This is a genomic window from Planococcus liqunii (genome assembly GCF_030413595.1).
Classification (GTDB): Bacteria; Bacillota; Bacilli; order Bacillales_A; family Planococcaceae; genus Planococcus; species Planococcus liqunii.
This window is the reverse complement of sequence record NZ_CP129238.1, coordinates 2247481-3170226: the sequence shown is the minus strand read 5'-3', so window position 1 is coordinate 3170226 and position 922746 is coordinate 2247481. Positions and strand designations below refer to the sequence as shown.

Annotated in this window: 853 protein-coding genes, 2 tRNA genes, 1 other RNA gene, 4 pseudogenes, 2 riboswitches and 3 other annotated features (1 of these 865 only partly in view); of the genes and pseudogenes, 711 read left to right on the top strand and 149 right to left on the bottom strand. The window is 45.1% G+C overall.

Annotated features, from left to right (window positions below; translation table 11 throughout):
* The 7 genes from QWY22_RS15660 to pyrG all read left to right on the top strand — a co-directional run.
* On the top strand, positions 1-252 hold the final stretch of the coding sequence (locus QWY22_RS15660) for an acyl-CoA dehydrogenase (protein WP_300984409.1). Its footprint begins 885 nt before the window's first position; the window shows 252 of its 1137 coding nt (coding positions 886-1137); its start codon lies beyond the left edge, outside the window; the stop codon is at positions 250-252.
* 124 nt (positions 253-376) lie between these two features.
* Positions 377-1516: an acyl-CoA dehydrogenase gene (locus QWY22_RS15655; RefSeq protein WP_036809723.1), complete on the top strand. Its 1140-nt coding sequence runs from the start codon at positions 377-379 to the stop codon at positions 1514-1516.
* Between the two features lie 16 nt (positions 1517-1532).
* The gene (locus QWY22_RS15650; RefSeq protein ID WP_300981755.1) at positions 1533-2174 is read left to right on the top strand and encodes a TetR/AcrR family transcriptional regulator; all 642 of its coding nucleotides are present in this window, start codon (positions 1533-1535) and stop codon (positions 2172-2174) included.
* A 6-nt stretch (positions 2175-2180) separates the two neighbouring features.
* Positions 2181-5432, top strand: coding sequence for a fused isobutyryl-CoA mutase/GTPase IcmF (gene icmF / locus QWY22_RS15645; protein ID WP_300981754.1), 3252 nt, complete (start codon positions 2181-2183; stop codon positions 5430-5432).
* Between the two features lie 426 nt (positions 5433-5858).
* Positions 5859-6020, top strand: a complete 162-nt coding sequence (locus tag QWY22_RS15640) for a hypothetical protein (RefSeq protein ID WP_175557113.1) — start codon at positions 5859-5861, stop codon at positions 6018-6020.
* A 63-nt stretch (positions 6021-6083) separates the two neighbouring features.
* Entirely contained in the window at positions 6084-6683 is a 600-nt protein-coding gene (gene rpoE / locus QWY22_RS15635) for a DNA-directed RNA polymerase subunit delta (RefSeq protein ID WP_300984408.1), read from the top strand.
* A 155-nt stretch (positions 6684-6838) separates the two neighbouring features.
* Positions 6839-8458: a CTP synthase gene (pyrG, locus tag QWY22_RS15630; RefSeq protein ID WP_300981753.1), complete on the top strand. Its 1620-nt coding sequence runs from the start codon at positions 6839-6841 to the stop codon at positions 8456-8458.
* A gap of 170 nt (positions 8459-8628) precedes the next feature.
* Here pyrG and QWY22_RS15625 read toward each other — a convergent pair whose 3' ends face one another.
* On the bottom strand, positions 8629-9117 hold the full coding sequence (locus QWY22_RS15625; protein ID WP_300981751.1) for a DUF2529 family protein: 489 nt from the start codon (positions 9115-9117) through the stop codon (positions 8629-8631).
* Between the two features lie 116 nt (positions 9118-9233).
* Here QWY22_RS15625 and QWY22_RS15620 point away from each other — a divergent pair, with 116 nt between their 5' ends.
* The 33 genes from QWY22_RS15620 to QWY22_RS15460 all read left to right on the top strand — a co-directional run bounded on the left by QWY22_RS15620 (position 9234) and on the right by QWY22_RS15460 (position 38482).
* Entirely contained in the window at positions 9234-9593 is a 360-nt protein-coding gene (locus QWY22_RS15620; RefSeq protein ID WP_300981750.1) for a response regulator, read from the top strand.
* Between the two features lie 85 nt (positions 9594-9678).
* Positions 9679-10536, top strand: a complete 858-nt coding sequence (locus QWY22_RS15615; protein WP_036809745.1) for a class II fructose-bisphosphate aldolase — start codon at positions 9679-9681, stop codon at positions 10534-10536.
* A gap of 76 nt (positions 10537-10612) precedes the next feature.
* Positions 10613-11275: a fructose-6-phosphate aldolase gene (gene fsa, locus QWY22_RS15610; RefSeq protein ID WP_300981749.1), complete on the top strand. Its 663-nt coding sequence runs from the start codon at positions 10613-10615 to the stop codon at positions 11273-11275.
* Positions 11276-11382: 107 nt separating this feature from the next.
* A complete protein-coding gene (murA, locus tag QWY22_RS15605) occupies positions 11383-12681 on the top strand; it encodes a UDP-N-acetylglucosamine 1-carboxyvinyltransferase (RefSeq protein WP_300981748.1) in 1299 nt (432 codons plus the stop codon).
* A 73-nt stretch (positions 12682-12754) separates the two neighbouring features.
* Positions 12755-13720: a class II fructose-bisphosphatase gene (gene glpX / locus QWY22_RS15600; protein WP_074510521.1), complete on the top strand. Its 966-nt coding sequence runs from the start codon at positions 12755-12757 to the stop codon at positions 13718-13720.
* A 128-nt stretch (positions 13721-13848) separates the two neighbouring features.
* A complete protein-coding gene (rho, locus tag QWY22_RS15595; RefSeq protein WP_036809756.1) occupies positions 13849-15132 on the top strand; it encodes a transcription termination factor Rho in 1284 nt (427 codons plus the stop codon).
* Positions 15133-15284: 152 nt separating this feature from the next.
* Positions 15285-15500, top strand: a complete 216-nt coding sequence (rpmE, locus tag QWY22_RS15590) for a 50S ribosomal protein L31 (protein WP_036809761.1) — start codon at positions 15285-15287, stop codon at positions 15498-15500.
* Between the two features lie 158 nt (positions 15501-15658).
* On the top strand, positions 15659-16252 hold the full coding sequence (locus QWY22_RS15585) for a thymidine kinase (RefSeq protein ID WP_300981747.1): 594 nt from the start codon (positions 15659-15661) through the stop codon (positions 16250-16252).
* Positions 16253-16752: 500 nt separating this feature from the next.
* Complete coding sequence (prfA, locus tag QWY22_RS15580) at positions 16753-17826, top strand: peptide chain release factor 1 (RefSeq protein WP_300981746.1); 1074 nt, start codon at positions 16753-16755, stop codon at positions 17824-17826.
* On the top strand, positions 17819-18676 hold the full coding sequence (gene prmC / locus QWY22_RS15575) for a peptide chain release factor N(5)-glutamine methyltransferase (RefSeq protein WP_300981745.1): 858 nt from the start codon (positions 17819-17821) through the stop codon (positions 18674-18676). The genes prfA and prmC overlap by 8 nt, the downstream gene beginning before the upstream one ends.
* 90 nt (positions 18677-18766) lie before the next feature.
* Positions 18767-19759 (top strand): L-threonylcarbamoyladenylate synthase, encoded by a 993-nt coding sequence (locus QWY22_RS15570; RefSeq protein ID WP_300981744.1) that lies wholly within the window; start codon positions 18767-18769, stop codon positions 19757-19759.
* Positions 19760-19783: 24 nt separating this feature from the next.
* Positions 19784-20236, top strand: coding sequence for a low molecular weight protein arginine phosphatase (locus QWY22_RS15565; protein WP_300981743.1), 453 nt, complete (start codon positions 19784-19786; stop codon positions 20234-20236).
* A gap of 179 nt (positions 20237-20415) precedes the next feature.
* Positions 20416-20853 carry a ribose 5-phosphate isomerase B gene (gene rpiB / locus QWY22_RS15560; protein WP_300981741.1) on the top strand — a complete coding sequence of 146 codons (438 nt, stop codon included), beginning with the start codon at positions 20416-20418 and terminating at the stop codon, positions 20851-20853.
* 17 nt (positions 20854-20870) lie between these two features.
* On the top strand, positions 20871-21455 hold the full coding sequence (locus tag QWY22_RS15555; protein WP_300981739.1) for a TIGR01440 family protein: 585 nt from the start codon (positions 20871-20873) through the stop codon (positions 21453-21455).
* Positions 21442-22677: a serine hydroxymethyltransferase gene (gene glyA, locus QWY22_RS15550; protein ID WP_300981738.1), complete on the top strand. Its 1236-nt coding sequence runs from the start codon at positions 21442-21444 to the stop codon at positions 22675-22677. The genes QWY22_RS15555 and glyA overlap by 14 nt, the downstream gene beginning before the upstream one ends.
* 168 nt (positions 22678-22845) lie before the next feature.
* Positions 22846-25014 carry a sensor domain-containing phosphodiesterase gene (locus QWY22_RS15545; RefSeq protein WP_300981736.1) on the top strand — a complete coding sequence of 723 codons (2169 nt, stop codon included), beginning with the start codon at positions 22846-22848 and terminating at the stop codon, positions 25012-25014.
* A 138-nt stretch (positions 25015-25152) separates the two neighbouring features.
* The gene (gene upp / locus QWY22_RS15540) at positions 25153-25782 is read left to right on the top strand and encodes a uracil phosphoribosyltransferase (RefSeq protein ID WP_036809789.1); all 630 of its coding nucleotides are present in this window, start codon (positions 25153-25155) and stop codon (positions 25780-25782) included.
* Between the two features lie 457 nt (positions 25783-26239).
* Positions 26240-26461, top strand: coding sequence for an AtpZ/AtpI family protein (locus QWY22_RS15535; RefSeq protein WP_036809794.1), 222 nt, complete (start codon positions 26240-26242; stop codon positions 26459-26461).
* A gap of 3 nt (positions 26462-26464) precedes the next feature.
* Positions 26465-26836: an ATP synthase subunit I gene (locus tag QWY22_RS15530; RefSeq protein ID WP_300981735.1), complete on the top strand. Its 372-nt coding sequence runs from the start codon at positions 26465-26467 to the stop codon at positions 26834-26836.
* A 27-nt stretch (positions 26837-26863) separates the two neighbouring features.
* Positions 26864-27574 carry a F0F1 ATP synthase subunit A gene (gene atpB / locus QWY22_RS15525; protein ID WP_300981734.1) on the top strand — a complete coding sequence of 237 codons (711 nt, stop codon included), beginning with the start codon at positions 26864-26866 and terminating at the stop codon, positions 27572-27574.
* A 60-nt stretch (positions 27575-27634) separates the two neighbouring features.
* Positions 27635-27859 (top strand): F0F1 ATP synthase subunit C, encoded by a 225-nt coding sequence (atpE, locus tag QWY22_RS15520; RefSeq protein ID WP_006829234.1) that lies wholly within the window; start codon positions 27635-27637, stop codon positions 27857-27859.
* Between the two features lie 164 nt (positions 27860-28023).
* Positions 28024-28545, top strand: a complete 522-nt coding sequence (atpF, locus tag QWY22_RS15515; RefSeq protein ID WP_300981733.1) for a F0F1 ATP synthase subunit B — start codon at positions 28024-28026, stop codon at positions 28543-28545.
* Positions 28542-29072, top strand: a complete 531-nt coding sequence (locus QWY22_RS15510) for a F0F1 ATP synthase subunit delta (RefSeq protein WP_300981732.1) — start codon at positions 28542-28544, stop codon at positions 29070-29072. Before atpF ends, QWY22_RS15510 begins: the two co-directional genes overlap by 4 nt.
* Positions 29073-29100: 28 nt before the next feature.
* Positions 29101-30609 (top strand): F0F1 ATP synthase subunit alpha, encoded by a 1509-nt coding sequence (atpA, locus tag QWY22_RS15505; RefSeq protein ID WP_300981731.1) that lies wholly within the window; start codon positions 29101-29103, stop codon positions 30607-30609.
* Between the two features lie 48 nt (positions 30610-30657).
* Positions 30658-31512 carry an ATP synthase F1 subunit gamma gene (gene atpG / locus QWY22_RS15500; RefSeq protein WP_036809811.1) on the top strand — a complete coding sequence of 285 codons (855 nt, stop codon included), beginning with the start codon at positions 30658-30660 and terminating at the stop codon, positions 31510-31512.
* A gap of 215 nt (positions 31513-31727) precedes the next feature.
* The gene (atpD, locus tag QWY22_RS15495) at positions 31728-33143 is read left to right on the top strand and encodes a F0F1 ATP synthase subunit beta (protein ID WP_300981730.1); all 1416 of its coding nucleotides are present in this window, start codon (positions 31728-31730) and stop codon (positions 33141-33143) included.
* Positions 33144-33167: 24 nt separating this feature from the next.
* Positions 33168-33572, top strand: a complete 405-nt coding sequence (locus QWY22_RS15490) for a F0F1 ATP synthase subunit epsilon (protein ID WP_300981729.1) — start codon at positions 33168-33170, stop codon at positions 33570-33572.
* A 199-nt stretch (positions 33573-33771) separates the two neighbouring features.
* Complete coding sequence (locus QWY22_RS15485) at positions 33772-34005, top strand: DUF1146 family protein (protein ID WP_036809815.1); 234 nt, start codon at positions 33772-33774, stop codon at positions 34003-34005.
* A 501-nt stretch (positions 34006-34506) separates the two neighbouring features.
* Positions 34507-35799, top strand: a complete 1293-nt coding sequence (murA, locus tag QWY22_RS15480; protein ID WP_300981728.1) for a UDP-N-acetylglucosamine 1-carboxyvinyltransferase — start codon at positions 34507-34509, stop codon at positions 35797-35799.
* A 228-nt stretch (positions 35800-36027) separates the two neighbouring features.
* Positions 36028-37083 carry a rod shape-determining protein gene (locus QWY22_RS15475; RefSeq protein WP_300981727.1) on the top strand — a complete coding sequence of 352 codons (1056 nt, stop codon included), beginning with the start codon at positions 36028-36030 and terminating at the stop codon, positions 37081-37083.
* 153 nt (positions 37084-37236) lie between these two features.
* The gene (locus QWY22_RS15470) at positions 37237-37503 is read left to right on the top strand and encodes a DNA-directed RNA polymerase subunit beta (RefSeq protein ID WP_300981726.1); all 267 of its coding nucleotides are present in this window, start codon (positions 37237-37239) and stop codon (positions 37501-37503) included.
* Between the two features lie 34 nt (positions 37504-37537).
* Positions 37538-37975, top strand: coding sequence for a 3-hydroxyacyl-ACP dehydratase FabZ (fabZ, locus tag QWY22_RS15465; protein ID WP_300981725.1), 438 nt, complete (start codon positions 37538-37540; stop codon positions 37973-37975).
* 108 nt (positions 37976-38083) lie between these two features.
* Positions 38084-38482: a hypothetical protein gene (locus QWY22_RS15460; RefSeq protein ID WP_300981724.1), complete on the top strand. Its 399-nt coding sequence runs from the start codon at positions 38084-38086 to the stop codon at positions 38480-38482.
* A 43-nt stretch (positions 38483-38525) separates the two neighbouring features.
* On the opposite strand, the gene QWY22_RS15455 is transcribed toward QWY22_RS15460, so the two are convergent.
* A complete protein-coding gene (locus QWY22_RS15455) occupies positions 38526-38963 on the bottom strand; it encodes a YwpF family protein (RefSeq protein ID WP_300981723.1) in 438 nt (145 codons plus the stop codon).
* A 281-nt stretch (positions 38964-39244) separates the two neighbouring features.
* Here QWY22_RS15455 and QWY22_RS15450 point away from each other — a divergent pair, with 281 nt between their 5' ends.
* Together QWY22_RS15450 and QWY22_RS15445 are read left to right on the top strand one after the other, a co-directional pair.
* Positions 39245-39655 carry a single-stranded DNA-binding protein gene (locus tag QWY22_RS15450; protein WP_300981722.1) on the top strand — a complete coding sequence of 137 codons (411 nt, stop codon included), beginning with the start codon at positions 39245-39247 and terminating at the stop codon, positions 39653-39655.
* Positions 39656-39681: 26 nt separating this feature from the next.
* Positions 39682-39840 (top strand): hypothetical protein, encoded by a 159-nt coding sequence (locus QWY22_RS15445; RefSeq protein ID WP_175557112.1) that lies wholly within the window; start codon positions 39682-39684, stop codon positions 39838-39840.
* 39 nt (positions 39841-39879) lie between these two features.
* Here the strand turns inward: QWY22_RS15445 and QWY22_RS15440 are convergent, their stop codons facing one another.
* Complete coding sequence (locus tag QWY22_RS15440; protein ID WP_300981721.1) at positions 39880-42600, bottom strand: DEAD/DEAH box helicase; 2721 nt, start codon at positions 42598-42600, stop codon at positions 39880-39882.
* A complete protein-coding gene (locus QWY22_RS15435; protein WP_300981720.1) occupies positions 42597-44129 on the bottom strand; it encodes a hypothetical protein in 1533 nt (510 codons plus the stop codon). Before QWY22_RS15435 ends, QWY22_RS15440 begins: the two co-directional genes overlap by 4 nt.
* Before the next feature lie 164 nt (positions 44130-44293).
* Here QWY22_RS15435 and QWY22_RS15430 point away from each other — a divergent pair, with 164 nt between their 5' ends.
* From QWY22_RS15430 to QWY22_RS15325, 22 genes are all read left to right on the top strand, one after another.
* A complete protein-coding gene (locus QWY22_RS15430) occupies positions 44294-44518 on the top strand; it encodes a hypothetical protein (protein WP_300981719.1) in 225 nt (74 codons plus the stop codon).
* Between the two features lie 161 nt (positions 44519-44679).
* Positions 44680-45051: a hypothetical protein gene (locus QWY22_RS15425; protein WP_300981718.1), complete on the top strand. Its 372-nt coding sequence runs from the start codon at positions 44680-44682 to the stop codon at positions 45049-45051.
* Positions 45052-45141: 90 nt separating this feature from the next.
* Positions 45142-45606, top strand: coding sequence for a hypothetical protein (locus tag QWY22_RS15420; RefSeq protein WP_036809838.1), 465 nt, complete (start codon positions 45142-45144; stop codon positions 45604-45606).
* Between the two features lie 592 nt (positions 45607-46198).
* Positions 46199-47122, top strand: a complete 924-nt coding sequence (locus QWY22_RS15415; protein ID WP_300981717.1) for a S66 peptidase family protein — start codon at positions 46199-46201, stop codon at positions 47120-47122.
* 144 nt (positions 47123-47266) lie between these two features.
* Positions 47267-47488 carry a DUF2187 family protein gene (locus tag QWY22_RS15410; protein ID WP_036809843.1) on the top strand — a complete coding sequence of 74 codons (222 nt, stop codon included), beginning with the start codon at positions 47267-47269 and terminating at the stop codon, positions 47486-47488.
* Positions 47489-47736: 248 nt separating this feature from the next.
* A complete protein-coding gene (locus QWY22_RS15405) occupies positions 47737-48444 on the top strand; it encodes a hypothetical protein (protein WP_300981716.1) in 708 nt (235 codons plus the stop codon).
* The gene (locus QWY22_RS15400) at positions 48441-49739 is read left to right on the top strand and encodes an efflux RND transporter periplasmic adaptor subunit (RefSeq protein WP_300981715.1); all 1299 of its coding nucleotides are present in this window, start codon (positions 48441-48443) and stop codon (positions 49737-49739) included. The genes QWY22_RS15405 and QWY22_RS15400 overlap by 4 nt, the downstream gene beginning before the upstream one ends.
* Before the next feature lie 185 nt (positions 49740-49924).
* Complete coding sequence (locus tag QWY22_RS15395) at positions 49925-50194, top strand: YhdT family protein (RefSeq protein ID WP_176294043.1); 270 nt, start codon at positions 49925-49927, stop codon at positions 50192-50194.
* Complete coding sequence (gene panF, locus QWY22_RS15390) at positions 50191-51651, top strand: sodium/pantothenate symporter (protein ID WP_300981714.1); 1461 nt, start codon at positions 50191-50193, stop codon at positions 51649-51651. Before QWY22_RS15395 ends, panF begins: the two co-directional genes overlap by 4 nt.
* A gap of 79 nt (positions 51652-51730) precedes the next feature.
* Positions 51731-52645, top strand: coding sequence for a DMT family transporter (locus tag QWY22_RS15385; protein ID WP_300981713.1), 915 nt, complete (start codon positions 51731-51733; stop codon positions 52643-52645).
* A gap of 574 nt (positions 52646-53219) precedes the next feature.
* Positions 53220-54389, top strand: coding sequence for an aminotransferase class I/II-fold pyridoxal phosphate-dependent enzyme (locus QWY22_RS15380; RefSeq protein WP_300981712.1), 1170 nt, complete (start codon positions 53220-53222; stop codon positions 54387-54389).
* A 40-nt stretch (positions 54390-54429) separates the two neighbouring features.
* On the top strand, positions 54430-56049 hold the full coding sequence (locus QWY22_RS15375; RefSeq protein ID WP_300981711.1) for a M20/M25/M40 family metallo-hydrolase: 1620 nt from the start codon (positions 54430-54432) through the stop codon (positions 56047-56049).
* A gap of 564 nt (positions 56050-56613) precedes the next feature.
* Entirely contained in the window at positions 56614-57513 is a 900-nt protein-coding gene (locus QWY22_RS15370; protein WP_300981710.1) for a nuclease-related domain-containing protein, read from the top strand.
* 418 nt (positions 57514-57931) lie between these two features.
* Positions 57932-59068 carry a mandelate racemase/muconate lactonizing enzyme family protein gene (locus QWY22_RS15365; protein ID WP_300981709.1) on the top strand — a complete coding sequence of 379 codons (1137 nt, stop codon included), beginning with the start codon at positions 57932-57934 and terminating at the stop codon, positions 59066-59068.
* Positions 59058-60149, top strand: a complete 1092-nt coding sequence (locus tag QWY22_RS15360; RefSeq protein ID WP_300981708.1) for an amidohydrolase — start codon at positions 59058-59060, stop codon at positions 60147-60149. The genes QWY22_RS15365 and QWY22_RS15360 overlap by 11 nt, the downstream gene beginning before the upstream one ends.
* A gap of 207 nt (positions 60150-60356) precedes the next feature.
* Complete coding sequence (locus tag QWY22_RS15355; RefSeq protein WP_300981707.1) at positions 60357-61769, top strand: alanine/glycine:cation symporter family protein; 1413 nt, start codon at positions 60357-60359, stop codon at positions 61767-61769.
* 77 nt (positions 61770-61846) lie between these two features.
* Positions 61847-62308, top strand: a complete 462-nt coding sequence (locus QWY22_RS15350; RefSeq protein WP_300981706.1) for a VanZ family protein — start codon at positions 61847-61849, stop codon at positions 62306-62308.
* Positions 62309-62543: 235 nt separating this feature from the next.
* Positions 62544-64721 carry a 5'-nucleotidase C-terminal domain-containing protein gene (locus QWY22_RS15345; RefSeq protein ID WP_300981705.1) on the top strand — a complete coding sequence of 726 codons (2178 nt, stop codon included), beginning with the start codon at positions 62544-62546 and terminating at the stop codon, positions 64719-64721.
* A gap of 220 nt (positions 64722-64941) precedes the next feature.
* The gene (locus QWY22_RS15340; protein WP_300981704.1) at positions 64942-66393 is read left to right on the top strand and encodes an N-acetylmuramoyl-L-alanine amidase; all 1452 of its coding nucleotides are present in this window, start codon (positions 64942-64944) and stop codon (positions 66391-66393) included.
* Positions 66394-66548: 155 nt separating this feature from the next.
* Positions 66549-68450: a S8 family peptidase gene (locus tag QWY22_RS15335; RefSeq protein ID WP_300981703.1), complete on the top strand. Its 1902-nt coding sequence runs from the start codon at positions 66549-66551 to the stop codon at positions 68448-68450.
* Positions 68451-68667: 217 nt separating this feature from the next.
* Complete coding sequence (locus tag QWY22_RS15330; RefSeq protein WP_300981702.1) at positions 68668-69717, top strand: C40 family peptidase; 1050 nt, start codon at positions 68668-68670, stop codon at positions 69715-69717.
* A 551-nt stretch (positions 69718-70268) separates the two neighbouring features.
* On the top strand, positions 70269-72275 hold the full coding sequence (locus QWY22_RS15325; protein ID WP_300981701.1) for an S-layer homology domain-containing protein: 2007 nt from the start codon (positions 70269-70271) through the stop codon (positions 72273-72275).
* A 131-nt stretch (positions 72276-72406) separates the two neighbouring features.
* On the opposite strand, the gene QWY22_RS15320 is transcribed toward QWY22_RS15325, so the two are convergent.
* The 4 genes from QWY22_RS15320 to csaB all read right to left on the bottom strand — a co-directional run bounded on the left by QWY22_RS15320 (position 72407) and on the right by csaB (position 77866).
* Positions 72407-73975: a hypothetical protein gene (locus QWY22_RS15320; protein ID WP_300981700.1), complete on the bottom strand. Its 1569-nt coding sequence runs from the start codon at positions 73973-73975 to the stop codon at positions 72407-72409.
* An 11-nt stretch (positions 73976-73986) separates the two neighbouring features.
* Positions 73987-75501, bottom strand: coding sequence for a murein biosynthesis integral membrane protein MurJ (gene murJ / locus QWY22_RS15315; protein ID WP_300981699.1), 1515 nt, complete (start codon positions 75499-75501; stop codon positions 73987-73989).
* A 71-nt stretch (positions 75502-75572) separates the two neighbouring features.
* Positions 75573-76748 (bottom strand): glycosyltransferase family 4 protein, encoded by a 1176-nt coding sequence (locus QWY22_RS15310; protein WP_300981698.1) that lies wholly within the window; start codon positions 76746-76748, stop codon positions 75573-75575.
* The gene (gene csaB / locus QWY22_RS15305; RefSeq protein WP_300981697.1) at positions 76745-77866 is read right to left on the bottom strand and encodes a polysaccharide pyruvyl transferase CsaB; all 1122 of its coding nucleotides are present in this window, start codon (positions 77864-77866) and stop codon (positions 76745-76747) included. The genes QWY22_RS15310 and csaB overlap by 4 nt, the downstream gene beginning before the upstream one ends.
* A gap of 133 nt (positions 77867-77999) precedes the next feature.
* Between csaB and QWY22_RS15300 the strand changes: the two genes are divergently transcribed.
* From QWY22_RS15300 to QWY22_RS15265, 8 genes are all read left to right on the top strand, one after another.
* The gene (locus QWY22_RS15300; RefSeq protein WP_300984407.1) at positions 78000-78716 is read left to right on the top strand and encodes a WecB/TagA/CpsF family glycosyltransferase; all 717 of its coding nucleotides are present in this window, start codon (positions 78000-78002) and stop codon (positions 78714-78716) included.
* Between the two features lie 114 nt (positions 78717-78830).
* Positions 78831-79895 carry a glycosyltransferase family 4 protein gene (locus QWY22_RS15295; RefSeq protein WP_300984406.1) on the top strand — a complete coding sequence of 355 codons (1065 nt, stop codon included), beginning with the start codon at positions 78831-78833 and terminating at the stop codon, positions 79893-79895.
* Positions 79892-81298 carry an O-antigen ligase family protein gene (locus tag QWY22_RS15290; protein WP_300981696.1) on the top strand — a complete coding sequence of 469 codons (1407 nt, stop codon included), beginning with the start codon at positions 79892-79894 and terminating at the stop codon, positions 81296-81298. Before QWY22_RS15295 ends, QWY22_RS15290 begins: the two co-directional genes overlap by 4 nt.
* A gap of 964 nt (positions 81299-82262) precedes the next feature.
* Positions 82263-85100, top strand: coding sequence for an S-layer homology domain-containing protein (locus tag QWY22_RS15285; protein ID WP_300981695.1), 2838 nt, complete (start codon positions 82263-82265; stop codon positions 85098-85100).
* 292 nt (positions 85101-85392) lie between these two features.
* Positions 85393-85644 (top strand): excalibur calcium-binding domain-containing protein, encoded by a 252-nt coding sequence (locus QWY22_RS15280; RefSeq protein ID WP_412769627.1) that lies wholly within the window; start codon positions 85393-85395, stop codon positions 85642-85644.
* Between the two features lie 269 nt (positions 85645-85913).
* The gene (locus tag QWY22_RS15275; RefSeq protein ID WP_300981694.1) at positions 85914-87458 is read left to right on the top strand and encodes an endonuclease; all 1545 of its coding nucleotides are present in this window, start codon (positions 85914-85916) and stop codon (positions 87456-87458) included.
* A 173-nt stretch (positions 87459-87631) separates the two neighbouring features.
* Positions 87632-91129 (top strand): DUF8508 domain-containing protein, encoded by a 3498-nt coding sequence (locus tag QWY22_RS15270; RefSeq protein WP_300981693.1) that lies wholly within the window; start codon positions 87632-87634, stop codon positions 91127-91129.
* 236 nt (positions 91130-91365) lie between these two features.
* On the top strand, positions 91366-92619 hold the full coding sequence (locus QWY22_RS15265; RefSeq protein ID WP_300981691.1) for an S-layer homology domain-containing protein: 1254 nt from the start codon (positions 91366-91368) through the stop codon (positions 92617-92619).
* 80 nt (positions 92620-92699) lie between these two features.
* Here QWY22_RS15265 and QWY22_RS15260 read toward each other — a convergent pair whose 3' ends face one another.
* The 4 genes from QWY22_RS15260 to QWY22_RS15245 all read right to left on the bottom strand — a co-directional run bounded on the left by QWY22_RS15260 (position 92700) and on the right by QWY22_RS15245 (position 98548).
* Complete coding sequence (locus QWY22_RS15260; protein ID WP_300981689.1) at positions 92700-93605, bottom strand: S-layer homology domain-containing protein; 906 nt, start codon at positions 93603-93605, stop codon at positions 92700-92702.
* Between the two features lie 338 nt (positions 93606-93943).
* Positions 93944-94987 carry a hypothetical protein gene (locus tag QWY22_RS15255; RefSeq protein ID WP_300981688.1) on the bottom strand — a complete coding sequence of 348 codons (1044 nt, stop codon included), beginning with the start codon at positions 94985-94987 and terminating at the stop codon, positions 93944-93946.
* Between the two features lie 11 nt (positions 94988-94998).
* A complete protein-coding gene (locus tag QWY22_RS15250) occupies positions 94999-96426 on the bottom strand; it encodes an MBOAT family O-acyltransferase (RefSeq protein WP_300981687.1) in 1428 nt (475 codons plus the stop codon).
* Between the two features lie 271 nt (positions 96427-96697).
* Positions 96698-98548 carry an LTA synthase family protein gene (locus tag QWY22_RS15245; RefSeq protein ID WP_300981686.1) on the bottom strand — a complete coding sequence of 617 codons (1851 nt, stop codon included), beginning with the start codon at positions 98546-98548 and terminating at the stop codon, positions 96698-96700.
* A 287-nt stretch (positions 98549-98835) separates the two neighbouring features.
* On the opposite strand from QWY22_RS15245, the gene QWY22_RS15240 reads away from it, so the two are divergent.
* Positions 98836-100173 (top strand): S1C family serine protease, encoded by a 1338-nt coding sequence (locus tag QWY22_RS15240; protein WP_300981685.1) that lies wholly within the window; start codon positions 98836-98838, stop codon positions 100171-100173.
* A gap of 225 nt (positions 100174-100398) precedes the next feature.
* On the opposite strand, the gene QWY22_RS15235 is transcribed toward QWY22_RS15240, so the two are convergent.
* On the bottom strand, positions 100399-101163 hold the full coding sequence (locus tag QWY22_RS15235) for a C40 family peptidase (RefSeq protein WP_300981684.1): 765 nt from the start codon (positions 101161-101163) through the stop codon (positions 100399-100401).
* A gap of 623 nt (positions 101164-101786) precedes the next feature.
* Between QWY22_RS15235 and QWY22_RS15230 the strand changes: the two genes are divergently transcribed.
* The 9 genes from QWY22_RS15230 (at position 101787) to QWY22_RS15190 (ending at position 120171) form a co-directional block, all read left to right on the top strand.
* Positions 101787-102764, top strand: coding sequence for a CBASS cGAMP-activated phospholipase (locus QWY22_RS15230; protein ID WP_300981682.1), 978 nt, complete (start codon positions 101787-101789; stop codon positions 102762-102764).
* 277 nt (positions 102765-103041) lie between these two features.
* Complete coding sequence (locus QWY22_RS15225; RefSeq protein WP_300981681.1) at positions 103042-104061, top strand: acyltransferase; 1020 nt, start codon at positions 103042-103044, stop codon at positions 104059-104061.
* A 165-nt stretch (positions 104062-104226) separates the two neighbouring features.
* Positions 104227-107922 (top strand): S8 family serine peptidase, encoded by a 3696-nt coding sequence (locus tag QWY22_RS15220; RefSeq protein ID WP_300981680.1) that lies wholly within the window; start codon positions 104227-104229, stop codon positions 107920-107922.
* 700 nt (positions 107923-108622) lie between these two features.
* Complete coding sequence (locus QWY22_RS15215; protein WP_300981679.1) at positions 108623-112867, top strand: S8 family serine peptidase; 4245 nt, start codon at positions 108623-108625, stop codon at positions 112865-112867.
* Between the two features lie 391 nt (positions 112868-113258).
* Positions 113259-116327 (top strand): S8 family serine peptidase, encoded by a 3069-nt coding sequence (locus tag QWY22_RS15210; protein ID WP_300981677.1) that lies wholly within the window; start codon positions 113259-113261, stop codon positions 116325-116327.
* A gap of 504 nt (positions 116328-116831) precedes the next feature.
* Complete coding sequence (locus tag QWY22_RS15205; protein ID WP_300981676.1) at positions 116832-117770, top strand: glycosyltransferase family 2 protein; 939 nt, start codon at positions 116832-116834, stop codon at positions 117768-117770.
* Positions 117770-119512: a DUF6020 family protein gene (locus QWY22_RS15200; RefSeq protein ID WP_300981675.1), complete on the top strand. Its 1743-nt coding sequence runs from the start codon at positions 117770-117772 to the stop codon at positions 119510-119512. The genes QWY22_RS15205 and QWY22_RS15200 overlap by 1 nt, the downstream gene beginning before the upstream one ends.
* Entirely contained in the window at positions 119493-119840 is a 348-nt protein-coding gene (locus tag QWY22_RS15195; protein ID WP_300981674.1) for an EamA/RhaT family transporter, read from the top strand. The genes QWY22_RS15200 and QWY22_RS15195 overlap by 20 nt, the downstream gene beginning before the upstream one ends.
* Positions 119827-120171 carry an EamA family transporter gene (locus QWY22_RS15190; protein WP_300981673.1) on the top strand — a complete coding sequence of 115 codons (345 nt, stop codon included), beginning with the start codon at positions 119827-119829 and terminating at the stop codon, positions 120169-120171. Before QWY22_RS15195 ends, QWY22_RS15190 begins: the two co-directional genes overlap by 14 nt.
* A gap of 39 nt (positions 120172-120210) precedes the next feature.
* Here QWY22_RS15190 and QWY22_RS15185 read toward each other — a convergent pair whose 3' ends face one another.
* The 3 genes from QWY22_RS15185 to QWY22_RS15175 all read right to left on the bottom strand — a co-directional run bounded on the left by QWY22_RS15185 (position 120211) and on the right by QWY22_RS15175 (position 123745).
* Positions 120211-121293 (bottom strand): S-layer homology domain-containing protein, encoded by a 1083-nt coding sequence (locus tag QWY22_RS15185; RefSeq protein WP_300981672.1) that lies wholly within the window; start codon positions 121291-121293, stop codon positions 120211-120213.
* An 89-nt stretch (positions 121294-121382) separates the two neighbouring features.
* A complete protein-coding gene (locus QWY22_RS15180) occupies positions 121383-122459 on the bottom strand; it encodes an S-layer homology domain-containing protein (RefSeq protein WP_300981670.1) in 1077 nt (358 codons plus the stop codon).
* A 203-nt stretch (positions 122460-122662) separates the two neighbouring features.
* Positions 122663-123745 carry an S-layer homology domain-containing protein gene (locus tag QWY22_RS15175; protein WP_300981669.1) on the bottom strand — a complete coding sequence of 361 codons (1083 nt, stop codon included), beginning with the start codon at positions 123743-123745 and terminating at the stop codon, positions 122663-122665.
* 296 nt (positions 123746-124041) lie between these two features.
* On the opposite strand from QWY22_RS15175, the gene QWY22_RS15170 reads away from it, so the two are divergent.
* The gene (locus tag QWY22_RS15170; protein ID WP_300981668.1) at positions 124042-126399 is read left to right on the top strand and encodes a bifunctional 2',3'-cyclic-nucleotide 2'-phosphodiesterase/3'-nucleotidase; all 2358 of its coding nucleotides are present in this window, start codon (positions 124042-124044) and stop codon (positions 126397-126399) included.
* Positions 126400-126963: 564 nt separating this feature from the next.
* Here QWY22_RS15170 and QWY22_RS15165 read toward each other — a convergent pair.
* Positions 126964-127764 (bottom strand): annotated as a pseudogene (locus QWY22_RS15165) (nuclease-related domain-containing protein); the annotation flags it as partial.
* Between the two features lie 370 nt (positions 127765-128134).
* Between QWY22_RS15165 and QWY22_RS15160 the strand changes: the two are divergent.
* Entirely contained in the window at positions 128135-129061 is a 927-nt protein-coding gene (locus QWY22_RS15160; protein WP_300981667.1) for a trypsin-like peptidase domain-containing protein, read from the top strand.
* A gap of 50 nt (positions 129062-129111) precedes the next feature.
* On the opposite strand, the gene QWY22_RS15155 is transcribed toward QWY22_RS15160, so the two are convergent.
* Positions 129112-130074, bottom strand: coding sequence for a hypothetical protein (locus tag QWY22_RS15155; RefSeq protein WP_300981666.1), 963 nt, complete (start codon positions 130072-130074; stop codon positions 129112-129114).
* Between the two features lie 361 nt (positions 130075-130435).
* Between QWY22_RS15155 and QWY22_RS15150 the strand changes: the two genes are divergently transcribed.
* The 21 genes from QWY22_RS15150 to QWY22_RS15050 all read left to right on the top strand — a co-directional run bounded on the left by QWY22_RS15150 (position 130436) and on the right by QWY22_RS15050 (position 152734).
* On the top strand, positions 130436-131164 hold the full coding sequence (locus tag QWY22_RS15150; RefSeq protein WP_300981665.1) for a YveK family protein: 729 nt from the start codon (positions 130436-130438) through the stop codon (positions 131162-131164).
* Positions 131165-131169: 5 nt separating this feature from the next.
* Positions 131170-131889: a CpsD/CapB family tyrosine-protein kinase gene (locus tag QWY22_RS15145; RefSeq protein ID WP_300981664.1), complete on the top strand. Its 720-nt coding sequence runs from the start codon at positions 131170-131172 to the stop codon at positions 131887-131889.
* 121 nt (positions 131890-132010) lie between these two features.
* Positions 132011-132775 (top strand): tyrosine-protein phosphatase, encoded by a 765-nt coding sequence (locus QWY22_RS15140; RefSeq protein WP_300981663.1) that lies wholly within the window; start codon positions 132011-132013, stop codon positions 132773-132775.
* A 148-nt stretch (positions 132776-132923) separates the two neighbouring features.
* On the top strand, positions 132924-134756 hold the full coding sequence (locus tag QWY22_RS15135) for a polysaccharide biosynthesis protein (RefSeq protein ID WP_300981662.1): 1833 nt from the start codon (positions 132924-132926) through the stop codon (positions 134754-134756).
* A gap of 196 nt (positions 134757-134952) precedes the next feature.
* Positions 134953-135546: a sugar transferase gene (locus tag QWY22_RS15130; protein ID WP_300981661.1), complete on the top strand. Its 594-nt coding sequence runs from the start codon at positions 134953-134955 to the stop codon at positions 135544-135546.
* Positions 135547-136431: an NAD-dependent epimerase/dehydratase family protein gene (locus QWY22_RS15125; RefSeq protein ID WP_300981660.1), complete on the top strand. Its 885-nt coding sequence runs from the start codon at positions 135547-135549 to the stop codon at positions 136429-136431.
* Position 136432: 1 nt separating this feature from the next.
* Positions 136433-137548: a glycosyltransferase family 4 protein gene (locus tag QWY22_RS15120; RefSeq protein ID WP_300981659.1), complete on the top strand. Its 1116-nt coding sequence runs from the start codon at positions 136433-136435 to the stop codon at positions 137546-137548.
* A gap of 35 nt (positions 137549-137583) precedes the next feature.
* Positions 137584-138144, top strand: a complete 561-nt coding sequence (locus QWY22_RS15115) for an acyltransferase (RefSeq protein ID WP_300981658.1) — start codon at positions 137584-137586, stop codon at positions 138142-138144.
* Positions 138145-138164: 20 nt separating this feature from the next.
* A complete protein-coding gene (locus QWY22_RS15110) occupies positions 138165-139319 on the top strand; it encodes a glycosyltransferase (RefSeq protein WP_300981657.1) in 1155 nt (384 codons plus the stop codon).
* Between the two features lie 5 nt (positions 139320-139324).
* Positions 139325-140350, top strand: a complete 1026-nt coding sequence (locus QWY22_RS15105) for a nucleoside-diphosphate sugar epimerase/dehydratase (protein ID WP_300981656.1) — start codon at positions 139325-139327, stop codon at positions 140348-140350.
* Complete coding sequence (locus QWY22_RS15100; protein WP_300981655.1) at positions 140347-141459, top strand: capsular polysaccharide biosynthesis protein CapF; 1113 nt, start codon at positions 140347-140349, stop codon at positions 141457-141459. Before QWY22_RS15105 ends, QWY22_RS15100 begins: the two co-directional genes overlap by 4 nt.
* 2 nt (positions 141460-141461) lie before the next feature.
* Positions 141462-142601: a non-hydrolyzing UDP-N-acetylglucosamine 2-epimerase gene (wecB, locus tag QWY22_RS15095; protein ID WP_300981654.1), complete on the top strand. Its 1140-nt coding sequence runs from the start codon at positions 141462-141464 to the stop codon at positions 142599-142601.
* A 12-nt stretch (positions 142602-142613) separates the two neighbouring features.
* A complete protein-coding gene (locus QWY22_RS15090; RefSeq protein WP_300981653.1) occupies positions 142614-143903 on the top strand; it encodes a glycosyltransferase family 4 protein in 1290 nt (429 codons plus the stop codon).
* Positions 143900-144976, top strand: a complete 1077-nt coding sequence (locus tag QWY22_RS15085) for an EpsG family protein (protein WP_300981652.1) — start codon at positions 143900-143902, stop codon at positions 144974-144976. Before QWY22_RS15090 ends, QWY22_RS15085 begins: the two co-directional genes overlap by 4 nt.
* Positions 144977-144993: 17 nt before the next feature.
* Positions 144994-146133, top strand: a complete 1140-nt coding sequence (locus QWY22_RS15080; protein WP_300981651.1) for a glycosyltransferase — start codon at positions 144994-144996, stop codon at positions 146131-146133.
* Positions 146123-147100 (top strand): hypothetical protein, encoded by a 978-nt coding sequence (locus QWY22_RS15075; RefSeq protein ID WP_300981650.1) that lies wholly within the window; start codon positions 146123-146125, stop codon positions 147098-147100. Before QWY22_RS15080 ends, QWY22_RS15075 begins: the two co-directional genes overlap by 11 nt.
* A gap of 60 nt (positions 147101-147160) precedes the next feature.
* Positions 147161-148708: an oligosaccharide flippase family protein gene (locus QWY22_RS15070; protein ID WP_300981649.1), complete on the top strand. Its 1548-nt coding sequence runs from the start codon at positions 147161-147163 to the stop codon at positions 148706-148708.
* A 4-nt stretch (positions 148709-148712) separates the two neighbouring features.
* Positions 148713-150092, top strand: a complete 1380-nt coding sequence (locus tag QWY22_RS15065; protein ID WP_300981648.1) for a UDP-glucose dehydrogenase family protein — start codon at positions 148713-148715, stop codon at positions 150090-150092.
* Entirely contained in the window at positions 150064-151095 is a 1032-nt protein-coding gene (locus QWY22_RS15060; RefSeq protein WP_300981647.1) for a GDP-mannose 4,6-dehydratase, read from the top strand. Before QWY22_RS15065 ends, QWY22_RS15060 begins: the two co-directional genes overlap by 29 nt.
* A 266-nt stretch (positions 151096-151361) precedes the next feature.
* Entirely contained in the window at positions 151362-152243 is an 882-nt protein-coding gene (gene galU / locus QWY22_RS15055) for a UTP--glucose-1-phosphate uridylyltransferase GalU (RefSeq protein WP_300981646.1), read from the top strand.
* A 209-nt stretch (positions 152244-152452) separates the two neighbouring features.
* Positions 152453-152734 carry a P-loop NTPase fold protein gene (locus tag QWY22_RS15050; RefSeq protein ID WP_300981644.1) on the top strand — a complete coding sequence of 94 codons (282 nt, stop codon included), beginning with the start codon at positions 152453-152455 and terminating at the stop codon, positions 152732-152734.
* Positions 152735-153071: 337 nt separating this feature from the next.
* On the opposite strand, the pseudogene istB reads toward QWY22_RS15050, so the two are convergent.
* Positions 153072-153816, bottom strand: a pseudogene (gene istB, locus QWY22_RS15045) (IS21-like element helper ATPase IstB).
* 422 nt (positions 153817-154238) lie between these two features.
* On the opposite strand from istB, the gene QWY22_RS15040 reads away from it, so the two are divergent.
* The 3 genes from QWY22_RS15040 to galE (QWY22_RS15030) all read left to right on the top strand — a co-directional run bounded on the left by QWY22_RS15040 (position 154239) and on the right by galE (QWY22_RS15030) (position 157452).
* Positions 154239-154640 carry a type II toxin-antitoxin system MqsR family toxin gene (locus QWY22_RS15040; protein ID WP_300981643.1) on the top strand — a complete coding sequence of 134 codons (402 nt, stop codon included), beginning with the start codon at positions 154239-154241 and terminating at the stop codon, positions 154638-154640.
* Positions 154641-154802: 162 nt separating this feature from the next.
* A complete protein-coding gene (locus QWY22_RS15035) occupies positions 154803-155813 on the top strand; it encodes a type II TA system antitoxin MqsA family protein (protein ID WP_300981642.1) in 1011 nt (336 codons plus the stop codon).
* A 625-nt stretch (positions 155814-156438) separates the two neighbouring features.
* Positions 156439-157452, top strand: a complete 1014-nt coding sequence (gene galE, locus QWY22_RS15030) for a UDP-glucose 4-epimerase GalE (RefSeq protein WP_300981641.1) — start codon at positions 156439-156441, stop codon at positions 157450-157452.
* A 97-nt stretch (positions 157453-157549) separates the two neighbouring features.
* On the opposite strand, the gene QWY22_RS15025 is transcribed toward galE (QWY22_RS15030), so the two are convergent.
* Complete coding sequence (locus tag QWY22_RS15025) at positions 157550-157774, bottom strand: hypothetical protein (protein WP_300981640.1); 225 nt, start codon at positions 157772-157774, stop codon at positions 157550-157552.
* A gap of 349 nt (positions 157775-158123) precedes the next feature.
* Here QWY22_RS15025 and QWY22_RS15020 point away from each other — a divergent pair, with 349 nt between their 5' ends.
* The 14 genes from QWY22_RS15020 to QWY22_RS14955 all read left to right on the top strand — a co-directional run bounded on the left by QWY22_RS15020 (position 158124) and on the right by QWY22_RS14955 (position 174075).
* Entirely contained in the window at positions 158124-158951 is an 828-nt protein-coding gene (locus QWY22_RS15020; protein ID WP_300981639.1) for a PGN_0703 family putative restriction endonuclease, read from the top strand.
* 1 nt (position 158952) lies between these two features.
* A complete protein-coding gene (locus QWY22_RS15015; protein WP_300981638.1) occupies positions 158953-159243 on the top strand; it encodes a hypothetical protein in 291 nt (96 codons plus the stop codon).
* Positions 159244-159364: 121 nt separating this feature from the next.
* Positions 159365-160594 carry a hypothetical protein gene (locus QWY22_RS15010; protein ID WP_300981637.1) on the top strand — a complete coding sequence of 410 codons (1230 nt, stop codon included), beginning with the start codon at positions 159365-159367 and terminating at the stop codon, positions 160592-160594.
* A 548-nt stretch (positions 160595-161142) separates the two neighbouring features.
* Entirely contained in the window at positions 161143-162774 is a 1632-nt protein-coding gene (locus tag QWY22_RS15005; RefSeq protein ID WP_300981636.1) for an ABC transporter substrate-binding protein, read from the top strand.
* A 17-nt stretch (positions 162775-162791) separates the two neighbouring features.
* Positions 162792-163871, top strand: a complete 1080-nt coding sequence (locus QWY22_RS15000; protein ID WP_300981635.1) for a M42 family metallopeptidase — start codon at positions 162792-162794, stop codon at positions 163869-163871.
* Positions 163872-164188: 317 nt separating this feature from the next.
* The gene (locus QWY22_RS14995; protein WP_300981634.1) at positions 164189-164938 is read left to right on the top strand and encodes an MBL fold metallo-hydrolase; all 750 of its coding nucleotides are present in this window, start codon (positions 164189-164191) and stop codon (positions 164936-164938) included.
* A gap of 366 nt (positions 164939-165304) precedes the next feature.
* Positions 165305-166726 (top strand): Na+/H+ antiporter NhaC, encoded by a 1422-nt coding sequence (gene nhaC / locus QWY22_RS14990; protein ID WP_300981633.1) that lies wholly within the window; start codon positions 165305-165307, stop codon positions 166724-166726.
* A gap of 504 nt (positions 166727-167230) precedes the next feature.
* A complete protein-coding gene (locus tag QWY22_RS14985; RefSeq protein ID WP_300981632.1) occupies positions 167231-168538 on the top strand; it encodes an alpha/beta hydrolase-fold protein in 1308 nt (435 codons plus the stop codon).
* A gap of 330 nt (positions 168539-168868) precedes the next feature.
* The gene (locus tag QWY22_RS14980; protein ID WP_300981631.1) at positions 168869-170281 is read left to right on the top strand and encodes an alanine/glycine:cation symporter family protein; all 1413 of its coding nucleotides are present in this window, start codon (positions 168869-168871) and stop codon (positions 170279-170281) included.
* A 186-nt stretch (positions 170282-170467) separates the two neighbouring features.
* Positions 170468-170626 carry a hypothetical protein gene (locus QWY22_RS14975; RefSeq protein ID WP_300981630.1) on the top strand — a complete coding sequence of 53 codons (159 nt, stop codon included), beginning with the start codon at positions 170468-170470 and terminating at the stop codon, positions 170624-170626.
* A gap of 150 nt (positions 170627-170776) precedes the next feature.
* Positions 170777-171034: a hypothetical protein gene (locus tag QWY22_RS14970; RefSeq protein ID WP_300981629.1), complete on the top strand. Its 258-nt coding sequence runs from the start codon at positions 170777-170779 to the stop codon at positions 171032-171034.
* 178 nt (positions 171035-171212) lie between these two features.
* Positions 171213-172178, top strand: a complete 966-nt coding sequence (locus QWY22_RS14965; RefSeq protein WP_300981628.1) for an S-layer homology domain-containing protein — start codon at positions 171213-171215, stop codon at positions 172176-172178.
* Positions 172179-172576: 398 nt separating this feature from the next.
* Positions 172577-173029, top strand: a complete 453-nt coding sequence (locus QWY22_RS14960) for a hypothetical protein (protein WP_300981627.1) — start codon at positions 172577-172579, stop codon at positions 173027-173029.
* 470 nt (positions 173030-173499) lie between these two features.
* Positions 173500-174075: a competence protein ComK gene (locus tag QWY22_RS14955; RefSeq protein ID WP_300981626.1), complete on the top strand. Its 576-nt coding sequence runs from the start codon at positions 173500-173502 to the stop codon at positions 174073-174075.
* Positions 174076-174174: 99 nt separating this feature from the next.
* On the opposite strand, the gene QWY22_RS14950 is transcribed toward QWY22_RS14955, so the two are convergent.
* Positions 174175-175182, bottom strand: a complete 1008-nt coding sequence (locus QWY22_RS14950) for an S-layer homology domain-containing protein (RefSeq protein ID WP_300981625.1) — start codon at positions 175180-175182, stop codon at positions 174175-174177.
* An 832-nt stretch (positions 175183-176014) separates the two neighbouring features.
* On the opposite strand from QWY22_RS14950, the gene QWY22_RS14945 reads away from it, so the two are divergent.
* From QWY22_RS14945 to nagB, 38 genes are all read left to right on the top strand, one after another.
* Complete coding sequence (locus tag QWY22_RS14945) at positions 176015-179614, top strand: Ig-like domain-containing protein (RefSeq protein ID WP_300981624.1); 3600 nt, start codon at positions 176015-176017, stop codon at positions 179612-179614.
* A 311-nt stretch (positions 179615-179925) separates the two neighbouring features.
* A complete protein-coding gene (gene galU / locus QWY22_RS14940) occupies positions 179926-180807 on the top strand; it encodes a UTP--glucose-1-phosphate uridylyltransferase GalU (protein WP_300981623.1) in 882 nt (293 codons plus the stop codon).
* Positions 180808-181632: 825 nt separating this feature from the next.
* A complete protein-coding gene (locus QWY22_RS14935) occupies positions 181633-182406 on the top strand; it encodes a YveK family protein (RefSeq protein ID WP_300981622.1) in 774 nt (257 codons plus the stop codon).
* A complete protein-coding gene (locus QWY22_RS14930) occupies positions 182366-183067 on the top strand; it encodes a CpsD/CapB family tyrosine-protein kinase (protein WP_300981621.1) in 702 nt (233 codons plus the stop codon). Before QWY22_RS14935 ends, QWY22_RS14930 begins: the two co-directional genes overlap by 41 nt.
* A 493-nt stretch (positions 183068-183560) precedes the next feature.
* Positions 183561-185405, top strand: a complete 1845-nt coding sequence (locus tag QWY22_RS14925; protein WP_300981620.1) for a nucleoside-diphosphate sugar epimerase/dehydratase — start codon at positions 183561-183563, stop codon at positions 185403-185405.
* A gap of 317 nt (positions 185406-185722) precedes the next feature.
* A complete protein-coding gene (locus QWY22_RS14920) occupies positions 185723-186553 on the top strand; it encodes an aldolase/citrate lyase family protein (protein WP_300981619.1) in 831 nt (276 codons plus the stop codon).
* A 31-nt stretch (positions 186554-186584) separates the two neighbouring features.
* Complete coding sequence (locus QWY22_RS14915; RefSeq protein ID WP_300981618.1) at positions 186585-187826, top strand: type III PLP-dependent enzyme domain-containing protein; 1242 nt, start codon at positions 186585-186587, stop codon at positions 187824-187826.
* A 23-nt stretch (positions 187827-187849) separates the two neighbouring features.
* Positions 187850-188551, top strand: a complete 702-nt coding sequence (locus tag QWY22_RS14910) for a sugar transferase (protein ID WP_300981617.1) — start codon at positions 187850-187852, stop codon at positions 188549-188551.
* 53 nt (positions 188552-188604) lie between these two features.
* Positions 188605-189525, top strand: a complete 921-nt coding sequence (locus tag QWY22_RS14905; RefSeq protein WP_300981616.1) for a branched-chain amino acid transaminase — start codon at positions 188605-188607, stop codon at positions 189523-189525.
* A 95-nt stretch (positions 189526-189620) separates the two neighbouring features.
* Positions 189621-190388 carry a glycosyltransferase family 2 protein gene (locus QWY22_RS14900; protein WP_300981615.1) on the top strand — a complete coding sequence of 256 codons (768 nt, stop codon included), beginning with the start codon at positions 189621-189623 and terminating at the stop codon, positions 190386-190388.
* A gap of 190 nt (positions 190389-190578) precedes the next feature.
* Positions 190579-191745 carry a nucleotide sugar dehydrogenase gene (locus tag QWY22_RS14895; protein WP_300981614.1) on the top strand — a complete coding sequence of 389 codons (1167 nt, stop codon included), beginning with the start codon at positions 190579-190581 and terminating at the stop codon, positions 191743-191745.
* A gap of 410 nt (positions 191746-192155) precedes the next feature.
* Positions 192156-192989 (top strand): glycosyltransferase, encoded by an 834-nt coding sequence (locus tag QWY22_RS14890; RefSeq protein ID WP_300981613.1) that lies wholly within the window; start codon positions 192156-192158, stop codon positions 192987-192989.
* Complete coding sequence (locus tag QWY22_RS14885) at positions 192958-193887, top strand: glycosyltransferase family 2 protein (RefSeq protein WP_300981612.1); 930 nt, start codon at positions 192958-192960, stop codon at positions 193885-193887. The genes QWY22_RS14890 and QWY22_RS14885 overlap by 32 nt, the downstream gene beginning before the upstream one ends.
* A complete protein-coding gene (locus tag QWY22_RS14880; protein WP_300981611.1) occupies positions 193877-195100 on the top strand; it encodes an O-antigen ligase family protein in 1224 nt (407 codons plus the stop codon). Before QWY22_RS14885 ends, QWY22_RS14880 begins: the two co-directional genes overlap by 11 nt.
* On the top strand, positions 195084-196154 hold the full coding sequence (locus QWY22_RS14875; RefSeq protein ID WP_300981610.1) for a glycosyltransferase family 4 protein: 1071 nt from the start codon (positions 195084-195086) through the stop codon (positions 196152-196154). The genes QWY22_RS14880 and QWY22_RS14875 overlap by 17 nt, the downstream gene beginning before the upstream one ends.
* 51 nt (positions 196155-196205) lie before the next feature.
* Complete coding sequence (locus QWY22_RS14870; RefSeq protein ID WP_300981609.1) at positions 196206-197687, top strand: oligosaccharide flippase family protein; 1482 nt, start codon at positions 196206-196208, stop codon at positions 197685-197687.
* Between the two features lie 5 nt (positions 197688-197692).
* Positions 197693-198541, top strand: a complete 849-nt coding sequence (locus QWY22_RS14865; RefSeq protein ID WP_300981608.1) for a hypothetical protein — start codon at positions 197693-197695, stop codon at positions 198539-198541.
* Positions 198542-198856: 315 nt separating this feature from the next.
* Positions 198857-199639, top strand: coding sequence for a glycosyltransferase family 2 protein (locus tag QWY22_RS14860; RefSeq protein WP_300981607.1), 783 nt, complete (start codon positions 198857-198859; stop codon positions 199637-199639).
* 459 nt (positions 199640-200098) lie between these two features.
* Positions 200099-200980: a UTP--glucose-1-phosphate uridylyltransferase GalU gene (gene galU, locus QWY22_RS14855; protein ID WP_300981606.1), complete on the top strand. Its 882-nt coding sequence runs from the start codon at positions 200099-200101 to the stop codon at positions 200978-200980.
* 128 nt (positions 200981-201108) lie between these two features.
* Positions 201109-201192: transfer RNA gene (locus QWY22_RS14850), tRNA-Leu, on the top strand.
* Between the two features lie 509 nt (positions 201193-201701).
* Entirely contained in the window at positions 201702-202349 is a 648-nt protein-coding gene (locus QWY22_RS14845; RefSeq protein WP_300981605.1) for an acetyltransferase, read from the top strand.
* Between the two features lie 256 nt (positions 202350-202605).
* Complete coding sequence (locus QWY22_RS14840) at positions 202606-203430, top strand: transporter substrate-binding domain-containing protein (protein WP_300981603.1); 825 nt, start codon at positions 202606-202608, stop codon at positions 203428-203430.
* 97 nt (positions 203431-203527) lie between these two features.
* The gene (locus tag QWY22_RS14835; protein WP_074511145.1) at positions 203528-204184 is read left to right on the top strand and encodes an amino acid ABC transporter permease; all 657 of its coding nucleotides are present in this window, start codon (positions 203528-203530) and stop codon (positions 204182-204184) included.
* A complete protein-coding gene (locus tag QWY22_RS14830) occupies positions 204181-204903 on the top strand; it encodes an amino acid ABC transporter ATP-binding protein (RefSeq protein ID WP_074511146.1) in 723 nt (240 codons plus the stop codon). Before QWY22_RS14835 ends, QWY22_RS14830 begins: the two co-directional genes overlap by 4 nt.
* Before the next feature lie 50 nt (positions 204904-204953).
* Positions 204954-205778 (top strand): PGN_0703 family putative restriction endonuclease, encoded by an 825-nt coding sequence (locus QWY22_RS14825; RefSeq protein ID WP_300981602.1) that lies wholly within the window; start codon positions 204954-204956, stop codon positions 205776-205778.
* A 20-nt stretch (positions 205779-205798) separates the two neighbouring features.
* The gene (locus QWY22_RS14820; protein WP_300981601.1) at positions 205799-206179 is read left to right on the top strand and encodes a hypothetical protein; all 381 of its coding nucleotides are present in this window, start codon (positions 205799-205801) and stop codon (positions 206177-206179) included.
* A 138-nt stretch (positions 206180-206317) separates the two neighbouring features.
* The gene (locus QWY22_RS14815) at positions 206318-206665 is read left to right on the top strand and encodes a hypothetical protein (RefSeq protein WP_300981600.1); all 348 of its coding nucleotides are present in this window, start codon (positions 206318-206320) and stop codon (positions 206663-206665) included.
* A gap of 203 nt (positions 206666-206868) precedes the next feature.
* Positions 206869-208242 (top strand): Ig-like domain-containing protein, encoded by a 1374-nt coding sequence (locus QWY22_RS14810; protein ID WP_300981598.1) that lies wholly within the window; start codon positions 206869-206871, stop codon positions 208240-208242.
* Between the two features lie 171 nt (positions 208243-208413).
* Positions 208414-208953 carry a DUF2179 domain-containing protein gene (locus tag QWY22_RS14805; RefSeq protein ID WP_300984405.1) on the top strand — a complete coding sequence of 180 codons (540 nt, stop codon included), beginning with the start codon at positions 208414-208416 and terminating at the stop codon, positions 208951-208953.
* 127 nt (positions 208954-209080) lie between these two features.
* Entirely contained in the window at positions 209081-209836 is a 756-nt protein-coding gene (locus QWY22_RS14800; RefSeq protein WP_300981597.1) for an SDR family NAD(P)-dependent oxidoreductase, read from the top strand.
* A gap of 15 nt (positions 209837-209851) precedes the next feature.
* The gene (locus tag QWY22_RS14795) at positions 209852-210289 is read left to right on the top strand and encodes a MarR family winged helix-turn-helix transcriptional regulator (protein WP_300981595.1); all 438 of its coding nucleotides are present in this window, start codon (positions 209852-209854) and stop codon (positions 210287-210289) included.
* Positions 210290-210732: 443 nt separating this feature from the next.
* Positions 210733-211425: an N-acetylmannosamine-6-phosphate 2-epimerase gene (locus QWY22_RS14790; protein WP_300981594.1), complete on the top strand. Its 693-nt coding sequence runs from the start codon at positions 210733-210735 to the stop codon at positions 211423-211425.
* A gap of 19 nt (positions 211426-211444) precedes the next feature.
* Positions 211445-212311, top strand: a complete 867-nt coding sequence (locus tag QWY22_RS14785) for an N-acetylneuraminate lyase (protein ID WP_300981593.1) — start codon at positions 211445-211447, stop codon at positions 212309-212311.
* 24 nt (positions 212312-212335) lie between these two features.
* Positions 212336-213841, top strand: a complete 1506-nt coding sequence (locus QWY22_RS14780; protein WP_300981592.1) for a sodium:solute symporter family protein — start codon at positions 212336-212338, stop codon at positions 213839-213841.
* A gap of 17 nt (positions 213842-213858) precedes the next feature.
* The gene (locus tag QWY22_RS14775) at positions 213859-215532 is read left to right on the top strand and encodes an FAD-binding protein (protein ID WP_300981591.1); all 1674 of its coding nucleotides are present in this window, start codon (positions 213859-213861) and stop codon (positions 215530-215532) included.
* Positions 215533-215609: 77 nt separating this feature from the next.
* Positions 215610-216518, top strand: coding sequence for an ROK family protein (locus tag QWY22_RS14770; protein WP_300981590.1), 909 nt, complete (start codon positions 215610-215612; stop codon positions 216516-216518).
* Between the two features lie 112 nt (positions 216519-216630).
* Positions 216631-217470 carry a MurR/RpiR family transcriptional regulator gene (locus QWY22_RS14765; RefSeq protein WP_367281285.1) on the top strand — a complete coding sequence of 280 codons (840 nt, stop codon included), beginning with the start codon at positions 216631-216633 and terminating at the stop codon, positions 217468-217470.
* Positions 217471-217488: 18 nt separating this feature from the next.
* The gene (gene nagB, locus QWY22_RS14760) at positions 217489-218226 is read left to right on the top strand and encodes a glucosamine-6-phosphate deaminase (protein ID WP_300981587.1); all 738 of its coding nucleotides are present in this window, start codon (positions 217489-217491) and stop codon (positions 218224-218226) included.
* A gap of 49 nt (positions 218227-218275) precedes the next feature.
* Here nagB and QWY22_RS14755 read toward each other — a convergent pair whose 3' ends face one another.
* Complete coding sequence (locus tag QWY22_RS14755; RefSeq protein WP_300981586.1) at positions 218276-219037, bottom strand: neutral zinc metallopeptidase; 762 nt, start codon at positions 219035-219037, stop codon at positions 218276-218278.
* Between the two features lie 324 nt (positions 219038-219361).
* On the opposite strand from QWY22_RS14755, the gene QWY22_RS14750 reads away from it, so the two are divergent.
* A complete protein-coding gene (locus QWY22_RS14750; RefSeq protein WP_300981585.1) occupies positions 219362-221161 on the top strand; it encodes a M3 family oligoendopeptidase in 1800 nt (599 codons plus the stop codon).
* 337 nt (positions 221162-221498) lie between these two features.
* The gene (locus QWY22_RS14745; RefSeq protein ID WP_300981584.1) at positions 221499-222284 is read left to right on the top strand and encodes an ABC transporter ATP-binding protein; all 786 of its coding nucleotides are present in this window, start codon (positions 221499-221501) and stop codon (positions 222282-222284) included.
* A 46-nt stretch (positions 222285-222330) separates the two neighbouring features.
* Here the strand turns inward: QWY22_RS14745 and QWY22_RS14740 are convergent, their stop codons facing one another.
* Positions 222331-223386, bottom strand: a complete 1056-nt coding sequence (locus QWY22_RS14740) for a mechanosensitive ion channel family protein (protein ID WP_300981583.1) — start codon at positions 223384-223386, stop codon at positions 222331-222333.
* Between the two features lie 181 nt (positions 223387-223567).
* On the opposite strand from QWY22_RS14740, the gene QWY22_RS14735 reads away from it, so the two are divergent.
* Positions 223568-225022 carry an amidase family protein gene (locus QWY22_RS14735; RefSeq protein WP_300981582.1) on the top strand — a complete coding sequence of 485 codons (1455 nt, stop codon included), beginning with the start codon at positions 223568-223570 and terminating at the stop codon, positions 225020-225022.
* A 332-nt stretch (positions 225023-225354) separates the two neighbouring features.
* Positions 225355-225777, top strand: coding sequence for a CBS domain-containing protein (locus QWY22_RS14730; RefSeq protein WP_300981581.1), 423 nt, complete (start codon positions 225355-225357; stop codon positions 225775-225777).
* A gap of 82 nt (positions 225778-225859) precedes the next feature.
* Here the strand turns inward: QWY22_RS14730 and QWY22_RS14725 are convergent, their stop codons facing one another.
* Positions 225860-226594 (bottom strand): nuclease-related domain-containing protein, encoded by a 735-nt coding sequence (locus tag QWY22_RS14725; protein WP_300981580.1) that lies wholly within the window; start codon positions 226592-226594, stop codon positions 225860-225862.
* A gap of 257 nt (positions 226595-226851) precedes the next feature.
* Entirely contained in the window at positions 226852-227676 is an 825-nt protein-coding gene (locus tag QWY22_RS14720) for an aldo/keto reductase (RefSeq protein ID WP_300981579.1), read from the bottom strand.
* Between the two features lie 360 nt (positions 227677-228036).
* Between QWY22_RS14720 and QWY22_RS14715 the strand changes: the two genes are divergently transcribed.
* The 9 genes from QWY22_RS14715 to QWY22_RS14675 all read left to right on the top strand — a co-directional run bounded on the left by QWY22_RS14715 (position 228037) and on the right by QWY22_RS14675 (position 240125).
* Positions 228037-229047, top strand: a complete 1011-nt coding sequence (locus tag QWY22_RS14715; protein ID WP_300981578.1) for a GNAT family N-acetyltransferase — start codon at positions 228037-228039, stop codon at positions 229045-229047.
* 198 nt (positions 229048-229245) lie between these two features.
* On the top strand, positions 229246-230457 hold the full coding sequence (locus tag QWY22_RS14710) for a MalY/PatB family protein (protein WP_300981577.1): 1212 nt from the start codon (positions 229246-229248) through the stop codon (positions 230455-230457).
* Between the two features lie 182 nt (positions 230458-230639).
* Positions 230640-232373, top strand: a complete 1734-nt coding sequence (locus QWY22_RS14705; RefSeq protein WP_300981576.1) for a DNA/RNA non-specific endonuclease — start codon at positions 230640-230642, stop codon at positions 232371-232373.
* Positions 232374-232873: 500 nt separating this feature from the next.
* Positions 232874-234391 (top strand): glycosyl hydrolase family 28-related protein, encoded by a 1518-nt coding sequence (locus tag QWY22_RS14700; RefSeq protein WP_300981575.1) that lies wholly within the window; start codon positions 232874-232876, stop codon positions 234389-234391.
* A 220-nt stretch (positions 234392-234611) separates the two neighbouring features.
* Positions 234612-235691, top strand: a complete 1080-nt coding sequence (locus QWY22_RS14695; protein WP_300981574.1) for a D-alanyl-D-alanine carboxypeptidase family protein — start codon at positions 234612-234614, stop codon at positions 235689-235691.
* Positions 235692-235856: 165 nt separating this feature from the next.
* Positions 235857-236918: an S-layer homology domain-containing protein gene (locus tag QWY22_RS14690; protein ID WP_300981573.1), complete on the top strand. Its 1062-nt coding sequence runs from the start codon at positions 235857-235859 to the stop codon at positions 236916-236918.
* Positions 236919-236968: 50 nt separating this feature from the next.
* Positions 236969-238033 carry an S-layer homology domain-containing protein gene (locus QWY22_RS14685; protein ID WP_300981572.1) on the top strand — a complete coding sequence of 355 codons (1065 nt, stop codon included), beginning with the start codon at positions 236969-236971 and terminating at the stop codon, positions 238031-238033.
* 74 nt (positions 238034-238107) lie between these two features.
* Positions 238108-238485 carry a hypothetical protein gene (locus QWY22_RS14680; RefSeq protein WP_300981571.1) on the top strand — a complete coding sequence of 126 codons (378 nt, stop codon included), beginning with the start codon at positions 238108-238110 and terminating at the stop codon, positions 238483-238485.
* Positions 238486-238598: 113 nt separating this feature from the next.
* Complete coding sequence (locus QWY22_RS14675; protein ID WP_300981570.1) at positions 238599-240125, top strand: glycosyl hydrolase family 28-related protein; 1527 nt, start codon at positions 238599-238601, stop codon at positions 240123-240125.
* 113 nt (positions 240126-240238) lie between these two features.
* Here QWY22_RS14675 and QWY22_RS14670 read toward each other — a convergent pair whose 3' ends face one another.
* From QWY22_RS14670 to QWY22_RS14660, 3 genes are read right to left on the bottom strand one after another with little or no spacing between them, the layout of a single operon-like run.
* Positions 240239-241195, bottom strand: a complete 957-nt coding sequence (locus tag QWY22_RS14670) for a hypothetical protein (RefSeq protein ID WP_300981569.1) — start codon at positions 241193-241195, stop codon at positions 240239-240241.
* Positions 241195-242421, bottom strand: coding sequence for a glycosyltransferase family 2 protein (locus QWY22_RS14665; protein ID WP_300981568.1), 1227 nt, complete (start codon positions 242419-242421; stop codon positions 241195-241197). Before QWY22_RS14665 ends, QWY22_RS14670 begins: the two co-directional genes overlap by 1 nt.
* Positions 242418-243179, bottom strand: coding sequence for a hypothetical protein (locus tag QWY22_RS14660; protein ID WP_300981567.1), 762 nt, complete (start codon positions 243177-243179; stop codon positions 242418-242420). The genes QWY22_RS14665 and QWY22_RS14660 overlap by 4 nt, the downstream gene beginning before the upstream one ends.
* 604 nt (positions 243180-243783) lie before the next feature.
* On the opposite strand from QWY22_RS14660, the gene QWY22_RS14655 reads away from it, so the two are divergent.
* The 6 genes from QWY22_RS14655 to QWY22_RS14630 all read left to right on the top strand — a co-directional run bounded on the left by QWY22_RS14655 (position 243784) and on the right by QWY22_RS14630 (position 249453).
* Positions 243784-245010: a nucleotide sugar dehydrogenase gene (locus QWY22_RS14655; protein WP_300981566.1), complete on the top strand. Its 1227-nt coding sequence runs from the start codon at positions 243784-243786 to the stop codon at positions 245008-245010.
* A gap of 19 nt (positions 245011-245029) precedes the next feature.
* Positions 245030-246124: a non-hydrolyzing UDP-N-acetylglucosamine 2-epimerase gene (gene wecB / locus QWY22_RS14650; protein WP_220628258.1), complete on the top strand. Its 1095-nt coding sequence runs from the start codon at positions 245030-245032 to the stop codon at positions 246122-246124.
* A 161-nt stretch (positions 246125-246285) separates the two neighbouring features.
* On the top strand, positions 246286-246771 hold the full coding sequence (locus QWY22_RS14645) for a VanZ family protein (protein ID WP_300981565.1): 486 nt from the start codon (positions 246286-246288) through the stop codon (positions 246769-246771).
* Between the two features lie 280 nt (positions 246772-247051).
* A complete protein-coding gene (locus tag QWY22_RS14640; protein WP_300981564.1) occupies positions 247052-247486 on the top strand; it encodes a VanZ family protein in 435 nt (144 codons plus the stop codon).
* Positions 247487-247516: 30 nt separating this feature from the next.
* Positions 247517-248146 carry a DUF1269 domain-containing protein gene (locus tag QWY22_RS14635; protein ID WP_300981563.1) on the top strand — a complete coding sequence of 210 codons (630 nt, stop codon included), beginning with the start codon at positions 247517-247519 and terminating at the stop codon, positions 248144-248146.
* A 287-nt stretch (positions 248147-248433) separates the two neighbouring features.
* Positions 248434-249453 (top strand): peptidoglycan bridge formation glycyltransferase FemA/FemB family protein, encoded by a 1020-nt coding sequence (locus tag QWY22_RS14630; protein ID WP_300981561.1) that lies wholly within the window; start codon positions 248434-248436, stop codon positions 249451-249453.
* Between the two features lie 44 nt (positions 249454-249497).
* Here QWY22_RS14630 and QWY22_RS14625 read toward each other — a convergent pair whose 3' ends face one another.
* On the bottom strand, positions 249498-250496 hold the full coding sequence (locus tag QWY22_RS14625; protein WP_300981560.1) for a GNAT family N-acetyltransferase: 999 nt from the start codon (positions 250494-250496) through the stop codon (positions 249498-249500).
* A 372-nt stretch (positions 250497-250868) separates the two neighbouring features.
* Between QWY22_RS14625 and QWY22_RS14620 the strand changes: the two genes are divergently transcribed.
* The 14 genes from QWY22_RS14620 to QWY22_RS14555 all read left to right on the top strand — a co-directional run bounded on the left by QWY22_RS14620 (position 250869) and on the right by QWY22_RS14555 (position 271893).
* The gene (locus tag QWY22_RS14620) at positions 250869-251330 is read left to right on the top strand and encodes a hypothetical protein (RefSeq protein ID WP_300981559.1); all 462 of its coding nucleotides are present in this window, start codon (positions 250869-250871) and stop codon (positions 251328-251330) included.
* Positions 251331-251673: 343 nt separating this feature from the next.
* The gene (locus tag QWY22_RS14615) at positions 251674-252591 is read left to right on the top strand and encodes an SGNH/GDSL hydrolase family protein (protein ID WP_300981558.1); all 918 of its coding nucleotides are present in this window, start codon (positions 251674-251676) and stop codon (positions 252589-252591) included.
* A 437-nt stretch (positions 252592-253028) separates the two neighbouring features.
* The gene (locus tag QWY22_RS14610; RefSeq protein WP_300981557.1) at positions 253029-255644 is read left to right on the top strand and encodes a YfhO family protein; all 2616 of its coding nucleotides are present in this window, start codon (positions 253029-253031) and stop codon (positions 255642-255644) included.
* A gap of 110 nt (positions 255645-255754) precedes the next feature.
* A complete protein-coding gene (locus tag QWY22_RS14605; RefSeq protein ID WP_300981556.1) occupies positions 255755-256300 on the top strand; it encodes a glycerol-3-phosphate responsive antiterminator in 546 nt (181 codons plus the stop codon).
* Positions 256301-256497: 197 nt separating this feature from the next.
* Positions 256498-257331: an MIP/aquaporin family protein gene (locus QWY22_RS14600; protein ID WP_300981555.1), complete on the top strand. Its 834-nt coding sequence runs from the start codon at positions 256498-256500 to the stop codon at positions 257329-257331.
* Positions 257332-257350: 19 nt separating this feature from the next.
* Positions 257351-258874 carry a glycerol kinase GlpK gene (gene glpK / locus QWY22_RS14595; protein ID WP_300981554.1) on the top strand — a complete coding sequence of 508 codons (1524 nt, stop codon included), beginning with the start codon at positions 257351-257353 and terminating at the stop codon, positions 258872-258874.
* Between the two features lie 293 nt (positions 258875-259167).
* Positions 259168-260841: a glycerol-3-phosphate dehydrogenase/oxidase gene (locus QWY22_RS14590; RefSeq protein WP_300981553.1), complete on the top strand. Its 1674-nt coding sequence runs from the start codon at positions 259168-259170 to the stop codon at positions 260839-260841.
* Between the two features lie 307 nt (positions 260842-261148).
* Positions 261149-262594: a trypsin-like peptidase domain-containing protein gene (locus tag QWY22_RS14585; RefSeq protein WP_367281284.1), complete on the top strand. Its 1446-nt coding sequence runs from the start codon at positions 261149-261151 to the stop codon at positions 262592-262594.
* A gap of 220 nt (positions 262595-262814) precedes the next feature.
* Complete coding sequence (galE, locus tag QWY22_RS14580; RefSeq protein ID WP_300981551.1) at positions 262815-263843, top strand: UDP-glucose 4-epimerase GalE; 1029 nt, start codon at positions 262815-262817, stop codon at positions 263841-263843.
* Between the two features lie 12 nt (positions 263844-263855).
* Positions 263856-264647 carry an ABC transporter permease gene (locus QWY22_RS14575; protein WP_300981550.1) on the top strand — a complete coding sequence of 264 codons (792 nt, stop codon included), beginning with the start codon at positions 263856-263858 and terminating at the stop codon, positions 264645-264647.
* A gap of 24 nt (positions 264648-264671) precedes the next feature.
* Positions 264672-266300, top strand: a complete 1629-nt coding sequence (locus QWY22_RS14570; RefSeq protein ID WP_300981549.1) for an ABC transporter ATP-binding protein — start codon at positions 264672-264674, stop codon at positions 266298-266300.
* Between the two features lie 31 nt (positions 266301-266331).
* Positions 266332-267501, top strand: coding sequence for a glycosyltransferase (locus QWY22_RS14565; RefSeq protein ID WP_300981548.1), 1170 nt, complete (start codon positions 266332-266334; stop codon positions 267499-267501).
* On the top strand, positions 267494-270172 hold the full coding sequence (locus QWY22_RS14560) for a bifunctional glycosyltransferase/CDP-glycerol:glycerophosphate glycerophosphotransferase (RefSeq protein WP_300981547.1): 2679 nt from the start codon (positions 267494-267496) through the stop codon (positions 270170-270172). The genes QWY22_RS14565 and QWY22_RS14560 overlap by 8 nt, the downstream gene beginning before the upstream one ends.
* 146 nt (positions 270173-270318) lie before the next feature.
* A complete protein-coding gene (locus QWY22_RS14555; RefSeq protein ID WP_300981546.1) occupies positions 270319-271893 on the top strand; it encodes a glycosyltransferase family 2 protein in 1575 nt (524 codons plus the stop codon).
* 78 nt (positions 271894-271971) lie between these two features.
* Here QWY22_RS14555 and QWY22_RS14550 read toward each other — a convergent pair whose 3' ends face one another.
* Both QWY22_RS14550 and tagD read right to left on the bottom strand, forming a co-directional pair.
* Positions 271972-273090 (bottom strand): CDP-glycerol glycerophosphotransferase family protein, encoded by a 1119-nt coding sequence (locus tag QWY22_RS14550; protein ID WP_300984404.1) that lies wholly within the window; start codon positions 273088-273090, stop codon positions 271972-271974.
* 56 nt (positions 273091-273146) lie between these two features.
* Complete coding sequence (gene tagD / locus QWY22_RS14545) at positions 273147-273539, bottom strand: glycerol-3-phosphate cytidylyltransferase (RefSeq protein WP_300981545.1); 393 nt, start codon at positions 273537-273539, stop codon at positions 273147-273149.
* Positions 273540-273755: 216 nt separating this feature from the next.
* Here tagD and QWY22_RS14540 point away from each other — a divergent pair, with 216 nt between their 5' ends.
* The 3 genes from QWY22_RS14540 (at position 273756) to QWY22_RS14530 (ending at position 277430) form a co-directional block, all read left to right on the top strand.
* Positions 273756-274973: a CDP-glycerol glycerophosphotransferase family protein gene (locus QWY22_RS14540; protein ID WP_300981544.1), complete on the top strand. Its 1218-nt coding sequence runs from the start codon at positions 273756-273758 to the stop codon at positions 274971-274973.
* Positions 274974-275139: 166 nt separating this feature from the next.
* A complete protein-coding gene (locus QWY22_RS14535; RefSeq protein ID WP_300981543.1) occupies positions 275140-276219 on the top strand; it encodes a hypothetical protein in 1080 nt (359 codons plus the stop codon).
* A gap of 116 nt (positions 276220-276335) precedes the next feature.
* Positions 276336-277430: a threonine aldolase family protein gene (locus tag QWY22_RS14530; protein ID WP_300981542.1), complete on the top strand. Its 1095-nt coding sequence runs from the start codon at positions 276336-276338 to the stop codon at positions 277428-277430.
* Positions 277431-277494: 64 nt separating this feature from the next.
* On the opposite strand, the gene QWY22_RS14525 is transcribed toward QWY22_RS14530, so the two are convergent.
* From QWY22_RS14525 to QWY22_RS14500, 6 genes are all read right to left on the bottom strand, one after another.
* The gene (locus QWY22_RS14525) at positions 277495-277908 is read right to left on the bottom strand and encodes a GIY-YIG nuclease family protein (RefSeq protein WP_300981541.1); all 414 of its coding nucleotides are present in this window, start codon (positions 277906-277908) and stop codon (positions 277495-277497) included.
* 28 nt (positions 277909-277936) lie between these two features.
* Complete coding sequence (locus tag QWY22_RS14520; RefSeq protein WP_300981540.1) at positions 277937-278653, bottom strand: MBL fold metallo-hydrolase; 717 nt, start codon at positions 278651-278653, stop codon at positions 277937-277939.
* 213 nt (positions 278654-278866) lie between these two features.
* Entirely contained in the window at positions 278867-279565 is a 699-nt protein-coding gene (locus QWY22_RS14515; protein ID WP_300981539.1) for a hypothetical protein, read from the bottom strand.
* A gap of 262 nt (positions 279566-279827) precedes the next feature.
* Positions 279828-280592 carry a WecB/TagA/CpsF family glycosyltransferase gene (locus QWY22_RS14510; protein ID WP_300981538.1) on the bottom strand — a complete coding sequence of 255 codons (765 nt, stop codon included), beginning with the start codon at positions 280590-280592 and terminating at the stop codon, positions 279828-279830.
* 298 nt (positions 280593-280890) lie between these two features.
* Positions 280891-281553, bottom strand: a complete 663-nt coding sequence (srtD, locus tag QWY22_RS14505) for a class D sortase, LPxTATN-specific (protein WP_300981537.1) — start codon at positions 281551-281553, stop codon at positions 280891-280893.
* 3 nt (positions 281554-281556) lie between these two features.
* On the bottom strand, positions 281557-282753 hold the full coding sequence (locus tag QWY22_RS14500; protein WP_300981536.1) for a processed acidic surface protein: 1197 nt from the start codon (positions 282751-282753) through the stop codon (positions 281557-281559).
* Between the two features lie 463 nt (positions 282754-283216).
* Here QWY22_RS14500 and QWY22_RS14495 point away from each other — a divergent pair, with 463 nt between their 5' ends.
* The 11 genes from QWY22_RS14495 to QWY22_RS14445 all read left to right on the top strand — a co-directional run bounded on the left by QWY22_RS14495 (position 283217) and on the right by QWY22_RS14445 (position 294651).
* Positions 283217-284224, top strand: coding sequence for a GNAT family N-acetyltransferase (locus QWY22_RS14495; RefSeq protein WP_300981535.1), 1008 nt, complete (start codon positions 283217-283219; stop codon positions 284222-284224).
* A 319-nt stretch (positions 284225-284543) separates the two neighbouring features.
* The gene (locus QWY22_RS14490; protein WP_300981534.1) at positions 284544-285557 is read left to right on the top strand and encodes a lipid II:glycine glycyltransferase FemX; all 1014 of its coding nucleotides are present in this window, start codon (positions 284544-284546) and stop codon (positions 285555-285557) included.
* Between the two features lie 188 nt (positions 285558-285745).
* A complete protein-coding gene (locus QWY22_RS14485) occupies positions 285746-285874 on the top strand; it encodes a hypothetical protein (RefSeq protein ID WP_300981533.1) in 129 nt (42 codons plus the stop codon).
* Positions 285875-285885: 11 nt separating this feature from the next.
* The gene (gene murJ / locus QWY22_RS14480) at positions 285886-287400 is read left to right on the top strand and encodes a murein biosynthesis integral membrane protein MurJ (RefSeq protein WP_300981532.1); all 1515 of its coding nucleotides are present in this window, start codon (positions 285886-285888) and stop codon (positions 287398-287400) included.
* Positions 287401-287445: 45 nt separating this feature from the next.
* Positions 287446-288726 carry a glycosyltransferase family protein gene (locus QWY22_RS14475; protein WP_300981531.1) on the top strand — a complete coding sequence of 427 codons (1281 nt, stop codon included), beginning with the start codon at positions 287446-287448 and terminating at the stop codon, positions 288724-288726.
* Positions 288723-290012 carry a nucleotide sugar dehydrogenase gene (locus tag QWY22_RS14470; protein ID WP_367281283.1) on the top strand — a complete coding sequence of 430 codons (1290 nt, stop codon included), beginning with the start codon at positions 288723-288725 and terminating at the stop codon, positions 290010-290012. The genes QWY22_RS14475 and QWY22_RS14470 overlap by 4 nt, the downstream gene beginning before the upstream one ends.
* Before the next feature lie 12 nt (positions 290013-290024).
* Positions 290025-290645, top strand: coding sequence for a sugar transferase (locus QWY22_RS14465; protein WP_300981530.1), 621 nt, complete (start codon positions 290025-290027; stop codon positions 290643-290645).
* A 77-nt stretch (positions 290646-290722) separates the two neighbouring features.
* Complete coding sequence (locus QWY22_RS14460; protein WP_300981529.1) at positions 290723-291901, top strand: glycosyltransferase family 4 protein; 1179 nt, start codon at positions 290723-290725, stop codon at positions 291899-291901.
* Between the two features lie 34 nt (positions 291902-291935).
* A complete protein-coding gene (locus QWY22_RS14455) occupies positions 291936-292988 on the top strand; it encodes a hypothetical protein (RefSeq protein WP_300981528.1) in 1053 nt (350 codons plus the stop codon).
* Positions 292989-293021: 33 nt separating this feature from the next.
* Positions 293022-294197, top strand: coding sequence for a glycosyltransferase family 4 protein (locus QWY22_RS14450; protein ID WP_300981527.1), 1176 nt, complete (start codon positions 293022-293024; stop codon positions 294195-294197).
* Positions 294198-294384: 187 nt separating this feature from the next.
* On the top strand, positions 294385-294651 hold the full coding sequence (locus QWY22_RS14445) for a YciI family protein (protein WP_300981526.1): 267 nt from the start codon (positions 294385-294387) through the stop codon (positions 294649-294651).
* A 96-nt stretch (positions 294652-294747) separates the two neighbouring features.
* Here QWY22_RS14445 and QWY22_RS14440 read toward each other — a convergent pair whose 3' ends face one another.
* Positions 294748-295134 carry a DUF805 domain-containing protein gene (locus tag QWY22_RS14440; protein ID WP_300981525.1) on the bottom strand — a complete coding sequence of 129 codons (387 nt, stop codon included), beginning with the start codon at positions 295132-295134 and terminating at the stop codon, positions 294748-294750.
* 303 nt (positions 295135-295437) lie between these two features.
* Between QWY22_RS14440 and QWY22_RS14435 the strand changes: the two genes are divergently transcribed.
* Entirely contained in the window at positions 295438-296145 is a 708-nt protein-coding gene (locus tag QWY22_RS14435) for a DUF459 domain-containing protein (RefSeq protein ID WP_300981523.1), read from the top strand.
* Positions 296146-297279: 1134 nt separating this feature from the next.
* Here the strand turns inward: QWY22_RS14435 and QWY22_RS14430 are convergent.
* The gene (locus QWY22_RS14430) at positions 297280-300486 is read right to left on the bottom strand and encodes a hypothetical protein (protein ID WP_300981522.1); all 3207 of its coding nucleotides are present in this window, start codon (positions 300484-300486) and stop codon (positions 297280-297282) included.
* 222 nt (positions 300487-300708) lie between these two features.
* Between QWY22_RS14430 and QWY22_RS14425 the strand changes: the two genes are divergently transcribed.
* Entirely contained in the window at positions 300709-301257 is a 549-nt protein-coding gene (locus tag QWY22_RS14425) for an HD domain-containing protein (RefSeq protein WP_300981521.1), read from the top strand.
* A 39-nt stretch (positions 301258-301296) separates the two neighbouring features.
* Here the strand turns inward: QWY22_RS14425 and QWY22_RS14420 are convergent, their stop codons facing one another.
* On the bottom strand, positions 301297-302331 hold the full coding sequence (locus tag QWY22_RS14420; protein ID WP_300981519.1) for a LysM peptidoglycan-binding domain-containing protein: 1035 nt from the start codon (positions 302329-302331) through the stop codon (positions 301297-301299).
* A 287-nt stretch (positions 302332-302618) separates the two neighbouring features.
* On the opposite strand from QWY22_RS14420, the gene QWY22_RS14415 reads away from it, so the two are divergent.
* From QWY22_RS14415 to QWY22_RS14395, 5 genes are all read left to right on the top strand, one after another.
* Positions 302619-303980, top strand: a complete 1362-nt coding sequence (locus QWY22_RS14415) for an APC family permease (protein ID WP_300981518.1) — start codon at positions 302619-302621, stop codon at positions 303978-303980.
* 180 nt (positions 303981-304160) lie between these two features.
* Positions 304161-304628, top strand: coding sequence for an Lrp/AsnC family transcriptional regulator (locus QWY22_RS14410; RefSeq protein WP_300981517.1), 468 nt, complete (start codon positions 304161-304163; stop codon positions 304626-304628).
* A 182-nt stretch (positions 304629-304810) separates the two neighbouring features.
* Positions 304811-305872, top strand: coding sequence for a M42 family metallopeptidase (locus tag QWY22_RS14405; protein WP_300981516.1), 1062 nt, complete (start codon positions 304811-304813; stop codon positions 305870-305872).
* Between the two features lie 12 nt (positions 305873-305884).
* Positions 305885-306763 carry a DUF1028 domain-containing protein gene (locus QWY22_RS14400; RefSeq protein WP_300981515.1) on the top strand — a complete coding sequence of 293 codons (879 nt, stop codon included), beginning with the start codon at positions 305885-305887 and terminating at the stop codon, positions 306761-306763.
* Between the two features lie 192 nt (positions 306764-306955).
* On the top strand, positions 306956-307888 hold the full coding sequence (locus tag QWY22_RS14395; protein ID WP_300981514.1) for a nuclease-related domain-containing protein: 933 nt from the start codon (positions 306956-306958) through the stop codon (positions 307886-307888).
* Between the two features lie 187 nt (positions 307889-308075).
* Here the strand turns inward: QWY22_RS14395 and QWY22_RS14390 are convergent, their stop codons facing one another.
* On the bottom strand, positions 308076-311261 hold the full coding sequence (locus tag QWY22_RS14390; RefSeq protein WP_300981513.1) for an efflux RND transporter permease subunit: 3186 nt from the start codon (positions 311259-311261) through the stop codon (positions 308076-308078).
* A 13-nt stretch (positions 311262-311274) separates the two neighbouring features.
* Entirely contained in the window at positions 311275-312093 is an 819-nt protein-coding gene (locus QWY22_RS14385; protein ID WP_300981512.1) for a TetR/AcrR family transcriptional regulator, read from the bottom strand.
* Positions 312094-312287: 194 nt separating this feature from the next.
* Between QWY22_RS14385 and QWY22_RS14380 the strand changes: the two genes are divergently transcribed.
* Complete coding sequence (locus QWY22_RS14380; protein WP_300981511.1) at positions 312288-312809, top strand: GyrI-like domain-containing protein; 522 nt, start codon at positions 312288-312290, stop codon at positions 312807-312809.
* A gap of 85 nt (positions 312810-312894) precedes the next feature.
* On the opposite strand, the gene QWY22_RS14375 is transcribed toward QWY22_RS14380, so the two are convergent.
* Positions 312895-313365, bottom strand: coding sequence for a competence protein ComK (locus QWY22_RS14375; protein WP_300981510.1), 471 nt, complete (start codon positions 313363-313365; stop codon positions 312895-312897).
* A gap of 237 nt (positions 313366-313602) precedes the next feature.
* Here QWY22_RS14375 and QWY22_RS14370 point away from each other — a divergent pair, with 237 nt between their 5' ends.
* A complete protein-coding gene (locus tag QWY22_RS14370; RefSeq protein WP_300981509.1) occupies positions 313603-314088 on the top strand; it encodes a sigma-70 family RNA polymerase sigma factor in 486 nt (161 codons plus the stop codon).
* A gap of 101 nt (positions 314089-314189) precedes the next feature.
* Entirely contained in the window at positions 314190-315443 is a 1254-nt protein-coding gene (locus QWY22_RS14365; protein WP_300984402.1) for a sensor histidine kinase, read from the top strand.
* 37 nt (positions 315444-315480) lie between these two features.
* Here the strand turns inward: QWY22_RS14365 and uvsE are convergent, their stop codons facing one another.
* Positions 315481-316353 (bottom strand): UV DNA damage repair endonuclease UvsE, encoded by an 873-nt coding sequence (gene uvsE, locus QWY22_RS14360; protein ID WP_300981508.1) that lies wholly within the window; start codon positions 316351-316353, stop codon positions 315481-315483.
* Positions 316354-316492: 139 nt separating this feature from the next.
* Between uvsE and QWY22_RS14355 the strand changes: the two genes are divergently transcribed.
* Positions 316493-316984 (top strand): SRPBCC family protein, encoded by a 492-nt coding sequence (locus QWY22_RS14355; protein WP_300981507.1) that lies wholly within the window; start codon positions 316493-316495, stop codon positions 316982-316984.
* An 838-nt stretch (positions 316985-317822) separates the two neighbouring features.
* Here QWY22_RS14355 and QWY22_RS14350 read toward each other — a convergent pair.
* Positions 317823-318581, bottom strand: a complete 759-nt coding sequence (locus QWY22_RS14350) for an NRDE family protein (RefSeq protein ID WP_300981506.1) — start codon at positions 318579-318581, stop codon at positions 317823-317825.
* A 269-nt stretch (positions 318582-318850) separates the two neighbouring features.
* Here QWY22_RS14350 and QWY22_RS14345 point away from each other — a divergent pair, with 269 nt between their 5' ends.
* From QWY22_RS14345 to QWY22_RS14320, 6 genes are all read left to right on the top strand, one after another.
* A complete protein-coding gene (locus QWY22_RS14345; RefSeq protein ID WP_300981505.1) occupies positions 318851-320530 on the top strand; it encodes a sensor domain-containing protein in 1680 nt (559 codons plus the stop codon).
* A gap of 124 nt (positions 320531-320654) precedes the next feature.
* Positions 320655-322367, top strand: coding sequence for a sigma-54-dependent transcriptional regulator (locus QWY22_RS14340; RefSeq protein ID WP_300981504.1), 1713 nt, complete (start codon positions 320655-320657; stop codon positions 322365-322367).
* Positions 322368-322541: 174 nt separating this feature from the next.
* Positions 322542-323534 carry a 2-keto-3-deoxygluconate permease gene (locus QWY22_RS14335; protein ID WP_300981503.1) on the top strand — a complete coding sequence of 331 codons (993 nt, stop codon included), beginning with the start codon at positions 322542-322544 and terminating at the stop codon, positions 323532-323534.
* Positions 323535-323547: 13 nt separating this feature from the next.
* Positions 323548-324846: a four-carbon acid sugar kinase family protein gene (locus tag QWY22_RS14330; protein ID WP_300981502.1), complete on the top strand. Its 1299-nt coding sequence runs from the start codon at positions 323548-323550 to the stop codon at positions 324844-324846.
* Positions 324833-325831 carry a 4-hydroxythreonine-4-phosphate dehydrogenase PdxA gene (gene pdxA / locus QWY22_RS14325; protein WP_300981501.1) on the top strand — a complete coding sequence of 333 codons (999 nt, stop codon included), beginning with the start codon at positions 324833-324835 and terminating at the stop codon, positions 325829-325831. The genes QWY22_RS14330 and pdxA overlap by 14 nt, the downstream gene beginning before the upstream one ends.
* Before the next feature lie 177 nt (positions 325832-326008).
* Positions 326009-327082, top strand: coding sequence for an alpha/beta fold hydrolase (locus QWY22_RS14320; protein WP_300981500.1), 1074 nt, complete (start codon positions 326009-326011; stop codon positions 327080-327082).
* A 538-nt stretch (positions 327083-327620) separates the two neighbouring features.
* Here QWY22_RS14320 and QWY22_RS14315 read toward each other — a convergent pair.
* Entirely contained in the window at positions 327621-328544 is a 924-nt protein-coding gene (locus QWY22_RS14315) for an LCP family glycopolymer transferase (RefSeq protein ID WP_300981499.1), read from the bottom strand.
* Between the two features lie 336 nt (positions 328545-328880).
* On the opposite strand from QWY22_RS14315, the gene QWY22_RS14310 reads away from it, so the two are divergent.
* The 11 genes from QWY22_RS14310 (at position 328881) to QWY22_RS14260 (ending at position 342803) form a co-directional block, all read left to right on the top strand.
* A complete protein-coding gene (locus tag QWY22_RS14310) occupies positions 328881-332183 on the top strand; it encodes an ATP-binding protein (RefSeq protein WP_300981498.1) in 3303 nt (1100 codons plus the stop codon).
* 21 nt (positions 332184-332204) lie between these two features.
* Positions 332205-332900, top strand: coding sequence for a response regulator transcription factor (locus QWY22_RS14305; RefSeq protein ID WP_300981496.1), 696 nt, complete (start codon positions 332205-332207; stop codon positions 332898-332900).
* A gap of 167 nt (positions 332901-333067) precedes the next feature.
* Entirely contained in the window at positions 333068-333493 is a 426-nt protein-coding gene (locus tag QWY22_RS14300) for a DUF4870 domain-containing protein (RefSeq protein WP_300981495.1), read from the top strand.
* 38 nt (positions 333494-333531) lie between these two features.
* Complete coding sequence (locus tag QWY22_RS14295; protein ID WP_300981494.1) at positions 333532-334320, top strand: YveK family protein; 789 nt, start codon at positions 333532-333534, stop codon at positions 334318-334320.
* The gene (locus QWY22_RS14290; protein ID WP_300981493.1) at positions 334262-334957 is read left to right on the top strand and encodes a CpsD/CapB family tyrosine-protein kinase; all 696 of its coding nucleotides are present in this window, start codon (positions 334262-334264) and stop codon (positions 334955-334957) included. The genes QWY22_RS14295 and QWY22_RS14290 overlap by 59 nt, the downstream gene beginning before the upstream one ends.
* A 37-nt stretch (positions 334958-334994) precedes the next feature.
* Complete coding sequence (locus tag QWY22_RS14285) at positions 334995-336848, top strand: polysaccharide biosynthesis protein (protein ID WP_300981492.1); 1854 nt, start codon at positions 334995-334997, stop codon at positions 336846-336848.
* A 60-nt stretch (positions 336849-336908) separates the two neighbouring features.
* On the top strand, positions 336909-338270 hold the full coding sequence (locus tag QWY22_RS14280) for a phenylacetate--CoA ligase family protein (RefSeq protein WP_300981491.1): 1362 nt from the start codon (positions 336909-336911) through the stop codon (positions 338268-338270).
* 131 nt (positions 338271-338401) lie between these two features.
* Entirely contained in the window at positions 338402-339607 is a 1206-nt protein-coding gene (locus QWY22_RS14275) for a DegT/DnrJ/EryC1/StrS family aminotransferase (protein ID WP_436836763.1), read from the top strand.
* A 135-nt stretch (positions 339608-339742) separates the two neighbouring features.
* On the top strand, positions 339743-340885 hold the full coding sequence (locus QWY22_RS14270) for a YeiH family protein (RefSeq protein ID WP_300981490.1): 1143 nt from the start codon (positions 339743-339745) through the stop codon (positions 340883-340885).
* Between the two features lie 113 nt (positions 340886-340998).
* Positions 340999-342369: a M20/M25/M40 family metallo-hydrolase gene (locus QWY22_RS14265; RefSeq protein WP_300981489.1), complete on the top strand. Its 1371-nt coding sequence runs from the start codon at positions 340999-341001 to the stop codon at positions 342367-342369.
* Positions 342370-342473: 104 nt separating this feature from the next.
* A complete protein-coding gene (locus tag QWY22_RS14260; RefSeq protein WP_300981488.1) occupies positions 342474-342803 on the top strand; it encodes a hypothetical protein in 330 nt (109 codons plus the stop codon).
* Positions 342804-342849: 46 nt separating this feature from the next.
* Here the strand turns inward: QWY22_RS14260 and QWY22_RS14255 are convergent, their stop codons facing one another.
* Positions 342850-343323, bottom strand: a complete 474-nt coding sequence (locus QWY22_RS14255) for a hypothetical protein (protein ID WP_300981487.1) — start codon at positions 343321-343323, stop codon at positions 342850-342852.
* Positions 343324-343454: 131 nt separating this feature from the next.
* On the opposite strand from QWY22_RS14255, the gene QWY22_RS14250 reads away from it, so the two are divergent.
* The 8 genes from QWY22_RS14250 (at position 343455) to ystJ (ending at position 351999) form a co-directional block, all read left to right on the top strand.
* Positions 343455-344132 carry a hypothetical protein gene (locus QWY22_RS14250; protein WP_300981486.1) on the top strand — a complete coding sequence of 226 codons (678 nt, stop codon included), beginning with the start codon at positions 343455-343457 and terminating at the stop codon, positions 344130-344132.
* 121 nt (positions 344133-344253) lie between these two features.
* Positions 344254-345240 (top strand): LacI family DNA-binding transcriptional regulator, encoded by a 987-nt coding sequence (locus QWY22_RS14245; RefSeq protein WP_300981485.1) that lies wholly within the window; start codon positions 344254-344256, stop codon positions 345238-345240.
* 90 nt (positions 345241-345330) lie between these two features.
* The gene (gene hisD, locus QWY22_RS14240) at positions 345331-346611 is read left to right on the top strand and encodes a histidinol dehydrogenase (RefSeq protein ID WP_300981484.1); all 1281 of its coding nucleotides are present in this window, start codon (positions 345331-345333) and stop codon (positions 346609-346611) included.
* 105 nt (positions 346612-346716) lie between these two features.
* On the top strand, positions 346717-348039 hold the full coding sequence (locus QWY22_RS14235; RefSeq protein ID WP_300981483.1) for a GntP family permease: 1323 nt from the start codon (positions 346717-346719) through the stop codon (positions 348037-348039).
* Between the two features lie 80 nt (positions 348040-348119).
* Entirely contained in the window at positions 348120-349070 is a 951-nt protein-coding gene (locus QWY22_RS14230; protein ID WP_300981481.1) for a 3-hydroxyacyl-CoA dehydrogenase family protein, read from the top strand.
* Positions 349067-349831, top strand: coding sequence for an SDR family NAD(P)-dependent oxidoreductase (locus tag QWY22_RS14225; protein WP_300981480.1), 765 nt, complete (start codon positions 349067-349069; stop codon positions 349829-349831). The genes QWY22_RS14230 and QWY22_RS14225 overlap by 4 nt, the downstream gene beginning before the upstream one ends.
* A 16-nt stretch (positions 349832-349847) precedes the next feature.
* On the top strand, positions 349848-350612 hold the full coding sequence (locus QWY22_RS14220; protein ID WP_300981479.1) for a 3-hydroxybutyrate dehydrogenase: 765 nt from the start codon (positions 349848-349850) through the stop codon (positions 350610-350612).
* 148 nt (positions 350613-350760) lie between these two features.
* On the top strand, positions 350761-351999 hold the full coding sequence (ystJ, locus tag QWY22_RS14215) for an NADP-dependent malic enzyme (protein WP_436836762.1): 1239 nt from the start codon (positions 350761-350763) through the stop codon (positions 351997-351999).
* Between the two features lie 78 nt (positions 352000-352077).
* Here the strand turns inward: ystJ and metC are convergent, their stop codons facing one another.
* Entirely contained in the window at positions 352078-353256 is a 1179-nt protein-coding gene (metC, locus tag QWY22_RS14210; protein ID WP_300981477.1) for a cystathionine beta-lyase, read from the bottom strand.
* 76 nt (positions 353257-353332) lie between these two features.
* A riboswitch (SAM riboswitch) is annotated at positions 353333-353435 on the bottom strand.
* A gap of 192 nt (positions 353436-353627) precedes the next feature.
* Between metC and QWY22_RS14205 the strand changes: the two genes are divergently transcribed.
* The 5 genes from QWY22_RS14205 to QWY22_RS14185 all read left to right on the top strand — a co-directional run bounded on the left by QWY22_RS14205 (position 353628) and on the right by QWY22_RS14185 (position 356818).
* Positions 353628-353933: an antibiotic biosynthesis monooxygenase family protein gene (locus tag QWY22_RS14205; RefSeq protein ID WP_300981476.1), complete on the top strand. Its 306-nt coding sequence runs from the start codon at positions 353628-353630 to the stop codon at positions 353931-353933.
* Entirely contained in the window at positions 353930-354283 is a 354-nt protein-coding gene (locus tag QWY22_RS14200) for a hypothetical protein (protein WP_300981475.1), read from the top strand. Before QWY22_RS14205 ends, QWY22_RS14200 begins: the two co-directional genes overlap by 4 nt.
* 18 nt (positions 354284-354301) lie before the next feature.
* The gene (locus QWY22_RS14195; RefSeq protein ID WP_036810554.1) at positions 354302-354955 is read left to right on the top strand and encodes a cobalamin B12-binding domain-containing protein; all 654 of its coding nucleotides are present in this window, start codon (positions 354302-354304) and stop codon (positions 354953-354955) included.
* A complete protein-coding gene (locus QWY22_RS14190) occupies positions 354933-355700 on the top strand; it encodes an STAS domain-containing protein (RefSeq protein WP_300981474.1) in 768 nt (255 codons plus the stop codon). The genes QWY22_RS14195 and QWY22_RS14190 overlap by 23 nt, the downstream gene beginning before the upstream one ends.
* A gap of 110 nt (positions 355701-355810) precedes the next feature.
* Positions 355811-356818, top strand: a complete 1008-nt coding sequence (locus tag QWY22_RS14185; protein WP_300981473.1) for an LLM class flavin-dependent oxidoreductase — start codon at positions 355811-355813, stop codon at positions 356816-356818.
* 85 nt (positions 356819-356903) lie between these two features.
* Here QWY22_RS14185 and QWY22_RS14180 read toward each other — a convergent pair whose 3' ends face one another.
* The 5 genes from QWY22_RS14180 to QWY22_RS14160 form a co-directional block, all read right to left on the bottom strand.
* The gene (locus QWY22_RS14180) at positions 356904-357077 is read right to left on the bottom strand and encodes a hypothetical protein (protein ID WP_300981472.1); all 174 of its coding nucleotides are present in this window, start codon (positions 357075-357077) and stop codon (positions 356904-356906) included.
* Between the two features lie 145 nt (positions 357078-357222).
* Positions 357223-358107 (bottom strand): hypothetical protein, encoded by an 885-nt coding sequence (locus QWY22_RS14175; RefSeq protein WP_407072319.1) that lies wholly within the window; start codon positions 358105-358107, stop codon positions 357223-357225.
* A gap of 221 nt (positions 358108-358328) precedes the next feature.
* On the bottom strand, positions 358329-359051 hold the full coding sequence (locus QWY22_RS14170) for an amino acid ABC transporter ATP-binding protein (protein ID WP_300981470.1): 723 nt from the start codon (positions 359049-359051) through the stop codon (positions 358329-358331).
* The gene (locus tag QWY22_RS14165) at positions 359044-359703 is read right to left on the bottom strand and encodes an amino acid ABC transporter permease (protein WP_036810569.1); all 660 of its coding nucleotides are present in this window, start codon (positions 359701-359703) and stop codon (positions 359044-359046) included. Before QWY22_RS14165 ends, QWY22_RS14170 begins: the two co-directional genes overlap by 8 nt.
* 89 nt (positions 359704-359792) lie before the next feature.
* Positions 359793-360575, bottom strand: coding sequence for a transporter substrate-binding domain-containing protein (locus QWY22_RS14160; RefSeq protein ID WP_300981469.1), 783 nt, complete (start codon positions 360573-360575; stop codon positions 359793-359795).
* Positions 360576-360742: 167 nt separating this feature from the next.
* On the opposite strand from QWY22_RS14160, the gene QWY22_RS14155 reads away from it, so the two are divergent.
* On the top strand, positions 360743-361351 hold the full coding sequence (locus tag QWY22_RS14155) for a pyroglutamyl-peptidase I (RefSeq protein ID WP_300981467.1): 609 nt from the start codon (positions 360743-360745) through the stop codon (positions 361349-361351).
* Positions 361352-361543: 192 nt separating this feature from the next.
* Here QWY22_RS14155 and QWY22_RS14150 read toward each other — a convergent pair whose 3' ends face one another.
* Entirely contained in the window at positions 361544-362203 is a 660-nt protein-coding gene (locus QWY22_RS14150) for an HAD family hydrolase (RefSeq protein WP_300981466.1), read from the bottom strand.
* 160 nt (positions 362204-362363) lie between these two features.
* Between QWY22_RS14150 and QWY22_RS14145 the strand changes: the two genes are divergently transcribed.
* Complete coding sequence (locus QWY22_RS14145; protein WP_300981465.1) at positions 362364-362654, top strand: hypothetical protein; 291 nt, start codon at positions 362364-362366, stop codon at positions 362652-362654.
* A gap of 70 nt (positions 362655-362724) precedes the next feature.
* Here QWY22_RS14145 and QWY22_RS14140 read toward each other — a convergent pair whose 3' ends face one another.
* The 4 genes from QWY22_RS14140 to aceA all read right to left on the bottom strand — a co-directional run bounded on the left by QWY22_RS14140 (position 362725) and on the right by aceA (position 368759).
* On the bottom strand, positions 362725-365406 hold the full coding sequence (locus QWY22_RS14140) for a phosphoenolpyruvate synthase (protein ID WP_300981464.1): 2682 nt from the start codon (positions 365404-365406) through the stop codon (positions 362725-362727).
* 309 nt (positions 365407-365715) lie between these two features.
* A complete protein-coding gene (locus tag QWY22_RS14135) occupies positions 365716-365844 on the bottom strand; it encodes a YhfH family protein (protein ID WP_224075150.1) in 129 nt (42 codons plus the stop codon).
* Between the two features lie 19 nt (positions 365845-365863).
* Positions 365864-367408 (bottom strand): malate synthase A, encoded by a 1545-nt coding sequence (gene aceB, locus QWY22_RS14130; protein ID WP_436836790.1) that lies wholly within the window; start codon positions 367406-367408, stop codon positions 365864-365866.
* Positions 367409-367469: 61 nt separating this feature from the next.
* On the bottom strand, positions 367470-368759 hold the full coding sequence (gene aceA, locus QWY22_RS14125) for an isocitrate lyase (protein ID WP_300981461.1): 1290 nt from the start codon (positions 368757-368759) through the stop codon (positions 367470-367472).
* Positions 368760-368932: 173 nt separating this feature from the next.
* Here aceA and QWY22_RS14120 point away from each other — a divergent pair, with 173 nt between their 5' ends.
* Both QWY22_RS14120 and QWY22_RS14115 read left to right on the top strand, forming a co-directional pair.
* On the top strand, positions 368933-369583 hold the full coding sequence (locus tag QWY22_RS14120; protein WP_300981460.1) for a LytTR family DNA-binding domain-containing protein: 651 nt from the start codon (positions 368933-368935) through the stop codon (positions 369581-369583).
* A 79-nt stretch (positions 369584-369662) separates the two neighbouring features.
* On the top strand, positions 369663-370157 hold the full coding sequence (locus tag QWY22_RS14115; RefSeq protein WP_300981459.1) for a cupin domain-containing protein: 495 nt from the start codon (positions 369663-369665) through the stop codon (positions 370155-370157).
* A gap of 69 nt (positions 370158-370226) precedes the next feature.
* Here QWY22_RS14115 and QWY22_RS14110 read toward each other — a convergent pair whose 3' ends face one another.
* Positions 370227-371591, bottom strand: a complete 1365-nt coding sequence (locus QWY22_RS14110) for an aspartate kinase (RefSeq protein ID WP_300981458.1) — start codon at positions 371589-371591, stop codon at positions 370227-370229.
* A 121-nt stretch (positions 371592-371712) separates the two neighbouring features.
* Between QWY22_RS14110 and QWY22_RS14105 the strand changes: the two genes are divergently transcribed.
* Genes QWY22_RS14105 through thrB form a run of 3 tightly spaced genes read left to right on the top strand, consistent with a single transcriptional unit; the run spans position 371713 to position 374965 of the window.
* Positions 371713-373005, top strand: coding sequence for a homoserine dehydrogenase (locus QWY22_RS14105; RefSeq protein ID WP_300981457.1), 1293 nt, complete (start codon positions 371713-371715; stop codon positions 373003-373005).
* Entirely contained in the window at positions 373002-374063 is a 1062-nt protein-coding gene (gene thrC / locus QWY22_RS14100; protein ID WP_300981456.1) for a threonine synthase, read from the top strand. The genes QWY22_RS14105 and thrC overlap by 4 nt, the downstream gene beginning before the upstream one ends.
* Positions 374060-374965, top strand: coding sequence for a homoserine kinase (gene thrB, locus QWY22_RS14095; RefSeq protein ID WP_300981455.1), 906 nt, complete (start codon positions 374060-374062; stop codon positions 374963-374965). Before thrC ends, thrB begins: the two co-directional genes overlap by 4 nt.
* Before the next feature lie 45 nt (positions 374966-375010).
* Here thrB and QWY22_RS14090 read toward each other — a convergent pair whose 3' ends face one another.
* Entirely contained in the window at positions 375011-376435 is a 1425-nt protein-coding gene (locus QWY22_RS14090) for an NAD-dependent succinate-semialdehyde dehydrogenase (protein ID WP_300981454.1), read from the bottom strand.
* Between the two features lie 325 nt (positions 376436-376760).
* On the opposite strand from QWY22_RS14090, the gene QWY22_RS14085 reads away from it, so the two are divergent.
* The 11 genes and pseudogenes from QWY22_RS14085 to QWY22_RS14035 all read left to right on the top strand — a co-directional run bounded on the left by QWY22_RS14085 (position 376761) and on the right by QWY22_RS14035 (position 387419).
* A complete protein-coding gene (locus QWY22_RS14085; protein ID WP_300981453.1) occupies positions 376761-377957 on the top strand; it encodes a hypothetical protein in 1197 nt (398 codons plus the stop codon).
* 45 nt (positions 377958-378002) lie between these two features.
* Complete coding sequence (locus tag QWY22_RS14080) at positions 378003-379178, top strand: amidohydrolase (protein WP_300981452.1); 1176 nt, start codon at positions 378003-378005, stop codon at positions 379176-379178.
* A 106-nt stretch (positions 379179-379284) separates the two neighbouring features.
* The gene (locus QWY22_RS14075; protein WP_300981451.1) at positions 379285-380583 is read left to right on the top strand and encodes a M20 family metallo-hydrolase; all 1299 of its coding nucleotides are present in this window, start codon (positions 379285-379287) and stop codon (positions 380581-380583) included.
* Positions 380584-380749: 166 nt separating this feature from the next.
* The gene (locus QWY22_RS14070) at positions 380750-381046 is read left to right on the top strand and encodes an RPC34 RNA polymerase subunit family protein (protein ID WP_300981450.1); all 297 of its coding nucleotides are present in this window, start codon (positions 380750-380752) and stop codon (positions 381044-381046) included.
* Positions 381047-381311: 265 nt separating this feature from the next.
* Entirely contained in the window at positions 381312-381977 is a 666-nt protein-coding gene (locus QWY22_RS14065) for a YveK family protein (RefSeq protein ID WP_300981449.1), read from the top strand.
* 30 nt (positions 381978-382007) lie between these two features.
* Positions 382008-383003: a GNAT family N-acetyltransferase gene (locus QWY22_RS14060; RefSeq protein WP_300981448.1), complete on the top strand. Its 996-nt coding sequence runs from the start codon at positions 382008-382010 to the stop codon at positions 383001-383003.
* A gap of 53 nt (positions 383004-383056) precedes the next feature.
* Entirely contained in the window at positions 383057-383536 is a 480-nt protein-coding gene (locus QWY22_RS14055; RefSeq protein WP_300981447.1) for a hypothetical protein, read from the top strand.
* 31 nt (positions 383537-383567) lie between these two features.
* A complete protein-coding gene (locus tag QWY22_RS14050; RefSeq protein WP_300981446.1) occupies positions 383568-383885 on the top strand; it encodes an MGMT family protein in 318 nt (105 codons plus the stop codon).
* Positions 383886-384095: 210 nt separating this feature from the next.
* Positions 384096-384830 carry a gamma-glutamyl-gamma-aminobutyrate hydrolase family protein gene (locus QWY22_RS14045; RefSeq protein WP_300981445.1) on the top strand — a complete coding sequence of 245 codons (735 nt, stop codon included), beginning with the start codon at positions 384096-384098 and terminating at the stop codon, positions 384828-384830.
* Between the two features lie 138 nt (positions 384831-384968).
* Positions 384969-386033 (top strand): annotated as a pseudogene (gene cax / locus QWY22_RS14040) (calcium/proton exchanger); the annotation flags it as partial.
* Between the two features lie 84 nt (positions 386034-386117).
* Positions 386118-387419 carry a glucose-6-phosphate isomerase gene (locus QWY22_RS14035; RefSeq protein ID WP_300984400.1) on the top strand — a complete coding sequence of 434 codons (1302 nt, stop codon included), beginning with the start codon at positions 386118-386120 and terminating at the stop codon, positions 387417-387419.
* Positions 387420-387465: 46 nt separating this feature from the next.
* On the opposite strand, the gene QWY22_RS14030 is transcribed toward QWY22_RS14035, so the two are convergent.
* Entirely contained in the window at positions 387466-387882 is a 417-nt protein-coding gene (locus QWY22_RS14030; protein ID WP_300981444.1) for a hypothetical protein, read from the bottom strand.
* Between the two features lie 13 nt (positions 387883-387895).
* The gene (locus QWY22_RS14025; protein WP_300981443.1) at positions 387896-389353 is read right to left on the bottom strand and encodes a helix-turn-helix transcriptional regulator; all 1458 of its coding nucleotides are present in this window, start codon (positions 389351-389353) and stop codon (positions 387896-387898) included.
* 255 nt (positions 389354-389608) lie between these two features.
* Here QWY22_RS14025 and QWY22_RS14020 point away from each other — a divergent pair, with 255 nt between their 5' ends.
* Entirely contained in the window at positions 389609-390154 is a 546-nt protein-coding gene (locus tag QWY22_RS14020; protein ID WP_300981442.1) for a YflT domain-containing protein, read from the top strand.
* Positions 390155-390401: 247 nt separating this feature from the next.
* Positions 390402-391340: a YflT domain-containing protein gene (locus QWY22_RS14015; protein WP_300981441.1), complete on the top strand. Its 939-nt coding sequence runs from the start codon at positions 390402-390404 to the stop codon at positions 391338-391340.
* 33 nt (positions 391341-391373) lie between these two features.
* Here the strand turns inward: QWY22_RS14015 and brnQ are convergent, their stop codons facing one another.
* The 5 genes from brnQ to secA2 form a co-directional block, all read right to left on the bottom strand.
* Positions 391374-392699, bottom strand: coding sequence for a branched-chain amino acid transport system II carrier protein (gene brnQ, locus QWY22_RS14010; RefSeq protein ID WP_300981440.1), 1326 nt, complete (start codon positions 392697-392699; stop codon positions 391374-391376).
* Between the two features lie 120 nt (positions 392700-392819).
* Positions 392820-393002, bottom strand: a complete 183-nt coding sequence (locus QWY22_RS14005) for a CsbD family protein (protein WP_300981439.1) — start codon at positions 393000-393002, stop codon at positions 392820-392822.
* A gap of 115 nt (positions 393003-393117) precedes the next feature.
* A complete protein-coding gene (locus tag QWY22_RS14000) occupies positions 393118-393399 on the bottom strand; it encodes a hypothetical protein (protein WP_300981438.1) in 282 nt (93 codons plus the stop codon).
* 213 nt (positions 393400-393612) lie between these two features.
* Positions 393613-394512, bottom strand: coding sequence for an accessory Sec system S-layer assembly protein (locus QWY22_RS13995; protein ID WP_300981437.1), 900 nt, complete (start codon positions 394510-394512; stop codon positions 393613-393615).
* Positions 394509-396860 carry an accessory Sec system translocase SecA2 gene (gene secA2 / locus QWY22_RS13990; RefSeq protein WP_300981435.1) on the bottom strand — a complete coding sequence of 784 codons (2352 nt, stop codon included), beginning with the start codon at positions 396858-396860 and terminating at the stop codon, positions 394509-394511. Before secA2 ends, QWY22_RS13995 begins: the two co-directional genes overlap by 4 nt.
* Positions 396861-397091: 231 nt before the next feature.
* Here secA2 and QWY22_RS13985 point away from each other — a divergent pair, with 231 nt between their 5' ends.
* The gene (locus QWY22_RS13985) at positions 397092-398168 is read left to right on the top strand and encodes a glycosyltransferase family 4 protein (RefSeq protein ID WP_300981434.1); all 1077 of its coding nucleotides are present in this window, start codon (positions 397092-397094) and stop codon (positions 398166-398168) included.
* A 74-nt stretch (positions 398169-398242) separates the two neighbouring features.
* Here QWY22_RS13985 and QWY22_RS13980 read toward each other — a convergent pair whose 3' ends face one another.
* Both QWY22_RS13980 and QWY22_RS13975 read right to left on the bottom strand, forming a co-directional pair.
* Positions 398243-399280: an LCP family protein gene (locus QWY22_RS13980; protein ID WP_300981433.1), complete on the bottom strand. Its 1038-nt coding sequence runs from the start codon at positions 399278-399280 to the stop codon at positions 398243-398245.
* A 157-nt stretch (positions 399281-399437) separates the two neighbouring features.
* Positions 399438-400073, bottom strand: a complete 636-nt coding sequence (locus QWY22_RS13975; protein WP_300981432.1) for a YigZ family protein — start codon at positions 400071-400073, stop codon at positions 399438-399440.
* Between the two features lie 159 nt (positions 400074-400232).
* Here QWY22_RS13975 and QWY22_RS13970 point away from each other — a divergent pair, with 159 nt between their 5' ends.
* The 8 genes from QWY22_RS13970 (at position 400233) to QWY22_RS13935 (ending at position 406156) form a co-directional block, all read left to right on the top strand.
* Positions 400233-401378 carry a sensor histidine kinase gene (locus tag QWY22_RS13970; RefSeq protein ID WP_300981431.1) on the top strand — a complete coding sequence of 382 codons (1146 nt, stop codon included), beginning with the start codon at positions 400233-400235 and terminating at the stop codon, positions 401376-401378.
* 27 nt (positions 401379-401405) lie between these two features.
* A complete protein-coding gene (locus QWY22_RS13965; protein WP_300981430.1) occupies positions 401406-402080 on the top strand; it encodes a response regulator in 675 nt (224 codons plus the stop codon).
* A 124-nt stretch (positions 402081-402204) separates the two neighbouring features.
* Positions 402205-402765: a YybH family protein gene (locus tag QWY22_RS13960; protein ID WP_300981429.1), complete on the top strand. Its 561-nt coding sequence runs from the start codon at positions 402205-402207 to the stop codon at positions 402763-402765.
* 152 nt (positions 402766-402917) lie between these two features.
* Positions 402918-403754 carry a DegV family protein gene (locus tag QWY22_RS13955; protein ID WP_300981428.1) on the top strand — a complete coding sequence of 279 codons (837 nt, stop codon included), beginning with the start codon at positions 402918-402920 and terminating at the stop codon, positions 403752-403754.
* Between the two features lie 38 nt (positions 403755-403792).
* A complete protein-coding gene (locus tag QWY22_RS13950; protein ID WP_300981426.1) occupies positions 403793-405121 on the top strand; it encodes an ATP-dependent helicase ComFA in 1329 nt (442 codons plus the stop codon).
* A 105-nt stretch (positions 405122-405226) separates the two neighbouring features.
* Positions 405227-405367: a hypothetical protein gene (locus QWY22_RS13945; RefSeq protein ID WP_300981425.1), complete on the top strand. Its 141-nt coding sequence runs from the start codon at positions 405227-405229 to the stop codon at positions 405365-405367.
* A gap of 251 nt (positions 405368-405618) precedes the next feature.
* A complete protein-coding gene (locus QWY22_RS19600) occupies positions 405619-405777 on the top strand; it encodes a ComF family protein (protein ID WP_367281281.1) in 159 nt (52 codons plus the stop codon).
* Between the two features lie 34 nt (positions 405778-405811).
* The gene (locus QWY22_RS13935; RefSeq protein WP_300981424.1) at positions 405812-406156 is read left to right on the top strand and encodes a PilZ domain-containing protein; all 345 of its coding nucleotides are present in this window, start codon (positions 405812-405814) and stop codon (positions 406154-406156) included.
* Positions 406157-406479: 323 nt separating this feature from the next.
* On the opposite strand, the gene QWY22_RS13930 is transcribed toward QWY22_RS13935, so the two are convergent.
* Positions 406480-407184 (bottom strand): SDR family NAD(P)-dependent oxidoreductase, encoded by a 705-nt coding sequence (locus QWY22_RS13930; RefSeq protein WP_300981423.1) that lies wholly within the window; start codon positions 407182-407184, stop codon positions 406480-406482.
* A 127-nt stretch (positions 407185-407311) separates the two neighbouring features.
* Here QWY22_RS13930 and hpf point away from each other — a divergent pair, with 127 nt between their 5' ends.
* The 12 genes from hpf (at position 407312) to QWY22_RS13870 (ending at position 420180) form a co-directional block, all read left to right on the top strand.
* Positions 407312-407899 carry a ribosome hibernation-promoting factor, HPF/YfiA family gene (gene hpf, locus QWY22_RS13925; RefSeq protein ID WP_300981422.1) on the top strand — a complete coding sequence of 196 codons (588 nt, stop codon included), beginning with the start codon at positions 407312-407314 and terminating at the stop codon, positions 407897-407899.
* 351 nt (positions 407900-408250) lie between these two features.
* Positions 408251-410773 carry a preprotein translocase subunit SecA gene (gene secA, locus QWY22_RS13920; protein WP_300981421.1) on the top strand — a complete coding sequence of 841 codons (2523 nt, stop codon included), beginning with the start codon at positions 408251-408253 and terminating at the stop codon, positions 410771-410773.
* Between the two features lie 88 nt (positions 410774-410861).
* Positions 410862-411963 (top strand): peptide chain release factor 2 gene (prfB, locus tag QWY22_RS13915; RefSeq protein ID WP_300984398.1). Its coding sequence is split into 2 segments (ribosomal slippage): positions 410862-410933 and positions 410935-411963, totalling 1101 coding nucleotides; the frame shifts between segments, so codons are not numbered across the junction.
* A gap of 199 nt (positions 411964-412162) precedes the next feature.
* Positions 412163-413035, top strand: coding sequence for a YitT family protein (locus tag QWY22_RS13910; protein WP_300984397.1), 873 nt, complete (start codon positions 412163-412165; stop codon positions 413033-413035).
* Positions 413036-413083: 48 nt separating this feature from the next.
* Positions 413084-413428, top strand: a complete 345-nt coding sequence (gene cccB, locus QWY22_RS13905; protein WP_300981420.1) for a cytochrome c551 — start codon at positions 413084-413086, stop codon at positions 413426-413428.
* A gap of 266 nt (positions 413429-413694) precedes the next feature.
* Positions 413695-414381 (top strand): cell division ATP-binding protein FtsE, encoded by a 687-nt coding sequence (gene ftsE / locus QWY22_RS13900; protein WP_300981419.1) that lies wholly within the window; start codon positions 413695-413697, stop codon positions 414379-414381.
* A complete protein-coding gene (gene ftsX, locus QWY22_RS13895; RefSeq protein WP_300981418.1) occupies positions 414371-415255 on the top strand; it encodes a permease-like cell division protein FtsX in 885 nt (294 codons plus the stop codon). Before ftsE ends, ftsX begins: the two co-directional genes overlap by 11 nt.
* A 109-nt stretch (positions 415256-415364) precedes the next feature.
* Positions 415365-416765, top strand: a complete 1401-nt coding sequence (locus tag QWY22_RS13890) for a murein hydrolase activator EnvC family protein (RefSeq protein WP_300984396.1) — start codon at positions 415365-415367, stop codon at positions 416763-416765.
* 204 nt (positions 416766-416969) lie between these two features.
* A complete protein-coding gene (locus QWY22_RS13885) occupies positions 416970-417548 on the top strand; it encodes a TlpA family protein disulfide reductase (RefSeq protein WP_300981417.1) in 579 nt (192 codons plus the stop codon).
* 12 nt (positions 417549-417560) lie between these two features.
* Positions 417561-418667: a trans-sulfuration enzyme family protein gene (locus QWY22_RS13880; RefSeq protein WP_300981416.1), complete on the top strand. Its 1107-nt coding sequence runs from the start codon at positions 417561-417563 to the stop codon at positions 418665-418667.
* 91 nt (positions 418668-418758) lie between these two features.
* Positions 418759-419910: a PDZ domain-containing protein gene (locus tag QWY22_RS13875; protein WP_300981415.1), complete on the top strand. Its 1152-nt coding sequence runs from the start codon at positions 418759-418761 to the stop codon at positions 419908-419910.
* A 12-nt stretch (positions 419911-419922) separates the two neighbouring features.
* Positions 419923-420180, top strand: coding sequence for a CsbA family protein (locus QWY22_RS13870; RefSeq protein ID WP_300981414.1), 258 nt, complete (start codon positions 419923-419925; stop codon positions 420178-420180).
* A gap of 13 nt (positions 420181-420193) precedes the next feature.
* Here the strand turns inward: QWY22_RS13870 and QWY22_RS13865 are convergent, their stop codons facing one another.
* Both QWY22_RS13865 and QWY22_RS13860 read right to left on the bottom strand, forming a co-directional pair.
* On the bottom strand, positions 420194-420505 hold the full coding sequence (locus QWY22_RS13865) for an AzlD domain-containing protein (protein WP_074511089.1): 312 nt from the start codon (positions 420503-420505) through the stop codon (positions 420194-420196).
* Positions 420506-421198, bottom strand: a complete 693-nt coding sequence (locus QWY22_RS13860) for an AzlC family ABC transporter permease (protein ID WP_300981413.1) — start codon at positions 421196-421198, stop codon at positions 420506-420508.
* Positions 421199-421428: 230 nt separating this feature from the next.
* Between QWY22_RS13860 and QWY22_RS13855 the strand changes: the two genes are divergently transcribed.
* The 7 genes from QWY22_RS13855 to QWY22_RS13825 all read left to right on the top strand — a co-directional run bounded on the left by QWY22_RS13855 (position 421429) and on the right by QWY22_RS13825 (position 433509).
* The gene (locus QWY22_RS13855; protein ID WP_300981412.1) at positions 421429-422058 is read left to right on the top strand and encodes a TVP38/TMEM64 family protein; all 630 of its coding nucleotides are present in this window, start codon (positions 421429-421431) and stop codon (positions 422056-422058) included.
* A gap of 78 nt (positions 422059-422136) precedes the next feature.
* Positions 422137-425613: a helicase-exonuclease AddAB subunit AddB gene (gene addB, locus QWY22_RS13850; RefSeq protein WP_300981411.1), complete on the top strand. Its 3477-nt coding sequence runs from the start codon at positions 422137-422139 to the stop codon at positions 425611-425613.
* Positions 425591-429196 (top strand): helicase-exonuclease AddAB subunit AddA, encoded by a 3606-nt coding sequence (gene addA, locus QWY22_RS13845; RefSeq protein WP_300981410.1) that lies wholly within the window; start codon positions 425591-425593, stop codon positions 429194-429196. The genes addB and addA overlap by 23 nt, the downstream gene beginning before the upstream one ends.
* 10 nt (positions 429197-429206) lie before the next feature.
* The gene (locus tag QWY22_RS13840; RefSeq protein ID WP_300981409.1) at positions 429207-430385 is read left to right on the top strand and encodes a DUF418 domain-containing protein; all 1179 of its coding nucleotides are present in this window, start codon (positions 429207-429209) and stop codon (positions 430383-430385) included.
* 43 nt (positions 430386-430428) lie between these two features.
* Positions 430429-431328, top strand: a complete 900-nt coding sequence (locus QWY22_RS13835; protein WP_036804335.1) for a fumarylacetoacetate hydrolase family protein — start codon at positions 430429-430431, stop codon at positions 431326-431328.
* A 69-nt stretch (positions 431329-431397) separates the two neighbouring features.
* Positions 431398-431769 (top strand): YisL family protein, encoded by a 372-nt coding sequence (locus QWY22_RS13830; RefSeq protein ID WP_300981408.1) that lies wholly within the window; start codon positions 431398-431400, stop codon positions 431767-431769.
* A 288-nt stretch (positions 431770-432057) separates the two neighbouring features.
* Complete coding sequence (locus QWY22_RS13825) at positions 432058-433509, top strand: alpha-amylase family glycosyl hydrolase (RefSeq protein ID WP_300981407.1); 1452 nt, start codon at positions 432058-432060, stop codon at positions 433507-433509.
* A gap of 530 nt (positions 433510-434039) precedes the next feature.
* Here QWY22_RS13825 and QWY22_RS13820 read toward each other — a convergent pair.
* The 3 genes from QWY22_RS13820 to QWY22_RS13810 are packed head-to-tail and all read right to left on the bottom strand — an operon-like array spanning position 434040 to position 437065.
* On the bottom strand, positions 434040-435374 hold the full coding sequence (locus tag QWY22_RS13820; RefSeq protein WP_300981406.1) for a CoA-disulfide reductase: 1335 nt from the start codon (positions 435372-435374) through the stop codon (positions 434040-434042).
* 10 nt (positions 435375-435384) lie between these two features.
* Positions 435385-436239: a DegV family protein gene (locus QWY22_RS13815; RefSeq protein ID WP_300981405.1), complete on the bottom strand. Its 855-nt coding sequence runs from the start codon at positions 436237-436239 to the stop codon at positions 435385-435387.
* 16 nt (positions 436240-436255) lie between these two features.
* Entirely contained in the window at positions 436256-437065 is an 810-nt protein-coding gene (locus tag QWY22_RS13810; RefSeq protein ID WP_300981404.1) for a Cof-type HAD-IIB family hydrolase, read from the bottom strand.
* Positions 437066-437239: 174 nt separating this feature from the next.
* Between QWY22_RS13810 and QWY22_RS13805 the strand changes: the two genes are divergently transcribed.
* The 3 genes from QWY22_RS13805 (at position 437240) to QWY22_RS13795 (ending at position 440641) form a co-directional block, all read left to right on the top strand.
* Complete coding sequence (locus QWY22_RS13805; RefSeq protein WP_300981403.1) at positions 437240-438007, top strand: prolyl oligopeptidase family serine peptidase; 768 nt, start codon at positions 437240-437242, stop codon at positions 438005-438007.
* A gap of 66 nt (positions 438008-438073) precedes the next feature.
* Positions 438074-438382, top strand: a complete 309-nt coding sequence (locus QWY22_RS13800) for a metal-sulfur cluster assembly factor (protein WP_036804315.1) — start codon at positions 438074-438076, stop codon at positions 438380-438382.
* A 123-nt stretch (positions 438383-438505) separates the two neighbouring features.
* A complete protein-coding gene (locus QWY22_RS13795) occupies positions 438506-440641 on the top strand; it encodes an ATP-dependent Clp protease ATP-binding subunit (protein WP_300981402.1) in 2136 nt (711 codons plus the stop codon).
* A 31-nt stretch (positions 440642-440672) separates the two neighbouring features.
* Here QWY22_RS13795 and QWY22_RS13790 read toward each other — a convergent pair whose 3' ends face one another.
* Positions 440673-440858, bottom strand: coding sequence for a DUF2929 family protein (locus QWY22_RS13790; RefSeq protein ID WP_300981401.1), 186 nt, complete (start codon positions 440856-440858; stop codon positions 440673-440675).
* Between the two features lie 187 nt (positions 440859-441045).
* On the opposite strand from QWY22_RS13790, the gene QWY22_RS13785 reads away from it, so the two are divergent.
* The 8 genes from QWY22_RS13785 (at position 441046) to QWY22_RS13750 (ending at position 451246) form a co-directional block, all read left to right on the top strand.
* A complete protein-coding gene (locus QWY22_RS13785) occupies positions 441046-441978 on the top strand; it encodes a beta-ketoacyl-ACP synthase III (protein WP_300981400.1) in 933 nt (310 codons plus the stop codon).
* A gap of 27 nt (positions 441979-442005) precedes the next feature.
* Positions 442006-443247, top strand: a complete 1242-nt coding sequence (gene fabF, locus QWY22_RS13780; protein WP_300981399.1) for a beta-ketoacyl-ACP synthase II — start codon at positions 442006-442008, stop codon at positions 443245-443247.
* A 250-nt stretch (positions 443248-443497) separates the two neighbouring features.
* Positions 443498-444544: an ABC transporter ATP-binding protein gene (locus QWY22_RS13775; protein ID WP_300981398.1), complete on the top strand. Its 1047-nt coding sequence runs from the start codon at positions 443498-443500 to the stop codon at positions 444542-444544.
* A complete protein-coding gene (locus QWY22_RS13770) occupies positions 444541-445551 on the top strand; it encodes an ABC transporter ATP-binding protein (protein ID WP_300981397.1) in 1011 nt (336 codons plus the stop codon). Before QWY22_RS13775 ends, QWY22_RS13770 begins: the two co-directional genes overlap by 4 nt.
* 28 nt (positions 445552-445579) lie before the next feature.
* Positions 445580-447307, top strand: coding sequence for an oligopeptide ABC transporter substrate-binding protein (opp4A, locus tag QWY22_RS13765; protein ID WP_300981396.1), 1728 nt, complete (start codon positions 445580-445582; stop codon positions 447305-447307).
* A 154-nt stretch (positions 447308-447461) separates the two neighbouring features.
* On the top strand, positions 447462-448427 hold the full coding sequence (gene opp4B, locus QWY22_RS13760; RefSeq protein ID WP_300981395.1) for an oligopeptide ABC transporter permease: 966 nt from the start codon (positions 447462-447464) through the stop codon (positions 448425-448427).
* Between the two features lie 12 nt (positions 448428-448439).
* The gene (opp4C, locus tag QWY22_RS13755) at positions 448440-449357 is read left to right on the top strand and encodes an oligopeptide ABC transporter permease (RefSeq protein WP_300981394.1); all 918 of its coding nucleotides are present in this window, start codon (positions 448440-448442) and stop codon (positions 449355-449357) included.
* A 188-nt stretch (positions 449358-449545) separates the two neighbouring features.
* Positions 449546-451246 carry a peptide ABC transporter substrate-binding protein gene (locus tag QWY22_RS13750; protein WP_300981393.1) on the top strand — a complete coding sequence of 567 codons (1701 nt, stop codon included), beginning with the start codon at positions 449546-449548 and terminating at the stop codon, positions 451244-451246.
* Between the two features lie 44 nt (positions 451247-451290).
* Here QWY22_RS13750 and trpS read toward each other — a convergent pair whose 3' ends face one another.
* Complete coding sequence (gene trpS, locus QWY22_RS13745) at positions 451291-452280, bottom strand: tryptophan--tRNA ligase (RefSeq protein WP_300981392.1); 990 nt, start codon at positions 452278-452280, stop codon at positions 451291-451293.
* A gap of 44 nt (positions 452281-452324) precedes the next feature.
* Positions 452325-452535, bottom strand: a binding site (T-box leader).
* A gap of 43 nt (positions 452536-452578) precedes the next feature.
* Positions 452579-452866: a DUF3899 domain-containing protein gene (locus tag QWY22_RS13740; protein WP_300984395.1), complete on the bottom strand. Its 288-nt coding sequence runs from the start codon at positions 452864-452866 to the stop codon at positions 452579-452581.
* A gap of 294 nt (positions 452867-453160) precedes the next feature.
* Here QWY22_RS13740 and QWY22_RS13735 point away from each other — a divergent pair, with 294 nt between their 5' ends.
* The 10 genes from QWY22_RS13735 to pepF all read left to right on the top strand — a co-directional run bounded on the left by QWY22_RS13735 (position 453161) and on the right by pepF (position 465160).
* Positions 453161-454867: a peptide ABC transporter substrate-binding protein gene (locus QWY22_RS13735; protein ID WP_300981391.1), complete on the top strand. Its 1707-nt coding sequence runs from the start codon at positions 453161-453163 to the stop codon at positions 454865-454867.
* A 203-nt stretch (positions 454868-455070) separates the two neighbouring features.
* On the top strand, positions 455071-456009 hold the full coding sequence (opp3b, locus tag QWY22_RS13730) for an oligopeptide ABC transporter permease (RefSeq protein WP_300981390.1): 939 nt from the start codon (positions 455071-455073) through the stop codon (positions 456007-456009).
* Positions 456006-457025, top strand: a complete 1020-nt coding sequence (gene opp3C / locus QWY22_RS13725; protein ID WP_300981389.1) for an oligopeptide ABC transporter permease — start codon at positions 456006-456008, stop codon at positions 457023-457025. Before opp3b ends, opp3C begins: the two co-directional genes overlap by 4 nt.
* A 15-nt stretch (positions 457026-457040) precedes the next feature.
* Positions 457041-458108, top strand: a complete 1068-nt coding sequence (locus tag QWY22_RS13720) for an ABC transporter ATP-binding protein (protein WP_300981388.1) — start codon at positions 457041-457043, stop codon at positions 458106-458108.
* Positions 458098-459036, top strand: coding sequence for an ABC transporter ATP-binding protein (locus tag QWY22_RS13715; protein WP_300981386.1), 939 nt, complete (start codon positions 458098-458100; stop codon positions 459034-459036). Before QWY22_RS13720 ends, QWY22_RS13715 begins: the two co-directional genes overlap by 11 nt.
* Before the next feature lie 158 nt (positions 459037-459194).
* The gene (locus QWY22_RS13710) at positions 459195-460403 is read left to right on the top strand and encodes a putative glycoside hydrolase (RefSeq protein WP_300981385.1); all 1209 of its coding nucleotides are present in this window, start codon (positions 459195-459197) and stop codon (positions 460401-460403) included.
* A 365-nt stretch (positions 460404-460768) separates the two neighbouring features.
* On the top strand, positions 460769-461164 hold the full coding sequence (spxA, locus tag QWY22_RS13705) for a transcriptional regulator SpxA (RefSeq protein WP_175557103.1): 396 nt from the start codon (positions 460769-460771) through the stop codon (positions 461162-461164).
* Between the two features lie 239 nt (positions 461165-461403).
* Positions 461404-462060 carry an adaptor protein MecA gene (gene mecA / locus QWY22_RS13700; protein ID WP_053165614.1) on the top strand — a complete coding sequence of 219 codons (657 nt, stop codon included), beginning with the start codon at positions 461404-461406 and terminating at the stop codon, positions 462058-462060.
* 139 nt (positions 462061-462199) lie between these two features.
* Positions 462200-463291 carry a competence protein CoiA gene (locus QWY22_RS13695; protein ID WP_300981384.1) on the top strand — a complete coding sequence of 364 codons (1092 nt, stop codon included), beginning with the start codon at positions 462200-462202 and terminating at the stop codon, positions 463289-463291.
* Positions 463292-463351: 60 nt separating this feature from the next.
* A complete protein-coding gene (gene pepF, locus QWY22_RS13690; protein ID WP_300981383.1) occupies positions 463352-465160 on the top strand; it encodes an oligoendopeptidase F in 1809 nt (602 codons plus the stop codon).
* A 736-nt stretch (positions 465161-465896) separates the two neighbouring features.
* On the opposite strand, the gene QWY22_RS13685 is transcribed toward pepF, so the two are convergent.
* From QWY22_RS13685 to QWY22_RS13675, 3 genes are all read right to left on the bottom strand, one after another.
* The gene (locus QWY22_RS13685; protein WP_074510294.1) at positions 465897-466694 is read right to left on the bottom strand and encodes a ClpXP adapter SpxH family protein; all 798 of its coding nucleotides are present in this window, start codon (positions 466692-466694) and stop codon (positions 465897-465899) included.
* The gene (locus tag QWY22_RS13680) at positions 466691-467089 is read right to left on the bottom strand and encodes a globin domain-containing protein (RefSeq protein WP_036807316.1); all 399 of its coding nucleotides are present in this window, start codon (positions 467087-467089) and stop codon (positions 466691-466693) included. Before QWY22_RS13680 ends, QWY22_RS13685 begins: the two co-directional genes overlap by 4 nt.
* Positions 467090-467209: 120 nt before the next feature.
* A complete protein-coding gene (locus QWY22_RS13675; protein WP_300981382.1) occupies positions 467210-467791 on the bottom strand; it encodes a CYTH domain-containing protein in 582 nt (193 codons plus the stop codon).
* A gap of 124 nt (positions 467792-467915) precedes the next feature.
* On the opposite strand from QWY22_RS13675, the gene QWY22_RS13670 reads away from it, so the two are divergent.
* Genes QWY22_RS13670 through QWY22_RS13655 form a run of 4 tightly spaced genes read left to right on the top strand, consistent with a single transcriptional unit; the run spans position 467916 to position 470701 of the window.
* A complete protein-coding gene (locus tag QWY22_RS13670; RefSeq protein WP_300981380.1) occupies positions 467916-468305 on the top strand; it encodes a UPF0738 family protein in 390 nt (129 codons plus the stop codon).
* Positions 468306-468327: 22 nt separating this feature from the next.
* On the top strand, positions 468328-469005 hold the full coding sequence (gene yjbM / locus QWY22_RS13665) for a GTP diphosphokinase (protein WP_300981379.1): 678 nt from the start codon (positions 468328-468330) through the stop codon (positions 469003-469005).
* Positions 469002-469802, top strand: a complete 801-nt coding sequence (locus QWY22_RS13660; RefSeq protein WP_300981377.1) for an NAD kinase — start codon at positions 469002-469004, stop codon at positions 469800-469802. Before yjbM ends, QWY22_RS13660 begins: the two co-directional genes overlap by 4 nt.
* A gap of 2 nt (positions 469803-469804) precedes the next feature.
* Positions 469805-470701 carry an RluA family pseudouridine synthase gene (locus tag QWY22_RS13655; RefSeq protein WP_300981376.1) on the top strand — a complete coding sequence of 299 codons (897 nt, stop codon included), beginning with the start codon at positions 469805-469807 and terminating at the stop codon, positions 470699-470701.
* Here the strand turns inward: QWY22_RS13655 and prpE are convergent.
* Positions 470686-471423, bottom strand: coding sequence for a bis(5'-nucleosyl)-tetraphosphatase PrpE (prpE, locus tag QWY22_RS13650; protein WP_300981375.1), 738 nt, complete (start codon positions 471421-471423; stop codon positions 470686-470688). The genes QWY22_RS13655 and prpE overlap by 16 nt on opposite strands.
* 94 nt (positions 471424-471517) lie before the next feature.
* Here prpE and mgtE point away from each other — a divergent pair, with 94 nt between their 5' ends.
* Together mgtE and fabI are read left to right on the top strand one after the other, a co-directional pair.
* Positions 471518-472888: a magnesium transporter gene (gene mgtE, locus QWY22_RS13645; RefSeq protein WP_300981374.1), complete on the top strand. Its 1371-nt coding sequence runs from the start codon at positions 471518-471520 to the stop codon at positions 472886-472888.
* A gap of 415 nt (positions 472889-473303) precedes the next feature.
* Positions 473304-474074, top strand: a complete 771-nt coding sequence (gene fabI, locus QWY22_RS13640; RefSeq protein ID WP_300981373.1) for an enoyl-ACP reductase FabI — start codon at positions 473304-473306, stop codon at positions 474072-474074.
* Between the two features lie 61 nt (positions 474075-474135).
* On the opposite strand, the gene QWY22_RS13635 is transcribed toward fabI, so the two are convergent.
* From QWY22_RS13635 to QWY22_RS13625, 3 genes are all read right to left on the bottom strand, one after another.
* Positions 474136-474567, bottom strand: coding sequence for a GNAT family N-acetyltransferase (locus QWY22_RS13635; RefSeq protein ID WP_036807292.1), 432 nt, complete (start codon positions 474565-474567; stop codon positions 474136-474138).
* A gap of 1 nt (position 474568) precedes the next feature.
* Entirely contained in the window at positions 474569-475087 is a 519-nt protein-coding gene (locus QWY22_RS13630; RefSeq protein WP_300981372.1) for a YjcG family protein, read from the bottom strand.
* Positions 475088-475162: 75 nt separating this feature from the next.
* A complete protein-coding gene (locus QWY22_RS13625; RefSeq protein WP_300981371.1) occupies positions 475163-475885 on the bottom strand; it encodes an alpha/beta hydrolase in 723 nt (240 codons plus the stop codon).
* 102 nt (positions 475886-475987) lie between these two features.
* Here QWY22_RS13625 and QWY22_RS13620 point away from each other — a divergent pair, with 102 nt between their 5' ends.
* The 4 genes from QWY22_RS13620 to QWY22_RS13605 all read left to right on the top strand — a co-directional run bounded on the left by QWY22_RS13620 (position 475988) and on the right by QWY22_RS13605 (position 480294).
* Positions 475988-476572 (top strand): phosphatidylglycerophosphatase A family protein, encoded by a 585-nt coding sequence (locus QWY22_RS13620; RefSeq protein ID WP_300981370.1) that lies wholly within the window; start codon positions 475988-475990, stop codon positions 476570-476572.
* Between the two features lie 112 nt (positions 476573-476684).
* Complete coding sequence (locus QWY22_RS13615; protein WP_300981369.1) at positions 476685-477674, top strand: TAXI family TRAP transporter solute-binding subunit; 990 nt, start codon at positions 476685-476687, stop codon at positions 477672-477674.
* A gap of 75 nt (positions 477675-477749) precedes the next feature.
* Positions 477750-478271: a DUF1850 domain-containing protein gene (locus QWY22_RS13610; RefSeq protein ID WP_300981368.1), complete on the top strand. Its 522-nt coding sequence runs from the start codon at positions 477750-477752 to the stop codon at positions 478269-478271.
* Positions 478261-480294, top strand: a complete 2034-nt coding sequence (locus tag QWY22_RS13605; RefSeq protein WP_300981367.1) for a TRAP transporter permease — start codon at positions 478261-478263, stop codon at positions 480292-480294. The genes QWY22_RS13610 and QWY22_RS13605 overlap by 11 nt, the downstream gene beginning before the upstream one ends.
* A gap of 129 nt (positions 480295-480423) precedes the next feature.
* Here the strand turns inward: QWY22_RS13605 and QWY22_RS13600 are convergent.
* The 3 genes from QWY22_RS13600 to QWY22_RS13590 form a co-directional block, all read right to left on the bottom strand.
* Positions 480424-480496 (bottom strand) — tRNA-Val (locus tag QWY22_RS13600).
* 51 nt (positions 480497-480547) lie between these two features.
* Positions 480548-481069, bottom strand: coding sequence for a 2'-5' RNA ligase family protein (locus tag QWY22_RS13595; RefSeq protein ID WP_300981366.1), 522 nt, complete (start codon positions 481067-481069; stop codon positions 480548-480550).
* Positions 481070-481083: 14 nt separating this feature from the next.
* The gene (locus QWY22_RS13590) at positions 481084-481806 is read right to left on the bottom strand and encodes a thermonuclease family protein (RefSeq protein WP_300981365.1); all 723 of its coding nucleotides are present in this window, start codon (positions 481804-481806) and stop codon (positions 481084-481086) included.
* A gap of 99 nt (positions 481807-481905) precedes the next feature.
* Here QWY22_RS13590 and QWY22_RS13585 point away from each other — a divergent pair, with 99 nt between their 5' ends.
* The gene (locus QWY22_RS13585) at positions 481906-482742 is read left to right on the top strand and encodes a DNA-3-methyladenine glycosylase family protein (protein WP_407072318.1); all 837 of its coding nucleotides are present in this window, start codon (positions 481906-481908) and stop codon (positions 482740-482742) included.
* Between the two features lie 96 nt (positions 482743-482838).
* Here the strand turns inward: QWY22_RS13585 and QWY22_RS13580 are convergent, their stop codons facing one another.
* Positions 482839-482982 (bottom strand): hypothetical protein, encoded by a 144-nt coding sequence (locus QWY22_RS13580; protein ID WP_300981363.1) that lies wholly within the window; start codon positions 482980-482982, stop codon positions 482839-482841.
* Between the two features lie 119 nt (positions 482983-483101).
* On the opposite strand from QWY22_RS13580, the gene QWY22_RS13575 reads away from it, so the two are divergent.
* The 6 genes from QWY22_RS13575 (at position 483102) to QWY22_RS13550 (ending at position 489053) form a co-directional block, all read left to right on the top strand.
* Complete coding sequence (locus QWY22_RS13575; RefSeq protein ID WP_300981362.1) at positions 483102-484028, top strand: Gfo/Idh/MocA family protein; 927 nt, start codon at positions 483102-483104, stop codon at positions 484026-484028.
* 61 nt (positions 484029-484089) lie between these two features.
* Positions 484090-485478: an aldehyde dehydrogenase gene (locus tag QWY22_RS13570; RefSeq protein WP_300981361.1), complete on the top strand. Its 1389-nt coding sequence runs from the start codon at positions 484090-484092 to the stop codon at positions 485476-485478.
* Positions 485479-485539: 61 nt separating this feature from the next.
* Entirely contained in the window at positions 485540-486238 is a 699-nt protein-coding gene (locus QWY22_RS13565) for a response regulator transcription factor (RefSeq protein ID WP_300981360.1), read from the top strand.
* Complete coding sequence (locus tag QWY22_RS13560; protein ID WP_300981359.1) at positions 486222-487592, top strand: sensor histidine kinase; 1371 nt, start codon at positions 486222-486224, stop codon at positions 487590-487592. Before QWY22_RS13565 ends, QWY22_RS13560 begins: the two co-directional genes overlap by 17 nt.
* Positions 487589-488293 carry a PepSY domain-containing protein gene (locus tag QWY22_RS13555; protein ID WP_300981358.1) on the top strand — a complete coding sequence of 235 codons (705 nt, stop codon included), beginning with the start codon at positions 487589-487591 and terminating at the stop codon, positions 488291-488293. The genes QWY22_RS13560 and QWY22_RS13555 overlap by 4 nt, the downstream gene beginning before the upstream one ends.
* Positions 488294-488441: 148 nt before the next feature.
* Complete coding sequence (locus QWY22_RS13550; protein ID WP_300981357.1) at positions 488442-489053, top strand: PepSY domain-containing protein; 612 nt, start codon at positions 488442-488444, stop codon at positions 489051-489053.
* Positions 489054-489607: 554 nt separating this feature from the next.
* Here QWY22_RS13550 and QWY22_RS13545 read toward each other — a convergent pair.
* Positions 489608-491179, bottom strand: coding sequence for a two-component system sensor histidine kinase NtrB (locus QWY22_RS13545; protein WP_300981356.1), 1572 nt, complete (start codon positions 491177-491179; stop codon positions 489608-489610).
* Positions 491180-491287: 108 nt separating this feature from the next.
* Between QWY22_RS13545 and QWY22_RS13540 the strand changes: the two genes are divergently transcribed.
* The 10 genes from QWY22_RS13540 to QWY22_RS13495 all read left to right on the top strand — a co-directional run bounded on the left by QWY22_RS13540 (position 491288) and on the right by QWY22_RS13495 (position 505191).
* A complete protein-coding gene (locus QWY22_RS13540; RefSeq protein WP_300984394.1) occupies positions 491288-492337 on the top strand; it encodes a M42 family metallopeptidase in 1050 nt (349 codons plus the stop codon).
* 10 nt (positions 492338-492347) lie between these two features.
* Positions 492348-493808, top strand: a complete 1461-nt coding sequence (locus QWY22_RS13535; RefSeq protein ID WP_300981355.1) for a UDP-N-acetylmuramoyl-L-alanyl-D-glutamate--2,6-diaminopimelate ligase — start codon at positions 492348-492350, stop codon at positions 493806-493808.
* Between the two features lie 108 nt (positions 493809-493916).
* Entirely contained in the window at positions 493917-495485 is a 1569-nt protein-coding gene (locus QWY22_RS13530; RefSeq protein ID WP_300981354.1) for a peptide chain release factor 3, read from the top strand.
* A 197-nt stretch (positions 495486-495682) separates the two neighbouring features.
* Positions 495683-498748: an efflux RND transporter permease subunit gene (locus tag QWY22_RS13525; RefSeq protein ID WP_300981353.1), complete on the top strand. Its 3066-nt coding sequence runs from the start codon at positions 495683-495685 to the stop codon at positions 498746-498748.
* A 147-nt stretch (positions 498749-498895) separates the two neighbouring features.
* Positions 498896-499975 (top strand): SDR family oxidoreductase, encoded by a 1080-nt coding sequence (locus QWY22_RS13520; protein WP_300981352.1) that lies wholly within the window; start codon positions 498896-498898, stop codon positions 499973-499975.
* Between the two features lie 218 nt (positions 499976-500193).
* The gene (locus QWY22_RS13515) at positions 500194-500970 is read left to right on the top strand and encodes a TerC family protein (protein ID WP_300981351.1); all 777 of its coding nucleotides are present in this window, start codon (positions 500194-500196) and stop codon (positions 500968-500970) included.
* Between the two features lie 209 nt (positions 500971-501179).
* Positions 501180-501932: an RNA polymerase sigma-I factor gene (gene sigI, locus QWY22_RS13510; RefSeq protein WP_300981350.1), complete on the top strand. Its 753-nt coding sequence runs from the start codon at positions 501180-501182 to the stop codon at positions 501930-501932.
* Positions 501932-503179, top strand: coding sequence for an anti-sigma-I factor RsgI family protein (locus QWY22_RS13505; protein WP_436836789.1), 1248 nt, complete (start codon positions 501932-501934; stop codon positions 503177-503179). Before sigI ends, QWY22_RS13505 begins: the two co-directional genes overlap by 1 nt.
* Before the next feature lie 127 nt (positions 503180-503306).
* Positions 503307-504656 (top strand): TrkH family potassium uptake protein, encoded by a 1350-nt coding sequence (locus tag QWY22_RS13500; protein ID WP_300981348.1) that lies wholly within the window; start codon positions 503307-503309, stop codon positions 504654-504656.
* Between the two features lie 91 nt (positions 504657-504747).
* Positions 504748-505191 (top strand): MarR family winged helix-turn-helix transcriptional regulator, encoded by a 444-nt coding sequence (locus QWY22_RS13495; RefSeq protein WP_036807205.1) that lies wholly within the window; start codon positions 504748-504750, stop codon positions 505189-505191.
* A gap of 44 nt (positions 505192-505235) precedes the next feature.
* Here QWY22_RS13495 and QWY22_RS13490 read toward each other — a convergent pair whose 3' ends face one another.
* Positions 505236-505928 carry a hypothetical protein gene (locus QWY22_RS13490; protein ID WP_300981347.1) on the bottom strand — a complete coding sequence of 231 codons (693 nt, stop codon included), beginning with the start codon at positions 505926-505928 and terminating at the stop codon, positions 505236-505238.
* A 53-nt stretch (positions 505929-505981) separates the two neighbouring features.
* The gene (locus QWY22_RS13485) at positions 505982-506596 is read right to left on the bottom strand and encodes a CPBP family intramembrane glutamic endopeptidase (RefSeq protein ID WP_300981346.1); all 615 of its coding nucleotides are present in this window, start codon (positions 506594-506596) and stop codon (positions 505982-505984) included.
* Positions 506597-506793: 197 nt separating this feature from the next.
* Between QWY22_RS13485 and ykzS the strand changes: the two genes are divergently transcribed.
* The 5 genes from ykzS to QWY22_RS13460 all read left to right on the top strand — a co-directional run bounded on the left by ykzS (position 506794) and on the right by QWY22_RS13460 (position 511395).
* Positions 506794-506982, top strand: a complete 189-nt coding sequence (ykzS, locus tag QWY22_RS13480; RefSeq protein ID WP_300981345.1) for a protein YkzS — start codon at positions 506794-506796, stop codon at positions 506980-506982.
* Positions 506983-507021: 39 nt separating this feature from the next.
* Entirely contained in the window at positions 507022-507957 is a 936-nt protein-coding gene (locus QWY22_RS13475; RefSeq protein WP_300981344.1) for an AAA family ATPase, read from the top strand.
* Position 507958: 1 nt separating this feature from the next.
* Complete coding sequence (locus tag QWY22_RS13470; RefSeq protein WP_300981343.1) at positions 507959-509113, top strand: DUF58 domain-containing protein; 1155 nt, start codon at positions 507959-507961, stop codon at positions 509111-509113.
* The gene (locus QWY22_RS13465) at positions 509110-510333 is read left to right on the top strand and encodes a hypothetical protein (RefSeq protein ID WP_300981342.1); all 1224 of its coding nucleotides are present in this window, start codon (positions 509110-509112) and stop codon (positions 510331-510333) included. The genes QWY22_RS13470 and QWY22_RS13465 overlap by 4 nt, the downstream gene beginning before the upstream one ends.
* A gap of 204 nt (positions 510334-510537) precedes the next feature.
* Positions 510538-511395 (top strand): NAD(P)-dependent oxidoreductase, encoded by an 858-nt coding sequence (locus QWY22_RS13460; protein WP_300981341.1) that lies wholly within the window; start codon positions 510538-510540, stop codon positions 511393-511395.
* 75 nt (positions 511396-511470) lie between these two features.
* On the opposite strand, the gene QWY22_RS13455 is transcribed toward QWY22_RS13460, so the two are convergent.
* A complete protein-coding gene (locus tag QWY22_RS13455) occupies positions 511471-511932 on the bottom strand; it encodes a YkyB family protein (protein ID WP_300984393.1) in 462 nt (153 codons plus the stop codon).
* 291 nt (positions 511933-512223) lie between these two features.
* Between QWY22_RS13455 and fadH the strand changes: the two genes are divergently transcribed.
* The 14 genes from fadH to QWY22_RS13385 all read left to right on the top strand — a co-directional run bounded on the left by fadH (position 512224) and on the right by QWY22_RS13385 (position 529725).
* A complete protein-coding gene (gene fadH, locus QWY22_RS13450) occupies positions 512224-512991 on the top strand; it encodes a 2,4-dienoyl-CoA reductase (protein WP_300981340.1) in 768 nt (255 codons plus the stop codon).
* A 101-nt stretch (positions 512992-513092) separates the two neighbouring features.
* Entirely contained in the window at positions 513093-513536 is a 444-nt protein-coding gene (gene cbpB / locus QWY22_RS13445) for a cyclic-di-AMP-binding protein CbpB (protein ID WP_036807175.1), read from the top strand.
* A gap of 117 nt (positions 513537-513653) precedes the next feature.
* Complete coding sequence (locus QWY22_RS13440) at positions 513654-515129, top strand: MDR family MFS transporter (protein WP_300981339.1); 1476 nt, start codon at positions 513654-513656, stop codon at positions 515127-515129.
* Positions 515122-515997, top strand: a complete 876-nt coding sequence (ccpC, locus tag QWY22_RS13435) for a transcriptional regulator CcpC (protein WP_036807167.1) — start codon at positions 515122-515124, stop codon at positions 515995-515997. The genes QWY22_RS13440 and ccpC overlap by 8 nt, the downstream gene beginning before the upstream one ends.
* 66 nt (positions 515998-516063) lie before the next feature.
* The gene (gene dapD / locus QWY22_RS13430) at positions 516064-516777 is read left to right on the top strand and encodes a 2,3,4,5-tetrahydropyridine-2,6-dicarboxylate N-acetyltransferase (protein ID WP_300981338.1); all 714 of its coding nucleotides are present in this window, start codon (positions 516064-516066) and stop codon (positions 516775-516777) included.
* Positions 516778-516790: 13 nt separating this feature from the next.
* Positions 516791-517906 carry an N-acetyldiaminopimelate deacetylase gene (locus tag QWY22_RS13425; protein WP_300981337.1) on the top strand — a complete coding sequence of 372 codons (1116 nt, stop codon included), beginning with the start codon at positions 516791-516793 and terminating at the stop codon, positions 517904-517906.
* A gap of 102 nt (positions 517907-518008) precedes the next feature.
* On the top strand, positions 518009-520360 hold the full coding sequence (locus QWY22_RS13420; RefSeq protein WP_300981336.1) for a DUF8725 domain-containing protein: 2352 nt from the start codon (positions 518009-518011) through the stop codon (positions 520358-520360).
* On the top strand, positions 520357-521292 hold the full coding sequence (locus tag QWY22_RS13415; RefSeq protein WP_300981335.1) for an ABC transporter ATP-binding protein: 936 nt from the start codon (positions 520357-520359) through the stop codon (positions 521290-521292). Before QWY22_RS13420 ends, QWY22_RS13415 begins: the two co-directional genes overlap by 4 nt.
* A complete protein-coding gene (locus tag QWY22_RS13410; protein ID WP_300981334.1) occupies positions 521289-522131 on the top strand; it encodes an ABC transporter permease in 843 nt (280 codons plus the stop codon). The genes QWY22_RS13415 and QWY22_RS13410 overlap by 4 nt, the downstream gene beginning before the upstream one ends.
* A gap of 12 nt (positions 522132-522143) precedes the next feature.
* Positions 522144-523562, top strand: coding sequence for a DUF8809 domain-containing protein (locus QWY22_RS13405; protein ID WP_300981333.1), 1419 nt, complete (start codon positions 522144-522146; stop codon positions 523560-523562).
* A 14-nt stretch (positions 523563-523576) separates the two neighbouring features.
* On the top strand, positions 523577-524569 hold the full coding sequence (locus QWY22_RS13400; RefSeq protein WP_300981332.1) for an AAA family ATPase: 993 nt from the start codon (positions 523577-523579) through the stop codon (positions 524567-524569).
* Positions 524566-525426, top strand: a complete 861-nt coding sequence (locus QWY22_RS13395; protein WP_300981331.1) for a DUF58 domain-containing protein — start codon at positions 524566-524568, stop codon at positions 525424-525426. The genes QWY22_RS13400 and QWY22_RS13395 overlap by 4 nt, the downstream gene beginning before the upstream one ends.
* Before the next feature lie 11 nt (positions 525427-525437).
* Entirely contained in the window at positions 525438-527171 is a 1734-nt protein-coding gene (locus tag QWY22_RS13390; RefSeq protein ID WP_300981330.1) for a vWA domain-containing protein, read from the top strand.
* A complete protein-coding gene (locus QWY22_RS13385; RefSeq protein ID WP_300981329.1) occupies positions 527152-529725 on the top strand; it encodes a vWA domain-containing protein in 2574 nt (857 codons plus the stop codon). Before QWY22_RS13390 ends, QWY22_RS13385 begins: the two co-directional genes overlap by 20 nt.
* 195 nt (positions 529726-529920) lie before the next feature.
* On the opposite strand, the gene QWY22_RS13380 is transcribed toward QWY22_RS13385, so the two are convergent.
* The 6 genes from QWY22_RS13380 to QWY22_RS13355 form a co-directional block, all read right to left on the bottom strand.
* The gene (locus QWY22_RS13380) at positions 529921-531111 is read right to left on the bottom strand and encodes an MFS transporter (protein WP_300981328.1); all 1191 of its coding nucleotides are present in this window, start codon (positions 531109-531111) and stop codon (positions 529921-529923) included.
* Positions 531112-531220: 109 nt separating this feature from the next.
* Positions 531221-532297 carry an ABC transporter substrate-binding protein gene (locus QWY22_RS13375; RefSeq protein WP_300981327.1) on the bottom strand — a complete coding sequence of 359 codons (1077 nt, stop codon included), beginning with the start codon at positions 532295-532297 and terminating at the stop codon, positions 531221-531223.
* A gap of 2 nt (positions 532298-532299) precedes the next feature.
* Positions 532300-533097 carry an ABC transporter permease gene (locus QWY22_RS13370; RefSeq protein WP_300981326.1) on the bottom strand — a complete coding sequence of 266 codons (798 nt, stop codon included), beginning with the start codon at positions 533095-533097 and terminating at the stop codon, positions 532300-532302.
* Positions 533081-533902, bottom strand: coding sequence for an ABC transporter permease (locus QWY22_RS13365; protein WP_300981325.1), 822 nt, complete (start codon positions 533900-533902; stop codon positions 533081-533083). The genes QWY22_RS13370 and QWY22_RS13365 overlap by 17 nt, the downstream gene beginning before the upstream one ends.
* Positions 533892-534998: an ABC transporter ATP-binding protein gene (locus QWY22_RS13360; protein ID WP_300981324.1), complete on the bottom strand. Its 1107-nt coding sequence runs from the start codon at positions 534996-534998 to the stop codon at positions 533892-533894. Before QWY22_RS13360 ends, QWY22_RS13365 begins: the two co-directional genes overlap by 11 nt.
* Positions 534999-535013: 15 nt before the next feature.
* A complete protein-coding gene (locus tag QWY22_RS13355; protein ID WP_300981323.1) occupies positions 535014-535556 on the bottom strand; it encodes a helix-turn-helix domain-containing protein in 543 nt (180 codons plus the stop codon).
* Positions 535557-535914: 358 nt separating this feature from the next.
* On the opposite strand from QWY22_RS13355, the gene QWY22_RS13350 reads away from it, so the two are divergent.
* On the top strand, positions 535915-536148 hold the full coding sequence (locus QWY22_RS13350; protein WP_300981322.1) for a hypothetical protein: 234 nt from the start codon (positions 535915-535917) through the stop codon (positions 536146-536148).
* Positions 536149-536226: 78 nt separating this feature from the next.
* Entirely contained in the window at positions 536227-536886 is a 660-nt protein-coding gene (locus QWY22_RS13345; RefSeq protein ID WP_300981321.1) for a potassium channel family protein, read from the top strand.
* A 419-nt stretch (positions 536887-537305) separates the two neighbouring features.
* Here the strand turns inward: QWY22_RS13345 and rnjA are convergent, their stop codons facing one another.
* Positions 537306-538973 carry a ribonuclease J1 gene (gene rnjA / locus QWY22_RS13340; RefSeq protein ID WP_036807100.1) on the bottom strand — a complete coding sequence of 556 codons (1668 nt, stop codon included), beginning with the start codon at positions 538971-538973 and terminating at the stop codon, positions 537306-537308.
* A 2-nt stretch (positions 538974-538975) separates the two neighbouring features.
* Positions 538976-539188, bottom strand: coding sequence for a DNA-dependent RNA polymerase subunit epsilon (locus QWY22_RS13335; protein ID WP_036807097.1), 213 nt, complete (start codon positions 539186-539188; stop codon positions 538976-538978).
* 286 nt (positions 539189-539474) lie between these two features.
* Between QWY22_RS13335 and QWY22_RS13330 the strand changes: the two genes are divergently transcribed.
* Complete coding sequence (locus QWY22_RS13330) at positions 539475-540245, top strand: Cof-type HAD-IIB family hydrolase (protein ID WP_300981320.1); 771 nt, start codon at positions 539475-539477, stop codon at positions 540243-540245.
* Positions 540246-540260: 15 nt separating this feature from the next.
* On the opposite strand, the gene def (QWY22_RS13325) is transcribed toward QWY22_RS13330, so the two are convergent.
* Complete coding sequence (gene def / locus QWY22_RS13325; RefSeq protein ID WP_300981319.1) at positions 540261-540827, bottom strand: peptide deformylase; 567 nt, start codon at positions 540825-540827, stop codon at positions 540261-540263.
* A 143-nt stretch (positions 540828-540970) separates the two neighbouring features.
* Here def (QWY22_RS13325) and QWY22_RS13320 point away from each other — a divergent pair, with 143 nt between their 5' ends.
* From QWY22_RS13320 to QWY22_RS13295, 6 genes are all read left to right on the top strand, one after another.
* A complete protein-coding gene (locus QWY22_RS13320; RefSeq protein WP_300981318.1) occupies positions 540971-541612 on the top strand; it encodes a YkyA family protein in 642 nt (213 codons plus the stop codon).
* A 256-nt stretch (positions 541613-541868) separates the two neighbouring features.
* Positions 541869-542981 carry a pyruvate dehydrogenase (acetyl-transferring) E1 component subunit alpha gene (gene pdhA / locus QWY22_RS13315; RefSeq protein ID WP_300981317.1) on the top strand — a complete coding sequence of 371 codons (1113 nt, stop codon included), beginning with the start codon at positions 541869-541871 and terminating at the stop codon, positions 542979-542981.
* A gap of 3 nt (positions 542982-542984) precedes the next feature.
* Complete coding sequence (locus QWY22_RS13310; RefSeq protein ID WP_036807083.1) at positions 542985-543962, top strand: alpha-ketoacid dehydrogenase subunit beta; 978 nt, start codon at positions 542985-542987, stop codon at positions 543960-543962.
* A 28-nt stretch (positions 543963-543990) separates the two neighbouring features.
* Positions 543991-545373, top strand: a complete 1383-nt coding sequence (locus tag QWY22_RS13305) for a dihydrolipoamide acetyltransferase family protein (RefSeq protein ID WP_300981316.1) — start codon at positions 543991-543993, stop codon at positions 545371-545373.
* A gap of 5 nt (positions 545374-545378) precedes the next feature.
* Complete coding sequence (gene lpdA / locus QWY22_RS13300; protein ID WP_300981315.1) at positions 545379-546788, top strand: dihydrolipoyl dehydrogenase; 1410 nt, start codon at positions 545379-545381, stop codon at positions 546786-546788.
* A 101-nt stretch (positions 546789-546889) separates the two neighbouring features.
* Entirely contained in the window at positions 546890-547738 is an 849-nt protein-coding gene (locus QWY22_RS13295) for a polysaccharide deacetylase family protein (protein ID WP_300981314.1), read from the top strand.
* Positions 547739-547783: 45 nt separating this feature from the next.
* On the opposite strand, the gene QWY22_RS13290 is transcribed toward QWY22_RS13295, so the two are convergent.
* Positions 547784-549253 carry an aminotransferase class I/II-fold pyridoxal phosphate-dependent enzyme gene (locus QWY22_RS13290; RefSeq protein WP_300981313.1) on the bottom strand — a complete coding sequence of 490 codons (1470 nt, stop codon included), beginning with the start codon at positions 549251-549253 and terminating at the stop codon, positions 547784-547786.
* A 134-nt stretch (positions 549254-549387) separates the two neighbouring features.
* On the opposite strand from QWY22_RS13290, the gene QWY22_RS13285 reads away from it, so the two are divergent.
* Together QWY22_RS13285 and QWY22_RS13280 are read left to right on the top strand one after the other, a co-directional pair.
* A complete protein-coding gene (locus QWY22_RS13285) occupies positions 549388-550353 on the top strand; it encodes an NAD(P)H-dependent flavin oxidoreductase (RefSeq protein WP_300981312.1) in 966 nt (321 codons plus the stop codon).
* Positions 550354-550368: 15 nt separating this feature from the next.
* Positions 550369-550647 carry a UPF0223 family protein gene (locus tag QWY22_RS13280; protein WP_036807063.1) on the top strand — a complete coding sequence of 93 codons (279 nt, stop codon included), beginning with the start codon at positions 550369-550371 and terminating at the stop codon, positions 550645-550647.
* 43 nt (positions 550648-550690) lie between these two features.
* Here QWY22_RS13280 and QWY22_RS13275 read toward each other — a convergent pair whose 3' ends face one another.
* Entirely contained in the window at positions 550691-551329 is a 639-nt protein-coding gene (locus QWY22_RS13275) for a YktB family protein (protein ID WP_300981311.1), read from the bottom strand.
* 159 nt (positions 551330-551488) lie between these two features.
* On the opposite strand from QWY22_RS13275, the gene QWY22_RS13270 reads away from it, so the two are divergent.
* Together QWY22_RS13270 and QWY22_RS13265 are read left to right on the top strand one after the other, a co-directional pair.
* On the top strand, positions 551489-551683 hold the full coding sequence (locus QWY22_RS13270; RefSeq protein WP_300981309.1) for a YkzI domain-containing protein: 195 nt from the start codon (positions 551489-551491) through the stop codon (positions 551681-551683).
* 85 nt (positions 551684-551768) lie between these two features.
* A complete protein-coding gene (locus tag QWY22_RS13265) occupies positions 551769-552560 on the top strand; it encodes an inositol monophosphatase family protein (RefSeq protein ID WP_300981308.1) in 792 nt (263 codons plus the stop codon).
* A gap of 37 nt (positions 552561-552597) precedes the next feature.
* On the opposite strand, the gene QWY22_RS13260 is transcribed toward QWY22_RS13265, so the two are convergent.
* Entirely contained in the window at positions 552598-552783 is a 186-nt protein-coding gene (locus QWY22_RS13260; protein WP_036807051.1) for a YlaF family protein, read from the bottom strand.
* A 109-nt stretch (positions 552784-552892) separates the two neighbouring features.
* On the opposite strand from QWY22_RS13260, the gene typA reads away from it, so the two are divergent.
* Positions 552893-554740, top strand: a complete 1848-nt coding sequence (gene typA, locus QWY22_RS13255) for a translational GTPase TypA (protein WP_300981307.1) — start codon at positions 552893-552895, stop codon at positions 554738-554740.
* Between the two features lie 57 nt (positions 554741-554797).
* On the top strand, positions 554798-555097 hold the full coding sequence (locus QWY22_RS13250; protein ID WP_300984392.1) for a YlaH-like family protein: 300 nt from the start codon (positions 554798-554800) through the stop codon (positions 555095-555097).
* On the opposite strand, the gene QWY22_RS13245 is transcribed toward QWY22_RS13250, so the two are convergent.
* From QWY22_RS13245 to QWY22_RS13235, 3 genes are read right to left on the bottom strand one after another with little or no spacing between them, the layout of a single operon-like run.
* Positions 555091-555540, bottom strand: coding sequence for a hypothetical protein (locus tag QWY22_RS13245; protein WP_300981306.1), 450 nt, complete (start codon positions 555538-555540; stop codon positions 555091-555093). The two genes, QWY22_RS13250 and QWY22_RS13245, sit on opposite strands and share 7 nt — an antisense overlap.
* Entirely contained in the window at positions 555540-555743 is a 204-nt protein-coding gene (locus QWY22_RS13240; protein WP_300981305.1) for a YlaI family protein, read from the bottom strand. Before QWY22_RS13240 ends, QWY22_RS13245 begins: the two co-directional genes overlap by 1 nt.
* A gap of 12 nt (positions 555744-555755) precedes the next feature.
* Positions 555756-556262 carry a peptidyl-prolyl cis-trans isomerase gene (locus tag QWY22_RS13235; RefSeq protein ID WP_300981304.1) on the bottom strand — a complete coding sequence of 169 codons (507 nt, stop codon included), beginning with the start codon at positions 556260-556262 and terminating at the stop codon, positions 555756-555758.
* Between the two features lie 165 nt (positions 556263-556427).
* On the opposite strand from QWY22_RS13235, the gene QWY22_RS13230 reads away from it, so the two are divergent.
* The 3 genes from QWY22_RS13230 (at position 556428) to pyc (ending at position 561394) form a co-directional block, all read left to right on the top strand.
* Entirely contained in the window at positions 556428-556709 is a 282-nt protein-coding gene (locus QWY22_RS13230; protein ID WP_036807037.1) for an Fpa/YlaN family protein, read from the top strand.
* A 62-nt stretch (positions 556710-556771) separates the two neighbouring features.
* Positions 556772-557938 carry an FtsW/RodA/SpoVE family cell cycle protein gene (locus QWY22_RS13225; RefSeq protein ID WP_300981303.1) on the top strand — a complete coding sequence of 389 codons (1167 nt, stop codon included), beginning with the start codon at positions 556772-556774 and terminating at the stop codon, positions 557936-557938.
* A 15-nt stretch (positions 557939-557953) separates the two neighbouring features.
* On the top strand, positions 557954-561394 hold the full coding sequence (pyc, locus tag QWY22_RS13220; RefSeq protein WP_300981302.1) for a pyruvate carboxylase: 3441 nt from the start codon (positions 557954-557956) through the stop codon (positions 561392-561394).
* Between the two features lie 33 nt (positions 561395-561427).
* Here the strand turns inward: pyc and QWY22_RS13215 are convergent, their stop codons facing one another.
* Positions 561428-562342, bottom strand: coding sequence for a COX15/CtaA family protein (locus QWY22_RS13215; protein WP_300981301.1), 915 nt, complete (start codon positions 562340-562342; stop codon positions 561428-561430).
* A 348-nt stretch (positions 562343-562690) separates the two neighbouring features.
* On the opposite strand from QWY22_RS13215, the gene cyoE reads away from it, so the two are divergent.
* The 7 genes from cyoE to QWY22_RS13180 all read left to right on the top strand — a co-directional run bounded on the left by cyoE (position 562691) and on the right by QWY22_RS13180 (position 569256).
* Positions 562691-563608, top strand: a complete 918-nt coding sequence (gene cyoE / locus QWY22_RS13210; RefSeq protein ID WP_300981300.1) for a heme o synthase — start codon at positions 562691-562693, stop codon at positions 563606-563608.
* A 53-nt stretch (positions 563609-563661) separates the two neighbouring features.
* Positions 563662-564759: a cytochrome c oxidase subunit II gene (gene coxB / locus QWY22_RS13205; protein WP_300981299.1), complete on the top strand. Its 1098-nt coding sequence runs from the start codon at positions 563662-563664 to the stop codon at positions 564757-564759.
* 35 nt (positions 564760-564794) lie between these two features.
* Positions 564795-566681 (top strand): cytochrome c oxidase subunit I, encoded by a 1887-nt coding sequence (ctaD, locus tag QWY22_RS13200; protein ID WP_300981298.1) that lies wholly within the window; start codon positions 564795-564797, stop codon positions 566679-566681.
* Positions 566668-567294: a cytochrome (ubi)quinol oxidase subunit III gene (locus tag QWY22_RS13195; RefSeq protein WP_074510227.1), complete on the top strand. Its 627-nt coding sequence runs from the start codon at positions 566668-566670 to the stop codon at positions 567292-567294. The genes ctaD and QWY22_RS13195 overlap by 14 nt, the downstream gene beginning before the upstream one ends.
* Position 567295: 1 nt before the next feature.
* Positions 567296-567628 (top strand): cytochrome c oxidase subunit IVB, encoded by a 333-nt coding sequence (gene ctaF, locus QWY22_RS13190; RefSeq protein WP_036806983.1) that lies wholly within the window; start codon positions 567296-567298, stop codon positions 567626-567628.
* Between the two features lie 218 nt (positions 567629-567846).
* Positions 567847-568770, top strand: a complete 924-nt coding sequence (gene ctaG, locus QWY22_RS13185) for a cytochrome c oxidase assembly factor CtaG (RefSeq protein ID WP_300981297.1) — start codon at positions 567847-567849, stop codon at positions 568768-568770.
* A gap of 24 nt (positions 568771-568794) precedes the next feature.
* Entirely contained in the window at positions 568795-569256 is a 462-nt protein-coding gene (locus QWY22_RS13180; RefSeq protein WP_300981296.1) for a DUF420 domain-containing protein, read from the top strand.
* Positions 569257-569507: 251 nt separating this feature from the next.
* Here the strand turns inward: QWY22_RS13180 and QWY22_RS13175 are convergent, their stop codons facing one another.
* Positions 569508-569873: a YugN family protein gene (locus QWY22_RS13175; protein ID WP_300981295.1), complete on the bottom strand. Its 366-nt coding sequence runs from the start codon at positions 569871-569873 to the stop codon at positions 569508-569510.
* A 142-nt stretch (positions 569874-570015) separates the two neighbouring features.
* Between QWY22_RS13175 and QWY22_RS13170 the strand changes: the two genes are divergently transcribed.
* Entirely contained in the window at positions 570016-571080 is a 1065-nt protein-coding gene (locus QWY22_RS13170; RefSeq protein ID WP_300981294.1) for a CAP domain-containing protein, read from the top strand.
* A gap of 2 nt (positions 571081-571082) precedes the next feature.
* Here QWY22_RS13170 and QWY22_RS13165 read toward each other — a convergent pair whose 3' ends face one another.
* Positions 571083-571568, bottom strand: coding sequence for a PaaI family thioesterase (locus tag QWY22_RS13165; RefSeq protein ID WP_300981293.1), 486 nt, complete (start codon positions 571566-571568; stop codon positions 571083-571085).
* A 74-nt stretch (positions 571569-571642) separates the two neighbouring features.
* Here QWY22_RS13165 and QWY22_RS13160 point away from each other — a divergent pair, with 74 nt between their 5' ends.
* Together QWY22_RS13160 and QWY22_RS13155 are read left to right on the top strand one after the other, a co-directional pair.
* Complete coding sequence (locus QWY22_RS13160) at positions 571643-572089, top strand: YlbF/YmcA family competence regulator (protein WP_300981292.1); 447 nt, start codon at positions 571643-571645, stop codon at positions 572087-572089.
* A 53-nt stretch (positions 572090-572142) separates the two neighbouring features.
* Entirely contained in the window at positions 572143-572328 is a 186-nt protein-coding gene (locus QWY22_RS13155; protein ID WP_300981291.1) for a hypothetical protein, read from the top strand.
* Positions 572329-572410: 82 nt separating this feature from the next.
* Here the strand turns inward: QWY22_RS13155 and QWY22_RS13150 are convergent, their stop codons facing one another.
* Positions 572411-573328, bottom strand: a complete 918-nt coding sequence (locus QWY22_RS13150; RefSeq protein ID WP_300981290.1) for a glycerophosphodiester phosphodiesterase family protein — start codon at positions 573326-573328, stop codon at positions 572411-572413.
* Between the two features lie 211 nt (positions 573329-573539).
* Between QWY22_RS13150 and QWY22_RS13145 the strand changes: the two genes are divergently transcribed.
* The gene (locus tag QWY22_RS13145) at positions 573540-573812 is read left to right on the top strand and encodes a YlbG family protein (RefSeq protein WP_036806955.1); all 273 of its coding nucleotides are present in this window, start codon (positions 573540-573542) and stop codon (positions 573810-573812) included.
* Here QWY22_RS13145 and QWY22_RS13140 read toward each other — a convergent pair whose 3' ends face one another.
* Positions 573813-574193: a DUF7147 family protein gene (locus QWY22_RS13140; RefSeq protein ID WP_300981289.1), complete on the bottom strand. Its 381-nt coding sequence runs from the start codon at positions 574191-574193 to the stop codon at positions 573813-573815.
* Between the two features lie 82 nt (positions 574194-574275).
* Here QWY22_RS13140 and rsmD point away from each other — a divergent pair, with 82 nt between their 5' ends.
* Genes rsmD through QWY22_RS13125 form a run of 3 tightly spaced genes read left to right on the top strand, consistent with a single transcriptional unit; the run spans position 574276 to position 576405 of the window.
* The gene (gene rsmD, locus QWY22_RS13135) at positions 574276-574851 is read left to right on the top strand and encodes a 16S rRNA (guanine(966)-N(2))-methyltransferase RsmD (RefSeq protein WP_300981288.1); all 576 of its coding nucleotides are present in this window, start codon (positions 574276-574278) and stop codon (positions 574849-574851) included.
* Positions 574844-575323, top strand: coding sequence for a pantetheine-phosphate adenylyltransferase (gene coaD / locus QWY22_RS13130; protein ID WP_300981287.1), 480 nt, complete (start codon positions 574844-574846; stop codon positions 575321-575323). Before rsmD ends, coaD begins: the two co-directional genes overlap by 8 nt.
* A gap of 56 nt (positions 575324-575379) precedes the next feature.
* Positions 575380-576405: a SepM family pheromone-processing serine protease gene (locus QWY22_RS13125; RefSeq protein WP_300981286.1), complete on the top strand. Its 1026-nt coding sequence runs from the start codon at positions 575380-575382 to the stop codon at positions 576403-576405.
* Here the strand turns inward: QWY22_RS13125 and QWY22_RS13120 are convergent.
* Positions 576393-577592 carry a nucleotidyltransferase gene (locus QWY22_RS13120; protein WP_300981285.1) on the bottom strand — a complete coding sequence of 400 codons (1200 nt, stop codon included), beginning with the start codon at positions 577590-577592 and terminating at the stop codon, positions 576393-576395. The two genes, QWY22_RS13125 and QWY22_RS13120, sit on opposite strands and share 13 nt — an antisense overlap.
* A gap of 127 nt (positions 577593-577719) precedes the next feature.
* Between QWY22_RS13120 and QWY22_RS13115 the strand changes: the two genes are divergently transcribed.
* From QWY22_RS13115 to QWY22_RS12890, 46 genes are all read left to right on the top strand, one after another.
* Entirely contained in the window at positions 577720-578253 is a 534-nt protein-coding gene (locus tag QWY22_RS13115) for a YceD family protein (protein ID WP_300981284.1), read from the top strand.
* Positions 578254-578277: 24 nt separating this feature from the next.
* Positions 578278-578454, top strand: a complete 177-nt coding sequence (gene rpmF, locus QWY22_RS13110) for a 50S ribosomal protein L32 (RefSeq protein WP_036806933.1) — start codon at positions 578278-578280, stop codon at positions 578452-578454.
* A gap of 83 nt (positions 578455-578537) precedes the next feature.
* Positions 578538-579290, top strand: coding sequence for an enoyl-CoA hydratase/isomerase family protein (locus tag QWY22_RS13105; RefSeq protein WP_300981283.1), 753 nt, complete (start codon positions 578538-578540; stop codon positions 579288-579290).
* A gap of 558 nt (positions 579291-579848) precedes the next feature.
* On the top strand, positions 579849-581198 hold the full coding sequence (locus QWY22_RS13100; protein ID WP_300981282.1) for an acetyl-CoA carboxylase biotin carboxylase subunit: 1350 nt from the start codon (positions 579849-579851) through the stop codon (positions 581196-581198).
* Positions 581195-581410, top strand: coding sequence for a biotin/lipoyl-containing protein (locus QWY22_RS13095; RefSeq protein ID WP_036806925.1), 216 nt, complete (start codon positions 581195-581197; stop codon positions 581408-581410). Before QWY22_RS13100 ends, QWY22_RS13095 begins: the two co-directional genes overlap by 4 nt.
* Positions 581411-581438: 28 nt before the next feature.
* Positions 581439-582989, top strand: coding sequence for an acyl-CoA carboxylase subunit beta (locus QWY22_RS13090; RefSeq protein ID WP_300981281.1), 1551 nt, complete (start codon positions 581439-581441; stop codon positions 582987-582989).
* Between the two features lie 73 nt (positions 582990-583062).
* Positions 583063-583920, top strand: coding sequence for a 2-dehydropantoate 2-reductase (locus tag QWY22_RS13085; protein WP_300981280.1), 858 nt, complete (start codon positions 583063-583065; stop codon positions 583918-583920).
* A 3-nt stretch (positions 583921-583923) separates the two neighbouring features.
* The gene (locus tag QWY22_RS13080; protein WP_300981279.1) at positions 583924-584307 is read left to right on the top strand and encodes a DUF3397 family protein; all 384 of its coding nucleotides are present in this window, start codon (positions 583924-583926) and stop codon (positions 584305-584307) included.
* A gap of 74 nt (positions 584308-584381) precedes the next feature.
* Positions 584382-586001, top strand: coding sequence for a bacillithiol biosynthesis cysteine-adding enzyme BshC (gene bshC, locus QWY22_RS13075; RefSeq protein WP_300981278.1), 1620 nt, complete (start codon positions 584382-584384; stop codon positions 585999-586001).
* Between the two features lie 147 nt (positions 586002-586148).
* Positions 586149-586580 carry a division/cell wall cluster transcriptional repressor MraZ gene (gene mraZ, locus QWY22_RS13070; protein WP_036806910.1) on the top strand — a complete coding sequence of 144 codons (432 nt, stop codon included), beginning with the start codon at positions 586149-586151 and terminating at the stop codon, positions 586578-586580.
* A 21-nt stretch (positions 586581-586601) separates the two neighbouring features.
* Positions 586602-587540 carry a 16S rRNA (cytosine(1402)-N(4))-methyltransferase RsmH gene (rsmH, locus tag QWY22_RS13065; protein ID WP_300981277.1) on the top strand — a complete coding sequence of 313 codons (939 nt, stop codon included), beginning with the start codon at positions 586602-586604 and terminating at the stop codon, positions 587538-587540.
* Between the two features lie 12 nt (positions 587541-587552).
* Positions 587553-587912: a cell division protein FtsL gene (ftsL, locus tag QWY22_RS13060; RefSeq protein ID WP_053166402.1), complete on the top strand. Its 360-nt coding sequence runs from the start codon at positions 587553-587555 to the stop codon at positions 587910-587912.
* On the top strand, positions 587909-590344 hold the full coding sequence (locus QWY22_RS13055; RefSeq protein ID WP_300981276.1) for a penicillin-binding protein: 2436 nt from the start codon (positions 587909-587911) through the stop codon (positions 590342-590344). The genes ftsL and QWY22_RS13055 overlap by 4 nt, the downstream gene beginning before the upstream one ends.
* A 21-nt stretch (positions 590345-590365) precedes the next feature.
* Positions 590366-591337: a phospho-N-acetylmuramoyl-pentapeptide-transferase gene (mraY, locus tag QWY22_RS13050; RefSeq protein ID WP_407072317.1), complete on the top strand. Its 972-nt coding sequence runs from the start codon at positions 590366-590368 to the stop codon at positions 591335-591337.
* A gap of 1 nt (position 591338) precedes the next feature.
* A complete protein-coding gene (gene murD / locus QWY22_RS13045; protein WP_300981273.1) occupies positions 591339-592703 on the top strand; it encodes a UDP-N-acetylmuramoyl-L-alanine--D-glutamate ligase in 1365 nt (454 codons plus the stop codon).
* 19 nt (positions 592704-592722) lie between these two features.
* Positions 592723-593517 (top strand): cell division protein FtsQ/DivIB, encoded by a 795-nt coding sequence (locus tag QWY22_RS13040; RefSeq protein WP_300981271.1) that lies wholly within the window; start codon positions 592723-592725, stop codon positions 593515-593517.
* A complete protein-coding gene (locus tag QWY22_RS13035; RefSeq protein ID WP_300981270.1) occupies positions 593486-594220 on the top strand; it encodes a DUF881 domain-containing protein in 735 nt (244 codons plus the stop codon). Before QWY22_RS13040 ends, QWY22_RS13035 begins: the two co-directional genes overlap by 32 nt.
* 15 nt (positions 594221-594235) lie before the next feature.
* Positions 594236-594952, top strand: a complete 717-nt coding sequence (locus QWY22_RS13030) for a DUF881 domain-containing protein (protein WP_300981269.1) — start codon at positions 594236-594238, stop codon at positions 594950-594952.
* Positions 594953-594954: 2 nt separating this feature from the next.
* On the top strand, positions 594955-595320 hold the full coding sequence (locus tag QWY22_RS13025) for a small basic family protein (RefSeq protein WP_036806885.1): 366 nt from the start codon (positions 594955-594957) through the stop codon (positions 595318-595320).
* A gap of 99 nt (positions 595321-595419) precedes the next feature.
* Complete coding sequence (gene ftsA, locus QWY22_RS13020; RefSeq protein WP_300981268.1) at positions 595420-596706, top strand: cell division protein FtsA; 1287 nt, start codon at positions 595420-595422, stop codon at positions 596704-596706.
* A gap of 56 nt (positions 596707-596762) precedes the next feature.
* The gene (gene ftsZ / locus QWY22_RS13015; protein WP_074510206.1) at positions 596763-597938 is read left to right on the top strand and encodes a cell division protein FtsZ; all 1176 of its coding nucleotides are present in this window, start codon (positions 596763-596765) and stop codon (positions 597936-597938) included.
* Between the two features lie 314 nt (positions 597939-598252).
* Positions 598253-598921 (top strand): YggS family pyridoxal phosphate-dependent enzyme, encoded by a 669-nt coding sequence (locus QWY22_RS13010; protein ID WP_300981267.1) that lies wholly within the window; start codon positions 598253-598255, stop codon positions 598919-598921.
* Complete coding sequence (locus QWY22_RS13005; RefSeq protein WP_300981265.1) at positions 598921-599448, top strand: cell division protein SepF; 528 nt, start codon at positions 598921-598923, stop codon at positions 599446-599448. The genes QWY22_RS13010 and QWY22_RS13005 overlap by 1 nt, the downstream gene beginning before the upstream one ends.
* A 20-nt stretch (positions 599449-599468) precedes the next feature.
* Positions 599469-599732, top strand: coding sequence for a YggT family protein (locus tag QWY22_RS13000; protein ID WP_036806871.1), 264 nt, complete (start codon positions 599469-599471; stop codon positions 599730-599732).
* A 64-nt stretch (positions 599733-599796) separates the two neighbouring features.
* On the top strand, positions 599797-600582 hold the full coding sequence (locus QWY22_RS12995; protein WP_300981263.1) for a YlmH family RNA-binding protein: 786 nt from the start codon (positions 599797-599799) through the stop codon (positions 600580-600582).
* A 95-nt stretch (positions 600583-600677) separates the two neighbouring features.
* Positions 600678-601193 carry a DivIVA domain-containing protein gene (locus QWY22_RS12990; protein WP_300981262.1) on the top strand — a complete coding sequence of 172 codons (516 nt, stop codon included), beginning with the start codon at positions 600678-600680 and terminating at the stop codon, positions 601191-601193.
* 43 nt (positions 601194-601236) lie between these two features.
* Positions 601237-601453 (top strand) — a binding site (T-box leader).
* Positions 601454-601496: 43 nt separating this feature from the next.
* Positions 601497-604259: an isoleucine--tRNA ligase gene (ileS, locus tag QWY22_RS12985; RefSeq protein WP_300981261.1), complete on the top strand. Its 2763-nt coding sequence runs from the start codon at positions 601497-601499 to the stop codon at positions 604257-604259.
* A 319-nt stretch (positions 604260-604578) separates the two neighbouring features.
* Positions 604579-605058 carry a signal peptidase II gene (gene lspA / locus QWY22_RS12980; RefSeq protein ID WP_074510202.1) on the top strand — a complete coding sequence of 160 codons (480 nt, stop codon included), beginning with the start codon at positions 604579-604581 and terminating at the stop codon, positions 605056-605058.
* Between the two features lie 5 nt (positions 605059-605063).
* Positions 605064-605975 (top strand): RluA family pseudouridine synthase, encoded by a 912-nt coding sequence (locus QWY22_RS12975; RefSeq protein WP_300984391.1) that lies wholly within the window; start codon positions 605064-605066, stop codon positions 605973-605975.
* A gap of 189 nt (positions 605976-606164) precedes the next feature.
* Positions 606165-606704 carry a bifunctional pyr operon transcriptional regulator/uracil phosphoribosyltransferase PyrR gene (gene pyrR / locus QWY22_RS12970; protein ID WP_224074950.1) on the top strand — a complete coding sequence of 180 codons (540 nt, stop codon included), beginning with the start codon at positions 606165-606167 and terminating at the stop codon, positions 606702-606704.
* Between the two features lie 18 nt (positions 606705-606722).
* Positions 606723-608009, top strand: coding sequence for a solute carrier family 23 protein (locus tag QWY22_RS12965; protein ID WP_300981260.1), 1287 nt, complete (start codon positions 606723-606725; stop codon positions 608007-608009).
* A 123-nt stretch (positions 608010-608132) separates the two neighbouring features.
* Entirely contained in the window at positions 608133-609002 is an 870-nt protein-coding gene (locus tag QWY22_RS12960) for an aspartate carbamoyltransferase catalytic subunit (protein WP_300981259.1), read from the top strand.
* A gap of 2 nt (positions 609003-609004) precedes the next feature.
* Positions 609005-610282: a dihydroorotase gene (gene pyrC / locus QWY22_RS12955; RefSeq protein WP_300981258.1), complete on the top strand. Its 1278-nt coding sequence runs from the start codon at positions 609005-609007 to the stop codon at positions 610280-610282.
* On the top strand, positions 610282-611376 hold the full coding sequence (locus QWY22_RS12950; protein ID WP_300981257.1) for a carbamoyl phosphate synthase small subunit: 1095 nt from the start codon (positions 610282-610284) through the stop codon (positions 611374-611376). The genes pyrC and QWY22_RS12950 overlap by 1 nt, the downstream gene beginning before the upstream one ends.
* Entirely contained in the window at positions 611369-614557 is a 3189-nt protein-coding gene (gene carB / locus QWY22_RS12945) for a carbamoyl-phosphate synthase large subunit (RefSeq protein WP_300981256.1), read from the top strand. The genes QWY22_RS12950 and carB overlap by 8 nt, the downstream gene beginning before the upstream one ends.
* Positions 614554-615321, top strand: a complete 768-nt coding sequence (locus QWY22_RS12940) for a dihydroorotate dehydrogenase electron transfer subunit (protein ID WP_300981255.1) — start codon at positions 614554-614556, stop codon at positions 615319-615321. The genes carB and QWY22_RS12940 overlap by 4 nt, the downstream gene beginning before the upstream one ends.
* Complete coding sequence (locus tag QWY22_RS12935) at positions 615318-616232, top strand: dihydroorotate dehydrogenase (RefSeq protein ID WP_300981254.1); 915 nt, start codon at positions 615318-615320, stop codon at positions 616230-616232. The genes QWY22_RS12940 and QWY22_RS12935 overlap by 4 nt, the downstream gene beginning before the upstream one ends.
* Positions 616229-616915 (top strand): orotidine-5'-phosphate decarboxylase, encoded by a 687-nt coding sequence (pyrF, locus tag QWY22_RS12930; RefSeq protein WP_300981253.1) that lies wholly within the window; start codon positions 616229-616231, stop codon positions 616913-616915. The genes QWY22_RS12935 and pyrF overlap by 4 nt, the downstream gene beginning before the upstream one ends.
* Positions 616915-617544 carry an orotate phosphoribosyltransferase gene (pyrE, locus tag QWY22_RS12925; protein WP_300981252.1) on the top strand — a complete coding sequence of 210 codons (630 nt, stop codon included), beginning with the start codon at positions 616915-616917 and terminating at the stop codon, positions 617542-617544. The genes pyrF and pyrE overlap by 1 nt, the downstream gene beginning before the upstream one ends.
* A gap of 234 nt (positions 617545-617778) precedes the next feature.
* On the top strand, positions 617779-618111 hold the full coding sequence (locus QWY22_RS12920) for a PadR family transcriptional regulator (protein WP_300981251.1): 333 nt from the start codon (positions 617779-617781) through the stop codon (positions 618109-618111).
* Positions 618108-618785: a DUF1129 family protein gene (locus tag QWY22_RS12915; protein ID WP_300981250.1), complete on the top strand. Its 678-nt coding sequence runs from the start codon at positions 618108-618110 to the stop codon at positions 618783-618785. The genes QWY22_RS12920 and QWY22_RS12915 overlap by 4 nt, the downstream gene beginning before the upstream one ends.
* A gap of 55 nt (positions 618786-618840) precedes the next feature.
* Positions 618841-620166, top strand: a complete 1326-nt coding sequence (gene dsdA / locus QWY22_RS12910) for a D-serine ammonia-lyase (RefSeq protein ID WP_300981249.1) — start codon at positions 618841-618843, stop codon at positions 620164-620166.
* Positions 620167-620199: 33 nt separating this feature from the next.
* Positions 620200-620496, top strand: coding sequence for a hypothetical protein (locus tag QWY22_RS12905; protein ID WP_300981248.1), 297 nt, complete (start codon positions 620200-620202; stop codon positions 620494-620496).
* Positions 620497-620669: 173 nt separating this feature from the next.
* Positions 620670-621071 (top strand): VOC family protein, encoded by a 402-nt coding sequence (locus QWY22_RS12900; protein ID WP_300981247.1) that lies wholly within the window; start codon positions 620670-620672, stop codon positions 621069-621071.
* Between the two features lie 285 nt (positions 621072-621356).
* A complete protein-coding gene (locus QWY22_RS12895; protein WP_300981246.1) occupies positions 621357-622283 on the top strand; it encodes an ABC transporter ATP-binding protein in 927 nt (308 codons plus the stop codon).
* Positions 622276-623232 carry an ABC transporter permease gene (locus tag QWY22_RS12890; protein WP_300981245.1) on the top strand — a complete coding sequence of 319 codons (957 nt, stop codon included), beginning with the start codon at positions 622276-622278 and terminating at the stop codon, positions 623230-623232. The genes QWY22_RS12895 and QWY22_RS12890 overlap by 8 nt, the downstream gene beginning before the upstream one ends.
* 69 nt (positions 623233-623301) lie before the next feature.
* Here the strand turns inward: QWY22_RS12890 and QWY22_RS12885 are convergent, their stop codons facing one another.
* The 3 genes from QWY22_RS12885 to QWY22_RS12875 all read right to left on the bottom strand — a co-directional run bounded on the left by QWY22_RS12885 (position 623302) and on the right by QWY22_RS12875 (position 626738).
* On the bottom strand, positions 623302-623979 hold the full coding sequence (locus tag QWY22_RS12885) for an amino acid ABC transporter permease (RefSeq protein ID WP_300981244.1): 678 nt from the start codon (positions 623977-623979) through the stop codon (positions 623302-623304).
* A gap of 19 nt (positions 623980-623998) precedes the next feature.
* Positions 623999-624850, bottom strand: coding sequence for a transporter substrate-binding domain-containing protein (locus tag QWY22_RS12880; RefSeq protein ID WP_300981243.1), 852 nt, complete (start codon positions 624848-624850; stop codon positions 623999-624001).
* Positions 624851-625073: 223 nt separating this feature from the next.
* On the bottom strand, positions 625074-626738 hold the full coding sequence (locus QWY22_RS12875; protein WP_300984390.1) for an Rqc2 family fibronectin-binding protein: 1665 nt from the start codon (positions 626736-626738) through the stop codon (positions 625074-625076).
* A 115-nt stretch (positions 626739-626853) separates the two neighbouring features.
* Here QWY22_RS12875 and QWY22_RS12870 point away from each other — a divergent pair, with 115 nt between their 5' ends.
* From QWY22_RS12870 to QWY22_RS12810, 13 genes are all read left to right on the top strand, one after another.
* Entirely contained in the window at positions 626854-627129 is a 276-nt protein-coding gene (locus tag QWY22_RS12870; RefSeq protein ID WP_036806803.1) for an extracellular matrix/biofilm biosynthesis regulator RemA family protein, read from the top strand.
* A gap of 1 nt (position 627130) precedes the next feature.
* On the top strand, positions 627131-627751 hold the full coding sequence (gene gmk, locus QWY22_RS12865; RefSeq protein ID WP_224074934.1) for a guanylate kinase: 621 nt from the start codon (positions 627131-627133) through the stop codon (positions 627749-627751).
* Positions 627751-627975 (top strand): DNA-directed RNA polymerase subunit omega, encoded by a 225-nt coding sequence (rpoZ, locus tag QWY22_RS12860; RefSeq protein WP_036806797.1) that lies wholly within the window; start codon positions 627751-627753, stop codon positions 627973-627975. Before gmk ends, rpoZ begins: the two co-directional genes overlap by 1 nt.
* Before the next feature lie 74 nt (positions 627976-628049).
* Positions 628050-629255, top strand: a complete 1206-nt coding sequence (coaBC, locus tag QWY22_RS12855; RefSeq protein WP_300981242.1) for a bifunctional phosphopantothenoylcysteine decarboxylase/phosphopantothenate--cysteine ligase CoaBC — start codon at positions 628050-628052, stop codon at positions 629253-629255.
* The gene (gene priA, locus QWY22_RS12850; protein WP_300981241.1) at positions 629245-631641 is read left to right on the top strand and encodes a primosomal protein N'; all 2397 of its coding nucleotides are present in this window, start codon (positions 629245-629247) and stop codon (positions 631639-631641) included. The genes coaBC and priA overlap by 11 nt, the downstream gene beginning before the upstream one ends.
* A 17-nt stretch (positions 631642-631658) precedes the next feature.
* Entirely contained in the window at positions 631659-632174 is a 516-nt protein-coding gene (gene def / locus QWY22_RS12845; protein WP_300981240.1) for a peptide deformylase, read from the top strand.
* Positions 632171-633103: a methionyl-tRNA formyltransferase gene (gene fmt / locus QWY22_RS12840; protein ID WP_300981239.1), complete on the top strand. Its 933-nt coding sequence runs from the start codon at positions 632171-632173 to the stop codon at positions 633101-633103. The genes def (QWY22_RS12845) and fmt overlap by 4 nt, the downstream gene beginning before the upstream one ends.
* Positions 633100-634443: a 16S rRNA (cytosine(967)-C(5))-methyltransferase RsmB gene (gene rsmB / locus QWY22_RS12835; RefSeq protein ID WP_300981238.1), complete on the top strand. Its 1344-nt coding sequence runs from the start codon at positions 633100-633102 to the stop codon at positions 634441-634443. Before fmt ends, rsmB begins: the two co-directional genes overlap by 4 nt.
* A gap of 144 nt (positions 634444-634587) precedes the next feature.
* Positions 634588-635337, top strand: a complete 750-nt coding sequence (locus tag QWY22_RS12830; protein ID WP_300981237.1) for a Stp1/IreP family PP2C-type Ser/Thr phosphatase — start codon at positions 634588-634590, stop codon at positions 635335-635337.
* Between the two features lie 2 nt (positions 635338-635339).
* Positions 635340-637310: a Stk1 family PASTA domain-containing Ser/Thr kinase gene (gene pknB, locus QWY22_RS12825; protein WP_300981236.1), complete on the top strand. Its 1971-nt coding sequence runs from the start codon at positions 635340-635342 to the stop codon at positions 637308-637310.
* A 28-nt stretch (positions 637311-637338) separates the two neighbouring features.
* A complete protein-coding gene (gene rsgA, locus QWY22_RS12820) occupies positions 637339-638235 on the top strand; it encodes a ribosome small subunit-dependent GTPase A (protein ID WP_300981234.1) in 897 nt (298 codons plus the stop codon).
* Positions 638228-638893 (top strand): ribulose-phosphate 3-epimerase, encoded by a 666-nt coding sequence (gene rpe, locus QWY22_RS12815; RefSeq protein ID WP_300981233.1) that lies wholly within the window; start codon positions 638228-638230, stop codon positions 638891-638893. Before rsgA ends, rpe begins: the two co-directional genes overlap by 8 nt.
* Positions 638890-639531, top strand: coding sequence for a thiamine diphosphokinase (locus QWY22_RS12810; RefSeq protein WP_300981232.1), 642 nt, complete (start codon positions 638890-638892; stop codon positions 639529-639531). Before rpe ends, QWY22_RS12810 begins: the two co-directional genes overlap by 4 nt.
* Before the next feature lie 211 nt (positions 639532-639742).
* On the opposite strand, the gene rpmB is transcribed toward QWY22_RS12810, so the two are convergent.
* Positions 639743-639931 (bottom strand): 50S ribosomal protein L28, encoded by a 189-nt coding sequence (rpmB, locus tag QWY22_RS12805; protein ID WP_036806766.1) that lies wholly within the window; start codon positions 639929-639931, stop codon positions 639743-639745.
* 220 nt (positions 639932-640151) lie between these two features.
* On the opposite strand from rpmB, the gene QWY22_RS12800 reads away from it, so the two are divergent.
* The 81 genes from QWY22_RS12800 (at position 640152) to QWY22_RS12400 (ending at position 732424) form a co-directional block, all read left to right on the top strand.
* Positions 640152-640514 (top strand): Asp23/Gls24 family envelope stress response protein, encoded by a 363-nt coding sequence (locus QWY22_RS12800; RefSeq protein WP_036806763.1) that lies wholly within the window; start codon positions 640152-640154, stop codon positions 640512-640514.
* A gap of 21 nt (positions 640515-640535) precedes the next feature.
* Positions 640536-642188, top strand: a complete 1653-nt coding sequence (locus tag QWY22_RS12795; RefSeq protein WP_300981231.1) for a DAK2 domain-containing protein — start codon at positions 640536-640538, stop codon at positions 642186-642188.
* A 536-nt stretch (positions 642189-642724) separates the two neighbouring features.
* Positions 642725-643387: an L-serine ammonia-lyase, iron-sulfur-dependent subunit beta gene (gene sdaAB / locus QWY22_RS12790; protein WP_036806757.1), complete on the top strand. Its 663-nt coding sequence runs from the start codon at positions 642725-642727 to the stop codon at positions 643385-643387.
* Positions 643388-643403: 16 nt separating this feature from the next.
* Positions 643404-644303, top strand: coding sequence for an L-serine ammonia-lyase, iron-sulfur-dependent, subunit alpha (sdaAA, locus tag QWY22_RS12785; RefSeq protein WP_300981230.1), 900 nt, complete (start codon positions 643404-643406; stop codon positions 644301-644303).
* A complete protein-coding gene (gene recG, locus QWY22_RS12780; RefSeq protein ID WP_300984389.1) occupies positions 644293-646335 on the top strand; it encodes an ATP-dependent DNA helicase RecG in 2043 nt (680 codons plus the stop codon). The genes sdaAA and recG overlap by 11 nt, the downstream gene beginning before the upstream one ends.
* 89 nt (positions 646336-646424) lie before the next feature.
* Entirely contained in the window at positions 646425-647009 is a 585-nt protein-coding gene (gene fapR / locus QWY22_RS12775) for a transcription factor FapR (RefSeq protein WP_300981229.1), read from the top strand.
* Positions 647006-648001: a phosphate acyltransferase PlsX gene (plsX, locus tag QWY22_RS12770; protein ID WP_300981228.1), complete on the top strand. Its 996-nt coding sequence runs from the start codon at positions 647006-647008 to the stop codon at positions 647999-648001. Before fapR ends, plsX begins: the two co-directional genes overlap by 4 nt.
* Entirely contained in the window at positions 647994-648929 is a 936-nt protein-coding gene (gene fabD, locus QWY22_RS12765; RefSeq protein ID WP_300981227.1) for an ACP S-malonyltransferase, read from the top strand. The genes plsX and fabD overlap by 8 nt, the downstream gene beginning before the upstream one ends.
* A complete protein-coding gene (gene fabG, locus QWY22_RS12760; RefSeq protein WP_300981226.1) occupies positions 648926-649672 on the top strand; it encodes a 3-oxoacyl-[acyl-carrier-protein] reductase in 747 nt (248 codons plus the stop codon). Before fabD ends, fabG begins: the two co-directional genes overlap by 4 nt.
* Before the next feature lie 40 nt (positions 649673-649712).
* Positions 649713-649949, top strand: a complete 237-nt coding sequence (acpP, locus tag QWY22_RS12755; protein WP_036806740.1) for an acyl carrier protein — start codon at positions 649713-649715, stop codon at positions 649947-649949.
* Positions 649950-650238: 289 nt separating this feature from the next.
* On the top strand, positions 650239-650994 hold the full coding sequence (rnc, locus tag QWY22_RS12750; protein ID WP_036806721.1) for a ribonuclease III: 756 nt from the start codon (positions 650239-650241) through the stop codon (positions 650992-650994).
* Positions 650995-650997: 3 nt separating this feature from the next.
* Positions 650998-654546, top strand: a complete 3549-nt coding sequence (smc, locus tag QWY22_RS12745) for a chromosome segregation protein SMC (RefSeq protein ID WP_300981225.1) — start codon at positions 650998-651000, stop codon at positions 654544-654546.
* Between the two features lie 13 nt (positions 654547-654559).
* Complete coding sequence (ftsY, locus tag QWY22_RS12740) at positions 654560-655576, top strand: signal recognition particle-docking protein FtsY (protein ID WP_300981224.1); 1017 nt, start codon at positions 654560-654562, stop codon at positions 655574-655576.
* A gap of 68 nt (positions 655577-655644) precedes the next feature.
* Positions 655645-655968 carry a putative DNA-binding protein gene (locus QWY22_RS12735; RefSeq protein WP_300984388.1) on the top strand — a complete coding sequence of 108 codons (324 nt, stop codon included), beginning with the start codon at positions 655645-655647 and terminating at the stop codon, positions 655966-655968.
* Between the two features lie 12 nt (positions 655969-655980).
* Positions 655981-657336 carry a signal recognition particle protein gene (gene ffh / locus QWY22_RS12730; protein ID WP_300981223.1) on the top strand — a complete coding sequence of 452 codons (1356 nt, stop codon included), beginning with the start codon at positions 655981-655983 and terminating at the stop codon, positions 657334-657336.
* Between the two features lie 92 nt (positions 657337-657428).
* Complete coding sequence (gene rpsP / locus QWY22_RS12725; RefSeq protein WP_036806713.1) at positions 657429-657701, top strand: 30S ribosomal protein S16; 273 nt, start codon at positions 657429-657431, stop codon at positions 657699-657701.
* Between the two features lie 13 nt (positions 657702-657714).
* Positions 657715-657948: a KH domain-containing protein gene (locus QWY22_RS12720; protein ID WP_036806711.1), complete on the top strand. Its 234-nt coding sequence runs from the start codon at positions 657715-657717 to the stop codon at positions 657946-657948.
* 298 nt (positions 657949-658246) lie between these two features.
* Entirely contained in the window at positions 658247-658765 is a 519-nt protein-coding gene (gene rimM / locus QWY22_RS12715; protein WP_300981222.1) for a ribosome maturation factor RimM, read from the top strand.
* Complete coding sequence (trmD, locus tag QWY22_RS12710; protein WP_300981221.1) at positions 658762-659490, top strand: tRNA (guanosine(37)-N1)-methyltransferase TrmD; 729 nt, start codon at positions 658762-658764, stop codon at positions 659488-659490. The genes rimM and trmD overlap by 4 nt, the downstream gene beginning before the upstream one ends.
* 133 nt (positions 659491-659623) lie before the next feature.
* Positions 659624-659968 (top strand): 50S ribosomal protein L19, encoded by a 345-nt coding sequence (gene rplS, locus QWY22_RS12705; RefSeq protein WP_036806705.1) that lies wholly within the window; start codon positions 659624-659626, stop codon positions 659966-659968.
* A gap of 257 nt (positions 659969-660225) precedes the next feature.
* On the top strand, positions 660226-660783 hold the full coding sequence (gene lepB / locus QWY22_RS12700; RefSeq protein ID WP_300981220.1) for a signal peptidase I: 558 nt from the start codon (positions 660226-660228) through the stop codon (positions 660781-660783).
* Positions 660784-660794: 11 nt separating this feature from the next.
* A complete protein-coding gene (gene ylqF / locus QWY22_RS12695) occupies positions 660795-661661 on the top strand; it encodes a ribosome biogenesis GTPase YlqF (protein ID WP_300981219.1) in 867 nt (288 codons plus the stop codon).
* A 66-nt stretch (positions 661662-661727) separates the two neighbouring features.
* The gene (rnhB, locus tag QWY22_RS12690) at positions 661728-662519 is read left to right on the top strand and encodes a ribonuclease HII (RefSeq protein ID WP_300981218.1); all 792 of its coding nucleotides are present in this window, start codon (positions 661728-661730) and stop codon (positions 662517-662519) included.
* A gap of 121 nt (positions 662520-662640) precedes the next feature.
* Positions 662641-663801 carry an ADP-forming succinate--CoA ligase subunit beta gene (sucC, locus tag QWY22_RS12685; protein WP_053166442.1) on the top strand — a complete coding sequence of 387 codons (1161 nt, stop codon included), beginning with the start codon at positions 662641-662643 and terminating at the stop codon, positions 663799-663801.
* Positions 663802-663819: 18 nt separating this feature from the next.
* Positions 663820-664722 (top strand): succinate--CoA ligase subunit alpha, encoded by a 903-nt coding sequence (gene sucD / locus QWY22_RS12680; protein WP_036806696.1) that lies wholly within the window; start codon positions 663820-663822, stop codon positions 664720-664722.
* Between the two features lie 63 nt (positions 664723-664785).
* On the top strand, positions 664786-665682 hold the full coding sequence (gene dprA / locus QWY22_RS12675) for a DNA-processing protein DprA (RefSeq protein ID WP_300981217.1): 897 nt from the start codon (positions 664786-664788) through the stop codon (positions 665680-665682).
* Positions 665683-665783: 101 nt separating this feature from the next.
* Entirely contained in the window at positions 665784-667853 is a 2070-nt protein-coding gene (topA, locus tag QWY22_RS12670) for a type I DNA topoisomerase (protein ID WP_036806692.1), read from the top strand.
* A gap of 19 nt (positions 667854-667872) precedes the next feature.
* On the top strand, positions 667873-669183 hold the full coding sequence (gene trmFO, locus QWY22_RS12665) for an FADH(2)-oxidizing methylenetetrahydrofolate--tRNA-(uracil(54)-C(5))-methyltransferase TrmFO (RefSeq protein WP_300981216.1): 1311 nt from the start codon (positions 667873-667875) through the stop codon (positions 669181-669183).
* Positions 669184-669255: 72 nt separating this feature from the next.
* Positions 669256-670149, top strand: a complete 894-nt coding sequence (xerC, locus tag QWY22_RS12660) for a tyrosine recombinase XerC (protein ID WP_036806688.1) — start codon at positions 669256-669258, stop codon at positions 670147-670149.
* A 13-nt stretch (positions 670150-670162) separates the two neighbouring features.
* The gene (gene hslV / locus QWY22_RS12655; protein WP_036806686.1) at positions 670163-670711 is read left to right on the top strand and encodes an ATP-dependent protease subunit HslV; all 549 of its coding nucleotides are present in this window, start codon (positions 670163-670165) and stop codon (positions 670709-670711) included.
* Positions 670708-672105, top strand: a complete 1398-nt coding sequence (hslU, locus tag QWY22_RS12650) for an ATP-dependent protease ATPase subunit HslU (RefSeq protein WP_300981215.1) — start codon at positions 670708-670710, stop codon at positions 672103-672105. Before hslV ends, hslU begins: the two co-directional genes overlap by 4 nt.
* A gap of 86 nt (positions 672106-672191) precedes the next feature.
* Positions 672192-672971 (top strand): GTP-sensing pleiotropic transcriptional regulator CodY, encoded by a 780-nt coding sequence (gene codY, locus QWY22_RS12645; protein WP_036806682.1) that lies wholly within the window; start codon positions 672192-672194, stop codon positions 672969-672971.
* Positions 672972-673364: 393 nt separating this feature from the next.
* On the top strand, positions 673365-674081 hold the full coding sequence (gene rpsB / locus QWY22_RS12640) for a 30S ribosomal protein S2 (protein WP_036806680.1): 717 nt from the start codon (positions 673365-673367) through the stop codon (positions 674079-674081).
* 87 nt (positions 674082-674168) lie between these two features.
* Positions 674169-675053: a translation elongation factor Ts gene (gene tsf, locus QWY22_RS12635; protein ID WP_300981214.1), complete on the top strand. Its 885-nt coding sequence runs from the start codon at positions 674169-674171 to the stop codon at positions 675051-675053.
* Between the two features lie 81 nt (positions 675054-675134).
* On the top strand, positions 675135-675860 hold the full coding sequence (gene pyrH / locus QWY22_RS12630) for a UMP kinase (protein WP_300981213.1): 726 nt from the start codon (positions 675135-675137) through the stop codon (positions 675858-675860).
* A complete protein-coding gene (gene frr / locus QWY22_RS12625) occupies positions 675860-676417 on the top strand; it encodes a ribosome recycling factor (RefSeq protein ID WP_300981212.1) in 558 nt (185 codons plus the stop codon). Before pyrH ends, frr begins: the two co-directional genes overlap by 1 nt.
* Positions 676418-676570: 153 nt before the next feature.
* Complete coding sequence (gene uppS / locus QWY22_RS12620) at positions 676571-677377, top strand: undecaprenyl pyrophosphate synthase (RefSeq protein WP_300981211.1); 807 nt, start codon at positions 676571-676573, stop codon at positions 677375-677377.
* Positions 677374-678165 carry a phosphatidate cytidylyltransferase gene (locus QWY22_RS12615; protein ID WP_300981210.1) on the top strand — a complete coding sequence of 264 codons (792 nt, stop codon included), beginning with the start codon at positions 677374-677376 and terminating at the stop codon, positions 678163-678165. Before uppS ends, QWY22_RS12615 begins: the two co-directional genes overlap by 4 nt.
* 15 nt (positions 678166-678180) lie before the next feature.
* Complete coding sequence (gene dxr, locus QWY22_RS12610; protein ID WP_300981209.1) at positions 678181-679326, top strand: 1-deoxy-D-xylulose-5-phosphate reductoisomerase; 1146 nt, start codon at positions 678181-678183, stop codon at positions 679324-679326.
* 42 nt (positions 679327-679368) lie between these two features.
* A complete protein-coding gene (gene rseP / locus QWY22_RS12605) occupies positions 679369-680628 on the top strand; it encodes an RIP metalloprotease RseP (protein ID WP_300981208.1) in 1260 nt (419 codons plus the stop codon).
* A gap of 173 nt (positions 680629-680801) precedes the next feature.
* Entirely contained in the window at positions 680802-682505 is a 1704-nt protein-coding gene (locus tag QWY22_RS12600; protein ID WP_300981207.1) for a proline--tRNA ligase, read from the top strand.
* Positions 682506-682595: 90 nt separating this feature from the next.
* Positions 682596-686903 (top strand): PolC-type DNA polymerase III, encoded by a 4308-nt coding sequence (locus QWY22_RS12595; protein ID WP_300981206.1) that lies wholly within the window; start codon positions 682596-682598, stop codon positions 686901-686903.
* 252 nt (positions 686904-687155) lie between these two features.
* Positions 687156-687641, top strand: coding sequence for a ribosome maturation factor RimP (gene rimP / locus QWY22_RS12590; protein WP_036806649.1), 486 nt, complete (start codon positions 687156-687158; stop codon positions 687639-687641).
* Between the two features lie 23 nt (positions 687642-687664).
* Positions 687665-688792 (top strand): transcription termination factor NusA, encoded by a 1128-nt coding sequence (gene nusA, locus QWY22_RS12585; protein ID WP_300981205.1) that lies wholly within the window; start codon positions 687665-687667, stop codon positions 688790-688792.
* A gap of 20 nt (positions 688793-688812) precedes the next feature.
* Positions 688813-689094: an RNase P modulator RnpM gene (gene rnpM / locus QWY22_RS12580; RefSeq protein ID WP_224074888.1), complete on the top strand. Its 282-nt coding sequence runs from the start codon at positions 688813-688815 to the stop codon at positions 689092-689094.
* Positions 689094-689429, top strand: a complete 336-nt coding sequence (locus QWY22_RS12575) for a YlxQ family RNA-binding protein (RefSeq protein WP_300981204.1) — start codon at positions 689094-689096, stop codon at positions 689427-689429. Before rnpM ends, QWY22_RS12575 begins: the two co-directional genes overlap by 1 nt.
* A 4-nt stretch (positions 689430-689433) precedes the next feature.
* Complete coding sequence (gene infB, locus QWY22_RS12570) at positions 689434-691737, top strand: translation initiation factor IF-2 (RefSeq protein WP_300981203.1); 2304 nt, start codon at positions 689434-689436, stop codon at positions 691735-691737.
* A complete protein-coding gene (locus QWY22_RS12565; RefSeq protein ID WP_036806634.1) occupies positions 691734-692012 on the top strand; it encodes a DUF503 domain-containing protein in 279 nt (92 codons plus the stop codon). The genes infB and QWY22_RS12565 overlap by 4 nt, the downstream gene beginning before the upstream one ends.
* Positions 692013-692030: 18 nt before the next feature.
* Complete coding sequence (gene rbfA, locus QWY22_RS12560) at positions 692031-692384, top strand: 30S ribosome-binding factor RbfA (protein WP_036806631.1); 354 nt, start codon at positions 692031-692033, stop codon at positions 692382-692384.
* A 115-nt stretch (positions 692385-692499) separates the two neighbouring features.
* A complete protein-coding gene (gene truB / locus QWY22_RS12555; protein WP_300981202.1) occupies positions 692500-693429 on the top strand; it encodes a tRNA pseudouridine(55) synthase TruB in 930 nt (309 codons plus the stop codon).
* Position 693430: 1 nt separating this feature from the next.
* Positions 693431-694381, top strand: coding sequence for a bifunctional riboflavin kinase/FAD synthetase (locus QWY22_RS12550; RefSeq protein ID WP_300981201.1), 951 nt, complete (start codon positions 693431-693433; stop codon positions 694379-694381).
* A gap of 134 nt (positions 694382-694515) precedes the next feature.
* Positions 694516-694785, top strand: a complete 270-nt coding sequence (gene rpsO / locus QWY22_RS12545) for a 30S ribosomal protein S15 (RefSeq protein WP_036806625.1) — start codon at positions 694516-694518, stop codon at positions 694783-694785.
* Positions 694786-695052: 267 nt separating this feature from the next.
* Positions 695053-697167 carry a polyribonucleotide nucleotidyltransferase gene (gene pnp, locus QWY22_RS12540; protein WP_074509516.1) on the top strand — a complete coding sequence of 705 codons (2115 nt, stop codon included), beginning with the start codon at positions 695053-695055 and terminating at the stop codon, positions 697165-697167.
* Positions 697168-697224: 57 nt separating this feature from the next.
* Positions 697225-698436 (top strand): M16 family metallopeptidase, encoded by a 1212-nt coding sequence (locus QWY22_RS12535; RefSeq protein ID WP_300981200.1) that lies wholly within the window; start codon positions 697225-697227, stop codon positions 698434-698436.
* A gap of 182 nt (positions 698437-698618) precedes the next feature.
* Entirely contained in the window at positions 698619-699629 is a 1011-nt protein-coding gene (locus QWY22_RS12530) for an aspartate-semialdehyde dehydrogenase (RefSeq protein ID WP_436836788.1), read from the top strand.
* 135 nt (positions 699630-699764) lie between these two features.
* The gene (locus tag QWY22_RS12525; protein ID WP_036806616.1) at positions 699765-701432 is read left to right on the top strand and encodes a ribonuclease J; all 1668 of its coding nucleotides are present in this window, start codon (positions 699765-699767) and stop codon (positions 701430-701432) included.
* Between the two features lie 80 nt (positions 701433-701512).
* Positions 701513-703825: an FtsK/SpoIIIE family DNA translocase gene (locus QWY22_RS12520; protein WP_300981198.1), complete on the top strand. Its 2313-nt coding sequence runs from the start codon at positions 701513-701515 to the stop codon at positions 703823-703825.
* Between the two features lie 175 nt (positions 703826-704000).
* Entirely contained in the window at positions 704001-704729 is a 729-nt protein-coding gene (locus tag QWY22_RS12515; protein ID WP_300981197.1) for a GntR family transcriptional regulator, read from the top strand.
* Positions 704730-704778: 49 nt separating this feature from the next.
* A complete protein-coding gene (locus tag QWY22_RS12510; RefSeq protein ID WP_036806607.1) occupies positions 704779-705843 on the top strand; it encodes a BMP family lipoprotein in 1065 nt (354 codons plus the stop codon).
* A 166-nt stretch (positions 705844-706009) separates the two neighbouring features.
* Positions 706010-707572 (top strand): ABC transporter ATP-binding protein, encoded by a 1563-nt coding sequence (locus QWY22_RS12505; RefSeq protein WP_300981195.1) that lies wholly within the window; start codon positions 706010-706012, stop codon positions 707570-707572.
* A complete protein-coding gene (locus tag QWY22_RS12500) occupies positions 707562-708608 on the top strand; it encodes an ABC transporter permease (protein ID WP_300981194.1) in 1047 nt (348 codons plus the stop codon). Before QWY22_RS12505 ends, QWY22_RS12500 begins: the two co-directional genes overlap by 11 nt.
* 1 nt (position 708609) lies before the next feature.
* Positions 708610-709569 (top strand): ABC transporter permease, encoded by a 960-nt coding sequence (locus QWY22_RS12495; protein ID WP_300981193.1) that lies wholly within the window; start codon positions 708610-708612, stop codon positions 709567-709569.
* 651 nt (positions 709570-710220) lie between these two features.
* Positions 710221-711495: an EF-P 5-aminopentanol modification-associated protein YfmF gene (yfmF, locus tag QWY22_RS12490; RefSeq protein ID WP_300981192.1), complete on the top strand. Its 1275-nt coding sequence runs from the start codon at positions 710221-710223 to the stop codon at positions 711493-711495.
* Positions 711488-712789, top strand: a complete 1302-nt coding sequence (gene yfmH / locus QWY22_RS12485; protein ID WP_300981191.1) for an EF-P 5-aminopentanol modification-associated protein YfmH — start codon at positions 711488-711490, stop codon at positions 712787-712789. Before yfmF ends, yfmH begins: the two co-directional genes overlap by 8 nt.
* Complete coding sequence (ymfI, locus tag QWY22_RS12480) at positions 712786-713505, top strand: elongation factor P 5-aminopentanone reductase (protein ID WP_300981190.1); 720 nt, start codon at positions 712786-712788, stop codon at positions 713503-713505. The genes yfmH and ymfI overlap by 4 nt, the downstream gene beginning before the upstream one ends.
* Positions 713506-713691: 186 nt before the next feature.
* The gene (locus tag QWY22_RS12475) at positions 713692-714489 is read left to right on the top strand and encodes a YmfK family protein (protein WP_036806583.1); all 798 of its coding nucleotides are present in this window, start codon (positions 713692-713694) and stop codon (positions 714487-714489) included.
* A gap of 17 nt (positions 714490-714506) precedes the next feature.
* Positions 714507-715379 (top strand): helix-turn-helix domain-containing protein, encoded by an 873-nt coding sequence (locus QWY22_RS12470; protein ID WP_300981189.1) that lies wholly within the window; start codon positions 714507-714509, stop codon positions 715377-715379.
* 48 nt (positions 715380-715427) lie between these two features.
* A complete protein-coding gene (pgsA, locus tag QWY22_RS12465) occupies positions 715428-716006 on the top strand; it encodes a CDP-diacylglycerol--glycerol-3-phosphate 3-phosphatidyltransferase (RefSeq protein WP_300981188.1) in 579 nt (192 codons plus the stop codon).
* A gap of 29 nt (positions 716007-716035) precedes the next feature.
* Positions 716036-717289, top strand: coding sequence for a competence/damage-inducible protein A (locus tag QWY22_RS12460; RefSeq protein WP_300981187.1), 1254 nt, complete (start codon positions 716036-716038; stop codon positions 717287-717289).
* Positions 717290-717463: 174 nt separating this feature from the next.
* Complete coding sequence (gene recA / locus QWY22_RS12455; protein WP_053166457.1) at positions 717464-718522, top strand: recombinase RecA; 1059 nt, start codon at positions 717464-717466, stop codon at positions 718520-718522.
* Between the two features lie 338 nt (positions 718523-718860).
* Positions 718861-720420, top strand: coding sequence for a ribonuclease Y (gene rny, locus QWY22_RS12450; protein ID WP_300981186.1), 1560 nt, complete (start codon positions 718861-718863; stop codon positions 720418-720420).
* Between the two features lie 67 nt (positions 720421-720487).
* The gene (locus tag QWY22_RS12445) at positions 720488-721285 is read left to right on the top strand and encodes a TIGR00282 family metallophosphoesterase (protein ID WP_300981185.1); all 798 of its coding nucleotides are present in this window, start codon (positions 720488-720490) and stop codon (positions 721283-721285) included.
* Between the two features lie 99 nt (positions 721286-721384).
* Positions 721385-722929: a tRNA (N6-isopentenyl adenosine(37)-C2)-methylthiotransferase MiaB gene (gene miaB / locus QWY22_RS12440; RefSeq protein WP_300981184.1), complete on the top strand. Its 1545-nt coding sequence runs from the start codon at positions 721385-721387 to the stop codon at positions 722927-722929.
* A 4-nt stretch (positions 722930-722933) separates the two neighbouring features.
* Entirely contained in the window at positions 722934-723362 is a 429-nt protein-coding gene (locus tag QWY22_RS12435) for a YlbF/YmcA family competence regulator (RefSeq protein WP_300981183.1), read from the top strand.
* A gap of 360 nt (positions 723363-723722) precedes the next feature.
* Positions 723723-726248: a DNA mismatch repair protein MutS gene (mutS, locus tag QWY22_RS12430; protein WP_300981182.1), complete on the top strand. Its 2526-nt coding sequence runs from the start codon at positions 723723-723725 to the stop codon at positions 726246-726248.
* Between the two features lie 4 nt (positions 726249-726252).
* Positions 726253-728121 (top strand): DNA mismatch repair endonuclease MutL, encoded by a 1869-nt coding sequence (gene mutL / locus QWY22_RS12425; protein WP_300981181.1) that lies wholly within the window; start codon positions 726253-726255, stop codon positions 728119-728121.
* A 79-nt stretch (positions 728122-728200) separates the two neighbouring features.
* On the top strand, positions 728201-729862 hold the full coding sequence (locus tag QWY22_RS12420) for a glycerol-3-phosphate dehydrogenase/oxidase (protein WP_300981180.1): 1662 nt from the start codon (positions 728201-728203) through the stop codon (positions 729860-729862).
* Entirely contained in the window at positions 729859-730779 is a 921-nt protein-coding gene (locus QWY22_RS12415; RefSeq protein ID WP_300981179.1) for an alpha/beta fold hydrolase, read from the top strand. The genes QWY22_RS12420 and QWY22_RS12415 overlap by 4 nt, the downstream gene beginning before the upstream one ends.
* Positions 730772-731728: a tRNA (adenosine(37)-N6)-dimethylallyltransferase MiaA gene (miaA, locus tag QWY22_RS12410; RefSeq protein WP_300981177.1), complete on the top strand. Its 957-nt coding sequence runs from the start codon at positions 730772-730774 to the stop codon at positions 731726-731728. Before QWY22_RS12415 ends, miaA begins: the two co-directional genes overlap by 8 nt.
* 11 nt (positions 731729-731739) lie before the next feature.
* The gene (hfq, locus tag QWY22_RS12405) at positions 731740-731964 is read left to right on the top strand and encodes an RNA chaperone Hfq (RefSeq protein ID WP_300981176.1); all 225 of its coding nucleotides are present in this window, start codon (positions 731740-731742) and stop codon (positions 731962-731964) included.
* Between the two features lie 160 nt (positions 731965-732124).
* On the top strand, positions 732125-732424 hold the full coding sequence (locus QWY22_RS12400; RefSeq protein WP_036806539.1) for a rhodanese-like domain-containing protein: 300 nt from the start codon (positions 732125-732127) through the stop codon (positions 732422-732424).
* 46 nt (positions 732425-732470) lie between these two features.
* On the opposite strand, the gene QWY22_RS12395 is transcribed toward QWY22_RS12400, so the two are convergent.
* The gene (locus QWY22_RS12395; RefSeq protein ID WP_176295094.1) at positions 732471-733076 is read right to left on the bottom strand and encodes a trimeric intracellular cation channel family protein; all 606 of its coding nucleotides are present in this window, start codon (positions 733074-733076) and stop codon (positions 732471-732473) included.
* A gap of 108 nt (positions 733077-733184) precedes the next feature.
* Between QWY22_RS12395 and QWY22_RS12390 the strand changes: the two genes are divergently transcribed.
* The 9 genes from QWY22_RS12390 (at position 733185) to QWY22_RS12350 (ending at position 739210) form a co-directional block, all read left to right on the top strand.
* Positions 733185-734417: a methionine gamma-lyase family protein gene (locus tag QWY22_RS12390; protein WP_300981175.1), complete on the top strand. Its 1233-nt coding sequence runs from the start codon at positions 733185-733187 to the stop codon at positions 734415-734417.
* Between the two features lie 122 nt (positions 734418-734539).
* On the top strand, positions 734540-734923 hold the full coding sequence (locus QWY22_RS12385; RefSeq protein ID WP_053165860.1) for a MerR family transcriptional regulator: 384 nt from the start codon (positions 734540-734542) through the stop codon (positions 734921-734923).
* A gap of 38 nt (positions 734924-734961) precedes the next feature.
* Positions 734962-736296 (top strand): type I glutamate--ammonia ligase, encoded by a 1335-nt coding sequence (glnA, locus tag QWY22_RS12380; RefSeq protein WP_300981174.1) that lies wholly within the window; start codon positions 734962-734964, stop codon positions 736294-736296.
* Positions 736297-736435: 139 nt separating this feature from the next.
* Positions 736436-736882: a DUF6376 family protein gene (locus QWY22_RS12375; protein ID WP_300981173.1), complete on the top strand. Its 447-nt coding sequence runs from the start codon at positions 736436-736438 to the stop codon at positions 736880-736882.
* Between the two features lie 162 nt (positions 736883-737044).
* The gene (locus QWY22_RS12370; RefSeq protein ID WP_053165723.1) at positions 737045-737269 is read left to right on the top strand and encodes a hypothetical protein; all 225 of its coding nucleotides are present in this window, start codon (positions 737045-737047) and stop codon (positions 737267-737269) included.
* 107 nt (positions 737270-737376) lie between these two features.
* On the top strand, positions 737377-737577 hold the full coding sequence (locus QWY22_RS12365) for a hypothetical protein (RefSeq protein ID WP_300981172.1): 201 nt from the start codon (positions 737377-737379) through the stop codon (positions 737575-737577).
* 141 nt (positions 737578-737718) lie between these two features.
* Positions 737719-738144, top strand: a complete 426-nt coding sequence (locus QWY22_RS12360; protein ID WP_300981171.1) for a hypothetical protein — start codon at positions 737719-737721, stop codon at positions 738142-738144.
* A gap of 59 nt (positions 738145-738203) precedes the next feature.
* A complete protein-coding gene (locus QWY22_RS12355) occupies positions 738204-738398 on the top strand; it encodes a hypothetical protein (protein ID WP_300981170.1) in 195 nt (64 codons plus the stop codon).
* 80 nt (positions 738399-738478) lie between these two features.
* Positions 738479-739210 (top strand): class I SAM-dependent methyltransferase, encoded by a 732-nt coding sequence (locus QWY22_RS12350; RefSeq protein ID WP_300981169.1) that lies wholly within the window; start codon positions 738479-738481, stop codon positions 739208-739210.
* Positions 739211-739316: 106 nt separating this feature from the next.
* Here QWY22_RS12350 and lexA read toward each other — a convergent pair whose 3' ends face one another.
* Positions 739317-739937 carry a transcriptional repressor LexA gene (lexA, locus tag QWY22_RS12345; protein ID WP_036806506.1) on the bottom strand — a complete coding sequence of 207 codons (621 nt, stop codon included), beginning with the start codon at positions 739935-739937 and terminating at the stop codon, positions 739317-739319.
* 167 nt (positions 739938-740104) lie between these two features.
* On the opposite strand from lexA, the gene yneA reads away from it, so the two are divergent.
* The 6 genes from yneA (at position 740105) to QWY22_RS12315 (ending at position 744247) form a co-directional block, all read left to right on the top strand.
* Positions 740105-740422 (top strand): cell division suppressor protein YneA, encoded by a 318-nt coding sequence (gene yneA / locus QWY22_RS12340; RefSeq protein WP_300981168.1) that lies wholly within the window; start codon positions 740105-740107, stop codon positions 740420-740422.
* Positions 740419-741072 carry a YneB family resolvase-like protein gene (locus tag QWY22_RS12335; protein ID WP_300981167.1) on the top strand — a complete coding sequence of 218 codons (654 nt, stop codon included), beginning with the start codon at positions 740419-740421 and terminating at the stop codon, positions 741070-741072. Before yneA ends, QWY22_RS12335 begins: the two co-directional genes overlap by 4 nt.
* 57 nt (positions 741073-741129) lie before the next feature.
* Entirely contained in the window at positions 741130-741363 is a 234-nt protein-coding gene (locus QWY22_RS12330; protein ID WP_036806497.1) for a DUF896 domain-containing protein, read from the top strand.
* A gap of 87 nt (positions 741364-741450) precedes the next feature.
* A complete protein-coding gene (gene tkt, locus QWY22_RS12325) occupies positions 741451-743454 on the top strand; it encodes a transketolase (RefSeq protein WP_036806494.1) in 2004 nt (667 codons plus the stop codon).
* Between the two features lie 132 nt (positions 743455-743586).
* Positions 743587-743829: a YneF family protein gene (locus QWY22_RS12320; RefSeq protein WP_036806491.1), complete on the top strand. Its 243-nt coding sequence runs from the start codon at positions 743587-743589 to the stop codon at positions 743827-743829.
* Positions 743830-743974: 145 nt separating this feature from the next.
* Complete coding sequence (locus tag QWY22_RS12315) at positions 743975-744247, top strand: hypothetical protein (protein WP_300981166.1); 273 nt, start codon at positions 743975-743977, stop codon at positions 744245-744247.
* Between the two features lie 23 nt (positions 744248-744270).
* On the opposite strand, the gene QWY22_RS12310 is transcribed toward QWY22_RS12315, so the two are convergent.
* Positions 744271-745218, bottom strand: a complete 948-nt coding sequence (locus tag QWY22_RS12310) for an alpha/beta hydrolase (RefSeq protein WP_300981165.1) — start codon at positions 745216-745218, stop codon at positions 744271-744273.
* Between the two features lie 15 nt (positions 745219-745233).
* A complete protein-coding gene (locus tag QWY22_RS12305) occupies positions 745234-746133 on the bottom strand; it encodes a hydroxymethylglutaryl-CoA lyase (protein ID WP_300981163.1) in 900 nt (299 codons plus the stop codon).
* Between the two features lie 80 nt (positions 746134-746213).
* Here QWY22_RS12305 and QWY22_RS12300 point away from each other — a divergent pair, with 80 nt between their 5' ends.
* The 3 genes from QWY22_RS12300 to QWY22_RS12290 all read left to right on the top strand — a co-directional run bounded on the left by QWY22_RS12300 (position 746214) and on the right by QWY22_RS12290 (position 748276).
* Entirely contained in the window at positions 746214-747398 is a 1185-nt protein-coding gene (locus QWY22_RS12300; RefSeq protein ID WP_300981162.1) for an acetyl-CoA C-acetyltransferase, read from the top strand.
* Between the two features lie 13 nt (positions 747399-747411).
* A complete protein-coding gene (locus QWY22_RS12295; protein WP_300981160.1) occupies positions 747412-747651 on the top strand; it encodes a YqkE family protein in 240 nt (79 codons plus the stop codon).
* A gap of 79 nt (positions 747652-747730) precedes the next feature.
* Complete coding sequence (locus QWY22_RS12290) at positions 747731-748276, top strand: GNAT family N-acetyltransferase (protein WP_300981159.1); 546 nt, start codon at positions 747731-747733, stop codon at positions 748274-748276.
* A gap of 61 nt (positions 748277-748337) precedes the next feature.
* Here QWY22_RS12290 and QWY22_RS12285 read toward each other — a convergent pair whose 3' ends face one another.
* A complete protein-coding gene (locus QWY22_RS12285; protein ID WP_300981158.1) occupies positions 748338-748955 on the bottom strand; it encodes an NUDIX hydrolase in 618 nt (205 codons plus the stop codon).
* Positions 748952-749596, bottom strand: coding sequence for an HAD family hydrolase (locus QWY22_RS12280; protein WP_300981157.1), 645 nt, complete (start codon positions 749594-749596; stop codon positions 748952-748954). The genes QWY22_RS12285 and QWY22_RS12280 overlap by 4 nt, the downstream gene beginning before the upstream one ends.
* Positions 749597-749702: 106 nt before the next feature.
* Positions 749703-749900 (top strand) — a binding site (T-box leader).
* Positions 749901-749953: 53 nt separating this feature from the next.
* Here QWY22_RS12280 and proS point away from each other — a divergent pair.
* The 23 genes from proS to guaC all read left to right on the top strand — a co-directional run bounded on the left by proS (position 749954) and on the right by guaC (position 772403).
* On the top strand, positions 749954-751384 hold the full coding sequence (gene proS / locus QWY22_RS12275; protein ID WP_300981156.1) for a proline--tRNA ligase: 1431 nt from the start codon (positions 749954-749956) through the stop codon (positions 751382-751384).
* Between the two features lie 37 nt (positions 751385-751421).
* On the top strand, positions 751422-752255 hold the full coding sequence (locus QWY22_RS12270) for a nucleotidyltransferase domain-containing protein (RefSeq protein ID WP_300981155.1): 834 nt from the start codon (positions 751422-751424) through the stop codon (positions 752253-752255).
* Positions 752256-752273: 18 nt separating this feature from the next.
* Positions 752274-752555: a CPCC family cysteine-rich protein gene (locus tag QWY22_RS12265; protein ID WP_300984387.1), complete on the top strand. Its 282-nt coding sequence runs from the start codon at positions 752274-752276 to the stop codon at positions 752553-752555.
* Between the two features lie 190 nt (positions 752556-752745).
* Positions 752746-754098 carry a 3' terminal RNA ribose 2'-O-methyltransferase Hen1 gene (locus QWY22_RS12260; protein WP_300981154.1) on the top strand — a complete coding sequence of 451 codons (1353 nt, stop codon included), beginning with the start codon at positions 752746-752748 and terminating at the stop codon, positions 754096-754098.
* Positions 754095-756686, top strand: coding sequence for a polynucleotide kinase-phosphatase (locus QWY22_RS12255; protein WP_300981153.1), 2592 nt, complete (start codon positions 754095-754097; stop codon positions 756684-756686). The genes QWY22_RS12260 and QWY22_RS12255 overlap by 4 nt, the downstream gene beginning before the upstream one ends.
* A 115-nt stretch (positions 756687-756801) precedes the next feature.
* Positions 756802-757587, top strand: a complete 786-nt coding sequence (locus tag QWY22_RS12250) for a nucleotidyltransferase domain-containing protein (protein ID WP_300981152.1) — start codon at positions 756802-756804, stop codon at positions 757585-757587.
* Positions 757588-757652: 65 nt separating this feature from the next.
* Positions 757653-757889 carry a hypothetical protein gene (locus QWY22_RS12245; RefSeq protein WP_300981151.1) on the top strand — a complete coding sequence of 79 codons (237 nt, stop codon included), beginning with the start codon at positions 757653-757655 and terminating at the stop codon, positions 757887-757889.
* Between the two features lie 785 nt (positions 757890-758674).
* Positions 758675-759184 carry a glycine/sarcosine/betaine reductase selenoprotein B family protein gene (locus tag QWY22_RS12240; protein WP_300981149.1) on the top strand — a complete coding sequence of 170 codons (510 nt, stop codon included), beginning with the start codon at positions 758675-758677 and terminating at the stop codon, positions 759182-759184.
* Between the two features lie 54 nt (positions 759185-759238).
* Positions 759239-759433, top strand: coding sequence for a hypothetical protein (locus tag QWY22_RS12235; protein ID WP_300981147.1), 195 nt, complete (start codon positions 759239-759241; stop codon positions 759431-759433).
* Positions 759434-759474: 41 nt separating this feature from the next.
* Complete coding sequence (locus QWY22_RS12230; RefSeq protein WP_300981145.1) at positions 759475-759933, top strand: GNAT family N-acetyltransferase; 459 nt, start codon at positions 759475-759477, stop codon at positions 759931-759933.
* A gap of 60 nt (positions 759934-759993) precedes the next feature.
* The gene (locus QWY22_RS12225; protein ID WP_300981144.1) at positions 759994-760464 is read left to right on the top strand and encodes a hypothetical protein; all 471 of its coding nucleotides are present in this window, start codon (positions 759994-759996) and stop codon (positions 760462-760464) included.
* A gap of 272 nt (positions 760465-760736) precedes the next feature.
* Positions 760737-761123: a transcriptional regulator GutM gene (locus QWY22_RS12220; RefSeq protein WP_053165743.1), complete on the top strand. Its 387-nt coding sequence runs from the start codon at positions 760737-760739 to the stop codon at positions 761121-761123.
* A gap of 33 nt (positions 761124-761156) precedes the next feature.
* A complete protein-coding gene (gene srlA / locus QWY22_RS12215) occupies positions 761157-761684 on the top strand; it encodes a PTS glucitol/sorbitol transporter subunit IIC (protein ID WP_036804105.1) in 528 nt (175 codons plus the stop codon).
* A gap of 39 nt (positions 761685-761723) precedes the next feature.
* Positions 761724-762773, top strand: a complete 1050-nt coding sequence (srlE, locus tag QWY22_RS12210) for a PTS glucitol/sorbitol transporter subunit IIB (protein WP_053165744.1) — start codon at positions 761724-761726, stop codon at positions 762771-762773.
* A gap of 228 nt (positions 762774-763001) precedes the next feature.
* Entirely contained in the window at positions 763002-763367 is a 366-nt protein-coding gene (locus tag QWY22_RS12205; RefSeq protein ID WP_300981143.1) for a PTS glucitol/sorbitol transporter subunit IIA, read from the top strand.
* A gap of 18 nt (positions 763368-763385) precedes the next feature.
* Positions 763386-764711, top strand: a complete 1326-nt coding sequence (locus QWY22_RS12200) for an NAD(P)H-dependent oxidoreductase (RefSeq protein ID WP_300981142.1) — start codon at positions 763386-763388, stop codon at positions 764709-764711.
* Between the two features lie 89 nt (positions 764712-764800).
* Positions 764801-765145, top strand: a complete 345-nt coding sequence (locus QWY22_RS12195; RefSeq protein WP_036804015.1) for a hypothetical protein — start codon at positions 764801-764803, stop codon at positions 765143-765145.
* Between the two features lie 141 nt (positions 765146-765286).
* The gene (locus QWY22_RS12190) at positions 765287-766270 is read left to right on the top strand and encodes a thiamine pyrophosphate-dependent dehydrogenase E1 component subunit alpha (RefSeq protein WP_300981140.1); all 984 of its coding nucleotides are present in this window, start codon (positions 765287-765289) and stop codon (positions 766268-766270) included.
* Between the two features lie 24 nt (positions 766271-766294).
* Positions 766295-767278 (top strand): alpha-ketoacid dehydrogenase subunit beta, encoded by a 984-nt coding sequence (locus tag QWY22_RS12185; protein ID WP_300981139.1) that lies wholly within the window; start codon positions 766295-766297, stop codon positions 767276-767278.
* A 17-nt stretch (positions 767279-767295) separates the two neighbouring features.
* Complete coding sequence (locus tag QWY22_RS12180) at positions 767296-768720, top strand: dihydrolipoamide acetyltransferase family protein (RefSeq protein ID WP_300981137.1); 1425 nt, start codon at positions 767296-767298, stop codon at positions 768718-768720.
* 13 nt (positions 768721-768733) lie between these two features.
* Positions 768734-770116 carry a dihydrolipoyl dehydrogenase gene (lpdA, locus tag QWY22_RS12175; protein ID WP_300981136.1) on the top strand — a complete coding sequence of 461 codons (1383 nt, stop codon included), beginning with the start codon at positions 768734-768736 and terminating at the stop codon, positions 770114-770116.
* A 165-nt stretch (positions 770117-770281) separates the two neighbouring features.
* Positions 770282-771220: a sugar-binding transcriptional regulator gene (locus QWY22_RS12170; protein ID WP_300981135.1), complete on the top strand. Its 939-nt coding sequence runs from the start codon at positions 770282-770284 to the stop codon at positions 771218-771220.
* Positions 771221-771419: 199 nt separating this feature from the next.
* A complete protein-coding gene (gene guaC / locus QWY22_RS12165) occupies positions 771420-772403 on the top strand; it encodes a GMP reductase (protein ID WP_300981134.1) in 984 nt (327 codons plus the stop codon).
* Between the two features lie 56 nt (positions 772404-772459).
* Here guaC and QWY22_RS12160 read toward each other — a convergent pair whose 3' ends face one another.
* The 3 genes from QWY22_RS12160 to QWY22_RS12150 all read right to left on the bottom strand — a co-directional run bounded on the left by QWY22_RS12160 (position 772460) and on the right by QWY22_RS12150 (position 774384).
* Positions 772460-773674, bottom strand: a complete 1215-nt coding sequence (locus QWY22_RS12160) for an RtcB family protein (RefSeq protein WP_300981133.1) — start codon at positions 773672-773674, stop codon at positions 772460-772462.
* A 65-nt stretch (positions 773675-773739) separates the two neighbouring features.
* Entirely contained in the window at positions 773740-774081 is a 342-nt protein-coding gene (locus QWY22_RS12155) for a YcnL family membrane protein (protein ID WP_300981132.1), read from the bottom strand.
* A gap of 156 nt (positions 774082-774237) precedes the next feature.
* A complete protein-coding gene (locus QWY22_RS12150) occupies positions 774238-774384 on the bottom strand; it encodes a hypothetical protein (protein ID WP_300981130.1) in 147 nt (48 codons plus the stop codon).
* Positions 774385-774740: 356 nt separating this feature from the next.
* On the opposite strand from QWY22_RS12150, the gene trxB reads away from it, so the two are divergent.
* Entirely contained in the window at positions 774741-775691 is a 951-nt protein-coding gene (trxB, locus tag QWY22_RS12145) for a thioredoxin-disulfide reductase (protein WP_300981129.1), read from the top strand.
* On the opposite strand, the gene QWY22_RS12140 is transcribed toward trxB, so the two are convergent.
* Positions 775680-776228, bottom strand: coding sequence for a TVP38/TMEM64 family protein (locus QWY22_RS12140; protein ID WP_300981128.1), 549 nt, complete (start codon positions 776226-776228; stop codon positions 775680-775682). The genes trxB and QWY22_RS12140 overlap by 12 nt on opposite strands.
* A 38-nt stretch (positions 776229-776266) precedes the next feature.
* Here QWY22_RS12140 and QWY22_RS12135 point away from each other — a divergent pair, with 38 nt between their 5' ends.
* Entirely contained in the window at positions 776267-776974 is a 708-nt protein-coding gene (locus tag QWY22_RS12135) for a class I SAM-dependent methyltransferase (RefSeq protein WP_367281280.1), read from the top strand.
* A 47-nt stretch (positions 776975-777021) separates the two neighbouring features.
* On the opposite strand, the gene QWY22_RS12130 is transcribed toward QWY22_RS12135, so the two are convergent.
* Complete coding sequence (locus QWY22_RS12130; RefSeq protein WP_300981127.1) at positions 777022-777924, bottom strand: aldo/keto reductase; 903 nt, start codon at positions 777922-777924, stop codon at positions 777022-777024.
* 80 nt (positions 777925-778004) lie between these two features.
* On the opposite strand from QWY22_RS12130, the gene QWY22_RS12125 reads away from it, so the two are divergent.
* From QWY22_RS12125 to QWY22_RS12095, 7 genes are all read left to right on the top strand, one after another.
* Positions 778005-778556 carry an NUDIX hydrolase gene (locus QWY22_RS12125; protein WP_300981126.1) on the top strand — a complete coding sequence of 184 codons (552 nt, stop codon included), beginning with the start codon at positions 778005-778007 and terminating at the stop codon, positions 778554-778556.
* Between the two features lie 103 nt (positions 778557-778659).
* Positions 778660-779121, top strand: coding sequence for a ferric iron uptake transcriptional regulator (gene fur, locus QWY22_RS12120; protein WP_036804068.1), 462 nt, complete (start codon positions 778660-778662; stop codon positions 779119-779121).
* 72 nt (positions 779122-779193) lie between these two features.
* Positions 779194-780096, top strand: coding sequence for a site-specific tyrosine recombinase XerD (gene xerD / locus QWY22_RS12115; protein ID WP_300981125.1), 903 nt, complete (start codon positions 779194-779196; stop codon positions 780094-780096).
* A 74-nt stretch (positions 780097-780170) separates the two neighbouring features.
* Positions 780171-781355, top strand: a complete 1185-nt coding sequence (deoB, locus tag QWY22_RS12110; RefSeq protein WP_300981124.1) for a phosphopentomutase — start codon at positions 780171-780173, stop codon at positions 781353-781355.
* 17 nt (positions 781356-781372) lie between these two features.
* Complete coding sequence (locus QWY22_RS12105; RefSeq protein WP_300981123.1) at positions 781373-782677, top strand: pyrimidine-nucleoside phosphorylase; 1305 nt, start codon at positions 781373-781375, stop codon at positions 782675-782677.
* Between the two features lie 381 nt (positions 782678-783058).
* Positions 783059-784381, top strand: a complete 1323-nt coding sequence (lysA, locus tag QWY22_RS12100; protein WP_300981122.1) for a diaminopimelate decarboxylase — start codon at positions 783059-783061, stop codon at positions 784379-784381.
* A 180-nt stretch (positions 784382-784561) separates the two neighbouring features.
* Positions 784562-784936, top strand: coding sequence for a GNAT family N-acetyltransferase (locus QWY22_RS12095; RefSeq protein WP_300981121.1), 375 nt, complete (start codon positions 784562-784564; stop codon positions 784934-784936).
* 136 nt (positions 784937-785072) lie between these two features.
* On the opposite strand, the gene QWY22_RS12090 is transcribed toward QWY22_RS12095, so the two are convergent.
* Positions 785073-785579, bottom strand: coding sequence for a DUF309 domain-containing protein (locus tag QWY22_RS12090; protein WP_300981120.1), 507 nt, complete (start codon positions 785577-785579; stop codon positions 785073-785075).
* 203 nt (positions 785580-785782) lie between these two features.
* On the opposite strand from QWY22_RS12090, the gene QWY22_RS12085 reads away from it, so the two are divergent.
* From QWY22_RS12085 to QWY22_RS12035, 11 genes are all read left to right on the top strand, one after another.
* A complete protein-coding gene (locus QWY22_RS12085) occupies positions 785783-786556 on the top strand; it encodes a segregation/condensation protein A (RefSeq protein WP_300981119.1) in 774 nt (257 codons plus the stop codon).
* Positions 786534-787124 carry an SMC-Scp complex subunit ScpB gene (gene scpB, locus QWY22_RS12080; protein WP_300981118.1) on the top strand — a complete coding sequence of 197 codons (591 nt, stop codon included), beginning with the start codon at positions 786534-786536 and terminating at the stop codon, positions 787122-787124. Before QWY22_RS12085 ends, scpB begins: the two co-directional genes overlap by 23 nt.
* 192 nt (positions 787125-787316) lie before the next feature.
* Complete coding sequence (locus QWY22_RS12075; RefSeq protein WP_300981117.1) at positions 787317-788048, top strand: pseudouridine synthase; 732 nt, start codon at positions 787317-787319, stop codon at positions 788046-788048.
* A 90-nt stretch (positions 788049-788138) separates the two neighbouring features.
* A complete protein-coding gene (gene resA, locus QWY22_RS12070) occupies positions 788139-788687 on the top strand; it encodes a thiol-disulfide oxidoreductase ResA (protein ID WP_224076820.1) in 549 nt (182 codons plus the stop codon).
* A 14-nt stretch (positions 788688-788701) separates the two neighbouring features.
* On the top strand, positions 788702-790354 hold the full coding sequence (gene resB / locus QWY22_RS12065; protein WP_300981116.1) for a cytochrome c biogenesis protein ResB: 1653 nt from the start codon (positions 788702-788704) through the stop codon (positions 790352-790354).
* Positions 790351-791535, top strand: a complete 1185-nt coding sequence (ccsB, locus tag QWY22_RS12060) for a c-type cytochrome biogenesis protein CcsB (protein ID WP_300981115.1) — start codon at positions 790351-790353, stop codon at positions 791533-791535. Before resB ends, ccsB begins: the two co-directional genes overlap by 4 nt.
* A 285-nt stretch (positions 791536-791820) precedes the next feature.
* Positions 791821-792537: a response regulator transcription factor gene (locus QWY22_RS12055; protein WP_300981114.1), complete on the top strand. Its 717-nt coding sequence runs from the start codon at positions 791821-791823 to the stop codon at positions 792535-792537.
* The gene (locus tag QWY22_RS12050; RefSeq protein WP_300981113.1) at positions 792530-794311 is read left to right on the top strand and encodes an ATP-binding protein; all 1782 of its coding nucleotides are present in this window, start codon (positions 792530-792532) and stop codon (positions 794309-794311) included. The genes QWY22_RS12055 and QWY22_RS12050 overlap by 8 nt, the downstream gene beginning before the upstream one ends.
* 45 nt (positions 794312-794356) lie before the next feature.
* Complete coding sequence (sigX, locus tag QWY22_RS12045) at positions 794357-794890, top strand: RNA polymerase sigma factor SigX (RefSeq protein ID WP_300981112.1); 534 nt, start codon at positions 794357-794359, stop codon at positions 794888-794890.
* A complete protein-coding gene (locus QWY22_RS12040) occupies positions 794880-796076 on the top strand; it encodes a hypothetical protein (protein WP_300981111.1) in 1197 nt (398 codons plus the stop codon). The genes sigX and QWY22_RS12040 overlap by 11 nt, the downstream gene beginning before the upstream one ends.
* An 82-nt stretch (positions 796077-796158) precedes the next feature.
* Positions 796159-796292: riboswitch (FMN riboswitch) on the top strand.
* 148 nt (positions 796293-796440) lie between these two features.
* On the top strand, positions 796441-797019 hold the full coding sequence (locus QWY22_RS12035; protein WP_036801850.1) for an ECF transporter S component: 579 nt from the start codon (positions 796441-796443) through the stop codon (positions 797017-797019).
* Positions 797020-797150: 131 nt separating this feature from the next.
* Here QWY22_RS12035 and QWY22_RS12030 read toward each other — a convergent pair whose 3' ends face one another.
* Positions 797151-797402 (bottom strand): ferredoxin, encoded by a 252-nt coding sequence (locus QWY22_RS12030; RefSeq protein ID WP_036801855.1) that lies wholly within the window; start codon positions 797400-797402, stop codon positions 797151-797153.
* Between the two features lie 108 nt (positions 797403-797510).
* On the opposite strand from QWY22_RS12030, the gene QWY22_RS12025 reads away from it, so the two are divergent.
* The 36 genes from QWY22_RS12025 to QWY22_RS11850 all read left to right on the top strand — a co-directional run bounded on the left by QWY22_RS12025 (position 797511) and on the right by QWY22_RS11850 (position 828806).
* Positions 797511-798536 carry a YpbB family protein gene (locus QWY22_RS12025; RefSeq protein ID WP_300981110.1) on the top strand — a complete coding sequence of 342 codons (1026 nt, stop codon included), beginning with the start codon at positions 797511-797513 and terminating at the stop codon, positions 798534-798536.
* The gene (locus QWY22_RS12020; RefSeq protein WP_300981109.1) at positions 798533-799957 is read left to right on the top strand and encodes a RecQ family ATP-dependent DNA helicase; all 1425 of its coding nucleotides are present in this window, start codon (positions 798533-798535) and stop codon (positions 799955-799957) included. Before QWY22_RS12025 ends, QWY22_RS12020 begins: the two co-directional genes overlap by 4 nt.
* Before the next feature lie 83 nt (positions 799958-800040).
* Positions 800041-800862: a cell envelope integrity protein TolA gene (tolA, locus tag QWY22_RS12015; RefSeq protein ID WP_300981108.1), complete on the top strand. Its 822-nt coding sequence runs from the start codon at positions 800041-800043 to the stop codon at positions 800860-800862.
* Between the two features lie 69 nt (positions 800863-800931).
* On the top strand, positions 800932-801561 hold the full coding sequence (locus QWY22_RS12010; RefSeq protein WP_300981107.1) for a CBS domain-containing protein: 630 nt from the start codon (positions 800932-800934) through the stop codon (positions 801559-801561).
* Positions 801562-801636: 75 nt separating this feature from the next.
* Positions 801637-802395, top strand: a complete 759-nt coding sequence (locus QWY22_RS12005) for a metallophosphoesterase (RefSeq protein WP_300981106.1) — start codon at positions 801637-801639, stop codon at positions 802393-802395.
* A 104-nt stretch (positions 802396-802499) separates the two neighbouring features.
* Positions 802500-803468, top strand: a complete 969-nt coding sequence (locus QWY22_RS12000; RefSeq protein ID WP_300981104.1) for a YpdA family putative bacillithiol disulfide reductase — start codon at positions 802500-802502, stop codon at positions 803466-803468.
* A gap of 87 nt (positions 803469-803555) precedes the next feature.
* Positions 803556-804524: an asparaginase gene (locus QWY22_RS11995; protein ID WP_300981103.1), complete on the top strand. Its 969-nt coding sequence runs from the start codon at positions 803556-803558 to the stop codon at positions 804522-804524.
* A 210-nt stretch (positions 804525-804734) separates the two neighbouring features.
* Positions 804735-805415, top strand: coding sequence for a glutamic-type intramembrane protease PrsW (gene prsW / locus QWY22_RS11990; protein WP_036801873.1), 681 nt, complete (start codon positions 804735-804737; stop codon positions 805413-805415).
* A gap of 391 nt (positions 805416-805806) precedes the next feature.
* Entirely contained in the window at positions 805807-806481 is a 675-nt protein-coding gene (gene cmk, locus QWY22_RS11985; protein ID WP_300981102.1) for a (d)CMP kinase, read from the top strand.
* Position 806482: 1 nt separating this feature from the next.
* Complete coding sequence (locus QWY22_RS11980; protein WP_036801875.1) at positions 806483-807073, top strand: lysophospholipid acyltransferase family protein; 591 nt, start codon at positions 806483-806485, stop codon at positions 807071-807073.
* A gap of 68 nt (positions 807074-807141) precedes the next feature.
* Entirely contained in the window at positions 807142-808287 is a 1146-nt protein-coding gene (rpsA, locus tag QWY22_RS11975; protein WP_300981101.1) for a 30S ribosomal protein S1, read from the top strand.
* A gap of 21 nt (positions 808288-808308) precedes the next feature.
* Positions 808309-809343, top strand: coding sequence for a type 2 isopentenyl-diphosphate Delta-isomerase (gene fni, locus QWY22_RS11970; protein ID WP_300981100.1), 1035 nt, complete (start codon positions 808309-808311; stop codon positions 809341-809343).
* Between the two features lie 93 nt (positions 809344-809436).
* A complete protein-coding gene (der, locus tag QWY22_RS11965; RefSeq protein WP_300981099.1) occupies positions 809437-810747 on the top strand; it encodes a ribosome biogenesis GTPase Der in 1311 nt (436 codons plus the stop codon).
* A 21-nt stretch (positions 810748-810768) separates the two neighbouring features.
* Positions 810769-811788, top strand: a complete 1020-nt coding sequence (locus QWY22_RS11960; RefSeq protein ID WP_300981098.1) for an NAD(P)H-dependent glycerol-3-phosphate dehydrogenase — start codon at positions 810769-810771, stop codon at positions 811786-811788.
* A gap of 87 nt (positions 811789-811875) precedes the next feature.
* Positions 811876-812079, top strand: a complete 204-nt coding sequence (locus QWY22_RS11955; RefSeq protein WP_300981097.1) for a DUF2768 domain-containing protein — start codon at positions 811876-811878, stop codon at positions 812077-812079.
* Positions 812080-812089: 10 nt separating this feature from the next.
* A complete protein-coding gene (locus QWY22_RS11950; RefSeq protein WP_300981096.1) occupies positions 812090-812800 on the top strand; it encodes a YphF family lipoprotein in 711 nt (236 codons plus the stop codon).
* 173 nt (positions 812801-812973) lie between these two features.
* A complete protein-coding gene (locus QWY22_RS11945; RefSeq protein ID WP_036801889.1) occupies positions 812974-813246 on the top strand; it encodes an HU family DNA-binding protein in 273 nt (90 codons plus the stop codon).
* Between the two features lie 284 nt (positions 813247-813530).
* On the top strand, positions 813531-814115 hold the full coding sequence (gene folE, locus QWY22_RS11940; protein ID WP_300981095.1) for a GTP cyclohydrolase I FolE: 585 nt from the start codon (positions 813531-813533) through the stop codon (positions 814113-814115).
* A 33-nt stretch (positions 814116-814148) separates the two neighbouring features.
* Complete coding sequence (gene mtrB, locus QWY22_RS11935; RefSeq protein ID WP_036801894.1) at positions 814149-814370, top strand: trp RNA-binding attenuation protein MtrB; 222 nt, start codon at positions 814149-814151, stop codon at positions 814368-814370.
* 77 nt (positions 814371-814447) lie between these two features.
* Positions 814448-815224, top strand: coding sequence for a heptaprenyl diphosphate synthase component 1 (locus QWY22_RS11930; RefSeq protein ID WP_300981094.1), 777 nt, complete (start codon positions 814448-814450; stop codon positions 815222-815224).
* A gap of 5 nt (positions 815225-815229) precedes the next feature.
* Positions 815230-815934, top strand: a complete 705-nt coding sequence (locus QWY22_RS11925; protein WP_300981093.1) for a demethylmenaquinone methyltransferase — start codon at positions 815230-815232, stop codon at positions 815932-815934.
* Positions 815935-815960: 26 nt separating this feature from the next.
* Complete coding sequence (gene hepT / locus QWY22_RS11920; RefSeq protein WP_367281311.1) at positions 815961-816926, top strand: heptaprenyl diphosphate synthase component II; 966 nt, start codon at positions 815961-815963, stop codon at positions 816924-816926.
* A gap of 85 nt (positions 816927-817011) precedes the next feature.
* Entirely contained in the window at positions 817012-817458 is a 447-nt protein-coding gene (gene ndk / locus QWY22_RS11915) for a nucleoside-diphosphate kinase (RefSeq protein WP_036801903.1), read from the top strand.
* Positions 817459-817854: 396 nt separating this feature from the next.
* The gene (gene aroC / locus QWY22_RS11910) at positions 817855-819027 is read left to right on the top strand and encodes a chorismate synthase (protein ID WP_300981091.1); all 1173 of its coding nucleotides are present in this window, start codon (positions 817855-817857) and stop codon (positions 819025-819027) included.
* A gap of 2 nt (positions 819028-819029) precedes the next feature.
* A complete protein-coding gene (gene aroB / locus QWY22_RS11905; RefSeq protein WP_300981090.1) occupies positions 819030-820106 on the top strand; it encodes a 3-dehydroquinate synthase in 1077 nt (358 codons plus the stop codon).
* Positions 820103-820486, top strand: coding sequence for a chorismate mutase (aroH, locus tag QWY22_RS11900; protein ID WP_300981089.1), 384 nt, complete (start codon positions 820103-820105; stop codon positions 820484-820486). Before aroB ends, aroH begins: the two co-directional genes overlap by 4 nt.
* Positions 820483-821571, top strand: coding sequence for a prephenate dehydrogenase (locus QWY22_RS11895; protein ID WP_300981088.1), 1089 nt, complete (start codon positions 820483-820485; stop codon positions 821569-821571). The genes aroH and QWY22_RS11895 overlap by 4 nt, the downstream gene beginning before the upstream one ends.
* Positions 821572-821586: 15 nt before the next feature.
* Positions 821587-822870, top strand: a complete 1284-nt coding sequence (aroA, locus tag QWY22_RS11890; protein WP_300981087.1) for a 3-phosphoshikimate 1-carboxyvinyltransferase — start codon at positions 821587-821589, stop codon at positions 822868-822870.
* An 85-nt stretch (positions 822871-822955) separates the two neighbouring features.
* Positions 822956-824209, top strand: coding sequence for a tetratricopeptide repeat protein (locus QWY22_RS11885; RefSeq protein WP_300981086.1), 1254 nt, complete (start codon positions 822956-822958; stop codon positions 824207-824209).
* 14 nt (positions 824210-824223) lie between these two features.
* Complete coding sequence (locus tag QWY22_RS11880) at positions 824224-824787, top strand: ReoY family proteolytic degradation factor (protein ID WP_300981085.1); 564 nt, start codon at positions 824224-824226, stop codon at positions 824785-824787.
* 5 nt (positions 824788-824792) lie between these two features.
* The gene (locus QWY22_RS11875) at positions 824793-825245 is read left to right on the top strand and encodes a DUF2487 family protein (RefSeq protein WP_036801919.1); all 453 of its coding nucleotides are present in this window, start codon (positions 824793-824795) and stop codon (positions 825243-825245) included.
* Between the two features lie 141 nt (positions 825246-825386).
* Positions 825387-825890 carry a QcrA and Rieske domain-containing protein gene (locus QWY22_RS11870; RefSeq protein WP_300981084.1) on the top strand — a complete coding sequence of 168 codons (504 nt, stop codon included), beginning with the start codon at positions 825387-825389 and terminating at the stop codon, positions 825888-825890.
* A gap of 21 nt (positions 825891-825911) precedes the next feature.
* Entirely contained in the window at positions 825912-826586 is a 675-nt protein-coding gene (gene qcrB / locus QWY22_RS11865; RefSeq protein WP_036801924.1) for a menaquinol-cytochrome c reductase cytochrome b subunit, read from the top strand.
* Positions 826587-826624: 38 nt separating this feature from the next.
* The gene (locus tag QWY22_RS11860; protein WP_036801926.1) at positions 826625-827410 is read left to right on the top strand and encodes a menaquinol-cytochrome c reductase cytochrome b/c subunit; all 786 of its coding nucleotides are present in this window, start codon (positions 826625-826627) and stop codon (positions 827408-827410) included.
* 57 nt (positions 827411-827467) lie between these two features.
* On the top strand, positions 827468-828079 hold the full coding sequence (gene lhaT / locus QWY22_RS11855) for a lipoprotein heptaprenylglyceryl N-acetyltransferase LhaT (protein ID WP_300981083.1): 612 nt from the start codon (positions 827468-827470) through the stop codon (positions 828077-828079).
* A 52-nt stretch (positions 828080-828131) separates the two neighbouring features.
* The gene (locus QWY22_RS11850) at positions 828132-828806 is read left to right on the top strand and encodes a zinc metallopeptidase (RefSeq protein ID WP_300981082.1); all 675 of its coding nucleotides are present in this window, start codon (positions 828132-828134) and stop codon (positions 828804-828806) included.
* Positions 828807-828958: 152 nt separating this feature from the next.
* Here QWY22_RS11850 and QWY22_RS11845 read toward each other — a convergent pair whose 3' ends face one another.
* On the bottom strand, positions 828959-829825 hold the full coding sequence (locus QWY22_RS11845) for a YitT family protein (RefSeq protein WP_300981081.1): 867 nt from the start codon (positions 829823-829825) through the stop codon (positions 828959-828961).
* Between the two features lie 114 nt (positions 829826-829939).
* Here QWY22_RS11845 and QWY22_RS11840 point away from each other — a divergent pair, with 114 nt between their 5' ends.
* The 16 genes from QWY22_RS11840 (at position 829940) to QWY22_RS11765 (ending at position 844643) form a co-directional block, all read left to right on the top strand.
* A complete protein-coding gene (locus tag QWY22_RS11840) occupies positions 829940-830278 on the top strand; it encodes a nucleotide pyrophosphohydrolase (protein WP_300981079.1) in 339 nt (112 codons plus the stop codon).
* Complete coding sequence (gene dapB / locus QWY22_RS11835; RefSeq protein ID WP_300981077.1) at positions 830275-831075, top strand: 4-hydroxy-tetrahydrodipicolinate reductase; 801 nt, start codon at positions 830275-830277, stop codon at positions 831073-831075. The genes QWY22_RS11840 and dapB overlap by 4 nt, the downstream gene beginning before the upstream one ends.
* Positions 831076-831088: 13 nt before the next feature.
* Positions 831089-831493 (top strand): methylglyoxal synthase, encoded by a 405-nt coding sequence (gene mgsA, locus QWY22_RS11830; protein WP_036801941.1) that lies wholly within the window; start codon positions 831089-831091, stop codon positions 831491-831493.
* 10 nt (positions 831494-831503) lie between these two features.
* Positions 831504-832646, top strand: coding sequence for an N-acetyl-alpha-D-glucosaminyl L-malate synthase BshA (gene bshA / locus QWY22_RS11825; protein ID WP_300981076.1), 1143 nt, complete (start codon positions 831504-831506; stop codon positions 832644-832646).
* Entirely contained in the window at positions 832643-833776 is a 1134-nt protein-coding gene (locus QWY22_RS11820) for a CCA tRNA nucleotidyltransferase (protein WP_300981075.1), read from the top strand. The genes bshA and QWY22_RS11820 overlap by 4 nt, the downstream gene beginning before the upstream one ends.
* Positions 833754-834737 carry a biotin--[acetyl-CoA-carboxylase] ligase gene (locus QWY22_RS11815; RefSeq protein ID WP_300981074.1) on the top strand — a complete coding sequence of 328 codons (984 nt, stop codon included), beginning with the start codon at positions 833754-833756 and terminating at the stop codon, positions 834735-834737. The genes QWY22_RS11820 and QWY22_RS11815 overlap by 23 nt, the downstream gene beginning before the upstream one ends.
* 227 nt (positions 834738-834964) lie before the next feature.
* A complete protein-coding gene (gene panC, locus QWY22_RS11810; protein WP_300981073.1) occupies positions 834965-835801 on the top strand; it encodes a pantoate--beta-alanine ligase in 837 nt (278 codons plus the stop codon).
* Between the two features lie 3 nt (positions 835802-835804).
* Positions 835805-836188: an aspartate 1-decarboxylase gene (panD, locus tag QWY22_RS11805; protein ID WP_300981072.1), complete on the top strand. Its 384-nt coding sequence runs from the start codon at positions 835805-835807 to the stop codon at positions 836186-836188.
* A gap of 337 nt (positions 836189-836525) precedes the next feature.
* Positions 836526-839288: an ATP-dependent DNA helicase DinG gene (dinG, locus tag QWY22_RS11800; RefSeq protein ID WP_300981071.1), complete on the top strand. Its 2763-nt coding sequence runs from the start codon at positions 836526-836528 to the stop codon at positions 839286-839288.
* 94 nt (positions 839289-839382) lie between these two features.
* On the top strand, positions 839383-839553 hold the full coding sequence (locus QWY22_RS11795) for a YpmA family protein (protein WP_300981070.1): 171 nt from the start codon (positions 839383-839385) through the stop codon (positions 839551-839553).
* An 8-nt stretch (positions 839554-839561) separates the two neighbouring features.
* Complete coding sequence (locus QWY22_RS11790; protein ID WP_300981069.1) at positions 839562-840038, top strand: cell wall elongation regulator TseB-like domain-containing protein; 477 nt, start codon at positions 839562-839564, stop codon at positions 840036-840038.
* 13 nt (positions 840039-840051) lie between these two features.
* Positions 840052-841242: a pyridoxal phosphate-dependent aminotransferase gene (locus QWY22_RS11785; RefSeq protein ID WP_300981068.1), complete on the top strand. Its 1191-nt coding sequence runs from the start codon at positions 840052-840054 to the stop codon at positions 841240-841242.
* Between the two features lie 26 nt (positions 841243-841268).
* Positions 841269-842564 carry an asparagine--tRNA ligase gene (gene asnS, locus QWY22_RS11780; protein ID WP_300981067.1) on the top strand — a complete coding sequence of 432 codons (1296 nt, stop codon included), beginning with the start codon at positions 841269-841271 and terminating at the stop codon, positions 842562-842564.
* Between the two features lie 386 nt (positions 842565-842950).
* Complete coding sequence (locus tag QWY22_RS11775; protein WP_300981066.1) at positions 842951-843652, top strand: DnaD domain-containing protein; 702 nt, start codon at positions 842951-842953, stop codon at positions 843650-843652.
* A gap of 12 nt (positions 843653-843664) precedes the next feature.
* Complete coding sequence (gene nth, locus QWY22_RS11770) at positions 843665-844345, top strand: endonuclease III (RefSeq protein ID WP_300981065.1); 681 nt, start codon at positions 843665-843667, stop codon at positions 844343-844345.
* The gene (locus QWY22_RS11765) at positions 844320-844643 is read left to right on the top strand and encodes a YpoC family protein (RefSeq protein ID WP_300981064.1); all 324 of its coding nucleotides are present in this window, start codon (positions 844320-844322) and stop codon (positions 844641-844643) included. The genes nth and QWY22_RS11765 overlap by 26 nt, the downstream gene beginning before the upstream one ends.
* A gap of 175 nt (positions 844644-844818) precedes the next feature.
* Here QWY22_RS11765 and QWY22_RS11760 read toward each other — a convergent pair whose 3' ends face one another.
* Complete coding sequence (locus QWY22_RS11760) at positions 844819-847578, bottom strand: penicillin-binding protein 1A (protein ID WP_300981063.1); 2760 nt, start codon at positions 847576-847578, stop codon at positions 844819-844821.
* A 33-nt stretch (positions 847579-847611) separates the two neighbouring features.
* Positions 847612-848208: a Holliday junction resolvase RecU gene (gene recU / locus QWY22_RS11755; RefSeq protein ID WP_300981062.1), complete on the bottom strand. Its 597-nt coding sequence runs from the start codon at positions 848206-848208 to the stop codon at positions 847612-847614.
* A 280-nt stretch (positions 848209-848488) separates the two neighbouring features.
* On the opposite strand from recU, the gene QWY22_RS11750 reads away from it, so the two are divergent.
* From QWY22_RS11750 to QWY22_RS11700, 11 genes are all read left to right on the top strand, one after another.
* A complete protein-coding gene (locus QWY22_RS11750) occupies positions 848489-848854 on the top strand; it encodes a YppE family protein (protein WP_300981061.1) in 366 nt (121 codons plus the stop codon).
* Complete coding sequence (locus tag QWY22_RS11745; protein ID WP_300981060.1) at positions 848851-851121, top strand: DEAD/DEAH box helicase; 2271 nt, start codon at positions 848851-848853, stop codon at positions 851119-851121. The genes QWY22_RS11750 and QWY22_RS11745 overlap by 4 nt, the downstream gene beginning before the upstream one ends.
* A 7-nt stretch (positions 851122-851128) precedes the next feature.
* Entirely contained in the window at positions 851129-852376 is a 1248-nt protein-coding gene (locus tag QWY22_RS11740) for a ribonuclease H-like domain-containing protein (protein ID WP_300981059.1), read from the top strand.
* A 165-nt stretch (positions 852377-852541) separates the two neighbouring features.
* Entirely contained in the window at positions 852542-852835 is a 294-nt protein-coding gene (gene gpsB, locus QWY22_RS11735) for a cell division regulator GpsB (protein ID WP_300981057.1), read from the top strand.
* 48 nt (positions 852836-852883) lie between these two features.
* Positions 852884-853261, top strand: an RNA gene (gene rnpB, locus QWY22_RS11730) — RNase P RNA component class B.
* A gap of 143 nt (positions 853262-853404) precedes the next feature.
* A complete protein-coding gene (locus QWY22_RS11725) occupies positions 853405-854541 on the top strand; it encodes a THUMP domain-containing class I SAM-dependent RNA methyltransferase (protein ID WP_300981056.1) in 1137 nt (378 codons plus the stop codon).
* A gap of 51 nt (positions 854542-854592) precedes the next feature.
* Positions 854593-856500, top strand: coding sequence for an ATP-dependent DNA helicase (locus QWY22_RS11720; RefSeq protein WP_300981055.1), 1908 nt, complete (start codon positions 854593-854595; stop codon positions 856498-856500).
* A 55-nt stretch (positions 856501-856555) separates the two neighbouring features.
* Positions 856556-858058 carry a carboxypeptidase M32 gene (locus QWY22_RS11715; protein ID WP_300981053.1) on the top strand — a complete coding sequence of 501 codons (1503 nt, stop codon included), beginning with the start codon at positions 856556-856558 and terminating at the stop codon, positions 858056-858058.
* A gap of 219 nt (positions 858059-858277) precedes the next feature.
* Positions 858278-859036, top strand: a complete 759-nt coding sequence (locus tag QWY22_RS11710; protein ID WP_300981052.1) for an SDR family NAD(P)-dependent oxidoreductase — start codon at positions 858278-858280, stop codon at positions 859034-859036.
* Between the two features lie 190 nt (positions 859037-859226).
* Entirely contained in the window at positions 859227-862808 is a 3582-nt protein-coding gene (locus tag QWY22_RS11705) for a dynamin family protein (RefSeq protein ID WP_300981050.1), read from the top strand.
* Between the two features lie 3 nt (positions 862809-862811).
* On the top strand, positions 862812-863744 hold the full coding sequence (locus QWY22_RS11700; protein ID WP_300981049.1) for a sulfurtransferase: 933 nt from the start codon (positions 862812-862814) through the stop codon (positions 863742-863744).
* Positions 863745-863792: 48 nt separating this feature from the next.
* On the opposite strand, the gene QWY22_RS11695 is transcribed toward QWY22_RS11700, so the two are convergent.
* The gene (locus QWY22_RS11695; protein ID WP_036803099.1) at positions 863793-865130 is read right to left on the bottom strand and encodes a hemolysin family protein; all 1338 of its coding nucleotides are present in this window, start codon (positions 865128-865130) and stop codon (positions 863793-863795) included.
* A gap of 181 nt (positions 865131-865311) precedes the next feature.
* Between QWY22_RS11695 and QWY22_RS11690 the strand changes: the two genes are divergently transcribed.
* Together QWY22_RS11690 and QWY22_RS11685 are read left to right on the top strand one after the other, a co-directional pair.
* Positions 865312-866877, top strand: coding sequence for an amidohydrolase (locus tag QWY22_RS11690; RefSeq protein ID WP_300981048.1), 1566 nt, complete (start codon positions 865312-865314; stop codon positions 866875-866877).
* Positions 866878-866915: 38 nt separating this feature from the next.
* Complete coding sequence (locus QWY22_RS11685) at positions 866916-867119, top strand: hypothetical protein (protein WP_053165799.1); 204 nt, start codon at positions 866916-866918, stop codon at positions 867117-867119.
* 54 nt (positions 867120-867173) lie between these two features.
* Here the strand turns inward: QWY22_RS11685 and QWY22_RS11680 are convergent, their stop codons facing one another.
* A complete protein-coding gene (locus tag QWY22_RS11680; RefSeq protein WP_300981047.1) occupies positions 867174-867971 on the bottom strand; it encodes a TIGR00266 family protein in 798 nt (265 codons plus the stop codon).
* 111 nt (positions 867972-868082) lie between these two features.
* On the opposite strand from QWY22_RS11680, the gene QWY22_RS11675 reads away from it, so the two are divergent.
* The 8 genes and pseudogenes from QWY22_RS11675 to QWY22_RS11640 all read left to right on the top strand — a co-directional run bounded on the left by QWY22_RS11675 (position 868083) and on the right by QWY22_RS11640 (position 874949).
* Positions 868083-868820, top strand: coding sequence for a nucleotidyltransferase domain-containing protein (locus QWY22_RS11675; protein ID WP_300981046.1), 738 nt, complete (start codon positions 868083-868085; stop codon positions 868818-868820).
* A complete protein-coding gene (locus QWY22_RS11670; protein ID WP_300981045.1) occupies positions 868798-869298 on the top strand; it encodes a cupin domain-containing protein in 501 nt (166 codons plus the stop codon). The genes QWY22_RS11675 and QWY22_RS11670 overlap by 23 nt, the downstream gene beginning before the upstream one ends.
* Before the next feature lie 70 nt (positions 869299-869368).
* Complete coding sequence (locus tag QWY22_RS11665) at positions 869369-869620, top strand: hypothetical protein (RefSeq protein WP_300981044.1); 252 nt, start codon at positions 869369-869371, stop codon at positions 869618-869620.
* A gap of 146 nt (positions 869621-869766) precedes the next feature.
* Positions 869767-870933: pseudogene (locus QWY22_RS11660) on the top strand (IS3 family transposase).
* Between the two features lie 323 nt (positions 870934-871256).
* Positions 871257-871814: a YdhK family protein gene (locus QWY22_RS11655; protein WP_300981043.1), complete on the top strand. Its 558-nt coding sequence runs from the start codon at positions 871257-871259 to the stop codon at positions 871812-871814.
* A 99-nt stretch (positions 871815-871913) separates the two neighbouring features.
* A complete protein-coding gene (locus QWY22_RS11650) occupies positions 871914-872201 on the top strand; it encodes a metal-sensitive transcriptional regulator (protein WP_300981042.1) in 288 nt (95 codons plus the stop codon).
* A gap of 57 nt (positions 872202-872258) precedes the next feature.
* A complete protein-coding gene (copZ, locus tag QWY22_RS11645) occupies positions 872259-872462 on the top strand; it encodes a copper chaperone CopZ (protein ID WP_436836760.1) in 204 nt (67 codons plus the stop codon).
* A 69-nt stretch (positions 872463-872531) separates the two neighbouring features.
* Positions 872532-874949 (top strand): heavy metal translocating P-type ATPase, encoded by a 2418-nt coding sequence (locus tag QWY22_RS11640; RefSeq protein WP_300981041.1) that lies wholly within the window; start codon positions 872532-872534, stop codon positions 874947-874949.
* A 341-nt stretch (positions 874950-875290) separates the two neighbouring features.
* Here QWY22_RS11640 and QWY22_RS11635 read toward each other — a convergent pair whose 3' ends face one another.
* Positions 875291-875797 (bottom strand): hypothetical protein, encoded by a 507-nt coding sequence (locus QWY22_RS11635; RefSeq protein WP_300981040.1) that lies wholly within the window; start codon positions 875795-875797, stop codon positions 875291-875293.
* 234 nt (positions 875798-876031) lie between these two features.
* On the opposite strand from QWY22_RS11635, the gene hxlA reads away from it, so the two are divergent.
* From hxlA to hxlR, 4 genes are all read left to right on the top strand, one after another.
* Positions 876032-876673 (top strand): 3-hexulose-6-phosphate synthase, encoded by a 642-nt coding sequence (hxlA, locus tag QWY22_RS11630; protein ID WP_300981039.1) that lies wholly within the window; start codon positions 876032-876034, stop codon positions 876671-876673.
* A 1-nt stretch (position 876674) separates the two neighbouring features.
* Positions 876675-877229, top strand: a complete 555-nt coding sequence (gene hxlB / locus QWY22_RS11625) for a 6-phospho-3-hexuloisomerase (RefSeq protein ID WP_300981038.1) — start codon at positions 876675-876677, stop codon at positions 877227-877229.
* Positions 877230-877545: 316 nt separating this feature from the next.
* The gene (locus tag QWY22_RS11620; protein ID WP_300981037.1) at positions 877546-878397 is read left to right on the top strand and encodes a Cof-type HAD-IIB family hydrolase; all 852 of its coding nucleotides are present in this window, start codon (positions 877546-877548) and stop codon (positions 878395-878397) included.
* A gap of 241 nt (positions 878398-878638) precedes the next feature.
* On the top strand, positions 878639-878992 hold the full coding sequence (hxlR, locus tag QWY22_RS11615; RefSeq protein WP_036803131.1) for a transcriptional activator HxlR: 354 nt from the start codon (positions 878639-878641) through the stop codon (positions 878990-878992).
* 175 nt (positions 878993-879167) lie between these two features.
* Here hxlR and QWY22_RS11610 read toward each other — a convergent pair whose 3' ends face one another.
* Positions 879168-879812, bottom strand: coding sequence for an SDR family oxidoreductase (locus QWY22_RS11610; protein ID WP_300981036.1), 645 nt, complete (start codon positions 879810-879812; stop codon positions 879168-879170).
* A 177-nt stretch (positions 879813-879989) separates the two neighbouring features.
* Between QWY22_RS11610 and QWY22_RS11605 the strand changes: the two genes are divergently transcribed.
* Genes QWY22_RS11605 through QWY22_RS11595 form a run of 3 tightly spaced genes read left to right on the top strand, consistent with a single transcriptional unit; the run spans position 879990 to position 881746 of the window.
* Entirely contained in the window at positions 879990-880196 is a 207-nt protein-coding gene (locus QWY22_RS11605; RefSeq protein ID WP_300981035.1) for a hypothetical protein, read from the top strand.
* Positions 880197-880221: 25 nt separating this feature from the next.
* Positions 880222-881232: a S66 family peptidase gene (locus QWY22_RS11600; RefSeq protein WP_300981034.1), complete on the top strand. Its 1011-nt coding sequence runs from the start codon at positions 880222-880224 to the stop codon at positions 881230-881232.
* 16 nt (positions 881233-881248) lie between these two features.
* Positions 881249-881746: a GNAT family N-acetyltransferase gene (locus QWY22_RS11595; RefSeq protein ID WP_300981033.1), complete on the top strand. Its 498-nt coding sequence runs from the start codon at positions 881249-881251 to the stop codon at positions 881744-881746.
* A 26-nt stretch (positions 881747-881772) separates the two neighbouring features.
* Here QWY22_RS11595 and QWY22_RS11590 read toward each other — a convergent pair whose 3' ends face one another.
* Positions 881773-882786, bottom strand: a complete 1014-nt coding sequence (locus QWY22_RS11590; protein WP_300981032.1) for a PQQ-dependent sugar dehydrogenase — start codon at positions 882784-882786, stop codon at positions 881773-881775.
* Positions 882787-882882: 96 nt separating this feature from the next.
* Between QWY22_RS11590 and QWY22_RS11585 the strand changes: the two genes are divergently transcribed.
* A complete protein-coding gene (locus tag QWY22_RS11585; protein ID WP_263427862.1) occupies positions 882883-883005 on the top strand; it encodes a hypothetical protein in 123 nt (40 codons plus the stop codon).
* Positions 883006-883253: 248 nt separating this feature from the next.
* On the opposite strand, the gene QWY22_RS11580 is transcribed toward QWY22_RS11585, so the two are convergent.
* The 4 genes from QWY22_RS11580 to QWY22_RS11565 all read right to left on the bottom strand — a co-directional run bounded on the left by QWY22_RS11580 (position 883254) and on the right by QWY22_RS11565 (position 885050).
* Complete coding sequence (locus QWY22_RS11580; RefSeq protein WP_300984384.1) at positions 883254-883562, bottom strand: hypothetical protein; 309 nt, start codon at positions 883560-883562, stop codon at positions 883254-883256.
* 27 nt (positions 883563-883589) lie between these two features.
* Entirely contained in the window at positions 883590-883799 is a 210-nt protein-coding gene (locus tag QWY22_RS11575; RefSeq protein WP_036803148.1) for a hypothetical protein, read from the bottom strand.
* A gap of 139 nt (positions 883800-883938) precedes the next feature.
* Positions 883939-884334, bottom strand: a complete 396-nt coding sequence (locus QWY22_RS11570; protein ID WP_300981031.1) for a ribonuclease HI family protein — start codon at positions 884332-884334, stop codon at positions 883939-883941.
* Entirely contained in the window at positions 884334-885050 is a 717-nt protein-coding gene (locus QWY22_RS11565) for a queuosine precursor transporter (RefSeq protein WP_300981030.1), read from the bottom strand. The genes QWY22_RS11570 and QWY22_RS11565 overlap by 1 nt, the downstream gene beginning before the upstream one ends.
* A 143-nt stretch (positions 885051-885193) precedes the next feature.
* Here QWY22_RS11565 and QWY22_RS11560 point away from each other — a divergent pair, with 143 nt between their 5' ends.
* A complete protein-coding gene (locus QWY22_RS11560) occupies positions 885194-885391 on the top strand; it encodes a zinc-finger domain-containing protein (RefSeq protein WP_036803155.1) in 198 nt (65 codons plus the stop codon).
* Positions 885392-885437: 46 nt separating this feature from the next.
* Here QWY22_RS11560 and QWY22_RS11555 read toward each other — a convergent pair whose 3' ends face one another.
* The gene (locus QWY22_RS11555) at positions 885438-886007 is read right to left on the bottom strand and encodes a GNAT family N-acetyltransferase (RefSeq protein ID WP_300981029.1); all 570 of its coding nucleotides are present in this window, start codon (positions 886005-886007) and stop codon (positions 885438-885440) included.
* Positions 886008-886158: 151 nt separating this feature from the next.
* On the opposite strand from QWY22_RS11555, the gene QWY22_RS11550 reads away from it, so the two are divergent.
* Together QWY22_RS11550 and QWY22_RS11545 are read left to right on the top strand one after the other, a co-directional pair.
* Positions 886159-887382, top strand: coding sequence for an ATP-grasp domain-containing protein (locus tag QWY22_RS11550; protein ID WP_053165813.1), 1224 nt, complete (start codon positions 886159-886161; stop codon positions 887380-887382).
* A gap of 18 nt (positions 887383-887400) precedes the next feature.
* The gene (locus tag QWY22_RS11545) at positions 887401-889362 is read left to right on the top strand and encodes a hypothetical protein (RefSeq protein WP_300981027.1); all 1962 of its coding nucleotides are present in this window, start codon (positions 887401-887403) and stop codon (positions 889360-889362) included.
* Between the two features lie 76 nt (positions 889363-889438).
* On the opposite strand, the gene QWY22_RS11540 is transcribed toward QWY22_RS11545, so the two are convergent.
* A complete protein-coding gene (locus tag QWY22_RS11540) occupies positions 889439-889645 on the bottom strand; it encodes a cold shock domain-containing protein (protein WP_300981026.1) in 207 nt (68 codons plus the stop codon).
* 164 nt (positions 889646-889809) lie between these two features.
* On the opposite strand from QWY22_RS11540, the gene QWY22_RS11535 reads away from it, so the two are divergent.
* The 4 genes from QWY22_RS11535 (at position 889810) to QWY22_RS11520 (ending at position 894386) form a co-directional block, all read left to right on the top strand.
* On the top strand, positions 889810-890442 hold the full coding sequence (locus tag QWY22_RS11535; RefSeq protein ID WP_300981025.1) for an HD domain-containing protein: 633 nt from the start codon (positions 889810-889812) through the stop codon (positions 890440-890442).
* A complete protein-coding gene (locus QWY22_RS11530) occupies positions 890439-892325 on the top strand; it encodes an ABC-F family ATP-binding cassette domain-containing protein (protein ID WP_300981024.1) in 1887 nt (628 codons plus the stop codon). The genes QWY22_RS11535 and QWY22_RS11530 overlap by 4 nt, the downstream gene beginning before the upstream one ends.
* A gap of 47 nt (positions 892326-892372) precedes the next feature.
* A complete protein-coding gene (locus tag QWY22_RS11525) occupies positions 892373-893509 on the top strand; it encodes a conserved virulence factor C family protein (protein ID WP_300981023.1) in 1137 nt (378 codons plus the stop codon).
* 562 nt (positions 893510-894071) lie between these two features.
* Positions 894072-894386 carry a hypothetical protein gene (locus QWY22_RS11520; protein ID WP_300981022.1) on the top strand — a complete coding sequence of 105 codons (315 nt, stop codon included), beginning with the start codon at positions 894072-894074 and terminating at the stop codon, positions 894384-894386.
* A 63-nt stretch (positions 894387-894449) separates the two neighbouring features.
* On the opposite strand, the gene QWY22_RS11515 is transcribed toward QWY22_RS11520, so the two are convergent.
* Positions 894450-894692: a hypothetical protein gene (locus QWY22_RS11515; protein ID WP_300981021.1), complete on the bottom strand. Its 243-nt coding sequence runs from the start codon at positions 894690-894692 to the stop codon at positions 894450-894452.
* A 194-nt stretch (positions 894693-894886) separates the two neighbouring features.
* Between QWY22_RS11515 and QWY22_RS11510 the strand changes: the two genes are divergently transcribed.
* Together QWY22_RS11510 and QWY22_RS11505 are read left to right on the top strand one after the other, a co-directional pair.
* Positions 894887-895201 carry a hypothetical protein gene (locus QWY22_RS11510; RefSeq protein WP_300981020.1) on the top strand — a complete coding sequence of 105 codons (315 nt, stop codon included), beginning with the start codon at positions 894887-894889 and terminating at the stop codon, positions 895199-895201.
* Between the two features lie 40 nt (positions 895202-895241).
* On the top strand, positions 895242-895622 hold the full coding sequence (locus QWY22_RS11505; RefSeq protein WP_300981019.1) for a VOC family protein: 381 nt from the start codon (positions 895242-895244) through the stop codon (positions 895620-895622).
* A gap of 120 nt (positions 895623-895742) precedes the next feature.
* Here QWY22_RS11505 and QWY22_RS11500 read toward each other — a convergent pair whose 3' ends face one another.
* Entirely contained in the window at positions 895743-895988 is a 246-nt protein-coding gene (locus QWY22_RS11500) for a hypothetical protein (protein WP_300981018.1), read from the bottom strand.
* An 860-nt stretch (positions 895989-896848) separates the two neighbouring features.
* On the opposite strand from QWY22_RS11500, the gene QWY22_RS11495 reads away from it, so the two are divergent.
* The 17 genes from QWY22_RS11495 (at position 896849) to yoyC (ending at position 909226) form a co-directional block, all read left to right on the top strand.
* Entirely contained in the window at positions 896849-897205 is a 357-nt protein-coding gene (locus QWY22_RS11495; protein WP_300981017.1) for a YolD-like family protein, read from the top strand.
* A 240-nt stretch (positions 897206-897445) separates the two neighbouring features.
* Positions 897446-897883: a BrxA/BrxB family bacilliredoxin gene (locus QWY22_RS11490; RefSeq protein WP_300981016.1), complete on the top strand. Its 438-nt coding sequence runs from the start codon at positions 897446-897448 to the stop codon at positions 897881-897883.
* Positions 897880-898659 (top strand): class I SAM-dependent methyltransferase, encoded by a 780-nt coding sequence (locus tag QWY22_RS11485; RefSeq protein WP_300981015.1) that lies wholly within the window; start codon positions 897880-897882, stop codon positions 898657-898659. Before QWY22_RS11490 ends, QWY22_RS11485 begins: the two co-directional genes overlap by 4 nt.
* A 334-nt stretch (positions 898660-898993) precedes the next feature.
* Positions 898994-899590, top strand: a complete 597-nt coding sequence (locus QWY22_RS11480) for a YpjP family protein (RefSeq protein ID WP_300981014.1) — start codon at positions 898994-898996, stop codon at positions 899588-899590.
* Between the two features lie 105 nt (positions 899591-899695).
* Positions 899696-900640: a thymidylate synthase gene (locus QWY22_RS11475; protein WP_300981013.1), complete on the top strand. Its 945-nt coding sequence runs from the start codon at positions 899696-899698 to the stop codon at positions 900638-900640.
* Positions 900641-900652: 12 nt separating this feature from the next.
* Positions 900653-901141 (top strand): dihydrofolate reductase, encoded by a 489-nt coding sequence (locus QWY22_RS11470; RefSeq protein ID WP_300981012.1) that lies wholly within the window; start codon positions 900653-900655, stop codon positions 901139-901141.
* On the top strand, positions 901134-901877 hold the full coding sequence (locus tag QWY22_RS11465) for a lysophospholipid acyltransferase family protein (RefSeq protein ID WP_300981011.1): 744 nt from the start codon (positions 901134-901136) through the stop codon (positions 901875-901877). The genes QWY22_RS11470 and QWY22_RS11465 overlap by 8 nt, the downstream gene beginning before the upstream one ends.
* 74 nt (positions 901878-901951) lie before the next feature.
* Positions 901952-902791: a DegV family protein gene (locus QWY22_RS11460; RefSeq protein ID WP_300981010.1), complete on the top strand. Its 840-nt coding sequence runs from the start codon at positions 901952-901954 to the stop codon at positions 902789-902791.
* Between the two features lie 30 nt (positions 902792-902821).
* Positions 902822-903619: a GDSL-type esterase/lipase family protein gene (locus QWY22_RS11455; protein WP_300981009.1), complete on the top strand. Its 798-nt coding sequence runs from the start codon at positions 902822-902824 to the stop codon at positions 903617-903619.
* 12 nt (positions 903620-903631) lie between these two features.
* Positions 903632-904207 carry a YpmS family protein gene (locus QWY22_RS11450; RefSeq protein ID WP_036803192.1) on the top strand — a complete coding sequence of 192 codons (576 nt, stop codon included), beginning with the start codon at positions 903632-903634 and terminating at the stop codon, positions 904205-904207.
* Between the two features lie 15 nt (positions 904208-904222).
* Positions 904223-904753, top strand: a complete 531-nt coding sequence (msrA, locus tag QWY22_RS11445; protein ID WP_300981008.1) for a peptide-methionine (S)-S-oxide reductase MsrA — start codon at positions 904223-904225, stop codon at positions 904751-904753.
* Entirely contained in the window at positions 904750-905175 is a 426-nt protein-coding gene (gene msrB, locus QWY22_RS11440) for a peptide-methionine (R)-S-oxide reductase MsrB (protein ID WP_036803198.1), read from the top strand. The genes msrA and msrB overlap by 4 nt, the downstream gene beginning before the upstream one ends.
* A gap of 134 nt (positions 905176-905309) precedes the next feature.
* Positions 905310-905525, top strand: coding sequence for a YozE family protein (locus QWY22_RS11435; protein ID WP_053165827.1), 216 nt, complete (start codon positions 905310-905312; stop codon positions 905523-905525).
* Positions 905526-905595: 70 nt separating this feature from the next.
* Positions 905596-906300 carry a purine-nucleoside phosphorylase gene (gene deoD / locus QWY22_RS11430; RefSeq protein WP_300981007.1) on the top strand — a complete coding sequence of 235 codons (705 nt, stop codon included), beginning with the start codon at positions 905596-905598 and terminating at the stop codon, positions 906298-906300.
* Positions 906301-906520: 220 nt separating this feature from the next.
* Positions 906521-908050, top strand: coding sequence for a lmo1851 family serine protease (locus tag QWY22_RS11425; RefSeq protein ID WP_300981006.1), 1530 nt, complete (start codon positions 906521-906523; stop codon positions 908048-908050).
* 58 nt (positions 908051-908108) lie between these two features.
* Complete coding sequence (locus QWY22_RS11420) at positions 908109-908990, top strand: CobW family GTP-binding protein (RefSeq protein ID WP_300981005.1); 882 nt, start codon at positions 908109-908111, stop codon at positions 908988-908990.
* On the top strand, positions 908987-909226 hold the full coding sequence (gene yoyC, locus QWY22_RS11415; RefSeq protein ID WP_300981004.1) for a protein YoyC: 240 nt from the start codon (positions 908987-908989) through the stop codon (positions 909224-909226). Before QWY22_RS11420 ends, yoyC begins: the two co-directional genes overlap by 4 nt.
* A 603-nt stretch (positions 909227-909829) precedes the next feature.
* Here yoyC and QWY22_RS11410 read toward each other — a convergent pair.
* Positions 909830-911179: an MATE family efflux transporter gene (locus QWY22_RS11410; protein WP_300981003.1), complete on the bottom strand. Its 1350-nt coding sequence runs from the start codon at positions 911177-911179 to the stop codon at positions 909830-909832.
* A gap of 130 nt (positions 911180-911309) precedes the next feature.
* On the opposite strand from QWY22_RS11410, the gene murG reads away from it, so the two are divergent.
* Positions 911310-912392, top strand: a complete 1083-nt coding sequence (gene murG, locus QWY22_RS11405) for an undecaprenyldiphospho-muramoylpentapeptide beta-N-acetylglucosaminyltransferase (RefSeq protein ID WP_300981002.1) — start codon at positions 911310-911312, stop codon at positions 912390-912392.
* Positions 912393-912449: 57 nt separating this feature from the next.
* Complete coding sequence (gene dapF, locus QWY22_RS11400) at positions 912450-913403, top strand: diaminopimelate epimerase (RefSeq protein ID WP_300981001.1); 954 nt, start codon at positions 912450-912452, stop codon at positions 913401-913403.
* Here dapF and QWY22_RS11395 read toward each other — a convergent pair.
* Positions 913384-913761 (bottom strand): hypothetical protein, encoded by a 378-nt coding sequence (locus QWY22_RS11395; RefSeq protein ID WP_300981000.1) that lies wholly within the window; start codon positions 913759-913761, stop codon positions 913384-913386. The genes dapF and QWY22_RS11395 overlap by 20 nt on opposite strands.
* A 275-nt stretch (positions 913762-914036) precedes the next feature.
* On the opposite strand from QWY22_RS11395, the gene QWY22_RS11390 reads away from it, so the two are divergent.
* From QWY22_RS11390 to QWY22_RS11365, 6 genes are all read left to right on the top strand, one after another.
* Positions 914037-916853 (top strand): 2-oxoglutarate dehydrogenase E1 component, encoded by a 2817-nt coding sequence (locus tag QWY22_RS11390; RefSeq protein WP_300980999.1) that lies wholly within the window; start codon positions 914037-914039, stop codon positions 916851-916853.
* A 94-nt stretch (positions 916854-916947) separates the two neighbouring features.
* Entirely contained in the window at positions 916948-918219 is a 1272-nt protein-coding gene (gene odhB, locus QWY22_RS11385) for a 2-oxoglutarate dehydrogenase complex dihydrolipoyllysine-residue succinyltransferase (protein WP_300980998.1), read from the top strand.
* 327 nt (positions 918220-918546) lie between these two features.
* Complete coding sequence (locus QWY22_RS11380) at positions 918547-919137, top strand: DedA family protein (RefSeq protein ID WP_300980997.1); 591 nt, start codon at positions 918547-918549, stop codon at positions 919135-919137.
* A 68-nt stretch (positions 919138-919205) separates the two neighbouring features.
* A complete protein-coding gene (locus QWY22_RS11375; protein ID WP_300980996.1) occupies positions 919206-919403 on the top strand; it encodes a DUF6501 family protein in 198 nt (65 codons plus the stop codon).
* A 351-nt stretch (positions 919404-919754) separates the two neighbouring features.
* On the top strand, positions 919755-920612 hold the full coding sequence (locus QWY22_RS11370) for an AAA family ATPase (RefSeq protein WP_300980995.1): 858 nt from the start codon (positions 919755-919757) through the stop codon (positions 920610-920612).
* A 9-nt stretch (positions 920613-920621) separates the two neighbouring features.
* A complete protein-coding gene (locus QWY22_RS11365; protein WP_300980994.1) occupies positions 920622-922475 on the top strand; it encodes a nitric oxide reductase activation protein NorD in 1854 nt (617 codons plus the stop codon).
* Positions 922476-922746: the final 271 nt, after the last annotated feature.

Below are 922746 nucleotides of genomic sequence, written 5' to 3'. Positions count from 1 at the left end.
CTGCTTGTCTACAACGCAGCCGACCTTTACGCAAAAGGAAAAGACTGCAACAAAGAAGCGTCAATTGCGAAACTGTTCGCTTCCAAAGCGGCGATGGACAACGCCATTGAAGCCGTACAAGTATTCGGTGGCTACGGCTACACAGAAGACTATCCGGTCGAGCGCCTGTTCCGCGACGCCAAAATCACCGAAATCTATGAAGGCACCAGCGAAATCCAGCGCATTGTTATCAGTAAGCAACTCTTAAAATAAATCCGTTTTGTGAAGGATGCCAGAAGAGAGTAAGAAGCAATCGCAATAGATGGTTGCCTTCCGCTCTTTCGGCGTTCTGACACTAAAATTTTAAAAAACACTACCTAATTGGAGGAATAAAACAATGAATTTTCAATTGAGCGAAGAACACGTAATGATCCGCAAAATGGTGCGCGATTTTGCCAACAATGAAGTGGCGCCGACAGCAGCAGAACGCGATGAAGAAGAGCGTTTTGACCGCGCGATGTTTGACCACATGGCGGAACTTGGATTAACCGGGATTCCTTGGCCGGAAGAATACGGCGGCATTGGTTCAGACTACTTGGCATACTGCATCGCGGTTGAAGAATTATCCCGAGTAGACGCATCAGCAGGCGTTGTCTTGTCTGCCCACACATCTCTTGCAGGCTGGCCGGTATACACATTCGGAACTGAAGAACAGAAACAGAAGTATCTTCGCCCGATGGCTGAAGGAACAAAAATCGGCGCTTACGGATTGACGGAAGCAGGCTCGGGATCCGATGCAGGCGGCATGAAAACGACTGCGCGCGAAGACGGCGACCATTACGTATTGAACGGTTCGAAAATCTTCATTACAAACGGCGGCATTGCCGATACGTATATCGTATTTGCGGTAACCGATCCAACTTCTAAACACAAAGGCACGACAGCGTTCATCGTTGAAAAAGACTTTGAAGGCTTCTCGGTCGGCAAAAAAGAGAAAAAACTCGGGATCCGTTCAAGCCCGACAACTGAAATCATCTTCGACAACTGCCGCGTACCAAAAGAAAACGTTCTTGGGGAACTGGGGCAAGGCTTTAAAATCGCAATGCAGACACTCGACGGCGGCCGCAACGGAATTGCCGCGCAAGCAGTCGGAATTGCACAAGGCGCAATGGATGCAGCAGTTGGCTATGCAAAAGAACGCGAGCAGTTCGGCAAACCAATTGCAGCCAACCAAGGGGTTTCATTCAAATTGGCTGATATGGCTACGTCGATCGAAGCATCTCGCCTATTGACTTACCAGGCAGCATGGCTTGAGTCGAACAAATTGCCATACAGCAAAGAATCTGCCATGGCGAAATTGATGGCAGGCGACACGGCGATGAAAGTAACCGTTGAAGCGGTCCAAGTATTCGGCGGCTACGGCTACACGAAAGATTACCCGGTTGAGCGTTTCATGCGCGATGCGAAGATCACACAAATCTACGAAGGCACTCAGGAAATCCAGCGTTTGGTCATTTCCCGTATGGTCACGAAATAACTGGAGGGATTCGCCCATGAGTAAAAAGCGTGAAGTGCAGTCCTCCGTAAAAGACGAAAGCCTGATTGAGAAGCGCCGGGCGCAGATGATCCGGGGAGCTGTCATGCTTTTTAAAGAAAAGGGCTTTCACCGGACAACGACGCGGGAAATTGCCAAGGCTTCGGGTTTCAGCATCGGAACATTATACGAATACATCCGCACGAAAGAAGATGTGCTGTATCTCGTATGTGATTCGATTTACGATGAAGTGCATGCACGGCTTGATGCACTCGATATCGAAAAAGGCTCGCTTGAAGTGCTGGTGACCGCGCTTGAGCATTATTACGGCTTGATTGATGACATGCAGGACGAATTTGTCGTCATGTACCAGGAATCGAAATCATTGCCAAAAGACGCGCTGCAGTATGTGCTGAACAAAGAAATCGAAATGGTTTCTTTGTTCGAGCGCTTACTTATGGAATGTGCCGACAGCGGAGAACTTAAGCTGGCGCCAAAAGAAATCAAATTGGCTGCCCATCATCTATTCGTACAGGGCCAGATGTGGGCGTTCCGCCGCTGGGCATTGCGCGATTTTACCATCCAGGAATTCACCAAGCTTCAAACTCAGTTTCTGCTGCAGGGGATGGCAGGAGAAAAAACCACGATACAGGGGGCTTAATATAAAATGGCGACTATTCAAGAAGAAACAAAGTACAAGCCGAAAAACCACGTCCGTTTCGTCACGGCGTCGAGTCTTTTTGACGGCCACGATGCATCGATCAATATCATGCGCCGGATTTTGCAGGCGGCGGGTGCGGAAGTGATTCACTTGGGGCATAACCGTTCCGTTGAAGAAGTGGTCAATGCGGCGATCCAGGAAGACGTGCAGGGAATCTGCATTTCGTCTTACCAGGGCGGCCATATGGAATACTTCAAGTATATGTACGATTTGCTGCAGGAAAAAGGCGCTGGCCATATCCGCATCTACGGCGGCGGCGGGGGCGTAATTTTGCCGCGGGAAATCAAAGAACTGGAAGAGTACGGCATTGCCGGCATTTTCTCTCCGGAAGACGGGCGCAAGCTGGGGCTTGAGGGTATGATTGAAGAAATCGTCAAAGAATGTGATTTCTCGACCGTAAAAGAAGATGTCTCTGCAGAAGCCGTTTCTGCCGAAAATCCGGTGGCATTGGCCAACCTGATTACCACAGCGGAAGAAGCGCATACGCGCGACATCAATACAGACGACTTGCTGCAGGCAGTACGTGCACAGTCAAAAAATACGCCGGTGCTCGGCATTACCGGGACAGGCGGAGCAGGAAAAAGCTCACTTACGGATGAATTGATCCGCCGTTTCTTATCAGAATTGCCGGATAAGAAAATTGCCATTCTGTCGATTGACCCGACAAAACAAAAAACGGGCGGGGCGCTGTTAGGCGACCGTATCCGCATGAACGCCATTTTCAATAAACGCGTGTTTATGAGAAGCTTGGCAACACGCGGGTCTCGGACGGAGATCTCAGGCGCACTTGGGGATGTCCTGGATGTCGTAAAAGCAGCAGGATTTGACTTGATCGTCGTGGAAACGAGCGGCATTGGGCAAGGAGATGCAGAAATTGCCAACTTCTCGGATGTCTCGATGTACGTCATGACAAGCGAATTTGGTGCACCGACACAGCTTGAAAAAATCGACATGATCGATTATGCCGATTTGATCGCCATCAATAAATTCGAGCGTAAAGGCTCTGAAGACGCCCTTCGCCAAGTGCAGAAACAATACCAGCGTAGCCGTTTGTTGTGGGACAAGGAATTGGAAGAAATGCCGGTGTTCGGCACGATCGCCAGCCAGTTCAACGACAAAGGGACAAATTCACTGTTTGCGGCTTTGGTCCACATTGTCAATGAAAAATGCGGAACCGAATGGACGACGGATTATGACCAATTTGTCAAAACACAAAAAGAGAATTTGATAATTCCGAATGACCGCCGCTACTATTTGCGTGAAATTACGGAAACGGTGCGCGGCTATCACGCAAAAGCAAAAGAGCAGGCTGCGTTTGCACGCCGTTTGTTCCAGCTTGAAGGCGCTATTGAAGCCGTTAAAGAAAAAGCGCCGGATGATGCATTAGTAGCATCTCTCCAATCGCTTGCCTACGGCGTCCGTGAAGAGCTGACAACGGAATCCAAACGCATTTTGGAAAACTGGCAAGCGCTGAAAGAAGCTTATGCCGGCGATGAGTTTGTCACAACGGTCCGCGACAAAGAAATCCGGACGATCCTGCGGACAGAAAGCCTTGCCGGGCTGAAAATTCCACGCGTTGTTTTGCCGAAATTCGAAGACTACGGCGAAATCCTGAAATGGGTATATAGCGAAAACGTTCCAGGTTCATTCCCTTACACGGCCGGGGTATTCCCGTTCAAACGCGAAGGGGAAGATCCGAAGCGCCAGTTTGCGGGTGAAGGAACGCCGGAACGCACAAACAGACGCTTCCATTACTTGTCGAAAGACGATGATGCAAAACGTTTATCAACTGCTTTTGACTCCGTAACGCTTTACGGCGAAGATCCGGATCACCGTCCGGACATCTACGGCAAAGTCGGCGAGTCGGGCGTATCGATTTGTACGCTTGATGACATGAAGAAATTGTATGCCGGCTTTGATCTTTGTGCACCATCCACTTCTGTATCGATGACGATCAACGGGCCTGCGCCAATCATCTTGGCGATGTTCATGAATACGGCAATCGATCAGCAGGTGAAAATCAACGAAGAGAAATTCGGCCGTCCGTTGACGCTGGAAGAATTCACGGAAGTGCGTGAATCGACGCTGCAAGTGGTGCGCGGCACCGTACAAGCCGATATCCTGAAAGAAGACCAAGGGCAGAATACGTGCATCTTCTCGACAGAATTCGCACTTCGCATGATGGGTGATATTCAGCAGTACTTTATCGACCACAAAGTGCGCAACTACTATTCCGTGTCGATTTCGGGCTACCATATCGCAGAAGCAGGCGCGAACCCGATTTCCCAATTGGCGTTCACGCTATCCAACGGTTTCACGTACGTAGAGTACTATTTGAGCCGCGGCATGAACATCGATGATTTCGCGCCAAACTTGTCGTTCTTCTTCTCGAACGGCCTAGATCCGGAATACACGGTAATCGGGCGCGTAGCACGACGCATTTGGGCAATTGTGATGCGCGACAAATACGGCGCCAACGACCGCAGCCAGAAACTGAAATACCATGTCCAGACATCCGGACGCAGCTTGCACGCACAGGAAATCGATTTTAACGATATCCGCACAACGTTGCAGGCATTAATGGCGCTGCAGGACAACTGCAACTCGCTTCATACGAACGCTTATGACGAAGCGATCACGACGCCGACGGAAGAGTCCGTAAGACGTGCGATGGCCATTCAGATGATCATCACGAAAGAACACGGCTTGTCGAAAAACGAGAACCCGCTGCAAGGTGCGTTCATCATCGAAGAGATGACGCAGCTTGTCGAAGAAGCGGTGCTTGCGGAATTCGACCGCATCGATGACCGCGGCGGCGTATTGGGTGCGATGGAAACGCAGTACCAGCGCGGCAAAATCCAGGAAGAGTCGATGCACTACGAAATGAAAAAGCATACGGGCGAACTGCCGATCATCGGCGTGAATACGTATTTGAATCCGAACCCGCAAAGCGACGACGACATCAACGCAATGGAAATCGCACGTGCGACGACCGAAGAAAAAGAAACACAAATTGCCAACCTGCGTGCTTTCCAGGAGCGCAATTCATCAGAAGAAGCTTTAGCCCGCTTGAAACACGTAGCAAAATCAGGCGGCAACATCTTCGAGGAATTGATGGAAACCGTAAAAGTAGCAAGCCTCGGCCAAATTACCACGGCCCTGTATGAAGTAGGCGGGCAGTACAGACGGAATATGTAACGAGAAAAGCGGAAGCGCCTGGTCAGTCCTGGCAGGCAAGTTATGGACCAAAGGGAATTTGGGACATAACTTTGCGACGAAGCACGAAGTGCTGCAGGAGCATATGTTTTCAGGCAGAACACCGAAACGGAGTGTTTTTGCCGTACAGATGAGCTGACTTAAGAACCCGAGGGGCTGGCCACTGGAGCTGGGCAACAAGAAAAACCGTTTGCGGAAGATCCGCAAACGGTTTTTCTATCTTTATTATTAAGAGAAAAATTGCCTTGATAAAAATAATACGTTCATGATGGCAAGAAATGAGATTATTTGTATTTAGATAAATATCAGTTTTAAATTTGAGCATCAAAACCCAGTATGTCGCTTTAAACGCATTTTTTCTGTATAATAGAAGAAAGTTCACTGTAGACAAAAAAAGGATGAGAAGCCATGTCGAAATACACACATTACATTGTCATCATCCTCTGCATCGTACTCACTTTATTTCTCTACAATAAAGCACTGGGATCGATCCCTTTTTTAATTTTGTCGCTTTATTTGTTTTATTTCGGCTGGACACAGCTTAGTAGCAGAAAAAAGAAAACACGGTAGCGGAGTGCACCATCTTTGTATATAATGAATAAAGTTAACGATAGAAGAAGGGACGTGCACAGATTGAAAATCCGTGAATTATCGAGAGAAGAACTAATCGAAGAGTCATTTGTTGACTTAACATATGCAATGCTCCAAGAAACACACGAAACAAAAACTTACCCTGAGCTTGTCACAGAAATTGAGAACTTGCTTGGTTTGTCAAAAGAAGACATGAAAGCCCGCCTTGTCCAGTTCTATACAGACATGAACATTGATGGCCGCTTCCTGATTCTAGGTGAAAACCGTTGGGGCCTCCGTGAATGGTATCCAGTGGAGCAAATTGAAGAAGAGTCTGCACCAACCGTTAAAGCCCGCAAGAAAAAAGCGAAAGTGGCGGACGATGAAGGCTTTGACGATATGGACCTTGAATTGGAAGATGAGTTGGAATTTGACGATTTCGATGATGCTGACGACGAGGATGAAGACGATGACGCAAGTGCATTGATCATCCCGCCGGTTGGTGATGAAGAAGAGGAAGAAGAAGTCATCGATTTTGATGTAGACGTGGATGACGATGATGACGATGAAGTCGATGTAGACGTTCTGGTGGAAGACCTGGACGGCAATATTATCGACGACGAAGAAGAAGAGGAAGACGATTTAGAAGACGATTTGAAGTAATCTGAACATTTTTTTACCTTGACTTATGCGATGAGACTGGATAAGATTTTACTGGGCTCCTTAAAATAGGAGATTGATTCGTACAGTTTACGCGCTCCCTCTGCACACTGCAGGCGGGGCGCTTTTTATTTTTTATTAATGGAGGAGGAACAAGCATGACAAAGTATATATTTGTGACCGGCGGCGTTGTATCGTCACTCGGCAAAGGGATTACCGCTGCCTCACTTGGGCGTTTATTGAAAAACCGAGGATTGAACGTAACCATCCAGAAATTTGATCCGTACATTAATATTGACCCGGGCACGATGAGCCCTTACCAACACGGGGAAGTTTTTGTAACAGGCGACGGCGCTGAGACGGACTTGGACCTTGGCCACTACGAACGTTTTATCGACATCAATTTGAACAAATACTCGAACGTAACCACAGGGAAAGTCTACTCGACGGTCATTAAGAAAGAACGCCGCGGCGACTACCTGGGCGGAACTGTTCAAGTAATTCCGCATATCACGAATGAAATCAAAGACCGTTTGCTGCGCGCTGCAAAAACTGCGAAAGCTGACGTCGTTATCACGGAAATCGGCGGAACTGTCGGCGATATCGAGTCGCTTCCATTCCTTGAAGCCATTCGCCAAATGCGTTCAGATCTTGGCCGCGACGAAGTGATGTACATTCACTGTACGTTGATTCCGTACCTTGGCGCTGCAAAAGAAATGAAAACAAAACCGACGCAGCACAGCGTAAAAGAGCTGCGCAGCCTGGGAATTCAGCCGAACCTGATTGTTGTTCGTACAGAACACGCTGTCCCTCAAGACATGAAAGACAAAATTGCTTTGTTCTGCGACATTAAGCCGGAAGAAGTAATCGAATCACGCGACGTAGACGTCATTTATGAAATGCCGCTTCGCTTGAAAGAGCAAGGCATGGACCAAATCGTTCTTGACCACTTCGGCATCGAAGCACCTGAAGCGGACATGACCGAGTGGATTGAACTGGTTGAAAAAGTCCAGTCGCTGTCTAAAACCGTTCGCATTGGATTGGTTGGGAAATACGTTGAATTGCAGGATGCCTACATTTCTGTCGTTGAAGCTTTGAAACACGCGGGCTTCGCTTACGACGCTGAAATTGAAGTGGACTGGATTAACGCTGAACACATCAATGCTGAAAACGTAGAAGAGAAACTGAAAAACTGCGACGGCATCCTGGTTCCTGGTGGATTTGGAGACCGCGGCGTTGAAGGGAAAATCGCGGCAACGAAATATGCGCGCGAAAACAATGTGCCGTTCTTCGGAATTTGCTTGGGGATGCAATTGGCTTCAGTTGAATTTGCACGCAGCATCATGAACTTCGAAGATGCGCATTCTTCTGAATTAAACCCGAAAACTTCTTACCCGGTCATCGATCTGTTGCCGGAGCAAAAAGACATCGAAGACCTTGGCGGCACATTGCGCCTTGGCTTATATCCGGCAAAATTGAAAGTCGGTTCTAAAGCGCATGAAGCATACGGAGAAGAAGTGGTTTACGAACGCCATCGCCACCGTTATGAGTTCAACAACGAATACCGCGAGCAATTCGAAGCAGCCGGCTTTATCTTCTCGGGTACTAGCCCGGATGGCCGTCTAGTGGAAATCGTCGAAATTGCTGACCATCCTTGGTTCGTAGCTTGCCAATTCCACCCTGAATTCATTTCTCGTCCGAACCGCCCGCAGCCTCTATTCAGAGAGTTTGTCGGAGCTTCATTGAAAAAAGTAGAAGTAGCACCTGTCTTATCTTGATAAGGCACTTAAAAACAGCTGGATGCTGAAAACAAGAAAACTTCCCGTTTGCACTGCAGACGGGAAGTTTTTTAGTATCCGGGATGCTGAACGCGCACAAATTCCGAATTTTTCCTGCTGAAATCAAAAACCGCCTGCAGAACAGTTCTGCAAACGGTTTTTTCGGTAATTTATTCGGCCAGCATTTCATCAACGGCCATTTTGACAGCATGGTAGACAAATAATGCACCCATTGCATGCGGAACGACGGTTCGTCCGCCGTCATCGGTCGGCAGCAGCCCTTTGTCGATCTTCAACGAAACAAAAGCGTCCGCTTCCATTTCGTTGCTGCGTTTTTCCGCTACCAGCATCGCAAACGGCAAGTGGGCGTCATTTAAACGGTTGGCAAGTTCGTCGCCTTCACTGTTTTTAGCAAGGATCCAGACCCGGTCCGCGCTGCTGATGACACTGTCCGGCTGCCAATGTGCAGCGCTTTGGAGCGGTTCGACACCTTCGAGCGCGCTCAGCGCAACGGCTTTCATTTCGCCAAATGCAGCGAGAAAAATCGTGCCTTCTCCGATTGCCGCCTGTGCCAGGACCCGCGCAGTATCTTCAATTGCTTCTTCTTGCCCAGCTATTCGCTGGAACAGGCCGGCTAATTGTGTCGATAACATTTTCATTTTGTTTCACCTCATCAACAAATTATAACAGAAGGCTCCACACTGTGGAAAAGGCGGGGGATGTCTAGTAGAATGGAAATAAGTATACAATTGGAAGAAGAAGGGAATGAGTCCTCTTGAAAACCATATTAATTGTCGATGACCAAACGGGCATCCGCCTGTTACTGAATGAAGTGTTTAAAAAAGAGGGTTTTTTGACCTTAATGGCGGCAAATGGGCGCGAAGCCTTAGCAAAAGCGAAAGAAATACAGCCGGATGTGGTGCTGTTGGATATGAAAATGCCGGGAATGGACGGCCTGGAAATCCTGAGAAATTTAAAGCAATTGGGTTCTGAAATACAAGTCATCATGATGACCGCGTACGGGGAACTGGACTTAATCGAAGAATCAATAGACAGCGGAGCAGCCAGTTATTTCACAAAGCCCTTTGATGTATTTGAAATTAGAGAAGCTGTAAAGCAATTGTTACGGGACTGATATACACTGAAGTGGCGAAATCATGCGGTTTTTGGTATAGTAAAAAGGATATTTAGCAAGATATACACTGAGGAGGAATTTTGTAATGCCATTGGTTTCAATGAAAGAAATGATGATTAAAGGGAAACAAGAAGGGTACGCAATCGGCCAATTTAACTTGAATAACCTGGAGTTCACCCAGGCTATCCTGCAGGCGGCACAAGAAGAAAATTCTCCGGTTATCTTAGGGGTATCTGAGGGCGCTGCGCGCTATATGGGCGGATTCACCACGGTTGTACATATGGTGAAGGGCTTGATGCATGATTACAAAATCACAGTACCAGTGGCAATCCACCTAGATCACGGTTCCAGCTTTGAAAAATGCAAAGAAGCAATCGACGCTGGGTTTACTTCTGTGATGATTGATGCATCCCATCATCCATTTGAAGAAAATATTGAAATTACGAAACAAGTTGTGGAATATGCACATAAACATAATGTATCTGTAGAAGCTGAATTAGGGACTGTCGGCGGACAAGAAGACGATGTGATTGCAGACGGCGTGATTTATGCCGATCCGCAGGAATGCAAGCAATTGGTTGAACAAACGGGCATCGATTGCCTGGCACCGGCGCTTGGATCTGTCCACGGACCGTACAAAGGCGAGCCGAACTTAGGCTTTAAAGAAATGGAAGAAATTTCTCAGCTTTGCGACGTGCCGCTTGTCCTTCACGGAGGAACAGGAATCCCGGTTAAAGATATTCAGCGCTCGGTTTCCCTGGGAACAGCGAAAATCAATGTAAATACAGAAAACCAAATCGCTTCTGCAAAAGCAGTCCGCGAAGCATTGGCTAAAGATGCAGAAATGTATGACCCGCGCAAATACTTGACGCCTGCACGTGATGCAATCAAAGCGACTGTTATTGGCAAGATGCGCGAATTCGGCAGTTCAAACCAAGCTTAATTTAAAATACAAATGAGGAAAGAGAGAAACTGCCGCGAGGCCTTCTCTCTTTTCCATCATACCAGGAGGAAAAAAGATGAAATTTTTTATTGATACAGCAAACTTCGACGAAATCAAAGAAGCACATTCATGGGGCATCCTATCGGGAGTAACAACAAACCCATCACTTGTAGCAAAAGAAAAAAACGTTTCATTCCACGACCGCTTAAAAGAAATTGCAGCACTTGTTGACGGTTCAATCAGCGGCGAAGTAATCGCGCTTGATTTTGAAGGCATGATCAAAGAAGGCCGTGAATTGGCAGCATTAGCGCCAAACATCACAGTGAAATTGCCAATGACTCCAGATGGATTGAAAGCTTGTTCAACACTTGCAGCAGAAGGCATCAAAGTTAACGTAACGTTAATCTTCAGCGCAAACCAGGCACTACTTGCAGCTCGCGCTGGTGCTTCATACGTTTCTCCTTTCCTTGGCCGCCTGGACGATATTGGCCACAACGGCATGGATTTAATTGCAACAATTGCAGATATTTTTGCGATCCATGACATCAAAGCAGAAATCATTGCAGCTTCCATCCGCCACCCGCAGCACGTTACAGATGCAGCATTGAACGGCGCTCATATCGGAACAATGCCGATTAAAGTGATGCAGCAAATGTTCAAACACCCATTGACTGATAAAGGAATCGAAGCATTCCTTGCAGACTGGGAAAAACGCTCTGTTGAAGAAGAAGTAAAGTAAACTGCGACTAGCCATTTGAACCAATCGGACTTTCAGGGACAGCGATTTTTTGTGAAAGCGAAAATCGGACTGTCCCTAAAAGTGGGGTAAAGGAGAAATTTGATCTGATGGATGTATATAAAGTAAAAGGCGGTAACCGCTTATCTGGCACCATTAAAGTGAATGGAGCAAAAAATAGCGCAGTGGCATTGATCCCAGCGTCTATTTTAGCGAATTCGCCTGTGCAAATCGAAGGCTTGCCCGAAATTTCTGATGTCTGGACATTGAAAAACATTCTGGAAGAAATCGGCGGGGAAGTGTCGTTTGAAGACGGCACGATGAAAATTGATCCGACCCATATGATCGATATGCCATTGCCAAACGGCAATGTGAAAAAATTGCGCGCTTCTTACTATATGATGGGCGCCATGCTTGGCCGTTTCAAACACGCGGCAATCGGCCTGCCGGGCGGCTGTTTCTTAGGGCCGCGCCCAATAGATCAGCACATTAAAGGATTTGAAGCGCTTGGCGCAAAAGTCACGAACGAACACGGCGCAATCTACTTGCGGGCAGATGAACTTCGCGGCGCGAAAATTTATCTGGACGTTGTCAGTGTAGGGGCGACGATTAATATTATGCTGGCGGCAGTTCTTGCCAAAGGGCAGACGGTTATTGAAAACGCAGCAAAAGAACCTGAAATTATCGACGTTGCCACACTTTTAACCAATATGGGAGCAAAAATCAAAGGAGCGGGCACAAATGTGATCCGCATTGACGGAGTGGAAGAGCTTCACGGCACGAACCACACCATCATTCCTGACCGCATCGAAGCCGGCACTTTCATGATTATGGCAGCTGCCATTGGCGACGGCGTATTGGTGGACAATGTTATTCCTTTTCACATGGAAGCTTTGACAGCGAAGCTCCGTGAAATGGGTGTTGATGTACAGGAAGGCGAAGAGTCCATCTACATACCGAAATCAGAGCAATTGCAGGCGATTGACGTAAAGACTTTGGTGTATCCAGGGTTTGCCACCGATCTCCAGCAGCCGTTTTCAGTGTTGATGACGCAAGCAGCCGGTTCTTCCATGATTACCGATACCATTTATTCGGCTCGTTTCAAGCATATTGACGAATTGCGCCGGATGAATGCGAGCGGCAGAGTCGAAGGGCGGGCTGCAGTTATTACCGGACCGACGCCATTAACCGCTGCAACTGTTGTCGCTTCCGATTTGCGTGCAGGAGCAGCCTTGATTATTGCCGGTTTGCTGGCTGAAGGTGAGACGGAAATCCGTGAAATTTACCATATCGAACGCGGATACTCAGATATCGTCCGGAAACTTCAAGGGCTCGGTGCGGATATCCGGAGAGAAACGATTGATCCGGTTGCGAGCACCAAAGCAGACAGTAGCCATAGCGCAAATTGAATTCTTTTTAGCTCGTCAAAATATGCTATAATATGGAAGACTGATTTAAAGCTGAACTGGAGGAAATGACACTATGGAACGAAGTTTATCGATGGAATTGGTGCGTGTGACAGAGGCGGCTGCAATTGCTTCTGCAAAATGGATGGGCCGCGGGTTGAAGATTGAAGCGGACGATGCAGCGACTACTGCCATGCGGAACGTTTTTGATACGGTTCCGATGCGCGGAGTAGTTGTAATCGGTGAAGGCGAGATGGACGAAGCGCCAATGCTTTACATTGGAGAAGAGCTGGGAACGGGCCAAGGGCCGGAAGTGGATGTTGCGGTCGATCCTCTAGAAGGAACGAATATCGTAGCAGCGGGCGGATGGAATGCACTTGCGGTTCTCGCTATTGCTGACCGCGGCAATTTATTGAACGCACCGGATATGTACATGGATAAAATTGCGGTTGGGCCGGAAGCAGTCGGCAAAATCGATATCAATGCACCTGTAATTGATAACCTTCGAGCAGTGGCGAAAGCCAAAAACAAAGATATCGAAGATGTGGTGGCAACGATTCTGGATCGTCCGCGGCATAAAGATATCATTGACCAGATTCGTGCAGCAGGAGCCCGCATCAAATTGATTAATGACGGAGATGTGGCAGGAGCTATTAACACGGCTTTTGAAAAAACCGGCGTTGATATTCTATTCGGAACGGGCGGCGCTCCTGAAGGCGTAATTGCAGCAGTTGGGCTGAAGTGCCTGGGCGGCGAGCTGCAAGGGAAGCTAATGCCCCAAACAGCAGAAGAAGCCGAGCGCTGCATAAAAATGGGCTTGGATGTCAGCAAAGTGCTGAAAATGGAGGACCTGGTAAAAGGGGACGACGCCATCTTTGCGGCAACCGGTGTCACAGACGGCGAATTGCTTCGCGGTGTTCAGCTGAAAGGCGGTTTTGCAGAGAGCCATACATTGGTTATGCGTGCAAAATCAGGCACTGTCCGTTTTGTAGAAGGACGCCACAGCATGAAGAAAAAACCAGATCTTGTTATGCATGATTAATGAGTAAACTTCAAAATGAGTCCGGCATTTTTGCCGGGCTCCTTCTTTAAAGATCTTTCCAATGTATTCAACGACTGATCCTCTAACCAATAAACCCTAATAAATGAATAAGAGTGGTGTCCAATTAAATGACAACGATAACAATTTCGGCTTTGGAAAATATGACGCTAAGAGAGCTTTACAATTTGGCGAAAGAATACAAGCTGACCAACTACAGCAAATTAACAAAAAAAGAATTGATTTTTGCGATTTTAAAAACAAGAGCGGAACAAGAAGGCTTCTTCTTTATGGAAGGCGTCCTTGAAATCATCCAATCGGAAGGCTTCGGCTTCTTGCGTCCAATCAACTATTCGCCAAGCTCGCAGGACATTTACATTTCTGCTTCCCAAATCCGCCGGTTTGATTTGCGCAACGGCGATAAAGTTTCAGGGAAAGTGCGGCCGCCAAAAGAAAACGAACGTTATTTTGGGCTGCTGCAAGTAGAAGCAGTAAACGGAGAAGACCCGGAAGTTGCCAAAGAACGTGTCCACTTCCCAGGATTAACGCCGCTTTATCCGGATCGCCATATCCGGCTTGAAACCACGCCGAAAGATTTGTCTGCACGCATCATGGATTTAGTGGCACCTGTCGGATTTGGCCAGCGCGGTCTGATTGTAGCGCCGCCTAAAGCCGGCAAGACGATGCTGTTGAAAGAAATTGCCAATTCGATTACGACAAACCATCCGGAAGCAGAGCTGATCGTGCTATTGATTGATGAGCGGCCGGAAGAAGTGACAGACATCGAGCGTTCGGTGGATGCGGACGTCGTGTCATCGACATTTGACGAAGTGCCGGAAAATCACGTGAAAGTGGCTGAACTTGTGCTCGAACGCGCCATGCGTCTCGTCGAGCATAAACGTGACGTCATCATCTTGATGGATTCTATTACACGATTGGCGCGAGCATATAATTTGGTTATTCCGCCAAGCGGTCGTACACTATCAGGAGGAATTGATCCTGCTGCGTTCCATCGGCCCAAACGCTTTTTCGGGGCAGCCCGGAATATTGAAGAAGGCGGGAGCTTGACGATTTTGGCGACGGCTTTGGTAGATACGGGTTCGCGTATGGATGAAGTGATTTATGAAGAATTTAAAGGGACAGGCAATATGGAATTGCATCTTGACCGCAGCCTGGCGGAACGCCGCATTTTCCCGGCGCTCGATATCCGCCGTTCAGGAACAAGAAAAGAAGAATTGCTTCTTGATCCGGCGCAGCTGGAGAAACTTTGGGCAATCCGCAAAACGTTTTCGGATTCACCGGATTTCGGGGAACGCTTCCTGAAAAAGCTTGGCCAGACGAAAACGAATGAAGAATTTTTCGAACAGCTGAACAGTGAAATGAAAGCACATCGCAGCAACAAAAAGATGATTTAAATAGTTGCAAAGCACCTAAAATTTTGTTATGATTATGAGAGTGAATTGAAACAGTGCTATTGCATATATGGCCTAAAGAGCCATGTAAGGCAATAGTCAAATAGATTATTAAACTCTGTTCCAGATGGTTCAGGGCGGGAGGAGAAACAATAATGAAAACAGGTATTCATCCAGATTACAAACAAGCAACAGTAACTTGCTCATGTGGGAATTCTTTCACTACAGGTTCTGTAAAAGAAAACATCAACGTCGAGCTTTGCTCAGAATGTCATCCATTCTACACTGGACGTCAGAAATTCGCAGCAGCAGATGGCCGCGTAGACCGTTTCAACAAAAAATACGGCATCAAAGAAGAAATCAACCAGTAATAGTAAAAAATATACCTGCTTTGCGCGAAAACGCGAAGCAGGTATTTTTTCGTTTAATAGCCGTATAATCGGCTTACATAGTAAGAAAAATGCAGTATTGCCGTCTGTTTTTGGGTATGATTATAATGATTAAAGAGCGTTTGAAAGGGGTCTCACTTATGTATGTTATGAAACAGTCAGGCTGGGTAGAGCTGATTTGCGGAAGTATGTTTTCAGGGAAATCGGAAGAATTGATCCGCCGGGTTCGGCGTGCACAATTTGCCAAACAAAAAATTGCAGTATTCAAACCGAAAATTGACGACCGCTACAGCGAAGAAGCGGTTGTTTCCCATAACGGGGCGACCGTTATCGCCTTGCCGATTGAGCATTCAGAAGAAATGTGGCAATTTATCACAGATGATTACGATGTCATTGCTATTGATGAAGCTCAATTTTTTGATGAACAAATCGTCGACAATGTCCAAAAACTTGCAAACCACGGATTCCGGGTCATTGTAGCCGGACTTGACCAGGATTTCAGAGGACTCCCTTTCGGACCGATGCCGACCTTGCTTTCGATTGCGGAGCAAGTGACGAAATTGCAGGCAGTCTGCACAGTTTGCGGTTCGCCGGCAAGCCGGACGCAGCGGCTCATCAACGGCAAACCGGCCGGTTCCGATGATCCAACCATCTTAGTCGGAGCTTCAGAAGCCTACGAGCCCCGCTGCCGCCACCACCACGAAGTACCGACTGGTGTAACAGTTTCGAATTAAAATTTTTATATAAATTTCTTATAGATGATAACTTTTGTAAACCGCTTTGGCCGCTTTGGGAAAGGCAAAGACGATTGTTTCTGCATCGCTGCGCTAGCTTCGAAACATGAAAGTGCGTTGCTCTTGCGCAAGCTCGTCGCCAAAGAGTCACCCAAATCTTTTGGGCACCTCTTTGGCTCTCACAATGAGCCGAGAAGACCACTTGTCTCATTGCTTTGCCTAGCCCCTGAACGCGCCGGCGCTAGAGAGGTTTATTAGAAGAGAAATTAACAATTAGATAGCTTCTTAATGATTATTCACTTAGATATGGAGCAAAACAGCGGAGACGCCTGCGGGAATAGCTCGGCGCAAGCCCGCGGCCTTAAAACATGTGCTCCTGCAGCGCTGGGCGCTTCGTCGCAAAGCTAATGACCTTGCAAGCTGCGTCCATTAGCTTCGCAACTGTTTTGCGGAATATCGACAATTCTATAAAAGAAACCAGAAACAGAGGTGATTTGGAAATGTTTGATCGATTGCAAGCTGTCGAAGATCGCTATGACCGTTTAAACGAACTGTTGAGCGATCCTGAAATTGTCAGCGATACGAATAAATTAAGAGAGTATTCAAAAGAACAATCGGATTTGCAGGAAACGGTAGAAGCTTACCGCGAGTATAAGGATTTGACCCAGCAGCTGGAAGGCGCCAAAGCGATGTTTGACGAGAAATTGGATCCGGAAATGCGCGAGATGGTTAAAGAAGAAGTTGGCGAACTGGAAGCGCAAGTGAAGGAAGTGGAAGAACGCCTCCACATTTTATTGATTCCGAAAGATCCGAACGATGACAAAAACGTCATCATGGAAATCCGCGGGGCAGCAGGCGGAGACGAAGCGGCCTTGTTTGCCGGAGACCTTTACCGCATGTACAGCCGCTACGCGGAATCGAACGGCTGGAAAGTTTCCATCATGGATTCCAACCCGACAGGCCTGGGCGGGTTTAAGGAACTGGTGGTCATGATTACCGGGAAAGGTGCGTATTCCAAATTGAAATACGAAAACGGTGCACACCGTGTCCAGCGTGTACCGGAAACCGAATCTGGCGGCCGCATCCATACATCAACAGCTACCGTGGCTTGTTTGCCGGAAGTGGAAGAAGTGGAAGTGGAAATCCATGACAATGATATCCGTGTGGATACCTATGCGTCTTCAGGTGCAGGCGGGCAATCCGTTAACACGACAATGTCAGCGGTACGCTTAACGCATATCCCGACAAATACGGTTGTTACCTGCCAAGATGAAAAATCACAGATTAAAAACAAAGCAAGTGCAATGAAAGTGCTTCGTGCCCGTGTTTATGATAAATTCCAGCAGGAAGCACAAGCAGAATATGACGCAGTCCGCAAATCGGCAGTCGGAACCGGGGATCGTTCAGAACGGATTCGCACATATAATTTCCCGCAAAACCGCGTAACGGACCACCGCATTGGTTTGACCATCCAAAAGCTGGACCAGATTATGCAAGGCAAAATGGATGAAATCATTGAAGCATTGGTTGTGGAAGAGCAGTCTGCAAGAATGGAAAGTTTAAACAATGACTAAAAGCAGACGACTTTTTGAGGCCCTTAACGGGGCTTCTTCTTTTTTAAAAAGCAAAGGGCGGGAAGAAGCCGTGGCACGCATCCTGCTGCAGCATGAACTTGGCTTATCGCATGCCGGGCTTTTGTCCGCGATGCGCGATGAAATAGACGAAGCAGCATTTAAGCGCTTTTGGAGCAAGGTCGAGCAGCATGCTGCAGGCGTCCCGGTCCAGCATTTGACCGGAACCGAAGAATTTTATGGAAGAACTTTTGAGGTCAATGAAGACGTACTGATCCCGCGGCCCGAAACCGAAGAATTAGTAGAAGAGACCTTGAAATTGGCAGCTGAGCTGTTTCCGGCTAACAATCCTTCGATTGCCGACATTGGGACTGGCAGCGGCATTATTGCCATTACCATGAAATGTGAACTCCCAGGTTCCCGAGTAACGGCTACAGACATATCGGAAAAAGCACTGGCTATGGCTAAACGGAATGCGCAACAGCTTGGTGCAGAAGTGAGCTTTCAGCTGGGGGATCTGGCTGATCCAATCTGCGATCGGAAATGGGATATCGTATTATCGAACCCGCCGTATATCGCTCATGAAGAAGCCGGCGATTTGGCGGATACCGTCCATGACCATGAGCCGCACAGCGCGTTGTTTGCGGACAATAATGGTTTGGCACTATATGAAAAAATGGCAGAACAATTGCCGCCTTTGCTGAATAAACCCGGAATCATCGGTTTTGAAATCGGTTATCAACAGGGTGCGGCAGTAGAAAGTTTGTTAAAAACAGCTTTTCCGAACGGCAAGGTGTATATTAAAAAAGATATCAACAGCAACGACCGTATGGTTTTTTGCATTATCCGCTAAGTTGTTAACACTTTTCCGATTCAATATTTTGATTTATACACAATTTGTGGATAAATTTATATGAAACCAGTAAAAATAGGAGATGTTCACATGGAAACGGAAATTATTCTTGTGGATAAAAATGTGAATAAAGAAGAAAGTTATTCACAAGCTGTGGAAATCCTTCGAAATGAAGGCCTTGTCGCTTTTCCGACAGAAACGGTTTACGGCTTAGGCGCTGATGCCACAAATCCACAAGCCGTTGAAAAGATTTTTGAGGCAAAAGGCCGGCCGGCGGATAATCCGCTGATTGTCCATGTCGATTCGAAAGAAAGTGCATTGGAATGGGTGCAAAACGTTCCGGAAAAAGCACTTCAGTGCATGGATGCTTTTTGGCCAGGTGCATTGACTTTGATCATGAAGTCCAAGCCGGATGCTTTCGCTGCAAATGTTACGGCAGGCTTGTCTACAGTTGGGATTCGTGTTCCGAACCATCCCGTTGCGTTAAACTTGCTGAGACGGGTGAAATTGCCGATTGCTGCACCCAGCGCGAACACCAGCGGCAAACCGAGCCCGACGCGTGCAGAACATGTTTACCACGATATGGAAGGCATTATTCCCCTTATTCTTGATGGAGGGGCGACTGCCATCGGCATTGAATCAACGGTTTTGGATATGACGTGCGAGCCGCCTGTTATTTTGCGGCCTGGAAACATCACAAAAGAGGACCTTGAACAAGTGATCGGCACGGTGCGCCTTTCTTCTGATATCCAAGGCAACGCACCGAAGTCGCCTGGGATGAAATACATGCATTATGCTCCTGAAGCTCCGGTGTATTTGATTGAAAACAATCAGGCTTTGGTAGAGAAAGCAATTGAACATGTACAAAAAGACGGCAAGAAAGTGGCGGTTTTAAGCACTGCTGAATTTCCGTTGGCCGATTATTATTTTCGGTTGTCTGCCGAAACCCTATACGATAGTTTGCGAAAATGCGACCGCACGGATGTGGACCTGATTCTGGCTACGGTATCTCCGGCTCCGAAGCGGAATGTAGCCATGATGAACAGATTGGAAAAAGCAGCTGACCATAAATGGTTTAGCTAATCTATTCTTAAGGTGGGGGATACGATGAAGATTTTCTTTGTATGTACAGGCAATACGTGCCGCAGCCCGATGGCAGAAGCGATTTTGACGGCGAAAGAGCTGCCGGGCGTTGAAGTCCGTTCCGCCGGTATCTTTGCAGGCGAAGCGCCTTTATCTGCAAACGCCCAGACCGTTTTGGACGGGGCAGGGATTTCTTTTGAGCACACTTCAAAACAGCTTTTGCCAAAAGATATGGAATGGGCAACACTCATTTTGACCATGACGAATTCACATAAACAATTGTTGCTGCAGCACTACCCGGCCTTTGCCGGCAAACTCTACACGCTGAAAGAATTTGCGAGCGGAACAGCAGCAGATGTCAGCGACCCATATGGAGGTTCACTGTCCACATACCAGCAGACCTTCAATGAACTGAAAACATTGATCGACCGGGTCGTGGATAAGCTCACCGAAGAAGAATTGACAGAAAAGAACTGACTGATTGAAAGAAAGCCGTTTGCGCAGATGCAAATGGCTTTTTCTTTGCCGATTTCGCCATAAAACCAACTTAACAGCGGGTTTGTAGGATTTTTGGGTTTTTGATGTTAGAATGAAAGAAAAGTGAAGATTGCATTTTAGCGGTTTTCACTTCAACAGAAAAGAAAAGAGGGCTATTCATGAAAATTGCTATATCATCTGACCACGGCGGGAACAATCTCCGCAAAGAAATCGTGAATTTATTGAACGAAATGGGAATAGAGTATCAGGATTTCGGACCGCATACAGACGACTCCGTCGACTATCCGGACTATGCAAAACCGGTAGCGGAGGCCGTAGCAAAAGGTGAATTTGACCGCGGAATTCTGATTTGCGGAACTGGTATCGGCATGTCGATTGCGGCAAACAAAGTAAAAGGCATCCGTTGTGCATTGGTGCATGATGTATTCAGCGCCAAAGCGACAAGAGGCCATAACAATTCGAATGTCTTAGCGATGGGGGAACGCGTTATCGGGCCTGGTTTGGCACGCGAGATTGCCCGCACTTGGCTGACAGAAGAATTTGAAGGCGGCAGACACCAGACGCGCGTCCAAAAAGTAACAGACCTCGAACAATAATAAAAGGAGTGGTCGATATGCAAACATTGTGGCAGCTTCAGCTGGAAGAGACGTTAAGTGAATTGGAGCAACAGATTCAATTTAGAAAAGGTCAAGTGTTTGTGGTCGGCTGCTCCACTTCGGAAGTGGCAGGGAAACGGATTGGTACAGGCGGCACTTTGGATATTGCGGAAGATTTATACGAACCGCTCCAAAATTTTGCTGAGCGACACCGGATTTACCTCGCTTTTCAAGGCTGCGAACACATCAACCGTGCATTGACGATTGAACGCGAAGCAGCGGAAAAGTATGGATGGGAGCCGGTAACCGTTGTCCCGATGCCTAAAGCCGGCGGCTCGATGAGTGCGTTTGCTTATACAGCGATGAACGATCCAGTCGTGGTTGAAGAAGTTCAGGCGCATGCCGGAATCGACATCGGACAGACCATGATTGGCATGCATTTAAAAAGAGTCGCCGTTCCACTGCGAACTTCTGTTAAACTAGTAGGTGAAGCGATTGTGTCAGCTGCAACTACCCGGCCGAAGTTGATTGGCGGAGAACGCGCAAGGTACGATCGTGAGCTTGTCCAATTACAGGAGGGATACACAGATGGAATTGATTAAAACGCAGGACCCGGCAGTTTACGAAGCAATGAATGCAGAGAAAGAACGTCAGGAAGCGAACATAGAACTAATTGCTTCTGAAAACTTTGTATCACAAGCAGTAATGGAGGCTCAGGGTTCAGTCCTTACAAACAAGTATGCTGAGGGGTACCCGGGCAAACGCTATTATGGTGGATGCGAGTTTGTAGACGTTGTTGAAAACATTGCACGTGACCGCCTGAAAGAAATTTTTGGTGCTGAACATGCAAACGTTCAGCCGCACTCCGGATCACAGGCAAATATGGCCGTATACACAGCAGTCCTTGAAAAAGGCGACACAATCCTAGGGATGAACTTGAACCATGGCGGACATTTGACGCATGGCAGCAAGGTCAACTTCAGTGGAATGCAGTATAACTTCGTTGAGTACGGAGTTAATGAAGAAACACAATTAATCGATTACGAAACGGTGCGTGCAGCAGCGCTTGAACATAAACCGAAAATGATCGTAGCGGGAACCAGCGCCTATTCACGCGTTTTGGATTTCGCGAAATTCCGTGAAATTGCCGATGAAATTGGTGCTTACTTGTTGGTGGACATGGCCCATATTGCAGGCTTGGTTGCAGTTGGTGCACATCCGAACCCAGTGCCTCACGCTCATTTCGTAACTTCAACCACACACAAAACGCTTCGCGGACCACGCGGCGGCTTGATCCTTTGCAAAGAAGAATTCGCGAAGAAAATCGATAAAACGATTTTCCCTGGAATTCAAGGCGGTCCGCTTATGCATGTTATAGCAGGTAAAGCAGTAGCGTTCGGAGAAGCACAAAAGCCCGAATTCAAAACTTATATCGAACAAGTGGTTAAAAATGCACAAGCGCTTGCAGAAGGCTTAAAGTCAGAAGGCGTTGACATCGTTTCCGGAGGAACAGACAACCACCTAATGCTTATCGACCTTCGTTCATTGAATTTGACAGGGAAAGTGGCGGAGCATGTGCTTGACGAAGTGGGAATCACGACAAATAAAAACACCATTCCATTTGATCCGCAAAGCCCGTTTGTCACTTCAGGAATCCGTCTTGGAACACCTGCCGTCACTTCGCGCGGATTTAAAGAACCGGAAATGAAAGAAATTGCTTCCATCATGGCGTTGCTGTTGAAAAACCCGGAAGATGAAGCAGTGAAAAAAGAAGCTACAGAACGGACGGCTAAGCTAACAGCTAGTTTTCCATTGTACAAATAAGGGAATACAGCTGCCAAAGATTTAATTCAGGCAGCTGTTTTTTTCACCCTTATACATAACGAAGAGATTCAATGGGAAGGGGAGGACTTTAACCCCTTGATTAACAATCGAACAAATCAAAATTTTACTGACCGTTAAAGCGGGATAAAGCTTATGGGGGATTTGCGTATGCCAATACAACAAATAACAAAAGAAAAGCGCATCGTCATGGATTGGCTGCGCCGTCTTGGAGTTGAATTTCAAACAGGGTTTGTCGTATTAAACCATGACGCCCCGGACACCCCAATCATTTACGCCAACCGCGCCTTTTGTGAGATGAGCGGTTTTTCAGAAGAAGAGATCATCGGAAACAACGGGAGATTTATGCATGGATCAAAAACGGATAAAGAAGTGGTGCGAAATATCCGGGAATGCATCGATTCTGAGACCGCTTGTACATACGAATTAATCAACTACCGCAAAGATGGTACTCCTTTTTGGAACGAAATTACCGTCCAGCCCATTAACGTCCGAAAAAACGCCGGGGCATATACATTAATGCTTCAACGGGACATTACGGACCGGAAACAGACGGAATCACTGATTAAGCTTCAGCAGGAAACGTACAACGATATTGAAAAAGGCTATATGCTAAGCGTCCTTTTGCAAAAAGCCTGTACCATGGTTGAATCATTCTTTCCGGATGATGCGAAATGCACCGTTATGCTGGTGGATGAGAACGGCCGCTTCCGCATAGGCGCAGGAAGTTCGATGCCAAAGAAGTTTTATGAAACGGTGGATGGCATTTTAGTAGAAGAAACGGGCGGCACGTGCGGTGCAGCCTATCACCGGAAAGCGCCGGTGATTGTTGAAAACATGCTGACCGATCCGCTTTGGGACGGCTACCAGGAGCTGGTGAAAAGCATGAACTTCGTGTCGAGTTGGTCCGTTCCAATTTTTGATATGGATGGCATTCCGAGCGGCACTTTTGGCATTTATTTTGAAAAGCCGATGTTGCCGACCGGAAAACAAATGGCCTTTATCGAACAGATTGCCCCAATTGTTTCGTTGACGATGAAGTATTTTCATCAGCAAACGAAAATACTGGAATTGGCTTATGTGGATAAAGAAACCGAATTGCCAAACCGCAACTACTTTATGAATGAAGTAAAAGATATGCTGTCCGAGCATAAGGAAGGCTTTATCGCTTTTATTTCTGCGGATGAGTATGTAAAAGTGGTGGATCAGTACGGACACCGGGCAGGGGACTCCTTGATCCGGGAAATGGGGAAACGCTTTTTGCGTTCGAAACTGCCTGCTGATCATTTGATTGCCCGTTTTTCCGACTCGACAATTGCCCTGTTTTGTTTAACGCCGCTGGTTAAAGTGCCTGATTATTTAGAGGTGCTTTCCCAAATTGATCCGATTACCATCGAAGACATGGAGTTGTTTTTGACCATGAAGATGGGAATTGCGCTAATTACGCCAAACCAGCAGGAACCAAATGAATTGATCCGCCATGCAGACAGCGCACTTTCCAAAGCAAAACTGCGTGCGGGGGAATCCATCTGTTATTACGAAAATGAACACGATGAATCGATGATGAAGGATTTGCGGATTGCCAATGAACTGACAGCGGCTTTAAGACGGGAAGAAATAGATGTCTATTTGCAGCCGAAAGTGGAACTGGCGACCGGCAAAATTATGAGCTTTGAAGCTTTGGCGCGATGGAACTCACCGGAGCTTGGCACCATAGCGCCGGATGTTTTTATTCCCGTCGCTGAAAAGAACGGCAAAATCCGTATGCTGGAGCAAAGCCTGCTGAAGCGCGTTCTAAGCTGGCTGAAAACTCGGCAGGACAAAGGCTTGGAACTGAGCCAAGTGGCAATCAATGTGTCAACGGATCACTTTTTCCATCATTCTTTTATTCCTTATTTGGTCGACCAGACGGCTGAATACGGCATCGAACCGAAATGGATTCAGCTGGAAATCACGGAACGCATTGGATTTGTCGATATTGAAACAGCTTATAAAGTGTTTAAGCAGCTGCTCAACTACGGTTTTGCCAGCTCAATCGATGATTTTGGCACGGGCTACTCGTCATTGAGCTATTTGCAGAAATTGCCGGTGACGGAAATAAAAATCGACCGTTCCTTCATTAATAATATGCATGAACAGCAAACACTCGCGATTGTCCGGACCATTATCCAACTGGCTGAAAACTTGGGGATGCGCGTAGTAGCAGAAGGCGTGGAAACCGAAGAGCAGAAGAGAATGCTTCTTGCTTTAGGGTGCCGCATCGGACAAGGCTATTTTTATTACCGGCCGATGTCGCTTGATGAAGCTAATTTGCTGTAAACCGGATCCTTAAGGGTCCGGTTTTTTATTTCCCGGGAAATAAAAAAACTGAAAAGTCGCAATGCGATAGTGAACCCCTGCCGGCAGAAAAATTCTGTTATACTATTTTAGATGACTTTTGAAAAGGAGAGGTGCAACGTGGGAAAAGTATATGTATTTGATCATCCGCTGATTCAGCATAAATTGACGTACATTCGCGACAAATCAACGGGAACAAAAGAATTCCGGGAATTGGTCGATGAAATTGCAACGTTAATGGCCTTTGAAATCACGAGAGATCTGCCGTTAAAAGAAATCGAAGTAGAAACGCCGGTCCAACTGGCGACTTCAAAAGTGCTTGCAGGCAAGAAATTGGGGATTGTCCCTATTTTACGCGCCGGCATTGGCATGGTTGATGGAATTTTAAAATTGATTCCAGCAGCAAAAGTGGGGCATATCGGGTTGTACCGTGATCCTGAAACTTTGCAGCCGGTTGAATACTACTTGAAATTGCCGTCCGATGTACAAGAACGTGAATTTATCGTTGTCGATCCAATGCTTGCTACAGGGGGATCAGCCATCGAAGCTGTCAACTCACTGAAAAAGCGTGGAGCAACAAAAATCCGTTTCATGTGCATTATTGCAGCACCGGAAGGCGTAGAAGCATTCCAGGAAGCGCATCCGGACGTAGACGTTTACATTGCAGCATTGGATGAGAAACTGAATGACCACGGTTATATCGTTCCTGGCCTCGGTGATGCGGGAGACCGTCTATTCGGAACAAAATAATGAATGAATATGAGCATCGGAAGCCCCTCTGTAAGTTTTAATTAACTAGAAGAGGGGCATAACGCTAAAGTTTAGTGAAGAAAAGTACAAGTACCGATTTAATAGTTAGTGGCTAAAACTATGCTGTTAATTTGGACTAGGATGTATAGACTGAATAATTTAGGTTAGAGCGAAACACTCAGTCGTAGGGTCTGCTTTTTCAAAATACTTTTTTTGAATATAGATTTCTAAAAACAAAGGACATTTTCTTGGAAATTTGTCAACAATATGACAGATGGAAAATCGCTTGTGAACAATTTCACTTCTAGGAATTGACATGATTTTACCCCTATTGTATGCTTACAAAGGGTATGCATGAGAAGGTTTTCATACATAGAAGATGTTGTTCTGAAAGCCTGATGCGACTGCTCTTTTCAAGGGTAAAATGTCAAATCAAACGAAATTCGAGGGGTTTATCATGCGCCCAACAAAAAGTCCCTTACAAGCGATGGTTCTTTACAGTTCCATCCTCTCGCAACTTGTCGGGTCCGTGCTCATCGGTCTTTTCACAGGTATGTGGCTCGATGAACGATTCGGAACCGCGCCGCTTTTCTTGATCATCGGCCTATTTGCAGGATTAGCCATCGGTATATGGGCGATGCTTCAAACTATTCGAAAATTCGACTCGGGAGACCCGTAAAAAATGGATGGACTTAGGGAAATTTATACAAGACTTAAAAAGATGATGTACTTCATCCTGGCGGCATTCGTTATTGGTTGGGGGTTTACCTCTTATCAAGAAGTTTTCGCTGGTTTGATCATCGGTTCCCTGTTCGGCATTTACAATATGTGGATTCTGGTTCGACGGATGGAAGGATTTGACCGGGCGGTGGCAGAAGGCTCGAAGGTTCGTTCCCTAGGAACGGCATTACGGTTTGCATCAGGTGTTGCAGCGGTAGCGATAGCAATTCTTTTCGCTGACTACGTTCACTTGGTCAGTACGGTAATTGGGTTGATGATCCCGTATGTTCTGTTGTTGGCAGAACGGATTGTTTATCATGTGAAACACCATTAATAAAGTGGAAAGAGAGGTGAAACTATCGTGGAACATACCGCTCCAATGTTAAAAGTATTTGGGATTTGGTTTAACTTGTCAAACGTAATGATGCTTCTTGTAGCCGCTCTTATCGTTTTCCTAATTGCATTTATCTCTACCCGGAACCTGAAGCTAAAACCAACAGGTATGCAAAACTTCATGGAATGGGTAATGGATTTTGTTAAAGGCCTCATCAAGAGCAACATGGACTGGAGAGACGGCGGACGATTCCACGTTCTTGGAATTACGCTGATCATGTTCATTTTCGTATCGAATATGCTCGGGTTGCCTTTTGCAATAGTTGTCAACGGAGATCTTTGGTGGAAATCACCAACTGCTGATCCGACGGTGACGATGACATTGGCCGCTACAGTTATTATTCTGAGCCATTATTATGGCATCAGATTGAAAGGGTTGGGACAATACAGTGCAGGCTATTTAAAGCCGATGCCGTTCTTGTTCCCGCTTAAGATCATTGAAGAATTCGCAAATACGCTGACACTCGGTCTGCGTCTTTACGGTAACATCTATGCAGGTGAAATCTTGCTTACTTTGTTGGCAGGGCTTGCATCAGCAAGTGCTTTCGGATTTGTAGCCGCCATCCTACCGATGATGGCATGGCAAGGATTCTCGATCTTTATCGGTGCAATCCAAGCGTTTATTTTCGTTATGTTAACGATGGTTTATTTATCGCACAAAGTTGCCGACGACCATTGAGTATAAATTGCTCGTATTGAGCAAAAAAAAAAACAATTATCCTGAGGAGGACATTTTACAATGACAGGTTCATTAGGTTTATTAGCAGCAGCAATCGCAGTAGGTTTAGCAGCACTAGGCGCAGGTATTGGTAACGGTCTTATCGTTTCTAAAACAGTTGAAGGTATCGCTCGCCAGCCAGAAGCTCGTGGCGTTCTACAAACAACTATGTTCATTGGGGTAGCATTGGTTGAAGCATTGCCAATCATCGCGGTAGTAATCGCATTCATCGTAATGAACCAATAGTCTGTATTTCTCATACATTAAACAGGATGGCGGGAATGCTTCGGCATAATTTTCGCCATTTATGTTTGTATGACCCTTTGATTTTGGAAAACCATTCTTTTGCATAAAAAGATCTTACTATAGAAGAAACTGAATTTTAGGCTCTTGAAGGGAGTGAAACAATCGTGTTTTTTGATCACCTCGTACTCGGTGCAACCGGGGAATTTTTAAACATCGGAGATATCTTGGCAACACTCGTTATTTTCATTTTATTGATGTTGCTATTGAAAAAATTCGCATGGGGTCCTTTGATGGGCGTAATGCAACAGCGTGAAGACTTGATCGCAAGCGAAATCGAAACAGCTGAAAACAGCCGTCAAGAATCGCATAAATTGCTTGAAGAACAGCGCAGCTTATTGAAAGAAGCGCGTACTCAAGCGCAAGAAATCGTAGAAACTGCCAAAAAACAAGGCGAAGTTTCGCGTCAGGATATCATCGCAACAGCGCGTACTGAAGCTAGCCGCATGAAAGATTCGGCAGTCCAGGAAATCGCGAACGAGCGGGAAAAAGCTGTAGCAGCAGTACGCGAAGAAGTTGTCGCGTTGTCTATGCTTGCAGCATCTAAAGTACTGAACAAAGAAATCAGCGAAGAAGACAACCGTCAGTTGATTAACGAAACGATTGCGAAGGCAGGCGACATACAATGAGCCAAGCTTCAGAACGTTATGCATTAGCTTTGTTCCAAATTGCAAACAAGCATGATGCTTCAGAAGAAGTGGAAGCGGATTTGCGTGAAGTAAAAAAAGTGTTTGTGGATAACCCGGTTTTGCTAAACCTTTTAGGTTCGCCTAAATTATCTGCAGAAAAAAGAAAAAATGCTATTTCAGCACTTTTTGCCCAAGGAAATGAGTATGTCGTCAACACATTGCAGTTGCTGGCAGAACGCAGACGCTTGGAAGAAGTGGCAGATGTAGTAGACCATTATATTTCCTTGACCAATGAAGCCAAAGGAATTGAAGATGCAAAAGTGTATTCGGTAAGTCCATTGACTGAAGAAGAACGTGCATCCATTTCTTCAACATTTGCCAAGAAAATCGGCAAACAATCTTTGCGAATTGAAAACATTATCGATCCTTCCCTAATTGGCGGATTGCGTCTTCAAATCGGAAACCGCATTTATGACAGCAGCATTTCTTCTAAATTGGAGCGTTTGCAGCGTCAATTGATCGGTTAATTTATGAAATTATGAGAGGGTGACACACATGAGCATCAAAGCTGAAGAAATCAGTGTCCTGATTAAACAGCAGATTGAAAGCTATCAATCTGAATTGAAAGTTGACGATATCGGTACAGTAATCACCGTTGGTGACGGTATCGCTCGTGTTCATGGCCTCGACAACGTCATGGCTGGAGAACTAATTGAGTTCTCAACTGGTGTAATGGGTATGGCACAAAACTTGGAAGCCAACAACGTTGGTATCATCATCCTTGGGCCATTCGCAGACATCAAAGAAGGCGATGAAGTACGTCGAACTGGCCGTATCATGGAAGTGCCAGTAGGACCAGAACTAATCGGACGCGTAGTAAACCCACTTGGACAGCCAGTTGATGGTTTGGGTCCAATCAACACAACTAAAACTCGTCCAATCGAAAGCCCTGCACAAGGGGTTATGGCCCGTAAATCGGTTCATGAACCGCTTCAAACAGGGATCAAAGCGATTGACGCTCTAGTGCCGATCGGCCGTGGACAGCGTGAATTGATCATCGGTGACCGCCAGACAGGTAAAACGTCTGTAGCGATCGATACGATCTTGAACCAAGCTGACCAAGACATGATCTGTATCTATGTTGCAATCGGGCAAAAAGAATCTACTGTACGTAACGTAGTAGAAACTTTCCGCAAAAACGGAGCTCTTGATTACACGATCGTTGTAACAGCTTCTGCTTCACAGCCAGCTCCACTATTGTACTTGGCTCCTTATGCAGGTATCACAATGGCAGAGGAATTCATGTTTGACGGCAAACATGTATTGATCGTCTATGATGATTTGACTAAACAAGCATCTGCTTACCGCGAACTTTCACTATTGCTTCGTCGTCCTCCAGGCCGTGAAGCTTATCCAGGGGATGTTTTCTACTTGCACTCACGGTTATTGGAACGTGCTGCGAAATTGAACGAATCCCTAGGGGCCGGCTCAATTACAGCTCTTCCATTCGTTGAAACGCAAGCGGGCGACATTTCTGCTTACATTCCAACTAACGTTATTTCGATCACTGACGGACAAATCTTCCTTCAGTCGGATCTATTCTTCTCCGGTGTACGTCCGGCAATCAACGCGGGTCTTTCTGTATCACGTGTAGGTGGTTCAGCACAGATCAAGGCAATGAAAAAAGTTGCAGGTACGTTGCGTCTTGACTTGGCTGCTTTCCGTGAACTTGAGTCATTCTCTCAGTTCGGTTCAGACCTGGATGCTGCTACTGCAGCTAAACTTGAGCGCGGGAAACGTACGGTTGAAGTATTGAAACAAGACCTGAACAACCCGATTAAAGTTGAAAAACAAGTTGTTATTTTCTATGCGTTGACTCGCGGATTCCTTGATGACATTGCGATTCAAGACATTCAGCGTTTCGAAGCGGAATTGACAAGCTGGCTGGATTCCAACCACACAGAAATTTTGGATACTATTCGCAAAACACAAGGTTTGCCTTCTGACGAAGCATTTGGAGCAGCAATCAACGAATTCAAACGCACATTCGCTAAATCAGAATAAGAACTTCGTTCGAAATAGAAGAAAAAATAATAAGGTGGTGAAATACCAGTGGCATCTTTACGCGACATAAAAAACCGAATTACGTCAACCAAGAAAACAAGCCAGATCACGCGGGCCATGCAGATGGTTTCTGCATCTAAGCTGAACCGTGCAGAAGTGAATGCGAAAGCATTCGTTCCCTACATGGATAAAATTCAGGACGTCGTCGCTTCTATTGCACAAGGTTCAACTGAAACCCACCCAATGATGACGACACGCCCTGTAGCAAAAACAGCTTACCTCGTGATTACATCGGATCGCGGTTTAGTCGGCGGATACAACAGTAATATTCTTCGTACAGTAATGGCGAGAATCCGCCAGCGCCATACATCCAATGACGAGTTTGTCATCCTCAGCGTTGGTCGTAAAGGACGGGATTTCTTTGCCAAGCAGGGAATGACGATTCTTGAAAGTGCAATCGCACTGCCGGATCACCCGACATTTGCTGACATTAAAGAAATCACGCGCAAAGCTGTTGGTATGTTCTCAGACGGTACGTATGACGAAGTTTATATGTACTACAATCACTTTGTCTCAGCTATTCAGCAAGAAGTTACTGAAAAGAAAGTTTTGCCATTAACGGATATCCAAGCGACTGGAGCAACTGCTTCTTACGAGTTTGACCCATCAGCTGAAGCCATTTTAGAAGTGCTTCTTCCGCAATATGCAGAAAGCTTGATTTTCGGTGCTGTTCTTGACGGCAAGGCAAGTGAACACGCTGCGTCCATGACCGCAATGAAAAGCGCAACCGACAATGCGAGCGAGTTGATCGATGGATTGACACTTTCATATAACCGGGCTCGCCAAGCTGCGATTACTCAGGAAATCACTGAAATCGTCGGCGGAGCAGCTGCATTAGAATAGAAAAGCGCAGGTGCCTATCCAGCTCCGAAAGGCTTAAGGCAGATCACGCAGGAAATCCTGATTTCCGTAGTGGGCTGACTTAAGACCCCGAGGAGCTAGGCACCGAAGCTAGACATAAAAATTTAAAGTTCAGCCAAGCTCCTGCCCTCAAAGCGGGAGCCATGCTGTCCGTTATTGCGAAATATAGTAAAAACAGTAAGACAGGAGGGAACAGCATGAACACAGGACACGTACTTCAAGTTATGGGTCCGGTTGTAGACGTTAAGTTTGCCAATGGCCAGCTTCCAGAAATCTACAACGCCCTAACTGTATTCATTAATCGTCCAGGCCAGCAACAAGTGAAATTGACACTTGAAGTGGCTCTACACCTTGGTGACGATTCCGTTCGTACAATTGCAATGGAATCCACTGACGGTTTGCAACGCGGTTCAGAAGTAACCGACTTAGGCAGCGCTATCACTGTTCCAGTTGGAGACGTTACACTCGGCCGTGTATTTAACGTACTTGGAGAAGTAATCGATTTAGGTGAAGAAATCCCGTTGACTGAAAAGCGCAACCCGATTCACCGTGCAGCTCCAACGTTTGAACACCTTTCCACAGAAGTTGAAATTCTTGAAACAGGTATCAAAGTAGTTGACTTGCTTGCCCCTTACATCAAAGGTGGTAAAATCGGTCTCTTCGGTGGTGCCGGTGTAGGGAAAACCGTTCTGATCCAGGAATTGATCAACAACATCGCTCAAGAACACGGTGGTTTATCTGTATTCGCTGGTGTTGGGGAACGTACACGTGAAGGAAATGACTTATTCCACGAGATGAGCGATTCCGGCGTTATCAAGAAAACTTCAATGGTCTTCGGCCAAATGAACGAGCCGCCTGGCGCACGTATGCGTGTAGCTTTGACTGGTTTGACAATGGCTGAATACTTCCGTGACGAGCAAGGTGCAGACGTGCTATTGTTCATCGACAATATCTTCCGCTTCACGCAAGCCGGTTCAGAAGTATCCGCGTTGCTTGGCCGTATGCCATCTGCTGTTGGTTACCAGCCGACACTTGCTACTGAAATGGGACAATTGCAGGAACGTATCACAACTACAAGCACAGGTTCAGTAACTTCGATCCAAGCGATCTATGTACCAGCCGATGACTATACGGATCCGGCTCCGGCTACAACTTTCGCTCACTTGGATGCAACTACGAACCTTGAGCGTAAACTTTCTGAAATGGGTATTTACCCTGCGGTGGATCCTCTTGCTTCGACTTCACGTGCATTGTCGCCTGAAATCGTTGGAGAAGAGCATTATTCAATTTCCCGTCAAGTTCAGGAAACGCTTCAGCGTTACCGCGAACTTCAAGATATCATTGCAATCCTGGGTATGGATGAGTTGAGCGACGAGGACAAGCTAACGGTTAACCGTGCGCGCCGCGTTCAAAACTTCCTATCACAAAACTTCCACGTTGCTGAACAGTTCACGGGCCAAAAAGGTTCGTATGTTCCAGTAGCGGAAACAATCAAAGGATTCAAAGAGATTCTTGCTGGTAAATACGACCACTTGCCGGAAGATGCTTTCCGTCTAGTAGGACGTATCGAAGATGTAATTGAAAAAGCTAAAAGCATGGGCGTAGAAGTCTAAAACAAGGGACCAGGAGGGAAAAAAATGAAGACCATTACAGTCAATATTGTCACTCCCGACGGCCCGGTATACGATTCAGAAGTTTCTATGGTAATAGCAGTTACAGCGACAGGTGAGATGGGAATCTTGCCTGGCCATATTCCGACAGTGGCTCCTCTTGGAATCGGCGCAGTCCGATTAAAGAAAGAAGCCTCGACGGAATTGGCTGCTGTAAGTGGCGGATTCTTAGAAGTTCGTCCTGATAAAGTAACAATTCTTGCCCAATCAGCAGAGCTTGCGACAGACATCGATTTGTCGCGTGCACAAGAATCTGCCAGACGTGCAGAAGCGATGCTTCAGGCGAACAAAGATGAAGTAGACTATCAGCGAGCAGAATTAGCGTTAAGACGTGCAAAGAATCGTATCAACGTTTATGAGGGTAACGTTTAAAGAAAAGCGCAAGCGCCCGTTTAGCTCTGAAGGGCATAAGACCTGGCGAAGCGGCGTTCTTTGCCGCACAGTCAGAGTGGCTTATGACCCGAAGAGCTGGGCGCTGGAGCTAGACACTAAATGTAAAACTTTAAAGAGCGGGCAGAAGGGCAGTTGACTTTTGTCCGCTCTTTTTACTTTATTTAGAGGAGGAACTTGTATGGAAGCAATGATCGGACAAACAGCTTTAATCTCGATAATAAGCCATATTTTCTTCACCGGAGTTGCATTTTATGCCTTGCGCGCCGTAATGTTCGAGAAATGGATTCGCAAACAGCATGTTCTGCAAGCCCAGATATTATATATTTTCCTAAGCATTGCTATTGGAACAGCAGTCTCTACTTTCTTCTTGAATATTTCTTCATGGTCTAGACAATTGCCTTATTTATTTTGATTTGCTCTTTTGCCATGAAGGCGATATTCGTCCATATGGCAAAAGAGCAAATTTTTTATGTTTTGATTCTGTTCATAAATTGTGAAAAACTAGATAAGCTGCAGAAATTTGCTCGTGCAATAAGCAAGACTTTGAACCTATTATATGAAAATAAAGTTCATTCCTTTCTCTTATTTCCCGGGAAATAAATTGGTAAATCCATGTTTACGCAAGAATAAAAAGGGAAAAACAAGCTTGTAATCCAAATGTAATATATAATGATACATACAACCAGACAGGTCTTATGTACTTTAAATATAGGACCTACGGACATAAAATGTGAAGTTCTTTCGAAAGATATAACAGGAAAAAGAATTAAAAGGAGAAATGATGGCATAAATACTTGTTATATTAGTATAAAACAGGTATTATAGAAAAGGTTTTGTTTCTAATTTATGACATTGGACTTTAAATTTTGCAAATACATATAGATGAATACTTAAATAGATGGAGGGCATATCAGTGGATCAGATTATTGTAAGAGGCGGCCAAAAATTAAAAGGGAAAGTTCGTGTAGAAGGGGCCAAGAATGCGGTATTACCCGTTCTTGCCGGATCACTTCTAGCATCAAGCGGCAAAAGCATTATTAAAGAAGTACCTAACTTGGCGGATGTGTATACGATTCAAGAAGTACTTAAAAGTTTAAATGCTACGGTTGAATACTTCCCGGAAAAAAATGAAATGGTGATTGATTCATCACAGACTTTATCAAGCGAAGCGCAGTTTGAATACGTTAGAAAAATGCGCGCATCGATTTTGGTAATGGGGCCGTTGCTTGCACGTAATGGATTCGCTCGTGTTGCTTTGCCAGGTGGATGTGCGATTGGCTCACGTCCGATTGAATTGCATTTAAAAGGTTTTGAAGCAATGGGTGCTCAAATCACATTCGGCAATGGATTTGTGGAAGCGGCTGTTAATGGCCGTCTGCGCGGCGCGAAAATCTATTTGGATTTTCCAAGTGTCGGAGCAACGGAAAACATCATGACAGCAGCAGCGCTTGCTGAAGGCGTAACCGTGATCGAGAATGCAGCAAAAGAACCGGAGATTGTTGATTTGGCTAACTACATTAATGAAATGGGCGGCCGTGTCATTGGTGCAGGGACAGATACATTGCGCATTGAAGGCGTTAAAGAATTGAACGGTGCAGAGCATTACATCATTCCGGACCGTGTAGAAGCTGGGACGTTTATGGTAGCAGCAGCTATAACAGAAGGAGATGTCATCATTGAAAACGCAGTTCCTGAACATATGTCTGCGTTGATTTCCAAAATGGGTGAGATGGGCGTCGATATCCAGGAGACTGAAGAAGGCCTTCGCATCCGTGCGACACGTCCGCTTCGTTCAATCGATATCAAGACAATGCCGCATCCTGGATTCCCTACAGACATGCAGTCTCAGATGATGACATTGATGCTGATGGCAAAAGGCAATGGGATTTTGACGGAAACCGTATTTGAAAATCGCTTTATGCATGTTGAAGAATTTCGTCGCATGAACGCGTCCGTTAAAATTGAAGGGCGCTCAGTGATCATGGAAGGCCCTTCTAAGCTTCAGGGCGCAGAAGTGGCAGCAACTGACCTAAGAGCAGCAGCAGCATTGATTCTGGCTGGTTTAGTAGCTGAAGGTGTGACACGAGTCAATAAGCTTTACCATTTGGATCGCGGATATGTAAATTTCCATAAGAAATTAGCTGCTTTAGGTGCTGATATCGAACGAGTGAGTGCTGCAGAAGTGAAAGAAGAACAAATGGCCTAATTTTAATTATTACTAGTCTGTCAGCTGTAGCTGGCAGACTTTTTAATTTAGTTAAAGTATAAGAATGATTTATGGTATATAAAAATTAACTAATACAAAAACTCTTATGTACCTGTGGGCATTAGGTAGTGGACATTCTTTTTCTTTTGCTACTATGCTAAAATATTCAGTTAAGAGAGTCTTTTAAAATTAGGATATTTTTGTGTTAGCCAGGTAGGGGGTAAATACATGTTTTCAAAAGACATCGGCATTGATCTTGGTACAGCAAATGTTCTCATCCACGTGAAAGGCCAAGGGATTGTTTTAAATGAGCCGTCAGTAGTAGTAATTGATCGTAATAGTAATAAAGTTCTTGCAGTAGGAAAAGAAGCAAGGAAAATGGTAGGGCGCACCCCTTCAAATATTGATGTGATTCGTCCGTTAAAAGATGGTGTCATTGCAGATTTCGACGTTACAGAAATTATGCTTAAATATTTTTTAGATCGCCTCAAAGTAAAAGGATTTATGACAAAGCCACGCATCTTGATTTGTTGTCCAACGAATATCACGAGCGTCGAAAAAGAAGCAATTCGTGAAGTAGCTGAAAAATCTGGTGCTAGAAAAGTTTTTATTGAAGAAGAACCAAAAGTGGCGGCAATTGGCGCAGGGATGGATATTTATCGTCCCTTTGCTAATATGATAGTCGATATTGGGGGAGGAACATCTGATATCGCAATTTTGTCGCTTGGTGACATTGTTAAAAGTGAATCGATTAAAGTAGCTGGTGATATTTTTGATCGTGAAATTTTCCAGTACATCAAGCGCCAGCATAAGATAGTCATTGGAGAGCAGACAGCAGAAAATATTAAATTTCAAATTGGTTCTGTAGCTGCAACTGATTATAATAAAGATATGGAAGTGCGAGGGCGTGATATGGCTACTGGTCTCCCGCGTACAATCAATATTCGAACGGAAGAGATTAAAATGGCTTTGAATGGTCCGGTCCAGATGATTATCCAGGCTGCTAGGACTGTATTAGAAGCAACACCTCCAGAACTTTCTTCTGACCTTATGGAAAAAGGTGCAGTTCTCACAGGTGGCGGTGCTATGCTTCACGGAATGGATGATTTACTTGCAGATCATTTAGGAATTCCAATAACAATTGCAGAGAAGCCAATGAGTACAGTTGTACTAGGCACAGGTATTCTTCTAGACAATATGGATAAACTATCTGCTTATAAAAAAGGGCTTTTTAAAAGTTTTCATTTGTCTTTTGGTGCTTCAAAAAAAATCACCACTTACTGAATGATTGCTTATCATAAGAAATAGCATATATTGTCGAAGAGATTTTTAGTATAATGACAAATAAAGTAGATGGATTTTAGTCGAAAAAGTGATGGTTTTTAAAATGAATGTTCAGTATAATTCGAGCTATGCATGGAAAGGTTGACTGAAAGAATGGTTGATACAAAAAAGAAATTTAATTTTCGGCAACAAACAAAGAGGGAAACTACTCAAAAAGCAGAACCCAAAAAGCGTGGGTGGGTACAGATTCGACTGTTTCCTATTTGGCTAAGAATTATTCTTGTGATCGTAATGATTGCTTTGGCTGCAGTTTTGGGCGTAATGGTTGGTTATGGAATTATCGGAGATGGCAAGCCATCTGATGCACTGAAATGGGAAACTTGGCAACACATAATAGATATTATGAGTGGGAAAAAGTAGCGAAAGCTATATTTAATATTAGGAGTTGAAAATCATGTTAACAGTTGAACAGATTCAAGCGATATTACCACACCGTTACCCATTTTTAATGGTGGACCGGATTTTAGAAATGGAAGCAGGAAAAAAAGCGGTTGGTTTAAAAAATGTGACAGCAAATGAAGATTTCTTTAATGGTCACTTTCCAGGATATCCAGTTATGCCAGGAGTATTAATTGTAGAAGCGCTTGCTCAAGTAGGAGCGGCGGCCGTTTTACAGATGGAAGCCAACAAAGGCAGGCTGGCATTTTTCACCGGCATTGATAACTGTCGTTTCAAACGGCAAGTGGTACCAGGGGATCAATTGCGATTGGAAGTAGAATTAACAAGACTTCGCGGTTCGATGGGAAAAGGGCATGCAATTGCAACAGTAGATGGAGAACTTGTCTGTGAATGTGATATTCTTTTTGCTTTAGGGCCGATTTCAGCAAAATAATAGTAAAATTGAAAAATATATCTTATTCATGTAGACTAAGCAGTAAATACATAGAAGAGGGTAAAAGTGGTTATCACTACTTTTTCTTTTAAAAGCAGGAGGAATAGAATGTATAAAACATTGCCAGTTGGTGTTAAAAGTAGTATAACAAGGTCTATTACAAAAATGTTTGAGAAATATATGTCAGACATTGAATGGAAAGAAGACCTTTTTAAGTTAGAAGATTTCGTTAAGGTCTGGCAGGACTATATCAATTCTAATGCACAATGGAACGAAAAAGTTCCTTTAGAAGTTAAAGTTAGCCCTCTGTTTCATGAAGAAGTAGCAAGTAAAATGAACCAAGTGATCAATAAAGTGTTAACTGAAGTACCTTCTGAAGAGCAAGTTTCCCGAATCGAATCCATGCAACAATCAATTGGTACAAATTATGATTATTCTTGTAAGGCAGAAGCAACTTATATTGAAAAGAAATTAGAGAATATGAGTGTGCAAAAAAAAGAAGAGTAAGATAAAAACGGACCTGCGTAAATTCGCAGGTCCGTTTTTTGAATTATGATTTGGCTTCATCTTTCCGCAGTGCCGGCCTTGTCCGCATATCCTGTTCAAAGCGTTCCAGCAGTTGATCTCCTTCAAATCCATCTTCAAGAAGTTCGGACAATAAAGTTTCCGCATATTCTCGGCGAGCCCGTTTTAAAGTTCCTTTCATCAACACGGAAATCTGATCGCCAATTACTTTGACGCCGTAGATGGCCACTTCAAAAGGAGCAGGTTCGTTCTCCGGGTAGGAAATGACTACTTTCACATCGTATATGTCACCGGTATTCATCATCTTGTGAAAAGTTTCCTGATAGTCGAGATCCATCAGCATCTCAAGCACCCAGGAACGGTGGCTATTTTCCTGGTTGATGATGATGCCGTCTTGCATCGGATAATTAATCACTTCTTGATCGTCTACCACTCCAAATGACAGCATTTTAAATGTCTTCACGAAAGTCCCTCCAAACATCACTTTTTTTCAGTATATCACAGCCATTATTTTTGAGCTGACCTGCAAAAAAAAATCAGCAATTATGCGAAAATTGATATTCAGCAAGAGGCGGCAAAAGGCAGAAAATCCATTGAATATGATAAATAATCAGCAAAAAAAAATTTGCGGCCCGATCAAAAATTAAATTTTAAAAGCCCAAAAGGGGCAAAAATTATTTTTGGCATTTTGCGCAATATTCACTTTACTTAGTATGCTGTTGATATTCCAAAGGAGGTGAGTAGATGAACCAGGTCGGAATTGTCGGACGATTAACGAAAGATCCAGCCATGCGTGTAATGAATGAAGGCCGAATACATACTTCATTCATTGTTGCGGTATCCCGGAATTACAAAAATCAGAAAGGGGAGGTAGAAACAGATTTTGTACTGTGTTCAACGTGGGGCAGGCCGGCCCATAATGTGTCCAAGTATTGCACGAAAGGCTCGCTGGTAGCGGTCACGGGAAGGCTGCACTCCCGGCATTACGACAAAGAAGACGGAACGCGCGTTTATGTCACGGAAGTTGTAGGCGATCAAATCCGTTTTCTCGATAAACGAAAAGGAAAAGAAGAATCCGCCCACAAGCAGCCGGAGCCCGAGTCTGAAGCAGACTTTGACTTTCAGCCGCCTGGGACGGATGGAGTGAACGTTTAAACATCAAACAAAGGAGGCACTTAGTCATGCCGAAAGACGCGCAATTGCAATTGGAAGTGCATATGGAGCAACTGATTAAAATGACCGCTCAGCTGCATCGGCGACTGGCAGAGGCGGAGCGGGAACTAAGTGAATTAAAAGAGATCTTCCGTTCCGTCAAGCAGGGTGACGGCTTTTCCGTCTAAATGGGAATCCGGCCAGGTGGGGGCCTGGCCGGATTATTATTAATTGAATGAAAACAGCTCTTTCAATTCGTTGTCGGAGAGCTCAGTCATCCATTGGCTTGATTGGATAAATTCTTCAGACATCGATTGCTTTTGAGTCAGCAGGGAATCGATTTTTTCTTCAATGGTACCAATCGTTACAAACTTATGGACATGGACAAATTGGGTCTGCCCAATGCGGTAAGCCCGGTCCGTCGCCTGGTTTTCAACAGCGGGATTCCACCATCGGTCCGCATGCAAGACATGGGTAGCCGCGGTCAAATTTAGGCCGGTGCCGCCGGCTTTCAGCGATAGGATGAAAACCGGGAATTTGCCTTCCTGGAAAGCAGCCACCAGCGAATCTCGCTGATTTTTTGGCATGCTCCCCGTCAAAAATGGCACTTCGTGGCCATACAGCTCATTTATAGCTTGCTGCAGCAAGTGGCCCATGCCAATATACTGCGTGAATATCAAACACTGTTCCCCGCGCTCTGCAATTTCCCCGGCGAGAGTCACTATGCGCTCCAGCTTCTGAGATCTCGGCAGTATTTCTTCAGCCGAACTGTAAGGTTCTTTTAAATACAGTGCAGGATGGTTGCATAACTGCTTTAATTTGCTCAGCATTTTCAGCACCAGCCCTTTTTTCTCGAAGCCTGTGAGCGTCTCCATTTTCTGCACCGTATCCTGTACCAGCCCCTCGTAAAGGGCCGCCTGTTCCGGCGTTAATGGACAATATTCCAGCTGCTCCTGTTTTTCCGGCAAATTCAGCTGGAGATCCGGATCTTTCTTCGTCCGGCGGAGCAAGAACGGCTGGATGCGCTTGCGCAGCTTTTCTTTATGTTCTTCGGAATCATCCCGCTCAATCGGAATCATGAAGTTTTCCTGGAATTGCTTGATGCGGTACAAATAACCTTTGTTAATAAAATCAAAAATCGACCATAACTCCGACAACCGGTTTTCAATTGGTGTCCCAGTCAACGCAATGTGGTGGTCGCCTTTGAATTTACGGATGGTACGGGATTGTTTCGTGTACATGTTCTTGATGTTTTGCGCTTCATCAAGTGTGATGCTGGTCCAGTGGATCGCCTGCATTTCTTCTGCGTCGGACGAAGCAATGCCGTATGTTGATAGCACAACATCCGGCTTTTCTTCCGCCAAAAATTTTGCAAAGTCACCGGCTTTTGGACGATTTGTTCCGTAATGCGCCACCACGTTCAAGTTCGGAGCAAAGCGTTCCAATTCTTTCTGCCAGTTTCCAAGTACGGAAGTTGGACAGATGATCAAGGACGGCTGCTCCGGGTTTTTTCCGTGGACATGCAGCAGGTAAGCGATCAGCTGCACCGTTTTTCCAAGGCCCATATCATCTGCCAGGCACAGGCCGAATCCTTCCTGCCGCATAAACACAAGATAGTCGAAGCCCGTTTTTTGGTATGGCCGGAGCTCGGTAAGCAAGGCCGGCGGAATTGGTGTTTCCGGCAAATCACGTTTATCGAGCAGCTTATCGAGAAGTGTCCGAAGTGAGCGGTTCAACTGGAATTCAACGAGCGGATCTTCTTCATCGACCGTATCATCGAGCATGATTTCCGGTACGTTCTGGAACAGCATGTCTTTGATGGTCCAGTCTGCGTCATCGGCTTCTTCAATCATTTTCCGCAACTGCATCAGCAAGTTTGAATCCACGCGCACCCATTCGTTGCCGATGCGGATAAATTCCTTGTTTTCTGAAACAAGTTCCTGAAAATCCTTCATGCTGAGTTCGTGGCCGTTCAACGAAAACTGCCAATCAAAACGCACAATCTGGTCAAGGCCGACGACCGAAGCTTTTTTGACAGGGGAGTGGATATTGGCCCGCACACGGATTTTGGATTCCTGGACAGCTTTCAGCCAGGAAGGAATGGATACTTCAACGCCGAATGCCTGGAGAATTTCCGCATCATTGCGCAGAAATTCCAGCACTTGGGCGTCTGTCCATTCTGCATGGTAAAGCCGGCTTTCGTCATAGCCTTCAACAGAGGGGCATAAACTAAGCAGCAATTGTTGCTGCTGGGTAATTTCCTCGAAATGGGGACGCCATTTTTCAGGCAGCACTTTATCGATCGGCTCGTCCATGCGCCGTTTTGAAGGAGACCAGTAAACAGTCCCACGTTTCGAGCGGAGCACCACTTTAAATGACCAGAACGCATCGGTATCCGGTTCGCTCAGCTGGGCAGCCAAGACATAATCATCAGAAGCCCGCAGCCCTTCCCAGCCGGCTTGCTGGACGAAATGCTGAATATAAGGCAATTGAGCGGGAGCCAAGCCTTTTTGCTTTAACTGCTGTTGGATGGTATCGCTAAGGAACGCCTGGATTTCAGGATCGCCAAAAGTCGGGGCAATCACGATGTCCTCGCCGTCTACTGACACATGGTTCCATAAATCCGGATCGTTCAAGGAGTCCGACACTCTTCCAGCCAGATTCAGCCAAGCTTCGTCTTCGGTGCGCTGCCCTTGGAACGATACGTAATGATGGGGTTCCCGCTGAAACAAACGGACAAAATCCGCGGGTGTCAGAAGCAGGTCCAAGCCATCGGCCCGTGCCGTCAGGCCGTAGAAGCTTTCTTTATCAAGAAAATACAAATAAGATTTCCAAATTTCGGGAGGGATACGGTTTCCGGCTTCGTTGATTGCTTGGATGCGAAACTCGTCGGACCGGTTTATCTTAAGGAAATAGGTGCGGCTTCCTTCTGTTTGAAACTGATTCATAAAAGATTTCCTTTCTCGATCTCTTCCTGGAGTGCGCGCAGTCGTTTGTTTTGAGTACGGATTTCCGTCATATACGCTTTCCAGAACTCCATTTGACCGCTTTTTTTGCAGGCTGCTTTCATTCTTTTCCAGATCCGGACCGCTTGTTTATAGCTGGGCCGGCTGCGTTCTTCCAAATAATCCATCGCATAGCGGTGGAAAAGCGGCAAAACATAATCCGGAGCAGCTTCCTGAACGGCCTTTAAGCCGCATTCTTCCGCAAAGTACAGCGGAGAATTGTGGAGGTGATGCAGTTCAGCCCATTGTTTATATAATTGTTTTTCGATTAAATACGTTGAATAAGCCGGAAGTCCGTAATGGCCGAATTGCTTGAACAAATCTTCCCAATCGGCTTCGTTCAAGTGGATTTGTGAGAAAAGGCGGCTCAGTACACGCACGTACTGATGGCGGTATTGGGTATATAACCCTTCAAACAAGAAGGTTCTGACATGGGGCTTAACCGCCATTAGAATAGCCGTTAATCCCTGAGAGTGCTCGTTTTCTTCTGCCAAAACAGCGAGCTGCACCCAATCCGGCGTTTCATCCGGCGCAATTTTTTTCACGGTGACGTCGTCTTCCAATAAGATGGCGAAGAAAGCTTCAAGGCGGCTGTCAGGGCGGTCAAAAACGCCGATTTCGTCAAGCCGCAATTTATTCGTAGTAAACAGGTTGGTCCAAAACAGACGATAAACCGAAAAGCGCTGCGAAAACGATCCGTCTCTTACTTGGATAAATGAACGGACCAGCCCCCGCAAATGTTTTAAGAAATCGTCTGCTTCAAAGGTGCGGTGTTGTACGCGCAATTGTTCTAACAAATCACGGAGTGTATGCATTTCATCGTCAAACCAGGTCTTGAAAAAGGAATGGTGCACTTCTTCAGTGCCGGCGATATAGGTCTCCCATACTTCCATCAAGGAAATCAAATGGGCATAAGTCCGATAAAAAACTTTCCATTCGCGTTCCAGAGGGACAAACGACAAAGCGTTTTTCAAACGCCCTTCGTACATTTGTTCAAAATAAAAATAATTGCGGGTCGTGTAATCCGGAATCGGCTCACGCCACGCATTGCGGATCAGCCCTGTCCACTGTTCCGGCGACCGTTTGCCTGTTAATGCCGCAACTGGATCGGAAGGGCGCGATCGCCATTTTGCCACCCATTCGGATAAGGATCCGATTTTTTGGTAAAGGGCAAAGATGACTGCCAGCTTGTGGCGGCACATTTCGTCTTGCGGGCAAGCGCAGGCAGTGGTCATTTTATCAAAATTCAAAAGTACTTTAACGGTATGAGCATCCTTGACGATTGCTTCAAGCAGAAGCCGCTCTTCGTTGAACGACAAAATTTGAACACCGTCATGGCGCACTAAAAAGACTGCTTTTCGAACCATTTCCTCATCCTGCTCACGCGATGGAATGAGTGATTTTTCGACAGCAGCCATATAATTGTGAATCGTATCATCGAATCGTTTTGCCAGGGATTGAACCGTAGCCATATGCATCGCTCCAAAATAAAAACTTTCCTTCTATTATACGCCTCGCGGACGTTGAAAGAAAGTTAATCGTGAACTTTCAGCCGATATCTGAATTTCAGCCAGCCGATTTCTTTGGTGCTTTTTCTTGCATACAGCTTCCTGATCCTCTTTAGGCAAGGATGGCTATGCAACGAATCAATACCGGAACCATTCGGTATGCAGCAACTTCGGGATTGAAAAATATTGTTATGAGTCTTGCCGTTTGCTTGCTTGTTCCGGCTGCAGAGCCGAATGGCAAATGTTTGGATGAAAGAAATATAGATCCGGAACAGGAAAAGCCGACTGGATTTCGGCAGCCGGTCAACAGTGATAATGGTTTTGCCTTTATCCCATTTCAAAGTTACAGCTGATTGGAAATTCAGTCTTTCTTTCACTTCACGTAAAAAAGTAAGCAAGCCGAGTGGCAAGACTGATTCAGCTGTAATGAAAAATAATACTATTATATTGGGATAAAAATGGTACAATAACACTATAATGGACCCACAAGGGGTAAAGGATAGGGGATAAGAAGTTGATGGATGTTTATGTTTTGGAAATTCCTGATTTAGGGTATGTAATAAGTCAAGATTCGATTGGGCAATGGGAAATTTTTCTGCGGCATACAGGCCAAGGCTTCCAAAAAATCCAGTGGCAAGTCACTTCATCCGCAAGTGGTTTTATGCTTCGAAATATGGTTCAAACAGGCGGCCCTGTTGAGTCGGTATACATTGATTTGGCGGCGAACCGTATCGTCTTTAAAAAAGGCGAAATGGAAGACCAGGAGTTTCAGCAGTTTTTGCGTTCTCTGCTGGATGCCTTTTTTATTCGTGTCCGCCAAGACCAGATGCATTTTGTCGTTTCGCCGAATTATTTGGTCCGCGAAGATTTCAGCATCAAAGAATAATCCCTGTGCTTTTTCGTATCCGAAATAACAGATTTATGCTATACTAAATATAGTAAGAATATTCTATCTTTTTGCAAAGGGGGGAGTGTCATGCTGCACGTTAAATTGATGAAGCCTTTTTATACAAAGAAAGAAGATCATCTCGTTCGATTTGTTTTCGCCTATCAATATTTCTCGATTTTAAAAGACGATGAACTGTTTCATTTTATTCCGGTAGAAGGCAAAGAGATAGTTGTCAATTTAAACACATTCCAGGTAGAAAATCTATCTGAAGTGTTTGTCTTCCAAAAAGGCAATCGGTTTATTCGGCTGCCTTTGTATCAGCTGCTGCTAGTGTCTGATATCCATATGCACTTACAAGCAATTTTGCAGGAAGAAAGAGAAGGATTGCTTGAAGTGAACGATCAGGCAAAGCAGGAAGCGGAAGAAGCGATTCAATTCCTGGAACAGGAAAACTTCAACCGGATGATCGACCATGCTTTAACTTTGCATGATGAAGCGATGTTCAACGACTTGCTGAGACAACAAAAACAACAACTTAATGGAGGTTTGTAACGTGAAACCAGCCCTAGGATAAAACGTCTGCCCGAATCATTTAAGAGCAGGCGTTTTTGTATGCCCAAAAAATGAATAAAAGCCCTTTTTCCAGTTTATCGGAAAAGGGCTTTTAATATACGCCGATCTGCATAAGTCACCTCTTACATTAATGTGAAGAAATTTAGGGCTACCATTAAGATGGTTGAACCGGCCATGCCAATTGCAAGATCTTCCCACTCTAGTTCCAGCACTTTATCAAAATTCATCTTGATCCACTCCTCTAGGTTATTATGGGGATAAAAGAAGATCTCGCCCGGTAAGTTACAGAGGTTAAGCTAACCGATTTATAACTTGTTTTTATTATAGAGAGATATCAAATGATTATCATGAACCAAAATGACTAAAAATTCTAAATTTATAGTTTCATTTTCAAAAATCCATCCCATCCTCGGTATAAAGCCGATGGAAGGATAGGTGGCTATACCGCTGACGTTTTACTTTTTCGGGATAAACGGTATGCTTGGATAAAGAAAGTGTTCCAATCTGCAGGGAAGAACCGGGATGCGGATTGTGGTTTTAAAGACATTAATGGAAATAGGAGTGGATGGATATGCGGACTTTACCAAGACGATTGAAAAAAGGCGATACAGTGGGAATCATTTCACCTTCAAGCCCACCGAATTTGGAAAACATGAAAAAAGCACTGCCGTTTTTGGAAAGCCTTGGCTTGAACATAAAAATGGGTAAATCGGTGGAAGCAAAGAATGGCCATTTGGCAGGTACAGACGATGAGCGGCTGGCTGATTTGCATGCTATGTTCGAAGACCCCGAAGTTGCGGGCATCATCTGCGCAGGCGGAGGATACGGGGCAGCGCGCTATACAGATCGAATCGATTTTCAGATGATCAAAGAAAACCCGAAAATATTCTGGGGCTATTCGGATATCACCTTTTTACATACAGCTATTGGAGAGTACGCAGAGCTGGCAACGTTCCACGGGCCGATGCTTGCTTCAGACGTGGGCAAAGAAACGTTCCATGAGCGCAGCGCCCGGATGTTTGGACAATTGTTTGGGCCGTTCGAATTGTTTTATTCCGAAGAAATTTCGCCGCTTACTGCATTGACGAGCGGAATAGCCCAAGGCGAGCTGGTCGGCGGAAATCTGTCGCTGATCCGGAGCGGCATCGGAACGAAATTTGAACTGGATGTAAAAGGCAAAATCCTGTTGATTGAAGATATTGATGAAGAGCCGTATCAAGTCGATGAGCTGCTGAACCATCTGAAGATGGCCCGGAAGTTTGATGAAGTGGCCGGCATTGTAATCGGCGATTTCAAAAATGCCGAAGCGAAAAACAAAGAGCGGTCGCTCACATTGGACGAAGTGCTGGATGATTATTTTAAAGACTTGAAAGTGCCAGTCGTCAAAGGATTTAAAATCGGCCATTGCGAACCGCATTTTTCCGTCCCGCTTGGTGTACCGGCGCGGCTTGACGCAGATGCCAAGACGCTGACGATCTTGCCGGGCGTCGAGTGAACGAAAGAGAAAACTGCTGTAAGCAATAAAAGCAATTGAGCTGATATTTTTCTTTGAAAGCTGTCAGCTTAACAGATGAAATACCGCCTTATTTATGCTATAATGAATAGATATTGTTTCTACTAAAGAGAGGCGAGGATAAATATGGCATTTCAACCGCATGAAAAAGAAGTATCCGAATTCGTAGCAGCTCGCAGAATTGGTGAATGGATCTCTTTCACCCGCAATGGCGTGGAAGTCAACGGAACTATCTATAAAATTATGGACAACTCGGTGATTGTTGAAATTTCACCTGAAGATGCAAAAGAAATTGGTGCAGCATCCAACATGACCGTAATTTCACATAAGAAATACAAAATCGTTTAAGTTTGATAAACCTCCGCAGAAATGTGGGGGTTTTTCGTTGGTTTTTAAATTTATAAACATAATTGGCGATTAAGCTTCCACCAGGTTATTTATACCTTTTTCTCTTTGAAATATATACAATTTGTGTGTCTTTAGGCTTAAAGAAGGAGAAATTGAAAATTGTGGTATCTTAACCGTTTCAAAGCACCGTTTTTTTTGGTAAAGTAAAGTTAGCAGAACCATCATTGCGCCGAAAGGAATCACATAGCATGACATTTGACTTTAAATTCTGGCGTTATTTTGCCCGCCAAGGAGATCTAATACATAATTTGCAAGAAAATACGATGCGGAAATTTAATCAGCGCCTCTTCTGGATTTTTGCACTTGGAGTGCTTCTTTTTGCGCTCCGTGAAATTTGGGGAATGAATACGAGGTCGTTAACTCCTTATTTAGCGGAAGAATTTTGGGATGAATACACTTTGGCTCGTTGGACATCTCTTGTAGGTACATTGCTGTGGGCAGGTTTTTATTTGGCTTTCCATTCCTATGGAGTTGCGTTTTTATTCAGCAAATTGACTAAGATGACTTTTCGGACAGCCTTGGTCATGCAGTCTTTTGTATTAGCCATTCTGTTAATTGAAAAAGCTCTTTTATTTTTCTTATTTGCTATAGCCGGATTTACAATGCCGGTTTCCTTGTTTTCATTTGGACCACTGGCTGCGACCTTTTTAGACCATTCAATTTTCAATCATACTTTTGTAACGTTTTTCTTTAATCAGTTGACGATTTTTACGGCATTAATCATCGCGATTCAATACCGTTTTACCCGTAGCTTCACTTCTTATTCACCAAGAGTAATTCTGTCATTGTTAATTTTACTACACATCCTTGTAGCATTAGTCATTGGCTTATTTAGCGCTTATGTTCCGATTGATGACATGCTTAGCGGCTTCACGAGAGGGGGCGCTTCTATATGAATAAATTCTTTTTCATTGGATTGTCTATTGCGATAACCGCCTTTATTGCCGCTAATGCCTTATTGATGTTTGGAGAAAAAAGCATTATTTCAAAAAATATTTATGTCAGCGAATACGAACGGGCTTATCCAAATACATATATAGAAAAGCTGCCGAAAGAAGCCGTCGCTGCTCCTCGAGATACGATGCAAATTTATGTTCAGGAAAGAGAAGCAATCGAACAGTGGGTAGTGAGTGAAGGCGATGTGGTTCAGGCAGGTTCTGAATTGGCCTTATTAAATGAAGTGGAATCACAGGAGCAACGAACACTTTGGGAATCGGAACAGCGAGCTTTGGAAGCGGAAAAAAGTGAAGTGCAGAACACACTTCGAGAACTGGAATCTGCGCAATCTAAACAAAGTGGTTCAGAATCTGAAAGTGCTTCAGACCGCTCTAGCGTTACAAATGAAGATGGCGATACAATTGAGTTTAATGTTGATCTGTCAGTTGGTGTAGAAGTACCGCAAGATGGTTCCTATGCTACTGGAATCGCACAAGCCAATCAACGTTTGGCCGCCATTGATTCTCAATTAGCGGTTATTGATGCACAATTGAGCCAAAGCCTATCGAACCCGGCACTGGTTAGCCCTGTAGAAGGCATTGTGGCTAAAGTAAATCGAGATTCAAACCCATTAAGTGTTGAAATTTATTCAACTGAAAAAACATTTATGACGTATGTGCTGGAAGATGAATGGCAAGACGTGGCTGCCCAAGACCGAGTTCTCATTCAGGCTGAAGGCTTAGAAGCAGCCGTTCCAGGTACCGTCTTAAGTGTATCCGAAATTCCTGCCGAAGATTCAAGATGGCTAAAAGCATATCGTGCATTGGATCCGAAAGAACAAGCCAATCCAATCGCTTTTTATGAAGTGCAGATCTTAGCAGATGAACCGATTACGGAGAATATACCATTTGGCAGCACAGCCAATGCAGAAATTACCATAAACGAAGCAGTTGATGCAGTAGCAATTCCACAACCATGGATATTTGACCGACAAGATACGAACGGGTCGACTTATGTATTAAATGAAGAAGGATACGGACCCGTTGCTCCAGTAACAATCAATTTCGACGTGAATGGTAAGGCTGTTTTATCTGATGGAGTTGGAGTAGGAGCGATCGTTCTAAAAGACGATTCACTAAGAGAATACAAATCAGCGCCAAAAGTCTTTATGCCTTTCCCGAGCGAACAACCCAATTATGAGTTTGCCAAAAACACTAATTGGCGCAAGTATATTGAATACTTATTGGCACGATAGCTATCCGAAAAGGAAACCCCGAAAGCAACAGCTTCCGGGGTTTTCCTATTGCCCAAAACCCAATTGTGAAAATGTGTGGGTGACAGGCACCGGTGCAATTGATACGATAATAGGATGAAAAGATAGGTGCAGTAAATTAGAGGCAGTATTGCCGTTAAAACTGATAACGAAACGGAGTGTTTGGGATGAAGGAAACAGATTGGCGGTTTAAAATCGCCAACCGCGAAGCATTGATTGGATTGGGCTTAGCGATTTTTAACTTTATTTGGTGGTTCGGCTTTGCCTATGGAATGGGGTCGCGCCCCGTTGAAGAATACACCTACATTTTCGGATTGCCGGATTGGTTTTTCTACAGCTGCGTCGTCGGCTTCCTGTTGATTGTGGTGCTTGTCATTGTCATTGTGAAGTTTTTCTTTGTGGAAGTGCCGTTTGAAGAGGAGGAAGATGAACGATGAATTTTGCAGTTATCATTCCGATGCTTGTTTTTCTAGCCATCATTTTTGCCATCGGCTATTGGTCAAGCACCAAATTGTCATCCAGTTCAAGCTTTATCAATGATTATTTCCTTGGCAGCCGTGAGCTCGGCGGCTTTGTGCTGGCGATGACGATGGTCGCCACTTACGGCAGCGCCTCGAGTTTCCTGGGGGGGCCTGGCACCGCCTATACGATGGGCTTCGGCTGGGTGCTGCTTGCCATGACACAAGTGGTCACCGGCTATTTTGTCCTGATGATTTTAGGGAAGAAATTCGCCATCATGGCGCGCCGCTATGATGCGATTACAATGATCGACTTTTTAAAAGCCCGCTACCAAAGCAATTGGGTGGTCATCCTGTCTGCCCTCAGCATCATCATCTTTTTGTTTTCCGCGATGGCGGCCCAGTGGATTGGCGGGGCTCGCCTTGTTGAATCACTGACCGGCTTGTCTTATAACACGGCTTTGTTCATCTTTGCCGTTTCTGTACTTGTCTATGTGACCATCGGCGGCTTCCGGGCGGTTGCGGTGACCGATGCGGTTCAGGGAGCAGTCATGTTTATCGGCACATTGATCCTATTGATTGCGGTCATCATTGCAGGCGGCGGCATTCCGAACATCATGAACGACTTGATCAATGAAAACCCGAATCTTGTGACGCCTTTTGGCGCGGATGGCAATTTAAGCATGGCGTATGTGTCGTCTTTCTGGATTCTGGTTGGTGTCGGAGTGGTCGGCTTGCCGCAGATTACGGTCCGGGCGATGTCTTATAAAAATTCCAAATCGATGCACCGGGCACTGATCATCGGCACGGTTGTGACCGGCTTTATCATGCTAAACATGCACATGATCGGCATTTTTGCCCGGCCGATCTTGCCAGGAATTGAAATTGGCGATAAAGTCATTCCGCTGATTGCGTTGGAAACCTTGCCGGCCTGGGCAGCAGGGATTGTCCTTGCCGCTCCGATGGCCGCCATCATGTCGACCGTCGATTCCTTGCTCATTCTCGTTTCTTCTACCATCGTAAAAGACGTGTATTTGAATTACATCAAACCCGACGCGGATTTGAAAGCCATCAAACGTATTTCGTTCGGCATCACAGGTGCCCTTGGCGTCATTGTGTTCCTGCTGGCACTTGATCCGCCGGAACTGCTGATTTTCCTGAATCTCTTCGCCTTTGGCGGTTTGGAAGCAGCGTTTATCTGGCCGGTCGTGCTCGGGCTTTACTGGAAATGGGGCAATAAATACGGGGCCATCGCTTCGATGATTGTCGGCATCAGCAGCTACGTAGCGCTGCATTTTTATAACATTGCCAACGGTGAATTGTTCGGTGTGCATACCGTCACGTTTCCGGTCGTGTTGTCATTGATCGCCTTTATTGTGTTCAGCTTGCTGATTGGCCGAAAAGCATACGACTATAATGTGAAAACGATCAAATAACGGGAAAGCCGTTTACTTTGCTGTTGATTCAGCGTAAAATAAGTGAATAATTCGGAACTCGAAAGAAGGCTTAATTGGATTGAATCAATGGAAAATCTATGCCATTTTAATTTTTGTCATGCTGATATGGGGGTTTAATCTACCTTCTGTAAAATACCTGGTTGAATTTGTGGATCCTATCACATTAACTGCTTTTCGCATTCTCACAGCCGCGGCGACAATTTTTGTGATTCTTGCCGGCATGAAACTGCTGCGGCTTCCGCGAAAAAACGAGTGGAAATTCATCTTGCTTGGAGCCTTGCTCAATGTGGTCGGACACCATTATTTCCTGTCGAGCGGACTCGCGCTTACTTCAGGAACGAATGCTGGATTGATTCTGGGAACTGGCCCGATGCTGACAGCTGTGCTGGTTTCGTTGATTCTGCGCAGCTACCCGTCTAAACTGCAATGGATTGGCGTGGTGATCGGCCTTGTCGGTGTATCTGCGACTGTCCTGGTAGGCGGCGGCGAGACGGCGGGGATGAACATCGGGGATGTTTTTGTCTTCCTGTCCATTCTGGTCCAAGTGCTTAGCTATATTGTCATTTCGAAAGCTGCCGGCTCCATGGACCCGCGCCTATTGACTGCGTATATGTTCATCATCGGCGCCGGTGTCTTGTTCATCATTTCACTAATTCAAGAACCGGGGGAAATTGCCGCTTTTGCGGAGGTTCCATCAACTTTCTGGGTAGCGTTCTTTTTTTCGGCTGTACTCGGGACGGCTGTCGGACATTTGCTTTACAATTATTCCATCGGACAGGCGGGGCCGACCAAAGCCGCTATTTTCATGAACTTGAATACTTTTTTCTCACTTGTAGGAGCAGCAGTCATTTTGGGCGAAGTGATCACGACCAATCACCTTTTCGGCTTGGTGCTGATTATCGTCGGTGTCCTGTTTGGATCCGGTGCAGCAGAAGACTTGTTGAAAAAACGGAGAAAGCGGCTCAGTTTATGAGCCGCTTAGCTTGTGAAAAAAAGAATTTTTACACATGATAGCTGAATAAATATCTGATTGAAAGGGAAATCCCAGATCCTCCGTTTCAGCCGGACGCGTTCCGCAGGCTCGCGCCGAACTAACTCGGAACTGGCGTCCCGAGTGGATTTCGGCACTTCGCTATCCCGCTGGAGTCGCCGGCTTCCACTCCGGATCCTGTACAGGAGGTTATTTAGAGATGTCGCTTTTCTTGTTAGGCATGTCTGTTTAGGCTTCAATCGGAATAATATTCACTATTGATTCACAGAGAGACGCTCCAACCGGTTCGGCCACGAAGACTCCTGTGGGACAGCGAAAGCTGAAGACCCCGCAGGAACGTTAGTGACGAGGAGGCTGAAGCTGAGCCCACGGAAAGCGAAGTGGCCGGACCGGTTGGTTTTTATGCATCGCCATACATTTCATCTAGACTTTGTATACATTCTGAGCGGCTCAGCTTATGAGCCGCTTTTTTCTATATGGAAACAGTCTCTCTTTATTTTCCGGCAATTTGCAATATAATAGAGGAAAGCCAAAATACGGAATGGAGTTTTTGTTCATGCCACTTACATTGAATCCACGCGCAGAAGCGCTTCGTGTGTCAGGGATCCGCCAGTTTTTCAATCAGTTGGTGAATTACCCGGATGCCATCAATTTAACCATCGGCCAGCCGGATTTTCCGACGCCGGAACCGGTCAAAGAAGCCGGGAAAGCTGCCATTTCAGCCAATTTGACCGGATACACTCACAATGCAGGGCTCTTGGAGCTGCGCCAGGAAATTGCTGCGTTTTTCCAGGATACTTATGGACTTACATACAATCCGCAAACCGAGATCATTGCGACCAACGGCGCAAGCGAAGCGCTGGATGCGGTTTTCCGGACGATTCTTTTGGAAGGCGATGAAGTGATCATTCCGGCGCCGTGCTTTGCAGGCTACGAGCCGATTGTGGAATTGAACGGCGGCAAACCGGTTCTGCTCGATACATCAGAAACCGGGCTAGTGCCGACAGCGGAAGCCATCCGGGCGCTTGTCACGGAGAAAACAAAAGCAATCTTGTTTAATTTTCCGTCGAATCCGACAGGCGTCACATTGACGAAAGCCCAAATGGAACCGCTCGTGGAAGAACTCAGCAAACACGAGATTTTTGTTGTGACCGATGAAATCTACAGCGAAAATACATTTGCGGGCACACATACCTCTTTTGCCTGCTTTGATTCGATTCAAGACCGGACGTTCCTGGTCCACGGCTTGTCCAAGTCCCATTCGATGACGGGATGGCGCATGGGCTTTTTGCTGGGGCCGGAACAGTACGTGCAGCAAGTGCTGAAAGTGCATATGTACAATACGGTATGTGCATCGGTGCCGAGCCAGTACGCAGCGATCGAAGCGCTGAAAAACAACCGCGATGCACCGGAAGTGATGAACCGCGCATACCGCGAACGCTGCGATTTTGTGTACGGGAAACTGGTCGAAATGGGCCTGGAAGTTGTCAAACCGACAGGCGCCTTCTATATCTTCCCTTCCATTGCCAAATACGGCATGACGTCGTTTGAGTTTGCAACGGCTTTATTGAAAGAAGGGGGAGTCGCAGCTGTCCCGGGTTCGGCATTTACGAAAACCGGAGAAGGCTTCCTGCGGATTTCCTACGCCTATTCCATGGAGACGCTTGAACAGGCAATGGAGCGCATGGGCGACTGGCTGAAAACACTGGAAAGCAAAAGAAAGTAACATAAAGCAAGCGGAGCAGCATCAAGAGGAGGACATAGAGATGACAATATACTGGGGGACTCCCGAAAAGTTGCAGGAATTATTGATTGAACTGGTGAGCTGGAAAAGCATGACGCTGACAGAAGGTGAAGTCCAATTCGCCTATAAACTGAAAGAAAAGCTGGAGATGCTGCCATATTTCCAGCAATACCCGGAGCGCTTGTCGCTCAGCGCAGTGAACTGGGGGCGTGAAAACCTGACGGCGCTTTACAAACATCCGGAAGCGACGGACACGATTGTCCTGATCAGCCATTATGATACGGTGCATACTTCAGAGTACGGCGACTTGGAGCCGTTGGCCTGCAGCCCGCTGGAATTGGCGGAAGCGTTCAAAGGAGTGCAGGATGAATTGGATCCGGAAGCACAAGCAGATTTGCAGTCGGGTGAATACTTATTTGGCCGGGGCACGATGGATATGAAGGCGGGGCTTGCGCTTCATATGGCTTTAATCGAAAAAGCGGCAGCTGAAGAGTGGCCGATCAATCTGCTGCTGGTGACGGTGGCGGACGAAGAAGTAAATTCCGCCGGCATGCGCTACGGCGTTTCGAAACTGCTTGATCTGGAGCGGGAATTCGGCCTTGAGTATATTCTGTTTTTGAACGGCGAGCCCGTCTTTGCCCAATACCCGGGTGATATGGCTCATTACATCTACACGGGTTCGATCGGGAAAATCATGCCGTCGGCGCTCTTTTACGGCAAAGAAACCCATGTCGGCGAGCCGCTGTCTGGCATCACATCGAGCTACATTTCAACTTATTTGACGCACCGCATGGAATGGAACACCTCTTTCCGGGAAACGGTCTACGGGGAAACTACGCCGCTTCCGGTGACGCTGATGCAGCGTGATATGAAACTCGAGTACTCGGCGCAGACGCCTTATCGGACCAGCGCAATGTACAATGTCTTTTTAATGGAAAAAACCGCGGAAGAAGTGTTTGATCAATTCGAGAAAGTGGCCATTGAGGCGATGGAACATTGCACGCGTGATTATTTGGCGATGTGTGAGCGCGAAAACATCGAACCGCTAGGAGAAATCCGGGTTCTTCGCTTTGAAGAACTGATGAAATACGCCATCAACAAATTTGGCATCGATTACGTCAACGGGGCGCTTTACGACACGATGATGCATCCGGAATGGGACGTCCGCGACAAATCGATGCGCATTGTCGACATTCTTTTGATCAATTGCCAGGAACTGACGCCGGCAACGGTTCTGTTGTATGCACCGCCATATTACCCGGCAGTAAATTCATCGGAGAACGAACTCGTCAAGCGCTGCCTGGAGCAAGTGACGGCAAATGCCGAGGATAAATTCGGCCTGAAACTGCAGCAGATCCATTACTTCAACGGCATTTCTGATTTAAGCTATGTGAACTACACCGACCAAAACGGCGGCTGGATGACATACGAAAAAAACACGCCGGTTTACGGCGACCAATACAGCATTCCGTTCCAGGCAATGAAGCATTTGAAAGCGCCCGTGTTCAATGTTGGGCCATTCGGCAAAGATGCCCATAAGCGCACCGAACGGCTGCACATCAAAAATACCTTTGAAGAAATGCCGATTTTGCTGGAAGAAATGATTCTGTCGATTGCGGTGAAAAGTGCCATTAATGAATAATGGAGAGGAGACCTTCGCAGACAGCGGAGGTCTTTTTTTGTGGAAAGCTTTTGAGGGGACATTGATTGAAAGTGCTGTAACGCCGAAAGAAAACCGAAAAACATCGATAGCAATCAAATAAACACTGATAGAAACAGCGGAAGACACTATTAGGGATTTTCATGCATTTCGCCACAAGCGAAATGCGCCTTGTGTTTTAGAGGAGACCTTTGCAGTATGCAAAGGTCTTTTCCATTCAGGGGTTTTAGTGTTAAGAAGGCAGGCTTTTAGCAGAACTTCAGTAAGAAGTCCCCTAACTTCGAAAGAAACTTGAAAAACTTCGATAGGAATAAGAGAAACACCGGTAGAAACTGATGAAAACTTCGATAAAGACTTTCCTAAATGTCATTGACTCAAATAACTTAGATCTTCAAATCTCATTTTTCCTGTAAAATAGCACTTCAAAAATCATATTTGGATATTTATGGAATTTAAAGCTGTTGCTTGCTATAATAAAACATGGAGGTGAGAAAAATAATCATTAAGTATCGGAAGAGAACAGAGAAAATTGCAGGATATGAAGCTTTGCTAAAAAGATTGCCACCTAATCATGAAAGGAACGGTGCCATTCTCGAATTACTGAATTACGAGAATGCGGGGGCCGGAGGGGAAGAACGCGTGGATGACTTTCTTGCCTATTTTGAACCGGACTATCCGTATATCATCATCCAAGATTTATCCCTGCCGGACCGCAGCCAAATCGATACAGTCATTATTATGCAGGATCGGCTGCTAATATTGGAAATCAAAAACATCGGAGGGAAGTTGCGGCTTCAAACAAATCCGAGTGTATTACACCAATCTTTCCAAAATGGAAAACAGCGAGTTTTCAAAAGTCCAGTGGTTCAAGCAGAAACTGCAAAAATAAAAATGGAGAAGGTCCTAAAACAAATCAACTACCATTTGCCAGTTCAAATTGCTGTTATTATGGCTTATCCATCGCAAATAATTGAAAACGTGCCTCCTGATGCAACTGTCTGGATTGCAGACGAACTCTTTTTTCAACTCCACCGCCTGGATATTGACAATCGCCTTCTCACTGAAGAACAAATGAAGTCGCTTGGCGCACAATTGTTAGCGATTGATCAAAAATATCAGCCTTTTCCCCTAGCCCTAAACATGAGAATCAACCCCCAAGACATTCAAACCGGTGTTTATTGTCCGCGCTGTCGGCTTAGAAAAATGAAGCGCTTCGTGCGCAAATGGGAATGTGCACCATGCAATATATTTAGCAAGGACGCCCATTTAGATGCCATCGACGAATGGTTTATGCTCGTAAAATCAACCATCACCACCAAAGAATGCAAAACTTTTTTGGGATTAGAGACACTGGAAGCGGCACAAAGGGCATTAAGGCGAAAAAAATTAGAAGAAGTCGGTGGAAAAAGGCACCGGTTTTACAGGCAAAAACAGGAACACCGATAGAAACTGTCAAAACACATATAGAAAACTTGAAAACATCGATAGGAAACCTAAAAACACAGTTAGAAAGTAAAAAAGCACGGATAGAAATTGTAGAAAACATCGAAAGAGCCCCACCCTGCATTTTGCCATCAGCGAAATGCAATTTTAGTCTTCGAGGAGACCTTCGCATACAGCGAAGGTCTTTTCCATTCGAATCCCTTGATCTTAGCTCTTGGGAAGATGCTGCATACCAAAACACGGATAGAAAATCGAAAAACACCGGTAGAAACCAAGAAAATGCCGATAGAACCCAACGGAACAATCGATAGAACCCTACACACTTCTTCTCCTGTAAAACCTTAAAATAATCCTTCCTGTCCTATAACCCCACGTCACATTCATGTACAATTTAAGCTATACATAGTAGGAGGAGATTGTGATGAAGATTGTGAAGGCTGAAATTTACAGAGTGGAATTTCCGTTAAAGGAACCGTTTATCATTTCCTATGCGACGTATCCGAATATGCCGGCGGTCATTGTGAAGCTGGAAACGGATACTGGAATCTTCGGATACGGCGAAGCGGTGCCGGATGAACACGTCACCGGAGAGCAGGTCAGCGGGACATATGAAATCCTAAAGAACGTACTTGTTCCCAAAATTCTTGGCCAAAGCCCATTCGATATCGAAGGGATCCACCATCTCATGAATGCGGCCATCGCCCGAAACCCAGCCGCAAAAGCCGCAATTGACATTGCATGCTACGACTTGATGGGAAAAGCGGCAGGGCAGCCGGTCTATAACTTGATCGGCGGACAGGCGCATGAAGGTTTGCAGTATCCAAAAGTGCTCAGCATCGAAGCGCCGGAAATCATGGCGGAAAAAGCGAAACGGGCGATGGACCAAGGATTCAGCAGTTTGAAGCTGAAAGTGGGCGGCAGCGACTCGGCAACCGACATTGCACGCATTTATGCCGTACGGGAAGCGGTCGGGCCTTCTATGCCAATCCGCATCGATGTCAACCAGGGGTGGAAAACAGTCGGGCATGCGGTACAAACGATCAACCAATTAGCGGATGCTCATCTTACTTGGATTGAACAGCCGATTCGCATGGGCGACATCCGAGGGCTTGCGGATGTCCGCCGAAAAACCTCAACGCCGATCATGGCGGATGAAAGCGTCCAAACGATGGAAGATGTGCTCGAAATCATCCGGCTGGAAGCGGCCGATTACATCAACATTAAATTGATGAAATGCGGCGGCATCTTCCCGGCGATCCAAATGGCGAAAACAGCCGAAGCGGCGGGCATCATTGCCCAAATCGGTTCGATGGTGGAGTCGTCTGTCGGTTCTGCCGCCGGCTACCATGCCGTCATGGCGCGCCGCAATATCCAATCCGCGGAACTGACGGGGCCGCTCCTGTTCTCGGAAGAAATCGGCAACCTGGACTACCAATTGCCATACGTCAAGCTTTCGGGTGAACCCGGGCTCGGCATCCGGGTAGACGAAAGCCAGCTTCAAAAACTGACAGTCGCTTCTTGTATCGTGGAAGGGGAGGAACGGACAGATGGACAATAAAACGAAAATCCTGGAATACTTTGATCATTTCCATGCCCATCCGGAAGCAAGTTGGCAAGAAGTCGAAACGACGAAAAAGCTGGCGGAAATCATGGAAGACCTCCAAGTCAATTATCATACATTCGATGACGTGACAGGGTTGATTGCGGAAATCGGCGAAGGGGAACGAGTGGTCGCGGTCCGTGCCGATATTGATGCTTTGTGGCAGGAAGTGCGCGGGAAAGTCCAAGCGAACCATTCTTGCGGCCACGATGCCAATATGGCCATGGTTTTGGGTGCGCTGCTTTATTTGAAAGATGAACCACTGGCAAAACGCATCCGGTTCATTTTCCAGCCGGCAGAAGAAAAAGGCAACGGCTCGCTTGCCATGATTGAACGTGGGGCACTTGAAGAGGTGACGCATTTATACGGCGTGCATTTGCGCCCCATCGAGGAATTGCCGTTTGGCGAAGTTGCGCCTGCCATCCATCACGGATCCGGAATTTTCCTGAAAGGCAAAATCACCGGCGTAGATGCGCACGGTGCAAGACCGCATCAAGGGAAAAACGCCATTGATGTGCTTGTGGCCATCCATCAATTTGTAAAATCGATTTACTTTTCGCCGTTCGAATCGTATTCAGCGAAATTAACGAACATCCAGGCGGGCGGCGACTCGCTGAACATCATCCCGGGAAGCGCGGCCTTCGCCCTTGATGTGCGGTCGCAGTCCAATAGCCTGATGGCGGAACTGCGGCAGCGCATCGACGCGGGGCTCCAATCAATTGCAGCCCTGCACGAAGTGGATATCACCTGGGAGTGGGATGACTACACACCGGCAGCTGAAGTGTCGGACGAAGCGATGCAAATTGCCGACAGCGCCATCCGTTCCTTGTTGGGAGAGGAAAGAACTGGGCCACCTCTTGAAACGACGGGAGCCGATGATTTCCATTTCTACACGATCAAAAAGCCGGAACTGAAAGCGGCGATGCTTGGCATCGGGGCAGACCTTGCGCCTGGGCTTCACCATCCGGATATGGCATTCAATAAAGAGGCGCTCGATATCGGGGCGCGTGTCCTGGCTGAAACCTTGCGGAAAAGTTAAAAAGGTTTCTGCTATTTCTGTTCAGGGTATTGTACAAAAGTTGAAGTGCATCTAAGATTAAAACTTATGGTCAAAAAGTAATTATTCACATACGTGTTAATTATGAATGATCCGCTCACGCTTCATGGCAATAAATTTTCTTGGACTCCCAAGATTGCCGTGCAAACGTGGCAAGTAAGCAAAACTACAGCTACGAGGAGAAACTTTATGGACACTATTTTGGACGGGTTGACGTGGATCGTCGACGAAGGAAACAATTTATTATGGACGTATATTTTAATTGCGCTGCTCTTGGGGCTTGGCGTCTATTTTACTGTGCGCACGCGATTCGTGCAGATTCGCTTGTTCGGCGAAATGTTCCGTGTCATCACTGAGAAAAAAGACGGAGATGACGGCGTTTCGGCATTCCAGGCGTTTACGATTTCTACAGCATCGCGCGTAGGTACAGGAAATATCACCGGTGTGGCACTTGCCATTGCCATTGGGGGACCTGGAGCGGTTTTCTGGATGTGGATGGTCGCATTGATTGGAATGTCTACTGCATTTATCGAAAGTACATTGGCACAAGTATATAAAGTGAAAGACGGAGACCAATTCCGCGGCGGGCCGGCTTATTATATGGAAAAAGCGCTCGGCAATCGCAAACTGGGAATTATCTTCGCCATTCTTTTGACATTGGTTTTTGGGTTTATTTTTAACTCGGTGCAATCCAATACAATCGCCCAGTCATTTGGGGATGTCTTCAGTATTCCGGAATGGACGGTTGGCGTCGGGCTGGTCATTTTGACAGCATTGATCATTTTCGGCGGGGTTAAACGGATTGCGCACGTAACCCAAGTATTGGTGCCAGTTATGGCTGTCTTATACATATTGGTCGCATTTTATGTAGTCATCATGAACATCAGTGAAATTCCGGCAGTATTTGCATTGATCGTGAAAAGTGCATTCGGTCTGGAAGAAGCAGCGGGAGGCGCAATCGGCGCAGCCATCATGCAAGGTGTGCGCCGCGGCTTGTTCTCTAACGAAGCCGGGATGGGGTCGGTGCCGAACGCAGCAGCTGCTGCAAACGTATCGCATCCTGCCAAGCAAGGGCTTGTCCAAAGCCTGGGCGTCTTCTTTGACACCATTGTCATTTGTTCGGCGACTGCTTTTATCATCATTTTGGCCGGCATCTACAAAACAGGCGAACAAGAAGGCATTTTGCTGACGCAAGCTTCATTGAACGTGCACGTTGGCGACTGGGCGCCTTACTTCCTGGCCGCAGCCATTATGTTCTTTGCGTTCAGTTCAATCATCGGGAACTATTATTACGGGGAAACCAACATTGAATTTATCAATGCCCATACGACGTGGCTGACGGTTTACCGTTTCGGCGTATTGGCAATGGTCATGTTCGGTTCCTTGGCGCAAGTTGCACTGGTTTGGAATATGGCCGACTTGTTCATGGGCATCATGGCAGTCTTGAACTTAGTGGTGATTGCGCTGCTCGGCAAGACCGCTTTCAAAGTATTGAAGGATTACACCGATCAGCGAAAAGCCGGCAAGAATCCAGAGTTCTATGCCAAAAATATTCCGGGACTGAAAAATACGGAATGCTGGGGCGAACATAGCAGAGATTAATTTGAAAACACATTTGCCTTAAGGCGGATGTGTTTTTTTCTGCCTTGAAACAGGCGGAATCGTGGTACAATCCATGTATGAAAAAATTAATCGTTTTTGTTATTTTATTTATTGTATTGTTTGTATCTTCCGGCCAAACTTACGAAGAACAGACCTTGATTCCGGCGTTGGAAAAGTATTTGCCTTCCGAGCCGTTCAAAGAGACACTCAGCCATTTGCAAATTCCTTATTGGGGCACATACGTATCCGTTGAAGAAAGGGGTTATTACCAATTTGTCGAGTTTCTGCTGCGCAAAGGGGCCCATGTTGGGATGTTCGGTTTGATTGCGCTGGCGGTGCTGAACTTATTGCCAAAACCGAGAGTTTGGCTTGCTTTTGTGATTACAGCAGCGATTGCGTTAGCAGATGAATTTCATCAGTCTTTAACAGGCGGACGTACGCCCACTATGCAAGATGTCCTACTTGATAGCTTTGGAGCCTTAATATTCTTGGGTATTTGGACATTATGGGATAAACGCAAAAGAAAAACACATGATTAAAAGCGATACGAGACTATTCTCGTATCGCTTTTTTAGCATTAAAGAAGATAAGAATAAGTGGAAATCCTCCGTTTAAAACAAGTAAATATAATAGATATCTAACTTTTAAAACAAGATATTGAAATATTCGATGAAAACTTGTAAAGCTTTAGTAAATAATGTAGAGGAGCTATCAGAATTTTGGTAAAATAAAAGAGCACTCTAATAGACCTATTCCTTAAGGAGGAAAAAACACATGGTTAGTATCATGAAAAACAAAAAGTTTATTGCTTCTGCAGTAGCGGCGGCAGCGGTAGCGACAGCAGTATCACCGGCATCAGCAGCGGAGATGAAATTTACCGACGTGCCAGACCGTTATACAGAAGCAGTTCAATTTTTGTTTGATTTAGGGATTGTAGCAGGGGAATCAGAAACAAAATTTGGCACTCAAAACAGTGTGAAACGCCAGGATGCAGCGGTTATGATTGCTAAAGCACTAGGTTATACGAAAGACGGCGATTACGCTAAGTCAGCATTTACCGATGTGCCGGCCGATATTAAATGGGCAGTGGACGCATTAGCTGAAAAAGGAATCGTCCATGGGAAAACCGCTACAAGTTTCGGTGCCAAAGATCCGCTTACACGCAACGAAACAGCAAAAATCCTAGCGATTGCAGCTGGATTCGAAATTGACCAAGATCTGAAAGAAACACAGTTTACTGACGTCAACGAGCGATTTGCAAAATACGTAGACGCTTTAGTTAAAAATAAAATTACCGTTGGAAAAACGGCTACACAATTTGCTGCCAATCAACCGGTGACACGTGGGGAAGCTGCGCTGTTCCTACACCGGTCAGCAGAACAATTAATGGGTGAGAAGACTTTCCCATTATCAATTATGCACGTTAACGATACACATGCCCGTGCTGCAGAGTCTACTAAAATGGTGACAGCAGTAAAAGATTTCCGTGCAGAAAACCCAAATTCACTTCTTTTGCATGCAGGCGACGTATTCTCTGGTACTTTATATTTCAATGAATTCCAAGGAAAAGCAGATCTTGAAATAATGAAATTGATGAATTTCGATGCGATGACTTTTGGAAACCATGAATTTGACTTGGGTTCGTCAGAGGAAGGACATAAAGCGTTGCAAGAATTTATAAAGGCAGCAAACTTCCCATTCGTTTCAGCGAATGTGGATTTCTCTAAAGATCCATTGTTCGAAGGTTTGTTCCAAACAAAAATAACGGAAGATGCAAAAGATGCGAATATCTACACTGGGATTGTGAAAGAAGTGAATGGCGAGAAAGTCGGCATTTTCGGTTTGACAACAAAAGAAACGGAAGACATCGCAAGTCCTGAACTTGTTTCGTTCAATGAAGATTATCTTGAAGATGCACAGAAAATGGTCGATGAATTTGAAAAAATGGGTGTGAATAAAGTTGTTGCCTTGACACATATCGGCTATGACGATAACCCGGCAATCGACAACGACTTGTTATTGGCAAAAGGGGTTGAAGGCATTGACGTAATTGTTGGAGGACATACCCACACCGCATTGGCTAAACCGGTAATTATTGAAGAAAACGAAGAACCTACTGTTATTGTACAAACCGGCGCTAATGCAGAAAACTTAGGGACATTAGATGTGGTATTTGATAAAGAAGGTGCAGTCTTGTCCTTTGAAGGTGAATTACTTCCATTGAAAGACCTTGCAGCAGATGCACAAGCAACCGCAGTCTTGGCTCCATTTAAAACGGAAGTAGATAAAATTTCTAATCAGGAAACTTCTGCAACAGCGACAGCAGCGCTCGAAAATCCACGTACGAGCGATAATCCAAGCGCACCAAGTGTACGCAAAAATGAAACTGCTTTAGGTAATATCATTACCGATGGCATGCTAGCAAAGGCAAAAGAAAGTAATGAAAATGTTGTGATGGCGATCCAGAACGGTGGCGGAATCCGGGCAGCGATTGATGCTGGTCCAATCACGGTAGGTGAAATCATTACAGTTCTTCCGTTCACCAATACCTTGGCTACAATGCAAATAACAGGGGCTGAATTGAAAGAAGCGTTCGAAATAAGTGTAGGAAAATACCCATTGGAAAATGGCGGATTCTTGCATGTTTCTGGTGCGAAAGTGGAATTTGATTCTTCTAAACCAGCAGGGGAACGTGTAGTTTCAATTGCAATCGAAGGAGAAAATGGTGCATTGAATCCTGTAGAAGACGCTACTACGTATACAATAGCAACCAATGCCTTTACAGCTAAAGGCGGAGACGACTACGATGTATTTGCAAAAGCTTATGCTGAAGGTCGAGTAACTGATTTGGGGCTTTCGGATTGGGAGAATTTCAAAGAAGAATTGGAGAGAATTGGCGAAGTTACACCAGCTATCGAAGGCCGTATTGTAGACGTTAACGCTGAAAACTAATACGGGAAAAGTATTAAAAAAGAGTATTCAGAAATTGAAAAAAATATGTTATATTCCAAAACCCTGTCTAACCATTAGACAGGGTTTTGTGACTTTAAGACTACTAAACTCATTAAAAAGAACCATTTTTTCCTCTAAATAATCCTAATGATACATAGAATTTTAGAAATATTTAGGTTATTGTATGAGAAGACATAAATTTCTTAGGGGGAAAAGAGTCTTGAAAAAATGGATATTAATGCTTATTTTTGTACTGATTGCTTCAGTACTTATTCCGCACCAAAGCCAAGTGAATGCAAGCACTAATTTAAATGATATATCTGCAAATCACCGTGCATATAAAGAAATTATGTACTTAGTGGACCGCAGCATTGTGAATGGATACGATGATGGAAGTTTCAAACCTCTAAAACAAGTAACTCGTGGCGAGGCAGCCGCCATGCTTGGAAGGGCTTTGAAATTGGACGGAACTAAAAAAGGAACGCATTTTTCAGATGTCGGTTCAAATAACATGGCATCAGGATACATAGTCGCACTAGTCAATAAAGGAATAATTTCAGGTTATTCTGATGGAACTTTCCGTCCGAATAACGTATTGAATCGTGGAGAAATGGCTATACTATTGAATCGGGCATTTAATTTTGGTGGTCAAAACGCAACTACTGCTGCGGCGGCGTTGATGCAAAAAGGAATTGCGCAAGGATATCCAGACGGATCTTTTGGCGCGCAAGAAAAAATTGTCCGCGCTGATTTCTCCATATTTCTGGCTCGCAGCTTGAATGAGAGCTTCCGTATAAAATCAGACGAAGTTTCTTTTAGTACAACGATGTATGTAAACACCGGATCGGACACATTGAACTTACGAAAAGGTCCTGGCACTTCTTATGCATCAATCAGCAGTTTAAAAAGTGGTACAGCCGTAGCCGTAGCGAGTTCAGCAAGTGGCTGGTCTCATATTAAAGTAAATGGTGTTATTGGCTATGTTTCCACTAGCTATCTTTCAACTTCGAAACCGTCTGTTTCTCCAAATCCAATACCAGTCGTTAAAAGCAATTTAACGGTTATTATCGATCCTGGGCATGGCGGCAAAGACCCAGGTGCTACCGGCAATGGGTTCTTAGAAAAGAATGTGGTATTAAACATCGGCAAACACATGCAAGATTATATTGAGAAGACACCGATAAATGTGAAAATGACACGCGAAACAGATAAATTTGTTGAGTTAGCCGATCGTGCAAAATTTGCTTCCAGAAATGACGGCGATGTATTTGTCAGCATTCATACTAATGCGCTGAACGGTTCTGCAAATGGCCAGGAGACTTTCTATTATGCAAGCACGGCGGCCGTAAATCCAAATGTCAAATCTTCTCGTGCACTGTCCATTTATCTGCAGGCGCGCATGCAGGAAGTATGGGATTTAAAGAATCGTGGAGTCAAGGCAGGGAACTACCAGGTGCTTCGCCAAAATACAGTCCCGGCTGCTTTAGTGGAAATTGGCTTTATTGATAGTACAACAGACATTCAGTACATTAAAGATGAAGCAGACCGCAAAGCGATGGGGAAAGCGTTATTCCTTGGAACGTTAGATTATTTTTATCATTATGAAGGCCGTACTGATGTACTGCCATATTATAAAACGGTAGGTGCGGCACCTAGTTATAAGCGTCATTAAAAATAGATTGCTCCTGTGGACATGCTGTCTACAGGAGTTTTTAATTACACGGAAGCACACTTAAGAAAATTATAGCCAATTCTGTAACTTTTGAATGGTTTATTAAAATCGGGGATAAGGTATTATGGGAATATAGATAGAAATGAGGGATGGTCATGATAAAATACGCTACACTGCTATTGGCTTTATCTATTTCTTTAATGCTTCCTGCTTATGCGTTTGCAGAAGAGCCGGATACATACTTGATCCATGCTTCAGAAGAGCAATTGGAACAGATTACAGCACAATTTAATACTGTTTTAAAAGAATACGATGAAGTTCCGTTAGTCGAACTGAAATTGACAAAGGAAGAGAAGACCAGTTTAAAAGAGCAATTTTCAACTGCAGAAATTTATCCAAATCGAATCTATGAGACAACAGCTGACATTGTTTCTCCTTCCTTCACGACTACAAAAAGCTCTCCGACTTTAGCTGCTCCTTATACAGGCCAAGGAATTCGTGTAGCCGTCCTAGATACAGGGATTGATACTGATCATTCAGATTTGGCAGTAGCAGGAGGGGTTTGTACAGCTGATGATTGTGCAGCTAAAATTCCATACGATGATAATTTTGGTCATGGGACTCATGTTGCTGGCATCATTGCTGCTAAGAAAAACAATGCTGGGATTATCGGGATAGCTCCGAACGTTAAATTATTTGCTATAAAGGCGATGGATAGCCAAGGCGCAGGAACAACAGCTCAAGTTACCAAAGGTGTCGAATGGGCAATCAAAAATAAAATAGATATATTAAACTTAAGCTTATCGATTTCCGAACATGATCGTCCATTAGAGCTGATGCTGCAAGAAGCCAGCAAAAAAGGAATGCTCATTGTAGCTGCTGCCGGCAATGAAGGCGGAGACGGCGGGACGAATACCGTCACTTATCCTGGAAAGTATTCTCCAGTTATTGCAGTCAGCGCATTAACTAGCGATTTAAAAAAAGAAAAACATTCTTCAATGGGGCCGGAGGTGGAACTTGCTGCTCCAGGAGCTGATATTTTTAGTACATTTCCAAGAGAACTGGATAATGTAGACTATGTCGTAGACGGCTACCAAAACTTGACTGGGACATCGATGGCAGCCCCGCATGTTACAGGAATTCTCGCCTTGTATAAAGAACAACACGCTGCTTTATCTCATACAAAATTGCGGGAAATTCTTCGGAGCACCGCCAAAGATTTAGGGACGGCTGGGCGCGATATTTCGTTTGGCTATGGCCTGGTTCAATATGAAAAAGAGATTAAAACCATGCCATTGGTTGAAACAAAAGTAGTAAAAGGAAAAGTAAGCTTAACATTAAAAAATAAAGAGTTGGCAAGCAATTGGACAATAAAAGAAGGGACTGCTACGTTGCCTGAAACAGAGCCCGGTAAGTGGGTTTTATACAAAACCAAAGGTACTTATCCATTGACCTTCAGCTACACGGATAAAAATGGAATAAAGAAAAACGAAGTGTTATCTATTAAAGTCACCGAACCCGCTTTTCCAGACGTCACAATGGCTGTTTGGTACGCACCACATATCAGCTACTTATACAGCAACAATTTTATGAGTGGCTACTTGGATGGGAGCTTCAAACCAAACCGTGAAATCAAACGTGGAGAAGCAATGATCTTACTCGGAAGAGCCCAAGGATTCAATGGGGCATCACGAACTACCAAGTTTACAGATGTCGGAGCTAATCACTCAGCTGCGGGGTATATTCAAAGCGCGTATGAAAAAGGAATTATTCAAGGCTACCCTGACGGAAGCTTTCGGCCGGATCAATCGGTTACTCGAGCTGAAATGGCTTTGTTGATCCAAAATGTTTTCCAATTTAAGTTTGATCCCGCTTTAGCACCTCCATTTATTGATGTAAAGCCAGAGCAAGCAAGTTACAAAGCCATACAAGCAATCACCCAGAACAAGGTTACCGCAGGCTATTCTGCCACTACTTTTGCACCTGATAAAATGATGAACCGCTATGCCTTTGGCGTCTTTTTAGCCAGAGCGAAAAACCCGAGTTTCATTAAGTAAAGAATGAAGAGTTGCATCTGATTATTCAGGTGCAACTTCTTTTTTTATCCTCTTATACATACTTTTAAACCATAAAATAGGAAATGTTACACAATTGTAATATTATCGTAACCTAATTTTGGCATTCTATTGTTAGAATCAAACACAGGTTAAGACAACAGAAAGATTTCAAAAAGGCAGATGGCCTGGAATCGCCAAAACTATTAGAGGTGACGAATTGAAGAAGCGAATAATTATGATGATAGTAGCTGTGTTAATGATAACAGCTAGTCCGTTATTGCCAACTAAAGCAGAAGCCAGTGGTGCCACAGCAGATGAAATAGCTGCATATGCCCAAAAATTTAAAGGTACTCCGTACAAATTTGGAGGAACAACTCCATCGGGATTTGATTGCTCTGGGTACATCCGTTATGTATTTGATCATTTTGGCGTGTCATTGCCAAGGACCGCTGCTGAACAAGCTAAAGTGGGAACAGCGGTAGCCAAGAGCAATTTACAAAAAGGGGATTTAGTATTTTTTGCCAATACATATAAAAAAGGCATTTCTCATACCGGAATATACTTAGGAAATGGCAACGTTATCTCAGCAGAAAGCGGCGGGGTGAAAGTCTCAAATATCAACACAAACCCATATTGGGGACCAAAATATGCTAGTGCTACGCGTGTTATCAGTCCTGCCCCAGTCAAAACATCAGCTCCAAAAGCTTTGCCGCCAGTAACGAATGGCAATTTTGTAGACGTTAAGACCACTCATCCGGCTTATGTAGCAATTAAAAGTTTAAATGTATCGGGAGTCATCAGCGGATTCGAAAAACAGGATTTTCGCCCGGCAGAAAAAGTGACGCGAGGACAGGCAGCTGCCATGATCAACCGCGTATTGCAGTTGAAGCCAGCCAAAACGGTTCGCTTCAAAGATGTCTCCACTAGCCATAAATTTGCTAAGGATATAGCGGCAATGAACGAAGCGGGAATTCTCTTAGGCTATACAAACGGCTCTTACGGTGTATATGATTCTTTGACAAAGTCGCAATTGGCCGTCATTCTCGAAAGAGCCTTTGCCATCTCAGAATCAAGAAAAGTTCAAGTTCAAACAGCCTCCGTAAAATACTTAGACATTCCGACCACGTATTGGGCGCATAAGCCAATAGTGACGTTGAAAGCAATTGATCAAACAACCGTGTTCAATACTTCTAGGTTTTATGCAAACAAAGAGGCTAACCGTTCAGAATTTGCAGCAGCACTTTACAGTGTAATCCAAGCAAAATAAGTACTTCTCAAAAGAACCGATTGCTCCTAGCAATCGGTTCTTTCAGCTTGTTGAGAAAGATATAGAAAAAATTCCCCTTAGAATATCTCCGATATTCCGCAAACCAGCTGCGCTTGCCGCGGGCGAGCGCCAAGCCTCCTCAGCCGCTGCGCGTCTTGCGGGGTCTCGGCTGTCTCGCTTTCCCGCAGGCGTCTTCGCTGGTTTGCTCCATATCGACAGTGAACTGTGAATAAAAAGCATGTATACTCATCCACTCTTTCTAATAAAAAGAATTCTTTATTATAAGAGTGAGCCGAATGTAGCGGAAAGCGTCCACTTAGAGTGAAATGGCTTAGAGAATGAAAAGTTTCTCGACAGCCTGAAAGAACCGATTGCTCCCAGCAATCGGTTCTTTATTTGTATGTCATAAGACCTTGTTTTTCTTTAGAAAATAAAAAAAGACAAATTTTCTTATGAGTAATGGCTCTTTATTAACATAGATACCATAAAAAACCTTTTTTATAGGATAAAAATGCTTTACACTGAAACTAGACAGAATTGAGGAGGGCGAAATGAGAAGTATTAGTAGAATAGTTGCGTCTATTTTGTTGTTAGCGGGAGTTCTGGGGTTCGCATCAACAACTCAGGCTAGCGACATAGTACCAGGCAGTGCCCTGGAAAAAGAAATGCAAGCCATGATTGATCAAGGAATCCTGCACGGATATGGAAATGGAGTGTACAAACCGAAGGATAAAGTAACGCGTGAGCAATTCGCTGCCTTTATCAACCGGGCTTTAAAGTTGCCTGCCGGGATACATAACTTCAAAGATGTACCGATGAATTCCCAATTATCCGCTGACATCGGAGCAGTTTACACCGCTGGTTTAATGGCAGGACTAGATGACTCCACGTTTAAGCCGACCACCTTAATCACTCGCGAACAAATGGCTCAAACTTTAAACAATGTTTTGGAATACAGCAATATGGAACTAAAAGAAAAGCGCGTGAGCTTCTCGGATGAAAGAGACTTTGTTTCTTCAGGGGGGATTAAAGCCGTTTATCATATTTTGCATTATGGAATTACTGCAGGAATACCGGATGGCAAAGGCGGATTGAAATTTGCGCCAAAGGACAGCACAACACGTGAGCAGGCAGCCGCTTTCATCTACCGCTTCCTTGAAGCGAAAAAAGCTGTCCCAGCTCCAGAACCGCCAGCATCTGAAAATCCAGCCCCAGTTCCTAATGATGATAACTTGTATTACCTGGGATATGTAGAAAAAGGAATTTTTGTGAAACAAGAGTATGGTCATAAAGACTATGCAAGTGCAGCAGCATCATTTAAAGCGGTTCCTTCAGCAAAAGCGATCCTTCGCGGAGATGAAATACTTCACATTAGGTCAGGTATTGCTTACGGTGATCGTGTATTAAATGGCCAAAAGCAAGTCACCACCATTTACTACGATCCAGCATTTAAAAAGCAAGCCACTTATATCGAGCATGGCCGAGAAATCGGTTATATCGATTCAACCGCTGAGTACGTCAAAGTACAAGTGGGTGGAACTGTTGGTTACGCAAAGCAAAGTGAAGTGGATTTTCTCCCGGATGAACTTATGACCCACCAAGACTACTATATGGTGAACCAGTGGGGTACCTTGAATCATTACCAGTACAATTACGTAACAAAGACACGTGGAAGCTTTTCCATCGGTCCAGCACCAACAGGGATGAAAGCGAATGTCACATACTTTAGCCGTGATGGTATTCATTTTGAGTCAGGGTCAACTGTCTTGACGCATTATCCTTACTTCCAGTACCAGTCTGTACGCACAAAAACGAGTTACACAGCTGAAGAGTTGGATCGTTTCATCATGGAACGCTTAACAGCACTAAATAACTCTTCAAGTACGTATAAAGATGCAGTGAAGCGATCAAAATTGATTGGAACAGGACGATACTTTATTGCCATGCAAGAAAAGTACAATATCAATGCATTGTTCATGTTGTCTGCTGCCATGCATGAAAGCGAAAATGGCATGAGCGGCAATGCCCAAACCAAGAATAATCTGTTTGGCATACGAGTATTTGATGGATCGCCACACGAAGGAACAGTATATGCAAAAGCAGAAAACAGCATTGATGCGTTTGCACGCGAATACATGAACCGCAATTACGTTAATCCGAACGGTACTTATGCGAATGGGGCATCTCCAGGGAATAAGACAACCGGTTTGAACGTCAGTTATGCTTCTGACCCGACGTGGGGTTCAAAAGTGGCGGGACATATGTTCCGCATTGATTTGGCACTTGGCAAAAAAGACATCAATAAATATAAACTGGGAATCACCAATACGGCTTTGACCAAAGTGCGTAAAACGCCTCAAGGTGAGTTGCTGTATACTTACAAACGTGAGTACTTGGGTGTCGAAAATGCATTCGGCTATCCGGTTGTGATTCTTGATACAGCAAAACACACCGATGGATACATCTGGTACAAAATCATTTCCGATTTAAACCCGGAACACGATACCAACAATGGTGTTGGATGGGTCCGTTCCGATTTAGTAGATCTGATCAATTAAGATAAAAAAGAACCAGCATACTTGCTGGTTCTTTTTTATGAATTCAGGAAGATAAGGAAATGTTTCATCCGCTGTTCCGTCGAATATAAATATAAAAAGCCGTCCATAGGATGCGGACGGCTTGAATTTATTCACATTAGATTGGTCACTTTTTCAATCAGTTCGATACCTTCTGCATCCAAGTACTTCAACTTGGATTCAATCAGTTCGTCAAAATAGGGATTTCGTTCCATTTCAAGTTCTTCAAATAATGCTTGCGTTTCGAGTAAATCGACTAAAGTGAGTTGGGGGTAGTCATCACCGCTGAATGTACCGTCAGGTCGTGCCTGGTACCAAAGATCGCCGTTCTCACGAATCCATCCGCCTTCATTTTGCCCGAATTGTTCAATGCCTTTAACAACTTGAGTAGCTGCATCCAAATACTTGCTGTCGTTCGTTCGTTCATAGGCGGTAAGCAAAATTTTCAAGCCCCCTAGTTCGTGGTTCAATGACGCATGAGTTAAGGGGGTTTCCGGATCTTCGTCAAAGTAATCAACAATTAAAAAACCGTCTTCTGCTTGAATAATTTCATTTTTCTCAATGCGGCTCAATAGATAATCCGCATACACCACGACAGCAAATTGCTCTTGGTCAATGTCGTCAGGGTATTGCTCAGCAGTATTATCGAGATAGAACGCGACGTATTCATTAAAGCGAGTATCAACATACGGAGCTTTCAAGCCGTAAGCATTCTTTAACCACATGCTGGTGTATTCGGTCGGCCAACGTGTGCCTTCAAATTCATCAAGGTAATTCAATAAGTTGACGCGGGAATTCAAGACCATCGATTCGAAAAAGAGGGAAGGCGATCGCTCATTCCATTGCAGAGCGACTTCGTCTTCAAAACGTCCCATGGCGCGGCCATAACCCATTTTTGTGCCAGGTTCTATAGAAAATGGCAATTTAGTAAATGGCCCCTCTGCAGTCAACCAGTTCAACTGCATCGTTTGATTGTTTAATGCAAACTCAATCCATTCTTGCTCAATCTCTTCATTTGTAAAAAGTGGACTTTGAGTTAAGAGTACCCAAGATTCTGCGGTACGGTTAGGCATCAGCCAAAAGTTCTTTTGAAGGGTGTCTTCAGTCAGTTCAAGTTCACGGACCTCTTTATGCAACTCCTTCAGGCGGCTAACTTGCTGCCCATCATAAGCAGTTTCAAGACTTTCGGAAATATAAACATTGCCCTGGAGAACTTCTCCATCCGCATAAGATATAGCGCCAAATGGATTAACGGTAGGATCTACGCCGAAATCATTATGGTAAGGATGGTTGATCACTTCGGGATTCCAGTCTGTCAGTTCGCCATTTTTTAGTCCGGATAATTCGCTCGATACCGGAATAGGCAGCCAACTGGCATTGGACAATTGTTCAAATACAAACTCTGTACCGTTTCCAAGTGTTCGTTCCGTTATTTCGTATGTACCCATTGTTAGTCCGAAGAGTTTCAGATGTGCAAAGTAGGTTTGATCCACTGCATTTTCAATGGTTTTTTCAGTGGTTTCAATTTCTGAAAAAGACAGTAAAGCTGGTTTTTTCAAAGTCAGTGCCAAATTACTGTTTTTATAAAATAGGACCTCGTCTTTTATAAGAACGAAAGCCCCAAGAGCCAAGGCTAATACTAAAACCAAAGCTCCTATTCCAAAGGCAATTTTCTTTATCATTTTTCCACCCCTTATCTATTGCGTTTAGCCAATCCTAAAAATCTTCTAAAACCGGCTGGGTGAACGATGCGGAGCATGGCAACGTAGACAACTATTCCAATAGGAACTAAAACACCCAACTGAACAAGCGAATACCATTGTTCAGCGTTTAATAGTTCTTTAGCTCCCCAGACTGCGATTCCCATAAGGATGGCTGGGATCGCAATACGAACTGCAGTAGCCAAAAAGCGCTTAAATTCGCTCATTCCCAAATCTTTGTATACGACTACCATCGAAATCGCAAAGTAATACACAGATACAGCGGATGCAGCAAATGCAAGTGCTGTGTAACCGTAATCGTCAACCAAGAACCAGTTCAGTAAAAAGTTGAGAACGATTGTGGTGACCGAAATGCGGAACACAATCGCTGTTTTTCCACGGGCGTACATTGATTTTGAAAGAATCAGCTGCATACCTTGGAAAATAATAATAGGCAAGTAAAATAGCAAAGCTTGATAAGTGCCTTCAGTATCTGCAGCAGTAAATGCACCACGTTCGTAGATGAAAGAAATCGCTGCATCGCCTACAACCCATAAACCGATGGCAATCGGTACAAGGGTGATAAACGAAATTTCCATGCCACGAAACAAGGTATCTTTGAACTTTGCTTCATCCTCGGTTTGTTCTGACATCAATGTGAAAATGATTGCAGCTAATGTAGAAGCATAAATTGCATTCGGTATACTGACGAGTAACGATGCGTTGTTTAAATACGTGACAGCAGAGTCAATGGTACCGGAAGCAAAAGCTTTGTTGACAAACAAATTGATTTGCCCGACCACAGAATTTAAGAGGGAAGGAATGATTAAAATAACAAATGCTTTCGTAAAATCGGATTCCATACGTAAAGTCGGTTTCCATTTATAATCTGAACGGATCAGATAATACATTTGTATAATGGCTCCGATCACCGTTCCGACAACAAAACCATAGGCCAACGAATAGATCCCCCAAATATCGCTGAAAAACAGAGCGAATAATGCTGACATCAATGTGGCGAGCAATTTTGACACCAAAGTTGGAACGAAAATTCGGCGGGATTGCAAATAGGATTCAAGTAAACCGGCAAGAGCAATGAACGTCATGAAAATAAAGAAGACTTCTGTAATTTCAATTGCGATCGGCTCAGCTGCTTCCGACATTACCGGATAAATAGCAGGAACTATTTTTTCTGACCAAGACCAGCCGGCAATGGAGACAGCTGCGAAAATGAGCATTGTCCAATTGAGCAAGCCATTTGCGTTTGTGTCATCCAAGTCACTGCCGTTTTTGCGGCGCTTAATATACATTGGAAGAAACACATTATTAAATCCTGTGGCAATCATGGCCACCACTAATGTGATAAAAGAAAATGCCAGAAAATAAGCATCCGTCGCTGCTGATGCACCAAACTCATTGGCAACAACCGATTCCCGGAGAAGACCGGATAATTTTAACAATAACGCAAGGCCAGTTGTCCATATGGCCGCTTTTTTTAGACTCGACATGAGTCCACCTCTTTCCATACAATAAGCGGCTGACTCTTTTTTGAGCCAACCGCCAATTATTCAACTCAATTTCATCTTTGGGCTAAAGCCTTCATGTAAATCGATTCGTATTTCTCCGCAGCTGCGAAATGGGAATACTCTTCGGTGATTTTGGTGCGGCCGGCTTTTGCTAATCGGGCACCTTCTTCAGGGTTTGCAAGCAGTCGGATCATCGCGTCTGAAAGCTCTTCTACATTCTTTTCTTCTACAAGAAGCCCGTCTTCTCCGTGTTCGACAATTTCTTTCAGCCCACCAACTGCGCAGGCAATTAAAGGAACCCCGGATCCCATCGCTTCTAATGCAGATATAGAAGTGGCTTCTTCAACTCCAGCCGAGTAGATGGAAGGCACTAGAACAATATCGCTTAAAGCATAATAGCGGATCATGTCTTTATGATCCACAGCACCTAGCATGGTGACGCGGTCCTCAACACCAAGCTCCCGTGCTTTCTTCTTCATATCCTCCATCATTTCGCCTGTTCCGGCAAACACTAAGCGAGCTTGAGGAAAACGCTCAACTACTGGAGGGAACGAAAGAATTGGGTAAATGACGCCGTTTTTCTTTGTTAGTCTGCGCGGGATGAAGAAAATCTTATCAGCCATTGACAAATTGAACTGCTTCCGGAATTCTGCCCGGCGTTCGGTCTCTGGTTTGAAATCTTCCACATCAATAAAGTTTTTAATCATGTTGCCGGTAACGCCTGTCTCGGTCTTGATATAATCTTTAATCCGAGTATCTACAGTAATGACTTCACGCGACATTTTATAGCCGTTATGCTCAAATTGTTTAATCTGATCTGCATATACGCTATTTTCAGCAACAGAACCTTTTGAAATGCCTTCGAATGTCATATAGCCATGGACAGTAGTTACGACAGCAAATCCAGCCTCTGTAGCAGCTTTAGCTGACATAACATCCTGGGCATTGACCAAGTCAATATCTTTGAACTTGGAATCTTTTAATAGCTCTTTCATGAAATCAGCACGGCGCTTTAATGTCCATACATAGCCGGCCCCGAGTTTCATTTTGTTTAGCATCATAGATGGTCCGCGAGCGATCAAATCACGCTTCCATTTCGGCACATCCGAGAAAGACAGGATTGAAACTTCATGGCCTCTGGATTCAAGTCCCGACTTTAAGGTCGTGATATGTGTCGATAAACCGCCGACATGCGGATAATCATAAATGCTAAGTAATAATATTTTCACTGGGTAGACCCTCCGAACTGTTCTTTTAATAATCCGACGTTCCGTTTTGCTTCTTGACGAAGCAACTCCACTTTTGGTTCCATTAGCGCTTCCACTTCAGAGCGGTGATCAAGTGCATATAAAGCATTTTGCAGCAAAGCTTCCTGGGTGAATTCCCCTAATTCGAACGACTTGTCCCACATACCGGAACGTTTTAAGAAACTTTCCACTTTCCGGTCGTAGCTAAGGCCGATATGAGGAACATTCGACAAGGCTGAGAAAATCAATGCATGCAAGCGAAGTGCCAAGGTTAAATCGCAACGCGAGATAAAATTATAGAATTGGTTTGGCGTGAACTGTTCGCCGAGCAACAGGGAGTTATCGGCATGGCGCATTTGTGCCTGAATCTTCTTTGAGATATTCGTATCGTACGGCGGCTCCATTGGTACAAATACCGGAGTAACACCGCGCTGCTCGATCAATTGGTCCAACGTCCACGCCATTTTTTGAATATAGGCATCTTCATGTTCGAACCAAGGGCGCGGGGCAACAGCAACTAACCGTTCGTTTCCAGTTAAAGGCAAGGAGTCATATGCCGAATGATCTTCATCAGCCATAAAAGCAAAAACAATATCAGCTGTTACGACAGTTTCCGGGCGAGTAACGCCGAGTTTCTCTAAATAGTCTTTCGAGTATTGGTCGCGAACGGTAACAAAATCCGCACGATTAGCAAAAACTTTCATCAGAATTTTGCCCCAAGTCGAAGTGACGGGCCCAATTCCTTGCGAGAAGAACATTACTTTTGTGCCGCAAAGCTTTGCCAACATAACGATCAGCAAATAATAAGGAAGTGGGCCAAACAGAAATTTTGTGGGATATGTATCTTGCAACAAACCGCCGCCGCCCGAAATCAGCAGATCAGCGCTTCTGAGCGCTTTTACTTTCTCTTTATTCTCCCGCCGCCATGCACGGTAAACTGATTTCACATTATATTCTTTAGCCGTTTTTTCCGGTGACAATGAAAAGACGGTGATGTCCGGGTTTCTTAACTCTGCACGCAAATTATCAATAATGGCTTTCAGGATCGCTTCGTCACCCGTATTGCCCAATCCATAAAAACCTGATAGTACAATTTTCACATATCTTCCTCCTCAAACTAAAGCTCGTAAGCCTTGTCCTCGCTAAATTCTAACACTTGTCAAACTGCCTGTGCAACCAATCTCAAAATCTGATATACTAATAAAATTGAAAGCGACTAAATCGAGGGTGTGAATAATGAAAGAAAAATATTTAGGGGTGAATGTTTCGCCTCTCACATATGAAGGTATAATAAGTGATTTAAGGGTGCGTCTGGCTGAAGGTAAACAATCGACAATCATTGCGGTCAACCCGGAAAAAGTGATGAGCGCCCAGCGTGATCCCGAAGTGAAAGAACTCATTAATGCTTCTACGTACCAAATCGCAGATGGCGTTGGTATTCTATTGGCAGCAAAAATTAAAGGGGGCAATATCCACTCCCGCGTCACTGGTGTCGATATGATGGCGAAATTATTACAATTTGCGGAAAGCGACGGACATTCCGTTTATTTTTATGGAGCAAAAGAAGAAGTTGTGACCAAAGCGGTTGCCAACATTCAAGCAAAACATCCAAATATTCAAGTAGCCGGCCACACAAATGGCTATGAAAAAGACGAAAAAGCACTGGTTTCAAAAATTCATCAAAGTGGCGCTAAGATTCTATTTGTGGCACTTGGTAGCCCAAGACAAGAACTTTGGATCAGAAGAAACCTGGACCAGTTGCCGAACGTCCAAGTATTTCAAGGAGTTGGCGGAAGTTTTGATGTGTTTTCAGGAACCGTAAAACGGGCTCCGGCATTATTCCGCAAGCTTGGCATTGAATGGCTCTATAGATTATTAGCGAGCCCTTCCCGTTTGAAACGGCAATTGAACTTGCCGAAGTTCTTATTTAAAGTACTGCAATCACGTTGAAAGAATCGAATTAAACATTAATTGCACGTATGCACTAAATCTTTTGGTATTCTTCAAAACCGCGAATGCGCAATGAAATAGGTGAACTTTTTGAAAATCCTGCTATTGTCGAATATGTACCCTTCAGAAGCGGCTCCAAATTATGGGGTCTTTGTCCGCAGAACTGAACAATTGCTGCTTGAAGCAGGCCATGAAGTAAAACGTGTGGTGTTGTCGAAGCAATCCTCCCGCGTCCGTAAAGTGGCAGGATATGCCCACTATGTGGTAAGCCTATTCAAGGAGACGGCAGCCTTTAAACCGGATGTATTATATGTCCACTACGCTTCTCAAAATGCACGACCGGTCCTTTGGCTAAAAAAACGTTTTCCAAATCTTCGCGTTGTCTTGAACGTACATGGGACCGATGTGTTGCCGCAAACAGCAGCACAGGCGAAATATCAGCCGGATGTGGCGAAGCTTATGGCAAAAGTAGAACACGTCATAGCACCTTCAACGTTTTACGAGAAAACGGTTAAAGAGAAGTATGGATTCACTGGAGGCATAACAGTCTTTCCTTCAGGAGGAATTGATACGAATATTTTTCGCCCGGCGCCTAACATGGGCGCAGATTTCAGAAAGCAGCACAGTATCCCGGAAAACGCGTTTGTCGTGGGCTATATCTCGCGCATTGATGTGGGCAAAGGATGGGACACCTTACTGGAAGCGAGCGAAATGGCAAATATTCCAAACTTGCATTTGCTAGTTGCCGGCACGGGAGCTGAAGAAACACTCTTCAGAGAAAAAGCAAAGGTTTTGAAAAAGCCGCTGACAAAACTTCCAATGCTGACGCAACCGCAAATGAATGCCGCTTTTAACGCAATGGATATTTTTTGTTTCCCTTCTTTTCAGGAATCCTTAGGGTTAGTAGGAATAGAAGCGATGGCAACTGCCACACCTATCATTGTTTCCGACATACCGGGTGTAAAAGACTATGTCACCGATAAAAATTCCTGGCTTTTTTCAGCCGGGGAAGCCGATCAATTGGCTTTGCGCCTGGAAAAAGCTGCAACACAACCGCTTGCGGAATATCAAGCAGCCGCTTTAAAAACGGCTGAAAGGTTCGATCAACATATAGTGAAAAACAAACTTCTCGCTGTATTCAACTCTACAAATGACAAGAAAGAGGATTCCCTAATATGAATAGAAATAAAATTCTTTTGGCTATCGTAGCCTTTTTAGTTCTTCAGCCAATTATCGATGTCCTGACGACCGCATCGATTTTTCTGATAGATACGAGCCTGACAATTGGGGTAATCGTTCGCGTAGTATTTATGCTGGCGATGATTGTCTTATTATTATGGCTGTCAAAGACAAGTAAAATCAGCAGGATGTTGACTTTATATTTAGTGGGACTAGCTGCTTTGCTTGTCATCAATGTTTTAGTGAATATGCAAGTAAAAGATCCATATTACATTTTCCAAGAACTGAAGTTTTTCAATAAAATCATCTACTTCCACATTGTATTTTTAGGATTGATGGTAGCTTTCCGTCAATTGAAAGATGCGAATGTCGACGTTGCTAAAAAGACGACAAAGTATATCTGGCTATCCGGCATTATTATTGGAATTGTTTTTGTCATAGCGCAAATCACCGGAACAAGCCTTTCAAATTATTCTCATACCAAAACAGGCTTTACCGGCTGGTTCTTTGCTGGCAACGAAATCGGAGCCATTATGGCAATTATTTTGCCAATCATGGCATTGTATGCAGTTGAAAAAACAGATTCTGTTAAAAAACCTTGGGCATGGATCCCATTCTTATTGTTGTCGGTGAGTATGTTAGCGCTTGGCACAAAAGTAGGGTATGGCGGTATTTTGATCGTTCTTTTATCTGTATTGGTCGGAAGTATCATCATGCTGCTTACAAAACAGCGCACGGCAACTGTCAAATCTAATTTGATCGTATCGATTATTCTTACTGCCGTACTAGTTGTCATTACTCCTTTTACACCGGTATTTGGCAATATGTTTGCCCACATTACTTCACTTGGCATTAACTTGGGAGACCCCGTGGAGCGGCCGGGACAAGAAGTATTAGTAGAAGGTGATGAAGGCTTCGAAGAGCAGGAATTAGAAGCAGAAGAAGAACGCCCAGAGATTACTAATGAACAAGTGCAGAACTTGGTATTTAGCTCACGTGAAAAGTATGCTGAAGTAATGAGTGACGATTTTTCCAGTTCGCCATTAACACAACAATTATTTGGGATGGGCTTTGCAGGAAATTATCCAGAACCCTTACCTGGCAAAACACCAAAAATGATTGAAATGGATTTTCATGATTGGTTCTATTCATTCGGTTGGCTTGGATTCATTTATTTAATTGCACCTCTTGTATGGTTTGCAGGCAAATATCTGATCCACTTTATCCGCCACATTAACACACATTTCACCTACTTTTATGTATTGTATGGAGTGGCGTTCCTGCTTGCGATCGGTATCGCTTATACAGCAGGCCACGTATTGACCGCACCAGCTGTTTCCATATATATTGCCGCCATATTGGCAATGCTAGTGGTGAAAGAAAACTTGATAACTGAAAAATAAGTGCAAATGTAAATGAATCATTTGCAGTTATTAAAAAATATAAAAAGCACGGAATCTCTGTTAATCAGAGATTCCGTGCTTTTTGTATTGCTTTTTAGAGCTTCGAATGGACTAAATACACAAAAAAGAAACGGCGAGATTGATAGAGGAGAAAAACGTTTTTTAAAAATGCCATTTAATAGTTGGACATTTGCAGAAAGTAAGCTCGATAAAGTTTAAGTATCTGGAAGAATGAATATTAGATTAAGGGAAAAGCATCGTAAAATTGATATAAACCAGGAAAATACTTAGTAAAAATTAAAAAGTATTGAGACTGAATTTTGCTATATTAATTATCTTGGAATAATAAAAAATTCATTAATTACTTTAACTTTTTCAGAAGAAGCTGCCTATGATCAATCAACGAAATCCAAAGTATTAAAAGGAATTGGGGTTAAATTGAAATTCCAGCATTGCTTTATTTTATCCAAAAGGTAAGACGTCTGAAGAAAGAACTGGTCAAATTTACTCTTTATAACATTTATTTGATTAACTAATATAAAGTTGATAAAAAATCGAATTTGAGTGAAATGACAGGAAGAAAGTAAAAAAAGAAATAGAGAAAAAATCTCGTTTTACTTATAAAATTTACCATTAATGCATTATAATATACTATTTAATTTATCAGATTAATTAAATCTTGAAATATTTTGTAATCCAAATGTATTATTTTATCAAGAAAAGGTAATATTTTGGATATCTTTTTAATTTTTGGGTTGAAATTTTCTATTTGTTTGTTATAGTTAGATTGAGTTTAATTATCTGACAAAAAGAGCCTTACTGCCTACATATTCTAATGCAACTTTGTCTTTAATCACATCATTTAGGAATTATTAGGAAAGCTTGGATTGCTCAGGATAATTGAATTACATTTAATTGCTAGTTTATACCACTTTAACACCTGGAAAAGGGAGGAATTTCACCAATGGCTCATCAATCTAAATCTTACAAAAAATTCGTTGCAACTGCAGCGACTGCTACTATAGTAGCAAGTGCAGTAGTTCCTGCGGCCTTCGCAGCGGAAGTTAAACCAGCTGCATTTACAGACGTTCCGTCTTCATATGCTCCGGCAATTGATTTCGTAGTAAAAAACAGCTTCTCTAAAGGATTGACACCAACTCAATATGGAATTGCTGATTCAATTAAACGTGGAGACGCTGCTGTAATCATTGCAAACGCTGCTGGTCTTAACGATAAAGATGCTCCAGCGTCAGGCTTCCGTGATGTTCCTAACCGTGCAGCTCTAGCGATCAACTCTTTGAAAGCTGCTGGCGTAGTTAACGGTAAATCAGCTACTAACTTCGGTTTTGCTGATTCAATCACTCGTGGTGAAGCTGCAATCATGCTTCAAAAAGCTTTCGACCTTAAAGGCGGAGACACGAAAGTTCCTTTCTCTGACGTAAGCGATCGCTACAAAGACGCTGTTGCTGCTTTGATGGCTAACGATGTAACTAACGGTATTTCTGCTACTCAGTTCGGTACTCAAAACCCGATCAAACGTGGAGACTTCGCTAAATTCATCTACGCTTTAGAGCCATTCATTGAAGTTCCAGGAGTTGAACCTAGCCAAATCGGTATCACATTCGGTAAAGGTTCTCTAGTTGCTGATGGAACTGACACTACTACAGTTACATTGACAATCAAAGACCCTAAAACTGGCGCTGTAGCAACTGATGCTGACAATATCGTTCTTGAACTTTCTTCTTCACACGGTTCATTGAACAACGGCAACACAGCTCGTGTTATCGTACAAGACGGCGTAGCAACAGCTACATTGCAGTCTGACTTCCACCAAGAAGATGCTACTGCAGTCGTTACTGCTAAATTGGTAGAAGCTGCTCCAGATTCTAAATGGCACGATCAAATCGGCAATGTATACGCTGAGAAAGCAATCACGTTCAAAGCAGTTAAATCTGACTCTGCAGTTGACCCAGTTCTTCGCAGCGTAGATACTGACGAAGCTGATCGCGTTACTCTTGTGTTCGATAAAGCTGTTAGCCCAGCTACTTTCGTTGAAACGATCAATGGCCGTTTCGCTGTTGACGCTCAAGGAAATGCAATCTTGCGTGACGACGCTCAAATTGAAATCACTTCTGATTTCTCTAACGGCGATACTCACAACATCCGTGGAATCCAAGCAGTTAAAGGCAATCCAAATGCTGTAGAAGTTATTCTTGCTGCTGACGATACATTGACTGCATCTAGCCGCGTTTCAGTTGAAGCTGGTTTCACTGGCGACTACGATGGTGCTGGCTATGAAACTACAACAAAATCATTCACATTTACAGATGCTCTTAAGCCAGAAGCTACTTCAGTGACAGTTGCAGACCGCAACACACTAGTTCTAAACTTCTCTGAGCCTGTACTTGACGAAGGCGCAAACATCACAATCAACGGCGGGAAAGTTCCTGTAAGTGCTATTACTGCTGGCGAATTCAACCAAAACACTGGCGACAAACGTCACCAAATCACTGTAGATTCTAGCGTATTCTTCCCTGCTGGAGATCATTCAGTACAAATTTCAGGTGTAACTGATTACGCTGGTAACGTAATCGCTTCAGATTCACTTGACTTCTCACTACCAACTTACGATGCTCGTCCAAACGCGACTATCAAAGTTGAATCACCAGAACAATTCCGTGTTAACTTCACAGATCCTGTAACTGGATTTGATGCAGACGAATTATCATTTGAAATCTTCATTGAAGAAAATGATGCTACAACTGCAACTGAAGGCGAATGGGTTGAAATTGGTGCTGAATACTTCGACCGCACAACAATCGTAACGGGTTCTGAGTATGTTTACGAGTTGAACACTGACCTTTCAAGAATTTTTGAAGGCTCAGACGAAGAGTACGTTAACTACTCTAACTATGAATTCCGCGCAGTTATCAATGCTGATACAGTAACAAGTTCTGTAAACGGCCTAAACAACAGCGAACAAATTATTGGCTTGAACTACCAAGGTTCTCCATTGAATGAAATGGATAGCGTAAGCCCTAAATTGGTTGGAACTCCATACGAATATATCAACGAAGCTGGGGACAATGAAGGTTTTGTAGTATCATTCGACGAGCCAGTTAAAGCTCCAGGATTCGACAATGAAGATACTCCGTCAGTTGAGCAAGGCGAAGCACTTCCAAACTTGATCGTTGAATTCCAAGGAACAGACGCTGAAGGTAAGAAAGTTACTATCGCTGGCGAAGTTGCTGGATACTTCCCAGATGACGTTAGAGATTTAACTGCTCCTTACCGCAGCTTGAATGATACTTCTGCTGACAACGAATTGTTAGTGAGAGCTACTCAAGACTTGCAAGACCTAGTTGACGAAGACGGCTACGGTTCTGACTGGACATTAGTAGTACGTAACGTAACTGATGATGTTGGAAACGCAGCACTTTCACTTTCTAAGAAATTTGAAGTGAAAGCTACTCCAGTTGACTTCGAAGTAGAAACTGTTGACTTCTACTTGAACGGTGAAGAGGAAGATGAAGTTGTTATTGACTTCACTGATGCAGTTCGCTTCACTGGTAACGAGACAAATGCTTTAAGAGCACAAAACTATACGTTGAACGGTGCTGCTTTGCCGCAAAACTCTACAGTAGCTCTTGGCGATGACGATGAAATTGAAATCACACTTCCAGATGGTACTCTTCTAGAAGCGTCTAACACACTTACAATTTCTAAATCTGTAACGTCTGCTAATGGTACAGTACTGACAGGCCAAAACGAGTTTGTTTCTGCTCCATCTGACCTTAACTAATACAAACTAAACCTTACTCAATAAACCGAAAGGTGAATGAGTAAACCGGGAGCTCCTATTTATAGGAGCTCCTTTTTTATTACTCAAACAATTGAATTGGAATGGTTCTTATTAATATAGTAGAAACTTTAATTTCGACAACTATAGTGCTGGAGATAAATACCTGCTATACTAAATTAGCTAACAATATATGGATATTTTTCGTGAGTTATACTGAATTTGTTAGCAAGGGTAGATGGGGAAAAGCTTGAAGAAAAGGGGCAAAAACATGAAAAAACTTAGTTTTGCAGTCATGTCATTGATGGTAGCGCTTAGTTTCACGGTTAGCGCAGCACCAATGCCAGCAGATGCTGCAGGAACAAAAGCGAAGACGTACAAAAACTGCACAGAGATCAACAAGGTTTATGCAGGGGGCATTGCCCGCTCTTCAAAAGTGAAGAACAAAGGCGGAAAAACGAAGTACAAACCATTTGTTTCCCAAGCGTTATATGATGCCAATAAGAAAAGCGACCGCGACAAAGATTTGATTGCCTGCGAACGTTAATACGAAGAATCACTAGATGATGAAGAAGCCTCCTGACCCCGACTGGGTCAGGAGGCTTTTTGGATTCGTTCTTATTATTAAGTTTATGTAACTCTTTTCAAGTGATATTGACGAATGGCCCTTCGTTCTATAAAGTTTGAATAGTCAGTAGATAATAATTGTAAATTACTATATTTTTAAGTAAATAATTTACAATTATTATTTATTAAGTTTCATCTAATAACCGTTAGACGGCACCAAGCAATTAGAAACGGGGAGGAACAAAGTAAATGGCGAAGAAAAAATGGAGCAAACCTATGAAAGTCCTGTTATCAATCGGAATGGCGGCAGGCCTCTGGCTGCCGACGGGTGCAACAACTGCCGAAGCGGCAACCACCGCAAGCGATCTCTTCATTTCCGAATACATTGAAGGCAGCAGCATGAACAAAGCAATCGAGCTTTATAACGGTACAGGAGCAGCTGTGAATTTGAGTTCCTATTCGCTGTCTTTGTATTCAAACGGCAGCACTTCTCCCCAAAGTAAAGTGAATCTGGCAGGCACACTCGCAAACGGCGAAACCTTTGTCGTTTACCACGGCAGCGCAGGAACAGCCATCAAAGCCCAAGGCGATTTGCGGAGCGACAGCGTCATCAATTTCAACGGCGACGATGCTTTGGTGCTGGAGAAATCCGGTGCGGCCATTGATTCCATTGGCCAGACAGGCAAGCTTGTCAACAATCTGGCGGACGTTACGTTGGTGCGGAATGCGGATGTGACTTCAGGCGACCGCGTCACCAATGATGCGTTCACACCAACGACCCAGTGGACAAAATATCCGGCCGATACGTTTAGTAAACTCGGTGCCCACGTAATAAACGGCAGTGTAACTTCGCCGAATGGAGCACCTACTGCTACAAAGGCATTCGCCAATGAACAAGTGCAAGCCGGTGCAACACTTCAATACGATATGCGCAATTATTTCGCAGATCCGGAAGGGCAGGCACTTTCCTTTACCGCAACGAAAGGAACAATCTCCGGTTCTACACTGACATTGAAACTTGCTGAAGGCACGCACATTGTCGGCGTGACGGCAAGCGACGGCAGCCAAAGCATCACCCGCTCCTTCTCCGTCACAGTCACGGCGGCAGATCCGAGTGTGGAAGGCTATTACGCGACAGCAGCTGGGCTGCAAGGCGCGGCGTTAAAAGCGGAACTGCACGAAATCATCGACGACCACAAGCAGCTTAGCTATTCAGCCGTATGGGATGCACTAAAAGTGACCGATGAAGACCCGAACAATCCGAATAACGTCATTTTGCTTTACACCGGCGAATCACGTTCGAAATCATTGAATGGCGGCAGTGTCGGCAACTGGAACCGCGAGCACACATGGGCGAAGTCGCACGGCGATTTCGGAACAGCCAACGGGGCTGGAACCGATATCCATCATGTTCGTCCGAGCGATGTGCAAATCAACGGTCTGCGCGGCAACCTCGACTTTGATAACGGCGGCAGCACGGTGAGCGGATGCACCGGCTGTCTCCGGACCTCCACTTCATGGGAACCGCCGAACAACGTGAAAGGCGACGTTGCTCGTATGCTTCTGTACATGGCAGTGCGCTATGAGCCGGGCGACCCGGTGGATTTGGAATTGAATAATGTATTGAACAACGGAACAGCGCCGTACCACGGCAAATTGTCCGTATTGCTTCAATGGCATGCACAAGATCCGGTCAGCGCTTGGGAAAAGCAGCGCAATGAAAAAATTGAAGATTTCCAAGGAAACCGGAATCCATTCATTGATCATCCAGAATGGGCAGAATCCATTTGGTAAAAGCGAAAATTATATAAAATATAGTAATATTTAATTAAAAATTTCTTTATATTTACATTTATATATGCTATAAAGGTAACTATTTTGAATTGTTACAAAAAATTAACGAAGCGCTTACATTCTTTATGTATAATTAATCCTGCACCTCAAAAAAATCCAAGGAGTGGAGTAATTTGACCAAAAATGCGTTCAGTAAGATTTTTCTAAGTCTTTTACTGATCTTATCCGCCGTTTTTCCATATATGGCGACAGCTAATGCCGCAGAACCAATCAGCGTGGCAGATGCAATTGCTAACAATACTGGATCCGCAACAGTGAAAGGATATATCGTCGGCACTGCCATTAGCGGTACCAGCTACGATCAAGAAGCTCCTTTTACAGCTGCTACGAATGTTGGGCTAGCGGATTCGCCGGATGAAACAAATCCAGCGAAAATCTTGCCGGTTCAATTGCCGACTGGCGCTGTCCGTGCAGGAGTGAACTTGGTGGACAACCCGCAAAACTTTAAAGCACAAGTAACGATTACAGGTACACTTGGCGCTTATTTCACAGTGCCAGGTTTACGCAGTGCATCGGCATTCACTATCGTTTCTGCGGGCGAAGAACCGCCTGCTGGACCTGAACCGACAGCAGTCGATACACTGGCCCAAGCACGCACAATGCCGGGTGAATTGATCCAAGTGGAAGGTACCGTAACGACCGGAACCGGTTTCTGGGGCGGCAACGCATTCTATATCCAGGACGAGACTGCCGGGCTTTATGTTTATACAGCAAATGCAAAGGTAGCAACGGGCGACAAAGTCCGCTTAGTTGGTACCGTATCCTCGTATTCGGGTGAACTTCAATTACAGCCCAATACTATAGAAGTAATTTCTTCAAACAACGAAATTCCAGCGACGCAATCTATCACGCCAGCTGGTGTCAATGAAGAAACGCAAAGCGAATTGGTTGAACTGAAAAATGTCTCCATCACAGGCCTTGCCGCAGTAAACAACTTCGGCACTTTCGAATTTACAGCGAAAGCTGAGAACGGCGAAACCGTCGTCATCCGCAACGATAACCGCAATGGATTGACATATGAGCGCTTTCTTCAGCAATACAAAGAAGGCGATTTGATCCACGTTTCGGGGATCGCTTCGAAATTCAACGAAACCTATCAAGTGAAAACGCTGGGCACTGAAAGCTTTGACTTGGTCAACAAGCCGGCTGTCTATGCAGATGTCTTCCCGGGTGTCGTTTCCCAAGGGACAAAAATCACTTTGGCATCAGGCTGGGAAGATGCAGCCATTTACTACACGCTTGACGGCTCAGCACCAACAGCTGCAAGTACAAAATACACAGCACCGATTACGTTAAACGAAGACACGGTGATCAAAGCCATCGCAATTGGCGCTGAAACGTCAGAAGTCTTCACATTTGAATACACCGTCCTGAAAACAGCGGACCTGAAAATCCGTGATATTCAAGGCAAAAAACATTTCTCGAACTACGAAAATGTCGCGGTGAATGAAATTACGGGCGTCATCACACATTTCTACAACGGCGCAAACTTTGTGATTCAAGATCCCAATGCAGACGATGACTTGGCCACTTCAGAAGCCATTATCGTCAACCGCTCAAGTGCGAGCAGTTCTTTCCAAGTGGGCGACGTGGTAACAGTTGCCGGTACAGTGGAAGAATGGTTCTATAAAGGCTATTCCGACATGAAAGACAACGACCTGCCGCTTACACGCATCCGCTCAACGGAAGTCGTGAAAAACGGTACGGCCGAACTTCCTGAACCAATCATGATCGGCGAAGATGTTTTTCCTCCAACAAAGAACATTGATGACGATCGATTGACTTCGTTCGATCCGGAAACAGACGGTGTTGATTTCTGGGAATCGCTTGAATTGATGCGCGTTGGCGTCGCTGATGCCCAAATCGTCGGGCCGCAAGATTACGGCGAAGTGTTCGTCGTATCGAAAAGCGCGACAAACAACGAGTTCCATAAACTGGGTGGCATCTTGATCGCTGAAGATGATTACAACCCGGAACGCATTACCATTTCAACAGGTGAAGGCGTCATCGCGAAAGCGGGCGACCGATTCGCTGAAGCGCCAGTCGGTGTTCTTGGTTATGGCTTCGGCAACTACCAAATTTGGACAAACGAAAACGAACTGCCGGCAATTGTTGACGGCGGCACTAAACCAGAACAGACTTGGATTCAAAAAGCAGAAGACAAATTGACGGTTGCTTCTTACAATGTTGAGAACTTCTCTGCAGACCCGAGCCACACAAGCAATGAAAAAGCGGCACGTGTAGGTGAATCATTTGTTAAAGACTTAAACTCACCGGACGTCATCACAATGGTCGAAGTGCAAGACAACGATGGCCCAATTGCATCTGGCAACTCTGATGCAACAGCAAGCTATGAGCGGCTTATTGCTTCAATCGAAGCAGCAGGCGGACCGACTTACAAATGGACGGACATTGCGCCAGAGTACAACAAAGATGGAGGAGAGCCAGGCGGGAACATCCGTGTCGGTTTCCTTTATAACCCGGAACGCGTCACACTTTCTGAAGGCACTAAAGGAACGGCGACACAGGACGTAGAATGGGTAAACGGCGAATTGTCGCTGAACCCGGGACGCGTACAGCCGATTCCAATGCCAGGTACACGCAAACCCGTAGCGGCGCAATTTGAATTCCAAGGCGAGCAGGTTGTTGTAATCGGCGCCCATTTGAACTCCAAAGGCGGAGACCAGGGCTTGTTTGGCAAGAACCAGCCGCCATTCCTTGGTTCAGTGGCAGAACGAATTGAACTGGCTACAGCGATCAACGGTTTTATCAAAGAAGGGCTTGCACAAAACCCTGACTTGAACGTCATCGTTGCGGGCGACATGAACGATTTCGAATTCACACCGGCTCTTGATGCATTAAAAGGTGACATCCTGACGAATAAAGTCGAAGATGTGCCGTTAGACGATCGTTTCTCTTACTACTACCAAGGGAACTCGCAAGTGCTTGACCATTTGCTCGTAACCAACAACTTGGCAGCCAAAACAGAGCTGGATATGGTCCACATCAATGCGATGTTCATGGAAGAACATGGCCGTGCATCTGACCACGATCCGCTCTTGGCACAAATCACATTCGCTGATCCAATTGTACCGGGTGAGCAAGAAGCTGATCCGGATATGACAGGCGAAACGGCTGTCCTTAAGACAGGAGAATTTGATGCAGATGGAACGCTGGATATCAGTTTCTCTGAAGGAACAGTAGAGGACCTCATTGCAAGCGGCAAAGATCTGTTGATTGATTTGCCGACTGCAGACTTGACGCTTTCGACTGAGAACCTGCAGCAGCTTGCTAACGCGGCTGGCGAAGGATTCACTTTGGAGCTTGCAGTGGATGACGCACCAGCAGTAGACGGCCGTCCGGCACTGACAGACCAGATTGACTTCACAGTTACAGACGCTGAAGGCAAAGAAATTGGGGTAAAATTCACTTCAAGCGTCACTTTGAGCTTTGACACAACTAACGTTAAAGTACAATTCGGCGCACGCGAAGATGCCAAAGGCAAATGGAAAATCATCCAAGGAAAACTGGATGGCGGAACATTCACGCTTAGCATCAACGAGTTCGGCAATTACACGGTTGTGACGAACAAAGGACAAGCGAAAAAGTAAGACGATGTTAAAACTTATAAGCAGAATTCGTTAAGATGAATCATGGAAAACACCTTCACGGTCGTTTGGCAACAAACGGCTAAGTGAAGGTGTTTTTCTTTATGGTTAAAATAAAGAACCATAAGATGTAAATTTCTTCTATAATAAAGAAGATAAAGGGAGATGGATCTTCTCTGTAGAAAAGACAGAGAATCTGACATCAGATCAAATTAGATGGATAAAAATTGGGGGAATGGATGTTGAAAACATGGGGAAAAGCAGTAGTCGTCTGGATATTATTCATTTGCTTATATTCAGGAAGTACGGGCACTGCACAAGCAGCTATCACCTTCAAAGATCTTCAAACCAGCCACTGGGCGTATGAAGACATTCAATCATTGGTTGGTAAAAAAGTGCTGAGTGGATTTTCGAACGATACGTTCAAGCCAAACGAAAACATCACGCGAGCCCAGGCAGCGAAGGTTTTGTCGCTTGCTGCCGATATTAAACCGATTCAGCCAGAAAGCGCTAGTTTTTCGGATGTGTCAAAAGGCCACTGGGCATTCGCATACATTGAAGCCTTGAAAAAACAAGGAATTGTTGACGGGAAAACAGACGGAACGTTTGGCCCGGATGAAGTGCTGACGCGCGGACAGATGGCGAAGTTTCTTTCAGCAAGCTTTAAGCTGGAAGGTACTGCAGCAGTTCAATTTCGGGATGTAAAAGAAACTGACTGGAAATACCCTTACGTAATGGCTATGCGTGTACACGGCATTACAGTTGGATATCCTGAAGACAACACATATCGGCCCGAAGAGATTGTGACACGGGCGCAAATGGCGGCTTTTGCCAACCGAGCTTTACTTCAAAAAGCCAAAATCATCGCTTTTGGCGACAGCAACACCTCAGGTTCTTATTTGCCAAGAGAATTTCCAGAATATCCGAATCATAGCTGGCCATCTTTATTGGCGGTTAAAAACGCCGGTGTCAGTGGAAATACAACTGAAAATGCTCTGAAGCGGTTAAAAACAGATGTATTGGATCATAAGCCAAATACGGTAATCATGATGTTTGGGTTAAACGATGCTTTAATCCGGTCTGATACGAAAAAGCCTCAAGTCGACAAAGTGCAATTCGAGCAAAACCTAGTAAACATGATTGGGCAAATGAAGAAACAGCAGATTGAAGTTATTTTGATGACCAATTTGCCGGTTCATGAAGAAACGTATTACAAAGCGCAATCCTTCGCCAATCCGGATATTCGCAAACTGTATGCAGATCAAGGAGGCATCCGTGCCTGGGAAAACAGTTACAACGATATCATTCGAAAAATCGCCAGACAGCAAAATCTGAAGTTGATCGATAACTACGCCAATGCCATTCAAAAAGCGGGAACTGCAACAGACGCTGGTATTGCCAAGAGCGGATTGGTCGATCCGTTACTTGGCTTCCATTGGACACCGAGAGGGCATCTGATGGTGGAATATTCGGTGAGGCAATATATAAAATAAAGAATAAAAACCTTCACGAAGCATATGCTTCGTGAAGGTTTTCGCTTTTTCTTAAAAGCTTAGACAGCCAAGTTTTGTATTTACTTAAAGTCAAAAGGAATTTCGATAATATCTTCATAATCATCCGCAATAACCATACCGGTTTTTCCACTTAAATCGGTGCTAACGTGATTGATTGTCAGCACTTTTCGATCAGTCGAAAGTTTAGCTGAAGTGGGTGTCAGAATCATTTCCGTTCCATCTTCTAGTTTCACTGAGTAATCAAAAAGATAGCTTGCATCAATAGCGCTGAAACCTTCTGGTATCGGTTCAAATAAAGTGATTTGTGTAGAAGTCGGTGTTGTTACTTCTGCATGTGTGACAGATGGGGAATAGAAGTCCAGCATTTCGGAAAAAAGAATCGTGTTATATAATAAGTTCGCAAATTCACCGCGAGTAATGTTGGTATAAGTGCCATAAGAAGTTGGAGTCTTGCCGGAAGTGATTTGCGTTCCGAAAAGTGCTTCAATATAGGGTTCGAAGACGCCGCCAACATCAGTAAAAGGGGTTTCTTCCTGGAATTCTTCCAACTCAAAAGACAATACCAGGAATTTCGCCATAGCGCCACGGCTTAACGGCTCATTTGGTTTGAATTGCGTTTTCGTCACGCCAGAAATAATGCCGTATTCCGCGAGGCCATTTACTGCACCGCGTACACGATGGTTCAAATCTTTAAAACCGGCATCTGGAGCAGAGTAATCATTCAACCCGAGTGTATTAGCTAAAATGACAGCCGCATCACCACGTGTCAATGTTTGTTGAGTGCCAAACTTTGTTGCAGATAATCCATTAATGATTTCATATTCATGTAAGAAGCTGACAGCTTCATCATAACGAGATCCGACGTCCGTAAAGGTGTGTTCAGAAGATGCGCTGACAGGTGCAGCGACAGTAACAGCAGCAAGTGCGACAGCCGATGCTGCCATAAAAAGTTTTTGATTATTCAATGATGATATCCCCTATCTAAAAGTACTGAACTGATTGTAGCATTCCACTTATTTCTAGTAAATAACTTTTTTTACTAATTTATTTATTAAACAAATTAGGATTCCGTATAAAAGTAGCCGTCCATCTCAGCTTGGGAACTATTTGACAGGATCGTGAAACTCAAATAGCGTATCGTGAAATTGGAAAGGAGAATCGTGAAATTCAGAGGAAGTATCGTGAAACTCGCTACTAGAAAGGGGAAACTCACCCACCAATCCCCCAGCTCCAAAGAAGCCAAGCGTCACGCCTGCAGCGAAGCACGAAAAAGCCGCTTCTTACCGAAGCGGCTTTTGTAAATTCAATTCAATTCGTCTACAAGTTTCTTCACTTGCTTAAGATGGGAATCGATAGTATCAGGCGTAACATAGACACCAAAGTCTTCTGGAGCTTCAGCGTTATCGCCTTGTTCCATACGTGAGGCAATGTAATAACCAACTTCGGGATAAAAGTGATGGCCGTCGTAATAGTTGGTAATATCATTCGTTACGCTATTTGGATACATGAAATTCCAGACGCCTCCATATACTTCGACCAAATCACGAAGCCAGATTTCGTATTCCTCGTACAGACCGGTCGATACAAGCGACTTGAAAAGCTCGCTTGAAATTGGCGTAGTGTAGACCATTTTTTCTGCTTCTGGATGCAAGTCATGTACCTTTTTCATAATTTCTTTGTATCGTGGGTAATACGTATACGACTTTCCATAAAACGTGGACTCAAATTTCTTAATCTTGTCTTCAGTGTCACTTAAAGTCTCTTCTTCAGATAATTTTCGGGCAAATGCATCACCTTCACGGTTATACAAGCGATCTTCTGTAATTTCATCGTCAGCTGACATTTGCAAATTTTGAGCAGAGGTCTTCATCAAATCAAACGACAATAAGTTTTTAGCTCGGTAAAACGGTTGAGTAACCCGCTTTACATGGTTCTGGATCGAACGTGGAGCTTCAGCTTCCTGCGTGCTCGATTTGAAGAAATCAACGCCGAGAATGACGCGTTCGTAATCCGGATTCTGCTCAAACGCAAAGTCCATCATCGTGTAATACTCCCGCATGGATAAGTTGGCCACTGAGTAATTGTAGACTTTCCAATCTTTAAAGCCGTCATGATGGATGTAAGTGCTCCGGCTTGAACCAAGCAATAAGGTATCCTCGGTTTTTGGAACGTAAATCTGATTGGCTGTCTTTTGTTCGCGTTCGTCCGTGACAAGCTGGACGTCGTTGTATTCATGGGCATGGCTGAAATTCCAGAGCGGATCCATCCAGTAATTGAAAGTAACCACAGCAAGTGTCAAAATGGCGAAAATCGCCATGACGGTAAGCGAAAATTTTCTATCGTTCATGGGATCTCCTCCTAGAAGTTAAAGTACAAGAACTCGCTGACCTGTTGCAACTGCATCACGCTGTAAAACAGCAAAAGAGCAGCGAAAACAGCCATCGGCACGTTCCGTTTCGTTTCATACATAATTTCAACCGAGTTCTTGGCATACCAGGAAATCGCTAAGCCGATTAAGATGGTAATCGACAATTCCAGCGTTGTGGCTGAAAAAGGAAACAGCCAGTCTAAATTTGTTTCATGGAACCATTCCGTTGGCAAGCGAAGGCCGTTCATGCCGAACATCGCTTTTAACACAGTAAGAGCGTCTTGAAGCGTCAAGGCACGGAAGAAAACCCAGGCAAAATGGACAAACAAAAATGTCGTGACCCATGCCAACACTGAATTCATTTTAAAGCCGGCCAATTTCCAGTAACGGCAAATGATGCTCGCAAGTCCGTGCATTGTACCCCAGATCAAGAATGTCCAGCCAGCGCCGTGCCAAATGCCCGATACCAGGAAGATGATGAAAATGTTCACATATGTACGCTTTGGTCCCTTGCGATTGCCGCCGAGCGGGATGTAGATATATGTGGTCAAAAAATGCGACAGAGTAATATGCCAACGGCGCCAAAAATCCTGAATGTCCCGTGCTTTATACGGGGAATTGAAATTCAGTGGCAGGCGGATATTAAACAGCAAAGCCAGTCCGATGGCCATATCAGAATAACCGCTGAAATCGAAATACAGCTGCAATGTATAAGACAGAGTGGTCACCCAGCTATCAAGAAAAGTCAGCACGTTAACGTTGCTGTAGCCGGCGTTAGCCCATTCCGCAAAAGTATCGGCTATGGCCACTTTTTTGAATAAGCCGATAGCAAAAATCAACAAGCCTTGGGAAATGTGTTCGTAATTGATGCGATACGTTTTCTTATCGCTGAACTGGGACATGACTTGTCCGTGGTGAACAATAGGCCCCGCAATCAGTTGCGGGAAAAACGTAACGAACAGGCCGTAATTCAAGAAATTATATTCTTTCGTTTCCAAGCGATACGAATCGACCAAGTAAGCGATTTGCTGGAACGTATAGAAAGAAATGGCGAGCGGCAATAAAATATTTTTCAATACCAGCTCAGAACCAATTAAGAAATTGATGTTTTCTACAAAGAAGTCGTAATACTTGAAATAACCAAGCAACAGTACATTGAAAATGATACCAATCGTTAAGATGGCTTTGCGGTAAGTTTTGGCTTTATTTCTCCCTAAAAACATGCCGATTGCATAGTTCACAAGCATAGAGATTAGAATGAGCGGCAAATATGCCGGGTTCCAATAGCCATAAAAAAACAACGAAGCTACTAAGAGCCACGTCTTGGCGAATGGTATGTGGATACGGCCAAGCAGCATATACAGAATCCAGACAATTGGCAGAAACAGAAAGATGAATTCGAACGAGTTAAAAATCACACTGTGAAACCCCTTTATATAGATGGAATATGGCGGAAATCGATCAAGTTTTAATGAGAAGGCAACGCAGAGCAAACCGCAATAGCCTGCGGTTCGACAAGCCTGACTAAACTGAAATCCTGGTCCAATTTATTATAGAACGAACTGCCTTAGAAGTCATTCAAATTTATCATTTTATGCCAGGTGAATCTAGAGAATAATATGGATTTTTTAAACAACACAAAGCCACCCCGAAAAGTCATGTTCAAACTTTACGGGGTGGCCTTGTGTTTTACGGTTTAAACAATGCATCACGTGAGTATTGCTTACCGAATAATAAGTCGTATTGGATCAATTGGTAATCTTGTTTTATCCGTTCAACAGCATCAGGCGTGACATTCAGCAAATTGCCTTCTGCGTCGATTTTCAAGTCGCGCGTGTAGCCCGGCATCTGCTCGGAGAACTGTTCAAGAATGGAGTAATACAATGGTTTTTGGATGCCTGCCATATCAAAAACAGTCGGTCCTAGGAAAGAGGTGCTGACCGTTTCGATTTCAGGAGTTGGTGCCCCGTAATTATTCCATATAACAAGCGGTGTAGTTCGCGTGTCCTGGTAATCTTCAAGGTCCCAATTTTCTTCGCCTGGTCCACGAGCCACAAAATCTGCTTGTTTATAAAATTTGTAGTCTTGTCCGATTGCCGGAAGGTGGTCTCCAAAAAAGACGACCAAAGTCGGTTCTTCAGCATTCTCATAGTAATCAATCAATTGCTTGAACGCTTTATCAGCATCGGAAACCCCTTGGGTATAAGAACGCAACAGTAAATTGAAGACCGGATCAACCGTTTCTGGAACGCCGGTTTCTACCGTGTATTCTGGATATTTATCTTCATTATAACCGGTGTGGTTCTGCATCGTAATGGCATAAGCAAATACCGGATCTTCACTTTGTTCGGTCTGGTCAATAATGGTGTTTGTCACTTGCTCGTCAGAAACAAATGGCCCTTTATACAAAGGATCGGTGAAGCCGTCAATATCGATAAACTTGTCAAATCCGATATGCTTATACACTTCTTCACGGTTCCAGAACCATTTTGGATAAGGATGAATGGCAGTCGTCTGATAGCCCATGTCTGCTAAGTAGCGGGGCATCGACGGCAACTCGTCTTTGATGTATTGCTGATAAGGAACAGAACCTGGAGGCAGGAACATATTACTGAATCCGGTCAGTACTTCAAACTCAACGTTACTAGTACCGCCGCCAAAAGTAGGGGACAAGATTTTGCCGGTTTGGTGTTCCCTGACATTCGGGACGGGGTCTGTTCCAAACGTCAAATTCTCCATTGACGTCGGATCCCAAAAACTTTCGCTCATGACAAAAATGATGTTCGGCTTTTTCTCTAAATCCGGTTTCACTTTCGGAGGAACCCTTTCCAAGTCATCGACAATTTCGTTAATATTCTTTTCATTGTATCCGCTTGGCGACAACACGATAGCGCTCTGCATATTCAACAAGAACGTCACCAAAAAACCATTTGTCTTGTAATTCCGAATTTGGTCAAATGTCAAATTCGTAACGCCTACCTCTTTAAGGGATGCTTCTACGTTCGGAATGGAACGATAGAAGATAAAGATACTTAAAAAAGCGGCAGCTGCACCGATAAACGCAATACGGATCCACGGATTTAGCCGGATCAGCCGCTTCGGTTTTTTAATGAAGGCATAAGCGACAATTCCGGAAATAATGGCAATCACGATGGCTGCTCCGCCAAGCAACTTAGCGCTGTCAATTTCCTTATAGAGGTTGGGCAGCAAATTAAAGATATTATTGTAAAGCAGCATATCCCAAGGATATAAATATTCCCCTAGAAAGCTGAATTTGTAGTAACTGATGACAGCCAGTAACACCACAACGATATTTGTCAGGATAAAACTGACCATATAACGGTTAAAGATTCCCATCAGCAACAAAAACAAACTAAACACAATTAGAATGTTAAAATAAAAAGCTTCTTTCTGATCGGTTTTCCAGGCAGCTGTAGCATCTGGATTGCCGTTTAAAAACGTCTCAATCCCACCGACAAGAAAATAAAAGTATAGCAGTGCACCTAGCATCAACAAGACGCCCTTGTAATTAAAACGCATTTTCAAAAAACCACCTCAGACTCAATTCAAAAAATTTATCGTATCCTTCTAGTATACATAAAAATTGCATCCGTGGAAAACTTAAAAGGACATATCTTGGAAGAGAAGGATTCGCAAATTTTCCGTCTTTTCCTTCTTATAGCGGCTTGTTAATGCACACAAGCAGACCTTTGGTCCACAACTTGTTATAATATAGCCGAACCTTGATGTCACAAGACCTTGTAACTTATTGCCGCTTGTCACGTCTATTATGTATATTCCATTTAAACGAGAAGTGAGTTGACCCTATGAATAGCCGAAAATCCAATCGCCTGACTAAGAAAAACAATAAACAAATTTTTGTTGTTACAATAATGCTCGTAATATTAGCGATGATTGGTCTCAGCAGTTACTTCCTGCTGCTTCCTCCAACAGATGCGCCGCCGACGACAGCGACCGTTAAACAACAAGCGTTCGCTGGAAAAGCCTATACGGGCTTCCAAACAGAAGTGGAAGAAATTCCGGAGTCAGAAGTGCCGGTTGAAGGGAAAGTTCAAGATGTAAGAGAAGAAGAACCGCAAGAAGAAAAGGCGGAAGAGAAAACAAAGGAAACGGCGGGAGACGCGAAAGTTGTCACACCGGAACAACCGGTTGCAGCACCGCAAAAAGACCTTTCCTTAATGATTGCTAACGCCAAGACTCATGTTTATACACTTTATACCGATCTCGAGCAAGGTTCGGGCTTCCTGTTTAACGAACAAGGTGACGTCTTAACCAATGCCCACGTCGTTAAAGACGCTTCGTATGTAACATTGAAAAACAGTGACGGACAGGAGTTCAATGGCCAAGTGATCGGCATCTCGGAAACAAAAGATATCGCCTTGGTTCGTGTGAAAGAACTCGCCGGCAAAACGCCAATGCCAGTAGCGGCAAAAAATCCGGAAGTCGGTACGAAAGTTGTCGCCATCGGATCTCCCGAAGATCAGGCGAACACGGCTACTGAGGGGGAAGTTACCGCAACTGGTGCAAGCTTTTCAGATGAATATGAATACACCAATATGATTGAAAGCACCGCAACCTTAAAAAAAGGTTCCAGCGGCGGGCCGCTGATTGACACAGAGGATGAACAAATCATCGGCATCAATTCAATCATCTTGGAAGATAGCCCAAAAACCGGCTATGCGATTCCAATTAGCACAGTGATGGATGAGCTAAACGAATGGGTAGCCAATCCAATTGAGTATGTGGAAGAAGAAGTTGTGCTGCCGGATGTTAAAGATTCCTATTTTGATGAAGAACTGCTTGGAGTCTTCATCCAGTCCTATTACGAATTGCTGCCATACTCGCTGAATGATCCTGAACTGGTCTATTACCAGTCTTACTTGCTGCCTGGCAGTGAAGGGGAAACCGAGGGCATTAAGCGTGTAGAAGAGCGAACAGATGCCAACAAGGTCTACGACGTCATCAATTCTTCGGTCACGCAGGTGGAAATAGGCGAAGAACAATCGACTGTTGAAGCAACGGCTGAATATATCTATCACGACAAAGCAAGCAATAAAACAATGAGTGAGACAGAAACCGTCATTTTCACTGTGGTCATTGACGCATATGGCGATTACCAAATCCAAAACATGGTCAGCAAATAAGAATGTATTCGAAAAGCCATCTTCGTCTTCTGCGAAGATGGCTTTTTAGATGTTCTATTAATATAGAAGAAAGTTGGAATGGGAGTTTTGGGCATTCCACTTTTGGCTATTATTTTGATGAATTAAAGAAGTTTGTGCAAGTTGAACGAAGTTAACTTTATCAAAAGATCGGCACAACAAGAAAAATCCCTTCAGCCAACAGGCTAAAGGGATTTGTTTTATCAATTAGATGCGTTTGTAGCTGTGGAATTTCTTGCCCCAGTAAGGGTCATTTACGCTTTTCACTTCAGCTTTAGATCCACCAGCATGGACGAATTGGCCGTTGCCAATGTAGATTCCGACGTGTGAGATTCCAGCTTTGTACGTGTTTGCGAAGAAGATCAAGTCTCCAGGTTGCGGTGAACTTACTGTAGTTGATTCAGCAAACTGAGAGCCAGTTGTGCGTGAAATCGATTTGCCAGCTTTTTTAAATGCGTATTGAGTGAATCCGCTGCAGTCAAAGCCGCTAGTTGTTGTACCGCCGAATCGGTAAGGAATGCCTTTAAGAGACAATCCAGCAGAAACAACACTTGAAGAAGAAGCTGTGTTCGATGCTTTTACGACTTTGGCAGACGTTGAAGTCAAGAGCGAGCTAAGAATCCAACCGGCTTTTTTGCCGACTTTAACTTTGTACCAAGTTTGAGATCCAACTTTTTTCTGGTGAGTAGCAGTAACTTTTGTGCCTTTTTTAGCAAGTGTTACAACTTTGTATTTAGTGCCAGCATCCACGCGGATGTTGGAATTGTATTTTGTTTTGAATGTGCCGGATTTAGCAGTCGCTTTTGCTGCTGCAACTTGCTCAACTTCCAAAGAAGCTGTTTGTTCTGTATGAGTAGACTCGATCACCGATGTAGTAGTTGTATTTGAGTTAAACGCTGCCTGTGCACCAACAGCTGAGTTAGTAAATATCAATGAACTAGCTGCGAAAAGAGTGAAGACTAATTTTTTCATTGTTTTTCTCCTAACATTTTTTGTTATCCCCGAATAGGATTAAAGTTTGTTTTGCAATCTGTTATTTACTATAAAGGGAGAGCATATTAATAACAACGTCAATTCGATTGCAGTTATATTACAAATGTATAACAAAAATATTTCTGGAGAATAAACCCAGTAACTGCAAGGGTTTTCGCTTCTTCATAAAAAACAAGAAAAGGTTTAAAAACATGAAAAACAGGTTTTGTTTTTCGTTTTATTGCATTTTTTAGTCGAAAAATGACACTTTATGTAAGAAAACGGCCCTAAAATTTTTACTATAAGTTTAAGATTTATTCAAAAGGAAAGACAGGAAAGTGATAAAAACGGCAAAAAAGTTATACGATTAATTAAGTATTAAGAATATTTTATTTCCAAAAAAAGTAATTAACAAGAATTTTATGTTTTCTAAAATAATTAATAAATAAAACAAAAAGATATCTTTAATCTGAAAATTCTACATTGATATAACGAAGGCTTTTTATTGCTACAGCACGCGTATAGTGAGCGGTGCTGCATCTCTTTGACAAAACAGTTTGGATAAACTACCCTTTAATTATTCAGAATATTCCATTTAAAATAGATTGGAGAGGGAGAGTGCCATGATTAAAATTCTGGCAATCGACGGAGGCGGCGTGCGCGGCATTATACCGGCTATTGTCCTGACAGAAATCGAAAAACGCACGGGCAAGCCAATCTGTGAACTGTTCGATTTGATTTCCGGAACGTCGGCAGGCGGCATCTTGGCGCTTGGGCTGGTGGTGCCGGAACAGCAAAAGTCGGACAACCGGATGCCGAGGTATACCGCCAAGCGACTGGCGGAGCTGATCAAAAAAGATGCCCATGTCATTTTCGATAAATCGATTTTGTACCGGATTCCCGGTGGGCGTTATGTATATAGAAGGTATCCGGATGACGGCATCGAATTTGTGCTGGAGAAATACTTCCAGAATGCCATGATTTCTGACGCGCTGACGGATGTTCTGATTCCGGCTTATGAAATCGAAAAACGCAATCCGGAATTTTTCAAAAGCGCGAAAGTGACATCCGAGCACCCAACGCAGACGGATGTGCTGATGAAAGACGTGGCTCGGGCAACTTCTGCGGCCCCAACATACTTCACACCGGAAAAAATTGAAAATCTGCCGGAAATGGCGTTTATCGATGGCGGCGTCTATGCCAACAACCCGGCGATGTGCGCCTATGCCGAAGCACGGGCGATTTTCCAGGAGGAAACCGATTTTCTCGTCGTATCGCTCGGCACCGGGGAAGCGAACGCGCCGATTCCTTACGAGGAAGCGGTCAACTGGGGACATATCGGCTGGTCGCGGCGCATGCTGAACATCATGATGGACGGCAACTCCGATTCGGTCGACTACCAGCTGCGGCAAATCGTCACGCCAAGAAATGGCGAAGCGCGCTATTACCGCTTCCAGGCGGAACTTGGTCGGGATACCGAACACATCGACAACTCCGACACCTTTAATATGGAGAAACTCGAAGCGCTCGGCATCGGCATCATCCGCGACAAAACCAATCAAGCCAAGCTGGGTCAACTATGTGAGCAATTGCTGAGATAATATATATAGAAGAAAGGCATCCGCGGGGAATGGGCGAATGCCTTTTTTGTGGGGTTTTACAGGGCTTAGGGTTGTAACTCGAGAGGGAGAGGTTGTAACTCACATACCAAAGGTTATAACCCACTCCCTAACGAAAGTAATCTGCCCACAACCCAATTACATGCTTTTCGCCCCGGCGAAAAGCGACAAACCCAAACCCTTTGGAAGTTTCAATTCCATTCTTCTTCGGGAATGCTATCATTAACGCAATTGAACACAGGGAAAGGGGAATTCAGGGATGGCGAAGCGATACGATTACATGGACTGGCTGCGCGTGATTTCGATTTTCGTCGTAGTCGGCATCCACGTCTGCTCAAAAGTTATCAATACCGGCTCGCCGGCGGACTGGGAATGGCAGTTTGCCAATGCCATCGATTCGGCTCTACGCTGGTGCGTTCCGGTCTTTTTCATGTTGAGCGGCGCGCTTCTCTTGACCCGGCACCCCGATGAACCGGTAGGGGATTTCTTGAAACGGCGGCTGGCGAAAGCCCTCATTCCGCTCGTTTTTTGGAGTGCGGTCTACACGGCTTACAATGTCTACGAACTCGGAGAGTCTTATACGTGGCAGGAAATGATTAAGCTGTTTCTTAGCGACGACGTCTATTACCACCTATGGTTTATGTACGTCATCATCGGCTTGTATTTGATGGCGCCGTTTCTGCGCATCCTTGTGCACCACATGACGCAGAAAACTTTCCTGTATTTCCTGGTGTTCTGGTTCATCTTTTCCGGCCTCTTGCCATTCGCCCCGAAATACTTCGATTTTGAACCGGCAATCACCGCCGGCCTATTCGAGCCGTATATCGGCTATTTCATGCTGGGAGCGTATCTGTTCTATTACCCGATTCCGAAAAAACGGCTGCCGCATTTAGCCCTGCTGGCGCTCGCCGGCTACTTGGTTACGGTGTTTGGCACCTTGAGCCTGACCCGGCAGTATGGCGAATTTGACGATTTCTACTACGAACATTACCGGCCGAATACGCTGGCCATTACGCTGTTCATCTACGTCGGCTTCCGGCACCTCGCCGGGAAAATCGGGCGCAACCGCTGGATCACCCGCATGAGCAACGCGACGCTCGGCATTTACATCATCCATCCGCTGCTTCAAGTGTATTTGCATAAATTCTTCAACATCAATGAAACCACCGGGAGCGTGCTCATTGGCCTGCCACTGACCTGGCTCGTCCTGTTCTTCCTGTCGTTCCTTATCATCCGGCTGATGCAGAAGATTCCGGTGGTCAGGCAGATTGTCCCTTAAACCGTTCGCCCAAACAGGCGAGCGGTTTTTTACTGTCCAGATAAAATAAAATCCAAATCCGCAAGATATTTTACCCTCTTAAATGAATAACTATGGTAAATTAAAGTTATCAATAAATTATGAATTTTCTTTAAATATTACTATTATTTTAAAGGAGGAAGAAACTTGAAAAACCGGCAGGCCTTATTCATGCTTCTGTTGATTGCCATCTTGGTGTTCAGTTCACTGGCGTTCGGCACATCCCGTACCGCCATTGCCAAGAATGCCAGTGTCCCGGATTCAGACAAACTTGCTACCGTCCCGGAAGAACTGCTGAAGCCCGTGCAGCCAAAGAATGAAGTGCGCATCATCGTCGAACTCGACAAAGCACCGGCCATTGAAAGCGCCACGAAAAAAGGCATTCTGTACAATGAATTGCCGAATGCCACAAAAGACAACCTGGAAGCAGCCGTCGCCAACAGCCAAAAGACGGTAAAAGCGGCGGTCACGAAAGCTGCTCCATCCATCCAGTACGAACAAAGTTTCACCACCGTCTTTAACGGCTTTTCCGCGGTGGTCCCGGCAGGCGCGGTAGAAAAAATCGCCGGCCAAAAAGGCGTCAAAGCGGTATACGAGGCGACCGAATACCAGCGCCCCGAACCGAAGCCGGAAATGAAATATTCAAAAGAACTTGTCCAGGCACAAAGGGTCTGGAATGATTACGGCTTTAAAGGGGAAGGGATGGTCGTTGGCGTCATCGACACCGGCATCGATCCGACCCACAAAGACATGAGGCTGACCGACAACGCCACCGGTGAAATCACGAAAGCGGAAGTGGAGGCATTGCGTGCGGACGGCTCGCTCCAAGGCGGCCAGTTCTTCAGCGCAAAAGTGCCGTTCGGCTACAACTACGTAGATGCCAATAACGAAATCCGGGACATCCGGCCGAATGCGTCGATGCACGGCATGCACGTCGCCGGAACCGTCGGCGCCAATGGCAATGAAGCCACGGGCGGCATACAGGGCGTCGCACCGGAAACACAGCTGCTGGCATTGAAAGTGTTCGGCAACGACGCGACATATGAATCCACTTACGGCGACATCTACATCAAAGCGATGGACGATGCCATCAAACTTGGTGCTGACGTCATCAATATGTCACTCGGCGCGACAGCCGGTTTCGTCGATTCGACCGATCCCGAACAGCAGGCAGTGGAACGTGCCACGAACAATGGCATACTCGTTTCCATTTCTGCCGGGAACTCGAACCTGTTCGGTTCCGGGCACTTCAATCCGCTTGCGGCAAATCCCGATTACGGCTTGAGCGGCTCACCGAGCGTGTCGGCCGATTCGTTCGGTGTGGCGTCATTTGAAAACAGCCGCATCACCGCAAAAAGCTTTGCGTACCGGATTGGTACAGGCGAAGCGGCGCGCGGTATCTATTTCCTGGGAAATAATGTGGATCCAACTAAACTGCCGCAGGATGCCTACCCCGTAATGAATGCCGGGCTCGGGGCTCCGGCTGACTTTGCCGGCAAGGACTTTAAAGGCAAAGTGGCGCTCGTTGCCCGCGGTACGATTCCATTCACTGAAAAAGGTTTGAACGCACAAAAAGCGGGAGCGGCAGCAGTCATCATCTACAACAACACGACCGGCACCGTGTCGATGCAAAGTGACCCGGCGATTACGATTCCCTATATGTCGACTTTGCAATCGGTGGGACTTGCGATGAAAGCGGGGCTTGATGCCGGCCAGCCTGTTACCGTGACCTTCGACGGCCAGTATTTCGATGTGCCGAGCGAGACCGCCGGCAAGATGAGCGATTTCACATCTTGGGGACCGACGCCGAATCTGGATTTCAAACCCGAAATCACAGCGCCCGGCGGCAACATCTTCTCGACGCTCAACAACAATGAATATGGCCTCATGAGTGGCACGTCGATGGCCGCCCCGCACGTATCAGGTGGAGCTGCACTGTTATTTGAGCGGCTGAAAGACCTGAACCTCTCTGGACGCGACCGGGTCGATTATGCAAAAAACCTGATGATGAATACGGCCAATCCGGTCGAGTTCGCCAAAGGTCAATTTGTGTCGCCGCGGCGCCAAGGCGCTGGGCTCATGCAGCTGCATGATGCACTGGCGACGCGCGTCATGGTGACCGATAAAATCACCGGACAAGGAAAAGTCGCGTTGAAAGAAATCGAAGGCGATCGCTTTACGATGACCTTGACCGCCGATAACTTATCGGATCAGCCAGCCGAATTCAAGGTCGCCGTCAACGTCCAAGTAGATGCTGTTACGACCACGAACGGCAAAGTCGTCACTGCGCCGAACAACATTGGCTCCGTCAACATCACTAAAGATACCGTCATCACGGCACCCGCCTCTATTACCGTACCGGCAGGCGGCAGTGCCGATATTCCGGTGACAGTGGATCTGATTGATGCAGCCGGGCCGCTGAAAAGCAATTTCCCGAACGGCTTTTTCGTCGACGGCTTTGTGACCTTGACCGATGATGGGGAAGAAGTGACCGGCAACACCGAACTCGTCGTTCCCTATTTCGGCTTTAACGGCAGCTGGGACGATGCACCGATTTTTGACCGCTTCGCTTGGGACCCGAATACGTTTTACGGCTTTACGCTGCTCGCTGACCCGGCCGGCAACATACTGAACGGCAACAGCCATTCCACCGGTTATCAGCCGGAGCGCTTCGCCTTCTCACCGAACGGCGACGGTGTCCAGGATGCCGTCATTCCGGTGTTCTCGCTATTGCGGAACGCCAAAGCGCTGGAAGTGAACATCCTGAGTGCAGCCGGTGAAAAATTGCGGACAATCCGGACCGACCAGGAACTGGCGAAAAACTTCTCGGCGACCGCACCGAATATGCCGTATGTGCTCAACCCGTTATACGCATGGGACGGCAATATTTTAGGCAAACGGGCGGCGGACGGCCCGTACCGCATTCAGCTGCGCGCCATTATCGATTACGAGGGAGCAGAATGGCAAACAACTGATTTCCCGATTATCGTCGATACCGTCAAGCCGGCCGCAAAAGCAACATTCAACGCCGAAACGAAAACAATCCAAGTGGCAAGCTTTACCGACAACCTAGCTGCGGACCGCTGGGAAGTTTTCTTGAACGGCACCGAGCTGACCGAGAACACCACAACGCCGGCCAACGAATCGCTTGCGCCAAGCACCACCAGCTACACCGTCACTCCAGCACTGAAGGCAACCGATAAACTGTCCGCCGTGTTCTACGACGTTGCGGGCAATAAAACCGAAGTGGCGCTGGCAGTTGCCGCAACACCGGCGCCGGTAGCCGACGAAACCGAACCGGCGATTTTCATCGACACACCAGCCGTCTTGTCCATCCATAAAACGAAAACCGTTGAAGTGACGGGACGTGTGGAAGATGCCTCCAAAGTCGCGTCGCTCACCATTAACGGACAAGCGCCGAGAGAATTCAACGGTTCAGTGTTCAAGCACACCGTAACACTTGAAGATGGTTCGCGCTACATCACCGTGAAAGCCGTGGATGCAGCGGGCAACGACTTGGAAATCCGCCGGCAAATTTTTGTCGACACCGTCGGACCCACTATTGAACTGATCGACGTGCCGACAAGCATTCCGGCCGGAACCGATGAAGCGGAAATTACGTTCCGGGTGAAAGACAATTTCGACCAGATCCGGGTGTACTTGATCGACAGCGAAATTTACTACCATCCGATCAGCCGCAATGATATGGTGGCGTTCGATGAAACCATCACTGAAACGATCAAAGTCCCGAACAATGGAGCCAATAACTTCATGCTCGTCGCCGAAGACCTCGCCGGCCACCGGACGCCGATCAACTTCAAGATTACGAAGCAAGCCCCTTAATAGAATTAGAATGGCGTTCGATCAGGAAACTGATCGAACGCTTTTTTTTGTTGGTTATGGAGAGGAGGAGGGAGTTTCCCTATTCTGGCCTTGAGTTTCACGATTGGGCGTGTGAGTTTCCCGATACTCGCTCCGAGTTTCTCCATTATCTGCATGAGTTTCCCGATACTCGGAGCCACCTTTAAATTTCTTTTATCGCTTTTCGCTGAAAGCGAAAAGCTGGGCATCTAGGTCCTTAAAGGGGGGGAAGTGAATTTCCCATTTCAGTCCCTGAGTTCCCCGATATTAAGAGTAAACTTCAATCTCTTATATGGCTTATTGCTGAAAGCGGAAAGCTGAGGCATATGCGGCCCGGTATTGCGTTTTACAAATGGGCAAATGCATCCTTCTTTTCCCCACCTGCATCATTCATTAATTTCTCAAAGCTTCGCTATACGTGGTTCAAACCACTTCATCCAGCAGCTTGGTGCTTTACCACTTCTATGGAACCGGGCTTATCGTTTACCTTAGTTTCCTTAAAAAAAGCGGTCCTTTACAAACTTTCTAAATATTAAATCAAATTATTCCTATAGACTGACAAAACTTTACAAACAAATGCATACAAATAATCACATCAGACTAGTTAGAATATTTATACAATATGGTAAATTTGTTATGTTGCTAAATTTATTTAGCAAAAAATTCAAGAGGGGGAAAAATTTTGAGTAGAATTCGTTCTATAGTTGTGTCAGCACTTGTTGTTACGTTGACATTCAGCTCGGCAGCATTTGGCGTTGCCGGAGTGTCGGCAGCAAACCAATCGGCCAAAAATGTTCCGACACTGGAAATCAAAAAACCAGTCGTGAAAGTACCTAAACAACTGGAAAATCCGGAAGATCCAAACAAGGAAGTTCGGATTATCGTTGAACTCCAAAAAGAGCCGGCGATTGAAAGTGCGACCCGCAAAGGGGTAATATATAAAAATTTGCCTGATTCCACGAAAGACAGCTTGGAATCTGCAGTGACCACTGACCAGAAAAACGTTAAGAAAAGACTGAACGTGGTAGCGCCAGGCATTACATATTTGGAAAACTTCACAACGGTCTTTAATGGCTTCTCAGCTACTGTAAAAGCAGGACAAGCAGAGAAAATTGCTTCACAAGCTGGCGTTAAAGCGGTATATGAAGCAACTGAATACGAACGTCCTGAAGTAAAACCAGAGATGAAGTATTCAAAAGAATTGGTTCAGGCGCAACAAGTCTGGAACGATTACGGCTATAAAGGCGAAGGCATGGTTGTCGGCGTCATCGATACCGGAATTGACCCGTCGCATAAAGACATGATCTTAACAGACAATGCATCCGGCGACATTACACAAGCAGAAGTAAGTGAATTGCTTGGTGATGGTTCACTAGAAGCAGGGAAATACTACACAGCAAAAGTGCCGTTCGGCTACAATTACATGGACGGCAACAACACGATTCTTGACCTTGGGCCGGAAGCTTCTATGCACGGAATGCACGTGGCTGGAACAGTCGGCGCCAATGGAAATGAAGAAAACGGCGGCATCAAAGGTGTGGCTCCAGAAGCGCAGCTTTTAGCTTTGAAAGTTTTCGGAAACGATCCGCTTTACCCGTCCACTTACGGGGATATCTATATTAAGGCAATTGATGATTCCATCAAGCTTGGAGCAGATGTTATCAATATGTCTCTTGGTGCAACTGCTGGATTCGTGGATTCCACAGATCCGGAACAACAGGCAGTGGAACGTGCAACAAATAACGGAATTTTAGTCTCCATTTCTGCAGGTAACTCGGATATGTTCGGGTCAGGGTTCTTCTACCCTTATGCAGAAAACCAGGACTATGGCTTAACAGGCTCACCAAGTGTGTCAGAAGATTCGTTTGGTGTGGCTTCATTTGAAAACGACATGATTACAGCTATGAGTTTCGGTTACAGCTTTAATGGCACTGAAGCCGGACATGCTTTGTATATGCTGGCCAATGACAAAGATCCACGTGATCTTCCGGCAGCGAACTATGAAGTTGTCGATGCAGGCTTTGGGAAACCGGAAGATTTTGCTGGCAAGGATTTCACTGGAAAATTTGCATTGATTTCCCGTGGTGAAATTAATTTCGTTGAAAAAGGAAAAGCAGCGCAGGCAGCTGGTGCCATTGGAGCGATTGTTTACAACAACACGACCGGCATCATCAGCATGGCTTCCGATCCAGCTATTACGATTCCATTCATGTCTACGCTTCAAGCAGACGGTTTGGCAATGAAAGCGGCACTTGATGCCGGCCAAGAAGTGAAAATTGCATTCGATGGTAAATATGTAGAAACTCAAAACCCGACAGCGGGCGAAATGAGTGATTTCACGTCTTGGGGACCAACACCAAACTTGGATTTCAAACCTGAAATTACTGCGCCAGGCGGCAACATTTTCTCTACATTAAACAATGATGGATACGGCTTGATGAGCGGTACGTCAATGGCAGCGCCACACGTATCCGGCGGAACTGCGCTTGTTTTCCAACGCATTGAAGAGCTTGGATTGGAAGGGAAAGAACGCGTTCAATTTGCGAAAAACATCATGATGAACACAGCAAACCCAGTAGAATTTGGAGAAGGGCAATATGTTTCACCTCGCCGCCAAGGTGCAGGATTGATGCAATTGCATGATGCTCTTTCAACGGACGTAGTGGTGACAAACAAAGCGACTGGCGAAGGCAAAGTCGCATTGAAAGAAATCACCGGCAACAAATACGCATTCACTTTGTCAGCTGAAAACTACTCAGACGAAGCTGCAGAATTTGCAGTGGATGTGAACGTGCAAGTGGATGAAGTGGCAGACGGTGGCGGCGGTTTAATGGTAACTGCACCAAACTTATTCGGTTCACAGAACGTTTCGGAAGCTGTCTCCATTAATGCTCCTGAAACGGTAACGGTTCCGGCAAACGGCACTGTGGAAATTCCGGTAACAGTGGACGTTTCTGCAATCGATGCCGAATTGGACAAGGTCTTCACAAACGGCTATTTTGTTGACGGGTTTATCACGTTGACCGATGAAAACGAACAAGTAACAGGCAACACAGAACTAGTCGTTCCGTACTTCGGCTTTAACGGCGAATGGGACGATGCAAACATCTTTGATTATTTTGCATGGGATCCAATGACGTTCTACGGATCAACGTACCTTATCGATAATGAAGAGTTCGTCTTGAACGGTGGAACGCATATTAAAGGATTTGACCCGACAAAATTTGCATTTTCACCAAATGGCGACGGCAAGCAAGATTCGGTTCAGCCAGTATTCTCGTTGATCCGAAATGCCAAAGAACTTGAAGTAAATGTATTGGATGAATCCGGTAAGAAATTGCGCACCATCCGGACAGAAAAAGAATTGGGCAAAAACTACGACAGCGCTGAAGACGTAATCCTTTCACGCAACTTTGCTTGGGATGGAAAAGTCGCAGGCAAAGCAGTTGAAGATGGCAACTATCAGATTCAAGTGCGTGCGGTAATCGATTACCCTGGAGCTGAATGGCAGTCAATCGAATTCCCGGTTATCGTGGATACAGCAGCGCCTGTTGCACAAGCAACATTCAATGCAGAAACGAAAACCGTGGAAGTCGCAAGCTTCACGGATAACACAGCTGCAGACCGTTGGGAAGTGTTCTTAAACGGCACGGAACTTACGGAAGACAAAGCGACGAAAGAAGACGAGTCACTTGCCCCAGCAACCACAAGCTTCACGGTTTCACAAGAGTTGGGCAAAGACGATCAATTGACAGCCGTATTCTACGATGTCGCGGGCAATAAAACCCAAGTCGAATTGGGCTTGCCGACTCCGGATGCAGAAGAAAAAGAACCGGTGATCTTTGTTGAATCTCCAGAAGTTCTGTCTGCATACAACAGCAAAGAAGTAATCGTGAAAGGCCGAGTGGAAGACGATTCGAAAATCGCTTCTTTAACCATTAACGGCGAAACAGCAACCCAATTTGACGGCACCAACTTTACACATACGTTAACGTTTGAAGACGGTTCGCAATACGTAAGCGTGAAAGCAGTAGATGAGTTCGGCAACGAAATGGAAATCCGCCGCCAGATTATGGTGGATACACAAGCTGCTGAAATCACCTTAGTGAATGTACCGAAAACTGTTGATTTGGATACAAAAGAAGTTGAAATCACCTACAATGTGAAAGACAACTTTGACCAGATTCGTGCTTACTTGTATGACAGTGAGATTTACGCACACGAACTGTCAACTTACGGCATCTCAAATTTCAATCAAGATATCAAGACAACAGTGCCAGTAACTGAAGTAGGCGCAAACGAGTACGTCTTGGTTGTTGAAGATTTGACTGGACACCGCACAGAAGCGAAATTCACAATTACGAAAGAAGCGGCGCCTGCTCCTGAACCGGATGATGGCACAACGCTGAAAGTGAAGAAAGACAGCTTCAATTTATATGTGGGAGACAGCGAAACAATTTCCGTCACTCAGGAAAAGACTACACCTAGAGGTAGCAAGCGAACTACAAATGTTACATTAAAAGCCACTTACCAAGTTGCAGACCCAGCCATTTTGACTGTGAACAAAGGGAAAATTACAGCGAAAAAAGCGGGCACAACTACCATTACGGTTTCATATGGCAACGATAAAGTCGTCATCAGTGTAACTGTAAAAGAACCGGTAACGGTGACAACTCTGTCTGTCAACAACGATGACCTATCGGTGAAGCAAGGCAGAAAAGCCGCGATCAAAGTAACGCAAACTACAACGACAGGCAATAACCGCCCCGTGAAGCAAGACGTCACGAAAAAAGCGGAATTTAAAGTAGCAGACAGTGACATCGCTGAAGTGAAAAATGGCCAAATCACTGCCAAGAAAAAAGGCACAACAGTCATTACCGTGACATATAACGGCAATGAAACAACAATTAAGTTAACCGTTAAATAAGAAGAAATCCGAAAAGCCTGGAGTCTGGCACTCCAGGCTTTTTTGTATGGAAACAGAGTGTGGGAGCAAACATCGATAGAAAATCGAGAAGCATGAATAGAGATTGAAATAACTTTTATAGAAAGCGAAAACACATCGATTAAAATGCGAAAAAACCGGATAAGGATTTGAACAATTTTGTTCTGCAAAAAGCAGAGCTTCTCTTCACATTCACATAAAAAGTAAATGGGCTTTTCCAGGTAATCACTCCATCAACTTCGAACAAAGTTTCCTTCCATAAAATAAAAATGGTAATTTTTTATCAAAAGGGGGTGAAATAAGAAAAATACATGATAAAATCTAACTATCTGGTAATTCAGAAAATACATAATGCATGTAAGGGAGGAAGCTGATGGTGGAGAAAAAGCGGTTTTGGAAGTTTGCAAGTACCTTATTAGCCATGGTGATGATTGTAGCTTTGCTGTTTCCGTTTCCTGCTTCAAGTTATGCCAAAGACACGAGCCCAGTTAAACCTGCTCAAGACGAAAGCCAGTTTCTGATTCGCTCCGCGATTGCTGAACAAACCGAACTGCTTAAAGGCAAACCGAAAATTCATCCGGATTTACAGAAATTACCTGCCAACCAAGAAGTGGGAGTCATTGTGCATTTATCCAATCGGCCGGCTGCTCTCGAACAGGGAATACTGGCGGCACAAGGGAAGACGGTAACCACTGCCAAAGTGAAAGAAGCAAAAGTGGCAGCGATTAGCCAACAAGCCACAGTTTCGAGCCAAATTCAGCAGAAAAAGCTCAACGTAACAAAAGGATTTTCCTACAGCACCGTCTTAAACGGTTTCTCCGCCAAAGTAAAAGCAGGGGATTTGAAAAAGCTGCTCCAAATCGAAGGCGTCACCTTGATCGAGCCGGACGTCCACGTCGATGCCATTCCGGAAGCAGCAGATCAAGTCAAGCCGAGTGCCATTGCGAAGTTCAAAGCGAGTACCACTTTTCTAGGAATCGATAAATTATGGGCAGAAGGATTGAACGGCAAAGGCGTCAAAGTGGCAGTCCTTGATACGGGCATCGATCCAGATCATCCCGAATTCAAGGGCATTTATAAAGGCGGCAAGAACTTTGTGCCAAATACCGTCAATTACGCGAAACCGCGTGCAAAAAATGATCCATCCGAAACCAAGCCATCTGAACGGCCGCCGCATCTGCCTGCAGTCAATGATTTTGGCGGAACATTTGCGACCACACACGGAACCCATGTTGCGGGTATTCTTGCAGCAACTGGTGCCAATGATTTCGGTTTTAAAGGGATAGCACCGAAAGTGGATTTGTATGCTTACCGCGTCCTCGGCGCATACACCGGCGGTGAATTCTCCAGCATCATCGCAGGAATTGAAGAAGCTGTCGTCCAGGATATGGATGTCATCAATTTATCGCTTGGCGGTTATGGAACTTCTGAAGCCGAGTCCATGTCCTTTGCGCTGAACAATGCCATGCTCGCGGGAACAGTGGCGGTATCTGCAGCGGGGAACAATGGATTATTCCGCAGCTCAATCGGAACTCCTGCTACATCCAGACTGGCAATCGCTGTCGGCAATTCGACCATTCCGGAAGCCCATCATAGCGGAATGATCAACGCTACGGTCGGCAAATACAAACTCGCGAAAGTCCATAACTTGATGGCGACCGAACTCAATCAGGACACCGCTGCAAAACTTGCGGGTTCTACAGAACTTGTCACCATATCTGGTGCAGGAGCTGAAGCGGATTACAAAGGAAAAGATGTGAAAGGCAAAGTTGTACTGGTTGCGCGCGGGGAAATCCCATATACCAATAAAATCAAAACCGCCAAAGCAAAAGGGGCAAAAGCGATCCTGATCCATAACCTTCGAAATGCCCCGGAAGGAGAAGGGCCGGCGAATGTGTTCTTCGGCGATGCCTTTGATTTTATTCCGGCATTCGATTTGTCTCGGGCAGACGGTGAAGCTTTGCGCCGTGAACTTGCCAAATCGAAAGGGAGCGTCAGTTTTAGCGCCATCAAGACGACCACTACTGCAGGAGATGCCATTTCTGAAACAAGTTCCAGTGGGCCGACGACGCCAAACTTCGATATCAAACCGGACATTGTGGCACCGGGCATGAACATCATGTCGGCGAAACCCATGTACAAATCGGAATTTCCAAAAGCCGATTACCGCAAAGCTTACGTCCGGGAATCCGGCACATCAATGGCCTCGCCGCATATCGCAGGAATCGCGGCTTTGATAAAACAAGCACATCCAAACTGGACGCCGTTTGACATCAAAGTGGCGCTGGCCAACTCGGCAAAAGTGCTAGATACCACAAAATACGATGTTTTCGCCCAAGGTGCTGGCCGTGTCCAAGCTTTTGCAGCAGTTCATCCGCAAGCAATGGCGTATTCACTCGACAAGGCCGTACAGAATCAAAGCGGCACCCAAATCAATAACTTAAAAGGATCCGTTACATTCGGGCCGCAGCCGATTCGCACTAAAAACATTTCAGTTGCCAAACAAATCCGGGTAAAAGACATCACCGGAAAAGGCGGCAATTACAAAGTGAGCATCCAGGTGAAGAAAACAGCCGGGAACGCTAAACTTACCGTGGACAAACCGGCCTTCACTTTAAAAGGTGAGCAACTATTGAACGTTACGTTGACCGCATCCAAAAATGCAGGAGCGGTCTACGGAGATGAAATCATCGGGTACATCCGTATTTCAAACGGTGCCACCGCGATGTCATTGCCGTTCGCTGCAGATTTGAGCGGTGAATTTATCACGGAACTGCAAACACCTGCCATGACGGTGTTAGATCTGTCGTTTGATGGAGATGGTGTGAATGACAAAGCCGAATATCGTTTTAACTTGACGGGCAACTTGGCGAAAAACTCATTGGAAATTTGGAACATCATGAATCCGAGAAGCGGCGGCTTTGAAGACGGCTACATCGGCTATATCCATTCCGCGCAAACGATGAAAGCCGGGAAGGTCGCCATTCCGATAACGGGCAAATACCGCCCATGGACAGGTGCACCGGAAACCACCATTCCGGATGGCCTGTACTCATTCGATTTCCTTGGCATCCCGGCATCTAACAACCCACCCTTTGTCGGTGCCAATATTTACCCGGTCGTTGTAAAAAACACGGATCCAATCATCAAAGCCACACTCACAGGTGCCAAACTGAGCGGCAAAGTGGAAGACATGTACCTCGTCTATAACACTGAACTTGCCCGGTTCGGCTTGCCATTCGACTTGAACAGCAAACTGAAAGCAAGCTTCGTCGTTACCAAAAATGGCAAAGCCCAAAAAGCGGTTCCATTCACATTAAAGCAAAATGGGACATTTACCCTCAATATCCAAAATTTCAACCCAGCAGCTGACAAAGTCAAAGTCATCATCACCGATGCTGCTGGAAACAAAGGCGAAGCCACTATCAATCAAACCAAATAAACTGTGTAGAAGGCATCTGCTGATGGAGCAGATGCCTTTTCTTATAAAACTAGTTATAGGAAGTTCGCAAAGCGAAAAGGGGAACTCAAGAAGAGAAAGGTAAAACTCAAAGAAAGAATTGTGAAATTCACTTGCCCAATAGTGAAATTCAGCTAGAGAAAAGTGAAACTCACAAGCCCAGCCTACTTAAACCTTAGATGCCGAGCTTTTCGCCTGCAGCGAAAAGCGAAAAAGACACCAAATAACACTTTTCACTGAGTATCGTGAAACTCACCTGCCAAATCGTGAAACTCAAAGAGAGAATCGTGAAACTCACCTGCCAAATCGTGAAACTCATCGAGAAAATAGTGAAACTCACCAAGCAAAACCGGTCAAAAGGAGTTACCTTCCACTCACACCACCCCTTCTTCCACCAAATACAAACCCTTTCAGGTCCTATTTCACTAAAGCATTCAATCATGTTACAATGAAGAATATGTCTAGATGAAATAAAGGAGAACAAAAATGGAAATTGCAATTTTATTGCCTTGTTATAACGAAGAACTGACGATTGGCAAAGTCATTGAAGACTTCAAGAGAGAACTGCCTCATGCAAAAATTTACGTTTACGATAATAACTCCAAAGATAAAACCACAGAAGTGGCACTGGCTCATGGAGCAATCGTGCGCCAAGAGCCGCGCCAAGGGAAAGGGAACGTGGTTCGTTCCATGTTCCGCCAAATCGATGCCGACGTTTACATCATGGCCGATGGTGACGATACATACCCTGCAGAATTTGTTCACGAGCTGATTAAACCAATCGTCAACAAAGAAGCAAACTTGGTGATCGGAGACCGGTTATCCAACGGTACTTATTTCAATGAAAACAAGCGGAAATTCCATGGTTTCGGGAACACGCTTGTGAAAAACTTGATCAACCGCTTGTACAAGAGCAATATCAATGACATCATGACGGGTTACCGAGCATTTGACCGTTTGTTTGTCAAATCTTTGCCTGTCACGAGCCCTGGTTTTGAAATTGAAACTGAAATGAGCATCCATGCTTTGGATAACAAATTCCTGATTAAAGAAGTCGCAATCGATTACCGTGACCGCCCAGAAGGCAGTGAATCCAAACTGAATACGGTTCAGGATGGCATCAAAGTACTTCGCATGATCTTTACTTTGTTCAAAGACTACAAGCCATACTTATTCTTCACGTCGTGGGCTGTTGTTTTCTTGATTTTGGGCTTGATTGCCGGCGTGCCGGTCATTGTCGAATACGCTCAAACGCAGTTCGTCACACGTGTGCCATCAGCAATTCTTGCCGTCGGCCTCGTCATGGTATCGATGTTGTCGTTCGCTTGTGGCTTGATCCTCGACACAGTAGCCGGAACGCACCGCAAACAGTTTGAACTTGAACTGATTCGCATCAGCGACCGGATTCGGGGAGAGGCAAAATAATGAAAAAGACTTACCTGGTAAGTGCTGCATTGTTACTAGCAGCACTTTTTCTTTCGCTAACCGCTGTTTTTTATTTCCAACCGATTTTAAATGCCAGTTTCTGGCTGATTGCATTGGTGACGCTTGTCTTGTTTGCGTTGCTGATTTACATTTATCCGTTTGCCCGAATAATCAAAGCATGGCCGCGGCCGAAACAAATCAGCTTGGTGATTTTCCTGCCAATCTTTTCGATTCTTGCTTCCTTTAGTGTGCGCGGGGAACAGGGGTATCTCGCAGATAACCATTTGGTCATTAAGCTTGTTGTGTACTTTGGTATGTTCTTAGCGGTCGCCATATTGGTGATGGCCATTATCAAATTTTTCCTGGCGATCAAGCCCGCAACAGAATTGCAAAAAGTGTCACCAGTATATGTGTTGATTTACATGCTGCCGATGCTTGCCGCTTCGATGGTGATGTTCATCGCCTTCTATCCGGCAGCGATGACGCCCGACTCCATGGCGCAGTGGGAACAGGCGAAAACGCAGGAATTCACCAACTGGCATCCGGTCATGTTTACATGGACCATCATGTTCTTAACCAAACTATGGGACAGTCCGGGAAGTGTGGCGTTGTTCCAAATTGCTTTGCTCGCTATCACTATGGGGTATCTCGGCTATTTGATGAAACGATTCAATCTCCATTCCGCAATTATTTGGGTCGTCTTAATTGGTGCAGCCCTTGTTCCGATGAATTCCATTCTTTCCATCACCATCTGGAAAGATGTAACGTATAGCATTTCACTCTTGTTTTTCTCATTGTTGATGATCTTATTGGTCAAAACGAACGGCGAAGAAACGAAAAAGCTGTCCTTTATGGCCTTATTTCTGATCAGTTCGTTCGTGCTGGTATTCTTCCGCCACAACGGATTCCCGGTATTTGTCATCACGATGATTGTGGTGTTGATCATGTACCGCCATACGTGGAAGCGTCTCTTGCCGGCAGCGCTGGTTATTATCGTCATTCATCAAATTATCACGGGGCCGGTGTATACCAAACTTGATGTGGTGGACTCGGATCCCCAGGAAGCGCTCAGCATCCCGACTCAGCAAATTGCCAATATTGTCGTTAATAACGGCGATATGGACGACGACCAACGGGCGTATGTCAACAGCCTCATGGCGCTCGAAAAATGGCCGGAAAAATACAATCCCTACAGCGTCGACCCGATTAAATTTTCTTGGGGCGACTACGACCGCTGGGTCATTTACAACGATTGGCCAGGCTACTTTAAAATGTGGGGCGGACTTGTGGTCCAGAACCCGGCGCTGGCCATAGAAGGTTTCTTGAAGCAAAGTTCGCTCGTCTGGCAGATGAATTTGCCGGAAGATGGGCGGATGAACCGCTATGTGACCAACATCTATTATGGCAATGAATTCGGGCTCGTGAACCGAGTGATCTATCCTACTGTGACGCAAGCAGCCGGCAAGTATTTAAGTGTTGATGACAGTGCCAAAGAAACGATTTGGCGTCCTGCTGTTTACATTTTCTTGAGCACGCTGCTCATCTACATCGCGTATTTGCGCAATAACTGGCGCGTTTGGCTGTTGCTATTGCCAATTGCATTAAATACCGGGGCAGTAACAGCGACCATTCCGGCGCAGGATTTCCGCTACTTGTTCAGCAATACCTTGTTCTTGTATGCAGCCTTATTCATCAGTTTGATCTCCTTTGTCCCAAGGGGCGGTGGCAAGCTTGAAAAGTGAGGAAACAACAAAACCTTTAGGCATCGTGCTGATGGTGGCCGCCGCTTTTTCCACGGCAACAGGGCAAATGTTCTGGAAACTGGCAGACTCGGTGCTCGATTACCAGATGTGGATCGGCTTTGTGCTGTACGGAATGGGTGCTGTCTTAATGACGGTGGCGTTTCGCTTCGGCAAGCTGTCCGTCTTGCATCCATTGCTCAGCCTCGGGTACGTCATCGCCATTTTCTACGGGGCGATGTTCCTTGGGGAAGCCGTGACGCTTAATGTTTCTCTTGGGACGCTGTTAATCCTGGTGGGCGTTGTCGCGATAGGGGGTGACCGCCATTAATCTCTTGCTTGGATTATTGATGATCGTTATGACGTGGCTCGGCGCACTCGGCGGTTATTTCCTAAAAGCCGCTTCCAGCCATGATCTGCAAACCGAAAAAACAAAAATGGTGACAAAGCTGGTACTGGGAGTCGGCTTTTACGGCTTGGGCGCGATCCTCAACATTGTGGCGCTGCAATACTTGCCGTATACGACCGTGTTCCCATTAACCGCTGTTACGTATATTTGGACAATGATTTTGTCCTATTTCATCTTGAAAGAAAAAATCAGCCTGCGCAAAATCGCAGGTGTCCTGTTGATCCTTACCGGTGCCGTAGTACTTGTAAGCTAAAAAAGAAGGCCCGCTCATCAGTGTGAGCGGGCCTTCTTTTTATTTCACTGCAATCAATTCGTAAATTAATTCCCCATTCATTGCGACTTCCTTCACAATTCCATATCCTTCAACCAAATAATATTTAGACCCTTCTACACTGGATTGAGGGATCGGCAAGATCGTCACTTCCACCGCATTCTTAAACGTTTTATATTTGGTTTCAATCGTCATGCCGACATTGGTGATTTTAGCAGGCAATGAAAACGTGCCATCTTCATTAAACCGTGTTCCTTTTTGAATCGGGTAAACTAACTGGGTGTGGTATTCAACTCCTGGATAGCCAATCTGCAACTCTTCGCTTGTCTCGTATTCTGAGAAATAGGAAGGCGGTACATTTTCAGATTGATTTACCCAGAGGAAGTTATGTATATTTTCATACTTTCCTTTCGGTTTCACGTACGAAGCATCAAACTTTATCCCATCCCAATACTGAAACGTATACGTTTTTGTTTTGTCCATCAAATACGAATGGGCCATATGGGTATCGTTTTGAAATTTCGGTTCTAACCCACGAGCTACAAAAGCAGAGAACTGCGCACGTGTAGTAGCTTGGGTTGGTTTAAAGGTCTTATCTGGATATCCGGCTGCAATATTGCCTCTGATAACGCCACCGATGGCTTCGTAAGCACGCATATTCTGTGAAACGTCTTTTAAATCTTCAACGGCCTTCATTTCGAGTGGGTATACCCGTGAAAGAATGATCGCCATATCGCCGCGCGTAATCGGGGCATCCGGCTTAAACGTACCGTTCTCATACCCCCACACATAGCCGGCTTTCGCCGCTGCGGCAATATAACCGCTCGCTTTCAAGCTCTTCGGCACATCCTTGAACTGAGAATCTTTTTGTGTGCCATCCAAGCCCTTCAACTTGCCGATCATGATGGCCGCTTCCGCACGGCTCACCGTTTTATCCGGGCGCAGAGTGCCGTCTTCAAAACCGGAAATGACTCCTTTGTTCTGCAAATACGTCATTTCCTCAAAAAAACGGTGGCTGTTCGGTAAATCCGTTGCGGCCTGTGCCGGGGAGGCAAGTAATGTGAGTGCCAGTACCGCTCCTGTAATCAATGAAACCTTTTTCAAATCTTCCACTCCTTCATAGTTAACTGCAGAAAAGTTCAAAGAAAAGGAGAGTGCTAACACTCTCCTTGAAATCTTCTAAACAGTTTTTATCACTTGACTGAAAACAATTCAGAAAGAACTTTGCCATCCAGGGAAACGGTTTTAACGTGACCATGTCCTTCGACCATGTAATATTTATGACCTTCTATATTCTTTTTAGGATCTGCTTTTAAAGTTACTTCAACGGCATTGGTAAATGTTTTGTATGGCGTTTTCACCGTCACGCCAACATTTGTGATTTCATAAACTGACGAGTCTTGGAAACCAGTAAAAGTGGCTCCTTTTTTAATTGGATAAACCAAATCGATATAAGAGTCGGATCCTGCAAAACCGGATAAGTGAAACTTGCTGGATTCATGCTCTGTGTAGTATGAGAATTCGTTTTCATAAATTCGTTTCCATACAAAGTTTTCAATGTCAGCAAATTCACTGTCAGGCTTTACATAGGAATAAATTTCATATTTGCCATCTGCATTTTTGTAAGAATACGTTTTCGTTTTATCTCTTAAAAACGAGCCTTTCATATGTGTATCGTTTTGGAACTTCGGCTCCACTCCACGAGACAGGAATGCGGAAAATTGCGCACGAGTCGTAGCATTGGATGGCTTAAACGTGTTGTCTGGATAACCAGCCGCGACATTGCCGCTTACGACATAGCCGATGGACTCATAAGCTTTCATATTTGGTGAAACATCCTTGAAGTCTTCAAGCCCGGGCATGTAAAGCGGGAACACACGGGATAGGATAATCGCCATATCCCCGCGCGTAATCGGAGCGTCCGGCTTAAAGGTGCCGTTCTCATATCCCGATACATAGCCGGCTTTTGCCGCTGCCGCAATATAACCGCTCGCTTTCAAGCTTTTCGGAACATCCTTGAACCCGGCGTCGCGTTGCGTGCCGTCCAAGCCTTTCAATTTGCCGATCATAATCGCGGCTTCCGCGCGGCTGACCGTTTTATCCGGGCGCAAGGTGCCGTCTTCAAAACCGGAGATGACCCCTTTGTTCTGCAAATACGTCATTTCCTCGTAAAACCGGTGGCTGTTCGGCAAATCGGATGCTGCTTGTGCAGGGGAGGCGAGTAAGGTCAATGCCAGTACCGCTCCTGTAATCAATGAAAACTTTTTCAAATCCTTCACTCCTCAATTTTTTTTACAGACTCAAAACGTTTCTTAGGTGAACAAATCGAATAACTAAGTAAATCGTATGTATAAATAAGTCTTGTAATCTGTATGTAATATAATTGTAACATTGATTCCATAAATATCAATAATTATGTAGTAATTTCCAAATGAAAAAGGAGAATTCCTTTTGAATTCTCCTTACTTCCTCTTTATTTAACCGAAATCAACTCGCCTAAAACATTTCCAGTTAAGTCCAAAGTTTTTACATTTCCGAATCCCGGGACCATATAATATTTCACGCCGTCAAATTCAAAGTCTTTATCAGCTGGAACCGTTACTTCCACTGCATTCGTGAATGTTTTGTATTTCGTTTTTACCGTTACGCCGGTTTTGGTAATTTGAGCAGCGGGTCCATAAGGTGAATCTTCGTTGAACTTCGTACCGCTTTTAACCGGATAAACCAGATCAATGAAAAACTCCGAAAATGGTTCGCCCGTAGCATGGAATTCACTCGACTCAATATCCACCAAGTAATAGCTGTCTCCGGAAGCAAAATCACCTTTCCAAAGGAAGTTCCAGTCCTCAGCCAATTCGCCTTTTGGTTTTACGTAAGAAATTTTCTCAATATCGCCATCATTCCATTGGAAGGTATAAGTTTTGGTTTTATCCATTAAATACGAGCCCTTCATATGCGTATCGTTCTGGAATTTCGGCTCCAAGCCGCGCGATAAGAACGCTGCAAATTGTGCACGCGTTGTCGCATTAGTCGGCTTAAATGTGTTGTCCTGGTAACCGGCAGCAATACTGCCGCTGACTACTTGCCCAATTGCATCATAAGCACGCATATTCGGCGATACATCTTTAAAATCTTCAAGGCCTTGCATGGCAAGAGGGAAGACATACGAAAGAATGATTGCCATATCGCCGCGCGTAATCGGTGCGTTCGGTTTAAATGAACCGTCCAGGTAACCTGAAATATAACCGGCTTGAGCAGCAGAAGCGATATAACCGCTCGCTTTTAAGTTAGCCGGTACGTCTGCAAATTTTGTGCCGCGCTGTGTGCCGTCCAAACCTTTCAGTTTCCCAATCATGATGGCAGCTTCTGCGCGGCTCACAGTTTGATCGGGACGCATTGTACCGTCTTCAAACCCGGAAATGACTCCTTTTGTCTGCAAAAACGTCATTTCCTCATAAAATCTGTGTGTGTTCGGCAAATCCGATGCGGCTTGTGCGGGTGATGCGAGTAGGCTTACTGCCAATACTGCACCGGTAATCAATGAAAATTTCTTCAAAACGATTCACTCCTCAACTTTGTTTTTCAGACCTACAAGAACGTTTCCGGCATTCATCCCAAAGAATTGACTATGCAGTGGTGCATTGTGAAATATCCTGTAATAATCCTGTAATATTAATGTAACATAAGTTCCATAATTAACAATATTTATTCAGAAGTTTTTTCAAAAAAAGGTAAAAAGAAAAAACTTACTTGATAATTTCAACGTAAATTTTTTGTAAACGCCTTCATTTGTTAAAAAACTGGCGTATAATAAAAACTGTTGGACTATTAAGAACTTAAGGAGATGGAAGAATGGCAATCGGAAGAAAAGCCGCTATTGCAATAATCGCACTGGTTTTAACGCTAAGTGGATTAATTACCGTTACACCTGCTCAAGCAGCAAACGAAGTATCTCGCGGGGAATTCGTCAAACACCTCGTCACTTCGATGGAGCTGGAGCTTGGAGACGGATCAACGATCGCATTTAAAGACGTTGATAAAAAATTGGCGCCATACGTGGAAGCAGCTTACAATTTAAAGCTGATCAGCGGAAAAACGGCAACCACATTTGGACCAAACGAAAAAATTACACGTGAACAAGGATTCGCGGTTGCAGCACGCGCCATCGAATCGGAAAAAGAATATTCAACTTCCTTATTAACTAAATTCAAAGACAACCGCTATTTAAGCCGCAGCCTGCTTGGCAATTTGTCAGAAGCAGTCGGCGTTGGGTTGCTTTTCGGTTATAAAGACGGCACCGTCAAACCTTCTAAAGGCATTGCGCCAGGTGAAATGCGTGCCATCGTTCAGCGTTTGCTGAAAGAATACAAAACGGTAAAAGGCAAAGACGTGTCGCTTCGCATTTTGGGGACGTCCGATTTGCACACGAACTTCGTCAACTATGATTATTACCAGGACAAAGAGTCCAATGCACTTGGTTTAGCGAAAACAGGCGTCTTGATTGAAGCTGCCCGTGCAGAAAACCCGAACGCTATGTTATTCGACAACGGCGACTTGATCCAAGGAACGCCATTTGGCGGCTATAAAGTAACGGTGGACCGCTTAGAAGACGGCGAACTTCACCCGGCTTATGCAGCACTGGAGTCACTGGACTTTGATGCATCAACACTTGGGAACCACGAATTCAACTTCGGCTTGGATTATTTGGACGAAGCACTGGATGATGCGCCATTCCCAGTATTGAATGCCAATGTGTACGACGCAAAAACAAAGAAAAACCGCTTCACGCCTTACACCATCATCGACAAAGAAGTAGTGGATGGCAAAGGCAAAAAACACACCATCCAAGTAGGGGTTATTGGAGTTGTAGCACCACACATCATGAAATGGGACCGCGCGAATCTGGAAGGCAAAGTCATTGCAGAAGACGCAGTTGCATCTGTTAAGAAATTCCTTCCTGAAGTAGAAAAAGCAGGCGCCGATGTCGTCGTCGTTCTTTCGCACTCGGGAATGGGTGATGAAACATACGAAGTCGGTGAAGAAGACATCACGTACCAGCTTTCTTCTATTAAAGGCATCGATGCCATCATCACAGGGCACAACCATGATGTCTTCCCAGGATCATATGGCGAATTGAAAAACGTCGACCAAGAACAAGGGACGATCAACGGCACACCAATCGTGATGCCTGGTAAATTCGGCAGCCACTTGGGTGTCATCGATTTGAAATTGGCTCCTAAAGGAAAAGAATGGGAAGTTGTTTCAGAAAAAGCCGAACTTCGTGCCATTGATACAAAAACAAACGTAGTAGCAGAACAAGTCATTGAAGCAGTAAAAGAAACACACGAAGCAACCATCGAATATGTCCGCAGCCCAGTAGGTGAAACAACAGCTCCGATCACGAGCTATTTCTCCTTGGTAACGGATGATCCATCGATCCAAATCGTCAACAACGCACAAAAATGGTATGTTGAACAAAAAGTGGCAGGTACAGAAAATGCCAACTTGCCAATCCTTTCAGCAGCAGCTCCGTTCAAAGCAGGCGGACGCAACGGTGCTGAATACTACACAGACATCAAAACCGGCCAAATTGCCATTAAAAACGTAGCAGACCTATACGTCTTCGACAACACGGTCTTCACTTTGAAACTGACAGGCGCAGACCTGAAAGAATGGCTCGAAATGTCCGCTGGCCAGTTCCAGCAAGTGAACCCGGCAGCAACAGGCGAACAAAAACTGATCAACGATGAATACCGCACGTACAATTTTGACGTCATCGATGGCGTCACATACGAAATCGACGTCACCCAGCCGGCGAAATACAATGCCGAAGGCGCAGTCGCAAACGCATCTGCAAACCGCATCAAAAACTTGAGCTTCGACGGCAAAGCAGTTGATCCGGCTCAAGAATTCCTAGTCGTAACAAACAACTACCGCGCAAGCGGCAACTTCCCAGGCGTCCGCAACGCTACAGAAAAAATGGATTATGCCTACGAAAACCGTCAAGTCATCATGGACTACATGGTCGAAGTCGGCACCATCGATCCATCCGCTGACAGCAACTGGTCATTCTCACCAGTCGCAGGCAACTTGAACCTAACATTCGAAACCTCACCAAAAGCCCAACAGCTGATCCCAGCTGACAGCGGCATCACGTACATCGGTGCAGGCGCAAACGGCTTTGCCAAATACGGCATCGACCTGAAATAAAACCCATAAGAAAAGGCATTTGCGAACCCGCAAATGCCTTTTTCTTTGAAGTGAAAGTGGTATAGGGAAACTCAAGGGAAGAAAAGTGAAACCCAGCAAGAGAAAAGGGGAACTCACCTATGAAATAGTGAAACTCAAGCACCAAATCGTGAAACTCACTCCAAATCCCCAACAACCCCCACAATTGCCTTGCTTTTCGCCTCCAGCGAAAAGCGAAAAAGCCAAACCCCATTTTTGGTGAAGGTTACATCGAGTATCGTGAAACTCAAGGGGAGAAAAGTGAAACCCAGCAAGAGAAAAGTGAAACTCACCCCAAAATAGTGAAACTCAAGCACCAAATCGTGAAACCCACTCCACAACCCCAATTAAACCCCTCAATTGCCTTGCTTTTCGCCTCCAGCGAAAAGCGAAAAAGTCAAACCCCTTCTTTAAGTGTAGGTTACATCGAGTATCGTGAAACTCAAGGGGAGAAAAGTGAAACCCAGCAAGAGAAAAGTGAAACTCACCCCAAAAATAGTGAAACTCAAGCACCAAATAGTGAAACCCACTCCTCAACCCCAGCCCTCACTCCCGAAAATACCTCACCGCCCGGCCATTCCCACGTCGGCCAAGTCCCATCTTCACAAGGACATACTTCGCAGCATAGTGATCCTTCAATCCCAAAAACTCCCGGCATTCAGCATTCGAAATTTCCGGAGAGACAAACTCAAACCAGTCATCCAATGCACGCGCATACCCATCAATAACTGTTGCCTCGCAGCGAATACAAGCATGCACACGCTCACTGCGCCGCTCACAACGGGAACCGCAAGCACTGCAAAGCACTCCTTTAACCAAACTATTCACTTCATATCGATACATAGCAGGAAAATCCATCTTGGGGAAAGGGGTGTGGTGGTCAATGAGAAGTTGGGCCAAACGCGCCAGTTCTTCTGGGGGCATTATTCGTTCGGTCCGGGGGAGGGTGGAGAGGAACCGGTTTAACGAGTAGCCATAAATTACAGGCACTTCTTTTGGTGCCCCTTCAATCAGCGTCGAGGAATAAGGCAGCACGACAGCCGGATAAACCGGCAACGAAATCGACAATTGTTTAAAGAGATGCAGCAACTCCTCGCGTGCATTACACACTTGCGTCACAGGGGAGTTAAATCCAAGAAACTTGCCATCACGCGTTTCTTGCTTCATATGATAACTTTGTTCATCAAACGACAGCGTTCCGGAATAATTCTTCACTTCCAAAACAACAGCACCGTGAGACGTCAACAAAACCGTATCCATCTGGCAAAAACGATCACACAGCTGAAAATCAGCCAGCGCCATCACCGGATCGCTCCAGCGCATCCGCTTCAGCAAACCATCCACATGCTGCTCTCCGCCAAACCGGCACGCACCTTATAATGATCCGACACCACATCTTCAAAACTCGCATGGGACTTCGGTAACCGGTGCAGCAAGCGCGGCAAACACTCCAGCAAGGGAGGGGCTGTCCGTTCTTTTAAAAACATCAACATCGCATCACTCCTTTTCTCCAGTATAGCAATTCTGAAAATAAATTAAATGAATATTCTAACTAAAAATTTCCCACTTCAAAAGGCAAAAAGAACCACCTAATCACTCAATCCAAACCAAAACATTTCCCAGGAAATATCCCAAGAAAATTCACTGGTCATAACCGACTATCTTTCCCACAAGCGGGTATACAGAGACTAACTAAATCGAGTAGGGGGGAGCCGCTATGTTCTGTTCCAAATGCGGATGCATGAATAGCGTTACGACCAAAAACTGCCTCAACTGCGGCCAGCCAATGGATCGAACCACTCGAATCAAAAAACACAAAAGGCGTCAGCGCCTAAACTTCTTTGTCGTCGCGATTCTCTTTCTTGGAACAGGATTCGGCTCAGCCCGAGTGTTCTACCAGCCAGCCAATGACCAACCGGAAACACCCGTTGAAACAGTAGTCGCTACAGAACCGCAAGCCAACCCGCCACTTGAAAAAGTTGCCACTGAATCTGCTGCCCAGCCACAAGATACTCCAACCCAAGATGGCTCAAAAGCCAAAACTGACATCATCAAAGACACCCAACAAAAAGTTTTCACTATTAAAACCGATTCCGCTTACGGCTCCGGCTTTCTTTTTACCGACACCGGAACCATTGTCACGAGTGCCCATTTAATCATCGACACAATTGACGTTTCTGTCCGGACGACCGACGGGGTAGAGGAGCCTGGAAAAGTCATCGGCATCTCGGAAACCTATGACATTGCACTCATCCAAGTCGACGCTTTTGCGGGCATCGAACCGCTCGAAATGGAGACGAATCCGACCGAAATCGGCACGGAAGTGATTGCGCTCGGCAGCCCATCAGGCCTTGAAAACACGGCAGCGATCGGCTACTTGACCGGCACCGACCGCGACTTTGACCACGGCTTCCTGTACAAAGACATGTACCAGATTGATGCCCAAATAGCCCCAGGTTCCAGCGGAGGGCCGCTCATTGACGCTATCACCGGAAAAGTCATCGGCATCAATGCCTTGTTGTTAAACGAAGGCAACGCCATCGGCTTCTCCATTCCGATGTACTCAATGACCGAGCTTCTCCAAGGCTGGGCAGCGCAGCCGATGAGCGAAAACGAAGTGGAAGACGTGTACGATACTTATTAAGCAAACAAAAACCCCACGACAGGCATCCTGTCGTGGGGTTTCACATGTTCTTATAATCCAGCAGCTTTGTTGATCAATTCACTGCGGCGTTGTTTTTTCGTAGCTTCGTACTCTTCAACGACTGACTTCGTATGGGCTTCAGCAAGGCCATTCGCTTTCAAGTCTTTCTTCATCACGTCAACCACAGCGTAGAACGCAGAGTCCATGCGTTTCTCCAAATCCGTTGCCGCACCCATGTACTTGTTGTAATAGTACGGGTAGCTGACTTTGCCGTCTTTGCTGTCTTGAGAATACTCGTTTTTCGCTACGTTGATCAAGCCGCCAATTTTCGCATTGGCATCCGCTTCCAAGCCAGACAATGTCGGTTGGTACTTCGCTTTGATGTCCGCAACCGTTACACGAGCCGTTTCACCGTTTGAACCAGCAGAACCGTTATTGCCCGCCGAGCCGTTCGACCCGCCAGCGTTAGAACCGGTATTGCCAGAAGAACCATTTCCATTCGTGCCTTTATCAGTAGAACCGTTCCCAGAAGAACCGCTTCCAGCAGAAGCATTTCCGCTAGCAGCACTCCCTGAAGGAGCTTTATCATTCGATCCTTCGCCACCAGCAGATCCGCTCGTGCCGTTAGAAGAACTGCCACCTGCAGAACCGTTCGAATTTGAAGCTGCTACAGCTGAACCTGAACCGCTTTTGCTGTCACTAGCAGAAGATGTTCCAGCCGCTTCATCAGAACCGGCAGAACCTGTCATTCCCTCAGAACCCTTTGCGTCAGACCCTTCACTTGCCACTTGAGCTGTTTCGCCGTCTTTCACTTCGACAACATTGCCTTCTTCGTCAACCACCAATTTGGTGTCATCCGGCAAATCGATTTCAATCTTCTCTTTCGTGACTTTCTCGACGTTTTCATCCGCTGTTTCATATTCTTTAAATTGCAGCACATAGACCAAGTAGCCGCCAACACTCAACAATACCGCCGCCAGGACCAACGTGATTTTTTTCCAATGTTTTTTCATAAACAATCCTCCTAAAGGTGAAAAATAGTATATCATGATGGATAATAAATCCTTTTATCTGCACTTAAAAACGAATCCTGCATGAAAGAAAGTTCACACATCTTTCCTAATACATTAAAACAATACCAGAAATCAATCCGAATTTGGGGCTTTTCAGTTGTTTTTTTGCCTATATTTTGAAAACGCAACTAAAAGACCACTCTTAACACCATCTTTCCCGACTTTTTCCAAATATTAAAGGACATCGTGTAAAATATAAGATATTATACCTAAAAAATTTTTCCAATAAAAACCTCTCTTACCTAATAACTTCATGCTATACTAAAAAAAGCATTTTACTGACAAAGGAGCCAACTTACAAATGGAAGAAACCATTTCGTTACAAGAACTATTCACCACGCTCAAAAAGAGGATCGGCTTGATCATTGGCCTTACGATACTGGCTATCCTGATTGCCGGAATTGTCAGCTACAATTTCCTGACACCGATTTATGAAACCAACACGCAAATTCTTGTAAACCAAGAAAAAACAGATGCCGCGCAAATGCTCAACCAAAACATCCAAACCGACTTACAATTGATCAATACATACAGCGTCATCATCAAAAGCCCAGCAATTTTAGATCAAGTTTCTCAGCAATTAGATCTTGGCCTTTCCGCTGAACAACTGACGAATAAAATCACGGTAAGCAACGCGGAAAACTCACAAGTTGTGAACGTAGCGGTCCAAGACCCGGATCCTGCCATCGCCGTTGATATTGCGAACACAACATCTGCGGTGTTCCAAGAAGAAATCCAGCAGTTGATGAAAGTCGATAACGTGTCGATCCTGTCTCCTGCCGTATTAAAAGAAAACCCAGCACCAGTTGCACCAAACCCGATGCTGAATATGGCGATTGCCGCTGTAGTCGGATTAATGCTCGGCGTCGGTATTGCCTTCTTATTGGAATACTTAGACACAAGCATTAAAAATGAACAAGACATTGAAGACTTCCTGGGTGTTCCACTTCTAGGCGTCATTTCACCGATTAAAGAAGAAGACTCATTTGAGACCCAAACTTCCACATCAACGAACAGAAAGGCGGGGTAAGCGTTATGTTCTTTAAGAAAAGAAAACAAGCCAAACGATTGAAATTGCAGCAAGCACCAAGAAAACTGGTCGCTCATACCCACCCACGCTCTTTCGTCGTGGAACAATTCCGGACACTTCGGACCAACATCAACTTCTCGTCACCGGATTCAGATATCCGTTCGATTGTTGTCACGTCTGCAGCACCAGGGGAAGGAAAATCCACCGCCGCAGCCAATTTAGCGGTCGTATTCGCCCAAGAAGGCAAAAAAGTATTGTTGATCGACGGCGATATGCGAAAACCAACGACCCATCACACTTTCCATATGGCGAATTTGAAAGGCTTGTCGAACGTTTTGACGCGCCAGGCAAGCATTGAAGAAGCGGTCCAAGCAACAGAAGTGGACCGCCTCGACTTATTGACGTGCGGACCGATTCCACCGAATCCGGCAGAACTGCTTGCTTCCCAGTCGATGAATAAACTGATGGAGCAATTGAAGAACATGTACGACCTCGTTGTTTTCGATGCGCCACCGGTTTTGTCAGTAGCCGATGGCCAATTGATCGCCAGCAAATGCGAAGGTACGATACTGGTGGTCAATTCCGGAGAAACAGAAAAAGAACAGGCGTTAAAAGCGAAAGAAGCCATTGCTGCTTCCAATAGTCGGATCATCGGTGCGGTCTTGAACAATTTCGTGCCCCTAAAAGACGGCTACTACTATCAATACTACGGTACTGAAAAGTAAAAAGGATTTCCTTTTTACTTTTTTCTTTGAATGATAAACAAAATGTACAAGTGCTGGCCGTATCCTGTTTATCCCCCTAAAAGGGTGCGGCCTAATTTTTTACAGCAAGGAGGAAACACGCATGATTGATACCCACTCACATATCCTGGCAGGAATTGATGACGGTGCTGAAACGATGGAGGAGACGAAACAGCTTCTCGACAAAGCACTGGAAGAAGGGCTGACAGGCATTATCGCAACCCCTCATGCCCACCATCCGAATTTCCCTACCGATGTCCAGAAAACGAAGCAGCAACTGGCCATAACTAAAGCCTGCATAGACGAACAAAACTTGCCGATCGAAGTATACAGCGGCAACGAATGCCGTTTGTCCGATAAACTGCCGGAACGTTTAGCAACCGGCGAAGCCTTGACGCTTGCCGACTCGCGCTATGTCCTATTGGAATTGCCGTCATCCGGCGTTCCTGCCTATACCGTACCCATCATTCAGCAACTCATTGCTGCCAACTACATACCAATTATCGCCCACGCCGAACGCAATCAAGGCATCATCGAAAAGCCTGAGCGCTTGGAGCGGTTATTGCTGCACGGTGCGCTGGCTCAAGTGACATCCGGTTCCCTTGTCGGCAGTTTCGGGAAAGCCATCCAGCGTACAGCGTTTTCGCTGCTGGATGCTAATTTGATCCATTGCTACGGCTCTGATGTCCATAATATGTCGAAACGTCCTTTTGCCTTTAAAGAAGGCCTCGCCGTTCTGGAGAAAAAGAAGCAGCACGAGATGATCGAGATTTTGCTAGCGAATAATGAAAGCATCGTGAAAGACAAACACATGGTGATTTTAGAACCTCAGAAAGTATCGAAGGCCAAATGGTGGAAACTATTTTAGTAAATTTGAAAAAAATTTACAATAAATGATAGGAATATCCCATACTTAGCAAATTTTTTTGTGATAAAATAGGGAATGGATTTAAATACTGTTATTTTTTTCTAAAAAATAAACATGAAAGTAAGATACCAGAAAGGATGGACAACTATTGTCTTTAAAAAACAGGATTTCTTTACTCGCCTTAGTCGATTCGTTAATCGTCTTCTTTTCCATTTTTATCGGGTACTTCCTGTTGCATCCGTGGATCAATCCGTTTGAAAGTGAATTTCTGCTGGCGAGTGCGTTAACGATTTTTCTGGCTCACCATGCATTGGCACTGTATTACGGCTTGTACCGGAAAGTATGGGAATACGCATCGATTGGAGAACTGACATCGATCTTTAAAGCCGTGACGTTTTCAATCATTGCGGTGGGCGCTGTTCAGTATTTAGTAAGAGGAGATGTGTTGCTTCGAGCGCTTGCGATTACATGGATGCTGCACTTGCTCTTAATCGGAGGTTCTCGCCTTTCATGGAGATTGATGCGGGACATGCTGATTGGCAAGAAAATGCCTGATCAAAAACGGACATTAATTATCGGAGCAGGCCAGGCAGGTACACTTGTGGCTCGCCAGCTCTTGAACAACAAAGAACGTGGCCTCCTGCCAGTCGCTTTTGTTGACGATGATGTCAAAAAGCAGGGACTGGAGATTTACGGTATCCGTGTCGTTTGTGGAACTGATGCAATAGTGGATGTAGTCAAAGACAACAAGATTGAACACATCATCTTTGCTATTCCGTCTCTTGGAAAACGGGAATCTGCGGAACTGATCAAAAAAGTGGTCGACACCGGAATTCGGACGCAGACAATTCCGCTCATCGAAGACATTATGACGGGGAAATTGTCTGTTACGGACATCAAAGATGTGAAAATTGAAGACCTACTTGGCCGTGATGAAGTGAAACTTGATATGAATAAAATCAAAGATCAGCTTACTGGAAAAACAGTATTGGTGACGGGTGCAGGTGGCTCAATCGGATCGGAAATATGCCGGCAAATTGCCCGCTTTGGTCCTGAAAAATTGCTTCTACTTGGCCATGGAGAGAATTCGATTTATACGATTGATATGGAACTGCGCAAAACGATTGCAGCAGATACAGAACTAATTCCAATTATTGCTGATGTCCAGGATTATAAACGCATCCAAGATATTATGAATTTATATCAGCCGGACGTCGTCTACCACGCAGCGGCACATAAACACGTGCCACTCATGGAAGGCAATCCGACAGAAGCGGTAAAAAACAATATTCATGGTACGAAGAATGTTGCTGAAGCTGCACACAAAGCAGGAGTAGGGAGTTTTGTTATGATCTCTACTGATAAAGCCGTTAACCCACCGAATGTTATGGGTGCATCTAAGCGATTTGCTGAGATGATTGTCCAAAACTTAGCGAAACGCAGCGATACCAAATTTGTAGCTGTCCGTTTCGGGAATGTGCTGGGCTCTCGCGGATCGGTCATTCCACTGTTCAAGAAACAAATTGCAGTAGGTGGACCTGTCACCGTAACAGATTCAGAAATGACTAGATACTTCATGACAATTCCAGAAGCTTCTCGATTAGTCATTCAAGCCGGATCTCTAGCAAGAGGTGGAGAAGTGTTTGTTTTGGATATGGGAGAACCGGTAAAGATTGTGAATTTAGCGAAAAACTTGATTCGTCTTTCTGGCTATACAGAAGATGAAATTGAGATTAAATATTCAGGCATACGTCCTGGAGAGAAGTTGTTTGAAGAGCTTCTAAATGAAGATGAGATTCAAAGTAATCAAGTGTTTCCAAAGATTTATATCGGGAAAGCGAATCCAGTAGGCGATATGGAACTGAAATATATATTAGAGAAACTGCCCGAGATGACGGATGAAGACGTTAAGCAGACTTTAATTGGATTGGCGAATCGGAAGAATGTTGAAGTTCCTAAACATTTAGTCAGCAGCGTTTAATGTTAAATAAGAGAAAAATTACGAATAAAGAAAGAGGTACACATATGTTATGGAAAGCTGAGAAACTCATTACTTTTCCAGCAGACATTATTACACTCCTATTTTTATCAGGAGTTTTGTTTTTTGTAAAAGTAAATAATTTTGTTAATTATGTTTCTTCTATAAATAAGACATGAAAGAGAAAGGGGAACACAATATGTTCTCAGTGGCTAAACGAATTATCGATTTTTCTTTATCTCTAACAACGCTAATCGTATTATCAATCGTTTTGCTGATTGTTTCACTCATAATCAAATTTGAGTCTCCGGGACCGGTATTTTTTAAGCAACGCCGGATTGGCAAAGACAAGAAAGAGTTTGAGATTTTGAAGTTCCGAACGATGAAAATAGATGCACCAAATGACATGCCAACCCATATGCTGGATAAGCCGGATTCGTACATTACTAAAATTGGCAAGTTCTTACGTAAAACAAGCCTGGATGAACTTCCTCAATTGTTTAATATCTTAAAAGGTGAGATGAGCTTAATTGGTCCGCGTCCTGCGCTATGGAATCAGGATGATTTGATAGCGGAGCGGGATAAGTACAAGGCGAATGATGTGCTGCCTGGGTTAACAGGACTAGCACAGATTAGCGGGCGGGATGAATTGCCAATTGAAGTGAAAGCAAAGATTGACGGAGAGTATGTTGAAAAGAAGAGCCCTGGATTGGAATTGCAGATTTTTTTGAAGACTGTTTTCAGTGTTTTGAAAAGTGATGGGGTTAAAGAAGGAAAACGTGAGGTGTCTTAAATGAAGGTATTAATTACTGGCGAAAATAGCTATGCGGGTACCCAATTTGCAAAACGTATATCTGAACTAAATATGAATTGGGATATAAATTATATTTCAGTCAGAAATAATGCCTGGAAAGAGAAAGATTTCTCTATTTATGATGCTATTTATCATGTAGCTGCAATTGTTCATCAGAAAGAAAAAGTTGAGAATGAAGAATTATACTATAAGGTTAACAGAGATTTAACCTATGAATTAGCTGGTAAAGCGAAATCTGAAGGAGTTGAATCCTTTGTCTTTTTAAGCACCATGGCTGTCTATGGGCTTATAGGAAAAATTGGGGAAGACACGGTTATTTCCAAAAGTACAAAACAGTTACCCACTTCTTATTATGGGAAGAGTAAGCTGGAAGCAGAAGAACTTTTAAATGGTCTTCAATCTTCAGAATTTAAAATTTCTATTTTAAGGATTCCGATAATTTACGGACCAGATTGTCCTGGTAATTATAGAGCTCTTAGTAAGCTTGCAAGGAAGACACCAGTTTTTCCTAAGATTAATAATAGAAGAAGCATGATTTTTGTAGATCATCTTTCGGATGTCGTCATTCACCTTATAAATATTAAAAGTTCGGGTATGTTTTTAGTGAAGAATCCTGAAGATGTAGATACTTTAAAAATGGTGAATAAGATAGCGGAAAATCATCATAAGAAAGTTTATAACTCAACTTTGCTAGGGAGTATTATAAAAGTAGTTGGCAATAAAGTTATGATGACGCGTAAGATGTTTGGGAATGTTGTGTTTGATGCAAGTGATTGTAGAATAAACGGTTTTAAATTTAATGAACTTAGCTTTGAGGAGAGTATTGCTCTGGCTGAAGGTAAAGAACAGGGTGGTAGTTATTAAGATGATAGCTAAAAGAAAAAAAATAATGCTTCTCGCTAATAATGATATTTGGCTGTATAAATTGCGTAAAGAAATAATTTTGAAACTAATAGAAGAGAACTATGAAGTGGTTATTTCTTGTCCAGACGGAGATTATATTCAAGAAATGGTCAATTGGGGATGTATATTTGTAGAAACAAAAGTTGATAGAAGAGGGACAAATCCTACTACAGATTTGAAATTATTAATTAGTTATATCAAAGTTCTTAAACAAGTAAAACCGGATGTTGTATTAACTTACACTATTAAACCGAATTTATATGGAGGATTAGCTTGTAGAATATTAAAGGTACCTTGTATAAATAATATTACTGGATTAGGTAGCGGGTTTAGTAAAAGTCCTATTTTGAAGTTTTTTCTCTCAACACTTTATAAAGTTAGTTTAAAAAAATCTGCTTGTGTATTCTTTCAAAATACACAAGATATGCAAACTCTAGTAGAGAACGGAATAGTTAAAGGAACAACTAAACTTATACCTGGATCAGGAGTAAATTTACAAGAGTATACTTTAAAAGAATTTCCTGAAGAAGACAATGCTTCATTTATTTTTATAGGAAGAATAATGAAAGATAAAGGCATTGATCAGTATTTAGAAGCTGCCAAAATAATTAAACAAAAGTATCCGGAAACAACTTTTCAAATAATAGGTTTTGTTGAAGAAACCCAACCACTCTATAAAGAGTTGATAAAAGAATACGAGGACAAAAAAATTATATCTTTCTTAGGATATCAAGCTGATGTAAAACCCTTTATAAAGAAGGCTCATTGTATAATTCAAGCTTCTCATGGAGGAGAAGGGATGTCGAATGTTTTATTAGAAACTGCTGCAACTGGAAGAGTGCTTATTGCTTCGGATATACCAGGGTGTAGAGAAACCATTGATGAAGAAGTTAATGGTTTTATTTTCGAACCTCAAAATACCAATAGTTTAACACAAAGAATAGAACAATATTTAAAACTGACATATGAAGAGAAAAAGAAAATGGGACTCAATTCTAGAAAGAAAATTGAGAAAGAGTTTGATAGAAATATTGTAGTAGAAGCTTACTTAAAAGAAATAAATGAAGCTTATCAATAATTTGTTAAATCCTATAATGGTATTTAGGAGGAAAAATGAAAAAAATTTTAAAGGCATCTTTCAATTTATTATATACATACGTCAGATTTTCTTTCATAAAACTATTCAACTATAAAAGTTTCACTTTCACTCTATTGAATCATATTTCTCCATTTACTGAAATAAATTTAAATAGGGGTGGAAAGCTTTCATTTGGAAACAGAACGAAAATAAGAAGTGGAACAAAAATTAGTTTAAGAAAAGAAGCTGAAATTATTATTAAAGATAACGTGTTTTTAAATCATGGATGTATGATAGTATGCCATGAAAAAATTCATATAGGCGATAACGTTCAAATAGGGCCAAATGTTTTAATGTATGATCATGATCATGATTTTCGTCATGAAGATGGTTTGAAAGCATTAAAATATAAAACCTCACCGATTAAAATTGGCGAAAATGTTTGGGTAGGTGCTAATACTGTAATATTAAAAGGAACTACTATAGGCGATAATTGCGTAATAGGAGCAGGTAGTGTAATTAGAGGGGATTTCCCTAATAATTCAATAGTAATGCAAAAAAGAGAAAATAAAATATCGACGTATATTAGAGAGTAAAATAAAGGAGTATAGGGTGGATGAATAAAAAAACAATTATATATATCGGGGCATTTGAACTACCTGACAAAGACGCCGCTGCTCACCGAGTACTCAATAATGCTAAAATTTTTAAGAAATTAGGTTATAATGTGGTGTTTTCAGATGTTAACAGAAGTAAATCAATAAGCCTTGATTTAAATAAAAAAAGAATTATTAAAGGTTTTGAAGTATGGAGTCGTGAGTTTCCAACCACTTCTAAGAAGTGGTTACATTATTTAATTAGTATAAATGAAATTAAAAAAATAATAAAAGAATATTCTAATGTGGATATAATTATTGCTTATAATTACCAATCATTTGCTTTATTTAATTTACTTAATTTTTGTAAGAAGAATAATATAAAACTTATTTCAGATTGTACTGAATGGTATGAAGATAAAAGAGCTATAAAAAAGTTAGATACGACTTTTAGAATGAGATATCTACACAAAAGAATTGACGGTATTATCTGTATAAGTGATTATTTGAGAGATTACTATAAAAAATATGTGAAAACTATTGTGATTCCACCATTAATAGATGCTGAAGAAGAAAAATGGGAAAAAACAGATTCAAATAATCAAGAAATAATAAAGTTTATTTATAGTGGAAACCCTGGTAAACACAAAGATAAATTAAATTTGGTGATTGAAGCTTTCCATACAATTCAAAAAGATAAGAAAAACTTCAATTTTACAATTGTTGGTTTGGAAGAAGAAGAGTATTTACAATATTATCCGGAGCATAAGGAGTTACTTGACACTGTAAGAAAGAATGTAATCTTTGTTGGAAGAGTAAATCACTCAAAAAGTTTAGAATATGTTAAAAAATCAGATTTTCAAATATTTATTCGAGAAAATAAAAGAGTGAATAACGCTGGATTTCCAACGAAGTTTGTTGAAAGCATGGGGTGTAGAACTCCCGTTATAACGACTAATACTAGTGACTTAGCAAAATATTTAATTCCGAATGTAAATGGTTTTTTTGTAGAGGAAGATGCTGAAATATCAAAAATATTGAAAAAAATAATTAACTTAAGTTTCCAAGAAATAAATAAAATGAAAAGAAATTGCAATGCAATAGAAAACTTTGATTTCCATGAATTTATCGTACCCACTCATGAATTCTTAAGTTATATAAATGAAAAGAGGTAAATAAAATGTTTCGGGATAAAACATTATTAATAACTGGTGGTACAGGTTCTTTCGGGAATGCTGTGTTAAAAAGATTTTTAGATACAGACATAAAAGAGATCCGTATTTTTTCAAGAGATGAAAAAAAACAAGAAGATATTAGAAAGCAATTAAATAATAAAAAGGTTAAATATTATATTGGTGATGTCCGAGACGTAAACAGTATTAATACAGCAATGAACAATGTGGATTATGTATTTCATGCCGCTGCATTAAAGCAAGTTCCTTCTTGTGAATTTTTCCCGATGGAAGCTGTTAAAACAAATGTGCTAGGGACTGAAAATGTTCTTAACTCTGCTATCCAACATAATGTAAAAAATGTTATTTGCCTTTCTACTGATAAAGCAGTATACCCAATCAACGCAATGGGAATTTCCAAAGCGATGATGGAGAAAGTTACTGTTGCAAAATCGCGTACAGTAGATATTGAAGATACGACAATCAGCGGTACACGGTACGGCAATGTGATGGCTTCACGCGGATCGGTTATTCCTCTTTTTATCGAGCAAATCAAAGCTGGAAAACCTTTAACAATCACAGACCCTGAAATGACACGCTATCTAATGTCATTAGATGACGCTGTTGAATTGGTTTTGTTTGCTTTTAAAAATGCAAATCAAGGAGATATTTTTGTTCAAAAAGCTCCTGCTTCAACTATTGGGGATCTTGCTCAAGCGGTTAAAGAACTTTTCAAAGCAGACAATCCGATAGAAGTAATCGGGACTCGCCATGGTGAAAAACTTTATGAAACACTTTTAACAAGAGAAGAAATGGCAGTGGCTACAGACATGGGAGGATACTACCGTATTCCGGCTGATAACCGTGACCTTAACTATAATAAGTACTTTACTGAAGGTGAAGAAGAAATCTCAGAAGGCTGGGAGTATAACTCACATAATACTCATCGTTTGTCTATTCAAGAAATTAAAGATTTATTACTAACATTGGATGCAGTAACAGAAGAATTAGAAAAAATGGGTGTTACTCAATGACAAAAGTTTTAGTGACAGGTGCCAATGGATTTGTCGGTAAAAACTTGGTTGCAGAGTTAAGAAATCAAGGGTGCGAAGAGTTGTATCTATTCAATAGAGAGAACTCTTTAGAGGACCTTGAAGAATTTACGAAAGACTGTGACTTCGTATTTCATTTAGCTGGTGTTAACAGGCCGCTAAATGAAAGTGAATTCATGGAAGGCAATCAAGGATTAACTTCCCAGTTACTTCAGCTGCTAGTGAAAAATGATAATAAAACTCCTGTACTGATGACCTCTTCCATTCAGGCTGAAAAAGAAAACCCTTATGGCAAGAGCAAGAAAGCTGGGGAAGACGAATTGTTTGCCTATGCTAAAGAGACTGGCGCTAATGTATTCGTTTATCGGTTGCCAAACCTGTTCGGCAAATGGAGTAAACCAAATTACAATACTGTAGTAGCTACTTATTGCTATAACATAGCGAGAGATTTAGATATTCAGTTAAACAATCCTGAAGCGCTTCTTGAGCTGGCTTATATTGATGATGTGCTTGAAGAGTTTTTGAGAGCTTTAAAAGGAAGCCCAACTACTAACGATAATCTTTGTGTTGTACCAGTCACCCACAAGCTTAAGTTAGGTGACTTGGCTGAACGCTTAAGAAGCTTTAAAGAAAGCAGGAGCTCATTAGCAGTGCCAACAATGAGCGATGAATTGACAAAGAAATTGTATAGTACATATCTTAGCTTCTTGCCTGAAGATAACTTTTCATACGAATTGAAAATGAATGTCGATAACAGAGGTTCCTTTACTGAATTTCTTCGTACACCAGATCGCGGCCAGGTTTCGGTTAACATTTCTAAACCTGGTATCACTAAAGGTAATCATTGGCATCATACAAAAAACGAGAAATTTTTAGTAGTAAGTGGCCAAGGATTAATTAGATTCAGAAATATCGATTCAAAAGAGATTATCGAATATTACGTGAATGGCGACAAGCTGCAGGTAGTCGATATTCCAACAGGCTATACGCATTCGATTGTGAATGTAGGCGAAACAGACTTGGTTACAGTGATGTGGGTAAATGAAAGCTTTGATCCAGAGAAGCCAGACACCCATTATTTGGAGGTATGAAGATGAAGAAATTAAAAGTAATGACTGTTGTAGGTACCAGACCAGAAATTATCAGACTATCAGCAGTCATTAACAAATTAGAAGAATCAAATGCAATAGAACATATACTTGTACATACAGGCCAGAATTACGACTACGAATTAAACGAAGTGTTCTTCGAAGATTTTAATCTCAGAAAGCCGGACTACTTTTTAAATGCTGCAAACGGCACTGCTGTTGAAACTATTGGCAATATCCTCGTAAAAATTGATCCGATTTTAGAAGAAGTTAATCCAGAAGCATTGCTTGTTCTAGGAGACACAAACAGCTGCCTATGTGCCATTGCAGCGAAAAGAAGACAAATTCCGATCTTCCATATGGAAGCGGGAAATCGCTGCTTTGATCAGCGTGTTCCAGAAGAAACGAACCGGAAAATTGTTGATCATACAGCGGATATCAATCTAACATACAGTGATATCGCTAGAGAATATCTATTAAGAGAAGGGTTGCCAGCAGATCGTATCATTAAAACGGGTAGCCCTATGTTTGAAGTTCTCAATTCGAGAAAAGGGGATATTGAGAAATCAAATATTGTTGAAAAGCTGAATCTTGAAAAAGATAAGTATTTCGTCGTATCAGCGCATCGAGAAGAAAATATTAGCTCTGAAAAGAACTTCTTGGATCTATGTGATAGTTTAAATGCGATTGCAGAAAAGTACGAAATGCCAATAATTATGAGTACTCATCCTAGAACACAAAAAATGATTGATGCAAAAGGTATTAAGTTTAATTCATTGATCAAAACGATGAAGCCTTTAGGGTTTAATGATTATGTGAAATTGCAAATGAAATCAAAAGCTGTTCTTAGTGATAGTGGAACAATTAGTGAAGAGTCTTCTATTCTTGGGTTTAGGGCGCTTAATATTAGACAGGCTCATGAGCGCCCAGAGGCGATGGAAGAGGCTTCTGTGATGATGGTTGGGTTGGGGAAAGAAAGAGTATTACAGGGATTAGAGATTTTAGAGACTCAAAAAGAATATTCTTTGAGAAAAGTTGAAGATTATAGCATGACTAACGTTTCAGAAAAAATTCTAAGAATAATTATTTCTTATACAGATTATATTAATAAAAATGTATGGAAAAAAGATTTAAATAGAAAATAAGAGGAGAAGAATATGAAAGTGTTATGGGTTACTAACCATTATTTGCCAGATTTAGCTGAGTTTTTAAAAGAAAAAAAATCGTTTAGCGGCTCTTGGCTAGTTCAAACTGTTAAAGAGCTTTCAAAAAGTGAAAATATTGAAATTCATGTACTATGTCCGTCTAAAAAAAAATTTTTACAAAATATTAATATCAATGGGATTGTATATCACACTATTCCGACTAGTAATAAAGACAAGTTTTTTAAACCTACCACTTCCTATATATTTTGTATGAATAATATTATAAAAAACATAAAACCAGATATTATCCATCTTCATGGAAGTGAGTTTGCATATAGTCAAGCTTATTTAGAAATAGAGAACATACCAGTAATTCTTTCAATTCAAGGACTTATTTCTCAAGTGAATAAGAAGCAGTATTATTTTGGGGGTATAGAGTTTTCTAAATTCAAAAGAGTTATTCTACCAAATGAAATTTTGAAATTTTTCCCGCTTTTTTTAAGATATAAAAGAAATAAGTATCGATCACATTCAGAAATTCAGCAACTGAAATCAAGTAAGTATGTAATTGGTAGAACCGAATGGGACAAAGCCCATACTTTTTTTTACAATTCTAATGTTAATTATTTTTCAATTCAAGAAATTATAAGAGATTCATTTTTTAATAATAGATGGAAAATAGATAATGTAGACAGAATCACATTGTTTTGCGCTGGAGGATACGCCAATCCGATTAAAGGAGCACATAAAATAATAGAATGTGCAGCTTTACTAGTAAATGATTTTCCAAGTTTAAAACTTCGAATAGTTGGTTCAGATCTTGGGAAAACTAAAAATCTTACTGGTTACAATAAGTATTTACATGATTTAATCTCTTCACTTGGTTTATGGGAGAGAATTAGTTTTACCGGCAACTTAAACGAAGAGAGTATGCAACAAGAGTTCTTAAAGGCACATGTATATGTCTTAGGTTCAAGTATTGAAAACAGTTCTAACACTTTAGGAGAAGCTATGGTCATTGGAACTCCTATTGTCACATCTTACGTAGGAGGTATTTCTAGCTTAGTTAGTGATGAAAAAGAGGCGCTATTTTATCGTTTTGGAGATATAGAACAAATGGCTTGGCAAATAAAAAGAATTCTAAAGAGTGATGAATTAGCCACAAATTTAAGCGAAGGTGCTATGCAGCGTGCTCGTATTCAGTATTCTAAAGAAAAGATAATAAATGAAATTATAAGTACATATAAAAACGTGATTGAAGTACATGCAATTACTAAGTTAAAGGAGAACATATTAATGTGATAGCATATCTTTTACTAATTTTACTTTGGATTTATTTTTATTTCATTTTAAGAGTTGTTAAAAGCAATGATCCACATAAGAGATTTTATGAGGCGCTTCTATACGGATTCTCTTTGTTTTTATTAATGGGATTGAGACATTCTACTGTTGGAAGTGATATTATGCAGTATCTTTCAACTTATAATAATTCGTCCTTTTATTCCTATTACGAGCTGCTAAAAAATTCTGAGTGGGGATTTGAAGCTTTTAACATCATCTTGAAAAATTTCTATATTAATGAACAGGGATATTTATTGATAACAAGTTTCTTAATTGTATTAGCTTTTTCGGTATTTTATTTTAAGTATTCAAAATATATTTTTTTAAGTTTTTTTTTACACCTAACTATAGGTCTTTTTACAATGTCAATGTCCGGCATACGGCAAACTTTAGCAGTGGGAATTATTCTATTTGCTTTTCAATATATTATTAAGAAAAAATTTTTTATATTTTCATTTTTAATTCTTCTAGCCTTTACCTTTCATAATTCAGCTATTGTTTTTTTTCCAGTTTACTTTTTAAGAAATATCGTAATTAATCGAAAAAATGGAAGTGTTATTTTAGGTATTGTAATTTCAACTTTGCTATTTAGAGAAAATTTAACTCCTTTAATTGAATTTTTCATGCCTGAGCGATATACAGCAAGATATGATGTACTATCTGAAGCATACCCTGTTAACCCAATGATTGTATTAATAGCTATCTTAATTCCGCTAGTATGTTTAATACTATGGGAGAATGTAAAGAATCTAAAAGAAAAAGAACGAAAAATATATTCTCTTCTATTTTTGCTATCATGTTTAAATGCATTTACTGTCATTTTATCGTTGAATTCAAATATTATAGGTAGATTATCTTTCTATTTTGTTACTTTTAATATATTGCTTATACCAAATATGATAAAAATTATAAAAGATAAAAATTTTAAATTTATAGGTGTTTTGGCTTGCATCATTTTACCTTTAATTCAATTCCTTTTATCGACTCCTGACGGGACTTTACAAATTGACAATTACAAATTTTATTGGGATTAAGAAAAGAAGGAGAAAAAATGAAAAAAAATGTCTTGTTTTTAATTAATAGCTTGTCCGTAGGTGGGGCTGAAAAAGTCTTGATAAATTTATTAAATAACATTGATTATGAAAAGTTCAATGTAAGTTTAATAACAGTTTTTTCTTCAAATGTATTAGCAGATGAATTGTCCAATCGTATTGATTATCGTCAACTATTTACTTTTAAAAACAAATATATAAATGGACTTTTATATAAAGTATTATCAAAAATTTTTTCATCAAAAATGCTTTATAAATTTTTTATAAAAGATACCTATGATATCGAAGTAGCGTTCTTAGAAGGCCTACCGACAAAAATAATTTCTGGTTCGAATCAAAATCAATCTAGAAGGATAGCTTGGGTTCATACGGATTTATCTAAATACCTTGATAGCGATTATTGTTTTACTAATATTGAGGAACAAAAGTTTTGCTACGAACAATTTGATGAAATTATTTGTGTATCCGAAGGAACTAAGAGAGGTTTTGAAAAGCGTTTTAAAATTAATAAAATTCCTAGAGTTTGCATTAATCCGATCGACTCAGAGAGTATTCAGAAGTTAGGAAGTTTAAATAAAAATAATAATTTAGTCAAAATGAATGAAGAAACATTTTACTATATTGCAGTAGGAAGATTAGTAAAACAAAAAGGGTTCGATCTTTTAATTCGTTCGATGCATCTATTGAATGCAGATGATCAATGTAAAAACTTTAAACTAATTATTATTGGAGAAGGTCCAGAAAGAAAGTTTTTAGCTGAATTAATCAATGAATTAAATTTAAATAATGCAGTACAACTTTTAGGATATATAAAAAATCCATATCCGTATATTAAAAATGCCGATTCTTTAGTAGTATCTTCAAAAGTTGAGGGATATTGTTCCGTAATAGTAGAAGCATTTGTCCTAGATACACCTGTAATTGCTGCAAAAGCGGTAGGGGTAGGTGAAGTAATAAAGAATGGAGAGTTTGGCTTGTATGTAGAAAATGATGAAATAGCTTTGTACGAGGGTATGAAAAAATTATTACTAGATAAAAGTTTATTGAATCATTACAAGAAACAAGCAGAAATAAAAAAACAAGAGTACGTATTCAAGCAATCAATAAACAGAATGGAGAGAATATTAATTGGAAAGTAAATTTGAAACTAATAAAATTGCTCCAGTTGCTTTAATTTTTTTTAATCGCCCGCATACATTGGAAAAGGTATTTAATGAAATTAAAATTGCTAGACCATCAAAACTATTTTTAATCCAAGACGGTGCAAGGGAAGATAATATTAATGACAAGAAAAATATTGAAAAATGCCTTGAAATAGTTGAAGATATCGACTGGGAATGTGAAGTATATAAAAATTATTCTGAGAAAAATTTAGGTTGTGGAGTAAGACCTTTTACTGGAATTGACTGGGTATTTAGTAAGGTAGACCGCGCTATTATTTTAGAAGACGACTGTATTCCAAGCCAATCCTTTTTTTATTTCTGTAGTGAACTATTAGAAAAATATTTAAATGATAATAGAATATTTTTAATCACTGGTATGAATATGGAGCTGGAAACAACAGATTGTAGGGATTCATATTTTTATGGATTTTCAGGAACTAATTGGGGATGGGCCAGTTGGAGAAGGTGTTGGAGTAATATGGATTATAATTTAGATTTTGTAAAAGACAATGAAGTATTAAAAAAATTGTCTATGAAATTAGAAAGAGATAGTGGAAAAAAAGGATTGAAAGAAATTGAAATTTTCAAAAAAACTAATGCCTTAATTAAAGAAGGAAAGAACATAAGTTATTGGGATGTTCAATGGCAAGCTACTAGGTATTTAAACAATCAATTATCAATTATTCCTGCTAAGAATCTAATCACAAACATTGGAGTAGGTGAGGGGGCAACTCATGCCCCAACATACGTTAGCAAGAAGAGAAAGAAAAAAGAAGATTTACAATTCTTTTTTAATGACAGATATGAAATTACCTTTCCTTTAAAACATCCTAAATACATGATTCAAAATATAGAATATGATAAAAAGGTAGACGCGAAATTACATCCGCATATTTTAAAAAGAGGAAAGAATAAAGTCTTAAATTTTTTATCAAAAAAGTAGAATTGCGATGAGAATTAGTGTGTGAATTTAAAATATAATAAAGTAAGATAGGTGGATATGGTGAGCTTTAAAATACTTAATGAAAATAATAGCTCTAAACAAATCAAAATAGGAGCTATAATTTCCTATCTTGCCATATTTTTAAATGTTGTAGCAGGATTAATATATACGCCTTGGATGATTAGCGTAATTGGCCAATCAGATTATGGAATATACACATTAGGCATGTCCCTTATAGGTTTTTTTGTTATGGATTTCGGATTAGGAGCTGCTATATCAAAGTTCATTTCAAATTATTTGGCTAATAATAAAAGAGAGGAAATAGAAAGGCTCCTAGGTATTATATTCAAACTTTATTTAATATTAGATTCAATATTATTTATCATTTTGTTAGTAGTCTATTTCTTATTGGATATTTTATATAGTAATTTTACAAGTGATCAACTTGAAAAAATAAAACTTGTATATATTATGGTAGGACTTTTTAGTATAGTCTCATTTCCTTTCACAGCGTTTAATGGCATTTTAATTTCCTATGAAAGATTTGTATTTATAAAATTATGCGATATAACCTTAAAGCTTTTAACCATATTTATGATGGTTATTGTTCTTTTATTAGGATATAAACTTTATGCATTGGTTGCCGTAAATGCTTTAGTTGGAATATTTGTGATAATTATAAAGTATTTTTATTTGAAAAAACATAGGATGTTAAAAACTGATTTTAATTATAAAAATAAGGCTTTATTAAAAGAAATTTTTAACTTTGCCATGTGGGATTCAATAATACTAATAGCAAGTAGATTTATTATAAATATTACTTCTCCGGTTTTAGGAGCTTTTTCTGGTACTATTCAAATTTCAATTTTTGCCATTGGCTCATTAATAGAAGGATATACTTACACAGTGGCAAATGCTCTCAATGGTTTATTCTTGCCGAAAATAAGTAGAATTTTAGTAAGTGATAATCAAAAAGAAGAATTAGAAAAACTAATGATTAAAATAGGGAGAATTCAATTTTTTATAGTTGGATTATTAGTAGTCGGGTATATAGTTTTAGGAAAAGAATTTATAGAACTATGGTTAGGAGACAATTTTAAAAGCTCATATTACGTTGCTTTATTAATGTTAATTCCTTCATTAGTTACACTAACTCAAGAAATAGCAAGAACTACTTTAATCGCTACTAATAATATAAAGTATAGAGCTATAGTTACTATAGGCACTGGCATTGTTAGTCTAATTATGTTGCTAATTTTTGCTGAGAGGTGGGGGGCAATTGGAGCAGCATTCTCAATTTCTGTTGCGAGCATATTGGGGTACGTAATTGCTATGAATATCGTCTATTACAAAGTTTTAAAAATAAATATTATTAAATTTTTTATAGAATGTCATTTTAAAATGTCTATGCCTTTTATTCTAACTTTGATATTAGGTTTTATAGGTAACAGTTTTATAACAATTAGTAATGTTTCAATCTTTTCATTAAAGGTATTTATCATAGTTGCTATTTATTTTATTTTAATGTGGATTATTTCATTAAACTATTTTGAGAAAAAATTATTTAAAGACACGATGAAGAAAATAATTCAAAAGACAAGAAGGTGAGTATATGACTAATATAACTGTAGCAGGAACTGGTTATGTCGGTTTAGTAGCTGGTGTTTGTTTTGCAGAAATGGGGCATCAAGTCCTTTGTGTTGATATAGATGAAAATAAAGTTAAGGCGATGAGAGCCGGGATTTCACCGATTTATGAAAAAGATTTAAAAGATTTAATGCGAAAAAATTATGCAGCTGGAAGAATTGATTATACTACCGATTTTAAGGCTGCTTATAAAGAAGCGGATGCAGTATTTATAGGAGTCGGTACGCCTGAAAATGAAGATGGTTCAGCAAATCTCTCATACATAGCTACCGTTGCAAGACAAATTGCTGAGAATGTAGAGAAAGATTGTTTAATTGTAGTTAAATCAACAGTTCCTGTTGGTACGAATGACAAGGTTGAACAGTTTATCAATGATTTCTTAGTAAATGATGTAAGAGTAGAAGTGGCTTCTAACCCTGAATTTTTGGCTCAAGGCTCCGCCGTGCATGATACTTTATACGCAAAACGTATTATTATTGGTACTGAAAGCGAATGGGCGAAAAATCTTTTAAAGAAAATCTATGAACCATTCAATTTACCAATTGTAGCAGTAAATAGACGTTCAGCTGAAATGATAAAATATGCATCTAACGACTTCCTTGCACTAAAGATTTCTTATATGAATGATATTGCTAACCTATGTGAGTTAGTTGGAGCGGATGTCCAAGATGTAGCTCAGGGCATGAGCTTTGATGATCGTATTGGAAGTAAATTCTTGAATGCTGGTATTGGTTATGGTGGGTCTTGTTTCCCTAAAGACACGAAAGCATTGGACTATTTAGCGACTCAAAACGGCTATGAATTGAAAACGATTAAAGCTGCAATTGATGTAAACAAAGACCAAAAGACTTTGTTGTATAAGAAAGCTAGCAATAGATTGATTACTTTTAACGGTCTTAAAGTGGCTGTGCTAGGATTAACTTTTAAACCTGGAACAGACGATTTAAGAGAAGCACCATCACTTGAGAATGTCCCTTTATTATTGGCGCAAGGCGCAGATATTTATGCATTCGATCCAGTTGGGAAAGATAACTTTGCCAAGCTTTATCCGGAAGGATCAAATGGCAGAGGGACTATCACTTATGTGCAAAATGCAGAAGCGGCTTTGGAAGATGCGAATGTATGCTTTATCTTTACTGAATGGGGAGAAGTAAAAGCAGTGCAGCCGGTAGCCTTTAAAATGTTGATGAGAACTCCTTTAGTTTATGACGGTCGAAACCTTCATAATGTTGAAAGAATGGAAGAAGCAGGAGTTGAATATTATTCTGTAGGAAGAGCGCCAGCAAACAAAAATGGATTGAAGGAGTTGAAGAAAGTTGCAGTACAATCTTCTAAATCCTGGTAAGATTTATTTAGTTACTGGTGCAGCTGGATTCATCGGATATTATCTTTCTAAAAAGCTTTTAAACCAGGGTTGCAAAGTCATCGGTATTGATAATTTAAACGATTATTATGATGTTAACCTTAAACATGAACGCTTAAAGCAATTAGAGCCTTTTGGAAATTTCACTTTTATAAAAGGTGATATTTCAGATAAACAATTGATTGATAATCTTTTTGTAGAATACAAGCCTAATATTGTTGTAAATCTGGCTGCCCAGGCAGGTGTTCGCTACTCTATAGAAAATCCGGATGTTTATATTCAAAGTAATATTATTGGTTTCTATAACATTCTGGAAGCTTGCCGATTCCATCCGGTTGATCATTTACTTTATGCATCTTCGAGCTCCGTATACGGCGCCAATAAAAAGGTTCCATTTGAAGAAACCGATTTTGTCGATAATCCGGTTTCTCTATATGCCTCAACTAAAAAGTCTAATGAGTTAATGGCTCATACATATAGTCATCTATATAAAATTCCGGCTACGGGACTCCGCTTCTTCACTGTTTATGGTCCAATGGGGCGACCGGATATGGCGTATTTTGGATTTACTAATAAGTTTTTTGGAGATGAAGAGATTAAAATTTTCAATAATGGTGATTTCGAAAAAGATCTTTATCGTGATTTTACTTATGTAGATGATATTGTGGAAGGCATTGAAAGACTATTGTCTAATCCTTCTATTGAAGAAGATCAGGTTCCGCATAGAATCTTCAATATTGGCAATAGCAATCCGGAAAAACTAATGGTATTTATTGAGACGCTTGAAAAGTGCTTAAGTAATACATTAGGCAAGAAAGCTGAATTTAAAAAGAAATTTGAACCGATCAAGCCTGGTGATGTTCCAGCAACATTTGCATCTACCGCTTTGTTAGAAAAGGCTGTTGGATTTAAGCCTAAAACTTCTATTGAAGAAGGACTGCAGCAGTTTGTTGATTGGTACTGTGATTATTATAAAGTAATGTGATATGGCCATATAAAATAAAATTTTAGAAACAGCTCTCTTCTTGAAGATTTTCAAGGAGAGGGCTTTTTTATGCAAGTTTTATCATATCAAACATATGAACCGATAAAGTGCTATAATTTGTAAAATAAAAGAACTTTATATATATTTATTGTCAAAAATATGGTATGATTTTTACAGTTCATATAAGATTATTAATTTAATTTATAAATGAAATGATTCGTAAATAGCTATTATGTAATTACAAATAACATGAGAAGGTGAAAAGAATGCAAGTTAAAAAAGCGATTATCCCGGCTGCAGGTCTTGGAACGCGTTTCCTTCCAGCGACTAAAGCCATGCCGAAAGAAATGCTTCCGATTGTAGATAAACCAACCATTCAATATATCGTAGAAGAAGCAATTGCTTCTGGTATTGAAGATATCATTATTGTAACTGGTAAAGGCAAAAGAGCGATTGAAGACCATTTTGATCACGCGTTTGAATTGGAAGCCACGCTGCGTGAAAAAGGGAAAGTAGATATGCTGGATTCTGTTCTGCAGACATCTAAAGTTGAAATTCACTATATCCGGCAAAAACAGCCGCTTGGTTTAGGGCATGCCATTTGGTCTGCACGCAAATTTATTGGAGATGAGCCCTTTGCTGTCTTATTAGGTGATGATATTGTAGAGAATCAAGAACCTTGCTTGGCTCAATTGATGAACCAGTATAATCAGACCGGGAATAGCGTGATTGGCGTACAGCAAGTGGCATCTAAAGATACGAATCGTTATGGAATTATTGATCCGATTTCTGTAGAGGGCAAACTGATCGGTGTTAACCGCTTTGTTGAAAAGCCGGCAGCCGGTACAGCACCATCGAATTACGCCATCATGGGCCGCTACATCTTAACTCCTGAAATTTTTGATTTCTTAGGGGAACACCAGTATGGAGCAGGTGGAGAAATCCAACTGACCGATGCCATCCAGAAGCTGAATGAAGTTCAACCAGTTTATGCTTATGAGTTTGAAGGTCGGCGTTTTGATGTGGGAGAGAAATACGGATTTATCGAGACAACGATTGAGTTTGCATTGAAGCGTCCGGAGTTGCGAGATCAGTTGTTGGAGTTGTTTGAGAAGAAGTTGAAAGAGTCATATATAAAAGGTGAATAATTATTTTGATGTTAACAATTAGTAATATATACTTTGAAAACTCTTTTTTTATTTGGAGAGGATATGAAATACTTACTTTATAATTAAAATGTCAACTCTTCTAAATAGAACGTTCAGAAAAATGTTTTTTGATTTTTATTTAAAAACTGACTTTCCAAGAATTTGGCCAATCTCTATGAACAAAATAAACTTTAATTAAAGGGGAAGCTATGGATAAGTACTTGTCTATGATTATGGATTATATAAATCGTTCCAACACTGACTATTCTTTGCTGCTAAGCGGTGATTGGGGAAATGGAAAAACACACTTTATTACAACAGCAGTTTTTCCGAAATTACAGGAAGAAGGAAAAAAACCGATCAGAAAAACTCGCGTCCCTGTGTACGGAAAGATTCCGCTTATTCACAACAATTGCATGAAGAAAATGCCGCATTTTAAAATCGCTCCCCTGTGTAAGAAAAGATTCCGCTTATTCACAACAATTGCATGAAGAAAATGCCGCATTTTAAAATCGCTCCCCTGTGTAAGAAAAGATTCCGCTTATTCACAGCAATTGCATAGAGAAAAACCGCACCCACGAACCGCAGCAGATTCCGGCTGCGGTTTTTGCATATTTAAAGCCAAAAGGAAATAGTCATAAATGAGCCGTACACAGGGACGAAGTGGAAAGGAAATGGGAACTGCAAGGAAGAGCGACTGAAGAAGGACAAGCTCGAGAACCACTCGTGTCATAGAATAGAACCACCTCGGACAAAAATGAGAACCACTTCGGACATCTCAGAACCAGTCATAAGAATAAGAAGCCGCCTGCGGGCGGCTTCTTATTCTTATGACTGAATCCCGAGTCTTTCCCGCATGGAAATCTTACCATCAATGAAAATGGAATGCGAACTATGGATGACCCCATCGAGGATGGCATCGGCGAGCGTCGCTTCCCCGATCTGTTCATACCAACCGCTCGGTTCAAACTGCGAACAGAAAATGGTGGAGGCGTTCTGGTATCTCGATTCGACGATTTCCAGTACATCTCGCGCTTCATGTTCGGTCAAGGAAACAAGCAACCACTCGTCTAAAATTAATAAGTTTACCTTTCGGTAAGCTTTCATGATCTTTTGGTACGTCCCATTTAATCGAGCCAAGGCCAACTCATCCAGTAATTCCGGCAAGCGCATATATTTGGCCGTATAGCCGTTTCGGCAAGCACTGACGCCAAACGCGCATGCCAAGTAGGATTTCCCGTTTCCAGATGGCCCCTTTCAGGATGACGTTCTGTTTTTCACCGATGTAATTGCAGCTGGCTAAACGCAAAATCATGGTGCGATCCAGCTTGCGGTCTTCGTAGTAGTGGATGTCTTCGATGCAAGCGTCTGGCATACGCAAATTCGCTGTACGGATCAGCCAATCCAATTTGTTGTTCTTCCGGCGGATGTACTCACTGTCAATCAATAAATTGAAGCGATCTTCGAAAGACAGCTCCCGGTATTGAGGGTCATTCATTTGGTTATAATACATGTCGGCTATCGCGCTCAGGCGCATTTCGTTTAGCTTGGTAATCGTTGATTCAATGGTCATCTATCTTTCCTCCCATAGTAGTCTGCCCCTGTGATAAATCCATGCTCTTTTGAAAGACTACGACATAGCTTAGTCGCTCCTCGTTAACCATATAAAAGAAGAGAGCCACGTCGGAGTTTTAACCGGTGGCTCTCTTCTATGCATTTAACGGCCTGATTCTCCGCAATTAGTGGCTCAAATCTCCACACAAGTGGCTTTTTCGTTCCGCAATACTCAAACTGGCTTAGTTCCCCCTCGTTTTTCTCTATTTTCCGGACAAAGAAACCGTAGGTTTGGGACAAAAAGAACCGTCAATTTCTAGTCAAAATTAGCCGTCAATAACAATTAATAATAGTATGATAAACAATTAATCGATTAATTAGTATTTAAAAACAATCAATTGATGTTATAATGAAAGTGAAAATTGTAAAGGAAGTGGCCTAGTGAAAGACGAATGGACGGAAAGTAAAGAAGCAGTTGAAGAACATTTCGAAAAAGTTAGGAGGGTTTTGTCGGCACCGGATTGTCAATTCAATTTTCAACGAAGAAGGAGGGATGAAGATCCGCTCGATCCTTTTACAAACATGAACACGCTCCTGGCATTAGATTATGATGAAGAAGACGTGATTTGTGAATTAATAGAATTGAGAGTCGGAGACTATTGGAAAACAGTTACAGATTTAAATAGAAGACATACTCCGCCCTTTTGGATTTTCGAGAAGAAAATTAAGGGTAAAAGCGTTTATATTAAATTTAAAATAAGAGATGAAGCGAACAAACAAATTTTTTGTATGTCGTTTCATTTCTCCAAAGAACCAGTTTCAAATAAACCTTATTCTGGATGAGTTCTGTGGGAGCGGTTTATTGTCGTCCGATATACCGCTCCTTAAAACACTAGGCAAAAATATAAATTTAATCATTTAGAATACCTGTGCAAATACAATCTTCTTTCTAAAGAATAAATTATAAATAATAGCTATATTAATTTAAAAAAAGGATGATAAAGAATGGAAGAAAATTTAAAGGTCATTAATTATAACTGTCCATTTTGCAATAATAGTCACCCAATAAGTGTAATGAAAGAGAAGACTAAAGCTTTAGTTAATGATACCCCTGTAGAATATGAAGAGATTTACTATCATTGCGAAATTGAAGATGAGGATTTTGTTCCAAAAGAAATACTTAGTCGGAACTTATTAGCAGCTAGAGATAGTTATAGAAAACAAAATAGATTACTCACATCCCAAGAAATTAAAGATATACGCAAATTATATAAATTATCTCAAAAGGAATTTGCTCAACTTTTAGGATGGGGAGATACAACTATTCAAAGATACGAAAAAAAATCTATTCAAGACGAAACTTATGATCAAAGATTAAGAACGGTTAAAGAGAACCCCAAAGTTGCTCTTGATAGTTTAGAAAAACATAAAGAGAAGTTTACTCAAGAAAAGTATCTAGAAATTAGAAGCCATCTTGTTGAATTAGTTAAAACTCAATCCGTAAAATATTTTAATAAGGAAATTATTGAATCATTATATGTAGATTATAGAATGGCATCTCAAGAAAATGGATACACACAATTAAACTTAGAAAAAGTGGAAAACATGTTAATTTTTTTTACTCAAAGTATTCCCCGAATAGATAGAATCAAATTAATGGAATTATTATGGTACACGGATACTTTATTTTTTAAGAAATACGGAAGAGGAATGTCCGGTCAAGTTTATATGAATTTGCCATTTGGAACAGTTCCTAAAGCATATGAAGAAATTTTGAAGTACTCACAAGCATCAATAGAAGTACTGGAGAAGTATAGTGAAGAGAAAGTTGAATATAGAATTTTACCTAAAAGTAATGTGAATCTATCCAAGTTTAGTGCAGAAGAGATTTCTGTTCTACAATATACTTTGGAAAAATTTAAAGATATGAATAACAAAAAAATAAGTGACTACATGTCTAGTGAAATCATTTCTCAAGTTAAGGAAGGAGGTCATATCATTCCTTATAGTCTTTAATTAAGTGGAAGATCAATAAACCTTTAGTATTTCTGATAAAACGTAAGTTGTTTAATAAATTGCCATATTATCTGAATAGTGCCGCGCCCCTGTGTACGGAAAGATTCCGCTTATTCACGCCAATTGCATAGAGAAAATGCCGCAGCCCGGAACCGCAACGGTTTTCGGCTGCGGTTTTTGCATGTTTATGGGAGTCGGAGAATTTCCATAATTGTTCCGCACACAGGGACGAAATGGGAACTGCTGGAAAAGCCGCTGGAAGAAGGGGCTGTTGACTAACACGTCAACCAGCAGTTTCCTTTCAAAGGCCATTAAATCACGCCCCTGTGTCGAATACAATTTAAGATATACAGAAATCCTGCATGAGGAATCCGCAAAGACCAGTAATGGAACGGATTCCTTTTGCATTTACTTGGAGAAGAACAAGTAGTCATAACTGTTTCGCGCACAGGTACAATTTGGGGGTTATTGAAAAAAGGGGGACCGTGAAACTCAGTTCGACGTTTGTGCGTTGAAAATTTGATATTATAGCTCTACTAGAATTTAAAAAGAAATATTTTCTATGGTTGAATTCATAATTAACGTATAATGGAAGAAAAGAGAAAGATAGGAGTGCTTTGTACAAATGGCGATATTAATTACTGGAGGAGCAGGCTATATCGGCAGCCATACTTGTGTGGAACTGCTGAATGCCGGATATGAAATTGTAGTCCTTGATAATTTTGCGAATAGTAAACCGGATTCGTTACATAGAGTAAAAGAACTAACGGGGAAAGAGTTTTCGTTTTATGAAGCGGATTTGCTGGATCGAAAAAGTGTCGAAAAGGTATTTGAAAGCACTGTAATTGAGGCAGTTATCCATTTTGCCGGCTTAAAAGCAGTCGGTGAATCTGTTTCAAAGCCGCTCCATTACTACCATAATAACGTGACGGGTACATTGATCCTCTGTGATGTCATGAAGGAATATGGCGTGAAAAATCTTGTGTTCAGTTCATCGGCAACGGTATACGGAATTCCTGAACAGGTGCCGATTTCTGAGGATTTCCCTCTTAGCGCAACAAATCCTTATGGAAAGACCAAACTGATGGTAGAAGAGATATTAAGAGATTTATTTGTAATGGACGATTCATTCAGTATTGCGTTACTGCGCTATTTTAATCCGATCGGTGCTCATAAAAGCGGGACAATCGGCGAAGATCCTAATGGGATTCCGAACAACTTGATGCCTTATATCACGCAAGTGGCGGTAGGCAAATTGAAAGAACTGCAAGTGTTCGGCAATGATTATCCAACAGTGGATGGAACCGGTGTGCGAGATTATATCCACGTAGTGGACCTTGCTCTTGGCCATTTAAAAGCATTAGAGAAAGTGATGTCTTCAACCGGTGTAGAAGCGTATAACTTAGGGACTGGAACAGGCTATAGCGTCCTTGAAATAGTATCAGCATTTGAAGAGGCATGCGGCAAGCAAATACCTTATCGAATAATTGATAGAAGACCGGGAGATGTTGCTGCTTGTTATGCAGATCCATTAAAAGCAAGAAATGAACTGGGATGGGTTGCAGAAAGAGGTATTGAGGAAATGTGTACGGATTCTTGGAAATGGCAGGAACAGAATCCTAATGGCTATTTAGTTTAAAAATAAACGGGCGTTGACAGTAAAGAGAATTAACGATTTTTAAGTAAGAAAAAACCCACAATCTGAGCAAGATTGTGGGTTTTTTATCAGTTAATAATCATTTCCAATCTGCTCGGTAAAGGTAGTCTCTTTTACTGTCAGTTATTGTGATAATTGCATAAAGCGGAAGACTGCTATTTAGCTGGCCGGAAAAGCCATAGTCAACGCTAATAGAAAATTGTTTTCCACTTGCTACGCTTGTAGGAATACCATTGCTGATCAAACGGTCTTCGGTAAAGTTGTCTTTGCTAATGCCGTTGTTGAACACTTCGATTTTTTTCACGGTCAATATTTCAGGGATTGATGTTATTCTTTTTAGGAAGTAGTTAAATGCCAGGAACGCATACGCAAGTACATTTAACTTCCTTTTAACCTATTATTATTAAAATGACTCTAATAGATAGAATATCTAAATACTTCAAGTTTCCGATAATGTATTGGAAGTAAAGGGATAGAATCGGGAGATTTACCGGAAGCTGTATGCTGCTTCTGAGGCCGGATTAAATGATGGGTTCTTTCCATGTTACTGGGCAAAAGCGAATAGTCCACTCAACGAAAGAGTGAATTATTAGTAAGGATTATTTTTGCAGTGTGTAAAAAGAGCTTAAAATATGCGTGTGGGAGGAATTGGGTTGGCGTATAAAGCAGACATGAAAAAGCACTTATCGCGATATAAACTGAATCGACTTGGAGTTGAAGAGCATGGTGAGTGGGACGGCCGGAAGTATACCCATATACTGCCTATCAGCCATAAAGATTTGAATCTGTTGGAGCCTTACCGAATTGACCTCGCGGAACACATAGAAAAGGAGCAAATCAATCGCCAGTGGGGCTTTCATCATTTAACGTCCTCCCAAGTGGTATGCCTGAATTTCTTTTATCCGCTCATCAAAGAAAATCAACTTACAGCACTTTTAGAAGTTCTTGATATGTCAGATGAGGAGGTAAAACAAAGTGAATTTGAATATGTGCTAGCTGGAGGGGATGGCACGAATTTCGACTTTTACATCGAACTGGCGTCTGGGAAGAAACTCTTTTTTGAAATCAAATACACAGAAGACGGATTTGGAAAAAAGACGTCGGGCAGCAACTATCAGGAAAAGTACGACTCTTACTACCAGGATGGGGTAGCCGACAAGCTGAAGCCTGGGGTGGATGGCTACGAAAGGTTCATGGATGACTATCAGTTGATGCGCAACATCTCTTATGTCGATGCAACAGATAAAAATATGTTAATTATCCTCTATCCGGAAGGTAACCGGAAGATTCGCAAGGAATACGATGCCGTGCTGGCTAATGTAATCGAGGCGAGTTACCATCCCAATATCCGGCTGCTGACGTGGGAGACTGTATGCACCGACCTAATGGAAGTACTCAAGGACTCGAATGCTTCCGGCCGCTTGTTGAACCAGTATTCGGATTTCGCTGAAAAGTACCTTCCATTAGAGGGAGGGCGCTGACATGGATAGAAAGGAAGTCATCATCGCGGATTTATCGATCTTCGCGATGAAACAGATCCAAATGGCAAAAGCCGACCGCAAATGGACAGGAGACCAGGATTACTGGACTGGGGAGATGCAATCGATGAAATACCTGCTTTTGCATCTGGATAAATTGCTAGGCGACAAAAAGCGGAACGACACCGATTTGCCGGATCTGGTTAAGTTTTTTGAAGCGGCAGATGCAAAACGGAAAGCCGAGTTCACATTTCTTTTAGAGCGAATTTGGGAAGAGGAGATTCCGGAGAGTTGAAGTAGCCGCTTAGCTGAATCCTAATTAACTTTGTTAAGCGGGTTTCGTGTACCGGAAAAGTAGAATGTTGAATGGAGATGTTCTTTTAGCTGGACGATATTTGAACAAGGAGGTGGACAGATTGATTATATCTGAATACGCCATTGAGCGGGAGTTGGTTAACCGATTCATCGAGTATACGTTTACACATCCTCTGAATATCGAAGGAGAAGAAAGACGATTGTTTATCTGGGGACATGAGATCCTGCTTCTGGACGGCAAGGGCGATTACAAGGCAGGCATTCTTGACCTATTGGCCACCGATGAAAAAGGGGAAGTCTGGCTGATCGAAGCGAAACTGTGCAATAACAAAGAATGGACTCCGGCTATCTGGAAATCCCAGGTGGGTCCTTATGCGAAATCGTTAATGAAAAGAACCGAACAAGAGATTGCACTGGGGGCAAGAAGGTACATAGTGAAGGAAAGCGCAGGAGCCGTCTTTCCGCAATTTCTTCCAACCGATACCAGCAGCCTAGTAGAAGCGTTCTGCCATTGGGCAGTATTTTTAGGGCAAGACCGTGCGAAAGGCATGGACCTGTACGAAAGCACCATAAGGAAAATTAAATCTGGGGAATTTATTCAGTGCATTTTGTCTGATCACTTCAATGAAGAGATTTGGGGTAACCGGCCGAAGGCGAGCAATTCTTTCTCAGCATATATTACGTTCCAGGAAAATAAATCCTATACTCTTTACGATAAAACCGAAACATTGGTTGAAAAGGAAGAGAGAGCATATTTGAGTTACGGAAGCTGGAAGTCGTTTATGCAAAGAAAACTTGAAATCAAGCCTACCCCGGACAAAATCCCGCTTCTGCTTGCGGACACGTTGATTCCAATATATGAAACAATCCTATCTTTTCTAGATGAACTGAATTGGAATGGAAATTACAAAGCAAACCAAAAAGGCTTTATTTTTGATTTGCCAACAATTTACGGTCCGAAATTAAGAATCCACTTAGGCTGGATTGATGCTGATGGGCAGCAGCACATTCGATTCCGTACACCGTATCAGTATGGATTGAAATTTAATATTGATTTTCGATATTTTAAGCGGGAAGCAGATGCAGACCTTTGGAAAGCCGGCTACGGAATGGCTGCAGAGTTAGCTAAAACGGCGCGCTACAATACCAGGGGCGGCGAATTCGAGATTCTAAATCCATACTGGACAGCCGAAAAAGTGAGAGATTTAAAATGGGATGGCGAAATGTACCGATTCATTTCAAAATCTAATCGGGATTATATTGGCCTAGAAGAAGAACAGCAGGACTTGGAAAACGTTTTTAAATTTTTAAGGAAAGTGATTGTGCATTGAGGCAAGTTTAGACTTATTCTTCCGCAAAAAGCAGTTGTTCGGCAGAAGATTAAAGAACTTATTGGAGACTTGCCTAGCTTATACTTGGCGCTCAAGAAGTGAAGAATGAGTGGTACAAGCCGAAAGTTAGAGTGCAACATTGATAGATAAGAAAAACCTGCTTCTGAAGAAGCGGGTTTTTTCGTGCGTGCTTTTTTGGCGAAACGAACTGTTTCTATATAATTTCACTGCATTGTGAATAATTCTAAATGGTCACCGCAAAAAAATACTTTTATTAACAAAATATTTTAATTGCTCGTTGACATCGCTAAGCGTTCCAAATAAAATAAGATTATTCAAAAAACTAAAAGCAACCGAAAATGATAAATTACTTTCGTTACGAAAGCATTTTTATCTTTTATTGTTCTTTTGTTCGGAAGGAGGGAATCCAGCTCGGTCGTACGTAAATAATGCCAGGAAGCTGCAGTGCTGCATTTGAAAGTGTTTATTCCCCTTTAGCTCGACGCATGGGTTTGTAAAGATCGTTTATGGAAGAGGAGGAACGGAAAATGAAGAAAAAAGCACGATTTGCAGGGGTTTTGTCATTGATCCTGGTTTTGCTGCTGGCTGCTTGTTCAGGCAATAACGAAGCAAACACCGGTGAAGGGGGCGAAACAGCGGAAAGCGACAAGCAAGGCGGCACGCTCGTCTACGGCCGCGGCGCCGATTCGGTCGGTTTGGATCCGATCAATGTGACAGACGGCGAATCGATCCGGGTGACGCATAATGTCTTTGAAACCTTACTGGAATACGATCAGAACTTGGAGTTGCAGCCGAAGCTTGCGACCGAGTACAGTTCGAGTGAAGACGGATTGACATGGACGTTCAAGCTGCGTGAAGGCGTGAAGTTCCACGACGGGACCGATTTCAACGCGGAAGCGGTAGTCTTCAACTTCGACCGCTGGATGGATCCGGAAAATCCGTACCACCAAGGCGATTTCCCATATTACCCGTTCCTTTACGGCGGGTTTAAAGGCGACGAAAATCACTTGATCGAGCACGTGAAAGCGACAGGCGACCATGAACTGGAGATCAAGCTGAAACGCAAAACGGCGCCGTTCTTAAGCTATTTGGCGATTTCGATGTTCGGCATCGCGAGCCCGGCCGCCATTGAGAAATACGGCGACACGCTGAATGAGCATCCGGTAGGGACAGGGCCGTTCATGTTTGAGGAATGGAGCCGCAACAAGACCATTACGCTGGCCAAAAATCCGGAATACTGGATGGAAGGCAAACCGTATTTGGACAAATTGATCTTCCAGGTGATTCCGGAAAACGCTGCGCGCTTGAACGCATTGCAGACCGGGGAAATTGATGTACTCGACGGCATGAATGCAACGGATACGTCGAGCGTGGAAAACGCGGACGGGCTTGAATTGCTGAAGCGGCCAAGCTTCAATATCGGCTATATGGCGTTCAACACGGAAAAAGCGCCGTTTGATAACCCGTTGGTCCGCCAGGCCATCAACATGGCCGTTGATAAGGACAATATCGTCGATGCGTTCTATAACGGGCTTGCCGATGTGGCCACGAGCCCACTGCCGCCATCGCTCTGGAGCCACGACGATTCCTTGGAGAAGTACGACTACAATGTTGAAGAAGCGAAGAAGCTTTTGAAAGAAGCCGGATTTGAGAACGGGTTCAAGACCAAATTGCATACGATGAGCAATCCGCGCCCGTACATGCCGGAACCGATGAAAATTGCGGAAGCGATCCAATCGGACCTGGCGAAAGTTGGCATTGAAGCGGAAATCGTGTCGATGGAATGGGCGACGTACCTGGAGGATACGAAAGCCGGCGCGCACGACATGGCGCTTTACGGCTGGACCGGGGTTATGGCAGATCCGGATAATTTCCTGTATCCGAACCTCAGCAAGACAAACACCAACGTACCGGCACAGAACATTGCATTCTACAAAAGCGATGAGTTCACCGCTTTGATTACGGAAGCGCGTGAGACGATCGACCAGGACAAGCGCATCGAGCTTTATAAACAGGCGCAGCAGCTGTTCCAGAAAGATGCACCGTGGCTGATGCTCGCGTATACCACGCCGCCTCTTGCACAGATGGATTACGTGGAAGGCTATGTGCCGCATCCGATGAGCAACGATTTGTTTACAGACGTCTACCTATCAAACTAATGGCTTGGAGTGATCTTGTGTATCAATTATTGAAGGAATTGTGTGAACTGGTCGGGCCGAGCGGTTTCGAACAGGATGTCCAGCGGTTTATCCGGGACCAGGTAAAAGACGGAGCGGATGAGGTGCAAGTGGATGCCCTAGGCAACCTGATTGTCAAAATCAACGCCACCGATCCGGAAATGCCTTCGGTTTTATTGGCAGCACATGCAGATGAAATCGGGCTGATCGTCAAAAAGATCGAACCGAACGGCACGCTCCGTTTCGAGAAGCTTGGCGGCTTCGATGACCGCATCCTGCTGGCCCAGCCGGTGACGATCAAAGGGAGTGAAGGGTATGTGGAAGGTGTAATCGGGACGCTTTCCATGCATTACGTGAAATGGGATGATCCGAAGCGCATCGATTCCCACCGGGAACTCTATATTGATATCGGAGCGAGCTCTGTTGAAGAAGTCGCGGAAATGGGCGTGAAAGTCGGCCAGCCGATCAGCTACGGCAGCGGTTTGAAACTGATTGGCGATAAAAAACGCAGCCGCGTCGTCGGCAAAGCGCTGGACGACCGGGCGGGCTGTGCGGTTTTGATCGGGCTCATCAAGGAACTAAAAGATCATCCGGATCGGGTCCGCGGCGACGTCTATTGCGTCTTCACCGTCCAGGAGGAAGTCGGGCTGCGGGGGGCATCGGTGCTGTCGCCAGCCATCCAGCCGGACTTCGCTTTGGCCATCGATACCACGCCGACGAGCGACACCTACGATGTGCTGATGACCGGAACGCGGGTGCTCGGCGGCGGTCCCTGCATCAAAATCGCCGACAAATCGCTGATCGCCCATCCGCTTGTCACGGGGCTGCTGGAGAAAGTGGCCGTTGAACGGAACATCCCGCATCAGCTGGAAGTCTTTATGGGCATCGGAACAGATGCTGGGGCCATCCATATGACATCGACCGGCGTATCATCCGGCGTCCTCTCCATTCCGTCCCGCTATACGCATTCGCCAGTGGAAATCGTCGATCTGGGCGATTTGGAAAACACCGTCAAGTTGGCGGCGGAATTCGTCTATCATACAGAGGAACTGAAGGGGAAGAATTTCTTGGATACGTGAATGTGCATGGTTGGTGTGCCGGGCATACCAACCATGGCCGCATAAGATGAATAATTAAAAGAATCCATTCCCGGTCTAATGGAATGGATTCTTTTTGGGGCGAAAGCAAAAAGGGGTTAGCCATTGCATAGAAAAATAGGGTTTTACAAATGACAATTTCTCCGGAATCTTTAACGTTCAATTAGAATATCATCATTTTATGTGGCAATATATGCTTCACAAAAAGCCCAACTTTAGTCTATTTAATTGCCTAGAAGAAATCAGCTAATTAGCACAAGTGCTAGCATCATAGATGTTGCAGTTGAAAGGGGAATATCATGAAGATTTTTCAGAGTTGCTTATGGCAAACGAATACGACGTTAATCGAGGGCAAGGAGGAGTGTTTTCTCTTTGATCCGACCTACTATCCTCATGAATTGGAACACATCAAAGGAGCGTTGCCGGACAAGCCATTGAACTTGATCTACACCCATGCGGATTGGGATCATATTGCCGGTTTTTCTGCCTTTTCATATGGACATACGATTGGCCATCAACAAGTGAAGGAGCAGAACGACCAGCTTGAGAAAGCCAGATCTTTTGATCTCGAGTGGTATGTCGCACGCAACAAAGAACTCAATTTTCCGCGGATTGATGAGGAAATTGTTGGGGAGACAACGAAAGTGGTTTCAGATGATACTTTGTATTTTTTGCCGATTCCTGGCCATACCTCAGATATGATGGCTACCTTTTTTGTGGAGCGCAAAGTCGTGGTGGCAGGGGATATCTTGTCTGATCTGGAATTTCCATTCATCTTTCATTCAAGCCGGAAATATGTGAAGAGCTTGCAGAAGATGAAAGAGAAAATAATGGAACATGCTATTCACACGTTGATTCCCGGGCACGGCCGTCCTATTTTGAATTCTCAGCCGGAAATTCTTCAGCGGATTGAAGACGATTTGGCGTATCTTCATCAGATCATGTCTGGCAATCAGTTTGCCACTTACCGCCAGCAACCCATCCCGCCACATCTGATCCCTCGGCATGAGGGGAATATAGAATTTGTGGAAGCAGAGTTGAATAAGTGAACCAGCCATCTTCGGATTTGAAGATGGCTGTTTTTTTGTTTAGGAGGCCTTTATTTCAAGTGAATAGCGTCTTAAATCAATCTGCATTTGTTAAGACAAGATGGACAGAAGCTTTTCTCAAAGGTTTAAGAAACCTTATTTTTCGTACAGGATGTCAGAAAATCTTTGCTTTTAGAAACGAATAGATTGAATAATAAAAATAGTTTGACTTCCGAAATACCTACGGATATTATTACATTTAATTAAAAGTTCATGAGAGCTTTATAAAAAAGAGGGAAGGGAGACCGGAGAAATCGTCAGCTGCTAAATCACAAAAGAAAGCCAGCTTGAGAACTCTTTATCTATTATAAATTTAGGAGGAAGAAGATGAATAGCACTTTATCATCAGCAAAAGCGATTGCCCTTATTGTTGTCTCCATCGCCATTGTATTCGGCGGAATTGTCTTCGTGGACGCAGAGTCGACGATTGTACTGCTGGCAGCCGGGACGGCAGTCATCATTTTGAGCATGTTATGGGGAGTGAAATGGGACGATATCGAAAAAGGCATTTTAAATAATTTGCGTGCCATGTTTATTCCCATCCTCATTTTGCTTGCGGTCGGGCTGATGATCGGAGTCTGGATGCTTTCGGGCACGATTCCGTTGATTGTGTATTACGGATTGCTTCTGATCCATCCAAGTGTTTTTCTATTTGTAGCGTGTCTTGCCTGTGCGCTTATGTCCGTGATGGCAGGCACGTCATGGGGAACGATCGGTACCATCGGGGTTGCCTTTATGGGGGTTTCGGCAGGTCTCGATATCCCGCTTCATTATACAGCGGGAGCGGTTGTGGTCGGAGCGATTTTCGGCGACAAGATGTCCCCTTTATCGGACACGACGGTCATGGCAGCGGCCGTGACGGATGTGAAGCTGGTGGATCACATTAAGCATATGCTGTACACGACGATTCCCGGTTTCGTTATTTCGCTGATTGTTTTTCTGATTCTGGGCTTTCAGGTCAGCGGCCAAATCGAGGATGAGCAAATCACAAGCATCCTGACTACGCTAGAAGCCAATTTCACTCTGAATCCGCTGCTTCTGCTTCCGCCTGTCGTCATCTTGTTTTTGATCTATCGGGGCAAACCGACGTTGCCTGTTTTTGGTGTCGGGATTTTGCTGGGAGTCCTGCTAGCCGCCATATTCCAAGGAAACGGATTGGCAGAGATTGCAGCCGCTTTGAATGATGGCTATACCGCTTCAACAGGAGTCGAGGTTGTAGATAGCATGCTGCAGCGGGGCGGTCTTTCAAGTATGCTCGGAACCGTCGCTTTGCTGATTGCCGCCGCCATTTTCGGCTCCCCTTTGCAGACGGCCGGCGTGATCGATGTCATCTTGAATGGCATCCAAAAAGTAGCCAACACCGGAAAAGGGATCATGCTCTCGAGCTTATCGCTCCATGCTTTCCTGTTCATCATTACCGGAAGCTATTATGTGACGTTTGCTGTATTGGGTCCGATGATGAAGTCGATGTATGACAAATACGGCCTGCACCGCAAAAATTTTTCCAGAACGCTGGAGGACACCGGTACTGCATTGGCGCCTTTGATCCCCTGGAGTGTGACGGGTGCATTCATCGCAAGCACACTTGGCGTGCCGGTTACTCAATATGCCCCCTTCGCACCGATGCTTTACCTCGGAATCGTCTTTGCGATCTTCTATATCTTTACCGGTTTCGGAATTGCGAAGGTTGATGTTCCGGAAGCCGGACCTGAAAAATCGGCAACGGCAAAGAAGGCGCTGCAAAACTGATCAGGGACCGCTTGTTTATAAGACCAGCAACTTTCTTTATTCATTTAGATAGTCTTTGTGTGTTTATGGGAAGAGGTAAGCACCACTATTGGGGGATTTATTGTTTAAAGGAAAATTTAAAAGTGCTACTAGTTTTTAATTTGAAGCTGTAAAACCATTAAAATACAGCGAACTGGGCGGGAGGAGTCTATATAGATACAGAAAAATGCTTGATAGGTTTGATTAATTGAACTCTGATCTTGAATTGATTTATGGGGAGTGAAAAATAGAATGACAAATAATAGGGGGATGGCGGTATCGATTCCTGGGTTATTGACAGAGACATCTAATTTTCCAAATATAATCACGGATACTTCAGCTAATTTGAACTGACCGTTCTGTTTTTATAAGTCTTCCTATTTATAATTCGAAGGATGTGAAAATAATAAGACAACCGTTCAATTAAGTCATATTTTAGCGTAACTGTTTGACCAGACTAGTTCTATGAAAGAAGGGAGCAAGTACATGAAAAAAGTGGTAAGTGTAGGAATTATGGCAGTTTTGGTCTACTCGATTTTTGGCAACAACCAGCCTGTTTCCGCTGCAAACTCTTCTGGATTTGATTACGCAGATTATGCACCCGGCGTCACGGTGGAGGAGGATGCTGCTTCTCCGACCGGCTATTATGCCACCTTTGTTTATGAAGATGAGTCGTCAGCGGCCACAAAAGTTGAACTTTACAGCGACACCTTCCATCATTTCACCATTAAAGATGGATTTAAAAACCCTTACAAACCGGAGGCGTATAAACCTGGGATGTTCCCGGCCGGGGGCAATAGCGACACCACGTATTATTTAACACTGGAAAAGATCAAAGACAATTTATGGGGAGGCAGAGTCCCGCTGTCGAGCGGAGCTTATCCTTACAATTTCCGCATCACCAATCCGGATGGCAGTAAAACCGCAAGGCTGGACGATCCCCATAATCCGACAATGACCAATACGGCGACCAATGTTTCCAGCGTGTCCAGCATGGTCTACATTCCGTACAATAAGAAGACCATGGGGAATGGGGATTGGCTGGATCGCTCGGTGGAACTTCCCCGCAAAGATAAAAAAACTGGCACTGTGGAAACGGTAGCCTATACAGGCGCAGCCGGTGATGTTCGCGGGCTTGCTGTCTACCTGCCAGACGGATATAACCCGAACCGCAAGAAACCCTACAAAGTGCTTTATCTGTCCCATGGCATGTCCGGCGTCCCGTACGGCAATGAACTGCGCTGGATGAACGAAGGCGCAGTGGCGAATATTACGAATAATTTAATCGCAGACGGAAAGGCTGAACCTTTTGTGGTGGTCACCATGAACAATCAGGACTTGAATTGGGATTATAAACGGATAGAAGAAGACCAGTTCGAACACATCATGCCTTATGTGGAAGCCAAATACAATGTATCGGATGAGACTGATGGCCGTGCCTACGCCGGGTTGTCGATGGGCGGTGTGACCGCTAATCGGATGTATTTCAATCATGCGGATGACTTTGCGTATTTTGGCATTTGGAGTTATGCCGTAACAGGGGATGAACTGGTCAATATCGGATCATACCGTAATCTAAACGATCCTTCTGTCATGGTAGGCGTCGGTATTTGGGATTACTTGATAGAACCCGTGCAAAATCTCCATACGGCGCTGAATGAAGAAGGCATCGGCCACGCCTATGTAGAAGTTCCGGCTGCGCATGACTGGAAAGCTTGGCATTTGCTTTATGCCGATTTTGTAGAGGATCATTTGTGGAAGAAAGAGAAGAAGAAAAAAGAAAAAGGAAATTGAATCACAAGAGAATTCTTGAATTGTTCGTTTAACATAGAGATTTTGAACTTTGCGGAGAAATAAGGGCAATGAATGAAAAGGCTGAGATGTGAAATGACTCCTATCGCAAAATAACACTTTCAATGAAGTTTTTCATTTCGGCCATCAAGCTTCTTACAAATTACTTGGTGCCATCTTATTCGGAAAAGGTTTTATTAAACAATGAAGCCCAAATTTAAGCCCTTTCTTCTGATTTCTCCTCATATTTTTATGGAATTTCCCATTTCTAGTTTAAACCAGTTTCGACTAGGGAAACATTTCGTATACTGATATATTATAGGGGGAAAACAGTTGGAAGGTTTTTTACAGAAAGTCGCTGATTTTTCGGCATGGTTATGGGGAATCCCACTCATCACTGTGCTGCTGTTATCAGGTCTTTATATGACATTTAAACTTGGATTTTTTCAATTCCGTTATTTTGGCTATATCATCGGACAAACCTTCGGCAGCGTGTTCAAAAAACCAAAAGGTGAAGGGACGGTCACGCCTTTTCAGGCGCTGACGTCTGCTCTTTCTTCCACCATTGGCGCAGCAAATATTGTCGGGGTACCGGCGGCGATCATGTTCGGTGGACCCGGAGCGGTTTTCTGGATGTGGGTCATTGCACTGATCGGCATGGCGCTCAAATTCGCTGAAAGCGTACTCGCTGTCGAGTACCGCGAGAAAAACGCCAAGGGCGAGTTTGTCGGCGGACCGATGTATTACATGACGAAAGGCTTGAACATGAAGTGGCTTGGCGTCTGGTTTTCCTTCGCGTTGATGATCGAATTGATCCCGAGCATCATGGTGCAAGGGAATTCCATCGCCACTACAGTTGAAACGACATTCAATATCCCTGCCTTATGGACGGGCATTGCCACTGCCGTTTTGATCTCCATTGTTGTGTTCGGCGGCATCAAGCGGATCGGCAAGGTCACAGAGATATTCGTTCCGTTTATGGCTTTGTTTTATGTCGGGGGAGCGGTTGTCATTCTCTTGATGAACGTCAGCGCAGTTCCGGAATTTTTCATGCTCATTTTTAGCAACGCATTTTCACCTGCACCTGTTGTCGGTGGTTTTGCTGGGGCAGCCATCGTGGAAGTGATTCGTTGGGGATTTGCCCGCGGCCTTTATTCCAACGAGGCCGGGCTCGGAACGGCGCCGATTGCCCATGCAGCGGCCATGACGGATCATCCTGTCAGACAAGGGTTCTGGGCAGTTGTTGGCGTAGTTGTCGATACGCTGATTGTCTGTACGGCGACTGCATTTGTAGTGCTGTCATCCGGTGTCTGGACGAATGAAGGAGCCATGGACAATTCTTCGGCTTTGACAAGCATGGCATTTGAATCCTACTTTGGTGAATTTGGTTCGATTCTTGTGACGATTGCGTTGATTTTCTTTGTGTTATCCACTGTACTGGTTGTTGTTTTCTACGGGGCGAAGCAGGCCGAGTTCCTGTTTGGCATGAAAGCGTCTTACGGCATGCAAGTCGTTTATATCCTGGCCATCGTGTTGGGGGCGGTCGGAGCAGCAGAAGTGATTTGGGGCTTCCTCGACATTATGCTTGCGGCGATACTCATTCCAAACGTCATCGCCATCCTGCTGTTAAGCAACAAAGTAAAAGCACTGACCACCGAGTTTTTCACATCGGATCAGTATTATAAGAAGGACCAGAAAGAGAAGAAAGCCAAAAAAGCTGCGGCTAGAGAGAGTTACGAGTCTTAACTGGATTTCTGTTGTATGGATGAGTGGAAAGCCTTGAATTTCCCAATAGGGAGGTTCGAGGCTTTTTGGTGTATAGAGACTTCACCAAAGCCAAAGAAAGGGAAAGCAAGAAAGGTTTAGAGATGGAAATGAAGGGAATAATGTAGATACGGAAATAATCAATTTGAATTGTTGGAGGTAAGGAATATGAATAGAACAAACCAAGGAACGATGGCGGAAGCCCACACAACAGATAACCAAGTGATCTTTTTCAAAAGCCAGGATGAATTTGCAAAAGCCTTGCGAGAAGGCATTGGCGCTTTTGAAGAAACAGGCTCTGTAGAAGAGTTAGCAGAAATGGAATAATGAAGTGAGGCAGCTCCTAAAGGGAGCGCTTTTTCATTTGCGGGAAGTTTGTACATTAGAAGACATTCAAGTTGAAATGCGGTTTCTTTCTCATGCCATTTCTTTATGGTGAATCCGGCTGGATACTTGGTGTCTAGAAAGGAGGATATGATGGAATTAAATACACAAGCAATTGAAGAATTCTTAAACGCAGAAGAATTGGAAGAAGTCACAAGTTATTTCGATGCCAACGAATCTGGAATAAGAAAAGAGTTAGCGGAAATCGATCAACACATTGCCTTGCGTCCTTTAGCGGTGATTTTTAAAGAACCGAACGAAGAATTGCATCGGAACTACCCGACCATGAGTTTTTCGGAAGAAGTGAAAGAAGATGGAAGCACGGGGATTTACGCGGAGCTAGTTAAATGAGGAAACAAAGCAAAGAACGTCCAACAGGGGCGTTCTTTTTTATATGGAAAATTTACTGAGAACAAAATCATGGAATTAGAATCTGCCAAATAAGTTGAATAACAGTATGTATTTTCTGGTAATTTAGTGATAGAATTCACTTAGTTCTTTTTACTTAATAGAAATTGGAGGAAAAAACATGACAGTAAAATCTGCAATTCTTCGGAAGCTTACCATTCCCACTGCTTTATCTTTTGTCTTAGCCGCTTCGGTGATTGCATCACCTGTTTCGGCGGCAACTTCGTTCTCGGATGTATCGGAGCGTTATGAGCAGTCGGTCAATTATTTGGTTAACCAAGACATCACAAACGGGATTTCCAAAACCAAATTTGGGATTGATCAAAACATCAAACGCGGAGATGCGGCCATCATTTTAGCACATGCGCTTGGTCTGACGGAAAAAGATGCTCCGGCTTCGGGATTTAAAGATGTGCCGACGCGTGGAGTGGTCGCGATTAATGCGTTGAAAGATGCAGGAATCGTCAATGGGAAATCCTCCAAGAGTTTCGGCTTCAACGATTTGATGAAGCGCGGTGAAATGGCGTTGATGCTCACTAAAACAACTGCCTATGATTTAGAAAAAAACCAATCCACGCTTAGTTTTACGGATGTCAATTCCCGTTATGCGGAAGCTGTAGGAATGTTAGTCGAGAGTAAGATCGCCACAGGGAAGTCGATTGATAAGTTTGGAACAGACGATCTTTTGAAACGCGGGGAATATGCGCTCTTCATGTACAAACTTGAGCAAACTCTAGATAAACCCGATGTCATGCCTTATGAAGCAGCGGATTACCAAGGGCTATGGGAAACAAAGAGAGCAAATGATCAAGACGCCTACTTGTCTGTTAACCTAACGAATGTAAAAGGAAACACGGCGACCGTCCAAGTAGATTCGATGTCTTCTGGCGCAATGTACATCGGTTCAGTTGAAGGCGAAGCAAAATTCGTCGGCAACAAAGCCAGAATCTATTACACCGAAGATGGTTTTGGAGGCAGCGGCGTGGTGACGATTGAACTTTTGAATAATGCAATAGCGGTTACCGTTGTGAAAAGCAATGAGATTGGCTATCTCTTCGAAGGAAAATACAAGACCTACAAACAATAGGGTGATGAATAAGTAAATCATTGGGGTAATGGAAAGCTTTTATTTATTCAAATGGAAATATCTATGGTTTTAAAGAGGCGTCCATGAATCACTTAGATTCATGGACGCTTCTTTTGTTAATATTTCTTTGAATCAAAAGTATGGGTAAATATTGTTCTGTCCAATTACTTTTGGCATCCTCAAATTTTCCTGTGCAAAATATAATTGGTAATACTGAATAGAAAGTGCCTGAAAAACATATTAGTAAATTAAATACATTAAAAGTTAAAAATAGTTAGACAATTAGGTATATATGATTATATAATTAAAGTGAAAGAAAGCAGTGAATACAAATAGAGATGCTTCAATGGAGTGCAGGGTACTTTTGTGTAGAAAATGTAAGAGGAGGAATGATAAACATGAACACCAGCTATGTGTTCAGAAAAAAGCCCGCTACAATCTATTACTCAATCGTAGAATTAGTAACAATGCTCGGAAATGAAAAATTGGAAGTAGGTACGGCTGATCAAGCGCAGGTTCAAGAAATCCAGCATTCGTTGTTTGACAAAGTCTTGGCCAACCAATTCTGCCTGGCGCCATTGGTCGCGTCTTCTGAGAAAGAGAAGTTGGCTGAAGGGAAACCGACCCAACTAAAAATAATTGACGGCACACAGCGCATTGAAGCTTTATCTCAAGTGATCAATCGGGTATCAAACAAAATCACCAGCAAATCGAAAGAAGAGCGCAGACAAGGCTGCAACTTGCTGAAGCGACTCACAACAACAGAATTAGTTGTGCACGTATTCGAAGGGCTGTCTCCGGAGGACGCAGATCAATTGCACATCGCTCTTAACACTAATCACCGAACTTAATCTGCAATTTGTAGAACGGCATGTGATGGATTATGGATTGGCATTTTTACCCCTCCTTATCCGATAAGCGGGTAGAAAACCCGCTTCAAGAATAAACAATCGAACAATGCCTAATCGATTCGCAGAGTGGCCCAAAGTATGGGTTTATTTAAAGCTGTGAGTTTTATTATTTGTGTTGGATGAAAGCTCACAGGATTTGTTTTATACATAGAATGCCGATTTAAAGAGAACGGGATAGGTAAGCGAAGGGTGATTCTTCGTTCGTAAGAGGACATGCATTTCAATTGGTGCATGAAGACGACAAGGAGGTGAGTACGGTGTGAACGCGGCATTTGGTCCAAAGAGAAATCCCCAGATGTGAAAGTCTGGCCGACCATCATCTGGGGATTAGGGTTGGAGTATACCAACTAAGGTTAGTATACTCCTTTTTTGTTGAAAAATTAAGTTTTAACTACAAAGGAGAAGAAAAGATGAAAAAAAGAAAAGCAACGCAAGCAATGAAACATGAATATGCCATCAAACCAGACACCACGGTGATTTTGCCTCATTATGATGCAAACGGTGTTTTGAACGCGTTAATCTGCAATGCCGAAGGATTTTATCAAGTCGGGTTAACTCCTTATGATTTGATGGACCTGAATCTCCGGTACCGGGGCTCCAGTATGCGCGGGGCAATGGATGGTGCAGAAATTCTTGTACACGGGAAGATGAATCCCATTGTGCTGGATAAAGAAATGAACATGGTATTCTTTCCTTCCACGTCTCCACGTAAATCTGATTGTGTCTGGTTTTCGTTGAATTGTGTACTTTCTTCTATTGCAATAGATAAAACACATACCCAAGTAAACTTGAGCAATGGCAGTGCAGTGACGGTCAATATCAGCAAACGGACATTTGACTTGAAACTGAACCGGGCTTATGAACTATTATATAAAATCCGCCAACGTAGAATCGAGTTCGAGGATCCAGCAATGCGGTTCCACAGTACATACCATTTATGCGTCAAAGAAAACGGCGTGAATTATGAAGCTGGTCATATTTCCTGAATGGATTTTATAAATGGATCTAAAAAACCTCCGCATCGATTAAACGATGCGGAGGTTTTTATGCTCGTTGTTTACTTTACAACAAACAACTAAGAGGAATTATTTCGTTTTCAAGTTAAACGTGTACTCAGCTTCTGCGTATGACTCTTCATAAGGAACAACAAATAGAACATCTACTGTGTTGTTGCCAAGTAGAGAAGCGATAATTGCTTTTTTGGCCGTTTGGGCTTCTGCAGTCAAGTTGCCTTCACCGTCAGAAATTTCGTACTCAGTTCCGTTAACTTCGATAGCTGGAACACCTAGCTCAGCCAATCTGTTGAAGAATCCAACACCGCCGTCGCTTTCAACTGTCTCATCAGATCCGATGATGTTGAATGTGTTCGGAGCTGTCTCATCTACAACAACTTTAAAGCCAAGTGAAGCACCAACAGATGCAAAATTACTCATTGCTTTTCTGAAGTCTCCAAGTACATCGCCGCCTAGGTTAAAGGCTTCTGCACGGTACGTAAAGATTGCGAAATCGCCGCGTTTGATCGAGTTGTCTGTACCGTATTTCGTAGCAGAAGTACCTTGAGTAATGCCGTGTGATAGCAATCCGGCTACAGCTTCGCTGTAACGGCTGCTGACATCAGTGAACTTCAAGGCTTTTACATCGCCTTTGAAGTTGTATGCATTCGCGTTGCTAAGGATCAAGGCTACTTCACCGCGAGTGATTTTGTCCTGGAATCCAAATTTTGTTTTCGTTTTACCTTTGATGATGCCGGCAGCTTTCAATGAGTTGATCGCTACAGCTCCACGTTTTGGTACATCTGTAAATCCAGCAGCTGGAGCTTTTTCATCCATCAGACCCAAAGCTTGAGCCAAGATGATTGCAGCGTCTCCACGCTTGATGTTTTCGTTGATGCCGAATTGCTTCGCTGTCAACCCAGTTGCCAAATTGTTAGAGATCAAGTAATCCACTGATGTTGCGTAACGAGCCGGTACATCCGTGAACGCTGCCGGGGATACCGTGTTAGCAGAAGCTGCTGGCACGATGGCCGTAGCGATCATTGCTGCCGCTGCCGTCGAAGCTAAAAACTTCTTCATTTTCTTTGTTTCAAATGCCATGTAAAAAATTCCTCCTTCTAATGTATGTATTTTCCTTTCATTTACATCTACTAAATTTAATTAGTATATAATGTAAATAAAAGAACATTGATTTATTTATACCAATAAAGCCAGTATATTACAAGAATATTTCTACCTAAATCTAGAAGTTTACAGAGCAAAAAGATGTGTTTTCATTGTGCTTTTGACGGAGGCTGGTTATTATTCGGGGAACTGGCAAATAAGAAGGCAAATCAAGAATTAAGAATAGATGAGAGAGGTTAATGATAATGGATGCTGATGTTTTTATAAGCAGTAGATGAACGCCTAGATTGATTAATTAAAAAAACATATCTCTGGATCCATTAAAGATAGAAAAAAGTTCTTTTAAACTTCTCTTTTAGTAAAGCCCTTAGCTTCCAAAAAAGCTAAGGGCTTTTTTGTGAATCAACACATCAATTAATCGTCCGACATAAGCATGGTAAGAGTTCCAGGCTAATCAACTCCAATCTTCATTAACAAAGAGAAAATGTATTTTATTTCTGATATAGAAAAGGCATTTAATGAAAAGTAGATATTTAGTATTAAGAAAGCTGTATCTAAAAATTTCTTATTTCAAGCGGATAATTGTGAGACAAGAGGATTTTGTGAGTTTTTTTCATTATTTCCTAAATTTTTTAAATGTAAAATACTAGTATTTAGTTACTAATTATGGGTTTTTAAAATGATTATTTGTAATTATTACTAATATTGGAATATGAAATTCGCGTATGATATTCTAATTTTTAACAAATGAATAAAAGGATTTTTAAATGTTTAAAAATATTGTTTGAAAAAATGGAGGAATCTAAACATGTCGACCAAGAAAACAAATTCATATCGTCAATTTGTGGCCCTAGCGGCGTCTACTTCATTAGCGGCAGCTGCAATGGTTCCAGCCGAAACTGTGCAAGCCCAAAGTCCTTTTACAGATGTAGGTGACAGATACGAAAAAGCCGTGAATTATCTCGTTGAAAATGAGATTACAGATGGCGTAACACCAACCAAGTTTGGAACGCTGGATTCGATTGTAAGAGTCGATGCAGCAGTTCTTCTTGCTAAGGCTTTGAAAGCTCAAACCAATCCAAACGATAAATCGACATTTACAGATGTTCCTCAACGAGCACAGCCTCATTTAGCTTATTTGCAACAAGAAGGCATCATTTTTGGTAAAACCGGAACTTCTTTTGATTCTTTTAGCAATATTACAAGAGGCGAAGCGGCACTCATTCTAGCTGAAGCTTTTGAATTAAAGGGCAAGCCGGAAAATGTAAAATTCACCGATGTATCCGATCGCTACAAAAATGCAGTAGCCGCCTTGCTTGATAATGGAATTACAGTCGGTAAAACCGAAACTTCTTTTGGGACAGAAGATCCTATTACAAGAGGCGAGTATGCCATCTTCCTTTATAAAGTATTAAGCGCAGTTGGAGATACTCCAGGCGAACCAGGAAATCCAGGTGATCCGGGCAATCCAGGGAATCCAGGGAATCCAGGGAACCCAGGTGATCCAGGCAATCCAGGCAATCCAGAAGATCCAGCAGTGCCATCAGCTCCAACGGTGAACCCGGTCGACAATGACGATACGACGGTGTCGGGTGAAGGTGAACCGGACAGCGATGTGATCGTGACAATCGGCGATAAGGAATATACCGGTGTCGTTGACGAAGACGGTAAGTTCGAAGTGGAAATCCCGGTCCAAGAAACGGGGACGGAAATTGAAGTGGTCCTGACGGACGAAACCGGTACGGAAAGTGATTCGACGACAGTTGTGGTCATCGACGCATCGGATTCACCGGGAACACCCGACGCGCCAGCGGCCCCAACAGTCGATACAGTCGACAATGACGACACGACAGTAACGGGCGAAGGCGAAGCTGGAAGCGACGTGATTGTGACGATCGGCGACGAGGAATACAGCGGTGTTGTCGACGAAGACGGTACGTTCGAAGTGGAGATCCCAGTTCAGGAAACAGGCACGGAAATCGAAGTGGTCCTGACGGACGAAACCGGTACGGAAAGTGATCCGACAACAGTTGTGGTTATCGACGCATCGGATTCACCGGGAACACCCGACACGCCAGCGGCCCCAACAGTCGACCCGGTCGACAATGACGACACGACAGTAACGGGCGAAGGCGAAGCCGGAAGCGACGTGATTGTGACAATCGGCGACGAAGAATATACGGGTGTTGTCGACGAAGACGGCACATTCGAAGTGGAGATCCCGGCTCAGGAAACAGGCACGGAAATCGAAGTGGTCCTGACGGACGAAACCGGTACGGAAAGTGATCCGACAACGATTGTAGTCATCGATGCACCGGATGCACCGGGAACACCCGACGCGCCAGCGGCCCCAACAGTCGACCCGGTCGATAATGACGACACGATAGTAACTGGCGAAGGCGAAGCCGGAAACGACGTAACCGTGACGATTGGCAACGAGGAATATACGGGTGTTGTCGACGAAGACGGCACATTCGAAGTGGAGATCCCGGCTCAGGAAACAGGCACGGAAATCGAAGTGGTCCTGACGGACGAAACCGGTACGGAAAGTGATCCGACAACGATCGTAGTTATAGATGCACCGGATGCACCGGGAACACCCGACGCGCCAGCGGCCCCAACAGTCGACCCGGTCGATAATGACGACACGATAGTAACTGGCGAAGGCGAAGCCGGAAGCGACGTAACCGTGACGATTGGCAACGAGGAATATACGGGTGCCGTTAACGAAGACGGCACATTCGAAGTGGAGATCCCGGCCCAGGAAACGGGTACAGAAATCGAAGTGATCTTGACGGATGAGACGGGCGCTGAAAGTGACCCGACAACGATCGTAGTCATAGATGCACCGGAAGCGCCAGGGGCTCCAGCAGCACCGACTGTGAACCCGGTCGATAGTGACGATACGGCGCTAACAGGAACCGCGGATCCTGGATCTACTGTAACCGCAACAGTAGGCAATGAAGAAATTGGTTCAGTAGTCGCTACGGACGATGGAAACTTTACGATTGTCATTTCGCCACAAGCAGCCAATACTGTCATTGAGGTCACGGCTACTGATGAAGCTGGAGTTGAAAGTGAATCTACAAGTGTAACCGTGACGGAAGCAGCGGCTGAAGATGGCAGAGCCGAATTGGAAGAACTGGTAGAGCGATTAACAAATGACTTGATCGAAGAGTACTTTACGGATGAAACTTGGTTAGTGTTTGAAACTGCCTTGAATGAGGCAAATGCAGTGCTGGCGGACAACAATGCTTCGCCACAAGAAATTGAAACCGCCTTTAACGAATTGACTGCTGCCTATGAAGGGTTGGTATATGTTGGGATTCCATACACCATCAGCGACGGCGTATCTGCAAGTCAAATTACCTTGACGTTTACCGAAGCTGTAGCGCTTGATGGACCGATTGATGCAGTAGGCGGGACAGTTGCTGATGCAACAGTAGATGTTTCGAACGATGGGCGTGTCTTGACGGTTTCCGCTCCAAGCAGTGCTGAAGCAGGAGATACAGTAGAATTCGTTCTTCCAGTTGGAGGGAAGCCGGTATCGACAACGTTGACTTGGAACGGGAATTCCTGGACAGTAGAAACAAATCCGGAAGGGGTGTTCATCACCACTGTGCCAAGTGATATTGGATCGGTGATTGACTTGTCGCTTCTCGATAATGATGGAAATATCATCAATGGAGAAATCAATTTGGATCAGCTTCTGAACAATCCAAATCTCATCCGATTGAGTTTATTGCCAACGAGCGGCTTGGTAGCGGGAGATGTTATCCGGTTGGGCACTCCACTGTTCGAGCTTTTGAATGTTGAATTGACCGAAGAAGATATTAGCCGCGGATTTGTCGATGTGGGCATCACCTCCGACTTGTTGAATGAATTGTCGGGAGGAGAAACACTTGACTTGGAAGCGCTTGTGACGCGTGATTCCATCAATGTTGTAAATGGCGTAGTCGGCGTGTTGCCATTACCGTCGTTCTTGTCAGAGCCGGTAATCGACTCGTTAAGTGGAATTGGCGAAGAATTGGCTTATATTTTAGGCGGGGATCAAGCGTTAAAAATCGATATCCCAACGCTCGGTGTTGACCGATTTAAAGCGGGTGATCAAGTTCAGATTGAACTTTTCCGTGACCGACTGCTGTTGCCGGACATCACTGAAACGACAGAACCTTATATCCTTACACCAGAAGATATTGAAAGAGGGTATATCAATTATACGTTTGACGACAATAATTTAATTTTACGTCTGTTGTCCTCTTTGACAGTAGGGTCAGAAATAGATGTCACACCAGTTATTCTTGACGAAGAGCGTGAAGTTCGAGGGGAAACGCAGACAGCTGTCATTTCTCAAGGGGTTCTTTCCATCTTGCTTCAATTGTTGGGAGACATCATTTTGCCTCGATAAACCACTGCTCGCATCTTGGAAAAAATGAGTAGACATTAATCTTGAATTCACTATAGATTTAAAGCAAAATGAATGACAAAGCCAGCGTTCGATTTCAGTCGGACGCCGGCTCTTTTTTGCTGTACCAATGCTTTTATATTCCATTTCATATCTGACAAACTAAGAGGCTATTATGCTAAAAACACAGCAATCCGTAAATTTATGTTATGATAAGTATAAGTGCATAATAATATAGTTTCTGCAACTTCTGTCATTTTATAGAAGAAATAGTGTTGCAGACACGAAACTAAAATGAGTAGCAGGTGAAGAGAATGCAAGTGAAAAAAGCGATTATTCCGGCTGCAGGCCTTGGAACACGATTCCTGCCAGCCACGAAAGCCATGCCAAAAGAAATGCTGCCGATCGTCGACAAACCGACCATTCAATACATCGTCGAAGAAGCGATTGCGTCCGGTATTGAAGACATCATCATCGTTACAGGGAAAGGCAAACGTTCCATCGAAGACCATTTTGACCATGCCTTCGAATTGGAAGCGACTTTGCGCGAAAAAGGGAAAATGGATATGCTCGACTCGGTCCTGCAGACGTCCAAAGTGGAAATCCACTACATCCGCCAAAAGCAGCCGCTTGGTCTGGGCCATGCCATCTGGTCGGCCCGCAAGTTTATCGGGGACGAACCGTTTGCGGTACTATTGGGAGACGACATTGTCCAAAACGACGAACCGTGCTTGGAGCAGTTGATGAACCAGTTCGAACAAACGGGCAACAGTGTCATTGGCGTCCAGCAAGTGCCTTCAAAAGAGACACACCGCTACGGCATCATCGATCCAATTTCCGTTGATGGCAAACTGATTGCGGTGGACCGGTTTGTCGAAAAACCGGAAGCGGGAACGGCGCCATCGAATTACGCGATTATGGGTCGTTATATCCTGACACCGGAGATCTTTGATTTCCTCGGGGAACATACTTTAGGGGCAGGCGGCGAGATTCAATTGACCGATGCCATCCAAAAACTGAACGAAGTGCAGCCGGTATACGCATACGAATTCGACGGCCACCGTTTTGATGTCGGCGAGAAATACGGCTTTATCGAAACGACGATCGAATTTGCGTTGCAGCGTCCAGAACTCCGTGATCAGCTGCTTGAGTTATTTGAACGAAAGCTTCAGGAATCGTATACGAATAAGAAATAATTTCCAAAGGACAACCAGAAATGGTTGTCCTTTTTATTTGCTCATAAATATCAAATAGCGAAGAAATACTTCGTCCATATTACTTAAATGCTGCTGCAAGTGAATTTTAATAGTTAATGATTAAAAGTGTAATGAGAAAGCAGTCGTTGTATCTGGTTTTTCAAAGCTAATTGAGTATAATTTGTTAACGGTGTGACTTCGTAATATAAGTTTAACTTCTTTTTAACCTCACGATATTAGGATAGAAGTATTAAAAGAAATGTGCCCTTGAATCATACATAGAAAAGAGGAGGGAATAACAATAGTATTAATCGCTCTAAACTTCTAATGCTGTTATGAAGAGACGAGAAATAATTATTGAAAACTTATGAGTACTAGAAATGATTTAGAAATCATCCATAGTAAGGCAAGAGACTTGTTTATATAGAAATCGATGGATTACAATACTGAATTTTTGATTTTATGACTTTTAGTTAACTAGAAAAATTACTGAATAATCAGATTTTAGTATCATTTTGTTAAGAAATATTTTATTATAAAGCACATGAATAGAGGACAAAGAATTTATACATTCTACAATGGAAGTCGCTAATGGGAAACTATATCTACTCCACTGATATATAGAAAATTGAAAAGCCAATATAATTGAGGAGTTGATGAACGGGTTCAAACTATAATATGAGAAAAACTATTGAGATTTAAAGATACCAAAATTCTTATTCTCTTTATCTTCGAGTGCCGTTACGATGACTAGCGGTAAAGCTTTTAACTTTTCTGGTCAAATAATAGTATCTACAATAGCAACTTAAAGGAGCTGCTAGTTCTATGGAAGAATCAATCAACTTAAAGAACATCTATAAAATAATACGTAAAAATTTCCTCCTTATTGTCATTACTACAGTTATTTCGATATTTATTACTGCTATTATTTCATACTTTGTGCTAACCCCTGTTTACGAGATGTCAACAGAAATTCTGGTTAATCAAAACTCGTCAGAAGAAGGTCAGTTAATAAACCAAAACATCCAGACGGATCTCCAATTGATTAATACTTATTCAGGCATTATCAAGAGTCCTGTAATTCTAGACCAAGTCTTGAATGGGATGAATCTTGAAATGACATCAGATGAGTTAGAAGAAAAAATTACCGTCAGCAACGATGAGCAATCTCAAATAGTAAATATTGCTGTACAAGATGAAAATCCAGAAGTAGCAGTTAAATTAGCTAATACAATTGCTACTGTTTTTGAAAAAAACATTAAAAATTTGATGAATGTTGATAACGTTACAATTCTTTCTGCGGCAGTTTTAAAGAAAAGTTCACTCCCAATATTTCCAAACCCTAAACTTAACATGGCAATTGCTACAATAATTGGTTTAATGCTTGGAGTTGGAATTGCATTTCTTCGAGAGCACTTGGATACCACTATGAAAGATCAACAAGATATGGAAGACATCCTTGGAGTTCCGATGCTTGGTGTCATTTCACCGATTGTCGAAAAATCCGGAGTCATCCAAAAGAACAAAGTGTTTTCAAAAGGAAAGGAAGAGATAAGCAATGGCCAGGAAGAAAAATCTTCTGCAGCAGACAGCACGTAAGCTCGTCACCTTTACGAATCCCCATTCCTTTGTAGCCGAACAATTTCGGACGTTGCGTACGAATATAACCTTTTCATCACCGGATGCAGACATACGTACAATAGTCGTAACCTCAGCAGGACCATTAGAAGGTAAGTCGACAACTTCAGCAAACCTCGCAGTGGTATTTGCTCAGGAAGGCAAGAAAGTTATCCTAGTAGATGGTGATATGCGCAAACCGACGACCCATTATACCTTTCATATTGAAAATAGGACTGGTCTTTCAAGTTTGCTTACGAGGCAAACCACTATAGAAAAGGCGATCCAGCGAACTTTAGTGGATCAATTGGATTTGTTGACATGTGGCCCTATTCCACCAAACCCAGCGGAATTGTTATTATCGAAATCGATGGATGCACTGATTCATCAATTGTCTAATATGTATGATTTAGTGATATTCGATGCTCCACCAGTGTTATCAGTAGCAGATGGTCAGATTCTTGCGAATAAGTGTGACGGCACTATTCTTGTCATCAATTCTGGATATACTAAGAAAGAGATGGCCTTAAAAGCGAAAGAAGCGATTGAATTTGCGAATAGTCGTATTATCGGCGCTGTATTGAATAATTTCATACTTTCAAAAGAAAGCGGCTATTATCAATATTACGAGCAGAAAGACTGAAAAAGGATACTCTTTTTATTTTTATATTATTTATATATCATCTAATGCTTGGCGATTATACGAAAGAAATTTATTTTATATGTAGTTCTACGAAAAGCCTAAATACACAATGAAAATCATTAGAAAAAAGAAAATGCCTTTCTGATAACAATTCAGAAAGGCATTTTTTTTTGGAAAATCTCATCTAAGAGATACTTACTATTAATTGAAAAGATAGGCAGGACTATTTCTGCATAAATATAAAATTTTGTAGAAAAATTACAAATGATTTTACAGCTGAAAGTATTATTTCTAAAGATAGTAGTATTTATTCAGTTTAGAACTCCTAAATTTTAGAATAATGTCGTGCCTTAGGTACAATTGTTTAAATTTAGAGAATTTTTAGATAACTTTTTAGTGACATGGTAAAAAAGGGGTGTTACCATTAGCTTAATTTATTATATATTTTGGTTTCTTCAGAAAAATATCATTTCGCATAGAAAGGAATGATGATATGACTTTAAAAAGCAGAACTTCCATACTTGCATTAGTAGATTCTCTAATTGTATTCTTTTCTATTTTTATCGGATACTTCGTAATTCATCCCGTGTCCAATCCTTTAGAGAACAATTTCTTGATTGCCAGCGCGTTAACAATCTTTATTGCGCATCACGCATTTGCTACTCATTTCGGTTTGTATAGGAAAGTATGGGAGTTTGCAACGATTTTTGAATTACTACTGATACTCAAGGCGGTAAGCTTCTCAATTGTAGCTGTCGGACTAGTACAATATCTCTTACTTGGTGATGCACTGCTGCGTACACTCAGCATCACATGGATGCTGCATCTTCTGTTAATTGGTGGATCACGGTTGTCTTGGCGCATCTTTCTTAATTCTACACCACATATAAAATCGCTTGATTTAAAACCGGCAATTATTATCGGTGCAGGACAGGCAGGCAGAATGGTTGCGAAGCAATTGCTGGACAATCCGGAAAACGGCCTTATCCCAGTACTTTATATAGATAATGATACAAAAAAACAAGGATATGAAATCTATGGTATTCGAGTGGCAAATGCAGGATTTGAGTCCATTAAAGAAATAGTTAGAGACAATGAAATTGAACGTATTATCGTCGCAACTCCTTCTTTGAGCCGTCAGGAAAATACAGATCTCATGAAGCACTGCATTGATACTGGCATCCACACACAGACTATCCCTGCGATAGAAGACATCTTAACTGGGAAAGTGTCTGTAACCGATATCCATGATGTGAAAATCGAAGATCTTCTCGGACGTGATGAAGTTCAGCTTGATATGGATATAATTGCCGATCAATTGACTGGCAAGACAATTTTAGTTACAGGTGCAGGCGGTTCAATAGGTTCCGAAATTTCACGTCAGATAGTGTCCTTTTATCCAAAAAAACTTTTGCTTCTCGGTCATGGAGAAAATTCGATTTACTCAATTGACATGGAATTGCAGAATAACATAACACCTAATATTGAAATTATCCCAATTATTGCAGATGTTCAGGACAGGGAGAGAATCTTTGCAATCATGGAAACTTATAAACCGGATGTTGTCTATCACGCAGCGGCGCATAAGCACGTACCTTTAATGGAAGACAATCCAATGGAAGCAGTCAAAAATAATATCTTTGGCACAAAGAACGTTGCAGATGCAGCCCATGTTAGTGGCGTAAAGAATTTCGTACTAGTTTCTACCGATAAAGCGGTCAACCCGCCAAACGTTATGGGAGCAACTAAACGTTTTGCGGAAATGCTGGTACAGAATCTAGCAAAACGTAGCGAGACGAAGTTTGCAGCAGTGAGGTTTGGTAATGTGCTCGGATCACGAGGAAGTGTTATTCCATTATTTAAAAAGCAGATTGCTGCTGGAGGACCGATTACGATTACTGATTCCAGAATGACAAGATATTTTATGACGATACCGGAAGCTTCTCGGCTTGTAATTCAAGCAGGGACATTGGCAGAAGGCGGGGAGGTATTTGTGCTTGATATGGGGGAACCGGTAAAAATTGTCGACTTGGCACGCAATTTAATCCGATTGTCCGGTTATACCGAATTAGATATTCCAATTAAAGAAATAGGAATGCGTCCGGGTGAGAAACTGTATGAAGAGCTGTTGAATGAAGATGAAATCCAAAGTGAGACGATATTTCCGAAAATTTATATAGGAAAAGCAAATCCATCTGCTGAATTGGAACTGCTGCTGCTGATAGAAAAGTTTCCGGAAATGGATAGTGAAGAAGTCAAAAGATTTTTAATTGGGCTAGCTAATCGGAAGAATGCTGAAGTTGAACCTGAGAAGTTAATAAGGACGAGCTCAAGTTAAAAAATATGCGTAGAGAAAAAGGCAAGGTGAATTATGTAATGCTTGGAAACATTTATTTTGCAATGCTACATATGGGTGATAGGGGCGTAGAGGTGAAGTGTGCATTAAGAGCATTGAACTAAACTGGAATACATTTTTAAAAATTAACCTCAATGTATTACCAGACTTATAAAATAAGTTGATTGAAAGCTATACGGCCTTTTACTTCTAATTAGTCAAAAATTTAAGCTCACAAAAAATTCAGGAGGAAATGCTTAAATTAATCATGAGAATTATGTGGTCTCTATTTTGTGAGTAACGAGAAAGGAGGGTTCCTATTGACATTAAAGTTAATGTACATTACCAATGAAGAAAAAATAGCGAAAATAGCCGAAAATAACGGTGTTGAATGGATTTTTATTGATCTTGAAGTTAATGGGAAAGAAGAAAGACAAGGACATTTAAATTCAGTTATTTCTCGGCATAACATACATGACATAAAAAGAATTAAGCAAATTCTAAACAAGTCGGAAGTATTGGTTAGGGTTAATCCAATATATGAAGAGTCAGAAGAAGAGATTAACAAAGTCATAAAAGAAGGCGCCGATATAATAATGCTGCCATTCTTCAAAACACCTGAAGAGGTTCAAACTTTTATCGACTATATTGATGGTAGAGTAAAGACTTGTCTGCTGTTAGAAACAGTAGAAGCTGTGGAAAATATTGATTCAATTTTAAATATTGAAGGTATTGATTATATTCACATCGGATTAAATGATCTCCATTTAGGCTATGGTATGAAATTCATGTTTGAACTTTTAGCAAACGGAACTGTAGAGTTTCTATGCAATAAGATAAAAGGAAAAGGCATTATTTATGGGTTCGGAGGCATTGCAAGGATTGGACATAAAGTTCTTCCAGCTGAAAATATAATAACAGAACATTATCGTCTAGGATCAAGTATGGTTATACTTTCTAGAAGCTTTTGCAATAGCACCATTGATTATCATTTAGGTCATGTTAACGATTTGTTTCACTCTGGAATTAACGAGATTAGAAATTTTGAAACGACTCTTGAAGGTCAGTCGGATTCATATTTTATTATTAATAAAAATATTATTAATGAAAAAATTTCAAGTATTATAAATCCAGTTTCTAGTAATTTTTAACTTTATGCAAAGAGGAGGCGGATAGAAATATATGATTATTGATTTTGAAAGATTAAAAGAAATTAGTGATATACATGGTGATTCATTTTATTTACTGGACTCGAAAAAATTTGAACAAAATTATAAAGAGTTACAAAAAGCTTTTAGAGATATTTATTCTAATACCTATATTGCTTATTCATACAAAACAAATTATATACCCAAATTATGTAAGATAGTAAATGAAAATGGTGGCTTTGCAGAAGTGGTTTCTGATATGGAGTATCAAATTGCTTTGAAGATAGGGGTAGAATCACAAAATATTTATTATAACGGTCCGTATAAGAATCCAAGTGCTGTTGAGAAATTATTGCTAGATGGTGGAATAGTAAACGTAGATTCTCATTATGAACTGGAAATCATTAAAATTATAGCCTCTAAATATCCAGAGAATCTACTTTCTGTTGGTCTTAGATGCAACTTCGACATTAATGATGGGGTGAAATCCAGGTTCGGTTTTGATGTTGAATCCGAAGATTTTGTTGATGTAATTAATTTAATTAACGACATCAATAATATTGAACTAACGGGGTTACATTGCCACTTTGCCTCCAGATATATAGAAACGTGGACAGGTAGACCTGAGAGAATGCTTAACTTGATTAGTAAGTACTTTAATGAGCCACCTAAATTTATAAGCGTGGGTGGAGGGCTATTTGGTAAGATGGCTCCATCATTAAAAGAGCAGTTTGACTTTGATATTCCTTCTTATGAAGATTATGCCGAGGTCGTAGCAACCCAGTTTAGGGATTTCTTCGAAGACATGGAATTTTCTAAGCAGCCTAAATTAATTATTGAACCCGGAAGTGCTTTGGTGGGAGATGCTATGAAATTTGCGGCAAAGGTTATCAATATCAAAGATATAAGAGGCAAAAAAATGGCAACATTAGCTGGGAGTATCTATAACATTAATCCGACGCTTAATAAAAAAAATCCACCTGTAAAAGCATATCATAATGTTGAAAATGAAGATAAATTACGGATGTATGAAGACATAGATTTAGGCGGCTACACATGTATAGAATCTGACTACCTTTATAGAGGGTATACTGGTGAAATGTCTGTAGGAGATTATATGGTTTTTGAGAATGTTGGATCTTATTCGGTAGTGTTAAAGCCTCCTTTTATTTTACCTAATTTCGCTGTAGTAGATTATAACGAAGAGACCAATTCTATAGAGATAATTAAACACAGAGAAACATTTGATGATGTCTTTAGAACTTATGAATTCTAAACTACTTTAACGGAGGAATAGTTTTGAAATTCTTACTAAAGAGGTTAATGGATATTGTAATTTCATCTGTAGGCATAATTGTACTCTTACCTTTTTTTATAATAATACCCATAGCTATAAAATTAGATACAAAAGGATCTGTAATCTTTAAACAAGGTAGGTTATCTAAAAAGGGTGCATTGTTTACTATGTATAAATTTAGAACGATGGTTGAAAATGCTGAAAGTATGGGCACAGGTTTATTTAATTATCATAATGACTTTAGAGTGACCAAAGTTGGCAATTTCTTGAGGCGCACAAGCTTAGATGAACTTCCTCAACTATTCAATGTGTTAAAAGGAGATATGTCGGTAGTCGGCCCCAGACCTCCAGTATCATATGAACTTGGAAATTATGAAGATTTAAATGGGCATTATAAAAATAGATTTAATGTTTTGCCTGGAATCACAGGATTAGCTCAAGTAAGTGGAAGAAACGAATTAGAATGGGATGAAAAAATTAATTTTGACAATCGTTATATCGATTTATTTAAGAAGTATGGTATTTTAATAGATATCAAGATAATTATTCTGACTATACAGAATATTTTTGTGATGAAGAACATATACGAAATCAAAGATGAGGAAAGCGCTTCTGTTCCTGAAGAGGAAATAGCATCAAAAGCTCAAGAAGCGGTAGAAATAAAAGCTCGTTCATTAGAAAGAAACAAACATAAAACAGTTTAATAACTTTCAAAATCAACTAGAAAAAGATGTCGAATATCTTTGGGGGAAACGAAATGACCAATAAAAATAGATTTTTATGGCTCGGTGGGAAAGTAATGCATATTGAGGATGCTACTGTAAATGTTTTATCTCCAACAGCGCAATTTGGTGCCAATGTGTTTGAAGGTATTAGATGTTATTGGAATGAAGAGATGCAGCAATTATATGCATTTCGTTTACCTGAACATTATAGAAGATTGAAAAATTCTATGAAGATGTTCCGAATGGAGGACAAGTATTCCATTGAAGAATTGGAATCAGCTTTAATAGAGGTTATTAAAGCAAATGAGTATAAAGAAGATATTGCGGTAAGGCAGACTGTATTTATAGACGGATTTGGATCATGGAATTCGACGGGACCAGTAAATATGTTTATCGCACCTATTCCAAAGAGCCGTATGCTAAATTCCTCAAAAACAGGATTGAAATGTTGTATAAGTTCTTGGGAACGAATTAGTGATAAAAATATATCTCCAAAAGTGAAAGTAGGAGCAAATTATATCAATAGTAGAATGGCTCAAATGGAAGCAATTGAAAATGGTTATGATTCTGCACTACTTATGAACAATCAAGGAAAGGTAGCAGAAGGACCAGGATCATGTTTATTTATTATTCGAGACGGTGTACTAATTACTCCCCCAATTACTGCCTCGATATTAGAGAGTATAACAAGATTTACAATTATTGAGCTAGCTAGGAATGATCTGAATATCAAAGTAGTAGAAAGAGACATTGATAGAACAGAATTGTACATGTGCGATGAAGCATTCTTATGTGGATCAGCTATGGAGGTTACGCCAGTTTTAAGTGTCGATAAAATAAGTATAGGGAATGAGCTTCCAGGTAGTATTACTGAAGCAATAAAAGAAATTTATCTAAAAGTGGTATCTGGTGAAATTGAAGCATATTCTAAGTGGTTAACCCCTATTTATTAAAGTTTTATAAGAATTTAAGTATGAATTATATTCATTATACAAAACTAATATTAAATTCTTAAACATTTGAGTGTAGTCAGAGGAGTGTGGGGGAATTGGCCAAAAATTTCACCAATGAGTTAGTGTCAGTAGTCATACCGATTTACAACTCAGAAAAGTTTATCATTAAATCCTTAGACTCTGTAAATAATCAAGATTATAAACATATTGAGATAATCTTAGTAGATGATTTTTCTGCTGATAATTCAAAACAAATAATAGAAAATTATATGGAGAATAATGACAATATTGTTTACTTGCGCCTTCAAAGTAATTCTGGCGCAGCTGTTGCAAGAAATAAAGCGCTTGAGATAGCAAAGGGAAGATATATTGCTTTCTTAGACAGCGATGATATATGGTATCCAGAAAAAATTAGCAAGCAGTTAGAACTTATGACAAAAGAAAATGCTGGAATTTGTTATACAGCAATAGAAATGATTAATGAAGAAAATATTTTAATCAAAGATAAAAGAAGAGTACTGGAGAAAGTAGATTATAATTTCCTATTGAAAAATACAATGATTGCCACTTCTTCGGTTGTTATTGATAGAAACATCGTAGGGGATTTTAAAATGCCGATAATAAGATCCGGCCAAGACTACGCTACCTGGTTAAAGTTAATGAATAACGGAACTATAGCATATGGAATCAATGAAGCATTCGTACAATATAGAAAAAGTAGCAATTCACTTTCTAAAAATAAACTAAAAAGCATACAACAGGTTTGGTCTATACAAAGAAAATATGAAAAAATAAATACTTTTCACGCTTTTTTTAATACAATGTTTTTCACTATTAATGCGATAAAAAAACACTATTTATGATTAATTTATTCAATGTTACTTACCGTTAGAGATAAAGAAAAACTAATGAAAATCGCCTATATAATGAAAAAAATACACTGTCATCACCATGTATTATTTTTCGTAATAAGAAAAGACGCTAAATATTGATATATATTTGTCATTTAGTTTTGTTTATTCTTTTAATGAAAATCTGAGGATGAGGTAAACTATGAAAATAACAATAGTAGGAACAGGATATGTGGGTTTATCTAATGCAGTCTTGTTAGCTCAACATAATGAAGTAATTGCTCTTGATATTATTCAAGAAAAAGTAGATATAATTAACGATAGGAAATCTCCAATCATAGATACGGAGATTGAAGAATTCTTAACCACAAAAGAATTGAATTTAACTGCAACAACCGATAATCGAAAAGCGTTCCAAGAGGCCGATTATATAATCATTTCAACCCCTACTAATTATGATCCCGAAAAAAATTATTTTAATACAAAAACAGTTGAATCTGTCATCGCTGAAGTCTTATCTATTAATCCATATGCGCTAATGATTATTAAATCAACAGTTCCAGTAGGTTTTACCGAGGAAGCACGAGAAAAATTTAGCACAGAAAATATTATATTTTCTCCAGAATTTTTAAGAGAAGGCAAGGCATTATATGATAATTTGTATCCTTCAAGAATTGTTGTAGGAGAACAGTCTATGAGGGCTAAAATTTTCGCTGATTTATTAGTGAAAGGTGCAATTAAAGAAAACATTGATGTACTATTTACAAGTTCAACCGAAGCGGAGGCTATTAAATTATTTGCAAATACTTACTTGGCGATGAGAATCGCATTTTTTAATGAACTAGATTCTTATGCAGAAATTAGAGGTTTAAATACTAAACAAATAATTGATGGTATAGGTTTGGATCCTAGAATAGGTAATCATTACAATAATCCTTCTTTTGGCTACGGAGGATACTGCTTACCCAAAGATACTAAACAACTATTGGCTAATTACGAAAATGTCCCCAACAATATTATGACAGCAATAGTAGATGCAAACAGAACGAGAAAAGATCATATCGCTGATATGATTAGCAAGCTAAACCCTAATACAATTGGAATCTATCGACTTACCATGAAAATGGATTCAGACAATTTCAGACAGTCTGCTATTCAAGGAGTAATGAAACGCTTAAAGGCAAAAGGAATTGAAGTAATTGTTTATGAGCCAACTCTTGATGAAAATACATTCTTTAATTCTAAAGTAATCAGGGATTTTAATGAGTTTAAAAAAATTTCCGATGTCATTGTCGCAAATCGGATATCAGATGATTTGCTTGAAGTAAAAGATAAAATTTATACAAGAGATTTATTTAGCAGGGATTAAAACCAAGGGAAGAGTAAACTAAACTTGTGATGACTATTGATGCTAGGAAACTTGGTACGAAATAGTCAACTAAGCGCAATTTCCAAAGCCTGTATTCCAAAGCAAAAACATGTTGAAAAAGTTTTAAGCTAATGAGATATAACAATACTATTATTATCACTTTAATTATCTGAATTTTTAGTTTTTAAAATGAGGATTTAAATAAATATTCCTATAAAATGCTCATATTTAAAGCAATTTAAATAAATTATATCTTTGCTTTGTTCTTAACTCTATCTTAACTATTGCTCTTTAACATTTTAAGAAGTTGTAGAAACTTTACAGAATTAAAAAGTTAGGTCGAAAGTCGATAAATTTTATCGCTTGTAATTCAAAAATCAAATAGGTTTTAAGAAGGGGATGATAATTTGATGGATAAATTGAAAGTAGAATTTCTTATCTCAGCAATGAATCAAAAAGATTTTTCTATTGTTAAAAAGTCGAATATTAAATCAGATGCCCTTCTCATAAATCAAACCGATTATGAAGAGAAATCAGAGATTCAGATGGATGATTGCACACTCAGAAGAATTTCAACTCAGGAAAGAGGATTAAGTAAAAGCCGCAATTTAGCTATCGAAAATGCTCTAGGTGATATATGCGTTATTTGCGACGACGATTTTTTTTATAATGAAGAAAGCAATGGAATGATCGAGAAGGCCTACCGAGACAATCCCGAGGCAGATGTTGTAGTTTTTGCGTATCACTCGAAAGGTCAATCGGAAAAAAGTTTCTTTGCAAAGAAAAAAAAGTTAGGGTATTTAAATGCGTTGCGAGTAAGTTCTTGTCAAATTACTTTCAGGCGTAAATCTATTAAACAACATGGCATCAAATTTAATGAAGATTTCGGTTCTGGTTCATTGTTATACAAGTCCGGAGAAGAACATCTCTTCTTATTTGAGTGCTTGAAGAAAAATCTCGCTATACACTTTGATCCGTCTTATTTACTAACTGTTGATTTTAGTGGAGCCTCTACTTGGTTTAATGGTTTTGATAAAAAATTCTTTTATGATCGTGGAGCTATATTTACAGCCCTAAGTAATAAGTATTCATGGCTGCTTATTTTGCAGTTTGCCATTAGGAAATATCGTTTATACAGTTCAACCTTTACATTCTTTCAAGCAGTTCAAGAGATGTGGAAGGGAAGAAACGATTATTTAGGAGGTGGTAAAGATGGAAGTACCAATAAACAATGTCCTAGTTAGTATTGTAATTCCAACCTATGGAAGGCCAGAAAAATTAAAACGGTCCATTGAATCAGCGTTATCTCAAACCTATCCACATATTGAGGTTGTAGTAGTTGATGATAACAATCCAAGTACAGAAGCTCGGTTAGAAACAGAACAATTAATGTCTCAATATACGCTTAACGAGAATGTGGTTTATGTAAAGCATAATAAAAATAAAAATGGAGCAGCAGCCAGAAATACCGGAGTCAAGAATAGCCGCGGTACTATTATCAGTTATTTGGACGATGACGATTATTATTTACCAGAAAAGATTGAAAAAGATGTCTACTATTTGATGGAGAACCCAACTATACAAGGAGTGTGCTGTGGAAGAATTACTAGAGGAAAAGAAGTTCCTCCTCCGCAGGAAGGAGACTTGTCAAAGGCTATATTATTAATGGAATTCTCGCCAACCACCTCTACTCTTATGTTTTACAAAGATGCTATTCAAGCAATAAATGGATTCACAGAATCTTATAGAAGACATCAAGATTACGAATTTTTATTAAGATTTCTTAAAGTATTCAAGTTAGGAAGGAATCAGGAATGTCTTGTTGTAACTGGCGTCAATGAAGGAGAAAATCATTTGCATGGTAATGAGCTAGAAGAATTAAAGCTTAAATTTTTTAATCAATTCGAGCAAATTATAAAAGAAATTGACTTTAAAACCCCTGGATTTAAGAAAGAACTTTACACAAAACATTATGTACCTGTTTTTTGGGATCATATTAGTAAAGGCTATGTAACAAAAGCGATGAAAGTATACATGCGTTTCGTTTTCTGGAGTCCTATGAATTTTACTCGCAAAATTATTCAATATTTCTTTTCCTATATAAGATTTTTATTAGGAAGTGTTGCTCATCGTGGAGATTAAAAAAAATATAAATGAATTTTTACTTATATTTTATTTATGGAGTTTCACATTATTGAAACCAGTTCTTGGGGTTTTTCAAGATTACAGCACCATCATCCTGTTTATTGTAACTTTAATCATCGTATGCTTATCGATCATATATAACCTTTTTTGGAGAATAGATAATAGCAAAGTATTCAAGTGGATTCCTTTTGTCAGTACGATGATGCTAATTTTTATGCTGGATATAATATTAAGACACAATACATTTATTTTTTTAGTTATATATGACTTTGCTATTTTTGGAGTCATTCCGATTCTGCTTTATGCTCAAGTAAAAGACCATGAAAAGATGCTGAAATACTATGTTAATTTTTCAATCATCATTTTTATTGCGTATGGTTTAGACCCTTTTAATGAGTATTCTATTTTTGGCGATTATATGTCATATGGGTACGGAATGGCTATGCCTGCATACTTCGGATTATATATTGGACGGCGCTTTTTTAAAATTAGATGGGTGCTAATATTAGAGGTTTGTTGTTTTATCCTAATTATAGTTTTCGCTAATAAGGGTGCTGTTTTATCAGTTGTTTGTTTTATATTACTTATGAATATTTTGATGAATAAAAAAGATCTTAAAGTTATTCTTTTGTATTTTTACTCAGGACTTGCTGTCCTTTTCGTTTCCTTTAATATGATGAAGATTATTGATGTATTGATAGAATTTACAACTAAGCGAGGATATTATAGTTACTCTTTACAATCTGTAAAGGAAGCATTGTCGGGATCTTCGATTTCCATCTTGTCTGGAAGAGACATGATATGGCAAGATGCTTATCAAATGATTACGGAACGTCCGCTAATCGGATTTGGTACCGGTGCCTATAATAATGTTTCTCGTTCGCAGGATTATACTCATAATTTTTTTCTAGATGTTTTAATCCAATATGGTTTTATAGGTTTGCTCTTTTTTATCTTGTTGATTACTCGCTCTTTATGGAAAATTCTATTCCATTCGACTGGCTATAACAAGATTATAGGAATCCTCTTTATCTCTTCAAGTTTTCCAAAGTTGATTTTCAGTTCAATTTATTTAAAGGAACCTTGGTTCTGGCTTTTTCTCTTTTTTGGAATAAAGTACCTATCAATAGTTTGGAATGATAGTAGAGTAGTCTACTTCCGAAGCAACGATAGAAAGAAAGGAAAGAAAGCCTTTGAAAATTCTGTTTGAAAGCTATAGTACTGTAAAGCAAAACGTAGCCGGAGGCGTTAATGCCAAAATTAAATTATTATATGAAGGATTACAGCAAAAAAATATAACTATTGATTTTTTTAATAAATGGGAAGATAAATTAACAAACTATGATGTGCTTCATATTTTTCGCCTATCTGAGGAAAATTATGCTTTGGCAGCCACTGCTAAAAGTAGTAGAGTTCCTATTATCATTTCTACTATTTTACAAGTGGACAAAAAATGGATTATTTCTGCAAATTTATGGTTAACCAAGTTGTTACCGATTCATACAGGATACAGTAAATATAAAGAAATGCTTGGATTAGCAGATGCAGTTATTACAGAAACAAAAAAAGAAGCCGAGTTCATTGCTAAGGTTTACAAAGTAGATAGAAAAAAAATATCCGTTATTCCGGACATTCCGTTAGTCAATGCAAAAGATGCTGATCCCTCACTTATTCAACAACGAATTTCATCAAAGAAAGATTTTATTCTTCAAGTTGCTCGGTTTGATCAAAATAAAAATCAACTAAACGTAATTAAGGCAATGAAGGGGTCAGATATTCCAATAGTTTTTATTGGAGGAGAAGATCATAATAATCAGAACTATTATGAGGAATGTAAAAAAGAGGCAACGGACAACATGCATTTCTTAGGTTGGTTGGACGCCTCTGATCCATTGCTATCTTCTGCTTTTTGTAGTGCTAAGGTAGTGGTCATGCCTTCATTTCAAGAAACAATGGGAACAGTTGCTATTGAAGGAGGTATGGCAGGAGCTAACTTAGTGATAGCAAAAGATTTGCCTATATTGGAAACTGGGATAGAAAAGTATTGCAAACAAATTGATCCGCGAAATATTAAAGAAATAAGAAATTCTTTAGTAGCGGCTTATGAAGAAAAGTTAAATAGAGAAGAAGTAAGAGGGCAATTCGAGAAAATTTTTTCTCCAAAGGTTATCATGCAAATGCATATAGACATCTATGAAAAAGTACTGTCATTCTCTCACCAGGAACAAGTAAAGAATGGAGAAGTAATAGAATTAAATGATTAATTTTACTGAAATAAGAAAGTACAAAGGGTAACATAGGGAAACTGAGGGGAGATGTTTGAAATCAATCTCTATAACAACATTGCGAAAGCATCTTTTTGGTCTTTTTTATCTGAAATTGTCGCTAAGACAATAGGGCCGCTGCTTTTTCTTGTGATGACAATGCTCCTTTCACCGAAAGACTTTGGTTTGGTTGCTGTAGCTACAGTTATATTAGGTTTAGTAACGGTCATTAGTGATATGGGCATGAGTAAAGTGATTATTCAAGAAAGTGGCACTGAAAAATACTTGAATCAATTATATAATGTCAGCTTTTGGTTCAATATAGCAATGGGAATTATTGTTTTTCTAATCCTTTTTTTCTTTTCAAGTCCAATTGCAGAACTTTATGGGGAACCAGGAGCTTCGGTTATCCTTCAAGTTATGTCACTAGAAGTCATATTTTTCTCCCTTTCATCTATCCAAAGTGCCATCAAAAAAAAGTTTTTAGATTTTAAATCGTTATTTTATATTCGATTAGTTACCGTTTGTACGCCAGCTATCGTTTCAATTCCTCTAGCCTTTATGGGAGCGGGATTTTGGGCGATAGTATGGGGGAACGTATTCGGTTCCTTTGCAACTACCATTGTTCTCTGGAAAAAGTCTAAATGGAAGCCAAGATTTTATTTCAACTTGGATATCTTGAAATACATTCTTTCAAAGGGGATTTGGAGCACTTTTGAATCTCTTCTTGTATGGGTGCCCGTGTTGTTAGATACGTTTTTAATTACCAAATATTTGTCGTCTACCAGTTTGGGATTATATGTAACCAGTAAAAATCTTTTTACTGTAGCTGTTGGAGTTCTTTTAGGACCGCTAATTCCCATTTTGTTCAGTTCACTTTCTATTCTCAAAAATGATAAAGCAGCTCTAAGTAGGGCTGTACTTTTTTCCCAAAAGATGATATTTGCTGTTTCTGCTATGATGGGTGTCTTTGTTTTTATCTTTCATGACCTAATTGAGAAAGTAATATTTACGTCTGATTGGAATGGATTAGGACAAATATTCGGTATTATATTTTTGGTTTTAGGATTTGAATTTTTTTGCAGCTCAATTATAGAAGGGTTCAGAGCGAAAGGCATGTTCAAAGTACTGGCAATTAATGTGTTGGTTTGTACTATAATATCAGTCCCAATCTTATTTTATGCAGTACAATCTAGTTTGGTTAGCTATGTAACAGTAAGAACTTTATTGCTTTTTTTACAATTTCCTATTCTTATTTTCTATTCTTCTAAAATATTAGACTTGAAATTTTCGGATTATCTGATTAATATCAGGTCGACACTCTGGATAGTTATTGCTCTATTAGCTATAAATACTTCTTTTTTGTTATTCGATGTAAGCATAGAAGTTAAATATGCAGCGTTATTTGTTGTTTTTATATTTGCACTCTATTTACTGGTATCAATTGAAAGAAAAAGTTTTTTGAAAATCATAGAACATTTAAGTTTTGAGAGATTGTTAGGAAAAGTTATTCGGAAAAAGAAGGAGGTATAAGGAAGGTGAAAAAAACTATAAAAAAAAGCATTCTTTATACCATGAAGTTACAAAAGAAGGCAAAATGGTTTATTGAATATAAAGGTGTTAAGACAAAATATCCAATCCTTCAAGCAAATGATGTTCACTTATTGGCTTCAAAAAAAGTTTTGATGCTGATTCCTCATGCAGATGATGAATTAATCGGCGGCTCTCAGTTGATTAAAGTTTTCGGTTCTAATTTAAAAGCATTTTATTTCGGTTTCCTTGGACCAATTCCTCCTAAAAATAGTGCACAAATCAGATTGTCGGAGCTTAAGAAAAGCAGTGAAAAATTAATGTTAAAGTTTTATGCTTCGACAGGAAATCATTCTAATGAGTTAACGGAAGTAATCAGAGATATGAAACCGGAGATTATCGCTCTCCCATTTCTAATTGACTGGCAACCGGAACATTTAGAAAGTGGGAAGATTCTTGATCAAGCATTACAGAAAACTCAACAGGATTTTCCGTCATATCATCCACAAATTTGCATGTATCAAATTTCAGTACCAATTACAGAAGAATTTATAACACATTACTTGCCGATGTCAAAAGTGGATCATACATTAAAATGGAGATTATTTAATGACGTATATAGCTCACAAAATTACATTCCTGCTCCACGGTTTATGTTGCAAGAAAGACTTTCAGGACAATTTCTTGGGTATTATGCAGCAGAAGTATTCACACTAACATCGTATAGCGACTGGAGAGTTTGTTTAAGCAAAGTTGTAGAGTACGATATAAAGAATTTTTACTTAGATAAAAAAATTGGAAATATTAAGAAGATAAGACTTGCTTCTCAATATTTAAGCAAGGAGTTTCTTACCTGAATACATCAAATTTTTTTAATATAATAGTTTTATTTTGATATCTCTTTCCTTTTATTCTCCGTATACCTTTTGAAAATCTGCTTATTTTATGAGTTTGGTTGCTTTAATTCTGGCTTTCTATAGTTAAACTTTTAAGGAAATATATCATTTAGAAAGGAGTGGGGGAATGACATTAACAAATAATATTTTGTTATTTCGTTCAGTAAGTTTTTTTATTATATTCTTTTCATTTTCTATCGGAGATTTTCTAATCCATTCCTTATCAAATCATAGAGCCGTTAAACATCAATTTTTTTAAAAGAAAGAGGTGTAGATTTGGGTAATATTGAATCGATAAGGCCTTTAATAAGTATTATAATGCCAGCGTATAATGCAGAAGAATATATAGAAGACGCTATTAATTCAGTACTATCGCAAAGTTATAAAGAGTGGGAACTAATTATTATTGATGACTGCTCTAATGACAAGACATCAAAAATTGCTGAGAAGTTTGGACAGAGAGATGCTCGTTTGCGTTTGATAAAGAACAATGAAAATATGGGAGTTTCAGAAACTAGAAATAAAGGGATAAATCTAGCTTTAGGTGAATGGATTGCTTTTTTGGACAGTGATGATCTATGGGAAATTACAAAGCTAGAAAAACAACTTTTATGTGCAAATGAAGAGGGCGCAAGTTTTGTTTTCACAGGATCTTCTTTTATTAATAAAGAAGGTAAACCTTTTAAAGGGATATTAGAAGTTCCTAAAACTGTTGATTTTAACAAGTTGAAAAAGCATAATATTATATCCTGTTCATCGGTTTTAGTGAAAAAAGAATATTTTACTACTATAAAAATGGAACATGATAATATGCACGAAGATTACGCAACATGGCTAAGAATTTTAAAAACAGGAACATTGGCTTTTGGAGTAAATGAACCTCTACTAGTTTATAGACTTTCTATAAGTTCCTTATCAGGCAATAAGCTCAAAACTATCGGGGTTACTTATAAACTATTTCGACTTATCGATTTGAATCCAGCTAGTTCTATTTACTTTACAAGTATGCATCTTATGAATTCGGTGAAAAAATATAATAAAATTTTATTTAAAAAATGATTAAATATAATGACAAGGGTGACTCTGGTAGTTAAAAGATTCTATGACTGTATCGTCCAAAATGTAATTTTTTTTAAATTAATGCCATATAAAGGTTCTGTTAAAAGCTAATTATTTCTCATAATAAGCGAAAGTGAAAAAAAGAATTGCTAATCGAATTAAGTGATTGAGTCTATAAAATAGTTAAGAAGCTGAAATGCAACCCTTCCACTACTTAAGTGAAACTAAAATGAACTCGGTTCCATAAACGTTAAGATACTATTGGTTCTGTTATAGACTTATGAAAATGTGCGCCGGCATATAAGGCAAATCCATTCATAAAATATCCAGTTTTATCGGTGGAAATTGATGAGAAGTAATACCCGGACTAGATTGTTAATAAGCTGCTGAAGAATTTCCATAGTAATAACCACCTTAATTTATTGATTGAGTCAAATAAAGTGGAAAGCGGGTGAAAAAATGCAAATTAAAAAAGCAATTATTCCAGCGGCAGGTCTTGGTACTCGTTTCTTGCCAGCAACAAAAGCCATGCCAAAAGAAATGTTACCGATTGTCGATAAGCCAACCATTCAATATATTGTAGAAGAAGCGATTGCTTCGGGAATTGAAGACATCATCATTGTCACTGGGAAAGGCAAGCGTGCAATTGAAGACCATTTTGACCATGCCTTTGAGTTGGAAACAACATTGCGAGAAAAAGGAAAAATGGATATGCTCGATTCTGTTCTGCAGACATCGAATGTCGAAATCCATTATATCCGTCAAAAGCAACCTCTGGGACTAGGGCATGCTATTTGGTCAGCGCGTAAATTTGTTGGTAATGAGCCTTTTGCAGTACTACTTGGAGACGATATTGTGGTTAATGATGAACTTTGTCTAACTCAATTAATGAATCAGTATGCGAAAACTGGCAATAGCATCATTGGTGTTCAACAAGTTTTGCCCAAAGAAACCCAGCGTTACGGAATTATTGATCCGATTTCAGTTGATAACAAACTGATTACGGTAAATCGTTTCGTTGAAAAACCAGAAAATGGTACAGCGCCATCTAATTATGCCATTATGGGACGTTATATTTTGACACCAGAAATTTTTAGATTTCTCGGTGAACAGACGCCAGGAGCCGGCGGTGAAATTCAATTGACTGATGCTATCCAGAAACTACACCAGGTACAGCCGGTATATGCATACGAGTTTGATGGCCGTCGTTATGATATCGGAGAAAAATACGGCTTTATCGAAACAAGCATTGAATTTGCATTGCAACGTCCGGAATTGAGAGATCAGTTGTTGGAGTTGTTTGAGCGTAAGTTGCAGGAATCGTATTTGAATAAAAAGTAATAGCTGTGGATGACCAATAATGGTTACCCTTTTTTACTACTTATAGAATACTGGAGTCTTGACAAACTTAGGATATTACAAGTTAAATATTTACAAATCAATCGAAACCGATTGACGATTGTTGGCTGGCGGATGTGGCGGAATTGGCAGACGCGCTAGGTTCAGGGTCTAGTGGTGGAAACACCGTGAGGGTTCGACTCCCTTCGTCCGCATACTCAAAAAACTAAAAGAGTAAGAGGGAGTTCACCTTTGGTTAGGTGGGCTTTTTTAGCAGATAGAAATTGTTAGAGTCTGCTTACTTTTCACAAAAAGATCATGTCCGGAATAAGGTGGAGCGAACCGGATTGGTTTCCATCTATTCAGAAGATGCAATCAGCCCAATTCCATTGTTTGCGGAAATACCAGTGGCTATCGAACTAGAACCGTTACAAGAATCTGAGCGGTTAAAGAAAGTGAATTGATAGGATCTTTTATAGCTATTTGAAAGGTTAGACCTAGAGCACTCTATTTTACGTAACCATTTTAAGTAAAGGAGATTCCCTTTTCTTAAGATGGTTTTTTAATTATGTTTCACGTACTTTGACAGGAGTAAAAGTTTGTATGGAAAATTACTACAAGTTCAAGAATTGATTTTCTCAATCCTCTATTAAATTAATATGCCGGATGATATATTACGTATAACAGAAAAGCAATCCGTTTTACTTAGTAAGGGGGACCAAATATGGACATTATCTTAATCGGAGACAGCGGCCACGCGCGGGTCATCACGGACAATCTGGTTTCCTCCGGTCATCAAGTAATCGCCAAGCTCGACGCCAAGTACAGCGAACTTACCAAAGAAGACGGCTGCTGGTTTGGCCCCATTTCGGAAGTGCATGCGTTGATCCAAAAAGAAGGAGCAAAAGTGATTGTGGCGATTGGGGCAAATGCGGTGAGAAAAAAGATTGTGGAACAACTTGGTCTTTCTGATGAGCAATACGCAATCGCAGTCCACCGGGAGGCAATCGTCAGCCCGAGTGCGGTGCTTGGCCGGGGGACTGTGGTGATGCCCGGGGCAGTGGTTAATGCAGAAGCTCAGATTGGCAGCCATGCCATCATTAATTCACGGGCTGTGGTGGAACATGATTGTGCAGTCGGCAACTACGTCCATATCTCACCGGGTGCTACGGTGGCGGGTGTCGCTGCGATTGGTGAAGGTGCCTTGGTCGAGGTAGGGGCGAGCGTCATTCCTGCTAAGCATGTCGGGGAGTGGAGCGTCGTACGGGCAGGGTCTGCCGTACTGGAAGATGTCGAAGCATTTACGACGGTCGTCGGAGTTCCAGCGCAAGTTGTAGCGAAAAAAGCGAGTAAGATTGAATCCGCCAATTAGTAAAGCAAAAGTTAATCAGATGTTATTTACAAGACGACTCCAGTTCTTTGGAATGGTCTTTTTTCTTTTGCCCTAAACTTTTGTTTTAAAATTACTTTTTATTCAGACTTCTTAACCTTTATTTAACCTTTTGCTCATAAGATAGGAGGACAACGGAAAGCTTCTGAAGAATTTAACACCAAACAAACTTCAGGAGTCTGTGCCGCGCTTATGTGAGTCGGCATTTTCTAAATACATCACAAAAGGGGAATTATCTATGGGGAAATTATCAAAAATCGGCTTTTTACTGATGTTGGTGTTGACCATGTTTTTGGCTGCCTGTGGTTCGGAAGAATCGAATGGCAATACTTCTGGGGGAGATTCAGGCGGGGAAGAGAAGAAAGAGCTTCGTATTGTAACGGATGGGGCTTATGCGCCGATGGAGTATATGGAAGGCGGCGAGGTGGTCGGCTTCGGGATTGATTTCGCAAAAGCGGTTGTTGCGGAAGCGGGCTATGAGCCAAACATCGAAGTCATTGGATGGGATCCGATTTTCGCCGAGATTGAAGGGAAAACAGCGGATATGGCAGTTTCTTCGATTACGATCAACGACGAACGAAAACAGACCTATGATTTTTCCGTGCCTTATTATCTTTCTACCAACAAAATCCTGGTGCCGGAAAACAGCGATGTTAAAAGCGGCGCGGACTTGAAAGGCAAGAAAATTGCCGTATTGAACGGATCAACCGGCCAGGAAGTGGCGGAGAAAATCGTCGGCGAAAACAACCGTGACATTTTGAAGTTTGCAGACAACAACTTGGCGATCCAGGAGCTGCTTGCGGGCGGCGCAGATGCGGTCATTGCGGACAACACGATCGTTGAGTATTACACAAAGATGAATCCGGATCAGAAATTAAAAGCAGTCGAGGATGAAAGTTTCGCGGATGAGTTCTACGGCGTGTTGTTCCCGAAAGGCAGCGACTTGAAGCCGGAAATCGATAAAGCGATCAATACCGTTTTGGATAACGGCAAGTATGCGGAAATCTACGAGAAGTGGTTTGGTTCACAGCCGGATGTGGAAACATTGAAAGCCCAACAATAAACATAAAAATCTTAGCTGAATTGCGTAACTCTAGTGTCTAGTGTTACGCAATTTTTGGTACAAAAACTTCATGCGGATTAGAAAGAGAGGGCAGGCTATGGATTTTCGTTTTGATTTGATCAGAGATTACTTACCTTTTTTCCTGGAAGGGACCTTGTATACAATCGGCGTTTCCCTTCTCGGTATTTTGTTCGGAACTATTTTGGGTTTGGTGATTGGTGTCGGAAAAATGCTGAAGAACAAGCTGCTGGCGTTTCCGTTTAATTTGTTTATTACATTTTTCAGGGGGACGCCGTTATTTGTACAGATTCTATTGATCCACTTTGGATTGATTCCATTGGTCATTGGGGAGACTAACGCGATTGTTGCCGGGGTGGTGGCTCTGACCCTCAACGCTTCTGCTTATATTGCGGAGATTTTCCGTGCCGGGATCCAGTCGATTGACCGTGGGCAGATGGAGGCCGCGCGTTCACTCGGCCAGACGCATCTCCAAGCGATGCGCTACGTGATTTTGCCGCAGGCGGTCAAACGGATGATTCCGCCCCTTGGTAACGAATTTATCGTGCTGTTGAAGGATTCCTCGCTGCTCGCGGTCATTACGGTGCCGGAATTGATGTACTGGGGACGGGCGTTCCAAGGGCAATACTATAAGATTTGGGAGCCGTATTTGACAGCGGCGCTCATTTACCTGATTTTGACCTTATCCATGAGCTTTATTCTAGACCGTATAGAAAAGAGGTTGGCGACAGAATGATTAAAGTTGTGAACTTAAAGAAAACATTTGGTGAAAACGAAGTGCTGAAAGACATCAGCGTGGAAGTAAAACCGCAGGAAGTGATTGTTGTCATCGGTCCGTCGGGGTCGGGTAAGTCGACGTTCCTGCGCTGTATCAATTTGCTCGAATCAATCACCGACGGCCATGTCTATATTGAAGGCGTCGACATCACCAATAAAAAGACGAACATCAACAAAATCCGCACCGATGTCGGCATGGTGTTCCAGCAGTTCAATTTGTTCCCGCACCGGACCGTGCTGGAGAATATTACAATGTCTCCAGTCAAAGTGAAAGGCGTCGACGGCAAAGCAGCGAAGGAAAAAGCCATGGCTTTGCTGAAGAAAGTCGGCTTGGTCGAAAAAGCCAATGTGTACCCGGATTCCCTGTCAGGCGGGCAAAAACAGCGGGTGGCAATTGCCCGTGCGCTCGCGATGGATCCGAAAATCATGCTGTTTGATGAACCAACGTCTGCCCTCGATCCGGAAACGGTCGGCGAAGTGCTGGAAGTCATGAAGCAGCTGGCGATTGAAGGCATGACGATGATCGTCGTGACGCACGAAATGGGGTTTGCGCGGGAAGTCGGCGACCGGGTGTTGTTTATGGACGGCGGCTATATCGTTGAAGAGAACACGCCGCAGGAATTGTTTTCGCGCCCGCAGCATCCACGGACGCAGCTGTTTTTGAGCAAGGTGCTGTAGAGAAAGGTATCTTAAATTTGTAAAAATTATTAGTTCATTGGAGGAAGACTATGGATTTCGGACAAATGATGAAAGATCATTTATCAAATTATAAAGTGAAGAAGCTTGCAATCACTCGCCCTGAAAAATGGCGGGGAGGTCATCTGGATTATCATTACATTCTGCCAGCCAACAAGCGGGAGTTAAATCTTCTCGATAATTATAGGCAGGAAACTCATCAGTACATCAACGATAACGCAGTTAAGCTACATCAATATTTTCATCACCTAAATTCTTCTCAAGCTGTCTGCTTTAATTTCTTTTATCCGCTAATTGCAGAAAACCAACTTCCTTTGTTACTTAAGGTTTTGCACTTAAAGGATGAAGAAATTAGTGAATGGAGTTTTGAGAAAATGTTGGGCGAAGGAGAACGGACGAATTTTGATTTTTATCTAAAGTTGAAATCAGGAAAAGAAGTGCTATTTGAAATTAAATATACCGAAGATGGTTTTGGCAAAGTTATGGACGATTTGAGGTATCAAAAACAGTACAAAAATGTCTATCAGGAAATGCTTGCAGATAAAATCCGGTCAGGCATTGACGTGTATGCTGTCCTTTTGAAGAATTACCAGTTGTTGCGGAATATCGCTTATGTGAAGGAAGATGGCACAAGAATTGTGGTGTTCATCTGTCCAAAAAACAATACAAAGCTTCTTAAGGAATTTAATCATGTAATAGATCATGTTGTAGATCCACGTATCCATCCTAATATTCTTATGCTTACCTGGGAAAGCATGCTTGGGGAAGTTACGAACCACTTAAAATTAGACCCAAAAATGTCTGGTAAATTAATTGAGCATTACCGGGAGTTTGAAGATAAATATTTTCCGAATTAATAATTTGAAGGAGGAAACGGATGGGGAAGCGGATTGCGGTAAGGTATATGGTATTGCCGGGAATTAAAAAGGGAGTCAGCGGGTTTTATGAATACGTAGGCGACTCGAATTGTGTGGAACCGAATAAACCATACGAAAGTGGCGTTTGTCATACGATTGGTGACGAATTGGATATGCTGGCGCTTCTTGTAGGTTTTCAGACAAGAGAAGACTTTGCAAAAGAGCACAGACAGGGCAGTTGGCTAAATGCATACGGCGAGAAATTGTCGGAGCATGTCAAATCGGCATTGGAAACAAAAGGGATCGGATGGATGATCAATGATGAACTTGTCCATTTCTATTCACCGCCTGGAGAATTTGTGCTGTGGCCCAAAAGCAAATATCAAACTGAATTATCTTAAGGAAGTTGCCGCTACTCTTCGGCCAATAACTGAAGAAAGCGGCTTTTTATGTTTCACCGGTGTTGCTAATAGGTAATGTACTTAAGGTAGGATTTCTTTGACAGGTATCGAAAGAGTCCGAGAAAGGGGAGGAATAATTTGAGCATGAAAAACATCCAAGCGAACGATTTGGTAAGGGACGAGTACGGGAATTATTATGAAGTGGTGGGCGTACATATGGACGGCGAGACCTTAAAAGCACTTGAGGTGTCGAATTTATATTTTGAAACTTCGTTCCGCACAGCGGCGGATGCTGGAAGTCTGGGCGAGGAATACAAGAACAAGCCAATCGGTGTTTACTTACAGGATCAGATGAATGCGTATATTAGCAACGTGCAGGCAAACGAGCGGCCGATATACGGCATCCGTGATTTAATGGTCAACCGCATTAAAGTATATGCAGTAGATATCACGCAGCCACATCCGAAACGGAATCAGACCGTCTAATTTCAATTGACACTCTACAATTTGCATTAACCCTTTTCCGAGAATCCACTAATTCTCTCCGGAAAAGGGTTTTTCTTTCTTATTTTAAAAGATAGGTAGATAAACTCATTCACGTTAAGGCGTAATAACTATAATAAAGAAAAGGAGCAACCATATTTTGGTTGATTATTCATCAATTTATTCATAAGAAAGAAGGTGACTGAGTGGAGAGAAATGTTTTGAAGAAAAGCTTCTTGTTTCTTGTTTTGGCTAGCTTGTTGCTATTTGGCAATGGGGCGACAGTATTTGCTGATACTTCGGGAGGTACTAACACTGATGTAGCTGATAAGGTATTGCCAAGCGGGTTGAAATTGAGTAAGGCTTCTTTAGCAATTGCGACAAATCAAACCTATAAAGTAGCAGCGACTATTGCGCCAGCAAATGTGGCAGATTCGACCGTCATTTGGAAAAGCTCCAACCCTAAAGCAGCAACGGTTGATGCGAAAGGTACCATTAAAGGAATCGTTAGCGGCAAAGCTGTCATTACCGCTACTGCAAAAGCTAATCCGGCAATAGCCAAAACATTGGCGGTAACGGTTTCTGCGAAAACAGTAAAATTGAATAAAGCCAGTGTATCCGTTGTTGCGGGACAAGCGATTACATTAACGGCGACTGTTTCCCCAGTAGACAGTACGCCTAAAACTGTTACGTGGAAGAGTTCCAATGCTAAAATTGCTACAGTTGACGCTAAAGGGAAAATTATTGGCAAAGCCAAAGGTACCGCAACAATTACCGCCTCAGTGAGCGGAGGCAAAGTGGCAACTGCAAAAGTGACAGTCACCTCTCCGATTGCAGCGCAATCCGTAAAGCTGGATAAAACAAGCCTTACATTGGCCGCTGGAAAAACCTATGCGTTAAAAGCTTCAATCAGTCCGAGCACCACAACAAACAAATCACTGAAATGGAAAACCTCGAATGCTAAAGTTGCCACTGTCGACAGTAAAGGCGTCGTAAAAGCAGTCGGTGCCGGATCGGCTAAGATTACGGCGACGACAGCGAACGGCAAAACGGTTACGGCAACGGTTACTGTTCCGTATGTGAAAACCCTGTCTGCAGGTACTTGGAAAGGAGGCACGCATATTGCAGCGGGCCGTTATAAAATTACGACTAAATCCGGTGCAGGCAACTTGTTCATAACACCCGCAACGGGTGATTTGTATATCAATGAAATTCTTGCTGGTCCCAACGAAGATTGGGGAGTCCAGATGGTGACGACTGATATCAAAAAAGGAGATAAAATTGAAATATTAAGTCTCGACAGTGTTCAGTTTACGAAAGTCACCAATGTAAAATCGAATACATTGCATGCAGGCAACTGGACAGTGGGCAAAGATATCGCAGCAGGCAGATACCGAGTCACTACGCCAAGCGGTGCAGGAAATTTAGTCGCTTGGCGAGGTTATAGTTTGGTGGTTAATGAAATGCTGTCAGCGAAAAAAGAGCCTTATTATGTAACAAGCGTAACCCAAACATTTAGCAATGGAGACCGCATTGAAATTTCGGGCTTGAACAAAGTAGTATTCACTAAAAGCAAATAGTCGATTTTACTTTTAACCGCCGGAATTTCAGGCGGTTTTTTATTTTGAGTCCATCAGTCTAAAAGATAAGATTCTGCTATGTTTAATTCCATTTTGATAGGGAAAAGTACCATATCCTAAAAATAAAAATGGAAAATATAAACTATCAGGAAGAAGGGTTTCAATTTGGGCATGAATCCTATTGTATTGGTAATCATTATTTTCTTGATCAGCATCGTTTATGTGACCTTGTCGACGGTCCGGATGATCTTGATGATGAAAGGCTACCGCTACTTGGCTGCTGGCTTATCGATTATCGAAGTCATCATCAATATTTTAGGGCTGGGGCTTGTACTCGAGAACATTTCAGAGATCCAAAATCTGATTTCGTATGCGGTCGGTTTTGGTGCCGGTGTCATTGTCGGTTCGATGATCGAAGACAAGATTTCGCTCGGTTATGTTACCGCAACGGTGGTGTCTCCGGAAAACTCGGATCACTTATCGAAACAATTGCGTGAAAAAGGCTACGGGGTCACGGACTGGGAAACGAACGGACACGAAGGACCACGCCGTTCGCTGCAGATTCTGACGCCGAAAAAACGAGAACTGAAGCTGTACCAGACCATCAAAGAACTGGAACCGCAAGCTTTTGTGGTGGCCAACGATTCGAAGACCATCCACGGCGGGTTCTGGATTCGTAGGGTGAGAGGGAGAACGATGTCGCATCGGTAATTGAAGAAGAAGCGAGAGCTGCTGGACTTGTGATGAGTTCCGGCAGCTTTTTTAAGTCTTTTTGGTTTAACGCTAAATAGTTTAGTGTTAAACTAAATATAATTTAGAGTAGAAGGAGCTGTTTTGAATGGGAAAATTAAAGGATAAAGTGGTCATCATCACCGGAGGAGCCGGAGGCATTGGCGGCGGGATTGCGAAAGAAATGGTGAAAGAAGGAGCGATTGTTGCAATCGTCGATGTCAACGATGAGACGGGCAAAGCGATGGCGCAGGAGCTGCAGGCAATATCTCCAAAATCGATGTTCTTGAAAGCGGATTTGATGGACCATGAAAACTTGGGTAAGATTGTGGAAGCGGTCGTTTCGAAATACGGTAAACTGGATGTACTGGTCAATAACGCGCATGCATCCAAACAAGTAACGCTTGAAGAAACTACACAGGCGGATCTCGACTTGTCGTTCGGTACAGGCTTTTACCCGACGTTCTATTTGATGCAGGCGGCCTTGCCGCATTTGAAAGAATCGAAAGGCAATGTCATCAACTTTGCATCCGGTGCAGGGCTGGCTGGACATGAAACGCAAGGCGCTTACGCGGCAGCAAAAGAAGCAATCCGCGGCATTTCACGCGTCGCTGCAAACGAATGGGGCCGTTTTGGCATCAACGTCAACATCATTAGCCCCATTGCAGATTCACCTGGTGTACAGGCCTGGGCAAAAGCGCAGCCGGAATATTATGAAGCGGTGAAAAACAAAATACCGCTTGGCCGTTTCGGAGATGTCCAGGCAGATATCGGGCGGGTGGCTGTGTTCCTCGCTTCAGACGATTCCCAGTACATTACCGGGCAGACACTGATGGTCGACGGCGGCTCCATCATGCTCCATTAATCGAGGAGGATTTAATTGAAACAAACGACGATTTTCCGGCTGATCCAAATGGTTGAACAGATGAACAACAGCAACATCATGCGATTCACAAAAGCTTTCCGCTACCCAATCGGCATTTCGCCGATTCTGGCACTGTCCGAATTAAAGACAAAAGGCCCTCAAAAGCAGGCGGAACTGGCAGAGACAGTAGGTGTTACAAAAGGCGCTATGACGAGCATCGCAGCTAAGCTTGTGGAGTTGGGCCTGGCAGAGCGGCTATACGATGAAAATGACCGGCGGACGATTCAGCTGAGTCTCACAGCCGAAGGCAAAAATGCGTTAGCCGAAGCCCAGGAAATCGGCCAAGAAGTCTATATGGAGTTGTTTGGTGTGTTGAGTGAAGAGGAAGTCGGGCAATATTTGTCGCTTCAGGAAAAGCTAATCCGGGGGATTGAAGAACGGAAGATACAGTGATCGCTGAAACAGAATAACTTTGGACCACCTGCAGCGGAATTGTCCGATTCCTCGTTGCAGGTGGTTTTTTAGTTACGGTTTTTGATAGAGAATGGGGCTGGTTTAAATACTTTATCGACGCTTTTCTGCGGTTCTATTAGTGGGTTTTTAATTTCTTTCGACGTTTCTCGGCTCTCTACCAGCTTTTTTCAGCTTTCTATCGACGTTATGCACATCAAGGAATTTGAGAGGCTATTTTAATCAGCCAGTCCTAGGGACAATAGCTTAATAATAAAATTTAAAATGAAAATAAATAATCATTTTAAATTTTATTATTGAAAGTCAGTTGTCAAAATGATATAGTTCGATTAATAAAATATTCAAAAAAGAAAAGGAGGCCGGTTCGGTATTCGGCTGCAAGCAGCAAGGGCATTGATCATTACATACAGATGGGGAGTTTTCGCATGACGGTTTTAGAACAAATCAGCAAGAAATTAATCGTTTCCTGTCAGGCATTGGAGGACGAACCGCTTCATGACCCATACATCATGAGCAAAATGGCGCTGGCCGCTAAACAAGGCGGAGCATCGGGCATTCGCGCTAATACGGTTAAAGATATTCAGGCAATCAAGAAAGAAGTGGATTTGCCGATTATCGGAATCATCAAGCAGAACTATCCGGGCAGCAATGTCTACATCACGCCAACGATATCAGAAGTGGACGCGCTGCATCAAGAAGGCGTCGACATCATCGCGTTCGATGCGACGAAACAGGAACGGCCGGACGGCAAGACGTTCGAGCAATTCTTTTCGGAAGTGAAAGCGAAATACCCGGAGCAGCTGTTCATGGCAGATGCCTCGACACTCGAAGAAGCGATAGCTGCTGAACAGGCAGGCGTCGACATCGTAGCTACCACACTAGGAGGCTACACGCCGTATTCGGAGGGAACGGTTCCGCTCGAACTGCTCGAGCGCATGGTTGAAATTGTTAAGGTTCCCGTGATTGCGGAAGGCAATTTTGACACGCCGGAAAAAGCCAAAAAAGCATTGGATCTCGGAGCTCATGCGGTCGTGGTTGGAAGCGCTATCACCCGCCCGCAATTAATCACTGAGAAATTTGCAAATGCGATCCAGGAAAAAATTAGCAACACCCAATAAGAAAGGGACAGGTGGCGACATGAAAGGTTTATACACAGCATTGATGTGCTCATTTGATGAGCAAGGAAACATAAACGAACAAGGCTTGCGGGAAATTGTCCGCTACAATATCGAAGTTTCAGAAGTTGACGGCTTGTACGTCAACGGCAGCACAGGAGAAAACTTCCTCATCTCGACCGAACAGAAAAAGCAGATTTTCGAAATCGTCAAAGACGAAGTCGGCGACCGGGTGAAACTGATGGCACAAGTCGGCTCACTGAACGTCGACGAAGCGGCGGAGTTGGCGCAATTCGTGACGGACCTTGGCTACGATGCCATTTCTGCGGTGACGCCGTTCTACTACAAATTCGATTTCGAGGAAATCAAAGATTACTACAACACGATCTTGGAAGGCGTTGACACGAAGCTGATCATTTACTCCATCCCGGCGCTTACCGGCGTCAGCATGAACTTGGAGCAGTTCGGTGAGCTGTTTGAAAATGAAAAAATCATCGGCGTGAAATTTACGGCCCCGGATTTCTATTTGCTTGAGCGCCTGCGCCATGCCTACCCGGACAAACTGATTTACTCCGGCTTTGACGAAATGCTGTTGTCAGCGAGCGTCTTGAATGTAGACGGCGCGATCGGCAGCACATTCAACGTCAACGGCAAACGTGCAAAGCAGATTTTCACTTTGGCACAAAGCGGCCGCATCGACGAAGCACGCGAAATCCAAAAAGTGACAAACGATTTGATTTCGGAAATCCTTGAAAATGGCTTGTACCAGACCATCAAAGAAATGCTTGAAACACAAGGCGTCCATGCGGGCTATGTGCGCAAGCCGATGAAGCAATTGTCGGAAGAAAAATTACTAAAAGCGAGAAGCATCGCGGAAAAATATCTGTAATCATTCACTGGGGGGATAAGCCATATGGCGGGGAAATTTGCGTTTATTGATTATGTCATTTTATTTGCGTACTTGTTGTTCATTTTGTATATCGGAATTGCGGTTGCGAAAAAGGAAATGAAAGGCAAAGAGTTCTTTAAAGGGGACGGCACGATTCCGTGGTGGGTGACTTCGGTCAGTTTGTTTGCCACACTCCTGAGCCCGATTTCGTTCCTGTCGCTTGCCGGTAATTCATATGCCGGCACGTGGGAACTGTGGGTGGCGCAACTCGGGCTGTTTATTGCCGTTCCAGCGGCCATCTATTTCTTCCTTCCGGTTTACCGGAAGCTGAACTTGGACACAGCTTATGAATACTTGGAAAGACGGTTCGATAAGCGCATGCGGATTTTGGGAAGTTTGCTGTTTATCGTCTACCAGATCGGCCGGATGTCGATCATCATGTACTTGCCGGCAATTGCATTGGCAGCGGTTACAGGGATCAATACAGTCGTCATCATCCTGTTCATGGGTGTCATCGCGACGATCTATTCATCATTTGGCGGCTTGAAGTCCGTACTATGGACAGACTTTATCCAAGGCGTCGTATTGATCGGCGGCGGGCTCTTCGCTTTGATCGTATTGTTGTTCTCGATCAATGGCGGTCTTGGGGAAGTTATCAGCGTCGGAACATCTGACCAGAAATTCTTCAGCGATGTGGCTATTTTTGACGCCAATTTGGTCAACAACAGCTTGTTCATCATTTTCCTGGGTGCGGGTTTCTCTACGCTGTTCTCGTATATTTCCAGCCAGGACATGGTGCAGCGTTATTTGAGCACCGATGACTTGAAGGAAATGAACAAAATGACGTATTTGAACGGATTCCTGTCTCTCGGGACAGCGACCTTGTTCTTCTTGATCGGTACGTCGTTGTACGTATTCTATCTTCAAAAAGGCGGCGTTTTGCCGACAGGAAAATCCGATTTGATCTTTGCAAACTTTATCGTCAGTGAACTGCCTGCCGGTGTGTCAGGTCTGTTGATCGCTGGGTTGTTTGCAGCGGGACAGTCGACGCTTTCGACGGGATTGAACAGTGTAGCAACAAGCTGGACTTTAGATATCCAAAAAGTATTGAGAAAAGACATGAGTGATGAAAAAAGCACGAAAATGGCACGTACGGTATCGGCTGTGGTCGGAATTTTCTCCATCGCATTCGCAATCGTCTTGGCTTATTCGGATGTTGGCTCTGCGTATTCATGGTTTAACGGTTTGATGGGGCTTGCACTTGGAATCATCGGAGGTACTTTCACTTTAGGCATCATGACTAAGAAAGCGAATTCAAAAGGCGCGATGCTTGGATTTATCGCCACTACGGCAGTAGCGATCTACATCTCGTACTTTACCGATATCACGCTTTGGGCGTATTCCGTCATTAACCTGGTGGCATCGATTGTCTTTGGCTATGGCTTCAGTTTGCTGTTTGCAAAAAAAGACGAAGAGGAAGACGGCAAGGAAGGCCTTACGTTCTTCGACTACAATAAATCAACTCTTTGAAAATAGGAGAATCAGTTGTGCGCATTAACCGAAAAATCAAGACGGATGTATTGGTTGTGGGAAGCGGTTTGGCCGGCATTAAAGTAGCGAAAGAACTGGCAGACCAACACCATGAAGTATTGATGGCAACGAAGATGAAGCTGGCTTCCGGTTCCAGCTTCTACCCGTTAAAAGCGTCTCTTGGCACACAAGTGACAAAAGACGGCAGCGATAAACCGGTGTTCATGGCGGATATCGAAACAGCAAGCCGGGGGATGCACCGGCAGGATCTTGCCGAAGTATACGTCGAGGAAATTGCGGAGCGGGTCCAAGAATACGGCGACATCGGCGTCATCTCCAAAAAGCTGGAGGGCGAGCGGAAAGCGTGTTTTGCCGAACATCCACGGGACATTTATCTGCTCAGCAATTGGGACGGCATCCGGGAAAACGTTACGGAGATTTTTGGCGGCTACGAAAAGTTGAACGTCATGGAACGGACCGTAGTCATTTCGTTGATCCAGCAGGAAGAGCGAGTGGTAGGGGCGCTCCTCCTCGATCGGGACAATGAAGTGATTGTTGTCGAATGCAAAGCGGTTGTTTTGGCGACCGGCGGTTTCGGCAGTTTGTACAAACACAATTTGAATCCGAACGACGTGGACGGCTCTGGCCATGTGCTGGCGCTTGAAGCCGGAGCGAGCCTCGTCAATATGGAGTTCATCCAGTTTATCCCAGGCATTACGACCCCGCGCTACAAGACCTTATTCGGCGAACACACTTTGATGTACTGCCGGGATATTGTGAAAGACAGCGGGGAAAGCTTGCTGGATCCAGTACTCCCGGAAGGGCTGTCCCGGAAAGAATGCCTGGAAATCCGCAGCGGCCACGGCCCGTTCACCGATTCGCTCGAGTCGAAATGGGTGGACATCGCGATGATGAAAGAAATCATCAGAACCCGCAGCGAACAAGGATTTGAGCTGTTGTATGATCCGGAGCTCTATGAAAACGATGAAGAGTTTTATACGGTATACTTGAATTGGCTAGAACAAAACGGCATCCATTTGGTGGGGGACGAAGTCCGGATTGCGCCGTTCGCGCATGCCAGCAACGGCGGCGTCTACATCGATCCAGACGGCCGCTCCGGGGTGCCCGGTCTTTACGCCATCGGTGAACTGTCCTGTAATATCGAAGGGGCGAACCGCCTCGGCGGCAATTCGACGGGGGCCTGCATGGTGTTTGGGAAACGTGCGGCCGCTGATTGTTCCCGCTATATGCAAGAAGTGGAACCATACGAGATTGGTTTAGAGACAGCGGAACTTCAGTTGAACCGGTTGTTTAACAAAAAGGGCAAATGCACAGATGCCGAGGCAGTCCATGAGGCGGTTGATAAAGTCCGCGAAATCCTATGGTATGCCGGCAACGTCGTCCGTTCAGAACAACAGCTGCTCGCAGCAATAGAAGAGATCAACGCTTTGGAAAATGGGCTTGATTTGGCCCACTTTTTCAAGCAGCAAGCCACACGGAAATTGGCAATCAAGGCAAAGAACTTCTTGAAATTGTCGCAGCTTCTGCTGCAGGCGATGCTGGAACGAAAAGAAAGCCGCGGCGCTCATTACCGGGAAGACCATCCGCAAGAAAAGCCGGAATTCGCAAAACGGCTGTTTATAAAAGAAACGAAACCGGGAACTTTATCTTTTGAGTTCCTGAACCAATAAAGAGAAGCGATTAAAAAGAGAAAAGCCCATCAACGCGGTTTTTCTCTTTTTATTCATAACGAAAAGGGGAACAACACATGCAGCTTGGTGTAATTGATATTGGCGGCACTTTCGTCAAATATGCAGCGGTGGATGAAGAGGGCGCGTTTTTGTTTCACGGCTCGGTTCCGACAGAAGCGGCTCAAGGTGGAGAAGCGCTGGTCGCAAAAGTGCAGCGCCTTTGTGATGAGTTGATGGGAAAAGTTCAACTGGACGGCATCTCCATCAGCTCCGCTGGACAGATCGACAACGTCAACGGCCGGGTCGTTTTTGCAACCGACACCTTGCCGGGCTATACTGGTACTGAACTGGCTCAACGGATTTCCGCACATACCGGCCTGCCGGCATGTATGGAAAATGACGTCAACTGCACCGCTCTCGGGGAATACTGGAAAGGGGCGGCAAGAGGAACGAGGGACTTCCTTTGTGTGACCATCGGCACCGGCATCGGAGGCGCTTTGTTTTTAAACGGTGAACTTTACACAGGAAGCCATTTTTCAGCTGGAGAAATCGGGCACATCAATTTGTATCCGAACGGCACACCGTGCACTTGCGGACAAAGGGGCTGCTACGAACAATACGCTTCCAGCTTGGCATTACAAAGACAGGTAACTGAGCAGTTCGGAGAAGGATGGGAACTAAAAGCGTATTTTGAGCAAGTAAAAGCAGGCAACCGGGATGCCGTCCAGCTCTTTGAACACTGGCTGGATGATCTCACCACCGGCCTGCAGACACTCGTCCACCTCTTGAATCCGGAGCTTATCGTCATCGGGGGCGGCATCTCTGCCCAAGGTGACTTCCTGCAGCAAGCCGTCCTGTCCTCTTTGGAAAACAAGATCATGCCGAATCACCGGCAATCCCTGCAGATTAAGATGGCCGAACACGACAATAAATCGAATTTGCTTGGTGCCGCTAAGAATTTTTTGGATAAGAGCGGCATGGAGTAGGTTAGCAATTAGGCGATTAACGTATAATTCATACGAGCTATGGACCATTGCACAGACCAAAATTAAGACTTGAAGCACCAGTGGAATATTTCAACTGATTGGGGGCCAAATGATGGATTCGAGAACAATTGCTGGACCGAAACCTTCCCTATTAATGGAACAGCACAAGCACAATTTCACAAAATCCGAACATAAAATCTACGAATACATCCTGTCGAACCCGAACCAGGTCCTCTACCATTCTTTGACGGAACTATCTGAGCTGAGCGGTGTTGCCGAAGCGACTGTCTTGCGCTTTTTCCGCAAGCTCGGCTTTAAAGGGTTCCAGGACTTTAAATTCCTGTTTGCCCAGGAAGTGCCGGCTGCGGATCATTCCGAAAACGACGAGTCCTTTATTTACCGGATCCGCAACAACATCATCCAGGCGGTCGAAGATACATCGGATGTCGTCGATGCTGAAACTTTGGAAAAATGCATACGAGCCATCAACGATTCATCGGATGTTGTCATTTTTGGCATCGGGTCATCGGGCATTGCCGGGCTCGATATGCAAAACCGCTTGATGCGCATCGGCAAACATGTCAGCGTTATTACGGACTCGCACTTCCAGATTATGCGGGCGTCGTCGCTCAATGAAAATTCCGTCGTAATCGCCATCAGTTTGACGGGAAGCACGAAAGACATCATCGATGCAGTAAAGATCGCCAAAGAAAAGAACGCAGCCGTTATTGCGTTAACGACGTACGTGAAGTCGCCGTTAACAAAATACGCCGACCATATTTTGCTGTCATCGGCAAAAGAAAGTCCGTTGGACAGCGGATCGCTTGTGTCGAAAATTGCCCAATTGTATTTGATTGATTTGATTTGCACGGGACTCACAATGAATAACTTCAAAGATGCAGAGAGTGTAAAGCGGGAAATCACGGAGCATATTGCAAGCAAGTTATATTAATCGATAGAGGTGGAAAAATTGCAACTTGTTAAAGTGGACAACTACGAGGAAATGAGCAAAAAAGCGTGTTCCATAATCATGGAGCATATTCAAGAGAGCCGGAATCCAGTCCTCGGACTGGCGACCGGATCCACGCCTGAAAAGCTGTACAGCTGTTTGATTGAAAAATACAAGCAAGGCAAAGTGTCATTCGAGAACGTGACGACCTTCAATCTGGACGAATACGTCGGGCTGAAAAAAGACGATGCGAACAGCTACCATCACTATATGAAGGAAAAGCTGTTTGACCATGTCAATCTTAGAGCGGACCAGATCCATCTTCCCGACGGGCACTCTGAGGATTTAGAGCAGGATTGCCGGGCATACGAAAAACAGATTCAACGTGCAGGGGGCATCGGCCTTCAAGTACTTGGAATCGGATTGAACGGCCACATCGGCTTTAACGAACCGGGAACGCCGTTTTCAAGCCGGACGCATGTGGTAGAGCTTTCCCCATCAACGCGCCGCGCCAATGCCCGTTTTTTCCCAGGGATTGAAGAGGTGCCGACGCAAGCCATCAGCATGGGCATTGCATCGATTATGGAAAGCAAAAAAATCCTCTTGCTGGTGTCCGGCGAGCAAAAAGCGGAAGCGCTGCACCGTTTGCTGAACGGCGATGTGACGGAAGACTTTCCGGCATCCATCCTTCAGACACATCCGGATGTCACAGTCATTGCAGATGAACTGGCGCTTGAGCCTTCATTGTCAAAATCCTAAAAGAACCGTGTGCCAGCTTCTAAAGGAGCCGGTACACGGTTCTTTTTTATTAATATGGATTCAATAAATACGGGTCGCAGCTAGGGGCTGTGCCGTTGTTATAGCCTAAGAGAAACGCTTTGTTCCGTTCCTGCGGCGTGCCGTGTGTCGGATTCGGATCGTTGGGGTCCTGTCCGAGGTCGGTTAAGGTCCGTTTTGCTTCATTGAGATCACTTGCATCGAGAAGCCCGCGGTCATTAACGGAACGGGTCCAGACACCTGCGAGGCAATCGGCGTTCAACTCGAGGCTTCGGGACGTCGCCAGCGGTTCTTCTTCTTCGTAAACCGGCAGCCAGCCGAGTTCGGTCTGAAGGTTATGGGCATATTCATGCGCCATCACAAAAGCAACGGAAAAGTCACCGGCCTTGTATGTGACAGGTGCTTCGTAATTGGTCCGATAGGTGCCGTCCCACAACTGCCTTGCCATTTCCTGTGTCAGGACAATTTGGTCGTCAAAGCCGCAGTAAAAGGCTTGCGCCGGGAAATCTGCCGGCTCTTCAACGGCGCAATTGGTAGCAACCGGCACGCCGGGAGCCGGGAAGGAATATGTGACGGCAGGGTCAGCGTAGCCGTCCCCGACCATAATCGGTGACCAAAATGCATCCAGGTCTTTTGCTAAATAAAGGAGGTAGTCATACATCGAATGGCCAGGCGGCAAATCTTTTACATAATTGGGCTGCGGGGCCGCTGAAGCTGAGTTTTCCAAATGGGCCCATCCAGCTAGAAAGAAAGTGAATAAAAAGATGAACAGAACTTTTGGGATGTTTTTCATATGCATGCATCTCCTGAAGAATAAAATGTAGTTTCGATATAAAATATATTATCAGAATATTCTAACTTAATCTATACTTTTATTAATTTATCATTAAAATAATATTTTTTTGATTTCAGTTTAAAGACATGAATGGGTTGTGCAAAGCCTATTTCAGCAGTCAAAAGAGAATTTTAGGGTTCCCATCACCATTCGGGAACGGCTCGTTTATTGCTATGTATCCCCGGTGCAGGTTTCTAAGCAGAGAATCCACCGATAACTTGAATTGAAAGAATTTTTAAACTAATATAGAGGAACACGGCTAAATAAAGGGGAGAAAAACAAATGGCTCAATATAACTTGACATGGGATCTGGAATCTATCTTTAAAGGCGGCAGCACGTCGCAGGAATTAAAAACCTACATAGCTAAGTTTGAAGCGAATCTCAACGAATTGACAGAACTGGTGGACCGTTTGGCTCCACTCGATTCCCCGGAAAAAGTGCAGGAGCTGTCGCTGGCTTTGGAATTGCTGGACAGCACCACGAAACAGCTGCGGGAAATCGGCGCGTTTGCAAGCTGCCTGACAGCTCAGGACATCACCGACCATGAAGCGAAAATCCTTTCAGGAAAACGGAGCGAACTCGGTGCTGCGTTTGCGTCGGTCATGGCGAAGCTCGATGAGAAATTTCTGCAGGTGGATGACGCTGTGTGGAAAGGCATGCTGGAACAGCCGAGCCTGGAGCCGGTCGCCTTTGTGCTGAATGAAAAACGCACGCAAGCGAAAGAGAAGCTGCCGATTGAACAGGAAATCCTGATCAACGATTTGTCGGTCAACGGCTATGCGGCCTGGAACCAGATGTATGCGAGCCTGGTCGGCAAAATGAGCATTGAACATACGGAAGACGGCCAAGTGAAAAAATTGTCGATGGGGCAGGCCGCAAACCGCTTAAGTACACCTGACCGGGCAGCCCGCAAAGAAGTGTCCGGCAAAATCAGCGCCGCCTGGCAGGAAGACGCGGATCTCTTCGCCGAAACCTTGAACAACCTCGCTGGATTCCGCCTGCAGACTTACAAACACCGCGGCTGGGGCAATGTCCTGAAAGAGCCGCTCGAATTGAACCGCATGAGTGAGAAGACTTTGGATACGATGTGGGAAGCTATCAGCGATCAAAAAGCGCCTTTCGTGAAATATTTAAAGCGAAAAGCGGAACTGCTGGGTCTTGAAAGATTGCACTGGCACGACTTGAATGCGCCGTTGACGAAGTCCACACAAAAAGTCAGCTACGACGATGCCGCGGCGTTCATCCTGGAGCAATTCGGCAAGTTCAGCCCACAAATGGCCGAGTTTTCGAGAAAGGCGTTTGAAAAGCGCTGGATTGAAGCGGAAGACCGGGCCGGCAAGCGCCCGGGCGGTTTCTGCACCAGTTTCCCGGACAGTGAACAGACGCGCATCTTTATGACATTTTCGGGGTCGGCTACAAATATTTCCACACTGGCGCATGAACTCGGGCACGCTTATCATCAGCACATCATGAACGATACGGAAGCGCTCAATCAGCGCTATGCCATGAACGTGGCTGAAACAGCTTCCACTTTCGCGGAAATGGTCGTCTCGGACGCGGCGGTGAAAAATGCCTCTTTCGATGAAGAAAAAATTGCGCTTTTGGAAGACAAGATCAAGCGCAGCATCGCGTTTTTCATGAACATCCATTCCCGCTTCCTGTTCGAAAAGCGTTTTTATGAAGAACGGAAAAACGGAGCAGTATCGGCAGAGCGCTTGAACGAGCTGGCGGTGGAAGCGCAAAAAGAAGCCTATTGCGAAGAACTTGCAAGCTACAGCCCGACATTTTGGGCGTCGACGCTGCATTTCCACATTACCGGCGTGCCGTTCTATAACTTCCCGTACACATTCGGCTATCTCTTCAGCCAAGGCATTTATGCCAAAGCGTTGGGAACGGAAGGCGGTTTCGAAGAATCCTACAATGCACTCCTGCGGGATACCGGACGCATGACGGTGGAAGGGTTGGCGCAGAAACATTTAGGCGTTGATTTGGAAGAAGCCGCTTTTTGGGAAGATGCAATTGCGGTGTGTGTGAAAGATGTCGAGGAGTTTTTGGAGCTGACGGAAGTCGCTGTGAAGTAAAAATTTCGCCGTCTGCAGAATCGGGTTGATTCTGTGGGCGGTATTTGTTTGTTTATTGTCTACGAGTTTTAAGAGATTTAAGGAGAATATCGATAGAAAGTCAAAAAACACCGATAGAAAGTTCAAAAACATCGATAGAAAACGAAGAAACACCGATAGAAATTGAAAAAGCACCGGTAGAAATTACGGGAAATGCCGGTAAAGGTTTTCGGCCGGTTGCTTTTTGCCTGAGCAAAAAGTGAGTTGGATTTTAGGGGGCATTCGCTTTGGCGAAGGGCTTTTTCAATCGGTTTTTGACCTGTTATAAAGGTGTTTTTTAGTAGAAAGGGGCGTTACGATGAAAGTATTGGAACTGGAAAACGTCACACGCCGACGGAACGGCAAGAATGTGTTAGATAAGGTGAACTGGCAAGTGGAGAAAGGAGAGCACTGGGTGCTGTACGGCTTGAACGGCGCCGGCAAGACGTCGCTCCTCGACTTGATCAATGCCTATTTTTTCCCGACCGAAGGGAAAGTCAGCGTCCTCGGCCTGGAATTCGGCAAAACCTACCTGTCTGAGAAACTGCGCAAGCAGATCGGCTTTGTTTCTTCGTCGCTGCAGCAGAAAATCAGTCCGTACGACAATGCCTACGAAGTGGTATTGAGCGGCGCGTATGCTTCCATTGGTTTGTATGAAGAAACGACCGAAGCGATTGACCAAAAAGGCGTGGAAATCTTGAAAGAGCTGGGCTGCCTGGAATATGCAAACCGAACATACGAAACCTTGTCGCACGGCGAGCGCCAAAGAGTGCTGATTGGGCGCGCCTTGATGGCGGAGCCGGCACTGTTGGTGCTCGATGAGCCGGCTAACGGACTTGATTTCATTGCCCGGGAAATGTTGCTGGAAACGATTGAAGGCATTGCAACGAAACCGGATGCACCGACGATCATTTATGTCACCCATCATATTGAAGAGATCTTGCCGGTGTTCACTAAAACCTTGCTGCTAAAAGACGGAGCGGTGTTCGCCTCCGGCAATACAAACGAATTGGTGACAAGTGAAAGGCTGTCGGCATTTTTTGGAATGCCGGTGGAAGTGGGCTGGAACCAAGGGAGGCCTTTGTTGTCGAAAGTGAAACTCTAACTAAACCCGGTACTCGACCACAAAAATGGTCGGGTGCCGGGTTTTATCATTCTTTTATGGCCGGCATTTCTGCCAGCTGAATATCATGCTGGAGAAATGAACTGGCAATAGCGTGGCGGATCCGGCTTTCAAGTTGTTCTTTCATCTCGATATCGACGACCCGGACCTCAATTGCAAAATCAAGCGAAGAATCCCGGAAATTGATAAAGCGGACATCCGGCGCTTCGTTCGGGATTCCAGGAAATCGCTGCATTTCTTTTACGGCAGCATCATGGAGCAGTTCTTCCACCCGTGCGGTGTCGCTGCCAAAGGCTACACTGACGACTACCCGGGCAAACAGTTTAGCGCTGGAACGGTTTTTGACGATTTGTTCGATGAAGTATTGATTGGGGACGATGAGTGTCCCGTTCTTTAAGGTTTCAATGATGGTGGAACGAAGCGTGATTTTTGTGATTCGGCCAATATTTTTATCGATTTCGACCAGTTCGCCGACTTTCATCGGCCGCTCAAACAAAATAATAATGCCGGATACAAAGTTCGCAGCGATGTTGCGCACGCCAAAACCGATGCCGATTCCGAGCACTCCGAAGATTACGCCGAGCGCCGTCAAATCCATGCCAACGGCGGTAAACCCAATGGCTAAGGCGATTAACATCACGACATAGTAAATGACCCGGTTGAGCGTGTAGCTTAAGCTTTCATCTACGCCAAATTGCTTGTAGAAAAACGGCATGATAAACCGGTTGAATGCTTTCACCAAATGGCTCGCAAAATTTACCACAATGGCGACGACTACAACCAAAAAGACCGATACTTTGACGCCGTCTGTTTCATAAAACGGATAAAACAGCCATTGTTCTTCCGAGAAATAAAACAGAAAAAACAGGATGGCACTGTAAATGGCCAGCCAATTCATCAAGTCTTCGAGCATCGGGAAAATTCGTTCGTTAAACCGTTTGGAGGAACCGAGCTGCTTTACTAAAAACACAAGAAACGACCGCAGCGCAAAAATTAAGGAAAGGTAAATGAAAAACATGAAAAATTCCAGAAGGGAAAGGGTCTTCAGAAATTCAATGCCATCAAATAATTGAGTGTTTTCCATTGTTTGTCCCTCATTTCAATATGCGGGTTATAGGTTAAATTTTCCCTTTCTACGCTTTTTTAAATCCTTTATTCGGAATAAGAATTCAGCGGCCCAAATAGTAGTTTCCATTTCGGAATAATTACTTATAATAGAGAAAGATGGAATGGAAGAAATTACAACACGACAGGGGCAGATGATTATGGAAAAAATCGCATTCGAAATAGAAGAAGCAACGATTAAAGTCATTCAGCAAGCGTTTGAAGAAGAAGTGCTGACATCCGTTGAACTCGTCCAGGCTTATTTGGACCGGATCGAGATGTACGATAAAAACGGGCCGCAGATCAATTCGGTGCTAAGCATCAATCCCGATGCCCTGAAAATTGCTGAAGAACTCGACAGCATGCGCGGACAGGAAGGACAGGGGCCGCTGTACGGAATTCCCGTCCTGGTAAAAGACAATATCAACACAACAGACGATATGCCGACGACGGCTGGCGCTATTGCATTAAAGGACAACTTTGCGATTGAAGACGCCTTTATTGCTTCCCAGCTGCGCCAGGCCGGCGCCATTATTCTGGGCAAAGTCAATTTGAGCGAGTGGGCATATTTCATGGCAGATGAACAGGCACCGAGCGGCTATAGCGCCCTCGGAGGCCAAGTGCTAAACCCTTACGGAGTGGGCGTGTTTGAAGCAGGAAGCGTCGGCGGTTCCAGTTCCGGGACCGGGGCGAGCATCGCTTCGAACTTTGCGGTAGTCGGAATCGGTACGGAAACATCCGGATCCATCTTAAGTCCGGCGAGCGCCAATTCCATTGTCGGAATCAAGCCGACCGTCGGTTTGGTGAGCCGGACGGGCATCATTCCGATTGCGGAAAGCCAGGATACGGCTGGCCCGATGGCACGCACCGTGGCAGACGCAGCCATTACGCTCGGCGTTCTGACAGGAGTGGATGAGCGGGATCCGGCGACAGAACAAAGTGTTGGGAAAGGCTTGACGGATTACACCGCCCATTTGAAAGTGGATGGCCTGTCGGGAGCAAGAATCGGCATCGATTACAGCTACTTGAATGACAAAGAACCGGAAGAACGCGCCATCATTGAAGAAGCGATGGCGGAGATGGAAGCGCAGGGGGCAATTGTGGTGGAAGTGGCCATTCCGCAGCAGGAGTTCGAGTCGGATGTCATGTGGTATGAGTTTAAACGAGGCGTCAATGCCTATTTGAGCACGGTTCCGGAAGAGGTGCCGGTGAAGTCGCTTGCGGATGTCATCGAATTCAACAAGCAGGACCCGGACGTCCGCATGAAATTTGGACAGGCGATTCTTGAGAAGGCCGAGTCGCTGAGCGATGACCCTACAGACCCTGTTTATTTGAAGCACCGGGAAATCGATATCAGAATGTCCACTACGGAAGGCATCGACCAGGTGATGGCAGAGTACAGCTTGGATGCCCTTTTATTCCAAAACAACCGCGGTGCGGCTAAACCGGCAAGAGCCGGCTATCCGTCCATCACCGTGCCAGCCGGTTATACGACTAAGGGCTTGCCGGTAGGAGTAACCTTCAGCGGACTGGCTTGGAGCGAGCCGCGTTTGATTGAACTGGCTTACAGTTATGAGCAGGCGACGAAAAAACGGGTTGCACCGAAATTTGAATAATAGATGTCCTGATGCAGCCTCGCTTAAAATCCAATGATTTGAGCGGGGCTGCATTTTTGATGAAGAATTTTAAGACTTAGGGAGCAGTTTATGCAAAATAGAAGCGGGAACAATATAGGTGTAAATTTAAAGGAGGTGGCGGATGAATCCAGTCATTGAACCCTTTAAAAAAACAATCCGCATGAATAAAAACTGGTTGTTTTTGGTCCGGTAATTCCAGAACGGTCTTGAAGAAGCTGAAGGTTTGTTTAGACGATTGTTTTGTTTTGCATCTTGAACTTTATGAACAACGCTTACGGCTAGTTGGAAAAACTACAAGGAGGCAGCAAATCATGAAAGTAACAGATATTATGACAACAGATGTACAAACTTGCACAATGGATGACACACTTCAGGAAATCGCCGGGATGATGCAGGAATGGGATGTTGGTTCGATTCCGGTTATGGAAAATGACAGATTGGCGGGAATCATTACCGACCGTGACTTGGTTATCCGCGGCATTGCATCACAGTTTGCGTTGGATACGCCTGTTCGCCAGATTCTCTCATCGGACTTAGTCACCGGCAGACCGGATATGGACTTGGAAGAAGCAGCCGACTTAATGGCTGAACACCAGATTCGCCGCTTGCCAATTGCAGAAGGCGACAAACTGCTCGGCATTGTTTCCCTTGGAGACGTCGCTGTAAAAGATCCATCCGATATGCATGCGGGGGCAGCCATTGAAGATATTTCGAAACCGGCTGAACCAAGCTGAAAAATGAAAACAAGATGTTAACTACTATAGGAAAAACCACGCTCAAGTTCAGCTGAGCGTGGTTTTTGTCTTTTAACATCCTTTACGCGGTAAACCGGCATGTCGGAAAAGACGAACAGCCCTTAAAATTGCCGTGTTTTCCGATTCTGGAAATAAGTGGACTTCCGCAATTCGGACAGGTGTTGGCGGAAAGTTGTCTTTTTTTCTGCTGCTGTGTTTCTTTAATGGTCTGGACGTGCTGTTTCTTCGCTTTGAAATCTTTAATATTAGATTTTTTCAAGTGCTCAGCAAATGCAGCTATCGCTGGTTTGGTTAAGAGAGTTTCTTGATAAGATTCAATTGTCTGCACAATACTACCTGTATGGAGAACGTATACCGCTGGAGAATGAATTTCTGCTATCTTTAATGTACTATGACTTGAAAAGCTGATGATGGAAACCATCGGATGTTTATAACCTGGGAAATAATGTTCAAGCATTTTGATATGTCCAAAGTTCTGGTGGATCGGGTTATGGAATTTCCGTTTCGATTTGTAGAAAGTTTGCGTCCATTTCACACTGTTTTCGGAACCAAAAATCCAACCCTTGTAATTTTTCGTTTCAATTACAAAAATACCTGTCCGGCCAATGACTACATGGTCAATTTGAGCAGTTTTTTTCCCATCGCTCAATGTAAGGTTGTGAAGAACCCGGAAGTCATCTTTTTTTAACTTTCCTAATGCTAAACGGACACCCAGTTCACCTTGCCAACCTTTTACAGCTCGAGAGTTTAATAATATAACTATAATCATCATGAAAAACAAAGAAAAAAATGGCATAGGCACCTCGTAGGAATAATGTTTAGTCCTATTATCACATTTTATTACTTATATTGGAAGAGTTTTTGGTAATTTTTGAAAAATTTTAGGAGGGAAAGCTGATGAATCAAGAATAAATGAAGTGACTAAGAAGGAAGGAGCAGTAAAAGAGCAGAGGAAAAGTTATTACATAGGGAGAAAAAGCAGTTATTACATAGAGAGAAAAAGCCTATTCCCATAAGGAATAAGCTTTTTTCATAGTTGACTTTTATGTGACCTTACCGCACATTCATTTCATTTGGATGCGAGCCTTTGCGGCGGTCTTTGTTCAATCCATTGATCTGATCCATTTCCTCAGCGGACAGTTCAAAGTCGAATACTTGGAAGTTTTCTACGATGCGCGAAGGTGTCACAGATTTTGGAATAACGATTGTGTTGTTTTGCAGGTGCCAGCGAAGAACGACTTGTGCCGGCGATTTGCCATGCGCTTGTGCGATTTGCTGAACGATTTCGTCCTGCAGCACTTCGCCGCCTTGGTCAAGTGGGCTCCAGGCTTCTACGAAAATGTCATGTTTTGCGCAGAATTCTTTCAAATCGTTTTGAGCCAGGTACGGATGGCATTCAATCTGATTCAAGACCGGCACTACTTCGCATTCAGACAGCAAGCGCTCCAAATGTTCAATTTCAAAGTTGCAGACGCCGATCGCTTTGACGCGGCCGTCTTTATAAAGCTTTTCAAGCGCTTTATATGTATCGACGTATTGGTCGAAGTTCGGCGTTGGCCAATGGATTAAGTAAAGGTCGACATAGTCGAGTCCCAAACGCTCTAAGCTTTCATCAAAAGCACGAAGGGCATTGTCATAGCCTTGGTCGCTGTTCCAGACTTTTGTCGTGATGAACAGTTCCTCGCGCGCTACGCCTGCATTTTTGATGGCTTCACCGACGCCTTTTTCGTTTTGGTAAATCATCGCGGTATCAATCGAGCGGTAGCCGGATTCGATGGCTTTTGCTACGGCTGCAGTTGCTTGATCATCCGGCACTTGCCATACGCCAAAGCCGAGTTGCGGCATTTTCAATCCATTGTTTAACGTTACAAATTCCATTTTGTATACCCCATTTCAAATAAATTGACCTGCAATATTGAATACCCTACTCATTTAGGGATTAATCCAACTATAGCTAATTATTTCGATATGTGAAATGATTTGGATCCTTCCGAAAATACTTTAAGCATAAAATAAAGATAAAGAGGTTATTAATTTTTAAATTTTGTAAGTAAAGAAGGGATAAAGCCCTTAAACTTAGCAAAATGGATATTGATTTTTATTTGAATGAGTGAGATATTATTTTCAGTTGATGAAAAATTCTGTCATTATTATTATAGTTTTCTCCTATTTATATTCAAAATTCTTAAGTGATTTTATAACATCTTTTTGAGAAGTTGCGGAAGCGAGGTTTTCAATATGCTGGATCTATATTTTGTGGAAAATTATGGGCGTCTTTATGAAGGAATTGAGGGCGGTACGTGTGAAGTATTTGAATTTGAAAGCCCTTTGGGAAAGGTAAGACATTTATTTCTTAAACGTAAAATACCTTATATGATTCAGGATGAAGTATTTTATGACGCCGTTACACCCTACGGTTATGGCGGACCGCTCGTTATTCAAAGTTTCGGTGATAAGGAGCAATTGACTGCACAATTTATGAACGCTTTTGAAGAATATTGCCATCAACATAAGATCGTATGCGAATTTGTCCGTTTTCATCCGATTTTTGAAAATGCATTGGACTTTCAAGAACGTTACCAAGTGGATTTTAACCGCAACACCATTCAGACAAATCTTGCAGATTACGATGATCCTATCTTGCATGAATATTCCGCTTCCTGCAGAAGGGACATTCGGCATGCGCTCAAGGAAGGAGTGACATACGAAGTTATTAGAAACCCTTCTGATTTAAAGCCGTTTATCCAAATATACCATTCCACCATGAAACGCAATTCAGCAGAATCCATCTATTATTACGATGAGCATTACTTTAAGAAATGCATCGAGCTTTTTGGTGAAAATCTGGTGTTGATAGAAGTTTCATATCAAGGGGAAGTCATTGGAAGAAGTTTAAACTTTGTATGGGAGCATTTGATTCATGTCCATTTGACTGGTACGCTTCAGGAGTTTCATCACCTGGCCCCTGCGTACGTGCAACAGTACGCACTCGCCTTATGGGGAAAAGAAAACGGTATAACACTTATTCATCACGGCGGAGGCAGAACGAGGGAGCCGGATGACAAATTATATTTGTTTAAGAAGAAATTTGGCAGAAATAGCGAGCGGCAATATTACACCGGCCGAAAAATATGGAACGAACAAGTATACACTCAATTGTGTGAGGAAGCCGGAATTACTGGAAATCTGGATTTCCATGCATCTTTTTGGAGAAATCTGCAGCTGGTTACAACAGAAACCAAAGAATGACTTTTCATAAAACAGCTTACCTTGAAGAATATAAGGAGGCTGTTTTCATTTTAAAAATAAGCTGTTTGAGAGGAGTTTTTTTAGCAGGTACTTTAGTATAAGAGCAGAAGAGCATGGCTTAAGGGATTTAAAAGCGGGTATAAATAAAGATATATATCTAATCAAGAGTTAACGAAGTGAAGGAAAGGGAGTTGCGACATGAAATACAATTTTGATGAAATGATCAACCGCCGAGGCACGTATTCCTTAAAGTGGGACGGCGCTGACTTGATCAAAGAATTCGGCTTAACTGAGCGCTACGATGAAGACACAATTCCGTTGTTTACAGCCGATATGGACTTGCCGGTGCCGCAGCCTTTGGTGGATGCCTTACATAAAACCGTGGACCACCGGATTTTCGGCTACACGGTATTTCCGGAAGAATATTACGAAGCGATCGAATCGTGGTTTCTGAAACGCCACGACTGGAAAGTGAGCAAGCAGGACATCGTTTTCAGCCCCGGCACGGTTCATGCGCTGAATGTTGCGGTCAAAGCCTTTACGAAGCCTGGCGACGGGATCTTGATCCAGCGGCCGGTCTATCCGCCGTTCACCGGTGCAATTGAAGGAAACGAACGGGTCGTTGTCAACAGCGCGCTTGTGGCAGGAAACGACCAGTACTATACCATCGATTTTGCGGATTTTGAAGAAAAAGCGAAAGATGACAATACGAAGATGTTCATCCTTTGCCATCCGCATAATCCGACGGGACGTGTCTTTACCACAGAAGAACTGCGCAAAATGGCGGAAATTTGTGCGCGCCATGGTGTCTTGATTGTGGCGGACGAAATCCACGGCGACCTAATCCGCCAAGACCAGAAGTTCATCCCGATGGCAAAAGCCGCAGGCAATACCGATAATTTGATCACTTTGACGGCCATCAATAAAACCTTCAATGTAGCGGGTCTGCATTGTACGAACGTCATAATCCAAAATGAAGATTTGCGTGCAACGTTCGCCACTGAAATGGGTATGCAGCTGCCTTCTCCATTTACAGTTGCGGCTTTGATCGCCGTCTATAATGAAGGCGAAGACTGGCTCGAGCAGCTGAAAGCGTATATCGACGGCACGATGCATTACGTCAAAGACTTTTTCGCGAAGGAAATGCCGCAAGTGAACGTGTATATTCCGGAAGGGACGTATGTTTTATGGCTCGATTTCAGCGGCTATGGCATCAATGCGGAGGAAATCCACGACCGCATCTACAACAAAGCCAATGTGCTCCTCGAAGACGGCGGCATGTTCGGTGAAGAAGGCCTGTTGTATCAGCGAATCTGCATTCCGTCGCCGCGTCCGCTGATCCAGGAAGCACTTGAACGGATTGCAAAAGAGTTCAAGGATTTACCGGTGAAAAGCACCGTCGAAAACTAATGGAAAAGCGGTTCTCAAACGATTAGTTGAGAGCCGCTTTTTTGCGCCTTTAGTAGCAAGGGAATTTGAAGGGATTGTGCTAAACTGAATAAAAGGAAGGTAATAAATAGAATATTCATTCTTTTTAAAGGTAAATTTACCCGGCGTCATTACTTCGTTTATTCAAAGGAGCGGATGGGAGTATGCAGACAAGCAGACTGGTTCAAATTGAACAACAGGCGTTAAAACGGTATTTGCAATTTAATGCAGAAAAACAAAGCGCTCAAGCGACAGCCGATGCGCAGTCGCGCATGATGAGCCGCAGCAGCGTTATCCATGTGCACGACAATTTGGCAATGGAGCGCATCATCAATCGCAGCGATTTGTTCCCGATTGCCCATCTTCAGGCAGGGCTTGATGTCAGTAAGGCAGTATGCCGCATTTCTATCCGCAACCGGAGCGGACAGATCGAAGGATACGGTACAGGCTTTATGGTGGCGCCATCGCTTCTTCTCACGAACAATCATGTGCTCGATACATTTGATTTGGCGCAGTACGCCGTAGCCGAATTCAATTACGAAGACGACGTGAATTTCATGCCCAAGGAAATCGTTTCTTTCCGGTTAGCGCCCGAGCAGCTGTTCATCACGGACGCAGGGCTTGATTTCACCTTGGTTGCGGTCCATGAAGTGGACACAGAAGGCGTTAGGCTGTCTGATTTCGGTTATTTGCCATTGTTGCCGCAAACCGGAAAAGTGCTGGAAGGCGAATACGTGAGCATTATTCAGCATCCGAAAGGCGGACCAAAAGCCGTCACCATCCGGGAAAACGAAGTCAAGTCGATTTCCTCCGATTATGTTCATTACGTCAGCGACACCGAACCCGGCTCATCCGGTTCGCCGGTGTTCAACGACCAATGGGTGGTTGTTTCCTTGCATCATGCCGGCATCCCGCATCCCGAAAACGAAGGAGAATGGATTGCCAACGAAGGCATCCGCATCAGTTCGATTTTACGGTTTCTCCGGCTCCGCCGGAATGGCGTGGAAGACGGTGCCGGACGTAAATTGCTCGACGCGCTGTTGGCGGCTCCTGATCCTTTAGTTCCCGCCATGGAAGTCGGGACACTGGAAGTTGAGTGGTACAGTGGTGCAGCTGGCTATAATCCGGTATTTCTCGATCCGGACGCTGAAGTGCCGCTTCCTTTATTGAATGAGAGCCAGCAGGCGGATGTCACGGAAACGGAAGACGGCAAAAAAATTCTCGACTATATGCATTTTTCGATTGTCATGAGCGGGTCGAGGAAACTCGCGTTTTACAGTGCCGTCAATATTGATGGCACACAGCTGATTGAAGTCCGGCGCGAAAATGACAAATGGTATTTCGACCCGCGGATTCCGGAAGAATTCCAAGTCGGGCCGGAAGTTTATAAAAACAACGACATTGACCGCGGCCATCTGACGAGAAGGCAAGATCCGAACTGGGGAATCGATGCAGTGAAAGCGAATGAACACACCTTCCACTTCACTAATTGTGCGCCCCAGCACAAGAACTTCAACCAGAAGACCTGGCTGGATCTGGAGAATTATTTATTGGATAACGCCGGTGACTATGGCTTGAAAGTGACCGTGTTCACCGGTCCGGTATTCCGTGACAGCGATGTGGTATACCGCGGCTGCCAGATTCCTTCCCAGTTCTGGAAAGTGGCCGTTTTGCAAAAAGCAGATGGCAGGCTTTCTGCGACGGCTTATCTGCAATCACAGGAAAACTTACTCGGAGATTTGGAATTTGTCTACGGTGATTTCCAGACTTATCAGGTGCCGGTTACGCAGATAGAAGAGCTGACCGGGCTTGGTTTTGGGGAATTGCGGAATTTTGATCCATTAGCAGAAACGTCGGTGAAAGTTGTGATTGCCAGCCGGGAAGATATTCGATTGTAATGTATGGTGAGAATAGCGATAGAAAGTTAGGAAACTTCGATAGACAGGTTAGAAACTTTGATAAAAACGCAGAAAACATCGATAGAAACTTAAATCACATCGATATAGACAACTTGAAACGTTGATAAAGGTTTTAGGTTGCTTGCTTTTTGCCTCAGCAAAAAGCGCTTTGGCTTTAAGGAGTCCTTCGCCTTGGCGAAGGGCTTTTCCAATTGTATTTTGAGCTTAGGAAGTGGATTTCATGGATAGGAAGGTGGAAAACATCGATAGAAACGCAGAAAACAACGATAGAAACTTAAATTACACCGATAGAAACAACTCGAAACCCTGGTAAAGATTTTGGGTTGCTTGCTTTTTGCTGAAGTGAGCAGCCCTTTAGCTGTTTCGTTTGGTTTTTAAAGTTTGGAAACGTAAAATCCACTATAACCAGTTCTCGATTGAAAGAATTCTGAAAGTTCTATAATCTTATGTTAAGAAGATTTCTAAAGGAGTGGGATGCAATGCCTTTCAAATCAAAATCAGGGAAACTATTCGGCAACCGCCCAAGCAAAAGCGAGCTGGATACGCGCAGCGATATCAATTCGACGGATGGTACATACAACGTGAAATGCTTCGGCGCCAAAGGAGACGGGACATCGGATGACTGGGAAGTACTGCAGGAAGCGGTTGACGTGATTTACCGGCAGCTGGGCGGCGGTGCACTCTTTTTCCCGCCGGGCTTGTACCGGATCAGCCGGCCATTGGAAGTGCCGGACACAGACAATGCAGTTTCCTGGATCGGCCATAGCTCCAAATCGACCGTGATTGCCCCGTCCGAACCGATGGATTATCTGGTCCGGATGCGAGGAGAAGGCGGAAGGATCGAAGGTATCAAGTTCCGGGGGACGGATCCGTTGAACGGCTATGCCCAAAACGCCAAAGTCTGCATGCTTGCGACCAATATCCGGGACAAGGCATTTTCAAATGCTGCATTTGTCTGGGGAGCGGTGCATGGCCTGCAGATTACCGGCGAAGGCAATAACAATTTATGCGTCTTCGACCGGCTTTGTGTTTTCTCGCAAAATGGCACGATTGTAAAAGGAAGGGACGGCAGCGGTTCCGCGGATACGGTTCAATTCCGAGGTTTCAATCCGGAAAGAAACGATGTGCATGTCGGCGCGTATTTGAAAATTGGCAATGGGGAAGGCTCGGTTTACCACATCGATGCAGTCACTTCAACTAGCATCACCGTATCGCCCGACTTGAAAGAGCCTCTTAATGAAGGCAGCGAATACGCCATTCATATCGGCTGCGGTTTGCAGACAGACCGCGGCAGCGATAATAATGTCTACGGCATCTACGACTGCCATTTTGTCGGCAATGCCGGCGCCGGCCTCATGGTGCGTGGTCTTTATGGCCACCACATCCAAGGCGGCAATTTCGATTCAAACGGCATCGCCGGCATCCATATCGGTTCCGGCATGATCAATACGACGCCTGCTTATTCCAACACCATCAATCATTCTTATTTTGAAGCCAATGGCTATGCCAACGTCATTTTGGATTATCCATCCGGCCTGACGGTTCTGGATCCGCTGCTGGCAGAACCGGTCGACGGAACGGCGGGAGACGTCGCTTCGATCACGTCGCTGCGCAGCTATTATTTCGATTTTGACTCGACGAGTATCTCGTATAACGGGCGGCAGTATGGCTATGTGGCCGAAACAGACTGCGACGCTCCTTATGAGATGGAAGGAACTTCGCAGCTGGCCATTGACCGTCCGGCAGGTGCAAGAAGACCGGCCATTATCCAACTGCCTCCAGTGCCCCGCCACCAGTTCGGAGAAAAGCTTGAAATCTTTGTGGAAGACAGCGGTGGGCAGCCTGTCCATTTGGTCTGTGAACATACCGGGGTCAACAAGCAGCCCGGGGAGCGCGGAATCTTTGTTCCGGCAGGCATCGGGTTTGTCATTACCGTGTTTTACAGCCCGAGAAATTCCTCCTGGATGGTGTCGCATACTTTGCCGGTCCAACTATAAAAATTTGAAACCTGGAAGTCACTTTGAGAAAAGGGACTTCCAGGTTTTTGATTGGCAAAAAATTAGAACCCTTGCATCACGTTTTTTCCCGCAAAAAGAGGTAATATAAAGAGTATGTTTTATTAAGATTTTATTGAATCAAATAAAAAGACTATAAAACAGCAGCCGAAACTGAATTTTAAAGTGGAAATCCAGGCGGCGAAAAAGGAGAGAACCAGCAATGAAAAATCAATCTTGGTTGAGAAAAGCGGGCCTGGCCAGTGCAGCAGCGGCTTTGGCGCTGACGGTGACGCCGCTCGGAGAAGGGCTTCCTTTTAACCAGACAATTCAAGCGGAAGCATCCACAAATACATATCAGACGATCGAAAACTTGAACCTTCGCTCCGGAGCTTCGGCAGAAACCGCAGTGGTGACAATCATTCCGAAAGGAGCGCAAGTCGAACTGGTTTCAAAAAGCGGTTCTTGGGCGGAAGTGCGCTACGGTGCCGAAACAGGTTATGTAAATTCGAAATTCCTGTCAAACATAGAACAACAAAAACCGGCAGCCCAAACACGTGTAACGATAGATAAATTAAATCTGCGCGAAGGTGCCGGAGTGCAATACAACATTATTACAGAAATTCCGGAAGGCGAGCCAGTCCGACTGATTTCCGGGGAAAGCGGTTGGGTCAAAGTTTCTTATGGCGATCGGACAGGGTATGTGAATTCGGCTTATTTAAAAGCACTTAAAGCTCCTGCAGAGGAAGCGGAAAAATACCTGGCACCTGCCATTGAGGCACCGGGAACTTATATCGATGGCATATTGATTGTCAATAAGGAGTACGCTTTGCCGTCCGACTATAACCCAGGCATGGTTCCGGAAGCAGAACTAGCCGTTTCAGATATGCTGCAAGATGCAAAGGAACAAGGCCTCTCAATCAAAACCGTCAGTGGATTCCGTTCGTATTCCTACCAAGCTGGCTTATATGATAATTATGTGAATCGCTACGGCAAAGCTCAAGCGGATACAGTCAGCGCGAAAGCCGGACATTCGGAGCACCAGGCGGGACTGGCATTTGATTTTGGCAGCACCTCCAACACCGGATTGAGCAAGTCGTTTGCCGATACGGCAGAAGGCCAGTGGCTTGCAGACAATGCACATAAATACGGCTTTATCCTGCGCTATCCGGAAGGCAAGGAACAAATTACGGGCTATCAGTACGAGCCGTGGCATTTCCGTTATTTAGGCACTGATAATGCTGTAAAAGTGAAAGACAGCGGCAAAGCGTTAGAAGAGTATTTGGAAATCAGCGGTAAATAAAATTTAATGGAAAATCCAGCTACTTAGTTAAATCCGCATCCAACAGATGCGGGTTTATTTTTACGTTAAATATTTTGAATAATTAGTAAATAAGTAAGGTTTTAATAAGCTTTTGTTGTTAAAATGAAAGCAATAAGTAAACAAACTGTTGAAAGGAGAATCTGTATGAAAAAGCTGTTAAGTCCTCTTGTCCTTGTAATGTCTTTATTGCTTATTTTTCCTGTTGCCGCTGCCGCACCGGATTTGCCAAAAAATCATTCGTTCTACGATGAAATGACTTATTTGATGGAGAAAGGTGTGATTAGCGGATACGTGGATGGAACAGTACGTCCCGATGTGGAAGTGACGCGTGCTCAGGCTGCAGTAATGATCGGGCGGTTGAAGGGCTTGGATGGCACAAAAAAAGTGACGCCGTTCCGAGATGTAAAGGCGGATTATTTTGCTAGCGGTTATATTGCAGAGGCTGCAGAAGCCGGCTATCTTAAAGGGTATGGTGATGGAACATTTCGTCCAGATGCCCCAATTATCCGCGGGGATATGGCGCTGATTATCGAGAGGGTTTTTGATCTGGCTTTTACATTCTCTCATTCGTTCAAAGATGTTCCGGAAAACGCTTATTATGCAGAAGCCATCCGTAAAATTTTAGCTGCTAATATCACAATCGGATATGCAGACAACACATTCCGCCCACGGCTAGAAGTGACTCGCGGGCAGTTTTCTGCTTTTTTAGCGAGAGCTTTAGAACCGAAATTCAAAAATGACGCGACAATTGCCCGATCGTATCAAAAAGACAAAACGAAGACGTATACCTATCAAATGTCTGATGGGACTAAAGCGGTTCACCGTTTTGTGAATGTACCGAATCGCGATGGATTAGCCTACGGATTTCTGTGGACTGTACAAGTCGGTAATGATGTTTATGAATACTTGGAACTTGAAAATCATCAACTTTTCGCTTTCGGTTATCCATATTCGGAGTATGATTTAGCGCTTGTTTATCCGGTTCGCGTCGGCAAAACCTTTAATACCGGACTTGGTGATGAAATCATAACGAACACGATCACCGGAATCAATAAAACCGTCAGAACCTCATACGGAACTTTTACGAACGCTACGGAAGTAACGACTGAAAGCGGCTTAAAGTATTATATGGTGGAAGGTTTTTCTACAGTAAAATCAATTAATGCACAAGGAAGAGTCGAGAGTGAGCTGGTGAACGTTAAGTAATTGATATGTTGGCTGCCGGCAAAGCATTACAAACTAAGGGGATGGAGGACATGAAAAAGGCATTGATTCCCGTTGCCATTGTGTTGTCCCTGTTTTTAAGTTTACCTGCAGCAAATGCCGCCACGGACTTGCCGGAAAGCCACCCGTTTTATGAGGAAATCGATTACTTGATGGAGAAAGGCGTTATTGAAAGTTATCCCGATGGGACGGTACAGCCCGACGCCTTCGTGACGCGGGCGGAAGCGGCTGTCATGTTCGGCCGCTTGAAAGGTTTGAGCAGTACAAAAAGGGCTACTGCATTTCGGGATGTTCCGGCAGAGCACTTTGCCAGCGGCTTCATCGCAGAAGCAGCCAAAGCGGGCTATATCCTTGGGTTTCCGGACGGGACATTCCGGCCGGATGAACCAGTGAACCGCGGCGATCTGGCGGTCATGATCGAGCGGTTTTTCGGATTGAATTTTATTTTCCATTTCGGCTATAAGGATGTCGCGGAAAAAGCTTATTATCACGATGCTGTTTGCCGCTTAGCGGCTTCAAGCATTTCGTATGGTTATTCAGACAATACATTCCGGCCGCATCTTCAAGCCACGCGCGGGGAGTTTTCAGCATTGCTTGCCCGTGCACTGGAACCGGAATTTAAAAATGATGTGAAAATCGGACGGTCCTACCAGCGGGACAAAACAAAGACCTATACGTACCGGCATGAAGATGGACAACTGGCAGTGGACCGATTTGTCAGTGTTCCTGCCGTTATCGGTCCAGGAACGGAATTTGTCTGGGAAACCCGTATTGGAGATGCCGCCTATCCGGAACTGGAGTATGAAAACGATGAGCTTTTTGCAAATGGTTTTCCTTATTCAGAGCAAAGTTTTTATTTGGCGTATCCGGTTCAAGTCGGCAAAAAATTTACAGCGAGCGATCACTCGTCCGGCCCAGACTTTAATACCATCACAGGTGTGGGCGAAACTGTCGAGACTGAGTACAAGACTTTCACCAATGCGGTTGAAGTTACAACGCAGGATGGCGGAAAATACTATATGGTGGAAGGATTCGCCTTGGTTAAGTGGATCGAAGCGGATGGGACGGTTTCCAATGAATTGATTGATGTTGAATAACGGATGAATTCAGCCCGGTTCCAGACGTATCTGGCAATTGGGCTGTTTCGTATTTGATTTTCAGGAGGTGCCGTATGTTTGGAAAAAATAATTTGGTTCTGGTGCTTGAAGATTATGAGCTGTCGTTTAATGTACGGTTGATCGATCGTGATGGATTGGTTTACAGCAGCAACCGATTTATGGAAAAGCCGCATATTTCAAAAATTCGGATGCTGGTTGGTACACTGACACAGATTTTTGGCAATTTCAACCGGGTCACTTACAGCAAGAATTTCAATCTGGTGTGGGACCATGAAGCGCGGCCGGACTCTTTCGGGAAATTTATGGCGGAGTTGTTTGCTTCGCACGAGACCGTAGACCCGCGCTACCATATGTGGGAACAATTCAGTGAGTTTCTGGAACAGCAGGAAAAAGAGTCGCATAGAAGCCGGCTGGAAGATCTTCCTTTTTAACTAAACAAAGTTTTAAAGGAATGAAGGACTTTCGAAGAGTTTATTGAATAAGTATCAATAGCATAACAGAGGGCCTTTAGTCGGTGAATGACAACAGGGGAGTGGGCATTTAGATGGCGTTTGGAAACAAAAAAGAGAAGCAGGCACTTGTGACAGCAAATAGATTGAGGAAAATGGCCGACGAAGTGACATTCAGTGAGCGGCCGGATAAGACGTTCAATGTCAAAGCCTTTGGAGCCAAAGGCGATGACGATGCCGATGACTGGCGGGCATTGCAACAGGCCATTGCTTTTGCCTATAACGCCAAAGGCGGCGGTACGCTGTTTTTTCCGCCCGGCCAGTACCGCATTTCCAAGCCGCTTGAAGTGCCTGTTACCGACGAAGAAAAAGCCGTGTCCTGGGTCGGCTATAGCGATAAGACGACCATCATCGTGCCTTCTGCTCCAATGGATTATATGGTCCGCATGCGCGGCGGGGATGGTCATATCAAGGGGCTGACTTTTAAAGGGAGCGATCCGTTTAACGGTTCGGTGCAACATGCGAAAGTTTGCATGCTGGCGAGTAATATCCGCAACAAGACCTTTTCGAATGTGTCGTTCAGTTGGGCAAAAGTCCATGGGCTGCAAATTACGGAAGAAGGCAATAACAATTTGTGTGTTTTTGACCAAGCCTGTAAGTTCGAACAAAATGGAACAGTGGTTAAAGGAAGCGATGGCAGTGGTTCTGGTGACAAAATTAGTTTCTCCAGCTTCAATCCCGAGTCAAACGATGTCCATGTCGGCGCCTATATTAAAATTGGCAGTGGAACGGGATCGGTTTACCATATCAATTCAGTTAGCAGAAACAGCGTGAGCGTATCGCCTGCTTTGAAAAATACATTCCGCGCCGGCACCGATTACCAAATACATATTGGATCGGGTCTACAGACCGACCGCGGCAGCGATAACAATGTCTATGGCATCTACGATTGCCATTTTGTCGGCAATGCCGGAGCAGGGCTGGTAGTCAGGGGACTGTATGGGCATAACGTCCAGGGGGGGAATTTCGATGCGAACGGCATCGCCGGCATCCATATCGGTTCCGGCATGATCAATACGACTCCAGCTTATTCCAATGTGATCACCCACGCGTATTTCGAAGCAAACGGTTATGCAAATGTGATACTGGATTACCCTTCTGGCCTTAGCATCATCGAACCACTTTTAGCAGAACCTATTGACGGAACAGCGGGGGGCATTGCTTCGATTACTTCCTTACGGGACCAGCCATTCGATTACGAGACAACCAGTGTCCTCCATAATGGAAGGCTTTATCATTTTATCAATGAAACAACGCGCAATTTTGCATCCAATACAGTGGAAACCTCAAGGATCACGGTCAATCAAGCCCGCAGCTTATTGGGACCTTCCATTGTTAATCTACCAGCTCCGCCAAAGCATCGCTTCAAAGAAGAACTTGAAATCTATGTGGAAAACAGTGGGGGACAGCCTGTTCAAGTAATTTGCGACTACGCTAAAGTGAACAATAAACCTGGAAGAGTGGGTGTTGAAGCGCCAGCGGGAGTGGGCTATAAAATCAGTGCCTATTACAGCAGGAGTATGGACAGCTGGATGGTGTCGCATACTACGCCGATGATTTAGTGTATAAAGCATCATAGGGATTGTGGTCATACTTTACTTACAATGAAAAACTGAAGTCCCGATTCAAAAAACAGAAGGCTGCCTAAGAAAAATCTTAGGCAGCCTTCTGTTTTTTAATATTCGTGAATCATCATTTGGTAATGAATGTAATCAAAAAAATGTGCCTGTTCTAGCATATCTTCTGTAGCAATTTCTTTAGCATGTTTAACGACTTCGAGAGCTAATTTCTCTTCGTTCATCAGTGAGAAATAGAAGGATAAATAATAATAGACAGCCAAAGACTCATAGTCAACGGCCGAATTTTGTGTTTCTCGATTATAGCGGCCATAGAGCTTATGGGTGCTATTCCATTCTTTTTTTATCCAATCTAAAAATAACATAGAAGGAACACCCGCTTGTTCCCGGTTTATGGCAATGAGCAATTGGTCAATCATATGGACTTCCTCATTCTGACTGTATTCGTGTAGACGGGTGTCGTAATATTCTGGAAATAATATTTTGCTCCCTTCAGTAGTTTGCAGCAAGCTAATTGAACTTTTTGAAACCAAATGAGCTTTATTTAAGTAACTTAAAGTAAGTCGCTGTGCGGGTAAAGAAAGCGTCCAATCATAAAAATCTACTGTATAATCTTCAACTTTCTGGGTGTTTGCTATAGTAGAGCTAAGCTCCTCAGCTAAATCATTATAATCTTCGATTCCGAAATGATGAGCGGCGCGCTCGAGAACGGAAATAATTCGCACATCGTCGATCAATGCATTGGTCGTAGCATTGTGATTCAATCGCCATTGCACAAATAGAAAATCATGTTGTTTTATCAAAAAATGATTTTTTAAGTTTTCGACTTGTTTCTGGAAAGCTTTTTGATCTTCGATTAGTAGCAAGTATTCCAAGTACAAACCTATGCTTTCTGACAAGTACTCAGAATCTTGGTCTTGAGGGTAAGCGTGAATCAGTCCCTCATCATTTTCATAAAATTGTTCCACATGATTTTGAACAGAATCCACTTCTTCGCACCCACCAATCAATAGTAAAAGAAAAAGAAATAGAAGAAATTTGGCTTTTCGCTTCATTATCCAATCCCCTTAAAGCGCTTTGTTTTATCCCAAGTAATTGTATTTCCGCGAATACGGCTCCACAAATAAATAGAAAAGCTTCGCACTAATAAAATGACGAACAACTGGGCGTAGGTAAAATACATGATAAAAATATACAGGACGTTTCTTAAAGAAACATTCCGGTCGACCACTAAGGCGCTTAATAATTGGCTGGTGTAGACGATATAACTCATGAACCAGAGAATTAACAGAGGAGCATCCATGTTTGGAAGCTCATATCCAGCAACGCTCATAATAAAAAAGATATCAGAGAATAGCAAAACTAGCACGAAAACAAGATAGGTCAGCAAATGCTGAAGACTGAGAAAGAATGTTTTTCCTTTCCAATGAGTCAGGTCTTGTATGGATTTTTCTAATAAATATATATTTCCTGTTAACCATCTTGTCCGCTGTTTAATAAATGTTTGAACCTGTTCCGGTTCTTGTTCCCATGTCCTTGAAGAAGGAACTACGGGCAATAAGAAGCCTTTAGCAGTTAAACGGACAGTCAATTCCGCATCTTCAGCTAAGGCAAATACATCGTAACCGTCTAATTGTTCAATCACTGATCTGCGCAATAGCATATTCGTACCTGCGAGTGATCCCAGTTGAAATGCCTTCCAACGGCCACATTGCATAAGCAGCTGAAATACTTGGAATTCCAAGCTGATCATGCGAGTCAGTATATTGGCATCGGAATTTTTCGTTTTCACATAACCGACTGCACCGGCAGCGCCTTGGGTCTTCTCAGCAGCTTTGACCAATTTTTCGAGTGCGTCTGATTCTGGTTCATTGTCTGCATCGTAAACAATGAAGTAAGCGGAATTTGAAATACTCAACCCATAGTTTAATACCCTTGATTTTCCTGAAGGTGTGCCGGGAGGTACAGGAATATAATGAATTCTTGAAAATACCTGAGCAAAATCTTGTGCGATTTCTGCAGTCTCGTCATGAGAGTTGTCGTCTAATACATAAATATCTAATTTGCCTTTGTACTGGAGCCGTGCCATTGCTTGCAATGTATTTTCAAGAACAATGCCTTCGTTGTGGGCAGGAATCAGCAAGGCTACACTTGGATAGTCATCTAAATCATCCAGATCCTTATAAGTAATTCGGAACCATATACCTGCTATTGTTAGAACGGAGTAAAAAATAAGTAACAGCCAGAAAAAAGCCATAATTATTAGAATCAATGAAGTCATGAGTTTTCTCCAATCAAATCGTGCAAATGGTTTTCATCTATTACTTGTTCTTTTATTGAAGTAAAAGGAGGTTCTATAAAATTTAAAGCTTCTTGGACCTTTTTACTAAGACGCTCTAACACTCGTTCTGCACCTTCGGCATGCGTATTTTTTAATAATAGATAGATGACTTCCTTATCACTGGTAATTAAGTCGAATTTCTGGCGGATTGTCAGTAATGCCAAGCGCTCAAGTTCTTCCTGAAGGTTTTCTTTCGTACGCTTGGCTGAATGAGTTATAACTATTTTTACGAACCAGGCTTCTTCTTTGTTCCGTTCGCTTGATTTCATTAACCACTGTGCTTGCTCGTTAAATTCAGTCATAGTCAGAAGCTTTGTTATTCCTGTATATTTTTGAAGCAATTGTACTTGCTGTTTTAACTCCGTATATTCATAGCCGATTTTTTTAATCAAGTTCATCAAAACCCAATACATTAAAAGGAAGCTTGTCAGCAATAGATGATTGTATATATACAGTAACTGTATCTCTGAAGCTCTTTGAAAAGCAAAAGCATGTATCGTTAGAAATGCTCCGAAGGAAAGGGTTACCGTTATGGCATATAAAAAAACTAACCTTTCATGGATAATGCTCATGATGACAATAGACAAACCCCCAATTAAGAGTACTGCTTGGTAAAAAGGCAATTTAAGAAATGCAATTGTCCAACCATTCATCAAAATACCCAATAATAAAGTTGCTATAATTAAATTTTTTTTCATGTTCAATCTCATTTCCTTTGTATTTTTTATGTATCCAATTATTTAATCCTATAGAAACTTTTTGGTTTTCTGCACGTTATAAATACTAGAATGGTTTTAGGTAAGGCGTATTATTAGAACTGTTATTGATTAAAAGCTGCTTTCGAAGAATGAAACATGAATGGAAAGTTTCTTATCTTAGCTACATCTAATTACCTACAGTAGCATGAGTTTAAAAGTTTATCATTAGATTTTGTAAAAAAATCTCTTTTTTTACAGGAATCATCATAAAGGAGGCAGTTGGAAGAGAGAAGCCGATAAATGTCAGGTCAATTCTCTTCGTTTAGCATATGAAAGAAAGCGCAAAGGTTTTGGCCCTAAGGTTCTTTATGTGAGTCAAGCGTCTTCTTATCTGTTAGATTTATGTCTCTCTATTTGAATTATGATATAATCTAGAAGGCTTGCAAAAAAGCAAGAAGAGATTTACAGTCTAGTAGTTGATTCTCTAAAATAGATAAAATTAATAAGATTGACGTGCTTAAAAGTCAGGAAAACAAAAGCATATTGTAATTTCGTAAGATTGATTTTATATAAGAAACAAGGTAATAGAGGGAGAGAAAATCAAATGTCTTTAGTAAATGTGATTGGGCTGGGGTACATCGGCCTGCCAACAGCGTTAATGTTAGCGAAAAGTGGAAATGAAGTGGTCGGAACGGATTTAAATTCAAAATTGGTGAATTCCTTGAACGCTGGGAAACTGACGTTCCAAGAAGACGGGTTGGAAGAACTGTTCCAGGCAGCCTTGGCGAACGGCATGACGTTCAGTACGGAATACCAAAAGAGCGATACATATATTTTGGCGGTACCAACACCCTATATCGAAGAAAGCAAGAAGCTCGATCCCAAATACGTTATTTCGGCCGTGAACAACGTGCTGGATGTCTGCGACAAAGGCGCCGCCATTGTCATCGAGTCGACGATTTCTCCCGGAACGATCGATCGCCACATTCGTCCCATTATTGAAGCGCGCGGTTTTGTCATAGGTGAAGATGTGCATTTGCTGCACGCACCGGAACGCATCATTCCTGGGAACATGATTTATGAACTCGAACACAATTCGCGGACAATCGGTGCAGACAGTCCGGAAGTAGCGGAGAAAATCAAAGCGATTTATGAAAGCTTTTGCCAAGCGGAAATCGTCTTGACGGATATCCGTTCCGCGGAAATGTCCAAAGTCATCGAAAACACGTACCGGGATGTGAACATCGCCTTTGCCAACGAATTGGCGAAAATCTGCCGGACAGACGACATCGATGTGTACGAAATCATCAAAATCGCCAACAAGCACCCGCGCGTTAACATCCTGCAGCCGGGGCCAGGCGTCGGTGGGCATTGCATCTCGGTGGATCCGTGGTTCTTGGTCGGCGATTATCCGGATTTGACGAATTTGATCCTTGCCGCACGCAAGATCAACGATTCGATGCCGCGCCATGTGCTGGGCCGCATCCGTGATATCATGCGCGAACACAATATCACCGACATCTCGAAAATTGGCCTGTACGGTCTTGCTTACAAAGAAAACGTAGATGACACACGTGAAAGTCCGACCTTGCAACTTTTAGAGCGTCTGGATGAACATTTGGCATTCGGCGTGAAAGTATTCGATCCATTTGTTACAGAACGCATGGTCGACCACCAGTTCATGAATTTTGAGGACTTCTTGAACGAGGTGGAAGTGGTAGTCGTGATGGTTGGGCATGACCACATCAAGCAGAATATGGACAAAATCGAGGACAAACTGGTCCTGGATACGAAGAACATCTGCACTTTTGAAGGTGCTTATAAACTATAAAGTAAAGTTGGGATAGTTGATGAAGAAGAAAATAATGGTGGTTTTTGGAACACGGCCAGAGGCTATCAAAATGTGCCCGCTGGTCCAGGAGCTTCAATCACGTGATGGATTGGAAACGGTTGTTTGTGTAACTGGGCAACACCGGGAAATGTTGGATCAAGTTTTGAATGTATTTAATATCGTTCCGGAATACGACCTTTCAATTATGAAAGACAAACAAACATTATTCGATGTGACCGTCAACATTCTTGAAAAAATGAAAAGTGTATTGGAAGAGGTCAAACCGGATGTAGTATTGGTTCATGGTGATACGTCTACGACTTTTGTTACGGCTTTGGCTTGTTTCTATCTCCAAATACCAGTAGGTCATGTAGAAGCCGGTCTTCGCACATACGACGTCTATTCTCCATACCCGGAAGAATTCAATCGTCAGGCAGTAGGAATTGTTGCTAAGTATCATTTCTCACCGACAGAAATGTCGAAGCAAAACTTGGTTAGCGAAGGTAAAAAAGTAGAAGATATCTATGTGACAGGCAATACAGCCATTGATGCCCTCAATACAACCGTGAGAGAAGACTATTCACATGCACAGCTTGACTGGGCAGCAGATAGCCGACTGATTATGCTGACAGCTCATAGACGAGAAAACCTGGGTGAACCGATGCGCCATATGTTCAAAGCCATCAAACGAATCGTTGATGAACATTCCGATATTAAAGTGATTTATCCGATTCACATGAATCCAGTAGTTCGAGAAGCCGCTAATGATATTTTGGGTCATACGGATCGTGTAAGAATCATTGAACCGCTTGAAGTCATCGATTTCCATAACTTCCTTTCGAAATCTTATCTGATCCTGACAGACAGTGGCGGTATCCAAGAAGAAGCTCCAAGTCTTGGCAAACCGGTATTGGTAATGCGTGATACGACGGAGCGCCCTGAAGGAATTGCGGCAGGCACTTTAGAGTTGGTCGGCACGAATGAAGAAACCATTTATCAAGCCTTCAAGTCATTACTTGAAGATGAAGCAAAATATAAAGAAATGAGCCAAGCAAGCAATCCTTACGGAGATGGCTTCGCAAGTAAGCGAATCGCAGACATTTTGGAAAAGTAAGCTGGCTGATATAAAATGTGCAATTAAAAGCTTAGGAAATCTATTGATTCCCTAAGCTTTTTCTATTATGAATTCCGGCATTATCTTTTATGGAAGAGATGATATAATCTATAAAAGCAAAAATTACTAATCATCATCTTAAAGAAAAGGAATTGGGAAATATGGCTAAACATAAAAAGCTGTCCTGGATAGTGGTCGTTCTTTGGATGGCTTTGATTTTTTCTTTGTCTCATCAGCCAGCATCTAAATCAAGTGAAATGAGTACGGGGATTACCGAAATGATAGTAGTGGCTGCAGAGCAAGTAGTGCCTGGTATAGCAGAAAATTTTGGGCAGCTTGAGCATATTGTTCGAAAAAATGCTCATTTTTTCATCTATTTGATTTTAGGGGTTTTGGCAATCCATGCTTTCAGCAAGAGTGGATTGCGTAGTTTTCGAGGCTTTAGTTTATCTGTCGTTCTTTGCGTGTTATATGCTATTTCCGATGAATTTCATCAATTGTTTGTTGATGGAAGAAGTGGAGAGTTACGTGATGTTTTCATTGACAGCTCTGGTGCAATTGTTGGTATTGCTATGTATAAGATTACAGAAAATCTACTCAAAAGAAATTCACAAAAAGCGTTTGAAGGAAAAGAAGTACAGGGATAAACTCATCCAAAGTTGGATGAGTTTTTTCTATTCCAAATTTTTTTCAAGTAGTATGCTATTTTCATCTAATTTTCTTATTGTAAGGGTATATTATAAATGTGTGTTAATTATCTCTTTATTCAGTCAATAAAAAATGATTAATATATTTAATAACTCCAAATTGTTCTTAATCATTTCCTAATATAGGCAATTTTAATAGACGGTTTATTAAGGCTTAGCAGAAACTCAAAATGTATAAGAATTTTTTAGAAAATGGTTGTGAAAAGAAAGGAGGAGGATTATGAGAGAAAGGCTGTTCTTTGTATTGATATGGTCTTTGATTATCCTTGTTGCTACTTGTACGAATGATGCAGCGGCTTTTTTGTTTGATCAAAAAATTGGATTCAGCTTTAATCTCACACCGGATTTTACAGAGTTTCTGCGATTTGACGATATTGATTTTAGCTACAGCTTTTATGCCATCCAAAAAACTGGCCACTTCCTGTCTTTTGCGTTGCTTTATGTTCTTGTCTTGATTTGGTTGAAGAAAAGAGAAACAGCTTTTATGGTAACGGCAGCATTTGGCCTTTTTACTGAAATTCTGCAATTGTTTTTCGAGCGGGACGGCCGGTTGTTTGATGCAGGAATCGATATTTTAGGAATTCTCTTAGCATATATTGTTTGCAGAATGTACGCAGATGGCAAGGCACCTGTGAAAAATTCTTATTATCCTTAAACGACTAAAAGAATGAAGGAGGCGATTATTATGGAAAATGTCATCATTAGTTATTTTGAAGTGGAAAGCGAAGCGTATCAAGCATTATCGGAATTGAAGAAGAAAAGCACAATCACCGATCAGTTTTTGCTGTCACAGGCAGCGTTGTTGAAAAAGTCGAATGGCCAAATTTTATTTCAGGACGGATTCGACACCGGAAAACGGACACGGGACGATACGTGGAAAGGCAGCTTGATCGGGGGGCTCGTAGGGCTTTTGGGCGGACCACTCGGCATGCTTCTAGGGGCAGGAATTGGCTCTGTAGTAGGACTGGCAAAAGACGTAGGTGAAGCGGAAGAAGAAGCGAGCCTGATTACAGCCATTACTTCGCGCATGAAAGAACAGGACGTGGTACTGGTGGTAGTTGCTCAGGAGCAAAATGAGGCATCTTACGACCGCCTTGTGGAGAAGTTTGATGTGGTTACGGTGCGCTACTACGCTAGTGACATCCTGGATGAAGTGGATCATGCCAGGGAAGTGGAACGGAATCTTCAAGAGAGAGCTAAAGAAGATATGCGAAAGGCGCGTTCAGAACACCGGCAGGGCAGAGTGAAAGAATATCGCAGCAAATTTAAAGCGGAATTTGAAGCTTTAAAGAAACGTTTTTCCTCTACAGATTGATGTCGTGTCTCGGACCAGCCATAGTAGGTTCTGTCCGCCAGTAAAACTACTCGAGAAGACAGACATCTTGTTAACGAAATAAGAGAAAATTGATAACTAAAATTAAAAATTACAAATATCTTAAAATTTTCCTGTTGAAAATACAATATAACCGGTGTATGGTAATAGGTATAACTAATTAATAAATCTAAATATTCGAAAAAGACGAGTCGGTAGCCCGGATAATCATGCAGGAACTTACTGCAATGGGTGCAGGCGACATATTGCAGGAATGAGGGATAAAGGACATGGATATATTTTTTGAAGAGAACTATGGAAGGCTTTATGAGGAAATTGAAGATGGCGAATGTGAAGTTTTTGTATTTAATCACTCACTTGGAACTGTTAGGCATCTTTTCATTAAACGGGAAGTGCCCGTGCAAATTGGTGGCGAGACCTATTTCGATATCGTCACTCCATACGGCTACGGTGGCCCTGTTATTATGAGTGGGGAAGACGCTGATAAAACAGAGCTAATTCAGGAATTTAAAATTGCTTTCCAAAAATATTGTTTGGAAGAAAAGATTATTTCTGAATTTGTCCGGTTCCATCCCGTGCTCGGCAACGCTAAAGACTTTACGGCTTGCTATGAAGTGATTTTTGCCCGCAAAACGGTAGGAACCAACCTTCGCGACTATGACGACCCGATCCAATCGGAGTTTTCCAAATCGACCCGAAAAAATATACGCCATGTGATGCGCAACGGTGTGGACTACCAGGTGACCGTGAATCCGAAAAGCCTGGAATTATTCAAGGAAATTTATCACATTAATATGAAGCGCATTGGAGCCGATACGTATTATTATTTTGATGAAGACTATTTCTCCAAATGCCTTCAGTATTTCGGTGATCAAATCGTATTGGTTGAAGCCTTATATGAAGGTCAGGTAATAGGGGCGGAGTTGCATTTCTTTTATAATAATATAATCCATACCCACCTATCCGGCACCTTGTCTGAATTCCATCATCTTTCCCCAGTTTACGTAATGACATACGGAATTGCCGTATGGGGAAAAGAGCACGGTGCGCATCTAATTCATGCCGGTGGAGGGACCAGCAATAGACCAGACGATAGCCTTTATCTGTTTAAGAAAAAGTTTGGGCAAAACACAGAATTTGATTTTTATATCGGCCGAAAAGTTTGGAATCAGGAGGTTTACGACAAAGTTTGTGGAGTTGCCGGAACAATTTGCGAAACGGAGTTTTTCCCGGCATACCGCTCCAGAGAGACTGAAGCCTTTAATGAAATCCAAAATGTGCAGGGATAATAAGAACCTTCCGCTTATTGATGCGGAAGGTTCTTTTACGTACATTAGCCTCTATACATTGGAAAATGTGAAGGATTTTTAATTCCTTCATTTTTCAATTTAATATCGGAAAGCAACTGATAAATTTTAAGGTTTCTAATTTTTTTGCCAGTCAATATATCCAGTGGTTCCGTTTTGGTAAAACCACGTTTGAAGCGGGAAAGGGCTTCTGTAGACGCACCTCCAAGATGCATTTCTTTTTTGCCGTTCTCCACGCCCCAACGGCATCCTTCGTTAATCAGTAAGCTGTTTCCAGCTAAGTGAAAATATGCCGGATCGTTTGCAGCCAAATGATAGTGGAGGTAGTCGCCGTGATGAACGAATAAAGCTGCAGAAATTGCCACACCTTCGTATTTTACATAAACGATGAATTGCTGAGCTTCGAGGAGTTTGAAAGAGTTTCTTAATAAATCCTCTGAGAACAAATAATACTCAGGCACATTGTTCCGTCTAGCCATAATCTGGTACAGGCGGTGGAAGTCAGCGATGCTTTCACCGGTAAAATCGTATTCGATTTGCACATTGTTTTTCAGCGCCCGCCGCACTTGTTGGCGAGTGGATGATTTGAATTCGTCCAAGAAAAAATCTTGGACCGTCAAGTCGATATACATCGTTATGCCCCGGTTATCGATGCTGTAAATATCTTTAAAGTCCTCAATGTTTTTTAGCCAAGCATTGAAACGGACATACTCCGCAACGATATTATTTTGCATGCAATAGGCTTGAAATTCTTGGTCAAACAAAGCGGTAAGTTCGGCTTTTTTGCCGGGCTTGCATTTAAGGATAATCGGACCGTTTTGCCCAAAAGGCGTAACAGTGTCGTAGTAAAGTGTTTCGCCAGCCAGAATCGGGATGGGTCTTAAGACAAACGGATAAAAAATATGTCCCATTGCATTTTTTACTTCAAATACTCTGCTTTCACCATGATCTTGGTTTTCATAAGCTTTGCCCCATTCCGGTAAAAAAAAGATATCCGGCACTTGTACCTTTGACTTGACTGTCATGTTGTTCTTCCTCCTTAAACCGATTCAATGTCACTAAACCAATTTTAGGAGGGAATTGTTAAAAAGAAGTTAAAAAAAGGATAAAAAAGTTGTGTGAGAAAAGAAAAATGCATTTGCTGCAAGAGAAAAATTAGAGTTTATCAAATTTGAATATTATTAGTTTAAAAATTCAGATAATAAGATTGACTTATGAAGGACGAATTGGTAAATTGGTATTAATTCCATATTAAATAGCATTATATTATTTATCTTTACTAGATAAAAATGGGTAATTAAACCCTCTTTATGAATGAATAATAGAATGTCTATGCCATATTATTGATTAATGGGAAGTTGCGCAAAAGAAATAGATTGAATGAGGAGGTTGTCTTAATGAAAAAGAAGGTTCTATTTCTTGGGGGAAATAACTCAGTCGCAAAGATGGTAGAAGAAATAAAAAAAATGGATATTTATACAATTGTGGCTGATACTACGATAAATGCTCCAGCTAAGAATTACGCAGACATTGTTTACGACATCAGCCCTTCAAATATTAAAAGTCTTTTAGAGATAGGAGAACATGAAAAACCGGATTGTATTTATGCGGCATTAGGCGATGTGACAACCTGGAATGCATTGGCATTATGCAAAAGACTTAAGGTCCCTTTTTATGTGAGAAGGGACAAAACGGAAAGTAAGCTTGTTTTAGATAAATTTAATGATTTCTGCAGGACGTTTAATGTTTCGGTTATTAATGAAATTTCCCTTTATGAAAGCGCAGAAGAAGCGAGCGCTTTAGAGTTTCCAGTGATTCTTCGTAGTTTTGAAAAAATGTCTATTTATGCAACAAATTAATGACCGTAAAAAATTTCAATAAATAATAAGTGAAATAAATCCTGGCAGAATTGGCTCATTCTGTTCAGGATTTTTTGTTTTATATTATCCAAAGTACATGAGTGAAAATATCGGTTTGAAATTCCTGTTTGGATTCTTCAATTAATTTTAACAATATAAATGCTTTAATTTAAATACTTTAATTGTAAAGATTTGTTTGAAGTTGAAATTGCTAAGGACAATTTAATAGAAAAAACGACAAATACTGTAACATTTTAAAACCATTTCTATATAAAGGCTTTTCTTTGATCTGATAGCCATGAGATAATCAAAAGCAAGGTTAAGAAATCAGGAGGTCTCCGAAGTGAAAATTGTTCGACTTTTAATGATGGCTATCATCATTGTATTAATGGTTGCATTTGTGTTTTCAAAAAATAATTGGGATGAAAAAATTGAACAGCATTCACAGCAGTCAATGGATAACGTAGCTCAAACGAAATCTATGGAAGTATTGGGTGAAAAGGAAATAGTTCAAGAAAAAGAGAGTACTGAGGAAAAAGCTGAAGTCATAGAAGATGAGGAAAAAGCAGCTTCTGTGAAAAGTGAGGAAAGCGAGTTTTACAATCTTTTGCTCGAGCAAAAGATAACTTCTATCAAGTTACTGGGTGACGGAATTACCGCAGGGTACGGACATTCTGCATATTCTGCGCCCGATGGCGGCCGGATCATTTTCCATGGAAATGGCGAAACATATCGAGAAGCAGGATATGAATTCGACTCATGGGCAAATCAACTACGAAATTATGCAAGTAAACCAGAATTCGGTGAAGTTGATGTGATCAATGCCGGAATTCGAGATAAGACAGCGGATTGGACTTTGCGAAATCTTGATAGATTGTTAAAACCAAAAGAAGAAGCGGTCATTGTCATGATTGGCACGGATGATCGGATTTTTATTACATTAGAGGAGTACGAGGCGACAATGCGTAAGCTTCTGGCAGTTGCTGACGAGCGTTCAGAATCTATGATTGTTATGTCGCCGCCACCTTCAAAAGAAGACTTGCAGCCATATAAGTTTACTATGAAAGAAATTAATGAGGTATTGAAGAATATCAGTGAAGAAAAAGGCTATACTTTCATTTCCCAATTCGATGCTTTTCAAGAACAAATGGAAAATGGCGTTAAATACGAAAGCCTAATGCAAACTGCTACTTCTAATCCGCAAAATGATGGATACGAGCTCATATGGCAAACAATGAAACAAGAACTGGACTTGCAATAAATGTGAAGGTGCCAGTCATTAAAACAAGATATGCTCATTTCAAAACAGCCGCTCCTATAATCTCAGGTGCGGCTGTTTTGAATGCTTTTTAAGAATTTTCCTGATTTCTTGCTTCTATGTTACATCTGCTTCTAAGGCTTTTACGCCGTTTCTACTAAGGAAATCTCACATGAGCCATGCTCCCATACCATTTCCATATAATTTTTGGCTTATGCTCTAATAAGAAACTTTGGTGAATTTCGGATGAAATAATAAGGTTTTGTTGTGTTGGACTAAGGGGATAGTAGGGATAATTATTATTTGAATGATATTTGGCAGAACAGCGCCTGCGTACCAGCGTTTGCTGAATGATCTATGGATCTTTCTTTCATGAAGATTTGTGGAAGGCGATATGACATATCAAGGCATACATAGTCTGTCCTTCTGGAGTGATTGCATTGAAAACCAAGCGCAAAGGAACTTACGCGAAGAAGGTGTTGCCGGTTATGTGTCTGCTGCTCGCCGCGGTGTTGTTTCATTGGAAGTTTTTGTTTGAAGGGAATAACTTGGCGGTCAATCTGGATGCCATCAACCAATTTGCGTTTTTCTTTCCGCATCTCGTGGAGTCTTATGCAGACGGCGATTTTTTTTGGTCCTGGTCCTATGGCTTAGGCGGCGATCTGCTCGGTGAGTTTGCCTATTACTACACTACAAGCCCTTTGTTTTACGGAGTTGTGCTGGCGGAACTTTTTTTTGACTTTGACTGGAGTATTCTTAAAGCCATCGATTTTAAAATGTATTTGTCCGTGCTGAAATCGTTTTTGGCAATGCTCGGAATGTATGGGCTTGTCCGTTATGAGAAGTTCGAGCCCTTGAAAGCGCTGGCCGCGGCTTTGGCTTACGGCAGTTCGATTATTTTCTTTGCCCATGCGGCGCTGATCGATTATATGACCGAAGCGTTTCTCTATGTGCCTTTGACGATTTTTGGCTTGCTGTATTATCAGCGGACCGGCAAATCGCGGTTTTTCATTCTGGGGATTTTCCTGTCGGTTGCCAGCAATTTTTATCTCGGTTTTATCAGCAGCATTTTTTACGGCCTGGCAGCCATTGTGCTCACACCGTTAAAAGAAAAATCGGTTTTCAAAACGTATGCACCGCTCCTGCTGCATTACGCCATCGGATTGGGCTTGGCTTTCGCTGGACTTTTGCCGGGCGTCCTGTCCGTCTATTACTCAGACCGTTTGGCAATAAAACCGGAAATTCCTTTGTTCTTCGGTGCCGACTGGACTGCCAGTTTGCCGGAACAGATTTGGGGCAATATTGGAGGTTTAGGTTTTCTCTTCATTACGTTAATTGCCGGTTTAATGATTTTTCTTCCGACCGATGCAAAAACGAAGAGAAAGTCCATCCTGGCGCTGCTGTTGTTCAGCTGTTATTTCGTTCCTTATATGTACAGCGTTTTTAACGGGTTTTCACATATCCAGTACCGGTGGTTCTACATCTTGAATTTCGCTGTGGCGTTCGCGTTGCCGAACTGGCTGACAGCGGCCATGAAAGCCAATAAACGGCTGTTGGCCTTTGTTTTGATGGCGATTGGCTTATCGCTTTGGGCGCTTTATACAAAAGAAGAGCGGACGGGAAGTACAGCCAGTCAGTATGACGCAGCTGCCGTCGCTTTTGGCTTATTAACTTTGTTGCTGTTATATGCGATGAGCCGTTGGGAGCGGAAAAGGTGGCTTTCAAGGCTTTTCGTATTGGCATTGGGAGCAAATGCTGTTGCCAATGTGGTGGGCTATACTGAGGAAAAGATAGTCGGCAAGTTCGGGGCCAAAAATTTAACCGATGAATATTTTAGCCAGCCCTCTCTGGATCATGCTGAAGAACAAAAAATTTTTTCGGCACTGGTGCCGGAACAGAATGAATTTTACCGGACGTACTACGGAACGAAGGACCGCTTAAACCATGCCATGCTTTATGGCTATTATGGTACGAGTGCCTACAATAGTGTACTGAAGAAAAATTTGCACAGCTTTGTGAAAAAAGATTACAATGTCCGGCAAACCAATCCGCTGAGAAACGGTGTCGTCGTATCCACCTACTCGCTGTTCGACGACCGCTGGGCACTGGAGACGGGGCTTGGAGTAAAGTATCAAGTATTGCCAAAAGATGAAAAGGCTCCCTTCGGATACGAGAAAGTAGAAGAGACTGAAACGTATTCGGTTTATGAAAATCCGTCAGCGGTTGGCATCGATATGTGGTATACCGAGACGATTTCCGAAACGGAATGGCGGCAGTTGAATGTGGCAGAGCGGGACGCGCTGTTTTTGAATACATTGGTTGTGGCAGACCGTTATGCACGAGCACGAACTGAAAATTGGAAAGAACAGCTGCCGGAACGGATAAAAGTCGATCTGGCAAACGCCGATTACCATAATGCATCAATGACAGGAGGCTTGCTGACGGTCCAATCGGGAGGGAAAGTCCGTATTCCAATCGAAGAAAAACAACAGCCGGGAGAATACATGGTCTATTTCGAAATAGCACCGGCGGAAGACCAGGCGATGAAGCTGGACGTCAACGGAAAAGAAGTGTTGAAACGGGAATCCTCCTATATTTATAGCTACCCCAATAAAGGGTATTTGATCCGTTTGGATGGGCAGACGGATGCAATAGAAATCGGGGTTTCACCCGGCACCTATCAACTGTCTGGCCTTAAGGTGTATTGGAATTCCTATGAGGATTTCCGTAAGCAAGCAGATCAGCGCGAAGCTCATAGCATGGACAATTTGCATGTGAAAGGCAATCACGTATCGGGTGATCTTTCCGTCAAGGAACAAGGGTTTTTGTTCTTATCCATTCCCTATAGTGAACAGTGGAATATGAAAGTGAACGGCAAAGAAGCGGAATTGCTGGAAGTGCAGGGCGCATTCAGCGGGGTTTATTTGGAACCTGGAGAACACCGGATTGAGCTGTCGTATATTACGCCTGGATTTTATCCGGGACTGCTTGTCACGGTTATTTCGGCACTTGCTGCTTTATTGTTGCATCTCTATGGCAGGCGGAAAAACGGCTGAAAATATGTGCATGTCAGGCACCGGCATAATTTCCGCACACTTTGGATTTGAAACATATTGAGTTACAGGGGATAATGGAACGCGGAAAGCAATTGCAAGGAGGAAATTGGGTGTCTGAATTAAAGGGCGTTTTGCCCGTTTTGCGCAATATGAAAGAGTTTGAACGGCTGCTGAGCAGCGACCATGAATACATCATTTACTTGGAAATCCGATTGTCTCAGCTGAAAGCGCTGGTGCAAGCAGCCAAAAAGGCAAATAAGAAAGTGATTTTGCATATTGATTTGATCCAGGGATTAAAAGCGGATGCCTATGGCATTGAATACTTGGTGCGCGAAGTAAAGCCGGACGGCATTGTTTCGACACGCAGCAATGTCATTGCCATGGCGAAGAAAAACAAATTGATGACGATTCAGCGCTTGTTTCTGCTCGACAGCCATGCACTCGAACATAACATCAAATTGATCAATCAGGTAAAACCCGACTATATTGAAATCTTGCCGGGCATCATTCCATCCGTCATAGCGGAAGTCCACGAACAGACCGGCATCCCGGTCATTGCCGGCGGTTTGATCCGTACAAAAGAAGATGTCGAGCTGGCTTATGGCGGCGGAGCGGTGGCTATTTCCACTTCACAAGCAGAGCTGTGGGAGCTATAAGAAAAAGAAAAGGGGTTTGACACCGCTTTCAAAACCTGCTAACTTAGGTATTAACAAGTTAAGAACTGTGTAGGAGAAATGGAGATCCACACTGAGCATGGCCGCTTCCGCATCTGGAAGCGCGTCCATTCAGTGTGGGTCTTTTTGCGTTTCCTGAAAAACGGTTCTTTGGCAAACATACTAAGGGGTGTATCGTAATGACGGAATTTCTAGCAGAATTGGTTGGCACCATGATTTTGATTATTTTTGGGGCCGGCGTAGTTGCAGGTGTAGCATTGAAAGATTCAAAGGCTGAAAATGGTGGTTGGATTGTGGTCACTGTTGCATGGGGCTTGGCAGTGACGATGGGCGTCTATGCCGTCGGCAGTTTTTCAGGAGCCCATTTAAATCCGGCAGTAACTTTAGGTTTTGCCGTAGTAGGCGACTTTGCCTGGGCGAAAGTGCCGGTTTACATTGCCGCACAGCTGATTGGGGCTATTATTGGGGCGGCCATCGTTTTCTTCAATTATTTGCCGCACTGGGAACGCACAAAAGACAAAGCGGCAAAACTTGGCGTTTTCGCAACCATCCCTGCAGTGCGCAAACCGTTTTCGAATTTGGTATCTGAAATTATCGGAACAGCCGTCCTTGTGATGGGGCTATTATTTATCGGGGCAAATGAATTTACAGAAGGCTTGAATCCATTGATTGTCGGTGCCTTGATCCTGGCAATCGGCTTGTCGCTTGGCGGACCAACAGGCTACGCCATCAATCCGGCCCGCGACTTGGGGCCAAGAATTGCGCATGCCATCCTGCCGATTCCCGGCAAAGGCGGATCTGACTGGAGCTACGCTTGGGTACCGGTAGTAGGGCCGCTGTTTGGCGGTGTTTACGGAGCTGTATTTTATAAAGCCGTGTTCGTTGGCGAAATGGGACCAGCTTTTTGGATTCTGAGCCTGGTACTTGTGCTGGTGTTATTCGGAGCAGCAAGTGTAGAATTAAGAAAAGGCCGCACAGCGGCAGATCAATTAGAAGAAAAAATCGTTTCGTAAAGCCGAGGAGGAAATCAGTATGAGCAAAGACTATATTTTATCAATTGACCAGGGAACGACCAGTTCACGGGCCATCTTGTTTAACCATAAAGGCGAAATCGTGCAAACAGCACAGCAGGAATTCGAACAATTCTTCCCGAAACCAGGCTGGGTAGAGCACGATGCCAATGAAATCTGGACGTCGGTACTGGCTTGTATTGCAGAAGTGCTTCGCAAAGCAGACGTTGATCCAACTCAAATCGCAGGAATCGGCATCACCAACCAGCGGGAAACAGCGGTTGTGTGGGACCGCAATACCGGCAAACCGATTTACCGTGCAATTGTCTGGCAGTCGCGCCAAACAGACGGCATCTGCAAAGAATTGAAAGAACAGGGGCACGGCGAACTGTTCACGAAAAAAACCGGCTTGTTGATCGATGCGTATTTCTCCGGAACAAAAGTGAAATGGATTCTCGACAATGTTGAAGGCGCGCGCGAAAAAGCGGACAACGGCGATTTGATGTTCGGAACAATCGATTCCTGGCTTGTGTATAAATTGTCCGGCGGCAAACGCCATGTCACCGACTACAGCAACGCATCCCGTACGTTGATGTACAATATTTACGATCTGGAGTGGGACGATGAGCTATTGGAAATTTTAACGGTTCCGAAAAGCATGCTTCCGGAAGTTTGCCAGTCTTCTGAAGTGTATGGGCATACTGTGGATTACCATTTCTTCGGCCATGAAGTGCCGATTGCCGGAATGGCAGGGGACCAGCAAGCTGCATTGTTCGGTCAAGCTTGTTTTGAAAAAGGAATGGCAAAAAACACATACGGCACCGGCTGCTTCATGTTGATGAACACCGGCGAAGAAGGCGTGGTTTCAGACCACGGATTGCTGACGACCCTTGCATGGGGAGTAGACGGCAAAGTGGAATACGCCATCGAAGGAAGTATTTTTGTAGCCGGCTCGGCGATCCAGTGGCTGCGCGACGGCTTGCAGCTGATCGACCATGCACCGGAAAGCGAAGCTTATGCAGCATCCGTTGAATCCACAGAAGGCGTCTACATGGTACCGGCATTTGTCGGACTTGGCACACCTTATTGGGATACCGATGCACGAGGCGCGATTTTCGGATTGACACGCGGTACGACCAAAGCGCATTTGATCCGTGCAACATTGGAGTCGCTTGCTTACCAAACAAAAGATGTTGTGGACGTGATGGTGAAAGAATCCGGCACAGAACTGAAAACTTTGCGTGTTGACGGCGGAGCTGTTGCAAATGACTTGCTGATGCAGTTCCAAAGTGATATCCTTAATGTACAGGTGGAACGCCCGATGATCCAGGAAACCACAGCACTTGGTGCTGCATACTTGGCAGGGCTTGCAGTCGGCTTCTGGAAAGACAAAGAAGAGATTGCCCAGCAATGGAAAGTCGACAAAACCTACACAAGCACAATGCCGTCAGAACAAAGCGAAGAGCTTTATGAAGGTTGGCAGAATGCAGTAGCGGCTACCAGAACATTCAAAGCAACAGAAGCAAGAACGAAAGTGAATTCTTAATCGTAAGTGTCTTTTCTTTTTAGATAGTTACGGCTTTAAAATGGCTAGCTGCAAGAGCCAGCTTCTCGGGTCATAAGCCAACCCAGCCCTGTGGCAAAGAAAGCCACATTGCTGGTCTGTCTTATGCCTGTCGAAGCTAACCGGCTCTTTCCGCTTTTCTAATTAAAAGTTAATACACGGCCCGAGACCTCGAGAGACGAAGCCAGTTTCGCAGAAGAAATTCTGCAGCTGTAGCTTCGTCTCTTTTTTATTGGATTTAATTGGAAAAATACATCTCAAAAGGAGCACAACCCATGAAATTTTCTAGTTTGCAGCGTAAAGAAACCATTCAAAATATGAAAAATGCCCGACTCGACCTTTTGGTCATCGGCGGCGGTATTACAGGAGCCGGCATCGCTCTTGATGCTTCGGTACGCGGCATGCACACTGCAGTAATCGAAATGCAGGATTTTGCAGCGGGCACCAGCAGCCGCTCGACGAAACTTGTCCACGGCGGCCTTCGCTACTTGAAACAGTTCGAAGTGAAAATGGTGGCGGAAGTCGGCAAAGAACGCGAAATCGTTTATGAAAACGGTCCGCATGTCACGACTCCGGAATGGATGCTATTGCCGTTTTACAAAGGCGGTACATTCGGCCCGTACAGCACAAACATCGGCCTTCGCGTCTATGACTTTTTGGCAGGCGTGAAACGCGATGAGCGCCGCAAGATGCTGTCGAAAGAGGAAGCGTTGAAACGCGAACCTTTACTTAAAAAACAAGGCATCAAAGGTGCCGGCTATTACGTGGAATACAAAACAGACGATGCCCGCCTGACAATTGAAGTGATGAAAAAAGCGGTGGAAAAAGGCGCCATGGCATTGAATTACGCTAAAGTGACCGGCTTTATCTACCAGAACGGTAAAACGGTCGGCATTCGCATCCAAGACCAGATTGATGGATCAGAGCACGAAATCTATGCCAACAAAATCGTCAATGCAGCAGGGCCTTGGGTTGACACATTGCGCGACAAAGACAATTCAAAACAAGGCAAGACCTTGCAACTGACGAAAGGCATTCACTTAGTATTCGACGGCAAGCGTTTCCCGTTGAAACAGGCGATTTATTTTGATATGCCAGACGGCCGCATGGCATTTGCAATTCCGCGCGACGGCAAAGTATATGTCGGTACAACCGATACGGTCTACAAACAGGATATTGCTCATCCGACGATGACCGTGGAAGACCGTGACTATGTCTTGAAAGCGATCGACTTCATGTTCCCGGATGTGCAAATCCGCGTAGAAGACATCGAATCAAGCTGGGCTGGACTGCGTCCGTTGATCCACGAAGAAGGCAAAGACCCTTCCGAGATTTCCCGCAAAGATGAAATCTTCGTATCGGATTCAGGCTTGATTTCCATTGCCGGCGGAAAGTTGACCGGCTACCGCAAAATGGGCGAAAGCATTGTCAATCTAGTGGCGGAACAATTGAAAGAAGAAAACGGCACGAAATTCCCGAAAAGCTCAACGAAGCATTTGCCATTGTCCGGCGGGGAAGTCGGCGGTTCAAAAGGCTTTGAATCCTTTATCGAAGACCGCGTGCGCCAGGCTGTCGCTATTGGACTGACACCAGCAGCCGCCCGCAAATTGGTGAAACGCTACGGCTCGAACGTCGACCAGGTGCTGCATTTCTTAGCGACCGGAAAAAAAGAAGCGGCTGACGAAGGGCTCGATCCATTAGTCCATGCAATGCTTCGCTACGCAATGGAATACGAATCCACTTATAAACCGGTCGATTTCTTCATCCGCCGTACAGGCGCGTTGTTCTTCAACATCCACTGGGTGCATGCCAACAAAGACAGCGCCATCGCTTATATGGCCAAAACATTCGGCTGGACAGAAGAACAGACCCAGACTTACACTGAAGAATTAGATGTCTTGTTGCACGAAGCAACTCATCCGGTTGAAGTCAGTGCACAATCGAAATAAAAGGCAAGCTCTAGTTTAAGGAGTTGCAAGTTGGCTGTAGAAAACCTGATTTATACAGGTTTTCTATAGCTTTTTTGCATTAAGAAAAATAAAAGTTCTTTAAAGTTGAAATTATAAATAATTATGGATAAAATTGGATTATATTGTTTTTCGATTAATGACCTGTATAAGTTGCTGAAAAACATAGATTTATTACAAAACGAAAGACTTCATTACAAAACGCAACTCTATCTAGTTGTTTAGCGTCAAAAAGATTATAATAATAGCCAGTACAGCGGATATATATTATCCCTAGGAGGAAATTATCATGTTATGTAAGAATTGCGGACAAGAGAACGAATCCAATGCAAACTTTTGTAAATCTTGCGGGAACTCATTGACTAATAAAAGAGGTAAGCGCCCGAAAAATAAAAAATGGCTAGCAGCATTAATCTTGTTAGTGGGAATCGGAGGTGTCGGCTTTGGCGTATCGCAGTTGGAAGATGAGCCTTCTCAGCAGCAAACGCCTATAACAGAAGAAGTATCCAGCACCGATATTGAGTCGAATGAAGACAACGGAAGTGAAAATACCCCTGACAAGGAAACGATTAAAACCGAAGAACCGGCTGAAGTAGAAGTGCCGGAAGAACCAGCGAAAACAGGCAGTCCAACCGAAGGAACTGTAACAAAAGTGGAAGATATCGTTCCACCATCTGAGCAGCCTGAAAAAGTGGAACCGAAAAAGAAAGAAAAGACAGCAATCATTAAAGAAACCCAGCAAAAAGTTTATACCATTTTAACTGAAAGCGGACAGGGTTCGGGCTTCTTGTTTGAGAAGTCTGGTCTCGTAGCTACGAATGCACATGTTGTTGCAGGGTTCACCGACGTAATTGTCCGCAATATCAATGGCCAGGATCAGCCTGGTACAGTCATTGGCATCTCCGATGAATCGGACATTGCGTTGATCAAAGTTGACGCCTTTGCCGGTATTGATCCATTGGAAAGCGAAATGAACCCAACGGATGTTGGGACAGAAGTAATTGCGCTTGGAAGTCCTTCAGGCTTTGAGAATACAGCGACACTCGGTTACTTAACAGGCATCGACCGTGACTTTGAACAAGAATTTATATATGAAGATATTTATCAAATTGATGCTCCGATTGCACCCGGATCGAGTGGCGGTCCCCTTGTTGATGCGGGCACTGGAAAAGTTATTGGCATTAACTCTCTTGTAATGGAAGAAGGCGATTCAATTGGATTTTCCATTCCAATGTATTCGATGCATGCCATGCTTACTGAGTGGGTTAATAATCCGATGACAGCTGAAGAAGTAGTTGCTAAATTCCATGTGTACGATGATTTTAGCAGTTACGAAGATGAAACTTATGAATTCGATCCAGATCTGGAAATGAACTTTAATGAAACAAACTTAAGTGAATTTATCGGAGATTTCCGTTACTACTACGAAATGGCTTTAGCAAATGAAGACTTCTTCTATGTCCAAAATTTGTTGGTCTATGAAAGTGATATCTATAACAATATCCTTCAATACATTAACGAGATTTCCGGCCAGGGAATGGAATTTAATTTCAATAAACTTGAGATTACTGGTATCGAAATTCTCGAAGATCATGCACTTGTAAATACAGAAGAAGCATTTGATTTTAAAAATGGTGCAGGTGAATGGTCGTTGGAAGAACGGAGTAAAACCTATACGATTGTGATGGACGAAAATGGTTTCTATTACGTTTCGGATATCGTAAATCATGAATAAAAATTGAAAAAAGTTGATTTAAAAGTTCTTTACTAACTTTTAAATCAACTTTTTTATTGCATTTTGATTTGAAATTGTAATTGCTATTAAAACCATTTGCTATGAATATTGCGCCTAAAGTAATCTTTTTGTGGTAAATCAAATTTCTTATCGTATAATTGAGGGAATAAAGTCTCTTTTATTTTAAAAAGTCAAAATATTTAGAAAAAGAGGGATCGCTATGCTAGTTCTTGTAACGGGTGGAGCAGGTTATATTGGAAGTCATGCAGCAGTGGAACTATTGAAAAATGGATATGATATTGTGGTGATGGATAATCTATCAAACAGTGAGATGGAAGCTATAAAGCGTGTGAAAGATTTGACTGGAAAGGATTTTCCGTTTTATGAAGCAGATTTGCTAGATGCGGAAACGATGGATTTAATTTTTACTCAGCATAATATTGATGCCGTCATGCATTTTGCGGGTCTAAAAGCAGTTGGGGAGTCTGTAACATTGCCATTAAACTACTATCGCAACAATGTTATTGGTACTTTGATTTTGTGTGAAATAATGAAAAAGCATAACGTCAAAAAGATGGTGTTCAGTTCTTCGGCAACTGTTTATGGAAATCCCGAAAAAGTGCCGATTGATGAATCATTTCCTCTAAGTGCAACCAATTCATATGGTCGTACTAAGTTGATCATTGAAGAAATCTTAAGAGATTTATTTATTTCAGATTCTACTTGGCATATTGCAATTCTGCGGTACTTCAATCCAATCGGTGCTCATAAAAGCGGAAGAATTGGAGAAAGTCCGAAAGGGACGCCTAACAACTTGATGCCTTACATCACTCAAGTGGCAATTGGCAAGCAGGAGCAGTTGAGAATATTTGGGGATGATTACAAGACCCCTGATGGGACGGGCATACGTGATTATATCCATGTAGTTGACCTCGTGAAAGGTCATGTTAAAGCATTGCAGTATCTAGAAAACCATGAGGGTGTTGAAATTTTTAACTTAGGGACAGGTACAGGATACAGTGTATTGGATTTAGTAAAAAGTTTTAGTGAGGCAACTTCAAAGAATATTCCTTATAAAATCGTCGAGCGCCGTCCAGGAGATATCGGAGTTTGCTATGCCAATGCAGAAAAAGCAAAAAGACTGTTAAAATGGCAGGCAGAGAAAGATTTACAGGAAATGTGCGAAGATTCCTGGAGATGGCAATCTTTGAATCCTGATGGTTTTAAATCATATTCCAAAAGCGATTAGAGGAGAGCGCCTATGTTTGATATTTACAAGGAAATGTGGAAGCGCAGAACAATGATTCATGCCCTTTCCTTACAAGAAATGAAAAGGGAGTATGCGGGAACACTTTTGGGATTTTTATGGGGCCTGATTAACCCATTAATGCGCATTGCAGTTTTCTGGTTTGTATTTAGTGTTGGAGCGAGAGCAGGAGGTCCGGTTAATGGAGCACCATATTTTGCATGGCTTGCTATTGGTATGGTTGCTTGGTTTCTTCTGAATGATGGTTTCCGTCTGACGCAGAAGTCGTTCCGCAGTAAAAGGTCCATTATTAAAAATACGCCTTTTCCGATTGCAATTTTGCCAGCGGTACAAATTTTGTATTCCTATTATATCCATTTAATTTTGCTTGCTGTCATTTTTACAGGAATGGCAATCGCTTTGCAGACGGTATCAATTTACAATTTGCAACTAATCTATTACGATTTCGCCGCTCTTATGCTACTGCTGGGTATAGGCTCGGTGACTGCACCTCTCGTAGCAGTCAGTAAGGATTTCGGTCGATTTCTAGATACAATTCTCGTTTTCCTATTCTGGATGACGCCGATTTTCTGGTCTGTTGACAATGTGGGGATATTGGGGAATATTGTTAAGCTAAATCCTTTCCACTATATTGTCCAAGGCTACCGGGATTCTTTTTTTTATGAGACCGGTTTTTGGAATCAACCGATTTACACATTGTATTTCTGGATGGTGGTCCTGATTTTCTTTTTATTAGGCAACTATCTACACAAACGTATGAAACCGATATTCCTGGATACTCTTTAACTTTGATTAGAAAGGAGGAGGAAAATGGACATCGCGGTCAGAGTGATGAATTTAACAAAAAAATATAGCTTGTATAAAGATCCTTGGGGACCGTTAAAAGAAGTGGTGACTCGAAAGAAATTTCATAAAGATTTCTATGCACTGCAAGATGTCTCCTTAGATTTTCCGAAAGGAGAATCAATCGGTATACTTGGAAAAAATGGATCCGGTAAATCGACGCTTTTGAAGGTGATTGCCGGCATTACAGAACCGACAAAAGGAACGGTGGATGTCCATGGCTCCATCGTTTTTCTTGATGTTAGTTCAGGTATTGATTCAGAGCTTAGCGGCTATGACAATATTTTTATGAAAGGGACATTGATGGGGTACTCGAAAGAAGAAATGCTCTCGAAAGTAGAGAATATCATCGAGTTTTCGGAACTGGGAGAATTTATCGGGCAACCCGTCAAAAATTATTCGGCAGGAATGAAGTCAAAACTTGGATTTGCCATATCTGTAAATGTCGATCCGGATATTTTAATTATTGATGAAGCTTTGGCAGTGGGAGACTCCCAATTCCGCCGGAAATGCTTGAACAAAATGAATGAATTTAAAGAAAAAGGGAAAACAATTATCTTTGTTAGTCACGACAACAATGCAATTGAATCTTTTTGTTCCAAGGCTGCATGGATTCATCAAGGCAGACTGATTACATATGGTGACTCTAAATTTGTCGGCTCACTCTATGGGGAGTTTATGAGCGGTAAAAAATCGATTGAATCAATCCATGCCGAAATCGAGTACAAGCATTCGCTGGAACAAGTTATTTTCGGAACGGGGGACGAAGGGTTTACGATGTTGCTTAAAGGCTATTTGCACAATGAACACCAGCAAAATATGAGTGAGAAGTTTGAAATAGCGGTTCGGGATGTCCGAACAGGAGAAACGATAAGAAAGCCTTTGTCAGAAGATGATTTAAGTTTCTCGGTGCAGCTCAGTGCCCAAGAGTTCCCGATGTTTTTTAAACCAGGGAGTTTCATTTTTTGTGCACACTTAAAAAATGACAACGGTTTTCCGGTTGAATTTCCACTTTGGGCGGGAAAAGCGGAACTGGTTGAGCAAAAAAGCGGAAAAAATCGATTTCTCTTTAAATGCAATGTGGAAAAAAATACACTTGAATTGGTGATTGAGAACCGGGACAAATTAGAGCAGCAAGTCAATCGAATTTGGTTTGATGACCAATGGGCATATATTGAAGGCGTAGCTTTCGTAAGAGGCTATGAAACGCGAACTGCTGATGCATTGTCAATGGCTTTCCATTTAACTAATCTGAAAACTTTTAAACGTTCAGAATTTCCCGTTACCATCCATGCAACGGAAGAAATTACCGAAAATCCTGCATATAACCCCCAAGGGAAAATCTATAAATTTTCGAAGTTTCTTGTTGCTATTAATCTAGCAGAGCTTCCAGCAGGGAGCTATGAAAGCCACCTGACTTATCGTATGAATGAAGAGCCGAAAAATGAACTGGTTAATCTTGTATGGGCCACTAAGCAGCCTGCGTATCCAAATGAACTTCACTTTGTAGAAGGAAAGGCTATTGAAATTCAAACTGCTTCAAAATATCTCCGATTAGAGAAAAAGAATCATCAATTACAAGGAGCTATGCATTAGAGCCTAAACTAAGTTTTGAAGGAGTAATCTCATGGGAAATAAGAATATTGTCTTCTTATTAAATGAATACAATAACCATGGCGGTGCACAGCGAGTCGCGTCTATTTTGACTGAGGATTTTATGGCGGATGGGCACCGTGTATCCATCCTTAGTGTTAACGAACAAAAGAATGTACCTAGTTATTTTAAGGAAGAAGTTCCGGTAATCGTGCTGCACACAAACTATCGTGCACCTCAAGCGATTGAGATTTCATCAAACTTAAAGAATTTAAAGTTTGTAAAAGTGGCAAAAGAATTGAAACGCCGTTATATGCTGAAAAAGAAGCGAAAAGAAGTGGAACGGTTCTTTGAGGGATACGGTGATGAGGAAGTATATGTCATTGCAATTCAAGTCTATGGCATGCAGTGGATGCGACCGCTCTTCTATAAACAAAACATCAAAATTATAGGGCAAAGCCATGAAAGTGTAGTTGCTGCAAGGGCTTCTAAACGTTATAAGCGTATATTAACTTACTACCGCCAGGTTTCTAAGTTTCTCTTGCTCACACAAAAAGATGCAGAACATTTTCAAGAAATAGGGTTTACTAATATTGGAATAATGTATAATCCTTCTCCTTTTCGCCGTGCTAATTCTCCAAAAGATTTGTACAAAAACAAACGGATTATTTCTTCAGGCCGCTTGATTGAAGACAAAGGCTTTGATGTTTTGATTGAAGCGTTTGCTAAAGTAGCGTCGGAGTTGCCAAATTGGACCCTCCATATATACGGTGATGGGCCTGCAGAAAAGTCACTTCGAAATCTAATTCAAATTTTCGGCTTGGATAAGCGTATTTTTCTAGAAGGTCAAACTGAAGACATCCAAACAGCGATTGAAGGTGGCAGTTTCTTTGTGTTACCTTCCAAAGCAGAAGGATTGCCTATGTCTTTGATTGAAGCACAATCCTGTGGTTTGCCTTGTATATCTACAGATTGTGCTCCTGGTATTCGGGAAATAATCGATGAATATCGGAATGGGCTCATCATACCAGTAGACGATATTCACTTGTTGGCACGCCATATCAAACGAGTGGCACAAAATCCTGAATTGTTTTATAGTTTCAGCAAAGAGGCTTACGACAACAGTTTGAAATTCGACCGTCAAGTCATCAAAAAAAAATGGTATCAACTCTTTGAAGAACTGGGAGGGAAGCGGTATGGTTGATGATTTTCAAATGCAGCGAGGCCCGAAGCTCTCAGTAGTTGTTATTGCTTTCAATAACGAGTTGTATATCGAAGAAGCACTAGAATCGCTTTATGAACAAACGTTTACTGATTTTGAAGTGGTAGTCGTCAATGATTTTTCATCTGATCAAACAGGGGCACTCATTGATCGTTTTGTTGCTGGTAAAACGAACTTTAGGGCGATCCATCTAACAAAAAATAGTGGAGGTTGCAGCACACCACGCAATACAGGCATAGCACATGCATGGGGTGAATACATTATGTTTTTAGATGGGGATGATTGGTATACCATTGATGCATGTGAAAAAATGGTCGAAGCGATGGATCGAACCGGTTCAGACTTTGTCGCAGGACAAGTGATTCGTACGAATAATTACGAGATTTGGTACCACAAGCAAATCTATTCAAAAGAACGCCTTAATTTTAATGTCCGTGAATTTACTTATATGCTTTTTGACAGTCTATCGGTTAACAAGATTTACAAACGTTCGTTCTTAGATTACCATGGCCTTCGCTTCCCAGAAGGTATTCATTATGAAGATGTGGTATTTACAGGAAAGGCTTATTTTTTGGCTGAAACAATCAGTGTCATTCCAGAGCCGATTTATTATTGGCGAGTAGTAGAAAATGCAGAAGCTAAATCGATTACAAATCGTCGACATGAGTTTGAAAATTTCGAGAACCGAATCATTGCCCATCGGTACTTTGATCAATCTTTAAGGGAAAATGGTGCAGTTCTCTACCAAAAAGAAAAAAACAATAAATTTTTGCGACATGACTTAAAATTATATACAAACGATTACCTGCAATATGACGAAGACTATAAAGCACGTTTCCATCAGCTGATTCATCAATATATGCACGAAGTGATGGATGAATATGCATTTATCGGCCTTTCTGAGCAAGACCGAATTATGTCTTATCTGATGTATCTTGGGGATGTAGAGGCATTTGAGGACTATGTAAACTATATCAACGGGTTACCGACACAAAAGAACCGTGTATGCAGCATCGGAACTCAATATTATTTTCTGCCTACAGTTCCTGCTAAAAATCATGAGAAGTTTTTATATACAGAAAAACCGAAAATTGACTATGAGATAACAGATCTCGAGTTGAGTCTGGAATCGTTTTCGTTTCAAGGTCTCCTATACGTAAATTCTATCTCTGAAAGTGAATACAGTTCTTATTGGGTGCTTCGAAACCGGCAGACTGGAAAAGCGTTGACTGCTGTAGCGGAAGCCGATGGCAAAGTCGTTTTTAGCGTTCAAAATATGACAGCTGGAAATTATTACTTATCGCTGTATGTAAAACATATGGGAAATCTTCACCGTATACTTGTTAAAAATTCGAATATAAGCGAACTGCCTAATATCGAACTTATAGAAAATAACTTATCAAAAAGTATTTTTATAAATGAGAAAAATTCATTGGCTATTCGAGTGGCGCCAGAGAAATTATTCAATCAACTACTATGGAAAGTAGAGAAGAGAAAGTTAGCGAAGAATCAACAGAAAGCAGGATTTTCCCCATCGCCATCTCCCATGCGAAAAGCATTGGAGCGGCTCATTCCCAAGTTCCCATTAAAATCAAATTGGGTCTTATTTGAAAGCCATATGGGCAAACAGTATAGTGACAGCCCGAAATACATCTATGAGCAAATGATCGAGTCAGGTTATAAATTTAAATATATTTGGGTGTTTCAAAAACCTGATCAATTAGAATTACCAGGTGATGCAGTAAAAGTGAAAAAAAATAGCTTGAAGCATTTATACTACTTGAATCGCGCTAAGTACTGGATTGATAATCAAGGAATTGCTCATTTAGCAAAGAAAAAAGAAAAGCAAATCTATGTTCAGACATGGCATGGCACACCGTTAAAAAAAATGGGCTACGACCAAAAGAAGCTTCCATCAAAAAATGAGCTAACGAAATTGAAAGTCCAGACAGAAGCTTGGGATTACTTGATTTCACCAAATCGTTATACGTCTGAAATCTTAAAGAGAGGATTCCGCTACGGGGGAGAAATCCTTGAAACGGGTTATCCAAGAAATGATGTATTAGTACGGCAGCCTGAACTTATAACGCGTAAAGTCCAGCACCATTTTGGTTTAAGTAGCGAGAAGAAGATTGTTCTTTTTGCGCCGACTTTCCGGGACTGGGATACGAATTCTTTCCGAAAAGTACTCGATGATGTGCAAAAGATGAGTAGTGAAATTGATCGTGAAACGGTTATACTGCTTCGTCTTCATTATTTATTGGCTGAAAAAATCTCCCAAATAGAGCTTCCGGCGAATGTAATTAATGCCTCGACTTATCAAGATATTCAAGAGCTGTATCTTTTGGCAGATGTAATGGTTACCGATTATTCATCCGCTATGTTCGACTTTGCCATTTTAATGCGTCCTATTGTCCTTTATTGCTATGATTTGGAAGAGTATATTACAAGGCGGGGAATGTATTTCAACTTTACTGAACTGGCACCAGGGCCCGTATGCCGGACGATTGACGAAGTGCTTCACTTCTTAAATCATCCCGACGAAATGAATTACTTTCTTGATGACTTAAAGCGATTTTCTTTGGAGTTTTCAAGCCTAGAGGATGGAAACGCTTCAGCGAAAGTAATTGAACGAGTATTCAAGAAGAAGTGACAAAAAGAGTTGTTGTCTCAACAACTCTTTTTTATCAATTTCAGTTTCTTCAAAATATGCTATAAGCCAGTTGCAAATAAGTTGCCTAAAAGAAAGTAAAATCATCCCCGAACTTAGTAAGCTGAATAGGATAAGGAGTGAAAATCATGCACGAAGTGGTATCCGTCGTTATTCCTGTTTATAATGCTTTGCCTTATTTGGAAGAATGTCTATTATCCGTTAGTGGACAGACTTACCGGCACCTTGAAATTATCATTATTAATGACGGGTCGAGTGATGAGAGCGGCAACGTAATAGCCAATATAGCTGCTACTGATCCCCGTATTCGGCTGCATGAGCAAGAAAACCAAGGGCTTGGTTTTACCCGGAATAAAGGCATTGATTTAAGTACCGGTAAGTATATCTTCTTTTTGGATGCAGATGATATCCTTCCTAAAAACGCCATTCAATCTCTCATAGCTGCAGTAAAACACAAAGATGTGGACTACGCTGTTGGTAAAGTCGTTCGATTTACTAACGATCGCATGTACATCCCTGTGCGGCATTTGGAGTTTAATCTTTATAATAAAGCTGGACAGACGACACTTGAAGAAACTCCAGAATTAATGCAGGACTCAATTGCATGCAATAAGTTATGGAAGAAGAGTTTTTTACTAGAGCATAATTTGAATTTTAAAGAAGGGAAGTATTATGAGGATCTCGCGATGACAATGAAAGCTGCCGTTTTGGCTCGTAAGATTCAACTAGTTAATACAGTGGTGTATCATTGGCGGGTCCGGGAAGATATTGAGAAGCCATCCATTACTCAACAACAAATGAGGCTAGATAACACGCGCCACCGGCTAGAGGCGCTGTTTGAAAACCGCCAGTGGTTAGTGGAGCGACAAATTCAGAAGCGGATTGTCGAGGAGCATGATTTGAAAAGTTTGCTGGATGTTATGCGTCTCCACGTCGTCAAGTTTTCGTTAGTTCTTCCCGAAGAAAAGAACAGGTGGCTAATGTTGATTTTCGATTTTTTAAAAAAGATTCCTGCAGCAATTGCTGATAAACTGCCGAATAAAGAGCGTACCATGTATTGGTTATTGATGGAAAAAAATACAGAAGATTTATTTCGCTTGTCTGAACTGCTGATGAATGCTGAAAAGAAAGCAGTAGTGTCGCAAAAACAAAATCTATTTGTGTTAAAAAGTATGCATAAAGACTACGATGTGACAACTTATTTTAAACCAACAATGGTTGTACAGAAAATAGAAAAACATAATCAATACTGGCGTGTCGAAGGACAATTAAAGGTTCCAAAAGCTTCTTATCTTACGGAAGGTGAATTTTATCTCCTAAACAGAACAACTCGACATGAAAAGGTGCTAGCCCCTCTTCAATTAAGACAGCTGGCTCCCGCTCATTGGTATCCATATGAAGCACTTTATTTTATTGGCTTTCTTGATACAGAGACGATAATCGAGAACGAACAAGAAGCAGTGTATGACTTTTATTATCGGTTGCCTGCTTATCCGCAGATGGAATCCGCAAGAGTCCGAGTATTGTCTCAGACTGTGAGTGAGAAGAAAGAGGCTAAAAAAAACAATTTTACTTTTTCTCTTTACCGTACACAGTACGGAAACTTAAGTCTGGTTTGCCAAAAACTACATTTAATGCATGTCATTAAAGAGAAAGTAAGGCCACTCTTGAAAAAAGCCGTGCAAAAAGGAAAAGCTAATTAAAGTGGCCCAATAAAATAAGACAAGGTAAAATAATGCCATCGCTGTAAGATAAGTATCAACCACAAATGGACTTGTTTTTTATTTATAAGTTAAATCCTTCTCATCGTAGATCGCCTGAATCAATTGACTAGTGGATTTCCCTTGTGAATATGTGTTCCATCGACGGCTAAACTGGTCGATTGCCGCATAATCAATATGAGGATCTAAAATATGCTCTATGACTTCAGCGGTAGTTTTGACAACTGGACCTGGAAAGCTAGAAGGGTTCTTTGTCCATAAACCATGGTTTTGACTATAAGAATCCAAATCATAAGCAAAGAAAATCATTTTTTTTCGCAATAGTGAATACTCGACTGGAATTGATGAGTAGTCTGTTATCAAGAAATCACTAGCGATTAACAATTCATGAATACAAGGATAATCACTAACCATAATGACTCTCGGGTTGTCAGGCAACTGTTCGATTTCATGTACTGCAGGATGTGAACGAATGAGCAGCACAAACTCTTCTCCCAACTTATTCAATACTTCTTCGACTTTCAGATGCAATGTCATTCTATTTAACATGTCCTTACGGAAAGTAGGGGCATATAATATAACTTTCCTTCCTTTTATTGCTGGGTATTTCTGCTCTAGAAGAGTTAAGCTTTGAGCTGTAGCTGCGGCATCATAGTAAAAGTCGGTTTGGGGGATGCCCGTATAGAGAAAGCGTTTGGGACCGAGATGAAACGATTCAGAAAAGATATCTGCCATCTGTTGAGAACCAACAGGGATGTAGTGGAAGCAGTTATACACTTTCTGGAAACGAGACTTGGCTCGATTGCTTCGTTTACTGGTTTCAGAATCACTCCATCCGAATTTCTTAACAGCACCGGCAGCATGCCATAATTGAATGCATTTAACATTTTTCCGAAAATGAATGACCGATAGAACCCCTACATAATTATCGATAAATACATATTTTGCAGTGGCTAAATGGTACACCGATAAAAAAGTATCTTTGAGTTTGAAAGATTCAAACTGAAAAATATTCTTTTGTTTTAAATTGATTGTTGAAAAGTCCAGTTTACAGCGCTTCTGGTTGAGAAAAATCACTAAAGGAGGCTGATATGGAATAAGTTCTTTGGCTAAAAAAAAAGCGTTGTCCCCAAAAGACGACAAAAAGACCGTTTTGTTTTTCACTGGAAATACGCTCATTAGGACAAAAAGAATTTTAAATAGGAAAAGGTAAATCGAAATTATCAATTCTTTTATCATTGTTTATTAAGTAAATCTGTTTTTATTTTTGTAGTCGAGATTCCTTCAGTGCGCGGCAAGTAGATTACATCACAATATGCACTTAGTTCATTAAATTTCCCTTCCCAATCGGATCCCATCACAAAAATATCTATATCATGTGATTGGATGTCTTCTACTTTTTGTCCCCACTCTTGTTCTGGAATCACCTCATCTACGTATTTGATCGCTTCCAGTACTAATTTTCTGTCTTGGTAAGAATGATAAGCTGCTTTTCCTTTAATTGCATTAAATTCATCGGTTGAAAGGCCCACTACTAAATAATCCCCAAGCGCTTTAGCCCTCTTCAAAATATTAATATGCCCGTGATGCATTAAATCGAATGTTCCGTAGGTAATCACTTTTTTCATCGAAAACACTCACTTTCGATTATATTATTTTAAGTGTCAGCGTTCTTAAATTAATTTTATAGGCATTCCGTAATAGTGGATAAAGGTGGTATATTAACAATAAGTATTTCGAATATTTAGATTATAAGCTAAAAGTCGTAATAAATATAGGTATAACAATAAAAACTTTTCACAACCAGCCATCATCCATTTCTTAAAAGATTCGGAGGGAGATTAATGAAAGTGAAAAAACATTACATCAGAAAAATGATAAAAATTAATAATCTAAAAAAAAGCAAACTTTTTAAAAAAGTGTTTCACATCATATTTTTGATGATCGGTTTATTACCACGGAAGAAAAAGTTGGTTATCTTCGAGAGTTTTCATGCAAGACAGTATAGCGATAATCCAAGAGCCATTTTTGAATATATGAAAATGCACTATCCGGATTATCATTTGCTATGGAGCATCGATCGACGGGCTATAAAATTGTTTGAAAAAAATCAAATCCCTTATATCCAACGGTTTACGTTCCGTTGGTTTTTAACGTTTCCCCGAGCCGCTTATTGGGTCAATAATGTCCGTCTGCCAGGATGGATGCCAAAACCTGCAGGGACTGTATATGTTCAGACTTGGCATGGAACACCGTTGAAAAAGCTTGGATTGGATATTGAAGAAGTACATATGCCTGGAACAGAAACAGACAATTACCAAAAGAATTTCTTGCGGGAGTCGGCGAAATGGGACTATCTTGTATCTCCTAACCCTTACTCAACTAAAATCTTTAAACAGGCATTCGGTTATCAAGGAGAAATCATTGAATCAGGCTATCCAAGAAATGATGTGTTAGCCAATCCTTCCGCAAGCCAGATTCAAAAAGTAAAAAAAGAATTGGGGATTCCAGCAGATAAAAAAATTATGCTGTACGCCCCGACTTGGCGAGACAATGAATTTTATGAAAAAGGAAAATATAAGTTTTCTTTTCAATTTGATTTAGAAGAATGGATAAAACGGTACGGAGATAAATGGGTGCTGCTGTCGCGGATGCATTACCTAGTAGCAGAGAATTTTAATTTCTCACGATATGAAGGGATGGTACTGAATGTATCAGAGTATCCAGATATCCGAGATTTGTATCTGATCTCGGATTTGTTGATCACAGATTATTCTTCTGTGTTTTTTGACTTCGCCATTTTAAATAGGCCAATTATTTTCTTTATGTATGACTTGGGGATATATCGCAATCAGCTTCGGGGATTTTACTTTGACATTGAATCAAAAGCTCCTGGCTTCATCGTCCAGACCGAAACAGAGTTGTTTCAAGCCATTGATGAACGGGGGCACCTAAATATGACTTCTGATTTAAAGCTAGATAGCTTTAAAAAAGAATTCTGTTCATTAGAAGATGGCCAAGCTGCTGAACGTGTAGTCAAAACCTTCTTAAAAAAGAAATAAGAAAAAGCCATTGAAAATCTTGACACTTTTATGGTTAATTTTTTCTTTGGATAAATTGAATTCAAAAAATAATTAGTTAATTTAACCTATACTTAACCTGTTGCCTTTACTATTTAGATAACGGAAGTGCACAACAGCTATTAAGGACAGGAAGGGGGAAATTAACTTGGTTTATTATTTTATTGCAGCAAAAGGAATTTTAGGCGTTAAAACGAATATAAAAGAATTTAAATGGTCATTTGGTTCCAATATGCCAGAGGGGACCCTCGACGAATATGAAAACTGTGCAGTAAAAATGCATATCGCATTAGAAGAATTCAATGACGATGATTTGCTTGGCAATCTGGGCAGGTATCATTATTTTAATGGATCTCCTGGAGAAGATAAACTCTACTATACTCGCAAGTTGCCGATGAATAAAAAACTCAGGCTAAAAGCTGAAAATCTTTTATCTGATGAACCTAAAATTACGGTGAACCGTACTTATTATAAGCTGATTACGCATCGAATCATGAATTTACACTCACTCCACTATATTGCAACGGATTTAGCCGCTCTTCTTTTGCTTCGGAAAGGGTATGCACCTATCCACTGCTCGGCCTTTAAAGCAGGAGATGCGACGGTCGCTATTTTTGCCCCACCTGATACCGGGAAGACACTAAGTGCCATGACTGCATGCGGAGACTTCGGTGCCAGCTTTATCGCAGAAGATTTGGCCATTACCGATGGGAAAAATATTTTTTCCGTCCCATGGACAAATTCGTTTGATCATTATGCAAAAAATAAACAAACAAAAAATCAAGGGATAAAAGAAAAATTTATGAAATCAGTACCTATAATGAACAAGCTTTCTAGAAAAACCGCAGAACCAGAAGACAATAACGTGAAAGCCGGAGCATTGCTGAACCCGCAAATGGTTACACATATAGCAATTCTGGAAAAAGGGGAAGACGGTATATTGCCTCAAGCTGAAAGTGCAGCGGTCAGTAAACTGATGAATTTGAATAGATATGAATTTAATTTTTTACGCGCGCCATTATTGATTGCTTATGAGTTTTTTAATCCGGAATTGGTTATTGATAATGGAACAGTTAAGGAGAAAGAAATCTTGTCTGCTTTGGTTAGAAATAGTGAGAGCGTCTTTACATTGAAAAAAAGAAATCCTACTCATTATGCGAAGGCATTGTTGGATCAAATGGAAGAAGTACCTTATAGAAATAAGAAAGTTATTTCACTTTATCCGTAATCATGTTCCCGGTGCCGGTTTCGGCACCGGGATTTTTTATAGAAAATTTGGATTAGTTGGACAAAATGATATAGTATGAATAAGTTTAGATGCTTAAAAAATAGGGAGGAACACTGATGGGTAATTCAGATTCAGATCTTTTAAAAGAATCTTTTGAGGCGACACATTTTCAATTAAGCGGCCATGGCAAGCGGAATGCTGGGGTTTTGAAGGAAGCTTTTGATCAAGTAGAGGATACAATGCCAAGCGATCATTATGGACAAGGAGAAGTAATTGAAGCTTTTCAATTAAAAATGGCAAAGCTATTAGGAAAAGAAGCCGCTGTATTTTTTCCGAGTGGCACGATGGCCCAGCAAATTGGCTTGCGAATTTGGTGTGATGAAAAAAAACTAAAAAAAGTCGCTTATCATCCTTTGAGCCATTTGGAAATTCACGAAGAAGACGGCTTAAAAGAGCTGCATCACATCCATTCAGTGCTTCTGGCAGAAAAAAACCGAGTCATTGAGTTTGAAGACATCATCGCTTTAAAAGAAGAAGTAGCTTGTATATTGCTTGAACTGCCACAACGGGAAATCGGTGGGCAGTTGCCAACCTATGAGACCCTTTTGAACATTTCAAATTGGTGCCGGGAGAAGGGGGTCAAGCTTCATCTAGACGGAGCCAGGTTGTTCGAAGTATTACCGCATTACAAAAAGTCTGCAGCAGAAGTCACGGCACTTTTCGATAGTGTTTATATTTCTTTGTATAAAGGAATTGGCGGCATAGCAGGAGCGATTTTAGCTGGAAGCCGTGACTTTGCAGAACAGTCGAAAGTTTGGAAACGACGTCATGGCGGAGACTTGATTTCATTGTATCCATATCTTGTTTCTGCAGACTATTATTTGGGCAAACGGTTTGATAAAATGGAAAAGTATTTTCAAGATGCCAGAGAACTGGCAAAACAATTTAACGCTTGTGAGGAAGTTTCCACGTTGCCGTTAGTTCCTGTTTCAAATATGTTTCACGTTCATTTTAAACAGCCAAAAGAACAAATAGCGAGCTTATTGGCAGAAGTGCAAAAAGAATCAGGGATTGGATTTACGAGCTATTTGCAGGAAGCAACGAAAGAAAGTTGTTATTTTGAAATCAGCATGGGTGATTTATACCATGTCATACCAAAGGAAAAAATAGACTCTGCTTTTCTGTTGCTAAATCAAAGAACCCGATTATAAATTGAATATATAAAAATAAAACCCGCAGATGAAAATCCATTTCAGCTGCGGGTTTTATAAGAAATCAGGAAATAGACCACTTTTTATAAGCGGGGTTTAACGTGTAGGACAGCATATGTTCTACAATTTCTCTTGTTTCCGGCTGTTCTATTTCCACCCAGTGTATGGTGATTAAAGCAGGGATTTCATGAGAAGAATCCGTGTGATGCAGAGAAGAAGAGCTGCAATTTTTGAGTTTGGCAAAATGGCGACGAATACGGTTATAAATCGGTGCACCTTTTCCGATATAAAGAATTCTTTCGTCAGCATCACTGAAAATGTAGATTCCTTTGGCTACACCCATATGTTTTTTAATTTTATTCAACAGTCGGGTCGTATCAGCATTTAACAAAAACGGAACGTTCTCAATCGATTTCCACTTTTCTTTATCAAATGCATAATCTTCCTTTTTCAGTAAATCTAAAATTTTATCTCTCATTAGAAATCCCCCTCACCTTATCCACAGTTTATAATTGGTTCTTTAAAGAACGCATGCTCTCTGCAAGCGCTTTTTTAAAAGCTTGATCTGGGTACCTAAGCATTTTTCCGTGTCCAACAGCAAGAATTTGAGGATTCAACGCCCTTAATTTCTTGGCGCTTTCAAGAGCAATCGCTTTGTTCCACGTAGCAAGGGCCGGAAAAGGAAATAACGGTTTTAAAGTACCTGACACTGCAATTCCTCCACGAGTATGTAGGGCATCTCCAGCAATAAGGCTGCCATTACGTAGGTCAAGAAGGGAAATTGAACCTGGGGTATGCCCAGGAGAAGAAACAACCTTTAAGGAACCAATGTGATCTCCATCATTTAGTAACAAGTCAGGGCAAGTTTGTATATTTTTTGGGATTCCACCTTTGATGGGAGATTGAGGTTCCTCAGCTAAAAGTCTTTTATCACCTGCTAAAAGGCGAGCATCCCTTGTTGAGATACTGACTATGGCAGAGGGAAAAGCACTTTTTATAGTATCCAGCGCCCCAATATGGTCACTGTGTGCATGTGTAAGAACGATATGTTTAATGGGCTTTCCAATTCTTTGGGCAGTTTGAAGAATCCCTTTCGAACTGAAAGGAAGCGCAGCATCGATAAGCGTTAAGGTATCGTTTTCTTCAACAAAATAGCAATTTACAGGAAAAAAACGTGGCATAAAAGACATTTGATAAACTGTACCTATCTTTTTAACTCGCATAAAGCGTCCTCTCCTTGGATACAGCAGTCTTGTAATCATTCTAACTAATATATTGCATTTTAGCGATACTATCTTAAAAATTTGAAAAAATTAATTAATTGAAAACCCTTACATTAATCGTTAATTAAATGTAAAAAAATAAAACCGCTACCCAGTAAATTTTAGGAAGCGATTTTAAAAATTTCTACAATAAAAGCAAAGTAAATATTTAAATTATAACCCTGCGGTTTTTTTCAAAATGTCACGACGTATTTTCTCTTTTCGATTTTTGTACTCTTCTTCCATGGATTTTGATACAGAGATAGAGTGGTCATTTGATATAAGTTCTTGGCGCATCATGTCTATTACAGCATAAAAAATTTGATCAGTACGTTTTTCAAGCTCGGTAGCAGCTGCACTGTATTTGTTATAAAAGTAAGGATAACTGATGCTCTGATCATTTTCTTCCATTTCAAAGTATTCATTTTTTGCTACCTCAATTAGATTATTTAAACTAGCATTCGCTTGACGTTCGATATCAGCGATAACTGGCTCATATTTCGATTTGATGTCATTAACTGTTGATTTACCTTTTCCTTTGTAATTAGGGTTCGAATATTTTTCGATAGCATCAGAACTTTTCCTGTTTGAAGAAGAAGTCTTAGCTATTTCTTTTGTTTCAGAATGGGAGAGTTCTTTTCTAAACTTTTCCATGCGGATAGCTTCGTCACTACCTTCTACATGGCGCATTAAATTTCCATGCTTGTCCAATACAATCTTTGAGCCGTCAGCTAATTCAATGACATATTCTTCTTTAGTGATTGAATCCACTTCAGCATCTGCAATGTCGTACTCCTTAAAACCAAATAAATAAATAAGATATCCAGACGCACATAACAATAGAACACTAGCTGCAAGTAAAGTTTTTTTCATTTCACCATCCTCCTAAAAATAATATTTCATTTGTAGTTAAGAATAAACTGGTAAATTATTAGAATTGTTAGAATTTTATCATGGAAGAAAAAACTTATCAATACAAATAATGGTGAAAGCAAATTTACTTGGATGATAAATTTTATTAAGAAAATTATTTGAGATAAAAAGCTCTATTTACGTATTAGAACTAGAGATAAACGTAACTATCAAAAGAGTCATGTAATGACTGGGTCATTGTAATGAAGGGGACTAAAACATTTTAAGAAAGACGTTTGTGTTTGGAGGATTTAGAAGAATTCATCCTTTTTTGCTTGAATACTGTGAGTACGAATATAGGCAATTGGATCATTCGCTTAATCCGTGTAGGCTGAGAAAGTAACCGATAAAGCCATTCCAAATTGTATTTAAGCCAGATGCGGGGTGCCCTTTTTACATGGCCTGATAGAACGTCAAAACTTCCCCCGACTCCCATGATGACAGTTGAAGGGAATAAATGTTTATATTTCGCGGCCCAATTTTCTTGTAGGGGTACACCAAGACCAATAAACAAAAAATCGGGTTGTGTTTCTGCAATTTCTTCTGCCACAACCTCTCCATGTCCAGAATACCCATCTTTTGTTCCTAATATTTTTATACACGGGTAAAGTGAAGCAGCATTTTTAGCTGCAACATCGGCTATGCCTTTCTGTGAACCAAAAAAGTATACAGATTTTCCTTGCGAACTGGCATAGTTCAAAAAAGTATGGAGCAATTCGTAGCCGACTATTTTCTCTTCTAAAGGTTGTTCGAGAATTTTAGAAGCCAACATGACGCCAAAACCATCAGGAATAATAAAATCCGCTTTTAATAAAGAAGCATGATAAATGGCACTCTTATGTGCAGTCATTACAATTTCCGGATTGGCTGTAACTATAAAGACATTTTTTTGCTGATTATCAATCTGATCAAAAACTTTTTGGAGCAGCTTTTCTTTAGTGAGATTGTCAATTAAAGTGTTGATAATTAATACTCGCGATTGTCTCATGAGCGCATCCTCCAAGTTCAATAATGCGAATTATCGAGGTCAAATCTAAATATTCTAAAAATTTAGATTAACATTAATTTATCATATTAAATTTTAATAAGCAAAAAGTAATTTCTTTAGTTACAAAATACGCTCTCAAAGTAATAAAAGAAAAGATTTGAAGTTATTTAAAAGTAAAGCAAAGGTAAATTAAACTATAAAATTTCATATTTTAAAAAAGAAAGAAATTAATGAAATAGAAAAAGAAGATGGACAAATAAAGTTTCTCCACCTTCTTTTTCTATTTATGACTCATAACTTATTCGCTTTTTATTAAATCGGCTACTAAGATATAACGATCTGGCGCGTATCCGACAAAATCAAATGGATAACAAGTAGAAACTGTGAGAGTTGCTTTTGGTTTCGGTACGATGACCGTTCGGTCTTCCCGATCAACAATACGAACTTGCCTTACTTTATAAGTAAACTTTCCGGCAGAGGTTTCCACAACAAGTAAATCGCCTTTGCCCACTTCTCCAAGCCTGCGGAAAACCGTGTCCCGGTGGCCGGACAATACCGAGTTGTCAGATTCACCAGGAAGTACGCTTTCTGCAAAATGGCCAACGCCTTTTTCCAATTCTTCTTCGTCTGTTCCATGGAAAATAGGGAGTGTGGCATCAAGCTTTGGTATTTGCAAATCCCCAATAGTATCTCCTTTTTCAGGAGCTTCTGAATAAAGAACTTTAGGCACTGGTATTTTCTCAGAATCTTTTTCTCTTGGTTCAGATTTAACTATGTGTTCGGTAGTATGGCTGTCATTTCCGGCTTGTTCGGTTTTGAATAGCAGGTACCCTTTCAAAAAAGTGGATGCATTGGTCGTACTGAACCATGCGCCAAAGACAATAAGAACAATTGACAGGGAAAGAAGAACCAACCGTTTTGCGGGTCTGGTTCTTCTTTTTCTTAAATGATCTCTATTCATCAATTAAATCCCTTGCGCTTTAAAGCGACGGTACAAGATCACTCCAAGCAATATAAGCATCAAGCCTGTCAAGGTGTTTATTACATACGACGAAGCTGTATCTGGCAATTTACCGCCTTTTATCGTCTGTGTAACAGGAGCAGCTTTTGTACTGGTCGGTGTTTTAGTGATGGGTGATGGAGCTACGACTACAGTTTTGCCTGCTTCCTTAATATCTTCACCGGTTTCTTTAATGATGTCCGAACCGAACATATCAGCCGTTAAAAGGATGTCAGCTAGAAACGTGCCTTGAGTATTGTATATTTCAACTAGCAAATTGTATCCATTGACTGTTTCAAGTGATAATAACGTGCTTAAACCAATTTCTTTTTTATCGGTATCTTTTACAAGAAAATATTGCGTCTTCAATTCGAACAAATCAAGCAACTCAGTGAAAACGTCCAGAATTTCGGCAATCTCTTCAGCTGATAATTCTTCAGCAGAGTCAAAATTACCAATCAGCATCATTCGTTCTGAAAGTGCCATTGCACGCTCTTCAAAAGCAGGAGTTTCGATTGGAAGGGTATTTAAATGTGCTTCAAGACGTTCCAGTTCCTCGGTCGTTAAGCCTAGTTCCTCGAACAAGCCAGAAAATTCAACGCCAATGTCTGTACTAAAAATGTAGTAATCAATAGCTTCTTCCAAAGCTTCTACTGTGTTGTAGTTATTGATTGAATCATCGTACTCATTTAGAAATGACTCTAAGTTTTCTTTTGATTCGAACTCATAAGTGTCAATCAGCTGTTGAAGTGTTTCATCTGTCAATGGAGTTTCTATGCTCTCAGCCAAATAAAAGCCAACATATTCATCAAGCTCTTCTGCAAATAAGAGCCATTCCGAATCTAAAACATCTTGACCTTTTTCAATATCTCCATTCTCTTCTAACAAAGCATTCATTTCTGCGCGAGTAAGGCTATATTTTTTGAGCACTGGAGGAATAGCGGCTTCTGATATAGGAGTTCCCAAGTCATCTACTACATCGAAATCTTCCAATGAATAATCTTTGCTTTTCAAGTAATCCAGATAAGCTTGCTTTTCCCATTCGATTTCTTTTAAGAATGCATCTAGTTCTTTTGAGTCTGATTCAATAGCGAACGCGAAATTTGGAAAAACTGAAAATGCAAGTACTGCTACCAATAAAAGTGATAAAAAACGTGTCATTCTTCTCCTCCTAGAAAATACTGTAATATCTTGAATAGTATAACCGTATAATAGGAGTTTTAGAATGGGTTTAAATACCTATAAAAATCCTAACTTATATCTTTATAAAAATAAAATCTGTTTAACTTAAATTTTGTAAGATGCATTATTTTGATAAAATGATATAAAAATATCTATAATTTTTAAGGAAGAATAATTAAATAGCGCTTTATATACATAAAAGATATAATGCTAAATAAGTCTAATTATTTCGATAAATATGGAACGAATATGATACTTGTAAAGACATATAGTTTTGTATTTTGGGACGGTGATAATAAGAATCGAGTCGATGTACGGCAAAATGGTAGATTAAGTAAGATAAGCGGCAAACAGAATATTTGTACTATGGATGATCTGAATAGGATGGACAACTCTGAGTGTGAAAGTTTAAATTAGGTGCTAATGGAAGAGGGGCAGGAAAATGGGAGACATTTACTTTGAAGAAAACTACGGGCGTCTATATGAGGAAATCGAAAACGGCATACACGAAGTATTTAAATTTCACCATGACTTAGGAACGGTGAGGCATTTATTCATAAAACGCCCTATCCCGAAAGAAATAGACGGGAAAATATATTACGACCTGATAAGCCCTTATGGCTATGGCGGCCCACTTATTTTAAATTGCCAGCAAGGTTCTGAAAATGAACTTGCCGCACGATTTAAGTACAGTTTTCAACAATACTGCATGGACAACAATGTAGTCAGCGAGTTTATCCGTTTTCATCCAGTCGTGGAAAATGCCGAACATTTCAAAGAGTGCTACGACGTGGTCCATATCCGCAACACTGTAGGGACAAATCTCGAAGGGTATGACGATCCGGTAGCTTCGGAATTTTCGAAGAGTGCAAGGAAAAATATCCGGCAAGCATTGAGAGCGGGTGTTGAGTTCCGGGTGACTGTCAACCCGAATAATGTTAAAGATTTTAAGGAAATTTATTATTCCACGATGAAACGCAATCATGCCGATTCCTATTACTACTTTGATGATGGCTACTTTAATAAGCTTATTCAGTATTTCCACAAGCATATTCTCTTAGTGGAAGTGATTTATGAGGGACGCGTCATCGGAATGGGCTTAAATTTCATTTACGGTGACTTGATCCATACTCACTTGTCAGGCACTTTGGAAAACTTTCACCATCTGTCCCCTGCTTATATCCTGCAATATGCATTAGCCATTTGGGGCAAAGAAAATGGCATCCGGCTGATCCATGAAGGCGGAGGAAGAAGCAATAGCCTGGATGACAGTCTGTATTTGTTCAAAAAGCAGTTTGGCAAAAATACCGATTTCAAATTCCAAATTGGACGAAAAATTTGGAACGAAGAAATTTATCAGACATTGTGCAAGGCAGCGGGAGTTGAAGAAAGCGCTGAATTTTTCCCGGCTTACCGGACCAAATTGTTAAAAGAATATAATATCGTTTAAAGCAGTGTGTTTTAATCACTTCTAGTGAAATAATGATTCTAATAAAAGGCGAATAAAATTATTTGTAAAGTTAAGTTGAAAAGTACAATCCCGAGAACCAGTGAAACGGTTTTTCGGGATTTTTTTGACAGAAACTAGTTATTTAAGGGTACTATTTGAAAATGTCATAGAACTTTTGACGCTAACAAGCTATAATAGAAATAATATTTTAGATTATTCAGATAAGAGGTGTTGTGGATTGCTCCTATCAGTTTTTGAAGTTGTCGAATATTCATTGGAAACGAAACAAAATCGATAAAACATGAAAGGGGTTTGAGAATTGGCTGATTTGTATTTTCATGAGAATTATGGCCGGCTATATGAAGAGATGGAGAATGGCAGCTGCGAAATATTTGAGTTTAATCATCAGCTCGGCTTGATCAAGCATATGTTCATTAAACGGGAGATTCCGGTAGTGATTGAAGGGGAAATTTATTACGATATCGTTACACCATACGGCTACGGCGGCCCTTTGATTGTTTCATGTGTACCGGGTTCGCAAAAAGAATTGGCTGATAAATTTCTGCAGGCTTTCAGCGAATATTGCGTACAGAACGACATAATCAGTGAATTTATCCGTTTTCATCCTGTGCTTTCGAACGCTGATGACTTCATGGATTGCTACGAGGTTTCTTATATCCGCAATACAGTTGGTACGCAGCTGAAGGAATACGAAGATCCGGTGCAAAAAGAATTTTCAAAATCTACCAGGAAAAACATCCGAAAAGCTTTAGAAACAGGTGTGCAATATCGATATACCGTCAATCCTCAGGATGTCACTGAGTTTAAAGCGATTTATCACCGCACGATGGAGCGCAACAATGCCGATTCGTATTACTATTTTGATGATGCCTATTTCGATAAGCTGCTTCAATTCTTTGGAGAAACCATCTTGATGGTGGAAGTGCTATATGACGGCCAAGTAATTGGAATTGGCTTGAATTATGTATATGGCGACAACATCCATACGCATTTATCGGGAACGCTTGAAGAATTCCACCATTTGTCTCCGGCTTACATTCTTCAATATGCATTGGTGCTATGGGGCAAAGAGCATGGCTATGAACTGATCCACGATGGGGGCGGCAGGACAAACAGTTTGGACGACAAATTGTATATGTTCAAAAAGCAGTTCGGAAAAAACACTACTTTCAAATTTTATGTTGGCCAAAAAGTTTGGAATAGCCGCGTGTATGATGAACTCTGTAAAATGATGGGTACTGAACAGGAAACCGAATACTTTCCAGCCTACCGCTCTGTTTTAAGGAATGATTCCTTAAAAACAGTGAATTAAAGGAAGGACGAAGAAATGAAAGCAGGAGATCCAGCAAGTGGATCTCCTGCTTTTTTTATCTGTCCTTTTCAATCATTTTCTTTTCGATTATTTTTACTATTTAAACTATTTAACCTACTTTTAACCTAGACGCTTTAGTATAAGTTTCAATCAATAAGTTTAATGGAGGTGGAAGGCGAATACAGCTTATGGCCTTACAATCATTCGCCTTTGATCCGCCGGAAGTAAAGGTGAAAAACAGTAGAAGAGGCATGGCATTTGAAAGCAAATCGGTGCAAGCTACCAAAGACCAAGAGTACAAGAATAAGCGCAAATGAGGTAGAGATACATGGAAAAAACCGTTATCGCCATTATGACAGTCATTGTAGTTACAAAAATACTTGGTTTTTCAAGAGACATTTCCCTTTCCTATTTTTACGGCGCAGATGGATTAACGGATGCCTACCTGATATCTACAGATATCCCGACCGCATTTTTTTCTTTTGTCGGTATGGGGATTGCTGCCAGTTTCATCCCGATTTTCACAAAGATACAGGAAACTCAGGGGGTAGGCGAAGCAAGAAAGTTTACCTCGAATGTCATCAATATGGTTCTGCTTGTATCTACTGGAATCGTGGTTCTGATCTTGCTTTTCCCGCAAGCGATCGTCAAAGTGTTCGCTTCTGGATTTGAAGGAGAAACTTTAAAAATCGCCATAGACTTTACGCGCATAGCAGCACTCAGCATTTATTTCACCGCTCTGATTTATGTGTTCAACGGCTATCTGGAAGTCCATAAACGCTTTCTGCCAACTGTCCTTGCCGGTTTGCCGTTAAATTTGATGATGCTTTTTGTCATCTATCTCAGTTCATTCACAAATATTTACGTTCTTTCAATCGGGACGCTCGTTGCCGTCGTTATCCAATTTCTGTTTCTGATTCCGTGGATCCGCAAAACAGGGTACCGCCACAGTTTTAAATTAGCGCCGAAGGAAAAGAACCTGAAGAAAATGATGTATTTAGCGGTGCCGGTCATTATCGGAGTTTCAGCAGATCAAATTAATGTACTGGTCGACCGAACACTGGCTTCGCAGATTGTAGAAGGCGGCATTTCCGCTTTGACTTATTCCCACCGTATTATTTTCTTCATCCAGGCCATTTTCGTGACAGCTGTCGTGACGGTCATGTTTCCTAAAATCTCCAAACTGGCAGTCAAAAAGAATATGGCCGAACTGAAGCACATTGTGGGGAAAATCATTACCACGGTAGCCTTGATCGTCATCCCGGCTGCTGTTGGCATCATGATCTTTTCCACACAAATTACGGAATTGCTGTTTGGCAGAGGAGCATTCGAGGCGAGTGAAGTGGCATTGACTTCAGGAGCGCTTTTCTTTTACGCAGTCGGCATGCTTGGTTTCGGCCTGCGCGAAGTGCTCGTCAAAGTTTTCTATTCGATTGAAGATTCCAGAACGCCGATGATCAGTGCCTTTGCTGCCATGGGCATGAATGTAGGGCTAAACCTCATCCTTTCCAGGTTTATGGGCATCAATGGACTTGCTCTTGCCACAAGCATCGCCACACTGTTTTGCACCGGGCTATTGTATTTATCACTTGTGAAAAAAGTTGGCTCCATGAATACAAAACGCATCGCGCTGGATATTCTAAAAGCGGTCATCGCCTCTATCGTAATGGGCTTTGCAGCTAAAAGCGTCTATTCGCTGCTGGTTGAAACGAGTAGTGAAATCCTGGCACTGGCTGGCGGCATTACTACAGGCATCCTGATTTACGCCATCATGCTCTGGCTTCTCCAGTTGAGCGATATCGGCTATTACAAATCGAGAATTCTTGCACTGGCAAAAAGGTAAAGAGCTGCAAACAAGAACCACAGTTTTACAGGAGGTGTTCCATCTATGCTCTTCGTATTGGCTTTCTTCATTATGGAAATTCTGGTCACCTATATGATCAAAGATTTTATTCCGCTGGGCGACGCTTACGGGATGCTGATGCTCCTCGGCGGAATTGTCGTCATCACGCTGTATTTATTCAGAGTCCTGGAAAAAGAGTGGCTGACCGTTATTTTTATCGGATTCTTTGTCCGGGTTATCGTTCTTTTCATCGATTTATATGTTCCGTCCATCACGATATTCTCAAGCGGGACGGATACGGAATATTTCCATGAAGTTTCACTTCTTATCGCCCAAGGCATGTATCCGCTGGAAGACGGCGCTACCAACTACGTTCCGTTTTTGTCAGCCATCTATTATATGATCGGCGACCAGCGGCCGTTCGTTCAATTCCTAAATGTAGCTTTCTGGGTGTTCGCAGCCGTTTACTTGCTGAAAGCGATGATCCACCTGAAAAGCGATAAGAAACTGATTTTTATCTCACTTCTTATCTTCGCAGCAATGCCGAACAGCATTTTCATGTCGAGCATCCTGCTGCGGGAATCCATCATTGTCTTTCTCGTCACCGTCTCCCTTTATTACTTTATCCGGTGGTTTACGGACGGCGAATTTTCTCATTTCTTGCTGGCGACTGTCTTAGCATTAGCATCAATGCTCTTCCATTCCGGCATGATCGGATTTGCAGCGGCTTATATTCTAGCTTTTCTGTTTCTTGGTTCGAAAACGGCGAACAAATCCAATCAGGCCCTTCTGTACCTTCTTTTCTTTGCCGTGCTCGGCGTAGTCATGTTTCAGAATGCAGAACTTTTTCTTGGCAAGTTCTTTACTCCGGAAGGGACCGCAATTACCGAAATCGAGATTTCAAGCGACGGCGGCTCAGTTTACTTATCCAGTTTAAGTGGATTGACCGGAATATCAGCGCTTCTCGTAGCGCCGCTTAAAATGTTTTACTTTATGTTTTCTCCCTTGCCGCTTGATTGGCGGGGCATGGGAGATATCGTCAGCTTCTTTTTCGACTCATCGGTTTACTTATTCCTGGTCGGCGCAACTATTTATGGCCTGGTAAAGAGCGATATGCCGATACGGAATAAAATTTTCATTCTGCTGTTCCTGATTGTTACGGTGTTTGTTTACTCGTATGGAACCCAGGCTGCAGGAACTGCGATGCGCCACCGCAATAAAATTATTCCGCTGTTGTTGATAACATTCACCATGTCGAATACAAAGCATTTGTTCACATTGGCAGAAGTTCGATGGAAGCAGAAAAAAGGAGAGCGGATTGCATGATGAACGACAAGTTGAAAATAGCGGTGGTCGGCCTAGGCTATGTCGGCTTGTCGATCGCGGCTACTTTTTCCAAAAAGTACAGCGTTATCGGATTTGACATCGATGATAAGCGCATAAAAGAGCTTTCTTCGGGCATTGACAGCACCCGTGAAGTAGAAGGGTGGGAAGCGGATGCCTGCACCATTGAATTTACAGTGGATCCGGCAAGGCTTAAAGAAGCCGGATTTATCATCGTAGCCGTTCCAACGCCGATTGACAGCAGGAACCAGCCGGATTTAAGGAAGCTGCTTGCAGCCTGCGAAACAATCGGGCAGCATATGAAAAAAGCCGCGGTCGTGGTTTTCGAGTCTACGGTCTATCCTGGAGCAACTGAAGAACAATGCATTCCGGTCCTGGAAGCACATTCCGGGTTTGAATCAGGAAGCGAGTTTTTTGTCGGCTATTCACCGGAACGCGTCCAATCAAAAGAGAAAAAACAGGCATATGCAAAAACAAGAAAAGTAGTTTCAGGGCAAAACGAAGCCGTCCTGGACTTTGTGGCATCGGTCTATGGAAGCGTCTTTGACGCCGGGATTTATAAAGCTAAATCCATCCGCATTGCTGAAGCCGCCAAAGTGATCGAGAACACCCAGCAGGACATCAATATCGCTTTCATAAATGAAATTGCACTTATTTTTAACCGTCTCGGCATTGATACCAATGATGTATTGGAGACGGCCGGAACCAAAAAGAGTTTCTTGAAATTCACACCGGGCCTTGTCGGCGGCAGACGAATTGGATTTGACTCCTATTATTTGAGCCATGTTGCCCAGGAAACCGGGTTTCATCCGGAAATGATTCTGGCGGGAAGGCGCATAAACGATGGCATCAGCAGATTTATCGCCAGAACCGTCGTCAAAAAGCTGGCCAAAAACAATATCACAGCCAAAGGGGCACGCGTTACAGTGCTTGGCATCACCGATAAAGAGGATGTGCCGGAACTCCGGAATTCCAAAGTGCTGGATCTTATCGCAGAACTGCAGGAATACGGAATTGATGTTCAACTGGCGGATTGCTGCACAGATCCAAAAGAGATGGAGCGGCGATACGGATTGGTTCTTACGTCGGAATTCGATCTGCTTCCTGCTTCGGCAGTCATTCTGGCAGTGCCCCATCAAGCATACAAAGAAGCGGGCTGGAGATTGTTCGAAAAGCTTCTCTTTAACAAAGAAGGATTGGTTTTCGATATTAAAAGCGTATTAAATCAAGACGAAAAACCGGAACAAATCGAGCTTTGGCGATTATAAGGAGGAAAGTACATGGCTACTGAACATACGAAATTATTGCAGAAACAGGCTAGATGGTCTCATTATGTAGCTCATATCTGCTCATGGCTTTTTGCAGTCTTGCTGCTGATTTTTTTGACGCCGCTTTTTGCGGTGCTCGGCATTCTTATTAAGTTAGATTCAAAAGGACCAATCTTTTTTAAACAAAAACGGGGAGGACGGAACGGAGAATATTTTATAATCTACAAGTTCCGTACTATGTATAGCGATCCCGTAAAAGAAAAACTGGATATTGATGTACTTGAAGGCGATTCAAGGATTACCAAAATTGGCCATATTTTACGAAGTACAAGTTTAGATGAATTGCCTCAATTGATCAATATTGTTAAAGGCGATATGGCTTTTGTCGGTCCACGTCCGACTGTACCTTCACAAACGGATCATTACAGCACATATCAAAAACAGCGCTTGCTTGTCAAACCAGGTGTAACGGGGCTAGCACAGATAAGTGGAAGAAATGAACTTAACTGGGATGAAAAAATTGATTTGGATATTGAATATATCGGTCGGAAAAATATCCGATATGACCTATATATCATCGTCCAAACGGTATTCAAAGTGATTAAATCCGAAGGAGTCTACGATCGGGAATAGTATGGACAGATAACAGGCTTTTACTAAACCAGTATCAACGAAGAAATGCGAAGCGATATTCGAAGGAGAGAGAGCAAATGGGAGCTAAAGTGATTCAGGCAGTGACCGTTTCAGAAAGCTTAGTTTTTATGGCTGGCCAGATTAGCCATTTGCAAAATAACGGATACGAAGTAAAAACCTTGAGTTCAGACGGCAAATATATAGATAGATTCAAGAAGATGGAAGATGTACCTATGTTGCTAGTGGACATGGAGCGGGAAATCTCGTTATTCAAAGATTTTAAAGCATTGCTGAAGTGTATTGGCGTTATCCGTCGGGAACGCCCGGATATCGTAAATGCTAGTACTCCGAAAGCTGGTTTGATTGTGACGCTTGCTGCTTATTTATGCAGAGTACCCATTCGGATTTATACGATGCGTGGACTACGCCTGGAAACTACAAAAGGCTTAAAGCGGAAAGTTCTTATTGCGGCTGAAAAAGTGGCAGTTGCTTCGGCCACGCATTGCCTAGCCGTTTCAGAAAGTTTAAAAACACAAGTAACGGAGCTAGAAATAGCGCCAAGAGAAAAAATATCAGTTCTCGGAAAGGGAAGCGGAGAGGGATTTGAGCTCTCGAAATTTCGTGTGACAGAAAAATCAGAAATTAATATTCAATGCATAAGGGAATCGTATGGATTGTCGAGCGAACATACCGTGCTCGGCTTTGTGGGACGCATGACAAAAGACAAAGGGATAGCGGAACTAGTTGATATATTTTTAAAACTTCATAAAACTCAACCGAAACTCCGGTTGCTGATTATCGGAGAGTATGAAGATGCGGATCCAGTAGAAGAAATGGTGAAACAAGAAATCCACGATAATCCTGCTATTTTTCATACGGGTTACCAAGCAGATCCAATACCGTTTTTTCATATTATGGATGTATTTGTCTTTTTGACGAAAAGAGAAGGATTTGGAAACGTTGCGATTGAAGCGGCACTTTCAAGAACTCCAGTAATCGTATCAAATGTAACAGGAGCTAAGGACACAGTTATAGACGGTGAAACTGGTTTTCTGGTAAATCCCGAAAATCCACAGGATATGTTGGAGAAACTTGAGCTATTGGTTCTTGCACCTGAATTGCGTCAGAAAATGGGTGAGCGAGCAGAACAATGGGCAATTGAAAATTTTAGCAATGAGACATTGTGGAATGAACTGGACCGTTACTATCAGGAGTGCCTTATCGGAAATATGAAAGCAGTTGAACAGACCCACTAAGCTAAGCATATACGATGTGCTTGAGGAGGATTTTATGACTTACTACTATATTGCAGCTAAAAATATTTTAGCTATCAAAACCAATATGAAAGAATTTAAATGGTCCTTCGGACACAATATGCCGGAGGGTACCCAACAGGAATATGAGGAGTGTGAAGTAAAAATTCACCTGGCTGTAGAAGAGTTCAATGAAGATGACCAACTAGAAGCTTTAGGAAAATATCATTACTTCAGTGGAGAGCCTGGCGAGAACAAAATTTACTACACGCGAAATTTGGCGATGAAAGAAAAAATGCGCATCAAGGCAGAGAATTTATTATCAGGTGAGCCGAAGATTACTGTGAACCGAAATTATTATAAGTTGATTACGCATCGCATTATGAATTTGCATTCCATCGGATATATTTTAACAGATCTTGCTTGTGTACTTTTGTTAAAAAAAGGATATGCACCTATTCATTGTTCAGCTTTCAAGAAAAATCAGTCCTCGGTGGCTGTTTTTGCTCCGCCTGGCACAGGCAAAACTTTGAGCAGCATGATGGCTTGCGTGGACCATAACGCCCAATTTATTGCGGAAGATTTGGCGATTACGGATGGCCGGAAAATTTATGCTGTTCCTTGGACCAGTTCATTCCGTTTTTATTCGAATATGGAGCAAAGCAGAGGCTCCAAGCTGAAAAACAGGGCGACGAAGGTATTTCCACCCTTGGAATATGTCTCGTTCTCGAAAGCTACGCCGGTTACCCGCTATGTAAACAGCACCGAAATTCTGGATGCGGAAGAAGTGACGCATGTCGCGATACTGGAAAAAGGAAGCAGTGAAGTCATTATTCAATCCGAGCTCGAAGCATTCCGAAAGTTGATCAACTTTAACCGCAATGCCTTCCATTATTTAAAATCACCCTTGTTGACGGCTTATGAGTTTTTCAATCCGGACCTTAATATAGACGATGCCGCTTCTGCTGAAAAAGAAATATTGAAATTGCTGGTTCACAACAGCCAAAAAGTGTTTTCAGTCAAAGACGTCAATCCCACTCATTATGCCGAAATTCTAATCCATCAAATGGAGCAGAAAACAATGGCTTGACTTGAATGTGAGACAGAAAAAGGAGGGGGAACCATGGCCGTTAAAGTAATGCATGCAGTAACTGTTCCGCAAAGCCTGAAACTGATGAGGGGGCAGCTGGCTTACTTGAAAAGACAAGGGTACGAAGTAAGCGCTCTTTCATCAGAAGGGACTTACATTAAAGAGTATGAAGCGTATGAAGGCGTAAAAGTTCTGACAGTGAATATGGAAAGGGAAATTTCCCTCATACAGGATTTGAAGTCTCTCGTGACTTGTATTCGTTTGATCCGAAAAGAACGGCCGTATATTATCAATACGGGAACACCGAAGGCGGGATTGATTGTCACACTGGCCGCTTTCATATGTAGAGTGCCGATTCGTATCTACAATGTACTGGGGCTGCGGATGGAAACAACGAGTGGCCTGAAGCGGCAAATTTTGCTAACTGCTGAAAAAATCGCTGCCGCTGCTGCTACTGATATATTATCTGTGTCTCCTAGCTTAAAAGATCAATTGGTGGAATTGGGAATTGCGCGGGAGGACAAAATCCGGATTTTTGGTAAAGGGAGCTACAACGGCTTTGATTTAGAGGCGTTTAAACAGACCGAGCAGCTGCAGACGGAAATTCAAAGGTTGCGCAATTTATACGCGTTGACGAAAGAGCATATTGTGCTTGGCTATGTAGGTAGATTTACCAAAGATAAGGGAACTGAAGAATTAGTTGAATCATTCCTTCAATTGCATGAAAAAAATCCCGAAATGCGTTTGCTTCTTGTCGGTGAATTTGAAACTGGAGATCCAGTGAGCTCTCAGACTTATGAAGAAATCAATAACAATCCTCATATTATTTATATCGATTACCAACAAAATCCGATACCTTTTTACTTTTTAATGAACGTTTTTGTGTTCTTGACGAAGCGCGAAGGTTTTGGCAATGTCTCTTTGGAGGCGTCACTGGCAGGAGTTCCAGTGCTGGCAGCCGATGTGACGGGCGCAAAAGATACCGTCATTCCTGGAGAAACGGGATTATTGGTCAACCCAACGGATATTAAAGAAATTACGGAAAAAATTGCTTACCTTATTGCAAATCCTGAACTCCGGAAGCAATTGGGAACGAACGGCAAGAAATGGGGAGAAGAGCATTTCGGCAATGAACAGGTTTGGGGAGAAATGGATAGCTTCTACCAGCAATTGCTGATTCAAAAAGCGGCTGCGTTTGAAGTGAACTAACGGAGTTTGAGTTTGTAAACGACTCTGATTGGTTAGTATATTTCAGCATTAGCAATGCAAGAAACTTTCAGCCACTGAACAGACAGTTTCATAAAATGCCGCAATCACTCTTACAAGGAGTTGATTGCGGCATTTTATTTGCGCTATGATGGAAGCAGCTGGATAAAACAAAGCAAGGAGTAGAAAGATGAAGTATTTTGCGGTGTTTTTGCCCATGGCAGACCGGGAGAAAAGTGAGCGGTTCCGTCCGCAGCATTTGGATTTCTTGGAGAAGATGAGAAATGCCGGCCATGTACAGGCAAACGGAAAATTTACCGACGGGTCGGGGGGCCTTGTCATTTATGAGGCACTTTCTTTTGAAGAATGCGAGGCATATGTTAAACAAGATCCGTATATTCAAAATGGAGCACGAGCGTATGAAATCCATGAATGGGAAGCGGTATGGGCCGATTAGCCGCCGAATGTGTACGAAGCACAGTTTGGAGTAATTGAAATCAGATTTAACTTATAAAGCCGTCCTCTCTGTTTTGGAGAGGACGGCTTTATATTATTATTTTGTTATGGCAAAATCTGAATATGATTCTTTGGGACTTGGCCCATAGGCGTTAGTGCCTGATTGGCTGTCCAGCAAATTGAAAATAAACAAAGTGATCCAGCCGATAATCGGAACAAAAGTCAGCAGCAACCACCAGCCGCTTCTCCCGATATCGTGAAGCCGGCGTACAGTAACCGATATTGAAGGAATAATAATTAAAAGAGAAAATAGTCCGCCAAGTACTCCGAAATCTTCAGCCAATTCAAGCCCTGCAATCGCGTCTATAAAAGAGAGTGGAATGCTGATGAGCGTAGTGAACAGGACGAATAGCCAGAATTCCTTTCTTCTGGAGCGTCCGGAAAAGTCGAAAGACTTTTTAAACACGTCAACGAATTCTTTCATATGGTTCCACCACCTTTCAAAATTTAAGTCCAATTGATTATAACAAGTAAAATTCACTTAAGCTATTCATTGTTTAGTCAAAAGTTCTTGTAAAATGGTATATATGTGAAATTAATAAAACTATTTTAACCATATAGAGCTTATAATAGTATTTTTCTTTTTTAACACTTTAAACGGAGCGCTTGTACATAACCGTTAAATCTCTTTGAGAAAGTTTAATATGCCTTTGGAAAGGAAATATTATTTTAGTATCGCTTCCCTATGGATGGAAAGCGCAATTTGAAGAATGGGAAGTGGGAAAGCGTGAAAAAGGCAAAAGTATTATTAGCAGGATCACTGATTTTAAATATCCTGTTTATCGGGATTGGCGGGTACTTGATACATAAGCAAGGTGGAATTGCATTTATCAAAGAGCAAGTCGCCAATGCAACTTCTTCCCAAAAATATCCGGATTATTATGTGCAAAATAAAGACATCTTTGAATCCATAAGGGTGGCCAAAGCAGATAAAATTTTTGTAGGGGATAGCATTACCGATCACGGTGAGTTTCAGGAATATTATCTTGATCAGACCGTTTTAAATCGGGGAATTTCGGAAGATACTTCAGACGGCGTCTTAAATCGGATAGGGGAAGTAGCCGAACGAAGTCCGAAAGAAGTGTATCTCATGATCGGCATTAACGACATTGGAGCTGGAGTTGATGCTAAAACATATCAGAAGAACGTGGAAAAAATTATTGAGTCTTTTGATAAGAACTCTACGAAAGTAGTTCTTCAATCCATCTTGCCGATCAACAATCGTGATTTTAATAATGACTTGTCGAACAAAAAGATCCATGAATTCAATGCCATTCTTCAACAAATGGCACAAAAATATGGAGTCGACTATATTGATTTACATACAGCTTTTGAAGATTCGGATGGCCAGTTGAAAAAAGACATTACCATTGATGGCATTCACTTAAAAGGCGAAGGTTACAGAATATGGATGGGCAAATTAAATAATCGTTGAAAGATTGGAAGCATTTCTACTGGAAGTGCTTGAGCTTCTAGACAAAAGAATTTTTATACTTGAGAGATGAATTAACATACAACCGGGCATCCCGGATCCTCCGTTTCAGCCGGACGCTTTCCGCGGGCTCGCGCCGAACTAACTCGGAACTTACGTCCCGAGTGGATTTCGGCACTTCACTAATCTCGCAGGAAAGGCATTGAACGAAGGTACTGAGGCCAAGCCTTTGCGACGAAGCTAGCGAAGCGATGCAGGAGCAGTGGTTTACCGCCGGCTTCCACTCCGGATCCCAAACATGAAGGCTATTAAGAGGCGTCGCTTTTCCTCATAAGAAGTTTGTTTAAACTTGAAATTGGATTCAATTCACATTCACTAATGAATCAAAGAAAAACTCCAACCGGTTCGGCCACGCAGACTCCTGTGGGACAGCGAAGGCTGAAGCTGAGCCCACGGAAAGCGAAGTGGCCGGTCCGGTTGGTTTTATGCATCGCTATACATCTCATCTAGGCTTAGTCTACAGTCTGAAGCACTTCTATTGGAAGTGCTTCTTGTTAAAGTATTGTTATAGTCTTTTTCTTTCAATGCATTGAGTATATTCAGGATCCCGTCTACTGGACAGAAGCGCCGAGCACGATTCATTCGCTGCATGCTCAGCGGATCTGTTGGCAGCGTGGACTGGCTGCAACCATTTGGATACATCAAAAAATGCTCTTCAATCCAAAATACAAAGAGGTCGGAATTTTTTCAATGCCGTACTTTTTGTTTATCGAATTGCTGAGTGCCGTTTTTAAGATTCTGAGGTATGCCGTTATTATCAGCGGCTTCCTTTTTTGCTGGTCGATGCGGAGATTGTCATCATCATGCTGCTTGTCATGATTTTATATGGTTCGCCCTTGTCTTCTCTCGCAGTTCTGCCGGAAGAATGGACTTATCATAAATATCCGGAGAGCAAAAGCATCGTGGTGCTGTTTTGCTACGCATTAACGGAAACCTTCTGGTACCGGATTGTCATGAAATGGTCGGAGCCGTCACGAAGAAATTGGTATGGGGAAATATGGAACGGCAAGGTGTTTTCTCAAAAGAAGAAGGAACTTAAAAAAAGAAAGCTCGCAATCGCTGCGAGCTTTCTTTTTGTTATTCGGTCTTTTCAAACAAGTCCTGCAGAATATAATAGGATTGTTTTAGGCGTTCTTCTTTTTCAGGAAGGTCCCATTTTTTCCATGAATAGTTGGCTTCCTGTCCTTCAGGAAAGTATTCGGCAAGCTTGCCATTGGAATCTGTCAGCGTAGCAGCGGCTTTTATGCCTTCAACTTTCATGGAAGCTTCGATTCCATCTTTCCACATATCTCCGGCAAACTCACGCTGGCTTGGGTCTTTGGCATTCAACAGCATCCATGGAATACGGATTTCCAGAATGCCCGTTTCTTCTGAATAGTACCAGTCGCTTAACGAGTTGTACTCTTTGGATTCCGGGTTGGCGTTGCCGAATTGCAGAACGCCGGTTTCATAAGCGGAAAAAGGAATGATTTCGCCTGTATCCGGCCGCGTAATTTCCTTACTCAGTGCCAAACGGATCGGGTGGAATTCAGTTGAGATGTTTTTTTCGGATTCAGGAATCATTTTCAAACGTTCCGCATAATCGTAGTAGAATGAATCATAGTCGCCTGCCACTAAAAGTTGTGCGTCATCTTTTCCATTTATCTTCAAATGGAAATCAGCATTGAACTTCTTATCCGGTGCAGTTTCGACCGGTATGCCTCTGCCGTTTCGAAGATTGAAGTATAGGTTGAATTTTTGTTTTTTCAACCAGTCCTTTTGGCCTTCATGGAATTCAGCTTTGATGTACAAATACCGTTCATCATGGTCGATTGCAAGCGACTTTAATGAATCTTCTCCATCCTTCAATAAAGTTTTATCTGGCGTCCACTCATCTTTGCCATCCACTTTAACTTTAAGCCTATCAAAGCTGAGCAGGCCAAATTGCTGCTCGTTCGTCTGGGCATTTGACCAGAACGGACGGCGGTCGGGATTGTCATAATCCATTGTATTCCACGTGCGTTTGAACCATTCATCCTGCCAAGTGAAGACGAGGCCGCCCAGCATGCCCTCATTTAAAATATCTTCGTACAGGCGCTTTGCAATCTCGCCTTGCTGCTGTTCGGAAATAAATCCTTGATTCCAACCGAACGGGTTTTCATGTGTTTTGCCTCGGGAAGCAGGAACACCGAATTCGGCTATCAGTATCGGCATTTCATGGGAATCGTTCAAATCCTTTAAATAACCGGCGTAGTTATTGCGTTCGCCTCGATGGTCAATAAATTCTGTGTATTTTTCCTCGAGGTTCAAAAAATCAGGATAATACGGATAGACATGATAAGATGCAAACATCCCGGCTTCCTGAATCGCATCTTTTGATTTAATGTGGTTTGGGTCTACAGATGCAATGTCTTCATTGTCGCTTGGTTCTGCAGGCTGATCCAAATTATCAGTTGTGACCCAGTTGGTGAAGCTCAGTGGACGCATACTCTCATAATTGCCCATTTCATAATCGCTTAAGTAATCGAGTTGCATGGCGAGCCAGTGCTCCATTGGATTGGCTCCTTCTGTCATGACGTACTTGCCATCGTAGTCGCCCAGTTCGGAATGCAGCCGGTTCATCTCATCGACCATATCCGGGAACCATTCAATGCCGATAACCCAGCCAATTACGTAAGGGGATATGTCTGCCTTATACATTCCCGCTGCATGGCCTGGTTTTTCTTCAACTGTTGCGTTGCCGTGGACAACATCCACAATTTTTTTTATTTCATTTTGGAAATTTTGCGTAATGTCTTTATCGAATGCATCCAGCTTTTCTACAAGCGGTTCCTCATCTATCCAGATCCCATGATATAAATATAGAGGGGTTTCCGCTTTTTCGTTATAGCTCTTTAAGGCATCATAAAACGCCGGAGGGTGAAGTGTATAAACGCGGATGGCGTTGGCATTCATTTTGCCGATCTGTTCAAACCAGCGGTCATATTCTTCACGGGTAATGGCAGCTTCACCAGGGAATGTTCCCGGTTTCGCCATTCCCATATTGACGCCTTTGACCGTAAATGGCTGCCATTTATTGTCCTGATACACTTCAAACGTTTGGCCGTTGATCCGGGAAGGGTAGCTGATGCCTTCTTGTTCTGCTTGAACTGCTGCCGCAGTTTCTTTTTTAGTGCTGCTTTGTTTTTGTTCCGTCTTTGCCAAGATGCTTTTCATCAATGGTGCATACGTTTTCCAATAAAAAGCAGAGTCGGAATCTGCATCATTGGAGGGAAGAAGCGATTTGATTTTTGCAAAACCGCTGTATTGATAAAAATTAGGCATATCTCCAATATCTACAAAGTCTCCGGCAAACAGATAAACCTCTGCGTCATTTTTTTGAAGCTGCAAAATAGCGGGAAATTGAGCGGGAATGCCATGTTCTTTCAGGATGGCCGATCCTGCATCAGTCAAGTCCCATTGATAGTCAGCCAGCACAGTTTTGCTGTCCGCTGCTTCGCTTATGTCAAACCAATATTTGAACGCGGGAGAATCGTTTAACGAAAATAGTTCCCGGCCTTGTTCGTTAAATGCCAATTTTATTCCTTCTGCTCCAACATCGCCTTGCTCTTCAGAAAGAACAACAATTTCTTCGTTTTTGTCATTGACGAGTATAAAGCCGGGGCCCTTATAATCCCATTTTTCTCCGGAATTCTCAAAACGGGAAATTACCCATTCCGGCACTTCTTCTCCAGTCGTGCTTAACTCGCCAAAGTACCGGCCGCTCCAGCCTGTCGAGTCGATGCCGAGAAATTCGGTCATATCTTTTCGCACGGCTTTATCCGTTGGAGAGGCAAATGAATTAAACTCGATCACAAGGTCAGAGCCGTTATCTGCAACTTGATTTTTGATGGTGTTCCATTCTTCAATTTGCATTCCGCCATATAACAGAGAAGGCGCTGTTTCCTCTTGAGATTCATTCCATGGCAAATTGTCTTCATAAACGCCATACGTATCGGCCAAGTAAACTAAGTCTGTGCCTTCAAGCGAATCGGGCATTTCACGGATGCCATATGTTTTTTTAGTTTCATTTGGAACAAAACCATAATAATCGCTGTCTTTTTTATAGCTTGTGCCATCGGCTTTCTCGTACTGGAAATGATTAAGAAGCCAGGTCAATCCGTGGTGCTCGCGGTAATCTTCGTTCGGCACCGTTTTATCAATAATCGCTACTTGGAGCTGATCTTTGCTTTGCAGGTTCCACAGAATAATAGGCAAAGCCAATAGAATAACAATCACACTAATTGTAGAAATGATTTTTTTCATGTTAAAACCCCTTTTTCATCTTCTATTAAATAGAAAACCTTGGAATATTATATCTTATCTGCATGTAAAATGCGTACAATAATAGGTATTTCATTAGTTAAATTTAGAAAAAATTTACTAATAGTAGATTTTGGAATTTTATGCGCTTTTGTCGCCAAGTATGTTAGCTGTAAACTATTCAATAAGTACATACATGTTCGATAAGAATAAGGAGGAAAAATTGTGAAGAATTTAATTGAGCAAGCGATTGGATTTGCGGCATTGAAACACGCAGGGCAAGTAAGAAAAGGAACGGCCATTCCGTATATCAGCCACCCATTTGCAGTGGGCATGATGCTGCAGCAAGCAGGCGAATCAGAAATAGTGGTGGCTGCCGGCATTCTCCATGACACGCTTGAAGACACAGCGGCAACAGAGGAAGAGATAAGAGCAGTTTTTGGAGAACAGGTGCTGCTTTTGATAAAGGCAGCTTCGGAACCGGATAAATCGCGGCCCTGGGAAGATCGAAAGCGCCATACGGTTTCAAAGCTGGCTGCCCGCTCACGGGATGAGCTTGCCATAATCGTTGCGGACAAACTGCACAATCTGCGTTCCATCCAATTAGATCTCGAGGAAATCGGAGAGGCAGTGTGGAGCCGCTTTAACCGGGGCAAAGAACAGCAAGAATGGTATTACCGGGGAATTGTAAATGCGCTTGTAGCCCGGCAAAAGGAATTGGCGATGGCAGAAGAACTGAAAGAGGAAGTGGCACGGGTTTTTGGGAACCAATAAAAAATGGAGTGAGGGAAATTTTCCTCACTCCATTTTGGTTTATCTAGGGATGGTCAATACTTGCCCGACACGGATGATGTAGGGACTTGGTATTTTATTGGCGGCTGCAATTTTGGCGACAGTTGTATTGTAGCGCTTCGCAATACTGTAAAGCGTATCTCCTGGTTTCACTGTGTATTTGATCGCGGCTGCAGGAGGCGGAGCGGCTTTTCCTGGAATCGTCAAGACCTGTCCGATGCGGATGATGTACGGGCTCGGTATTTTATTGGCAGCGGCAATTGCAGCGACAGTCGTGTTGTACTTTTTAGCGATGCTGTAAAGTGTGTCACCCGCTTTGACGGTGTATTTCACACCGCTGGCAGGCGGCGGAGAAGAAGACGGCAGTTTCAGCAATTGAGAAACGGTCACAAAAGTGTAGCCTTGCGCTTTCAGTTTTGTGATCATGCCTTGAAGAGCTCCGGGCGTTCCGGATGCCCCGGCTCCGGTATGCATCAAGACAATGGTGCCCGGCACAACGTTACCCAGCACTTTGCTGGTAATGGAAGTGGAAGATACGCCTTTCCAATCGAGTGTGTCAATGTTCCATTGAATCGTGTGCGTGTACCCGGCATTGCCGACAGCTGCCAAAACTTTTGCGTTGCTCGCCCCAAAAGGCGCGCGGAACAGCGGCTTGGTCGTTTTGCCGGTAATGCCTTTGATCGTGCTTTCTGTTTTATCAAGTTCGGCTTTCATCTGGGCGGCAGTCAATTTTGTGAAATCCGGATGCGAATAAGAATGGTTGCCGATTTGATGGCCTTGTGCGGTAATGTTCTTGATCGACTGAGGATGGTTTTTGGCTCCCGAACCGGTCAGGAAGAAGGTCGCTTTTACTTTGTTGGTGGATAAGGTTTGAAGAATTTTGTTGATATTGGTTCCGTCAGATCCGTCATCAAACGTCAATGCAATCACTTTGCTGGTTGTGGCGCCTTTTGTGACGTACTTGGAATTGGCTGCTTCAGTTTGCGGTGAAAATGAAAACAAGGAAAATAAAACGAGTAAAATGACAGCGGCAACTTTAAATAGCTTGTTACTCACGCGACTCACCCCTTTTTCTTTACCCAGCATCAAAAACTAGGTATGTATGCAGCTGGAAAAGGTGAGAATTATTGCCTATATATGTTACTTATATTAGAATATTTCGATATTTTATGATTCGATTATATCACGGCATCTTATAAATGAATAGGTTTCTTTTGCTCTCGTGACAAGAATATAACAAGGGCTTTAAGGGAAATTATGCTTCTAAACGATTTACAATAAAATGGAATAGGAGTAAGATTTCTTTAAATTCCGAAAACTTAATCGAGAGGAGAGGAAGAGCGATGGCTGCTAAAGAGAATCAGCCTTTGAGTGAAACCGGATATAAGCAGGAGTTGAAACGGGCATTGACGTTTTGGGATTTGATGATTTACGGATTGGTGTTTATGGTACCGATTGCACCATTCGGCATTTATGGCATCATTGCACAAGGCTCGAACGGCATGGTTGCATTGGCGTATTTAATCGGCATGGTTGCCATGATTTTTACTGCGCTCAGTTATGCCACAATGTCGGAGGCTTTTCCGATTGCCGGCTCTGTCTATTCCTATGCGCAGCGCGGCATTAATGACGCAGCAGGGTTCCTCGCCGGCTGGCTTATCCTGCTCGATTATATTTTTGTGCCGGCGCTGCTTTACCTGGTCAGTGCGGCGGCGCTCCATGACATTGTCCCGGAAATCCCGCTGCTGGTTTGGCTCGTTTTCTTTATCGGAATTAACACAGTCATCAACGTCATCGGCATTGAGTTTACGGCAAAGGCAAATAAAATCATTATTGTGCTCGAATTGATTGTATTGGCCATTTTTGTAGGAGTCGGCATCTATGCAGTTGCCCAAGGGGTTAACGGTGCAGAATTTACGTATAAGCCGCTTTACGATGCCGACCAATTCAGTTTGGGGCTTGTCATGGGAGCGGTATCGATTGCTGTCTTAAGCTTTTTGGGATTTGATGCAATTGCCACGCTTGCGGAAGAATCAAAAGGGGGACGAAAAGCTGTCGGCAATGCCATTATTGTGTCTTTGCTCGTAGTCGGCGTGCTCTTCATCATCCAGACCTGGGTAGCTGCACTGATTTGGCCGGATTATACGACGTTTGAAAATGCCGATGTGGCTTTCTACCAGATTGCAGAAGTGGCGGGAGGCGCTTGGCTTAAATGGTTGACCATTATTGCCACAGCGGTTGCCTGGGGAATTGCCGACGCTCTTGTTGCCCAGGCAGCAATATCACGTGTGTTATACAGCATGGCCCGTGACCGGAAACTGCCGAAATTGCTTGCAAAAGTACATCCGAAATTCCAGACCCCTTATATCAGCACCATCATTGTGGCCATCATTTCATTGATCGTGACAAGCTTTTTCGCAAACCGTATTGGCGAGTTGGCTTCCGTCATCAATTTCGGGGCTTTGACCGCTTTTCTTTTCCTTCACGTGTCAGTCATCATTTACTTTATCGGTAAAAAGAAAAGCAAGAACTATTTCAAGCATTTAGTTTTGCCGCTCATCGGGTTTACTATCATTGCATACGTCTGGTGGAACTTGGATGCCTTGTCGAAACAGCTTGGGTTTATCTGGCTGGCAATCGGAATCATCTACTTGCTGTTTCTGAAATGGACGAAGCGGGATACAAAGCTGAATTTGGAGGAATAAGTGGAGTGTGGCTCATTCTTTAGCTTTCAGGCATTGCTCAGAAGGTGAAAAGAGAAAACAGCCCGACATTCACCGGGCTATTTTTAGGGAAATGAAATGGCTGGAAAGCTGTTTTGCTGTAAATATTTGTGCTATTCTTTTTTCATAAGCAAAACATTGAACTGCAGAGGAGTTGAGAGGATGGCGGAACATATAGAAGGCCTCGATGAACTGGATTTAAAAATCTTGTCGTTTCTGCAGGATGATGGGCGGATGACTTTTAAGGAAATTGCCTCAAGGATTGGCGTTGCCGAAAGAACCATCCGCCTGCGTGTTTCCAATTTGCGTGAAAACGGTACCTTGTCAATTGTCGGTGTCGTAAGCCCGATGAAAATTGGCTTGAACATCATTGCGGTTATCCAGATTGCCGCAAAGCAGAATGGGCTGCAGCAATGTGCAAAAGAACTGGCTGAGTTGAGTGAAGTCCGCTTCGTTTCTTTAACTACAGGGGATTACCACATTTTATCGGAAGTATGTGTAGAATCACTCGAAGCATTAAGTGACTTTGTTGAGAAGAAGTTAAACAAAGTGACTGGCATAGAGCGAACAAACGTCATTGTGGAAACCAAGATTATGAAAAACAAATTCAACTTTATTCGGGAGAATTAAAAATAATGGCCTGTGCAGTTTTAATGCACAGGTTTTTATTTATTTAGAAAATTTAATTGATTTCGTTTTTTGCTTTATGTATAGTGTAGGTGGATGAAAAGAAAAAGAAAGTAATGAATTAACAGTTAAAGTACTTATAATATTTATAAATAATTAATAGTTACTTTAAAAGGAGATATTAGATGAAAAAAATACTGAAAGAATTAACAGAAATTGTGGGTCCATGCGGGTTTGAAGAAGAAGTTGCCATGTATATTGCCGGGTATTTGAAAGGGAAAGTGGACTCCATCGAAGCGGATAATGCAGGAAACTTAATCGTCCGCAAACAAGGAAATCAGTCAGGGCCGGCGATTATTGTGGCTGCCCATATGGATGAAGTAGGATTTATTGTCAAGAAAATTGAAGACAATGGCTTGATCCGGTTTGAAAAACTGGGTGGCCACGACGACCGGATCCTGCTGTCGCAGCGAGTCCAAATCCGCACAGAAACGGGGCTGCGGACGGGCGTCATCGGAACGATTTCAGCTCATATGGTGAAATTTGATGATGCAGCAAAAGTGAGAAATCATCGCAGTCTTTACATTGATGCAGGAGCTGCGAGCCGCGAAGAAGCAACAGCGCTTGGCATTCAAATTGGCGACCCAATTGTCTGGTATCCGCATTTCGATGAATTGACCGATAAGCGGGTTTCTGGCAAAAGCTTTGATGACCGGGTAGGGTGCGCCATTTTGATGCAGGCATTGGAGGATTTGGATGCGGCTGATTTTTCGGGTGAGTTTATCGGAATTTTTACCGTACAGGAAGAAGTGGGCTTGCGCGGGGCAAGAGTCGGCAGCCATCAGCTCACTGGGGACGTCATGATTGCGCTTGATACCACTGCAGTCAGCGACACGCCGGAAGAAATGATGGACCAGACTTTGGCGCTCGGTGCCGGGGTTGGCATCAAAGTACTCGATTTCAGCTTGATTGCCAATAAAAAAGTGCGGAAACATTTGGTGGACGTTGCGGAGAATGCCGGATTGCCGTACCAATTAGAAGTGTTCCCGGGAATCGGCACGGATGCTGGGGAATTCAGCTTGGCACATAATGGCATTCCGACAGGGGTCTTATCGATACCATCGCGCAATGCGCATTCTTCGATTGAAGTGATCGATCTTGGAGACGTTGAAGCGACCAAAGAATTGTTAAAGGCATTTATTAAGCAAATGAAGCCAGTTGAGGAATACCGGATGAAGCTATTTTAAGGAGGGGATTTTGTGGTAAGGGAATTAGTGGATAAAAGTAAACTTGTCGCGACGTTTTCAATTGTAGGCGCTGACCCGGAGACGGGCGAAGTCGGAGTGGCGGTGCAATCAAAGTTTTTGGCAGTCGGCTCGGTGGTGCCTTGGGCCAAAGCGAACGTCGGGGCAGTAGCAACGCAGTCCTGGGCAAATACGGCTTATGGTCCTGAGGGACTGGCGCTTTTGGAACAAGGCATGGCGCCGGAAGAAGTGGTAGCGCAATTGGTAAGCAACGATCCCGGCAGAAACTTGCGTCAGGTGGCCGTGATTAATTCCCAAGGGGAAGCCAGTGCGTTCACAGGAGAAGAATGCTACGACTGGGCAGGCCATAAAGTCGGCAAGCACCACTCCGCACAGGGCAATATTCTGGTCAGCGAAGAAACAGTCACTGCAATGAGCAGGACGTTTGAAAAAACGGAAGGACCGCTTGCCGAACGGCTGCTGAAAGCACTGGAAGCAGCGCAGCATGCCGGCGGAGACAGCCGGGGCAAACAATCGGCGGCGCTTTATGTATTGCAGGAAGGGGCAGGGTACGGCGGCTACAATGACGTTAAGGTCGATCTTCGCGTCGACGACCACCCGGAGCCAATCGTGGAATTGCAGCGTTTGTACGAGCTGCATAAATTATACGGCATGCCGTCCGAAGCTTTCGCCGAAATTGAAGGAGAAGTGTTCACGGACATCAAGCAGCAGCTGGTGAAGCTTGAGTTGCTTGAGCATGCAGATCAGCCGGCGTATGAAGGCGAAGTGCAGAACGCATTGAGGATCTTTGCTTTGCGCGAGAATTTCGATGACCGCTGGACCGAAGAACGCAAGATTGATGACAAAGTGCTGGAATTTTTGCTGAAGCAATAAGGGAAGAGCCCGGATTGAAGAAATTCTTCAGTCCGGGCTCTTTTTGTTGTATGTGAATCGTATTTTTGCTGTTGCTGGTCGTATTTCTGAAACGGCTAGCCGTATTTGGAATAAAGTCATACCCGTTATGGAAATAGCCTTGATTTTCTTTGGATGAAAAGCTATATTAACTTCACCTCTACTGAAAGGATGATGCAATTGTTGATCAAAGAGCGGCAGCGTCCGCATAAGTTAGTCTATTTTGAAGCTTTATTAAGGCGTACGCCTTCAAGCCATCCGTCTCATCCCGAATTAAAAGAGAATGTCCGGAGGCGTGCGGCTGGATATGCCGGCGAATGCTGGTTTGATAAAATTTGTATGAACTATAATACCGGTGAACCTTATATCGCCATTCCTGATTATTCAATTCAGGGCCATCAAATTGATACGCTGTTCATTTTTCCGTCATTCATTCTCCTCATTGAAATAAAAAATATCAGCGGATTCATTGAAATGGACGGGGACAAGCGACAATTTTCCCGGACATTGAATGGCGTTATCACCGGCATGACAAATCCCGATGATCAGCTTTACCGCCACGAAAAGCAGATTTCCAAACTGATTGACAATAAACTCCCGGTGATTGGCATCGTTGTATTTACCAATTCTTCCTGCGTGTTAAGTGTGAAAAACGTTGAACGCCGCGTTATTCACTCTTCCGGTTTCCCCTATGTCTTAGATCATCTGATTGCCCAGCATCGCAATTCTTTAAAACACGATCCACTACAGCTAAGTGAATTTTTCCTCTCTTTGCAGCCCCCAGTGCAAATTCACGAACCGATTCCACTCCCTTACCCCATTCTGACTGGCATCTTTTGTCCGGATTGCCTATCTTCACGAATGACTTATTCACGTAAATTCTGGCGCTGCAGCAATTGCGGCGGAAAGCAAAAAAACACACATTTGCCCGCTTTGCAGGATTACCGCCTGCTTATCGGCAATACCATTTCAAACCGGGAATTTCGCTGGTTTAGCGGTATAAATTCAAGGAGCAACGCTGCCGCCATCCTACAAAGCGCCAATTTTGAAACAGTAGGCAATCAGAAAAGTTTGCGCTATATTATTTCCGAAACCGGCCTCTATTAAGGTTGAAATAGGCGTGGGAATCGTATTTTGGTGACTACTGGTCGTATTTTTCAATCAACTGGTCGTATTTCCACTTCTTCTGGTCGTATTTCACAGACTACTGGTCGTATCCGGCAGCCGGTGCACTCATCACTCTACTCAAATACGAAAAAACCGCTCCAGCCAAAACGGCTGGAGCGGTTTCTCATTAATTCATTTGTTTCTTGCGGAATTTCGCTACCACTTCATAAACGATCGGCACAATTACCAATGTCAATAAAGTCGAGCTGGTCAATCCGCCGATTACCGTGATGCCGAGGCCTTTGGAAATTAATCCGCCGCCTTCTGCTCCGATTGCAAGCGGAATGAGCGCGCCGATTGTCGCTAGTGCCGTCATCAAGATTGGACGCAGACGGGTCGAACCTGCTTCAAGCAAGGCTTCGCGAGTGGTAAAGCCTTCTTTTTCCTTGTGGATGACACGATCGACTAGGACGATTGCGTTCGTCACCACAATACCGATCAGCATCAAGACACCGATCAACGCGTTGACGCTTAATGCTTCTCCTGAAATCCACAAGGCCACGAGTACACCGATTACCGTGAACGGCAATGAGAACAGGATGGCGAATGGTGCCAGAGCGCCTCCGAATGTCACGACGAGCACGAAGTAGACGATGGCGATTGCTGCCAGCATGGCTAAGCCCAGTTGAGTAAAGGACTCATTGATCTGTTCAGTGACGCCGCCGTGGTCAATCGACACACCGCTCGGCAAGTCCAACTCATCTGTTTTTGCATCGATATCCGCTGTGATTTCAGCGGCATTATTGCCAGTTACATCAGCAGTCAGTGATGCATACATCTGTCCGTCGCGGCGGTCGATCGTATCTGGCGATTTGCCTTCTTCGACCGTCATGACGTCTCCGATCGCAACCGTTGTACCAAGGGCAGTCGGGATTTCGACATCCGTTACGTCATCAATAGCTGCATAATCTTTTTGTGCCACTTCTACATATACGTTAATATCCTTGTTTTCATGCTTGACCGTAGTCAGCACCGGCGCTTCGCCTGTGCCGCTTAACGCCATGCCGATTTGTGCTGCTGTTAAGCCAGAAGCCCCGAGTTTTTCCTGGTCGGCAACCAAGGTGTACTGGTCATAAGCTTCAGTCAGGCTGGATTCGACTTTTTCAAGCCCCTCGTTTTCTTCCATCAGCGGCTGGATCTGGTCGATTGCCGTTTGGATGTCTTCGATGCTGTCGCCGTATACGAAGGTTTCAATGCCGCTTGAACCTGTGGCTGAGAAGTCGAGCGCTGCCCATTCACCAGTTGCGGTTTTGGTGTTCAATTCTTCGATCAGGTTATCGCCTTCATTGCTGAAGTTTTCAAAGTCGTCGTCATATTCGATGAAGAACAGGGCCGAGTTGCTGCCTCCGCCAAAACCGGCCATCGGGCTGTCGCCGCCGAGTGAGTATTGATAAGTCGTGACGCCGTCGCGGCCGTCGATCAACGACTCAGCGTCCAGCGCGATTTGTTCTACATTTTCAAGCGTTTGCCCTGGTTCCGGGCTGTATGTCGCCATGACCATTTTCTGTTCTTCTTCCGGCAGGAATGAAACGCCGATAACCGGTACGAGGAATAGACTTGCAACCAGTAAAACTGTTGCACCGCCGAAAGTGATGATTTTATGGTTTAACGTCCATTCCAGAATGCGGCGGTAACCGTTCGCCAATTTTCCTGGCTTGTGTTCTTTTTGTTTGGATTTAGCTGCATCGAGGTTCTGCAGCTGCTTGCCATACATCGAGTGGGCCATCATCGGTACGATGGTAACCGCAACGAGCAGGGAAGCGGATAAGGCAAATACCACTGCAAGGGCGAATGGCAGGAACAATTCACCGATTTGTCCGTCGACAAGTGCCAGCGGCAAGAATACGGCAATCGTTACGACAGTAGAAGAGAAAATCGGGATGAACATTTCGCGTGTCGCTTCCCGGATCAATTCTTTGCCGCGCAGTTTTTCGCCCGGCAGAGCCATACGGCGGTAAATATTTTCAATAACAACGATCGAGTCGTCGATGACGCGTCCAATTGCGACCGTCAACGCGCCGAGCGTCATAATGTTTAAGGTGATATCCATTTGGTTCAATAGGAAAATCGCCATCAGCAGCGACAACGGAATTGAAATAATGGAAATAATCGTTGTTTTAAAGCTGCGCAGGAAGATCAGGATAATCACTACGGCAAACAGGATGCCGAAGAGTGCTTTGCTGAGCATCGTTTCAACTGACTGCTCAATCGGCTCTGCTTGGTCAAAAGTGGTGGCAACGTTCAAACCATAGTCTTTTTCAAGATCTGCCGCAATGTCTTTGACGGCATTCGCCACTTCAACCGTGTTGGCTTCAGGCGATTTCACGATCTGGATGCCGATCGATTCTTCTCCGTTGGTGCGGGAAATCGATTCGGCTTCGCTCACAACTTCAATATCGGCCAATTCACTAAGCGCTACTGTCGGTACTTGGGTGACAGGAGGAGCTGCAGCAGCAGCCGGGTTCTGGACCTGGCCAGCTGGCGGAACCTGTCCTTGCTCAGCTCCAGCGGCGGCTGTTGGATCTTGGCCGGTTGGCATTTCAGTTGGTGCTCCAGCAGACGCTTGCTGCGGCACAGCTGGAATCTGCAACGCTTTTAAATCGTCAACCGTCGTAACATTGCCATCGATGACGAGGTTTTTCAACTCGCCGTCAAAGTTTGTTAAGCCAAGCGGAAATGACAAGTTTGATCCTTGGATCAATTGCTGGATTGTGTCAGGAGTCATCCCGTATTGAGCCATTTTTTCTTCATTGAAAGTCATCGTCACTTTTTGGACGCGCTGTCCGGAAATCTGCGCGTCAGACAAGCCTTCGACGCCTTCAAGTTGAGGCAATACATTCTCTTCTACTGTTGTGGTCAGTTCTTCCAACGATTTTCCTGGTTCACTGATGCTAAGCGTCAGAATGGGGAAGGCATCCAAGCTGAGTCGGGATACTTCCGGCTCGCTTGCACCTTCCGGCAATGACAGTTCAGAAAGTGCAGTTTCCACTTGGCGGGCTGCTTCGTCCATGTCCGTTTCGAATGTATATTGGACTTGGATCGTTGCTGCATTTGCCAGGGACGAAGAAGTCACCAGTTCCACGCCGTTCATATTCTGGATGCGCTGTTCCATCGGAATCGTCAATTCTTCGACGATTTCGTCAGGTGCTGCTCCCGGATATGGAGCGATGACCGTTAACGCAGGCAAGGTGATGCTTGGAATCGATTCTTGCTTCATCGTCAATCCGGAATACAAACCTGCAATGACGACCATTAAGGTTAAAATCCAGATGGCGAATTTATTGTTCAGGGAAAAATCAATAATTTTTTTCAAGACGGATGCTCCTTTATAAGAATTTCTTTAACTGAAGAAGTTCTTTTTCTATTTGTGGTTCTTGCGATAAATACAGCCATAAGGCTTCAATCAGGAATTGCTGCGGGTTATCCTTGGCCATCTCTTCTCTCAGAAGCTGCAGCGTAGAAAGCAGTTTTTCTTTATTCGGCGCAGACATCCGGATCTTTTCTTCGACGTTCAGAAAATTTTCCTCAAGTGCGCTGATCGGCGCTGGCATATCCGTCAAAACCGGTTCCATCTCTCCCAACTGGCTGACGATGGCATCTATGCTTGAAGCAATAAACCCGGCCAGTTTTTTGGCTTCCACTTGCCTGTCCAGGAAAATCAGGTTGAAGAAATATTCCCGCTTGATGCCTTCCAGGATGGTGACCAGATCATAAATGAACGGCTGGGCTTTCTCGCCGTAAGCTTCCAGCAGGTTGTTCTTATGTACTGTCAGCTGAGAAGAACGTAATTCATAAAACAATTTTTCCAATTGAGCACTGCTGTCTTTCGGAAAATCTTTGAAAACCATTAAAAAGAATTCCTTGTTGATCACTGTACGTTCGATTTCCAATTCTAATTTCCGGATAAATATTTGCTTGTCATTTAATCCTTCTTCCAAATGGGGGGAAGAGAGATCTGCATTCAATTCTTCGTTATAGCGGGACAGGATGTCCATAAAGAGAGTCTCTTTGGAATCGAAATGTTTATAGAATGCTCCTTTTGAAATCCCTGCAGCTTGAGCGATTTCCTGCACCGAAGTTTGATGAAACCCTTTTAAAGAGAAAAAGTGAACCGCCTGATTCATCAATTCCTTTCTTTTGTCCAAAAAATCCCTCCTAGTAACCGGCTGGTCAGAAAATGTGACCGGTTGGTCAGTACTTACAGAATATAGTTTTCGGCAAAGCGCTGTCAATTTATCCCGCTCCAGATTATTTGTCAATATTGTGGCAGGCATTTTTCTTTATTCATGGAATACATAAAGGAAGAGGAAGTTTTTCTGCAGGAGAAAGGATGGGTAGAATGAGGTATGAGTACATCAACGAACCTACGGTTGAATTGCGGACCGAACAGCCTTATGTAGCAATTCCAATCCAAGTGACACTGAAGGATTGGGCGCAGACGACAGTTTTGCTCCCGGAAATTTATGATTGGCTGAATAAAAAAGACATTGAACCGTCTGGTGAGCCATTTTACCGATACTGGTGCATTGGAAGTGAGGATGCCGAATTCAGCCTGGAAGTTGGTGTGCCGATTGAGCGGATGGTGACAGGAGATGAGCGGGTGATTGCCAGTTTTGTCCCGGGCGGGTCTTATGCAATTGCTGTCCATCAAGGCCATCCGGATCAGTTGGAAATTTCACTGAAGCAATTGGAAGAATGGACGAAAAAAGAAGAACTGGATATTGATAAACGCTGGGAAGCGGATGACGAAATATGGAATGGGCGCTTTGAATATTACTTGACTGATCCTGAGCTTGAGCCGGATCTGCATAAATGGCAAATTGAAATTGCATTTCTGCTGATGCAGGACGACGCTGCCTAATAAGAAAGACACCTCTCTCTGAATTGGATGCACGGGCCAATTCACAATGAGGTGCCTTTTTTGTTGAGCAGGCAAGTTTCCAGGACTATGTATTGTGCCTGTCCCGGATTTTCATATAATAATAAAGCATTTCATACATGCGTGATCGTTGTTTTTCCATTGTATGGATGGAGACATCCAGTTCGACAGACACCTTATGTTGTTCAAAGATGATGCGGGTCCGGGTGGGAGACATAAATTCCGTTCGGTAATCATGATTGAAGATCCACGCGCACTTCGGATGGGTTGGTGATTTTATCGGGAATGCTGCTACACCATCCGTTGAAATAAGGATGGGTGTCTTTTTGTGCTGTTTCAAGTTGTGGCGATTTGCTTTTACCCGGCCTTCATATGTCGAGGCATAAAGCATACAGGCATGATCAAGCAGTTGCAGGGCGGGGAGATGTGAATAGAACTCTCCCTGCTTTGTGACCACTTTTGTTTTGCGCTCTGTTTCAAATGAAGACATTAAAAATAAGGTAGATCGATTAATAAAATTCTCTTCGTATTTCCCCAACAAAAACTCCCCTTTCAGTGTACTAGAAAATAGTACCATTCGGTATGTGAGGAATCAACATAATTTTCTGAAAAAAGGATTATTTTTTACATTTATATGTATCAAACGTAATGTATAAGGTGTCTTAAAATAGCTGATTATGTATCTATTGGCATGTATGGTATTTTGAATAACTTCTTCTCATTTAATATGCTGTCGTTACCCGGGAATAACAGGAACGTTCAGAAGGAAAAAGACGTGAAGAATTTCGACGAAGCTTTGATTCAATACTCGCCCATGATTTCAGCCATTATCCGTAAACTGCATATTTACCGTGATTACGATGCCTTTCGGCAAGTCGGTAAAATAGCGCTTTGGCAGGCGTGCCAGCGGTTCGACGAATCAAAAGGGGATTTCACGCCATTTGCTTTTCGCAGCATTCATGGCGCCATGCTTGACGAACTAAAAAAAGAATCCCGATTTTCCAGCCGTTTTGCGGTAACTGAAAATGAAGCATTTGAATGGATCAGCGATGACCGCATTGAAGATGGATTGCCGGAATGGCTGGATGCCCAACTGTTTTCGGAATCGGAATATGTCTTGCTTGATGATTTATTCGTGAAAGGAAAAAGCCTCAGCGAATTGGCTGTGTCTTCCTGCATTTCGCTTTCAGGGATGAAAAAAAGGCGGGAACGGGTATTGAAAAAAGTGAAAGCTACTATAGCAAGCAGCACACTAAAGTAAAATGGCCAATAAAATTGGTAGGGGGAGTGGTGCAGAGTGATCAGTGGCGGTATAATGGACTTCTTATAACTTGAAAGAAGGGAGAGGACACCGTGCTGCAAATGATGACCGGAATGATCAACAATATCTTCTTTATTATCTTTCCGATTGTTTTATATCAAATGTTTGCACCGGCAGGCAAACGGAACTTTTTTGTCAGCCATCGCGTAACGTTGACCGTGTTGTTCTCTGTTTCGATCCTTCTTTGCATGTTTTTTCCGTACCAGTTTTTGTCCGATGACTATATATTTGATCTGCGGCAAGTACCGATGATTGTCGGAGCCCTTTACGGGGGTCCACTTGTAAGTGCCGTTCTTTTTATCGTTTCATCGTTGGGCCGTATGGTGATAGGCGGAGACGGCATGTACATCGCCATACTCAATCAGCTGCTCCTTGCAATTGGCGTACCATTGCTGCACCCTTTCTATATGCGCATCAATCGAGCAGGAAAAGTAGGATTTGTCTTCTTAATTACTTTTTTATCGTTTTTCTTTAATTTGATCGCCGGCTATTTTTTGTTTGGTGACCCCATTCATGATTTGATTGATATTTGGCTGTTGTTGATGCTGAACCAAGGAGCAATTACTGCACTCGCTGCTTTGTTGATCGAGCATATTTTGCGCCAGGAATACATGCTGAACTCGTTAATGAAGCATGAGAAACTTGAAACCGTCAGCCATTTTGCGGCTTCTGTTTCCCATGAACTCAGAAATCCGCTTCAAAGTGTGAAGGGGTTTCTGCAGCTGATGCAGGAGCAAGAGTACAGCCGGGAAAAGCAGCTGGAATTCCAAGGGACGATGCTGGAGGAAATAGAAGCAGCAGACCAATTAATCAATGATTATCTTTTATTTGCCAAACCTGTCCAAAAACAGTTGGAAGTTTTGAAAGCGGGGTCCGAGGTGGAGCAGGTCCTTAAAGTCATGAAGCCTTATGCGCATTGGGGCAAGGTGGAAATTCGCCTGGCCGAATTTCATGGAACTGCCAAGATCCTTGCTGACAAGCAAAAACTTCATCAGGCATTGATCAATATTATTCGCAATGGCATTGAAGCGATGCCGGACGGAGGAACTTTGGATATTGCGATAAAAGAAAGAAAAAACGACGTTTCGATTAAAGTTAACGATACTGGAAACGGTATGACAAAAGAAGAAATCCAGCGCCTCGGCGAACCGTACTTTTCAACAAAGTCAAAAGGCACCGGCCTTGGCATGATGGTAACTTACAGTATCATCCGCCAAATGGGCGGGGAGATTCAGGTAAGTTCAGAAAAAGGAAAAGGCACTTCGTTCACGTTGAGCTTTCCGTTAGTCCGGTAAATAACAAAACGGCTGCCAAAAAGGCAGCCGTTTTGTCTTATTTTTGGGCCAACTGTTTTACAAAAGGCAGGACCGCCTGTTCTTTCAGTTTTGCTTCGAACATAATATCTGCATCCGTATCGCCGAGCAGCAAAAGGAGTTCGTTAAAGTCGGTTTCCGATACCAGGTCATGGTGGCGCAAGTCGGTGAAGCCTTCCTTGCCTGTGCTGATATGGATTTTGGGTATGCCGAATCCTTCCCAAGTGGCTAAAATCTCGGCAAAGTCTACAGGTTTTCCATCGTTGTTGCAATTATGGTGATGAATATCAAAGCAGACTGGAACGCCGCACATTTTGTTGACATCAAGTACGTCGCGGACAGTAAATGTTTTATCGTCATTTTCGAGCCGCAGCCGCCGTTTGATGCTGTTGGAGAGGTTCAGGTAATTTTCTGCAAAACGGGCTTTTGCGCTTTCCTTGTCTCCATATGCTCCGCCGGTGTGCAGGATCAAGTCGTTTCCACCGAGCAATTGGATCAGCCGGTCGTGGTATTCCAGATCTTCAATGGATTTTTTAACTACTTCCGGTTTTGGTGAATTGAGTACCGTGTATTGCCCCGGGTGCATGGAAACACGCATTTGTGAAGCTTCTACCAATAAACGGATTTGTTCTGCAATGTCCAGGAAGTCCGGGTCTTCCCACCAGATCCAGTCGTTAACGGGGTGGGTCGATAATGGAATCATTGAACTTGAAGCCCGGTAGAAAAAAATATTGTTTTCTATATTCCATTGAATTATTTCCAAGGTTGTCTGCATATTCTTTAAAGTCAATTCTTTGATTTTTGCTGTACCTTCCGCTTCAACTGTTGCAAGGCGCAAAGTCCGGAAGACAGTTTTCAATTCGGTATTCATGCATGCATAGCCTAATCTCATATTCTTCAACTCCTTAAGGAGTCTATACCCCTTTTAGGGAAGGGTTAGCGGTAGATTTCCATAAAAAGTGCAGGAAGTTTTAAAGAAGATAAGCGCCGGGCAGCTGATGTATAATGAGAAACAACAAGTACTGGGAGGGATGATTTTGAGAGCGGAAGTTATAAAAGTTGAATCAGGCTACAAAGCGACATTTGTACGCACGTTTGCCCAGAACCGAGAAGAAGTCTGGGCGATGTTGACAGAGAACCCGAAACTTCAGCAATGGTTTTCGGAATTGACGATTGAAGACCTTCGAAAAGGCGGCAAGATTAAGTTTAATATGGGGAATGGAAATTATGAGAATATGACCATCCTCGAATACGAAGAAGGCCAAAAACTGGCGTTTGAATGGGGAGAAGACCAGGTCCGCTTTGAACTGGCATCCGATGGTGGTGGGACACGGCTTGAACTGGTGGAAACCATCAGCAAAATTGTTCCGCACACGGCAAAAGATTTGGCCGGATGGCATGTCTGCCTGGATGTTATTGAAGCGCTTCTTGAAGGAAAAGAAATTGCCCGCGAAGAAGAATGGAACAAGGAATATCCGGAATACCAGCGCTTGCTGGAAAGCATGTCGGTGTCGTTTGAGTAACACCAGGATTGCCTCGACAGCTGCTGGAAACCAAAGAAAAAAGCAGGTTGCCAAGCTATTTACAAATAATTTTATAATGTAAATGTAAAGCCATTCGCAAAGCGAATGGCTTTCTGCTTGTTGAGAAAGATATAGAAAAAATTCCCCTTAGAATATCTCCAATATTCCACAAACCAGCTGCGCTTGCCGCGGGCGAGCGCCAAGCCTCCTCAGCCGCTGCGAAAACCTTGTGCTCCTGTTTCTGCATCGCTTCGCTAGCTTCGAAACATGGAAGAGCGTTGCATCGCTTCGCTAGCTTCGAAACATGGAAGAGCGTTGCATCGCTTCGCTAGCTTCGTCGCAAATGATTGGGCAAAGCCCAATCATTTCTTGCGGGGTCTCGGCTGTCTCGTCGCTTACGCTGCCCCGCAGGCAAGACAATGGCTGAAGCTTGCGAAGCAATGTCTTTGCGACGAGCTTGCGCAGGAGCAGTAGGGTTTTCTCCGCTGGTTTGCTTCATATCGACAGTGAACTGTGAATAAAAAGCACGCATACTCATTCACTCTATCTGATAAAAACAATTCTTTGTTTAAAGAGTGAATGGAATGAAGCGGAAAGTGGCGAGGGCAAACATTGTGCTCCTGCATCGCTGCGCTAGCTTCGTCGCAAACAAGTCTGCTTCGCAGTCTTGTTTCCTGCGGGAGCAGCACGAGCTGAAGACCCTGGACGGAGCGCAGCGAAGGAAGCGGCTGAAGCCGTGCCCGCGGAAAGCGTCCACTTGGAGCGAAATGACTTAGAGAATGGAATGTTTCTCGACAGCCTGAAAGCCATTCGCAAAGCGAATGGCTTTTTTGAACCTTTATTCGATATCAAACTCAAATACGTTCTGCTCTTTGAATTCCCCTTTTTCGTATATCCTTTCAGCAAATGTCACATGGTCGTCTTGGTCGATGAGGACAACAGTCGCTGAACGGGTTCCGTATTCAGGTGTTTTGATGAACATCGAAGACAGCATTCGTTCGAATTCAAGACCGACGCCTGTCTGGGGCAATGTGGAATCGGGCGCTTGTTCGCTGTCAGCCAGAAAGCGGAATAAGTCTTCTGGATCAACACGCTCTTGTTCGGATAAGTACCGTTCCAAATAGTTTTTGCCTTTAATGACTTTTGGCCAGGGCGTATCGAGCAAGTGGTTGCTGAGTCCGTGAAGGCCGGGTTCAACTTCGGTCAAATGGTTTTCAATGTTATTGTAATAATACAAGTGATCCGCATCTCCTGCGATAATATTAAACCCTGTATAATCTTCGGGGCTAAGGGATTCAAGAAACTGTTGAGCCTCGACGCCGGTCGATAAAAAGTCCCGGACAATGGCGCCGCGCGAGATTTTATTGGCTTCCGGCAAGGACGGATCACGGAAATTCGTCAGAGCAGCAATCCGGCCATTTTTTGCAACGCCCAGCCATGTTCCCATTTGCATCAGGTCGCGCCCGGCAAGTATGCCAGGTTCGTCTTCCCAGAACTGGGCAGGTGCAGTGGGACGCTGGTAAAATTCATCCCGGTTGGCTGCTATAACCAATTTGTATTTCGGATGGTCTTTGTATTGAAAATTAATCAAGCACATGAATGCCACCTCTTTTTAATTTCATTATATAGAAGGAATACATGCCTTAACAGAAAGAGAGCTTTGGAAAAGAAATTCGCTTCACTGCTTTCTCTATAATCAACGAAGTTGGCAAATTAAAATTTATATTTTTCCTTTTAAAAGGAAAATAAGTGTATATTATTTACTAGGGTATTATGTAATAAAAAATAAATGTTGAAATATTGAATATAGATTGTAGATTGCCAAATCAACTTCTATTTTAATTAAAACAACAGGAGGCAGTTAGTATGAATGCAGATTTTGAAGCGATTCCTTTTGCCCAAATATTGATGGATGGCATACAAGAAATGGTGTTTATTGTAAAAATGAACAATATGGCCTCTATCACTTACGAATTTATTAGCAAAACTGCCATGGAAAATACAGGGCTGAATGAAAACGCATTAGGGAAAACCTTGCGTGAAGTACATAGTGAGGAAAAAGCTGCTCATTTAAAAACACTTTATGCCAAAGCTTTAGAGAGCGGAGAAGCTGTTTGCTTTAAAGACGATTATTATACAGCGGGTGGAGAAAGGCGATGGTGTTCCACACGGATGACCGCTATTGTAAATGAAGCAAAGAAATATACGTATATTGTCAGCGTCGTAAAAGATATTACAAAAGAGAAGATGGAAGAAGCGGAAAAAAATAAAGCCTGGAAGCAGCTCGAAGAAGGGACTTCCCGGTATCGTTCACTATTTGAAAAGAACGGTGATGCAATTTTCACCATCGACATGGCAGGGCAAATCCGAACTGGCAACCTTGCTGTTGAAAAAATAAGCGGCTATAAAATGAGCGATTTGATTGGGAAGAATTTAGCGGATTACTTGGTTGTTGATAACCGGACCCAAGTGCACGATTATTTAGAGCAAGCAAGTAGCGATGCGCCGGAAGATTTTCGCATTCATTTGGTGCATGTGTCGGGCAAGCAAATCGGCTGTTTGATGAAAATGATTGCAATTGAGATCGATGGGAAAACTACCGGCTATTATGCGATTTTGAAAGACATGACTGAGCTGGATAAATTAGCGAGCAAGTATGCCGGCAGTGAAGAACGGTTCCGCATTATTGCAGAAAATGCCCAAGATGTAATCGTTCTGCTTAATGAATTAGGCGAATGCCTATATGTTTCACCTTCATGCCAGACGGTTTACGGCGTTCTTCCAGATGAAGCAATCCGCATGCGGCCCTTGTCGTTTATCCATCCGAATGATTTGGTAAAGCTGGAAGAGGCATTCGAACAGTCGATGTTAAGCGGGAAGTCATGCAAATTACGATTGCGCATCCTTCATCAAACGAAAGGCTGGATTTGGTCGGAATTGCACGGCACTCCCGTTTTTGATGATCAAAATCAATTTATCCATAAAGTTCTTATTTTGCGGGATGTTACCCAGCAAAGGCAGCGTGAAAGAGAACTTGAGTATTATGCCTATCATGATTCTTTAACAGGTCTTCCCAACCGGAGAATGCTTTCGGAGCGGCTGACAGCGGAAATAGAGGCCGGAACCGTTTTTGCCCTTATGGTGCTGGATATGGACGATTTCAAAAAAATCAATGACGAGTGGGGCCATGAAACCGGGGATGCTGTAATTTTGGAATTCAGTAAACGACTGACTAATGCGATTGGCAAATCGGATATCGCTGCACGCTTAGGAGGAGATGAATTCGTTATCCTGCTATTCGATGCCAACACTGAAGAAAAAGTTCGATTGGCTGCCGATAAAATCCATGAAGCATTGGAAAGGCCATGGTTTGTTCAAGGGATAAATTTAAAGGTGGCAGCAAGTATGGGCGCTGCGCTAGCGCCATTTGAAGGCGTCGACTCTTCTAGTCTTTTTAAAAATGCAGACCGCGCGTTATATGAAGTGAAAAAAGCCGGAAAAAATTATCTTAAAATCAATGGATCGAAAGTAAAAACACCAGGCTAAAGAACAGATCGAGCCGAAATTCTTTTGACTGTATTAACGCACCGGAAGGGTTTGCTTTTTGTTAAGCTCTTTCGATGGTTGCTATAATGGCAATAGATAGCTGCAGATAAGGAGGACTGTCGTAATGAAAAAAATCAGCATAGGCTTTATTTCGCCATATGATGCGATGGTTCCAGTAATAGAGGAACTGAAGAAGGGACAGAACGATTTACTGATTACTGCCGTGACGGGGAACCTGGAAAAAGGGGTGGCCTTGGCGAAAGAACTGGAACAGCAGGGGGTGGATGTACTTATCAGTCGTGGCGGAACAGCAAAATTAATACGGGATGCCGTAATGCTGCCGGTCATCGATGTCCATATGTCCGGATACGATTTGCTGCGGTCTATCATGCTTGCGAGCGGCCATCTAGGGGAGAAAAAGGCACTCGTCGGTTTTTCGAATATCACTATCGGAGCTGCCTCCATCGTCAGCTTGCTTGAAATTGATCTGAAGGTGGTAACCTTGGAAGAAGCTTCGGATGTAGAACCTATATTAAACGGTCTGAAAGCTGAAGGATATACCCGGATTCTTGGGGATGTCGTAACGGTCAATGCAGCCCAGCAACTTGGAATGAACGGGCTTTTGATCCAATCGGGCCGTGAGTCGATTCTCCAATCGCTTGAAGAAGCCCGGCGGCTATACAAATCCCAGCAGAAAAATCAGCAGTTGCTTCGCATATTTAAACATTTGCTGACTGAACGGGAACAGGATTTCTTCGTAGCGACAGAAACCGGAAAAGTTTTATATGAAAACTGGAGTTCTATTGAACGCCTGCCGTTGACTTCAAATGAAATCAAAGCCCTGATCCAGCAAATAAAAGATTCGGATTTACCGGTTTTGAAAATCTTTACCGAAGTGGAACGCCCCTTCAGTATTCGGGCAACTTTATGGCAAGACCGAAGCTCCACTCTTTTTTCTTTCTTTTTCAAGCGGTTGTCCACTTCCACCCATGAATTGAATGGAGGGGTGGCCGAGAAAATTCACCAGCTTCCTCCACTAGCTGCAGAAAGTGCTGCCATGAAGAGCATTAGGCACTTACTTGAAGAGCCATTTCTGGCAACAGCGCCTATTATCTTGGAAGGAGGACCAGGAAGCGGGAAGGAAACATTGGCCCGTTATGTGCATGCCTACCACCAGAAGCAAGGATATTTTGCTGTTCTGCCTATCGAAGAGTTGAAAAAATCGTTTAGCGAGCTGCACGCCTTAAAGGTAACCACTTTATTAGTAACGGTATCCAATGCTCCGCTTAACGCTTCTGTCCGGGAAATAAAAGAGCAATTTGCTGTTTTGGCTGCCCAAAATACTCAAGTGATCTTGGCTGCAGAAGAAATGCCTCCGAATCTGATCGATTCTCTAGGGATGCAAGAAGCGGTGCGGATTATACTGCCAAGTTTAACGGACCGGCAAGGCGATTTCGAACTGTTGGTTCACCAATTTCTAACGGAATTTCACCAGACACTAGGCACACAGCCGATTAAAGTCCGTGATGATGCAATGGAGGAATTGAAAAAGAACCATTGGAATGGCGATGTCAACGAGCTGAAAGCCTATATCAAGAAGCTGGCTCTGGCAGAAAAAGAATATGTTATCGAAAAAGGCACGGTGCTGAAAAATCCGTCATCTGCTCTAACTCAACAAAAATCCAAAGAGCTCTTCTTTGAAGGAGAACCAACACTAAAAGAAATAGAGCGGAAAATAATAGAACAAGTGCTGCATGAAGAGGGTTTCAATCAAACAAAAGCAGCTAAACGCTTAGGCATAAACCGGGCCACTTTATGGCGCAAACTTAAAGAATAAGTTTGCGCCATTTCTTTGCATTGAAGTGTTGCAATATTAAACTATTTGATATTTTTTAGTAAAAAACAAAATATATCGTTGCTTTTTTATACAGAACTTTTTATAGTGTTATTGAAAGCGTTTTCTTATTAAAAATTCAATCAATTTAATTTCAGAGGAAAAGAGGGAAAGAAAATGAAAATCAAAAAGACCCTGGAACGCATTCCTGGAGGAATGATGGTTGTCCCTTTGCTTTTGGCTGCAACAATCAATACCTTGGCACCGGATTTGTTAAGAATCGGCGGATTTACAGAAGCGTTGTTTGTCGATAGCGCCAATGCGCTAATCGCGCTATTCCTGCTCTGCACCGGAGCGCAGATCAATGTAAAAATGTTTGGCGTGTCATTGGCGAAAGGTGCAACCCTATTGACGACAAAGTGGGTAGTTGGAGCGGCAGTCGGCCTGATTGCCTATCTCTTTGCCGGTGACAACGGCTTGTGGCTCGGAATTGCTCCGATTGCAGTTATCGCCGCAATGACGAACAGCAACGGCGGCTTATACATGGCGCTGGTCGGCCAGTACGGTGGAAAGGACGATCGGGCTGCTTATTCATTATTAGCTTTAAATGACGGGCCTTTTTTAACGATGGTAGCATTGGTTATTTTCGGAACGATGGGATTCGTTGAAGGGCTGTTTTCGCCAATCACGTTTATCGCGGTATTGCTGCCCATCATTATCGGTATGATTTTAGGGAACTTGGACGAAGACATGCGTTCATTCCTTGATCAGGGAAGCGCCATGCTCATTCCGTTCTTTGCTTTTGCACTTGGGATGGGCATTGATTTCCAAGCCATCATTGAAGGCGGGCTTGGCGGAATTGCCCTTGGATTAATGACGGTTTTCATTACGGGAACAGCAGGATATATGATTTTCAAAGCGCTGAAATGGAATCCGATTGTGGGCGCTGCAGAAGGTTCGACTGCTGGAAATGCAGTAGCGACGCCGGCAGCCATTGCAGCTGCCAACGCCAGTTTTGTCTCAATGGTGGATATCGCAACGGTGCAAGTGGCCGCTTCAACTGTTACAACGGCGATTCTGCTGCCTTTGTACATTGCGTTTTTAGTAAAACGGTTAGAACGAAAAGGATTTATGTTTGATAATGGAGCCTTGATCAAAAAAGGTGCTTGAAGGAGTGCAGACAATGACAGCTCAAATTGGCATCATTTCGGATGATTTTACAGGAGCGAACGACAGCGGCGTCAGGCTTGCGCAGAAAGGCTTGAAGTCAAAAGTCATAATTGCCGAAACGGACGACCTGCAGCATAGAGGCGATTCTGAAATAGACGTATGGATTGTCGATACCGACAGCCGGGCTATGGGAGCGGAAGATGCTTACCGAGCCGTTTGGCAGGAAGTAACCCGTTTAAAAAAGCGGGGTGTAAAAAAATTTTATAAAAAAGTGGATTCCACGATGCGAGGCAGCGTACCGGCAGAATTAAAGGCAATGCAGGAGGCTGCAGCGGTGGATATTCTTTTCATTGCGCCGGCTTTTCCGGATATGGGGAGAACTGTCGAAAACGGAATTTTGTACGTCAATGGAATTCCGGTTGCAGAAACCGAATTTGGCCAGGATCCGAAAACACCGGTCCCGCACAGCTATATTCCCGATTTGTTGGAGAGTGGACAGATGAAAACGGCGGTTTTGACTCGTGGCCTGCTCTTTTCTGACAGCCCCGAATCATGGGTGCGTGAACAAGTGCAAGCCGGGGTGCGCTGGGTTGTCTGCGATGCAACGGAAGAAGCGGATTTTCGCGAGCTGGCAGCGCTTGGTTCCAAATTGGACTTGGCTGTCGGCTGGGCAGGGTCTGCTGGGTTGATCCATCATTTATATACCCAACACTCCAAAAGCAGCCCTCCTATACAGTCGCTGCAAAGACCTGCAGAAAAAGTATTGGTAGTATCGGGCAGCTTATCTTCCAAAACCTTGGAACAGCTGCAGAAATTGAAAATGAGAAAGGCAACAAAAGTAATTGAAATCGATCCGCTCCAATTGCTGAAGGACCCGGCACAGGCTGCAAAAGAACTTTCAGTTTTGATGAAATCCGACAGCTGGGACAGTGCGGCACTCTATGTCGCCGGCACGCAACAGAACCGGGAAAAGGTTCGCCTATGGGCAGCGGAGAATGGATGGACACCAAACCGGACAGGCAAAGGCATCTCGGAAGGGCTCGGGCATCTGGTACAGGCTGCACTGGAAGCGGCCGATATTGATGCGCTTATTATGACTGGCGGCGATACGGCAAAAGATATTTGCAGCATTCTTGGCATTCTGGATATGGAATTGCTTTTTGAAGTGGAGCCGGGCATGCCGCTTGGTATGGTAACATGGAATGGCAAAGAAATGATGGCTGTGACAAAAGCTGGCGGTTTCGGCAACCCGGATTCGTTGGTTAACGCTGTGAATTATTTAAAAGGAGCTGGACTGCATGCAAACAATTAAACCGATTATCGGAATTACGATGGGAGACGCAGCAGGCGTTGGGCCTGAAATTATACTGAAGAGCTTTGAACATGACATTGTACACGAATCAAGCCGGGCGTTTGTCATTGGCGATGCGTCCATACTGGAACGGGCAAAAGGATTTACAGGAAGCACAAAATCCATCAACCGCATCAGCCAGCCTTCAGAAGCGAAATTTGAAAGAGAGGCCATCGATTGCCTGGATTTAAATTTGCTTTCTGAAGATTTGCCGGTTGGCCAAGTGTCGCCAGAAGCGGGAAACGCAGCTTTTCAATACCTGGCAAAAGCGATTAGCCTAGCAAATGCGAAGGAAATCGATGCCATTTGTACAGCACCATTGAATAAAGAAGCCCTTCAAAAAGGCGGCCATATGTATCCCGGGCATACGGAAATTTTGGCTGAGTTGACCGGCACTAAAGATTTCTCCATGATGCTGTCTGCACCGAATTTAAAAGTGATCCATGTAACGACGCATGTCGGTATTATAGATGCCATCAACATGATTACACCGGAACGGGTCCTGCACGTTATTCAATTGGCCCATGACACCTTGACGAAAGCGGGAATTGAAAACCCGAAAATCGCCGTGTGCGGAATCAATCCGCATGCAGGGGAAAACGGTTTGTTCGGGTATGGTGAAGAAGAAGAAAAAGTGATTCCGGCAGTAGAAAAAGCGAAAGCGGCAGGCATTGATGTCCAAGGGCCGCTGCCTGCTGATACGCTGTTTTTCCGTACGGTCCGCGGAGATTTTGATATTGTTGTTGCGATGTATCATGACCAGGGCCATGCACCCGTTAAAGTGCTGGGGCTTGAAGCGGGAGTTAATATCACCGTAGGCCTGCCGATTATCCGGACCAGCGTCGATCACGGAACAGCATTCGACATTGCTGGGACCGGAAAAGCAGATGAAAAAAGTTTAGTGGAGGCACTTCGCCAGGCGGTAGAGCTGGCGCCAAAAAAATAACAGGATTGCACCCGTTTATGCTTTTGCATAGACGGTTTTTTTGTTAGTTTTATTAGAAAATTCAGTATTTACAAATATTTGAAAGACTATATAATGAAATTCAAAGGCTGGAAATTCTGATTTAGCAGACAACGCACTTTTCTCTGGCCAAAAGACAACGGGAAGGTGGTAAAGAAAATGATTGAAAACGCTTTTTATTCACAGGATAAGCACGGTCCATATAAACTTTTCAATTTGGGGAATTTTGAGTTGGAAGAGGGAGGCATTATTCCCGACTGCAAACTGGCCTATGCAACACATGGAAAATTGAACGAGAAAAAAGACAATGTCATTATTATGCCAACGTGGTTTTCAGGGACGAGCAAAGATTACGAATCTTACATAGGAAAAGGCAGAGCACTCGATCCGGTTGAATATTTTATCATTGTCATTAACCAGATCGGAAACGGATTATCGAGTTCTCCGCACAATAGCCTGCCGCCCGTCAGCATGCAAAGTTTTCCGAAGGTGCGCATCGGCGATGACGTACGGGCACAGCACCGGCTAGTGACGGAATTGTTTGGCGTACAGGAAGTGGCGCTTGTAGTCGGCGGTTCGATGGGGGCACAGCAAACGTATGAATGGGCAGTCCGGTATCCGGAAATGGTCAAACGGGCAGCACCGATTGCGGGCACTGCTAAAAACACCATCCATGATTTTTTGTTCACCCAGACTTTGATTGACGCGATCACTTCTGATCCAGGGTGGAACCTTGGGGAATACCGGTCAAACGCAGAAGTCGCGGATGGACTGAAGCGGCATGCGGATATTTGGGCGGTAATGGGTTTTTGTTCGGAGTTTTTCAATCTCGAGAAATGGGACTTGTTTGGGGTGGAGTCTGCCGAAGAACTAGTAGAAGGATTTCTTGAGCCTTTCTTTCAGATGATGGATCCAAATGCGCTGCTCGCTATGGCGTGGAAATGGCAACGCGGCGATGTCAGCCGATTGGCAGACGGCAATTTAGCGGAAGCGCTTGGACGCATTCAAGCAAAAGTATTTGTGATGCCGATTGACACAGACATGTTCTTCCCGCCCGCTGATTGCGAGCGGGAACAGCAAATGATTCCAAACAGTGAGCTGAAAGTCATCCGCAGCCTCGCAGGCCACTTTGGCTTGTTTGGCGGAGAAGGGCCCAGCTACCATGGCCAAATCGACGAACACTTGAAAGCATTGCTGGCAGTACCGGTATCGGAAAGCATTGTCGAACAATGAAAAGCTACTGAATATAAAAAAGCCAACCACTGCAGCAGTGGTTGGCTTCAGACTGTATACAAAGGCTAGATGGAATGTATAGAGACGCATAAAATTAACCGGACCGGCCACTTCGCTTTCCGTGGGCTCAGCTTCAGCCTCCTCGCCGCTTCGCACCTGCGGGGTCTTCAGCTTTCGCTGTCCCACAGGAGTCTCCGTGGCCGGACCGGTTGGGGCGTCTCTCTTTCATCCGAAAGTGAACGCGTAACCGAATGAAGTTCAATCATCTAGTTAAAGAAGGAAAGCGACAACTTTGGGTAGCCCCATGTTTAGGATCCGCAGTGAAAGCCGGCGACTCCTGCGGGATAGCGAAGTGCCGAAATCCACTCGGGACGTAAGTTCCGAGTTAGTTCGGCGCGAGCCCGCGGAATGCGTCCGGCTGAAACGGAGGATCCGGGATTTTCTCTCCAATCGGATATTTATTCAGCTAGCATGTATAAAAATTCTTTTGTCTCCAAGCTCAAACCAACCACTGCAAATTGCAGCGGTTGGCTTTCCTCTATTTCAATCCCAAATGCCCCTTCAGTTCTGCTTTGACAACAGATAATTCCTCTTTGTCCATCATATAATACCAAATTCCCCCAATGGTTTCGCCGTAGCCTTTTTCAAAAACTAGCTGTTCGACATCGGTTGAAGCGCTGCGGTAATTTTTTTGGATGTCGATCATCTCGCTGAACTCCATATTGGTTTTGACATTATTGCCCAAGGCGTCAAAAATTTTTGGATAGTTGAATAGGGTCGTGGCGGAAACAGCTTCCGACATAATGCTTTGAATGACTTGTTTTTGCCGGTCCTGCCGGCCGAAATCGCCGTTAGGATCTTGTTTTCGCATCTGCACAAAGTCCAAAGCCTGGTCGCCGGTTAAGGTCAATTCCCCTTTTTTGAAGTCATCAAAGGCAAAGGCGTTGTCGACGGTAATGCCATCCAAAGCATCAATGACGTCTTTAAATCCTTCCATATTCAGCTGCACCACGTAATCAATCGGAATATCCAGTAGCTTTTCCGTCGTATCAAGCGACATATCAATTCCGCCGAAGGCGTAGGCGTGGTTGATTTTATCCAATCTATCAAGCCCGACGATTTCTGTGTACGTATCCCGCGGGATGCTGACCATTTTAGTGGAATTGCCAGTAGGATTGATGGTCAATACAATCATTGTATCCGAACGCCCGCGGTCATCTTCGCGCTCATCAACGCCCAACAGCAGAACGGAAATGGGATTCTTTTCTTCCAGCACTACTTTTTCTTCGCGCAAAGGGGAGGCTTCTCTTGCAATAGGCTGATGGATTTCATCCAGTGTATTAGAAGCTTTAGGAAAAAGAATCACCAAATATACAATTCCGGCCAAAAGGAGAAATACCATCGAGCGAGTGACCCAACGGCTTTTTTTTCTAGCTCTACTGCCGCCATTGTGTTTGACCATGTTTTTCACCTCTTTCAGGGTATCGAATGCCCTAATTTGAAATGTAAGACAAAGGACATCATCTATTTCTTTTTTATAGCTTAATTGGTTTGAACTAATAGGTCAATAGTTTTAATTGAATTTTCAGAAATAAATAAGTTTTCATTTTATGTGATAAATGGTATGATTCTTGTAAATCAAACAACCTAATTTAAAGACATAATATGTAAGCAATTAGATTCAAATTTTCTGAATAATTTATTTAATGGTAGTATTTAAAGATACATAAGGTATTTTTGATTTTTTATGTGGTTTCGGAAGGCGAAAGTGATTTTTAAAGAACAGAGGTGTTTCTATATGTCTTCAACTTATCAGAATATATCTTGGGCGATGAAATTCCTATTTGTCTTTTGGGCATTATTGATGCTAGCGGGCAGCGGAAATGAGCCGCCGCATCCCATTGAAAGTGAACAGATTCTGGAGTTGAGCGATTCGCAGACTCATTTGGAAATAGAAAATGGTTTGTATATTTTCGAAGACGGTCAAGGAGATTTTACAATTGAAGACATGACCCGCCCTATTATGGACATGCAATTCATGCCGAATATTGAAGGGGCATTAAATAAAGGCTTTACGGAGACCGTTTACTGGCTTCGCTTTCAAGTGCAGAATGCATCGCCTGATAAAACCTGGCTGCTTGAAGTTGCAGCTCCATCCTTGAGCAGCGCAACTTTGTATTCGCCGGCTGAAAACGGGGGTTATTCAGCGAAAGAACTTGGAAGAAACAGTGATTTGAAGGAACGCGAAGTTTACCACCGGAATCTGGTATACAATTTGGAATTGGAAGAAGGAGCGATAAAAACATACTATATGCGGGTTGAATCAGAAGGCCCTCTTCAAATTCCGGTATCTATTTGGGAGTCGAAGCGGTTTGAGGAAAAGGCCCGTACGACCACAGTGTTTATTGGAATTGTCAGCGGCATTCTGTTTGTTGTATTGCTCTACCATTTCGCGCAGTTTATAAAAGTCCGCCAATTGAGTTATTTGTATTTCGTGTTCTTGGCATTTTCATTCATCTTTACTTTTACTTCAATGGCTGGCTTGACCTTGACATTTATTTGGCCGGATCTACTATGGCTTAATGAACAGTTTTTATTGTTGCTTGCCGGCTTCTCCAATGTATTTGTGCTTCTGTTTACCGAAAACTTTCTGGATGTGCGCCGCCATTTGACGAGAGCCAAGCGCATATTCCAACTGTTGAGCATCACCAGTTTAGCTGGAATTGCCATGCTGCTTTTTTCGAATGAGGGGGCCCGTTGGCTAATCCCGGCAATGCTCATCGCCAGTCTGGCGTTTATTTTTTCCATGGCTATCTTCAGTGTACAAAAAGGGATTATTTATTCCCGTTATTTTGCTGCTGCCGCCTTCTTTTTGTTTTTTGGAACAGCCTTTTCATTTTTGACCCTTGCAGGAAATATTCCTTTTACCGGAAGGTCGCATCATGCCGGGTATATCGCAGTATGCCTAGGAGTTTTATTGATAGCATTGGCATTGGCTGATAAAGCTGATGTAAAAAGGCAGGAGAAATACGAACTGGAAAGAAAAGCGATTGAACGGCAACGGCTTGCCATGGAATCATTAAAACATGCAAATGAACGGAAAGATGAGCTGCTGGCTGTGACTTCCCATAATCTGCGGACGCCCTTATACGGCATGATTGGCATTGCGGAATCCTTGCAGGAAATGTCAGCGGGAAGAATTTCCCCAGCAATGTCCCATCAACTGGGCACAATCATTTCCAGCGGGAAAAAACTGGCGCATATGATCAACGATATCCTTGATTTTTCAAAGCTCAAACAAAACACACTGGATATCCATGTTGAACCGGTCCATTTAGCCGATACGGCAGAAACAGTCATCACGCTGTGTGCGCCGCTCGTCAAAGAGAAACAAGTTGCCTTGTATCATACCATTTCCGATAATTTGCCTCTTGTCATTGCTGATCCGGACCGGGTGCAGCAAGTCCTTTTCAACTTGATCGGCAATGCTGTGAAATATACGCAAACCGGAGAAATCGTTGTTTCCGCCCAAAAAACAGGGAAACAAATTAAAATTTCTGTACGCGATACCGGCAAAGGGATACAAGAAGACAAGATTTCTTCGCTCTTTGAACCTTATCGCCCGGAAGAATCCGATGATGGCGAAGGCCGGGGTGTAGGAATCGGTTTGAATATCTCCAAACGGCTTGTTGAACTCCAGGGCGGCTGGGTGGAAGTTGAGTCGAAAGTAGGGACCGGTTCCATCTTCAGTTTTACGCTCCCAATTTACGTGAAAGAAGAATTGGAAGAACCGGAACCGAACGGGAATCTGGTTGTAGAAGAAATGTCATCGGAAGAATTGGCGCATACCATGGCCCAGCGCAGATTCGACCGAAAACAGATACGGATTCTGGTAGTTGATCCGGAAGGTGTGAACCGCCAGATGGTAACCTATCAGCTGATGCGTGAAGACTATGAAGTGGCTGGAGTGACTAGCGGGGAAGATGCGTTGCAGCTGCTTGAAGAACGGCCCATTGATATGGTGATATTGGAGTGGGAATTGGCGGATATGTCTGGAGACGAACTCAGCCGAAGCATCCGGAAAAAGTTCACATTAACGGAATTGCCGATCCTGATGCTGTCGAAAGAGGAAGGCCTCGAGCATAAAACCAATGCCTTTACTGCAGGGGCAAATGACTATTTGGTGAAACCATGCGACAAAGAAGAGTTTATGGCACGGGTCGAAACACTGGCCAATTTACGAAGCCTGACTCAGGAAATCACCAATATCAATTATTTCCTGGAACGCAATATTAAAGAACGGACCATGGCGCTCGAAATCACCAATATGAACTTGGTGACGGTCAACGATGAAATTCAGGAAATCGAAAAATCCCGCAATGAGATGCTGTCCACGATTTCCCATGAACTCGGCACACCGATTACACTGATCCATAGCTACATCCAAGCTGTAAAAGAGAGTTTGATTGATGAAAAGAATCCAAGGTATTTGGATATGATCCACAATAAATTGCTGTTGCTGGAACGGCTGACCGAAGACTTGGTCGAGCTTTCGAAATACAAATCCGGCAACATGACTTTGCGCTTTGAACAAGTGAAATTAGGAGATTGGCTTCAGCGCCTCGTTCTGGGCATGGAGTATGATGTAACGCAAAGCGGGCGCATTTTTGAACATCAAAAAGGAAAGCATGAGCCTTGGCAGGATAGAATGGCATTGTCCATCGATGTGGACCGGATTGATCAAGTATTCTCGAATGTTTTGTGGAATGCTGTCAAACATACATCATCCATCGATGGAAAAATTACGGTGTCTGCTGAAGTGTTTACCCACGATAAAGAAGACACAGTGTTGGATCTGGAAGAGTTTGACGGTGAAGTCATCATAAAAGTAGCGGACACCGGAAGCGGAATCGACAAAGATATACTGCCGCATATATTTGACCGCTTCTTCAAAATGGATGCTTCAGCCACATACAAAGGCAGCGGCCTTGGGCTCGCCATCGCAAAAGAAATCATTCTTTCGCATAAAGGGGAGATTTGGGCAGAAAGCGAAGTGGGCAAAGGAAGTGTATTCTACATCGCATTGCCTTTAAATTTCTGAGATCTGTAAGGAGGGGATTTTATGAGTGAAGCTACTGTGCTCGTTGTAGAAGATGAAGAAGGAATCCGTGAGTTGATCCGGTTGTTTTTAATTAAAAAAGGCTACAAGGTCATTGATGCTGAAGACGGCTATGAAGCCATGGATAAGCTTGCCAAAGAAAATCCGGACTTGATTTTGCTGGATATTGAAATGCCAGGAATCAATGGTTTGGAAGTATGCGAACAAATCCGGATGCAGACAAAAATGCCTATTCTTTTTGTCAGTTACCGCAAAGAGCTTTCGTATAAAATACAGGGGCTTGAAGCCGGAGGCGACGATTACATTACAAAACCGTTCGATTTCAACGAGCTGGAAGCGCGCATCCGGGCCATTTTAAGAAGAAATGGCTGGACCAATGGAGAAGAAGAGAAGCTCTCGGTCTTGCAGTACAACAATATTAAAATTCATATTGATGCACGGGAGCTGTATATTGACGACAAGCCGGTCCACCTTTACCATAAAGAATTCCAGTTGCTTCTGCTGCTTGCCCAGACGCCAAACCGGGTTTGGACCGCTGAACAATTGTATGACCGTATTTGGGGCTATTATTCGGAAGGGGACATCCAGACCGTAAAAGTCCATATCAGCAATTTGCGGCGCAAAGTAGAGAAGGATCCGGCCAATCCTTTGCATATCCGTACCGTCAGAGGGTTTGGCTATAAATTTGCAACTGAGTAAAATGAATCACTTATAATACCTCTATCTTTTGTCTCTAAGACAAAAGATAGGGGTATTTATTTTTTTATTCAAAAATATTTTAATAATTAAAACTATTTAACTTCTTTTTAACCTTGTCTATTTAGTATTAGGTCAAATGATTGATATCAATGAAGGAGGAACAGAACATGATTGAGAATAATTTCAAAATGTCTGATGAACAGCACTTAAGCAATCTGGATAAACAAACAGTGTTTAAACGGCCGGCAGAAGTAGGCGCTGTCAGTCCGGACAGCACATCCATAGGGCTTCATGAAAATATTGCTGGCTCTCTGGCTTATCTGCTCGGTTTTTTTACAGGCTTCGTACTTCTCTTGATTGAAAGAGAAAATCGATTTGTCCGGTTCCATGCAATTCAATCCATTTATTTATCGATCAGCTTTTTAATTGTATTTGTCACCATGGGCATGCTGCCTGTAGTGGGTTGGCTGTCCGGTGTAATCCTATCGCCGATCGGCTTGGTGCTTTGGATCATTCTTATGCTGAACGCCTATAACGGCAAGTATTCAAAAATTGCCTACATCGGGGAAATTGCAGAAAAGCAAGCGCATTAAAATCAGTTCAAAAACAATTAGAAATAGAGGTGTAAGGCATGGAAAGTACGTTCAATGTAAAAGAATTTTTAATCGCTTTACGTAAACGGCTACCGCTGATCATCATTGTGACTTTGTTATTTGTCGCATTGAGCGGAATTGTTAGCTACACGATGATGAAGCCGATTTATCAGGCATCCACACAAATTTTAGTGAACCAGAAAATCACCAACTCGCTCCAGTCCAACGATTTGAATATCGATGCCAATATTCAATTGGTTGAAACGTATAACATTATCATCAAGAGTCCCGCTATTCTATCGGAAGTAATTGAAGAACTGGAATTGAAAGAATCTGTTTCAGACCTGGATAAGAGCATTACCGTATCAAGTGAAGAAAATGCCCAGATCCTCACGCTGGAAGTGGAAGATGCTTCGATGGAGCGCGCTGTACTGATCGCCAATACGACGGCTTCCGTTTTCCAGGCAAAAATCAAAACCTTGATGAATGTCGATAATGTCAACATCCTGGCACCGGCAATCGTGCCGGTAGATCCTGAACCGGTCAAGCCGGACCCTCTCTTTAATATGGCCATCGGTGCAATTATCGGCTTTATGCTTGGAACAGGCCTTGCCATCCTGGTTGAGCAAATGAATACAACAATCCGGAAAGAAGAAGATATTGAAGAAATCACAGGGCTTCAAGTACTCGGAATTGTCAGCAATGTACCAGGCAGCAAGGAATACAAACGGACAACCAATATTAACGAAAAGAAGGAGTTGATAGCTGATGTGGACGCAGAAAAAATCAAAGGGGTCAGCAACCCGAAAATTGGTGGGTCATACTAAGCCCCAAGCATTGGTGAACGAGCAGTACCGTACCATCCGGACAAATATCAATTTTTCCTTGCCAGGCCATGAAACGAAAACCATTTTGTTCACATCGGCTGCAAAAGAAGAAGGAAAATCAACAACTTCCTGCAATATGGCCATTGTCTTTGCAGAGGCAGGAAAAAGAGTGCTGCTAGTCGATGCCGATATGAGGCGGCCGACCCTGCACCATTCGTTCCATCTTAGCAACAAAATTGGCTTGTCCAATCTGCTTTTGAAAAAAGGCCGATTGCAGGACTGTGTGAAAAGAAGCGGTATCACCGGGCTGGATCTGCTGCTGTGCGGCCAGATTCCTCCAAATCCGGCAGAGCTGCTCAGTTCTCCAGTGCTCGACGACTTGCTGGAAGAAATGAAAGCGCGGTATGACTTGATCATCATTGATTCTCCGCCTCTATTAGCAGTCACCGATTCAAAAATATTAGCGAATAAGTGTGATGCTACTGTTTTGGTAGTGAATACAGGCAAAACAGAAAAAGACAGCGTCAAAAAAGCGAGAGATGCACTTGTTACTTCAAAAGCATTTATCCTCGGCGTTGTAATGAATAATTATGAGCTTACCAAAGAAAATTATTATTACCATAACTACAACAGCTAAGGCTTTTTAAAATGAAAGATGAGATGGGGTAATTCAATTGACGATAAAGAAAAGGTTCATTTCATTATTCTTCATTGACTCACTAATCCTTCTTTCCTCCATCTATGCTTGTTATTTGTTTCTGTATCCGTATGCGAGCGTGCTGTCCAATGAAATGCTATTCATTAGTACGGTCACGCTTTTCATTGCTTACCATTCGTTTGCCTGGCATTTCGGTTTATACCGCAAAGTCTGGTCTTATGCATCTGTTGACGAATTGAAATCAATTGTTGTGGCTGTGTCGTTGACTATATTTGTAGCGATGATCATGCAGTATGCATATTCAAGCCAGCTGTATATCAGGACTTTGATGCTTTCGTGGATGTTGCTGGTTTTCTTTATCGGAGCTTCCCGGATTTCCTTGAGAATCCTTCAGGAAGGCAAAATCAAGAAAAAAGCGATACTGAGCAGCCGCACAATGGTAGTAGGGGCGGGACAGGGAGGCAGAATGATTGCAAGGCATATGAAGCAAAATCCGGAATGGGGAAGAAATCCAGTGATCTTTGCAGATGATGATAAAACGCAATGGGGGCTTGAAATCAACGGAATTGAGGTCGCAGGTTCTCTTGAACGAATTCCTGAATTTGTAGCTGACCATAAAATTGATCAGATTGTCATTGCGATTCCATCCCTTTCGAAAAAAGAGATGGCCGAATTGACGAAAATGTGCATCGACACCGGGGCCAAAACACAAACGCTGCCTCGTATCGAAGATTTAATGACTGGAAAAATTAAGATCAGCGATATCCGAGATGTGAAAATTGAAGACTTGCTCGGACGTGAGGAAGTAAAGCTGGATATGGCAGCAATCGAAGAGCAGGTCCAAGGGAAAACGGTGATGGTAACGGGTGCCGGCGGCTCGATCGGCTCAGAAATTTGCCGACAGATTTCCAACTTCAACCCGTCGCGCCTTTTGTTGCTGGGCCATGGAGAAAACTCCATTTACACCATTGATATGGAGCTTCGCAGAAAAGTGCCGAAAACGACAGAAATTATTCCCATTATTGCAGATGTCCAGGACCGGGAACGCATTTTCCAGGTAGTCAACCAGTTCCGGCCGGATATGATATATCATGCAGCTGCCCATAAGCACGTTCCGCTAATGGAAGCGAATCCACTGGAAGCGGTGAAAAACAATGTGTTCGGCACGAAGAACATTGCGGAAGCTGCAGACAAATACGGAGTTGACAGCTTCGTTATGATTTCGACCGATAAAGCGGTCAATCCGCCGAATATCATGGGAGCAACCAAGCGTTTTGCGGAAATGATCGTACAGAATCTGGCAATCAACAGCAGAACCACTTTCTCAGCGGTGCGTTTTGGAAATGTACTCGGATCGCGTGGGAGTGTGGTGCCGCTATTTAAGGAACAGATTGCAAAAGGCGGCCCGATTACGATAACCGACCCTGAAATGACCCGTTACTTCATGACCATTCCTGAGGCGTCGCGCTTGGTGATTCAAGCAGGCCTCCTGGCTTCCGGAGGAGAAGTATTCGTTCTGGACATGGGAGAACCTGTGAAGATTGTCGATCTTGCCCGCAATTTGATCAAGTTGTCCGGCTATGAAGAAAACGAAATCAAAATTCAATTTACAGGCATGCGGCCAGGCGAAAAATTGTATGAAGAACTGCTCGATGCCAGTGAAATTCAGGAAGAAAAGATTTTTCCGAAAATTTATATCGGAAAATCCACCCCGATTGGCCAAGTAGAGATGCTGAAGGTCATCAAACAGCTTCCTGAGATGGATGCCGAAGAAACGAAGGAAGTGTTGCTGAAGCTGGCAAACCGCAAGCGCCCGGAACCGGAGTGGCAGGACGGTTGGAAAGTAGAGGCAAAAGGCGAATATGCTTAATAGCCATTTGGCAGGAAACATGGTCCGGCCCATCATTTACATTTAAAGGAGGAAGTGCGAATGCGTGATTTTACAATGAAAATATACGACAATTCGCCGATTTACTTCCAAAACCTTTTAACAAGCATTGAGGGATATATTGAAACCAAAAAGAAATACGGCCATTTATATTTTAAGTTTCTAAAAAAACTTGGCCAGCGCGACTACACAGATCAAGCGTATGAAAAGGAGTACCAGCAGCAGGAAATGCAGAAATTGATCAAACATGCATATGAGGAAAGCCCATTTTACCGGGATCTGTATAAAAACATCGATCTTGCCACGATTCAAAATGTGGAAGATCTGAAGAAATTGCCGATTTTGGAGAAAGAAGTGGTCAGAAATCATATTGAGTCGATGTACACAATTTCTGAAAAGTCGGCTTTGGTTGCCTATACCCTTGATTCGGCTGGCATCCCTCTGAAAATCTTGTTTACAAAGGAAGATGTGCAAAAACACATGGCGTTTCTCGATTTTTTCAAAAAGCAGCATGGCGTCATCAATTTGGAAATGAAGCGGGCCACTTTCAGCTCGGACCGCTTCATTCCAAAACGGCAGCAGAAAAAAGTTTTTTGGCGGGACAATTACTCCATTAAACAGCGCCTCTATTCCTCGTATTACTGCATTGAACCCAATGCAAAGGCATTTGTGGATAACCTGGACAGCTATAAACCGGACTTTATTGACGGTGTGCCTTCCGCCATTTATGAAGTAGCAAAGTACATCAACCGGAATAATATCATTTTATCTTTTAAGCCAATTGCTATTTTCACAACAGCCGAAACACTTTCTCCAGCTTACCGGAAGGAAATCGAAGAGGCATTTGATTGTCCGCTCCGTTATCACTACGCTTCCTTGGAAGGAGCGCCTTTTATAACGGAATGCATAAAAGGGAAGCTTCACTACAACTTAAGCTCCGGCGTAATTGAAACAACCGAAGACCAGGAAATGATCATCACCTGTTTCAATACGTACGGCACGCCGTTGATCCGCTATAACCTTGGAGAACGGATTGAACTGCTGCAAGATGAAAAAATGTGCGAATGCGGCAATTCCCATCCGGTGTTAAAGGAACTGAAAGGCAAGAAAAATGACTATCTCCAATCGAAGAGCAAAGGGAAATTCACCGCTCTCTATATGTCGATGGCCAGCAGCAAATTTTCGGGCAGCATCCGAAAGATACAGTTTATCCAAAATTCCCGTGATGTGATCGACGTGATGGTCGAAGCGGCGGAAGGGTACACCAACGCCGTAACGGCAAACATTCATGAAGAGATGGAATACATCTTCGGCAAAGACATGCGATTCAATATCCGGATTGTTGAAGAAATTCCGCCCTACGCCAACAATAAATTTAAGTTGATCATCAATAATGTGAACTGAAAAATGTGAAATCATTAAAGGAGTGGACGCAGCTTAATGGGACATTTGAACAGCAACAACCTACCGAATCAAACTATCATTCCCTTGGTGAATTTGGATGATATGCCGGACAGAGAGGAGTGGACGAAACGATGAAAATCCTTCCAATCGAACAGAACAAACAAACAAGCATCTTTATATCTTCTGTGGAAAAGAAAGAAAGAGTCTTTTTGTCTTCTCCGCACATGACGGGAAATGAAATGAAATATATCCATGAAGCATTTGAAACCAATTGGATAGCACCCATTGGGCCGAATGTGGACAAGTTTGAAGAGGAATTGGCGGCTTATGTCGGGACTGCTGGAGGAGCAGCGCTCAGCTCCGGAACAGCGGCGATTCACTTAGCGCTCCGCCTGTTGGAAATCGGCTCAGGAGACCGGGTATTCTGTTCAAGCCTAACCTTTGTGGCAAGCGCGAATCCGATTCTTTACGCCGGAGCAGAACCGGTTTTCATCGATTCTGAAGAAGAGACATGGAATATGTCTCCCATCGCTTTGCGCAAAGCTTTTGCTGCTGCGGATAAAGAAGGGCATTTGCCAAAAGCGGTCATCGTCGTCAATTTATATGGGCAAAGTGCTAAAATGGATGAATTGATGGCGATTTGCAACGAATACAATGTGCCGGTGATTGAAGATGCAGCTGAATCTTTAGGTTCTTTGTATAAAGGAAGAAAAAGCGGGACAATCGGAGAATTCGGCATTTACTCTTTTAACGGCAATAAAATCATCACCGCTTCGAGCGGAGGCATGCTGGTTGCTAATGATTTGAATGCGCTGGAAAAAGCGCGTTTCCTCGGCTCCCAGGCAAAAGATCCGGCTCCTTACTACAAACACCATGAAGTGGGCTACAATTACCGCATGAGCAATGTCCTTGCCGGAATCGGGCGGGCGCAGTTAGAAGCTATCGATGACCGCGTCAAAGCGAGACGTAAAGTGTACGAACGCTACGCAGAAGGCTTCAAAGACATTCCGGCAATCCGTTTCCAGCCTGAACTTGAAGAAACGTATTCCAACCGTTGGCTAAGTGTATTCACTTTGGATCCGGAGCTGACTTCATTGACGCCGGAAATCATTAAAAGTGCACTTGAAGCCGAAAGCATCGAATCCCGCAATGTCTGGAACCCGCTGCACCAGCAGGAACTTTTCAAAGGCACCCAGTTCTTTGCCCACGGCGACGGGGAAGCAGTCAGCGATAAAATATTCCGTCACGGATTATGCCTTCCTTCCGGATCGAATATGACGGTCTATCAGCAAATGCGCGTGATTGAAGTGGTCAAGGGACTGTTTTTACAACATTAAAAGTTAAGCAAAAGCCTGTCTTTAAGATAGGCTTTTTTGTTTTGAGCCCAGAAAGCCACTCAAGTCCATATTTAATGCTAGAATTATAAAAGTATTTTAGTGATATATAATTAAATGCATGTGAGGATGAAGAGAATGGCGGACAAATTGAAGAAGGTTTCGATAGGAAATTATATTCCGGGATTGTTGATTTGTTTAGTGGTGATGCTGGCTGGGATTTACGGCGCTAAATGGATCGGCGTTCTATTGCTGGGGGCTGGCATTTTGCCGGAGGGAAGCGCTAGTCCGGTATCGGGGATTTTCGTGGCCATCTTGATCGGGATTGTGATACGCAATATGGTCGGCTTGCCGGATCTTTTTTCAAAAGGCATCAGTTTGGCTGTAAAATACGCGCTTCGTGCCGGCATCATTTTGCTTGGCCTGCGCTTAAGCTTAACGGAAGCCTTGAAGTTGGGAGCCTGGGGGCTGCCGCTGATTATTGCGTGTATTTCGGTCGGTCTTTTTGTCACATTGTTTTTTACAAATAAAATGAACCAGTCCAACCGCCTTGGAACATTGATTGCGACGGGTACTGGCATCTGCGGGGTCACGGCCATCATGGCGACAGCGCCTGTAATTAAAGCGAAAGAAAATGAAATTTCTTATGCGGTGGCAAACATCACGATATTCGGTTTATTGGGAATGCTTTTTTATCCTTATCTTGCCCATGCCTTTTTCGCAGACGAGCCGATCAAAGCCGGATTATTCTTAGGAACAGCCATCCACGACACGGCGCAAGTGACAGGCGCAGCTCTTATATACGATCAAATGTATGAAGCGGATACGGTTGTTGATGTGGCAACCATCACCAAACTGACCCGCAATTTATTTATAATCGTCGTCATTCCGTTTGTGTCTTATCTGTTTTTTAGAAACGGCAATAAAAACGGACAGAAAACGGCATTGCCGAAATGGTACAAGCTCTTCCCGCTGTTCATTTTGGGTTTCTTGTTTCTGTCTTTAGTCCGGACAATTGGAGATGCTACAGTCTCTTCGAGCGGGCAAGCGTTTAGCTTGTTTACTCCGGAAGGCTGTGAAAACTTCTATAGCTTTTGGAGTTCGTTCGGTTCGACGTATATGTTGGGCCTTGCCATGGCCGGAGTAGGGCTTGGAACCAACTTGAAAATCTTCAAAGGCCTTGGCATTAAGCCGTTTTACATCGGATTGATTGCTGCGATTTCAGTGGGCGGCGTCAGCTTGCTGCTGATTTCCTTATTCGGTGATTTAATTAAGGTATAAGCAAGAGCTTCCTTTTTGACAAGGAAGCTCTTTTTGAATTGAGTGACAATTAGAAGTTATAGCGGGCTTATTTAAGATATAATAGATGGCAAAGAAAAAGGAGGAATGTGAAAATGCCGGAATTAAGCGATGCATTGAAATCTATAGAAGGCCTTATCGACGAACGAAAAGAGGAATACCTGGAAACGCTTTACAGCTTGCTGCGCATTGAGAGCGTCAGCGCTGAAAATAGAGGGATTGATGAAGCTTGCAATACGCTGAAAGAGTTGATGGAAAACATAGGAATTGAAACGACCATCATGCCTTCTGCTGGCAACCCTTTTATTTACGGAGAAATCATCCGCGACCCGTCAGCTTTTACTTTATTGATTTATGGCCATTATGACGTTCAGCCGGCTGATCCTGTTGAAGAATGGTTGTCGCCTCCTTTTGAACCAACTGTACGCGACGGGAAAATCTACTGCCGCGGCGTCGGAGATAATAAAGGACAATTGATGGCACAGCTTCTGGCGATTAAAAGTTATCAGGATGCTATAGGGGAGCTGCCGATTAATATCAAATTTCTGTTTGAAGGGGAAGAAGAGGTCAGCAGTCCGAACCTGTCGGCTTTTGTAGCGGAAAATAAAGACCTGCTGAAAGCCAATTTGGTTTACACATCAGATGGTCCGAAGCATGACAGCGGTGCCCCCCTGGTTCTCTTAGGCGTCCGGGGGATTACATATATCGAGATGATGGCTAAAGGTGCCGATTGGGATAACCATTCCGGCAACAAAGGGAACATTGTGCCAAATCCCGCCTGGAACCTCATCGATTTGCTGAATACGATGCGCGATTCAGAAGGCCGCATCTTAATCGAGGGCTTTTATGATGGGATCCGCCCGATTACAGAAAAAGAAGAAGCATTGATCCGCAGTTTGCCGTTTGACCGGAAAAACATCGCAGAACAAGTCGGCTACGCCGATTTCAATATGGAAAAGGAAGAGTATTACCGGAAGCTGACACTGGAACCGACGTTTAACATTGCGGGATTTACCAGCGGATACGGCGGGGAAGGGTCAAAAACGATCATTCCATCGACAGCCGTCTTAAAAATGGATATCCGGTTGGTGGTCGACCAGGACCCGGATGATATCTTCCGAAAAATCGAAGCGCATGTAAAAAAACATGCGCCGGACATTGAATTGAAAAATTTAGGCGGCATGAAGCCTTCCCGGACTTCTGCTGATCTTGAAATCGTTGATGTAATAAAACCGGCTGTCCGCACAGCATTCAGGCAGGAACCGGTTATGCAGCCAAGTATGGGCGGCAGCTTGCCTGATTATGTCTGGACCGACGTGCTAAAGACGCCGTCAGTCATTGTTCCATATGCCAACTTTGATGAAGCCAACCATTCACCCAATGAAAAGATGGGCATTGCTGATTTTACCGATGGCATCAAATGTACTTGCCACGTCATTGAAGCCATTGGGAAAATGACTTTCTGAGTTTGTGCTCAAAAGAAACACATGGCAGCCTCTCTTGCTTTTCAAGGTGTTAAACCTTTCGAAGAGCGGGTATAGGGTAAGAGAGATTAAAGGAGGCGGCCTGTATGGAACTAATGGCAGAACGGGATTTGTTAAAAGACGATTACGGCAATTTTTATATGATCTCCAATGCAAGCGGAGAAAGCTTGACCGTGGTGAATGCAGCTTTATACTATGCTTTCAATGAAACACTGGATGACGCCCTCGTCGCTAAAGTAAGGAATCAATATCCGAACGAAATCGCCTGCGGCAAGTATTTTGCTGATTTGGTGGAAGTGCATATTGAAAAACTCGAAAAAGGTGAAGTGCCGGGCGGCATTTATTCAATTGACGAGGCGAAGCAGCATTACAACTTACACATCAAGCCCATTTATGGCGATTCATTTAATGCATGAAAAAGCCGTGCCGGAAGAATGTTCTTCCAGCACGGCTTTTCAGTCTTTATGGACCTACAGGTTCCAGTGCTTCGGATGCCTCAGACAGGACAATGCCGGATAAGTCCTTGACGATGATTTTTGGCTGCTGGCCCTCATAATATGCGGAATGGAGATAAGCGGTCCGCACCTCCGTATCGATGAAAGGTGCTGCCATCAAGTTATCGAGTGATTCTCCATCACGATTAGCCAGTGTAATGATGATTTCATGGGAATCTTTTTTGATTCCGGCAACTTTCTTTGTGCCTTTCGCATCTTCAGCAGCTAATTCCGATAAAAAAAGATCAAAGTCTTCCTGTGTTAAATGGATAGTTTCCCATTCTTGCAGGCTGATTTTCTCAAAAGGCTGATCCAATAGTTCAAGATTCGTACTGCTTTGTGCTGCTTGCGAATCCTTCGCCGTTTTTTCTTCTATGTCGTTTGAACAGCCGGCCAGCCAAAAGCTGCAGATAATCCCGGCTGCTAATAATTTTTTCTTCATAATTTCCCTCACCTAATTTGCACTGTTAAAAATAGATTTTACCAATAAAATCCTGAATCTGCCAACTTATTTGTGGATATTTTGTAACGCTGACCCAAAAAGCACGTCTAATGCAAAAAGGAGAAATTCAGATGAAGCGCATATGGCTTATCCTGCTATCCGTTTTGCTGCTGTCAGCTTGTGGATTAGATCCGGTTATGCCGGAAGTAGGGACACCCGAGCCAGAAAATAAGATTCCAGAGAGCGTGGATCAAGCTGCTGAAAATGATATTGAAGCAGAGGAACCGGATGGAAATGAGGCAGATCTTTATGCTTATTTTATGGAAGATGGAACGATCGCCAAGTATAAAGGAGAAGGCAACGAATATGCTGCTTTTACGTTGCGGACAACGTACTTGCCGGAAGGTCATATTGCCGTTTATGAAGATAATGGAGGAACGGTCATTCTACGGGTATACCGGCTTGGAGAAAGCCGGGCAGAACTGGTGAAAGAAGAGCCGGAGTTTTACGAAGAGTACACACCAACAGCAGAAGAGCTGCAGGCGTTAAAGCCGATTTCCCTTTATTATCAATTGCCGATTGCGGCAGGAGATCAAGTCAAAGGGATGGCTGTCATCCAAACCGATGTACAAGTGGAAACGCCATACCGCAACTTTGACGGAGCAATTTTGCTGGAACAGACGAGTGAAGACGGTGCGATGCTCCGCTCATATTTCGTTAAAGAATTTGGTGAAGTAAAACGGGAGTTCAAAATGACAGAAGGTGAGGAAGAATATATTGTAACTTCCAGTTTAGAATCAATTGAGTGATAAAAAAGAACACCCATGCCATGAAGCGGGGGTGTTCTGCAATTTTATGGCATAAATTGATGCCAACGATATCCAAATAGTGTATTCTAGAGTTCGAGATTAGCGAAAAGGGTTGAGAGCTTTGAAACACACAGTAACGGCAAAAGATGTAGCGAAATTGGCAGGGGTTTCTCAGTCGTCGGTATCACGCGTGTTTTTTGAAGGGGCGAAAGTATCGGAGAAGACCCGTGCAAAGATTATGGCTGCAGCGGAAGAACTCGGTTACCGCCCAAATGAATTTGCCCGCAGTTTGATTACCAATCGGACAAAAATCATCGGCATTGTCATGAAAGGTGTGCATAATCCGTTTTATCCTCAAGTGCTAAAGCAATTTGCAGCAGCATTCAAGGAAAAAGGATACAGCATCTTATTCGTCCATACGAATAATGACGAGATCGAGGCAGAAGACGTGGAAACATTGCTGAATTATAATGTCGCAGGGGTTATTATCACAGATGCAGTTATGGCGTTAAAAGTGGGAGAAGAATTCAAGAAAAATAAAATTCCCGTAGTATTCTTTAACCGTAAACTAAATTCTGAAGAATTTTATTCGGTCAGCTGCAATAACTTGGACGCAGGGCGTAAAGTGGCGGAATATTTCTTTGATAGAGGAATATCGGAAATGGCTTATATTGCCGGGGATGCAGATACCTCGACAAGCAGGGATCGGCAAAAGGGCTTTCAGGAAGTTTTGAAACAGAAAAAAGCACGTTATCGCCACTATTCTTCTGATTACACGTATAACGGCGGCTTTAAAACAGCAATGCGTATGGTTGCAGAAGGAGATATGCCTTCAGCGATCTTTGTAGCAAATGATATTATGGCGCTTGGCGTATTGGATGCATTAAAGGCCAATTCCATTAGAGTGCCTGGGCAAACGAAAGTCATCGGTTTTGACAATATTGAAATGGCGTCCTGGCCGGCATACCAATTGACTACTTGGGAACAGCCAATCGACAAAATGGTTCATGCTACAGTAGCTTATTTATTGGAAGAAATTGCCGAGTATACAGGAGCTGCAGAAACACTTGAAGTGGATGGGCGATTAATCGAGCGGGCAACTACATAATAGATATTGACTTTTTAGACAACTTGAAATATCCTTCTAAGTGTAAGTGTTTTTGCATACGTATTCAAAAAAGAAACCGGAGGGATTTATATGGTAAAAGTATATAAAGCAGGGAAATCAAAGGAAGAAGTAAGCGCTAACGATGCAAAAGTATCGCAAATTGTGGCGGATGCTTTAAAAGATGTTGAAGAAAGAGGCGACCAGGCAGTCCGTGAACTATCGGAGAAATTTGATAAATGGGCTCCTGATGCTTTCCGTTTAACTGCTGAACAAGTAAATGAAATCGTTTCCAAAGTTCCGGAAGAAGTGATTGAAGATATCAAGTTTGCCCAAAAGAACATCCGTGCTTTTGCGGAAGCGCAGTTGGCTTCACTGAACGATGTAGAAGTGGAGCATATTCCAGGTGTTATTCTGGGCCATAAAAATATTCCGGTCAACAGTGTAGGCTGCTATATTCCCGGTGGACGGTATCCAATGGTTGCCTCTGCACATATGAGCGTCTTAACAGCTAAAGTTGCCGGCGTCAAACGTGTAATCGCTTGCACACCGCCGATTAACGGTGAAATCCCGAACGCAACCATTGCAGCGATGTCTCTGGCAGGAGCCGATGAGATTTATCTTCTTGGCGGCATTCAGGCAATGGGGGCCATGGCTATTGGTACAGAAACAATTGAAGCAGTGGACATGATTGTTGGACCCGGAAATGCATTTGTCGCGGAAGCGAAGCGCCAACTTTACGGCAGAGTCGGAATCGATTTATTTGCCGGACCTACGGAAACATTGGTCGTGGCAGATCACACAGCGGATGCTGAAATGATTGCAACGGACCTTCTTGGACAAGGCGAGCACGGCCCGACTTCGCCTGGTGCATTGATTACAACTTCTGAGCAATTGGCAGAAGAAACGGTGAAAGAAATTGAACGCCAGCTCGAAACGTTATCCACGGCCGACGTTGCACGTGTGTCATGGGAAGATTACGGCCAAATTCTGATTGTCGACTCGATTGAAGAAGCACGCATTGAAGCGGATCGTCTGGCATTTGAACATGTGGAGATCCTGACAGAAAATCCTGATTACTTCCTTGAGCATATGACGAACTACGGCTGCTTATTCTTAGGGCCGGAAACGAATGTTGCGTACGGCGACAAAGTAATCGGAACAAATCATACTTTGCCGACAAAAGGGGCAGCGCGCTACACTGGCGGCCTTTGGGTAGGGAAATTCATCAAAACCGTAACCTACCAAAAAGTGACGACTCCGGAAGCAAGTGCATATATCGGTGAGTATGCTGCACGCCTTTGCCAATTGGAGAATTTTGCAGGGCATGCAGAACAGGCGCTTCTCCGCGTCAGACGCTACGGCAAAAACTAAAGAATCGTTTTCGGCGGAAGTAGATACTTCCGCTGTTTCACTATTTTATAGCAGTATAAGAGCTTAATTTGCATAATATTATACAAGGATGATGGAGGAAATTTCATGATAGGCATGATTGGATTATTTGGTGGTCTGGCGTTATTGATTTATTTAACGATGAGAGGCATGAATTTACTCATTGCGGCACCAATTACGGCTTTATTGGTCGCACTTTTTAATGGGTTGCCTGTATTTCCGCAGCTGGCTCCTGAAGGGGCGGCCAACTTTTTAACAAACTACATGACCGGCTTTACCGGATTTATCGCTTCTTGGTATTTAATGTTCCTGACCGGGGCGATTTTCGGGAAAGTGATGGAAGACAGTGGCGCAGCAGACAGTGTATCCAAATGGATTGTCAGCAAAATCGGCATGAAACGGGCAGCATTGGCTGTTGTTATTGCCTGTGCGGTATTGACTTATGGCGGCGTCAGTTTGTTCGTTGTCGCTTTTTCTGTATATCCGATGGCGCTAAGCTTGTTCAAACAAGCGGATTTGCCGCGCCGGTTTATCCCGGCGGCGCTTGCGTTCGGTTCAACAACTTTTACGATGACTTCCGCGGGTTCACCGGAAATCCAGAACTGGATTCCGATTGAATTTCTGGGCACTACTCCGTATGCCGGCTGGGAAGTCAGTGCAATTGTAGCCGTCTTTATGATGATTTTCGGCTATTGGTGGTTGAAGAAGATGATCAACAAGGCGGTTTCAAAAGGCGAGCATTTCGTTGCACGGAAAACCGATCCATCTTCTGAAGCACGCACAGAATTGCCGAATCCACTGCTCAGCATGATTCCGTTATTGGTCGTATTGATTATTTCATTTATTTTCCATGATTCTTTGGGAACATCCGCTTTAATCATTGCTTTAAGCGGAGGTATTCTGGCGACGTACTTGATCAACAGAAAGTATTTCCAAAATATTGGACAGGCATTCGGCGAAGGTGCTTTGGGTGCGGTCATTGCGATTGCCAATACCGCTGCAGTCGTCGGATTTGGCGGAGTGGTCAGAGCCACACCTGCATTTGAGACAGCAGTAGGCGTCATGACGGGCATTCCGGGAAGCCCATTAATCGGTGGAGCCCTGGCAGTTGCCATTATTGCCGGTTTGACCGGATCGTCTTCCGGTGGCCAAGCAATTGCTTTGCCGCTATTGGCGCCGCATTATTTGGATATGGGCGTCAACGCAGAAGCCTTGCACCGAACTGTGGCCATTTCATCCGGGTCCTTGGATTCTTTGCCGCAGGGGGGATATGTTGTGACAACAATCCGGTCAATAGCTGGAGAAACGCATAAAGATGCTTATCCTGCATTTGGAGCATTGACAGTAGTTGTGCCATTTATCGGAGCTGCATTAGCGGTCATCTTATTCTCACTTGGCCTTGGCATTTAACAGAAAAATACCCAGCAAACTATTCGTTTTATAGTTTGGTGGGTATAGTTCGTTATACATACTGAAAAGAGGTGCAAACTATGGAAAAGATTTCGATTCTCGGATGCGGAACGATGGGCCACTCCATCGCATTGTCAGCCGCTTGGGCAGGGCAGACAGTTAAGGTGTATGGCGTCAATGACAAAGACCTTGAAAATGCAGCGAAAGGGCTGCGCAGTAAACTTAAAGTCATGGCAGAAAACGGCTTGTTTAATGAAGCGGAAGCTGAACGGATCAAAGAGCATATCCATTTTTCAACTTCGCTTGCGGAAGTGGTGGAAGGAGCTACCTTAATCATCGAAGTGATTCCGGAAGTGCTCGAACTGAAGAAGGAAATGTATAAAAAACTGGAGGGCATGGTAGGGGAAGAAGTGGTCATTGCGAGCAATACTTCGGGCTTTAAGCCGAGTTTGCTGGCAGAAGAGATGGACCATCCGAACCGCTTTGTCGTAACGCATTTCTGGAATCCCGCCCATTTGATTCCGCTCGTGGAAGTGGTGAAAGGCGAACGGACGGATGAAGCGACTGTCGAACGCGCCATGAACGTGCTAACGGCTATGAACAAAAAGCCGATTCTATTGAACAAGGAATTGCCGGGCTTTATCGGCAACCGCCTTCAATACGCATTGTTCCGGGAAGCGCAGGCTTTGCTCGATTCAGGGGCCGCCACGAAAGAAGACATTGATGCTGCTGTGACTTACAGCATCGGGCGCCGTTTGCCGATCACTGGCCCTTTAATGACAGCCGACATGGGCGGATTGGATGTTTTCTCAGCCATTTCGAATTATTTGTTTGAAGACCTTTCGAAAGCCGAACGGTCCGGCGAAGTCCTCACAAAACTGGTAGAAGAACAGAAACTCGGGGATAAAAACGGCGAAGGCTTCTATAAGTGGGGTTCCGATATTTCAGAGAAGATAAATGCAGAACGGGAACAGACGCTCATTTATTTCCTGAAAAATGACATGAAACTAAACGGGGAGGACGGCAAATGAAAGCCTACTTTTCTGAACTGGAAAACAAAACGGTTATTGTGACAGGTGGCAGTAAAGGGATCGGCAAAGACATCGCTTTGACTTTTGCCAAACTAAATGCCAATGTCGTCATTTCCGGACGCAACAAAGATATCCTGCAAGAGGCGCTGGAGGAACTGCAGTCGTTTAATAAACGATGCATCGCGGTTTCTGGGGACTTAAGCAATATTCAAGAAGTGAAACGCCTGATCGATACAGCTGCTGAAGAATTTGGCACGATTGATGTGCTGGTCAATAATGCAGGCGTCAATATAGCAAAGCCAGCCATGGAAGTGACGGAAGAAGACTGGGATACTGTCCTCGATTTGAATTTAAAATCAGCCTTTTTTGCCAGCCAGGCGGCTGCAAAGTATATGCTCGAACAGAACAGTGGACGCATCATCAACATCGCTTCCCAAATGGCGTTTGTCGGATTTGTTAAACGCGCCGCTTACTGCTCAAGCAAAGGCGGCTTGGTGCAAATGACAAAAGCGTTAGCGGTGGAATGGGCAAAGAATGGCATCCGCGTCAATGCTGTGGCCCCGACATTCATTGAAACCGAGCTGACAGCCAAAATGTTTGAAGATGAAGAGTTCAAGAACGAAGTGCATAGCCGCATCCTGTTGGAAGGTTTATCCCAGCCGAAAGATATTTCGGGAGCAGTGCTTTACTTGGCTTCCAACTTAGCGAACTTTGTAACAGGGGAGACGATTAAAGTGGACGGCGGCTGGACCGCAATTTGATGGAGGAGGAAGTTGGATGGAAGGGAAAGTTTTATTCATTACGGGAGCCGCACGCGGCATCGGCTTTGATATTGCCAAAGCCTTTTCGGAGGCAGGTGCTAAAGTCGTCGTTTCCGATTTGACGCAAGAAGCAGGGGATACAGCCGCCAAGCAATTGCCTGGGGAAGCGATGGGCATCGTTTGTGATGTGACAAAAGAAGAGGATATAAAAAATGCAATTGATTTTACGGTCGAGACCTATGGCCGTCTTGATTTTTTAGTGAACAACGCCGGCATGCAGCATGTCTCGCTTCTTGAAGATTTCCCGACAGAGAAATTTGAACTGCTGGTTAAAATCATGCTGACGGCGCCGTTTATCGCGACGAAGCATGCATTGCCGCATATGCGAAAACAAGAATTTGGCCGCATCATCAATATGGCATCGATCAATGGCGTAATCGGATTTGCCGGAAAAGCGGCTTATAATTCTGCCAAGCACGGCGTCATTGGATTAACGAAAGTAGCGGCGCTTGAAACGGCAGCACAAGGCATTACGGTAAACGCTATCTGCCCTGGGTATGTCGATACGCAGCTGGTGCGCAACCAATTCGCGGATTTGGCAAAAACACGCAAGATTGAGCTGGAACAGGTTTTGGAGGAAGTGCTGTATCCGCTTGTACCCCAAAAGCGCTTGTTGGATGTAAATGAAATTACAGATCTGGCACTTTATATTGCCAGCGATTCTGCCCGTGGAATGACGGGCCAAGCGGTCATTTTAGATGGGGGCTATACGGCCCAGTAATCGCAATAGGAAGGAAGCGGCTAGGAAAGCGCTTCCTTTTTTTGTCTTCTCGGCCAAAAGGCTGAATTGTCATGCGACGGACGAAAAGGGGTTTTATTTTTCTGAATAGTCTTTATAATAAACCATTATAACAAAGGGAGATGAGGCAATGTCGAACCTGAAGAGCGATTCTTTGCAGTTGCATCGGAAACATCAAGGGAAGTTGGAAGTCCGGTCCAAAGTGGCGGTGAAAAATGAACGGGATTTAAGCCTTGCCTATTCTCCTGGAGTAGCGGAACCGTGCAGGGAAATAGCGGAAGACCGCGGCAAAGTATATGACTATACAATGAAAGGCAATACAGTGGCGGTCATCACGGATGGCACGGCGGTTCTTGGGCTAGGCAATATCGGCCCTGAGGCGGCATTGCCGGTAATGGAAGGAAAAGCATTGCTGTTCAAAGAATTCGCGGGGGTCGATGCGTTTCCGATTTGTTTGAACACAACGGATGCTGAAACCATCATTCAAACGGTCAAATTGCTTGAACCTGGCTTTGGCGGCGTCAACTTGGAGGATATTTCGGCGCCGACTTGCTTTGTTGTAGAAGACCGTTTGAAGGAGGAAATGGGCATTCCGGTTTTCCATGATGACCAGCATGGGACGGCAATTGTGACATTGGCTGGTTTGGCCAATGCCTTGAAATTGGTCGGAAAAGAGATTGCTGATACAAAAATCGTGGTTAACGGCGCAGGTGCAGCCGGTATAGCCGTCGTGAAGCTTTTAAGGAAGTTTGGCTGCAGCCAGCTCGTGATGTGCGATACAAAAGGCGCTATTTTTGAAGGCCGGACATACGGCATGAATCCATACAAGGAAAAAGTGGCGGAAAACACCAATCCGGACCGTTTGGAAGGCTTGCTGGGCGACGTTATCCATGGTGCAGATGTCTTTATCGGCGTTTCAGCGGAAGGTGCGCTGACGCAGGAAATGATCCGGATGATGGCAAAAGATCCGATTATTTTCGCAATGGCTAATCCAAATCCGGAAATCCTGCCGCATTTGGCGAAAGAAGCGGGCGCGCGCATCGTTGGGACCGGGCGTTCCGATTTTCCGAACCAGGTCAATAATGTGCTGGCCTTTCCCGGAATCTTCAGAGGGGCTTTGGATGTTCAAGCAAGCCAAATCAATGATGCGATGAAAATTGCGGCCGTTGAAGCCATTGCCGGACTGATCGAGGCGCATGAACTTCACGACGATTATGTGATACCGGCTCCTTTCGATCTGAGAGTAGCACCGGCTGTAGCTGCCGCTGTTGCGAAGGCCGCAATCGAGACGGGCGTTGCCAATTACGCATATTTGCCGCAAAACACACTGGATGGCGTTCCAGCTGTTTCCGGCAAAGAACATATATAATAGAAGAAAAGCGGCCTATCCTTTTGGATTGGCCGCTTTTTAACATCGATTTTGAAGAGTCAAAGAAGCTTTGCAGGCCTATAGAAGCGACGGTGCATTTCCGGTTTGCTGCCGAACTTTTTGCAATGCCTGTTCCAAGTCTTCCAATAAATCGTCGGTATGTTCCAACCCGACAGACAAGCGCAGCAGGCCATCGGTTATGCCGCGTTTGCCGCGTTCTTCTTTTGGCATAGAAGCGTGGGACATGGTTGCGGGATACGACAAGATCGATTCGACTGCCCCTAAACTGACGGCAAATAGCGGAATCTGTAAACTTTCCACAAATGCCCGGGCTGCTTTCTTGTCAGCTAGCCGAAAAGACAAGACAGCTCCGGCGCCTGTTGCTTGGCGTTCATGGATCGGGTATCCCGGGTGGAACCGGAATCCCGGATAGTAGACTTCTTCAATGGCCGGATGGCTATGCAAGTAATCGGCAATAATGCGCGCCGAAGCGGAAGATTGCTTAAGACGTGCCCCAAGTGTCTTAATGCCTTGAATTAGCGTATAAGCGTCCTGGGCGCCTAAAACAGAACCGAAGGTGTTTTGGATAAAACCCAGACGGGTGCCGAGCTCTGCATCTTTCGTTACGGCAAGGCCGGCAATGATGTCGCTATGCCCGGACAGAAACTTCGTCGCACTGTGGAGGACAAGGTCCGCTCCAAGGTCCAGCGGATTTTGGTAAAGCGGCGTCATAAAAGTATTGTCGACAAATGTCAGGCAGTCATTCGCTTTTGCCAGTTTAGCAGCGATTTCAATATCGGTGATGTTCATCACCGGATTGGAAGGCGTCTCAAGGTAAATGACTTTAGTGTTCGGGCGAATCGCTTCCGCCATTTCGCTCAAGTCCGTCATATTGACAAATGTATAATCAATCTGGAATTTGTTCAAAACTTCTGTAACGAACCGGTAAGTGCCGCCGTATACGTCTTTAGAGACGAGCACGTGGTCACCAGCGGACAGCAGCATAAAAGCCGATGAAATCGCGGCCATGCCGGAAGAAAAGGCGAATCCGCGTGTGCCATTTTCAAGTTTGGCAATGGTTTCTTCCAACTTTAAGCGCGTCGGATTTCCGGAGCGGCTATAGTCGAAAGGTCCGAATTCATCAAAGCTTTCCTGATGATAAGTCGAAGATAAATAGAGGGGAACATTGACTGCCCCGGTTTCACGGTCTACGCCGGTGGCATGAATAAATTGCGTTTCCAATTTTTGAGTTGTCATGTTTATCATCCTTTCATATAAAAAACCAGGGGCTTTCTTCAGAAAAGAAGAAAGCCCCTGGTTTGGGAATATCATCTTCTCATCTGCTAGGCGGTTGCCTATTGGAATTAGCACCGTTGCCGTTAGGCTGGTTGCTGAGACATCGCAGGGCCAAATCCCTCCGTCTCTCTTGATAAGAAATAAATTATGAAATTATGTGCGATTTAATATTTGTAAGTCTAGAGCATTTCAGCCGGAAGTGCAAGGGAAAAAATGAAATAATCTAAAAACATCCACTTGAAGTATGTAAGAAGCAAAAGGGCATTTCTTTTAATTCGAATAGCGAAAGGTTATAATAAGCATTAACTATTTTTTATAAAAGGGGAATATGGATGTATATTGTGACTTCAACTGTAGAAGTACCGATGGGAAAAACACAGGATCTGATTGAAATATACCGAAATCGTTCCCGCCGGGTAGACCAGGCAGAAGGCTTTCAGCAGTTTCGCTTGATCCAGAACACCAAAAAATTAAATGAATTGACCGTGCACATGGAATGGCAGTCAAAAGAGTCTTATTTAAAATGGGTCCGAAGCAGCGAGTTTAAAGAAATCCATGAACTCGAAAAGAATTACCCTGACAAGGACCTGGCAGGAATTGCTCCGAAAGTCCGCCAGTATGAAGTGGTGGCCGAATGAACAAAGCCATTAAAGGCCAAATTGCACTGGAAACGGCCAAGAGCATTTATGAAGCTTACCCCAATTTGTGGGAGCGCTTCGGCGAGCGGGGATTTCAGCATACAGAAAAAGACAACCATCACCATCTGGACCATTTGGAAACAGCTTATGAATTGGAAGACATGCAAGTTTTCCTTGATTATAGCCGCTGGCTCGAGACGGTGCTGAACAGCCGCAATGTGGAAACTGCACTTATTATCGATAATTTTGAAAGGCTCATCGACATTCTTCCAGGGAAAACGGGAAAGCAGGAAGAGCGCTTTATGCTCGCCTGCCTGAATGAAGCGAATGCCTTACTTACTAAACCGTAGCAAAAGGAGGTTGATCCGATGATTCAACCCATTCAATTAGCGGATTTGTTTTTGGAAGGCGAAGATATGGAAGCGTTGCGCCACATCCGTTTCTTCCTCGATCAGCACAGCCGCAAAGAATTATTCGACCATTTGCTGACACCGGCAATGTATCATATTGGCTCTTTATGGGAAAACAATGAAATAACAGTAGCGGATGAGCATTTAGCGACAGCCATATGTGATTTTGTTGTATCCGCTGTGGACAATCGTGAAATGGCAGAAAAAGGGCTGGAAAGAAAAGTGATGGTTCTTGGTCCCGAAGGGGAAGACCATTACATCGGCCTAAAAATGGTCTCCAGCCTTTTTCGTGACCATGGCTGGTCAGTGAAATACATGGGCCCGAACCTTCCGTTGCCGCATGCTTTGGAAGCTGCGGAAAAATGGCAGCCTGATGTCGTCGCTTTATCGGCGGCACTTGTTTACAGGCTGCCTGTTTTAAAAACTTATGCACAAGCGTTTTTGGCATTGCCGTCAAAACCTGCTGTTTTAATTGGTGGACGGGCGGTCAATGTTTCCAATGTGAACTCTTTGAGAAGCACAGGTGCGATGGTTATACAAGATTTAAGCCAGTTGGAACTCTGGCTGAAGACGGGAGAGAAGCCGCGCAATGACTACGACATCTCAATTTAATGGATTGCCGCTCCCGGCATATACACTGGATCGCCAGCTGGTCATCACCGAAGGCTCAGCAGAAGCGATTGAGCTATTTGGCGACTGCCGGATTTTCACCGATATTGTCGATGAAGAAAGTCTGAAAAAAGCAAAAACCCTATTAAGTTCCGAAGTTCTTCAACCAAAATTTGAGCTTAATTTTATTTCCCGAAAAGGCGAGCTGCTTTTGGCGGATGTTTATGGGAAACGGAGTGATTCAGGAAGCCTTTCGCTCGTTGTTGTGCCTAAAGACAATCAATTGGAGCGTGTGGCAAACCAACTGGCCAAACTGCGCGAAAGGCTCCGGGAGACGGATTATGATCTGTTCCTGGAAAAAGAACGCACGGTCGAACTGCTTCAAAGGGTAAGCGAATTATCCGCTCCGTATATTCAATTAGACACAAACCGTCTGCTGGTGCCGTTGTTCGGCGATTTGACGGAAGAGCAGGTGCAGGCATTCTCTCCGCGGCTGTTGGCGAACATTTACGAAACCCGGGCAGAAACCGTAATTTTTGATTTAACCGCGATGGGGAAAATTACAGACGGCGGCCTTCAGCAGTTGGCTGATTTGCTGCAATCTTTGATGATTATGGGGACAGCCAGCATTTTTACAGGTGTCAAACCGGAACATGCCAAGCAGCTGCATCAGATGCAGGCGAAGCTGCCGATGCGTTTTCTTTCTTCGCTGCAAGAAGTCTTGTCGTCCAACCGACGGACAAGCTGAGCTGGCTATTTTAAAAGAGCCGGCTTTTTTCTTTGCCCGAAAGCATGAGCGGGAAAGATGTAATGATTTGGCAAAATCGATACAATATGTAGGGTAAGGAGTGAAGAACAATGCACATAAAAAAGTTTAAAGATATTCCTCTTTCTGTTTTAGATTTAGCACCGGTCAATGAAGGTAGCAACGCCGGAGAATCGTTCCGCCGCAGTGTGGAGCTTGCCCAGCATGTGGAAAAGTGGGGCTTCAACCGCTACTGGCTTGCTGAACACCATAACATGCCAGGAATCGGCAGTTCCGCGACTTCGGTATTGATCGGCCATATTGCCGGGGCTACTGAACGAATCCGTGTCGGCTCAGGCGGGGTCATGCTGCCGAACCATGCACCGCTCGTCATTGCCGAACAGTTCGGAACGCTCGAAGCGATTTATCCTGGCCGCATCGACTTGGGGCTCGGGCGTGCGCCTGGCAGTGACCAAGCGACCGCTTATGCGCTCCGGCGCACATTGCAAAGCAGCGGAGATGATTTTCCGCAGCAAGTGTCCGAGCTGGAGAATTACTTTTCCGATAAACCGGTCGGACGTGTTCGTTCGTATCCGGGCACAGGCCTTCATGTGCCGATTTGGCTTTTGGGATCCAGCGGCTTCAGTGCCCAGCTGTCGGCCATCAAGGGCTTGCCGTTTTCATTTGCCAGCCACTTTGCGCCGGACTTTACGATGCAGGCGCTGCAATTATATCACCAGAATTTCAAGCCTTCCGCCGCACTGAAAGAGCCGTATGCCATGGTCGGAGTAAATGTCATTGCAGCGGATACCCAGGAACGCGCAGAATGGCTGGCGACATCCAGCCAGCAGCAGATGTTCAACTTGATGCGGGGCATGCCGACAACGTTCACCCCGCCGATCGACAATTTGGAAGAGGCTTGGACGGACCGGGAAATCGCCATTTTCAAAGAAAAGCTGGATACGGAATCAATGATTGTCGGCACGCCTGATGTAGTGCGCGAAAAACTAAGTGCTTTCATCAACAAAACCCGTGCCAACGAAGTGATCATCAACTCCCAGGTTTTCCACCAGGAAGACCGGCTCCGCTCTTATGAGATTGTTGCTGAAATGATGGAATGAAAAAATCCCCTTCAAGATTTTGCTTGAAGGGGATTTTTGTTCAGCAAACGGCCTCCCTGGAAACAGAGAGTGTCAGCCCTATGGTTTACTGGAGATTTTGCACTTTTTTCTCTTCGTCTTTCACTTCTTCGGGGATATCGTCGTCTTCCAAAAACGAAAATACGGGTGATCCTTCGCCAATCATGTCCAGTGATGCAAAAAAATCGTCGTCAAACTGCCGGCGTTCAACTTCCTGCGGGTCCACACGTCTGCGGTCCATGATTAAAACCTCCTTATTTGATTTGTTGGACATTTGCAATTGAAGAGAGGACACTGCTCTACACCTTCATTATACTGATTATTCTGTTTATATCAAAGGGAATAGATTATAAAAATGCCCGATAAACAATAGCGGGCATTTGCTGTTATTCTGCAGTTGCTTTTGCATTTTGCATCATTGATTCAAAGAAAAGGGAAGGAGCTGTTTGGTTCCATTCAGCCGAGACGGCATCTTGTGTCCGTTCGTCGATGACAGCGTAAGCCATTTCTGTGCGAAGGTCCTCTGTCAATGGGATTTTGACAAGCGGGCCTTCAGGTGTCAGCCAGTTCAGCTGCTCACGGCGGTTTTGCAGTGCATGGGAAATCCATTTGTCCTCATCTGCTTCAGAGGAAAAAAACGGTTCCGGAGAAAGCATGAACCAGGTCTGCATCTCGTGCTTAGGCGGCAGCCAGAAGCTTTTCGCCAATTGGCCTTCTTCCAAAGTCATATTGGGGATTTCATGCCGCAGTTCGTTGACGGCTTCTCCGTTACCGAGTGTAATCGGCCTTGAGACGTACAAATTGCCCTGCAAAATTTCGCCTTCCCCTGTGGCTATGGTGCCGTATGGATTGGTCGTGGGATCAGCTCCGTAAGTATCGTCCTGGGCTTGCTGCACAGGCTCAGGGTGCCATGACTTCACTTTCGCCTCTTCCAGATTTTTTGTATTCAGTGAAACGGCAAAAGGCATCCAGCCGGTATTCGTTACTTCTTCAAACACAATTTTCACTTCGTTATCAAGCGTTCTTTCTACCAAGGTATAAGAACCGAGCGCTAAGCCGAAAAGCGATATTTCATATGCATGTGTTACATCCGGCCCTTCTTTCGTTTCTTTGGAATCCGATAACGTGAAAAAAGTGGGCTTTTCAATTGCCAAAGCGATGCCGCCTTGAGAATAAACTTCTGTTTCGTTTTTCAAAAACATCATGCCGGTAAATAAAATAAGCGCCATGAAAAATACTACGCCGATTAAAATAACGATCTTTCTAAACAAATAATTCACCTCATATAGTTTTAGCTCTTTTGATTATATCACGCGCTTGCTCGAGGAAGAGGGAAGAGATATGAGCATCGAATGAACAAAAAGAGGGAGATGCTCATAAACATGGAAGAGTTGCCCGTAAAAAGAAGAAAGCCGCTCGCAACTCAATCGAAGTTGCTCGAATCACGGCCCAAGTTGCTCGTAAATAAAAAAAGCGCCACAAGGGCGCCCGATTACAATACTTTCTCCAAAAAATCTCGCGCCCGTTCGGTTTGCGGGCTATTGAAAAACGCTACCGGCTGGCCTTCTTCGACAAGAACGCCGTGGTCAAGAAAAATCACCCGATCGGCGACTTCACGCGCAAAGCCCATTTCATGGGTGACAACGGCCATCGTCATGCCGGATTTCGCCAGGTCTTTCATGACATCAAGCACTTCTTTCACCATTTCAGGATCCAGAGCGGAAGTGGGTTCGTCAAACAGCATCAAATCGGGTTCCATGGCAAGCGCCCGTGCAATCGCGACCCGCTGCTTCTGGCCGCCGGACAAACTGCTGGGGTAAGCTTTTTCTTTTTCAGCAAGGCCGACCCGCTTCAGCAGAATACGCGCTTTTTCTTGAGCGGTTTCTTTTTTCTCGCCTTTCACTTTCATCGGGGCATAAGTCAGGTTCTCGAGAACCGTCAAATGCGGAAACAAGTGAAAATGCTGGAACACCATGCCGATATGCTGGCGGATTTTTTGGACGTCCTTTTTGGGGCCGGTCAAATCTTGTCCGTTAACTACGACGGTTCCGGACGTCGGAATTTCAAGCATATTCAAGCAGCGGAGAAACGTTGATTTCCCGGATCCCGAAGGGCCGATGATGGAAACCACTTCGCCTTTTTTTATTTCAGTGGTGATGTCTTTCAGTACTTCGTTGGTGCCGAATTTTTTATAAAGATGTTCCACTTTAATCACTTTGCTTCAGCCTCCGTTCAAACATTCTGCCAATTACCGTGAGTCCCATGACCAGGCACCAGTAAATCAATCCGACAAATAGGAGCGGTTCGAAATTGCGGAACAAATCGGAACCAACCACTTGAGCTCGGCGCATCAAATCCAGGTAGCCAATGGTTGAAACGATGGCGGATTCTTTAGTCAACGTAATAAATTCGTTCATCAAAGCGGGCAGGATGTTTTTCAGCGCCTGCGGCAGGATGATGTCGGTCATCATCGCCCGGTAGGGAACACCAAGTGCCTGAGCGGCTTCCATCTGCCCTTTGTCGACAGCCTGTATGCCGGCACGGATGATTTCAGAAATATATGCTGAGGAATTCAATCCAAATGCAAGAATGGCTGATAAAAATGGCGAGATGTCATATCCGGTCAGCTGCGGGATGGAATAATAGATGATCATCAATTGCAAAATCAGCGGCGTGCCCCGGAAGATTGACGTGTAAGCATCCGCAAACCAGCGCAGCGGTTTGATGGAACCAATTTTAAACAGCGCCAGGATGGTCCCGAGAATGGAACCTAAGATGATTGCGAAAAATACGAATTTTAAGGTGACCCAAATCCCTTCCAGCATGAAAGGAATGTAAGGCACGATTTGTGAAAAGTCCAAGTTCATTTTAATCAACTCTTTTCTAATTAAGAAGATGATCCCACTTTAACTGGAGATATGGCGTCACAGTTAAAGTGGGATTGATCAATATCTCTTTATTCTGCAATTTCCCATTTCTTTTTCAGTTCATCCAGCTCGCCGCTTTCTTCCATTTCAGCGAGAACGCCGTTCACATCTTCCACAAGGTCGCTGCCTTTCGGGAAGGCGACTGCCATGCCCGGAGAAGCGGTAGTCGGATCGTCAAATGCGTCCAGATCCTGTGCTTCGATATAACCTTTGGCCACAGCTTTGTCCATATAAGCCGCGTCGATGCGGTTCGACAGGATTTCCTGGATCAATGCACCGGAATCATCCAAGGCTTTCAATTCGAATTTGATATCGCCTTCTTTCAGAATGGCATTGGCGCCTTCTTCCTGGATCGTGCCAAGCTGAACGCCAACTACTTTGCCTTCCAAATCTTCAAGTGTTTTGATGTCAGAACCTTTAGCTGTCAGGAACATTTCGCCTGAATGGTTGTATTCGCTTGAGAAGTCGACGTTCTTTTTACGTTCTTCGGTAGCGGACATGCCGGCAATCACCATATCAACCCGGTCATTTTGCAAAGCACCGATCAGCCCATCAAATTTCATGTCGGTAATATTCAGTTCATAGCCCAGTTCTTCTGCAATATGGTTGGCTAGATCGATATCAAAACCGACAATTTCGCCTTCGGTATTGCGTGATTCAAATGGAGGGAATTCTGCAGACGTTCCCATATCCAATACTTTTGCCTCTTCGGATGAGTCGGAGTTTCCTGACTCGGATGTATCACTGCCACACGCACCCAGCAGCAAAGCTGCGGATGCAAAAACTGCAAACATTGTATGTTGCTTTTTCATTTATAGTTCCTCCTAGTAAATTCTCTATTGGATATTTATTCGACTAAATGAATTTTAACAAATAACAAAATAAAAAGAAAGGTTTTTTATAAAGTGAAATGAATAAATATGTATTTTAATTATTCTGTATTTTCCTGTATAATAGGAAAGATTGGAGGGATTCGGAAATGAAAAAATTATTGCTTACAGGATTTGAGCCGTTTCTCGATTTTACGGTCAATCCCACAATGAAAATTGTGGAAGAGTTGAACGGAACTGAAGTAGGCGGCTACAAGATTATTGGCAAGGTAATGCCAGTGGATTTTCATGCTTCGGGGAATCAGCTGCTTGGATTTATTGAAGAAACAGCTCCGGATGCGGTGATCTCTTTAGGTCTGGCGGCTGGACGCTATAAAATGACGCCGGAGCGCATTGCCATCAATTTCAAAGACGGCCCGGTGGATAACGAAGGCCATAAGCCGGTGGATGAACCCATCAGAGAATCAGGAGAACCGGCTTATCTTTCGACACTTCCTGCACGGAAAATGGTGGACCGATTGATTGAAAGAGGTCTGCCGGCAGAAATCTCGAATACAGCCGGGGCTTATTTATGCAATAACGTGATGTATGAAGGCCTTCATTATGCGAACAAGCATAAGCCGGACATGCCTTCCGGTTTTATACATATCCCGGCCTCCCACGAACTTGCGATTCAGCATGGAAGGATTCCGAGCTGGTCGCACCAGGACTTGGCAGCGGGTATCCGGATCTGCATCGAAGTGTTGGGCGAACAATAAGAAAGGAGTTGTCCCAAAAGTGATTTGGGACAACTCCTTTGCGACGAAGCTAGCGCAGCGATGCAGGAGCAATAGTACTCCCCAACGCTTTATTAGAAGCAGGGGGCTGTCCAATAAGTCGAATAATAGACTTATTGGACAGCCCCTTTTTTGTCTACACATTTTAAACGCATATCTTTGCGCACACAACATTTAAAGGATTTCCCAGTTCCGTTCTTTTGCCACTGTCCGCAGGCTTGGTTCCGGCTGGACAGCTACAGGATGGCCGACCAGTTCTAGAACCGGCAAATCGGAAAGGCTGTCGCCGTAAGCGTAGCTGTTCGGCCAGTCAATATCCTGGCCGGACAAAGCTTCCTTGATTTTTTCTGTTTTGAGTGGACCTTGGATATGGGAAATTTTCGCCTTTAGGTCAAGGATGTTGCCGGCATACGGAATTTCGGTGCCGATGATGGTCCCGATGGGCAGTTTTTCCGTCACTGCATGAAGCAGCGGAGTAAATGCACCGGACACGAGCATGACGTAATCGTTGTCGTGGACATGCTGTTTCAAGCGTTCAACAACCGCCGGATTGAAATCTCCATGCATTTTATCGGCAATTTCGCTGAAATACGTTTCCAATTCCGGTTTTGTGAAACTTTCAAGTGCGGCCAAGTAAGCTTGGACCGATTGTTCCCGCATTTTTTTCACGGAGACCAGCTTCAGCTTGGAACCGATATAAGGGGGCATGATGGCCCGGTAAAATTGGCGGTATCGTTTGCTGTGCACAGGATGGGTTTTTAAATGTTCCATCATCAATTGAAAAGTTTCTTTTGAATATAAAGTTCCGTCAAAGTCAAAAATGGCGACGCGCATAGAAATCACTCCGGTTTTAGGATTTTTCTGATAGTCCAATCATAACGGAAAGAGCAGGCAGCTTCTAGTGGCAGTCACTGTTCCTGAACAGAACCCTTATGTTTATGCGTCTTCGGGGGCAGGGTATAGAAAGGAAAACAGATACTGGGAGGTTTTTGGGATGGCAGGACAGCGAATTATGGTTGGCTACGTGGAACTAACAGAAACAGAATCGGAAGAACTTTTTCAAGAAGTGAAAAAAGACAAGGAAGTAGAGAGCTATGATGCGCTTCAAGCTTTGATGGAAGACTTTGACTCACGCATCATTGAACCGGAAACGCAGCCTTTAAAAGAATTGTTGGACGAAGAAGCTCCGACAGAAGAAGCGAATACCGGAACCCGCTATATTGAAATCTTTAATAAGCTGGAAGAAGATTCTCGCTACCGGATCAAGTCATCCAAACAGGATTAAAGATTCACCGATAGATAAAACCAGTTGCAGCCAAGCAACTGGTTTTTTGTGTTGAAAGGGCCGCCAATCTTTAACAGCCTTTTTCCACTTTACTTTGCAAAATCTGCACAAATCCCTGTGTGCCGTCCACCCGGATCTGGTCACCGTCCCGTATCAATTCTGTAGCGCCCGCTACACCGACCACTGCTGGAATTCCGTATTCACGGGCTACTACAGAGCCATGCGTCATCATGCCGCCTACTTCTGTCACCAGTCCGGCTGCCGAAGTGAAGAGTGGTGTCCATCCGGGATCGGTGTAGGGAGCAATCAGAATATCACCGGCATTCAAATGGGCATCTTCCGAACGCAGGATCACCCGGGCCGTGCCGGTGACCGAACCGGATGAAACGGGGGTTCCCATTAAAGCATCGGTCGGACCTGATGCAGTACGCGGTTTTCCTTCGATGATTTCTCCATCGCTTGTCATAACCCGCGGTGTTTTTAATTTGGCGTTTGCTTCGTGCTGCTGTTTTCTTGATTCGATTGCTTCCTGCATGTTTCCAGAATGCTGTCCATCCAGCAAGGCGATCAGCTCTTCTGCGGAAAGGTAAAACACATCTTGAGCGTTGAGAAGCTTGCCTTTAGCGGCCAAAGTTTGGGCTTCTTCCAAAATGGCGAGTTTGTATAAATACATCCCTTTCACGAGTGCAAATTTATGGTGTTCGCGTATGCCCAGCAAATTCCGGTACAGCTGAATGAGCCGGCGGACATAGCGTTTTTCAATTCCAGTGAAATGCCGGAGAATTTCTTGTTCTGCTGCTTCCGCTTCCAGCTTGCCTTGTTCAAATCTTTGGCGGTGCTCGCCGTGCCGCATCGTCCGGAGGTTGCTGGCGATGGAAGGCAGGAGCTGCGCGGGATCTTCGTGCCAGCGCGGCTTTGCAATGTCGATTTCACCGATGCAGCGCGCCCCGTATTGAAGAAGGAAAAGGTCCAGACGCTGCTGAAAGTCAGGGCCGCCTGAAACATTCAGGAGTCCATTGTAAAACGTTTCATGGCTGGCAGTTTCTAAATAGGTCGCCAGTTCTGGCTTGTCCCTTGCAAAATCCGCCAAGTCGCCAAGTTGCAAGCCCATTTCGGTAGTAACGTTGCCTGGGAGAGATTTGTATAGTTTGCTGAGCAGCCCCGCGCTTTGTTTATCGCCAAACTTTTGGTTCAGCTTCTTGGTGAGTGTGCCTGAAACAAGCATGCCCGTAATTACATACGGAATGATTTTGGATAATACATCCGGAAACATTCGCTCCATGCCTTGCTGGATGAAACAGATACGCTCGGTTCCTGAAACTTGCTGCAACTTCAGTTCAACAGAATGAACGTATTGATTGATAAATTTGGTCGCTTTGCTGTTTGCTTTGGACGGGTCTTTCAACCAGAAGTTGGCCGCCACTTTAAAAGCGACGGGAATTGCCATCGGTGCAATTCGCCGGATTCTTAAGGCGACCGTCTTTTTGGGTATGTTGACATGTTGGAATTCCGGCCGGTTGATGGCTTCTGTTAGAGCCGATGCCAACAGCTCATCCATGCCGCCCATTAATTTTAAAAAGCGGTTCCGGAGAGGGGGCAGGGACAACACCCCGGTGAAGTCAGCGAACGCCCGTCCGCCAGCTTCCCGCAGCACCCGCTTTTCCGGCGCTACAGTGCCTTTGTTCATAAAACCGGTCACATTGCTCAAAAGAGACAGCGAAAGAGGCGGCATGGGATCGGTCATCATTTGGATATAGCCGAAATTGAGAAAGACGTGAAACTGTTCATCATCGATAACGGGCAAGGGATAAAGAGACGTAATGGGGCGGCTTTGCAAAATCATGAATTCACCGTCGACCAGCCCCCACTCGATGTCTTGCTCAGTGCCGTAATGATTCTCGATTTGCTGGCCGATTTCAGCCAGTTTGAGAATTTTATGATTGGGCAGCGCCTGGATTTCCTGAAAAGCCTCGGGGATTGTTTTCGTTACGGTGCCGCCTCCCGGAAGCGCATAAATCGCCAATTCCTTTTTGGCAATTTGTCTGCGGATGATCTGCTTTTCACGGACTTGGTATAGATCGGCTGAAACAAGGCCCGACACTAAGGCTTCGCCTAAGCCGAAACTGGCATCGATAGAAATTGTATGGCGATGCCCGGTGATTGGATCGGCTGTGAAGAGGATTCCGGAGACTTCAGGAAACACCATTTCCTGGATGACGACGGACAAATAGATCGAGCGATGGCCAAAGCCGTTTTTCGTCCGGTAGGAAATGGCACGGTCCGTGAAAAGGGAAGCCCAGCAATGCTGAACGGCAGAAAGCAATTCATCTCCACCGATGACATTCAAAAAGGTCTCCTGCTGGCCGGCAAACGAAGCACTTGGCAAGTCTTCGGCTGTGGCACTTGAGCGGACTGCGTAGGGACGATTTTTCCCGGCCGTTTGCCAGGCGTCCAGGATAGCCATTTCGATATCTTTCGGCATCGGAAGAGCTGTCAGATGGCCCCGGATTTGGCCGGCTAACAAGCGGAGTTGCTCCAAGTCTTCCGGCGGGAGCTGTTCTAGACGTGTAAACAGCTCTTCCATCTCGGCGCTTGATTCAATCAGCATGCGATAAGCGGACGTGGTAATGCAAAATCCTTGCGGAACAGGAAATCCTGCTCCTGCCAGTTCCCCGAGATTTGCCCCTTTTCCGCCCACCAGCGGCAAATGGGTTCGATTGGTTTCATTGAAGTGCAATACGTAGGGTTCCATTTTCTTCACCTCCGAGATTGCTTTGTTGCCTCCATTATAGTCCCGTAGAGCAGGGGGTTAAAGGTGTATTTAAAATTAAAAACGAGATACAGGATGGTTTCCGGTTAGTTGGATAGGTGTTTTTACGGGAGGCAACCGCGCTATGATCCGTGAATTTTTTCTTTTGGGGCAAATACTGTCTGCGCGAGCTCGAATACTGTCCGGGCGGCCGAAAATACTGTCCGCACATAACCAAATACTGTCCTACGCCGAAAAACGCCATAAAAAAGAAGCCAAGCAGCATGTGCCTGGCTTCTTCCGGTTAACTCCTTATTCCTCTTTTTGTCCGATGCAGCGTTCGCATTCGTAAATGATGGATTCGCGTTGTTCCTTGATTTCGCATCCGCATTCCCGGCATTCTTTCTTTGAGCGTGCCTCAAAAGTTTTCATCGTTTTCATAGTGATCTCCTCCAGTCCTTTAGTTTAGTTTTTCATACCCAGGCAAGGTCAAAAATTCGGCGAAATCACTTTGCAGCGTGAGGTCTGTAAACAGCTCGCGGGCTTCCGCGTAGTGTCCGAAAAGGTATACCGCATCTCCAGCGGTTTCTTTGATCTTATCCGCTTCTTCTTCAAGGATTTCGTAGAAGAGGGAAACAGTAATATCGCGTCCGTCTTCAAGCTTTCCTTTCGGATGGCGGATCCACTGCCACACTTGGGAGCGGGAGATTTCGGCTGTTGCGGCGTCTTCCATCAAGTTGTTGATCGGTGCTGCTCCGTTTCCGGACAGCCAGGAAGCGATGTACTGGATGCCGACGGAAATATTGGAGCGCAGCCCTTCTTCGGTGATGGAGCCATTTGGCACTTCGACCAAATCTTTGGCTGTGACACTGACGTCTTCACGTTCCCGGTGGATCTGGTTCGGCGTCGGCATCAATTCGTCGAACTGTTCCATCGCCACTTCCACCATTCCAGGGTGGGCAACCCATGTGCCGTCGTGCCCGTCTGTCGCTTCGCGGCGTTTGTCTTCGGCCACTTTCCGGAATGCAGCTTCGTTTGCTTCCGGATTTTCTTTGATCGGAATCTGGGCGGCCATGCCGCCGAGCGCCGGGGCGTTCCGTTTGTGGCATGTTTTGATGCAGAGCTGCGTATAGGCCCGCATAAACGGAACAGTCATTGTCACTTGCGAGCGGTCCGGGAACAAGTATTCCGGCCGGTTCCGCATCCGTTTGATGACGCTGAAGATGTAATCCCAGCGGCCGCAGTTGAGGCCGGCCGAGTGGTCGCGCAGTTCATAAAGAATTTCATCCATTTCAAAAGCTGCAAGAATCGTCTCGATCAGTACGGTGGCGCGGATGGTGCCTTGCGGGATTCCGAGTTCGCTTTGAGCAAAAACGAAGACATCATTCCAGAGCCGCGCTTCCAAATGGCTCTCCATTTTCGGCAAATAGAAGTAAGGGCCGGTACCGCGGTCAATCAATTCCTGTGCATTGTGGAAAAAGTAAAGCCCGAAATCCACCAGGCTGCCGGAAGCCGGCTTGCCGTCAATTTCAATATTCTTCTCAAGCAGATGCCAGCCGCGGGGCCGGACCATCAAAACGGCGGTTTGCTCATTTAAGGTGTACTTCTTGCCGGTGTCGGGTGCTTCAAATGATATCTCGCGTCTGACAGCATCCCGCAAATTTATTTGTCCGTCCATGACGTTGAACCAGTTCGGAGCAGTTGCATCTTCCAAATCCGCCATAAACATTTTGGCGCCGGAATTCAAAGCGTTGATCAGCATTTTCCGGTTGGTCGGTCCGGTGATTTCCACCCGCCGGTCTTGCATATCTTCCGGCAGGGGGGCAATCGTCCAGTCGCTTTCACGGATGTGTTCTGTTTCAGGCAGGAAATCCAAAGGCTTTCCGCCGTCGATTTCTTTTTGGCGCACTTGGCGCTGTTCCAATAAAGCAATCCGCTTTTTATCAAAATTCACATGAAGCTTTTCAATGAACGCCAGTGCCTCCGGCGTCAGAATCGTTTCCATTTGGGGTGTGACTTCATTTTTAATCAAGACACTCGACTTTGTGATCAATCAAATCATCCTTTCATTTCACCGGTTGGAATTGGGCCGTTTCCGTCGAGCCTTTCATCGCAGTGGTTGAGCTTGTACCGCCAGAGATGATCTGCGATACTTCGTCGAAGTAGCCGGTACCGACTTCACGCTGGTGGCGCGTTGCCGTGTAGCCTTTCGACTCGCTTTCAAATTCAGCTTGCTGCAATTTCGAATAAGCGGCCATGCCATGGTCTTTGTAGTCGTGGGCCAGTTCAAACATGCTGTGGTTCAGTGCATGGAATCCGGCAAGCGTGACGAATTGGAATTTGTACCCCATCTTGCCAAGCTCGACTTGGTATTTTGCAATGGTTTCTTCGTCCAATTTTGCTTTCCAGTTGAAAGAAGGGGAGCAGTTGTATGCCAAAAGCTTGCCTGGGAATTTCTCATGGATGGCATCCGCAAACTGCTGCGCTTCTTCCAGATTCGGATGGGATGTTTCGCACCAGACCAAATCTGCATAAGGTGCATACGCCAATCCGCGTGCAATCGCTTGGTCAATGCCAGCATTTGTACGGTAGAAACCTTCTGGCGTCCGTTCGCCGGTGATGAACGGATGATCAACCGGATCGATGTCGCTTGTGATCAAATCGGCCGCGTCTGCATCGGTGCGGGCAATCAGCACTGTCGGAACACCCAGTACGTCGGATGCAAGTCTTGCGGAAATTAAATTCCGAACTGCGTTTTGAGTAGGCTGCAATACTTTGCCGCCTAAATGGCCGCATTTTTTCTCGGAAGCCAATTGGTCTTCAAAGTGGACGCCGGCAGCTCCGGCTTCAATCATCGATTTCATTAATTCAAATACGTTCAGCGGTCCGCCGAAGCCAGCTTCTGCATCCGCGACAATCGGTGCGAACCAGTCAAAGCCTTCGGTGCCTTCCACGTTATCGATCTGGTCTGCACGCTGCAATGCCTGGTTGATCTTTTTCACTACGTTCGGCACCGAGTCGACGGGGTATAAACTTTGGTCCGGATACATTTGGCCTGCCGAGTTGGCATCGGCTGCCACTTGCCAGCCGCTCAAGTAAATGGCCTGCAATCCTGCTTTTACTTGTTGGACGGCCTGGTTGCCGGTCAATGCACCTAATGCGTTTACGAAATCTCTTTCATGGATGGAACGGAATAAACGGTCAGCTCCCCGTTTAGCAAGCGTGTATTCAATTTGAACCGAACCACGGAGTTTGACGACATCTTCCGCTGTATACGGACGAACAATTCCATTCCACCGGCTGTCTTCTGCCCAGCTCTTTTTCAATTCTTCAACTTGTTGTTGTTTAGTAACCATCTAATCCATCCCTTCGAATAAAAAAATTTTCTAAACTGTATTAATACAGTTTGACTTGATGTATATTAATATATAACAGAATATTGTGACTGTCCTGAAAGTTGGACGAAATCAGATATTCAGGGATGGAAGAAGAGATTTCACGACAAACACACTTGAAAGGGGAATCGGGTATGGAGAAAGATGTATTAGAACAGGTAGGGTTCATTATGGGGGACTGGATTCCGAAAGAAGCGTCGATCGCTGTAGCAGTTGGGCGAAGCTATGTATATTGCAAAGTGGGAATCCAAGAGTCGCACATTCGAGTGGGAGATGAAGTGGCTGACGGAAGCGTGGCGGATTGTACATATAAAGAAGGCAAGCGCTTGGAGATGCTGGTGGAAGATGAAGTTTCCGGAATCGCTTATGCGGGTGTGGGCTATCCGGTGCGGATTTCCGGTCAAGCGGGAGTTTTGGTTGTGATGCTGCCGCCGGACTTTCGGCAGCGCCCGACACAGCCGCTCCGTTTTTTGACCGGAAAGCTTGAAGATACATGGCGTCCGGTGCCGATTTCAGACGTTTCGCATATCGAAAGCAGCCAGAAAAAGACCTGGTTTTACGCTGATGAAGAAGCCTACTGCTCCATTCATACACTAAAAACTTTAAAAGACCAATTGCCGGATACGTTCTTGCCCATTCATCGTTCTTATATCGTCAACATTCCTTTTATCCAGGAAATTTCGCGGGATTTTTCATCCAACTTCGTTTTGACATTGAAAGACGGCGCGGTTTTGCCGGTCAGCCAAAACTACACAGCATTGGTGCGTGAACGGCTGGGGTTCTAGTATGGAAGATTTCCAAGAAAAACGATTATTTCCACTAAGTGAGGGTAAAGTTCAGTATCTGAAAAGGAGCTGATACTTTATGGGAAATGAACAATTTTATCATTTTGAAGATGACCGATCGATTCCAAACAACCCGAGGCTGCCGTTGATTGTCTATCCCGGTGCTTTCAAAGAAAATCCAGAAACCATCGAAGCGGCATTCAACAAGAACGGCTGGACCAACAGCTGGATAGACGGTGTCTTTGACTACCACCACTACCACAGCAATACACATGAAGTGCTCGGTGTGCGTTCCGGCTCAGCGACCATCCAGTTTGGCGGAGAGCAAGGAGAGGCTTTGCAAGTTTCTGCCGGGGACGTGGCGGTTCTGCCAGCCGGCACCGGACATAAATTATTGGAAAGCACGGATGATTTTAAAGTGGTGGGTGCGTATCCAAACGGTGCGGAGCCTGATAAGAAACTGGGCAAGCCGGAGGAGCGGCCGGATGTGCTGGAAGCGATACTGGACGCTCCATTGCCGGAGAAAGATCCGGTTTACGGAAACGATGGGCCGCTGCATGTGAACTGGACGTAAAGACAAAGAAATCCCCTGGCCGATAAACGGCCAGGGGATTTTTCGTTCACTCAATAATATAAGGACAGGTTAGACAACCAGAGAAGGAACAAAGAATTCATTGTACAACTCCTTTAGAATTTTGGTTTCGTCTTCTTTCAAGACTCCAAAGACCAGACTGACTTCAGAAGAGCCCTGATTGATCATTTCAATATTGGCGCCGGTTCTGGCGATGGCTTCCGTTGCCCGTGCAGCAAGGCCCGTCGTATATTTCATCCCTTCGCCGACCAGCACAACCATCGAGAAGTTGCTGATGAAATGGACGTCGTCCACTTCGAGTTCACTTTGGACACGGTCGACGATGCGGCTTTCTTTTTCAGTCGTCAACTGATGGCTCCGGATAATGACGGAGAGGTTGTCGATGCCGGAAGGAATATGTTCGTAGGAAACGTGTTCATCTTCCAAAATTTGCAGCAGTTTCCGGCCAAAGCCGATTTCGCGGTTCATCAAATATTTGCTGACATACAGCGTAGAAAACCCGCTATCCGCTGAAATGCCAGTTACCGGCAGACGCGAGTAGTCGCGTTCTGCGACGATCATCGTGCCGGGAGACTGCGGATTATTGGTGTTCTTGATACAGACCGGAACCGATTCTTTAAATGCAGGCATCAAAGCTTCGTCGTGCAAGACGGCAAATCCCGCGTAGGACAGCTCCCGCATTTCACGGTAAGTCATTTTCTCGATTTCAACCGGATTTTCCACAACTCTTGGATTGGCCGCAAATACACAATCGACGTCCGTAAAATTCTCGTACAGCTCCGCTTTCACGGCAGCAGATAAGATAGATCCGGTAATATCAGAACCGCCGCGGTCGAAAGTCCGCAATGTTCCGTCATTTGTATAGCCGAAAAATCCGGGGAAGACGCTGATGGACTGCTGATTAGCCAAAGAGGCCAAATTGTTATATGATTCTGTCAATGCCTGAACCCGTTTTGGGGGTTCAGTGACAATCAGCCCAGCTTGTTTCGGATTGATGTATTCCGCAGGCATCCCTATAGAAGAAAAATAAGCAGCGATCAGCTTAGCTGAATTGTCTTCGCCGCTGGCTTTGATTTGATCAAAAAATAAAGAAGGGTCGTCCTTGCTGAAAGCGAGCCGGTAAGAAAGATCGGCTGCAATGATGGAAACAATTTCACTGTCGAGCCCGAGCTCTTCTGCAATCGAAGCGTAGCGGCCGACCACTTGGCTTAACGCTCCGGCAGTATCTTCACCCGATAAAGCGCTTGTTGCTAACCGGATCAGGAGGTCCGTGACTTTGACATCGCCGTCAAACCGTTTTCCAGGAGCCGAAACAACAATAATTTTCCTAGATGGATCCGCTTTGACAATGTTTGCAACTTTTTGGATTTGTTCCGCACTTGCTACAGATGTTCCGCCGAATTTACACACTTTCATCTTTATCAAGTCCAATCTTTAGAGAATTGAGGGTTGTTTTCCATTTAATATAATACTATAATGTCCTTATGGTAAAAACAACTGTATTTTTACAGTGTACACAGCGTAGGAGGAATCGTCAATGAAAAATGAAATTTCAATCGGATTATTAGGCCTCGGAACTGTTGGCAGCGGGGTCGCTAAAATTTTGCAGCAGCATCAACAAGACCTGCACCATAAGCTGGGCGTTCAAGTGTCCATCAAAAAAGTTTTAGTCCGCAACAATAATAAAGAACGTTTGTCGATTCTGGATCCAAACGTTTTCACAACCGATATAGATGAAATATTGAACGATTCTTCTCTCGATATCATTGTAGAAGTGATGGGCGGCATTGATGAAGCGAAGCGTGCGATTGAAGAAGCGCTGAAAGCCGGCAAGCAAGTCGTGACTGCCAACAAAGACGTCATGGCTGAATATGGGCATGACTTGTTGAAGTTGGCAGATGAACAAAAATGCGACTTGTTCTATGAAGCGAGCGTAGCGGGAGGCATCCCAATTATCCGTACATTGGAAGACGGCTTAGCATCCGACCGCATTTCCAGTTTGATGGGGATCGTCAACGGTACGACCAACTTCATCTTGACAAAAATGAAAAAAGAAAACATGAGCTATGAAACAGCTCTTGCAGAAGCGACAAGACTCGGCTATGCAGAAGCTGACCCGTCAGCGGACGTGGATGGCCTGGATGCAGCCCGTAAAATGGTCATTTTGTCATCGCTGGCATTTTCAACAGAAGTCCATATCGACGATGTGCTTGTTCGGGGAATGAGCGAAATCCAAGACGGCGATTTGGAAATGGCGAATAATTTCGGCTACACAATGAAAATGGTCGGTTCTTCCAAGAAAGACGAAGACGGCATCGAAGTCGCAGTAGAACCGATTTTCCTTGCGAATTCGCATCCGCTGGCTTCGGTCAATAATGAATTCAATGCAGTATACATATACGGTGATGCAGTAGGGGAAACAATGCTGTACGGCCCGGGAGCCGGTTCGCTTCCGACTGCAACTTCAGTCGTCTCGGATATTATTGCGGCATGCCGGAACTTGCTGCTTGAAGTGAACGGCAAGCGGGTCCATTCAGCGCAGCACGAACGGGTGATCAAGCCGGAAAGCAGCCGTTTTGCGAAATATTTCCACCGTTTGCTGGTTAAAGACGAAGTGGGTGTCCTGTCGAAATTGACGGCGATCTACAGCAAACACGGTGCCAGCCTCCAGTCAGTCATGCAGCATCCGGCTGAACAGGACGGACAGGCGGAACTGGTGTTTTTGACTCATCAAATTTCACGCCAGCAGCATTTGAACGTATTAAACGATTTAGCAGGAACGGCTAGCGTCATCAGCCATTACCGCATCGAAGGGGAGGAAACAGCATGAGATGGCCAGGATTGATCGAACAGTATAAAGAGTGGTTGCCAGTAACTGAAGCTACACCAGCACTCACTCTTCAAGAAGGCAACACACCGCTTGTCCATTTGGAGAAATTATCCGAGCAATGGGGGATTGAACTCTACGTAAAACTGGAAGGGGCAAACCCGACCGGCTCTTTTAAAGACCGCGGCATGGTCATGGCGGTTGCCAAAGCGAAAGAAGAAGGGAAAAGCGTATTGGTTTGTGCCTCAACCGGCAACACATCTGCATCCGCTGCTGCTTACGGTGCAAGAGCGGGAATGCGCACCATCGTCGTCATTCCGGAAGGCCGCATCGCTCTCGGGAAATTGGCCCAAGCCAAAATGTACGGCGCAGAAATCCTGGAGATCAAAGGCAATTTTGACGAAGCGCTCCGCATGGTCCGCGAAGTCGGACAGGAAGCAGGCATTGCCCTTGTCAACTCGGTAAACCCGTATCGTCTGGAAGGGCAGAAAACCATTGCGTTTGAAGTGATCGATCAGCTTGACCGTGTGCCGGATATCTTTGCATTGCCGGTTGGCAATGCCGGGAATATTTCTGCTTCATGGAAAGGCTTTAGCGAATATGCCAATAAAACCGGCGCGAAACGCCCTGAACTTCTGGGTGTCCAGGCAGCTGGTGCAGCGCCGATCGTCAACAACCAAGTCGTCGAAAATCCGGAAACGGTGGCAACTGCCATCCGCATCGGCAATCCGGCAAGCTGGGACTTAGCGTTGAATGCCTTGGCTGAATCAAACGGCACCATCCTGGCAGCGACAGACGAAGAAATTCTCGAAGCCTATCAATTGTTGGCGTCGACTGAAGGGGTATTCGCAGAACCCGCATCGTGCGCTTCTATTGCCGGCATCAAAAAGCAAGTGGAGAGCGGCAGCCTTCCAAAAGGATCGACAGTCGTAGCCGTATTGACGGGCAATGGGTTGAAAGATCCGGAAACCGCAATTTCAGTAAACGAACATAAAGCACAATTGGTGCCGGAAGATATGGAACGCTTCTGGGAGGATTTGAAGAAAGGAGTCAAGGCATGAAATGGAAAGACTTTACGGTAACCGTGCCGGCGTCGACAGCCAACTTAGGCCCCGGATTTGATTCGATCGGACTGGCACTGGACCTGCACTTGTCCATCCATGTTTCGCAGGCTTCCGAATGGTCAGTCCGCTACAGAGATGAAAGTTATCAGCACCTGTCCGGATCTTCGGATAATTTAATCATCGCAGCGGCAAAGAAAACGGCAGCGGCATACGGGCGCGAGATGCCGCCGGCAAGACTTGAAATCGATACCGATATCCCGCTTAGCCGCGGGTTGGGAAGCAGTGCATCTGCAATTGCAGGGGGCATTGAAATTGCAGACCGTCTACTCGATTTGAACATGCCAATGAAAGAAAAAGTGGAAATCGGCACGGAGATGGAAGGGCATCCGGATAATGTTTCGGCTTCGTTTTTAGGCGGCTTGACGATTTCCTATGCAGACGGGGAAGAGTTGGCCATCGTCCATGTACCGGAAGTGGAAATCGGTGTCTTGATCTTGGTTCCCCCGACAGAATTTTTGACGACGGAATCCCGAGGGCTGCTTCCGGAAGAAGTACTGCATAAAACGGCTGTACGCGGCAGCATGGCAGCGAATGTCCTGTCCGCTGCGCTGGCAACAGGCGACTGGCAAACAGCGGGCTGCATGATGGAGAAGGACGAATTCCATGAGCCGTTCCGAAAAAGTAGATTCCCGGACTTTGAAATCATCCGCCAAGCTTGCCGGGACAACGGTGCCTATGGTTCTGCCATAAGCGGTGCCGGACCTTCTCTGTTCATTGCGGCAGAAAAAGGCAAAGAAGAGGAAATCCGCCAGATGTTGAGCGAGCGCTTTCCTCATTATGACTGCCTACTAACCAAACCATCAGCGGCAGGAATAAAATCCGTCCAAACCGTCCAATAATCCATAAAAAAGCGGTCCGAGAAACTCGGACCGCTTTTGTGTTGATTATAATTTGATGGAAATGTATTTCGTTTCGAGGAAAGCATCGAGTCCTTCTTGTCCGCCTTCGCGTCCGATGCCGCTTTCTTTCATGCCGCCGAATGGAGCCTGGGCACTGGAAGGAGCGCCGTCGTTCCAGCCGACAATGCCGTATTCCAGATTTTCCGCGATATAAGTTCCGCGGGTCAGGCTGTCGGTAAAGAAGTAGGCAGCCAATCCGAAACGGGTATCATTCGCCAGGCGCACCGCTTCTTCATCAGTATCGAATGCCATGATCGGCGCAACCGGACCGAATGTTTCTTCGTTCATGACCAGCATGTCCTGAGTGGCGTTGATCAAGACTGTCGGGTTGTAGAAGAAGGCACCATTTTCAGCCCTTCCGTCGCCTCCGACCAAAACTTTTGCCCCTTTTTCCACTGCATCCTGTACATGGCGCGCTGATTTTTCATAGCCGTCCTGGTCGACGAGCGGGCCGATCTGGACGCCTTCATCCATGCCGTTGCCGACCTTCAGCTTCGCTGTAGCTTCCTGCAGTCGCTGCGAAAATTCTTCTACAATGGAGCGCTGGACGTAAATTCGGTTGCCGCATACACAAGTTTGTCCTGCATTGCGAAATTTCGAAGCCATGACGCCTTCGACCGCCAAGTCCATATTGGCATCTTCGCAGACGATGATCGGAGCGTGGCCGCCAAGTTCAAGCGATAAATTGAGCATGGAATCCGCGCTTTGCTTCATCAACTCTTTGCCAATTTCGGTTGAGCCGGTAAAAGTCAGTTTTCGGACAGCTGGATGGCTCGTAAAGACGCGGCCGATTTTGCTGGCGCTGCCTGTCACAAGGTTGATGACGCCTTTCGGGAAGCCGGCTTCTTCTGCCAATTCGTACATGCGCACAGCGGTGAGCGGCGTCAACTTGGCCGGTTTTGCAACAAACGTACAGCCGGCTGCAAGTGCAGGCGCCATTTTTCTCGCCATCATGGCTGCCGGGAAATTCCATGGCGTAATGGATACGACCACTCCGACCGGCTGTTTAAGGACTTGGATGCGTTTGCCTTCTTTGGATGCCGGAATGAGGCGGCCATTGGAGCGTTTCGCTTCTTCGGCGAACCAGGAAATAAAGGAAGCGGAATATTCGATTTCACCGACGGCTTCCGCTAAAGGTTTGCCCATTTCCTTGGTCATGATTTCTGCTACTTCCTGTTTGTTTTCCAACAATAGGTCGTGCCATTTCATTAATAGCGAAGCGCGTTCATAGACAGTGGTTTTTGACCAGGATTTGAAAGCTTCTGCAGCAGCATCAACAGCTGCAGTGGCTTCAGCTTCACCGCCATTTGGAACCGTACCGAATTTCTCGCCTGTTGCTGGATTCATGACATCAATGACGCCATCCCCTGCTGTTGACCATTCACCGTTTATATAGTTTTTGCCTTCCATTTATCGTTCCTCCTCAAATTTTTTATCCTTATCCTAACCTGTTACCTCTATCCCCTCAACAATAAACCTGCAAAAGTACATAGCAGCAAAAATTGAAAGAATAAGTTATTTCACTAAAATTAATATTTTGATGCAAAATGCAACGAAAAAGAAGACATAACTGAATGGAAAAGGTCCAGATCCGCTGATTTTATTATAATTTCAAAATAGTCGTTAAATTCTATTTAATAAGCCGTTATTTTATGCTAATATTGCAACAACACTTTAACTTATAGAAGCATGGTGAGAGTTGAAGGAATTAGTTAAAGGAAAAGGAGGATGTAGGATGGCACAGATGTTGGCATTGACGATTTTGGTATTTATTTTATTTATCGGCGAAGTTGTATCGATTCGCACAAAAGCTTGGATTCCTTCGATTTTTATAAGTGGGGTATTATTCTTGCTCGGATATTGGACATTCTTTCCGCCGGACATTGTGGCGATTGCCGGAGTGCCGCCAGCTGTCGTAACGATGCTGATTTTCCTATTGATTACGAACATGGGAACGTTGTTGTCCCTTCAGGAACTAAAAGCGCAGTGGAAGACGATTTTAATTGCTTTAGCGGGGATTTTAGGAATCACTGCTGCGCTTTTCAGTATCGGCATGCTGTTATTTGATTTTCAAACGGTGATTGTAGCGATTCCGCCATTAGTCGGTGGAGTGGTTTCCGCCTTGATCATGTCTGAAGGCGCCCAAGCTGCAGGGCTTCCGACGCTGGCCGTTTTTGCCATCGTAATCTACGTGATGCAAGGCTTTGCAGGCTACCCATTGACTTCAATTATGCTGAAGCGTGAAGGCCGTTCGCTTCTGCAGAAATACCGGAACAACGAGTTGACAGAACGGGTATTGGTAACAGAACAAAAAGGCACACCGACACAAGAAGTGAAAGAACCGAAAATGTTCGCGAAGATGCCGGATAAGTACAATACAGATTTCTTTAAGTTTTTCCGCCTGGCGCTGGTCGGGTACTTGGCTTACCTTGTATCGGATGTGACGGCTCCTTTTGTGGAAATCAGTCCGTATGTCTTATGTTTGTTCTTTGGTGTAGTGGCACGAAGCATCGGCTTCCTGGAACGCCATCCGCTGCAAAAAGCAAACGGTTTTGGTTTTGCCATCTTGGGCTTATTGCTGTTTGTGTTTGATGGATTGAAAAATGCGACGCCAAGCATGATGCTCGAAATCATTTATCCGTTAGTCGCTTGTATTGCGCTTGGAGTTGCCGGAATGTACATTTTCTCTTTCATCGTCGGCAAGCTGCTGAAAGTCAGCAAAGAAATGGCGTTTGCCGTTTCACTGACTGCGCTTTACGGATTCCCTGCGGATTACATCATCACCGTTGAAGTGATCAATTCATTGACGAAAGACGAAAAAGAGCGGGATGTCTTGACGAGCCACATGCTGCCGCCGATGCTTGTAGCGGGCTTTATCACCGTAACCATCGTTTCCGTCATTTTAGCGGGAATTTTCGTTGGGTTCCTGTAAGAATAGCTGATAGCCAAGCAGATTTACATTAGGAGGATCAAGTACATGATTAACGAAACCATCAAGAAAGCCATCCAGGAAAACAGTGAAGAAATGATTGCCATCCGGCGCAAACTGCACAGTGAGCCGGAATTATCCTGGGAAGAGTATGAAACATCGCAATTTGTATTTAACTACATGACAGAGCTTGGAATTGAATGCCGAAAAACGGAACCAACCGGTGTAATTGGCACGCTGAAAGGCGGTAAAGAAGGAAAAACCGTCGCGCTCCGGGCTGATATGGATGCTTTGTCGGTAGAAGAGCTGAACGTCGATTTGCCATATAAGTCGGTTACATCGGGCAAAATGCATGCTTGCGGCCATGATGCCCATACATCGATGCTGCTGGCTGCCGCTAAAGCTTTAGTTGGCGTTAAAGAACAACTGCCCGGTTCGGTCCGTTTTATCTTTCAGCCGGCAGAAGAAGTGGCCACTGGAGCCAAAGCGATGGTGGAACAAGGGGCTGTAGAAGGTGTCGATGATGTGTTCGGCATCCATATCTGGTCTCAAATTCCGTCGCATAGTGTGGCGTGCAACCCAGGTCCTTCGTTTGCATCGGCTGATATTTTTAAAGTGCATTTTAAAGGGCAAGGCGGACATGGCGCAATTCCGCAAAATTCAATTGATGCCGCGATCATTGCGTCATCTTTTGTCATGAACGTTCAGTCTGTGGTGTCCCGGACAATCGACCCGCAGCAGCCGGCGGTTGTTACAGTTGGCAAAATGGTCGTAGGCACACGTTTTAATATTATTGCCGAAAATGCTGAGATTGAAGGCACTGTCCGCTGCTTTGACGCTGAAACTCGTGACCATATCGAAGAGCAGCTGAAAATTTATGCAGACAATACAGCGGCAATTTATGGCGGGACAGCAACGGTTGAATATATCCGAGGGACGCAAGCGGTTATTAATGGTGATGAAAGTTCAGAACTGGTGCGGCAAGTGGCGGCTGAAGCATTTGGCGAAAATGTGGTTTACGATGAAAAACCGACAATGGGCGGAGAAGATTTTTCCTTCTATTTGGATGAAGTCCCTGGCAGCTTTGCACTCGTGGGCAGCGGCAACGCTGAAAAAGACACGCAATGGGCTCATCACCACGGAAAATTCAATGTGGACGAAGAAGCAATGGCCACCGGCGCCGAGCTGTACGCCCAATACGCTTGGGCATATTTGAATAAATAAAGTTCAAGCTAATTTTTCAACAAGTTTTTTATATTCAAAAACATTATGGCGGCGTCCAGCAATGGACTTCGCCATATTGAATTTAACCGATTGGAGGGCTTTGACAATGGCAGTACATAATCCGGTGTTTGAAGATTTGATGAAAGACTATGACAGCACGTTTTCCCATTCCGGAGTCAATGGAGAGCGGCTCGCCCGCAGGCTGTATGAGTTGTCGCAAATTGGATTTACACAAGTTGGAGGCGTAAAGCGCCCCGGTTTTTCAAAGGAAGAAAAAACGGCGAAAGCACTCGTGAAAAAATGGATGTATGAAGCGGGGCTGGAAGTCACGGAAGATGGAGCTGGAAATGTTAGAGGGCGTTTACATGGGAACAATAGCGAAGCAAAAGCGATTGCTTCAGGGTCCCATGTCGACAGTGTTCCGAATGGGGGGAATTTTGACGGCCCTTTAGGCGTCTTATCGGCTCTCGAAGTAGTTGAATCATGGAAAGACACAGGATATGCTCCTGAAAAACCGTATGAAGTGATTGTTTTTACAGATGAGGAAGGGTCCCGTTTTAATAGCGGTTTAAGCGGAAGCCGGGCTATGGCAGGAGAAATAGGTGAGGAAGAAATGTTGCAGCTTCGCGATTTTAATGGAGCGGATCTGGAACAAGTGCTGCAGGATTATGGCAGCTCGCTTGAGGCTTTTAAAGAAGCGAAACGGGATGTCACGGAACTGGAACTTTTTGTGGAAGTGCACATTGAACAAGGGAAAAAGTTGGAACGGGACAATCAGCCTGTTGGCATTGTCAGCGGCATTGCCGGGCTTGCCTGGTTAAAGGCGGAATTTATTGGAGAAGCGGGGCATGCCGGCAATACGCCGATGGCCGGCAGACGCGATCCGCTCGTAGCGGCGGCTGAATTCATTCAGAAGGTTTCCGGATTTCCGGAACAAGTCAGTGAAACGGCAGTGGCAACTGTTGGAAAAATGGAAGTGTATCCTAACGGCGCTAATGTGATTCCGGAGCGTGTGGAACTGAATGTGGATATACGGGACATCCAGGAGCAGACGCGTGACCGCTTGGTGGACATGATCGCAAGTGAAGCTAAGAGGATAGCGGAAAGCAGAGGTATAAAAGTGAATCTTCATGAAAATACAAAAATCCAGCCCATTCCCATATCTGAAAACCTCAAGGGCGAGCTAGCAGATTCCTTAACGAAGTTTGGGATTGCCCCGACCTATATTCCAAGCGGTGCAGGGCATGATGCCATGGTTCTTGGACGCCATATACCAGTGGCCATGCTATTTGTCAGAAGCAAGGAAGGCATTAGCCACAATCCAAAAGAATGGTCCTCACTAAATGATTGTGTGACCGGTGTGCACGTATTGAAAGACTTTATTGAAAAAGCGATGAAGGAATAAGAGTGAAAGTCAAAACCCATCATATTAGTGGATGGGTTTTTGATATTTCTAAAACAAAAAAGTGAACTTTTTACGAAAAATTTACATATTAAGTGAATAATCAGTAAAATTGAGGGTATATATGTAAATAAGAAAAATAAAAAGTAAAGATATAGGAGGCGACGATATGGTGTCGACGAGGCTTAAGATTTCTGAAATGCAGCCCTTTATGGATCACGAATTGATAAAAGAAAGTCGTATATGTTTTATGAACGAGCCAGATCGAATAGCGGAAACGGGTGAAAGATTCATCAAATATTTTTTAAGGAATTCCACTCCTGAAGGCGTCCTTTTTAAAACAATAAAAGAAATCACAATAGAAATGAATATACCGCATCAAAATTTATCGCGTGTATTGAAAAACTTAGAAAGCCACCAAATTATCTACCGAAGAAATGGAATCATTGGCTTATGGATGGATTAGCGGAAAGCATCACTTCTAAATGAAGTGGTGTTTTTTTGTGTATTCAATAATATAGTAAAGGTAATTTATACTACAATATACCTAAATCAAGAAAGAGTTCTATATTTAAGAGTCTAATTACTTAGTATTAATAATTTTTTTATTTTTTTTTTATAAAAAAGTGTAGATAGGACTAAGAAAGTATGATATAAATGAACTACAATTATCTGAATTTTAAGAAACCTAATATTTGCTGATGCAATATGCTTAAAAGGAGGGATATTCTGTGGGCCAAAAAATATTGATTTTCACTATTATGCAAAACTTGAGGAAACGACTGAAGCTAATTTTAGGCATCACATTTCTTTCAGTAGGAGTGGTATGGTTTTTAATGCAATTTATATTAACTCCAGAGTACAAAGCAACCAGCCAAATTTTAGTTGAAAAATTAACAAGTATTTCTCTGCCGGCAGATATGCCTTTGACAGAGCAAGACCCTCAAGTAGCAGATATGTATAGCATTGCTTTAAGAAGCCCAGAAGTTTTAGGAAAAGTGATAAAAAAATTAGAGCTTGACATGAACATTAATGAGTTACATGAGAAAATCACTGTTTCTGAAGCTATTGATTCTCAAGTATTGAATATTACGGTTACAAGCTACGATAAAGAAGAGGCAGCCCAGATTGCCAATACGGTTGCTTTAACGTTCAAAGAAGAAAGTCCCAACATAATGCAAACAAAAAACGTATCGGTTATACCGTCCATAACCGATCAAGCGAATGCTTCACCTTTTGAAAACAGTATTGTTTTCAGTTTAGGAATGGCTGGAGCATTTGGCTTCATAATTGGAACTTTAATTGCTTTCATAATGGAAATGATGGATACACTCTTTAAATCTGGACGTCGGGAAAGTAAAGATACGGCGACTAAGCTGCAAACGGTTTTTAAATAATCTTGAACTGAAGAAACAGGGGTGAAGTACATGTATGAGGTTATTGCCATACAAAATCATATGCGCTGGCAAAAAATTCTCGACTTTTTTCAAGTCACAGACATTTATTACACGAGCCAATACTTTCTAAGCGCTATGAAATTAGACCCCGGTGAATCTTTAATGTTTTATTATACCGACGACGAGGGAGAAGTAGTCTATCCTTTCATCAAGCGAAAGATAGAAAATGGTAATCCGGGATATTTTGACCTTACCACGCCATTTGGCTATGGCGGACCTTTGCTTAAAGCTAAGAATAATGCAGCAAAACTTGCCGCTAATTTCATCATGGAATTCGCTGCCTTTTGTGAAAAAGAAAAAATAATTGCTGAATTTATCCGTTTTCACCCTCTTATAAATAATGCACATTTTTTTGAGAATCATTTAAAGCTGCTGCCTTTATATGAAACGTACACGATTCAACTAGAGCAACCCGGCGGCGGAAAAGAAGAGCTGGTGGATTTCGAGAAAGACGGAATCATCATTAAAAAATTGGGTACGGTCCGCCACATGTTTGAATTTCTTGTTTTGTACTATTCGGCAGTGCGGAGAAGAGAAGAAGCGGATAGTTATTATTTTTTTACGAATGATTATTTTGAATCGCTTATCAGTTCACTTGGGCCGAATCTGCATCTCTTTGGCGCGTATAGTGGCAACAAATTGGTTTCAGCGTGTTATGTACTGACAAAGGGAGATACAATTTATCACCATTTGGATGGATGCTTGGCAGAAGCGGAAGATTCTGATGTTATGAAAGCATTATTATTAAAAGTGGCACAGTGGGGGCGTGACAATGGCTATACTCTCTTCCATCTTGGAGCAGATTACAAAGGGGAAGAAAGAAAAATTTCGCAACTGAAAAAAAGCGTAGCGAATCAAGAGCCTTCCATCTTTTATATATGTGAAAAAATTCATAATACCTCAACTTATAAGAAGTTAATCTCTGTAGAAGAAATTGATGTCATCAAAAGATATCGAAACGTTTAACAGTGACTAAGCACGGCGGTGATGCAACAGCCGCTTCAGGAGGAGGAATCGCTATGAGATATTTACAGTATAAAGGAGTTATTGAACGCGAATATAAGAAGTCGTTGAAAAAAATTATGTATGAATTGTGTGTGGAACAAGGGTTAAGTGCATCTCAAGGTGCAAAAAAACTAGGAGTTGCCAAAGAATTGTTTGTGTACTGGAGACACCACTACCGCTATGAAAGAAAGCAATTACTGTTTGATCAAACTGTAAAAGAAGTAGATAAATTAGAAGAAGTTTATGCAGAAGACGCAAAGTCGATTCATTTAAACCAATCTTTCCTTCATGAAAACGAGAAGTCACTTAGTGGTTTAGAAGAGCTGGTTGACCATATGGTTGATTATTACAAAGCGCTTCATTACAATAGTAAGGGCTTGGCACTTGAAGCTGCAAAACTTCCGCTGTACGAATTTAGCCGAGGGGTTGTAGAACGTTATCGCCAAGGGGATTTGTTGGCTGAAGCTAAGGCGCACAGAAAAATTACCGAATAAATAATGAGTGAGTCAGTCAGGTGGATTAGCAATGCAGGCGTTTACGGAAAAGGCACTTCAAACAATTAAAAGCATTCCGAGTGGAAAAGTGATGACATATGGGCAAATCGCTGCCTGTTCCGGCAGTCCGAGGGGAGCAAGGCAAGTTGCAAGGCTGCTGCACAGTATGAGCGGCAAACACCAGCTGCCCTGGCACCGTATCGTCAATTCACAAGGGCAAATTGTTATTCGGGATGAAGAAGCCCGCTATGCACAGCAAGCATTTCTTGAAGGAGAAGGAGTAGAAGTGGATAAGCGGGGGAAAATTGATTTGAAACGGTATCAATTCAATCCGTCCGAAACTCCATAAAATGCTTTTCATCATCCCTTTATTTCAGTTGAAGAATTGGCCGACGGCTTTCAAGGTAGTTTCTTTCGGAAGAAAGTATCTTGAAAGCCGTTATGCATTGTTGCGTTTAAGCCAGTATCCTCTTTTATGTTTTTGTAGCGTTTACTTTCTATATGCTTGGGGTATATAAAAATGGTATGTTTTTTAAAACGAAAAGAGGAATTTAAATTTATGAAGAATGCACTTAAACCAGTCATTGGAATAACAGCACGTGTTGAGAAAGATCAAACGTACACACTTGACCCGGTCTATGGAAAAGCTATCTTGCAGTCAGGCGGATTGCCGCTGATTGTTCCAATTGTTGATGAAGAAGACATTCCAGCCCTTTGCGAACGTTTAGATGGGCTTATTGTTACAGGCGGCGGCGATATCAATCCAACCCTTTACGGTGAAGAGCCGCATGTCCGTTTAGGTGCAGTTTATCCTGGGGGAGACCAGTATGAGAAAGAATTGATCTTGAATTTTCTAAAACTGGATAAACCGTTTATCGGAATGTGCCGAGGCTTTCAAATGCTGAATATTGCATTAGGAGGTACAAATTACCAGGACCTTGAAGCCCAATTTGAGGGTTCATTATACCAGCACAAGCAATTAGCAATGCGGACTCACCGCACGCATTCAGTAGAACTTGAAGAGGACAGCCAATTGCTTGGGATTATGGAGGAAAAGAATTTCCACGTCAATTCTTTCCACCATCAAGGAGTTAAAGATGTTTCAAGTGAATTGCGAGTAGCTGCCCGCGCGGCAGATGGCTTGGTTGAAGCGCTTGAAAGTGACAAACATCAGTTTGTCATGGGAATTCAATGGCATCCGGAAGAATTTGCCGTTCAAGGCGACGAAGCTTCAAAGAAATTATTTGACCGTTTTGTCAAAGAATGTGCAAAAGACAAAGGCCAAAATCAGTAAATGTAAAAGCACCTCTTTGAGGTGTTTTTTTCTGTCTTTTTACAAAAATAAAACATGAGCTAATTTGTTTTGCTTTACCTCCGGAAACGCGTTAATTTTTTAAAAAGAAGGGTATGAAAGCATAAAACGAATTTAGGAGAGGTTTGTATGAATCGTATATTTGGCATCATTGTAGTGATTGGTGTGCCGCTAACCATCATCGGTTCGTTCCTGCATTGGCCTAGCGTAGCTATGTTTATCATTTGTTCAGTCAGCGTGGTCGCCTTATCAAGCTTTATGGGACGGGCTACGGAAAGTTTGGCTATTGTCAGCGGTCCGCGCATCGGTGGCCTTCTCAACGCTACTTTCGGAAACGCAGTAGAACTCATTATCTCCATTTTTGCACTGAAAGCGGGTCTGATAGGTGTGGTGCTTGCTTCTCTTACCGGATCTGTACTGGGAAATTTGCTGCTGGTCGGTGGCCTTTCATTTTTCTTGGGCGGCATCAAGTTCAAAAGACAAAAATTCAGTATCCATGACGCTTCTCACAACTCCGGATTATTGATTTTTGCGGTAGTGGTCGCTTTTGTTATTCCAGAAATTTTTTCGGCAACCATGAACGAAGCGGAAACGATCCAATTAAGCGTGGGCATTTCCATTATCATGATTTTGCTTTATTTAGCCGGGTTGTTTTTTAAATTGGTTACTCACCGCGGGGTCTATGCCCATGCTGATCCCGAAACAGGCTCTGAACATGAAGAGCCGGAATGGTCAAAGCGCAAAGCTATAATAGTTTTGTTTGCTGCTACTTTGGTTGTAGCTTATGTCTCAGAAAATTTAGTTCATACATTTGAAGAAGTTGGCCAGCAGTTTGGATGGTCTGAATTGTTTATCGGGGTCATCATTGTTGCCATTGTAGGGAATGCGGCAGAGCATGCTTCAGCGTTGATTATGGCAATGAAAAACAAAATGGATGTAGCAGTGGAAATTGCAATTGGCTCCACTTTGCAAATTGCCATGTTTGTCGCCCCTGTTCTTGTATTGATTTCCCTGTTCATGCCCACTCAGATGCCTCTGGTCTTTACCATATCGGAGCTTGTGGCGATGATTACTGCGGTATTTTTAGCCATTAATGTAATGAATGATGGAGAATCCAACTGGTTTGAAGGATTAACTCTATTGGCTGCTTATCTAATTATGGGAATTGGATTTTATTTGTTGTAAAAACGTAAGACTTTTTACATATCTATTATTGCTAAACCTAAATCATGATAAACTGAAGATATCAAAAAAAGGGTGGTGGTTTTCATCGGAACAGTGTCTTTAAATAATAAGTATGCTGCACAGTTCATTGAACAAGACGAAGTTGCAGCAGTACAGGATTTTATCGCAGCGACGCATCAAAAGATTCACGGAAAAACTGGAGCCGGAGCTGAATATCTGGGCTGGCTCGAATGGGCATCAAATTTTGATCAAAATGAAATGGCGCGAATAGAGGAAACTGCACAAAAGCTTCGGACGAAATCTGATGTATTGATCGTTATTGGCATTGGCGGCTCTTATTTGGGTGCAAAAGCGGTGCAGGATCTTCTTCAACCGTCTTTCGGTTTGAATGAAATGGATGTTATTTATGCAGGCCAAAACTTAAGCGGCCGTTATCTGCAGGAACTTTTGGCTTATATTGAAGGAAAAGAAGTAGCGTTGAATGTCATTTCGAAATCGGGTACCACTACCGAACCGGCAATCGCATTCCGTGTGCTGCGTGCCTGGATGCAGGAAAAATACGGGGAAGAAGCGGCTGACCGTATTATTGCGACTACAGATAAAACGGAAGGCGCACTTCGCAAATCGGCGGAAAAGAGCGGCTATACCTCGTTCGAGATTCCTTCTGATATCGGTGGCCGTTATTCGGTTCTGACAGCTGTCGGCTTATTGCCTTTGGCCGTAGCAGGAGTAGATATCCGAAAATTGGTTGAAGGGGCAGCCCACGCGGAAAAGGAATTGGCAGTTCCGAATGTTTTCGAAAACGATGCTTATCTTTATGCGGCTTACCGCCAAATTCTAAATGCAAGAGGTCATTCCATCGAAGTGATGGCCAGCTTTGAACCCGCAATGGCAGGTTTAAATGAATGGTGGAAACAATTATTCGGTGAGAGTGAAGGGAAACAAGGGAAAGGCATTTTCCCAGCATCTGTTATTTACTCGACGGATTTGCATAGCCTGGGGCAATATCTTCAAAATGGGCGCCGGACATTATTTGAAACAATGATTAGTTTTACAGCAGACGAACACGAAAGCAAAATTCCATTTGATGAAGAAGATGGAGACGGCTTAAATTACTTGGCTGACAAAACAATGCATGAAGTCAATCAACAAGCGATGAACGCTACTGCATTAGCGCATGTTGAAGGAGGAGTTCCAGTCCTTACGCTCGAAGTAGAACGGATGGATGCTTTCCATACGGGCTATTTGCTCTATTTCTTCATGAAGGCTTGTGCAATGAGCGCTTACTTATCCGGAGTGAATCCGTTTGATCAGCCCGGAGTGGAATTGTACAAACAAAATATGTTTGAATTGCTTGGAAAGCCCGGCTATGAAAACAAAAAATAACTAAAAAACAGCAGCCGCTCCGAGGAGCAGCTGCTGTTTTTTTGAGTTAAGCTTTAAAGTTCTCTTTTACGGACCAAGGTTCAGGGACGCGCCAGTTGGCAACTTCAGTTCCAACGGACCAAGGTTCAGGGACGCGCCAGTTGGCAACTTCAGTTCCAACGGACCAAGGTTCAGGGACGCGCCAGTTGGCAACTTCAGTTCCGACGGACCAAGGTTCAGGGACGCGCCAGTTGGCAACTTCAGTTCCGACGGACCAAGGTTCAGGGACGCGCCAGTTGGCAACTTCAGTTCCGACGGACCAAGGTTCAGGGACGCGCCAGTTGGCAACTTCGGTACCAACTGACCAAGGTTCAGGGACTCGGAATCCATTTGCTACATCTTCATTTTCAGTAATCGCATTACCTAAAGAAAGACTAGTTAAAGCAATTATCGCGGTAAAAAGCAAACCAGCACTCTTTTTCATCTACCTTCACTCCTCAGCTTTTTCTAATTAAATTTTTGTAAGCTCTTTGAGAGTTTCTGTAATATTCTGCAGATTTTTCATAAAGGGCTTGTTTGTAGTATACATTACCCAGCTGACTATAAAAATATCCCAGTTCATAAAAATTTTTGTGATTCTCCAAACTTGGGATTAAATAATTCAGTGTTAAGTGTTTAAACTCTTTAAAGTTATTATTTATTAAGTGAATTAAACACATAAACTGTATATAAGATTCTTTAAAAGCCTGGTTAGTGGGAGAATCTAAACTTAAATTTTTAGATTTAATGAGTGTAAGCCCTTTTTCTCCACATTTTTTTGCTGACTCCAAGTTATCTAGTTCTAAATCTGACATAATAATTAAGCAATAGCTTAACAGACTATCAGCGATATATTCAGGAGGAATGAAAGTTAAAGCAGTTTCCATATGTTCTTTTGCTAATTCATATTGCTGATTAAGGAAATAGTTATAGCCAAGGTTATATTCCGTAGTAAACTTTAAAATCTCAACCTCAAGTTTTCTTCCAATTGTCGAAGCATTTTGGTAGTGCTCTATAGATATCTTATAATTGCCTAATCTATTATGAGTAATTCCCATATTGATATGGCATTCAACGATTCTTTTAGGGATGAATTCTTGTTGATAAATTTTCAGAGCCATTTCTGTATATTGAAAAGCTAGTTCTGTTTCCCAACATTGTGTGGCTGTTATTCCGATAGAGTAGAATAGGTCTCCTTTTTCTGAAGAACTAGAACCATTAGGAGCTATTTTTTCGGCCATTTGATATGTTTTAAGTGCTGTTTCAAAATCATTTAAGATGTAATGATAATTCCCTTTATACTTATGAAACAGATAAAACTGCTCCTGGTTCATAAATTCCTTAAAGCGATCCATTTCCTTCAACTTTTCTTCCGCGCTGTCCAAATCTCCTGTAATTATGAAATAGCGGATTTGCTGGATGTTGTATTCCAGCTCGATATCCTCATTTACAAACAACAAAGGATGATCGTGGATATCGGCGTACTGTTCCATGATCTTTCCTTTGTTTTGTGGATGGAGCAATGAAGTTTTAAAGTTCTTGACCAAAACATGGCCAATCGGATTTTCTTTTGGAGCCAAAGAAATTCCAAGCTTTTTGCACAACGCTTCTAAATCGCGCAAAGACGGTTCTTTAAGGCCCGATTCTATTTTTTTCAATTCTCTCGATGAGAGAATCCCTGAAGCGGTTTCTTCTAGGCTGATTCTTTTTTTCAGCCTATGGTATTTGAGGCGTAAACCAGTATTCATTGATTCTCTCCTTTCCATTTGAATGGGCATTATATCGGTCATCCATGTAGGAGAGTTCTTTTCCAACATCGCAGCGGCTTCTGAAAAATTAAAAGTTGAAAGATTGTTAAGTACTATAATATCCGCCTCCACAACTTGTGTTTTACGTAACTTATCTATAGTCCTCATGATAGCACCAATATTCGAAATATACTGCCTTTTTAAGTCCTATTTTACAAATAAAAATATAAGGTAAATTATACCTACAAGGGGAATAATTATAATGTAAAAGCAATTACTAAAAAATTTCTTGCCCCCTTTTCTAGAGGCATACAACTACAAAGAGCTGATTTATCATTAATACCCACTGCTTGCTAATCTAAGTTTAAAGCTTCTAGGGTTAAGGGTAAAGATAGAAAAATACTTTATCTTGGAGGTTAGCTCATGGGCTATGAAAAAAAAGTGCTTGCAGTCGTTTATGCTGAAAATGATTTATTAAATAAAATCAACGATTTAAAACAGCAAGGCTATGATGAAAGTGAAATCCATGTCATGGCAAAAGATATGGACCAGTTTGATCGCACTGAACATCAAACGGATGTGGAAACCGAAGACGCAGGTTCGTTCAAAGAAAAATTTAAAGGCATTTTCTCCAGCCACGATAATGGAGGCGGAGTGAAGTCGTTGGATCTTTCAGATGAAGAAACGAAGCGGTATTCCGATGAAATCGATAAAGGCGGCATTCTTCTCTATGTCCATGGTGGCCGTAAGGGCATTGATGAAGTAATCGAGGAAAGCCATTTCCGGGACCGGGATGGCAACCCGGTTCAGGCTTCGACAAACGAATATGTAAATTCGGTAGATAATACATTTGATGATCCCCAAGACCGATTTGATCGAGGAGAATCATTTCAGCATGATCCGCTGTTAATGAAAGAGGAAAACCACATTTCCTTTACCACACAGCCTGAGCATGACAAAAAGAAATAAATAAAATGCTTTAAAGAAACAGTAATGTATTTTTAATAAAAAAACAAGAAACCTTTGCCAATTTATCCAGGCAAAGGTTTCTTAATGTGCGTTTAGCTTGCAAGCGAACGACTGAAATCTTGAGTAGAATCCTATTGACTAGTAATACATAGTTGAAAGGAACTTCTTTGGATCTGAAAGGAGAGGTTTTAGCTTTCCGAGGCTAAGGGTAGACATATATTAAATCGATTTACAGGAGGCTGAAAAGATGAATTCAAGAAATCGAGATTTTATATTGGTATACAGTCAAGAAGAAATGCTGAGCAAAGTGGAAGAGTTGAAAATGCGAGGCTACCGGGAAAGCGATATTCATGTATTAGTAGATGACGATTCGGTACTGGGCGCAGTTGATGACCGCCATGAACTGCAAACTCATGAAACCGGTTCTCTTGGAAACAAATTCAAGACTTTCTTTACGGGCAAAGACTCTGTTCGGGAAGAGCTGAAACAAATGGATCTGGAGCAGCGTGATATCGACTTGTACCAGGAAAGCCTTGAGAATGGGGCAATCTTGCTTTATACAGAAAGCGGTTCATCGAGAGAGCAGGACAATTATTCATCGTTCGGCGATGATACGCGAACAGTCGACAGCGATGAAGCAAAACGCAATACGGCAATGGCGCCTTTTGGCCGCGATATCGAACGGGATGACCGGAGACACCGGGATGAAAAAATCCACGATAAAGACGTAGTTGGCACCGATCATGGAACGACAGGCATCCGTTCCGATGAAATCTATACAACAGAAACTTCTCGCGAAGAGCAACATGGCTTTCCGAGTAATGGCGGTAAAGCCCAGGATTCCCGTTTAAAAGGAGACAGCATCCACCCGACGACCGGCAGCAGAACTGCTGACGAAAGCAATCCAGAAGAAAAGCTGATGGAACACGAGCCGGGGCTCGGAGCTGATACGGGCCAGGACATCATCAATTCTGACGATGGGGTCCATAGAAGACAGGATGATCAATCTCCAGGAGTAGATCCCAACTTGGGGCCGGCGCCATTTGGGCGTGACTCCGAAGAAGAGCATTTACTAGCAGATCGCGATGACAATTTTGAGGAACCGCGAAACCCGAGAGATGGAAGATCGCTTCATGATGAAGCAGATAAAAAACCAGGCACTCCACCTACGCCTAAGTTATTTTAAACCAAAAAGAGCCTCCATTGTGGAGGCTCTTTTTTAATTGTTGCGCTTGTTTAATTGTGCAATTGCGATGCCGATCAACGTTCCGGCAATGGCAGGTACGACCCAGCCAATTCCTTGTGCGTGCAAAGGAAGGAATTGGAATGCACGATCAATGCCGCTAAAGGAAATTCCGGCAGAACGGAGGCCGTCAAATATACTGATGATTGCCGTTAAAGAAAGAGCAAGCACATAAACGTAAGGCTTCCGGTCAAAAATGCGGTCAAAGAACGACAAGACGACAAGAACGATAGCGATTGGATAGATTGCCAATAGGACCGGCAGGGAAACGGCAATTAGCTGAGTCAATCCGGCATTGGCTATAATCGTGCTGAATCCGGCGTAAATGAACACATAAGTTAAATAAGAAAGCCTCGGGAAAATTTTATGTGAAAACTGAGCGGTAGCGGCCACCAACCCGATGGAAGTGCTTAGGCATGCAAAAAGAATGGCAGCGGCCATAATAAGGCCGCCCATTTCACCGTACAAAACACGTGATGCCATGGCAATGATGGTTCCGCCATTTTCTTGGAGGCCGACTGCATCGACGCTGGTGACACCTATGTAACTCAAAGACAAGTACACGAGCCCTAATCCCACAGCAGCAATAAAGCCGGCAAAAGCAGTCGTTTTAAGGATGCTGTTTTTGTCTTCGACTCCTTTTGAACGAATGGCTTCGATAATGACAATTCCGAAAACAAGTGCAGCAATTGCGTCCATGGTTAAGTAACCTTGCAGAAAACTTTCAAAAAAAGCATCTGTTTCATAATTTCCGACGGGTTTGTTAATTTCGCCCATGGGAGTGAGCAAGCTTTTCACTGCCAATAACCCAATTACCAGAATTAATAGAGGCGTCAATATTTTACCGATGCGGTCAACGAGCTTGGATGGGTTTATGGAAAATAAAACGGTAACAGTAAAAAATATAATAGTAAAAATAAATAACGACCAAAATGACGAGCTGGCACTGGACGAAAGGAAAGGCGCAATTCCGATTTCAAATGACACGGTTGCTGTACGCGGTATGCCAAAAAACGGGCCAATTGCCAAATAAACGATAGAGGTAAAAATAATGCCGAATACGGGATGGACCCGACCTGCAATCGTTTGTAAATCTCCACCGGCTTTTGCAATCGCCAAAATGCCCAAAAGCGGAAGTCCGACCCCCGTCAACAAAAACCCAATAATAGCTGGTACAATATTGTCGCCTGCCAGTTGGCCAAGATAGGGAGGGAAAATGATATTGCCGGCTCCTAGGAAAAGGGCGAAAAGCATCAACCCTACCGTGATGGATTCACTCAAAGAAAGCGTTCTCTTTTGCATCGTAATGCTCCTTTTTAAATCAATATGCGCAAGAACATATTATAACCGATATCCTGAATTTTAGAAAACTTTAATTAAAACAAAAAGATCCGGCTGCTTGAGCAGCCGGATCTTTAAATATTATTTATTGTCTTTTTTAAAGTCGCCGACCTTGTCTTGAAGATCGCCTTTTGCTTTATCCATTTTGCCTTCTGCCTGTTTTTTATGGTCTCCAGTAGCATTGCCGATTTGGTCTTTCATTTCGCCTTTGCCTTTGTTTACTGCACCTTTTAATTTATCAGACATGCCTTCGCTGTTGCTCATCAAAAAACCTCCTGTTTTAATGTCTTACTATCTGTATAGCCGTTAGGAAGAAAGTTAAACATCTGGAAAGGCCGGAAAACCTTCCGGCATAGTGCCAGAAGGTTTCGGAAGTAAATTATATAAGTGCGGCTAGAGTGTCTTTCGCAGCATCCTGCACGCTGCTGCAAAAATCCTGTTCTGCTAATCGCTTTAAAGTAGTCAGCGGGGTATGGGGATTCTCCGCTACGCCTTTTCTCACTTCAAAATGCTGGTCCATGGACAAATCGACAAGTAACCCTACACAAGTGATAGATTTAGCCAAAGTCGCGCGTTTTTCATACTGCATTTTTAAAACAGCAGCTTCATCCCATGGCGTCCATTCAATCAACTTTGCATAAAATTCCAGATTGCCATTCATTTTGGTTTACACCCCTAAATAATAATTGTTGTAATATTCAAACTATAGTTATATTATAACATATTCTGTCTGGGAAAGTACTAAATAAGTTTTATTTAAAAGAACTATAAGTCATAGATAAATCTGCTAGCAAGGAAATAGTGGCTATCTAATCTAAAAAAAATTTTAGGAAATTAAAAAGCTACCAAACCCTTTTAGGCTGGTAGCTTTAAGTCATTTTGGAATACGTGCAGTCCATTTAGATAAATCTGGATTATTAATATTAATCATCTGTTTAGGAAAAATAAAGGTCCAAGGTTTGGAAGAATTTGCTTTAACAAGTAGACTGTCAAGTTTGAAAGATCCTTTTGCCACTTGATTGCCGCTTGCATCCAAGATTTCAAGAGGAATTTTATCTAATTGAATTTGCCGCGTATTAGCGTTGCGCAAAAATACCGAAGCAGCTAGACTTCCATCTTCTGTAATATCTGCTTGAAAACCGGTGATATTAAATACTCTAGGTTTTAAATCGGGTAACTCTGTGATGAGTTCCTGTAAAGCTTTTATCTGATCTTCGGGCAACGCTTCACTCCAAGAAGGGTCTAAATCGAGAGAATGAGGAACCAAAGAACGGACATTGAATGATAAAGTCCAATCACTTGTCGGCACAAGGGAGTTAACAATGTTTTTCTTTTCAAATTTAAAGATCCAAGGTCTGTTTGATGCAGCGGGTAAAGTGCCCATTTCTGATAAATCAAATTCTTGTGCAGCTAGAATAGTTTCATCCGCGTCTAATACCATGAGTTCTACTTTTCCAAGTAAAACAGGTCGATCTAAAGAAGAACGCAGAAATGCTTGAACATTCCAAGCTCCAGAATTTTGTTCTTCATCAATATCAATACCAGATAATGATAATTGATCTGCTTTTAAAGGTGGCAGGTCATTTGATAAAAACTTCAAGACATATTCTTGTTCTCTACTAATATTCCATTCGGGTGAAATCGATAATGTAGTTGTTACTTCATTATCTGCTTCTTTACTATTTAACAAGCCTTCTTGCATTAATTCAAAAGAATCTACAGTAGAATCGTGTCCGGTTTTTGTTGTTTTTTTAAAGAATGAAAAAATATTCATACTGTCTTCTCCTTTTCTTCCTTATCAAGATTACGTAAAAAGCTGAGTATTTCAGATGCGACTGAAAACCTTAAGCTTTGGAAGTTCATTTCAAAAAGCTCGAGTCCTTCTCGCTGATATATTCTTAACGGATCTTCTTGTTGATACGATCGTAAACCGATACCTTCTTTTAAATAAGACATTGACTCTAAATGCTTCACCCAAATTTGATCAATATATACTTTCATTACATAAGGCAGCGTTTTTTGAAAGCGTAGATTATCTTCATGTGCAGTAATTAAATTCAAAGAGTCTTTAGTTAGGGATTTTGCTAGAGCCTCTATTTTACCAGCTTGAATATCTAGGCCGACAAGGTCCTGTTTTTGTCCTAATAATTGCTGCATCGAGTACTGCAGTTCCTTTGCATTATGACCTTCAATCATTAATTGTGAAAGAAGATATGCTGTCCCATCCATTACCATATCCTTTAAAATTTTAGTATTATCTGCACCGTCTAATATACGTGAGCGTAAATCATAAATAATTTGGCGCTGATCATTTATAACGTCGTCGAGTTTTAAATTATATTCACGCATTGAAAAGTGAGATCCTTCTACTATGCGCTGTGTCCGTTCAGTTAGTTCCTGAACTTCTTTATTCAACACTTCGCCTTCGGAAGTTGTTGTAATTTTTTTAGCGAATTTTTCAATCTCTTCTTTCGCAAAGCGTTTGAACATATCATCTTCCAAGGAAATGACGAACTGTGTAGAACCAGGGTCACCTTGACGACCTGAACGTCCACGCAATTGATTGTCAATTCTACGGCTTTCATGTTTTTCTGTTCCGATTACATGAAGGCCTCCGATCGAGGACACTCCATCACCAAGCACAATATCTGTGCCTCGGCCTGCCATATTTGTGGCAACAGTGATTTGATTTAATTGACCAGCCTGTGAGATGAGTTCAACTTCTTGTTCCACGCTTTTAGCGTTTAAAAGCTGAAAATTAAGGTTTTCACCTTTTAAGTATTTAGCAACTTCTTCAGATTGAAGGATAGAAGTTGTCCCGATTAAAACGGGTTGTCCTTTTTTGTGATGTTCCAATACTTGCCTAGTTACTTCTTTATATTTCTGTTCCGATGTCTGAAAAACTCGATCTGGCAAATCGATTCGAAGACGAGGGTTGTTGGTTGGTACTTGAAGGACACCCATTCTATATACGTCCATAAATTCTTTCTCTTGTGTTTTTGCAGTTCCCGTCATTCCAGAGAGAATCGGATACATTCTAAAATAGTTTTGAATTGTAATTTGTGCCTGAGCTTTATTTTCTTCCGTTACTTCAACTTTTTCCTTAGCTTCAATTGCCTGGTGGAGTCCATCAGATAAAGTTCTGCCGTCCATTGTCCGACCAGTAAACATATCAACTAAAACAATTTTTCCGTCTTTTACAATATAATCAACGTCCTTTTTAAACATAACTCGTGCACGTACAGCCATGATGACATAATGATAGAGGGTTTGATGCTCCAATTCATATAAATTATCAACACCAAATGCTTTCTCCACTTTTTCAATACCTGTTTCGGTTAAAGACGTAGCTTTCGTTTCTTCGTCGAAATCGTAGTCAATGTCTGCGACAAACCGGGAGGCAAGCAACGCACTTACTTCATGAAGTTCAGTACTAGCTTTCATTTTACCGGCAACAATCAAAGGAGTTTTTGCTTCATCGATTAATACACTGTCTACTTCGTCAATAATTGCATAGTGGTAAGGACGTTGAACTTGATTATCTTTGGTGTCAACCATATTGTCCCTCAAGTAATCAAATCCAAATTCAGTACCAACTCCATAAGTGATATCTGCAGCATAAGCATCTTTCTTATCTTCACTATCCATTAGAGGGAGGTTTAAACCAACTGTTAATCCTAAAAAACGATGGATTTTTCCAATTTGCTCAAAATCCCGATTAGCTAAGTAATCGTTAACGGTGATAATATGAACACCTTTACCTTCTAAAGCGCGTAGATATGCTGGAAGGGAAGCTACAAGTGTTTTTCCTTCTCCAGTAGGCATTTCTGCTATATTGCCTTCAGCTAAAACTAATCCGCCGATTAACTGTACATCAAAATGACGCATATTTAAAATCCGTTTAGATGCTTCTCTTACAACGGCAAAAGCATCAGGTATAATTTTTTCTATTTTCGTATTGTTCTGTAATTTCTCTTTAAACAAAGGCGTCATTTTTTGGAGTTCTTCATCGCTCATAGCTTGGTATTTTTCTTCAAGCTTGTTTATTTCATTGACAATTTTATTGTATTTTTTTAAATGTCTTGTAGAGTATTTAGTAGAACGCTTTAATAACGTTACCATGTATAGTAGTCTCCTTTGTTGGCTCTGTTAATACTTAACTATTTTATCAAACTTTACCCATAAACTCCATTCAATCTCGAAGAAACCTTTTGAATTAAGAGACGTCTTAAATTCAGAAGAAGTGATTAATTGACATAACGTTGGCAAATGCCTTTATTTATTTATAAGATATGTTATAATCAATATGGATAGATATGTGAAATTTAGAAGTAAGAAGTAAGGAGGAAAGACATGCTTTACCTAACATTGGTTATAGCATTTATTGCTTCAATAGTTCTGACTCCGATTGTTAAGCGGTTAGCATTCCGGATAGGAGCAGTTGACCGTCCAAATTATCGAAAAGTTCATGCGAGAATAATGCCGCGTTTAGGCGGTTTAGCTATATTTGGTTCTTTTGTAATAAGTTATTTTATCTTTACGCCTGAAGAATCCATTTCAAACGCTGTAGAACCAGCTTTCATTCCAATTTCTATTGCAATATTAATTGGAGCATTGCTTATAACAATAACTGGTTTTCTAGATGATATGTACGAAATTACAGCAAAGGCGAAATTATTAGGGCAGTTTGTCGCTGCTGCTATTGTTGTAATTGGCGGGGGATTGGAGATTTCCTTCATTAATTTACCATTTGGCGGCGAGTTGGATTTTGGGTATTTCAGTATTCCTTTAACTATTATCTGGATTATTGGGATAACAAATGCTATTAACCTTATTGACGGACTAGATGGTCTGGCTGCAGGAGTCTCAACGATCGCTTTAGTTACTTTAGCAATTATGGCTTTTATCATGGGTGATCCTTTTGTACTTGCTTCTGCTGCAATTCTAGCAGCCAGTTCTATGGGATTCTTATTTTACAATTTCCATCCGGCGAAAATTTTTATGGGTGATACAGGAGCATTATTTTTAGGATTTATGATTTCAGTACTTGCTCTCATGGGTTTCAAGAACGTAACGGTAGTAGCATTAATTATACCGATCATTATGCTAGGAGTACCAATCTCCGATACATTTTTTGCTATAGTCCGAAGAGTCCGGGAAAAACAGTCAATTTCAGCAGCAGATAAGTCACATTTGCATCACTGCTTATTGAACATTGGATTTTCCCATCGTCAGACAGTATTGATTATTTATGGGATTGCGGCATTGTTCGGATTGGCGGCTTTATTGTTTTCCCAAGCTACTTTGTGGGGCGGAATTTTACTCATTAGTGTTATGCTTGTCGCAATTGAATTGTTTGTAGAGGTAGTTGGTTTGGCTGGTAAGAACTATCGTCCACTAATTAACCTTGTTAAATTTATTGGAAAATAAAAAGATCGACAGCTAAGTAGAATCTAGCTGTCGATCTTTTTGTGTACAAGAAAAAACTGCAGCAAAGCTGCAGATTAGAAATCATCCTTTGTCATTCGTTCGGCTAAATCAGTTTCACTATTGTCCGAAAGAGTGGAGGTATCTGGTTGAAGCCCTAAATGACTTTGTAATATATCTTGAACTTCATTTAAAGATTCTTCATTAAGTTGCCAATAATAAATACCTGTAGACATATCATCTTGTCCATCTAAAGTCAGTGTATCTATATAAGGCTTACCCTCCTTGGCATATTCAAAAAATGACTGCATATTCTTGAAAGTCAAGTTGGTTTTCATATTATCGCCAATGGCATCGATAACATCTCCGTATTTTGTTAGAGAAGAAGTTGATAAAATTTTATCCATAATGCTTTCAATAATTACTTGTTGGCGTTTTCCGCGCTCGATATCGTTATCGTAATGTCGGGTTCTAGCTAGTGCAAGTGCTTCGCTTCCGTTTAAAGTCTGATAACCCTCTTTTAAAACAATGGCATTCTTTTTGTCGTTTTCATCCTGTTCCTTAAAATCATAAGGCACATTCACCTCAATGCCATCAAGTGCATCTACCACATCAATGAAAGCATCGAAATTCATTCGTACATAGTAGTCAACTGGAACTTCCAATAACTCTTCAACACTTTCGATTGTAGAGCTTGGTCCATTCAACGCATAGGCATGAGTAATTTTATCTTCATGTCCAGCATCTGGTATATAAGCATAAGTATCACGCGGAATGCTTACCAACTTAATCGATTTATCCGCATTGTTTAACGTAGCAAGAACCAGCGCGTCCGATCTGATATTATCCGTGTCTTGATCCCGTTTTTCACTGTCATCTACACCGATGAATAAAATAGACACATTATCGTGCAACGGCTCTACTTGTTCATCTCGCAAATCAGACATTTCGCGGTCGCCCGCTGTTTCAAACGACCGGTCGGCCGCCAACTCTGCTTTTTTCAATAAATAGATCCCAAAAGCCGAGCCGCAAACAAGTACCGAAACAATCATTATAGCAGCAATTTTAATGGCCAACCTTCTCGACTTGGTTTTCCGGTGTTTTTTACGATTCATGGTTATAGCTCCTCTATCTCGGAATGGGCTAACCGAATAGTCAATTGGCTTCATCCAAACTTTCAAATGTATAAGTGAATTTTGTAGGACTTTCGTACATAGTTACTTTGGTTCTGTCTATTATACAGTGAGACAGGAAATCCGTAAATGAAAATGATTAATGGATTTTAAATTCCAGAAATTCGCTTTTCAAGCTCTCAATGGTAGCTTGCCCATTCGTCATTTCATTGATCCAGCCGGTAAAATCATCCCTTTTATCTCTTGGCACATAGATCAGTAGCGCGACTCCGTCCGTATACTGAATGTCTTTTAATGGGTAGTCAGAATTCCGGACTTCATTTTCCATTTTCCCGAGCCAGTTGTAATCAATTGCCACCTTCATCAAATAATGAAGCCTGCGTTCAACCACGCCCGATGCTGCAATTGCTTCTGTCGTTGCTTTGCCGTATGCACGGATCAAGCCGCCGCCTCCCAGTTTAATGCCGCCAAAATAGCGGGTAACGACGACAACTGCATCTTTTAAGCCTTGTTTTTTTAATACTTCCAACATAGGAAAACCGGCAGTGCCGCTTGGTTCACCGTCATCATTCGCTTTTTGGATCGAATCGTGTTCTCCTATTAAATAGGCAGAGCAATTATGATTGGCGGAGCGGTGTTTTGCTTTAATCGATTCGATAAATTCCAAAGCCTCTTTTTCAGTTTCAGCCCGCTTAGCATAGCCAATAAAACGTGATTTTTGTATAATAATTTCACATTCTGTTAATTCGCCGATAGTTTTGTAATTTTCTCGCATTTTGACTCCTCCTGGTGTAAAATGTAATCAGACAATTTGTAATGTGTTTTTAATACGCCGTTGCTTACAAAGTGGTATACTTGTGTAAGCTGTAACAGGCATAAAGGTGCAAGGAATTTTCCCGAATACACAGTTAAGTATAGCTAAGGCGGTTTTAAAATGGCTAAAAAATTCGATGTTAAAGCCTTAAATTCCATTTTTGAAGATGTACTTGAAAAAATGGAAAGTTCTAAGCAGGATATTTTTGTCATCAGTGAAAAAAGTCGCCAAAGTTATGAAGATATGAAAGATGAACTTGAAGATGTGCGAACGAATATCACCCGGGTAATCAAAACCGGGGATTCGCTGGAAGAAAAGACCCGGGCGGCTCGCAGGCGCCTTGCTGAAGTATCTCAGTCTTTTAATTCTTTCTCCGAAAGCCAAGTGAGGCAGGCCTATGAACAGGCTAATGAACTTCAAGTCCAGCTGTCAGTTAACCGTTCGGAAGAAAAACAGTACCGCCAAAAAAGGGATCGGCTGCAGCGCAGGCTGCAGGCACTGCTTCAGACGATTGAACGGGCAGAACATCTGGTCAACCGATTGAATATCACCATCAATTATTTGGGTTCTGACCATCACGAGATTGGCGAGGCGGTTGACAGCGTTAAGCTAAAGCAAGATTATAGCCTTCGGATTATTGAAGCGCAAGAAGAAGAGCGTAAACGGCTGTCCCGGGAAATTCATGACGGGCCCGCCCAAATGATGGCAAATGTACTGCTGCGCTCTGATTTGATTGAAAGAACTTACAGGGAAAAAGGGCCGGAACCGGCTTTTAAAGAAATATCTTCGTTAAAAGAAATGGTCCGGGATGCACTTACTGAAGTCAGAAGAATCATTTACGACTTGCGTCCGATGGCTCTCGACGATTTGGGGCTTGTCCCGACACTGAAAAAATACTTGGAAACAATTGAAGACTACAACCAGGGAACTCGGCTGCTGTTCCATACAAGCGGAAAAGAAGTCAGGCTGCCTGGAAATTACGAAACGTCGATTTTCAGATTGGTGCAGGAAGCCGTTTCAAATGCCATCCGGCATGGCAAAGCTTCGTCCATAGAAGTAAAAGTGGAATGGCTAAAAGACCATGTCACCCTGGTAGTAAAAGACAACGGTTCAGGGTTCGACCAAAGCATTGTAAAGAACCAATCATTCGGCTTGATCGGAATGAAAGAACGCATTGATTTAGTAGACGGCGATTTTTACATAAACTCATCTCTGGGGAACGGAACAGTGTTGATGTTTCAAATCCCGTTGAAAACGGATGGATAAGATAAGGTATTTGAGGAGGACAACATAATGACAAAAATTATTATTATTGATGATCACCAGCTATTCCGCGAAGGGGTAAAACGAATTCTTGACTTTGAAGATTCGTTTGAAGTTGTCGCAGAAGGCGGAGACGGCACAGAAGTGACGAAATTATATGAAGAGCACCGCCCTGATGTGGTATTAATGGATATTAATATGCCGCAGAAAAATGGTGTAGAAGCAACGGGTGAATTGATGGAGAATTACCCGGATGCAAAAGTCATTATGCTGTCAATTCATGATGATGAATCGTATGTTACCCATGCTTTGAAGACCGGGGCGCTTGGCTACATGCTAAAAGAGATGGACGCAGAAGCGATCATCCAAGCCATCAAAGTCGTGGCAAAAGGCGGCTCGTATCTGCATCCAAAAGTGACCCGCAACCTGGTAATGGAGTTCCGCAGATTAAGCGAACGCGAAAACAAGGGTTCGTTCCACCAAACAGAAATCCGTCGGCCTTACCATTTGCTGACGAAACGTGAAAGTGAAGTCCTTCAATTATTGACGGATGGCCAAAGCAACCGGGTAATCGGAGAAACATTGTTCATCTCTGAAAAAACGGTTAAAAACCATGTTTCGAGCATTTTACAAAAAATGCAAGTGAATGACCGCACACAAGCGGTAGTGACAGCGATTAAAAACGGCTGGGTTGAAGTAAGATAAAAAATCACTCTTAAAAAGGCTTGCGGCTTGCTGCAAGCCTTTTTTGGTGAAAGGAATTTGACACAGTTTCTTCATTGTATTTAATGAGGCCCTATGTCAAAATGAACCGCAGGAGGTATGTGTGATGAAAAAAATAATGATTGTTCTCGCCCTATTGCTCATGCTGGCTGCATGCTCGAATTCAGAGGAAGCTACTGGAAACCAGAATACAGCGAATGATGGGAATTCAGCGAATGAAAATAATGCAGTCGACCATGGCATTGAAGATAAAGAAGTAGGGTTCACATTGGGAGACGATGGGAAAGTTATAGAAGCAGATGTGCCTGCAGAAGAGGCGGCTGCCATTCTAGCGGCTTACCAGGAATATATTGACGCTTTTAATGCAGAAAATCTGGATCGTTACATGAATGTCATTTCGGAAAATCCTGAAGGCTTTGACCGGGAAGAAGACCGAAAAGCATTGGAAGATACTTTTGCGGCTTATGATACAACTTACAAAACGAGCGATGAAACCATCGTGAAGTATGAAGAAAATAGAGCTGAAGTATATGCGACAAACATCGTAACTGTGAAGGATCCGAATTCCGAAAAAGCCACTGAGCAATCGGGGCGCCAAGTAGTTGTCTTCAAAAAAGAAGGAAATGAATGGCGTGTCAGCAGCTTGCACTTTATCGGCAACCAATGAAAACCCTCCTAGTCCTGAAGCTGGCCTAAGTTTAAAAATGCTGGCTGGAACAAATGCATGTAGAGAAACTTTCTGGGAATTTTTCCAGGAAGTTTTTTTATATGTCTATTGAGTTTTCTTTTTGGTAAACTGGCAATGGAGGCTGATTTAATATGAAAACAGCAATTGTAACGGACAGCACAGCGTATTTGCCGGAAGAACTCCGGAAAGAAAAAAACATCCACATGGTTCCGCTTCAAGTGACTTTTAAGAACGAATCATTTGCAGAAGAGAAAAATTTGAATGTAGATGAATTTTACAAAAAAGCAAAAGAAGAATTTCCGAAAACCTCACAGCCGCCACTTGGAGAATTCGTAAATCTATACACGGAATTGGCACAGAAGCATGACGAAATTGTTTCAATCCATTTATCAAGCGGCATTAGCGGGACTTTCCAAGGTTCGCAGCAGGCCAATGAACTGGTGAAAGAAGCAAGTGTGCACAGCTTTGACTCGGAAGTTTCGTGCTATATGCAAGGATTCTATGCGCTGAGAGCTGCCAATATGGCACAAGCGGGAGCGGATGCTGCAACCATCATGGATGAGCTCCAGAAGATGAAAAAAAATATGCGCTCTTATTTCATGGTTGAAGATTTAAAGCATTTAAGCAGAGGCGGAAGGCTGTCCAATGCCCAAGCAGTCGTCGGTGGAATGCTACAAATTAAACCGCTTTTGCATTTTGAAAACAAAATGATTGTTCCGTTTGAAAAAATCCGGACTAGAAAAAAAGCGATGAACCGCATTGCAGGAATGCTACAAGAAGATGCAGCTTCCGGAGCCGCCATCGAAGCCGCCATTATCCATGCAAATCGGCCGGAAGAAGCAAAGAAATGGCGGGAAGAACTTGAAGTTTTATGTCCCAACGTGGATTTCACAATCTCGTATTTCGGACCAGTGATCGGTACACATTTAGGAGAAGGTTCAATGGGTTTGGGTTGGGTAAAGAAATAACCAATCCAGGCCCCTGGCTTCTCGGAAGGAAGATGCAGATGAAAGAATTGGCGGAATTTTTGACGGGCCGAATTTGGCTGCAGAATTTCACCCCTTTTGCAAAAGACTTGATCGATGAACACATTTCCAGCGGTTTGATTGCCGTTAGCAAAGGCATTGGAAAAGAACGTGTTTGTGCCCGCTGCCTGGAAAACTCCCCACAAAAAATCATTCCATTTTACTGCTCCAAATGCGAAGATGAGTGTTATTACTGCCGGCATTGCATCAACATGGGCCGCATCAGTTCCTGCACAGAGCTCATAACTTGGAAGCATCCAACCCAACCTCCTCAGAAAAATCATTCATTCGCCTGGACAGGCACCCTTACCAGACTTCAAGAACATGCATCTATTGAAGTATCAAAGAGCTTGGAGCAAAAAAAATCCCATCTCGTATACGCCGTATGCGGAGCTGGAAAAACAGAATTGTTGTTTCTTCCTATTTTTAATGCGCTGCAAAAAGGGCTTCGTGTGTGCATTGCTGCTCCGCGGACGGATGTCGTCCTGGAATTGTCGCCCCGCATTAAAAGGGCCTTTCCCGATACAAAAGTCCATACTTTATATGGCGGAGCACCATACGAAGAGGGATTCGCAGACATTATCATTGCGACCACCCACCAGCTTTATCGTTTTCAGGCTGCCTTTGATGTGATGATCGTGGACGAAGCAGATGCATTTCCATATTCATATGACGCATCCCTTGAAAGGGCAGTTATAAAAGCAAAAAAAGAAACGGCACCAGTCATTTACGTTTCGGCCACGCCTTCGGAACGGCTGCTAAAAAAGGTTCCCGAACGCTCCGAAATCTTCAGGCGTTTTCACGGGCATGATTTGCCCGTGCCAAGCTTTAAGCCGCTCTGGAACTATAAAAAAAACTTGTTGAAAAACAAAATCCCTACAAAATTAGCCGCCTGGATAACGGAAAAGATAAGAAAAAAAGAACCTTTTCTATTGTTTTTGCCAACTATTGATCTGATTGACCATAGCATTGCACTTTTTCAGAAATTAGATCCAGGTATTGAAGCGGTGCACTCCCAAGATCCGCGCCGAAAAGAAAAAGTAATGAAGCTGCGCAATGGCGAAGTTTCAGGTTTGTTGACTTCAACCATTCTGGAGCGAGGAATCACCATTCCAAACGTCCAAGTGGCTGTAGTCGGAGCAGACGACCGGATATTTGATGCTTCGGCCTTGATTCAAATTGCCGGGCGAGCAGGAAGATCGAGTGAGCAGCCGGCAGGGGACGTGTTGTTTTTTCATAATGGCATTGCAAGAGAAATGGATAAAGCCAGAAACCGGATTATTTCCTACAATGCGAGGAGCCGAACATGAAATGCTTGCTCTGTGATTTAACCATTGTCTATAGTCCGACCTGGCAAGGGCTCTTATTACGGAACCGGCAAGAACCAGTGTGCAAAAAGTGCAAAGCGGAATTCGTTGAAATCCAAGAACCAAGGTGCGGCATTTGTGGCCTGCCTGGCAATGGCTTGTGCCGAGACTGCAGGTATTGGGAAACCACGGAATATCGGGGGTGCATTGATGCGGGTATGGGTTTATATCCGTACAACGAAGCGATGAAGACTTTCTTGCACCGCTACAAGTTTTTGCAGGACGTCGAGCTCTCGAGAGTATTTGCAGAAGAGATAAAGCGGTCACTCCGAAAGCCCCGAGGTATTATTGTGCCCATTCCAATGCATGCAGGGAAACTAATTGAACGGACATTTCCGCAAGTAGACCGGCTGCTGGATGCCGCAGAAATAAATTATCGCCATTTCCTTATAAAAAGGGACTCCGTCCAAGGCACTAAAACAAAAAAGGAGCGAATGGCGGTGGAAAATTTATTCACTTGGAATGGAGAAACCGTACCAAAGAAACTAGTCTTAGTCGATGATCTGTATACGACGGGGACTACTTTGCGCCATGCAGCAAAAACCTTGAAAGATGCCGGGGCAGAGGAAATACGTATATGGACATTGATCCGGGGCTGACCCAAAAGTTTAACAGGATAAGGAGAGCGGACCGATGTTTCCCAATCGAATGGAAAGTTATCGCCACAGTTTTGGAAAGCCGCCTGAAATCCGCATGGAAATTTTGCGGGAAGATGGAGTGCAATACCGTGTATTTGGTTTGATGCTGGATGTTTCAACAGGAGGAGCTAAACTTTTTTCAGAACATGAATTGATGAAAGAGTCCGAAATCATAACGTTCTTCTTTATTGTTAACTACGAAAAAATAACAACATGCGGAAAACTGGTATGGAAATTGAAGAAGCCGAATGGTTGGGTTTACGGAGTAAAGTGGTTCGCAGATCCCGTGAAGGAACTGCTGATTGCAGAAGAAATTAAAGCTGGAATAGCCATTAGTTAAAGCCTGCCGGACTTGGCAGGCTTTCTTATTCAAATGGCCCTCCAGTGCTTGTCTGGGCTGGACAGGCGCTTCCGCTTTTCTAGTGTCCAGTTGCAACGGCCAGGTCCTCGGGTCATAAGCCACTTCGGCTGTGCGGCAAAAATCGCCGCTTCACCGAATCGTCTTATGCCGGTCGGACCTAAACAGCCGTTTCCACATTTCTAGTGTCCAGCTGCAGCGCCTAGCCCCTCGAGGTCGCTTCGGCCTTGAATCCTTGGCTGGAAAGCGCCATGGCTTTCAAACCCTCCAGCGCTTGTCGGGGCTGAACAGGCGCTTGCGCTTTTCTAGTGCTCATAAATCATTTTTCTTGTCATGCCGCCGTCAATGTTCAAGCACTCGCCTGTAATGAATGAATTCCGCGGGTCACATAGAAACAGGCAAGCGCGGGCGATGTCATCGCCTTTGCCGACTCGGCCGCTCCAATGCTGAGAATGGTCAATGTCTCGCAATTCCTCAGAACCGGTATGAATCCACCCAGGTGCAATGGCGTTGACCCGTATGCCTTTTTCGCTTAATGTCGCAGCGAGTGAATGGGTTAATGCATAAATGCCGCCTTTCGAAGCCGAGTACGTTTCGGTATTCGGTTCTGACATAAATGCACGGGTGGAAGCCATATTGACAATTGCTCGGATGTCTTCAGACATATACCTGGCAGCTTCCCGGCTGCAGATAAAGACGCTTTTTAAATTGGTGTTAAGGATGCGGTCCCATTCTTGTTCGTTAACTTCCCAAATTGATTTGAATTCTGAGACACCGGCATTGTTAATGAGAATATGGATAGCGCCGTAATCTTTATGGATGCCGGCGAAAACCTGGATGACTTCTTCGAAATTCCCGACGTCGCATTTCCGGTACTCCACGCCTTCAATGTCCACTTTCTCAATATCCAGTCCAATGACGCGTGCTCCCTCGTTTTTAAAGTGTTGAGCAATGCTGTTTCCGATGCCTTGTGCCGCACCGGTGACAATAACTGTTTTGTGGATTAACATTTTCTTCATCTCCTTGTCACTTTCTTTACCTGAATTTCACGTTCTCAAAACTTTTAGCGTTTTAAGCAGGAGAGATAAGGGAAGATATAGAAATGTAATAGCAGGTACAAAAGAAGGAGGAGTTAGTATGCTACAATTTAATATCAAAGGCGATAACATTGAAGTAACTCCCGCAATCCGTGAGTTTATCGAAAAGAAAGTCGATAAAATCGAACGGTACTTTCCAGAAGGAACGAACGCAACCGCAATGGTCAATTTAAAGGCGATTAACCATAGCCAAACAAAAGTGGAAGTAACGATTCCTATGAAAAATCTTGTTTTGCGTGCGGAAGAGCGGCATGATGAATTATATGCAGCAGTCGATTTGATCGTCGGGAAACTGGAACGTCAAATCCGTAAATATAAAACGAAGATCAACCGGAAATTCCGCGATCGTGAAGGTATGGGAATGGCGTTTGCCACAGCAGACCAAGTGCCAAACCCTGCTTATGATACTGGGAATGCCGATGATGAATATAGTGAAGATGATGACATCAAAATCGTGCGCACCAAGCAATTCGATTTAAAGCCGATGGATGAAGAAGAAGCGGTACTGCAAATGAATATGCTCGGGCATAATTTCTTTGTTTTTACCGACGCGGAATCGAACGGCACCAACATCGTTTACAAACGAAAAGACGGTTCATATGGCCTGATTGAAACCAGCGTAGAATAATCCAAAGCCTCTCTTAATCGAGAGGCTTTTCTTTTGCCTGAAAATCATACATAATTAAGGAAACAATTCACTTGTCCAAACGAATGTCTTGGCTAAGCGAGCTCTTGAGTCTTCCATGAGGGCTGCGAAGCTTTTCAAGGGCAGCAAAAAGAGAGGGAAATGCAGTCGTGCAAAGCTTCTCTTTATTTGCACCGGGTTAGCAGCAATGTTAAAATGAATAGTGAGAATTTTTGCCATGGATTGAAAAACAGTTGTTGCAGGATTCAAAAAGACTTAGAGCTAAAATAAATAGCAAAAGCGATTCAAAAGCTGTTAAAAGGCTTTTGGACACTACGCAGGGAGCGGTTATACATGCTTGGAGTATTAAATAAGGTATTCGACCCGAATAAACGGGATTTAAAAAGATTAGAAAAAACAGCTGAGGGAGTGGAAGCGCTGGCTGCTGAATACGCTGCGCTTTCAGATGATGCGTTAAAAGCAAGAACGCAGCAATTTGTAGAGCGGCACGCTAACGGTGAATCATTGGATGATTTGCTGCCAGAAGCATTTGCCACAATCCGGGAAGCTTCGAAACGTGTCCTTGGAATGTATCCTTTCCGCGTACAGATCATGGGGGCTGCCGCTTTGCACGAAGGCAATATCTCTGAAATGAAAACGGGTGAGGGGAAAACCTTAACTTCTACGATGGCCGTATACTTAAACGCCATTTCGAAAAAAGGCGTCCATGTCGTGACGGTCAATGAATACTTGGCAAGCCGTGACGCAACCGAAATGGGGCAACTGTTTGAATGGCTTGGCCTCACAGTGGGGTTAAATTTGAACAGCTTGTCTAAAGAAGAAAAACGCGAAGCGTATGCTGCCGATATTACGTACAGCACAAACAATGAACTCGGATTCGATTATTTGCGCGACAATATGGTGCTGTACAAAGAAGAAATGGTCCAGCGGCCCTTGAATTTTGCGGTTATTGATGAAGTGGACTCGATTTTAATCGATGAAGCCCGAACACCGCTTATCATTTCAGGGCAAGCGGCAAAAGCAGCTCAGCTTTATGTACAAGCCAATGCTTTCGCGCGCCTGCTGATGAAAGACGTTGATTATGCTTACGATGAAACAACTAAAGGCGTTGTATTGACTGAAGATGGCATTGAAAAAGTTGAAAAAGCGTTCGGCATCGATAATCTGTTCGACATCAAACATGTTCGCTTAAATCATGCCATTAACCAATCGTTAAAAGCGCATGTAACCATGCATAAAGACGTGGATTATGTGGTGCAGGATGAAGAAGTCATCATCGTTGACCAGTTTACTGGCCGTTTGATGAAAGGCCGCCGTTATTCGGACGGGCTACACCAGGCGATTGAAGCAAAAGAAGGCCTCGAGATCCAAAACGAGTCGATGACAATGGCGACGATCACTTTCCAGAACTTCTTCCGGATGTACGAAAAGCTTTCCGGCATGACCGGTACAGCGAAAACCGAGGAAGAAGAATTCCGGAATATTTACAATATGAATGTTATTGCGATTCCGACAAACAAGCCGATCGTCCGTGATGACCGGGTCGACTTGATTTATGCTTCCATTGCCGGCAAGTACAAAGCGGTAGCTGATGATATTGCCGAGCGCCACAGCAAGGGGCAGCCGGTTTTAGTCGGTACGGTCGCAATTGAGACTTCTGAAATCATTTCCGATTACTTGTCTAAAAAAGGCATCAAGCATTCCGTATTGAATGCAAAAAATCATGCCCATGAAGCTGAAATCATTTTGAACGCCGGCCAAAAAGGCGCAGTTACGATTGCGACGAACATGGCAGGGCGCGGAACTGACATCAAGCTCGGCGAAGGCGTAGTGGAAGCCGGCGGGTTGGCAGTATTAGGAACAGAACGCCATGAATCACGGCGGATTGACAACCAGCTCCGCGGCCGTTCAGGGCGCCAGGGCGATCCGGGTGTTACACAGTTCTACCTGTCCTTGGAAGATGATTTGATGCGCCGTTTTGGATCAGATTCGATGCGTGCGATGATGGGGAAACTCGGCATGGATGATTCGCAGCCTTTGCAATCTAAAATGGTGACGCGTTCCGTTGAGTCTGCGCAAAAACGTGTGGAAGGCAATAACTTTGATGCCCGGAAACGCCTGTTGCAATACGATGACGTGCTGCGCCAACAGCGGGAAATTATCTATAAAGAGCGTATGGAAGTTCTGGAAACAGATAATATGCGTGCATTGGTGGAAAATATGATAAACGGTTCAATCGAACGCATGGTTTATTCCCACACTGCTGAGGAAAAACCGGAAGATTGGCATTTGAAAACACTGGTTGACGTCATCGGAGCCAACCTGCTTCCTGAAGATGCAATTTCTCTGACAGACCTTGAAGGGAAATCGCAGGAAGAATTAATCGATTTCATCAAAGCAGAAGCGATTAAACGCTATGATGAAAAAGAACAGGAAATGACGCCGGACCGCATGCGCGAGTTTGAAAAAGTTGTTTTGCTGCGTTCAATTGATACAAAATGGATTGATCATATTGACGCAATGGATCAGCTTCGCCAAGGGGTTCACTTGCGTGCATATGCACAAAACGATCCGCTTCGCGAATACCAGAATGAAGGGTTTGCGATGTTTGAAGACATGGTTCAGGCTATCGAAGACGATGTTGCCAAATATGCAATGAAAGCGGAAATCCGCAATAACCTGGAGCGTGAAGAAGTGGCGAAAGGCCAAGCCTTCAATCCGAAAGAGGACGGTCCGGCTCCTAAAAAGAAAAAAGAGCCTGTCCGCAAAGAAATGACAGTGGGCCGCAACGACCCTTGCCCTTGCGGCAGCGGCAAGAAATTCAAAAACTGCCATGGCGTAACTGCAAAGGTTTAACGGACGGCAGCAGCTAAACAGATAGGAAACACAAAGACCGAAGAGCATACTGCTCTTCGGTGTTATTTTGAGGAGGAAACATATCATGATGGAATTAGCAGACATCCGCAACGAGCTCGACAAATCAGCCAGTAAGCTGGCGGACTTTAGGGGGTCTCTTTGACTTAGAAAACAAAGAGGCACGGATTCAGGAACTGGACGAAATGATGCTTGACCCGACTTTCTGGAACGACCAGGATTCGGCACAAACGGTTATCAGTGAATTGAACGGCTTGAAAGAAATCGTCAATACGTATCACCGTTTTATGGAGACGCAGGAAAACTTGGAAATGACCCTGGAATTGCTTCGTGAAGAAAATGACGAAGAATTGCACGAAGAAATCGATTCTGAAATGAAAAGTTTTTTGACTGAGCTAAGCGACTACGAACTTACTATGCTTCTTAGCGAGCCCTATGATAAAAACAATGCGATTTTGGAACTTCATCCTGGAGCCGGCGGAACCGAGTCGCAAGACTGGTGTTCCATGCTGCTGCGCATGTACACGCGCTGGGCTGAAAAGCGCGGATTTAAAGTGGAGACATTGGATTACCTTGCCGGAGACGAAGCAGGCGTAAAATCAGTGACACTTGGCATCAAAGGCCATAATGCATATGGATATTTAAAAGCGGAAAAAGGGGTGCATCGCCTCGTGCGCATTTCCCCGTTCGATTCTTCGGGGCGCCGACACACTTCATTCGTTTCTTGTGAAGTTATGCCGGAATTCACTGGAGAAATTGAAATTGATATCCGCACGGAAGATTTGAAAATTGATACGTACCGCGCAAGCGGCGCCGGCGGGCAGCACATCAATACGACAGACTCCGCCGTACGCATTACCCACCTTCCGACGGGAGCTGTGGTAACATGCCAGCAGGAACGTTCGCAAATCAAAAACCGTGAAAAAGCGATGCAAATGCTGAAAGCGAAATTGTATGCGTTGAAAATTCAGGAGCAGGAAGCCCAGCTTCTTGAAATTCGTGGAGAGCAGAAAGAAATTGGCTGGGGAAGCCAAATCCGTTCTTACGTTTTCCACCCTTATTCCATGGTCAAAGACCATCGCACCAATTTTGAAACAGGCAACTTGCAAGCTGTGATGGACGGCGATATTGATGGGTTTATCAACTCGCTGCTCCGTTCAAAAATGCAATAAGGGCTGCTTTTAAACAAAAATCTGAGCCAGGCAATACTTGGTTTCACTCTACAGAAGTGCAAAAGCTGTACCACTTGTCGAAACATCGGCAAGTGGTACAGCTTTTTGCTTTATTCAGATGAAGTTCACAACTCTTTGGCGGTCTGTTATACTCTGACAGGATTCAAGTGAACATTCGGAGGAAAGAGGAAATTAGATGATGAACAAAAGAAAACAGCGCAACCGGCAAGAACCGCATCCTTATCTAAACTTAGTGGCGGATTATATCAGCATTCTCATTGGATCGGCCATTGTGGCTATTTCATTTAACGTGTTTTTATTGCCGAACGAAGTAGCTTCCGGCGGCGTCAGCGGAATCAGTACAATTTTAAAAGGCTTGTTTGGATGGACACCGGCTTTCGTCCAATGGGCTTTTAATATCCCTTTGTTTATCGCAGGCATCATATTGCTTGGCAAGAATTTTGGGATTAAGACAGCTGTGGGCACCATCTTTTTGCCATTTGTTGTATATCTGACAGCCAACTGGGAACCGTGGACGCTAAATCCGCTTCTCGGTGCCATATTCGGTGGAATTGGCGTCGGGACCGGCATCGGCATTGTATTCAGAGGGCAAGCTTCGACCGGAGGGACAGATCTTGCTGCCCAAATTATTACGAAATATACCGGATTTACTTTAGGGACGAGTGTAGCATTGATTGACGGTATGATTGTTCTTGCCGCTGCCATTGTCTTTGATATTGAAAAAGGTTTGTATGCATTGATCGGCTTATATTTGACGACTAAAACGATTGACCTGGTGCAAGTTGGCTTTGGCCGCTCAAAACTGGTGTACATCATCACCAATAAACAGGTCGAAATGCGTGATGCGATTTATGAGGAAATCGACCGCGGCGTTACAAAATTGACCGCGACCGGCGGATATACTGAAACCGAAAAGCCGATTATTATGGTGGTAGTCCACCAAACTGAGTTCACCCGTCTAAAGCAATTGGTCAAAACCGTAGATTCTTCGGCGTTTGTAATTGTTTCGGATGCAGCAGAAGTGTTAGGTGAAGGTTTTAAAAGGGCATAACTTTGGTATACTTTACTATGTATCAAAATAGGTGAGGAGGGACCATACGTGAAAAAGCAATTAATGGCGTTATTGTTCGGTTCTGCATTAGTATTGGGCGCATGTGGAGGCGGCGGAGACGAAGCGGCAGAACCGCCTGCAGATTCACCTGATAGCAGTGGATCAGAAACTTCAATCGATCCTGAGCAGGTTGTTCAGCAAAATTGTATTTCCTGCCACGGTGAAAACTTGGAAGGTGCGGGCAACTTTCCAGCTTTGAATAATGTTGGTTCTCGTTTATCTGAAGAGGAAATTAGAGGCGTTATTGACAATGGCCAAGGAGCTATGCCGCCCGATATCATTGAAGGCGAAGAAGCAGATGCTGTAGCGAAATGGTTGTCAGAGAAAAAGTAAACCGGCTAATTTAGCCGGTTTTTTATTGTTTTTTTGCTTTTTAGGAATTCGTTCGCAATCGAAAGTAGTCGAAAATACCTCATTTTTAACAAATAGAAGAAACAGCAAAAACTTTATGCCTGTATAACATTATATTTCATGAACACCGCTCAATTGATACATAAATGTAATAAAAAAATAGGTTTAGGGTGTTATAATGAGCATGCCGGAATTTTTGAAGACGAAAATCAGCTTAGGGAAACTTAATTAATATAGGTGGTTATTAAATGATTCAAATGAAGAATGTCTACAAAAAATATCCGAATGGAATCGTTGCTCTTAACGGCATGAACGTTGAAATCGAGCAAGGCGAATTCGTATATGTAGTAGGCCCGAGTGGAGCAGGTAAGTCGACTTTCATCAAAATGATGTATCGCGAAGAGCGTCCAACCTCAGGGCAAATGCTAGTGGACGGCATTGATATTGCTACATTAAAAAACAAAAAAGTACCGTTGCTTCGTCGGCAAATCGGCGTTGTGTTCCAAGATTTCAAATTGCTGCCGAGACTAAATGTCTATGAAAATGTAGCATTTGCTCTTGAAGTTATTGAAGAATCTCCTTCTAAAATCCGTGAGCGCGTCATGAAGGTGCTCGATATGGTTGGATTGAAGCATAAAGCAAGAATGTTCCCGACGGAGTTGTCGGGTGGAGAACAGCAACGAGTATCAATTGCCCGTTCAATCGTCAACCGCCCGAAAGTGGTCATTGCCGATGAACCAACGGGTAACTTGGATCCTGAAACGTCGCTGGATATCATGAATTTGTTTGAACAAATCAACGCAAGCGGAACAACCATTTTAATGGCAACCCATAATCGGGAGATTGTAAACACGATGAGACATCGGGTTATTGCCATTGAAGGCGGATTAATTGTACGTGATGTGGCCGGAGGTGACTACGGCTATGAAGCCTAGAACATTAGCGCGCCATTTTCGTGAAAGTTTAAAAAGCTTAGGACGCAACGGCTGGATGACATTTGCATCTGTCAGTGCTGTAACCGTGACATTGCTGCTTGTCGGCGTATTCGTTATGATCATGATGAACTTGAACAAAGTGGCCGAGGATTTAGAAAATGACGTTGAAATCAAAGTTTTTGTCTCTCTCGAAGCAGATGAAACAGGAACTAAGCATATAGAAAGAATTATCACGGATATGCCAGGGGTTGAATCAGTAGATTTCTCCACTAAAGAAGAAGAGTTAACAGATTTGGTCCTTGATTTCGGGGATGAGCTCAGCTTATTCGAACAAAGCAATCCCTTGTTCGATGTTTTTTATGTGAAAGCGAGCGATCCGCAACAAACAGAAAAAGTTGCTGCAGAAATAGCGAAAATCGGAAATATTCAAGATGTGGAATATGGAGAAGGCAAGATTCAAAAGCTGTTCGAGTTTTTGAATACAGGCCGGAATGTAGGGTTGGTTTTGATCCTCGCATTGCTGTTTACAGCGATGTTCCTTATTTCAAACACGATCCGTATCACCATTGTAGCGAGACGGCGTGAAATCGAAATCATGAAATTGGTGGGAGCGACAAACTGGTTTGTCCGCATTCCATTTATATTGGAAGGCATGTGGCTCGGCTTATTGGGTTCCATCATTCCAATCGGTTTAGTTGCTGCATTGTATTATAATATTACTGAATTTACTCAGCCGAAATTAAGCGGCGAACTTGTCCAGATACTGGATTTCACTCCACTTGTTTACCAAGTGAGTGCATTGATCCTAGTAATGGGTGTCTTCATCGGTATTTGGGGCAGCTTTATGTCCATCCGGAAATTCTTGCGCGTTTAAGATCGCTGAGAACAGACAACAAGAATCCAGAACACAGAACTAGAGATAGATAAGAACGTAAATCCGAAAGGGGAACACGAACTTGACGTCGAAGCCAAAGTCGAAATGGATGTTGACTGGTTTATCTTCTGTATTAGCATTGTCGGTTTTAGTACCGACTGCTAGTGCAGATAAGCTAAGTGAACTTGAACAAAAAAAGCAGGAAGCACAACAGCAACAAAGTGAATTGAATTCCGGCATTAGCCAAAAAAACAATGAAATGGCTGAAAATCAATCCACTCTAGAAAAAATCATGGCGCAAATCAACGAATTAAATGCAAAAATCGATGAAACAAAAGCGAAAATTGCAAGTGTTGAAGGCGATATTGAACATACAAAAGGTGAAATAGAAGAATTGCGGGCTTCGATTGAAGAACTGCAGCGCAAAATTGATGAAAGAACCGCTTTGCTCCAGGAACGCGCACGCGCGATCCAATTGAGCGGCGGATCTGTTGATTACATAGATGTCTTGCTAGGCGCAAACAGCTTTGTTGATTTTATCGACCGTTTTTCAGCAGTTAATACATTGATCGATGCAGACCGTGAAATCATGCGCGAACAAGCAGCAGACAAAGAGCTGCTTGCCAAGCAAAAAGCTCAAGTGGAAACAAAATTAGCGGAGCAGGAAAATCGCCGCGCCGAGCTTGGAAAGCTGAAAGCTTCCCTTGATGGCCAGAAAGCACAGCAAGCTGGCCTTGTTAAAGACCTTCAGGCGGAACAAAACCGTTTAGCGACTGAAAAGGCGAATATGGTTCAACAGCGCGAAGAGGCAATTGACGTAACTGCAGAGTTGGAACAGCAAATTATGGCTGAGCAAGAACGTTTGGCTGAACTTGCACGCAAAGCGGAAGAAGAGCGCCAGCGCAAATTGGCAGCTGAAAGAGCGGCACAGGAAAAAGCAGCTGCAGAAGCAGCGGCACGCCAAGCGGCTGAAGAAAGAGCTGCAGCAGAAGCAGCTGCAGCAAGTGCAAAAGCAAAAGCTTCAGCAAGTTCTTCAGCACCGGCACCAGCGCCTAAACAGGCAGCCGCTTACTCAGCTCCGGCTGTTAAGCAGGCAGTAAGTTCAAACTTTATCCGTCCGACTTCCGGCCGGTATACATCGAAATTCGGCTGGCGTGATATTGGCGCCGGACAGGAATTCCACCAAGGCGTAGATATCGCCAATAGCGTAGGAACAAACGTTATGGCGGCTGCAGGCGGATTTGTATCTTATGCCGGTTCAATGGGCGGGTACGGGAATGTTGTCATTCTTACCCATTCCATCAACGGACAGACACATGCAACGGTTTACGCTCACTTGAGCTCAATCGGTGTTGGAGTCGGGCAATCGGTAACTCAAGGGCAAAGCGTTGGCAAGATGGGGAACACAGGCCGTTCATTCGGATCTCACTTGCATTTTGAAATTCATGTAGGTCCATGGAATGGCGGACGTACAAACGCAGTCAATCCTGCCAACTATATTTCTCTATAAAAAATCTCAATCAGCGGGGATTCATCTTCCCCTAACCGCTAAAGCGGGATTATCTTTTCAGCCGGCATCGCTTATGATGCCGGCTGTTTTTTATTCGGATGGACTAACATCACTTTCACATAAAAGCCACGATTAAATCTTTCCGGCAGTGGCATAGTGAATGCGTTTTGTCGTATGATGAAGGATGAATGAGGTGAATGTGCTATGCCGAAAAAATGGATTGGCCTGCTGGTGATTGCTGCAATGATCGGCATTGTGGTAGCCGGCATTGTGAAAAATAACATTGAAAATACAACTGAATTTGATAACATTGCATTAGGCAGCGATGTCGACTTTTTGGCCACGAAGGAAGGATTGGCCAAAGGGGAAGTAGCTCCCGATTTTGAACTGACCACGTTGGATGGCAAAGCGGTAAAACTATCCGATTATCAGGGGAAAAAAGTGATTTTAAATTTCTGGGCGACTTGGTGCCCGCCTTGCCGGGCAGAAATGCCGCATATGCAAAAGTACTTTGAAGAGCAGGCAGGTCAGGAGAATGTTGAAATCTTGGCAATCAATTTGACGACTGAAGACCGGGGCCTTGATAAAGTTGAAACATTTGTAAGCGAGTACGGGCTGACATTTCCGATTCCACTGGACAAAGATGGCGATATTGGATCTGTCTATCAGACGGTGACGATACCAACCAGTTATATCCTTGACACGGATGGCCGGGTACAAAACAAAATCGTCGGGCCGATGAATGAAACAATGATCGAAGAACTGATTGCAAATATCGATTAAGGGGCTGGAAAAATGGATATGATGGAAACTAAAACGGTGCACACTGCTAAAGCAGGAGAACGGACAATTCATCCAAAAGTTATGCCGCTGTATCAAACCTCTGCTTTTTCGTTCTCTTCACTCGAAGAGCTTGAAGGGTATTATGAAGGCAATGGAACGTATCTTTATTCCCGTACGGCCAATCCGAATACCGATGCCCTAGGGGAAACGGTAGCGAACCTGGAAGGGGCTCCAAAAGGCGTCGCAGCTTCATCCGGCATGTCTGCAATCCTCGCCGGCATTTTGGCCGTTGTGCAAGCGGGCGACCATGTCCTCGCTGCCCAGGATGTCTATGGAGGAACTTTTCATTTACTGAAAGAAGAGCTGGTACGGTTAGGCATTGGCGTTCATTTTGCTGATTTCTCCAATATCAGTGAAATTGAGAAGAGCTTAATTGATTTTCCAGAGATAAAGCTATTGTTCAGCGAATCCATCACTAATCCGTTTTTGCGGATAGAAGACATTGAAGTTCTGGTCCAGCTTAAAAAGCATTACGGCGTTAAGGTGATGATTGATAATACGTTCGCAACACCTTATGCCGTTCGTCCTTTCGAATTGGGAGCTGACCTTGTCGCCCATAGCGCCACGAAGTATTTAGGCGGGCATAGTGATGTGACGGCCGGCGTGCTTGCAGGAGATAAGGAGCTGATAGCTCTTGCTGCAAACCGCATCGTCAATATGGGGATGAACCTCAGCCCATTTGAAGCTTGGTTGACGCTGCGCGGCATAAAAACCTTGTCGCTCCGCATGAAAGCCCAAACGGCCAATGCCCAGGCGATTGCAGAATTTTTAAAAGACAAAGCACAAGTCTGGTACCCTGGAAAAGGGGCTATTGTAACATTTGCTCTTCCCGAATCAGTGGATATTTCCAAGTTTTTCTCATCGCTTGGGTGGATTCAAATTGTCCCGACTTTGGCGGGGGTCGAAACAACCGTCTCCTATCCTTACGGAACTTCCCACCGTGCATTATCGGAAGAAGATAAAGAAAAAATCGGCGTTACTCGCCAAGTAGTCCGGCTGTCGGCTGGCATAGAAGGAACGGAAGATATTTTGGCGCAGCTGGGTGCAGCTTTCAATTAACTCAAAAAGAAGTGCAGGAGTCTTCAGTTGTTTGGTACAATGAATTGAAGCCTTAGTTGCAAGTGATAGGATGGTGTAAAGAAAAGTGATAATGGATCTACTGCTAGACATAGGAAGAATTTTTATTAACCCGCTTTTATACATAGCGCTGATTGCGGCTATTATGTTAGGATACTTCCGTGTAAAGCGGGAGCGGAAAATATTTCGTACCCGGATTGTTTGGGGCTGGACTGAATTTTCCGGATTTCTAAAAGACGGCTTGAAGTATGCAGTCATTTTTTCAGTCATTTTCGCCGGTGCGGGATTGGTATTGCCGTTGGAATGGCTGGCTGCTCTAAGTATTATCAGCATATTGATGGTCATATCCGGGTTTTATTCCGCAGGGTCGTTTATCTACTTAGCGGCTGCTGCGGTTGGCCTCGTAGGCCTATTTGATGCAAATGGCTGGTCGCTGAATTTGGGATTCACCGATTTTAGTGGCTATGCGATTGCCATGGAATGGTTATTGCCTGTGGCGCTTTTAGCAGGAGCTTTAGTGATCGCAGAAGGATTGCTGATCAGCAAAACGGGAGCCCCTTCAGCGTCTCCGCAACTCGAGAAATCTTCCCGGGGATTGAAAGCTGCAGTTTATGGTTCCAAGCGCCTTTGGTTGATTCCGCTGCTGCTTGTTGTACCGGGTTCTCTGATAGAAGAAGCAGCGCCTTACTGGCCGCAGTTTCCAATTGGAGAAAGTTCGTTTTCTTTTATTCTTTTCCCGATTGTGTTTGGTTTTCAAAACCGTGCCCGGAAAACTTTGCCTGTCTACTTGTTTCCTAAGATTGGCAAAATGACTTGGCAGTTGGGCATCGGCATCTTGCTGTTGGCCTTGTTGGGCTTATTATGGGCTCCAATGGCTATCGTTGCGTTAGTGCTTGGCGTTATTGGCCGCATTGCCATTACTGTCTACTTTGAACAGAAAGAGCGGCATGGCAAGCATGCAGTTGCCCCGAAAGCTGAAGGCGTAATGATTGTGGATGTACTGCCGGACTCCCCGGCTCACAAAATGGGCTTGCAGCGAGGAGAAGTCATCCGGAAAGTAAATGGCTTGGCTGTCTCAAACGAAACGGAATTGTACCAAGCGATTCAAGTGAATGCGGCACACTGCCGTTTGGAAGTTTTTGACCATAACGATGAATTGAGGCTCCGCCAGCACGTCATATTCCGGCACGATCATCACCGATTAGGTCTGATTGTTGTCAATTGAGGAGTTTAAGTGATGGAATCGATGTTCACGAAGTTTTTACTGTCGCTGCTGCTGCCGGGTTTGTTTGTCGTGTTGTTCACGAGAGTAACATTTAACCACGTCGTTGGATTGGTTTTGACCGTGGCGCTGATTGCAGCGGCCGTTTATGCAGGATACACAAATACATGGTTCTTATATATCGTAAACGCCGCCTCTCTGACTGCCGGGTTCTGGTATGCCACCACGATGTATAAACGCTCAAAAAAAGCCGAAACTCATGAAAATGAGTGACGGCTTTTTTATTTTACATAAAGAACAGGCTGTAGCAGGCCAAGACGGCAATGGAACCCAACACGACAATCATCACATTGGCGCCGGCAAAAGCAATGCCAAATGCGGCAACAGCACCGACAACCCCGAACCAGATATTTCCTTCCTGTATAAAGAAAATGGCAGGGAAGATGAGTGCCCCAAGAACTGCGTAAGGGATGTTGCGGAGAACATTCTGGACAGAAGCCGGAAGCTCCCGCCCTTCTAAAAAAGTAAGTGGAATGGCGCGCGGAATATACGTGACGACAGCCATTCCAAGAATCATCCACCAGAACCAAGCTCCCATTTAAGACTTCCTTTCTTTCGGTGAAATCAGTTCAACAAATACAGCAGAAGCCAGCGTGGCCACCAAGATGGCCCAGCCCGTCGACAGCCATTCAGTAAAATAAAAAAAGGCGTGGGTAAGGCCGGCGATTGCAGCGAGACTTACCACTTTCCGGTTTCTGCGCATAGATGGAACAAGCAGGCCGACGAACATGGCATACAAAGCAATGGACATGGAAGCCTGGAGAAACTGAGGCAGATTGGCGCCGATCAAGTGCCCAACTGCGGTAAAGACGACCCAGCTGCTATAAGAGATGAGAATAACACCCGCCGCAAAACTTGTTTTCAGCCGACCGCCTTGTTGTGTAGCCAATACGGAAAATGACTCGTCTGTGATGCCGAACGCGTACAAGGCTTTTTTCCATCTGGCATCTGGCTGCATCTTTTCGTTCAATGCCGCCGTCATTAAGAAGTGCCGGATATTGACGACAAAAGTATTCAAAACGATCAGAATCGGCGCAACTCCTGCGGCAATCAGCGACAATGATATGTATTGTGCAGCTCCGGCAAAAACAAAAATACTCATGGCCGTTGCTTCAATCAAGGAAAGGCCGGTCGTCTTGGCAAGCAAGCCAAATGTTAAAGCTATCGGAAAATAACCGATGGCGATACTGCTGCCAGCTTTTACTCCAGCAGAAAAACCCCGACTATCCATCTGTTTCGCTCCTTCTTCATATGTATTCCTCATTTTCCAAAAGTGGAGAAAGAGTGTAAAGTAATTAATATAGCATATCACAATATTAACTGATTTTTGAAGACAGATTTTCTGTATCATTTAATTATCCAATAACAAAAAGTGTGAAATCTCCCCGTTGTTGAAACTTGCCCAGCAGGCACCCTGCAATGAGGTAATAAAAAAATCTACGTATTCAAAGGATGAAGTACATGTTTGATTTTTTCACGATGGAAAACATAATTGAATTGACTCAATCTTACCGGGCATTTGGCCCGTTGATCGGTTTTCTCTTACCTTTTATTGAAGCCTTTCTGCCGTTTCTTCCTTTGTTTGTTTTTGTGTTCGCCAATGCAACGGCATATGGCTTATGGATCGGCTTTCTTCTATCTTGGGGCGGTTCAGTGCTCGGGGCTTATGCGGTTTTCCTGGTCGTCCGGAAATATGGCCGCGCCCGATTCATGAATTTCATGACGAAACACCAGAAAGTGGAAAAGTTGATCTTGTGGGTGGAGCGAAACGGCTTTGGGCCGCTGTTCCTGCTACTTTGTTTTCCGTTCACGCCATCAGCGCTGGTCAATGTGGTAGCAGGCTTATCGAACATCAGCAGGCATTATTATTTGCTGACTGTTATGGCTGGGAAGTTGGTTATGGTATTTATGATTTCATATGTAGGATACGACATCCGGGCTTTATTCACCCAGCCAGTCCGTACAGCGATTGTGGTAGTGGTCATCATCTTGCTCTATGTGATCGGAAAAATTTTGGAGAAAAGGCTCAACAAACGAGTGGAAGCTGATTTTCGGCGGGCAAGTGAAGAGTATAAAAAAGAGAAATTATAGACGTGCGCCAAGATTGGTAAACAGCACTTTATTCATATATAATAAGAACAAACGTTCTATTGGAAAGGGAGTGGCATTGTGTCATTGCGAATTATCTATGGACGAGCCGGATCCGGAAAAAGCCGGTTTATCCAGGAAGAAATTGCTGCGGAATTAAAACGCAGCAGAGACGGCAGTCCGCTGTTTTTAATTGTGCCGGACCAGATGTCATTTTCTACAGAGTACCGTTTATCATCGGCTTATGGCATGAACGGGATGATCCGTGCCCAGGCTGTAACGTTCAAGCGCCTTGCTTGGCGTGTGCTGCAGGAAGCAGGGGGCATTAGCCGGAAGGAAGTGGATACGTTCGGCTACCGCATGCTGATCCGCAGTTTGCTGGAAGAGCACAGGGAAGATTTCCAATTGTTCCGCCGGGCAGCTGGGAAAAGAGGGTTTACCGACCAGATCGAACAATTGGTCAAAGAGTTCGCCCGCTATTGCGTCGATTGCGGAGAATTGACAACAATCCGGTCGTCTCTGGCTTCTGCCGGAGCTCCGCGGACGCTTTTGGACAAAGCGGCAGATTTGGAACTGATTTTAAAAGAAATTGAGAACCGCCTTGGAAAGGTCTTTGTGGATTCGGAAGGGCATTTGGCGCTGTTATCCGAGAAAATCAAGTTTTCAGAGACGGTTAAATCTGCTGAAATCTATATTGATGGATTTTTCGCTTTTACCGCACGCGAATATGAAATCATTTTTGAGCTGATGAAATACGCTAAGAATGTCACAATCGTCCTTCCAATGGACAATCAAACAGACCCTAACGATGAACAGGCTATTTTTTATCAGTCGGCTAATACCGGCGCTCGATTAACGGAACAGGCACGCCAAAAGGGCATAGAGGTCGACCATCCGGTATACATGGATGAACAATGGCGTTTTAACAAAGTGGAACTTGCGCACCTTGAAGAACATTTCGATGTTTACCCGCTGGTTACTTCACAATCAAGCGGTGCCATCTCTTTGGTGGAAGCTTCCAACCGAAGAGCGGAAGTGCATGCGATGGCGCGATCCATCCGCCAGCAAATCCAGGAAGGGATGCGCTATAAAGACATCGCCATTTTGTACCGGCAGCCGGAAGCATATGATGAATTGATCAATACCATTTTCCCTCAATACGACATTCCGTATTTTATCAGCCAGAAAAAGTCGATGCTGCACCATCCATTAATTGAATTCAGCCGTTCTGTACTGGAAGCCTTGTCTTCGAATTATTCCTATGAACCGGTATTCCGGGCAGTCAAAACGGATTTATTTTTCCCAGAGGGCAGCGTTTCAAAATGGCGGGAACGCAGTGATCTACTTGAGAATTTCGTCATCGCCAATGGCATTTACGGCGAACGCTGGTTTGAGGAAAAGCGTTGGTTTTATAAGAAATACAGAGGACTGGAATTCCATACAGGCATCCAAACCGATGAGGAACTGGCTGCCCAAATGGAATTGCATGCTGTCCGCGATTTGATCCGTGAGCCGCTGTCCGGGCTGAAAGAAAAATTGACAGCTTGCTCGACAGGAAGAGAATTTGCGGAAGCCCTGTATTTATTCGTTGAACAAATGCATGTTTACGAAAAGCTGCAGGCCTTGAAAGAACGCGAAGAATCCGAACACCGGCTGCTAGCAGCAACTGAGCACGAACAGGCATGGACGCAGTGGGTGGAAGTACTGGATCAGTTTGTGCTGATGTTCGGCGATAAGGAAATCGATCTTGCAACCGCCGCTAAGATTTTGGATGAAGGGTTTGAAACGCTGGAGTTTTCCCGCATTCCACCTTCACTGGACCAAATCACGGTTTCTAAAATCGATTTGGCCCGGCTGATGGACATCAAATCGGTATTTGTCATCGGCGTCAATGACGGGGTTTTGCCGCAGCGCGTGGAGCAGGAAGGCTTGCTGACGGATGCCGAACGGGAATGGTTTGCAAAAATCGGAATTGAACTGGCCCCTACTTCAAAAATGCGGTTGATGGACGAAACCTATACCGCTTACCGTACATTTACAGCGTCCTCTGATTTGCTGACGGTTTCTTATCCGATTGCTGATGAGGAAGGGAAAGCCCTATTGCCTTCGCTGTATATCCAGAAAATCCAGGACATGTTCGGGCTGGAACGGATTCCTGCTGTGATTGACCCGGAAGAACTGAAAGATGCTTCCCCATTGCCTTATATTTCGCATCCGCGGGCGAGCCTCGCTTATTTGACGTCGCAGCTGCGCGGCGGCGAATTGTCGGCCGAATGGCGCGCCGTGCTGTCTTATTACCGGGAAGATCCGTTTTGGGCTTCTGTCGTTGAGCGGATTGTCAAACCGATCAAGGCCAATGTGGCGGATCAGCTGCGGGAAGAAATTGCAGAGCCGCTGTATGGCCTGCCGGTCTCATCGAGCGTCTCTCGTGTTGAAACGTATTTCAGCTGCCCGTTTGCCCAGTATGTGGCATATGGTCTGAGGCTTGAAGAGCGGGATCAATACAAATTGGCGGCGCCGGCGATGGGAGACCTATTCCACGCCGCAGTCAAATGGATATCGGATGAAGTGAGCCGCCTGGGCGTCTCCTGGGCATCCCTTAGCAAGAAACAATGCCAGGAATTGGCCAAAGAGGCGATTCAACAACTGTCTCCTTATTTTGTCAATTATATTTTGATGAGCTCGCACCGCTACCGCTATATTCAGCATAAATTAGAAGGCATTATCCGCCAAACTGCGTTTATGCTCAGCCGCCATGCAAAAGTATCCGGTTTTGCACCAGTTGCGTTGGACGTCGGATTTGGCGGTTCCGAAGCCATTCCACCGCTTGATATTGCCTTGAAGCGCGGCCGCCAAATGAATGTGCGTGGACGCATTGACCGCATCGACTCCACGGAAATCAACGGCAAACCGTACATTCGCATCGTCGATTACAAATCGTCGAAACAAGGGCTTGACCTGGGGGAAGTTTACCATGGCTTGTCGCTGCAGACCTTCACATATTTGGATGTGGCCTTGTCCAATTCGGACCGCTGGCTCGGCACGCAGGCAGAACCGGCGGGTGTGCTGTATTTCCATATGCACAATCCGATGCTGAAGTTGACGAAACTGATGACGGCAGAAGAAATTGAAGAAGAAGTCGCCAAGTCGTTCAAAATGAACGGGCTGATTGTGGAAGATCCCGAAGTCGTACGTGCGATGGACAGCGATATTGAAGGCTATTCCAATGTTATTCCGGTGCGTATGAATAAAAAAGGCGAGATTTCAACATCCCAGTCCCGAACGGTCCAAAAAGGCGATATGGAAATGATCCGCCATTTCGTCCGCAACAAGCACCAAAAAGCCGGCAATGGCATCTTGGACGGCGATACCGAAATCACGCCTTATAAAGTGAAGGAAGATACACCATGCCAGTTTTGTTCTTACCGTTCCATTTGCCAGTTTGATCCATCAGATCCCGAACAAACTTACCGCAAATTGCCGGATTTAAGCGCTGATAAAGCAATAGAATTGATTCGAAAGGAGACCGCAGACGATGATTCCGATAAAACCGACTGATGCCGCATGGACAGATGAACAGTGGCAAGCCATTTGGGCAAAGGGGCAGGATATGCTCGTTTCTGCAGCAGCGGGGTCCGGTAAAACGGCCGTGCTGATCAACCGGATGATTGAAAAAGTGCTGGATGAAAAAGAGCCGGTCTCTGTGGATGAGCTGCTTGTCGTGACGTTCACGAACGCATCCGCCGCCGAAATGCGCCATCGCATGTTCACTGCTTTGGAAAAGGCGGTAGCGGAAAACCCCGATTCCCAACATTTGCGGAAACAAATGCGGCTCATCAATAAAGCACAGATTTCCACACTGCATTCGTTTTGCCTGCAGGTAGTTAAGCAATACGCATACTTGCTGGAAATCGATCCGGGTTTCCGCATCGCCAATGAAACAGAAGCTGCGCTGCTCCGGGATGACGTACTGGAAGCGGTCCTTGAATCCGCTTATGAAGGAGAGCACGCTGAAGCCGTCTACCGCCTCGCGGACAGTTTTACATCCGACCGCAACGACCAGGCGATGGAAGTGCTGCTGAGCAAGCTGTATGACTATTCACGCGTGCATCCGGAGCCTGACCACTGGCTCGAACAAGTGCCGGCGCTTTATGCAGTTCCGGACGGAGCAGTGGTCGATGATTTGCCGTTTATCGCTGATTTGAAAATGACCATTCGCCACGCGCTTGAAGAAGCGCTTCATTTGGCGGACGAAGGAAATCAGCTGGCGCTTCGCCCTGATGGCCCCGTTCTATTAAGCGAAACATTTGAAATGGATATGGACTTGGTCCGTACGGCACTGGATGCCCTGGACGAATCATGGGACAGCCTCTACAATTTCTCAAAAGCGTTCGCTTGGCCGAAAGCGGCCACGATCCGCAAAGATTCGTGCGACGCTGAACTTGCAGAAGAAGCAAAAGCGAAACGCAATGACGTGAAAAAAATCGTCAATGGCGTGATGGACGCTTATTTCGTCCGGTCGCCTAAACGGCTGCTCGATGAAATGCGCGAGATGGCTCCGTTGATGAAAACATTGGTGGAGTTGACGAAAGTCTTTGCGGCACAATACAAAGCACTGAAAATTGACCGTGCATTGGTCGATTTCTCCGATTTGGAGCATTATGCCCTGGAAATTCTAAGTGACGGAGGCAAGCCGTCCCAAATTGCGCACGATTACCAAAAGCAATTTAAAGAAGTGCTGGTGGATGAATACCAGGACACCAATATGCTTCAGGAAACCATTTTGAATCTGGTGAAGTCCGGCGGCGAAGCGGACGGCAATCTCTTTATGGTAGGCGACGTCAAGCAGTCGATTTACCGCTTCCGCCTCGCTGAACCGATGCTGTTTCTTGGCAAGTACAGCCGGTTTACGGGAGATGCTGACGGGACAGGCCTGCGGGTTGACTTGAATGCCAATTTTAGAAGCCGGCGGGAAGTTCTGGATGGCACCAATTACATTTTTGCCCAGATCATGGGCGAGCGTGTCGGAGAAATCAATTACGATGAAGCCGCCGCGCTGAAAAACAAGGCGCCTTATCCTGATCAGGATGTTCCGGTTGAATTAACCTTGATCCATGAGCCGGAAAGCGATGAAGAGCCGGAAGAAGATTTAGCGAAATCCCAGTGGGAAGCCCGCTACATTGCAAAGAAAATCCGTGAATTAATGGAGAAAGAAACCCATGTCTACGATCCCTGGAAGCAGCAGCAGCGTCCATTGGAATACAGTGACATTGTCGTCCTGATGCGTTCGATGACCTGGTCGGGTGATTTTGTGGATGAGTTTAAAGCAGCCGGCATTCCGCTGTATGCCGAATTGACTGGCGGCTATTTTGATGCACTGGAAGTCATGATCATGCTGAATACGCTGCGTGTGATTGACAATCCGTACCAGGATATCCCTTTAGTGTCCGTGCTCCGGGCGCCGTTCATCGGATTAAAAGAAAATGAGTTGGCAGAAATCCGGTTGGCGGCTCCGCAAGCATCGTTTTACGATGCCGTCAAAACCTTTATCCAGGGGGGATCGGGCATCGACCCGGCTGCTGCGGAAAAACTGCGCCGCTTTATGCTTCATTTGGAAGACTGGCGCAACTTGGCGCGGCGGGGGTCGCTTGCTGAACTGATCTGGCAGGTTTATTTGGATACGAATTACTACGAAATGGCCGGAGCGATGTCGAACGGCAAGCAGCGGCAAGCGAATTTGCGGACTCTCCATGACCGGGCATTGGAATACGAAAAAACATCGTTCCGTGGATTGTTCCGCTTTCTGCGTTTTATCGACCGGATGCGGGAGCGCGGAGACGACCTAGGGACAGCCAAGTCGTTGAGTGAAAAAGAAAATGTGGTCCGGTTGATGACGGTCCATAAGTCAAAAGGGCTGGAATTTCCGGTTGTGTTTTTTGCCGGCGCCGGCCGCATGTTCAATGAAATGGATTTCCATAAACCTTATTTATTCGACCAGGACTACGGGCTCGCCGTAAAAGCCGTCAATCCCGATACCCGCCTCGAATACACATCACTGCCGTTTTTGGCGGTCAAAGAAATGAAGCAGCTGCAGATGAAGGCAGAAGAAATGCGCGTCTTGTATGTGGCCATGACCCGTGCAAAAGAGCGGCTTTATTTGACGGCGTCGGTCAAAGAGATTGACCGGCTGTTTGGGAAGTGGAAAGTGAATTCGAAAGATACCTTGCTGCCGGATTATGTACGTTCGCGTGCCAAAGGCTATCTGGATTGGATCGGCCCGGCAATCTCCCGGCATCCGGATGCCGCAGAAACTCTGCAGGCAAATGGCAGTTCACTGCCGCATTCATCCCGTTTCCGCATCAATATCGTCGAATCGGCTTCTTTAGTGCCGGCACTCCTTGACGTTGATGAGCTGCTGCAGCCAAATGCACAAGACAAAGACTTTACGGAAGAAATAGCACGGCGTTTTGATTTCCGTTACCCTTATCAATATGCGGTCGAAAAAAGGTCAAAGCAGTCTGTTTCCGAAATGAAGCGCATCCAGATGCTTCAGCGGATGGATGAGCCGGAATCGTTTATTCAAGCTGCTGCACCGGTTCGACGGACGCTAGTTCACCGGCCGGACTTCATGCAGGATAAACGGTTGTCTGCGGCAGACGTGGGAACGGCTGTCCACGCTGTTATGCAGCACATTCCATTGACTAAAAAAATGCAGGCTGCGGAAATAGCGGAATTTGTCGAGACGCTTGTCGGCATGGAAATTTTATCGCCAGAAGAAGGAAAAGCGGTCAAGATTCAGGAAATTGAGCAGTTTTATGGAACTGAATTAGCTTCCCGCTTAGCCAATGCCAAAAACGTAAGGCGCGAAGTTCCATTTACTTATGCCAAGAAAGACATCGATGGAGACCACCAGATCATTCAGGGGATTGTCGATTGCCTGTTTGAGGAAGAAGACGGTTGGGTCCTGCTCGATTACAAAACGGACAGCATTTATCAAATGGCCGATATTGCCGGGGAAATGGCTGCCAGATACAATGTCCAGCTGGCAATTTATCAGGAAGCTGTAGAAGAAATTTTGCAGATCTCAATTAAAGAGCGACTGTTGTACCTGTTTGCGGCAAAGCAAACAGTGAAAATTTAGGAGGGTTTTTGTGAAGTTACAGCCCGTAGCATTAAACGAACGCGTCTATGCAATCGATTTGATGAGAGGATTTGCTCTGTTGGGCATCCTGCTCATCAATATGCTGACGTTCCACTCACCATTTTCTTATATCGATCCATACAAGTGGTTTGACGGCGCATTGGATACAGAAGTATTCAGCGCGCTTGATATTTTTGTCCAGGCTAGCTTTTATCCGTTATTTTCTATGTTATTCGGGTATGGTTTAGCTATGCAGTTCATGAAAGCGCAGAAAAACCAACGGCCCTTTATGCCAATTGCTGTAAAGCGGCTGTTGATTCTTCTGGCTTTTGGAATCATTCATGCATTTTTAATCTGGTACGGTGATATTTTAATCACCTATGCCATTACAGGGTTTTTCCTGCTTGGTTTTATCCGCTTGAAACCCGCTTGGCTTTTAGGACTGGCAGCGGCAATTTATGTTATTCCGCAAATCTTTTTGCTGGGCCTAATGTTCGTAGCAGTATCGATTGATCCGAACATCTACACAGGCATGCAGGAAGTGCAAAGTTCACTGGCGGCGTATCCTTCAGGAACGTTTGCAGAAATTTTCAGTCAGCGTTTTGACGATTGGATGTACAGCAACAACCCGACGAGTTATTTTTATTTGATCATTACAATCCTGCCTTTTTTGATGGTGGGTGCAGCGGCCGCAAAGGTGCAATTAATTGAACGCGCTGCCCATTACCGCAAACTATGGATCAGCCTCGCAGTTGGCGGTCTTGTCATAGGCCTGTTGTTAAAGTCCACACCACTGTTGATTGATAACAACTATGCATTCCAATACCTGCAGGATATTTTCGGCGGCCCGCTTGTCGCCGTCGGCTATGCGGCTTTGATTGCATTGATGGCGCAGAGCAATGGGCTTCGGAAGCTGCTGAGCCCGTTGGCCAAGGCAGGGCGTATGTCGCTGACCACTTACATTGGCCAGTCGATTATTGCGACATTCATTTTCTATTCGTATGGCTTAGGGCTGTATGGACAAGTTGATGTCTTGACCGGCACATGGATTGCACTCGGGATTTTCGCGATCCAGTTGATTTTTGCGGAGTTATGGCTATCCAAGTTTGCACAAGGTCCCTTGGAATATCTTTCAAGGCGATTGACTTACGGAAGAAATTTAGAAAAAAGCAACAATTCAAAACGATGAATGTGTATAATGAATGGAATCATAGAAAAGGAGTGTTTGACGAATGAAGCTGTTATCTTTTCGATTTGAGGAAGAAGAACGTTTTGGACCAAAAGTGAAAAAAGAGGAAGCTGTATGGGATGTTTTAGCCGTTCAGCAAGAACTGCAAATTTTGCCATCTTTCCCATCTCGGCTAATTGAAGGAATACCTCAGGGAATGGAATTTGTAGAACAAATCCGTAAATTGACGGAAGCAGCTGCCAAGTCCGATAACCCTGAGCAATTCAAACGCTCTTTTTCAAATATCGAATGGCTAGCACCTATATCACGAACTCCCAAAAATATTATCTGCATTGGCAAAAACTATGCAGACCATGCGAAAGAAATGGGAGCGGAAGCGCCTGTCGATTTAGTGGTCTTTACGAAAACACCGCAGACCATTGCAGCCGATGAGCAAACCGTTTCAGTCCATAGCGATGTAACGGATTCCTATGACTATGAAGGGGAACTGGCTGTCGTCATCGGAAAAAAAGGCAAATCGATTCCGAAGCAAATGGCTTATGATTATGTTTTCGGTTATACAATCGCCAACGACTTGACTGCACGCGATCTTCAAAGCAAGCATCAACAGTACTTTTTAGGGAAAAGCTTGGAAGGCTCGTGCCCAATGGGACCTTACTTGGTAACAAAAGATGAAATTCCGGAAGCACAGGATTTGTCGATTGTGACGAAAGTGAACGATGAAGTTCGCCAAAATGGTAACACAGGAAATATGATCCGCCGCGTAGATGATTTGGTAGCGGAAGTATCCAAATACATTACGCTTGAACCGGGCGATGTTATTTTAACCGGAACACCTGCTGGAGTAGGCAAAGGGTTTAACCCGCCTAAATTCCTGAAAGCTGGCGATACCGTAAAAGTTTCAATCGAATCGATTGGAACGCTCGTCACACATTTGTCATAACGGCAAACATGTCATTTAGTCCTCCAATTATGCTAAACTGGAAAAGACTAAATTGAATGAGGTGACATTTTGGACTTTTTAACTGATTCTACGCATGTACACATTACGACATGGGTCATTGGAATTGTGCTGTTTTTGGTAGCAGCTTTCATGAACCCTGCAAGCAAAGGGCGCAAAATTGTGCATATGGTAGCGCGCTTGTTTTACATTTTAATCTTGATTTCCGGATTGGCATTGTTCATCGAGTATTCTTCATCGGATGCAATGATGTACGGCCTGAAATTCCTTTTCGGCTTCGTGACGATTGGAATGATGGAAATGGTATTGGTTCGTTCGAAAAAACAAAAACCGGTAACAATGTTCTGGGCGCTGTTCGCAGTTTCTTTGTTTGTTACATTGTTCATCGGTTTTATGTTGCCAATCGGATTGGACTTGTTCTAAGAAACAGGCGCTTAAGCGCCTGTTTTTTTTTATGAATGCTAAAGCATACATCTTTCATTAAAGAAGAACGATGCGTTTGCGCAATCTTTGTCGATGGCTTAGTTTTTAGGCGATTATCTTTGATATGGCGTTGCGGCAATGCATTTTCCTTAGGAAATTCACAGTTTAGACGAAAGTGCGGACGGTTGCGGCGCTTTCACGAATTATACATAGCAGTACCCAAGCGATTTTGTTAAAATAAACCGGGTGGAACGGAATAAATAAGCCTCATTGAAGGAGGATTTTGGATTGAAAGCAAAATGGATTGGGAGAGTCTTGATCGGAATGCTGGCACTTGGCATGGTGCAGCCGGCTGCAGCTGAAGAAACAAAGACGATTGAAGACGAAATTATATATGATGTATTGGTGGACAGGTATTTTAATAAATCGATCCAAAACGATTATGACGTGAATGCACAGGATCCAGCTGATTTTAGCGGCGGCGATTTTGCCGGTGTCGAGGACCAGGTGCTGTACGTCAAAGAAATGGGCTTTACGGTAATGTCCATTGGACCTGTTTTTTCATCCGCTACATATGATGGCCAGCAAGTGCTGGACTACAATAAATTTGAGCGCCATTTTGGAACAGAAGAAGAATTTAAAACGCTGATTGATGCAGTACATGAGCAAGACATCAAAGTGATGGTGGATGTGCCGACACAGAACCTCAGCAAAGACCATGTATGGGCAGTAGAAAATCCGGAATGGTTCGAAGAAAATGAAGACGGCACCTTGGCGCTGGATACAACAAATTCAGGCGTACAGGAAGCCTTGATTGAAACCTTCAGTAAATTCGTGCAGGAATATGAAGTGGATGGCTTGAAACTTCAGAATGCAGATCAATTGGATGCCGGTTTCATCAAAGATTTTTCTGAAGCCATTAAAGAAATCCAGAATATTTACTTGATCAATGATGTGGAAATGGAGCCGGTTGAAGGACTGGATGCGGTCGTGTTGCCGGGGGCAGAAGAGGCTTTGCGGAACTCGTACAAGCAATTTGACCAGGGTTCTTCTGAGGTGCCAGCTGTAATTGAGGAAAGCGCTGGCCATTTGGTCCGCGTTGACTCGCTGTTAGGTTCGCGGTTTACAGCGGATATCGTGGCAGAAAGAGGATTTCCGCCGACTCGCTGGCGTTTAATGGCTACTCAATTGCTGACAATGCCTGGCATTCCAATCATGCAATACGGGACAGAAACCGCAATGAATGGGGAAGCCTTGCCGGAGTCCCATCAGATTTTAAACATGGCAGTGGATGAAGAATTGATCGATCATATCACCAATTTGACGACGCTGCGCAATTCTTCTTCAGCACTCCGTACCGGAGACACGGAAGTTCTTCATGAGGAAGATGGCTGGCTTGTCTATAAGCGCTTCAATGACGAAGAGTCATGGATTGTCGCGATTAACAACACTTCCTCCACTCAAAGCATTACAATTCCAGCAGATATAATTGGCAGCGATAAAGAGCTGCAGGGACTGTTTGAAAACGACCGGGTGCGCCAGGAAGCTAATGGAGAATACCGGATTTCCTTGGAACGTGAATTGGCGGAGACCTATCACGTTACGGACGAAACCGGCTTTAACAAAGCGTATATCGCAGCACTGGCCGTATTGTATATTGTCTTCATGATTTTCCTTTGGGTGGTCTGGAGAAAAGGCAAACAACGGAAAGCAGACGAAGCGGCGAAAAATAAACGATAACTAAAAAAGAACCAGCACCTGGAAAAGGTGCTGGTTCTTTAAGCTGTCGAGAAACCTCACTTGAATATGCATTCCGCTCCAAGTGGACGCTTTCCGCGGGCACGGCTTCAGCCGCTTCCTTCGCGCTGCTCAGTCCAGGGTCTTCAGCTCGTGCTGCTCCCGCAGGAGTCGCCACTTTCCGCTTCATTCCATTACTCTTTTAATAAAGAATTGTTTTTATCAGAAAGAGTGGATGAGTATGCATGCTTTTTATTCACAGTTCACTGTCGATATGGAGCAAACCAGCGGAGACGCCTGCGGGAAAGCGAGACAGCCGAGACCCCGCAAGACGCGCAGCGGCTGAGGAGGCCTGGCGGATCGCCCGCGGCAAGCGCAGCTGGTTTGCGGAATATCGGTGATATTCTAAAAAAAATTTTTTCTATTTCTTTCTCAACTAGCAAAAGAACCAGCACCTGGAAAAGGTGCTGGTTCTTTTGCTAGTTGCTTAACCCTTGATAACTTTCAAGACTATGCAGGCTATCTCGTTGCCTTCACTTGCCAAACGCTTTATAGCCCGCCATGTTAATTGGATCTTTTGGCGACGAATAGGGAGGGGCATAGCTCAGTTCCAATGCCTGCAAATCGTCGATTGTCAGCCCTGCGTAAATGGCGGTGACGAGGACGTCGATCCGTTTGTCGACGCCTTTGCCGCCGATGCACTGGGCCCCGAGGATTTTTCGGCTGTCCGCATCGTAATGGATTTTCAGCATAATTTTCGCATGATCGGGATAATAGCCGGCATTGGAATTGCCTTGGTGAACGACGGTTTTATAGGCTAATCCTTTGCTGCGGATCGTCCGTTCGTTCAGGCCGGTCATCGCCACCGTCAGCGAAAAGATTTTGACGACCGAAGTGCCGAGCAGCCCTTTTTTCGGTATGGCATTGCCGCTCAACTTCTGGGCAATTAAAAATGCTTGCCGGTGGGCGGGCCAGGCGAGCGGAACCCGTTTGGCATCGCCGGTAATCATATCGGTATTTTCAGACGCATCACCCAGCGCAAAGATGGAGGGGTCTTCGGTCTGCATATATTCGTTGGTTACAATTCCGCCGGTTTTGCCAATTGGAAGGCCGGCTCCTTCCGCCAATTCCGTGTTCGGCTTTATGCCGACGCTCATGATGATGAAATCCGCTTCCAGCTGGCTTCCATCGGAAAGTTCTACCGCTTGCGGCCCGGCTTTCGTAATTACCGTGTCTTTATGCAAATGGATATTGTTGGCTGCCAGTTCAGCTTCAATTCGCTCGGAAATGTCTGTATCGAGAATGGACATGACCTGGCTGGATTTGTGGACAATCTGAACTTTGAGGCCTAAATGCTTCAAATTCTCAGCCATTTCCAAGCCGATAAAACCGGCGCCCGAGATGACACAGGTTTTCGGCTTGTTTTCCTTGATGAAGTGCTGGATGCCCTCCATATCGTCGTAGCTGCGGAGCACAAACACATTGGCAGAAGGCAGGCCGTCGACTTCCGGTATGACGGCGGAGCCGCCGGGAGCCAGGATGAGTGTATCGTATGGTTCGGCAAATTGCTCACCCGAATCCAGATTCCGGACGAGGACCTGCTTGAATTGGCGCTGGATTTCCAGCACTTCATGCTTCAGGAAAACGTCAATATTCCGTTTTTCCTTGAATTGCTGCGGATCTGCCATCAGCAAGGATTCAGGTTCTTTGATGATATTGCCTATAACGTAAGGGGTGCCACAGGCGGCATAAGACATCGTTGAATCCCGGTCGAAAATGGTGATGTCTGCATCCGGGTCGTAAAAACGGATTTGGCCGGCTACTGTAGCACCGCCTCCTACTGCACCGACAATGACGATTTTACTCACAACATCCACCTCACATATCGACTTGATTCAAGTAAAAAACAGCAAGAGTGCCTGGTCCGGTATGGGCGGCAATCACAGAACCGATCATATAAATATCCACTTGTTTAGGATGGAGGCTGTCTTCGATTTCCTTTTTCAATAACTGGGCAAACTCCAAGTCATCGCCATGGCTGATGGCAATCGTCTGTTTTCCCCAATCGACGCCGCGTTCCTGCATCAATTCGACCATCCGCCTCAAAACTTTTTTCCGGCCGCGCAGCTTTTCAATCGGGACCAGTTTTCCTTCTTCCACATGCAATAGCGGTTTAATATTCAATAATCCGCCGACAAAAGCACTGCCTTTGGAGATGCGGCCGCCTTTGGCCATATAGTCCAAGTCTTCAACTGTGAAAAGACTTTCCATATGTTCTGCCATAAAACGGGTCTTTTCAATAATCTCGTTCAGGGAATGGCCGGCAGCGCGAAGCCTAGCCGCCTCTTTTACAAGCGTGCCATAGCCAAGAGATGCCGCTTTTGAATCAAGGATGGTCAGTTTCAAATTCGGATACTCTTCCCGCACTTGATCGGCTACCATGACCGCTGTGCTGTATGTACCAGATAACTCAGAAGAAAAGGCGATGTAATACCCTTCATCGCCCGCTTTGGCCAATTGCTCAAAGGCGTTTAACATTTCTTCCGGAGATACTTGGGACGTTTTCGGATGAATATCCGAACGGATGGCGTCATAAACTTCTTTGGAATGGATAGTGCGGATGTCTTCGAAGTCCTTATCTCCAATATGCACGCGGAGGGGGAATAAAATAACATCTTCCTCTGTGAAAAAATGTTTCGGCAAATCAGAAGCGCTGTCTGCAAATAATCTCATGTAAATCCTCCTTTTACTATTTAAGTTTTAACCGGTCAATCAATAATTCGGCAATGCCGTCTTCGTTGTTTGTCAATGTGATTTCGTTCGCGATGCTCTTTAAAGGGTCAATCGCATTGCCCATTGCGACCCCGACGCCGGCAAATTCAATCATTTCCAAGTCGTTGTCTTCATCTCCAAAAGCGATGATGTTCTCGCGGGAGATGCCGAGTGATTTGGATACGCGGTCCAGGCCGACAGCCTTGTTCAAGCCGCTTTTGACAATTTCAATGACATGCCAAGGAGCTCCCCAGCGGCGATGGTCAATCACTTCGGCATGAACTTCGTTAAGATGGTCATGGATCAAGCCAACCTTTTCATAAGGTGCATGAATGAGCAAAGAAGTCGGATCCACTTTCAAGTAATTCCGCAAATCACCCGCTGTAATCGAAGGGTCGCCGAATCGGAAAATATCCATTAGTTTCTCGTCGTGGTGATGGACGTAGACGTCGTCAAGCACTTCTGCAACGATGTTATGGAAATTAAAATCATGCATCGATTCGACAACTTCATGAACCACATCCAATGAAATCGGTGTATGGTGAACTCCCCAGTTGTTGTTCAGTGGATGGTGGACAAATGCTCCGTTGAAATTGACAATCGGGGTAGTTAAACCCAGTTCTTTATAATAAGGTTCGCTTGAACGGTAAGGGCGCCCAGTGGCAATCATTACTTGATGGCCAGCTTCCAAAGCGTGCTTCAAGGTTTGCTTAGTTTTTTCTGAAATGACTTTCTGGTCGGTCAATAATGTGCCATCTAAGTCAAGAACGATTAAATGCTGTTTCATCTTATTCCGTCTCCTTTCTCTCTCTAGCTCTAGTGTAGCGATAACAGAAGGGTTTCGTCAAAATTTCTTGAAGGGTTCGCTATGTTTCCTTATATAAAAAATGCGTGAAGAGCTCCGAATTGTTTGCCGACTTCCGAGAACATTGGTAGGATATGTATGAAGGAAGTGAACTAAATGATAGTAGAACACGAAAAATGGAATAACATTCCGCTGCTTCACATATATCCGGAAGGCAAGAAAGACGAAAGTCTGCCTACAGCGGTATTTTTCCATGGACATATGAGCGCCAAAGAACATAACTTGCATTATGCCTATCAAATGGTGGAAAAAGGGATGCGTGTCTTGCTGCCGGATGCACATTTGCACGGGGAGCGGGAAGAAGGCCTTGATGAAGTACAGATGAGCCTCCGCTTTTGGGAAGTTGTTTTAACTTCTATAGAAGAATTAGCATACATACATAAGACCATTCACGAAAAACAATGGGCAAAAGGCGAACTGGGCATAGGAGGGACGTCGATGGGCGGCATTACAACGCTCGGAGCTTTGACGGTTTATTCGTGGATCAAAGCTGCAGCCGTCATGATGGGTGCACCCAATTACGTTCAGCTGGCAAAAGCACAAATGGCTCAATTTGAATCGAAAGGCTTCAAACTTCCGATTACCGATGAAGAAAGAAAACAGATGCTTGCTACACTTGGACGCTTTGATGCTACGAAGAACAAGGGCATTTTCAATAAACGCCCTGTCTTTTTCTGGCATGGAGAGCAGGATACAACGGTGCCGTATAGCCCGACGTTCAGCTTTTTTAAAGCGTTGAAAGAAGAATATGAGGAAGTGCCGGAGCATCTTCATTTCATGGGCGAAAAAGAAGCCGGGCACGCCGTAAGCCGTCCGGGGATGCTTGCTGCCACAAGATGGCTGGCCGAACATACGGCCGAATAAGCAGGGTAATTTCATTTCAGCCCAAAGTTTGTTAAGATGAGAAGAGCAGAAAAAGGAGGGATTCTAATGGATCAAGATATGAAAGATAGCATCATGGGTGCTTTGGAACAAGTCATTGACCCGGAACTTGGAGTAGACATTGTCAACCTGGGCCTTGTATACGATGTAGAGATGTCGGAAGAGGGCTTTACTGTAGTCACGATGACATTGACTTCAATGGGATGCCCAATGGGACCTCAAATCGTTGATATGGTAAAACATGCGTTGTACGAATTGCCGGAAGTAAGCGAAGTCGATGTAAAAATCGTCTGGCAGCCGGTATGGGGCAAAGATAAAATGTCGCGTTACGCGAAAATGGCGCTCGGCGTCCGTTAATCAAAACCTTCAGGAAGCTATTTCCTGAAGGTTTTTTTGTTAGCATATCATTTGCCATCTTTGTTCAAATTGCATATAATCAAATTAGTCAAGAAAGGTCAAACTCTTAGAGGAGTGAAGAAAATGGTTCAATTTGCTAATCAAGAACAAAAATCGCCGTTGGAACAATACGGCCGAAACATGGTGGAGCAGGCAAAAAGCGGGAAAATGGATCCTGTAATCGGCAGAGACCAAGAAATACGCAATGTCATCCGCATTTTATCGCGTAAAACCAAAAATAATCCGGTGCTGATCGGTGAGCCGGGTGTCGGGAAAACCGCAATTGTCGAAGGGCTGGCACAGCGGATTGTCCGCAATGATGTGCCGGAAGGTTTGAAAAACCGGACGATCTATGAGCTCGATATGAGCTCACTGATTGCAGGCGCCAAATACCGGGGAGAATTTGAGGAACGCTTAAAAAGTGTCCTGAAACAAGTGAAAGACAGCAACGGGGAAATTATTCTTTTCATTGATGAGATCCATACGATTGTGGGAGCGGGCCGCACGGAAGGCGCCATGGATGCAGGAAATATGCTGAAGCCGATGCTGGCGCGCGGCGAGCTGTTCTGCATTGGTGCTACGACACTGGACGAGTACCGCATGCACATCGAAAAAGACCCGGCGCTTGAACGCCGGTTCCAGCAGGTCATGGTGCGTGAGCCTTCTGTCGAAGACACGGTTTCAATTTTGCGGGGGTTGAAAGAGCGTTTTGAATTGCATCACGCCGTGCGTATCCATGACCGGGCAATTGTAGCGGCAGCTGCGATGTCTGACCGGTACATTACGGAACGGTTTTTGCCGGATAAAGCAATCGATTTGATTGACGAGGCATGTGCCATGATCCGGACGGAAATTGATTCCATGCCGCAGGAACTGGATGAAACCACACGCCGTCTGATGCAATTGGAGATTGAAGAACAGGCGCTGCAAAAAGAAAAAGACACGGCCAGCATTACGCGCCTTGAAACATTGCGCAAAGAAATTGCCGAGCTGAAGGAGTCATCTTCTGGCATGCAGCAGCAGTGGAAAACAGAAAAAGAATCGTTGAAAAAAATCCAGGAAAAACGCGAGAAGCTGGATCAATACCGTCGACAGCTGGAAGACGCGGAAAATAAGTACGATTTGAATGCCGCTGCCGTACTGCGCCACGGAAAAATTCCGGAATTGGAAAAAGAATTGGCGGCTCTTGAAGGGGAACTGAAAAAAGACGGAGCGGCCCGGTTACTGCGGGAAGAAGTGACCGACGATGAAATCGCCGGAATCGTCGCCAGATGGACAGGGATTCCGGTAACGAAACTGGTGGAAGGCGAACGCGAGAAATTGCTGCGCCTCGGCGACACCTTAAAAGAACGCGTCATCGGCCAAGACCGGGCAGTCGAGCTTGTGACGGAAGCGGTATGGCGTGCACGCGCCGGCATCAAAGATGAACAGAAGCCAATCGGTTCATTTATCTTCCTTGGCCCTACGGGAGTCGGGAAAACGGAACTGGCGAAATCGCTGGCAGCGAACCTGTTTGATTCGGAAGACCATTTTATCCGGATTGACATGTCGGAGTATATGGAAAAGCATAGCGTCTCCCGTCTTGTCGGCGCACCTCCGGGCTATGTCGGCTATGAAGAAGGCGGCCAGTTGACGGAAGCGGTCAGACGCAACCCGTACTCTGTTGTATTGCTGGACGAAATCGAAAAAGCGCATCCGGACGTCGCAAATATTCTGCTGCAGATTTTGGATGATGGCCGCATTACAGACAGCCAGGGACGGCTTGTCAACTTCTCGAACACGGTTGTTATCATGACTTCGAATATCGGTTCTGCCTATATCGGAGCGGAAGATACGGAACACAACATTGAAGATGTCGTGATGTCGGAACTTCGAAAGCATTTCAAACCGGAGTTATTGAACCGCATTGACGATATCGTCATTTTCCACGCGTTGAATAACAGCCACTTTTATGGCATTGCGAAGAAAATGCTGGCTGAATTGGCTAAACGCATGAAACAGCAGCAGCTAGGGCTGGAAGTAGATGACTCGGTAATCGAGTACATCATTGAAGCGGGAACGGATCCGCTGTTCGGAGCCCGTCCTTTGAAACGCTTTATCCAACGCGAAATTGAAACGAAAATCGCACGGGAATTGATCAAAGGCGACCTTGCGCCAAATACCGTTCTGCAATTGGGCATGGACTATGGAAAATTAATTATCAACAAAAAAGAAGCGTAATCCGGATTCCGGATTACGCTTCTTTTCATGATTAATGCTTTTCAGCTACAGGCTCATCCGGAATAATTGCAGAAATTACAAAGATCAGGACAGAAACCCCTATAGAAATATAAACGCCCAGCATAAAATCAAAATGTACGTTTTGGACTGCACTTACTACGTAGTTCAACAAAGAAATTAATAAAAATGACCATAAGAATGTTCCAATATATTGCATTAGTTTCACCTCAACATAGAAATATCTTCTATCATCATATCATAGAGCCTCTCTGACAGAAAGAAAGTTTATCATATAAAAAAATAATTTGTCTGAAGTATGTCAGTAAGTTGAAAAAATTGATGAAAGGGCGTATTATTATTACCAGGTACTAATAATTGATGTTAATTGAAAAGAGGGACCAATAATGAATGCAGGAATTATCGGCATAGGCAGATGCCTGCCTGAAGATAAGCTAACGAATTTCGATCTGGAAAAACGCATGGATACTTCAGATGAATGGATCCGTACGATGACCGGGATTGAAGAGCGCCGGATTGCAAAAGATGATCAGGACACCTCCCATATGGCGTTGGACGCAGCGAAGAAAGCCATTGAGGATGCTGGAATAGACCCGGCGGAAATCGGTCTGATTCTGGTTGCGACCGTCACACCGGACCAGCCGTTCCCTTCGATGTCATGTGCCATCCAACAGGAAATTGGCGCAGTCAATGCTGCTGCAATGGACCTTTCGGCTGCATGTGCAGGATTTATGTATGGACTCGTAACTGCAAAACAATTTATTGAATCTGATGTATATAAATATGTTCTCGTTGTGGGAGTAGAAAAATTATCTAAAATCACTAACTGGGAAGACCGCAACACGGCTGTGCTTTTCGGTGACGGAGCAGGAGCTGCTGTTCTCGGGAAAGTATCGGAAGGGCGCGGAATCCTTTCCTTTGAGCTGGGAGCGGACGGCACTGGCGGAAAACATTTGTACCAAGATGAATACTTGGTGATGAATGGGCGTGAAGTGTTTAAATTCGCTGTTCGCCAAATGGGCGAATCTGCGGCAAATGTTATTGAAAAAGCAGGGCTAAGCCAGGAAGACGTAAGCTTCCTGATTCCGCACCAGGCGAATATCCGGATTATGGAAGCGTCAAGAGAACGTTTAGGCCTGCCGATTGAAAAAATGTCGAAGACTATCCATAAATACGGCAATACATCTGCAGCTTCTATTCCGATTTCACTGGTCGAAGATGTCGAAGAGGGACGGATCAAAGAAGATGATGTCGTCGTGATGGTCGGCTTTGGCGGCGGATTGACTTGGGGCGCAATAGCAATGAGATGGGGCAAATAATTGTACAATCGAAAGGAAGAAGATAGAATGACGAATCGTCGAGTAGTAATCACTGGAGTCGGTGCTGTAACTCCATTAGGAAACAACATAGAGACAACTTGGGAATCCGTAAAAAATGGCGTATCAGGAGTTGGTCCACTGACAAGATTGGACGCGGACCAGTATCCGGCTAAAGTAGCTGCCGAAATTAAAGACTTTTCCATAGAAGACTATATCGAGAAAAAAGAAGCCAGAAAAATGGACCGTTTTACGCATTACGCATTGGCATCATCCATTATGGCGATGAAAGATGCCAATCTTGAGCTGGATGAAAAAACGGCTCTTCGGACAGGCGTTTGGATTGGATCAGGAATTGGTGGAATGGAAACAATCGAAAACCAGTTGGAAGTATTGAATAATCGCGGCGTGCGTCGAGTAAGTCCGTTCTTCGTGCCAATGATTATTCCGGATATGGCATCGGGCCAAGTCTCCATTTACTTTGGCGCAAAAGCCATCAACTCCTGTTCGGTTACTGCATGTGCTTCCGGCACGAACTCAATAGGCGATGCCTTTAAAGTGATTCAGCGCGGTGATGCCGATGTAATGATTTCCGGAGGCGCAGAAGCACCGATCACACGCTTGTCCGTTGCCGGCTTCACTGCAAATACGGCATTGACGACGAACCCGGATGCAGCGACAGCTTCCCGTCCATTTGATAAAAACCGTGACGGATTTGTCATTGGGGAAGGCGCCGGGATTGTGATCTTGGAAGAGTATGAACATGCTAAAGCACGCGGTGCCAAAATTTATGCAGAGATCGTTGGCTACGGTTCTACAGGCGACGCCCATCATATTACCGCTCCAGCTCCAGGAGGAGAAGGCGCGGCCCGTGCAATGGAGCAAGCATTGGCTGACGGCGGCGTTGAAAAAACGTCGATTGGCTATATCAATGCCCATGGAACGAGTACGCCATACAACGATTTGTTTGAAACGATGGCAGTCAAAACTGTATTCGGGGAACATGCTTATAAATTGGGCATGAGTTCAACAAAATCAATGACAGGCCATTTGCTTGGCGCTGCAGGTGGCGTAGAAGCTATTTTCACTGCCTTGTCTCTGAAGGAAGGCATCATGCCGCCGACAATCAACTATAGTACACCAGATGAGGAATGCGATTTGGATTATGTACCAAACGAAGCGCGGCTTGGTGATTTCACCTATGCAATGAGCAACTCATTAGGATTTGGCGGCCACAATGCCTCCATCGTATTAAAGAAATTCAAAGAATAATATTTGAAGTTAATCGTCAGGCTGCTAAAGCCTGGCGGTTTTTTTATATTTAAGGAAATTTATCCAAAAAAATAAAGTTAAATACAATACTAACAAAACCTTAGTCCATAAGGTTTTCAGTCTTATTTAAGTTTACGGAATAGTTTAACGATTACTAAAATTTTGAAAAATACATTGATTATGTAATGTTTTTGTAATAAACTTTAATCAATCCAAATTAACAGAAAAAAAAGAATTTTGAGGTGTTGACATGACAGTTAAATACTCATCCGATAAGACGGCACCCCTTCTTCGAGTAAAAAATCTTCAAACCGGCTTTAAAATTGATGGAGAATTTTACAACGCTGTAGAAGGCGTTTCATTTGACGTAAACCGCAAGAAAATTATTGGGATTGTTGGAGAATCAGGCTGTGGAAAAAGTGTAATGTCGCTGTCGATCATGCAGTTGCTGCCATCGGGAATCGGCAAGATCCGCGGCGGCGAAATTGAATTCGAAGGTGAAAACATATCCAAGCTGTCGGATAAGAAAATGAATAAACTCCGAGGAAAAGATATATCCATGATTTTTCAGGAGCCGATGACTTCACTCAATCCCGTCTTTACGATAGGTTACCAAATCGAAGAAGTGATATTGAACCATGAAAACATCACGAAAAAAGAAGCACGCCTCCGTTCGGTTTCACTGCTTAAAAGTGTCGGAATCCCCCGCGCTGATAAAATCGTGAACGAATACCCCCACCAATTGTCGGGCGGGATGAGGCAGCGTGTCATGATTGCGATGGCGATTGCCTGCCAGCCCAAATTGCTGATTGCCGATGAGCCGACTACTGCGCTCGATGTAACGGTGCAGGCGCAGATTCTGGAATTGCTGAAAGGCATTCAGGAAACCAATGACATGTCCATTATCCTGATTACACACGATCTTGGGGTAGTTGCGGAAATCTGTGACGAGGTCATTGTCATGTATGCTGGGAAAATTGCAGAACGGGCGTCAGTAGACGAACTTTTCAACCACCCTAAGCACCCTTATACAGACTTACTAATGAAAGCCATTCCGAAAATGGATGAAGATGTAGAGAAATTAGCGACGATTGATGGATTGGTTCCTTCTATTATAAATATGCCTCAAGTGGGCTGCCGGTTTGCGAACCGTTGTCCGAAAGCAATGCCGGAATGTTTGACTGTAACGCCTCAGCTCGGGGCAGTGGCACGAGACCATGAAGCTGCGTGCCTTCTTTACGAAGAAAGCTGGCCGGAAGGACAAAAACCACAAAAAGAAGGGGCTACTGTTTTATGACAACAAGAGATTTCATACAAGAAAGAATTGATAGCTTGGAAAGCAGGGAAGTTCTGCTGGACGTGCAGAATCTTAAAACCTATTATCCTGTGACCGGCGGTTTTTTTAAGCGAGTGGTTGGCAATGTGAAAGCGGTGGATGATGTTTCTTTCACCATCCGAAGAGGAGAGACACTCGGGCTCGTCGGAGAGTCCGGCTGTGGGAAATCAACGACTGGCCGTACCATACTGCGGTTGTTAAAGCCTACCGATGGCAAAATACTTTTCGAAGGAAAAGATATCACCAAAGTGTCGGGATCCAAACTTCAAAAAGCACGACGCGATTTTCAAATGGTTTTCCAGGACCCTTATGCATCATTGAACCCGATGCAAATGGTTGGAGATATAGTTGCCGAACCAATTCTCAATTACGAAAAGCGCAATAAGGAACAGTTGGAACAAGAGATTAAGTCTTTACTGACTCGCGTCGGACTTCCTGAGGAGGCCTATTACAAATATGCCCATGAATTCTCTGGAGGCCAGCGGCAGCGCATCGGGATTGCCCGAGCACTCGCGCTAAACCCAAAATTGATTGTGGCCGATGAGCCGGTTTCGGCATTGGATGTTTCGGTCCAATCACAAGTATTGAACCTGCTGAAAGATTTGCAGAAAGAATTCGATTTAACTTATTTGTTCATTGCGCATGATCTTAGCGTGGTAAAACATATGAGCGATCGAATCGGAGTGATGTATTTGGGCAATCTCGTTGAGCTTGCTTCAAATAGAGATTTATACAGAGAACCGCTGCATCCCTACACACAGGCTTTGATTTCTGCAATCCCGGAACCGAATACGGCGATTAAGAAAGAACGGATTGTGCTGCAGGGCGATGTACCAAGCCCGCAAAATCCGCCGTCGGGATGCCCGTTCCATACGCGCTGCCCAATGGCAATGGATATCTGCTCGAAAGAGAAGCCGCCATTAAAAGAAGTGCGGCCGGGCCATCATGTTGCGTGTTTGCTGTATTAAATCAAAAAAACATTTAGGGGGAAAATGAATGAAGAACAGGAAGATATTCTGGCTATTTGCATTGATTCTTGCCCTTGCTGCATTTTTGGCAGCTTGTGGGGGAGAGGAAGACAGCTCGTCAAAAGATAATGCATCCAAAGACGACGGCAAAGATTCAGCAGCAGAAGGCGAACCGCAAAAAGGCGGTACGATGGTTTACGGAATTGATACTCCACCTGAAGGTCTTTTCAACTACGCATTTTACGGCATTGAGACAGATGCACAAATTATCGGTCTGTTTGATGAATCTTTGATTAACTACAATGAAAAATTAGAACCCGAACCAAACGTAGCTTCTTGGACAACAGAAGACAATAAAGTCTTCAACTTCAAGTTCAAAGAAGGCGTAAAATGGCATAATGGCGAAGAACTGACAGTTAATGACTGGTTATTCGCTTTTGAAACAATCGCGAGCCCTGACTATGACGGCCCTCGCTATACAAACGTCCAGACAATTGAGGGCGCAGAAGCTTTCCGCAAAGGAGAAGCCGATACAATTTCCGGGGTTGAAGTCGTGAATGACTACGAAATCAACATCACTTTTGACCAGCCTCGAGTAAATAATTTAACAAACCTTTGGTCTTACCCGCTCCCGGAATCTGTACTTGGAGATGTTCCAGTTGCTGAGATGTCGGCATCTGAATGGGTGCGTACAACGCCAATCGGCATCGGGCCATTCAAAGTGGATAAAATCGTCCCTGGTGAATCTGTTGAAATGTCACGTTTCGATGAATACTGGAATGGCGATGTGAACTTGGATAAAATCGTAGTCCGTGTAATCGACAACTCTTCAGTAGTTGGCGCTTTGCAAAACGGCGATGTAGATATGATCAGCCTTCAGCCGGTTTCAGGCCCTGAAGTAGAGCCTTTGGAAAATGTAGATATCATTACGTACCCTGGGCTATCTTACTACTATGTAGGATTCAAGCTTGGCAAGTTCGATAATGAAAAACAGACCATCACTGAAGAACTTCCAAAATATCAGAGCAAAGAACTTCGCCAAGCGATGATGTACGCCATCAACCGCCAGGAATGGGTTGATGCTTTCTTCTTCGGCTACGCGAAAGTTGCAAACAAACCGGTTCCGACTGCTCACTGGAACGCTGCAGACGACAGCGAATTGAACACGTATGAATACGATCCGGAAAAATCAAAAGAAATGCTGGATGCTGCCGGATACAAAGATACAAATGGCGACGGCTTCCGTGAAGATCCGAACGGCGATGAGTTTGTTGTGAAATTCTCCCACTATGCAACAGGAAACCCGACGTTCGAGTCACGTGCACAAGCGATTACGCAATATTGGGAAGAAGTCGGCATTAAATCAGAATTGGAAATGGTCGAAGTTAACTTGTACTATGAAATGATCGAAAAAGACGATCCTTCTATTGAAACATTCTTCGGAGGATGGGGAACTGGTACAGATCCGGATCCATCTGGCCTTTGGAAAGCAAACCAATTATGGAACTACCCTCGCTACAATAATCCTAAATCGGATAAATTGCTCGATGATGCTTTGAATATTGATATTGTCGGTACGGACCAGCAAAAACGTACTGATTTGTATATCGAATGGCAAAAGATTGTAAACGAAGAAGTTCCAATGCTTTATATTGCAGAATTAGAAGAAATCGTAGCTGAAAGCAAGCGTGTCGGCGGGACGAAATACGATGTCTCCGGCTCAAACAGCCCAGCTGAATGGTTTGTAACAGAATAACAAGCAAGTCTCAACATTCAACGATGGGCTGAAAAAGCCCATCGTTGAATAATTATATGGATGCTCTTATGCACGGTAAGGAATGCTTGAAGGCAAGCAGCTCTTACCGTGCGGGAGAGCGCAACTAAGACTAACACGGACAAGGAGAGTATATATGCTGAAATACACATTTAGAAGATTGCTTGGAATGATTCCTATGCTCATCCTTATTTCAATTGTTGTTTTTTCCCTTGCCAAGCTAATGCCAGGCGATTCATTGAGCGGTGAAATCGATCCACTTAATACGAATCCTGAGTATATTGCAGAGATGAGAGAAAAACTGGGCTATAACGATCCGTTACCGGTGCAGTATTTTAATTGGGTTACGGATTTTGTGCAAGGGGACTTCGGCAAATCGACGCGTTTTAAAGTGCCGGTTGCAGATGTCATCATGGAAAAAATTCCAAACACCCTCTTTCTTGGTGTAATGGCGCTATTGATCACATATATCCTGGCTTTTATCATGGGTATGTATTCCGGACGGAATCCGTACACCATTGGTGATAACGCCATCGCAGGCATCAATTATGTGATGCTGGCAATTCCTTCGTTTGTAGCAGCTGTATTTGCGATTTACTTTTTCTCATTCCATTTAAACTGGTTCCCGTTCGGGGGATCTGTAGATATTTTGATTGAAGACGGCACCCTTGAATACTGGCTCAGCCGGCTGCATCATGTCCTGCTGCCAGCCATTGTACTTGGGGCGATGAGCACGGCCTCTTATACGCAGTTTCTCCGCAATGACATCATTGAAAACTCGCGGAAAGATTTCGTGCGGACAGCCCGGGCAAAAGGTACGCCGATGAAGAAAATTTACAACGTCCATATTTTACGGAATTCAATCATTCCACTGGTGACGTTCCTGGGCTTTGATTTTGCTGCATTGATTGGGGGAGCTATTATTACAGAAACCATTTTCACCTATCCGGGAATCGGCCAATTGTTCCTCGATTCGGTAACGAACCAGGATTATCCGACTTTGATGGCATTAACGATGCTCTTGTCATTTTTAACATTAGCAGGAAATTTAATAGCAGACATACTTTATGGGATCGTGGATCCACGAATCCGTTTGGATTAGGGGGGAGCAAATATGGCATCATCAACCACTATTACACAGCAGAAGAAGCCGGAAAGAAGCTTATCTCCATGGCAGATTGCCCGGAAAAAGTTCTTGCGCAATAAATTGGCGATGGTGAGTACAGTTTTCATCATAATCGTAACTGTTATCTCATTACTGGCACCGTTTCTTGCGCCTTATCTGTCGCCGAATCCAGATATTACAAAAGTGAATATCAGTTCTATGAACATTCAGCCAAATGGTGAACATATTCTTGGAACGGATAAAAGCGGAAGGGATGTATTAACGCGTTTGTTTTACGGAGGACGGGTTTCTCTATTAGTAGGTTTTAGTGCGACGTTGATGGTTATTACACTCGGAACGGTAGTCGGATCCATCGCAGGATTTTTTGGCGGGGCAGTAGACAGCATTTTAATGCGCTTTACTGACTTCGTTTTAAACTTTCCGTTCCTGGTCTTCGTTATTGTATTGAATACGGTTCTCTATGGGATTGTAGATGGCCTTTGGGTGCTGATCATGGTGATTGGGGTACTTAGCTGGGGCGGTGTGGCACGGCTGGTGCGCAGTAAAGTGCTGGCAGAAAAAGAGAACGAATACATTCTCGCTGCCTTGTCGATTGGCTGTTCGCCGTGGAAAGTCATCCGAAAACACTTGTTGCCGAATGTTATGTCGACGATTATTGTCCAAGGAACCTTAATCTTTGCCAGCATGATTGTCGTGGAATCGGCTTTAAGCTACTTAGGTTTTGGAGTTCCCCAAACGACGCCAAGCTGGGGCAATATGCTGTCTTCTGCCAATGAGCCGGATGTTTTGCAAGGCAAACCATGGATTTGGATGCCGCCAGCTTTAGTTATTACCCTGACAATCCTTTCCATCAACTTTATTGGTGAAGGTTTGAAAGACGCCTTAAATCCAAAATCATTGCGTTAAACCCGAAGGGCTGCTTTTATAGCAGCCCTTTTTGATTTAAAAAAATAAATGTTTTTGACTTTCTACTATTATATATAATAATTTTGAGTTCATATAGATGATAAATATCAAATAAATACTATACACTTTGGTTATAAGTTGTATAATCTAGTTAACAGACTTTTCGGGAAAATAAGGAGGAGAGCTAAGTGAATCGAAAGAAGATGTACTGGTTTCTCTGTTTGGCATTGGGATTTAGTTTTTTTCTCGCAGCATGCAGCGGCAATAGTAATAGCCCGGCTCCAGAAAATTCAGAAGGAGGAACTGAAGGCGGTGCCTCAGGAGAGTTGGATTCCGAACAGGTGCTGAATTTGATGGAAAGTGCTGAAATTCCAACGATGGATTCTGCCTTAGCTGAAGACACAGTGGCTTTTAATATTCTAAATAACGTCAATGAAGGATTGTATCGTCTGAATCAGGAAAACATAGCAGAACCGGCAATCGCAGAAGGGGAACCGGAAGTCAGCGAAGATGGGTTGACCTATACATTTAAGCTTCGCGAAGCCAACTGGTCTGACGGTACACCTGTCACCGCTCAGGACTTTGTCTTCTCCTGGCAGCGTGCCGTAGATCCAGCCACCGGTTCTCCGTATGGTCCTTATATGATGGCCGGCACCATTAAAAATGCGGCGGCAATTTCAGAAGGCAAGATGGATAAAGCAGAGCTTGGCATTGAGGCTACGGACGACAAAACTTTGGTGGTGACGCTGGAACGTCCGGTCCCTTATTTCCTTTCGTTGATGTCTTTCGGAACTTTCCTGCCGCAAAAGGAAGCCTTCGTCACTGAAAAAGGCGGGGCATATGCTTCTAATTCAGACAACCTTCTGTTCAATGGACCGTTTATCCTGACAAACTGGGACGGTACCGGCTTAACTTGGTCAATGGAGAAAAATCCAGAGTATTGGGATGCAGAAACCGTTAAACTTGAAACGATCAATGTCGATGTAGTAAAAGATGCCGGGACAGGGCTCAACCTTTACAATTCAGGAGAAAAAGACCGTACCACTTTATCTGGTGAATTTGCCATGCAATACGCGGATGACCCGGAAGTGGTAAGAGAACTTGAACCGAGTATCTTTTATATGAAGTTTAATCAGGAACGGAATGGGCAGCCTACTGTATTGGCCAATGAAAATATCCGAAGAGCAATTTCAATGGCTTTCAACAAACAAGATTTGGTGGATGTTGTACTTGCGAACGGCTCTTTGCCAGCAAACTACCTGGTGCCGGCTGAATTTACATTTGATGAAAACCAGGAAGACTTCCGGGAAGTCAACGGCGACATGAATGAATACAATGCAGAAGAAGCGAAAAAACTATGGGCACAAGGGATGGAAGAAGAAGGATTGACGGAAGTCACGATTGAATATTTAGGGGACGACACCGAACTATCCAAAAAGATGAATGAATATTTAAAAGCACAGCTGGAAGAAAACCTTGAAGGGCTGACCATCTCCATCAAGACAGTTCCTTTCAATGTCCGACTGGAATTGGATGAAGCACAGGACTTTGAAATCCAAAATTCAGGATGGGGCCCGGATTATCAAGACCCGATGACATTCATCGATTTGTTTGTAACCGGATCTCCTCAAAACAAAATGGGCTACTCAAATCCTGAATTCGATGCACTGGTGGAATCAGCCAAAGGCGATCTGGCACTCGATATTCCGGCACGCTGGGATGCCATGGCGCAGGCTGAGCACATCCTGATTGAAGAGGACGCGGCTATTGCACCGATTTATCAGCGAGGAGCCATGGCGCTGCAGAAACCATATGTCAACGACATAGTTGTTCATCCATTCGGCGGGGATTTCGGCTACAAATGGGCATACATTTCAGGAAAACAGTAAATTTTAAAAGACAAAAAAAGGCTGCCATAACGGCAGCCTTTTCGTTATTTGCGCTTTCGGCCCAAGCCCATCGCATTTTCCATTTTCTTTAAGGTTTTATTAGCCAAGAAATTGGCTTTCTCAGCACCTTCATCCAAAATTCGGTCAAGCTCTTCAGAATTCAGCAATTCCTTGTAGCGTTCCTGAATTGGCGCAAGGTGGCCGGTGACCGCTTTGGCGACAGAAGCTTTGAAATCGCCATAGCCGGCTCCTTCGTATTTCGAAACGAGCGATTCAATGCTTTCGTTGGTCAATGCGGCTTCAATCGTAAGCAAGTTTGAAATACCTGGTTTGTTCTCAGGATCGTATTTCACGATGCCTTCAGAGTCGGTAACGGCACTTTTGATTTTTTTCTCGATGGTTTTTAAATCATCCAACAGCGTAACTATCGCTTTTTTGTTTGTATCCGACTTGCTCATCTTCTTGGTTGGATCTTGAAGCGACATGATACGGGCACCGTTTTTCGGTACACGGATTTCTGGAATTTTCAATACTTCGTTATAGCGTTTGTTGAATCGTTCCGCCAAATCTCGGGTCAGTTCAATATGCTGCTTCTGGTCATCGCCTACTGGCACGACATCGGTTTGGTACAGCAGGATATCTGCAGCCATCAATGGCGGATAAGTCAACAGCCCCGAAGAAACAGAGGTGCTCTTCGCTGACTTGTCTTTATACTGCGTCATGCGCTCCAGTTCACCGATGGTTGAAATGCATTGCATCATCCATCCCGCCTGAGCGTGAGCTGGAACTTCCGATTGGATAAAGAGCGTTACTTTTTCCGGGTCGATTCCAACCGCCAAATACAATGCAGCCAATGCTTTGATATTCTTTCTTAATTCCAGCCGGTCCTGCGGCATCGTGATGGCATGCTGGTCCACGATGCAGAAAATGCAATCATACTCATCCTGCAAATCGGTGAATTGCTTGAATGCGCCGATATAGTTTCCGAGTGTAACGGTACCGGTAGGCTGGACGCCTGAAAAGATTTTTTTCATCCAAATTCCTCCTCAATATAAAAAACACATCACACATCCCCAAAAAAAGGGACGAATGATGTGTCTTTCCGCGGTACCACCCTAGTTGCCGTCACCGGCCACTCTTCTTCATAACGTGAAGATCACGAAATCGGCTACTGTTATTTCACCGGTTCAGCTCAAAAGTCCATTCAATGCTGCACTTCATCTGTTTCCACCAGCCACAGACTCTCTATAGAAGGAACAGCATTTACTCTTCTTTTTCATCGCTCATTGTATATTGATTTATTATAATACAAAGAAGTTTTTATTAGCAAGCTTACAACTGATAAATAATGAGTGAAATCATCATGGCTGCCAGCGTAAAGCCGCCGATGATCAATAATGGAGCGCTTGAGATGGCCATTATTTCCGACGGGGAGCGCATTTCGTCATCTTCCAACGTGGATTTGCCTTTATAGACTTTTCGCATGCTCATCGTAAAGATGTCAAAAATTCCGGTTCTGATTACAAAAACCCATAAACCAATAAATAATACAGTACCTCCGTAGACAAAAGAATTATTGATATAGGATAAAAGAGAGAATGGTTCACTCCTAAACACCATGGTCAAAAGTATTAAAACTTGTATAATGATTATTCCAATAAAGGATTTTTTCATTTTTCGCACCCCAATTCTAATCTATTGTAGAAGAAAATATAAAAAAAATCAAAAATTATTGAAAATATTTTTGTTAAAAATTCCTCATAAATCCAATATTCATGCTCTTTCGTGTAACATTATTGACATGCCATTGTTATAAAGTTGTAACTAGTCAAAAAAAAGTGCTGTACAAGCAAAAAAGATTATGTATAATAAACAGTGTACCAATTTTTCAGAAAATTTAAGGGGGTCACGTAAGTGAGAAACAGCAAGGTATTTTGGCTACTAAGCCTGGTTTTAGTTCTTAGTGCCTTCCTAGCAGCATGTGGCGGCGGGGAAGATACTTCAACTGAACCATCAGATTCAGAAGGCGACAAAGAGAAAGAAAGTGCATCAGGAGATTTGGACTCAGTCCAAGAACTGAACTTGATGGAAAGTGCAGAAATACCAACAATGGATTCAGCTCTTGCTGAAGACGCTGTAGCATTCAACATTATGAACAATGTTAACGAAGGTTTGTACCGCTTGAACCAGGAAAACATTGCAGAACCTGCAGTAGCTGAAGGAGAACCAGAAATCAGCGAAGACGGTTTGACTTACACTTTTAAATTGCGTGATGCTAAATGGTCAGATGGTTCACCTGTAACTGCACAAGATTTCGTATTCTCTTGGCAACGTGCAGTTGACCCGGCTACTGGATCACCTTATGGTCCTTATATGATGGCTGGAACGATTAAAAACGCTGCAGCTATTGCAGAAGGCAAAATGGACAAAGCTGAGCTTGGTGTAGAAGCTAAAGACGAAAAAACTCTAGTGGTAACACTTGAGCGTCCGGTTCCTTACTTCATCTCATTGATGGCATTTGGTACATTCTTGCCGCAAAAAGAAGCTTTCGTTACTGAAAAAGGCGATGCTTACGCTTCTAACTCAGAAAACCTTCTTTACAACGGACCATTCACATTGACAAACTGGGATGGCACTGGCCTGACTTGGTCAATGGAAAAAAATCCTGAGTACTGGGATGCTGAAACTGTAAAACTTGATAAAATCAACGTAGACGTTGTTAAAGAGTCTGGTACAGGGGTTAACCTTTATACATCAGGCGAAAAAGACCGTGCTGGTCTATCTGGTGAATACGCAATGCAATATGCTGATGACCCAGAAGTAGTAAGAGAATTAGAACCAACTGTGTTCTACTTGAAATACAACCAAGAGCGCAATGGAAAAGAAACACCACTTGCTAACGTAAACATCCGTAAAGCGATTTCAATGGCTTACAACAAACAAGATTTGGTTGACGTAGTATTGGCAAACGGATCACTTCCAGCTGATTTCTTAGTGCCAACTGAATTCACATTTGATGAAAGCAAAAAAGACTTCCGTGAAGTAAACGGAAAAATGAACGAATTCAATGCTGAAGAAGCTAAAAAACTTTGGGAAACTGGCTTGAAAGAGCTAGGAGTAACAGAAGTTACACTTGAAATGCTGGGTGGAGATTCTGAACTTGCCAAGAAAATGGATGAGTACATGAAATCTCAACTTGAAGGAAACCTTGAAGGGTTGACAATCAACCTGAAAGCAGTTCCATTCGCAGTACGTCTTGAACTTGACGAAAAACAAGATTACGATATCCAAAACTCTGGTTGGGGCCCTGATTACCAGGATCCTATGACTTTCCTAGACTTGTTCGTAACAGGTTCTGCTCAAAATAAAATGGGTTATTCTAACCCTGAATTCGACAAATTGATTGAACAAGCTAAAGGCGAATTGGCTCAAGACATCCCTGCACGTTGGGAAGCAATGGCTAAAGCTGAGAAAATCTTGATCGAAGAAGACGCAGCTATCTCTGGTATCTACCAGCGTGGTATCATGTCACTTCAAAAACCATATGTTCATGACATTGTTGTTCACCCATTCGGTGGAGATTTCAGTTACAAATGGGCTTACATTTCTGGAAAAGAATAATTTTGTAAATTGGCCACTGTGAAAAACAAATAGTAAGAGAGTATATCGCTGCTTGTTACTGGACGATATACTCTCTTTTCTAATGTAAGAGAATTCACGGAAAATTGACCATTTTCTGCTAACTTTTGAAAAAAACAAGCCTTTATTCTTAACAAAAAAACAAGTCTTGTCACATAGAGAACAATTTTTTACGGAGGTGCAACATGGCACGATACATCGGCAAACGTTTAATCTACATGGTACTTACTCTAGCATTGATTGCCACTTTTACATTTTTCTTAATGAAAATTTTACCGGGTTCCCCTATCGCTTCCGCAGGTAAATTATCTCCAGAACAAAGGGCAGTTGTTGAAGAAGCCTACGGTTTAAATGATCCTTTACCGGTTCAATACTTTAATTACATGTTCGGCTTGGCGCAAGGAGATTTGGGTATTTCCATTAACCAATTCAAAGGAGCTCCTGTAACAGATCTGATTCTCAGCCGTATGGGACCGTCAGCACAAATCGGTTTCCAAGGTATGGTATTAGGGACGATTATCGGAATTTTGCTTGGTATGATTGCTGCATTGCGGCAAAATACCTGGGTGGATTATAGCAGTACTTTGATTGCGATCATCGGGATATCGATTCCATCCTTTGTCTTTGCTTCACTGCTTCAATATTGGTTCGGTTTAAAATTGGAATGGTTCCCTGTAGCTTTATGGAAAGACGGATTTATGTCCAGCGTCTTGCCGTCAATTGCGCTGGCGATGTTCCCGCTTGCAACAGCAGCACGTTTTATTCGTACTGAAATGATTGAAGTATTGGGTTCAGACTATATTACGTTGGCAAAAGCTAAAGGGGCCAGCGGTTCTGAAATCGCTTTCAAACATGCTTTCCGGAATGCATTGATTCCGTTGATTACTGTTTTGGGGCCAATGACTGTTGGTATTCTGACTGGATCACTAGTAGTAGAACAAATTTTTGCGATTCCAGGAATTGGAGAACAGTTCGTTAAATCTATTATGGTCAATGACTTTTCCATTATCATGGGCACAACGATTTTCTTCTCAGTGTTCTTGATTGTCGTCATTTTGATTGTAGATATTCTTTATGGCATCATCGATCCTCGGATCCGTCTTTCAGGAGGTAAAAGTTCATGACACAAAATCTAGAAAAATTACCGAAAGGTTCGTTTGATCGAATCAAGGTAGATACCAAACAAGCCGAGCGCATCTCAAAGCCGAGCGTTAGTTTCTGGCAAGATGCATGGCATCGGCTTAAGAAAAACAAAGGCGCCATTGCTAGTTTAATCCTGTTCCTTTTAATCGTTATCATGTCGTTTGTAGGGCCGATGATCAGCCCATACGAACCAAATGCTCAAACCATCACGCATGCAAACTTGCCTCCGAAAATTCCAGGTCTTGAAAAACTAGGGATTTTTGACGGAGTAGGAACTTTAGGCGGAAAAGAAGTTAACTTATACGAAATGAAAAAAGTAGAAGTCAACTATTGGTTTGGAACAGACGGCCTTGGACGCGATATGTTCTCGCGTCTTTGGGTGGGTACACAAGTTTCGCTGTTCATTGCCTTTGTAGCTGCAGCTATTGATATGTTGATCGGGGTTATTTACGGTGGGGTTTCCGGATATTTCGGCGGCCGTATAGATGATTTGATGCAGCGTATCGTTGAAATTTTGACAGGTATTCCGAACCTGGTCGTCGTAATTTTGTTTATCTTGATCATGGATCCCGGAATCCTTGCCATTATCATCGCTCTGACCATCACCGGTTGGACCGGCATGTCGCGGGTTGTGCGTGGACAGGTTCTTAAATACAAAAACCAGGAGTTCGTATTGGCTGCCAGAACTTTAGGAGCCAGCGACTCACGTATTATTTGGAAACACCTAATGCCGAACGTTCTGGGCATCGTTATTATCAACACCATGTTTACAATTCCAAGCGCTATTTTCTTCGAAGCGTTCTTGAGCTTTATCGGATTAGGGCTGCAGGCGCCAGACGCATCGCTCGGTACTTTGATCAATGATGGCTACAAATTGCTTCAATACCAGCCGCACATCTTAGCATTCCCGGCGATTTTGCTCAGCTTGATCATGATTTGCTTTAACTTGATCGGTGACGGCCTTCGTGATGCGCTTGATCCTAAGATGAAAGATTAAGGAGGAAAGTTACAAATGGAAAAGATTCTACAAGTAAAAGACCTCGAACTTTCCTTCAACACTTTTGGCGGGGAAGTAAAAGCAATCCGAGGCGTAAACTTTGATTTATATAAAGGGGAAACATTGGCAATCGTAGGTGAGTCGGGATCAGGTAAATCCGTAACGACAAAATCCATCATGCGCCTGCTTCCTGAGAATTCAGCTGAATTCAAAAATGGCGAGATTCTTTTTGGCGGACGTGATCTGACTAAATTGAGCGATAAAGAAATGCAAAAAATCCGCGGAAAAGACATTTCGATGATTTTCCAGGACCCGATGACTTCGTTAAACCCGACGATGCCGATTGGCCGCCAGATTACGGAGCCGATTTTAAAACACCAAAAAATCAGCAAAGCGGAAGCGAAAAAAGTAGCAATTGATCTGCTTCGCCTGGTTGGAATGCCAAAACCGGAATTGCGCATGAAACAATACCCGCACCAGTTTTCCGGCGGTCAGCGCCAACGTATCGTTATCGCCATTTCGCTTGCCTGCAATCCGCAGATTTTGATTGCGGATGAGCCGACTACAGCGCTTGATGTAACGATTCAGGCACAAATTCTGGAATTGATGAAAGATCTGCAAAAGAAAATTGATACATCGATTATCTTCATCACCCATGATCTTGGAGTCGTAGCGAATGTTGCAGACCGTGTAGCTGTTATGTATGGCGGCAAAATTGTTGAAATCGGAACAGTAGATGAAATTTTCTATAACCCGCAGCATCCTTATACGTGGGGCTTGTTGAGTTCAATGCCATCTTTGGATACTTCAGATGCAAAACTTTACGCAATTCCAGGAACACCGCCGGACTTGTTGGCACCGCCTAAAGGAGATGCATTTGCACTCCGCAGTGAATACGCGCTTCAAATCGACATGGAGCAAAACCCTCCATTCTTTAAAGTAAGCAATACTCACTATGCGGCAACGTGGCTATTGCATCCTGACGCACCACAAGTTGAACCTCCTGCAACCGTAGTGGAACGCATGAAGAAGTTCCCAGGAAGCAGATATTATGAAGGAGGAGCGGTTTACAATGGCAGATAAATTATTGGAAATCAAAAACCTAAAACAGCATTTTAATGTTGGCAAAGCAAACGAAGTTAAAGCTGTCGACGATATCAGTTTTGATATTTACAGAGGCGAAACTTTAGGCTTGGTTGGCGAATCCGGCTGCGGGAAATCCACTACCGGCCGCTCGATCATCCGCTTGTATGATGCAACTTCAGGGGATGTTTTCTTTGAAGGTGAAAATGTACACGGCAAAAAGTCCAAAAAAGATTTGAAGAAATTCAACCGCAAAATGCAAATGATCTTCCAGGATCCATACGCTTCATTAAACCCGCGTATGAAAGTAATGGATATTATTGCCGAAGGCATTGATATCCATGGATTGGCTAAAAATACTGCTGACCGCAAGAAAATGGTTTTCGATCTTCTTGAAACGGTTGGATTGAACAAAGAGCACGCAAACCGCTATCCGCATGAATTCTCAGGTGGACAGCGCCAGCGTTTAGGCATTGCCCGTGCACTTGCGGTAGATCCGGATTTCATCATTGCCGATGAACCGATTTCGGCGCTCGATGTATCGATTCAGGCTCAGGTCGTCAACTTGCTGAAAGAACTGCAGGAAGAAAAAGGACTGACGTATTTATTCATCGCTCATGACTTGTCGATGGTAAAATACATTTCCGACCGTATCGGCGTTATGTATTTCGGGAAACTTGTGGAATTGGCTCCAGCGGAAGATTTATACAACAATCCGATGCACCCATATACACAATCGCTGCTTTCAGCGATTCCGCTGCCGGATCCGAACTACGAGCGCAACCGTGTCCGTAAATCATACGATCCAGCTATGCATAACTACACGGAAGCTGATAATGTACAAATGAGAGAAATCACGCCGGGCCATTTTGTCCAATGTTCAGAAAAGGAATTTGAATCATTGAAAGCTGCCAGCGCTGTAAGATAAGATAAATGAAAAAACGGATGCCCATGTGGCATCCGTTTTTATGTGTATACGTTCTGGAAATACTGAAAATAATGTAAGAGAGCTTCTTGCTTTGCTGTATATAATATTCGGAAAAATGTTAAGATAATTACAGATACTGACATAGGAGGCGTGACTGTATGAAGAAAAAGTTACCGATAGCAATTTGTTCATTGCTGCTTGGAACGTTGCTGGCTTCTCCAGCATCAGCAGCAGAAGACGAGTCTCAGCCACCGGATTTTGAAAAACGTACATATCATGCAGCAACGATAGATGCGGAAGTACTGGCATCTTCTAAATTATTTGCTTTTGATTCCGGCTTAGCCTTTGATTACCCGGATGCCGTACGGGGCATTTTTGTCACTGCCCACTCTGCAGGCGGCGCCCGGTTCGATCAACTCGTCGATTTGGTGGATACGACAGATTTAAATGCGATGGTAATAGACATTAAGGAAGATTTCGGCCATTTAACATACGAACCGAAAGAAGGGAGTCCGCTTGCAGCACTCGGCATTGGAGAACCCTATATCGAAGAGCCGCGTGCGATTTTGGAACGCCTCGAGGAAAAGAAGATTTATCCGATTGCACGGGTGGTCGTTTTTAAAGATTCAGTCCTGGCAGAAAAACGTCCGGAATGGTCGTTTGTCGACGGCAATCAGGTTTGGAAAAACCGAAGGGGAGAATCTTTTGTTAATCCTTTTATGAAAGAGGTATGGGACTACAACGTTCAAATCGCCATTGAAGCAGCTAAATTAGGCTTTAAAGAAGTCCAGTTCGACTATGTCCGTTTCCCGGAAGGATTTGAACACAGGGCAGATACACTGCAATATTCCATGGGGAAATACGCCGAGTCAGATCTTGATCCCATTCAACGGCGAGTGGAAGCAGTAACCGACTTTGTCGCATATGCCAGAAAGCAATTGGAACCATATGGAGTCGAAGTTTCTGTCGATATTTTCGGCTATTCCGCAACCTTGCCGGAGGCGCCGGGCATTGGACAGAACTTCTCCAAAATCTCGGAAAATGTGGATGTCATTTCTTCCATGATTTATCCGAGCCATTGGACTGCTTATTTCGGCATTGCCAAACCTGATCTGGAACCGTATAAGTTAGTGGCCGAATATGCCAAAGTTGAAAATAAAAAGTTGGCGGCATTGAAAAATCCGCCGGTGTCACGGCCGTGGCTTCAGGACTTTACAGCTTCTTATTTAGGAGCCGGCAATTATAAAAGATATGGAAAAGCAGAAGTGGAAGCGCAAATAAGGGCTTTAAATGAGAATGGGATTGAAGAATTTTTGTTATGGAATGCTGGCAACACCTATTCAAAAGGAGTAGATTATACCCCTTGATAAGCAAAACAAGCCCAATCCAACGATTGGGCTTGTTTTTTTGCAACTATTTTTGTTTTCATTCGTACTATATAAAGTAGGGGAAATGATTTTCAAGAAGGAATCGTAATTGAGAATAAAAAAATCTTCTATGTGGGTTTAAAACCTTTATACACGGGTAAAATAAAGAATATAAATAAATGAAGGAATTAAGAATTATGTAGCAATTATGTGACATTCAATCAGTTTTTTAAATAAATTTTAACAATCCCTATATTCAATAGATAACGATTGTTGTATAATGAATGTAAAGCTTCTACATTATAGTGATTCTAATTTAATAATTACTGAACTAACTTGAATCCGAAAGGAAGTGCTCCATTATGATGGTTACATTATTTACTTCTCCAAGCTGCACGTCTTGCCGAAAAGCGAAAGCATGGTTGGAAGAACATGAAATTCCATATACAGAACGCAATATTTTCTCTGAGCCTTTAACAATCAGTGAAATTAAAGAAATTCTGCGAATGACTGAAGACGGAACGGACGAAATCATTTCAACCCGTTCGAAGATTTTCCAAAAATTAAATGTTGATGTAGAAAGCTTGCCTCTACAACGTCTATATGAATTAATTCAGGAATACCCAGGTTTGCTACGCCGTCCAATTATCATGGACGAAAAACGATTGCAGGTCGGCTACAACGAAGATGAAATTCGTCGCTTCCTGCCTCGTAAAGTCAGAGCTTATCAATTGCTTGAAGCGCAGCGTATGGTGAACTAAAAAGTTTTCAAGCTGTCCGGTCTTTATGACAATTCATAATGGATCCCGGGCAGTTTTTGTTTTATTTTAATTAGTTGCATTTATCTGTACAATCCATTAAACTCTTAGTTACTTGAAGCTTAGGCAGCCTTAGGCATATACTTTCTCTTCCGTTATAAAACAGGATATAATTAAGGCAGTACCACAGCACGGTATAGAAGGACGATCCTCTTAGTCCATTTCGAAAGGAGAGGTGTAAAATGGAGATCGAACGAATCAATGATAACACAGTGAAATTTTACATTTCCTATCTTGATGTTGAAGAACGTGGCTTTAGCCGTGACGAAATTTGGTTTAACAGAGACAAAAGCGAAGAATTGTTCTGGGAAATGATGGATGAAGTGAACGAAGAAGCTGATTTCGTTATGGAAGGGCCGCTGTGGATTCAAGTCCAGGCAATGGATAAAGGACTTGAAGTAACGGTTACCCGAGCTCAACTTACTAAAGATGGGCAAAAAATTGATTTGCCTGATGATATAGAAGAACGCCGCAAAATGTTCGGCGGCGATGATGCAGCTGCATCCGAATTCGATGAATTTGAACCAATCTTCGATGAACCGGATTTGAAAAAACTCGAATACACATTTGTCTTCTCTGAAGTGGACGAATTGCTGCCATTGGCCCGCCGCTTAATGTACGTGCCGATTGAATCAGCGCTTTACCACTTTGAAAACAAATACTATCTGTATGTAGGGTTTGATGAACTCCTTCATTCAGAGAGTGATGTTAAAGACAATATCAGTATATTCACCGAGTACTTGCAAAGTTCTCCAATTACGATTCACCGTTTAGAGGAGTATGGCAAACCCATCTTCAAAAAAGATGCATTAGCAAATGTGCTGCATTACTTCGGATAAGGCCTCCTATGGGAGGTCTTATTTTTTTGCTTAAATTTAAGGGGCGAGTAAAGTTCAGCGAAAGAAACTGGACGGAAAGCCATTAAATATTTTTTCATTGCCTAAGCGGCATAACTCTTCTACAATCGAGAAAAGGAGAGTGAATGCTATATTAGTAGCTAAGACATCGACCGATCGACTAATTTATTTGCACCCACACCTAAACCGGGAACGTTTGGCTCACTTAAGAGCCAGTGAGCAATTTTTTTGTCCATCCTGCGGCGAATCCCTGCTTTTGAAAATCGGCAACATTAAAATCCCCCATTTTTCCCACACAATCCACTCAGAATGTGCAACTTTCAGTGAATCCGAATCCCCATTGCATCTGCACGGCAAAACGATGCTCCACACTTTTTTTACTCAAAAAAATCATCATGCAGAACTCGAAAAGTACTTCCCTTTTATTCGGCAACGGGCTGACTTGTTTATTGACCAGCGGTTTGCCGTCGAATTTCAATGCAGCCCTATTCCGGTTCAGCAGATCAAAGCACGAACAAATGGCTATCTAGAAGAGGGAATCCAGCCGCTTTGGCTGTTATCCGCAAAAAACGGCCAGACGGAAGGAATTCAAATCATCAAATTAAAGAGTTATGAGCGTGCTTTAATTCAACAAGCGAGAGAGTGTTCCTTTCTTTTGTCGTTCGACCCAGTGGCAAATCGCTTCTATTATTGCTCCAGCCTGTTTTTCCTCGGCGGCTTTCGGTGGATTGCTAAGATCAAGTCTTTGGCTGCTGGAAAACAGACCTTTCCTTTTGCGCTGCCCCGCAAGCTAACCAAAGCGGAATTCGAACTGGCCTTTGAGTTAGCTGCAACCGAAAGGCGGCGTTTTCTCCGCAGCCAGCAATTTGTACAAAATCGGTTTCGGAATCGGTTTTGGCGTGCCTGTTATGAACTTCAGCTGGATGCAGACAATCTCCCGCTGGCGATTGGAGCTCCGTTAACCGGCAATCATCTATTGGAAGGCAATTCCGTTGTCTGGCAGCTGCAAGCGCTTGTGGCACAATCTCAAGGGCTTTCCATGTCCGAACTTTTGGAAAGCGGACAAGTAAAGTTAGCAGCAGAGGCTTCCGTTCCAACCGTTGTCCAGCATTTGGAGCATTATCTGAAACTCTGCCATTTGATGGAACGGCGCAAGCACGACCGTGAGCTTCTTTTGGAACTTTTGTATGATAACTATTGCAAAAACGTATGAAAATTGAGAAAATAGTACGTAGTTCGACTCCCGAAAGAGTGGGGCAAAGGAGGAATTGCAATGGCGGAGAAATTACTATTGAGAAATGAAGTTCCTACAGAATTGACTTGGAAACTCGAAGATATTTTTGAGTCCAACGAAGTTTGGGAGCAGGAATTTAAAGAAGTGACTGCCTTGGCAGAAAAAGCGGATTCCTATCAAGGAAAATTACAGGAAAGTGCGGAAGCTTTGTATAATGTCTTGGTTTATAAAGACGAATTGCTGCAGCGGCTGCAGAAATTATATACGTATTCGCATATGCGCTATGACCAGGATACGACAAATTCAACGTATCAAGCGATGGACAGCCGGATCAAATCGCTTTATGCGAAAGTCTCAACTGGGTTGTCTTTTTTAACCCCTGAGATTCTTGGATTGGACGAAGCTGCCTTAACCGGCTATATCGAAAGCCACGAAGGCCTGCAGCTGTATAAGCATGCGCTTGAAGAACTGAATTCGGTCCGTCCCCACGTGCTTCCGGCAGAACAAGAGGCTTTGCTTGCCCAATTATCGGAAGTAGTGAGCACTTCATCTGATACATTCGGCATGCTGAACAATGCTGATCTGGAATTCCCGGAAATAGAAAATGAAGACGGCGAAAAAGTGCAGATTACACATGGCAATTACAGCCGTTTCCTTGAAAGTTCAGACCGCCGGGTTCGGGAAGCTGCCTTTAAAGCGGTTTATGCAACGTATGGAAAATTCCGCAATACGTTTGCTTCCACTTTGTCAGGCAACATTAAACGGGACAATGTAAACGCCCGTATCCGGAAATATGAATCGGCTCGCCAAGCGGCATTGTCAGACGATCATATTCCCGAGAGCGTTTACGACAATCTCGTAGAAACGGTTAACAACAATCTGCATTTGCTTCATCGCTACGCGGCTCTTCGCAAAGAAGTGCTAGGCCTGGATCAAGTCCACATGTACGATATGTACACGCCTTTAGTAAAAGAAGTAAAGATGGAAATCCCTTATGAGAAAGCGACCCAAACCATGCTGGCGGGCTTAAGTGCCTTAGGTGAGGAATACACCGGAATTGTGGAACAAGGCATCAACAACCGCTGGGTAGACGTCAAAGAAAACAAAGGCAAGCGCAGCGGAGCTTATTCCTCAGGAGCTTACGGCACCAATCCGTATATTTTGATGAACTGGCAGGACAATGTAGACAATTTGTTCACACTAGCCCATGAATTCGGCCACAGTGTCCACAGTTACTATACGCGTGCTTCTCAGCCATACGTTTACGGAGATTACTCCATATTCGTTGCGGAAGTGGCTTCAACAACAAACGAAGCTCTTTTGAATGAATACATGGTGAAAACAACCGAAGACGAACAGGAGCGCATATACTTGTTGAACCACTGGCTGGATGGGTTCAGAGGCACTGTATTCCGCCAAACGATGTTCGCTGAATTTGAGCATCTGATTCATCAAATGGATCAAAACGGCGAAGCGCTGACAGCGGATCGTTTAACCGAAGTGTATTATGAACTCAACAAAAAATACTTTGGGGAAGAAGTAGCGGTGGACGAGGAAATCGGAATGGAGTGGGCACGCATTCCACACTTCTACTATAATTATTACGTGTTCCAATATGCTACTGGCTTAAGTGCAGCTACCGCCTTAAGCAAAGGCATTTTAGAAGAAGGCCAACCAGCAGTCGACCGCTATATCAAGGAATTCCTGAAAGCCGGAAGTTCGGATTATCCGATTGAAGTATTGAAAAAAGCCGGAGTGGACATGACTTCTCCGGAACCTGTTGCAGAAGCTTGCAAAGTTTTTGAAGAAAAACTGATTGAGCTGGAAAAACTATTATTGAAAAAATAACGGTTAAGAAAAAGGGACATTCTCTAAATGTTCCTTTTTCTTATTTTGTTTTATTAACATAACAAAATACATTTTCAGTTGCTAGATTCTGTTATGACATTATGACAAATTTGTGAAATTCCTTGTGAAATATTGCATTAACTATTATTCCGTGATAAAGTAAGGTTGTGAAATAAATCACATACAAACATACACCCCTTTGTTTGAGCGTGAACATTTCTCCCATCCCCTTTGTGTAATATGGAAAGGCGTCTTCCGCTAGCGGAAGGCGCCTTTCACGTTTTTTACAGAAAAGCGGAAGCGCCTGTTCAGCTCCGACCGGCGTAAGACGATTTGGCGAAGCGGCATATTTTCAGCCGCACAGCCAAAGCGGCTTACGACCCGAGGAGCTAGGCGCTGCAGCTAGACAATAAAGAAAAGCGGAAACGGCCGCTCAGCTTCGACCGGCATAAGACAGACCAGCGAAGTGGCGCTCTTTGCCACACAGCTGGGTTGGCTTATGACCCGAGAAGCTGGCCGTTGCAGCTAGACAATAAAGAAAAGCGGAAACGGCCGCTCAGCTTCGACCGGCATAAGACAGACCAGCGAAGTGGCGCTCTTTGCCACACAGCTGGGTTGGCTTATGACCCGAGGGGCTGGGCGCCGGAGTTAGACAACAAAGAAAAGCGGAAGCGCCTGTTCAGCTTTTACGTCTCCTATACATACAAACAAAAAAGCCTTCCGCAGATGCGGAAGGCTATTTTAATGTCCATAAAGTTTGGTCCGGCAAGTTAATCCGTTCCAGCTTTTGTTGAAGCAGCTGCTTTTTTAGCTCACGCTCTGCTGTCTGTTCAGAGATATTATATATGGAAGCAATTTCTCTCGTAGCCAAAGTGGAATACTTTAAAAATAATTCTTCAAGTGATGGCGGAGATTGGCGGTTCAGCCGTTCCTGGCCAAGCATTTCCTGCAAAATGGTTTGATAAACATCATATGAATAGAGTCCGGATACTTTCACGCCTTCATCTTCTATGCATTCGTTAAAGAAAACGATGCTTGGCACTTCATCGATCTCCATTTCACGAGTGATATGCATATCGCATTGGAAAGCTTTTGCGGTGTGGACCGAGTGGAAATCGCGTTTGAATTCTTCCTGGTCCAGCTCGGATTCTTCCGCAATCTCCAATAAAATGGCGTAGGAGGAAACATCTTTCGTCTGAAGCAGCAAGTATTCCTGTAATTTATGCAAGAAACGGTTTCCCGCGCGCTTCCCCTGAAGTTCCGCCGCTTTTACTGCAACTGAGGCAAGCACCGGATGTGAAAGGTTTGTTGTGTCAACGTTGACTGTTTTACTGATCTTATTCAAGGTGAACAGCTTGGTGCTTAATACAAAACGCATGGAAAAGTAGTGGCCGTACTCGATTTGAAGCTTACGGATGATTCCTTGCAGTTCCCAGCATTCTGGATTTAACGGGTCAAAAAAAACATAGAGTTCCATGGGCTTCAGTGGCTTAGCCTGATGGTCCATTTCTTGAACCAGGTCCAGATTGTTCACTCTAACTCCTCCTCGCTATCTTGCTCATTCACCATGTGATGAGCAGTCATAACAAGCCGTTGGAAAAAGATTTCACGGAATTTCCCTTCCAATCCAATTTCGTCCATCGCTTCACTCATACACTCCAGCCAAGCTTGAGCCCGGGCAGGCGTTATTGGAAAAGGATGGTGACGCGCTTTCAGTCTTGGATGTCCGTGTTCTTCAGAATATAAATTAGGCCCACCTAAATATTGAGTCATAAATTGTTTTTGTTTTCTCGCAGTTTCAGTTAAATCTTGAGGAAAGATAGGCTGCAGCTTTGGATGCTTTGCCACACGTGCATAAAATGCATCAATCAACTGTGACAAGCGTTCCGCACCAATTTCTTCGTACGGAATTATCGGTTTTCCAGTCATTATTGTGTCTCCTTTGCTTTAGCTGTAAATTCATTTTAACAACGGAGAAGGAATTTCTCAAACAAATCGACTGAACCGATTGGGAGATGTGGAATATTCCACTGGATTTAGCAATTTTTTTCAGTGTTTGGGTTTGGCCGATTTCATGAAACGGGCAATCTTTTTATCAGCCGGACGAAGCGGAATCTGCCGTTGCTGAAGGAAATCTGTAAATTGCTGTTCACCGATTTGTGCATCTGCCACTTCAAATTCCAGCTCATAATCCATGGTCTCTCCGTATTCAGAATGATCCAGGACGAGCAGACCGGATTGGAAATCAAATTCGATGCGGTGGGTGGTCAATTTGCCGATCATCTTCAGCTGCGCCGGTGCTACATTTAAGGTTTGCAGCGCCTCACAAACTTCAGGCGCTTCATGAGAAACACCTTCTATAAATTCCTGCGCCTGTCGTTCATTCAGCAAATCGGTGATCTCGTAATTACCTTTTGGAGCAGGTGTTTTCAGCGTGCATTCAAAGCCGTTGTGTTTTTTACGGATACGGAGTGCACATTTGGACGATTTTAAAGCGAAGTCAGCTGTATCGAAATAATGATTCACCTGTGTTTTGGCATCGGCTTCCGTATAGCCGAAATGCTCCAGCAGTTGGTCGTATTCTTTTCGGGTCAGCATGTTTTTAAATTCAATTTCAAGTTCTTTGGTCATTTTCAAACACCTCTCTGTTAAATTTATTATCGGATAGTTTGCCGCAAACTGCAACGAATGGCAGAGCTGTGTTAAAATATGCCTATAAAGAAATGGCGAAATCGGCAGAAGGGGAGTACATTCAGTGCGTAAATTAGTTGAAGTAAAAGAAGGAACCATTACCGAAAACCAAATTCAGTTCAGCATCCAGGCAAATGAGCCGTTTGAAGCAGTAGAAGCGGCAGGGAAAATGCTTGCGGACAGCGACGAATGCGCTTTTGTTTATGTAGTGGATACGGGAACTGAATATATCTACGTGCATTTCAAACAACATACATGGTCTTTGTTGGCGGAGGCACTGCAAAGAACCGATGTGCCGCTTTTGCTATGGGGAGAACAAATTATGCCGCTTAGTGCCTTTCACGAGGAACTGTGGATGTTGATCGAGAATATTGAAGGAAATGACAATTACGGCGAAGTGTTCCGCACAGCGGTTGAAGATGTTTTTCAAGAGGCACTTGCTTCACGCAGCTAAAGAGAAGTGAGGGGGACAGGTTATGGGTCAGTGGGATCGTTTTTTAGCGCCTTATAAACAGGCAGTAGATGAATTGAAAATCAAATTTAAAGGAATGCGGCAGCAGTTTGAAACGGACAATACCAATTCGCCAATTGAATTTGTCACGGGCCGGGTAAAACCGCTGGCAAGCATTTATGATAAAACCCTTGAAAAAGGCATTCCGTTTGAGCCGTCAGAGGAATTGGCGCATCAGCTCCAGGATATTGCCGGCCTTCGAATGATGTGCCAATTTGTAGGGGATATTGAAACGGTGGTGGGGCTTTTGCGCCAGCGCAACGATTTGCGGATTGTGGAAGAAAAAGATTATATTTCCCATGAGAAGCAAAGCGGCTACCGTTCGTACCATGTCATTGTGGAGTATCCGGTTCAGACGATCAAAGGCGAACAGCTCATCTTGGCGGAAATTCAGATTCGGACGCTTGCCATGAATTTTTGGGCATCAATCGAGCATTCGCTGAATTATAAATATAAAGGGATTTTCCCGGCAGAAATTAAAAATCGTTTGCAGCGGGCAGCTGAAGCTGCTTTTCAGCTGGATGAAGAAATGTCGCAGATCCGGGATGAAATTCAGGAAGCCCAGGCTTATTTCAGTGAATTTAAAGAATCCCCTAGTACACATTTTCCGAGTGAGCGTGAAGGAGGGAAATCATCGAGATGAAATTTTATATTCAATCGAGAAGTGATGAGTTATCCAATCAATTAATGGCCACCGCACGGGAATATTTACAGGATTTTGGTATGGAGTGGAACGAAGAATCTCCAGACGTCGTGCTGTCCATTGGCGGAGACGGGACGTTTCTTCATGCATTCCACAAATACCGGAATCAGCTGGACTCCGTTGCTTTTGTGGGGTTACATACGGGGCATCTGGGATTTTATGCAGACTGGAAGCCGCTTGAAATTGAAAAGCTGGTGCTGTCGATTGCCAAAAAGGATTACGAAGTCATTGAATACCCGCTGCTTGAAACGAGCATCCATTACCGCAACAAAGAGGAGCCGGCCGTTTACTTGGCGTTGAATGAGTCGACCGTTAAATCTCCTGATGTGACGCTCGTCATGGATGTCTTTTTAAACGAAAGCCATTTCGAGACGTTCCGGGGAGATGGGTTGTGCATGTCCACGCCATCAGGAAGCACGGCTTACAACAAAGCGCTTGGAGGAGCCATCATCCATCCCTCGCTGCAGGCGATGCAGCTGACCGAAATGGCTTCGATCAACAACCGGGTTTTCCGTACCGTGGGTTCTCCGCTTGTACTGCCTTCGCATCACCGTTGTGCGCTGCGTCCAGTCAAAGCGGTGGATTTTATGGTCACGGTCGACCATTTGCAGCTGCTCCATAAAGACGTGAAATCCATCGAGTACAGAGTAGCGGACGAAAAAGTCCGGTTTGCCCGGTTCCGAAATCATCCATTCTGGAAAAGGGTCCATGATTCATTCATTGATAGTGAGGTTTAAAAGTGAAGCAATTAAAGCCGTTCCAATTAACATATGTCGCAAAAGATTCCGGTTTGCTGCGGGAAGCCCTGCACGATTGGGGGATTTCCAAAAGAACGCTGGCATCTGTCAAATACAGCGGCGGCCAGATTTTAGTCAATGGAAATGAAGTAACGGTCCGGCATGTCTTGGAAAAAGATGATGCCGTGACCGTTATTTTTCCGAATGAAGAACTGGGGGAAGGATTGATCCCGGAAGCAGGGCCGCTTCAGATTGTTTATGAAGACGAAGCCTTGCTGATTGTCGATAAACCGCCTCTGCAAAACACCATTCCTTCCCGTGAACACCCTGCCGGGAGCCTTGCGAATATTGTAGCCAACCATTTCGAAGTAAATGAAATTCCGGCGACGCTGCATATCGCTACCCGCCTTGACCGTGACACATCAGGGCTTGTGTGCATCGCAAAAAACCGCCATATCCATCACATGCTTTCCATGCAGCAAAAAGGAAACATGATGAAACGGCGGTATGATGCCTTTGCCCATGGAAAGTTTGCTGAGCAGAAGTTTGTGATTACCGAACCGATTGGCCGAAAAGATACGAGCATCATTGAACGGGAAGTGCGCCAAGATGGCCAATTTGCTGAGACAGAAGTGGAAGTCCTCCAGGAGTTTGACGGCTTTACGCACGTTGAGCTCGGATTGAACACGGGCAGAACCCATCAAATCCGCGTTCACTTGTCGCATATTGGGCATCCGCTGCTCGGCGACGATTTATACGGAGGAAAGCGCAGCGAAATTTCCCGCCAAGCGCTCCACTGCAAATCGCTGGAGCTGGTCCATCCCGTATCGGGAGAACCCATATCTTTCACTTCTCCTTTAAAAGAAGATATGGAACAATTGATTTATGCAAAACGATGAAAACGGTCCGGCTGATAAGGTTGGTGTGAAGGGACGGCTACCAGTTCTCTTTCAGGGAATCGGAAGGCCGTCAATGATCCCCCGAAGACACAGCCCGTATCAATATTAACCGTTTGGTTGATCATGTAGGGCTTTTCGGTTGGAGTATGGCCGTAAACAATCCACTTTCCCCCTCGGTAGGACTTTGCCCAGTCTCTTCGAATAGGCCGGCCGTTTTGATCAAATCTTCCTGTAATATCGCCGTATAAAACGAAAGTGGCGATGCTTCTGCTAAGCGGTTTCCCAATCATCTCTGATTTAAGTCCGGCATGGGCAACAATCAGTTCAGTGCCGAGTTCCTGGTAGATGGGAAGCTCTTCATAAAAACGCCGGTAACGGGCTCTGAACGCCTGCTGCGCTTTTTTCGGAAGTGCCCTCCATTCAGCAAGAGACGTTTCGAGTCCGTTATTGACTTGGACGTTATGGCCTTTAAAATAGCGATAAAGTTTGTTGCAATGATTTCCCGGGGAATAGTAGAGAATGCCCTTATCCTGCATCCGAAACAAGAGCTGGAGGACTTCGAGTGATTTAGGCCCCCGGTCCATAGCATCTCCGACAAAGACCAGCTGCCGGCCTTCGGGATGGACATAGACACCGTGGATTTCTTCGTAGCCAAGTTTTGCAAATAAATCCAATAGCTCATCAAAACAGCCGTGGATATCGCCGATAATATCGTATTTCAAAAAATCACCTCTTAAATCTTGATTATCTCTACACATAGTGTAACGTAAAGAAGGAAATTGCAAGACATTGAACAATCGGAAGGAGGGAGTTTACATGATAGAAGAAAAAGTAATGAATGAAAAAGAAATAAATGATGAACTGTTATTGGGGTTGTTGGAAAGCGATGACCTCGAAAGTTTTCGGGAAGAGTTCCTTGCCCAGCATCCATACGACCAAGCGACATTTTATGCAAAAGCGGAGCAAGAAATCCGCCATCAACTGTATCAGTATCTCTCTCCTAAAGAAATGGCCGATATTTTTGAAGCCATTGAATTAGATGACGATGAATACGAAGATCTGTTTAAAGAAATCAATGTCCATTATGCGGCGGATTTGCTTGCTGCCATGTATACAGATGATGCCGTCGATATTCTCAATAAATTGAACAAAGATCAAGTTGCTGCCTATTTAACCATCATGGATAAAGAATCAGCGCGCCAGATCAAAGATTTGCTGCATTACGAAGAATATACGGCTGGTTCAATCATGACTACAGAATTTGTTTCCATCCCTGAAAACTCGACTGTACGTTCAGCGATGAATATTCTTCGGAATGCAGCACCGAATGCCGAAACCATCTATTATGTGTTTGTTGTGGACGAAGATAAACGCCTGTCAGGCATCGTTACTTTGCGTGACTTGATCATTTCTGATGAAGATACGCTGATCAGGTCCATCATGAATGAGCGGGTGGTTTCTGTATCGGTCGGTGAAGACCAGGAAGAAGTCGCACGGATGATCAAGGATTATGATTTCCTGGCGATGCCGGTTATTGATTTTCAAAATCATTTGCTTGGCATTATAACCGTCGATGATATCATCGATGTCCTTGACGAAGAAGCATCAGACGATTACTCCAAACTGGCTGCGGTATCCGATATGGATACGTTTGACAGAGGGCCGTTCACAGCGGCAAAGAAACGCTTGCCGTGGCTTATTTTACTGACGTTCCTCGGCATGCTGACTGCCAATCTGATGGGGATGTTTGAAGCGACGCTCGATAAAGTGGCGCTGTTGGCTGTCTTTATCCCGTTGATTGCCGGTATGGCGGGCAACAGCGGAACGCAGGCACTTGCCGTAGCAGTCCGCGGGATTGCCACAGGGGATATTGAAGAAGAAAGCAAAATGAAATTACTGTTCCGGGAAGCGGGCACCGGTTTGATTACAGGTGTCGTATGCGGATTGGTCGTCGTCGGACTCGTGTATTTTTGGAAAGGCGAATTATTGATCGGCGCATTGGTTGGCACTGCTGTCATGAGTTCTATTTTTGTGGCGACCCTTGCCGGTTCATTTATTCCGCTGCTGATCCATCGCCTGAACATTGACCCAGCCGTTGCATCCGGACCGTTTATCACCACATTGAATGACATTATTTCCATCCTGATTTACTTGGGATTGGCTACGACATTCTTAAACCAACTCTAGAAAAGTGCGAATTGCACTTTTCTTTTTTATAGGGTAATATTAGTACCAGGTAATAATAAAAGCAAAGGCGGCCGTTTAGCCCCGACAAGCGCTGGAAGGATTGGCATGGATGGTGTTCTTTGCCATTTGTGGCAAGGCTGAAGCGACTCGAGGGGCTGACCGCCGGAGCTGGATAATAATAAAAGCGAAAGCGGCCGTTTAGCCCCGACAAGCGCTGGAAGGATTGGCATGAATGGCGTTCTTTGCCATTCGTGGCAAGGCTGAAGCGACTCGAGGGGCTGGCCGCCGGAGCTGGATAACAAGAAAAGCAGAAGCTCCCTAAAAGCTTCGGCCAGTACTGGACAATTAAAAATTAAAGCACGGAATGTCTGAATAGAGGCAATCTGAATATTAAAAAATGTAGGGGGAATAAAGAATGTCAATATCACTAACAGGAAAAACATACGTCGTTATGGGAGTTGCCAATAAGCGGAGTATTGCGTGGGGAATTGCGCAGTCACTGGATCAATCCGGTGCACGTTTAATCTTTACATATGCCGGCGAACGTTTTGAAAAGCCGGTACGCGATTTGGTGGCTACATTGGATGGCAACCATGAATTGATTTTGCCTTGTGATGTAACAAGCGATGAAAGTGTAGAAACCTGCTTCGCTACCATCAAAGAACAAGTAGGATCTATTGACGGCCTTGCTCATTGCATCGCGTTTGCAAAGACGGAAGAACTGGCAGGCGACTTTTCGGATACATCACGCGACGGTTTCTTACTGGCACAAAATATCAGCTCTTATTCATTGACGGTCATAGCGAAGCACGCCAAGCCGCTTATGACAGAAGGAGGAAGCATTGTCGCGTTGACGTATATCGGCGGTGAGCGCGTAATGCCTAACTATAATGTCATGGGCGTAGCTAAAGCTTCACTTGAAATGTCGGTGCGCTATTTAGCGGCTGATCTTGGTAAACACGGAATTCGTGTAAATGCAATTTCCTCAGGACCAATCCGTACATTGTCAGCAAAAGGCATCAGCGGTTTCAACACGATTCTTCATGAAATTGAAGAAAAAGCTCCGCTTCGCCGCAATACCACTCCAGAAGAAGTAGGAGATACGGCTGCATTTTTGTTTAGTGATATGTCCCGTGGAATTACCGGAGAAACAATCCATGTCGACAGCGGGTATCACGTTCTGTAAAAATTATTTTTTAAATGAAGAAACATAAAAGCAGGGCAACCGTTTAAGGTGCCCTGCTTTTTTACGTGATTTTTTTCTCCATGCCGCGGTGTGGAATCCCGGCATCCATAAATTCAGGAGTGGTTACGACATAATCAAGTTTTTCATAAAATGGGACGGCATAGGACTGGGCATTGAGTTTCAATGTGAACAAGCCCGCTTTTAAGGCGTACTGTTCCATTTCCTCCATCATAAGCACCCCGGCATGAAGCCCGCGGTATTCAGGAAGTACACATACCCGTTCGATTTTGCCTGTACCCATTTCAATTTCGCGGATGCGTGCAGCCGCAATCGGTTGTTCAAGCTCATAGCCGACAAAGTGAACAGCTGATTCATCAAATTCATCCATCTCAATGTGCAAGGGAACCCCTTGCTCTTCAACGAACACTTTTCTTCTCACTTCAAAAGCTTGTTCTTTTTCAAGTGGAGTTTCTGCAATTGTTACTTTTTGCAATTTACTGGTCATCTCCTGTTAAGCGGAATGTATCATGAACTGTCCAGGATCCATCTTCAAGTTGATACAGCAGATGGATGCGGTCAATGATTTCTTCATGGTCGATGCCGACCATTTTTAACTGGCCGAAAATGTCTGCGTGTTCCGAATCAGACATTTTTTGCGCAATGGTGATATGGGGAACATAAGAATATTTTGTTTGGCTGTCATAAAAATCGGTATGCAAATCTTTGTGCAAAGACAAAATTCCTGGATCCGGATCAACTTTGAAATACAAGGTATTGGTTAACGGAGAAAATGTGCTCACACGGGTAGCGTGAAGTTTAAACGGCTTATGGCGCTTTGCTATTTCTTCCAATCCCTGCACAAGTTTCTCCGTTTCGTTTTCATCCACTTCAAACGCATCTTTCAGTGTCATATGAGGTGTAATCAGTTCATAATGCGGATCGTAACGTTTGCGGTACGAATTCGCAACGTCCTGTAATTTTTTTGCTGGAAATGCAACAACTCCAAATTTCATAAATAACCCTCCTAGTCAGTAGTGAAAATTCTAAAATTATTATACCAAAAAAACTTCTAGGCTGCGAACGCCTGACTATAAACCGAAATTTTGGAGCAAAGCGCGTTTAAGATCTGGCTGCCAATGCTTCCAGGTGTGGTCTCCATCAAATTCTTCATAAAAGATGGAAAACCCTTTATTTTTCATTAAATTATTTAATTCCCTATTGGGTTCCAGAAAATCGGCTGTGTCTCCGGAAGTTAATTTCACTGCAGTTTCGCCTGTGCCAATTACGTGATATACGGTGAACGAGTTCGCAGAATTGAAGCTATCGACTGCAGCCATCAATTCGCCGCTGACTTTTGGCGACTGCAAAATCACGCGCCCAAAAATATTCGGATATTTTAAAGCTGCGCTCAGGGATACGGTAGCCGCCAGTGAATCACCGATCAAAGCACGCCCCATGCCGACTTGGTAAGTCGGATAATGTTCATCTAAATATGGCACCAGTTCATGGGCCAGGAACCGCAAATAAGCGCCGTGTTTTTCGCCGGTCGGTTCATATTTGCTGCTGCGGTCTTTTACATTTTTATAAGGAACACCGACGAAAATGATGTTTTCAATCTCGTTGTTTTCCAAAAGCTCATCAGCTATCCGCGGCAGCCGTCCCAGCTGGAAATAATCTTTGCCATCCGATGCAATGATCAAAGTATATTTATAAAGTGGTGAAAAATTAGAAGGAAGGTAAACCAGTAGCTGCATTTCTTCCTGCAATTCCTTGCTGTAAATGGTTAAATCCTGGACACTGCCTCTATTCATTAATAACCCTCCTATTGCTTTCTGTACGAAAATTGTAACATATTCCAAGAGAGAGGTATAATGGGCAGGAAAGCTAAAGAAAATTGGAAGGGGATGTTTGGGATGGATGGAGGAAAATTCCGTGTACATTCAGATGAAGTGACAAAAGCAACGCATCAAGCATTAGAACGCAGAGGAATCAGTTTGGATGAAATCGCAAGAATCGTCCTTGAAATGCAATTGCCTTATAATGATGGACTGACCATCGATCATTGCATCGAATCGGTTGAAAGTGTTCTCCGGAAACGCGAAATGCAGCACGCGCTGCTCGTCGGCATTGAGTTGGATGAACTGGCGGAACAAGGAAAATTGTCACGTCCGCTTCAGCAGATTGTCGATTCGGATGAAGGATTATTTGGGGTAGACGAAATGATCGGCCTTGGAGCCGTTCTAACATATGGCAGCATCGCAGTGACTACTTTCGGCCATTTAGATAAGAACAAAGTGGGCATCATCCGTAAGCTGGATACGAAAACCGGAGGAGCGGTTCATACATTCCTCGATGATTTAGTAGCGAGCATTGCCGCTTGTGCATCTGCACGAATTGCACATCGGACAAGAGACTTGGAAGAAAGAGGCATGACTTTTGAAGATGTGTCCCCTGAAGATACCGCTCCGGAAACTCATGTAGAAGGCGCAGAAACCTGAAACTAAGTTCCTTCTTCTTATATTTTTTGGAAAATTCAGTTGGCAAACAAGTCGAAAGACATGTTATGATGAAATTGGAATATTAAGAAAATTCAGAAGGGGGAATTTTATGATGGCTAAGCGTAAATTTGGGTTGTTCACAGCAATTGCTTTGGCGGGATCCGTTTTTCTGGCAGGTTGCGGCGGAGACACAGCCACTGACAGCGGAGGAAGTGGGGAAGGCGGCGAAGCGAAAGATCCTGAATTCTTGAGCGTCTTAACTGGTGGAACTACAGGCACATACTATCCACTTGGCGGTGCAATGGCGACAATCATTGAAAATGAAACCGGCATTGATACGACTGCGGAGGTTTCTCAGGCTTCTGCTGCCAATATGACCGCTCTTGCAGATGGAGACGCACAAATTGCTTTTGTTCAGACTGATACCGCTTTTTATGCAGCGGAAGGATCGAATATGTTTGAAGGCGAAGTCATTGATACAGTTTCGGCCATCGGAGCCCTTTATCCGGAAACGATTCAGTTAGTGACGACAGCCGATTCAGGAATTGCTTCGTTTGAGGATTTGAAAGGGAAAAAAGTTTCTGTGGGAGCTCCGGCTTCTGGAACTTATATCAATGCGGAGCAGCTATTGGAAATTCATGGAATGACCATGGAAGACATTGAAGAGCAAAACCTGGATTTTGCCGAATCCCAGGAGAGCTTGCAGGGGGGACAGATTGACGCAGCGTTTATTACTGCAGGAACCCCGACCGGTGCAGTGGAAAGTTTAAGTGCTACAGCGGATGTTTCGATTGTTCCGGTAGCGGACGACAAAGCGGCCGAACTGATTGAAAAATATCCTTACTATGCAAAAGATACAATTACTTCAGGGACTTATGGGTTGACAGAAGATGTACCGACAGTTTCCGTGCTGGCGATGCTGGTGGTTCAAAATGACCTTTCTGAAGATCTGGTTTACGATATTACGAAAGCGATTTATGAAAACACCGATCAGATTCAGCATGCCAAAGCGAAACTGATCAAAGCGGAAACGGCTTTGGATGGCATTGGCATCGACGTCCATCCGGGCGCACAGAAGTATTTTGACGAAGTGAATAAATAAAACGACAAGAATAATTGACGATAAAGCAGCAGCTTTATCGTCGTTATTTATTTATTCGTAAGGGGAGTTTGTCTAATGGAGTCAAAACCACTGCAGCTAAGCTTTCTTCTCCTAATCATTGCCTTCTTGCTTTTCGTAGCTGCACGGGTGCCTTTAAACAAACATTATGTTTTCATAGATAATAAAAACCAGGAGATTGCGGCTCATCTGCCAGTCAAAACCAGGGACTTTCAAATTGAATATACCCATTCCATTCATTTATCCGAAGTAATCGAAAGCTACGAAGTGCTTCCGGACAATAGCTTGAGAATGGTTGAATTGGAATATGAAGATTTTAATATTGGCATGCCGTCAAATGCAGGAGAAGGGGAAAATTTTGTCGAAAAAGACGGGAAATATTTTATCACCGGCATGAAAAAGGAACTGCCCGACTTTAGAATCTTCATTGGCAATATTGATGCAGGCTTGTTTTTTAAGAACAATGGCAGGAAATACGATTTAAAAAAGACGCTAACCCGTGGCGAATCCTACACCTTTAAAGTTCAGCGTCTATCTCTTATCCAACAATTAAGAGGAGTGAACATCGATGAGCAATGAGCTGCCTCCAAAAGAGAAAGAAAAAATGAAGTTGCCACCCGAAGAAGAAGGCAATATTTCAGAGGAAAAGCAAAAGGAAATACTGCAGAAATATGACCCCGAATCAAACACGCGCGATTTAAGCGGCATTGCCAAACATCTCGTCTTTTTCGGCTTGTTGGCATTTTCGCTTTTCCAGCTGTATACCGCCATCGATGGGCAATTGACAGCTTATTTGCAGCGGTCGATTCACTTGGGCTTTGCCTTGTCGTTAATTTTTCTATTGTTTCCAGCGATAAAGCGGAAAGGCGATCGCCGCAAAGTTCCTTTTTATGATTATTTGCTCGCTTTGCTGGCTGTTGCGGTAGGGGCATACTGGCCGATTATGTACGACGATTTGGTGTTCCGCGTCGGCCGGGTCACAGAGATGGATCTGATTGTCGGGATACTCGCCATCGTGCTGACGCTTGAAGCCACCAGGCGGGCTGTCGGGCTGCCGATTACCATCATTTCTTCGCTGTTTTTAGCTTATGCTTTTTGGGGGCCTTATTTCCCCGGGTTTTTAAAACACCGCGGACAGGATCTGGATTCGACGGTCCAGCTGATGTTTTACACAACTGACGGAATCTTGGGGACACCGCTGGCTGTTTCCGCAACGTTTATCTTTGTCTACCTACTGTTCGGTGCTTTCTTGGTAAAGACAGGCGTTGGGGAATACTTTAATGATTTGTCAGTTTCACTGGCTGGGCATTTAATAGGCGGTCCTGCAAAAGTCGCCATTTTCTCCAGTGCGCTGCAGGGAACCATATCCGGCAGTTCCGTTGCAAACGTTGTCACGTCCGGGGCTTATACTATCCCTATGATGAAGAAACTGGGCTACAATAAAGAATTCGCAGGTGCTGTGGAAGCCACCTCTTCGACAGGTGGCCAGATTATGCCGCCAATTATGGGAGCAGCCGCTTTCTTGATGGTCGAGTTCATCGGCGGCATCAGCTATTGGGACATTGCGAAAGCTGCGGCGATTCCGGCGCTGCTTTATTTTTCAGGTGTTTGGATCATGACGCATTTTGAAGCGAAAAGAGTGGGCCTTAGAGGTCTTACAAAAGAAGAATTGCCGGATCGGAAAGAGGTTTTAAAGAAAATACATCTTTTACTTCCAATTGTAATTATTATCGTCTTCTTGATGGTGGGAGTTCCGACCATGCATGCGGCTTTGTATGGCATTCTGGCTACTATCCTGGTCAGTGCCATCAATAAAGAAACGCGGTTAAGTTTTAAAGACATGATTCATGCATTGGTGGACGGTGCCCGGACGGCTTTGGCCGTCGGTGCTGCTACCGCAGCTGCGGGCATTATTGTGGGGGTTGTTGTAAAAACGGGTCTGGGGCTAAGCTTGGCAAACGGCTTGATTTCCGCATCGGGCGGCAGCATTTTGCTGACCTTGTTCTTCACGATGCTTGCTGCCATTGTCCTTGGTATGGGTTCACCGACAACCGCCAATTACGTCATCACTTCTACAATTGCAGCCCCGGCCATTATTACGCTGTTGATGCTGGATGAACCGGCTGGTGCTGCCGTGCCGATGGTCATCGCGATTTCTGCCCATTTATTCGTGTTCTATTTTGGGATTATCGCCGATATTACACCACCGGTCGCACTAGCCGCATTTGCGGCATCGGGTATTTCCGGAGGGGAACCGATCCGGACAGGCATCATAGCTTCTAAACTGGCTGCTGCTGCGTTTATCATTCCTTATATGTTTGTCCTGTCTCCATCGCTCTTAATGATTGATACGACATGGCTTGAACTGATCTGGGTTGTGGCAACTGCTTTTGCCGGCATGATTGCGCTCGGGGCGGGGCTGATCGGGTTTTGGTACCGGAAACTTACCTGGATTGAACGCATCCTGGCAGTGGTTACTGGACTCGCCCTGGTATATCCAGAGGGCATCTACTCCTATGTAGGAGTAGTAGTATTTATTGTTCTTTGGGCTATTCAGTGGACGGCGCGTGATAAAAAGGCGCCTAAAGCATCTGAAGCCTAAAGAAGGGGGCCTGAAGCTTTCAGCTTCAGGCCCCATTTTAGTTGTAAAAATAAAAAACCGCTGCCAGAAGGCAACGGTTTTTTCTAAGCAAACTTTGTTCCTAAAGCTTGCTGCGGGTTTGGCACCCAATGATTCCTACTGGGCTCGAACCAGCGACCTCTACCCTGTCAAGGTAGCGCTCTCCCAGCTGAGCTAAGGAATCTCATTTCCAGGACAAATATAATTATATCGTGCCCAGGGGAAAAGTCAATACTTATTCCGATAGAAAAATACTCCATTCCGTTTGCGCTTTTCCTTGGACAATAGACCAGCATTCGATGGCAACGGCCTTTGCCGTAAAAGGTTCGAATTCCATTGAAAGACGGGCAAACAGCGGTCCCCAGAACGGCGGTGCAATATGGTTGATAATGGTCGCATGGGGCACCCAGTGATCCGGCATATAGAAAGCATCGTGTCCGGTAAATTCCCGCGTCGATAGATTGATTGCCGAATGCAATGCAGCCAGCGCTTTAGTGACAATCGGTGCCGCATAAAAGCTGCCTTGCTGCTTGAAAAATCCAAGTGAAGCAAAAGACAGAGAAAGCTGCTTCGTTTTTTCTGCCCACGGCTCAATCGCTTTTTTCAAATCAAGCGGGCTGGGTTGGGTAAATGACTGCAGCGTAATATGCGGAGGCAAAGTCGCTTTTTGCTTGGAGGCGGCATATTGCGCCTGCTGCTGGAGCTGCTCAAAAATTGCGGACGACGGATAATCGAAACGCATAACAATGACTTGCATATAACTCCTCCTTGTCAGCTTCCAGTGCTTTTGAAACCTGCATCCTTGGCTTCCTGCTCTGAACAAAACCATTCTTCGGGATTGGTCTGTTCATAAGATCCTTCACCCGGCATATGGTAAATCTTATTGCCGTTCCGATTGATGTTTCCTTTGATCCGGCAATCGCCTTTTGGCGACTCGGATTTGGATAGATTAGATTCTTTTCCGTAGGCATCGGAATTAAAACCGCGGTCTGTTGAATAATTTTCAAACTCCCAAATGCCGATGCCCGCCTTTTTTGCATCCGTTTCCACTTTTTCAAAATCATCGACATAGCGGGTATTGGGAGGGTAAACATAGGCAACACGGGCAAAACCTGCTTCAAGCAGCTGTTCCTGCACGCTTTCCCCGTCTACATAAATATATGCAAGCAAGCGGCCGTAATCATCAAAACGGTCGCCTACGTCAAATTCAATGGAAACGTCGCCTGATTCGATGAGCCGTTTATTTTCTGCAGTCGCTTCGCTGCCAAGCGGCTGTTTTCCGAGGCGTGGATGATTGGTTTCCGGTGTATCCACCAGCAAATAACGGACCGTCTCTTCTTTTCCTTCATAAATAATCTTGATGGTATCTCCATCAATTACGGAAGTGACTTCTACGTCAATAGGATCCGCCGTCCCGCCTGTATCGGTGGAATCCAATGCTGTGCATCCGGCAAGCAGCATCAAGGCTGCAAGTAAAGCTATAATTTGTTTCATGGCTATCCCTGCTTTCATTTTTCCATTATATTTCCTGTTTCTGCGGCTTGCAATCAAAATCTGGGTGGGATACGGTTTAAGAAAAAGGGGATGAGAGAATTGCGATTGGAACTTCCGTTTGCCTATGATTTTGACCGGGCACTGGAGCGGCTTTCGCTGGATCCTTTGCATGCCGTCGATTTGTCGGGCCGCTCTGTCCGAATTCCGATGCCCGAAGGCACTATTGCAACCGTGAAAGCGAGAGGAACTAGTGAAAGTCCGGTGTTTGAAATAACCGATGCAACAGAAGCGCAAATGAGGCTGATAGCGGATCTGCTGCATTTCAATCGGTCTCTTAAACCGGTCACAGACCATTTCCGGAAGACCAGCCTGGCCCATTTGTTTGAGGAACATAAAGGGACGCCGTTGGTCCGAGAGTTTTCGTTGTACGGATCTTTGATGAAAAGCATTATCCATCAGCAATTAAACTTGTCGTTTGCCCACACTTTAACGAGCCGGTTTGTCCAAAACTACGGAGAACAAAAAGACGGAGTCTGGTTTTATCCGGCTCCTGAAACGATTGCACAGCTTGAGCCGGCAAGTTTAAGGGAGCTTCAGTTCAGCACGCGAAAAGCTGAATACGTGATTGGATTGTCCCGAGCCATTGCGAACGGGGAATTGGACTTGGAAAACATGGCAAATCTGGACGACGATGAAGTGACCGCCCGTTTGGTTCACTACAGAGGGATTGGCCCCTGGACAGCGCAAAGTTTTCTGATGTTTGGGCTGGGGCGCGCTAATTTATTTCCACTGGCGGATATTGGCCTGCAAAATGCCTTGAAAATTCAATGGGAACGGTCTGAAAAACCGAAGGCTGAAGAAATTCTCCTTCATCTGCCCGAATGGGAGCCTTATCTATCATACGCTTCGCTGTATTTGTGGAGAAGCATCGAGTAAATTCATTCGGACATGACAAAACGCCTTTTCAATTTGAATTGAACAAGGCGTTTTCTATGTACTGCAGCGTCGGATACCTGTTGTTAACTGCATCAATTAAGCATGAGTCTCCATGTCGATTTGAGCTTCTTCAAAATACAAAAACGATTCCTGTTCCAGGCTGTCCAGCTTTTCTTTGTTTAATCCAACTTCCAATTCTCCTGAAAAAATCGGTTCCCACCAGTTTGCTTGTTTGTTCATGATGTTTTCCTCCTCGGTTTGTGTTGTAATTGTTTGACTATTCTATACCCCTAAAGGTTACACTAATAAACAGAGAGAGCCAAAATAAGCCTTTAGGCCTTATAGAAAAGAGGGGTAACATGATTTCAATTGGAATAATCGGAGCAGGAATCGTAGGAGAGCGTATTATCAAGCAAATCCAGCAAGAAGGCAGAGTGCAAATCAAGGGAGTTTACGATGAACAACAGGAGCGTCTGCAGTTTCTTCATGACACATATGGGGTGCCGATTTGTGAGTCCTTCGAATCGATTCTCCATTCAAATATTGATTGGCTGTACATCGGAACGCCGCCTGCTTCCCATGCAGAAATCGCCAAACGTGCTGCGGGAGCCGGAATTCATGTGCTGAGCGAGAAGCCGCTTGCGCACAACGCAGAAGACGGAGAAGAAATGGTGGAAGCAGCAAAAAAGAACCGGATCCGAACGGCGATGCATTTTCCGCTCATGTACAAGCCGGCTGTACACGATATGGTTAAGCGCATCCGGAACGGCAATATCGGAAAAGTGGTGCGCATTGAGCTGCAGACCTTTTTCCCGGATTGGCCACGCGCATGGCAGCAAAATCCGTGGATTGCATCAAGAAGCCAAGGCGGCTTTGTAAGGGAAGTGTTTCCTCATTACCTCCAGCTCTTTAACCGGGTATTCGGAGAACTGACAATTTTGTCCCATTACATCACCTACCCCGAACAAGCTGACCTTTGCGAGACAGGAATCGTGGCGCATGGGGTAACGGCCGGCAGCATTCCATTTTTGATCACCGGGCTTAGCGGCATCGGGCAAAAAGAATTGCTGCAATTTAAAGTCTACGGCGAAGAAGGCGTTTTGACATTGGAAAACTGGTCGGATCTATACGAAGAAAGAAAATACGAAGATCGCAAACAAATTACAGATTTTCTGGAAGTTCCTTCACTGTTCCAGTCGATGCGTGAACAATCCACTTTTCTGGTGCCTTTTGAAGAAGGCCTCGTTGTGCAGCGTTATATTGACCAATTGCTTGCAGAAAAGTAAATGAAGTGAAGTTTTAAAAAAATCATGCTAAGATGTTTTCACTAAGAAGGGGGCTTTATAGATGGAAGTTACTGCATTGACGGTCGAACAAATGATTAACGAACAGCGTGATTTCTTTTACACAGGCGCCACTAAAAGCGTCAGTTTCCGGAAAGCGCAGCTCGAGCGGCTGAAGCAAGCCATAAAAGCTCACGAAAATGAAATTCTTCACGCCTTGAAATTGGATTTAGGAAAAAGCGAGTTTGAAGCTTATGCGACCGAAGTGGGATTTATCCTGGACAGCATCGGCTATATGTCGAAGCATTTGGACAACTGGATGGAGCCGGAACAAGTAAAGACGCCGCTTCATTTGCAGCCTGCCAAAAGTTTTGTCATTCGGGAACCGTACGGCTCTGTGCTCATCATCGGGCCATTCAACTATCCGTTCCAATTGATCATGGAACCGTTGATCGGGGCAATTGTCGGAGGGAACTGTGCAGTGGTCAAACCGTCCGAAACTACGCCGAACGTAACGAAAGTGACGCGCACCATCATTGAAGAAGCATTCCCTTCCTACTATATTCGAGTGGTTGAAGGCGAGCGGGAAGAAGTGACGGCACTTATCCATGCATCTTTTGATTATATTTTCTTCACTGGCAGCGTCAATGTCGGAAAAGTGATCATGAAGGCTGCGTCGGAACGCCTGACGCCGATCACGCTGGAACTTGGCGGGAAAAGCCCGGCTATCGTCGACCAGACGGCTAATCTTGACTTGGCGGTAAAACGCATTGCTTGGGGCAAATTGATGAATACCGGCCAGACCTGTGTGGCGCCGGATTATGTCTGCGTCCATGAATCGGTTAAAGAAGAGTTCATGAAAAAGTTGATCAAGACTATCCGGAGTTTCTACGGAAAAGACGCACTGAAAAGTCCGGACTACGGACGAATTGTTTCCGTTCAGCATTTCGACCGGCTCGCTGAGATCATCAAAAAAGAAGCGGCAAATATTGTGGCTGGCGGCGGGATGGACCGCAATGAGCGTTATATTGAACCGGTTGTACTCGACAATATCAACTGGGACAGCCCGTCGATGGAAGAGGAATTATTCGGGCCGATTTTGCCGGTCATCACATACAATGACCTGCCTGCACTGCTGCGCCAAATCCGCAAATTGCCAAAGCCGCTTTCCGCTTATATGTTCTCTGAAAATGAGCGGGCAATTAATTTCTTCCTGGAAGAATTGCCATTTGGCGGCGGCTGCATCAACGATACGGTGTCCCATGTCGGCAGCGTCTACCTGCCTTTTGGCGGAGTAGGTACTTCGGGCGTTAATTCCTACCACGGAAAAGCGAGTTTTGAAACTTTCACACATGCAAAATCCATCTTGAAAAAATCGACCAAACTGTCGACCAATGTCCTGTTTCCGCCTTATGGAAACAAAGTGAATATGGTTAGGACCTTATTGAAATAAGCGGCCTCCGGGTCGCTTTTTTCTTTAGGTTTGCTAGAATAAACAGTAAGAGGTGACGGATATGACAGAGCGTATTCTGATAGTGGAAGATGAAAAAAGCATAGCACGCGTGTTGGAACTGGAACTTACATATGAAGGCTATCAAACAGGAGTGGCTCATACAGGTTCGGAAGGGCTGATTCAATTCCGCGAAAACGAATGGGATTTGATCTTGCTTGATTTGATGCTGCCTGAAATCCATGGGTTGGATGTGCTAAAACGCATTCGTACTTCAAATCCAGCCATTCCGGTTATTTTGCTGACAGCGAAAAACGATGTGAAAGACAAAGTGGCGGGCCTTGATTTGGGCGCTAATGATTACGTAACAAAACCATTTGAAATTGAAGAGCTGCTTGCCCGCATCCGTGCATGCCTGCGGCAGTCGACAGGGAGCGGGAATTCCGAAGTTTGCCGCTTTGAACAGCTGGAATTGAACGAAACGACGCGTGAGGTCACCCGCAGCGGACGCTCGGTTGAACTGACGCCGCGCGAATTTGATTTGCTGCTGTATTTGATGCAGCATCCGCAGCAAGTGTTGAGCCGCGAACAAGTGTTGAATGCTGTTTGGGGCTACGACTATTACGGGGATACCAATGTCATCGATGTCTACATCCGCTATTTGCGGAAAAAAATCGATGCAGGTGAGCCCTCCACTTATATCCAGACGGTTCGGGGCGTAGGTTATGTCCTGAAGGAGCATGTCCATGAAGCTAAAAAATAAAATCCATATTTGGACCACTTTGCTGATGCTGGTCATTTTGCTGGTGCTCATGATCGTCATTTACTTTTCGTTCAGCCGGTTAACGTATTCAACGGAAGTGGACCAGTTGCACACCGAGGCCAATCTAGTGGTTGCAAAGCTGAATGAGAATCCGGCAGATCCCCAGAATGTACTTCGGGGATATGTGCCGGTAAACGGTTCGATTCAAGTTACCCGTGGTGGCAAGGAACTGATCCGGACGATTCAAGATCCAGCGGTTCCAACCGAACTTCCTGCAGACTTGCCGGAAGCTTCCGGAACCATTCAAGCAGAAGATGAGCTATTCGCTTATGTGACAACACCCATCATTTGGACGGACGGTGAAGTGGCAAATTTGACGATTGCCCAGTCGACGAGAGAAGTCAGCGGCAATCTTCAAACGCTGCGCCTTGTCTTGATCACGGTAACTTTGCTTGCCATGATACCGGTAGTGGTTTCAAGCATCGTTCTCGGGCGGCTCATTACGAAGCCCATTACCGATCTTACCAATACAATGACGCGCATTCAGCGGAATGGCCAATTCGAGAAGCTGCAAATCACCGAGGAAACGAACGATGAAATCGGGCAGATGGGCCGGACGTTCAATGAAATGATGGCACTTCTTGAAGAAAACTATACCAAGCAGGAACAATTTGTCTCGAATGCGTCCCATGAATTGAAAACGCCTTTAACGGTCATTGGCAGCTATGCTAAACTTCTGCAGCGGCGCGGCATGCAGGATGAAAAAATTGCCGATGAAGGGCTCACGGCCATCCGGACTGAAACCGACCGCATGAAAGCGTTGATTGAGCAGCTTTTGCATATTGCCCGCCAAAGCGAAGCGCAGCTCGAATTGACCAACGTGAATGTCACGAAAGTGCTTGAGCAAACGACCGCAGCGCTTGGAACTTCCTATAACCGGGAATTCCAGCTGACTGCAAGTTCACCGGAATTATACGTCACGACCGATTTGGCGAAACTCAAACAGCTTTTGTATATCCTGCTCGACAACGCGCGGAAATATTCAAGCGACCGTATTGAAGTGATTGCCAAAAACGAAAGGGACCCCATCATTCAAATCCGGGATTACGGCATCGGCATCCCCAAGGAGTCGCTGCCGTTTATCTTTGAACGCTTTTACCGGGTGGATAAAGCGCGGAGCCGTGACACCGGGGGATCCGGACTTGGACTATCCCTTGCCAAACAATTGGCTGATTCACTCGGAGCCAAGCTGGAAATTGAAAGCATTGAACAAATGGGTACGACAGTTTCCATCATTTTCTCATCGGATTTTAATGTTGGCGCGGTACAATCAAGCCAGGAGGGATCAGGATGAGAAAATGGATGCTAATGGCAGCTGGGACGGTCTTGCTTGGAATAATTGTCATTGCCTTTCTCTTAAATCCGTTTATCGGCAGCGAAAGCATCAGTGCACAAGAGGCAGAGCAATCGGTGCTGGACCTATACGGAGGAGAACTTGTTGGAACTTCTGAAGTGGACAACCATTTTGAGGTGGACTTCAATAAAGCGAATGGTCTTTATACCGCAATGGTTAACAAAGCCACGGGCCAGGTGGAATCGATGAAGCTGATCGAGAAAAAAGAACCAGCCACCCGATTGAATGAAGAACAGGCAGGAGCGGCTGCATTAAAAAAAGTGAACGGAACGCTGGAAAACGTCACGTATTTGAAAGACAGCCAGCAATACGAAGTGAAAATAAAAGATGAAAAAAATATCACAACCGTGCTTGTAGCAGCGGCGACAGGAGAAATTGGGGACATCACCGCCGAACCAATTACAAAACCGGATGCGAAACCGGAGCCAGAACCAGAACCGGATGCGGTCATCACCGAGGACGAAGCCATCGCGATTGCGAAACAGACGCTTGACGGCGAAGTACAGGAAATTGAGTTTGTCCAGACCGAAGGCGGAGGCTATTATTTGATCGAAATTGAAAATGAAGAATCCGAACGGGAAGTGACGGTCCAGATCCATGCAATCCGTGGTGAAACCTTAACGGTTGAATGGGACGATTAAACAAAAAACACTCTAGCGGGAAATTTGCCTTTCTGCTTGAGTGTTTTTTGTTTCTTTAAATTCTCATCAAATTCTAATAAACCCTTAATCGTCTTCACAGAAGCGGGGGCTATAGTAAAGATAGAACATATGAGGAGGAGAGATTAACATGAAAAAATTCATTTACATCCCGGTAGTAGCAGGCGCGTTAACTTTTGGAGGAATTGTACTGGCCAACACAGATACAAATCCAGCAGGAACTTCTGAAACCAATTCAAACAGTGCCAATGTCCAAAACAGCAATCAGCAGTCTAACCAAAAAGCGCCGAAGCTTACATTTGATGATGCTTCTGCAAAAGCGCTTGAAATTGTGGGCGGAACCATCACAGACATTGAATTAGAAAGAAATATGAACAGTGCTTACTATGAAGTAGACGTGACACACGAAGGCTATGAATACGATTTGAAATTTGATGCCGACACAGGAGAAGTCTTGGAACAAAAACGTGAAAAAGAAGACGACCGCGATGACGATTCAGACGATATCGTCTCAACTGAAGGCTTGATCAGTTCGGAAGAAGCGACAAAAGCTGCCCTTGTAGCAGCTAGCGGAACGGTGAAAGACATGGAATTGGACAATGACGACGGTGTTGCGCAATACGAATTTGAAATTGAAGACGGCAAAACCGAACACGAAGTGACCGTCAATGCAAAAGACGGTTCTATTATTAAACATGAAACTGACAAGAATGATAACGATGACGACAACGACGATGATTGATTAAAAAAAAAGAGCCCTTGGGCTCTTTTTTTAATCAGGCTGCTGGAAAAAATTCCATTCTCTAAGTCATTTCGCTCCAAGTGGACGCTTTCCGCGGACCCATGCCGAAATCCACTCGGAACTTGCATCCTGAGTGGATTTCGGCACTTCGTCGCTACGCTGACCCGCTGGAGTCGCCGGTTTCCATTCCGGATTCTAAACTTGGGGCTACCCAAAGTTGTCGCTTTCCTTCTTTAACTAGATGATTGAACTTCATTCGGTTACGTGTTCACTTTTGGATGAAAGAGAGATGCCCCAACCGGTTCGGCCACGGAGACTCCTGTGGGACAGCGAAAGCTGAAGACCCCGCAGGCAAGACATTGGCCGAAGGCAATGAGGCCAAGTCTTTGCGACGAAGCTAGCGCAGCGATGCAGGAGCAACGGGTTTCGAAGCGGCGAGGAGGCTGAAGCTGAGCCCACGGAAAGCGAAGTGGCCGATCCGGTTGGTTTTATGCATTTCTATTCATTTCAACTATACTTTGTCTACAGTCTGAAAGAGCACTTGGGCTCTTTTTTTACGCTTTTGGCAAAAGAATAGTGGCAGTGGTGCCGTTTCCTTCCTGGCTGTCGATTTCCAGGCTGCCGCCGTGTTCACGGATGATTTTCTGGGAAATGATCAGGCCGAGGCCGGTTCCGGTCGCTTTGGTGGTGTAGAAAGGTTCGAAAATACGCGCCATTACTTCTTCGGGAATCCCAACTCCATTATCCCGAATGCGCAGCGAGACGAATCCATCGTCGAAGTTTTCAATATGCAACGTAATTTCACCTTGCCGTTCGATTGCATCGATTGAATTTTTTATCAAGTTGATCAGCACTTGCTTCAGCTGATGATCTTCCGCCCGGACATCAAAATCATCTTTTTCCCAATGCTTGATGAATTGGATGCCTTGCCTGTTCAGCTCCGGGCCGAACAAAACAAAAATATCCTCCAAGGTTTGGCGCAAACTGATCCTTTTGGCTTCAGAAGCCTGCGGTTTTGCCAATACCAAAAATTCACTGATAATGAGATTAATGCGCTCCAATTCAGATTGGATCAACTTCGTGTAATCTTTGTACGGATAATCCAGATCATTATGCATCATTTGGACAAAGCCCGAGATAACCGTCATTGGATTTCGGACTTCGTGGGCAACGCCAGCGGCGATCTCTCCCGCAAGCTTCATTTTTTCTGCCTGGACAATCAGCCTTTCCGCTTCTTTCTGATAAGAAATATCCCGTGAAATAATGGAAGTAGCCACGACATTCCCTGCTTCGTCTGTAATGGGCGACAAAGTGATTTGGGCATGGAAACGGCTGCCGTCTTTTTTGGCGTCTACGGTTTCGAGCAAGGAAAAACTCTCGCCTTTTTGGACTTGCAGGGTGCGGACGGCCGCTTCTTCTGATTTTTCCGGCGGAACAAGCGAAATCGACTGCCCGATGCATTCTTCCAATGTCCAGCCATACAATTCTTCAAAAGCGGGATTGATGGCGATAATTTTATTGTCCACATCAAAGACGGCAAACGCGTCTTTGGCTGTTTCAAAAAACAATTGAAGATAGCCTTCTTTTGATATGAGCGCCTTTTCCATGGATTCGTTCTGCTGCTCCAGCTGAGACCAGATCCGGCTGAAGTAAATCGAATGAAGCGTAGTCAAAAGCAGGATGCAGAGTATAAAAACAAATAGCGATAAATGAACATAGTGGACAGACGCTCTGTCGCTTAATTCATCAAAAACAAAAGCCAGTAAAAAGGTTTCGATGGCGGTCAACACCCCTAAAGCGATGATCGGAAACGTATCGTAGTACAAGGCGGATGCAATAATCGGGATCGCAAAGTAGATTACCGTTACTGCAGACAATGCCTCGAAATTTAAGATAAATACATAAAAGTTCATGAAAAGAAGAACCAGAATTTGAATTTTCCGCTCATTATACTTTACGGCTTGCAGGACAAGCAAGACAATATAAGCTGCGAGTCCGAACAACGGGGAATAAATGGCCATAGGAAAGTCGGCAATCAGTGGGAGCAGCAAATGGATAACGCTCGCGCCTCCAAATAAATGGATAAACAGCCTATTTCTATTTTGATTGGTTGAAGAACGCTCCATAATGCACCTCAATCTTGGGGATTCGTACTAATATTACTATAGAATGCCCTGTCAGAACATGATTCATTTTGATATGATAAAGTAATTAGGGAGGCGTTACTCATGTCAATTGAATGGAATAAACAAGAAACGCTGGATTTATTAAAAGAGCTAGTGGAAATTCCCAGTCCATCAGGCTATACAATGGACATTATGAAGACTATCAAAAAGCACTTGGACGACTGGAATGCTGAATACAGGATGACCCAAAAAGGGGCAGTCATTGCGACCATTCAGGGCAAAGACCAAAGCAGGCACCGCTTGTTAACGGCCCATGTCGATACGCTCGGCGCGATGGTTAAAGAAATCAAACCAACCGGCCGTTTGAAATTATCACTTGTCGGCGGGTTTAAATTTAATGCGATTGAAGGCGAAAATTGCCTTATACATAAAGCAGATGGCACGACTTTGTCAGGCACGATTTTGATGCATCAGACGACGGTCCATGTCTATAAGGACGCAGGCACTGCTGATCGGGACGAAAATAATATGGAAGTCCGCTTGGATGAAAAAGCCTTTTCAGCAGATGAAGTCCGGGCACTCGGCATCGAAGTGGGCGATTTTGTATCGTTTGATCCGCGTTTTGCGGCGACGGACTCAGGATATATCAAATCCCGCCATCTGGATGACAAAGCCAGCACGGCGCTGCTGCTTCAATTGCTTAAGCAATTGAAGGTGTCAGGCGAAGAATTGCCGCATACTACCCATTTTTATATTTCAAACAATGAAGAAATCGGATACGGCGGCAACTCCAATATTCCAGAACAAACAGCGGAATACATTGCGGTGGATATGGGCGCCATCGGAGATGGGCAGGCATCGGACGAATACACCGTATCCATTTGTGCCAAAGACTCGAGCGGACCTTACCACTATGGCCTTACCCGCCATTTGATCGCCCTGGCGAATCAGCATCAGATTGATTATAAAGTCGACATTTACCCTTATTACGGATCAGATGCTTCAGCGGCGATCGGAGCCGGGGCAGACGTCAAACATGCCTTATTTGGGCCGGGGATTGAAGCGTCTCATTCCTATGAACGCACCCATATCGATTCATTGAAAGCCGCGGGGGCATTGCTTCATGCATATGTCATGTCTCCGCTAGTTACAGAGTAGGAGGATTTTCATGAACACACACCAACTGATCGAAAATATTCCTTATAATCAATTGATCGGGACATTGCCGGAAACGGTGGAACACATTACCATGGATTCCCGTGAAGTGAGAAGAGGATCTGTTTTTATTTGCATCAAAGGATATACAGTGGATGGCCACGATTTTGCTCAGCAGGCGGCGGTGCAAGGCGCTGTCTTAATTGTATCGGAGCAGCCGCTCGACTTGCCGGACACTCCTGTGTTGCTTGTCGCAGATTCAGACCGGACCCTCGGTTTGCTTGCCGCCAAATTTTACGGCTACCCGTCAAAAGGAATGCAGATGATCGGCGTAACCGGCACCAACGGCAAAACTAGCGTGTCCGGAATTCTGCATTCCATGCTGATGGAACTTGGCAAAACTTCCGCAGTGACCGGAACCATCGGCTTTAATCTGAACGGGGAGCTGCACCCGTCAGCAAATACGACAAGTGATGCATTGACTACGCAGCAGATGATCGCCAGAGCCAAAGAAGCAGGCTGTTCCCATATGACGATGGAAGTTTCTTCCCATGGGCTGGTGCTTGGGCGCCTGGCGGGAGTTGAATTCAATACGGCGATTTTCACTAATTTAACGCATGATCACCTGGATTTCCACGGAACGATGGAGGAATACGGGCATGCAAAAGGCTTGCTGTTTTCACAGCTCGGCCAAAATCTTCAGGAGAAAAAGCAAGCCGTTTTGAACGCTGACGATCCATGGTCGGAAAAGTATGCGGATATGACTTCTCATCCAGTTTATACATACGGAGTGAAGGAAGAAGCTCAGTTTAAAGCAGGAAATATCGAAATGGGCGACCATGGCACCACGTTCACTTTAACTTGTCCGGAAGGCGAATTTGCCGTTTCGATGAAATTGCTCGGACAATTCAATGTATCCAATGCTTTAGCGGCCATTGCCGCCTTGTATGCAGAAGGATTTGAGCTGGCAGAGGTTCTGTCTGCATTGTCCCGAATTGCACCGGTAGAAGGACGCATGCAAAAAGTGGAATTGGACGCTCCAGTTTCCATCTTCATCGATTATGCGCATACACCGGATGCCATCGAAAAAGCCATTGACGCAGTAACTGATTTCAAGACGAACCGGATTATCTTCCTGGTCGGAACAGGGGGGAACCGGGACAAGACGAAGCGGCCGATTATGGCCCAAAAAGCTTCGGTTGCGGATTACGTGGTCTTGACGACGGATGATCCGCGCTACGAAGAATACGACAGCATTTTAAACGATTTGCAAACAGGCATGGAACACGCCAATTTTGCCTGCATCGGTGACCGGGCAGAAGCGGTCAAACATGCCATTGCTCAAGCCGAACCTGGGGACATCATCATTTTGGCAGGAAAAGGCCACGAGGATTACCAAATCATCGGCTCAACAAAATATCCGCACAGCGACAAAGAAATTGCCATCCAGGAAGCCATGAAAAAATTCCGTTGAAAAGAAGCCCCATCCGGCTTCTTTTTTCACGTCCAAGGTTGAAATTCCTTGTTTTTTTTGGCCCCCTTCTCTAATATGAATAGAGTAGAATTAAAGGAGCGTATCAGAATGTCAACCCAATTAAAAAATGAAATTCAAAATAGAAGAACCTTCGCCATCATTTCCCACCCGGATGCCGGGAAAACCACTTTGACTGAAAAACTGCTGTTATTCGGGGGCGCCATCCGCGATGCCGGAACGGTAAAAGGAAAGAAATCTGGAAAGTTTGCCACATCCGACTGGATGGAAATCGAAAAGCAAAGAGGGATTTCTGTTACTTCCTCTGTCATGCAATTTGATTATGACGGACACCGTGTCAATATTCTGGATACCCCTGGACACCAGGACTTCAGTGAAGATACGTACCGCACATTGATGGCAGTAGACAGTGCAGTTATGATCATCGACGTGGCGAAAGGGATCGAAGCGCAAACGGTAAAACTTTTTAAAGTGTGTAAAATGCGCGGCATTCCGATCTTCACTTTTATCAACAAGATGGACCGCCAAGGGAAAGAACCGCTTGAACTGATGGAAGAACTGGAAGAAGTTCTTGGCATCCAGTCGTATGCGATGAACTGGCCGATTGGCATGGGAAAAGAGTTTTTAGGGATTTACGACCGCTACAACAAACGAATCGAACCTTTCCGCACCGAAGGGAAACGGTTCCTGGCATTGGACGAAGAAGGCAATTTGGCAGAAGAGCATGAAATGACCAAAACTTCTTATTATACGCAAGCGATGGAAGACATTGAATTGCTGGACGAAGCCGGAAATGATTTTTCCCTTGACCGTGTGAAAAAAGGGGAATTGACGCCGGTATTCTTCGGCAGTGCCCTAGGCAATTTTGGGGTGGAAACATTCCTCGAAACGTATCTTCAATTCGCGCCGTCTCCTCAAGCGCGTGAAACGCAGGAAAATGAAGCAATCGATCCGATTGAAATGCCGTTTTCCGGTTTTGTCTTCAAGATCCAGGCGAACATGAATCCAGCTCACCGGGACCGCATCGCCTTTGTCCGCATCGTCTCAGGGAAATTTGAGCGGGGCATGAACGTCACTTTGGCACGTACCGGCAAATCGTATAAATTGAGCCAAACCACTCAATTTTTAGCGGATGACCGTGAAACGGTGACAGAAGCGGTGGCGGGAGATATTATCGGTCTTCATGACGTGGGCAACTACCAGATCGGAGACACGATTACGAGCGGCAAGAAATTCCAATTTGAAAATCTGCCGCAGTTTACGCCGGAATTGTTCGTCAAAGTAACGGCGAAAAACGTTATGAAACAGAAGCATTTCCATAAAGGAATCCTTCAACTTGTGCAAGAAGGGGCAATCCAGTACTATAAAACCCTCCATCTTGAAGAAGTTATCTTGGGCGCTGTCGGACAACTGCAATTTGAAGTGTTCGAGCACCGCATGAAAAATGAATACAATGTGGATGTCCGCATGGAACCGGTCGGCAATAAAATTGCACGCTGGATCGAAAACGAGGAAGATGTAAAAGAATCCATGTCGAGCAGCCGGTCGCTGCTGGTGAAAGACCGTTACGATAACTACGTCTTCTTATTTGAAAACGAATTTGCCACTCGCTGGTTCCAAGACAAAAATCCTGGAATCCGCTTATACAGCTTATTGTAAAAACCTGCTTAGGCAGGTTTTTTTTCTTTTGCCCAAAACCAAGCAAGAATTTAAGAAAACAGCAGATATTGTATAAGCTGCATTAATACATTAGAACCTTTTCCGCTGCTGCCACTTGCTTGGCAAGATTTAAATTTGCGGTTACTGCTGATTTTTCTTATGATAAAAGCACGAGACAAAGAAGGGGTTTGGGTTACATGAAGTTAAGCGATTTTTCCATAAAGCGTCCGGTTTTCACAATTGTCATCATGTTTTTAATCATTATACTGGGAGCAGTTTCTTTTTTTAAAATTCCTGTTACCTTAATACCGGAACTAAATCCGCCAGTCGGCGTAGTGGTAACCAGCTATCCAGGGGCAAGCCCGACGGAAGTAAGCGAAAAAGTCACACGTCCGCTTGAAACGAGTTTGTCGACTTTGCCGGGCTTGGAGTCCATTCAATCGTCTTCAGAAGAAGGGTCTAATTTCATTTTGCTGGAGTTTGACTGGTCGTCGAACATTGACGATGTCCAGACCGATATTATGCAGCGGATTGACCAGACGCCTATTCCAGAAGATTCCAACCAGCCGCAATTTTTCAAATTTGATCCGGCACAATTTCCTGTAATTCAACTAGCTGTTCGTGCTACAGAGTCCGGAGAAGACGTTCGCGTGCTGGCGGAAGAGCTGGAAACCGAGCTGCTTCAAACGGAAGGCGTGGCAAGCGTCAACATTTCGGGTTCATTGATTGAAGAAATCCAGATTTCGTTGGATCAGGAACAGCTGGAAAGTAGGGGACTCCAGCAATCGGATATTGTGCAGCTGATTCAAGCGAACAATATCTCGCTGCCAGGCGAACCGATTGACACGGAGAATGGCCGACATTTGACCACTCGGGTGGTCAGTACTTTGACCAGCGTAGATGAAGTCCGCGAATTGGTAGTCACCGTCAATCCGCTGGATGGCGAAAATGTTACCATCGGCGATGTGGCAGAAGTTGCCGTGGCCGAGCAGGAAAGCAATAGCGAAACACGGGCAAATGAAGAACCGGCCGTTTTGCTTTCGGCATTGCAGGAGTCCCGGGCAAACACGGCTGACGTATCGGAAGCCTTTCAAACGAAGTTGGATGAATTGCTGGAAGAAGAACGTTTTCAGGGAGTCGAAGCCGATGTGCTGTTCGACCAAGGAGATTACGTCCGGCTGGCCATCGGGAATATTGGCCAAACGCTTATCCTCGGCGGCGTTTTTGCGATGCTCGTGCTGTTCTTTTTCCTGCGCGGCATAAAAAGCCCATTGATTATCGGGATTGCGATTCCGTATTCAGTCATTGTGACATTTGTCTTGATGTATTTTGCCGACTTTGCACTCAATATTATGACATTAGGGGCATTGGCGCTCGGAATCGGCATGTTGGTGGATAACTCCATTGTCGTAATCGAGAACATTGAACGGCATTTGGCAATGGGCAAACCGCCGCGCAAAGCGGCTTCAGAAGGCACAAAGGAAGTGGCAGGAGCCATTACGGCTTCTACTCTTACTACGGTAGCAGTGTTTGTTCCAGTTGCTTTTATCACCGGATTGATCGGCCAGATTTTCTTTGAATTTGCTGTCACAATTTCATTCAGTTTATTTGCAAGCCTTGCGGTGGCCTTGACAGTAGTGCCGATGATGGCATCGCGGCTATTAAAAGACAAAGAAGAGACCAAGAAACCGGAAACTAGACGCTCGAGATGGATGAAAGGTTTTGAGCGGTCAGTGGTTTGGGCACTGGCTCACCGGATTATTATTTTGGTGGCGGCGCTTGTATTCTTAGGGGCCGGGATTTTAGGGATTTATCAAGTGGGCACAGAATTTCTGCCGGCAACCGATGAAGGCTTCGCAACCGTTTCTGTAGGGCTTGAAAATGGTTCATCTCTGGCTGCAACCGATGAAGTGGTGAATCTTATCGAGGAAGAGCTGAAAAAAGAAGAAGATGTCAGCGTCTTTGTCAGCTTGATTGGGAGCACCCAGCAGGGCCAGTCGCAAGGGACAACTGAAACCAATACCGCAGAAATATATGTAAAAATGGTGCCGCTGGACGAGCGGGAACGCTCGGTATTTGAATTTGTCGATGAGGTTCAGCCGCGTGTCTTGGAAAAAGTCGGTGAGCGGGCCGAAGTAAGCTTCAACCTTCAGACAGCTGCCGGATCGTCGCCGAATTCGTTGACATTCACCGCAACCGATACAGACAAAGAGCGCCTGGATGAAGCCGTGACAAGTATTTCGGCAGCTGTTCGCGATCTGCCGGAAGTAACGGAATTGACAAACGACCGGGATGAAACCATTGAAGAAATTCAAGTGCAGATTAAAAGAGATGCCGCAACGGAATATGGTATGGCGCCAGCGCAAATTGCCCAGACGGTCAACAATATGACCAGAGGCGTGCTGGCCACCCAAGTGTTGTCGGAGAATGACGAGGTGCTAAGTGTTTTTGTCGGTCTGGATGAACAGTTCAGAGACAGTGAAGAAAAGCTGCGGACGATGAAATTGCGGACGCCTGCAGGGCAGTTCGTCAATCTTGAACAGCTTGCGGACATCGAAATTTCAGAAGGCCCTGTCGATATAAAACGCGTAGACCAAGCTGACAGCGTAGCTTTTACATTGCAGCATAAATCGAATGTTACGCTTGGCGAAATGTCCGATAAAGTGGACAAGGCACTGGAAGAATTGAACTTAGATAAAGACACTCAAATTTCGTTTGGCGGAGACCGCGAATTGTTTGAGAATGCCATCGATGACATAACTTTGGCAATCGTCTTAGCGGTAGTTTTGGTTTATATTGTTATGGCTGCGCAATTTGAATCGTTCAAGTATCCGTTTGTCATCATGTTTACTGTTCCATTGATGGTTATCGGCGTGGCGCTTGCTTTATTCCTGACGCAGACGCCAATCAGCATCACAGCCGTAATCGGGATACTGGTGCTGGTCGGAATCGTCGTGAACAACGGAATTGTATTGGTCGACTATATCAATCAGCGTAAAGAAGCGGGAATGGATTCCTATGAAGCCATCGTTACTTCTGTCCATGACCGGCTGCGTCCGATTTTGATGACTGCGCTGACTACTATATTGGGGCTGATTCCATTGGCGCTAGGAATCGGTGAAGGAACGGAAATCAACCAGCCGATGGGGATTACGGTAATCGGTGGAATGATCAGCTCAACTTTCTTGACGTTGTATGTGATTCCCATTGTTTATAGCCTATTCGATCGCCAGACAAGAAGAATGAACCGAAAAACAAATTAAGTAACGATATAAGCTGATTCATGTGACCGAATTAAGGTCACATGAATCAGCTTTTTTATGAAGGTATAATGCAGATAGAAAAATATTCTTCGTTTAGTAAGTAAAGTGTTGGAATATTACGTATAATAAAGGAAAGGAGTGGAAGTGATGAAAGAAATCGTTTTTACTGGATTCCCGGGATTTATTGCCAGCCAATTGATTCGAAAATCCATTCACAGCAATACCGGCATATCGGCTATTATCTTGCCGTCAGAACGAGCCAAAGCGGAACGCGAAGCAGCGATAATCCAGCAAGAAACAGGATGCAGGCCAATCCGCCTGATGGATGGAGATATTACAAAAACCGGTCTTGGCTTAAGCAATGAAGACGTTCAGCACCTCCGCTCAAAAAAAGTGGTGTTTTGGCACTTGGCCGCTATTTATGATTTGGCAGTGCCAAGAGATTTAGCATGGAAAGTGAATGTGGAAGGCACACAGAACGTAAATGACTTTATTCTCACGTTGCCAAACCTGGAACGTTACATGTACTTCAGTACGGCCTATGTCGCTGGAACAAGAGAAGGTGTCCTTTATGAAAATGAATTGATTCGTCCGGAGAAATTCAAGAACTTTTATGAGGAAACAAAGTTTGAAGCGGAACTGCTGGTTGAAGGGCTAAAAAAAGCGGTGCCTTTGACAATTATCCGTCCTGGCATTGTCCGCGGGCATTCTGAGACAGGGGAAACAATAAAATTCGACGGCCCTTATTTTTTCCTCAATATGATTGACCGTGTCCGTAAGCTGCCAGTGATTCCGTACCTCGGGCGTTCAACTGCCTATATCAATGTTGTGCCGGTCGACTATATTATTCATGCATCTGTTTATTTGAGTTCATTGCCTAATGCTGCTGGAGAAACGGTCCACTTGACGGATCCCCGTCCGCATCCGGTTGAGGAAGTCTACCGGAAAATGGTGGTGGAAATGACAGGGAAAATTCCGAAAACCCGCTTGCCGCATAAAGTGGCGGAAGTTTCCTTAGCGATGCCGCCAGTGCGGAAATTGCTTGGTGTCGAAGCAGAGACTTTGGACTATTTAACATGGAGCGCTTCTTTTGATACCAGTACAGCTCAACGGCTGCTCACAGGAAGCGGCATTGAATGCGCCGATTTCCTGAAGTCGATGCCTTCCATGGTCCGGTTTTACGAACTCCATAAAAAGGATAAAAATTTCCATATCGCTATACGCTAATCTTTTACAATAAATAAAATTATGGTATAATAATTCTACAACTTCATACACTTTGACGTTCAGTCAAGGGGGAGTAGCTTTAGGGAAACCTATTTCATAATCGTCAAGACATGGCTAGTAACCATCGGTTATGATAGTGAATTTATTTGCTTAGCGAGACCTTTGCCTTTTTTTAGGCAGGGGTCTTTTTTGCTGGCAAAAAAACAGGAGGAGAAAGAATGGAAGCAATATTATTGGAGTATGCCTGGGTCCTGCTTGTACTGGTTGGGCTAGAAGGGCTGCTGGCTGCTGATAACGCGGTCGTTATGGCAGTTATGGTAAAACACTTGCCAAAAGACAAGCAGAAAAAAGCTTTGTTCTACGGTTTGGTAGGAGCATTTGTGTTCCGCTTTGCAGCTTTGTTCATGATTACGCTGCTTGTTAACATTTGGCAAATCCAAGCGCTTGGTGCGGCGTACTTATTATTTATCTCGATCAAGAATATATATGATCAACGAAAAGGCGATAATGATCATGCCATTGACGTTGAAAAAGCGCCGAAAAAAGGCTCAAGTTTCTGGATGACTGTCTTAAAAGTAGAATTGGCGGATATCGCGTTTGCGATTGACTCAATGCTTGCAGCGGTGGCGCTTGCTGTCACATTGCCGCATTTGAATGTATTCGGAATGGAAGATATTGGCGGAATCAATTCCGGACAATTTGTCGTTATGTTGGCTGGTGGTTTGATCGGAGTTATCATCATGCGATTTGCTGCCCATAAATTTGTTCAAATTCTTGAGAAATACCCGCAATTGGAAACAGCAGCATTTGTCATCGTTGGTTGGGTAGGGGTAAAATTGCTTGTCATGACACTTTCTCACGAAAAACTTGGTGTCTTGCCGCATGACTTCCCGCACTCTACGCCATGGACACTTACATTCTGGACCGTGTTGGTCGGAATTGTAGTTGTAGGCGTCATTATGGGTGTCAAAAAGAACAAAGAAGAAAATGCTTAACCAATAAAGCCTCCTTTTGGGAGGCTTTTTTGTTATGTTATTCCCAAATATATATCCTTACATCCGTAGCCGGAAAATTTTAATTTTCACGACCGACAGAAATACAAGGATGAAAACGAATACCTATTAAGTACCAACGAAACGCCCTTTTCTTTTCCAATTACTGCCGTTACAATCAAAGGTAGTGTCTGCAGAAAAGAGGTGAGCGTATGTTAATAGCTGTTTTAACTGGAATGTTTGGACGCAGTGAAAATGTACCGGCAGAAGAATTGGCTTTGCTGGCACAAAATGGTGATGACACCGCGCTTCACCATTTGCTTCAATCCTATTCTCCGTTTATGAAAAAAACCGCTGCACAAGTATGCAAACGATTTATCGACGATCATGATGATGAATACAGCATAGCGCTTTCGGCTTTTCACGAAGCGATACAGGGCTATGAAAAAGAGAAAAACGCCTCGTTTTTGACGTTCGCCCATTTGATTATCCGGCGGCGGGTCATTGATTTTATCCGCAAAGAAAGCCAGCGTACGGAATTTGTCCACGACTTCAGCGCCTCATCCAATGAGGACGCCGAATCTTCTAAGTGGATCGAAGAAACGGCTTCCATCAAGAACTTTAACTTGGAAAAGCAAGCCGAAATCCGCCGGGAAGAAATTGCCTTGTACGAGGCGATGTTAAAAGAATTTGATTTGAGTTTTCAAATGCTGGCCAAAATTGCGCCGATGCATGAAGATGCCCGGCAAACCGCTGTGCAAATCGCACAGATGGTTGCTGAAACGGAAGAGTACAGGGAATTTCTGATGACCAAAAGAAAGCTGCCGATTAAAGAAATTGAAAAAATGGTTCGGGTTTCACGGAAAACCATTGAACGAAACCGAAAATACATAATCGCGATGGCTCTTTTGCTTCAAAGCGATTTACATTATTTAAAAGATTACCTAAAGGAGCGGTTGCTTTGATGAAAATGCAAAAAGGAATATGTGTTGAATCAAAAGGCGACCGCTTTATATACTTGACGGGAGACGGCCAATTTCTGGCTGGACGGGCCGTTCAACAAACAAGAATTGGCGAGGAAGGCTATTTTTATGAAGAAAGCCGAAAAGCGAAAATTAACTGGCAGCCGATTTGGATTCCGGCAATGGCAGCATTTGCTGTTTTGTTCTTGTTTATATCCGTGCTATTGCCATCGGATGAAGCTTTTGCTTATGTACAAGTGGAAATCAACCCGGGAGTGGAATTGGGGCTGGATGAGGACTACCGCGTCATTTCAATCCGTGATTTGAATGACGATGGCGAAAATCTTATAGGCAGGCTTGGCGAATGGAAAAACCATTCGTTGGATGAAGTGCTTGGAAAAGTGATTGCCTTATCAATTACTGATTCTACGGAAGAAGTGATTATCACCACGGTGGACGACGGCGGGAAAGCAAAGAAACCTGTGGAACAAGTGGTCACGGCGGTTGCAGCAAGTGCGGCAACAAGCAATATTGACGTTCATTTGAAAAAAGCGACACTTAAACAGTGGAGAGAGTCGATCAAGGAAAGTGTACCGGTGGGGCAAAAAATCGACAACTATACACCGGTCACTCCAACACAACAGGGGCCGACCCAAGAAGAGAGAAAGCAGCCGCATAAAAGTTCAAAAGAGAAAAAAGAATCGGGAATAGAAGATGAAAAGGCTGTTTCGCCAAAAGAGCACAAAAAAGAAAGTGTACCTGCTCGGAAAGCCGATGACACTCCTATAGAACTGCCTAAGAAAGCGGCCCCTCAAGAGCCGAAAAAGAAAGAAATTCCGCCAGGCCAAGAGAAGAAAATAACGCCGATGGAACCGAAAAAGAAAGAAAATCCTGCAGTTCCGAAGAAAAAATCAGTGCCTCCGGGGCAGGAAAAGAAACAGGCGCCGCAGGAACCGAAAGAAAAACCGGTGGAACAAGAGAGAAAAGCAACTCCACTGGAGCCAAAAACAAAGAAGACACCGCCTGGGTTAGAGAAAAAAGCAACACCGCCTAAACAGGAAAAGAAAGCTACTCCAAAAGCGCAAGAAAAGAAACAACAGAACCAGTCCGGTCAAACCAAAAAAGACAAAAAGCCTCCACAGAAAAAAGGAAACCAGAATGCTTCTAAAAAAGAGAATCCCCAAACCGGACAAACAGCTGAAAAGAAAAAAGCTGAACCGAAAAAAAAGAAGAGCAAGAGAGAAGAGTAGAAGTTATTATTCTGCTCTTTTTCTCTTTATGGATCCTAAAAAAATGACATTTTTAATTGCCCCTTTCCTTTTAGCCTTTCTTTTCTTAGAATAGGTAGAGAACGAAGGCAGAAAGGAATTAAACACTATGAACAGTTCATTTCAAAAACTACGGAATCTGACGCCTGCCCAAGCCATCGTATCTTATTATTTCGTTGCGATTGCGTCTTCCTTTCTGTTGCTCCGATTGCCGGGGGTCCATAATCCTGGAATCGATATGCCTTGGTTGGATAGCTTGTTTACAGCCGTCAGTGCGGTTAGTGTAACAGGGCTGACAGTTGTCAATATTTCCGAAACTTATTCTGTTTTCGGCATCGTTATGATTATGTTTATCCTGCAGCTTGGTGGAATTGGCATTATGTCATTGGGAACTTTCTTTTGGCTGTTGATTGGGAAACGGATTGGCCTAAGGGAGCGGCAGTTGATCATGGTTGACCACAACCAATTCAATATGTCGGGGGTTGTTAAACTGATTCGGGAAATCATCAAAATTCTTTTATTGATCGAATTAGTGGGAGCTGTCATTTTCACCTTGTATTTCACGCAGTATTTTGACACCTTCAATGAAGCGCTGCTGCAGGGCATATTTGCATCTGTAAGTGCGACGACCAACGGCGGCTTCGATATTACCGGACAATCGCTGTCTCCTTTTTTTAACGATTATTTCGTACAGATCATCAATATGATCTTAATCATTTTAGGCGCCATCGGTTTCCCCGTGTTGATCGAAATAAAAGAGTTTTTATCGAACAAAAACAAGAATTTCCGTTTTTCTTTGTTTACCAAAATTACGACCAGCACGTTTGGCATTTTGCTGGTAGTCGGAACACTGGTATTGCTGGCCTTTGAATCGCTGAATGCGTTCAAAGGGTACAACTGGCATGAAACCTTATTTGCAGCGATGTTCCATTCGGTTTCTTCCCGATCTGGAGGGCTGACGACTATGGACATTACGCAATTCAGCGAAGCTACCAATGTCTTTATGAGCGCATTGATGTTCATCGGTGCTTCGCCAAGCTCGGTTGGCGGCGGAATCCGGACAACCACGTTTGCTATCGCTTTGCTGTTTTTGATTAATTTTGCAAGAGGCAAAAATACGATTCAAATTTTTAAACGTGAAATTGAGCTGATTGATGTTTTTCGGTCCTACGCTGTGATTATATTGGCTTGCTTTATGGTCCTTTTTGCGACCATGGCATTAATCATCTCGGAACCGCATGCCACTCCTGTACAAATTGTCTTTGAAATCACTTCAGCATTTGGAACGTGTGGAATGTCGCTTGGCATTACGGATGACTTGTCGGCGTTCGGGAAAGTTGTCATTATGGCCCTTATGTTTATCGGGCGCGTTGGCTTGATCTCGTTCTTATTTACAATTGGCGGAAAAAGCGATAAAACCAAATTCCATTATCCAAAAGAACGCGTCATTATTGGATAATCATAGGTGATAGCTTATTAGCCGTGCCTTTTTCTTATAAAAAGACTATAATTATTATAAGAGATTTTTAAATTGGGAAAGAGTGGATCATATGAACGAAGAAATTAAACAATCGTTAAAACTGTTTATCGTTTTATCGCGCGCCCATAAAGCCATAACAGAACAAACCAATCATTTTTTTCAGGCTCATGGGGTAAATCCGACAGAATTTGCTGTAATGGAACTCTTGTACCATAAAGGAAAGCAGCCTCTACAAAAAATCGGCGGAAAAATTTTGCTGGCGAGCGGATCAATCACTTATGTAATTGATAAATTGGAGAAGCGCGGATATATCACCCGCGTAAACTGCCCGACCGATCGCCGTGTAACCTATGCGGAAATATCTGAAGAAGGAAAAAAATTCATGGGACAGATTTTTCCGGAACACGAGAAAAACCTTCATGAATTAACCAATGCCTTATCAAGCGAAGAAAAAGACGAGGCGATCGAACTGATGAAAAAGCTGGGCTTATCGATCAAAGATTTATCTTATTAAATAGCAAAAAAAGGCCACCTGAAAAGGCGGCTTTTTTTGTTTCGTTATTCGGCTCTTTTGATGGTTTGTCCCATAGCAGTAAAATCTGCTATGGCATTGGCTGCTTCATTATCGAAAATTGTTAAGCGGACCAGCTGGTTTTCTTGTTCGATCACCACTCCGGTCACTTTGCCTTCTGCGCTTGGCACTTCAAAACTCGAGGATTTGACAATGCCCGCACTTTCCAAGGCCTGTCCTTCGGCAATTTCAGCTTCTGCATTCACAGCTTTCAAGGTTTCCTTAACTTGTGTTTCAGCTTGTGAAAAATCAACTTCCCCAGGAGCAAATGTTTCAATACGCATAAAGACAGAAGGATCGTCTTCTTTGTATAAGGAATCTTTTCCGGGTTCTTCGGAAGTCAATACATAGCCAGGCAGCACGTGCAGTTCATAGGGCTGTTCATCGCTTTGAGTCAGTGTTCCTTCGGGGGCGGAAGCAGCTTCTTCGCCAGCCGCCTCTTCAGGGGCAGCCTCCTCAACTTCATCCACTTCGGACGTTGTTTCACCGGCAGCATCTTCCTTGCCGGCAGTGTCTTCATCTACGGTCTCTTTATCTGTAACTTCCTCGCCCGCCGTTTCTTCAGTTGAAGCCTCAGATTTATTCGAACTTGTATTTTCAGTGGACTCTGAAGTCCCGCAAGCAGCTAAAGCAGCGCCCATAGTCAGTAAAAATGCAGCAGACAATAAACTTTTTTTCATAATTATTCCTCCCTTTCCTCTAGTTGACGGATCAGAAGCGGAAATGTTTCAGTTTATACTGGCAGCGGCAGCACCAAAAACAGCAAAACGATCATCACCAAATGGGCAATGATTAAAAGCGGCATGCTTCGTTTCCATTCATACAAGAAGCCGAGGACGATGCCAGTTGCGACTCCAGCGAAAATCCCTGGCACAAAACCGCCAAAGCCGAGCGCGAGTCCGAACAACAAAGCGGCAATCAGCACCGAATATCTTGTAGAAACGTAGGATTTCAGTTTCTGTTGAACAAAACCTCTCCAGAAAATTTCTTCGCCCGGCACGATGATGAACATTAAAAGCAGGTAATGCCAAATAGAGACGGGAGCGAAAGTGGAAATAAAGGAAGAGACCGATCCTTCTATATTGAACGAAAGCAGTTTGAAGAGTTGAAAGCCGCCGGCAATAATTGCATAAAGGGCTGTCCCATAGCCAAGGCCATAAATCAGTGATTTCCAAGTTGCCATCTCGTCGAAAACCTTAGTGAAAATGACCGAGAACGACATCAGCACAAGCAATGCAAATGTGTACATATACCAGAAAATTTTGGCGTCTTGAAACGCCAGGCTGTACAAAGCAAATGCCAATGGCAGAAACACAAGCAATTTATGTTTCTTGAAAAAATTTAACATGAGTAATCCTCCTAAAAAATAAACGCCGATCTGAATGAAACAAGAACGGCTTGGCTAAAGATGTCCAACTTCTGTCGATACGTTATACTAGTTGTAATCGGCTTTCAGGTGGAAAGCGCACTGCTTTTCATCTTTACCTGTTCAAACATATTATAACAGAAGCAAGAAAGCGAAAAGAACGAAAAGGGGAAGATTGTATGACAGACTACAATGAGCAATTGGAGCAATTAAAGCAAGGGGAGATCTCTTCACTGACTATCGAGAAAGAAGATTTCCTTGATTTCCGCAAGGTCCTGATCGCCCGGGAAGATTTTAAGCATTTTAGAGGGGCGGCCTATCATCATGGCCTTACCATTTATACATATACCGAAGAACCGTCCAAGTAAGGAGAACTGCAGAAGAATTTAAACATTGGGGGAAACCGTGTGGAAAATTTAAGGGCCGTCAAAAAGCATTTAAACGAATTAGTGGTTGGAAGAGAAAAAGAAATTGATTTTATGCTGATTGCGTTAATCCAGGAAGGGCATGTCTTGCTTGAAAGCGTTCCGGGCTCCGGCAAAACCTGGATGGCAAAAGCATTTGCAGGATCTTTCCATGGCATTTTTCAGCGGCTGCAATTTACGCCGGATGTACTGCCTTCGGATGTAACAGGAATCCGGTTTTTTAATCCGAAAACACAGGAATTTGAACTTCGCCCCGGAGCCGTGCTGACCAACCTGTTGCTGGCAGATGAAATAAACCGGGCGACTCCCCGGACCCAATCCAGTTTGCTGGAAGCGATGGAGGAAAAACAAGCGACCATTGATGGGGAAACGCTGGCATTGCCTGATCCGTTTATTGTAATTGCCACGCAGAATCCGGTTGAATCCCAGCAAGGGACGTTTCCGCTTCCTGCCGCCCAATTGGACCGTTTTTTATTTCGTTTGGAAATCGGTTATCCGGAGTATGAAGAAGAAATGAAAATCATCCGAAATTTCCGTGGGAATGTCTCGCATAAAAAGGAGATAACAGCAGTCGCTTCTGTAGAAGATGTGCGGGCCTGGTCGGTCGAGGCGAAAAAAGTAACCGTCCATGAGGATATTGAAAAATACATCCTGGAACTGGTGCGTGCTACTCGCCGCCATCCTTCCATTGAACTGGGGTTGAGTTCCCGTGCGGCCCTGGCATTGGTCCATGCCGCTCAAGGCTATGCGTTTATCAATGGCCGTCGTTTCGTGACGCCGGATGACGTGAAAACCATTTTAGAACCTGTAGCGGTTCACCGTATTCTATTGACTGCGGAAGGCATGTTGGTACGGGATGTACAGGAAGTGCTGAAGGAAGTGGCAGATTCGATTCCTTCACCGGTAGAGGCCTTTTAATATGGTGTGGATTCGCCACGACTACAATTCAACGAATACAAAATGGCTATTAAGTTTACTAGCGGTATTCTTTTTTTTAGCGATGGCTTTTTTGCAATTTACTGCTGCAGCGGTTGCAGCGTTTATCGCAGCAGTCGCCGGCTTGCAATGGCTTTATTTCGTCCATGTGGGAAAGCGCTTGGAGCTGGTCAATTCGAGAAGCCGCAAGCGCCTGTTGGCTGGCGGTGAAAGCGCTTGGGAGCTTGTGTTTGAAAACAAGGGGCTGCCGGTGCTCGGTGGCCAATTGAAAATCTGGTTTCAGGATGCGGTTTTGCCGCAAGGCCCACTAATTGTGAATTATGGCGACCTTGTTGAACTGGATGTGCCTTTCACCATCGGCCATAACGAAACGCTCGCTGTGAACATTCCGGTGACGGGAAACCGCAGAGGACTTGCCCGCTTAAAGAAGATGGAGCTGAGTGTTCCGCATCCGTTTGGCGAAGGCTCTGTAGTGCTTGAGTATAAGCCAATGATTTTGCAGGAATTGCTGGTTTATCCGAAACTCCAAAAAGCCTTTTTCCATTATTCGCCGTCCCGCCAAAAACCAGGGCAATTCAATTTAAAACATTCCTTGTTCGATGATGCATTCCAGCCGATCGGCACCCGTGATTACGTGCCGACGGATAGTTTCAATACAATCCACTGGAAAGCAAGTGCCCGTATGCAATCCTATCAAACCAAGGTATTTGACCAAGTGGCCAATGAATCGATTTTGTTCGCTTTAAATGTGGCTGACCATTACGCCACGATTCCCCATTTGGAGGAACGCATCGAAGAAGTGGCTTCTTACATTGAAACATGTTACCGGGAAGGGATACCTTATGCTTTGGCCGTCAATATCCGCTCCACTGGAAAAATGCCTTTTCTTTATTTGGCGCCAGGTGAAGGACCTTACCAACGCCAGAAAGCACTGGAGATGCTTTCGGTCATGTCCAAAAATCACTCGACCATGCCATATCCTTCAATGCTTGCTCATTTGGATGCCCATATCGAGCTGCCGTTTACAACGTATTTGATGGCCGATGAATTTGCCGGAATCCAGCGCTTTGTGTCGAAATGGGCGACACACACCGAACTCAAATTGCTCCCTGGCAGAAAAGGAAGTGGCATCCGATGATTTCACGTTTATGGTCTGCAGGAAATTATATGCTGGATGCCTTCGCCATTTCGCTGCTACTGGTTTTTTTAAAGAATGAAACGGCCGTTCCGTTAATGTGGCTGTGGCTGCTTCTCAGTTTCGGAGCTGCTGCTCTCGCATTCACCCTCTTTCTCAAATTTTCTTATCATGTGATGGGTGCGGCTTTGGTTGCTGCAGTGATTTTAATAGCGGCGATGCTCTTGGGCATGCCCATTTGGCTTGCAGTTGTTCTGGGGATACTGACACTGTACCGGCTGCATGCCCGCTTTTCCGTTTTTGATGGCGATGGGCAGCAGGAGGGCCATTTTCTGCTGGTGTTTATCCTGTTGTTTTCCGTGGCGCTTGTCATCAGCTTATTCAATCCTCAAGTTGAAAATTCCGAAGAGATTTTTGCCATAGCTATTGCAGCGACGGGGTTTTATGTGTGCTTTCGACTGTTATATCGGTATATGCAGACGCGGAAAGAAGGAACTTCCTTTTTGATGCTGGCGGTTGGCACAGCTATTGTAATTGGTTCAGCAAGTTTAAGTGGGTTTTTTGTTTACTTTCTGGCTGAAGATGCAAGAAGACTGGCTGGGTGGATCCTGGGCGGCGTTTTGAAAATTGCCCTATGGCCGTTTGCAGGATTGATGGAAAAACTTACAGAGTATTTGTCCGGTCTTTCCACTGAACAGGAAATGAAGGAAACATTGGAGAATTTAGATCCGGAAACGCTTGCTGAGGAGGAAGGCCAGGCAAGCTTCCAGCCAGAAGCCGCTGATTTTCCGGTGGAGTTTATGCTGGCTGCGATACTCCTTGTCTTTTTTATCCTGCTGGTTTTCTGGCTGGTGAAAAACAAGCCGGAAAAAGAAGAACAGCAAGAAAAAGGAGCGGCAGAAACCCGGCGCTACCCAACATCTTCTGCAGAAGAGCCTTCCGAACAGCTGACACGGGTTCAGTATGCTGAACTGGATGTGGAAGCTGTCCGGAAAGCGTACCGCGCTTTTGAACAACAGGCCGACGCTGCTGGACTCGGGCGCAAAGAATACGAAACTGTTCGGGAGTGGATGAACCGCATGAGCTGGACTGTATCCGAAAGTTTTTTTAAAACTTATGATTTGGTGCGTTACGGTTCTGGAACCCTGACAGAATTAGAAGGCGAGCCTTTCTTGGAAGAAATAAAAAAAATAAAAGAAAAATATTTAAAAGAATATGTTTAAACGCCTGTCAGGGCGGGCATAGTATATTTGAACACAGCAACATTCTCATTTCCCCCTTTTGTGGTCGGTCCGAACAGCGGATCGGCTTCTTTTTTTGGTTTTTTTAAGGGAATGGAATTCTGTCTGTTAAATTTTTCTGGAATTTCGTGAATTAACTGAAAAGTTTTGATAAACTGAAGACATAACAGAAGGAGTGACGTACATATGAAAGTGGGATTTATTGGTACAGGCGTAATGGGCAGCAGCTTAGTGAAACATTTGCTGACTGCTGGACACGACGTCATCATCTATACACGCACGGCTAAAAAAGCCGAAAGCCTGGTGGAAGCCGGAGCCAAGCTGGTGGAGTCTCCAAAAGAAGTGGCACGAGCTGCGGAAACCATTTTTACAATGGTGGGTTATCCATCTGATGTGGAAGAAGTATATTTCGGGAACAACGGAATTTTGGAAAATGCTCAAAAAGAGGCAGTATTAGTGGACCTGACAACCTCTAAGCCGAACTTGGCGAAGCGCATTTTTGAAGAAGCGGCTTCGAAAGGCTTAAAAGCGTTGGATGCACCGGTATCCGGTGGAGACATTGGCGCCCAGAAAGGGACCTTGTCGATTATGGTGGGGGGAGAAGAACCACATTTCCAGGAAGTCTTGCCGCTGCTCGAACTGATGGGGGCGAACATTGTCTATCAAGGGCCGGCAGGGTCCGGCCAGCATACCAAGATGTGCAATCAAATCAACATCGCAACAAACATGATCGGCGTATGCGAGTCTCTTGTATATGCCAAAAAAGCTGGCCTTGATCCGGAGCAGGTGCTCAGGTCTATTTCATCCGGTGCTGCCGGTTCTTGGTCTTTATCGAATCTGGCTCCGCGGATGATTGCAGAAGACTTTGCGCCCGGGTTTTATATTAAGCATTTTATAAAAGACATGAAAATTGCAGCGGAAGAAGCGGAATTGATGGGACTGGATTTGCCGGGTCTGCGTTTATCGCTCAGCATGTACGAAAAATTAGCGGAACAAGGATACAGCGAAAATGGCACACAGGCGTTGATCAAACATTTCGATTAACTTTGCATTAACACCAGGGAACTTCAAAAGGCACAAAAAAAACCGGAAGCCATAGGAGGCTTCCGGTTCCAGTCGTCAATCAAAATAAGACTTTTTAGGCGTGTAAAACCGGTCAATTGGACGCGGTTTATAGGATTTTGTAAGCTGGGATGCTGTGGTTTCTTTTTTCTGTGGACGAAGCCCGGTAAAATTGCTCAATATGTCTTTTGCCGTCTTCAAATTCATCCTGCTTGGCGGGTTCCGGTATGTTTCATCCAGCTGGCCCAAATGTTCAAGACATTCAAAGTCTTCTTTTTTCGGCAGCATATGAAAATAATAGTTACCGCATTTTACGAGGACTGAAGATTGTTGTTGGCTTTTCCGGGGGTTTTTGCTGAAGTGAAGGCCGATCTTTTCTGCACGCTTTTGCGTAATCATCAACACGAGCGCTTCTTTTTTTAGTGCATATAAATACTGGTTGTCTGGGGCGGTTTTTGCATGCCGATTGACAGTGAAAATTGCCTGGGCAATATCGGAATCGGTTTTATCAAATGCCATGGAGTCATTCCCTTCTATCATAAATTTCATGTATAATGCCTATTTATCATATCAAAATTTACCAGCAGTGTATACGGAAGACCGCCGGCTTTACTAGATTTTTGCCTGGAAAGCGGGACAACTGCAATTTCAAGGGACAGATTATAAGAAATTCCACCGCTTTAAATGAAAGCGCTTTAATTGGTGAAGGTCCATTCAGTCTGTAGGTACTGGATCGCCGCTAAACGGTGCGAATTGAAGTTTTAGCATAAAGGAAAAATCGACAGGCATTTACCGAAAGGGGAATTGGTTATGTTAAAAGACAAAACGATTATTGTGACAGGCGGCTCAAGCGGGATGGGGCTGCATATGGCTGAAAAGTTTGCGGCTGAAGGGGCGAACGTCGTCATTACCGGACGCGATATGGAAAAACTGAATGCAGCAGTTCGGACGATTGATGCGCAGCACGGTTCTGTTGAAGTATTTCAAATGGATGTCCGGGAGCCGGAACATGCAAAAGCGATGGTCAATTTTGCACATGAAAAGTTTGGCCGGATTGACGGGTTAGTCAACAATGCAGCAGGCAACTTTATTGTCCATGCTGAAAAATTATCGCCAAACGGCTGGAAATCCGTGATTGATATCGTGTTGAATGGCACGTTTTTCTGTTCCCATGCCGTCGGAAACTACTGGATTGAACACGGCATAAAAGGCAGCATCATTAATATGCTGGCCACCTATGCCTGGAACGCTGGCGCAGGGGTAGCGCATTCGGCAGCCGCCAAAGCGGGAGTCATGTCTTTGACGCGGACACTGGCAGTGGAATGGGGCACACAATTCGGAATTCGTGTAAACGGCATTGCTCCGGGGCCGATTGAACGGACCGGCGGTGCTGAAAAACTATGGGAATCGGAAAAAGCCGCAAAACGAACATTGGAATCGATTCCGCTTGGCCGTTTAGGCAAGCCGGAAGAAGTGGCAGAGCTGGCCGCCTTTATGATGTCGGACAAAGCATCATATATGAATGGTGAAATTGTGACGCTGGACGGCGGACAGTGGCTAAACAAATTTCCATTTTAAGGCGAATTAGAAATACAATTAAATAGTCTCGCCAAACGGGTTATGTTATGATGTTACCGAAGACAGGATGGCTCGTTTACGATGCAAAAGGAGTAGAGTATATGATTTCATTACCTAGCCGAGATTTTCTCGATACCCCCATTGAAGAGTATATAATTTCATCTGAAAAAGTTGCACATGTCCAAATCAACAACAGTGCAGAACATGCCTTGCTGGTACTTACAAAGACAGGTTATTCTGCAATTCCAGTATTGGATTCAAAATATCGTTTTTGCGGTTTGATTAATGCGCAGCGGATTACGGACGCCATTCTTGGGATGGAACACATTGAATACGAACGCTTGCCGGAAATTCGGGTAGAAGATATTATGCAGACGGATTTTCCATTGATTCATATTTCCGAACGGTTTCAGCGGGCTTTGGATTTGTTGATCGATCAGAACTTTTTATGCGTAATTGATGATGACGCCATGTTTATGGGGATACTTACACGACGCGTCATACTTAAGCAGCTAAAAAAACAGATATATCAATTGAGAAAATAATAAGTGCAATTTCCTGCAGCAGGCAACTTTGCTGCCATTCTAAGCACGATCAAATCAAACGTACAAAAAGGTCTCATTGTGAGGCCTTTTTTCTGTCAAATGAAAGAAGGTTCGAAAATGAAAAAAACCAACCGGCCGCTTGTGCTGGCTTCGGTCATGCTCGCTATGTTTATCGGGGCCGTGGAAGCAACCATTGTTTCCACGGCAATGCCCAGTATTTCTGCAGATCTTGGCGGATTTTCTAAATACAGCTGGGTGTTTTCCGCTTATTTGCTGATGAGTACGGTAACGGTGCTCCTGTACGGAAAGCTGTCCGACATATTTGGGCGCAAGCCGATTTTTGCGTTCGGCATCATCCTATTTTTAATCGGTTCCCTTTTGTGCGGGCTGGCGAGTTCCATGGAGCAGCTGATCTTTTACCGTTTTATCCAGGGCATCGGGGCAGGAGCAGTCATGCCGATTGCCACAACCATTGTCGGCGATATTTATACAGCGGAAGAACGCGGGAAAATCCAAGGCTATTTGTCCAGTGTCTGGGGAATCTCGGCAGTAACCGGTCCGGCAATCGGCGGATTTCTAGTGGCGACAATCGGCTGGGAATACGTGTTTTGGGTGAACATACCCCTTGGCATCTTGGCCCTGGCAGGCGTATTGCTTTTTCTGGTGGAGCCGCAGAAAAAGACGAAGCCGTCCATCGATTACTTGGGTGCTTTTTTGCTGACGGTTTCGCTGACCAGTTTTCTTTATTGGCTAGTTGAAGGCGGAGTAGGGTTTGCGTGGAATTCAGTGCCTTCCTATTCACTTTCAATCGGTGCCGTTGTCGTATTCGCGGTTTTTGTGCTGGTTGAAAAGAAAGCGAAAGACCCGATGATGCCTTTTGATATTTGGAAAAACAAATCAATTTTGTATGCCAATCTTGTTTCTTTATTTACTGGCATGATTTTAATATCCGTTTCGAGCTATTTGCCGACTTATGTCACAGGGGTCATGGAACAGCCAGCTACCGTCGCCGGATTTACACTGACGGCCATGTCGATCGGCTGGCCGATTGCCGCCTTTTTCTCAGGGCGGCTGCTGATCAAAATCGGCTATTTCAGAACTTCGCTCGCCGGCGGAATATTTCTCGTAATTGGCAGTTTGCTTTTTGTTGCGATGCGCCCTGAATTTGGGCCGCTATGGGCCGCAATGTCGAGTTTCATGATTGGCGTCGGCATGGGATTAACTTCTACTGCCTTTATCGTTTCCATCCAGGCGGCGGTTACGTATGAGCAGCGCGGTACGGCCACAGCTTCCAATATGTTCATGCGCAATTTGGGCAGCACCATCGGCGTAGCGCTGCTTGGCAGCCTTCTAAATTCGAGCTTATTGAAGTACTTCCAGGACAATGAAAAGGACTATACGCTGAATTCAGTCAATGGAATGCTGACGGAAGACAGCCGGAATCAGCTTCCTCTGGACGTGCTCAGCTTTTTGCAGGAAGGGCTGACCCAGGCGCTTCAAAACGTCTATAGCTTGACTGCCATTTTTGCTGTCATCAGTTTTGTGCTGATTTTCGGCTTGCCAAGAAAAAAAGGAGTGAGCAGCAATGGCTAATGAAGAATTGATCCTGAAAGTGCTTGCGGAAGAAGGGAATATGCGAAAAGCAGCAGAACGCCTTTTTTTATCGCAGCCGGCGCTTTCCCAGCGGCTTCAATCGATTGAAAAAGATTGGGGACAGCAATTGTTCATCCGCTCTCAAAAAGGGCTGACGCCGACGCCAGCCGGTGAACTGGTCATTGAGTATTCGAAGGAAATGGTCCAGCGAAAAGAAGAAGTGTTTGAAGTGCTTCATACCTTGACCTCCAAAGTCCATGGAACCTTGAAAATCGCTTGTGCCACCATCATCGGCCAAAATTGGCTGCCCAAAGTGCTGAAAGATTTTGTTACGCTTTATCCGGAAGCAAAAATTCAGCTCATTACCGGCTGGAGCTCGGAAATTGCCCGCTCTCTTTATGAAGGAGAAGCCCATATTGGGATTGTCCGGGGCCATACCGATTGGAAAGGGCCGAAGATGCATCTGTTCCGGGATACCTTGTATTTGGTGGACAAGGAAATCGATTCGCTGGAAAAAGTGGAAATGACGGAACGCCCGTTTATCCAGTTTAAAAGCGACTCCAATTATTACGAAGAAATCCAGCAATGGTGGCAGCGCCATTTTCCGTCAAATCCGAAACGGCAAATTACCGTCGATCAGATTGAAACTTGCAAACAAATGGCCGTCAACGGCATCGGCTATGCCATTTTGCCGTCCATCACGTTGACGGGCAACGAAGGCGTCCATATGATTCCTTTATCAAGCAGTGCAGAAGAGCTGGAATTGACCCGCGATACATGGCTGATCGGATATGAATCGTCGTTTCAGCTGCGCCAGGTTGAGGCATTTGTCGATATTGTCAAAAAACATGCCGCTTTATTAAGCTAAAGTGCTGAATTTTTACACTATATCCGCTATAATTACAGCATCACCCATAGAAAGAGGTTTTTATTGATGAAGCAAATGGATGCAAATGAAATTATCTCGTACATACAGAATGCGACTAAATCAACACCGGTAAAAGTTTATGTAAAAGGTGAAGGCGTCGCTTCTCTTGATTTTGGCCAAGGATCGAAAGTTTTTGGCGAAGGAAATAGCGCTGTAGTATTCGGTGAATGGGCTGCAGTTCAAAAAGCATTGGAAGCGAACGCTTCTGTAATTGAAGACTCAGTGATTGAAAATGACCGCAGAAACTCTGCGATTCCTTTATTGGATATGAAAAACATCAACAGCCGCATCGAACCCGGTGCATTTATCCGTGAAAACGTGGAAATCGGCAATAACTGTATCATTATGATGGGCGCAGTCATTAATATCGGCGCGGTCATCGGCGACGGTACAATGATTGACATGGGCGTTGTCCTTGGCGGCCGCGCAACTGTAGGAAAAAATTGCCATATCGGTGCTGGTGCAGTATTGGCCGGCGTTATCGAGCCTGCATCTGCGACACCGGTAATCGTTGAAGATGATGTTATGATCGGTGCCAACGCTGTCGTTCTTGAAGGAGTGCGGATCGGCAAAGGCGCGGTTGTAGCAGCTGGCGCTATTGTCATCGAAGATGTTCCAGAAAACTCCGTAGTAGGCGGAACTCCGGCACGCGTCTTGAAATTGATGGACGAAAAAACTCGTGCAAAAACCGAAATCAAGCAAGAACTTCGTCAGCTGTAAGCGGGGCTTTCAGATGGATTTACTGAAAATCAGAAGAGAATTGCATGCAATTCCTGAAATCGGCTTTAAGGAATGGAAGACACAGGCGTATTTGAAGGAATGTTTGCGTACATTGCCTGAGGAACGGCTGGAGATTGTCGAGTGGAAAACAGGCCTTGCGGTAAAAGTGCACGGCACCGATTCCGTTAAAACCATCGGTTGGCGGACAGACATTGACGGACTGCCCATAACTGAACAAACGGAATTGCCGTTCCAGTCAGAACACCCTGGGTTTATGCATGCCTGTGGACATGATATTCATATGGCGGTTGCGCTCGGCCTCTTGACCCAATTGGTCCAGGAGCCGATTGCAAACGATGTGGTCATCCTGTTCCAGCCGGCAGAAGAAGGGCCTGGCGGTGCACTCCCTTTCCGTGAGTGGCTGAAGCACGATCAGCCGGCTTTTTTGCCAGACCAGATTTTCGCACTGCATATTGCGCCGGAACTTCCCGCTGGGACAGTGGCCACCAAACCGGGGCTGTTGTTTGCCAACACGTCTGAACTCTTTATCGACTTGCAGGGCAAAGGCGGCCACGCAGCTTATCCTCATTTGACGGAAGACATGGCAGTGGCAGCAGCCTCGCTTTTAATGCAGCTGCAGACCATTGTCAGCCGCAATGTGAACCCGATGGATTCGGCTGTATTGACTGTCGGAAAATTGAGCGCAGGAACTGTGCAAAACATCATAGCGGAGCATGCGCGTCTTGAGGGCACCATCCGCACGTTGAATTTGGAATCGATGCTCAAAGTGAAAAAGCGGATTGAAGCGATGTGCCGGGCTGTAGAAGAAGCCTACAATTGCCGGGTATCCATCGATTACGGCTCCAGCTATTTGGAAGTCAATAACGATGAAGACTTAGCGAAAACGTTTCTTCAATTTGCAGAAAGCGATGAAGGCGTCAAAGCCGTGCGAAGCGAAGCGGCCATGACGGGCGAAGACTTTGGATATTTTACAGAGCAGCTTCCCGGCCTGATGTTCTGGGCAGGGGTCGCTTCGGAATATGGCTTGCATCATGCCAAGCTCAATCCTGATGAAGCGGTTCTCGATATTTTGCCGGAATTTATCCATCGTTTTTTCAAAACAATTTAACGAACGGGCAGCCTGGCGCTGTCCGTTCTTTTTTCTGTGTGGAAGGAACTATTTCCTCCTTACAACGTACTACTTTATAGAGAGAAGAATAGGGGGTTCATTATGTTCAAACGACTGCTGGCACTCTTTGCATTTGCGTGTGTCCTGTTTTTATTTTTTATGCCGCAGACATCACTGGCTGCACCTGAAATAACCATCAAAGCAGACGCCGGTCTGCAAAACAAAGTAAAGTATGAAAAAGGATTGCCGGTTCATTTTACAATCACAAACAACGGTTCGGATTTCTCGGGCGAGTTAGTGATAAACTACAGCGAAACTTATAGTCTCGGAGCCGGTTTATCGGTGCCAGTGGAATTGGCGGAGGGAGAAACCAAAACCATTCAAGTGGCCATTCCAGGATTATCCGACATGGTTTCCATGGGTGGGCCCTCCACTCAAACCATCTTTTTGTATGAAGGCGGATGGGAAAATGGAAAGGCCATCAATTTTAAAGGCTCGAAATCTTTAAGCCCGGGCTTTTTTTATCCAAATTCCCTGTTTATCGGGACGTTGACGGATAACCCGGATCGGCTTCTGCCGCTGAACCAGATTTCTCCGGCAGGCAGCGAGTCTACACAAGTGTTCCACTTGAATCAGCTGAACCAGTTTGTCTTGCCGACGGAAGCGATGGCATGGGAAACACTCGATTATTTGCTGATTGATGAAGTTTCCTACAGCGATTTGCCGGAAGCGGTTCAGCAAGCTGTCCTTCAATGGGTGCAGCAAGGCGGCCATGTGGTGGTAGGCTCTACTGAAAACATCGCTGCATCGATGGGCAATCTCAGCAGCTACTTGCCGCTGGAGCTTGGCGAAGAAGGTTCAGCAGCAGTCCAGCCGCTGGCTAAACCGGTTCCAGCCTTTAGCGCTACAGTTAAAGAAGGGGCGGATCCGCTCCTCGAAAAAGACGGCAAAGTGTTGGCTGCGCGCCAGAAAATCGGTGCTGGAAGCCTAATTCAAACCGGGTTTTCGCTAGGCGACCAAACGGTCAGTTCCCAGCAGGGATATGTGCAATTGATGACCAATCTGCTGCCGCTCACCACGGGTGCAAACAGTATGATGACGCAAGGCGAATCGCTGAAAGAAATTATGTCTTATGAAGTGGGGAACGTCAATGAGCTTTTTGAGAGCTTCGCGGTTTCCAAAACTTTGGTCATGGGCATTATTTTGTTATATATCCTCTTGATTATTCCCGTTCTGTACATCGTCTTGAAAAAGCGGGACAAGCGCGAACTCGCTTGGATCATCATTCCGGTTGCCGCTTTAGTCACATCAATCGGCATTTTTGCGATCGGCGCGAAAGACCGTATCGCGAACCCGCAGATTCAGCAGACCGGCTTTTTTGAAGCCGACCAGGACAGCGGATTAAACGGCTATTATATGAATACGCTCTTATCCAATCGGGGAGGCGATTACCATTTTGCTGCTCCGTCCGGAACCACGATGACGTATCGGCAGAATACCCAGTTCTCTGAAGGATCTCAGCAGCAATCTGCCATTCTGGAACAACAGGCTACACAGAATACGATGACTTTGCGCGATATGCGCTATTGGTCCGTCGGCTCCGTCATCGGGCAATCGTATATTGAAAAAACCGGAAACTTTGATATTCAATTGGCGGTGGAGAAAAAGACCATTAAAGGAACTATCCAAAACAATTTCCCATTCGCACTTGAAGATGTATCGATTTGGACCGGTACCCGCTTGATGGCTTTAGGGAATCTTGCACCGGGCGAACAGCTGGCAGTGAACCAGACCGTGCAGTCGGATATTCTACCTTCCGCTTCACCGATCAGCTCAACGTTCGCCTACCAGCCGATTGCCGATAAAGAACAATTGAAAAAAGCAAGAAAGCAAACCATTCTGTCAATGGCGTATAATCAGTTTAAGGACAATGAAAGTTCCCCTTATGTGGTCGCCTATACAAATGATGCCATTGTGCCAATTTCACTGGAAGACCAGCGCGCATCCGTTTCGGCTGTTCACTTGATCGCCCAGCCATTCAAGCCGGACGTCAATTTGACAGGGGAAGTCAGTTTGAATGCCGATACGTTTGAGCTCCAGGTCAGTGGATCGTCCTATTTTGAAAATGTGACAGATGACCCTTATCTTTTCTATATGGATAAAGGAAAATTCGAATTGACCTATGCGGTCACGGATGCAGTAGATTTGAAGAAAACCGAGTGGCAGGAATTGGCGGTCACTGCGGCAAAACAAAATCTGACGGTTTCCATACTCAATGCAAAAACAGGAAAAGCTGAAGAAATCAGCGGAAGCCAACAAAACATCACAGAAGCTGTTGGCAATTACGTCTCGCCGCAAGGAGAAATCAAATTCGTCGTTGAAAACAATTCCGCAAATGGCGAACCTGAAGTAACCATGCCGAAAATCAAGTTGAAAGGGGTGGTTGCCCCATGATTGAAACCATTGGACTGACCAAAAAATATGGTTCTTTGTATGCGTTGCAGGATTTAAATCTGACTGTGGAAGACGGTACTGTCTTCGGTTTTGTAGGCGCAAACGGCGCAGGCAAGTCAACCACTTTTACCATTTTGGCCACTTTGCTGCAGCCGACGGCTGGAGATGCGTTTGTTAACGGTCTGAGTGTGACAAAAAATGCCCATGAAGTCAGAAAACAGATCGGCTATATGCCTGATTTCTTCGGTGTCTATGACCAGTTAAAAGCGGATGAATACTTGGATTTCTACGGAGCAAGCTATGGACTGAAACCGAGAGACCGGGAAAAATTGATTCCTCAATTGCTCGAGCTCGTCAATTTAAGCCATAAACGCTACGAGTATGTCGATCTGCTGTCGAGAGGGATGAAGCAGCGGCTGTGCCTGGCGCGTGCACTGATCCATGACCCGAACATCTTAATCCTGGATGAGCCGGCATCAGGGCTTGATCCGCGTGCCCGAGTCGAAATGCGTGAAATCCTCCGGGAACTGAAATCAATGGGGAAAACCATCCTAATTTCTTCGCATATTTTGCCGGAACTGGCGGAAATGTGCGACAGCATCGGGGTAATCGATACCGGAAGACTGATTGCCCAAGGCTCGGTCAGCGAAATACAAGCACAGCTGCAAAGCGAGAAAGTAATGCGCGTCAAAGTGGCGGGCCCGGTTTCTTTAGTTTCGGCATTTTTTGAAAATGATCCTTTTGTTTCCCAAATCGTCGAAAAACCGGAAACCAATACGATTGAATTTCTGTACCGGGGAACTGAAGAAGAGCAAATGGTGCTGCTGCGAAAAGCGATGGCTGCGCAGCTGCCAATCTTGTCGTTCGCTGAAGAAGAAACCGATCTGGAAGATGTCTTTATGGCGATTACGAAAGGAGCAGATGCCTCGTGAAAGCACTTCTTGCCAATCCGGTATTGATCAAAGAAATCAAATTGCGGTTCCGCAATTTGAAAAGTTTTACCGGCATCCTGTTTTATTTAATCGCGATGAGCATTTTTGTATTTGGCTTTATTTTTATGACCACAACTTTTTCCGGCAGCGGGTTTTTCCGTCCAGATGAAAGTTTTATGCTGTTTATGATGATGACCTATATCCAGCTGGGGTTGATCCTGTTTATTACGCCAGGGCTGACAGCAGGCGCCATCAGCACCGAACGGGAAAAACAGACCTTGAATATTTTGCTGACGACAGCCCAGACTTCTTTTCAAATCATTTTTGGAAAAATGTCATCTTCTATTGCTTTTTTGTTATTGATGATTGTGGCGGGGCTGCCAATTTATAGTTTGGTGTTTCTATACGGCGGCGTATCGCCAAGCCAGATTGCGATCATCTTTTTGTTTTATTTTCTGACTTTGCTGACGATCGGCAGCATCGGCATCGTGTTTTCGACAATTATCCGGAAAACCATCGTTTCCATGATTGCCACTTACGGCACCATGATATTCCTGACGGCTGCAACCGGATTTTTCATGATCATATCGACACAAATCTCGCAATTTGGCAGCACGACGCCGACGTTCTCCCCTTTCACTTACTTTTGGGCGAGCATAAATCCGGCGGTCGTCCTGTTTACATTGCTGCAGCCGGCCTATGCCCAGGAAATTCAGAACATGACCGTAGTGCCCTTGCCGCTATGGGTTGGCTATCTAATATTTTATCTATTCATTGCAGCGCTAGCTCTATTTTTGGCGGTTAAGCGTTTGCGCGTCAATATGTCTAAATACAAATAAGGAGGGATTTACGTGAACAACCGGGACATTGCCGGCTTTGTCCAACGAGCCGCAAGACGACTGAAAAGTGTGCACATCAGCCAATCGCTTCAAAAAGCGCTGTTGATCGGCTTGACAGCAGCCGTGCTGCTGCTGTTCCTGTCACGGTTGTTTATGCTTCCTTATTATGAATTTTATGCATATGCTGCCGGAGCAGTGGCATTAGTGGTGGGGCTGGCATTTTCCATGCGCAGGCTGCCGGACCAGCATCAAGCGGTCACCGAGCTCGACCGGTTCACTCCGCATAACCAGCTGCTCACGGCTTGGCAAACAGAAGGCTCAGGTGAACTGGCAACTGCACTTGTGAATAAAACCGCAGAAATGCTGCCGCACAGTTATCAGCTATTTAAACAAGAACCGCGCCAGTGGCTGCTTAGCAAATGGCTGCTGGCTTCGTTAGCGGCTGCTGTTGTTTTAAGTTTGCTGCTCTTATTCCCAAGCACGCTGCAGCAAGAAGCGAAAGACACGGAAAAAGAACTGGATTTAATCAGCCAGATTGAAAAACAAGTGGCAAAAATTGAAAAAGAGGCGAAATCCGAACCGCTGAAAAAAGAGATGAAGGAATTGCAAGAAAAAGTGGCGGAAAGCAAAAAAGCTGAAGAGGCGTTAAAAGAAGTGGTGAAAAAGCAGAAAGAGCTGGCTCTTCAAAAACAACAATTAGCAGAAAGTAAAGGGGAAGCGGCACAGCAGGAAAGCAAAGAACGGGGAGAGGCTGCTGACAAGCTGGCTGAACAAGCCGGGAAAACCCAAACGGCCCTAAGCAATATGGGGAAACCCGTCAATTTGCCGTTGCAGCGCACCATCGCCAATAGCGACCCGGCAAAAGCCGGAAATGCAGAAACGCAAACCGGCAACGGCGAGAATGCCGCAACTTCCTCTGGACAGCCTGGAACCGGCCAAGGAAAAGGCGAGAGCCAAGAACAGGGGCAAGAACAGGGTCAAGGCCAAGGTCAAGGTCAAGGACAGGGTCAAGGCCAAGGACAGGGTCAAGGCCAAGGACAGGGCCAAGGACAGGGTCAAGGCCAAGGACAGGGTCAAGGCCAGGGTCAAGGCAATGGACAGGGACAAGGACAAGGTCAGGGTCAAGGCAATGGACAGGGACAAGGACAAGGTGCCGGAACTGGACAGGGCAACCGAGAACTTTTGACAGTGCCTTCCCGAATCGGAGGGACAGGAGAAACGGAAGTAGACAGCGGCGAGTTAGGAGAAGGAGAAGCGGCGGATGAACAGGAAGCGGTTGTCCCTGCTGAACGCGGAGAAGTCCGCCCGTATCGAGACGTAGTCGGCCAGTATTCGGATTCTTATTTCTCCAGTGCCGAAAAACTGGAATTGCCTCCGGATTTGCAAAAAGTGGTCGAGCAGTACTTTTCTTCAATTGAATCAGAACAATAGAAAGCAGGGATGATATGACGTTTAAACCGGAACAATTCACTGAAATGAGCGGACGTTTGCAGGAAGTGCGAGAAGAAATTGGCCATTTTATCGTTGGGCAGGAAGAAGCGATCGAGTTTTCTCTTTATGCGATTTTGGCAGATGGCCATGCATTATTGGAAGGCTTGCCGGGGCTCGGCAAAACGATGCTGATCCGCACAATTTCCGAAGTGCTTGATTTATCTTTTTCACGAATTCAGTTTACCCCTGATTTGATGCCGACTGACATTACGGGGACCAGTTTGATTGAACGGGATGCCGATGGCCGTCAGCAATTCACGTTCCGGGAAGGGCCGATTTTTCACCAGATGGTGCTTGCCGATGAAATTAACCGGGCGACGCCGAAAACCCAAAGCGCCTTGCTTGAAGCGATGGGCGAAAAGACGGTGACCATCTTAGGCGATACGAAAAAGATGGCGCGGCCATTTTTTGTGTTGGCCACCCAAAACCCGATTGAAATGGAAGGCACTTATCCCTTGCCGGAAGCGCAAATGGACCGCTTTCTATGCAAAATCCTTGTGGCCTATCCGACGCGTGCAGAACTGGCCGAAATCAGCAGGCGGACGACAGGTTCGCTCTCCATCCGTTTGCAGAAAAAGATGGATACGGCTGCTTTGATCGAAGCTCAGGAAATGGTGAAAGAGGTTCTGATTGCAGAAGATATTTTGATGGTCGCGGTGGATATGATTCAAAATACGCATCCTGCGCAATCCGAGTACGAGCCGGTGCGGCAGTTTATTCAATACGGCAGCGGACCTCGGGGACTGCAAAGTTTGATCCGTTTGGCAAAAGCGCGCGCATTGACTGAAGGCCGCTACCATGTGTCCATCGGCGATTTGAAACATGTGGCGAAACCGGTTCTTCGCCATCGCCTCCTATTGAATTATGAAGGAGAAGCGACGGGCATCAGCACGGATGAACTGATTGATTTAGTGGCGAGCGGTGCCGGAAGAGGCGTATTGAAATGACGGAACTGGGTCTGCCAGGAGACTGGATCACACGGATTGCACGTCTTTCCGTTGCCACCAAATCGAAAATCCGCGGACACCACAAAGGCTCTCACCGTTCTGCCCGCTTTGGTTCGTCCCTGGATTTTTCCGATTTCCGGGAGTATCATCCAGGGGACGATGTCCGCCATGTGGATTGGAATGTTTATGCGCGTACCGACCGTGTTTACATTAAGCGTTTTCTGGATGAACAGGAAATGCGCGTCCATCTCTTGATCGACAGTTCAAAGTCGATGGAAGGAAAGTGGCTGTTTGCCAAGCAACTGGCTTTTTCACTCGGGTTGATGGTGTTGAGCCATGATGACCGGCTGACTGTCTCTGCGGGCCAATCGGCCATTGCGCCGTTTCGGAAAAAAGGGAAATCAGCCCGAAAACTGTATGAGCATTTTATATCGAATTTGCCGCAGCCTGAGAAATTATCGTTTGCAAAAGATGCAAGTTTCTATGCGGCCAAAGATTCGACGGTATTGTTTGTGCTTTCAGACGGCTTGGAGCCGCTGGAAGACTGGCAGATTTTTTTTCGGCAAGTGCCGCGCTTTTCGCACGATGTCCGTTTTTTGCATTTGACGGTTGAAGAAGAACGGATGCCGAATTTTAAAGGCGATATACGTTTGATTGATGAAGAAACGGGAGACGCCTTTAATGTGACAATGACCAATCAGTCGTTGCAGACGTATTTAAATAAACGGAACGTGCACACCGAAGGATTGAAATCTTTATGCGCGAAGCACGGGGTTCATTATATGCAGATTGACATCGAAGAAGGCATTCAGCACGTCCTGTTTCAACAATTGGCACGGAAAAATTGGATTGAATGAGGTGAAGCGGCATGGGAATTGAAAACTGGGGATGGATATGGACGGCATTCATGCCGCTTGCAGTCATTTTGTATTATTTTTTCCGGAAGAAATACAAAGACCAGCCCATTTCTTCGACATTGTTCTGGCAGGAAACGATGAAAGAAATTCAGGCTTCCCCTTATCTGAAAAAACTCCAGCACCATTTGCTTTTTTATCTTCAATTAGCAGCCCTTTTGCTTTGTGTATTAGGCCTTCTCCAGCCTTACTTCAATTCGGATACGCTTGAAGGCAATGAGTTTATATTTGTGGTCGATACTTCGGCAACGATGCTTGCCGGAAGTCCCAGCCATTTTGAACAGCAAAAAGAAAAAATAGGCGGGTTGCTGCAGCAAACAGGCGGAAAACCGGTGACAATCGTGAAAACCGGCCAAAGCCCGGAAGTCCTGGTACGGGATGAACGGGATCTTGAAGTGCTGGAACAAGCGATAGAACAACTGCAAGTCAGTTATGAAAATGCCCAGATGGAACAAACTTTGCTGTTTGCAGAAACGCTGGTCGACAGCGAATCAACCGTAATCCACATTTTTACGGACGCTCTTGACCGAACGGCTTTAGCAGGCAAAACTGATCAGGTGTATGCGGTCCACGGCATCGACGAGCCGTTGCGCAATGTGTCGATCCGCCAATTCGGTTTGGCGGAAACAGAAGGGGAAATACGGGCAATCGTGCAAGTGGTCAACGAAAGCAGCGAACCGATGTCTGGCGCCCTGCGCTTATCAAATGGAGAAATAGAAAAAGAATCGGCTATCAAACTGGAACCGAAAGAAGAAATTTTGGCGCCTGTAGAAGGCTTGCCAGCAGGAAAGTTATGGGAGGCAACGTTAACAATCGATGATGATTATAAGGCCGACAATGCCATGGCTTCTTATATGCAGCAGCCCATCGATGCTATTTTTATTGATTCCAGCCTCCACGAACTGGTGGCTAGCGGCTTTAGTTCGCTGGGCATGAAAGTAACATCACTCGCTCCCGACCAACTGGCAAATCGAAAAGGCGCGCCGATCGTCACTAACAAAACAGAGCTGCTGGCCGGGGATGCACCTGTCTTATTGATGGGCAGAAACGATGAAACAGCGAGCGAAGCACCTGGACAAATTGAAACAACGGACCATCCTTTATTCACCTACGCCGAACTTGAAGAAGTTTACGTTTCGCATCTCTATCCGGCTTTTGAAAACTATGAAACCATTGCCTCAATCGACGGCAAACCCTTTATCCAAGTTTCGCCGGAAGGGGACCTGATTGTCCTGGCAGATATCCAGTCCACCGATTGGCCGCTAAGCCCTTCGTTTCCATTATTTTTATGGAGCGCAGTCAATGAATTGGCAGGAAGTGAAAGTTTTCTCGGCTTTTTCCAGCCGAACGAACACCGTTCTGTAGCACTTGCTTCCGGTTCAGGGGAATGGGAAATCTTTAAAGGAAGCAATTACATGGCCTCCTATCTTGAAGGAGAAGGGCCTTTTATCGCACCTGCTGAACCCGGCATCTATGATGTAGCGAGCGGCAGTGAAAACTTGAAAATGATTGTTCAGCTGAGCAATGAAGAAAAAACGCTTGAAACGGGAGCGGCTTATCAAATCGGACAAGCAGCGAGTGAAGAAGAAACCGTCCGTTTCTCTCTCGTACCAGGCATTTTGTTGTTCATTCTGATTTTGCTGGTGGCGGAATGGGAGGTGTACCGACGTGGAATTGCGCTTAGATAATCCATTGTGGCTTTGGCTGCTTGTACCGGTCATTGCCTATTTTGGGCTGCTCGGCTACCGAAACTTTAAAAAGTATGCCCCACTCTATCGCTTTGTTTACGCCATACGCTTTTTGACCGTTGCTCTTTTGGTCTTTGCACTGGCAGAGCCGGCTGCATACCAGCCAGCGCAAGAAGAACAAATTATTTTTCTAATGGACCGCTCTGCTTCAATGGAAGGCTTGGAAGCAGAAATAGCCGACGCAATTGAAACAGCCATTTCAAATAAGAAAGATTCACAAAACATAGGGGTCTACACTTTCGCGGAAGATTTCCAGACGCTTTTGCCGGTTGCGAAAGAGCCGCGACCGCTGCCGAGAGAACAGGCGCAGGGCGATGGGCGCCATACAAATCTTGCCCGGGCAATTGAACTGGCTGCCAATAGCGGCGATACGGATTTGGCCACGCGGCTGGTCGTCCTGACAGACGGCAATGAAACCCAGGCTTCTGCTCTTGAAAGCTTGAACCGGCTGGACCGGGACCGGATCCAAATTGACGTCCTGCCACTTGAACAAGCAGAGAAAAATGATGCAGCCGTTGTCAGTTTTGAGACGCCTGCAGATGCCTTTTTAGGAGAAGCACAAGCGTTTTCTGTCACTATCGATTCGGACAGGGAGACGACGGGGCAATTGGTGTTTTCTCAAAATGATCAAGAATTTGACCGGCAGAAAATTTCGCTTGTAGAAGGGGAGAATTTATTCTCTTATACGTATCCCGCACTTGAAGAGGGCATGGCGAAATACGAAGCCCGGCTGGAATTTGAGGGGGACGCGTTCCTGGAAAACAATGCCTTGATCAGCATCACCGAAGTGGAAGGCAACCCGGAAGTGCTGGTGGTCAGCGGCAGCGAGACGAGCCCGATTCCCGGAGTGTTGGACACGGAAAACATCCGCGTTACGGCCATTGCGGCTAATCAGCTGCCGGCGAATTTGTCGTCCATCCTGCAATACGATTCCGTCATTTTCGACAATGTTTCCGGTACATCGGTCGGCAGCCAGCAAATGGCGGTGATCGAGCAGGCCGTCCAGCAATTCGGTATGGGCTTTATGATGGTCGGGGGTGACCAGAGTTTTGGCCTTGGCGGCTATTTCAAATCGCCGATCGAACGAATTTTGCCGGTTGAAATGGAAGTTAAAGGCAAGCACGAACTGCCTTCGCTTGGCTTGGTCATTGTCATGGACCGGTCGGGCAGCATGGCCGGCACCAAAATGGAATTGGCGAAAGAAGCTGCCGCGCGCTCCGTGGAATTATTGCGCGAAGACGATACAGTCGGCGTCATTGCCTTTGACGACCAGCCATGGCAAATCGTGCCGACCGAGAAACTGGCTGATCCAAAAGAGGCAGCCGATAAAATTCTGTCCGTGGCACCTGGCGGAGGAACAGAAATTTACCGCTCTTTGGAAGAAGCTTATAGCCAGCTGGAAGATTTGGAATTGCAGCGCAAGCACATCATCTTGTTGACGGACGGCCAATCAGCGACTTCAAACGATTACGACAGCTTGATTGAAGACGGCAAAGACAAAAACGTCACCTTGTCGACGGTCTCCATCGGCGGTGACGCAGATAAAAATCTGTTGGAAAGCCTGGCAATGACTGGCAGCGGCCGCTATTACGATGTCACCGATGCCACGACCATTCCGGCCATTTTGTCGAGAGAGACAATCATGATGTCGCGGACTTATATTGTCGACAAACCGTTCCATCCGGTTGTTTACAACAGCCGCTGGAACGATTTGTTCAATGCGGGAGTGCCGCAAATGAACGCCTATATTGCAACAACTGCGAAAAGCACAGCGTCTGTTGCGCTTGAAAGCGAAGAAGAAGATCCGGTGCTCGCGACTTGGAATTACGGCCTTGGAAAAACCATCGCCTACACGTCCGGAAGCGGAGGTTGGAGCGGAGACTTCCAATCCTGGCAAAACTGGCCGGCTTTCTGGAACCGTACCGTGTCCGAATTGCTGCCGTCTTTCGCCGAAATTCCTTTCTCGGTCACCGCAAAACAGCAAGGCGTTTATGCCATTGAAGACCCTTCCCGAAAATCAGCCATCATCAATGTCACAGCGGTTGATGAACAAGGGAATGAAGTGCCGCTGAAAAGCGAACCGGTTGCACCCGGGGAAATTGAAGTCACGATGGACGCAGAACCGGGTTTAGTGTTCTTCAGTATTTCCAATGAAAGCGGGGCATCCTATAGGACAGGCCTGACGGTGCCATACGGCGCTGAATACAAAATCAGCAATCCGAATCTGCCGTTGCTCACAACGCTTGCTGAGCGAAGCGGAGGACAGGTTCTTAAATCCCTGGACGAAGCCATGCGGGACATTCCGTATGAAAGCGGAAGCCAAAAACCGATTCAGCAATTTCTGCTGCTGTTAGCGATGCTGCTGTTTTTTGCAGATATCACCATTCGCCGGTTCGGGCTAAGAATGCCGAGCCGGAAAAAAGAAAAGAAAGCAGAAACGGAACAAACTGATCAAACGATCGGGCAATTAATAAAAGCGAAAAAGAGAAGTTGATCTCTTTTTCGCTTTTTGTTTTGTCTTTATTCGCGTTTGTCGGGGCTGAACAGGCACTTTCGCTTTTCTTAGTTGTCCAGCTCCAGCGCCCAGCCCCTCGAGTCGCTTCAGCCTGGTCCGTGATGGCAAAGAACGCCATCACAACCCAGTCCTCCAGCGCTTGTCGGAGCTAATCGGGCGCTTCCGCTTTTCTAATTAACTTCTGCTGGCTGCAAGCAGCTGCTGTTTTTTAGAAGACCAAGTGTTGGCGATCAGGAAGCAAGTGATCAAAATGATGGCTCCGAAAATGTATGGGCTGCTCATATCAATATCAAAAAGGATGCCGGCTAATGCCGGGCCGATCATATTGCCCAGGCTCATATAGGCGTTGTTCATACCGGCAGCGTAGCCTTGGTCGGTGCCGGCCAGTTTTGAAATCAAGGTGTTGATGGCCGGTCGCAAGAGCGATGCAGCTGTAAAGAATATAGTGGCCACAAGCAAAATTGTCCAAAATGTATGGACGAATAGCACACCGATCATGGCAGCGGCTGAAATCAGCAAGTTGACGAGGATAACTTTCATTTCGCCATACCGCTTAAAGAGCCAGTTGATGACGAACGTTTGGACAATGACCCCGACGAAACCGCCAACGGTAATCAAAACAGAAATTTCTTTTGGCGAGAAGTTATATTTCTTGTCTACATACAACGCGATGGTCGACTGGAAGTTCGCCAGGCCGAAAGCAAAAATGAGCATGACAAGCAGCATGACGAAATACGGGGTATAGACTGAACGTTTTAGCTGCTGCAGCAAATTTTCATTTTTAGGCGGAACAGCCGGCACGGTCGGCGCCACATTCGGCAGCGCGATAAAAGAAATAGCGGCGGCCAAGATGGCAACAGTAGTGGCAACATAAAATGGGAATTGAAGGCTGACTTCAGCTAAAAATCCACCGAATCCCGGGCCTACCATAAAGCCGAGTGACATGGAGGCGCCGAGCAGGCCCATCCCTTTTCCGCGTTCTTCAAAAGTTGTGATATCCGCAACAAACGCCATCATCGGCGGTATCAAAAACGCTGCGCCGAGGCCGCTGAAAAAGCGTGCCAGGTAAAGGATCCATAAATGGCTGGCTAAACCGAACACCAATTGGGACAGTCCGAAAATGACTAAACCGAAGATGATCAGTTTTTTGCGGCCGTATTTATCTGACAGCTGGCCGGAAAGCGGGGAGAACAGAAACTGGGCTAAAGCGAACGTGGCAATCAACGTGCCAAGCGCCTGGCCGGCTACTCCGAATGTATCCAAGTATTCCGGCATGATTGGAATGATCAATCCGATTCCGCTCATTGCAATAAACATATTGAACATCAATACATATAAAGCAAATTTATTTGACTTTGCGGCCATATATTGTCCTTCTTTCGTTATTATTTCGTGTGTCTAAAAGTTTATCACATACGGGTCTAATTACAATACCCGCTAATCCAAGAAAAAAACAGGCAGAATAATCTGCCTGTCAATTTTTCATATCCATTTTAAACTCGAGGAACAATTCGTTGTAAATGCCAAGCATTTCAAGTCCCAAGTTTTCATAGACTTCGAGGCGCTCGCGCAGCTCTTCAGGCGGATAAAAGCGCTCGTCGCCTGTCACTTCCGGGTCCATTAAGGCTATAGCTGCTTGGTTCGGCGTCGAGTATCCGACGTATTCCGTGTTTTGTGCGGCAGCTTCTGCATCCAGCATAAAGTTGATGAATGCATGGGCACCATCCACGTTGCTGGAAGTTTTCGGGATGACCATATTGTCAAACCATAGATTCGAACCTTCTTCCGGAACGGAAAAATCGATGTTTTCATTGACGAACATCATATCTGCGGCCTGGCCGGACCAGGTCAAGGCGACTGCAGCTTCTTCCCGGCGCATCATTTCAACGATTTCATCGCCGATCACGGCTTTGATGTTCGGCCCCAAGGTTTTCAATTTGTCGGTGGCTTCCCGCAGTTCGGACGCATCGCGCGAGTTGAGGGAATACCCAAGACTATTCAAACCCATGCCGATGACTTCACGGGCGCCATCCACTATTATGACTTCCTGCTCGAGGCTGGGGTCCCATAAATCATCCCAGCTTTCAAAAGTCTGCCCTTCCAGAAGCGTCGGATTAAAGGCGATGCCAACAGTTCCCCAGAAATAAGGAATCGAATATTCATTTCCCGGATCGAATGGCAAATCCAAAAAGTAAGGATCGATATTTTTCAGGTTTGGAATTTTTTCCTGGTCAATCGGAATCAACAGGTCATTTTCCTTCATTTTTTCGATAGCGTATTCGGAAGGCATGGCCACATCGTAGGAAGTGCCGCCTTGCTCAATTTTTGTCATCATCGCTTCATTCGAATCGAATGTTTCATAGACGACATTGATATTCGTTTCTTCTTCAAATTGCGTGATTAGTTCCGGGTCAATGTATTCGCCCCAGTTGTAAATCGTGATGGAGCCGCCGCCGCTTGTCGCAGAGCTTTTCTCCAGCGCTGATACGCCGTATAACAGCAGCGCGCAAACAACTAAAATAGCAATGCTTGTTTGGATGATGCTTTTCATGATTACTGGCCTCCTGTTCCAACGGTGCGCGCCCGCTGATTAAAGAAGTAATAGCCGACCACCAGCCCGAGCGTCACCACGAAGATTAAAGCAGAAAGGGCATTGATCGTCAATGTAATGCCGGCGCGTGCCATGGAATAAATTTCAACAGACAAAGTGGAGAACCCGTTGCCCGTCACAAAGAACGTAACGGCAAAATCGTCAAGTGAGTAGGTAAGCGCCAGGAAAAATCCGGCGAAAATTCCGGGCTTGATATACGGGATGATGACGCGCGTCAAAATATCACGTTTGGATGCCCCAAGATCCGCTGCGGCATCAATTAAGCTGGAACTCATTTCCTGGAGTTTCGGCAAAACCATGATGACGACAATCGGGATGCTGAATGCGATGTGTGAAATCAGTACGGAAGCAAAACCGAGCTTGACGCCAATCATGGTGAAAAGGATCAGGAACGAAGCACCAATGATGACATCCGGGCTGACAATCAGGATGTTGTTAAGCGACAGCACGGCATTGCGCATTTTGCGGTTGCGCAGAAACACAATGCCGATGGCGCCAAGAACACCGATCGCCGTCGAAATCAACGACGACAACAATGCGACAATGACGGTGTTCATCAAAATGATGATGAGACGCGTATCGTTAAAAACCGCTGCATAATGCTCAAGCGTAAAACCGTCGAAGCTCGACATTGTGCCGCCGCTGTTAAACGAATAAAAAATCAAATAAAAGATCGGGGCATATAAGATAAAGAAGACGGCCGCCAAATAGACTTTACCCAGTTTACTTAACTTTCTCATGTTCAGCGCCTCCTTTATCTTTCTGGCCCGTAGCCATCATAATAATGAACATAAATAAAATCAGGAATACGGCAATGGTGGACCCCATGCCCCAGTTCTGAGTCACGAGGAACTGCTGTTCAATCGCTGTTCCCAGTGTAATGACCTTGTTTCCGGCAATCAGGCGCGTGATCACGAATAGAGACAGGGCAGGGATGAAAACAGCCTGTACTCCCGATTTCACCCCATTGATTGCAAGCGGGAAGACCACTTTCCGGAAAGTCATCCAGGAAGAAGCTCCGAGATCCCGTGAAGCATCAATAAGCGCGGGATTCAATTTGTCGAGTGAGTTGAAAATCGGCAAAATCATAAACGGTATAAAGATATAAACTGAAACGAAAATGAAACTAAAGTCGGTAAAAAGAATTTGCTGTTCGCCTATGCCGATCGTGCTTAAAAATTTATTGGCAGGGCCGTACAAGCCAAAGATGCCGATGAACGCATACGTTTTTAGCAATAAATTAATCCAAGACGGGATGATGATGAGCAGCAGCCACAATTGCTTATGTTTTGTCTTTGTCAGCCAATAAGCCGTCGGATAGGCAATCAGGATTGAAAAGAATGTGATTAGAAACGCATACCAGAACGAACTCAAGGTCAGCCGCAAGTAAACGGAAGAAAAGTAGTTCTGGTAATTATCCAGCGTGAAGTTGCCGTCCAAGTCCAAAAATGAATAATAGCCGATCAAGACGATGGGAGCAACTACAAAAAGCGCAATCCACAGATAATAAGGAACCATATAAAGCGGACGGGAATTATTTTTCATTGGCCATTTCTCCGTATGCTTCAAGCCGTGCATCGAATGCATCTTCACTTTCGTTCAAGCGCATAACGTGAATCGCTTCCGGGTCAAAAGCCAAACCGATCAGCGAACCGACTTCCGCTTTCTTAGTCGAATGCACGAGCCATTCGTTGCCAGCTTCATCCAAGGTGGAAATTTCGTAATGGACACCTCGGAAAAGCTGCGTATCCACAGTCACAGCCATTTTGCCGTGGGCTACGGTTGTAATTTCAAGATCTTCCGGACGGATGACGATTTCTACATTTTCGTTCGGGTTTAAACCGGCATCCACGCAGTCAAATTCTTTGTTGGCGAACCGGACCCGGTAATCGGCGACCATTTCGCCTGAAACGATATTCGATTCACCGATAAAGTCAGCCACAAAGCGGTTGATCGGCTCGTCGTAAATGTCGATCGGCGTGCCGCTTTGCTGAATTTCTCCTGCGTTCATAACAAAGATTTCATCCGACATCGCCAGTGCTTCTTCCTGGTCATGAGTGACAAAAATAAAGGTCTTGCCTAAACGCTGCTGCAATTCGCGCAATTCGTACTGCATTTCAGTGCGCAATTTCAAATCAAGCGCCGACAATGGCTCATCGAGCAAGATCACTTCCGGGTCGTTGACGATGGCACGGGCAATCGCAACTCGTTGACGCTGGCCGCCGGACATTTCCTGGATTTCCCGGCTTTCGTAGCCTTTCAAGTTGACAAATTCCAGAGCCTCTTTGACGCGGCGGTCAATTTCCGCCTTTTTCAGCTTCTTGATGCGAAGTCCGAATGCTACGTTTTCAAAAACATTCAAATGAGGGAATAAGGCATAGTCCTGAAAAACGGTGTTTACTTGACGTTCGTTTGCCGGCAAATGATTGACTTTTTTTCCTTCAATGTAAATATCGCCGGTAGTCGGTGTGATGAATCCGGCGATCAGCCGAAGAATCGTTGTTTTCCCGCAGCCAGACGGGCCAAGCAGTGTGTAGAATTTGCCTCGTTCCAATTCAAAGCTAATATTGCTGAGCACGTTTCCGGCTCCTTCGTATTGTTGGGTGACGTTTTCAAAGCGGATAATAGGTGTGTCAGACATACGATACCTCCTGGTTTATAAATAAGATTGAGTAGCGACAATAATCATTTCGGATTTTCCGCTAAATGCATTGATTAATTGGTGATGATCAGACGCTTCGTAGTAGAGCGAGTCTCCGGCTGTCGCCAAATATTCCTCGTCGCCCAGCAGAAGCCGTACTTTCCCTTCCAACACATAGATGAATGTTTCGGCTAGAGAAGGCTCAAACTGTTTGTATTGGCCTTTTTCCTGTAAGGTTAGATAAACAGGCTCCATTTCCTTCTTATTGGAAGTGGTGATCAGCCAGTCGATTTCATAGCCCATGTCTTCGTCGGTATGGATGGTGTGTTCATTTGTCGTAAAAACCACTTTCTTTTCCTTATCGGAGTCATCGAAAAACTCTCTCGGTGTAGTTCCAAGAACTTCCAGAAGGGAGAATAAGGTCTCAATCGAAGGGGAATTCAAATCTCTTTCCAGCTGTGAAATAAAACCTTTGCTAAGGTCTGTACGTTCGCCCAGCTCTTCTTGTGTTAATCCGTTTTTCAAGCGAAGCCGTTTGATTTTAGTTCCAATTTGCATGCTTTTCCACCCGATTCAATTTAGTATAAGTAAACTGTTAGAAATGAAAGTTTAGTTAAAATAGATTTTAAGTTTACAAACAACATCTTTTATTATACAAAATCTTTGCTAGGATACAAGATATAATAATTATTTTGATTTCTTTAATCGTATCTATTGCTTTTTGCCATGAGTATTTACTATTATAAAGAAATGGTAAAAAAGCTTTGGTTTATATTAATTTTCCTTATCCAACCAATAAAGTGAATTTAAATAAAAATGAACGAGCCCGACCAATACTGTGGGAGTGATAATAGTGAATGGCAAAATGAATTTTTTCTTGGATCCGAAAAATCGTGTTATCCAGAAATCTTCTATTATGAATTATAAACAGGACGAACAAGGTCTTTACTTAGTGGCAAACAAAAAATTTATCAACTGGATGGATGTCCATACGTATTGCCATACATGTTTGTCCGCATTGACCTTTGATGATGAATTTGATGCAAGCTATTGTTCAACATGCAACGAATGGCGTGAAGAGAAATGCAGCGACGACAGCTGTGAATATTGCGAAAGACGGCCGCAACGGCCACTAGATCCCCGCAGATAAGCGGGGATTTTTTATGGCATGTATCCAAATTGGCTGAATGTGATAAACTAATGCCAATAGATGATTTGGGGGATTCATATGAAAAAAGAATTTGTGGTCATTGGCCTTGGGCGTTTTGGCGGCAGCATTGTCCGTGAACTGATCGAACAAGACGCAGATGTCATGGCGATCGATAAAGATACGGAGCGGGTCGATGAATACGCTTCGATTGCCACACAGGCTATTGTGGCGGATACGACCGACGAATCGGTGCTGAGGTCGCTTGGCATCCGTAATTTCGAACATGTCATTGTAGCCATCGGCGAAAATATTCAAGCGAGTATTTTAACTACGCTGATGCTAAAAGAAATCGGCGTTAAAAAAATCACCGTTAAGGCACAGAATGATTACCATGCCAAAGTGCTGAGCAAAATCGGCGCCGACCAAGTAGTGCATCCTGAACGCGACATGGGCATCCGTATTGCCCATAATATGCTGTCCAACAATGTGTTGGATTACTTGGAGCTGTCCGATGAACATTCCATTGCTGAAATTCAGGCCAATGATAAACTGGCAGGGCGGACATTGATCGGACTGGATATCCGGGCAAAGTATGGCATCAACATTGTGGCCATCAAGCGGGACGGAGAAATTCTTGTGTCGCCTCAGGCCGATATGGAAATTGAGCTGAGAGACGTGCTGATTATTATCGGTTCAGACGCCGATATTAATCGCTTCGAGAAAAAAGTATTGAACTAAACACCGGGAAAATGAAAACCCGTCCGTTTCAGGAACTCCTGGAGCGGACGGGTTTTTTGGGCATAAAAAAGGAAGCTCCGAATTTCCGGAGCTTCCTTTTTCAGTTTGTGGTCACTAAAATTTTTCTGACGGCTAGCTGCAGCCCAGAGGGACTGAGACAGGCGCTTTCACTTTTCTAGTCTCTAGCTGCAGCGGCCAGGTTCTCGGGTCATAAGTCAGCCCATCTATGCGGTAAAAACACACCGCTTCGATGGACCGTCTTATGCCTGCCGAACCTTAACGGCCGCTTTCACTTTTCTAATGTCTAGCTGCAGCGCCTAATCCCTCGGGTCATAAGCCAACCCTCCGCTGTGGTAAAGAACACCACTGCGGAGGGCCGGCTTATGCCTGTCAGGACTGAGACAGGCGCTTTCACTTTTCTAGACTTCCATGATGATCGGCAAAATCATTGGACGGCGTTTTGTTTTTTCATACAAGTACGGTCCCAGGACATCAGAGATTTCGTTTTTCAACTCTGTCCATTCGGTATTCTTGCCATGGATTTTTTTGTTAAGGTGGCGGTTCAGCATTTGCTGAGCCTCATAAATCATGGTGCCGGACTCGCGCATATAGACAAACCCGCGTGAAATGATGTCCGGTCCGGAGACCATTTTATTTTTCTCCATATCGACGCTGACTACAACAATCACTAATCCTTCTTCGGATAGGACGCGGCGGTCGCGAAGGACGATATTGCCGATATCCCCAATTCCGCTGCCATCGATGTAAACATCGCCGGAAGGAATGCGGCCGGCAACCGAAGCTTCATCCTGGCCAAGTGCCAGAACATCGCCGTTTTCCATGATGAACGTGTTTTGTTCCGGAACGTCGCAATCTACAGCTAATTGGGCATGCATTTTTTGCATCCGGTATTCGCCGTGGATCGGCATAAAGAATTTCGGTTTGATCAAGCGCAGCATCAATTTGTTTTCAGGCTGTGAGCCGTGGCCGGAAGTATGGACGTTATTCAACGAACCGTGGATAACATCCGCTCCTGCACGGAACAACAAGTTGATGGTGCGGTTTACGCTGCTCGTATTGCCCGGGATCGGGGAAGACGAGAAGACGACTGTATCATTCGGCTGAATCTGGATCTGGCGGTGCGTGCCGTTGGCAATCCGGGAAAGGGCAGCCATCGGTTCACCTTGGGAACCGGTACATAAAATAAGCACTTCATTTGCCGGAAGGCGATTCAAAGTCTGTGTATCGACAAACGCATCTTCCGGAGCATTGATGTAGCCAAGTTCGCGGCCGATGGTCATGGCATTATCCATGCTTCGTCCGAAAACCGCGATTTTGCGGCCTTGGGCCACAGCTTCATCGGTTACTTGCTGCAAACGATAGATGTTGGAAGCGAAAGTGGCGAAAATCAGACGGCCATCAACTTTGCGCATGATGTCCTTGATTGATTCTCCGACTTTGCGTTCCGACATAGTAAAGTCGGGAACTTCAGCATTCGTGCTGTCTGAAAGCAGGCACAGAACGCCTTCACTGCCGATTTGGGCCATTTTTAACAAGTTGGCAGGTTCGCCGACTGGAGTGAAATCGAATTTGAAATCTCCTGTATGCACAATGTTTCCGGGCGGCGTTTTGACAACTACGCCAAAAGCATCGGGAATACTGTGGGTCGTACGGAAAAAGCTGACGGAAGTTTTTCTGAATTTAATCACGTCATCTTCTTCAATTTCAATCATTTTGGTTTGGCGAAGCAAACCATGTTCTTCTAATTTTTTGCGCAGCAAGCCCAAAGCAAGTTTGCCGCCGTACACCGGAATATTAATCTTTTTCAAAAGATAAGGAATTCCGCCGATATGGTCTTCGTGGCCATGAGTGACAAACAGCCCTTTAATTTTATCTGCGTTTTTAACGAGGTAAGTATAATCCGGAATTACGTAATCGATTCCGAGCAAATCGTCTTCCGGAAATTTAATGCCGGCGTCAATCAGGATGATTTCATCCTGGAATTGGACACCATACGTGTTTTTGCCGATTTCGCCTAGTCCGCCGAGGGCGAATACAGCAGTCTGGTCATTCTTTACAAACTTCATAATTAGTCCAAACTCTCAACTTTGAAATTCTCGCTGGCTTGTTCGTAAGCTAGGTGATTTCCTTCAAGCAGCTGAATGAATTCAATGTTGTAATTGCGGTCTTTAAGGTGGAATCTGACTTCACGCTCGGTTGATGCTTCTACATAGAGGCTCTTTGTGTTTTCGCGAACTGGTACCTCTGCACGGTTTTCTTGGTATAATACTTTAAAGATCATATTTTGCTCTCCTTTTGCACGTTCAATTAAAATCACTTTCTTTATATTATCATGACATTGTTTTAAAATAAAGAATAGCCCTCCTATTTATTAAGAAGGGCTAAACAAGGTCAAGCGATTTTCTTTTTGTTCATAATGCCGTTCAGCTGTCTGAGCAGTCTTCTCCGAATACGTTTCAGTTTCAGCATGGCTATCTCACTCCTTGAGGGTATTATACTGTATTTTCTGATAAATGTAAAGAATGAAGCCGATTTAGGCGCAAAAAAAATAGAATGGAGAATGATGTATGGGTAAATTATTGTTGTTGGATATTGATGGCACATTGATGAATTCGAAAAAAGAAATTCCCCAAAGCGCTAAAGACGCTTTGATCCAGGCGCGCGCAAATGGACACGAACTGGCAATTGCAACAGGCAGAGGCCCTTTCATGATTAAGCGGGTGTTGAGTGAGTTGAATATCGATACCTTTATTACGTTCAATGGACAATATGTAGTCAATAAAGGGGAGCTTATACATAAAGAAGCATTGGATACCGAAACTTTGTCCAAAATCGTGGAATACGCGGAACAACGTGACCATCCCATTGTGTTTCTGACAGATGAACGCATGGTGTCCACGATCGATTACCACCCGGATATTGACGAAGGCATCAAAAGCCTGAAATTTCCACACCCTGCGATGATTGAAGACTTCCATTTGGAGCATGAAGTTTATCAGGCATTGCTGTTTTGTGAAGAAGCGGATCAGCAGCAATACCATGAAACATTCGGCAATATGGAATTCGTGCGCTGGCACCGGGTTTCCTGTGACATTACGCCGGGAGGCAGAAGCAAAGCGAGCGGCATCAAGCACTTGATCAAAGCGACAGGCCACGGCATTGAAGACACAATAGCATTCGGAGACGGACTGAACGATGTGCAGATGATGGAAATTGCCGGGGTCAGTGTGGCAATGGGCAACGGCGAAGAAGAAGTCAAACAAGTAGCGACTCACGTGACCGATCACGTCGACAACGACGGCCTTGCCAAAGCATTTAAACAGCTTGGATTGATTTAAAAAAAGAGACTCGGATTATTCATCCGAGTCTCTTCCTATTGCTATGGCATTTTCAATTTCGGCGTATGGATTTTTCGGATTGATATGGTCGAAGAACATAACGCCGTTCAAGTGGTCGAGCTCGTGCTGGAAAGCGATGGCCGGCAAGCCCTTCAAGCGCATTTTGTATTCTTTGCCTTCTATATCAAATGCTTTAACGGTAACGCGTGCGTAGCGGGGAACATAGCCTGGAATCGCCCGGTCAACCGAAAGGCAGCCTTCGCCGGCTGCTAAATACGAGCGTTCAACGGAATGGCTGACGATTTTCGGGTTGATGGCAATCAGGCTCAAGTTCTCGCCGGAAGTTTCATCGAAATGCAATGCAAAAATCCGTTTTGGCACATTGATCTGCGGCGCTGCAATTCCAACACCGGGGCGCAAATCGTATTTTTTTATCATTTCATCGTTCTGGCTATTTACCACATACTCTAATAAGTCTTCCGCCAGTTTCCGGTCTTCTTCGGAAAGCGGAAAGGCAACTTCTTCTGAACGTGCCCGGAGAGTAGGGTGGCCTTCGCGTATAATGTCTTTCATCAATATCAAGAGTATTCATCCTTTCATTAAAAACCACTGTATGTAAGTATAGCGCAATCCGCCATGCTGGGAAAAGAAAAAAGCCGTTGCCGCCGGTTGTGTTTTTCAAAATCAGCTATTATAGTTGATTTAGGCATTAAGGAGGGTTTGGCATGAAAAGAATAGTTTCAGCCGGTATTTTTACAAGTGTGCTGCTTTTGAGTGCATGTTCAGGCCCGGCAGCAGGAGAGCAATTGGACGCTGTATTAAATGATACATTCGATGCTGAAAAAGAGTATCGGGAAACGCAAAAAAAGATGGAAGAGCTGGAAAAAGACGAACAGCAATTGTTTGAATCAATCATGGCTTTAACGCAAGAACAGCAAGACGAAGTGGACAGCCAGGCGGAAGAAGCAATTGCTTCAGCACAAGAACGGCTGGAACTTCTGGCAGCTGAAAAAGAATCCATGGGCAATGCCCAGGAAAATTTCAAAGAAATCGATACGGTTATTGCAGAAACGGATGATGCTCAGCTGAAAGAAGAGCTAGGTTCTTTGAAAGAGAAAATGCAGGAACGGTTTGATGCCCACGGCCAATTTACGGAAGCCTACGAAACCTTGAACGGCCTTCAGCAGGAATTGTACACGATGCTGATGGACGAAGAAACAGAGCTTAAGACGATGCAGGAAAAAGCCCTGGAAGTCAATGAACAAAACACAGCCGTTCAGGACGCTGTTACAGCATTTAATAACAGCACCGAACAATTCAACGAAATGAAAAATCAAATTGTGGATAACTTGAAAGAGAGTGAATAAAAAGCGGCCGATGCGGCCGCTTTTTTCTGTGCTATAAAAGAAGCAGGATTTATGGGCTGTTTTATAATACAGCTATCAATCATGCACTAATACAGTTTTTAAGATCTGTCATTTCTTAATGGCAAAAAATGCTTGTTTAATATAGGTTCGCTATGATTGACCGAGCAAATCATCTAACGTATACTGAGTTAGAATATGCAATTGTATTACTAATTGAATATAATAATTTTAATACAGATAAAGGAGAGTTGCTTTTATGGCTGCGAAAAAATCACAGCAGTTCGATCCAGTGGAAACGCTTAATGCAATCGAAGAAAAGTTTGAAATGGTTCAAGTTCTTAATGAAGAAGGCGTCATTGTCAATGAAGAGGCAGATCCGAAGTTGTCAGATGAGGAGCTTCAAGAATTGATGAGCCGCATGGTTTATACGCGTATTCTTGACCAGCGCTCAATCTCGCTTAACCGCCAAGGCCGTCTCGGCTTCTATGCACCGACTGCAGGACAGGAAGCTTCACAATTGGCTTCCCACTTCGCTCTTGAGAAAGATGATTTCATCTTGCCGGGCTACCGTGATGTCCCTCAATTGATTTGGCACGGCTGGCCGCTTCACCAGGCTTTCTTGTTCTCGCGTGGACATTTCATGGGGAACCAAATGCCTGAAGGCTTAAATATTTTGCCGCCGCAAATCATCATTGGTGCCCAGTACATCCAGGCAGCTGGTGTCGCACTTGGTATGCAAAAACGCAAAAAAGAATCAGTCGCAATCACTTACACAGGTGACGGCGGTTCTTCACAAGGGGATTTCTACGAAGGAATCAACTTTGCAGGTGCTTTCCGTGCACCGGCGATCTTTATTGTGCAAAACAACCAGTATGCAATTTCTACTCCGCGTGAATTGCAGACTTCTGCTAAAACAATTGCTCAAAAAGCTGTTGCCGCAGGTATTCCAGGCGTCTTGGTAGACGGTATGGATCCATTGGCAGTTTATGCTGTTACTCGTGATGCACGTGAGCGCGCAGTGAAAGGCGAAGGGCCGACTTTGATCGAAACACTTTGCTACCGCTACGGACCGCATACGATGGCAGGGGATGACCCAACACGCTACCGTACTTCTGATATCGACAGCGAATGGGAAAAGAAAGATCCATTAGTCCGTTTCCGCAAATACTTGGAAGCAAAAGGCTTATGGAACGAAGAAAAAGAAAATGAAGTAATCGAGCGCGCTAAAGATGAAATCAAAACAGCAATTAAGAAAGCTGACAGCGCACCGAAACAAACAGTAACAAACTTACTTGAAATTATGTATGAAGATGTTCCGTTCAATGTGCAGGAACAGCTGGAAATCTACAAAGCGAAGGAGTCGAAGTAAGCGATGGCACAAATGACTATGGTTCAAGCAATTACGGACGCTCTCAGATTGGAATTGCAAAACGATGAGAACGTTCTGATTTTCGGAGAAGACGTCGGCAATAACGGCGGAGTTTTCCGTGCGACTGAAGGGTTGCAAAAAGAATTCGGGGAAGACCGTGTATTTGACACACCTCTAGCAGAATCCGGCATCGGCGGTTTGGCAATTGGTCTGGCATTACAAGGTTTCCGTCCGGTTCCAGAAATCCAATTTTTCGGTTTCGTTTATGAAGTGATGGATTCAATCAGCGGGCAATTGGCACGTATGCGTTTCCGCAGCGGCGGCAGCTTGAATGCACCGGTTACCATCCGTTCTCCATTCGGCGGCGGTGTTCATACACCGGAAATGCACGCTGACTCTTTGGAATTATTGATGACTTCACAACCAGGATTAAAAGTGGTTGTACCATCTACGCCTTACGATGCAAAAGGATTATTGATTTCTTCAATCCGCGACAACGATCCGGTTATTTTCCTTGAGCACCTGAAGCTTTACCGTTCTGGACGCCAGGAAGTGCCTGAAGAATCATACACGATTCCACTTGGCAAAGCAGACATCAAACGCGAAGGGAAAGATATTTCCATCATCGCTTATGGCGCAATGGTGCAAGAAAGCTTGAAAGCTGCTGAAGAACTTGAAAAAGAAGGGTATTCTGCAGAAGTGATCGATCTTCGCACGATTCAGCCATTGGATATCGAAACTCTTGTGGCGTCTGTTGAAAAAACAGGCCGTGCCATGGTTGTACAGGAAGCACAAAAACAAGCGGGAATTGCTGCAAACGTAGTGGCAGAAATCATGGACCGCGCTATTTTGAGCCTGGAAGCACCGGTACTTCGTGTAGCTGCTCCAGATTCAATCTTCCCATTCTCGCAGGCGGAGCAAGTTTGGCTTCCGAACTCGAAGGATATAGTAGAAACAGCGAAAAAAGTTCTTACGTTCTAAAAGTTGCGTAAAAGGAAGGGTGAAACTAATGGCTTTTGAATTTCGTTTGCCGGATATCGGAGAAGGTATCCATGAAGGTGAAATTGTAAAATGGTTTGTCAAAGTTGGAGATACAATCGAAGAGGATGACATTCTTTTTGAAGTGCAGAACGATAAGGCGGTTGTTGAAATGCCGTCGCCAGTTACTGGCAAAATCGTTGAAATTATTGTTGAAGAAGGAACAGTAGCTGTAGTTGGAGATGTATTAGTTCGCATTGAAAGTGATGATGCAGCTGACAACGAAGGCGGAAGCACTGAAGAAACTGCTGCTCCGGAAGAAAAACAGAAAACGGAAGAGCAAGTGCAAGCCGGTACGGCCGAATCTGCTCAAAACGTAGAAAAAGAACCTGTTAAAGAAGAACAGCCTAAATCGGGTGAAACCGGTGCCGGCGCCCAGCCTCAAACAACTTCGCAGGACCCGAATGCACGCGTAATTGCAATGCCTTCAGTCCGCAAATTTGCACGTGATAAAGAGATCGATATTACACAAGTATCCGGCTCAGGCAATAATGGCCGCATTTTGAAAGAAGACGTTGAAGCATTCTTGAGCGGAGGCCAACAGCAAGCCGCTGCACCAGCTGCAGAAGAAACAGCGCAAGCGGCTCCACAGGAAGAAGCAAAAGAAGTGAAAGAAGCTGCACCGAAAGCGGCTCCGCTTCCAGAAGGCGAATTCCCGGAAACACGCGAGAAAATGTCCGGAATGCGCAGAGCAATTGCGAAAGCAATGGTTCATTCAAAACATACGGCTCCACACGTAACATTGATGGACGAAGTCGATGTAACCGAACTTGTTGCTCACCGCAAAAAGTTCAAGGACATTGCAGCAGAAAAAGAAATCAAACTTACTTATTTGCCGTACGTTGTCAAAGCGCTAGTCAGCACGCTGCGTGAATTCCCAGCATTGAATACATCGTTCGACGATGAAACCAGCGAAGTAATCCAGAAGCATTATTACAACATCGGAATTGCTGCTGATACCGAAAAAGGCCTCTTGGTGCCAGTTATTAAGAACGCTGATCGCAAGTCCGTCTTTGCTATTTCTGATGAAATTAACAAGCTTGCGACTAAAGCCCGTGATGGAAAACTAAGCCCTGCTGAAATGAAAGGCGCTTCTTGCTCAATCACGAATATCGGCTCAGCTGGCGGGCAATGGTTCACGCCGGTTATCAACCATCCGGAAGTTGCCATTCTTGGAATCGGCCGCATTGCTGAAAAACCTGTAATTAAAAATGGTGAAATTGTTGCCGCTCCTGTGTTAGCATTATCATTGAGCTTCGATCACCGAATGATTGATGGAGCAACAGCGCAGCATGCGTTAAATCACATTAAGCGTTTATTGAGTCAACCTGAATTACTATTAATGGAGGCGTAAAACTTATGGTAGTAGGAGATTTTCCAATCGAAACAGACACGCTCGTCATCGGTTCAGGCCCTGGCGGATATGTAGCAGCTATCCGTGCAGCGCAAACTGGACAAAAAGTAACAATCGTTGAGAAAGAATACATCGGAGGCGTTTGCTTGAACGTTGGATGTATTCCTTCAAAAGCCTTGATCTCAGTAGGTCACCGCTTTGAAGAAGCGCAGCACTCGGACGCTATGGGCGTTGTCGCTAAAGAAGTTTCTTTGAACTTCGAAAAAGCGCAGGAATTCAAAAACGGCGTTGTGAATAAATTGACGGGCGGCGTAGAATCGTTGCTTAAAGGCAATAAAGTGGAAATCGTCCGCGGTGAAGCTTACTTTGTTGATGATACTTCAATCCGTGTCATCACTGAAAACGCAGCACAGACGTACAAATTTAAAAATGCGATTATTGCTACAGGATCACGTCCAGTAGAAATTCCAACTTTTAAATTCTCAAAACGCGTCATCAACTCGACTGGAGCGTTGAACCTTCAGGAAGTACCTGGAAAACTTGTCGTAATCGGCGGCGGTTACATCGGTACTGAGCTTGGAACAGCGTACGCAAACATGGGGTCAGATGTAACGATCCTTGAAGGCGCACCTGATATTCTTGCTGGATTTGAAAAGCAAATGACCGCAATCGTTAAAAAAGGCTTGAAGAAAAAAGGCGTTGAAGTGATTACAAAAGCGTCTGCTAAAGGCGTTGAAGAATCAGAAAACGGCGTTACTGTTTCTTATGAAGCGGGCGGCGAAGAAAAAACTATCGAAGCGGATTATGTTTTGGTAACTGTTGGACGCCGTCCAAACACAGACGAAATGGGTCTTGAAGAACTGGGCCTTAAAATGTCTGAACGTGGTTTGATCGAAGTCGACAAACAATGCCGTACAAGCATTTCGAACATCTATGCAATCGGTGACGTTGTTGCCGGTCTTCAATTGGCGCACAAAGCATCATACGAAGGCAAAGTAGCTGCAGAAGCGATTGCAGGAGAAAAATCAGTTGTCGATTACTTGGCAATTCCAGCAGTATGCTTTACAGATCCGGAACTTGCAAGCGTCGGTTTAACTGAAGAGCAAGCGAAAACTGAAGGATTTGAAATCACTGCTGCTAAATTCCCATTCGGCGCAAACGGCCGTGCATTGTCATTGAATGCTCCAGATGGTTTCGTGAAATTGGTTTCACGTAAATCGGACGGATTGCTTCTTGGCGCTCACATCGTGGGAGCTGGCGCATCAGATATGATCGCTGAACTTGGCCTTGCTATCGAAGCAGGTATGACAGTTGAAGATATCGCGATGACAATCCATGCTCACCCGACATTGGCTGAGATTACTATGGAAGCTGCAGAAGTAGCTCTAGGAACTCCAATCCATATCATTAAGTAATAGTAAAAGAAGCCCTGCAGCTACTTATGCAGGGCTTCTTTTTTCTGTTGTCCGCTTATGGTAAAATTTGTTCAATGAAGAAAATGGATAGGAGAGAAAACATGGTACATACGAAATGGTTTCTACTGGCTGCCGCATTGGCTCTTTTAACAGCCTGCAATGCAGAAAATGCCGAGCCGGAGAAGGAAAAAGAAACGCCTGACACTGAACAGGCCGTTCCCGAAACTACTGAAAAAGATCCAGAAGAAAAAACTGAAGTGGTGCAGACGGAAGTCCCGGCAGAGAAGGCGGAAGAACCTGCTGAATTGGCAGCTGAACCAAAATATCGCCTCAATCCGGCGACGTGGAATATCGAGCCGATTGGTGATGCCCCTGCAGAAGCTATATTGATTACGATTGATGATGCACCGGCAGACCATTCCATAGAAATGGCGGCTGCTCTTAAAGAACTGGACGTGCCAGCCATTTTCTTTGTCAACGGCCATTTTTTGGACAGCGATGAAGAAAAAGCGAACCTGAAAAAAATTCACGAGATGGGCTTTGCTATTGGCAACCATACCTATAACCACAACAATTTAAAAACGATTGGCGAAGAGCAGCAGCAGGAAGAAATTTTATCGCTGAGCGAAGCAGTCGAGGAGATAATTGGAGAAAAGCCAAAGTTTTTCAGGGCGCCAAACGGCTCGAATACAGATTACAGCAAAGCATTGGTTGCGCAGGAAGGCATGCTGCTGATGAACTGGACATATGGCTACGATTGGGAAAAACAATACATGGATGCTGCTGCTTTGACAGACGTCATGGTAAATACCGAATTGCTGCGGAACGGCGCGAATTTGCTGATGCATGACCGGGAATGGACAGCCCAAGCACTGCCCGGCATTATTGAAGGCTTACGAGCGAAAGGGTATTCCTTTATCGAACCTGCTGAAATAGAAGGTGTAAAATAGAGAAAAAGGCCAGGGAGTCAAAAACTCCCTGGCCTTTTTTGTATTTTAACGAATCGCTTGCTGCTCTTTTATGACGCGCAGCTTTTTCAACGTATCGTCTTCAGGCCCTTGGACCGGAAGCCCTGCCTTCACGTTCATATCGATATAATTGATGTTTTCTTGCGTAATGATTTCTCCAGGGATGAAAATCGGAATGCCTGGTGGATAAACCATGATGAATTCAGCCGAAATGCGGCCAACCGCATCTTCGATGGAAATGACTTCCGTTGTGGCATAAAAAGCATCTCTTGGCGTCATGGCAAGCCGCGGAATATCCGGCAGCAGCACCGCTGGTTCAATGATAGCGGCTTCGCTTTCAAACGCCTTGCTCATCCGCTGCAAAGCGTTAATCAAAAGATTGAGCTCTTTGCGCGTATCCCCGATTGTCACCAAGGCAAGGATGTTATAGAGATCGGACAATTCAATTTCAATGTTGGCATTTTCTCTCAGCCATTCTTCTGCTTGATGGCCTGTAATGCCCAGGTTTTTGACACTGATCAGCAGTTTCGTCGGATCCATGTCGTAGGTAGCGGACGTATTTAAAATCTCTTTGCCGACACAGTATAAATGAGGGATCTTATTGATCCGCTTGCGTGCATCCTGCGCCAGCCGGATTGCCTGGTCGATCAAATCGTAGCCATGGATCGCCAGCTGTCGGCGGGCTGTATCGAGCGACGCCAGAATCGGATACGATGTGGAAGTGGTGGTCAGCATGGAAAGCGTCGACTGGACGCGTTTTGCTGAAACCAGCCCTTCACGCACATTCAATACTGAACTCTGCGTCATGGAGCCGCCCAGTTTATGGACGGAAGTGGCCGCCATATCAGCGCCCGCAGCCATCGCGGATACAGGGAGCGACTTGTGGAAATGGATGTGGACGCCGTGTGCTTCGTCGACCAATACGGGAATATCGCGGCTATGCGCAATGTCCACGATGCGTTTTAAATCAGCTGCTACGCCGAAATACGTCGGATTGATGACGAGCACGGCTTTAGCGTCCGGATATTCTGCCAAAGCCTTTTCAACAGCTTCAGCTGAAATGCCATGGGAAATGCCCAGCTCCGTATCAACTTCCGGATGGATAAAAATCGGAATCGCGCCGGCAAATACGATAGCGGACATAATTGATTTATGGACGTTTCGCGGAACCAGGATTTTGTCATTCGGGCCAACGACGCTTAAAATCATCGTCATGATGGCACCGCTTGTTCCTTGGACGGAAAAGAACGTATAATCGGCCCCGAATGCTTGGGCAGCCAATTCTTGAGCTTGTTTAATGGCGCCTTTCGGTGAATGAAGATCATCTAAAGGTGCAATATTGATTAAGTCGATGGATAAAACATTATCGCCGACAAATTCCCGGAAAGCCGGATCGACGCCTTGCCCTTTTTTATGTCCAGGAATATGGAATTGTATTGGGTGCCGGTTACGGTGCTTTAGGAGCGCATCGAATAACGGAGTTTCTAATTGAGACAATGGTAACCCACCTCACTTTATAAAAATGAAAACAAGAAGAATTATAGCACGTTGCGCAAAGCTATACTATAAAAATAAAAGGAATTCGGGTGGTTCTATCGAATACAGAAAATGAAGGGGAGGGAATACATTAGATGAATTTTAAAACACGGGTAACAGACTTATTGGGGACAGAGCTGCCGATTGTTCAAGGAGGGCTCGCATATTTGGCATATGCGGAATTAGCGGCTGCCGTTTCAAATGCAGGAGGGCTCGGCCAGATTACGGCCATGAGTTTATCGTCTCCGGAAATGCTGCGGGAGGAGATCCGGAAAGTGCGTCAATTGACAGACCGGCCATTTGGCGTCAATTTTGCCATTGGCGAACACGGCCGGGCATTTTCACACATGCTGGAAGTGGCGATTGAAGAAAATGTGCCGGTCGTATCGATGACCGGAGGAAATCCGACGCCGATTTTCGATCAATTGAAAGGCACTCCGATTAAAAAATTGGTGCTTGTCGCAGCGAGGCGCCAAGCGCAAAAAGCGGAAGAGCTAGGCGCGGATGCTGTCATGGTTGTCGGGCACGAAGGCGGCGGCCATTTAGGGCGGGACGACATCGGAACGATGGTACTGATTCCGCAAGTGGTGGACGCTGTCTCAATCCCGGTCATTGCTTCAGGCGGCATCGGAGACGGCAGAGGCTGGATGGCTGCTCATGCGCTTGGCGCAGAGGGCATTGAGATGGGAACCCGTTTTATTGCTACACGAGAATGTGTCCATGCTTCAGAAGTTTATAAAAAAGCATTGATTGACAGCACGGAAAGCGATACGGTTATTATTAAGAAAAGCATCGGTTCGCCTGCCCGGACTTTGAAAAACAGCTGGACCGATAAAATTCTTGAAATTGAAGCTGCTACGCCAAATTATGAAGCATTGCGCAATTATGTCAGCGGCGAGGCGAATAAAAGATATATATATGAAGGAAACCTGGATGAAGGGTTTGGCTGGGCCGGCCAAGTCACCGGCTTGATCAAAGACGTGCCGACTGTAGCGGAACTGCTGGGCCGGATGGTCGGCGAAGCTGGAGAAATCCGCAAAAGATGGGCGATTACACCATGAAAGTAGGGATGAAAGATGGATTATTCTTATCCGTTTTCTATCGACTGGACAACAGATGAAATCATTGACGTCGTAACATTTTTCGAGGGAATTGAAATGGCTTACGAAAAAGGGATCAAACGGGACAATATCATGGCGCGTTACCGCCGGTTTAAAGAAATCGTCCCTTCCATCGCGGAAGAGAAAACGTATTTCCGTGAATTTGAAGAAGAAAGCGGCTACGCCAGTTTTCCGGTGATCAAAGAAATGAAAGCCAAAAACGACAGCGATGTCATCAAAATTAAAAAAAGATAAGTCTGCTAATATAAATAGTAGAACAAAAGAAAAATGCCCCAGCTCAGCGCTGCGGCATTTTTTCTTTCTGTAAGAGGGTCTTATAAACAGGCAAAAGAGCTGCAAAGGTTTCTTCAGCAAATTCTTTGAACTCTTCTTCGCTCATTTTAATGGCTTCTTCTTTTAGAATATGGCGGCCGATCACAAATTCGCCTTTTTTAACATCCCGCAGACGGACAATCAGTTTGTTCAACTCGCCATCTGTCATTTCGGCCAATGGAGCCGCATCCGGTTTCATGTGGTCACCCGATACGACAAAACCTTCCGGCAAAGCGGCAATTGCTTCTTCGTCCAATAAGTTATGCGCCATCGCCGTTTTATTTGGGGCTTCGTATATAACCGCCAATATGATAAAAACATGGCTGTTCCATAAACCGATCTGAAAGTGGGGAACCGCTTTATAGCCTCTTTTATGCGGCGCAAAAGCCACCCAGCTATCATTTGGCGGATTTACCGTACGGCGCATATGCTTCGCTACATGCGGAAAAAACTCATCTCCGGTTGTGGCTGAAAAAAATGAAGAATAATGGCTGCCCAATTCCTCGAATTTCGGGCGCACCCGTTCTATCAGCAGTTCCATTCGGGCTTCAAGGCCAGGTGTATCAAATACTTCAAAATCCTGTTCATTCCAATATGGCGTCAATTTTATTTCCTCCTTCGTCTATTCACAGGTTTCATTTTAACGAACTTTGGGAAGAAAGAGTATAAATAAGTTTTTCCTAGTCGCCAATGGGGTAAGGATAATTAACAGCAATTATAAAATTCTGAATTATCGAAATGTGGAGAGAAAGGGGTGCTTATTATGAAACAGATGATTCAAATCATTCGTAAAGCCGAAATAGAAAAAGAGTATATCAATGTCTTGAAGCTTGAACTTGATTATGAACTTGCTTCGTTGTATGATGCGATGCAGCTTAAAGACAGCCGTGGAGCAGATAAAAGCAAAAAACGGCTCCACGAAATATATGTAGAACTGGAGGCACTTCATGCGCTCTGACAAAACCATCACATAAAGGCGCTTACTGTGAACAGACAGTAGGCGCCTTTTTCGTTATAATGGATAGAAACAAGGAGGCGGGCATATGGAATTGCATGCAATGGATTTATACATTAAATCATTGATTAAAGAAGCGGGGCATCGCATCCGGAATTCGTTTGTCAGCGATATTACGATTGAAACGAAGTCCGATGCCAATGATTTGGTGACGAATATTGATAAAGAAATTGAACAATTTTTTATTCAACGGATACGCCGGGATTATCCCGGTCACCGCATTTTTGGGGAAGAAGGGTTTGGCGACGATATTCAGGACCTGGAAGGCATTGTCTGGATGCTTGATCCGATTGACGGTACGATGAATTTTGTTCATCAGAAGCGCAATTTTGCGATTTCCCTTGGTGTTTATGAAAGCGGCACAGGCCAGCTTGGATACATATACGATGTTGTCAATGATGATTTGTATTATGCAGTGCGTGGGGAAGGTGCTTATTATAACGATGAAAAATTGAAGCCGCTGATTGACACTTCCATTGTCGAATCGATTGTCGCCATCAATGCCAGCTGGCTGGCGCCAAACCGGTATTTGGACCATGAAGCAGCAATCCGGCTTGTCCAAACTGTACGCGGTACGCGGTCCTATGGTTCAGCAGCACTTGAACTGGCCTTCCTGGCGAGCGGCCGCATAGATGCCTATGTATCGATGAGGCTGTCTCCTTGGGATATTGCGGGAGGCGCCGTGATTGCAGGAGAAGTAGGGGCGGTCATGACCAATTTCAGAGGAGAAGCCGCAAATTTGCTCAAGCAAGACACATTCATCGCAGCCAATCCGTCGATACACAATATTATGTTATCGGACTATATTCGGTTAAAATAAAAGAGGATGCGATTCGTCGCACCCTCTTTTTACATGATTAAAGTAAACCGGCTTCCCGCATTTCTTTTTTCTTTTTAAAGCCCATGCCCATGATGCCGCAAAGAAGCAATACCGCCAAAAGGATCAAAGGGATGCTGCGCAAGCCGACTGCTACGCCGATTCCTGCCATTGCCAAAAGTGCCGCCAATGAATAAAATACGAAAATCCATTTTATGTCTTTCAAACTTTTTCCTCCTGCACTGTTTGCTTGAAATAAAATCGTAGGGTTTTCTCCCCATATGTGCTATACTAACACAGTTATGGACATGAAAAAAGAATATTGGAGTGAAAGTATGACTAACTTACGAAATGATCTAAGAAACATTGCTATTATTGCCCACGTTGACCATGGTAAAACAACTTTGGTGGACCAACTGCTACAACAATCCGGAACTTTCCGATCAAATGAGCATGTTGATGAACGTGCAATGGACTCCGGTGATATCGAAAGAGAACGCGGAATTACCATTCTTGCTAAAAACACTGCGATTCAATATAAAGACGCTAAAATCAACATCTTGGATACTCCTGGACACGCCGATTTTGGTGGAGAAGTGGAACGTATCATGAAAATGGTAGATGGTGTTTTGCTTGTAGTAGATGCTTACGAAGGCTGTATGCCGCAAACGCGTTTTGTATTGAAAAAAGCATTGGAACAAAACTTGAAACCAATCGTTGTTGTAAACAAAATTGACCGCGATTTCGCTCGTCCGGAAGAAGTGGTTGACGAAGTCATCGAATTGTTCATCGAACTTGAAGCAAATGACGATCAACTTGAATTCCCAGTTATTTTCGCATCAGGCATGAACGGTACTGCAAGCCTCTCATCTGATCCTGCGGATCAAGAAGAAAACATGCAGGTTGTTTATGATGCAATCTTGGAACACGTACCAGCACCAATCGATAACAGAGATGAGCCACTTCAATTCCAGGTAGCACTTCTTGACTATAGTGACTATGTAGGCCGTATCGGGATCGGACGGGTATTCCGTGGAACGATCGAAGTGGGACAATCTGTTGCTTTGATGAAGCTTGACGGTTCAGTTAAAAACTTCCGCGTTACAAAGATTCATGGTTTCATGGGGCTTAAACGCGTAGAAATCCAAAAAGCTGAAGCTGGAGATTTGATTGCCATCTCGGGTATGGAAGATATCAACGTTGGTGAGACGGTTTGTCCGGCTGACCATCAAGAAGCATTGCCGGTTCTTCGCATTGACGAACCAACTTTGCAAATGACTTTCCTAGTGAACAACAGCCCATTTGCCGGGAAAGAAGGTAAATGGATTACTTCACGCAAAATCCAGGAACGTTTGGATGCTCAACTACAAACGGATGTATCGTTGCGTGTAGAAAATACGGATTCTCCTGATGCTTGGGTTGTTTCCGGCCGCGGCGAATTGCATTTGTCGATCTTGATCGAGAACATGCGCCGTGAAGGATTCGAACTTCAAGTATCTAAACCGGAAGTTATTGTACGCATGGTTGACGGCGTTCGCTGTGAACCGGTTGAACGTGTACAAGTTGACGTACCTGAAGAATATACTGGAGCAATCATCGAATCACTTGGTGAGCGCAAAGGCGAAATGTTGGATATGATCAACAACGGCAGCGGACAAGTCCGTTTGGTATTCAACGTTCCTGCACGCGGCTTGATCGGTTACACAACTGAATTCTTGACGCAGACTCGCGGATACGGAATCATCAACCACACATTCGACAGCTACCAGCCAGTTGCTTCAGGGCGCGTCGGCGGACGCCGTCAAGGTGTATTGGTTTCCATGGAGCGCGGAAAAGTTTCAACTTATGGCCTAATGGGCATCGAAGACCGTGGTACCGCTTTTGTTGAAGTCGGGGCTGAAATTTATGAAGGCATGATTGTCGGCGAACACAACCGCGACAGCGATTTGACAGTGAACATTGTTAAAATTAAAGCTGCGACAAACATCCGTTCAGCAAACAAAGACCAGACGACTACATTGAAAAAAGCTCGTTTGATGAGTCTTGAAGAAGCGCTTGAGTACTTGGCAGATGATGAGTATTGTGAAATCACGCCGCAAAACATTCGTTTGCGCAAGAAAATTCTTGATAAAAACGAACGTGAGCGCATGGCTAAGAAAAAGAAAGTTGCCATCGAAGAATAATGAACTAGGAAGGGTGTAATATCTGTGGGAGACGAGCAAGCTTTTGTCTATGACAGTATGTATCCCGTAGCCCGAGTCTTGTATGAGAATTTGCCGAATTACACCATTGCAGGCTATGCACTTTTTGCAGTCATCTTCCTGCTGTCGGCTTTCGTGTATAAACTGGGGTTCGCAAAAAAATTATCATTCGGGAAAAATGCGGTCATTACGCTTTTCCTTCTGGCTGGTGGACTGGGGCTGACATTCTTGGCCTTCTTCCTGCCGGTTGTAGAAGGATTGGTCATTGCCGCACTGATCCTGATTCTGTACAAAATACGCCTATGGCGTGAAAAACGCGAAAACGCTGCTTCTCATTGAGAAGCAGCGTTTTTTCGTTCAAAGGTTTTATAGAGAATCGGCAATGCCAATGCATAGGTCAGATGCGCAAACATCCAGTACAGGATAGCACCGCTATCCGTTAATGCCGGTACATCCCGACGCACTGCAAGAGCGGCAAGCGGGAAATAAAGCAGGAAAAACGGGATGCACATGGCCAGGCTGAACAAAACCAGTTGGCCGAATGTATAAGGTCTCCGTTTTGCCAGATAGACATATACAATGCTAATTAGCAAAGATATGACCAAGTGGAAAGCAAATTCTACAGGTTCAGACCAATTGATTCCTCCGATCAAAGGAATAAAGTCGACGTTCAGCAACAACGTATAAACTTGTTCGCCTGTAACGGCTTGAATCCATTTCAGTAAAATTCCCAAAAGCAAGCCGCTCCAAAATCCGATCCACAGGCCTTTTAGCAACTTCATCAGAAGTCGTCCTCAATTCTGCGGGAACTTCTGAAGAAATGGAAAGAGCCGGTAGCAAGCCGTTCTTTTGTTCTTTCTGTGATGCGATTATGGCAAGCTTTGCACATATGGGTGTGGATCGGCCGATTCCGCAATCGTTTGGCTTCGAGTGTATCGTCAACCAGTTCTTCGATGGTGTCGCAAATTACACATTGTACGCGCATGGCGGTTCACTCCTATTCGACTCGGATCGCTAAAATATGGGTAATGGGATCTTCTTGATTGGATCCATCAGGAAGCAAGACATGGACAGGGCCGTCTTCTTTTAACGGCTTGCCATTGTCACTGAATTTGAAAATCAGCTCGTTAGCTGCTTCTATTGGGAATGCGTACTCGCCGTTGGCCGATTCAAAAACCACTTTTTTTGCATCAGCAGAAGGCTCTGCATTTTTCAAAAAAGGAGCGAATTTGATGCCGTAAGTGCCAGTAATCATTTCGTTTTTTTCCTGGCGGCTGTATCTTTTCTCGGTTTTCAGCGTTTGCGGCACTGTAGCGCCTTCCATGATTTCGCGGGACCAGTGTTCGCCCATGCCGCGTTTGTATTCTTCCAGCTCGTCAATTTCAACACGCTCTTCATCAAAATAAGTATCCAAGTCAATCCGGCGGTCATCAAAAATCCAGACAGTAGGATCTAGTGCGATTTTAAACTTCACTTCACCTTTAAAAGGTACGATAAATTCCATTGTAAACCCTCCATCATTTAATCCATCTTTTATAAGTATACCTTTTCCGCACTAATTGCTAAAGGGATTAATACTAAAGGCGATAGACGCTTGCAATTTTGGCGTTTTGAAGATACACTTTAAACAGGTTAATAGAGATAAATATCATTAAATGGGGGAGTCCTCATGGAACATACAGAAGAACAAACTTACCAAGTAAAGGCTTTGGAACTCCTCAAAGCGGATGCCGAAAAAATTGAGCAATTGATTAAAGTCCAAATGGATAATTTAACATTGCCTTCTTGCCCCTTATATGAAGAAGTGCTCGATACACAAATGTTCGGACTTTCACGTGAAATCGATTTTGCTGTAAAGCTTGGGTTAATCGAACGTGAAATTGGCAAAAATTTAATGGATACGCTAGAGAAGAAACTTTCGATTCTGCACGACGCGTATACAAATAAATGACTTAAAACTCAAACGAACTTTGTTTGAGTTTTTTTACTAAACTGATAAATCGAGGTATGGAAATGAAAAATTATTTTAAAAAGTACACCAGGTATTTGGACTATCCGCTCTTATTTGTTTACATCGCATTAACGCTTTTCGGACTCATTATGATTTACAGTGCCAGCATGGCCTGGTCCGTAAACTATTACGATGATGCACCAAACCGCTTTTACATACAACAATTGATGAACTTGGCCTTTGCATTCCCCGCATTTGCAGTTGCCTCTATTTTCCCATACAAATACTTCGGCAAGAAATGGATGATGAAGCTTGTGCTAGCCGTCATCTTTATCGGCCTCGTACTTGTCCACTTAATTGGATATGAAGCAGGGGGCGCGAGAAGCTGGATCGATTTGGGCTTTGCCAATATCCAGCCCTCAGAAGTCGCCAAAGTCGGCATCATTTTCTATTTGGCCGGTGTCTTCTCCAATAAATACAAAAAAGGCAATATCAATAATTTAAATGAATCGATTGCTCCGCCAGTCATCATTCTGACTCTGGTATTGCTTTCTGTATTCCTGGAGCCCGATTTAGGATCAATGATGATTATTGGAGCAGTCGGCTTGTCGGTTATGGCAGTAAGCGGCATCAGCATTAAGTTTTTTGCAAAGATGGCCGGATGGGTTGCAGTAGGATGTGCAATTTTTATAGTCCCGATCATGCTTTTTGCATCGGACATCATTTTCACGGAAAAACGTTTAGGGCGCCTTGATGCCTTTTTCAATCCATTTTCAGATGAACTCGGCTTTGGACTCCAAATCGTCAACGGCTATTTGGCAATCGGCTCAGGCGGACTTAGCGGGCTTGGGCTGGGACAATCCATTCAGAAACTCGGGTATCTTCCAGAACCGCATACCGACTTTATCATGTCGGTGATTGCAGAAGAACTTGGCGTACTTGGTGTGATATTCGTGCTTGGCGGTCTGGCCTTTATCGTCTTGCGCGGCCTTTCGATTGCGATGACGACCAAAGATCCGCTTGCCCGTACGCTTGCTGCGGGGATTGCAAGCATGATCGGAATCCAGACTTTCGTTAACTTGGGAGGGTTAACGGGACTTATTCCTTTAACAGGGGTAACACTTCCTTTTATAAGCTATGGCGGAACGTCGGTAATTTTGTTATCGTTAGCTATGGGAGTATTGATGAATGTTTCCATGGTCCACAAATTCGAAAAATCGAAAAAGTAAAGGGTGTGCTGCGGTGTGAAAACGATTAGCAAAATTCTAGTAGCAAACCGCGGAGAAATCGCAATTCGGGTTTTCCGCGCTTGTACGGAACTGAAAATTCCAACAGTTGCAATTTATTCACAGGAAGACAGTGGTTCCTATCACCGCTATAAAGCGGATGAGTCTTATTTAGTCGGCAAAGGCAAAAAGCCGATTGATGCGTATTTGGATATTGAAGATATTATTCGGATCGCTAAAGATTCAGGGGTAGATGCCATTCATCCAGGTTACGGTTTTTTATCCGAAAATGTTCATTTTGCGCGTCGCTGTGAAGAAGAAGGCATTGTCTTCATCGGTCCGACTTCTCAGCATTTGGATATGTTCGGCGATAAAGTGAAAGCACGCGATCAGGCAATAGCAGCCAATATTCCGGTTATCCCAGGAACAGACGGCCCCGTTGCATCTCTTCAAGAAGTGGAAGAATTCAGCAAGACAGCTGGTTTTCCATTAATGATCAAGGCATCTCTTGGGGGTGGCGGCCGCGGAATGCGCATCGTCCGAACGGAAGAAGAGCTGGCTTCAGCCTACGAACGCGCTAAATCCGAAGCAAAAGCGGCTTTCGGCTCTGATGAAATGTATGTCGAAAAATTTGTGGACAAGCCAAAACATATCGAAGTGCAAATTTTAGGGGACGTCGAAGGAAATATCATTCACTTATATGAACGCGATTGTTCCATTCAACGGCGCCATCAAAAAGTGGTGGAAATTGCACCTTCCAATTCAATCAGCAACGAACTGAGAAATCAGATTTGTGATGCAGCAGTAAAGTTAATGAAAAATATCGATTACATAAATGCGGGAACAGTAGAATTCTTAGTTGCAAACGACGAATTTTACTTTATTGAAGTTAACCCCCGCATTCAAGTCGAACATACAATAACAGAAATGGTCACAGGGATTGATATTGTGCATGCGCAGATCAAAATTGCCCAAGGACATTCAGTGCACAGCGAGGAAATCGGGATTCCGGCTCAGCAGGATATTCCGTTGAACGGTTTTGCGATCCAGTCGCGCGTGACGACTGAAGACCCATTAAATGATTTCATGCCAGATACCGGAAAACTTATGGTTTACCGCTCTGGCGGCGGCTTTGGTGTCCGCCTGGATGCCGGCAACGGCTTCCAGGGAGCAGTCATCACTCCATTCTATGACTCTCTATTAGTAAAAGTTTCTACTCAAGGCAATACGTTCAAAGAAGCGGCAGCGAAAATGGACCGCAATCTGCAGGAATTCCGGATTCGCGGCATTAAGACCAATATTCCGTTCCTGGAAAACGTCGTTCGCCACAAGGACTTCATCAATGGTGAATTTGATACAAGCTTTATCGATTCAACGCCGGAACTGTTTCTTTTCCCAGTCCGCAAAGACCGCGGAACAAAACTGTTAACTTATATCGGAAATATTACAGTCAACGGTTTCCCGGGCATTGAAAAGAAAAAGAAACCGATTCATGCAGCGCCGAGAATACCGGAATTGGATTTAACGGTGCCGGCACCGCGCGGAACAAAGCAGATTCTGGATGAACAAGGTCCTGAAGGCCTGACAAAATGGATTCACGAACAGAAGGAAGTTTTGCTGACAGATACGACTTTCCGTGATGCCCACCAGTCGCTGCTTGCTACCCGCCTTCGTTCGCACGACATGTTTGCGATTGCAAACGAAACCGCACGCTTGCAGCATGATTTGTTCTCAATGGAAATGTGGGGAGGCGCAACATTTGATGTTTCCTACCGTTTCTTGAAAGAAGACCCATGGCAGCGCTTGATCAAATTGCGTGAGCAAGTGCCGAATGTATTGTTCCAGATGCTGTTCCGCGGTGCTAACGCTGTCGGCTACAAGAACTATCCGGACAATGTCATCCGTGATTTCGTCCGAAAATCAGCGGAAGCGGGAATTGATGTGTTCCGTATTTTCGACAGCTTGAACTGGATCAAAGGCATGGAAGTGGCTATTGATGAAGTCCGCCAAAGCGGAAAAGTGGCAGAAGCAGCCATTTGCTATGCTGGCGATATTCTGGATCCGAGCCGCGATAAATACACAGTGGATTATTACAAGAAAATGGCCAAAGAACTGGAAGCATCTGGAGCGCATATTCTCGCCATCAAAGACATGGCTGGATTATTGAAGCCGGAAGCCGCGTATCGCCTGGTTTCGGAATTAAAAGATACCGTTTCCTTGCCGATTCACCTTCATACCCATGATACGAGCGGCAACGGCATTTACTTGTATGCAAAAGCGATTGAAGCGGGTGTTGACATCGTTGATACAGCTCTTGGCAATATGGCAGGGCTTACTTCACAGCCGAGTGCAAACTCCCTTTACTATGCAATGAAAGGCAGCGGGCGTGAAGTACGGACCGAAATCGAGTCAATCGAAAAATTGTCTCATTATTGGGAAGATGTCCGCAAATACTACAGTGATTTTGAAAGCGGCATGAACAGCCCACATTCAGAAATTTATGTACACGAAATGCCGGGCGGCCAGTACAGCAATCTGCAGCAGCAAGCGAAAGCGGTAGGGCTTGGCATGCGCTGGGAAGAAGTCAAAGCGATGTATTCACGCGTCAACATGCTGTTTGGAGATGTGGTCAAAGTGACGCCTTCTTCGAAAGTCGTGGGAGACATGGCGTTGTTCATGGTTCAGAATGACTTAAATGAAGAAACCGTCATCACACGCGGGGAAACGATCGACTTCCCGGAATCGGTCATTGAATTCTTTGAAGGCTATATCGGTCAGCCGCACGGCGGATTCCCTGAAGAGCTTCAGCAAGTTGTCTTGAAAGGCCGCAAAGCTATTACGGTCCGTCCAGGGGAATTGCTTGAACCGGCTGATTTCGATGAAATCAAAAAGACTTTGTTCGAACGATTGGAGCGCCCGGTAACGAGCCAGGAAATTTTGGCGTACGCGCTTTATCCGAAAGTTTTTGAAGAGTATACCGTGACAAATCAGCAGTTTGGCAATGTATCTGTACTGGATACTTTGACGTTCCTTTATGGAATGCGCTTGGGCGAAGAAATCGAAGTGGAAATCGAAAAAGGGAAGACCTTGATGATCAAGATGGTGTCCATCGGAGAACCGCAAAAAGATGGCCATCGGACAATCTATTTCGAACTGAATGGCCAGCCGCGTGAAGTGAATATCCAGGATATGACGGTGGAAGCCGATGCTTCGGCAAGACCGAAAGCTGACATGAAAAACGAATCCCATATTGCAGCAACCATGCCGGGAACCGTTTTGAAAGTGGTAGCGGAAGTAGGCGCCAAAGTGAAGCGCGGAGACCATTTGATCGTAACGGAAGCGATGAAGATGGAGACGACGGTGCAAGCACCATTTGACGGCGTCGTCAAAGAGATCCACGTGGGAGCAAGTGAAGGCATTTCAAGCGGCGATTTGCTGATTGAAATGGAAAGAGTTTAAAAAAACAGCCAGCGCAAAATGCGCTGGCTGTTTTTATTTGGCTTTGGCTCTGCTTCTGGATACAAGCAGAATCATATAGCATAGCAATCCGAACAAGAGTGAAATCAGCAGTGAGTGAAGAAGGGCTACTACTAAGTTCAATTTGGTCAAAACTACGAGCATGCCGGTGGTGGCCTGAAGTACAACAATGATGAAGGCAATGATCCAGCCCCAGTAAATGACACGCTGTTCTTTGTAATTTTTAAACGCATGCCAAGCGATGTACGCTAGCCACAATACGATCATGCCGGCAGCAAAGCGATGCCCCATTTGAACCCATTCGTACATATTGTTTGGCAAAGCGAACTGGTCGTTGCGGCATAGCGGCCAGTCTGAACAAATCAAGCTGGAATCTGTATGGCGTACAAGAGCTCCTGTGTAAACAACAATATAGGAATAAAGCGTAACTCCAATGGTATGAATTCTTAATTTCCGTCCAATAACCAGCCGGTCAGCATCGAATTTTCGGTCCACTTCAAAAATCAGCAAAGTCAGAAGCAGCACCGATGCAAAAGAAATCAGCGAGATTCCGAAATGCAGCGCGAGAATGAAATCACCCTGCCCCCACAATACTTGTGCAGCTCCGATCAAGGCCTGCAAAACCAAAAAAAATACGGCCATGACGGCTAAAAATTTTGTTTCACGGATATGGCCATATTTTCTCCATGCCCATACCGCCAAGACGACGATTAAGATGCCGACTGCGCCAGTAACGAGGCGATGGGAAAATTCAATAAGGACTTCAGCGGTGATTTTTTCTGGAATCAATTCACCGTTGCAGCTTGGCCAAGACCGGCCGCAGCCCATTCCGCTTTCGGTTTTGGTGACAAGTGCACCGCCAAGCAGGATCAATAGCATGCCGATGGTTGCAGCTACCGCAAACCATTTTATATATTTACCTTGTTGCAAGAATGTCACCTACTTTTTCATGTTAAAACTCATTTATACGTCCGTTCCCTGCATACTCGATAATATCGAAAGTCGCTCCAAAACACAACGGAAAATGGGGAATAGCCGAAACTTTCAAGATTTAGACATAATACGAGGACCTTCACAAACTGTTCAAAAACAAATTTTTTTCTATCTTAAAATAACTAGTGCACTAAGGTATGATGAATAGAGCATATTTCTGAGGCAAATTACATGAAAATCATTGCTTTTATCGGGAAATTTCAGTTTCAAGTAGAAAAACAACTGGAATTTAGATATAGTTATGGTTAGCGGAATATGCTTACAACTTTGAAAGGAGGGGGTTATATGTCAAACAGCCGGTCTTTGTCTGCGGAAACTCATGAAGCAGCCGAAACCACCACTTTTCTCCAGGATTTTCTAGCGTTGATCAAAATCGGAATTGTGAATTCCAATTTAATTACCGTTTTTACGGGATTGTGGCTCGCGTTTCAGTTTTCCGACAGGCATTTCCTGCAGGAGATGGACATCCTCGTCTATACATTGGTCGGGTCTGCATTCATCATAGCGGGTTCTGCTGCGATGAATAACTACATTGACATGGACATCGATCCACTGATGGCGAGTAAGAAAGCGCGTCCAACTGTAACAGGAAGATTTAAGCCGTCTGCTGTCTTAGCGCTCGCTTCATTTTTCATCGTTATAGGCGAAATATTTTTGTTCTCTGCTTCTGTCTCTGCTGGTTTGTTCGGGATCGCAGGAATTTTGGCTTACGTAGTCCTCTATTCCATGTGGTCTAAAAGAAAACACGTCAGCAACACAATTGTAGGGAGCATTTCGGGAGCCATTCCGCCGCTAATCGGTTGGGCTGCAGTTGAACCGACGCTCGGCTGGGGCGCATGGGCATTATTTTTAATTATGTTCGTTTGGCAGCCGCCACATTTTTATGCATTGGCTATGAAGCGCACTGAAGAATACCGTGCAGCCGGCATTCCGATGCTGCCTGTGGTCAAAGGCTTCCACCGCACTAAGAAATCTATGCTTGCATGGGTTTTGCTGCTGTTCCCTCTGCCATTCCTGTTAATGGATCTCGGAATAAGCTTCATCATCTTAGCGACATTGCTGAATATCGGTTGGCTGGTACTTGCCATTCGGGGCTTCAATGTAAAAGATGATTTGAAATGGGCAAAGACAATGTTCATCTATTCGTTGAATTATATGACCATCCTATTTGTTTCGATGATCATTTTCGCGGTCTTTGTCTAGTTTCCAACATTGCAGAACAAAATTTTAAAAATGAGAGAGGGGTATGAAAAGCCATGATTAAAGGGCTCAAAAAATGGCGCCTTTTTGCATTGATGACTGCACTGGTCGTCTTTCTTGCAGGTTGCGGTAGAGAAGAAATTTCTACATTGATACCGGCCGGTAGAGTAGCACAAGATCAATTCAACCTATTGATTTTGTCTACAGCTGTAATGACATTTGTCATTCTTGTCGTAACGATTATTTACGTTTTGGCAATTTTCAAATTCCGCCGTTCAAAAGTTGGGGAAGATCTTATCCCTGAACAAGTCGAAGGAAGCGCAAGACTTGAATTTTTATGGACTTCGATTCCAGTTGTTCTGCTTTTGATCCTTGCAGTTCCAACCGTTTATTCAACATTTGATCTAGCGGATGTTTCTACAATGGATGTACAAGCTGAAGATGGGGAAGGCATGACTCATTTAACAGTCAACGTGACAGCTAAATTATACTGGTGGGAATTCGAATATCCTGAACAAGGAATCGTGACAGCCCAGGAATTAGTTGTTCCTACAGGTGAAAGAGTTTACTTTAACCTTATCTCTGCTGATGTTAAGCACTCTTTCTGGATTCCATCCATTGGCGGTAAATTGGATGCCAACCCGGAAAACGTAAACACATTTTACTTAGAGTTTGACCAGGAATCAGCAGAACTTGAAGACGGCGTCTTCTACGGAAAATGTGCTGAGCTTTGTGGTCCATCCCACGCATTAATGGATTTCAAAGTGAAATCGATGAACCGTGACGATTTCGATTCATGGGTAGCAGCAATGCAAGAAGAAGCGACTCCTGCTGAAGGTGCACTTGCACAAGAAGGAGAACAGCTTTTCGGTGCTGATGGTGCTGGCTGTATCGCTTGCCACGCAGTTTCAGGTTCTGGAAAAGGCGGAATTATGCAGGGACCGAACGTAGCAACATTCGGCGACCGCAACCGTGTAGCTGGCTTCATGGAACATAATGAAGAAAATCTTAAAAAATGGATTGCAGATCCACAACAATACAAACCGGGCAACTTGATGCCTGATCCTAAATCTTTGAACGACGGGAAAGATTTCACAGAGCAAGAGCTTGATGCACTTGCTGCTTACTTGATGTCTTTGTCCGTTGAAGAGTAAAAGAAACGGAGTTTAAAAAAAGGGAGGTTTACATTGTGAGTTCTATTGCTCAAAAACAGGGCTTCGGTGCAATGATATGGGACTACTTGACAACAGTAGACCATAAAAAAATCGCACATCTATATCTCACATCAGGAGGATTGTTCTTCCTAATCGGCGGTATTGAAGCGATGTTGATCCGGATCCAACTAATGAAAGCCGGAAATGATTTCCTGAGCGCAGGTACTTATAACGAAGTACTGACAATGCACGGGACTACGATGATTTTCCTGGCTGCCATGCCAATTTTGCTGGCATTTATGAATGCCGTCATGCCATTGCAGATCGGCGCACGTGACGTAGCATTTCCGTTCTTGAATTCACTTGGATTCTGGTTGTTCTTCTTCGGTGGTATCTTCCTGAACCTTTCTTGGTTTATGGGTGGTGCTCCTGATGCAGGATGGACGAACTATGCGTCGCTTGCACTTGCTTCAGAAGGACACGGAATTGATTTTTACACACTTGGATTAACGATTTCCGGTTTCGGTACGCTGATTTCAGGGATTAACTTCCTGGTTACAATCATTAATATGCGTGCTCCTGGTATGACTTACATGAGAATGCCATTGTTTACATGGACGACTTTTGTAGCTTCAGCACTGATCTTGCTGGCTTTCCCTCCGTTGACAATCGGTCTATTCTTCATGGTATTCGACCGTATGTTTGGGGCAAACTTCTTTGATGTAGCAAACGGCGGGAACACAATCATCTGGGAGCATTTATTCTGGATCTTTGGTCACCCTGAAGTTTATATCTTGATTTTGCCGGCTTTCGGTATTTTCTCTGAAATCTTTGCCATTTTCTCCCGCAAGCGTTTGTTTGGTTACACTGCACTCGTATTTGCAACCATCCTAATCGGTTTCTACGGATTCATGGTTTGGGCTCACCACATGTTTACAGTTGGCTTAGGGCCAACAGCTAACGCGGTATTCGCTTTAGCAACAATGATCATTGCTGTCCCTACAGGCGTCAAAATCTTCAACTGGCTTTTGACCATTTGGGGAGGCAGCATCAAATTTACGACACCAATGATTTATGCAATTGCCTTTATTCCGTCATTCGTTGCCGGTGGGGTAACAGGGGTTATGCAAGCAATTGCTCCTCTGGATTACCAATTGCATGATTCTTACTTTATCGTTGCGCATTTCCATTACGTTATCGTTGGTGGGGTTGTACTTGCGATTTTTGCAGCTACACACCTGTACTGGCCGAAAATGTTTGGTACAATGCTTAATGAAAAATTAGGGAAAATCACTTTCTGGTTCTTCTTTATCGGTTTCCACTTAACATTCTTTATCCAGCATTTCTTAGGCCTAATGGGGATGCCGCGACGCGTTTACACGTTCGGCGCTGACCAAGGCTGGGATTTGTTCAACGCTATCAGTTCTGTCGGCGCGTTGTTCATGGCTATCGGTGTTATCGTATTATTGATCAACGTAGTAATTACAACTGTTAAAAATGAGCGTGTGGGCAATGACCCATGGGAAGATGGCCGTACGCTTGAGTGGGCAATTCCTTCACCGCCGCCATTTTATAACTTTGCACAAACGCCACTAGTACGTGGTTTGGATACTTACTGGATTGAAAAAATGGAAGGCAACAAAGAGGGTATGCTTTATGCTGAGCCTTTAGAAGAAATTCACATGCCAAATGGCTCGATTATTCCTGTAATTATGTCATTTGGTTTGTTCGTTGCTTCATTTGGTGCCCTTTACTTCCTGGATGGAGATAAATCTTGGCCACTTCCAGTGCTAATTCTGGGATTATTGATCACTTTCGGTTCAATGTTGCTACGCTCACTGAAAGATGATCTTGGGTTCCACATCTCGAAAGAGGAATTGATCGAAGACGCTAAAGGGGGTAAGATGGATGGATCTAAATAAGAGGTATACCCCACAAACATGGCCTGATCATCCTGAAACGGCTACAATGGAAGGGAAGAATAAGTTTGTCGGCTTTTGGCTTTTGCTTGCTGCTGAAACCGTAACCTTCGCTTCACTTTTCGCTACGTACTTGGCTTTGAAAGACAAAGGGCCAAGCGGCATGGAGTTTGCAGCTGCAGATTTGTTTGAACTTCCGCTGGTTTTTGCGATGACGATGATTCTTCTGACATCATCTCTTACAAGTGTTTATGCTATGTATCATATGAAGAACCACAATTTTAAAGCAATGCAGGCTTGGCTAATGGTAACGGTGTTACTTGGAGCGACATTCCTGGGCTTGGAGATTTATGAGTTTAATCATTACGTACATCTTGGTTTCGGTTATACGCATAGTGCTTTCAGTGCTGCTTTCTATACGCTGGTTGGTACTCACGGAGCTCACGTATTGTTCGGTCTTAGCTGGTTCATCGCATTGATGCTCCGCAACGCTAAACGCGGCTTGAACACTTACAATGCACCTAAATTCTACCTTGTAGCGTTATACTGGCATTTTATCGACGTAGTATGGGTCTTCATCTTTACTGTCGTCTATTTGATGGGAGTGATCGGTTAATATGGCACATGACACACATACGCATGTTAGATCACAAGCAGAGTACGAATACGTACGCCGCCAACGAGCAAAAGAGATGCGCAACCAACTGACTTCTTTTGCAATGATGATTTTCTTGACATTGATTGCATTTACGACAGTTGCAGCAGATTTCTCCCCTTACTTGATTACGCCAATCATTTTATTGTTGGCTGCTGTTCAAGTGGTGCTTCAGTTGTATCACTTTATGCACATGAGCAATAAAGGCCATGGCATGGTCGCGTTCTTTATGTTCAGCGGTATGTTTGTTGCCTTTATCACGATTCTTGCATTAGTAACAATTGTTTGGTGGTAATTACATTAAAAACCCCGCTTGCCTTATTGGGCAAGCGGGGTTTTTTCTTGCTTAAAGCATAGGCGGCTTAAGCTTTGATGTGCAAGCTTTTTGGTTGGCGATTACATAGCTGCTCGTCCATGCAAAGAGCATTCGCCAATTGTCATAGTTCGTTCATTGATATACCCATCCCCACACTATATAATGGGGGTACTTAAGAAAAAAGGAGGTATGCTGGCATGCCGATTAGTATATTTGGGTTTCAGGCTTTATGGAGTCCATACTTCTTGGGAGTCCTCGTGTTAATCACGATCTTATATTTTTTAGTTACCGTTAAATGGAGAGACAAGTTTAAAGACAGCGAGCCGCTGAAACAAAAAGAAGCACTTCTGTTTGTTTCAGGTATGCTTTTACTGTATATAATCAAAGGAGGGCCAGTCGATTTGCTGGGCCATATCATTTTTACCATGCATATGTTCCAAATGGCATTTTTGGTTCTTCTGGCTCCGCCTCTTATTATTATGGGGATCCCGTCCTGGCTATGGCGCTCCATCATCAATCGTCCGGTGATTAAACCTGTTTTTGATTTATTCACCAAACCCATGCTAGCGATCATCATTTTTGGAATGGTGTTCTCTTTTTACCACATTCCTTTAATTTTTGATTTTGTAAAAATGAATTCATTATTGCATGCAGCAGTCAGCCTCCTTCTTTTTGGTTCTGCTATGCTGTATTGGTGGCCTGTTGTCAATAATTTGGAAGGCGCTTATAAATTCCATGGGCTGAAAAAGCTTGCGTACTTATTCGGGCTAAGTGTATTGATCACGCCTGCCTGTGCATTGATCATTTTCAGCGATACAGCTTTCTATGCTACTTATACAGATGGACAAGCGTGGCAACAAGCCATGGCGTTATGTGTACCAGCTGGCACACTTGCCCAACTCGGCTTGACCGGGCCTGAACTTTTCACAAATATGTCAGCGCTTGAGGACCAGCGGACTGGCGGCATTACCATGAAAGTCGTACAGGAATTGATTTTTACGGTTTTCCTGTGGCTGGTTTTCTATGAATGGCTGAGAAATGAAAATAATAATGCTGATGAAATTACAGCGAAAACGATTGAAGACCGTAAGAATATGGCCTTACACAGACATAATGCTTGAAGAAGCCAAAGGAGAAACTACTAAATGAATTTGCCGCTATTACCAACCATCAGTACTTTTTTTATCGTATTAAGTGCCGTTTTAGTAGCGATTGGCTGGAATTTGATTCGCCGACGCAACATTGAAGCGCATAAAAAAGTAATGCTAGCAGCAGGTGCTGCCGCGTTGACGTTTTTCATCATTTACATGTCCCGCACAATTTTTGTCGGAAATACGGCATTCGGGGGACCTGATGAATACAAACTCATCTACACCATATTCCTGATTTTCCATATCTGTCTCGCTACTACCGGCGGCATTATGGGGCTGATTACGATTTGGCTTGGCTTAAAGAATCGCCTCGAAAAACACCGGAAGTTTGGCCCAATCACGAGCGTCATCTGGTTTTTCACAGCGATTACGGGTGTAGTCGTCTACCTTTTGCTTTACGTAATCTACGAAGGCGGACACACCACTTCTGTTTTCAAGGCAATTTTAGGCGGATAAAAAAAGAACCTTTCCAGGTTCTTTTTTTTATGACTGTATTTTAGTAACTGGCGATTGATAGGAGAGTTCTTCAGGTTAGACCTTGAAATCAATTTTAATCATGCCCGCTTCTCTTGCTGAGGTGAAAAGAATGACAAACAAGTGGCCGACAAAAAATAAGCGGCCTGACCATTGAAGTGGATTATAGATAGCTGCTTATTTTGCCGCTAGAAAAATAGAAACCGCAGTTCAATTAAGAACTGCGGTTTTTCTTATGCTTTAATTTCAAAAACTGCTATTTCTGTTTTGATTGCTTTTAGCACTTCAGCGCAAGATTTAACCAAATGCTCTGGGAAATGCTCGTTTTCGCCATATTCTACACCGTGTGGGTAGTAGTGTTTGCCGACAACAGGTTTCATCAGTTTTACAACTGCATCGCCGGCATCAATGTCGCCAGTGATTGCATAGCCGAAAACGCGTAGATAGTAAGTGCCTTCGCGGACAATAAACTTGCGGTCGTATGTAACGCGCTCGTAGTCCCATTGGCCTTCTTTAGTTAAGCCATGGCGGCTCATAATGTCGTCAAGTAAAGTAAAGTCCACTTGAATGTTTTCTAGTCCTGTATTTTCAAAATACATAGGATCTCCTCCTCGATATCAAACTGACTAAATGCTTCTTTAATAATAGATGAAAAAACGGCTTGTTGCAATGGCTAGATTGTGTCAGAATGCGCACGGCTGTTATAATTGTGTATATATACTTTATTGAGGAGCTGTTCGATTGAAAGACTTGCTGCGCATTATGATTTTTCTATCGGTGATTCTCATCGTCTTTTTCTATTTCGATTCTCCTACTGAGGAAAACGAAATGCTGGAAGCTCCGCAAACGCAAGATCCATTGCCCGCACAAGATTTGGTAGAAAATCCGATGGACGTGGAACGGCCGATGGAAGGGCTGTCGACTTATATAGGCAAACCCTCCAAAGACTGGCTCGCGGATTTTGGAAAGCCCTCCCGGATTGAACCTTCCGCCTTCGGATACGAATGGTGGGTTTATGACGCCTCATACTCCAATTATCTGATGGCCGGCATTAAAGAAGGCAAAGTTATACAAGTTTATACAGCGGGAATTGCAACTGATCCGGCGCCGTATAAAATTGGCCAGACTTTGGATGACTTGTACCGTTTTACAATTGTTGAAAACGAAATCACGGTGAAATATGGAAGCAATATTTATATCTTTAACCTCAGTTCGGACGATTTGAAAAAACGCCTGCTTGCCAGTTTCGGCGATGTCTACGCCCAGCTCTATATCGACGGGGAAGACCAGAAACTCGAGGCAGTCCGGTTTATGGACGCTGAAACATTGGTGCGCCATCAGCCTTACGATATGATGTTCTCAGGGGATTTGCTGCCGGCCATTACGCCGTCTTCGGGCCTTCAGCAATCCATCGATGACGCCAATTCCAAACAGATTATTGATTTAACCAATGTGTATCGCCTGCGCCACCAAAAAAATCCATTGGCTATAAATCCGGCTGTCAGCATGCTGGCAAAAGAACATAGTCAAAATACAGCGAAACAGAACTTCTCAGCAGAAGAAACTGAATTGAAAAGTTTGGAAGAGCGGCTGACGAATGCCAACATCGTTTTTGAAGAAGCTGCCGAAAATACGGCGACTAAATACTCCGACGCTGCAGAAGCCGTGCATGGCTGGATCAATTCGCCGAATCACCGGGACACTTTATTGTCCAGCCGCTTTAATCAAATCGGGGTAGGGGTATTCGGCAAATATTATACCCAGGATTTTTTAAAGCAGAAACCGGCAACTGCTGAAAATCAATAAACCTATTGTCTTTTAGGAACGATAAAAAAAGAGCCGGTGGCAGTGGCGATGTGCTTGCCGTCTTGCTGCACGATATTGCCCTCCACAACCATCGTATGGGCGCCTTGGCGTATCATGCGGGCATCTGCCCGGATTTCATCTTCAACAGCCACAGTGAGGTAATGGATGGTGATATTGGTGGTGACAGCAGCGTAGCCTTCGGGGCATTTGCTGCTGGCCAGGGTACCCATCGCTGTATCCAATAAAACAGCCAGGATGCCGCCGTGCGGAATGTCGATATTATTGTGGATAAAAGGAGTGTTCGGAATGCGGACAGCACTCGAATGCTCGTCAGTTTCCCGCTGCATGTTCAAGCTGGCGCTTAAATATGTTTTAAATTCGCCTTGCTGCTTTTTCTCGAAATTTTCAAGGAAGTCGCCCAAAATTTTCAAGTCTTCCAATGTGCTGTTATCAACAATACGCTGAAATTGCTTCGATAAATTTTTCATAAAACCAGTCCTTTCAATATGTATGAAAATGGGTAAATTTCTGCTATGATGAAACGTGTAGAGGAGGAATGCATATGTTTATGACCTACGAATGGGTTCAAATAACTGACTCTGCAGAAGAGTTAAGCGAAATGATTTTGCAATCTGAACAGGGCGAGCTTTACCGAAAAGCTTATGATACTGTTTATAACGATAAAGGTTTGGCTGATGAAATTCATGCGTTTGCTAGACTAAAAGAACAATATGAAGAAGTTCAGAGGTTCGGCAAATACCATCCCGATTACAGCCGGGTAATGAAACAGATCCGCGTTGACAAGCGCCGGCTGGATTTGAACGAACAAATCGCAGCCTTGCGCTTGGCAGAAAATGAACTGCAGGACTTGATGGACCAAGTAAGCTTCATTCTTGGAAGATCCGTCTCGGAAGCGGTGAAAATCCCTTCCAGCAATCCGTTCTTCTCTTCCGATTCTTCTTGCGGAGGAAGCTGCGGAACAGGCGGCGGCTGCTCATGCTCCGCTTAAAGAGAAAAGCGGATGCGCCTGTTTAGCCTCGACAAGCGCTGGAAGGCTGGGCGGTGATGGCGCTTTTGGCCATCGCAGACCAGTCTGAAGCGACCTCGAGAGGCTGGGCGCAGCAGCTGGACAAGAAAAGTGGAAATGGCCGTTTAGATTCGAAAGGCGTAAGCTGGACTGGCGAAGTGGCGCTTTTTGCTACGCAGCCAGGCTGGCTTATGACCCGAGAATCTGGCCATTGCAGCTAGAAAAGAAAAGCGGATGCGCCTACTTTCTTCACTTCAAACAGAATATATGAAAAAATGTGCAACGATTTCGTTGCACATTTTTTTATTGCGTTTGATTTTCCGTTTCGCTAATGAGGGCGACAGCCAGATCTGGCCGTCCTGTGATAATTCCTTGTGCACCTGCAGCAAGCAATGCCTTCATTTCTTCCGGTTCGTCGATTGTCCAGTAATGGACGGGAATGTTCAAGTTGGATAAAAATGCGATGAACCGCGGCAGGTCCAGCCGGAACATCGATGAACGGACAGGAATTTGAAAGACATCAGCGCGCGGGTTATACAAATGGCCGAATTGGCTATTGAATGCCGTATACGCTTTTTTCACTTCGTTTTCCCCAGCGCCAATCGCCACCCGGTTTTGGGCATAAAGATTAAAGCGGTCAATTTGTTCATCATAAAAACTGGTAACCACTACACGGTCATGAACGCCCAGAGAGTCGATCAATCTCCACAATTTCGAAGGAACCAAGCTGCCTTCATAAGTTTCTGGAGAATCCTTCATATCAATATTGATGAACATTTGTGGGAATTCTTCCAGCAAATCACGCAGAAGCACGACTTTTTCGCCCTTGCCCCGATAAGTTGTCTTGCCTGACGGGTCAACGAAATGATAGCCTAAGTCAAATTCCAAGAGTTCTTTAAGCGTCAAATCCGCTACACGTCCAGCTCCGTCTGTTGTCCGGTCCAGGTATTCGTCATGGAATACCAGGATTTCTTCGTCTTTGCTCAATCGGATATCGATTTCAAATCCGTGGACTCCCAGCTCTGCTGATTTTCTGAATGCCGCCATTGTATTTTCTGGAGCAATGGCACCGCCTCCACGATGTGCCAGGACAATGGGGTGGCCGTAGTCCAGCACATCTTTCCCGGGTCTCGTTTGTGGAGTTGCTAATGCTTTAGAACCTGCCCAAGCAGCTGCTCCGACTGCAACGGCAGCAAGTCCGATTTTTGTTTTTTTCCCCATAAGAATGGATTACCCCCTCGAAAATGTAACTAAAGTCATTATAACGAATTCCAGAATTTATTGTTAGTTTTATCCTGAACATGCAAGCGGATCAGATGGTGGGAACTTTGTTGCTGTGCAGTACAGAAAGAGCCTGCGAATGTTTCGGCTTCACTGGTTGCGGCTTTTTTCTTTCCTATGGTATTCTATCAGTAAGAAAAGAGGGATAGTTATGCGTGATCGCCAGGGCCTTATTGTTTATGTCCATCATTTAAAACAAGCCAAATCGCTTAGAAAATACGGACATGTCCATTTTATCTCGCGAAGGCTCAAATATGCCGTTCTTTATATGGACCAGGAAGTCATTGAAAGCACAAAAAACAAATTGTCAAAACTGCCATACGTGAAGCAGGTTCTAGAATCGCAGCGGCCGTTCCTGAAAACGGAATACGAAAACGCAAAACCGGATAAAGCCAAAGAGTACGATTATAAGATCGGCTTATAATTATTGCATCGGTGGAATGTAATGGTTTAATCGGAGAATGGCAATCAAGTGGTTAAAATAGAATTTCTTTTCCGCGTAGGCGGAAGAATGCTTTACATCCATCTTGATTGGCTCATGCCCAAGCCCTTTTACCGTTTCTTCAAACAAGTCGAGGCGCTTTGAGTTCTCCGGAATTCCTTCCCGGCATATGTATATCGGCATGAAGCCGCCTTCTGTGGCCGGCTCAAATGCCGCTGCAACCGACAGTACCGGCTGTCCTCCCTTGGTTGTTGAAACAAAAATAAACCCGTGTTTGAAACGGTGAGAATTTACAGTGATCAATTCACGGAGTTCAAAAAGATCTCCATACCCTTCGCCTAATTCGATAAATCGTTGAATCATTTAGGTCACGTCCTTTCCATTTAACATTCTACCATTAGGCAGATTTTTTTCATAAGAAATTTAGCAAATAAGAGGCGATTAGATGCGTGTTGTAGCAGGGTCAGTAAAAGGCATTCCGCTGAAAGCGGTGCCAGGCACTTCAACAAGGCCGACAACTGACAAAGTAAAAGAATCCATTTTCAATATGATTGGGCCGTTTTTTGACGGCGGCAATGCTTTGGACTTGTTCGCAGGAAGCGGCGGCCTGGGCATTGAAGCGTTAAGCAGAGGCATCGACAAAGTGATTTTCACCGATAAAGACCGAAAAGCTGTCGACACGATCCGGGCGAATCTCGAAAAAACCCGATTGACAGACCAGGCGGAAGTTTATAAAACGGATGCCGACCGTGCGCTTAAAGCGATTAAAAAAAATAACATTCAGGCCCGCCTGATGTTTTTAGATCCGCCTTATCATTTGGAACAAGCATATGGTTTGATGGACAAGGCAGCCGAAATGGGCATATTGACAGAGGATTCCATCGTCGTATGCGAACATGCCAAAGAAGTAGAACTCGATGACCGAACGGTTTTTTTCGAGCGGTTTAAAAAAGAGCTTTATGGCGCCACCATTATTTCAATTTACCGTTTTCAAGGGGAAGAGGGAGAAGAATTTGAGTAAGATTGCAGTTGTGCCGGGAAGTTTTGATCCGATTACATTGGGGCATTTAGACATCATCAAAAGAGCTTCGGCAATTTTCGATGAAGTTAAAGTGGTGGTGATGAACAATTCATCGAAGCAGCCGCTGTTTGATGTGGGTGAACGCCAGGAGCTTATTTCAAAAGTGACACAGTCGTTTCCGAACGTGCAAGTGGATACTTTCGGGGGGCTTTTGATTGATTATGCAAGCGAAGTAAAAGCAAATGCGATTGTCCGGGGCTTGCGTGCAGTTTCGGATTTTGAATATGAAATGCAAATCACATCGATGAACAGATTTTTGAATGAAAACATTGAAACCTTGTTTATGATTTCCAATAACCAATATTCATTCCTCAGTTCAAGCATTGTAAAAGAAGTTGCGAAATATGGCGGGAATATCAGTGAATTGGTTCCAGGCGCCGTAGAAGAAGCCTTAAAGCGGAAATTCCAATAAGTCACGTTTAACGTGGCTTTTTGTTATTGGCTGCCAATTAGGAAAGGAGCAGCATAATGAAAAATAATAAATTAATTGCATTGGTAATCGTTGCCGCCTTAGCAATTTTCACATCCACATATCAGATGAATTATTACATTACCCGGCCGGGAGGCGCATACGAACTCAGTCCATTAGTGGAAGTGGTCGGAGGAGACGAAGACGACGAAGGCACTTTAAGTTTAATGACGGTTTCGATGCTGAACGCTACACCGGCGCTGTATCTTTTTGCAAAATTTCAGGACGGCTATAAAATTCTGAAGCCCGAAGAAGTCCGCAGTCCGCATGAGAGCGATGAAGAGTACAATGTGCGCCAGTTGAAGCTGATGTCGGATTCACAAGTAAATGCACTGCAGGTGGCTTTTGAAAAAGCCGGCAAGCCTTATGAAGTGAATAACAATGGGGTATTCGTGATGAACGTCCTCGAAGGGGGAGCGGCAGACGAAGTGCTTGCCCCAGGAGATCAAGTATTGTCGATTGACGGCAATGGCTTCGAATCACAGCAGGAATTTATCGACTATATAGCAGGAAAAGCAGACGGGGAAAAAGTGGAGTTGGCTTTTGAACGCGAAAGCCGCAAACTGACAGAAACCATTGCGCTTGCGCCGCTTCCGACAGAGCCGGATCGAATTGGACTCGGCATTTCATTTGTAGAAAATAAAGACATTGCCACCACTCCGGAAGTGAAGATCGATGCGGAAAATATTGGCGGCCCTTCTGCGGGCTTGATGTTCACCCTGGAAATTTTAAACCAGCTGCTTGAAGAAGACATCGCCAAAGGCTATGATATTGCGGGCACTGGCACGATGCAAAGCACAGGGGAAGTAGGCAGAATCGGCGGAATCGACCAGAAGGTGATTGCGGCCGACAATGAAGGCATGGATGTTTTCTTTGCACCGGACGATGACACTGAAGGCGCTTCTGCTTCCAACTACGATGTGGCCAAGGAAACGGCAGAAAAAATCGGCACAACCATGAAGATTGTGCCGGTGAAAACGATTGATGACGCGATTGCGTATTTGGATGAACTTCAGCCGAAATAACGTGGAGGCGTCGTAAATTCTTTTTTTACATCCATTGCCCCTATACCAAGCAGATACATGGAACTGGCATGAATATCGAGTTTCCCCATCGGGTCCGTTAAATCTGCGGCCCGGCTGATTAAGGGGAGCCCGATATTCTTTTTTTGCTGGTTTAAATACTGCTTTCCTTTAGTGGTCATGCCGAGCAATCGCATATAAGCGGGCTTTTCGAAAGAACGGAGCTCTTCCCAGGTGAAGCCGGTATAGATATGCGTCAGCATCCGCTGCACGCGGGTGCGTGTAAACCGCTTCGATTTCACGCGGCTGATGAAACCTTCAAACTCCGTCTCTTTTTTTGCCGCTTCATAAATCAGGTTTTCGATGCCTTCTGTCACTTCGGCAAACCGGTTTAACCGGGATGGACGCTCCCGAAGAATGCTATAGCGCAGCAGGGGATAAAAACGTTCCCAGCTGCCGAACCCCTGATGCGCCTCAGTAAATTCCTTCAGAATGGAGATGGAAGCTTCAGGCATGTATTTGGCGATTTCCTCCATCGATCCACCTTCAAAAAAAGCCTGCCGGATGCCGGTTGCGCTGGCGATGGTCAGTTCCTTATCGATCGGATCATGGTAATTGGCTGCAATGCGCTGAATGGTCAGCGGGCGAATCGGGGAAGCCATTTTTTTTGCTGCTTCTATGTAATGGTAGCCCAGTATATTGTTCGGCTGCTTTAAATCGGCATAGCCTGCACCGTTTTCGGTTAGGCTGGTGTAGGCTTCATTTAAGGCCTTAGGATAGCTGATGCCCGTCTGGACGGCTTCATGGATCTTTTGTTCATAAACAGCGCGTTTGCTCTCTAAGAGCCCATACGTCCGAAGGAAAGGCTCAATGGAGCCTTGTTCACTGCCAAAGCAAAACGATTCGCAGCCGATAGCCGAGAGCAGGGCGATAGCGCCTTTGGCAAAATCTGAAGCTTGTGCAGTGGCATAAACATAGGGAAGCTCGATGACAATATCCACACCGCTGGCCAAGGCCATTTCAGTCCGTGCCCATTTGTCGGCAAATGCAGGCTCTCCCCGCTGCAGAAATTGGCCGCTCATCACAGCAACCAGCACATCGGCTCCAGACTCGATGCGCGACTGAAAAGCGTGGTGGAGGTGGCCATTATGAAATGGATTGTACTCAACAACAATACCTGCAGCTTTCATTTCACTCGCTCCTTTGGTAAACTTAAATAACAGTATACCGATGTTTGGATCTGTCTGACAAGATTTTATCTTGACATCTTTTTCTGTGCATTATATAATCAACTTTGTTGTCTTAGAGGTGATACTTATGAAAATGGCGATTCAACAGCTTCAAAAGCATCGCAAAGACGGAATGCCGATTGACGAAATTGTCCACTTGGATGCAGTGAAAAAACGCAATAGCGATATTCGCGAAATTTCACCTATGCATGTCATGGGGCATTGTACAATTGGTTCGCAACAAATAACGTGCCAGCTTCAACTCAAAGGGATGCTTATACTTCCCTGCGCTAGAACTTGGGAAGACGTTGAATTTCCTATCGACATCAAATCGGTTGAAATTTTCTCCTGGTCTGAAAAAGACCGAGATACGAAAGACGATAATGTTCACATGGTTGCTACTGAAACAATTGACCTTCAGCCGGTGCTAGAAGAACTTATCCTTTTGGAGATTCCGATGCAAGTGTTCAAGGAGGATTCCGAAGAAGCCGTGATTACTGGCGGCAACGACTGGTCCTATTCAACTGATGAGCAAGCGGAAGCGGAGAAAGAAGAAGCACAACCAAAACCGGATCCAAGACTTGCTGATTTAGCCAAGTATTTTGATCAGTCAGATGAATAGAATCATTGTAAGGAGGTGTCACCAATGGCTGTACCAGCTAGAAGAACGTCCAAAACCGTTAAAAGAAAACGCCGTACGCATTTCAAATTGTCAGTGCCGGGCATGGTAACTTGCCCAAGCTGTGGCGAAATGAAATTGGCTCACCGCGTCTGCAAAGAATGCGGTTCATACAAAGGGAAAGAAGTAGTAGCAAGCAAATAAAACAGTATTTGCTGCTAAAAGGCTATTGAGAGGCCATGGCTCTCGATAGCCTTTTTCTCTACCTAAAAATAAGGAGTGGTAAGATGTCGTATAAAATTGAAATGGCAGACGAAATCCTAACCTTTACAATTGACCGCCCGGATATCCGCAATGCCATCAACGAAGGCGTTATGGAAGGCTTCGAAGAATTAACAAAAAAAGTACATAAGTCAAACCCCCGTTTTGTCATCATTACCGCTTCCGGATCCCAAGCTTTTTGTTCCGGCGGCGATCTGTCGGTATTCCACGAATTGAAAACAAAAGAACAAGCTTACCCCATGCTGAAGCGGATGAGCGAAGTGCTTTATGCCATCAAAACCTTGCCGGTTCCGGTAATTGCTTTAGTGAACGGAGCGGCAGTGGGCGGCGGTTGTGAAATTGCGACTGCCTGCGATTACCGTTTGGTCAGAGAACATGCAAAATGCGGCTTTATCCAAGGCACGCTTGCCATTACAAGCGGCTGGGGAGGCGGCAGCTACCTGTTTGAAACCTTGCAGCATGACCGGGCGCTGAAAATGCTCAGCGATGCCCGGGCGTATCCAGCGGATGAACTGCTTGAAAACGGCTGGGCAACCAAAATAATCCGCAATGATGCCGATATTGAAGCATTTATCCATTCGATGAAAAAGATTCGGCCGGAAGTGCACCGTGCCTATAAAGAAATTGCCATTCGGAAATGGCAGGCCAGTGGCTTGAAGGACCGGGTAGAATCTGAAGTGCGCCGCTGTGCCGAACTATGGGAAGCCGATGTGCATCACGAAGCAGTCGACAATTTCCTGGCCAAGGCGAAAAAATAGAGACTTCCATTAACGGAAGTCTCACACTGTAGTCAAAGTATAAATGAAATGAATAGAAATACACAAAACCAACCGAATCGGCTATTTCGCTTTCCGTGACCGAATCGGTTGGAGCGTTTCTCTTTGATTCGAAAGTGAACCATGATCCGATCGAAGCCAAACTATCTAGCTGAAAAAAGAAAAGCGACACTTTTGGAAAGCTTCACGTTTAGGAGCTGAAGTGGAGGCCGGCGACTCCTGCGGGATAGTGAAGTGCCGAAATCCACTCGGGACGCAAGTTCCGAGTTAGTTCGGCGCGAGCCCGCGGAAAGCGTCCGGCTGAAACGAAGGATCCGGAATTTTCTCTCCAATAGGATATTTATTCAGCTTTCATGTGTAAAAATTCTTTTGTCTACAAGCTCAGACTTCCATTAACGGAAGTCTTTTTTTATGGAAAAAACGAGAAGGAAACAGCGGATGGATTTTTCTATTCTGAAAAGTTTTGCGCCAATAGTTGAAATCGCTTACAAAAATCGTATATGCTAGAGGAGGGAGAAAAACACAGGGGGTATTTCTTATATGAATAAAATCCTGATTGCGAACCGGGGCGAAATTGCACGGCGGATTATCCGCACCTGCGACCGCCTCGGCATCGAAACGGTTGCCATCCACTCAGAGGCTGATGGGGATCTGCCATATGCAAGTGAAGCAACCGAAGCTATTTTGATCGGACCAAATCCGGTCGCTCAATCGTATTTGCAAGTGGACAAAATTATTGAAGCGGCGCTGGCCTCCGGAGCGGATGCCATTCATCCGGGATACGGCTTGCTGTCGGAAAATGCAGAATTCGCTCGAAAAACAGAGCAGGCGGGGCTGGTTTTTATTGGTCCTTCCGCCGACATCATGGAAAAAATGGGTGACAAGATTGAATCACGCCGCACGATGATTCAAGCAGGGGTTCCAGTTGTTCCAGGAACAGAAGAAGGCGTCCACGAACTTGAGGAAGCTTTGGCAAAAGCTGAGGCCATCGGTTATCCGGTAATGCTGAAAGCGAGTGCTGGAGGCGGCGGCATTGGCATGGTACGCTGTGACAGTGAGCAAGCGCTCAGTCAGCAGTTTGTTTCTGTTAAAAATCGGGCGAAAGCTTATTTTGGGGACGATGTCGTCTTTTTAGAAAAATTCATCGCAAACGCCCGCCATATTGAAGTGCAGATATTCGGCGACAAGCACGGGAATATCGTCCATCTGTTCGAACGAAATTGTTCGGTCCAGCGGCGCAACCAGAAAGTCATTGAAGAATCGCCATCGCCTCATTTGCCGCAGGACGCTCGTCTTCGCCTTTGTGAAGCTGCGCTTCAAGCTGCCCGTGCGGTCGGCTATACCAACGCCGGGACAGTGGAGTTCATTGTGGATGAAAAAAACCAATTTTACTTCTTGGAAATGAATACGCGTCTTCAAGTGGAGCATCCCGTCACGGAACAAGTGACCGGCTACGACTTAGTGGAATGGCAGATTGACGTGGCGAACGGGAAGGAGCTTCCTCCACAGGACAGCATCCAATCCCACGGCCATGCCATTGAATTCCGTATTTACGCAGAAGATCCGAAAACCTTCTTTCCATCGCCTGGGAAGCTGGAGTCCATTATGTGGGGGCAAGATGCCCGCATTGAATCCGGCTACGAACAGGGCAATGCAGTCACGCCTTTTTACGACCCGATGATCTCCAAAGTCATCATTACAGGCAGCGACCGGATAGATGCCATCCGCAAATCACAGAATTTTTTCAATCATGCTACAATAACAGGGGTAAAAACCAATATTCCGCTATTCAAAGAATTTGTTGAATCACAGGAATTTGTAAATGGCGATTATGCAACATCTGTATTGCCGAAATGGCTCGAAAAAACAAAGGAGGAACAGGGACTATGAAAGAACTAAAAGCATCGATGGCAGGAACCGTATTGAACGTATTGGTAGCAGAAGGGGAAGCGGTAAGCGCAGGCCAAGCCGTTTTGACAATTGAATCAATGAAAATGGAAATTCCGGTTGAAGCGGAAATTGGCGGCACAGTGGAAAAAATCCACGTGGAAGTCGGTGGATTCGTCAACGAAGAAGAAACATTGATGACACTGGGAGAATAATCCGTTTTTATGCAAAGGGGGCAGCGAAATGACAAAAACGAGTGAAACAACCGGCTATAATGAACGCTTGGAACAAAAACTCGCGACGATTTTTGCGGGAGGACATCCTAAATATCACGAAAAAATGAAGGAAAGCAATAAGCTGTTTGTCCGCGACCGGCTTAAGCTTTTGTTTGATGATGAGAATTATGCAGAAGACGGCCGCTTCGCAAATGTTGAAGCAGGCGATTTGCCGGCTGATGGCGTGGTTACGGCCATCGGCAAAGTGAATGGCCAGACGGTGTGTGTCATGGCGAATGATTCCACGGTTAAAGCGGGATCATGGGGTTCGCGCACAGTTGAAAAGATTATTCGCATTCAGGAGACTGCAGAAAAAATGCAGGTTCCCATGCTTTATCTGGTGGATTCTGCGGGTGCCCGCATTACAGACCAGCTGGATATGTTTCCAAACCGTAGGGGTGCGGGGCGGATTTTCCATAACCAGGTAAGGATGTCTGGGATGGTTCCGCAAATTTGCCTATTGTTCGGGCCGTCTGCAGCAGGCGGAGCATACATACCGGCATTTTGCGATATTGTCATCATGGTTGAAGGCAACGCTTCGATGTACTTAGGGTCTCCTCGGATGGCCGAAAAAGTGATCGGGGAAAAAGTGACGCTGGAAGAAATGGGCGGAGCCCGCATGCACTGCACCGTCAGTGGAGTGGGCGATGTATTGGTTTCAACTGAAGAAGAAGCCATAGAAGAAGCGCGCCGCTATTTAACATTCTTCCCGGCTAATTTTGCGATGAAGCCTGAAAAACTTGAAGCAAAAGCAACGAAAGCCGGACGTACACTGGAAGCCATCATTCCGGAAAACCAAAACGCACCGTTTGATATGTATGAACTCATCGATCAGCTGGTCGATGAAGGGAGCTTCTTTGATATCAAAAAATTATTTGCCGGTGAATTGATTACCGGGCTGGCCCGTATTGACGGCCAGGCAGTCGGAATCCTGGCGAACCAGCCAAAAGTAAAAGGCGGCGTGCTGTTCGGAGATTCAGCTGACAAAGGCGCGAAGTTCATCAACTTATGCGACGCTTTCTCAATCCCGTTATTGTTCCTGGCAGATGTGCCGGGCTTTATGATCGGAACGAAAGTCGAACGCGCCGGCATCATCCGCCACGGCGCAAAGTTTATCGCGGCCATGAGTTCTGCGACTGTGCCTAAAATTTCGGTGATTGTCCGCAAAGCATACGGTGCAGGCTTATATGCGATGGCAGGCCCTGCTTTCGAGCCGGATGTGTGCATCGCGCTTCCAACTGCCCAAATTGCGGTTATGGGCCCTGAAGCGGCGGTCAACGCCGTGTATTCGAATAAAATCGAAGCCATTGAAGATCCGAAAGAGCGCTTGAAGTATGTTCAGGAAAAACATCAGGAGTACAAGGAAGAAATCGATATCTACAAATTGGCGTCTGAACTGATTATCGATGAAATCGTGGCTCCTTATCAGCTGCGGGATGTGTTGTCGCAGCGGCTGGCAATTTATGAAACAAAAGATTTGCCACTGCCGTATCGAAAACACGGCGTTTATCCTGTATAATAAGAGTTAATAAGAAAGAAGTCTGCCTTATTATGGCAGGCTTCTTTTTTGAGATTGCATGAGGAGGGAAGCCATGAAAGTGGTCATCGTCGGCGCAGGAGCGGTCGGCCTGCTGCTTGCCTGCCTATTGGATGAAGCAGGAGCAGCAGTGCAGGTATTGGCGCGCCAAAAACAGCAAGCCCGCATCATCAACGAACAGGGGATCATAAAAGACGGACACCGCCACAATGTGCCAGCCTTTACAGAGTGGACGGAAATCCCCTCGGATGCCTTTATCCTGCTGGCGGTGAAATACGATGCGCTGGATGAGCTTGTGCCAGCACTTAAACGGTATGCCCTGTACAATCCGGTAGTTTTTCTCCAAAACGGCATGCTCCACCTCCGAGTGGCCAAGGGATTGCCCCACGGGGATATTGCTGCAGCCAGTGTAGAACATGGCGCGCTAAAAATCAGCGCCAACGAAGTCCGGCATACTGGAAACGGAACGGTTAAATGGGCCCTGTTAAAAGGGCGGCAGCAAAAATTCCTTCCGTTTACCAAACTTGAGGGTTTCCAGTCGGAATGGCATGAGGATGCAGACCGGCTCCTGTTCCGCAAAGTGCTGCTGAACGGCATCATTAATCCGCTCACGGCAATAACGGCTTTAAAAAACGGTGAGCTGGTGACGAATCCCTATGCTTTTGAATTGATGCAGAGGGTCTACGCAGAACTGGACCGGGCTTTCCCGGAAATCAAGACGCTGCTGCCTTTTGAAGAAGTAACCGCCTTATGCAAGGCAACTGCCGAAAATAAATCCTCAATGCTGATGGACAGGCAGGCTGGCCGCAAAATGGAGCTGGACACCATTGTGCTGTATTTGTTGGAGCGATCTCCAATTGAACTCCCTTTATTAAAAGCTTTTTATCAACTATTAAAATCAATTGAGGTTTGATCTATGGACATTTTATATTCTCTCGGAGCCGCATTTGTCTTCGCTCCTTTCATTTTATTTATCTTAACGCTGTTGATTGCCCGAAAAAAAATGGGACGGCGATCAATCGGCCTGGCCGCCGATGCCACAACGTTTTTATTGTTCGTTTCCATCCCGGTAGGCGCTGCGGTCATTTGGCCATATGACATTGCCGCCATCACGTACATTGTCGCTGTCGTCATCGCGATGTTCCTGCTGACAATTGAATGGATAAAGTCGAAGGAAATCAAAGTGGTCCCGTTTATCCGGAAAACATGGCGTACGTATTTTCTGGTTTTGAGCATTGCTTACTTTCTTCTATGGATGACTGGACTGGCCCTTACCATCAGCCGTTTTCTATCTTCGTAAGCGTATATTTTTCCAACTGCGATTGCGTTTGATATAGTAATACTGAATGTAAACGGAAAAGGGGACAATTTTTCATGAGGTTAGAAGAACAATATATAAAACCAGCCAGCCAGCTAATGGAAGACTACATAAACGGAAAAGCGAATATTCTACAGTATTTTTCTTATGGGCCAAGCGCTGAAAATTTCAGCAAGCGTTTTGAAGTGCTGCAGCAGCATAAAGTGGACCGTGCAAAAGTCGGCTCGATCCTGCGCAAATTCATGGAACCAAACGGCATTTCACAAAAGGCGGAAGCCCATCTTGCGGATTTTGAGAACGGTGCGCCGGTCGTTATAACCGGCCAACAGGCAGGCCTTTTAACGGGACCGTTATACACCGTGCACAAAGCCATCTCGGTAATCGTCCTGGCAAAACAGGCGAGTGAACAATTGGCAACAAAAGTTGTCCCCGTCTTCTGGATTGCTGGCGAAGACCACGATTTGGCGGAAATCAGCCATTTATACAGAGGCGTAGACGGCAGGTTGGATAAACTGAATTTTCCGCATGTCGAGTATGGAAAGAATTCCGCATCTACTGCAAAATTGAACAAGGCGAAAGTCCATTCGTATCTGGAAGAGTATTTCAGAAGCTTGCCTGAAACCGAGTTCTCCAAAGAGATGCATGAAACGGCCTTTGCCTTTTTGGACGGCGCCGACTCCTTTACGGATTTCTTTGCAGCGCTGCTTAATTATTTTTTCAAAGAAGAAGGGCTGTTGTATATTGATGCAGCAAGTCCCGACCTCCGGAAATACGAAGCAAGTTACTTTATCCAGATGGTTGAAAAGTCGGAAGAAATTGCCGAAGCGGTCATAGCGGCGGAACAAAACCTGGTTAAAGAAGGATATCCTGCAGTCATTGAAGCGGAACCCCAAGCGGCGAATTTGTTTATTACGGTGGAAGGCGAACGCATTTTGCTTCAGCGCGACGGTGAAGAGTTTGTCGGCAATGAAGGGGCAGTGTCATTCACGATGGATGAATTGCTGGATATTGCTGAAAACTCACCGGAACGGCTGAGCAATAACGTCGTGACACGGCCTTTGATGCAGGAGCTGGTTTTCCCAGTGTTGGCCTTTGTCGGAGGGCCGGGAGAAATTGCTTACTGGGCTGCATTAAAAGGCGTCTTTAAAGTGATGGACATGGAAATGCCGGTTGTTATGCCCCGTCTTGGAATGACCTTGGTGAACCGGCAAGTTCAGAGCTTGCTCCAAAAATATCAATTGACTTTCAGCGAAGTTTTTAATGAATTGAAAGTGGTGGAACTCCGCAACGCTCTAATGGAGTCGATTCGGGAAAAAGAAGCTGAACACCTGATCGAGGAAACTCAGCGCCAGCTGGAAGCCAAATACGAAGATATCCAGAAGAGTTTTTCAGCAATCAGCGGAGGGCTTACGCCGCTCGTGGAGAAAAATCTGCAATTCCATTTAAAGCAGCTCCAATTCTTGAAAAACAAATTGGAAGATGAAGTAGTATTGCAGAATAGCACTCAGTTTAACCATTTCGGATTGATTGAGATGGAACTGCGCCCGGATGACAATTTTCAGGAACGTGTTTTCAGTCCCTTTCCATACCTGAATGTTTACGGTTTAGAACTGGTTCAAGACCTGTTGAAACTTGATTTCCAATATGACAAAACCCACAAAATAATCTATCTGTAACAGCAAAAGTCTGCCTTGGCAGACTTTTTTTTGTCTCATTAAGTGCATATGAGATTTATTTCTGTAACAAACATGAAATATTTCAAAAACAAGTGGTGAGAAGTGGGGGATTGTGGTACATTAAAGACATTAAGTGGGGTGACAGGCATGTTCATGGGAGAATATCAACATAGCGTTGATGCAAAGGGACGTTTAATCGTGCCTGCAAAGTTTCGTGAGCAACTTGGCGAGAACTTTGTCATAACCCGTGGCCTGGATCAATGCTTATTTGGTTACACAATGGATGAATGGCAAAAGATCGAAGAAAAGCTGAAAGAGCTGCCGGTCACTAAAAAAGACGCACGTGCATTTACACGGTTCTTTTTCTCAGGTGCCACGGAAGTGGAACTTGATAAACAAGGGCGCGTCAATATACCATCAACATTGCTAACATATGCAAAACTTGACAAAGAATGCGTGATTCTTGGTGTATCGAATCGATTTGAAATCTGGTCGAAAGATGCATGGGAAGAATATTTTACAGCGTCTGAAGACTCATTTAATGACATTGCAGAGAATTTAGCAGACTTTGATTTTTAACAACTGAACGGGGGGAATGGATTGTTCAACCACACCACGGTTTTACTGCAGGAGACTGTCGATGGACTGAACATTCGTCCTGATGGCGTCTATGTAGACTGCACGCTTGGCGGAGCCGGACACAGCGAGTACTTGGTAAAGCAGTTATCCGATGAAGGACATTTGTATTGTTTTGACCAGGACGCTACCGCTATCGCTCATGCACAAGTAAAACTGAAAGATTACTTGCACAGAATTACGTTTATTCATTCGAATTTTAAATTCATTAAAGAACAATTGGAAATGCACGGGATTGAAAAAGTGGACGGCATATTATATGACCTGGGCGTTTCTTCTCCGCAGCTCGATACGCCGGAAAGAGGATTCAGCTACCACAATGACGCACCGTTAGACATGCGGATGGACCAATCAGCTGAGTTGACTGCTTATCATGTAGTAAATGAATGGTCGTTTGAAGATTTGGTGCGAATTTTTTACCGCTACGGCGAAGAGAAATTTTCGAAGCAAATTGCCCGGAAAATTGAAGCGGCAAGGGAAACCTCGCCGATTGAAACAACCGGCCAATTGGTGGAACTGATCAAAGACGGCATTCCGGCATTTGCCAGACGAAAAGGCGGCCATCCGGCAAAACGCATTTTCCAGGCGATCCGCATTGCTGTAAACGATGAACTTGGTGCGGCAGAAACTTCGCTCCAGGATGCCCTCGATTTACTGGCTGTCGGCGGAAGAGTCAGTGTTATTACCTTCCATTCACTGGAGGACCGGTTATGCAAGACGCTTTTCAAGGAAGCTTCATCAATGCCGGAACTGCCTCCGAACCTGCCTATGATTCCAGCAGGCATGGAACCGAAATTTAAATTGATCACCAGAAAACCGATTCTTCCGTCCGAGGAAGAGTTAGAACAGAACAATCGTTCACGGTCGGCAAAATTGCGGATTGTGGAAAAAATCAAAGAGTAAGGACGTGTTCAAATGGCGCTATATGCAAGAAAAGAAGCATACATACAACAGCCGGCCGTTCCTCAAAATCCGGCCCGGCAACCGGTAAGAAAAAAAGGAATTTTTACAAAAGGCGAGAAAGTGCTTTATTTGTCTTTCTTTGCAGCATTTGTCCTATGTGCACTTTTGGTTCTTCAAAACCAATCGGTGATCCAGGCATCTACACAAGAAATTCAAAAAATTGAACATTCAATCGATGAAAAAGTGAAACAAAATACAGATTTGTCTGTACAAGTAAATGAACTGTCTACATATGAGCGCATTTGGGCAAAAGCGAAAGAGCTTGGTCTAAAATTAAATGAGCAAAATGTAAAGGTAGTGCCAGGACAATGAAAAAAAAGTTTCGATTTCAATGGGGAGCCTTTCTGCTATTTTTAGTCTTTGCAGGGCTCTTTTTCATTTTGACCGTCAGAATTGTCTCAATACAGGCAACTGGCACCGTCGAGGGGCAGGAATTGGCAGCTAAAGCCGCGGCAAAATATCAGCAGGAGGAAGTGCTCGCTGCTGAGCGCGGAAAAATTTTAGACCGTGACGGACAAGTGATTGCGGAAGATACGCTGACGTATAAGGTGGTGGCGGTCTTAGATGAATCGGCCACCCAGAAAGCCAGCAATCCCCGCCACGTAGTGGATGTAGAAGAAACAGCCGAGTTTTTGGCGAAGCATTTGGGCATGGAAGAAGGCAAAATTTTAGACATATTGGAACAAGGCGTGGAGAAAGACCGCTACCAAGTGGAATTTGGAGTAGCTGGCCGTGAAATCAGCCATACAAAAATGCTTGAAATGAAAGAAGAAGAAGTACCAGGCATTCTGTTTGTCAAAGATTTAAAACGCCTATACCCGAATGGGGCATTTGCTTCCCATTTGATCGGTTTTGCGATGAAAGAAGAAACCAAAGACGGCCTCATGGTCACAAAAGGAAGGATGGGGCTTGAATCCATCCATAACAAAGCGTTGACTGGAAAAAACGGCAAAATCGAATTCTCCACCGATAAATGGGGATTTCTGCTGCCGAACAACGAATCTGCCGTTACTCCGGCAGTGGATGGTTCTAATGTCCAATTGACGCTTGATAAAACCCTTCAGAATTTCCTGGAAGACGCGATGACGAAAGTTCAGAAAGAATATGAACCGGCCCGTATGATTGCTGTCGTGGCAGATCCGGATACAGGGGAAATCTTGGCCATGTCACAGCGTCCGACATTCAATCCGAATACACGTGAGGGCCTTTCCGACAATTGGCTCAATGAAAGTATAGAATTAACCATCGAACCCGGTTCACCGATGAAAATGTTTACGTTGGCGTCTGCCATTGAAGAAGGCAAATGGGATCCGAACGCTTATTACAATTCGGGAACCTATTCGTTGATGGGCACGACCATTGGAGATTACAACAGCGGCAGAGGCTGGGGAAGCATTACGTTCCTGGAAGGTTTCCAGCGCTCGTCCAACGTGTCGATGGCGTATCTATTGGAACGCATTGGGCCTGAAACTTTCATGAAGTATATTGATGCTTTCGGTTTTGGCAAGAAAACAGGCATCGATTTGCCGAATGAAGCGCCAGGGAAAGTGTTGGATACCGGCCCGATCGAACGTCTGACGACAACATATGGTCAAGGTTCAACAGTGACGCCTATCCAAATGATCCAGGCAGCTTCAGCAATTGCCAATGAAGGCGTCATGATGAAGCCGTACGTCATTGACCAAATCAAAAATCCGGACACTGGAAAAGTGACCGTAAAAAGCAAACCGGAAAAAGCAGGACAGCCGATTTCTGCAGAAACTGCCGAAAAGGTGAAAGAAATCCTCGCTTCGACTGTCACTTCCGAAAATGGATCGGGCCGGCCGTTTGCGTTAAAGGACTATGCAGTAGCCGGCAAAACCGGTACTGCACAAGTGCCGGGCCCGGATGGCCGCTACATCAACCAGGGTAAAAACGGGTTTTTGTATTCTTTCCTCGGAATGGCGCCGGCGGATGACCCTGAACTGCTCGTCTATATTGGTGTCCAACAGCCGCAATTGCCTGCAGGAGAGTACGGAAGTGCACCTGTAGCCAAGATATTCAATTCGGTCATGGAAAACGGCTTAAAACACATGAATGTGAAGCCGGATAATGCGAAATCAGTAAAATCTACCGAGCTGGAGGATTACACAGGGAAATCTTCTGCGGAAGTTACAGAGCAATTGGCTGGAAGAGGACTGAATGTGGTAATTACCGGTGAAAGCGCGAAAGTGGATGGCCAGTACCCGGAAACGGGAGAAGCAGTCGTTGAAGGCGGCACAGTAATTTTGAAAACTGCTGGACCTTCAACATTGCCCGACTTTACGGGCTGGTCAAAACGTGATTTGCTGGCGTATCAGTCGCTCAGCGGCTTATCGGTGGAACTTGCCGGCCAGGGCTATGCCGTGAGCCAGAGCGCGTCTCCGGGATCAAAAGTCACTTCGAAAGATCCAGTCGTTATACGTCTTCAAACGCCTGAAAACGCCTCGCAAATCCAATCGACGGATAGTTTTGAAGGTGCACCGGCAGACGAGGATGAAGATGCAGCAGGCCAAGATGCAGCAGAATCAGGGACGGAAGAAAACCCTGAAGAAGCCGTGCCGGAAGAAAACGGTGCAGCTTCTGAAGAATCTGCAGAGGAAACGCCTGCAGTCGCCCCGGAAGCAATAACGGAAGAACCAACAGGAACTGCTGAAGAACCAGCTGAAGAAGATTCAGCTGGAGAAACAATCGAAGAAGAAATAGTTGAAGATCCAACTGAATAATTTATTGCTTAAAGGAGTTCTATGATGGACGTTAATTTATTGATTGGTTTTGGAGCCGCTTTTTTACTGACAGTTATACTGATGCCGCTTTTTATTCCCCTATTGAGAAGAATGAAATTTGGCCAGAGTATCCGGGAAGAAGGGCCTGAATCCCATATGAAAAAAACAGGGACCCCTACAATGGGGGGCCTTGTGTATTTAATCGCTATTATTGTGACGGTTTTGCTGGTCGCATTGTTTACTGAAGGGCTGACAGCGGATATCCTGATTCTTTTGCTGGTGCTTTTCGGTTTCGGCTTAATCGGCTTTTTGGATGATTTTATTAAAGTGGTGCTAAAAAGAAACTTGGGATTAACTTCCCTGCAGAAATTGATCGCTCAAATCGTTATTGCCGTTATTTCATTCTTTTTGCTGAACGGTACAGAATTTGATACGTCCGTGTCGATTCCGTTTACGGATGTGGCAATTGAACTATCGGTTGTGTATGTGCTGTTTATCATCTTCTGGCTCGTCGGCTTTTCCAATGCTGTCAATCTGACAGACGGACTCGACGGATTGGTTGCGGGCACAGCTTCAATCGCTTTTGCTGCATTTGGCGTTTTGGCTATTCACCAGGATGAAAACGCCATTGCCTTGTTTACGTTTTCAGTAGCAGGCGCCTTGCTTGGCTTCCTGGTATTCAATAAATACCCGGCGAAAGTCTTTATGGGGGACACGGGTTCATTGGCGCTCGGCGGAGCACTCGCAATGGTTTCAATTTTGTTGAAACAAGAGCTCTTGCTTTTATTGATCGGCCTGGTATTCGTTATTGAAACGCTGTCCGTCATCTTACAGGTCGGCAGTTTCAAATTAAGAAAAAAACGTATTTTCAAAATGAGCCCGATTCATCATCATTTTGAACTGAGCGGATGGTCAGAATGGAAAGTCGTCACAGTCTTTTGGCTGGTCGGCCTGATTGCCGCATTAATTGCAGTAGTTTTGGAGGTCTTATAAAATGAAGCAAGTTGAACAACTTTATCAAAAAAAAGTGCTTGTTTTGGGGCTGGCGAAAAGTGGATTTACAGCCGCTCGCATTCTCCATGGATTAGGTGCTTTTGTTACTGTTAACGATTCCAAGCCTTTTGAAGAAAACTCTGAAGCCCAGGAATTATTGAATATGGGTGTGACCGTGATTTGTGGCAGACATCCGGAAGATCTTTTGGATGAGGGCTTTGAATTAGTGGTAAAAAACCCGGGAATTCCTTATAACAATGTAATTATCGAGTCGGCAATCGAAAAAGGGATCCCGATTTGGACAGAAATTGAATTGGCTTATTTGATCAGCGAAGCCCCTTTTATCGGAATTACAGGCTCCAACGGGAAAACGACAACCACTACCTTGTTGTTCCATATGCTCAACCAGGACCGCAAGAAACCGTTGATTGCAGGGAATATCGGAACTGTCGCAAGCGGTGTTGCCGAAAATGCGACGGAAAATCATGTCATTGTTACCGAACTGTCTTCTTTCCAGTTGAAAGGGACAGATACTTTCCGGCCGCGCATCGCGATTGTTACCAACTTTTATGAGGCGCATTTGGACTATCATGGTTCGTTTGAAGACTACACCGCTTCGAAGATGAAAATTGCCCAGAACCAGACATCGGAAGATTATTTTATTTATAATGCGGACCAGCCGCTGCTGTCCGCGTTTGCAGCGAAGTGCAAAGCGCAGCTGATTCCGTTTACACTAAAAGGCAAGACCGAGCATAGCATCAGTGCAGATGATGAATTTGTTTATTGGCAAGGGGAAAAAGTGATTGAACGCTCGAAAATCATGTTGGGCGGCCAGCATAATTTAGAGAACATCCTGGCAGCTACCGCTGCGGCACTTCTATGGGACGGCACTACAGAAACCATCACCCGAGTGTTGACGTCCTTTACAGGCGTAAAACATCGTTCCCAATTTATCACTTCCTGGAACGGCAGAAAGTTTTATAACGATTCTAAAGCGACCAATGCCTTGGCGACAAAAAGTGCGCTTGAAGCATTTCCAGAACAAATCATCCTGCTGGCTGGCGGTCTTGAACGGGATCATTCGCTTGAAGAGCTGCGCCCTTACATGAACCGGGTAAAAGCGCTCATCACGTTTGGTGAAACCGCTGACCGTTTTGCAGAGTTTGCTGAAGATTGCGGAGTTCCGGCGATTACAAAAGCGGGGGACATGCTGGATGCCGTTGAAAAAGCAGTAAGCCATTCAGAAGAAGGAGACACCATTCTGCTGTCTCCGGCATGTGCAAGCTGGGATCAATATGAAAGTTTTGAAATCCGCGGAGATGCATTTATCGATGCGGTCCTGCAAGTAACAGAAGCGAACGAATAAAGGGAAAGGAGCAGCAAGTATGGACAAAGTGATTGATATCGAAGAACGCATCCCGACGCTTCGTGAGCGGCGGAAAAAAAGAACCAATCGCAAGTTCGTGGCGTTGCTGTTCATTTTTCTTGTATTGCTGGCCATTCTGATCTACAGCCAAACAAAATACAGTAAAATTCAGGACATAACTGTCACAGGTACGGAGCTGTACGGAAAAGCTGAGTATCAACAGCTCAGCGGCTTGTCGATTGGCGACTCCATGTGGTCTTTCACGGAATCGGATATTGAAAAGACCCTGGACGAGCTGGAATGGGTAGAAAAATCCTCGGTCAATAAAAAATGGCTGACTGGTGTAGAGATTGAAATTCAAGAATTTGAGAGCATCGGTTATCTTGATAAAAGCAATAGCTACCAGATGGTTTTATCAAATAATTTTGCTTTGCAAAAACCGGTAACTTCAGTTAATGGCCCCATCTTAACCAATTTTGAAGATGCTAAGACGAGATCAAAACTGGTCAATCAGCTGACAAAGATCGATTCGGAAGTATTCAACTTGATCTCCCAGATTATTTTGTCTCCAAGTGAAGAAGACGCAGCTTATGTTACGCTCTATATGAACGATGGAAACGAAGTAAGAGGGATATTAAGTTCGCTGGCTGAAAAGCTGAATTACTATCCTTCTGTTGTAGCTCAGCTTGAAGACGGCCAAAAAGGTGTAATTGACATGGAGGTCGGAATTTTCTTCCGTTCGTACGATGACGTCTACGGTCCTCGGAAGGAAGGTGCTGAGAATGAAGAATCCGAAGCAGCCGAAGAAGAATAACCGGGCAAGCTTCAGTAAATCGATCATCTTTTCTCTTGTTTTTCTCGTATTGGGCTTTATCATGGCTTATTCCTACAGCCTTTCCCAAGAGGAAGAGGCAGCCAGAAACTTTGATGGAAAATCTTTTTCTGAAGAAGAAAAGCGGTTTCGGGGAGAATTGATTGAACAGCAGGAACGCAACAAATCATTGCGTGGGGAATTACAAGAAAAACAAGCAACTGTCCAGGAATATGAAGATTCTTTTTCAGACGGTGAAAACCGTTTTGCGGACTATACGGAAGAAGCGGAAGCCCTGCGCCGGTATATCGGCATCCTGCCGGTTAAAGGCGACGGATTAAAAGTAACGCTGCAGGACGGCGATTACGAGCCGGATTCAGTAAATCCGAATGATTATATTGTACATGAGAGCCATGTGTTCCAAGTGATCAACGAACTGTATATTTCAGGTGCACAAGCCATTTCAATCAACGGGCAGCGAATCCACGCGAATTCGTATATTGTCTGCACCGGACCGGTCATTACCGTAGACGGCGTCCAGTACCCGGCGCCTTTCACGATCGAAGCGATTGGAGAACCTAATGTGCTGGAATCTTCCATGAAGCTATCGGGCGGGGTTATGGATCAGCTTGTAAATGACAATATCATCGTCACATTGGACGCAGGACAAAAAATTCAAATGCCAGCGTTGCTGACAGAATCGTAGGAGGGGAGAGGCAGCATGAAAAAGAAACTCTCTTCCCGCTTCTCAGTCATCTTATTCATCATCGGATTGATGGCGGTGGTACAGTATAACACCATCAATGAACCGGATGCGCGCGACACACGGGATATTTGGGAAATCAGACAGGAACTTTCGCGCGAAATGCAGCTGCATTCGGAGTTGCTGACAGAGATCGGCACTGTTGATGATACCTTATCCAAATACGAAGATGCGTCGAATGAGAGTCCGGAGCAAGCATTAAAAGAAACAGTCGAGGATTTAAGAAGTGCAGCTGGCCTGGACGAAATGACCGGTCCAGGCATAGAAATCTCCATTGAACCCTCTCCAGAAGCAGTCGCTTTAGGTTTGAATATTGAAGGGATTGCACCCGATCTATTGATCCGCCTGGTCAATGAAATCAATCGCCATAATGGGCTCTACATTTCGATTGATGGCAACCGCGTGGTTAATACAACCGCCATCCGCGACATTAATGGAACGACTACAGTCAATACCGTTCCAGTTCAAACTCCGCCATTTAAAATTAAAATTGTTTCAAAAACGATGGATGACACGGAAAAGCTGTATAATCATTTAATGTCATCACGCATACACGATGACTTTTATATTGATAACCTTTCTGTCATTATCACCGAACCAATGGATCAACTGACTGTTGAAGCTTACGACAAAGAACACAATTATCAACAATTAGAAAAAGTGGAGGGGGAATAAGTATGTGGTTGTCAATACTGGGTTTATTGCTTGGGATTTCACTCGGCCTATTAACCGATATGCAAATTCCTCCTGAATATGCAGATTATTTGTCCATCGCCGTGCTTGCTTCGCTTGACACCTTGTTCGGTGGAATTCGGGCGCATTTGCAAGGCGTCTACGATGACAAAGTATTTGTTTCCGGCTTTTTCTTCAATATTGTACTGGCAGCTGCACTTGCGTTTATCGGCGTGCACCTGGGAGTCGATTTATATCTAGCCGCCATTTTTGCATTTGGGGTTCGCTTATTCCAAAATATTGCTGTCATCCGCCGGATTCTGCTGACAAAATGGGCAGAAAAAAAGGAAGTTCGTGAATTGCAAGGGTAAGTTGAAGGAAAATTTACAAAGTTGTGCTGTTTTACTTAGACAAGGGATACAATTTACAATAGAATATAATATAGAAGTTTATTAAGGAGGTGCCACGAATTGAGTCAATCAGAATTATACGTAAGCCTAGACATCGGTTCGTCATCCGTTAAAGTATTAATCGGAGAAATGGCCAACAAATCTTTACATGTCATTGGCGTAGGAAATGTAAAATCAAACGGAATCAGAAAAGGTGCGATTGTTGATATAGATGCTACAGTTCAATCCATTAAAAAAGCAGTGGACCAAGCGGAGCGCATGATCGGAAAGTCGATCCACGAGGTAGTGCTGGGAATCCCAGCTAACAAAGCAGCTCTTCATCCTGTCAAAGGGGTAGTGGCAGTCAACAGCGAAAACCGTGAAATTACGGATGATGACCTGGACCGTGTTCTTGAAGCGGCGCAAGTTATTTCCATTCCGCCTGAACGGGAATTGGTCAATATTATACCTGAACAGTATATCGTCGACCATTTGGATGAAATCAAAGATCCGCGAGGTATGATTGGGATTCGCCTTGAAATGGATGGTACAATGGTGACAACATCAAAAACCATTTTGCATAATGTGTTAAGATGCGTAGAACGTGCGGGCTTGCAAATCCGTGATATTTACGTTCAGCCACTTGTCGCAGGGTATGTTGCATTAACAGAAGATGAAAAAAATCACGGCACTGCTTGCATCGACATCGGTGGAGGGTCAACATCAATCGCTGTCTTCCAAGATGGCCATTTGACTGCTTCTTCCGTTATTCCAGTCGGCGGCGACCATGTGACCAAAGATTTATCCATCGTTTTGAAAACGCCAACAGAACAAGCTGAAAAAATCAAACTGGAGTATGGCCATGCATTTTATGACGATGCTTCTGAAGATGAATTGTTTGAAGTGGAAGTAATCGGTTCCGATTCAAAAGAGCAATACAGCCAAAAATACATATCTGAAATAATCGGAGTTCGCCTGGAAGAACTTTTCGAATTGATTTTAGATGAGCTTTACCGTCTTGGATATCAAGACCTTCCAGGAGGAGTCGTATTGACTGGCGGAATGGCTAAGCTTGAAGGGCTGCCGGAATTGGCGCGCCATATCATGCAAACGCGCGTCCGCCTGTACGTACCGGAATTCATCGGCGTGCGGGAACCTCAATACACGACTGCTGTCGGCCTGATCCAGTATGCTTACATGGAAGATATGTTCTATGGCAATGTAGGAAGCGGAGGCGCTTTGTCCGAATCTGCTCATGTAGAGCCGGAACCGCAGCACCAGCAGCCTAAAAAGCAAAAGCAGCCGAAACAGAACAGTGAAGGCGTTGTTACAAAAGCTAAAAAAATGTTTGATAGATTCTTTGAATAAAATCAACATTGCATTATGCTTAATCTAAAGCTGAGCAATATATAGGAGGAAAAAGAATGTTGGAATTTGATACATCAATCGATGCACTGGCAGTCATTAAAGTAATCGGTGTAGGCGGCGGCGGAAACAACGCAGTAAACCGTATGATCGAACACGGAGTGCAAGGCGTAGAATTCATCGCTGTAAATACAGATGCACAAGCTTTAAACCTTTCAAAAGCTGAAACTAGACTTCAAATCGGAGGCAAACTGACTCGCGGACTTGGAGCGGGCGCTAATCCGGAAGTCGGCAAAAAAGCGGCTGAAGAAAGCAAAGAACAAATCGAAGAAGCACTGCGCGGAGCAGATATGGTATTTGTTACTGCCGGCATGGGCGGCGGAACAGGTACTGGAGCAGCACCTGTAATTGCAGGGATTGCCAAAGAACTAGGCGCTTTGACGGTTGGGGTTGTAACTCGCCCATTCACTTTCGAAGGACGCAAGCGTTCGACTCAGGCAATCAGCGGAATCAGCACGATGAAAGAATCTGTTGATACGCTAATCGTTATTCCAAACGACCGTTTGCTTGAAATCGTTGACAAGAGCACGCCGATGCTTGAAGCTTTCCGTGAAGCGGATAACGTTCTTCGCCAAGGGGTTCAAGGTATTTCCGATTTGATCGCTGTACCTGGACTAATCAACCTTGACTTTGCTGACGTGAAAACAATCATGTCCAACAAAGGATCTGCTTTGATGGGGATTGGTGTTTCTTCAGGCGAAAACCGTGCATCTGAAGCAGCGAAAAAAGCTGTTTCAAGCCCGTTGCTGGAAGTTTCCGTTGACGGAGCAAAAGGTGTTTTGATGAACATCACCGGCGGATCTAACCTTAGCCTTTATGAAGTACAAGAAGCAGCAGACATCGTAGCCTCAGCTTCTGACGAAGATGTAAATATGATTTTCGGATCGGTCATCAACGATAACCTTAAAGATGAAATCGTAGTTACCGTTATTGCTACGGGATTCAACGAAGAATTGCTGCAGCCGAGAACGCCAAGAGGATCAGGATTAAACTCAAGCCGAGTACAGTCCATCCAACAGCAGTCTCCGCCGTCTCTTCGTGAATCACGCCGGGAAGATCAGCGCCGGGAAGAGCATTACCCGTCGTATCAGCAAGAGCCTGCCCGCCAGGACAAACCACAGGAAGATGCATTAGACATCCCTACATTCCTGCGCAACCGTCAAAAAAGAAGATAATTGAAATTGACAGCCGCCTTTGGGCGGCTGTTTTTCTTTTTGCCTAGTGATTTCAGAGCATCGCCTATGTTGCATATTTTTGTACAAGAAAAGGCGGCATTATAAGATAAGAAGGGCTTAATGATCGGGTGGAATTGATAAAAAACCTGTAACTTGGTACAATAAAGTGAAACTACATTCAGATGGGGGCTCCCCGGAAAGTGCTAGTGGAACCGATCAAACTTTTGCGTTCAGCGGCTTCCGCCGAATGCAGCAGGTGACTTGTCTTGCGGTAAGCAGGATCAGTTGAACATCAATAGAAAAGTTGTGAATGCATGAAACCCATTAAACCAGTCTATGAAGAAATTACACAAGAATTAAATAATGTCCGGCCTGGCATTCAGGTCATTGCGGTGACCAAACAAGTAGGTGTTGAGCGCACAACTGAGGCAATTGAAGCTGGCATCCGCCATCTTGGGGAAAACCGGCCGGAAGGATTGTTGAATAAGCGCCAGGCAATCGCAAGAGAGGCCAGCTGGCATTTTATCGGAAATCTGCAGACGAGAAAAGTCAAGGAAGTCATTGACCAAATTGATTATCTTCATTCCTTGGACCGCATGAGCCTGGCCAAGGAAATCCAGAAACGGGCAACTCATCCCTTGAAATGCTTTGTACAAGTGAATGTTTCAAAGGAACAATCCAAAAGCGGGATACTTGCAGAAGAAGCAGTAGCATTTGTTAAATCACTGGAAGCTTTTGATAAAATCCAGGTAGTCGGATTGATGACAATGGCACCGAACACCACGGACGAGACCATCATTCGTAATGTATTCAAAGGATTGAAATCGCTTCAACTTGAAGTTGCGGCTGAAGGAATGAGCCATGCCCCTTGCACAGAGTGCTCGATGGGAATGTCCAATGATTACAAAATCGCAGCTGAAGAAGGAGCGACTTTTGTTCGCATAGGGACTGCATTAGTAGGGTCAGAAAGTGAGGCAATGTGATGAGCATGAAAAACAAATTCAAAAATTTCTTTTATCTGGAGGAATTTGAAGAAGACGAGCCGCAAGTCGAGCAGCAGCCGAAGCCTCAGCCAGAACAAGCACAGGCCCGGCCTAAGCCCCAGACCAAGCCGCAGACCGTTTCCCGCTATGAGAAAGCGGTAACGGTGCAGCCGGATATTCGAAAACAACCCAAAGAACGGAGACAAAAAACAGTGGAAACAGGAGCTACCAATCTTGTAAGCCTGCAAAGTGCAGTTAAATCCTCGAAAATGATCTTAGCGGAACCAAGAGTTTATGCAGAAGCCCAGGACATTGCCGAAAATTTGAAAAACAAACGAGCCGTCGTAGTAAATCTGCAGCGCATTGAAAAAGACCAAGGTTTGCGCATCATTGATTTCCTGAGCGGAACTGTATATGCACTTGGCGGAGACATACAGCGCATCGGAACGGATATATTCCTGTGCGTGCCGGATACCGTTGAAGTTGACGGAGCCATTTCCGAGTATTACTATGACGATCAACAATAAAAGAGGTGCATGAAGAACTGATGATTGCTTTATTGAATTTAATTTTAGTCGCTATAAACATCTATTCGTTTATTTTAATTGCCAGCATTTTAATGAGCTGGCTGCCGAATGCGAAAGAATCAAGTTTTGGCCGTATGCTGTCAAGCATCACCGACCCTTATCTTGATATTTTCAGGCGCTTTATTCCCCCGTTCGGAATGATTGACTTTTCGCCAATCGTTGCCATTTTCGCTTTAAACTTAGCGAGCCGCGGGATTATCGTTCTATTTTCTTATTTCAGCTAATGACCTCACATAACGTGAGGTTTTTTGCTTGAAACCCATTAACTATCCAAAAGGAGCGCTTTCTATGGAGTCATTATTTCAGCATTTCAGAAAAGACGAACAGCCGTTCATCGAACAAGTGACAGGCTGGATGATAGATGTTGAAGACCGCTATACGCCTAAACTGACTGATTTTCTGGATCCGAGACAGCGTTTTATCGTAACATCCGTTGTCGGATCAAGCGATATCCAAGTGGCTGCGTCGGGGCTGTTCGAAGACGCGGAAAGGCAGCGTGTGCTGCTCTATCCATCGTATTACGAGCCGCAAAAAGAAGATTTTCAAATTATCGTTTTTGATTTGAACTACCCTACCAAGTTTGTTACGCTGCAGCATCCGGATATTCTGGGCTCCATGATGTCAATCGGCCTTGACCGGAGCAAGTTTGGCGATATCCGAATTGATGGGCAGCGAATCCAGATTGCCGTAGCGGATGAAGTCAGCAGCTATTTGCAGGCTAATTTTACAACGGCTGCAAAAGTGAAAGTCCATTTGGAAGAAGCCGGATCAGAAGAAAGCTTCATAAAGGTGGCGGAAGACTGGACAGAAGAAAGCCATACGGTCAGTTCGCTGCGGCTGGATACCGTCATCAGTTCGGTCTATAATATTTCCCGCCAGAAAGCGTCGGCGTTGATCAACGGCGGAAAAGTGAAAGTCAACTGGACCGTTCAGGAACAGCCATCGTTTGAGTTGAATGAATCGGATATGGTATCATCGCGTGGATATGGCCGCGTCAAAATGATGGAAATCGAAGGCCGTACAAAAAAAGACAAAATTCGTCTGCTCGTTGGCAGATTAGAGACGGCCAAGTAAGCCGGTTTGAAAAAATGCAAAATAGTACTGATATTTACTGCCATGGACTGTATAATGTAAAGAAACGAAGTTAATTAAGGAGAGGTGCCCTTACTATGCCATTATCCCCCTTGGATATACATAATAAAGAGTTTAGCAAAGCGTTTAGAGGATATCAGGAAGACGAAGTAAACGAATTCCTGGATCAAATCATCAAAGATTACGAAATTCTGTTAAAAGAAAAGAAAGAATTGGAAGAGCGCTTAACGCAAACAGATGAGCGCGTCGGCCATTTCACAACAATTGAGTCAACTCTGCAGAAATCGATTGTGGTGGCACAAGAAGCAGCAGAAGAAGTTCGCCGCAATACGCAAAAAGAAGCGAAGCTGATTATCCGCGAAGCTGAAAAAAATGCAGACCGCATCGTCAATGAATCATTGACGAAAGCGCGCCGCATTGCGCTCGAAATCGAAGAGTTGAAGAAACAGTCCAAAGTATTCCGCAACCGCTTCAAAATGCTGGTGGAAGCCCAGTTGGACTTGATTGAAACAGATGATTGGGAAACGTTGATGGAATATGACATCGATACGACCAATCTGGACAAATTGGAAGAAAAGAAAGAAGTCTACTGAACTTGACGCAGCAACTTCTAAATTCTATAATTACGTCATATCTTTAAAAGCGTTGACGGAGACAGTACTCCAAACAATTCGACAAAGCGAGCCAGGGGCAGTGAGAGCCTGGTGAAGAATGTTTTGAGGAAAATCACTCTTGAGCAGAATTGGGGAACCGACAAAGTACCCAATTCCGTATCCACCACGTTACGGTGTTCGAGTGGCAGCTAAAGGCTGCAACAAGGGTGGTACCGCGAGTTTAGCTCCTCGTCCCTTTCCAGGGATGGGGGGCTTTTTATTATGCCTACAGGAGGAATTGCAATGGAATACAAAGACACGTTATTGATGCCGAAAACAGATTTCCCGATGCGCGGCAATTTGCCGAATCGGGAACCGGAAATGCAGAAAAAATGGGAAGACATGAATATTTACCAAAAATCGCTGGAACGGACGAAAGGACGCCCGTTCTTCATTCTTCACGACGGCCCGCCTTATGCCAACGGCGACCTTCATATGGGCCATGCCCTTAACAAAGTGCTAAAAGACATGATCGTCCGTTCGCGTTCGATGATGGGCTTCCACGCTCCGTATGTTCCGGGCTGGGACACGCACGGCCTGCCGATTGAACAGGCATTGACCAACAAAGGCGTCAACCGCAAGGAAATGTCTTTGGCGGAATTCCGCAAGCTTTGTGAAGAATACGCCTACCAGCAAATCGACAACCAGCGTTCGCAGTTTAAACGCATCGGGGTTCGCGGCGATTGGGAAAATCCATATGTTACGTTGAAGCCGGCCTATGAAGCCCGCCAAATCGAAGTGTTCGGCAAAATGGCGAACAAAGGCTATATCTATAAAGGCCTAAAACCGGTTTACTGGTCCCCTTCAAGTGAATCCTCACTGGCGGAAGCGGAAATCGAGTATGCTGATAAGAAATCACCATCAATCTATGTTGCTTTTAAAGTTGTGGATGGAAAAGGTGTTTTGGCAGAAGGCACAAACGTGTTGATCTGGACAACGACTCCTTGGACCATCCCGGCAAACTTGGGAATCTCGGCACATGCCGATTTCAACTATGTGGAAGTTTCCGTGAATGGATCTTTGTATGTGGTGGCTCAGGATTTATTGGATGAAGTGGCAAAAGAAGTGGAATGGACGGATTATGAAGTGGTGCGTGAAATCAAAGGCGTCCAGTTTGAACATATCCTAACGAAACACCCGCTGTATGACCGCACTTCGTTGATGATGCTTGGAGAACACGTAACAATCGATTCCGGTACCGGTTTTGTCCACACAGCTCCAGGGCACGGGGAAGATGACTTCCTGATCGGCAAAAAGTACGGTTTGGATGTTCTTTGTCCGGTTGATGAAAAAGGCGTCATGACGGACGAAGCGCCAGGGTTTGAAGGCCAGTTTTACGACAAAGCCAATAAATCCATCACGGAAGCTTTGGACGAAGCAGGCGCACTTGTGCACTTGTCATTCATCACACACTCGTACCCGCACGACTGGCGCACGAAAAAGCCGGTCATCTACCGGGCGACGGCTCAATGGTTTGTTTCCATCGAAGCATTCCGCGACCAAATCTTAAAAGCCATCGGCGAAACAAGCTTTACACCGGCATGGGGCGAGACGCGCCTCTTCAATATGCTGCGTGACCGCGGCGACTGGAATATCTCGCGCCAGCGCGTTTGGGGCGTGCCGATTCCTGTATTTTATGCAGAAAACGGCGATCCAATCATCACGAAAGAAACGATCTCCCATATTGCAGAATTGTTCCGCGAACACGGTTCAAATGTCTGGTTCGAACGCACAGCTGCCGAATTATTGCCGCCTGGATTTACACATCCAAGCAGCCCGAACGGCATCTTTGTCAAAGAAACCGACATCATGGATGTTTGGTTCGATTCAGGTTCGTCCCACCAAGGCGTCCTGGAAGAACGCGAAGATCTTCAATACCCGGCTGATTTGTATTTGGAAGGCTCTGACCAATACCGGGGCTGGTTCAACTCATCATTGACGACAAGCGTCGCGATCAATGGCATCGCGCCTTATAAAGGCATCTTGAGCCACGGATTTACTTTGGACGGCAATGGCCGCAAAATGAGTAAATCACTCGGCAACGTCATCGTTCCTGCAAAAGTCATGAACCAGATGGGTGCAGATATCCTTCGCCTGTGGGTAGCGTCTGTTGACTATACCGCTGACGTACGCGTATCAGATGACAACTTCAAGCAAGTGTCGGAAGTCTACCGCAAAATCCGCAACACATTGAAATTCCTTCACGGCAACTTGGCGGATTTCAATGAACAAGAACACCGTGTCGCATTTGAAGATATGCGCGAAATGGATCAGTATATGGTCATGAAACTGCAGAAGATGATCGAGACAGCCCGAAAAGGCTACGAAACGTATGAGTTCTCTTCGATCTATCACGCATTGAATGGCTATTGCGCAAATGACTTGAGCTCATTCTACCTGGATGTAGCGAAAGACGTTGTTTACATTGAAGCGGCTGACCATCCACACCGCCGTGCGATGCAGACGGTTATGTTCGATTCCTTGATGGCGATCCTGAAATTGGCGACGCCGATCATCCCGCATACAACAGATGAAATGTGGGGCTACTTAGGCTTTGTGGAAGAAGAAAGCGTTCAGCTGACGGATTTCCCTGAAAGCGAAGAAAACCCGGCATTTGCAGACCTTGAAGCGAAATGGACGAACTTTATGGACGTCCGCGATGATGTGTTGAAAGCATTGGAAGAAGCCCGTGCTGCGAAAACCATCGGGAAATCGCTTGAAGCCAAAGTGACCGTTTACGGATCAGAAGAAGTAAACAGCTTGCTTTCTTCGGTGGATGAAAACGTAGCTCAGCTGTTCATCGTATCCCAATACGAATTCGGCGGAGCGCTTGAACAAGCACCGGAACAGGCATTGACTTTAAATAAAGTTGCAGTAGTTGTCGAAAAAGCGTCAGGCGAAAAATGCGAACGCTGCTGGACAATTTCTGAAGAAATCGGCAAAAACGAATCACATCCGGCTCTATGCCCGCGTTGTGCAAGCGTCGTCGAAAAACAATACGCATAATACGATTAAAGAGGCTATCCCGTATGTCATTAAAATGACAAAGGATAGCCTCTTTTTTAAGTGAAGTGTAAATGCCGTTTCATTTGCTTCAGGCGCACGGTTTCCGTCGGCTCGAGCGGAAAAGTGTGAGGCCAATACTTAGCGGCGAAGCGATTCGAAAAATTGATGTCTTTATCTTTGATTCAGCTTATAAATTATTTAACGTAAAAATTGTATAGACTTTTAAATCAATCCCGCTTGAAGGACATTTCAGCCAGTTTCCTTTTTCGAGGCGGGATGTGGTAAAATAAATTGACTGATGAATTGACGGGGGAAACACATGTTTATACTTTATTATGGGATTGCATTAGTGATCATTGCACTTGATCAATGGACCAAGTGGCTGGTAGTAAAAAATATGGAATTGGGTGAACGGATTGCTGTTCTGGACCCGTATCTTGGCTGGCTTTCGCACCGGAACCGCGGAGCTGCCTGGGGGATGCTGGAAGGGCAAATGTGGCTGTTCGCCATCATCACAGTGGCTGTAATAGCCGGAATTCTTTGGTATTTTCATAAGCACGCAACCGGAAAACCATTGTTTCAATTGAGTTTAATGGTGCTGCTCGGCGGTGCAATCGGAAACTTTATCGACCGGATGCTGCGCGGGGAAGTAGTGGACTTTGTGGATGTGCTGATTCCTGTCATCAATTACGATTTCCCGATTTTTAATGTGGCGGATGCTGCATTGACAGTAGGTGTGGTATTGATGATCCTATTTATCATCATTGACGAAAAACAAGAAAAGAAAAAGGTGTCTTAATGGAAATTGAAGATTTGACAATAGAAATAACAGAAGAAATGGCCGGTGTGCGGATCGATAAAGCTGTATCCTCAATCGACGAAGACTGGTCCCGCTCGCAAATTGCGAACTGGGTGAAAGACGGCGCTGTGAAAGTCAACGGTGAAACGGTCAAACCGAATTACAAAGTGCGTTTGGACGATATCATCATTGTCTCGCCGCCGCTGTTGGAAGAACTGGACGTTGTTCCGGAAGATTTGAATCTCGAAATCACTTACGAAGACGCTGATGTTTTAGTGGTAAATAAGCCAAGAGGCATGGTGGTCCATCCGGCTCCCGGACATGCAAACGGCACACTTGTCAACGGGCTAATGTTCCATTGCAAGGACTTGTCGGGCATTAACGGCGTAGCCCGTCCGGGAATCGTCCACCGCATCGACAAAGACACTTCCGGTTTATTGATGGTTGCCAAAAATGATGTGGCTCATACTTCGTTAGTCGACCAACTAGTGAAAAAAACCGTTACGCGTAAATACGTAGCGCTTGTCCATGGCCATATTCCGCACGACAAAGGCACAATCGAAGCGCCTATCGGCCGCGACTCGAAGGACCGCCAGAAAATGGCTGTCATCGACAAAGGCAAGCACGCTGTCACACATTTCCGCGTATTGGAGCGTTTCGGCAATTTTACCCTAGTGGAATGCCGCTTGGAAACAGGCCGTACGCACCAAATCCGTGTCCATATGAAATACATCGGCTTCCCATTAGTAGGCGATCCGAAGTATGGACCGAAAAAAACAATGGACATCGGCGGCCAAGCGCTGCATGCGGAAGTGATCGGCTTTGATCATCCGCGAACAGGTGAATACCTGGAGTTTTCGGCAGAACCGCCAACCCAATTTGCAGAGCTTTTGGAATCTCTTCGAGAGAAAGATTGACAAAGCGGCTAAGGGTTCTTTATACTTAAAAAAACAAATCGAATAAGCAACACCTTTAAAAACGGTCCAGAGAGGCCGAGAAGGTATTTACGCTGGCTGGGAGACTGTCTTCCATGCTGAATTTTTCTGCGCATCTAACCTCTTGCCTCTCAGGCAAGAGGTTTTTTATTTGGAAAAGGAGTGGAATCCATGGTAGAAAAAGCAGGGATTTTGGATGAAAAAGCAATCACGCGGGCCATTACGCGAATCGCCCACGAAATCATCGAACGCAATAAAGGTATAGACGACTGCATCTTAGTCGGCATCAAGACAAGAGGGGCATTCATTGCAAAGCGGCTCGCTGAAAAAATCGAACAGATCGAAGGCAAGCCGATTTTAAAAGGCGAACTGGATATTACACTGTACCGTGACGATTTGAGCGTGAAAACGAAAAATCAGGAACCGCTTGTCCAGCAAGTGGACATCGAACACAATATTTCAAATAAGAAAGTGATTTTGGTCGATGATGTGCTGTACACGGGCAGAACGGTCAGAGCAGCTATGGATGCTGTGATGGACCTTGGCCGCCCGGCGCAGATCCAGCTCGCGGTGCTGGTTGACCGGGGACACCGGGAATTGCCGATCCGGGCGGATTTTGTCGGAAAGAACATTCCAACGTCGAGCAACGAACGCATTGTCGTGCAAATGGAAGAAAGCGACGGCAGCGACCGGGTAGCGATCCACGAATAGAAACGGAGAGAAGCAGCAATGAATGAAGCAGTATTGGATGTACAAGATCAACCAAAAACGGTCCAATGGATTTCATTGAGCCTTCAGCACATGTTCGCTATGTTCGGCGCAACGATTCTCGTACCGAAACTGGTCGGCTTGAGCCCGGCGATTGCGCTGTTGACAAGCGGCATCGCGACCATCATCTTCATCCTGATCACCCAGTTTAAAGTGCCGGCGTACCTCGGTTCGTCTTTCGCCTTTATCGTCCCGATCACCATTGCCACTGAAACGGGCGGCATCGGCTCAGCGATGATCGGTGCCATGTTTGTATCACTCGTCTACGCCATTGTCGCACTCATCATCTGGAAAACTGGTTACCGCTGGCTGATGGAGCTTCTGCCGCCGATTGTGGTCGGGCCGGTCATCATCGTCATCGGGCTGGCATTATCCGGAACAGCGGTTGACATGGCGATGAACATCACGGTGGACGGTGTGAGCCAATACAGCATGAAGCATTTCTCAGCCGCACTGGTCACGCTGATTACCGCCATCATCTGCAATATTTACTTTAAAAACATTATTTCTCTGATGCCGATCCTGATCGGCATTATCGCAGGCTACATCTACTCGGCGGCAATCGGCATTATCGATTATGCACCGATCGCCAAAGCTACCTGGTTCCAGGTGCCGGACTTCCTGATTCCCGGCATCGACTACAGCTTTACTGTCACGCCAACCTTGCTGTTCGTCATGGTGCCGATCGCCATCGTGACAATTTCTGAACACATCGGCCATCAGCTGGTGCTCGGGAAAATTGTAGAACGCAATTACATAAAAGATCCCGGGCTTCACCGCTCGATTCTCGGCGACGGGCTCGGCACATTGATTTCATCTTTCGTCGGCGGACCGCCAAAAACGACTTACGGGGAAAACATCGGCGTACTGGCCATCACCCGGGTATACAGCGTCTACGTCATCATCGGAGCAGCCGTGTTCGCCATCGCCTTCTCGTTCTTCGGGAAACTGATGGCGGTCATCGAAACGATACCAACCGCGGTGCTCGGCGGCATTTCGATCCTGCTGTTCGGGATTATCGCTTCATCCGGCCTGCGCATGCTGGTCGACAACCGCATCAACTTCGGCGACAAACGCAATTTGGTCATCTCCTCAGTCATCCTGGTCATCGGGATCGGCGGAGCGAAAATCCAGTTCAGCGAGTCGTTCTCAATCGAAGGAATGGCGCTTGCTGCCATCATCGGCGTACTGTTAAACCTCGTCCTGCCAGGGCGCAACAAAGAAGAAATTGATCACGGAACTGCATAACCACCTTTTAATGAATGTCCAGAGAGGCATGGAAAGGGTCGAAGCAAGGGCGAACCATGCCTTTATTTCCTCACACCTTCCTGCTCTCAGGAAGGTGTTTTTTAATGAAAGGAAGGGATTCAAATGCCAAACGTACTGACAATGAACCACTTGAAAAACCGGACCATCATGAAATTGCTGAAACGGGCAGGAGAATTCGAACGCGGCGAACAGCATCCCATGACGGGAACCATCGTCAATCTGTTCTACGAGCCAAGCACACGGACCAAAATGAGCTTTGAAATGGCCGAACACCGCATGGGGCTGACCGTACTTCCATTTGAAACAGCCTTCTCAAGTGTCCAAAAAGGCGAAACTTTGTATGACACGGTCAAAACTTTCGAGTCGATCGGAGTGGACGGCATTGTCATCCGCCATGAAGAAGAAGCTTATTACGAAGAGCTGAAAGGCTGCAATGTAGCGATCATCAACGGCGGTGACGGCTCGGGGCAGCACCCGACGCAATCGCTGCTCGACTTGTACACGATCCATCAGGAGTTTGGCCGCTTTGAAGGCATTCACGTGACCATTGTCGGCGACATTGCCCATAGCCGGGTTGCCAAATCGAATGCAGCTGCCTTGAAGCAGCTGGGAGCTGAAGTATCGTTCGTCTGCCCGGAAGAATGGAGCGGCGGCTACGAAACCTCGCAGAACTTAGATGAATTGCTTCCGGATACGGACGTCGTCATGATGCTGCGCGTCCAGCACGAACGCCACGCGGTATCGGCTTTGTTCTCGAAAGAAAACTACCATAAACAATTCGGCTTGACGGTGGAGCGCGAGCGGAAGATGAAAGAAACAGCCATCATCATGCATCCGGCACCCATCAATAGAGGCGTCGAGATTGCGGACAGCTTAGTGGAATGCGAACGCTCACGGATATTCAAACAAATGGCAAACGGTGTGTTTGTCCGGATGGCTGTACTGGAATATGCATTGAAAGGGAGAGATTGAGAATGGATTTGTTGATTAAAAACGTCAAGGTACTGGAAAACGGAGAAATGAACGCAAAAGATGTGCGGGTGGTACAAGGGAAGATCGGAGAGATCGGTACAGAATTATCTTCCAAAGGCGAAACCCAAATCGACGGCAAGGGCCGGATAATCGCACCGGGATTTGTAGACGTTCACGTACATTTGCGTGAACCGGGCGGCGAGCAAAAAGAAACAATCGAAAGCGGGACGAAATCAGCAGCCAAAGGCGGCTACACGACAATCTGTGCGATGCCGAATACGCGGCCGGTGCCGGATACGAAAGAAAACCTGCAGCATGTCAACGCTTTGATTGAAAAAAATGCGCTTATCCGAGTTTTGCCGTATGCTTCCATCACCATCCGGGAAGCCGGAAAAGAACGCACGAACCTGCAGGAGTTGAAAGACAACGGCGCTTTCGCCTTCACCGATGACGGCGTCGGCATCCAGCAGGCAGGCATGATGTACGAAACGATGCTGGACGCAGCCAAAATCAATATGCCAGTCGTCGCCCATTGCGAAGACAACAGCCTGATCTACGACGGCGTTATGCACGAAGGAAAACGCAGTGCTGAACTTGGCTTGAAAGGCATACCGTCGATTGCGGAATCGGTGCATATTGCACGCGATATTCTGCTTGCAGAAGCAGCGGGCGCCCATTACCACGTCTGCCACGTTTCCACGAAAGAATCCGTACGCGTCATCCGAGATGCGAAACGGGCAGGCGTGCGCGTGACTGCCGAAGTGACGCCGCACCATTTGTTGCTGAGTGAAGACGATATTCCAGAAGACGACGCCAACTGGAAAATGAACCCGCCGCTGCGGGCAAAAGAAGATTTAGAAGCGCTGCACGAAGGCTTAATGGACGGCACGCTCGACTTTATTGCGACGGACCATGCACCGCACACCATGGAAGAAAAGGCGCACGGCATGGACAAAGCGCCGTTTGGCATCGTCGGATTTGAAACAGCGTTTCCGCTGCTGTATACAAAGTTTGTTGAAACCGGCAAATGGACGCTTCAGCAATTGATCGACTGGCTGACGGTCAAACCGAGTGAAACATTCGGCTTGCCGTACGGCACACTCGAAATGGGCCAAGCAGCAGACCTGGTGCTCTTGGACCTGGAAAAAGCACAAGCCATCAATGCCGATGAATTTTTATCAAAAGGAAAAAATACCCCATTCGGCGGCTGGAGCTGCACTGGATGGCCGGCACTGACAATCTACGGCGGACAAATCGTATGGCAGGAGGAGACAAACTAATGAAACGTTATTTGATCTTAGAGGACGGTACTGTATTTGAAGGCACAGCATTCGGCAGCGACAGCGCTTCAGTCGGCGAAGTGGTGTTTAACACGAGCATGACCGGCTATCAGGAAATTTTATCGGATCCTTCCTACTGCGGCCAGATTGTCACAATGACTTATCCATTAATCGGTAATTACGGCATCAACAGTGACGATTTTGAATCGATCGAGCCGGCTGTAAAAGGCATGGTCGTCCGCGAAATGGCGGAATTTCCGTCAAACTTCCGATGCAACACGACACTCGATGAGTTGTTTCGCACGAAAAACATTCCGGGAATTGCGGAAATCGATACGCGCAAACTGACGCGGCTGATTCGCTCGAAAGGATCCATCAAAGGCATTTTGACAGCAGCCGGCGAAGAAGTGAATGTCGCGGAAGTGGTAGCGGAACTGCAAGCGGCGCAATTGCCGCATAACCAAGTGGCGCAAGTTTCCACAGTCCGTCCTTATCCAAGCCCGGGACGCGGCAAACGGGTAGTGCTGATCGACTACGGCATGAAGCACGGCATTTTGCGTGAACTGAACAAACGCGACTGCGACGTGATCGTCGTGCCTTACAACACAACAGCACAGGAGATTCTTGCCTGGGGGCCGGACGGCATCATGCTGTCAAACGGACCGGGAGACCCGAAAGACGTCGAAGAGTGCGTGGCTGTGGTCCGTGAACTGCTTGGCCAAGTGCCGATTTTCGGCATCTGCCTCGGACACCAGTTGTTTGCACGGGCGTGCGGCGCCGGGACATTCAAACTGAAATTTGGCCACCGCGGCGGCAACCATCCGGTAAAAGATTTGACGACCGGAAGAGTGGAAATCACGTCTCAGAACCACGGTTATGCCGTGGATGAAGAAACCTTGAAAGGCACTCGCCTGAAAGTAACGCATCGAGCGATCAATGACGGCACAAACGAAGGGCTGGCTCATCTGGACTACCCGGCATTCACTGTTCAATACCATCCGGAATCATCGCCTGGACCGGAAGATTCCAATTACCTGTTTGACCGTTTTATCGACATCATGAGCGCAACTCGAAAGGAGCAGCAATATGCCTAAAAGACAAGACATCCAAAGTATCCTCGTAATCGGATCCGGTCCCATTGTGATCGGACAAGCTGCAGAATTTGACTATGCCGGAACACAAGCCTGCCTGGCGTTAAAAGAAGAAGGCTACCGCGTCATCTTGATCAACTCCAATCCGGCAACGATCATGACCGATACTGAAATCGCCGATAAAGTGTATATCGAACCGATTACACTGGATTTTGTCAGCCGCATTCTCCGGAAAGAACGTCCGGATGCACTGCTTCCGACGCTTGGCGGACAGACGGGGCTAAATATGGCCATCGAATTGGACGAGTCCGGAATTCTCGATGAACTGAACATTGAAATCTTGGGGACAAAACTGGAAGCCATCCACAAAGCGGAAGACCGCGATTTGTTCCGCACCTTAATGAATGAACTGGGCGAACCGGTTCCGGATTCGGACATCATCCATAACTTGGACGAAGCCCAAATTTTCGTTGAACGCGTCGGCTTCCCGGTGATTGTCCGCCCGGCGTTTACACTTGGCGGGACAGGCGGCGGCATCTGCCAAACGCAGGAGGAACTGCAGGAAATCGTCACGAGCGGCTTGAAATACAGCCCCGTCACACAGTGCCTGCTCGAGAAATCGATTGCCGGCATGAAAGAAATTGAATACGAAGTGATGCGCGACGCCAACGATACAGCGATCGTCGTCTGCAATATGGAAAACATCGACCCGGTCGGCATCCATACCGGCGATTCAATTGTCGTAGCGCCGAGCCAAACTTTGTCGGACCGGGAATACCAGATGCTGCGCAATGTCTCGCTGAAAATCATCCGTGCCCTGAAAATCGAAGGCGGCTGCAACGTCCAGCTGGCACTCGATCCTTACAGCTTCCAGTACTACATCATCGAAGTGAACCCGCGCGTCAGCCGTTCCTCAGCGCTGGCTTCCAAAGCGACGGGCTATCCGATTGCCAAACTCGCAGCAAAAATTGCAGTCGGTTTGACGCTTGATGAAATGATCAACCCGGTAACGGGGCGCACATATGCCTCGTTCGAACCGGCACTCGATTATGTAGTAGCAAAAATTCCGCGCTGGCCGTTCGACAAGTTTGAATCGGCAAAACGCAACTTGGGCACACAAATGAAAGCAACCGGAGAAGTCATGGCGATGGGCCGTTCATTTGAAGAGGCGATTCTAAAAGCTGTCCGCTCCCTTGAAACCGGCCAGTTCCATCTTGCTTTGAAAAATGCAGACGCCATGAGCGATGAATGGATCCAAAAACGGATTTGCCGTGCAGGCGATGAGCGTTTGTTCTTTATCGGAGAAGCCCTTCGCCGCGGCGTGACGATCGAAACGATCCACAGCTGGAGCCAAATTGACTTGTTCTTCTTGAAAAAATTCGAAAATATCGTCCAGTTTGAGAATGTGCTGAAAGAAAACCGCTTTGACTTTGCGGCAGCGAAAAAAGCGAAGCGGATGGGCTTTGCGGATATCACAATTGCCAAGCTCTGGGAAACCACTGCGCAGGAAGTCTACAACTGGCGCAAAGAACAGAAATTGATGCCAGTCTATAAAATGGTCGATACGTGCGCCGCGGAATTTGAATCGGAAACGCCGTATTTCTACGGCACTTACGAAGATGAAAATGAATCGATCCGCACCGAAAAAGAAAGCATCATCGTCCTTGGGTCAGGCCCGATCCGCATTGGCCAAGGCGTCGAATTCGATTATGCTACGGTACATTCTGTCTGGGCCATCAAAGAAGCAGGGTACGAAGCAATCATCATCAACAACAATCCGGAAACAGTTTCCACCGACTTCTCCATATCGGATAAATTGTACTTCGAGCCGCTGACGGTTGAAGACGTCATGCACATCATTGAAATCGAACAGCCAAAAGGCGTGGTCGTGCAGTTTGGCGGCCAGACGGCCATCAATTTGGCAGACAAGCTGGAACAAAACGGCGTAAAAATTCTCGGTACGTCTCTGGAAGACCTGGACCGTGCAGAAAACCGCAATAAATTCGAAGCGGCCCTGCATGAAATCGGCATTCCGCAGCCGCTCGGAAAAACTGCGGTTTCGGCGCAAGAAGCGGTGGTCATCGCTTCAGACATCGGCTATCCGGTACTCGTCCGCCCGTCCTACGTCCTCGGAGGAAGAGCCATGGAAATCGTCTACAACGAAAAGGACCTGCGCCATTATATGGAGCACGCCGTGGAAGCGAGTCCGGAACATCCGGTGCTGGTCGACCGGTACTTGACGGGAATCGAAATCGAAGTCGACGCCATTTCGGACGGAGAAAACGTTCTGATTCCGGGCATCATGGAACATATCGAACGTGCCGGCGTCCACTCGGGCGATTCGATTGCGGTCTATCCGACGCAGAATATCTCACAGGAACTGCTGGACACCCTGGTCGATTACACGACCCGCCTGGCAAAAGGCTTGAACATTGTCGGCTTGTTGAACATCCAGTACGTCATTTCAAAAGGCGAAGTGTTCGTCATCGAAGTGAATCCGCGCTCAAGCCGGACGGTGCCGTTCATGAGCAAGATTACCGCCATCCCGATGGCCAATATCGCCATGAAGGCGATTCTGGGCCACAGCATCACGGACCAGGGCTTCACCCCGGGGCTTGCGCCGCTTTCAAAAGGGGTCTATGTGAAAGTGCCGGTATTCTCATTTGCGAAACTGCGCCGTGTCGACATCACGCTTGGGCCAGAGATGAAATCGACAGGCGAAGTGATGGGGAAAGACTCCACGCTTGAAAAAGCCCTTTACAAAGGACTTGTAGCAGCCGGTATGGAAATCAAAGACCACGGTTCCGTGCTAATGACAATTTCGGATAAAGACAAAATGGAAGCGGTCGGTTTGGCGAGACGCTTCACGGCAATCGGCTACCATATCCTGGCGACCGAAGGAACTGCGAAATCGCTGGAACAGGCAGGCATCCGGGTAACGACAATTGGCAAGATCGGTTCAGAAGGCAAGACCTTGATCGATGTGATCCAAAACGGCGATGCCCAGCTGGTCATCAACACCTTGACGCGAGGCAAACAGCCGGAGCGGGACGGGTTCCGCATCCGACGCGAATCAGTGGAAAACGGCGTACCGTGCTTGACGTCGCTCGACACAGCGGAAGCGATGCTGCGCGTCATCGAATCGATGACCTTCTCAGCAGAAGAAATGGGAGCTGGCGTATGATCAAACAAGAGCGAATGGTTGTCACCAACCAACAGGAAATTGCCCATCATATTTTCGAATTGACGGTGCAAGGCGAATTGACCGGGGAAATGAAAGCCCCCGGGCAGTTTGTCCACGTGCGGGTAGCGGACAGCTTTGAACCGCTGCTGCGCCGTCCGATTTCGGTGGCTTCGATTGATTACGAAAGCAATCAATTCACCATGATCTACCGGGCAGAAGGCAGAGGGACCACTTTGCTGTCCGAGAAAAAAGCCGGCGATACTGTCGATATCCTCGGGCCGCTCGGCAACGGCTTCCCGGTGGAACAAGCCAAACAGAAAGCCTACTTGATTGGCGGAGGCATCGGGGTTCCGCCGCTTTATGAACTGGCGAAAGAGCTGAACGCAAAAGGCATCGAAACGGTTCATATCCTCGGCTTTGAAAGCAAAGGAGCAGTGTTCTATGAAGACAAATTCCGTGCACTCGGAGATACGCATATTGCGACAGTTGACGGCTCTCACGGAACCCAGGGATTTGTCACTCATATCCTGAATGAACTGCCGAAGGATTTTGATACGTATTACAGCTGCGGACCGACGCCGATGCTTGAAGCCGTACAATGGGCGTATCCGGAAAAACAGGGCTTCCTGTCCTACGAACAGCGCATGGGCTGCGGCATTGGTGCTTGTTTCGCCTGTGTTTGCCGGACAACAAAGAGTGAAACGGATTACATCAAAGTATGTTCGGATGGACCGGTATTTCCAGCGGGGGTAGTGATTTCATGACAAATTTAAACGTACAACTTCCAGGGCTTGATTTGAAAAACCCAATTATGCCGGCTTCCGGCTGCTTCGGTTTCGGCAAGGAATATTCACAGCTATACGATTTATCCGCGCTCGGCGCCATCATGATTAAAGCGACGACGGTCGAAACACGCCTCGGAAACCCGACGCCGCGAGTCGCCGAGACGGCTTCCGGCATGCTGAACGCCATCGGCCTCCAAAACCCGGGGCTTCAAAAAGTCCTCGGCGAAGAACTGCCGCGGCTCGAACAATACGACGTGCCGATCATCGCAAACGTCGCCGGCACCACAACGGAAGATTATGTAGAAGTGGCAAAAGCGATTTCGGAGTCTCCAAATGTCCATGCACTGGAAATCAATATTTCCTGCCCGAACGTCAAGCAGGGAGGCATCACATTCGGCACCGATCCCGACATCGCAAGGGAATTGACGCGAGCTGTCAAAGACGTGTCTTCGGTCCCGGTTTACATCAAATTATCCCCGAACGTCACCGATATCGTCTCGATTGCGAAAGCGGTGGAAGAAGGCGGCGCGGATGGCATCACGATGATCAACACGCTGCTCGGCATGCGCCTCGATGCCAAAACCGGGCGCCCGGTCATTGCCAATATCACAGGCGGCTTGTCCGGCCCCGCAGTCAAACCGGTGGCGCTCCGCATGGTGTATGAAGTGCGCAAACAAACCGAGTTGCCGATCATCGGAATGGGCGGAGTGGCAGATGTCAACGATGTCATCGACTTCTTGTCAGCCGGCGCCAATGCTGTAGCAGTCGGAACGGCGAACTTTGTCAATCCGTTCATATGTCCCGAAATCATCGGCCAGCTGCCGGGAAAACTGCATGAACTTGGATATGAATCCATAGAAGAACTTGTCGGAAGGAGCCACCGTCTGTGAATAAACCCATCATCGCGTTAGACTTTTCAACGAAACAACAAGTAGAGGACTTCCTGTTAAAGTTTGACGAACCGCTTTTTGTCAAAGTGGGCATGGAGCTTTTTTATCAGGAGGGGCCGGAACTGGTGCGCAGCATCAAAAGGATGGGCCATCAGATTTTCCTGGACCTGAAATTGCACGATATTCCGAATACCGTAGAAGCGGCTATGAGAGGCTTGGCAAAATTGGGGGTGGACTTGACGAATGTCCACGCAGCAGGCGGCTTTGACATGATGCAGGCGGCTAAACGCGGGCTGGAAGGCAGCGACACGAAGCTGATTGCGGTCACCCAACTGACGTCGACTGACGAAAACCAGATGCACGAAGACCAGCTCATTTATGTCAGCCTGGAAGAATCGGTGCTGCATTACGCCAAGCAGGCCAAACGTGCAGGACTCGACGGTGTGGTCTGTTCGGTACTGGAAGCAAGCGGCATCAAAGATGCGTGCGGCGAAGAATTTTTGAAAGTCACACCGGGCATCCGCTTGGCAGACGGCGCAGCGGACGACCAGAAACGGGTCTCAACGCCCGCAAAGGCCCGTGAGCAAGGCTCGACGCATATCGTTGTCGGACGTGCCATTACAAAATCGCCTGATCCGGCGGCAAGCTACCGCCAAATCAAAAACGAATGGAGCGGCCAATAATGAAACAGCATATCGCAAGACAATTACTCAATATCGGTGCAGTCGAACTGCGCCCGCAAGATCCGTTCACCTGGGCATCAGGCATCAAATCGCCGATTTACTGCGACAACCGCCTGACAATGTCGTACCCTGCGGTTCGGAAAGAGATCGCTAAAGGATTGGCAGGGTTGATTCAGGAATCCTATCCGGACTGTGAAGTGGTCGCAGGAACGGCAACCGCCGGAATTCCGCATGCTGCCTGGGTCAGCGACTTGCTGGACTTGCCGATGGTTTACGTGCGTTCAAAAGCGAAAGAGCACGGCCAGGGCAATATGATTGAAGGCAAAGTCGAACCTGGCAAAAAAGTCGTGGTCGTGGAAGATTTAATCTCAAAAGGCGGCTCCGTCCTGCAGGCAGCAGAAGGCTTAAAAGCAGCCGGCTTTGACGTGCTCGGCATCGTCGCAATTTTTACATACGATTTGCCGCAGTCGATCCAAGCAATTACCGGCGCCGGCTTTACATTCCATACGCTGACCAACTTCCCTGCGCTGGTCGAAGAAGCGGTGGAAATGAACGCCATTTCAGAAGAAGATCTGCCGATGCTCGCCGATTGGCATGAAAGTTTGAAAGCTGGAACTTTGCGAGGCTGACCTTTAGGTCGGCTTTTTTTAGTTGCGGACAGTAAAAGGGCATTTTCGGACAGTATATGCGGCTCAGTGGACAGTATTTACTCCCGAACGGACAGTAAGTAAAAAATTTTAATATACCCGTTGACAATTTTCTGAAAATAAAATACGATGTAGTTAACTACTTGGCTACGCAAGGTAGCTAATTTTTAACGTCGGTATCTTGTTTTGCCAAGTACCGTAAAGGAGGACAAAAAGATGGCGAGCAGAAGCCAATTATTGAAAGGGGTACTGGATGCATGCGTCATGGCGGTAGTGGAGGCGGAACCGGTTTATGGCTACGAATTGTCGCAGAAGCTGCAGCAGATCGGGCTGCCGGACATCAGTGACGGCACCATTTATCCTGTACTGCTGCGGCTACAGAAAAACGGCTTTATCAAAGGGGAAATGCGGCCTTCTGCATCCGGGCCGAACCGCAAGTATTATTTCTTGACCGACAACGGCAAAGAAGAGCTTGAAGAAATTTCGGAAGAATGGCGCCAGATTGCAGCACCAGTCAGTGAATTACTGAAAAGGGGTGGAATACAATGAGGATGACAGATGAATTGATTGAACAGAACAACAACAAGCGGGAAGACTTAAGCGAGGAAAATTTGGCGGTTTACGAGGATTTCCTGGTGTATGTCCGGACCGACCTGCGGATTGACGAACATGCCAGCGAAGAAGTGCTAATGGATTTGCTTGATCATTTGCTCGAAGGGCAGCAATACGGGAAGTCAGCGGCTGAAGTTTTCGGGAGCAATCCAAAAGCCTATGCCGATGAACTGATTGAAAATTTGCCGCATGAGAAAAAGCGCAGTTCCGCTTTATTCGCCATCTCACAAGTCGCGGGAATGGCCGGCTGGTTCAGTTTGACCTATGGGGTCATAAATCTGCTAATTTCTTTGTTCAAACCCGTAGAGACCGACGTATCGCTTGGCCATTTGCTTAGCTTGTTGATCGTTATTACGGGAATTGGTTTTGTCGGCGTGGTGCTGTTTTTCAAAATAATCCGCTCCACGTTGTTCAAACCTAAGAAAAAACCGCTCAGCGGCTATGTAACAGCCGGTTTGGCAGGCGGAGGAGCGTTTGCTGTGATGATGCTCGCCGTCATTCTGATTCCGGAATTTGGTCCTGTAATTTCGATCGAATGGTGGATGTATACAATCGGTGGGCTTCTGCTTCTCGCTGCTTCGAAAATATTCAGCGGCTTTTCGAGAAAATGACTGATTTCGTGTATGATGGAGCAAAGACCATCTTTTGGCAGAAGGGATGAAATCGATGCAAAGTCAGCAGAAAATCAATGAATGGAAGCAGCAATACCCGTTATTGCAAAACATCATATCTTTAAAACCGGTGATTTGGCAAAATCCTAAATTAACCGAAATGGCGGAACTTCCCGAACTTCCAGTTTCTCTGGAGGATATGGAACAGGCAGAATCGCTATGGCAGCGATTTGCCCCTTATTTGGCGAAAGAATTTTCGGACGCGGAGCCGTCCGACGGCATCATTGAATCACCGGTCCGCAAAATTCCGAAAATGCAGGAAGCGCTGAATGCTTATTACCACACTGAAGTCCACGGGACCCTTTACTTGAAATGTGACAACGAGCTGCCGATTGCAGGATCCGTCAAAGCACGGGGCGGCGTTTATGAAGTGCTGTATCATGCCGAGCAATTGGCGATGAAAGAAGGGCTTCTGAAGGAAGAAGACAGTTACGAATTGTTTTCAAAACCGGCGTTCAAACAATTTTTCAGCAATTACTCGATCGGCGTCGGATCTACTGGAAACCTTGGGCTCAGCATTGGAATTGTCGGTGCACGGCTCGGCTTCAAGACTTCCGTTTACATGTCAGCGGATGCCAAGCAATGGAAGAAAGATTTGCTGCGCGCAAACGGAGCCATCGTCCACGAATGTGCCGGCGATTTCAGTGAAGCGGTCTCGCTTGGCAGGGCACAGACCGAAACGGATGCCAATGCGTATTTTGTCGATGATGAGAAATCAAAGCATTTGTTCCTTGGCTATAGTGTGGCAGCATTCCGTTTGAAAAAGCAGCTCGAAGAAGCACAGATTACAGTCGATGCAAGCCATCCTTTATTCGTCTATTTGCCATGCGGCGTAGGCGGTGCACCGGGCGGCATCACATTCGGCTTGAAGCAAGTATTTGGTGATGCCGTCCATTGCTTTTTCGTGGAACCGACCCATTCGCCGGCAGTTTTGATCGGTTTATTGACCGGCGAAAAAGACAAAGTGAGCGTCCAGGACTTCGGCATTGATAACCGGACAGAAGCGGACGGCCTGGCAGTAGGGCGGCCATCAAGCTTTGCCTCTGTAACCAGTGAAAAGCTGGTCAGCGGCATTTACACTTTGGAAGATGATGAACTGTTCAAACTGCTGGCAATGCTTGCAGACACGGAAGGTATTTTTGTTGAACCATCTGCTACTGCCGGATTGATCGGACCAGGGCAAGTAATGGAAACATCTTATTTCGGAGATTACGGCTTGAAGGAAGGGAATGCCACCCATCTTGTCTGGGCAACCGGCGGAGCTTTTGTTCCTCAGGCAGACAGGGACCGTTTTTACCAAAAAGGCAAAGCGCTATTGTAAGCAAAAAAGTTCTGGCAAGAAGGAGTGTTTGAAATGGATTTGTCGTGGATATTCGTCCTAGCTGGTGCACTTCTTGCAGCAGGATATCTGGTTTATGGGATGATGGACAGCCGCTTGAAAGCGATGGAAAAACAACTGGCTGATATGCAGAAAACCATCGCGGCCATCCATAAGGGTGAACCCTTGAAGGAACCGTCGGTCAATGAGGGGCTGCGGCAACTATTACAGGATGGAAAAGATGTAGAGGCAATCAAAATGGCCCGTGAACATTTGGGATTGTCGCTATTGGAAGCTAAAAAATACGTTGATTCGCTCAACAGCAGCAATTAACAAATCGAAATCCTGTCTCCTGTAAAGGGGCAGGATTTTTTCTGCAAATACAGGAAAATCCATAATAAAAGCTTTAACCGCCAAGTAGGAGATTTCTGAATTCAAGTGAAGGAATTGAAGAAACTTTACCGAATACTTAGGATAGTAAATTTTAGCAGAAGGGAGGGGACAAAATGGGTTTGCAGATAAAAGAGATTTATGTCAACTTGCCAGTCAAAGACTTGGAAAAATCGAAGGGCTTTTTCAACAGCCTCGGCTTTGAATTTCATCCGGAAATGACGGATGAAAAAGGTGCTTGCATGATTGCGGGAGAAAATATCTTTGTCATGCTGCTGACGGAACCGTTTTTTAAGACATTTACGAAAAAAGAGCTGACAGATGCAACAAGCACCACTGAAGTGATTACGGCGATTTCAGCAGACAGCCGGGAAGCGGTCGATGAAATGGTCAATAAAGCGCTCGCTGCAGGCGGCAAGGCGTCAAACGACAAGATGGACGATGAGTATATGTATGGCTGGAGTTTCCAGGACCTGGACGGCCATTTGTGGGAAGTCATGTACATGGAGCAAAATTGAATATGCATTGAAAAAGCCAAGAGCTGCTTACGGATAATGCAGATTTTGGCTTTTTTTGATGTATTGAAGTTAAAAAAATTCCTGCCAACCAAACGGTTTTTCTGTTTATTTCATTCGTTTTGCCTCCTGCCATTAAAGTTTAATTTCACTTAATATTTATTTCCTGCTTTCAACTGTTTTTTTCCATTTAAACATTATAAGTATGAAATTATTTTCCAATTTTAGAAACTTACTTTGTTCTATTTCGTAAAGCTATATAGATACATAAAATATGGAGGTGTTTTTTTGTCAAAGCCGGCAACAGCTATGCAATTAATTAATCTTAAGAAAACGATTGGCAAAAAGCCGATCATTAAAGGATTGAGCTTTGAGATACGTGCAGGAGAAGTATTTGGGTTTCTTGGGCCGAACGGCGCGGGAAAAACGACGACGATCCGTATGATGGTCGGATTGATGGATATTACAGAAGGCGACGTGTTAATCGAAGGAAAAAGCATTAAAAAAGATTACAAAGAAGCCATCCGCCATGTCGGGGCAATCGTGGAAAATCCTGAAATGTATCCGTTTATGAGCGGCTTGAAAAATTTACAGCATTTTGCCCGCATGTTGGACGGAATTACACCCGAACGCATTCAGGAAGTGGTGTCACTGGTCGGTTTGGAAAAAGCAATCCATGAAAAAGCGGGGCGCTATTCATTGGGGATGCGGCAGCGTCTTGGAATTGCGCAGGCATTGCTGCACCGCCCGTCTATTCTAATTCTCGATGAACCGACCAATGGACTCGACCCATCGGGCATCCGCGAAATTCGAAAGTATATACGCAACCTGGCGGAAAAGGAAAATGTTGCGGTCATCGTGTCCAGCCATTTATTATCCGAAATTGAATTAATGTGCGACCGGATCGGCATTATCAAAAATGGTGAATTGGTTGCGATTGAAGCGGTTAGAACGACGGAAAATCAAAGTGAGATGAAAGATGTCCATATTGAAGTTCTGCCCCTCGAACCGGCAAAGGATTTTCTGGAAGCGCAAACGGCCCAAAAAGTGAATATCCATAAAAAAGAACTCGTCCTATCCTTGACAAAAGATCAAATTCCTCAAGTACTGAAAGAATTGATTCAAAAAGGGATGGATGTTTACGGAGTGCGTGTGCTTCAGTCAACTTTGGAAGACAAATTCTTTGATTTGATAGGGGAGAATACAATTGAGTAATTTTCTGAAACTGATATGGAATGAGCAAATCAAACTGTATTCACAGAAATCTGCCTGGATCATGATAGCCTTTATTGCGGTCGTTGCTTTGGCTGGTGCATTGATTTATACGTTCATGGATTCTGGAACTTTGCAGACTGAATACGGAGAAGACTGGAAAACGGAACTGCAGGAAGAAAATGCTGAGCTGTCCGCAGAGATGGAGCAGGATGAATTTGCGGCCTTTGAAAACCCGATGTTGATTGAGAAAAATAATTATTACCTTGAAAATAACATTAAACCTCAGCCCTATGATGCGTGGGAATATGTTCTTGAAAACGCCATGCTGTCTTCGCTGCTCAGTTTGTTCACCATTATTGTAGCCGCTGGCATCGTGGCGAATGAATTTAAATGGGGAACCATTAAACTGCTGCTGATCCGTCCGATATCCCGGACTAAGATTTTGCTGGCGAAATACCTGTCGGTGCTGGTGTTCGCAGGAACCTTGCTTCTAGCGCTTCTTGTTTTCTCCTGGATTGTCGGGGCACTGTTCTTTGGCGTGAATGGGCTTTCTCCTGATATTGTCATCACGACTGCAGAAGGCTATGCGGAAAGAAATGCTATCAATGAAATCTTGATGTCCTATGGCCTGAAGATGATCACGCTGATCATGATGGCGACGTTCGCATTTATGATTTCAACGATTTTCAGAAGCAGCGCTATGGCAATTGGACTGTCTATCTTCTTAATGATGGCGGGAAGTGCCATCGTTTCATTTGTTTCCCAATATGAATGGTCGAAATATATTTTGTTCGCCAATACGAATCTGTCCCAGTATTTTAATGGTGCTCAACCGATAGTCGAAGGAATGACGTTGACCTTCTCGGTCGTTGTATTGGCCGTTTATTTTGCTGCGTTCATGGTGGCTGCCTGGGTGGCTTTTACAAAACGAGATGTAACAGGGCATTAATAAGAAGTATGGAATTTCCACATAAAAAACGAACTAGACTTCCAGTTGGAGGTCCAGTTCGTTTTTTTGTTACAGGTAGTCCGCATACCGCTTCTCTAAATAGTTTTGCAGGATGGTCATGACAGAACAAATCGCCCAGTAAATCAGCGATACCAAAATCAGCAGCGTCAACAAGTCGTATTCGCGTGCACCGACGACGCGCGCTTTTTGAAAGACTTCCGGCACGGTGATCATGGCAGCAAGAGAAGACGCTTTAATCAAATCCAGGTAGATATTCGAAAGCGGAGGCACCGCAATGCGTACTGACTGCGGCAAAATGATGCGCCGCATGGTCTGCCAATAAGTCAGGCCGAGGGCAGTGGAAGATTCCCATTGCCCTTTGTCGACAGAAGCCAGTGAAGAACGGAACACTTCAGCCACATAAGCAGCGCAGTTAATGGTAAAACCGATCAAAGCAGCCTGCAAAGCGGTAAATTCAACACCGATGACGGGCAGGGCAAAATACAGCAAAAACAGGATGACCAAGATCGGTACGCCCCGCATAAAGGAGATGTAAAGGCGTGCCGGCCATTGAAGCAGTACAAGTTTGGATGTGCGTGCAAGTGCCAGAAAAAAACCGATGAACAAGGCGAGCACCATGCTGACGATGGAAATGAGCAAGGTGTACCAAATGCCTTCCAATACGTATGGAAGAGACTCTATGGCCAGTTGCGGGTCAAAGAGCAGCCCCCATTCGATGTCACTCATATATAAACCTCCAATTTGCTTACTCGATGTCCGGTTTTACAGACACGTCCGCACCGCCGAAAAAATCGGCAGAGATTTCAGAAATGGTGCCATCGGACAGCATTTCTTCCAATGTTTTGTTGACGTTTTCAGCAAGTTCTTTATTGTCTTTGTTCATGACAAGGCCAACTTCCGATGGACTGTATTTGATGTCCGGGTGAATTGTGATATTCAATTCAGGAAAAGCCGCAACGCCAAATGTCGACAAATAATAATCGTTCAAGATGACGTCTGTACGTCCGATGGACACATCACGCAAATAGACTTCGTTTGTTGCATTGTCATACGTTACTTCTTCCGCGCCGTAGCTGCGTGCAATTTCCATATAGATGGAGGTGGATGCGCCAGCGGCTTTTTTGCCTTTCAAATCTTCCAATGTCTTGATGCCGGACAAATCATCTTTTCGGACAACGGCTGTCCCGTATGAATGTTTGATCGGCGTCGAGAAAATGAAATTATCCAGACGGTCTTCTGTAATTTCGATGTCATTGGCCGCAATGTCAATTTGGCCAGTGTTGACGCTGGTCAGCATTTCATCAAAGCCCAGTTCTTTAAATTCGATATCCAAATCTAGGCGCTTTCCGAGCTCGCGCACAACTTCCACTTCAAAGCCGGTCAATTCATCGGATTTCGGATCGCGGAACGAAGTCGCGAGAAGCGTACCGGAAGTGGCAACCGTCATAGAGCCTTGTTCCTGGATTTCGTCCCAAGCGGTTTTCGATTCAGCTGAGTCCGTTTTCGCGCTGTCAGAATTGCCGCAGCCGGCTAATAAGATCAACGATGCCGCCCCGATAGCAAGTAACCATTTCGGTTTAGTTGAAAAAGCTTTCATTATGTATACCCTCCTAAAAGTTAAGTCCTCTAAAAAGATAGCACTTACTTTGAGTTCAAGCAATCTCATAATTTATAAAATATTATTATTATGTAAACATAATATGTTGCAAAGCATATTTTCTATGAAACGGTGCGTATTTCTTTGTGAATGGAACGTATTTTAACCTTTATCGGGCGTATTCCAAATAAAAAAGGAAAGCCCGAGAGCTTTCCCATTTAACTTATTTTTTTAATTTGATGACCAAGTCTTCATCCGGTGTGACAAATACCGTTTTTTGTTCAAAGTAAATAACAAAGCCGGGCTTGGCGCCGTTCGGTTTTTTCACTTGGCGGACTTCGGTATAGTCGACCGGCACGGAACTTGATTCGCGCGCTTTGCTGAAATAGGCCGCAATTGTGGCGGCTTCCATAATTGTGGTTTCGTCCGGGTCATTGGAATGGATAATGACATGGGAGCCGGGAATGTCTTTTGTGTGCAGCCAAGTGTCGGATTTCGAAGCGACTTTAAACGTCACGTAATCATTTTGCTTGTTGTTTTTGCCGACTGAAATCGGTACGCCGGTGCTGGATACATATGGTTCAACGGACGGATTGGTCGGTTTTTTCTTTTTCTTCGATTTCTGGGCTTTCATGAAGCCTTGTTCTGCCAATTCTTCGCGAATTTCTTCAATGTCGGAGAGTCCGGCTTGTTGGACCTGCTGCATGAGCGTATCGAAATACGCAATGTCTTCTTCGGTTTTTTCAATTTGTTCCTGGGTTTTGACTAAAGCAGTTTTTGCTTTCTGGTAGCGGGAATAGTATTTTTGCGAGTTCTCAATCGGCGTTTTCCGCGGATCGAGGGCAATCGTTACTTTTTCATCGTTGTAGTAATTGTCGACTTCAATTTCTTTCGTGCCTTTGGTGATGCGGTGAATGTTCGCCATGATCAATTCGCCGTTCAATTGCAGCTGGTCCCGCTTTTCTGCCTGGTCCTGTTCTTTTTTCAATTTTTTCAGCTTCAGCTTCAGTTTGGCGATTTCGTTTTGCAGCCAGCGTTCCAAGTCGCCGGCTTGCTGCTTGACGCGGTCGCGTTCCGCTTTGGCATAGTACATGCGGTCCAGCAGTTCTCCGAGCGTCGGGAAAGTCATTTCAGCTTCGCCGATATGTGTCAATGGAGTTGCCGAGAACGAACTTTTGCCATCGAGTTCGATGTAATGGCCCGTCGGCTGCTCTTTTGAAAAGTCGGCTAGAAACTGTTCAGCGATTTCTTGGCTGTTTTCTCCTTGAGCCATGCGGTGATGGAGTTCACGCGCATTCAGCGGTGAAAAGCCGGAAAAGGTGCTGACCAATTCTTTTTCCGTTAACTCGGCCAGTTCGCCAGGTGCTGCAAAAGGATCTTTCTTTTCCTGTGAAGGCGGGAAGACGTAAGGTTGGCCCGGCAGTACGGTCCGGAACGAATTGACGCTCGGCGGCAAATGCTTCAGGCTGTCGAGGATCATATTCCGTTCAGAATCCACGAGGATGATGTTCGAATGGCGCCCCATGATTTCCACATGCAATTCGCGTTCAATATCATCGCCGATTTCATTTTTGCCGCGGATTTTCAAGATAATCAGCCGATCCATTTCGTGCTGGATGACGTCGGTGATCACGCCGCCTTCAATATGCTTGCGCAGCAGCATGCAAAACATCGGTGGTTCCGATGGATTGACGTTCGCCATCGCCGTCAAATGAATTCGTGAATAAGACGGGTGAATGGAAATCAATAATTTATGGTTCTTGCCTTGTGCACGAATTTGCAGCAGCAGTTCTAGCTGATTGGGCTGATGAACTTTTGAAATTCTGCCTGACACGAGCCCTTGAAGCTCACGCGTCATTGCTTTTGTAAATAATCCATCAAATGCCATTAAAAATCCCTCTTTCAAATCGTTTTGTTCCATCTTATCATTTTCCCGGTGTATTATGATATAATAAGACAGTTAGAAAGAAAACGAAGAACAAAGATCAGCAGCATTGGCGGTGATGGATTTGAAGAAATCGGTGAAATTTATCTCTCTTGGTGGCGGCAATGCCGTTTCGGTAAGCCGGATTGTTTCAATCGTGACGCCGGATTCTGCACCGTCGAAGCGGCTGGTCCAAGAAGCACGGGGAAAAGGCCTGTTGATCGATGCCACTGGAGGAAAAAAGACCAAGTCTATTTTTATTATGGACAGCGACCATGTGGTGATTTCCGCGGTATCTGCTGAAACAGTGATTGCCCGTGCGGAAGAAAATGATGACGAGACGAATGAGGGATAAGATGAGAAAACAACGCGGACTGCTGATCGTATTATCAGGGCCTTCGGGTGTCGGCAAAGGCACTGTAAGAAAAGCGCTGTTCTCGCAGCCGAATACAAATTATGAATACTCCATTTCCATGACAACCCGCTCGCCGCGTGAAGGCGAAGTGGATGAAGTGGATTATTTCTTCAAGACGCGCAGCGAATTTGAAGAATTGATCGAACAGGACCAACTGCTCGAATGGGCGGAGTTTGTCGGGAATTACTACGGCACTCCACTTGAATACGTCAACAAAATGCGCGACGCGGGGCGTGATGTATTTCTTGAGATTGAAGTCCAGGGAGCTGCGCAAGTGCGCGCAAAAGTTCCGGACGGCTTGTTTATCTTCCTGGCGCCGCCAAGTTTATCGGAATTGGAAGAACGGCTGGTCGGCCGCGGCACCGAATCGGACGCCGTTATCGCTTCCCGCCTCCAGGCTGCAAGGCAGGAGCTTGAAATGATGAATTTATACGATTATGTCGTTGAAAACGACTTGGTGGAACACGCATGCGAACGCATCAATGCCATCATTATTGCTGAACACTGCAAACGGGAACGAGTAGAAAAAAGATATTTTGATATGCTAAAGGAGAATGTATAATGTTATATCCATCCGTTGATAAGTTAAAAAGCCAGGTCAATTCAAAGTATTCGCTGGTTGCTCTTGCATCCAAGCGCGCCCGTCAATTGCACGAACACAGCGATGAAAAGCTGGACAAATATGTTTCTGCCAAATCGGTCGGAAAAGCGCTTGAAGAAGTAGCGGCCGGCGTATTGAGACCGGAACATCAAGATGAATTTGCTATTTATGAAGATGAAATTTAACCATTAATCGCAACAGACGACTCCCAGAGCAAACTTGTTCTTTGGGAGTTTGTTGTTTAGAAAGGGTGTTTACGTTGTTGGCGAATCGTAAAATTTTATTGTGTGTAAGCGGAGGGATTGCTGTTTACAAAGCGGTTGCGCTTGTCAGCAAATTGTCTCAGGCTGGAGCAACTGTCAAAGTGATCATGACCGGATCTGCACGGCAATTTGTTCAGCCGCTGTCCTTCCAGGTCATGTCCAGAAACGATGTTTATTATGATACATTCGATGAAAAAGACTCATCGGTCATCGCGCATATCGATTTGGCCGACTGGGCAGATTTGATCCTCGTGGCGCCGGCTACTGCCAATGTCATCGGCAAATTGGCCAACGGCATCGGAGACGATATGCTGACCACGACATTGCTTGCGGCAACGGCCCCGATTTGGGTAGCTCCTGCGATGAATGTGCATATGTACGACCATCCGGCCGTCAAACGCAATATCCAGCAGCTTCATGACGACGGCATCCGTTTTATTGAACCGTCTGAAGGGTTCCTGGCTTGCGGATATGTCGGCAAAGGCCGGTTGGAAGAACCGGAGAAAATCACCGCATTGGTAGCGGATTATTTTGCGCGGCCAAAATTGCTGGCTGGCAGAAAAGTAGTAGTAACTGCAGGGCCGACGCGCGAGCGGATTGACCCTGTCCGTTTTCTTACAAACTTCTCCAGCGGCAAAATGGGCTACGCGATGGCGGAAGCAGCTGCTGAAATGGGAGCAGAGACCGTGCTCATCAGTGGACCGGTCACACTTCCCGTACCAAAAGGCGTCCAGCGGATTTTTGTTGAAAGCGCAGAAGACATGCTGAATGCCGTAAATGCGGAATACGAAACGGCGGATGTTGTCGTCAAAACAGCAGCCGTGGCTGATTACCGGCCAATCGATGTCCATAGCCAGAAAATGAAGAAGCAGGCAGGCGGTTCTACGCTCGAGTTGGAGCGCACTACCGATATTTTGCAGCATCTCGGGAAAACCAAAACCCATCAGCTTTTGATTGGGTTTGCAGCGGAAACCAATGATGTGGCGCATTATGCAAAAGACAAACTGGAACGGAAAAACGCAGACTATATTATTGCCAACGATGTCAGTGAAGCACAGGCAGGATTTGAATCGGATACAAACCGGGTGACCGTTTACGGCAAAGGCGGTTTTGAACAGTCATTCGAGATGATGCCGAAACTGGAGCTTGCACGCCGGCTGCTTGGGCTGATTATGGAAAAGGAAGATTTGCATGATCGCTGAAGTCATCGTCGATGTTGCTGCGCATCCCATTGACCGGCCTTTTGACTATGCCATCCCGCTTCACCTGCAAGTGCTGGTGGAGCCTGGCATGCGCGTAAAAGTTCCATTCGGCCCCCGCAAAGTGCTTGGCTTTATCACCGCGATTAAAGAAACGTCCGAATTTGATCCGGCGCGTTTAAAACCGATCCATGAATTGATGGACGTCGTTCCCGTATTAAATGATGAACTATTGGAAATGGCCAAATGGATGAAAATCCAGACGGTTTGTTTTGAAATCGATGCGCTGCAAGTGATGATTCCTTCAGCGCTTCGGGCAAAATATGAAAAGCGCTTTGTGCTGAATGCTCCGTTGGAAGACATTGCGGAACCGCTCCGCCGTTATTTTGAAAAGCGTCCGTTTGTGCGTTCGCAGGACGCGGTTGAAGTATATGATTTGCTGAAAAAGGAATTGGGCCGGGGAACGATTGTTGCCGATACAGATATTTCCCAGCAGACGGCGGTTAAAAAAGTCCGCATGATCCATATCACGGATTCCCTCGAGAAACTGGAGAGCATTGAAATCCGCCCCAACGCCAAACAGCAAGTAAAGCTGATGGCGTATATGAAAAATCATACAGGGAAAGCGATTGAATCGTCCCGGCTGCAAAAAGAAGCAGGCGTTTCACTGCCCACAATCTACGGGTTGGTGGAAAAAGGCGCGGCTACCATAAATAATGAAGAATCCTACCGTGATCCATTGCTGGAGGCGACCATTGAACAGAAACAGTCGCTCAAGCTTACCGAAGCGCAGCAGACGGCATTTAATGCCATCGAACGGTCGCTGAACACCCCAAAAACTTTCCTTCTTCACGGCATCACAGGAAGCGGCAAAACCGAGATTTACCTTCAGACAATCGATCAAGTGCTGAAAGAAGGAAAAGAAGCCATTATGCTCGTTCCGGAAATTTCCTTGACGCCGCAAATGACGCTGCGCTTTAAAGAGCGCTTCGGCGATCTCGTAGCGGTGCTGCACAGCGGCTTATCGGCAGGGGAGAAATACGATGAGTGGCGGAAAATCCAGCGCGCGGAAGTGAAAGTGGTGGTCGGGGCAAGATCCGCCATTTTTGCACCGTTCCAAAACCTGGGATTGATTATTTTGGATGAAGAGCACGAATCGAGCTACAAACAAGATGATTCTCCGCGCTACCATGCACGCGATGTCGCCATTTGGCGCAGCGAACAGCATAATTGCCCGGTCATTCTTGGAAGCGCTACGCCGTCGCTGGAATCATATGCACGCGCACAAAAAGGGGTCTATGAGCTGCTGGTGCTTGAAAAACGGGCAAAAAACCAGCCTTTGCCGGATGTTCAGATCATTGATATGCGGGAAGAGCTGCGAAACGGCAACCGTTCGATGTTCTCGGTTCCGCTGGCCGAAGCAATCCGTGAACGGCTTGAGAGAAAAGAGCAAGTGGTGTTGTTCCTTAACAAACGGGGCTATTCTTCGTTTGTTTTGTGCCGCGACTGCGGGACAGTCATGCAATGCCCGAACTGTGACATTTCACTTACGTATCACCGCTCAAGCGAATTGATGAAATGCCATTATTGCGGCTATGATGAACCGGTGCCGCATACCTGCCCGGAATGCGAAAGTGAACACATCCGCTTTTTCGGAACAGGTACGCAAAAAGTGGAAGAAGAACTGGCAAAACTGGTGCCGGAAGCGCGCGTACTGCGGATGGATGTGGATACGACCCGGAACAAAGGCGCCCATGAAAAAATCCTGTCGGCGTTCGGGGAAGGGAAAGCGGATATTCTTCTGGGGACCCAGATGATTGCCAAAGGGCTTGATTTCCCGAACATTACTTTGGTCGGCGTGTTGTCGGCAGATACAACTTTGCATTTGCCGGATTTCCGGGCTGCGGAGAAAACCTATCAGCTGCTGACGCAAGTCAGCGGCCGGGCAGGGCGCGATATCTTGCCGGGCGAGGTGTATGTCCAGTCGTATACACCGGAGCACTATGCAATTACGCTGGCAAAAGACCAATTGTACGAACCGTTTTATGACCAGGAAATGTCGATGCGACGAGCAAGCGGCTATCCGCCGTATTACTACGTCGTCAATATCCAGTTTACCCATGAAGACTTGATGACTGTGGCCGGCTATGCGGACCAATCCGTCCGGTATCTTCAGTCCCAGTTGTCAGCCAGTACGATTATAATCGGGCCCTCGGCGTCGCTCATTGCCCGTGTGAACAATAGATATCGCTACCAATGTTTGATAAAATACAAAAAAGAACCGAAACTGGCGGATGTTTTGCAGCAGCTGATTAAAATTTACCGCTCTGAGTGGCTGAAAAAAGGCGCTACGCTGTCGATTGATATGAACCCGACATCCGTGATGTAGAGAAAAGAGGACACCAAATGACTATACTCAATATTGTGAAACACCCGAACGAAATTCTGGAAAAGAAATGCCTGACAGTGACCAAATTCGATAAAAAGCTTGCCGTTTTACTGGATGATATGCACGAAACGATGATAGCCAATGACGGCGTCGGAATTGCCGCACCGCAAGTCGGCGTGGACCAGCGCGTGGCCATTGTTGATTTTGGGGAAGGGCAGGATCCGATTGAAATGGTCAATCCGGAATTGGCGCTTTTTGAAGGCCTCGATACCGATGTAGAAGGCTGCTTGAGCTTCCCGGGGATTTTTGGGGAAGTGGAACGCCCGGATCACATTAAGATCAAAGCCCAGGAACGGGACGGTTCTTGGTATGAACTGGAAGCAGAAGGATACGAAGCGCGTGCAATTTTGCACGAAATGGACCATTTGGACGGCATTTTGTTCACCAGCAAAATCTCAAAATACGTCACTCAGGAAGAGCTGGACGCCATGATTGCTGAAGCGGCTGCCATGGAAGAGGAGGAATCGGTTTGACCAAGATCGTTTTTATGGGGACGCCGGCTTTTTCGGCCCCCATTCTTCGCATGCTCGTAGAAGAAGGCTATGATGTCGTTTCCGTTGTCACACAGCCGGACCGGCCTGTCGGGCGCAAAAAAGTGATGACGCCAACGCCGGTAAAAGAAGAGGCGCTGCGCCTTGGCCTGCCGGTCTATCAGCCCGAAAAACTGAAAAATCCCGAAGAATTGCAGCATGTACTTGATTTGGCTCCGGACTTGATTGTGACGGCCGCTTTTGGCCAGATCTTGCCGAGCGAAGTGCTTGAAGCACCAAAGCTTGGTGCGATCAATGTCCACGCCTCTCTTCTTCCAGCCTACCGCGGAGGTGCGCCGATTCACCAAGCCATTATGGACGGGCAAACTGAAACAGGCGTGACGATTATGTACATGGTCGACCGGCTCGATGCAGGGGACATCATTTCCCAAGTCACAGTGCCGATCGGCAAGACCGACCATACCGGCATCATGTTTGATAAATTGAGCGTGGCCGGCATGGAATTGTTGAAAGAAACTTTGCCTTCCATCATAAATAGAACCAATGAACGGATTCCGCAGAACGAAGTGGAAGTGACTTATGCCCGCAATATTTCCCGTGAACAGGAACGCATTGACTGGGCGTTGTCGGCTGAAGCCATCTACAACCAGGTGCGCGGGCTGCACCCTTGGCCGGTGGCGTTTACGGCGTATAAGGATCAGAACATGAAAATCTGGTGGGCCGAAGAACGGGATTCTGCAAAAAGCGGCAAGCCCGGCGAAGTGCTGGAATTGGCGAATGACGCCATTCTGGTCCAGACGGGCAATGGCGTTTTGGCCATCACGGAATTGCAGCCGGCCGGCAAAAAGCGGATGTCTGCCGCCGATTATTTAAAAGGACCTAAAATCCAGGCAGGAGATTTATTCGAATGAAAAATAAAAAATTACAAGGCAATGTAAGGGATGCCGCTTTTTCAATCCTATGGGCGGTAGAAAATAAGCAGGCATACAGCAATCTGCTGTTGCATCAGACCATTCAAAGCCACGGCATTGCAGATAAAAACAAGGGTTTGCTGACTGAAATCACATACGGCACGCTGCAGCACCAAATGACGCTCGACTATTATTTGGAACCGTACTTGAAAGGGAAAATCGAGCCATGGGTGAAAACATTGCTGCGCATGTCGCTGTACCAAATTGTTTATTTGGACCGGATTCCGGCCCATGCGGTCGTCCATGAAGCCGTGGAAATTGCGAAACGGCGCGGCCATGGCGGCGTGGCTTCAGTGGTCAACGGCGTCCTTCGTTCCGTTCAGCGCAGCGGGGTCCGCTCGTTCAATACGATCAGCGATCCGTATGAAAAGATTGCCATTGAAACGAGCCACCCGGTTTGGATGATCAAACGCTGGGCAGAACAGTTCGGATTGGAAAAAACGCGCGAAATGGCGTTGGAGAACAATAAAATTCCTCCACAGACCGTCCGCGTCAATACCGTACAGGCGACGCCTGAAGAAGTGATTGAAATGCTGGAATCGGAAGGGCTGGAAGCGGTGCAAAGTGAACTGGTTCCTGAATGCCTCATTGTCACGAATGGCCAGCCGGCCAAAACAGCGACTTTCGAAAAAGGCTTTATCACTATCCAGGATGAAAGTTCGATGCTTCCGGCTTATGCCTTGCAAGTCGAACCGGAGATGGAAGTCCTGGACATGTGCGCAGCGCCAGGCGGCAAAACGACCCATATTGCAGAGAAAATGCAGAACAAAGGGCAGTTGTTCGCGATGGATCTCCATCAGCACAAAATCAAGCTGATTGATGAAACGGCGAAGCGCCTTGGCCATACGGTCATCGAAACCGAAGTCGGCGACGGCAAAAAGAGCGTTGAACGCTTTGGCGTTGAAAAATTTGACCGTATCCTGGTCGATGCTCCGTGCAGTGGGCTTGGCGTCATCAAACGCAAACCGGACATTAAATACACCAAAAAAGAAGCGGATTTTGCACGGCTTCAGGAAATCCAATTGGAGCTGCTGGACCAGGCTTCGCAGTTATTAAAACCGGATGGCATCATGGTATACAGCACATGTACGGTTGATTCGATTGAAAACCGGGGAACGGCGGAGAAATTCCTGAAAGACCATCCCGAAATGGAAAAAATCGAAGTGGCCTTGCCGAAAGCTCTTGGGCTTAAGAATACCGGCTTTGTCCAGATTTTCCCGCAGGATTTCGGCGGCGACGGATTCTTTATCTCGGCTTTCCGGAAAATAGCTACGGCATAAAGTGGAGCTTAATCTGTGGGGGTTTCTTTCATTTCCCACTGATTAGTAGGTGGACCGATCGGACTTATACGGTCAGTGGATTTCATGCTTGTAAAAGCGCGATAAAATCCAGGGAATAACAGTCAAGAAACGGGGGAACGGGATTTGTTTCAGTACGTCATGGAAAGTGATACTGGCAGAAAACGCAAAATAAACGAGGACCGCGTTGCAGTCCTTCGGCGGCCGGATGGTCTTTTGCTGGCCATCGTAGCCGATGGAATGGGCGGGCATAATGCAGGGGATATCGCAAGCGAATTGACCGTTTCGACATTGGGAAGGCTTTTTACAGAAGAAAGTTCAGAGGTCCTGTCAACAGTAGATCAGCGCAAAACCTGGCTTTCGCTCAATGTCCAATACGTGAACCGGCTTGTTTATGAATATGCATTGAACCATCCGGACTGCAAGGGGATGGGCACGACACTGATTGCAGCGCTGATTGACCGGTACGACTGCGTGATGTGCCATATTGGCGACAGCCGCGCTTACGTCATTGACGGGGCAGTTGAGCAATTGACGCGCGACCATTCCTATGTCAATGTGCTGGTGGACAGCGGGGAAATCAGTGAGGAAGAAGCGGAAGACCATCCAAAGAAAAATTGGATTGTCAAAGCACTGGGAACCGATCCCGAAATTGACGGGGAAATTCTCCATTTCTCTTTGGAGGATTCTTCCTATTTGTTGATTTGCTCGGACGGTTTAAGCAATAAAATATCAAAAAAAGACATCGCAGCAATCGTACTTTCTGCTATCCCGCTTTCCCAAAAAGGGGAAGAAATGGTGAAACTCGCGAATGAACTGGGAGGAGAAGACAATATTTCGTTTGTCCTTCTTTCCTCAAAGGCTGAGGAGGTATAGCCATGTTGATCGGCAGAAGTATAAATGGCCGCTATAAAATATTGGAATTGATTGGCGGAGGCGGAATGTCAAATGTCTATCTGGCACATGACATGATATTGGACCGCGACATTGCCATTAAAATTTTAAGGTATGATTTTTCAAATGAAGAAGAATTGCAGCGCCGCTTTCAGCGGGAGGCCTTGTCGACGACGAGCCTCGCCCATCCGAATATCGTCAATATATTCGATGTCGGCGAAGAAGCGTCCATCCACTATTTGGTGATGGAGTATGTGCCCGGCAAAACTTTAAAAGAATACATAATCGACCACTCACCTGTGAGCCCTGAAGAAGCGGTTAAGATTATGACTCAATTGACATCGGCGCTCGCTCATGCGCATCAAAACCAGATTGTCCACAGGGATATCAAACCGCAGAATATTTTAATGGATAAGGAAGGCAATGTGAAAATCAGTGATTTTGGCATTGCAATGGCCCTTAGTGCGACTTCCTATACACAGACCAATTCCGTTCTCGGCACCGTCCACTATTTGTCGCCGGAACAAGCACGCGGCGGCACCGCCAATAAGAAATCGGATATTTATTCCCTCGGCATCGTCATGTATGAATTGCTGACGGGGCAATTGCCGTTTTCAGGCGAATCCGCTGTTTCGATTGCGTTGAAACATTTGCAGACCGAAACGCCTTCTTTAAAGAAACTGGTTCCTTCCATGCCGCAAAGCCTTGAAAACATTGTGTTGAAAGCAACGGCCAAAAATCCGCAGCACCGCTATCAGTCAGCAGATGAAATGCAGGAAGACATCGCCACGGCCCTTTTGCCGGAGCGGCTGGACGAAGCGAAGTTCACAGTTCCCGTTGATGCAGATGAAACAAAAGCGATGCCGATCATCAAAGACCGGGTAACGTATGAAAGCATGGAAAAAACGAAAGAACTAAAACCGGCCGCTGCCAAAACAGCGCCATCACCTGCACCTCCGAAGAAAAAGAAGAAAAAAGGACCGTTGATTGCCGGGATTATTGGGCTATTGATCCTTGCAGGTTTGATAACGGCACTTGCTTTCCCTGAAATGTTCGCGCCGAGGCAAGTCGCTGTTCCGGATATTTCCGGAATGGAACGCGATGAAGCCGTCGAAGAATTGCAGGCAATGGGCTTTGTGATCGGAGAAGAGGAACAGCGGCCTTCAGAAGAAATTGAAGAGGGCCATGTGATTCGGACCATCCCGGAAGCAGGCAAAATGCGCGACCGTGAGTCAGCGATTCAATTGTTTGTCAGCACCGGGAAAGAGTCGAGGGAATTCGCCGATTATGTCGGCCGCGACATCGACCAAACGCTGGAAATGCTGGATGGCGAAAATTTCAAATCCGTCGAGCAGGTAGCGGAGTTTTCTGATGAACCGGAAGGAACCATCCTTGAACAGGAACCGAGAGCCGGCGAAGAAGTCATTGTCTCTGAAACAGACGTTGAATTTGTGGTCAGCAAAGGAAAAGATATGCGCACCGTTGAAAATATAACCGGGTATACAGAAGACGATTTAAATGAATACGCCAGGTCTTCTGGCTTTAATATCCGCATCATCGGCGAAGAAGTTTCTGAGAACGCGCCGGCAGGGACCGTCTTGACGCAGAACCCGGCTGCAGACAAACAGCTGGAAGCGGGCAGCACAATTGAAGTGGTTATGTCTTCGGGTAAAGCGGCGCTGCCGCTCAAAACATATATCCATACCGTAGAGATTCCATTTGAACCGGAAGAACCGCCGGCAGAAGGCGAAGAAGCGGCACCGCAGAAAGTGCAGATTTATATTCAGGATCAAAAAAATACAATGGCCGAACCGGTCGAGGAATTCACCATTACAGGAACCGAATCCCGCAAAATTGAATTGCAGATTGCTGAAGGCGGAAGTGCCACATATCGCATTGTCCGTGACGCTACTGTTATTTTGGAAGAAACCATTGCCTATGACAGCGTTGAGTAATGTTAAATGAAAAGGAGTGAAAGCAAGCATGCCGAAAGGTCAAATTAGAAAAGCACTAAGCGGTTTTTATTATGTTCTGGATGAAAATGGGGAACGGTATATCCAGTGCAGAGGCCGGGGAGTTTTCCGCAACCGGCAAATTTCGCCATTAGTCGGTGATTTTGTGGATTACGAAGCTGATAATGATTTAGAAGGAACCATTACAGTTGTCCACGAACGGAAAAATGAATTAGTGCGACCGCCCATTTCGAATATCGACCAGGCCATCCTTGTTTTTTCCGCAAAACAGCCGGACTTCCATCCATTGCTGCTGGACCGTTTTTTGACGGCCATCGAACAGCATGGCATCAAGCCGGTGATTTGCCTGACGAAAATGGATTTATTAAAAGACAACGAAAAAGAGAAATTGGAGCACTTTATAGCAGATTATGAGAAAATCGGCTATGAAGTCATTCCCACCTTTAAAGGAGACCCCAGTTTACAGGAACGGTTGATGCCTGTATTGGAAGGGAAGATCAGTGTATTGGCTGGCCAGTCCGGTGTCGGGAAATCAACGATGCTCAACACGATCCTGCCTGCATTGGAGCTCAAGACGGATGATATTTCCAAAGCGCTGAACCGGGGCAAGCACACGACCCGCCATGTTGAGCTGATTGAAGTGAATAACGGCTTACTGGCCGATACACCGGGTTTTAGTTCTTTTGACTTCGACACGATTGAAAAAGAGGAATTGTCAGGCTGTTTCCCTGAAATGGCAGAACGGTCAAATAGCTGCAAATTCAGGGAATGCCTGCATTTGAATGAGCCGAAATGCGCCATCAAGGCAGCTGTGGAAGCCAACGAAATACCGGAATACCGCTACAAGCATTACTTGAAATTTTTAGAAGAAATAATGAGCCGAAAGCCGAGGTATACAAATGATTAAAATCGCCCCATCTATACTAGCTGCAGATTTTTCGAAATTGGGCCAGGAAGTTCTGGAAGTGGAACAAGCCGGAGCTGATTGGATCCATATTGATGTAATGGACGGCCATTTTGTGCCGAATATCTCTTTTGGCGCCGTTGTGGTAGATGCACTCCGTCCGTTGACAAACCTTCCGTTGGACGTTCACTTGATGATTGAAAATCCCGACCGTTATATCGAAGATTTCGCCAATGCCGGCGCCGATTACATTACGGTCCATGTAGAAGCGGCCCCGCATCTTCACCGCACCATCCAGCTGATCCGTTCACTGGGCGTTAAGCCGGGAGTCGTCTTAAACCCGCATACACCGGTTGAAACGATCCAGCATGTACTGGAAGACATCGATTTGGTTCTGTTCATGACAGTCAATCCCGGATTCGGCGGGCAGAAGTTCATCCATTCCGTCGTTCCAAAAATTGAGCAATTGTCTCAGGTGATCCGTGAGCGAGGATTGGACATCGAAATACAAATCGACGGCGGCATCAATGAAGAAACAATTGTGCCATGTGCGAAAGCCGGAGCGAATGTGTTTGTCGCCGGCTCTGCCATTTATAGCCAAAAAGACCGTGCAGCAGCTTTGCAGGGAATCAAACAGGCGGGAGAAGAGGCGGTAGTGTGATTGTCGTTGTAACCGCCGGAGGTCCTGTGAAGGAGCTTCCCGATTTTTCCTTGTGGCCTTCTGCTGTGTACATCGGAGTGGATGCCGGAACCATCGTGCTGCTGGAGCAGGGCATTCAGCCCGCAGCAGCGGTAGGCGACTTTGATTCGGTGTCGGCAACGGAAATGGCAAAAATTGAAATGCTTTTTCCGGAACTGAACCGCGCAGCAGCTGAAAAAGATGAAACCGATACAGAACTGGCCCTGGAAAAAGCGATGGATTTTTCACCCGAAACAGTCATTGTGACCGGTGTGACCGGCGGCCGCTTGGACCATTACATGAGCGCTCTTCATGCCATCTATAAATACCAGGAGAAATTTCCGGATACCGGCTTCGTGCTGGTCAACCGGCAAAACCGCATCCGTTTTTTGGCTCCAGGCGTTCACCGGATCCAGCCAGATGCGGCATACCGGTACATTTCGTTTTATCCTTTTGCACAGGAAGTCCAAGGCTTTAAATTGGAAAACTTCAAGTACGAAGTGGACGATGAAGTGATTCCGTTCGGCTCCACACGTTTTATCAGCAATGAACTGGAAGCAGAAGGATCTGTTTCCTTTGCAAGCGGCAGCTGCATTGTGATTGAGAGCTCGGACCGGTAGGAAAGCAAAATGGAAGCCTGCATTTTTAAATGAAACAATACAAAAAGAGATTCCAGAATATATCATCTGGAATCTCTTTTTGTTTGCTGATTTTATTCGATTTATCAGTGAAGCGAAAATGCGCTTTAAGCTCTTCTTAAAGAAGTTTGTAAATTGATCATGAAAAAATGCCAGGCCGACGAATGTCAGACCTGGCATTATCCATGAGCGATTATACGCGCTCAACTTTTCCTGATTTCAATGCTCTCGCAGAAACCCATACACGTTTCGGTTTACCGTCTACAAGGATACGAACTTTTTGAAGGTTTGCTCCCCATGTACGTTTGCTCGAATTCATCGCGTGCGAACGGTTGTTTCCTGCACGAGCTTTGCGTCCACTAACTGCACATACTTTAGGCATGTAAGTCCCTCCTCACAAGTGAAGCTGAAAATTATAATAGAATTTCAGTTCGTTTTTCGTTTCACATACTTTAATAATTTACCATAGACATTTAGGCATTGCAACTAATTTTCACATGTCTTTCAAGAAAAAAGCCTTTACACCCAAACAGCGCCTTTTCAGGTATAATGGTTTCATGTAGAATGAAAAGAGTGAAATAGGACTCAAGGAGGAATTCTTAATGTCGATTGAATTAAAAAACGAATACGGCCAAATCGATATTTCCAATGATGTAATCGCTCAGATTGCAGGCGGGGCAGCCATTGAATGTTACGGAATTGTAGGAATGGCTACTAAACATCAAATCAGAGACGGGTTAACAGATATTTTGCGCAAAGAGAATTTCGCTAAAGGCGTTATCGTTCGCCAGGAAGATAAAGACCTGATTATCGATATGTATGTCATTATCAGCTATGGAACAAAAATTTCCGAAGTTGCTTATCAAGTCCAATCCAAAGTAAAATATACCATTACGAAGACCCTTGGCATGCCAGTCAAAGCGGTCAACATTTACGTTCAGGGAGTTCGAGTCACGAACCCGTAGTATGAGGAGGAAGAAACGGCTATGAAGTCATTAAATGGAAATCAGTTCGCGGATATGGTGGAAATGGGATCTCACCATTTGTATCAGAATGCGGATTATGTTGATGCATTGAACGTTTTTCCAGTGCCGGATGGCGATACTGGAACGAATATGAACTTATCAATGACATCAGGTGCAAAAGAAACAAAAGCGAATGCACAAGAGCATGTCGGCAAAACCGCAGGGGCTTTGTCTAAAGGACTATTAATGGGCGCGCGCGGAAATTCTGGCGTTATTTTGTCTCAATTATTCCGTGGATTTGGCAAATACATTGCAAATGAATCCGAGCTGTCTGCGGCGAAACTCGCGGAAGCGCTTCAACACGGCGTCGAAACAGCTTATAAAGCGGTGATGAAGCCGGTAGAGGGAACGATTCTGACAGTAGCGAAAGATGCAGCTGCCAAAGGCATGGAACTGGCCAAAACAGAGGAAGACATTATTGTTTTGTTCGAAGCGGTTGTAGAAGAAGCCAAAGCTTCATTGGAACGCACACCGGACCTTCTTCCGGTATTGAAAGAAGTTGGAGTGGTGGACAGCGGCGGCCAGGGGCTCGTTTATGTCTATGAAGGTTTTTTGGCGAGCTTAAAAGGGGAAGCGCTACCAGAAAAGCATGCCCATAATACAATGGACGACCTGGTCAGTGCAGAGCACCATAAGAATATTGCCGGTTTTATGGATACGGCAGATATTGAATTCGGGTATTGCACAGAATTCATGGTTAAGTTCGAATCAGGAAAAAAAGAATTCAACGAAGCTGAATTCCGCACAGACTTGAGCGCTTATGGCGATTCTTTGCTTGTCATTTCAGATGAGGAAATTGCCAAGATCCACATCCACTCCGAAGAGCCAGGCAAAGTACTTACATATGGCCAAAATTACGGCAGCTTGATTTCGATGAAAATTGAAAATATGCGCCAGCAGCACATCGACATTGTAGGAGAAGACTTCCACAAAGATGCACCGAAAGAAACGCCGAAGCATCCTTACGCTGTAGTAACCGTGGCCATGGGCGAAGGCATCGCAGATTTATTGCGCAGCATCGGCGCATCGTACGTCATTGAAGGCGGACAGACGATGAACCCGTCTACAGAAGACATCGTCAATGCCGTCAAGTCGATTGAAGCGGAACGCGTACTGATTCTTCCGAACAATAAAAACATCATCATGGCAGCGGAGCAAGCAGCAGAACTACTTGAAATTGAAGCAGCCGTAGTGCCGACAAAAGATGTACCGCAAGGAATGGCCGCTTTACTGGCATTCAATCCGGGCGCTTCTGTTGAAGACAACCACAAAACAATGACTCAAGCCTCGAAGCAAGTGAAAACCGGCTCTGTAACATTTGCAGTCCGCGACACAGCCATTGACGGCGTTGAAATCAAGAAAGATGACTTCATGGGCATTTCCGAAGGCAAGATTGTCATTTCTGACACAAGCCTGGAACGGGTGACAGAAGAATTGGTGAAAAAATTGGTAGATGAAGAAGCCGAAATCGTAACGATCCTTTACGGAGAAGACGTGACGGAAGCGGATGCTGAAAAACTTGCTGGCTTCATCGAAACATTAAATGAAGAAGTGGAAGTCGAAATCCACAATGGCAAACAGCCGCTTTACCCTTATATTTTATCAGTTGAATAATAAAGAAAAGGCGCATGCTCCGGCATGCGCCTTTTACAGCTTGTTGAGAAAGATATAGAAGAATTCCCCTTAGAATATCTCCGATATTACGCAACCCAGCTGCGCTTGCCGCGGGCGAGCGCCAAGCCTCCTCAGCCGCTTCGCGTCTTGCGGGGTCTCGGCTGTCTCGCTTTCCCGCAGGCGTCTCCGCTGGTTTGCTCCATATCGACAGTGAACTGTGAATAAAAAGCATGCATACTCATCCACTCTTTCTGATAAAAAGAGAACTTTATGAAAAAAGTGAACGGATTGTAGCGGAAAGTGGCGACTCCTGCGGAATCAGCACGAGCTGAAGACCCTGGACGGAGCGCAGTGAAGGAAGCGGCTGAAGCCGTGCCCGCGGAAAGCGTCCACTTGGAGCGAAATGGCTTAGAGAATGGAATGTTTCTAGACAGCCTGGAAAAGGCGCATGCTCCGGCATGCGCCTTTTATTTTTGTTAATTGTGGCAATATCATGTAAAATAAGATTCAAGTACTGAAGGGAAGGGGTTTGGGCAATGAAGTTCAAATCTGTTTTTGATATCATAGGGCCGGTCATGATTGGTCCCTCTTCTTCACACACCGCGGGAGCGGCACGTATTGGAAGAGTAGCGAGAGATTTATTCGGGCGCCAGCCAAAATGGGCAAAAATCCATTTATACGGTTCGTTCGCCGAAACATATAAAGGACATAGCACAGACGTCGCCATTGTGGGAGGTCTGCTTGACTACGATACATTCGATGAGCGCATCAAAACCTCATTTGAAGAAGCGCAAAAAGTGGGTATGGAATTTGAATTCATCCCTGAAACAGGGCATGTTGAACACCCAAACACGGCAAGAATTGTTCTTGGCGATGACCAAGCTGAAATGTCGCTGATGGGCATTTCCATTGGCGGAGGGAAAATCGAAATCACGGAATTGAACGGTTTCCCGCTGCGTTTGTCAGGGGAACATCCAGCAATCCTAGTGGTCCATGATGACCGTTCAGGGTGCATTGCCAACGTGGCGAACTGCTTATACAAATACGACATCAATATCGGCCATATGGAAGTTTCCCGCAAGGAAAAAGGGCGTATGGCGCTTATGGTAATAGAAGTGGATCAAAACGTCGATAAAGAAGTGATGGATGAGCTAGCTGAGCTTCCTAACATTACTCAAGTGACGCGGATCGCTGATTGAGAAAGGGGAATATACAGTGGAACCATTATTTCACAATGTAAGAGAACTGGTTGAACGCGCTGAGAAGGAAAACAAGCTGATCTCGGAAATTATGATTGAACAGGAGATCATGATCACCGACCGGCCACGTGAAGAAGTCATGAAACAGATGGACCGCAACTTGACAGTCATGGAGGAAGCGGTTGAAAAAGGCTTAAAAGGCGTACATTCGGTTTCCGGTTTAACAGGAGGCGATGCCGTCCTTCTTCAAAAATACATGGAGTCTGGAAATTCCTTGTCCGGAGATTTGCTTTTGGATGCGGTCAGCAAAGCTGTTGCGACGAATGAAGTAAACGCTGCCATGGGTACAATCTGTGCTACACCGACTGCCGGATCTGCCGGTGTCGTGCCCGGTACATTGTTTGCGGTTCAAAACAAACTGAACCCGACGCGCGAGCAAATGATCCGTTATTTGTTTACGGCGGGAGCTTTCGGATTTGTCGTTGCCAACAATGCCTCAATTTCAGGAGCTGCCGGCGGATGCCAGGCGGAAGTCGGATCAGCAGCCGCAATGGCTGCAGCAGCCATCGTAGAAATGGCGGGTGGGACGCCTCAACAAAGTTCCGAAGCATTTGCCATCACAATGAAAAATATGCTCGGCTTGGTATGCGACCCGGTTGCGGGCCTCGTGGAAGTGCCCTGCGTTAAACGAAATGCGATGGGGGCGGCCAACTCAGTTGTAGCTGCTGATATGGCGTTGGCAGGCGTTACAAGCCGCATTCCTTGCGATGAAGTAATCAGTGCGATGTACGAAATCGGGCAATCGATGCCGAGTGCTTTAAGAGAAACGGCAAAAGGCGGACTTGCCGCTACTCCAACCGGAAAATGGCTGGAAGCAAAAATCTTTGGCGGAGCCGTGGTTGGCAGTGGGCAGTAAAGATCCTGTCTCCGTTTTAAAAGGAGTAGGAAAACAAGCAGCTGAAACTTTACAGGAAATGAAAATCGAGACGATTCATGACTTGATCATGACTTTTCCTTACCGCCATGAAGATTTTCAGCTGAAGGACTTGGCAGATACGCCGCATAATGAACGGGTGACTGTGGAGGGAAGGGTCGAAAGTGAACCTTCCGTCCTTTTTTTAGGGAAAAACAAATCACGCACGACCGTGCAAGTGATGGTCGGCCGCCATCTGATCAAAGCGATTTTCTTTAACCAGCCCTACGTAAAAGCGAAGCTGCGGATCAGTGAAGTAGTGACCTTGACCGGTAAATGGGACCGTGGGCGCCAAGTCATAACAGTGTCCAACCATACCATCGGCCCACGCACAGACGGAGTCGACTTTGAACCGGTTTATAGTTTGAAAGGAAGTATTTTCCAAAAAACTTTCCGGAAACTGATGCGGCAAGCGCTTGATCTGGCAAAAGGCGATTTGGAAGACTGCCTGCCTGAACGATTCCTGACCAAATACCATTTGCCAGCCATCGAAGATGCATTGGAATGGGTTCATTTTCCGACAGATGGGGAAGCGTTGAAACAGGCAAGGCGCCGTTTTGTTTACGAAGAGCTTTTGATGTTCCAATTAAAGATGCAGGCCTTGCGCAAAAAGACCCGTGAAGAGGAAGGCGGTTCATTCATTGATTATGACTTGGACCGCTTAAAACAATTTATTGAGACCTTGCCGTTTGATTTGACCGATGCCCAAAAACGGGTGGTCAATGAAATCTGCAGGGATTTAAAAGAGCCTTTCCGCATGAACCGCCTGTTGCAGGGCGATGTGGGGTCGGGGAAAACCGTTGTCGCAGCAATTTCGTTGTATGCGGCTGTAACTGCTGGACAGCAAGGCGCGTTGATGGCTCCGACAGAAATCCTGGCGGAGCAGCATGCCAATACTTTGGCAGAATGGTTCCAGCCTTTAGCCGTGAATATTGCTTTGCTGACCGGATCTATTAAAGGCAAAAAACGCCAGCTGATCCAGGAACAGCTGGCGGCTGGCGAAATTGATATTTTAATCGGTACCCATGCCCTGATTCAGCCGGATGTCCGGTTCAAGAAGCTTGGGCTTGTCATTACCGACGAGCAGCACCGTTTTGGCGTGGATCAGCGCCGGGTTTTGAAAGACAAGGGGTACAATCCGGATGTCCTGTTCATGACCGCTACACCAATTCCGCGGACATTGGCGATTTCAGCTTTTGGAGAAATGGATGTATCCGTGATTGACGAAATGCCGGTCGGGCGAAAAGAAATTCAAACGTTCTGGATGAAAAAGGATATGTTCGGCAAGATCGTCAGCCGTATGGAAAAAGAGCTGGCTGCTGGGCGGCAGGCATATGTCATCTGCCCGTTGATCGAGGAATCCGACAAACTGGATTATCAGAATGCAGTTGATCTGTTCCAGCAGTTATCAACTTATTTTCACGGCAAGCACACGGTCGGCTTGATGCATGGAAGGCTGTCTTCCGATGAAAAAGAAGGAACGATGCGTTCGTTCACCGAAGGCGAGATAGACGTTCTGGTTTCCACTACGGTTGTCGAAGTCGGCGTCAATGTGCCGAATGCGACGTTCATGCTGATTTATGACGCCGAGCGGTTCGGTTTGTCCCAGCTTCATCAATTGAGGGGCCGGGTTGGGCGCGGCAGTGACCAGTCATATTGTGTCCTGCTGGCGGATCCGAAAACCGAAATCGGAAAAGAGCGCATGGCTTCCATGACGGAAACCAATGACGGCTTTGTTTTGGCTGAGAAGGATTTACAGCTGCGCGGACCTGGCGATTTTTTTGGCCGCAAGCAAAGCGGTGTGCCGGAGTTTAAAATGGCAGACCTTGTCCACGATTACCGGGCGCTTGAAACGGCCAGACGGGATGCGGAAGCATTGGTCAACAGTAAAGAATTTTGGAGAGGCGATGAAACCAGATGCCTGCGTGAGCACCTTGAAGAGTCAGGAGCGCTTGCTGCTGGAAGGCTGGATTAAGAATGCAGGATTCAGATAATCCTTGCATTCTTTTTTTGTTATTTATATACTCATATTAGTACCAAGTGCTAATAGCGGGCGGTGACAGGGTGAGAAAACCAAAAAAAGAGCGGCAGCGCGCGTTGACAGCGTCCATCAATGACAATCCGTTTGTCACAGATGATGAGCTGTCGACCAAATTTGATGTCAGTGTCCAGACGATCCGTCTCGACCGGATGGAACTCGGAATTCCGGAGTTGCGTGAACGCATCAAGCATGTGGCCGTCAAAACATTTGAAGATGAAGTGAAATCTTTGCCGATTGACGAAGTCATCGGTGAAATTATAGATATTGAACTCGATGAACGGGCCATTTCAATATTCGACGTGAAACCGGAACATGTTTTCCAGCGCAACCAAATTGCGAGGGGACACCATTTGTTCGCCCAGGCGAACTCTCTTGCCGTGGCGGTGATGAACGACGAACTGGCGCTGACGGTTAAGTCGGAACTCCAATTCCTGCGTCCGGTGACAGCCGGCCAGCGGGTAGTGGCAAAAGCCCAGGTAGTGGACCGCCATCCAGAGAAAAACCGTGCATACGTAAAAGTCGTTTCCTCGGTGGATTTGGCGACTGTATTTATCGGTACATTTGAAATGTACCGCATGACGGAACAAAGTGAAGGTGACGAAAAATGATTATAGCAGTAGATGGAATGGGCGGCGACAATGCCCCGAAAGAGATTATTGAAGGGGTTTATAAAGCGCTGGAAGAATTCGGTGATATATCGGTGCAGCTTTATGGCCATCAGGAAAAAATGGAGCCTTTTTTAAAACAACACGAACGGCTGAATGTAATCCATTGCGAGGAAATTATCGAAGCGACAGATGATCCAGTGCGGGCAGTGCGCCGCAAAAAAGGAGCATCCATGGTCCAGATGGCGCAAGCGGTGAAAGACGGCCGTGCTGACGCTTGTGTATCTGCAGGCAATACTGGAGCACTGATGGCAGCGGGCTTGTTTATCGTTGGGCGCATTGATGGTGTAGACCGCCCGGCTTTGGCTCCAACTTTGCCGACAATCGACGGTAAAGGATTTGTTATGTTGGATATGGGTGCAAACGCTGAAGCGCGTCCGGAGCATCTTGTCCAGTATGCAGTAATGGGCAGCATTTATGCCGAAAAAGTACGCGGCATTCAAAATCCGACAGTCGGCTTACTGAATATCGGCACGGAAGAGAAAAAAGGCAACGATTTAACGAAGGCCGCTTTTCCGTTGCTGAAAGAAGCGCCTGTGAATTTTATCGGCAATGTGGAATCGCGTGATTTGCTGAACGGCGCTGCGGATGTGGTTGTAACGGACGGCTTTACCGGCAATATGGTCTTGAAAACGATTGAAGGCACTGCGATGAATGTCTTTTCGATGATCAAAGATGTTTTTATGTCATCAACGAAGACAAAATTGGCTGCTCTTTTAGTGAAGAACGATTTGAACGGCCTGAAAGGCATGCTGGACTACAGCGAGTACGGAGGCGCCGGGTTATTCGGGCTGAAAGCACCGGTCATCAAAGCCCACGGCTCTTCTAATGCGAATGCCTTGTTCAACGCCATCCGCCAAACACGGACCATGGTTGAATATGATGTAACCGGCACGATTTACAGTACGTTGAAAAAGGAGAACCCAAATGACTAAAATTGCGTTTATTTATCCAGGGCAAGGTTCCCAAACAATTGGCATGGGCGAAAGTTTCCTCGCTGATGAAAAGAGCCGCCAATATTTCAATGATGCGGATGAAGCGCTGGGCGTTAATTTATCCCAATTGATGCTTGAAGGCCCGCAGGAAAATTTAACTCTTACATATCATGCACAGCCCGCGCTTCTTACAGTGAGCGCAATGATTACCGAACGGCTGAACCGCGCAGGCATCTTGCCAGACTTTACGGCTGGCCACAGCCTCGGTGAATACAGCGCATTGGTTGCTTCGGGGGTATTGCCGTTTGAAAAAGCGGTCGACATTGTCCACAAGCGGGGCTTGTTCATGAACGAAGCCGTGCCGGCCGGTGAAGGCGCCATGGCAGCCATTCTCGGCATGGACAGCGAAACTTTGGAAAAAGTGGCAAATGAAGTGACGGATTCAACGGGTGTCGTCCAACTCGCCAATTTAAACTGTCCGGGCCAAATTGTCATTTCAGGTACGAAAGCGGGCGTCGAAGCAGCATGTGCACTCGCCAAGGAACGCGGAGCTAAACGCGCGATTCCCTTGGATGTCAGCGGTCCTTTCCATTCCGAATTGATGCGCCCGGCGTCCCAGGATCTTGCTCAAGTGTTAAGCAACGCTTTTCTAAAAGATGCTGAGATTCCTGTAGTGACCAACGTAACGGCGAAAAGTGAAACGCACGCTTCCCAGTTCCAGGAACTATTGGTGCGCCAATTGTATTCTCCGGTTCTTTGGGAGCAATCGGTCCGTGAAATGATCGACCTCGGCGTAACGGTGTTTGTAGAAGTCGGCCCGGGCAAAGTGCTGAGCGGATTAGTGAAAAAAATCGATCGGTCGGTACAGACTTTGCCGGTCTATGATTTGGAATCATTTGAAAAAGCGGTAGAGGAGCTGTCAAAATGACCACATTAACAGGGAAAACCGCCATTGTGACGGGAGCTTCGCGCGGAATTGGCGCGGAAATCGCCCGCAAATTGGCTGATGCCGGCGCGAAAATTGTCGTCAATTACAGCGGCAGCCAAGAAAAAGCGGAAGCTGTAGTCGCACAAATTCAAGCGGGTGGCGGAGAAGCGATTGCAGTAAAAGCAAATGTATCGGATGCAGAAGCGGTAAAAGCGATGGTGGACGAAGCGATGGCCGCTTTCGGATCCGTCGACATCCTGGTGAACAACGCAGGAATTACGCGCGACAACCTGATGATGCGCATGAAAGACGACGAATGGGACGATGTCATCAATACCAATCTGAAAGGCGTCTTTATCTGTACAAAAGCGGTAACCCGCCAAATGATGAAGCAGCGTTCAGGGCGGATTGTCAATATTTCTTCGATCGTCGGGGTCATGGGAAATGCCGGACAGGCTAACTATGTCGCGGCGAAGGCTGGTGTGATCGGGCTGACGAAAACCACGGCTCGTGAACTTGCAAGCCGCGGCATTACGGCGAATGCCATCGCGCCCGGGTTTATTACGACCGACATGACAGACAAATTGAACGAAGACATTCAAAAATCAATGCTTGCCCAAATTCCTCTCGGACGTTTCGGGGAAGCCGCAGAAGTGGCAAAAGCTGCACTGTTCCTGGCTTCAGATGAAGCTTCATATATGACAGGGCAAACACTTCACCTTGACGGCGGCATGGTCATGTAACGAAAAGTTTTGTATACTGATTTGAGGGGAGGTGACGGCATTGGCAACAGTATTAGAGCGCGTAACTAAAGTAATCGTGGATCGTCTAGGTGTGGAAGAAAGCGAAGTTAAACTTGAAGCTTCATTCACAGGCGACCTTGGTGCAGATTCATTAGACGTAGTTGAACTGGTTATGGAACTTGAAGATGAATTCGATATGGAAATCTCTGACGAAGACGCTGAAGGTATGGCAACAGTAGGAGACGCAGTAACATATATCGAGAAAAAACAAGCGTAATCAACGAAAAGCGAAAGCGCCTGTACAGACCCGACAAGCTTAAGACGGTTTACCGAAGCGGTGTTTTGTGCCGCGCAGATGGACTGGTTTAAGACCTCGAGGGTCTAGGCGCTGGAGCGGGACAACGTGAAAAGCGAAAGCGGCCGTTGTTGACTATTATTATTACTTAATACCACTAATCGGCGCACAATCGCTTATCCAAAGCGGCTGTGCGCCGATTCTCTTTTTGCACTATCCACTGAAAACAGGTAAAATCAAAGGAAGAACGTCAAAGGAAGGCAGATTATAAATGGCAATGAAAAAGAAACCAAACCCGCAAAAGCCGGGTTCAATCAAAGAAAGCGCGCGCTTGGCTTTTGAACAGCTGCAAAAAGAGCTGAATATCGAATTTAAAAACCCTGCACTGCTATACCAAGCTTTTACCCATTCATCTTATGTGAATGAGCATCGAAGAAGACATTACACGGACAACGAGCGCCTCGAATTTTTAGGGGATGCAGTATTGGAGTTGTCGGTATCCCATTTCTTGTATGCGAAATACCCTGAAATGAGCGAAGGCGAATTGACAAAGCTGCGTGCAGCCATCGTTTGTGAACCGTCGCTTGTGTTGTTTGCCAATGAACTTAATTTCGGCAAATACATCCTGCTTGGGAAAGGCGAAGAACAAACGGGCGGGCGGACGCGTCCGGCACTCCTCGCCGACGTTTTCGAGTCGTATATCGGGGCTTTGTATTTAGACCAGGGAATGGAGCCAGTGGTCAAATTTTTGGAAGTCGTTTTGTTTCCGAAAGTAGGCACCGGTGCTTTTTCGCATGTGATGGATTATAAGAGCCAATTGCAGGAATTGGTTCAGCAAAAAAACAACGGCGCATTAATTTACGAAATCATTGATGAAAAAGGGCCTGCACATAGCCGGATTTTTGTCACACGGGTATCGCTGGCTGATCAAGAACTTGGCATCGGGAATGGCCGGTCCAAAAAAGAAGCTGAACAGCAAGCCGCACAGCTGGCAATCCAAAAATTGCAGGAAGCAATGGAGGATTAGAACATGTTTTTGAAACGATTAGAAGTCATGGGATTCAAGTCATTTGCCGATCGGATCGGCATTGACTTTGTACCGGGCGTAACAGCTGTTGTCGGGCCAAACGGAAGCGGCAAAAGCAATGTAACAGATGCCATCCGCTGGGTGCTCGGCGAACAGTCGGCAAAATCCCTGCGGGGCGCAAAAATGGAAGACGTTATTTTTGCCGGCAGTGATTCGCGTAAACCTCTTAATTTTGCGGAAGTAACTTTAATTTTGGATAATACAGACGGCAGAGTCCCTCTCGATTACAGTGAAATCAGCGTAACGAGGAGGGTTTTTCGAAGTGGCGAAAGCGCTTATTTGCTAAACAAGCAAAACTGCCGGTTAAAAGATATAACGGATTTATTCATGGATTCGGGCCTTGGAAAAGAAGCTTTTTCCATCATCTCACAAGGCCGGGTGGATGAAATCCTCAACAGCAAGGCCGATGAACGCCGTTCGATTTTTGAAGAAGCGGCAGGCGTGCTGAAATACAAACAGCGGAAGAAAAAAGCCGAAGTGAAATTAAACGAAACCGATGAAAACTTAAACCGAGTTCTGGATATTTTGCACGAACTGGACGGGCGCATGGAGCCGCTGCAGATCCAGGCTTCAGCTGCAAAAGATTATATTGATATGAATGAACAATTGAAAGACGCAGATATTGCTTTGCTGGCATTTGATTTGACAGCGCTTGAAGAGGAACTGTCTGCGTTGTCTTCAGAGACGGCGTCGCATGAAGAAAAAGAAAAAGAATTAGCGGCAGAGATCAATGAAAAAGAAATAGCCGTTAAAGGCATACGAACGGCCCTGTCCAAATTGGACCATCAGATTGAAAAATCACAGAATCAGCTTGTAGAAGCCAGCAGTGAGAGCGAAAGATGGGAAGGCCGCAAATTGCTGATGTCTGAGAAAAAGAGCAATGCGCACCGCCAAGCCCAGCAATTGCAGGACAGCCTGGAAGCGGAAAAAGCAGAAAACGATTTTCTGGATAAGAAATACAGCGAACAATCCGCTTTGCTGGAAGAGCAAAAAGCGGAGCAGCTTTCCATCCGGCAAAGCATTAAGTTGCTGGAAGAGCAGTTGAACCGGACGCCGGCTGATATTGACAACGATATCGAAAGCCAAAAATCGACTTACATCGAGTTGATGAACGAGCAGGCAACTGTAAGAAATGAATTGAAAAACATCGGTTTGCAGGAGCAGCAATTGTCTGCTTCCAGCAGCCGGATCGCGGTACAGCAAGCAGACTTCACGGCGGAAATCGCTAAGCTGGAGAAGGAAAAAACCGCAGCGGATCAGAAAATGGCTGAAATCCAAAAAATGCTTGCAGACAAGAGGGCTTTGTACAAAGAAACGGAAATTTCCTTCCGTGACATGAAAGAAGCCTTTGATAAAAAACAATCGATGCTTTTCCAGGCGTATCAGTCCCAGAAACAGTTAAACGCACGCGTGGAGACACTTCAAGAATTGGAAGCGGACTTTTCCGGGTTTTTCCAAGGGGTACGGGAAGTACTTGTTGCACGTGATAAACGCCAATTAAAAGGGGTTGTCGGAGCAGTCGCGGAAATCGTTCAAGTAGAGCAGGGCTTTGCCAAGGCGATTGAAACGGCGCTTGGTGCAGCCAGCCAGCACATCGTGACAGAAACTGAACAGCATGCACGTGAAGCCATTGAGTTTTTGCGCAATAAACGCGCTGGCCGATCGACTTTCCTGCCGATGAGCGTGATGAAATCCAGAAAAATTTCAGGGCAGACGATCGCTTCGATTGAAAAGCATCCGTCGTTTGTTAAAATGGCATACGAATTGGTTGGCTATGATGCGGCTTATGGCATGATTATTGAAAATCTTTTAGGGAATGTCATCATTGCATCCGATTTAAAAGGTGCTTCTGCAATTGCAAAACTGACGATGAATCGTTACCGCGTCGTCACTTTGGATGGCGATGTAGTCAATGCCGGCGGATCGATGACAGGAGGAGCCAGCAAATCCCAGGCTTCTTTCTTTACCCGCAAAGCAGAACTTGAACAATTGATTGCGCAGTCGAAAGAACTGGCAGAAACGATTGGAAATGCGGAGAAAACGGTCCAAAAAGAACAGGCTGAAGTGCATGCCAAGGAACAGCGCTTAAACAATCTGCGTTCTGAAGGTGAAAAATACCGCGACTTGGAATCTGAGCGTGCGATGACGCTAAGAGAAATTGAGGCTGTACTGAAGACGACGAAAGACCGGTTCCTGCTTTTCCAGGCAGAACGGAAAAACCGGGATTTTGATTTGACTTCAGTGGTATCAAGAAAAGAAGCGGCGGCTGCACGGCTTGATGAAATCGGTGGAGAACTGGATGCCATTTCCCAACATATTGAGGAATTGACGCAGTTCAAACACCAAAACGAATCGGCGCGCGATTTGGTTCTGGATAAGCTATCGGACCAAAAATCCCAGCTTGCTGTCATGAAAGAACGGGTTGCCCAGTTGATGCGGAGCGAATCGGAACTTCTTGAACGGAAACTGAAAAGCGACCGCAAACTGGAAGAGATCCAAAAAGAGCTCCAATGGATTCAGTCGGATGAGGCGGCGAAAGTCTACTCCGATGAAGAAATTATCCAGGAAATCGCGATGTGGACAGAAAAGAAAGTGCTTGAACAGCAAACCATTCAGAAATTGCGGCAGGAACGCACAGAACGACATGCCGAAATGACTGCGGTGGAAGAACAATTGAAAGAAATGCAGCGCATTTACAAAGGCTATGTAGAAGCCATCCGCATATGTGAAGTGAAATCGACGCGCGTTGAAGTCCAAATCCAAAGCTTCTTTGCGCAGTTGGAAACCAACTATCAAATCACGCTCGAAGAAGCGAAAGCTTATGAATTGGCAGATGAAGAATCGGTTGTCCGCAAAAAAGTGAAATTGTTGAAGCAATCCATCGAAGAATTAGGGCCGGTCAATATCGGAGCGATTGAAGAGTTCGAACATGTATCCGAACGCCACGGCTTCTTGACGGAACAGCGCAACGACTTGAACGAAGCGAAAGAAACACTGCGCACCGTCATCAGTGAAATGGATGAAGAAATGACGAGCCGTTTCGATGATACGTTCCATGCAATCCGCCAACAGTTCCAGCGCGTCTTTAAGGAGTTGTTCGGAGGGGGCGCAGCAGATCTGGTGTTGACCGATCCGGACGATTTGCTGATGACCGGCATCGAAATCATCGCACAGCCTCCGGGCAAGAAACTGCAGAATCTAAGTCTCTTGTCAGGCGGAGAGCGGGCTCTAACAGCGATTGCCTTATTGTTTGCGATTTTGAAAGTCCGTCCGGTGCCGTTCTGTGTGCTGGATGAAGTGGAAGCAGCGCTTGATGAGTCGAATGTTGTACGCTACAGCCAGTATTTGAAGAAATTCAGCAAAGACACGCAATTCATCGTCATCACGCACCGCAAAGGCACAATGGAAGGCGCCGACGTCTTATACGGCATCACCATGCAGGAATCAGGGATTTCAAAATTGGTTTCTGTTAAACTGCAGGAAGAACTATAAAAGGAGTGGTAATATGAGTTTCTTCAAAAAGCTAAAAGATAAATTTGCAGGAAATCCGGAGGCTGAAGAGTCAACCGAAAAATATAAAGAAGGCTTAACCAAGACACGCACCGGCTTCACGTCGAAAATTAATGATTTAGTGGCGAAGTACCGCAAAGTGGACGAAGATTTCTTTGAAGAATTAGAAGATATCCTGCTTCAGGCAGATGTCGGATTTGATACCGTGATGGAATTGATGGATCAGCTGCGTTATGAAGTGCAGCGCAAGAACGTCAAGGATACTTCCACTGTGCAGTCGGTCATTTCCGAAAAATTAGTGGAAATCTACCAGGCTGGTGAAGAGGAAATCAATGAACTCAAATTCGCCGATGATTTGACGGTCATCTTATTTGTTGGCGTCAACGGCGTCGGCAAAACGACGACTATCGCCAAATTGGCGCATCGCCTGAAAAATGAAGGGAAATCAGTGCTGTTGGCTGCGGGCGATACATTCCGTGCCGGTGCAATTGAACAATTGGATATTTGGGGCCAGCGCGTTGGCGTTGACGTAATTAAGCAAAGTGAAGGGTCGGATCCGGCAGCTGTTATGTATGACGCAGTCCGTGCCGCCAAATCGCGCGGCGTCGATGTCTTGATCTGCGATACGGCAGGGCGCTTGCAGAACAAAGTGAACTTGATGAACGAGCTGGAAAAAGTATACCGCGTCATTTCACGTGAAATTCCGGGTGCTCCTCATGAAGTGCTGCTTGCACTGGATGCTACAACTGGCCAAAATGCCTTGATCCAAGCTCAGATGTTCAAAGAAGCGACGGATGTAACCGGCATTGTTTTGACGAAATTGGATGGTACGGCGAAAGGCGGAATCGTTTTGGCGATTCGCAGCAAACTGAATATTCCTGTGAAGTTTGTCGGCCTTGGCGAACAGATGGATGATTTGCAGCCGTTTGATCCGCAAAAATATGTTTACGGTTTATTTGCCGAAGGCTTGGACAAAGAAGAAGAAACAGAAAACGCTGAAGCAGACAAGTAAAATTACTTGACGCTACTTGCGGTTTTCAGTATTCTAAACAGTAGAGTCAGTGGGGGTGAACAGCGATGATGGGGTTAGAAAAGACAACACGCATGAATTATTTGTTTGATTTCTATCAAGAATTGCTGACGCCAAAACAGCGCAGTTACATGATGCTGTATTATTTAGATGATCATTCCTTAGGTGAAATTGCTGAGACTTATAACATTACGCGCCAGGCGGTTTACGACAATATCCGCCGGACAGAAGCGATGCTTGAAGAATACGAAGCGAAATTGCAGCTTTTCGAGAAATTCCAGAAACGGCAGCAATTGGTTTCGTCATTTGAAAAACAGCCATTCTCAGAAGACCGGGTCCGGGAATTGCTGGACCAGCTTAAAGAATGGGATTAGGAGGCGGAAACAATGGCATTTGAAGGATTATCCGAACGCCTGCAAGGCACAATCCAGCGCATCAAAGGCAAAGGGAAAGTATCTGAAGCAGATGTGAAAGAGATGATGCGTGAAGTCCGTTTCGCATTAATCGAAGCGGATGTTAACTTGAAAGTTGTTAAAGAGTTTGTTAAAAAAGTCAGTGAACGCGCAGTTGGGGTAGATGTTATGCAAAGTTTGACGCCTGGCCAGCAAGTCGTAAAAATCGTTAAAGATGAATTGACGACGTTAATGGGCGGCGAACAAAGCAAAATCGAATTCTCAACTAAACAGCCGACTGTGATCATGATGGTCGGATTGCAAGGGGCCGGGAAAACGACCACTACGGGAAAACTCGCAAGTTTGCTCCGCAAAAAACACAACCGCAAACCTTTAATGGTGGCAGCGGATGTCTACCGTCCGGCAGCGATTCAGCAGCTGGAAACCATCGGCAAGCAATTGTCTCTTCCGGTCTTTTCGAAAGGGACGGATATTTCCCCGGTGGAAATTGCACGCCAAGCCATTGAATATGCAAAACAAGAACATATGGATACGGTCTTAATTGATACGGCAGGGCGTTTGCATGTGGATGAAAATCTGATGCAGGAACTGAAAGACATCCGTGCGTTAAAAGAACCGGATGAAATTTTCCTTGTTGTCGATGCCATGACTGGACAGGACGCGGTCAATGTTGCACAAAGCTTTAACGAAGCGCTAGGCATTACCGGCGTCGTTTTGACGAAGCTTGACGGGGATACTCGCGGCGGTGCGGCGCTTTCCATCCGTTCCGTAACCGAAAAACCGATTAAATTTGTCGGGATGGGCGAAAAAATGGATGCACTGGAAGCTTTTTATCCAGAACGTATGGCATCGCGGATTCTTGGCATGGGCGATATGCTGTCGCTGATTGAAAAGGCGCAGTCCAATGTCGATGAAGAAAAAGCACGGGAACTGGAAGAGAAGTTCAGGACTTCTTCGTTTACATTTGATGATTTCCTTGACCAAATGACCCAAGTGAAGCAAATGGGGCCGCTCGATGAAATCTTGAAAATGCTCCCAGGCGCCAATAAAATCAAAGGCCTTGAAAATGCGAAAGTGGACGAAAGCCAGATGGGTCGCGTCGAAGCGATTATCCGGTCGATGACCAAACAGGAGAAAATCACTCCTGAAATCATCAACTCAAACCGCCGCAAGCGGATTGCCAAAGGATCGGGCACATCTATCCAGGACGTTAACCGCCTGTTGAAGCAATTTGAAGACATGAAAAAAATGATGAAACAAATGTCCGGCATGAACCAAAAAGGCAAAAAGAAAATGTCTATGCCCGGATTGGACTCGCTTTTTAAATAATTTTTAAGGTGTTAAGAAAAAATACTTTACAAACTATTTAAAGCTTGCTAATATAATATCTTGTGTGAAACTATTCGGAGGTGCTTTAAGAAATGGCAGTAAAAATTCGCTTAAAACGTATGGGAGCTAAAAAATCTCCTTTTTACCGTATCGTAGTTGCTGATTCACGTTCACCACGTGACGGCCGTCAAATCCAGACAGTAGGTACTTACAACCCGCTAACAGTTCCAGCTGAAGTTAAAATCGACGAAGAATTAGCGTTGAAATGGCTTCACGATGGTGCAAAACCATCTGACACTGTTCGCAACTTGTTTTCTCAAAACGGCATTATGGAGAAATACCATAACGAAAAATTAAGCAAGTAAGGGAGTTTTTCTTATGAAGCAGCTGATTGAAACCATTGTGAAACCGCTGGTTGATCATCCGGATGAAGTTCGAGTCGAAACCGACGAAAATGCAAGCCGTATTGTCTACAAGCTTTCCGTGCATTCAGAAGATACAGGGAAAGTGATCGGGAAACAAGGACGCGTGGCGAAAGCCATCCGCTCCATCGTGTATTCAGCAGCAAGCAACTATCATAAGAAAAAGACTTACGTCGATATTGTGGATTAAGCAAAAAGGAAGGAGCCCTGGTTCCTTCCTTTTTTGTCAGATTAAAAGGAAATGAAAAACTAATAAAGATATGAATTTAGTTATTTATATAGGCTGGATAAATATTTTTGCTTTCTAATATTTCGCAAAACAGCTGCGAAGTTATTGGTCGAAGCTTGCGAGACCAATGGCTTTGCGACGAGCTTGCGCAGGAGCACAAGTCTTTGCCTTACCCGAAGCGGCCGAAGCGGTGTGTTAAAGGATATTCTTTAATTGAGAATAAAAAATGTTTAAATAGAAAGTGAAAGGGTGTTTTTGAGTGGAATGGTTTAATGTAGGGAAAATCGTTAATACCCACGGAATCCGAGGAGAAGTTCGGGTTTTATCGCGTACGGATTTCCCGGAAGAACGCTTTGCAATCGGGATGAAACTCGGCCTCTTTAAACCCGATGCCAAAAAACCGATCATGGTAACGGTTGCCAGCCACCGCCAGCATAAAAATTTCGAATTGCTGACGTTTGAAGGGTATCCGAACATCAATGACGTAGTGGAATTCAAAGATTCCTATTTGCGTATTGCGGAGCATGATTTGACGGAATTGGAAGACCATGCGTATTACCACCATGAAATTTTAGGCTGCATCGTCTTTTCAGAAGAAGGCCGGGAAATTGGCGCCATCACTGAAATTCTTGAAACTGGCGCGAATGATGTATGGGAAGTTACGCCGAAAGCCGGCAAAAAGCATTACATTCCGTATATCGAAGACGTCGTCAAAGAAATCGATGTGGATGAAAAGAAAGTGGTCATTGAAGTGTTGGAAGGTTTGTTGAACGAATGAAGATAAACGTCTTGTCTTTGTTTCCACCCATGTTCGAAGGGGTCTTCAACCAATCAATTTTAAAAAAAGCGCAAGAAAAAAATGCGGTCTCGCTCAATGTCACGGACATCCGTGAGTTTGCTGACAACAAACGCCAAGTGGACGATTATCCGTTTGGCGGCGGCGCCGGCATGGTTCTGAAGGCGGAACCGATTTTCAACGCAGTGGAATCCCTTGCCAAAAGCGAAAAAACCCGCGTAATCCTGATGTGTCCGCAAGGAGAACGCTTTACGCAGCAAAAAGCGGAAGAGCTTGCTCAGGAAGAAGAACTGGTGTTTATCTGCGGCCATTACGAAGGCTATGATGAACGCATCCGGGAACACTTGGTAACCGATGAAATATCAATCGGCGACTTTGTATTGACCGGCGGTGAACTGGCGGCAATGACTGTCATCGACAGCGTCGTCAGACTGCTTCCAGGCGTCCTTGGCAATGCGGACTCTCCTGTGCGCGACTCATTCTCGACCGGGCTGCTTGAACATCCTCAGTACACCCGTCCGGCTGATTTTAGAGGTTGGAAGGTTCCGCCTGTGCTGACATCTGGAAACCATGCAAAAGTGGACCAGTGGAGAGAGCAGCAGGCCTTGAAACGGACACTTGAACGGCGTCCCGATTTGTTTGATCATATCGAGTTGTCGGCGAGCCAGCAAAAGCTGTTGAATGAACTGAAAAAACAAGAAAATTAATTGGAATGTCTCTTGCATAAGCGGTTGTTTGGTGATACTATGGAGTCTGTACTTTTATGTGAAGTACAGGATCACGGTGTTCCGCTGCAACAGCTAATGTGTGCAAGAGCATCTGTAGAAGGAGAGAAAAAACATGCAAAACATTATTGCAGACATTACTAAAGAACAACTTCGCACGGATCTTCCAGATTTCCGTCCGGGAGACACTGTTCGTGTACACGTGAAAGTTGTCGAGGGAACTCGCGAACGTATTCAAATGTACGAAGGAGTTGTAATCGGTCGCCGTGGAGGCGGAATCAGTGAATCATTCACAGTCCGCAAAATCTCTTACGGTGTTGGTGTTGAACGTACATTCCCTGTACACACGCCAAAAATTGCACAACTTGATGTTGTTCGTCGTGGTAAAGTACGTCGTGCGAAATTGTACTACTTGCGTAACCTACGCGGTAAAGCAGCACGCATCAAAGAAATTCGATAAGATTGCATTAATGAAAGAGGGCGGAAGCGCCCTCTTTCTTTTTGTTTTCCTGGCAATTGCGAGCATTTTAAAAGCTCGGCTATTGAAGTCTTCTGGTGGGTATACAAAATTTCGCAATGCTGCTCAACTGCTCGTCTGGAGAAGGCTGCAGCCTTTTCGGTTTGAAGGGGGAGTGTGTATAGCCGCTTCCGCTTTTCTTTGCTAAAAAGAGGGAATCCTTGTACAATTAGATGAGAAAGTTTAGGGAGGAACACGGTATGGAACCTGAAGTGAAGAAAAAAAATGAAGTATGGGAATGGTCTAAGGCTCTACTGATTGCATTTGGGCTTGCTGCAATTATACGATTTTTCTTTTTCACGCCAATTGTCGTTGACGGTGAATCGATGATGCCGACTCTTGAGCACGGCGACCGCATGATCGTTAACAAAATAGGCTATACTGTCGGGGATCCTGATCGATTTGATATTATTGTTTTTCATGCACCTGAAGAAAAAGACTATATTAAGCGGATCATCGGTTTGCCGGGAGATCATCTGGCATACGAAAACGATCAGCTTTATATAAACGGCGAAGCGGTGGAAGAACCCTATTTGGATGCCTATAAACAAGGCATTACCGGAACGTTGACAGAAGATTTTACATTAGAAGAAAGAACCAATGAAAGTACGATCCCGGAAGGTTATGTATTTGTAATGGGCGACAACCGGAGAGCCAGCAAAGACAGCCGCCACATTGGCTTAGTGCCGATGGAAGAAGTCATCGGCAGCACCAATTTTGTGTTCTGGCCGATGCCGGAAGCGGGAGTCGTTAACTAAGGAGTGTTTTTATGACGATACAATGGTTTCCAGGGCATATGGCAAAAGCGAGAAGAGAAGTTACTGAAAAACTGAAATTGGTGGATATCATTTTCGAACTCGTGGATGCCCGGTTACCTTTATCTTCACGAAATCCAATGATTGATCAAGTGATTCAGCAAAAACCGCGTTTAATCATTTTAAACAAAATGGATATGGCCGATGAAGTTGAAACGAAAAAATGGATTCGTTATTTTGAAGAGCAAGGAACCCGCGCAGTTGCAATCAATTCCCTGGATGGAAGAGGTCTGCAATTAGTAACTAGAACATCGAAAGAAATATTGGCGGAAAAATGGGACCGGATGATTGCCAAAGGGATCAAACCACGGGCAATCCGTGCCATGATCGTCGGAATCCCGAACGTCGGCAAATCCACGCTCATTAACCGCCTTTCCAAGAAAAGCCTCGCGAAAACCGGCAATATGCCGGGTGTAACAAAAGCGCAGCAGTGGATCAAAGTAGGCAAAGAAATCGAACTGCTGGATACGCCGGGCATTCTGTGGCCGAAATTTGAAGATCCGGAAACCGGCTTTAAACTGGCTGTTACCGGAGCGATCAAAGACTCGGTCATCCAGATGCAGGAACTGGCGATTTATGCTTTGAAGTTCCTGGAAGAACGCTATCCGGAACGTTTAAAAGAACGCTACGGCATTGAACAAGTGGATGAAGATGTCGCTGTTGCATTTGAAATCATAGCCAAGAGACGAAGTTTTGTTTTGCCGGGCGGAGAAATTGATTACGATATGACGGCTGAAGCCATTGTCCGCGATATCCGGAATCAATACCTTGGCCGTGTCACTTTTGACTATTATGATGAAATGATTGTCGAGGAAGATTGAGGGAAAAGGCTGGCTCAAGCGATTGAGTCCAGCCTTTTTATTTTACAAAAGAAAAGGGATGAAAGCATGATGAAAATTGGAGAAGTCAAAGAACGACTGGCAGAAACCGTTGACTGGGAGACATGGATGGACGATATCCGTCAAGATCCACGGAAAAATGTCCAAGCGGCACTGGCGGGCTGGCAGCGCAAAAAAAATCTGCGCGACAAGCAGCAGCACGCCCATGATCAAAAAATTGAGTTCGACGCTTCTTTTAAAGAGAACCGGGAAGATCTTGTCTGCGGCATAGACGAAGCGGGGCGAGGGCCGCTGGCAGGTCCGGTTGTAACGGCCGCTGTGATATTGCCTGAAGATTGTTCCGTTTTAACCGGCTTGGATGATTCCAAAAAGTTGTCAAAAGCCAAGCGCGATCAGTATGCTGCGCTCATCAAAGAAATCGCCGTCAGTTACGCTGTGCACATCCAGCCGCCGGAAGAAATTGATGCCCAAAACATTTATCAGGCCACGAGAAGCTCGATGACCCAAGCAGCGCTGCAGCTGAATCCAAGACCTGATGTTATTCTGGCAGATGCCATGCAGCTGGATGCGGGAATCCATTGTGAATCGATTATTAAAGGGGATGCCAAAAGCCTGTGCATCGCGGCCGCATCGATTTTAGCAAAAACCGGCCGGGACGCCATTATGGCGGCGTACGCATCGGAATATCCGGCTTACGGTTTCGAGAAGCATGCCGGGTACGGAACGAAAGAGCATTTGATTGCGCTGGAGGAAAATGGTCCGTGCCCGATTCACCGGAAGACGTTCGAACCTGTAAAATCGATGGTTGAGCCGCCGCTTTCTTTGAGACTGGACTCCTAAGCTTGGCAGAAGTCTGAAGTTTTTTACAGGATAGCCGTCAACTGTGGACATTTTGGAACAACTTTAATACAATGATAAAGGCACTACATAAAGAACAAGATGTTTGATTGGAGGATGACAGATGAATATCCATGAATATCAGGGAAAACAAATCCTTAAACAATATGGAGTAGCAGTTCCTGAAGGCCATGTAGCTTTTTCTCCAGAAGAAGCAGTGAAAGCGGCTAAAGAACTAGGTACTGATGTTGTTGTGGTAAAAGCCCAAATCCACGCAGGTGGCCGCGGCAAAGCAGGCGGAGTCAAACTTGCGAAAAACTTGGATGAAGTGCGCACAATTGCGAAAGAATTGCTTGGCAAAGTGCTTGTAACTCATCAAACAGGTCCGGAAGGAAAAGAAGTGAAACGCTTGTACGTAGAAGCGGGAAGCGACATCCAGAAGGAATACTACTTAGGTTTGGTGCTTGACCGCGAAACTTCTCGTGTAACTCTTATGGGTTCAGAAGAAGGCGGAATGGACATCGAGGAAGTGGCAGCAAACAATCCGGAGCGCCTTTTCTATGAAGAAATCGACCCGGTTGTCGGCTTGACTGGCTTCCAGGCCCGCCGTATGGCATTCAACATGAACATCCCGGCGAAACTTGTCAACAAAGCAGCTAAATTGATGCTGGGCCTTTACCAGGCTTACGTTGATACAGATGCTGCCATCGTTGAGATCAACCCGCTAGTAGTGACTGGAGATGGACAAGTAGTGGCATTGGATGCGAAATTCAATTTCGATGCAAACGCTTTATACCGCCACCAGAACATTATGGAAATGCGCGATTACGACGAAGAAGATGCAAAAGAAATCGAAGCTTCAAAATATGACTTGAGCTATATTTCCCTAGACGGAAATATCGGCTGTATGGTTAACGGTGCTGGACTTGCGATGGCAACGATGGATACCATCAACTACTACGGCGGAACACCCGCTAACTTCCTTGACGTTGGGGGCGGTGCCACTGCTGAGAAAGTAACGGAAGCTTTCAAAATCATTCTTTCTGACAAGAATGTAAAAGGAATTTTCGTTAACATTTTCGGCGGTATCATGAAGTGCGACATCATCGCAGAAGGCGTTATCCAAGCTGCTAAAGAAGTTAGCTTGAATGTGCCTCTAGTTGTGCGCCTTGAAGGAACAAACGTAGAACTGGGCAAAAAACTGCTTAACGAATCAGGTCTTGATATTGTCGCAGCCGGCACAATGGCTGATGGCGCTAAAAAGATTGTAGAACTTGTAGGCTAAAGAAGGGCAGGGACAAAAATGAGTGTATATATTAACAAAGACACAAAAGTGCTTGTACAAGGGATTACAGGGTCAACTGCCCTTTTCCATACAAAGCAAATGCTCGAATACGGAACTAAAATCGTTGCTGGGGTAACACCTGGCAAGGGCGGCACTGAAGTTGAAGGCGTACCTGTATTCAATACAGTTGAAGACGCTGTTAAAGCTACAGGAGCAAACGTATCGGTAATTTATGTACCAGCTCCTTTCGCTGCAGATGCAATTCTTGAAGCGGTTGATGCTGATCTTGATATGGCAATTTGCATCACTGAACATATTCCGGTATTGGATATGGTAAAAGTGAAGCGCTACATGGAAGGCAAGAAAACCCGCCTGGTCGGACCAAACTGCCCAGGAGTTATCACGCCTGACGAATGTAAAATTGGCATCATGCCTGGCTACATCCATAAAAAAGGCCATGTCGGCGTAGTTTCCCGCTCTGGTACGTTGACGTATGAAGCGACTCACCAATTGTCTGAAGAAGGCATTGGCCAGTCTACAGCTGTTGGTATTGGTGGAGACCCGGTTAACGGAACAAACTTCATCGATGTACTGAAAGCTTTCAACGAAGACGAAGATACTTATGCGGTCGTTATGATTGGTGAAATCGGCGGAACAGCTGAAGAAGAAGCTGCTGCATGGATCCAAGAAAACATGACAAAACCGGTTGTCGGCTTTATCGGCGGACAAACTGCACCAGAAGGAAAACGTATGGGCCATGCCGGTGCGATCATTTCTGGCGGTAAAGGGACAGCTGCAGACAAGATCAAAGCAATGAACGCTGCTGGAATCGAAGTTGCAGAAACTCCTTCCGTTATCGGCGAGACTTTAATCCGAGTAATCAGAGAAAAAGGCTTGTACGACAAGTGTAAAACGCATTAATATAAAAGATAAGGCGCATCTTGCTGATGCGCCTTATTTTTGTTTAAAAAAAGGAGGAATATGATGAAAGATGATTACTTGCAGCGGCTCCTGGCTTTGCATTACGTTTACCCAAAACCGTTGAACCGGCTGCGGCGATTGATGTTCGACGATCCGGAACTGGAAAGGCTGGCAGCTCAAAGGCCGTCTGAACTAGCAAGCCGTCTGGAAATGCAGTTTGCCCAGGCAAACCAGTTAAAGAACGCCTACCTGGAAGCCTTAAGGACTCCATTTTGCGAAGTTTACGCAAAACATAAGATAACCCCCATATCTTATCGCCACCCACACTACCCCGACTCCCTTATGGAGCTGATCGATCCGCCGGCCGTCCTGTATGCGAAGGGCCGGACCGAATTGCTGCTGGCCTCCGAAAAAATAGCAGTCATCGGCTCTCGGAATGCTTCTCCTTATTCTCGGCAAGCCATCCATGCGTTGTTGCCTTCTTTAATTGAGCAAAATATTGTCATTATCAGCGGTCTGGCTAAAGGGGCAGATGCAATGGCACACGCAGCGGCAATTGAGCTCGGCGGGCAGACCATCGCTGTGACTGGCAGCGGCTTTATGCATCCGTATCCGAAAGAAAACGCCGGCTTGCATAATATAATAGAAGAAAAATATTTATCCATAACCGAATATCCGCCTTATATGCAGCCGAAGCGCTGGAATTTCCCTATGCGAAACCGCATTATCAGCGGGTTGTCGCAAGGCGTCCTCGTGACGGAAGCGAAAGTGAAAAGCGGTACTTTGAGCACGGTGGAACACGCTTTGGACCACGGAAAAGATATTTTTGCTGTTCCGGGAAATATATTTTCCGACTTGTCTGCCGGGCCGCATAAATTGATTGCAGAAGGCGCAAAACCTGTCTGGAAAGGCAGTCATATTCTTGAGGAATACAGGCAATTAATTGGGAAAAATGATTAGCGGCAAATGAAAAGCCTTGCATTCCGCTAAAAACTGTTATACATTTTGCAACAGGTAATTCTTTTATATATTTTAAGAAACCTCTATGAGGAGGAATATTCATGTCGGATTATTTGGTAATTGTTGAATCGCCTGCCAAGGCGAAAACAATTGAACGATATTTAGGGAAAAAGTACAAAGTCCGTGCATCTCTTGGGCATTTGCGGGATTTGCCCCGCAGCCAAATGGGTGTGGATGTTGAAAATAACTACGAACCCCGTTATATCACCATCAGAGGCAAAGGCCCAATTTTACAAGACTTAAAAAAAGAAGCGAAAAAAGCGAAGAAAGTCTTTCTCGCAGCTGACCCGGATCGCGAAGGGGAAGCAATTGCTTGGCATTTGGCCAATGCCCTCGGCGTTGACCAAAGCACTGAATGCCGAGTCGTGTTCAACGAGATTACAAAAGACGCCATTAAAGAATCATTTAAACACCCGCGGAAAATTGACATGGATTTAGTTGATGCCCAGCAAGCCCGGCGGATACTCGATCGCCTGGTCGGATACAGCATCAGTCCGCTGCTTTGGAAAAAAGTAAAAAAAGGCTTGTCGGCTGGGCGCGTCCAGTCGGTTGCTCTCGGCTTGATCATCGACCGGGAAAATGAGATCAAAAACTTCGAACCGGAAGAATACTGGTCCATTACAGGCGAATTTGAAAAAGCGAAAAAGAAATTTGAAGCACAATTTTATGGAACTGCAGATGAAAAGGTCAAATTGCAAAACGAAAGCGATGTAAAAGCAGTAATGGCATCGATGAAAGGCAAAGACTTTTCGGTAAACCGTGTTGTGAAAAAAGAAAGAAAGAGAAATCCTTCCCCTTCTTTTACAACTTCTTCCCTCCAGCAGGAGGCAGCCCGCAAATTAAATTTCCGTGCTAAAAAGACCATGATGCTTGCCCAGCAATTGTACGAAGGCATTCAAATCGGCAAAGAAGGCATAACGGGATTGATTACGTACATGCGTACCGATTCCACCCGCATCTCCGATACCGCGAAAAAAGATGCACTTGATTTTATTGTGGGTAATTACGGCGAAGATTATGTGACAAAAGCAGCCGCTGCAAAGCAGTCCGCCAAGTCGCAGGATGCCCACGAAGCGGTTCGCCCCACAAGCGTGCTGCGGACGCCGGAATCGGTGAAGAGCATCCTATCCCGTGACCTGTACCGATTGTATAAGCTGATCTGGGACCGCTTTGTTGCCAGCCAGATGTCGCCGGCTGTGCTTGACACCGTGATGGCAGAACTCCAAAACGGAGATGCTGTTTTCCGTGCCAACGGTTCACAAGTGAAGTTTCCCGGTTTTATGAAGCTTTATATTGAAGGAACTGACGACCAAACGGAAGACAAAGACAATATTTTGCCGGAAATGGCCGAAGGTGATACGGTTAAAGCGGTGGCCATTGAACCGAAGCAGCATTTCACACAGCCGCCTCCGCGCTTTACAGAAGCCCGTTTGGTCCGTACGCTCGAAGAACTGGGCATAGGCCGTCCGTCAACGTATGCGCCAACACTGGATACCATCCAGAAGCGCGGCTATGTAGCGTTGGATGCTAAGCGCTTTATCCCGACCGAACTGGGAGAAATCGTCCATAGTCTGGTCAGTGAATTTTTCCCGGATATCTTGAATATCGAGTTTACTGCAAAAATGGAAAATGACCTCGATAGCGTAGAAGATGGGGAAATTGACTGGCGTGCCATTATCGACTTGTTCTATCTGGATTTCGAAAAAGATCTCCGGGTCGCAGAAGAAGAAATGGAAAAAGTGCAGATCAAAGATGAGCCTGCCGGAGAAGATTGTGAACAATGTGGTTCACCGATGGTCTTTAAACTGGGCCGCTATGGCAAATTCATGGCGTGCAGCAATTTCCCGGACTGCCGCAATACAAAAGCAATCGTCAAACACATCGGCGTGACATGCCCAACTTGTAAAGAAGGCGAAATTGTCGAACGGAAAAGCAAGAAACGCCGGATCTTCTATGGCTGTGAACGCTATCCGGAATGTGACTTTGTGTCATGGGACAAACCGATTGAGCGGCCGTGTCCGAAATGTGCGCAGCTGCTTGTAGAAAAGAAAGTGAAAAAAGGCGTGCAGATCAACTGCACAAACTGTGATTACAAAGAAGAAGTTCAATAATTGATAGAGGTGTTTTAACATGACAAAATACGTAAACATTATCGGAGCTGGACTTGCAGGAAGCGAAGCAGCATGGCAAGTGGCAAAACGGGGCATCAACGTGCGCTTGTACGAAATGCGCCCGGTCAAACAGACGCCAGCCCACCATACAGACAAATTCGCCGAACTGGTTTGCTCCAACTCGCTGCGCGCTAATTCTTTAACGAATGCAGTCGGCGTCATCAAAGAAGAAATGCGCCATTTGAACTCGGTCATTATTGAATCTGCGGATCGCGCATCTGTTCCGGCTGGAGGGGCGCTTGCAGTAGACCGCCATGAATTCGCCGGTATGGTAACCGACAAAGTCCGCAATCACCCGCTTGTTGAAGTCATCAACGAAGAAGTGACGGAAATTCCGGAAGGCATCACCATTATTGCAACAGGTCCGTTGACGTCTCCGGCACTAGCTGAGAAAATCCGTGAACTGACCGGTGAAGAATATCTGTACTTCTACGACGCAGCGGCTCCGATTGTGGAAAAAGACAGCATTGATATGGACAAAGTCTACTTGAAATCCCGTTATGACAAAGGGGAAGCGGCTTACTTGAACTGTCCGATGACAGAAGAGGAATTCAACCGTTTCCGTACCGCTTTAGTGGAAGCGGAAGTGGTGCCGTTAAAAGAGTTTGAGAAAGAAATTTACTTTGAAGGCTGTATGCCGATTGAAGTCATGGCAGCGCGGGGCGAAAAGACATTGACATTCGGTCCGATGAAACCGGTTGGCCTTGAAGATCCAAAGACCGGAAAACGCCCTTATGCAGTCGTGCAATTGCGACAGGACGATGCAGCAGGTACGCTTTATAACATCGTCGGCTTCCAGACGCATTTGAAATGGGGACCGCAAAAAGAAGTGCTGCGCATGATTCCGGGACTTGAAAACGTGGAAATCGTGCGTTACGGAGTGATGCACCGCAATACGTTCATCAACTCGCCGCGCGTTTTGCAGCCGACGTACCAGCTGAAAGCAAATCCGAATATTTTCTTTGCCGGCCAAATGACGGGCGTTGAAGGATACGTGGAATCAGCAGGAAGCGGCTTGCTTGCCGGCATCAATGCAGCGAAATTGGCATTGGGCGAAGAACAGGTTGTGCTTCCGGCAGAAACGGCTCTTGGCAGCATGGCCCGCTACATTACCGAAGCGGACAGCAAGAACTTCCAGCCGATGAATGTGAACTTCGGTTTGTTCCCGGATCTTGGCGAACGCATCCGTTCAAAGCAGGAGCGTGCAGAAAAGCATGCTGAACGTGCGCTTGCTGCAATTCACAATTATATGAATACAGTGACTGTTTAATTTGAAAAAAGCCTCTAAATGTTGGTATAATTTAGAGGCTTTTGTATTTGCAAAAAAAGGTGGGTGCATTGGATGCAGAAAGAAGAAATGCTCAAATCTTTTATGGCTTACATTCAACTTGAAAAAAATTATTCTGAACACACCGTCCACCATTACGAGAAAGATTTGGAGGATTTTTTTCTTTTTCTGAATCAAGAAAATGTGCAGGATATCCGAGAAGTGGAATACTTGCATGCCAGGAATTATGTGACTCAACTTTATGAAGCCAAATTGTCGCGAACGACAATTTCCCGGAAAATCTCATCAATTCGTTCATTTTTCAAATACGGCAACCGGGAATTTGCTTTAAATGAAGCGGCGTTCCGTTCGTTGTATCATCCGAAAAAAGAAGAAAGGCTTCCTCAATTTTTCTATGAAGAAGAAATGGAAGCTTTGTTTGCGTCCGTGCAAGGCGAAGATAAATTGTCGATCCGCAACACCGCACTGCTGGAATTGCTGTATGCCACAGGCATGCGGGTCAGTGAGTGTGTCTCCATCCGCATGCAGGATCTGGACCGGCAAATGCAGATCGTGAAAGTGATGGGGAAAGGGCGGAAAGAACGATACATCCCGTATGGCCAGTTTGCCCACGATGCATTGGAACATTATATCGAGGAAGTTCGTCCTAAATTGATGAAGAAGCAGGACCATCAAGGCTTATTCGTTAATAACCGTGGCGAACAGCTGACAGACAGAGGGGTTCGCCACATTTTAAGCGAATGCATGAAAAAAGCTTCTGTCAACTCATCCATCTATCCCCATATGATCCGCCATACATTTGCGACTCATTTATTGAATAACGGAGCTGACATGCGGACTGTACAGGAATTGCTTGGGCATTCGCACTTGAGCTCGACTCAAGTATATACGCATGTAACGAAAGAGCATTTGAGAAAAACCTATTTAAATTCACATCCAAGAGCCTAGGGAGGACATGTATATGCAGGAATTTCATGCAACAACAATATTTGCAGTAAAGCATAACGGCGAATGTGCCATGGCCGGGGACGGCCAAGTCACTTTCGGCAATGCAGTGGTCATGAAACACACCGCGCGAAAAGTCCGGAAATTATACAATGGCCAAGTACTTACCGGATTTGCAGGATCCGTTGCGGATGCTTTCACTCTTTTCGAAATGTTTGAAGGCAAACTGACGGAGTACAACGGCAATTTGCAGCGTGCTGCAGTTGAACTGGCCAAGCAGTGGCGCGGAGATAAGATTTTGCGCCAATTGGAAGCGATGCTGATTGTCATGAACAAAGACGAACTTTTACTGGTGGCAGGAACCGGGGAAGTCATCGAACCGGATGACGGAATTTTGGCAATCGGTTCTGGCGGCAATTTTGCCCTTGCTGCCGGAAGAGCCTTGAAGAAGTATTCAGGCGACCAGTTAACAGCCAAAGAAATCGCGAAAGCGGCTTTGGAAACGGCTGCAGATATATGTGTTTACACCAACCATCAAATTATTGTGGAGGAGCTGGACAAATGAATAAACAGCAGGATTTAACTCCAAGACAAATTACCGATCATCTTGACCGCTACATCGTCGGTCAAAAAGATGCGAAACGCTCCATTGCCATTGCATTGCGCAACCGCTACCGCCGCAGCCGGCTTGATGAGGAGCTGCGTGAAGAAGTAATTCCGAAAAACATTTTGATGATCGGGCCGACAGGCGTCGGGAAAACCGAAATTGCCCGCCGCATTGCAAAACTGACCGGTGCACCGTTTGTAAAAGTGGAAGCTACGAAATTTACAGAAGTCGGCTATGTCGGGCGTGATGTGGAATCTATGGTGCGCGACTTGGTGGAAGCGGCTGTCCGCATTGTAAAAGAAGAAAAATTTGAAGCTGTGAAGGTACAGGCCGAAGCTGCAGCGAACGAACGAATCGTTAAGTTGCTGGCGCCTTCCCGCCGCAAAAAGCAAAACAGCCAAAATCCGCTGGAAGTTCTTTTTGGGCAAAAAATGGAAGCGGAAGAAGAGGATACAACCGCTGAAGTGGAAGTCCGCGTGAAGAGAAGAGAGCTTGCAGCAGATTTAAAAGCCGGCAAGCTGGAAGATGAATGGGTCGTAGTGGAAGTTGATGAGAATATCCCTTCCATGTTTGATGCCCTGCAAGGTTCGGGAATGGAACAAATGGGCGCAAACATGCAGGATGCTTTGTCTTCATTGATGCCGAAGAAAAAGAAAAAGCGCCGCTTGCAAGTAAAAGAAGCACGCCGGATTTTGGCAGCTGAAGAAGCAGCAAAAATGGTGGATGATGAAGAAGTTGCAATGGAAGCCATCCAGCGCTCTGAACAGCAGGGAATTATCTTCATCGATGAAATGGACAAGATTGCGAGCAAAAACAGTTCTTCGTCAGCGGATGTTTCGAGGGAAGGAGTGCAGCGTGATATTTTGCCGATTGTCGAAGGATCAACAGTCTCTACGAAATACGGTGCAGTCAAAACCGATTACATGCTGTTTGTAGCAGCAGGTGCCTTTCATATGACAAAACCGTCAGACTTGATTCCAGAATTGCAGGGGCGTTTCCCGATCCGGGTGGAACTGCAGAAGTTGGAAGTCAATGATTTTGTCAAAATTTTAACAGAACCAAAACATTCTTTGATAAATCAGTATAAAGCCCTTCTCGAAACAGAGGGAGTTGTGGTACACTTCAATGATGCGTCTATTGTCAGACTCGCGGAAATTGCGTATGAAGTGAATCAGGATACCGATAATATTGGAGCACGCCGGCTCCATACGATATTGGAACGCTTACTTGAGGATTTATCTTTTGAAGCATCTGAGATTTCGCCGGCACAAATTGACATTACACCCCAATATGTGAACGAAAAACTTGAAAATGTGGCGAAAAATAAAGATTTGTCACAATTTATCCTGTAATTCGAGGCAAAAGAGTTTCATTAAAGAGTAAAAACCTTTAGAATATTTAATAAATAGTGCTTGAAAACTGTAGGAGGTTCATTTAAATGAATTTATTGGAAAAAACAAGACGCATTAACTCGATGCTGCAAGCTGCAGCAGGAAAACCTGTGAACTTTAAAGACATGGCTGAAACATTAAGCGAAGTAATCGAATGCAACGCTTTTGTTGTTAGCCGCAAAGGGAAATTGCTTGGATTTGCAATTAACCAGCAAATCGAAAACGAACGTATGAAAAAAATGCTTGAAGAGCGTCAATTCCCGCTTGAGTACACGCAAAACCTTTCAAACATCCACGAAACATCTGCTAACTTGGATGTAAACAGCGAACACACAATCTTCCCTGTGGAAGAACGTGACTTGTTCAAAGGCGGTTTGACAACAATCGTTCCAATCATTGGCGGAGGAGAGCGTCTAGGCACACTTCTTCTTGGCCGTGTAAACGAGCCGTTTGAAGACGACGATTTGATTTTGGGCGAATACGGCGCAACAGTAGTAGGGATGGAAATCCTTCGCGAAAAAGGCGACCGCATCGAAGAAGAAGCACGCAGCAAAGCGGTTGTTCAAATGGCGATTTCTTCACTTTCATACAGTGAACTTGAAGCAATTGAACACATTTTTGAAGAATTGGACGGCAACGAAGGTTTGCTGGTCGCTTCAAAAATCGCTGACCGTGTAGGCATCACTCGTTCAGTTATCGTTAACGCATTGCGCAAACTTGAAAGTGCCGGCGTTATCGAATCCCGTTCTCTAGGAATGAAAGGGACATACATTAAAGTCTTGAACACAAAATTCCTAGCTGAATTAGAACAATTGAAAATGAACTAATCAAAATCAAAAGGTGCCGGTCCGTTCCGGCGCCTTTTTTTGTTCTCTAGAGCCGGCATGAAGATCGGCTCTAAAAATTGAGCTTAGAGTTGGACGTGCACCTGCACCGGGCTACTAGCCTGGCGAATCCATATAAAAACATCCAGGCACCCTTGTAAACCGGTGTTATTCTCTGGATATTGCCGCGCGGAAATTCGAGGCTTGAACAAGCGCTGGCAATTGCTTGCAACTTTTAAGAGAAACTTGTTGCAGAACGAAGAAGAGCCGTGGTATAATTTCAAATGGTGTTAAATACACACGCATTCAGATTTGTTCCGCAGGTGCTTTTTAAAAGTAACGGTTCAGAGAAGAAGAGTGCGGAGGGAAAAAATAACCTATCAGGAGGAAACACACATGTCAGTAATTTCTATGAAACAATTGCTTGAAGCTGGGGTACACTTTGGCCACCAGACTCGCCGTTGGAACCCGAAAATGAAAAAATATATTTTCGTTGAGCGTAACGGTATCTACATTATCGATCTTCAAAAAACAGTCCGCAAATTGGAGGAAGCTTACAGCTTCATGAAACAAGTGGGCGAAGAAGGCGGTAAAGTACTATTCGTCGGAACGAAAAAACAAGCTCAGGACGCGATCAAAGAAGAAGCAGAGCGCTCTGGCAACTACTACATCAACCAACGTTGGTTGGGTGGAACACTTACTAACTTCGGTACAATCCAAAAACGTGTAAACCGTTTGAAACAAATCGAGCGCATGGAAGAAGATGGAACTTTCGAAGTTCTACCGAAAAAAGAAGTTGTTCAATTGAAGAAACAACACGAACGCCTTGTTAAATTCCTTGGCGGTATCCGTGACATGAGTTCACTTCCGGACGTAATGTTCGTAGTTGACCCACGCAAAGAACGCATTGCTGTAGCAGAAGCAATGAAATTGAACATTCCAATCGTAGGTATCGTTGATACTAACTGTGATCCGGATGAAATCGATTATGTAATTCCTGCAAACGATGATGCAATCCGTGCTGTTAAACTATTAACTGGTAAAATGGCAGACGCTTTGCTTGAGTCTAAACCGGAAGAAGACGAAGAAACTCCAGCTGTTGCTGCTGAGTAATTCACAAGTAGTACAGGTGATAAGCGGCCAACCCCACTTATCACCTTTTTTTGAGAAAACGCAGATATTCTAAGGAGGAAATTAATCATGGCAGTTACAGCTCAAATGGTAAAAGAATTGCGCGAAAAAACAGGCGCAGGTATGATGGATTGCAAAAAAGCACTAGTTCAGACAGACGGCGACATCGATGCAGCAATCGATTTCTTGCGTGAAAAAGGCCTTTCAAGCGCTTCTAAGAAAGCTGACCGCATTGCAGCTGAAGGGATTACTTCAATCCTTGTAAAAGGCAATGACGCAGTAATTTTCGAAGTAAACGCTGAAACGGACTTTGTAGCGAAAAACGAAGGCTTCCAAACTTTGGTTAAAGAATTGGGCGAGCACTTGATCGAAACAAAACCGGCTACGATTGAAGAAGCAACTGCTTCAACAATGTCTAACGGTTCTACAGTTGCAGACCACATCTCAAATGCGATTGCTAAAATCGGTGAAAAAATCAATTTGCGCCGCTTTGAAATCCGCACTAAAACAGACGCTGACGCTTTCGGGCCATACCTTCACATGGGTGGACGCATCTCCGTACTAGTCGTTCTTGAAAACTCTACAGACGAAAGTGCAGCTCGCGACATCGCGATGCACATCGCTGCATTAAACCCTAAATACGTATCACGCGATGAAGTTTCTGCTGATGAAGTAGAACACGAGCGCAAAGTATTGACAGAACAAGCTCTGAACGAAGGAAAACCTGAAAAAATCGTTGCTAAAATGGTTGAAGGCCGCCTAGGCAAATACTTCGAAGACGTTTGCTTGCTTGACCAGGCATTCGTTAAGAATTCTGACCAAAAAGTACGTGACTTCGCAGCTTCAACTGGTGGATCTGTAAAAGAATTCATCCGTTACGAAGTTGGAGAAGGCATCGAAAAACGCGAAGATAACTTTGCTGATGAAGTAATGAGCCAAGTCAACAAAAAATAAGGTCTAATCTTATATGATTCAACCTGGGGAACACTGAAAGGTGTTCCCTATTTTTCAATAAAAGTGTAACGGAGGGTACCGATGAGTGTTCAACAGTATAAACGCATTGTGCTAAAACTAAGTGGAGAAGCGATGGCAGGCGGACAAGGGTTCGGTTTGTCTCCTGAAATTATCAAGGCGGTCGCTAGCCAAGTGAAAGAAGTAGTGGAACTTGGCGTAGAAGTTGCAGTCGTTGTAGGAGGCGGCAATATCTGGAGAGGCAAAGTCGGATCTGAAATGGGAATGGACCGCGCAACTGCAGATTATATGGGAATGCTGGCAACTGTCATGAATTCATTGGCACTGCAAGATTCATTGGAAAAACAAGGCGTCGAAACACGCGTCCTGTCTTCAATTGAAATGCGCCAAGTTGCAGAACCCTATATCCGCAGAAGAGCGATTCGCCATTTAGAGAAAAAGCGGGTTGTTATTTTTGCAGCAGGTACAGGAAATCCTTACTTCTCAACGGATACGACAGCTGCACTTCGCGCAGCTGAAATTGAAGCCGATGTTATTTTGATGGCGAAGAACAATGTGGATGGCGTCTACTCTGCAGACCCTAAAACAGATGATTCGGCAGTCAAATACGATGAGTTGTCTTACTTCGATGTAATTCAGCAAGGATTGCAAGTTATGGATTCCACTGCCTCCACACTTTGTATGGACAATGACATCCCACTCGTAGTATTCTCAATTATGGAAAACGGAAATATAAAACGGGCTGTACTCGGTGAAAAAATCGGGACAGTAGTGAGGAGAACATTATAATGCCGAAAAATGTGATGAACGAAACGAAGACGAAAATGGAAAATGCAATTTCAGCTTTTTCACGTGAACTTTCTTCAATCCGTGCAGGACGTGCGAACCCTTCTATCCTGAACAAATTGACAGTTGACTATTACGGTGCACCTACACCGATCAACCAGGTTGCGGGTGTATCTGTACCGGAAGCTCGTCTGATTGTAATTCAGCCTTACGATAAAACGATCATGGGCGATATCGAAAAAGCCATTATGAAATCGGATCTTGGCTTAAGCCCTTCGAACGACGGCACGGTAATTCGCCTAGCGATTCCAGCTTTAACAGAAGAACGCCGTAAAGACTTGGTGAAACAAGTGAAAAAAGAAGCGGAAGAAGCAAAAGTGGGGATCCGCAACATTCGCCGTGATGCAAACGACGATTTCAAAAAGCTTGAGAAAAAGAGCGAAATTACGGAAGATGATTTGCGCAGCTATGGAGATGAAGTCCAAAAATTGACGGATTCCTATATCAGCAAAATCGACGAAGTTGCTAAAACTAAAGAAAAAGAAATAATGGAAGTCTAAACCGAACTTTCACTATTGCTGAGCGTCCTGTATTACAGGACGCTTTTTCATGCCAAAAATTGTCTTGCATCGTGAAAGTAAGCGCACAATGCCGATTTTTTTGATATGATAAGCAATAGACATGCCGATTTGTAACAGGTGGAGGATTAAACTATGTTCAATAAATTATTAAAACGAATGGCAGATCCAGCTTTGGAAGATGCAGTGCTAGGATACGAAGAGCGCTTATATGAGGTTGCCAAAGAAGGAGTTCCGGCTCATATTGCCATTATTATGGACGGCAACGGACGCTGGGCCAAAAAACGTTCTTTGCCGAGAGTAGCAGGCCATCACGAAGGAATGAAAACGGTCCGCAAAATTACAAAGCTGGCCAATCATTTAGGCGTTGAGGTTTTGACCCTTTATGCATTTTCCACAGAAAACTGGAAACGTCCAAAAATGGAAGTTGATTTTCTTATGCGCTTGCCGGAAGAATTTTTATCCACATTTCTGCCTGAATTGATAGAAGAGAATGTCCGTGTTGAAATGATAGGCTATCACCACAATTTGCCTTCACATACGATTTCTGCGATCAGAAAAGCGAAGGAAGCCACAAAGCACAATACGGGACTTGTGCTGAATTTTGCGCTGAACTACGGCAGCCGTTCAGAAATCGTTGATGCCGTCAAAGATATAGCGGCCCAAGTGGCAGCAGGAGAACTTGATTTGGCAGACATCACAGAAGAACGTATTTCATCAGGGTTGATGACAAATGAGTTGCCGGAACCTGATTTGCTGATCCGCACAAGCGGAGAAGTCCGGTTAAGCAACTTTATGCTCTGGCAATTGGCCTACACGGAATTGTGGTTTACGGAAACTTTGTGGCCGGATTTCGGGGAAGAGTCTTTGCTGGAAGCAGTTGAGAATTACCAGAAGCGAAATCGCAGATTTGGAGGATTGAAAGGGGAAGAAGCAAATTGAAACAACGCATCATAACTGGAGTTATTGCTGCAGCTCTTTTCATTCCTTTTGTGTATATCGGTGGGACGCCATTTATTCTTTTGATGTATGCATTAGGAACGATCGGATTGCAGGAATTATTGAAGATGAAAGGCCGGACACTTTGGAGCATTCCAGGGCTCATCTCACTTTTTGGATTGTACGCCTTCATGCTGCCCGATCAATGGGCAGCTCAAATTTATGAGTGGACCGGTTACATAAAAGTGGAATTCGCTTTTTTAGCAGTGATTTTGCTGCTTATACATACGGTTGTTGTTAAGAATAGCTTTACATTTGATGATGCAGCATTTGCCGTGCTTGGTACGCTGTATTTAGGAATGGGCTTTTACTACACAATTGAAACACGCGAGTATGGGCTTGCTTATATTATTTTTGCGTTGTTCATCGTCTGGTTTACAGATTCCGGAGCGTATTTTACTGGCCGCAAAATCGGCAAACGGAAACTATGGCCGGAAATTTCGCCGAATAAAACCATAGAAGGCTTTATCGGCGGCATTGTATGGGCAATTGGCATCGGCTTGATTTTGAATTATTTTGTCGACTTGGACAAACCGATTCTGATTATCATCGCCGTATCGATTATTGCTTCGATATTTGGCCAAATGGGTGATTTAGTGGAATCAGCGTTAAAGCGCCATTTCAACGTCAAGGACTCAGGGAATATCCTGCCTGGCCACGGCGGCATACTGGACCGCTTTGACAGCATTCTGTTTGTCATGCCGTTGCTGCACTTTTTACATTTCATCTAAGAAAGGGTTTTTCAAATGGCAAAAAGCATTATTTTGCTGGGTGCCACCGGTTCGATCGGTGTGCAGACAGCCGATATTATCCGTGAACATCCAGAAGAGTTTTCATTGGCCGGATTCGCTGCCGGCAAAAACATGGCAGTAACTCGGGAGTTTATCCGTGAATTTCATCCGGAAATTGTTTGTGTACAAAACGATGAAGATGCCGCTTCCTTGAGAAATGAATTTCCTGGCGTCCATGTCGTTTCCGGTGATTCAGGTTTAATCGAAACGGCTACATACGAAGCGGATGTTTTGGTCAATGCAGTCCTTGGCAGTGTCGGGCTGAAACCGACTTTAGAAGCGATCAAGCTGGGGCGTACGGTAGCGATTGCCAACAAAGAAACATTGGTAACGGCCGGCCACTTGGTCATGCAAAGCGCTAAAGAATATGGAGCGACCATTCTACCGGTCGACAGTGAGCACTCAGCGCTGTTCCAGTCACTGAACGGAGAAAAAAGAGAACAGGCCAGCCGTTTGATTCTAACCGCATCTGGTGGCAGCTTCCGCGACTCTACCCGTGACGATTTAAAAAACGTCACGGTAAAAGAAGCATTGAACCATCCCAATTGGTCCATGGGCGCAAAAATTACGATTGATTCGGCGACCATGGTCAATAAAGGGCTGGAAGTGATTGAAGCCCACGTATTATTTGACTTTGACTACAACGACATCGACGTCTTGCTGCACCGTGAAAGCATTATCCATTCCATGGTGGAATTCCAGGACACGAGTGTGATGGCGCAATTGGGTACACCGGACATGCGGGTGCCGATTCAATACGCGCTCACTTATCCGGATCGATTGCCGCGCCCGGAAGCCAAACGGTTGAATTTGGCGGAAATCGGCAAACTTCATTTTCGGGAAATGGATTACGACCGTTTTCGTGCATTGAAAATGGCTTTTGAAGCGGGCCGCGCAGGCGGTACGATGACGACGGTTTTGAATGCCGCCAACGAACAAGCTGTGGCGATGTTTTTAAATGAAGAAATTACATTTTTACAAATTGAAGAGTTGATTGAACGCGCGATGCATAGCCACCAGCTGGTTTCAGCGCCGGATTTGGAAACGATTTTACACGTAGATGCTGAAACAAGAAAATCCGTCAAAAACATGCTAAAATAACGAAAGATTAAAACCGAAAACGGTTTATAAGGATGGGTTTAAATGGAAACAGTACTAGCGTTTATAATTATTTTCGGTGCTTTAGTATTTTTTCATGAATTTGGCCATTTTCTGTTTGCAAAACGTGCCGGCATCTTAGTGCGTGAGTTTGCAATCGGGATGGGCCCGAAAATTCTGGGCATTACGAAAGGCGAGACGATCTACACGCTGCGGCTATTGCCGATCGGCGGCTATGTCCGTATGGCCGGAGAAGACATGGATTCAATCCATCTGCAAGCAGGGCACCGCATCGGCGTGCTGTTGAATAAAGATGGAAAGGCTGCAAAAATTGTCATGAACCAGAAAACGATGTACCCGGACATTTTGCTGATGGAAGTGGAAGAAGCGGACCTGGAGAAGGAACTGTACATCAAGGGATATGACGAAGAAGACAAATTTGTCCGCATTGAAGTTGCACGTGATGCTGTAGTTGAAGAAAACGGCAGAGAAACGATTCTTGCTCCTTATGACCGCCAGTTTGATTCGAAAAGCCTTGGCCATCGTTTTATGACGATACTGGCTGGGCCGTTGTTCAATTTTATCCTTGCGTTCTTCATTTTTACCGCAATCGGATTGATGCAAGGCATCCCGACCAATGAACCGGTGATTACAGAAGTAACCGAAGACAGCCCGGCTGCTGAAGCCGGTTTGCAAAACGGGGATTTGGTGAAGGAAATTGATGGCAAGTCCATCGCTTCATGGAATGAGTTAGTGGAATCCGTTCAGGACAACGCCGGCAACCCGCTGCCTTTTGAAGTGGAACGCGGCGGCGAAACACTTGATTTCACCATCACACCGGAAGTGTCAGAAGAATCTCCTGAAAAAGTGGGTGTCATCGGTGTGCTTTACCGAAGCCCGCTCGAAAAGGATTTCTTGGGATCTTTCGCTTATGGTGCTGAACAAACCGTGTTCTGGTTCAAAGAAATCTTCCGTTTGCTCGGAATGCTGGTAACGGGCCAATTTACGATTGATGCATTATCCGGACCTGTAGGAATTTACAAAACGACTGAAGAAGTTGCAAAGTATGGCATTTTCACGTTGATGAACTGGGCAGGCATGCTGAGCATCAACTTGGGGATCATGAACTTATTGCCGCTTCCGGCACTTGATGGAGGCCGCTTGATGTTCTTCATTATTGAAGGCATCCGTGGAAAACCGGTCGACCGCCAAAAAGAAGGCATGGTCCATTTCGTCGGCATTATGCTGCTGATGCTGCTGATGATTGTGGTCACCTGGAACGATATCCAAAAATTCTTTTTTTGATTGAACAGCAGACAATTGCCCGCTAAGCCCCGACAAGCGCCGGAAGGCCTGGGGCCATTGCGGGCTTTGCTATTTTCATTAAGTATGAAGTAAACTTGTAAGACTAGGCGTTAGACTTAGAAAAGTAAAACCGCATTAAAAAAATTAAATAGTCAGTTGAGGTGCATTTTGGAATGAAACAAACAGCAACTTTTATCCCTACATTAAGAGAAACACCGGCGGATGCAGATGTTAAATCGCATCAGCTATTATTGCGGGCTGGATTTATCCGCCAAAATACGAGCGGTGTTTATTCGTTTCTGCCTTTAGGCAAACGCGTTCTGCAAAAAGTGGAAAATGTGATCCGCGAAGAAATGGAAGCAGTCAACAGTGTGGAAGTCTTCCTTCCGGCGCTGCAACAAGCAGAGCTTTGGCAAGAAACCGGCCGCTGGTATTCATACGGCGACGAATTGATGAGGCTGACCGACCGCAATAACCGTGAATTTGCTCTTGGAGCAACACATGAAGAAGTCATTACGAGCCTGCTTCGCGATGAGATCAAATCCTATAAGAAATTGCCGTTGAATTTATTCCAGATTCAGTCGAAATTCCGCGACGAAAAACGTCCGCGCTTCGGTTTGCTTCGCGGGCGTGAATTCTTGATGAAAGATGCATATTCGTTCCATGCAACGAAAGAAAGCTTGGATGACACATACAACGATATGATGCAGGCGTATACGAATATTTTCACACGTCTGGGATTAAACTTCCGCGCAGTCATCGCTGACTCAGGAGCTATTGGCGGAAAAGACAACCATGAATTTATGGTGCTTTCTGAAATTGGCGAAGACACAATTGCCTATTCCGACACGTCTTCCTATGCTGCAAATATTGAAATGGCAGCAGTGAACATGGAATATCCAAAATCGGATGAAGCGGTAAAAGAGCTGGAAAAAGTGGCAACGCCGGACCAGAAGACCATTGTGGATGTTGCAGCCTTCCTGAACACAACACCGGAACAATGCATCAAGACATTAGTATTTAAAGCGGACGAGGAATTGGTAGTGGTATTGTCCCGCGGCGACCACGAAATCAATGACGTCAAAGTGAAGCATGCAACAGGTGCGACAATCGTCGAGCTTGCTGAACCGGAAGAAGTGCAGCAGGCATTGGGCTGCGAAATCGGTTCTCTTGGGCCGGTGAAATTGCCGTCATCGATCAAGGTGTACGCAGATCATGCGGTACAATCAGTAGTCAACGGTGTCACAGGCGCGAACGAAGATGGCTTCCATTTCATCAACGTCAACCCTGAAAAAGATTTCTCTGTTGAATCTTATGCGGATCTTCGCTTTGTCCAAGAGGGAGATCCTTCTCCAGACGGTGAAGGCACCATCCAATTTGCCAAAGGCATCGAAGTCGGCCATATCTTCAAACTGGGTACGACTTACAGCGAGCCGATGAAAGCGACATTCCTGAACGACCAGGGCAGAGCGATGCCTTATATCATGGGCTGCTACGGCATTGGTGTATCACGTGTGATGGCGGCTGTTGCTGAACAGTTCCAGGACGACAATGGCTTTATCTGGCCGGACGCAATTGCGCCGTACGAAGTGCATATTTTGCCGGTCAATATGAAAGACGAAACGCAGCGCGAGCTTGGAGAAGATTTATATAAATTATTGAAATCTTACCGCTACGAAGTGCTGCTTGACGACCGCAATGAGCGTGCAGGCGTTAAATTCACGGATGCTGATTTGATCGGCTTGCCGGTCCGCATCACCGTCGGCAAAAAAGCTTCTGAAGGAATTTTGGAAGTGAAATACCGCCGCACTGGAGAAACATTTGAGTGGAAACGGGAAGAATTGCTCGATCACCTGCAGCAATTCTTTAAAAAATAATCGGCAAATCTGATATGATGGAGAGGAAAGTACAACTGTACTTTCCTTTCTTTATTCTTATTGAATTAATTTTTTATGAAGGGGATAGTTATGACAAACCAGCAAGATCCAAAGATGCGATTCAAGCTACTTCTTCAGCATCTCGACCTGACAGACGATGTACACATGCCTTTTTTCGAAGAGGCTGAACTGACACGGATGACGGTCCATAAAAAAGAGCGGACCTGGCGTTTTCTGATTAAAGTAAAACAAACTTTGCCGCTGAAATTATTTCTATTATTAAAAGAACGTTTGAATACAACTTTTGCGACCATTGCAAATGTGCAGCTTTCGATTGAAAGCGAAAGCACAACAGCAGACGGCGATCTGGTCATGGAATACTGGCGTTATGTAGTCGAAGAGTTTTCAGACATGGCCCCGCCTTTGCGCGACCAGCTGCTTTCACAAGTACCGGAATGGAACGGCAGCAAGCTGATGCTATGCTGCAGCCATGAACATGAAATGATGGCCTTGAAGTCGAAGTATACCGACAAATTGTCAGGTGCCTTCCAGCAATTCGGGTTTCCGCGTATAGCCATCGAGTTCCAGCTCGCTGAAGGCGACCAGGAAGCAGCTCATTTAGCCTTTATGGAACAGCGCCGCATCGAAGAAATAGAAATGGCATCCAAGGCGTTGGCGGACATGAAGAAACGGGAAACCGACCGCAAAGAAAACGGTGTGCCATCGGGACCATTCCAGATGGGTGTGGCTATCAAGCCGGATGAGAAAATTGTGGAGATCAAATCGATTGTCGATGAAGAACGCAGAGTGACAATCGAAGGCTTTGTCTTCGACGTGGAAGTCCGCGAGCTTCGGAGCGGACGTTCGCTGCTGACCGTGAAAATGACAGACTATACCGATTCGATTTTAGTGAAGATGTTCTCACGCGACAAAGAAGACGCAGAATTGATGGGCAGCCTGAAAAAAGGCATGTGGCTGAAAGCGCGCGGTTCCATTCAAACCGATACCTTTGTGCGTGATTTGGTGATGATGGCGCAGGATATGGTGGAAATCAATCCCCAGCTCCGCAAGGATACTGCAGAAGAAAAACGGGTGGAATTGCATCTGCATACGCCAATGAGCGCAATGGACGCTGTTTCGTCTGTTGATTCCCTGGTGTCGCAAGCTGCCAAATGGGGACACCCGGCCATTGCGATCACGGACCATGCCGGCGTGCAATCTTTTCCGGATGCTTATGCTGCCAGCAAGAAATACGGCATTAAGGCGATATTTGGGCTGGAAGCGAACTTGGTGGACGACGGCGTGCCGATCGCCTACGAAGAGCGCCATGCGTTGCTTGAAGAAGAAACATTTGTCGTATTTGACTTGGAAACGACCGGACTGTCGGCCGTTTACGATACCATTATCGAACTTGCCGCTGTCAAAATCAAAGGCGGCCAGATTGTCGATAAATTTGAAAGCTTTGCCAATCCGCATCACGATTTGTCCGCAACGACTATAGAACTGACGGGCATCACAGATGACATGGTGAAAAATGCGCCGGAAGTGGAAGAAGTCATCCGCAAGTACCATGAATGGGCAGGCGACCATATCATGGTTGCGCATAACGCATCATTCGATATGGGCTTTTTATACGTGTCTTATAAAAAATACGGCATTGACATGAAGCATGCCACGATCGATACATTGGAACTGGCCCGTATGCTGCATCCGGAATTGAAAAACCACCGGTTGAATACGCTCGCGAAAAAATTCGGCATCGAATTGACCCAGCATCACCGGGCCATTTACGATACGGAAGCCACTTCGTATTTGCTGACGCATTTGCTGAAAGAAGCACACGAAAAAGGCATCCTTTACCATGACCAGCTGAATGATTATGTCGGCGCTGGTGATGCTTACAAACGTTCACGCCCGACCCATTGCACTTTGCTAGCGCAAAATGAGGAGGGGCTGAAGAATCTGTTCAAACTGGTTTCTGCTTCGCATATCGATTATTTCTACCGGGTGCCGCGTATTCCGCGCTCGCTGCTGCAGCGCCACCGAAAAGGGCTGCTTGTCGGCTCGGGCTGCGACAAAGGGGAAGTATTCGAAGCGGTGATGCAAAAATCGATGGAAGAAGTCGAACAGACGGCCAAGTTCTATGATTATTTAGAAGTCCATCCAAAAGAAGTGTACTCCCATTTGATTGAAAAAGAATTGATCCGCGATGAATGGAATCTGGAAGACGTCATGCGCAAGCTGGTGAAAGTCAGCCGCAAACTGGAATTGCCACTGGTGGCAACCGGGAACGTCCATTACCTGGACGAAAACGACGCTATTTTCCGGCAAGTGCTGATCGGTTCCCAAGGCGGCGCCAATCCGCTGAACCGCCAGAAATTGCCGAAAGTCCATTTCCGGACGACCGATGAAATGCTGGAAGCCTTCGATTTCCTTGGAGCCGAGACGGCGAAGGAAATCGTAGTCACCAACTCCAATAAAATAGCGGATATGATTGAAACGGTAAAACCGATCAAAGATGATCTGTATACACCGAAAATTGAAGGTGCGGACGAAGAGGTACGGGAATTGAGCTACGATATGGCCCATAAAATCTATGGTCCGGATTTGCCGGAAATCGTCGAAGCCCGCATCGAAAAAGAATTGAAATCGATTATCGGCCACGGTTTCGCTGTAATTTACCTCATTTCGCATAAACTGGTGAAGAAATCGCTCGACGACGGCTATCTTGTAGGTTCGCGGGGATCGGTTGGTTCTTCACTGGTTGCGACATTGACGGAAATTACGGAAGTCAACCCATTGCCGCCGCATTATATTTGCACGAAATGCAAAAAATCCGAGTTTTTCGATGACGGGTCTGTCGGGTCGGGATTCGATTTGCCGGACAAAAACTGTCCGGATTGCGACATTCCTTTCCAAAAAGAAGGGCAGGATATCCCGTTTGAAACTTTCCTCGGCTTTAAAGGGGATAAAGTTCCCGATATCGATTTGAACTTCAGTGGTGACTATCAGGCAAGAGCCCACAACTACACGAAGGAATTGTTCGGGGAAGACAATGTATTCCGTGCCGGCACCATCGGAACGGTAGCGGAAAAAACAGCGTACGGCTATGTCCGGGGTTATGCCAATGACCACAATTTAGCGTTCAGAGGCGCGGAAATTGACCGGCTTGTCCAAGGCTGCTCCGGCGTTAAGCGAAGCACAGGGCAGCATCCGGGCGGAATTATCGTTGTTCCAGACTATATGGATATTTATGATTTCTCGCCGATCCAGTTTCCGGCAGATGCCCAGGATTCGGAATGGAAAACGACGCATTTTGACTTCCATTCGATTCACGATAACTTATTGAAACTTGATATACTTGGACACGATGATCCAACGGTGATCCGGATGCTGCAGGATTTATCCGGCATTGATCCGAAAACGATTCCGACGGATGATCCGGAAGTGATGAAAATCTTTTCCGGCGTAGAGTCTCTTGGCGTTACGGAGAAACAGATCGGCTGTAAAACCGGAACGTACGGCATTCCGGAGTTTGGGACGCGTTTTGTGCGCCAGATGCTCGAAGAAACAAAACCGACGACGTTTTCCGAGCTCGTCCAGATTTCCGGGCTTTCCCACGGAACGGATGTATGGCTCAGCAATGCCCAGGAATTGATTCAAAACGGAACATGCCAATTGTCCGATGTAATCGGATGCCGGGATGACATCATGGTTTACCTGATTTACCAGGGGCTTGAATCTTCATTGGCGTTCAAGATCATGGAATCGGTCCGTAAAGGGAAAGGGCTGACTCCGGAAATGGAAGAAGCGATGAAAAAAGAAGGGGTCCCGAACTGGTATATTGAATCGTGCAAAAAGATCAAATACATGTTCCCGAAAGCCCACGCCGCCGCTTATGTGTTGATGGCTGTGCGCATCGCCTATTTCAAGGTGCACTTCCCGATCCTTTACTACGCAGCGTACTTTACGGTACGGGCAGAAGATTTCGATGTCAACGCAATGGCCAAAGGTTCGCAGTCCATCCGTGCAAAAATCGATGAAATCAATGCCAAAGGGCTTGAAGCTTCGACGAAAGAAAAGAACTTGCTGACGGTTATGGAATTGGCACTTGAAATGGTTGAACGCGGCTATACATTCCAGAAAGTCGATTTGTATAAATCGTCTGCCGATCAGTTCATCATCGATGGCAAAACGCTGATTCCGCCGTTTAATGCGATTCCGGGACTCGGGACGAACGCCGCCAAATCGATTGTTGCTGCCCGCGAACTAGGAACGTTCTTGTCGAAAGAGGACTTGCAGCAGCGGGGGCGCGTTTCAAAGACCATCATCGAATACATGGACGACCATGGCTGCTTAGAAGGCATGCCGGATGCCAATCAGCTTTCGCTGTTCTAGTAAGTTGCACGGCGCTGGGGATTATGGTATTATTGTAATAACATTTACTGATAGCTCTGTCGCAGAAGAGTGGGATTTCCCGCTCTTTTCTGTTGTTATGGCATAAAGTGAAACTTTACACAGTGGATATTTTGACCCGCCACTGCGTGTGGGTTCAACCAATCAAACTTTTACCGTCAGTTAATCTCCCACATGCCAATGCTGGGGGATTTACTGGCTGTTAAAGTGGGATAAAAACCGCGGGAGGCATATATGAGCAAAATTACAGAACAAATTGAACAACTTGCTTTGCCCATCACAGAAGAACTTCAATTGGAACTTGTGGATGTGGAATTTTTAAAAGAGGGGCGCAGCTGGTTTTTGCGCGTCTATGTCGACAATCCGGCAGCACCGATCGACATCGATCAATGCGCGCTGGTCAGTGAAAAGCTGAGCGAGATTCTGGATAAGCTGGATCCGATTGAGCAAAACTATTTCTTGGAAGTTTCTTCACCTGGTGCAGAACGTCCATTGAAAAAAGAACAAGATTTCGAAAAAGCGCTCGGCAAGTTCATTTACATTAAAACGTATGAACCCGTTGAAAACGCAAAAGAATTCGAAGGTTACCTGTTGTCTTATACCGATGAAGAAGTTGAAATTGAAGTTAAAATCAAAACACGCAGAAAGAAAATTGTCATTGAACGGAAAAAGATCGCTGTTATCCGTTTAGCCATTGATTTTTCTGCAAAACTTGATTGAAGAACATGGGAGTGAATAAGAAGATGAGCAATGAGTTATTGGATGCATTGGATGCTTTAGAAAAGCAAAAAGGGATTTCAAGAGATGTTTTGATTGAAGCGATTGAAGCAGCGCTAGTTACAGCTTACAAACGCAACTTCAACCAGGCGCAGAACGTGCGAGTGGACTTGAATTTGAATACAGGGACGATGCTGGTCTATTCACGCAAAGACGTCGTCGAAGAAGTGGAAGACGAGCGTTTGCAAATTTCGCTGGAAGATGCGAAAGCAATCAATCCGGCATACGAACTGGCGGACATCGTAGAAGAAGAGGTAACTCCTCGGAACTTCGGACGCATTGCTGCCCAAACTGCGAAGCAAGTGGTAACGCAGCGTGTGCGCGAAGCAGAGCGCGGATTGATTTTCGAAGAATTTGTGGACCGTGCTGATGATATCGTCAACGGCATCGTTGAACGCATGGATGCCCGCAACCTATATGTAGGCCTTGGAAAAGTGGAAGCAGTGCTTCCACAGACTGAGCAAATGCCGAATGAATCCTACCAGCCGCATGACCGCATCAAAGTGTATATCACAAAAGTGGAGCGCACAACGCGCGGGCCTCAGGTATTTGTATCCCGTACGCACCCTGGATTGCTTCGCCGCTTGTTTGAAAACGAAGTTCCTGAGATTTTCGAAGGAATCGTTGAAATCAAATCAATTGCACGTGAAGCTGGAGACCGTTCGAAGATTTCTGTCGTTGCACACCGCGACGATATTGACCCGGTCGGCTCATGTGTTGGAGCAAAAGGCGCACGCGTTCAGACAATCGTCAACGAATTGAACGGCGAGAAAATTGATATCGTTGAATGGTCCGAAGAACCGGTAGTGTTTGTCGCAAATGCGCTTAGCCCTTCAAAAGTTCTGGACGTCCAAGTCAACGAAGCCGAAAAATCGACAACCGTTGTGGTACCGGATTATCAATTGTCATTGGCAATCGGTAAACGCGGACAAAACGCGCGTCTTGCTGCAAAACTGACAGGCTGGAAAATCGATATCAAGAGCGAAACGGATGCCCGTGAACTTGGGATTTACCCAAATGAAAATTCAACAATCGAACTGGTTGAGTCCGGTGAAGAGCTTGACGATTTTGATTTTTATGAGGAAAAAGAATAACGTAGAGAAGGTGATGTCCGTTGGCTCTGCAAAAGAAAATTCCATTGCGTAAATGCGTCGCCACTGGCGAGATGCATCCTAAAAAAGAAATGATCCGTGTAGTCCGGACAAAAGAAGGCGAAGTGTTTGTCGATTTGACTGGCAAAAAGTCAGGCCGCGGCGCTTATGTCTCCAAATCGGAGGACGCCATTGAACTGGCGCGGAAAAAGAAAGTTTTGGACAATCAATTGGAAGTTAAAGTTCCGGCTGAAATTTACGACGAATTAACGCGCGTAGTCCTAAGAGAGCAGTTGAAGAAGTAATGAACACTGAACAACTAAAGACCAAAGAGAAATTCCTGCAAATTTTAGGATTGGCTACCCGAGCCCGGATGACGACCTCCGGAGAAGGCATGGCAGTGGCTGAAGTGCGGAGTGGCAATGCAAAATTGGTCATATTGTCAGAAGATGCATCAGAGAATACCAGCAAGAAAGTGCATGATAAATGCAAATCGTACAATGTTGATCTCCAAGTATTCGGAACGCGTTTTGAACTTGGACATGCAATAGGCAAAGCAGAGCGTGTAGTAGTAGCAATCACCGATCAAGGGTTTGCAAAAAAACTAGCGAGTTTGCTTGAAGAAATTAACCGGGGGTGAGCAGATGACCAAAATTCGAGTACATGAATACGCTAAAAAAGTAGATAAGCCAAGCAAAGAGATTATTGACCAGTTATCAAAGCTTAACATTGAAGTGGCCAACCATATGGCGACATTGGAAGACAATGCTGTAACAAAATTGGACGGCATTTACAAAAAACCTGCTGCAGGACGTACACAAGCACGCCAACAGCACCAGGCACAAAACCGTCCATCAGGTCAGGGGCAGTCCCGTCCACAAAACAGTGGCCAAGGGTCATCACGCCCAGCAGGACAGGGACAATCCCGTCCGCAAAACAGCGGACAAGGGCAATCGCGTCCAGCAGGACAAGGCCAGTCTCGTCCACAGAGCAGCGGACAAGGCCAGAACCGTCCGGCAGGAGCAAAAGGATCGAACTTTACGCCTAAAGCAGCAAAACCGACTGCAGGTCCAGGACAGCGCAACAACCGTCCGGGCGGCGGCGGAGGCCGCGGAGGCCAAAACCGCAATCGCAAAGGCAGACAACAGCAGCCAGTGAACCCGCTGCCGCCAATGCCAAAACGCGAGAAAGAATTGCCGGCTAAAATTACATTCAGCGAGTCTTTGACTGTAGCGGAACTGGCAAAAAAATTAGGGCGCGAGCCGTCTGAAATCATCAAAAAATTATTTATGCTTGGTGTAATGGCTACTATCAACCAAGAATTGGATAAAGACGCAATTGAATTGATTTGTGCGGAATACGAAGTGGAAGTGGAAGAAGAAATCCTGGTGGATAAAACCGACCTGGAAGTCTACTTCGAGCCGGAAGACGAAACACTTCAAGAAGAGCGTCCACCTGTTGTTACGATCATGGGACACGTTGACCATGGTAAAACAACTTTGCTTGATTCGATCCGCAACACGAAAGTGACTGCCGGAGAAGCAGGCGGAATTACGCAGCATATCGGTGCTTACCAAGTAGATGAAAATGGCAAAAAAATCACATTCCTAGATACACCGGGACACGCGGCGTTTACAACAATGCGTGCACGCGGAGCTAAAGTGACGGATCTTGCCATTATCGTTGTAGCTGCTGATGACGGCGTTATGCCGCAGACAGTAGAAGCGATCAACCATGCCAAAGCTGCTGAAGTGCCAATCATCATTGCGGTCAACAAAATGGATAAGCCAAGTGCCAATCCTGACCGCGTCATGCAGGAACTTACAGAACATGGCCTTGTGCCGGAAGCTTGGGGCGGCGAAACGATTTTCGTGCCGATCTCTGCTTTGAAAGGCGAAGGCATCGACGCTTTGCTTGAAATGATTTTGCTTGTTTCGGAAGTAGGCGAGTTGAAAGCCAACCCGGCGCGCCGTGCAATTGGTACGGTTATTGAAGCCGAACTTGATAAAGGCCGCGGTTCGGTAGCTACTTTGCTTGTACAAGATGGTACGTTGCACGTTGGAGATCCGATTGTTGTCGGGAATACATTTGGCCGTGTGCGTGCGATGGTCAATGACCTTGGCCGCCGTGTGAAAGATGCAGGCCCGTCGACTCCGGTTGAAATTACAGGATTGAATGATGTCCCGCAAGCCGGTGACCGTTTTGTCGTATTTGAAGATGAGAAAACAGCTCGCCAAGTCGGGGAAACCCGTGCAACTTCAGCGCTTCAAGTACAGCGTTCTGAAAAAACACGCGTCACGCTTGATAATTTGTTTGACCAGTTGAAACAAGGGGAAATGAAAGAATTGAACCTGATTGTTAAGGCTGACGTTCAAGGTGCAGTTGAAGCAATGGCGGCTTCATTGATGAAAATCGATGTAGAAGGCGTCAATGTGAAAATCATTCACACGGGAGCCGGTGCCATTACTGAATCCGATATTTCCCTAGCGGCTGCATCGAATGCCATCGTCATCGGTTTCAACGTCCGTCCTGATGTTAATGCGAAACGCGCTGCAGAAGCAGAAGGCGTCGATATTCGTTTGCACCGCATCATCTACAAAGTAATCGAAGAGATTGAATTTGCGATGAAAGGGTTATTGGATCCTGAATTCGAAGAAAAAATCATCGGGCAGGCTGAAGTGCGCAGCACGTTCAAGGTATCCAAAGTGGGCACGATTGCCGGAAGTTATGTAGTGGAAGGCAAAATCACTCGAGACAGTGGTGTGCGCATTATCCGTGAAGGCATCGTGGTATTCGAAGGCGAACTTGATACGCTGAAACGTTTTAAAGATGATGCAAAAGAAGTTGCCAAAGGATACGAATGCGGTATCACGATTAAAAACTTTAACGACATCAAAGAAGGCGATGTTATTGAAGCATTCGTTATGGAAGAAATCGAACGCAAATGATCGTATATATGGAATGTGAATTCTTCATTCCGGTTGCGCATTCATTGAAAGAAAAACGGTCAGTATTAAAAAGCATGCTGACCCGAACCAAACAGAAATTCAACGTTTCAGCTGCGGAAGTTGATCACCAGAATGTATGGCAACGGACCCGCATCGCCTTTGTTACCGTTTCTTCCTCAAAAGAGATGGCGGATAAGGAAATGGCGCAAGTATTGCAATACTTGGAAAGCAACCCCGCCTGGGAATGCCTTGAAGTTCAACAAGAATATTTGTAAGAACGAGGTGAATATACAATGACGATGCGTTCAAATCGTGTAGGCGAGCAAATGAAGAAAGAACTTAGCGAAATCATCAGCCGCAAACTGAAAGATCCAAGAATCGGCTTTGTCACTGTGACAGATGTCGAAGTAACAGGCGATCTTCAGCAGGCTACTGTCTACATCAGTGTGCTGGGTGATGAAAAAGTGAAAGAACAGACTTTGCTCGGGTTGTCGAAGTCAAAAGGGTTTATCCGTTCCGAAATCGGACAACGGATCCGTTTGCGCAAGACGCCGGAATTGTCGTTTGAATTTGATTCATCTATCGCATACGGTAATCGAATTGATTCATTACTCCGTGACATTCAAGAACCAAAAGAAAACCAGTAAAAAATGCTTCGCCCAGGACATTTTAGGCTGGCGTGAAGCATTGGTTAAACTGGAGCCTGCTAATTTCATGATTAGCAGGCTTTTTTTATACATATTAAGCAAGGGGCTGAAGCAAATGGCAATGAATGGTGTGCTGCCTTTATGGAAAGAAAAAGGGATGACTTCCCATGATTGTGTATTCAAACTGAGAAAAATTCTGAAAACCAAAAAAGTCGGCCATACCGGTACACTTGATCCGGACGTGGACGGCGTGCTGCCGATCTGCATCGGAACAGCGACCAAAGTGGCGGAATACATTACAGACCAAGGCAAGACCTATGAAGCTGAAGTGACCATTGGCTATTCTACTGAAACGGAAGACGCGAGCGGTGCAATTGTTGATGCCGATGAGTCCGAGAAACACCTGAATAGAAATGATCTGATGGAAGCGCTCGAAAGCTTTACGGGTGAAATCAAACAAATCCCGCCGATGTATTCGGCAGTAAAAGTAAATGGGAAAAAGTTGTATGAGTATGCCCGCCAAGGCATTCAAGTGGAACGCCCTGAGCGCATCGTGCGGATCGATTCGATTGAACTGCTGGATGAACAAGCGGAATGGAGCGGCAAAGAGCTGAAATTCTCCATCCGTATTAAGTGTGGAAAAGGAACTTACATCCGGACATTAGCCGTCCAAATCGGCGAAGCGCTCGGCTATCCTGCGCATATGTCGAAATTGACGCGGACCGAATCAGGGAAATTTACGGCAAAAGACTGCGTAACACTTGCCGAAGTGGCCGAACTTGCTCAAAATGGAGATATCAGCTCTGTTTTAAAGCCGCTTAGCTACGGGTTAAGCAATTTTCCGTTTGCCGAAATTGATCAGAAAGACATCTTTGCCATCAAGAATGGCCAAGTTCTGGATAAGCACCCATTGCTGGAGGCGGAGAACTTTCTCGTATTGACGGTCGATGGACAGCCATTGGCGCTTTATAAAAAGCATCCTGAGCGAGCGGATAAAATGAAGCCTGAAAAAATGTTCGGAATCCCGAGTATCGACGAGGTGTAATATGGAAATCATTCATTTAAGCTACCCCAACCACATCAAACCGGAAAAAGAGCTTGGGCCCATTTCCTTGGCGCTCGGTTTTTTTGACGGTGTACATAAAGGGCATCAGCGGGTCATCGGTGAAGCGATCGCTCAAGCGGAAAAACGCCAAGTGAAATCCGCTGTTATGACATTCGATCCTCATCCGTCTCTTGTGCTTGGCGGAAGAAAAGAAGAGGTTTTTTACATTACGCCGATGCAGCAGAAATTGGAGATTCTGGAAAGCATGGGGCTGGATGTTTGTTTTGTGGTCCGTTTCACTTCTGATTTTGCCCAGTTGACGCCGGAGCAGTTTATTGAAACGTTTATTAAAGAATTGAACGTTGTTCACGTTGCTGCTGGATTTGATTTTTCCTTCGGCTCCAAAGGAAAAGGCAATATGAAGGTGATGGAAGAAGCCGGCCAAGGCCAATTCAGTGTGACCACGATTGAAAAGCAAGTCGACTCAGCAGAGAAAATCAGTTCAACGCGAATCCGCAGTTTGTTGAAAAGCGGAGATGTGGGGGAAGTTTGCCGTCTGTTGAACCGGCCATTCCGGATTTCGGGAACTGTCGTAAACGGCGACAAGCGGGGCAGAACAATCGGTTTTCCAACGGCCAACGTTGAACCGGAAATCGGATCGTACGTGCCGGGCCGCGGCGTTTATGCAGTAAGGATCTGGGTGCAGGGAATCGAATATAACGGTGTCTGCAATGTCGGTTACAAACCGACGTTCAACAATCCGGATGTGAAAAAGCAGACGGTGGAAGTCTACATTCTGGAATTCGACAAAACGATCTACGGCGAAATGGTGGATGTGGATTGGTACCGGCGAATCCGGGATGAACAGAAATTTTCCGGCATTGACGAACTGAAAATGCAGATTCAGCGGGACAAGGAAACAGCAATCCAGTTTTTCAAAAGCTTAAACTAAGGTGGTTGGTTGATTTTGAAAAGCTGTTATGCTATGATTTAAAAGTACTAAAAGTACGAACCATTGCTTGGCAAATCGATTCACCAACGGTTGCTCGGTAATAGGGGATATTAGAAATTAGGAGGTGGAACAGTATGGCAATCACTCAAGAACGTAAAAATGAATTGATCAATGAATACAAAGTGCATGACACAGATACTGGGTCTGCAGATATTCAAATCGCCATTCTTACAGAAGACATCAACAACTTAAATGAGCACTTGCGTACTCATAAAAAAGATCACCACTCACGTCGTGGTCTATTCAAAATGGTTGGACGCCGTCGTAACTTGCTGAAATACTTGCGCGAAAACGATGTACAACGTTACCGCGAGTTAATCGCAAAACTTGGCCTACGCCGATAATAGCAATTAGTAAAAGCGGGATTCGTCCCGCTTTTTCTTTATGGATAAAAATTAAAACATTCAATCGCACAGTGATTGCTTTTTTGATACACTACTATTGGATACATAAAGAGAAACTTTAATCAGTAGGAAGTTTCTTTATTCCCGCTGATTACGAGTTGATCCAATTGGGCTTTTATGGCCACTGGATCTCCCGCGGGAGTCCTGCTGGCCGTGAAAGCGGGATAAAGAGAATGATGAAACAGTGTAAGAGAGAGGAGCTCGATTATGGAGCAAACGAAAAAAGTTTATACATTTGATTGGGCAGGCCGCGAATTACAGGTTGAAGTTGGCCAATTAGCGAAACAAGCCAACGGCGCAGCGTTGATCCGTTACGGCGATACGGCAGTATTGTCTACGGCTACTGCATCTAAAACTCCAAAAAATACCGATTTCTTCCCGCTCACAGTAAACTATGAAGAGCGTTTATATGCAGTCGGCAAAATTCCAGGAGGTTTTATTAAACGGGAAGGCCGCCCTTCTGAAAAAGCGACTTTGACAAGCCGTTTGATTGACCGTCCGATCCGTCCGTTGTTCCCTGACGGCTTCCGCAACGAAGTTCAGGTCATTTCAATGGTTATGTCTGTAGATCAGGATTGCCCTTCTGAAATGGCAGCAATGTTCGGATCATCTCTTTCATTGATGATCTCTGATATTCCATTTGGCGGCCCTATTGCCGGTGTCATCGTCGGCATGATCGACGGAGAGTACATCATCAACCCGACAAACGACCAGCTGGAGAAAAGTTCCATGAACTTGACCGTTGCCGGTACGAAAGATGCGATCAATATGGTGGAAGCTGGAGCGAAAGAAGTTTCAGAAGAAGCGATTCTTGAAGCCATCATGTTCGGCCACGAAGAAATCAAGCGATTGATTGCTTTCCAGGAACAAATTGCAGAAGAAGTCGGCAAAGAAAAAACGGCTATTCAACTGTATGAATTAGATCCAACTTTAACAGAAGCGATCAAAGCGCTTTCTGAAGACGATATGAATGCGGCAGTGCAAACAGCTGAAAAAATGGCGCGCAACGAAGCAATTGCAGCCGTTAAAGACCGTGTCATGGAATCATACGCTGAAGCGGATGAAGACGTGAAAAAACAAGTGGGCCAAATCCTAGATAAAATGGTTAAAGACGAAGTCCGCCGTTTGATCACGGATGAAAAAGTCCGTCCGGATGGCCGTACACCTTCAGAAATTCGCCCATTGTCTTCTGAAGTCGGCATTTTAAACCGCACACACGGCTCTGGTTTGTTTACGCGCGGCCAAACGCAGGCAATGAGCATTTGTACGCTTGGCGCACTCGGCGATGTTCAAATTATTGACGGCCTTGGAATCGAAGATACAAAACGCTTTATGCACCATTACAACTTCCCACTGTTCTCAGTAGGGGAAACGGGATTCCTTCGCGGACCGGGACGCCGTGAAATCGGCCATGGTGCGCTTGGTGAACGGGCGCTTGAAGCTGTTATTCCGGATGAAAAAGAATTCCCTTACACAATCCGCCTGGTTGCAGAAGTTCTGGAATCCAACGGATCCACTTCCCAAGCAAGTATTTGTGCATCAACGCTTGCAATGATGGATGCCGGAGTACCGCTTAAAGCGCCAGTAGCCGGAATTGCGATGGGCTTGGTTAAAAAAGGCGAAAACTATACAGTTCTTTCAGATATTCAAGGCATGGAAGATCACCTTGGCGATATGGACTTTAAAGTAGCAGGTACTGCCAAAGGCATTACAGCTCTTCAAATGGACATCAAGATTGACGGATTGTCGCGTGAAATTCTGGAAGAAGCATTGACGCAAGCCCAGATTGGAAGAATCCACATCCTGGAATCGATGATTGCGACCATTTCAGAACCACGGGAACAGCTGTCTAAATTTGCTCCAAAAATCATCATGGTTAAGATCAACCCGGATAAGATCCGCGACGTTATCGGACCTGGCGGCAAAGTGATCAACAAAATCATCGATGAAACAGGCGTTAAAATCGATACAGAACAAGACGGCACCATCTTCATTTCTTCAGTTGACCAGGAAATGAACGCTAAAGCGAAAGCGATGATCGAAAACATTGTCCGCGAAGCGAAAGTGGGCGAATACTACGAAGGCAAAGTGAAACGCATTGAGAAATTCGGTGCTTTTGTGGAGCTATTCCCTGGCAAAGACGGTCTTCTCCATATTTCCGAAATCCAGGAAGAACGGACAAAAGAAGTGGAAGATGTCTTGAAATTGGATGATGTAGTCAAAGTCAAAGTCATTGAAATTGACCGCCAAGGCCGTGTAAACCTTTCACGCAAAGTGGTTTTAAAAGAAGAAAAAGAAGCAACTGAACAAGCAAATCAATAAGCAAACGAAATTGCCAGCATATGTTGGCAATTTTTTCGTATTAGGAGGAATGATGGATTGGTTACTACACATGTATGCAGCAACGGACTTCGAATTGTTTCCGAATCGATACCGCATTTTCGTTCTGTTGCAGTAGGTGTATTTGTAAAAGCGGGTTCACGCGATGAGCTGCCGGCAGAAAATGGCATGACGCATTTTATCGAACACCTGCTGTTTAAAGGCACAGAAACACGGACCGCCAAGCAAATTGCGCGGGAATTCGACCGGATCGGCGGGGACATCAACGCTTATACGTCAAAGGAATATACCTGCTATTACGCCAAGGTGCTGGACCAGCATGCGGAACACGCCGTCGAAGTTCTGGCCGATATGTTCTTCCACTCAAAATTGGACCAGGCTGAAATCGACAAGGAACGCCAAGTGGTCATTGAAGAAATCAGCATGACGGAAGATATGCCGGACGATGACGTCCATGAACAATTATGGAAAGTGATGTATCCGCATCATTCCATGGGAGCTCCGATTTTGGGGACCGTCCATACATTGAAGAGTTTTACTAAAGACAAAATTGAACGCTTTATGGAACGGCATTACACGCCGGAAAATACCGTGATTTCGGTTGCCGGGAACATCACGCCTCAATTGATTGAATTGATCGAGCAGCTGTTTGGTTCATTCCAGCGGAAAAGCCATGAAAAGCAGTACCAGTTCCCCGGCTTTACAGCGGGCCATTCGTTAAAGCATAAAGAAACTGAACAAGGGCATCTTTGCTTAGGATATCCGGGCTTGTCCATAAAAGACGAAAACATCTACAATTTTGTAATCTTGAACAATATCATCGGAGGGTCCATGTCATCCCGCCTGTTCCAGGAAATTCGGGAAGAGCGTGGATTGGCATATTCAATTTACTCCTACCATTCGGCCTATTCCGACCACGGTGCACTTGCTATTTACGGCGGAACATCCAATGAGCAAATGCCTGAACTTCAGGAAGTCATCGTTTCTTCACTGCTCGACATGCAGAAAAATGGTCTGACTTTGGAAGAAGTGACTGATTCAAAAGAGCAGATGAAAGGCAATATTATGCTCGGGCTTGAGAGCACGAGTGCCCGCATGAGCCGCAACGGGAAAAATGAATTGCTGTTGGAAAAGCATCAGCCATATGATGAAGTGCTCCGTTTAATCGATCAAGTATCCATTGAAAAAGTGACTTCTCTGATGGAATTGTTAGCAGGAGACCCAGCAATTTCCATTATCCGTTCGAAGTAAGCTTCCTTGAAAAAGGGAGCTTTTTTTATAGCTTTTTTTAAGAACACATGTTTAAAAGGGCAAAAAGCAACAAAAGGGAAGATTTTCAAACAAGCCGTTCCTCTAGTGTGTTAAATTGTGTTACAATTACGCCAATCATCATTGAAGGAGAGAGTTGTGTGAAAACTTATAACGTAGCAATTATGGGAGCAACGGGTGCAGTAGGACAACAAATGAAAGAGCAGCTTGAGAAAAGAAACTTTCCAATCAATCAAATAGTTTTTCTGGCGTCGAGCCGTTCAGCGGGGCAGGAAATTGAATTTAAAGGGGAAACCTATACCGTCCAAGAAGCAAAGCCGGAATCGTTTGAAGGCATTGATATTGCGTTGTTCAGCGCAGGCGGCAGCATTTCGGAGAAATTTGCGCCAGAAGCGGTTAAACGTGGGGCCGTTGTCATCGACAATACGAGCGCATTTCGGATGGACAAAGAAGTGCCGCTTGTCGTACCGGAAGTCAATCCGGCCGATATCGCACAGCATAAAGGAATCATCGCCAACCCGAACTGTTCAACGATACAAATGGTTTGCGCTTTGCAGCCGCTAAAAGAACAGTTTGGCCTAAATAAAATCGTCGTTTCCACGTATCAGGCGGTATCGGGCGCCGGCATCAATGCCATCAACGAATTAAAGGATCAGGCAGCAGACTTTGACAATGCACCGAATGCAGATGCGAAAGTGCTGCCGGTGAAGTCCGCTGAACGCCATTACCCGATCGCTTTTAATGCAATTCCGCAAATTGATCAATTTACCGAAAACGGCTATACGTTCGAGGAAATGAAAATGATCAATGAAACCAAGAAAATCATGCACGACGATACTTTATCCGTCGCAGCGACATGCGTGCGCCTTCCGGTCGTCACAGGCCATTCGGAGTCGGTTTATATCGAACTGGAAGCTGCACCAACCCTTGAGGAAGTCAAGCAGGTAATTGCTGCAGCTCCGGGTGTGGAATTGATGGACGACCCAGCAAACCAGGTTTATCCGATGCCGCTGATGGCGGCAGGGCTTGATGAAGTTTTTGTCGGCCGGATCCGCCAGGACTTGGATAATCCACAGGGATTCCATCTGTGGATCGTTTCAGATAACTTGATCAAAGGCGCATCACTAAATTCGGTTCAAATCGCTGAATCGATGATTGAACAAGGCATTGTCTGAACAAAAAATTGAATAAAAATCCCGACACAATAAACCGGACTGGGCTCCGGTTTATTTTTTCTTTGGACTGTTTCCTTGTATTCCCGTATAATAAGGTCTATGGATGTGTACGGGTAAATTATAGGAGGAAATATATTGAGTAAAATAAAAAACGAATTAATTAGAGTAATCCCGCTTGGCGGAGTCGGCGAAATCGGTAAAGCGATGTACGTCATTGAAATTGATGAAGATTTATTTGTAGTGGACAGCGGGTTGATGTTCCCGGAAGATGAAATGCTGGGCATTGACATTGTCATTCCGGATATCTCTTTCCTGGAAGAAAACAAAGACCGGGTGAAGGGGATTTTCCTGACGCACGGCCATGAAGACGCGATTGGCTCGATTGCTTACTTATTGAAGAAAATCCAGGCACCCGTCTACGGCTCGAAGCTGACGATTGCCTTGGCGAAAGAACACATCAAAGAACAGGGTTCATTGAAGCATGTGAAGTTTTTTGAAGTAACGAACAAAAGCCGCATGAACTTTGACAAAACGCATGTGACGTTTTTCCATACAACGCACAGCATTCCGGATGCGCTTGGAATTGTCTTCCACACATCGGAAGGCGCAATTGTCCACACGGGAGAATTCAAATTCGATCAGTCGGCAAAAGGAAGCTATAAGCCGGATATCGCCAAAATGGCGAAATTGGGCGAAGATGGCGTTTTAATCTTGTTGTCCGATTCAACTGAAGCGGAACGCCCAGGGCACACAACACCTGAAACGGTCGTTTCCGATCACTTGTTGTCAGCATTTTTAGCGGCTGAAGGCCGTATTCTAGTATCGCTGTATTCATCCAACTTTATCCGGATCCAGCAAGTATTTGATAATGCCAAAGCTACAGGCAAAAAAGTGGCAGTCGTAGGGAAAAGCCTGGAGAGCAGCTACGAAGTCGGCTTGCGCCTCGGCTACTTGGCAGTCGATGAAGAAACTGTCATCTCCATCAAAGAGCTGGAACAGTACCGCGATGAAGAAGTCGTCATCATTGTAACAGGCAACCAGGGGGAACCTTTAGAAGCACTGGACAAAATGGTGCGCAAACAGCACAAAGATGTAAAAATCAAAGACACGGACACGGTGATGATCACGTTCACTCCGTCTCCGGGCATGGAAGTCCAAATGTTCCAGACGATGAACAAACTGGCGAAAGCCGGAGCCAATGTGTTGACTTCCAGCAAAAAAGTCCACGTTTCCGGACATGGCAGCCAGGAAGACTTGAAAATGATGCTGAATATGATGAAGCCCAAATACTTCATCCCGATCCAAGGCGAATACAAAATGCTGATTGCCCATTCCAAATTGGCTCAGCAAATCGGTATGCACAAATCTGATATCTTTATCGCTGATAAAGGGGATATTGTGGAATACAAAGGCGGAAAAGTCCGCATGAGCGGCCGGGTGACTGCTGGGAATGTCTTGATTGACGGCATCGGCATCGGCGACGTTGGCAACATTGTCCTTCGCGACCGGAAACTCCTGTCTCAGGACGGCATCTTTATCGTGGTTGTTACGCTGAACCGCAAAGAGAAGAAAATTGCTTCCGGACCGGAAATGATTTCACGCGGATTTGTATATGTCCGCGAATCCGAGCAGCTAATGGAAGAGTCCACTCAATTGGTTCGCAAAATTGTCGAAAAATACGTAGTAAAAGACGCTTTTGAATGGAATAATATCAAACAGGAAATTCGGGACACGTTGAATTCTTATTTATTCCAGCAAACAAAACGACGTCCGATGATTATTCCAATTATCATGGAATACTAAGAGACAGAAAGTGAAAGGATTTCCATACCGAACTACTCGGTGGAAATCCTTTTTCAATTTTAAAGGAAAGAGGGATCGATATGCCACGGGCACAGGCAAAGAAAAAACCGAAAACAGTTGCTCGGAAAAAACCGGCAGCCAAAAAGAAAAAACAGCCGATGTCCCTGATCGGGTATGAAGTGATCGGGTTACTGCTGATTGGTGTTGCGGTCCTCATGGCTTTTCAGCTTGGGGTGATCGGGAAAATATTATTGAATACAGCTGAGTTATTGACGGGGTATTTGGCGGTCTTTGTGCCAATCCTCTTGCTGCTGTTGGCAGCCCATATCATGGTGAAACGGCAATGGCCGAAACCGCGCATGAAAATTGCGGCAAGCTCTGTATTTCTCATTACCGGTATTTTATTAATCTGCCATTTGATTTGGGCGGCCGGATCGATTTTGCCCATCACTTCAGGCAATGTATTAACAGAAACCATGCGCTCGACCCAAGTCACCGGATCGCTTTGGGAAACCTATACGGCAAGCGGCGGCGGATTATTGGGAGCTGTGCTTTATGCGATGTTCCATGTGCTGTTCGATACAGCGGGCACTTGGATCGTAGCGTTTATCTTGCTGTCAATCGGCGCCATTATTTTGACCGGCAAAACGGCAGCTCCATATATTGCGGAAAAAGTGCCAAGTTTGCGTCCGGGACTGGAATCCGTTGTGGCCCGCTTGAAACCAAGCAAGCCAAAACAAAAACGCCTGCCGGCACCGCGCCGGAAAGAGCAGCCTGAGCAAGTGATCGAAGTGGATGATGCACTGGAATTTGACGAAGAAGAAACGGTTCACGTGATGGAGCAGGAGGAGCCGATCATTTCAGCGTTCACAGAGAACGTCCGGCCGAAAAAAGCGGAAGCGCCTCCTGTAGAGCAAGTCGACACAGAAACCGGCGAAGTGACGTTGTCTTCGGGAGAAGAAATGGAAAACGAAGAATACCAGCTGCCGCCGATCGACTTATTGACTTTGCCGCCGCACTCTGACCAAAGCGGCGAGTATTCGGGAATCCAGAAAAATGCGAAAAAGCTGGAAAAAACTTTCCAAAGCTTTGGTGTTCGCGCCAAAGTGACACAAGTCCATTTAGGACCAGCAGTTACAAAATACGAAGTGCTGCCGGATACCGGCGTTAAAGTCAGTAAAATTGTGGCGTTGCACGATGACCTGGCACTGGCACTGGCTGCACGGGATATCCGGATTGAAGCGCCAATTCCAGGCAAGTCTGCGATCGGCATTGAAGTCCCGAATTCTGAAGTGGCGATTGTCAGTTTGCGGGAAGTACTGGAATCCGAGGAAAATGACAAACCGGAATCTAAGTTGCTGTTTGGCCTCGGCCGGGATGTAACGGGCCAAGCCGTCATGACCGAACTTAATAAAATGCCGCATTTGCTGGTTGCCGGTTCGACAGGAAGCGGGAAATCGGTGTGCATTAACGGCATCATCACAAGCATCATCATGCGTGCAAAGCCGCATGAAGTGAAAATGATGATGATTGACCCGAAAATGGTTGAACTGAATGTCTACAACGGCATTCCGCACCTACTGGCTCCTGTTGTAACAGACCCAAGAAAAGCCGCGCAGGCGCTAAAGAAAATCGTTTCAGAGATGGAAAGAAGATACGAATTGTTTTCGCATACCGGAACACGGAACATCGAAGGCTACAATGAGTATGTTCGAATTTTCAATGAAGAAAATGAGGAAAAGCATCCGAAATTGCCATTTATCGTGGTAATCGTCGATGAATTGGCGGATTTGATGATGGTCGCTTCAAATGAAGTGGAAGATGCCATTACGCGCTTGGCACAGATGGCGCGTGCTGCCGGCATCCATTTGATCATCGCTACACAGCGCCCAAGCGTTAACGTCATCACAGGCGTCATCAAAGCGAATATCCCGTCCCGAATTGCGTTTGCTGTTTCATCTGCTATCGACTCACGGACGATTCTTGATATGGGCGGAGCGGAGAAATTGCTGGGCCGCGGTGACATGCTGTTCCTCGGCGCCGGCAAATCGAAGCCGGTGCGTGTGCAAGGTGCGTTCTTGTCGGACTCGGAAGTGGAAAAAGTGGTCGATTTTGCAATTGAACAGCAAAAAGCCCAATACCAGGAAGACATGATTCCGACTGAAGTGGAAGAATCGGCAATCGACGATGACACAGACGAAATTTACGACGAAGCGGTACAATTGGTTTCAGAAATGCAGACAGCTTCGGTTTCCATGCTGCAACGGCGCTTCCGTGTTGGGTATTCCCGGGCTGCCCGAATCATAGACCAAATGGAGCAGCGCGGCGTGGTTGGCCCTTATGAGGGCAGTAAGCCCCGTACGGTTTTAGTTCCAAAGCAGGAAGATTATTAAAAAATCAAGCGTTTTTTGTGACGATATGATTACACCTGCTAAAAGTTTTGGAATGAAAATTCGCGAAATTCGACAAAAGACTATTTATTTAGTTTTGAATAAGTGTTATAGTAATTTTGATTAGTAGGAATGTTTTACATCAGATGTCTGATCTCTGTCATTGGTGGTGAATCGCATGACAATAAAATCGGATCATCGTGCTCTGTATCTCCAAGTGATCGATCGGATGAAGCAGGATATTGCTGCCGGATTGTACAAAGAAAAAGAGAAGTTGCCTTCCGAATTCGAATTGGCAAAAACACTGGGAGTCAGCCGCGCGACTTTGAGAGAAGCGCTGCGGTTGCTGGAAGAAGATAATATCATTGTCCGTCGGCATGGCGTCGGTACATTCGTCAATCCGAAGCCCGTCTTTACATCGGGCATTGAACAATTGACAAGTGTGTCGGACATGATTCGGCAAGTTGGAATGGAGCCGGGTGTGATTTACTTAAGCACTTCTGAGGCTCCTCCTTCCGAGGACGATTTAAAACGCTTTCATTTCAGAGCCGATGAGACAGTCATTACTATTGAACGCGTCCGAACAGCCAACGGAGAACCGGTCGTCTATTGCATCGATCAAGTTCCTTCGAGTTTTTTGCCGGCTGATTTTCTCGGGCGCAAAGAAAGTTCCATTTTCTCTGCAATAGAGGAATCCGGGGATGTCCGCATTTCGTATGCGGTCACCTTTATCGATCCAATCGGCTATCATGAACAAGCTTCGCCGATTTTGGAATGTGATCCGGAAACTGCTTTACTTGAGTTAAAACAGCTCCATTACGATGAAGACGATCGTGTGGTGCTTTATTCAAAGAACTACTTCCGGGCTGATAAATTCAGTTTCCATGTAGTTCGAAAACGTGTGTAAAACGGCAAATTCCTGCTAATATGAAAAAATTACCTTGGGGGTTATTACATTGACAAAACGTAAATTTGGTCTGGGTCTTTCGATGATGCTTGCTGCAGGAACTATGCTGGCTGCTTGCGGCAGTGAGGAAGGCACTTCAACTGGCGATTCTGGAAGCGGCGAAGAGAAAAGCGATTTCTCAGTTGCTATGGTTACAGATGTCGGCGGTGTGGATGATAAATCATTCAACCAATCCGCTTGGGAAGGACTGCAAGCATTTGGTGAAGAAAACGGCCTGAAAAAAGGTGACGGTGGAATTGACTATCTGCAATCAGCTTCTGATGCTGATTACAATACAAACCTGAACAACTTGATCCGCCGCGATTTTAACGTAGTCTTTGGCATCGGATTCTTGATGGAAGGCGCGGTAAAAGAAATTGCTGAACAGCAGCCGAAAGCTCAAATTGGAATCATTGATGCAGTTGTTGATGCTCCAAACGTAGCAAGCGTATTGTTCAAAGAGCAAGAAGGAGCTTACCTTGCAGGTGTAGCAGCAGCTTTGATGTCTGAAACGAAAAAAATCGGATTTGTTGGCGGGATGGAAATTCCAGTTATCGAACGTTTTGAAGCAGGATTCCTTGAAGGCGTTAAAGCGGCAGACCCGTCTGTTGTAGTAGACGTTCAATACACAGGGGCATTTGATAAAGCAGAATTAGGTAAAACAACAGCTAACCGTATGTACTCTGCTGGCGCAGATATCGTATTCCACGCAGCTGGCGGTACAGGAAACGGTGTATTCACTGAAGCTAAAGAACGCAAAGAAGCAAATCCGGACGAGAATGTTTGGGTTATCGGCGTAGATGCTGACCAGTACGACGAAGGGCAAGTCGGCGACACGAACGTAACATTGACTTCTGTTCTTAAAGGCGTAGACAAAGCGGTTATTGATATTTCAAACAAGGCCAAAGAAGGCAAATTCCCTGGCGGCGAAACAATCACTTACGGTTTGGCTGAAGACGGTGTAGGCCTTGCAGATTCACGTGGAGCAATCCCTGAAGACGTTATGGCTAAGATCGATGAGTACAAAGAGAAAATCGCCAGCGGCGAAATCACTGTACCAGAAACTGTGAAATAAGCACACTAGATACGGTCATCATAAAGACCGGGGAATCCGGTCTTTATGATTTTTTTTCGTCTATTTTTGGAAAATTAATAATAGATGAAAGGTTTTTAGCGATAAAAGCCTTTCCTGTATTAATTAAAAAAATAAGAAGTCAGCAGTTTTCGAAGGAGTGGAAACAGTGGAACATGTAATCGAAATGCTCAATATCCGCAAAGTGTTCGGGAATTTTGTTGCGAATGACAATATAACCCTGCAGTTGAAAAAGGGCGAAATTCACGCATTATTGGGTGAAAACGGAGCAGGCAAGTCGACTTTGATGAATGTGCTTTTCGGTTTATACCAGCCGGATGGCGGAGAAATCCGGGTGCGCGGCAAGAAAGTCGATATAACAAATCCAAACGTGGCGAATGATTTAGGAATCGGCATGGTGCATCAGCACTTTATGCTGGTCGAAAATTTCACTGTCACTGAAAATATCATTTTAGGAAGTGAACCGACTAAATTCGGCATCACCAATAAAAAAGACGCAGCAAAACGGGTAAAGGAAGTGTCGGAACAATATGGATTGAACGTTGATCCGCATGCGGTCATCGAAGACATTTCAGTCGGCATGCAGCAGCGTGTGGAAATCCTGAAAACCTTGTACAGAGGCGCGGAAATTTTGATTTTCGATGAGCCGACGGCTTCTTTGACGCCGCAGGAAATCGTCGAATTGATCCAAATCATGAAACGCCTGATTGCCGAAGGAAAATCGATTATTTTAATTACCCATAAATTGAAAGAAATCATGGATGTCTCAGACCGGGTAACGGTTATCCGTAAAGGGCAGGGCGTGGGAACTGTTACGACTTCTGAAACAAGTCCAGCTGAACTGGCCTCATTGATGGTCGGCCGGCAAGTGGAATTTAAAACAGTTAAAACGCCTGCAAATCCGAAAGACGTTATTTTGAACATTCAAAAGCTGGTTGTCGAAGACTACCGCGGCGTTGAAATGGTAAAAAGCTTGGATTTGAATGTCCGTCAAGGCGAAATTGTCGGAATTGCGGGAATCGACGGCAATGGACAGTCGGAATTGATTGAAGCGATTACCGGGCTCCGCAAAGTGAAAAGCGGGCTCATCACCATTCATGGAAAAGATGTTACCAATATGAAACCGAGAAAAGTGACGGAATCCGGCGTTGGACATATTCCGCAGGATCGCCACAAACACGGGCTGGTCCTGGATTTCCCGATTGGCCATAACATTTCCTTGCAGACCTATTACACTGCCCCGATTTCCAAAGGCGGGATTATCGATTACGACAAGATTGATCAAAAAGCAAAAGACATTATTGCTGCATACGATGTCCGCACACAAGGGCCGCATGAACCGGCTCGGGCATTGTCGGGAGGAAACCAGCAAAAAGCCATTATCGGCCGTGAAGTGGACCGCAATCCCGAATTGTTAATTGCAGCCTTGCCGACTCGAGGATTGGATGTGGGGGCGATTGAATTTATCCACAGCCGTCTGATCGAGCAGCGGGACAATGGAAAAGCGGTATTATTGATTTCGTTTGAACTGGATGAAGTCATGAACGTGTCTGATCGCATTGCGGTTATCCATGACGGCGAAATCGTCGATATTGTGAAACCGGAAGAAACGACTGAACAAGAATTGGGATTGTTGATGGCTGGTCATCACATCCGTGAAGGATTGAAAAACGGGTTAGAAAGAGAAGGTGAGGATCAGCATGTCGACTAAAGCAACAAATATTCTGGTCCCTGTCATTTCCGTTATTTTAGGGTTAATCGTTGGAGCGATTATTATGCTGGTCAGTGGGTACAATCCAGTCGACGGCTACCTTGCTTTATGGAACGGGATTTTTGGCGACTTATATACAGTAGGGGAAACATTGCGGCAGATTACGCCATACCTATTGGCCGGTTTAGCGGTAGCTTTTGCTTTCCGTTCCGGACTGTTCAATATCGGAGTGGAAGGGCAATTGATCGTCGGCTGGTTTGCAGCAGCATACGTCGGCGTAGCGGTCGAATTGCCGAAAATCATTCATTTGCCGCTTGCGATTTTAGCAGCAGCGGCAGCGGGCGCTCTTTGGGGATTTGTACCGGGTCTGTTAAAGGCGAAATTCCATGTTCATGAAGTAATCGTTACCATCATGATGAACTACATCGCACTTCATGTGACGAATGCATTGATCAAAACCGTTTCAGGCGACGGCGACCGTACAGAATCCATTTTTGCCAGTGCATCGCTGCGCTCTGAATTTTTTGAGAACCTGACAGAATTTTCACGGCTTCATTACGGAATTATCCTGGCGCTGGTGATGGTCGGCGTGATGTGGTTCATCCTGGAAAAAACAACTTTAGGCTTTGAATTAAAAGCGGTTGGCTTTAACCATAATGCTTCTCAGTATGCCGGCATGAATGTGAATAAAAACATCGTGCTCGCAATGGTGATTTCCGGAGCTTTTGCCGGTCTCGGCGGCGCGATGGAAGCGCTGGGAACATTTGAGTATGTATCTTCGAAAGCCGGATTTACCGGTATTGGATTTGATGGGATTGCAGTTGCCTTGCTGGGCATGAACACACCGCTCGGCGTTATTTTCGGAGCCACACTATTCGGTTCCTTGAAATACGGAGCGCTGAATATGCCGAACGCAGCTGGTATTCCTTTGGAAATTGTTGAAATTGTTATTGCCGTAATTATTTTCTTTGTGGCATCAGGATATGTCATTCGCTTGTTCCTGCTGCGTGCGGCTAAGAAGAAGGAGGCGAAGTAATATGAGTTTCTTAGAAGTTTTGTATTTCATCGTTCCTTCAGCGATATTTTATGCAGCTCCGCTCATTTTAGTTGCTATCGGCGGCGTGTTTTCCGAGCGATCGGGTGTCATCAATATCGGCCTCGAAGGTTTGATGGTCATTGGTGCCTTTGTGGGCATATTGTTTAACTTGTTTTTTGCAGATACATTCGGCAACGCTACACCTTGGCTGTCATTGATTGCGGCAATGGCTGCGGCTTTATTGCTATCGCTAGTCCATGCGGTTGCTTCAATTTCGTTCCGTGCAGACCAGACGGTATCCGGTGTAGCCATCAACTTATTAGCCATTGCATTGGCGTTGTACTTAGTGAAAAAGATTTTTGGCAAAGGGCAGACGGATTTTATCACGGAGCGTTTCTCGCGCAACGATATTCCGTTTTTGTCTGATATTCCAGTGATCGGGCCGATGTTCTTCAGCTCGGTTTACTACACATCTGTCCTGGCAATCGCAGTTGCGATTTTGGCCTGGTTTGTAATCTACAAAACGCCATTCGGCCTGCGTCTGCGTTCTGTCGGAGAACACCCGATGGCCGCGGATACAATGGGAATCAATGTAGCGAGAATGCGTTATGTGGCAGTTATGATTTCCGGTGCTTTAGCGGGAATCGGCGGCGCCATCTATGCACAGACGATTTCTGGCGACTTCGGCCACGCGACGATCAACGGCCAAGGGTTCATGGCGCTTGCAGCGATGATCTTCGGCAAATGGCATCCGCTTGGCGCGATGGGCGCAGCGTTGTTCTTCGGGTTCGCCCAATCCTTGAGTATTGTCGGGCCATCCATCCCGTATATTCAAGATATTCCAAACGTCTTCTTGCTGATTCTTCCGTACGTACTGACTATCCTGGCTTTAGCCGGATTCATTGGCCGTGCCAATGCGCCGAAAGCGAACGGAATTCCGTACATCAAAGGGCAGCGATAAGAAAATGAAAAAGAGCCGTTTCGACGGCTCTTTTTTGTTTTGCTTAAAACGCTAAATAGCCATTTCCTCAAGTCCTCCAGCGCTTGGCGGGGCTAAACGGCCCCCTACACTTTTCATGTCTAGCTGCAACGGCCAGCTCCTCGGGTCATAAGCCATCCTGGCTGTGCGGCAAAAGCGCCGCTTCGCCTAAACCCTTATTGCTCCTGTCCCTGCATCGCTGCGCTAGCTTCAGGACATGAAAGGGCGTTGCAGCACTTTGTGCTTCGTCGCAAAGATATGGACCAAACTGTTTTTGGTCCATATCTTGCCTGTCGAAGCTAAGCGGCCGTTTCCGCTTTTCATTGTTGTCTAGCTCCGGTGGCCAGCCCCTCGAGGTCGCTTCGGCCTTTCGGAAAATGGCCAAGAGCGCCATTTCCTTAAGTCCTCCAGCGCTTGTCGGGGCTAAACGGCCCCCCTACGCTTTTCATGTCTAGCTGCAGTGCCCAGTTCCTCGAGACGCTTCAGCCTCACCGGCAATGGCAAAAGACGCCATTGCCGGCGAAGCTTCCAGCGCTTGTCGGAACTACCCGGGCACTTCCGCTTTTCATTATTTGCATTTAGCTGAAAAGGTTCGGTATAGTTAGACTATGAACGAAGAGAGGGGATTTCCATATGTTTCAAACGATGAATATTGCAAAAGGCGTGAATGTGCATGTCAACGAAACGACGCAATTTAAAACGATCAATTTTTCGTTGAAGTTTAAAGATAAATTAACAAAAGAAAAAGCGTCTGCACGGTCGATCCTGGCGAACGTTCTGCAGCACAGCAACGAAGTTTACCCTTCTCATACAGCACTTCGTATGGTGCTTGACGATTTATACGGCACATCTCTTTACATAGATTCTTCCAAAAGAGGCAACGAACATATCGTGACGCTGAACGTAGAAACGGTGAATGACCAGTATCTGTCAGAAGAAGGGGTACTCGAAAAGGTTTTGAATTTGATGTACATCGTTTTGTTTAAGCCGAATTTGGAAAACGGCTTGTTCAAAGAAACGATTTTCAATCGTGAGAAAGAAGCGATAAAGCAGCGAATCGAATCGATTTTTGATGAAAAAACGCGTTATGCGCAGCAGCGCATGCTGGAACTGGCACTGCCAGAACATCCGGCTTCGATTCCGGCAAATGGAACGCTTGAAGAAGTGGAGCGTGTCACAAACGAAAAACTGTTTGAAGAATATCAAGCGATGATCCATGACAACGAAATTGAAATTTACGCGGTCGGCGATATCCAGGCCGAAACCATTTCAGCGTACTTGAAAGAGTATTTCAAATTTGAAGATCGGGAAACTTCAGTTGATGCTCCTTCTGTAGAATTGGTGCAGCCAGCGGAAACGCGCGTGGTTGAATATGAGGACATGAAGCAAGGCAAACTTCATATGGCTTTCTTTACACCGATTACATTCCGCGACGAGAAGTTTCCGGTGATGCAATTGATGAACGGCGTGCTCGGCGGCTATGCGCACTCGAAATTGTTTGTGAATATCCGTGAAAAAGAAAGCATGGCTTATTACGTTTCAAGTTCATACGCTTCCCAGTTCGGTTTGATGTTTGTGTTGGCGGGCATTGATTCGAAACTGGAAGAAAAAGCAGTGAAGCTAGTTCTGGAACAATTGGAAGAAGTGAAAAAAGGCAATATTACCGATACGGAACTTGATCAGACAAAAGCATTGCTGGTTAACCAATTGAGAGAAGCACTCGATTCGGCGCGCGGCCAGATTGATATCTATGACCAGTACATGGAACTGACGGAAGCGTTTGAGCCGGATTATTTGATCAGCAAATGGAAGGCTGTCACGAAAGAAGACATTGCACAAGCAGCACAGCAATTGTCCTTGGAAATGACGTACTTCCTATCAGGCAAGGAGGATGATTCTGTTGAATAAAGTACATTTTGACCAATTGGATGAAACATTATACAAAGAACAATTGCCAAACGGGCTGGAAGTTTACATCCTGCCGAAAAAAGGGTTCTCCAAAACGTTCGCCACGTTTACGACAAAATACGGTTCCATCGATAACCATTTTGTGCCGTTCGGCGGGCAGGAACCGGTCAAAGTGCCGGATGGCATCGCCCATTTCCTGGAGCATAAAATGTTCGAAAAAGAAGACGGCGACGTATTCCAGCAATTCAGCAAACAAGGCGCATCGGCAAATGCCTTCACGTCTTTTACACGGACGGCGTATCTGTTCTCAGCTACCGATCAGGTCACTGAAAATGTCGGCACTTTATTGGACTTTGTGCAAAGCCCTTATTTCACGGAAAAGACCGTTGAAAAAGAAAAAGGCATCATTGCACAGGAAATTACCATGTATGACGACCAGCCTGACTGGCGCCTCTATTTTGGCATCATCGAAAATTTATACAAAAACCATCCTGTAAAAATTGATATTGCGGGTACAGTGGAATCGATCCAGGATATCACAGCCGAGCATTTATATACGTGCTATAACACGTTCTACCATCCATCGAATATGGTGCTGTTCATTGTCGGCGCTGTGGAGCCGGACAGCATGATGGATTTCATCAAAGCAAACCAAAGCGAAAAAACCTTTGAAGAGCCGAAAGAAATCGTGCGGATGTACCCGGATGAGCCGATTGAAGCGGCCGTCAAAGAACGGACCTTGGAAATGAGCGTCCAAAAACCGAAAGTCTTTGTCGGCATCAAACCGGAAGCCCTGAACTTATCAGGAGATGAAATGCTGAAACACGAACTGGCTGCACAACTGGCATATGAGCTTCTTTTCGGCCGCACGTCTGATTTTTATCATCAAGCTTATGAAAGCGGCTGGATCGATGAATCGTATTCATTCGACTACTCTTTGGAAAATGGATTCGGCTATGCGTTGATCGGTTCTGATACAGCTGAGCCTGAAGTGCTGGCCCGGGAAATTCAGCATACACTTGGTAATGCAATGGAAAAATGGCCATTTGGGCAAGCGGATCTCGATCGCGTGCGCCGCAAAAAAATCGGCTTTTTCTTGAGAGCATTAAACTCACCTGAGTATATTGCCAATCAGTTTACCCGCTATGCGTTTAACGGCATGAACCTGTTTGACGTAGTGCCGTTCCTGGAAGCACTGGAAGTGCCGGATCTCCAGGCAGCGTTTGCGACAGTCAGCGCAGAAAGCCAGCGTTCGGTCTTTACCATCCTGTCTCCTAAGAAGGAAACTGTGTGAAACGCTTCGCTGTGATATTGGGGGCTTCCGGAGAAATTGGACAAGCGATTTCGCGTCAGCTTGCCGGCTCCGGCTGGTCGCTTTATCTTCATTGGAACACTGCTCCGGTATCGGCATTGGTTGACGAGCTGGCTTTAAAGCATCCTCTCCAGGAATTTATCGGTGTGCAGGCGGATTTTGCAAAAGACGATGGGGCCCGGAAATTGGCAGAGCAAGTGTTTGACGCGGCATGCATCATTGTCGCGAGCGGCCATGCTTTAGTGAAAATGCTGATTGATACGACAGAAGATGAAATGGATGCCTTGTGGCGTGTCCATGTCCGCAACCCGGTTTCAGCCATCCGGCTAATTTCTCCTTTTTTCCATCGCTACCCTAAAACTTATGTGGTGTTTGTTTCATCGGTCTGGGGAGAAACAGGAGCGGCGCTTGAAACGGTCTATTCCTCGGTCAAAGGGGCGCAGTCAGCTTTTGTCAAAGCGTATGCGAAGGAAATGGCGCTTTCTGGCACGCGTGTCAACGCCATTGCCCCGGGCTTTATCCAAACCAAAATGAATGAATCTTTTTCAGATGAAGAACTGCTTGCCATATCAGAAGATATTCCCCTTGGGCTCGGGTCTCCTCAAGATATAGCCGATGCGGCTGATTTTTTGGTGAGCGGCAAAGCCGATTATATAACTGGACAAACGCTGCACGTCAACGGCGGCTGGCACATGTAACAAAGGGTCTTTTGTCTATCTTCGTTGGTTTTATGCATGAGTAAATAGTTGCGAAGGGGTTGATAGGCCTTGGTTTAAAGGCCTGCCCCTTTTTTTATTGCCCCTTTTCTTGCTGTAGCAAATCAGCTATCATAAGAGATAGGGTTTTAACATGCCATATACATAATGTGAAAGGTCGGATGATGAATGAAAGAATGGTATTTTGAATACGAAATTCAAGTGAATCGTCCGGGTTTATTAGGGGATATAGCTTCACTTCTCGGAATGCTCCGCGTCAACATTGTGACCATCAACGGCGTCGATCAAGGCAGACGCGGAATGCTTCTGCGGGCGGAACACGATGTTCAGCTGGAACGCTTCGAGCAAATCGTTTCAACCATCGAGACGATTGCCGTGAAGAAGTTCCGCGAACCTAAACTTCGGGATATTTTAGCCGTTCGCCATGGCCGCTATATTCAACGCGATGCCGATGACCGGAAAACGTTCCGCTTTGTCCGCGACGAGCTGGGGTTATTGGTTGATTTCATGGCGGAGATATTCAAGCAAGAAGGCCATAAACTGGTCGGCATCCGTGGAATGCCGCGTGTTGGTAAGACGGAATCCGTTGTTGCGGCAAGCGTCAGCGCCAATAAAAAATGGATTTTCCTATCGTCCACCATGATTAAGCAAACCGTGCGGAACAGTTTGATGGGCGATGAACACAACTCGAACAATATTTTTATTTTGGATGGCATTGTGACGCGCCGCTCTGCGGATGAGCGCCATCAGCAGCTGGTGCGCGAAATGATGCGCATGCCGACCATTAAAGTGGTGGAGCATCCCGATATGTTTGTCCAGCAATCCGAATACAATATTGAAGACTTCGACTACATTATCGAATTGCGCCATCATCCGGATGAAAAAATCACCTATGAAGTGCTGGAACGGAATAACTTTATGGGCGATCAAAATCAATCGGATATGTTCGGCGGCTTCAACTTCTAAACAGGCAGGTGAAAGCATTGAGTGAATTAGGTACTCGCTTGAAAGAAGCGAGAATCGCAAAAGGATTAAGTTTAGAGGATTTGCAGGAAGCGACAAAAATTCAGAAACGCTATTTGGCTGGGATCGAAGAAGGTGATTTTAGCATGATGCCGGGCCCTTTTTATTCGCGGGCTTTTATCAAGCAATACGCCGAGGCGGTAGGGCTTCACCCAGATGAATTGTTTGAACAATACAACGAGGAAATCCCGGCGATCAAAGAAGATCCCTATACTCCGCCTACGCCTTCGCGGCGGCAGACGTTCGCCAGTCAATCCTCGAGCCGGACAAACGAAATCATGCCGAAAGTGATTGCGGCATTGTTCATTGTCACTGTATTGGCAGTAGTGGTTTTCTTTTATTCAAATCTGGATACAAACGATCCGATCGAAGAAGGCACCGCAAACGACAGCGGCGTGCCGTATGAAGAACCGGCAGAGGAGGCTCCTGCAGAACCGGCTGAAAAGCCGGCGGAAGAGAAGGCGGAAAAACCTGCCGAAGCTCCGAAAAAAGAGGAACCGAAGGAACCGAAAGCGAGCATTAAAGCAGGGAAGCCTGCTGGACAAACGACCACATATGATTTTTCCGGTCCAGCTAAAAGAGAGCTGGTCATTAAAGTTGTAGGCGGCCCTTCTTGGGTGCAGGCCGCTGATTCAAACCAGAAAGAGCTGTTTAAGCCGGATACCATGGCTGCCGGTGCCACAGAGAAGCTGGATGTCAGCGGGCTGAAGCAAGTCCAGCTGCGCCTTGGCAAAGCTGCAAATGTCCAGCTGGCCGTCAATGGCGTGCCAGTTGAATATAAGCTCGATGCAACAACACAAAATATCGTTATTCGATTTGCAGAAGCGGAATAGCCATCTTTTGATGGCTATTTTGCTTGATAGGTTGAAAGGAGAAACAAGATGAACATTCCAAACCGCATCACCATTTCCAGAATTTTATTGATTCCTGTTTTCATGATCGTTATGCTAGTTGATTTTAACTGGGGGAACATGACGCTTTTCGGAGCGGACATGCCGGTTTCCCATTTTATCGGCGGATTGATTTTTATCTTTGCCTCTTTGACAGACTGGGTCGACGGCTACTATGCACGCAAATACAACCTGGTGACCACTTTTGGGAAGTTCCTGGATCCGCTTGCTGATAAATTGCTGGTGTCGGCAGCCTTGATTATTTTGGTAGAACTTGATTTTGCCGCTTCATGGATTGTCATCCTCATTATCAGCCGTGAGTTTGCGGTAACCGGACTGCGCTTGGTGCTTGCGGGTGAAGGGGAAGTTGTAGCAGCTGGAAGTCTAGGCAAAATCAAAACGACGGCGCAGATTTTGGCGATTTCGGCGTTATTGCTCCATAATACTATTTTCACTTTAGCAAACATTCCATTCGGAGAAATCATGCTGTACATCGCATTGATCTTTACCGTATGGTCCGGCTGGGATTATTTCTATGCCAACCGCCGGGGATTGCTGGCTTCCAAATAATCAGCTTTAAATAAAGGGGTGGGGTTACAATGAATGCAGAAATTATTGCAGTAGGCTCTGAACTGCTGCTCGGGCAAATCACCAACTCAAATGCCCGTTTTTTATCCAGCCATCTTGCTGAACTGGGCATCAATGTGTATTACCATACAGTGGTTGGAGACAACGCCGGACGTCTGGAAGACGTGATCCAAATCGCAGAAGAACGCGCCGATTTGATCATCTTTACAGGCGGACTTGGCCCGACCAAAGACGATTTGACAAAGGAAACGATTGCCCGCCATTTGGGTACAACTCTCGAAATGAATGAGGAAGCGCTTGAGTCGATTGTGGCGTTTTTTGAACGTGCCGGCCGCATCATGACTGAGAACAACAAAAAACAGGCACTTGTTTTAAAGGATAGTGATGTGCTTGTAAATAACCATGGCATGGCTCCGGGAATGCTGTATCCAAAAGATGGACGTGTTTATATCTTGCTTCCAGGGCCGCCAAAAGAAATGGAGCCGATGTTCCAGTTTGAGGCAAAACCGAAACTGGCGCGCCTTTTAAATCAGGCGGATGTTATTTTGTCTCATGTGCTGCGGTTTTATGGCATTGGAGAGGCGGAGCTTGAAGACCGTCTGCAGGACCTTTTGGACCGGCAAACCAATCCGACCATTGCGCCGCTAGCTTCAGACGGAGAAGTCATGCTCCGGCTTACAGCGAAAACAAACTCGGAAGAGCAGGCATGGGAATTGATCAACGAGGCAAAAACGGAAATCCTGGAGCGGGTTGGACAGTACTTGTACGGCTACGACAATGATTCCCTGGCTTCGAAGACAATTGAACTCCTGAAAGAACAGTCCAAGACCATTTCCGCTGCCGAAAGCCTGACAGCCGGCCTTTTCCAATCGGAACTGGCTGCAGTAGCGGGCGCCAGTGCGGTTCTTACGGGCGGCGTGATTGCTTACAATGAAGAAATGAAAATCGAACAGTTGGGGATAGCGCCTGAACTGCTGAAAGAATCCGGCGTTGTCAGCGAAGAAACCGCTATTGCGATGGCAGAAGCGGTGCGCCGGAAGTTTGATACGGATATTGCGGTTGGCTTGACCGGAGCTGCAGGACCGGATGCGCACGGCGACCAGCCGGCGGGGACGGTGTGGATCGGCATTGCGACAGCAGACGGCACCAATGCTTACCGTCTTCAATTATCGGGGATGCGCAACACCAATCGCTTGCGAGCGGTAAAATTAGCTTTATCTTATATCATACGAACACTGACAGAAGGAAATGCACGCAAAATTTAATTTTGCGTGTTTTTTTATGCTCAAAACGGGAATTTGCTGTTTATAGGGCCTGCAAAAATGATATTTGAAAACACGAACACGAATAAACGTTCGCTTTTTTCTTGTGTATTTCTCATTAACCTAGTATACTAGAGACAGGTAGAAAAATTGGTTTTAATTAGAGGAGGATTTCTTTTGAGCGACCGTAAAGCAGCGTTAGACATGGCGTTAAAGAGTATAGAAAAGCAATTTGGTAAAGGTTCGGTCATGAAATTAGGCGAGAAAAGCGACCGCAACGTATCATCGGTTTCAAGTGGTTCATTGGCACTTGATACGGCACTGGGAATAGGCGGATATCCGCGTGGACGGGTAATCGAAATTTACGGCCCTGAAAGTTCAGGTAAAACAACTGTATCCCTGCACGCAATTGCAGAAGTACAAGCAATCGGAGGAACAGCAGCATTCATCGATGCGGAGCACGCATTAGATCCGATGTATGCCAAAGCGTTGGGCGTTAATATTGATGAGTTGCTCCTGTCTCAGCCGGATACAGGCGAACAGGCACTTGAAATTGCGGAAGCTTTGGTACGAAGCGGCGCTATCGATATCGTAGTTGTCGATTCTGTAGCGGCACTTGTGCCAAAAGCGGAAATTGAAGGCGAAATGGGTGACTCCCATATGGGTCTGCAAGCCCGTTTGATGTCGCAGGCACTTCGCAAACTTTCAGGCGTCATCAATACATCAAACACCATTTTTATTTTCATCAACCAAATCCGTGAGAAAATTGGTGTAATGTTCGGGAACCCGGAAACAACTCCTGGCGGCCGGGCATTGAAATTCTATTCTTCTGTCCGTTTGGAAGTAAGACGTGCAGAAGCATTGAAATCCGGTACGGATATCATCGGTAACAGAACAAAGATCAAGATTGTGAAAAACAAGGTAGCGCCGCCGTTCCGTACAGCTGAAGTGGATATTATGTACGGAAAAGGGATTTCCCGTGAAGGTGAAATCGTGGATATCGGTTCAGAACTGGACATCATCCAAAAGAGCGGTTCTTGGTATTCTTACAACGAAGAACGCATTGGACAAGGACGCGAAAACGCGAAGCAGTTCCTTCTTAACAATCCGGAAATGCGCAATGAAATTTCCAACAAAATCCGCGAATCTTTTGGCATGGCAGCAGCCAACTACACGATTGCAGCCAATAAAGACGAGCCGGAAGAATTTAACTTGCTTATTGACGACGAAGAATAAGATAGAAGGCACAGCCAGCTGTGTTTTGAATCTGAGAGCTGCCCAGCTTTAGCTGGGCAGCTCTTTCTTTATCTCCATACTTTAAGGGCAGGAGTTAGGACAAGATAGGAATTATGCATGCACAAAAAGCCGTGAGGGGCTGTAAAAGCCGCCATGGATTGATGCAATGTGCATATCCGTGCGCTTTTCAAGCTTCTCAATGGGTTGACACGACATAAGACCAACTATACAATTAAAATTGTATAATTTACTATTTTTACAACGATTGATGTAGAACAATGGTTTTATTATTTCGATTTTTTGAACAAGTTAACAGAATAGCAAGAGGAGGTGTCCGAATGGGTATTACAGAGATCATCTTCGCTTTGCTTGGTATCATCGTCGGTGTAGTTGTTGGATATTATGCATTGAAAAAAGCAAACGACTCCAATATCGCAGGCGCGAAAAATTCTGCGGAGCAAATAGTTGAAGATGCGAAAAAAGAAGCAGAAGCCCTGAAAAAAGAAGCGTTATTGGAAGCGAAAGACGAAAATCATAAATTGCGTACTGAAACAGAATCTGAAATTCGGGAACGCCGATTAGAACTTCAAAGACAAGAAAATCGGTTGTTGCAGAGAGAAGAAAATTTGGATCGCAAGGATGATGCTTTAAACAAAAGAGAGGCAAGTCTGGAACGCAAAGACGAAGCACTCGCAGAAAAACAACAGCATATTGTACAGATGGAGAGCAAAGCTGAGGAATTAGTCCGGCAGCAGCAGTCCGAGATGGAACGGATTTCATCTTTGACTCGCGAAGAAGCGAAAGCCATTATCATTGAGCAAGTGGAAAATGAGCTTTCAACAGACCTTGCGACTATGGTCAAAGAATCAGAATCCCGTGCAAAAGAAGAGTCGGACAAAAAAGCGAAAAACATCCTGTCGTTGGCTATGCAGCGATTTGCAGCTGACCACGTAGCGGAAACCACCGTTTCTGTAGTCAACTTGCCAAACGATGAGATGAAAGGCCGCATCATTGGACGCGAAGGGCGCAATATCCGGACGCTTGAAACGTTGACAGGCATCGATTTAATCATCGATGATACGCCTGAAGCGGTAATTCTATCTGGATTCGACCCGATCCGCCGCGAGACGGCCCGCTTGGCACTTGAAAAACTGGTGTCTGACGGCCGAATCCACCCGGCACGCATTGAAGAAATGGTTGAGAAGTCAAGACGTGAAGTGGATGAGCAAATACGCGAAATCGGTGAACAAACAACGTTTGACGTAGGCGTCCATAATTTGCACCCGGATTTGATCAAGATCCTGGGCCGCCTTCGCTACCGCACGAGCTATGGACAAAACGTCCTGAAGCATTCCGTGGAAGTTGCCTTCCTGTCCGGTTTGATGGCTGCGGAACTTGGCGAAGACGTTACCTTGGCAAGACGTGCTGGACTGCTGCATGACATCGGTAAAGCGATCGACCACGAAGTCGAAGGCAGCCATGTCGAAATCGGCGTAGAGCTTGGCACAAAATACAAAGAACATCCTGTTGTGATCAACAGCATTGCTTCTCACCACGGGGACACAGAAGCGACATCGATTATCTCGGTAATTGTCGCAGCCGCAGATGCTTTGTCTGCAGCACGTCCAGGGGCAAGAAGCGAAACTCTCGAAAACTATATTCGCAGACTCGAAAAACTCGAAGAAATTTCCGAATCGTACGAAGGCGTTGAGAAATCATTTGCCATTCAAGCGGGACGCGAAATCCGGATCATGGTCCGGCCGGAACAAATTGATGATATGACAGCGCATCGTCTGGCACGCGATATCCGGAAACGGATTGAAGAAGAGCTTGACTATCCTGGACACATCAAAGTGACGGTCATCAGAGAAACACGAGCAGTTGAATATGCAAAATAATAAGAGTAAGGCTTCGATGAATGTCTATTCAAAGAAGCCTTTTTCTTATGGAAAAAGGTGAGCAAACATGAAAATTTTATTTATTGGAGATATCGTCGGATCGATTGGCAGAGATGCACTGGAGTCGTATTTGCCACGGTTAAAGCGAAAATATGCACCGGACGTGGTCATTGCGAACGGAGAGAACGCAGCGGCTGGCCGCGGCATCACGAAAGCGATTTATCAGGATCTGCTCTTTATGGGCGTGGATGTCATTACGATGGGCAACCATACGTGGGACCAGAAAGAAATTTTTGATTTCATCGATGACGTCGATTACTTGATTCGTCCGGCCAACTTCTCGCCGGAAGCCCCGGGCCGCGGCATGGCTACCGTTACAAAAAATGGCCAAACTCTATCGGTGATCAACTTGCACGGCCGTGTCTTTTTGCCGCCGCATGATGATCCATTCCAAAAAGTGGACGAGTTAATTGCGGAAGCCAAAGCGATTTCACCATTGGTCTTTGTCGATTTCCACGCCGAAGCGACTAGCGAAAAAATTGCCATGGGCTGGCATTTGGACGGGCGTGTTTCTGTCGTTGTCGGCACGCATACACATGTGCAAACGGCAGATGCACGAATTCTGCCAAACGGCACTGCCTATATTTCCGATGTCGGCATGACAGGGCCGTACGATGAAATTCTGGGGATGACAAAAGAATCGGTGCTTTACCGCTTCAAAACGAATATGCCGACCCGCTTTGAAGTGCCAAAACGTGGACGCTCCGTCGTCAGCGGCTTTTTTACGGAAGTCGACGACCAAACCGGAAAAGCGCTGTCTTTTGAACGGGTTTACATTAATGACGATTACCCATTCCAAAACTAATAGCCGGTCTATGTCGATTCTCCGACAATTGGACCGCCTGCCTTGTAGAGAGGCAGGTCCATTCAGTATAATAAAGTGATGATTGAAAGGGGTTTTTTCATGAATGAGGAGCAGCGACTTCAATCCACCCAAGTGAAGGCTTCACCATCAGACGACAAGGCTGAAAAAGATTACAGCCAATACTTTCAAAGCGTGTATACGCCGCCTTCATTGAAGGAAGCGAAAAAACGAGGGAAAGAACAAATTTCTTACTTCGATAACTTTACGATCGATCCCCGCTTTGAAGGGATGGGCAAAGGCCGTAAGTTTTACATCCGCACCTATGGATGCCAGATGAATGAGCACGATACGGAAGTGATGGCCGGCATTTTTATGCAGCTGGGCTTTTCTCTTACGGATTCGGTCCAGGATGCAGATGTCATCTTATTGAACACATGCGCCATCCGGGAAAACGCTGAAAACAAGGTGTTCGGGGAATTGGGGCATTTGAAACCTTTGAAACTGGAAAAACCGGATTTGCTGATCGGCGTCTGCGGCTGCATGTCGCAGGAAGAGTCCGTGGTCAACAAAATCCTGAAAACCTACGATCAAGTAGATATGATTTTTGGCACACATAATATCCACCGGCTGCCTGAGATTTTAAACGAAGCGTATTTGTCGAAAGAAATGGTCATCGACGTTTGGTCAAAAGAAGGCGATGTCATTGAAAACTTGCCGAAAGTGCGCAAAGGAAAAATCAAGGCATGGGTGAATATCATGTACGGCTGTGATAAATTCTGTACGTATTGCATTGTTCCGTATACACGGGGAAAAGAACGTTCCCGCCGTCCGGAAGATATCATCCAGGAAATACGCCATCTGGCAGCGCAAGGCTATAAGGAAGTAACGCTGCTCGGGCAAAATGTAAATGCATACGGCAAGGATTTCACCGATATCAAGTATGGGCTGGGGGATTTGATGGATGAACTGCGGACGATCGATCTGCCGCGCATCCGGTTCACCACTAGCCATCCCCGTGATTTCGATGATCAGTTGATTGAGGTGCTCGCAAAAGGCGGAAACCTTGTTGACCACATCCATTTGCCTGTACAATCAGGTTCGACGAGCATGTTGAAAATCATGGCCCGCAAATATTCATGCGAACATTATTTGGAATTGGTCCGGAAAATACGGACAGCCATTCCGAATGTTTCGTTGACGACGGACATCATTGTCGGCTTTCCGAACGAAACAGACGAGCAGTTTGAAGAAACACTTTCTCTGTTCAAAGAAGTCGGTTTTGAAATGGCCTTTACGTATATCTATTCTCCGCGTGAAGGTACGCCGGCCGCAAAAATGGCCGATAATGTCCCGATGGAAGTGAAAAAAGAGCGGCTGCAGCGTTTGAACGCCGTCGTGAACGAATATGCCTTGAACGCGATGAAGGCTTACGAAGGGCAAATCGTCGAAGTCCTGGTTGAAGGCGAAAGCAAGAAAAATTCCGATGTGTTATCCGGCTATACAGCCAAAAACAAATTGGTCAATTTTGCAGGGCCGAAGTCGATTGTCGGCCAATTGGTAAAAGTTAAAATTACAACAACAAAAACATGGTCATTGAACGGTGAACTAGTCGAAGCCGGGTATGGCCAAGAAGTGGGTGTCTAAGAAGATGACGTATTCAAAAGAAGAAATTATTGCAAAAGCACGCGAAGTGGCAGACATGATTGCCGAAACAGAAGAAGTGGAATTCTTTAAACGTGCAGAAGCTCAAATAAATGAAAACCAAAAAGTCCGCGAGAAAATCGCTTCCCTGAAAAGCCTTCAAAAACAGGCAGTCAATTTCCAGGCTTATGGAAAAGAACGCGCTTTAGGCCTGATCGAGGGCAAGATCCAGAAAATCGAAGAAGAAATCGACGCTGTGCCGATTGTTCAAGAGTTCAAGCAATCGCAAAGCGACGTCAATTCACTTCTGCAAATGGTTTCTACAGCCATTGCGAACCAAGTGACAAACAACATCATCACTTCAACGGGTGGAGACATTCTGCGCGGCGAAACCGGCTCGAAAGTCAAAGCCAGCAAACCGACAAAACTGTCTTAAGAAAAGCGAAAACGGCCGTTCAGCCCCGACAAGCGCTGGAGGGTTTGGCTTGAATGGCGGATTTTGCCATTCGACCCGAGACCGAAGCGACCTCGAGGGGCTGGCCGCCGGAGCTAGACAATAAGAAAAGCGGAAACGGCCGTTCAGCTCCGAAAGGCATAAGACAGATTGGCGAAGCGGTGTTCTTAACCGCACAGCCAAGATGGCTTATGACCCGAGGAGCTGGCCGCCGGAGCTAGACAATAAGAGAAATAATGGAATATAAACTGAAGGAGCTGCGGCTCTTTCAGTTTTTTCTTTTCTCCCTTTGTTTTTGTTATAATGGAAAGAAGACGAAAAGTTCGCGAAAGAGGTAAAAAAATGGCACCTACACCAATGATGCAACAATACTTGCAAGTGAAATCCGATTACCAGGACGCATTCCTGTTTTTCCGCCTGGGCGATTTTTATGAAATGTTTTATGACGATGCCTTAAAGGCGTCCCAAATCCTTGAAATCACACTGACGAGCCGGGGCGGCACCGGCGACGACCGCATTCCGATGTGCGGCGTTCCGCATCACGCGGCGCAAAACTATATCGATCAGCTGATTTCCAAAGGCCACAAAGTGGCGCTTTGTGAACAAGTTGAAGACCCGAAAACCACGAAAGGCATGGTCAAGCGGGAAGTCGTCCGCTTGATTACGCCAGGCACGCATACCGAAGGCAAAAGCATCGATTCCAAATCGAATATGTTTTTGGCTGCGGCTGAACAGAAGGCAGATGGCTTTGCCTTGTCGTATGTCGATATCAGCACCGGGGAAGCGAGCGCCATTTACATAGCAGGAACAGAAAACGCGCTGCTGCAGGAATTGCAGTCGTTGAATATCAAAGAACTCGTTGTTTCCGATCAATTGTTTTTATTGCTGAACGAAGAATCACAGGACCTGGTGCTGTCGATTGAGCCGATGGATTTTGTCTACACGGCGGACGAACGATTGTTGGCTGAATGCCCGGATGACCTCAAACTCAGTATCCAGCGTCTGTTGACGTATATTTCCCGGACGCAAAAGCAGTCGCTCGACCATATTCAGCCGTTCACGTTTAATGAAAACGGACAGCTTCTGTCAATCGATTTCCATTCGAAGCGCAATCTGGAATTGCTGCAGTCGATCCGCGGCGGCGAAACAAAAGGGACGCTTCTGTGGCTATTGGACGAGACCGTTACGGCTATGGGCAGCCGGAAACTGAAGCAATGGCTGCATCAGCCATTGGCAAACCGCCATTTGATTGAAAAGCGGCAGCAATTGGTCGAATCACTCATCAATCAATATTTTGTCCGGGTGGAACTTCAAGGCCTGTTAAAAGAAGTTTACGACCTGGAGCGTTTGAGTGGGCGAATCGCTTTTGGCAGCGCGAGCGGGCGGGACTTGGCCCAGCTCCGAAGTTCGCTTGAAAAAGTGCCGGCGATCATTTCCGAACTGGCCAATTCAGGGCACGGCACACTCGCCAATTTCAGCGACAAGCTCGACCGCTGCGGCGAAGTATGCGAATTGCTTGGCGCCATCAGTGAAAACCCGCCGCTGTCTTCGAAAGAAGGCGGCGTCATCCGGGACGGATTCCATGCAAAATTGGATGAATACCGGTATGCCTCACGAAACGGCAAAGACTGGATTGCCCAGCTTGAACAGGAAGAGCGCCAGCGGACAGGCATCAAATCGTTGAAAATCGGCTATAACCGCATTTTCGGCTATTATATAGAAATCTCCAAAGCCAATATGCATTTGGCGGATTTGGAGCGCTACGAACGCAAGCAGACGCTTGCCAACGCGGAACGCTACATCACACCGGAACTGAAAGAAAAAGAAACGCTGATTTTAACCGCAGAAGAAGAAAGCCTGAACCTGGAATACGAGTTGTTCGTGAAAATTCGCGAAGAAGTGAAACAATACATTGGCCGGATCCAGCAATTAGCTTCCACACTCAGTGAACTCGACGTCTTTATGAGCTTTGCAAATGTCGCAGAGAAATACCGCTTTGTGAAACCGGTATTCAATGACTCCCGAGAAATTTCCATTATTGAAGGACGCCACCCGGTCGTAGAGAAAATGCTGAACAAGCAGCATTATGTGCCGAACGATTGCGTATTGACCGACAATCAGAACATGCTGCTCATCACGGGCCCGAACATGTCCGGTAAAAGTACGTATATGCGCCAAGTCGCATTGACGATTGTGCTGGCGCAAATCGGTTCTTACGTGCCGGCTGAATCGGCAAATCTGCCGATTGTCGACCAGATCTTCACGCGCATCGGGGCAGCGGATGATTTGGTATCCGGCCAAAGCACATTCATGGTGGAAATGCTCGAATCGCAGTACGCCATTACCCATGCGACGGAACGGAGCCTGCTATTGTTCGATGAAATCGGGCGGGGCACATCCACTTACGACGGCATGGCGCTCGCGCAGTCAATGATTGAATACATCCACGAGAACATCGGCGCCAATACCTTGTTTTCAACGCATTACCATGAATTGACGGCACTCGACCAGTCGCTCGACAAATTAAGCAATGTCCATGTGGCCGCGATGGAACAGTCCGGCAAAGTGGTGTTTTTGCATAAAGTGAAAAAAGGGCCGGCGGACAAGAGCTACGGCATCCATGTAGCAGAACTGGCCGAATTGCCGCAGCCGATTTTAGCGCGTGCGCGTGAACTATTGGTCAGCTTTGAAGCCGAAAACAAAAAGCATGTGAGCCAAGTGGAGCAATTGTCGTTTTTCGACGACCGCGACACTGAAAGCGAAGAAGTGCTGCAAATGATTGCAGATGTCAACATTGCGGCCATTACGCCGCTGCAGTCCCTGCAATTATTGAACGACCTGCAAGTCAAGCTAAGCAAAAAGGAGTGAGAATATGGGAGTCATTCGATTGATGGATGAACCGTTATCCAATAAAATAGCTGCCGGTGAAGTGGTTGAACGGCCGACCTCGGTCGTCAAAGAATTAGTGGAAAACGCCATTGATGCGGGCTCAACAGCGATTGAAGTGCTGCTGGTTGAAGCCGGACTCACCTCTATCCAAATCATTGATAACGGAGCCGGCATGGACTCGGAAGATGCATTATTGTCCTTTTCGCGCCACGCCACCAGCAAAATCGCCAATGAACATGACCTCTTCCGGATCCGGACGCTCGGGTTCCGCGGTGAGGCTTTGGCGAGTATTGCGTCGGTATCAAAAGTGACGCTCCACACCTCCAACGGGGAAAACGGGACATTTGTCCAAATGGAAGGCGGGCGCTTGATCGAGCACCGGGCAGGTTCGCTCCGGAAAGGCACTGATATTAAAATTGACCAATTGTTCTTTAACACACCAGCGCGTTTAAAATACTTGAAGACGCTGCAGACGGAACTTGGCCATTCGATTGATTTGATGAACCGGCTGGCGCTCAGCTATCCGGCAATTTCATTCAAATTGGTCCATGACGGCAGAACCATTTTGCAGACATCCGGCAGCGGCGAAATCCAACGGGTCATTTCGGACATTTACGGCGTGTCGATTGCTAAGAAAATGATCCCGTTTGAAGCAGAATCCCATGACTACAAAATCTCGGGCTATACGTCCCTTCCCGAAGTGACCCGCGCCAATAAAAATTACATTTCGCTGTTCGTCAATGGGCGCTGGGTCAAGCATTACGCCATCGCCAATACGGTCCATAAGGCGTATCACACGTTCCTGCCGCTCGAACGCCAGCCGATCACGATTTTAAACATTGAAGGCGATCCGTATTTGACGGATGTCAACGTCCATCCTGCGAAACAGCAGATTCGCCTGAGCAAGGAAAAAGAATTGATGGACCTGATCCACGAAACCATCCGCTGGACAATCAGCGGAGCGGTGCGGGCGCCGATCATTGAACAGCCGAAAGCGCCGAAGCAAACACCGAGCAGACAGCTCGATTTATGGAAAACAACGCATACGGTGAAGGAGCCTGACATCCATTCTTCCCGTTCATATGCTCCGCCTGTTCCTGCTCGGACGTTCAATCCGATGCCGGAGCTGGAAGCAATCGAAGTACCCGGTGCAAATGAAGCTGAACCGACGGCAATTGCCGAGCCGCCAATTCCTGAAGCGGAACCTGAACAAATCCCTGAAACACCGGAACACCGTTTTGAAAATCCTTTTGAAGAAGAAAGCCCCCAATTTCCGGAACTGGAAGTGGTGGGGCAAATTCACGGCACGTATATCGTGGCGCAAAGCACCGACGGTTTTTACTTGATCGATCAGCATGCGGCGCAGGAACGCATCAAATACGAGTTTTTCCGCGAAAAGGTCGGGGAAGTCGATACCAGTGAACGCCAGGCGCTTTTGCTGCCGTTGACGTTCCACTACAGCCGCGACGAGGCCCTGCGCTTGAAGGAAGCACTGGATGTATTGGCAGAAAGCGGCGTCTTTTTGGAGGAGTTCGGCGATACGTCCTTTATCGTCCGCGAATATCCGACCTGGTTCCCGAACGGTTTCGAACAGGAAGTCATCGAGGATTTGATTGAGCAAGTGCTGAACGAACGCAAAGTCGATGTGAAAAAACTGCGGGAAGATGCCGCCATCATGATGAGCTGCAAGCGCTCCATCAAAGCCAACCATTATTTGCAAAAACATGAAATGGAACGCTTATTGGCCGATTTGAAATTGGCGGAACAACCGTTCACTTGTCCGCATGGCCGACCGGTAATCATCCATTTCAAAACTTACGATGTAGAGAAAATGTTTAAACGGGTTATGTAACAGGGGAGAGTTATCATAAGGGATACCAGCCCGGCCGCTTGAAAAAGCGGTTCTTTTCAACTGCAAAGGGGGAAGCGGAATGTTTTCAGCCAAACAGCGGAGTATGCAAATGAATTTATTGGCCCTTCGCGAATTTGATTTGCTCGTAATCGGAGGCGGTATTACAGGTGCCGGAATCGCATTAGATGCCATATCGCGCGGCATGAAAGTGGCGTTGGTCGAAATGCAGGATTTTGCAGCCGGTACGTCCAGCCGCTCAACAAAGCTTGTTCACGGCGGCTTGCGGTATTTGAAGCAGTACGAAGTCAAGATGGTGGCAGAAGTCGGCAAAGAACGCGAAATCGTTTATGAAAATGCGGTCCATGTGACTGAACCTCAGCAAATGCTCCTGCCGTTCCACAAGGGCGGCACATTTGGCCCGTTGATGACTTCTTTTGGTTTGCGCTTTTATGATTTTTTGGCAGGCGTCAAAAAAGGGGAACGGCGTGTGATGTTGTCGCCGGATGAAGTGCTGAAGCGTGAACCGCTGGTCAAAAGCGAAGGCTTGCTGGGCGGCGGCACGTACGTGGAATACCGGACCGACGATGCGCGGTTGACGCTGGAAGTTTTGAAGAAAGCGGCCGAACTCGGAGCGGTTTGCATCAATTACATGAAAGCGGATGGCTTTCTTTACAAAGGCGGAAAAGTGTCTGGCGTCCAAGCGACGGACACGGTTAGTGGCAAAACGCTTGCGATCAATGCACAAAAAGTGGTCAATGCCACAGGTCCCTGGGTCGATGGAGTAAGAGAACTTGATACGGCCGGTGGAAACAAACAGCTCCGTTTGACAAAAGGCGTCCATATCGTCGTAGACCGCAGCAAACTGCCGCTTCGCCAGGCGGTCTATTTCGATGCCCCGGATAAGCGGATGATTTTTGCGATTCCGCGGGACAACAAAGCGTATATCGGAACGACCGACACCTTCTATGAGGAAGACCCGGCCGAGCCGGCAGCGACTCAAAAAGACGTAGAGTATTTGATCAATGCAGTAGCTTCGATGTTTCCGACAGCCAAGTTAACTGCCGAAGATGTTGAATCGACATGGGCAGGGCTCCGGCCGTTGATTTATGAAGAAGGGAAAGACCCTTCTGAAATCTCAAGGAAAGATGAAATCTGGGAGTCGGATAGAGGCTTGATTTCAATAGCGGGCGGCAAGCTGACCGGCTATCGGAAAATGGCTCAAACGATCACCGATTTGGTAGCGAAGCGACTGAAACAGCAGACCGGCAAGAAGTTTGGAAAAAGTTCAACTAAAAACCTCCCTTTATCTGGAGGGGATTTTGGCGGGGCGAAGGAATATCCGCGTTTTATCCATCAAACCGCTTTGGAAGCCGAGGAGTTTGGGTTGTCGCCTGAAGAAGGGCAGATGTTTGCCCAGTTTTTCGGCACAAACGCAAAAAAAGTGTTCAAGCATTACAACAAGCTCCCGGATGCAATTCCAGAAAGCATTCCAAAAACTTTGGCTGCTGTTGTCGAGTATGCGGTTGAAGAAGAGATGGCGCTCACGCCTGCCGATTTCTTTGTCAGAAGAACGGGGGATTTGTACTTCCATATGGAAGACGTCTTGAAGTACAAAGAAGGCGTACACCATTATATGAGCCGTATATTGGGGTATACGCCGCAGCAGCAGCAAGCGTACCGGGAAGAACTGCAGCGGGAAATCGACAACGCGACCCGGTTCAGAGAAGGGGTGCAGTCTTGAAAATCACGAAGGCTTTTTTAGAAGCATCCGATGGCCACGAAATTTACTATGAACTCTACGAACCGGAAGCGCCAGTTGGGCATGTCCATATTGTTCACGGCATGGCAGAACATATTGCACGCTATGAAGAGTTCGCACAGTTCCTGGCATCGCATGGATTCGCTGTTTCCGGGCACGACCAGCGCGGGCACGGCAGAACCGCTGAGCGCAACGGCGTGCAAGGCTATTTCGGGGAACAAAAAGGTTTTGACCGGGTGGTTAAGGATGTCGAAGAAGTGATCGCTGTCGTGCAAAATCAGATTGGCCCTTTGCCGTTGATCCTCTTTGGCCATAGCATGGGCTCTTTTGTAACGAGGCGCTATATCCAGCTGCACAGCCAAGACATTAGCAGCGTCGTTTTATCCGGAAGCGGCGGCGATCCAGGCGCTGCAGGAAAAGCAGGGCTCGTTGCCGCTCTTATGGCAGCGAAAGCCAAAGGCAAGGACCAGCCGAGCGCACTGCTCGGGAAAATGACATTCGGCAGCTTTATGAAACCGTTTAAAGATGAGGAATCGTCCTTTGCATGGCTCAGCCGTGACCGAAACGAAGTGGCGAAGTACGAGGCGGATCCGATGTGCGGGTTTCCATCGACCAATCAATTTTACGTGGATTTGTTTACCGGCCTCGCATTGATCCATAAAAATGCGGAAGTAGGAAAAATCCGCCAAGACTTGCCGATGCTGTTGATCAGCGGCTCGAATGATCCGGTTGGCGGAAACGGCGAAGGCATTTTTAAAGCTGCCAAACAATACGTGGAAGCGGGTTTGTCGGACGTTGCCGTTTATCTCGCGGAAGATGCACGGCATGAACTGCTGCACGAAACCGATAAAGAAAAGCATTTCGAAACAATTTTAGAATGGATGTTGGCAAATGATTGACGTATTAGCCATTGTCGGCCCGACCGCTTCAGGCAAGACAGCACTTAGCCTGGAACTCGCGGAACGGCTTGGCGGTGAAATTATTAATGGCGATTCCATGCAGGTGTACCGGGAAATGTCGATTGGCACAGCAAAAATCGAACCCGATGAAATGCGTGGAATCCCGCACCATCTTTTGGACATCAAGGATCCGGACGAATCGTTTTCGGTTGCAGAATACCAGAAGTTGGTGCGTGAAAAAATCGAAGAGATTCAATCACGCGGGAAACTGCCGATCATTGTCGGCGGATCCGGTATGTATGTACAAGCGGTGCTGTTTGACTACCGCTTTGCGGAAGAACAGGCGGATGAGGGCTTGCGTGCTGCTTTGCGGGCGGAACTGGCCGAACATGGCCCTCTTCACATGCATGCACAGTTGCTGGAGCTGGACCCCAAAGCGGACATCCATCCGAACAACACACGGCGGGTTCTCAGGGCCATTGAAATCATCAAAAGCGGCCATGGAACAAGCGAACGCAATTTGGCGCTGTCGCCGATGTACAACGAAGTAATCATCGGCCTTAATATGCCGCGGGATATTTTGTATGACCGGATCAATCAACGGGTGGATATCATGATTGATAAGGGATTGCTGCAAGAAGTCCAACTGCTGCGTGAACGGGGAATCCGCGAGGTGCAGTCAATCCGTGCAATTGGCTATAAAGAAATCTACGACTATTTGGATGGCAAAGTGGATTGGGAGCAGGCTGTGGATTTGCTGAAGCAAAACTCACGGAAATACGCCAAACGCCAATTTACGTATTTCCGGAACAAGCTGCCGATTTTCTGGATCGACGCATTGGAAAATCCGGGAAAAAACATTCAGAAAATAGAAGCCTTTATGCAGGAAAAAGACCGCCAGCGTCGAATTGGAATTATAGAACAACAAAATCCAGATAAGAGGTTATGAGGGGGATATTCATGAAGCCAGTAAACATTCAAGACGTTTATTTGAATCAGCTGCGTAAAAATAATATTTTTGTTACAGTCTTTTTATTGAATGGTTTTCAATTGAAAGGGACCATTAAATCCTATGATAATTTTACGGTGCTGGTTGAAACAGACGGCAAGCAGCAATTGATCTACAAACATGCAATCTCCACTTTCTCGCCTGCAAAATCGGTGCCGATTGAGCACCAGGAATAATTGAAAAACCAGCCTGAAAAACTTCCGGCTGGTTTTCTATTGTTCTAGAATCAATAATGAGTGAACAGCCATAGACGAAAGCAGCGCTTTATTTGACAGTGCCGCTTGTGGCGGTTACCATTTTCAGAGGAAATCCATTTAAAGCAGGAGGCAATAACAGATGAAATCCATTACAACCGATGATTTGCTTGAAATTGTAGAAGCCGGACAGGAAATCCAGTTGATAGATGTCCGTGAATACGAAGAAGTGGCGTACGGCATGGTGCCGGGTGCCAAACACATTCCGCTTGGTGAATTGCCGGAACGCATAGAGGAACTGGATGCATCTGCACCCGTTCATATCATTTGCAAAGCGGGCGGCCGCAGTGCGATGGCGTGCGACTTTTTGGAGACGAACGGCGTAGAAACAGTCAATGTTGAAGGCGGCATGATGAACTGGAGCGGTGAAACCATCGCATAAATAAAAGAACGGCCCAGCTTTTACGCTGAGCCGTTCTTTTGTTTATTCATACGGAGTGGATTTTGCGTGTCGGCAGCCTCCATTTATAAAGATAAGACAGAACGCGCAAAGTTGTAATGCAGATGAACAGTCCATACAATATGAGATCGGTCTGGATCATATCGAAACTGATTAATATGCCGGCAATGGCTGCCCAGACGGCATAAATTTCCGCCCTTAGCACCAGCGGTTTCCGGCCGGCAAGCAGATCCCGTACCATGCCTCCGCCGGAGCCGGTCAAGACGGCTGCCACAACGACGGCATACACCGGCATGTTCAAATCCACGGCATACAAGGCGCCTTGGATGGCAAAAGCAGACAAGCCGATGGCATCGAAAAAATTCCCCCAGCGATTCCACGGGCCGAGCAGCCGGTTTGGAAACAAAAAAGCCAGTGTAATGGATGCGAGCGCCAGCTGGAACATCATTTCCTGTTCCCAGAGCGCCGACACCGGAACCCCGATCAGCAAATTCCGGATCGCCCCTCCACCGAATGCCGTCACCACGCCCAACAAGTACACTCCGAAAATATCATATTCTTCTTCCATTGCGATAATAGCGCCGGACACCGCAAAAGCGATCGTCCCGATAGCACTTAATACTTCCCACGCCATTTTGGCATCCTCCCAATCTCTTCAACTCTATGAATTGTAGCAGAATTTGACGCATTTTCAAGTTTCCTTGCATAATAGATAAGTAAGTACACAAGAATGGAGAATTAGATGCAAACGATGATCAGGGATATAGAAGAAACCATACAAAAAGAGCTAAGAAAAGCAGACGATATTGCCTTTTTGAATCAAAAGAAGGTGCTGGATGCCTTCCACCGCCAGAAAGTCAGTGACCATCATTTCAATCCGTCGACCGGCTATGGCTATGACGACGAAGGCCGCGATACGTTGGAACGGGTGTATGCCGATGTTTTTCGTGCGGAAGCGGCACTGGTGCGCCCACAAATCATTTCCGGTACGCACGCCATCACGATTTCCTTGTTCGGCGTTTTGCGCCCGGGGGACGAATTGTTGTACATTACCGGCAAGCCTTACGATACGCTCGATTCCATTGTCTCCGGAGGCGAACAAGATACGGGATCGCTGAAAGACTTCGGCATCAGCTACCAGCATGTCCCGCTGACTGAATCCAATGAAATTGACTGGGCAGCTGCGGAATCGGTGATCCACGAGAAAACGAAAGTCATTGCGATCCAGCGATCGCGCGGCTACGATACACGGCCTTCATTTACGGTAGATGAAATCGAAGACATGGTGACAAGAATCCGTGTGCTGAAATCCGATGCCATCATTTTTGTCGACAATTGCTACGGTGAGTTTGTCGAAGAGCGCGAACCGATTGAAGCGGGAGCAGATTTGATTGCGGGCTCGTTAATCAAAAATCCAGGCGGTGGCATGGCAAAAATCGGCGGCTATATTGCCGGAAAAAAAGATTTAGTCGAAAAATGCGGTTACCGCATGACTTCTCCGGGTATAGGAGGAGAGGCTGGGGCTTCTTTAAATGCGCTTCCTGATATGTATCAGGGCTTTTTCATGGCTCCGCATATCGTATCACAAGCGTTGAAAGGCGCTATTTTCACTTCCGCCTTGCTTGAATCGATCGGTATGCACACCACGCCTCATTACTCGGCTAAACGGACGGATTTGATCCAGTCTGTATCGTTCAAGACCGCTGAGCAAATGATTGCTTTTTGCCAGACCATCCAGGCAAGTTCGCCGGTCAATGCGCAGTTCAAACCGGAACCGGCCTATATGCCGGGCTATGAAGATGATGTCATCATGGCCGCAGGCACGTTTGTCCAGGGCTCCAGCATCGAACTGACGGCAGATGGCCCGATCCGTCCGCCTTATACCGCTTTTATCCAAGGCGGCTTAACTTATGAACATGTGAAAATTGCTGTCTTAAATTCAGTGGAGACCTTAAAAAACAGCGGATTGCTGTAAGCTTAGTCCCGCATTTTACGATGCGGGATTTTTAATGTGTCAGGTTATCTTACATGGTGTTGACAGATAAACTGACATGACTTATACTGAGAGAGTAGTAATAAGTGAAAAGGGTGAAAAAAATGACGAATCGGGTTCGCCGGACCATGCCGCTTCTTCCAATCAGCATTGTCATGCAGCTGACGGAACTCACAGCGCGCCAAATCCGTTACTATGAAGAGCACGAGCTGATCAGCCCTGCCCGAACAGAGGGAAATAAGCGCATGTTTTCGTTAAATGACGTGGATACCCTGCTGGAGATCAAAGATTATTTGGATCAAGGCTTGAATATGGCCGGCATCAAGAAAATTTTTTCCATGAACGTTCAGCCAAAAGTTGAACAAGCTAATCCGAAAACAATCAGCGATGCTGAATTGCGCCAGATTATGCGGGAAGAATTCATGAGCTTAAAGGCTTATGACAGAGGCGGTCATCGCCAGGGGGATTTATCCCGTTTCTTCCATTGAGACGGGTTACATAAAACTTATAGGAGAGTGAAGAGAACATGGGCAAGTACACGAAGGAAGACATTAAACGATTAGTGAAAGAAGAAGAAGTAAACTTTATCCGACTGCAATTCACCGACATCCTCGGAATCATTAAAAACGTTGAAATTCCGACGTCCCAATTGGACAAAGCACTCGATAATAAAATGATGTTCGACGGTTCTTCCATCGATGGATTTGTGCGCATCGAAGAATCGGATATGTACTTATTCCCGGATTTGGATACTTGGGTCGTCTTCCCTTGGATCACCGGGAAAGGGAAAGTCGCGCGTTTGATCTGCGACATTTACCGTGCGGATGGTACGCCGTTTGAAGGCGATCCACGCAATAACTTAAAACGTGTACTTAAAGAAATGGAAGAGCTGGGCTTCACGCATTTCAACCTTGGGCCGGAACCGGAATTCTTCCTGTTCAAATTGGACGCGAGCGGGGAACCTTCGCTTGAACTGAACGACAACGGCGGATATTTTGACTTGGCTCCTATGGACCTTGGCGAAAACTGCCGCCGCGACATCGTTTTGGAATTGGAAGAGATGGGCTTTGAAATTGAAGCTTCCCATCATGAAGTAGCTCCAGGCCAGCACGAAATCGACTTTAAATATGCTGCTGCCTTGAAAGCATGTGATGATATTCAGACGTTCAAATTGGTCGTTAAGACGATTGCGCGTAAACACGGATTGCATGCTACATTTATGCCGAAGCCATTATTCGGTGTGAGCGGATCAGGGATGCACATGAACGTTTCCCTTTTCAAAGGAAACGAAAATGCGTTCCTTGACGAAGACGGCGAAATGAAATTAAGCGAAACAGCTTACCAGTTCTTAGCGGGGATTCTTGAGCACGCCCAAGGCTTTACGGCAATTACAAATCCTACAGTCAACTCGTATAAACGATTGGTGCCAGGATATGAAGCGCCTTGCTATGTGGCTTGGTCGGGGCAAAACCGCAGTCCGTTGATTCGCGTTCCGGCTTCACGCGGTTTGTCGACGCGTGTAGAAGTGCGTTCAGTAGATCCAGCAGCCAATCCGTATCTGGCAATGGCGGCTCTTTTAGCAGCTGGCCTTGATGGCATCAAGAACAAAATGACGCCGCCGAAAGCGGTTGACCGCAACATCTATGCAATGAACCGGAAAGAACGCGAAGCTGTTGGCATCCAAGACCTTCCGCCGACATTGTATGCCGCACTACAAGAACTGCAAAGCGACGAAGTGATGAAGAAAGCTCTTGGCGAGCACATCCTCAATAACTTTGTTGAAGCAAAAGAAATTGAGTGGGACATGTTCCGCATTGCCGTACACCCATGGGAGCGCGAGCAATACTTGAAGATGTATTAATAGATGGACCGTTGGAGCTTTTAAGCTTCAACGGTTTTTTTATTTCTTTATATTCTTGATCATGCTTGCCAACCTTAGAAAGATCGCAAGCTACATGTTATACTGATGCCAATAAGTCAGTATACGCAGGAGGCACAATATGAAAAAGATATCTCTGGCATTTCTAATAGCAAGCGGCATGTTGCTCAGCGGCTGTTCGGCGCTTGAAGGGGTCAACAATACTTTGAATTACGCCACGGAAGCTTCCGAATACGCAAACGAGGCCACAGCTTTTGGCAAGGAAGTCCCGGATCTGGCAAAAAGAGCGGTCAATGACGAGCAGGCTGCAAAAGAACTGGAGACAAAGCTGGAAGAAATGAAAACAAATATCGAAGAATTCAATGAGCTGGAAGCCCCTGAAATCGGGGCAGACCTGCACCAGCAAGTAGTGGACCAAAACAAACGCGCAGTGGAAGGCATCGACTTGTATTTGGAGAACATAGAAGGCGGCAAACTCAATTCAGAAGTGCTGAAGAATAACCAGGCGTTCCAATCTCTTCAGGAAATTACCAGCATCATTGAACAAATCAAAAATTTAGGCAATTAAATAGAGCATTTTCAGAACCGAACTGCCAGCAGACCAATGCTGGCTTTTTTAGATACGTATAAGCTGCTGACTTTTTCCGAAATAGTGAAAATCGCTGAAATTCGTTGGTTTTTAAAGGATTCAAGCAGATGATTGAAGAAAGTTTAAAGAGGAGGTGAGACCGTGAAAAAATTTGTGATCCAGTATTTTTTGGAAAAAGGGCTGACAGTTGAAAGAACGGTAGAAGCGGAGTCGAGGGAAAACGTCGCTGCAATGGCTCTTTCTGAAAATATTGTCCAATTTGAAGATGTCTTTGGCGAATTGAATATTTTTAATAAAACCGACATTAAATTAGTGAAAATCAAAAATTACACGGAACCGGTGACCACTTCGAGAAGAGGGGGTTAAAAAAGCTGCATATCGGGTATGAATAAAAGTACCCTTTTAATATGTTAATAACTCGTACTGAATTTTCTGTGGCATATGTGCCAGGAGGATTTTGTGGGGGTGATTAAATGAAAAAGATACAAGGGATAAAAAATCTGCTGGAATATTTGGAAACAGTGGGTTACCCAATGACCGAAGAGCGGGTGCAGCACTTTATGGCCCAACGAAAGATTCCGCATAGCCAGGCATATGGAGACATGATCTTTTTCGATTCAAACCATATTGATTGGTGGATAGCTGAGCAGCGGAAACTGAAGAACGAAAATTAAGTGAGCTTTGACCCTCAACACCCTGAAACTGGATCCTTTTCTAGAAAAGAGTCCAGGTTCAGGGTATTGTCTATTTTAGAGACTGTAACTTTTTTGCTGGAGTAGCGTCTTAATAGCAAAGATAAATTGGAGGATTCATAGATGAAAATATTGAAAGTCTTAATTGTACTGCTCGTTGTGTTTTCTTTAGGCGCCGTTGCTGTGTATTATTTCGGAACAAATATGGCTTCGGAGAAAATAGTAGATGAGGCAACTGAACAAATGGAAAGCAGCGGGAAACTGGATGAAGTTAAGGAATATGTAGAAAGCGATCCTGAGCTATCCGGGTATATCGAAGAGGCAAAAGCAGCAGATGAAAGTTCATTGCCCTTTAATACAACAGGACAGGCGACTCGGGTACTAGTTCAAAAAGTTGGCATGACTGAACTGAATACGATACGAAATGGTGTCCAAAGCGGCACCATGACGCCACAGGAAGCCGTGCAGAAACTGGAAGGCAAACTGACGGAGGAAGAAATGCTGGCCCTGAAAGTTATTGCCTATAAAGAAATATATAATCAGCAATAGCCTGCCGGTATGTTACACTGAAGGAAGCGTCTTAAAGCAATAACAGAGGAGGTCACCAAATGAAAACATTTCAAGTGGAATTTTATTTCGACCAAGGCAACACGATTGTTCTTTCTGTACAAGCTGTAGACAAAGAATCTGCTTTAGCCAAAATCCCTTCAAACGGAACATATGATGTGACGGATGAAGCAAGCAAAAAAATTTACCGGATCACGATTAATCTTGTAAAATATATCGTTGTCAATGAATCTTGATAAAACAAGCATCGCTCTCGCAGCGCATGCTTGTTTTATAGCCAAAAAATGGGATAGAAAACAAAGGGGGAATCGCAGCATTGGAATTCAAAGGCTCAAGTGTATATGACCAAACTGATTTTTTATCGAATTATTTAAAACGCAGAGGGCGGCAAGAAAGCCCGAACAATGCAATTGAAAAGCCGATCATTTTCGAACTGTTAGGAGATGTGAGCGGGAAGCGCATCCTGGATTTGGGTTGTGGAGATGCCGCTTTCGGGCGTGAACTGATGGCTGCAGGAGCAGTATCCTATGAAGGAGTCGAGGGATCTGAAGCCATGGCCTTATTGGCGAAGGAAACCTTAAAAGAGACCTCTGGCACTCTTTTTCAAGGGACAATGGAAGAATACCCTTTTCCAAAGGGAAGGTTTGATGTAGTGACGTCCCGCTTTGCCATACACTATATAGAAGATGTCGAAACATTATTTGCCAAAGTGTACGCAAGCTTAAACGAACAAGGCCATTTCCTGTTCAGTGTTCAGCATCCTTTGACGACTTCGTCATTTGAAAGCAAGCAAGCCGGTGAAAGAAGAGAAAACTGGCTGGTCGATGACTATTTTATCCAAGGTGAACGAAAAGAACCTTGGATTGATAAAATCGTCGTCAAACACCACCGGACAATTGAAACTTATTTTACAGCTTTGACAGGAGCCGGTTTTAAAGTGAAAGCTTTGCGTGAAGGGGAACCCGACCGCCAATCGTTCACCAGCGAGGAAGAGTATCAGCGGCGCCGGCGCATCCCGGTCATGCTGGTGTTTTCGTGTGAAAAATAAAAAGCACAAAGTCATTCCAAATGAAAAAACGCTGAGAAAAAAATCTCAGCGTTTTTTCGTTTGGGCCATCATGGTTCTTGCATAGGTTAACAAGAAACAATCTTTTTTAATGAATTTGGCGGTAGACGCCGACGACTTTGCCCAAAATGGAGACTTGGTCTACGATAATCGGATCCATCGAGGAGTTTTCAGGCTGCAAACGGAAGTAGCCTTCTTCGCGGAAAAAGCGTTTGACGGTTGCTTCGTCATCAGCAGTCATTGCGACAACAATGTCGCCATTGTTTGCGGACTGCTGCTGGCGTACAACAACGTAGTCCCCGTTCAGGATGCCTGCTTCGATCATACTTTCACCCATAATTTCCAGCATGAAGATATGGTCTTCTTCCGTGCCGTAGCTTTGCGGCAATGGGAAGTATTCTTCCACGTTTTCAATAGCCGTAATTGGCAAGCCTGCCGTAACTTTACCGATCAAAGGCACATGCAATACAGGATTTTTTTCGATTAACGCATCGTCTGTGCTGATAATTTCAATCGCTCTTGGTTTTGTCGGGTCGCGCCGGATTAAGCCTTTGCTTTCCAATCTTGCCAAATGGCCATGGACAGTCGAACTTGATGCCAAGCCAACTGCTTCTCCAATTTCACGTACGGAAGGCGGATAGCCTTTTGCCCGAACTTCGTCTTTTATGAAAGTTAAAATATCTTCTTGGCGCTTCGATACTTTTTTCAACAGTTTCACCTCTTTTTAGTTGTTCAGTTATGTTTTTCTACCCATAGTATATCAACTTGGGCTTTGAAATGCAAACATAGGTTCGAATTTATTTGTTGACAAAAACACTTGTTCGCATTAACATAAGAACATATATTCCGAACACACATTCCTAGGAGGCGGTTCATATGACAATTATCCAAAAACATTCTTATTTTACTGCATTATTTACATTGATTCTTATATTTTCGATTTTTACCGTGGTGAACCACAATAACGAAGAAGCTCAAATGAGCCATGTGCAAATTGAAGAAGGCGATACTTTATGGACATTAGCGGAATCTTTCAGCGGTGAAACTCCCCATCAGCAGTGGATAGACGAAATTATGAAGGAAAACGGTTTAACTACTTCGAAAATCGTCGCCGGTCAATCGATTAAGATTCCCAGTGATCGACTAAAATATGCCCCAGATGAAACCATCAAGCTGGCAGGTGATGCAGAATGAAAAAGACTGCGTTAATCTATTGCCGAGTCAGTACCACGAAAGACACTCAAGAAACTTCGCTCGAAAGACAAGAAGAAGAATTGCTGAAATTTGCATTTGAACAATCGTATATCGTTGACCAAATTTTTTCCGATCAGCATAGCGGCTATGAAATGGACCGGGAAGGTCTGCTCGAAATGCTGAATTGCATCAAGACTGAAAAAATCGATGCGGTCTTTGTCCAGGACGAAACCCGTCTTGGGCGAGGCCATGCCCGCATTGCTCTTTTGCATGTCATGAAAAAATACGGAGTTGAAGTGTATACCTTATCCGACCGGGGTCCAATCGCGTTAAACGATATGGACGATATGGTGCTGGAAATTTTAGCGATTGTAGAAGAATATCAACGGAAAATACATAATGCCAAAATCAAGCGCGGCATGAAGCGCGCAGTCGAAAATGGCTATAAACCTGAAAAAAACTTGAAAGGCAAAGGCAATCCGGAAGGCCGGGAACGCCTTGATTTGCCGATTGACCAAATTGTCAGCCTGAAAGAAAACGGATTGACTTTCCATGAGATTGCGATCACCTTGCAAGGGTTTGGCTACAAGGCCAGCAAAGCAACCGTCCATCGGCGCTATAAAGAATTTGAACAGATGAAACAGGGCTAATATATTGCAGAAATGCCTCTTCTTTTGTACGATATGAAAGAAGAAAGGTGGTATTTGATGTTATCTCCAGATAAATTAAAGCGAATCAACGAATTATCGCGTAAATCGAAAACTGCTGGCTTGTCAGTTGAAGAAGCAAAAGAGCAATCTTCCTTGCGGGAAGAATATTTGCAGGTTTTCCGCAAAACGATGCGCGGAACAATTGAAAACGTAAAAGTGATCGATCCGAACGGCGACGATGTAACGCCTGACAAAATTAAAAATATCCGCGAGAATAAGTATTTAAATTAATACTTATTCTTTTTTTATTTGTATTCTTTTCTATTGTTGACTACACTAGAAAGGGATGAAATTTTGTATTAGAGAGGATGTTTTTTTATGTCAAACCATGCAGATCAACTTGCAGTGACTACGATTCGCACACTTTCCATAGATGCTATCGAAAAAGCTAATTCGGGCCACCCTGGATTGCCAATGGGCGCTGCTCCTATGGCTTACACTTTATGGACTAAACACATGCACCATAACCCGAGCAATCCGGACTGGTTCAACCGCGACCGTTTTGTGTTATCGGCTGGACACGGATCGATGCTTCTATATAGCTTGCTTCACTTAAGCGGATATGGCTTGTCATTGGACGAAATCAAAAACTTCCGCCAATGGGATTCCAAAACACCTGGACACCCTGAATACCACCACACGAAAGGTGTAGAAGCCACTACGGGCCCGCTTGGACAAGGGATTGGGATGGCAGTCGGAATGGCGATGGCAGAACGCCATTTAGCAGCTACATACAATAAAGAAAACCTGGACATCGTTGACCACCACACATTCGCTTTATGCGGAGACGGGGATTTGATGGAAGGTGTTGCTGGTGAAGCGATCTCACTTGCCGGCCATTTGAAATTGAACAAATTGGTTGTCCTTTATGACAGCAACGACATTTCGCTTGATGGCGACTTGAGCATGAGTTTCTCGGAAGACATTCAAAAACGTTTCGAGTCTTATGGCTGGAACTACTTGCGTGTAAACGACGGCAACGAGCTGGACGATTTGTCTGAAAAAATTGCTCAGGCTAAACAGTCATCCGACAAACCGACAATCATTGAAGTGAAAACCGTAATCGGCTACGGAGCTCCAAACAAATCCGGTAAAGCAGATGCGCACGGTGCACCACTTGGCGAAGACGAAATGAAACTGGCTAAAGAATACTACAAGTGGACATTTGATCAGGACTTCCACGTTCCTGAAGAAGTCTATGAAACATTCAAACAAGCAACAGATGAGCTTGGCGGCAAAGCGGAAGCAGCTTGGAACGAGCTTTACAAACAGTACGAATCCGAGCATCCGGAACTTGCGGCTCAACTTCAAAAAGCGATCAAAGGTGAACTTCCTGAAAACTTCGATGCGGAATTCCCGACTTATGAAGTTGGCAAGAAGCAAGCGACGCGTGCGTCTTCTGGCGATATGGTCAATGCCATTGCCAAAGCGGTTCCTTCGTTCTTCGGAGGCAGTGCGGACCTTGCAGGATCTAACAAAACCAACATCAAAGGCGGAGGCGACTTTGACGCTGAAAACCCAGCCGGACGCAATATCTGGTTTGGAGTACGTGAATTTGCGATGGGTACTGCGTTAAACGGCATGGCGCTTCACGGCGGCCTTCATGTATTCGGCGGCACGTTCTTCGTATTCAGCGACTACGTACGCCCAGCCATCCGTTTGGCGGCACTGATGGGACTTCCAGTAACATTTGTATTTACACACGACAGCGTAGCGGTCGGGGAAGATGGACCGACTCACGAGCCGGTTGAACATCTTGCGTCACTTCGTGCAATGCCGAATTTGAGCGTTGTCCGTCCAGCAGATGCAAACGAAACAAAAGCAGCTTGGAAGTTGGCATTGACTGCAAAAACAACTCCAACTTTGCTTGTTCTTTCCCGCCAGGACTTGCCAGTGCTTGAGCATTCAGGCGAGCTTTCAGAAAGCGGCGTGGAAAAAGGTGCGTATGTGGTTTCTCCTGCAGAAAACCCGCAAGCATTGCTTCTTGCGACTGGATCTGAAGTCAGCCTTGCTGTAGCAGCACAGAAGCAATTGGCTGAAGAAGGAATTTCGGTTTCTGTTGTATCGATGCCTTCTTGGGACCGTTTCGAGAAACAAGACAAAGAATACAAACAGTCCGTCATTCCAAAAACAGTGAAAAAACGTTTGGCGATCGAAATGGGATCATCATTCGGCTGGGAACGCTACACTGGCGATGAAGGCGATATCCTTTCCATCGACCGCTTCGGTGCAAGTGCACCGGGCGAGCGCATCATGAAAGAATTCGGCTTTACTCCAGAAAACGTGGTCAACAAAGTCAAGAATTTGATCAACGAACAATAATATGACAGAAAAGCGGAAGCGGAAGATTGCTTCCGCTTTTATTATTTTCATCTTATGGTCACAGGAACGGATTTATAGTATAATCCATTGTGGTGCACTACTTATTTACGCAACACGAAGGAGGTAACAAGAATGGATACATGGATTTGGATCTTAATCGTAATCGTGGCTTTACTCGCAGGTGTTGCACTTGGATTCTATATCGCTCGCCGATACATGATGAAATATTTGCAAGACAATCCACCAATCAATGAAGAAATGCTGCGAATCATGATGATGCAAATGGGACAAAAACCGTCTCAGAAAAAAATCAACCAAATGATGGCTCAAATGAATAAAGCGTCAACTAAACCTGGAAAACCAGCTAAAAAATAAGAAGCACTCACATAGAGTGCTTTTTTTCATGGCCAAAATTGAGTGCGCAAAGGCATTTGGCGGATTGAATGGCGCCCAACGTTTCAATGGAGCGCCAAACAGGTAAAAGGAGACTGAAAGAACTTCAGAAATGGGAGGGAACAGTATGCCTGAACAAGAAGAGTTCGTCTTTTACATGCCGGTGATTGAAAAAGAAGACAGCAAAGAACAAGAAAGTTTCAATACGGCAGGAGCGGGGAAAGTGCTGCCGGTGTCAATGGACCAAATCAATGAGATGGTGAAGGGCTTGTCGGATTACAGTCTGGATACGATCGAACTGCATGTAAAAGGAGTGGCCAGAACCGGACCGGTCGTGGAATTTTTCATTGGCGCAGAAGCCGAAGCCGGACTGAAGTTGGTGCTGAATAAAAAGAAATAAAGCAGGTATGAAAAAAAGCACTCTCAATGAGTGCTTTTTTGCGTTTCGGACGACAACAGCCCATTTTCCATTAAAAAATCTGCGACCGTTGCTTCGTATTCTTCCGGATTCTTGTTGAATGACTGGGCGTGTGCCCCTTCGTCGAACACTTTGAGTGCTTTGGGACCGTTCTTCAGCTCATACATTTCCCGCGACATTTCCGGCAAAACGAACTCATCATTGAGGCTATGGATGAACAGAACCGGCTTTTTAATAGTCGGGACCGCATCAATCGGGGACACCGTACTGATGGAATAGCCGTCCCGCAGTTTCATGAACACGGCCGCCAGTTTCAAAGCAAGTGAAGTGCGCAGCGGCGTAGTCGTTTTCATGACATGCAGGATTTGCTTGGAAATATCCGAATAGGCGCAATCGGCAATGTAAAAAGCCGCGTTGTCTTCCATGCCGGCATAGAGGAGCGTTGTCGCCGCTCCCATCGATTCTCCGTGTATGCCGAATACCAAGTCAGGGCCGGCGTGCAGTTTCAGCGCTTCAACGACTGCTTTTAAGTCCAGTTTTTCGTAATGGCCAAAGCTGGTGGTTTTTCCTCCGGTGTCACCGTGGCGGCGATGGTCGTATACGACAGAATTAAAGCCGAGCCGTTCAAACATACGGGCATATTTAAACGAGTTCACTTTTGTTTCAGTAACGCCGTGGCAGATAATGACATAACGATTCGTGTTGTGCGGCTCCAGAAAAATCGCTTTGATGGGATAGCCGTTTTCCGATTCGATCCATCGTTCGCTTTTTTTGACCTTGGCATACCAGACTTCGTCGTAGCGTTTAGCAGTAGTTTCCCGCTCTAAAATGAGGCTTTCGTCTTTTTTCTTCACGTACATCAACCGGTTGCTGGTGGCAATGCCGACTCCCGCAACAGCGACAGCAAGCCCGCTTGACACAATGGCTGAAACTTGCCAAAAACGTTTGTTCATATCCCGTTGCTCCTCTTAGGTCCGATTTTTATAAAGCCGATACATGCCGGTATCAACCGGATTCGATACATAAGGTTCAATTTTTTGGACAGCCTCGCACAACCGGTCGAGGTCGATGCCCGTTTCAATGCCCATTTGGTGCAGCATATTGACGACATCCTCGGTTGCGACATTTCCGGTAGCGCCGGGTGCAAACGGGCAGCCCCCAAGTCCGCCGGCGGATGAATCAAACCGGTCCACGCCTGCTTGAAGCGCCGCAAATATATTGGCCAACGCCATTTTGCGTGTGTCGTGGAAATGGGCCGTTATCAATACGTCTGGAAACGCTTCTTTTAATTGCGAAAACAGTTGGTAGCTTTCCACAGGCGTCGCCATGCCGATTGTATCGGCAACGCTTAATTCGTCCGCGCCCCAGTCGACAAACTGCCGGCATAGCGAAAGTGTGTCTTCCGGTTTGATCGCCCCTTCAAAAGGGCAGTGGAACGCTGTTGATATGCAGGCCCGGACAAAGACGCCGTCTTGTTTTAATTGAAGGATAAGCGGTTTAAGCGCTTCCATGCTTTCATTTGTTGTTTTATTGATATTTTTCTTGTTGAACGTATTCGACACCCCGACGAATACCGCAACTGCTTGGGCTCCGGATTCGAGTGCAGCATTGATGCCTTTTTCATTCGGCGTCAAGACCAATTGCCTTCCGGATTTCTCCACGTTGGCCATGATGTCTTTCGCGTCAGCCATTTGCGGGACCCATTTCGGCGAGACAAAAGACGTCAGTTCCATTTCCTGGACACCCGCTTGCTGCAAACTTTCGATAAATTGCAATTTGTGTTCGGTTGAAACTACTTTCGCTTCATTTTGAAGTCCGTCTCTTGGTCCGACCTCGATAATCGTTGCACTATTTGGTAAAATGAACATAGTATCCCTCCTGCTACCATTTTAGCCAGTAGAGGGAGAAAAGAGCAACCGGTAAACAACCAAACAAGGGGGAAAACAAAGTGTCACAAGAAATCGTTATTGTCAGTGCCGTTCGTACAGCAATCGGATCGTTCCAGGGAGCGTTAAAAGATGTACCCGCTACCAAATTAGGGGCGATTGTCATTAAAGAAGCCGTTGAAAAAGCGGGAATAGCACCGGAACAAGTTTCGGAAGTGATCATGGGCAATGTGCTGCAGGCAGGACTCGGCCAAAACCCGGCACGCCAAGCATCCATTCAAGCGGGTCTTCCCGACACGGTGCCAGCCATGTCGATCAATAAAGTCTGCGGGTCCGGACTGAAAGCGGTTCATCTGGCGTATCAGGCGATTTATGCAGGGGATGCGGAAATCGTGGTTGCCGGTGGAATGGAAAACATGAGCCAAGCACCGTATTTGCTCGAAAATGCACGCAGCGGCTTCCGCATGGGCGACCAAAAGGTAGTCGACAGCATGCTCGTTGACGGCTTGACTTGTGCGTTCAACGATTACCATATGGGAATTACAGCGGAAAACTTATGCGACCGCTATGAAATAACGCGTGAAGAACAAGATGAGTTTTCAGCCCGTTCACAAGCTCGTGCCGCAGCGGCTATCGACGCAGGCAAGTTTGATGATGAAATCGTGCCGGTCGAAATTCCACAGCGCAAAGGCGAGCCGGTGATTTTTAAAACAGATGAATACGTAAAACGTGATTCCACTGCTGAAAAGTTGGGGAAATTGCGTCCGGCATTTAAAAAAGAAGGCAGCGTTACAGCTGGCAATGCATCCGGCATCAATGACGGCGCAGCGGCAGTAGTCGTGATGTCAAAAGCGAAAGCGGACGAACTGGGGCTTAAGCCGCTAGCGACGATTGTGGCGAATGGCAATGCCGGGGTCGATCCGTCGGTTATGGGAATCGGACCTGTCCAGGCAGTGAAAAATGCCTTAAAAAAAGCGGACTTATCGCTTGAAGAAATCGAATTGATCGAGGCAAACGAAGCATTTGCTGCCCAGTCGATTGCGGTTGACCGTGAATTGAAATTCAACCACGACATTCTGAATGTCAACGGCGGTGCGATTGCCCTTGGACATCCAATCGGTGCAAGCGGAGCCCGCGTTTTTGTGTCGCTTCTCCATGAAATGCAGAAACGCGATGCGAAAACAGGCCTTGCGACACTGTGTATCGGCGGCGGCCAAGGCGTAGCGACCATCGTAAAACGCCCTTAAGGAGAGAACAAGTATGGCTAAGAAAAAAGCAGCAAAGCAGAATGCACCAAAGAAAAAAGAAGAAGCAAGCAGCCAGTTGCCGGAAGACATTCTGGCAAAGCTGCAAGCCACAAAAAAAGAATTGCTGAAAGAAGAACAGCAGCGGCAGGATGAAATCGAAGCGCAACGAGTATTCGAGCGTCAGCAGCGCGAAAAGAACCTGTCGTTTGAGGAATTACTGGAACGTCACGGGGATAAAGGTAATAAATACTAAGCAACCGGATAACCATCTTTGCCATTCCTGAACAAGGAATGGAGGATGGTTATTTTTCATTAAGAATAGGAGGGGTGGAATGTTTTTGGACAAGCAGGAATTTCTGGTGAAAGATAAGAAGTATACAATCCGGCCTGCCCAAGTGGAGGATGCCGCGCAACTGTCCGAAGTTCGGTTGCAAATCGATGGAGAAACAGAGAACATGGACCGGGAAAAAGGGGAAGGGTTTATCAACGTAATTGGATTTGAACGGTTAATCGAAGAAGATGCGAATCATCCAAGGAATTTGTTTTTGGTCGCTGAAAGCCATGGCCGGATTCTCGGTTTTTCAAGATGTGAGGGCAGCCATTTGAAGCGCTCTTTGCATAAAGTGGAGTTTGGTGTTGGGGTGTTAAAGGAATATTGGGGGCACGGCATCGGAAAAAACTTATTGAACGAATCGATTGCATGGGCCAAATCAATCGGCATCCAAAAAATCGTTCTGTATGTTCTGGAAGAAAATCAAAAAGCGGTGGCGCTTTATGAAAAACTGGGATTTGAAACAGAAGGGGTATTGAAGAACGACAAACTCCTTTCAGATGGAAAATTCCATCATACATTCGTGATGGGGAACCTGTTGGATTAAAGGGATAGAGAGATTTCAGCAGAAGGAAAAGTCATTATTTTCCTTCTGCATGGAAATCACCTTAATCAAACACTGCTACCTTGCCCGGATCTCTCCAAAAATCAAATAATAACTGAATTTGCGATTCGGTATTCCGGTTGATGGACAATGGCGGCAGCTTGCCTTCTTCAAAGAACTCCACATCTTGAGTTTCCACGCCATTTGCAGCATTCCCACCGACAATTTCGCACTGGATAAAGATTTTATAATAATGGAAAGCATGGGGAGGGTGCGGGTGTTTCTTCATATCCAGAACGGCTAAAAGTTTCACCGGCACTACGTTAAACCCCGATTCTTCCTTGATTTCCTTTACGATATTTTCTGCAGGGGAAAGGCCGATGTCGCAAAAGCCGCCAGGCAAAGACCAGCAGTCATCGATTTTTTCATGGACCATCAAAATTTTTCCGTCTTTGAAAACGGCTCCGCGGATATCCAATTTCGGCGTCTGGTAGCCGGTGTCGTTTGCGAACAAGTCTTTGATTTTTTCCATTTCCAGTTCGGTATGCTCTTTTAAAATTTCCACACTGATATCGCGCAATTCTTCAAAGCGCTCCAAATCGTAGACGTTTTTGGAATAAGCCAGTCCTGCCTGGGACAGCGACTGAATTCTTTGCGCCCATTCGAGCCATTTTGTACTCATTTGAATCCCCTTTCTAATGCTTCCTTGAAATCATTGACCGTTTTGAAATGAAAATCAGGTGCAGCGGCAAATTCCAAAGTCTGATAGTCCGGCAGCCATTGGACGCCGATTGTCAGGACGCCTGCTTCAATGCCCGCCAGTATATCCGCATCGCTGTCGCCAATGAAAATCGCTTCATTTTCGACAATATTTAATTGCACTAAGATTTTCAGCACACCTTCCGGATCCGGTTTCGGCTTTTCCACATCGTCTCCTGTAATGATGGCGTCAAACAATCCTTCCCAGCCCAGCGCTTCGAGGGAGATGTCGAGGCTTCTTCTTGCTTTGCCGGTGACAATTCCCAATTTCATTCCTTGTTCTTTTAGTAAAAGAAGCAAGTCATGGATTTCTAGATTGGGCTCAACCAGTTCAGCATGGCGCTCCAGGTATTTGGCATAATACTGTTCGATTGCTTCATCTTTATCGGTATATTTAAGGTTTTTGCGGATAATGCCTGTTTCGGATGGACCGAACATCGCCCGGACCTCGGCAGAAGAAAGTTCGCGCCCGTCAAATTTTCTGAAGACATGCTGGAAAGCCACATCGCAGACGGGCAGCGTATTGGCCAGTGTGCCGTCAAAATCAAATAAGATCGCTTTCATCGTTTACCCCTTTCCTTTCTGGAAAACAGAATATCTCTTAATCCTATCTTAAATCTTATTGACTAAATATTCTATTTCAATTAAGCTAATTAAAATATAAATAGCAGAATCAGAAATTTTAAGGATTAGTAAATAGACGTTTCTTTTTCAGAGAGGGTCCCGTTTGGTGAGAGGAACCCAAAGGAAGCTATTGAACCTGCCTTTCATATTCTGCATTGAAAAATGCAGCGGTCCATACCGTTATCATGTTCGAGAGTAAAGCTTTGCTTTAAATTAGGGTGGTACCGCCTTCTGGGTCCCTTATTTTGAGCAGGGCTTTTTTTGTTTTCAATTAATATACCGAAAAGGAGAATGGATATGGCAAAGAACCTAGTGGAACAAATTACAAATATGGATGAAGATTTTGCGCAGTGGTACACAGACGTGGTGTTGAAAGCGGAACTGGTCGATTATTCAAGCGTGCGGGGATCGATGATCATCCGGCCATATGGTTATGCCATCTGGGAAAACATCAAGAATGCATTGGATACGGAAATCAAAGCAACCGGACATGACAATGTATATATGCCGCTTCTGATTCCGGAAAGCCTGCTGCAAAAAGAAAAAGACCATATCGAAGGCTTTGCGCCGGAAGTGGCTTGGGTAACGCACGGCGGCGATGAAGAATTAGCGGAACGCCTGTGCATCCGCCCGACTTCAGAAGTGCTGTTTGCCGAGCATTACAAGAACATCATCCATTCATACCGCGACTTGCCAAAGCTATACAACCAGTGGGCGAATGTCGTCCGCTGGGAAAAAACCACCCGGCCGTTTTTGCGGACGCTTGAATTCTTATGGCAGGAAGGCCATACATGCCATGAAACGGACCAGGATGCCCACGAAGAAACCGTGAAAATGCTAGAAGTTTATGCGGATATTTGTGAACGGGTGCTGGCCATTCCGGTCGTCAAAGGACAAAAAACGGAAAAAGAGAAATTCGCCGGCGCGAAATACACGTACACGATTGAAAGTTTGATGCACGATGGCAAAGCGCTGCAATCCGGAACTTCGCATAATTTAGGCACAGGTTTCGCAAAAGCCTTTGGCATTGAATTTTTGGACCGGGACGGCAAACTGCAGACGGTCCACCAGACCTCCTGGGGCTTCACTACGCGCATCATAGGCGCCATGATTATGGTGCACGGCGATGACAAAGGGCTGGTCCTGCCTCCAGCCGTCGCACCGACTCAAGTGCTGGTTGTGCCGATTGCCCAGCATAAAGAAGGAGTCTTGGATGCAGCGTATGAACTGCAGCAGGCATTAAAATCGAAATTCCGCGTCGGCATCGACGCCAGCGATAAAAAGCCGGGATGGAAGTTCAGCGAATCGGAAATGAAAGGCATTCCGGTCCGCCTAGAAATCGGGCCACGGGACATTGAAGAAAACAAAGTGGTGTTAGTCAGAAGAGACACAGGCGAGAAATTGACGGTTGAACAGCAGAATTTGGAGACGGAGCTCGCGCGGCTGCTGGAAGATATCCAAAAAAATCTGTATGACAAAGCCCTGCAGCACCGGATCAATAAAACCCATGCTGTTGAATCAATGGAAGAGTTTAAGGAAACACTGGCGAAAGAAGGCGGATTTATCGAAGCGATGTGGTGCGGGAAACAAGCGTGCGAGGACCGAATTAAAGAAGAAACGCAGGCGACATCCCGCTGCATTCCGTTCGAGCAGGAACGCCTGTCAGAAACCTGCGTCTGCTGCGGCGAAGGAGCGGAGCAGCTCGTCATTTGGGCAAAAGCATATTAATTGATGAGAGAGCTAAACAAGAAATGGAGAAAACCAAATGGAGTTAATGGATTTGGCGAAGCGAGCAGCTGCGATTTATATAGAAAATCTGAAAGTTGAGTCTGTTTTGCTCGGCGGATCCGTTGCGCGCGGGCTGCATGACGAATTCTCAGACATCGAACTGTTTATTTTTTGGAAAGAAGCTCCGGCTGACAGGGACCGGAAAGAGCCGATTGCCAGGCTCTCCGGCAAGCTTCTTGACTTTCATCCTTATGAAGACGATGAATGGGCTGAAACTTATACGGTTGAAACTGTCAAACTGGAAATCAGCAGTTTCCTATCAAGTACAGCCATTCAATACATTGAAGATGTCACGGCGAAGTTTGAAACAGACTATGATAAGCAAGTGCTGCTCGCAACTATTCAAGACGGTGTGCCGCTTAAAGGGATAAAGCCGATTTTAAAACTGAAGCAGCAAATTGAGCAGTATCCGAAAGATCTTGCTAGAGCGATGATTCAGGAAAATGCCGAACTCGGCAGCCGGTGGCAAAACCGCGAAGCACTCGTAGCCCGGCACGACTGGCTGATGCTGTACCAAACCTTTGTGGCAGTTGAAATTAAATTGATGGGAATCTTGTTTGCGCTGAACGGAGAATTCGTCCACCATCCAGCTTTTAAATGGCAGAACCATTCACTCGGGAAAATGAACATTTTGCCGGAAAATGGTTTGGAACGCTTTGCATCGGTTTTGCTGGGAGATCCGCAGGAAAGCGTAAAGGTATTGGAGGAATTGGTCAGTGAGATCTTCCAATTGGCACGAAGCAATTATCCAAATGCTATTCGTCCAGGGGGAATGGAAAGAGCGCTTGGGGCAAGGCCGAGAAATAACTAAACAGGAAGGAAGATGATGTTGAACTTCACATGTCCTTGCTGCGGGTATAAAATGTTAACCCAACAGCCGCCCGGTACCTTTGAGAATTGTGTTATTTGCTTTTGGGAAGACGATGGGTATCAGTATGACAATCCTTCCGAAAAAGGAGGAGCCAATGAGATGTCGTTAAAGCAGGCACAGGAGAATTTTTTGGTATTCGGTGCTTGTGATAAAGGAAGCGTTAAATTTGTCAGAGCGCCGATAAAAGAAGATGTGAAAGATGAGAATTTCATCCGCTATGAACAAAAGCGGCCTCATTAACAGCAGGTAAAGTAAATGATAAGGAGCGGGAAACAGGATTAGACTGTTTTCTGCTCTTTTTTATGGAATGCGCTGTAAAGAAACCGATTTATTTATTGAATGGATTTGAAAAATATCAATTTATTCCCTGTTCTTATGATATATTTGGAATATTAAAGAGGACTATTGGTTTATAGAAGGAGCGTTTACTATGCAATTGACGATTCGTGCTACAGGGGAGAATGCCAAAATGGTTTCTTATTTGTTGGCAAAAAACCCGAATAATATATATGAAAGAAATCAAAAAGGCCACTTGGTCCGGATGTTTTACAGCAAGTTCAACGCCGAAGAACTTGAAGCGACCATCTTTGTCACACCGGATCCGCTCGAAATGCTTCAAAACAAATCCAACTCTTATGACATCACGCATTATATCAACGATCGGGAATTTGCCGTTTCAAGCATTTTCTGTTCGTTTATCCGCTCAGCTCTTGGCACCGCATTGAATGGCCAGCCAAAAGAAGAATACAGCGAATGGGTCGGCCACCTATTCCCGCTGGCGCTTGAGTTCGGTCCGGTATCTTCCTCTCTTTCCGATAAGCAATTGGAAGAGCTGTTTAAACCGATGGGATATGAAGTCGCAATTTCCCGCCCGGAAATCCATTATTCTTTTGATTTAAAAGAAAAAAGTTCCGCCCGAACCCTTATTGTGACAGGGCATCAAACACTGCAAAATGCCCTTCGCCATTTATTTGTCTTGATTCCGGTCATTGACAATTACAAACATTATTTCATCGATGAAAAAGAAATCGATAAGCTTGAACGCTACGGAGAAGGCTGGCTCGAGGAGCATCCGCTCCGGGAAATGATTTACCGCCAGGCTCTCCGGTTTAAAGAGATATATAGCCTGGTGGAAAAACCGGCTGCAAATGAACTGATAGAAGAACCGGTAAAAAAGGCACGGTTGAATGATATGCGCTACGAAAAAATTATCGAAACAGCCAGCCGCCTAAAGCCGAAAAGCGTAGTGGATTTCGGTTCAGGCGAAGGGAAATTGGCCGTTCAACTGGGGTTTATGGACGGCATCCAGGAACTGCTCGCCGTGGAACCCTCTCAGACTGAAACGCTGAAAGCCATCCGCCGTTTCGAAAAAGCGAAAGAACAAGCTGGGTTTGTAGAACCGGAAACTTTGTGGGGGTCGCTGTTTTATTACGACGAGCGGCTGAAAGGAAAAGACATGATCATTTTATGTGAAGTGATTGAGCACATTGATGCAGAGCGTCTGCCTAAAGCATTGGACACGATTTTACACGCTTACGCACCTGAGTCTTTGATCATTACTACGCCGAACCGTGAGTACAACGAACTTTATGATATGGACGACCATTTCCGCCACGATGACCACCGTTTTGAATGGACACGGAAGGAATTTCAGGTCTGGTGCAGCGAACGAAATCATCAGGGCCACTATGAACTGGAGTTTTCAGGGATTGGGGAAGAACAGGAACTTCAAGGACAGCCGACACAAATGTGTGTTTTTAAAAGGAAGGTGAACCAGCTATGAGAATCGGCTTGCCGCATGCCGGTATCGTGTTATTGGTCGGTCCGTCCAATAGTGGAAAGACGACATTACTAAGAAAGCTTGTGGACCAAAAAGAAATTTTGCCATCTGAAATCATCAGCTCCGATGACTTCCGCATGCTGGTCAGCGACAAGGACTTTATCGATTGGCGCAACCGTCCTCAAGATGAAGCTGCAGCGCTGATGGATGAATACCAGGAAATCTCAACGGAAGCATTTGAAATGATGGATGCGTTGATCGAAGCCCGGTGCCGGCTGAACAAACTGGTCCTGGTCGATGCGACTCACCTTTGGGGAGACGACCGGAAACGGTTTATTTCGCTGGCCCAAAAAAATCATGTGCCGATTACCGCACTTGTCTTTGATATTCCGGAGCGGGTGCTGTTAGAACGGGATGAGCAGCGCGACCAACCGCGAGGGAAAAAGCGGATCAAACAGCAGTCGCAAGTATTCAGAAATGAAAAGCGGTTTATCAAAAAAGAAGGATTTGCCTCGGTGTATACGATCAAGGAGACGGAAGGGCTGGAGCTTTTCAGGCATGTCAATCCTTTGGACATCGAGTTGCAAGACGGCATTGATGTGATTGGGGATATCCATGGCTGTTTTGCAGAGTTTGTCGAATTACTGGAAAAGCTCGGCTATCAGGAAAATCCGGAAGGCTTGTATGTGCATCCGTTCGGCAGACGCTTTTTATCAGTCGGGGATGTCATGAGCCGGGGACCGGAATCAGTACGGACTTTGCAATTTTTCCTTCGGCATGTCGAAGAAGGGCTCGCTTATATGATTGACAGCAATCACGGATGGAAAATCGCCCGGTGGCTGGATGGCCGGCAAGTGGTTCTCAGCCACGGGGATGAGAAAGTGGAAGAAGAGTTTATCCAGTATGAAAAAGAGGTGGGAAGCGAGAAAACATTGGAACTCAAGCAACAGTTAAAAGAGTTTCTTTTGAACGCTCCTTCTCATTACGTCATTCATAAAAATGGCATACCGGTTCTTGCTGCTGCCCATGCCGGCATTAAAGATGCATTTATCGGCAAGCAATCCCAGGCCATCAGTGATTTTTGCCGTTACGGCGATACCGGTGGATTCAATGGAAATGGAAAACCGGTTCGAAAAGATTGGACCGTTTCGCACAGCCGGAATCTCCTAATTGTTTGGGGCCATGATCCAAAACCGAAGCCATTGTTGATTAATAACACCATCAATATTGACCAAGGTGTCGTTTTCGGCGGCGAATTGACGGCATACCGTTACCCGGAAAGGGATTTTGTGTCCGTAAAAGCGAAAGATGTTTATACAGGAACTGTCGACAATCCCTTGGCAGAATGGGAAAAAAACCGGCTGAATCCGCCGAATATCGGCAAATTCCTCCATGGCTACTCCGTCTTGACTGAAGATATCGGGGAAGTGAAAGTGCCGTCGGATATTGTTAAACCGGCGATAGATGCCGTTTCCCATTTCACTGTGCCGATTGAGCAATTGGTTTACATTCCACCGACAATGAGCCCAACGCCAAAACCGTCATCGCTTGCAGGCTATTTGGAGCACCCGAAAGAAGCGATCGATTATTACCGGAGCCATGGGGTTCAGCGACTGGTGGCCGAGAAAAAACACATGGGAAGCCGCGCAATCCTGTTTTTGTTCAAAGACACAGATGCCGCGAAAAAGCATACCGGCATCGCTTCTTTAGGAACGATTTATACACGGACCGGCAAACGCTTTTTTGACGGGGAAACCGAAGCTAAGATGGTACATCAGTTGAATAATGAACTGGAGCGAATCAATTATTTTGAGCAACACGAAACGGATTATGTTTTATTGGACGCGGAAATCATGCCGTGGAATTTAAAAGCGAAGGAACTGATCAGCAGCCAGTATGCCCATGTGTCGGAAAATGCACTAGTGGACCGAGGGATGCTGAAAAGCAAACTGGAAGCAGCAGCGAAAGATAACGAAGAATTGGCCGGCTGGCTAAAAGAATATGAAGGCAAACTGGCAAATGCCCAGACTTTCAACGAAGTCTTTCAGAAATACTGCTGGAACGTCGAATCGACTGAGTCCATTCAAATTGCCCCTTTCCATGTTCTTGCTCATAGCAAGCAGACCTTCTTCGACCAGCCGCATACGTGGCATATGGAAATGAACCGGATGCTCGCCAGCCAATCCGATTTGTTTGTGGAAACGGAGTTCAAAATCATTTCCGATGAAGCGAGCGAACAGGAAGTGGTGCGGTGGTGGCAGGAAATGACGGAAGACGGGCACGAGGGCATCATCATTAAACCGGAATCTTACATTCCGAAAAACAAAGGAAAGCTGCTGCAGCCGGCGATTAAAGTGCGCGGGCAGAAATACTTGAGCATCATTTACGGCATGGATTATCTTGAAGAAAAGAACCTTGCCCGATTGAAGAATAGAAACACCGGTAAAAAGCAGAAGTTGGCCCTGAAAGAATTTGCTCTTGGAATTGAAGGACTAACCCGATTTGTTGGAGGAGAGTCAATCGAACGTGTCCACGAATGTGTGCTCGGGACGCTTGCAATGGAATCTGACCCGGTAGATCCACGTCTTTAATTTTGAATCAGAAGACGGATCCATGTCTTCTGATTTCTTTTTACGTGAAACGAGAACCATAAAATATATAACCAGCGTCAGAAGAATCTTAGATCCAGAATAAGGAGCAGCTAAAGTGAATCAATTAATTCTAGAAAAATTATCAGAAATCGAAGAACAGTTCCAGGTAAAGATTTTATATGCAGTAGAATCAGGCAGCCGGGCTTGGGGCTTCCCGTCTAAAGACAGTGACTACGATGTGCGTTTCATTTATGTGCACCGGCCCGATTGGTACCTCTCGATTGACCCGCAAGGCATTGGCGAAAAACGCGACGTGATTGAAATGCCGATAAACGACCTTTTGGACATCAGCGGCTGGGAAATCACGAAAGCGCTGCGCTTGTTCCGTAAAAGCAACCCTCCTTTACTGGAATGGCTGAAAAGCGAAATTGTCTATTACGAAAAGTATTCATTCATAGAGAACATGAAAAACTTGGAGTCGGACATCTTTTATCCGAACGCCAGCCTTCACCATTATTTGAATATGGCGAAGTCCAATTACCGCAGCCATCTGCAAGGGCCGACAGTGAAAATAAAGAAGTATTTCTATGCGCTGCGCCCGGTGCTTGCCTGTAAATGGATTGAGGAAACCCAATCCATCCCGCCGATCGATTTTGATGAGCTGTTGGAAGCGATGGTGCCGGAAGGGCAACTGAAAAAGGATGTCCTTTTGCTGCTTGACCGGAAAAAAGTAGGCGTGGAGATGGATTTGGAAGAAAAAATTAGTACCATCCATAACTTTCTTGACGTTGAAATCGTTCGGCTGGAGGCTTACGTTCAAACCCTGACTGAAAAACCGGAAGATTCGACAGGGAAACTGAACGAATTATTCAGAGACACGCTGGAGGAAGTATGGGAATAAGAGAGAAGAAGGATGTATTTCAAATAAGAGCTAATCAGCTGTTTAGCAAACAGCAGTGATCCCGTATGATTATTGAAATAGATGGCTATTCCCATTCAGCACTAATAACAGGAAAAAAGTGCACCAAAAAACAATTGAGAGAAAAGTACTTCCACGCCAAAAAACATAGCGGCGACCTGAATAACTTTCCAGACCTCTTCTGCCGAATGCATCATTTTGATAGGATTTCTTACGACAGCGAAATAGAAGCCGACTTTGTAATTGATATGGATACAGACCGGATTTATCAGCCTTCCTATTAAACAAGCTTCAGAATTTCATGATAAGTTTTGCGCATGCTGGACATTCCAGCATGTTTTTGTTTTGAACGGATGGTGTCATATTCCCTGAACAGCCAACAGCAGTTCAACAAAGTACGATGCGAAGAGCGGAAAAAGAAAGAGGACTTTATGGACAACAAACCGCAACGACGGGCCCCCTTGCTGCAGCACTCTGCAAACAGGAAACACCCCTTCAACTGAAGAGAAAAATGAGCCGAAGATTTCAGCCAGCTAGGAGACCGAAATCAGAGCAACGCATACGCAGGATGGACAAGCTGTCCTAGCGTCCAACTTCATGCATATAGAAATCCAAAAACCGGACGGCACAGATGCTGTACCGATGGAAAAGGCTAGAAACGAAGTGAATGGAGTCTATAGCTTTTTCACTCGATTTTAGGAGGACGGCCTCGATGATATCCAGATCTATGCTGGCAATGGCGGATATCTTATCAGGCCGCGCAAATAAATCATTGTCGGCGAACTGGCAGACGCTGAAATAGAGTCCTTAAAGCAAGGCCCGAAAAACCAAGATTCCCCTTTCGGACATCATCATTGATTAGCGGACAACAAGACCGAAATTCAGCAGCCTAAAACTTTTAGGCTGCTTTTAAAATGAATTTTTTCTTTCTTCGCTTCTGTGAATTAGAGGGATTCGTTTAGGTACAGTCGAATCAATAAAACAACTAACTAAAAAAGCTGGGTTCGCAGTGATGGATACAAATTTCGTTAGCCGGTAAATAAAAAAGTGAATGGAGGCATCGCAAAAAATGAAAAACCGGACCAAGATAAAATCGAAGTTGTCCGTAGCGTTTTCCGAGAACTTTCCGAATGCGTACAATAAATTCACCTTAAAGCATGTCAACCAACAAACAGGTTTTCCGGAAACCATCTTGTCAAAGCCTTTGTCCGAATGCAAAGTCGCTTTATTGTCTACTGCCGGCGTCCATTTGAAAACAGATATCCCCTTTAATTTGGACCTTCATCCTGGAGACCATACAATCCGAATTGTTCCGGGAGATGCCAGTGAACAGGATCTGACGGTGACCCATATGTACTATGATTTGAAATCCGCTAAAAAAGACACGACGATTGTTTTCCCGATCCAGCAGCTGAAAGAGCTGGAACAGGCAGGCGTAATTGGCGAAATCTCGGACGTTCACATTGGGCTGTTCGGCGGCATTATGGATACCGAACACGTAGAAGCGGAATCGATTCCAAAAGTAGTGGAACTGTTTAAAAACAAGAATATCGACGTCGCTCTTTTGGTGCCTGGCTGAGGCACCTGCCATAACGTGCTTGGGCTGTATGCCCGGGCTTTAGAAGCTTCAGGAGTGGCAACATCCATGATCACCCTCCTTCCGGATGTCACTGAGAAAACAGGGGTGCCGCGCACTTTGCATGTACCGTTCAAATTGGGGCGGCCATGCGGGGAACCGTTTGATTTTGGTACGCGAAAAAAAGTGGTGCACCAATTGCTTCAGCTTACTGAAAAACCGGCAGGATCTCGATGGGAATATAAAAGCTAAGATGTTTTTGGCGAAATGGCACACCAAAAGGAGGTTCACGATTGGAAATCAGCTATAACAGCTACTCGGATTTAAATTCAGCTCTTGAAGATGGTGCGATGAATGGAATTACTGAATTGCATGGATCCATCTTCGGCAGTTCGGACGATTTAGCCGGCAGGATGAGAGGGAAAAAGAGCTTAAGAATGGACGTCGCAAGACATAACAAAAGGATTGTCGGTTATAAAATCGGCTATGCTTTGAACCCTGAGCAATTTTATAGCTGGCTTGGCGGAGTCGACAAAGCTTACCGAAACTATGGCATTGCTTCTTGCTTGATGGACCGGCAGCACCAATATGCAAAAAATAGCGGCTTCCAAGTGATTCAGACGAAGACTAAAAACAAATGGCGAAGTATGCTTTTGCTGAATATTAAAAACGGATTTGATGTGGCAGGGACTTATACCGACCAGGACGGGGAAATTAAGATCATTTTAGAGAAATCTTTGCTGAAAAAATAATGGCTTCTGCTATTCATACAAAAAGAAAAAGTTTGTGCGTAACGAGAGGAAGAAAGAGAGGTGGGAGATGACATCTTAAAATGGCTTTACGGCACAGAAAAATCCGGCCTGCTGAACAAATACACGACCATTGCTTCAGAGGAAATCAACGAAGACGTCAAAAACAAAGTTATGGAATTGGAAAGTTTGGCTGAAACATTGGCAGAGCAGTTTCAAATACGCTATGCAGACAAGTTCGAAGCACAAAAAAAGAGGAACCTTTCGGTTTGGGTTTCCCGGGATCTTGACGGCGATGAAATCAGCTCCTTGACTGCCGACTGCTGCCTGGAAAAAGAATACCGATCTCAGCTTGCCGTCAATTACCATGATCCGGCTGAAGACAATGACTTCTATGAAGCGACGATTCCACTATGGCATTATAAACGTGGGTTTTTTAGAAATTCTGCAGTTCTGTACGATGAATCTAAAAATGAGTTGAAGAAAGACATTGAACATACTTTAGAACGCTTGCTTAGCCAAAAATTTCGGTAGTGATTTGTGCCATTCAGCAAAGAAATGGATTCTAGGAATTTTTAGACCAAAAGAAATTCAATGACATATTGTAAGTAGAAAATATAACTTTTAATGCTGCCTTGGACTCGGGCAGCTTTTTTCTTTATATTTATCGTTTAAAAAACTATTAAGCAAATAATAAAAATATTCTACCAATAACTATTGATTTCTCTTGAAAGCGCTTTTATAATGTAGCTAATAACAATTGTTACATGTTAGAACATATGTAAAGAAGAACGGAGGGGTTCATTTTGTGGGGCTGGTTTATCGTAATATTTGCAGGCATCTGGCTGCTTCAGATCATGCTGACGAAAGTGCAATTGAAAAATTACCAAGCAACCATTAAAAAAATGAGCAACAGGTCTTCCGGGTACTTAGGAGTGGGCATCCAGAAACAAAAACTCGGAATCGGTGTGATTGCAATCGCAGTAACGGATGACGACGGGGTGATTGTTGAATGCCAATTAATGAGAGGGGTGACAGTATTCAGCCGATTTGAACGGTTTACTGAATACGATGGGCTGCATATGGAACAAGTGAAAGGAAGGCTGGATCAAGAAGACGGCGTTCAAGCATTTAAAATGGCCTTTGAAAAAATTGAAGGCCAAATGGAGAAGAAAACCAATCTGGCAGTTTAAGGAGGAAAGAAAATGGGAGTTGTAAATTCAATTTTGGATTTTTTGGTTAAGCTCGCTGAAGGTTTTATCGGAATGTTCCAAGCGGGTGCTGATACGTTTACAGGACTTGTTACAGGCATCATTCCCTTGCTGATTGTATTAATCACCGCCATCAATGCACTGATCCGAATTATCGGTGAAGAGCGCATCAACCGGCTGGCGCGCAGAAGTACGAAAAACATTATTTTACGCTATTCACTGTTCCCGGTATTGGCTGTGTTCTTCTTGACTAACCCAATGGCTTATACTTTTGGAAAGTTTCTTCCAGAAAAACAAAAGCCGGCTTTCTACGATTCGGCAGTTTCGTTTGTACATCCGATTACGGGCTTGTTCCCACATGCGAATCCAGCTGAACTGTTCGTCTACCTTGGAATTTCTGCAGGAATTACAACATTAGGCTTGTCGCTTGGGCCTTTGGCAATCCGCTACTTCATTGTCGGGATCATTGTTATTTTAATCCGCGGCATCGTGACAGAAATCATTACGGTCCGCATGATGAAAGCAAAAGGAATGGAAGTTTAAATTTTATAGATGCGCTCATTTGAAAAGGAGGCAAGCAAAATGGCAGGTACTCAAACACCATTAGATTTTAAGGCGGTTTCCGTCACGAAGGGCCGCGGAGGCTGGGGCGGTCCGCTTACGATCCGTCCAAACGAAGAACAACGGTATATTGTGTCGGTCACAGGCGGCGGAATCCATCCGGTAGCCGAAGAAATTGCACGGCTGACAGGCGCCGAAGCAGTGGACGGCTTTAAAGGATCCTATGCCAAAGAAACGATGGCTTGCGTCATTATCGACTGCGGAGGGACTGCCCGCTGCGGCGTTTATCCGAAAATGGGAATTTTAACGATTAACGTCAATGCAACATCGCCATCCGGTCCATTGATGAAATTCATCAATGAAGAAAATTTTGTCTCAGGGGTAACGGTTTCTGATATCCGTGCAGTGGCAGCGCCTTATGAAGACCAGGATGAAGTGCAAAGAGCCGTCGATGAAGTGGAAGCTCCAGCGGTCCAAAAAACGCCGCAGGAAATCAAAGAAGAAGCGAAGCGGAAAGCGGCTGAAACGTATCAGCAGCCGAAGAAAATGAATATTATCGAGCGGGTCGGCCGCGGCGCCGGCAAAGTGGTCGGTGTTCTTTACCAGGCCGGACGGGAAACAGTCGACCAAGTCCTGAAAAACATCCTGCCGTTCATGGCGTTTGTGTCGATGCTGATCGGGATCATCACTTATACCGGAATCGGCGATCTTATTGCGAATTTCGTATCGCCGCTTGCCGGCAATATTTTCGGCTTGCTGATTCTTTCCGTTATTTGTGCATTGCCGATCCTGTCGCCCTTGCTTGGGCCAGGTGCGGTTATCGCCCAGGTTGTCGGGGTACTGGTCGGAGTCGAAATCGGGCGCGGCAATATTCCGCCGGCACTCGCGTTGCCGGCATTGTTTGCCATCAACCCGCAAGTTGGGGCTGACTTTGTGCCGGTCGGGTTGACTTTAGGTGAAGCGGAACCGGAAACAATCGAAGTCGGGGTCCCGGCTGTCTTGATTTCCCGGATGATTACAGGTCCATTAGCTGTAGTCATCGCCTATCTATTCAGTTTTGGATTGTACTAAGAAAAGCGAAGGTGCCTGGTCAGTCCCGACAGGCTTACGGCAGAACACCGAAACGGCGTGTTTTTGCCGTACAGGTGGGCTGACTTATGACCCGAGAACCTGGCCGTTGAGCTGGACCATAAGAAAAGCGGAGGCGTCTGTATAGCCTTGACAAGTGCTGATCAAATAAAAACTAAAAATCTATACTTTCTTGAATAGTCAAAAGGAGGCAGTTAGGTGGAGGATCTTATGATTAAAAAATACGAAGCTAAAATAACGGAAATCGGTGAAGAAGTGGAAATATTTGCGGAAGAAAATATGATGGTCATCTTTAATAATACGGTGCCGGAAGAACTTCGGTCGTTTGCCGTGATCCATGAAAGAGCAGAACTCCATGAACACGTAGAAGCTGGAGATGTGCTGGAAATCAACGGAGAGCGCTACGCCATTCTTTTTGTTGGCAGCAAAGTGAACGAGACTTTACAAGATATCGGCCATTGCACCATTTCCTTTACCGGAGATGTGGTGGCGGATCTGCCTGGAACGATGTGCGTAGAAAACAAACCCTTGCCTGAATTGGCTTTGGGAGCTGAAATTCGCATTCTAAAAGCCTGACAAAGAGGAGACGGGATAATGCTTGGTATCAATAGAAAACTAGAAGAACTCGAGAAAAACGGAATCTTGATTAAAGTTGGTTTGGTAGGTGCAGGGCAAATGGGAAGAGGAATGGTTTCCCAGATTGAAAATATGACTGGGATGCGGGTGGTCATCACGGCAGATATCCAAATTGACAACGTCGTGAATGCTTATACAAAATCCGGTGTAGCGGATGCAGACATCATAAAGACCGATAACCCCGAGGAAGCGGCAGAAGCTGTCCAAAACGGCAAAGTGGTCGCTACTACTGATGCCCAGCTTGTAACTTCTTTGCCTGAAGTGGACGTAGTCGTCGATGCAACCGGTGTACCGGATATCGGGGCAAAAATCGCTTGGGACGCCATTTTGAACAAAAAGCACATTGTCATGCTGAACGTAGAAGCGGATGTGACAATCGGCCCGCTGCTGAAAAAAATGGCAGATGCCAGCGGAGTCGTCTATACCGGTACTGCCGGAGACGAACCGGGGGCCATTATGGAATTGTACGATTTTGCAGATGCCCTTGGCTTTGAAGTGGTTGCACTTGGCAAAGGCAAGAACAACCCGTTGAATTTGGATGCCAATCCGGATACCGCTGCAGAAGAAGCGGCCAGAAAAGGTGCAAGTGCAAAAATGCTGGCATCATTCCAGGATGGCACAAAAACGATGGTCGAAATGACAGCTGTGGCGAATGCCACCGGATTTCTGCCGGACAAGCCGGGCATGAACGGCTTTGTCAGCGATGTCAAAGGGCTGCCGGAAATCTTTAAGTTGAAAGAAGACGGCGGACAAGTCGGCAATAAGAAAATTGTGGAGTACATCAATGGCATTGCTCCCGGCGTATTTGCCATCGTGGCTTCAGAAAAAGATGAAGTCAATCACGAAATGCAGTATTTGAGCATGGGAGAAGGCCCGAATTACGTGCTGTACCGCCCTTATCATTTAACGAGCCTGGAAACACCGATTTCCATTGCAAGAGCGTTCATTTACAACGAAGCAACCATAGCTCCGTGGAAAGGTCTGCAGGCTGAAACCGTCACCGTGGCCAAAACGGATCTTGACGAAGGACAGTTTCTCGACAGCATTGGCGGCTTTACCGTATACGGGAGCATTCTGTCTGCCGCAGAAGCCAAAGAACAGAATGCACTGCCGATGGGGTTAGTAGACCGTAATGTTCAGTTGAAGCGCGCTATTAAAAAAGGTGAAATCATTTCTTATGATGATGTGGTTCAAACGAAAGAATCGACCATCTGGCGTTTGCGCCGTATGCAGGATGATACTTTTGCGGTCAAAACGGCAAAACCCAATCCGGTGAAAGCATAATATTCTGCAAATGCTTCGAAGAATGAATGAAAAGAACATTCTAATCATCGTGTAGAAATGATAAACCACTAAACGAGAAGGTGTTCTAGATGAAAGTGAAAAAAATGGAAGCAGGATTGTATTGTATCCATTGCAAAGAAGAAGTTGACCATGAAATCACATACATCAACAGTGATATCAAGAGCATCAGATGCCTTCAATGCAACCGTACAAAAGAATTGAAAGTGGATTTGAAAAAAGAATTCTACCGGGAAATTTACGAACGCATTGCTACTAAACCTACCCGGATGACCAAAGAGTACCGGGAAGATTTGAGCCATTTGCTGTTTTCTCTTCCTGTGCGGGCCATCAAAAAACCGTACCGGATTTTGAAAGACGTCAATTCATCTAGAAAAGTGATCAAGACGTACAAATCAAAGAAAAGCATAAAATAATACTCTCCTGTTCAAGGGCCAGGCTTCTCCATTTAACAGAGGAGTCTGGTTCTTTTCTTTCTTGACTAATTAACTGAAAAGTCTTATGATATTTACATATGTTACGCATGTGAACAAATGTAAAATAGAGGAGGATTTCGAATGGCACAATTAGTTAATTTACCACCCCGAGTCCAAGAAACAGATTTAAAGGGTTTATTGAAACAGATGTGGCTGATCCGCTATTTTGAAGAAAAAGTGGATGAGTTTTTTGCGAAAGGCATGATCCACGGAACGACGCATTTAGCGGTAGGCCAGGAAGCTTCAGCAGTAGGGTCCATTGCGGTGCTTGAAGGCAGGGACAAAATCACCAGTACTCACCGGGGCCATGGACATTGCATCGCCAAAGGTGCAGAAGTGAATAAGATGATGGCTGAATTGTTCGGGCGGACAACCGGTTACTGTAAAGGCAAAGGCGGATCGATGCACATCGCGGATGTCGAACAAGGAAATTTGGGTGCGAACGGAATTGTCGGCGGCGGTTTTTCGATTGCGACAGGGGCTGCCTTAACTTCTAAAATGCGGAACGAAGGATATGTCGTGCTTTGCTTTTTTGGAGATGGGGCCTCCAATGAGGGCAGTTTCCATGAAGCGGTCAACTTGGCCTCGATATGGAAACTTCCGGTCGTCTTTATTTGTGAAAACAACCAATACGGGATGTCTGGACCAGTGAAAGAAATGATGAACGTAGAAGACATTGCACAGCGGGCAGAAGCGTACGGCATTCCAGGGAAAGTCGTCGATGGCAATGATGTGTTCAATGTCATGAACGGCGTAGGAGAAGCAGTGGAACGGGCACGGAACGGGGAAGGCCCTTCCATCGTGGAAGCAAAAACGTACCGCTGGAAAGGGCATTCGAAAAGCGATGCGAAAAAGTACCGGACACGCGAAGAAGAGCAGGAATGGCGCGCGAAAGATCCGATTGTCCGCTTACGGGACGTATTGGTCCAGGAAGGCTTGTTGACGGAAGAAGAAGCGGACAGCATCAAAGCCGAAGCGAAAAAAGAAATCGAGGAATCGGTGGAATTTGCAAAAGACAGCCCGATGCCGACACTCGATGATTTGATGGAAGATATCTATGCCTAAGACGGAGCAAAGGGGAGTAAAGCGATGAGAGAGTTAACGTATTTAGAAGCGGTCAGAGAAGCGATGAGCCAGGAAATGCGCCAAAACGAAGACGTCTTTATTCTAGGTGAAGATATCGGTGTTTACGGTGGTGCTTTTGGGGTGACGCGCGGCATGATTGAAGAATTCGGTCCGGAACGAATCCGAAATACACCCATTTCTGAAGCGGCGATATCCGGTACGGCAGTCGGAGCAGCATTAACCGGCATGCGGCCGATTCTGGAACTCCAATTTTCCGATTTCATCACAATTGCTATGGACAATATGGTCAACCAGGCTGCGAAAATCCGCTATATGTACGGCGGCAAAGGAAAAGTGCCGATGGTATTGCGTACGCCGGCAGGTTCTGGAACAGGTGCAGCGGCGCAGCACTCGCAAAGTTTGGAGGCTTGGATGGCCCATGTGCCGGGCTTGAAAGTGGTTCAGCCTTCAACAGCTTATGACGCCAAAGGGCTTTTGAAAGCAGCGATTGACGATGACAACCCGGTCATTTTTTATGAACACAAACTTTGCTATAAGACGAAGTCGGACGTGCCGGAAGAACAGTATTCCATTCCGCTCGGGAAAGCGGATGTGAAACGGGCAGGGACCGATGTGACAATCGTTGCTACCGCGATTATGGTCCATAAATCACTTGAAGCGGCAGCGGAACTTGAAAAAGAAGGCATCCAAGTCGAAGTGATTGATCCGCGCACGCTTGTCCCGTTGGATACAGAAACAATTATCCAGTCGGTGAAGAAAACGAGCCGGCTGATTGTGGTCCACGAAGCGGTCAAGCGCGGCGGGTTTGGCGGAGAAATCGCCAGCACAATTGCAGAAAGCGAAGCCTTTGATTATTTGGATGCACCGATTAAGCGGCTGGGCGGCAAAGCGGTTCCGATTCCGTACAATCCGGAACTCGAGAAAGCGGCCATTCCGACGGTCAGCGACATTGTTGCAGCTGTAAAAGAAACGCTAAACCGCCAGTAGGGAGGAGGAATAGACCGATGGCTAAAGAAATATTCATGCCAAAATTGAGCAGCACAATGGAAGTGGGAACGTTGCTGCAATGGTTCAAAAAGGAAGGCGACTCCGTGGAAGTGGGCGAACCTTTATTTGAAATTATGACGGACAAAATCAATATTGAAGTGGAATCCTACGAAGAAGGAATCCTGCTGAAAAAATATTTTGAAGAAGACGATGAAGTGCCGATCAACCACATCGTTGGATATATCGGCGAAGCCGGTGAACAAGTTCCTGAAACTCCCCCTGGCGAATCAGGAGCTGCGAAAGAACAGGAAGAAGTAAGTGACTCACGGCAAGCGCAGACGGAAGATCTGGCAGAGCAAGGCATAACGGAAACCACTTCTGAAGAAGTGGAGAACGAGCCCACCGAAACAGCGGAAACGGCTGAAAAACTCCGGGCAACGCCTGCGGCTAGAAGGGTAGCAAGAGAAGAGAGCGTTACGCTTGCAGAAGTGCCGGGATCCGGTCCGAATGGACGAATTCATCAAATCGATGTGATGGCTTTTGCTTCTTCAAACGCAGCACCAAAAGCAACGCCGCTGGCGAAAAAAGTGGCCGAAGCGGAAGGCATTGACTTGAATGCGGTGACCGGAACAGGATCACAAGGAAAGATTTACCGTGCCGATGTGGAAGGGGCAAAACAGCCTGCATCGCCATCCGCGCCAACTCCTGCACCAACTCCTGCACCAACTCCTGCACCAACTCCTGTGGCAGCTGGTGGAAAACGCGTAAAACTGGAAGGCATTCGGAAAGTGGTTGCCCAGCGCATGCTTCAAAGCAAGACAACCGCGCCTCACGTAACCTTAACAACCGAAGTGGACATGACGGAAACCATCCAGCTCCGGAAAAAATTGCTCGGCTTGATTGAGCAGCAGACCGGCTTCCGGGTTTCGTATACGGAAATGATTATGAAAGCTGTGGCGACTTCGCTGAGTCTGCACCCTTCTATCAATGTGACATTGGAAGGAAATGAAATTGTTTACCGGGAAGAAATCAACCTTGGCTTGGCAGTTGCTGTGGACGACGGGCTGCTTGTTCCAGTGGTGAAAAATGCCAATCAAAAAGGCCTTTCTGCAATCACAGCCGAATGCAAACGCCTTGGGAAAGCAGCGCGCGACAGCAAGCTGAAACCGGACGAAATGGCCGGCGGCACATTTACCGTCTCCAATCTCGGAATGTACGCCATCGATGCTTTTACCCCTGTTATCAATCAGCCTGAATCCGCTATTCTCGGAGTCGGCCGCATCAATGAAAAGCCGGTAGGCGTTAACGGAGTGATTGAGCTTCGTCCAATGATGGTCCTGAGTTTGTCATTTGATCATCGGGTCATTAATGGCGCTCCGGCAGCTGCTTTTTTGACCGAACTAAAAGAAGTGCTCGAACAGCCGTTTAAATTATTGGTTTAAGGAGTAGATCCTATTGAATAATTATGAAGTGGTCGTGCTTGGAGGGGGTCCGGCCGGTTATGTTGCTGCTATCCGGTCCGCCAAGCTTGGGAAAAAAACGGCGCTAATCGAGGCACGTGAACTTGGCGGTACCTGTTTGAACCGTGGGTGCATCCCGTCTAAAACGCTGCTCCGGCATGCAGAAGTCATTGAAACCATTGAAAAAGCCAAAAGCTGGGGGATTGAAACAGGACCGGTGACATTTTCGCTTTCCAAAATGCTCGCCCGCAAAGATGCAGTGATTCAGCAATTGAGGAACGGCATCGCGCACTTGCTGAAACAAGGGAAAATCGATTTATTTAACGGCTTGGGAGAAATACGGCCTGACCGTTCGATTGCCATCCAGCTGAAAGACCGGGAAGAAGTGGTCCAAGGGGACAAAATTATTCTCGCTACGGGTTCACGGCCCATTGTTCCACCAATCCCCGGTATTGAAAACGCCCGATACTTTACGAGTGATACGATTTTTGATATTGAAAAAATTCCCGATTCGATGGTTATTGTAGGCGGCGGCATCATCGGAGTGGAACTTGCTTGCATCTTTGCCAGCTTGAATGTCCCGGTCAGCATCGTCGAGATGAGCGGCCGCATTGTCCCGAGTGAAGAGCCTGATGCGTCCAAAGCTCTGGCGAAATCGTTGAAAAAGAAAGGGATTTCAATGCTTACAAGCACAAAAGTCACCAGCATTGAGCAAAAAGAAAACACGCAGCTTGTAAACGTCGAGACCGAAAACGGCAAAAAAGAAGCTTTGGAGACAGACCTTATTCTAATGGCAGTCGGCAGGGCACCGAATACCGCTGCTTTCGCTGACTTGGATTTGAAGATGGACGGACGTTTTGTCCAAGTGGATGAACGGATGGCCACAAGCCAGCCGGAAATTTTTGCGGTCGGCGATGTCATTGGCGGCTGGCAGCTCGCCCATGTGGCCAGTGCAGAAGGCATCGTTGCAGCAGAGAATGCAGCAGGGGAAAACCGGACAATTGATTATGCCGTAGTGCCGCGCTGTGTTTACACAAGTCCAGAAATTGCCAGCGTCGGCTTGACAGAGGAAGAAGCGAAGCGGCAGGGCATTGACTATAAAGTGGTGCGGGTAGATCACGCCGGCAATGGCAGAGCTTTGGCTCAAGGTGAAAAGGATGGATTTACAAAATTGATTGCCGGCACAAAATACGGTGAAATTCTCGGTGTGTTGATGGTTGGTCCCCATGTAACGGAAATGATTGCAGAACCATCGGCGTTCATCCATTTGGAAGGGACAGTCGAGGAAATGGCTTCTTTGATCCATGCCCATCCAACTGTCAGCGAAAGCCTATACGAAGCAGCTGCATCGTGGCTTGGAAAAGGCGTTCATCATTAATTGCCAAATACTGCCTCTGCATCCTATAATAGAAGAGGATAAAAAGGGACGAAACGGAAGCAGTGGACAAACAGGGCATGTTCCATACGCCCTGATTCGGAAATGTAAGCGGTTTACCGGAGAGGTTCATTCGCTATTAGTTGATTATGATGAGAAGGTGCAGCGATGATGAATTGGGAAGAACGCAGACAAATTGTGAAAGTGTCGAGGCTGTATTATTTTGAAGGGCAGACACAAGCCGAAATTGCCAAGAAAATTGGGGTATCACGGCCTGTGATTTCCAAATTGCTGAACAAAGCACGGGAAACCGGCATTGTGGAAATTTATATTAAAGATGAAAATGCGCATACGGTTGAATTGGAGCATCGGCTGGAAAAAAAGTATCAATTGAAAGAAGCGATTGTCGTTCCGGCTGCCGGCCGGGACCCGGAGATGATCAAGCATTCTCTCGGGAAAGCCGCTTCCTTCTACATATCCAAAAACATCAATGGGAAAAAGTCACTGGGCATTTCCTGGGGAAGCACATTGGCAAAATTTGTGCAGGAATATCCTTTTGAACAGCATCAGCAGTTGAAAGTCATTCCGTTAGTTGGCGGAATGGGACGAAAGCTGGTCGACATCCATTCCAATTTGCTCGCATACCAGCTGGCGCAGAAAATGAATACGGATTGTTCGTATCTTTACGCTCCGGCTATGGTCGAAACTGCTGAATTGAAAGAACGCCTGGTTCAATCGGAAGACATTGCGATGGTATTGGAAGAAGGGCGCAACGTCGATATGGCGGTTGTCGGCATCGGCAACCCGTTCGAAGGCTCCACCATGACGACGATGGAATACTTGAAAGAAGAAGATTTAAGGTCTTTAAAACAAGCCGGCGCAGTCGGAGACATCGGCTCGCGATTTTATGACCAGGCGGGAAATGAAATCAAGCATCCATTGAACGATTTGGTTATCGGGCTGGACATCAGCGAATACAAAAAGATTCCTGAAGTCATCGGCATTGTGGAAGGCACACATAAAGTGGAGAGCATCCGGGCTGCGTTAAGAGGCGGCTATTTGGATGTTCTGGTGATTGACGATGCGACCGCGGATTTGATTTCATGAAAATAGAGGCTGCCGGGGCAGAAGGATAACTTCTTCCCCGGCAGCTTCTTATTCGGGTTTAAATGGAGTGGTCCGGCAGCTTTAAAGAAAAAACCAGGAATTCTCCTTTGACATCTGGCTAAAAATAAAGTACATTATCTTATGGACGAACAATTATAGCATTATATACATAAAATATTCGTGTTTGGGAGTGTTTCGGATGGATAATGTGTTTGATTACGAAGATATTCAATTGGTTCCTGCAAAAGCAGTGGTGGACAGCCGGTCGGAATGTGATACATCGGTTGAATTCGGAGGGCGCACGTTTAAGTTGCCGATAGTGCCTGCCAATATGCAGACGATTGTGGATGAAACAATAGCGTTATATTTAGCAGAAAATAATTATTTCTATATTATGCACCGTTTTGAGCCGGAAAAACGCTTGGAATTTGCGAAGGATATGCAGGCGCGCGGACTATACGCATCAATCAGCGTGGGCGTCAAAGAAGAAGAATATACATTTGTCCAGCAATTGGTGGATGCGGGCGTTACACCGGAATACATTACAATTGATGTAGCGCACGGCCATTCCAACGGCGTTATCAAAATGATCGGGTTCATCAAAAAGCACCTGCCTGGCAGCTTTGTCATTGCTGGGAATGTGGGGACGCCGGAAGCGGTAAGAGAATTGGAACATGCAGGCGCTGATGCGACGAAAGTAGGCATTGGGCCAGGGAAAGTCTGCATTACCAAAATCAAGACTGGCTTTGGTACCGGCGGCTGGCAACTGGCGGCTCTTCGCTGGTGTGCAAAAGCAGCAACCAAGCCGATTATTGCCGACGGCGGAATCCGTACACACGGCGATATTGCAAAATCGGTGCGTTTTGGCGCTTCGATGGTTATGATCGGTTCTCTTTTTGCAGGGCATGAAGAATCGCCGGGGCAAACGGTGGAGAAGGACGGCAAGCTGTACAAAGAGTATTTTGGGTCGGCTTCTGAATTCCAAAAAGGTGAAAAGAAAAACGTTGAAGGCAAAAAAATGTTTGTCGAGTACCGTGGTCCATTGAAAGATACTTTGGTTGAAATGGAACAGGATCTTCAATCTTCGATCTCTTATGCCGGTGGCGACAAATTGTCGGCAATCCGCACAGTGGATTATGTAATCGTGAAAAACTCGATTTTCAACGGCGACAAAGTTTATTAAGGCAGTAGACAAAAACAGGAAAAGGCGCAATTGCTGCCTTTTCCTGTTTTTTGCTTTTATCTTCGGACAAACTTATCGCTTGCTTTGAAATTATAGACGGGTTTGATGATTTTTGATACTTCAACAGTCTCCCCGATCTGGCCCATGATTTCTTCAAGCGGTTTGTAGGCCATAGGCGCTTCGTCGAGTGTTTCAAGGGACACGGAACTGGTCCAGACGTCTTTCATGGTAGCAGTGAAATCTTCCAGGTTCAGCGTATTGGAAGCTTGTGTCCGGCTCATCACCCGTCCAGCGCCGTGCGGGGCTGAATAGTTCCAATCGCTATTGCCTTTGCCGGTCGCGAGGATGGAACCGTCGCGCATATTGATCGGAATGACAAGTTGTTCGCCTTTTTGCGCAGAAGTGGCGCCTTTTCGCAATATCATGTTTTCGGTGTCGATATAGTTATGGATTGAATCAAATGAACCGGCTTGGGTCAAGTTCATCCGGGAAAGGATCGTTTCTGCAATTTGGTTTCGGTTGGCGAGTGCATATTGCTGTGCCAGTTTCATATCATGAATATAATCATGGAAAGCTTGGCCTTCTAAATAAGCCAAGTCTTTTGGAATCGGCGGGTGTTCTTCCCCAAAGCGTTTAATGGCGGACTGGATTTCCGAATGCCGGTTTTCCATCTTCAATTGGGCAATGATGTCTGAAATGCCGCTGCGGTTCAATGAATCAAACGCCAATTTTTGATAATGCTGCGCAATCTTTGCCCCGACATAGCGGCTGCCGGTATGAATCAGCAAATAATGTCGCCCGTCTTCATCCCGTGACACTTCGATAAAATGATTGCCCCCGCCTAAGGTGCCGAGGCTAAAGCGGCTTCGGTCGTTGTTAAGAATGTGCCCGGCTTTAAAATCAGCGGATTCTGGAAATTCTTCCTTAACCGATCCCACGGTTTCTTCCGAATGCAGCTCAATGCCGCTTGGCACAAACTGGCGGATAATCTGGTCCAATTGATTGAAATCGATCGAGCGGTCGTCCAGCTGGACTACTTTTACGCCGCAGCCGACATCGACCCCTACCAGATTGGCGACGACTTTATCGGTTAATTCAATCGTGGTTCCGATAACGCAGCCTTTTCCGGCGTGGTAATCCGGCATGATGCGGATTTTGGCATCCTTCAAAAATGCCTGGTTGCATAGCTCTTCAATCTGTTCAATTGCAGTTGGCTGAGGTGAATTTGAATAAATCAACGCTTCTGTCTGTGTTCCCGATACTTTAATCATTGAAATCTCCTTTTCCTGAGCATTTTCTTTTGGAGCGACCGGGAAATTCCCAGCTTTTAAATCGATTATTTTTTGGAATGCAAATTGCCCTTGTTGAACATCACAACGGCGTTGAATTTTTCATATAAGGCGTAGAGCGGATAGCAAAATGCCAGAAAAACCAAAGCGGTCGGCACTTTTTCCACCAACGGAATGATGCCGGTCAAAAAAGTTTTGACGGTGATGCCCAAAAAGATGAGCAATGGAACGGCTACAGCACCGAGCAAAAGCAAAAAAGGCGTGACTTTGGTTTCCTTAAGCTTTGTGCTGCAATGCGGGCATTTCATCGTATAAGGAGAAGAAAAGTCTTCGAAATGTTCAACAGTCAATGGCTTGTGGCAATGGGGGCAGGGAGTAGAAGTCTTCATCGTATTTCTCCTTGAATAGGTAAATTTTCTTTATTATAGTCTTTTTTACCTGCTAAGGAAATAGCTTTTTTATGCCTAAAGAAATAAAATTGGGGATGATCCCGTTCCGAATGGCAGCAGCCGAACCTTTAAGGAAGGCTCGGCTGCAGGTGAATCTTAGTTATCTGGTTCATCGTAATACCCTTTGTACATTTTACCGACTCGCTCTTTAAATTCTTCCATATGGACAAAGCGCGCATCCCGCTGCATTTCTTTTCCGTCTGCAAAAAGGATCAAAACCGGAGCCGTAAAAATGGAGAGCATTCCGGCGAGTTCCGGAATGCGCGATGCATCCGCTTGCCTCGCTTGAATCTGCGGGAATTCAGTTAAGGCCTCCTCAACCTGAGGAAGCAACGCATGGCAGACGCTTCATGACGGAGTGAGGACATAGAGAAAGTTCAACCCCGGCCGACCGGTGAAGCTTTCGGTTTCTTGTAAAGAAGCGAGTTCTTTCATATTGATGCACCTCCAGTAATGGGTTCTTAAATGTTTTCCCCGTATCACTCCAAACTAAGCAGCTGAACAGTTTATTGGCCGGCGGAACGGGAATTTACTAAACAATAGGCTTCAGCCGAGCAAAGAAGCCAATTCCAGCTCCACGAATACAGGAGGTGCGGCAAATGGAAAAAGTGGTTATTTTGGGGACAGGGCCGGCAGGATTGACAGCAGCCATTTATTTGGCGAGAGCCAATATGAACCCCTTGGTCATTGAAGGCGCGGAACCGGGTGGTCAATTGATCTTGACAACCGAAGTGGAAAATTATCCTGGTTATACAGACGGCATACTCGGTCCCGAATTGATGGATAATATGCGAAAGCAGGCTGAACGGTTTGGGGCGCAATTCAGGCGCGGCTGGGTCACAGGAATCGATTTACGGAAAAGGCCATTTAAAATCACGCTGCAAAAAGGCGACGAACTGACAGCAGAAGCCGTGATTATTTCTACGGGAGCCAGCGCAAAAATGCTCGATATTCCTGGGGAATCGGAAAACTTGGGAAAAGGAGTCAGTACGTGCGCCACATGCGACGGCTTTTTTTTCCGCAACAAGAAAATCATTGTTGTCGGCGGAGGGGACTCTGCGATGGAAGAAGCGAGCTTCCTTACGCGGTTCGCTTCCGAAGTGGTGGTTGTCCACCGGCGGAATGAATTAAGGGCATCCAAAATCATGCAGGAACGGGCACGGCAAAATCTCAAAATCACTTGGGCGCTTGACCGGATACCGCTGCGGGTCGTCACAAAAGACGATAAAGTGGCGGGGTTGAAGGTGCGGAACAACGAAACTGCGGAAGAAGAAGTTATCGAGGCAGACGGCATCTTTATAGCAATCGGCCATTTGCCGAATTCAAGCTTTTTGAACGGGCAAATCGAGACAGATGCAATTGGCTACATCAAAGTGAATCCCGGGACAACTGAAACGAATATTCCCGGTGTGCTCGCATGCGGAGATGTCCAGGACAGCAAATATCGGCAAGCCGTCACCGCCGCCGGAACAGGCTGTATGGCGGCGCTCGATGCGGAACGGTTTTTGGAAGGGCAGGAAATCGTCGACTGGAGCCAATCACTGCCTTAAACCGTTTCCAGTCGCCTTGCGCTTACGCAGCCAAACAAACAATGCTGTTAGGCAGACGGCAATTCCTACGGCGTACTGGACAACAGCTGGCACCGTTTCGATAATACCGTAGACAATGGCTGCTTCAAGTAAGACAGCCGGAATTTTCCCAAGGCTGCTGGCAATGAAAAACAGCAGCCCGTTGATCGGTGTCAAAGCCGCACCTGCAGTGACGAGGCCGGAAGGGATAAACGGGAGCAGCCGAAATAGCAGGATGCCCCAAAATACGGTTGCTGCCGGCTGCTTGTGCATGTAATTCCAGAAGCGGGACTGTTTCCAGGATGGCTGCACTTTTGAAAAGCCGAACCGGTATAGGTAAAAACCGAGGACGGCCCCAAAAATTTCGCCGGTGAGCGACAGCACAGTTCCCGCCACCACACCGAAACCGTTGATGTTCATGCCGGTCAACAAGAAGCTGGGGACAAACCCAAGCGCACCGGCGGCCAAGTTAAGCAGCAATACCGTTATAAATTCAAATGAGATGTCATTGATGTCCACGTCGGACGGCCTCCTGTAAACCAAGGGAATGGTTTAGTTTGTTCTATTATAAAGGACAAGGGATGCCAGAGGATAGCACGTCTTTAATTGTTCCAAAAGAACGCAAGGCAGCAAGGGAAAAGGAGCGCAGTAAAATGGCAGACCAGTTCAGCAAAGTGTATGACAAAACGATGCAGCCGTTGGAAAAACTGAAAATCAGCCAGCTAAGGTCGGAGCTTACCGAAAAAGCTGTTGGCCATGTGCTGGAAATTGGATCTGGGACAGGGGCAAATTTTCCGTTTTATCGAAATGCCTTGAGAGTAGACGCTATTGAACCCGATCTGCAGATGAGCAAACAATCGACTCCGAAGATAGAGAAGGCAAGGATTCCCATTGAAGTTCATACTGCAAAAGCAGAGCAACTGCCCTTTGATGAAAATGTCTTTGATACAGTTGTGGCAACCCTGGTTTTCTGCACCATCCCGGATCCCCACCAAGCGCTTCAGGAAATTCAGCGCGTGGCAAAGCCTGGCGCTAGCATCCTTTTTCTAGAACATGTGCGGATGCCGCAGGAGGTAATGGGGAAAGCACAGGATTTAATGACCCCGCTTTGGAAAAAAGCATTTGCCGGCTGCCATTTAAATCGTGACACGCTCGCGTTGATCAGAAATTCAGAGCTGTCAGTAACAAAAATCGATTCTCATTACAAAGGATTTTTACTAGCAATCGACTGTGTAAATGATAAACAGAACACGCAGTCGCTATAGAACATAAAACAGGTCGACAGCGGGAATGCTGGCGGCCTGTTCTGTGTTTATTCGCGATGCTCCTGGTACCGGTCTAGTTTGGTCAAGCTGCGGGCTTGTTCGATTTGTTCAGCCGACACAGCCGTTTCATAGGCTTTCAGCGTATCCTGGATTTGAGAAGGCGAACTTGCACCGGCTACAACAGAAGCGACGGCAGGATGCTGCAGCACAGAGTGAAGCGACAAGGCGTGAAGGTTCGGATGGATGTCCATCAGCTGCTGCACCGTATTTGCCAGCTCTCCTTCACCGTAAGCCATGTAGCTGCCTGTTTTATTGGCGCGCTCCATCCCTTCAGTGGTCAATAAGCCTTTTGCCAAGCTGCCGCGGGTGACAACAGAACGGCCGGCAGCATGGATTTCGTTCAAGTATTCTTCTGGGCGGCGGTCAAGCAGGCTATACTGCATCATGATCGACACAATATCGCTGTCTTTTAAGAAACGGCGGATGACATTCGGCCGGATGGACGAAATGCCATAGGCACGGATCAACCCTTCTTTTTGGAGCGACTCGAATGCGTCAATCGTTTCCTCGGTATTGTCGCTGATCATCCCACCGTGCAATTGATATAAGTCAATGTAATCGGTCTGCAGACGCTTCAGGCTCTTGTGCACTTGTTCCGTAATATACGCTTTCGTTGCATTCCATTTCACTTCATCGGAATCTGTACTCCATTGGTTGCCGACTTTTGTTGCAATGACGATGCCGCTTCGGTGTTTTTTGAGAAGTTCGCCGACCAATTCTTCGTTTTTGCCTTTATTGTACAAATCGGCTGTATCAAAATAATGGATGCCGGAAGAAACGGCTGCATCAATGATAGCGCTCGCCTCTCGCTGGTCAAGCGGCAGCGACATGCAGCCGAAACCGATTTCACTTACTTCGATGCTGCTATTGCCTAAATTCACTTTCTTCATCATTCCACCTCATTTTAGTATGTTGTTTCTCTTATGGTATACTTTGCGGTAGAGAAATCACAAATGAAAAGAGGATTCTGATGAAAAAATTTGAAGAAAAGACAATCAGCTCCAACCGGATTTACGAAGGCAAAATCATCAACTTGAAAGTGGACGAAGTAAGCCTGCCAAACGGCAACACGTCCAAACGTGAATTGGTGGAACATCCCGGAGCGGTTGCATTAGTAGCTCTTACACCGGACAATAAGATCATCCTAGTGGAGCAGTACCGAAAAGCATTGGAACGCACCATCGTAGAAATACCTGCCGGCAAAATCGAAAAAGGGGAAGCCCCGGAAGTTACTGCGCTGCGGGAACTGGAGGAAGAAACGGGCTATACGGCCGAAAAACTCGACTTGATCCAATCTTTTTCGACTTCGCCTGGATTTGCCGATGAAATCATTCATCTTTACGCAGCGGAGGGCTTAAGCAAAGCCACTTCAGGTGCAGTGCTGGATGACGATGAATTTGTCGAACTGATGGAAGTGTCAATAGAAGAAGCGGAGCAGATGATGAAAGACAACCGGATTTATGATGCGAAAACGGCCTTTGCCGTATTATGGGCAAAGCAAAAGCTGGCAATTGAGAATTAAACGCCCTCTAGTTTATAATCATTCTAAAGAAAGAATGGTTATATATCTTGTAAATGAGAACCGACTTTTGATATAATGAAGTCAGTTTGGGGGAGGGCGTCGCATGGAAACCAGAATTGACCGAATCAAAAAGCAGCTGCATGCAGCAAGTTATAAATTGACGCCACAGCGTGAAGCGACTGTCCGAATCTTGTTAGACCATGAAGAAGACCATTTAAGTGCTGAAGACGTTTACCTGTTGGTGAAAGACATTGCACCGGAAATTGGATTGGCCACAGTGTATCGGACCTTGGAGTTATTAACAGAATTAAAAATCGTCGATAAAATTAATTTTGGTGATGGAGTATCACGCTATGATTTGCGCCAGGAAGGCGCAGCCCATTTCCATCATCATTTAGTATGCATAGAGTGCGGAGCAGTGGACGAAATACAGGAAGATTTGCTTGAAGATGTGGAATCGGTCGTTGAAAAACGATGGAATTTCCAAATTAAAGACCACCGTCTTACTTTTCATGGCATTTGCTGGCGCTGCCAGGACCGCAACTCACAAAATCCAACGGAATGATTGGTGAGAAAAGGAAGGATGGCCAACTAAAGGTCGCCTTCCTTTTCTATTTCTCGAAATGGAGGGATTACGATGAAATATGCAAAAGATGCATTGGATGACTATCTGCATTTTCTGCGGGTAGAGCGGCAGCTTGCTTCGAATACCTTGACATCTTATGAACGCGATTTGAAAAGTTATTTGCAGTATTTAAAAGAAGTGGAGCAGCTGGATTCTTTGCGCAAAGTGGAGAGGGTACATATATTGAATCACTTGCGCCACTTGAAAGAAACTACAAAAACCCCTCGGACCGTCGCACGGCACATCTCTTCGATCCGGTCGTTTCATCAATTCCTGATTAGGGAAAGAGTAGTAGACAATGACCCGACCGTCCATTTGGAAATGCCCCAGATGGAGAAGAAACTGCCGAATATCTTGTCGATTGAGGAAGTGGATGCACTGATGCAGGCGCCTGCTGAAAACAAAGCGAATGGCTTAAGAGACCGGGCCATGCTGGAACTGCTTTATGCAAGCGGAATGCGGGTCAGTGAATGCATCAATCTGAATATCGAAGACGTCAACTTGACGATGGGTTTTGTAAAATGCTACGGCAAAGGCGGAAAAGAACGCATTATTCCACTTGGAAAAACGGCGCTTGCCGCGTGTAGAACATATTTGGAAAATGCCAGAGCCGAACTGGCGAAACCCGAAACCAAAACCGATTCCCTTTTTATCAACCAGCGGGGGAAACGGCTGACTCGCCAAGGTTTTTGGAAGCTGCTCAAGCAGCATGCCCAAAAAGCCGGCATCCAAAGAGAATTGACGCCGCATACACTGCGGCATTCGTTTGCTACGCACTTGATTGAAAACGGGGCAGATCTCCGGGCTGTCCAGGAAATGCTCGGGCACGCAGATATTTCAACCACTCAGATCTATACCCACGTCAGCAAAACAAGACTGAAGGATGTTTATTCACAATTTCATCCACGTGCTTAATTAAAAATGAGGTCAGACTTCTGACATTGAGTGCTTTTGTGTTAATATAGGATGGTAAATAAGGAGGAAATTACATGTCAAATAAAGTTTTTAACCGTATACATTTAATCGTTCTGGATTCAGTCGGCATTGGCGAAGCTCCGGATGCTGCAGCATTTGGAGATACAGGCTCTGACACACTTGGACATATTGCAGAGGCGGTCGGCGGACTCCATATGCCGAATATGGAAAGACTTGGCCTGGCCAACATCGTTCCTGTGAAAGGGCTTACGCCAGCTGATCAACCGGCAGCCTACTACGGAAAACTGCAGGAAGCGTCAGTCGGCAAAGATACGATGACTGGCCACTGGGAAATCATGGGTTTGAACATCGATACACCATTCAAAGTTTATCCGGAAGGCTTCCCGCAAAAATTGATCCAGCAGCTTGAAGAGCGCACAGGCCGCAAAGTGATCGGCAACAAACCGGCAAGCGGCACAGAAATTTTGGATGAACTGGGCAAAGAGCATATGGAAACAGGCGCAATCATTGTTTATACGTCTGCCGATCCGGTTTTGCAGATTGCTGCGCACGAAGAAATTGTCCCATTGGAAGAGCTTTATAAAATTTGTGAAATTGCACGCGAATTGACGCTGTCTCCGGAATTTCTCGTGGGCCGGGTCATTGCACGTCCTTTCCTGGGTGAAGAAGGCGCGTTCAAACGGACATCAAATCGCCACGACTATGCATTGAAACCGTTTGACCGCACTGTGATGAACGAATTGAAAGATATTAATAAAGACGTGATTGCCATCGGAAAAATCAATGACATCTACAACGGCGAAGGCGTGACAAAAGCGCTTCGTACAAAAGACAATATGGACGGCATGGACAAACTGGTCCAAGTGGCCGGTGAAGACTTTAACGGCATGAGCTTCCTGAACTTGGTCGATTTCGATGCGCTATATGGCCATCGCAGAGATCCTCAAGGCTATGCAGAAGCACTCGAAGCGTTTGACCGCAGATTGCCCGAAGTGTTGGACCGTTTGACGGAAGATGATTTATTGATCATCACAGCAGACCATGGCAACGATCCGACTTTCCCAGGGACTGACCATACACGTGAATACGTGCCGCTGCTTGCTTACTCTCCTCGTTTCAATGGGGGACAGGAGCTGGCACTTGGCAAAACATTCGCAGATATTGGTGCGACAATTGCAGACAATTTCTCTGCTCCGATGCCAAAATTCGGCAACAGCATTTTGACTAAACTAAACTAAAAAGGCGGTAGTATTCCATGAGAATGGTCGACTTGATTGAAAAGAAAAGAGACGGTTTTGAACTTTCTACTGAAGAGATTCAATTTATCGTTACAGGCTACACAAAAGGCGAAATCGCTGATTATCAAATGAGTGCATTTTTGATGGCGGTTTACTTTAAAAATATGACAGAACGTGAACGTGCCGATTTGACGATTGCCATGGCGAATTCAGGCGACCAAATCGACTTGTCCGCGATTGACGGCATTAAAGTTGATAAGCATTCAACTGGCGGCGTCGGCGATACGACGACCTTGGTTCTTGGGCCGCTTGTTGCCGCTTGCGGCGTCCCCGTTGCCAAAATGAGTGGACGCGGGCTTGGCCATACCGGCGGAACGATTGATAAACTCGAAGCAATTGAAGGATTCCATGTAGAAATCACTTCTGAAGAATTTATCAAGCAAGTCAACGATATTAAATTGGCTGTTGTCGGGCAAAGCGGAAACTTGACGCCGGCTGACAAGAAATTATATGCACTGCGTGATGTAACAGCGACAGTCAACAGCATTCCTTTGATTGCAAGTTCGATCATGAGCAAAAAAATTGCTGCTGGAGCAGATGCCATCGTGCTGGATGTGAAAACAGGCGAAGGCGCATTCATGAAGACAGAAGAAGATGCGAGAGAATTGGCGCATGCCATGGTCGGCATCGGCAACTCGACAGGCCGCAAAACAATGGCCATCATTTCCGATATGAGCCAGCCGCTTGGATTTGCTATCGGCAACGCATTGGAAGTGAAAGAAGCCATTGAAACGCTGCAAGGCAAAGGCCCTGAAGACTTGACAGAGCTATGCCTGGTCCTTGGAAGCCAGATGGTTGTAGTCGGCGGCAAAGCAGAAACTTTGGAAGAAGCGCGTGCCATGCTGGAAGAAGTAATTGCCAACGGCAAAGCGCTCCAAGTAATGAAGCAATTTATTGAAGCCCAAGGCGGCAACCCTGCTGTAGTGGATGATGTCAACCTGTTGCCGCAAGCGAAATTTGTGACGGAAGTCCCTTCTGAGCAGGACGGCTATATTTCCTTCATGGAAGCGGATGAAATCGGAACTGCGGCGATGGTGCTTGGAGCAGGACGTGCAACAAAAGAATCGGAAATCGATTTGGCTGTCGGCATCGTCTTGAACAAGAAAGTCGGCGACCGTGTCGAAAAAGGCGAATCGATCGCCACCATTTATTCGAACACAGAAGAACTCGCAGAATGCATGAAGATGTTATATAATAGCATAGAATATTCAAGCGAACCGGTTGATAAAGTACAGCTGATTTCTGCGCTGATTACCGATTAAAAAGCCTTGCTGAGATTATTCTCAGCAAGTTTTTTTGTATATAAGTTGAATCAATAAATTAGATGTTGATGAAATCGCTCCAGGCGGACGCTTTCCGCGGGAGGACCGTGAGCCTCCTCAGTCGCCGCACTCCCTGCGGGGTCTCACCTGGCCCTCTATTCCCGCAGGAAGCGAGTTGTGCTAAGGTAACTTGCACAGCTCGCTTGCGACGAAGCTAGCGCAGCGATGCAACGCTCTTTCATGTTTCGAAGCTAGCGAAGCGATGCAGAAACAGGAACATATGTTTTCAACGGAGTTGTTTTGCGGAATATCGACATACAGAGATTATTAGTTTAACTTATATAATGAGACTTTCAGTTCGCATATAACAGGAGGGATAGCATGCATTTATACGGCACTCAAACTATCAACGAACAAGGGCATTTGACAATTGGCGGAACGGATTCGGTTGAACTGGCCAAAGAATACGGCACTCCGCTTTATGTATACGACATACAATTGTTCCGGGAACGGGCAAAAGCGTTCCAGAAAACTTTTGAAGAAGAAAGCATTGCTTATCAAGTGGCTTATGCCAGCAAAGCATTTTCAAGCATTGCCATTTACCAGGTGGCTGCAGAAGAAAACTTATCGCTGGATGTCGTTTCGGCTGGAGAATTGTATACCGCAATTCAGTCCGGGTTTCCAAAAGAAAAAATCCATTTTCATGGCAACAACAAAAGCGAAGCTGAACTTCGCATGGCTTTCGAAGAAGAAATCGGCTGTATCGTCGTCGATAATTTCTATGAAATCGAATTGCTGAAAAACCTTTCGGAACAATTGAAAAAACCGATGAATGTCTTGCTGCGTGTAACTCCAGGGATAGAAGCCCATACGCATGATTACATTACGACCGGCCAGGAAGATTCAAAGTTCGGGTTTGATTTGAACAACGGACAGGCAGACCGAGCGTTCCAGGAGACTTATCAGCACGAATTTCTAAATCTTTTGGGGCTTCACTGTCACATCGGCTCCCAGATTTTTGATACGGCCGCGTTCCGTTTAGCAGCTGAAAAATTGGTCGGCAAAATGAGTGCTTGGAAAAACGAATTCGATTTTTCATGCCCGGTTTTGAACTTGGGTGGAGGCTTCGGCATCCGCTATACAGAACAAGACGAACCGCTTGAACCTGCGGTATATGTCAAAGAAATGATTCAGGCAGTCAAAGGGACATCTGCTGCCGCTGATTATCCGGTTCCTGAAATCTGGATCGAACCAGGCCGCTCGCTTGTGGGCGACGCCGGCACTACTTTATATACAATCGGTTCGATGAAAGAAGTGCCAGGCACCCGGAAATATGCGGCAGTGGACGGAGGGATGTCTGACAACATCCGTCCGGCGCTGTACGGGGCAAAATACAGTTCGCTGATTGCCAATAAGGCAAACGAGGCGGCGACGGAACAGTACACAATTGCAGGGAAATGCTGTGAATCCGGGGACAAGCTGATTGAGCAAGCCGATTTGCCAGCGGTTGAAGCCGGCGATATTCTAAGCGTATTCTGTACCGGCGCGTATGGTTATTCGATGGCCAGCAATTACAACCGCATTGCCCGTCCTGCTGTGGTCTTTGTTGAAAACGGGGACCATCAACTGGTTGTCGAACGCGAAACTTTACACGATTTGGTGAAACATGATCTAAGTTATAAAAAACGGGTGGAAAGCAAATGAGAAAGACCAATATTATCCTATTAATTCTTCTTTTAGTGATGGCTCTCGGTTGGGGAATCGTCTATTGGCTCTTTTTTGCAGACACGGTCATCAATGGATGAATCCGGGCAAACTTGAGTTATTTGCACGTTTATAGTAGGATGGTTAAAGCCGCTTAAAGACGAAAATGAGGGATTGAATATGCTACTCAGATATAAGAAATCATTCGAAAAAATTGCAATGGGGCTGCTGTCATTCATGCCAAAAGAGCGTGAGTTGAAAAAACTTCAGCAAACCATGCACATATACGATGAAAACCCTGATTGGCAGCTTTACCTTTGGAAAAAAGGCGAAGACTTTGTCGGATTGCTGGGTGTGGAAGTCAGCGAACATTATTTCACAATTCATCATATTTCGGTGAATCCATCCCATCGGGGCGAAGGAATAGGCCACGCCATGATTGAAAAAATCCGCCAACTCATGCAAGGAAAAGAAATGCGTTCAACAGATGAAACAAGAGCTTTCCTGCAAAAATGTCCTGAATTGGAAAAAGAAACAGGAAAACAACAGTTTTAAATGGACCAAACACAAAAAGAAAGTGCAGGCATATGCCGCACTTTCTTTTTGTGTTGCCTATAAAATCAGTTTCACACATGCATCTATGTATAGGGAGAACCTGATTTAAAGTGAAATAAAAGGCATTTCTTTTATCTCAAAGTTCCAGGTTTCTTCTTTTGCGCTGTTCCCGCAGATTGATGATGGAAGAGCGGTCCCGCAGACGATGTTTGTGCATGATGTAATAAGGATCCTGGTCCACTGTCGGGTTGGCCGCATGGTAATTCTTGACGGTTTTTTTCAGCTCTTTTGAAGTCACTGGAATAGGAAAAGGGCTGAAAGGTTTGCGTTCCGTTACTGCTTCAATTGCATTGGAAATGTTTTTGATCAGCAGTTCCTGGTCAAATCCTTCCACCCATTCACCGCCGCTGGCAAGCTTGACTTTAGAACGGATAAATGAACGGAGCGCCCCCGGATAATTGCTTCTGCGCCAATGGTACATGCCCACAGCGAGCTGAATCCAGCCGGTCAAAGGATGTAATTTGTTTTTCGGAGCAACTGCTTTCCAGTATTCCTCGCCTACTTCGTGGCATTCAAAATAATCCTGTTCTTCGTTGAAATGTATGATAAATCGGATAAAAAGCGGATGATGGAGTGGGTGCATTTTAATCCCCTTTCTACTATAATAAAGTGAAACTGCATTATGCGGACGCCTTCCCCGCAGAATGCTAGCTGAACCAATCGGACTTTTAAGGCCAGTAGGAGGCTGCGCAGCAGATCCGTTACTGGGGGTTTAACCGGATACAAGTATAGACTTGTTTGAGGCGAACAGCAAGATTGAGTAAATTTAAAGTCAGGTGGAGAATCATGTCTTATGAAGTAAAAGTAGAGGCTTTTGAAGGTCCTCTTGATTTATTATTGCATTTAATACATCGTTTGGAAATTGATATTTACGATATTCCAGTTTCTCAGATCACTACCCAGTATATGGAACACATCCGGGCTCTGCAAGTTCTGGAACTGAACGAAGCGAGCGAGTATTTGGTCATGGCTGCGACGCTCCTTGCGATCAAAAGCAAAATGCTGCTGCCGGTCCACGAAGGCGATCTTGAAGACATCGAATATGAATTCGAGGAACAGGATCCGCGCGACGAACTGGTGAACCGCTTGGTCGAGTACCGGAAGTACAAAGAAGCTTCCATCAAGCTGAAAGAACTGGAATCCAACCGGTCCGCTATTTTCACAAAAGCTCCGATGGACTTGTCCGGCCTGCAGCCTGCTATGGTTGACGACAGCCTGGACCTGGAAGTCAATGCCTATGACATGCTGGGAGCTTTTCAAAAGATGATGCGCAGAAAGCAGTTGAAAGCGCCGCTGTCTGCCCGGGTGGCTCGCCAGGAAGTCTCTATTAAAGATCAAATGACATCCATTGTCAACCGCCTGAAAGGTGCAAAAGGGCGGACGCCTTTCACTGAATTGTTTCCATCCAATGATAAAGCGGTATTGGTCGTATCGTTTCTGTCCGTACTTGAACTGATGAAACGGCAAGTAATCCAAGTGGAGCAGGAAAAAAACTTTACAGATTTGATGGTCGAATTAAAAAAGGAGACGTGGGAATATGAAGACGACTCTTTCGAGTAAATTAGAAGCGCTGCTATTTGTAGCCGGCGATGACGGCTTAACAATGAAACAACTGCAATTTCTAACGGAAGCAGAAAAAGTGGACATTTTGTCAAGTGTCGAAGAATTGACACAAAGATACAAACAGCCGGAGAGCGGCATCATGCTGAAAGAGTTGGCCGGAGTTTACCAGCTGGTGACAAAGCCGGAAGCAGCAGAGACGATTCAAAAACTGGTGGAAAACCCGACGTCTCAAGCCTTGTCACAGGCTTCCTTAGAAGTGCTGGCCATTGTGGCATACAAACAGCCGCTAACCCGGTTGGAAGTGGAAGATTTGCGCGGCGTCAAAAGCGAGAAGCCTTTGCACACGCTGGCTGCCAAAGGGCTAATTCAGGAAATGGGGCGTGCGGAAGGCACCGGGCGCGCTATTTTATACGGCACTACCAATGAATTCTTGAATTATTTCGGGTTGAAAGACTTGGGCGAATTGCCTCCTTTGCCGGAGGAAGGCGAACAAAACGCGGAAGAAGAAACGGATTTGTTTATGACAAAGTTTCAGGAGACGTTTAAGCAAGAAGCGGAAGCATGATATTCGGACCCCTGGGAAGACTGCGATTTCAAGCAGTCTTCTTTGCTTTTTATGGGGAAGCAATTGAGCTATGTACTTTCGCTTTTCGACGAAATGTGACATAATTCCGAGTGAGACGAACGGAAGAAAGTATGTTTGAGAGCTGATCCTGCTTCTGCTTTTGTATGTCTAAAAAAATCAATGAGGTGACTTATGGAGAGATTACAAAAAATGCTTGCTCATGCAGGTGTAGCTTCAAGACGGAAGTCGGAGCAATTAATATTGGATGGAAAAGTACGGGTAAACGGCAAAGTGGTAAAAGAATTAGGGACAAAAGTGACGCAAAACGACACGATTGAAGTCGAAGGCGTTCAGCTGGAGAAAGAACAAAAAGTCTATTATTTATTCTATAAGCCCCGCGGCGTTATTTCAGCAGTCAGCGACGATAAAAACCGGAAAGTCGTCACGGATTTCTTTGATGATATCGACAAACGGATTTATCCGGTTGGCCGACTGGATTACGACACGTCGGGATTATTGATTATGACAAATGACGGCGAATTTGCGAATATGCTGACGCATCCGAAGTTTGAAATGGATAAAACTTACGTGGCGCGCTTAAAAGGGGTTCCGGCACGTGAGGACCTGCAAAAACTTGAACGCGGCATCAAGCTTGAAGACGGCATGACGGCGCCTGCGAGAGTCAAACAATTGTCTGCAGACAAGAAAACAGGCAAAGCGATTGTCCAAATCACGATCCACGAAGGGCGTAACCGCCAAGTGCGCAGAATGTTTGACGCTATTGGATTCCCGGTCCAGAAACTGAGCCGCGAGCAATTTGCATTTCTGACCTTGAAAGGCTTGAATGCAGGAGAATCAAGAGAATTGACAGCCCACGAAGTGAAATTGCTGCGCGTCATGGCTGAGACCGGAAAGCGCAATTAACGTTCACAAACCCTTCAAAACTCCGTCCTTTAAGCCTTTGAAACTTTGCTATAATTGGATTTGCATTCATACCTCGAAGGAGGAATAACATTGAACGAAAAGAAAAATAAGAAAAAGCAGAACAGGCTGATTATGCGTACAGTTATTTTGCTTTTAATGATCGCTGCCATTGGCTATACACTTTATAACAATGCAACAGCAGAAGATGTCTCAGTGCTTAAAGCCGGAGACAAAGCGCCTGATTTCTCACTGGTGGACCTGGAAGGGAATACTCACAAATTGTCCGATTACGAAGGGCAGGGCGTATTTCTGAATTTCTGGGGAACCTGGTGCAAACCATGCGCGAAAGAAATGCCTGCAATGGACCGCCAGTATGAACAGTTTAAAGATCAAGGTGTCCAAGTTCTCGCTGTCAATATTGCCCAGTCTGAATTTGAAGTCCAAAACTTTGCTGATCAATACAAATTGTCTTTCCCGGTTGTCATCGACAAAACAAAAAGCGTCATGACTGCTTATAACATCATACCGTTGCCGACAACGGTATTGGTGAACCCGGAAGGGGAAATTGAGCGGGTTATTACAGGTGAAATGACTGAGCAAGACATCAAAGGGTTTATGGAAGAAATTAAACCCGAATAAGGAGTTTTTTTCGGATGGAGAAAATGCAATGCAAGTGCGGCCATGTTAATCCGCCCGGAACGGTATTATGCGAATCCTGCGGGCGGTCTTTGACGGAAAAAGAGCAGAACAGCAAATTAGTGGATATGCGCTATGAAGGAACCGCCAGACGGTCGCAAACGTACAACAAAACGATTGTAGATAAAATCTGGAATTTCTTTTCCAGTGTAAAAGTCGGCGTCAGCCTGATTATCGTCATACTTGTCGCCGCTGCAATCGGAACAATCTTGCCTCAAGAACAATACGTGGATGTGCCGGTCAGAAATGCTGAAACAATTCAAGCTTATTATGCCGATGTATACGGCAGTGTCGGCCGTGTTTATCATTTCTTGGGATTCCATGATCTTTACAGTTCATTCTGGTTTATTATCCTAGTGGGCATGCTGGCTATTTCGTTGATCATTGCGAGTTTGGACCGTTTTGTTCCGCTTTATCGCTCATTGAAAAACCAGCGGGTTCTACGCCATGCAAGTTTTATGAACAAGCAGCGCATATACGCTGAAGGCAATGGTGCTGAAGATACCTTGGATAAGGCGGAAGCGAAGTTAAAAGAATTGAAATACAATGTATCACGAGACAAAAACGGATTGTTGGCGGAAAAAGGCCGGTTTTCCAGATGGGGCCCTTACGTCAATCACATCGGACTTATCATTTTCCTGGTAGGTGTTATGCTGCGCATGATGCCAGGTTTCTATGTGGACGAAACCTTATGGATCCGTGAAGGTGAGACAAGAGCGATTCCAGAAGCGCCGGGCTACACGCTGGAAAGCAAGAACTTTGAGATGGAAACATACAACACCGAAGATGATGCGGTATTTGAAGAGGCCATCGAACGGGTGGGAGCAGTTGCCAAAAACTATCAAACCGATGTCATCCTCTACAAAAAGCCGGAAGATAGCCTTCCGGGCGCCGCTGATTTGGAGAAAATCGACGAATCAGCGATCCGCGTCAACCAGCCGTTGAAGTTTGACGGCTATGCCATTTACCAAATGGACTTCAAATTGAACGAATTGAAAGCCATGACTTTCGCGCTGACCAATAAAGAAACAGAAGAAAGCTTTGGCGAGTTGACGATTGATTTGATCAATCCGAAAAACGATTACGAACTGGAGAATGGTTCTACTGTTAAATTGCTTGGCTATTACCCTGACTTTTCCGGATTTGAAAACGGCGAACCTCAAACAGCAACGCCGCTTCCAAACAACCCAGGATTTTTAGTGGAAATGACAACGCCTGAAACGCCAGGTGGAGAAACAAGCTTTATCACCATTCAGAATACAGTGGAGCCGTTAGGGGAAAACCAATACAAACTGGCCTTCCAAAGTGCAGAAACACGTGATGTTTCCGGTTTGACCATTCGGAAAGACCGTACTTTGCCGATTCTAGGCTTAGGCGGCCTGATTTTCATGATTGGTGTGGCGCAGGGAATGTACTTTAACCATCGCCGTTTCTGGATTCAGCAAAAAGCGGATGGCGAGATTCTTTTGGCAGGCCATACAAACAAAAACTGGTTTGGTTTGAAGAAAGATCTCGATCAAGTTACAGAATATGCGTCGCTTCCTGCTTACCGTGACCAGCAGGAGGAAATTGAGAAACAGCAGAAAGAGGAAGGTGAGGCATTGTCATGAGTTTAGCAGACATTAGCTCCAATCTACTTTATGTAGCATTCATTGCTTATTTGATTGCTTCATTTGTATTCGGCGGAGCTGTAAAAGGAAATAAAGAAAGATCATTCGATTCTGAAAATCGCTGGGGGAAAGTGGCGTTTGCCATTACCATTCTCGGCTTTCTGGCCAATCTGGGTTACTTCTTCACAAGATGGGGCGCAACTGGCCATCCCCCGCTCAGCAATATGTTTGAATTCACGACAGCGTTCGGCATGACATTGGTAGGCGGATTTATCGTGATTTATGCGCTATACAAAACGCCAATCATTGGCATGATTGTTTTGCCGGTTGCGCTGCTGATCATTGCGTTTGCAAGTATGTTCCCAAGTGAAGTCAGCCCGTTGATTCCGGCGCTTCAAACAAACTGGCTTGCAATCCATGTAAGCACCGTAGTAATTGCTGAAGGCGTCCTGGCCATCAGCGCTGCTGCAGGATTGATTTATCTGTTGAAAGTAGTAGACATGAAGAAAAATTCGAAACAGCGCTTTTTCTTGGAAGCCATTATGTATTCGTTGGTTATTGTTTTAGGGTTTGTCATTTCGAGCACATATTTCACTTTGACGGACTATGAAGCCGACTTTACGTACATTGATGAAAAAGATGTTGAAACCGAGATTACGTACAACATGCCGCCAGTATTCGGTATGAACGAATATGTCCAGTTGACAGAAGGCACAATGACGCCATGGGTGGAAACACCGGCAGTCGTAAATGCCAGCAAATTGACAACGGTTTTCTGGTCGTTTGTATTCGGTACGATTCTTTACTGGATCATCCGGCTAGTAGCCAGAAAACGCATTGCGGCAATCTTTAAGCCATTCGTCAAAAACGTCAATTTACAGCTGATGGATGAAATCGGCTACCGTGCAGTCATTATCGGATTCCCGCTATTCTCTTTAGGCGCTTTGATCTTTGCGATGATTTGGGCTCAAATTGCCTGGTCCCGTTTCTGGGGCTGGGATCCTAAAGAAGTATGGGCATTGGTTACTTGGCTGTTCTATGCAGCGTATCTTCACCTGCGCCTTGGAAAAGGATGGCACGGCGAAAAATCTGCATGGCTTGGCGTAGTCGGCTTTGCGATTATCATGTTCAACCTGGTAGCGGTCAACTTGATCATCGCCGGCTTGCACTCTTATGCTTAAAAAGAAAAGCGGAAGCGCCTGTCCAGCTCCGACAGGCAAGTTATGGCCAAATGAAATTTGCGCCATGCCTTTGCGACGAAGCATGCGGTGCTGAGGAGCATGAGTTTTAAGTGAGATAGCTTTAACTTCGAGGAGTTAAAGCTGCAGCTGGGCAAGAAAGAGGTCAGCGCCTTTATCTGGACAAACTAATGAGCCTTTTCCACTAGTGGAAAAGGCTTTTTATTTATTTTTGCAAATATTGGCGGTACAATGAGGAGTAAGAGACAAAAGTTGGAGGGGTTTACAATGTCTGAAGAAATTACAATATTGGTTGTAGACGACGAAGAAAGGATTCGCCGTTTGCTGAAAATGTATTTAGAGCGTGAAGGCTATATCGTTGAGGAAGCAGAAAATGGCGTCCAGGCTTTGGAGATGGCGACAGAAAAAGATTACCATTGTATACTGCTGGATTTGATGATGCCTGAAAAAGACGGCATCGAAGTCAGCACGGAACTCCGTGAAAAGAAAATGACGCCAATCATCATGCTGACAGCTAAAGGCGAGGAAGCAAACCGGGTCGAAGGGTTTGAGTCCGGTGCGGATGATTACATCGTCAAGCCGTTCAGTCCGAGGGAAGTCGTGCTGCGTGTAAAAGCAATTTTGCGCCGGTCATCAGCGTATTCGCCTGTGACGAATTCTTCTGTTTCAAAAGACTTGGTCGTGTTCCCTCATTTAACCATTGACCATGACGCGCATCGCGTCACGGCGGATAATGTCGAAGTAAATTTAACGCCGAAAGAATACGAACTATTGTATTTCCTGGCGAAATCTCCGGATAAAGTATTTGACCGGGAACATTTGCTGAAAGAAGTTTGGCATTACGACTTTTTCGGTGATTTACGGACTGTCGATACCCATGTGAAACGATTGCGGGAAAAACTGAACCGCGTATCGGAATCGGCGGCCAAGATGATTGTTACCGTTTGGGGCGTAGGCTATAAATTTGAGGTAGGAAATGAATAGAATATGGAATAGTGTAGTCGGGAAGCTGTGGATCACAATACTGCTTCTCGTTTCCTTTGTCCTTTTTATTGTTACGGTACTATTATTGGAGTTTCTTGGGAACTACCACAGCGAAGCAGTAGAAGAGACGTTGACAAAAGAAGCAGATACGATTGCCTCAATTTTCAACGACCACGCAGAAGTCAATATATCGCTGACGGTGATTGACGATATTTTGGGGCCGGAAACAAACGCCGTCATAGCGGCAGCCCCTCATGAAAGTACCTATTTTATCCATAATGGCATCAACGGGGACCAGCTGAGGGAAGAAATTTTGAACGAACCGGATTTCCAAAAAGTGTTCGAAACCGATGAAACTGTCATGAAGGAAATGCTTCTTCCGTCATTGACCGAAGAAGACATGCTGGAATCCTATATCGTGCTCGCCAGCCCATTGCAGACCATAGAGCAGAAACACGGAACGGTGTTCATCTACCAGTCACTTGAAGTAATGGACCGTACCGCGGAGCGGACCACAAACATCGTATTTCTTTCTGCTTTTATCGCCTTTATTTTAACGACATTTTTTGCTTTCTTTTTATCAACGCGTATCACTTCTCCGCTCCGGAAAATGCGTGAAGGCGCCTTTGAGTTGGCGAAAGGAAACTTTGATACAAAAGTCCGCGCAACTTCAAGCGATGAAATCGGACAACTGGCTACCGCGTTCAACCAAATGGGCCGCCAGTTAAAGCATCACGTTGAAGTGATCAACCAGGAAAAAGAACAGCTTTCAAGCATCTTGACTTCAATGGCGGATGCCGTGATTACGTTTAATCAAGATGGCACCATTCTTTTAAGCAACCCGCCTGCTGAAAAATTGCTGCAGCAATGGCTGATGAAAAGAGGCGTAGAAAAAGGGGAGCCGCTCCCTTCTGAAATGATCCATATGCTGGAGCATGTGCTCGATTACGAAGAGGAAATTCAGGAAGAACTCGAAATGGAAGGCGCTTACTACGCCATTACGTTCAGCCCGTTATACAGCGGAGATTCTGTCAGGGGAGCGGTCGCGGTTTTGCACAATATGACCGAGCAGCATCGCTTGGAAAAACTGCGGGAAGATTTTATCGCCAATGTGTCGCATGAATTGCGGACACCGATTGCCATGCTGCAAGGGTACAGTGAAGCGCTTCTTGACGATGTCGGTGCGACCGAGGAAGAGCGCCGCGAAATGACAAAAATCATTTACGAAGAATCCCAGCGAATGGGAAGGCTTGTAACCGATCTGCTGAATCTTGCCCGCATGGAATCCGGCTATATGCGCCTTTACAAAGAACTGGTACAATTCAATGAAGTGATTGAACGAATGACTTTAAAATTCTCTCAGGCAGCTAAAGAAACAGGCGTTCAGCTTTCGTTCACGACCGAGTTGGACGACTGGGCCGCAGCTGAAATTGATGAAGACCGCATTGAACAAGTAATGACAAACTTAATCGACAATGCGCTCCGCCATACACCGGCAGGAGGACAAGTGATTGTCAAAGTCGAACAAGAACAAGGGTATGCCAAGGTCTCCGTGAATGATACAGGAATCGGAATTCCCGAAGAAGACCTGCAATATGTTTTTGAACGTTTCTATAAAGCCGACAAAGCGAGAACGCTCGGCAAAAGCGGTACAGGATTAGGGCTTGCGATTGCCAGCAACATCATCAATGCGCATGACGGAAAAATTTATGCAGAGAGCACGGTTGGAAAAGGGACATCATTCGTTTTCCTGCTGCCTCTTAAAAAGATGTAACTTTTTGTAATCAGAGACGACTAATTCATAGAACGGGGGGAGTGTATGGATGACTCCGTTTTCCATCGCTTGTATGATGACTATCATCAGGACGTGTTCCAATTTCTCATTTATTTGGTGAAAAACCGTCATTTATCGGAAGATTTGATGCACGAAGTTTATATTCGGGTCTTTAAGGCTTATGACCGGTTTGAAGGAAAGAGTTCCGAAAAAACCTGGCTTTTTTCCATTGCCAAAAATGTAGCAATTGACCATTTCCGCAAAACGGCAGTCCGCAAAAAGCATTCAGCTGAGCATTTTGACTGGGAAACCCAGCAACTGACTTCCCCAGATCGCATACCGGAAGAAGTGGCTTCTTTAAATGAAGACAAAATATTGCTATACAAGACGTTGGATCAATGTACAGGGGACCAGAAAATGGTCATCATCATGCGTTTCTTCCAAGATTTATCGATTGCAGAAACAGCTGAGGTGCTGGGTTGGAGTGAAGGGAAAGTCAAAACCACCCAGCATCGTGCCATAAAAGCGCTGCGAGAAAAATTATCCTCTAAGGAAGGGGGAGAGGCAAATGCCACATAACAACTGGGATGATGAGCACATCGAGAATTTGCTGCGCGATTTCCCCGCTATCCGAGACGACCGGCCAAAAGAGGAAGTTTACCGGCGTTTAACCCCAAAAGAACCTGCCCGCAAACGGCAGAAACAGTGGCTGCCTCTGCTCGTAGCGGCTCTTGCTTTTATCACCATCGGGATATTGGTTGCCTCGATATTAAGCCAAAGCGGTATGGATTCAGCCCAGAACGAACAAAGTACGGAAAGCGGAGCAGACCAGTCTGCAGCTTCTACCGCGGAATCAGCAGAAGATCGGACGCTTCAGGAAGAAAACGCGGCAACCGGTGATGCAGAGACGTCCATTATGGAATCTGAAGATGCCGGGGCAGCCCGCATATCCATTTACGATGAAGACATGGAAGGGCATACGCTTTTTACGATTGGGGTTACTGAAAATGCATTTGTCATTCCGCTTTCTTTTTTGATTCCGGATGCCCAGATCATGAAGGACTTCGGCAAGGAAAATCCGAATACCGTTGAACTGTATAATCAGTACGCGAGCCAAATTGATGAACAAGCCCTTGGCTTTGATGAATACCATCCTTATGCGGGCAGAATTGCCATGGGCCCTGAAGGAGCCGAGCATATACTTCCAAGCGACCACCAGTACGATCTGGCTTCTGCAAGCATCGGCGTTTATACGTCTACATTGCAGGAAACTTTCCGTGATGCCGGTCAAGTAGCGGTATTGAATGAAGACGGCAGTCCGGTGGAGTTCGAAGGGATTGGACCGATGGAACCGGTTGTGACAGATGTAAAAAATGTTGCCTTTTACGCGTATACTACAGCGGCTGGAGAAACTTATTTAGCGCCTGGATATGGCATGCCTTTTGAAACGGCTACTGAAGCGTTTCAAGCCATGCAAGATTCGCCGAATGATTTCCAGAAAAGCACACTGCCAAAAGATATCGCTTTTTCAGTGACCGAAACGGATGATCTCGTCCAAATCGAATTTCAATCGCCTTTTGATTTCTCTTCTATGGAAGAAATAGATGCCCAGCGCATGATTGAAAGTTTTGCCATGACAGCCAAATCTTACGGCAAGCAAGTTCAATTGGCCAATACAAAACAACCGCAGTGGCTGGAGTATGATTTTACAATGCCCCTGAAAACACCGGTAGCAACCAACAATACACCTTGGACAATCAACTAACTGAAATAAACAGACACCTTGTAAACAATTTAGTTTACAAGGTGTCTGTTTTCTACTAAGATTAGGGTATAACAAAATATCGATTCATCTTCGGGGCAGGGTGTGATTCCCTACCGGCGGTAATTGGACAGTGGTCCATAAGCCCGCGAGCCGTAAAACGCAGGATTTGGTGAGATTCCAAAGCCGACAGTATAGTCTGGATGGGAGAAGGTGAAGGTGCGGACGTGTGTTGCTTATTTATAAGCACAGCGCTTATTAAATGTGCCTTTTCTCCCTTAAGTGAATGTACTTAAGGGTTTTATTGCGTAGATGGCCACATTGTCCAAACCTTTCTTCTGGTGAATCACTACAAGGAGAGAGGAATATGAAGAACAAAAAATTGCAGTCGATGATCGTCATTGGAATGTTGAGCAGCATCTCATTTATCTTGATGCTTTTCAATTTCCCTTTGCCAGCGCTACCCGCTTTTTTGAAAGTCGATTTTAGTGATGTGCCGGCTTTGATTGCCGCTATTACGATGGGGCCAGTTGCAGGGATACTTGTAGCATTTTTCAAAAATGCATTGGATTGGCTTTTTGCTGGAAGCCCTACAGGCGTTCCGGTCGGCCATTTGGCCAATTTTGTAACGAGCATTTTGTTTATTATGCCGGTCTACGTGATTTACCGCAAAATGGCGACAAAAAAAGGCATGGCTTTCGGATTGGCTGCCGGGACATTGTCTATGGCAATCGGCATGAGCGTATTGAATTACTTGGTGTTCTTGCCAATGTATACGTATTTCTTGAACATGCCTGCAGAAACAGGCAATGCGCTATTCGGCACAATCGTTCTGGGGATCTTACCATTCAACTTGATTAAAGGGCTGATTTTGACAGCTATTGTCCTGCTGATGTTCAGCAGTATGCAAAAGTGGATTGACAAGCAGCGCCTTTATTACCAATAAAGACATAGCAGGCTGAGCGGGAAGATTGAATTCCTGCTCAGTTTTTTTAGCCGCAAAAACAGGCTGACATGCAAAACAGGCGTTCACGAAAGCATCTTTGCTTTCGTGAACGCCTGTTTTAAAGTTTCAAATCAATCTTCATATTTAAGAGGGTCTCCGTCGAATGGAGCGTCTGCTACTTTGATCGAATCGGTTGGGCAACCTTCGAACGCATCTTCCATATCTTCCTCTAGTTCATCTGGAACTTGCTCTGTTCCCATGTTATTATCTAGAATAACAAACGCAATTCCTTCGTCGTCATAATCGTAAACGTCTGGAGCTGCTGCTCCGCAGGCGCCACAAGCGATACAAGTATCCTTATCGACAATGGTATACTTAGCCATAATTATTTTCCTCTCCTTTATCTCCGAACAAGTTCAGTTATACTACCGTAATTCATTCTAAAGGTGTTTGCCATGTTTTTCAACCAAAAAACGCTAGGGGGGCCGCTCTTGTTATTCGAGGAGCTTGTTATTACCATCATGAAAGCCATAAATTTGGAACGCACCATCTCTTCTCCTTTCCATTTGATCAAAGGAAAGAAATCAGGCCAAACCATCCAGGATGTCGGTTATTACCGGCTCCACCCGTATTTCGCAGTTATGCCAAATCTGGAAAAGCATCTTTACGATGAAGTGATCCGGAACTTATTTGCCCGTCAGCTGCTAAGAGACAATGATCAGGTGATCGATTTGACGGATAAAGCTTTGGCTCAGGCGATGCCGGAAACAACGCTCAATGGCTGGAAATACAGAGGCAACGAAGCTGTCTTTTTGAACCGTTTGTCTTTAATCGTCCAGACTCTATCTTATACAAGCCAGCAGACTAACCGATTCGATCCGGTACATAACGCAGAAGACCTGCAGTCGTGGGTCAAACATTATTTGAAAAAGATCAACTTTCGGGACCCGGCTTCTGTCGCCCGCTTTAAAGCGGAAATGATGGAAAGCCTGGAGTCTGCGGATGTCGAAGAACGCTCAAAAATGGTTCTGATGCAGCGTTTAACGGGCCTTGGGTGGAGCGGGATGACGTGGGAGCAGATTGCTTTAACGCATGATTTGCATGTCCTGGACGTTCAATTAGCGTCAGTAGAAGCTTTGCATGCTTGGCTTGATGTGCTGGAGGGGAACGGATTTTCGATGCTTTCCCCATTGCTTGACCAAGTCATTCAGCGGTCGGTTTTGACCGAGTCGACCCAGCGGACAGAGAAGTTGTTCGAAAGGGGCCTTTCCTTGGCTGAAATTGCTGCAATCCGCCAATTGAAAACCAGTACCATCGAAGACCATTTCGTGGAGCTTGCGATGAATGACCCCTTTTTCAATTTTACGCCTTTCATGACGTCAGCCATGTATGAACAAATTGTGAACGTCAGCAAAAAAAGAAACACGAAGCGCTTAAGAGATATAAAAGAGGAGCTTCCGGACGCGACATATTTCCAAATCCGTCTGGCGCTTGCGTTAAGGGAGGACCAGCCATGAAATTAGAAGAAGTGCTTTTTTCCGCCTACGGCTTTTCTTCATTCCGGCCCGGACAGCGGGAAGTGATTGAACAGGTCATAAAAGGCAAAGACGTGGTTGCGCTTTTGCCGACCGGCATGGGGAAGTCGATGTGCTATCAGCTGCCTGCACATATTCTGCCAGGCACGGTACTGGTCGTCTCGCCATTGCTGTCGCTGATGCAAGACCAAGTTGCCCAGTTGAAAAAAATGGGGGAGAAGTCTGTAGTGGCCATCAACTCCTTTTTGAAACCACAGGAAAGAGAGAAAATTTGGCAGACACTTGGCAGTTACCGTTTTATTTTCATCTCGCCGGAGATGCTGGTCCAGCCTTTTGTCAAAAAACAATTGGAAAAAATCTGCGTTTCTTTGCTTGTTGCAGATGAAGCCCATTGCATTTCGCAATGGGGATTTGATTTTCGGCCGGATTATCTCCGCATTGCGGAAATCCTTCCGATCTTGAAGTTTCCGCAAGTGCTGGCACTGACCGCTACAGCAACAGAAAAAGTTACCCAGGAAATCAAAGCATATTTAAAACTTGATGAGCCTTTTATATATAAGCATTCGATGGACCGGAAAAATATTGTCTATGATATAAAGAAATTCGAGGATTCTCGGCAGAAGTTGGAATGGCTCACGTCTTTTGTCCGCAAAAGTGCAGGCCCGGGAATCATTTATGCCGGAACGCGTAGAAAGTCGCAGGAACTTGCCGCTATTTTGATGGACCAGGGAATTTCCGCTTCGTACTATCATGGCGGAATGGAACACCAAGACCGCGTGTTTGTGCAGCAGCAATTCCAGAACGGTGAATTGGACTGGGTTTGCTCGACCAATGCATTCGGCATGGGCGTCCATATTTCAAACATCCGGCACGTCGTGCATTTTCAATTGCCCACTTCTGTTGAAGGGTATGTCCAGGAAGTAGGAAGAGCGGGGCGTGACGGCGAAGCGGCGCTTGCCACTTTGCTTTATGCAGAAGGCGATGAAGGCTTGCTGCAAAGCCTTGTTATGGACGAATTGCCGACGCGGCATGAAATCCAGCAAGTCGCTTCCCATCCAGCCGGCGCAGACCAATTGGTGGCTGACGGCATCGTGAGAGAAACTGCATTGCGCGTCATTGCTTATTGGCTGAGCCGGTTGAGCGAATCCGAAACCTTGCGCCAAATGGAATTTCTTCAAAGGGAAAAAATCAAGCAAGTGGATAAAATGAAGAAATTGGTCAATCTCCAAAGCTGCATCCGGGAGTATATCATCGAGTGCTTTGACCAGCACTTGAAAGGAAAGCCCGAGAATTGCTGCGTGAATGACGGCATTGATTATAGTGTTTTTGGCAAGCGCCTGGAGAAACCGCAGAAAGTAGTACTTGAGAGCTGGCAAAATCGTCTAAATGCACTATTGCCTTAATGACAATTTTCGGAAAATGACATTTACAAAAAGGGAATTTTTCGGCATAATGGAATTATTAGAGCAGATAGGGGTAGTCGACTATGGGAAAACAAAATTATCGTGAAGCAATTGAAAAAGGACGCCAGGAAATTGCAATTCAAAGCAGTACAGCAGCTTCTAGAAAGGCTTACCGCAAAGCGAATACGGTCAAAAAGAAGCCGAAAAAACGAAAGAATGTACTGCTGCCTTCCCTATTTTTCATGTTTATTTTACTCCCTGTAGCACTTCTTATATACTTGGCCGTTGTGTATGAGCCAGATGACACATTGACAACCAGCGCCGTGAACGATCAAGTCACCTTGGATACAAACCCTTCACCGTCTGATAACGCAGGTGTTCTTGCTGATGCAGAAGAAGACAAGAAGAAAGAAGAAAAACAAGCAAAAGAAGCAGCAGAAAAAGCTGCTGCTGAAAAAGAAAAAGCTGAAAAAGAAGCTGCTGCAAAAGCAAAAGCAAAAGCTGACGCCGACGCGAAAGCTGAAGCAGAAACGAAAGCAAAAGCTGAAGCCGAGGCAAAAGCCAAAGCTCAAGCGGAAGCAGAGGCTAAAGCCCAAAGCGAGGCAAAAGCGAAAGCTGAAGCAAAAGCGAAAGCCCAAGCGGAAGCCGAGGCGAAAGCAAGAGCTGAAGCAGAAGAAAAGGCGAAAGCGGAGGCTGAAGCAAAAGCCAAAGCTGAAAAAGAAGCCGAGGAAAAGAAAAATGCTTCTGGTAAAACCCATGTGGTGCAGCCAGGCGAGACACTTTACCGAATTGCCGTAAATACATACGGTGCTGCCGGAGCCAATGCAGGCGTTGCGAAGATCAAGCAGGCGAACGGATTATCCTCAAATGAATTAACCGTCGGCCGGACGTTAATTTTGCCATAAAAGAGGGAAACATAATTGTGACGGCGAAGTAATTATTGATAACGCATAGAAAAGGCAGAGGTGAACTGGATGTTTGTAAAAAGTGTAATGGTCAAAAGAGAAAAATGCCATACGGTTAAAATGGATGATTCGGTCCAAATTGGACTGGATTTGCTTGAACAGCACACAATAGATGCGCTTCCGGTGTTGGAAGGCACCACATACAAAGGTATTTTCACATGGTATCACGTATATCGTGCGTTTTTCCTTTCCGGCAAAAGCAAAGAAGAGTTTGTCAGTACGACTAAAGTCGGCGACGTAATGGTTAACCAGGGCGTCTATTTGCATCTCGATGACGTTTTTGAGAAAGCAATTGTGGAATTGAACGATTTTCCAATTATCGCTGTTGTCGAAAATGGCGATTTGCTCGGCATTGTCACGCGTTTTGACGTGATGAACCAGCTGCAAAGTGCATTTGGAATGGAAAAAGAAGGTGTGCGCATTACGTTTACTTCCGTAGAGTCGGAAGGCCGCATCGGCCGATTAGGTGATATAATTGAAAAGTTCAAGGAAGCAGTAATTTCATTGGTTACTTTTGATGAAACGGATAAAGTGGTACGACGAATCGTCCTTAAAATCAAGAAAAAGGACAACGTGGAACGTTTTGTGAAAGAACTTGAAAAATCAGGGTTCCGCGTATTGGATATCTCTGAAGACTGATTGACTAAACAAACATAAAGAGGCACAAGCAGCGCTCTGCTTTGCCTCTTTATTTAAATTGAAAGGATTTTTCAGATGAAATGGATTTATAAAAGCATGCTGGCAGCGCTGGCGTTGCTTCTTTTTATGTTCCGCAATGCTTATCAGCAAAATTTAAAAAGCGAGACAGTGGAATTGCCAGCCAAACACCCGTTCAAGCCGTTCCGATTAATGTTCATCTCGGATATTCACAGAAGAACATTATATGGGAACTTGGCAGCTCATCCCGTCGACATGGTCATCATTGGCGGCGACCTGGCAGAGAAAGGCGTGCCGCTAAGCCGCATTGAACGTAATTTACAAGTGCTCAGCGAACTGGGCGCATTGTACTTTGTCTGGGGCAACCATGACCGGCATGTAGGGGAAGAAGCGCTGCGCCAACTTTTTAAAAAATATAAAGTGACTGTTTTGGAAAATGAATGGGTGACGTTGTTTGGCAATCCGCATTTGAAACTGGCGGGCCTGGATTACTTTATTTATGAAAAAGATGCAGTTTCAAAAACTTTTTCAGGGGTTAAACCGGAAGACACCGTCCTATTTGTATCGCATACTCCTTCCATATTCAAATATGTCAGAGAAAATTATCCGGCTGATTTTTTGCTTGCCGGCCATACTCATGGCGGCCAGATACGGCTCGGGCGTTTTGGGATCACAGAAAAAGGGCATTTTCGGGAAACAAACGGCAAAATCGAGCTCGTCAGCAACGGATACGGGACCACCAAGCTGCCTCTCCGTTTAGATGCAGAGGCGCAATACCATATCTACACTATCCGGCCGAAATCGTCAGATTCTTAATAGCAGCTGGGCTCCTTTTCAAATACCCAAGTGTTTTTGATTGTCAGCACTAAAAAGAATCTTCTATGCTAAAGAGAGATTCTGATTGTGGGAGAGGTTTTAGAATGGAAAATGTAGATGCACTGATTATCGGCGGAGGGCCATGTGGACTAGCCGCAGCGATAGCCCTTCAAAAAGTGGGCATTCGGCCGATTGTTATCGAAAAAGGAAATATCGTCAATGCGATATACAATTATCCGACCCATCAGACGTTTTTCAGCTCCAGTGAAAAACTGTCGATCGGGGATATTCCGTTTATAACGGAAGACCGGAAAGCAAAGCGCAACCAGGCTTTGGTGTATTACCGGGAAGTGGTGAAGCGAAGCGGGCTGGAGGTCCGGCCGTTTGAAACTGTTTTGGCAGTAGAAAAAGAGCAGGACTTCACCATCCGCACAACTAAAAACACCTATCGCGCAAAATATGTCATAGCGGCCACCGGTTATTACGACAATCCGAACAAGCTTGACGTGGAAGGCGCAGATTTGCCGAAAGTGATGCACTATTTTAAGGAAGGCCATCCTTATTTTGACCAGGACGTTTTAGTGATCGGCGGCAAGAACTCGGCAGTGGATGCTGCACTTGAATTGCATAAAGCCGGAAGCCGCGTCACCGTGTCCTATCATGGCACAAGTTATTCCAAAAGCATCAAGCCTTGGATTTTGCCCGAATTTGACAGCTTAGTCCGTAATGGCGAAATCACGATGCTATTCGATTCGATGGTGGACAAGATTGGCGAGCGGGAAGTCGAGCTGACCGTCAACGATACGAAAGAAACGATTCCGAATGATTTTGTCTTTGCGATGATCGGCTATCACCCGGATCATAAATTCTTGAGAAATATCGGTATTGCCATCGACGACGAAACGGGCTGCCCCATCTTTGATGAAGAAACAATGGAAACGGAGACAGAGAATCTGTATATTGCAGGAGTGATCGCTGCCGGCAACAATGCTAACTCCATTTTCATTGAAAACGGTCGTTTTCACGGTGAGCAAATAGCAGATGCAATTGCAGACAAGGAAAGCGTACGCTAAGTGCGCTTTTTCTTGTTTTTAAAAGGAAAAATATATTGGTTCCTAGAGGCGATGGTGTAAAATAGGGTGGAGAAAGGGTGTTGGTTTATGAATAAAAAAGTGTCTTTGATTACCACAGGAGGAACTATTGCAAGCAAAGAAGTATCCAAGGGGTTGTTGAAATCCGGCGCAATTTCAGGCCGGGAACTGGCTGCATTGTGCCAATTGCCGGAAGAAATAGAAGTAAAGGTGATTGATGTTTTTCAATTGCCGAGCATGCATATCGGCTTCGATAAAATGCTCCAGCTTAGGGAAGCGATCCAAACCGAACTGGCTGATGAAACGGTGGATGGGATTGTTGTCACCCATGGCACGGATACTTTGGAAGAGACGGCTTATTTTCTGGATTTAACAATCAGCGATGACCGAACAATTGTGGTGACGGGATCGCAAAGATCACCCGATGAAGTTGGAACAGACGTCTACTCGAATCTGCGGAACTCCATTTATGTATCGGTCGATGAGAATTTAAAAGGCGTTGGCACGGTGGTCGTCTTTAATGAGCGGATTTACACAGCGAAATACGTTAAAAAAGTACATACCAGCAATCTCCAGGGGTTTGACTCGTTCGGCCACGGCTATCTTGGGATTATTGATAATGACGTAGTCAGTGTCTACCAAAAACCGATTTCCCATGAAGTCCATCAAGTAGGGGCCCGGCTGCCAAGAGTGGAAATTATCAAGTGTTATTCCGGCCAGGATGGGCATATGATTGATCTGCTGGCCGAAGGTGAAACGGCGGGAATTATTTTGGAAGCCGCGGGCCGCGGACAGGTTTCGCCTCATATGGTGGAAGCGATTGAGCGGGCTGTCCAAAAAGGGATAACGGTCGTCCTGACCACCAGTGCAGAAGAAGGCAAATCCTATCCAAGCTATAGCTATCCGGGAAGTGCCCACGATTTGATGTTGAAAGGCGTCCTGCTTGGAAGCGATTATGACAGCAAAAAAGCGCGCATCAAGTTGGCTGTTGTTTTATCGTTGGCAAAAGAAGTGGACATTAATACATTCAATAAATAAATTCGCTCGAATTAAATTAAAAAATGGATAATATTTACCATTGTTCCGTGCTATAATTAAGAGAAACGTCAATTGGTTAGGTGGATTTGTCCTTGCTGATTGCCGCATAATTCCATCGGAAATTTACGATCAGCTGATTTTCCATTTGGAGAGCCGGCGATCATCCTGTTTGTTGATGATGGAATAGGACTTAAGCAAAGGAGCAGGCATATGATAATTCTACTGACAGTTGCAATTGCTCCAAGTCTGGCGTTGTTCAGTTATTTTTATTTGCGTGATCAATTTGCTGCTGAGCCTTCCAAGCTGTTGTTTCAATCTTTTATATACGGCGCGGTATTGACTTTCCCGATTATGTTTATTCAATATGTTTTTGAGTTTGAAGGTGTCTTTGAGCAGGTCTTCAACCAAAAAGTGTTATTTCCAAGTGTTTTAGAAGAATTTTTCAAATGGCTAGTCCTGATTATCGCTGTCTACCGGCATGTCGATTTCGAAGACCCGTATGATGGCATTTTATATGGCGCCAGTGTGTCTCTCGGATTCGCCACTGTTGAAAATGTGCTGTACTTAATGGAGTTTGGGCTGGAAACTGCGTTTATCCGGGCATTTCTGCCGGTTTCAAGCCATGCGCTGTTCGGAGTGGTAATGGGCTACTATTTAGGCAGAGCCAAATTTACAAAAGGGACGAACGGACCGATTTGGCTGGCTTTTGCGTTTGTCAGCTCTATGTCGCTGCACTTGATCTACAATTCGATATTGTACATTAATACGAATTTGTCGTATGGCGTCATTCCGTTTATGCTGTTTTTGTGGTGGTTTGCCTTAAGAAAAGTGAAACAAGCCCATCAACTCTCACTGACCCATTACCATAATAATTCCTCCTTGCACCCATAATGTATATTAAATTCTGCCTTTAAAAAGTCTTGCAGCCCAAGGCTTTTTTTTGTTTAAATTTTGGGTAAAGGGTATGGGGCTTAATAGCCTTGACTGTAATTTTTAAGTTGTCCAGCTGCAATGGCCAGATTTACGGGGTCATAAGCCATCCCGGCTGTGTGGCAAAGAACGCCACTCCGCCGGTTTGTCTTATGCCTGTCGAATCTACATGTCCGTCTCTGCTTTTCTAGTGTCCAGCTTCAGCGCCTAGCTCCTTGGGTCGTAAGCCGCTTCGGCTGTGCGGCTGAAAAAACGCCGATTCGCCAAATCGTCTTACGCCCGTCAGAGCTTGATAGGCGCTTACGCTTTTCTGTGATAAAATATGATGAATACATATGATGAGGTGACTTTTTTGACGAAATCAATTCAAATCGCTCTGGACGGCCCTGCGGCTGCCGGAAAAAGTACAATAGCGAAAATTGTTGCAGAACAATTGGGGTATATTTATATCGATACGGGTGCGATGTACCGCGCCATTACTTTAAAGGCGTTAAACGAAGGCATCGATCTTTCGGACAATGAAGCGGCAGGAGAATTACTGGCAAAGACAGCCATCGATTTACAGCCGTCCGAAAATGGCCAGCTGGTCTTCCTGGATCAACAGAATGTGACAGAAGCGATCCGTTCACAGGAAGTAACAGGATCAGTTTCTGAAATGGCTGCGCACGAATCCGTTCGCCTGCAAATGGTGAAACTGCAGCAGCAGCTCGCTGAAGGGCGCGGGGTTGTGATGGATGGCCGCGATATCGGCACGGATGTACTGCCGAAAGCGGAATTGAAAGTGTTCATGTCTGCCAGCGTCGAAGAACGGGCGCGCCGCCGCTTCGAAGAAAATAAAAAACGCAATATCCATACGCCTCTTGAAGAACTCCAAGGGGAAATCGCAAAACGTGATCAAATGGACAGTGAACGGGAAGTTTCTCCTCTCCGCCAAGCGGATGATGCGATTTACCTTGATACGACTTCATTGACCATCCGGGAAGCGGCAGCGGAGATTTTAAGACTTGCAGGAGAAAGGTTGAGCTAACGTGAATTTATATGCAGTTGGAAAAACATTGGTAAAAACAGCGTTGCATCCTCTTTATCGTTTTGAAGTGCTTGGCACTGAGCATTTTCCAAAAGAAGGCGGAGTTCTTCTTTGTTCCAACCATATTAATGCACTGGATCCTCCTGTCGTCGGAATGACTGCGCCGAGAACGGTCCATTTCATGGCAAAGGAAGAACTGTTTAAACTTCCGGTCCTTGGACCAATTTTGCCGAAAGTAAATGCCTTTCCTGTTAAACGGGGAATGAGTGACCGCGAAGCTTTAAGAACGGCATTAAAAGTGCTGAAAAGCGGAGAAGTGGTCGGCTTGTTTCCGGAAGGTACAAGATCGACAGACGGCGTCTTGAAAAAAGGGTTGAGCGGAGCCGGATTTTTCGCGCTTCGGGGCAATGCGGATGTTGTGCCTTGCGCGATCATCGGGCCTTATAAGATGTTTAGAAAAGTGCGGGTTGTCTATGGCAAACCGATTTTAATGGACCCTTACCGGGAACGAAGAGCATCTGCCGAAGAAGTGACCGAAGTCATTATGAGCAGCATTCAAGAAATTCTGGATGAATATAGCAAAAATAAGTGATATTTTTTGTTTTTATTAGAGAATTCGAATAAAATAGAAAGTGGATAGTTTGTGAAGGAGGGCTACTTATGTCTGAGGAAATGAACGAGATGGAAAACCGCGACTTCCAAACAGGAGATCGCGTAAAAGGTATTGTTACGAACATAGAAGAAAAAGCTGTAACTGTAACAATTGAAGGAGCGCCTTTTGATGGGGTAATTCCGATCAGCGAGTTGTCGAGCCTACACATCGAGAAAGCATCAGATTCAGTTCAGGTCGGTGATGAACTAGATTTAGTCATTACCAAAGTAGAAGACGAAAACTTTGTTTTGTCGAAACGCAAAGTCGATGCCGAACAGGCATGGGACGAGTTGGAGAAAAAGTTTGAGTCTGGCGAAATCATTGAATCTGAAGTGAAGGATGTTGTAAAAGGCGGACTTGTGGTGGATCTTGGGGTTCGCGGATTTGTACCTGCTTCACTTGTGGAAGATTATTTCGTGGAATCCTTTGAAGATTACAAAGGCAAAGTTATGACATTTAAAATCGTGGAGATGGAAAAAGAGAACAACCGCTTAATTCTTTCCCACCGCGCCGTCGTGGAATTGGAAAAAGAATCACAAAAAGAAGAAGTGATGGACACCATTCATGCAGGCGATGTGTTGAAAGGCAAAGTGCAGCGTATTGCATCTTTCGGTGCGTTTGTGGATATTGGCGGAGTGGACGGGCTTGTCCATATTTCCCAGTTATCGCATGAACATGTCGAGAAAGTTTCGGATGTTGTAACAGAAGGGCAGGAAGTAACCGTCAAGGTTCTTTCAGTAGACCGGGATTCTGAACGTATTTCCTTGTCGATCAAAGACACGCTTCCAGGGCCTTGGGATGCCATTGAAGAAAAAGCGCCAAAAGGATCGGTTCATGATGGAAAAGTGAAACGGATTGTCAGCTACGGCGCATTCGTTGAAGTGCTTCCGGGGGTAGAAGGACTGGTGCACATTTCGCAGATTGCCCACAAGCATATTGCAACTCCAAATGAAGTGCTTTCTGAAGGGCAAGAAGTCCAAGTAAAAGTACTGGAAGTGAATAAAGCTGATAAACGCCTGTCACTCAGCATTAAAGAACTTCAGGAAAAAGAGAAAGAACAAGATTATTCCAATTATGAAATGCCGGAAGAATCCAGTGGCTTTTCTATCAGTGATGTAATCGGCGACAAATTAAAAGGATTTAAGTCCGAATAAATGTCGAGAGCTGAACGGAAGATGGACCATATTCAATATGCACTATCTACAGGCCAAAGTGCTGGAGCTTTGTTTGATGATGTACGCATTATTCACCAGGCATTGCCAAACCTTGGAGTAGAGGATATCAGCATTCATACTGAGACAGGTGATTTGAAATTAGAATCACCTGTTTTTATTAATGCCATGACAGGCGGCGGTGGCAGCCAGACCGAAAAATTGAACGGAATGCTCGCGCGGGCTGCGAAAGAGACAGGCATCGCCATGGCTGTCGGTTCTCAGATGGCAGCGATTAAAGACGCAAATGAACGGGCTTCCTACGAAATTGTCCGGAAAGAAAATCCTCATGGATTCCTCATGGGCAATCTAGGCAGCGAAGCAACTGTTCAGCAAGCAAAAGATGCCGTGGAGATGATTGGAGCTAATGCGCTTCAGATTCATTTGAATGTAATCCAGGAGTTGACAATGCCGGAAGGTGACCGTGATTTTAAAGGGGCTATGGAACGCATTGCCGAAATAGCTGAAAACCTTTCTGTTCCGGTCATCGTCAAAGAAACGGGATTCGGCATTTCCAGGGAAGCGGCCGAAAAGCTGGCTGGGACCCAAATTGCAGCGATTGATGTCAGCGGCTACGGCGGAACCAATTTTGCGGCAATCGAAAATGAGCGGCGGGCGCGCAAACTCTCTTATTTCCAAGAATGGGGAGTTCCGACAGCAGCGGCCATTATCGAAGCAAAAAAGGCTTTCCCAAAAACCGTATTGGCATCCGGCGGCATCCGAGGTGCCCAGGATATGATCAAAGCTTTCATGCTGGGGGCCAATGCAGCAGGGCTGGCGGGTTCATTTTTAAAAATGGCCGTTGAGCATGGCGAAAGCCGGCTGGTTTCTGAAATCGAGTCGCTGACCGAAGATCTACAAATGATGATGACTGCACTGGGAGCGAAATCCATTGCGGAATTGGAAAATTGCCCGGTGATCATCACGGGGGAGCTTCACCATTATTTGGCGATGCGGGGCTATGAGCCATCGATATATGCCAACCGGAAGAAAAACTGAATATTACACCTTTTAAGGTGATGGACATTTACAAGATGCCATCACCTTTTTCGTGTATAATAGGGATATTAGAAGTGGAAGGATGAAATTATTATGTCAAAACCGGTAGTAGCAATCGTTGGCCGGCCGAACGTTGGGAAGTCCACGATCTTTAATCGCGTGGTCGGGGAACGTGTATCCATCGTGGAAGATATTCCAGGAGTAACACGGGACCGCATCTATAGTTCGGCAGATTGGCTAACACATGAATTCAATATCATCGACACAGGCGGCATCGATTTAAGAGACGAGCCGTTTTTGGAACAAATTCGCCAGCAGGCGGAAATTGCCATGGACGAAGCAGACGTGATCATCTTTCTGGTCAACGGACGTGACGGAGTTACGGCGCAAGACGAGCAAGTGGCCAAAATATTATACCGGACAAAAAAACCGGTTATTTTAGCCGTCAACAAAGTCGACAACCCGGACATGCGCCATCTTATTTATGATTTTTATACTCTGGGAATGGGCGAACCTTTCCCAATTTCAGGTTCACATGGACTTGGATTAGGGGATTTGCTGGATGAAGTAGCGAAAAACTTCCCGCAGGATGATGAGGATGAGTATCCGGATGACGTCATTAAATTCTCTTTGATCGGCCGTCCGAACGTCGGGAAATCATCGCTTGTCAATGCCTTTTTAGGCGAAGAGCGCGTGATCGTCAGCGATGTTGCCGGAACGACACGCGACGCCATTGATACTCAATATGAGTACGACGGGCAGCCATATGTCATCATCGATACAGCCGGCATGCGCAAAAAAGGGAAAGTGTATGAAACTACAGAAAAGTACAGTGTACTGCGTGCCCTACGTGCCATTGAACGCTCCGACGTTGTTTTAGTTGTCCTGAATGCAGAAGAAGGCATCCAGGAACAAGACAAAAAAATTGCGGGCTACGCACATGAAGCCGGCAAAGCGGTCATCATAGTCGTGAACAAATGGGATGCCGTCGAAAAAGACGAGAAAACCATGAACGTCATGACCCGTAAAATACGGGAACATTTCTTGTTCCTTGACTATGCGCCAATCATGTTTGTATCGGCTGTAAGCGGCAAGCGTGTCCATAACATTCTTGATATCGTAAACCGTGTAAACGACAACCACTCAAGACGCATTCAATCAAGTATTTTAAATGAAGTACTTGAAGATGCTGTAGCGATGAACCCGGCACCAACAGATAAAGGCCGCCGACTGCGTGTATACTACGCAACGCAAGTGGCCATCCAGCCTCCTACTTTTGTGGTGTTCGTCAATGAACCGGAGCTTATGCACTTCAGTTATGAGCGATTCCTGCAAAATCGAATCCGCGAAAGCTTTGATTTTGAAGGAACACCGCTTCGGCTGATTACGCGCGCTCGGACATAAAAGGTGAAAGGTGGTAACAAAATGGAAAAAGTATCAGTTTTTGGAGCAGGCAGCTGGGGAACCGCTTTAAGCTATGTGCTTGCACAAAATGGCCATGACCTTCTGCTCTGGACCCACCGGGCAGAGCAGGCTGAAGAAATTAACAACCATACAAACAACCGTTATTTAAAAAATATTCAGCTGCCTGATAACTTAAAGGCGACGGCTGATTTGCGGCAAACCGTTGGCCATTCGGATGTTTATGTGCTGGCAGTGCCGACAAAAGCGATTCGCGAAGTTTGTGCCAATATAAAAGAGCACCTGAACAAAAAAGCCTTGTTTGTGCATGTTTCCAAAGGAATTGAACCGGATTCCTTGAAGCGCATCAGCGAAATGATCCGGGAAGAAATTCCGGAACAATGGATCGAAGATGTGGTGGTCCTTTCCGGACCAAGCCATGCCGAAGAAGTGGTTCTTGAACATCCGACGACCGTTACGGCTGCTTGTGAAAATACGAAAGCAGCGGAGCGCATCCAGGATCTGTTCATGAATAATTATTTCCGCGTCTATACCAATACTGATGTTATCGGAGTGGAAATCGGCGGTGCTTTGAAAAATATTATCGCCTTGGCCGTTGGCATCACAGACGGTTTGGGTTACGGAGATAACGCCAAAGCGGCTCTGATGACGCGTGGGCTTGCTGAAATCGCCCGCTTAGGCGTCAAGATGGGTGCGACGCCTCTAACGTTCTCCGGGCTCTCAGGCGTCGGAGACTTGATCGTCACGTGTACAAGTGTCCATTCACGCAACTGGCGCGCCGGCAATATGCTTGGAAAAGGGAAGTCGATTGACGAAGTGCTCGAAGAAATGGGCATGGTAGTTGAAGGGATCCGCACCACAAAAGCGGCCTATCAATTGTCCAAAAAACACGATGTGCCGATGCCGATCACTGCTGCGCTGTACGCGGTCCTCTTTGAGGATATCTCGACAGACGAAGCAGTCGAAAGGCTGATGGGGCGCATGAAGAAAAACGAAATGGAAGATTTAATTAACTTACTATAATTGTCACAAAAGAAGAGGTTCAGCTCCGCGGCCTCTTCTTTCTTTATGCTATAATACGGGGTGAAACAGAACGAAAGGCGGTCAATTATGAGTTCTTTGGACAAGATGTGGGTCTCCTTTGCGGGTATTGCTTTTTTAATGGTTTCTATGGGACTGATTTATTTAAGCAGATATAAATTAAACAACGGCATATTGAAATTCCTTTTTGCATTAACGGCTTATATTCTTTTGATACTTGGATTCTTTATCATGGTTTTCATAATACTTAGCGGGCCGACAGGCGGCGCTTGAGGTGATAAAAATGAAAAAAGGATTATTAGCGATTACGCTGTTAATCAGCGTATTGTTGTTGAGCGGATGCATGTTCCCGGAAAGTGAACGCGCGGAAAATCAGATCCCTTATGAAGATCAGATCATTTCTGTGCAAAATGCAGTGAACCAGTTCCGGGGAGCGAGCAGCGGATTGCTGCCAATCAAGACCCGGGATATGGACGTCGATCAATACATCAAATACCCAATTGATTTTTCTAAAATTTCTCCGGCCTATTTATCGGAAATCCCGCCAAATGCCTATGAGTCAGGCGGCATTTTCCAGTATGTCTTAATGGACGTTGAAGAAAATCCGACTGTGAAATTGGTGGATTTGCGCCTTACTGAAGCAATCCGCACGATTAACATCCGGAAAAGTGCCAATGGCGGAAAAGCGCCGATTGCTGAGATCATCGATGATAATGTCTACAAACTTAATTACAAAGCAATGGGCTTTCAGGAAGAGCAGACGGTAACCAGTCCGTATAGCGGCAAGAATTTGCCCTTTGTGGTAAACGGCAAAGGCGAAGTGTTCGTTGACTACTCGATGGACCTGTATGAAGCTCTTCAAAACTATGAAGGCACCTTGGAACCTGGACAAGATATCCGTTTTTTGCTGTATGAAACCAGCCCGATTGTTCCAGCTTATTCACTTCCTTACACCGTAGACGAAAATAATGAACCTGTCTTTAAGAGTGAGTAATGGCGCGGTTTAAAGCGATTTTGCAGTAAAATGTAAGTATTTAGGGAAATATCACCATTATTTGCATGTTTTATTGCAGAACCGCGCTATTAGTGGTTGCTATGCCATTTTCGATATGATACTCTTTTTACAGGATTGAAGGAATGCATCCCCTTTGAGAGGAGGTGAATAGCATGAACAAGACAGAATTAGTGAACTCTGTTGCTGAAGCAGCTGAACTTTCTCGTAAAGATGCTGCGAAAGCAGTTGACGCTGCATTTGAGGCGATTCAAAACGCTCTAACTCAAGGTGACAAAGTGCAATTAATAGGATTTGGTAACTTTGAAGTACGCGAACGCGCAGCACGCAAAGGCCGTAACCCGCAAACGGGTGCTGAAATCGAAATCGCTGCTAGCAAAGTTCCTGCATTTAAGCCAGGTAAAGCGCTTAAAGACGCAGTGAAATAATCTTCAGTGCAGTACATAGAATGGCTTTTTCGTGACTTTTCACGTAAAAGCCATTCTTTTTTTAAGCCTACAATTTTGCGGTTGGGTCTGTTTATATGCTACGATTCAGGTGAGAAAAACGCAGAAAACCTAATCGGCTGCGGCAGCCGAAAACACCTGCCTTTGCTCATCATGTTCTTCGCCTTCGCTCAAGAAGCAACCTGCTATTTGCCATTGCCGGGAAGTGAAGTCCAGATGGCTGAAACAGGATAACTGAAGATTCGTCTTTAACAGGAGGAAACAATGTGATAGATATAGATTCTAAAAAAGTGGATTTAGACAAGATTGAAAGAGCGGTTGCCATGATTCTGGAAGCGGTTGGAGAAGATCCGGGCAGAGAAGGATTGCTGGATACGCCGAAACGCGTCGCTAAGATGTACGCCGAAATCTTTTCTGGTTTAAAAGAAGACCCGAAGGATTACTTCAGCACGGTTTTCCATGAAGGGCATGAGGAAATGGTGCTGGTCAAGGATATACCTTTTTACTCGACTTGTGAGCATCACTTAGTGCCGTTTTTCGGTAAAGCCCATATTGCTTACATTCCACGGGATGGGGTAGTAACCGGATTGAGCAAATTGGCCCGTGCAGTCGAAACGGTGGCAAAGCGCCCGCAACTGCAGGAGCGGATCACATCGACGCTTGCCGATTCGTTGATGGAGACATTAAATCCCCATGGCGTTTTTGTTATGGTGGAAGCCGAGCATATGTGCATGACCATGCGCGGCATCAAAAAACCAGGTGCTAAAACGATTACTGCGGTGTCTCGGGGCGTTTTGGAGACCGATGACATTAAACGTTCAGAAATCATTACGTATATCAATATGAAGTAATACAACTATTTTTTAGAAGAAGCGGGTGGGAATATGGCACAGACAGAATACATTGTGATTCGCGCATTAGAAGATGGCGTCAACGTGATCGGTTTAACTCGCGGCAACGATACAAAATTTCACCATACGGAGAAGCTGGATACAGGTGAAGTGATGATAGCGCAGTTTACGGAACATACGTCAGCTATGAAAATTCGTGGCAAAGCAGAAATTCAAACAGCCCATGGCATAGTAGAAAGCGAAGCGAAAAAATAGGCGTTATTGGATGAAGGCAAGCCTTTGCTTATGATATACTATGGTAATATGGCTAAATCATGAATGGAGCAAGCAGGATGAATGAACAACTAATACATTCAAAAATCACTTCTATGGAAATCGATGTCTTAAGAGCTGTCAAACAGCGGACTCTCGAGAAATTCACAGAAGGTCCATCAGTTGAACGGGCACGTTTGTTTTTTTTGTTGCTGCCTTATTTTGACGAAAAACATTGGTCGGGTGAAATAGAGGCATCAGCAAAAACGGTTTCGATTGTTTATGCTGCGCTTCATGCCCATGACCAAGTCAAAGAAAATGCTTCCGCAACAAAGAAACAGCAGTTAACTGTACTGGCAGGCGATTTTTACAGCGGCATTTATTATCAGATGCTGGCAAACTTAAACAACATAACAATGATTCAGCGCTTAGCAACAGCGATCATTAAAGTGAGCGAAAAAAAGGCGTCGTTTCATGACGGCTTAGAACGGACGACCGCCGAACTTGATCGCTCCGTGCAGCAGATTGAAACCGAATTATTGGCTACATTCTATAATTTCTATGGTTTTGATAACTATACGCCTTTGGCGACTTTGATGCTCAGCTACATCCGCTACAAAGATGAGCTGGAATGTCTGCAAGGCGGCAGCGAAACGCGCATTATCCGTGCGTTGAATGAAACTCTTCAGCATCCGCTGCATACAGAGCGGTGGCTTCTGGAGAAACTGGATATCTTGCATGACCAGATTTCGCTCACCATCAATTCCTATAATTTCAACTATGACTTAAAGAACTTTATGCTCCATCAAATAACCCCGCACCAGCATAGAGCTGAGCAGCTTACCCGAGAAGGATGACTGACATGCAAAAAACGAAAGAACAACGCGTACATGAAGTTTTTGAAAAAATTTCGGACAATTACGACCAGATGAATTCAGTAATCAGTTTCCAGCAGCACAACAAATGGCGCAAAGACACGATGGATAAAATGCAGGTTCCAAAAGGGGCAGCTGCTATTGACATTTGCTGCGGCACTGGGGATTGGACAATTGCCCTGGCCGAAGCTGTGGGAGAAAACGGCAAAGTCGTCGGCCTGGATTTCAGCCAGAATATGCTGAATGTCGGAATCGACAAAACCAAACAGATGCCGCAAGTTCAAATGATCCAAGGAAACGCCATGTCCTTGCCGTTTCCGGACAATTCATTTGATTTTGCCACAATCGGTTTCGGTCTGCGCAATGTTCCTGATTACGAACAAGTGCTTTCGGAAATGCACCGTGTGCTAAAACCGGGCGGCATGATTGCGTGCCTTGAAACGTCACAGCCGAATAACCTATTGTTCAAGCCGTTTTTCCGTTTTTACTTCCGGTTTATCATGCCGGTATTTGGCAAGTTATTCGCGAAAAGCTATAAAGAATACTCATGGCTGCAGGAATCGGCAAAGGATTTCCCGGGCATGAAACAATTGGCGAAGCTGTTTGCGCAAGTCGGTTTTGAAAAAGTGAAATACAAACCTTATACTGGCGGCGCAGCAGCGCTGCATTTAGGGATCAAAAAAGTAAAATAGCGGGAGAAGGTTGTTAAGTGGAAAAGGTGAAGCTGAAATTGCTCTATTCCGACCTTAAACCGGAGTTGGATATGATTGAAAAAGAATTAGAACAGGCAGTGGATTCCGAATCTCTCCTTTTAAACGATGCTTCTCTTCATTTATTGCAGGCCGGGGGGAAACGGATCCGACCTGTTTTTGTTTTGCTTGCAGGCAAATTTGGAAATTACAACATCGATGTGATGAAGCAAGTTGCCGTGCCTTTGGAGTTGATTCACATGGCGTCGCTTGTGCACGATGATGTTATCGATGACTCTGAAGTCAGAAGAGGAAAGCCGACGGTGAAGGCAGAGTGGAATAACAGCGTGGCCATGTATACGGGCGATTTTATCCTGGCCCGTGCCTTGGAATATATTTCTGAAATCGATTCTCCGAAATTGCACCATATTCTTTCGAAAACGATGATTGAAGTGTGCCGGGGAGAAATCATTCAAATTGAGGACAAATACAAATTGGATCAGAATTTGCGGGATTATCTGCGTCGCATTAAACGGAAAACCGCTTTGCTGATTTCCAGCAGCTGTGAACTGGGGGCATTGGTATCCGGAACGGATGAAAAGACCGCTGCGCATCTCCGCAGATTCGGATATTTTATCGGCATGTCTTTCCAAATCATCGACGATATTCTCGATTTTACCTCAACAGACGAGGAACTTGGAAAACCGGCGGGCAGCGATTTTATTCAAGGCAATATTACCTTGCCGATTTTATGCGCCCGGAAAAATCCCGAAGTATACAGCCTGCTGAAAAATAATCTCGGCAAAGAACTGACAGAGCCTGAGCGCCTTCATATTGTCAAAACAATCCGCGACAGTACGGCCATTGATGAAGCAAAAGCCATCAGTGAACGCTATTTGCAAAAAGCTCTGGAAGAACTCGCTTATTTGCCAAAAGGCAACGCCAATAAAACCATGCGCAAAATTGCGTTTTTCATTGGCAAAAGAAAGTTTTAAGATGCCGGTTGACAAATAGCACCAAACTGATAGTATTTTTTAAGGTGGGCGAAAAGCCCGAGCTTTTAATAGAGGAGTGTTCATAATGGAAAAAACTTTTTTGATGGTTAAACCTGACGGCGTTCAACGCAACGTAATCGGTGAAATCGTAGCACGTTTTGAGAAAAAAGGTTACCACTTGGTGGGTGCTAAATTGATGCAAATCCCAACTGAATTGGCTGAAGAGCATTACGGCGAGCACAAAGAACGCCCATTCTTCGGTGAATTGGTTGACTTCATTACTTCAGGCCCTGTATTCGCAATGGTTTGGGAAGGCGAAAACGTTATTTTGACTGCACGTCAAATGATGGGCGCTACAAACCCTAAAGATGCAGCTCCAGGAACAATCCGCGGCGACTTCGCAGTTACTGTCGGCAAAAACATGATCCACGGTTCGGATTCAGCTGAAAGCGCTGAACGCGAAATCGGTTTGTTCTTCAAAGAAGAAGAATTGGTATCATACGAAAAAACAATCAACAACTGGGTAAACTAATCCGGACAAAAAAGCAGCCTAGCTGCTTTTTTTATTTTGGCTTTTTACCGGCCTAAATTCAAGGAATAAAGAAGTGCTCTCTCTTCCCTTGCTTCCAGCACGAAGAAAGCGTTCGGCTGAGGCGGGGGATCCAAAATTTTCTCCTCTGATGCGGTTTCAGCTGTCTTACATATGAAATCATTTGTTTCCTTGCTCAACTGCCCAATCTATAGGGCAGTTTTTTTATTGCGCAATAACAGTTAAAAAAGCAGGGAGGCAATCAATGAAAGAACGATGAAGGTTAAAATTCCCAATTGATTGAAGTTTCACTTTATCTGAATTTGGGATAGAATTGATGAAATACTATATGTTATAGTGATACATAAATACTTTAGTGCGTTGAAGGGAGAAAGTGTCATGCGTTATTTAACAGCAGGAGAATCACACGGTCCGCAATTGACGGCCATTATCGAGGGGTTGCCGGCACAATTGCCGTTGACTGCAGAAATGATCAACAAAGAATTGAAAAGGCGGCAAGGCGGACATGGACGCGGCCGGAGAATGCAGATTGAAAAAGACACAGTTGAAATTGTGTCAGGCGTGCGCCACGGCAAAACGCTCGGTTCACCGGTAGCGTTAGTGGTGAAAAACGATGACTGGAAACACTGGACGAATATTATGGGCATTGAGCCCATTGAAGATACAGATGAAGTGAAACGCCAGCTTTCGCGTCCCCGTCCTGGACATGCCGATTTGAACGGCGGGATGAAATATGGCCACCGTGACCTTCGCAACGTGCTGGAACGCTCTTCTGCACGGGAAACAACCGTACGTGTAGCTGTTGGGGCGGTAGCCAAACAATTGCTTGCGCAGCTGGGCGTGGAAATTATTGCCCATGTAACAGAAATTGGTGGCATAAAAGTGAATCCGGAAAGCTACCTTGGAAAATCAGCGGCAGAAATTCGTGAAATTGTAGAAAATGATGCCGTTTATTGTGCAGATCCTTCTGTAACGCAGCAAATGACCGACTTGATTGACGAGACGAAAAAGAACGGCGACTCGATCGGCGGAACCGTTGAAGTAATCGTCGAAGGAATGCCGGCTGGAATTGGCAGCTATGTCCATTATGACCGCAAACTTGATGCGAAAATAGCGGCTGCTGTCATGAGCATCAATGCGTTTAAAGGTGTGGAGTTCGGCCTTGGTTTTGAAATGGCCAGAAAACCGGGCAGCGAAGTGCACGATGAGATCCAGTGGGCAGAAGGCGCAGGCTATACGCGCAAAACGAATAATTTGGGCGGATTTGAAGGCGGTATGACAACCGGTATGCCAATTATCGTCCGCGGCGTCATGAAACCGATTCCGACATTGTATAAACCGCTTCAAAGTGTGGACATTGAATCGAAAGAACCTTTCCAGGCGAGCATCGAACGCTCGGACAGCTGTGCAGTTCCTGCAGCATCCATCGTTGCCGAACATGTCGTGGCGTGGGAAGTGGCGAATGCCTTGCTTGAACAATTTGACGCCGACCAAATGCCGCGCCTGAAAGAAAATCTGCAGAACTACTTAAATTACATAAAGGAGTTCTAAATATGAAAGCACTTCGAGTTGAAGCCGATCACCCGTACATGGTCCATATCGGTCAAGACGTTTTCAAACTGTTTACGGACGCATACCGCGAATTATTGGATGCTGCTGACCGCGTCGTCATTTTAGCGGATGAGAAAGTTGCAGGACTTCATCTGGATTCGCTGCTGTCCCATTTGCACCCTTATGAAGCCATCGTGTTTTTGATTCCTTCCGGTGAACAGGCAAAATCCGTCCAGACGTTTATGGATTGCCATAGCTTTTTGTTGAAGGAAGGCTGTTCCCGGAAATCGCTTCTGCTGGCTTTCGGCGGAGGCGCAACCGGAGACGTGGCTGGATTTGTAGCGTCGACTTTTATGAGAGGCATACCTTATATCCAGATTCCAACGACGATTCTTGCACACGACAGCGCAGTCGGCGGCAAAACGGCCATCAACCATGAACTTGGAAAAAATATGATCGGCACATTTTACCAGCCGGCGGCAGTGCTCTATAATATCCAGTTCCTAAAAACATTGCCCGAGCAGGAAGTGCGCTCCGGCATGGCGGAAGTGATCAAGCATGCGTTCATTTCCAATGAAGCGTGGTTAGGTGAATTGCTGAAAATCCAGTCGTTTAATGAACTAACGGATGAAGATTGGATGTTTCACTTGGAACGGGGGATTGCAGTAAAAGCTGCCATCGTAGAAGAAGATGAATTTGAAGGCGGAGTCAGAAAATATCTGAACTTCGGCCATACTTTGGCCCACGCCGTCGAAGCGCATCTTGGATACGGGAAAATCACCCACGGGGAAGCCGTCGCTCTGGGGATGGCTTATGCTTTAACGCTCTCTGCACATCCACACACGGAAGAATTCCTTTCTTGGTGCCAAGTGAACGGGTATCCGTTGGAGAAAATTTTGGAGATTTCATTTGAAGATGTAGTCGGCTTTATGAAAAAAGACAAAAAATCATCCAAAGGCTCATTGAATTTTGTAATGTTGGAAACAACAGGACAACCTTATATGAAAACGATTGATGAAGCAGCAGCGGAAACGGCATATGGACAATTGCGTGAAAAAATAGGAGGGATGTTGAAATGATCCGAGGAGTTAGAGGGGCTATTACAGTTGGAGCTGATCAGCCGGAAGAAATTTTGCGTGAAACAAGCCGGCTTGTTTTGGAAATGGCAAAGGAAAACGGGATCGAACCGGATGATGTGGCATCGGTTATCATCTCCACGACTACAGACATCGCTTCTGCTTTTCCGGCAAAAGCAGTGCGGACACTTGAGGATTGGACATATGTACCGGTCATGTGCACGCACGAAATGGATGTACCAGGCAGTTTGCCGCTGTGCATCCGTGTGATGATGCATGTCAATACCAATGTAGCCCAAAAGGAAATTCAGCATATCTATTTGAACGATGCTATAAAACTGCGTCCGGATCTGGTTCGGAACACTGAGGCGAAGATGCTATGAACGCTCAAGTGCTGATTATCGGGCTTGGCTTGATTGGCGGGTCCCTGGCAAAGGCACTGCAGCGGCACGAAGGTGTCCACGTGGCAGGTTATGACGCGGACCCGCATACAGCCAGAAAAGCTTTTAAAATGGGAATCATACATAGCTCACCTCCGTCGCTTAAAAGGGCAGCCGCAGAAGCGGATGTCATCGTTTTTGCTACTCCGGTCGGCACAACCGTCAAGTTAATGGAGCAAAGCAAGTTTTGGGATTTAAAAAAAGAGGTCATCTTAACAGATACCGGCAGCACAAAACACCAGATCATGGAAGCCGCCAAAGGATTGGACCGTGCTTTTATTGGCGGGCATCCGATGGTGGGTTCGCACAAAAGCGGCGTTGAAGCGGCAAAAGAAGTGCTGTTTGAAAATGCCTTCTATATTTTGACGCCATTGGAGAACACCAGCGAAGAAAGCATCGCTTTTTTGAAAGAACTTTTGTCGGTGACAAAAGCGAAAGTGGAAGTGCTGAAAGCGGATGAACATGATTATATGACGGCTATTGTCAGCCATTTTCCGCATTTGATTGCGGCGTCGCTCGTCCACCAATTGGCTAAAGAAGAAGAGTACCCATTTGCGCGCCAGCTGGCAGCCGGCGGTTTCCGGGATATCACGCGAATTGCCTCGTCCAATCCGGAAATGTGGCGGGATATCACTACGCAGAACAACGGCATGATTGTCCAGCAATTGAGCAACTGGATGGATGAAATGGAGCAGCTCCGGGACTTGTTGGTCCGGAATGAACCGGAACCGATCCAGGAGTATTTCCAGCGCGCCAAATCGGTGCGGGATGAACTGCCGATTGCAGGCTACGGGGCAATGTACAGCGTCTACGATTTATACATCGACATCCCGGATGTTCCCGGAAGCATTTCCGAATTGACCGGCTATTTGGCTGAAGAGCAAATCAGCATTGTCAATCTGCGCATTTTGGAAACCCGTGAAGACGTTTTTGGAATTTTGGTCATCAGTTTCCAGACACCCGAAGACCGCGAACGGGCTAAAGAATGCATCAGCAAAAGAACAGCGTACGATACGTATATTTCCTGAAAGGAAGGCCATGTCATGACTTTGACTTTATCTTATTCAAACCCTTCGTTAAAAGGGACAATTCAAGTGCCAGGAGATAAATCCATTTCGCACCGGGCGATTATGTTCGGGGCGATGGCAAGCGGAACCACTACGGTGGAAGGTTTTTTGCTTGGCGATGACTGCTTGAGCACAATCAGCTGTTTCAGGAAATTGGGTGTCGGCATCGAACTGGAAGGGAAGACCGTGACGATTACAAGCGGGGGCGAAGCGTCCTGGCAGGAACCGTCTGAAGTGCTCGATACCGGAAATTCGGGAACTACTACCCGCCTCATGCTCGGATTGCTTGCTGGCACGTCGTTCCACTCGGTGATGGCAGGCGATGAATCGATCGCCAAGCGCCCAATGAAGCGTATCATCAATCCTCTGCGCGAAATGGGCGCGGATATCCGGGGGCGGCAAGACGGGCAATTTACGCCGCTCGCAGTCCAAGGGACAACACTTTCGGCCATCAATTACACCCTCCCGGTTGCAAGTGCCCAAGTGAAATCTGCGATTTTGCTGGCGGCGTTAAAGGCGGAAGGCAAAACGGTGATCACTGAACCGGTAGCGACCCGAGACCATACGGAAATCATGCTCAAACATTTTGGTGCCGAGATTACCAGAAGGAATGGGGCCATAGAGCTTGAAGGCGGCCAAAAACTGACAGCAGCCCATGTCCAGGTGCCGGGGGATATTTCTTCTGCGGCGTTCATGATCGGCGCTGCATTGATTACCGGGCAAAGTGAAGTGGTTCTCACGAATGTTGGAAGCAATCCGACGCGTACGGGAATCCTGGACGTCATTGCACAAATGGGAGCGGATTTCGACTTGAAGGAAAGAGCAGTCGAAGGAGAGCCTTCAGCAGACTTGACCATCCGTTCTTCCAAATTGGATGGCATTGAAATCGGCGGAGACCTGATTCCAAGACTGATTGATGAAATTCCGCTGATCGCCCTGATTGCGACTCAAGCGCATGGCATTACGGTCATTAAAGATGCCGAAGAGCTGCGCGTAAAAGAAACAGACAGAATTGCTGCTGTTGTAGCAGAACTGTCCAAAATGGGCGCGGACATCACAGCCACTGAAGACGGCATGATCATCAATGGGCCGACCCCATTAACCGGCGCGGAGATGAAAACATACGGAGACCACCGGTTGGGCATGATGGCCGCAGTTGCGGCTTTGGCGGCAACCGGAGAAGTGCAGATCGACGACCCCGACTGCATCGCCGTTTCCTTTCCAAATTTTGTCGAACAGATGAATTCGTTGATCAATTAACTCCCCGTATGGGGGGTTTTTTGTTATGATTCGAACACACTTTCGTGTAGGATGGAAGTATGAAACTGAAAGAATAGGTGATAGCATGACAAGCATAAAAGACATTCAACAAGCAGTGGAACAAGGTGATCCGGATTCCGTCAATGCCTTACTGGAACCGTATTTATTGAACGGCGACCCGGATGAGCAATACGATTTATCCGAGTGGCTGGCGGATATCGGCTATGTGGAAGAAGCGATTAAAGTCCTGGAGCATCTGCAGTATGTATTTCCCGAAGAATCCCAGCTGAAAGTCGACCGTGCCAATTTGCTGATTGAGGTGGACCGCGAAGACGAAGCGCTCAACACCTTGATGGAAATTCCGAAAGACGACGAATTATACCCTCAGGTGCTTGTTACACTGGCGGACCTGTTCCAGCTGCAAGGGCTTTTGGAAGCTGCAGAAAGCCGCTTAAACGAAGCGATAGAGCTGCTGCCGGATGAGCCGCTGCTGTATCAGGCAAAAGCGGAGCTGCTGCTCGACTCGGGGCGTTACTTGGAATCTGCCAAAATCTATCAGGATTTAAAGGAACAGCAAGTCGTCATAGAAGGAGTCAATCTTTCCGAGCGGCTGGCAGAAGTCTATAGTGCAGGCGCAGCGTATGAAGAAGCGTTGCCTTATTACGAGGAAGTGCTGAAAGACCAGATACAGCCGGATGTATTGTACGGTGCGGCGTTTGCGGCGTTCCAGACCCGCCAATACGAATTGGCCGTCCGCAGATTAAACGAATTGATCGGCATCGACCCGGATTATTTCTCGGCATATCTGCTCCGTGCGCAAAGCCTGAACATGGCTGAGGATTATGAAGCCGCTTATTCGGCCATCTTGGAAGGCATCACGCGGGATGAGTTTGACAAAGAGCTTTATTTGTTCGCCGGAAAACTGGCATTGAAGCTTGGCAAGGCAGAAGAGGGAGTCAACCAGTTAAGGCAAGCAATTGCTTTGGACCCTGAATACATGGAGGCCATCTATACACTGGTTTCTTATTTCCATGCGGAAGAAATGGATGAAGATTTGCTGGAGCTGGCGGAAAGCGTTGTCGCCAATGAAGACGACTGGGCAGGAATTTACCCTATGCTTGCCGAAGCCTACGAGCGGACTGAACAATTCCAAAAAGCGGCAGTTTATTTCGAAAAGGCCTATCCGGCTTTCCGAGATGACTCGAACTTTCTTGAAAAATACGCAAGATTTTTGATTGAAGAAGGGAATCGAGAGAAAGCCCTCGAAATCATAAAAGAACTTCAAGTGTTGGAGCCGGAAAACCCTGACTGGTTTGACTGGCAGCAATCGTTTGAGTGAAAGGAGGAATTTTCATGACCGCTTATATTTCAGTAGGAGAAAAAAAGCAGTTTGTCCGCTGGTTTTTGCAGACCCACAAGATGAAAAGAAGAGAATGCATCTGGATTCTTAACTATATGTTGAGCAATGAAGACTTGCTTGAGAAAACTCATTTTGTTGAAGAAGCGCATTACTGCCCGCGTGCCATGGTCATGTCCTCAACCGAATCGAAGGAAATTCCATTTCGCTTCTACAAAGGCAATTTGATGACAGCAGATGCAGAAAAGTCGTTTCATGATTTGCGCTTAAATCCGGATGAAGACTTGTTTGTTCAATTGAATTTCCCGAACATGCCGCCTTCGGCTTTGTACTTATCGGTGCTTGAAGAAAATCCTTATATGCCCAAGCATGCGACAATTACCGATGAAGACCGCGTGGTGGCCGAAAAGCTATTGAATGAGAGCCTGACTGTTTTCCAGGAAGATACGCTATTGAAACAAATAGATGAAGCCCTCGATGCGAATGACCGCGAGAAATTCTTCGAGCTTTCTGCATTGCTTCAGTCCATCAAAACTTTAAAGAAAACGGAGAGTGAATAAATACTATGCATTTTTTGGGGAAAGAAATCGATCAGTACTTGCAGCAGAAAGAATATGTGGACACGGCTGTCATTCCGCTGGTCCAACTGGATTTAAATCCGGCTGCCATGAAATCAAGCGCCAGTTCTTCCGATTATCTGCAATCACTGGCAAACTTATTGGAAAAACAATTTAAAGGCCGCATATTATTATTCCCGCCGGTCTCGTATGCCAAAGGTGCAGACCGTGCAAGACTGGGTTCTGAACTAGCTGCCGAGCTGGAACCTACAGCGTTCAAGCATGTCTTTTATTTGACGACGGACGCCGAATGGCGGTCGCTTGAAGAAGTGAAAAATGTGCTCTGGCTGCCGGCCATTCCAACGGAAAGCATGGATCAATCGTTCAAGCAATCGGTCATGGAAGACCAGCTGCGGCAAGTGCTTCCACTATTTATTACAGAGTGGTCACAGCATTCATGAAATGTTCACAAACTGTCACAATCGCTTCACTGCGATATTGACCTTAACATTTGATTGATATATCATTAGGTTGTCCTAGTAATTATATTTGAATTGAGTATGTCCATTGGACTGACCTTGAATGTTAGAGGGGGGAAAAGGATGAGTAATAATCGTGTATCACGACGTCAATTTTTAGGTTACACTTTAACAGGAGTAGGCGGATTTATGGCTGCAGGGATGCTGATGCCAATGGTTCGTTTCGCGGTTGACCCGATTCTTCAGCAGCATGATGCTGGGGATTACATTTTGACCGACCAAGCAGTTGCGGATTTAACTGAAGAACCAGTACGCGTCGACTTTGCTTACGAGCAAGTAGATGCTTGGTATACATCTGAAGTAACAAGTTCAGCTTGGGTTTACAAAGAAGGGGACAAAATTGTCGCTCTTTCACCAGTCTGCAAACACTTAGGATGCACAGTGAACTGGGCCGCTGACCCGGAACACCCGACCCAATTCTTCTGTCCGTGCCACGCTGGCCGCTACGAAAAGAACGGTCAGAACATTGCCGGAACACCGCCTCTTGGGCCGCTTGATGAGTATCAAGTGGAAGAAAGAGATGGCTACTTGGCGATCGGAGCAGTACAAGCAAACACAATAGTTTAATAGTTAGGGGGTACGACACCAGTGCTAAACAAGTTATATGATTGGGTTGATGAGCGTTTAGATATTACGCCAATCTGGCGTGATATTGCTGACCATGAAGTACCGGAACACGTAAACCCCGCACACCACTTTTCAGCATTCGTTTATTGTTTCGGAGGATTAACATTCTTCATCACAGTAATCCAGATCTTATCCGGTATGTTCTTAACAATGTATTATGTACCCGATATTGAAAATGCTTGGGAATCGGTTTATTATCTTCAAAATGAAGTTGCTTTTGGAGAAATTGTGCGTGGGATGCACCACTGGGGAGCTTCACTTGTAGTGGTAATGATTTTCCTTCATACACTACGTGTATTCTTTACAGGTTCTTATAAGAAACCTCGTGAATTGAACTGGATCGTCGGAGTTATGCTATTTGGTGTAATCCTAGGATTGAGTTTCACAGGTTACTTGCTTCCATGGGACATGAAAGCATTGTTTGCGACAAAAGTTGGTATTGAAATTGCCGCTTCTGTACCGGTTATCGGTGAATCGATCAAAATTCTGCTTGCAGGGGATTCAACAATCCTTGGTGCACAGACTTTGACGCGTTTCTTCGCAATACATGTATTCTTCTTACCAGCTGCTTTGCTTGGGTTGCTTGCAGCGCATTTTATCATGATCAGAAGACAAGGTATTTCCGGCCCGCTATAAGACTAGCGGCCACAAGGATTTATTAAGGAGGGGACACTATGCATCGCGGAAAAGGGATGAAATTCGTTGGGGATTCACGTGTACCAGGTTTGCAGCATCGTAAACCGAACATCCCCAAAGATTACTCCGAATATCCTGGCAAGACAGAAGCTTTCTGGCCAAACTTCCTTTTGAAAGAATGGATGATTGGTGCAGTCTTCTTGATTGGTTTCTTGCTATTGACTGTCGCCCATCCTTCACCACTAGAAGGTAAGGCAGATCCGACAGATACAGGCTATATTCCACTGCCAGACTGGTATTTCTTATTCTTATATCAATTGCTTAAATATCAATTCGCATCCGGGCCGTTTAACGTAATCGGTGCAATCATTGTTCCAGGTCTTGCATTTGGCGCATTGGCTCTTGCTCCGTTCTTGGATCCAGGTCCAGAACGCCGGGCTTCAAAACGTCCGCTTCCTACAGGCTTTATGATTCTTGCAGTTGCAGCAATCATTTTCCTTACATGGGAATCGGTAGCGAACCATGACTGGGAAGCTGCTGAAGCACAAGGGCAAATCGTTGAAGAAGTGGAAATTGACACAGCTGACCCGGGGTATGAAATTTACTCAGGCGCCGCTTGTATCAGTTGCCACGGCGACAATTTAGAAGGTGCTGTTGGACCGGCTCTTACGAACACGGGACTTAGCGCTGAAGAAATTGCGAACATCGCTGTAAACGGTATTGAAAAAGACGGACAGCAAGTAATGCCACCATCTTGGGAAGGTTCAGAAGAAGACCTTAAGGTCATGACTGAATTTATCGCAGGTTTGGGCGGAGAAGAATAAAGTTGTAAAAAGAGCCGGGAAACCGGCTCTTTTTTGCTATCTGAAAGGAAGAATGCAATGATTTCTTTTATACAGAAGATTTCCGCCTGGCTGATGTTCCGGCCATTCCTGCTCCTGGTCTTTCTGATAAACTTAGGCGGAACGATTTACGGATACATATGGTATGGTTGGCAATTGAAAATAACCGAACCGAAGTTTTTGATTTTTGTACCGGACAGTCCGACAGCCAGTTTATTTTTTACGATTGTCCTCGGACTCTGGCTGATTGGCAAGAGAAGTTCCTTATTTGAAGCTTTGGCGTTTGTCACCTTGATTAAATACGGATTATGGGCCGTGGTGATGAATTTGCTGACACTGGCAGAAACCGGTTCCATCGGCTGGCTGGGCTGGATGCTCGTCGTGTCCCATTTTGCAATGGCGATGCAGGCGGTGCTGTACATCGACCATTACCGCTTCGGCTGGTTGGCAGCTGCCGTTACGGCCATTTGGACCTTGCATGATGTTGTCATCGACTATGTGTTTGGCCAAATGCCGATTTACGGAAGCCTTGATGCTTACACTGCCCAAATCGGCTATTTCACTTTCTGGCTGTCAATTGCCTGTATTGCGTTTTCGTACGTGGTCGTCCATATGAACAAGCCACACAGCGTATCAGTTGACCATAGCTGACCAAAGCTAGTAAAATATAGGGAGAAGCAGAAAAGAGAGGTGTGTTAACCAGATGAGTTTTATTGTCTATTTCATCCTTTTGCTGATTATTCCTATGTGGGCTCAATTTAAATTAAAGCGGACATACGGCAAATATTCCAAAATCCGTTCAACGTCCGGTATTGCCGGAGCACAAGTTGCGCGCATCATTCTTGATAACAATGGCTTGCACGATGTAAAAGTGGTTGAAAGCCGCGGTATGCTAAGCGACCATTACAACCCGTTGACTAAAACGGTGGCGCTGAGCAGCCATAACTACCACGATGCCTCGGTTGCCGGTACTGCGGTAGCGGCACACGAAGTCGGCCACGCGATTCAGGACGCGGAAGATTATTCATTCCTTCGCTTGCGCCATCGCCTGGTGCCAGTCGTCAACATTTCATCCAATATGTCTTGGATCTTTATCATGATCGGGTTGTTTTCCGCTTGGAGCGGCGCTTTATTGGTGGGTATTATTTTACTGGCTGCAGGGGTTCTGTTCCAGTTGATTACGTTGCCGGTGGAGTTTAACGCTTCGAGCCGCGCGATGGACCAATTGCTTTCAAATAATATTATCCGCAACGAGGAAGAACGCGATGCGAAAAAAGTATTAAGCGCAGCTGCCATGACGTATGTTGCAGCAACTGCTGTTGCCGTACTTGAACTGGCCCGCTTGTTGTTGATCTACACCAGCATGAACCGGTCTTAACCACACAAAGATTGTTCCGAAATCCACTGAGCAGTGGCCAAGGGGCAATCTTTTTTGTTTGTTAGCCATGTCTAGGTGCAAGATGGAAAATAAAAAGGACCTTCCGGTTAGCCCGTTGCTGCAGGCGTTGCCGGAAGGTCTCTTTTTTCTAATTAGCCAATTGGCTGTTTCTGCTCATCGAGCGTAAAGCCTTCGCCCATAACGTCGTGGACTTCCATTAAGGAAACGAATGCGTGCGGGTCGACGCTGTTGATGATGTTCTTCAAACGGACGATTTCATTTTTCGCGACGACGCAGTACAGCACTTCCCGTTCTTCTTTCGTAAAATGGCCATAGCCGCGGAGGATCGTAATGCCCCGGTCCATCTCTTTTGCAATGCGGCTGGCGATTTCTTCTTGGGAATTCGAGATGATCATGGCGCCTCGGCCTGAATAAGCGCCTTCCTGCACAAAATCAATGACCCGTGCACCGACAAATACAGCGACGAGTGTGTACATCATCGTACGGTTGTCGAGGAATGTCAGGCGGGACAACACAATCACACAAGCGTCAAACAGGAACATCGTTTTCCCCATGCTCCAGCCGCTGTATTTCTGGACTAGGCGGGCAATGATATCCACGCCTCCTGTCGTTCCGCCATAGCGGAAAATGATGCCGAGCCCAACACCAACAAAAACGCCGGCGAAAAGCGTGGCCAAAAACAAATCTTCATGTAAATTGATTTGGATTTCATAAACCAGAAAAACTTTCAGGAAAACTGAAACTGCCACGGTCCCGATGATTGTATAAAGGAAAACTTTTTTGCCGAGCAGCTTCCAGCCGATAAAAAACAGCGGAATGTTTAATAACAAGTTCATTAAAGCGGGATCCCAATTAAATAGGAAGAATAAGATCAGCGTAATGCCTGCGAACCCGCCTTCACCCAATTCATTCTGGATATTGAAGTGGACAAAGCCAAAACTGTAAATGGCAGCCCCCAGCAATATGAATAATACATTTTTCAATTGCAGATCTTTCATCGGTCGTTCATCCCCTATCCATAAAGTGAAACTCAACTTCTGTATTATCAGCTAAAATATTGATTTTGACAACATCCCCAGTTTTCTTTACGATGAAATGAGGAGTGTGATGATATGAACGGAGATAAAACAATGAAACAGCTGCAGCAGGAAGTGGATGCCTACATTGGCCAATTCAAAGAAGGCTACTTTACACCGATGGAATTGATGGCCCGGCTGACAGAAGAATTAGGTGAATTATCGCGTGAAGTGATGCATGAGTATGGGCCGAAGAAAAAGAAAGCGACTGAAGATGCCAATACAATCGAGGCCGAAATGGGCGATTTGTTATTCGTTTTGATTTGTATGGCAAATTCGCTGGATATCGATTTGGCGCATGCCCACGGCCGGGTGATGGAGAAATTCAACACGAGAGATAAAAATCGCTGGACCAGAAAGGAAGAGGCAGAATGACAATTCGAGTGGCAATTGCAGGGGCAAGAGGAAAAATGGGACAGGAAGCCGTACATACAGTAATGAAGAATTCAGATATGGAACTGGTCGCCGCTTTGGATTATAAGGAAATCGGAGCCACTTTAGCGGAAACCGGTTTGTTTCCAGAGGGCTACACGGTTCCCGTTTTTACCGATTTAGGCAAATTGCATGAACAAACCCATCCGGATGTCCTGGTGGACTTGACGTCTCCGGAATCGGTTTACACCCATACGAAAACCGCAATCGAATTGAAAATCCGTCCCGTCGTGGGCACAACCGGCTTTTCGGACGAAGAGCTTGAAGAGCTGACGCAATTGGCAAAAGAAACAAAAGTGGGCTGCATCATTGCCCCGAACTTTGCAGTCGGTGCGGTATTGATGATGAAGTTTGCCGAACAGGCTGCTAAATATTTGCCCGATGTCGAAATCATCGAAATGCACCATGACCAAAAACTCGATGCACCGTCCGGCACGGCAATGAAGACGGCGCATTTGATTTCCGCGCATCGTCCGGTCCATGAACAAGGGCATGTAAAGGAAAAAGAAACGTTGCAAGGAGCAAGAGGAGCCAATTACGATGGCATGCGCATCCACAGTGTCCGCCTGCCGGGGCTTGTCGCTCATCAGCAAGTTCTTCTTGGGGGCGAAGGGCAGCTGCTGACAATCCGCCACGACTCATTTAACCGGGGCTCATTTATGTCGGGAGTCGTGCTGTCCATTAACACCGTTATGGAAAAAGAGGAATTGATCTACGGACTTGAACATATTATCGGGTAAAGGGGATAGTGACATGAAAATCGCATTAATTGCACACGACCGGAAAAAAGACGATTTGATCCAGTTTGTGACGGCCTATAAACCAATTTTATCTGAACATACCCTTTACGCTACAGGGACCACCGGACAGCGCGTCATCGACGGCACCGGCCTTGAAGTTATCCGCTTCCAATCGGGTCCGTTAGGCGGCGATCAGCAAATCGGTGCAATGATTGCGCAGAACGAAATGGATATGGTCATTTTCTTCCGGGATCCGTTGACTGCCCAGCCCCATGAACCGGATGTGTCGGCTTTGATCCGCCTGTGCGATGTGTACGGTGTGCCGCTGGCAACGAATATGGGGACGGCTGAAGTGCTGTTAAAAGGGCTAAAAGAAGGATTTATCGACTGGCGTTTAATAAGTAAAGACAGAAAGTAAGGTGACCGCTTTGCGGAAAATGAAAATAGGCATCACGTGTTATCCAACGGTGGGGGGATCCGGCATCATCGCGACAGAACTGGGCAAAATGCTGGCTGAAAAAGGGCACGAAGTCCATTTCATCACATCCAGCACGCCTTTTCGTCTGAACCGCCTGTATCCGAACATTTTTAGCCACCAAGTGGATGTCAACAGCTATTCGGTGTTTCAATATGCCCCGTATGACATTGCCTTGGCAACGAAAATAGCGGAAGTGATTAAAAATGAACAGCTCGATCTGATGCATGTGCATTATGCGATTCCCCATGCCGTTTGTGCCATTTTAGGGCGCGACATGGCAGGGTCCGATATCGGCATCGTGACCACTTTGCATGGAACGGACATCACGGTGCTTGGGTCGGATTCGTCATTAAAAGAAGCGATCAAGTATGGCATTGAAAAATCAGATGTCGTCACAGCGGTGTCAAATTCGCTGCGCGACCAGACGTATGATATGATCAACCCCGATAAAACGATCCAAACCATTTACAATTTCGTTGACGAACGCGAATACAAAGCGGCAGATCCCGGCAGCTTGAAACAGGATCTCGGCATCGATAAAAATGATAAAGTGCTTATTCATGTATCCAATTTCCGGAACGTCAAGCGGGTGCCGGATATTATCCAAACCTTCCACCGTGTGCAAAAACAAGTGCCTTCCAAATTGCTGCTTGTCGGCGACGGGCCTGAAATGGGGCGTACCGTTCAGCAAGTGAAAGAATTAGGGCTTGAACAGCACGTGCTGTTCCTTGGAAAACGCGATAACCTATCCGAGCTGTACAATATCAGCGACATCAAATTGTTGATGAGCGAAAAAGAAGCATTTGGGCTTGTGTTGCTGGAAGCAATGGCTTGTGGTGTGCCTTGCATCGGCACAAATATTGGCGGCATTCCGGAAATCATCGAACCTGGAAAAAACGGCTATTTGGTGGAACTGGGAGATACTGAAGATGCAGCATCCCGAGCCATCGGAATCTTGACCGACGCCAAACAACACGAAACGCTGAAAAAAGGTTCACTGGAAACGGTCGAACAGCATTTTAATTCGTTTAAAATCCTGGAACAATACGAAGCCGTCTATGAGCGCTTACTCGACAGAGGCATAAGCCAATGAAGACGGCTTTAAAAGTAGTGGAAACGCTTGAAAAAGGCGGGTTTGAAGCGTATATCGTCGGGGGGGCAGTGCGCGATTTGCTGCTTGGAAAAACGCCTCATGATATCGATGTAGCAACAAATGCTGCTCCGAAGCAAGTGAAAAGCTTTTTCTCCCGTACCATCGATACCGGAATTGCCCACGGCACCGTGCTGGTGATGCTGGACGGCGAAGGAACTGAAGTCACTACGTTCCGTACGGAAGGCACTTATTCCGATAAGCGCCGGCCCGACACGGTGAAATTTGTGCAGTCGCTTGAAGAAGATTTGAAACGGCGCGATTTCACTATTAATGCGATGGCATTGGATAAAACACAGGCGATTATCGACCCGTTTGGCGGAAGAGCCGACCTTGAAAAACGTTTGATTCGGGCTGTCGGAAATCCGGAGGAGCGATTTCAGGAAGATGCCTTGCGCATGCTACGGGCCGTCCGTTTTTCGGGCCAGCTGGACTTTCAAATAGACCGGGAGACTTTGCTGTCCATCCAAAAGGAATCAGAAGGAATCCGTTCCATTGCCGTGGAGCGGCTGAAAAACGAACTCGATAAAATCATGGTTCAAGGCCATACCGCCCGCAGCATGAGCTATTTAAAAGAGTCAGGGTTGACCAGGCATTTGCCGGCGGGTCCGTTATTTGAAACGGACTGGTCGTTTTACGAGGCCACTGGACAGCCTGCCGGCGGCTGGGCGTATATGCTCTACCGGGGAAATGCGGGATTTAAAGCTATTCAGGCTTATAAGTTTTCCAATGAAGAACGGAAACTCATTGAACAGGTGCTGATAGCTGCCGGCTTGGAACAATGGGACGACTGGACCTATTACATCTTTTCTGCTGAACAGCTGGAAATTGCAGCCATGCTTTCAGGAAAGAAAGCCGATATTGCCGGCCGGAAGGCGGCGCTCCCCATCCAGACAAAATCGGACCTCGCCGTAAACGGGGCTAATTTGATGGAGTGGAGCGGCAAAAAACAAGGGCCCTGGCTCAAGAAGTGGATTGAAGCCTTGGAACAAAACATTGTGTACGGTAAGCTGGAAAATGACAAAGAAAGTATAAAGGACTGGTTTATCAATGAATATCACAGTGACGCGTAAATTGGCACAGCGCTTGATTGAAGCGCAAGGGACAGCAATTTCCGGCCAGCAGCTGGCCGATGAATTCGGCATTTCCCGGACCGCTGTCTGGAAACACATAAAAGAACTGGAAGAGCAGGGATACCGGATTGAGTCGGTGAAAAAGAAAGGCTATATTTTATCGGCGCTTCCAGATACATTAGAGCCCACCGATATTCAGGCTTTGCTGAAAACCGGACGCTTGGGACAGAACATGCATTTTCTTGAATCATGCCCGTCCACTCAAATCGTGGCCCATCAATTGGCGCAGGAAGATGCGCCGGACGGCACGGTGGTGCTGACAGAAGAGCAGACTGCCGGACGCGGAAGGATGGCGCGCAGGTGGCATTCTGCAGCGAACAAAGGCATTTGGATGAGCGTCATTCTCCGCCCGGACGTGGTGCTGCAAAAAGCACCCCAGTTTACGCTGGTGACGGCCGTTGCAGTCGTGCGCGCAATCGAACAAGTGACAGGACTGAAACCGGAAATCAAATGGCCGAATGATATTTTGCTGAACGGCAAAAAATGCACCGGCATTTTGACGGAATTGCAGTCAGACGCAGACGGCATCCAGGCGTTGATCATCGGCATCGGGTTGAACGTCAATCAATTACGGGAAGATTTTGATCCCGAAGTGCAGGACATTGCCACATCGCTGAGAATGGAAAGCGGAGAAGATGTGGACCGCAAACAGCTAGTGTCTTCGATTCTTTATTTTCTTGAGCAGTATAGCAATCTGTATATTGCAGAAGGCTTTGGCATGCTCAAACTGATGTGGGAAAGCTATTCCTCAACGATCGGCCGCCCAGTGCGTGCACGTATGGCAAAAGAGACGCTTGAAGGCATGGCAGAAGGCATTACCGAAGATGGCGTGCTGCAACTGCGGACACCTGACGGCAAGCTCCACGGCATTTATTCCGCCGACATTGAAATGACGAATTGAATCATTTTGTTTTTTTAGAATTTCTGCTATAGTGTTTTTAGCGGGCAGTATCGCATATGAACTGCACCGGTTAACTGTTTGATCTTGAAAAATTTATATGATGATGTCTGCCTTGATCTATTACATGACAGGGACGGAGGAAACCGAATTCGACTTTTCTGTCCTTCTGTCTATTTTTGACGGAAGGCTTTTTATATGGTTTTCTTCCCGAGAGGAGAGAAAGAATTTTGCATACGATTGAAACGATTCAGGAATTAAAAGCCTGGGTGAAAGAAACCAAGGATTCCGGTGAAACGATCGGCCTTGTACCGACGATGGGCTTTTTGCACGAAGGCCATATTTCGCTCGTCAATAAAGCGAAAGCCGAGAACGACCGTGTGGTGATGAGCATTTTCGTCAACCCGGCTCAGTTTGGGCCCAATGAAGATTTTGACCGGTATCCGAGAGATTTGGAACGCGACCAGCGCTTAGCGGAACAAGCAAGTACCGACGTGATTTTTGCCCCGTCAGCAGAAGAAATGTATCCGCGGGAATCTCAAATTTCCATTTCCGCAGGAGCTCTTGCAGATGTATTATGCGGAGCGAAGCGGCCGGGCCATTTTGACGGCGTCTTGAAAGTGGTGGCAAAATTATTTCATTTGACCGAAGCGGATCGCGCTTATTTCGGTCAGAAAGACGCCCAGCAGCTGGCAATTATCGAATCCATGGTGGAAGATTATAATTTTCCGCTTTCGATACGCCGGGGAGAAACGGTGCGGGAAAGCGACGGCTTGGCCAAAAGTTCCCGAAACGTCTATCTGAGCGAAGCCGAGCGCCGGGAAGCACCTCTTTTGCAGCAAGGGCTGCAACTTGGAAAACAAGCTGCTGTTGAAGGACGCGATCCGGCGGCAGTTGTCCGGCAATATCTGGACGGCCGCATTTCGGGCGAAATCGACTATATCGAGCTGCTCGGTTATCCAACTTTAACCAAAGAAATCGAAGGCGAAGCGATCCTGGCGATTGCCGTACAGTTTGAAAAAGCACGTTTAATTGATAACTTAATCTTTCATGTAAAGGGGAACTAAACCATGTTGCGAATGATGCTCAACTCTAAAATTCACCGTGCGACTGTGACGCAAGCCGATTTGAACTACGTCGGCAGCATTACAATCGACCAGGATCTGCTGGACCAGGTCGGGATGCTTCCAAACGAAAAAGTGCATGTAGTCAACAACAACAACGGAGCACGTTTTGAAACCTATATCATTGCCGGAGAACGCGGCAGCGGCGTAATTTGCGTAAACGGCGCAGCAGCACGACTGGTGCAAAAAGGGGATATCGTCATTATTCTGACATACGGCTATGTCATGGATGAAAATGCCCGTGACCATAAGCCGACGGTTGCCATCATGGACGAAAACAACCGCGTCCGTGAAATCATCCATTACGAACCTGAAGCAACCGTTATGTAATTCCTTGGCCTCCTCTTTTGGAGGCTTTTTTGTTTGGGGAAAGCGGAGTTGCGGATTGTTCTGGAGGTATAAAAAGGTTCAATAGAGGCTGTTGAGAAACAAGAGAAGCCTTTATTCATTCCGCTTCATTCGGTCCCCCCTTTTAATAAAGAACTTTTTTATCAGAAAGAGCGGAACATCGGTTAATAAGTTCTGCCTTTCTCGGCAAGCTGAATATAGAATTTCTGTGGCAATTGTCATCAGAATGCAAGAGATTTATGTTCGGGCTGTAAGACGGAAAATGATTGGATATGTTACAATTTCTAATGACAGAATCACCTGAGAAAGAAGGCTTGTGATGAACACCCAAAAATATGTCGTTGTCGATATTGAAACTACAGGCCATTCCCCTGCAAAAGGTGACCGGATTATTCAAATAGCGATTATAACGATTCAAAATGATGAAATTATAGATACATACAGTGAATTTGTTAACCCGGAACGGAAAATTCCGGCGTTTATCCAGGATTTGACGAATATTGCCGATGCGGATGTAGCAGACGCCAAACCTTTTGCAGCCCATGCAGCGGAAATTTCCGAAAAATTGCAGGGCGCGATTTTCGTGGCCCACAACACCAATTTTGATTTGCCGTTTCTGCAAGCGGAATTGATTCGCAGCGGTCTGCCGAAATGGCACGGTTTGACGATGGACACGGTTGAAATGGCCCGCCTGATGTATCCCACTGCCTTCAGCTATAAACTGCAGGACATTACATCGGAGCTTGGCATTCCCCTTGAAAGTGCACACCGGGCCGATGATGATGCGCTGGCGACAGCGCATTTATTCCTTCAGGCAAAAGCGGATATGGGCAGCTTGCCTTACGATACGCTAACACAGCTGCACAAACGCTCATTCCAGTTGAAATCGGATTTATCCCGGTTGTTCTTTGAGCTGACCCAGCAAAAACGCAGCGCCCAGGGAGATGATTTTGACCGCTTCAACGGCTTGCCGCTAAAACGCCGGAAACTGGAAGCAGGCGAATCAGCGGCAGGCTATACGGCCATGTTTGATTGGGAAGAGCGGCTGGAGACTGCATTTCCTCAGTTTGAACGCCGCCAAAGCCAGTTTGATATGATGGCATCCATCCAAAAAGCGCTGGCAGGGAAAGAAGAGCGGGTAATTGAAGCATCCACCGGGATGGGAAAGACCATTGCTTATTTGCTGCCGGCGGTCAACCATGCCATTGAAACTGGCAAGCAGGTGCTCATCAGCACTTATACGACCCATCTGCAGGATCAGCTTGTCCAAAAAGAAGGCAAGATTGTTGAACAGCTGGTCGGTGCGCCTGTGCGGCTTGCTTTGGTAAAAGGCTTGAGCCATTATATCGATTTGTCCCGGTTTGCTGAACTGCTGCAGGGCGAAGATGAATCCTATGATGAAACCTTCACCATCATGCAGGTGCTCATTTGGCTGACTTCTACGGAAACAGGCGATTTAAATGAAGTGAATGCCTCAAGCGGCGGCCAGTTTGTGCTGGATAAAATCCGCCGCTCGCATCTGCGCAGATTGTCGCGGGATGAGAAAGTGTATGATTTTTACGAGTACGCATTGGAGCGTTCCAAACAGGCGCATGTTATCGTCACCAACCATTCGTTTTTGCTGAATCAGCGGCTGTCGAATTCGTCGATTCTGGCAGACGTGGATGCCTTTATTTGGGACGAAGCGCATCAAGTGGTGCAGGCTGCTGTGTCGCAGCATGAAAAAACCTTTGTGTATACGCAGTGGAAATACGTATTTGGGCAGTTGGGCACGTTTGACGATCAGCAATTGTTCGCACAATTGTATAAAAAGGCTGAAAAAACAGGGTTTTCTACTGTGCCGGAACTGCTGAAACTCGAATCGCTGTTCATTAAATTCGTTTCACTGTTTGATGAATTGGCGTCGATGCTGACGGCCGAGTTCCTGGCGAAATTCAGAGGCAGCCGCCACAAAAAGTGCGCGTCTTTGCTCAGTGAATTGCCGTATGACAAGGCGCGCTTCATGGATATGCTGAGATTTTTGAACGAATGGATCGATCTTTCCCAGCTGGTTCTGCAAAAAGCAGAGCGCCTGACGGAAACATCCATCCAGGACAAACTAGTCATCGCGGACTGGCGCTACTGGACAGAAGAACTGATGGTGAAGGCGGTTGAGTTCAGCGAAATTTTTGTCTTCCCGCTGGAAGATGAAGTCAGCTGGATCGAAGGGGATTTGCGGAGCTTGCCGACAAGCTTGTCGCTTTACAAGCAGCCGTTTGAAGTGACGTCCATTATCCAAAAAGTGATGGCGCCGGTACGGGGAAGCAAAGCACTGATTTGGCTGTCGGGTACGATGAGTGTGCCGTCAAACGAGCGCTTTATCGTCAGCCAGCTCGGCATCCCGAACCACGTACCGATCACCAAGTTTGAGCCGCCTCAAGAGTTTTACCGGGGCGCCCGTGTCTTTATTGTCGAAGACATGCCGGACATTCAGCAAGTGTCGCAAAGCGATTACATTGAAGCGGTAGCCGATGCTGTCATCCAAACCGTTCTGGTCACAGAAGGCCGCTGTTTTGTGCTGTTCACTTCACAGGACATGCTGAGAAAGACGGTCGATTTGATTCAGGACACCGGCCTGCTGGATGAATACATGCTGTTCGCGCAAGGCATTTCATCGGGCAGCCGCATGAGGCTGTTAAAATCGTTCCAGCGTTTCCAAAAATCGGTGTTGTTTGGGACGAATAGCTTTTGGGAAGGCGTCGATGTACCGGGGGATGCTTTGCGGGCCGTCGTGGTCGTGCGTTTGCCATTCACTTCGCCGGATGAACCGATTTTCAAAGCAAGATCGGAAGTCATTGCACGAGAAGGCGTGAATCCGTTTCTCCATTACGCACTGCCGGAAGCTGTGCTTCGGCTGCGGCAAGGTTTCGGCCGATTGATCCGCTCCAAAAATGACCAAGGGCTGTTCATCGTGCTGGACCGGAGAATCGAGACGAAATCGTATGGCGTGGAATTTTTAAACGCTTTGCCGAAAGTGAAAGTATCGAAAGTGTCTTTAGAAAAGATGGTAACGGATATTGAAGATTGGTATAATAAGCAATGATAAAGCGGACGGCATCCGGCAAGAAGTTTCAGCCGGATGAAAAGATCCCGCCGTGTGAACGGATGGGCGAATAAACGAAGGGAAGGGCGCAGCCATGGAATCTAAAATTGAAGTGCTATCCACTGTCAATGTCCAATACAGTCAGGATCTCTACAAAGTGGTAGATGCTTTGAACCGTACATTAAAGCACAATAACCTCATGTTCGGTTTGGCGCTGGATAAGGAAGATCCTGAAAAAGCGATCTTCACAATCTATAAGACTTAGGTGATGAAATGAAACAATGGGTGACCTTTATATTGGGCTTTCTTTCATTTCTTGCGGTCTCGGTGATGATTATTGTTGTTTTTACCGGCAATAAACCGTATTCCGATGCGGAAAAAGCGGCAATCGACCGGGCGAAAAACGAAGATTTGCTGGTGGATGTCCAGCAGTCCTATGTTTATGCCAATAAACAGATGACCGTTACCGTCATCGGGACGGATAAGAAAGGCGCATTAAAAGCGGTTTTCGTACCAGCAGGCAAGGGGGAGCTGAAGGCTGTAGCGCTTGATGGAGCGGTCACGGCACAGCAAGCCCGGGAAAAAGCCCTGACGGAAAAAGAAGCCAAAGACATTCTCCATACCCGCCTCGGAATGGAAAGCGCTGGTCCGGTGTGGGAAGTGGCTTTTATCGATGCCAATGATCATTTGAATTATGTCTACATCAAAGCAGAAGACGGCACGACATGGAAACAGATCTCGAATTTGTGAAAGGGTGGAAGCATTGATTAACTTAGCAAATCGCGTACAAACATTAACACCGTCCACAACATTGGCCATTACAGCAAAAGCCAATGAGTTGAAAGCAAAAGGCGTGGACATCATCGGGCTAGGCGCAGGAGAACCCGATTACAACACACCGGAGAATATCCTGAAAGCGGCTTACCAGTCTATGCTGGAAGGAAAAACCAAGTATACGCCTGCCGGCGGACTGCCGGCATTAAAAGAAGCAATCATCAACAAGCTGCAGCGCGACCAGAATTTGACGTATGGCCAGAAAGAGATTATGGTCGGAATCGGTGCAAAGCATGTGCTTTACACATTGTTCCAGGTTTTGCTGAATGAAGGCGACGAAGTCATTATTCCGATCCCTTATTGGGTCAGCTATCCGGAACAGGTAAAACTGGCGCAGGGGGTTCCTGTATACATAGAAGCTACAGCCAGCCAATCCTATAAGATTTCTGCTGAACAGCTAAAAGAAGCCATCACAGACCGGACAAAAGCCGTCATTATTAATTCCCCAAGCAATCCGACGGGGATGATTTACTCAAAAGAAGAACTCGCGCAGCTGGCAGAAGTTTGCCGCGAGCACGACATACTGATTGTGTCGGATGAAATCTACGAAAAGCTGATTTACGGACAAACAACGCATACTTCAGTTGCGGAATTGTCGGAGGATGCGAAAAACCGGACCATCATCATTAACGGCGTATCGAAATCCCATTCGATGACCGGCTGGCGCATCGGCTATGCGGCGGGAGACGCTGAGCTGATCAAAGCGATGACGGATCTTGCCAGCCATTCGACTTCCAACCCGACCACAACTTCCCAGTACGCGGCAATTGAAGCGTATAATGGACCACAGGATACAGTGGAAGAAATGCGCTCCGCTTTTGAGAGCCGTCTGGAAGCAATTTTCCCGAAACTGGAAGCGATTCCCGGGTTTAAAGTGATCCGTCCGCAAGGTGCATTCTACTTGCTGCCGGATGTTTCCGAAGCTGCGCAAAAATGCGGCTTTGCATCGGTCGATGATTTTGTTGCAGCTCTTTTGACAGAAGCGAATGTGGCAGTCATTCCGGGTTCCGGTTTTGGCGCCCATGACACCATCCGCTTATCGTATGCGACTTCCCTTGAAGCGCTGACGGAAGCGGTTGAACGGATTCATCAGTTTGTATCGTCTAAATGGAAAGACTAATTGAACTATAATTTCTGGAGGCTATGATGAAAAAGATTACTATTGCCGAAATGGCTCAATATAATGGACAAACAGTTAAATTAGGCGCTTGGGTTTCCAACAAGCGTTCAAGCGGGAAAATCGCTTTCTTGCAATTGCGTGACGGCTCCGGCTTTGTACAGGCGGTTGTCGTAAAAGCTGAAGTGGGCGACGAGTTATTTGCCACTGCCAAATCATTGACGCAGGAAACTTCGCTTTATGTTACCGGTGAAGTTAAAGAAGACTCGCGTTCTACTTTTGGCTACGAGCTGGCTGTTACAGGGATTGAAGTAATCCATGAAGCGAAAGATTACCCGATCACGCCAAAAGAACACGGAACGGAATTCTTGATGGACAACCGCCATTTGTGGCTGCGTTCACGCAAACAGCACGCCATCATGAAAATCCGCAACGAAATCATCCGTGCAACATATGAATTCTACAACGACAACGGATTCGTCAAAGTGGATCCGCCGATTTTGACCGGCTCTGCGCCTGAAGGCACTTCAGAACTATTCGCAACAAAATACTTTGACGAAGATGCATACCTTTCACAATCCGGCCAACTGTATATGGAAGCAGCAGCAATGGCTCTAGGAAAAGTATTTTCTTTCGGCCCGACTTTCCGTGCGGAAAAATCAAAAACCCGCCGCCACTTGATTGAATTCTGGATGATCGAACCGGAAATGGCTTTCACTGAACATGCGGAAAGCTTGGAAGTACAGGAACAATATGTTGCACATCTGGTCCAGTCGGTCTTGAAAAACTGCAAACTGGAATTGGAGCGCCTTGGACGCGATACATCGAAACTTGAAAACATCAAAGCACCATTCCCGCGCATTACATATGACGATGCCATCAAATGGTTGAATGACAAAGGCTTTGACGACATTAAATGGGGCGACGATTTTGGAGCGCCGCATGAAACGGCTATTGCTGAAAGCTACGATATGCCGGTCTTCATCGTAAACTATCCGATTGGCATCAAACCGTTCTATATGCAGCCGCATCCGGAACGCGATGACGTTGTATTATGTGCAGACTTGATCGCTCCGGAAGGCTATGGAGAAATCATCGGCGGATCTGAACGCATCCACGATTACGATTTAATGAAACAGCGCATTCAGGAACACGGCCTCGACGAAAGTGCTTACGCCTGGTATTTGGATTTAAGCAAATACGGAGCAGTGCCGCATTCCGGATTCGGCCTTGGGCTTGAGCGTACGGTTGCCTGGATCAGCGGAGCGGAACACGTCAGAGAATCGATTCCATTCCCACGTTTATTGAACCGTTTGTATCCGTAACAAAGAAAAGCGAAAGCGGCCGTTCAGATTAGACAGGCAAGATATGGACCAAAAGCAGTTTGGTCCGTATCTTTGCGACGAAGCACATAGTGCTGCAGGAGCAATAAGGGTTTTGACCGATTGGCGAAGCGGCGTTTTTTGCCGCACAGCCGAGTGGGCTTATGACCCGAGAAGCTAGCTCTTGCAGCTAGACAAGAAAAGCGGAAAGAGCCGTTCAGCTTCGACAGGCATAAGACCGATTGGTGAAGCGGCGCTTTTTGCCGCGCAACCGATTGGCGTTTTTTGCAAGAGAGCTTTACAATGAAAAAAAGCGAAAGCACCTGATCACTTCTAGACACTGGATTTTAGACAACTAAAGAAATTAACAATAGAAAGGTGGTTGGGATATGAAACAGCCGAATCGATTGCAAACCTGGATCGAGCAGGGGAATGTTCACATTTCCCAGCTCTTTTTTCGCTTTTATAAAGAGTTGAAAATAACGGATGAAGAAGCCATGCTGATCATGCATGTACAGGCGTTCCAACAGGCAGGCAACCCGTTTCCGACACCGGATGAAATCGGGGCACGCATGATGACGACGCAAAAAAGCGTAACAACCATGCTGCAGAAATTGATGCAGCAAGGCTATCTGGCCATTGAGCAAGAAAAGGAAAACGAAATTTTGACTGAAAAGATTTCCCTTCAACCGCTTTGGGACCGTTTATTGGACTGCGTATATAAAGAACAGCACGCAGAAAAAGAAAATTCCCAAAAAGCATTGGAAGGCGAAGTTTTCCAGCTGTTTGAACAGGAATTCGGCCGCTTTTTATCGCCGATGGAAATCGAAACCATTTCAATGTGGATGGACCAAGACGGCCACACGCCAGCCATTATACGGATGGCGTTAAAAGAAGCCGTGATTTCGCAGAAAATCAGCCTGCGATACGTAGACCGCATCCTGTTTGAATGGAAAAAGAAAAACATCAAAACATCAACAGAAGTATCACGCCATGCCACTTCGTTCAGAGAGAAAAATATCCAGCTTCAGCCGACAGCAAGCAATACGAAAAAAGTGCAATTCTACAATTGGCTGGAGGACCGGAATTAGAAGGTGACCCTTATGATGTCCAAAAAAGAATGGCAATTATGCTTGGAAGAAATGGATAATATGTTCCCGGATGCACATTGTGAATTAGTTCACCGCAATCCGTTTGATTTGCTGATTGCAACCTTGCTTTCAGCACAATGCACCGATAAATTGGTCAACAAAGTCACAGCGGCGCTTTTTCAAAAATACCATACGCCGGAAGACTATATTTCCGTGCCGCTCGAAGAACTGCAGCAAGACATCCGCTCGATTGGCTTGTTCCGCAACAAAGCAAAAAATATCCAGGCGCTCAGCCGGATCTTGATCGACCAATACGGCAGTACGGTGCCGGCAGACCGCGATTTGCTGATGACGCTTCCTGGAGTCGGCCGCAAAACCGCCAATGTGGTTGTATCTGTCGCTTTCGGCATACCGGCGTTAGCTGTGGATACCCACGTAGAACGCGTCGCGAAACGCCTGGGAATGAATGGCTGGAAAGACTCGCCGCTGCAAGTGGAAGAAACGATTATGAAAAAGACGCCGGCAGAAAATTGGTCGAAAACCCATCACCAAATTATTTTCTTCGGCCGCTACCATTGCAAAGCCCAGAATCCCGGATGCCATATTTGTCCGCTATTTGACCGCTGCCGTGAAGGCAAAAAGCGGGATAAAAAAGGGTTGGTCAAACGTGAAATTGTCACAGAAGTTAACTAAAGAAGCGGTCGAACCTTTTTTCAACGGTTGGGACAGCCTGAAAGTAACGATTGAATCCTCATTTCGGAACCGCGATGGGACCGGCCGGCAGGAATTGCTAAACGGAATTAAATTATATAAGCAATTATTAGCACATTGCGATTTTGAAATTACTCCATTAAATGGTCCGGAACGCTTAGCGTTTGTTGAACAGCGTCCTACCAATTTTGCTGCTTTTCGCCAGTTGGATGAATTGTTTTCCGAAATGAAAAAAGGGATTGCATCGAAACGGATTCAATTAAAAAGAAATGAACAGTAAAAGCCGGATGCCTGTTGCAGGCCTCCGGCTTTTTTGTATGCATAAGGATACGAGCAACTACACTCGACTTACGGGCAACTTTCTTGAATATACGAGCAACTTCGAGCCGTTTTCGATCAACTCGCCTGAAGTTGAAAAAAGCGCAACTGCTGAGTGCAGTTGCGCTTTTTGTGTTTTACGGTTGTGGTTGTTCGGTTTCGTCAGCGGGTGTCACAGAAGCAGGGTTGGCGTCGCCTTCACCGCCATCAGCAGGAGGAGTTTCGCCGCCTTCGCCGTTTCCATTTCCATTGCCATTTCCGCCGCCTTCGTTGCCGTTTCCATTTCCATTTCCATTACCGTTTCCATTTCCGTTACCTTCATTGCCATTGCCTTCGTTTTCACCGTTGCCATTGCCTTCGTCATCGGCCGGTTGTTCCGGTTGTTCTTCATCATCAGCCTGTTCTTCCGGTTCGGTTGGCTCTTCAGCAGGCACTTCTTCAGCCGGTTCTTCAACCGGCTCTTCCGGTTCAGCAGGCTCTTCAGCTGGTTCCTCGGCCGGTTCTTCTTCCGGCTCTTCAGGAGCCGCAATCGAAACTCTTACAGAAGCAGGGTCACTGGCATCGTTGTTGCTGACCGCCGTTACCCGGAACGTATAAGTTTTGCCGGCTTCAAGCCCACTGTATGAATAGCTTTGGCTGCTGGTAGTATCAAGCGTCGAACGGTTGCCATCGACTTCGACAGTCACTCTAAAAGCAACGCCATCTGTGTCATCGTAATTCCATGACAAGTTGGCTGTATCTCCGTCGACACTTGCACGCAGTCCGGATGGGGTATCCAGGTCTTCTTTGACATATCGTTGTGAAACTTGGTTCGGTTCTGAGCCGCGGACAAATAATTCCGTTCTTCTTAAACTGTAAGGCGTATAAGCGCTTGCCAGTTTCAGAGGGGAACTTCCTGCCTCGACTTGAAGTTCGACGACAGAATCCGGTTTTTCGAATTGTCCGGAGTTGCTTGAAATGCCGAGCATAACCTCTTTAAAGATGCGCTGGGAAATCAGGCGTTCATTTGACGCTGTGTCGATGCCGACTTTTCTTGTCGGATAACCGCTCCAGACGGAAATTGAGTATTTAGGTGAATATCCTGCAAACCAGATATCCGGTGCAGAAGAAGCATCCAGGCCATACTCGTTCAATTCTTTTTCCGTGTAGTTCGATGTCCCGGTTTTCCCAGCAAGATCCAAGCCGCTGATGGCTGCTTCCTTGCCGGTTGACCCACGGAGATTCGGATCGACTACATCTCTCAGCATATCGGTTACCATGTAAGCCGTGCTGTCTTTCATTGCCGGAACCGATTCCGGTTTCACCACTTGTTCAGTCGTGCCGTCGCGGAAAACGATTTTCGTAATCGTATGCGGTTTTGTGTAGACACCGCCATTGCCGAATGCGGCAAATGCACCGGCCATTTCGACTGTTGAAATATTGTCTGCACTTAAGGCAGTGGATTCATAGACGTTTTCGAGATCAAGGCCAATTTTTTTCGTGAACTTGGCTGCATTTTCAGTTCCGACTTCCTGGAGCGTTTTTACTGCCGGAATGTTGCGGGAGCGGTAAAGTGCTTCCCGGATAGTCATCGTTCCAAGGAAATCGCCGTCGACGTTGCGGATTTTCTGGCCGCTTTCGTAAGAATAAGGCTCATCCACAATTGTTTCGCCTGTCGACCAGTCCAAGTATTCGATGGCTGGGCCATAATCGATCAAAGGCTTGATTGTCGAACCGACAGCACGGTCTTTCGCTGTTGCATAATTGATGCGGACATCTCCGCTGTAATCACGGCCAGCTCCGATTGCCCGGATTGCACCTGTTTTTGTATCCACGACAGTCAAGCCAGACTGCACTTTGTCGTCGAAGAACAATTCAGACGACATGGTTTCGTTTACTGTTTTTTGGACAGAAGGATCAAGCGTCGTGTAAATGGTCAAGCCATCATCCAACGCATAATCGCCTTCAAGGGAATCCAATTCGTCTTCAACCATTTCCATGAACGCTGTATATTCGCCGTTGTCGACAGTGGCAGCGCGCTGGTTTTCGGGAACAAGAGAATCCGTGACGGATGCTGCTTGCGCTTGCTCTTTCTCAGCTGTTGTAATTTTGCCGTGCTGGTCCATCAGGCTTAAAACGACATTGCGTCTTTTTTCAGCACGTTCCGGATTTTTGAACGGGTTGTAGCCGTTCGGGCTTTGCGGCATCCCTGCAAGAAGGGCTGCTTCATGCAATTCGAGTTCGCTGACCGGCTTGCCGTAAAACGTTTCAGCAGCGGTTCCGAACCCGTAAGTGTTGCCGGACATCAAAATTTTGTTGAAATACATTTCGAAGATTTCTTCTTTTGTATATGCACGTTCAAGTTTGAAAGCAAGATAGGCTTCCTGGGCTTTCCGTTTCAAGGTTTTGTCATTTGACAGGAAAGAGTTTTTGATCACTTGCTGGGTAATGGTACTTGCACCCTGCGAACCAAACCCTCCGGTGATGTTGGCGATGACGGCACCGCCGAGGCGGATCACGTCAATTCCGGAGTGCTCGTAGAAGCGGTTGTCTTCCGTAGCAAGAATAGCGTCTTCCATCACTTTTGGAATATCCTTGTAGTCCACGTGCGTCCGGTTTTCAGCCGTTATATAGGGAATTTCCGTTTCGCCGTCAGCCGCGATAAAGGTCGGGCTGATCGGGTCGCGCAGCAATTCCTCGTCAAGTTCAGGGGCGCTGCTGGCGTAAAACGCAAATAAGCCGATCCCGCATAGCAGGACGAATACGCCTATCGCCACGACAGCCAATAAAATGCGTTTGAACCAGCTGACGCCGCCTGACGCTTTCTTCGGTTTTTTCGGGGCTTGTTTTTTGCTTGCTTTTTTCTGTTGTTCGATTGCTTTTCTACGCTGTTCGCGTGAAAGGGGTTTTTCGCTCACAATCGGTTCCTCACTTTCTAAATATGCTTTCTTTTACAGATTTTGCAGCACAGGCAAGTAATCGATGCGCGGAAAGGCTCCAGGCATGATTTCGACTGAGCTGTCTTCAATTTCCTCCAAGGAAATCGATTTCCTGCCACCGGTGATCATCCGGTTCCAAAATACTTCCAACGCTTCGAAGCGCATAATGAAATAACGCTCAAGCGAAGAAAAACGGATAATTAAAAATGCCAATCCTTGATGCTTCACCACTTGAGACATATGGTGGATTTGGTGGTCATGGATGTTTTTCAAAGGAAAAGACGTTTTGTTTTCAGTCTCTTTCGCTTCAAAATCGACATATCTGCCGTTCCAGACGCCGTTGTAATCCGTAGTGGACGGAGCCCGGAAATACGCTTCCCGTATGACGGCGGCGCTTCTGGATGGATACTCGACTTTAACAATCTGGACGGGGACGGGTTTTTTGTGGATAACTGCAAGACCCAATTGCAGATAATAATCGTTGGTTTCGTTTAATTCATCCTCAAGCGTTTTGCCCCGGTTGCTGAAAGAAAAATCCTTTTTTTTTGCTTTCACCGGCTTTTCTTTTGGAGGAACAAACTTCTTGCCATTTGGATAATTAATTGCCATTTTGTGATACACCTCGCTTACCTTATCATATCACAAGCACTAAGACGATGAATAAGTTAAAAAGTTTCAAATTTGCTAGTCTAATGATAGCCGATTCACAAACTTATGCCAAATGAAAAGAATATCTGTTCGACAGGGAGTCTTGTTTTTTAGTTGGTTGAAAAAATAGCAATCTGCTTTTGGCGAAAACACAACGAATATTGCCGCAACCGGAAGCGTACAGTAATATTCGTACGGTTTTCGCTAATATGATAAACTTATGGCAATGGAGGGACGCTATATGACAGTAAGAGAACTCTCTTCCGTATTATATGATGAATGCGGAAAATGCCTGGACCGTTTCTACGATATGCGTGAGCGCGATGCGGTTCCGGATTTTTATAAAGAGGTAAAACCATACGCAGATTATTGGCACGGCAAGATAAATGAATGGCAAAAAGAATCGCTTTTATATATTCAGCAAGAACGGCCGAAATATGTACACAAACCACAGATCGATAATGCGGCAGAAGGGATGGCCCAGTTTTTTGTGCAAAGTTTTTACAAAGAAACGAGCAAAAAGCGCTTTATCCAGACCATTCAGGCGGCGCAGTACACGCTGCAGACCTTTATGCTGGCAATCGATGAAAAGAGCGAAGAATCATGATCCGAAAAAAGAAGCTTCCTGAACTTTTGAATGAGTGGAAAACCGAACCGGACATGATGGAGCGGATTGAACACTGGCACACAATCAAAGAAAAGCCGGCAGCCTATGCTGATTTTCCGCCTGCCATGCACGACAGCCTGAAAGCGGCACTGCGCAAAAAAGGCATTGAACAGCTGTACACGCACCAGCGGGAAGCGTTTGATCTGGCGGAAAACGGCAAATCATTTACAGCCGTTACACCGACTGCTTCCGGCAAATCATACTGCTACCACTTGCCGGTGCTCCATAAAATCTTGAACGATCCGGGCGCAAGGGCTTTGTATTTGTTTCCGACCAAAGCGCTTGCCCAGGATCAGAAAAGTGATTTGCATGATTTAATCGAGAAAACCGAGCAGGATATTTTGTCTTACACCTACGACGGCGACACCTCGCCGTCCATCCGCACGAAAGTAAGAAAAGCCGGACAGATTGTCATGACCAACCCGGATATGCTGCATTCCGCTATCTTGCCGCACCATACGAAATGGGTATCACTTTTTGAAAACCTTCATTATATAGTGATTGATGAGCTTCATACGTATAAAGGCGTTTTTGGTACACATGTGGCTCATGTGATTCGCCGCTTAAAGCGCATCTGTGAATTCTATGGCAGCAATCCGGTTTTTATCTGTACGTCTGCAACAATCGCCAATCCGAAAGAACTGGCGGAAAACCTGACGAATACCGAACATGTACTGATTGACCAGAACGGCGCGCCGGCCGGCAAAAAGCATATCGTCTTCTATAATCCGCCGATTATCCATCCGACGTTCGGAGTGCGCAGAAGCGCTGTTCTCGAAGTGCGTGATTTGGCGACCCATCTAGTCAAACAAGGCATCCAAACAATCGTCTTTGCAAAAAGCCGGGTACGGGTGGAAATGCTGGTCACGTATTTGCAGGCCATCACCAAAACCAAACTGCAGGACGACTCGATCAAAGGCTACCGCGGCGGCTATTTGCCGACGGAGCGGCGGGCCATTGAAAAAGGGCTGCGCGATGGAACCATCAAATGCGTCGTCTCGACAAATGCTCTGGAACTCGGCGTTGACATCGGACAGCTGCAGGCCTGCATCATGACGGGCTATCCGGGAAATATCGCAAGCGCCTGGCAGCAGGCCGGACGGGCGGGCAGAAGGCAGGATGAATCGCTGGTCGTATACGTGGCCCAGTCGACTGCGCTGGACCAGTACATCATCAACCACCCGGAATACTTGCTTGACCAGTCGCCGGAAGAAGCGCGCATCCACCCGGAAAACATCATCATCTTAATGGACCATTTAAAATGTGCATCGTTTGAATTGCCGTTTAGAACGGACGATCAATACGGCGAATTCGACGTTCAGGAATTGCTGGAATATTTGCAGGAGCAAGGCGTGCTCGTACGGACTTCTGACCGTTGGCACTGGATGAGCGACCGCTTTCCGGCGCATGACATTTCACTTCGTTCGGCATCTCAGGAAAACGTCGTTATTATCGACCAGTCTGTCCCTGCGGATACGCGCGTCATCGGTGAAATGGACCGTTTCAGCGCTTTGACTTTACTTCACGAAGAAGCGATTTACCTGCACCAAGGCACGCAGTTCCAAGTCGAGATTTTGGACTGGGAAGAGAAAAAGGCATATGTCCGGGAAGTGGACGTCGATTACTTTACAGACGCCAACCTGGCAATCGAGCTCAAAGTGATGAGCGAAGACAAAACGAAAAAATTGCATGAAGCAGACGTACAGTACGGCGATATTGCAGTGCTGGCGATGCCGACGATTTTTAAGAAAATCCGATTCGATTCGCATGACAATATCGGATCTGGACCGATTTCACTGCCTGCCGAAGAACTGCATACCTCTTCGACCTGGCTGAGCTTTGCCAAACCCGAAGGCTTCAGCGACTCGGAATTGTCGGATACAATGACCGGAGCGGCGTATGCCATCGAATCATTCATTCCGATTTTTGTGCAATGCGACCGGCGGGATGTGCATGTTGTGCCGCAAGTGAAATCGACCCATAACGATCTGCCGTCATTTTTCATCCACGATTCGTATCCCGGCGGCATCGGCATCAGTGAACGGATCTATGATCTGTGGCAGCCGCTGCTCGATAAAGCACAGCAGCACATTTCGGAATGTCCGTGCCTCGACGGCTGCCCGTCGTGCATCGGTGCACAAGACGCGGCCGTCAGCATGAAGAGCCATGTCATCAAGCTGTTGAATGAGCTTCGCAGAGGGGGGTGAAGGGCCGATGTCGTTTGAAAGCAAGTTATTGCAAATGAAAGGGATGCTGAAAAAACAGCCGGCCAAAAAGCAGGCGCCAAAAGCGGCGGAACGGCCGCTTTACGAAAAAGAATGGAGCAACATCGGTCTCGAGCTGAAAGAAAACAAATTCGGCTTTGTCTACGAAAAGAAAATCTGCTATCCCCTAACGCACCAGCACGGCAAAGTCGAGCTGGGCGAGTTGAACCGGGTACTGTCGGCCTGGGAACAAGTGCCTTTTGAGCATCCGTTCAAGTTGAAGCCGGGAACTCCGATTGTGTTTTTCGATACGGAGACGACCGGCTTGAGCGGAACAGGTGCGTATATTTTCCTGGTCGGCTTGTTGGTCCAAAAAGAGGACCATTTTGAAATGACTCAATACATTATGCCGGACCCTTCCCACGAAGCCGCTTTTCTTTACGAAACGGGTTTATGGTGGGACGAGGAGCCGATCATCTTTTCATATAACGGCAAAAGTTTTGACTGGCCGCAATTAATGTCGAGGTGGACGATGCATCGCCAAGTACTGCCGAAATTGCCGGTGCCGCTGCAAATCGACTTGTTCCATGGCACCAAGCGAATCTGGAAAAACGAACTGGAACGGATGAAGCTGAGCACGATCGAAGCGGAAAAACTGGGATTTGTCCGGGAAGGTGATGTGCCGGGCTATTTGATTCCGCCGATTTATCTGGATGCCGTGAAAAGCGGCTACCCCGATGGTCTGGCAAAAGTGCTGTTCCACAACGAATTGGACATCTTGTCGCTAGTTTCGCTGTACGTATTGTCGTCCGACTTGCTGCGGGAAGATCTGGTTTCCGAGACCAGCGGCGCGTACACCAATATCGGAAAATGGTATGCCGATTTAAAGCAGTTCGATCAAAGTGCCACATATTTGGAGCATGTTACACGAGAACGCGGCAGTTCTGCTGCCATGGCCCGTTATTTTTTGGCCATCCAGAAAAAACGGAGCGGCCAGTATGCCGAAGCAGTTCAGCTGTTTAAAGAGGCGGCGCCTCATTTGCGCGGCTCGGTGGAAGTCGAAGCTTGGATTCATGCAGCAAAATTATATGAACACCAGCTCGGTGATTTGGACAAAGCCATCACAATGGCGGGATTTGCAAAACAAGCGAGCGAACATACGAAAGTCCGGACTTCACTCGTGCTGGATATCCAAAAGCGGCTGTTCCGCCTTGATGAAAAAAAGCAGAAAAAACATGCCCAACTTGCCAAGAACTAAACACGAAAAATGTGCCATATGCTATAATTGGCGTTAGGAAGGGTTTTTTATCCCAGATTAACGGGCAGTATGGATTGCCTAACAAGTTCGAATGGTTCAGCGGGCAATTAGAGAGATAGGGAATCCTCACTAATTTCAGTTTTACCTGATGGAAGGACGATAAAAATGGACAATAAATACACAGCAAAAGACATCTTGGAAAGAGATTTTAAAACAGGAATGCGCGGTTACAACCAGGATGAAGTAGATCATTTCCTGGATGAAATCATTCAAGACTATGAAATCTTCACGAAAAAAATCGAGCAGCTCCAAAACGAAAACAAACGCCTGCGTGCGGAAATGGAAGAAGCACCGCGGAAACAGGCAGCACCGGTTCCAGGCACAACAAACTTCGATATTTTACGCCGTTTGTCGCATTTGGAAAACCATGTATTCGGCAACAAACTGAATAACAATTAAATCCGTTGAATTATTTGCGGGAATAGCGTATACTTGATAAGCCATTGGAAATTCTGGCAATCGCTCCGGCTCCTTGCCGGAGAGGAAAGTCCATGCTCACACGGACCTGCGATGGCCGTAGTGATCGCGCTTAGCGAAACAATAAGCTAAGGCAGCTTAACAGCTGACGGCGGGTAGAACGCCTAAGTCTTCGGATATGGCCGAAATACCCTGAAGGTGCCACAGTGACGGAGCTGCATAAGAAATTATGCAGGTGGAACGAGGTAAACCCCGCGAGTGAGAAACCCAAATTATGGTAGGGGCACTTTTCTGAAGGAATTGAACGGATGAAGAGGCAAGCTTTTGGCATGCAGATAGATGGTTGCCGTCCACTAGTACGAGGTGCAAGCCGTTTGAGTACGTGGAAACAAAACATGGCTTATAGAATTTCTCTTGGCTTTAAATTGCTATCAAAGGCTCTCCTCTCAGGAGAGCTTTTCTACTTATAATTGGAAAAACCTTAACTTGCCTTAAAAGGAACTTTTTTATATAAAAAATTGAAACAACTAGCAACAGGAAAGGGCGTCGTTATGACTAAATTTAAATTGCTCGCCACTGCTGCGATGGGCCTCGAGTCGATTGTAGCGGATGAAGTGAAAGAACTTGGATACGAAACACAAACAGAAAACGGCAAAGTGTTTTTCGAAGGAGACGAGCGTGACATTGCAAAAGCCAACCTTTGGCTGCGCACAGCGGACCGTGTGAAAATCATCGCTGGGGAGTTTAATGCGTATACGTTTGATGAATTGTTTGAACGCACAAAAGCGATTGAATGGGAGAAATTCCTTCCGGTTGATGCCAATTTCCCCGTGCAGGGAAAATCAGTAAAATCGAAATTGTACAGCGTGCCGGATTGCCAGTCGATTGTCAAAAAAGCGATTGTGGAACGCCTGAAAAAAGCATATCACCGAAACTCCTTCCTGGATGAATCGGGTGCCCGTTTTAAAATTGAAGTTTCCATTTTGAAAGACAAAGTTCAATTGTCGATCGATACTAGCGGCGCCGGCCTGCATAAACGCGGCTACCGCCTGGACCAAGGGGAAGCGCCGTTGAAAGAAACCTTAGCGGCCGCTTTGGTAAAACTATCCCGCTGGACGCCGGACCGGCCGTTTGTGGATCCGTTCTGCGGTTCCGGGACGATTCCGATTGAAGCGGCGATGATCGGCCAGAATATTGCACCGGGCTATAACCGTGATTTCGATGCAGAAGAATGGCCATGGATGAAACAGCAGATTTGGGACGATGTACGGGCTGAAGCAGAGGAATTGGCGAATTACGACCAGCCTTTGAATATCCTCGGTACGGATATCGACCACCGCATGGTGAAAATTGCACAAGAAAACGCACGGGAAGCCGGGTTTGCAGATTTGATCCAATTTCAGCAGCGCCAGATGAAAGACTTTGTGACGCATGAAGAAAACGGCGTCGTTGTCGGTAACCCGCCATACGGAGAGCGCATCGGCGAAGTGGAAGTCATAGAACAAATGATTAGCGATATGGGGCGCATTTTCTCCAAACATCCGACATGGTCGATCTACATCTTGTCGTCCATGGAGAAGTTTGAAACGATCTATGGCCAGCCAGCCACGAAAAAACGAAAATTATTCAACGGTTTCATTCGCACAGATTTGTTCCAATTCTGGGGAGAACGGCCAAAAAATAAATGACTCGAGAACGGAAGAGCGAGAAGCTCTTCCGTTTCTCTGTGAGGAGGACTTATGAGACAGCCTATACCATTTCCGTTAGATAAAGAAAAAACTTTTTTTGAGTCGCTGAACGATTGGATTGGGGATATCTTTTACGACGAACTGCCCGAAAAGGGATTTGATTTGCGGGATGAGCAAATTTTCATGGCTTTTCAGATTGAACAGGCGCTAAAAGAAAAGTCGGTGCTGTTTGCGGAAGCAGGCGTCGGCACAGGGAAAACCTTGGCATATTTATTGCCGGCGATTGCCTATGCCCGCTACACGGGAAAGCCGGCTTTGATTTCCTGCGCTGATGAAACCTTGATTGAGCAGCTGGTGAAAAAAGGCGGCGATATCGACCGCTTAAACGACCTCTTTGATTTGAAACTGGATGTCCGATTGGCCAAATCGCGCGACCAGTATCTTTGCCTGCAGCGCTTTGAAGGGGCTCAGAAACGGCTTGATGCGGATTTCCTTTATGATATTGAAGACAGCCTGCCGGAATTCGTCAACAAAACCTTCTCCATGCAAAATACCTATCCATATGGTGAACGTTCCAGCTACCCTGAAGTGACGGACGAAGAATGGCAGCAAGTGAATTACCACCCCATCCAGAACTGCCAGGCATGTGAACTGCGCAATAAATGCGGCCAGACGATTCACCGCAACCATTACCGCAAAGCAACAGACTTGGTGATCTGTTCGCACGACTTTTTGATGGAGCATATTTGGACAAAAGAAACGCGCATCCGTGAAGGGCAGACGCCTTTGCTTCCGGATTACTCGCTTGCGGTATTGGACGAAGGGCATCTGCTGGAATTTGCGGCTCAACGCGCCTTGACGTACGAAGTACAGGAAATGACATTATTGCACGTAACCGAACGCGTCATGGTTGACGGTGTACGCGAGAAAACTTTGGGCTTGATCGAGCAGGTAATCGACTTGCACAATGAGTTTTTCCGTGAACTCCGCAAAAGCACCATCGCTTCTGATGAAGACCGTAAAGGCATCCGAAAAACCGATGAGCTGTTGTTGATCGGCCGGGAAACGGTGCGGAAAATTGACGATTTGCTGGAGGAATTTGTTTTTGAAGGCGAATTGTACACCATTCCGGAATACGATCTAAAACTTGCAGAAGAATATTTCGACCTGTATACCTTTGCCATGAAACTGTTTGTCGAAGAAGGCGATGCCATCAACTGGCTGGAAGTGAAGGATGAGATTGAAACTTTGGTCATCATGCCACGCCTTGTGACCGATATTTTGGATGAAAAATTCTTTGACGGCAAAGTGCCGATCATCTTTTCATCGGCTACTTTATCTGTCCAAAAAGATTTCACTTATATTGCGGACAGCTTAGGCATTGACGATTTCCAATCGTTCTCTGTTCCGTCTCCGTTCGACTACGAAGATGTGATGAAAGTGTTCAAGCACCCGATCGAGCAGCAAGACAAATTCGGCCGTGTCTATGATTTGTTCTCAACCGGCGACCAGACGCTCGTGTTGTTCAAATCAAAAATGGATATGGACAATTTCAAGCGTTCGCTGCCGCTGGACCACCAATACACCATTGGATTTGAAGGCGACCGCGAGTTGTCGACGGTCGTAAAAGAATTCCAGGAAGGCAAATTCCAAGTGCTGTGCTCGTACCACTTATGGGAAGGACTGGATCTGCCTGGCGAAGCGTTGACAAAAGTCATCATCGTCGATTTGCCGTTTCCGCCGAAAGATCCGGTCTTTGAAGCGAAGCGCAAATTCAGTGCCAATCCGCTGGAGGAAATCGACTTGCCGTTTATGCAGCTGCGGATTCAGCAAGGCATCGGCCGCTTGATTCGGACTTCCAACGATTACGGAGAAATTCACTTGTTGCTGAATGAAGAGGAACTGGTGATTGAGCATCTTTGGGGCCAGATTTTGCCGGTCCCTGCAGAAAACTTTTAATCCCTCTAAAGACTTATGCTACAATGGGCTTAAAGTCTGTTTTGGAGGGATTTACATGACATTGGAACAACAATTCACCGAGCACGTCGGCAAGATGCGCGCTTATCAGGAAGCACTTTCATTATTGTATTGGGATCTTCGCACCGGAGCGCCGAAAAAAGGCATCGATTTGCGTTCAGAAACGATCGGAACCTTGTCGTCGGAGTTGTTTGCACTGTCGACTTCGGACACATTCGGCGAGCTGCTCACGTCATTGGAAGCGGAGAAAGACGGCATGGATGTGGTGGTTCGCCGTTCCGTCGAAGAAGCCCGCAAAGAATACGATTTAAGCAAGAAAATTCCACCAGAAGAATACCGGGAATTTGTTGTGCTGCAGTCCAAAGCAGAATCTGTCTGGGAAGATGCCAAAGCTGCAAGTGATTTCTCCATGTTCGAGCCTTATTTGGAAAAATTGGTCTCAACGACGAAGAAAATGATCGGCTATTGGGGCGAGAAGAACGGCAGTGCTTACAACACGCTACTGGATCAATACGAACCCGGCATGACGACGGAAATCCTGGATGAAGTTTTTGGCACTCTGCGTGGACGCATCATTGCCCTTGTCCAAAAAATTGCCGATTCGGAGCACAAGCCGGAAACCGGTTTTTTGTTCGGCCATTTCCCAAAAGAAGCCCAGCGTGATTTCAGCTTCCAAATTCTTGAGCAATTGGGCTATGACTTTGAAGCGGGCCGTTTGGATGAAACGGTTCATCCGTTCATGACCACCATCAACCGGCACGATATCCGGGTGACGACAAAATACGACGAAAAAGATTTCCGCACCGCCGTATTCGGCACCATCCACGAATGCGGACATGCGCTATACGAACAGAACCTCAGTGAAAAATTGTCCGGCTTGCCGGTAGAGACCGGTTCTTCCATGGGGATCCACGAATCGCAGTCGCTGTTTTTCGAAAACTTTGTTGGACGCAACGACAAGTTCTGGAGCAACAACTTCGGTTTGCTGAAAGAATATGCTGCAGGCCAGTTTGAGGGTGTGGATGTAGCCGATTACTGGCGCGCCATCAACGAGTCGAAGCCATCGCTCATCCGCATTGAAGCGGACGAACTGACATATGCGCTTCACATCATGATCCGCTACGAACTGGAAAAAGGCTTGTTCAACGGCGATATTGCTGTGAAAGACCTGCCGCAGCTTTGGAACGATAAATACGAAGAGTATTTGGGAATCCGCCCGTCAAATGACGCAGAAGGCGTGCTGCAGGATGTCCACTGGGCAGGCGCAAGTTTCGGCTATTTCCCTTCCTATGCACTCGGTTATATGTATGCGGCTCAATTCAAAAATGCCATGCTGAAAGATTTGCCGAATTACGATGAATTGCTGGAAGCCGGAAACGTTGCGCCGATCCGTGAATGGCTGACCGAAAAGGTTCACCAGCACGGCGCTGTAAAAAAACCGCTCGAAATCCTGCAGGATGCAACCGGTGAAGGCTTGAACGCCGACCATCTGGCGGGCTATTTGGAAGAGAAGTATTCCAAAATCTATCAATTGAATTAAACTGGAAAGGCGATAAAAGCTAAGTGCTTTTATCGCCTTTTTTATGCTGTGGTCTAAGTGGGAAGCTGCGTGATAGCCAGCTTATGCCCAACTTTGATTCGCATGCGCCCAAGCTCAGTCTTTTTCGCCCTGCTTTCTTTGAAATATGCCCAACTCGAGAAAATCCAGCACCAATTGACTGCCAATTTTGATTATAATAAAAGAAGGAGGGGATACTTAATGTTGAAATCTTTTAGTCTCGAAGGCAAAACGGCGATTGTTACCGGAGCAGGTAAAGGGATCGGCAAGGCAATCGCGTTGGCAGTTGCGGAAGCGGGAGCGAATGTCATGCTTGTCGCCCGCACCGAAAGCGATTTAGTGGAAGTGCAAAAAGAAATCGGCAACAGCCGGACGTCTTACACTGTTGCGGATATTACTGCGAGAGAGCAAATTCAAAACGTGGTGGAAAAAACGGTCGAACAATTCGGTGCGATTGACATCCTGGTCAATAACGCCGGCATGAACATTCGCTCGTCGCTGATGGATGCCACAGACAGCGAGTGGCATAAAATCATGGACACGAATGCGCATAGCGTGTTCATGTTCTCGCAGGAAGTAGCGAAGAAGATGGACGGCGGCGGTTCGATTGTCAACATCAGTTCAGTCGGCGGGGAGCGCGCGCTGAAAACGGGAGTCGTCTATGCGGCGTCCAAAGCGGCGATCATCCAGATGACAAAAGTGATGGCGATGGAGTGGGGGCCGAAGAATATCCGTGTCAATGCCATCGGCCCTTGGTATTTCAGAACGCCGCTGACAGAGAAGCTATTGAATGACCAAGAGTATTTGGATTCCATCCTGGCGGTCACGCCGATGAAGCGGGTTGGTGAATTGCCGGAAGTGGCGACGCCGGTCGTCTTTTTGGCTTCTGATGCGGCAAGCTATATTACCGGGCAAACTTTGTTTGTGGACGGCGGCATGGCCATTCACGGTTTTTCCTGAAAGCAATAGAGGGACTGGCTTCTATGAAAACGCAGGACAATTATAATGTTCCTGTTTCAGTCTCTCCCTCTCTCCGCTAGCTTCGCTGCAAAGGATTTGTTCCAAATTATTTTTGGGACAAATCCTTTTTTATATTCGGGCATAAAAAATGATATGATAGTAGCAGTATTTGATGAAGGAGTTTTGCAACATGACGGCATTAGAACATAAAGAAGGTTTAATCGAGACGGCAAGGCTGTACCAAATTTTTGAGGAAAACGAAGATACCGAACGGGCTGCAAAAGCAGAACTGTTCGCCAAAAAAATCTTGAAAAACAATTTCATCATTGGATTCGCCGGCCATTTTTCTTCCGGAAAATCTTCCATGATCAATGCATTGACCGGAGAAACACTGCTGCCATCGAGCCCGATTCCGACAAGCGCCAATATTGTCAATGTCCATAAAGCGGATGCCGATTTTGCCATTGTGAATTTGAAAGACCAAAAACCGGTTTACTTTCCGGAAAACTACGATTTTGAAGCGGTCAAAGCGTTTTGCAAAAGCGGTGAAGTGACACAGATCGACATTGGCCATAAAGAATCGGTGCTGCCGGAAGGGATTACGGTGATGGACACGCCAGGCGTCGATTCGACGGATGATGCCCACCGGATGTCCACAGAGTCAGCGCTTCATGTTGCGGATATGGTGTTTTACGTCATGGACTATAATCATGTCCAGTCTGAACTGAATTTCAATTTTACGAAAGAACTGCAAAAATACACAGAGCTGTACTTGATCGTTAATCAAATTGACAAACACCAGGACAGCGAATTGTCTTTTTCTGATTTCCGCCAATCGGTCCAGGATTCGTTTGCGGCTTGGGGCGTTGTCCCGAAAGGCATCTTTTTCACGTCCCTGAAAGACTTCAGCCATCCCGGAAACGATTTTGAACAAGTAAAAGGCCTGGTTTCTTCCGTTATGGAAGGCTGGCAAGGCCATGCAGGAGCCGCCGCAGAATCAGCGCTCCAGCAATTAAAAGACGAACATCTGCAATTTCTGGAAAATGAGAAAATGGAACGCCTGCAGGCTTTTTCATCTGTCTTAACAGAAGAAGAATGGGCAATGCGCGAAGAGCTGAAGCAAGAAAGTGAATCGGTGTCCAAACGCTTATCTGTCATGGATTACGAAGATTGGAAATTAAGTTTCGAGAAAAACCGAAAGCAGTTGCTGGAAAACTCGAATATCATGCCTTATGAATTGCGCAACGCATTGACCAATTACTTGGAGTCGGTGCAGCCGAATTTTAAAGTGGGGCTTTTGTTCAGTGCTAAAAAAACGCAGGAAGAACGGGAAGTACGGAAAACAGAAGTGAAGGACCGCTTGTCCGTTGTGGTGGCTTCTCAAATCACCGCTCATTTAAAGAAATTGATGAAGACTTCCCTGAAAGATGCGGGAAAATTAACCGACACAGAATCGCTTGCCATAGATGAAATGGTATTCGATGTGCCCATGTCACTTGTAGAAGACCAAGTGCCGCGGGGAGCTTCCAATACAGCGGATGCTGTGCTGAACTTTGCAAACAGCATCTCAACGGCTGTCCAAAGATGGTTTATCCGGGAAACTGAAGCCTGGAAAAATGCACAGGAAGAAAAATTCAACAGCCTCTCTGACGATGTGGCAACAGAAATGGACATGAAAGCAGAAGGGTTAAACCAGAAGTTGCTGGCAATCCGCACACTCGAGGAAATGGATGAACTTACCGAGAAAGTGAAAAGAGCCTTTTCCGCGATGCTGCCCAAACAAAAACAAGCGGCAGAAGAACGCGTCCAAAAGTGGAACGAAAGCTTCCAGCTTGATGTAGAAGATATGGTGGAATTTGATCCAAGCATGCTTGAACCGCAGAAAGCTGTACAGTCTGAAGCGCGTGGACTGGCTGACGTGCCGGCATATGCAGAGTTTGATGAACAGGCTGTAGTGGAGCGGGCAAAAGGGACAGCAAACATGCTCGAGCCGATTAAAGGATTTGCCGAAACGGCTGAGTACTTGAAGCGCAAAGCGGCAAGACTCGAAAACCAGGAATTTACGATTGCCTTATTCGGGGCATTCAGCGCCGGGAAATCGTCATTTTCCAATGCGTTAATGGGCGAAACGGTGTTGCCGGTTTCCCCAAATCCGACAACGGCGACAATCAACCGGATCCGTCCTGTCAGCAAAGACCATCCGCATGAAACTGCGGATGTCCGGCTAAAAACCGTCTCGCAAATGACAGAAGACGTCCAAAATTCATTTCAGGTGCTTGGCATTGCCGTCAGCTCACTGGAAGAGGCTTATGACAAATCGGCCAACCTGCCGGTAAACGAAGAAACCGAGCAGCAAGTGCACAAATCGTTCATTAACGCCTTCCGAAAAGGCTATCCGCATTTTAAAAATGAACTCGGCAAAACGATTCGGACGGACCGGGAAGAATTCGGGTTATACGTAGCAAAAGAAGAACGAAGCTGCTTTGTCGACGAAATCGATTTCTACTACGATTGTGAACTGACGCGCAGCGGCGTGACGCTTGTCGATACACCGGGAGCGGATTCCATCAATGCGCGCCATACGAATGTTGCGTTCGAATACATCCGGAATGCCGATGCGATTTTGTTTATCACGTATTACAATCACGCGTTCGCCCGTGCTGACCGGGAATTTTTGATTCAACTCGGCCGGGTGAAGGATGCCTTCGAAATGGACAAAATGTTCTTTGTCGTCAACGCGATCGATTTGGCGAACAACGAACAGGAAAAAGAGGCGGTCGTCCAATATGTGCAGGATGAATTGCTGCGCTTTGGCATCCGTTTCCCAAGATTGTACGGCGTTTCAAGTTTAATGGCGCTTCGTGACCGCGAAACCTCCGGTATGCCGGAATTTGAAACGGCGTTTCAGCACTTTTTGAAAGATGAATTGAAAGGGATGGCCGTCCAGTCGCTTGCAGAAGAAGAGCAAAAAACGGTTGACCGGTTCCGCGCGCTGATTGCGCAGACCGAGAGGAACTTGCTGCGCAAAGACGAACGGCTGGAAGAACTGAAGCGGCTTGAACAGCAGCTGCGCATTCTGTTCAGTACATCGCCGGCGGCCATCTTGTCCCGAGAGGCTTTGCAAGAACTCGACGAATTGCTGTATTATGTGAATCAGCGGGTGTTCTACCGCTTTAATGACTTCTTTAAAGAAGCATTCAATCCTTCGGTCTTTTCAAATAAGCCGGCGCAGCAAGCGCTTGATACGGCGCTGCAGGAAATTGCAGATATGACCGCATTTGATTTCCAGCAGGAACTGCGTGTGACGAACTTCCGGTTATCGCAGTTTATCGAGAAAAAGATTGCGGCGCGTTTTAAAGAAGATACCGCCAAATTGCGCGAGATGAATCCTGATTTCTCATTCACGCCTTATGAAGTGGAAGAAACAGCAGCGGTTGAAGTGGACCGGCCATTTACCGGCAGCGATTATTCGTCGGTAAAATCTTATTATAAAAACAACCGAAGCTTTTTCGAGAAAAACGAAAAAGAAAAACTTCGTGACGCTTTGCAGGCTTTAATGGAGCCGGATGCTTTAAAGTATTTGGACAAGGAAAAAGCGGAACTCGGCGAATGGGCGGACACTTGGGTCGACCAGGAAGCAGAAGGCCTTCGCCAGCATATTTTAAGACAGGCTGTAGATCAAATTGAATCCGAGCGTACACTGCTTCAACAAGAAGAAAAACTGAAGGAATGGAAAAACCTGTTTTCTAATCTGATCGCTGAAAGGGTGTAAGCAATGACAGTTTTTATTAAAACAACGGATACAGAGAAATACAGATGGATTGATGCGAGGTTCGATTTGCAGCATCCGGAAACGGGGCGTGAGAAATATGCGCAACAACATGTGGAAGGCGCGATCCACTGGGATTTAAACAATGACCTCTCAGATATGGCATCGAATGCAGGGCGCCATCCCATGCCTTCAAAAGAACAAGTGGCCGAACTGATCAAAAAGAGCGGGCTGGCGCCGGAAGACGAGGTTGTCGTCTATGACCAGGGCGGCACCGCTTTTGCTGCCCGCGCGTGGTGGCTGTTGAAATATGCCGGATTTAAAAAGGTTTATATCAGCAAACTTGGCTTTGAAGCATTGAAAAAACAAGGGATTCGCGTTTCAAATGAACTACCTGAATATCCACCGAGCAATCCGGAATTGAAGTTTAATGAGTCGATTTATGCGGACCAGGAGGATGTCAAAAATATTATTGACGGCAAAGAACTTGGGGTTTTGGTGGATGCCCGCTCTCCCAAACGCTTTGCCGGCATTGAAGAACCAATTGATCCGGTAGCGGGGCGTATTCCAGGAGCCCACAACTTCGATCTGGAACAATTGGTCAAAAACAAGCAGTTTATCGAAGATGCTGATTTTTCGTCTGTCCTGCACAAAAACGAACCGGCAGTTGTATACTGCGGAAGCGGCGTTTCAGCAGCCGGATTGTATGCCGTACTTGCCGAAAAGGGCCACGAATCGCTCCGCTTGTATACCGGCAGCTTTTCCGACTGGATTCGAAATGAAGACAATGTAGTGGAAATCGACACCGCCGATATGCCCGAACCGTCAGACGATGACTCAAAAGATATATTGGCACGCCTCATTGAAGAAGGCTACTCCGGTGAAATGCTGATGAAAAAATTCGAATACGAGAAGTCGTTGATCGATAAAAAGGAATAGCAAACTCAAACACCCCCTACTTTTTCAAGTAGGGGGTGTTTTGCGTCTTTATTCAGCAATTTCAAGATCGTCTTGAGTTTTTTCAATCGCTTCTTTCCGGCTCAACAGGACAGTGATGATTTGGTGATTTTCCATTTCTTTCACTGTCACGGTATGATTCGGCATGTCGATTGATTCGCCTTCGTGGATGTCGATGTTCTTCAGCTGGACCCATCCGCCAATTGTATCGACGTCTTCGCTGTCATCAAAAGTGATGGCAAACCGATCTTCGAGATCGGATAACAGGACGCGGCCGTTGAGCAGATAATTGAAAGTGTCCAAGGCTTTGATTTCATCGCGTTCGTCATCATCAAATTCATCGCGGATTTCACCGACGATTTCTTCGAGAATGTCTTCCATCGTAATAACGCCGGAAGTGCCTCCGTATTCATCGATGACGATGGCCATGTGGACCCGTTCTTTCTGCATGGTCCGTAAAACATCTTGGATAGGCGCTGCCTCCATAACAAAAGGAATGTCATGGACCGCAAGGCTTTCTCGCAAGTCTTCCGTGAAGGTGTAATTAGTCAGCATTTCTTTTACATTGATAAACCCAATAATATTGTCTTTGTCTCCGTTCTCCGTAATTGGATAACGGGTATATTCGTGTTCGCGCACAATTTCCATCAGATCGTTATGCGTCATTTCAAGTGAAATGGACTCCATTTGAGTGCGCGGGATCATGATGTCTTTAGCACAGCGTTCATCAAACGAAAAGATGTTCTGCATATACGATAGTTCGGTTTGGTTGATTTCACCGCTTTGATAACTTTGCGTCATGATGATTTTCAGCTCTTCCTCTGAATGGGCCTGTTCATGGTCTGCGGGTTCAATGCCGAACATGCGGAGCAAGAGCCGGGCAGAACCATTCATTAACCAAATGAACGGGTTCATGATTTTGCCGAAAAGAATCAGTGGGCCAGACAGGAACAACGCCATTTTCTCAGCGTACTGAATAGCCAAAGTTTTCGGTGCCAGTTCGCCGAGAACCACATGGAAATACGTAATGGCAACAAAGGCGATGGTGAACGAAAGAATGGATGCAGTTGGATCACCGACACCAAAACTGTCCAGCAGCGGGTGCAGCATGCGTTCGACTGTCGGTTCACCAAGCCAACCAAGTCCGAGCGCTGTTACCGTAATGCCGAGTTGGCATGCCGATAAGTAATAATCCAGGTTATCCGAAATTTTCTTCGTCTTAATCGCGTTTTTGCTGCCTTCCGAAATCAGCTGATCGATGCGGGATGTCCGCACACGGATGATCGAGAATTCAGATCCGACAAACAAAGCGGTTAAAGCAATTAACAAAACTACCAAAAACAAATTCAATATGAGTATACTGTCCAATTGGTCCCTCCGGCTTGGAGGGTTCACCTCTGCTTTCAAAAAATGTAATTTTATTATAGCATAAATGCGCCTTGTATAGTTATTAAGGCGCTTGGATATAAATAAACTGAATGGATGAGCATTAGTAGTTGTATCGGGAGAAAAATGGATTTATCATTATATTTAGAAAAGGAGTGACAGCATGAAGACGTTATGGCACGGGGGAACGATTTACACAATGGCAGCAGAAGGGGAAACCGTTGAAGCAGTTTTGGTTTCAGACGGTAAAATAGAGAAAATCGGTACATACGAGGAGCTTGGCAAACTTGCAGAACACGAAGTGGATCTGCAGGGGAAAGTGCTTTATCCGGGGTTTGTCGACAGCCATATGCACATGATCGGACACGGCGAAAAATTATTGCGCGTGGATCTCTCGAAAATCGAATCCTCGGAAGAAATGAAAAACGAATTGATCCGCTCTACAGAAAACCTGTTAGAAGGGGAATGGTATATCGGCGAAGGATGGAATGAAAACAATTTTCCGGACCGCAAAATTTTCCACCGGACGGAATTGGATGAAATCAGCCAATCGCCGATGATGCTGAAGCGGGTCTGCCGCCATGCAGTGTTGGCCAATTCAAGCGCTTTGGCTCTTGCCGGCATCACAAAAGATACACCGGATCCAGACGGCGGCGTCATCGTCCGCGACAATGACGGTGAACCGACCGGCTATTTACTGGATGCCGCACAGGATCTTGTCTCAAGCCAAGTCCCGGAAGCGAGCATCATCTACTTGACCAACGCATTGAAAACGTCCGTGGAAGATTTGCTGTCGCTTGGCCTGACCGGTGCACATACGGAAGACATGGGCTATTACGGGGATTACTCGCGGCCGTTGCAGGCGTTTAAAAACGTGATTGGAGAAGACCTTAAATTCCGGGCGCATTTGCTTCGCGCCCATAGCGTATTTGAGAAAATGATGGAAGGTGCCGAATACAAAGAGCCGTTTATCGACCCAGGCGCGATGAAGATTTTTGCTGATGGGTCCATCGGCGGAAAAACGGCATTGCTCAGCAAGCCGTATAACGACGATCCGTCGACAAGCGGTGTCGCGATCCATTCCGATGATGAACTAAAAGAGCTGGTCGCAATGGCGCGCCGCCACGGCGAAGCAGTGGCGATTCATGTAATTGGCGATTTGGCGTTGGAAAAAGCACTGGATGCCGTTGAAGCCCATCCGGTTCCGGCAGGCAAAAGAGACCGCTTTATCCATGCCATGGTAGTCCGTGAAGATTTAGTGGAACGCATGCAGAAAATTGATGTGGCACTGGATTTGCAGCCAAGCTTTACCACTTCCGATTTTCCATGGGTTGTTGAACGGCTGGGCGAAGACCGGATCCGCTGGTCATACGCCTGGAAAAGCTTGTTGGAAAGCGGCTTGATCTGCGCTGGCGGATCGGATGCACCGATAGAGGAAGTGGATCCGCTTCAAGGCATCTACGCTGCGGTTGCCCGTAAAAAAGCATCTGATACACACGAAGGCTATATGCCGCACGAGAAACTAAGCCGCTATGAAGCCATTCAGCTTTACACAAGCGGAAGTGCTGCAGCCATTTGCAAAGAACACGAACGCGGACAGATCCAGGAAGGCTTTGATGCGGACTTCTCCGTTTTTGACCGCGACTTATTTGAAGGTCCGGAAGAGCAGATTTTAGAAGCTCAAGTGGAAATGACCGTGGTGGACGGGGAAATCATGTACCAAAAATAACAAATTACTGAGGTTAAAAAAAAGAGGAGGGTGAATACATGCCAGCTGTACCAACTGAGATTTTGGATAAACTGGAACACGCCGAACGGTCAGGCATCAACATGACCAGCCCGAAAGCAGTGGTAGACCATATGCTCGCCCAAGGCGAAAAAGAAGCGATTCTGTTTTTCTACAAGCCGAATAGCCTGGAATTCGATTTCGATAAATTCAACGGGGCTGTAGAAGAAATGCGCAATCGATAATATAAAAAGACTCGGAGCCGATTGTGGCTCCGAGTCTTTCTATATGCAAAAGGTTTATTTTCCGCCCAGCAAATCGAACAAGCCGCCGGCAACGCTGCCTTCGCCCTGGCTGCGGCCGGCAGGATTTTGTGGAGCCGCCGCAAAGACACGGCTCGCAAGCCGGCTGAATGGCAAGGACTGAATCCAAACGCTTCCCGGTCCGCGAAGTGTCGCAAAGAACAGCCCTTCACCGCCAAAAAGTGCGGTTTTAACGCCTGAAACCATTTCGATATTATAGTCTACGTCCGCGGTCATCGCCACAAGGCATCCCGTATCTACGCGCAGCACTTCGCCTTTTTGCAGGTTTTTGCGGTAAAGTGTTCCACCCGCATGGACAAATGCCATCCCGTCGCCTTCGAGCTTCTGCATGATAAACCCTTCACCGCCGAAAAAGCCAGTGCCAAGCTTCCGCTGGAATTCCACGCCGATCGATACGCCTTTAGCGGCTGCCAGGAACGCATCTTTTTGGCAAATGATCTTGCCGCCAAGCGTACTTAAATCCATCGGTATGATTTTTCCAGGATATGGGGAGGCAAACGATACATGGCGTTTGCCGGTGCCTTGGTTAGTGAACGTCGTCATAAACAAACTTTCGCCGGTAATGACGCGTTTGCCGGCACTCATCAATTTGCCCATGATGCCGGAGCCGCCGCCTTTTGATCCATCGCCAAATATGGTTTCCATGACAATGCCGTCTTCCATCATCATCAATGCGCCCGCTTCCGCAATAACGGTTTCGTTCGGATCCAGCTCCACTTCCACAAATTGAAGGTCGTCTCCGTGCAATTTAAAATCGATTTCGTGGTTATTCATTTATACTCCTCCTAGTGATGTCTTTTCTGCTATATAATGAATACGATATGAGTTTGTGAAAAGTTTCAAAATATATGCAAAGTAGCTGTCACATAAAAAAGGGGTGGGAAAATGAACGGAGATGCAACGAAAACAGCAAGAGAATTGGTAGCCAAGCGATTTCCGGATTGCGAAACAGCATTGCTCGCTGGCAGCGTGGTTAGAGGAGAAGCGACCTCTACTTCAGATTTAGATTTAATAGTCATAGATAATAATATTATGTCGTCTTATAGGGAGTCTTTCATTGAAAAGGGATGGCCGGTGGAGCTTTTCGTCCATAATTCTAGTTCTTATCAGGAGTATTTTAAAAGCGATTGTGAGCGGGGACAGCCTTCTTTGCCTAATATGGTGGCAGAAAGCATCGTTCTAACAGGCCACCAGGAAGCAGAACACATAAAAAAAGAAGCACGCAAGCTATTGGCTAAAGGCCCAGCCTGTTGGACGCCAAAAGAGGCCGAGGTGAAACGCTATTTTTTGACAGATGCACTCGATGACTTTATCGGTACCAATAATCGGACAGAAGAGCTCTTTATCGCCAATGCCTTGGCCGAGCAGCTGGGAGAGTTTGTGCTGCGGATAAATGGGCAATGGACCGGCACTTCCAAATGGCTGGTTCGTTCCATAAAACGATACGATAAAGAATTCGCCGATCAATTTTTGGCTGCATTTGAACGCTATTACAGCGCAAGGGAAAAAGAAGCGGTCATCCAATTAGCTGAAGCTGTTCTTCATACATATGGCGGCAGGCTCTTTGATGGCTTCGCTCAAGGGAAAGAAGGGAATTTGGATGAACGCAGACTACTGGATTGAACAGTTAGGGATGGAGCCGCATCCGGAAGGCGGTTTTTACAAAAGGACTTTTGAATCGAATGAAATGATCGTCACGGAAAGCCATTCTGAACAAAGGCGCCTGTATACGAGTATTTATTTTTTGCTGCGCTCGGAAGATATTTCCCATTTCCACCGCTTAAAATCGGATGAGCTTTGGTATTTTCATGGCGGCAGTGCCTTGTCTGTCCATATTATTGATGAAAGTGGAAGATACCGTGTGGAGAAGTTGGGGCTAGACATCGCAAATGGAGAAAAGCCGCAAGTCCTGGTGGCAAAAGGCAGCATTTTCGGCTCTACCATTGAAAGGGAAGATGCTTATTCACTCGTCGGCTGCATGGTGGCACCCGGTTTCGATTTCGCCGATTTTGAATTGTTTACCCAAAACGACCTGCTGGCCCAGTTTCCAGCACACGAAGGGATCATCAGAAAACTGGTATACAACAAGCTTCCAGAGTAAATGGCCGGTATCGAATTGACGTGAAGCATGTTAAACTAGAAAAAATAGGCATAAAGGGTGAGGGGAAGTTATGGGGACTATATTATCGCTTTTAATTGTGGCCGTGGCATTCTTTACGGCATTTGCTTTAAAGAAATTTTATGACAAGCCGTACATCGTTAATTTTTCATTGGCTGTGATGCTGCTGCTGATTGTGGTGCGCACACTTTTGCTCCAGCCGATCAATACGCTCGGTTACACAGCTATTGCGCTTTGCTCGATTGCGTTCATTTTCCAGGCGGTACTGGGAGTAAAGAATTTGAAAATGCAAGAACAGGTCTGATTGTAAGAAGCGAAAAAGAAGCTGGTGCAGCGAAAAAGCCCGTAATGTGCAAAAGCACATTAGACTAACATAATTAAATGGGACAATATAAAACACCTTCGAGATGGTACACTTTTAACAAGTACACAAATCGGAGGTGTTTTTGCATGGGCAAAAACGTATATTCTAGCGAAATTAAATGGGCTGTTGTAAAAGATAAGATGAATGGGGAGTTAACCAACAAGGAGATTATGGAGAAGTATGGGATTAAAAACTATTCCCAAATTAAGACCTGGATGAGATGGTATCGGAATAATGAAATTCATCGTTTTGACCAGCCAATTGGCAAGCAATATAGCTTTGGACACGGACCGGAATTCGCCAGTGAAGTGGAAAAGAAAGATCGCCAAAATGCGCATTTGAAAATGGAGAATGACATCTTAAAAAAGTATTTGGAGATCAAAAAGGAGTTGGAAAACAAGTAGTTCTTCAACTTGTGGAGACCTACCGCAAGAAGTATACCGTCACGGTGATTCTTTCTGCATGAGGTGTGCCACGTTCCACCTATTACCGGTGGATGGCCGACGGCCCTACCAGTGAAATGACACAAGTAGAGAAAGATATTATCGCGATATGTAAGAAAACGAAATACCGCTTTGGCCATCGGAAAATCAAGAAACTACTCCAAAAAGACTACAAGACCACCAGACATCGCAATACCGTTCAGCGCATCATGCAAAAACACAACCTGCAATGCCGGGTGAAGAAGAAACGGAAATGGAAATCACAGGGGGAATCGGTCATTGTGGCACCGAACCGGTTGGAACGGAATTTTACTGCCGCTGCCCCTAACGAGAAATGGGTGACGGATATTACCTATATCCAATACGGAAGTTCGACGCTTTACTTGTCGACAATCATGGACCTATACAACAACGAAATCGTTGCGTACAAGCTCTACGACCATCAGCAGACACCGCTCGTTATCGATACATTGAAGGAAGCGCTGAAACTGCGGAGCTATCCCGAGGGGATTTATCATCCATTCCGATCAAGGCAGCGTCTACACGTCGTCTGCCTATCAAAATTTGATTCAGGAGAAACACGCCGTGAGCAGCATGTCGCGGCGCGGAAACTGTTGGGATAACGCAGTGATTGAATCGTTCCATTCGAATATCAAGTCGGAAGAATTTCAATACGTCAAATTCAATTCGTTGAACAACTTTCAAGTCGTCGAGAAAGTAAACGAATATATGCGCTACTACAACGAAGACCGGATTCTCGAAAAATTAGGCTACCTGGCACCCAAGGGATTTGGGGCGCAAGCAGCCTAATAAAGGTGTTTTATATGTGTCTCAAATCGCTATGTCAGTCTAAATTGCGGGCTTTTTTGTTTTAAGAGAAGCTGTAGGCGTCCGCGTAGAAGTTAAGGGCTTTACTAGAGAGTATTTCTTCTTCGGATATCTCCAAAATCATTAAAGGCAACTTATCTTTGGAAAAGAAAAACAAAACACTTTACATACAGTAGGGGGGTATAGTATATTGAGTGTGCAGAAGAAGTTAAGTGAATCCTTTAAATCAAATACAGCTGTCGGTCGACTTTAGTGCCCAAAAGCTTGTGGACAGAATGAATATTTAAAGTAAGGAGCGGATTGCAATGAACTTAAAACAAATAATGCCGGTCTTATGGATGGTAGCCCTTGCAGTCTTTTTGGCGGCTTGTTCCGGTGCTGAGGAGGAAGATCCCCATGCTGCGATGGATCACGGAGCGATGGAAGATATGGACCATTCAAGTTCAGGCGAATTGCCGAACGGATTGGAAAAAGCTGAAAATCCAGCATTTGAAGTTGGTAGCAAGGCTGTGATGAAGTCAGATCATATGGCAGGCATGAATGGGGCTGTAGCCACTATTGCAGGAGCGTTTGATACGACAGCTTATGCAGTTTCCTATACACCGACTTCCGGCGGCAAAAAAGTGAGCGACCATAAATGGGTAATTCACGAGGAACTCCGGAATGCGGAAGCTAAGCCGCACCAACCGGGAGAAAAAGTGGTGCTGGAAGCCGATCATATGAACGGGATGGAAGGTGCGGAAGCCGTCATTGACTCTGCCGAACAAACGACTGTCTATATGGTGGACTTTTCATCTAAAACAGACGGGCAAGCAGTAAAAAACCATAAATGGGTCACTGAAAGTGAATTGTCTTCGAAGTAGGTGCGAAAGCCGGGCGGAAACTTGGAACAAGTATTTTGATAAGTGCTGACTTCTTTGTTATAATACAGGTATAGGGTATATTTACAAGGGGGCCGAGAAATGGAAAACATGGTAAAAACCACAGTGCAGCCCAATAAGCAGCAGCTTTTAAACCGTTTAAAACGGATTGAAGGGCAAGTAAGAGGCGTCCATCAAATGGTGGAGAACGACCGTTACTGCGTAGACATCCTTCATCAAGTAAGCGCCATTCAATCAGCGATGAACAAAGTATCTCTAGCATTGCTTGAAGACCACACCCATCATTGCGTTTCCAAAGCGATCAAGGAAAACAAAGGCGAAGAAGCGATCAATGAATTGATGGATGTCATGAAAACCATGACGAAGTAAAGACGTATGATACGATTAAGGCAAGAACATAAAACAAAATCCTAGGAGGCAAAAATAATGAATGAAACATTGAAAGTCCAAGGCATGTCATGTGCCCATTGCGTGAATACAGTTGAATCGAGCGTCGGAGAACTTCAAGGAGTATCGTCTGTAAAAGTGGATTTGGGCAAAGGCGAAGTCAGCGTAGCTTATGACAACAGCAAAACTTCGTTGAACCAAATTCAGGAAACGATTGAAGACCAAGGATACGACGTCGTATAAGAGTGCTGTTGAGCACTCTTATCTTTTAACGAAAATATACCCCTGGGTAGTATGAGAGGAGGATGCCGAATGACTACTGAAGTTAAAGAAGCCAATTTTCAAATCACCGGCATGACCTGTGCAGCGTGCGCCACACGCATAGAAAAAGGCATCAGCAAAATGGAAGGGGTCGAGCAGGCAAACGTCAACTTGGCCCTCGAGAAATCGTCGATCCAATACGATCCATCCAAATTGAATGAAGCCGACTTTGAAAAGAAAATCGAAGCACTTGGATACGGAGTCGTTAAACAAAAAGCGGAATTTGACATTACGGGCATGACTTGTGCGGCGTGTGCGACCCGCATCGAAAAAGGACTCAATAAATTACAAGGTGTGGGGACTGCCAACGTCAACTTGGCGCTGGAGAAAGCGACAATCGAATTTAATCCTACTGAAGTAACGGCAGCCGATATTATTGCCAAAGTGGAAAAACTGGGCTACGGTGCACACCAGCAGCAAGAGGAACAAGAGTATGTGGATTACCGGGAAAAAGCAATCCAGGACCAAAAACGGAAATTCATCTTTTCGGCTATTTTGTCGCTGCCATTGCTGTGGACAATGCTTGGCCACTTTTCATTCACCTCGTTCCTTTATGTACCGGAAATTTTAATGAACCCCTGGTTCCAGATGCTGTTGGCAACGCCGGTTCAGTTTATCATCGGGAAACAGTTTTATGTAGGCGCCTATAAAGCGCTACGGAACGGCAGTGCCAATATGGACGTATTGGTCGTTATGGGAACGTCCGCCGCGTATTTTTACAGCGTCTACCAAGCAATTGTGCACGCAGGTTCTCCGCATGCAGCACATTTGTATTTTGAAACCAGTGCCGTTTTGATTACATTGATCATCTTAGGTAAATTGTTTGAAGCAAAAGCAAAAGGCCGGTCTTCTGAAGCCATCAAAAAACTGATGGGCCTTCAGGCAAAAACGGCAACAGTCATACGCAACGGTATCGAACAAGAATTGCTGTTGGAAGAAGTCGTCATCGGCGATGCCATTCTGGTGAAACCGGGAGAAAAAATTCCGGTGGACGGAGAAGTGGTGGAAGGAGCGACAGCCGTTGATGAATCGATGCTGACGGGCGAGAGTCTGCCGGTCGATAAAGCGGCGGGAGATCCTTTGTACGGCTCCACCATCAACAGCAACGGCTTTATCCAGATGAAGGCGACAAAAGTCGGGCGTGACACAGCGCTTGCGCAAATTATTAAAGTTGTGGAAGATGCGCAAGGGACAAAAGCGCCGATCCAGCGAATGGCCGATAAAATATCCGGCATCTTCGTTCCGATTGTCGTCGGGATAGCGGTTCTTACCTTCCTGGTTTGGTACCTTTTAGTGGACCCGGGCAACTTTACGCCGGCGCTTGAAGTGCTGATAGCGGTACTGGTTATTGCCTGTCCGTGTGCGCTCGGTTTGGCAACACCGACTTCCATCATGGCGGGATCCGGCCGGGCAGCGGAAATGGGTGTATTGTTCAAAGGCGGCGAGCATTTGGAACAGACGCAAAGCATCGACACGGTAGTGGTCGATAAAACGGGTACCGTCACCCACGGCAAACCGGAGTTGACGGATGTGTTGCTGGCAAAAGGACAAGATGAGACGAGATTTTTATCGCTCATCGGTGCAGCCGAAAAGCAATCGGAACATCCGTTGGCGCAAGCAATCGTCCAAGGAATTCAAGCGAAAGGCATTGAACTTGGCCATGTCCAATATTTCGAAGCAGTTCCGGGCTACGGCATCCAGGCGACCGTGTCTGGCCAAGGCGTCCTTGTGGGCACCCGGAAATTGATGCAGCAATATGGCATCGATACTTCTGCCGTTCTCTCTGAAATGGAAAGATTGGAAAGCGACGGCAAAACGGCGATGCTAGCTGCTGTCAACGGTGAGTATGCTGGACTGGTTGCGGTCGCAGATACCATTAAAGATACTTCACGGGCAGCTATAGCGCGCCTTCAGAAAATGGGAATCCACGTCATCATGATGACCGGAGACAACGAGCGGACTGCAAAAGCAATCGGCAAAGAAGTCGGCGTCGATGCGGTCATTGCCGAAGTGCTTCCGGAAGGAAAAGCGGAAGAAGTGAAAAAACTGCAGCTGGAAGGCAAGAAAGTGGCAATGGTCGGAGATGGCATCAATGATGCACCGGCGCTGGCGACGGCCGATATCGGCATGGCTATCGGCACTGGAACAGATGTGGCAATGGAAGCGGCAGACATCACGCTGATCCGCGGTGATTTGAACAGCATCGCTGAAGCGATCCTTATGAGCCGAAAAACAATGCGCAACATCAAGCAAAACTTGTTCTGGGCATTCGCCTACAATACAGTGGGCATTCCGATTGCCGCCATCGGCTTGCTGGCGCCTTGGGTAGCGGGAGCGGCCATGGCATTCAGTTCGGTTTCCGTCGTTTTAAATTCACTGCGCCTGCAGCGCGTAAAATTAGAAAAATAATGCACAAGTAAGCCCTTAGGAAAGCAAAAGAGCTCAAGTAAGCCCAAGCTGTTCAGCTTGAATCGGAAAAACGAAGTTAAGATCCAACAGACCGTTAATTAAATTTTTAATTAGCGGTCTGTTTTTATTTATTTCAAAAAGCTACAAGCATTTTCTGTCTTTTTAGTCATTCGAAAGACATCGTAATGCTAAACCGGCAATTGGAAATGCAAATCAGCTAATTCAGTTGTTTTGGTTTATGCCTATAAAAAAAGCCAAAGGACTGATTCATCCTTTCGGCTCTTCTCGCTCTGTTGCCCATTAATGGATGGGTGTGCCAACAGTATGTTGTTCCTCTGCATTTACTTATCCTTTGGAATACGGTCTTTGTTCACGTCTATACGTTCTTCGTGAAGGTTGTTCTGTTTTTGGTTTTCAGGCGAACTGGTTTGAACGTAATCATTCACATCTACGTGTTCCACCTCTTCTTCGCTTGTGTGGGTTTCGGGATCCCAAGTAGCGCTGTTTATAACGTTTCCGCGTTCCCCTGTTGTAAAGGTTCCTTCTGGTTCCCGAATGCTGTCGTCAAAATCATTGCTCTTTTGCCAGCCGCTTGTTTCTCTACTCGGATTTGGCTCTTCCGATTCCCGCCAGTCAGGTGAATTGTTCGGATCTTTTTTTCTGATTGTAGTGTCCCCGTCAGCTAGGTACGGCTCGTTCGAACTATCGTTGTTTGTGCCGGTACGGCCTCTTCTCCGAAGTTCATCTCCTTTTTCAATATCTCTGTCTGCAGCTGAATTTTCTGCTTGGAAATGCTGGCTATCTTGCCGATCATTTCGGACCGAATCATCACGATTATTGTTTTCCATGTTAAAGCCCCCTATGTTTGAAAAGTCTTCATACACTCAGTTACCCGTTAGGTGAACATTCAAACTTTTTCGTGAAGCAAGAGAAAAGCACATGGGAGGATATTTTTTAAGTGAACTTGCTGTTCGACAGTATACTTTTTGTCAGTATGTGATTTTAAAGTGCGTACTTCACAATAGGGATTGCAGAACTTACACTGAATTGGAACCGAAATACGAAAACAAGGAGATTTACATATGAAATTACAACTAGCATTAGATTTAGTAAACATTTCAGAAGCAATTGAAGTGGTTAAAGAAGTAGAGGCGTTTATCGATATCGTTGAAATCGGAACCCCTGTGATCAATAAAGAAGGGCTTAAAGCTGTTGCAGAAGTAAAAGCGGCTTTCCCTAATTTGGAAGTACTAGCAGATGTGAAAATTATGGACGCTGCGGCTTATGAAGTGTCGAATGCAGCTGCTGCAGGCGCAGACATTGTGACCATTCTTGCTCAGGCAGAAGACTCGTCCATCAGAGGCGCAGTTGAAGAAGCGAAAAAACAAGGCAAGAAAATCCTGGTCGATATGATTGCTGTAAAAGATATTAAAACACGTGCTGCAGAGCTTGATGAACTTGGAGCGGATTATATCTGCGTTCACACAGGCTACGATTTGCAGGCAGAAGGTAAAGATTCCTTTGCGGATTTACGAACCATCAAAAGCGTCGTTAAAAACGCCAAAACCGCAATTGCTGGAGGAATAAAGCTGGAGACATTGCCGGAAGTGATCGAAGCACAACCGGATTTGATTATTGTCGGCGGGGGAATCACAAGCAAAGAAAACAAGCGTGCAGAAGCGGAAAAAATTCAAAAGATGATGAAAGAAAGCGTGACGGCGTAATATGAATACGGTGGGCTACATAGACGAAATACTGGCTGAATTGAAGAGGACCACCGCACTCATTAATGTTGAGGAAGCCGAAAAAGCAGTGGACAGCATCCTGCGTGCCAAAAAAATATTTGTTGCAGGCGGGGGACGGTCCGGCTTTATGGCTAAGGCATTTGTGATGCGCATGATGCATGTAGGCTTGGATGCGTATGTCGTTGGAGAAACGGTAACGCCGAATTTGGAGCCGGATGACATCTTTATCGTTGGATCTGGTTCCGGAGAGACCCAAAGCCTTGCAGCTATGACGAAGAAAGCCAAAAGCATCGGCGCAACCATAGTGGCTATTACAATAAACAAGGAGTCCACTATTGGAAAACTAGCGGATTTTCGAGTTGAAATACCTGCACAAGCAAAAGGGGATGGCACTACCGGTAAATCAATTCAACCGATGGGGTCCTTATTTGAACAATCGCTTCTTATCTTTTATGATGCAATAATTTTAAGATTCATGGATAAAAAAGGCCTCAAATCCGATGTCATGTACGGAAGGCATGCAAATCTAGAATAGAACAACGAACAAACCTGAGTCTGCGATATATGCGGGCTCAGGCTTGTTTTATTGGTTCCAAATTAAACACCACTAAAGAACATTCTCACAGCAAAACTGACTCATAAACGGCCAAGATTCTTAGACACGTCAGAAGATGCCTGTTCGCAATGGCATTCAGGTTAATGTCCATTTTACCTCTTTGTCGGAGAAACGCATTTGAACCGATTCCATTGGCCAGCCTGCCAGTGTATTGCTGTTTAAAAGGGTGAGTTAAACTTTTCTGTTATACTCATTTTGTTAGGCAGCATAAGACAGAACTTCAAGGAGAGAAACTATGTATAAATTGGTCGCAATCGATCTTGACGGAACACTGCTCACAGACGATTTAATCATTTCACCAAATACAGTGACAGCAATTCAAAGAGCGGTGGAAGCGGGAACAATTGTCACGATTGCTACGGGGCGCATGTTTTCTTCTGCTAAACTTATTGCATTGCAATTGAATTTAAATGTACCGCTCATCACCTATCAAGGCGCTCTGATTAAAGATGTGAATGAAAAAAAAGTAGTGTATGAGCGTACTGTTCCTCCTCATATTGCCCAAAAGATAATCGAAATATCTCGTGAGAAACAACTGCATCTGCAACTATACCAAGATGACATTCTTTATAGTGCCGTAGAAAATGACAAGCTGATTGCTTATGCTGAAGCAGTTAAAGTTCCTTACCGGATAGAGCCGAATCTTATCAAGCTGGCTGAAAAAGGCGTTACAAAGTTGCTTTTTATCGAAGAACCGCACGTGCTTGACCAGTTGCAAGATGAATTGCAATCAATATTCGGGGAGTCTGCACACATTGCAAAATCCAAAAAACATTATCTTGAAATCACCCATCCGGAGGCAAACAAGGGCAATGCTTTGTTATTCTTAGCGAACATGCTTGGCATAGAACGTACAGAAATAATCGGCATCGGCGACAACTACAATGACATCGAACTTATTGCGGCGGCTGGTCTCGGCGTAGCGATGGGAAATGCCGTAAAAGAAATAAAAGATATGGCTGATTACACTACCTTTTCGAACAATGAAGAAGGGGTGCTTCATGTGTTAGAAAAGTTCGTTTTAGAGCCAGCGAGTGTTTTAAGAGATGAAGAACAAAAAAATCCTGATTCACTTCCGATGGGCTGATCAATGGATGGCAGTCTACTCAGAGCCGCTTGAAAAGGAAGAACCATCTTTTAGCAGGGGTTCAATGCACGTATGGCAGTATCCCATACATTTGCAACGTCATTCATGGAATGCGGAAAAATTTACTCCCTGTACTATTGCGAGTACACTTACTAAGTGACATGAATGGCAGTACTTGCTGTTTCCTCCTATAGCAATGAAAAGTATAGGGTGGAAATTGAATAGGGAAGGAAGAAAACGGATGCCTAATTTAGGAGAGAAAGTTTTTAATTGCGAAAAAGAGCTGACACTTTCCATCATCGGAGGAAAGTGGAAGATGTTAGTGCTATGGCATTTAGGCAAAGAAGGAACGAAGCGCTTTGGGGAATTAAAAAATCTTATACCGGGAATTACTCAACGCATGCTGGTGAACCAGCTGCGTGAACTTGAAGATCACTTGATTGTCCACCGTGAAGTTTACCCTGTGGTGCCGCCTAAAGTGGAATATTCTCTTACCGAACAAGGAAAAACCCTAATTCCTATACTGGATTCGATGTATGAATGGGGAAAAGAATATATAGACCGCAACTTGGATAAGAAAATAGAAAACGACTGAATAAGTCATCCTATAAACTATCTAAATATAACTGAACGAAGAGACCGACAATAGTGTGGAGAGAGGTTTCCAAATGAAAATGCCCGGCAACTGTATATACGAGTTGCCGGGCATTTTTATGTCTTTATTTAATAAGGAGAGTCCGGCATTTCAAGGGGTAAAAAACTGCATCTTTCTATAACCGGTCCAAAGCTTCTTCGATTTCATCGTCCCCTGAAATAATTTCAAAGGTTTTATTGAAGACGTGCTCGTTGTCCAGGCAGTGAAGCAGCACTTGTGCCACATCTTCCCTCGGAATGGGGCCGGAATCCAAATTTTCTGTTGCCCGGATGCGTCCGGTTCCCGGATCATTGGTCAAAAGCCCTGGCCGGACAATGGTATAGACGAGTCCACTGGCACGCAGAATATTGTCGGCATGGTGCTTGGCAACGTAATACGGCGCAATGTCTTCGCCCCACATCTCCCGCCGGTCGGCGTGGATGGCGCTGACCATCAGAAAACGCTCCGTTCCGGTTTGTTCAGCAGCTTTAATCGTTTTTGCTGCTCCGTCCAAGTCGATCAACAGCGTTTTGTCCGCTCCTGTTGCACCGCCGCTTCCAGCTGTGAACACGACCGCATCACAGCCTTCCATCGCGTCCGCAATTTCATCGACGCTGTCTTCCAGGCTGGTCAATACGGTTTCAACTCCTAGAGAATTGAAATAACTGATTTGTTCTTCAAGCCGAATCATGGCTTTTGGTGTATGCTCTTGCGATTGTGCCAGCAATTGAACCAAATGGCGTCCAATTTGGCCGTTTGCTCCAACGATTAACACTTTCATTTATCCATCTCCTCCTAAGTTCTGCTTTGCTCTTTTAATACCCGCATTAAGCTGCGATATGCGGGAGCCTAAAAAAACAATAAGGTTACTTTTTGAAAATTCCTGTTAACTATAAACTTCTTTAGTATAATATATCCAACGAGTTAAAATTAACTGGAAAGTTCAAGGAGGAATTTTATGTTAGCACGCAACAAGAAAAACCCGAAAAATTATCCGGTACAATCGGCTTCAACAGGGCTCTCTCCAGGAGTTCTCGACTTAAACCACAAACGGCTGGACAAAAACCCGCACCCATTTTGGGATTTGATCACGCAGGCATTTTTATTTCTGCTTGGTGGAGTTATCCTTTGCGGAATCATCCTCGCACTCGTATCATTTACATAACGCCAATCAGTAAAGGAGAATGACGATGATCAGATATCCAGACCGCACGATTGAAACAATTGGTGTAACGGCACCTTCTTCCGGAGTTGCACCGGACATGCACGGCGTATTAAAGAAATCAATTGAGCGCTTAGAAGAGCGAGGCTTTAAATTGACAGTAGGGGACACAGCGTGGACGCAACAAGAAGCGAAATCGGCACCGGCAGAAGCTCGGGCAGAAGAATTGATGAACATGTTCAGCGATCCGGCCATCGATTTGGTGATGCCGCCATGGGGCGGGGAACTGCTGGTGGAAATACTGGAATTTCTCGATTTTTCAAAAGTCGATTTGAAATGGATTATGGGCTATTCGGATATCAGCATGCTGCTGTTGGCAGTTACGTTAAATACAGGATATGCGACAGCGCACGGCGGCAATCTCGTCGACCTTCGCGGCCCTGAATCAGACGACACAACAGCGAAATGGCTGGATGTCCTTCAAACGAAATCCGGCGAATCGATTACACAAGTGTCTTCTGAGAAATACCAGAAAGAATGGGATTTTGAAAATCCGACGCCTGTCATTTTCAATTTGACAGAACCGACGGAATGGAAGACCGTCTCAGGCGAAGCGGAGCAGTTTACCGGCCGCTTGCTCGGCGGCTGCATTGATGTGATCCGCCATTTGATTGGAACTCCGTATGGGGACGTAAACGCATTTAGGGAAAGCCACATTCCAGATGAGCCGGTCGTATGGTACTTGGAAAACTGCGAGATGAATGTCGCCGATTTAAAGCGGTCATTGACACAGATGAAATACGCAGGATGGTTTAACCACATTTCCGGAATCGTCTTTGGCAGAAGCCCGGCGAATCAGGAAATAGGCGGCTATACAGTTGAAAAAATGTATGAGGATTTATCGGATGAACTGGGTGTGCCGATTGCTTATGACATTGATCTTGGCCACATTCCGCCTCAGATCACGTTTGTCAACGGTGCCTATACAACGATTGATGTAGCAGACGGCAAAGGAAAAGTTCAAATCGAATTTAAATGAAAAGGAAGAATCGCCAATGGATATTCGTGAACTGACTGCTTTGGACGCCGCTTCTTACCGTGAGCTTCGCATTGAAGCGTTGACCAATAATCCTGATGCCTTCGGGTCGGTCCTGGAAGATGCACTTCAAAAGCCGGTCGAAACCACCGCAGAAAATTTGGCCTCTCCGTCAGCCATCACGTTCGGCGCTTTTTCGGAAGGGCAGTTGGTCGGCAATGTCACGCTCCTTCGAGAAGCCGGGAAAAAGATGAAGCACCGGGCAAATGTTGTGGCGGTCTATGTAACGCCGCGCGCCAGAGGAAACGGCGTTGCAAGCAGGCTGATGGAGGAATTGCTCGATTATGCAAACGAGTGGGAAGGCATCGAACAATTGTATTTAACTGTCTCAAGCCACAATCGTTCGGCGATTGGATTGTATGAACGCTTCGGCTTTGAAAAGTACGGCACAGAATACCGCGCGATGAAATCAGGAGACGAATACACCGATGAAGATCTTATGGTGAAATTCCTATAAAAAAGACGCCAGCAATGGCGTCTTTTCTATTCGTTGCCCAACCGGTATAGCTGATCGTCGTTTTCAGACGGAGTTCCGCGGCCGTCTGTATTGTTGGTGATAAAATAAACATCTTCACCGTCAACAAACACATCACGGACCCGGCCGAAACCTTCAAATGAATCGGTAACTTCGCCCGTTTTCAGATCGATTACTTTGATGGCGGTTCCGCGCAGCGCTGCCACATAAAGAAGGCCGTCTTTTACGGCAATTCCGCTCGGTGCCCACGTGTCATCGGCACCTGGTGTATAGAAAGGCGTTTCCATGCCGTCTTCGGTGGCATCGCCTTCAATCACCGGCCAGCCGTAATTTTTGCCTTCTTCGATGATGTTGATTTCGTCATTGGCCGACTGGCCGTGTTCCGATGCATACATCGTGCCGTCTGCCCAGGAGATGCCTTGCGGATTGCGGTGGCCGTGTGAATAAATTTCGAATTCATCCGACTCGTTCAAGCGCAGGATCTTGCCGTTGACCGATCCAAGGTCCTGAGCGAGTTCAGGTTCTGAAGCATCGCCGATCGTTGCAAACAGCATCCCATTTTCATCAATTTCAAGGCGTCCGCCGTGATGCACATTGCCGGTCGGAATGCCTGCAAGCAAGACGTCCGTTTCATTCCATGAACCGTCTGCTTGGACGAAGCGGGCAATCTTGTTGAAAGAGCGGCCGTCTTGCTCATAGACATAATAACCGTAAGCCTGCTTGGATTCGGCAAAATCGGCTGCCAATACGAAGCCAAGAAATCCTGCTTCCGCTGCGGAAGACAGGGGATCTGAAAAGTTAACCGGCTGGTGCGTCACTTGGCCGTCTGCCGCAACATGCGCGACGGTCCCGGTTCGTTCCGAGATATAAAACTCATCGTTGATTTTATTGATGGACCATGGAATTTCAAGGCCGCCTGCAATGGCTTCCGTGGCGACATTCGCTTCTTTTGGATTGGCCGGAGCGTCGTTGCATCCTGCAAGGACCATTAGGGAAAGAAAAGGGAACAGCAATCTTTTCACAAGTAAAACCTCCTTTTTTTAATCTTAATGGATTGTGGAGTGAAAAGGTAATAACAAAAACTTTCATAACTGAAACGTAGAATGGAGTGGGAAAACATGCCCTTAATGAAAGACGTCAAAGAAGAAGCGGAGATCCGCAAAAAACGAAATTTAATCCGGATCATCACTTGGGTCATCGTAGCCGTTGTCTTGGCATTGGTCTGGTATTTCACAAAATAATTATCGGACTCAGGAGAGGGGGAGAGCCGTGGTCGATTGGAGTGTTGTGATAAGTGCAGTCTGTTTCGCCTTCTTTTTTTCAGCCATCAAGTTCTTTTTCGAAAAGAAAGAAGGGGAGAAGCTGTTTTCCAAGAACACTCTTTATGAAGTGGGTTTTCTCAGTGTGTTCATCCTCCTCATAAGCAGTTTGCTGGATTTGCTTTAAAGATCTTCTCCCCACCAAGCGAACTTTCCATAGAAAAAAGCCGTCATGACGACGGCTTTTTTTTGTACTGTATGATTTCAACGATGACAATGCCAAGCGTGACTCCCAGCAAGACATTGATGATCCATGGATCCAAGTATTGGTCGCGGAAGATGAAAGCGACCGTCAGTATGTAAAAGATGGCTTGGCTGATTTTTGCGATCGGTGGCACAGCATCTTTCGGATAGCGCACTCGCGCCAGCTGAAAAACCAGGAAAGCCAAAAGCAGGACCAAGTAATACGGCCAGTATAAGCGGTCAACCAAATTATTGACGGCTGCAAACATGGCAAGCGGAATAAAATAAAACAACACCGATTTCAAAACAAATCACCTTTTCACCTATTTTTTTGAATTGTTCTGCTGTCTGGCCGAGATCACGTGGTACAGGTTGTAGACGGCAAACACAACAGCCAGTGTAATGATGATAATTGAAATGACCGGATACAACGATGCGCCGTTGTCGATAATTTCAAGCACGCGGGTGTATAAAATCCACGGTCCGATCAACAATATGATGATATCAAGCACAGTTCCCAATTTTGAATTCATAATATTCCTCCAAGATTCAAACTGTCTTCAGTTTACCAGACTTTTTGTACAGCGTCTTTATGCAACTTGTAAAATGAAATATAAAAAACTGCAGAGACTCCGGCCATTCCGGAAATCTCTGCAGTCCAATAAGACAAGCTTACTTTTTTTTATGGGCACGCAATTTCGTGCGGGCTAAATCATCAGCAGCACGGTTTTGCGAATCGGGAATCCATTTGATAAAACAGTAGTCGAAGCCTTCTGACAGGCGAAGCGCTTCTTCGAGAAGCGGCTTGAACTTCGGGTTTTTGGTGAATCCACGGTCAAAGGCCTCAACTGCTACCTGTGAATCGGATTTGATCGACACCATTTGGCTGGATAAATCACGTGCCAGTTCCAATCCTTTTACGAGTGCCGTGAATTCAGCCATGTGATTGTCCATTTCTCCGACATATTCACTCCATTTGACCAAGTGGCCTTCGCCTTTGATAAAGACGCCGACCGCACTGACTTTTGGCGTCCCTGCAGTTGCCGCATCCACAAATACTTCCAGCATTAAGAAACCTGCTTTTCGTCTGCCGGTGTTGCTACTTCCTCATCAAGCGGCTTTAATGCTTTCGCGATATAGCCGAATGGAGTTGAAAAAACGGATACGATAAATTTCAGCACATACGTCGAGACGAAAATCTGCAGCCAGACGTCGAGTGGATACACCCCGTAAAACGCGATGCTGGTGAAGATTAATGTGTCGAGCAATTGGCTGATCAGCGTAGAACCATTGTTGCGGATCCAGAATTGGCTGTCTTTCGGAAAAACCTTCCGGATAGCCGCAAAAATGTAGACGTCCAGATGCTGGCTTGCCAAGTACGCAAGCATGCTGGCGATGGCAATCTGCGGAATCAATCCGAAAATCGTTTGCATTGACTCATTGGCAAAATCGCTTTCTGCTGGGATGAACTTCATGCCGAATTGCATGACGATAATCATAATCAGCAAGGATGAAAATCCTAGCCAAACCGCCTTTTGTGCATCTTTTTTGCCATATTTTTCATTGAGAATATCGGTTGCCAGAAACGTGGAAGCATACAAGCTGTTTCCAAGTGTGGCCGTCAATCCAATGATTTCAATGGTTTTTGTCACCTGTATATTGGCTAAAACCGTCGATAAGGCCACCCAGGCAAACAATCCGGTTTTTCCGAAACATTTGTACATGATGAGCAGCAATATAAAATTGGCCACGGCAAAGCCAAGGCCCCAAAACTCGTTAAACAAAAAAATTCCTCCTTAGTTTTGATAAAGCGGGAGTTTTCGAACCGCTATAGGGATGAAAATGTCCTTTGATAGTATAACTATTGTTGCGTTAAAAGACAAATTAGGAGTAAAATAAACGAATGGCATTTTAAAGGGGTGACAGTTTGAACAAACTTTCAATAATCAATGAAATTGATGAAATGATGGAAACGTATTGCGAAGGGTGTTTTGTCCGCAAACAAATCCGAAAAGAGCAGGGAAAAACAGCTGCTCACCGGTTTTGCATCAGCGAATGCTCTATAGGATCACAGCTGCAATTCCTTGGAAACGAGTTAAATAAAGTCGGAACTGAACATAAATGAACAAATAGAAAAGCCTGCGCCGAATCGATTTCGGGCGCAGGCTTTTCTATTCGGCTTTTCTTTGGCGGCGCTCTTCCGCCAATTGCAGGACATGTGCGGCTGGCTGCGGTTTAATGCCATACAAGTCTTCACTTTTAAAGGCATGTACTTCTTCATAGGCTTCTTTCATTTTTTCCAGCACCCATTCTTCCGGCTTGGATTCGGGAGTCCAATAAAAGATATCCATGACGCTCCGCTCGCCCGTCACTGGATGCTTCCGGATGTACTCGATCGACGAAGCTTTTTTAAAGTCCAGCCGTTCATAGAAACGGACACGTTTGCCAGATTCCGGATCGTCCGGGGTGATAGGGTCCACTTCCAGCACAACGGCCTTGTTCCTGTTCTTCACTTGATTCATGATTTTGCTCCCCAGGCCGCTGCCCCGTGCGGAACTGTTGACGAGAATATAATCGATAAACAAGAAATCCGGTTTCTCGAAATAGACTAGCGTATGATGAGGGCTTTCGTCCAATTTGTAAAATTCCGGTTTGTGCTCGAACAAGGTTTTCATATGGTCTTCTGACTTCATTTCTTTGGCTGGGAAATAAGCTCTTAGTTTTGAGAACCATGGCTCCATGGCATTCTTCTCCTTTCGTTTTTATTTAAATTCCCAGAAGCCCATCTTCTAAACCCCTAAAGTCAGTTCTATCCCAGTGTTTGAACGAGTCGAAAATTGGCAATACAACTTGTATATTTGAATGTTTTGACAAGGGAAAGGGAGAGGTGCCATGTTTGAGAAAAACAACGAAGGAAAATTGACCGCTATTTTAGGCTGGAGCTTACCGGCCATCGAAGCCATTGACAAGTTGGATCGTCCGTATGTCGTAGTCGGACCGCCGGATTTTGAAGGGTTTGCAAAAGAAAACGACATCAATTTTGTGGGCTGGGATTTTGACCGCCTCAATGAAGGATCCGAAGAGCTGTTCCAGATTTTGGAGGGCATGAATACGAAACTAGCTGTGCCGATTTATGAAGAAACGGTGGAATGGGCTGGCGCATTAAATGCCCGTTTTTTTGATGATCCGCGGGTATTCAACCGCTCACTCCTGCTGCGCGACAAAGGGCTGATGAAACGCAAAGCCCAGATGTCCGGCATTAAAGTGGGTGTTTTTGAAGAAGCTTACTCGAAAGACGATATTCACCGCTTCCTTAAGCGTGTGAATGATGCACTGATAAAAATTGAAGGCGATTTGAATGACCCGATCCACATCAAGCCGCTTAATAAAGCAGGTACTGTAGGCCATATGGTCATCCGGGATGCGGCGGATATCGAGAAAATCGAAGAAGAATTCCCGTACTTAATGGAAAGCCATTTGGACGGCCAAGAGTTTTCTTGTGAGGCGTTTATCCATGACGGGCAAGTAAAATTCCTCAATATTACAGAATATGTAAAGCTGGGACATTCCAATTTCATTCCGGCTTCTCCGAAACTCGAAGCATACCGTCCGCAAATATTAAACGAAATCCAAAAACTGGTGGAATCGTTCGAAATCAAATATGGTGTGATCCATCCGGAATATTTCATTTCCCATGATGGGACATTGAACTTCGGTGAAGTGGCCGCACGTGTGCCAGGCGGGCATATTTTTGATTTGATTGAACGGGCATATGGCTTTAATGCCTTCCAAGCGCAGATTCTATGCAGCGATCCGGACACAACGCCTGAAGAACTGGAAGCGTTTTTCCCTGAAGAAGTCACTTCCGCAAAAGGCTATGCCGGCAGCCTGATGGTTTATCCGCGCGTCCGCCTGATTGAAAAGCTGAATGTTCCAGAAGAACTGAAAAACGATCCGTATTTTGAAAAACACGATTTGTTTATTCCGGTCACATCGAAAGTTGCGGAACGCGTCGGATTCGGCAACCACTATGGCACGCTGTTCTTCTTTGGAGAAGACAGTGACCGCATGACGGAATTGCTGAAGCAGTATGAGAAATTCGATTTTTATCTTTAATCAACTGGGGGAATTATTATGGCAACAGAGCTAACGTCTGTAAAAGATAAATTTGAACAAGCGCTCCGGTCACTCGAACAGGCGAAACCTTTTGCCAAGAGCATGTACCAGACGGAAGTGTTCCAGTTGGCTACAGAACTGGCAGCAACTGATGAAGGATTGGAAATGCTTTATGAATTTGCGTCTGATTTCGACCAAGCCGGTGTGTTCCACGGCGGCCCATGGGCAGAAGCGGAAAACCTGGAACCGCCGTTTGTCGGCGGTTCGCTGAAAATCCGTGGGGTTAATTCAGTTGTTGAAATGCTGAGTGAACTGCGCATGCTGGCAATTTCAGAAGGGAAATACCAGCATACGGAAGTTACTGCCGAAGAAGCGGCCGGCTTTTTGAACGAAGTGCTGGCGCTGAACATGGACCTGTTGTTTCCCGCAGAAACCGAAGCTGCACGGGTTGAAAGCGGAGAACATACCGAACGGGCAGAACGGCTTTTCCGTTTTCTCGGTGGAAGGCTCTCCTATAAAGCAGTAGCCGATAAACTGGTGGATGAAATCGACCGCCTTACGGTACAGCGGCCGATCATGGTCGACCGCATCATCAATATGATCGAAACCGCTACCCAAATGATCGATGAAAACATTGAAGACGCAACAAAAGACAGTTTATTGGCTTATAAAAAAGCGATTACGGCTCCGACTCCGTTAACCGAAAAGTTTCCGAATCCACGGGAATACCGCAAGCATTTGATGGAAGTGGATGAGGACACATTGCGTGCCGAAAGCCGTGCCTTCGCCGAATCGATGAACCGGACAGGAATAGTGGCGCCGGCAAATGCCATTTTTCTCCGCTACCTGAACCGCAAGTATTCCGACTTGATTCCGGAAGCGTTGAGTTTATCCGAAATTGGAACGGCGAGCTTTAATGCCCATACTGAGCTGGTCCGGGATATGATTCAAATTGCTGTCCATCCGGAAACCAGCAAAGTCATTTATGGCTTGTCGCGGATGCTCGACCGGGGCGTGCTGACACAAGACCCGTTGCTTCCGGCCATTCGCCGGTTGTTTGAAATTGATGTGCATCCGGACGTTAAAAAGAATTTGTTAAGAAGAGAACACCGAAAAGGCGGCATCACTGCCAACGGCGTATTGCTGGGTGGCGTCATCAGTGTGCTGGGCCAGCCGCTTGGAATCGGACAGGGCTTGAATCCGACTTGCCAGTCCGCACGGGCCATCAGTCTCTGGGCACAGCATGGCATTGGCCAGCTGCTGGAATACATCGCACGGGCTGTGCGTGAAAACGATATTGATGTGACATTCGAAGGGGAAGCGATTCACTCGAATACAATTGAAGGCGGGGTAGCCGAGGAAATCCATCAGGAATTGGATCCGGTTTCCGTAGTGCTAGTGCCGCACCTCGATAAAATTTATAACGAAATGATGAAGAAAACCTTGCTCCGCGGTGAAGATGGCCACAAATGGGTCAATCCGGAATTTTACGGAGAATGGATTCCGCGCGGCTTTGCCAACATCATTGATCCGTTGACAGGCTATGTCACGGATTACCAAGCTTTTGTCCGATTGTTTTATGCGACGCATCATCCTGAATACAACGAAGGCTATGAAATGATTTATCCGAATCCGGTAGGTATTTACATCACCAATGTCCACGGCAAATTGCTCGGCCTCCATGCCGTATCGATTCAACGGATTGATCAGGATGAACAAGGCGCATACCGGGTTTATTTCTATAATCCGAACAACGACAGCGGCCAAAACTGGGGCCAGGGAATTGAAACAAGTGTCCAAGGCCACGGGGAACTTGAAGGCGAGTCGTCGCTGCCATTCCACCAATTTGCTGCACGCATGTACGCCTTCCATTACAACCCTTATGAACAGGGGGATGCTTACATGGTGGAAGATGCAGATGTGGAAGAAATTGAACGGTTGTCGCGCGAAAGCTGGGGGAAAACCTATACATGGGTTTAAGTTTCAGCAGATAACAATGAAAAAGGAGACCGGGGATTTTTCCCGGTCTCCTTGTTTTAGGTTAAGTTAAGAACGATTAGCTTTCAATTTCAATGACATTTGCGGCCTGTGGTCCACGATTCCCGTCAATAATTTCAAATGACACCGAATTTCCTTCTTGAAGTGTCCGGAACCCGTCGCCCTGAATGCCTGTAAAGTGGACGAACACGTCATCACCATCATTGTACTCAATAAATCCATAGCCTTTTTCCGTGTTAAACCATTTTACTTTGCCCTGGTGCATGCACGTTCCCCCTATTATTGAGTATTGTCATGGAACCATTAAAAGCCTTTTAATGGTTGGCTTATACTATACCCGAACGCATATGAATCGTCAATAACTCGCGCCATTTCGGGCATTTCGCCAGCAGTAAAGGGTATAATGGAAGAAAAGGAGCTAAAATCTTGATGAATGAAACCATACAACAATGTGAAACAGCCGTAAGAAAAATCTATGAAACCTATGATGCAAGCCATGACTGGCAGCATATAGAAAGAGTGCGCAGCAATGCCAAGCTGTTATTGGAACAGGAACAGGCAGATGGCTTTATTGTCGAGCTGGCTGTGCTATTGCACGATGTATCCGATCCGAAATACAAAAAAGACGGAGAAGACCTGGAGTCGGAAATCCTGGAGAGTTTGCTAATCAACAAGGAACAAAAGGACGAAATCAGAAATATCATACAATCGGTTTCTTTTAAAGGCGGGAACGGTGTCCGGCCGTCTTCGATTGAAGCGGCAATCGTCCAGGACGCTGACCGCCTCGACGCGATTGGCGCCATTGGCATTGCCCGCACCTTTGCATATGGCGGCGCAAAAGGGCGCAAGCTGTACGACTGGTTAGAAGAACCGAGAACGGAAATGACCGAAGAAGAATACCGGTCGAAGCCGACCAGCAGCACCACGCATTTTTACGAGAAGCTGCTGTTGTTGAAAGAACATATGAACACGCCTGCAGGAAAGCAAATTGCTGAAGAACGCCATCAGTTTATGCTATCCTTTTTAGAGCAACTTATTAAAGAAACGGATGGGAATAAATGAGCCACTTAAACGTTACCAAATTAACAAAAACTGTAGGAGCCAAAACACTTTTCAAAGATGTGGAATTTTCTTTGTATCCCGGGGAACGCGCAGGGTTGATCGGCGTTAACGGCACCGGAAAATCGACTTTGATGTCCATTTTAGCGGGAGACGTAGAAGCGGATTCGGTCAACATGGACCATCCGAAAAAATACGAAATTACGTATTTAAAACAAGAACCGGAATTTGACGAATCGCTGACGGTACTGGAAACAGTGTTCTCCGGAGATTCGCCGATTCTGGCATTAAACCGTTCGTACGAGCAGGCATTGAAAAATATGATGGTGGATTCAAGCTCCACACAGCTGCAGGAAGAGCTGATGAACATCCAGGAAGGCATGGAACAGGAGAATGCCTGGGACATCAACGCCTTGGCTAAAACGGCATTGACAAAGCTTGGCATCGATATGTTCGACCAGCCGGTCGGTGAACTGTCCGGTGGACAAAAGAAACGCGTCGCATTGGCAAAAGCATTGATCGAACCCGCAGACTTGATCCTGCTGGATGAACCGACCAACCATTTGGACGCCGTGTCAACGGAATGGCTGCAGGAAACTTTGCTGCGTATGAATAGCGCCATGCTGTTTGTAACCCACGACCGCTACTTCCTGGACGCAGTATCCACGCATATTTTCGAATTGGCGGACCAAACGATGTATACGCATAAAGGGAATTACGGTGATTACTTGGAGAACAAAGCGATCCGCGATGAAATGGCGGCGTCTTCCCAGCAAAAGCTGGAAAACCGTTTCCGTTCAGAACTGAAATGGATCCGCCGCGGTGCGAAAGCCCGTTCGACCAAACAGAAAGCCCGCATCCAGCGCTTTGAGGAAATCCAGGAAAATGTCCAGAAAGAAAACGATAACACGTCACTGGAATTGTCGATGCAAAGCCAGCGCCTTGGCAAGAAAATCATTGAAGGCGAAAATCTCGGAATGGCTTTCGGCGACAACGTCATTTTCCGGAACTTCGATTTTCTATTGCAAGGCGGCGACCGCATCGGCATCGTTGGGCCAAATGGCGCCGGGAAGTCGACCTTGATGAAATTGATTGCCGGCGATTATGAGCCGACAGAAGGGCGTTTAGAATATGGCAGCACCGTGAAAATTGCCCATTTCACGCAGCATTTGCCGGAAATGAACGAAGCGCAGCGCATGATTGAATACATCCAGGAAATTTCAAGCGATTACGAAGCGGCAAAAGGCGTGCGCTTGTCTGCCACGCAAATGCTTGAACGTTTCCTGTTTCCTTCGAATGCCCACGGCACACAAATCGGCAAATTATCCGGCGGTGAACGCAAGCGTTTGTATTTGCTGAAGCTGTTGATGGAACAGCCGAATATCCTGTTGCTCGATGAGCCGACAAACGACTTGGATATCCAGACGCTTTCCGTGCTGGAGGACTTCCTGGAAAACTTCCCGGGCGTGGTCATTACCATTTCCCACGACCGCTTTTTCCTGGATCGCATTGCCCGGAAATTATGGACCACCGGTACTGGAGAAGTGCTTGAGTACCAAGGGCTTTATTCGGACTTTATCAAGGAAAAGCCGGTGCCTGCAGCAAAAGCTAAAGCAGAGCCGATGGCAGAACCTGTAAAAGAAACGCCGAAACCGGAAAAGCCAAAAAAGAAAATGACATTTAAAGAACAGCAAGAATACAAAACCATCTTGGATGATATTGCTGAAGTCGAGTCCCGGATTGAAGAACGGGAAGGCGAAATGGCAAAAGCCGGTGCGGATTTCGAGAAATTGAACAAACTGACCGATGAAGTTAATGAATTAACCGAGCAATACGATACACTCATCGACCGTTGGACATACTTGCAGGAAATTGCAGAATCCTAATCAAGGAACGGTCAGATGGACGATATTAACGGCAGGAGGAATCACACGTGAAAATTACAACGATCGAACCAACGCCAAGCCCGAATACGATGAAAGTCATCATCGATCAGGAATTGCCATTTGGCAAAAGCCATAATTATACGAAAAACAATGCACAAGATGCACCAAAAGAAATCCAGGCCATCCTTGAAATTGCTGGAGTCAAAGGCGTGTACCATGTCGCGGATTTTTTGGCAGTTGAACGAATCGCAAAATTTGACTGGGAAACCATTCTGGCGGAAGTGCGCCGCGTTTTCGGGGAAGACAGCAGCCATACGAACGAAGAAGAAATTGAAATGGATGAACACTACGGAGAAGTCTATGTCCATGTCCAGCAATTTAAAGGCATTCCGCTTCAAGTGAAAGTATTCGACAGTGCTTCTGAAAAACGTTTTGCGATGCCGGCGCGGTTTGTGGCAGCGATGCAGGCGGTAATGGATCCGACAGAAGAAAACTACTTGCTCCAGCGTAAATGGGCGGATTACGGTGTGCGGTACGGAGAAAAGGAAGAAATCGGACAAAGTGTGGTCGAGGAACTGGAAGCCGCTTATCCACAGGAACGGCTGGATGGAATGGTCCAGCAAAACCACAATGCGGAAGAAGCCGAACCGATTGTCCGCGGCCGGAAAGTGACGCTTGCTGAATTCGATGTACCGGACTGGGAAACACGGTTCCAGTTGCTGGAGCAGATGAACGAAGGCGAACTCAGCGATGTGCCGCTGTTGGCGAAAGCATTGGAAGATGAAAAAATGTCCATCCGACGCCAAGCCGCAATCTTCTTAGGCGACGTCAAAGATGAAGCGGTTGTGCCGCATTTGGAAAAAGCGATGCGGGATAAAAGCTGGGCGGTCCGGAGAACAGCAGGAGACACAATCAGCGACCTCGGTTTTGAAGAGTTCGAACCGATCATGATGGAAGCATTAAAAGACAAAAACAAACTGGTCCGCTGGCGGGCGGCGATGTTTTTATACGAAACCGGAACAGAAGCTTCGCTGCCGGCGTTAAAAGCGGCAGAGGAAGATCCGGAATTTGAAGTGAAACTGCAGATTAAAATGGCCATCGCCCGGATCGAGCAGGGGGAAGATGCCAAAGGTTCGGTCTGGAAACAAATGACTGAAGCCCGTCAAGCCATGAAAGAGGAATAAGGAAAAGCCGGCAGATGTAAAATCTGCCGGCTTTTCAGCTTGTAGACAAAAGAATTTTTACGCATGCGATGCAGGAGCAGTGGTTTTTCGCCGGTTTTACTCCGGATCCTAAACATGAAGCTATCCAAAGGTGTCGCTTTTCTTTTTAACTAGATGGTTGATTCGTTCGGATCACCGTTCACTTTCGAATCAAAGAGAGACGCCCAACCGGTTCGGCCACGCAGACTCCTGTGGGACAGCGAAAGCTGAAGACCCCGCAGGAAAGGCATTGGCCGAAGCTTGCGAGGGCAAGCCTTTGCGACGAAGCTAGCGCAGCGATGCAGGAGCACATGGTTTTCAGCAGCGAGGAGGCTGAAGCTGAGCCCACGGAAAGCGAAGTGGCCGATCCGGTTGGTTTTATGCATTTCTATTCATTTAATTTATACTTTGTCTACAGTTTGAAAGCCGGCAGATGTAAAATCTGCCGGCTTTTTATGTTGGAAAAGGTTTTCCGGACACCCGAAAGAGGTAAACTGCATTAAACCATATTATTCATTAGTTCATGCCAATAGGGGGTATACACATGGAAAACGAATTGGAAATAGACAACGAAATTTATTCCATTGAAATTTTATGCCAGGGAAAATACGAGTCCTGGGATTTTGACAGTGAAAAGAAACGCAATTATTTTTTTGATAAGGTGAAACGGGAATTTTCGGGTAAGGAAATCAAAGAAAAAGAAGAAGACGTCGATGATTCCAAAATTGTTCAGCTAAGCGCTACCAACTTGCAGATTAAAAGCGACGGCGTATCCCAAGTGGTGCCGTACGTCTGGTACGATGCCAGCTTGTTTGAAGAAATGCTCCACTTCATCAATCACAAATACGAGCAATTCTGATTTCCGGATAATTCTCAGCTCTTTCCAATATAGCCTGGAAAAATAAAAAAAACCTCCTGAAAATCAGGAAGTTTGAGAAGTTTCTGGTGTGTTAATCGCTTCATAGATGGTAAGGGCGGCATCTTCAATACTTTCGTAGAGAACGATTGCTTTGCTGTCAATATAGGTCAATTCCAAAGTGCGGGTATTTTTTAAGCATTTGACGGAGATATAAGTTTGATCCCCCCGGTGGAAAGACTGCTCAATATTGACTGTGTGATAGTAACGGACTGTTTCTAAAAGGTCTTTAATGCTTTCATAAGACATTTGCATTCTCCTTTCCAAAATGGAAAGTGACTAAGAAAAGTCTAATAGAATCCATGTGTTGCAATATCTATAATATACCACGGACTCCCTTTTTTTAGGGGATTATTACAGGAAAGACATGTAAATGAAATATATGAAGAAGTTGAACTTCTTGCGGTGAATCCGATATTCGGCGGAAAGGCAGGTGCGTAAATTTGGAGATTGCTGTACATGTAGTACCGCCCGGCGGCGGAGAGATGCAATTTACAATTCCACTTTCGGAAGACTCTTTTTATCGGCCAATTCCAGGCGACTACTTAAACTTTCGGGAAGATGAAGGACTTTGCGCTTTTTACGTCCTAAATGTTCATCATTATTACGAAAAACTGGACGCGAGCCGTTATATGGCAGAAAACATCGTGATAGAAGCTGAACCTGTGAAGTTGCCGGACGGCATCGGCTCTGAATCCCATCAGAAGCTGTGTACAACACTAAAGGCAAACCGAAATTACCCGAACCTTGGCACTTAGTTCAAAAATTAAAGCAATTGGACGAAAGCGAGGAATGAAAATGGGAGACGGGAAAACTATCCCAGGGACTATCCTGTCCGCTGATCTAACAGTCACTCGCACGGAACAAGTAAGGGACTTTTACGAACAAGTTGTCGGTTGGCAGCATACCGGATTGAGCATGGGGAGTTACGATGATTATGTCATGGCGCGTGCTGACGGAGAGCCGGTGGCAGGAATCTGTCATCCAGAAGGAGAAAATGCAGCGTTGCCGCCGGTTTGGCTCGTTTACTTCTCGGTTGAAAATTTGCAAGCGAGTCTCGAAGCATGTAGAAAGTTGGGCGGCAAAGTCCATTATGAACCGAAAGCTCCGATCGGCCCGAACAGTTATGCAGTGATTGAATATCCGCAAGGGGCATATTGTGCAATTGCACAAATATAGTTTGCAAGCAGATCGGCCATACAATAGAGTGAGATATTAAAAAGAAGCAGTGCAGAGCCATTTACGGCTTTGCACAGCTTTTATGGTTGAACGACCAGTTCAGGACTGTGCACAAGAAGCTTAGGCCTGGCTTGCCTCATCCCTGAACTGGTCGTCGATTAATGAAGGATGATCCAAGTAATAATCGATATTCGAGTGCAAAGGCTTTAACATATCAATGCGATTGATTTTTAAATGGTCTCCGTTCCAAGTCAGGTGCTTTTCCAAAATCCGCTGCTTGAGCCGTTTGTTTTTTGCCCAGCGCCGCGCAGTTAAATTGCTTTTTTTGCTCAAAAGATATATTTCTACATCCTGTACTGTATCCACGGATTTCAACTCCTTCTCTATAGTAAATCTGTTTATACGCATGCCTATAGAAACGAAATTTAATTCAGGTCACCGTTTCACTAATAGTAGTATGTGAATTAGCAATTTACAAGATATCCTCTCCCGGATATTACAATTAAGGAAGGCGGTTGTGCCAGTTTAGCCATAAAACATTCAAATATTGAAAAGCAAAGTGAATGTGCAGCTTTTGCAACCACTGGTTAACGAAGGAAAGTCAGGGTGGAAGAATAGATCGGAGATCAGAAGATATGTGCTGAAAAGGAGGAAAAGTCCACCCGTAAACGGAGGAAAATAAAAAATCCCTTGAAGGGACTTTATTTTAAGATTTGTGATTGTAAAAATTGAAAAATTCTTGAAGTGAGCTGAAAATTTCCCCTGCCTGAAAAGAGAATAAAGAAATGGCTGAGAGTGAGAAAAACAAAACGGGAATCAATCGGACTAAATGCATATACCTTCCTCCTTCGTGACTGAATGTGAAAAATATACTCCTATTGCCCGGCATCATCAAGCCAAAATGGTTTGTTTCCAATAATTTTAGCCACTGAATGAGGATAAATGTCATAAAACCTACACTGAAAAGAGGGAACCTTTTAGAAGGGCTGGTAAGCGGTGGGAAATGGCTGACAGATGCAAAGCTTGAGGCGCGCCGTTCAGTAGAGCCATGCAGAGAAAAGGACTTCTGCCGCTGAAACCGAAGGGGAAATTAGCATTATTTCGCTTTTTTTAATGAATAATATATTAGTCATCATAAACAATTCAATTATATTTGTACTTTTCTAATACTTCATGATATAGTAATAGAACAAACGTTCTTAGCTCTTCATGAAGGAGGAATTACCATGGTATTGACAAGAAAAATCGAAAAAAGCGATTATGCCAATGGACAAGAACATATGCAGGGGCTGAAGCTGACTAGACATATAAATAAATTGAGCCAATGGTTCGAAGAAGAGAACATTGAGAACAAAACGGAAATAGGTGATTGGGATTCGCAAATGATTCAAGCGGAAATCGAAGAAGCTATGGAGCGCAATTGCACCATCAGAATGAAATCCTGGAAAGACCACGAATATCAGTACCACGTCGGTACTGTTAAACGAATGGATACCGCCACAAAGTCCATCTATTACGACGATCCGTTCGGGATTAAACGATTGCCATTGGATGAGATAGTAGGGGTCATGATTGTCAATTGAACCAACGGGCTGATTGATGAACGTTTTTAACGTGCCATGGCTTTTTTCTACAGCAAGTCGGCTTGACACGGACCAGGCAAAAATGCAGGAATTTACTCTTTCGCTAAAACGGATAAAGGCAACCATTCATATACCGGCAGAAGCGAAAAACTATGAAAGCGTATAGGTCTTGGGTTAGAATAGTAAGGAGAAAACGCTATTCACCCAGCGAAAAAGAGACTATACGAAAGTAGGGAAACCATGAACGCATATGATGAGTACATGAAAGGCATTGTTGTCCCAATGCGCCAAGAACTAACAACGAACGGTTTTAAAGAATTAATGACTGCTGAAGAAGTAAACGAGCATATGGCTGAAGCGCAAGGAACCAGCCTGGTTGTCATCAACTCGGTCTGCGGCTGTTCAGCAGGTTTGGCTCGTCCAGCAGTGATCGAAGCTTTGCAGGCAACTGCTTTGAAACCGGATCACTTAGTGACGGTTTTTGCTGGGCAGGACAAAGAAGCGACGGCTCAAATGCGCAGTTATTTTGAAGAAATCCCGCCTTCTTCGCCTTCGATTGCGGTCTTGAAAGACGGGCAGCTGGCATATTTTATCCCCCGTGAACAAATTGAAGACCATGATGTAGAACATATCCGGGATCACTTGACTCAAGTGCTGGAGCAGGTATCGGCGCAGTGAAGACCATTGTAACGACAGCATACCGGCCGAACGGCAAAACTGACCGGATGGCAGCTCAAGCGGCAGAAGATCTTTCCATTCCGTTTGTGCTCCGGAAAAAACGTTCGATCGAAAAAATCCATGCGGAAGAATGCGCGGATGTGCTGGTAGCAGCAAAAGAACGACTCGAATTTTACCCATTGGGCAAAACCGAGCCGTTCTTTTTTCATCCCAATTCAGCGGCATTCCGGACAAAACGCCCGATTGAAGAAGATCCGCTTGTTGCTGTTTCCAAGCTGGAAGCGGGAGATGTGTTTTTCGATTGCACACTTGGCATGGCATCAGACGCCATCGTTGCGGCCTACCGGGTTGGCAGCGAAGGCAAAGTCATCGGTTGTGAAAGCCATCCGGTACTTGCCTATGTCATTGAACAAGGATTGGGCCGGTACGAGGAGATGCCGCATTTGCATGAGGCCATGAAACGGATCGAGGTCGCTTCAAAGAATTCAGTGGAACTGCTGAAAAGCTTGCCGGATGATTCCGTGGATGTAGTGTATATGGATCCGATGTTTACCGAAGAAATTACCGAAGCTTCGAATTTCACGCCGCTGCGGGGAACGGCAGACGAGGGCCAACTGTCCGGCGAATGGGTAAAGGAAGCGGTTCGGGCAGCACGCAAAAGCGTAGTCCTGAAAGCGCATTTCCGCTCGGCTGATTTTGAAAAGTACGGATTTGCCAGAAGGGTGAGGCCGAATACGAAATTCCATTACGGGCTGATTGACTGCCGAACGCCGTAAATGCGGCCAACGCCGCTTCAGATGATAAGCTTAAACCAATATTGCGGGATAATAAAAAAAGGCAGCCCGAGGGCTGCCTTTTTTGTTTTCCAGCGAACTGGAAGAAGTCTTCAGTCTGTGAAGCTCAATGAAGCTAAATATCCAAGCAAAAATAATAGTCCAATACCGATAAGCAATGAAGCATCCATGAAAAAATCCTCCTTTTTCAAAAAAACAGAGCTAAATGATTACTATTATTGTACAATGAATTTCAAGAAGATGAAACCTTTACACACGAAATTCGTATAAATTACAAAACGTGTTAATAAATTGTTCAAAATTGAGGGTGATAGGGATGAAGAAGTGGTGGCAAAAGTCTTTGATGATTGCAGTTGCTGTTTTGACCTTGGGAGTGATTACCCCCAACCATCTGATTTGGGAAACTTTATTAGATGAAAAAGCGCACAGCAATTCGCATGCATCGACTGGCAATGACAAACAATACAGCTTTGACTGGATCGATCCGAGTGAACTTTATTACGATACCCATCCTTCAATCCTGGATACCGTTCATAAAGCGGCCGAAGAACAGGCATACTTGAAATTCGGAACGAAAATCGGACCGGTCATCCAAGATGAATTTGAGACGGCTATTTTGCCGAATATCCAGCGGGCAATCGATTTGCACTTTGCCGGCATGGATACTGAAACTTTACGCAAGCTGGCAATCTCCGAAAAACCTTCCGGCGATTATTCGGAAAAGATTTTTCACATTTACGACACAGAAACTTCAAAAGATGCCATCCGCTTTCATGTAAGAACCGAGAAAAAACCGCTCGAAGGCTTTTTCTTTAACTTCCATTACCATGTGGCGGAAGACAATTTCCAAAAGCACATTGCCCTTGGGGATATTTACTGGTCTAAAAACACACCGCCTAAATGGCTTTCGTAAAAGCAGGAATGTTCAATATTGGCAGCTTCTTAAAACCGTTACATTTGTAACGGTTTTTTTTGTGTGTTTTTGTTATGATAAACATAATAATGGAGGCGAATAAAAATGAAACAATACTTAGAATTATGCCAGCATATCTTACATAATGGCGCGAAAAAGGAAGATCGGACCGGTACAGGCACCTTGAGTGTGTTCGGCCACCAGATGCGCTTTGACTTAAATGAGGGCTTTCCATTGATGACCACGAAAAAAACGGCGTTTCGCTTGATCGTTTCGGAATTGCTTTGGTTTATCAAAGGCGATACAAACGTGAAAACTTTATTGGAAGAAAACAATCACATTTGGGATGAATGGGCGTTTGCCCAGTGGGTGGAAAGCGATGAATACGAAGGGCCGGACATGGCCGATTTCGGAAGACGGTCGCAGAAAGATCCCGAATTTGCCGAACGTTATAAAGAGCAAATGGCGCTGTTCCAAGAAAAGATTTTGACTGAAGACGGATTCGCTGAAAAATACGGGGATCTTGGGCCGGTTTACGGCAAGCAATGGCGTTCTTGGGCGAAAACCGACGGCGGCACGATCGACCAGCTGAAAAATGTCATCGAATCGATCAAAAAGAACCCGGATTCACGGCGCCACCTGGTGACGGCCTGGAACCCGGAGTTTATCGACGACATGGCGCTTCCGCCATGCCACATCATGTTCCAGTTTTATGTCGCAGACGGCAAGTTATCCTGCCAATTATATCAGCGCAGCGCCGATGTCTTTTTGGGCGTGCCGTTCAATATAGCGTCCTACGCTTTGTTGACGCATTTGATTGCCCGCGAATGCGGTCTTGAAGTGGGCGATTTTGTCCACACAACAGGAGATACGCATTTGTATGCGAACCACATTGACCAAGTGACGGAACAGTTATCCAGAGAACCAAGAAAATTGCCGACCGTGAAAATCAATGAAGACGTGGCGTCGATTTTTGATTTGGAGCTGGCAGACATTACGATTGAGGGCTATGACCCGCATCCGCGCATCAAAGCGCCTGTTGCAGTTTAAGGGGGAATTTACATGATTTCACTAATGGTGGCACACGATCCAAACCGGGTAATTGGCAAAGACAATCAGTTGCCTTGGCATATTCCGGAAGACCTGGCTTATTTCAAAAAACACACCATCGGCAAAGGAATTGTGATGGGGCGCAATACGTACGAATCGATCGGGCGTCCGCTGCCGAAGCGGCGCAATATCGTGGTGACCCGCAACCCGGAATACCGGGCAGACGGAATCGACGTCGTCCATACTTTGGATGAGGCGGTCCGGCTCGCGGAAGAACAGCATGAAGAAGTGATGGTCATCGGCGGAGAACAAATCTTCCGGACCATCCTCCCGCAAGCAGACCGCCTATATATCACACTCATCAAACAGGAATTTGACGGAGATACATTCTTTCCGGAATACGGTCCGGAATGGACAGCCGTTTCTGAATCGGAAGAGCAGGTTTCGGGCGATATCCGCTTTGTTTACTTGGTGCTGGAACGGGAAAACCGCCATGTATAAATCTCTCCGGACGTTCTCGTTTTTATTCGGCTATTTGCCGGTTGCAGCAATGAATTTGAAAAAGTTTCAAGCCCAAAAAGCGCATTTGAGCAAGCAGGATTACGATGCCCTTATCCATACGGAACCCCAAAAATGGGCGAAAGGCATCATGGGCCGGACAAAAAGCCGTGTAGAAACGAGCGGGCTTGACTATTTACCGGAAGGTGCGGCGCTTCTTGTAGCCAATCACGAAGGCAATTTTGACATCCCGGTTCTGCTTTCGGAAATTCCGAAGCCGTTTGGGTTTATTTCCAAAAAAGAAGTAAAAAAACTGCCAATCATTCCGGTATATATGGAAGACATGAATTGTGTATTTTTGGACCGGACGGACCGGAAAAGCGCTTATAAATCGATAGCTGACACGGTCGGAAAGTTGAAAGATGGCCATTCCATCCTGATTTTCCCCGAAGGCACCCGTTCAAAAGGCGAAGGAGTGACCGATTTCAAATCCGGTTTTATCCGCATTGCCAAAGATGCAGGGGTGCCGATTGTGCCGGTTGCCATTCACGGCACATCCGAGATTATGGAAAAAAACAGCAACCAGATTCGGCCCGGGCATGTCACCATCGGAGTGCTTGAGCCAATTTCTGCTGAAGAAATTGAAAAAATGGACGCCAAGCAACTGATTGAAAAAGTCAAAACGACAATTGAAACAGAAGTCCAGGCGATGGCGCAAAGGAAAACAGATCTCCAGTAGATCTGTTTTTCCAACCTGTTCAACGTTTCAGGTCTTTCCATTATAGGAATATAAGAAATAAGGAGAGTGAAGAAATGCCGAAAATTCATATCGTAACGGATTCTACTTCGGAATTGAATCCGGAAGCCATTAAACAATATGATTTGCATGTTGTTCCATTAAACATCCAAATCGGCGGAAAAACCTATCTTGACCGTGTGGACTTGGAACCAAAAGCGTTTCTGGAATTGATGGAAAACAGTCCGGAATTGCCGAAAAGTTCGCAGCCGGCACCGGGCATTTTTAAAGAATTATACGACCGCCTGGGCCAAAACGGTGATCAAGTGCTGTCCATCCATATGACAGGCGGCATGAGTGGTACCGTGGAATCTGCACGCACAGCAGCCGAGCTTACGGATACAGACGTGACGGTCGTCGATTCCCGTTACATTTCACATGCACTTGCTTTCCAAGTGTTGGAAGCAGCAGATATGGCGAGAGAAGGGAAAACGATGGAAGAGATTGTTTCTCGGCTGGACCATATACGTAAAAACACCAAACTTTATGTCATTTTGGATACGCTTGATAATATGGTAAAGGGCGGCCGCATCGGAAAAGGGCGGGCATTGGTCGGTTCTTTCCTGAAAATCAAGCCGATTGCATCATTGGACGGCGGCGAATATACACCTGTGGCAAAAGCCCGCAGCTACAAGCAAGTCGTCCAGTATTTGATGAACGACTTTAAAGAGCGGACGCAGGGAAAGCAAGTTAAAGGAATCGGTATTGCCCATGCAGAAGGTTTTAATATGGCCAACCCGCTGATACAAGATCTGGAAGCAGCAGGATTTACAGATATCAAAATGGACTACACGACACCGGTCATTTCAACACATACAGGAGTCGGGGCATTCGCCTTTATGTTTTATACAGAGTAAGCCATTCCTAAAGCAAAGGGGGAGATAAACTTGAAACGCATCCTGTTCATCGTAGTTTTGGCACTGTTTGTATTAGCGGGATGCAGTTCAACTTTCATCTTTGGCAATGACGAAGCGGAACCGCGCATCCCGGTTGCCTTTACAGAATATCGAGTGCCTCCTAACTTTGTCCCTCAAGCATTGATCATTACCGCTCTTGGGGATTCGCTGTCGCAAGGAGTCGGCGACACGGAAAACCGGGGCGGCTATGTCGGCAGGTTGGCAAGTGAAATCAGTGATTGGCCAGGTGTTCGGGGAGCGATTGTGGAAAATACAGCAAAAAGGGGCCGAAGAAGCGATCAGCTGCTTGCCATGTTCCAAAAAGGGCAATTGACTGGCCCGTTGACAGAAGCAGATTATGTCGTCATGACGATTGGCGGCAATGACATTATGCGGATTGTTAAACGGGACTTGTTTTCGTTGAATGTCGACGCGTTTACTGAAGAATTGGAAGTATACGAAACTCGATACGAAAACATCTACGCTTCCATCCGGTCCATTAATCCGACCGTCCCCATTATTGCCATCGGCGTTTATAACCCGTTTTCTCTGATTACCGATGAGGTGGAGGAATTTGATCAAATCATCTCCGACTACAATGAATCGATGCGGAAAATTACAGAAGCGGATCCGCTGGCATGTTATGTGCCGGTAAGCGATTTGTTTGTCGGCAATGACAACTTGGTGTACCATACGGATTTTTTCCATCCAAACAGCAAAGGATATGACTTAATGACAGACAGGATTCTTGAACGCATGGAAGAATGCGGGTTGAGTTTTCAGGAATAGGAAGTGATGATGATGAAAGTCTGGCGCTTGGCCTTTTTTGTCTTGCTGGGATTAAACCTTCTTGCACTTCTGGCATTTATTATTTTTCTTACCACTCCAGCGAAAGGCCATTCCTTGGAAAGCGCAAGTTCAGTAGAAGCGTTGAATGGCAATTCAGTCGTGCTGAATGTGACAAAAGCGGATTTTGAAGGAATTGCCAACACGTATATCCAACAGGAAATGGCCAATTCGCCGATTCCACTGACTTTAGCGGTAAACGGCGATGTCAGCCTATCGACGGAAATTGAAGTCTTTTCAGTGCCATTGCCGATCCTGCTCCGGTTTGATCCGTTAGTGCAGGAAGACGGCAATTTATTGCTGGTCCAAAAATCAGTGGAAGTTGGCATGCTGGATATTCCACCCGAATCTGCGTTAAAATTATTACGGGATTCGGTGAATCTTCCCAAATTTATGGATGTTTTGCCAGCAGAAGAACAAGTGCTGCTGAAACTGACGGAAATTCCGCTGGATGGCGGCATTTCGGTTCAGGCAACTTCGTTCAATTTAGAGGAAGATGATATCCGGTTGCGCGTTACCATTCAGCAATAAGAACGGAGTGATGGGATGAAGACAGAAAAAGCGACATTTGCAGGCGGCTGTTTTTGGTGCATGGTCAAGCCATTCGATTCATATGAAGGCATTGAATCGGTGGTCAGCGGTTACACAGGCGGACACGTAGAAAATCCGACTTATGAACAAGTATGTTCCGAGACAACGGGCCATTACGAAGCGGTCCAGATTACATTCCAGCCGGACGTTTTTCCATATGAGAAATTGCTGGAGGTATTTTGGAGCCAAATTGATCCGACCGATGCAGGGGGCCAGTTTTTCGACCGCGGCCAGTCTTACCAAACGGCTATTTTCTACCATTCCGAAGAGCAGCGGATCGCTGCAGAACAATCCAAGCACGATTTGGAGAATTCAGGAAAGTTCTCCAAACCGATTGCGACGAAAATTTTGGAAGCCAAGCCGTTTTATTTGGCGGAGGGTTACCATCAGGATTATTATAAGAAAAACCCTGCCCATTATAACCGCTATTCCGTAGGGTCTGGACGGGCAGGATTTATCGAAAAAAATTGGGGTGGACAAGCATGAAGGAAGAACTAAAAGCAAAATTGACGCCGATGCAATACCACGTCACACAGGAAAACGGCACCGAGCCGCCTTTCCAAGGGGAATACGACCAGCATTTTGAAGAAGGCATTTATGTCGACATCGTGTCCGGCAAACCGTTATTCAGTTCAAAAGACAAATTCGATGCCCATTGCGGGTGGCCTTCCTTTGCCAAACCGCTTGAAGGCAGTGAAATTAAAGAAAGCTTTGATACAAGCCATGGCATGAGAAGAACGGAAGTACGCAGCGCGGCTGCAGATTCGCATTTGGGGCATTTGTTCCCGGATGGCCCTTCCTCTTTAGGCGGCTTGCGTTATTGCATCAACTCCGCGGCTTTGCGTTTTGTGCCCAAAGACCAACTGGAGGCAGAAGGTTACTCCGAATACAAACAGTTGTTTGAATAACTGAAAACCCGGACAGCTGTCCGGGTTTTTTATTTCGAAAGGTTCCATGCGCAGGGGTCTGGCAAAAAAAGTATGCTTTAACCGCTGGACGGCTGCTCGCGCATTCTTAATTGCACAACAAAGGGAGGAAGAAAATGAAACGTTCTTTTTATCAGTTTGCTTTGAAATACCGGGGGAAAGTCCGGCCGGATGATTTTTCCCGGTTTGCGGATGCTATGTTCCTGGATCATTCTTTTCCGAAGAGCTCGGAAGATTTTGAAGACCTTTCCCGTTATATCGAAGAAAAAGCTCATCCGGTCATGAAAGCCTCCACTTTCGATGCCATGTGGGAAGAATATACAGCACTTTAAGGCAATGCGTTGCACTTGCCGCTAAAAAACAGTATGATAAGAACGACTAAAATTAAAGTGAGGTTTTATGATGAGCGTCCATATTAATGCAAAAAAAGGCGATATCGCTGATACGATTTTACTTCCTGGAGATCCGCTTCGTGCAAAATACATTGCCGAAACATTCCTTGAAGATGCTGTACTTTACAACGAAGTGCGCAACATGTTTGGCTACACAGGTACATACAAAGGAAAACGCATTTCAGTTCAAGGAACAGGAATGGGAGCTCCTTCCATTTCGATTTACGTGACTGAATTGATGAACGAATACGACGTACAGAAACTGATCCGTGTCGGTACTTGCGGTTCGATTCATAAAGACGTGAAAGTCCGTGACGTCATCTTAGCGCAAAGCGCATCCTCAGATTCAAAAATGAACGAAATCATTTTTGGCGGCATTGATTATGCTCCAACTGCAGACTTCGATCTGCTGTTGAAAGCTTATAACGCCGGACAGGAAAAAGGCTTGAACCTTCGCGTCGGCAACGTCTTCACAGAAGATGTGTTCTACAACGATTATGCAGAGCATGAAAAATGGGCACAATACGGTATTCTAGGACTTGAAATGGAATCTGCAGCTCTTTACACATTAGCTGCTAAATACGGCCGCCAGGCAATGTCCATCTTGACTGTAAGCGATCACTTGCTGACAGGTGAAGTGACAACGGCTGAAGAGCGCCAGACAACTTTCAATGACATGATCATCGTTGCACTGGAAGCGGCAATCAAGGAATAAGTGCTGCTCCAAAAAGGGTGACTGAGACCGCTGTGAAATCATTGAACCAATTAAGCTGGAACGGGCAAAAGGTCTTCCGCTTTCAATGCGTAGACCAGACGCCCGCTAAAGCGGAATAAAAAGAGAAAAGACTGTCTAGACAGTCTTTTTCTTTTAATTTTTTCAAAAGCTTGATAAAATCGATACAGTTTGAAGTGCAATTAAGAAAGTGGTGAAAGAAATGGATGATAAGCGTCCAGGCGAAAATCAAGACCAGATTCCGCCTGTAGAAGAAGCGCCTGCCCATTTTATCCGGATGAAAACATTCTACTTTATCATGCTTGTCTTCACCTTGATACTATGTACGGCCGGATTAACGGTATTTGCTTTAACTTTTGGAGACGAAAAGGCAGTGGAAGTCAGCTCTCCTGAAAGACGGGAATTTGAAAAATTATATGCGGCTTACGATCAAGTGCAGCAGGAATATTTTGAAGACGTCGACAGCAATGTTTTGATCAACGGCGCTATTAACGGAATGGTGGAATCTCTTGGAGACCCATATTCCGACTATATGAACGAAGAAGAAGCAGCCCAGTTTTCACAAGGCATTTCATCCAGTTTCCAAGGGATCGGCGCCGAAGTGCAGGAGCGCAACGGACTGATCAATATCGTTTCGCCGATTAAAGGCTCTCCTGCTGAAAAAGCAGGCTTGAAACCGGGAGACAAAATTTTAAAAGTTGACGGCGAAAGCATCCAGGGCTTCAGTGCTTCGGAAGCGGTTATGCTCATCCGCGGCGAAAAAGGAACAGAAGTGACATTGACAATCCAGCGCGGCGATTTGGCGGAACCGCTCGAAGTCAAAATTGTGCGGGATGATATTCCAATCGAAACCGTTTATCCGGAAATGATTGGCGATGGCGTAGCGCATATCCAAGTGACGAGCTTCTCTGAAAACACAGCGAAGGAATTGACCGACGCAATCAGCGAAATGGAAAAGCAGGGAATGAAAGCGATGGTCATGGACGTCCGCCAAAACCCGGGCGGTCTATTGACAACAGCGCTTGAAATTTCCAATTTGTTCATTGACGAAGGAAAAGAAATGTTCGAAGTGCAGGCCAAAGGCGAAGAACCAGAAATTTACTTGGCGGAGTCAGGTTCGAAAGTGAAAGTGCCGGTTACCCTATTGATTGACGGCGGAAGCGCTTCGGCATCCGAGATTTTAGCGGGCGCCATGAAAGAGTCGGCGGACGTTACTTTGATTGGGGAAAACACATTCGGCAAAGGCACTGTGCAGACAGCCAATGATATGGCTGATGGGTCAAACTTGAAGTTCACGACAGCGAAATGGCTGACGCCGGACGGCAACTGGATCCATGAAAAAGGGATTGCCCCGGACGTGAAAGTGGCGTATCCGGAATATGCATCCCTGCCAGTACTGGATTCTTCGCTTGAAATAAAGGACGGCACCATTTCCGAACAAGTGAAAACAGCTGAACAAATGCTTGAAGCGCTTGGCTATAAAGTCGGCAAAGTGGACGGCGTTTTTGAAGAACAGCTGACAGATGCAGTCGAGCAATTCCAGGAAGACAACGAATTGGAAACGACAGGCGTCGTGACGGGCGATACCACATTCGCCATCATGGAAGCTTTAAGCAAGAAAATCGATGAAGAAGACCCGCAGCTTTTGGAAGCGAAAAAAATCGTGATGGAAGAAGCGGGCATCAAAGCTGAACCTGCAAAAGAATCAGCAGAAGAAGAACCGAAAGAATAAAACATGAGGTCCGCGCTTGCGGGCCTTTTCTTACGGCGAATTAATTGAGGGGGATTCCATGATTGATGTATACCTATTTAGCGGATTTTTGGGAAGCGGCAAAACCACGCTTCTGAAACATGTCATTCAGCAAGCGAAAGACGCCGGATTAAAACCCGCCGTGTTCATGAACGAACTAGGCGAAATGAATTTTGACTCGGATGCTGTGGAAGACGGCATTCCGTTAAAAGAACTGCTGGACGGCTGCATTTGCTGCACCGGTTCCGAGAAATCGGAGGCTCAGCTGCAGACGCTCCTCGCGGAAGAAGAGTTTGATGTCCTATTGATTGAAACTACGGGGGCGGCGCATCCTGTCGAAGCGCTTGATGCCATTTTCTCACCGCTTTTTGCAGAAAAACTTAAATTCAAAGGCATCGTCACTGTGGCCGACAGCAAACGCTGGCTCGACCGCAGCCAGCTGTCGCCGCAGATCCGGTCTCTTTACCTGGAACAGATCCGCCATGCCGATTTGATTTTAGCAAACAAGATGGATCTTTTAACGGAAGCCGAACAGGCCCAAGTGACATTTGAAGTGCAAGGGCTAAACCCTGAGGCGCAAATCATTCAAACCGTGCAGTCCAAAGTGCCTTTTTCGCAGCTTCAGAAAATCTCCGCAAGCAAAAGCGGGGCCGTCCAGGAAGCACCGGTTTCCAAACTAAATTTAAATGCTAAAGTCTTAGAGTTTCAAAACCCGATAAAGCGGGACGACTTTGAAGAATGGCTGCGCGCCTTGCCGGAATCGGTATTCCGCATCAAAGGCTACGTACCGCTCGAAGGAGATAAATACCCGCATGCATTCCAGTATGCGTACGGCATGGCCCAGTGGCTCCCGGAATACATGAAGATGCAGACGCAGATCGTTGTCATCGGAGAAAACTTGGAAGGGATCGAGCTGCCTTGATCGACGCTTATCGCAAATTGTGGCCGAACCGGACCGGAGTGGATGCCATCGGCACGGAAGAAGAGCTCGAACAAAAAATACAGATTGAACTCAATGACGAACTGACGCATCCAAGAGTCCGCAAAACGCGGCAGCAAAAACTCGAACTTGCCTTAACCCGCATTGAACAATCAAAGCTCACTGTGGAGGAGAAAAACAATTTATCTTCGTTATACAAAAAGATTGCCGCTCAGTAAGTGGCAATCTCAGACTGTAGACAAAATATAAATAAAATGAATAGAAATGCATAAAACCAACCGGACCGGCCACTTCGCTTTCCGTGGGCTCAGCTTCAGCCTCCTCGTTGCTTCGAAAACCCGCTGCTCCTGTTTCTGCATCGCTTCGCTAGCTTCGAAACATGAAAGAGCGTTGCATCGCTTCGCTAGCTTCGTCGCAAAGACTTGACCTCACTGTGTTCGGCCAATGTCTTGCCTGCGGGGTCTTCAGCTTTCGTCGCTCCGTCGCGTTGCTCCTTCACTGCTCCCATAGGAGTCTCCGTGGCCGAACCGGTTGGGGCGTCTCTCGAAAGTGAATGGTCATCGGATTGGTGCTTAAACAGCCAGCTCAAGAAGAATAGTGATACCTCTAGATAACCTTCATGTTCAGGATCCGGAGTGGAAGCCGGCGACTCCTGCGGGATAGAGAAGTGCCGAAATCCACTCGGGACGTACGTTCCGAGTTAGTTCGGCGCGAGCCCGCGGAACGCGTCCGGCTGAAACGGAGGATTTAGAAGGTCGAATTTTGTTTTTATTCATCTAGTACATGTAAAAAATTCTCTTGTTTACAAAAAAGATTGCCGCTCAGTAAGCGGCAATCTTTTTTTGTATTTTATTAAGTCTGAATGACAAAGTGACAGCGCCTGCAGTCAACCCGGCGATCAAACCGATCCAGTAGCCGAATGCTTCAAAACCGGTGAAGGTTGCGAGCAGGTAACCTGATGGCAAGCCGATTACCCAGTACGAAATCAACGCCATGATGAAAGTGATGTTCACGTCCTTGTAGCCGCGGAGCGCTCCTTGGACAGGTGCCTGTATGGCATCTGAAAGCTGGAACAGTGCCGCAAATACCAGGAACTGCACCGCCAGATTGATCACCGCCGGATCTGATGAATACAAAGCCGCAATGTCATGGCGCAAGAAGTACAAGGTGAATGCCGACACGAAACTGAAAGCAACTGCTGAAATGACGCTGATCCAGCTGTACTGCCGGGCATCGTGGAAACGTTTGGCGCCGACTTCAAAACCGACGAGAATGGTTGCGCCCATTGAAATGCTGAGCGGGAGCATATACAAGAGCGAAGTGAAGTTGATGGCGATTTGGTGTGCCGCGATGGTGATGGTGCCATAAGTGCTCATCATGAGCGTGACGGCAGAGAAAATGCTCGTCTCAGCGAATATGGAAATGCCAATCGGCACGCCAATGCGGCTGATCTCTTTTACACGGGCGAGTGATAATTTCGCCCAGCCGCTGAAAACGCCGAAAGACTTGAACGGCTTTCGTGTATGGACAATCCAGCCGGCGATAAACAGTACAACCCAATAAGTGATGGCAGAGGCATATCCCGCTCCTGCGCCGCCCAGTTCCGGAAAGCCGAAATTCCCGAAGATCAGCAGGTAGTTGAAAAATACATTGATTGGTGCAGATAAAAGCGATATGAACATGGATACCCGCGTTGCACCGAGTGCGTCGATATAATAACGGAGCACGTTATAGATAAACAGCGGAACCAGGCCAAGGCTCATCGCAAAGATGTATTCGCCCGCTACGGATTCGACCGCGGCTTCCAGATCCATCAGGCCGAGAAGACTGTCTGCTCCGAATAAGAAAAAGGCGAAAATGAGGACAGCCAGTATGATGGCCAAATAAATCCCTTGCTGCACGGCATCTTTCACTTCTTCTCTTTTCGCGGCACCCATTAATTGTGCTACAATTGGGGTGATGGACATGAGGATTCCGGCAAGACCGATATAAACCGGCATCCAAAAAGAAGACCCGATCGAAACGCCCGCCAAATCTTCCGTATTGTAACGGGCAGTCATATAAATATCAAAAAACGTGACCAAATACATCGCAACTTGTGTAACCAAAATCGGAAAAACAATGCGAAGCAGCATCTTGAATTTTTCCGTTTTTGTCTTCGTTTCAAACATGATTCCATCCTCCAGTAAACGAACAACAATATATTAAATAAAAATAAGTATAGCATAGAAGCCTTCTGTAATTGGAGCGCTCCTGGAAAGATGCATACGCAATTTTAAGACAAGAGAGTAGGACTGCAAAATGGACAAACGAACAATTTTATTGACAGGCGGCGGGACAGCGGGGCACGTATCGCTGAACCAGGCGCTGATTCCTGAGTTAGAGAAAATGGGCTACAATGTGGAATATATCGGCTCTAAAGACGGCATCGAAAGTGAATTGATTCCCGATGCTTTCCCGAAAGTCCGGTATCACGCCATTTCAAGCGGCAAATTGCGCCGTTATTTTTCCACGAAAAACTTCACCGATCCGGCACGGGTCGGAAAAGGGCTTCTACAAGCGATGAACATCATCCGGAAAACGAAGCCGGCTGCCATTTTTTCAAAAGGCGGCTTTGTGTCAGTGCCCGTCGCCATGGCGGGTAAAGCCTTGGCGGTGCCGGTCATCATCCACGAATCCGATGTAACTCCGGGCCTCGCAAACAAAATCGCCATGCCTTTTGCGAATCATATCTTTACGGTGTTCAATGAGACATTGAAACACTTGCCAAAAGAAAAATCCACTTGCACCGGTTCAGTGATCCGTGGGGAATTGATGGAAGGGTCAGCTGAAATCGGCAGAAGCCTCTGCAATTTTGACAACGGCCGTCCTGTTTTGATGATCATGGGCGGCAGCCAAGGTTCAGCAGTCATCAACAATGCCATCCGCGCGAACTTGCCGGCACTTTTGGAAGAATTCAATATCGTTCATTTATGCGGCAAAGACAATGTGGACAGGAATTTGGAAAGCGTACCGAATTATTGCCAATTCGAATACGTCACAACGGAATTGCCTCATTTACTGCATTTGACGGATTTTGTCGTGTCGCGAGCCGGCTCCAATTCAATCTTTGAGTTTTTGGCATTGAAAAAACCGATGCTGCTGATTCCACTGTCGAAACAGCAAAGCCGTGGAGACCAGATCCTGAATGCAGAGCTCTTTAGAAAGCAAGGCTTAGCAAACGTCGTCGAAGAAGAAGAACTGACGCCGGAACGCTTTTTGGCGGAAATGAAAAAACTGCAGGTGGATGAAGAATTGCTGATCGACCGCATGACAAAAGCGGAAGCGCCGAAAACGGCTTCTGCCATGGCTGAACTGGTAGTTGCCCACGCCAAGAAAAAATAATGGGAATTTCCCTGGCCAATCATGCGGAATAAATAATTCGTACAAGAGGTGTTTACGATGGAATTTCTACTTTATAAAGTGCACGGTTCAATGAATACGTTTTTCATGCTCGACGGCGAAGAACGGGAAGATTATGAAGAAATGACACTCAAACTTGCCGCGCTTGATCCCGGCATTGACGGGCTGCTCGTGGTGCTGCCGTCTCAAGTGGCGGATGCCAAAATGCGCGTCATCAACCGTGACGGCTCTGAAGCTTCCATGTGCGGCAATGGCCTGCGCTGCGTAGCCCGCTATGTTTGTGAACGCGACGGAGTGGAAGAAGCTGTGATTGAGACGATGAAAGCTTCTTTGCACGTCAAGAAAGAACAGCCGCAAGGCGACGGCATTGCCATGTATGCAGTGGAGATTTCTCCGGTTTCTTTCCAAATGGCTGATTTGCCGATGGCATACGGCGGCGAAACCGAGTGGAGATTAAAGCCGCTGCCATTTGTTTCAGAAGAGATTCCATTCACCGCTGTAGCGGTACCGAATCCGCATCTGATCGGAATCGTGCCAAACGAATACCAAAGCAATCCGGCGCACCAGCAAAAATGGGCGGAATTTTTCAATGGCCCCAATGAATATTTTACCGACGGCGTCAATGTCTCCTACGCGACAAAAGTGGAAGGCGGCATTTTTGTGAAAACCTTTGAACGGGGCGTCGGGTTTACCAATGCGTGCGGTACAGCCATGACTGCGTCCGCTCTTGTCAGCTGCCTGGCGGGTCTGGTGCCTTACGGTGAAGTGCAAGTTTATAATCCCGGCGGCATGGTGAAATGTTCCGTCGAAAAAACCGGCAGCAGCTTCCGTCTGCGCTTGACCGGCAATGCCACTTATTTGTCTAAACAGCAATTCAAATGGGAAGGGACAGATTCGGAAAGCGGTTTGCAAATGTCTGAAGAACTGCATGAGCAAGCACTTTACGAAAAATTCATTGAACAGACATCTGCTGTCACCAACCAGTTTGTTTAAAAAATAGAAGTAACTTGTTTGGGGCCACCATCAATTCAAGCATTGGCAAATCAGTAAATGGTTTGCCAATTGCTATGTACCAGCACTTGCCCATGTGACCACTTGGATTGAAAACGCTGAAAAAACCGGAAATCTTCTGGAAAGCTGCCAATAAACACTGAAATAAGCAAGCCTTGCCCCAAAAGAGCAGGCGGCAGGTATAATACAAGTTGGCCGAACCGAAGCCCGTAAAGCGTGAAAAGCGGCCGGCATACATAATAAATGCCGAAAGTAAGCAGAACAAATTTTCATCCAGCGTAAAAGATACGGGGAAGGACTGGATAAACTTGCTGTTAAAAATGGAAACGGGTAATCCCAATCAAGCCGCCCGGAAGAAATCCATTTATCACCCAAAGATAAGTGATTTATCCAGTAAAACCCATTGAAAGCGCTTCGAAACATGCTGTGTGAATAATTTCACGAAAAATCATTGTATTTTTTCCTGGAAGTAGTAAGATTGAAATGGAAATTCGTTCTCCATATACGTTGGAAGCGCCTTCTGCTTTATGTCTAGTGGGATGCGTGATAAAATAAGGAAGATACACATACAATAAAAGTGACTGCCAAAAAGGCAAATATCTGGAGGTTTTTTTAATGTCTAGCAATTATTCAGATGCAAAATCCCCATGGAATTCCATCACTGGCCCAAACCTTGGATATGTTATGGAAATGTACGACCTTTACCAAGAATCTCCGGAACTGCTTGACCCGGAATTTGCAGAACTTTTTAGACAGTACGGTCCGCCGATCGATGTGACTCCACGTGCTGCAGCTCCAGCCCAAACTGCCGCTGCAGGTGTAGAGACGAACAAATTTGGCAAAGTTCTGGCTGCCATTCAGCTGGCAGAAGCTATTCGTGCCCATGGACACTTGGCTTCAGATATCTACCCGCTGAAAGACCAGCCGAAAGATACTTCCCGTCTGGAATTATCAGCATATGGTTTGACCGAACAGGACTTGAAGGAAGTCCCAGTTTCACTTCTTTTGTCCGATGCACCGGCAAACATCACGAACGGTTTAGAAGCGATTTCTTATTTGAAATCTTTGTATACCGATAAAGTTGCTTTCGAATTTTCTCATATTGTTCAGCTGCAGGAACGCAACTGGATCCAGGAAAAAATTGAAAGCGGCGAATTCAAGCCATCGCTTAATGCAGATAAGAAAAAAGAAATTCTTGATCTGTTGACCCGTGTTGAAGGCTTTGAGAAATTCCTTCATCGTACATTTGTCGGCCAAAAACGCTTTTCGATTGAAGGCGTAGACACTTTGGTTGTTTTGATGGACGAACTGGTGCGTTTGTCAGAAGCAAAAGGGACAGAAAAAATCATGATCGGGATGGCTCATCGCGGTCGTTTAAATGTGCTTACACACATTTTGCACAAGCCTTACGACATGATGTTCGCTGGATTCGCACATGTGCCGGATGAAACCTTCCTTCCGGAAGACAATTCGGTCCAGATTACAAAAGGCTGGTTCGGCGACGTGAAATACCATATGGGCGCAGCTTATACTTCGCCTAAAGGAACCAATATTAAACTTGCGTATAACCCGTCCCACTTGGAAATTGTCAGCCCGGTTGTGGCTGGACAGACCCGTGCAGCTCAGGAAATCACGGATGCACCGGGTGTTGCTCCGATGGATCCGAAAAAGGCATATGCGATTCTCGTTCACGGAGATGCCGCTTTCCCAGGCCAAGGCGTTGTAACGGAAACATTGAACTACAGCCGAATCCGCGGATTCCAGACTGGCGGTTCGATCCATGTTATCGCCAATAACCTGATCGGGTTTACAACAGAACAATACGATTCAAGATCGACTCATTATTCTTCTGATCCTGCAAAAGGCTATGAAGTGCCGGTTATCCACGTAAACGGAGACGATCCGGAAGCAGTCGTTGCAGTAGCGCGTTTTGCATTCGAATACCGCGAAAAATTCGGCAAGGACATCCTGATTGACCTGATCGGCTACCGCCGCTACGGACACAACGAAATGGATGAGCCGCTTGTCACGAACCCGCTGATGTATCACGGCATCCACCAGCATCCGACTGTCCGTGAACTTTACGGCAAACAGCTGGCTTCTGAACAAGTTCTTTCCGAAGAACAAGTGAAGGAACTGGATGCAGAAACACAAAAAGAAATGCAGGCAGCCTACGACAAAGTGAAAGAAAACAAATCGGACGACAAACACGAAATCACGATTCCGGAAGCGGTCCAAAATGGCTATCCGGAAGTGCCGACGGGCGTCGACAAAGACGTGCTCGTGAAACTGAACGAAGATTTGCTGACATGGCCAAGCGACTTCTCTGCTTTTGGAAAACTTGCACGCATCTTGAAGCGCCGCGAAGATCCATTCAACGGCAAAGGGAAAATCGACTGGGCTCACGCAGAAACTTTGGCATTCGGCGCCATCCTGCAGGATGGCAACCCGATCCGTTTGACTGGCCAGGATGCACAGCGCGGAACATTTGCACATCGCCATCTTGTGCTTCATGATGAGAAGACGGGCGAAGAATTGGTGCCGCTGCACCATATCTCTGACGCGAAAGCATCGTTCGTTGTTTACAACAGCCCGTTGACAGAATCAGCAGTGCTTGGTTTTGAATACGGCTATAACGTTGAAAACAACAAAGCGCTAGTTATTTGGGAAGCTCAGTACGGCGATTTTGCCAATATGGCACAAATGATGTTCGACCAGTTCATCTCTGCTGGCCGCTCGAAATGGGGACAAAAATCAGGGCTTGTGATGCTTCTGCCTCATGGCTTTGAAGGACAAGGGCCTGAGCATTCAAGCGCACGCCTGGAAAGACATCTGCAAATGGCAGCTGAAAACAACTGGACAGTGGCGAACCTTTCAAGCGCTGCCAACTACTTCCATATTCTTCGCCGCCAAGCGAAAATGCTGGAAGAAGAGTCAATCCGTCCACTTATTATCGTGTCGCCGAAATCCTTATTGCGCCATCCTTTAGTTGGAGCGGACGTAGAAGATTTGACGCAAGGCCACTTCCAGACAGTTCTGGAACAGCCGGGCATGGGGACAAAAGAGAAAAAAGTGGAGCGCATCCTTTTCGCCAGCGGAAAAATGGCCATTGATTTGGCAGAGCGTGTGAAAGACGGCAAAGGCTTCGACTGGACGCATATCGTCCGTGTTGAGCAATTGTATCCTTTCCCATCTGAAAAAATCCAAGCGATTGTTGACCGCTACCCGAATGCCAAAGAATTGGCATGGGTTCAGGAAGAACCGCAAAACATGGGTTCTTGGACATTTGCAGAACCTTACTTAAGAGAAATCGCTGGAGACAAAGATGTGGCTTATTACGGCCGCATCAAACGTTCAAGCCCTGCTGAGGGAGACGGAGAATCGCATAAAGTCGAACAAGCCCGTATCCTGGACGCAGCGTTAACAAAATAAGATTCGGACCGGCTATTGCCCGAAAGGCAGTTGAAGCTTTTGGGCAGCAGCTTTCCGCTTGATAAAAGAGAGATAATCTAAGGAGGAATTTTTTGTGGCAGAAATTAAAGTACCAGAATTAGCAGAATCGATTACAGAAGGAACGATCGCTCAGTGGCTCAAACAGCCAGGCGAAACAGTTGAAAAAGGTGAATTCATCGTTGAATTGGAAACAGATAAAGTAAACGTTGAAGTTATCTCTGAAGAAGCGGGCGTTGTACAAGAGCACTTGGCTAAAGAAGGCGACACTGTTGAAGTTGGACAAGTGATTGCAATCGTCGGCGCATCTTCAGGCGAAAGTGCTGCACCAGCTGCTGCACCTGCACCGGAAGCGAAAGAAGAAGCTCCAACAACATCACAGCCAGGAGCTACAATGGAAGCAAAAGAGGAAGCTCCGGCAGTTGAAGAGCAAACGTCTTCAGAACGCACAATCGCTAGCCCGGCTGCGCGCAAACTGGCTCGTGAAAAAGGCATCGATCTTGCTGCTATCTCTCCGGTAGACCCGATGGGCCGTGTACGTGTACAAGACGTAGAAGCTCATGGTTCAAAACCGGCTGCTGAGTCTGCACCTGCACAGAAAGCGGAAGCTCCAAAAGCCTCTGCACCTTCTTCTGATGAAGAATCTGGCCGCGTCGTCCGCGAGAAAATGTCTCGCCGCCGCCAGACGATTGCAAAGCGTTTGTTGGAAGTTCGCCAAAACACAGCTATGTTGACAACATTCAATGAAATCGACATGACCAACGTTATGGCGTTGAGAAGCCGCAAAAAAGATAAGTTCCAACAGGATCATGATGGAACTCGCCTTGGCTTCATGTCATTCTTCACAAAAGCAGTTACAGCAGCACTTAAGAAATACCCTTACGTGAACGCTGAGCTTGACGGCACAGATCTATTATTGAAACAGTTCTACGATGTAGGCATTGCAGTTTCTACAGAAGAAGGGCTGGTTGTGCCAATCGTCCGCGATACAGACAAGAAAAACTTTGCTGAAATTGAAGCGAGCATCGCAGACCTTGCGAAAAAAGCCCGCGACAAAAAGCTTTCAATTGCTGACATGACAGGTGGATCATTCACCATCACTAACGGCGGTGTATTCGGATCATTGATGTCTACTCCAATCTTGAACGGAACACAAGTAGGGATTCTTGGAATGCACACTATCCAAAAACGTCCGGTAGCAATTGGCGATTCAATTGAAATCCGCCCAATGATGTACGTGGCTCTTTCTTATGACCACCGCGTAATCGATGGCAGCGACTCAGTTGGCTTCCTGAAAATGATCAAAGAATTGATCGAAAACCCAGAAGACCTATTGCTTGAATCTTAATTAGAAAAGCGGAAAGAGCCGTTTAGCTTCGACAGGCATAAGACGATTCGGCGAAGCGGCGCCTTCTGCCGCACAGCCGGAGTGGCTTATGACCCGAGAAGCTGGCTCTTGCAGCTGGACAATTAGTAAAGCGGAAACGGCCGTCTAGTCTCGACAAGCGCTGAAGGCTTTGAATGCCTGAACTCTTGCAGCTGGACAACTAGCATAACCGTCCCAAACTGGACACAAATTCATACAGTTAACTACTTTTAAGGATGTCCCTGCGTTGCAGGGACATCCTTTTTTTGTCATGATAGAAGGAGATGAGTCAAAAGGCAGGCGTTAAGTATGGATTTAACTTTTTTAATGGATCTGGTAAAGGAATATGGCTACGTCAGCATGTTCATTTTCAACTGGCTGCTGCTCTTTGGCATGCCTTTGCCAAACGAAGTAGCGGCTTCTTTTTCAGGCGTCTTGACCGAAATCAGCTCATTCCATCCGGTCTATGCATTCATCTCTGCTTATTTAGGGTTGATTACAAGCAACTCGTTCGCATATTTGATTGGTCGGGTATTGGGGAAACGCCTGATCAACAAGCTGAACCGGACCCGTTTTAAGAGCGCGGTCAGCAACGTAACGGAATTTTTGGAGCGGCACGGCAAAATGGCGATTTCGTTTAGCTTTTTCCTTCCCGGCGTCCGCTGGGCAATGCCTTATGTTGTCGGCGCAAACCGTTATCCGTTCGGCCAATACATGCTGTATGCCTACACCGCGGGATTTGTCTGGATGTTCATTTATTTTAATTTGGGCAGGACTTTCCCATATGCTTATAAATCCATTCTGGAACACCTCCAAGTTGCGCTGACGGTTTTATCCATAGTCGTGGTTTGTGCCGTGGTGCTGCGCGTATACTTGCATTCCCGGACTGCGAAGAAATAACGGCATTTGAAATCCTTAACGTAATTCCTTATACTAAATGAATAGACAGATTGAAAAGGATGAGGACTGTGATTCACAACGAATGGTTGACAAAAGAGACAATCCGCACGGTAACGTGCAAGCATACCGATGCTGCAAAGTTTTTGGTATCGAACGTACTGACAGAAGGCAAAACCTACGAAGTGAAAAATGAAACGGAAGAATTTTTGTTCGTCGTAGACAACACCGGAAAAGTCGGAGGATTCTACAAAACATATTTTGAGTAAGAAATGCGGAAAGAGCCGTTTAGCTTCGACCGGTATAAGACGGACCAGCGAAGTGGCGTGTTTTTGCCACCTAGCTGGGTCGGCTTATAACCCGAGAAGCTGGCTCTTGCAGCTAGACAAGAAATGCGGAAGCGCCTGTCCAGCCCCGACAAGCGCTGGAGGTTTTGAAAGCCATGGCGCTTTCCAGCTATGGATTCAAGGCCGAAGTGACTCGAGGGGCTAGGCGCTGCAGCTGGACAGTAAGAAAAGCGGAAACAGCCGTTTAGCTTCAACCTAAAGAAATCCATAACCCAAATAACAAAACAGACCGATGGAAGCTCATCGGTTTTTTCTATGAAATGAGGAGTTTGCATGCATTTTATTGAGCAGGACATTCAAAACAGAACGGCCCGTGAACACGGCGATTACAAGAAATTGATCGGCGAAGGCGGTTATATCGCGCCCGACGAGAATTTATGGCAGGATATTCTTTCGGCCGTGGTGTTGCGCAAGCCCGTGCTTTTAAAAGGGCCAACAGGCGCCGGCAAGACGAAGCTGGCCGAGAGCATTTCAGCGACGTTCAAGCAGCCGATGCAAAGCATTAACTGTTCCGTCGACCTCGACGCGGAAGCGCTCCTTGGCTTTAAGACACTCGTCCAGCGGGAAGGGGAGAGCCGCATCGAGTTCGTGGAAGGGCCGGTAGTAACCGCGATGAAGCAAGGGCATTTTTTGTACATTGATGAAATCAATATGGCCAAGCCCGAAACGCTGCCGATTCTTCACAGCGCACTGGACCACCGGCGGATGATGACCAACCCGTTTACCGGTGAAGTGATTGAAGCACATCCGGATTTTGGTGTCATCGCTGCAATCAACGAAGGCTATATCGGAACAGCTCCAATGAACGAAGCGTTAAAAAACCGGTTTATCGCTTATCCGATTCCGTATTTGACGGGCGACCAGCTGCAGCAATTATGGAACCGGGAATTTCCGGAAGCTGACCAGGCACTCAAAAACTTTATGCTGGAGTTGGCAGCCGATTTGATGAAGCAAGTGCAAAACGGCTTGCTGTCAGAAGAAGCGGCTTCCATCCGCAGTTTATTGGATGCAACGGCGCTGGCGCAGCACATGGATCCGATGCGTGCGGTCCAATACGCCATTGCTGAAAAACTGGAAGATGACAGTGAACGCGATTTGTTCATGGACTTGGCGAATACTTGGAAGAAGTAGGTGAAGGCAATGGCTTCAGTCAATCGCTTTATCCAATTTAATAATGAAACGATCGATACGAAATTGCTCCACCAAATGGAGATGCTGGCGGGTGCATTGGCGGATGCCCCTTATCTAAAAGTGACAACGCGAAAATTGATTGAATTCCGGCCGTCGGAAGCATCGGTGTCAATCAGTGTTTTTTGGCGCCATCGCCCGAAAAATATTGAACGCAATGGCTATTTATCCGATGTTTATTTACTGGGTGCGGGGTATTGGCGCCATTTTAATATGAAGGCCTGGCTGCGATTTAAAGGTGCAGCTGCAGAGCTTCCAAATTTAAAAGAACAGCTGCTGTTGTGTGCAGAAGAGTTTCGGTTGATTGAAAAAATCAGCAAAGAGCGGCCGGGAACAGCTGAAGCTTTCACAATAAGAGAGTCTGTTTATGTGGATTACCACAAGGATCAATACCGGCAGAACCGGCAAAAAGGTTTTTTGGCGGATGCTTTTTTAAATGCGGCATTTTTGCGCTTAAGAGGGGAAGAAGCGCCGGACAGTGAAGCATTCGAGCCGTTGTTCTTTCTATGGACGGGATTATTCGATGCAAGGTCCACCGCTGATGCGGCAGCAGTAGTGAAACGCCTGCTGCCGCGGCTGGAATATATATTGGCAGAAGACATGGTGCACACGTATTATACATTCGGCGAAGCGGCAGATAAAGCGCCGCCTTACCGTTACCATGAAGGCATCGAGCCTGAAGAGGGAAACCAGGAAGAAGAAATCGAAACGATTGAGGAATGGTTCCAGTCCTGGCACCGCGAAACAGAAATATCGGAAGCACCGGCGATGGAATATGAACTCGAACGAGGCGATTCCAGCTATGCAGAAGGCGGCCGGGAAGATGAAGGTAGCGGGGATGTCCAGCAGACGGCGAAAGGCGATTCCCGCGGTGAACATCAGGAAGACAATGACGCAACCGACCAGCGGATGGAAAGCGAACCGAAAAAAGCAGCTGGCAAATTCGGCGCTGCCAATGATGGAGTGGTTTACGCGGAAAAAAGGATCGCGGCATCAAAAGACCAACGGGCGGTTATTGAAGACTGGCGCAGAAAACAAGCGCCGTATGTGCGGGCGTTACTGCGCGAGCTGAAAAAACGCATGACGCAGCGCCGGCAAGATGTGCGGCACAATTTGAATGCCGGCAGATTGTCGAGAAATCTGTTGCCGTTGGTGATTGAAGAACGACCAAAGCCGTTTTACCGGAAAACTGCGCCCTCCAAAGAACTGGATGCCGTTTTTTGTTTGCTGATTGACGGTTCGGCATCGATGATTGATAAACTCGATGAAACGAAACAAGCCGTCCTGCTATTCCACGATGTGCTGCGCGGATTGAATGTACCGCATGACATTGTGCTGTTTTATGAAGATGCATACGAGGCAAGCGACGCAGCACAACCGAATTACTTTGAATGGATGCACAAACTGGAAGACGGCAGCCGTGACCATGCCGAGGAAATTGTTTCGATGGAAGCGCACGAAGACAACCGGGACGGCTTTGCCATTCGCTGGATGAAGGACCGCATCAACAAGCGGCCCGAAAAGCACCGCTTTATGCTGGTATTTTCAGACGGAGAACCATCTGCCTACAACTACGCCGAAAATGGCGTCGTAGACACGGCCAATGCGGTTTCCGAAGCGAAAAAGCAGGGCATCGAAGTGCTGCATCTGTTTCTGAGCAGCGAACCGACAACCGATGAACAGGCCGCTTTTTACCGCATGATGTATGGCAATAAATCCGTCAGCGCTGACTCGCTCGAGCAATTTGTCGAACAGACACTGCGGCTGTTGAAGCGGACACTGCATTTGGTGATTCAGTCTGGATAATTGGTGAAAAAATGCAGTCTGCGCAGGAGTCGAGAAAATACATTCGAAAGCAAAGAAGATAGGATGTTAAAATAGCTTTGCTTCTTCATATGGGACAGAGCTATCCTAAAACCCTCTGTGCATGCGCGAAGGATTCATTTCATTAGTTTACTTATATAAGAGATAAATAATTTCCGGAAAAAGGGTTGCTTTCAATTAGTGGTGAAATACTTTCATTTTGGACGTGAATACTTTCTGTTCACACGTATTTACTTTCTTTTCGGTGGAAGAA

Bases quoted from the DNA above. Each gene is read 5' to 3' on its own strand.
- QWY22_RS15655 (WP_036809723.1), top strand. From the start codon at position 377: ATGAATTTTCAATTGAGCGAAGAACACGTAATGATCCGCAAAATGGTG.
- QWY22_RS15650 (WP_300981755.1), top strand. From the start codon at position 1,533: ATGAGTAAAAAGCGTGAAGTGCAGTCCTCCGTAAAAGACGAAAGCCTG.
- icmF (WP_300981754.1), top strand. From the start codon at position 2,181: ATGGCGACTATTCAAGAAGAAACAAAGTACAAGCCGAAAAACCACGTC.
- QWY22_RS15640 (WP_175557113.1), top strand. From the start codon at position 5,859: ATGTCGAAATACACACATTACATTGTCATCATCCTCTGCATCGTACTC.
- pyrG (WP_300981753.1), top strand. From the start codon at position 6,839: ATGACAAAGTATATATTTGTGACCGGCGGCGTTGTATCGTCACTCGGC.
- QWY22_RS15625 (WP_300981751.1), bottom strand. From the start codon at position 9,117: ATGAAAATGTTATCGACACAATTAGCCGGCCTGTTCCAGCGAATAGCT.
- QWY22_RS15615 (WP_036809745.1), top strand. From the start codon at position 9,679: ATGCCATTGGTTTCAATGAAAGAAATGATGATTAAAGGGAAACAAGAA.
- fsa (WP_300981749.1), top strand. From the start codon at position 10,613: ATGAAATTTTTTATTGATACAGCAAACTTCGACGAAATCAAAGAAGCA.
- murA (WP_300981748.1), top strand. From the start codon at position 11,383: ATGGATGTATATAAAGTAAAAGGCGGTAACCGCTTATCTGGCACCATT.
- glpX (WP_074510521.1), top strand. From the start codon at position 12,755: ATGGAACGAAGTTTATCGATGGAATTGGTGCGTGTGACAGAGGCGGCT.
- rho (WP_036809756.1), top strand. From the start codon at position 13,849: ATGACAACGATAACAATTTCGGCTTTGGAAAATATGACGCTAAGAGAG.
- rpmE (WP_036809761.1), top strand. From the start codon at position 15,285: ATGAAAACAGGTATTCATCCAGATTACAAACAAGCAACAGTAACTTGC.
- QWY22_RS15585 (WP_300981747.1), top strand. From the start codon at position 15,659: ATGTATGTTATGAAACAGTCAGGCTGGGTAGAGCTGATTTGCGGAAGT.
- prfA (WP_300981746.1), top strand. From the start codon at position 16,753: ATGTTTGATCGATTGCAAGCTGTCGAAGATCGCTATGACCGTTTAAAC.
- prmC (WP_300981745.1), top strand. From the start codon at position 17,819: ATGACTAAAAGCAGACGACTTTTTGAGGCCCTTAACGGGGCTTCTTCT.
- QWY22_RS15570 (WP_300981744.1), top strand. From the start codon at position 18,767: ATGGAAACGGAAATTATTCTTGTGGATAAAAATGTGAATAAAGAAGAA.
- QWY22_RS15565 (WP_300981743.1), top strand. From the start codon at position 19,784: ATGAAGATTTTCTTTGTATGTACAGGCAATACGTGCCGCAGCCCGATG.
- rpiB (WP_300981741.1), top strand. From the start codon at position 20,416: ATGAAAATTGCTATATCATCTGACCACGGCGGGAACAATCTCCGCAAA.
- QWY22_RS15555 (WP_300981739.1), top strand. From the start codon at position 20,871: ATGCAAACATTGTGGCAGCTTCAGCTGGAAGAGACGTTAAGTGAATTG.
- glyA (WP_300981738.1), top strand. From the start codon at position 21,442: ATGGAATTGATTAAAACGCAGGACCCGGCAGTTTACGAAGCAATGAAT.
- QWY22_RS15545 (WP_300981736.1), top strand. From the start codon at position 22,846: ATGCCAATACAACAAATAACAAAAGAAAAGCGCATCGTCATGGATTGG.
- QWY22_RS15535 (WP_036809794.1), top strand. From the start codon at position 26,240: ATGCGCCCAACAAAAAGTCCCTTACAAGCGATGGTTCTTTACAGTTCC.
- QWY22_RS15530 (WP_300981735.1), top strand. From the start codon at position 26,465: ATGGATGGACTTAGGGAAATTTATACAAGACTTAAAAAGATGATGTAC.
- atpE (WP_006829234.1), top strand. From the start codon at position 27,635: ATGACAGGTTCATTAGGTTTATTAGCAGCAGCAATCGCAGTAGGTTTA.
- QWY22_RS15510 (WP_300981732.1), top strand. From the start codon at position 28,542: ATGAGCCAAGCTTCAGAACGTTATGCATTAGCTTTGTTCCAAATTGCA.
- atpA (WP_300981731.1), top strand. From the start codon at position 29,101: ATGAGCATCAAAGCTGAAGAAATCAGTGTCCTGATTAAACAGCAGATT.
- atpD (WP_300981730.1), top strand. From the start codon at position 31,728: ATGAACACAGGACACGTACTTCAAGTTATGGGTCCGGTTGTAGACGTT.
- QWY22_RS15490 (WP_300981729.1), top strand. From the start codon at position 33,168: ATGAAGACCATTACAGTCAATATTGTCACTCCCGACGGCCCGGTATAC.
- QWY22_RS15485 (WP_036809815.1), top strand. From the start codon at position 33,772: ATGGAAGCAATGATCGGACAAACAGCTTTAATCTCGATAATAAGCCAT.
- QWY22_RS15475 (WP_300981727.1), top strand. From the start codon at position 36,028: ATGTTTTCAAAAGACATCGGCATTGATCTTGGTACAGCAAATGTTCTC.
- QWY22_RS15470 (WP_300981726.1), top strand. From the start codon at position 37,237: ATGGTTGATACAAAAAAGAAATTTAATTTTCGGCAACAAACAAAGAGG.
- fabZ (WP_300981725.1), top strand. From the start codon at position 37,538: ATGTTAACAGTTGAACAGATTCAAGCGATATTACCACACCGTTACCCA.
- QWY22_RS15460 (WP_300981724.1), top strand. From the start codon at position 38,084: ATGTATAAAACATTGCCAGTTGGTGTTAAAAGTAGTATAACAAGGTCT.
- QWY22_RS15450 (WP_300981722.1), top strand. From the start codon at position 39,245: ATGAACCAGGTCGGAATTGTCGGACGATTAACGAAAGATCCAGCCATG.
- QWY22_RS15445 (WP_175557112.1), top strand. From the start codon at position 39,682: ATGCCGAAAGACGCGCAATTGCAATTGGAAGTGCATATGGAGCAACTG.
- QWY22_RS15440 (WP_300981721.1), bottom strand. From the start codon at position 42,600: ATGAATCAGTTTCAAACAGAAGGAAGCCGCACCTATTTCCTTAAGATA.
- QWY22_RS15435 (WP_300981720.1), bottom strand. From the start codon at position 44,129: ATGGCTACGGTTCAATCCCTGGCAAAACGATTCGATGATACGATTCAC.
- QWY22_RS15430 (WP_300981719.1), top strand. From the start codon at position 44,294: ATGCAACGAATCAATACCGGAACCATTCGGTATGCAGCAACTTCGGGA.
- QWY22_RS15420 (WP_036809838.1), top strand. From the start codon at position 45,142: ATGCTGCACGTTAAATTGATGAAGCCTTTTTATACAAAGAAAGAAGAT.
- QWY22_RS15415 (WP_300981717.1), top strand. From the start codon at position 46,199: ATGCGGACTTTACCAAGACGATTGAAAAAAGGCGATACAGTGGGAATC.
- QWY22_RS15410 (WP_036809843.1), top strand. From the start codon at position 47,267: ATGGCATTTCAACCGCATGAAAAAGAAGTATCCGAATTCGTAGCAGCT.
- QWY22_RS15405 (WP_300981716.1), top strand. From the start codon at position 47,737: ATGACATTTGACTTTAAATTCTGGCGTTATTTTGCCCGCCAAGGAGAT.
- QWY22_RS15400 (WP_300981715.1), top strand. From the start codon at position 48,441: ATGAATAAATTCTTTTTCATTGGATTGTCTATTGCGATAACCGCCTTT.
- QWY22_RS15395 (WP_176294043.1), top strand. From the start codon at position 49,925: ATGAAGGAAACAGATTGGCGGTTTAAAATCGCCAACCGCGAAGCATTG.
- panF (WP_300981714.1), top strand. From the start codon at position 50,191: ATGAATTTTGCAGTTATCATTCCGATGCTTGTTTTTCTAGCCATCATT.
- QWY22_RS15380 (WP_300981712.1), top strand. From the start codon at position 53,220: ATGCCACTTACATTGAATCCACGCGCAGAAGCGCTTCGTGTGTCAGGG.
- QWY22_RS15375 (WP_300981711.1), top strand. From the start codon at position 54,430: ATGACAATATACTGGGGGACTCCCGAAAAGTTGCAGGAATTATTGATT.
- QWY22_RS15365 (WP_300981709.1), top strand. From the start codon at position 57,932: ATGAAGATTGTGAAGGCTGAAATTTACAGAGTGGAATTTCCGTTAAAG.
- QWY22_RS15360 (WP_300981708.1), top strand. From the start codon at position 59,058: ATGGACAATAAAACGAAAATCCTGGAATACTTTGATCATTTCCATGCC.
- QWY22_RS15355 (WP_300981707.1), top strand. From the start codon at position 60,357: ATGGACACTATTTTGGACGGGTTGACGTGGATCGTCGACGAAGGAAAC.
- QWY22_RS15350 (WP_300981706.1), top strand. From the start codon at position 61,847: ATGAAAAAATTAATCGTTTTTGTTATTTTATTTATTGTATTGTTTGTA.
- QWY22_RS15345 (WP_300981705.1), top strand. From the start codon at position 62,544: ATGGTTAGTATCATGAAAAACAAAAAGTTTATTGCTTCTGCAGTAGCG.
- QWY22_RS15335 (WP_300981703.1), top strand. From the start codon at position 66,549: ATGATAAAATACGCTACACTGCTATTGGCTTTATCTATTTCTTTAATG.
- QWY22_RS15325 (WP_300981701.1), top strand. From the start codon at position 70,269: ATGAGAAGTATTAGTAGAATAGTTGCGTCTATTTTGTTGTTAGCGGGA.
- QWY22_RS15320 (WP_300981700.1), bottom strand. From the start codon at position 73,975: ATGATAAAGAAAATTGCCTTTGGAATAGGAGCTTTGGTTTTAGTATTA.
- murJ (WP_300981699.1), bottom strand. From the start codon at position 75,501: ATGTCGAGTCTAAAAAAAGCGGCCATATGGACAACTGGCCTTGCGTTA.
- QWY22_RS15295 (WP_300984406.1), top strand. From the start codon at position 78,831: ATGTACCCTTCAGAAGCGGCTCCAAATTATGGGGTCTTTGTCCGCAGA.
- QWY22_RS15290 (WP_300981696.1), top strand. From the start codon at position 79,892: ATGAATAGAAATAAAATTCTTTTGGCTATCGTAGCCTTTTTAGTTCTT.
- QWY22_RS15285 (WP_300981695.1), top strand. From the start codon at position 82,263: ATGGCTCATCAATCTAAATCTTACAAAAAATTCGTTGCAACTGCAGCG.
- QWY22_RS15280 (WP_412769627.1), top strand. From the start codon at position 85,393: ATGTCATTGATGGTAGCGCTTAGTTTCACGGTTAGCGCAGCACCAATG.
- QWY22_RS15275 (WP_300981694.1), top strand. From the start codon at position 85,914: ATGGCGAAGAAAAAATGGAGCAAACCTATGAAAGTCCTGTTATCAATC.
- QWY22_RS15265 (WP_300981691.1), top strand. From the start codon at position 91,366: ATGTTGAAAACATGGGGAAAAGCAGTAGTCGTCTGGATATTATTCATT.
- QWY22_RS15255 (WP_300981688.1), bottom strand. From the start codon at position 94,987: ATGAACGATAGAAAATTTTCGCTTACCGTCATGGCGATTTTCGCCATT.
- QWY22_RS15245 (WP_300981686.1), bottom strand. From the start codon at position 98,548: ATGCGTTTTAATTACAAGGGCGTCTTGTTGATGCTAGGTGCACTGCTA.
- QWY22_RS15240 (WP_300981685.1), top strand. From the start codon at position 98,836: ATGAATAGCCGAAAATCCAATCGCCTGACTAAGAAAAACAATAAACAA.
- QWY22_RS15235 (WP_300981684.1), bottom strand. From the start codon at position 101,163: ATGAAAAAATTAGTCTTCACTCTTTTCGCAGCTAGTTCATTGATATTT.
- QWY22_RS15230 (WP_300981682.1), top strand. From the start codon at position 101,787: ATGATTAAAATTCTGGCAATCGACGGAGGCGGCGTGCGCGGCATTATA.
- QWY22_RS15225 (WP_300981681.1), top strand. From the start codon at position 103,042: ATGGCGAAGCGATACGATTACATGGACTGGCTGCGCGTGATTTCGATT.
- QWY22_RS15210 (WP_300981677.1), top strand. From the start codon at position 113,259: ATGGTGGAGAAAAAGCGGTTTTGGAAGTTTGCAAGTACCTTATTAGCC.
- QWY22_RS15205 (WP_300981676.1), top strand. From the start codon at position 116,832: ATGGAAATTGCAATTTTATTGCCTTGTTATAACGAAGAACTGACGATT.
- QWY22_RS15200 (WP_300981675.1), top strand. From the start codon at position 117,770: ATGAAAAAGACTTACCTGGTAAGTGCTGCATTGTTACTAGCAGCACTT.
- QWY22_RS15170 (WP_300981668.1), top strand. From the start codon at position 124,042: ATGGCAATCGGAAGAAAAGCCGCTATTGCAATAATCGCACTGGTTTTA.
- QWY22_RS15160 (WP_300981667.1), top strand. From the start codon at position 128,135: ATGTTCTGTTCCAAATGCGGATGCATGAATAGCGTTACGACCAAAAAC.
- QWY22_RS15155 (WP_300981666.1), bottom strand. From the start codon at position 130,074: ATGAAAAAACATTGGAAAAAAATCACGTTGGTCCTGGCGGCGGTATTG.
- QWY22_RS15150 (WP_300981665.1), top strand. From the start codon at position 130,436: ATGGAAGAAACCATTTCGTTACAAGAACTATTCACCACGCTCAAAAAG.
- QWY22_RS15145 (WP_300981664.1), top strand. From the start codon at position 131,170: ATGTTCTTTAAGAAAAGAAAACAAGCCAAACGATTGAAATTGCAGCAA.
- QWY22_RS15140 (WP_300981663.1), top strand. From the start codon at position 132,011: ATGATTGATACCCACTCACATATCCTGGCAGGAATTGATGACGGTGCT.
- QWY22_RS15130 (WP_300981661.1), top strand. From the start codon at position 134,953: ATGTTCTCAGTGGCTAAACGAATTATCGATTTTTCTTTATCTCTAACA.
- QWY22_RS15125 (WP_300981660.1), top strand. From the start codon at position 135,547: ATGAAGGTATTAATTACTGGCGAAAATAGCTATGCGGGTACCCAATTT.
- QWY22_RS15120 (WP_300981659.1), top strand. From the start codon at position 136,433: ATGATAGCTAAAAGAAAAAAAATAATGCTTCTCGCTAATAATGATATT.
- QWY22_RS15115 (WP_300981658.1), top strand. From the start codon at position 137,584: ATGAAAAAAATTTTAAAGGCATCTTTCAATTTATTATATACATACGTC.
- QWY22_RS15110 (WP_300981657.1), top strand. From the start codon at position 138,165: ATGAATAAAAAAACAATTATATATATCGGGGCATTTGAACTACCTGAC.
- QWY22_RS15105 (WP_300981656.1), top strand. From the start codon at position 139,325: ATGTTTCGGGATAAAACATTATTAATAACTGGTGGTACAGGTTCTTTC.
- QWY22_RS15100 (WP_300981655.1), top strand. From the start codon at position 140,347: ATGACAAAAGTTTTAGTGACAGGTGCCAATGGATTTGTCGGTAAAAAC.
- wecB (WP_300981654.1), top strand. From the start codon at position 141,462: ATGAAGAAATTAAAAGTAATGACTGTTGTAGGTACCAGACCAGAAATT.
- QWY22_RS15090 (WP_300981653.1), top strand. From the start codon at position 142,614: ATGAAAGTGTTATGGGTTACTAACCATTATTTGCCAGATTTAGCTGAG.
- QWY22_RS15080 (WP_300981651.1), top strand. From the start codon at position 144,994: ATGAAAAAAAATGTCTTGTTTTTAATTAATAGCTTGTCCGTAGGTGGG.
- QWY22_RS15065 (WP_300981648.1), top strand. From the start codon at position 148,713: ATGACTAATATAACTGTAGCAGGAACTGGTTATGTCGGTTTAGTAGCT.
- galU (WP_300981646.1), top strand. From the start codon at position 151,362: ATGCAAGTTAAAAAAGCGATTATCCCGGCTGCAGGTCTTGGAACGCGT.
- QWY22_RS15050 (WP_300981644.1), top strand. From the start codon at position 152,453: ATGGATAAGTACTTGTCTATGATTATGGATTATATAAATCGTTCCAAC.
- QWY22_RS15035 (WP_300981642.1), top strand. From the start codon at position 154,803: ATGGAAGAAAATTTAAAGGTCATTAATTATAACTGTCCATTTTGCAAT.
- galE (WP_300981641.1), top strand. From the start codon at position 156,439: ATGGCGATATTAATTACTGGAGGAGCAGGCTATATCGGCAGCCATACT.
- QWY22_RS15015 (WP_300981638.1), top strand. From the start codon at position 158,953: ATGGATAGAAAGGAAGTCATCATCGCGGATTTATCGATCTTCGCGATG.
- QWY22_RS15005 (WP_300981636.1), top strand. From the start codon at position 161,143: ATGAAGAAAAAAGCACGATTTGCAGGGGTTTTGTCATTGATCCTGGTT.
- QWY22_RS14995 (WP_300981634.1), top strand. From the start codon at position 164,189: ATGAAGATTTTTCAGAGTTGCTTATGGCAAACGAATACGACGTTAATC.
- nhaC (WP_300981633.1), top strand. From the start codon at position 165,305: ATGAATAGCACTTTATCATCAGCAAAAGCGATTGCCCTTATTGTTGTC.
- QWY22_RS14985 (WP_300981632.1), top strand. From the start codon at position 167,231: ATGAAAAAAGTGGTAAGTGTAGGAATTATGGCAGTTTTGGTCTACTCG.
- QWY22_RS14975 (WP_300981630.1), top strand. From the start codon at position 170,468: ATGAATAGAACAAACCAAGGAACGATGGCGGAAGCCCACACAACAGAT.
- QWY22_RS14970 (WP_300981629.1), top strand. From the start codon at position 170,777: ATGGAATTAAATACACAAGCAATTGAAGAATTCTTAAACGCAGAAGAA.
- QWY22_RS14965 (WP_300981628.1), top strand. From the start codon at position 171,213: ATGACAGTAAAATCTGCAATTCTTCGGAAGCTTACCATTCCCACTGCT.
- QWY22_RS14960 (WP_300981627.1), top strand. From the start codon at position 172,577: ATGAACACCAGCTATGTGTTCAGAAAAAAGCCCGCTACAATCTATTAC.
- QWY22_RS14955 (WP_300981626.1), top strand. From the start codon at position 173,500: ATGAAAAAAAGAAAAGCAACGCAAGCAATGAAACATGAATATGCCATC.
- QWY22_RS14950 (WP_300981625.1), bottom strand. From the start codon at position 175,182: ATGGCATTTGAAACAAAGAAAATGAAGAAGTTTTTAGCTTCGACGGCA.
- QWY22_RS14945 (WP_300981624.1), top strand. From the start codon at position 176,015: ATGTCGACCAAGAAAACAAATTCATATCGTCAATTTGTGGCCCTAGCG.
- galU (WP_300981623.1), top strand. From the start codon at position 179,926: ATGCAAGTGAAAAAAGCGATTATTCCGGCTGCAGGCCTTGGAACACGA.
- QWY22_RS14935 (WP_300981622.1), top strand. From the start codon at position 181,633: ATGGAAGAATCAATCAACTTAAAGAACATCTATAAAATAATACGTAAA.
- QWY22_RS14930 (WP_300981621.1), top strand. From the start codon at position 182,366: ATGGCCAGGAAGAAAAATCTTCTGCAGCAGACAGCACGTAAGCTCGTC.
- QWY22_RS14925 (WP_300981620.1), top strand. From the start codon at position 183,561: ATGACTTTAAAAAGCAGAACTTCCATACTTGCATTAGTAGATTCTCTA.
- QWY22_RS14915 (WP_300981618.1), top strand. From the start codon at position 186,585: ATGATTATTGATTTTGAAAGATTAAAAGAAATTAGTGATATACATGGT.
- QWY22_RS14905 (WP_300981616.1), top strand. From the start codon at position 188,605: ATGACCAATAAAAATAGATTTTTATGGCTCGGTGGGAAAGTAATGCAT.
- QWY22_RS14895 (WP_300981614.1), top strand. From the start codon at position 190,579: ATGAAAATAACAATAGTAGGAACAGGATATGTGGGTTTATCTAATGCA.
- QWY22_RS14890 (WP_300981613.1), top strand. From the start codon at position 192,156: ATGGATAAATTGAAAGTAGAATTTCTTATCTCAGCAATGAATCAAAAA.
- QWY22_RS14885 (WP_300981612.1), top strand. From the start codon at position 192,958: ATGGAAGTACCAATAAACAATGTCCTAGTTAGTATTGTAATTCCAACC.
- QWY22_RS14870 (WP_300981609.1), top strand. From the start codon at position 196,206: ATGTTTGAAATCAATCTCTATAACAACATTGCGAAAGCATCTTTTTGG.
- galU (WP_300981606.1), top strand. From the start codon at position 200,099: ATGCAAATTAAAAAAGCAATTATTCCAGCGGCAGGTCTTGGTACTCGT.
- QWY22_RS14845 (WP_300981605.1), top strand. From the start codon at position 201,702: ATGGACATTATCTTAATCGGAGACAGCGGCCACGCGCGGGTCATCACG.
- QWY22_RS14840 (WP_300981603.1), top strand. From the start codon at position 202,606: ATGGGGAAATTATCAAAAATCGGCTTTTTACTGATGTTGGTGTTGACC.
- QWY22_RS14835 (WP_074511145.1), top strand. From the start codon at position 203,528: ATGGATTTTCGTTTTGATTTGATCAGAGATTACTTACCTTTTTTCCTG.
- QWY22_RS14830 (WP_074511146.1), top strand. From the start codon at position 204,181: ATGATTAAAGTTGTGAACTTAAAGAAAACATTTGGTGAAAACGAAGTG.
- QWY22_RS14825 (WP_300981602.1), top strand. From the start codon at position 204,954: ATGGATTTCGGACAAATGATGAAAGATCATTTATCAAATTATAAAGTG.
- QWY22_RS14820 (WP_300981601.1), top strand. From the start codon at position 205,799: ATGGGGAAGCGGATTGCGGTAAGGTATATGGTATTGCCGGGAATTAAA.
- QWY22_RS14805 (WP_300984405.1), top strand. From the start codon at position 208,414: ATGAATCCTATTGTATTGGTAATCATTATTTTCTTGATCAGCATCGTT.
- QWY22_RS14800 (WP_300981597.1), top strand. From the start codon at position 209,081: ATGGGAAAATTAAAGGATAAAGTGGTCATCATCACCGGAGGAGCCGGA.
- QWY22_RS14790 (WP_300981594.1), top strand. From the start codon at position 210,733: ATGACGGTTTTAGAACAAATCAGCAAGAAATTAATCGTTTCCTGTCAG.
- QWY22_RS14785 (WP_300981593.1), top strand. From the start codon at position 211,445: ATGAAAGGTTTATACACAGCATTGATGTGCTCATTTGATGAGCAAGGA.
- QWY22_RS14780 (WP_300981592.1), top strand. From the start codon at position 212,336: ATGGCGGGGAAATTTGCGTTTATTGATTATGTCATTTTATTTGCGTAC.
- QWY22_RS14770 (WP_300981590.1), top strand. From the start codon at position 215,610: ATGCAGCTTGGTGTAATTGATATTGGCGGCACTTTCGTCAAATATGCA.
- QWY22_RS14765 (WP_367281285.1), top strand. From the start codon at position 216,631: ATGGATTCGAGAACAATTGCTGGACCGAAACCTTCCCTATTAATGGAA.
- QWY22_RS14755 (WP_300981586.1), bottom strand. From the start codon at position 219,037: ATGAAAAACATCCCAAAAGTTCTGTTCATCTTTTTATTCACTTTCTTT.
- QWY22_RS14750 (WP_300981585.1), top strand. From the start codon at position 219,362: ATGGCTCAATATAACTTGACATGGGATCTGGAATCTATCTTTAAAGGC.
- QWY22_RS14745 (WP_300981584.1), top strand. From the start codon at position 221,499: ATGAAAGTATTGGAACTGGAAAACGTCACACGCCGACGGAACGGCAAG.
- QWY22_RS14740 (WP_300981583.1), bottom strand. From the start codon at position 223,386: ATGGAAAACACTCAATTATTTGATGGCATTGAATTTCTGAAGACCCTT.
- QWY22_RS14735 (WP_300981582.1), top strand. From the start codon at position 223,568: ATGGAAAAAATCGCATTCGAAATAGAAGAAGCAACGATTAAAGTCATT.
- QWY22_RS14730 (WP_300981581.1), top strand. From the start codon at position 225,355: ATGAAAGTAACAGATATTATGACAACAGATGTACAAACTTGCACAATG.
- QWY22_RS14725 (WP_300981580.1), bottom strand. From the start codon at position 226,594: ATGCCATTTTTTTCTTTGTTTTTCATGATGATTATAGTTATATTATTA.
- QWY22_RS14720 (WP_300981579.1), bottom strand. From the start codon at position 227,676: ATGGAATTTGTAACGTTAAACAATGGATTGAAAATGCCGCAACTCGGC.
- QWY22_RS14715 (WP_300981578.1), top strand. From the start codon at position 228,037: ATGCTGGATCTATATTTTGTGGAAAATTATGGGCGTCTTTATGAAGGA.
- QWY22_RS14710 (WP_300981577.1), top strand. From the start codon at position 229,246: ATGAAATACAATTTTGATGAAATGATCAACCGCCGAGGCACGTATTCC.
- QWY22_RS14705 (WP_300981576.1), top strand. From the start codon at position 230,640: ATGCAGACAAGCAGACTGGTTCAAATTGAACAACAGGCGTTAAAACGG.
- QWY22_RS14700 (WP_300981575.1), top strand. From the start codon at position 232,874: ATGCCTTTCAAATCAAAATCAGGGAAACTATTCGGCAACCGCCCAAGC.
- QWY22_RS14695 (WP_300981574.1), top strand. From the start codon at position 234,612: ATGAAAAATCAATCTTGGTTGAGAAAAGCGGGCCTGGCCAGTGCAGCA.
- QWY22_RS14690 (WP_300981573.1), top strand. From the start codon at position 235,857: ATGAAAAAGCTGTTAAGTCCTCTTGTCCTTGTAATGTCTTTATTGCTT.
- QWY22_RS14685 (WP_300981572.1), top strand. From the start codon at position 236,969: ATGAAAAAGGCATTGATTCCCGTTGCCATTGTGTTGTCCCTGTTTTTA.
- QWY22_RS14680 (WP_300981571.1), top strand. From the start codon at position 238,108: ATGTTTGGAAAAAATAATTTGGTTCTGGTGCTTGAAGATTATGAGCTG.
- QWY22_RS14675 (WP_300981570.1), top strand. From the start codon at position 238,599: ATGGCGTTTGGAAACAAAAAAGAGAAGCAGGCACTTGTGACAGCAAAT.
- QWY22_RS14670 (WP_300981569.1), bottom strand. From the start codon at position 241,195: ATGAAGCGAAAAGCCAAATTTCTTCTATTTCTTTTTCTTTTACTATTG.
- QWY22_RS14665 (WP_300981568.1), bottom strand. From the start codon at position 242,421: ATGACTTCATTGATTCTAATAATTATGGCTTTTTTCTGGCTGTTACTT.
- QWY22_RS14660 (WP_300981567.1), bottom strand. From the start codon at position 243,179: ATGAAAAAAAATTTAATTATAGCAACTTTATTATTGGGTATTTTGATG.
- QWY22_RS14655 (WP_300981566.1), top strand. From the start codon at position 243,784: ATGTCTTTAGTAAATGTGATTGGGCTGGGGTACATCGGCCTGCCAACA.
- wecB (WP_220628258.1), top strand. From the start codon at position 245,030: ATGAAGAAGAAAATAATGGTGGTTTTTGGAACACGGCCAGAGGCTATC.
- QWY22_RS14645 (WP_300981565.1), top strand. From the start codon at position 246,286: ATGGCTAAACATAAAAAGCTGTCCTGGATAGTGGTCGTTCTTTGGATG.
- QWY22_RS14640 (WP_300981564.1), top strand. From the start codon at position 247,052: ATGAGAGAAAGGCTGTTCTTTGTATTGATATGGTCTTTGATTATCCTT.
- QWY22_RS14635 (WP_300981563.1), top strand. From the start codon at position 247,517: ATGGAAAATGTCATCATTAGTTATTTTGAAGTGGAAAGCGAAGCGTAT.
- QWY22_RS14630 (WP_300981561.1), top strand. From the start codon at position 248,434: ATGGATATATTTTTTGAAGAGAACTATGGAAGGCTTTATGAGGAAATT.
- QWY22_RS14625 (WP_300981560.1), bottom strand. From the start codon at position 250,496: ATGACAGTCAAGTCAAAGGTACAAGTGCCGGATATCTTTTTTTTACCG.
- QWY22_RS14620 (WP_300981559.1), top strand. From the start codon at position 250,869: ATGAAAAAGAAGGTTCTATTTCTTGGGGGAAATAACTCAGTCGCAAAG.
- QWY22_RS14600 (WP_300981555.1), top strand. From the start codon at position 256,498: ATGACGGAATTTCTAGCAGAATTGGTTGGCACCATGATTTTGATTATT.
- glpK (WP_300981554.1), top strand. From the start codon at position 257,351: ATGAGCAAAGACTATATTTTATCAATTGACCAGGGAACGACCAGTTCA.
- QWY22_RS14590 (WP_300981553.1), top strand. From the start codon at position 259,168: ATGAAATTTTCTAGTTTGCAGCGTAAAGAAACCATTCAAAATATGAAA.
- QWY22_RS14585 (WP_367281284.1), top strand. From the start codon at position 261,149: ATGTTATGTAAGAATTGCGGACAAGAGAACGAATCCAATGCAAACTTT.
- galE (WP_300981551.1), top strand. From the start codon at position 262,815: ATGCTAGTTCTTGTAACGGGTGGAGCAGGTTATATTGGAAGTCATGCA.
- QWY22_RS14575 (WP_300981550.1), top strand. From the start codon at position 263,856: ATGTTTGATATTTACAAGGAAATGTGGAAGCGCAGAACAATGATTCAT.
- QWY22_RS14570 (WP_300981549.1), top strand. From the start codon at position 264,672: ATGGACATCGCGGTCAGAGTGATGAATTTAACAAAAAAATATAGCTTG.
- QWY22_RS14565 (WP_300981548.1), top strand. From the start codon at position 266,332: ATGGGAAATAAGAATATTGTCTTCTTATTAAATGAATACAATAACCAT.
- QWY22_RS14560 (WP_300981547.1), top strand. From the start codon at position 267,494: ATGGTTGATGATTTTCAAATGCAGCGAGGCCCGAAGCTCTCAGTAGTT.
- QWY22_RS14555 (WP_300981546.1), top strand. From the start codon at position 270,319: ATGCACGAAGTGGTATCCGTCGTTATTCCTGTTTATAATGCTTTGCCT.
- QWY22_RS14550 (WP_300984404.1), bottom strand. From the start codon at position 273,090: ATGAGCGTATTTCCAGTGAAAAACAAAACGGTCTTTTTGTCGTCTTTT.
- tagD (WP_300981545.1), bottom strand. From the start codon at position 273,539: ATGAAAAAAGTGATTACCTACGGAACATTCGATTTAATGCATCACGGG.
- QWY22_RS14540 (WP_300981544.1), top strand. From the start codon at position 273,756: ATGAAAGTGAAAAAACATTACATCAGAAAAATGATAAAAATTAATAAT.
- QWY22_RS14530 (WP_300981542.1), top strand. From the start codon at position 276,336: ATGGGTAATTCAGATTCAGATCTTTTAAAAGAATCTTTTGAGGCGACA.
- QWY22_RS14525 (WP_300981541.1), bottom strand. From the start codon at position 277,908: ATGAGAGATAAAATTTTAGATTTACTGAAAAAGGAAGATTATGCATTT.
- QWY22_RS14520 (WP_300981540.1), bottom strand. From the start codon at position 278,653: ATGCGAGTTAAAAAGATAGGTACAGTTTATCAAATGTCTTTTATGCCA.
- QWY22_RS14515 (WP_300981539.1), bottom strand. From the start codon at position 279,565: ATGAAAAAAACTTTACTTGCAGCTAGTGTTCTATTGTTATGTGCGTCT.
- QWY22_RS14510 (WP_300981538.1), bottom strand. From the start codon at position 280,592: ATGAGACAATCGCGAGTATTAATTATCAACACTTTAATTGACAATCTC.
- srtD (WP_300981537.1), bottom strand. From the start codon at position 281,553: ATGAATAGAGATCATTTAAGAAAAAGAAGAACCAGACCCGCAAAACGG.
- QWY22_RS14500 (WP_300981536.1), bottom strand. From the start codon at position 282,753: ATGACACGTTTTTTATCACTTTTATTGGTAGCAGTACTTGCATTTTCA.
- QWY22_RS14495 (WP_300981535.1), top strand. From the start codon at position 283,217: ATGGGAGACATTTACTTTGAAGAAAACTACGGGCGTCTATATGAGGAA.
- QWY22_RS14485 (WP_300981533.1), top strand. From the start codon at position 285,746: ATGGCCTTACAATCATTCGCCTTTGATCCGCCGGAAGTAAAGGTGAAA.
- murJ (WP_300981532.1), top strand. From the start codon at position 285,886: ATGGAAAAAACCGTTATCGCCATTATGACAGTCATTGTAGTTACAAAA.
- QWY22_RS14475 (WP_300981531.1), top strand. From the start codon at position 287,446: ATGCTCTTCGTATTGGCTTTCTTCATTATGGAAATTCTGGTCACCTAT.
- QWY22_RS14470 (WP_367281283.1), top strand. From the start codon at position 288,723: ATGATGAACGACAAGTTGAAAATAGCGGTGGTCGGCCTAGGCTATGTC.
- QWY22_RS14465 (WP_300981530.1), top strand. From the start codon at position 290,025: ATGGCTACTGAACATACGAAATTATTGCAGAAACAGGCTAGATGGTCT.
- QWY22_RS14460 (WP_300981529.1), top strand. From the start codon at position 290,723: ATGGGAGCTAAAGTGATTCAGGCAGTGACCGTTTCAGAAAGCTTAGTT.
- QWY22_RS14455 (WP_300981528.1), top strand. From the start codon at position 291,936: ATGACTTACTACTATATTGCAGCTAAAAATATTTTAGCTATCAAAACC.
- QWY22_RS14450 (WP_300981527.1), top strand. From the start codon at position 293,022: ATGGCCGTTAAAGTAATGCATGCAGTAACTGTTCCGCAAAGCCTGAAA.
- QWY22_RS14445 (WP_300981526.1), top strand. From the start codon at position 294,385: ATGAAGTATTTTGCGGTGTTTTTGCCCATGGCAGACCGGGAGAAAAGT.
- QWY22_RS14440 (WP_300981525.1), bottom strand. From the start codon at position 295,134: ATGAAAGAATTCGTTGACGTGTTTAAAAAGTCTTTCGACTTTTCCGGA.
- QWY22_RS14430 (WP_300981522.1), bottom strand. From the start codon at position 300,486: ATGAAAAAAATCATTTCTACAATTAGTGTGATTGTTATTCTATTGGCT.
- QWY22_RS14415 (WP_300981518.1), top strand. From the start codon at position 302,619: ATGGCTGCTAAAGAGAATCAGCCTTTGAGTGAAACCGGATATAAGCAG.
- QWY22_RS14410 (WP_300981517.1), top strand. From the start codon at position 304,161: ATGGCGGAACATATAGAAGGCCTCGATGAACTGGATTTAAAAATCTTG.
- QWY22_RS14405 (WP_300981516.1), top strand. From the start codon at position 304,811: ATGAAAAAAATACTGAAAGAATTAACAGAAATTGTGGGTCCATGCGGG.
- QWY22_RS14395 (WP_300981514.1), top strand. From the start codon at position 306,956: ATGCAATTGTTGATCAAAGAGCGGCAGCGTCCGCATAAGTTAGTCTAT.
- QWY22_RS14380 (WP_300981511.1), top strand. From the start codon at position 312,288: ATGAGGTATGAGTACATCAACGAACCTACGGTTGAATTGCGGACCGAA.
- QWY22_RS14365 (WP_300984402.1), top strand. From the start codon at position 314,190: ATGATGACCGGAATGATCAACAATATCTTCTTTATTATCTTTCCGATT.
- uvsE (WP_300981508.1), bottom strand. From the start codon at position 316,353: ATGAGATTAGGCTATGCATGCATGAATACCGAATTGAAAACTGTCTTC.
- QWY22_RS14355 (WP_300981507.1), top strand. From the start codon at position 316,493: ATGATTTTGAGAGCGGAAGTTATAAAAGTTGAATCAGGCTACAAAGCG.
- QWY22_RS14350 (WP_300981506.1), bottom strand. From the start codon at position 318,581: ATGTGCTTGATTAATTTTCAATACAAAGACCATCCGAAATACAAATTG.
- QWY22_RS14345 (WP_300981505.1), top strand. From the start codon at position 318,851: ATGAATGCAGATTTTGAAGCGATTCCTTTTGCCCAAATATTGATGGAT.
- QWY22_RS14340 (WP_300981504.1), top strand. From the start codon at position 320,655: ATGAAAAAAATCAGCATAGGCTTTATTTCGCCATATGATGCGATGGTT.
- QWY22_RS14335 (WP_300981503.1), top strand. From the start codon at position 322,542: ATGAAAATCAAAAAGACCCTGGAACGCATTCCTGGAGGAATGATGGTT.
- QWY22_RS14330 (WP_300981502.1), top strand. From the start codon at position 323,548: ATGACAGCTCAAATTGGCATCATTTCGGATGATTTTACAGGAGCGAAC.
- pdxA (WP_300981501.1), top strand. From the start codon at position 324,833: ATGCAAACAATTAAACCGATTATCGGAATTACGATGGGAGACGCAGCA.
- QWY22_RS14320 (WP_300981500.1), top strand. From the start codon at position 326,009: ATGATTGAAAACGCTTTTTATTCACAGGATAAGCACGGTCCATATAAA.
- QWY22_RS14315 (WP_300981499.1), bottom strand. From the start codon at position 328,544: ATGGTCAAACACAATGGCGGCAGTAGAGCTAGAAAAAAAAGCCGTTGG.
- QWY22_RS14310 (WP_300981498.1), top strand. From the start codon at position 328,881: ATGTCTTCAACTTATCAGAATATATCTTGGGCGATGAAATTCCTATTT.
- QWY22_RS14305 (WP_300981496.1), top strand. From the start codon at position 332,205: ATGAGTGAAGCTACTGTGCTCGTTGTAGAAGATGAAGAAGGAATCCGT.
- QWY22_RS14300 (WP_300981495.1), top strand. From the start codon at position 333,068: ATGATTGAGAATAATTTCAAAATGTCTGATGAACAGCACTTAAGCAAT.
- QWY22_RS14295 (WP_300981494.1), top strand. From the start codon at position 333,532: ATGGAAAGTACGTTCAATGTAAAAGAATTTTTAATCGCTTTACGTAAA.
- QWY22_RS14290 (WP_300981493.1), top strand. From the start codon at position 334,262: ATGTGGACGCAGAAAAAATCAAAGGGGTCAGCAACCCGAAAATTGGTG.
- QWY22_RS14280 (WP_300981491.1), top strand. From the start codon at position 336,909: ATGCGTGATTTTACAATGAAAATATACGACAATTCGCCGATTTACTTC.
- QWY22_RS14275 (WP_436836763.1), top strand. From the start codon at position 338,402: ATGAAAATCCTTCCAATCGAACAGAACAAACAAACAAGCATCTTTATA.
- QWY22_RS14270 (WP_300981490.1), top strand. From the start codon at position 339,743: ATGGCGGACAAATTGAAGAAGGTTTCGATAGGAAATTATATTCCGGGA.
- QWY22_RS14265 (WP_300981489.1), top strand. From the start codon at position 340,999: ATGCCGGAATTAAGCGATGCATTGAAATCTATAGAAGGCCTTATCGAC.
- QWY22_RS14260 (WP_300981488.1), top strand. From the start codon at position 342,474: ATGGAACTAATGGCAGAACGGGATTTGTTAAAAGACGATTACGGCAAT.
- QWY22_RS14255 (WP_300981487.1), bottom strand. From the start codon at position 343,323: ATGAAGAAAAAATTATTAGCAGCCGGGATTATCTGCAGCTTTTGGCTG.
- QWY22_RS14250 (WP_300981486.1), top strand. From the start codon at position 343,455: ATGAAGCGCATATGGCTTATCCTGCTATCCGTTTTGCTGCTGTCAGCT.
- hisD (WP_300981484.1), top strand. From the start codon at position 345,331: ATGGTAAAAGTATATAAAGCAGGGAAATCAAAGGAAGAAGTAAGCGCT.
- QWY22_RS14235 (WP_300981483.1), top strand. From the start codon at position 346,717: ATGATAGGCATGATTGGATTATTTGGTGGTCTGGCGTTATTGATTTAT.
- QWY22_RS14230 (WP_300981481.1), top strand. From the start codon at position 348,120: ATGGAAAAGATTTCGATTCTCGGATGCGGAACGATGGGCCACTCCATC.
- QWY22_RS14225 (WP_300981480.1), top strand. From the start codon at position 349,067: ATGAAAGCCTACTTTTCTGAACTGGAAAACAAAACGGTTATTGTGACA.
- QWY22_RS14220 (WP_300981479.1), top strand. From the start codon at position 349,848: ATGGAAGGGAAAGTTTTATTCATTACGGGAGCCGCACGCGGCATCGGC.
- ystJ (WP_436836762.1), top strand. From the start codon at position 350,761: ATGTCGAACCTGAAGAGCGATTCTTTGCAGTTGCATCGGAAACATCAA.
- metC (WP_300981477.1), bottom strand. From the start codon at position 353,256: ATGACAACTCAAAAATTGGAAACGCAATTTATTCATGCCACCGGCGTA.
- QWY22_RS14205 (WP_300981476.1), top strand. From the start codon at position 353,628: ATGTATATTGTGACTTCAACTGTAGAAGTACCGATGGGAAAAACACAG.
- QWY22_RS14200 (WP_300981475.1), top strand. From the start codon at position 353,930: ATGAACAAAGCCATTAAAGGCCAAATTGCACTGGAAACGGCCAAGAGC.
- QWY22_RS14195 (WP_036810554.1), top strand. From the start codon at position 354,302: ATGATTCAACCCATTCAATTAGCGGATTTGTTTTTGGAAGGCGAAGAT.
- QWY22_RS14190 (WP_300981474.1), top strand. From the start codon at position 354,933: ATGACTACGACATCTCAATTTAATGGATTGCCGCTCCCGGCATATACA.
- QWY22_RS14185 (WP_300981473.1), top strand. From the start codon at position 355,811: ATGCACATAAAAAAGTTTAAAGATATTCCTCTTTCTGTTTTAGATTTA.
- QWY22_RS14180 (WP_300981472.1), bottom strand. From the start codon at position 357,077: ATGGACCGCAGACGTGTGGACCCGCAGGAAGTTGAACGCCGGCAGTTT.
- QWY22_RS14165 (WP_036810569.1), bottom strand. From the start codon at position 359,703: ATGAACTTGGACTTTTCACAAATCGTGCCTTACATTCCTTTCATGCTG.
- QWY22_RS14160 (WP_300981469.1), bottom strand. From the start codon at position 360,575: ATGAAAAAGCAACATACAATGTTTGCAGTTTTTGCATCCGCAGCTTTG.
- QWY22_RS14155 (WP_300981467.1), top strand. From the start codon at position 360,743: ATGAAAAAATTATTGCTTACAGGATTTGAGCCGTTTCTCGATTTTACG.
- QWY22_RS14150 (WP_300981466.1), bottom strand. From the start codon at position 362,203: ATGCGCGTCGCCATTTTTGACTTTGACGGAACTTTATATTCAAAAGAA.
- QWY22_RS14145 (WP_300981465.1), top strand. From the start codon at position 362,364: ATGGCAGGACAGCGAATTATGGTTGGCTACGTGGAACTAACAGAAACA.
- QWY22_RS14140 (WP_300981464.1), bottom strand. From the start codon at position 365,406: ATGGAACCCTACGTATTGCACTTCAATGAAACCAATCGAACCCATTTG.
- QWY22_RS14135 (WP_224075150.1), bottom strand. From the start codon at position 365,844: ATGAAAACGATGAAAACTTTTGAGGCACGCTCAAAGAAAGAATGCCGG.
- aceB (WP_436836790.1), bottom strand. From the start codon at position 367,408: ATGGAAACGATTCTGACGCCGGAGGCACTGGCGTTCATTGAAAAGCTT.
- aceA (WP_300981461.1), bottom strand. From the start codon at position 368,759: ATGGTTACTAAACAACAACAAGTTGAAGAATTGAAAAAGAGCTGGGCA.
- QWY22_RS14120 (WP_300981460.1), top strand. From the start codon at position 368,933: ATGGAGAAAGATGTATTAGAACAGGTAGGGTTCATTATGGGGGACTGG.
- QWY22_RS14115 (WP_300981459.1), top strand. From the start codon at position 369,663: ATGGGAAATGAACAATTTTATCATTTTGAAGATGACCGATCGATTCCA.
- QWY22_RS14110 (WP_300981458.1), bottom strand. From the start codon at position 371,591: ATGAAAGTGTGTAAATTCGGCGGAACATCTGTAGCAAGTGCGGAACAA.
- QWY22_RS14105 (WP_300981457.1), top strand. From the start codon at position 371,713: ATGAAAAATGAAATTTCAATCGGATTATTAGGCCTCGGAACTGTTGGC.
- thrC (WP_300981456.1), top strand. From the start codon at position 373,002: ATGAGATGGCCAGGATTGATCGAACAGTATAAAGAGTGGTTGCCAGTA.
- thrB (WP_300981455.1), top strand. From the start codon at position 374,060: ATGAAATGGAAAGACTTTACGGTAACCGTGCCGGCGTCGACAGCCAAC.
- QWY22_RS14090 (WP_300981454.1), bottom strand. From the start codon at position 376,435: ATGGAAGGCAAAAACTATATAAACGGTGAATGGTCAACAGCAGGGGAT.
- QWY22_RS14085 (WP_300981453.1), top strand. From the start codon at position 376,761: ATGGCACAGATGTTGGCATTGACGATTTTGGTATTTATTTTATTTATC.
- QWY22_RS14080 (WP_300981452.1), top strand. From the start codon at position 378,003: ATGATTAACGAAACCATCAAGAAAGCCATCCAGGAAAACAGTGAAGAA.
- QWY22_RS14075 (WP_300981451.1), top strand. From the start codon at position 379,285: ATGGCAGTACATAATCCGGTGTTTGAAGATTTGATGAAAGACTATGAC.
- QWY22_RS14070 (WP_300981450.1), top strand. From the start codon at position 380,750: ATGGTGTCGACGAGGCTTAAGATTTCTGAAATGCAGCCCTTTATGGAT.
- QWY22_RS14060 (WP_300981448.1), top strand. From the start codon at position 382,008: ATGTATGAGGTTATTGCCATACAAAATCATATGCGCTGGCAAAAAATT.
- QWY22_RS14055 (WP_300981447.1), top strand. From the start codon at position 383,057: ATGAGATATTTACAGTATAAAGGAGTTATTGAACGCGAATATAAGAAG.
- QWY22_RS14050 (WP_300981446.1), top strand. From the start codon at position 383,568: ATGCAGGCGTTTACGGAAAAGGCACTTCAAACAATTAAAAGCATTCCG.
- QWY22_RS14045 (WP_300981445.1), top strand. From the start codon at position 384,096: ATGAAGAATGCACTTAAACCAGTCATTGGAATAACAGCACGTGTTGAG.
- QWY22_RS14030 (WP_300981444.1), bottom strand. From the start codon at position 387,882: ATGAAAAAGAGTGCTGGTTTGCTTTTTACCGCGATAATTGCTTTAACT.
- QWY22_RS14025 (WP_300981443.1), bottom strand. From the start codon at position 389,353: ATGAGGACTATAGATAAGTTACGTAAAACACAAGTTGTGGAGGCGGAT.
- QWY22_RS14020 (WP_300981442.1), top strand. From the start codon at position 389,609: ATGGGCTATGAAAAAAAAGTGCTTGCAGTCGTTTATGCTGAAAATGAT.
- QWY22_RS14015 (WP_300981441.1), top strand. From the start codon at position 390,402: ATGAATTCAAGAAATCGAGATTTTATATTGGTATACAGTCAAGAAGAA.
- brnQ (WP_300981440.1), bottom strand. From the start codon at position 392,699: ATGCAAAAGAGAACGCTTTCTTTGAGTGAATCCATCACGGTAGGGTTG.
- QWY22_RS14005 (WP_300981439.1), bottom strand. From the start codon at position 393,002: ATGAGCAACAGCGAAGGCATGTCTGATAAATTAAAAGGTGCAGTAAAC.
- QWY22_RS14000 (WP_300981438.1), bottom strand. From the start codon at position 393,399: ATGAATGGCAATCTGGAATTTTATGCAAAGTTGATTGAATGGACGCCA.
- QWY22_RS13995 (WP_300981437.1), bottom strand. From the start codon at position 394,512: ATGAATATTTTTTCATTCTTTAAAAAAACAACAAAAACCGGACACGAT.
- secA2 (WP_300981435.1), bottom strand. From the start codon at position 396,860: ATGGTAACGTTATTAAAGCGTTCTACTAAATACTCTACAAGACATTTA.
- QWY22_RS13985 (WP_300981434.1), top strand. From the start codon at position 397,092: ATGCTTTACCTAACATTGGTTATAGCATTTATTGCTTCAATAGTTCTG.
- QWY22_RS13980 (WP_300981433.1), bottom strand. From the start codon at position 399,280: ATGAATCGTAAAAAACACCGGAAAACCAAGTCGAGAAGGTTGGCCATT.
- QWY22_RS13975 (WP_300981432.1), bottom strand. From the start codon at position 400,073: ATGCGAGAAAATTACAAAACTATCGGCGAATTAACAGAATGTGAAATT.
- QWY22_RS13970 (WP_300981431.1), top strand. From the start codon at position 400,233: ATGGCTAAAAAATTCGATGTTAAAGCCTTAAATTCCATTTTTGAAGAT.
- QWY22_RS13965 (WP_300981430.1), top strand. From the start codon at position 401,406: ATGACAAAAATTATTATTATTGATGATCACCAGCTATTCCGCGAAGGG.
- QWY22_RS13960 (WP_300981429.1), top strand. From the start codon at position 402,205: ATGAAAAAAATAATGATTGTTCTCGCCCTATTGCTCATGCTGGCTGCA.
- QWY22_RS13955 (WP_300981428.1), top strand. From the start codon at position 402,918: ATGAAAACAGCAATTGTAACGGACAGCACAGCGTATTTGCCGGAAGAA.
- QWY22_RS13950 (WP_300981426.1), top strand. From the start codon at position 403,793: ATGAAAGAATTGGCGGAATTTTTGACGGGCCGAATTTGGCTGCAGAAT.
- QWY22_RS13935 (WP_300981424.1), top strand. From the start codon at position 405,812: ATGTTTCCCAATCGAATGGAAAGTTATCGCCACAGTTTTGGAAAGCCG.
- QWY22_RS13930 (WP_300981423.1), bottom strand. From the start codon at position 407,184: ATGTTAATCCACAAAACAGTTATTGTCACCGGTGCGGCACAAGGCATC.
- hpf (WP_300981422.1), top strand. From the start codon at position 407,312: ATGCTACAATTTAATATCAAAGGCGATAACATTGAAGTAACTCCCGCA.
- secA (WP_300981421.1), top strand. From the start codon at position 408,251: ATGCTTGGAGTATTAAATAAGGTATTCGACCCGAATAAACGGGATTTA.
- QWY22_RS13910 (WP_300984397.1), top strand. From the start codon at position 412,163: ATGAACAAAAGAAAACAGCGCAACCGGCAAGAACCGCATCCTTATCTA.
- ftsE (WP_300981419.1), top strand. From the start codon at position 413,695: ATGATTCAAATGAAGAATGTCTACAAAAAATATCCGAATGGAATCGTT.
- ftsX (WP_300981418.1), top strand. From the start codon at position 414,371: ATGAAGCCTAGAACATTAGCGCGCCATTTTCGTGAAAGTTTAAAAAGC.
- QWY22_RS13890 (WP_300984396.1), top strand. From the start codon at position 415,365: ATGTTGACTGGTTTATCTTCTGTATTAGCATTGTCGGTTTTAGTACCG.
- QWY22_RS13885 (WP_300981417.1), top strand. From the start codon at position 416,970: ATGCCGAAAAAATGGATTGGCCTGCTGGTGATTGCTGCAATGATCGGC.
- QWY22_RS13880 (WP_300981416.1), top strand. From the start codon at position 417,561: ATGGATATGATGGAAACTAAAACGGTGCACACTGCTAAAGCAGGAGAA.
- QWY22_RS13875 (WP_300981415.1), top strand. From the start codon at position 418,759: ATGGATCTACTGCTAGACATAGGAAGAATTTTTATTAACCCGCTTTTA.
- QWY22_RS13870 (WP_300981414.1), top strand. From the start codon at position 419,923: ATGGAATCGATGTTCACGAAGTTTTTACTGTCGCTGCTGCTGCCGGGT.
- QWY22_RS13865 (WP_074511089.1), bottom strand. From the start codon at position 420,505: ATGGGAGCTTGGTTCTGGTGGATGATTCTTGGAATGGCTGTCGTCACG.
- QWY22_RS13860 (WP_300981413.1), bottom strand. From the start codon at position 421,198: ATGGATAGTCGGGGTTTTTCTGCTGGAGTAAAAGCTGGCAGCAGTATC.
- QWY22_RS13855 (WP_300981412.1), top strand. From the start codon at position 421,429: ATGTTTGATTTTTTCACGATGGAAAACATAATTGAATTGACTCAATCT.
- addA (WP_300981410.1), top strand. From the start codon at position 425,591: ATGATTCCGATAAAACCGACTGATGCCGCATGGACAGATGAACAGTGG.
- QWY22_RS13835 (WP_036804335.1), top strand. From the start codon at position 430,429: ATGAAGCTGTTATCTTTTCGATTTGAGGAAGAAGAACGTTTTGGACCA.
- QWY22_RS13815 (WP_300981405.1), bottom strand. From the start codon at position 436,239: ATGAGATTATTTGCAGACAGCGCTTCTGATTTGCCGAAACATTTTTTC.
- QWY22_RS13810 (WP_300981404.1), bottom strand. From the start codon at position 437,065: ATGAAACAGCATTTAATCGTTCTTGACTTAGATGGCACATTATTGACC.
- QWY22_RS13805 (WP_300981403.1), top strand. From the start codon at position 437,240: ATGATAGTAGAACACGAAAAATGGAATAACATTCCGCTGCTTCACATA.
- QWY22_RS13800 (WP_036804315.1), top strand. From the start codon at position 438,074: ATGGATCAAGATATGAAAGATAGCATCATGGGTGCTTTGGAACAAGTC.
- QWY22_RS13795 (WP_300981402.1), top strand. From the start codon at position 438,506: ATGGTTCAATTTGCTAATCAAGAACAAAAATCGCCGTTGGAACAATAC.
- QWY22_RS13790 (WP_300981401.1), bottom strand. From the start codon at position 440,858: ATGCAATATATTGGAACATTCTTATGGTCATTTTTATTAATTTCTTTG.
- QWY22_RS13785 (WP_300981400.1), top strand. From the start codon at position 441,046: ATGAATGCAGGAATTATCGGCATAGGCAGATGCCTGCCTGAAGATAAG.
- fabF (WP_300981399.1), top strand. From the start codon at position 442,006: ATGACGAATCGTCGAGTAGTAATCACTGGAGTCGGTGCTGTAACTCCA.
- QWY22_RS13775 (WP_300981398.1), top strand. From the start codon at position 443,498: ATGACAGTTAAATACTCATCCGATAAGACGGCACCCCTTCTTCGAGTA.
- QWY22_RS13770 (WP_300981397.1), top strand. From the start codon at position 444,541: ATGACAACAAGAGATTTCATACAAGAAAGAATTGATAGCTTGGAAAGC.
- opp4A (WP_300981396.1), top strand. From the start codon at position 445,580: ATGAAGAACAGGAAGATATTCTGGCTATTTGCATTGATTCTTGCCCTT.
- opp4B (WP_300981395.1), top strand. From the start codon at position 447,462: ATGCTGAAATACACATTTAGAAGATTGCTTGGAATGATTCCTATGCTC.
- opp4C (WP_300981394.1), top strand. From the start codon at position 448,440: ATGGCATCATCAACCACTATTACACAGCAGAAGAAGCCGGAAAGAAGC.
- trpS (WP_300981392.1), bottom strand. From the start codon at position 452,280: ATGAAAAAAATCTTTTCAGGCGTCCAGCCTACCGGTACCGTTACACTC.
- QWY22_RS13740 (WP_300984395.1), bottom strand. From the start codon at position 452,866: ATGGTGTTTAGGAGTGAACCATTCTCTCTTTTATCCTATATCAATAAT.
- opp3b (WP_300981390.1), top strand. From the start codon at position 455,071: ATGGCACGATACATCGGCAAACGTTTAATCTACATGGTACTTACTCTA.
- opp3C (WP_300981389.1), top strand. From the start codon at position 456,006: ATGACACAAAATCTAGAAAAATTACCGAAAGGTTCGTTTGATCGAATC.
- QWY22_RS13720 (WP_300981388.1), top strand. From the start codon at position 457,041: ATGGAAAAGATTCTACAAGTAAAAGACCTCGAACTTTCCTTCAACACT.
- QWY22_RS13715 (WP_300981386.1), top strand. From the start codon at position 458,098: ATGGCAGATAAATTATTGGAAATCAAAAACCTAAAACAGCATTTTAAT.
- QWY22_RS13710 (WP_300981385.1), top strand. From the start codon at position 459,195: ATGAAGAAAAAGTTACCGATAGCAATTTGTTCATTGCTGCTTGGAACG.
- spxA (WP_175557103.1), top strand. From the start codon at position 460,769: ATGGTTACATTATTTACTTCTCCAAGCTGCACGTCTTGCCGAAAAGCG.
- mecA (WP_053165614.1), top strand. From the start codon at position 461,404: ATGGAGATCGAACGAATCAATGATAACACAGTGAAATTTTACATTTCC.
- pepF (WP_300981383.1), top strand. From the start codon at position 463,352: ATGGCGGAGAAATTACTATTGAGAAATGAAGTTCCTACAGAATTGACT.
- QWY22_RS13680 (WP_036807316.1), bottom strand. From the start codon at position 467,089: ATGACTGGAAAACCGATAATTCCGTACGAAGAAATTGGTGCGGAACGC.
- QWY22_RS13675 (WP_300981382.1), bottom strand. From the start codon at position 467,791: ATGACCAAAGAACTTGAAATTGAATTTAAAAACATGCTGACCCGAAAA.
- yjbM (WP_300981379.1), top strand. From the start codon at position 468,328: ATGGGTCAGTGGGATCGTTTTTTAGCGCCTTATAAACAGGCAGTAGAT.
- QWY22_RS13660 (WP_300981377.1), top strand. From the start codon at position 469,002: ATGAAATTTTATATTCAATCGAGAAGTGATGAGTTATCCAATCAATTA.
- mgtE (WP_300981374.1), top strand. From the start codon at position 471,518: ATGATAGAAGAAAAAGTAATGAATGAAAAAGAAATAAATGATGAACTG.
- fabI (WP_300981373.1), top strand. From the start codon at position 473,304: ATGTCAATATCACTAACAGGAAAAACATACGTCGTTATGGGAGTTGCC.
- QWY22_RS13630 (WP_300981372.1), bottom strand. From the start codon at position 475,087: ATGAAATTTGGAGTTGTTGCATTTCCAGCAAAAAAATTACAGGACGTT.
- QWY22_RS13625 (WP_300981371.1), bottom strand. From the start codon at position 475,885: ATGAATAGAGGCAGTGTCCAGGATTTAACCATTTACAGCAAGGAATTG.
- QWY22_RS13620 (WP_300981370.1), top strand. From the start codon at position 475,988: ATGGATGGAGGAAAATTCCGTGTACATTCAGATGAAGTGACAAAAGCA.
- QWY22_RS13615 (WP_300981369.1), top strand. From the start codon at position 476,685: ATGGCTAAGCGTAAATTTGGGTTGTTCACAGCAATTGCTTTGGCGGGA.
- QWY22_RS13610 (WP_300981368.1), top strand. From the start codon at position 477,750: ATGGAGTCAAAACCACTGCAGCTAAGCTTTCTTCTCCTAATCATTGCC.
- QWY22_RS13605 (WP_300981367.1), top strand. From the start codon at position 478,261: ATGAGCAATGAGCTGCCTCCAAAAGAGAAAGAAAAAATGAAGTTGCCA.
- QWY22_RS13595 (WP_300981366.1), bottom strand. From the start codon at position 481,069: ATGCAAGTCATTGTTATGCGTTTCGATTATCCGTCGTCCGCAATTTTT.
- QWY22_RS13590 (WP_300981365.1), bottom strand. From the start codon at position 481,806: ATGAAACAAATTATAGCTTTACTTGCAGCCTTGATGCTGCTTGCCGGA.
- QWY22_RS13580 (WP_300981363.1), bottom strand. From the start codon at position 482,982: ATGAACAAACAAGCAAACTGGTGGGAACCGATTTTTTCAGGAGAATTG.
- QWY22_RS13575 (WP_300981362.1), top strand. From the start codon at position 483,102: ATGATTTCAATTGGAATAATCGGAGCAGGAATCGTAGGAGAGCGTATT.
- QWY22_RS13570 (WP_300981361.1), top strand. From the start codon at position 484,090: ATGGAAGTTACTGCATTGACGGTCGAACAAATGATTAACGAACAGCGT.
- QWY22_RS13565 (WP_300981360.1), top strand. From the start codon at position 485,540: ATGACAGAGCGTATTCTGATAGTGGAAGATGAAAAAAGCATAGCACGC.
- QWY22_RS13560 (WP_300981359.1), top strand. From the start codon at position 486,222: ATGAAGCTAAAAAATAAAATCCATATTTGGACCACTTTGCTGATGCTG.
- QWY22_RS13555 (WP_300981358.1), top strand. From the start codon at position 487,589: ATGAGAAAATGGATGCTAATGGCAGCTGGGACGGTCTTGCTTGGAATA.
- QWY22_RS13550 (WP_300981357.1), top strand. From the start codon at position 488,442: ATGAAAAAATTCATTTACATCCCGGTAGTAGCAGGCGCGTTAACTTTT.
- QWY22_RS13545 (WP_300981356.1), bottom strand. From the start codon at position 491,179: ATGGAGCGTTCTTCAACCAATCAAAATAGAAATAGGCTGTTTATCCAT.
- QWY22_RS13535 (WP_300981355.1), top strand. From the start codon at position 492,348: ATGAACACACACCAACTGATCGAAAATATTCCTTATAATCAATTGATC.
- QWY22_RS13530 (WP_300981354.1), top strand. From the start codon at position 493,917: ATGTCAACCCAATTAAAAAATGAAATTCAAAATAGAAGAACCTTCGCC.
- QWY22_RS13525 (WP_300981353.1), top strand. From the start codon at position 495,683: ATGAAGTTAAGCGATTTTTCCATAAAGCGTCCGGTTTTCACAATTGTC.
- QWY22_RS13520 (WP_300981352.1), top strand. From the start codon at position 498,896: ATGAAAGAAATCGTTTTTACTGGATTCCCGGGATTTATTGCCAGCCAA.
- QWY22_RS13515 (WP_300981351.1), top strand. From the start codon at position 500,194: ATGGAAGCAATATTATTGGAGTATGCCTGGGTCCTGCTTGTACTGGTT.
- sigI (WP_300981350.1), top strand. From the start codon at position 501,180: ATGTTAATAGCTGTTTTAACTGGAATGTTTGGACGCAGTGAAAATGTA.
- QWY22_RS13505 (WP_436836789.1), top strand. From the start codon at position 501,932: ATGAAAATGCAAAAAGGAATATGTGTTGAATCAAAAGGCGACCGCTTT.
- QWY22_RS13500 (WP_300981348.1), top strand. From the start codon at position 503,307: ATGAACAGTTCATTTCAAAAACTACGGAATCTGACGCCTGCCCAAGCC.
- QWY22_RS13495 (WP_036807205.1), top strand. From the start codon at position 504,748: ATGAACGAAGAAATTAAACAATCGTTAAAACTGTTTATCGTTTTATCG.
- QWY22_RS13490 (WP_300981347.1), bottom strand. From the start codon at position 505,928: ATGAAAAAAAGTTTATTGTCTGCTGCATTTTTACTGACTATGGGCGCT.
- QWY22_RS13485 (WP_300981346.1), bottom strand. From the start codon at position 506,596: ATGTTAAATTTTTTCAAGAAACATAAATTGCTTGTGTTTCTGCCATTG.
- ykzS (WP_300981345.1), top strand. From the start codon at position 506,794: ATGACAGACTACAATGAGCAATTGGAGCAATTAAAGCAAGGGGAGATC.
- QWY22_RS13470 (WP_300981343.1), top strand. From the start codon at position 507,959: ATGGTGTGGATTCGCCACGACTACAATTCAACGAATACAAAATGGCTA.
- QWY22_RS13465 (WP_300981342.1), top strand. From the start codon at position 509,110: ATGATTTCACGTTTATGGTCTGCAGGAAATTATATGCTGGATGCCTTC.
- QWY22_RS13460 (WP_300981341.1), top strand. From the start codon at position 510,538: ATGAAAGTGGGATTTATTGGTACAGGCGTAATGGGCAGCAGCTTAGTG.
- QWY22_RS13455 (WP_300984393.1), bottom strand. From the start codon at position 511,932: ATGGCATTTGATAAAACCGATTCCGATATTGCCCAGGCAATTTTCACT.
- fadH (WP_300981340.1), top strand. From the start codon at position 512,224: ATGTTAAAAGACAAAACGATTATTGTGACAGGCGGCTCAAGCGGGATG.
- cbpB (WP_036807175.1), top strand. From the start codon at position 513,093: ATGATTTCATTACCTAGCCGAGATTTTCTCGATACCCCCATTGAAGAG.
- QWY22_RS13440 (WP_300981339.1), top strand. From the start codon at position 513,654: ATGAAAAAAACCAACCGGCCGCTTGTGCTGGCTTCGGTCATGCTCGCT.
- ccpC (WP_036807167.1), top strand. From the start codon at position 515,122: ATGGCTAATGAAGAATTGATCCTGAAAGTGCTTGCGGAAGAAGGGAAT.
- dapD (WP_300981338.1), top strand. From the start codon at position 516,064: ATGAAGCAAATGGATGCAAATGAAATTATCTCGTACATACAGAATGCG.
- QWY22_RS13425 (WP_300981337.1), top strand. From the start codon at position 516,791: ATGGATTTACTGAAAATCAGAAGAGAATTGCATGCAATTCCTGAAATC.
- QWY22_RS13420 (WP_300981336.1), top strand. From the start codon at position 518,009: ATGTTCAAACGACTGCTGGCACTCTTTGCATTTGCGTGTGTCCTGTTT.
- QWY22_RS13415 (WP_300981335.1), top strand. From the start codon at position 520,357: ATGATTGAAACCATTGGACTGACCAAAAAATATGGTTCTTTGTATGCG.
- QWY22_RS13400 (WP_300981332.1), top strand. From the start codon at position 523,577: ATGACGTTTAAACCGGAACAATTCACTGAAATGAGCGGACGTTTGCAG.
- QWY22_RS13395 (WP_300981331.1), top strand. From the start codon at position 524,566: ATGACGGAACTGGGTCTGCCAGGAGACTGGATCACACGGATTGCACGT.
- QWY22_RS13390 (WP_300981330.1), top strand. From the start codon at position 525,438: ATGGGAATTGAAAACTGGGGATGGATATGGACGGCATTCATGCCGCTT.
- QWY22_RS13380 (WP_300981328.1), bottom strand. From the start codon at position 531,111: ATGGCCGCAAAGTCAAATAAATTTGCTTTATATGTATTGATGTTCAAT.
- QWY22_RS13375 (WP_300981327.1), bottom strand. From the start codon at position 532,297: ATGAAAAGCATCATCCAAACAAGCATTGCTATTTTAGTTGTTTGCGCG.
- QWY22_RS13370 (WP_300981326.1), bottom strand. From the start codon at position 533,097: ATGAGAAAGTTAAGTAAACTGGGTAAAGTCTATTTGGCGGCCGTCTTC.
- QWY22_RS13365 (WP_300981325.1), bottom strand. From the start codon at position 533,902: ATGAAAAATAATTCCCGTCCGCTTTATATGGTTCCTTATTATCTGTGG.
- QWY22_RS13360 (WP_300981324.1), bottom strand. From the start codon at position 534,998: ATGTCTGACACACCTATTATCCGCTTTGAAAACGTCACCCAACAATAC.
- QWY22_RS13355 (WP_300981323.1), bottom strand. From the start codon at position 535,556: ATGCAAATTGGAACTAAAATCAAACGGCTTCGCTTGAAAAACGGATTA.
- QWY22_RS13350 (WP_300981322.1), top strand. From the start codon at position 535,915: ATGAATTATAAACAGGACGAACAAGGTCTTTACTTAGTGGCAAACAAA.
- QWY22_RS13345 (WP_300981321.1), top strand. From the start codon at position 536,227: ATGAAAAAAGAATTTGTGGTCATTGGCCTTGGGCGTTTTGGCGGCAGC.
- rnjA (WP_036807100.1), bottom strand. From the start codon at position 538,973: ATGAAGTTTGTAAAGAATGACCAGACTGCTGTATTCGCCCTCGGCGGA.
- QWY22_RS13335 (WP_036807097.1), bottom strand. From the start codon at position 539,188: ATGATCTTTAAAGTATTATACCAAGAAAACCGTGCAGAGGTACCAGTT.
- QWY22_RS13330 (WP_300981320.1), top strand. From the start codon at position 539,475: ATGGGTAAATTATTGTTGTTGGATATTGATGGCACATTGATGAATTCG.
- QWY22_RS13320 (WP_300981318.1), top strand. From the start codon at position 540,971: ATGAAAAGAATAGTTTCAGCCGGTATTTTTACAAGTGTGCTGCTTTTG.
- pdhA (WP_300981317.1), top strand. From the start codon at position 541,869: ATGGCTGCGAAAAAATCACAGCAGTTCGATCCAGTGGAAACGCTTAAT.
- QWY22_RS13310 (WP_036807083.1), top strand. From the start codon at position 542,985: ATGGCACAAATGACTATGGTTCAAGCAATTACGGACGCTCTCAGATTG.
- QWY22_RS13305 (WP_300981316.1), top strand. From the start codon at position 543,991: ATGGCTTTTGAATTTCGTTTGCCGGATATCGGAGAAGGTATCCATGAA.
- lpdA (WP_300981315.1), top strand. From the start codon at position 545,379: ATGGTAGTAGGAGATTTTCCAATCGAAACAGACACGCTCGTCATCGGT.
- QWY22_RS13295 (WP_300981314.1), top strand. From the start codon at position 546,890: ATGGTACATACGAAATGGTTTCTACTGGCTGCCGCATTGGCTCTTTTA.
- QWY22_RS13285 (WP_300981312.1), top strand. From the start codon at position 549,388: ATGAATTTTAAAACACGGGTAACAGACTTATTGGGGACAGAGCTGCCG.
- QWY22_RS13280 (WP_036807063.1), top strand. From the start codon at position 550,369: ATGGATTATTCTTATCCGTTTTCTATCGACTGGACAACAGATGAAATC.
- QWY22_RS13270 (WP_300981309.1), top strand. From the start codon at position 551,489: ATGAAACAGATGATTCAAATCATTCGTAAAGCCGAAATAGAAAAAGAG.
- QWY22_RS13265 (WP_300981308.1), top strand. From the start codon at position 551,769: ATGGAATTGCATGCAATGGATTTATACATTAAATCATTGATTAAAGAA.
- typA (WP_300981307.1), top strand. From the start codon at position 552,893: ATGACTAACTTACGAAATGATCTAAGAAACATTGCTATTATTGCCCAC.
- QWY22_RS13250 (WP_300984392.1), top strand. From the start codon at position 554,798: ATGTATCCCGTAGCCCGAGTCTTGTATGAGAATTTGCCGAATTACACC.
- QWY22_RS13245 (WP_300981306.1), bottom strand. From the start codon at position 555,540: ATGAAGTTGCTAAAAGGCCTGTGGATCGGATTTTGGAGCGGCTTGCTT.
- QWY22_RS13240 (WP_300981305.1), bottom strand. From the start codon at position 555,743: ATGCGCGTACAATGTGTAATTTGCGACACCATCGAAGAACTGGTTGAC.
- QWY22_RS13235 (WP_300981304.1), bottom strand. From the start codon at position 556,262: ATGGAATTTATCGTACCTTTTAAAGGTGAAGTGAAGTTTAAAATCGCA.
- QWY22_RS13230 (WP_036807037.1), top strand. From the start codon at position 556,428: ATGGAACATACAGAAGAACAAACTTACCAAGTAAAGGCTTTGGAACTC.
- QWY22_RS13225 (WP_300981303.1), top strand. From the start codon at position 556,772: ATGAAAAATTATTTTAAAAAGTACACCAGGTATTTGGACTATCCGCTC.
- cyoE (WP_300981300.1), top strand. From the start codon at position 562,691: ATGTCAAACAGCCGGTCTTTGTCTGCGGAAACTCATGAAGCAGCCGAA.
- coxB (WP_300981299.1), top strand. From the start codon at position 563,662: ATGATTAAAGGGCTCAAAAAATGGCGCCTTTTTGCATTGATGACTGCA.
- QWY22_RS13195 (WP_074510227.1), top strand. From the start codon at position 566,668: ATGGATCTAAATAAGAGGTATACCCCACAAACATGGCCTGATCATCCT.
- ctaF (WP_036806983.1), top strand. From the start codon at position 567,296: ATGGCACATGACACACATACGCATGTTAGATCACAAGCAGAGTACGAA.
- ctaG (WP_300981297.1), top strand. From the start codon at position 567,847: ATGCCGATTAGTATATTTGGGTTTCAGGCTTTATGGAGTCCATACTTC.
- QWY22_RS13180 (WP_300981296.1), top strand. From the start codon at position 568,795: ATGAATTTGCCGCTATTACCAACCATCAGTACTTTTTTTATCGTATTA.
- QWY22_RS13175 (WP_300981295.1), bottom strand. From the start codon at position 569,873: ATGTATTTTGAAAATACAGGACTAGAAAACATTCAAGTGGACTTTACT.
- QWY22_RS13165 (WP_300981293.1), bottom strand. From the start codon at position 571,568: ATGAAAAATTTATCGAAGCAATTTCAGCGTATTGTTGATAACAGCACA.
- QWY22_RS13160 (WP_300981292.1), top strand. From the start codon at position 571,643: ATGTTTATGACCTACGAATGGGTTCAAATAACTGACTCTGCAGAAGAG.
- QWY22_RS13150 (WP_300981290.1), bottom strand. From the start codon at position 573,328: ATGGGGAAAAAAACAAAAATCGGACTTGCTGCCGTTGCAGTCGGAGCA.
- QWY22_RS13145 (WP_036806955.1), top strand. From the start codon at position 573,540: ATGCGTGATCGCCAGGGCCTTATTGTTTATGTCCATCATTTAAAACAA.
- QWY22_RS13140 (WP_300981289.1), bottom strand. From the start codon at position 574,193: ATGATTCAACGATTTATCGAATTAGGCGAAGGGTATGGAGATCTTTTT.
- rsmD (WP_300981288.1), top strand. From the start codon at position 574,276: ATGCGTGTTGTAGCAGGGTCAGTAAAAGGCATTCCGCTGAAAGCGGTG.
- QWY22_RS13125 (WP_300981286.1), top strand. From the start codon at position 575,380: ATGAAAAATAATAAATTAATTGCATTGGTAATCGTTGCCGCCTTAGCA.
- QWY22_RS13120 (WP_300981285.1), bottom strand. From the start codon at position 577,592: ATGAAAGCTGCAGGTATTGTTGTTGAGTACAATCCATTTCATAATGGC.
- QWY22_RS13115 (WP_300981284.1), top strand. From the start codon at position 577,720: ATGAAAATGGCGATTCAACAGCTTCAAAAGCATCGCAAAGACGGAATG.
- rpmF (WP_036806933.1), top strand. From the start codon at position 578,278: ATGGCTGTACCAGCTAGAAGAACGTCCAAAACCGTTAAAAGAAAACGC.
- QWY22_RS13105 (WP_300981283.1), top strand. From the start codon at position 578,538: ATGTCGTATAAAATTGAAATGGCAGACGAAATCCTAACCTTTACAATT.
- QWY22_RS13100 (WP_300981282.1), top strand. From the start codon at position 579,849: ATGAATAAAATCCTGATTGCGAACCGGGGCGAAATTGCACGGCGGATT.
- QWY22_RS13095 (WP_036806925.1), top strand. From the start codon at position 581,195: ATGAAAGAACTAAAAGCATCGATGGCAGGAACCGTATTGAACGTATTG.
- QWY22_RS13090 (WP_300981281.1), top strand. From the start codon at position 581,439: ATGACAAAAACGAGTGAAACAACCGGCTATAATGAACGCTTGGAACAA.
- QWY22_RS13085 (WP_300981280.1), top strand. From the start codon at position 583,063: ATGAAAGTGGTCATCGTCGGCGCAGGAGCGGTCGGCCTGCTGCTTGCC.
- QWY22_RS13080 (WP_300981279.1), top strand. From the start codon at position 583,924: ATGGACATTTTATATTCTCTCGGAGCCGCATTTGTCTTCGCTCCTTTC.
- bshC (WP_300981278.1), top strand. From the start codon at position 584,382: ATGAGGTTAGAAGAACAATATATAAAACCAGCCAGCCAGCTAATGGAA.
- mraZ (WP_036806910.1), top strand. From the start codon at position 586,149: ATGTTCATGGGAGAATATCAACATAGCGTTGATGCAAAGGGACGTTTA.
- ftsL (WP_053166402.1), top strand. From the start codon at position 587,553: ATGGCGCTATATGCAAGAAAAGAAGCATACATACAACAGCCGGCCGTT.
- QWY22_RS13055 (WP_300981276.1), top strand. From the start codon at position 587,909: ATGAAAAAAAAGTTTCGATTTCAATGGGGAGCCTTTCTGCTATTTTTA.
- mraY (WP_407072317.1), top strand. From the start codon at position 590,366: ATGATGGACGTTAATTTATTGATTGGTTTTGGAGCCGCTTTTTTACTG.
- murD (WP_300981273.1), top strand. From the start codon at position 591,339: ATGAAGCAAGTTGAACAACTTTATCAAAAAAAAGTGCTTGTTTTGGGG.
- QWY22_RS13040 (WP_300981271.1), top strand. From the start codon at position 592,723: ATGGACAAAGTGATTGATATCGAAGAACGCATCCCGACGCTTCGTGAG.
- QWY22_RS13035 (WP_300981270.1), top strand. From the start codon at position 593,486: ATGAAGAATCCGAAGCAGCCGAAGAAGAATAACCGGGCAAGCTTCAGT.
- QWY22_RS13030 (WP_300981269.1), top strand. From the start codon at position 594,236: ATGAAAAAGAAACTCTCTTCCCGCTTCTCAGTCATCTTATTCATCATC.
- QWY22_RS13025 (WP_036806885.1), top strand. From the start codon at position 594,955: ATGTGGTTGTCAATACTGGGTTTATTGCTTGGGATTTCACTCGGCCTA.
- ftsZ (WP_074510206.1), top strand. From the start codon at position 596,763: ATGTTGGAATTTGATACATCAATCGATGCACTGGCAGTCATTAAAGTA.
- QWY22_RS13010 (WP_300981267.1), top strand. From the start codon at position 598,253: ATGAAACCCATTAAACCAGTCTATGAAGAAATTACACAAGAATTAAAT.
- QWY22_RS13005 (WP_300981265.1), top strand. From the start codon at position 598,921: ATGAGCATGAAAAACAAATTCAAAAATTTCTTTTATCTGGAGGAATTT.
- QWY22_RS13000 (WP_036806871.1), top strand. From the start codon at position 599,469: ATGATTGCTTTATTGAATTTAATTTTAGTCGCTATAAACATCTATTCG.
- QWY22_RS12995 (WP_300981263.1), top strand. From the start codon at position 599,797: ATGGAGTCATTATTTCAGCATTTCAGAAAAGACGAACAGCCGTTCATC.
- QWY22_RS12990 (WP_300981262.1), top strand. From the start codon at position 600,678: ATGCCATTATCCCCCTTGGATATACATAATAAAGAGTTTAGCAAAGCG.
- ileS (WP_300981261.1), top strand. From the start codon at position 601,497: ATGGAATACAAAGACACGTTATTGATGCCGAAAACAGATTTCCCGATG.
- lspA (WP_074510202.1), top strand. From the start codon at position 604,579: ATGTTTATACTTTATTATGGGATTGCATTAGTGATCATTGCACTTGAT.
- pyrR (WP_224074950.1), top strand. From the start codon at position 606,165: ATGGTAGAAAAAGCAGGGATTTTGGATGAAAAAGCAATCACGCGGGCC.
- QWY22_RS12965 (WP_300981260.1), top strand. From the start codon at position 606,723: ATGAATGAAGCAGTATTGGATGTACAAGATCAACCAAAAACGGTCCAA.
- QWY22_RS12960 (WP_300981259.1), top strand. From the start codon at position 608,133: ATGCCAAACGTACTGACAATGAACCACTTGAAAAACCGGACCATCATG.
- pyrC (WP_300981258.1), top strand. From the start codon at position 609,005: ATGGATTTGTTGATTAAAAACGTCAAGGTACTGGAAAACGGAGAAATG.
- QWY22_RS12950 (WP_300981257.1), top strand. From the start codon at position 610,282: ATGAAACGTTATTTGATCTTAGAGGACGGTACTGTATTTGAAGGCACA.
- carB (WP_300981256.1), top strand. From the start codon at position 611,369: ATGCCTAAAAGACAAGACATCCAAAGTATCCTCGTAATCGGATCCGGT.
- QWY22_RS12940 (WP_300981255.1), top strand. From the start codon at position 614,554: ATGATCAAACAAGAGCGAATGGTTGTCACCAACCAACAGGAAATTGCC.
- QWY22_RS12935 (WP_300981254.1), top strand. From the start codon at position 615,318: ATGACAAATTTAAACGTACAACTTCCAGGGCTTGATTTGAAAAACCCA.
- pyrE (WP_300981252.1), top strand. From the start codon at position 616,915: ATGAAACAGCATATCGCAAGACAATTACTCAATATCGGTGCAGTCGAA.
- QWY22_RS12920 (WP_300981251.1), top strand. From the start codon at position 617,779: ATGGCGAGCAGAAGCCAATTATTGAAAGGGGTACTGGATGCATGCGTC.
- QWY22_RS12915 (WP_300981250.1), top strand. From the start codon at position 618,108: ATGAGGATGACAGATGAATTGATTGAACAGAACAACAACAAGCGGGAA.
- dsdA (WP_300981249.1), top strand. From the start codon at position 618,841: ATGCAAAGTCAGCAGAAAATCAATGAATGGAAGCAGCAATACCCGTTA.
- QWY22_RS12905 (WP_300981248.1), top strand. From the start codon at position 620,200: ATGGATTTGTCGTGGATATTCGTCCTAGCTGGTGCACTTCTTGCAGCA.
- QWY22_RS12900 (WP_300981247.1), top strand. From the start codon at position 620,670: ATGGGTTTGCAGATAAAAGAGATTTATGTCAACTTGCCAGTCAAAGAC.
- QWY22_RS12885 (WP_300981244.1), bottom strand. From the start codon at position 623,979: ATGAGTGACATCGAATGGGGGCTGCTCTTTGACCCGCAACTGGCCATA.
- QWY22_RS12880 (WP_300981243.1), bottom strand. From the start codon at position 624,850: ATGAAAGCTTTTTCAACTAAACCGAAATGGTTACTTGCTATCGGGGCG.
- QWY22_RS12875 (WP_300984390.1), bottom strand. From the start codon at position 626,738: ATGGCATTTGATGGATTATTTACAAAAGCAATGACGCGTGAGCTTCAA.
- QWY22_RS12870 (WP_036806803.1), top strand. From the start codon at position 626,854: ATGGATTTGAAGAAATCGGTGAAATTTATCTCTCTTGGTGGCGGCAAT.
- gmk (WP_224074934.1), top strand. From the start codon at position 627,131: ATGAGAAAACAACGCGGACTGCTGATCGTATTATCAGGGCCTTCGGGT.
- rpoZ (WP_036806797.1), top strand. From the start codon at position 627,751: ATGTTATATCCATCCGTTGATAAGTTAAAAAGCCAGGTCAATTCAAAG.
- priA (WP_300981241.1), top strand. From the start codon at position 629,245: ATGATCGCTGAAGTCATCGTCGATGTTGCTGCGCATCCCATTGACCGG.
- def (WP_300981240.1), top strand. From the start codon at position 631,659: ATGACTATACTCAATATTGTGAAACACCCGAACGAAATTCTGGAAAAG.
- rsmB (WP_300981238.1), top strand. From the start codon at position 633,100: ATGAAAAATAAAAAATTACAAGGCAATGTAAGGGATGCCGCTTTTTCA.
- pknB (WP_300981236.1), top strand. From the start codon at position 635,340: ATGTTGATCGGCAGAAGTATAAATGGCCGCTATAAAATATTGGAATTG.
- rsgA (WP_300981234.1), top strand. From the start codon at position 637,339: ATGCCGAAAGGTCAAATTAGAAAAGCACTAAGCGGTTTTTATTATGTT.
- rpe (WP_300981233.1), top strand. From the start codon at position 638,228: ATGATTAAAATCGCCCCATCTATACTAGCTGCAGATTTTTCGAAATTG.
- rpmB (WP_036806766.1), bottom strand. From the start codon at position 639,931: ATGCCTAAAGTATGTGCAGTTAGTGGACGCAAAGCTCGTGCAGGAAAC.
- QWY22_RS12800 (WP_036806763.1), top strand. From the start codon at position 640,152: ATGTCGATTGAATTAAAAAACGAATACGGCCAAATCGATATTTCCAAT.
- QWY22_RS12795 (WP_300981231.1), top strand. From the start codon at position 640,536: ATGAAGTCATTAAATGGAAATCAGTTCGCGGATATGGTGGAAATGGGA.
- sdaAB (WP_036806757.1), top strand. From the start codon at position 642,725: ATGAAGTTCAAATCTGTTTTTGATATCATAGGGCCGGTCATGATTGGT.
- plsX (WP_300981228.1), top strand. From the start codon at position 647,006: ATGATTATAGCAGTAGATGGAATGGGCGGCGACAATGCCCCGAAAGAG.
- fabD (WP_300981227.1), top strand. From the start codon at position 647,994: ATGACTAAAATTGCGTTTATTTATCCAGGGCAAGGTTCCCAAACAATT.
- fabG (WP_300981226.1), top strand. From the start codon at position 648,926: ATGACCACATTAACAGGGAAAACCGCCATTGTGACGGGAGCTTCGCGC.
- rnc (WP_036806721.1), top strand. From the start codon at position 650,239: ATGGCAATGAAAAAGAAACCAAACCCGCAAAAGCCGGGTTCAATCAAA.
- smc (WP_300981225.1), top strand. From the start codon at position 650,998: ATGTTTTTGAAACGATTAGAAGTCATGGGATTCAAGTCATTTGCCGAT.
- ftsY (WP_300981224.1), top strand. From the start codon at position 654,560: ATGAGTTTCTTCAAAAAGCTAAAAGATAAATTTGCAGGAAATCCGGAG.
- QWY22_RS12735 (WP_300984388.1), top strand. From the start codon at position 655,645: ATGGGGTTAGAAAAGACAACACGCATGAATTATTTGTTTGATTTCTAT.
- ffh (WP_300981223.1), top strand. From the start codon at position 655,981: ATGGCATTTGAAGGATTATCCGAACGCCTGCAAGGCACAATCCAGCGC.
- rpsP (WP_036806713.1), top strand. From the start codon at position 657,429: ATGGCAGTAAAAATTCGCTTAAAACGTATGGGAGCTAAAAAATCTCCT.
- QWY22_RS12720 (WP_036806711.1), top strand. From the start codon at position 657,715: ATGAAGCAGCTGATTGAAACCATTGTGAAACCGCTGGTTGATCATCCG.
- trmD (WP_300981221.1), top strand. From the start codon at position 658,762: ATGAAGATAAACGTCTTGTCTTTGTTTCCACCCATGTTCGAAGGGGTC.
- rplS (WP_036806705.1), top strand. From the start codon at position 659,624: ATGCAAAACATTATTGCAGACATTACTAAAGAACAACTTCGCACGGAT.
- lepB (WP_300981220.1), top strand. From the start codon at position 660,226: ATGGAACCTGAAGTGAAGAAAAAAAATGAAGTATGGGAATGGTCTAAG.
- ylqF (WP_300981219.1), top strand. From the start codon at position 660,795: ATGACGATACAATGGTTTCCAGGGCATATGGCAAAAGCGAGAAGAGAA.
- rnhB (WP_300981218.1), top strand. From the start codon at position 661,728: ATGATGAAAATTGGAGAAGTCAAAGAACGACTGGCAGAAACCGTTGAC.
- sucC (WP_053166442.1), top strand. From the start codon at position 662,641: ATGAATATCCATGAATATCAGGGAAAACAAATCCTTAAACAATATGGA.
- sucD (WP_036806696.1), top strand. From the start codon at position 663,820: ATGAGTGTATATATTAACAAAGACACAAAAGTGCTTGTACAAGGGATT.
- dprA (WP_300981217.1), top strand. From the start codon at position 664,786: ATGAAAGATGATTACTTGCAGCGGCTCCTGGCTTTGCATTACGTTTAC.
- topA (WP_036806692.1), top strand. From the start codon at position 665,784: ATGTCGGATTATTTGGTAATTGTTGAATCGCCTGCCAAGGCGAAAACA.
- trmFO (WP_300981216.1), top strand. From the start codon at position 667,873: ATGACAAAATACGTAAACATTATCGGAGCTGGACTTGCAGGAAGCGAA.
- xerC (WP_036806688.1), top strand. From the start codon at position 669,256: ATGCAGAAAGAAGAAATGCTCAAATCTTTTATGGCTTACATTCAACTT.
- hslV (WP_036806686.1), top strand. From the start codon at position 670,163: ATGCAGGAATTTCATGCAACAACAATATTTGCAGTAAAGCATAACGGC.
- hslU (WP_300981215.1), top strand. From the start codon at position 670,708: ATGAATAAACAGCAGGATTTAACTCCAAGACAAATTACCGATCATCTT.
- codY (WP_036806682.1), top strand. From the start codon at position 672,192: ATGAATTTATTGGAAAAAACAAGACGCATTAACTCGATGCTGCAAGCT.
- rpsB (WP_036806680.1), top strand. From the start codon at position 673,365: ATGTCAGTAATTTCTATGAAACAATTGCTTGAAGCTGGGGTACACTTT.
- tsf (WP_300981214.1), top strand. From the start codon at position 674,169: ATGGCAGTTACAGCTCAAATGGTAAAAGAATTGCGCGAAAAAACAGGC.
- pyrH (WP_300981213.1), top strand. From the start codon at position 675,135: ATGAGTGTTCAACAGTATAAACGCATTGTGCTAAAACTAAGTGGAGAA.
- frr (WP_300981212.1), top strand. From the start codon at position 675,860: ATGCCGAAAAATGTGATGAACGAAACGAAGACGAAAATGGAAAATGCA.
- uppS (WP_300981211.1), top strand. From the start codon at position 676,571: ATGTTCAATAAATTATTAAAACGAATGGCAGATCCAGCTTTGGAAGAT.
- dxr (WP_300981209.1), top strand. From the start codon at position 678,181: ATGGCAAAAAGCATTATTTTGCTGGGTGCCACCGGTTCGATCGGTGTG.
- rseP (WP_300981208.1), top strand. From the start codon at position 679,369: ATGGAAACAGTACTAGCGTTTATAATTATTTTCGGTGCTTTAGTATTT.
- QWY22_RS12600 (WP_300981207.1), top strand. From the start codon at position 680,802: ATGAAACAAACAGCAACTTTTATCCCTACATTAAGAGAAACACCGGCG.
- QWY22_RS12595 (WP_300981206.1), top strand. From the start codon at position 682,596: ATGACAAACCAGCAAGATCCAAAGATGCGATTCAAGCTACTTCTTCAG.
- rimP (WP_036806649.1), top strand. From the start codon at position 687,156: ATGAGCAAAATTACAGAACAAATTGAACAACTTGCTTTGCCCATCACA.
- nusA (WP_300981205.1), top strand. From the start codon at position 687,665: ATGAGCAATGAGTTATTGGATGCATTGGATGCTTTAGAAAAGCAAAAA.
- QWY22_RS12575 (WP_300981204.1), top strand. From the start codon at position 689,094: ATGAACACTGAACAACTAAAGACCAAAGAGAAATTCCTGCAAATTTTA.
- infB (WP_300981203.1), top strand. From the start codon at position 689,434: ATGACCAAAATTCGAGTACATGAATACGCTAAAAAAGTAGATAAGCCA.
- QWY22_RS12565 (WP_036806634.1), top strand. From the start codon at position 691,734: ATGATCGTATATATGGAATGTGAATTCTTCATTCCGGTTGCGCATTCA.
- rbfA (WP_036806631.1), top strand. From the start codon at position 692,031: ATGACGATGCGTTCAAATCGTGTAGGCGAGCAAATGAAGAAAGAACTT.
- truB (WP_300981202.1), top strand. From the start codon at position 692,500: ATGGCAATGAATGGTGTGCTGCCTTTATGGAAAGAAAAAGGGATGACT.
- QWY22_RS12550 (WP_300981201.1), top strand. From the start codon at position 693,431: ATGGAAATCATTCATTTAAGCTACCCCAACCACATCAAACCGGAAAAA.
- rpsO (WP_036806625.1), top strand. From the start codon at position 694,516: ATGGCAATCACTCAAGAACGTAAAAATGAATTGATCAATGAATACAAA.
- pnp (WP_074509516.1), top strand. From the start codon at position 695,053: ATGGAGCAAACGAAAAAAGTTTATACATTTGATTGGGCAGGCCGCGAA.
- QWY22_RS12530 (WP_436836788.1), top strand. From the start codon at position 698,619: ATGGGAGCAACGGGTGCAGTAGGACAACAAATGAAAGAGCAGCTTGAG.
- QWY22_RS12520 (WP_300981198.1), top strand. From the start codon at position 701,513: ATGCCACGGGCACAGGCAAAGAAAAAACCGAAAACAGTTGCTCGGAAA.
- QWY22_RS12515 (WP_300981197.1), top strand. From the start codon at position 704,001: ATGACAATAAAATCGGATCATCGTGCTCTGTATCTCCAAGTGATCGAT.
- QWY22_RS12500 (WP_300981194.1), top strand. From the start codon at position 707,562: ATGTCGACTAAAGCAACAAATATTCTGGTCCCTGTCATTTCCGTTATT.
- QWY22_RS12495 (WP_300981193.1), top strand. From the start codon at position 708,610: ATGAGTTTCTTAGAAGTTTTGTATTTCATCGTTCCTTCAGCGATATTT.
- yfmF (WP_300981192.1), top strand. From the start codon at position 710,221: ATGTTTCAAACGATGAATATTGCAAAAGGCGTGAATGTGCATGTCAAC.
- QWY22_RS12475 (WP_036806583.1), top strand. From the start codon at position 713,692: ATGAAAGAATGGTATTTTGAATACGAAATTCAAGTGAATCGTCCGGGT.
- pgsA (WP_300981188.1), top strand. From the start codon at position 715,428: ATGAACATTCCAAACCGCATCACCATTTCCAGAATTTTATTGATTCCT.
- QWY22_RS12460 (WP_300981187.1), top strand. From the start codon at position 716,036: ATGAATGCAGAAATTATTGCAGTAGGCTCTGAACTGCTGCTCGGGCAA.
- rny (WP_300981186.1), top strand. From the start codon at position 718,861: ATGGGTATTACAGAGATCATCTTCGCTTTGCTTGGTATCATCGTCGGT.
- QWY22_RS12445 (WP_300981185.1), top strand. From the start codon at position 720,488: ATGAAAATTTTATTTATTGGAGATATCGTCGGATCGATTGGCAGAGAT.
- miaB (WP_300981184.1), top strand. From the start codon at position 721,385: ATGAATGAGGAGCAGCGACTTCAATCCACCCAAGTGAAGGCTTCACCA.
- QWY22_RS12435 (WP_300981183.1), top strand. From the start codon at position 722,934: ATGACGTATTCAAAAGAAGAAATTATTGCAAAAGCACGCGAAGTGGCA.
- mutS (WP_300981182.1), top strand. From the start codon at position 723,723: ATGGCACCTACACCAATGATGCAACAATACTTGCAAGTGAAATCCGAT.
- mutL (WP_300981181.1), top strand. From the start codon at position 726,253: ATGGGAGTCATTCGATTGATGGATGAACCGTTATCCAATAAAATAGCT.
- QWY22_RS12420 (WP_300981180.1), top strand. From the start codon at position 728,201: ATGTTTTCAGCCAAACAGCGGAGTATGCAAATGAATTTATTGGCCCTT.
- miaA (WP_300981177.1), top strand. From the start codon at position 730,772: ATGATTGACGTATTAGCCATTGTCGGCCCGACCGCTTCAGGCAAGACA.
- hfq (WP_300981176.1), top strand. From the start codon at position 731,740: ATGAAGCCAGTAAACATTCAAGACGTTTATTTGAATCAGCTGCGTAAA.
- QWY22_RS12400 (WP_036806539.1), top strand. From the start codon at position 732,125: ATGAAATCCATTACAACCGATGATTTGCTTGAAATTGTAGAAGCCGGA.
- QWY22_RS12395 (WP_176295094.1), bottom strand. From the start codon at position 733,076: ATGGCGTGGGAAGTATTAAGTGCTATCGGGACGATCGCTTTTGCGGTG.
- QWY22_RS12390 (WP_300981175.1), top strand. From the start codon at position 733,185: ATGCAAACGATGATCAGGGATATAGAAGAAACCATACAAAAAGAGCTA.
- QWY22_RS12385 (WP_053165860.1), top strand. From the start codon at position 734,540: ATGACGAATCGGGTTCGCCGGACCATGCCGCTTCTTCCAATCAGCATT.
- glnA (WP_300981174.1), top strand. From the start codon at position 734,962: ATGGGCAAGTACACGAAGGAAGACATTAAACGATTAGTGAAAGAAGAA.
- QWY22_RS12375 (WP_300981173.1), top strand. From the start codon at position 736,436: ATGAAAAAGATATCTCTGGCATTTCTAATAGCAAGCGGCATGTTGCTC.
- QWY22_RS12365 (WP_300981172.1), top strand. From the start codon at position 737,377: ATGAAAAAGATACAAGGGATAAAAAATCTGCTGGAATATTTGGAAACA.
- QWY22_RS12360 (WP_300981171.1), top strand. From the start codon at position 737,719: ATGAAAATATTGAAAGTCTTAATTGTACTGCTCGTTGTGTTTTCTTTA.
- QWY22_RS12355 (WP_300981170.1), top strand. From the start codon at position 738,204: ATGAAAACATTTCAAGTGGAATTTTATTTCGACCAAGGCAACACGATT.
- yneA (WP_300981168.1), top strand. From the start codon at position 740,105: ATGACAATTATCCAAAAACATTCTTATTTTACTGCATTATTTACATTG.
- QWY22_RS12335 (WP_300981167.1), top strand. From the start codon at position 740,419: ATGAAAAAGACTGCGTTAATCTATTGCCGAGTCAGTACCACGAAAGAC.
- QWY22_RS12330 (WP_036806497.1), top strand. From the start codon at position 741,130: ATGTTATCTCCAGATAAATTAAAGCGAATCAACGAATTATCGCGTAAA.
- tkt (WP_036806494.1), top strand. From the start codon at position 741,451: ATGTCAAACCATGCAGATCAACTTGCAGTGACTACGATTCGCACACTT.
- QWY22_RS12320 (WP_036806491.1), top strand. From the start codon at position 743,587: ATGGATACATGGATTTGGATCTTAATCGTAATCGTGGCTTTACTCGCA.
- QWY22_RS12315 (WP_300981166.1), top strand. From the start codon at position 743,975: ATGCCTGAACAAGAAGAGTTCGTCTTTTACATGCCGGTGATTGAAAAA.
- QWY22_RS12310 (WP_300981165.1), bottom strand. From the start codon at position 745,218: ATGAACAAACGTTTTTGGCAAGTTTCAGCCATTGTGTCAAGCGGGCTT.
- QWY22_RS12305 (WP_300981163.1), bottom strand. From the start codon at position 746,133: ATGTTCATTTTACCAAATAGTGCAACGATTATCGAGGTCGGACCAAGA.
- QWY22_RS12295 (WP_300981160.1), top strand. From the start codon at position 747,412: ATGGCTAAGAAAAAAGCAGCAAAGCAGAATGCACCAAAGAAAAAAGAA.
- QWY22_RS12290 (WP_300981159.1), top strand. From the start codon at position 747,731: ATGTTTTTGGACAAGCAGGAATTTCTGGTGAAAGATAAGAAGTATACA.
- QWY22_RS12285 (WP_300981158.1), bottom strand. From the start codon at position 748,955: ATGAGTACAAAATGGCTCGAATGGGCGCAAAGAATTCAGTCGCTGTCC.
- QWY22_RS12280 (WP_300981157.1), bottom strand. From the start codon at position 749,596: ATGAAAGCGATCTTATTTGATTTTGACGGCACACTGGCCAATACGCTG.
- proS (WP_300981156.1), top strand. From the start codon at position 749,954: ATGGCAAAGAACCTAGTGGAACAAATTACAAATATGGATGAAGATTTT.
- QWY22_RS12270 (WP_300981155.1), top strand. From the start codon at position 751,422: ATGGAGTTAATGGATTTGGCGAAGCGAGCAGCTGCGATTTATATAGAA.
- QWY22_RS12260 (WP_300981154.1), top strand. From the start codon at position 752,746: ATGCAATTGACGATTCGTGCTACAGGGGAGAATGCCAAAATGGTTTCT.
- QWY22_RS12255 (WP_300981153.1), top strand. From the start codon at position 754,095: ATGAGAATCGGCTTGCCGCATGCCGGTATCGTGTTATTGGTCGGTCCG.
- QWY22_RS12245 (WP_300981151.1), top strand. From the start codon at position 757,653: ATGATTATTGAAATAGATGGCTATTCCCATTCAGCACTAATAACAGGA.
- QWY22_RS12240 (WP_300981149.1), top strand. From the start codon at position 758,675: ATGAAAAACCGGACCAAGATAAAATCGAAGTTGTCCGTAGCGTTTTCC.
- srlE (WP_053165744.1), top strand. From the start codon at position 761,724: ATGGCAGGTACTCAAACACCATTAGATTTTAAGGCGGTTTCCGTCACG.
- QWY22_RS12205 (WP_300981143.1), top strand. From the start codon at position 763,002: ATGATTAAAAAATACGAAGCTAAAATAACGGAAATCGGTGAAGAAGTG.
- QWY22_RS12200 (WP_300981142.1), top strand. From the start codon at position 763,386: ATGCTTGGTATCAATAGAAAACTAGAAGAACTCGAGAAAAACGGAATC.
- QWY22_RS12195 (WP_036804015.1), top strand. From the start codon at position 764,801: ATGAAAGTGAAAAAAATGGAAGCAGGATTGTATTGTATCCATTGCAAA.
- QWY22_RS12190 (WP_300981140.1), top strand. From the start codon at position 765,287: ATGGCACAATTAGTTAATTTACCACCCCGAGTCCAAGAAACAGATTTA.
- QWY22_RS12185 (WP_300981139.1), top strand. From the start codon at position 766,295: ATGAGAGAGTTAACGTATTTAGAAGCGGTCAGAGAAGCGATGAGCCAG.
- QWY22_RS12180 (WP_300981137.1), top strand. From the start codon at position 767,296: ATGGCTAAAGAAATATTCATGCCAAAATTGAGCAGCACAATGGAAGTG.
- QWY22_RS12170 (WP_300981135.1), top strand. From the start codon at position 770,282: ATGATGAATTGGGAAGAACGCAGACAAATTGTGAAAGTGTCGAGGCTG.
- guaC (WP_300981134.1), top strand. From the start codon at position 771,420: ATGGATAATGTGTTTGATTACGAAGATATTCAATTGGTTCCTGCAAAA.
- QWY22_RS12160 (WP_300981133.1), bottom strand. From the start codon at position 773,674: ATGATTAAAGTATCGGGAACACAGACAGAAGCGTTGATTTATTCAAAT.
- QWY22_RS12155 (WP_300981132.1), bottom strand. From the start codon at position 774,081: ATGAAGACTTCTACTCCCTGCCCCCATTGCCACAAGCCATTGACTGTT.
- QWY22_RS12150 (WP_300981130.1), bottom strand. From the start codon at position 774,384: ATGCTCTCCATTTTTACGGCTCCGGTTTTGATCCTTTTTGCAGACGGA.
- trxB (WP_300981129.1), top strand. From the start codon at position 774,741: ATGGAAAAAGTGGTTATTTTGGGGACAGGGCCGGCAGGATTGACAGCA.
- QWY22_RS12130 (WP_300981127.1), bottom strand. From the start codon at position 777,924: ATGAAGAAAGTGAATTTAGGCAATAGCAGCATCGAAGTAAGTGAAATC.
- QWY22_RS12125 (WP_300981126.1), top strand. From the start codon at position 778,005: ATGAAAAAATTTGAAGAAAAGACAATCAGCTCCAACCGGATTTACGAA.
- fur (WP_036804068.1), top strand. From the start codon at position 778,660: ATGGAAACCAGAATTGACCGAATCAAAAAGCAGCTGCATGCAGCAAGT.
- xerD (WP_300981125.1), top strand. From the start codon at position 779,194: ATGAAATATGCAAAAGATGCATTGGATGACTATCTGCATTTTCTGCGG.
- deoB (WP_300981124.1), top strand. From the start codon at position 780,171: ATGTCAAATAAAGTTTTTAACCGTATACATTTAATCGTTCTGGATTCA.
- QWY22_RS12105 (WP_300981123.1), top strand. From the start codon at position 781,373: ATGAGAATGGTCGACTTGATTGAAAAGAAAAGAGACGGTTTTGAACTT.
- lysA (WP_300981122.1), top strand. From the start codon at position 783,059: ATGCATTTATACGGCACTCAAACTATCAACGAACAAGGGCATTTGACA.
- QWY22_RS12095 (WP_300981121.1), top strand. From the start codon at position 784,562: ATGCTACTCAGATATAAGAAATCATTCGAAAAAATTGCAATGGGGCTG.
- QWY22_RS12090 (WP_300981120.1), bottom strand. From the start codon at position 785,579: ATGCACCCACTCCATCATCCGCTTTTTATCCGATTTATCATACATTTC.
- QWY22_RS12085 (WP_300981119.1), top strand. From the start codon at position 785,783: ATGTCTTATGAAGTAAAAGTAGAGGCTTTTGAAGGTCCTCTTGATTTA.
- scpB (WP_300981118.1), top strand. From the start codon at position 786,534: ATGAAGACGACTCTTTCGAGTAAATTAGAAGCGCTGCTATTTGTAGCC.
- QWY22_RS12075 (WP_300981117.1), top strand. From the start codon at position 787,317: ATGGAGAGATTACAAAAAATGCTTGCTCATGCAGGTGTAGCTTCAAGA.
- resB (WP_300981116.1), top strand. From the start codon at position 788,702: ATGGAGAAAATGCAATGCAAGTGCGGCCATGTTAATCCGCCCGGAACG.
- ccsB (WP_300981115.1), top strand. From the start codon at position 790,351: ATGAGTTTAGCAGACATTAGCTCCAATCTACTTTATGTAGCATTCATT.
- QWY22_RS12055 (WP_300981114.1), top strand. From the start codon at position 791,821: ATGTCTGAAGAAATTACAATATTGGTTGTAGACGACGAAGAAAGGATT.
- QWY22_RS12050 (WP_300981113.1), top strand. From the start codon at position 792,530: ATGAATAGAATATGGAATAGTGTAGTCGGGAAGCTGTGGATCACAATA.
- sigX (WP_300981112.1), top strand. From the start codon at position 794,357: ATGGATGACTCCGTTTTCCATCGCTTGTATGATGACTATCATCAGGAC.
- QWY22_RS12040 (WP_300981111.1), top strand. From the start codon at position 794,880: ATGCCACATAACAACTGGGATGATGAGCACATCGAGAATTTGCTGCGC.
- QWY22_RS12035 (WP_036801850.1), top strand. From the start codon at position 796,441: ATGAAGAACAAAAAATTGCAGTCGATGATCGTCATTGGAATGTTGAGC.
- QWY22_RS12030 (WP_036801855.1), bottom strand. From the start codon at position 797,402: ATGGCTAAGTATACCATTGTCGATAAGGATACTTGTATCGCTTGTGGC.
- QWY22_RS12020 (WP_300981109.1), top strand. From the start codon at position 798,533: ATGAAATTAGAAGAAGTGCTTTTTTCCGCCTACGGCTTTTCTTCATTC.
- tolA (WP_300981108.1), top strand. From the start codon at position 800,041: ATGGGAAAACAAAATTATCGTGAAGCAATTGAAAAAGGACGCCAGGAA.
- QWY22_RS12010 (WP_300981107.1), top strand. From the start codon at position 800,932: ATGTTTGTAAAAAGTGTAATGGTCAAAAGAGAAAAATGCCATACGGTT.
- QWY22_RS12005 (WP_300981106.1), top strand. From the start codon at position 801,637: ATGAAATGGATTTATAAAAGCATGCTGGCAGCGCTGGCGTTGCTTCTT.
- QWY22_RS12000 (WP_300981104.1), top strand. From the start codon at position 802,500: ATGGAAAATGTAGATGCACTGATTATCGGCGGAGGGCCATGTGGACTA.
- QWY22_RS11995 (WP_300981103.1), top strand. From the start codon at position 803,556: ATGAATAAAAAAGTGTCTTTGATTACCACAGGAGGAACTATTGCAAGC.
- prsW (WP_036801873.1), top strand. From the start codon at position 804,735: ATGATAATTCTACTGACAGTTGCAATTGCTCCAAGTCTGGCGTTGTTC.
- rpsA (WP_300981101.1), top strand. From the start codon at position 807,142: ATGTCTGAGGAAATGAACGAGATGGAAAACCGCGACTTCCAAACAGGA.
- fni (WP_300981100.1), top strand. From the start codon at position 808,309: ATGGACCATATTCAATATGCACTATCTACAGGCCAAAGTGCTGGAGCT.
- der (WP_300981099.1), top strand. From the start codon at position 809,437: ATGTCAAAACCGGTAGTAGCAATCGTTGGCCGGCCGAACGTTGGGAAG.
- QWY22_RS11960 (WP_300981098.1), top strand. From the start codon at position 810,769: ATGGAAAAAGTATCAGTTTTTGGAGCAGGCAGCTGGGGAACCGCTTTA.
- QWY22_RS11955 (WP_300981097.1), top strand. From the start codon at position 811,876: ATGAGTTCTTTGGACAAGATGTGGGTCTCCTTTGCGGGTATTGCTTTT.
- QWY22_RS11950 (WP_300981096.1), top strand. From the start codon at position 812,090: ATGAAAAAAGGATTATTAGCGATTACGCTGTTAATCAGCGTATTGTTG.
- QWY22_RS11945 (WP_036801889.1), top strand. From the start codon at position 812,974: ATGAACAAGACAGAATTAGTGAACTCTGTTGCTGAAGCAGCTGAACTT.
- mtrB (WP_036801894.1), top strand. From the start codon at position 814,149: ATGGCACAGACAGAATACATTGTGATTCGCGCATTAGAAGATGGCGTC.
- QWY22_RS11930 (WP_300981094.1), top strand. From the start codon at position 814,448: ATGAATGAACAACTAATACATTCAAAAATCACTTCTATGGAAATCGAT.
- QWY22_RS11925 (WP_300981093.1), top strand. From the start codon at position 815,230: ATGCAAAAAACGAAAGAACAACGCGTACATGAAGTTTTTGAAAAAATT.
- ndk (WP_036801903.1), top strand. From the start codon at position 817,012: ATGGAAAAAACTTTTTTGATGGTTAAACCTGACGGCGTTCAACGCAAC.
- aroC (WP_300981091.1), top strand. From the start codon at position 817,855: ATGCGTTATTTAACAGCAGGAGAATCACACGGTCCGCAATTGACGGCC.
- aroB (WP_300981090.1), top strand. From the start codon at position 819,030: ATGAAAGCACTTCGAGTTGAAGCCGATCACCCGTACATGGTCCATATC.
- aroH (WP_300981089.1), top strand. From the start codon at position 820,103: ATGATCCGAGGAGTTAGAGGGGCTATTACAGTTGGAGCTGATCAGCCG.
- QWY22_RS11895 (WP_300981088.1), top strand. From the start codon at position 820,483: ATGAACGCTCAAGTGCTGATTATCGGGCTTGGCTTGATTGGCGGGTCC.
- aroA (WP_300981087.1), top strand. From the start codon at position 821,587: ATGACTTTGACTTTATCTTATTCAAACCCTTCGTTAAAAGGGACAATT.
- QWY22_RS11885 (WP_300981086.1), top strand. From the start codon at position 822,956: ATGACAAGCATAAAAGACATTCAACAAGCAGTGGAACAAGGTGATCCG.
- QWY22_RS11880 (WP_300981085.1), top strand. From the start codon at position 824,224: ATGACCGCTTATATTTCAGTAGGAGAAAAAAAGCAGTTTGTCCGCTGG.
- QWY22_RS11875 (WP_036801919.1), top strand. From the start codon at position 824,793: ATGCATTTTTTGGGGAAAGAAATCGATCAGTACTTGCAGCAGAAAGAA.
- QWY22_RS11870 (WP_300981084.1), top strand. From the start codon at position 825,387: ATGAGTAATAATCGTGTATCACGACGTCAATTTTTAGGTTACACTTTA.
- QWY22_RS11860 (WP_036801926.1), top strand. From the start codon at position 826,625: ATGCATCGCGGAAAAGGGATGAAATTCGTTGGGGATTCACGTGTACCA.
- lhaT (WP_300981083.1), top strand. From the start codon at position 827,468: ATGATTTCTTTTATACAGAAGATTTCCGCCTGGCTGATGTTCCGGCCA.
- QWY22_RS11850 (WP_300981082.1), top strand. From the start codon at position 828,132: ATGAGTTTTATTGTCTATTTCATCCTTTTGCTGATTATTCCTATGTGG.
- QWY22_RS11845 (WP_300981081.1), bottom strand. From the start codon at position 829,825: ATGAAAGATCTGCAATTGAAAAATGTATTATTCATATTGCTGGGGGCT.
- QWY22_RS11840 (WP_300981079.1), top strand. From the start codon at position 829,940: ATGAACGGAGATAAAACAATGAAACAGCTGCAGCAGGAAGTGGATGCC.
- dapB (WP_300981077.1), top strand. From the start codon at position 830,275: ATGACAATTCGAGTGGCAATTGCAGGGGCAAGAGGAAAAATGGGACAG.
- mgsA (WP_036801941.1), top strand. From the start codon at position 831,089: ATGAAAATCGCATTAATTGCACACGACCGGAAAAAAGACGATTTGATC.
- QWY22_RS11820 (WP_300981075.1), top strand. From the start codon at position 832,643: ATGAAGACGGCTTTAAAAGTAGTGGAAACGCTTGAAAAAGGCGGGTTT.
- QWY22_RS11815 (WP_300981074.1), top strand. From the start codon at position 833,754: ATGAATATCACAGTGACGCGTAAATTGGCACAGCGCTTGATTGAAGCG.
- panD (WP_300981072.1), top strand. From the start codon at position 835,805: ATGTTGCGAATGATGCTCAACTCTAAAATTCACCGTGCGACTGTGACG.
- dinG (WP_300981071.1), top strand. From the start codon at position 836,526: ATGAACACCCAAAAATATGTCGTTGTCGATATTGAAACTACAGGCCAT.
- QWY22_RS11795 (WP_300981070.1), top strand. From the start codon at position 839,383: ATGGAATCTAAAATTGAAGTGCTATCCACTGTCAATGTCCAATACAGT.
- QWY22_RS11790 (WP_300981069.1), top strand. From the start codon at position 839,562: ATGAAACAATGGGTGACCTTTATATTGGGCTTTCTTTCATTTCTTGCG.
- asnS (WP_300981067.1), top strand. From the start codon at position 841,269: ATGAAAAAGATTACTATTGCCGAAATGGCTCAATATAATGGACAAACA.
- QWY22_RS11775 (WP_300981066.1), top strand. From the start codon at position 842,951: ATGAAACAGCCGAATCGATTGCAAACCTGGATCGAGCAGGGGAATGTT.
- nth (WP_300981065.1), top strand. From the start codon at position 843,665: ATGATGTCCAAAAAAGAATGGCAATTATGCTTGGAAGAAATGGATAAT.
- recU (WP_300981062.1), bottom strand. From the start codon at position 848,208: ATGGCAATTAATTATCCAAATGGCAAGAAGTTTGTTCCTCCAAAAGAA.
- QWY22_RS11750 (WP_300981061.1), top strand. From the start codon at position 848,489: ATGACAGTAAGAGAACTCTCTTCCGTATTATATGATGAATGCGGAAAA.
- QWY22_RS11745 (WP_300981060.1), top strand. From the start codon at position 848,851: ATGATCCGAAAAAAGAAGCTTCCTGAACTTTTGAATGAGTGGAAAACC.
- QWY22_RS11740 (WP_300981059.1), top strand. From the start codon at position 851,129: ATGTCGTTTGAAAGCAAGTTATTGCAAATGAAAGGGATGCTGAAAAAA.
- gpsB (WP_300981057.1), top strand. From the start codon at position 852,542: ATGGACAATAAATACACAGCAAAAGACATCTTGGAAAGAGATTTTAAA.
- QWY22_RS11725 (WP_300981056.1), top strand. From the start codon at position 853,405: ATGACTAAATTTAAATTGCTCGCCACTGCTGCGATGGGCCTCGAGTCG.
- QWY22_RS11720 (WP_300981055.1), top strand. From the start codon at position 854,593: ATGAGACAGCCTATACCATTTCCGTTAGATAAAGAAAAAACTTTTTTT.
- QWY22_RS11715 (WP_300981053.1), top strand. From the start codon at position 856,556: ATGACATTGGAACAACAATTCACCGAGCACGTCGGCAAGATGCGCGCT.
- QWY22_RS11710 (WP_300981052.1), top strand. From the start codon at position 858,278: ATGTTGAAATCTTTTAGTCTCGAAGGCAAAACGGCGATTGTTACCGGA.
- QWY22_RS11705 (WP_300981050.1), top strand. From the start codon at position 859,227: ATGACGGCATTAGAACATAAAGAAGGTTTAATCGAGACGGCAAGGCTG.
- QWY22_RS11700 (WP_300981049.1), top strand. From the start codon at position 862,812: ATGACAGTTTTTATTAAAACAACGGATACAGAGAAATACAGATGGATT.
- QWY22_RS11690 (WP_300981048.1), top strand. From the start codon at position 865,312: ATGAAGACGTTATGGCACGGGGGAACGATTTACACAATGGCAGCAGAA.
- QWY22_RS11685 (WP_053165799.1), top strand. From the start codon at position 866,916: ATGCCAGCTGTACCAACTGAGATTTTGGATAAACTGGAACACGCCGAA.
- QWY22_RS11680 (WP_300981047.1), bottom strand. From the start codon at position 867,971: ATGAATAACCACGAAATCGATTTTAAATTGCACGGAGACGACCTTCAA.
- QWY22_RS11675 (WP_300981046.1), top strand. From the start codon at position 868,083: ATGAACGGAGATGCAACGAAAACAGCAAGAGAATTGGTAGCCAAGCGA.
- QWY22_RS11670 (WP_300981045.1), top strand. From the start codon at position 868,798: ATGAACGCAGACTACTGGATTGAACAGTTAGGGATGGAGCCGCATCCG.
- QWY22_RS11665 (WP_300981044.1), top strand. From the start codon at position 869,369: ATGGGGACTATATTATCGCTTTTAATTGTGGCCGTGGCATTCTTTACG.
- QWY22_RS11655 (WP_300981043.1), top strand. From the start codon at position 871,257: ATGAACTTAAAACAAATAATGCCGGTCTTATGGATGGTAGCCCTTGCA.
- QWY22_RS11650 (WP_300981042.1), top strand. From the start codon at position 871,914: ATGGAAAACATGGTAAAAACCACAGTGCAGCCCAATAAGCAGCAGCTT.
- copZ (WP_436836760.1), top strand. From the start codon at position 872,259: ATGAATGAAACATTGAAAGTCCAAGGCATGTCATGTGCCCATTGCGTG.
- QWY22_RS11640 (WP_300981041.1), top strand. From the start codon at position 872,532: ATGACTACTGAAGTTAAAGAAGCCAATTTTCAAATCACCGGCATGACC.
- QWY22_RS11635 (WP_300981040.1), bottom strand. From the start codon at position 875,797: ATGGAAAACAATAATCGTGATGATTCGGTCCGAAATGATCGGCAAGAT.
- hxlA (WP_300981039.1), top strand. From the start codon at position 876,032: ATGAAATTACAACTAGCATTAGATTTAGTAAACATTTCAGAAGCAATT.
- hxlB (WP_300981038.1), top strand. From the start codon at position 876,675: ATGAATACGGTGGGCTACATAGACGAAATACTGGCTGAATTGAAGAGG.
- QWY22_RS11620 (WP_300981037.1), top strand. From the start codon at position 877,546: ATGTATAAATTGGTCGCAATCGATCTTGACGGAACACTGCTCACAGAC.
- hxlR (WP_036803131.1), top strand. From the start codon at position 878,639: ATGCCTAATTTAGGAGAGAAAGTTTTTAATTGCGAAAAAGAGCTGACA.
- QWY22_RS11610 (WP_300981036.1), bottom strand. From the start codon at position 879,812: ATGAAAGTGTTAATCGTTGGAGCAAACGGCCAAATTGGACGCCATTTG.
- QWY22_RS11605 (WP_300981035.1), top strand. From the start codon at position 879,990: ATGTTAGCACGCAACAAGAAAAACCCGAAAAATTATCCGGTACAATCG.
- QWY22_RS11600 (WP_300981034.1), top strand. From the start codon at position 880,222: ATGATCAGATATCCAGACCGCACGATTGAAACAATTGGTGTAACGGCA.
- QWY22_RS11595 (WP_300981033.1), top strand. From the start codon at position 881,249: ATGGATATTCGTGAACTGACTGCTTTGGACGCCGCTTCTTACCGTGAG.
- QWY22_RS11585 (WP_263427862.1), top strand. From the start codon at position 882,883: ATGCCCTTAATGAAAGACGTCAAAGAAGAAGCGGAGATCCGCAAAAAA.
- QWY22_RS11575 (WP_036803148.1), bottom strand. From the start codon at position 883,799: ATGAATTCAAAATTGGGAACTGTGCTTGATATCATCATATTGTTGATC.
- QWY22_RS11570 (WP_300981031.1), bottom strand. From the start codon at position 884,334: ATGCTGGAAGTATTTGTGGATGCGGCAACTGCAGGGACGCCAAAAGTC.
- QWY22_RS11555 (WP_300981029.1), bottom strand. From the start codon at position 886,007: ATGGAGCCATGGTTCTCAAAACTAAGAGCTTATTTCCCAGCCAAAGAA.
- QWY22_RS11550 (WP_053165813.1), top strand. From the start codon at position 886,159: ATGTTTGAGAAAAACAACGAAGGAAAATTGACCGCTATTTTAGGCTGG.
- QWY22_RS11545 (WP_300981027.1), top strand. From the start codon at position 887,401: ATGGCAACAGAGCTAACGTCTGTAAAAGATAAATTTGAACAAGCGCTC.
- QWY22_RS11540 (WP_300981026.1), bottom strand. From the start codon at position 889,645: ATGCACCAGGGCAAAGTAAAATGGTTTAACACGGAAAAAGGCTATGGA.
- QWY22_RS11535 (WP_300981025.1), top strand. From the start codon at position 889,810: ATGAATGAAACCATACAACAATGTGAAACAGCCGTAAGAAAAATCTAT.
- QWY22_RS11530 (WP_300981024.1), top strand. From the start codon at position 890,439: ATGAGCCACTTAAACGTTACCAAATTAACAAAAACTGTAGGAGCCAAA.
- QWY22_RS11520 (WP_300981022.1), top strand. From the start codon at position 894,072: ATGGAAAACGAATTGGAAATAGACAACGAAATTTATTCCATTGAAATT.
- QWY22_RS11515 (WP_300981021.1), bottom strand. From the start codon at position 894,692: ATGTCTTATGAAAGCATTAAAGACCTTTTAGAAACAGTCCGTTACTAT.
- QWY22_RS11505 (WP_300981019.1), top strand. From the start codon at position 895,242: ATGGGAGACGGGAAAACTATCCCAGGGACTATCCTGTCCGCTGATCTA.
- QWY22_RS11495 (WP_300981017.1), top strand. From the start codon at position 896,849: ATGGTATTGACAAGAAAAATCGAAAAAAGCGATTATGCCAATGGACAA.
- QWY22_RS11490 (WP_300981016.1), top strand. From the start codon at position 897,446: ATGAACGCATATGATGAGTACATGAAAGGCATTGTTGTCCCAATGCGC.
- QWY22_RS11480 (WP_300981014.1), top strand. From the start codon at position 898,994: ATGAAGAAGTGGTGGCAAAAGTCTTTGATGATTGCAGTTGCTGTTTTG.
- QWY22_RS11475 (WP_300981013.1), top strand. From the start codon at position 899,696: ATGAAACAATACTTAGAATTATGCCAGCATATCTTACATAATGGCGCG.
- QWY22_RS11470 (WP_300981012.1), top strand. From the start codon at position 900,653: ATGATTTCACTAATGGTGGCACACGATCCAAACCGGGTAATTGGCAAA.
- QWY22_RS11465 (WP_300981011.1), top strand. From the start codon at position 901,134: ATGTATAAATCTCTCCGGACGTTCTCGTTTTTATTCGGCTATTTGCCG.
- QWY22_RS11460 (WP_300981010.1), top strand. From the start codon at position 901,952: ATGCCGAAAATTCATATCGTAACGGATTCTACTTCGGAATTGAATCCG.
- QWY22_RS11450 (WP_036803192.1), top strand. From the start codon at position 903,632: ATGAAAGTCTGGCGCTTGGCCTTTTTTGTCTTGCTGGGATTAAACCTT.
- msrA (WP_300981008.1), top strand. From the start codon at position 904,223: ATGAAGACAGAAAAAGCGACATTTGCAGGCGGCTGTTTTTGGTGCATG.
- msrB (WP_036803198.1), top strand. From the start codon at position 904,750: ATGAAGGAAGAACTAAAAGCAAAATTGACGCCGATGCAATACCACGTC.
- QWY22_RS11435 (WP_053165827.1), top strand. From the start codon at position 905,310: ATGAAACGTTCTTTTTATCAGTTTGCTTTGAAATACCGGGGGAAAGTC.
- deoD (WP_300981007.1), top strand. From the start codon at position 905,596: ATGAGCGTCCATATTAATGCAAAAAAAGGCGATATCGCTGATACGATT.
- QWY22_RS11425 (WP_300981006.1), top strand. From the start codon at position 906,521: ATGGATGATAAGCGTCCAGGCGAAAATCAAGACCAGATTCCGCCTGTA.
- QWY22_RS11420 (WP_300981005.1), top strand. From the start codon at position 908,109: ATGATTGATGTATACCTATTTAGCGGATTTTTGGGAAGCGGCAAAACC.
- QWY22_RS11410 (WP_300981003.1), bottom strand. From the start codon at position 911,179: ATGTTTGAAACGAAGACAAAAACGGAAAAATTCAAGATGCTGCTTCGC.
- murG (WP_300981002.1), top strand. From the start codon at position 911,310: ATGGACAAACGAACAATTTTATTGACAGGCGGCGGGACAGCGGGGCAC.
- dapF (WP_300981001.1), top strand. From the start codon at position 912,450: ATGGAATTTCTACTTTATAAAGTGCACGGTTCAATGAATACGTTTTTC.
- QWY22_RS11390 (WP_300980999.1), top strand. From the start codon at position 914,037: ATGTCTAGCAATTATTCAGATGCAAAATCCCCATGGAATTCCATCACT.
- QWY22_RS11380 (WP_300980997.1), top strand. From the start codon at position 918,547: ATGGATTTAACTTTTTTAATGGATCTGGTAAAGGAATATGGCTACGTC.
- QWY22_RS11370 (WP_300980995.1), top strand. From the start codon at position 919,755: ATGCATTTTATTGAGCAGGACATTCAAAACAGAACGGCCCGTGAACAC.
- QWY22_RS11365 (WP_300980994.1), top strand. From the start codon at position 920,622: ATGGCTTCAGTCAATCGCTTTATCCAATTTAATAATGAAACGATCGAT.